At 72.9% G+C, this 922,746-nt stretch carries 784 protein-coding genes, 6 tRNA genes, 6 rRNA genes, 29 pseudogenes, 3 CRISPR repeat arrays and 1 riboswitch (1 of these 829 only partly in view); of the genes and pseudogenes, 485 read left to right on the forward strand and 340 right to left on the reverse strand.

Translation table 11 applies throughout. The features are described from left to right. Positions 1 to 142 precede the first annotated feature (142 nt). The 3 genes from argG to BS72_RS17695 all read left to right on the forward strand — a co-directional run bounded on the left by argG (position 143) and on the right by BS72_RS17695 (position 4,143). Entirely contained in the window at positions 143 to 1,597 is a 1,455-nt protein-coding gene (gene argG / locus BS72_RS17685) for an argininosuccinate synthase (RefSeq protein ID WP_037911747.1), read from the forward strand. 291 nt (positions 1,598 to 1,888) lie between these two features. Then, complete coding sequence (locus tag BS72_RS17690) at positions 1,889 to 3,085, forward strand: ATP-binding protein (RefSeq protein WP_232792449.1); 1,197 nt, start codon at positions 1,889 to 1,891, stop codon at positions 3,083 to 3,085. Further along, positions 3,082 to 4,143, forward strand: a complete 1,062-nt coding sequence (locus BS72_RS17695; RefSeq protein WP_037911749.1) for a ParA family protein — start codon at positions 3,082 to 3,084, stop codon at positions 4,141 to 4,143. Before BS72_RS17690 ends, BS72_RS17695 begins: the two co-directional genes overlap by 4 nt. A gap of 52 nt (positions 4,144 to 4,195) precedes the next feature. Here the strand turns inward: BS72_RS17695 and BS72_RS17700 are convergent. After that, positions 4,196 to 4,660, reverse strand: a pseudogene (locus BS72_RS17700) (aminotransferase class I/II-fold pyridoxal phosphate-dependent enzyme); the annotation flags it as partial. A 23-nt stretch (positions 4,661 to 4,683) separates the two neighbouring features. Between BS72_RS17700 and BS72_RS17705 the strand changes: the two are divergent. After that, positions 4,684 to 6,132 carry a recombinase family protein gene (locus BS72_RS17705; RefSeq protein ID WP_037911754.1) on the forward strand — a complete coding sequence of 483 codons (1,449 nt, stop codon included), beginning with the start codon at positions 4,684 to 4,686 and terminating at the stop codon, positions 6,130 to 6,132. Positions 6,133 to 6,195: 63 nt separating this feature from the next. Here the strand turns inward: BS72_RS17705 and BS72_RS17710 are convergent, their stop codons facing one another. After that, positions 6,196 to 6,957, reverse strand: coding sequence for a DUF6338 family protein (locus BS72_RS17710; protein WP_037911755.1), 762 nt, complete (start codon positions 6,955 to 6,957; stop codon positions 6,196 to 6,198). Positions 6,958 to 7,102: 145 nt separating this feature from the next. On the opposite strand from BS72_RS17710, the gene BS72_RS34285 reads away from it, so the two are divergent. Continuing rightward, a complete protein-coding gene (locus BS72_RS34285; RefSeq protein ID WP_078901445.1) occupies positions 7,103 to 9,964 on the forward strand; it encodes a CHAT domain-containing protein in 2,862 nt (953 codons plus the stop codon). 474 nt (positions 9,965 to 10,438) lie between these two features. Here the strand turns inward: BS72_RS34285 and BS72_RS36590 are convergent. Next, a tRNA-Met gene (locus BS72_RS36590) sits at positions 10,439 to 10,512 on the reverse strand. Between the two features lie 550 nt (positions 10,513 to 11,062). Between BS72_RS36590 and BS72_RS17715 the strand changes: the two genes are divergently transcribed. From BS72_RS17715 to BS72_RS17740, 6 genes are all read left to right on the forward strand, one after another. Then, positions 11,063 to 11,254 carry a hypothetical protein gene (locus BS72_RS17715; RefSeq protein WP_157856267.1) on the forward strand — a complete coding sequence of 64 codons (192 nt, stop codon included), beginning with the start codon at positions 11,063 to 11,065 and terminating at the stop codon, positions 11,252 to 11,254. 385 nt (positions 11,255 to 11,639) lie between these two features. Continuing rightward, entirely contained in the window at positions 11,640 to 12,548 is a 909-nt protein-coding gene (locus BS72_RS17720) for a helix-turn-helix domain-containing protein (protein WP_037911758.1), read from the forward strand. Positions 12,549 to 12,725: 177 nt separating this feature from the next. Next, positions 12,726 to 13,595, forward strand: coding sequence for a DUF2637 domain-containing protein (locus BS72_RS17725; protein WP_037911759.1), 870 nt, complete (start codon positions 12,726 to 12,728; stop codon positions 13,593 to 13,595). A gap of 248 nt (positions 13,596 to 13,843) precedes the next feature. Further along, entirely contained in the window at positions 13,844 to 14,518 is a 675-nt protein-coding gene (locus BS72_RS32460) for a hypothetical protein (RefSeq protein WP_157856268.1), read from the forward strand. Then, a complete protein-coding gene (locus BS72_RS17735) occupies positions 14,518 to 16,263 on the forward strand; it encodes a relaxase family protein (RefSeq protein WP_051951212.1) in 1,746 nt (581 codons plus the stop codon). The genes BS72_RS32460 and BS72_RS17735 overlap by 1 nt, the downstream gene beginning before the upstream one ends. Positions 16,264 to 16,307: 44 nt before the next feature. Further along, entirely contained in the window at positions 16,308 to 16,736 is a 429-nt protein-coding gene (locus tag BS72_RS17740) for a hypothetical protein (RefSeq protein ID WP_037911762.1), read from the forward strand. 16 nt (positions 16,737 to 16,752) lie between these two features. Here the strand turns inward: BS72_RS17740 and BS72_RS17745 are convergent, their stop codons facing one another. The 14 genes from BS72_RS17745 to BS72_RS17810 form a co-directional block, all read right to left on the reverse strand. Continuing rightward, complete coding sequence (locus BS72_RS17745; protein ID WP_037911763.1) at positions 16,753 to 17,529, reverse strand: 3-deoxy-manno-octulosonate cytidylyltransferase; 777 nt, start codon at positions 17,527 to 17,529, stop codon at positions 16,753 to 16,755. Between the two features lie 12 nt (positions 17,530 to 17,541). After that, positions 17,542 to 18,117: an NUDIX hydrolase gene (locus tag BS72_RS17750; RefSeq protein WP_037911766.1), complete on the reverse strand. Its 576-nt coding sequence runs from the start codon at positions 18,115 to 18,117 to the stop codon at positions 17,542 to 17,544. Between the two features lie 3 nt (positions 18,118 to 18,120). Beyond that, entirely contained in the window at positions 18,121 to 19,239 is a 1,119-nt protein-coding gene (locus BS72_RS17755; RefSeq protein WP_037911768.1) for an adenosylhomocysteinase, read from the reverse strand. A gap of 22 nt (positions 19,240 to 19,261) precedes the next feature. After that, positions 19,262 to 20,257 carry an NAD-dependent epimerase/dehydratase family protein gene (locus BS72_RS17760; protein ID WP_232792450.1) on the reverse strand — a complete coding sequence of 332 codons (996 nt, stop codon included), beginning with the start codon at positions 20,255 to 20,257 and terminating at the stop codon, positions 19,262 to 19,264. A gap of 23 nt (positions 20,258 to 20,280) precedes the next feature. After that, on the reverse strand, positions 20,281 to 21,117 hold the full coding sequence (locus tag BS72_RS17765) for a phosphotransferase (protein ID WP_037911772.1): 837 nt from the start codon (positions 21,115 to 21,117) through the stop codon (positions 20,281 to 20,283). After that, on the reverse strand, positions 21,114 to 21,773 hold the full coding sequence (locus BS72_RS17770; protein WP_037911773.1) for a histidine phosphatase family protein: 660 nt from the start codon (positions 21,771 to 21,773) through the stop codon (positions 21,114 to 21,116). The genes BS72_RS17765 and BS72_RS17770 overlap by 4 nt, the downstream gene beginning before the upstream one ends. Next, the gene (locus BS72_RS17775) at positions 21,770 to 22,549 is read right to left on the reverse strand and encodes a phosphotransferase (protein WP_051951213.1); all 780 of its coding nucleotides are present in this window, start codon (positions 22,547 to 22,549) and stop codon (positions 21,770 to 21,772) included. The genes BS72_RS17770 and BS72_RS17775 overlap by 4 nt, the downstream gene beginning before the upstream one ends. Then, positions 22,546 to 23,385 (reverse strand): class I SAM-dependent methyltransferase, encoded by an 840-nt coding sequence (locus BS72_RS17780; protein ID WP_037911775.1) that lies wholly within the window; start codon positions 23,383 to 23,385, stop codon positions 22,546 to 22,548. Before BS72_RS17780 ends, BS72_RS17775 begins: the two co-directional genes overlap by 4 nt. Before the next feature lie 43 nt (positions 23,386 to 23,428). Further along, on the reverse strand, positions 23,429 to 23,944 hold the full coding sequence (locus BS72_RS17785; RefSeq protein WP_037911777.1) for a P-loop NTPase family protein: 516 nt from the start codon (positions 23,942 to 23,944) through the stop codon (positions 23,429 to 23,431). Positions 23,945 to 24,022: 78 nt separating this feature from the next. Next, positions 24,023 to 25,066: a glycosyltransferase family protein gene (locus BS72_RS17790; protein WP_198545918.1), complete on the reverse strand. Its 1,044-nt coding sequence runs from the start codon at positions 25,064 to 25,066 to the stop codon at positions 24,023 to 24,025. Further along, entirely contained in the window at positions 25,063 to 26,787 is a 1,725-nt protein-coding gene (locus BS72_RS17795) for a carbamoyltransferase family protein (protein ID WP_037911782.1), read from the reverse strand. The genes BS72_RS17790 and BS72_RS17795 overlap by 4 nt, the downstream gene beginning before the upstream one ends. A 6-nt stretch (positions 26,788 to 26,793) precedes the next feature. Further along, on the reverse strand, positions 26,794 to 27,753 hold the full coding sequence (locus tag BS72_RS17800; RefSeq protein ID WP_037911784.1) for a thymidylate synthase: 960 nt from the start codon (positions 27,751 to 27,753) through the stop codon (positions 26,794 to 26,796). After that, positions 27,750 to 29,402: a hypothetical protein gene (locus tag BS72_RS17805; protein WP_051951214.1), complete on the reverse strand. Its 1,653-nt coding sequence runs from the start codon at positions 29,400 to 29,402 to the stop codon at positions 27,750 to 27,752. The genes BS72_RS17800 and BS72_RS17805 overlap by 4 nt, the downstream gene beginning before the upstream one ends. Further along, positions 29,399 to 30,115: an HAD family hydrolase gene (locus tag BS72_RS17810; protein ID WP_051951215.1), complete on the reverse strand. Its 717-nt coding sequence runs from the start codon at positions 30,113 to 30,115 to the stop codon at positions 29,399 to 29,401. Before BS72_RS17810 ends, BS72_RS17805 begins: the two co-directional genes overlap by 4 nt. 280 nt (positions 30,116 to 30,395) lie before the next feature. Here BS72_RS17810 and BS72_RS17815 point away from each other — a divergent pair, with 280 nt between their 5' ends. Continuing rightward, positions 30,396 to 30,809, forward strand: a complete 414-nt coding sequence (locus BS72_RS17815; protein WP_051951216.1) for an ATP-binding protein — start codon at positions 30,396 to 30,398, stop codon at positions 30,807 to 30,809. Here BS72_RS17815 and BS72_RS17820 read toward each other — a convergent pair. From BS72_RS17820 to BS72_RS17850, 7 genes and pseudogenes are all read right to left on the reverse strand, one after another. Further along, positions 30,769 to 31,506: a 2'-5' RNA ligase family protein gene (locus BS72_RS17820; RefSeq protein WP_037911786.1), complete on the reverse strand. Its 738-nt coding sequence runs from the start codon at positions 31,504 to 31,506 to the stop codon at positions 30,769 to 30,771. The two genes, BS72_RS17815 and BS72_RS17820, sit on opposite strands and share 41 nt — an antisense overlap. 19 nt (positions 31,507 to 31,525) lie before the next feature. Beyond that, entirely contained in the window at positions 31,526 to 32,860 is a 1,335-nt protein-coding gene (locus BS72_RS17825; protein WP_037911789.1) for a hypothetical protein, read from the reverse strand. A gap of 258 nt (positions 32,861 to 33,118) precedes the next feature. Further along, complete coding sequence (locus BS72_RS17830; protein ID WP_037911792.1) at positions 33,119 to 36,268, reverse strand: type I restriction endonuclease subunit R; 3,150 nt, start codon at positions 36,266 to 36,268, stop codon at positions 33,119 to 33,121. After that, complete coding sequence (locus tag BS72_RS32465) at positions 36,268 to 37,518, reverse strand: restriction endonuclease subunit S (protein ID WP_051951217.1); 1,251 nt, start codon at positions 37,516 to 37,518, stop codon at positions 36,268 to 36,270. Before BS72_RS32465 ends, BS72_RS17830 begins: the two co-directional genes overlap by 1 nt. After that, the gene (locus tag BS72_RS17840) at positions 37,515 to 39,272 is read right to left on the reverse strand and encodes an HsdM family class I SAM-dependent methyltransferase (protein WP_037911793.1); all 1,758 of its coding nucleotides are present in this window, start codon (positions 39,270 to 39,272) and stop codon (positions 37,515 to 37,517) included. The genes BS72_RS32465 and BS72_RS17840 overlap by 4 nt, the downstream gene beginning before the upstream one ends. A 301-nt stretch (positions 39,273 to 39,573) precedes the next feature. Then, positions 39,574 to 40,740 carry a pyridoxal phosphate-dependent aminotransferase gene (locus BS72_RS17845; RefSeq protein WP_037911796.1) on the reverse strand — a complete coding sequence of 389 codons (1,167 nt, stop codon included), beginning with the start codon at positions 40,738 to 40,740 and terminating at the stop codon, positions 39,574 to 39,576. 92 nt (positions 40,741 to 40,832) lie between these two features. Further along, positions 40,833 to 41,597, reverse strand: a pseudogene (locus BS72_RS17850) (aminotransferase class I/II-fold pyridoxal phosphate-dependent enzyme); the annotation flags it as partial. Positions 41,598 to 42,134: 537 nt separating this feature from the next. Here BS72_RS17850 and BS72_RS17855 point away from each other — a divergent pair. The 11 genes from BS72_RS17855 to BS72_RS17905 all read left to right on the forward strand — a co-directional run bounded on the left by BS72_RS17855 (position 42,135) and on the right by BS72_RS17905 (position 54,440). Continuing rightward, entirely contained in the window at positions 42,135 to 42,656 is a 522-nt protein-coding gene (locus tag BS72_RS17855) for a DUF2617 family protein (RefSeq protein WP_037911799.1), read from the forward strand. 244 nt (positions 42,657 to 42,900) lie between these two features. Then, the gene (locus tag BS72_RS17860; protein WP_051951218.1) at positions 42,901 to 44,535 is read left to right on the forward strand and encodes a polyamine aminopropyltransferase; all 1,635 of its coding nucleotides are present in this window, start codon (positions 42,901 to 42,903) and stop codon (positions 44,533 to 44,535) included. 269 nt (positions 44,536 to 44,804) lie between these two features. Further along, positions 44,805 to 45,926: an SRPBCC domain-containing protein gene (locus tag BS72_RS17865; protein ID WP_037911801.1), complete on the forward strand. Its 1,122-nt coding sequence runs from the start codon at positions 44,805 to 44,807 to the stop codon at positions 45,924 to 45,926. Positions 45,927 to 46,016: 90 nt separating this feature from the next. Then, positions 46,017 to 46,814 (forward strand): aldose epimerase family protein, encoded by a 798-nt coding sequence (locus tag BS72_RS17870; RefSeq protein ID WP_037911802.1) that lies wholly within the window; start codon positions 46,017 to 46,019, stop codon positions 46,812 to 46,814. 122 nt (positions 46,815 to 46,936) lie between these two features. Continuing rightward, the gene (pyrE, locus tag BS72_RS17875) at positions 46,937 to 47,473 is read left to right on the forward strand and encodes an orotate phosphoribosyltransferase (RefSeq protein ID WP_037911804.1); all 537 of its coding nucleotides are present in this window, start codon (positions 46,937 to 46,939) and stop codon (positions 47,471 to 47,473) included. Positions 47,474 to 47,888: 415 nt separating this feature from the next. Then, entirely contained in the window at positions 47,889 to 48,911 is a 1,023-nt protein-coding gene (fbaA, locus tag BS72_RS17880) for a class II fructose-bisphosphate aldolase (protein ID WP_037911806.1), read from the forward strand. 103 nt (positions 48,912 to 49,014) lie between these two features. Further along, positions 49,015 to 49,428: a DUF3151 domain-containing protein gene (locus tag BS72_RS17885; RefSeq protein WP_037911807.1), complete on the forward strand. Its 414-nt coding sequence runs from the start codon at positions 49,015 to 49,017 to the stop codon at positions 49,426 to 49,428. Between the two features lie 575 nt (positions 49,429 to 50,003). Then, a complete protein-coding gene (locus BS72_RS17890; protein WP_232792452.1) occupies positions 50,004 to 50,930 on the forward strand; it encodes a DUF3152 domain-containing protein in 927 nt (308 codons plus the stop codon). Between the two features lie 286 nt (positions 50,931 to 51,216). Further along, positions 51,217 to 52,053 carry a tryptophan 2,3-dioxygenase family protein gene (locus BS72_RS17895; protein ID WP_037911809.1) on the forward strand — a complete coding sequence of 279 codons (837 nt, stop codon included), beginning with the start codon at positions 51,217 to 51,219 and terminating at the stop codon, positions 52,051 to 52,053. Positions 52,054 to 52,243: 190 nt separating this feature from the next. After that, entirely contained in the window at positions 52,244 to 53,497 is a 1,254-nt protein-coding gene (gene kynU / locus BS72_RS17900; RefSeq protein ID WP_037916455.1) for a kynureninase, read from the forward strand. A 4-nt stretch (positions 53,498 to 53,501) separates the two neighbouring features. Further along, the gene (locus BS72_RS17905) at positions 53,502 to 54,440 is read left to right on the forward strand and encodes an alpha/beta hydrolase family protein (RefSeq protein WP_037911811.1); all 939 of its coding nucleotides are present in this window, start codon (positions 53,502 to 53,504) and stop codon (positions 54,438 to 54,440) included. Positions 54,441 to 54,565: 125 nt separating this feature from the next. Here BS72_RS17905 and BS72_RS17910 read toward each other — a convergent pair whose 3' ends face one another. Then, entirely contained in the window at positions 54,566 to 55,240 is a 675-nt protein-coding gene (locus BS72_RS17910; RefSeq protein WP_037911812.1) for a Crp/Fnr family transcriptional regulator, read from the reverse strand. Positions 55,241 to 55,654: 414 nt separating this feature from the next. On the opposite strand from BS72_RS17910, the pseudogene nth reads away from it, so the two are divergent. The 3 genes and pseudogenes from nth (at position 55,655) to BS72_RS17925 (ending at position 58,660) form a co-directional block, all read left to right on the forward strand. Continuing rightward, positions 55,655 to 56,667 (forward strand): annotated as a pseudogene (gene nth, locus BS72_RS17915) (endonuclease III). Positions 56,668 to 56,696: 29 nt separating this feature from the next. Next, a complete protein-coding gene (locus BS72_RS17920) occupies positions 56,697 to 57,383 on the forward strand; it encodes an NUDIX hydrolase (protein ID WP_063836188.1) in 687 nt (228 codons plus the stop codon). A gap of 77 nt (positions 57,384 to 57,460) precedes the next feature. Further along, a complete protein-coding gene (locus tag BS72_RS17925) occupies positions 57,461 to 58,660 on the forward strand; it encodes a MarP family serine protease (RefSeq protein ID WP_037911816.1) in 1,200 nt (399 codons plus the stop codon). Positions 58,661 to 58,906: 246 nt separating this feature from the next. Here the strand turns inward: BS72_RS17925 and BS72_RS17930 are convergent, their stop codons facing one another. From BS72_RS17930 to BS72_RS17960, 7 genes are all read right to left on the reverse strand, one after another. Beyond that, on the reverse strand, positions 58,907 to 59,086 hold the full coding sequence (locus BS72_RS17930) for a hypothetical protein (RefSeq protein ID WP_037911820.1): 180 nt from the start codon (positions 59,084 to 59,086) through the stop codon (positions 58,907 to 58,909). Between the two features lie 133 nt (positions 59,087 to 59,219). After that, a complete protein-coding gene (locus BS72_RS17935) occupies positions 59,220 to 60,335 on the reverse strand; it encodes an alpha/beta fold hydrolase (RefSeq protein WP_232792453.1) in 1,116 nt (371 codons plus the stop codon). A gap of 13 nt (positions 60,336 to 60,348) precedes the next feature. Next, positions 60,349 to 60,828, reverse strand: a complete 480-nt coding sequence (locus BS72_RS17940; RefSeq protein WP_051951955.1) for a phage holin family protein — start codon at positions 60,826 to 60,828, stop codon at positions 60,349 to 60,351. A gap of 264 nt (positions 60,829 to 61,092) precedes the next feature. Further along, the gene (gene nhaA, locus BS72_RS17945) at positions 61,093 to 62,382 is read right to left on the reverse strand and encodes a Na+/H+ antiporter NhaA (protein WP_232792634.1); all 1,290 of its coding nucleotides are present in this window, start codon (positions 62,380 to 62,382) and stop codon (positions 61,093 to 61,095) included. A gap of 619 nt (positions 62,383 to 63,001) precedes the next feature. After that, positions 63,002 to 64,960 carry an acetate--CoA ligase gene (gene acs, locus BS72_RS17950; RefSeq protein WP_037911822.1) on the reverse strand — a complete coding sequence of 653 codons (1,959 nt, stop codon included), beginning with the start codon at positions 64,958 to 64,960 and terminating at the stop codon, positions 63,002 to 63,004. Further along, the gene (locus BS72_RS17955) at positions 64,957 to 67,686 is read right to left on the reverse strand and encodes a bifunctional SulP family inorganic anion transporter/carbonic anhydrase (protein ID WP_063836096.1); all 2,730 of its coding nucleotides are present in this window, start codon (positions 67,684 to 67,686) and stop codon (positions 64,957 to 64,959) included. Before BS72_RS17955 ends, acs begins: the two co-directional genes overlap by 4 nt. Before the next feature lie 270 nt (positions 67,687 to 67,956). Continuing rightward, positions 67,957 to 69,090 (reverse strand): ATP-binding protein, encoded by a 1,134-nt coding sequence (locus BS72_RS17960; RefSeq protein WP_107498815.1) that lies wholly within the window; start codon positions 69,088 to 69,090, stop codon positions 67,957 to 67,959. Between the two features lie 103 nt (positions 69,091 to 69,193). Here BS72_RS17960 and BS72_RS17965 point away from each other — a divergent pair, with 103 nt between their 5' ends. Then, on the forward strand, positions 69,194 to 70,072 hold the full coding sequence (locus BS72_RS17965) for a Fic family protein (RefSeq protein ID WP_051951219.1): 879 nt from the start codon (positions 69,194 to 69,196) through the stop codon (positions 70,070 to 70,072). 564 nt (positions 70,073 to 70,636) lie between these two features. On the opposite strand, the gene BS72_RS17970 is transcribed toward BS72_RS17965, so the two are convergent. Then, positions 70,637 to 71,482: an HAD family hydrolase gene (locus tag BS72_RS17970; protein ID WP_037911825.1), complete on the reverse strand. Its 846-nt coding sequence runs from the start codon at positions 71,480 to 71,482 to the stop codon at positions 70,637 to 70,639. A gap of 448 nt (positions 71,483 to 71,930) precedes the next feature. On the opposite strand from BS72_RS17970, the gene ssd reads away from it, so the two are divergent. The 7 genes and pseudogenes from ssd to BS72_RS38445 all read left to right on the forward strand — a co-directional run. Continuing rightward, positions 71,931 to 73,040 (forward strand): septum site-determining protein Ssd, encoded by a 1,110-nt coding sequence (gene ssd, locus BS72_RS17975; RefSeq protein ID WP_037911827.1) that lies wholly within the window; start codon positions 71,931 to 71,933, stop codon positions 73,038 to 73,040. Beyond that, a complete protein-coding gene (locus tag BS72_RS17980) occupies positions 73,037 to 74,191 on the forward strand; it encodes a TadA family conjugal transfer-associated ATPase (protein ID WP_037911829.1) in 1,155 nt (384 codons plus the stop codon). The genes ssd and BS72_RS17980 overlap by 4 nt, the downstream gene beginning before the upstream one ends. Before the next feature lie 734 nt (positions 74,192 to 74,925). After that, positions 74,926 to 75,921: a type II secretion system F family protein gene (locus BS72_RS38440; protein ID WP_322942308.1), complete on the forward strand. Its 996-nt coding sequence runs from the start codon at positions 74,926 to 74,928 to the stop codon at positions 75,919 to 75,921. Positions 75,922 to 75,947: 26 nt separating this feature from the next. After that, the gene (locus BS72_RS17990; protein WP_037911830.1) at positions 75,948 to 76,715 is read left to right on the forward strand and encodes a type II secretion system F family protein; all 768 of its coding nucleotides are present in this window, start codon (positions 75,948 to 75,950) and stop codon (positions 76,713 to 76,715) included. A 282-nt stretch (positions 76,716 to 76,997) separates the two neighbouring features. Next, complete coding sequence (locus BS72_RS39945) at positions 76,998 to 77,369, forward strand: DUF4244 domain-containing protein (RefSeq protein ID WP_407638981.1); 372 nt, start codon at positions 76,998 to 77,000, stop codon at positions 77,367 to 77,369. A gap of 97 nt (positions 77,370 to 77,466) precedes the next feature. Beyond that, positions 77,467 to 77,916 (forward strand): TadE family type IV pilus minor pilin, encoded by a 450-nt coding sequence (locus BS72_RS37320; protein WP_198545920.1) that lies wholly within the window; start codon positions 77,467 to 77,469, stop codon positions 77,914 to 77,916. 34 nt (positions 77,917 to 77,950) lie between these two features. Then, positions 77,951 to 78,148: pseudogene (locus tag BS72_RS38445) on the forward strand (Rv3654c family TadE-like protein); the annotation flags it as partial. Between the two features lie 87 nt (positions 78,149 to 78,235). Here BS72_RS38445 and BS72_RS18005 read toward each other — a convergent pair. Then, complete coding sequence (locus BS72_RS18005) at positions 78,236 to 80,659, reverse strand: DEAD/DEAH box helicase (protein WP_078901451.1); 2,424 nt, start codon at positions 80,657 to 80,659, stop codon at positions 78,236 to 78,238. Positions 80,660 to 80,851: 192 nt separating this feature from the next. Between BS72_RS18005 and bldG the strand changes: the two genes are divergently transcribed. The 4 genes from bldG to BS72_RS18025 all read left to right on the forward strand — a co-directional run bounded on the left by bldG (position 80,852) and on the right by BS72_RS18025 (position 84,311). Beyond that, on the forward strand, positions 80,852 to 81,193 hold the full coding sequence (bldG, locus tag BS72_RS18010) for an anti-sigma factor antagonist BldG (RefSeq protein ID WP_031520166.1): 342 nt from the start codon (positions 80,852 to 80,854) through the stop codon (positions 81,191 to 81,193). A gap of 81 nt (positions 81,194 to 81,274) precedes the next feature. Then, on the forward strand, positions 81,275 to 81,691 hold the full coding sequence (locus BS72_RS18015; RefSeq protein ID WP_037911833.1) for an ATP-binding protein: 417 nt from the start codon (positions 81,275 to 81,277) through the stop codon (positions 81,689 to 81,691). Between the two features lie 366 nt (positions 81,692 to 82,057). Continuing rightward, the gene (locus BS72_RS18020) at positions 82,058 to 82,642 is read left to right on the forward strand and encodes a small secreted protein (RefSeq protein WP_232792454.1); all 585 of its coding nucleotides are present in this window, start codon (positions 82,058 to 82,060) and stop codon (positions 82,640 to 82,642) included. Positions 82,643 to 82,751: 109 nt separating this feature from the next. Next, positions 82,752 to 84,311, forward strand: a complete 1,560-nt coding sequence (locus BS72_RS18025) for a DUF7059 domain-containing protein (protein WP_107498817.1) — start codon at positions 82,752 to 82,754, stop codon at positions 84,309 to 84,311. 139 nt (positions 84,312 to 84,450) lie between these two features. Here the strand turns inward: BS72_RS18025 and BS72_RS18030 are convergent, their stop codons facing one another. Both BS72_RS18030 and BS72_RS18035 read right to left on the reverse strand, forming a co-directional pair. Further along, entirely contained in the window at positions 84,451 to 84,801 is a 351-nt protein-coding gene (locus BS72_RS18030; protein ID WP_051951220.1) for a DUF2752 domain-containing protein, read from the reverse strand. 523 nt (positions 84,802 to 85,324) lie between these two features. Beyond that, positions 85,325 to 85,867 (reverse strand): TM2 domain-containing protein, encoded by a 543-nt coding sequence (locus tag BS72_RS18035; protein ID WP_037911839.1) that lies wholly within the window; start codon positions 85,865 to 85,867, stop codon positions 85,325 to 85,327. A gap of 744 nt (positions 85,868 to 86,611) precedes the next feature. Between BS72_RS18035 and topA the strand changes: the two genes are divergently transcribed. The 4 genes and pseudogenes from topA to BS72_RS18050 all read left to right on the forward strand — a co-directional run bounded on the left by topA (position 86,612) and on the right by BS72_RS18050 (position 98,010). After that, positions 86,612 to 89,479, forward strand: a complete 2,868-nt coding sequence (topA, locus tag BS72_RS18040; protein WP_037911842.1) for a type I DNA topoisomerase — start codon at positions 86,612 to 86,614, stop codon at positions 89,477 to 89,479. A gap of 482 nt (positions 89,480 to 89,961) precedes the next feature. Further along, positions 89,962 to 93,027: pseudogene (gene tmk / locus BS72_RS40155) on the forward strand (dTMP kinase); the annotation flags it as partial. A gap of 513 nt (positions 93,028 to 93,540) precedes the next feature. Beyond that, positions 93,541 to 97,020, forward strand: coding sequence for a BTAD domain-containing putative transcriptional regulator (locus tag BS72_RS40160; protein WP_051951221.1), 3,480 nt, complete (start codon positions 93,541 to 93,543; stop codon positions 97,018 to 97,020). A 273-nt stretch (positions 97,021 to 97,293) separates the two neighbouring features. After that, entirely contained in the window at positions 97,294 to 98,010 is a 717-nt protein-coding gene (locus tag BS72_RS18050; protein ID WP_037911843.1) for a DsbA family oxidoreductase, read from the forward strand. Between the two features lie 112 nt (positions 98,011 to 98,122). Here BS72_RS18050 and BS72_RS37330 read toward each other — a convergent pair. Next, a pseudogene (locus tag BS72_RS37330) lies at positions 98,123 to 100,265 on the reverse strand (sigma-70 family RNA polymerase sigma factor). A gap of 364 nt (positions 100,266 to 100,629) precedes the next feature. Then, entirely contained in the window at positions 100,630 to 101,538 is a 909-nt protein-coding gene (locus BS72_RS18060; protein ID WP_051951222.1) for a TetR/AcrR family transcriptional regulator, read from the reverse strand. A 300-nt stretch (positions 101,539 to 101,838) separates the two neighbouring features. Here BS72_RS18060 and BS72_RS18065 point away from each other — a divergent pair, with 300 nt between their 5' ends. Beyond that, positions 101,839 to 103,209 carry an NAD(P)/FAD-dependent oxidoreductase gene (locus BS72_RS18065; protein ID WP_078901452.1) on the forward strand — a complete coding sequence of 457 codons (1,371 nt, stop codon included), beginning with the start codon at positions 101,839 to 101,841 and terminating at the stop codon, positions 103,207 to 103,209. 121 nt (positions 103,210 to 103,330) lie between these two features. Further along, positions 103,331 to 105,036 (forward strand): annotated as a pseudogene (locus BS72_RS18070) (ATP-binding SpoIIE family protein phosphatase). 67 nt (positions 105,037 to 105,103) lie between these two features. On the opposite strand, the gene BS72_RS18075 reads toward BS72_RS18070, so the two are convergent. Further along, the gene (locus tag BS72_RS18075; RefSeq protein WP_078901846.1) at positions 105,104 to 106,555 is read right to left on the reverse strand and encodes an MFS transporter; all 1,452 of its coding nucleotides are present in this window, start codon (positions 106,553 to 106,555) and stop codon (positions 105,104 to 105,106) included. 132 nt (positions 106,556 to 106,687) lie between these two features. Between BS72_RS18075 and BS72_RS18080 the strand changes: the two genes are divergently transcribed. From BS72_RS18080 to BS72_RS18100, 5 genes are all read left to right on the forward strand, one after another. Then, on the forward strand, positions 106,688 to 107,248 hold the full coding sequence (locus BS72_RS18080) for a MarR family winged helix-turn-helix transcriptional regulator (RefSeq protein WP_037911848.1): 561 nt from the start codon (positions 106,688 to 106,690) through the stop codon (positions 107,246 to 107,248). Positions 107,249 to 107,987: 739 nt separating this feature from the next. Then, a 16S ribosomal RNA gene (locus BS72_RS18085) occupies positions 107,988 to 109,512 on the forward strand. A 311-nt stretch (positions 109,513 to 109,823) separates the two neighbouring features. After that, positions 109,824 to 112,948, forward strand: a 23S ribosomal RNA gene (locus BS72_RS18090). Positions 112,949 to 113,079: 131 nt separating this feature from the next. After that, positions 113,080 to 113,196, forward strand: a 5S ribosomal RNA gene (gene rrf, locus BS72_RS18095). The 16S, 23S and 5S rRNA genes sit together here, the layout of an rRNA operon. 71 nt (positions 113,197 to 113,267) lie before the next feature. Further along, positions 113,268 to 113,786: a GNAT family N-acetyltransferase gene (locus BS72_RS18100; protein ID WP_037911849.1), complete on the forward strand. Its 519-nt coding sequence runs from the start codon at positions 113,268 to 113,270 to the stop codon at positions 113,784 to 113,786. Positions 113,787 to 113,835: 49 nt separating this feature from the next. Here the strand turns inward: BS72_RS18100 and BS72_RS32475 are convergent, their stop codons facing one another. Both BS72_RS32475 and BS72_RS18110 read right to left on the reverse strand, forming a co-directional pair. Further along, the gene (locus tag BS72_RS32475) at positions 113,836 to 114,588 is read right to left on the reverse strand and encodes a hypothetical protein (protein ID WP_051951223.1); all 753 of its coding nucleotides are present in this window, start codon (positions 114,586 to 114,588) and stop codon (positions 113,836 to 113,838) included. A gap of 361 nt (positions 114,589 to 114,949) precedes the next feature. Beyond that, positions 114,950 to 115,951, reverse strand: coding sequence for a hydroxyacid dehydrogenase (locus BS72_RS18110; protein WP_037911850.1), 1,002 nt, complete (start codon positions 115,949 to 115,951; stop codon positions 114,950 to 114,952). Positions 115,952 to 116,188: 237 nt separating this feature from the next. On the opposite strand from BS72_RS18110, the gene BS72_RS18115 reads away from it, so the two are divergent. The 4 genes from BS72_RS18115 (at position 116,189) to BS72_RS18130 (ending at position 121,168) form a co-directional block, all read left to right on the forward strand. Beyond that, positions 116,189 to 117,178 (forward strand): ABC transporter permease, encoded by a 990-nt coding sequence (locus BS72_RS18115; protein WP_407638982.1) that lies wholly within the window; start codon positions 116,189 to 116,191, stop codon positions 117,176 to 117,178. A 71-nt stretch (positions 117,179 to 117,249) separates the two neighbouring features. Continuing rightward, entirely contained in the window at positions 117,250 to 118,113 is an 864-nt protein-coding gene (locus tag BS72_RS18120) for a carbohydrate ABC transporter permease (protein WP_037911851.1), read from the forward strand. A 98-nt stretch (positions 118,114 to 118,211) separates the two neighbouring features. Then, positions 118,212 to 119,861, forward strand: coding sequence for an extracellular solute-binding protein (locus BS72_RS18125; protein WP_037911854.1), 1,650 nt, complete (start codon positions 118,212 to 118,214; stop codon positions 119,859 to 119,861). 179 nt (positions 119,862 to 120,040) lie between these two features. Next, positions 120,041 to 121,168, forward strand: coding sequence for a LacI family DNA-binding transcriptional regulator (locus tag BS72_RS18130; protein ID WP_051951957.1), 1,128 nt, complete (start codon positions 120,041 to 120,043; stop codon positions 121,166 to 121,168). A 52-nt stretch (positions 121,169 to 121,220) separates the two neighbouring features. On the opposite strand, the gene BS72_RS18135 is transcribed toward BS72_RS18130, so the two are convergent. The 3 genes from BS72_RS18135 to BS72_RS18145 all read right to left on the reverse strand — a co-directional run bounded on the left by BS72_RS18135 (position 121,221) and on the right by BS72_RS18145 (position 126,205). Beyond that, positions 121,221 to 122,939, reverse strand: coding sequence for a type IV secretory system conjugative DNA transfer family protein (locus BS72_RS18135; protein WP_051951224.1), 1,719 nt, complete (start codon positions 122,937 to 122,939; stop codon positions 121,221 to 121,223). Between the two features lie 4 nt (positions 122,940 to 122,943). Then, entirely contained in the window at positions 122,944 to 124,359 is a 1,416-nt protein-coding gene (locus BS72_RS18140) for an ATP-binding protein (RefSeq protein ID WP_037916512.1), read from the reverse strand. Between the two features lie 301 nt (positions 124,360 to 124,660). Then, positions 124,661 to 126,205: an SCO6880 family protein gene (locus BS72_RS18145; protein ID WP_037911855.1), complete on the reverse strand. Its 1,545-nt coding sequence runs from the start codon at positions 126,203 to 126,205 to the stop codon at positions 124,661 to 124,663. 83 nt (positions 126,206 to 126,288) lie between these two features. Here BS72_RS18145 and BS72_RS39950 point away from each other — a divergent pair, with 83 nt between their 5' ends. Genes BS72_RS39950 through BS72_RS39965 form a run of 4 tightly spaced genes read left to right on the forward strand, consistent with a single transcriptional unit; the run spans position 126,289 to position 127,362 of the window. Next, positions 126,289 to 126,561: a hypothetical protein gene (locus tag BS72_RS39950; RefSeq protein WP_198545922.1), complete on the forward strand. Its 273-nt coding sequence runs from the start codon at positions 126,289 to 126,291 to the stop codon at positions 126,559 to 126,561. Between the two features lie 3 nt (positions 126,562 to 126,564). Further along, positions 126,565 to 126,771 (forward strand): hypothetical protein, encoded by a 207-nt coding sequence (locus BS72_RS39955; RefSeq protein ID WP_037911859.1) that lies wholly within the window; start codon positions 126,565 to 126,567, stop codon positions 126,769 to 126,771. A 6-nt stretch (positions 126,772 to 126,777) separates the two neighbouring features. Continuing rightward, positions 126,778 to 127,014 carry a hypothetical protein gene (locus BS72_RS39960; RefSeq protein ID WP_037911861.1) on the forward strand — a complete coding sequence of 79 codons (237 nt, stop codon included), beginning with the start codon at positions 126,778 to 126,780 and terminating at the stop codon, positions 127,012 to 127,014. 12 nt (positions 127,015 to 127,026) lie between these two features. Next, positions 127,027 to 127,362, forward strand: a complete 336-nt coding sequence (locus BS72_RS39965) for a hypothetical protein (protein WP_037911864.1) — start codon at positions 127,027 to 127,029, stop codon at positions 127,360 to 127,362. A 207-nt stretch (positions 127,363 to 127,569) separates the two neighbouring features. Here the strand turns inward: BS72_RS39965 and BS72_RS18170 are convergent, their stop codons facing one another. Beyond that, positions 127,570 to 128,415, reverse strand: a complete 846-nt coding sequence (locus tag BS72_RS18170; protein WP_037911865.1) for a hypothetical protein — start codon at positions 128,413 to 128,415, stop codon at positions 127,570 to 127,572. Positions 128,416 to 128,677: 262 nt separating this feature from the next. Beyond that, positions 128,678 to 128,986: a hypothetical protein gene (locus BS72_RS18175; RefSeq protein WP_037916515.1), complete on the reverse strand. Its 309-nt coding sequence runs from the start codon at positions 128,984 to 128,986 to the stop codon at positions 128,678 to 128,680. Positions 128,987 to 129,405: 419 nt separating this feature from the next. Here BS72_RS18175 and BS72_RS18180 point away from each other — a divergent pair, with 419 nt between their 5' ends. The 4 genes from BS72_RS18180 to BS72_RS18195 all read left to right on the forward strand — a co-directional run bounded on the left by BS72_RS18180 (position 129,406) and on the right by BS72_RS18195 (position 133,522). After that, the gene (locus BS72_RS18180; protein ID WP_037911868.1) at positions 129,406 to 130,431 is read left to right on the forward strand and encodes a bifunctional lytic transglycosylase/C40 family peptidase; all 1,026 of its coding nucleotides are present in this window, start codon (positions 129,406 to 129,408) and stop codon (positions 130,429 to 130,431) included. A 482-nt stretch (positions 130,432 to 130,913) separates the two neighbouring features. Continuing rightward, entirely contained in the window at positions 130,914 to 131,747 is an 834-nt protein-coding gene (locus BS72_RS18185) for a phosphatase PAP2 family protein (RefSeq protein WP_107498820.1), read from the forward strand. Positions 131,748 to 131,837: 90 nt separating this feature from the next. Beyond that, entirely contained in the window at positions 131,838 to 132,494 is a 657-nt protein-coding gene (locus BS72_RS18190; protein ID WP_037911870.1) for a hypothetical protein, read from the forward strand. Continuing rightward, entirely contained in the window at positions 132,491 to 133,522 is a 1,032-nt protein-coding gene (locus BS72_RS18195) for a hypothetical protein (protein WP_037911873.1), read from the forward strand. The genes BS72_RS18190 and BS72_RS18195 overlap by 4 nt, the downstream gene beginning before the upstream one ends. 48 nt (positions 133,523 to 133,570) lie before the next feature. Here the strand turns inward: BS72_RS18195 and BS72_RS18200 are convergent, their stop codons facing one another. Next, complete coding sequence (locus BS72_RS18200; protein WP_037911875.1) at positions 133,571 to 135,130, reverse strand: FAD-binding oxidoreductase; 1,560 nt, start codon at positions 135,128 to 135,130, stop codon at positions 133,571 to 133,573. A 421-nt stretch (positions 135,131 to 135,551) separates the two neighbouring features. Then, positions 135,552 to 135,785, reverse strand: coding sequence for a hypothetical protein (locus BS72_RS18205; RefSeq protein WP_407638983.1), 234 nt, complete (start codon positions 135,783 to 135,785; stop codon positions 135,552 to 135,554). Between the two features lie 443 nt (positions 135,786 to 136,228). Here BS72_RS18205 and BS72_RS18210 point away from each other — a divergent pair, with 443 nt between their 5' ends. Continuing rightward, complete coding sequence (locus BS72_RS18210) at positions 136,229 to 136,954, forward strand: hypothetical protein (protein ID WP_232792457.1); 726 nt, start codon at positions 136,229 to 136,231, stop codon at positions 136,952 to 136,954. 289 nt (positions 136,955 to 137,243) lie between these two features. Next, the gene (locus tag BS72_RS36595; RefSeq protein ID WP_157856269.1) at positions 137,244 to 137,414 is read left to right on the forward strand and encodes a hypothetical protein; all 171 of its coding nucleotides are present in this window, start codon (positions 137,244 to 137,246) and stop codon (positions 137,412 to 137,414) included. Positions 137,415 to 137,723: 309 nt separating this feature from the next. Here the strand turns inward: BS72_RS36595 and BS72_RS18215 are convergent, their stop codons facing one another. Beyond that, on the reverse strand, positions 137,724 to 138,050 hold the full coding sequence (locus BS72_RS18215) for a metal-sensitive transcriptional regulator (protein ID WP_037911880.1): 327 nt from the start codon (positions 138,048 to 138,050) through the stop codon (positions 137,724 to 137,726). A gap of 191 nt (positions 138,051 to 138,241) precedes the next feature. On the opposite strand from BS72_RS18215, the gene BS72_RS18220 reads away from it, so the two are divergent. Together BS72_RS18220 and BS72_RS18225 are read left to right on the forward strand one after the other, a co-directional pair. Further along, a complete protein-coding gene (locus BS72_RS18220) occupies positions 138,242 to 138,862 on the forward strand; it encodes a DUF47 domain-containing protein (RefSeq protein ID WP_037911884.1) in 621 nt (206 codons plus the stop codon). 6 nt (positions 138,863 to 138,868) lie between these two features. Continuing rightward, positions 138,869 to 139,864, forward strand: coding sequence for an inorganic phosphate transporter (locus BS72_RS18225; RefSeq protein ID WP_037911887.1), 996 nt, complete (start codon positions 138,869 to 138,871; stop codon positions 139,862 to 139,864). A gap of 325 nt (positions 139,865 to 140,189) precedes the next feature. On the opposite strand, the gene pstB is transcribed toward BS72_RS18225, so the two are convergent. The 14 genes from pstB to BS72_RS18305 form a co-directional block, all read right to left on the reverse strand. After that, complete coding sequence (gene pstB / locus BS72_RS18230) at positions 140,190 to 140,966, reverse strand: phosphate ABC transporter ATP-binding protein PstB (protein ID WP_037911889.1); 777 nt, start codon at positions 140,964 to 140,966, stop codon at positions 140,190 to 140,192. A 39-nt stretch (positions 140,967 to 141,005) separates the two neighbouring features. After that, positions 141,006 to 142,088, reverse strand: a complete 1,083-nt coding sequence (gene pstA / locus BS72_RS18235) for a phosphate ABC transporter permease PstA (RefSeq protein WP_037911891.1) — start codon at positions 142,086 to 142,088, stop codon at positions 141,006 to 141,008. Then, complete coding sequence (gene pstC, locus BS72_RS18240) at positions 142,085 to 143,068, reverse strand: phosphate ABC transporter permease subunit PstC (protein ID WP_037911892.1); 984 nt, start codon at positions 143,066 to 143,068, stop codon at positions 142,085 to 142,087. Before pstC (BS72_RS18240) ends, pstA (BS72_RS18235) begins: the two co-directional genes overlap by 4 nt. 230 nt (positions 143,069 to 143,298) lie before the next feature. Then, positions 143,299 to 144,459, reverse strand: coding sequence for a phosphate ABC transporter substrate-binding protein PstS (gene pstS, locus BS72_RS18250; protein ID WP_037911897.1), 1,161 nt, complete (start codon positions 144,457 to 144,459; stop codon positions 143,299 to 143,301). Positions 144,460 to 145,100: 641 nt separating this feature from the next. After that, on the reverse strand, positions 145,101 to 145,547 hold the full coding sequence (locus BS72_RS18255) for an NUDIX hydrolase (protein WP_037911898.1): 447 nt from the start codon (positions 145,545 to 145,547) through the stop codon (positions 145,101 to 145,103). Positions 145,548 to 145,630: 83 nt separating this feature from the next. Next, complete coding sequence (locus tag BS72_RS32480; RefSeq protein WP_232792458.1) at positions 145,631 to 146,701, reverse strand: CHAD domain-containing protein; 1,071 nt, start codon at positions 146,699 to 146,701, stop codon at positions 145,631 to 145,633. Positions 146,702 to 146,765: 64 nt separating this feature from the next. After that, a complete protein-coding gene (locus BS72_RS18270; protein ID WP_037911902.1) occupies positions 146,766 to 149,003 on the reverse strand; it encodes an RNA degradosome polyphosphate kinase in 2,238 nt (745 codons plus the stop codon). A 399-nt stretch (positions 149,004 to 149,402) separates the two neighbouring features. Beyond that, positions 149,403 to 150,428, reverse strand: coding sequence for a mycothiol synthase (gene mshD, locus BS72_RS18275; protein WP_037911904.1), 1,026 nt, complete (start codon positions 150,426 to 150,428; stop codon positions 149,403 to 149,405). Then, positions 150,425 to 151,618 (reverse strand): MFS transporter, encoded by a 1,194-nt coding sequence (locus BS72_RS18280; protein ID WP_051951226.1) that lies wholly within the window; start codon positions 151,616 to 151,618, stop codon positions 150,425 to 150,427. The genes mshD and BS72_RS18280 overlap by 4 nt, the downstream gene beginning before the upstream one ends. A gap of 195 nt (positions 151,619 to 151,813) precedes the next feature. Next, entirely contained in the window at positions 151,814 to 153,280 is a 1,467-nt protein-coding gene (locus BS72_RS18285; protein WP_037911906.1) for a sensor histidine kinase, read from the reverse strand. Next, positions 153,277 to 154,017: a response regulator transcription factor gene (locus BS72_RS18290; protein WP_037916526.1), complete on the reverse strand. Its 741-nt coding sequence runs from the start codon at positions 154,015 to 154,017 to the stop codon at positions 153,277 to 153,279. The genes BS72_RS18285 and BS72_RS18290 overlap by 4 nt, the downstream gene beginning before the upstream one ends. A gap of 578 nt (positions 154,018 to 154,595) precedes the next feature. Continuing rightward, a complete protein-coding gene (locus BS72_RS18295; RefSeq protein ID WP_322942593.1) occupies positions 154,596 to 155,663 on the reverse strand; it encodes a S1C family serine protease in 1,068 nt (355 codons plus the stop codon). Positions 155,664 to 156,264: 601 nt separating this feature from the next. Then, complete coding sequence (locus tag BS72_RS18300; RefSeq protein WP_037911908.1) at positions 156,265 to 157,311, reverse strand: LacI family DNA-binding transcriptional regulator; 1,047 nt, start codon at positions 157,309 to 157,311, stop codon at positions 156,265 to 156,267. A 43-nt stretch (positions 157,312 to 157,354) separates the two neighbouring features. Then, positions 157,355 to 158,212 carry a response regulator transcription factor gene (locus BS72_RS18305; RefSeq protein ID WP_078901454.1) on the reverse strand — a complete coding sequence of 286 codons (858 nt, stop codon included), beginning with the start codon at positions 158,210 to 158,212 and terminating at the stop codon, positions 157,355 to 157,357. Between the two features lie 199 nt (positions 158,213 to 158,411). On the opposite strand from BS72_RS18305, the gene BS72_RS18310 reads away from it, so the two are divergent. The 8 genes from BS72_RS18310 (at position 158,412) to BS72_RS18345 (ending at position 164,779) form a co-directional block, all read left to right on the forward strand. Beyond that, a complete protein-coding gene (locus BS72_RS18310) occupies positions 158,412 to 159,317 on the forward strand; it encodes an alpha/beta hydrolase family protein (protein ID WP_107498821.1) in 906 nt (301 codons plus the stop codon). Positions 159,318 to 159,420: 103 nt separating this feature from the next. Continuing rightward, positions 159,421 to 159,708 carry a MoaD/ThiS family protein gene (locus tag BS72_RS18315; RefSeq protein ID WP_037911909.1) on the forward strand — a complete coding sequence of 96 codons (288 nt, stop codon included), beginning with the start codon at positions 159,421 to 159,423 and terminating at the stop codon, positions 159,706 to 159,708. A 2-nt stretch (positions 159,709 to 159,710) separates the two neighbouring features. Continuing rightward, complete coding sequence (locus BS72_RS18320) at positions 159,711 to 160,853, forward strand: hypothetical protein (protein WP_037911911.1); 1,143 nt, start codon at positions 159,711 to 159,713, stop codon at positions 160,851 to 160,853. Next, positions 160,769 to 161,554, forward strand: a complete 786-nt coding sequence (locus tag BS72_RS18325; protein WP_157856270.1) for a hypothetical protein — start codon at positions 160,769 to 160,771, stop codon at positions 161,552 to 161,554. The genes BS72_RS18320 and BS72_RS18325 overlap by 85 nt, the downstream gene beginning before the upstream one ends. 343 nt (positions 161,555 to 161,897) lie before the next feature. Then, entirely contained in the window at positions 161,898 to 162,593 is a 696-nt protein-coding gene (locus BS72_RS18330; protein WP_037911919.1) for an LmeA family phospholipid-binding protein, read from the forward strand. Positions 162,594 to 162,954: 361 nt separating this feature from the next. After that, entirely contained in the window at positions 162,955 to 163,791 is an 837-nt protein-coding gene (locus BS72_RS18335) for a sulfurtransferase (RefSeq protein ID WP_037911920.1), read from the forward strand. Between the two features lie 96 nt (positions 163,792 to 163,887). Then, positions 163,888 to 164,178: a DUF1416 domain-containing protein gene (locus BS72_RS18340; RefSeq protein ID WP_037911923.1), complete on the forward strand. Its 291-nt coding sequence runs from the start codon at positions 163,888 to 163,890 to the stop codon at positions 164,176 to 164,178. Between the two features lie 229 nt (positions 164,179 to 164,407). Beyond that, a complete protein-coding gene (locus BS72_RS18345) occupies positions 164,408 to 164,779 on the forward strand; it encodes a DUF3099 domain-containing protein (RefSeq protein ID WP_037911925.1) in 372 nt (123 codons plus the stop codon). Positions 164,780 to 164,978: 199 nt separating this feature from the next. Here BS72_RS18345 and BS72_RS18350 read toward each other — a convergent pair whose 3' ends face one another. Then, complete coding sequence (locus tag BS72_RS18350) at positions 164,979 to 165,341, reverse strand: DsrE family protein (RefSeq protein ID WP_037911928.1); 363 nt, start codon at positions 165,339 to 165,341, stop codon at positions 164,979 to 164,981. Positions 165,342 to 165,420: 79 nt separating this feature from the next. On the opposite strand from BS72_RS18350, the gene BS72_RS18355 reads away from it, so the two are divergent. The 7 genes from BS72_RS18355 (at position 165,421) to ygfZ (ending at position 171,810) form a co-directional block, all read left to right on the forward strand. Beyond that, positions 165,421 to 166,140 carry a hypothetical protein gene (locus BS72_RS18355; protein WP_198545923.1) on the forward strand — a complete coding sequence of 240 codons (720 nt, stop codon included), beginning with the start codon at positions 165,421 to 165,423 and terminating at the stop codon, positions 166,138 to 166,140. Between the two features lie 381 nt (positions 166,141 to 166,521). Further along, positions 166,522 to 167,286 (forward strand): hypothetical protein, encoded by a 765-nt coding sequence (locus tag BS72_RS18360; protein ID WP_037911931.1) that lies wholly within the window; start codon positions 166,522 to 166,524, stop codon positions 167,284 to 167,286. 134 nt (positions 167,287 to 167,420) lie between these two features. Further along, on the forward strand, positions 167,421 to 168,290 hold the full coding sequence (locus BS72_RS18365; RefSeq protein ID WP_037911933.1) for a hypothetical protein: 870 nt from the start codon (positions 167,421 to 167,423) through the stop codon (positions 168,288 to 168,290). Next, on the forward strand, positions 168,290 to 169,258 hold the full coding sequence (locus BS72_RS18370; RefSeq protein WP_051951229.1) for a hypothetical protein: 969 nt from the start codon (positions 168,290 to 168,292) through the stop codon (positions 169,256 to 169,258). The genes BS72_RS18365 and BS72_RS18370 overlap by 1 nt, the downstream gene beginning before the upstream one ends. Positions 169,259 to 169,534: 276 nt before the next feature. After that, entirely contained in the window at positions 169,535 to 170,098 is a 564-nt protein-coding gene (locus BS72_RS18380) for an FABP family protein (RefSeq protein WP_037911937.1), read from the forward strand. Positions 170,099 to 170,263: 165 nt separating this feature from the next. Next, positions 170,264 to 170,719, forward strand: coding sequence for a Fur family transcriptional regulator (locus BS72_RS18385; RefSeq protein WP_037911938.1), 456 nt, complete (start codon positions 170,264 to 170,266; stop codon positions 170,717 to 170,719). Between the two features lie 119 nt (positions 170,720 to 170,838). Beyond that, a complete protein-coding gene (gene ygfZ / locus BS72_RS18390; RefSeq protein ID WP_037911940.1) occupies positions 170,839 to 171,810 on the forward strand; it encodes a CAF17-like 4Fe-4S cluster assembly/insertion protein YgfZ in 972 nt (323 codons plus the stop codon). Between the two features lie 85 nt (positions 171,811 to 171,895). On the opposite strand, the gene dtd is transcribed toward ygfZ, so the two are convergent. Continuing rightward, positions 171,896 to 172,321 carry a D-aminoacyl-tRNA deacylase gene (dtd, locus tag BS72_RS18395; RefSeq protein ID WP_037916540.1) on the reverse strand — a complete coding sequence of 142 codons (426 nt, stop codon included), beginning with the start codon at positions 172,319 to 172,321 and terminating at the stop codon, positions 171,896 to 171,898. Positions 172,322 to 172,823: 502 nt separating this feature from the next. On the opposite strand from dtd, the gene BS72_RS18400 reads away from it, so the two are divergent. After that, positions 172,824 to 173,363, forward strand: a complete 540-nt coding sequence (locus tag BS72_RS18400; protein ID WP_051951959.1) for an RsiG family protein — start codon at positions 172,824 to 172,826, stop codon at positions 173,361 to 173,363. Positions 173,364 to 173,953: 590 nt separating this feature from the next. Next, the gene (locus tag BS72_RS18405; RefSeq protein WP_037911942.1) at positions 173,954 to 175,216 is read left to right on the forward strand and encodes a GNAT family N-acetyltransferase; all 1,263 of its coding nucleotides are present in this window, start codon (positions 173,954 to 173,956) and stop codon (positions 175,214 to 175,216) included. A gap of 132 nt (positions 175,217 to 175,348) precedes the next feature. On the opposite strand, the gene BS72_RS18410 is transcribed toward BS72_RS18405, so the two are convergent. Next, the gene (locus BS72_RS18410) at positions 175,349 to 175,759 is read right to left on the reverse strand and encodes a GNAT family N-acetyltransferase (RefSeq protein ID WP_037911944.1); all 411 of its coding nucleotides are present in this window, start codon (positions 175,757 to 175,759) and stop codon (positions 175,349 to 175,351) included. A gap of 82 nt (positions 175,760 to 175,841) precedes the next feature. Between BS72_RS18410 and BS72_RS18415 the strand changes: the two genes are divergently transcribed. Both BS72_RS18415 and BS72_RS18420 read left to right on the forward strand, forming a co-directional pair. Then, positions 175,842 to 176,882 carry a dihydrodipicolinate synthase family protein gene (locus BS72_RS18415; protein ID WP_051951230.1) on the forward strand — a complete coding sequence of 347 codons (1,041 nt, stop codon included), beginning with the start codon at positions 175,842 to 175,844 and terminating at the stop codon, positions 176,880 to 176,882. A 352-nt stretch (positions 176,883 to 177,234) separates the two neighbouring features. Beyond that, complete coding sequence (locus tag BS72_RS18420; protein ID WP_037911945.1) at positions 177,235 to 178,281, forward strand: aspartate-semialdehyde dehydrogenase; 1,047 nt, start codon at positions 177,235 to 177,237, stop codon at positions 178,279 to 178,281. 203 nt (positions 178,282 to 178,484) lie between these two features. On the opposite strand, the gene BS72_RS18425 is transcribed toward BS72_RS18420, so the two are convergent. From BS72_RS18425 to BS72_RS18445, 5 genes are all read right to left on the reverse strand, one after another. Next, positions 178,485 to 179,771: a M14 family zinc carboxypeptidase gene (locus BS72_RS18425; protein WP_037916546.1), complete on the reverse strand. Its 1,287-nt coding sequence runs from the start codon at positions 179,769 to 179,771 to the stop codon at positions 178,485 to 178,487. Between the two features lie 493 nt (positions 179,772 to 180,264). Then, positions 180,265 to 181,521: an arginine deiminase gene (locus tag BS72_RS18430; RefSeq protein WP_037911947.1), complete on the reverse strand. Its 1,257-nt coding sequence runs from the start codon at positions 181,519 to 181,521 to the stop codon at positions 180,265 to 180,267. A 61-nt stretch (positions 181,522 to 181,582) separates the two neighbouring features. Continuing rightward, positions 181,583 to 183,007 (reverse strand): basic amino acid/polyamine antiporter, encoded by a 1,425-nt coding sequence (locus tag BS72_RS18435; RefSeq protein ID WP_037911949.1) that lies wholly within the window; start codon positions 183,005 to 183,007, stop codon positions 181,583 to 181,585. A gap of 210 nt (positions 183,008 to 183,217) precedes the next feature. Then, a complete protein-coding gene (locus BS72_RS18440) occupies positions 183,218 to 184,012 on the reverse strand; it encodes a GNAT family N-acetyltransferase (protein WP_037911952.1) in 795 nt (264 codons plus the stop codon). Between the two features lie 189 nt (positions 184,013 to 184,201). After that, positions 184,202 to 184,663: a GNAT family N-acetyltransferase gene (locus tag BS72_RS18445; RefSeq protein ID WP_037911957.1), complete on the reverse strand. Its 462-nt coding sequence runs from the start codon at positions 184,661 to 184,663 to the stop codon at positions 184,202 to 184,204. Between the two features lie 199 nt (positions 184,664 to 184,862). Between BS72_RS18445 and BS72_RS18450 the strand changes: the two genes are divergently transcribed. The 4 genes from BS72_RS18450 to BS72_RS18465 all read left to right on the forward strand — a co-directional run bounded on the left by BS72_RS18450 (position 184,863) and on the right by BS72_RS18465 (position 188,448). Next, a complete protein-coding gene (locus BS72_RS18450) occupies positions 184,863 to 185,414 on the forward strand; it encodes a hypothetical protein (RefSeq protein ID WP_037911960.1) in 552 nt (183 codons plus the stop codon). 222 nt (positions 185,415 to 185,636) lie between these two features. Further along, a complete protein-coding gene (locus BS72_RS32485; RefSeq protein ID WP_051951232.1) occupies positions 185,637 to 186,965 on the forward strand; it encodes a sensor histidine kinase in 1,329 nt (442 codons plus the stop codon). A gap of 121 nt (positions 186,966 to 187,086) precedes the next feature. Continuing rightward, a complete protein-coding gene (locus BS72_RS18460; RefSeq protein ID WP_037911962.1) occupies positions 187,087 to 187,791 on the forward strand; it encodes a response regulator in 705 nt (234 codons plus the stop codon). Positions 187,792 to 187,884: 93 nt separating this feature from the next. Next, a complete protein-coding gene (locus tag BS72_RS18465) occupies positions 187,885 to 188,448 on the forward strand; it encodes an NADPH-dependent FMN reductase (RefSeq protein ID WP_037911964.1) in 564 nt (187 codons plus the stop codon). A 30-nt stretch (positions 188,449 to 188,478) separates the two neighbouring features. Here BS72_RS18465 and BS72_RS18470 read toward each other — a convergent pair whose 3' ends face one another. Together BS72_RS18470 and BS72_RS18475 are read right to left on the reverse strand one after the other, a co-directional pair. Continuing rightward, the gene (locus BS72_RS18470) at positions 188,479 to 189,345 is read right to left on the reverse strand and encodes an alpha/beta fold hydrolase (RefSeq protein ID WP_037911966.1); all 867 of its coding nucleotides are present in this window, start codon (positions 189,343 to 189,345) and stop codon (positions 188,479 to 188,481) included. A 60-nt stretch (positions 189,346 to 189,405) separates the two neighbouring features. Continuing rightward, complete coding sequence (locus BS72_RS18475) at positions 189,406 to 189,930, reverse strand: AAA family ATPase (RefSeq protein WP_037911968.1); 525 nt, start codon at positions 189,928 to 189,930, stop codon at positions 189,406 to 189,408. 299 nt (positions 189,931 to 190,229) lie between these two features. Between BS72_RS18475 and BS72_RS18480 the strand changes: the two genes are divergently transcribed. From BS72_RS18480 to BS72_RS18490, 3 genes are all read left to right on the forward strand, one after another. Beyond that, a complete protein-coding gene (locus BS72_RS18480) occupies positions 190,230 to 190,673 on the forward strand; it encodes a helix-turn-helix domain-containing protein (protein WP_037911971.1) in 444 nt (147 codons plus the stop codon). Between the two features lie 86 nt (positions 190,674 to 190,759). Continuing rightward, complete coding sequence (locus tag BS72_RS18485) at positions 190,760 to 191,404, forward strand: hypothetical protein (RefSeq protein WP_037911973.1); 645 nt, start codon at positions 190,760 to 190,762, stop codon at positions 191,402 to 191,404. Between the two features lie 331 nt (positions 191,405 to 191,735). Further along, positions 191,736 to 192,098 carry a DUF2516 family protein gene (locus BS72_RS18490; RefSeq protein ID WP_037911976.1) on the forward strand — a complete coding sequence of 121 codons (363 nt, stop codon included), beginning with the start codon at positions 191,736 to 191,738 and terminating at the stop codon, positions 192,096 to 192,098. A gap of 248 nt (positions 192,099 to 192,346) precedes the next feature. On the opposite strand, the gene BS72_RS18495 is transcribed toward BS72_RS18490, so the two are convergent. Beyond that, a complete protein-coding gene (locus BS72_RS18495) occupies positions 192,347 to 193,654 on the reverse strand; it encodes a PP2C family protein-serine/threonine phosphatase (RefSeq protein WP_232792459.1) in 1,308 nt (435 codons plus the stop codon). A 382-nt stretch (positions 193,655 to 194,036) separates the two neighbouring features. Next, positions 194,037 to 194,864: a class I SAM-dependent methyltransferase gene (locus BS72_RS18500; protein ID WP_037911978.1), complete on the reverse strand. Its 828-nt coding sequence runs from the start codon at positions 194,862 to 194,864 to the stop codon at positions 194,037 to 194,039. 479 nt (positions 194,865 to 195,343) lie between these two features. Between BS72_RS18500 and mshA the strand changes: the two genes are divergently transcribed. From mshA to BS72_RS18525, 5 genes are all read left to right on the forward strand, one after another. Next, on the forward strand, positions 195,344 to 196,636 hold the full coding sequence (gene mshA, locus BS72_RS18505; RefSeq protein ID WP_107498823.1) for a D-inositol-3-phosphate glycosyltransferase: 1,293 nt from the start codon (positions 195,344 to 195,346) through the stop codon (positions 196,634 to 196,636). Between the two features lie 97 nt (positions 196,637 to 196,733). Beyond that, on the forward strand, positions 196,734 to 197,369 hold the full coding sequence (locus BS72_RS38465; RefSeq protein WP_107498948.1) for a type III secretion system chaperone family protein: 636 nt from the start codon (positions 196,734 to 196,736) through the stop codon (positions 197,367 to 197,369). 122 nt (positions 197,370 to 197,491) lie between these two features. After that, a complete protein-coding gene (locus BS72_RS18515; protein ID WP_037911984.1) occupies positions 197,492 to 198,247 on the forward strand; it encodes a phosphoglyceromutase in 756 nt (251 codons plus the stop codon). A gap of 278 nt (positions 198,248 to 198,525) precedes the next feature. Next, positions 198,526 to 198,981, forward strand: coding sequence for a GIY-YIG nuclease family protein (locus tag BS72_RS18520; RefSeq protein ID WP_232792460.1), 456 nt, complete (start codon positions 198,526 to 198,528; stop codon positions 198,979 to 198,981). A 223-nt stretch (positions 198,982 to 199,204) separates the two neighbouring features. After that, positions 199,205 to 199,660: a CRISPR direct-repeat array (repeat unit 29 nt; unit sequence GTGCTCCCCGCCCGCGCGGGGATGGCCCC). A gap of 175 nt (positions 199,661 to 199,835) precedes the next feature. Continuing rightward, positions 199,836 to 200,291, forward strand: a complete 456-nt coding sequence (locus BS72_RS18525; RefSeq protein WP_037916561.1) for an NUDIX domain-containing protein — start codon at positions 199,836 to 199,838, stop codon at positions 200,289 to 200,291. Between the two features lie 117 nt (positions 200,292 to 200,408). On the opposite strand, the gene BS72_RS36600 is transcribed toward BS72_RS18525, so the two are convergent. Both BS72_RS36600 and phoU read right to left on the reverse strand, forming a co-directional pair. After that, positions 200,409 to 200,576 (reverse strand): hypothetical protein, encoded by a 168-nt coding sequence (locus BS72_RS36600; protein ID WP_157856272.1) that lies wholly within the window; start codon positions 200,574 to 200,576, stop codon positions 200,409 to 200,411. A gap of 354 nt (positions 200,577 to 200,930) precedes the next feature. Next, positions 200,931 to 201,602: a phosphate signaling complex protein PhoU gene (phoU, locus tag BS72_RS18530; protein ID WP_037911989.1), complete on the reverse strand. Its 672-nt coding sequence runs from the start codon at positions 201,600 to 201,602 to the stop codon at positions 200,931 to 200,933. Between the two features lie 217 nt (positions 201,603 to 201,819). Here phoU and BS72_RS18535 point away from each other — a divergent pair, with 217 nt between their 5' ends. Both BS72_RS18535 and BS72_RS18540 read left to right on the forward strand, forming a co-directional pair. Next, positions 201,820 to 203,121 (forward strand): sensor histidine kinase, encoded by a 1,302-nt coding sequence (locus tag BS72_RS18535; protein WP_037911990.1) that lies wholly within the window; start codon positions 201,820 to 201,822, stop codon positions 203,119 to 203,121. After that, positions 203,118 to 203,798 carry a response regulator transcription factor gene (locus BS72_RS18540; RefSeq protein WP_037911993.1) on the forward strand — a complete coding sequence of 227 codons (681 nt, stop codon included), beginning with the start codon at positions 203,118 to 203,120 and terminating at the stop codon, positions 203,796 to 203,798. The genes BS72_RS18535 and BS72_RS18540 overlap by 4 nt, the downstream gene beginning before the upstream one ends. 146 nt (positions 203,799 to 203,944) lie before the next feature. On the opposite strand, the gene BS72_RS18545 is transcribed toward BS72_RS18540, so the two are convergent. Further along, positions 203,945 to 204,556 carry a hypothetical protein gene (locus BS72_RS18545; RefSeq protein ID WP_037911995.1) on the reverse strand — a complete coding sequence of 204 codons (612 nt, stop codon included), beginning with the start codon at positions 204,554 to 204,556 and terminating at the stop codon, positions 203,945 to 203,947. Positions 204,557 to 205,063: 507 nt separating this feature from the next. On the opposite strand from BS72_RS18545, the gene BS72_RS18550 reads away from it, so the two are divergent. The 6 genes from BS72_RS18550 to BS72_RS18575 all read left to right on the forward strand — a co-directional run bounded on the left by BS72_RS18550 (position 205,064) and on the right by BS72_RS18575 (position 211,956). Next, a complete protein-coding gene (locus tag BS72_RS18550) occupies positions 205,064 to 205,546 on the forward strand; it encodes a CarD family transcriptional regulator (protein WP_037911997.1) in 483 nt (160 codons plus the stop codon). Positions 205,547 to 205,768: 222 nt separating this feature from the next. After that, positions 205,769 to 206,572 carry a 2-C-methyl-D-erythritol 4-phosphate cytidylyltransferase gene (gene ispD / locus BS72_RS18555; RefSeq protein ID WP_078901458.1) on the forward strand — a complete coding sequence of 268 codons (804 nt, stop codon included), beginning with the start codon at positions 205,769 to 205,771 and terminating at the stop codon, positions 206,570 to 206,572. Continuing rightward, the gene (gene ispF, locus BS72_RS18560) at positions 206,562 to 207,104 is read left to right on the forward strand and encodes a 2-C-methyl-D-erythritol 2,4-cyclodiphosphate synthase (protein ID WP_037911998.1); all 543 of its coding nucleotides are present in this window, start codon (positions 206,562 to 206,564) and stop codon (positions 207,102 to 207,104) included. Before ispD ends, ispF begins: the two co-directional genes overlap by 11 nt. 369 nt (positions 207,105 to 207,473) lie before the next feature. Further along, positions 207,474 to 208,865, forward strand: a complete 1,392-nt coding sequence (gene cysS, locus BS72_RS18565) for a cysteine--tRNA ligase (protein WP_037912001.1) — start codon at positions 207,474 to 207,476, stop codon at positions 208,863 to 208,865. A 116-nt stretch (positions 208,866 to 208,981) separates the two neighbouring features. Beyond that, complete coding sequence (gene rlmB / locus BS72_RS18570; RefSeq protein WP_037912002.1) at positions 208,982 to 209,944, forward strand: 23S rRNA (guanosine(2251)-2'-O)-methyltransferase RlmB; 963 nt, start codon at positions 208,982 to 208,984, stop codon at positions 209,942 to 209,944. Positions 209,945 to 210,315: 371 nt separating this feature from the next. Beyond that, positions 210,316 to 211,956 (forward strand): DoxX family protein, encoded by a 1,641-nt coding sequence (locus BS72_RS18575; protein ID WP_078901849.1) that lies wholly within the window; start codon positions 210,316 to 210,318, stop codon positions 211,954 to 211,956. A gap of 397 nt (positions 211,957 to 212,353) precedes the next feature. On the opposite strand, the gene BS72_RS18580 is transcribed toward BS72_RS18575, so the two are convergent. The 3 genes from BS72_RS18580 to BS72_RS18590 form a co-directional block, all read right to left on the reverse strand. After that, positions 212,354 to 213,133, reverse strand: a complete 780-nt coding sequence (locus BS72_RS18580) for a nucleotidyltransferase family protein (protein WP_078901459.1) — start codon at positions 213,131 to 213,133, stop codon at positions 212,354 to 212,356. A 287-nt stretch (positions 213,134 to 213,420) separates the two neighbouring features. Continuing rightward, positions 213,421 to 213,861: a hypothetical protein gene (locus BS72_RS18585; RefSeq protein ID WP_037912004.1), complete on the reverse strand. Its 441-nt coding sequence runs from the start codon at positions 213,859 to 213,861 to the stop codon at positions 213,421 to 213,423. Between the two features lie 343 nt (positions 213,862 to 214,204). Further along, entirely contained in the window at positions 214,205 to 215,323 is a 1,119-nt protein-coding gene (locus BS72_RS18590; RefSeq protein ID WP_037912006.1) for an ABC transporter ATP-binding protein, read from the reverse strand. Between the two features lie 214 nt (positions 215,324 to 215,537). On the opposite strand from BS72_RS18590, the gene BS72_RS18595 reads away from it, so the two are divergent. After that, a tRNA-Thr gene (locus BS72_RS18595) sits at positions 215,538 to 215,614 on the forward strand. 367 nt (positions 215,615 to 215,981) lie between these two features. On the opposite strand, the gene BS72_RS32490 is transcribed toward BS72_RS18595, so the two are convergent. Next, positions 215,982 to 217,151: an ATP-binding protein gene (locus BS72_RS32490; RefSeq protein WP_078901460.1), complete on the reverse strand. Its 1,170-nt coding sequence runs from the start codon at positions 217,149 to 217,151 to the stop codon at positions 215,982 to 215,984. Here BS72_RS32490 and BS72_RS18605 point away from each other — a divergent pair. Then, a complete protein-coding gene (locus BS72_RS18605; RefSeq protein ID WP_232792461.1) occupies positions 217,150 to 218,412 on the forward strand; it encodes a helix-turn-helix domain-containing protein in 1,263 nt (420 codons plus the stop codon). The genes BS72_RS32490 and BS72_RS18605 overlap by 2 nt on opposite strands. Before the next feature lies 1 nt (position 218,413). On the opposite strand, the gene cutA is transcribed toward BS72_RS18605, so the two are convergent. Beyond that, the gene (cutA, locus tag BS72_RS18610; protein WP_107498949.1) at positions 218,414 to 218,740 is read right to left on the reverse strand and encodes a divalent-cation tolerance protein CutA; all 327 of its coding nucleotides are present in this window, start codon (positions 218,738 to 218,740) and stop codon (positions 218,414 to 218,416) included. A 238-nt stretch (positions 218,741 to 218,978) separates the two neighbouring features. On the opposite strand from cutA, the gene BS72_RS18615 reads away from it, so the two are divergent. The 4 genes from BS72_RS18615 (at position 218,979) to BS72_RS18630 (ending at position 225,655) form a co-directional block, all read left to right on the forward strand. Beyond that, complete coding sequence (locus tag BS72_RS18615) at positions 218,979 to 220,073, forward strand: phosphorylase family protein (protein WP_157856274.1); 1,095 nt, start codon at positions 218,979 to 218,981, stop codon at positions 220,071 to 220,073. Between the two features lie 191 nt (positions 220,074 to 220,264). After that, entirely contained in the window at positions 220,265 to 224,224 is a 3,960-nt protein-coding gene (locus BS72_RS36605; RefSeq protein WP_157856275.1) for an NACHT domain-containing protein, read from the forward strand. A gap of 43 nt (positions 224,225 to 224,267) precedes the next feature. Beyond that, positions 224,268 to 224,915, forward strand: coding sequence for a hypothetical protein (locus BS72_RS18625; RefSeq protein WP_037912013.1), 648 nt, complete (start codon positions 224,268 to 224,270; stop codon positions 224,913 to 224,915). Between the two features lie 272 nt (positions 224,916 to 225,187). Beyond that, positions 225,188 to 225,655, forward strand: a complete 468-nt coding sequence (locus BS72_RS18630; protein WP_232792636.1) for a Uma2 family endonuclease — start codon at positions 225,188 to 225,190, stop codon at positions 225,653 to 225,655. A gap of 65 nt (positions 225,656 to 225,720) precedes the next feature. Here BS72_RS18630 and BS72_RS39245 read toward each other — a convergent pair whose 3' ends face one another. Then, entirely contained in the window at positions 225,721 to 226,662 is a 942-nt protein-coding gene (locus BS72_RS39245; protein WP_107498825.1) for an ATP-binding protein, read from the reverse strand. 225 nt (positions 226,663 to 226,887) lie between these two features. Continuing rightward, positions 226,888 to 227,604 carry a GntR family transcriptional regulator gene (locus BS72_RS18640; protein WP_037912016.1) on the reverse strand — a complete coding sequence of 239 codons (717 nt, stop codon included), beginning with the start codon at positions 227,602 to 227,604 and terminating at the stop codon, positions 226,888 to 226,890. Positions 227,605 to 227,661: 57 nt separating this feature from the next. Between BS72_RS18640 and BS72_RS18645 the strand changes: the two genes are divergently transcribed. Further along, a complete protein-coding gene (locus BS72_RS18645; protein ID WP_037912017.1) occupies positions 227,662 to 228,471 on the forward strand; it encodes a class I SAM-dependent methyltransferase in 810 nt (269 codons plus the stop codon). Between the two features lie 49 nt (positions 228,472 to 228,520). Here the strand turns inward: BS72_RS18645 and BS72_RS18650 are convergent, their stop codons facing one another. The 3 genes from BS72_RS18650 to BS72_RS18660 form a co-directional block, all read right to left on the reverse strand. Continuing rightward, positions 228,521 to 229,897, reverse strand: a complete 1,377-nt coding sequence (locus BS72_RS18650; RefSeq protein WP_037912019.1) for an RNA polymerase sigma factor — start codon at positions 229,895 to 229,897, stop codon at positions 228,521 to 228,523. Continuing rightward, a complete protein-coding gene (locus tag BS72_RS18655) occupies positions 229,870 to 230,289 on the reverse strand; it encodes a YciI family protein (protein WP_037912021.1) in 420 nt (139 codons plus the stop codon). The genes BS72_RS18650 and BS72_RS18655 overlap by 28 nt, the downstream gene beginning before the upstream one ends. Positions 230,290 to 230,460: 171 nt before the next feature. Next, positions 230,461 to 230,862: a PPOX class F420-dependent oxidoreductase gene (locus BS72_RS18660; protein WP_037912022.1), complete on the reverse strand. Its 402-nt coding sequence runs from the start codon at positions 230,860 to 230,862 to the stop codon at positions 230,461 to 230,463. A gap of 214 nt (positions 230,863 to 231,076) precedes the next feature. On the opposite strand from BS72_RS18660, the gene BS72_RS18665 reads away from it, so the two are divergent. The 3 genes from BS72_RS18665 (at position 231,077) to BS72_RS18675 (ending at position 235,446) form a co-directional block, all read left to right on the forward strand. Continuing rightward, entirely contained in the window at positions 231,077 to 231,808 is a 732-nt protein-coding gene (locus BS72_RS18665; RefSeq protein ID WP_037912023.1) for a class I SAM-dependent methyltransferase, read from the forward strand. Between the two features lie 271 nt (positions 231,809 to 232,079). Beyond that, a complete protein-coding gene (locus BS72_RS18670) occupies positions 232,080 to 233,438 on the forward strand; it encodes a glycoside hydrolase family 16 protein (protein ID WP_051951238.1) in 1,359 nt (452 codons plus the stop codon). 283 nt (positions 233,439 to 233,721) lie between these two features. Then, a complete protein-coding gene (locus BS72_RS18675) occupies positions 233,722 to 235,446 on the forward strand; it encodes a carbohydrate binding domain-containing protein (protein ID WP_037912025.1) in 1,725 nt (574 codons plus the stop codon). Between the two features lie 107 nt (positions 235,447 to 235,553). Here BS72_RS18675 and BS72_RS18680 read toward each other — a convergent pair whose 3' ends face one another. Then, complete coding sequence (locus tag BS72_RS18680) at positions 235,554 to 236,480, reverse strand: LysR family transcriptional regulator (protein ID WP_037912031.1); 927 nt, start codon at positions 236,478 to 236,480, stop codon at positions 235,554 to 235,556. 210 nt (positions 236,481 to 236,690) lie between these two features. On the opposite strand from BS72_RS18680, the gene BS72_RS18685 reads away from it, so the two are divergent. Further along, complete coding sequence (locus BS72_RS18685) at positions 236,691 to 238,052, forward strand: MFS transporter (protein WP_051951961.1); 1,362 nt, start codon at positions 236,691 to 236,693, stop codon at positions 238,050 to 238,052. Between the two features lie 47 nt (positions 238,053 to 238,099). On the opposite strand, the gene BS72_RS18690 is transcribed toward BS72_RS18685, so the two are convergent. The 6 genes from BS72_RS18690 to BS72_RS18720 form a co-directional block, all read right to left on the reverse strand. After that, the gene (locus BS72_RS18690; protein ID WP_037912032.1) at positions 238,100 to 239,734 is read right to left on the reverse strand and encodes a WXG100-like domain-containing protein; all 1,635 of its coding nucleotides are present in this window, start codon (positions 239,732 to 239,734) and stop codon (positions 238,100 to 238,102) included. Continuing rightward, complete coding sequence (locus BS72_RS32500) at positions 239,731 to 240,171, reverse strand: hypothetical protein (protein ID WP_157856276.1); 441 nt, start codon at positions 240,169 to 240,171, stop codon at positions 239,731 to 239,733. Before BS72_RS32500 ends, BS72_RS18690 begins: the two co-directional genes overlap by 4 nt. A 260-nt stretch (positions 240,172 to 240,431) precedes the next feature. Next, positions 240,432 to 241,808 carry an SLC13 family permease gene (locus BS72_RS18705; RefSeq protein ID WP_037916587.1) on the reverse strand — a complete coding sequence of 459 codons (1,377 nt, stop codon included), beginning with the start codon at positions 241,806 to 241,808 and terminating at the stop codon, positions 240,432 to 240,434. A gap of 857 nt (positions 241,809 to 242,665) precedes the next feature. After that, positions 242,666 to 243,121 (reverse strand): tellurite resistance TerB family protein, encoded by a 456-nt coding sequence (locus tag BS72_RS18710; RefSeq protein WP_037912038.1) that lies wholly within the window; start codon positions 243,119 to 243,121, stop codon positions 242,666 to 242,668. 255 nt (positions 243,122 to 243,376) lie between these two features. Beyond that, positions 243,377 to 244,381 carry a helix-turn-helix transcriptional regulator gene (locus tag BS72_RS32505; RefSeq protein ID WP_051951240.1) on the reverse strand — a complete coding sequence of 335 codons (1,005 nt, stop codon included), beginning with the start codon at positions 244,379 to 244,381 and terminating at the stop codon, positions 243,377 to 243,379. A 280-nt stretch (positions 244,382 to 244,661) separates the two neighbouring features. Further along, positions 244,662 to 245,237 carry a TerD family protein gene (locus BS72_RS18720; protein WP_037912041.1) on the reverse strand — a complete coding sequence of 192 codons (576 nt, stop codon included), beginning with the start codon at positions 245,235 to 245,237 and terminating at the stop codon, positions 244,662 to 244,664. 139 nt (positions 245,238 to 245,376) lie between these two features. On the opposite strand from BS72_RS18720, the gene arfB reads away from it, so the two are divergent. Next, a complete protein-coding gene (arfB, locus tag BS72_RS18725; RefSeq protein WP_037912042.1) occupies positions 245,377 to 245,802 on the forward strand; it encodes an alternative ribosome rescue aminoacyl-tRNA hydrolase ArfB in 426 nt (141 codons plus the stop codon). A gap of 135 nt (positions 245,803 to 245,937) precedes the next feature. Here the strand turns inward: arfB and BS72_RS18730 are convergent, their stop codons facing one another. Continuing rightward, complete coding sequence (locus BS72_RS18730) at positions 245,938 to 246,450, reverse strand: flavin reductase family protein (RefSeq protein WP_037912044.1); 513 nt, start codon at positions 246,448 to 246,450, stop codon at positions 245,938 to 245,940. Between the two features lie 409 nt (positions 246,451 to 246,859). Here BS72_RS18730 and cdgB point away from each other — a divergent pair, with 409 nt between their 5' ends. From cdgB to BS72_RS18750, 4 genes are all read left to right on the forward strand, one after another. Next, a complete protein-coding gene (gene cdgB / locus BS72_RS18735) occupies positions 246,860 to 248,521 on the forward strand; it encodes a diguanylate cyclase CdgB (RefSeq protein ID WP_037912045.1) in 1,662 nt (553 codons plus the stop codon). Positions 248,522 to 248,690: 169 nt separating this feature from the next. Continuing rightward, complete coding sequence (locus BS72_RS18740) at positions 248,691 to 249,893, forward strand: sensor histidine kinase (RefSeq protein WP_051951241.1); 1,203 nt, start codon at positions 248,691 to 248,693, stop codon at positions 249,891 to 249,893. A gap of 78 nt (positions 249,894 to 249,971) precedes the next feature. Beyond that, positions 249,972 to 250,658, forward strand: coding sequence for a response regulator (locus BS72_RS18745; RefSeq protein ID WP_037912047.1), 687 nt, complete (start codon positions 249,972 to 249,974; stop codon positions 250,656 to 250,658). A gap of 451 nt (positions 250,659 to 251,109) precedes the next feature. Continuing rightward, positions 251,110 to 252,087 (forward strand): quinone oxidoreductase family protein, encoded by a 978-nt coding sequence (locus BS72_RS18750; protein WP_037912048.1) that lies wholly within the window; start codon positions 251,110 to 251,112, stop codon positions 252,085 to 252,087. 28 nt (positions 252,088 to 252,115) lie between these two features. On the opposite strand, the gene BS72_RS18755 is transcribed toward BS72_RS18750, so the two are convergent. After that, positions 252,116 to 253,258: a threonine aldolase family protein gene (locus BS72_RS18755; RefSeq protein WP_037912049.1), complete on the reverse strand. Its 1,143-nt coding sequence runs from the start codon at positions 253,256 to 253,258 to the stop codon at positions 252,116 to 252,118. 150 nt (positions 253,259 to 253,408) lie between these two features. Here BS72_RS18755 and BS72_RS18760 point away from each other — a divergent pair, with 150 nt between their 5' ends. From BS72_RS18760 to BS72_RS18805, 10 genes and pseudogenes are all read left to right on the forward strand, one after another. Beyond that, entirely contained in the window at positions 253,409 to 254,296 is an 888-nt protein-coding gene (locus BS72_RS18760; protein WP_232792462.1) for a Rossmann-like and DUF2520 domain-containing protein, read from the forward strand. Continuing rightward, positions 254,293 to 255,165, forward strand: a complete 873-nt coding sequence (panC, locus tag BS72_RS18765) for a pantoate--beta-alanine ligase (RefSeq protein ID WP_037912051.1) — start codon at positions 254,293 to 254,295, stop codon at positions 255,163 to 255,165. The genes BS72_RS18760 and panC overlap by 4 nt, the downstream gene beginning before the upstream one ends. Then, positions 255,162 to 256,981, forward strand: a pseudogene (locus BS72_RS18770) (L-aspartate oxidase). The gene panC and the pseudogene BS72_RS18770 overlap by 4 nt, the downstream one beginning before the upstream one ends. Positions 256,982 to 257,031: 50 nt before the next feature. Beyond that, positions 257,032 to 258,033 carry a carboxylating nicotinate-nucleotide diphosphorylase gene (gene nadC / locus BS72_RS18775; RefSeq protein ID WP_037916593.1) on the forward strand — a complete coding sequence of 334 codons (1,002 nt, stop codon included), beginning with the start codon at positions 257,032 to 257,034 and terminating at the stop codon, positions 258,031 to 258,033. Between the two features lie 7 nt (positions 258,034 to 258,040). Next, on the forward strand, positions 258,041 to 258,829 hold the full coding sequence (locus tag BS72_RS18780; RefSeq protein ID WP_037912052.1) for a type III pantothenate kinase: 789 nt from the start codon (positions 258,041 to 258,043) through the stop codon (positions 258,827 to 258,829). Positions 258,830 to 259,207: 378 nt separating this feature from the next. Further along, positions 259,208 to 259,999: a hypothetical protein gene (locus BS72_RS18785; protein ID WP_037912053.1), complete on the forward strand. Its 792-nt coding sequence runs from the start codon at positions 259,208 to 259,210 to the stop codon at positions 259,997 to 259,999. A gap of 28 nt (positions 260,000 to 260,027) precedes the next feature. Next, positions 260,028 to 260,201 carry a hypothetical protein gene (locus BS72_RS37355; protein ID WP_037912054.1) on the forward strand — a complete coding sequence of 58 codons (174 nt, stop codon included), beginning with the start codon at positions 260,028 to 260,030 and terminating at the stop codon, positions 260,199 to 260,201. A 549-nt stretch (positions 260,202 to 260,750) separates the two neighbouring features. Further along, on the forward strand, positions 260,751 to 261,146 hold the full coding sequence (locus BS72_RS18795) for a BlaI/MecI/CopY family transcriptional regulator (protein WP_078901462.1): 396 nt from the start codon (positions 260,751 to 260,753) through the stop codon (positions 261,144 to 261,146). 11 nt (positions 261,147 to 261,157) lie between these two features. After that, a complete protein-coding gene (locus tag BS72_RS18800; RefSeq protein WP_037912056.1) occupies positions 261,158 to 261,676 on the forward strand; it encodes an amino-acid N-acetyltransferase in 519 nt (172 codons plus the stop codon). Between the two features lie 123 nt (positions 261,677 to 261,799). Beyond that, a complete protein-coding gene (locus tag BS72_RS18805) occupies positions 261,800 to 262,141 on the forward strand; it encodes a histone-like nucleoid-structuring protein Lsr2 (RefSeq protein WP_037912057.1) in 342 nt (113 codons plus the stop codon). Here the strand turns inward: BS72_RS18805 and BS72_RS18810 are convergent. Continuing rightward, positions 262,072 to 262,656 (reverse strand): SCO3374 family protein, encoded by a 585-nt coding sequence (locus BS72_RS18810; protein ID WP_051951242.1) that lies wholly within the window; start codon positions 262,654 to 262,656, stop codon positions 262,072 to 262,074. The two genes, BS72_RS18805 and BS72_RS18810, sit on opposite strands and share 70 nt — an antisense overlap. A gap of 474 nt (positions 262,657 to 263,130) precedes the next feature. Between BS72_RS18810 and BS72_RS18815 the strand changes: the two genes are divergently transcribed. After that, positions 263,131 to 265,650: an ATP-dependent Clp protease ATP-binding subunit gene (locus tag BS72_RS18815; protein WP_037912060.1), complete on the forward strand. Its 2,520-nt coding sequence runs from the start codon at positions 263,131 to 263,133 to the stop codon at positions 265,648 to 265,650. A gap of 114 nt (positions 265,651 to 265,764) precedes the next feature. Here BS72_RS18815 and BS72_RS32510 read toward each other — a convergent pair whose 3' ends face one another. Then, complete coding sequence (locus tag BS72_RS32510) at positions 265,765 to 266,082, reverse strand: trypco2 family protein (protein ID WP_078901463.1); 318 nt, start codon at positions 266,080 to 266,082, stop codon at positions 265,765 to 265,767. A gap of 549 nt (positions 266,083 to 266,631) precedes the next feature. Here BS72_RS32510 and BS72_RS18825 point away from each other — a divergent pair. Beyond that, on the forward strand, positions 266,632 to 267,375 hold the full coding sequence (locus BS72_RS18825; protein WP_063836100.1) for a M23 family metallopeptidase: 744 nt from the start codon (positions 266,632 to 266,634) through the stop codon (positions 267,373 to 267,375). 144 nt (positions 267,376 to 267,519) lie between these two features. Here BS72_RS18825 and BS72_RS18830 read toward each other — a convergent pair whose 3' ends face one another. The 6 genes from BS72_RS18830 to BS72_RS18855 all read right to left on the reverse strand — a co-directional run bounded on the left by BS72_RS18830 (position 267,520) and on the right by BS72_RS18855 (position 273,626). After that, entirely contained in the window at positions 267,520 to 268,143 is a 624-nt protein-coding gene (locus BS72_RS18830; RefSeq protein ID WP_051951244.1) for a TetR/AcrR family transcriptional regulator, read from the reverse strand. Positions 268,144 to 268,309: 166 nt separating this feature from the next. Beyond that, complete coding sequence (locus tag BS72_RS18835; protein ID WP_232792637.1) at positions 268,310 to 269,587, reverse strand: sensor histidine kinase; 1,278 nt, start codon at positions 269,585 to 269,587, stop codon at positions 268,310 to 268,312. 157 nt (positions 269,588 to 269,744) lie between these two features. Continuing rightward, positions 269,745 to 270,425, reverse strand: coding sequence for a two-component system response regulator CseB (gene cseB / locus BS72_RS18840; protein ID WP_037912062.1), 681 nt, complete (start codon positions 270,423 to 270,425; stop codon positions 269,745 to 269,747). Between the two features lie 5 nt (positions 270,426 to 270,430). Then, positions 270,431 to 271,333: a hypothetical protein gene (locus tag BS72_RS32515; protein ID WP_051951245.1), complete on the reverse strand. Its 903-nt coding sequence runs from the start codon at positions 271,331 to 271,333 to the stop codon at positions 270,431 to 270,433. Next, positions 271,321 to 271,842, reverse strand: a complete 522-nt coding sequence (locus tag BS72_RS18850) for a SigE family RNA polymerase sigma factor (RefSeq protein ID WP_051951247.1) — start codon at positions 271,840 to 271,842, stop codon at positions 271,321 to 271,323. Before BS72_RS18850 ends, BS72_RS32515 begins: the two co-directional genes overlap by 13 nt. Before the next feature lie 755 nt (positions 271,843 to 272,597). After that, positions 272,598 to 273,626: an HhH-GPD family protein gene (locus BS72_RS18855; RefSeq protein WP_078901465.1), complete on the reverse strand. Its 1,029-nt coding sequence runs from the start codon at positions 273,624 to 273,626 to the stop codon at positions 272,598 to 272,600. Between the two features lie 207 nt (positions 273,627 to 273,833). On the opposite strand from BS72_RS18855, the gene BS72_RS18860 reads away from it, so the two are divergent. Further along, positions 273,834 to 274,652: a hypothetical protein gene (locus BS72_RS18860; protein ID WP_322942377.1), complete on the forward strand. Its 819-nt coding sequence runs from the start codon at positions 273,834 to 273,836 to the stop codon at positions 274,650 to 274,652. Between the two features lie 76 nt (positions 274,653 to 274,728). Here the strand turns inward: BS72_RS18860 and disA are convergent, their stop codons facing one another. Together disA and radA are read right to left on the reverse strand one after the other, a co-directional pair. Further along, a complete protein-coding gene (gene disA / locus BS72_RS18865) occupies positions 274,729 to 275,877 on the reverse strand; it encodes a DNA integrity scanning diadenylate cyclase DisA (RefSeq protein ID WP_037912068.1) in 1,149 nt (382 codons plus the stop codon). 309 nt (positions 275,878 to 276,186) lie between these two features. Continuing rightward, a complete protein-coding gene (gene radA / locus BS72_RS18870) occupies positions 276,187 to 277,569 on the reverse strand; it encodes a DNA repair protein RadA (RefSeq protein WP_037912073.1) in 1,383 nt (460 codons plus the stop codon). Between the two features lie 295 nt (positions 277,570 to 277,864). Here radA and BS72_RS18875 point away from each other — a divergent pair, with 295 nt between their 5' ends. Beyond that, positions 277,865 to 279,607 carry a BACON domain-containing protein gene (locus BS72_RS18875; protein WP_051951249.1) on the forward strand — a complete coding sequence of 581 codons (1,743 nt, stop codon included), beginning with the start codon at positions 277,865 to 277,867 and terminating at the stop codon, positions 279,605 to 279,607. A 154-nt stretch (positions 279,608 to 279,761) separates the two neighbouring features. After that, a complete protein-coding gene (locus BS72_RS18880) occupies positions 279,762 to 280,334 on the forward strand; it encodes a hypothetical protein (RefSeq protein WP_037912076.1) in 573 nt (190 codons plus the stop codon). A gap of 31 nt (positions 280,335 to 280,365) precedes the next feature. On the opposite strand, the gene BS72_RS18885 is transcribed toward BS72_RS18880, so the two are convergent. Continuing rightward, positions 280,366 to 281,241, reverse strand: a complete 876-nt coding sequence (locus BS72_RS18885; RefSeq protein WP_037912077.1) for a hypothetical protein — start codon at positions 281,239 to 281,241, stop codon at positions 280,366 to 280,368. Between the two features lie 127 nt (positions 281,242 to 281,368). Here BS72_RS18885 and BS72_RS18890 point away from each other — a divergent pair, with 127 nt between their 5' ends. The 4 genes from BS72_RS18890 (at position 281,369) to BS72_RS18910 (ending at position 286,746) form a co-directional block, all read left to right on the forward strand. After that, the gene (locus tag BS72_RS18890) at positions 281,369 to 282,376 is read left to right on the forward strand and encodes a Ppx/GppA phosphatase family protein (protein ID WP_078901467.1); all 1,008 of its coding nucleotides are present in this window, start codon (positions 281,369 to 281,371) and stop codon (positions 282,374 to 282,376) included. 360 nt (positions 282,377 to 282,736) lie between these two features. Then, a complete protein-coding gene (locus BS72_RS18900) occupies positions 282,737 to 283,522 on the forward strand; it encodes a sugar phosphate isomerase/epimerase family protein (protein WP_037912081.1) in 786 nt (261 codons plus the stop codon). A 201-nt stretch (positions 283,523 to 283,723) separates the two neighbouring features. Further along, a complete protein-coding gene (ilvD, locus tag BS72_RS18905; protein ID WP_037916622.1) occupies positions 283,724 to 285,577 on the forward strand; it encodes a dihydroxy-acid dehydratase in 1,854 nt (617 codons plus the stop codon). A 287-nt stretch (positions 285,578 to 285,864) separates the two neighbouring features. Then, complete coding sequence (locus tag BS72_RS18910; RefSeq protein WP_037912082.1) at positions 285,865 to 286,746, forward strand: glycosyltransferase family 2 protein; 882 nt, start codon at positions 285,865 to 285,867, stop codon at positions 286,744 to 286,746. 226 nt (positions 286,747 to 286,972) lie between these two features. Here BS72_RS18910 and BS72_RS18915 read toward each other — a convergent pair whose 3' ends face one another. Next, positions 286,973 to 287,659, reverse strand: a complete 687-nt coding sequence (locus tag BS72_RS18915; RefSeq protein ID WP_037912084.1) for an SDR family oxidoreductase — start codon at positions 287,657 to 287,659, stop codon at positions 286,973 to 286,975. Between the two features lie 103 nt (positions 287,660 to 287,762). Here BS72_RS18915 and BS72_RS18920 point away from each other — a divergent pair, with 103 nt between their 5' ends. Continuing rightward, the gene (locus tag BS72_RS18920; protein WP_037912086.1) at positions 287,763 to 288,335 is read left to right on the forward strand and encodes a TetR/AcrR family transcriptional regulator; all 573 of its coding nucleotides are present in this window, start codon (positions 287,763 to 287,765) and stop codon (positions 288,333 to 288,335) included. A 98-nt stretch (positions 288,336 to 288,433) separates the two neighbouring features. Here BS72_RS18920 and BS72_RS18925 read toward each other — a convergent pair whose 3' ends face one another. Continuing rightward, a complete protein-coding gene (locus tag BS72_RS18925; protein WP_063836101.1) occupies positions 288,434 to 288,901 on the reverse strand; it encodes a hypothetical protein in 468 nt (155 codons plus the stop codon). A 269-nt stretch (positions 288,902 to 289,170) separates the two neighbouring features. Here BS72_RS18925 and proC point away from each other — a divergent pair, with 269 nt between their 5' ends. After that, positions 289,171 to 290,091, forward strand: coding sequence for a pyrroline-5-carboxylate reductase (proC, locus tag BS72_RS18930; protein ID WP_265736801.1), 921 nt, complete (start codon positions 289,171 to 289,173; stop codon positions 290,089 to 290,091). A 285-nt stretch (positions 290,092 to 290,376) separates the two neighbouring features. Here proC and trpS (BS72_RS18935) read toward each other — a convergent pair whose 3' ends face one another. After that, positions 290,377 to 291,384, reverse strand: a complete 1,008-nt coding sequence (gene trpS, locus BS72_RS18935) for a tryptophan--tRNA ligase (RefSeq protein ID WP_037912088.1) — start codon at positions 291,382 to 291,384, stop codon at positions 290,377 to 290,379. 986 nt (positions 291,385 to 292,370) lie between these two features. On the opposite strand from trpS (BS72_RS18935), the gene BS72_RS18940 reads away from it, so the two are divergent. From BS72_RS18940 to BS72_RS18985, 11 genes are all read left to right on the forward strand, one after another. Further along, positions 292,371 to 293,895: ribosomal RNA gene (locus BS72_RS18940) — 16S ribosomal RNA — on the forward strand. Positions 293,896 to 294,205: 310 nt separating this feature from the next. Next, positions 294,206 to 297,329, forward strand: a 23S ribosomal RNA gene (locus tag BS72_RS18945). Between the two features lie 129 nt (positions 297,330 to 297,458). Then, positions 297,459 to 297,575 (forward strand): 5S ribosomal RNA (gene rrf, locus BS72_RS18950). 82 nt (positions 297,576 to 297,657) lie between these two features. Further along, positions 297,658 to 298,314, forward strand: coding sequence for an HAD family hydrolase (locus tag BS72_RS18955; protein WP_037912090.1), 657 nt, complete (start codon positions 297,658 to 297,660; stop codon positions 298,312 to 298,314). 82 nt (positions 298,315 to 298,396) lie between these two features. After that, a complete protein-coding gene (locus BS72_RS18960) occupies positions 298,397 to 299,674 on the forward strand; it encodes an MFS transporter (protein WP_037912092.1) in 1,278 nt (425 codons plus the stop codon). Continuing rightward, on the forward strand, positions 299,643 to 300,821 hold the full coding sequence (locus BS72_RS18965) for an acetoin utilization protein AcuC (RefSeq protein ID WP_037912094.1): 1,179 nt from the start codon (positions 299,643 to 299,645) through the stop codon (positions 300,819 to 300,821). The genes BS72_RS18960 and BS72_RS18965 overlap by 32 nt, the downstream gene beginning before the upstream one ends. 274 nt (positions 300,822 to 301,095) lie before the next feature. After that, positions 301,096 to 301,896, forward strand: a complete 801-nt coding sequence (locus BS72_RS18970; RefSeq protein WP_037912096.1) for a phosphatase — start codon at positions 301,096 to 301,098, stop codon at positions 301,894 to 301,896. Positions 301,897 to 302,036: 140 nt separating this feature from the next. Further along, a complete protein-coding gene (locus tag BS72_RS18975; protein ID WP_069461998.1) occupies positions 302,037 to 302,249 on the forward strand; it encodes a helix-turn-helix domain-containing protein in 213 nt (70 codons plus the stop codon). 147 nt (positions 302,250 to 302,396) lie between these two features. Continuing rightward, on the forward strand, positions 302,397 to 302,495 hold the full coding sequence (locus BS72_RS34335; protein WP_003948845.1) for a 30S ribosomal protein bS22: 99 nt from the start codon (positions 302,397 to 302,399) through the stop codon (positions 302,493 to 302,495). Positions 302,496 to 302,818: 323 nt separating this feature from the next. Beyond that, positions 302,819 to 303,895, forward strand: coding sequence for an NAD-dependent epimerase/dehydratase family protein (locus tag BS72_RS18980; protein ID WP_037912097.1), 1,077 nt, complete (start codon positions 302,819 to 302,821; stop codon positions 303,893 to 303,895). A gap of 248 nt (positions 303,896 to 304,143) precedes the next feature. Further along, positions 304,144 to 305,301 carry a lysophospholipid acyltransferase family protein gene (locus tag BS72_RS18985; protein WP_051951966.1) on the forward strand — a complete coding sequence of 386 codons (1,158 nt, stop codon included), beginning with the start codon at positions 304,144 to 304,146 and terminating at the stop codon, positions 305,299 to 305,301. A gap of 186 nt (positions 305,302 to 305,487) precedes the next feature. Continuing rightward, positions 305,488 to 306,249: a CRISPR direct-repeat array (repeat unit 29 nt; unit sequence CTGCTCCCCGCGCACGCGGGGATGGTCCC). Positions 306,250 to 306,303: 54 nt separating this feature from the next. Here BS72_RS18985 and BS72_RS18990 read toward each other — a convergent pair. Next, on the reverse strand, positions 306,304 to 306,897 hold the full coding sequence (locus BS72_RS18990) for a hypothetical protein (protein ID WP_037916635.1): 594 nt from the start codon (positions 306,895 to 306,897) through the stop codon (positions 306,304 to 306,306). 50 nt (positions 306,898 to 306,947) lie between these two features. Between BS72_RS18990 and BS72_RS37360 the strand changes: the two genes are divergently transcribed. Continuing rightward, a complete protein-coding gene (locus tag BS72_RS37360; protein WP_198545925.1) occupies positions 306,948 to 308,198 on the forward strand; it encodes a hypothetical protein in 1,251 nt (416 codons plus the stop codon). Positions 308,199 to 308,253: 55 nt separating this feature from the next. On the opposite strand, the gene BS72_RS19000 is transcribed toward BS72_RS37360, so the two are convergent. The 4 genes from BS72_RS19000 to BS72_RS19015 all read right to left on the reverse strand — a co-directional run bounded on the left by BS72_RS19000 (position 308,254) and on the right by BS72_RS19015 (position 313,423). After that, a complete protein-coding gene (locus BS72_RS19000; RefSeq protein WP_037912099.1) occupies positions 308,254 to 309,264 on the reverse strand; it encodes an aldo/keto reductase in 1,011 nt (336 codons plus the stop codon). A 194-nt stretch (positions 309,265 to 309,458) separates the two neighbouring features. Then, positions 309,459 to 310,772 carry a DUF5667 domain-containing protein gene (locus BS72_RS19005; protein WP_037912101.1) on the reverse strand — a complete coding sequence of 438 codons (1,314 nt, stop codon included), beginning with the start codon at positions 310,770 to 310,772 and terminating at the stop codon, positions 309,459 to 309,461. A gap of 199 nt (positions 310,773 to 310,971) precedes the next feature. Beyond that, positions 310,972 to 311,781 carry an ECF subfamily RNA polymerase sigma factor, BldN family gene (locus BS72_RS19010; RefSeq protein WP_037912104.1) on the reverse strand — a complete coding sequence of 270 codons (810 nt, stop codon included), beginning with the start codon at positions 311,779 to 311,781 and terminating at the stop codon, positions 310,972 to 310,974. A gap of 604 nt (positions 311,782 to 312,385) precedes the next feature. After that, the gene (locus tag BS72_RS19015) at positions 312,386 to 313,423 is read right to left on the reverse strand and encodes an HAD family hydrolase (RefSeq protein ID WP_078901468.1); all 1,038 of its coding nucleotides are present in this window, start codon (positions 313,421 to 313,423) and stop codon (positions 312,386 to 312,388) included. A 195-nt stretch (positions 313,424 to 313,618) separates the two neighbouring features. Between BS72_RS19015 and BS72_RS19020 the strand changes: the two genes are divergently transcribed. The 10 genes from BS72_RS19020 (at position 313,619) to BS72_RS19065 (ending at position 323,538) form a co-directional block, all read left to right on the forward strand. Then, a complete protein-coding gene (locus BS72_RS19020) occupies positions 313,619 to 313,906 on the forward strand; it encodes a glutaredoxin family protein (protein WP_232792464.1) in 288 nt (95 codons plus the stop codon). Between the two features lie 370 nt (positions 313,907 to 314,276). Continuing rightward, positions 314,277 to 315,329: a 3'-5' exonuclease gene (locus tag BS72_RS38475; RefSeq protein ID WP_232792465.1), complete on the forward strand. Its 1,053-nt coding sequence runs from the start codon at positions 314,277 to 314,279 to the stop codon at positions 315,327 to 315,329. Positions 315,330 to 315,460: 131 nt separating this feature from the next. Then, positions 315,461 to 316,171, forward strand: coding sequence for a redox-sensing transcriptional repressor Rex (locus tag BS72_RS19030; RefSeq protein WP_037912105.1), 711 nt, complete (start codon positions 315,461 to 315,463; stop codon positions 316,169 to 316,171). Then, entirely contained in the window at positions 316,168 to 317,532 is a 1,365-nt protein-coding gene (locus tag BS72_RS19035; protein WP_051951257.1) for a glutamyl-tRNA reductase, read from the forward strand. The genes BS72_RS19030 and BS72_RS19035 overlap by 4 nt, the downstream gene beginning before the upstream one ends. Further along, positions 317,529 to 318,509, forward strand: coding sequence for a hydroxymethylbilane synthase (hemC, locus tag BS72_RS19040; protein WP_037912106.1), 981 nt, complete (start codon positions 317,529 to 317,531; stop codon positions 318,507 to 318,509). Before BS72_RS19035 ends, hemC begins: the two co-directional genes overlap by 4 nt. Then, positions 318,506 to 320,146 carry a bifunctional uroporphyrinogen-III C-methyltransferase/uroporphyrinogen-III synthase gene (locus BS72_RS19045; RefSeq protein ID WP_037912107.1) on the forward strand — a complete coding sequence of 547 codons (1,641 nt, stop codon included), beginning with the start codon at positions 318,506 to 318,508 and terminating at the stop codon, positions 320,144 to 320,146. The genes hemC and BS72_RS19045 overlap by 4 nt, the downstream gene beginning before the upstream one ends. Before the next feature lie 256 nt (positions 320,147 to 320,402). After that, positions 320,403 to 321,410, forward strand: a complete 1,008-nt coding sequence (locus tag BS72_RS19050) for a dioxygenase family protein (protein ID WP_037912108.1) — start codon at positions 320,403 to 320,405, stop codon at positions 321,408 to 321,410. Between the two features lie 236 nt (positions 321,411 to 321,646). Continuing rightward, the gene (gene hemB / locus BS72_RS19055; RefSeq protein WP_037912109.1) at positions 321,647 to 322,633 is read left to right on the forward strand and encodes a porphobilinogen synthase; all 987 of its coding nucleotides are present in this window, start codon (positions 321,647 to 321,649) and stop codon (positions 322,631 to 322,633) included. A 61-nt stretch (positions 322,634 to 322,694) separates the two neighbouring features. After that, on the forward strand, positions 322,695 to 323,246 hold the full coding sequence (locus BS72_RS36610; protein WP_037912110.1) for a hypothetical protein: 552 nt from the start codon (positions 322,695 to 322,697) through the stop codon (positions 323,244 to 323,246). A 55-nt stretch (positions 323,247 to 323,301) separates the two neighbouring features. After that, positions 323,302 to 323,538, forward strand: a complete 237-nt coding sequence (locus BS72_RS19065) for a DUF6011 domain-containing protein (RefSeq protein ID WP_051951259.1) — start codon at positions 323,302 to 323,304, stop codon at positions 323,536 to 323,538. A gap of 43 nt (positions 323,539 to 323,581) precedes the next feature. Here BS72_RS19065 and BS72_RS19070 read toward each other — a convergent pair whose 3' ends face one another. The 4 genes from BS72_RS19070 to BS72_RS19085 all read right to left on the reverse strand — a co-directional run bounded on the left by BS72_RS19070 (position 323,582) and on the right by BS72_RS19085 (position 327,867). Then, on the reverse strand, positions 323,582 to 324,391 hold the full coding sequence (locus tag BS72_RS19070; RefSeq protein ID WP_037912112.1) for a maleylpyruvate isomerase family mycothiol-dependent enzyme: 810 nt from the start codon (positions 324,389 to 324,391) through the stop codon (positions 323,582 to 323,584). Between the two features lie 167 nt (positions 324,392 to 324,558). Then, positions 324,559 to 325,500, reverse strand: coding sequence for an AraC family transcriptional regulator (locus BS72_RS19075; protein WP_037912113.1), 942 nt, complete (start codon positions 325,498 to 325,500; stop codon positions 324,559 to 324,561). Positions 325,501 to 325,705: 205 nt separating this feature from the next. Then, positions 325,706 to 326,614 (reverse strand): zinc-binding dehydrogenase, encoded by a 909-nt coding sequence (locus BS72_RS19080; RefSeq protein ID WP_037912114.1) that lies wholly within the window; start codon positions 326,612 to 326,614, stop codon positions 325,706 to 325,708. A gap of 491 nt (positions 326,615 to 327,105) precedes the next feature. Next, positions 327,106 to 327,867, reverse strand: coding sequence for an SDR family oxidoreductase (locus tag BS72_RS19085; protein WP_037912115.1), 762 nt, complete (start codon positions 327,865 to 327,867; stop codon positions 327,106 to 327,108). A 267-nt stretch (positions 327,868 to 328,134) separates the two neighbouring features. Here BS72_RS19085 and BS72_RS19090 point away from each other — a divergent pair, with 267 nt between their 5' ends. After that, a complete protein-coding gene (locus BS72_RS19090; RefSeq protein ID WP_078901469.1) occupies positions 328,135 to 329,046 on the forward strand; it encodes a helix-turn-helix transcriptional regulator in 912 nt (303 codons plus the stop codon). An 82-nt stretch (positions 329,047 to 329,128) separates the two neighbouring features. Here the strand turns inward: BS72_RS19090 and BS72_RS19095 are convergent, their stop codons facing one another. Together BS72_RS19095 and BS72_RS19100 are read right to left on the reverse strand one after the other, a co-directional pair. Then, complete coding sequence (locus BS72_RS19095) at positions 329,129 to 329,317, reverse strand: nuclear transport factor 2 family protein (protein WP_232792466.1); 189 nt, start codon at positions 329,315 to 329,317, stop codon at positions 329,129 to 329,131. Between the two features lie 17 nt (positions 329,318 to 329,334). Further along, positions 329,335 to 330,264, reverse strand: coding sequence for a helix-turn-helix transcriptional regulator (locus BS72_RS19100; RefSeq protein ID WP_051951261.1), 930 nt, complete (start codon positions 330,262 to 330,264; stop codon positions 329,335 to 329,337). Between the two features lie 356 nt (positions 330,265 to 330,620). Here BS72_RS19100 and BS72_RS19105 point away from each other — a divergent pair, with 356 nt between their 5' ends. Further along, positions 330,621 to 332,075, forward strand: a complete 1,455-nt coding sequence (locus BS72_RS19105) for an MFS transporter (protein ID WP_232792467.1) — start codon at positions 330,621 to 330,623, stop codon at positions 332,073 to 332,075. Positions 332,076 to 332,193: 118 nt separating this feature from the next. Here the strand turns inward: BS72_RS19105 and BS72_RS19110 are convergent, their stop codons facing one another. Then, positions 332,194 to 333,033 carry an SDR family oxidoreductase gene (locus BS72_RS19110; RefSeq protein WP_037912116.1) on the reverse strand — a complete coding sequence of 280 codons (840 nt, stop codon included), beginning with the start codon at positions 333,031 to 333,033 and terminating at the stop codon, positions 332,194 to 332,196. A gap of 96 nt (positions 333,034 to 333,129) precedes the next feature. On the opposite strand from BS72_RS19110, the gene BS72_RS19115 reads away from it, so the two are divergent. Next, the gene (locus BS72_RS19115) at positions 333,130 to 333,504 is read left to right on the forward strand and encodes a winged helix-turn-helix transcriptional regulator (RefSeq protein ID WP_037912117.1); all 375 of its coding nucleotides are present in this window, start codon (positions 333,130 to 333,132) and stop codon (positions 333,502 to 333,504) included. A gap of 217 nt (positions 333,505 to 333,721) precedes the next feature. Here BS72_RS19115 and BS72_RS19120 read toward each other — a convergent pair whose 3' ends face one another. From BS72_RS19120 to BS72_RS19135, 4 genes are read right to left on the reverse strand one after another with little or no spacing between them, the layout of a single operon-like run. Then, entirely contained in the window at positions 333,722 to 333,976 is a 255-nt protein-coding gene (locus BS72_RS19120; RefSeq protein ID WP_037912118.1) for a DUF397 domain-containing protein, read from the reverse strand. Beyond that, entirely contained in the window at positions 333,973 to 334,224 is a 252-nt protein-coding gene (locus tag BS72_RS19125) for a DUF397 domain-containing protein (RefSeq protein WP_037912121.1), read from the reverse strand. Before BS72_RS19125 ends, BS72_RS19120 begins: the two co-directional genes overlap by 4 nt. Before the next feature lie 8 nt (positions 334,225 to 334,232). Then, positions 334,233 to 334,472 (reverse strand): DUF397 domain-containing protein, encoded by a 240-nt coding sequence (locus BS72_RS19130; RefSeq protein WP_037912122.1) that lies wholly within the window; start codon positions 334,470 to 334,472, stop codon positions 334,233 to 334,235. Beyond that, positions 334,472 to 335,308 carry a helix-turn-helix domain-containing protein gene (locus tag BS72_RS19135; protein WP_051951967.1) on the reverse strand — a complete coding sequence of 279 codons (837 nt, stop codon included), beginning with the start codon at positions 335,306 to 335,308 and terminating at the stop codon, positions 334,472 to 334,474. The genes BS72_RS19130 and BS72_RS19135 overlap by 1 nt, the downstream gene beginning before the upstream one ends. Before the next feature lie 113 nt (positions 335,309 to 335,421). On the opposite strand from BS72_RS19135, the gene BS72_RS19140 reads away from it, so the two are divergent. Then, positions 335,422 to 335,862, forward strand: coding sequence for an ATP-binding protein (locus BS72_RS19140; RefSeq protein WP_037912124.1), 441 nt, complete (start codon positions 335,422 to 335,424; stop codon positions 335,860 to 335,862). Between the two features lie 116 nt (positions 335,863 to 335,978). On the opposite strand, the gene BS72_RS19145 is transcribed toward BS72_RS19140, so the two are convergent. Next, the gene (locus BS72_RS19145; RefSeq protein ID WP_157856277.1) at positions 335,979 to 336,167 is read right to left on the reverse strand and encodes a hypothetical protein; all 189 of its coding nucleotides are present in this window, start codon (positions 336,165 to 336,167) and stop codon (positions 335,979 to 335,981) included. Positions 336,168 to 336,403: 236 nt separating this feature from the next. Between BS72_RS19145 and BS72_RS19150 the strand changes: the two genes are divergently transcribed. Continuing rightward, complete coding sequence (locus BS72_RS19150) at positions 336,404 to 336,823, forward strand: SHOCT domain-containing protein (protein ID WP_037912129.1); 420 nt, start codon at positions 336,404 to 336,406, stop codon at positions 336,821 to 336,823. Positions 336,824 to 336,856: 33 nt separating this feature from the next. Here the strand turns inward: BS72_RS19150 and BS72_RS19155 are convergent, their stop codons facing one another. The 4 genes from BS72_RS19155 to BS72_RS19170 form a co-directional block, all read right to left on the reverse strand. After that, complete coding sequence (locus BS72_RS19155; RefSeq protein ID WP_037912132.1) at positions 336,857 to 338,467, reverse strand: MFS transporter; 1,611 nt, start codon at positions 338,465 to 338,467, stop codon at positions 336,857 to 336,859. A gap of 272 nt (positions 338,468 to 338,739) precedes the next feature. After that, the gene (locus tag BS72_RS19160; RefSeq protein ID WP_037912135.1) at positions 338,740 to 339,408 is read right to left on the reverse strand and encodes a class I SAM-dependent DNA methyltransferase; all 669 of its coding nucleotides are present in this window, start codon (positions 339,406 to 339,408) and stop codon (positions 338,740 to 338,742) included. Continuing rightward, positions 339,401 to 340,606 (reverse strand): alpha/beta hydrolase, encoded by a 1,206-nt coding sequence (locus BS72_RS19165; RefSeq protein WP_232792468.1) that lies wholly within the window; start codon positions 340,604 to 340,606, stop codon positions 339,401 to 339,403. The genes BS72_RS19160 and BS72_RS19165 overlap by 8 nt, the downstream gene beginning before the upstream one ends. A 220-nt stretch (positions 340,607 to 340,826) precedes the next feature. Beyond that, positions 340,827 to 341,816 (reverse strand): aminoglycoside phosphotransferase family protein, encoded by a 990-nt coding sequence (locus BS72_RS19170; RefSeq protein ID WP_051951263.1) that lies wholly within the window; start codon positions 341,814 to 341,816, stop codon positions 340,827 to 340,829. Between the two features lie 118 nt (positions 341,817 to 341,934). Between BS72_RS19170 and BS72_RS19175 the strand changes: the two genes are divergently transcribed. Further along, positions 341,935 to 342,831, forward strand: a complete 897-nt coding sequence (locus BS72_RS19175; RefSeq protein ID WP_037912137.1) for a fructosamine kinase family protein — start codon at positions 341,935 to 341,937, stop codon at positions 342,829 to 342,831. 64 nt (positions 342,832 to 342,895) lie between these two features. On the opposite strand, the gene BS72_RS19180 is transcribed toward BS72_RS19175, so the two are convergent. Together BS72_RS19180 and BS72_RS39250 are read right to left on the reverse strand one after the other, a co-directional pair. Continuing rightward, on the reverse strand, positions 342,896 to 344,077 hold the full coding sequence (locus tag BS72_RS19180; RefSeq protein WP_198545926.1) for a methyltransferase domain-containing protein: 1,182 nt from the start codon (positions 344,075 to 344,077) through the stop codon (positions 342,896 to 342,898). Positions 344,078 to 344,084: 7 nt separating this feature from the next. Next, entirely contained in the window at positions 344,085 to 344,219 is a 135-nt protein-coding gene (locus BS72_RS39250; RefSeq protein WP_265736802.1) for a hypothetical protein, read from the reverse strand. Between the two features lie 172 nt (positions 344,220 to 344,391). Here BS72_RS39250 and BS72_RS19185 point away from each other — a divergent pair, with 172 nt between their 5' ends. The 3 genes from BS72_RS19185 (at position 344,392) to BS72_RS19195 (ending at position 347,778) form a co-directional block, all read left to right on the forward strand. Then, complete coding sequence (locus tag BS72_RS19185; protein WP_037912139.1) at positions 344,392 to 345,132, forward strand: helix-turn-helix transcriptional regulator; 741 nt, start codon at positions 344,392 to 344,394, stop codon at positions 345,130 to 345,132. Further along, a complete protein-coding gene (locus BS72_RS19190) occupies positions 345,132 to 345,602 on the forward strand; it encodes an NUDIX hydrolase (RefSeq protein ID WP_037912140.1) in 471 nt (156 codons plus the stop codon). The genes BS72_RS19185 and BS72_RS19190 overlap by 1 nt, the downstream gene beginning before the upstream one ends. A gap of 226 nt (positions 345,603 to 345,828) precedes the next feature. After that, entirely contained in the window at positions 345,829 to 347,778 is a 1,950-nt protein-coding gene (locus tag BS72_RS19195) for a cellulose binding domain-containing protein (protein ID WP_051951265.1), read from the forward strand. Between the two features lie 100 nt (positions 347,779 to 347,878). On the opposite strand, the gene argS is transcribed toward BS72_RS19195, so the two are convergent. Continuing rightward, entirely contained in the window at positions 347,879 to 349,654 is a 1,776-nt protein-coding gene (gene argS / locus BS72_RS19200) for an arginine--tRNA ligase (protein WP_037912141.1), read from the reverse strand. A gap of 455 nt (positions 349,655 to 350,109) precedes the next feature. Here argS and lysS point away from each other — a divergent pair, with 455 nt between their 5' ends. Next, on the forward strand, positions 350,110 to 351,855 hold the full coding sequence (lysS, locus tag BS72_RS19205) for a lysine--tRNA ligase (RefSeq protein ID WP_037912143.1): 1,746 nt from the start codon (positions 350,110 to 350,112) through the stop codon (positions 351,853 to 351,855). A 277-nt stretch (positions 351,856 to 352,132) separates the two neighbouring features. Here the strand turns inward: lysS and BS72_RS19210 are convergent, their stop codons facing one another. From BS72_RS19210 to BS72_RS36620, 5 genes are all read right to left on the reverse strand, one after another. Continuing rightward, on the reverse strand, positions 352,133 to 354,058 hold the full coding sequence (locus tag BS72_RS19210) for a DUF6461 domain-containing protein (RefSeq protein WP_198545927.1): 1,926 nt from the start codon (positions 354,056 to 354,058) through the stop codon (positions 352,133 to 352,135). Between the two features lie 54 nt (positions 354,059 to 354,112). Next, entirely contained in the window at positions 354,113 to 355,945 is a 1,833-nt protein-coding gene (locus BS72_RS38480; protein ID WP_232792469.1) for a DUF2637 domain-containing protein, read from the reverse strand. 408 nt (positions 355,946 to 356,353) lie between these two features. Next, a complete protein-coding gene (locus BS72_RS19220; RefSeq protein WP_078901471.1) occupies positions 356,354 to 358,063 on the reverse strand; it encodes a phosphodiester glycosidase family protein in 1,710 nt (569 codons plus the stop codon). 450 nt (positions 358,064 to 358,513) lie between these two features. Beyond that, positions 358,514 to 359,950, reverse strand: coding sequence for a hypothetical protein (locus BS72_RS36615; protein ID WP_157856278.1), 1,437 nt, complete (start codon positions 359,948 to 359,950; stop codon positions 358,514 to 358,516). 146 nt (positions 359,951 to 360,096) lie between these two features. Then, a complete protein-coding gene (locus BS72_RS36620; protein WP_051951274.1) occupies positions 360,097 to 361,053 on the reverse strand; it encodes a hypothetical protein in 957 nt (318 codons plus the stop codon). A 712-nt stretch (positions 361,054 to 361,765) separates the two neighbouring features. On the opposite strand from BS72_RS36620, the gene BS72_RS19235 reads away from it, so the two are divergent. The 3 genes from BS72_RS19235 (at position 361,766) to BS72_RS19245 (ending at position 365,119) form a co-directional block, all read left to right on the forward strand. After that, a complete protein-coding gene (locus tag BS72_RS19235) occupies positions 361,766 to 362,965 on the forward strand; it encodes an RtcB family protein (RefSeq protein WP_037916695.1) in 1,200 nt (399 codons plus the stop codon). Between the two features lie 94 nt (positions 362,966 to 363,059). Next, positions 363,060 to 363,248 carry a hypothetical protein gene (locus tag BS72_RS19240; protein ID WP_037912145.1) on the forward strand — a complete coding sequence of 63 codons (189 nt, stop codon included), beginning with the start codon at positions 363,060 to 363,062 and terminating at the stop codon, positions 363,246 to 363,248. Positions 363,249 to 363,439: 191 nt separating this feature from the next. After that, positions 363,440 to 365,119 (forward strand): DUF262 domain-containing protein, encoded by a 1,680-nt coding sequence (locus BS72_RS19245; RefSeq protein WP_037912146.1) that lies wholly within the window; start codon positions 363,440 to 363,442, stop codon positions 365,117 to 365,119. Between the two features lie 51 nt (positions 365,120 to 365,170). On the opposite strand, the gene BS72_RS19250 is transcribed toward BS72_RS19245, so the two are convergent. The 3 genes from BS72_RS19250 to BS72_RS38485 all read right to left on the reverse strand — a co-directional run bounded on the left by BS72_RS19250 (position 365,171) and on the right by BS72_RS38485 (position 367,789). Then, complete coding sequence (locus BS72_RS19250) at positions 365,171 to 365,947, reverse strand: class I SAM-dependent methyltransferase (RefSeq protein WP_037912148.1); 777 nt, start codon at positions 365,945 to 365,947, stop codon at positions 365,171 to 365,173. A 211-nt stretch (positions 365,948 to 366,158) separates the two neighbouring features. Continuing rightward, a complete protein-coding gene (locus tag BS72_RS19255; RefSeq protein WP_037912151.1) occupies positions 366,159 to 366,923 on the reverse strand; it encodes an SDR family NAD(P)-dependent oxidoreductase in 765 nt (254 codons plus the stop codon). A 317-nt stretch (positions 366,924 to 367,240) separates the two neighbouring features. Then, positions 367,241 to 367,789: a hypothetical protein gene (locus BS72_RS38485; protein ID WP_232792704.1), complete on the reverse strand. Its 549-nt coding sequence runs from the start codon at positions 367,787 to 367,789 to the stop codon at positions 367,241 to 367,243. Positions 367,790 to 368,453: 664 nt separating this feature from the next. On the opposite strand from BS72_RS38485, the gene BS72_RS19265 reads away from it, so the two are divergent. The 4 genes from BS72_RS19265 (at position 368,454) to BS72_RS19280 (ending at position 372,511) form a co-directional block, all read left to right on the forward strand. Then, complete coding sequence (locus BS72_RS19265; protein WP_037912154.1) at positions 368,454 to 370,616, forward strand: glycosyl hydrolase family 28-related protein; 2,163 nt, start codon at positions 368,454 to 368,456, stop codon at positions 370,614 to 370,616. 276 nt (positions 370,617 to 370,892) lie between these two features. Beyond that, the gene (locus tag BS72_RS19270) at positions 370,893 to 371,528 is read left to right on the forward strand and encodes a DUF433 domain-containing protein (RefSeq protein WP_051951276.1); all 636 of its coding nucleotides are present in this window, start codon (positions 370,893 to 370,895) and stop codon (positions 371,526 to 371,528) included. Beyond that, the gene (locus tag BS72_RS19275; protein WP_037912159.1) at positions 371,528 to 371,968 is read left to right on the forward strand and encodes a DUF5615 family PIN-like protein; all 441 of its coding nucleotides are present in this window, start codon (positions 371,528 to 371,530) and stop codon (positions 371,966 to 371,968) included. The genes BS72_RS19270 and BS72_RS19275 overlap by 1 nt, the downstream gene beginning before the upstream one ends. 84 nt (positions 371,969 to 372,052) lie before the next feature. After that, entirely contained in the window at positions 372,053 to 372,511 is a 459-nt protein-coding gene (locus BS72_RS19280; RefSeq protein ID WP_232792470.1) for an SUKH-4 family immunity protein, read from the forward strand. Positions 372,512 to 372,568: 57 nt separating this feature from the next. Here BS72_RS19280 and BS72_RS19285 read toward each other — a convergent pair whose 3' ends face one another. Beyond that, on the reverse strand, positions 372,569 to 372,988 hold the full coding sequence (locus BS72_RS19285) for a hypothetical protein (protein WP_037912160.1): 420 nt from the start codon (positions 372,986 to 372,988) through the stop codon (positions 372,569 to 372,571). 332 nt (positions 372,989 to 373,320) lie between these two features. Beyond that, positions 373,321 to 373,932 carry a hypothetical protein gene (locus BS72_RS19290; RefSeq protein ID WP_232792471.1) on the reverse strand — a complete coding sequence of 204 codons (612 nt, stop codon included), beginning with the start codon at positions 373,930 to 373,932 and terminating at the stop codon, positions 373,321 to 373,323. A gap of 106 nt (positions 373,933 to 374,038) precedes the next feature. Between BS72_RS19290 and hemL the strand changes: the two genes are divergently transcribed. From hemL to ccsB, 7 genes and pseudogenes are all read left to right on the forward strand, one after another. Beyond that, positions 374,039 to 375,346, forward strand: coding sequence for a glutamate-1-semialdehyde 2,1-aminomutase (hemL, locus tag BS72_RS19295; protein ID WP_037912163.1), 1,308 nt, complete (start codon positions 374,039 to 374,041; stop codon positions 375,344 to 375,346). 125 nt (positions 375,347 to 375,471) lie between these two features. Next, positions 375,472 to 376,110 carry a histidine phosphatase family protein gene (locus BS72_RS19300; protein ID WP_037916702.1) on the forward strand — a complete coding sequence of 213 codons (639 nt, stop codon included), beginning with the start codon at positions 375,472 to 375,474 and terminating at the stop codon, positions 376,108 to 376,110. 453 nt (positions 376,111 to 376,563) lie between these two features. Continuing rightward, entirely contained in the window at positions 376,564 to 377,862 is a 1,299-nt protein-coding gene (locus BS72_RS19305) for a polysaccharide deacetylase family protein (protein ID WP_078901854.1), read from the forward strand. A 285-nt stretch (positions 377,863 to 378,147) separates the two neighbouring features. Then, positions 378,148 to 378,756 (forward strand): TlpA family protein disulfide reductase, encoded by a 609-nt coding sequence (locus BS72_RS19310; protein ID WP_037912165.1) that lies wholly within the window; start codon positions 378,148 to 378,150, stop codon positions 378,754 to 378,756. Between the two features lies 1 nt (position 378,757). Beyond that, entirely contained in the window at positions 378,758 to 379,528 is a 771-nt protein-coding gene (locus BS72_RS19315) for a cytochrome c biogenesis CcdA family protein (RefSeq protein WP_051951278.1), read from the forward strand. Positions 379,529 to 379,533: 5 nt separating this feature from the next. Then, a pseudogene (gene resB, locus BS72_RS34360) lies at positions 379,534 to 381,360 on the forward strand (cytochrome c biogenesis protein ResB); the annotation flags it as partial. 325 nt (positions 381,361 to 381,685) lie between these two features. Next, positions 381,686 to 382,756, forward strand: a complete 1,071-nt coding sequence (gene ccsB, locus BS72_RS19335; protein WP_051951968.1) for a c-type cytochrome biogenesis protein CcsB — start codon at positions 381,686 to 381,688, stop codon at positions 382,754 to 382,756. Between the two features lie 247 nt (positions 382,757 to 383,003). On the opposite strand, the gene BS72_RS38490 is transcribed toward ccsB, so the two are convergent. Beyond that, entirely contained in the window at positions 383,004 to 383,459 is a 456-nt protein-coding gene (locus tag BS72_RS38490; protein WP_232792472.1) for a PLDc N-terminal domain-containing protein, read from the reverse strand. 328 nt (positions 383,460 to 383,787) lie between these two features. Between BS72_RS38490 and BS72_RS19345 the strand changes: the two genes are divergently transcribed. Both BS72_RS19345 and mqnP read left to right on the forward strand, forming a co-directional pair. Then, complete coding sequence (locus BS72_RS19345) at positions 383,788 to 385,239, forward strand: menaquinone biosynthesis decarboxylase (RefSeq protein WP_037912179.1); 1,452 nt, start codon at positions 383,788 to 383,790, stop codon at positions 385,237 to 385,239. Further along, the gene (gene mqnP / locus BS72_RS19350; protein ID WP_037912181.1) at positions 385,236 to 386,174 is read left to right on the forward strand and encodes a menaquinone biosynthesis prenyltransferase MqnP; all 939 of its coding nucleotides are present in this window, start codon (positions 385,236 to 385,238) and stop codon (positions 386,172 to 386,174) included. The genes BS72_RS19345 and mqnP overlap by 4 nt, the downstream gene beginning before the upstream one ends. Positions 386,175 to 386,246: 72 nt before the next feature. Here the strand turns inward: mqnP and BS72_RS19355 are convergent, their stop codons facing one another. Further along, complete coding sequence (locus BS72_RS19355) at positions 386,247 to 387,089, reverse strand: SDR family oxidoreductase (protein ID WP_078901476.1); 843 nt, start codon at positions 387,087 to 387,089, stop codon at positions 386,247 to 386,249. Positions 387,090 to 387,193: 104 nt separating this feature from the next. Here BS72_RS19355 and BS72_RS19360 point away from each other — a divergent pair, with 104 nt between their 5' ends. From BS72_RS19360 to BS72_RS19380, 5 genes are all read left to right on the forward strand, one after another. After that, positions 387,194 to 388,030 carry a helix-turn-helix domain-containing protein gene (locus BS72_RS19360; RefSeq protein WP_037912183.1) on the forward strand — a complete coding sequence of 279 codons (837 nt, stop codon included), beginning with the start codon at positions 387,194 to 387,196 and terminating at the stop codon, positions 388,028 to 388,030. A 297-nt stretch (positions 388,031 to 388,327) separates the two neighbouring features. Continuing rightward, complete coding sequence (locus BS72_RS19365) at positions 388,328 to 388,777, forward strand: hypothetical protein (RefSeq protein WP_157856279.1); 450 nt, start codon at positions 388,328 to 388,330, stop codon at positions 388,775 to 388,777. A gap of 284 nt (positions 388,778 to 389,061) precedes the next feature. Further along, on the forward strand, positions 389,062 to 389,940 hold the full coding sequence (locus BS72_RS19370; protein WP_037912186.1) for a hypothetical protein: 879 nt from the start codon (positions 389,062 to 389,064) through the stop codon (positions 389,938 to 389,940). A 97-nt stretch (positions 389,941 to 390,037) separates the two neighbouring features. Continuing rightward, positions 390,038 to 391,057 carry an NHL repeat-containing protein gene (locus BS72_RS19375; protein ID WP_157856280.1) on the forward strand — a complete coding sequence of 340 codons (1,020 nt, stop codon included), beginning with the start codon at positions 390,038 to 390,040 and terminating at the stop codon, positions 391,055 to 391,057. A 289-nt stretch (positions 391,058 to 391,346) separates the two neighbouring features. Next, the gene (locus BS72_RS19380; protein ID WP_157856281.1) at positions 391,347 to 392,225 is read left to right on the forward strand and encodes a hypothetical protein; all 879 of its coding nucleotides are present in this window, start codon (positions 391,347 to 391,349) and stop codon (positions 392,223 to 392,225) included. Here BS72_RS19380 and BS72_RS32535 read toward each other — a convergent pair. Next, complete coding sequence (locus BS72_RS32535; protein WP_051951280.1) at positions 392,189 to 392,707, reverse strand: ATP-binding protein; 519 nt, start codon at positions 392,705 to 392,707, stop codon at positions 392,189 to 392,191. The two genes, BS72_RS19380 and BS72_RS32535, sit on opposite strands and share 37 nt — an antisense overlap. A 222-nt stretch (positions 392,708 to 392,929) precedes the next feature. Here BS72_RS32535 and BS72_RS33275 point away from each other — a divergent pair, with 222 nt between their 5' ends. From BS72_RS33275 to BS72_RS19400, 3 genes are all read left to right on the forward strand, one after another. Then, positions 392,930 to 393,802 (forward strand): helix-turn-helix domain-containing protein, encoded by an 873-nt coding sequence (locus tag BS72_RS33275; protein WP_063836104.1) that lies wholly within the window; start codon positions 392,930 to 392,932, stop codon positions 393,800 to 393,802. Continuing rightward, positions 393,759 to 393,974, forward strand: coding sequence for a DUF397 domain-containing protein (locus BS72_RS19395; protein ID WP_037916721.1), 216 nt, complete (start codon positions 393,759 to 393,761; stop codon positions 393,972 to 393,974). The genes BS72_RS33275 and BS72_RS19395 overlap by 44 nt, the downstream gene beginning before the upstream one ends. A gap of 65 nt (positions 393,975 to 394,039) precedes the next feature. After that, positions 394,040 to 394,261 (forward strand): DUF397 domain-containing protein, encoded by a 222-nt coding sequence (locus BS72_RS19400; protein WP_037912190.1) that lies wholly within the window; start codon positions 394,040 to 394,042, stop codon positions 394,259 to 394,261. 94 nt (positions 394,262 to 394,355) lie between these two features. Here BS72_RS19400 and BS72_RS19405 read toward each other — a convergent pair whose 3' ends face one another. Then, the gene (locus tag BS72_RS19405; RefSeq protein WP_037912191.1) at positions 394,356 to 395,465 is read right to left on the reverse strand and encodes a hypothetical protein; all 1,110 of its coding nucleotides are present in this window, start codon (positions 395,463 to 395,465) and stop codon (positions 394,356 to 394,358) included. Positions 395,466 to 395,679: 214 nt separating this feature from the next. After that, positions 395,680 to 396,231: a rhomboid family protein gene (locus BS72_RS19410; protein WP_051951970.1), complete on the reverse strand. Its 552-nt coding sequence runs from the start codon at positions 396,229 to 396,231 to the stop codon at positions 395,680 to 395,682. A gap of 593 nt (positions 396,232 to 396,824) precedes the next feature. Here BS72_RS19410 and BS72_RS19415 point away from each other — a divergent pair. Continuing rightward, positions 396,825 to 398,618 carry a hypothetical protein gene (locus BS72_RS19415; protein ID WP_037912194.1) on the forward strand — a complete coding sequence of 598 codons (1,794 nt, stop codon included), beginning with the start codon at positions 396,825 to 396,827 and terminating at the stop codon, positions 398,616 to 398,618. A gap of 106 nt (positions 398,619 to 398,724) precedes the next feature. Here BS72_RS19415 and BS72_RS19420 read toward each other — a convergent pair whose 3' ends face one another. Further along, positions 398,725 to 400,767 (reverse strand): tetratricopeptide repeat protein, encoded by a 2,043-nt coding sequence (locus BS72_RS19420; protein ID WP_051951283.1) that lies wholly within the window; start codon positions 400,765 to 400,767, stop codon positions 398,725 to 398,727. A gap of 257 nt (positions 400,768 to 401,024) precedes the next feature. Between BS72_RS19420 and BS72_RS19425 the strand changes: the two genes are divergently transcribed. From BS72_RS19425 to BS72_RS19445, 5 genes are all read left to right on the forward strand, one after another. After that, positions 401,025 to 401,723 (forward strand): UbiX family flavin prenyltransferase, encoded by a 699-nt coding sequence (locus tag BS72_RS19425; RefSeq protein WP_037912197.1) that lies wholly within the window; start codon positions 401,025 to 401,027, stop codon positions 401,721 to 401,723. A gap of 437 nt (positions 401,724 to 402,160) precedes the next feature. Next, a complete protein-coding gene (locus tag BS72_RS19430; RefSeq protein WP_037912200.1) occupies positions 402,161 to 402,616 on the forward strand; it encodes an Lrp/AsnC family transcriptional regulator in 456 nt (151 codons plus the stop codon). Between the two features lie 191 nt (positions 402,617 to 402,807). Beyond that, positions 402,808 to 403,971, forward strand: coding sequence for an aminofutalosine synthase MqnE (mqnE, locus tag BS72_RS19435; RefSeq protein ID WP_037912201.1), 1,164 nt, complete (start codon positions 402,808 to 402,810; stop codon positions 403,969 to 403,971). Positions 403,972 to 404,183: 212 nt separating this feature from the next. Further along, on the forward strand, positions 404,184 to 404,708 hold the full coding sequence (locus BS72_RS19440; RefSeq protein WP_037912204.1) for a GNAT family N-acetyltransferase: 525 nt from the start codon (positions 404,184 to 404,186) through the stop codon (positions 404,706 to 404,708). Positions 404,709 to 404,879: 171 nt separating this feature from the next. Further along, entirely contained in the window at positions 404,880 to 405,170 is a 291-nt protein-coding gene (locus BS72_RS19445; RefSeq protein ID WP_037912207.1) for a DUF4229 domain-containing protein, read from the forward strand. Between the two features lie 200 nt (positions 405,171 to 405,370). Here BS72_RS19445 and BS72_RS19450 read toward each other — a convergent pair whose 3' ends face one another. Continuing rightward, positions 405,371 to 405,574: a cold-shock protein gene (locus tag BS72_RS19450; RefSeq protein ID WP_037912208.1), complete on the reverse strand. Its 204-nt coding sequence runs from the start codon at positions 405,572 to 405,574 to the stop codon at positions 405,371 to 405,373. 242 nt (positions 405,575 to 405,816) lie between these two features. Here BS72_RS19450 and BS72_RS19455 point away from each other — a divergent pair, with 242 nt between their 5' ends. Beyond that, a complete protein-coding gene (locus BS72_RS19455) occupies positions 405,817 to 406,695 on the forward strand; it encodes a menaquinone biosynthetic enzyme MqnA/MqnD family protein (RefSeq protein WP_037912209.1) in 879 nt (292 codons plus the stop codon). A 479-nt stretch (positions 406,696 to 407,174) separates the two neighbouring features. On the opposite strand, the gene BS72_RS19460 is transcribed toward BS72_RS19455, so the two are convergent. Then, the gene (locus BS72_RS19460) at positions 407,175 to 407,651 is read right to left on the reverse strand and encodes a MarR family winged helix-turn-helix transcriptional regulator (protein ID WP_037912212.1); all 477 of its coding nucleotides are present in this window, start codon (positions 407,649 to 407,651) and stop codon (positions 407,175 to 407,177) included. A gap of 42 nt (positions 407,652 to 407,693) precedes the next feature. Here BS72_RS19460 and BS72_RS19465 point away from each other — a divergent pair, with 42 nt between their 5' ends. Continuing rightward, the gene (locus BS72_RS19465; protein ID WP_037912215.1) at positions 407,694 to 408,617 is read left to right on the forward strand and encodes an alpha/beta hydrolase; all 924 of its coding nucleotides are present in this window, start codon (positions 407,694 to 407,696) and stop codon (positions 408,615 to 408,617) included. A gap of 108 nt (positions 408,618 to 408,725) precedes the next feature. Here the strand turns inward: BS72_RS19465 and BS72_RS19470 are convergent, their stop codons facing one another. Then, positions 408,726 to 408,911, reverse strand: a complete 186-nt coding sequence (locus BS72_RS19470; protein WP_037912217.1) for a DUF397 domain-containing protein — start codon at positions 408,909 to 408,911, stop codon at positions 408,726 to 408,728. After that, complete coding sequence (locus BS72_RS19475; protein ID WP_051951971.1) at positions 408,908 to 409,693, reverse strand: helix-turn-helix domain-containing protein; 786 nt, start codon at positions 409,691 to 409,693, stop codon at positions 408,908 to 408,910. The genes BS72_RS19470 and BS72_RS19475 overlap by 4 nt, the downstream gene beginning before the upstream one ends. A gap of 503 nt (positions 409,694 to 410,196) precedes the next feature. Here BS72_RS19475 and mqnC point away from each other — a divergent pair. Genes mqnC through BS72_RS19490 form a run of 3 tightly spaced genes read left to right on the forward strand, consistent with a single transcriptional unit; the run spans position 410,197 to position 412,911 of the window. Then, positions 410,197 to 411,390, forward strand: a complete 1,194-nt coding sequence (gene mqnC, locus BS72_RS19480) for a cyclic dehypoxanthinyl futalosine synthase (protein ID WP_037912219.1) — start codon at positions 410,197 to 410,199, stop codon at positions 411,388 to 411,390. A 46-nt stretch (positions 411,391 to 411,436) separates the two neighbouring features. After that, positions 411,437 to 412,162: an imidazolonepropionase-like domain-containing protein gene (locus BS72_RS19485; protein ID WP_051951285.1), complete on the forward strand. Its 726-nt coding sequence runs from the start codon at positions 411,437 to 411,439 to the stop codon at positions 412,160 to 412,162. A 56-nt stretch (positions 412,163 to 412,218) separates the two neighbouring features. Beyond that, a complete protein-coding gene (locus BS72_RS19490; RefSeq protein ID WP_037912221.1) occupies positions 412,219 to 412,911 on the forward strand; it encodes a demethylmenaquinone methyltransferase in 693 nt (230 codons plus the stop codon). A gap of 144 nt (positions 412,912 to 413,055) precedes the next feature. On the opposite strand, the gene BS72_RS19495 is transcribed toward BS72_RS19490, so the two are convergent. Next, positions 413,056 to 413,427 (reverse strand): hypothetical protein, encoded by a 372-nt coding sequence (locus tag BS72_RS19495; RefSeq protein WP_037912223.1) that lies wholly within the window; start codon positions 413,425 to 413,427, stop codon positions 413,056 to 413,058. A gap of 635 nt (positions 413,428 to 414,062) precedes the next feature. Between BS72_RS19495 and BS72_RS36625 the strand changes: the two genes are divergently transcribed. Beyond that, a complete protein-coding gene (locus tag BS72_RS36625; RefSeq protein ID WP_051951287.1) occupies positions 414,063 to 415,502 on the forward strand; it encodes a hypothetical protein in 1,440 nt (479 codons plus the stop codon). A gap of 154 nt (positions 415,503 to 415,656) precedes the next feature. Then, positions 415,657 to 416,943, forward strand: coding sequence for a geranylgeranyl reductase family protein (locus tag BS72_RS19510; RefSeq protein ID WP_037912229.1), 1,287 nt, complete (start codon positions 415,657 to 415,659; stop codon positions 416,941 to 416,943). Between the two features lie 417 nt (positions 416,944 to 417,360). On the opposite strand, the gene BS72_RS19515 is transcribed toward BS72_RS19510, so the two are convergent. Further along, on the reverse strand, positions 417,361 to 418,221 hold the full coding sequence (locus BS72_RS19515; protein ID WP_037916733.1) for a C40 family peptidase: 861 nt from the start codon (positions 418,219 to 418,221) through the stop codon (positions 417,361 to 417,363). A 591-nt stretch (positions 418,222 to 418,812) separates the two neighbouring features. Here BS72_RS19515 and BS72_RS19520 point away from each other — a divergent pair. The 17 genes and pseudogenes from BS72_RS19520 to BS72_RS19600 all read left to right on the forward strand — a co-directional run bounded on the left by BS72_RS19520 (position 418,813) and on the right by BS72_RS19600 (position 437,433). Beyond that, positions 418,813 to 419,172 (forward strand): NADH-quinone oxidoreductase subunit A, encoded by a 360-nt coding sequence (locus BS72_RS19520; protein WP_037912231.1) that lies wholly within the window; start codon positions 418,813 to 418,815, stop codon positions 419,170 to 419,172. 94 nt (positions 419,173 to 419,266) lie between these two features. Continuing rightward, on the forward strand, positions 419,267 to 419,821 hold the full coding sequence (locus BS72_RS19525; RefSeq protein WP_037912233.1) for a NuoB/complex I 20 kDa subunit family protein: 555 nt from the start codon (positions 419,267 to 419,269) through the stop codon (positions 419,819 to 419,821). Further along, entirely contained in the window at positions 419,818 to 420,555 is a 738-nt protein-coding gene (locus BS72_RS19530; RefSeq protein WP_037912235.1) for an NADH-quinone oxidoreductase subunit C, read from the forward strand. Before BS72_RS19525 ends, BS72_RS19530 begins: the two co-directional genes overlap by 4 nt. After that, positions 420,552 to 421,889 carry an NADH-quinone oxidoreductase subunit D gene (locus BS72_RS19535; protein WP_037912237.1) on the forward strand — a complete coding sequence of 446 codons (1,338 nt, stop codon included), beginning with the start codon at positions 420,552 to 420,554 and terminating at the stop codon, positions 421,887 to 421,889. Before BS72_RS19530 ends, BS72_RS19535 begins: the two co-directional genes overlap by 4 nt. Before the next feature lie 71 nt (positions 421,890 to 421,960). Further along, positions 421,961 to 422,806, forward strand: a complete 846-nt coding sequence (gene nuoE / locus BS72_RS19540; RefSeq protein WP_037916735.1) for an NADH-quinone oxidoreductase subunit NuoE — start codon at positions 421,961 to 421,963, stop codon at positions 422,804 to 422,806. Beyond that, entirely contained in the window at positions 422,803 to 424,137 is a 1,335-nt protein-coding gene (gene nuoF, locus BS72_RS19545) for an NADH-quinone oxidoreductase subunit NuoF (RefSeq protein WP_037912239.1), read from the forward strand. Before nuoE ends, nuoF begins: the two co-directional genes overlap by 4 nt. Continuing rightward, positions 424,134 to 426,662, forward strand: coding sequence for an NADH-quinone oxidoreductase subunit G (locus BS72_RS19550; RefSeq protein ID WP_037912240.1), 2,529 nt, complete (start codon positions 424,134 to 424,136; stop codon positions 426,660 to 426,662). Before nuoF ends, BS72_RS19550 begins: the two co-directional genes overlap by 4 nt. Further along, positions 426,659 to 428,137, forward strand: coding sequence for an NADH-quinone oxidoreductase subunit NuoH (gene nuoH, locus BS72_RS19555; RefSeq protein WP_078901483.1), 1,479 nt, complete (start codon positions 426,659 to 426,661; stop codon positions 428,135 to 428,137). Before BS72_RS19550 ends, nuoH (BS72_RS19555) begins: the two co-directional genes overlap by 4 nt. Next, the gene (nuoI, locus tag BS72_RS19560) at positions 428,130 to 428,819 is read left to right on the forward strand and encodes an NADH-quinone oxidoreductase subunit NuoI (RefSeq protein WP_037912243.1); all 690 of its coding nucleotides are present in this window, start codon (positions 428,130 to 428,132) and stop codon (positions 428,817 to 428,819) included. Before nuoH (BS72_RS19555) ends, nuoI begins: the two co-directional genes overlap by 8 nt. Continuing rightward, a pseudogene (locus BS72_RS19565) lies at positions 428,816 to 429,628 on the forward strand (NADH-quinone oxidoreductase subunit J); the annotation flags it as partial. The gene nuoI and the pseudogene BS72_RS19565, both read left to right, overlap by 4 nt. A 272-nt stretch (positions 429,629 to 429,900) precedes the next feature. Continuing rightward, positions 429,901 to 430,200, forward strand: a complete 300-nt coding sequence (gene nuoK / locus BS72_RS19570) for an NADH-quinone oxidoreductase subunit NuoK (protein WP_037912244.1) — start codon at positions 429,901 to 429,903, stop codon at positions 430,198 to 430,200. 13 nt (positions 430,201 to 430,213) lie between these two features. After that, positions 430,214 to 432,109 carry an NADH-quinone oxidoreductase subunit L gene (nuoL, locus tag BS72_RS19575; protein ID WP_037912245.1) on the forward strand — a complete coding sequence of 632 codons (1,896 nt, stop codon included), beginning with the start codon at positions 430,214 to 430,216 and terminating at the stop codon, positions 432,107 to 432,109. A gap of 3 nt (positions 432,110 to 432,112) precedes the next feature. After that, the gene (locus BS72_RS19580) at positions 432,113 to 433,714 is read left to right on the forward strand and encodes an NADH-quinone oxidoreductase subunit M (RefSeq protein ID WP_037912247.1); all 1,602 of its coding nucleotides are present in this window, start codon (positions 432,113 to 432,115) and stop codon (positions 433,712 to 433,714) included. 8 nt (positions 433,715 to 433,722) lie between these two features. After that, entirely contained in the window at positions 433,723 to 435,372 is a 1,650-nt protein-coding gene (gene nuoN / locus BS72_RS19585) for an NADH-quinone oxidoreductase subunit NuoN (RefSeq protein WP_037916743.1), read from the forward strand. 148 nt (positions 435,373 to 435,520) lie between these two features. Beyond that, a complete protein-coding gene (locus tag BS72_RS19590; protein WP_037912249.1) occupies positions 435,521 to 435,961 on the forward strand; it encodes a MarR family winged helix-turn-helix transcriptional regulator in 441 nt (146 codons plus the stop codon). Between the two features lie 260 nt (positions 435,962 to 436,221). Next, positions 436,222 to 436,797, forward strand: a complete 576-nt coding sequence (locus tag BS72_RS19595) for a YbhB/YbcL family Raf kinase inhibitor-like protein (protein ID WP_037912251.1) — start codon at positions 436,222 to 436,224, stop codon at positions 436,795 to 436,797. A gap of 294 nt (positions 436,798 to 437,091) precedes the next feature. Then, positions 437,092 to 437,433 (forward strand): hypothetical protein, encoded by a 342-nt coding sequence (locus BS72_RS19600; protein ID WP_037912253.1) that lies wholly within the window; start codon positions 437,092 to 437,094, stop codon positions 437,431 to 437,433. Positions 437,434 to 437,554: 121 nt separating this feature from the next. Here BS72_RS19600 and BS72_RS19605 read toward each other — a convergent pair whose 3' ends face one another. The 7 genes and pseudogenes from BS72_RS19605 to BS72_RS19625 form a co-directional block, all read right to left on the reverse strand. After that, entirely contained in the window at positions 437,555 to 438,370 is an 816-nt protein-coding gene (locus BS72_RS19605; protein ID WP_107498830.1) for a class I SAM-dependent methyltransferase, read from the reverse strand. A gap of 31 nt (positions 438,371 to 438,401) precedes the next feature. Beyond that, complete coding sequence (locus tag BS72_RS19610; protein ID WP_037912256.1) at positions 438,402 to 439,253, reverse strand: SAM-dependent methyltransferase; 852 nt, start codon at positions 439,251 to 439,253, stop codon at positions 438,402 to 438,404. A 184-nt stretch (positions 439,254 to 439,437) separates the two neighbouring features. Then, entirely contained in the window at positions 439,438 to 440,421 is a 984-nt protein-coding gene (gene egtD / locus BS72_RS38495; protein ID WP_407639048.1) for an L-histidine N(alpha)-methyltransferase, read from the reverse strand. A gap of 255 nt (positions 440,422 to 440,676) precedes the next feature. Beyond that, positions 440,677 to 441,294, reverse strand: a pseudogene (locus BS72_RS38500) (hypothetical protein); the annotation flags it as partial. Then, a complete protein-coding gene (gene egtB / locus BS72_RS19620) occupies positions 441,294 to 442,673 on the reverse strand; it encodes an ergothioneine biosynthesis protein EgtB (RefSeq protein WP_078901486.1) in 1,380 nt (459 codons plus the stop codon). The gene egtB and the pseudogene BS72_RS38500, both read right to left, overlap by 1 nt. 204 nt (positions 442,674 to 442,877) lie before the next feature. Further along, the gene (locus BS72_RS39585) at positions 442,878 to 443,333 is read right to left on the reverse strand and encodes a glutamate-cysteine ligase family protein (RefSeq protein WP_322942380.1); all 456 of its coding nucleotides are present in this window, start codon (positions 443,331 to 443,333) and stop codon (positions 442,878 to 442,880) included. Next, positions 443,225 to 444,217, reverse strand: coding sequence for a glutamate-cysteine ligase family protein (locus BS72_RS19625; protein ID WP_322942381.1), 993 nt, complete (start codon positions 444,215 to 444,217; stop codon positions 443,225 to 443,227). Before BS72_RS19625 ends, BS72_RS39585 begins: the two co-directional genes overlap by 109 nt. A 572-nt stretch (positions 444,218 to 444,789) precedes the next feature. On the opposite strand from BS72_RS19625, the gene BS72_RS19630 reads away from it, so the two are divergent. Beyond that, positions 444,790 to 445,809: a polyprenyl synthetase family protein gene (locus BS72_RS19630; protein WP_037912257.1), complete on the forward strand. Its 1,020-nt coding sequence runs from the start codon at positions 444,790 to 444,792 to the stop codon at positions 445,807 to 445,809. A 263-nt stretch (positions 445,810 to 446,072) separates the two neighbouring features. Then, a complete protein-coding gene (locus BS72_RS19635) occupies positions 446,073 to 446,540 on the forward strand; it encodes a GNAT family N-acetyltransferase (protein WP_232792640.1) in 468 nt (155 codons plus the stop codon). Between the two features lie 140 nt (positions 446,541 to 446,680). Here the strand turns inward: BS72_RS19635 and BS72_RS19640 are convergent, their stop codons facing one another. The 5 genes from BS72_RS19640 to BS72_RS19660 form a co-directional block, all read right to left on the reverse strand. Continuing rightward, entirely contained in the window at positions 446,681 to 447,235 is a 555-nt protein-coding gene (locus tag BS72_RS19640) for a hypothetical protein (protein ID WP_037916758.1), read from the reverse strand. A 136-nt stretch (positions 447,236 to 447,371) separates the two neighbouring features. Then, complete coding sequence (locus BS72_RS19645; RefSeq protein ID WP_037912258.1) at positions 447,372 to 448,232, reverse strand: SDR family oxidoreductase; 861 nt, start codon at positions 448,230 to 448,232, stop codon at positions 447,372 to 447,374. A 213-nt stretch (positions 448,233 to 448,445) separates the two neighbouring features. After that, positions 448,446 to 449,516, reverse strand: coding sequence for a 2-oxoacid:ferredoxin oxidoreductase subunit beta (locus BS72_RS19650; RefSeq protein WP_037916760.1), 1,071 nt, complete (start codon positions 449,514 to 449,516; stop codon positions 448,446 to 448,448). Positions 449,517 to 449,640: 124 nt separating this feature from the next. Further along, positions 449,641 to 451,602, reverse strand: a complete 1,962-nt coding sequence (locus BS72_RS19655; protein WP_037912261.1) for a 2-oxoacid:acceptor oxidoreductase subunit alpha — start codon at positions 451,600 to 451,602, stop codon at positions 449,641 to 449,643. A gap of 255 nt (positions 451,603 to 451,857) precedes the next feature. Next, positions 451,858 to 452,517, reverse strand: coding sequence for a response regulator transcription factor (locus BS72_RS19660; protein ID WP_037916762.1), 660 nt, complete (start codon positions 452,515 to 452,517; stop codon positions 451,858 to 451,860). Between the two features lie 316 nt (positions 452,518 to 452,833). Here BS72_RS19660 and BS72_RS19665 point away from each other — a divergent pair, with 316 nt between their 5' ends. After that, positions 452,834 to 453,790: a quinone oxidoreductase family protein gene (locus BS72_RS19665; RefSeq protein WP_037912264.1), complete on the forward strand. Its 957-nt coding sequence runs from the start codon at positions 452,834 to 452,836 to the stop codon at positions 453,788 to 453,790. A gap of 185 nt (positions 453,791 to 453,975) precedes the next feature. Here BS72_RS19665 and BS72_RS19670 read toward each other — a convergent pair whose 3' ends face one another. Together BS72_RS19670 and BS72_RS19675 are read right to left on the reverse strand one after the other, a co-directional pair. Next, a complete protein-coding gene (locus tag BS72_RS19670; RefSeq protein ID WP_037912268.1) occupies positions 453,976 to 455,295 on the reverse strand; it encodes a sensor histidine kinase in 1,320 nt (439 codons plus the stop codon). Positions 455,296 to 455,508: 213 nt separating this feature from the next. Next, a complete protein-coding gene (locus BS72_RS19675) occupies positions 455,509 to 456,849 on the reverse strand; it encodes a sensor domain-containing protein (protein ID WP_078901487.1) in 1,341 nt (446 codons plus the stop codon). A gap of 331 nt (positions 456,850 to 457,180) precedes the next feature. On the opposite strand from BS72_RS19675, the gene BS72_RS19680 reads away from it, so the two are divergent. From BS72_RS19680 to BS72_RS19740, 13 genes are all read left to right on the forward strand, one after another. Further along, positions 457,181 to 458,389: an IS110 family RNA-guided transposase gene (locus BS72_RS19680; RefSeq protein WP_037910641.1), complete on the forward strand. Its 1,209-nt coding sequence runs from the start codon at positions 457,181 to 457,183 to the stop codon at positions 458,387 to 458,389. A 514-nt stretch (positions 458,390 to 458,903) separates the two neighbouring features. Further along, entirely contained in the window at positions 458,904 to 459,221 is a 318-nt protein-coding gene (locus BS72_RS19685; protein WP_198546018.1) for an NADH-quinone oxidoreductase subunit A, read from the forward strand. Continuing rightward, positions 459,212 to 459,925, forward strand: a complete 714-nt coding sequence (locus tag BS72_RS19690; protein ID WP_051951289.1) for an NADH-quinone oxidoreductase subunit B — start codon at positions 459,212 to 459,214, stop codon at positions 459,923 to 459,925. The genes BS72_RS19685 and BS72_RS19690 overlap by 10 nt, the downstream gene beginning before the upstream one ends. Then, positions 459,922 to 461,079, forward strand: coding sequence for an NADH-quinone oxidoreductase subunit C (locus BS72_RS19695; RefSeq protein ID WP_051951290.1), 1,158 nt, complete (start codon positions 459,922 to 459,924; stop codon positions 461,077 to 461,079). The genes BS72_RS19690 and BS72_RS19695 overlap by 4 nt, the downstream gene beginning before the upstream one ends. Next, entirely contained in the window at positions 461,076 to 462,038 is a 963-nt protein-coding gene (nuoH, locus tag BS72_RS19700; protein WP_037912271.1) for an NADH-quinone oxidoreductase subunit NuoH, read from the forward strand. The genes BS72_RS19695 and nuoH (BS72_RS19700) overlap by 4 nt, the downstream gene beginning before the upstream one ends. Further along, positions 462,038 to 462,628 carry a 4Fe-4S binding protein gene (locus tag BS72_RS19705; protein WP_037912273.1) on the forward strand — a complete coding sequence of 197 codons (591 nt, stop codon included), beginning with the start codon at positions 462,038 to 462,040 and terminating at the stop codon, positions 462,626 to 462,628. Before nuoH (BS72_RS19700) ends, BS72_RS19705 begins: the two co-directional genes overlap by 1 nt. Positions 462,629 to 462,657: 29 nt before the next feature. After that, positions 462,658 to 463,224, forward strand: coding sequence for an NADH-quinone oxidoreductase subunit J family protein (locus tag BS72_RS19710; RefSeq protein ID WP_051951975.1), 567 nt, complete (start codon positions 462,658 to 462,660; stop codon positions 463,222 to 463,224). Further along, a complete protein-coding gene (nuoK, locus tag BS72_RS19715) occupies positions 463,224 to 463,643 on the forward strand; it encodes an NADH-quinone oxidoreductase subunit NuoK (protein ID WP_037912278.1) in 420 nt (139 codons plus the stop codon). The genes BS72_RS19710 and nuoK (BS72_RS19715) overlap by 1 nt, the downstream gene beginning before the upstream one ends. After that, a complete protein-coding gene (locus BS72_RS19720; protein ID WP_037912280.1) occupies positions 463,640 to 465,643 on the forward strand; it encodes an NADH-quinone oxidoreductase subunit 5 family protein in 2,004 nt (667 codons plus the stop codon). The genes nuoK (BS72_RS19715) and BS72_RS19720 overlap by 4 nt, the downstream gene beginning before the upstream one ends. 6 nt (positions 465,644 to 465,649) lie before the next feature. Next, on the forward strand, positions 465,650 to 467,215 hold the full coding sequence (locus BS72_RS19725; RefSeq protein ID WP_037912281.1) for a complex I subunit 4 family protein: 1,566 nt from the start codon (positions 465,650 to 465,652) through the stop codon (positions 467,213 to 467,215). Continuing rightward, on the forward strand, positions 467,215 to 468,831 hold the full coding sequence (locus tag BS72_RS19730) for an NADH-quinone oxidoreductase subunit N (protein ID WP_037912282.1): 1,617 nt from the start codon (positions 467,215 to 467,217) through the stop codon (positions 468,829 to 468,831). The genes BS72_RS19725 and BS72_RS19730 overlap by 1 nt, the downstream gene beginning before the upstream one ends. Before the next feature lie 235 nt (positions 468,832 to 469,066). Continuing rightward, positions 469,067 to 469,927, forward strand: coding sequence for a zinc metalloprotease HtpX (gene htpX / locus BS72_RS19735; RefSeq protein WP_037912283.1), 861 nt, complete (start codon positions 469,067 to 469,069; stop codon positions 469,925 to 469,927). Further along, positions 469,924 to 470,319, forward strand: coding sequence for a YccF domain-containing protein (locus BS72_RS19740; protein ID WP_037912284.1), 396 nt, complete (start codon positions 469,924 to 469,926; stop codon positions 470,317 to 470,319). The genes htpX and BS72_RS19740 overlap by 4 nt, the downstream gene beginning before the upstream one ends. A 423-nt stretch (positions 470,320 to 470,742) precedes the next feature. Here BS72_RS19740 and BS72_RS19745 read toward each other — a convergent pair whose 3' ends face one another. Then, a complete protein-coding gene (locus BS72_RS19745) occupies positions 470,743 to 471,231 on the reverse strand; it encodes a YajQ family cyclic di-GMP-binding protein (protein WP_037912285.1) in 489 nt (162 codons plus the stop codon). 257 nt (positions 471,232 to 471,488) lie between these two features. Here BS72_RS19745 and BS72_RS19750 point away from each other — a divergent pair. Then, positions 471,489 to 471,570: transfer RNA gene (locus tag BS72_RS19750), tRNA-Tyr, on the forward strand. A 637-nt stretch (positions 471,571 to 472,207) separates the two neighbouring features. Next, positions 472,208 to 472,957, forward strand: coding sequence for a DUF4232 domain-containing protein (locus BS72_RS19755; RefSeq protein ID WP_037916772.1), 750 nt, complete (start codon positions 472,208 to 472,210; stop codon positions 472,955 to 472,957). A gap of 183 nt (positions 472,958 to 473,140) precedes the next feature. Here the strand turns inward: BS72_RS19755 and BS72_RS19760 are convergent. Both BS72_RS19760 and BS72_RS19765 read right to left on the reverse strand, forming a co-directional pair. After that, a pseudogene (locus BS72_RS19760) lies at positions 473,141 to 473,796 on the reverse strand (SDR family oxidoreductase). A gap of 9 nt (positions 473,797 to 473,805) precedes the next feature. After that, a complete protein-coding gene (locus BS72_RS19765) occupies positions 473,806 to 475,128 on the reverse strand; it encodes an amidohydrolase family protein (protein WP_037912287.1) in 1,323 nt (440 codons plus the stop codon). 646 nt (positions 475,129 to 475,774) lie between these two features. Between BS72_RS19765 and BS72_RS19770 the strand changes: the two genes are divergently transcribed. The 8 genes from BS72_RS19770 (at position 475,775) to BS72_RS19805 (ending at position 481,722) form a co-directional block, all read left to right on the forward strand. Beyond that, positions 475,775 to 475,847: transfer RNA gene (locus BS72_RS19770), tRNA-Thr, on the forward strand. Between the two features lie 46 nt (positions 475,848 to 475,893). Further along, positions 475,894 to 475,966, forward strand: a tRNA-Met gene (locus BS72_RS19775). Between the two features lie 83 nt (positions 475,967 to 476,049). Further along, positions 476,050 to 476,214 carry a 50S ribosomal protein L33 gene (gene rpmG, locus BS72_RS19780; protein WP_004571794.1) on the forward strand — a complete coding sequence of 55 codons (165 nt, stop codon included), beginning with the start codon at positions 476,050 to 476,052 and terminating at the stop codon, positions 476,212 to 476,214. 732 nt (positions 476,215 to 476,946) lie between these two features. Beyond that, positions 476,947 to 477,477: a MaoC family dehydratase N-terminal domain-containing protein gene (locus BS72_RS19785; RefSeq protein ID WP_051951292.1), complete on the forward strand. Its 531-nt coding sequence runs from the start codon at positions 476,947 to 476,949 to the stop codon at positions 477,475 to 477,477. Beyond that, entirely contained in the window at positions 477,477 to 477,905 is a 429-nt protein-coding gene (locus tag BS72_RS19790; RefSeq protein ID WP_037912290.1) for a MaoC family dehydratase, read from the forward strand. The genes BS72_RS19785 and BS72_RS19790 overlap by 1 nt, the downstream gene beginning before the upstream one ends. Positions 477,906 to 478,169: 264 nt before the next feature. Next, entirely contained in the window at positions 478,170 to 478,793 is a 624-nt protein-coding gene (locus BS72_RS19795; RefSeq protein ID WP_078901490.1) for a TetR/AcrR family transcriptional regulator, read from the forward strand. Between the two features lie 212 nt (positions 478,794 to 479,005). Further along, positions 479,006 to 480,517, forward strand: a complete 1,512-nt coding sequence (locus BS72_RS19800; RefSeq protein ID WP_078901491.1) for a DHA2 family efflux MFS transporter permease subunit — start codon at positions 479,006 to 479,008, stop codon at positions 480,515 to 480,517. Between the two features lie 149 nt (positions 480,518 to 480,666). Next, the gene (locus tag BS72_RS19805; RefSeq protein ID WP_037912292.1) at positions 480,667 to 481,722 is read left to right on the forward strand and encodes a UDP-N-acetylmuramate dehydrogenase; all 1,056 of its coding nucleotides are present in this window, start codon (positions 480,667 to 480,669) and stop codon (positions 481,720 to 481,722) included. A gap of 106 nt (positions 481,723 to 481,828) precedes the next feature. On the opposite strand, the gene BS72_RS19810 is transcribed toward BS72_RS19805, so the two are convergent. Both BS72_RS19810 and BS72_RS19815 read right to left on the reverse strand, forming a co-directional pair. Next, complete coding sequence (locus tag BS72_RS19810) at positions 481,829 to 482,869, reverse strand: adenosine deaminase (RefSeq protein ID WP_037912293.1); 1,041 nt, start codon at positions 482,867 to 482,869, stop codon at positions 481,829 to 481,831. Between the two features lie 204 nt (positions 482,870 to 483,073). Then, positions 483,074 to 484,324, reverse strand: coding sequence for a pyridoxal phosphate-dependent aminotransferase (locus BS72_RS19815; protein WP_037912294.1), 1,251 nt, complete (start codon positions 484,322 to 484,324; stop codon positions 483,074 to 483,076). Between the two features lie 422 nt (positions 484,325 to 484,746). Here BS72_RS19815 and BS72_RS19820 point away from each other — a divergent pair. The 3 genes from BS72_RS19820 (at position 484,747) to nusG (ending at position 486,213) form a co-directional block, all read left to right on the forward strand. Further along, positions 484,747 to 484,819 (forward strand) — tRNA-Trp (locus BS72_RS19820). Positions 484,820 to 484,929: 110 nt separating this feature from the next. Then, positions 484,930 to 485,214 (forward strand): preprotein translocase subunit SecE, encoded by a 285-nt coding sequence (gene secE / locus BS72_RS19825; RefSeq protein WP_037916782.1) that lies wholly within the window; start codon positions 484,930 to 484,932, stop codon positions 485,212 to 485,214. A gap of 90 nt (positions 485,215 to 485,304) precedes the next feature. Then, positions 485,305 to 486,213 carry a transcription termination/antitermination protein NusG gene (nusG, locus tag BS72_RS19830; RefSeq protein ID WP_037912296.1) on the forward strand — a complete coding sequence of 303 codons (909 nt, stop codon included), beginning with the start codon at positions 485,305 to 485,307 and terminating at the stop codon, positions 486,211 to 486,213. Positions 486,214 to 486,319: 106 nt separating this feature from the next. Here the strand turns inward: nusG and BS72_RS19835 are convergent. The 4 genes and pseudogenes from BS72_RS19835 to leuC all read right to left on the reverse strand — a co-directional run. Further along, a pseudogene (locus BS72_RS19835) lies at positions 486,320 to 486,565 on the reverse strand (TetR family transcriptional regulator); the annotation flags it as partial. Positions 486,566 to 486,747: 182 nt separating this feature from the next. Further along, positions 486,748 to 487,542 (reverse strand): SGNH/GDSL hydrolase family protein, encoded by a 795-nt coding sequence (locus BS72_RS19840; RefSeq protein WP_037912299.1) that lies wholly within the window; start codon positions 487,540 to 487,542, stop codon positions 486,748 to 486,750. Between the two features lie 294 nt (positions 487,543 to 487,836). Further along, positions 487,837 to 488,454 carry a 3-isopropylmalate dehydratase small subunit gene (gene leuD, locus BS72_RS19845; RefSeq protein WP_037912301.1) on the reverse strand — a complete coding sequence of 206 codons (618 nt, stop codon included), beginning with the start codon at positions 488,452 to 488,454 and terminating at the stop codon, positions 487,837 to 487,839. Between the two features lie 62 nt (positions 488,455 to 488,516). Next, positions 488,517 to 489,914: a 3-isopropylmalate dehydratase large subunit gene (gene leuC / locus BS72_RS19850; RefSeq protein WP_037912303.1), complete on the reverse strand. Its 1,398-nt coding sequence runs from the start codon at positions 489,912 to 489,914 to the stop codon at positions 488,517 to 488,519. A 107-nt stretch (positions 489,915 to 490,021) separates the two neighbouring features. Here leuC and BS72_RS19855 point away from each other — a divergent pair, with 107 nt between their 5' ends. The 3 genes from BS72_RS19855 to BS72_RS19865 all read left to right on the forward strand — a co-directional run bounded on the left by BS72_RS19855 (position 490,022) and on the right by BS72_RS19865 (position 492,968). Beyond that, a complete protein-coding gene (locus tag BS72_RS19855; RefSeq protein ID WP_051951294.1) occupies positions 490,022 to 490,774 on the forward strand; it encodes an IclR family transcriptional regulator in 753 nt (250 codons plus the stop codon). Positions 490,775 to 490,990: 216 nt separating this feature from the next. Continuing rightward, the gene (locus BS72_RS19860; protein WP_037912305.1) at positions 490,991 to 491,857 is read left to right on the forward strand and encodes a helix-turn-helix domain-containing protein; all 867 of its coding nucleotides are present in this window, start codon (positions 490,991 to 490,993) and stop codon (positions 491,855 to 491,857) included. A gap of 457 nt (positions 491,858 to 492,314) precedes the next feature. After that, positions 492,315 to 492,968, forward strand: coding sequence for a response regulator transcription factor (locus BS72_RS19865; RefSeq protein ID WP_037912306.1), 654 nt, complete (start codon positions 492,315 to 492,317; stop codon positions 492,966 to 492,968). A gap of 121 nt (positions 492,969 to 493,089) precedes the next feature. Here BS72_RS19865 and BS72_RS19870 read toward each other — a convergent pair whose 3' ends face one another. After that, positions 493,090 to 493,461: an ArsR/SmtB family transcription factor gene (locus tag BS72_RS19870; protein ID WP_037912308.1), complete on the reverse strand. Its 372-nt coding sequence runs from the start codon at positions 493,459 to 493,461 to the stop codon at positions 493,090 to 493,092. Between the two features lie 218 nt (positions 493,462 to 493,679). Here BS72_RS19870 and BS72_RS19875 point away from each other — a divergent pair, with 218 nt between their 5' ends. From BS72_RS19875 to BS72_RS19885, 3 genes are all read left to right on the forward strand, one after another. Next, the gene (locus BS72_RS19875) at positions 493,680 to 494,885 is read left to right on the forward strand and encodes an MFS transporter (RefSeq protein WP_037912310.1); all 1,206 of its coding nucleotides are present in this window, start codon (positions 493,680 to 493,682) and stop codon (positions 494,883 to 494,885) included. A 540-nt stretch (positions 494,886 to 495,425) separates the two neighbouring features. Then, entirely contained in the window at positions 495,426 to 499,082 is a 3,657-nt protein-coding gene (locus BS72_RS19880) for an ACP S-malonyltransferase (protein WP_037912312.1), read from the forward strand. 115 nt (positions 499,083 to 499,197) lie between these two features. Further along, entirely contained in the window at positions 499,198 to 500,673 is a 1,476-nt protein-coding gene (locus tag BS72_RS19885) for a hypothetical protein (RefSeq protein ID WP_037912313.1), read from the forward strand. Positions 500,674 to 500,713: 40 nt separating this feature from the next. On the opposite strand, the gene BS72_RS19890 is transcribed toward BS72_RS19885, so the two are convergent. Continuing rightward, entirely contained in the window at positions 500,714 to 501,139 is a 426-nt protein-coding gene (locus BS72_RS19890) for a PPOX class F420-dependent oxidoreductase (protein ID WP_037912316.1), read from the reverse strand. A gap of 409 nt (positions 501,140 to 501,548) precedes the next feature. On the opposite strand from BS72_RS19890, the gene rplK reads away from it, so the two are divergent. The 9 genes from rplK to BS72_RS19935 all read left to right on the forward strand — a co-directional run bounded on the left by rplK (position 501,549) and on the right by BS72_RS19935 (position 515,311). Next, positions 501,549 to 501,983, forward strand: a complete 435-nt coding sequence (rplK, locus tag BS72_RS19895) for a 50S ribosomal protein L11 (protein ID WP_037912318.1) — start codon at positions 501,549 to 501,551, stop codon at positions 501,981 to 501,983. 246 nt (positions 501,984 to 502,229) lie between these two features. Further along, the gene (gene rplA / locus BS72_RS19900) at positions 502,230 to 502,955 is read left to right on the forward strand and encodes a 50S ribosomal protein L1 (protein WP_037912321.1); all 726 of its coding nucleotides are present in this window, start codon (positions 502,230 to 502,232) and stop codon (positions 502,953 to 502,955) included. A gap of 221 nt (positions 502,956 to 503,176) precedes the next feature. Then, on the forward strand, positions 503,177 to 504,103 hold the full coding sequence (locus BS72_RS19905) for a hypothetical protein (protein WP_037912324.1): 927 nt from the start codon (positions 503,177 to 503,179) through the stop codon (positions 504,101 to 504,103). A 255-nt stretch (positions 504,104 to 504,358) separates the two neighbouring features. Further along, positions 504,359 to 505,267, forward strand: a complete 909-nt coding sequence (locus BS72_RS19910) for a LolA-like protein (RefSeq protein WP_037912326.1) — start codon at positions 504,359 to 504,361, stop codon at positions 505,265 to 505,267. Positions 505,268 to 505,618: 351 nt separating this feature from the next. Next, entirely contained in the window at positions 505,619 to 506,155 is a 537-nt protein-coding gene (rplJ, locus tag BS72_RS19915; RefSeq protein WP_037912328.1) for a 50S ribosomal protein L10, read from the forward strand. Between the two features lie 164 nt (positions 506,156 to 506,319). After that, positions 506,320 to 506,703, forward strand: a complete 384-nt coding sequence (gene rplL, locus BS72_RS19920) for a 50S ribosomal protein L7/L12 (protein WP_037912331.1) — start codon at positions 506,320 to 506,322, stop codon at positions 506,701 to 506,703. 579 nt (positions 506,704 to 507,282) lie between these two features. Continuing rightward, on the forward strand, positions 507,283 to 510,768 hold the full coding sequence (gene rpoB / locus BS72_RS19925; RefSeq protein ID WP_037912332.1) for a DNA-directed RNA polymerase subunit beta: 3,486 nt from the start codon (positions 507,283 to 507,285) through the stop codon (positions 510,766 to 510,768). Between the two features lie 94 nt (positions 510,769 to 510,862). Next, complete coding sequence (locus tag BS72_RS19930; RefSeq protein WP_037912334.1) at positions 510,863 to 514,762, forward strand: DNA-directed RNA polymerase subunit beta'; 3,900 nt, start codon at positions 510,863 to 510,865, stop codon at positions 514,760 to 514,762. 93 nt (positions 514,763 to 514,855) lie between these two features. Beyond that, positions 514,856 to 515,311 carry a DUF1707 and DUF4190 domain-containing protein gene (locus BS72_RS19935; protein ID WP_037912335.1) on the forward strand — a complete coding sequence of 152 codons (456 nt, stop codon included), beginning with the start codon at positions 514,856 to 514,858 and terminating at the stop codon, positions 515,309 to 515,311. A gap of 96 nt (positions 515,312 to 515,407) precedes the next feature. On the opposite strand, the gene BS72_RS19940 is transcribed toward BS72_RS19935, so the two are convergent. The 13 genes and pseudogenes from BS72_RS19940 to BS72_RS20000 all read right to left on the reverse strand — a co-directional run bounded on the left by BS72_RS19940 (position 515,408) and on the right by BS72_RS20000 (position 527,820). Further along, complete coding sequence (locus tag BS72_RS19940; protein WP_037912336.1) at positions 515,408 to 515,671, reverse strand: hypothetical protein; 264 nt, start codon at positions 515,669 to 515,671, stop codon at positions 515,408 to 515,410. 215 nt (positions 515,672 to 515,886) lie between these two features. Further along, a pseudogene (locus BS72_RS34395) lies at positions 515,887 to 516,102 on the reverse strand (hypothetical protein); the annotation flags it as partial. A 51-nt stretch (positions 516,103 to 516,153) separates the two neighbouring features. Continuing rightward, on the reverse strand, positions 516,154 to 517,068 hold the full coding sequence (locus BS72_RS19950; RefSeq protein WP_037912337.1) for a peptidoglycan-binding protein: 915 nt from the start codon (positions 517,066 to 517,068) through the stop codon (positions 516,154 to 516,156). 21 nt (positions 517,069 to 517,089) lie between these two features. Further along, positions 517,090 to 517,686, reverse strand: a complete 597-nt coding sequence (locus BS72_RS37365; protein ID WP_063836107.1) for a hypothetical protein — start codon at positions 517,684 to 517,686, stop codon at positions 517,090 to 517,092. Between the two features lie 29 nt (positions 517,687 to 517,715). Continuing rightward, positions 517,716 to 518,270, reverse strand: a complete 555-nt coding sequence (locus tag BS72_RS19960) for a hypothetical protein (RefSeq protein ID WP_037912338.1) — start codon at positions 518,268 to 518,270, stop codon at positions 517,716 to 517,718. After that, entirely contained in the window at positions 518,267 to 519,427 is a 1,161-nt protein-coding gene (locus BS72_RS19965; protein ID WP_037912339.1) for a hypothetical protein, read from the reverse strand. Before BS72_RS19965 ends, BS72_RS19960 begins: the two co-directional genes overlap by 4 nt. Continuing rightward, positions 519,424 to 520,566 (reverse strand): hypothetical protein, encoded by a 1,143-nt coding sequence (locus BS72_RS32545; RefSeq protein ID WP_051951296.1) that lies wholly within the window; start codon positions 520,564 to 520,566, stop codon positions 519,424 to 519,426. The genes BS72_RS19965 and BS72_RS32545 overlap by 4 nt, the downstream gene beginning before the upstream one ends. A 43-nt stretch (positions 520,567 to 520,609) precedes the next feature. Next, on the reverse strand, positions 520,610 to 521,869 hold the full coding sequence (locus BS72_RS19975) for a hypothetical protein (protein ID WP_037912342.1): 1,260 nt from the start codon (positions 521,867 to 521,869) through the stop codon (positions 520,610 to 520,612). Positions 521,870 to 521,908: 39 nt separating this feature from the next. Further along, on the reverse strand, positions 521,909 to 523,084 hold the full coding sequence (locus BS72_RS19980) for a hypothetical protein (RefSeq protein WP_037912343.1): 1,176 nt from the start codon (positions 523,082 to 523,084) through the stop codon (positions 521,909 to 521,911). A gap of 42 nt (positions 523,085 to 523,126) precedes the next feature. Next, on the reverse strand, positions 523,127 to 524,305 hold the full coding sequence (locus tag BS72_RS19985) for a hypothetical protein (protein WP_037912346.1): 1,179 nt from the start codon (positions 524,303 to 524,305) through the stop codon (positions 523,127 to 523,129). Between the two features lie 49 nt (positions 524,306 to 524,354). After that, entirely contained in the window at positions 524,355 to 525,302 is a 948-nt protein-coding gene (locus BS72_RS19990) for a phage distal tail protein (protein WP_037912347.1), read from the reverse strand. Positions 525,303 to 525,325: 23 nt separating this feature from the next. Further along, on the reverse strand, positions 525,326 to 526,612 hold the full coding sequence (locus tag BS72_RS19995) for a hypothetical protein (RefSeq protein ID WP_051951297.1): 1,287 nt from the start codon (positions 526,610 to 526,612) through the stop codon (positions 525,326 to 525,328). Next, positions 526,609 to 527,820: a hypothetical protein gene (locus BS72_RS20000; protein WP_037916800.1), complete on the reverse strand. Its 1,212-nt coding sequence runs from the start codon at positions 527,818 to 527,820 to the stop codon at positions 526,609 to 526,611. Before BS72_RS20000 ends, BS72_RS19995 begins: the two co-directional genes overlap by 4 nt. A 1,342-nt stretch (positions 527,821 to 529,162) precedes the next feature. Between BS72_RS20000 and BS72_RS20005 the strand changes: the two genes are divergently transcribed. Then, positions 529,163 to 529,717 carry a hypothetical protein gene (locus BS72_RS20005; protein ID WP_051951299.1) on the forward strand — a complete coding sequence of 185 codons (555 nt, stop codon included), beginning with the start codon at positions 529,163 to 529,165 and terminating at the stop codon, positions 529,715 to 529,717. 152 nt (positions 529,718 to 529,869) lie between these two features. Here BS72_RS20005 and BS72_RS20010 read toward each other — a convergent pair whose 3' ends face one another. The 7 genes from BS72_RS20010 to BS72_RS38505 all read right to left on the reverse strand — a co-directional run bounded on the left by BS72_RS20010 (position 529,870) and on the right by BS72_RS38505 (position 534,161). Then, entirely contained in the window at positions 529,870 to 530,217 is a 348-nt protein-coding gene (locus BS72_RS20010) for a hypothetical protein (RefSeq protein ID WP_037912349.1), read from the reverse strand. Positions 530,218 to 530,282: 65 nt separating this feature from the next. Further along, entirely contained in the window at positions 530,283 to 530,570 is a 288-nt protein-coding gene (locus tag BS72_RS20015; RefSeq protein WP_037912350.1) for a hypothetical protein, read from the reverse strand. Positions 530,571 to 530,733: 163 nt separating this feature from the next. Next, positions 530,734 to 531,330 carry a phage tail tube protein gene (locus BS72_RS20020; protein WP_037912351.1) on the reverse strand — a complete coding sequence of 199 codons (597 nt, stop codon included), beginning with the start codon at positions 531,328 to 531,330 and terminating at the stop codon, positions 530,734 to 530,736. Between the two features lie 278 nt (positions 531,331 to 531,608). Beyond that, the gene (locus BS72_RS20025) at positions 531,609 to 532,016 is read right to left on the reverse strand and encodes a hypothetical protein (protein WP_037912352.1); all 408 of its coding nucleotides are present in this window, start codon (positions 532,014 to 532,016) and stop codon (positions 531,609 to 531,611) included. Between the two features lie 765 nt (positions 532,017 to 532,781). Next, entirely contained in the window at positions 532,782 to 533,000 is a 219-nt protein-coding gene (locus BS72_RS20030; protein ID WP_232792475.1) for a hypothetical protein, read from the reverse strand. After that, complete coding sequence (locus BS72_RS20035; protein ID WP_232792642.1) at positions 532,997 to 533,704, reverse strand: hypothetical protein; 708 nt, start codon at positions 533,702 to 533,704, stop codon at positions 532,997 to 532,999. The genes BS72_RS20030 and BS72_RS20035 overlap by 4 nt, the downstream gene beginning before the upstream one ends. Positions 533,705 to 533,831: 127 nt before the next feature. Further along, complete coding sequence (locus tag BS72_RS38505; RefSeq protein WP_232792476.1) at positions 533,832 to 534,161, reverse strand: hypothetical protein; 330 nt, start codon at positions 534,159 to 534,161, stop codon at positions 533,832 to 533,834. A gap of 311 nt (positions 534,162 to 534,472) precedes the next feature. On the opposite strand from BS72_RS38505, the gene BS72_RS20045 reads away from it, so the two are divergent. From BS72_RS20045 to tuf, 5 genes are all read left to right on the forward strand, one after another. Then, on the forward strand, positions 534,473 to 534,955 hold the full coding sequence (locus BS72_RS20045; RefSeq protein ID WP_037912353.1) for a helix-turn-helix domain-containing protein: 483 nt from the start codon (positions 534,473 to 534,475) through the stop codon (positions 534,953 to 534,955). A gap of 588 nt (positions 534,956 to 535,543) precedes the next feature. Beyond that, a complete protein-coding gene (gene rpsL, locus BS72_RS20050; RefSeq protein ID WP_014144289.1) occupies positions 535,544 to 535,915 on the forward strand; it encodes a 30S ribosomal protein S12 in 372 nt (123 codons plus the stop codon). A gap of 3 nt (positions 535,916 to 535,918) precedes the next feature. After that, entirely contained in the window at positions 535,919 to 536,389 is a 471-nt protein-coding gene (gene rpsG / locus BS72_RS20055; RefSeq protein ID WP_037912356.1) for a 30S ribosomal protein S7, read from the forward strand. 39 nt (positions 536,390 to 536,428) lie between these two features. After that, on the forward strand, positions 536,429 to 538,555 hold the full coding sequence (fusA, locus tag BS72_RS20060) for an elongation factor G (protein WP_037912357.1): 2,127 nt from the start codon (positions 536,429 to 536,431) through the stop codon (positions 538,553 to 538,555). A gap of 173 nt (positions 538,556 to 538,728) precedes the next feature. Beyond that, the gene (gene tuf / locus BS72_RS20065; protein ID WP_037912358.1) at positions 538,729 to 539,922 is read left to right on the forward strand and encodes an elongation factor Tu; all 1,194 of its coding nucleotides are present in this window, start codon (positions 538,729 to 538,731) and stop codon (positions 539,920 to 539,922) included. Positions 539,923 to 540,082: 160 nt separating this feature from the next. Here the strand turns inward: tuf and BS72_RS39590 are convergent, their stop codons facing one another. The 6 genes from BS72_RS39590 to BS72_RS20095 all read right to left on the reverse strand — a co-directional run bounded on the left by BS72_RS39590 (position 540,083) and on the right by BS72_RS20095 (position 550,617). Continuing rightward, positions 540,083 to 541,321 (reverse strand): glycosyltransferase family 4 protein, encoded by a 1,239-nt coding sequence (locus BS72_RS39590; protein ID WP_157856282.1) that lies wholly within the window; start codon positions 541,319 to 541,321, stop codon positions 540,083 to 540,085. Next, positions 541,228 to 542,544, reverse strand: coding sequence for a Cdc6/Cdc18 family protein (locus tag BS72_RS38515; RefSeq protein ID WP_037912359.1), 1,317 nt, complete (start codon positions 542,542 to 542,544; stop codon positions 541,228 to 541,230). Before BS72_RS38515 ends, BS72_RS39590 begins: the two co-directional genes overlap by 94 nt. 64 nt (positions 542,545 to 542,608) lie before the next feature. Then, a complete protein-coding gene (locus BS72_RS20080) occupies positions 542,609 to 546,955 on the reverse strand; it encodes an NACHT domain-containing protein (RefSeq protein ID WP_037912360.1) in 4,347 nt (1,448 codons plus the stop codon). 25 nt (positions 546,956 to 546,980) lie between these two features. Beyond that, positions 546,981 to 547,688: a hypothetical protein gene (locus BS72_RS20085; RefSeq protein WP_232792477.1), complete on the reverse strand. Its 708-nt coding sequence runs from the start codon at positions 547,686 to 547,688 to the stop codon at positions 546,981 to 546,983. Positions 547,689 to 547,918: 230 nt separating this feature from the next. Continuing rightward, entirely contained in the window at positions 547,919 to 549,682 is a 1,764-nt protein-coding gene (locus BS72_RS20090) for a hypothetical protein (RefSeq protein ID WP_157856283.1), read from the reverse strand. 194 nt (positions 549,683 to 549,876) lie between these two features. Next, positions 549,877 to 550,617, reverse strand: a complete 741-nt coding sequence (locus BS72_RS20095; protein ID WP_051951305.1) for an ABC transporter ATP-binding protein — start codon at positions 550,615 to 550,617, stop codon at positions 549,877 to 549,879. A 285-nt stretch (positions 550,618 to 550,902) separates the two neighbouring features. On the opposite strand from BS72_RS20095, the gene BS72_RS20100 reads away from it, so the two are divergent. Further along, a complete protein-coding gene (locus BS72_RS20100) occupies positions 550,903 to 551,517 on the forward strand; it encodes a dihydrofolate reductase family protein (protein WP_037916824.1) in 615 nt (204 codons plus the stop codon). 417 nt (positions 551,518 to 551,934) lie between these two features. Then, positions 551,935 to 552,717 (forward strand): isoprenyl transferase, encoded by a 783-nt coding sequence (locus BS72_RS20105; protein ID WP_037912361.1) that lies wholly within the window; start codon positions 551,935 to 551,937, stop codon positions 552,715 to 552,717. 134 nt (positions 552,718 to 552,851) lie between these two features. Here BS72_RS20105 and BS72_RS20110 read toward each other — a convergent pair whose 3' ends face one another. After that, complete coding sequence (locus tag BS72_RS20110) at positions 552,852 to 553,682, reverse strand: GH25 family lysozyme (RefSeq protein WP_078901493.1); 831 nt, start codon at positions 553,680 to 553,682, stop codon at positions 552,852 to 552,854. A gap of 769 nt (positions 553,683 to 554,451) precedes the next feature. Between BS72_RS20110 and BS72_RS20115 the strand changes: the two genes are divergently transcribed. Continuing rightward, positions 554,452 to 555,327 carry a polysaccharide deacetylase family protein gene (locus BS72_RS20115; protein ID WP_037916826.1) on the forward strand — a complete coding sequence of 292 codons (876 nt, stop codon included), beginning with the start codon at positions 554,452 to 554,454 and terminating at the stop codon, positions 555,325 to 555,327. Between the two features lie 48 nt (positions 555,328 to 555,375). Here the strand turns inward: BS72_RS20115 and BS72_RS20120 are convergent. Further along, a pseudogene (locus BS72_RS20120) lies at positions 555,376 to 556,226 on the reverse strand (helix-turn-helix transcriptional regulator). 85 nt (positions 556,227 to 556,311) lie between these two features. Between BS72_RS20120 and BS72_RS20125 the strand changes: the two are divergent. The 35 genes from BS72_RS20125 to rplQ all read left to right on the forward strand — a co-directional run bounded on the left by BS72_RS20125 (position 556,312) and on the right by rplQ (position 576,978). Further along, positions 556,312 to 557,121, forward strand: a complete 810-nt coding sequence (locus BS72_RS20125; RefSeq protein ID WP_037912363.1) for an SDR family NAD(P)-dependent oxidoreductase — start codon at positions 556,312 to 556,314, stop codon at positions 557,119 to 557,121. Positions 557,122 to 557,241: 120 nt separating this feature from the next. Next, entirely contained in the window at positions 557,242 to 557,916 is a 675-nt protein-coding gene (locus tag BS72_RS20130) for a VOC family protein (RefSeq protein ID WP_037912364.1), read from the forward strand. A gap of 97 nt (positions 557,917 to 558,013) precedes the next feature. Then, positions 558,014 to 558,859, forward strand: a complete 846-nt coding sequence (locus BS72_RS20135; protein WP_051951307.1) for an AAA family ATPase — start codon at positions 558,014 to 558,016, stop codon at positions 558,857 to 558,859. Next, the gene (locus tag BS72_RS20140; RefSeq protein ID WP_051951309.1) at positions 558,856 to 559,362 is read left to right on the forward strand and encodes a hypothetical protein; all 507 of its coding nucleotides are present in this window, start codon (positions 558,856 to 558,858) and stop codon (positions 559,360 to 559,362) included. Before BS72_RS20135 ends, BS72_RS20140 begins: the two co-directional genes overlap by 4 nt. Before the next feature lie 471 nt (positions 559,363 to 559,833). Next, a complete protein-coding gene (gene rpsJ, locus BS72_RS20145; protein ID WP_014144312.1) occupies positions 559,834 to 560,142 on the forward strand; it encodes a 30S ribosomal protein S10 in 309 nt (102 codons plus the stop codon). Between the two features lie 14 nt (positions 560,143 to 560,156). Further along, positions 560,157 to 560,801: a 50S ribosomal protein L3 gene (gene rplC / locus BS72_RS20150; RefSeq protein ID WP_037912365.1), complete on the forward strand. Its 645-nt coding sequence runs from the start codon at positions 560,157 to 560,159 to the stop codon at positions 560,799 to 560,801. A gap of 5 nt (positions 560,802 to 560,806) precedes the next feature. Continuing rightward, complete coding sequence (rplD, locus tag BS72_RS20155; protein WP_037912366.1) at positions 560,807 to 561,460, forward strand: 50S ribosomal protein L4; 654 nt, start codon at positions 560,807 to 560,809, stop codon at positions 561,458 to 561,460. Continuing rightward, complete coding sequence (gene rplW / locus BS72_RS20160) at positions 561,460 to 561,801, forward strand: 50S ribosomal protein L23 (RefSeq protein WP_037912367.1); 342 nt, start codon at positions 561,460 to 561,462, stop codon at positions 561,799 to 561,801. Before rplD ends, rplW begins: the two co-directional genes overlap by 1 nt. Positions 561,802 to 561,849: 48 nt before the next feature. After that, positions 561,850 to 562,686: a 50S ribosomal protein L2 gene (rplB, locus tag BS72_RS20165; RefSeq protein WP_037912368.1), complete on the forward strand. Its 837-nt coding sequence runs from the start codon at positions 561,850 to 561,852 to the stop codon at positions 562,684 to 562,686. A 13-nt stretch (positions 562,687 to 562,699) separates the two neighbouring features. Then, positions 562,700 to 562,981 (forward strand): 30S ribosomal protein S19, encoded by a 282-nt coding sequence (gene rpsS, locus BS72_RS20170; RefSeq protein WP_037912369.1) that lies wholly within the window; start codon positions 562,700 to 562,702, stop codon positions 562,979 to 562,981. Positions 562,982 to 563,023: 42 nt separating this feature from the next. Beyond that, complete coding sequence (gene rplV, locus BS72_RS20175; RefSeq protein ID WP_037912371.1) at positions 563,024 to 563,371, forward strand: 50S ribosomal protein L22; 348 nt, start codon at positions 563,024 to 563,026, stop codon at positions 563,369 to 563,371. Beyond that, positions 563,371 to 564,207: a 30S ribosomal protein S3 gene (gene rpsC / locus BS72_RS20180; protein WP_037912373.1), complete on the forward strand. Its 837-nt coding sequence runs from the start codon at positions 563,371 to 563,373 to the stop codon at positions 564,205 to 564,207. The genes rplV and rpsC overlap by 1 nt, the downstream gene beginning before the upstream one ends. Positions 564,208 to 564,213: 6 nt before the next feature. Continuing rightward, positions 564,214 to 564,633, forward strand: coding sequence for a 50S ribosomal protein L16 (rplP, locus tag BS72_RS20185; protein ID WP_037912374.1), 420 nt, complete (start codon positions 564,214 to 564,216; stop codon positions 564,631 to 564,633). Next, positions 564,633 to 564,857 (forward strand): 50S ribosomal protein L29, encoded by a 225-nt coding sequence (gene rpmC, locus BS72_RS20190; RefSeq protein ID WP_037912375.1) that lies wholly within the window; start codon positions 564,633 to 564,635, stop codon positions 564,855 to 564,857. Before rplP ends, rpmC begins: the two co-directional genes overlap by 1 nt. Beyond that, positions 564,857 to 565,138 (forward strand): 30S ribosomal protein S17, encoded by a 282-nt coding sequence (gene rpsQ, locus BS72_RS20195; protein WP_037912377.1) that lies wholly within the window; start codon positions 564,857 to 564,859, stop codon positions 565,136 to 565,138. The genes rpmC and rpsQ overlap by 1 nt, the downstream gene beginning before the upstream one ends. A 132-nt stretch (positions 565,139 to 565,270) precedes the next feature. Further along, positions 565,271 to 565,639 (forward strand): 50S ribosomal protein L14, encoded by a 369-nt coding sequence (rplN, locus tag BS72_RS20200; protein ID WP_037912379.1) that lies wholly within the window; start codon positions 565,271 to 565,273, stop codon positions 565,637 to 565,639. A 3-nt stretch (positions 565,640 to 565,642) separates the two neighbouring features. After that, complete coding sequence (gene rplX, locus BS72_RS20205) at positions 565,643 to 565,966, forward strand: 50S ribosomal protein L24 (RefSeq protein WP_037912381.1); 324 nt, start codon at positions 565,643 to 565,645, stop codon at positions 565,964 to 565,966. Then, positions 565,966 to 566,538 (forward strand): 50S ribosomal protein L5, encoded by a 573-nt coding sequence (gene rplE / locus BS72_RS20210; RefSeq protein ID WP_037912384.1) that lies wholly within the window; start codon positions 565,966 to 565,968, stop codon positions 566,536 to 566,538. The genes rplX and rplE overlap by 1 nt, the downstream gene beginning before the upstream one ends. A gap of 2 nt (positions 566,539 to 566,540) precedes the next feature. Next, positions 566,541 to 566,726 (forward strand): type Z 30S ribosomal protein S14, encoded by a 186-nt coding sequence (locus tag BS72_RS20215; RefSeq protein WP_030890724.1) that lies wholly within the window; start codon positions 566,541 to 566,543, stop codon positions 566,724 to 566,726. 139 nt (positions 566,727 to 566,865) lie between these two features. Next, entirely contained in the window at positions 566,866 to 567,264 is a 399-nt protein-coding gene (gene rpsH, locus BS72_RS20220; protein ID WP_037912387.1) for a 30S ribosomal protein S8, read from the forward strand. A gap of 21 nt (positions 567,265 to 567,285) precedes the next feature. Beyond that, complete coding sequence (rplF, locus tag BS72_RS20225; protein ID WP_037912390.1) at positions 567,286 to 567,825, forward strand: 50S ribosomal protein L6; 540 nt, start codon at positions 567,286 to 567,288, stop codon at positions 567,823 to 567,825. Between the two features lie 2 nt (positions 567,826 to 567,827). Next, positions 567,828 to 568,211, forward strand: coding sequence for a 50S ribosomal protein L18 (rplR, locus tag BS72_RS20230; RefSeq protein WP_037912392.1), 384 nt, complete (start codon positions 567,828 to 567,830; stop codon positions 568,209 to 568,211). Between the two features lie 76 nt (positions 568,212 to 568,287). After that, the gene (gene rpsE / locus BS72_RS20235; protein WP_037912394.1) at positions 568,288 to 568,890 is read left to right on the forward strand and encodes a 30S ribosomal protein S5; all 603 of its coding nucleotides are present in this window, start codon (positions 568,288 to 568,290) and stop codon (positions 568,888 to 568,890) included. Further along, positions 568,890 to 569,072, forward strand: a complete 183-nt coding sequence (rpmD, locus tag BS72_RS20240) for a 50S ribosomal protein L30 (RefSeq protein WP_037912396.1) — start codon at positions 568,890 to 568,892, stop codon at positions 569,070 to 569,072. The genes rpsE and rpmD overlap by 1 nt, the downstream gene beginning before the upstream one ends. Positions 569,073 to 569,074: 2 nt before the next feature. Continuing rightward, positions 569,075 to 569,527 carry a 50S ribosomal protein L15 gene (gene rplO, locus BS72_RS20245; protein ID WP_037912397.1) on the forward strand — a complete coding sequence of 151 codons (453 nt, stop codon included), beginning with the start codon at positions 569,075 to 569,077 and terminating at the stop codon, positions 569,525 to 569,527. A 195-nt stretch (positions 569,528 to 569,722) separates the two neighbouring features. Next, positions 569,723 to 571,039: a preprotein translocase subunit SecY gene (secY, locus tag BS72_RS20250; RefSeq protein ID WP_037912399.1), complete on the forward strand. Its 1,317-nt coding sequence runs from the start codon at positions 569,723 to 569,725 to the stop codon at positions 571,037 to 571,039. Beyond that, complete coding sequence (locus BS72_RS20255) at positions 571,039 to 571,710, forward strand: adenylate kinase (RefSeq protein ID WP_037912402.1); 672 nt, start codon at positions 571,039 to 571,041, stop codon at positions 571,708 to 571,710. Before secY ends, BS72_RS20255 begins: the two co-directional genes overlap by 1 nt. A gap of 123 nt (positions 571,711 to 571,833) precedes the next feature. Then, complete coding sequence (gene map / locus BS72_RS20260; RefSeq protein ID WP_037916833.1) at positions 571,834 to 572,670, forward strand: type I methionyl aminopeptidase; 837 nt, start codon at positions 571,834 to 571,836, stop codon at positions 572,668 to 572,670. A 239-nt stretch (positions 572,671 to 572,909) separates the two neighbouring features. Next, complete coding sequence (gene infA, locus BS72_RS20265) at positions 572,910 to 573,131, forward strand: translation initiation factor IF-1 (RefSeq protein WP_003956442.1); 222 nt, start codon at positions 572,910 to 572,912, stop codon at positions 573,129 to 573,131. A 28-nt stretch (positions 573,132 to 573,159) separates the two neighbouring features. Next, complete coding sequence (gene rpmJ / locus BS72_RS20270; protein WP_003956441.1) at positions 573,160 to 573,273, forward strand: 50S ribosomal protein L36; 114 nt, start codon at positions 573,160 to 573,162, stop codon at positions 573,271 to 573,273. Positions 573,274 to 573,463: 190 nt separating this feature from the next. After that, positions 573,464 to 573,844 carry a 30S ribosomal protein S13 gene (rpsM, locus tag BS72_RS20275; RefSeq protein WP_037912404.1) on the forward strand — a complete coding sequence of 127 codons (381 nt, stop codon included), beginning with the start codon at positions 573,464 to 573,466 and terminating at the stop codon, positions 573,842 to 573,844. A gap of 68 nt (positions 573,845 to 573,912) precedes the next feature. After that, complete coding sequence (gene rpsK / locus BS72_RS20280; RefSeq protein ID WP_037912406.1) at positions 573,913 to 574,317, forward strand: 30S ribosomal protein S11; 405 nt, start codon at positions 573,913 to 573,915, stop codon at positions 574,315 to 574,317. A 26-nt stretch (positions 574,318 to 574,343) separates the two neighbouring features. Further along, positions 574,344 to 574,970: a 30S ribosomal protein S4 gene (gene rpsD, locus BS72_RS20285; protein WP_037912407.1), complete on the forward strand. Its 627-nt coding sequence runs from the start codon at positions 574,344 to 574,346 to the stop codon at positions 574,968 to 574,970. Positions 574,971 to 575,120: 150 nt separating this feature from the next. After that, entirely contained in the window at positions 575,121 to 576,143 is a 1,023-nt protein-coding gene (locus BS72_RS20290; RefSeq protein WP_037912408.1) for a DNA-directed RNA polymerase subunit alpha, read from the forward strand. Positions 576,144 to 576,465: 322 nt separating this feature from the next. Continuing rightward, entirely contained in the window at positions 576,466 to 576,978 is a 513-nt protein-coding gene (rplQ, locus tag BS72_RS20295; protein WP_037912409.1) for a 50S ribosomal protein L17, read from the forward strand. An 81-nt stretch (positions 576,979 to 577,059) separates the two neighbouring features. On the opposite strand, the gene BS72_RS20300 is transcribed toward rplQ, so the two are convergent. From BS72_RS20300 to BS72_RS20310, 3 genes are read right to left on the reverse strand one after another with little or no spacing between them, the layout of a single operon-like run. Then, complete coding sequence (locus tag BS72_RS20300; RefSeq protein ID WP_037912410.1) at positions 577,060 to 578,052, reverse strand: hypothetical protein; 993 nt, start codon at positions 578,050 to 578,052, stop codon at positions 577,060 to 577,062. Continuing rightward, the gene (locus BS72_RS20305; RefSeq protein ID WP_037912411.1) at positions 578,033 to 579,127 is read right to left on the reverse strand and encodes an AAA family ATPase; all 1,095 of its coding nucleotides are present in this window, start codon (positions 579,125 to 579,127) and stop codon (positions 578,033 to 578,035) included. Before BS72_RS20305 ends, BS72_RS20300 begins: the two co-directional genes overlap by 20 nt. After that, entirely contained in the window at positions 579,124 to 580,284 is a 1,161-nt protein-coding gene (locus BS72_RS20310) for a DUF262 domain-containing protein (RefSeq protein ID WP_037912412.1), read from the reverse strand. Before BS72_RS20310 ends, BS72_RS20305 begins: the two co-directional genes overlap by 4 nt. Positions 580,285 to 580,401: 117 nt before the next feature. On the opposite strand from BS72_RS20310, the gene truA reads away from it, so the two are divergent. Further along, on the forward strand, positions 580,402 to 581,256 hold the full coding sequence (truA, locus tag BS72_RS20315; RefSeq protein WP_037912414.1) for a tRNA pseudouridine(38-40) synthase TruA: 855 nt from the start codon (positions 580,402 to 580,404) through the stop codon (positions 581,254 to 581,256). Between the two features lie 37 nt (positions 581,257 to 581,293). Here truA and BS72_RS36635 read toward each other — a convergent pair whose 3' ends face one another. Beyond that, positions 581,294 to 582,766: a hypothetical protein gene (locus BS72_RS36635; RefSeq protein ID WP_157856285.1), complete on the reverse strand. Its 1,473-nt coding sequence runs from the start codon at positions 582,764 to 582,766 to the stop codon at positions 581,294 to 581,296. A gap of 323 nt (positions 582,767 to 583,089) precedes the next feature. On the opposite strand from BS72_RS36635, the gene BS72_RS20325 reads away from it, so the two are divergent. From BS72_RS20325 to glmM, 4 genes are all read left to right on the forward strand, one after another. Continuing rightward, positions 583,090 to 584,754 carry an ABC-F family ATP-binding cassette domain-containing protein gene (locus BS72_RS20325; RefSeq protein WP_037912416.1) on the forward strand — a complete coding sequence of 555 codons (1,665 nt, stop codon included), beginning with the start codon at positions 583,090 to 583,092 and terminating at the stop codon, positions 584,752 to 584,754. A gap of 282 nt (positions 584,755 to 585,036) precedes the next feature. Then, positions 585,037 to 585,480, forward strand: a complete 444-nt coding sequence (gene rplM, locus BS72_RS20330) for a 50S ribosomal protein L13 (protein WP_037912418.1) — start codon at positions 585,037 to 585,039, stop codon at positions 585,478 to 585,480. A gap of 41 nt (positions 585,481 to 585,521) precedes the next feature. Then, positions 585,522 to 586,037, forward strand: a complete 516-nt coding sequence (rpsI, locus tag BS72_RS20335) for a 30S ribosomal protein S9 (protein ID WP_037912419.1) — start codon at positions 585,522 to 585,524, stop codon at positions 586,035 to 586,037. 294 nt (positions 586,038 to 586,331) lie between these two features. Continuing rightward, positions 586,332 to 587,690 (forward strand): phosphoglucosamine mutase, encoded by a 1,359-nt coding sequence (gene glmM / locus BS72_RS20340; protein ID WP_037912421.1) that lies wholly within the window; start codon positions 586,332 to 586,334, stop codon positions 587,688 to 587,690. A 96-nt stretch (positions 587,691 to 587,786) separates the two neighbouring features. Here glmM and coaA read toward each other — a convergent pair whose 3' ends face one another. Further along, a complete protein-coding gene (gene coaA, locus BS72_RS20345; protein WP_051951977.1) occupies positions 587,787 to 588,788 on the reverse strand; it encodes a type I pantothenate kinase in 1,002 nt (333 codons plus the stop codon). A 321-nt stretch (positions 588,789 to 589,109) separates the two neighbouring features. Here coaA and BS72_RS20350 point away from each other — a divergent pair, with 321 nt between their 5' ends. After that, positions 589,110 to 589,487 carry a holo-ACP synthase gene (locus BS72_RS20350; RefSeq protein WP_037912423.1) on the forward strand — a complete coding sequence of 126 codons (378 nt, stop codon included), beginning with the start codon at positions 589,110 to 589,112 and terminating at the stop codon, positions 589,485 to 589,487. Between the two features lie 44 nt (positions 589,488 to 589,531). Here the strand turns inward: BS72_RS20350 and BS72_RS20355 are convergent, their stop codons facing one another. Further along, positions 589,532 to 589,735, reverse strand: coding sequence for a type II toxin-antitoxin system Phd/YefM family antitoxin (locus BS72_RS20355; RefSeq protein WP_322942384.1), 204 nt, complete (start codon positions 589,733 to 589,735; stop codon positions 589,532 to 589,534). Between the two features lie 217 nt (positions 589,736 to 589,952). Between BS72_RS20355 and BS72_RS20360 the strand changes: the two are divergent. The 4 genes and pseudogenes from BS72_RS20360 (at position 589,953) to tsaE (ending at position 595,175) form a co-directional block, all read left to right on the forward strand. Next, positions 589,953 to 591,391 (forward strand): annotated as a pseudogene (locus BS72_RS20360) (NAD(P)H-hydrate dehydratase). A 361-nt stretch (positions 591,392 to 591,752) separates the two neighbouring features. Beyond that, positions 591,753 to 592,883, forward strand: a complete 1,131-nt coding sequence (gene alr / locus BS72_RS20365) for an alanine racemase (protein WP_037912425.1) — start codon at positions 591,753 to 591,755, stop codon at positions 592,881 to 592,883. Between the two features lie 69 nt (positions 592,884 to 592,952). Further along, a pseudogene (locus tag BS72_RS20370) lies at positions 592,953 to 594,108 on the forward strand (alpha/beta fold hydrolase). A gap of 11 nt (positions 594,109 to 594,119) precedes the next feature. Beyond that, entirely contained in the window at positions 594,120 to 595,175 is a 1,056-nt protein-coding gene (gene tsaE, locus BS72_RS34415) for a tRNA (adenosine(37)-N6)-threonylcarbamoyltransferase complex ATPase subunit type 1 TsaE (RefSeq protein WP_078901496.1), read from the forward strand. Positions 595,176 to 595,511: 336 nt separating this feature from the next. Here the strand turns inward: tsaE and BS72_RS20385 are convergent, their stop codons facing one another. Further along, entirely contained in the window at positions 595,512 to 595,817 is a 306-nt protein-coding gene (locus BS72_RS20385; RefSeq protein ID WP_037912428.1) for a hypothetical protein, read from the reverse strand. Positions 595,818 to 595,993: 176 nt separating this feature from the next. On the opposite strand from BS72_RS20385, the gene tsaB reads away from it, so the two are divergent. The 4 genes from tsaB to BS72_RS20405 all read left to right on the forward strand — a co-directional run bounded on the left by tsaB (position 595,994) and on the right by BS72_RS20405 (position 598,704). Further along, positions 595,994 to 596,659 carry a tRNA (adenosine(37)-N6)-threonylcarbamoyltransferase complex dimerization subunit type 1 TsaB gene (gene tsaB, locus BS72_RS20390; RefSeq protein WP_037912430.1) on the forward strand — a complete coding sequence of 222 codons (666 nt, stop codon included), beginning with the start codon at positions 595,994 to 595,996 and terminating at the stop codon, positions 596,657 to 596,659. 82 nt (positions 596,660 to 596,741) lie between these two features. Beyond that, complete coding sequence (gene rimI / locus BS72_RS20395; RefSeq protein WP_407638988.1) at positions 596,742 to 597,251, forward strand: ribosomal protein S18-alanine N-acetyltransferase; 510 nt, start codon at positions 596,742 to 596,744, stop codon at positions 597,249 to 597,251. A gap of 5 nt (positions 597,252 to 597,256) precedes the next feature. Then, on the forward strand, positions 597,257 to 598,447 hold the full coding sequence (tsaD, locus tag BS72_RS20400) for a tRNA (adenosine(37)-N6)-threonylcarbamoyltransferase complex transferase subunit TsaD (protein WP_037912431.1): 1,191 nt from the start codon (positions 597,257 to 597,259) through the stop codon (positions 598,445 to 598,447). Further along, the gene (locus tag BS72_RS20405; RefSeq protein ID WP_037912433.1) at positions 598,444 to 598,704 is read left to right on the forward strand and encodes a hypothetical protein; all 261 of its coding nucleotides are present in this window, start codon (positions 598,444 to 598,446) and stop codon (positions 598,702 to 598,704) included. The genes tsaD and BS72_RS20405 overlap by 4 nt, the downstream gene beginning before the upstream one ends. Before the next feature lie 165 nt (positions 598,705 to 598,869). Here BS72_RS20405 and BS72_RS20410 read toward each other — a convergent pair whose 3' ends face one another. Next, complete coding sequence (locus BS72_RS20410; protein WP_037912434.1) at positions 598,870 to 600,069, reverse strand: THUMP-like domain-containing protein; 1,200 nt, start codon at positions 600,067 to 600,069, stop codon at positions 598,870 to 598,872. Between the two features lie 305 nt (positions 600,070 to 600,374). On the opposite strand from BS72_RS20410, the gene groES reads away from it, so the two are divergent. After that, positions 600,375 to 600,683 carry a co-chaperone GroES gene (gene groES / locus BS72_RS20415; protein ID WP_037912436.1) on the forward strand — a complete coding sequence of 103 codons (309 nt, stop codon included), beginning with the start codon at positions 600,375 to 600,377 and terminating at the stop codon, positions 600,681 to 600,683. Positions 600,684 to 600,837: 154 nt separating this feature from the next. After that, a complete protein-coding gene (gene groL / locus BS72_RS20420) occupies positions 600,838 to 602,463 on the forward strand; it encodes a chaperonin GroEL (protein WP_037912439.1) in 1,626 nt (541 codons plus the stop codon). Between the two features lie 170 nt (positions 602,464 to 602,633). On the opposite strand, the gene BS72_RS20425 is transcribed toward groL, so the two are convergent. From BS72_RS20425 to BS72_RS36640, 4 genes are all read right to left on the reverse strand, one after another. Then, positions 602,634 to 603,431, reverse strand: coding sequence for an SDR family NAD(P)-dependent oxidoreductase (locus BS72_RS20425; protein ID WP_037912441.1), 798 nt, complete (start codon positions 603,429 to 603,431; stop codon positions 602,634 to 602,636). A 59-nt stretch (positions 603,432 to 603,490) separates the two neighbouring features. After that, on the reverse strand, positions 603,491 to 604,189 hold the full coding sequence (locus BS72_RS20430) for an MOSC domain-containing protein (protein ID WP_051951316.1): 699 nt from the start codon (positions 604,187 to 604,189) through the stop codon (positions 603,491 to 603,493). 55 nt (positions 604,190 to 604,244) lie between these two features. Beyond that, entirely contained in the window at positions 604,245 to 605,063 is an 819-nt protein-coding gene (locus BS72_RS20435) for a GNAT family N-acetyltransferase (RefSeq protein WP_407638989.1), read from the reverse strand. A 132-nt stretch (positions 605,064 to 605,195) separates the two neighbouring features. Beyond that, on the reverse strand, positions 605,196 to 605,369 hold the full coding sequence (locus BS72_RS36640; protein ID WP_157856286.1) for a hypothetical protein: 174 nt from the start codon (positions 605,367 to 605,369) through the stop codon (positions 605,196 to 605,198). Positions 605,370 to 605,421: 52 nt separating this feature from the next. Here BS72_RS36640 and BS72_RS20440 point away from each other — a divergent pair, with 52 nt between their 5' ends. Continuing rightward, positions 605,422 to 606,378 carry a LysR family transcriptional regulator gene (locus tag BS72_RS20440; RefSeq protein ID WP_037912443.1) on the forward strand — a complete coding sequence of 319 codons (957 nt, stop codon included), beginning with the start codon at positions 605,422 to 605,424 and terminating at the stop codon, positions 606,376 to 606,378. 528 nt (positions 606,379 to 606,906) lie between these two features. Here the strand turns inward: BS72_RS20440 and BS72_RS20445 are convergent. Then, positions 606,907 to 607,188: pseudogene (locus BS72_RS20445) on the reverse strand (WhiB family transcriptional regulator); the annotation flags it as partial. A 493-nt stretch (positions 607,189 to 607,681) separates the two neighbouring features. Here BS72_RS20445 and BS72_RS20450 point away from each other — a divergent pair. The 4 genes from BS72_RS20450 to BS72_RS20465 all read left to right on the forward strand — a co-directional run bounded on the left by BS72_RS20450 (position 607,682) and on the right by BS72_RS20465 (position 612,569). Next, positions 607,682 to 608,293 (forward strand): response regulator transcription factor, encoded by a 612-nt coding sequence (locus BS72_RS20450; protein ID WP_003948568.1) that lies wholly within the window; start codon positions 607,682 to 607,684, stop codon positions 608,291 to 608,293. 753 nt (positions 608,294 to 609,046) lie between these two features. Next, positions 609,047 to 609,667 carry an RNA polymerase sigma factor ShbA gene (gene shbA / locus BS72_RS20455; protein ID WP_051951318.1) on the forward strand — a complete coding sequence of 207 codons (621 nt, stop codon included), beginning with the start codon at positions 609,047 to 609,049 and terminating at the stop codon, positions 609,665 to 609,667. A 151-nt stretch (positions 609,668 to 609,818) separates the two neighbouring features. Beyond that, entirely contained in the window at positions 609,819 to 611,318 is a 1,500-nt protein-coding gene (guaB, locus tag BS72_RS20460; RefSeq protein WP_037912444.1) for an IMP dehydrogenase, read from the forward strand. Positions 611,319 to 611,447: 129 nt separating this feature from the next. Further along, entirely contained in the window at positions 611,448 to 612,569 is a 1,122-nt protein-coding gene (locus tag BS72_RS20465) for a GuaB3 family IMP dehydrogenase-related protein (RefSeq protein ID WP_037912446.1), read from the forward strand. A 107-nt stretch (positions 612,570 to 612,676) separates the two neighbouring features. Here BS72_RS20465 and BS72_RS34420 read toward each other — a convergent pair whose 3' ends face one another. Beyond that, a complete protein-coding gene (locus tag BS72_RS34420; protein ID WP_051951321.1) occupies positions 612,677 to 613,435 on the reverse strand; it encodes a hypothetical protein in 759 nt (252 codons plus the stop codon). A 424-nt stretch (positions 613,436 to 613,859) separates the two neighbouring features. Continuing rightward, the gene (locus BS72_RS20475) at positions 613,860 to 615,128 is read right to left on the reverse strand and encodes a nucleotide sugar dehydrogenase (RefSeq protein ID WP_037912448.1); all 1,269 of its coding nucleotides are present in this window, start codon (positions 615,126 to 615,128) and stop codon (positions 613,860 to 613,862) included. 400 nt (positions 615,129 to 615,528) lie between these two features. On the opposite strand from BS72_RS20475, the gene BS72_RS20480 reads away from it, so the two are divergent. The 6 genes from BS72_RS20480 (at position 615,529) to BS72_RS20515 (ending at position 627,858) form a co-directional block, all read left to right on the forward strand. Beyond that, complete coding sequence (locus BS72_RS20480) at positions 615,529 to 617,235, forward strand: glycerol-3-phosphate dehydrogenase/oxidase (protein ID WP_037912449.1); 1,707 nt, start codon at positions 615,529 to 615,531, stop codon at positions 617,233 to 617,235. A gap of 128 nt (positions 617,236 to 617,363) precedes the next feature. Continuing rightward, positions 617,364 to 619,133 (forward strand): serine/threonine-protein kinase, encoded by a 1,770-nt coding sequence (locus BS72_RS20485; RefSeq protein ID WP_037912452.1) that lies wholly within the window; start codon positions 617,364 to 617,366, stop codon positions 619,131 to 619,133. A 384-nt stretch (positions 619,134 to 619,517) separates the two neighbouring features. Then, the gene (locus BS72_RS20495; protein WP_037912457.1) at positions 619,518 to 621,431 is read left to right on the forward strand and encodes a serine/threonine-protein kinase; all 1,914 of its coding nucleotides are present in this window, start codon (positions 619,518 to 619,520) and stop codon (positions 621,429 to 621,431) included. A gap of 128 nt (positions 621,432 to 621,559) precedes the next feature. Then, positions 621,560 to 623,773 (forward strand): serine/threonine-protein kinase, encoded by a 2,214-nt coding sequence (locus BS72_RS37370; RefSeq protein ID WP_051951323.1) that lies wholly within the window; start codon positions 621,560 to 621,562, stop codon positions 623,771 to 623,773. A 223-nt stretch (positions 623,774 to 623,996) separates the two neighbouring features. After that, entirely contained in the window at positions 623,997 to 625,760 is a 1,764-nt protein-coding gene (locus BS72_RS20510; protein WP_037912461.1) for a succinic semialdehyde dehydrogenase, read from the forward strand. A gap of 199 nt (positions 625,761 to 625,959) precedes the next feature. Beyond that, positions 625,960 to 627,858: a GMC oxidoreductase gene (locus BS72_RS20515; protein WP_051951978.1), complete on the forward strand. Its 1,899-nt coding sequence runs from the start codon at positions 625,960 to 625,962 to the stop codon at positions 627,856 to 627,858. Positions 627,859 to 628,282: 424 nt separating this feature from the next. Here BS72_RS20515 and BS72_RS20520 read toward each other — a convergent pair whose 3' ends face one another. Continuing rightward, entirely contained in the window at positions 628,283 to 628,738 is a 456-nt protein-coding gene (locus BS72_RS20520) for a chorismate mutase (protein WP_407638990.1), read from the reverse strand. Between the two features lie 357 nt (positions 628,739 to 629,095). Here BS72_RS20520 and guaA point away from each other — a divergent pair, with 357 nt between their 5' ends. Together guaA and BS72_RS20530 are read left to right on the forward strand one after the other, a co-directional pair. After that, complete coding sequence (guaA, locus tag BS72_RS20525; protein ID WP_037912462.1) at positions 629,096 to 630,703, forward strand: glutamine-hydrolyzing GMP synthase; 1,608 nt, start codon at positions 629,096 to 629,098, stop codon at positions 630,701 to 630,703. A gap of 601 nt (positions 630,704 to 631,304) precedes the next feature. Then, positions 631,305 to 631,868 (forward strand): DoxX family membrane protein, encoded by a 564-nt coding sequence (locus BS72_RS20530; RefSeq protein ID WP_078901497.1) that lies wholly within the window; start codon positions 631,305 to 631,307, stop codon positions 631,866 to 631,868. Here BS72_RS20530 and BS72_RS20535 read toward each other — a convergent pair. Together BS72_RS20535 and BS72_RS20540 are read right to left on the reverse strand one after the other, a co-directional pair. Continuing rightward, on the reverse strand, positions 631,813 to 632,037 hold the full coding sequence (locus BS72_RS20535) for a hypothetical protein (RefSeq protein ID WP_037912464.1): 225 nt from the start codon (positions 632,035 to 632,037) through the stop codon (positions 631,813 to 631,815). The two genes, BS72_RS20530 and BS72_RS20535, sit on opposite strands and share 56 nt — an antisense overlap. After that, a complete protein-coding gene (locus BS72_RS20540) occupies positions 632,034 to 633,530 on the reverse strand; it encodes a PspC domain-containing protein (RefSeq protein ID WP_107498836.1) in 1,497 nt (498 codons plus the stop codon). Before BS72_RS20540 ends, BS72_RS20535 begins: the two co-directional genes overlap by 4 nt. Positions 633,531 to 633,666: 136 nt before the next feature. On the opposite strand from BS72_RS20540, the gene BS72_RS20545 reads away from it, so the two are divergent. Further along, positions 633,667 to 634,971, forward strand: a complete 1,305-nt coding sequence (locus BS72_RS20545; RefSeq protein ID WP_037912466.1) for an ATP-binding protein — start codon at positions 633,667 to 633,669, stop codon at positions 634,969 to 634,971. Next, a complete protein-coding gene (locus BS72_RS20550; RefSeq protein ID WP_037912469.1) occupies positions 634,968 to 635,651 on the forward strand; it encodes a LuxR C-terminal-related transcriptional regulator in 684 nt (227 codons plus the stop codon). The genes BS72_RS20545 and BS72_RS20550 overlap by 4 nt, the downstream gene beginning before the upstream one ends. An 89-nt stretch (positions 635,652 to 635,740) precedes the next feature. On the opposite strand, the gene BS72_RS20555 is transcribed toward BS72_RS20550, so the two are convergent. After that, positions 635,741 to 636,070 carry a hypothetical protein gene (locus BS72_RS20555; RefSeq protein ID WP_037912472.1) on the reverse strand — a complete coding sequence of 110 codons (330 nt, stop codon included), beginning with the start codon at positions 636,068 to 636,070 and terminating at the stop codon, positions 635,741 to 635,743. Between the two features lie 1,026 nt (positions 636,071 to 637,096). Then, positions 637,097 to 638,290 (reverse strand): C40 family peptidase, encoded by a 1,194-nt coding sequence (locus BS72_RS20560; RefSeq protein WP_078901499.1) that lies wholly within the window; start codon positions 638,288 to 638,290, stop codon positions 637,097 to 637,099. A gap of 546 nt (positions 638,291 to 638,836) precedes the next feature. Here BS72_RS20560 and BS72_RS20565 point away from each other — a divergent pair. After that, positions 638,837 to 639,199: a hypothetical protein gene (locus BS72_RS20565; protein WP_037912473.1), complete on the forward strand. Its 363-nt coding sequence runs from the start codon at positions 638,837 to 638,839 to the stop codon at positions 639,197 to 639,199. Between the two features lie 130 nt (positions 639,200 to 639,329). Here BS72_RS20565 and BS72_RS20570 read toward each other — a convergent pair whose 3' ends face one another. Continuing rightward, the gene (locus BS72_RS20570) at positions 639,330 to 640,373 is read right to left on the reverse strand and encodes a C40 family peptidase (RefSeq protein ID WP_037912476.1); all 1,044 of its coding nucleotides are present in this window, start codon (positions 640,371 to 640,373) and stop codon (positions 639,330 to 639,332) included. 7 nt (positions 640,374 to 640,380) lie between these two features. Further along, a riboswitch (cyclic di-AMP (ydaO/yuaA leader) is annotated at positions 640,381 to 640,532 on the reverse strand. Between the two features lie 166 nt (positions 640,533 to 640,698). Further along, entirely contained in the window at positions 640,699 to 641,823 is a 1,125-nt protein-coding gene (locus BS72_RS20575; RefSeq protein WP_037912479.1) for a C40 family peptidase, read from the reverse strand. A 266-nt stretch (positions 641,824 to 642,089) separates the two neighbouring features. On the opposite strand from BS72_RS20575, the pseudogene pcrA reads away from it, so the two are divergent. Continuing rightward, positions 642,090 to 644,614, forward strand: a pseudogene (gene pcrA / locus BS72_RS20580) (DNA helicase PcrA). Between the two features lie 223 nt (positions 644,615 to 644,837). On the opposite strand, the gene BS72_RS20585 reads toward pcrA, so the two are convergent. Both BS72_RS20585 and BS72_RS20590 read right to left on the reverse strand, forming a co-directional pair. Continuing rightward, positions 644,838 to 646,538 carry a M23 family metallopeptidase gene (locus BS72_RS20585; RefSeq protein ID WP_037912480.1) on the reverse strand — a complete coding sequence of 567 codons (1,701 nt, stop codon included), beginning with the start codon at positions 646,536 to 646,538 and terminating at the stop codon, positions 644,838 to 644,840. Between the two features lie 139 nt (positions 646,539 to 646,677). Beyond that, positions 646,678 to 647,628, reverse strand: coding sequence for an esterase/lipase family protein (locus BS72_RS20590; protein WP_078901500.1), 951 nt, complete (start codon positions 647,626 to 647,628; stop codon positions 646,678 to 646,680). A gap of 384 nt (positions 647,629 to 648,012) precedes the next feature. On the opposite strand from BS72_RS20590, the gene BS72_RS20595 reads away from it, so the two are divergent. Continuing rightward, the gene (locus BS72_RS20595; RefSeq protein WP_037912483.1) at positions 648,013 to 648,423 is read left to right on the forward strand and encodes a cobalamin B12-binding domain-containing protein; all 411 of its coding nucleotides are present in this window, start codon (positions 648,013 to 648,015) and stop codon (positions 648,421 to 648,423) included. 173 nt (positions 648,424 to 648,596) lie between these two features. On the opposite strand, the gene BS72_RS20600 is transcribed toward BS72_RS20595, so the two are convergent. From BS72_RS20600 to BS72_RS20610, 3 genes are all read right to left on the reverse strand, one after another. Continuing rightward, positions 648,597 to 650,165: a DUF5691 domain-containing protein gene (locus BS72_RS20600; RefSeq protein ID WP_037912485.1), complete on the reverse strand. Its 1,569-nt coding sequence runs from the start codon at positions 650,163 to 650,165 to the stop codon at positions 648,597 to 648,599. A gap of 310 nt (positions 650,166 to 650,475) precedes the next feature. Then, positions 650,476 to 651,831 (reverse strand): SWIM zinc finger family protein, encoded by a 1,356-nt coding sequence (locus tag BS72_RS20605; RefSeq protein WP_037916880.1) that lies wholly within the window; start codon positions 651,829 to 651,831, stop codon positions 650,476 to 650,478. 202 nt (positions 651,832 to 652,033) lie between these two features. Continuing rightward, positions 652,034 to 652,798 (reverse strand): AraC family transcriptional regulator, encoded by a 765-nt coding sequence (locus BS72_RS20610; RefSeq protein WP_037916882.1) that lies wholly within the window; start codon positions 652,796 to 652,798, stop codon positions 652,034 to 652,036. A 195-nt stretch (positions 652,799 to 652,993) separates the two neighbouring features. On the opposite strand from BS72_RS20610, the gene BS72_RS20615 reads away from it, so the two are divergent. From BS72_RS20615 to sucD, 6 genes and pseudogenes are all read left to right on the forward strand, one after another. Continuing rightward, positions 652,994 to 654,265 carry an MFS transporter gene (locus tag BS72_RS20615; RefSeq protein WP_078901502.1) on the forward strand — a complete coding sequence of 424 codons (1,272 nt, stop codon included), beginning with the start codon at positions 652,994 to 652,996 and terminating at the stop codon, positions 654,263 to 654,265. A 398-nt stretch (positions 654,266 to 654,663) separates the two neighbouring features. Continuing rightward, positions 654,664 to 655,830 carry an ATP-binding protein gene (locus BS72_RS20620; RefSeq protein ID WP_037916888.1) on the forward strand — a complete coding sequence of 389 codons (1,167 nt, stop codon included), beginning with the start codon at positions 654,664 to 654,666 and terminating at the stop codon, positions 655,828 to 655,830. After that, a pseudogene (locus BS72_RS20625) lies at positions 655,827 to 658,393 on the forward strand (DUF5682 family protein); the annotation flags it as partial. The gene BS72_RS20620 and the pseudogene BS72_RS20625, both read left to right, overlap by 4 nt. A 423-nt stretch (positions 658,394 to 658,816) precedes the next feature. Beyond that, the gene (locus tag BS72_RS20630; RefSeq protein ID WP_037916891.1) at positions 658,817 to 660,040 is read left to right on the forward strand and encodes a VWA domain-containing protein; all 1,224 of its coding nucleotides are present in this window, start codon (positions 658,817 to 658,819) and stop codon (positions 660,038 to 660,040) included. Between the two features lie 407 nt (positions 660,041 to 660,447). After that, the gene (sucC, locus tag BS72_RS20635) at positions 660,448 to 661,620 is read left to right on the forward strand and encodes an ADP-forming succinate--CoA ligase subunit beta (protein ID WP_037912488.1); all 1,173 of its coding nucleotides are present in this window, start codon (positions 660,448 to 660,450) and stop codon (positions 661,618 to 661,620) included. Between the two features lie 22 nt (positions 661,621 to 661,642). Further along, positions 661,643 to 662,527 (forward strand): succinate--CoA ligase subunit alpha, encoded by an 885-nt coding sequence (sucD, locus tag BS72_RS20640; protein WP_037912490.1) that lies wholly within the window; start codon positions 661,643 to 661,645, stop codon positions 662,525 to 662,527. A gap of 161 nt (positions 662,528 to 662,688) precedes the next feature. On the opposite strand, the gene BS72_RS32560 is transcribed toward sucD, so the two are convergent. After that, entirely contained in the window at positions 662,689 to 663,774 is a 1,086-nt protein-coding gene (locus BS72_RS32560; RefSeq protein ID WP_051951327.1) for a sigma factor-like helix-turn-helix DNA-binding protein, read from the reverse strand. An 887-nt stretch (positions 663,775 to 664,661) separates the two neighbouring features. On the opposite strand from BS72_RS32560, the pseudogene BS72_RS38520 reads away from it, so the two are divergent. Continuing rightward, positions 664,662 to 665,825 (forward strand): annotated as a pseudogene (locus BS72_RS38520) (cell division protein PerM); the annotation flags it as partial. A 698-nt stretch (positions 665,826 to 666,523) separates the two neighbouring features. Next, complete coding sequence (locus BS72_RS36650; protein ID WP_051951329.1) at positions 666,524 to 666,832, forward strand: hypothetical protein; 309 nt, start codon at positions 666,524 to 666,526, stop codon at positions 666,830 to 666,832. 247 nt (positions 666,833 to 667,079) lie between these two features. On the opposite strand, the gene BS72_RS20665 is transcribed toward BS72_RS36650, so the two are convergent. Further along, positions 667,080 to 667,976: a hypothetical protein gene (locus BS72_RS20665; protein ID WP_078901504.1), complete on the reverse strand. Its 897-nt coding sequence runs from the start codon at positions 667,974 to 667,976 to the stop codon at positions 667,080 to 667,082. 188 nt (positions 667,977 to 668,164) lie between these two features. Here BS72_RS20665 and purN point away from each other — a divergent pair, with 188 nt between their 5' ends. Then, entirely contained in the window at positions 668,165 to 668,827 is a 663-nt protein-coding gene (purN, locus tag BS72_RS20670; protein ID WP_051951331.1) for a phosphoribosylglycinamide formyltransferase, read from the forward strand. After that, positions 668,824 to 670,422, forward strand: a complete 1,599-nt coding sequence (gene purH, locus BS72_RS20675) for a bifunctional phosphoribosylaminoimidazolecarboxamide formyltransferase/IMP cyclohydrolase (RefSeq protein ID WP_037912501.1) — start codon at positions 668,824 to 668,826, stop codon at positions 670,420 to 670,422. Before purN ends, purH begins: the two co-directional genes overlap by 4 nt. A gap of 99 nt (positions 670,423 to 670,521) precedes the next feature. Here purH and BS72_RS39595 read toward each other — a convergent pair whose 3' ends face one another. Beyond that, positions 670,522 to 671,010, reverse strand: coding sequence for an RDD family protein (locus tag BS72_RS39595; protein WP_051951334.1), 489 nt, complete (start codon positions 671,008 to 671,010; stop codon positions 670,522 to 670,524). Between the two features lie 499 nt (positions 671,011 to 671,509). On the opposite strand from BS72_RS39595, the gene BS72_RS20685 reads away from it, so the two are divergent. From BS72_RS20685 to BS72_RS20700, 4 genes are all read left to right on the forward strand, one after another. Continuing rightward, the gene (locus BS72_RS20685; protein ID WP_037912504.1) at positions 671,510 to 672,373 is read left to right on the forward strand and encodes a bifunctional methylenetetrahydrofolate dehydrogenase/methenyltetrahydrofolate cyclohydrolase; all 864 of its coding nucleotides are present in this window, start codon (positions 671,510 to 671,512) and stop codon (positions 672,371 to 672,373) included. Next, positions 672,363 to 672,845: a DUF3017 domain-containing protein gene (locus BS72_RS20690; RefSeq protein WP_037912506.1), complete on the forward strand. Its 483-nt coding sequence runs from the start codon at positions 672,363 to 672,365 to the stop codon at positions 672,843 to 672,845. The genes BS72_RS20685 and BS72_RS20690 overlap by 11 nt, the downstream gene beginning before the upstream one ends. A gap of 546 nt (positions 672,846 to 673,391) precedes the next feature. After that, entirely contained in the window at positions 673,392 to 674,339 is a 948-nt protein-coding gene (locus BS72_RS32565; protein WP_051951336.1) for a helix-turn-helix domain-containing protein, read from the forward strand. Positions 674,340 to 674,644: 305 nt separating this feature from the next. Further along, a complete protein-coding gene (locus BS72_RS20700; protein ID WP_037912508.1) occupies positions 674,645 to 675,634 on the forward strand; it encodes a malate dehydrogenase in 990 nt (329 codons plus the stop codon). A gap of 321 nt (positions 675,635 to 675,955) precedes the next feature. On the opposite strand, the gene BS72_RS20705 is transcribed toward BS72_RS20700, so the two are convergent. Then, positions 675,956 to 676,531 carry a 2'-5' RNA ligase family protein gene (locus tag BS72_RS20705; RefSeq protein WP_037912511.1) on the reverse strand — a complete coding sequence of 192 codons (576 nt, stop codon included), beginning with the start codon at positions 676,529 to 676,531 and terminating at the stop codon, positions 675,956 to 675,958. Positions 676,532 to 677,062: 531 nt separating this feature from the next. Next, entirely contained in the window at positions 677,063 to 678,076 is a 1,014-nt protein-coding gene (trpS, locus tag BS72_RS20710) for a tryptophan--tRNA ligase (protein WP_037912513.1), read from the reverse strand. 324 nt (positions 678,077 to 678,400) lie between these two features. On the opposite strand from trpS (BS72_RS20710), the gene rocD reads away from it, so the two are divergent. After that, entirely contained in the window at positions 678,401 to 679,654 is a 1,254-nt protein-coding gene (gene rocD / locus BS72_RS20715; protein ID WP_078901506.1) for an ornithine--oxo-acid transaminase, read from the forward strand. Between the two features lie 181 nt (positions 679,655 to 679,835). Here rocD and BS72_RS20720 read toward each other — a convergent pair whose 3' ends face one another. Then, positions 679,836 to 680,597, reverse strand: a complete 762-nt coding sequence (locus BS72_RS20720) for a decaprenylphospho-beta-D-erythro-pentofuranosid-2-ulose 2-reductase (RefSeq protein WP_037912517.1) — start codon at positions 680,595 to 680,597, stop codon at positions 679,836 to 679,838. Positions 680,598 to 680,757: 160 nt separating this feature from the next. Then, positions 680,758 to 682,125, reverse strand: coding sequence for an FAD-binding oxidoreductase (locus BS72_RS20725; protein WP_037912520.1), 1,368 nt, complete (start codon positions 682,123 to 682,125; stop codon positions 680,758 to 680,760). Positions 682,126 to 682,362: 237 nt separating this feature from the next. Here BS72_RS20725 and BS72_RS20730 point away from each other — a divergent pair, with 237 nt between their 5' ends. The 4 genes and pseudogenes from BS72_RS20730 to BS72_RS34435 form a co-directional block, all read left to right on the forward strand. Then, complete coding sequence (locus BS72_RS20730) at positions 682,363 to 682,959, forward strand: phosphatase PAP2 family protein (RefSeq protein ID WP_078901863.1); 597 nt, start codon at positions 682,363 to 682,365, stop codon at positions 682,957 to 682,959. Continuing rightward, positions 682,959 to 683,972 carry a decaprenyl-phosphate phosphoribosyltransferase gene (locus BS72_RS20735; RefSeq protein WP_078901507.1) on the forward strand — a complete coding sequence of 338 codons (1,014 nt, stop codon included), beginning with the start codon at positions 682,959 to 682,961 and terminating at the stop codon, positions 683,970 to 683,972. Before BS72_RS20730 ends, BS72_RS20735 begins: the two co-directional genes overlap by 1 nt. Positions 683,973 to 684,130: 158 nt before the next feature. Then, positions 684,131 to 684,550: pseudogene (locus tag BS72_RS20740) on the forward strand (GtrA family protein); the annotation flags it as partial. A gap of 176 nt (positions 684,551 to 684,726) precedes the next feature. Further along, a pseudogene (locus BS72_RS34435) lies at positions 684,727 to 685,746 on the forward strand (YihY/virulence factor BrkB family protein); the annotation flags it as partial. Here the strand turns inward: BS72_RS34435 and BS72_RS38525 are convergent. Then, on the reverse strand, positions 685,670 to 687,172 hold the full coding sequence (locus tag BS72_RS38525) for a D-alanyl-D-alanine carboxypeptidase family protein (protein WP_232792644.1): 1,503 nt from the start codon (positions 687,170 to 687,172) through the stop codon (positions 685,670 to 685,672). The pseudogene BS72_RS34435 and the gene BS72_RS38525 sit on opposite strands and share 77 nt — an antisense overlap. A 283-nt stretch (positions 687,173 to 687,455) precedes the next feature. On the opposite strand from BS72_RS38525, the gene BS72_RS37375 reads away from it, so the two are divergent. Further along, positions 687,456 to 687,761: an SCO4848 family membrane protein gene (locus tag BS72_RS37375; RefSeq protein ID WP_051951338.1), complete on the forward strand. Its 306-nt coding sequence runs from the start codon at positions 687,456 to 687,458 to the stop codon at positions 687,759 to 687,761. 43 nt (positions 687,762 to 687,804) lie between these two features. Here BS72_RS37375 and BS72_RS20760 read toward each other — a convergent pair whose 3' ends face one another. Continuing rightward, complete coding sequence (locus tag BS72_RS20760; protein WP_037912525.1) at positions 687,805 to 688,278, reverse strand: hypothetical protein; 474 nt, start codon at positions 688,276 to 688,278, stop codon at positions 687,805 to 687,807. A 3-nt stretch (positions 688,279 to 688,281) separates the two neighbouring features. After that, positions 688,282 to 689,595: an AAA family ATPase gene (locus tag BS72_RS20765; RefSeq protein WP_037912528.1), complete on the reverse strand. Its 1,314-nt coding sequence runs from the start codon at positions 689,593 to 689,595 to the stop codon at positions 688,282 to 688,284. A 661-nt stretch (positions 689,596 to 690,256) separates the two neighbouring features. On the opposite strand from BS72_RS20765, the gene BS72_RS39255 reads away from it, so the two are divergent. Continuing rightward, positions 690,257 to 690,385, forward strand: a complete 129-nt coding sequence (locus tag BS72_RS39255; RefSeq protein ID WP_265736803.1) for a hypothetical protein — start codon at positions 690,257 to 690,259, stop codon at positions 690,383 to 690,385. 217 nt (positions 690,386 to 690,602) lie between these two features. Here BS72_RS39255 and BS72_RS20770 read toward each other — a convergent pair whose 3' ends face one another. The 8 genes from BS72_RS20770 to BS72_RS39970 all read right to left on the reverse strand — a co-directional run bounded on the left by BS72_RS20770 (position 690,603) and on the right by BS72_RS39970 (position 696,949). Continuing rightward, positions 690,603 to 691,454: a TetR/AcrR family transcriptional regulator gene (locus tag BS72_RS20770; protein ID WP_232792481.1), complete on the reverse strand. Its 852-nt coding sequence runs from the start codon at positions 691,452 to 691,454 to the stop codon at positions 690,603 to 690,605. Between the two features lie 10 nt (positions 691,455 to 691,464). After that, complete coding sequence (locus BS72_RS20775) at positions 691,465 to 692,022, reverse strand: thiol-disulfide oxidoreductase DCC family protein (protein ID WP_037912531.1); 558 nt, start codon at positions 692,020 to 692,022, stop codon at positions 691,465 to 691,467. Between the two features lie 145 nt (positions 692,023 to 692,167). Further along, entirely contained in the window at positions 692,168 to 692,605 is a 438-nt protein-coding gene (locus tag BS72_RS20780) for a hypothetical protein (protein ID WP_037912534.1), read from the reverse strand. Positions 692,606 to 692,874: 269 nt separating this feature from the next. Next, positions 692,875 to 693,648 carry a succinate dehydrogenase iron-sulfur subunit gene (locus BS72_RS20785; protein ID WP_037912536.1) on the reverse strand — a complete coding sequence of 258 codons (774 nt, stop codon included), beginning with the start codon at positions 693,646 to 693,648 and terminating at the stop codon, positions 692,875 to 692,877. Next, positions 693,648 to 695,402 carry a succinate dehydrogenase flavoprotein subunit gene (sdhA, locus tag BS72_RS20790; protein ID WP_037912538.1) on the reverse strand — a complete coding sequence of 585 codons (1,755 nt, stop codon included), beginning with the start codon at positions 695,400 to 695,402 and terminating at the stop codon, positions 693,648 to 693,650. Before sdhA ends, BS72_RS20785 begins: the two co-directional genes overlap by 1 nt. Before the next feature lie 31 nt (positions 695,403 to 695,433). Then, the gene (locus BS72_RS20795) at positions 695,434 to 695,916 is read right to left on the reverse strand and encodes a succinate dehydrogenase hydrophobic membrane anchor subunit (protein ID WP_037912540.1); all 483 of its coding nucleotides are present in this window, start codon (positions 695,914 to 695,916) and stop codon (positions 695,434 to 695,436) included. A gap of 6 nt (positions 695,917 to 695,922) precedes the next feature. Continuing rightward, positions 695,923 to 696,303, reverse strand: a complete 381-nt coding sequence (gene sdhC, locus BS72_RS20800; protein ID WP_078901508.1) for a succinate dehydrogenase, cytochrome b556 subunit — start codon at positions 696,301 to 696,303, stop codon at positions 695,923 to 695,925. Positions 696,304 to 696,352: 49 nt separating this feature from the next. Beyond that, positions 696,353 to 696,949 carry a 2-oxo-4-hydroxy-4-carboxy-5-ureidoimidazoline decarboxylase gene (locus BS72_RS39970; protein WP_265736827.1) on the reverse strand — a complete coding sequence of 199 codons (597 nt, stop codon included), beginning with the start codon at positions 696,947 to 696,949 and terminating at the stop codon, positions 696,353 to 696,355. An 847-nt stretch (positions 696,950 to 697,796) separates the two neighbouring features. Here BS72_RS39970 and BS72_RS34445 point away from each other — a divergent pair. From BS72_RS34445 to BS72_RS20820, 3 genes are all read left to right on the forward strand, one after another. After that, positions 697,797 to 698,579: an RNA polymerase sigma factor gene (locus tag BS72_RS34445; protein ID WP_232792482.1), complete on the forward strand. Its 783-nt coding sequence runs from the start codon at positions 697,797 to 697,799 to the stop codon at positions 698,577 to 698,579. A 56-nt stretch (positions 698,580 to 698,635) separates the two neighbouring features. Continuing rightward, positions 698,636 to 700,111 carry a hypothetical protein gene (locus tag BS72_RS20815; RefSeq protein ID WP_037912544.1) on the forward strand — a complete coding sequence of 492 codons (1,476 nt, stop codon included), beginning with the start codon at positions 698,636 to 698,638 and terminating at the stop codon, positions 700,109 to 700,111. 887 nt (positions 700,112 to 700,998) lie between these two features. Next, on the forward strand, positions 700,999 to 702,579 hold the full coding sequence (locus BS72_RS20820; RefSeq protein ID WP_037912546.1) for an acyl-CoA mutase large subunit family protein: 1,581 nt from the start codon (positions 700,999 to 701,001) through the stop codon (positions 702,577 to 702,579). A 25-nt stretch (positions 702,580 to 702,604) separates the two neighbouring features. On the opposite strand, the gene BS72_RS20825 is transcribed toward BS72_RS20820, so the two are convergent. From BS72_RS20825 to BS72_RS20840, 4 genes are all read right to left on the reverse strand, one after another. Continuing rightward, positions 702,605 to 703,291, reverse strand: a complete 687-nt coding sequence (locus tag BS72_RS20825) for a TetR/AcrR family transcriptional regulator (protein WP_232792483.1) — start codon at positions 703,289 to 703,291, stop codon at positions 702,605 to 702,607. Between the two features lie 65 nt (positions 703,292 to 703,356). Beyond that, positions 703,357 to 704,568, reverse strand: a complete 1,212-nt coding sequence (locus BS72_RS20830; protein WP_051951341.1) for an acyltransferase family protein — start codon at positions 704,566 to 704,568, stop codon at positions 703,357 to 703,359. Beyond that, complete coding sequence (locus BS72_RS20835) at positions 704,565 to 705,926, reverse strand: alpha-2,8-polysialyltransferase family protein (RefSeq protein WP_037912550.1); 1,362 nt, start codon at positions 705,924 to 705,926, stop codon at positions 704,565 to 704,567. Before BS72_RS20835 ends, BS72_RS20830 begins: the two co-directional genes overlap by 4 nt. Continuing rightward, a complete protein-coding gene (locus BS72_RS20840; RefSeq protein WP_063836113.1) occupies positions 705,926 to 707,029 on the reverse strand; it encodes a glycosyltransferase family 2 protein in 1,104 nt (367 codons plus the stop codon). The genes BS72_RS20835 and BS72_RS20840 overlap by 1 nt, the downstream gene beginning before the upstream one ends. Before the next feature lie 155 nt (positions 707,030 to 707,184). On the opposite strand from BS72_RS20840, the gene BS72_RS20845 reads away from it, so the two are divergent. The 6 genes from BS72_RS20845 (at position 707,185) to BS72_RS20870 (ending at position 714,605) form a co-directional block, all read left to right on the forward strand. After that, on the forward strand, positions 707,185 to 708,513 hold the full coding sequence (locus tag BS72_RS20845; RefSeq protein ID WP_078901511.1) for a DUF6716 putative glycosyltransferase: 1,329 nt from the start codon (positions 707,185 to 707,187) through the stop codon (positions 708,511 to 708,513). A gap of 98 nt (positions 708,514 to 708,611) precedes the next feature. After that, positions 708,612 to 709,835, forward strand: a complete 1,224-nt coding sequence (locus tag BS72_RS20850; RefSeq protein ID WP_051951343.1) for an acylneuraminate cytidylyltransferase — start codon at positions 708,612 to 708,614, stop codon at positions 709,833 to 709,835. Between the two features lie 89 nt (positions 709,836 to 709,924). Further along, on the forward strand, positions 709,925 to 710,866 hold the full coding sequence (locus tag BS72_RS20855; RefSeq protein ID WP_037912552.1) for an N-acetylneuraminate synthase family protein: 942 nt from the start codon (positions 709,925 to 709,927) through the stop codon (positions 710,864 to 710,866). Positions 710,867 to 711,128: 262 nt separating this feature from the next. Continuing rightward, a complete protein-coding gene (locus BS72_RS20860) occupies positions 711,129 to 712,190 on the forward strand; it encodes a hypothetical protein (protein WP_037912555.1) in 1,062 nt (353 codons plus the stop codon). 153 nt (positions 712,191 to 712,343) lie between these two features. Next, positions 712,344 to 714,158 carry a glycosyltransferase gene (locus BS72_RS38535; protein ID WP_037912558.1) on the forward strand — a complete coding sequence of 605 codons (1,815 nt, stop codon included), beginning with the start codon at positions 712,344 to 712,346 and terminating at the stop codon, positions 714,156 to 714,158. Positions 714,159 to 714,251: 93 nt separating this feature from the next. Next, positions 714,252 to 714,605, forward strand: a complete 354-nt coding sequence (locus tag BS72_RS20870; protein ID WP_037912561.1) for a hypothetical protein — start codon at positions 714,252 to 714,254, stop codon at positions 714,603 to 714,605. 633 nt (positions 714,606 to 715,238) lie between these two features. On the opposite strand, the gene BS72_RS20875 is transcribed toward BS72_RS20870, so the two are convergent. The 5 genes from BS72_RS20875 to BS72_RS20895 all read right to left on the reverse strand — a co-directional run bounded on the left by BS72_RS20875 (position 715,239) and on the right by BS72_RS20895 (position 719,264). Further along, complete coding sequence (locus tag BS72_RS20875; RefSeq protein WP_037912563.1) at positions 715,239 to 715,736, reverse strand: RNA polymerase sigma factor; 498 nt, start codon at positions 715,734 to 715,736, stop codon at positions 715,239 to 715,241. A gap of 39 nt (positions 715,737 to 715,775) precedes the next feature. Next, positions 715,776 to 716,432, reverse strand: a complete 657-nt coding sequence (locus BS72_RS20880) for a class F sortase (RefSeq protein WP_037912566.1) — start codon at positions 716,430 to 716,432, stop codon at positions 715,776 to 715,778. Between the two features lie 2 nt (positions 716,433 to 716,434). After that, the gene (locus tag BS72_RS20885) at positions 716,435 to 716,842 is read right to left on the reverse strand and encodes a RodZ family helix-turn-helix domain-containing protein (RefSeq protein WP_037912569.1); all 408 of its coding nucleotides are present in this window, start codon (positions 716,840 to 716,842) and stop codon (positions 716,435 to 716,437) included. A gap of 263 nt (positions 716,843 to 717,105) precedes the next feature. Continuing rightward, positions 717,106 to 718,356 carry an NAD(P)/FAD-dependent oxidoreductase gene (locus BS72_RS20890; RefSeq protein WP_037912573.1) on the reverse strand — a complete coding sequence of 417 codons (1,251 nt, stop codon included), beginning with the start codon at positions 718,354 to 718,356 and terminating at the stop codon, positions 717,106 to 717,108. Between the two features lie 317 nt (positions 718,357 to 718,673). Further along, the gene (locus tag BS72_RS20895; protein ID WP_037912576.1) at positions 718,674 to 719,264 is read right to left on the reverse strand and encodes a lytic polysaccharide monooxygenase auxiliary activity family 9 protein; all 591 of its coding nucleotides are present in this window, start codon (positions 719,262 to 719,264) and stop codon (positions 718,674 to 718,676) included. 395 nt (positions 719,265 to 719,659) lie between these two features. On the opposite strand from BS72_RS20895, the gene BS72_RS20900 reads away from it, so the two are divergent. Together BS72_RS20900 and BS72_RS20905 are read left to right on the forward strand one after the other, a co-directional pair. Beyond that, entirely contained in the window at positions 719,660 to 720,127 is a 468-nt protein-coding gene (locus BS72_RS20900; protein ID WP_037912578.1) for a hypothetical protein, read from the forward strand. A 127-nt stretch (positions 720,128 to 720,254) separates the two neighbouring features. Further along, a complete protein-coding gene (locus BS72_RS20905) occupies positions 720,255 to 720,797 on the forward strand; it encodes a hypothetical protein (protein WP_037912579.1) in 543 nt (180 codons plus the stop codon). Positions 720,798 to 720,822: 25 nt separating this feature from the next. Here the strand turns inward: BS72_RS20905 and BS72_RS20910 are convergent, their stop codons facing one another. Next, entirely contained in the window at positions 720,823 to 721,308 is a 486-nt protein-coding gene (locus BS72_RS20910) for a GNAT family N-acetyltransferase (RefSeq protein WP_037912581.1), read from the reverse strand. A gap of 329 nt (positions 721,309 to 721,637) precedes the next feature. Here BS72_RS20910 and BS72_RS20915 point away from each other — a divergent pair, with 329 nt between their 5' ends. Continuing rightward, complete coding sequence (locus tag BS72_RS20915; protein ID WP_198545928.1) at positions 721,638 to 722,612, forward strand: SGNH/GDSL hydrolase family protein; 975 nt, start codon at positions 721,638 to 721,640, stop codon at positions 722,610 to 722,612. A gap of 72 nt (positions 722,613 to 722,684) precedes the next feature. On the opposite strand, the gene BS72_RS36660 is transcribed toward BS72_RS20915, so the two are convergent. The 3 genes from BS72_RS36660 to BS72_RS35695 form a co-directional block, all read right to left on the reverse strand. Further along, positions 722,685 to 722,849 (reverse strand): hypothetical protein, encoded by a 165-nt coding sequence (locus tag BS72_RS36660; RefSeq protein WP_157856288.1) that lies wholly within the window; start codon positions 722,847 to 722,849, stop codon positions 722,685 to 722,687. A 141-nt stretch (positions 722,850 to 722,990) separates the two neighbouring features. Further along, positions 722,991 to 723,422, reverse strand: coding sequence for a GlcG/HbpS family heme-binding protein (locus tag BS72_RS20920; protein WP_037912584.1), 432 nt, complete (start codon positions 723,420 to 723,422; stop codon positions 722,991 to 722,993). 113 nt (positions 723,423 to 723,535) lie between these two features. After that, positions 723,536 to 724,294 (reverse strand): ATP-binding protein, encoded by a 759-nt coding sequence (locus BS72_RS35695; RefSeq protein WP_107498840.1) that lies wholly within the window; start codon positions 724,292 to 724,294, stop codon positions 723,536 to 723,538. Between the two features lie 350 nt (positions 724,295 to 724,644). On the opposite strand from BS72_RS35695, the gene BS72_RS20930 reads away from it, so the two are divergent. The 3 genes from BS72_RS20930 to BS72_RS20940 all read left to right on the forward strand — a co-directional run bounded on the left by BS72_RS20930 (position 724,645) and on the right by BS72_RS20940 (position 726,212). Further along, the gene (locus tag BS72_RS20930) at positions 724,645 to 725,529 is read left to right on the forward strand and encodes a helix-turn-helix domain-containing protein (RefSeq protein WP_037912587.1); all 885 of its coding nucleotides are present in this window, start codon (positions 724,645 to 724,647) and stop codon (positions 725,527 to 725,529) included. Positions 725,530 to 725,534: 5 nt separating this feature from the next. Continuing rightward, a complete protein-coding gene (locus BS72_RS20935; RefSeq protein ID WP_037912590.1) occupies positions 725,535 to 725,753 on the forward strand; it encodes a DUF397 domain-containing protein in 219 nt (72 codons plus the stop codon). A gap of 96 nt (positions 725,754 to 725,849) precedes the next feature. After that, the gene (locus BS72_RS20940) at positions 725,850 to 726,212 is read left to right on the forward strand and encodes a DUF397 domain-containing protein (protein WP_232792484.1); all 363 of its coding nucleotides are present in this window, start codon (positions 725,850 to 725,852) and stop codon (positions 726,210 to 726,212) included. Between the two features lie 547 nt (positions 726,213 to 726,759). Here BS72_RS20940 and BS72_RS36665 read toward each other — a convergent pair. Next, positions 726,760 to 727,047 (reverse strand): hypothetical protein, encoded by a 288-nt coding sequence (locus BS72_RS36665; RefSeq protein WP_157856289.1) that lies wholly within the window; start codon positions 727,045 to 727,047, stop codon positions 726,760 to 726,762. A gap of 89 nt (positions 727,048 to 727,136) precedes the next feature. On the opposite strand from BS72_RS36665, the gene BS72_RS20945 reads away from it, so the two are divergent. Then, positions 727,137 to 727,616: a hypothetical protein gene (locus BS72_RS20945; protein ID WP_037912593.1), complete on the forward strand. Its 480-nt coding sequence runs from the start codon at positions 727,137 to 727,139 to the stop codon at positions 727,614 to 727,616. A 226-nt stretch (positions 727,617 to 727,842) separates the two neighbouring features. Here BS72_RS20945 and BS72_RS20950 read toward each other — a convergent pair whose 3' ends face one another. Beyond that, on the reverse strand, positions 727,843 to 728,253 hold the full coding sequence (locus BS72_RS20950) for a MerR family transcriptional regulator (protein WP_037912596.1): 411 nt from the start codon (positions 728,251 to 728,253) through the stop codon (positions 727,843 to 727,845). 92 nt (positions 728,254 to 728,345) lie between these two features. On the opposite strand from BS72_RS20950, the gene BS72_RS20955 reads away from it, so the two are divergent. Then, positions 728,346 to 729,155: an SDR family NAD(P)-dependent oxidoreductase gene (locus BS72_RS20955; protein ID WP_037912598.1), complete on the forward strand. Its 810-nt coding sequence runs from the start codon at positions 728,346 to 728,348 to the stop codon at positions 729,153 to 729,155. Positions 729,156 to 729,262: 107 nt separating this feature from the next. Here BS72_RS20955 and BS72_RS37385 read toward each other — a convergent pair whose 3' ends face one another. From BS72_RS37385 to BS72_RS38540, 4 genes and pseudogenes are all read right to left on the reverse strand, one after another. Continuing rightward, positions 729,263 to 729,676: a PIN domain-containing protein gene (locus tag BS72_RS37385; protein ID WP_037912601.1), complete on the reverse strand. Its 414-nt coding sequence runs from the start codon at positions 729,674 to 729,676 to the stop codon at positions 729,263 to 729,265. After that, the gene (locus BS72_RS20965) at positions 729,673 to 729,936 is read right to left on the reverse strand and encodes a CopG family transcriptional regulator (RefSeq protein WP_037912604.1); all 264 of its coding nucleotides are present in this window, start codon (positions 729,934 to 729,936) and stop codon (positions 729,673 to 729,675) included. The genes BS72_RS37385 and BS72_RS20965 overlap by 4 nt, the downstream gene beginning before the upstream one ends. A 280-nt stretch (positions 729,937 to 730,216) precedes the next feature. Next, positions 730,217 to 731,398, reverse strand: a complete 1,182-nt coding sequence (locus BS72_RS20970; protein ID WP_157856291.1) for a hypothetical protein — start codon at positions 731,396 to 731,398, stop codon at positions 730,217 to 730,219. A 184-nt stretch (positions 731,399 to 731,582) separates the two neighbouring features. Next, positions 731,583 to 731,903, reverse strand: a pseudogene (locus tag BS72_RS38540) (ATP-binding cassette domain-containing protein); the annotation flags it as partial. A gap of 306 nt (positions 731,904 to 732,209) precedes the next feature. On the opposite strand from BS72_RS38540, the gene BS72_RS20980 reads away from it, so the two are divergent. Together BS72_RS20980 and BS72_RS20985 are read left to right on the forward strand one after the other, a co-directional pair. Next, positions 732,210 to 732,788: a MarR family winged helix-turn-helix transcriptional regulator gene (locus tag BS72_RS20980; RefSeq protein ID WP_051951345.1), complete on the forward strand. Its 579-nt coding sequence runs from the start codon at positions 732,210 to 732,212 to the stop codon at positions 732,786 to 732,788. Next, positions 732,785 to 734,524 (forward strand): MDR family MFS transporter, encoded by a 1,740-nt coding sequence (locus tag BS72_RS20985; RefSeq protein ID WP_078901513.1) that lies wholly within the window; start codon positions 732,785 to 732,787, stop codon positions 734,522 to 734,524. The genes BS72_RS20980 and BS72_RS20985 overlap by 4 nt, the downstream gene beginning before the upstream one ends. A 321-nt stretch (positions 734,525 to 734,845) precedes the next feature. Here BS72_RS20985 and BS72_RS20990 read toward each other — a convergent pair whose 3' ends face one another. Continuing rightward, a complete protein-coding gene (locus tag BS72_RS20990; protein ID WP_157856292.1) occupies positions 734,846 to 735,409 on the reverse strand; it encodes a PH domain-containing protein in 564 nt (187 codons plus the stop codon). Between the two features lie 270 nt (positions 735,410 to 735,679). Beyond that, positions 735,680 to 736,129 carry a GNAT family N-acetyltransferase gene (locus BS72_RS20995; protein WP_037912617.1) on the reverse strand — a complete coding sequence of 150 codons (450 nt, stop codon included), beginning with the start codon at positions 736,127 to 736,129 and terminating at the stop codon, positions 735,680 to 735,682. Between the two features lie 238 nt (positions 736,130 to 736,367). Between BS72_RS20995 and BS72_RS21000 the strand changes: the two genes are divergently transcribed. Continuing rightward, positions 736,368 to 736,925, forward strand: a complete 558-nt coding sequence (locus tag BS72_RS21000) for a GNAT family N-acetyltransferase (RefSeq protein WP_051951347.1) — start codon at positions 736,368 to 736,370, stop codon at positions 736,923 to 736,925. A 74-nt stretch (positions 736,926 to 736,999) separates the two neighbouring features. On the opposite strand, the gene BS72_RS21005 is transcribed toward BS72_RS21000, so the two are convergent. Then, the gene (locus BS72_RS21005) at positions 737,000 to 739,243 is read right to left on the reverse strand and encodes a tetratricopeptide repeat protein (RefSeq protein ID WP_407638994.1); all 2,244 of its coding nucleotides are present in this window, start codon (positions 739,241 to 739,243) and stop codon (positions 737,000 to 737,002) included. Next, positions 739,240 to 739,596 (reverse strand): hypothetical protein, encoded by a 357-nt coding sequence (locus BS72_RS21010; protein ID WP_232792485.1) that lies wholly within the window; start codon positions 739,594 to 739,596, stop codon positions 739,240 to 739,242. Before BS72_RS21010 ends, BS72_RS21005 begins: the two co-directional genes overlap by 4 nt. 387 nt (positions 739,597 to 739,983) lie before the next feature. Between BS72_RS21010 and BS72_RS21015 the strand changes: the two genes are divergently transcribed. Both BS72_RS21015 and BS72_RS21020 read left to right on the forward strand, forming a co-directional pair. After that, positions 739,984 to 740,253, forward strand: coding sequence for a hypothetical protein (locus BS72_RS21015; RefSeq protein ID WP_037912622.1), 270 nt, complete (start codon positions 739,984 to 739,986; stop codon positions 740,251 to 740,253). After that, positions 740,246 to 740,857, forward strand: a complete 612-nt coding sequence (locus BS72_RS21020; RefSeq protein WP_037912624.1) for a DUF6879 family protein — start codon at positions 740,246 to 740,248, stop codon at positions 740,855 to 740,857. Before BS72_RS21015 ends, BS72_RS21020 begins: the two co-directional genes overlap by 8 nt. Positions 740,858 to 741,067: 210 nt before the next feature. Here BS72_RS21020 and BS72_RS21025 read toward each other — a convergent pair whose 3' ends face one another. Beyond that, positions 741,068 to 741,991: a DUF3152 domain-containing protein gene (locus tag BS72_RS21025; RefSeq protein WP_037912626.1), complete on the reverse strand. Its 924-nt coding sequence runs from the start codon at positions 741,989 to 741,991 to the stop codon at positions 741,068 to 741,070. Positions 741,992 to 742,239: 248 nt separating this feature from the next. On the opposite strand from BS72_RS21025, the gene BS72_RS21030 reads away from it, so the two are divergent. The 11 genes and pseudogenes from BS72_RS21030 (at position 742,240) to BS72_RS21080 (ending at position 762,195) form a co-directional block, all read left to right on the forward strand. After that, a complete protein-coding gene (locus tag BS72_RS21030) occupies positions 742,240 to 742,920 on the forward strand; it encodes a response regulator transcription factor (RefSeq protein ID WP_037912628.1) in 681 nt (226 codons plus the stop codon). 24 nt (positions 742,921 to 742,944) lie between these two features. Beyond that, positions 742,945 to 744,459: pseudogene (locus BS72_RS21035) on the forward strand (sensor histidine kinase); the annotation flags it as partial. Between the two features lie 214 nt (positions 744,460 to 744,673). Continuing rightward, positions 744,674 to 745,081: a GerMN domain-containing protein gene (locus BS72_RS21040; protein ID WP_037912630.1), complete on the forward strand. Its 408-nt coding sequence runs from the start codon at positions 744,674 to 744,676 to the stop codon at positions 745,079 to 745,081. 544 nt (positions 745,082 to 745,625) lie between these two features. Continuing rightward, entirely contained in the window at positions 745,626 to 746,834 is a 1,209-nt protein-coding gene (locus tag BS72_RS21045) for an amidohydrolase (RefSeq protein ID WP_037912633.1), read from the forward strand. A gap of 154 nt (positions 746,835 to 746,988) precedes the next feature. Then, on the forward strand, positions 746,989 to 748,041 hold the full coding sequence (locus BS72_RS21050) for a BMP family lipoprotein (protein ID WP_037912636.1): 1,053 nt from the start codon (positions 746,989 to 746,991) through the stop codon (positions 748,039 to 748,041). A gap of 505 nt (positions 748,042 to 748,546) precedes the next feature. Continuing rightward, positions 748,547 to 750,181 carry an ABC transporter ATP-binding protein gene (locus tag BS72_RS21055; RefSeq protein ID WP_051951349.1) on the forward strand — a complete coding sequence of 545 codons (1,635 nt, stop codon included), beginning with the start codon at positions 748,547 to 748,549 and terminating at the stop codon, positions 750,179 to 750,181. Continuing rightward, on the forward strand, positions 750,178 to 751,371 hold the full coding sequence (locus BS72_RS21060) for an ABC transporter permease (RefSeq protein ID WP_078901516.1): 1,194 nt from the start codon (positions 750,178 to 750,180) through the stop codon (positions 751,369 to 751,371). The genes BS72_RS21055 and BS72_RS21060 overlap by 4 nt, the downstream gene beginning before the upstream one ends. Further along, the gene (locus tag BS72_RS21065; protein ID WP_037912640.1) at positions 751,368 to 752,657 is read left to right on the forward strand and encodes an ABC transporter permease; all 1,290 of its coding nucleotides are present in this window, start codon (positions 751,368 to 751,370) and stop codon (positions 752,655 to 752,657) included. Before BS72_RS21060 ends, BS72_RS21065 begins: the two co-directional genes overlap by 4 nt. Positions 752,658 to 752,788: 131 nt before the next feature. Next, positions 752,789 to 753,205, forward strand: coding sequence for a cytidine deaminase (locus BS72_RS38545; RefSeq protein ID WP_037916967.1), 417 nt, complete (start codon positions 752,789 to 752,791; stop codon positions 753,203 to 753,205). A gap of 227 nt (positions 753,206 to 753,432) precedes the next feature. Next, positions 753,433 to 754,710, forward strand: a complete 1,278-nt coding sequence (locus BS72_RS21075; RefSeq protein ID WP_037912643.1) for a thymidine phosphorylase — start codon at positions 753,433 to 753,435, stop codon at positions 754,708 to 754,710. A 711-nt stretch (positions 754,711 to 755,421) separates the two neighbouring features. Beyond that, entirely contained in the window at positions 755,422 to 762,195 is a 6,774-nt protein-coding gene (locus BS72_RS21080; RefSeq protein WP_051951351.1) for an RHS repeat-associated core domain-containing protein, read from the forward strand. A gap of 165 nt (positions 762,196 to 762,360) precedes the next feature. Here the strand turns inward: BS72_RS21080 and BS72_RS21085 are convergent, their stop codons facing one another. After that, positions 762,361 to 762,615, reverse strand: a complete 255-nt coding sequence (locus BS72_RS21085; protein ID WP_037912646.1) for a hypothetical protein — start codon at positions 762,613 to 762,615, stop codon at positions 762,361 to 762,363. 218 nt (positions 762,616 to 762,833) lie between these two features. On the opposite strand from BS72_RS21085, the gene BS72_RS21090 reads away from it, so the two are divergent. The 3 genes from BS72_RS21090 (at position 762,834) to BS72_RS21100 (ending at position 765,817) form a co-directional block, all read left to right on the forward strand. Continuing rightward, positions 762,834 to 764,291, forward strand: coding sequence for a polysaccharide deacetylase family protein (locus BS72_RS21090; RefSeq protein WP_232792486.1), 1,458 nt, complete (start codon positions 762,834 to 762,836; stop codon positions 764,289 to 764,291). A 168-nt stretch (positions 764,292 to 764,459) separates the two neighbouring features. Then, the gene (locus BS72_RS21095) at positions 764,460 to 765,320 is read left to right on the forward strand and encodes an ArsR/SmtB family transcription factor (protein WP_107498843.1); all 861 of its coding nucleotides are present in this window, start codon (positions 764,460 to 764,462) and stop codon (positions 765,318 to 765,320) included. Further along, positions 765,320 to 765,817 (forward strand): DinB family protein, encoded by a 498-nt coding sequence (locus BS72_RS21100; protein ID WP_078901518.1) that lies wholly within the window; start codon positions 765,320 to 765,322, stop codon positions 765,815 to 765,817. Before BS72_RS21095 ends, BS72_RS21100 begins: the two co-directional genes overlap by 1 nt. A gap of 243 nt (positions 765,818 to 766,060) precedes the next feature. Here the strand turns inward: BS72_RS21100 and BS72_RS21105 are convergent, their stop codons facing one another. Beyond that, a complete protein-coding gene (locus BS72_RS21105) occupies positions 766,061 to 766,855 on the reverse strand; it encodes an alpha/beta hydrolase (RefSeq protein ID WP_037912653.1) in 795 nt (264 codons plus the stop codon). A 101-nt stretch (positions 766,856 to 766,956) separates the two neighbouring features. On the opposite strand from BS72_RS21105, the gene BS72_RS21110 reads away from it, so the two are divergent. Beyond that, complete coding sequence (locus tag BS72_RS21110; RefSeq protein WP_037912655.1) at positions 766,957 to 768,168, forward strand: adenosine deaminase; 1,212 nt, start codon at positions 766,957 to 766,959, stop codon at positions 768,166 to 768,168. A gap of 98 nt (positions 768,169 to 768,266) precedes the next feature. Further along, positions 768,267 to 768,590: a hypothetical protein gene (locus BS72_RS21115; RefSeq protein ID WP_037912657.1), complete on the forward strand. Its 324-nt coding sequence runs from the start codon at positions 768,267 to 768,269 to the stop codon at positions 768,588 to 768,590. A gap of 418 nt (positions 768,591 to 769,008) precedes the next feature. Here BS72_RS21115 and BS72_RS21120 read toward each other — a convergent pair whose 3' ends face one another. The 4 genes from BS72_RS21120 to BS72_RS21135 form a co-directional block, all read right to left on the reverse strand. Next, positions 769,009 to 769,485: a VanZ family protein gene (locus BS72_RS21120; RefSeq protein ID WP_037916977.1), complete on the reverse strand. Its 477-nt coding sequence runs from the start codon at positions 769,483 to 769,485 to the stop codon at positions 769,009 to 769,011. Between the two features lie 171 nt (positions 769,486 to 769,656). Beyond that, positions 769,657 to 770,244, reverse strand: coding sequence for a hypothetical protein (locus BS72_RS21125; protein WP_037912658.1), 588 nt, complete (start codon positions 770,242 to 770,244; stop codon positions 769,657 to 769,659). Beyond that, positions 770,241 to 771,914: a sensor histidine kinase gene (locus tag BS72_RS21130; protein ID WP_232792487.1), complete on the reverse strand. Its 1,674-nt coding sequence runs from the start codon at positions 771,912 to 771,914 to the stop codon at positions 770,241 to 770,243. Before BS72_RS21130 ends, BS72_RS21125 begins: the two co-directional genes overlap by 4 nt. Next, positions 771,911 to 772,588, reverse strand: a complete 678-nt coding sequence (locus BS72_RS21135; protein WP_198545929.1) for a response regulator transcription factor — start codon at positions 772,586 to 772,588, stop codon at positions 771,911 to 771,913. Before BS72_RS21135 ends, BS72_RS21130 begins: the two co-directional genes overlap by 4 nt. A 230-nt stretch (positions 772,589 to 772,818) precedes the next feature. Between BS72_RS21135 and BS72_RS21140 the strand changes: the two genes are divergently transcribed. Continuing rightward, positions 772,819 to 773,583: a SigE family RNA polymerase sigma factor gene (locus BS72_RS21140; RefSeq protein ID WP_037912662.1), complete on the forward strand. Its 765-nt coding sequence runs from the start codon at positions 772,819 to 772,821 to the stop codon at positions 773,581 to 773,583. A 433-nt stretch (positions 773,584 to 774,016) separates the two neighbouring features. Here the strand turns inward: BS72_RS21140 and BS72_RS21145 are convergent, their stop codons facing one another. Next, the gene (locus BS72_RS21145) at positions 774,017 to 774,430 is read right to left on the reverse strand and encodes a VOC family protein (protein WP_037912663.1); all 414 of its coding nucleotides are present in this window, start codon (positions 774,428 to 774,430) and stop codon (positions 774,017 to 774,019) included. Positions 774,431 to 774,509: 79 nt separating this feature from the next. Here BS72_RS21145 and BS72_RS39605 point away from each other — a divergent pair, with 79 nt between their 5' ends. Together BS72_RS39605 and BS72_RS21155 are read left to right on the forward strand one after the other, a co-directional pair. Next, entirely contained in the window at positions 774,510 to 775,034 is a 525-nt protein-coding gene (locus tag BS72_RS39605; RefSeq protein WP_051951358.1) for a helix-turn-helix domain-containing protein, read from the forward strand. 14 nt (positions 775,035 to 775,048) lie between these two features. After that, on the forward strand, positions 775,049 to 775,471 hold the full coding sequence (locus BS72_RS21155) for an MmyB family transcriptional regulator (RefSeq protein WP_232792646.1): 423 nt from the start codon (positions 775,049 to 775,051) through the stop codon (positions 775,469 to 775,471). A gap of 88 nt (positions 775,472 to 775,559) precedes the next feature. Here the strand turns inward: BS72_RS21155 and BS72_RS21160 are convergent, their stop codons facing one another. Beyond that, on the reverse strand, positions 775,560 to 776,225 hold the full coding sequence (locus BS72_RS21160) for a hypothetical protein (protein WP_232792488.1): 666 nt from the start codon (positions 776,223 to 776,225) through the stop codon (positions 775,560 to 775,562). A gap of 169 nt (positions 776,226 to 776,394) precedes the next feature. Between BS72_RS21160 and BS72_RS21165 the strand changes: the two genes are divergently transcribed. Then, positions 776,395 to 776,778 carry a hypothetical protein gene (locus tag BS72_RS21165; RefSeq protein ID WP_037912665.1) on the forward strand — a complete coding sequence of 128 codons (384 nt, stop codon included), beginning with the start codon at positions 776,395 to 776,397 and terminating at the stop codon, positions 776,776 to 776,778. Between the two features lie 247 nt (positions 776,779 to 777,025). On the opposite strand, the gene BS72_RS38555 is transcribed toward BS72_RS21165, so the two are convergent. From BS72_RS38555 to deoC, 5 genes are all read right to left on the reverse strand, one after another. Then, a complete protein-coding gene (locus BS72_RS38555; protein WP_051951363.1) occupies positions 777,026 to 777,205 on the reverse strand; it encodes a hypothetical protein in 180 nt (59 codons plus the stop codon). A 338-nt stretch (positions 777,206 to 777,543) separates the two neighbouring features. Next, complete coding sequence (locus BS72_RS21175) at positions 777,544 to 777,849, reverse strand: hypothetical protein (RefSeq protein WP_037912668.1); 306 nt, start codon at positions 777,847 to 777,849, stop codon at positions 777,544 to 777,546. Between the two features lie 146 nt (positions 777,850 to 777,995). Beyond that, the gene (locus BS72_RS21180; protein ID WP_198545930.1) at positions 777,996 to 779,051 is read right to left on the reverse strand and encodes an aldehyde dehydrogenase family protein; all 1,056 of its coding nucleotides are present in this window, start codon (positions 779,049 to 779,051) and stop codon (positions 777,996 to 777,998) included. Next, positions 779,044 to 780,504 carry an aldehyde dehydrogenase family protein gene (locus tag BS72_RS21185; RefSeq protein WP_232792489.1) on the reverse strand — a complete coding sequence of 487 codons (1,461 nt, stop codon included), beginning with the start codon at positions 780,502 to 780,504 and terminating at the stop codon, positions 779,044 to 779,046. The genes BS72_RS21180 and BS72_RS21185 overlap by 8 nt, the downstream gene beginning before the upstream one ends. Before the next feature lie 5 nt (positions 780,505 to 780,509). Next, positions 780,510 to 781,544, reverse strand: coding sequence for a deoxyribose-phosphate aldolase (gene deoC / locus BS72_RS21190; RefSeq protein ID WP_063836116.1), 1,035 nt, complete (start codon positions 781,542 to 781,544; stop codon positions 780,510 to 780,512). 516 nt (positions 781,545 to 782,060) lie between these two features. Here deoC and BS72_RS21195 point away from each other — a divergent pair. The 3 genes from BS72_RS21195 to BS72_RS21205 all read left to right on the forward strand — a co-directional run bounded on the left by BS72_RS21195 (position 782,061) and on the right by BS72_RS21205 (position 784,553). Further along, positions 782,061 to 782,825, forward strand: coding sequence for a PH domain-containing protein (locus tag BS72_RS21195; RefSeq protein ID WP_037912669.1), 765 nt, complete (start codon positions 782,061 to 782,063; stop codon positions 782,823 to 782,825). Between the two features lie 339 nt (positions 782,826 to 783,164). Then, a complete protein-coding gene (locus BS72_RS21200) occupies positions 783,165 to 783,719 on the forward strand; it encodes a hypothetical protein (protein ID WP_157856294.1) in 555 nt (184 codons plus the stop codon). Between the two features lie 279 nt (positions 783,720 to 783,998). Then, complete coding sequence (locus BS72_RS21205) at positions 783,999 to 784,553, forward strand: hypothetical protein (protein ID WP_157856295.1); 555 nt, start codon at positions 783,999 to 784,001, stop codon at positions 784,551 to 784,553. A 48-nt stretch (positions 784,554 to 784,601) separates the two neighbouring features. Here BS72_RS21205 and BS72_RS21210 read toward each other — a convergent pair whose 3' ends face one another. Next, on the reverse strand, positions 784,602 to 786,755 hold the full coding sequence (locus BS72_RS21210) for a hypothetical protein (RefSeq protein ID WP_037912676.1): 2,154 nt from the start codon (positions 786,753 to 786,755) through the stop codon (positions 784,602 to 784,604). Positions 786,756 to 787,230: 475 nt separating this feature from the next. Beyond that, positions 787,231 to 787,504: direct repeats of the CRISPR family, unit length 30 nt; unit sequence GTGCTCCCCGCGCGTGCGGGGATGGTCCCC. A gap of 87 nt (positions 787,505 to 787,591) precedes the next feature. After that, complete coding sequence (locus tag BS72_RS21215; RefSeq protein WP_078901869.1) at positions 787,592 to 788,191, reverse strand: DinB family protein; 600 nt, start codon at positions 788,189 to 788,191, stop codon at positions 787,592 to 787,594. Between the two features lie 163 nt (positions 788,192 to 788,354). On the opposite strand from BS72_RS21215, the gene BS72_RS21220 reads away from it, so the two are divergent. After that, complete coding sequence (locus BS72_RS21220) at positions 788,355 to 789,341, forward strand: helix-turn-helix transcriptional regulator (RefSeq protein WP_037912678.1); 987 nt, start codon at positions 788,355 to 788,357, stop codon at positions 789,339 to 789,341. 29 nt (positions 789,342 to 789,370) lie between these two features. On the opposite strand, the gene BS72_RS32580 is transcribed toward BS72_RS21220, so the two are convergent. After that, positions 789,371 to 789,751, reverse strand: a complete 381-nt coding sequence (locus BS72_RS32580; RefSeq protein ID WP_051951367.1) for an RloB family protein — start codon at positions 789,749 to 789,751, stop codon at positions 789,371 to 789,373. Positions 789,752 to 789,964: 213 nt separating this feature from the next. On the opposite strand from BS72_RS32580, the gene BS72_RS21230 reads away from it, so the two are divergent. The 9 genes from BS72_RS21230 to BS72_RS21270 all read left to right on the forward strand — a co-directional run bounded on the left by BS72_RS21230 (position 789,965) and on the right by BS72_RS21270 (position 802,601). Then, positions 789,965 to 790,357: a hypothetical protein gene (locus BS72_RS21230; protein ID WP_037912681.1), complete on the forward strand. Its 393-nt coding sequence runs from the start codon at positions 789,965 to 789,967 to the stop codon at positions 790,355 to 790,357. 141 nt (positions 790,358 to 790,498) lie between these two features. Continuing rightward, on the forward strand, positions 790,499 to 791,518 hold the full coding sequence (gene pstC / locus BS72_RS21235; protein WP_051951370.1) for a phosphate ABC transporter permease subunit PstC: 1,020 nt from the start codon (positions 790,499 to 790,501) through the stop codon (positions 791,516 to 791,518). Positions 791,519 to 791,820: 302 nt separating this feature from the next. After that, positions 791,821 to 793,272, forward strand: coding sequence for a phosphate ABC transporter permease PstA (gene pstA / locus BS72_RS21240; RefSeq protein WP_078901524.1), 1,452 nt, complete (start codon positions 791,821 to 791,823; stop codon positions 793,270 to 793,272). Next, positions 793,269 to 795,002: a phosphate ABC transporter substrate-binding protein PstS gene (locus BS72_RS21245; RefSeq protein WP_051951371.1), complete on the forward strand. Its 1,734-nt coding sequence runs from the start codon at positions 793,269 to 793,271 to the stop codon at positions 795,000 to 795,002. Before pstA (BS72_RS21240) ends, BS72_RS21245 begins: the two co-directional genes overlap by 4 nt. Continuing rightward, positions 794,996 to 797,488, forward strand: coding sequence for a hypothetical protein (locus tag BS72_RS21250; RefSeq protein ID WP_037912683.1), 2,493 nt, complete (start codon positions 794,996 to 794,998; stop codon positions 797,486 to 797,488). Before BS72_RS21245 ends, BS72_RS21250 begins: the two co-directional genes overlap by 7 nt. Positions 797,489 to 797,741: 253 nt before the next feature. Beyond that, positions 797,742 to 798,833: a type 2 periplasmic-binding domain-containing protein gene (locus BS72_RS21255; RefSeq protein WP_157856296.1), complete on the forward strand. Its 1,092-nt coding sequence runs from the start codon at positions 797,742 to 797,744 to the stop codon at positions 798,831 to 798,833. A gap of 289 nt (positions 798,834 to 799,122) precedes the next feature. Continuing rightward, positions 799,123 to 800,595 carry a hypothetical protein gene (locus tag BS72_RS21260; protein ID WP_107498844.1) on the forward strand — a complete coding sequence of 491 codons (1,473 nt, stop codon included), beginning with the start codon at positions 799,123 to 799,125 and terminating at the stop codon, positions 800,593 to 800,595. Positions 800,596 to 800,758: 163 nt separating this feature from the next. Continuing rightward, on the forward strand, positions 800,759 to 801,682 hold the full coding sequence (locus BS72_RS21265) for a sortase (protein WP_051951373.1): 924 nt from the start codon (positions 800,759 to 800,761) through the stop codon (positions 801,680 to 801,682). A 52-nt stretch (positions 801,683 to 801,734) separates the two neighbouring features. Next, on the forward strand, positions 801,735 to 802,601 hold the full coding sequence (locus BS72_RS21270) for a phosphate ABC transporter ATP-binding protein (RefSeq protein ID WP_037912690.1): 867 nt from the start codon (positions 801,735 to 801,737) through the stop codon (positions 802,599 to 802,601). Between the two features lie 116 nt (positions 802,602 to 802,717). Here the strand turns inward: BS72_RS21270 and BS72_RS21275 are convergent, their stop codons facing one another. The 3 genes from BS72_RS21275 to BS72_RS21285 all read right to left on the reverse strand — a co-directional run bounded on the left by BS72_RS21275 (position 802,718) and on the right by BS72_RS21285 (position 806,431). Further along, the gene (locus BS72_RS21275; RefSeq protein WP_037917021.1) at positions 802,718 to 804,397 is read right to left on the reverse strand and encodes a phospho-sugar mutase; all 1,680 of its coding nucleotides are present in this window, start codon (positions 804,395 to 804,397) and stop codon (positions 802,718 to 802,720) included. Positions 804,398 to 804,743: 346 nt separating this feature from the next. Next, a complete protein-coding gene (locus BS72_RS21280; protein ID WP_037912692.1) occupies positions 804,744 to 805,553 on the reverse strand; it encodes a purine-nucleoside phosphorylase in 810 nt (269 codons plus the stop codon). A gap of 440 nt (positions 805,554 to 805,993) precedes the next feature. Further along, positions 805,994 to 806,431, reverse strand: a complete 438-nt coding sequence (locus tag BS72_RS21285) for a gamma-glutamylcyclotransferase (protein WP_037912695.1) — start codon at positions 806,429 to 806,431, stop codon at positions 805,994 to 805,996. A 206-nt stretch (positions 806,432 to 806,637) separates the two neighbouring features. Between BS72_RS21285 and BS72_RS21290 the strand changes: the two genes are divergently transcribed. After that, a complete protein-coding gene (locus tag BS72_RS21290; RefSeq protein WP_078901870.1) occupies positions 806,638 to 808,113 on the forward strand; it encodes an NAD(P)H-quinone dehydrogenase in 1,476 nt (491 codons plus the stop codon). A 522-nt stretch (positions 808,114 to 808,635) separates the two neighbouring features. Beyond that, positions 808,636 to 809,531 (forward strand): annotated as a pseudogene (locus BS72_RS21295) (DeoR/GlpR family DNA-binding transcription regulator). Positions 809,532 to 809,858: 327 nt separating this feature from the next. On the opposite strand, the gene BS72_RS21300 reads toward BS72_RS21295, so the two are convergent. Continuing rightward, the gene (locus BS72_RS21300; RefSeq protein WP_037912699.1) at positions 809,859 to 810,428 is read right to left on the reverse strand and encodes a TetR/AcrR family transcriptional regulator; all 570 of its coding nucleotides are present in this window, start codon (positions 810,426 to 810,428) and stop codon (positions 809,859 to 809,861) included. A gap of 345 nt (positions 810,429 to 810,773) precedes the next feature. Here BS72_RS21300 and BS72_RS21305 point away from each other — a divergent pair, with 345 nt between their 5' ends. Then, entirely contained in the window at positions 810,774 to 812,132 is a 1,359-nt protein-coding gene (locus tag BS72_RS21305; protein ID WP_232792490.1) for an MFS transporter, read from the forward strand. Between the two features lie 99 nt (positions 812,133 to 812,231). Here the strand turns inward: BS72_RS21305 and BS72_RS21310 are convergent, their stop codons facing one another. Next, positions 812,232 to 813,998 (reverse strand): acetyl/propionyl/methylcrotonyl-CoA carboxylase subunit alpha, encoded by a 1,767-nt coding sequence (locus BS72_RS21310; protein ID WP_037912702.1) that lies wholly within the window; start codon positions 813,996 to 813,998, stop codon positions 812,232 to 812,234. 418 nt (positions 813,999 to 814,416) lie between these two features. On the opposite strand from BS72_RS21310, the gene BS72_RS21315 reads away from it, so the two are divergent. Further along, entirely contained in the window at positions 814,417 to 814,884 is a 468-nt protein-coding gene (locus tag BS72_RS21315) for a hypothetical protein (protein ID WP_051951376.1), read from the forward strand. A 23-nt stretch (positions 814,885 to 814,907) separates the two neighbouring features. Here BS72_RS21315 and BS72_RS21320 read toward each other — a convergent pair whose 3' ends face one another. From BS72_RS21320 to BS72_RS21330, 4 genes are all read right to left on the reverse strand, one after another. After that, the gene (locus tag BS72_RS21320; protein WP_232792491.1) at positions 814,908 to 815,543 is read right to left on the reverse strand and encodes a nucleoside triphosphate pyrophosphatase; all 636 of its coding nucleotides are present in this window, start codon (positions 815,541 to 815,543) and stop codon (positions 814,908 to 814,910) included. A gap of 129 nt (positions 815,544 to 815,672) precedes the next feature. Continuing rightward, entirely contained in the window at positions 815,673 to 815,807 is a 135-nt protein-coding gene (mmpB, locus tag BS72_RS39260) for a morphogenic membrane protein MmpB (RefSeq protein ID WP_265736804.1), read from the reverse strand. 133 nt (positions 815,808 to 815,940) lie between these two features. Continuing rightward, positions 815,941 to 816,150: an acyl-CoA carboxylase subunit epsilon gene (locus BS72_RS21325; protein ID WP_037912707.1), complete on the reverse strand. Its 210-nt coding sequence runs from the start codon at positions 816,148 to 816,150 to the stop codon at positions 815,941 to 815,943. 98 nt (positions 816,151 to 816,248) lie between these two features. Beyond that, positions 816,249 to 817,838 (reverse strand): acyl-CoA carboxylase subunit beta, encoded by a 1,590-nt coding sequence (locus tag BS72_RS21330; RefSeq protein ID WP_037912709.1) that lies wholly within the window; start codon positions 817,836 to 817,838, stop codon positions 816,249 to 816,251. A 197-nt stretch (positions 817,839 to 818,035) separates the two neighbouring features. Here BS72_RS21330 and BS72_RS21335 point away from each other — a divergent pair, with 197 nt between their 5' ends. The 3 genes from BS72_RS21335 (at position 818,036) to BS72_RS21345 (ending at position 821,594) form a co-directional block, all read left to right on the forward strand. Beyond that, complete coding sequence (locus BS72_RS21335) at positions 818,036 to 818,929, forward strand: biotin--[acetyl-CoA-carboxylase] ligase (RefSeq protein ID WP_037912711.1); 894 nt, start codon at positions 818,036 to 818,038, stop codon at positions 818,927 to 818,929. Between the two features lie 94 nt (positions 818,930 to 819,023). Further along, entirely contained in the window at positions 819,024 to 820,400 is a 1,377-nt protein-coding gene (locus tag BS72_RS21340) for an adenylate/guanylate cyclase domain-containing protein (protein ID WP_232792492.1), read from the forward strand. Between the two features lie 396 nt (positions 820,401 to 820,796). Next, the gene (locus BS72_RS21345; protein WP_037912713.1) at positions 820,797 to 821,594 is read left to right on the forward strand and encodes an enoyl-CoA hydratase-related protein; all 798 of its coding nucleotides are present in this window, start codon (positions 820,797 to 820,799) and stop codon (positions 821,592 to 821,594) included. Positions 821,595 to 821,999: 405 nt separating this feature from the next. Here the strand turns inward: BS72_RS21345 and BS72_RS21350 are convergent, their stop codons facing one another. Next, the gene (locus BS72_RS21350) at positions 822,000 to 823,166 is read right to left on the reverse strand and encodes a diguanylate cyclase domain-containing protein (protein WP_037912715.1); all 1,167 of its coding nucleotides are present in this window, start codon (positions 823,164 to 823,166) and stop codon (positions 822,000 to 822,002) included. 145 nt (positions 823,167 to 823,311) lie between these two features. Beyond that, positions 823,312 to 824,100: a hypothetical protein gene (locus BS72_RS32585; protein ID WP_051951378.1), complete on the reverse strand. Its 789-nt coding sequence runs from the start codon at positions 824,098 to 824,100 to the stop codon at positions 823,312 to 823,314. 326 nt (positions 824,101 to 824,426) lie between these two features. Here BS72_RS32585 and BS72_RS21360 point away from each other — a divergent pair, with 326 nt between their 5' ends. Then, positions 824,427 to 825,806, forward strand: coding sequence for a L,D-transpeptidase (locus tag BS72_RS21360; RefSeq protein WP_078901525.1), 1,380 nt, complete (start codon positions 824,427 to 824,429; stop codon positions 825,804 to 825,806). A 268-nt stretch (positions 825,807 to 826,074) separates the two neighbouring features. Here BS72_RS21360 and BS72_RS21365 read toward each other — a convergent pair whose 3' ends face one another. After that, on the reverse strand, positions 826,075 to 827,247 hold the full coding sequence (locus BS72_RS21365; RefSeq protein WP_037912718.1) for an ROK family protein: 1,173 nt from the start codon (positions 827,245 to 827,247) through the stop codon (positions 826,075 to 826,077). Positions 827,248 to 827,540: 293 nt separating this feature from the next. Beyond that, positions 827,541 to 828,974, reverse strand: a complete 1,434-nt coding sequence (xylB, locus tag BS72_RS21370) for a xylulokinase (protein ID WP_037912720.1) — start codon at positions 828,972 to 828,974, stop codon at positions 827,541 to 827,543. 208 nt (positions 828,975 to 829,182) lie between these two features. On the opposite strand from xylB, the gene xylA reads away from it, so the two are divergent. The 9 genes from xylA to BS72_RS21410 all read left to right on the forward strand — a co-directional run bounded on the left by xylA (position 829,183) and on the right by BS72_RS21410 (position 840,491). Beyond that, positions 829,183 to 830,364: a xylose isomerase gene (gene xylA, locus BS72_RS21375; protein WP_037912722.1), complete on the forward strand. Its 1,182-nt coding sequence runs from the start codon at positions 829,183 to 829,185 to the stop codon at positions 830,362 to 830,364. A 573-nt stretch (positions 830,365 to 830,937) separates the two neighbouring features. Continuing rightward, positions 830,938 to 832,434: an ABC transporter permease gene (locus BS72_RS21380; RefSeq protein WP_037912723.1), complete on the forward strand. Its 1,497-nt coding sequence runs from the start codon at positions 830,938 to 830,940 to the stop codon at positions 832,432 to 832,434. 33 nt (positions 832,435 to 832,467) lie between these two features. Then, entirely contained in the window at positions 832,468 to 833,157 is a 690-nt protein-coding gene (locus tag BS72_RS21385; protein ID WP_037912724.1) for an ABC transporter ATP-binding protein, read from the forward strand. Between the two features lie 770 nt (positions 833,158 to 833,927). Then, on the forward strand, positions 833,928 to 835,733 hold the full coding sequence (locus BS72_RS21390) for a LamG domain-containing protein (RefSeq protein ID WP_198545931.1): 1,806 nt from the start codon (positions 833,928 to 833,930) through the stop codon (positions 835,731 to 835,733). A 277-nt stretch (positions 835,734 to 836,010) separates the two neighbouring features. Continuing rightward, the gene (locus tag BS72_RS34480; RefSeq protein ID WP_232792647.1) at positions 836,011 to 836,244 is read left to right on the forward strand and encodes a CGNR zinc finger domain-containing protein; all 234 of its coding nucleotides are present in this window, start codon (positions 836,011 to 836,013) and stop codon (positions 836,242 to 836,244) included. Positions 836,245 to 836,327: 83 nt separating this feature from the next. After that, complete coding sequence (locus BS72_RS21395) at positions 836,328 to 837,509, forward strand: cystathionine gamma-synthase (protein ID WP_051951380.1); 1,182 nt, start codon at positions 836,328 to 836,330, stop codon at positions 837,507 to 837,509. A 260-nt stretch (positions 837,510 to 837,769) separates the two neighbouring features. After that, complete coding sequence (locus tag BS72_RS21400) at positions 837,770 to 838,216, forward strand: MarR family winged helix-turn-helix transcriptional regulator (protein WP_037912726.1); 447 nt, start codon at positions 837,770 to 837,772, stop codon at positions 838,214 to 838,216. Positions 838,217 to 838,353: 137 nt separating this feature from the next. Then, the gene (locus tag BS72_RS21405; RefSeq protein WP_051951986.1) at positions 838,354 to 839,829 is read left to right on the forward strand and encodes an MFS transporter; all 1,476 of its coding nucleotides are present in this window, start codon (positions 838,354 to 838,356) and stop codon (positions 839,827 to 839,829) included. Positions 839,830 to 839,918: 89 nt separating this feature from the next. Next, on the forward strand, positions 839,919 to 840,491 hold the full coding sequence (locus tag BS72_RS21410) for a cysteine hydrolase family protein (RefSeq protein WP_037912727.1): 573 nt from the start codon (positions 839,919 to 839,921) through the stop codon (positions 840,489 to 840,491). An 80-nt stretch (positions 840,492 to 840,571) separates the two neighbouring features. Here the strand turns inward: BS72_RS21410 and BS72_RS21415 are convergent, their stop codons facing one another. Continuing rightward, positions 840,572 to 841,084 (reverse strand): MarR family winged helix-turn-helix transcriptional regulator, encoded by a 513-nt coding sequence (locus BS72_RS21415; protein ID WP_037912728.1) that lies wholly within the window; start codon positions 841,082 to 841,084, stop codon positions 840,572 to 840,574. 442 nt (positions 841,085 to 841,526) lie between these two features. Between BS72_RS21415 and ilvA the strand changes: the two genes are divergently transcribed. Then, positions 841,527 to 842,747, forward strand: coding sequence for a threonine ammonia-lyase (gene ilvA, locus BS72_RS21420; protein ID WP_037912729.1), 1,221 nt, complete (start codon positions 841,527 to 841,529; stop codon positions 842,745 to 842,747). A 175-nt stretch (positions 842,748 to 842,922) separates the two neighbouring features. On the opposite strand, the gene BS72_RS21425 is transcribed toward ilvA, so the two are convergent. The 4 genes from BS72_RS21425 to BS72_RS21440 form a co-directional block, all read right to left on the reverse strand. After that, positions 842,923 to 843,789 carry an ABC transporter permease gene (locus tag BS72_RS21425; protein WP_037912730.1) on the reverse strand — a complete coding sequence of 289 codons (867 nt, stop codon included), beginning with the start codon at positions 843,787 to 843,789 and terminating at the stop codon, positions 842,923 to 842,925. Then, positions 843,786 to 844,889, reverse strand: a complete 1,104-nt coding sequence (locus BS72_RS21430; RefSeq protein ID WP_037912731.1) for a daunorubicin resistance protein DrrA family ABC transporter ATP-binding protein — start codon at positions 844,887 to 844,889, stop codon at positions 843,786 to 843,788. Before BS72_RS21430 ends, BS72_RS21425 begins: the two co-directional genes overlap by 4 nt. A 507-nt stretch (positions 844,890 to 845,396) precedes the next feature. Then, complete coding sequence (gene greA, locus BS72_RS21435; RefSeq protein ID WP_037912732.1) at positions 845,397 to 845,894, reverse strand: transcription elongation factor GreA; 498 nt, start codon at positions 845,892 to 845,894, stop codon at positions 845,397 to 845,399. 353 nt (positions 845,895 to 846,247) lie between these two features. Beyond that, positions 846,248 to 846,673 (reverse strand): DUF4307 domain-containing protein, encoded by a 426-nt coding sequence (locus BS72_RS21440; RefSeq protein WP_037912733.1) that lies wholly within the window; start codon positions 846,671 to 846,673, stop codon positions 846,248 to 846,250. A gap of 256 nt (positions 846,674 to 846,929) precedes the next feature. Between BS72_RS21440 and mca the strand changes: the two genes are divergently transcribed. Further along, positions 846,930 to 847,802: a mycothiol conjugate amidase Mca gene (gene mca, locus BS72_RS21445; protein WP_037912734.1), complete on the forward strand. Its 873-nt coding sequence runs from the start codon at positions 846,930 to 846,932 to the stop codon at positions 847,800 to 847,802. Positions 847,803 to 847,987: 185 nt separating this feature from the next. Continuing rightward, positions 847,988 to 848,296, forward strand: a complete 309-nt coding sequence (locus tag BS72_RS38560) for a hypothetical protein (RefSeq protein ID WP_322942387.1) — start codon at positions 847,988 to 847,990, stop codon at positions 848,294 to 848,296. A gap of 249 nt (positions 848,297 to 848,545) precedes the next feature. Here BS72_RS38560 and BS72_RS21455 read toward each other — a convergent pair whose 3' ends face one another. Next, positions 848,546 to 851,173 (reverse strand): tetratricopeptide repeat protein, encoded by a 2,628-nt coding sequence (locus BS72_RS21455; RefSeq protein WP_051951382.1) that lies wholly within the window; start codon positions 851,171 to 851,173, stop codon positions 848,546 to 848,548. A gap of 1,268 nt (positions 851,174 to 852,441) precedes the next feature. Further along, positions 852,442 to 854,497: pseudogene (locus tag BS72_RS21460) on the reverse strand (thioredoxin domain-containing protein). A 309-nt stretch (positions 854,498 to 854,806) separates the two neighbouring features. Between BS72_RS21460 and BS72_RS37390 the strand changes: the two are divergent. Together BS72_RS37390 and BS72_RS36670 are read left to right on the forward strand one after the other, a co-directional pair. Next, entirely contained in the window at positions 854,807 to 855,034 is a 228-nt protein-coding gene (locus tag BS72_RS37390) for a hypothetical protein (RefSeq protein ID WP_037912735.1), read from the forward strand. 456 nt (positions 855,035 to 855,490) lie between these two features. Continuing rightward, complete coding sequence (locus tag BS72_RS36670; RefSeq protein WP_157856297.1) at positions 855,491 to 856,384, forward strand: hypothetical protein; 894 nt, start codon at positions 855,491 to 855,493, stop codon at positions 856,382 to 856,384. Positions 856,385 to 856,473: 89 nt separating this feature from the next. On the opposite strand, the gene BS72_RS21475 is transcribed toward BS72_RS36670, so the two are convergent. Together BS72_RS21475 and BS72_RS34490 are read right to left on the reverse strand one after the other, a co-directional pair. Next, a complete protein-coding gene (locus BS72_RS21475; protein WP_037917046.1) occupies positions 856,474 to 856,791 on the reverse strand; it encodes a helix-turn-helix domain-containing protein in 318 nt (105 codons plus the stop codon). Further along, entirely contained in the window at positions 856,754 to 857,149 is a 396-nt protein-coding gene (locus BS72_RS34490) for a type II toxin-antitoxin system RelE/ParE family toxin (RefSeq protein WP_078901528.1), read from the reverse strand. The genes BS72_RS21475 and BS72_RS34490 overlap by 38 nt, the downstream gene beginning before the upstream one ends. Positions 857,150 to 857,652: 503 nt before the next feature. On the opposite strand from BS72_RS34490, the gene BS72_RS21480 reads away from it, so the two are divergent. Next, on the forward strand, positions 857,653 to 858,219 hold the full coding sequence (locus BS72_RS21480) for a Uma2 family endonuclease (protein ID WP_037912737.1): 567 nt from the start codon (positions 857,653 to 857,655) through the stop codon (positions 858,217 to 858,219). A gap of 150 nt (positions 858,220 to 858,369) precedes the next feature. On the opposite strand, the gene BS72_RS21485 is transcribed toward BS72_RS21480, so the two are convergent. Continuing rightward, complete coding sequence (locus tag BS72_RS21485; RefSeq protein WP_037912738.1) at positions 858,370 to 859,077, reverse strand: SDR family oxidoreductase; 708 nt, start codon at positions 859,075 to 859,077, stop codon at positions 858,370 to 858,372. 71 nt (positions 859,078 to 859,148) lie between these two features. Between BS72_RS21485 and BS72_RS21490 the strand changes: the two genes are divergently transcribed. Beyond that, positions 859,149 to 859,601, forward strand: coding sequence for a MerR family transcriptional regulator (locus tag BS72_RS21490; RefSeq protein WP_051951386.1), 453 nt, complete (start codon positions 859,149 to 859,151; stop codon positions 859,599 to 859,601). A gap of 89 nt (positions 859,602 to 859,690) precedes the next feature. Here the strand turns inward: BS72_RS21490 and trhA are convergent, their stop codons facing one another. Further along, entirely contained in the window at positions 859,691 to 860,455 is a 765-nt protein-coding gene (gene trhA, locus BS72_RS21495) for a PAQR family membrane homeostasis protein TrhA (protein WP_037912739.1), read from the reverse strand. 309 nt (positions 860,456 to 860,764) lie between these two features. On the opposite strand from trhA, the gene BS72_RS21500 reads away from it, so the two are divergent. Beyond that, on the forward strand, positions 860,765 to 862,606 hold the full coding sequence (locus BS72_RS21500) for a phosphoenolpyruvate carboxykinase (GTP) (protein WP_037912740.1): 1,842 nt from the start codon (positions 860,765 to 860,767) through the stop codon (positions 862,604 to 862,606). Positions 862,607 to 862,728: 122 nt separating this feature from the next. On the opposite strand, the gene BS72_RS21505 is transcribed toward BS72_RS21500, so the two are convergent. Further along, positions 862,729 to 863,940, reverse strand: a complete 1,212-nt coding sequence (locus BS72_RS21505; RefSeq protein WP_037917050.1) for a pyridoxal phosphate-dependent aminotransferase — start codon at positions 863,938 to 863,940, stop codon at positions 862,729 to 862,731. Between the two features lie 218 nt (positions 863,941 to 864,158). On the opposite strand from BS72_RS21505, the gene BS72_RS32595 reads away from it, so the two are divergent. After that, positions 864,159 to 866,387, forward strand: coding sequence for a KAP family P-loop NTPase fold protein (locus BS72_RS32595; protein WP_051951388.1), 2,229 nt, complete (start codon positions 864,159 to 864,161; stop codon positions 866,385 to 866,387). An 84-nt stretch (positions 866,388 to 866,471) separates the two neighbouring features. Here BS72_RS32595 and BS72_RS21515 read toward each other — a convergent pair. Then, positions 866,472 to 868,099: pseudogene (locus BS72_RS21515) on the reverse strand (N-acyl-D-amino-acid deacylase family protein). 68 nt (positions 868,100 to 868,167) lie between these two features. Beyond that, positions 868,168 to 869,463, reverse strand: a complete 1,296-nt coding sequence (locus tag BS72_RS21520; RefSeq protein WP_037912741.1) for an alanine racemase — start codon at positions 869,461 to 869,463, stop codon at positions 868,168 to 868,170. A gap of 574 nt (positions 869,464 to 870,037) precedes the next feature. Between BS72_RS21520 and BS72_RS21525 the strand changes: the two genes are divergently transcribed. From BS72_RS21525 to BS72_RS21535, 3 genes are read left to right on the forward strand one after another with little or no spacing between them, the layout of a single operon-like run. Continuing rightward, positions 870,038 to 871,174 (forward strand): sugar kinase, encoded by a 1,137-nt coding sequence (locus tag BS72_RS21525; RefSeq protein WP_078901874.1) that lies wholly within the window; start codon positions 870,038 to 870,040, stop codon positions 871,172 to 871,174. A 19-nt stretch (positions 871,175 to 871,193) separates the two neighbouring features. Then, positions 871,194 to 872,132, forward strand: coding sequence for an IclR family transcriptional regulator (locus BS72_RS21530; protein WP_078901875.1), 939 nt, complete (start codon positions 871,194 to 871,196; stop codon positions 872,130 to 872,132). Beyond that, positions 872,129 to 872,572, forward strand: coding sequence for a RidA family protein (locus BS72_RS21535; RefSeq protein WP_051951390.1), 444 nt, complete (start codon positions 872,129 to 872,131; stop codon positions 872,570 to 872,572). The genes BS72_RS21530 and BS72_RS21535 overlap by 4 nt, the downstream gene beginning before the upstream one ends. A gap of 120 nt (positions 872,573 to 872,692) precedes the next feature. On the opposite strand, the gene BS72_RS21540 is transcribed toward BS72_RS21535, so the two are convergent. After that, positions 872,693 to 874,231, reverse strand: coding sequence for a chitinase (locus BS72_RS21540; RefSeq protein WP_063836120.1), 1,539 nt, complete (start codon positions 874,229 to 874,231; stop codon positions 872,693 to 872,695). Positions 874,232 to 874,545: 314 nt separating this feature from the next. Between BS72_RS21540 and BS72_RS21545 the strand changes: the two genes are divergently transcribed. The 11 genes from BS72_RS21545 to BS72_RS21590 all read left to right on the forward strand — a co-directional run bounded on the left by BS72_RS21545 (position 874,546) and on the right by BS72_RS21590 (position 884,094). After that, positions 874,546 to 875,394: a hypothetical protein gene (locus tag BS72_RS21545; RefSeq protein WP_198545932.1), complete on the forward strand. Its 849-nt coding sequence runs from the start codon at positions 874,546 to 874,548 to the stop codon at positions 875,392 to 875,394. Positions 875,395 to 875,406: 12 nt separating this feature from the next. Continuing rightward, positions 875,407 to 876,138, forward strand: a complete 732-nt coding sequence (gene cpaB / locus BS72_RS21550; RefSeq protein ID WP_037912742.1) for a Flp pilus assembly protein CpaB — start codon at positions 875,407 to 875,409, stop codon at positions 876,136 to 876,138. Between the two features lie 49 nt (positions 876,139 to 876,187). Beyond that, entirely contained in the window at positions 876,188 to 877,762 is a 1,575-nt protein-coding gene (locus BS72_RS21555) for an AAA family ATPase (protein ID WP_037912743.1), read from the forward strand. Further along, positions 877,759 to 878,166 (forward strand): TadE/TadG family type IV pilus assembly protein, encoded by a 408-nt coding sequence (locus BS72_RS21560; protein WP_078901530.1) that lies wholly within the window; start codon positions 877,759 to 877,761, stop codon positions 878,164 to 878,166. Before BS72_RS21555 ends, BS72_RS21560 begins: the two co-directional genes overlap by 4 nt. Further along, positions 878,163 to 879,500, forward strand: a complete 1,338-nt coding sequence (locus BS72_RS21565) for a CpaF family protein (protein WP_037912744.1) — start codon at positions 878,163 to 878,165, stop codon at positions 879,498 to 879,500. Before BS72_RS21560 ends, BS72_RS21565 begins: the two co-directional genes overlap by 4 nt. 103 nt (positions 879,501 to 879,603) lie before the next feature. Beyond that, the gene (locus BS72_RS21570; RefSeq protein ID WP_078901531.1) at positions 879,604 to 880,599 is read left to right on the forward strand and encodes a type II secretion system F family protein; all 996 of its coding nucleotides are present in this window, start codon (positions 879,604 to 879,606) and stop codon (positions 880,597 to 880,599) included. Positions 880,600 to 880,735: 136 nt separating this feature from the next. After that, positions 880,736 to 881,635, forward strand: a complete 900-nt coding sequence (locus tag BS72_RS21575; protein ID WP_232792493.1) for a DUF5936 domain-containing protein — start codon at positions 880,736 to 880,738, stop codon at positions 881,633 to 881,635. Positions 881,636 to 881,814: 179 nt separating this feature from the next. Beyond that, positions 881,815 to 882,066, forward strand: a complete 252-nt coding sequence (locus tag BS72_RS32600; protein ID WP_232792494.1) for a hypothetical protein — start codon at positions 881,815 to 881,817, stop codon at positions 882,064 to 882,066. 8 nt (positions 882,067 to 882,074) lie between these two features. Continuing rightward, positions 882,075 to 882,653 carry a pilus assembly protein TadG-related protein gene (locus BS72_RS21580; protein ID WP_265736829.1) on the forward strand — a complete coding sequence of 193 codons (579 nt, stop codon included), beginning with the start codon at positions 882,075 to 882,077 and terminating at the stop codon, positions 882,651 to 882,653. Positions 882,654 to 882,744: 91 nt separating this feature from the next. Next, the gene (locus BS72_RS21585) at positions 882,745 to 883,356 is read left to right on the forward strand and encodes a hypothetical protein (protein WP_037917072.1); all 612 of its coding nucleotides are present in this window, start codon (positions 882,745 to 882,747) and stop codon (positions 883,354 to 883,356) included. Between the two features lie 123 nt (positions 883,357 to 883,479). Then, the gene (locus BS72_RS21590) at positions 883,480 to 884,094 is read left to right on the forward strand and encodes an OmpA family protein (protein WP_037912745.1); all 615 of its coding nucleotides are present in this window, start codon (positions 883,480 to 883,482) and stop codon (positions 884,092 to 884,094) included. 165 nt (positions 884,095 to 884,259) lie between these two features. Here the strand turns inward: BS72_RS21590 and BS72_RS21595 are convergent, their stop codons facing one another. Next, entirely contained in the window at positions 884,260 to 884,652 is a 393-nt protein-coding gene (locus BS72_RS21595) for a DUF192 domain-containing protein (RefSeq protein ID WP_037912748.1), read from the reverse strand. A 43-nt stretch (positions 884,653 to 884,695) separates the two neighbouring features. On the opposite strand from BS72_RS21595, the gene BS72_RS21600 reads away from it, so the two are divergent. After that, positions 884,696 to 885,415, forward strand: a complete 720-nt coding sequence (locus BS72_RS21600; protein ID WP_037912751.1) for a prepilin peptidase — start codon at positions 884,696 to 884,698, stop codon at positions 885,413 to 885,415. Positions 885,416 to 885,633: 218 nt separating this feature from the next. On the opposite strand, the gene mgrA is transcribed toward BS72_RS21600, so the two are convergent. Continuing rightward, positions 885,634 to 886,677 (reverse strand): L-glyceraldehyde 3-phosphate reductase, encoded by a 1,044-nt coding sequence (gene mgrA, locus BS72_RS21605; RefSeq protein ID WP_037912755.1) that lies wholly within the window; start codon positions 886,675 to 886,677, stop codon positions 885,634 to 885,636. A 133-nt stretch (positions 886,678 to 886,810) separates the two neighbouring features. On the opposite strand from mgrA, the gene BS72_RS21610 reads away from it, so the two are divergent. From BS72_RS21610 to BS72_RS34500, 4 genes and pseudogenes are all read left to right on the forward strand, one after another. Beyond that, positions 886,811 to 887,572: an isoprenyl transferase gene (locus BS72_RS21610; protein WP_037912758.1), complete on the forward strand. Its 762-nt coding sequence runs from the start codon at positions 886,811 to 886,813 to the stop codon at positions 887,570 to 887,572. Positions 887,573 to 887,887: 315 nt separating this feature from the next. Then, positions 887,888 to 889,207 carry a PhoH family protein gene (locus BS72_RS21615; protein WP_037912760.1) on the forward strand — a complete coding sequence of 440 codons (1,320 nt, stop codon included), beginning with the start codon at positions 887,888 to 887,890 and terminating at the stop codon, positions 889,205 to 889,207. Between the two features lie 747 nt (positions 889,208 to 889,954). Continuing rightward, the gene (locus BS72_RS36675; RefSeq protein ID WP_037912762.1) at positions 889,955 to 890,635 is read left to right on the forward strand and encodes an aggregation-promoting factor C-terminal-like domain-containing protein; all 681 of its coding nucleotides are present in this window, start codon (positions 889,955 to 889,957) and stop codon (positions 890,633 to 890,635) included. A 421-nt stretch (positions 890,636 to 891,056) separates the two neighbouring features. Then, positions 891,057 to 891,995, forward strand: a pseudogene (locus BS72_RS34500) (AI-2E family transporter); the annotation flags it as partial. Positions 891,996 to 892,355: 360 nt separating this feature from the next. Here BS72_RS34500 and BS72_RS21635 read toward each other — a convergent pair. The 9 genes from BS72_RS21635 to BS72_RS21675 all read right to left on the reverse strand — a co-directional run bounded on the left by BS72_RS21635 (position 892,356) and on the right by BS72_RS21675 (position 904,749). Continuing rightward, positions 892,356 to 894,791: an FtsX-like permease family protein gene (locus BS72_RS21635; RefSeq protein ID WP_078901532.1), complete on the reverse strand. Its 2,436-nt coding sequence runs from the start codon at positions 894,789 to 894,791 to the stop codon at positions 892,356 to 892,358. Then, complete coding sequence (locus tag BS72_RS21640) at positions 894,788 to 895,474, reverse strand: ABC transporter ATP-binding protein (protein ID WP_037912769.1); 687 nt, start codon at positions 895,472 to 895,474, stop codon at positions 894,788 to 894,790. The genes BS72_RS21635 and BS72_RS21640 overlap by 4 nt, the downstream gene beginning before the upstream one ends. Continuing rightward, the gene (locus BS72_RS21645; RefSeq protein ID WP_037912771.1) at positions 895,471 to 895,995 is read right to left on the reverse strand and encodes a PadR family transcriptional regulator; all 525 of its coding nucleotides are present in this window, start codon (positions 895,993 to 895,995) and stop codon (positions 895,471 to 895,473) included. Before BS72_RS21645 ends, BS72_RS21640 begins: the two co-directional genes overlap by 4 nt. Before the next feature lie 233 nt (positions 895,996 to 896,228). Beyond that, positions 896,229 to 897,686 carry a catalase gene (locus tag BS72_RS21650; RefSeq protein WP_037912773.1) on the reverse strand — a complete coding sequence of 486 codons (1,458 nt, stop codon included), beginning with the start codon at positions 897,684 to 897,686 and terminating at the stop codon, positions 896,229 to 896,231. A gap of 260 nt (positions 897,687 to 897,946) precedes the next feature. Further along, positions 897,947 to 900,274 carry an ATP-binding SpoIIE family protein phosphatase gene (locus BS72_RS21655; RefSeq protein WP_107498849.1) on the reverse strand — a complete coding sequence of 776 codons (2,328 nt, stop codon included), beginning with the start codon at positions 900,272 to 900,274 and terminating at the stop codon, positions 897,947 to 897,949. Between the two features lie 61 nt (positions 900,275 to 900,335). Continuing rightward, positions 900,336 to 901,028: a class I SAM-dependent DNA methyltransferase gene (locus BS72_RS21660; RefSeq protein ID WP_407638995.1), complete on the reverse strand. Its 693-nt coding sequence runs from the start codon at positions 901,026 to 901,028 to the stop codon at positions 900,336 to 900,338. A 727-nt stretch (positions 901,029 to 901,755) separates the two neighbouring features. Next, positions 901,756 to 902,451 carry a cytidylyl-2-hydroxypropylphosphonate hydrolase gene (gene fomD / locus BS72_RS21665; protein ID WP_037912775.1) on the reverse strand — a complete coding sequence of 232 codons (696 nt, stop codon included), beginning with the start codon at positions 902,449 to 902,451 and terminating at the stop codon, positions 901,756 to 901,758. An 82-nt stretch (positions 902,452 to 902,533) separates the two neighbouring features. Next, positions 902,534 to 903,967, reverse strand: coding sequence for a class II fumarate hydratase (locus BS72_RS21670; RefSeq protein ID WP_037912776.1), 1,434 nt, complete (start codon positions 903,965 to 903,967; stop codon positions 902,534 to 902,536). Between the two features lie 239 nt (positions 903,968 to 904,206). Continuing rightward, positions 904,207 to 904,749: a DUF4245 domain-containing protein gene (locus tag BS72_RS21675; RefSeq protein ID WP_322942392.1), complete on the reverse strand. Its 543-nt coding sequence runs from the start codon at positions 904,747 to 904,749 to the stop codon at positions 904,207 to 904,209. A gap of 271 nt (positions 904,750 to 905,020) precedes the next feature. On the opposite strand from BS72_RS21675, the gene glpX reads away from it, so the two are divergent. Then, on the forward strand, positions 905,021 to 906,058 hold the full coding sequence (gene glpX, locus BS72_RS21680; RefSeq protein ID WP_037912779.1) for a class II fructose-bisphosphatase: 1,038 nt from the start codon (positions 905,021 to 905,023) through the stop codon (positions 906,056 to 906,058). Positions 906,059 to 906,212: 154 nt separating this feature from the next. Here glpX and BS72_RS21685 read toward each other — a convergent pair whose 3' ends face one another. Continuing rightward, positions 906,213 to 906,566: a WhiB family transcriptional regulator gene (locus BS72_RS21685; protein ID WP_037912781.1), complete on the reverse strand. Its 354-nt coding sequence runs from the start codon at positions 906,564 to 906,566 to the stop codon at positions 906,213 to 906,215. A gap of 190 nt (positions 906,567 to 906,756) precedes the next feature. Next, a complete protein-coding gene (locus tag BS72_RS21690; protein ID WP_037912782.1) occupies positions 906,757 to 907,416 on the reverse strand; it encodes a DUF1707 SHOCT-like domain-containing protein in 660 nt (219 codons plus the stop codon). A gap of 338 nt (positions 907,417 to 907,754) precedes the next feature. On the opposite strand from BS72_RS21690, the gene BS72_RS21695 reads away from it, so the two are divergent. Beyond that, a complete protein-coding gene (locus tag BS72_RS21695; protein ID WP_322942396.1) occupies positions 907,755 to 909,419 on the forward strand; it encodes a fumarate hydratase in 1,665 nt (554 codons plus the stop codon). 99 nt (positions 909,420 to 909,518) lie between these two features. Here the strand turns inward: BS72_RS21695 and BS72_RS21700 are convergent, their stop codons facing one another. Continuing rightward, the gene (locus tag BS72_RS21700) at positions 909,519 to 909,947 is read right to left on the reverse strand and encodes an ester cyclase (RefSeq protein ID WP_037912784.1); all 429 of its coding nucleotides are present in this window, start codon (positions 909,945 to 909,947) and stop codon (positions 909,519 to 909,521) included. Between the two features lie 299 nt (positions 909,948 to 910,246). Here BS72_RS21700 and BS72_RS21705 point away from each other — a divergent pair, with 299 nt between their 5' ends. The 7 genes from BS72_RS21705 (at position 910,247) to BS72_RS21730 (ending at position 914,376) form a co-directional block, all read left to right on the forward strand. Beyond that, positions 910,247 to 911,068, forward strand: coding sequence for a helix-turn-helix domain-containing protein (locus BS72_RS21705; RefSeq protein ID WP_037912785.1), 822 nt, complete (start codon positions 910,247 to 910,249; stop codon positions 911,066 to 911,068). After that, entirely contained in the window at positions 911,065 to 911,295 is a 231-nt protein-coding gene (locus BS72_RS21710) for a DUF397 domain-containing protein (RefSeq protein WP_037912787.1), read from the forward strand. The genes BS72_RS21705 and BS72_RS21710 overlap by 4 nt, the downstream gene beginning before the upstream one ends. 154 nt (positions 911,296 to 911,449) lie before the next feature. After that, positions 911,450 to 911,656, forward strand: coding sequence for a hypothetical protein (locus BS72_RS21715; RefSeq protein WP_037912789.1), 207 nt, complete (start codon positions 911,450 to 911,452; stop codon positions 911,654 to 911,656). After that, a complete protein-coding gene (locus BS72_RS21720; protein WP_037912790.1) occupies positions 911,637 to 912,155 on the forward strand; it encodes a DUF6879 family protein in 519 nt (172 codons plus the stop codon). Before BS72_RS21715 ends, BS72_RS21720 begins: the two co-directional genes overlap by 20 nt. After that, positions 912,128 to 912,982, forward strand: coding sequence for a helix-turn-helix domain-containing protein (locus tag BS72_RS21725; RefSeq protein ID WP_232792496.1), 855 nt, complete (start codon positions 912,128 to 912,130; stop codon positions 912,980 to 912,982). Before BS72_RS21720 ends, BS72_RS21725 begins: the two co-directional genes overlap by 28 nt. A gap of 99 nt (positions 912,983 to 913,081) precedes the next feature. Then, positions 913,082 to 913,219, forward strand: coding sequence for a hypothetical protein (locus BS72_RS37395; RefSeq protein WP_198545933.1), 138 nt, complete (start codon positions 913,082 to 913,084; stop codon positions 913,217 to 913,219). Positions 913,220 to 913,248: 29 nt separating this feature from the next. After that, complete coding sequence (locus BS72_RS21730) at positions 913,249 to 914,376, forward strand: methyltransferase domain-containing protein (RefSeq protein WP_232792497.1); 1,128 nt, start codon at positions 913,249 to 913,251, stop codon at positions 914,374 to 914,376. Positions 914,377 to 914,500: 124 nt separating this feature from the next. Here the strand turns inward: BS72_RS21730 and BS72_RS21735 are convergent, their stop codons facing one another. After that, a complete protein-coding gene (locus BS72_RS21735; RefSeq protein WP_078901534.1) occupies positions 914,501 to 914,818 on the reverse strand; it encodes an exodeoxyribonuclease VII small subunit in 318 nt (105 codons plus the stop codon). Positions 914,819 to 914,936: 118 nt separating this feature from the next. On the opposite strand from BS72_RS21735, the gene BS72_RS21740 reads away from it, so the two are divergent. Then, a complete protein-coding gene (locus BS72_RS21740; protein WP_037912792.1) occupies positions 914,937 to 915,806 on the forward strand; it encodes a hypothetical protein in 870 nt (289 codons plus the stop codon). A gap of 160 nt (positions 915,807 to 915,966) precedes the next feature. Then, positions 915,967 to 916,257 carry a hypothetical protein gene (locus BS72_RS21745; RefSeq protein ID WP_037912794.1) on the forward strand — a complete coding sequence of 97 codons (291 nt, stop codon included), beginning with the start codon at positions 915,967 to 915,969 and terminating at the stop codon, positions 916,255 to 916,257. 153 nt (positions 916,258 to 916,410) lie between these two features. Here BS72_RS21745 and xseA read toward each other — a convergent pair whose 3' ends face one another. Continuing rightward, complete coding sequence (gene xseA / locus BS72_RS21750) at positions 916,411 to 917,637, reverse strand: exodeoxyribonuclease VII large subunit (RefSeq protein WP_037912797.1); 1,227 nt, start codon at positions 917,635 to 917,637, stop codon at positions 916,411 to 916,413. A 57-nt stretch (positions 917,638 to 917,694) separates the two neighbouring features. On the opposite strand from xseA, the gene BS72_RS21755 reads away from it, so the two are divergent. Further along, positions 917,695 to 918,678, forward strand: coding sequence for a 4-hydroxy-3-methylbut-2-enyl diphosphate reductase (locus BS72_RS21755; RefSeq protein WP_407638996.1), 984 nt, complete (start codon positions 917,695 to 917,697; stop codon positions 918,676 to 918,678). Positions 918,679 to 918,744: 66 nt separating this feature from the next. Continuing rightward, positions 918,745 to 919,482: a polyphosphate--glucose phosphotransferase gene (ppgK, locus tag BS72_RS21760; protein WP_037912799.1), complete on the forward strand. Its 738-nt coding sequence runs from the start codon at positions 918,745 to 918,747 to the stop codon at positions 919,480 to 919,482. Here the strand turns inward: ppgK and BS72_RS32605 are convergent. After that, positions 919,403 to 919,984, reverse strand: a complete 582-nt coding sequence (locus BS72_RS32605) for a DUF6542 domain-containing protein (RefSeq protein WP_157856299.1) — start codon at positions 919,982 to 919,984, stop codon at positions 919,403 to 919,405. The two genes, ppgK and BS72_RS32605, sit on opposite strands and share 80 nt — an antisense overlap. A 284-nt stretch (positions 919,985 to 920,268) precedes the next feature. Between BS72_RS32605 and ychF the strand changes: the two genes are divergently transcribed. Continuing rightward, the gene (ychF, locus tag BS72_RS21770; RefSeq protein ID WP_037912800.1) at positions 920,269 to 921,357 is read left to right on the forward strand and encodes a redox-regulated ATPase YchF; all 1,089 of its coding nucleotides are present in this window, start codon (positions 920,269 to 920,271) and stop codon (positions 921,355 to 921,357) included. A gap of 748 nt (positions 921,358 to 922,105) precedes the next feature. After that, positions 922,106 to 922,746: the 5' portion of a quinone oxidoreductase family protein gene (locus BS72_RS21775; RefSeq protein WP_037912803.1), read on the forward strand. The gene runs 331 nt beyond the window's last position; the window shows 641 of its 972 coding nt (coding positions 1-641); it begins with the start codon at positions 922,106 to 922,108; its stop codon lies off the right edge, out of view.

Below are 922,746 nucleotides of genomic sequence, written 5' to 3' on the forward strand. Positions count from 1 at the left end.
CCTGGAAGCCGCCTTCGCCCAGCTCAGAGCCCGGAAGGAGCGGTGCCGACGGCCCCGCCGCAGCCGGAGGGACGCGGGACGGGGAGGGGCGTCGAGCCGACGCGGCATTGAATGGTCATGCGCCAGAATGCATACTCTTTCTATGTCCAAGGTCCTCACCTCCCTGCCCGCCGGCGAACGCGTCGGAATTGCCTTCTCAGGCGGCCTCGACACCTCGGTCGCGGTCGCGTGGATGCGCGACAAGGGCGCCATCCCCTGCACCTACACGGCCGACATCGGCCAGTACGACGAGCCCGACATCGCCTCGGTGCCCGGCCGCGCGAAGACCTACGGCGCCGAGATCGGCCGCCTGGTCGACTGCCGCGCCGGGCTGGTCGAGGAGGGCCTGGCCGCGCTCACCTGCGGCGCGTTCCACATCCGCTCGGGCGGCCGCGCCTACTTCAACACCACCCCGCTCGGCCGCGCCGTCACCGGCACCCTCCTGGTCCGCGCGATGCTTGAGGACGACGTCCAGATCTGGGGCGACGGCTCGACCTTCAAGGGCAACGACATCGAGCGGTTCTACCGCTACGGCCTGCTCGCCAACCCGCACCTGCGGATCTACAAGCCCTGGCTGGACGCCGACTTCGTGACCGAGCTGGGCGGCCGCAAGGAGATGTCGGAGTGGCTCGTCGCCCACGGCCTCCCCTACCGCGACAGCACGGAGAAGGCGTACTCCACCGACGCCAACATCTGGGGCGCCACCCACGAGGCCAAGACCCTGGAGCACCTGGACACCGGCCTGGAGACCGTCGACCCGATCATGGGCGTGCGGTTCTGGGACCCGTCGGTCGAGATCGCCACCGAGGACGTGACGATCGGCTTCGACCAGGGCCGCCCCGTCACGATCAACGGCAAGGAGTTCGCCTCCGCGGTCGACCTCGTCATGGAGGCCAACGCCATCGGCGGCCGCCACGGCCTGGGCATGTCGGACCAGATCGAGAACCGGATCATCGAGGCCAAGAGCCGCGGCATCTACGAGGCCCCCGGCATGGCCCTGCTGCACGCCGCGTACGAGCGCCTCGTCAACGCGATCCACAACGAGGACACCCTGGCCCAGTACCACAACGAGGGCCGGCGGCTCGGCCGGCTCATGTACGAGGGCCGCTGGCTAGACCCGCAGGCGCTGATGATCCGCGAGTCCCTGCAGCGCTGGGTCGGCGCGGCCGTCACCGGCACGGTGACCCTGCGGCTGCGGCGCGGCGAGGACTACTCGATCCTCGACACCACGGGCCCGGCCTTCAGCTACCACCCGGACAAGCTGTCCATGGAGCGCACCGAGGACTCCGCGTTCGGCCCGGTGGACCGGATCGGCCAGCTCACCATGCGCAACCTCGACATCGCCGACTCCCGCGCCAAGCTGGAGCAGTACGTCCAGCTCGGCCTGATCGGCACCGGAAGCCCCGCCATCGGCGCCGCCCAGGCCGCCGCGACCGGGCTGATCGGCACCATGCCGCAGATGCCGGAGGGCGGCGCCGAGGCCATCGCCTCCCGCGGCGAGGTCCCCGCCGACGAGGAACTGCTGGACCGCGCCGCCATGGAGGCCGGCACGGACTGACCTTCCCGGACCGCCCGGCCGCGCCTCGTCCTCCGCGGAGGACGAGGCGCCGAGGCGAGCCATTGGACGTACGCGTGGCCCGGGGGGAGCCGGAACGGCTCCCCCCGGGCCACGCGTACGGTGCTTCAGGGGCAGGTCGTCGGGGGAGAAGGGGGAAGTACTTGTGCCGCCCCGTCGGGCGCACGGTGCCGAAGTCGCGAGTGCGGGACATCAGGGGCGGCTCCGTTCACACGCTGGTGCCGCCTCCCAAGAACCGGCCCCGGTGAGCAGCCATGATGAAGAATGGCAGCCGTGGACACCCCTGACCTTGCTGACGCCCTGGGCACCCGAGAAACGCCTTGGCTCGAGTTCAAGAGCACGGCGAAGCGCGCGGGCAAGCGCGGCGACGCGATGGGCAACGCCGTGTGCGCGATGGCCAATGACCTTGCCGGACGCGGCGGCGGAGACATCCTCATCGGGGTGGACGACACAGGTGAACCGATTGACGGCGTCGACACCAGCGACCAGGCACTGCTCGCCCTGACAGATCTCCGGGACGACGGCCGGATCCTCGACCGTCCCTCGTTCACCGTCGAGGCCGCTCTCTACAAGGGCAAGCCGGTGGTTCGGATCAGGGTGGAGGCATCGGCGACGCCTCCCGTGCGGTTCGAAGGCGTGGTGTGGGTACGGCCCGGTCCCACGACGCGACGCGCGACGCGCGACGACGAACGGGTACTGGCCGAGCGCCGACGTGTGGCCGACAGCCCGTACGACACCCGACCGGTGCCGTCGAGCACACTGGACGATCTCGACCTCGGGCTCTTCCGCACCACGTACCTGCCCGCCGTGGTCGACCCCGACGTGATCGAGGAGAACGGGCGCCCGCTGCCCCAGCAGTTGGCCTCGCTGCATCTGGCCCGCTCGGTGGACCACCCGGTTCCGACCGTGCTGGGGCTGCTGGTCACGGGCTTCGACCCGAGCGACTTCGTTCCGGGCGCGTACGTACAGTTCGTTCGCTACCAGGGCGTGGATTTCGACGCACCGATCGCCGACGACCAGGAACTCCGGCAGAACATCGTCGACACGGCCGCACGCCTTGAGCCCGTCCTCCGGGGCCATCTCCGGACCCGGCTGGTGGAAGACGGGTTCCGGGAGGAGCACCGGCCCGAATATCCCTTCGAGGCGCTCCGTGAGGTCTGTATGAACGCGCTCATGCACCGCAACTACGAGAGCTCCTACGCGGCAACCCGCATTTCCTGGTTCGACGACAGGATCGAGGTCACCAACCCCGGTGGTCCTTACGGACAGGTCCGCAGCGACAACTTCGACCGTGTCAACGACTACCGAAACCCTTCGCTGGCAGCCGCCATGAAGTCGCTCGGCTATGTCAACCGGTTCGGCCGAGGCATCGGTCGAATCCGAGCGGCTCTGGAGCGCAACGGAAATCCCCCTCCCGAATTCCAGGTCGACGATTCCTCGTGGTCGGTCACCCTGAGGAGGGCGGCATGACATCCATTGCGCTTTTCAATAACAAGGGTGGTGTCGGAAAGACCACTCTCGCGTACCACCTGGCCCACATGTTCCAGCGCATCGGCCTTCGGGTTCTCGCCGTGGATCTCGATCCGCAGTCGAACCTCACGGCCATGTGTCTGGACGAATCCGAACTGGAGGAACTGTGGGAGGACTCCTCGGAACTCATCGACCAGGGGGTGCGGAATCCCGCGTTCCCCGCGACCGGCCGGGTCGGTCCAGGCCAGACCGTCGCTGACGCCGTCCGCCCGATCCTCGAAGGCACGGGCGACATCGAGACGGTCCGTCCCGCCGCTCTGGCGCCGGGTCTCTGGCTGCTGCCGGGGAGCCTTGAACTGAGCCGGTTCGAGGACAAGCTCTCCAGCGAGTGGTTCAAGACCTACGCGGGGGATATCGCGGCGATCAGGACGACAACGGCATTCCACCGCATCGTCCAGGACGCCGCCAGGACGGTGGAGGCGGATATCGTCCTCATCGACATCGGTCCCAATCTCGGCGCGATCAACAGGGCCGCACTGCTTGCCGCGGACACGGTGCTCATGCCGCTCGCCGCCGACCTCTTCTCCCTCAAGGGCCTGCGGAATCTCGGCCCGACGCTGCGCGGTTGGCGGCAGGACTGGCAGCATGCCATTCTGCCGCGCGTGCCCGGCAACATCTCGGCCCCCAAGGCGCTGATGCGACCCCTCGGGTATGTGATCATGCAGCCTGAAATGCGCCTTGACCGCCCGGTCAAGGCATACGCCCGATGGTTGGAGCGTATTCCGTGGGTCTTCGGTACGGCTGTGCTGGGCCAGGAGACGGCTTCTCCGACTGACCGCTCCTACGAGATCGCGACGCTGAGGAACTACCGAAGCCTCATGCCGCTGGCCCATGACGCCCGGAAGCCGATGTTCGACCTCAAGCCGGCTGACGGAGCGCTCGGCAGTACGCAGAAATACGTCCAGACCTGTTTCCGCGAGTTCCACGCGCTGGCGGAGGCGGTCCTCTCGCGCCTCGCGGAACGCGAGGCCCGGGAGGTTCACCCCGCGGCGGACTGATCACGGCTCGGCGCCACTCTCACAGCTTGGCAGCCCGGCCGGGTTGCCAGGCTCACGTGGGAGAAGGGCTGCCGTCCTGTGCGGCCAGACCCTTCAGGCGGCTGGCGGCTTCGGTGAGGACGTCCTGCTTCTTGCAGAAGGTGAAGCGGACCTGGGTGCGGCCGGCGGTGGGGTGGTCGTAGAAGACGGAGTTGGGGACGGCGACGACGCCGGTGCGGGTGGGGAGCTCGCGGCAGAAGGCCAGGGCGTCGGTGCCGGGGGCGAGGGGGGTGATGTCGGTGGTGACGAAGTAGGTGCCCTGGGGCTCGTAGACGGTGAAGCGGGCCTCGCGCAGGCCGTTGGCGAGCAGGTCGCGCTTGGCGCGGAGATCCTCGCGGAAGCCGGCGTAGTAGGCGTCCGGGAGGGCGAGGGCTTCGGCGACGGCGTACTGGAAGGGGCCGGCGCTCACGTAGGTGAGGAACTGCTTGGCGGTGCGGACGGCGGCCACCAGCTCCCGCGTGCCCGTGACCCAGGCCACCCCGTTTTCATACACTCATTCGCATGTCGCGCACCAGGCCCGCCAGGGGTACCACCAGCCACGACGTCGCCGGGGAGCCGGCGGCGGTCTACTGCCGCATATCCCAGGCGGACGACGACGACCAGACCGGCGTCGACCGCCAGGAACGGATCTGCCGGGAGATCGCCGAGCGCCGCGGCCTGATCATCGACCCCGCCCACGTGTACGTGGACAACAGCCGCTCGGCGTGGAGCCGCAGGCGGAAGCGGCCCGGCTGGGACCGCCTGCTGGACGATGCCCGGGAGCGCGGCTTCCGGCACATCATCGCCTACCACCCCGACCGGCTCATGCGGCAGCCCCGGGACCTGGAGGAGTTGCTCCAGGTCTCCGACGACCACGCGATCACCCTCCACGGTGAGGCGAACCGCCGGGACCTCTCCGACCCCGACGACCGTTTCATCCTGCGGATTGAGGTCGCGCACGCCTGCCGTTCGTCGGACGACACCTCGCGGCGGTTGAAGTCCGCGATGCAGGACCGCGCGCGGGAGGGCAAGCCGCAGGGCGGCATGCGGCGGTTCGGCTACACCAAGGACGGCATGACCATCGTCGAGGACGAGGCGGAGATCGTCCGCGAGGTCTTCGACCGCTACCTCAAGGGAGAGGGCGCGGCTCCACTCGCGAAGGACCTCCATAGCCGGGGCATCCGTACGGCCGGCGGCAAGGCGTGGAACGCCGGAACGGTGCGCGGCCTGCTCGACTCCCGGCACGTTGCCGGCATCCGGATGCACCGGGGCGAGGAGGTCGGTCTCGGCACCTGGCCCGCGATCATTGACGCGGGCGTATGGGCCGAGGTGAGGGCCCGGCGTGAGTTCCGATCGGCAGCCCACAGGGAAGCGCTCAGCAAACCCCCGCAGCGGTACTACCTCCTGCGCGGTCTGGTGATGTGCGGGCGCTGCGGCACCCTAATGTCGGGCACCGCGAAGACGGCGGGGCCCGCGTACCAGTGCAATCGGCGCGGGCGGAACGACGAGAAGAAGTGCTCTCGGGCGATTGTGGCCTCGACGCTGGAGGACTTCGTCAGCGACGCCGCCGTCAAGCTGCTCAGCGAGCTCCGGGTGGACGGTCGGCTCGCCAGCAGCAACCTCTCCGAGGGCGTGGCCGAGGAGGTGGAGGACGACCAGCGCCAGCTCGCCGAGCTGAACGACATGTGGACGGCGAAGGAGCTATCCACGGCGGAGTACCGGAAGATGCGCAAGGAGATCACCGACCGTATTGCCAAGGCTCAACGCAAGGTCGTCATCCGCCCGATGGTCCTCCTCGACGGCCTCACCGGTGCAGGAGCACGTGCTGCCTGGGACGCCGACGAGATGACGGATGAGCGCCGCAACGCGGTGCTGCGGTTCCTCTTCTCCGGCGTCGTCATCGATGAACCGAAGAAGCTCGGCCGCTACATGGACTGGGACCGGATCAGCATCGACCAGAACCCGCTGTAGCGAGTGGCAGTTTTCAGGCGTGCCTGCCTGAGTCACCCTTCGTTGGCCGCACCCGTGTCTGGTTCAGCTGTCGGAGGGGGCGTGGGCGGGGCCTGGGTCGGCTCCGGCCGGGTGCCGACGGGCCTGTAGCCCCTCTTCTCGTTGGGGTCCAACTGCGGTCGAGTTTCGGTCACTGGTCGTGTCTCCGTCTGCAGTCACAGGATGTACCTCGATGAAGTCGAGATGCTCCACGTCATCCATCCGAATATAGAGTCCGCCGGAACGTTCCAGGGGGTGTTCAAACAAGCCGGCGGCGGAAACAGCCCAGGCGGTCTGCAAGTACAGGTCAGCGGCCTGCGGGTAGCTCGACGTGAAGGAGTCTTCACCGTAGTATCCGCCGATCCAGCGGCCACTCTTCAGTCGCGCCCGCACCAGGCAGTGGCTCCGACGTTGGAAGACCCGGTCCCATGCCGTGGGTGTCGGGTCGTACGTCGACCTGTTGCCCCGCGAGGAGAGCCAGGACGTGAGCCACGCGGCGAAAGCCGGAACGGCAACGAAGAGGGTTGCGGCCATCAGGGCTGCAACACGCGGACTCTCAGCCGCCCCCTTCAACCAACCTTGGTGGCGGTCGTAGACCAGGTGCACCAACGCGGGGCCTGCGAGGAAGACATAGACCGTGTCGAGAGCGATGCCCGCCGTCACCGCTCGGAGTACACGTTCGCCCAGGTCTCTGTGGGCGGGGGCCAGGCCGCGCGCGCGTTCGCGGACGAACTGGTAGGTCACGCCGGGAAGCACCAGGAAGAGAACGATCACTACCTGGGCGACAGTTGTGGGCGCGTGCGGCATCGCCGTATGTCCTTCCGGATGGCTTGTGCAAGAACCGTTGCAGCGGACCTGATGGCTTGAAGTTCTCACGAAGCGTCGTAACTTGCTGGTGCCCTAGACATAATGCCCTGGTACTTGTGAACCGTTGCGACGCCAGGAGCGCCTGATGCCAGACAACCTGTCCCGGATGCGTTCTACCTGGGCCGACAGCCTCACAGCGCGGGTCTGTCGTGAACTCGGGCCCGATTCGAGTTGTTACGGCATGTTCCCCCAGTGGGTCGCAGACGAGCCGTCAGCCCTTGCCGCCCTGCTAGCTCGCATCGCTGTCGAAGATATCAAAGGCAGTTCCCCGCTGGCTATCGGTGACCACCTGCTTTCAACTGCCCTCGTCGATTCCAGGGCTTCCCGCCGCGCAATTACTGGCGAGCTCGTCATGCCTGTTCTGCGAACGGTTCGTAAAAAAGGTGTTCCGTGGCAGCGTTGGTGGGACGTTTCCGGCTTGCATGTGCTGCTCATCGAGTTGTGGGCTGGACATCGACTCTCGACTCAGCCCATAGAGATGGTACGCGAGGAGCTAACGAGCGTATGGCGCATTCCGGGCGACATGCTGGAAACCGCCCTCCGCAACACTGTAGATCCGTACGTCTCGTTGCCGCCGGATATCCTTCACGAATCACCTACCGGTAGGGCGAGTATGTGCTTCCGGGCCCTCGTCTCCGGTGGCTGGATCAAGATTACCCGAGGGGAGGACATCCTGCGGGCCAGGCCGGAGCTGACTGACCGGCCTGATCTCGCGGAGGTCGCGAAGCGCCTCCAGACCCGCACCGATCTGGAGAATTCGGTGGGCCGCATCAGGAACCCATCGGCGGAATTACTCGTCGCGCTACGCGAGGATCTTGATATCTGGGATGGTCAGATGAATGAGGTCCTATCCTGTTTGACGGCGTATGAACTCGATTTGCTGAAGTTCGCGACGGATGACGATCGATATGCAGAAGAATGTCTTGCGGCGGGTAGAGCAATATATAAAGCTCCACTGCTGGCGGACGATGCCCTGTTGTGGGAACCGAATGCGAACGATCAGAGCTCCTCGGTACCCGATTGGATGATCGAAGAAGTCGTCACTGGTGGAACCCGCTTCTTTCATGTTCAGGGAGGCCCTCACCCAATTTGGCTAGCTACAGCTGAGACTGACACTCACGTGGCCGCCATGCAAGCGTTGATTGAGCCGGGTGCACAGTATGGCTTCACGATTGAGGACTATGGTGATGGCCTAAGAATCTGGCTGGTGTTTCCCACGCCCCCGGGCGATCCAAGTCCTCCTCTGCGCGCTCCGTACACCTACTCCCTAGCCTGGGTGGAACATGCCTGGGAGCTTTTGCACCTTGCGATGGTCGGGTATGTCCGCCTCGGCGTGGTCCGACTTGCGGGCGATGGCGAACTCAAGGCTGTGGGAAGTTTCTGGCTCGCCCTGCCGGAGGAGTTTCAGTCAGCGTGCAAGAAATCCGCGATCACGGCGCTTCGTCAAACGGTTGGTGACGATACACAGAGCATCAATCAGAAGATGGCCAACGAAGGTCTCGACCACACCGGGGCGGTGGCTTTTTGGATCTGTGAAAATGCAAAGGCTGAGGATATCCAGGAAGAACTTACCTTGGTGTCCGATAATATCGAATATCGAAAATTCATGTATGCTGCGCGGCGCCTTGCCCGTGCGCGCGCCTGGGAGGCGTCCTACCTACTTGACGGCAAGGACACGCGCGAAGTAAGTGTGGCGGTCGCAGCCGCAATCGAAGATCGGCAGCGCGCCAGGGAAATACTCCGAGCGGATGTGAGCCGAGGAGTGGGAAGGCCCGGTGCCAGTTGCGAAGACGACATGTTGTTGTTGGGCGAGCAGACAATTTTCGTGCACCTAATGAACCACTATGGGGGACTTCAGATCGCTGCATGCACGACTAGTGCGGGCCGCGCGGACTTCGAGCTGGCTTCGTGTGAGGAGCTTTCCCGGGGAAATTATTTTCGAGAGGTTGTAGATGAATGGGTGCGGCTACCGCAGGACGCGCCGGGGCGTGTGTGGTACGAATTCCTAAAGCAGGCGCTCGCTGCTTTCAGTGAAATGGTAGAAGTCATCCTTGAAATGAGAGGGCGGCATGAGTTCGGTCGGTTGATAATTAGTCCCACGGCTCCTCTAGAGCTGTTGCCGCTCCATGCTGTTCCGCTGCGCGCCCCGCGGGCCGTGACATTGAGTGACGTTTTCGATCACGTTGCTTATGCTCCTACGGTTCGCCTCGCGGCAGCCATCAAAAGGTCGCAGCGGCATTCACTCGCCGTTGAGGTCCTTGTGGTTGCACACAGCGGGGACGGCGTACCGGGGCTCTCTTCGATCGTCGGCCCACTCTGCGAGGCCGAACTGATCGCCGGCCTATGCGACGACGCAGAGGTTATCTCTCAAGAGGAAGCGACCCCTGATCGAATTCTGAAGGCGATGCCCAGGGCGCGAATAGTCCACATGGCGGCCCACGGCCTGACACATATCAACCGGTGGGCTGCCGGACTTGTGCTGCACGGTAGTTCCCTTGGGGCAGCCACGTTGACCGCGAGTAGAATTCTCGCCGAAGGTACGCTCAGCGGCGTCGATCTGGTCATTCTGAACGCTTGCAGAACGGGCACGCATGAAGGGGGCGGTCGTAGTGTGCAGACTCTGCGAAGTCTTGAGTCTGCGTTCCTGGCTCGCGGGGCAAAGGCGGTTATTTCCACGCTTTGGGAGATCACTGATTTGCAAGGGGTCGTTTTTTCTGCGGTACTCCATGCCTATCTCGGGGCTGGCGTGAACCCGCACTCTGCTTTCACTAATACCACTCGATACCTGCGGGCGGGGCACTGGAAAGATCCCTCTCAAGGAGGTCCATTGCTTTCCGCTGAATTGGCCATCGACTCGGTGCTTTCAGACTGGCGCAGCCACCTGCATCAACAGGCTACCGATAATCCGCTGTTCTGGGCCGCTTTTAAGATCACCGGTGTTGCGTGAGTCGTCTTTTGTGATTCTGAAGTCGACGGGTTCCATCGATTCTCAATTCTGGGCTGCTCCAACTACTGCGTTACGCGTGGTAGCCAGCATGTACTCCACGGTGTGAAACGCAGCTGGTCCACAGCCTTCCGTACGGCTCCGAGTGCCCTCACATGGGAGTAGACGCTCTCGGCGGGCACCATCTCGCGAGCCGCGCATGAGTGGCGGGAGCTCGGCTCGGCCAGGACCATCGGTGTCACGGCAAACTCGGCGGATGACGTGTCTACAAGCGAGGCTGGCCTTGCGCATCTGCCGCCGATGCAGGGATCCAGACGGCGGCTACGGACGAGCTTGCCGAGTCTCGGTCCAATCTTCTGGACTGCGGTAGCGGTTCGTTTGGCCCGCGGAGAGGACAGCGCGCAGCTCTTCCTGAAAGGACGTTGCCTGGCCCCGGGGCGTCAGTCGCTAGGGGATCGATCTCTCGCAGGGAGGGGATGGGGCTGACCGGATTCGAACCGGCGTCCTCCCACATGCGGTGGAGGCGCGACAACCACTGCGCTACGAACCCCATCCCGCTCGCAATCGTACGAGCCGCATGCCCTTCGCTGCTCCCGAATTATTCGGGCGTGACGGTGCATCACTCAGCGCGGGCCAGCCCGTGGAAGCTGAGCCAGGGACTGGCGTACGTGAACGACGTCCGTGAGAGCTGGGCCGTCGCCTATATCACGGTTTCGCGGTCCGACCCAGCCCACCGTCGCGTGGCACTGTCGGCTCCGGCGCAGGAGCCCGGACCTGGGGTTCGTGCGCTGAGTAGAGCCCTGTCCGGTGGTGAGCGAGGGAGCGTGAAATCGATGCGGGAGACGGTGGAGCCATGGAGAGCGCGGAGCGTGGGTGCGGTGTCCCGGCCCGCTCTATAGCCCGGAAAGTGCCGTCAGGCAAAACGCGTTTCCTGCGGATCCTTGTTGTTATCCGCCGCACGGAGGGCGTCAGACCTCCGGCCGACGGCTGCGCGGTGCAGTGGTGTTGGAGCACCGCTCGCCCGGGCGCATGACGACCGACCGCCTGCTCTACCCCGCGGCACACGGCCTGCCAGCCTCGTGCCGCTCCGAGGACACACCTATGCCCGAACCCCAGCAGCGGCCTGCCGCGCTACTGCCGCCTGCTGCCCCCGACCGCCGCCCGCCTGCGGACGAGGATCGGGAAGCCGCGCTGCAACGCGTCTGCGCCGGCTTCGTCACGACGATCAGTCCGCGCAGCGCCGCCCGGCTCGCGGAGCTGCTTTCCAGCACGACGTACGTCCAGGCTGCCTGACCGCGCCTGGGTACGGGAGCGGCCCCTGGCGTTGGAGCGCCAAGGGCCGTGAGAACTCCCGGACGACCGCCCAAACGATCTATCGGGCGCCGCTGGCCTGCCAGCCGGCGCGGCGCCCGAGTGAGGAAGCACTATGTTCCAGCCTACGTCCCGACCGACGCGTGCCGCGCCCGCGCGGCGGACGCTTCGTCCGTCGGCGTTGTCCGGGCGCGGGAGGACGTCTGCTTCGGCCGACGAGCAGCGCCTGATGTGCGATCAATTGCCGTCGCGAACAGGTCGATTGGTTCTGCTTTGCGTGGTACGTTCGGTCGCAGACCAAGTCAATAAGGTGACCCCGGCAGCGCGCCAACGCTCCGGGGTCCGGCACAAGGAGATTGCGCTCCTCATGCAGATCCATCGTAGCCGCCATGCGCGCGGCTTCACGGTCCTGCCCAACACGTTGCTCCAGGACCGGCGGCTTTCGTACACCGCCCGCGGCGTGCTCGTCGACCTCCTCTCCCGCCCGGACGGCTGGTCGGAGGACGGCCGCCGGATGGCTGCCACCAGTCCGCAGGGCCGTCACACGGTCGCCAAGGCGCTCCGCGAGTTGGCCGCCTTCGGTTACTACCGGGTCGAGCGGGTCCGCCGCGCGGACGGGACCTTCATCAGCGAGGTGCACGTCTTCGATACGCCGCAGGTCGCTCCGGATGTCACCCGTCCGGGACCCGGTGCGGCGGAGTCCGAAGACCGTGGCGCCCACCCCGTAAAGGACCGTGGGAAAGAACCCACCCTCCCAGCCCGGCGGCCGTGCGCCGCCACGGGGGAGGAGGGGCGGGAGAAGCCCCCAGCGGCGACGCAGCCCGCTCCGACCGGCCCGGTGAGCGAGGCGGTGGCAATGCTCTTCCGTGTGCTCCGCTCCGAGCCGCGCCTACGCCTCGGCACGGCGGAGGCCCTGGCCCTCGCCCCGCTGGTCAGGGCCTGGCTGGAGCGCGGGTACGGCGAGCGTGACCTGGCCGGCGCCCTCCTCGACGGCCTGCCCGAGCCCGTGCACAGCGCCACAGCGCTCCTCCGCGACCGCCTCACCCGCAAGCTCCCACCGGCGCCGGAGGCGGCCTCTTCTCCGGTGAGGCCGCGCCCGCACGAGTGCGGGCAGTGCGCCCGCCCGATCCCGCACGAAGGGATCTGCCGCGCCTGCGCGGGCTTGGCCCACGAGCCCGACGACACCGCCGCGCGCGCAAGCATCGCCGCCCGAGGCCGCGCCAGGGTGCGCGCCGCCCTCAACGCGGGCGCCGTCCCGGCCGTCTCCAGAGCCTGACCTCGCTCACCTCGGCCGATACGGCAGCCCCGGGCCCAGGCAAGGGTTGCCCGCGCCCGTAAGCCGTCCTGGCCTGACACGTGCCCGGACGCGCCCTCGTACGCCCTCTCCTGGCGCCCCCGCCTTCCTCCGGCATGCCCGGAACACCACCACCTGCACGTCCTGACTGGAGCTTCCATGTCCGCCACCGCACAATCCCGCCCTGGCCGCCGCACCCCGGCGGAGCCCGAGAGCCGCCGACGCACGTCGTGGTGGGATCCCTTCGCGCTGATTCTGCTCGGCTTGGCCGGAGGCGCGCTGTCGTACGACGCGCTGCGGCAAATGGCCGTCGCCGTTCACATCCGCCCGCACCTCGCGTACCTGTTCCCCCTGGTTGTCGACGGGTTCATCGCGTACGGCGTCCGCGCGCTGCTCGTCCTGCGCGACGCGCCCTGGGCCGCCCGCGCCTATGCATGGGCGCTCTTCGGAACGGCGTCCACCGCCAGCCTGTGGGCCAACGCGGTGCACGCCATCCGCCTCAACCAGCCCGGCGTCCACACGCTGACGCTCGGCGACAACACCGTTGCAGTGCTCTCCGCGATCGCGCCGCTGGCGTTGGCCGGAGCGACCCACATGTACATCATCGTCGGCCGCCACAGCGGAGGACACGGCTCGGCCGCCGGAACTCCTGTCACAGCCACCGGGGCTCCGGCCGAAATTCCGGCGACGAAGCCCCGAGCCGAAGCCCGTGTCGCGGCCGGAACCGGACCGGCGGCTCCGGAAGGCGCACCCGTTCCGGCGGCTGGTGAGCGCCGCCGCCGGAAAGCGAGCGGCACGTCCGGCCGGAATCCGAAGGCCGGGAAGGGCGGGCGCAAGGCCGAGGCGTCGATCGACGAGCTCGCCGACATCATCCGCCGCGCCCACTCCGATTCCGGCCAGGTCACCCGCGCGATGGCCCGCGAGGCCATCGAGGCGCACGGGGTCTCCGCAGGCAACGACCGCATAGCCGAAGCGCTCAAGTCCATCCAAGACGCGGAGCCAGCCAGGCCCCACCCCAGCACCGAGTGAACGAGCCGTGTGGGGTGGCCCCGCCTGGCCACCCCACACGGTGGACGCGGCCTCCCGAGACTGGCCGCCCCCCGGGCGTCAGCCCCTAACCGGTCCGTTGCCTAAGCCCTCGCAGCAGCCCACAGACGCTGGAGAAGCGCATGTTCCGCCACCACACTGCCGACGATCACCCCGGGGACGGGAAGAGGACACGCAGGGCGCCGACCAGCAACGGAGCCGCCGACCACCAGCCTTGCGGGGGAGCAAGCTTGGGCATCCGTGCCACCGTTGGCGGCCCGGACGCGGATGCCTCCGCCCCAGGGGTGGCGGAGGTGGGCCCGGCGGGGGCGCCGGATCTGGAAGTCGCGGCCGAGGGCGGCAGCGACCTGGAGACGCTCGCGCGCGTGCAGCCGTCCGCTGCGTACGGCCAAGGCCCCGCATCGCCGGACGAACGCGCTGGTCGCAAGGACCTCGCCGCCTTCCTCCACGACGGCCTCGCCGCCATGGACCGGCCACGGCTCGCGGCCGATCACCCCGACAGCCGGCCGATGAAGCCGAAACGCCTGCGCCCGCGCGGCGCCGAACCCCGCGACCAGCACCGCACGATGCGCTTCGCATCGTCCGAGATCGCCCTGATCGAGCAGGCGGTCGCCGAACGCGGCCCGTCGTTCTCCGGCTTCGTCGCCGACGCCGCCGTGGCCGTCGCCACCAACCGCATTACGGCCGTCCTCCCCCACGAGCGCGCCCTGCGCGCGCTCGGCGACGAATTCGGCCGGGCTCTCTACGCCCTCGGCAAGGTGGGCAACAACCTCAACCAGCTCGTCCGGCAACTCCACATCACCGTCCCCGTGGAGCCGTCACGGGTCGAGGCCACACTCGCCCGCCTGGACGACGTCCTGGCGGACATCCACGACGTGACGCTGCGCCTCAACGAGGCGGCCTGATGGTGCCCGACATCCAGAAGAAGCTCGGCTCGGACACCCGGGGTCTGCTCGGCTACCTCTACGGCCCCGGCAGGCACGACGAGCACTTCGACCCGCACATGGTGGGCGCGTGGCTCGACCGCGGGGTGCCAGATCCCGGCCGCGACGAACGCGTGACGCTGACCCGGCTGGCCGACCTCCTTGACGTACCGGTGAACCGGCTGCGAGCGGAAGGCCGACCCCGCAACGGCGGCCACGTATGGCACTGCCCGGTACGGACCGCGCCCGAGGACCGCGAGCTGTCGGACGCGGAGTGGGGCGAGGTCGCGCGGCGGGTCGTGCACGCCACGGGCATCGCCCCCGACGGCGACGAGATGGCGTGCCGGTGGATCGCCGTACGGCACGCCGCCGACCACATCCACATCTTGGCGACGTACGTACGTGAGGACGGCCGGGCCCCGCGGGACCACGGCGCCGCTCGGCGCGCGCAGGACGAGTGCCGCAAGCTAGAGCACGAACTGGGCCTGCGGCGGCTCAAGTCAGGCGACCGGACGGCCCCCCGCCGGCCTTCGAGCGCGGAGCAGCACAAGGCGGAGAGGCAGGGCTGGGAGCAGTCCTCACGCGAATGGCTCCGGCAGCAGATCCGCTCGGCCCTCGCGCACGCCACTGCGCCCGAAGAGTTCCTGGACCTGCTGCAGACCGGTCTCGGTGTGAACGTTCAGATCCGCCGGTTCGCCGCGTCAGGCGACATCGCGGGCTACAAGGTCAACCGCCCCGGCGACGTGAACAAGGACGGCAAGCCCGTGTGGTTCGCCGCCTCGGACCTGGGCAAGGACCTGTCCTGGCCCCAGGTGAGCGAGCGCCTGGCTGCGAACCCGCCCCGGGAGGACCACCCGACGGCACGCCGCACCCGCCCAGAGCACCCGCTGTTCGCCTACGCGGAGGCCATCGACACCCACCTGATCGCCGCGCTCACCGACGACGGGGGAGACGACGGTGCTGCACAGGCACACATCGTCGCCTTCCACGAGAGCATCACCGTCCTCGTCCAGCAGGTCCCTCTCGAGCTCCGTCAGCAGCTCCGGCAGGCCGAGCAAGCTCTCGCGCGAGCCACCGTCTCTCAGACCAAGGCAGAGCACCAGGCCACCCGGCAGTTCCGTAATGCGACCCGCGAGCTGATCTACCTGGCCACCAGCGGAACCGCACCCGGCGAGGGCGTCATCGCCGTCGCCTTGGCCGCGACGGTCTTCGCCGTGCAGCTCATCGAACGATGGCACGCCCGCCGCCAACACCAGCAGCAGGCGGAAGCCGCCCGTCAGACCGTCGCCCAGCTCCAGCAAGCAGCCGACCAAGCCGCACTTCGCCCCCTCGCCGCCATGGCACAGCACGCACCGGCACCCGGAGCAGAAGTGGGCTTCGCACGCGACCTGGCCACCGCGGTGCCCGATCACGCCGGGCGAATCGTCGCGGACCCACAGTGGCCCGCGCTGGCCGGCGCTCTGACGGAGGTTGCCCAGCGCGGGCACGACCCGCACCAGCTCCTCCGCCAAGCGGCGCGACAGCGCGAACTCGACAGCGCCCGCAGCCCCGCCCCTGTCCTCGCGCTACGCGTCCAGCGCCTGGGCTACCAGCCCGTCCCCAACCGCCGCGCGGATGCCGCCCGCGTGCGCAGCGTCGGCCATCGAACCGCCACCGACCCCGGGCTGCTCACGCCACCGCCCACGCCCACCACCCCACAGACCAGGGGCGGTCCCCGCCGCCTCTGATTCGAGAATCCCCCGTTCACCACCCAGCAGAGGAAAAGATCAGCATGAACAACTCCGTTGAGACCACCGCCGCGAACGAAGCGAGCTCCGCGACCAAGGCACACTCGCCGTTCTGGCTCACCGACCCCGAGACGCGCGCCCGTATACACGCTGCAGTGGGGGAGCTCGTCGCCGTGACCTACTGGGCCGTCCAGGACGAGGTGACCTTCCTTGAGGCCCTCGACTCCCTCGCCGACTCGACCTGCGACGGCCTCAAGTTGAGCCGCGTCTTTGCCCCACTGATCCAGGCACGAGCAGCTGCCTTCGCGGCCCAGTGGCAGGCGGAGTACGCCGAGACCGTCGATCCGCTCGGCGAGGACTTCCTCCGGTACGTCGCCGCTTTCGAGGGGTATCCGTCGGCAGTCCAGGCCAACCTGCTCGATGCCTACGACGACCGCTGTGATGCGACCGGGCTGGTGGAGATCGAGGTCTAACCGGAAGGAGCGGGATCTACGGAAGGGGCGCGGCTGATCGTCGCGCCCCTTTCATACGAGCTGCGGCCCTGCGCAGGTCCTCGGGGGTGTCCACCGCCATGCCGTCGTCGTCGACGAGAACGGCTCGGACCGCATAGCCGTGCTCGATGAATCGCATCATCTCCACACCCTCAGCCTGCTCCAACGGGCCCTGGTCGAGCGCGTGGAAGGCGTGCAGGGCAGCTGGGGTGAAGCCGTAGAGGCCGAGCTGGCGGAGGTACGTCGGGTAGGTGCCGCGCGGGTACGGGATCGGCTGGCGGGAGAACATCAGGGCGTTGCCGGATGTGGCGGTGACCGCCTTGACGACGTTGTGGTTGAGGATGGCTGCCGGAGCACGCAACTCGGTGCAGGCATTGACGGCGACGACGTCCGAGGCGGACTCCGTCAGGGCCGCGGACACCGCGTCGATGGCGGCGGAGCTGATGAAGGGCTCGTCGCCTTGGACGTTGATGAAGGCGTCCGCGTCGAGATGCTGGGCGCACTCGGCCACCCGGTCCGTTCCGGTCGCGAGTTCGCCGGTCATTACGCTGCGGATGCCGAGGTCGTCGCAGGCCGCGCGAATGCGATCGTCGTCTGTTGCCACGACGACCTCGGCGAGGGTGCTGGCTTCGAGGCAGCGTTGGTACACGTGCCAGAACAGAGGCTTCTCGCCCAGGAGCGCAAGAGGCTTCCCGGGGAATCTGGAAGCGCCCCAGCGGCAGGGGATCACTGCGACGTGGCGCGGTCGCGAAGGGGCTCGTCGTTTGTTGGCCATGGGGCGCGGCTCCTATCGCCGGGCTGACGGGGCGGGTGGGACAAGGGCGTTCAACTTCGCTGCCACACCGAGCTGGGGCATCTGCTCTCGGCTGATCCAGCGATACCCGGTGACCTCCGCTTCTTGGACTCGGACCTTGTGCTCCGCCGGGGCGACGAACGCGAACCGGAAGTCGAAGTGCTGGTGGGCCGGCTCGCTCTTATCGGCGTTCGCGGGGATCGCGTGCACGTCGATGTCGAGGGGCACCCCGGCGAGATACGGCAGTGGCTCGACGGCCGTCGCAGGCAGACCGGTCTCTTCGTGGAGTTCGCGGAGCGCGGTGCCGACCAGACTCGTATCCGACTCCTCGATGTGGCCGCCAGGGAGCAGGTAGCGGTCCAGTACTCGATGGTGCACGTGAAGTACCCGCCCGTCGCGAGCGAGGACCACGGCTCCACAGGTGACGTGGCCCGCGAATGTGGTGCGGCTCGTCGGATTGGCCTTAGCGGCCAGGGCGTCGAGGAGCGGGCGGATGCGAGTCCTCTCGTCGGGGTTACGGGCGAGATATGTGGCGACGACGGTCTCAACTGAGCTGCGGGTAATGGGCATGGGTCACCTCGAGAAGTGGTCGAGCCAGATGCTGGCGATGGTGTGGCGAGCTTCGGCGGAGACTTCGTGGAGCCCGGGAGGCGGCTCAGCGGCGATCAGAGAGACCGCGGCCAGGATTTCCGCCTGGACGAGGTGGATGTAGCTGCCGACTTCGGCACCGTGGAGGAAGTTCACGGCGTTGCCGTCGTTGAGCACGTCGAAGTGGTGGTCCACCGTGGCGAACCGGGTGGTGCCGTGGGGCAGGGGCGTTCGGCGGTACGCACCTTCGAGGGAGGCAAGCTCCAGCTCGTCGTCGGAAGAGGTCACTGATGCGACGTAGGCGCCGTCGTGGAGCGCACCGAAGTCGGGCCGGCGCAACGCGAGGTTGCCGGTGGCGCACATCACGAGGTCGGCGCCCCGGAGGGCGTCGCTGCGGTGGGTCGTGACGCGGAACCCGTGGGCGTGGGCCTGTACCCGCTTCACGGGGTCGTTGTCGTAGACCGTGACCCGGACGTCGCGGTGGTGGAGCGCGCGGGCGATGGATCGGCCGATCTTGCCGTAGCCGATGACGCAGGCGTCCCGGTTGGTCAGGACGGAGCCGTGAGCGCGCAGCAGCGCCTCGGTGGAGAAGACGACGGAGTGGCCGACGAGGTGGTCCTCGCATTCCTTGAGCGGTGACCGGGCCACGGAATAGACCGGGCAAGGCAGCGTCGCCAGTGACTGGTACCGCCGGTGCCCGTTCTCGGTGTCCTCCACGACGCCGAGGATGCGGCCGGAGAACTTCCCGGTGAGGACGTCGAGGCTGGGCGCGAAGTAGCCGCCGATGTCCAGGAGCACCAGGTCCTCGCCGGGGACGGTGCCCTCCAGATAGTCGAGGGCCTGGCCCGCGTCGGCGAACTGGTCCCGGGTGAGCTGGTCGACGCGGTACCGCCGCCGTACCTCGTCGACGACCTCCGGCACCTGCGACTTGGGCTTGGGCAGGACGGCCGCCACGCGCGCAAGGTGCGTCAGAGCGTCCAGAAAGGCGGGTCGCTCAGGCAGCAGGTGCGTGATCACCAGCGAGGCCGCGGGCACACGGGACGGGAAGTGCTCGACGACGCGGCGGAAGTAGCCGTCCAGGCGGGCCCTGTCGGTTGTGGTCATAAGGGTGCTTCAAGCCCTTCGCTCAGGCAGCCTGCCGCGCCGCGTGGTCGGTGAGGTGCCGCAGTTGCGCGCGGATGCCGGCGGCGAGGTCGACGGTCGGCTCCCAGCCGAGGTGGGTACGGGCGCGCGAGCCGTCCGCATTGGTCACCGGTACGTCTCCGCTGCGGCTGGTGAGGTACTCGACGGCCAACTGGCGGCCGGTCAGCTGCTCCACGAGCTGCATCACCTCGGAGAGGGAGGTGTTGCTGCCGCCGCCCACGTTCACCACACCGGTGTCCTCCGGGGCGGAGGCGGCGGCGAGGGTAGCGGACACCGCGTCGTCGATGTACGTGAAGTCGCGCCGCTGGCGTCCGTCGCCGTAGATGCGGAGCGAGGTGCCCGCGATGGCGGCGAGCAGCGCCCGGTGGGTGAACATGTCCGCGCGCTGCCGGGGGCCGTAGACGGTGAAGTACCGGAGGGCGACCACGCTGGTGCGGCAGTCGGATCGGGCGGCGTGTGCCAGGCAGAGCTGCTCTTCGGCCAGCTTCGTCACAGCGTAGGGCGAGGCGGGGTGCGGGTGGTCGGTCTCCCGACTCGGCTGGCCAGCCGTCGGCCCGTAGACGCTGGAGGACGAGGCCACGACGACGCGCGGGATGCCGAGCCGGGCGGCGGCGTCCATCACGCGCTGGGTGGCGAGGATGTTGCACTGCACGTAGGAGCTGAACTGCGGCCCCCACGAGGGCCGGACACCGGGCACGCCCGCGAGGTGGAAGACCACGTCGGCGTCGAGCAGCACCGGCTCGACGGCGCAGGTCAGCAGGTCGGCCGTCACCGGCACGTAGCCGGGCTGGCCGATCAGCGGCGCGAGGTTGGCGGCGGCCGACCGGTCGGTGGCGGCGTCGCGGCGGTCGAGGCCGATGACCGTAGTGCCGTTTTGGAGCAGTGCCTGGGCGAGATGGGAGCCGATGAAGCCAGCCGATCCGGTGATCACGGCACGGCGGATGTGCGGTCGCGACGGGGCGAGAGGTGGGGTGGACACGTTGTCCTCCGGTAGCGGGGTGGTCAGGGAAGGCGGGTCAGAAGGGCCCGCCCGTGGGCGGACAGCTCGGCGTCGCCGGTCTCGTGGCCGCGCACCAACGCGGTGACGGCCTCGATCGCGCCGAAGAGGCGCAGGAGCTGCTGCTCGGCATCGGAAAGAAGCCGGCCATAGCCGGCGAAGAAGGCGTCGCGCAGATGCGGCTGACCCGTCCAGCGCCGGTGTTCGAGGCGGGCGAAGTCGCGGACGCGGGCATCCGGACGGCAGTGTTCGAAGTCCACGATGAAGAATTCGTCGCGGTGGAGCCGCCAGTTGCGGGGCTGGTAGTCGAGGTGGCAGATGCTGCCCTGCATGGCTGTGGAGGACAGCCGAAGCGCGAAGGCATGCAGGTGGCGTCGTTCGTCGAGGGAGATGATCCCGGCTTGGTCGGCACGCCGAGTCCACTGGCGCATACGGTCGGCAAGGTAGGAGCCGGCGAGTTCGGCTTGCTCCTGCGGCACAGCGTCGTGGAACCTCCGCAGCGCGGCGCCAGCGCGGTGGTGGCTCAGGGAGCGCTCGGCGGACGTGAGAGTTGGGCTGTCGCAGTCGTCGCCCGGGAGGTACGAGAGCAGCAGCGTCCGGCTGGACGGATCGTGCGCGACAAGCTCCGCAGTGAGGTCACGCAACGACGTGAGATACGTGGTGTAGGCCCGGACCTCCTGGGTGAAGCGGTGGGCGCTGCGGTGCTGCTTGACGACGTAGCGTCGGCCGGACGAATCCGCGACCAGCAGCAGTCGACGGGGAAGGTCCGGCCCGTTGATCGCCTGGACCTCGCCGACCACATCCGCCGCGAGGCGAAGGCGGGGGTCCTCGACCGCGGTCATCCCCGACCCCGCTGTCCCCGAGCTGGGTCCAGGTGCGCTGTGTCGTTGTGGCGGTCGAGGAGCCAGCGGTGCTGACCGAGGCGGTTGACGTGGTGTTGCCACTGGGTGATCGAGCCGTGGTCGACGGTGAATCCGGTCTGGAGGCCGGGCCGCAGCTCCAGCAGGAGGGTGTGCAGCGCCAGGACTGTCTCGCCGTGCGCGGCGAAGAGCAGCCGCTGCCCCTCGTGTTGTTCGATGAGGTCCCGAAGGAAGGCACCGGCGCGCTCCAGGTAGCCGTTCCACGTGTCCGAGCCCGTGGCCCACGGCCTGTCGGGATGGGCGTGCGGACCGCCGTCGGCGGAGGTCTTCACGTCGTACCAGGGCCTGCCGTCGGCGTCGCCGTGTACGGGGCCGTCCAGACCGGCGACGACCCTGGCCCTAGGTCCGAGGGCGGACCCCAGAATGTCCGCGGTCTCCCGGAGTCGTAAGCGCGGTCCTGCGTAGAGCGTCGTGAAGGGTTTCGTCGCGTGCTCGATCGCGAGACGTTCAGCTGCGGCGAGGACCTGGGCCCGGCCCAGGTCGGTCAGGCCCGTGCACGTAAGGGGTCCGCCCACGATGCCAGCGGCGTTGCAGCGGGCTTGGCCGTGTCGGACGAGGACGAGCTCCGTGGCGATCATGCGATGTCCTTGGTGGCGTCGCTGAGGCCGGTGCCAGCGCTCGGATTCGGAGCGCGGAACCGGTAGCCGTGTCGGCCGAGGTAGGGAGCGGTGAGGACGCCGTGCAGGCTCATGAAGGCACTGAGCTGCCCCATGTCCGTGCGGCCCAGCCGTTCGTGGTGGTGTGCGGCAGCCTGGTTGTACCGGTCGAGCGCGTCACGGAGGGCGTTGGCAGGAAGCGGCCCGTAGGTCATGGCCAGCGTCACGATCAACTTGGCCAGGTCGTAGCCGAAGGGGGCAAGGGTGAGTTCGTCGAAGTCGATCGTGACGACAGCGTTTGCGGTGATGAGGAGGTTGCGCGGATTGGTGTCCTTGTAGAAGGCGGCCGGGCCGATTGCCGTTTGAGCCAGGAGCGCCAGCGAGGCGTCCAGATCGGCGGTCGTCGGAAGGAACCCGGCGGCGTGCCGCGCGGCAAGGGCCTTCTGCCGCGACGAGGGGTAGTCCGGCACCTCCAACTCCGTGCTCGGTACGTGCACGGCGCCGAGCTGGGCGCGGTGCAGGTCGTTCATCCAGGTGGCACCGTGCACGTCCCCGAGGTGTGTGGCGAGGCGCGGCAGGTCGGACGGCTGGGCATGGCGACCCTGGACTAACTCGAAGGTGAGGCTGGTGGGTCTGATCGCCTGGAGCGCTGGCAGGCGGACCGGGGCGGCGTGCTGCACCAGCCACATGTAGTTGCGTACCGCGGTCTGGCAGCGCTCAGCCGTGGGGTAGCGCTTGACGTACTGGGCTCTGGTCATCGGCGGGCTCCAGGTGGACGGGCGACGACGTAGGTGATGGTCGAGTTCGCCGTGACCGGTGCTTCGGGAAGACGCGCTCGGAGGGCTTCGGCGATCGCCGTGGGGTCCCCGCGCAGTCCCGGCGCAAGGTGGTACTTCGGGTTGGTCGCCACGTAGGCGGCCACGTGCGCCAGGTCGGCGAAGCAGAAGTGGTGGTCCTCGTGTTCCACGTGCAGCACGTCGAGGCCGCTGGCCGCGATCGCGGCAACGTTTCCGCTGTGGGCTGCGGAGTACAGGCTTTCTCGGTACGGGGCTTCCGGATCGAGCCCGGCGGAGGCGAGCAGCACGTCGAGCTCGCTGTAGCTGTCCGCGCTCTTCGTCACCAGCACTGCTACGCCCTGGGGATGTAGCACGCGGGCGAACTCGGCAATCACCTGTCCGGGCTGGGGCGAGTGATACAGGCAGAAGGCCGCGACAACCAGGTCGTACGTGCCGGTCTCCAGCGGAAGGCGGTGGAAGTCGGCCTGAACGAATCCGGTCTCGGTTCCCGGTGGAGCACCTACGCGCATACGTGCTGCGGCGAGCATGGCACCGGAGGCGTCGATCGCCGTGAGCCGCCGCGGCGTGAGCTGTTCGGCCAGCACGCGGCTGCTCGTCCCCCGGCCGCAGCCGACGTCGGCCACCGTGCGGAGGGGAAGGTCCGGGTGCGCGTGTTCCAGGGCCAGACGCGCGATGGTGTCCGGCACCGGGCGACCGGAGACCTTCGCCTGTCCCAGCGCCGACGTACGTGAGGCCAGGCGGCTTGCGTCTCCGTACAGCGGTGTCAGCGACGAAGCCAGGAAGGGATTGGGGTTCACCGGCTCCGCCTCCCCCGTGGAAGGCCGCCAGCGAGTGAACCTCTCAGCCCGAGCGGTCCGCGGTGACCTCGCACAGCCAGCGGCGGGTACGTCGGCGGCTGGTCAGGAGCACCACGTCGGCGTGGCCGGCGGCGTACTCCTCGATCTTCGCCAGGACCCGGGGCCGCATCTTGCGGCGGTACGTCGCTACGTACTTGACGACGCTCCAGGTGATCCGGTTGTGGACGCCGTTGCCCTTGTGGCCGGCGCCGTGCCGGAGCTGACGCGAGAAGATCCCCCAGAGGGCCGCGACAGTGGACACGTCCATGAACACCACGGTGTCGCAGGCTTCGAGCCGGATGGCCAGGGTGGAGTTGTAATTGCCGTCGATCACCCAGCGCGGCTTGGAGACGAGGGTGCGCTGGGCGGCGGCGAACTTCTCCATCGGCAGCGCGTTCCACTCGTCGTCGAAGTAGACCGCGTCCAGGTGCGTGACCGGGGCGGCCAGCGCGGCTCCGAGCCGGCGGGCCACATGGGACTTGCCGCTGCCACCGCAGCCGATGATGGCGACCTTCTGCATGGTGCTCCACTGTAGAGGGGGTGGACGGACGGGAGTTCTCGCCACCGGCCGGCCTGGTCCGCCGGTTCTGGAAGGGCCTCACGGCCTGGCCCCTTCCGGATACGCCGTGACCTGGGCGAGAACCGAATCGAGCGCCGCGACCTGGCGGCTCAACCGGAAGATGTCCAGTCGTTCGAGGCAGGCGGCAAGCAGATCGACATGCTCCTTGCTTCCAGCAAGCGCGCGGAGCTCTTCGACGCGACGGGTGACGTCGTCGCCGTCCCGCACGATCAGCGATTGCGGAACGAACGTCTCGGCTCCGCGGATGCCGGCAGGCGCCAGAGGCAGGCATCCGGCCAGAACCGCCTCGAAGATCCGCTGTGTCATCTGCCCGGCCGCCGCGTAGCGCTCGGGCAGCAGCAGGACTGTCGCCAGCGACCGGCTGTAGATGCGGTGCACCTCGGCGAACGGGACGCGGCCGAGGAAGGTGACGTGCGGCCAGGCGGACGTGCGCGGCCACTTTCCACCGACCTCATGGGGAACCGTCCGGGCCGCTGGCGCGAAGAACGCGTCGAACGCCTCGTCCCGGTCGTACTGGTTGCCCACATAGCCAAGCCCGACCGGACGAGGCTGCGCGGCTAGGACAGTCGGGTCGGCGGCGTCGAGCAGTGCGTCGTCGACCGGGAAGAGCAGCCGGTGAGCCCCCGCGGTCGGGACGAGCGCAGCCTCGCAGACCGTGGCACCGAGAGTGCGGCGCCACGGGTCGTCGCCACTCAGCTGGCGGTCCTTGTCCCAGATGACCACCGGGACGGCCTGCTGGGCGTAGTGCATGAGCAGGTCGGCCTGGCGGTGGAGGTCGCAGGTGTGGCCCGGACTGCCGCACGGGGTGGTGTTCCGGCCCTCGATGGCCCAGCGCCATTCGAGGAACAGCACGTCCACGTCCGGGAAGCCGGCGTCGAAGACGTACGCACCGCCGAGGTCGTCCCCGGCCTCCGTACGATCCCGGTCGCCTTGGAGGAAGAGGATCTCGTGGCCGCGGCCGAGCAGCCCGTCGACCAGGGGACGGCGGTGGCTGCGGCCTCCGTCCGGGGTGTCGGTGACGCCGGGGCCGAGGAAGCCCCAGAAGCTGTAACCGATCCTCATGTGGTGATCCACCGCCCCTCCAGCAGGAGAGCGTCCAGGCCCGAGTTGGCCAGGCAGTCCAGCGCCATCGCGGGTGTGCCGCACATGGGTCGGCCCTTGACGTTGAGGGAGGTGTTGATGAGCACCGGCACGCCGGTCCGTCGTGCGAACGCCTCCAGGACGTCGTGCATGAACGGGTTCTGCGCGGAGGAGACCGTCTGGAGCCGGGCGGTGCCGTTGGCGTGCACGATCGCGGGTAGGCGCTGCCTGGCTGCCTCGGTGACTCCGGACGCCATCGACATGAACGGCGCCTGCTGGCCGAGCGTGAAGAACTCGCCGGCCCGTTCCGCGGTGACCATCGGGGCGAACGGGCGGAACGGCTCCCGAAACTTCACGGTGGCGTTCAACCGCTCCACTACACCCGGCAGCAAGGGCGAGGCGAGGATGGAACGGTTGCCCAGCGCGCGTGGACCCGCCTCGACCCGACCACGGAAGAGGCCGACGATCACGCCCTCGGCAAGCTGCTCCGCCAGGAACTGGGCGGGATCGCCGGGAATCTTGTGTTCGCGCAGTTGCGGCCATGGGTTGAGGTCGAGGTCCGAGCCCGAATAGCGCGGGCCGAGGTAGCACTCGTCGGTGATCCCGGACAGCGGGCCGATGCCGCCGCCGTCCACGTGAGCGGCGATCGCCGCGCCCAGAGCGGTCCCTGCGTCGCCCGGCGCCGGTGGGACGAAGACCTCGTCGAAGAGCCCCGCGTCGATGATCCGGCCGACGCTCACGCAGTTGGTGGCCACTCCGCCGCCGAGGCACAGCCGCCGGGAACCCGTCAGCGCTCGGGCACGGCGGGCCAGGTGCAGCATCACCTCGTCGGTGCGCTCCTGAAGGGCCGCGGCGAGGTCTTGGTGAACGGCCTCGACCGACTCGTCCGCGAGACGTGGCAGGCAGCTCAGGGTGGCGAACCGCGGCGATGTCCGCGCGTATTCCGAGCTGAGCACGCGCAGTGGGAAGAGCGTCGGATCGAGGACGAATCCCGCGTCGGTGGTCCGGATCGCCTGGGCGAAGAGGTCCCGGAAGCGGGACGGATCCCCGAGAGCGGCGAGCGCCATGACCGTCCCCTCCTCGTCACCGCGTCGCCAGCCCAGGTGTTCGGTGACGGCCCCGTAGGCGTATCCGAGCGACGCGGGATCGCGCAGCGACTGGAGAGTGGTGACGTTCGGCCTGCTGTCCGGGCTCAGACGGCCGAGGCCGATGGTGGTGGTCTGGGTCTCGCCCAGGCTGTCCACGACGAGGACTGCGGCGTCCTCCCAGCCCGACGCGGTGAACGCGGTCAGCTGGTGAGCCCGGTGGTGCAGCACCGGATGCACGTCCGCCTGAGGAAACCGGTGGCCGAGGGACCGCAGCCGACGCACCGAACGCAGGCCGACCTTGGCGAACCCGGCGGCTCGCGGGAGCGCCCGCGATCGTGTGGCGGGGGACAGTGCCCAGCGGGGCGTTTCGGCGAGGGCCGCGAAGTACCGCAGAGCCTGGAAGTTGTACGCCACGACATCGACGTCTGCGGCCACCAGCCCGGCCTCATGCAGCAGCCACGCGACGGCGAGTTCGGGGTACGCCTTCGTGTGCTTGACCCCGGAGAGACGCTCCTCCTCGACGAAGCCGACGAGCTTGCCGTCCACCAGCAGCGCGGCAGCGGAGTCGTGGGTGAAGGCGCACAGCCCCAGCACCACGGACGGTGGTCTACGCACGGCCCATCACCTCGGTCCCATCGTCGAAGGGGTCGACGTGGCGTCGTGCGGGAGAGGTGAGAGCTTCGCGTACCACGCCGCCAAGGACTCGTTGAGCGGTCCCGTGATGCCGGCGGCCGTACGCCGGGCCTCGTTCCGATCGCCCCGCTTCCAGAGCCGGTAGCTCTGCATGGCCGTGCCCATCGCGTCCCAACCGGCGTGCCCGGTCGCCTTCCCGGCCTGCACGTGGGACAGGAGGTCGTCGAAACCGTCCCAGCCGGTCACTAGCTCGGGCATCTCCGGGAGGGCCGTGACGGACGTGACCGCTGCCGCCCGCTCCATGTCGCGCTCGTAGATGTGCAGCGAGCCGACGTGATGCCGGTACGTGCCCAGCTCCGCCCCGAGCCAACCGGCCACCAGCTCGTGCAGAGTGGTGTAGAAGAACAGGTCGTACGGCAGGCCGATCCACACGTCCTGACCGCGCATCGAGGTGGCCATGTCCAGTCGGCCATTGCGCAGGTGGAACTGGAACCCGAGGGTGCACGGCACGTCTCGGTGGCCGGCCGCGTCCCGTGCTGGGTCGTAGAGCTGGATCAGCGCACGTCGGGAGTCCGGGTCCGCCGTGAGGATCTCGACGACGCGCCGCAGCTGGTCGACACCGCCGTTCCAACGGCGCAGTCGCGGCCCGTACGCGCCGCGCAGGACTCCGCCGTCGGCGTACTGCGCGAGCTTCCCGTTGAAGTCGAAGATCCAGGGCGCGTCCGAGCCGGAGAGGATCCAGACCGTCTCGGCGACTGCGAAGGCCGGGTTCGGGATGCGCGTCGGATGGGCGAGCAGAAGGCGGGCGCGGGGCTTGGCCAGCCGGATTCCGACGTCCAAGACCTCGCGGGTCGCCATCCCCCGGGGGCTGACGCGCTCTCCGTTGCGGGCGACGTCGAGCGCGCCGGCGAACACCTCGGCGACGCTGTCCGCAGTCAACGTGATCACCGGTTTGCACCTCCGTGCTTCGTGTCGGCTGCTGAGAGTCCCAAGGGCGGGGCCGAGCCTCGGGCGGTGGCGTTGGCGAGCGCCGTGGCGACGACATCGGCGACGGCTGCGCTGCTCGCGCCGACGTCAAGGCAGATCGCCCGTTTGGCCGCTGCCGATATGCGGCATGCGCGCGGCGCCTCCGCGATGCGCTCCAGGGCGGCCGTGATCTCCGGGCTGGCGGCACAACGTTGCGCGGCACGCTGGTCGGCAAGGCCGAGAGTCCGCGTTGCGGGCAGGACGAGTTCCAGCACGGGTACGTCCAGCAGAATGGCCTCGATGCCGCAGGTGGAGGAGGCGGAGATCAGGGCGTCGGCCCCGGCCAGGCACCCCCGGGCACCGACGGCGGAATCTGCCAGGGCCACGCTGACGGTGCCGACATCTTCGAGCAGCGCGCTGTACGCGTCAGCGCCCTGCGCAGGGTGAGGAGCGACGACGAGGCCCCACGTACTGCCTGCCCTCCTCACCCCCTCCGCCACGACCTCGAAGTGGCTTCGCAGCTTCTCCTCGCGGAAGGGCTGGCACGCCCACACAGCGATCCTCGGAGGAACCGAACCCGCCTGAGCCGCGAGGATCTTCTCCAAGTAGCGGCGCTGGGCTGCCCGATCGACCTGGGCGAGCACGTCGAAGCGCGGCTGGCCCACCACGTGGACGTGGGCGTCGGCCCGCTTGGACCACGTACGCGCGGTGAGCACGTCACGCGCACCCATGACCGCGATGTGCCGGCAGTGCTGCGCCCGCCAGGCGACCTGCCCCTCCACCCAGGCGCCGTGCTGGACATAGACCGTGTCGGCACCGGCTCGCTCGGCCGCATGTACCGCGAGGACACCGGGCGGGCTGGTGTCGTTGCTGCACAGGAAGACGGGAGACGCCAGGCGGGAGAGCGCGTCGTCGAGCCACCCCTCGATACCGACCGTCGCTGCCCACGACGGCTGCGTGACGTCCGCGCTTCGCCGCAGCACGCCGACGACGAGTGCGGCCAGCCTGTCGACGGGAACGGCGTACTCGCCGACCTGTACGGTACGGCCATCGCGCGTGCCGCTGAGGGCGCGTACGGGCGGCCCTCCACCATGGGCAAGGAGTTCCTTCGGCAGCCGTAGAACGGAGATCGCGTCGTCCGGCGGGGTCGGAACGTCGTGACGGGATTCGGTTGCGAGGTCCAGCACCGTGCTCGCGACACCGCGACGGGCGAGTTCGGCCAAGACGGGCAGCAGCGTCTGAGCATGGCGAGAGGACCAGGACACCGCGCAGACAGGCGTGGGCGCTGTAGGGGACGGCGCACGATCGACCACCTCTTCGCCGACGCGACGCTCGTCGTCGGGCATCGCGATGGCGGCAGTACCGAGGAGGTATGCCATTCCCGCCGGGGAGACGTCGTAGGTCACGTAGCCCAGGGAGGGCTGGTGACGCGCGACGACCAAGTCCCGCTCATCCTCGCCGCTGTGGAACGGGACCTCGTCCGTCAGACGCCTGACCAGGCGAGTCAGCAGTCGGCGCACCGGCACGTGGTGGCTGTGCAGCCAGCTCACGCCCCCGGGTGTCCGCACTACCGCGCCGTACTCCGATTCCAAGGCCGCCATCAGCGCGTCGACCTTTGCTGCCGTGCTCACGCCCCCGCCCCTTCGACGCGGGCGGGCAGCAGCCGCACCAGGTCCGCCGGTTCATGAGCGACCCGAGGCTCCGGCTCGGCCGGTCGTCCGTAGCCCCAGCCGGCGTGCACGTACCCGGTCCCCGCCCTCCGCGCGGCCTCCTGGTCCACTGCCATGTCGCCCACGTACAACACTGCGGCGGGATCCGTCCCGGTCTCCACCAAGGCGGCCAGCAGAGTGTCGGGAGCGGGTTTGCCGCGTTCGCGCCCCGGAGTGCGAACGACGTCGAACGTGCAGCCGAGGCGCTCCAGGAGGGGAAGGACGCGTGTCTGCGGCTTCGAGGTCACGACACCGATCCGGTATCCGCTGGCCATGAGGTCGCGCAAAGCACCTTCGACCCCCGAGAAGGGGCGGGCGCGGTGGGACTCCCGGACCGAAGCGCGTTCGTACGTCTCCGCCACGTCCTCGCCGTGCGGAACGCCGAGCCTCGCCATGATGTCGGCGAACGGGCGTCCCAAGAGCTGGGCGTACGAGCTGAACGGAACATCGATCCCGTGCCGGACGCGGACCTCCTCCCACGCGGTGCGCATCACCGGCAGGGTGTCGAACAGGACCCCGTCCAGGTCGAAGAGCACCAACTCGGGGGTGGTCCCAGGCATGACGGCCGGGATGTGCCGGTCCGGCTGCGGGTCACATAACGCCACCATGTCCTCCTGCGTTCTGGGCTGAGCCATTCCCGGGCCGCCTCGGTGGGCGCGCCCTCGGCCGGTCCTCGCGGAGCCGGTCCCTGAACACAGTCGTCGCGGGAGCCACGCGGCAGTACGCCGTTGAGCCGCCGTCTCTCCGCCGTTTCCGCCGCAACGAGACGGCGGAGAGACGGCGCACTCACGACGTGGGCATGCCACAGCTGGGCCATCACGCTTGAACGCCCGCTGATGACTACCGGAAGCGAGACGAGCCGTGCCCCGATCAGACGTTGAAGGAGCGGCGACCGACGACCTGGGCGGAGGGCTCGTGCAGCACCACCGCCTGGGCCTGCTGGGCTGCACCGAGCCGCAGCGTGTCGCACGCAACCTCGTCCACCACGCTCTTGAGAACCGCGCCTCGACGGAACAGATCGACGACGCGGTGATCGTCGCCTCCGAGCTGGTCACCAACGCTCTCCGTCACACGGCGAGCGGGCCCGTACGAGTGGACCTGGATGTCTACGAGGACACCGCGGTCCTCTGGGTGTACGACGGTGAGCCGCACGCCGAGCCGCTGTCCGTGGAAGTCCCGTCGTCCGCCGACGAGCTGCTGGAGGGCGGGCGCGGGCTCTACCTCGTCGAAGCCCTGACCGAGAGGTGGTTCGTCTGGCCCGCCCGCCCGGGGAAGGCGGTCGTGGCCGTCATGCCCGTGGGCGGTGGTCGGCCAACTCGGACAGCGTGAGCGGAAGGCTCTCCAACACGTCCCAGCGGTATTCGGCCCCGCACCTGCGCAGCTCCACGAGCTGGACGTCGGCGACGCTCAGCTCTACCGACGGCAGCGAGCGCAACCCGGCAACCGCCTCGATGACAGGCCCCGCCGGCCGCGGACGGTTATTGTACGCGAGGCTGAGGTGCGGCCGGAAGACGGCGATCGGCTTCTTGACCGGCAAGCCGACTGAGGCGTTCGCCGCGACAAGATCCGCGTGCAGGCTGATGAGCGGCTCCCACGGTGTGAGCGTCAGCCGAACGGCTCCCCGAGACCCCGCCAACGGCGTGGCCCGTACGGTGAACCTCTCCGGTAGCAGGGCCTGAGCCCGGCTGGCCAGCGCGTGCAACCGTGTCGTATCGACGGAACCAGGAGCCCCGACTCTCACCAGCGTCACGTGCAGCCACTCGGTAGGCACCGGGTCGAGCCGTAGCGGCGACAGCGCCTCCTGACACTGCTCCGCGAGCTCTTTGAGCTCGGGCACGTCGCGGAAGGCGAGCATCCAGTAGTAGGCACGCGCTCCGTCCGACCAACCGGGCCGCGACCAGTGGTCAACCATCTCGTCGAGCGCGTCGAACGCGCTCTGGTCGTGCGCTGTGATCCCTTTGTGGTCGTTCAGGTCACCGGGAGGCTCCACCGGAAAGGCGGCGGGGTCGGGCGAGAGCAGGGGCACCCGGCGTTCTCCTTCGGCGTCACAGCGCCCCGGCGCGCGACATCGCCAGAGCGGCAGGTTGCGAGCTCCACAAGCGGAGTTCCTCGCCATACTCCCCTACGGCCGCGAGGCCCTGCCATCCGCGGGCCTGGGCGTACAGGTCGCGCGAGCGCTGCCACACGGACCGGATCGGTACATCGCCGCAGAAGGTTAGCGCCTCCCGTCCCAGCTGCATCGCCCGCTCGACATCCGGCCTGGCCTGCTGCAACAGGGCGCTGGCGACATCGAGCCGGACAAGCGAACGGCTCCACGGGTCCGAGCCCTCGACGAGGCCGTCGATGCGCTCGGCCGTCGCGAGAACCTGGCCCACCTGCCCCACCGATACGTACGCCGTCACGGCGTTGGCGAGGGTGCGGGCGTACCCGTAGGGCTCGAAGGAGATGCACGGCGTGAGGCCGGCCGCAACGTCGTGCGCAGCCGACAACTCCAGGGCCCGGCCAACGACCTGCTCGACGCCCTTCCGGTCACCCATCTTCCCGAGCGCGCGAGCCCGCCCGTTGGCCAGCAGCCGGATGGCCTGCGCGCTGCTGGGCGCCATTTCCACCGCTGCCGCGGCACAGGCGTCGGCTTCCCGGTAGCGGCCGGCGTAGTAGTAGCCGAACGACAGCGTGGCCCGCGCCCACAGCTCCGTCTCGACGTCCCTGATCGCCCGACTGAGGTCCAGGGCCTCCGTGGCGTACGCCTCCGCCAGCACGAAGTCACCCACGTTGACGGCCATGTACCCGAGTAACCCGCCTGCCCTGGCGGCCAACCGGAACAGCTCGTGCCGCACCCGCGGCGGCTGGTGCCCGTCCAGCAACGTATGGATCAACTGCCGTAGCGACCGAGCCTGACCCCGGATCGGCTTCGGCCCCTCGCGGTCGTAGCGGGCGACGATGCCGTCCAACGACGAGCCGAGGAACGCGATCGTGCGGTCATCGGCGTTGCTCGCGGTGAGCTGCCGCGTACGAGCGACGATCTCTACGACGCTGTCCTCGTCATCGTGAACAGCTGGCGCCATCGTCGCCGTGGGAACCACGACAGTCGCAGGTCGGACGGCCTCGTCCTCGTTGGCCAGCTCAGAGAACAACTCCTCGGCGGAGGGCCCGAGCATGTACTCCAGCACCCGACAAGCCCCCGGATGCGGCAGCCCCCTCAACTCCCCGCCCACCCACCGATCAAATTGCCGCGCCGAGACGGTAAGTAAGCCCAGTTGCGGATCCTCTTCACGGTCGGCCAACTCCCGAGCCGCCCGCTGAAACTGCGCGACGAACGCGTCGTAAACCGTGAGGTGGCGGTGTCGAAGTGTCCGCCGAAACAGGGTCTCCTTGGGCATGCGGGCGTCTCCTTTGGTCGGGATCGTGGGTCGATGAGAAGACGTGCGGGGCCGGGATTTCCAGATAAGTGCTTTTGGCCTCCGATCGCCGCGTCGCAGCTGGCGTCTCGACGCGGCCCAGCGCTTGGCCGCGTCGTGCAGTTCAACGGCCTCCTTCGCTCCAGTAGTAAGCCGCAGTGGAGCAGCCAGGTTGGTGACCGTGTTGCCCGAGCCCAGTAGGCAGCCGGTGGTCTGTTGAGAGTCTGCGCGCTGTCGCAGTCAAGAGTCCACCTGCTGATCGACCGCTGCTTCGTAGAAGGCATCCGCCAGCGTCACGATGATCGCGTTGATCGCCGGCCCGTCGGTGAAGAAGTAGTCAGCCATCGCGTTATGGGCGTCCTGGTTGTCTGCAACCGCTTCCGTAACTGCTGCCTGGAAGTCCGGCGACTCCATGAACTGTTTCTTGGTGTTGGCCTTGGTCTGGTTGACCAGGTCAGTGTTGGCGAGCAGGCGCTGGACGAGCCCCTGAACGAACTCCTGGACCTGGGAGGCAGCGAAGGACTCCGCGCCAAAAAGGTCGTTCATCTTGTCTATGACGACTTGGAGCGCGACGTACTTCGGGTCCTTCTTCGCTCCCGTGCCGGCAGCGCTGATGCCCTTCAGTTGCCCGTCGCCCACGAGGGAGATGTCGACCGGGATCGCCTTGCTGTGCTTGACCCCGACCAGCACCACGTCGGAGAGATCGACCTCGGCCGACCACGAGGACTCGGCGATCACCTTCTCCAGCAGCCGTAGGAAGATGGAGAGCATCTCCATGTAGGGGTCGCCGTAGTCGACGATCTGGGACATGAAGTCGTAGAGGCGTACGTAGGTGGAGACGTCCTTGCGGAAGAGGTCGAGCTCGTTGAGCGTGACCTTGTCCTCTTCCTCGATTGCCCGCGCGTAGCGGCGGCGGAAGTCATGCTGCGCCGGGCTGATCGCCGCCGAGAGCGCGTTGTTGCCCTTTCGGGTCACCCACAGCTCGGCGACCTTGCGGACGTCGTCTTCGGTGTAGACGCCGAGCTGGGCGAGCTTGTTGGACAGGTGGACGACGACGTACGGGTCGGTTTCGGTCTCCAGGGTGGCGTTCTTGAAGTACGGCTCGAAGGCTGCCTTGATGTCCTCGGGCTGGTTGGCGAAGTCGATGACGAACGTCTTGCGCTTCTGCTCGCCGCCGGCGGTGCGGTGGGTGCGGTTCAGCCGTGAGAGCGTCTGCACCGCGGTGATGCCTGGCAGCTTCTTGTCGACGTACATGGCGGAGAGGAGCGGCTGGTCGAAGCCGGTCTGGAACTTGTTGGCGACCAGCATGATCTTGTAGGTCTGGCCCTTGAAGGCGGCTGCCAGATCCGTCCCGGCACCGGGGTTCATGTTGGCCTCGGTGTACTCGTCGTCCTTTGACGGCTGCGGGCCCCAGTCGCTGTGCCAGGTCTCATTCTCGGGCATCGTCACCCCGCCGGAGAAGGCGACCAGTGTGCGGTAATTGTACGAGGCGTCCTCGGTGCGTCGCTTGGCGATGTAGGCGTCTATGGCCAGCTTGTACTTCACCGCGGACCTGCGGGAGCCGGTCACCACCATTGCCTTCGCTCGGCCTTCCAGGAGGTAGGCCACGTTGGTGTGGAAATGCTCGACGATGATCTGTACCTTCTGGCTGATGTTCGTCGGGTGGAGCAGCACCCACCGCATCAAGCCCTTGCGGGCGGTGGTCTCCTCGACCTTGCCCCCAGCATCATCACCGCTCCCGGCCTTGCCCGCGATCTTCAGTGCGGTGTCGTAGCTCTGGTAACCCTTGAGCACGTCGAGGATGTAGCCCTCCTCGATCGCCTGCTTCATCGAGTACAGGTGGAACTCGCGTGGCTTCCCGTCGGCGCCCTTGCGGCCGAACAGTTCGAGAGTCTTGCTCTTCGGCGTCGCGGTGAACGCGAAGTAGGAGATGTTCTCCGACTCGGCTCGTTCTGTCATCTCGGACGCGAGGACCGCCTCCACGTCGACTTCGCCGCCGTCCTCGACCTCCTGGATCTCCTCGGCGGTCAGCACCTGCTTCAGCTTCGCGGAGATCTGGCCCGACTGGGAGGAGTGCGCCTCATCGGCGATGACGGCGAACCGCCTTCCCTTCAAGCTGGCGTCGCTGCGGATCTCGTCCAGGGCGTAGGGGAACGTCTGCAGTGTCACGACGATGATCAGCTCGCCGTTCTTCAGCGCCTGTGCCAGCAAGCCCGACTTCGACTTGGCGCCGGCCTTGCGGACATCGTCGGGGCCGATGGTGGCGACGATCTTGCCGGTGCCATCGATCTGCCGAATCGCCTCCTGCAACTGGGTATCGAGCACGGTGCGGTCCACGACGACGATGACCGAGTCGAAGACCTTCTGGTCGTCGATGTGCAGCCGCGCCAGGCGGTGGGCCGTCCAGGCGATGGTGTTCGTCTTCCCCGACCCGGCCGAGTGCTCGATCAGGTACCGCTGCCCGACGCCTTCCTCGCGCACCGCGTCCACGATGCTCGTGACGGCCTCCCACTGGTGGAACCGGGGGAAGAGCATGTCCATGCGCCGTACCGAGGTGCCGGTCGAGACGTCCCATTCCTCCTTGGTCTGGACGATCATCAGCCGGCCGACGATGTTCAGCCAGGCGTGCTTCTCCCACACCCGTTCCCACAGGTACGCCGTCGCCGACCGGCCGTCAGCGCCGGGCGGGTTGCCCTCGCCGCTGTCGAAGCCGGTGTTGAACGGCATGAAGTGGGTCTTGTCGCCCTCCAGCTTCGTCGTCATCGCTGCCAGGTCGTTCGAGACAGCGAAGTGCACCAGAGCCCTGTGCCCGAAGGAGAGCAACGGTTCTGGGCGGCCGTTCGTCAGCGGGTTGCGGTCCTGCTTGTATTGGTTGACCGCCTCATTCAGCGATTGGGTGAAGTCGGTCTTCAGCTCTACCGTGGCCACCGGGAGCCCATTGATGAAGAACACCAGATCGATGCTGCGCTGGTCGGCGGTCGAGAAGCGCACCTGCCGCACGACCCGCACTCGCATTGCCTCGTACTGAGCCGTGCTCGTCGCGTTGAGCGACGTCTCGGGGCGAAACTGCGCCATTTTCAACCGGCCGCCACCGATGAACTGGACCCCGTTGCGCAGGATGTTCAGCGTCCCGCCGCCGTGCTCCAGCGGCCGCTCGAGCGCCGCGGTCAGCACGTCGAGGAACTTCGCCTGCGATCCTGCGGCCTTCAGTGCCTTCTCGTACGCCGACTTCTGCGTCGCCTCCAGCCACGCGAACAGGTCAGCCGGGAACAGCGCCCGCTCTCGGTCGTACTCGCCGCCGTCGTGGTCGTTGGCCGAGTACAGCCAGCCGTGGTCACGGAGGTACTCGCAGATCTCCTTCTCGAAGACAGCCTCGTTGTGATCAGCCATCACGCCACCGTCCCTCGAACGTCGGTCTGACCTGTGACAGCAGCCATGATCATCGCTGACCGGCGTTCCCGGGACAGCTCGATGAACCGCTCAGTCTCCATGATGAGCGTGTCGATTTTCGTGGTCGCATACTTGATCTCAGCCACGATCCCGTGCTGCTGCGCAATCGTTGGAACCGGCACGCGCAGGGACGCGATGATGTCAGAGTTCAGGTTGTCCATCGTTGAGCCAACTGATGCGAGAGCCAGTGCATCGCGGTTGCGTCGGCTGCTAAATACAATAGCCCCGAATTCCGGGTCGAGCAGATTCCGATCGAACCGAACAAGTGCTGAGCCAGTTCCGCAGAGGAATCCGGCTGCCGAAGGCCCTACGACCGCACAACGCCCTAGCTCCCCGCGCCGGGCAGCGACCAAATCACCTTCTGCCAGAGCATGGCGCGCAAGCCGTGCGGCCTTTGCAGCTCCGACCGCGATCCGTGGATCGGGGACTACTTCCCCTGAAACAATATGGGATGGATTGATAATCGGCGTGCCGCCATCCTCGTACTCATCGGATTTCAGCTGACTGCCGAATGGTCCTGTCTGAATCAAGACGGAAACTGCCTTTAGCGGCGTGTGCCAGTCAAGTAGCGCCACGCTCCGTTCTACGACCGACCACCGCCGCTCGCGGAGCATCTCGATCAGCCGCTGCTGCTCTTCGATGAGCGTGTCGATGCGAGCCGTCTCGCGGTCGAGATAGTCGGCGATGGCGGCCTGATCCTCCACTGGCGGCAGCGGGATTGGAATCCTGGCAAGCTTTTCTGCTGTGAGATGCGGCATCGAGACAACATTGGAGTAGGCGCGGATGAAGCCGCTAGCCCGCAGTGCGATCAGGTAGAACGCGATGAAGCGACCGTCAAAGTCTTCAATAGGTCGAAGCCGGTTGATCGAGTTTTGGAATCCCCAGCCAGGAAGATCCTGGTCGACATACGCGGCGCGGCCAAAGCCGCCCTGGCCGCCCTCTACAACGACCACGTCACCCGCGCGGATGCTCAACTGTTTAAGTTCGTCCTCGCCGAACCACATCTCATTTACGTCATCGAGGGCCAACACGCCATTGGGCTGCACATTTGCAGCGCGCATGTAGGAGGCACGCGCGTCATTACCCGAGTCCTTGCTCTGCAACATTTTGCCGAGCGTGACCGTAGCAGCGTTCTTGACCTGGCCTGTCAGCCACCCATCGGGCAATACCTTCCAGAGAGGCCCCGTCACTTCTCCACCTCCCGCAGCAGGTCAAGGATTTTGGCGACCTGCTTCTCCAGGTCAGCGTCAATCTCAGCGAGAGGGCGAGGAGGGCTGTACCTGTAGAAGTGGCGAGTGAAGGGGATCTCGTATCCGGTCTTGGTCTTGGACCAGTCGACCCAGGCGTCCGGAACGTGCGGCTTCACCTCCGCGTTGAAGTACGCCTGGACGACCTCGCGCATCCCTTCCGCGCCAGCAGTCGAGCCGCCGTAGGTGAAGGGCACGTTCTCAGTGTCACGCTTCTTCGAGTCGGACTTCGGGGCGCCCTTGCGGTCGACGACAGGGTTACCCTCCTCGTCGAGCAGGGGGCGTTCGACAGTGACTGTCCAGTAGCCGAAATCGTCGTTGCGCAGAACCTTGGAGAAGTCAGGGTCGGCAGCCTCGAAGTCGGCGTACAACTGCACGACCTCGGCGCGGTCGGCGTCACTGATCTCGCGCCCCTTGGCTCCGAGGTTCTTGCGCATCTTGGTCCAGAACGACGTGCCGTCGATGAGCTGGACCTTGCCCTGGCGGTCGGGGTGCTTGGTGTTGTCGAGGATCCAGATGTATGTGGCGATGCCGGTGTTGAAGAACATGTTGGTCGGCAGTGCGACGATCGCCTCGACCAGGTCACGCTCGATTAGCCACCGGCGGATGTTGGAGGGACCGGACTCAGCGGCACCGTTGAACAGGGGCGAGCCGTTCATGACGATGCCGACGCGACCGCCGCCGTCCTCCGGGGCGCGCATCTTGTGGGCCAGGTGCAGCAGGAAGAGCATCTGGCCGTCGGAGGTTGCGGGGAGGCCCGGTGCGAAGCGGCCGTAGGGGCCAGCAGCGTCGCGCTCTGTTTTGACCGCCTTGGCGTACTGCTTCCAGTCCACTCCGTAGGGCGGGTTGGACATGCAGTAGTCGAACTGGCGGGTCTTGAAGGCGTCCTCAGTGAGGGTGTTCCCGAAGGCGATGTTCGTCGTGTCGTGGCCCTTGGCGAGCAGGTCAGACTTGCAAATGGCGTACGACTGTGGGTTGTACTCCTGGCCGTACAAAGTCAGCCTGGCCCCAGGGTTCTGCGCGAGCAGGTGCTCTTCGGCCAGGGAGAGCATGCCGCCAGTGCCAGCGGTGGGGTCGTAGAGTGACCTCACAATGGCGCCCTCGGGGCGGCTGGCCTCCTCCTCGACGTCCTTCTCCGTGAAGAGCAGGTCCACCAGCAGCCGGATCGCGTCGCGCGGCGTGTAGTGGTCTCCGGAGGTCTCATTCGCGGCCTCGTTGAACTTGCGGATGATGTACTCGAACGCGTCGCCCATGTCCGAGTTGGACACCACGTCGGGATGAAGGTCGACACCGCTGAAGGACTGGACGATCTCGCGCAGGAGTCCAGCCTTCTCCAGGGCCAGGATCTCCTTCTTGAAGTCGAAGTACTCGAACACGTCCACGTCGGCGGAGAACCGGTCGATGTAGTCGGCGAGGTTGTCCGCCAGCCCGTCCGCGTCGGCCAGCAGGTTCGCGAAGCCGTAGTTGGAGGTGTTGTAGAACTGCCGTCCCGTGAGCTTCTTGACCTCGACCTTGAGCCGGTTCGGGTTCTCGTACCGCGTAGCCAGTTCCCGTACCGCGGCTCGGTTTGGCTCGAGCACGCAGTCGAGTCGCCGCAGGATGGTGAACGGGAGGATCACTGTCCCGTACTGATTGGGCCGATAGGGGCCTCGAAGCTGGTCAGCGATCGACCAGATGAAGCGACCGAGCGTGCTCACAGAGTTCCTCACGAGAATCGACTGGCAGTGATGACCACTTTGCCAGAGCTAGCGATCAGCGTCTTATGGTTCAGATGTGGGTCCCGCCCCCGCCTCGCTCCTCCGTGGCATCCAGCTCTGAGGTGAGCTGTTCCGGTGCTGGGCTCCCAGGCATCGCTGGGGACCGTATGGGAACCGACTCGCTCCCGGAGCCCCCGTGAGGCAACGACGGACCCACTCGGTGCAATGCTCTGACCGGCCACAATACTGAGCGTTCGGCTAACGATCTTGGTCGCGACCGCATTCGGCCGGAGGCGCAAGTTCAGGGTGACAAGCGCAGCAAGCGGCTGGCGGCTTTCTGGAGAACGTCTTGCTTCTTGCAGAAGGCGAAGCGGACCTGGGTGCGGCCGGCGTCGGGGTCGTCGTAGAAGACGGAGTTGGGGACGGCGACCACACCACAGCGTTCGGGGAGCGAGCGGCAGAAGGCCAGGGCGTCCTTCTCGCCGAGGGCGGCGATGTCCGTCGTGATGAAGTATGTGCCCTGGGGGCGGTAGACCTCGAAGCCGGCGGTGGTGAGGCCGTCGGCAAGGAGGTCGCGCTTCGTCTGGAGGTCGTCGCGGAAGGCGGTGAAGTACGCGTCCGGGAGGCGGAGGGCCTCCGCGATGGCGTACTGGAAGGGGCCCGAGGCGACGTAGGTGAGGAACTGCTTCGTGGCGCGGACGGCTGCGACGAGGGGGGCGGATCCGGTAACCCAGCCAACCTTCCAACCCGTGAATGAGAAGGTCTTCCCCGCTGAGGAGATGGAGACCGTGCGGTCGTGCATGCCAGGTAGCGAGATCAGGGGGATGTGCTCGCCGTCGAAGACCAGGTGTTCGTAGACCTCGTCGGTGACCACGATGAGGTCGTGCTCCACGGCCAGCTCGGCGATGGACGTCAGCTCGGCGCGGGTGAGGACCATGCCCGTGGGGTTATGGGGAGAGTTGAGGAGTAGAAGGCGGGTGCGGGGAGTGACCACGGAACGGAGGGCGTCGAGATCGGGGCGGAAGTCCGGGGCACGCAGCGTAAGCGGGATCCGTACTCCGCCGGCCATTGCGATGCTCGCGGCGTACGAGTCGTAGAACGGCTCGAACGCGATCACCTCGTCACCCGGCTCCAGCAGCGCCAGCATCGCCGCCGCGATCGCCTCGGTCGCCCCGGCGGTGACCAGCACCTCGCTGTTCGGGTCAAAGTCCAACCCGTAGAAGCGGCGCTGGTGGTCGACAATAGCGGCACGCAACTCCGGAACGCCCATGCCCGGCGGGTACTGGTTTCCGCGGCCGTCCCGGAGCGCCCGCACGGCCGCCTCCCGGATCGCCTCCGGCCCGTCCGTGTCGGGGAAGCCCTGGCCCAGGTTGATCGCACCGGTCGCCAGCGCAAGCGCCGACATCTCCGCGAAGATCGTCGTCCCGAGCCCGTCCAGCCTGCGGTTCAGCAGTGGCCTGCCGCTCATCTCTCCACCGTCCTCAACCCGGGTACCGATCGTCCAGGGACCATCCTGACCGACGCGCGGCAGCACGCCTACGCGGCCAGCGTCCAATAGGTGGGTGAAAACGGCTTGACCCAGCCGACCTTCCAGCCGGTGAAGGAGAAGGTCTTGCCGGCCGAGGAGATGGAGACGGTGCGCTCGCGCATGCCCGGGAGGGAGGCGAGCGGGATGTGCTCGCCGTCGAAGACCAGGTGCTCGTAGACCTCGTCGGTGACGACCAGGAGGTCGCGTTCGACGGCGAGTTCGGCGATGGCCGCCGCCTCGTCGCGGGTAAGGACCATACCGGTCGGGTTGTGGGGGGAGTTGAGCAGCAGCAGGCGGGTGCGCGGGGTGACGAGGGACCGCAGGCGGTCCAGGTCGGGGCGGAAGTCGGGGGCGCGGAGGGTGAGCGGGACACGGACGGCGCCGGCCATGGCGACGCACGCGGCGTAGGAGTCGTAGAAGGGCTCGAACGCGATGACCTCGTCGCCGGGTTCGAGCAGGGCGAGCATGGCCGCGGCGATGGCCTCGGTCGCGCCTGCGGTGACCAGCACCTCGGTGTCGGGGTCGACGTCCACGCCGTAGAAGCGGTGTTGGTGGTCGGCGATCGCGTTCCGCAGCTCGGGGACGCCCGGCCCCGGCGGGTACTGGTTGCCGCGTCCGTCGCGCAGCGCCCGGACCGCGGCCTCGCGGACCGCCTCGGGGCCGTCGGTGTCGGGGAAGCCCTGGCCGAGGTTGATCGCACCGGTCGCCACCGCGAGCGCCGACATCTCCGCGAAGATCGTCGTCCCGAGCCCGTCCAGCCTGCGGTTCAGCAACCCCCTGCCGTCCCTGTCCTCCATGGCCACCGTCCCGCCCCTCGCACGCGTCCGCTCCGTCGGGGACATCCTTCCGCATCGGCTCCACGCCCGACGTCCAACGGACGGCCGACGGCGTCGCGGCGTCGCGGCGGGGCGGTGAAGTGGTCCAGCAGTCCAGCAGTCCAGCAGCCCAGCAGCCCAGCAGCCCAGCAGCCCAGCGGTCCGGCGGCGCGGCAGGGCGGTCGGGCGATGTGGTCGGGCAGGGCGGTCCGAGCCCTGAGGCGGCCGGTTGTCATACGGGAAGCCGGTTGTCATATCGGAACACCTGAACCCGTAAGCCCCCCAAGGGATGGAATGTACGCACAGACGAGTAAAAACGCTGAACCGGGGGCCAGATCCGTGCGAGCGTTGACCTCGGGGCCTCCAGGTCCCGTCTCGAAACCTTCCGGATCTCTTCCGATCCCCCACACCCGTGTCGGCGTGAACCACCGCACCTCCGCCTCCCGACGGCGGGGGCGGCAGGTCTCCTCACCGCGCCGTCGGGTGGTCCCCAGCGTGCCTGCGGAGCTGACTCACCCCATGCTCACCACCCTTGAGACCGCGTACACCGACACCCGGGCCGGCGACCTCGCCTGGTGCCTGGGCAAGGACGCGCTCCCGGCCCTCGCCGTGCTCGGCGTGCGGGTCGGCGACGCCGGCGGGCTGCGGGCGGAGGTGGAGTTAAGGCTGCTCGGCGCCTCCCACCAGGTACTCGTCGAGGCCGGGCAGGGCGGGTGCTCGGAGACGGTGGCCTGCCTTCCGGGCAGGCAGGCACCGCTGCCCCTGGGCGTGGCCCGCCAGGTCGGGCCCTGGGAGTACGAGTTCTCCGCCCGCGTCGAGGAGCTCTCCGCCGCCTCGTTCACCGGACGTGCCCAGGAGCTGCTGGCGCTGGTCGCCGACCACCCGCACGGGCTGGCCGGCACCTTCCCTGGCGACCCGAACGCGTTCACGGCGATGCTGGTGCGGTGTTCGGAGGGCGGCGTGGCCTGGCGGACCTGGCACGCCTACCCGCAGGAGGGGCGGCTGGTGGCGACCCGTACCCGGGTCAGTGTCGCGAGCTGACCGACTCGCGGCGGCCCCGCACGCATATCTGACGGTCAGTGAGATGGCAGTGGTGCGGCATGACGTGACGTTCTGTCAGGTCAGAGCGAGTGGGGGTGCGCCGCGGGTTCGGCGTGTGCCCCCGTTCGTGGGGGGTGCGGGCGGTGTCAGTGACCCCTGGGTGCTGCCGCGCCCCCGTCGAACGCCGTCGATTGCACCCGTGTGGGTGACGGTTCGCGACGCATTCGTCACATAGCGTGCCAGCATGCTCGACCAGTGCGGCCGGCCGCCGGCAACCCGATTCCTCTCCTTACCGCTCCCCCTTCCCGCCCGTACGGCGCGGGCGGTGGTGCTCGCGGCGGTCTTCGTCTGCGCGGCGTGCGGCCTCGTCTACGAGCTCGAACTGGTCGCCCTCGCCTCCTACCTGGTGGGCGATTCCGTCACACAGGCGTCGCTGGTGCTGTCGGTGATGGTCTTCGCGATGGGCTGCGGCTCGCTGCTGGCCAAGCGGCTGCGGGGCCGCCCGGCGGCCGCGTTCGTGGCTGTCGAGTCCGCCCTCGCGCTGGTCGGCGGCCTGTCGGTGATGGCCCTGTACGCGGTCTTCGCCTGGTCCGGCCAGGCCCGGCCGGCCATGATCTGCTGCTCCTTCGCGATCGGCGTGCTCATCGGCGCCGAGGTGCCGCTGCTGATGACGCTGGTGCAGCGCATCCGCCGGCAGGACGCGGGCGGCGCGGTCGCCGACCTCTTCGCCGCCGACTACGTGGGCGCGCTCATCGGCGGCCTGGCCTTCTCGTTCCTGCTGCTGCCCCGCCTCGGCCAGTTGACCGGGGCGCTGGCCACCGGCGGCGTGAACGCGGTGGCGGGCGGCGCCACCGTGCTGTGGCTCTTCCGCGGCGACCTGTCGCGGCGGGCCCGTGCCTGGCTGCTGGCCGCCAACGTCGGCGTGCTGGCCGTCCTGGCCTGCGCCGCGCTCGGCGCCTCACCCTTCGAGCGGGTCGCCCGCAACGCCATGTACGGGGGGCGGGTGCGGGTGGCGGAGCAGGCGGGGGCCGAGGAGATCGTGCTCACCGGCGGCGAGGGTGCCCCGGGCGGGCGGGACGCGCCGGACGCCGCCGCGCTGCGGCTCTACGTCGACGGCGCCCTCGTGGTCTGCGGTGCGGACGGCTCGCCGGTCCGCCAGGCGCTCGCCGATCCCGCGCTGGCCGGCCCGCACGGCCGGGTGCTGCTGCTGGGCGGGGGCGACGGGCTGGAGCTGCGCGAGGTGCTGCGCCACCGCGGCGTCCGCACGGTCACCGTGGTGCCCGGCGATCCCGCGGTGGCCCGGCTCGGGCGCACCGACCCGGGGCTCGCCGCGCTCAACGGCCACGCCTTCGACGACCCGAGGGTGCGGGTGGCGGAGGGCGACGTCTTCGACTGGCTGCGCGGCGACGTCGGACACGTCGAGGCACGGGGCCCGGCCGGGCCGCCGCCCGGGTACGACGTCGTCCTCGCCGACCTGCCGGACCCCGCGCGAGGCGACAACGCCAAGCTCTACTCGCAGGAGTTCTACGGGCTCGCCGCCCGCGCCCTGGCCCCCGGCGGGCGGCTGGCCGTCCATGCCGGATCGTCCGTCCACAGCCTGTGGACAACGGAGGCGACGCTCCGTACGGCCGGGCTGGCCGCCGTCCCCTACAGCCTCGCCGGCGGCCCGGCGTGCGGGAGCACGGCTGACTGGGAGTTCCTGCTGGCGGGCGCCGCGGCACCACGCCTGACCCTCCCGGCGACGGCTCCCGAGGCAGAGGACCCGGGGACACCGTTGACCCCGTCCGTCCTCCGCGCGGCCGCCGTACGGGCGCTCCGCTCCCGGCCCGCGAGCCCGCTGCCGCCGTCGACGCTCCTTCGGCCCCGGATCGCCGAGTAGCCGCGGCGTCGCACGCCTGACCTCTGACCCCTGACCGCGCCTGACCACTGACCGCGCCTGACCCCTGACCATGTGCGGTCCGCCCTGGCCCGACGGCTGCCGCGGGGACGGGCTCGACGCGGCGGCGGGCCGCCCTGGTGGCGGAGGGGCGGGCGGCGAGGCGAGAGGGCGCCGGCGTCCGCGTGGACGGGGGCGCGCCGGGGCGGGCCGGGCCGAAATCCGGAGCCTACCCACGTCAGGGACGGCCGGACGTGGGTAGGCTCCGCCGCATGGAGCACGAGTCCTTCGTTCCGGTCCCGTCCGCCCGGGTGGCGGCAGCCCTGCGCACACCCGGCGCGGTGGCCGCCGCGCTGCCCGGGTGGCAGCCGGACGCCGGGGCCGAGGCGGCGGAGCGCGTGGCCCACGGGCGGCTGCGCTTCCGCGCCGGCGGCTCGACGATCACCTACCGGGGCTTCGTCGCCGTGGAGGGCGATGCCTCGCCGTACACGCTGGTCGCCAAGGGCACCGAGGTCCGGGGCGAGGGCGTGGCCGAGGTGAACCTCCGCGTCACCCTCACCGCGACCGAGCGCCCCGAGCCCGGCACCGTGCTCACGTACGAGGGCACCGCCCAGGCGGGCGGTCGGCTCGCCGGGTACGACCCCGCGGTGGTGGCCGCCGCTGCCGGACGCCTGCTGGACCGTTTCACCGCGGCGCTGGCCGAGCGGGCGCCGGAGGCCGAGGAGCCGACCGCGGCTCCGGCAGCCCCCACGGACCCGGCCCCGGGTACCGGCCCGGTCGAGGCCGCTCAGGCCGATGCGGGAGCCGCTTCGGAAGCCGCAGAAGCCGTTCCGGACGAGGCTCAGGCCGAGGGGCAGGACGAGGACCGGCATGCGGACCGGCATGCGGACCGGGACGGGGACGCGGACGAGCTCAGGGGCTGGGACAGCGGCGAGGCCGTTTCGGACGGCGACGAGGACCGTGAGGGCGACATCGCGGAGGCGGCGGCATCCGACACCCGGAGGGGGGCCGGAGAGGCCCGAGAGCCCAGGGAAGCCCGGGAGGCCGGGGCGGCGGAGGGGCCCGAGGGCCGCGACGAGTCCGACGTCGTCGACGACCTCGGCGACCCCGGCGAACTGGAGGAGTTCGAACTCGTGGAGGTGGAGCTGGAGGTCCCCGAGAGCGCCGCCGCCCTGGACGACCTCGTGCCCGCCGAGGCCGCGCACGCCCGCCGGACGATGATCGGCCGCAGCGCCGAGGAGGTCGACCACGCCCCGCCGCGCGGCCGCTACGCCCCGACCCCCGCGCCCGACGCCGGGTCGGCCGTCGCGACCCTGCGCTGGGCGGCACCCGCCGCGGCCGCGCTGCTCGCCTCCGCGGTGGTGGTCGGCCGGGTGCTGCGCCGCCGCAGGTGAGGTCCGGTCGGCCGCGATCCTCGGACCGCCGTGCGCGACGCCCCGCCGTACGTCCGCGTACCGGCCCGAGCAGGGCCTAGGCTCCCCTGTGTGGAGAACGAAACGAAGCTGACGGCGGGCGACGCCGAACTCATCCTGGAGCCGGAGGCCGGCTGCCGGGTCGCGTCGCTGAAGGTGGGCGGCACGGAGCTGTTGCGCCAAGGGCCCAAGTTCGGTGCCTTCGTCATGGTGCCGTGGTGCGGCCGGACCGAGAACGGCGTGTTCCGCAACGGCCAGGTGTCGCACCAACTGCCCGTCGACGCCCCGCCGCACGCGATCCACGGCACCGGCCGCCACTCCGTCTGGCAGCCCGCCGCGCCCGCGACCGCCACCGCCGCGTCCTTCTACTACGACCTCGCCGACCCCTGGCCCTACCCCGGGCGCGTCACGCACAGCGTGGAGCTCACCCCGGACGCGGTCACCCTCCGGCTCTGCGTGGAGTCGCGCGGCGACTCCTTCCCCGCACAGGCCGGCTGGCACCCCTGGTGGCTGCGGAACCTGGGCCAGGGCGGCCAGGACGTCGAGCTGGCCTTCGCCGCCGCCTGGCAGGAGGAGCGCGGTGACAACCACCTCCCCGACGGCAGGCGCATCGACCCCCTCCCGGGCCCGTGGGACGACTGCTTCGGCATGCCCGACGGCGTCGACGTCACGCTGACCTGGCCGGGCGAGATCGAGCTGAAGGTCACCAGCCCCACCGAGTGGGTCGTGATCTACACCGAGAAGCCGGAGGCGGTCTGCGTCGAGCCCCAGTCGGGCCCGCCGAACGGGCTGAACACGCTGCCGCGCCTGGTCACCCCCATCGAACCGCTGGAGATCACCACCGTGTGGAGCTGGCGGAGCCTCGCCTGAACCGGACGGTCAGGCTTCTGCCGCCCCGGCTCGGCTGCCGCCCCGGCTTGGCTCAGCGCCCTGCCGGGGCGCGGACCGGCGCCCGACCGGGGCGCTGACCGGCCTCGGCTAACCTCAGGCGTATGAGCGACGTACGAGATGAGCTGCTGCGGCAGATCCAGGACAAGGCCGTCGTGCACGGCAAGGTGACCCTCTCCTCGGGACTGGAGGCCGACTTCTACATCGACCTGCGCCGCATCACGCTGGACGGGCAGGCCGCGCCCCTGGTCGGCCAGGTCATGCTCGACCTCGCCAAGGACCTGGACTTCGACGCGGTGGGCGGCCTGACGCTCGGCGCCGACCCGGTGGCGGGATCGATGCTGCACGCGGCGGCCGCCCGAGGCAGCCGGATGGACGCCTTCGTGGTGCGCAAGGCGGCCAAGGCGCACGGCATGCAGCGCCGCATTGAGGGCACCGACGTCAAGGGCCGCCGGGTCCTGGTCGTCGAGGACACCTCCACCACTGGCGGTTCGCCGCTGACCGCGGTGGAGGCGGTCCGCGAGGCGGGCGGCGAGGTCGTCGCCGTCGCGGTGATCGTCGACCGGGGGGCCGCGCCCGCGATCGCCGAGGCGGGGCTGCCGTACCTGGCCGCCTACTCGCTGGACGACCTCGGCCTGTAGCCCGCCGCGCTACGGCTGTTCGGCCCTCCGGTGTGTTCCACGTGGAACACACCGGAGGGCCGCGGTCGTTGGATGCCGAACCTCGTCCGGCGCCCAGTCCTGGACGCAGTTCTGAGCCCGTCCTGGACCTCGTCCCGAACGCCGTCCTGGACCTCCCGAACGCCCCGCCGCCAGGCCCGCCGCCGCGCCCCGCCGGAGAGCCCCTGAGGGGTTCGGAGGGGCTCGGAGAGCCCCGCGCACGGCCTGGTGGGGGGCGTTGCGAAGAGGCTCACGGACGGCGCGTTCCGGTCCGGAGTGGACCGAGGTGGTGTCGCCGTTCGAGTCTGGAAAGATAAGGGCGACGAAGACGTCTTTCAGGGCGACGACGGCGTCGCCGGCAGCAGTACCACCCGCACACTCACGAGGAGCGGTCACGATGCCCATCGCAACCCCCGAGGTCTACGGCGACATGCTCGACCGGGCGAAGGCCGGCAAGTTCGCCTACCCGGCCATCAACGTCACGTCGTCGCAGACCCTGCACGCTGCCCTGCGCGGACTTGCCGAGGCGGAGAGCGACGGCATCATCCAGATCTCCACCGGCGGTGCCGAGTTCCTGGGCGGCCAGTACAGCAAGGACATGGTCACCGGCGCGGTCGCGCTGGCCGAGTTCGCGCACATCGTCGCCGAGAAGTACCCGGTGACCGTGGCGCTGCACACCGACCACTGCCCCAAGGACAAGCTCGACGGCTACGTCCGCCCGCTGCTGAAGATCTCGCAGGAGCGCGTCGCCAAGGGCGGCAACCCGCTCTTCCAGTCGCACATGTGGGACGGTTCGGCGGAGAAGCTGGACGACAACCTGGCCATCGCCAAGGAGCTGCTGGCCGAGGCGGCCAAGGCCAACATCGTCCTGGAGATGGAGATCACCCCCACCGGCGGTGAGGAGGACGGGGTCTCGCACGAGATCAACGACTCCCTCTACACCACCGTGGACGACGCCTTCCGCACCGTCGAGGCGGTCGGCCTGGGCGAGCACGGCCGCTACCTGCTGGCCGCCTCCTTCGGCAACGTGCACGGCGTCTACAAGCCCGGCAACGTGGTGCTGCGCCCGTCCATCCTCCGCGAGCTGCAGGACGCCGTCGCGCAGAAGTACGGCAAGGCCGACGCGTTCGACTTCGTCTTCCACGGCGGTTCCGGCTCCACCCTCGACGAGATCAACGAGGCGCTGGAGAACGGCGTGGTCAAGATGAACATCGACACCGACCTCCAGTACGCGTTCACGCGCCCGGTGGCGGCCCACATGTTCAGCAACTACGACGGTGTGCTGAAGGTCGACGGCGAGGTCGGCAACAAGAAGGCGTACGACCCGCGGGTGTGGGGCAAGGCCGCCGAGGCGGGCATGGCCGCGCGCGTGGTCGAGGCCGCCGAGAACCTGCGCTCGGCGGGCAACAAGCGCAAGTGACCTGGCGCGGCGGCCGTCCGGTCGCCGCGACACGGGCGCGAACCCGGGCCTCCGGCACCTGCCGGGGGCCCTTGCCCGTTCCCGCTCCGGCACACTTGAGCCCATGGCCACTCACCAGAACCTCCTCGGGGAGCCCGCCCCGACGCACCTGCCCGACGAACCCGAGCCGCGCGAACTGCTGGCCTCCGGAGCCGCGCCCACCGAGGTCGCGGCGAAGTACCCGGCCTCCTCGCTGGCCTGGGCCCAGCTCGCCGACGACGCGTTCGAGGCCGGCCGGGTCGTCGAGTCCTACGCCTACGCCCGCACCGGATACCACCGCGGCCTGGACGCGCTGCGCCGGGCGGGCTGGCGCGGCCACGGGCCGGTCCCGTTCGAGCACGAGCCGAACCGCGGCTTCCTGCGCGCCCTGCACGCGCTGGGGCGCGCCGCGCAGTCGATCGGCGAGAAGGACGAGTACGAGCGCTGCAGCACGTTCCTGCGCGACAGCTCGCCCACCGCGGCGGACATCCTCGGCTGACCCGGCCGGACCCGCGCGTTCGGCGTCCTCGGACCCGGCTTCCGGGTCGCCGGACGCGCTCGGCCCTCCCCGCCGGGGCACGGGCCGCCCCGCCGCCCGGCCCGCCGAGCAGGCGGCCGCCTCCGTACGAACCTCCGTGCCCGCGCCGGCCCCGTGCCCGCGCGGGCACGGCCGTCCCCTGGGGGCGCTGCAACGTGCTCTGGAGGCGGGCCCCGTGTTCCGGTTCGGCGACAAAGGACACGACAAAGGACACGACGAAGGACAGAGGCCCCGCCGGTTCACCGGACGGGTGTGCGAAGGTAGGCTCCGTTCTTCGTCGTAGGAGCCCTGGCCAGGCGTTCCGCCGGGGGCGCACGGGCCGGGGGCCACGGCACCGCCGGACCGGATCGCCGCAACGGCAGCCGCCGCGCGGACGGCCGGCCCGTACAGCGGCACCACGGCACGAGCACAGCAGCAGCGAGAACCAGCAGCGAACCAGCAACGCACACCGACGCGACGTCGGACCGACACGCAGCCAGGAAGCGCCTTGGGGGGCCGGGGCCGAGGTCCCGGCTGCCACCGCCCCGGGGGGAGCTTTGGCAGCACAGCGCAGCCGCGCCCAGTCAGCACGAGGTCAGGGGACCGGCGGGTCCCGCGGCAGGCACGGCCGCAGGCGGGCCAAGCGGCCCGGCGCCGCCGTCGGCCCGTCGGCCCTCATATGCCTGCTCGTCCTGGGCGCCGGGGCCGGGTACGCGGCCTGGCACCGCACGACAGAAGGCAGCGCCCAGGCCGCCGCCTCGGCCCGGCGCACCGCCCCGAGCACCACCCAGGCGCCCGACACGGCCGGCCCGCAGGGCGGCGAGAGCCCGGCGACCAGGGCGTCCGCCGCCAGCAGCCCCACCGCGACCGCGACGTCGGCGACCCCCACCGCGACCCGCGACAGCAGCCCGCCCACCGTGCCGAAGTCCGGCAGCGGCACCTTCACCACGGCGCAGGCCAGCGGCGCGGCCTCCGGGCACGGCCGGATCCGCCGCTACAAGGTCGAGGTCGAGGGCGGCATCCAGCTGTCGGCGGCCGACGCGGCCAACGAGATCGCCGGCATCCTCGCCGACCCGCGCGGCTGGGAGAACGACGGGCGGGACGGCTTCCAGCTCGTCTCCTCGGGCACCGCCGACTTCGTGATCAAGATCGCCACGCCGGACACCACCGACGCCATCTGCGGCGCCGCCGGGCTGCTCACCCGAGGCGAGGTGAACTGCGACGTCGGCGCCGTCGTGGTGGTCAACCTCAAGCGCTGGGAGCTCGGCTCGCCGGAGTTCGACGGCCCCATCCACGACTACCGGGCGCTGATCATCAACCACGAGGTCGGCCACCGCATCGGCCACGGCCACGAGAGCTGCCCCGGCCCCGGCAAGCCGGCACCGGTCATGATGCAGCAGATCAAGGGGCTGCACGGCTGCGTCGCCAACGCCTGGCCGTACGACAGCAAGGGCAACTACATCCAGGGTCCGCCCACCGCCTGACACCCGCCGCAGGACGTACGCCCCCAGGACGCCCACCGCAGGATCGAGGGCGCGCGGGACCGTGGCGTCTCCGGCGTCTCCTGGCGCCGGAGACGCCACCCGCACGCGCACGTACCTCCGTACCCTCCCGTACGCGCCGGGCCGCCCCCGGCCGCCCGTACGCCTCCGCCACGCCGTGACACGCCCGCTGCTCCGCCCTTGCCGGACGGCCGGACACCGCGCAGGATCTCCGCACAGGCCCGGCGACCCCGGGCAGGTACACCGGAGCGAAGAACGAGGGAAGCAGATGTCCGAGAAACCGACCGACGAGGCGGCGACCCCGACCCTCGCGTTCGAGGGCAGCACCCCGTACGAGGACTACGTCCAGGCGTCCGTCCTCACCCACCTGCAGCACCCGCTGTCCGACGACCCCGGCGAGATGGCGTTCCTGGTCACCACCCAGGTCATGGAGCTGTGGTTCACCCTGCTGGTGCACGAGTGGAGCACGGCGGCGGCGGCCCTGCGCGGGGACGACCTGCCGGCCGCGTCGGCGGCACTGCGCCGCAGCCTGCCGCAGCTGGAGTCGCTCAACGCCTCCTGGAAGCCGATCGCCCACCTCACCCCGGCCCAGTTCAACGCCTACCGCTCGGCGCTCGGCGACGGCTCCGGCTTCCAGTCCGCGATGTACCGGCGGGTGGAGTTCCTGCTCGGGGAGAAGTCGGCCTCCATGCTCGTCCCGCACCGTGGCACCCCGAGCGCGTACGCCGAGCTGGAGAAGGCGCTCACGGAGCCCAGCCTCTACGACGAGGTGCTGCGGCTGCTGGCCCGTCGCGGCCTGCCCGTCCCGCCCGAGGTCCTGGACCGGGACCCGGCGGGGCCGTACGAGCCCCACCCGGGCGTCGAGGCCGTCTGGCAGGGTGTCTACTCGGCCGCCGACCAGGACGGCGACCTCGTCGCCCTCGGCGAGCTGCTGACGGACGTGGCCGAGCTGGTGTGGCGCTGGCGCAACGACCACCTGGTGGCGACCCGGCGCGCGATGGGCGCGAAGCCCGGTACGGGCGGCTCGGCGGGGGTGGCGTGGCTGGAGAAGCGGGCCGCGAAGAACGTCTTCCCCGAGCTGTGGACGGCCCGCAGCCATGTCTGAGCCGACAGCCGTCCCTGAGCCAACAGTCGAGCCCGCAGGCGTCCCTGAGCCGGTCGCCGAGCCGGCAGCCACGTCTGAGCCGGTCGCCGTGTCACCGCCCCCGTCCGCGCCCGTACCCGTATCCGTCCCGGTCGTGCGCGGCCGGGACCGCGACCTGTCCGAGTCCCCGGCGGAAACGGAGTACCCGAGCATGTCCCAGCCCTCACCCGCCGCGCCGGCCGGCCCGGACGAGGCCGTCGCGCGGGACCTGGCCGACCGGGCCGCCGTCCTGGACGCAGCCGACCCCCTCGCGCCCCTGCGGAAGCGGTTCGAGCTCGACGACGGCCCGGACGCCGAGGTCTACCTCGACGGCAACTCGCTGGGCGCCCTGCCCCGCGCCGTACTGCCGAGGCTCACCGACACCGTCACCCGGGAGTGGGGCGCGCTGCGCATCCGCTCCTGGGAGGAGAGCGGCTGGTGGACGGCGCCGGAGCGGATCGGCGACCGGATCGCCCCGCTGGTCGGCGCCGCCCCCGGGCAGGTCGTGGTCGGCGACTCCACCAGCGTCAACGTCTTCAAGGCCCTGGTCGCGGCCGTCCGGCTGGCCTCGGAGGACCGGACCGAGATCCTGGTCGACGCCGCGACCTTCCCCACCGACGGCTACATCGCGGAGTCCGCCGCCCGCCTGACCGGCCGCACCCTGCGGGCCGTGCCGGCCGAACGGATCGGTGCCGAGGCCGGCCCGCGTACCGCCGTCGCCCTGGCCAACCACGCCGACTACCGGACCGGGCGGCTGCACGACCTGCGGGGCACCACGGCGGCCCTGCACGCCGCCGGAGCCCTCGCGGTGTGGGACCTGTGCCACAGCGCCGGCGCCCTGCCCGTCCGGCTCGACGCCGACGGGGTGGACCTCGCCGTCGGCTGCACCTACAAGTACCTCAACGGAGGCCCGGGCGCGCCCGCGTACCTCTACGTACGGCGGGAGCACCAACCGCGCTTCGACTCGCCGCTGCCGGGCTGGAACTCGCACGCCGACCCGTTCGGCATGGCGCCCTCCTACACGCCGGCCGAGGGTGCCCCGCGCGGCCGGGTGGGGACCCCGGAGATCCTCTCGCTGCTGGCGCTGGACGCGGCCCTCGACGTGTGGGACGGGGTCGCCGTGGCGGACGTGCGGGCCAAGAGCCTGGCGCTGACCGACTTCTTCCTGGAGTGCGTGGCCGCGCTGGTGCCCGGCGGCCGGGCCGAGCCGGTGACCCCGGTGGAGCACGCCGAGCGCGGCAGCCAGGTGTCGCTGCGGTGCCCCGACGCCAGGGCGGTCATGCGGGAGCTGGCGGTCCGGGGTGTCGTGGGCGACCACCGGCCGCCGGACCTGCTCCGCTTCGGCTTCACCCCGCTCTACACCCGTTTCACCGACGCCTGGCGCGCGGCGCGCGTCCTGGCCGGCATCCTCGAAGGGACCCGGTAAACCGATGACGACAGCCGGGCCGCCGACCTCCTCGGAGGCGGCCTGCCGCGCCGCGGCCGAGGAGGCTTCGGCCTTCGGCCACCCCGCGGTGCCCCCGGACGCCACGGCGGTCTACGGCGGCCACCCCGACCAGGTGGTGGACTTCTACCGGCCGCGCCCGGCGGGGGACCGGCCCGCCCCGCTCGTCGCCCTGCTGCACGGCGGCGCCTGGCGCGCCGCCTACGACCGCGCGTACGTCTCCCCGCTCGCCGCCCACCTGGCGGGGCGGGGCTTCGCGGTCGCCTCCGTGGAGTACCGGCGGGGTCCGCTCGTCCTCGGCGGCGAGGGAGCAGCCGGCGAGGAGTGGACCGGCTCCGGCGGGCAGCGGCCCGCGCCGGCCGGACGGTGGCCGGAGACCTTCGACGACGCTGCCGCGGCCCTGGACGCGCTGCCGGGGCTGGCCGTCGCGGCCCTGGGGGAGCGGGCCGTCGATCCCGGGCGCACGGTCGTGGTCGGGCACAGCGCGGGAGGGCAGCTGGCGCTTTGGCTGGCCGCCCGACACCTGCTTCCCGCCGACTCCCCCTGGCACCTGCCCGCGCCGCCCCCGCTGCGCGGCGTGGTGGCGCTGGCCCCGGTCGCCGACTTCGCGTCGGCGCTGCGGCTGCACGTCTGCTGGGACGCGGTGGCGGACCTCCTCGGCGGCCGCGAGCACCTGGCCGAGCGCGCCCCCTACGCGGACCCGGCCGCGCTGCTGCCCACCGGCATCGCCACCACGGTCGTCCACGGCACCGCCGACACCGAGGTCCCGCCGCAGGTCAGCGCGGCCTTCGTGAAGGCGGCGGGCGCGGCGGGGGAGGAACCGGTCACCGTGTGGCTGCGCGGGACGGGACACTTCCCGCTGATCGACCCGGCGGCGCCCGCCTGCGCGGCCGTCGTGGAGGAGGTGGCGCAGCTGGCCTGGTAGCCGACGGTGGCCACGGGGGACGGGGCGGGGCGTACGGCGACGCCCGCCGTCCGGGGCGGACAGCGGGCGTCGTGGGGCCCGGCGGGTGCCGGGCGGTGGGTCGGGGGTGAGTCGGCGGTGACGGTTCAGCGGCTGCGCTTGGCCAGCCGCTCGACGTCGAGCAGGATGACGGCGCGGGCCTCCAGCCGCAGCCAGCCGCGGCCGGCGAAGTCGGCGAGCGCCTTGTTGACCGTCTCCCGGGAGGCGCCGACCAGCTGGGCCAGCTCCTCCTGCGTCAGGTCGTGCACCACGTGGATGCCCTCTTCGGACTGCACGCCGAACCGGCGCGACAGGTCGAGCAGCGCCTTGGCCACGCGGCCGGGCACGTCGGAGAAGACGAGGTCGGACATCACGTCGTTGGTGCGCCGCAGCCGGCGGGCGACGGCCCGCAGCAGTGCGGTGGAGACCTCGGGGCGGACGTTCAGCCAGGGCTGGAGGTCGCCGTGGCCCAGTCCCAGCAGCTTCACCTCGGTGAGCGCGGTGCCGGTGGCGGTGCGCGGGCCGGGGTCGAAGAGCGACAGCTCACCGATCAGCTCGCCGGGGCCGACGACGGCCAGCATGTTCTCCCGGCCGTCCGGCGAGGTGCGGTGGAGCTTCACCTTGCCCTCGGTCACGACGTAGAGCCGGTCCCCGGGGTCGCCCTCGTGGAACAGCGAGTCGCCACGCGCCAGCGTGACCTCGGTCATGGAGGCACGCAGTTCAGCGGCCTGCTCGTCGTCGAGCGCCGCGAAAAGCGGAGCACGGCGCAGAACGTCGTCCACGAGCTCTCTCCTTGTCGACAGTCGACATTGCCGGGTCATCCCCATGATGCATGACACGCGAAACAGTGCGATCAATCACAAGGATGTCTTATCCGGGTGCGGCGTCGTGCCCAGGACCCCGAATCGGGGGGCTGACGGGCCTGGTCCGCGCGATTGCCGCATCGTGGCGGAACGCCGATTCCACGGGCACGGGCGCGGCCGAACGAGTGGCGCGGCACCTGTGTTACGCCATGAGCGAACAGGGCGTGACCTCGCGGTCGACCGGCCGCGAGATCCACACGGCGAACCGATCCAGTCACGTTCCGTAACTCTCGGGTGTGTTATCCGGAGCTGTCCGGAAGGTGCGCGAACCCTTCGCGTCGCGACCGGCCAGGACGCCCCCGGGCGTCGGTGTGTGGCCGTAGTCTCATCCGTATGGCGAAGAGCGACACGAACCCCGCCGAAGAGCAGGCAGCGGCCCCCGCGGCGGGTGCCGCGAAGAAGGCCGCCGGGAGGGCCGCCGGGAGGGCCCCCGCGAAGAAGGCCCCAGCAAGGCCCCGGCGAAGAAGGCCGCCGCGAAGAAGTCGGCCGCGGCTCCGGCGAAGAAGGCCGCCGCGAAGAAGTCGGCCGCGAAGAAGACCGCGCCCGCGGCCGCCGCCCCCGTCCGGGCCGGGGCCTTCGCGGGGGAGTCCCCGACCGCCAAGGTCCGCCGGGCCCGGCGGATCGACCGCGAGCTCGGCGAGCTGTACCCCTACGCGCACCCCGAGCTGGACTTCGAGAACCCGTTCCAGCTGCTGATCGCCACGGTGCTGTCGGCGCAGACCACCGACCTGCGGGTGAACCAGACCACGCCCGCGCTCTTCGCCCGCTTCCCGACTCCGGAGGACATGGCCGTCGCCGACCCGGAGGAGCTGGAGCAGATCCTGCGTCCGACCGGGTTCTTCCGGGCGAAGGCCCGCGCGGTGCTGGCGCTCTCCGCCGACCTGCGGGACAAGTTCGGCGGGGAGGTGCCCGGCCGGCTGGAGGACCTGGTGACGCTGCGCGGCGTCGGCCGCAAGACGGCGAACGTGGTGCTCGGCAACGCGTACGGCGTGCCCGGCATCACCGTGGACACCCATTTCGGCCGGTTGTCGCGGCGTTTCGGCTGGACGACGTCGCAGGACCCGGAGGAGGTCGAGCGGGACGTCGCGGCGCTCTTCCCGAAGTCGGACTGGACGATGCTCTCGCACCACGTCGTCTTCCACGGCCGCCGGATGTGCCACGCCCGCAAGCCCGCCTGCGGGGTCTGCCCGATCGCCCCGCTCTGCCCGGCCTTCGGCGAGGGCGAGACCGACCCGGAGAAGGCCCGCAAGCTGCTGAAGTACGAGAAGGGCGGCTTCCCCGGACAGCGCCTCAAGCCGCCGCCGGACTACCCCGGCCCGCCGGCGCCGCCGCTGGGCGCGGCGTGACCCAGGCCCGGGGGGCGGACCCCTCGGAGCTGGGCCCGGGCGCCCCCTTCGGGGTCCCGTCGCGGATCGAGGTCAGCGCCCGGGGGCTGCCCGGGTGGCTGCTGCCCGTCGCGGGAGCCGCCGCCCGGATCCGGCCCGAGCAGCTGAGCCGTTTCCTGCCGCCGGCGACCGGCGGCCGCCAGTCCGCCGTGCTGATCCTCTTCGGCGAGGGCGAGAACGGGCCCGACCTGCTGCTCATCGAACGGTCGGCGGCGCTGCGCGCGCACGCCGGGCAGCCGTCCTTCCCCGGTGGCGCCCTGGACCCGGCGGACGGCGACCCGGACGGCCAGGGGCCGCTGCGGGCCGCCCTGCGGGAGGCCGAGGAGGAGACCGGGCTGGACCCGTCGGGGGTGCGCGTCTTCGCCGCACTGCCGCGCCTCTACATCCCGGTCAGCGGCTTCGTGGTCACCCCGGTCCTGGGCTGGTGGCGCGAGCCGAGCCCGGTCGGGGTGGTCGACCCGGCCGAGACGGCACGGGTCTTCCGGGTTCCGGTGACGGATCTCACCGACCCGGCCAACCGCGCCACACTGGTTCACCCCAGCGGCTTCCGCGGGCCGGCGTTCCTCGTCGACGGCGCGCTGGTCTGGGGATTCACGGCCGGTCTGATCGACCGGCTGCTGCACCACAGCGGCTGGGAGATCCCCTGGGACCGGGGGCGGACCGTACCCCTGGCGTGACCCACGGTGACCGGCGCGGTGGGTCGACCCCGCCGTAAGGTCCCGCGGGCCGGGGCCGGCGTGAGACGGTGTTCCCCGTGAACGTGCTGGACATCCTGCTCCTCCTCGCCGCCGTCTGGTTCGCCGTGATCGGCTACCGGCAGGGCTTCGTTGTCGGCATCCTGTCCGTCGTCGGTTTCCTGGGCGGCGGTGTGGTGGCGGTGTACCTGCTGCCGATCATCTGGGACCACGCCACCCACGACGCCCAGCCCGGCTCGGTGGCGGAGCTGTCCGCGGTGGCCCTCGTCATCGTGTGCGCCTCCGTCGGACAGGCGTTCACCACCCACCTGGGCAACCGGATGCGCGTCCGGATCACCTGGTCCCCGGCCCGGGTGCTGGACGCCGGCGGCGGCGCACTGGTCAACGTCATGGCGATGCTGCTGGTGGCCTGGCTGATCGGCAGCGCGCTGGCCACCACCACGCTGCCGACCATAGGGCGCCAGGTGCGCAGCTCGAAGGTGCTCCTCGGTGTCTCCCAGGTGATGCCGTCCAGCGCCGACAACTGGTTCACCGACTTCAGCGACACCCTGGCCCGCAACGGCCTGCCGCAGGTCTTCGGCACCTTCGGCTCGGAGCAGATCACCGACGTGCCGCCGCCCGACCCGACGCTGGTCCGGAGCCCGGCGGTCACCACGGCGCGCAAGAGCATCGTGAAGGTGGTCGGTACCGCGCCCAGTTGCGGCAAGGTGGTGGAAGGGTCCGGGTTCGTGTTCGCCAAGGACCGGGTGATGACCAACGCGCACGTCGTCGGCGGCGTCTCCGAGCCGACCGTGCAGGTCGGCGGCAAGGGCCGGCTGATCGACGCGCGGGTGGTCCTCTACGACTGGCAGCGGGACATCGCGGTGCTCGACGTGCCCGGCCTGGACGCGCCCGCGCTGCACTTCGCCAGCGGGGTCGAGCAGAGCCGCGACGACGCGATCGTGGCCGGCTTCCCGGAGAACGGCCCCTTCGACGTCCGCGCGGCGCGCATCCGGGACCGGATCAACGCCAGCGGGCCGGACATCTACCACCGGGGCACCGTCCACCGCGACGTGTACTCGCTGTACGCGACGGTACGGCAGGGCAACTCCGGCGGGCCGCTGCTCACCACCCACGGCGAGGTCGCCGGGGTGGTCTTCGCCAAGTCGCTCGACGATTCGCACACCGGCTACGCGCTGACCGCGGCCGAGGTCGCGGCGGACGTGTCGGCCGGTCGGACGGCGGACCAGCAGGTGGACACCCAGAGCTGCGCGATCTGAGGCCCGCCCGCGTCCGCCGCCCCTGCCGGTTCACGGGCGTGGCGCAGGCGGGGTGCGGGCCGTCGCGCGGGCCAGGGTTCGGTCCGGCGGTCGTGCGGCGAAGCGGCAGCGGTTCCGGCCTGCGGGGGCTCCGGCCTGCGGAGGTTCCGGCTTGCGGGGCCGGGAGCAGTCCGTGAGCAGCCGGTGAACGGCCCGTGCGGTCATGAGGCCCGTGAGGCCCGTGGGCCCGTGCGGCCTGTGAGGGGCTCAGTCCCGGGCGTGGCGCAGACGCGCTCCCACCCAGCGGGCGCGCCTGCTGAGGATGCGGGGGATTCCGAGTCGGTGGTCCTGGACCGGGAGCAGCCCCAGCGTCGCCGTACCGTCAGCGGAGGAGGTGTGGTGGTGGCGGTTGCGCGAGGCACCGCGGATGTCGTGCGTCCAACCCATACAGAGCTACGTGCCCGCGCTCCGTGGTCGGTAATCGCCGCGACTGCGCTCGTTTGGCTTATGCGCCCGGCAAGCAAAACGATCATGCGACGGTCGTATTTTCGACCCTCGTATGGACGTATCGGCTATGCCGTCAGCGATCCGGCTCGGTGTCACGCAGCCAGTTGACCAGCTCGGCTGTGAAGGCCGCCGGGTCCTCCTCGTGCGGGAAGTGCCCGAGCCCCTCGAAGAGCCGCCAGCGGTAGGGCGCCTCCACGTACTCGCCGCTGCCGGCCACGCTGCGGGTGCCGATCGCCGGGTCGAGCGCGCCGTGCAGCTGGAGGGTGGGCACCCGCAGCGGCCGCTTCATCCGCCGGTTGAACTGGAGGCCGTCGGGGCGGGCCATCGACCGGACCATCCACCGGTAGGGCTCCACCGAGCAGTGCGCCGTCGACGGGATCCGCATGGCCGCGCGGTAGACGGCCAGTGCCGACTCGTCGGGCGCGTTGGGTCCGGACCACTCCTGGATCAGCTTCCCCACCAGCGCGGCGTCGTCCGCCACCAGCTGCCGCTCGGGCAGCCAGGGCCGCTGGAAGCTCCACACGTAGCCGCCCGCGCGACTCTGCCGCAGGTCGGTGAGCATGGCGCTGCGCCAGCGCCGCGGGTGCGGCATCGAGCACACGGCGAGCCGGCGGACGAGCTTGGGCCGCAGCGCCGCCGCCGTCCATGCCAGGTAGCCGCCGAGGTCGTGGCCGACGAGGGCGGCGTCCGGCTCACCCAGGGAGCGGATCACCCCGGTGACGTCCAGCGCCAGGTTGACCGGGTCGTAGCCGCGGGGCGTGCGGTCGCTGCCGCCCACCCCGCGCAGGTCCATCGCGACCGCCCGGTACCCGGCGTCGGCGAGCGCGGTCAGCTGGTGCCGCCACGTCCACCAGAACTGCGGGAAGCCGTGGAGCAGCAGCACCAGGGGGCCGCGACCCGCCTCGGCGATGTGGAACCGGGCGCCGTTGGCCGCCACTTCGCGGTGCGTCCAGGGGCCCTCCAGCCGGGGGACCTGACCGGCCGGCGCCCCGGGAGCCGGGCCGTCCGTACCGCCGCTGCTCCCACCACCGTCGCTGCCGCCGGCACTGCTGCCGTCACTGCCGCCGGTGGCTTCCTGGCCGGCGCGGCCGGTGCGGCCGGCATTGACCGCGTTGCCGGTCGGGCCGGAGCCGCTGGTGCCGCCGGTGCCCGACACGGGGCGTTCGTGGGGGCCGTCGACGAGGTTCATGCCGCCGAGCGTGTCACATCTCGGACGTGCGCGCGGGGGTCCCGGCCGAGGTGCCGAGCGCCTTGGCCTCGTTCCCGGACTCCAGGGAGCGCGGGTGCGGCTTGGCCCGCTGGAGCACGGCGGCGGTCTTCTTGGCCGAGTCCAGAGAGCGTTCGGGCTTCTTCACCTTCCGGAACCGGCTCCAGGCGATCCCGGCCAGCACGAAGAAGATCAGCAGGTAGGCGCCGAAGACGATGCAGAACGACCAGCCCAGGGACATCCCGAGGGCGTGGATGCCGAGCGCGGCGGCGATGCTGCCGACCGGGACCGCGAAGAACAGCGCGGCCAGCGCGACGACCAGGACCCCGCTGCCGAACGCCGCCCGTCGGGCCTCCTCCCGGATCTCCGCCTTGGCCAGCGCGATCTCGTCGTGCACCAGGGCGGAGAGCTCCGCGGTGGCGGAGGCGAACAGCTGGCCTAGGCTGCGCTCGTCACCCTGTGAGGCTGGGCTCATCGCGTCCTCCGTGGTCATGGCTCCGCCGAGCGGGGCCGGTCCGGCTTCCGGTTGTCTGCCCCGATCATGCCTTACGTGCCGTCAGGGCCGCCCGCCCGCCGCCCGTTGCGGCGGTGTCGGCGCGTCCGCGGCGGCTGCGGGACGGCGTCGCGGGCCCTGGACGGCGCCGCCGCGTCCGCCCGCCGTGCGGGAACTGCCCTACGGGGGCTGCCGGGCCGCCGTGCCGTACGGGGGCTGCTGTTCCCGTTCCCGCTCTCGGCATCGCTACCCGTTCCCGCTTCCGTTCGGCTCGGGAAACCCGCCCGTCTCCGGGCGCTCGCCTGTCTCCGGGCGCTCGCCTGTCTCGGGGGGCTCGCCCGCCTCACGCCGGGCGAGTGAACGGTAGGCGGCGGCACGGCGCCTGAGCAGGACCGCCGCGAGCGCGACGGACAGCAGCGATCCCACCAGGACCGCCGCCTTCGCCTCGCCGGCCAGCCGGGGCCGTGCGGCGAAGGCGAGTTCGCCGATCAGCAGCGAGACGGTGAAGCCGATGCCGGACAGGCAGCCGAGCGCGAGGACGTCCGCCCAGGCCAGCGCGGGGTCGAGCTCGGCACGGGTGAAGCGCGCACCCAGCCAGGTGCCGCCGGACACGCCCACCGCCTTGCCCACCACCAGGCCGAGCAGCACCCCCAGCGTCTCCGGGCGCTGGAAGACGTCCCCGAGCGCCCGGCCGGAGACCGACACCCCGGCGCTGAACAGGGCGAACGCCGGAACGGCCAGGCCCGCCGACAGCGGCCGCACCAGGTGCTCGATGCGCTCGGCGGGGCTGCGCCGCTCGCCCTCCCGCCGGGTGCAGCGCGGCAGCAGGCCCATCACCACCCCCGAGACCGTGGCGTGCACCCCGCTGTTGTACGTCAGCGCCCAGATGACCAGGGCGAGCGGCACGTACACGTACCAGCCGGGCACCCCGAGGCGCAGCAGCAGCCAGAACAGCACGAGGCCGGCCACTGCCCCGGCGAGCGCGGCGAAGTCGATGGCTGAGGAGAAGAAGACCGCGATGACGAGGATCGCCAGCAGGTCGTCGACGACGGCGAGGGTGAGCAGGAAGGCGCGCAGCGCCGAGGGGAGGGAGCGGCCCAGGACAGCGAGCACGGCGAGCGCGAAGGCGATGTCGGTGGCGGTCGGGATCGCCCAGCCCCTGAGCGAGCCGCCGCCGACGACGCCGACCAGGGTGTAGACGAGCGCGGGCACCGCCATCCCGCACACCGCGGCGATGACCGGCAGCGCGGCGCGGGAGGGGTCGCGCAGCTCACCCGCGACCAGTTCGCGCTTGAGTTCGATGCCGGCGGTGAAGAAGAAGAGCGTCAGCAGGCCGTCGGCGGCCCAGTGCGCCACGGTGGTGTGCAGGCCGAGGGCGGCGGGGCCGAGGTGGTAGTCGCTCGCCGCGGCGTAGCCGCCGGGTGCGAGGTTCGCCCACAGCAGGGCCGCGACCGCGGCGGTCAGCAGCAGCACCCCGCCGACCGTCTCGGTGCGCAGGGCGTCGGCGACGAAGGCCCGTTCGGGCAGCGGCGGCAGCCGGCCGAAGAGCGGGGCGGGCGAGGGGCGGCGGCCGGCAGGGCGGGGGACCGCTGAGGGGCTGTCATGGGCGGGCGGCCTCCAGGGCGTAGCTGCCGGTCGAGCGTACGGCGGTGCCGTGGGCCGACCAACCGTCCCGGCACCCCTGACGACGTGTCGCACGCCGACAGGTTCCGTCCCTCAGCCGCGACCTCGGCGGCGCGCACAGCCGCGAGGGGGGTGGCGAGGCCGGTGCGGCGGCTTGGCGGCCCGGGCGCGCGGCGGTGTCTGGCGGTGCGGCCATGTGGCCATGCGGCTATGTGGCCATGCGGCCGTGTGGCTATGCGGCCGTGAGCAGGTTCGTCGGTTCGCCGGTTCGTCGGCTTGGTGGCGCGAAGCCGACGCGGGCGGCCCGCCGGGGACGCCGAAGGGCGCCCGGGTGTTTCCGGGCGCCCTTCGGGCCGTACGGCCGTGTCCCCGCACGCCGCCAGCCGCTGTGCCGCCGACTGCCGTCTGCCGATCGCTGTGCCGTCCACCGCCGTGCGGCCGCCCGACGCCGGGGTCGGAGACCGCGCGGGGCGGATCTGCTGAGTCGTTCCTGCGCGGGGGCGGCTCGCTGCGGAGTCGTTCCTGCGCCCGGTCAGTCCTCGCTGGGCGCGGCGGGGAGCTTGCGCTGGATCAGGTCCATCACCGAGGAGTCGGTGAGGGTGGTGACGTCGCCGAGTTCACGGTTCTCGGCCACGTCCCGCAGCAGGCGGCGCATGATCTTGCCCGAACGGGTCTTGGGCAGCTCCGAGACGGTGAGGATGCGCTTGGGCTTCGCGATCGGGCCCAGGGTGCGGCCGACGTGGTCGCGCAGCTCGGCCAGCAGCTCGTCGCTGTCCTGCGCGCTGCCCCGGAGGATCACGAAGGCCACGATGGCCTGCCCCGTGGTCTCGTCCGCGGCGCCGACCACCGCCGACTCGGCGACCTTGGGGTGCGAGACCAGCGCCGACTCGACCTCCGTGGTGGAGATGTTGTGGCCCGAGACCAGCATCACGTCGTCGACCCGGCCGAGCAGCCAGATGTCGCCGTCCTCGTCCTTCTTCGCCCCGTCGCCCGCGAAGTAGCGGCCCTCGAAGCGCGACCAGTAGGTGTCGATGTAGCGCTGGTCGTCGCCCCAGACGGTGCGCAGCATCGACGGCCACGGCTCGGTGAGCACCAGGTAGCCGCCGGCGCCGTTCGGCACCTCGTGGCCCTCGTCGTCCACCACGGTGGCGCCGATCCCGGGCAGCGGGGTCTGGGCGGAGCCCGGCTTGGTCTGCGTCACCCCGGGCAGCGGGCTGATCATCATGGCACCGGTCTCGGTCTGCCACCACGTGTCGACGACGGGGGTCTTCCCGGCGCCGATGTGCTCCCGGTACCAGACCCACGCCTCGGGGTTGATCGGCTCGCCGACGCTGCCCAGCACCCGCAGGCTGCTCAGGTCGAACTTCGCCGGGATGTCGTCGCCCCACTTCATGAAGGTGCGGATCGCGGTGGGGGCGGTGTAGAGGAGGCTGACGCCGTACTTCTGCACGATCTCCCAGAACCGGCCCTGGTGCGGGGTGTCCGGGGTGCCCTCGTAGATGACCTGCGTGACGCCGTTGGAGAGCGGGCCGTAGACGATGTACGAGTGGCCCGTCACCCAGCCGATGTCGGCGGTGCACCAGTAGACGTCGCTCTCCGGCTTCAGGTCGAAGACGGCGTGGTGGGTGTAGCTGGTCTGGGTGAGGTAGCCGCCGGAGGTGTGCAGGATGCCCTTCGGCTTCCCGGTGGTACCGGACGTGTACAGGATGAAGAGCGGGTGCTCGGCGTCGAACGCCTCCGGGGTGTGCTCGGCGGACTGCCGGCCGGTCACCTCGTGCCACCACAGGTCGCGGCCCTCGGTCCAGGCGACGTCCTGCCCGGTACGGCGCACCACGAGGACGTGCTCGACCTGCGGGGTCCGCGCCACCGCGTCGTCGATGGCCGGCTTGAGCGCGGAGGGCTTGCCCCGGCGGTAGCCGCCGTCGGCGGTGATCACCAGCTTGGCGTCGGCGTCCTCGATCCGGGAGGCGACGGCGTCGGCGGAGAAGCCGCCGAAGACCACGGAGTGGGCGGCGCCGATCCGGGCGCAGGCCAGCATCGCGATCACGGCTTCGGGGATCATCGGCAGGTAGACGGCGACCCGGTCGCCGCTGCGGACACCCAGCTCGGTGAGCGCGTTCGCGGCCCGGGAGACCTCGTCCTTCAGCTCGGCGTAGGTGATGGACCTGCTGTCGCCCGGCTCGCCCTCGAAGTGGACGGCGACACGGTCTCCGTGGCCGGCCTCCACGTGGCGGTCCACGCAGTTGTACGCGACGTTGAGCCGGCCGTCGGCGAACCACTTGGCGAACGGAGGGTTCGACCAGTCGAGCGTCTGGGTCGGCTCGACGGCCCAGCTCAGCCGCCGGGCCTGCTCGGCCCAGAAGCCCAGCCGGTCCGCCCTGGCCTGCTCGTAGGCGTCCGCCGTGACGTTGGCGGCGGTCGCCAGCTCGGCCGGAGGCGCGAACCTCCGCTCCTCCTTCAGCAGGTTGGCCAGGCTTTCGTTGCTGCTCACGCCAGCTCCTTGTCGTGTCCCAGATGTCCCGGGACTACCTCACCAGTCCTTGCCGACCCTGACAAGAGTCCACCGGAAAGTGGTTTAGACCTTTCTTGGGTCGGCATCCCCTCCCGAGGGTCGTACCCCGTCCGCACCCGATGGACTCCCCGCATCTTCCGGGCCGGCCGGACCGGGCCGATCGGCCGGGCCCGCGCGATGAACCAGGTCAGCTGGGCCGCCGGGGGAAACCGGAGCCGCGGGGTCCGGTTGGGCGGCAGACTCCGCGGGGATCCGGGCGGGGGGTGCCGCCGCCTCCGGAGCCCCTTCCGCCGACCGGCCGGCCGGGGCGGCGGCCGCGATGGCAGCCGGGGCGGCGGCCGATACCGAGGCCGATACCGCGGCCGGGGCAGCAGCCGCGGTATCGGCCGGCACCGTGGCCGGGAACGCGGCCGCGGCAGGGCACCCGGCCGCGGCAGGGCTCCTGGCCGGGGCAGCGGCGGGGCCTCGGTGGGGACCGCGTCCGGGCGGACCGCGGAGAACACACCGGTGCCGCCGTCCAGGACATAGGCCTGGGCCTCGCCGACGTGGAAGTACATCCCGTGGAGGTTGAGCGCTCCGCTCCGCACCCGGTCGGCGACGCAAGGATGTGCCATCAGGTGCTCCAGTTGCGTCGTGACGTTGACCAGAGCGAGCCGTTCGAGGTCGTCGGTGGCCGGCCGGTCCGCCAACACGGGCGGGAGCACCGGGGCCGGTCCCTCCGCTGCCGCCTGCTCGTGCTTCCGGATCTCGGTGAGGCGCGCCAGGCTCGGACGGCCGTGGCGAAGCCAGCGGGCCAGCGGGGTCTGGGCGCCCGGCTCGTGGTCGGAGCCGAGCAGCGCCTGCATCGCGCCGCATCCGGAGTGGCCGCAGACGGTGATGCTGGAGACGCCCAGCACCTCCACGGCGTACTCCACCGCCGCGGCGACCGAGTCGCAGGAGGGGTCCGGCCCCGGAGGCGGCATGAGGTTGCCGACGTTGCGCACGGTGAAGAGGTCGCCCGGCCCGCTGGAGGTGATCATGCTGGTGACCAGGCGGGAGTCGGCGCAGGTGATGAAGAGCTGGGTAGGGCTCTGTCCCTCGCGGGCGAGCCTGGCGAGCTCCTCCCGCACCAGTGGGGCGGTGTCCCGCTGGAAGGCGGTCACCCCGCTCAGCAGTCGGCCGTCGCCGGCGGGCGGTGCGCCGGTGGACGGTACGGCGCCGGGCCGGGTGCGGTCGTGGTCGCGCCAAGGAGTCCAGGGGCGGTAGGCGGAGCCGCCCGCCGGATCGCCTGGGAGCCCTTCGGCGCCGTCGCCCAGCACCGCGGTGCCGCCTTGGGAACGGTGCCGTCCGCACCAGGAGTCCAGCGCCTCGCGGGCGGCGTGGTCGACGAAGGAGCCGTCGAGCTCCACGGCGGCGGCCGCCCCCTCCGGTACCTCGGCGAGTGCCCGGCTCAGCTTGGGCACCGAGAGGAAGGTGAGCGGCCCGGCCACCCGTACCCGGTGGCCGACCCCGTCCCGGGAGACGGTGATGCGGATGCGGGTCAGGCCGCGCAGGGCGAGGAGTGCGGCGACGGCGACCCCCGCCAGTACGCCCTGGAGCACCCCGACGACGACCACGGTGCCGAGAGTGGCCGCGTAGACCGGGAACTCGCGGTGCCGATGGATGTTCCGGATGTGGGCGAAGCTCACCATGCGCACCCCCACGAGCATCACCAGCGCGGCCAGCGCGGCCAGCGGGATCGCTTCCAGGAAGCTCGCGGCCAACCCCGCGCAGAGCAGTACCCAGACACCGTGCAGCACGGTGGCCGCGCGGGTACGCGCCCCTGCCTGGACGTTGGCCGAACCGCGCATCGCGCCGCCCGCCACCGGCAGGCCGCCCAGCAGTCCGGAGACGGCGTTCGCCATTCCCTGGCCGATCAGCTCCCGGTCGAGCCTGGCGGGCGGCGCGTGCGGGCCGGGGCGGCGGCTCCGGAGGGCGTCCACGGCCAGGGCCGACAGCAGCGACTCCATGCTGGCGACCAGGGTGACGGTGAGGACGGCGGCGGCCACGGCCAGCACGGGCCGGTCGGGCGACGAGGGCAGGGCCGGGGCTGTCAGGTGCGGCAGGTCGACGCGCGGGACGGACAGGGCGGCGCTGGCCGCGGTGGCCAGGCCCACCGCGGCCAGCGGGGCCGGCACCGAGCGCAGCAGCCGGGCCCTGTCGGGCAGCCGGGGCCAGGCCAGCAGGACCGCGACGGTCAGGGCGCCGACCAGCGGGGTGAGGGGATGGCTGTGGACCACCTGGCCGGGCAGGGCGGCGATGTTCCGCACCGCCGAGGTCTGCGGGCTGCCGCCCAGGACGACGTGCAACTGCCCGACGGCGATGACCACACCGACCCCGGCCAGCATGCCGTGCACCACCGCGGGACTGAGGGCGAGCGCCGCTCTGGCCACCCGCAGGCCGCCCAGCAGCAGTTGCGCCAGGCCGGCGAGCACGGTGACCGCGCAGGTCGCGCGCCAGCCCAACTGGTGGACCAGCCCTCCGGTGACCACGACCAGGCTGGTGGCGGCTCCGCTCACCTGGAGGGGCGCGCCGCCCAGCAGCCCGGCCACGATCCCCCCGACCGCGGCTGCGACCAGCCCGGCCTGCGGGGGCGCCCCCGTCGCCAGGGCGACGCCCAGCGACAGGGGTACCGCGATCAGGAAGACCGTGACCGACGCGGCCAGGTCGGATCGATGGATGCGCATGACTCTCCCCGTTCCTCGGGTCCGGAGACCTCTGGAGATCTCCATGACGCGCTCAAGCGTCCGTAAAAGGAGAGTAATGGACTGGTCGCGGAGAGTGAAGAAACTAATTCGGATCGTTGTGCGATTTCCGTCTTTCGAGTGAAGAAGTGAAGATTTGAGCGAAGAGCGGAGAACGGCGACAAAGCGGATCGACTGCGAGGCCCGGCCCGTTCCGCCGCCCTGTCATGAAGGGGCGGGGGCCCGCTGCGTGTGGACGGCGGGCCGGTTCGGTCAGTGGGCGAGGGCGGCCGCGGCGGGTGCCGACTGCGTCCCCGCCCGTCCGGAAAGGGGTCCTTCGCCGTTTCCGGCGTCGGGCGGCGTGCCGAGCACGAAGTGCGGATCGATCTGGGCGGCAAGGTCCTCGCCCGCCCGCGTGTTCCCCCAGCTCTCGGCGTTCCTGCGGTGGAAGTGCGCCATCTGTGCGGTGTAGCGGGCCCAGTCGCGCCTGTCGTAGGCGAGGTCCGCCCGCTGGTGCATGACACCCAGTGCCGTCCGGACGCCCTCTTCGAGCAGCCCGAACCGTGGCGCCCGGCCCTTCTCCAGGGCCCTGACCCAGTCCGAGCGCCCCACCGCCGCCAGCAGGTCGTCGCCCACCTCGGCCCGCAGGTAGTCCAGGTCCGCACGGTCCTGGACCTTGTTGCCGACCACGGCGAGCGCGACGTCGAAGTCCCGCGCGTACTCCTTGTACTGGCGGTAGACGGCGACTCCGCGCCGAGTGGGCTCGGCCACCAGGAAGGTCACGTCGAAGCGGGTGAACAGCCCGGAAGCGAACGAGTCGCTGCCGGCCGTCATGTCGACGACCACGTACTCGTCCCGTGCGTCCACCAGGTGGTTCAGGTACAGCTCCACCGCGCCGACCTTGGAGTGGTAGCAGGCCACCCCGAGGTCCTCCTCGGTGAAGGCGCCGGTGGCCATCAGGCGTGCGCCGTGGGCGCCCTCGCCGTCCGGGCCGTCCAGGGGGACCCATCGCGAACAGGCGCTGTCGAACGGGTTGGTGACGTCCGGTTCGGTGGCGCCCGGGCCGTTCCGGCCGGTCGGGCCGCCCGGGCGGGAGTCGTCGCGCCCGCCGTTCGGTCGCAGCAGCCGCGAACCGGGCCCGGGGGGCGTGGTCTTGATCATGGCGTCGGCGGAGGTGATCCGGGGGTTGGACCCCCGCAGGTACTCCTTGATCTGCGGCAGCCGCTCGCCCATGGACGGCAGCGCGGCGGCCTCCTCGTCGGACAGGCCGAGCGCCGCGCCGAGGTGCTGGTTGATGTCCGCGTCGACGGCGACGACGGGCGTGCGGGCCGCCGCGAGGTGGCGGATGAAGAGCGAGGACAGCGTGGTCTTGCCGCTGCCGCCCTTGCCAACGAAAGCGATCTTCATGTTCGTTACCGTAGGGCGGTGCTGTGACCGGCGGCCCGGGGACGTGGGCAAGGCCACCCGAACGGGGTCGTTGGCGCCCGTGCGGATGCGTAGGGTCGGGGACATGGCGAAGAACGCACCTACCCCCGCCCGTGACGCCCACGATGTCCGTGACGCCCGTGAGACGGACCCGCTGGCCGCGTTGGGCGTGCTGCCGGGCGTGCCGGAGGCGGTGGAGTCCGTCCGCAAGGCCGTGGACGCCGTCTACGGTCACCGCGTGATGCGCCGCAGGTCCGCGGAGGTGACCTCCGAGGCCGCGCTGCGCGGTGCCCGCGCCTCGGCGGCGCTGGCCGGCGCGGACTGGCCGCTGGAGGAGGTCCGGCGCCGCAGCGACTTCTCGGCCGACGACCAGGCGCGGACCGTGGGCGCCGCGCTGCGGGTCACCGCGGAGGCGGGGCTGCTCCTCGACGTCTGGCGGCGCTCGCCGGTGCAGGCGCTGGCCCGGCTCCACCTGGTGGCGGCAGCCGGCTCGGCCGGACAGGAGACCGTGGGCCGACCGCGACTGGCCGGCGAGTCGGTGGCCGAGCCGCTGACGGGTATGGAGCGGATCGGGCTGCCCGACGCCGCTGAGGTCGCGGCCCGGCTGGAGGGCCTCGCTGCCCTGCTGCTCGACGGCTCCTCGGCGCCCGCACTGGTCGTCGCCGCCGTTGTCCACGGTGAACTGCTCACGCTGCGGGCCTTCGGCTCGTGCAACGGGCTGGTGGCGCGCGCGGCCCAGCGGATCGTCCTCGTGGGAGCCGGCCTCGACCCCAAGTCGATCTGCCCGGCCGAGGTCGGCCTGGCGGAACTGGGCCGGGCCGAGTACCTGGGCGCGCTGGAGTCCTACGCCTCGGGGACGCCGCAGGGGATGGCCGCGTGGATCGCCCATTGCGGGCGGGCGCTGGAACTCGGGGTGCGGGAGAGCGTCGCGGTGTGCGAGGCACTCCAGAGGGGGGCTGCCTGAGAGGGGTCCGGTCCGGCCCCGCCGGCTGGGTCGCGCGCCGCGGTCGGACTGGTGCGGACGGGTGAACGTTGAAGCAGTCCCAGACGGGTGGACGTTGAAGCGGCGGCGCCCGAGGGAGCCGCCGCTGACACGTCCGCCGGGTTACCAGTGCGTGCTCGGTGTGTGCCCACAGGGGCGGGGTCGGAATCCGCTCCCTGGTGAGGCTGGCCCGGTTGGCGGGTCGGCTACGCGTGGGTGCCCTGCTTCGGTGCTCGGTCCGTGGGGCCGATCTGCTCTGGACTCGGTCTTCCTCGCGGAAGTCCGTGGTCTCGCGGGCCGCTGATTCCTTTCTACCGCTGGGCGCGGAGAAGCGGAACCCCTTGCCCCGCTTTTTCCCGGAACGTGACATTCCGGGCATGTCGATCCGTGTGCGGACCTGTCCTCGGCCGAAGCGGGCATGCTCCTCCGGCCGCTTGGCCGCTTGGCCGCTTGGCCGCTTGGCGTAGGGGTGTAGGGGCGGCGGAGGCGGCGGGGGTCTGCCGGGCCTCGCCGCCCGGGGTGCTGCGGGTTGGCGGCCCTCGGGTGTCAGGTGAGACCGACGGGCCGTTTCCGCCGGGCGGTCAGCCAGACCAGTCCGGCGGTGGCGGCGGCCGCACCGATCGCCGCCGCGGCCAGCAGCGGGCGTGGCGGCATCGGCAGGGACTGGATGCGCTGTTTGAGCCTGACCGGACGGCTGAAGGTCAGCACCGGCCAGTCCCGGGCCACGGCCTCCTTGCGCAGCGCCCGGTCCGGGTTGACGGCGTACGGGTGGCCGACGCACTCCAGCATCGGAAGGTCGGTCGCCGAATCGCTGTAGGCGTAGCACCGCCGCAGGTCGTAGCCCTCCGTCTCCGCCAGACGGGCGATGGCCTCGGCCTTCTCCGGCCCGTAGACGTAGTGCTCGATCTCGCCGTTGTACGCGCCGTCCTCGACGACCATGCGGGTGGCGACCACGTGGTCGGCCCCGAGCATCTCGCCGATCGGTTCGACCACCTCGGAGCCGGAGGCGCTGACGATCACCACGTCGCGGCCGGCTGCGTGGTGCTCCTCGATCAGGGAGGCGGCCTCGTCGTAGATGATCGGGTCGATCAGGTCGTGCAGCGTCTCGGCCACGATCTCCTTGACCTGCTGGACATTCCAGCCGCGGCAGAGGTCCGAGAGGTATTTGCGCATGCCCTCCATCTGGTCGTGGTCCGCACCGCCGACCAGGTACACGAACTGGGCATATGCGGTCCGCAATACCGCCCGCCTGTTGATGAGTCCGCCGTGGTAGAAGGACCGTCCGAAGGCGAGCGTGCTCGACTTGGCGATCACGGTCTTGTCGAGATCGAAGAAGGCCGCGGTGCGCGGTCCCGGGTGGTTTTCCACGGGATGAGCATAGGCAACCACCATTCGGCCTAAGGCCAGGCGCGTGGGTTTGCCTGAGAGGGGCTTCGGGTACACCATGGAAGTCACGGATCGTTCGCGACCGTGCTAACCCGGTCTGGCTCCTCCCCCCCCGAGTCGGACCGTGGGGACGACCCCCGCTCTCCCCCCCGGCGGGGGTCGTCGCATGTCCGGATGCCGGTGGGCGTACCGCCCCGCTCCGGATACGCCGGTCCTCCGAGTGCGTCCTCGCTCCTCCGTTCGCATGCGCGTGCGGTTCCACCGTGCTGAACTCGTCACCTTCCGTGATCATTCCGTGGTTCCGCCGAACTCACCCGTCCGAGTGGCGGAGTTATCCACAATCGCCGAGTTGTCCACAGATTCCGACCAAGATCACCTCAATTCCGGTTCCTGCCGCACGCTGATCGCAGGCGCAGCACGCCGTGCTCGCACGACAAGCGACGGGGGAAGGGAAATGAACGGAACCAACGCTTCCGATCGTCCGCACGCCCATGTGGAAGGGGTACGCGGACCGCTGATTGTCACGGAGGACGAAAGGCTCCTCGATGATCTGCTCAGACTGTGTGCCGCAGCGGGCGCCGAACCGGAAGTCGTCTTCACCGCACCGCCACGATCGACGAGTTGGGAAGAGGCGCCGCTCGTTCTGGTCGGCGTGGAGGCCCACAACCGGGTGCGCGGCGCCGCCCGGCGCGACGGGCTCCTGCTCGTCACACACGACGGCGACGATCCCGTCGCGTGGCGGCGGGCCGTCGAACTGGGCGCCGACCACGTCCTGGCGCTCCCCCAGGCCGAGGGCTGGCTGGTCGACCGGATCGCCGACGCGGCCGAGGGCGCCGCGCAACCCGCCCTCACCGTAGGGGTGGTCGGCGGCAGCGGCGGCGCCGGAGCGAGCACGCTCGCCTGCGCCCTCGCCGTGGCGGCGGCCCGCGTCGGGCAGCGCACCATGCTGGTGGACGGCGACCCCCTCGGCGGCGGCCTGGACGTGCTGCTCGGCGTGGAACACACCGCCGGGCTCCGCTGGCCGGATCTGGCCGCCTCGCGCGGCCGGGTCAACAGCGGCGTGCTGGAGGCGTCGCTGCCCAGGCTCGGGGAACTCACCCTGCTCAGCTGGGATCGCGGCCGTCAGGTCCCCCTGCCGCCGCAGGCCCTGCGATCGGTGCTCGGCGCGGCCCGGCGCTGCGGCGGCGTGGTCGTCGTCGACGTGCCGCGCCGGATGGACGAGGTGACGGCGGAGGTCTTCGCGCAGGTGGACGTGGGCCTGCTCGTGGTCCCCGCGGAGTTGCGCGCGGTGGCCGCGGCGGGCCGGGTCGCGGCCTCTCTGGGGCTGGTCCTCGACGATCTGCGGATCGTCGCCCGAGGGCCCTTCGCCGGTGGGCTGGACGCCGCGGAGATCGCCGAGCTGGTCGGCGGTCCCCTTGCCGGGGAGCTTCCGCCCGAGCCGGGCATCCGCGAACTCCTCGCGCGTGGTGCTCCGCCGGGCTCGGCCCCGAGGGGACCGCTCGCCCGTTTCAGCGCCGCCTTCCTCGCCCAGGCGCTTGCCGCCGCGCGGGGGGTGGCGGCATGACCACCCCGCTTCTCGACGCGGTTCGGCTGCACCTCGCCGAGCAGGGCGGCGAGCCCACACCCGCCCGGGTGGCCGCGGCGTTGCGTGCCCAGGGCCGCCCGCTCGGAGACACCGAGGCGCTGGACGCGGTGACGGCACTGCGCTCCGAGCTGGTGGGCGCGGGCCCGTTGGAGCCCCTGCTGCGCGACCCCGAGGTCACCGACGTCCTGGTCAACGCGCCGGACGAGGTGTGGGTCGACCGCGGCCACGGCCTCGAACGGGGCGCCGTACGGTTCGCCGATGTCGCGGCCGTCCGGCGGCTCGCCCAGCGCCTGGCCACCAGCGCGGGTCGCCGACTGGACGACGCCCGGCCCTGGGTGGACGCCCGACTGCCCGACGGGACGCGGCTGCACGCCGTGCTGCCGCCGGTGGCGGTCGGCTCGCCGTGCCTGTCGCTGCGGGTGGTGCGCGCCCGCGCCTTCACCCTCCCCGAGCTGGTCGCGGCGGGCACGGTCGACCCCGAGACGGCCGCACTGCTGAAGGCGATGCTCGACGCCCGGCTGTCGTTCATGGTCAGTGGCGGTACCGGCTCCGGCAAGACGACGCTGCTCAGCTGCCTGCTCGGACTGGCCGATCCCGCCGCCCGCATCGTCCTGGCCGAGGACTCGGCCGAACTGCGTCCGGACCACCCGCACGTGGTCCGCCTGGAGACCCGTCCCGCCAACCAGGAGGGCGCCGGGCAGGTGTCGTTGCGGGATCTGGTGCGCCAGGCCCTGCGCATGCGGCCTGACCGCCTGGTCGTGGGCGAGGTCCGCGGTGCCGAGGTGCTCGACCTCCTCAGCGCCCTCAACACCGGCCACGAAGGGGGCTGCGGCACCGTCCATGCCAACGCCGCCCACGACGTCCCGGCGCGGCTGGAGGCGCTCGGTAGCGCCGCCGGCCTGGATCGGGCCGCCCTGCACAGCCAGTTGGGAGCGGCGCTGTCCAGCGTGGTCCACCTGGTACGGGATGCTTCGGGCCGCCGCAGGGTCGCCGCCGTCCACGTGCTCGACCGGGGACCGGACGGCCTCGTCCGCACCGTCCCCGCCCTGGTCCGCGACGGACGCGGTGCGGCGGAGCGCGGGCCCGGCTGGCCCCGCCTGTCCGCCCTGTGCTCGGCGGGTGCGTCGTGAACGCCGCGTCAGTACGCGAGACGGCGCTGGCCGGTGCGGTGCTGCTGGCCTGCGGGCCGGCGTACGGGGTCCTGTGGCGGCGCGGGCAGCGGAAGCGTGCCCGGCACCTCCTGGAGCCGTCCGGGAAGGCGCCTGCCGCGGGCTCCCGTACGCCTGCCGAGCGGCCCGGCCACGGGCCGGGCGCACGTGGTCCGGGCCGCCTCGGCCGCTGGATCCGAGAAGTGGCACTTCGGTGGCCGGCGCCGGCCGGCCTGCTGGCGATGCCGGCCGGCGAACGGGAGGCCGGCCGTCCCCCGGCGGGCCGTGGCGGTCCTGCGCCCCGGCCGAACAGGAGGCGGCAGCGGGACAGCCGTCCGTCCCGGCGGGCTCACGGGCGGCGAGAGCCGGAGACGGCGGTGCCCGGAGGCGCGTGGGCAGCCGTGGACGGCGGGCCGGGCGCAGCCCCACCCGGCCCGATCGGAGCGGAAGATCCCGCCGTGAAGGGGGCGGCGTATCCGTCCCCTGGAAGCGCGAACGCCGCTGCGGCCACCACGGGAGGCGGCTCGGGTCCATTGGCTGACGGGTCGCCCGGCCGATGCCTGTCACCGGCCGTCGGAGCCCTTGGCGCGGCGGTAGAGGGGAACGAGGGGCTGGGGAAGGGGCTGGGAGCCCTTTCGGGCTCGGCGATGGGGAGCCGCGAGGGCGCCGCCGGTGGACCCCGCGCGCAGTGGTGGTCCCTCGCGGCCGGAGCAGCGATGGCGGCGGCCACCCGGTCGCCGGTGCCATTGGCCGCAGGAGCGGTGGCGGTGCCGCTGGTACGGAGCGCCTTGTGCCGACGGGCCGAAAGGGCCGTGGCGGAGCGGGTCTCCACGGCGGTCAGTGCCCTGTGCGGGACGGTCGCCGGAGATCTGCGAGCGGGCTGGCCGCCGAACTCCGCCCTGGCCTGCGCCCTCCAGTCCGGCGAGTGGTCAGGTACGCCCGAACTGGCCGACGTGGGACGGCTGGCGCTGTCCGCCGCACGGTTCGGAGGGGACGTTCCACAGGCCCTTCGGGAGGCGGCGCGGCGCAGCCCCGGGGCACATGGGCTGCGCGCGGTCGCCGCCTGCTGGCAGGTCGCGGTGGACGGCGGAGCCGGGCTCGCGTCGGCGCTGGACCGGGTGGCCGGGGCGCTGCGTGCGGAGGCGGACCAGCGGGAGGACGTGCGGGCGCAGTTGGCGGGCCCGCGGTCGACCGCGGTGCTGCTGGCGCTGCTTCCGGCGTTCGGCCTCGTGCTGGGCACGGGGCTCGGTGCGGGCCCGGTCACGGTGCTCCTCCACACGCGGACCGGGCTGGCCTGCCTGGCCACGGGAGCGCTCCTGGAGTGGGCGGGGCTGGCCTGGACGGCCCGCATCGCGCGAGCGGCCGAGGGCCCACGGGCGAGCACGGGAGACGCGGCGGGGCCTGCCCGGGCCGGGCTTCCGGCAGCGGCGTTGAGCTCCGGGCACCCGGGCGGGGCGCGGTTCTCGGGCGGTTCCCCGGGCATCGCGACGACGCTCCGGGCGGCGGTGTCCCTTCGCCGGAACGGAACATGGGGGAGGGGCGTCCGGCGTCCCCGTATGTCCTTGCCCGTGTTTGTGTCCGTGCCCGCGCCTGTGCCGCGAGGTGCTTCCGCGGAGCCGGCACCACCGGGCGGCGGTCCGGGTGGTTCCGGGGCCGGACGACCGCTGGGCGTATTCGCGCTCGGTGCGGCCTTCGGGAGGCCGTCGCCATGAGGCCGGCGGTTGTCCACAGCCTGGGGATGGCGGAACCGGTCCCGGCCCGGCTGGGCGCCTTGGCGGCGGCACTGATCGCGGCCTGCCTGATCATGGCCGAGGTGCGCACCGGTATCGAATCGGTGCGCGGGCGGCGGGCGCGGCGCGCCCGTGAAGCCGTGCCGCGGAAGGTGTCCTCGGGGAGCGGGGCGCGTCCATGGCTCCTGGTCATGGGCGCGGCGGCGGGCGCGGCCGTCCTCATGGGCGGCCTGCCCGGTGTCGTGGCCGGAGCGTTCACCGGCGTCACGGTACGGAGGTGGCTGGCACGCCGTCAGGCCGCCGCGGCCGCGGACCATGTGGCGCGGCCTGACCCGTCGCGGCTGCCCCTCTGCGCCGACCTGATGGCCGCGTGTCTGGCTGCGGGCGCGACACCGGGGGAGGCCGCGGGTGCGGTCGGCGGCTGCCTGGGTGGTCCGTTGGGGGACGCGCTGCTGCGGACGCGGGCGGAGTTGCGCCTTGGCGGTGAGCCGGAGGAGTGCTGGAAGCGGTTCGGAGAACTGTCCGGCGCGGCGGCGATCGGCCGGTGCCTGGCCAGGGCGTCCACCACGGGGGCGGCGCCCGTGGCCGAGATGACCCGCCTGGCCTCCGACTCCCGGGCCGGGCAGGCCCGGGAGGCGCTCGGCCGCGCCCGGAAGGCCGCGGTTCTGGCCACAGGGCCGCTCGGGCTGTGCTTCCTGCCGGCCTTCCTCCTGGTCGGAGTGGCACCCGTGGTGATCGGGCTGGCCGGCACGGTCCTGGGGGGAGCCATGGGTTGAGGACGGGCGCGCCGGGCGCGCAGCGCATCGGCGGCGCGGCAGCCCTGCCCGACACCGGGCAGGGCCGCGGCGAGAGCCGCACAACGGCCCGGCCAGCCCGCTCCGACGGGGCGGGCGGCGGCCGGACAACCCCGCTTCGGGCGGCCTGGCGGCGCCCGCGCGCGGCTCGTGGCAGCAGGGGGGACGGCTGTGCGGCGGCCGCCGGGCGTCGGGCGGCGACGGCCTGGCAGAGGCAGAGACAGCAAGCAGCACCGGATACGAGAAGTCCCACAGGAGGACGCGATGACGGACAGGAATGACGAGATGAGCGGGAACGGCGAGCTGAACCGGAACGGCGGCTCAAGCGGCTCCAGCGAGAGGCGCGGATGCGGCGGGCGCAGCGGCTCCGTCGGGAAGAGTGCGGCGGAAGGGGAGCGCGGGATGAGCCGCGCGCCGGAGCCAGGCGTCGGGAGGGGGCGTGCGGCGCGGTGGATCGCCCGGCGCGCCCGGCGGTGCCGGGAGGCGGCCGAGGCGGGGATGAGCACGGCGGAGTACGCGGTGGGCACCATCGCGGCCTGCGGCTTCGCCGCGGTGCTCTACAAGATCGTGACCAGCGGACCCGTGCGCGCGGCGCTCACCTCGGTGATCGAGAAGGCCCTCAATGCGCCGTTCTGAGCGGGCGCCCGGAGCGCCGCCCGGCCGTCGTGACCCGGGCGCCGCCCGACGGCGCCCGGCGGCGCCGGACGCGGGATACGTGACGGCGGAGGCGGCGATGGCGGTGCCGGCGCTGGTGGCGGTCGCGGGACTCCTGATGTGGGGACTGCTGGCCGTCGCCGCCCAGATCCGCTGCGTGGACGCCGCCCGGGCCGGGGCCCGGGCGGCCGCCCGCTCGGATGCGCCGGGAGAGGTCCTCCGGATCACCCTGGCCGCCGCGCCGAAGGGGGCGGCGGTGCGGGTCTGGAGTTCGGCGGGGATGGTGCGGGTGCGGGTCACCGTGCCGCGGCCGCGTTTCCCCGTCACCTTGACGGCGGAGGCAGCCGCTCTGGACGAGGCCACGCTGGAGGCCGGAGTGCCCGGCGGAGCCGTGGTCCCTGAAGCGGACGCCCCCTCCGGCTCTGCCGCGGCGCCGTTCGCCGCGTGGACGGCGCATGCCGGTCGACGGTCGTCCGCCGGCTCCGTCCGGACCGCTGGATCAGGAGCGGGGGCGGGCCGTGAGACGTGACCGTGGGTCGGCGACGGTGTGGTCGCTCGGGCTGATGGCCGTGCTGATCGCGGTCTTCGCAGCCGGGGCGTTGATGGGGCGAGCCGTGCTGGCCCGCCACCGGGCGGGCGCGGCGGCGGACCTGGCCGCGCTCGCCGCCGCCGACCACGCGCTGGACGGGGGCCGCACCGCCTGCGGACTCGCCGCGAGGGTGGCGGCGGCCCAGGGCGCGGCGCTGCGCGGATGCGCCGTCGTGGGCGAAGTGGCCGAGGTGGCGGCTGAGGTCGGCGGCGCCAGGGTGAGGTCCCGGGCCGGGCCGCCTGGTGCGGCTCCCGGTGCCTCAGCCGGCGGCGTCCCCGGGCTCGCCAGTGGCGTCCCCGGACTCGTCGGCGGGGCCTTCGGGCTCCCCGGCGGCCAGGAGGCAGTCGAGGAGGCGCACGGCCGCGGCCTTGTCGAGCGGGTCGTTGCCGTTGCCGCACTTCGGCGACTGGACGCAGGAGGGGCAGCCGAAGTCGCACTCGCAGGACGCGATGGCCTCCCGCGTAGCGGTCAGCCAGGCCCTGGCCGTGCGGAAGGCCCGTTCGGCGAACCCGGCCCCTCCCGGGTGGCCGTCGTACACGAAGACCGTGGGCAGACCGGTGTCGGTGTGCAGGGGTACGGACACCCCGCCGATGTCCCAGCGGTCGCAGGTGGCGAAGAGCGGCAGCAGCCCGATGGAGGCGTGCTCGGCGGCGTGCAGGGCGCCGGGCAGCTCCTCGGGGTGGATACGGGCGGCGTCCAGCTGCCCGTCGGTGACGGTCCACCACACGGCGCGGGTGCGCAGCGTGCGCGGCGGCAGGTCCAGCTTGGACTCGCCCAGGACCTCGCCGGTGATCAGCCGACGGCGCAGGTAGGAGACCACTTGGTGGGTCACCTCGACCGAACCGAAGTGGATGCGGGCCTCTCCCCACGGCTCCTCGGTGTCGGTGGACAGCACCCGGACCTCGGTGGTGTCGCGGGCCATCGTGGAGTAGGACGGATCGGCCCGTTCGACGAGGGCCACGGACTCCTCCAGGTCCAGCTCCCGGACCAGGTAGGTGCGGCCCTGGTGGAGGTGGACGGCGCCCTCGTGGACGGACGTGTGGGCCGCGGAGGCGTCCACGGTGCCCAGCAGCCGCCCGGTGGACGCCTCCACGACCTGGACCGGCGTGCCGCCCTCCCCCCGGATGTCGGTGAGGTCGGCGGCCCGTTCCCGGCGGGTCCAGAACCACCCGGCGGCCCGGCGGCGCAGCAGCCCGCGCCGTTCCAACTGCGGTACGAGGGTGGCCGCCTCGGGGCCGAAGAGGGCGAGGTCGTCCTCGGTGAGCGGCAGTTCGGCCGCGGCGGCGCACAGGTGGGGGGCGAGGACGTAGGGGTTGTCCGGGTCCAGGACGGTGGATTCCACCGGCCGTTCGAAGATCGCCTCGGGGTGGTGGACGAGGTAGGTGTCCAGCGGGTCGTCGCGGCCGACGAGGACGGCGAGCGCGCCCTGCCCGGCCCGCCCCGCCCGGCCGGCCTGCTGCCACAGCGACGCCCGGGTGCCCGGATAGCCGGCGAGCAGCACCGCGTCGAGCCCGGAGACGTCCACGCCCAGCTCCAGCGCGGAGGTGGCGGCCAGGCCGAGCAACCGTCCCGAGTGCAGGTCGCGTTCGAGGGCACGGCGTTCCTCCGCCAGGTAGCCGCCGCGGTAGGCGGCGACCCGGCCGGACAGGCCGGCGCCGGCCTCGGCGAGCCGTTCCTGGGCGATGAGGGCCACCAGTTCGGCGGCGCGCCGGGAGCGGACGAACGAGACCGTCCGTACGCCCTGGGTGACGAGGTCGGTCAGAAGTTCGGCGCACTCGGCGGTGGCGGTGCGCCGGACGGGGGCGCCGTGCTCCCCGGACAGCTCGGTCAGCGGCGGCTCCCACAGGGCGAAGGCCAGTTCGCCGCGGGGTGAGGCGTCCTCCGTGACCTCGGCGACCGGCAGCCCGGTGAGGCGGGAGGCGGCCTGCGCCGGGTCGGCCACGGTCGCGGAGGCGAGCAGGAAGACCGGGTCGGCGCCGTAGCGGGCGCACACCCGCCGCAGCCGCCGCAGCACCTGGGCGACGTGGGAGCCGAAGACCCCGCGGTAGCTGTGGCACTCGTCGACCACCACGTAGCGCAGCCCGCGCAGGAAGGAGCCCCAGCGGGCGTGCCCGGGAAGGATGCCACGGTGCAGCATGTCCGGATTGGTCAGCACGTAGTTCGCGTACTGGCGCACCCACTCGCGTTCCTCGAACGGCGTGTCCCCGTCGTAGACGGCGGCCTGCACGGCGGTGCCCAGCGGAGCGGCCAGCGCCCGTACGGCTCGCCGCTGGTCGGCGGCCAGGGCCTTGGTCGGTGCCAGGTACAGGGCGGTGGAGCCGCGCCCGGCCGGCCGGGCCGGCGAGCCCTCCGGCGGCAGCAGCGCGCTGAGCACCGGCGCCAGGTAGGCCAGGGACTTCCCCGACGCGGTGCCGGTGGCCACGACCACCGACTCGCCGCGCAGCGCGTGCCCCACCGCGACGGCCTGGTGCTGCCAGGGACGCCGGATACCGGCCGCCTCGATCGCCGCCACCACCTCGACGTGCACGCCTTCGGGCCAGTTTGCATGGCGCCCGACCCGCGCGGGCAGGTGCTCCGTATGGGTGATGCGTGCGGCGCGGTCGGGCCCCCCGGCGAGCCGCTCCAAAGCGGTCCGGGGGGTGTGGCGGCCGTGCGCCGACTGCGGAGACTGATCCTGGGCCATCGGCACTCAGTGTGTCACCGGCGTGACGGACAAATGCAGTAAGCGTCGTGCGGTCGCACCACGAAGTGATTGAATGCCATCGCGGCTGATCTCCTTCCTCGCCGTTCGGACGGGGAGGACTCCGCTACCGCTACCGTTCGGTGGAGGCCCCAGGGGGGCGCCGCGTCGATGCAAGGTGCTGGAGGAAGATCCGTGGACCTGTCCCTGTCGACCCGAACCGTCGGCGATCGGACGATCGTCGAGGTCGGCGGCGAGATTGATGTGTACACAGCCCCCAAGCTGCGCGAGCAGCTGGTGGAGCTCGTGAACGACGGGAGTTACCACCTGGTCGTGGACATGGAGGGAGTGGACTTCCTGGACTCCACCGGCTTGGGCGTGCTGGTCGGCGGCCTCAAGCGGGTGCGTGCCCACGAGGGATCTCTCCGTCTGGTGTGCAACCAGGAGCGCATCCTCAAGATTTTCCGTATCACCGGTCTGACCAAGGTGTTCCCCATCCACACCTCGGTTGACGAGGCTGTCGCGGCGACCGACTGACCGTCGCCGGGAGGGGCACCGGGCGGACCACCGTCCGGGCCCCTGTGATGCCCACTTACAGGACCGGAGGGAAAGGCACCCATGCCCACCGTTGAGCTGCTCTTCAGCGCCCAGCCGGAGCATGTGCGCACCGCACGGCTCGTCGCGGCTCAGGTGGCGCGACGAGCGGGGGTGGAGGAGGCCTCGCTGGACGAGGTCCGGCTGGCGGTGGGTGAGGCGTGCAGCAGGGCGGTGGGCCTGCACCGCACCAACGGCGTCGAGCAGCCGGTGCGGGTACTGCTGACCGAGGAGGAGAAGAAGTTCTCCATCGAGGTCGTCGACGAGGTGCCCGGAGCCGCTTCCGGCAGCACCGGGCCGGACGCCGACGACACCGCGGGCGGTGAGGACGAGGGCGAGATGGGCCTGGCTGTCATCAGCGGGCTCGTCGACGACGTCCAGGTGATCGACGGCGAGCACGGCGGCGTGATCCGCATGACCTGGCCGACCGTCACGCTCTGAACCCCTGGGCGTCCCCGGCCGCCGCTTTGTGACGGGTGCGGCGGCCGGCCGTCCGGCGGCCGGTCCCGGTGCTGGTCGAGCCGGGCTGACCGTCGGTTCCCCTGTCGAGGAAACCTCGTGACGCAACCTTGCGCGCGAGGTGTCCTCGCGCGTTCGCCCCCCTGCCCGGAAGCCGACGCTGTTCCGGGGCGCGGCCGACACCACTTCGGTACGCCTCCACTCCGTTTCCCAATACGGGTATCCCGCACAGGCGTGAAAAACCGGTAGGAAAAGAAGGAAATAGGGCGATAGTGATCGTCGGGGTGCGGCCCCCGTGGTCCGGGCGTGTAAGTTGCCGGGCGGTAAGGCCACGGAAGGGACCAACCGGTGAAGCTGAACAAGAAGCTCCTGGCCGCGCTGTCCGGTGCCGCGGCCGTGCTGCTCCTCGTCACGGGATGCGGCGACGACACCGGAAAGAAGCGCGACGCGTGGGCCAAGGGCGTCTGCGACCAGGCCGCGGCGCAGCTCAGGAAGATCGACGACGCCAACAACACGTTGAGCGGCGTCGACAGCGGCGGCCAGCCGGCCGACGTGAAGAAGGCCGACGCGAACGCCTTCCAGACCATCTCCGACGCCTACGCCCAGGTGGCGACGATCTTCAGCAAGGCCGGCGCAGCGCCAGGCGGTGACGACGGAGCCCAGTTCCAGCAGAACGCCGTGCACGTCTTCAACGGCCTGTCCACCCAGTACGCCGATCTGAAGAAGCAGGTCGACGGCCTGGACAGCAGCGACCAGGCCGCCTTCGCCGCCGGACTGCGGAAGGTGTCCACCTCTCTCGACAAGACCACCGCCAGCGTCCAGGCGTCCCTCAGCACCGTGCGCAAGGGCGAAACGGGCGCGGCACTCGCCAGGCAGCCCGGGTGCCAGCAGGTGTCCGGCGGCACGGTGACGGCCACCCCCAGCGCGTCATAGCACAGTCGACCGTGCCCCGGTCGCGGTTGTCCACAGGTCCGGCCTCCCGGGTGGGCGTTGTCCACAGGCTGTGCGCCCACCCGCCCAGGCCGGGCCCGCGTCCGGGACAATGGACGCTGTGAGCGACTCCAGCTATCCCAACCCGCCCGCGGGCGGCCCCGGCCCCCGGCTGCCCGAGCCCGGCAGCGCGGAGGCGCTCCGCGACGACCTCCTCGCGGCCGGCTTCACCGCCGACGGCTGCCTGGAACTGCTCGGGCCGGTCGCGTGGTCCGCGCTCTCCCGCGCCGAGACCATCCCGGCCCTGCGCGCCACCCGGGACGGCGGCGCGCTCGCCGCCCTGGTCAGGCTCTTCCTGCTGCAGCGGGCCGTCCCCCGCGCCGAGGCCGCCGCCGTGCTCAGCGGCCTCCGGCGGTACGAGGCCGACGGCTGGCTGGTCGCCGACGGGGAGGACCTGCGCGCCACCGTGGACGTCCGCCCCTACGCCGGCGACGACGGCGAGGACTGGTGGATCGTCTCCGACCTGGGCTGCGCGGTGGGCGGTGCCGGGGGCATCGGCGACGGCTCCGGCGTGGACCGCGCCGATCTGGTGCTCGGCGTGGGCGGCGCCTCCACCACACTCGCCGGACTCACCGTCCGCGAGCCCTTCGAACGCGCGCTGGACCTGGGCACCGGCTCGGGCGTCCAGGCCCTGCACGCCTCCCGGCACGCGACCCGGGTCACCGCCACCGACGTGAACCCGCGCGCCCTGCGCATGGCCCGGCTCACCCTCGCCCTGTCCGGCGTGCCCGCGGCCGACCTGCGGCAGGGCAGCCTCTTCGAGCCGGTGGGGGAGGAGCGGTACGACCTGATCGTCTCCAACCCGCCCTTCGTGATCTCCCCACGAGGCCGGTTCACCTACCGCGACGGCGGGATGGCGGGGGACGACCTGTGCCGTGCCCTGGTCAGGGAGAGTGCCGACCATCTGGCGGAGGGCGGCTGGTGCCAGCTCCTGGCCAACTGGCAGCACACGGAGGGCCAGGACTGGCGTGAGCGTGTCACCTCCTGGCTGCCCGCCGGCTGCGACGCCTGGATCGTCCAGCGCGAGGTGCAGGACGTCGCGCAGTACGCCGAGCTGTGGCTGCGGGACGGCGGCGACCACCGGACCGACCCGGTGGCGTACGCGGCGCGCTATGACGCGTGGCTGGAGGAGTTCGAGCGGAACAAGGTCAGCGGTGTCGGCTTCGGGTGGATCACCCTGCGCCGCTCGGGTGCCGATCGCCCGTCGGTCACCGCGGAGGAGTGGCCGCACCCGGTGGAGCAGCCGCTCGGCGGGCACATCGCGGACTGGTTCGCCCGCCAGGACTTCCTGCGCCGGCACGACGACGCCGCGCTGCTCGACGCCCGCTTCACCCTCGCGCCCGACGTGGTGCAGGAGCAGGTGGGGCTGCCCGGTGCGGAGGACCCGGAGCACGTCGTGCTGCGCTCCGCCCGGGGCATGCGGCGCGCCACCAAGGTCGACACGGTGGGCGCCGGGTTCGCTGGGGTGTGCGACGGCACCCTGCCGGCCGGCCGCATCGTCGACGCCATCGCCCAACTCCTAGGAGAGGACCCCGTGGTGCTGCGGGACCGCACGCCGGAGTCGATACGGCTCCTCGTGGAGCAGGGCTTCCTCACCCCGGTCGCGGGCTGAGCGGTCCGGTTCCGGTGAGCCGTCCTGGCCGAGCGGTCCCGGTCGGCGCCGCTTGGCCGGGGGAACCTCCCGGCCGAGGGGAGGCGGGTACGCGGTCCGCCTGGCCGGGCGATGCCCGTCCGGCCGAGGCGTCGGACGGTCAGCGCAGGTTGCGGAGCACCGTCCAGGCCACGGCGACGGCCATGAGCGCGTACTGCGCCCGGGTGCTGAGCACCGGCCGCCAGTCGCGACCGCGCAGCCCCTCCACCACCCAGCGCCCGAAGGCCCACAGGGCGGCCGGCGAGACCACGAACATCAGTGCGTTCTCGTGGAAGGCGCGCACCGGGTCGCCGTGCAGCAGGTCGTAGACCAGCCGGGTGCCGCCGCAGGCCGGGCAGAGCAGTCCGGTCAGCCAGTTGAAGGGGCAGCGCGGCAGCCAGTGGCCGCTCTGGTGCGGATCGGTGCGGTAGAGGTACGCGCACGCCGCGGCCCCGGCCGCCAGGGTGGCCACCCGGGTGGTCGAGGGGTGCCGTGCCCACGCGGGAAGCCGCCGGCGCGCGCCGCCGGCCGGGCCGACACCGCCGAGCGCCGACGGCTGTCCCGGAGGCGGCCATCCCGTCGGCCCCCAGGACGGGTACGGGGTGTCCGGGCGGACACCGGGCTCGTAGGCGGGGCTGCCCGGGCTCAGGACAGGGCGGCGTGTGCCCGGCTCCGTACGCTGGTGCCGGATCGGCTCCGCCGTCCGTTCCGGGGCGGGCGCCTGTGCCGGAGCCGAGGAGGGAGCCGAGGACGGAGCCGAGGACGGTGCCGACGACGGGGCGGACGACGGGGCCCAAGTCGAAGCCGGACCCGGCGCCGCTTCCTGGACCTGGGCTTCCTCACCCGGGGGTACCCGCTGCTCCGAGGACGCCTTCTGCCCGGCCGGCCGGTCCACGGTGCCCGGCGCCGCCCAGCCGTCCGGGGCCGGAGCGGGTCGCCGGCCTGTCCTGCCCGCCGCGGACGCGCGCGCGGCCGCGGCTTGCGCGTCGGACGGTTCAGCCACGCAGGACCCGTCCCTGGGCGTCCGTCTGGTCGTTGCTGACCAGCAGCATGATCGCGTCGACGAGCGCCCAGATCCCGCAGCCGCCGCAGGTGAACAGCTGGGCCAGCCCCATGCCGGTGTGGCCGGTGTAGAAGCGGCCGACGCCGAAGCCGCCGAGGAAGAGCTGGAGGACGCCCGCCGTCACCTTCGACTTCTCCGAGTACGGCCGCCCCAGCGGGTCGTAGCCGTACGGCGCGTTCGCGTCCGGCGGGTAGCCGCCCGGCGTCGGGTAACCCGCATAGCCCTGGTAGCCCGGCGCGCCCTGCTGCGGATACCCGTACCCCGGCTGGCCACCGGGCGGCGGGTAGCCGGGCCCCGGGGGCGGGTAGCCCGGCCCCGGAGGCGGGTAGCCCGATCCCGGAGGCGGGTAGCCCGGCTGGCCGCCAGCCGGCGGGTAGCCCGGGCCCTGCTGGGGCTGGCCGTCCGCCGGCGGGTAGCCGTATGCCGGAGGCTGCTTGTCGTACGGATTCTGGCCGTACGGATTCTGGTCGGACATGGGCCCCCCTGGCGGATCGGACGGTACGGACGGTACGGAGGGCGCGGACGGTACGGGGTTCCCGGGCGGGTCTGACCGGACCGGCACACGCGGTGTGGCCGACATACTCGCAGGACCGGAGCAGCCACGTCCCCCTCGGGACGGGCAAAGACCGGGCGCGGGTCCGACCCCCACCCGCGGCGAGCCCCGGGCAGCGGCGGCCCGTAGCCTCGTCCCGCGCTCGCGCCCCCTCGCCGCCGTTCCTCGCCCGAGGCACGCCCCCGCCACCGGGGCCGGTCGCGCCTGCCGCCCCGCCCTCGCCCTCGCCCCCGCTCCCCGTGCTCACCCCGCCCCCGCCCACCGCGGACAGGGCAACAGCGGACACGGCAGCAGAGCGGGAAACGCCGTACCGTTGAGAAGCGACCGGGGACCAGGACACGCCGGGCGCTCGACCCAGACCGCCGGTCCCGCGCGCCGCGGGTCGGCCGCCACCTGGAAGACGTCCGGAGAATGCCCGGAACAGGCGGGCTCCCGCGGCGGCGCGCGTCGTGCCTCCGGCCATCGTGGAGGCCGGCCGGAGCCCCAGTTCGCGGGCACGACCAGGGAGGTGGACGTAGCCTTCTTGAGGACCCCCGCCGGTGTGGATAGAACGTACATCGGGTTACCGTTCGAGTGGCGTTGTGGACTTTTCCCGTTTGACACGGGCCCAGGAGGTACGGTCACACTCCGCAGCGACACCCCTTCGAACCGGAGAGAAGAGCGAAGTTGTCCCCGACCCGCGACACCGCACAGGGCGGCCGCCGACTCGTCATCGTCGAGTCGCCTGCCAAGGCGAAGACGATCAAGGGGTACCTCGGCCCTGGATACGTCGTCGAGGCCAGCGTCGGGCACATCCGCGACCTCCCCAACGGGGCGGCCGAGGTGCCTGCGGAGTACAAGGGCCAGCCCTGGGCGCGGCTCGGCGTCAACGTGGACAGCGACTTCCAGCCCATCTATGTCGTCAACGCCGACAAGAAGGCTCAGGTCAAGAAGCTCAAGGATCTGCTGAAGGACTCCGACGAGCTTTTCCTGGCCACTGACGAGGACCGCGAGGGCGAGGCCATTGCCTGGCATTTGCAGGAAATCCTCAAGCCCAAGGTGCCGGTTCACCGGATGGTGTTCCACGAGATCACCAAGGACGCGATCCAGGCCGCCGTCCGCAATCCGCGCGAGCTGAACCAGCGGTTGGTGGACGCCCAGGAGACCCGCCGCATCCTCGACCGGCTCTACGGCTACGAGGTCTCCCCGGTGCTGTGGAAGAAGGTCAAGCCGCAGCTGTCGGCGGGCCGTGTCCAGTCGGTGGCCACCCGTCTGGTCGTGGAGCGCGAGCGCGAGCGCATCGCCTTCCACACCTCCTCCTACTGGGACCTGACCGGCGCCTTCAACACCGGTCGGACCGGCGACGCGGTCGACCCGGGCACCTTCGGCGCCCGGCTCGTCTCCGTCGGCGGACGCCGTGTCGCCCAGGGCCGCGACTTCGACCCGTCCACCGGCGCGCTCAAGCAGGGCTCCGAGGTCCTCCAACTGGACGAGTCGGCCGCGCGGGCGCTCGCCGCCGCCCTCGCCGACACCCGGTTCGCCGTCCGCTCGGTGGAGTCCAAGCCGTACCGCCGCTCCCCGTACGCGCCCTTCCGCACCACCACCCTCCAGCAGGAGGCGTCCCGCAAGCTCGGGTTCGGTGCCAAGGCCACCATGCAGGTCGCGCAGAAGCTGTACGAGAATGGCTTCATCACCTACATGCGTACCGACTCCACCACGCTGTCGGACACCGCGGTGAACGCCGCCCGCGCCCAGGTGACGCAGCTCTACGGCGCCGACTACCTGCCGGACCGGCCGCGCACCTACACCGGCAAGGTGAAGAACGCCCAGGAGGCGCACGAGGCGATCCGCCCCTCCGGCGACTCCTTCCGGACCCCCGCGGAGACCGGCCTGGTCGGCGACCAGTTCCGGCTCTACGAGCTGATCTGGATGCGGACCGTGGCCTCGCAGATGAAGGACGCGGTCGGCCAGTCCGTCACCGTCCGGGTCGGCGGCGCCGCCTCCGACGGCCGCGACACCGAGTTCTCCGCCTCCGGCAAGATCATCACCTTCCACGGCTTCCTCAAGGCGTACGTCGAGGGCGCCGACGACCCGAACGCCGAGCTGGACGACCGCGAGCGCCGGCTGCCGCAGGTGGCCGAGGGCGACCCGCTGACCGCCGACTCGATCACCGCCGACGGCCACTCCACCAAGCCGCCCGCCCGCTACACCGAGGCGAGCCTGGTCAAGGAGCTGGAGGACCGCGAGATCGGCCGCCCGTCGACGTACGCGTCGATCATCGGCACCATCCTCGACCGCGGATACGTCTTCAAGAAGGGCACCGCGCTCGTCCCGTCCTTCCTCTCCTTCGCTGTGGTCAACCTGCTGGAGAAGCACTTCGGGCGGCTGGTGGACTACGACTTCACCGCGTCCATGGAGGACGACCTCGACCGCATCGCCCGCGGCGAGGCCCAGCCGGTGCCGTGGCTGCGCCGCTTCTACTTCGGCCTGGACGACGGCACGGGGCAGAGCGCGGGCGCCGCCGGCCAGGCCACCCCCGGCGGCGAGGGCGACCACCTCGGCGGGCTGAAGGAGCTGGTGGAGGACCTCGGCGCGATCGACGCCCGGGAGATCTCGTCCTTCCCGGTCGGCGACGGCGTCATGCTGCGGGTCGGCCGCTACGGCCCCTACGTCGAGCGCGGCGAGAAGGGCGAGGAGGACCACCAGCGGGCCGACGTGCCCGAGGACCTGCCCCCGGACGAGATGAACGTCGAGCTCGCCGAGGAGCTCTTCGCCAAGCCCAAGGGCGAGTTCACGCTCGGCACCGACCCGGAGACCGGGCGGGAGATCGTCGCGAAGGACGGACGGTACGGCCCGTACGTCACCGAGGTGCTGCCCGAGGACACCCCGAAGACCGGCAAGAACGCGGTGAAGCCGCGCACGGCCTCGCTCTTCAAGTCGATGTCCCTGGACACGGTCACCCTGGACGAGGCGCTGCGCCTGATGTCGCTGCCGCGGGTGGTCGGTGCCGACGCCGAGGGCGTCGAGATCACCGCGCAGAACGGCCGCTACGGGCCCTACCTGAAGAAGGGCACCGACTCGCGCTCCCTGGAGAGCGAGGAGCAGCTGTTCACCGTCACCCTCGAACAGGCCCTGACGATCTACGCCCAGCCCAAGGTGCGCGGCCGGGCCGCGGCCAAGCCGCCGCTGAAGGAGCTGGGCACCGACCCGGTCAGCGAGCGGCCCGTCGTCGTCAAGGACGGACGGTTCGGCCCCTACGTCACCGACGGCGAGACCAACGCGACGCTGCGCCGCGACGACGACGTCGAGACGATCACGCCGGAGCGCGGCTACGAGCTGCTGGCCGAGAAGCGCGCCCGCGGCCCGGTGAAGAAGACCGCGAAGAAGGCGCCGGCCAAGAAGGCAGCCGCGAAGAAGACGGCGGCGAAGACCACGGCGGCCAAGGCCACGGCGACGAAGACGGCGGCCGCCAAGACCACCGCGAAGAAGAGCACCACCAGGACGGCCGCGAAGAAGACCGCCGCGAAGAAGACGCCCGACTCCCCGGCCGAGTGATCCGGCCGATCGGTCGCCCGGCCAGCCGATCGGCTGACCGGTTCACCGACGGGTCCGGCGACGGGTTCAGCGACGGGAGGGGACGAGTCGGCCGAGGCGGCTGAGGTGGCCGGCCCGTCGGCTGACCACCGCCACCGGCCTCCGGGCCGACGGCGCCCGCACGTCTCCGCCACGCCGCCGTCCCACCGGCCGGGGCCGGAGGCGGCGGTTCGGAGGCCACTCCGCGCAGGTGGGGGGCCTGGCCGGACCTGAACGGGCCTGAGCGGCGGCCGAGTGGCGGCACCCCCTCGGCCAGCAGGTCCGCCGGTCCGCCAAGAGGACGCGGAGGGATGCAGGAGGGGACGCAGGGGGGACGCAGGGGGGACGCCGCGCCCCCTGGGACCGAGGCCGCGCGCGGGCACGACGGCCTGCGGCGCGGGAGAACCCAGATCGTTTGTTCGGGCGACGGGATTCCGTTTCGCGTGTCCGGATAGGCTGTCAGGATGACGCGATCCGAGCAGCCGACGCCGCCCGCGGACGTCACCGACACGTTCGCCGCCGACCTCTCGGCGGACTCGCGCGAGCGGGCGGTGGGCGCGCTGCTGAAGATTCCGGCGCTGCGCCGGCTGTGGGGCGCCCACCTGACCGGCGCCATCGCCGATCGGCTGGGCCTGCTGGTCCTGCTGGTCCTCACCGTGCAGGCCGCGGTGGCCGCCCAGCCGTTCGGCGGCGGCTACCGGGGGGTCGCGCTGGCCGTCGCCGCGCTGATGGCGGCCCGCGTGGTGGCGGGGGTGCTGTTCGGCGTGGTCCTGCTGGGCCCGCTGTCCGCGCTCACCGCGCGGAGCGGACCGCTCGACCGGCGCTGGACGATGATCGGCGCGGACGTCGTCCGGCTGGCCCTCTTCATCGTCGCGCCGCTGTGGATCACCTGGACCCGCGACTCGGCCTACATCTGGCTGCTGGCGACCGCACTGGCCGCCGGGCTCGCCGAACGGCTGTGGACGATCGCCAAGGACGGGGCGGCGCCCGCGCTGCTGCCCGACCCCGGCGACACCTCCGTACGGCCCGCCCCCGACCACCTGGCCACGCTGCGCCGCCTCGACCTGCGCACCGGGTTCGTGGCGCTGCCGCTGGCCGCCGCCGCGATGGTGGTCACCACCCTCGTCAACACGCTGATCGCCGTCGGCGCGGACTGGTTCCACCTGCACCAGGTGGCGCTCTCCTCGTACGTGGCGGCCGGCCTCTTCTCGTCCTCGGCCGCCGTGCTCTACCTGCTGGAGCTGCCGTCCGCCGACGCCGTCCCGGCGCACTCCCCGCTCCAGGGGCTGCGGCTGCCCAAGGGCCCGGCCGGCGCCGAGCGCGGCCGGACCGGCGGGCTGTCGGTGCTGGTGCCGGCCACCGCCGCGGTGGCCGGAGCGATCGCGGTGGCCGTTGCCGTCTCGGTGCTGCACGCCGTCGCGCTGGGCTTCGGGCCGACCGGATTCGGGCTGCTGGTGCTCGCGCTGACCGCCGGGACCGTCGTCGGCATCCGGGTCGGGCCGCGCATCCTGCCGGGCCTGTCCCGGCGCCGGCTGCTGGCCGTCGCGGTCGCCGTCACGGGCGTCGCGCTGCTGCTCACCGGCATCGTCCCCGACCAGGCCACGGTGCTGCTGCTGTCGCTGCTGGCCGGTACCGCCGCCGGGGTGGCGGCCAACACCGGACACACGCTGGTCGAGCAGGAGGCCGAGGAGACCCGCCGCGCCCGCACCACCGAGCACCTGCACGCCGTGGTGCTGGCGGTGCTGGCGGCCGCCGCGGTCGTCGGCCCGCTGGTGGCCGCGGCGATCGGCCCGCACCGCATCCAGGACGGCCGCTTCACCTTCGACCACAGCGGCGCCGCCTACACGCTGATGCTCGCCGGCGCGCTGCTGCTCCCGGTCGCCGCGCTGCTGCTGGGCAAGGCGGACGACCGCGAGGGCGTGCCCCTGCGCCGCGACCTGCGGGAGGCCGTGCTCGGCGGCGAGCCCGCGACGGCGCCGGCGGCGGACGGCTTCTTCATCGCCGTCGAGGGCGGCGACGGGGCCGGCAAGTCCACCCAGGTCGACGCGCTCGCCGCGTGGATCAGGGCCAAGGGCCACGAGGTCGTGGTCACCCGCGAGCCGGGCGCCACCGCCGTCGGCAAGCGGCTGCGCTCGATCCTGCTGGACGTCGCCTCGACGGGCCTGTCCCACCGCGCGGAGGCGCTGCTGTACGCGGCCGACCGCGCCGAACACGTGGACACCGTGGTGCGGCCGGCCCTGGAGCGCGGCGCCGTGGTGATCTCCGACCGCTACATCGACTCCTCCGTCGCCTACCAGGGCGCCGGCCGGGACCTGGCGCCGACCGAGATCGCGCGGATCTCCCGCTGGGCCACCGGCGGCCTCGTACCGCACCTGACCGTGCTGCTGGACGTCGTGCCGGAGACGGCGCGGGAGCGCTTCACCGAGGCGCCCGACCGGCTGGAGTCCGAGCCCGCCGAGTTCCACCAGCGGGTGCGGGCCGGCTTCCTCACCCTGGCGGCGGCCGACCCCAGCCGCTACCTCGTGGTGGACGCGGGCCAGGACCCGGAGGCGGTCACCACCGTGATCCGGCACCGGCTCGACCGCGTGCTGCCGCTGTCGCAGCAGGAGATCGAGGCGCGCGCCGAGGCGGAGCGCAAGGCGGCCGAGGAGCGGGCCCGCCGCGAGGCCGAGGAGGCCGCGCGCAAGGCCGAGGAGGAACGGCAGGCCCGGGAGCGCCAGGAGCAGCTCGAACGCCTCAAGCGGGAGGCCGAGGAGCGGCGGCTGGCCGAGGAGGAGGCCGCCCGGCGCGAGGCCGCCGAGCGCGAGGCCGCGCGGGCGGCCGAGGCCGAGCGCCTCGCCCAGGAGGAGGCCGACCGCAAGGCGGCCGAGGAGCGGGCCCGCCGCGAGGCCGAGGAGGCCGCGCGCGCCGCCGAGCAGGAGCGGTTGAAGCGGCTGGCCGAGGAGCAGGCACGGCTGCGGGCCGAGGCGGAGGAGAAGCGCCGGGAGAAGCAGCGGCTGGCCGAGGAGGCACTGCTGCGCGCCGAGGCCGCCCGGGCCGCCGCGGAGGAGGCCGAGCGGCAGGCCGCGGAGGAGGCGGCGCGGAACGCCGCGGCGGAACCCCGGGACGCGGGCGAGGACGGCCGGGACGGCGACGGCGGCAGCGACCGCCGTGGGCAGGGTGGGCACCGCCCCTCGTCCAGCGACGACGAGACGACCACGACGCTGCCCGCGCTGCCGGCCGAGCCCCGGCCCGGGGACGAGGAGTCCGGGTCCGGCGGGTCCGGGTCCGGCTCCACCGGCTCGGACGCGGAGGACACGGCTGTGCTGCGGCCCGTACGGGACGGCGAGCCGCCGTCCGCCTCGGACGAGACGGCCGTGCTGCCCGCCATCCGGTCCACGGACGCCGGGACGGCGCCGGACGACGAGACGGCCGTGCTGCCTCCGGTGCGCGACACCGACAGCGAAGCGGGCCCGTCCGGCCCGTCCGCGCCGTCCGGGTCCGCGCCGTCGTCCTCGCCCTCCGACGAGACCACCGTCATGCCCGCGATCTCCGACGCCCCGGACGACGGCCGGAGCGGGGACGACGGCCGTGGCGCGGGGGCACCCCCGGCGGGGTCCCCGTCCGGGTCCTCGTCCGGGTTCTCGGAGACGACGACCACCGTCATGCCCGTCGTCCCCGACCCGCCCGCCCCGTCCGGCGGCGGCGAGGTCGGCTCCGGGAACGGCACGACCGCCGAGCTGCCGCCCGCCGCCCCGGCACCGCGCGCGAGGACGACCCGGCCGACCGCGTCCCGTCGTGGGTGTTCCGGCCCGAGCAGGCCGCGGGGGACCGCACCCAGGAGCTGCCCGCGGCACCGGGACGCCCGCGCCCGTCGTGGGCGGAGGAGACTCCGCTGGACCACCTGCCGTCGCTCGCCGACGAACTGCTGGGCCCGCACGACGAGGACGACGACGGGTCGAACTGGCGCCGCCACTGACGGACGGGCCCGCTCGGCGGCCGACGCCCGCATCGACCGGCCCAGGCCGCCCGGACGGCCTGGGCGGCCTGGGCCGGTGGGGAGAATGGACGGCGTGCGGTACAGCGTGCTCGGCGTGACCGAGGCCAGAGCGGACACGGGTGCCCTCGTCCCGTTGGGCGGGGCCCGGGTCCGCGCCGTGCTGACGGTCCTGGCGGCCCACGCCGGCCGCCCGGTGGCGCCGGACACCCTGATCGGCGAGGTCTGGGGCGGCGAGCCCCCCGCGGACGCGCTCGGCGCGCTCCAGGCGCTGGTGGCCAGGCTGCGCCGTGCGCTGGGCCGGGAGGCCGTCAGGTCGGAGCCCGGCGGCTATCGGCTGGACGTGCCGCGTGCGGCGGTCGACCTGTTCGCGTTCGAGGCCCTCGTCGCGGCGGGCGAGCGGGAGCTGCGGGAGGACCGGGCGGAGGCCGCGGCGGCCACGCTCACCCGGGCGCTCGACCTGTGGCGGGGCCCCGCGCTGGCCGATCTGCCCGAGCGGGAGGCCCCGGCGGCACGCGCGGAGGCGCTGCGGCTGTCCGCCCAGCGGCTGCGGTTCGAGGCCGAGCTGCGGCTGGGCCGGGCGGCGGCCCTGCTGCCGGCGCTGCGCGAGGCGGCGGCCGAGCACCCCCTGGACGAGTCGTTCCACGCCCAGCTCATCACGGCGCTGCGGGACGCCGGGCGTCCGGCCGACGCGCTGATGGCCTACGAGCAGGCGCGGACGGTGCTCGCCGACACCCTCGGCGCCGATCCGGGCCCGCGGTTGCGCGCCCTGCACGCCGAGCTGCTGCGGCAACCGGACGTCCCGCCCGCCGACGACCGGCCCGCCGCCTCCCCGCGGCCCACCCCCACGACCCGCGCCGCCCGTACCCGAGCCGGGGCGCCCGTACCGGAAGCGCCGCGCGGCAACATCAGGGCGCGGCTGACCAGCTTCGTCGGCCGGGAGGGCGACCTGGCCGCGATCCGCTCCGACATGGCCGCCGCCCGGCTGGTCACGCTCACCGGCCCCGGCGGCTCGGGCAAGACCCGTCTTGCCCAGGAGGCCGCGGACACCATGGCCGGGGCCTTCCCCGACGGGGTGTGGCTGGCCGAACTCGCGCCGCTCGACAGCCCCGACGCCATCGCGAACGCCGTGCTGAGCGCGCTCGGCCGGCGCGACTCCGTGGTGTTCGGCACGTCCCGTGACGGCCTGACCGCCGACCCGCACCCCGACGACCCGGTGGAGCGGCTGGTGGAGCACTGTGCCGACCGGGCGCTGCTGCTCGTCCTCGACAACTGCGAGCACCTGATTGCCCCCGCCGCCCAGCTCGCCGCGGAGCTGCTGGCGCGCTGCCCCCGGATGACGGTGCTGGCCACCAGCCGGGAGCCGCTGGGGGTGCCCGGCGAGGTCGTCCGCCCGGTCGAACCGCTGCCGCCGGACACCGCCTACCGCCTCTTCGCCGAACGCGCCCGCACCGCCCGCCCCGGCGCCCTCCGCGGTGACGCGTCCGGAACGGGCCGGGGCTGGGGCTCGGGAAGCGCCGGCCCGGCAGGCCCGGCAGGCCCGGCAGACCCGGCCACGGGCTCCGGCGTGGACGCCGGCGGCCACGACGCCGACACCGACGACGAGGCGGCGGCCGTCCGGGAGATCTGCCGCCGCCTGGACGGGCTGCCGCTGGCCATCGAGCTGGCCGCGGCGCGGCTGCGGGCGCTGTCGCCGCGCCAGATCGCCGACCGGCTGGACGACCGCTTCCGGCTGCTCACCGGTGGCAGCCGCACCCTGCTGCCGCGCCAGCAGACGCTGCGGGCGGTCGTCGACTGGAGCTGGGACCTGCTGGACGAGCCGGAGCGCCGCACGCTGCGGGCGCTCAGCGTCTTCGCCGGCGGCTGCACGCTGGCCGGGGCCGAGGCGGTGTGCGGGCCCGAGGCGCTGGACACGGTGGTGCAGCTGGTGGACAAGTCGCTGGTGGTGGCCGTCCACGATCGGGCCGGCGGTACCCGCTACCGGATGCTGGAGACCATCCACGAGTACGCGGCCGGACGCGCCGCCGAACGGCCCGAGCAGCGCGCGGCGGCCGCGGCCCGGCACACCGCGTACGTCCGCGAGCTGACCGGCACGGTGGACCCGGGGCTGCGCGGCGCCGACCAGTTGCGCTGGTTCGCCGTGCTGGAGGCGGAGCTGGACAACGTCCGGGCCGTCCTCCAGCGCGCGGTGGACGACGGCGCCGAGGACGACGCGCTCGCCGTGGCGCTGGCGATGGGCTGGTTCTGGTGGCTGCGCGGCTACCGCGACGAGGCCGCCGGGTGGATGGCCCGGGTGAGCGGCATGGCCGGGCTCCAGCCGTGGGAGCGGCCGGGCCACCCCTTGTACTGGCAGCGGCTCGACCTGCTCCTGCTGCTGTTCTTCGTCAGCAACGAGACCTCCGACGAGGAGAGGTGGACGACCTCGGAGGCGGCGGAGACCGCGGACCGGCTGAGCGCCGCCTACCGGAGTGCGGGCCCGCGGGCGGCCCGCTTCCCCGGGTTGATGTGGCCGTTCACCGCCTATCTGAGCGCCGGCTCGGCCCCCGCCGCGATCCGCGGGCTGACCGACCTGACGGTCGCCTGCTGCCGCGAGTACGGCGGGGAGTGGGAGCTGGCGGTGGCGCTGATGTTCCGGGTGCACGTCGCGGTCGACTCGCCCGGCGGCCTGGACAGCACGGAGGAGGACTGGGCGGAGCTCCAGGAGCTCAGCGGCCGGCTCGGCGACCGCTGGATTCTCAGCCAGCTGCACGGCGCCCGCGCCGAGATCGACGTCGCGCGCGGCCGCTACGCCGAGGCCCGCGGCCACCTGGAGCGCTCCTACCGGCTGGGCCAGGAGCTGGGCGCGTTCAGCGAGGGCGCCTTCGTACTGGGCCGGATGGCCGAACTGGCGCACCGGGAGGGCGACGACACCGAGGCCGAGCGGCTGCTGGTCCGGGCCGACGACGCGGCCGAGCGGTACGCGGTCCCGGACGTGCGGACGTACCTGCGCTTCCTGTCGGCGCTGCTGCGGCTGCGGCGGGGCGACCTGGTGGCGGCGCGGCGGCTGTACGGACTGGCCGTCGGGCACGTCGCCGACGGGACGCCGCCGCCCATGTTCCACGTGATGCTGCGTGGTCTGGACGCCCGGCTGACGGCCGCCGAGGGCGACCGGGTGGCGGCGCTGGCGGTGGCGGTGTCGGCGGTTCGGATGGCCTTCGACGTCCACTGCACCGAGGCCGTCGCGGCCGCGCAGCTGGACACGGCGGCGGAGCTGCTGGTCGAGCTGGGCGACCCGGGCGGCGCGATGCGGTTGGCGGGGGCCGCCGACACGCTGCGCGGGCCGCTGCCGCGCAGCCGGCCGGAGCAGGAGGCGGACCGGGCGGTGCGGGAGGCCGCGGTCGCCGCGCTGTCCGTGGCGGAGGTCGAGCGGGAGCGGGCCGTGGGCGCCGCCCTGGACTGGGAGGCGGCGGTGCGGCTGGTCACGGAGCTGGCCGAGGCGTACGAGGAGCGGGACGGGAACCGCGCCGGCCCCGGTGGCCGCCCGGCGGCCGGAGGCGCCCCCGCGTAGCCCCGCCCGTGTGTCCTGCTTCCCCGCACGCCTCTGCGCGCTGTCCGCCGCGCACGTGGCGATTCGCGGGCCGCGCGGAGTCCGTGCCTCGGCCGGCGGCCGGGAATCGGGGGCCCGGAGGGGGAATACCGCAACGGCCTTGGGCGTTGCGCCTCCGAACGGCAGAACGATCGAAGGTTCAACCGGGTAGCTCGGGGGCCGCGGAGCCGTGCCGGGCGGGGGACCGACCAGTCGGCGCGACCGCCGGCGCGACCAGGAGCGAGGCAGCACACCGTGAAAGTTGAGATCTACAGCGACATAGCGTGCCCGTGGTGCTACGTGGGCAAGGCGCGCTTCGAGCGGGCGCTGTCCGCGTTCCCGCAGGCCGAGGCGGTCGAGGTGGTCTACCGGCCGTTCCAGCTCGACCCGACCGCGCCGCTGGAGCCGCGGCCGCACCGCGAGGCGCTGGCCGCCAAGTTCGGGCAGCAGGCCGCCGCCATGGACGACCGGCTGACGCAGCTGGGCGCCGCCGAGGGCCTGGCCTTCGACTTCGACACCGTCGTGGAGAACAACTCGCTGCTCGCCCACCGGCTGCTGCGCTTCGCCCTGGACGAGCACGGTGCCGCCGCCCAGGTGCGGCTCAAGGGCGAGCTGATGCGCGGGCACTTCGCCGAGGGGCTGGACATCGGCGACACCGAGCAGCTCGCGGACGCCGCCGAGGCCGCCGGCCTGGACCGGGCCGCCGTCACCGCCTTCCTCGCCGGCGACGCCCTCACCGAGGAGGTCCGCGCCGACCTCGACGAGGCGCACGAGCTGGGGATCAGCGCGGTGCCCACGTTCGTCTTCGAGGGCAAGTGGGCCGTCCAGGGCGGGCAGGAGACCTCGGTCTTCCTCCAGGCCCTGGAGCAGGTGGGCCGGGAGACCGCGGCGGCCGGCGCCCCGGAGGCGGCCGCGGACGGCGACGACGCCTCCTGCGCCGACGGCGCGTGCGCGGTTCCGCCGCGCGCCTGAGCGGCGGCGGGCACCGCGCCCGCCCCCGGCGCTGATGCGCCTACCGCAGTGACACCGACGCCCGTGGGGCGGCGGGCACCGACGTGCCCGCCGCCCCACGGGCGTTTCGCGGCTACTGGCAGGTGATCACGGAGTCCGCCCAGTCCGCGAGGCCCGCCAACCCGAACGGGAAGGTGCCGCGGACCGGGCGGACGACGAGCGTGACCGTCCGCAGGCCGTCCAGGCCGACGTGCACGGGGACGGCGGGGTCGCCCGGGTGGAGCGGTGGCGAGGTCCACAGCGGGGTGCCGTCGCCGAGCACCGAGAAGCGCACGGCACCCGACCTGACCAGCGGCGTCGCCGCCGGGGCGAGGTCGTCGACACCGGCCTCCGCGTCGTAGGCGGTGCACGCGCGGTTGAGGGCGATGGTGACCGTGGACGGCGCGTGCACGGTGATGCCGTGGCGGTAGCGGGTGCCGCCGACGGACAGGTACGAGCGGTCCCACCACCAGCTCTCCGGGCCGCCGTGCCGCAGGATGGCCGGGCTGTCCGAGCCGTCCCCCGGCCACCCGGCGGGAAGGGCACTCACCAGGTAGGTGGTGGTCGGCGCCGGAGGTGGCGGGGCGGGGGTCGTCGGAGGCGGAGTCGGCGTCGGGGTGGGTGTGGGTGTGGGCGCTGACGGCGGGCTCTGCGTCGGCGTCGGCGTCGGGGTGGGCGCCGGCGGCGGTTCGGCGGCCGGTGCCGCGGACGTGGCCGGCGCGGGGGAGGGGGCTGCCGCCGCGGGCGGCGGTACGGGCGCCGCCGGCTGAGCGGTGGACGGGGCCGGCTTCGGCGCGGGCGCCCCGGCGACCGGTGGACTCGCCGCGGGCTGGGCGTGCGGGACCGGATGCCTGGCGTCGCCACCGGTGAGGGTGAGCGCGAGGGCGGTCGCCGCCGCGGCGACCACCACGGCCGCCGCGACCCCGACCTTCACGGGCGCGCCGATGCCCTCGGCGGCGGCGGCCGCCCGCCCGCGCCCCCGCCGTACCGCCGCTCCCGGAGGCCGCGGCGGCCGCGCCGCCGACCGCCGCGCCCGCGGCGCCGCCGCCCGCCACCACGGCACCCGCGGCCTTTGCGGCGTAAGCCGCCGCGAACCAGCCGATGTACGCGACCGGCAGCAGACCCTTGAGCGCGGAGTTGAGGTCCGCCAGCTCCAGGGAGGCCGCCGTGCAGCGCGGGCACTCCTTGAGGTGGCGGTTGAGCTCGCGGTCGGCGCGCATCCGCAGGCCGCCGCGGGCGTGGGCGCCGAGCCGGTCCGCGTAGCGGGCGCACTCGCCCTCGGCGGTGAGCGCCTCGCTGACGTGGGCCTGGAGGTACGCCTGGCGCAGTCCCTCGCGGGCGCGGTGGGCGAGTACCGCCGTGGCGTTGGGCGTCAGCCCCAGCAGCGGCGCGATGTCGCTGGGCGACTCCTCCTCCACCGCGGTGTGCCACAGCACCGTCTGCCACCGCTCGGGCAGCGCGCGGAAGGCGCGGATCGCCAGCGAGCGCTCGGCCTCGCGCATGGCGAAGACGTCGGCACCCACGTCGGCGCGCCGGGCGGTGGCCTCGGCACCGGCTGCGGTGACGGCGAACACCGCGAAGTCCTCGACCAGGTGCTCGCGGCGGGCGGTGCTGCCCCAGGCGGCGGCGACCCGCCGGACGGTGGTGAGCAGGTAGGCGCGTACCGCGGACCGGGGGCCGCTGCCGCCCCGGACGGCCTGGAGGGTGCGGGCGAAGACCTCGCCGGTGAGGTCCTCGGCGGTGTGGGCGTCGCGGCAGCAGGTGCGGGCATAGCGGCGAACGGCGTCGACGTGCCGGCGGTACAGCTCGCCGTACGCGCTGTCCCGGCCAGCCCGGACCTGGTCCACCAGCTCGGCGTCGGACAGCGCCGGGCCGTCCGCCGGCTCCGGCCCGCCGCCGGGATGGCCGGCCGGCTCGTCGTCGTCGGCGGGCGCGGGCGAGGGGGCCGGTACGGGAACGGCGCCGGGCGCGCTCCCCTGGGCGGGGACGGTCTCGGCGGGCCGACCGGCGGACCGGCCGGCGGAAGGGTCCGTGGCGGGCGGCCGCAGCGTGGACCCGCGCGGCTCCCGCCCCGTCCCCGTCCCTGTCGCGGGTCCAGACCCGGTGCCCGGTCGGTCCGGGCCCGCTGCCGTCGGTGAACCGATCGCCCGCGCGGGGCGCCCCAGGACGCGCTCGGGCACGGAACCGCCGCCCGGACCGCCGCCCTGCGGTGGAACCGATGGCACGTCAGAAGCCATGGCGGTGAGGCCCGCTGTCGCGCCCGGGTCCGGGCCGCCCGTATCTGACGGGGTGTCGCCCGCGGTGTCGGCGTCCGGTGCCGGGTCGGCCCAGGCGTCGCCCCGTGCCTCGCCCCGGGTGTCGCTCCGCGCGTCGGTGCGGCTTTCGGGCCGGACGACCCGCTCGCGCTGCTCCGGAACCCATCGCGCCGGCTCCGCCCCGCCCGCGGCCGAGTCCGCCGAAGCGGGACCCGGCTCGCCGTTCACCTCATCCACGCGCCAAGACTGGCACACGGAAGGGGTGTTGGTCCGGTCCAACGGACGGAACCACCCGTCCGTGGGCCGGACCGTTCACCCTTCCCGTACGGTTCCCGGTCCCCCGCGGTCAGCCGACCGGCCCCGCCTCCAACGAGGCCGCGCCGGGGCCCGCCAGCGGCTCGGCGGGCCGGGAGCGCAGCCCGTCGAGCAGGATGTCGAGCAGCCGCCCGGAGGCCGCCGCGTGCTGGGCGGCGTCCGGCAGCGCGGGCGCCGCGGCGGCGATCACCAGCAGCACGTCGGCCACGGAGACGTCCAACCGCAGCTCACCCGCCGTACGGGCGCGTTCGACCAGTTGTCCGACGACGTCGAGCAGGGTGCCCACGCCGCCGTCGTCGTCGTGCTGGTGCTCGGTGTGGGCGCGCCCGGCCGGATCGGCGAACGCGTCCGCAGGGTGGGCGGCCGCGGCCACCGCGTCCCGCGTCCCGGAACCGTTGCCGGACCCGCCCGGCGCCCCGCCCGCGACGGTGCCCGCCAGGGCGTCCGGAACGCGCTGCCCGGGCACCCGAGCCGCCTCGGAGTCGCGGTCCGAAGGCACGTCCGGCCTTCCGACCTGGCTTCTGTCAGGGCCGCCGCCCGGGTCCTGATCCACCCGCAGCACCTGCGGCGGCAGCAGCCGGCCGGCGCCCGACGCGGCCGAGGAGCGCAGGAAGCGGGCCAGTGCGGCCCACGCCTCCTCCTCCTGCCCGAGCGCGGTGCGCGCCTGGTCGGTCAGCCGCGCGGTCTCCTCCTGCGCGATCCGCCGGACCAGCACGTCCTTGCTCGGGAAGCGCCGGTAGACGGTGCCGACCCCGACGCGGGCGCGGCGTGCCACGTCCTCCATCGGAGCGCCGTACCCGAGCTCACCGAACACCTCGCGGGCAGCCCGCAGCACGTGTTCGAGGTTGCGTTGGGCGTCCACCCGCAGCGGAGCCGGCCGGCTCACCGGCTGCCCGTCGGAAGCGGACGCCGAAGCACGCTGAGAGTCGTGAATGTGCATTTGTCCCATCCCCCGGAAATTCCAAAGTCTCCCCCCGGAGACTCCCCACCCATGGTGAAGATCACCGCGCGGGTCCGCGCGGGTACTACGAGATACGAACATAGTTGAGGCCGTCGCAAGAAAGAAGGGGGCCCACGCGGCCCACGTGGACGGCGACTTCCGCGAGCACGGTTCGGCCCGTCGGCCGCCCGCCCGCCAGTGCCTGGCGTTTCGCGGTTGACCTGCGAATTCGCGGAAATCACCCGGAAACGTCGGTCCGCCCTGTGGACAAACGGTCCCGGTCCATTGCGTCATGGAGCAATGACGACGGAGTCTGGGGCGACGGCCAGGGCAAGCACACCGCGCATTCTCGTCATCGGCGGCGGCTATATCGGGATGTATACCGCCCTGCGGCTCCAGCGCAGACTGGAGCCCGGCGAGGCCGAGATCACCGTGGTCGAACCCCGTCCGTACATGACCTATCAGCCGCTGCTGCCGGAGGCCGCCGCCGGGGCGATCTCGCCCCGGCACGTCGTGGTGCCGCTGCGCCGGGTGCTGCCGGGCTGCCGGATCGTGGTGGGCGAGGCGCGCGCCCTCGATCCGGTAAAGGGCACCGCGGTCGTCGCCACCCCGGCCAGCGACGAGGAGGGCGCCGACCCCCTGGAGCTCCGGTACGACCAGCTGGTGCTGGCCCCCGGCTGCGTGTCGCGGACCGTGCCGGTGCCGGGCCTGGCCGAGCACGGCGTCGGCTTCCGCACCGTCGAGGAGGCCATCGGGCTGCGCAACCACGTCCTGGAGCAGCTCGACATCGCCTCCTCCACCCGCGACGCCGAGGTCCGGGAGGCCGCCCTGACGTTCGTCTTCGTCGGCGGCGGCTACGCCGGGGTGGAGGCGCTGGCGGAGCTGGAGAACATGGCCCGCTACGCCGTCCGGCACTACCACAACGTCCGTGCCGAGGACCTGAGGTGGGTGCTGGTGGAGGCGTCCGCGCGGCTGCTGCCCGAGGCCGGCGAGGCGCTGGGCCGGTACGTGCTGCGCGAGCTGCGCGGCCGCAACGTCGAGGTGCGGCTGGAGACGCGGCTGCGGTCCTGCCGGGACCGGCTCGTGGTGCTCTCCGACGGCGACCAGATGCCGACCAGGACGCTGGTGTGGACCGCCGGCGTGCGCCCAGCCCCGCTGCTGGCCGAGACCGGGCTGCCGCTGTCCCCCCGGGGCCGGCTGCGCGCCGACGCGTCGCTGCGGGTGGAGGGGGTGCCCGGCGTGTGGTCGGCCGGCGACGCCGCCGACGTGCCCGACCTGGCCGCGGGGCTGCCCGGGGCGGTCTGCGAGCCCAACGCCCAGCACGCCGTCCGGCAGGCCCGGGTGCTGGCCGACAACCTCGCCGCCGAGCTGCGCGGCGGTGAGAGCGCGGAGTACCGGCACCGGCTGACCGGCAACGTCGTCTCGCTGGGCCTGCACGAGGGGGTGGCGCAGATCCGCGGCCGCACCATCACCGGCTACCCGGCCTGGCTGGTCCACCGCGCCTACCACCTCAGCCGGCTGCCCACCTTCAACCGCAAGGCGCGGGTGCTCGCGGAGTGGACGCTGGCGGGGTTCTTCAAGCGGGAGATCGTCTCCCTGGGTTCTCTCGAACACCCGCGCGCGGAATTCGAACGGGTCGCCGGGCCGGAGCAGGGACCGGACGCTCCCTGACGCCGCCCCACGCCCGGGCGTCGCCGAGATTCCCCCTCGGGCCGCGGTTCGGCCACACTGGACGGGTGACCACGCGTGCAGTCGCACCGGCAAAGAGTGACAAATACGAGGAATCGGACGTTTGAACCTCACCCGCTGGAGCGCCCGGCTCTCCGGAACACCGCGCCGCGGTGCCGTACCCGCGGCCCGGGCCAAGGCCGCCGACCCGCGCCCGCCCCCGGCACCCCGGCCCGGCACCCCGGCCGGCCCCACCCGCCCCGAAGACCCTGACGGCACCCCGGCCCGCAGGACCCGCCCGGCGCCACCCCCGAGGTCGAGACCACCGTGCGCGGCGTGCTCAGCCGGCTGCCCGCGCTCATCGCCGTCACCCGCGGCCCCGACCACCGCGTCCGCTTCGTCAACGACGCCTACGCCGAGGTCTTCGGCCACCGCGACACCGGGCTGCCCGCCGCCGGAGTCCTCCCGGAACTGGACGGCCTCGGGCTGCTGCCGCTGATGGACCAGGTCCACCGCAGCGGCCGGCCGCGCACCGTCAAGGCCCGCAAGGTCGACTGGTCCGAGCCGGGCACCGTCCCCCGCCAGGGCTACTTCACCTTCACCTGCACCCCGGTGCACGCCGGCGACCCGGACCCCGAGCGGCGCGGCGTCCTGGTCTTCGGCGCCGACGTCACCGACCAGGTCCAGTCGGCCGAGCGGCTCCGGGAGAGCGAGCGCCGCCTGCACGAGACGGCCGTCACCCTCCAGCGCAGCCTGCTGCCCCAGGAGCTGGAGCAGCCCGACGACCTGCGGGTGGCCGCCACCTACCAGCCCGGCGGCACCGACGCGGCCGTCGGCGGCGACTGGTACGACGTGATCACCCTCGGCGCCGGCCGCACCGCCCTCGTCATCGGCGACGTCATGGGCCGCGGGGTGCGTGCCGCCGCCGTCATGGGCCAGCTGCGCACCGCCGTCCGCGCCTACGCCCGCCTCGACCTGCCCCCGCACGAGGTCGTCCAGCTGCTCGACGGGCTGGCCTCGGAGATCGACGCCACCCAGATCGCCACCTGCGTCTACGCCGTCCACGACCCGAGCGAGGGCCTGCTGTCGTACGCCAGCGCCGGCCACCTGCCGATCCTGGTCCGCGACGCCGACGGCACCGTCCACCGCACGGAGGAGCCCACCGGCCCGCCGCTCGGCACCGGCGGCTGGATGCACACCACCGGCACCCTGCCGCTCGGCCCCGGCAGCACCGCCGTGCTCTACACCGACGGCCTCATCGAGCGCCGCGACCAGGACATCGACGTCGGCGTCGGCGCCCTCACCCGGGCCCTGGCCGGCGCCACCGGCTCGCCGCAGGTGATCTGCGACCGGCTGCTGCGCTCCCTCGGCGTCACCTCCGAGCACGACGACGACGTGGCCGTCCTCGTCTTCCAGCACCCCGAGCACACCGGGGCCGACGCGGAGCTCTTCCACAACGCCTCACTCGACCTCCTCGGCGGGGTCGAGGCCGCCCCGCGGGCGCGGGCCTTCGCCTCCGGGGTGCTCGCCTCCTGGCGCTTCCCCGTCGAGCTGCGCGACCTCGGCGTCCTCGCGGCCAGCGAACTCGTCGCCAACTCGCTCAAGCACGGGGTGCCGCCGATGCGGCTGCGGCTGCGCCGTACCGACCGGCGGCTGATCATCGAGGTCACCGACGGCGACGAGCACCTGCCGCGCCGCCGCCGGGCCGAACCCGGTGACGAGGACGGCCGCGGTATCTCCATCGTCGCCACCATCGCGACGAACTGGGGCTCGCGGCGCACCCCGGGCGGCGGCAAGGCCGTCTGGTGCGAGTTCACGCTGCCCGAGTAGCCGCCCCACCTCCGGACGCGCCGGAGCCGCCGAGGACCTCAGGCCCCCGGCGGCTCCGGAACCACGGTCAGCAGCAGACGCACTCCGCCGCGGCGGTGCCGTGGGCACCCACCGCCGGCTCCCGGCCTTCGCGCGCGGCCGGCTCCGGAACGACGGCCCCGGCCGTTCCCGTCTCCACCACGGGACGGACCGCCACGGCCACCACCCGGGCCCGGTGCGGGCTGTCCTGCTCGGCGGACAGGTGCCGCGCCATCCGCAGCGCCACCGCCGAGATCAGCAGCGAGCACACCACCAGCATCACGATGTACGCCGGATACACCCCGGCCGCCGCCACCAGCCCGGCCACCGCCGGACCCAGCGCCAGCGCCAACTGCTTCACCAGCGCGAACGCCGCGTTGTACTGGCCCACCATGCGCTCCGGCGCCAGATCGGCGACCAGCGGGTTCACCGTCGGCGCCAGCATGGACTCGCCGAGCCCGAACAGCGCGTAGGTGGAGATGATCGCCGCCACCGCCAGGGCATGGCTGCCGTGCACCAGCCCCGACGCGCCCGCCGCCAGCCACGCGACCGACCACACCAGGCCCACCGCCGCGATCACCCTGCTGCGCCGCCGGCGCTCCACGATCCGCAGCACCAGGAACTGCGCCGCCACGATCATCGCCGTGTTGGCCGCGAGGGCCGCACCCAGCGTCGCCGGGGAGATCCGGGTGACCTCGACCGCGTACGCCGACAGCCCCGACTCGAACTGGCCGTAGCAGGCGAAGAACATCACGAAGCCGAGCACGCACACCATCACCATGGCGCGGTCGCCCGCCATCACCCGGAGGCCGCCACCGGCCCGGGCGGCGTCCCGGGCCTCCCGCGCCCCGATCTCCTGCTCGCGGCTCCCGACGCCCCCGTCCGCCTGGAGTCCCTCGACCTCCCGGACCAGGCCGATCGCCGGCGCGGACGGGACGGCCAGCCGGGTGGTGGCCACGACCGCGCCCAGCACCAGGAACATCGCGGACTCGATCGCGAACAGCCGGATGAACGACGACGGGTGCGCGGTGTCCACGATGAGCCCGCCCAGCAGGCCCCCCACCCCCAGGCCCACGTTGTTCAGGAAGAACTGCATGGCGAAGGCCCGCGACCGGGTGGCCGTGGTGGAACACCAGACGATCATCGTGGCCAGCGCCGGCTGCACCACCGCTATGCCGGCGCCGAGCACGCCCGCGGCCGCGATCACCACGAGCTCCTGCCCGGACAGCCCCAGCCCGAGCGAGCCGGCCGCCGCCAGCACGGTGCCGGCAACAGCCACCGGCACCGGCCCGCGCCGGTCGATCGCCCGGCCGGTGAAGGGCAGCACGACGAGTGCGGCGACGGCGAACGTGGCCAGCACCGCCCCCGCGACGCCGGCGCCCAGCCCGCGCACCTGCGCCACGTAGACGAACGTGAAGGGCACGGTGAACCCGTTGCCGAACGCGCTCAACGCGTTCCCCAGCTGAATCCGGCGCAGCGCGGCGCCCGTCGCGGTGGTCACGATCACCTCTCCAGGTCGGAAGTCCCCGACCGAACAACTTCGGACTGAAGACTTCAGTAGTAAAGTTCGAAGCTAAAGAGTACATGTCGAAGGTCTTTAGGGCAATCGACTTCGCGTGGCATACTCAGTGACATGACCGCAGCCGCGGGTTCCGCAGGAGCCCCCCAGGAGCTGGGCCTCGACGAGCAGATCGCCGCGTACCAGCGCGAGTATCCGGAAGTCGATCCGCAGGTCGAGAAGGTCGTCACGGCTCTCGGCCGGCTGAACCGACGGATGAACGTCGCCTACGGCAGACAGCTCTCCGACCTCGGCATCAGCAACGCCGAGTGGGAGGTGCTCAAGGCCCTTGTGGTCGTCGGCCGGCCCTACCAGCTCGGCCCCGGCGACCTCGCCAAGCGGCTGGGGCTCACCCCCGCCGCCATGACCCACCGCATCGACCGCATGGTCGCGGAGGGCCTGGTCACCCGGGCCCGGGACGAGGCCAACCGGGTCCGCGTCATCGTCGAGCTGACCGACGACGGCCGGGAGAAGTGGCTCCAGACCATGCGCCTGGCCTCGGTCTTCGAGGACGACCTCCTCCAGGACCTGGCTCCGGACGAGCGCGGCGCCCTCGGTGAGATCCTCACCCGTCTGCTGCGCCGGGTGGAGTTCGCCCAGCCGGACGCCGGCGGTCGGCTGGAGGACCTGGACTGAGGTCGGCTCCTCCCTGCCGGTCCACGCCTCACCTGCCGCCCTACCCGCCCTCCGGGGTGGTGCTTGACACCGCCCCCGTCGGTGAGTAATGTCCTCCGAGCTGTCTGACGTGAGCGCCGATCCCGATCGGTCCCCGGGCAGCCATTTCGCAGGAACCACTCGACACGGCGCGCGCTTTGGCACGCCCCCGTTTTCGTGTGTGTTTTCGCGGGATGGGAGTGGAGTTCGAATCCTCCGGCCGATTTGGCCCGGGCGACGCGGGTCCGCTAAAGTCTCACTCGTCGGAACGGCCCAACAGCCGGAAAGACAAGCCCCGCTGACCGGGGGTCAGACACTGAAAAGGGTCTGATAGAGTCGGAAACAGAACGACAAAGACAGACCCCGCTGACCGGGGGTCAGGCGCCGGAAAGCGTCTGATAGAGTCGGAAACGCAGAACGAAAGAAAAACCCCGCCGACGGGGATCGGACACTGGAAAGCGTCTGATAGAGTCGGAGACACGAAGGGAAAGCCCGGAGGGCAGCCGGAGACGGTGACCGAAGGAAGCGTCCGTTCCTTGAGAACTCAACAGCGTGCCAAAAGTCAACGCCAGATATGTTGATACCCCGTCTCTCGGAGATCATCTCTGAGGGCGAGGTTCCTTTGAAGAAAAACACACAGCGAGGACGCTGTGCACGGTCCGGCTTATTCCGTTGGACTGTGCCGCTCTTTCGCGGGTGTTGCCAGGATTACCTGGAAGCATTCACGGAGAGTTTGATCCTGGCTCAGGACGAACGCTGGCGGCGTGCTTAACACATGCAAGTCGAACGGTGAAGCCCTTCGGGGTGGATCAGTGGCGAACGGGTGAGTAACACGTGGGCAATCTGCCCTGCACTCTGGGACAAGCCCTGGAAACGGGGTCTAATACCGGATACGACCTGTCCTCGCATGGGGACGGGTGGAAAGCTCCGGCGGTGCAGGATGAGCCCGCGGCCTATCAGCTTGTTGGTGGGGTGATGGCCTACCAAGGCGACGACGGGTAGCCGGCCTGAGAGGGCGACCGGCCACACTGGGACTGAGACACGGCCCAGACTCCTACGGGAGGCAGCAGTGGGGAATATTGCACAATGGGCGAAAGCCTGATGCAGCGACGCCGCGTGAGGGATGACGGCCTTCGGGTTGTAAACCTCTTTCAGCAGGGAAGAAGCGCAAGTGACGGTACCTGCAGAAGAAGCACCGGCTAACTACGTGCCAGCAGCCGCGGTAATACGTAGGGTGCGAGCGTTGTCCGGAATTATTGGGCGTAAAGAGCTCGTAGGCGGTTTGTCACGTCGGATGTGAAAGCCCGGGGCTTAACTCCGGGTCTGCATTCGATACGGGCAGGCTAGAGTTCGGTAGGGGAGATCGGAATTCCTGGTGTAGCGGTGAAATGCGCAGATATCAGGAGGAACACCGGTGGCGAAGGCGGATCTCTGGGCCGATACTGACGCTGAGGAGCGAAAGCGTGGGGAGCGAACAGGATTAGATACCCTGGTAGTCCACGCCGTAAACGTTGGGAACTAGGTGTGGGCGACATTCCACGTCGTCCGTGCCGCAGCTAACGCATTAAGTTCCCCGCCTGGGGAGTACGGCCGCAAGGCTAAAACTCAAAGGAATTGACGGGGGCCCGCACAAGCGGCGGAGCATGTGGCTTAATTCGACGCAACGCGAAGAACCTTACCAAGGCTTGACATACACCAGAAAGCTCTGGAGACAGAGCCCCCCTTGTGGTTGGTGTACAGGTGGTGCATGGCTGTCGTCAGCTCGTGTCGTGAGATGTTGGGTTAAGTCCCGCAACGAGCGCAACCCTTGTCCTGTGTTGCCAGCAGGCCCTTGTGGTGCTGGGGACTCACAGGAGACCGCCGGGGTCAACTCGGAGGAAGGTGGGGACGACGTCAAGTCATCATGCCCCTTATGTCTTGGGCTGCACACGTGCTACAATGGCCGGTACAATGAGCTGCGATACCGTGAGGTGGAGCGAATCTCAAAAAGCCGGTCTCAGTTCGGATTGGGGTCTGCAACTCGACCCCATGAAGTCGGAGTCGCTAGTAATCGCAGATCAGCATTGCTGCGGTGAATACGTTCCCGGGCCTTGTACACACCGCCCGTCACGTCACGAAAGTCGGTAACACCCGAAGCCGGCGGCCTAACCCCTTGTGGGAGGGAGTCGTCGAAGGTGGGACTGGCGATTGGGACGAAGTCGTAACAAGGTAGCCGTACCGGAAGGTGCGGCTGGATCACCTCCTTTCTAAGGAGCACTTCCTACCATCGCAAGGTGGTCAGGGGGCCAGTTCATCGGCGAGTGTCCGGTGCTGGTTGCTCATGGGTGGAACGTTGACTATTCGGCACTGCCGGTTCGCCGGCTCGATCTAGTACGACCTCTTCGGGGGTATGGAACGGTGGGGTCGGGGGTGGTGGTGTCGGGCACGCTGTTGGGTCCTGAGGGAATGCCGTTGGTGTTCCTTCGTGTTATCGGGGCCTGTCGGATCATGCTTTCGGGTGTGGTTTGTGGGTGACCGGTCGTGGCTTGAGAACTGAACAGTGGACGCGAGCATCTGTGGCCAATTTATTAAGGGCGCACGGTGGATGCCTTGGCACCAGGAACCGATGAAGGACGTGGGAGGCCACGATAGGCCCCGGGGAGCTGTCAACCAAGCTTTGATCCGGGGGTGTCCGAATGGGGAAACCCGGCAGTCGTCATGGGCTGTCACCCGCTGCTGAACTCATAGGCAGTGTGGAGGGAACGCGGGGAAGTGAAACATCTCAGTACCCGCAGGAAGAGAAAACAACCGTGATTCCGGGAGTAGTGGCGAGCGAAACCGGATGAGGCCAAACCGTTGGCGTGTGATACCCGGCAGGGGTTGCGTCAGCGGGGTTGTGGGAGTTTCCTTGATCGGTCTGCCGGCCGGTCGGAGAGTCAGAAACCGTATGTGTAGGCGAAGGGCATGCGAAAGGCCCGGCGTAGAGGGTAAGACCCCCGTAGCTGAAATGTGTACGGCTCTCTTGGAGATCACCCAAGTAGCACAGGGCCCGAGAAATCCTGTGTGAATCTGGCGGGACCACCCGTTAAGCCTAAATATTCCCTGGTGACCGATAGCGGATAGTACCGTGAGGGAATGGTGAAAAGTACCGCGGGAGCGGAGTGAAATAGTACCTGAAACCGTGTGCCTACAAGCCGTGGGAGCGTCGCAGTGTGTGCTTGCATGCACTGTCGTGACTGCGTGCCTTTTGAAGAATGAGCCTGCGAGTTTGCGGTGTGTTGCGAGGTTAACCCGTGTGGGGGAGCCGTAGCGAAAGCGAGTCCGAATAGGGCGTTTCAGTAGCACGCTCAAGACCCGAAGCGGAGTGATCTAGCCATGGGCAGGTTGAAGCGCGGGTAAGACCGTGTGGAGGACCGAACCCACCAGGGTTGAAAACCTGGGGGATGACCTGTGGTTAGGGGTGAAAGGCCAATCAAACTCCGTGATAGCTGGTTCTCCCCGAAATGCATTTAGGTGCAGCGTCGTGTGTTTCTTGCCGGAGGTAGAGCACTGGATAGGCGATGGGCCCTACCGGGTTACTGACCTTAGCCAAACTCCGAATGCCGGTAAGTGAGAGCGCGGCAGTGAGACTGTGGGGGATAAGCTCCATGGTCGAGAGGGAAACAGCCCAGAGCATCGACTAAGGCCCCTAAGCGTATGCTAAGTGGGAAAGGATGTGGAGTCGCAGAGACAACCAGGAGGTTGGCTTAGAAGCAGCCACCCTTGAAAGAGTGCGTAATAGCTCACTGGTCTAGTGATTCTGCGCCGACAATGTAGCGGGGCTCAAGTATACCGCCGAAGTCGTGTCATTGCAGCAATACCCCCAACGGGGGCTGTGATGGGTAGGGGAGCGTCGTGTGCCGGGTGAAGCCGCACTGGAAGGTAGTGGTGGACGGTTCACGAGTGAGAATGCAGGCATGAGTAGCGATTCAAACGTGGGAAACGTTTGCGCCGATTGACTAAGGGTTCCTGGGTCAAGCTGATCTGCCCAGGGTAAGTCGGGACCTAAGGCGAGGCCGACAGGCGTAGTCGATGGACAACCGGTTGATATTCCGGTACCCGCTATGAAGCGCCCAGTATCGAATCCTCTGATGCTAAGGCCGTGAAGCCGCCCTTGATCTCTTCGGAGTGATGGGGAGTGGTGGAGCCGCTGATCCGAGGGGGTAGTAGGTAAGTGATGGGGTGACGCAGGAAGGTAGTCCAGCCCGGGCGGTGGTTGTCCCGGGGTAAGGGTGTAGCCCGGACGGTAGGTAAATCCGTCGTCCATGCAGGGTGAGACCTGATGCCGAGCCGATTGTGGTGAAGTGGATGATCCTATGCTGTCGAGAAAAGCCTCTAGCGAGTTTCATGGCGGCCCGTACCCTAAACCGACTCAGGTGGTCAGGTAGAGAATACCGAGGCGTTCGGGTGAACTATGGTTAAGGAACTCGGCAAAATGCCCCCGTAACTTCGGGAGAAGGGGGGCCATTCCTGGTGATGGGCCTTGCGCTCTGAGCTGGGGGTGGCCGCAGAGACCAGCGAGAAGCGACTGTTTACTAAAAACACAGGTCCGTGCGAAGCCGTAAGGCGATGTATACGGACTGACGCCTGCCCGGTGCTGGAACGTTAAGGGGACCGGTTAGTCACATTTCGGTGTGGCGAAGCTGAGAACTTAAGCGCCAGTAAACGGCGGTGGTAACTATAACCATCCTAAGGTAGCGAAATTCCTTGTCGGGTAAGTTCCGACCTGCACGAATGGCGTAACGACTTCTCGACTGTCTCAACCATAGGCCCGGTGAAATTGCACTACGAGTAAAGATGCTCGTTTCGCGCAGCAGGACGGAAAGACCCCGGGACCTTTACTATAGCTTGATATTGGTGTTCGGTTCGGCTTGTGTAGGATAGGTGGGAGACTGTGAGACCATGGCGCCAGCCGTGGTGGAGTCGCTGTTGAAATACCACTCTGGTCGTGCTGGATGTCTAACCTCGGTCCGTGATCCGGATCAGGGACAGTGTCTGGTGGGTAGTTTAACTGGGGCGGTTGCCTCCTAAAGGGTAACGGAGGCGCCCAAAGGTTCCCTCAGCCTGGTTGGCAATCAGGTGGTGAGTGTAAGTGCACAAGGGAGCTTGACTGTGAGACTGACGGGTCGAGCAGGTACGAAAGTAGGGACTAGTGATCCGGCGGTGGCTTGTGGAAGCGCCGTCGCTCAACGGATAAAAGGTACCCCGGGGATAACAGGCTGATCTTCCCCAAGAGTCCATATCGACGGGATGGTTTGGCACCTCGATGTCGGCTCGTCGCATCCTGGGGCTGGAGTCGGTCCCAAGGGTTGGGCTGTTCGCCCATTAAAGCGGTACGCGAGCTGGGTTTAGAACGTCGTGAGACAGTTCGGTCCCTATCCGCTGCGCGCGTTGGAGTCTTGAGAAGGGCTGTCCCTAGTACGAGAGGACCGGGACGGACGGACCTCTGGTGTGCCAGTTGTTCTGCCAAGGGCATGGCTGGTTGGCTACGTTCGGGAGGGATAACCGCTGAAAGCATCTAAGCGGGAAGCCTGCTTCGAGATGAGGACTCCCACCCCCTTGAGGGGGTAAGGCTCCCAGTAGACGACTGGGTTGATAGGCCGGATGTGGAAGCACCGTGAGGTGTGGAGCTGACCGGTACTAATAGGCCGAGGGATTGTCCATGTATGCTCGCGTCCACTGTTTGGTTCCCGGGTTGCGAAAGGTCGCACCGGTGAACTGGTTAATTGAAGATCGTGCTGGTTCCTGGAGCCTTGTCGACGCCCCTGTGTGATGTGGGGGTGGCCCGATAGAGTTTCGGTGGTCATAGCGAGAGGGAAACGCCCGGTTACATTCCGAACCCGGAAGCTAAGCCTTTCAGCGCCGATGGTACTGCAGGGGGGACCCTGTGGGAGAGTAGGACGCCGCCGAACAATTATTCAAAGCCCGGTTCCTCCGAATATTCGGAGGAACCGGGCTTTTTTTGCGTTGTACCCTCTTCCCCATGGAGTGGAGCGTACGTCCGGCGCGGCCGGAGGAGTGGCGGAAGAGCAGGGACCTGCGGCTGGAGGCGCTGCGCGATCCGGTGGCGGATTTCGCCTTCGCCCGCAGCTACGCGGAGGAGTCGCTGTTCGGCGACGACCAGTGGATCAAGCGGGCCGCCAGCCGGGGCTCGCAGCAGTTCGTGGGCGTCGTCAACGGGCCGGCGCGAGCTGGTGAAGCGGAGGCCGAGGAGTTCGCCGCCATGGCCGTCGTCGTCCCCGAACGGCCCGGCTACTACTGCCTGAACGGCGTGTACGTACGGCCCGGGCTGCGCGGCAGCGGTGTGGCCGACGCCCTGCTGGCCGCCGCGGCCGCCTGGGCCTGGGAGCGGGCCGACCGGCTGCACCTGTGGGTCCACGAGCGGAACCCTCGGGCGGAGGCGGTGTACCGTCGCCACGGGTTCGCCCGCACGGGCAGGACCATGGCCTTCGAACGGGACCCGGCGGCCACCGAGTTCGAGCTGGCCCTTCCGAAGCCCTGACGCACCCCCGGCGCCGGTATCCCCGCCTGCGAGGGTGGCCCGGGCGGGTTCAGGAGCCGGCACCCCTCAGCTCGGCCATGACCGCGCGGCCGGTGGCGAGGATCGGGTCGCGGTAGCGGGAGATGTCGGGCTGGGCCGGGGCCGGGTCGTGTTCGCCGACGCTGCCGCTGTCGGTGCCGTCGGCGGGCGCCGTCGTGCGGAGGCTGAAGGCGACGGCGATCACCGCGCCGCCGTGGCGCACCTTCAGCTCGATCTGGCTGGGGACGATGGTGAGCAGGTACGCCTCGTCGCCGATGCCGGGGACCGCGGTGACGGTGTCGGCTCGCTCCAGGGACTGGAGGGCCTGCGCGCGCGTGTCGTGGAACTCCGGCCCGGGGTCGGTCTTCTTGTGCAGCTCGACGGAGACGGTGGCCACGAAGTCGGTGCTCGGCCGGGTCGTGCTGGGGTCGCCGGCGGACACGGCGGCGCACTGGGCGCGGTCCAGGGCGGGCCCGGTCGACATCTCGGCCGGCCAGGCGGTGAACTCCGGGGTGGGTGTGGCGGCGAAGAGCGGGTGCAGCACCTCGTGCGTGCAGAGGTTGCCGGCTATGCGGTAGCCGTGCAGGTCGGGGGTGCTCCGGTGGCTCCCCTCCCAGACGGTGCCGGCGCCCGCCCACACCGCCGACGCCGCCAGGGCGCCGACGAGGGCCCAGGCCCACGGCCGGTCGGACGGCAGCAGGCGGCGGGCCGGGGGCGAGGGGCCGCGGGCCCGCCGTCCTCGTTCCCCCGCGCGTCGGGCGGGCCGTCGTCCGGCTCGTCCCACTCCGGTTCCGGCCCGGCCGTGAGGAGGTCCGGGCCGCTTGGCCCGGGGTCGAACCCACTGGTCAGCTCCGGTTCAGAGATCACCGCCGCCTCCCGTCCCACCAGCCGGGTCCCCCACCGCTCCCAGTATGCGGAGCGTGAGCGCCTGGGGACAGATGGCCGCGCGGAAGTCCCGGGGGACACGCGTGCGACGCCCGCCCCCGCGGGGGTTCCGTACGGCCGTGACCGGATCGGCCGCTCACCGGGGACGGCACTCGGCAGGGTGAGCCCTCGCAGGCTGAGCCATCGAGGCCCGGTCCTGGCGGCCCGGTCCCGGTGGGTCGGTCAGGGGGTCGGCAGCGGGTCGGTCAGCGGTCGGTCGGTCAGGCGATGCGGCCGAGCTGGTCGGCGCGCACGGCGCCCAGCAGCGGTTCGCCCTTCGTCCAGCGTTCGACCTCGTCCAGGGCGTACGCGCCCAGCCGCCGCACCTCGGTGCCCTGCGCGCCGGCGATGTGCGGGGTGGCCAGCACGTTCCGCAGGGCCAGCAGGGAGTGGTCCAGCGGCAGCGGTTCCGGGTCGGTGACGTCGAGGTAGGCGTCGATCCGGCCGGTGGCGCACTCGGCGGCCAGCGCGGCGGTGTCGACGAGCCGGCCGCGGGCCGTGTTGATCAGCGAGGCGCCGTCCCGCAGCAGCGCCAGCCGGCGGGCGTCGAGCAGGTGGTGGGTCTCCGGCAGGTCGGGCGCGTGCACGGTCACGATGTCGCTGCTCCGGCAGAGCTCGTCGATGTCGACCAGGGTGGCGCCCAGGGCCTCGGCCTCGGTGGCGTCGACGTAGGGGTCGGCGAGCAGCACGCGGAAGCCGGCCGGGGAGGCGAGCAGCCGGGCGATGACCCCGCGGCCGATCCGGGACGCGCCGATCACCCCGACGGTGGCGCCGTCGGCACCGATCCGGTCGGCGTAGGTGGGCTGGCGGCCCTGGACGTAGGCGGCGGCGGAGCCCAGCGCGCGGCGGGCCGCCAGCCAGACCGTGGCGAGGGTGAACTCCACCACGGGTGCGGCGTTGGCGTCGGCGGCGGAGGAGACGGCGATGCCGCGGGCGAAGACCTCCGGCCGGACGTGGCCCTTGACCGAGCCGGCCGCGTGCACGACGGCGGCCAGGTTCGGCGCGCGGTCGAGGACGGCGGTGTCGAGCACCGGGCAGCCCCAGCCGGTGAGCAGGACGCGCGCCTGGGCGAGGGGCTCGGCGGCGGCCGGGTCGCCAGTGTCGGTGAGCAGGTGCGGGTGGACGTCGGCGAGGGTGTCGAGCCGGTCGCGGAGCGGGGCCGGCAGGACCAGGTCCAGGACTTCCGGCTGCATCGCCAGCACCAGTTTGGGGCGCTCCGCCATCTCCACACCTCACCGTGTAATCGGTTACATCGGAACGACGTGGAGCCTAGGGGCGCACTCGTCGGCCGTCAACGACCTGAGCGGCAGACGGGGTCGCGGGCGGCGATATTGCGCCGTTTTGGTGGCATGTTCGGCCTTCGGGACCGGTGTTCGCGGTGATCGAATGGTGCGAGGGGGGTTGACCAGCCGTAGTAACCGGTTTAGTTTCCGACCACCTTGAGCGTCGAGGAGGACGCGATGGCGATTGCCGAACGGGACGCCACTGGCCGCACGGGAGCGGCCGGCGCGTCCGAAGGAGCCCAGCCGCCCAGCCGCGCGGCGCGGGGCTCCCGCCGCAAACGGTTGCGGCGGGACCTCGCCCTGCTGGCGCTGATGGCGCCGGGGCTGGTGTACTTCCTGGTCTTCCAGTACGGCGCGATGGCCGGAAACGTCATCGCGTTCAAGGACTACGTGCCATTCGACGGGCTGTGGGCCAGCCAGTGGGTGGGGCTGCAGAACTTCCACGCGATCCTGGTGGACTCCGCGTTCTGGCACGCGGTCGTCAACACCCTGTGGATAGCCCTGCTCCAGCTGGTCTTCTACTTCCCGGTGCCCCTGGCGCTCGCGCTGCTGCTGCACAGCCTGACCCGCACCAGCGTCCAGCGGCTGGTGCAGTCGGTGGTGTACCTGCCGCACTTCCTGTCGTGGGTGATCGTGGTGGCCGTCTTCCAGCAGGTGCTGGGCGACTCGGGCCTGCTCAACTCGGTGCTGGGCGACGCCCACCTGCACACCGTCGACATCATCGGCAACCCGACCGTGTTCAAGCCGCTGGTCGTGGCCCAGGTGATCTGGAAGGACACCGGCTGGGGCACGATCATCTTCCTCGCCGCGCTGGCGCAGGTCGACGAGCAGCAGTACGAGGCCGCCGCGATCGACGGGGCCGGCCCGTGGCGGCGGTTCTGGCACGTGACGCTGCCGGCGATCCGGCCGGTCATGGTGCTGCTGCTCATCATGCGGCTGGGCGACATCCTCTCCGTCGGCTTCGAGCAGATGCTCCTCCAACGTGCCTCGGTGGGCCCGGAGGCGGCCGAGATCATCGACACCCTGGTGTGGCAGCGCGGCCTGGTCGAGGGCGACTACGGGTACGCGGCCGCGGCCGGACTCTTCAAGGGCGTGGTCGGCGCGGTGCTCGTCTACGCCGCGAACAAGGTCGCGCACCGCCTCGGCGAGCAGGGGGTGTACCGGTGAGCGCGGTGGCACAGCGGGCGGGGACCAGGGCCCCGGCGCGGAAGAGCGGCAGGGAGGCCCGTCCGGCCTGGATGGAGAAGCCCCGGGCCGTGACGTCGGCGGCCAAGGCGGTGGCGCTGGTCGCGGTGGTGGCGCTGGTGATGGTGCCGTTCCTGATCGTGGTGTCCACCTCGCTGGCCGACAACAAGGACGTGGTGGCCAACGGCGGCTGGGTGCTGTGGCCGCAGCACCCGACGCTGCGGGCCTACCGGGAGGTCTTCGACGGCGGCATCGTCGGGCACGCGCTGTGGGTGAGCGCGGGCGTGACCGTGATCGGTACCGCGGTCAGCCTGGCGTGCACCATCGGGCTGGCCTACGGCCTGAGCCGGCCGGACCTGTTCGGCGGGAAGCCGGCGCTGCTGCTGATTCTCTTCACGTTCCTCTTCCCGCCCGGCATGATCCCGAGCTTCCTGCTGGTCAAGAGCATGCACATGCTGGGAAGTTACGACTCGCTGATCGCCCCGGTGGTGATCAACGTCTTCAACCTGGTGGTGCTGCGCGGCTTCTTCCAGTCGGTGCCGAACGAACTGCACGAGGCGGCACGGCTGGACGGCGCCAGCGAGTGGCGGGTGCTCTGGCAGATCGTGCTGCCGCTGTCGAAGGCCGCGCTGGCTGTGGTGGGGCTCTTCTACGCGGTGTCGTACTGGAACGCCTGGTTCGCCGCGTCGATCTACCTCGACTCCGACCACTGGCCGCTCCAGCAGGTGCTGCGCACGTACGTCGTCGGCGGGGCGCAGCTGGCCGACACCGGGGCCGGCGACGCCAGCCAGGTCGCTGCGCCGCAGACGATCCAGATGGCGGTGCTGGTGGTGGCCGTGGTGCCGATCCTCGTCGTCTACCCGTTCGTGCAGAAGTACTTCACCAAGGGCGTGCTCACCGGAGCCGTCAAGAGCTGAGCCGCGCGCCCGGCGCCATCCCCCGAGAGCCCGCGGGCACGCGGCGGGCCCACCCCCTGATCTTCAGCACCACCCCGGACATCCTGGAAAGGACCACCGTGAGTACCTCGTCGTTCTCGCGGCGCACCCTGCTGCGCTCGATCGCGGCAGGCGGCGCCGCCGTCGCCGCCCCGGCCCTGCTCACCGCCTGCTCCACCTCCGGCGGCGGCCACGACGTGAGCAACGTCGGCAAGCACCTGACCCCGTGGCCCGCGTACGTGCCCTTCTCCGGGCCGACACCGGACCTGCCCGGCACCGCGGACGGCATCCAGCCCGGGTACCTGTCGTACCCGAAGGAGCTGGCGAACGCCGTCCACGAGACGCCCGGCAGCGGCCAGACCATCAAGGTCATGACCATCACCTACGGCACCCCGCCCAAGCCGGCCTCGTCGAACGCGTTCTGGGCCGCGGTCAACAAGGCGCTGGGCGTGAACATCGAGTTCACGGTCGTGCCCGACTCGGACTACATGACGAAGATGGCCACCATGACGGCCGGCAACGACCTGCCGGACGTGATCAACTTCGGCGGCGGCCACACCCTGCCGCGCGAGGCCGAGTTCGTGGCGGCCAAGTGCGCCGACCTGTCGTCGTACCTGAGCGGGGACGCGATCAAGGAGTACCCGAACCTCGCGAACCTGGCGACGTACGTGTGGCAGAACATGGGCCGCATCGGCGGGCGGATCTACGGCGTGCCGGTGCAGCGCTCGGCGCCGGGCAACTGCCTGTGGATCAACAACGACGTGTTCACCGCGGCCGGTATGAAGGACGGCTGGACCTCGGCGGACTTCACGGCCGTCGCCAAGGCCGCCACCAAGGGCCGCACGTACGCCCTGGGCTCCTCGCAGCCGCTGCTGTTCGGTACGGACGTGCACACCACGGCGTTCGGCGCCCCGCAGGAGTGGCGGATGGACGGCGGCGCGTTCACCAGCGCCTTCACCACCGACGAGTACCGGGCCGGCATCGAGTTCATGGCGTCGCTGCGCAAGGCGGGGCTGTACGAGCCGAACGTGCTGGGCACCTCGACGGTGGACTGCAAGACCTTCTTCTACAACGGCACGGTCGCCTCGATGCCCGACGGCTTCGGCGCGCTGTCCACCTCCGTCCCGAGCATCGACGGCGCCTTCACGCTCGACGCGCTCGTGCCGTACACGCCGTCGAACGGGGCGAAGCCGGGCATGGACCGGGCCCAGGGCGCCTGGGGGTACACGGTGCTGAAGAAGACCACGCCGGACCGGATCAAGCTGATCCTGCGGGTGCTGAACTACCTGGCCTCGCCCTTCGGCACCAAGGAGTACGAGCTGACCCACTTCGGCGTCGAGGGCACGCACTTCACCCGGAACGCGGCCGGCGACCCGATCCCCACCAAGCTCGGCATGGTGGAGAACAACATCAACCTGCCGCTGAAGTACGTGTGCGACGCCCCGCAGGTGCTCTACCTGCCCGGGCAGCCGGACGCGGTGAAGCGCAACCACGCCTGGCAGGACAAGGTCCGGCCGATGCTGGTGGCGAACCCGCGCTGGGGTCTGCAGTCGGACACCCGCACCCGGGTCGGCGCCGCCGTCGACCAGGTGCGCACCGACACTATCGGGGCGATCGTGGCCGGCCGCAAGCCGATGAGCGCGTGGGACGCGGCGGTCAAGCAGATGCGGAACCAGGGCCTGGACAGGATGGCCGAGGAGTACGCCAAGGACTACGCGGCGAACCAGTGACCCTCGGCCCCGCCCGTTCCCCGGCGGCGGCCCCGACTCAGGGACGGGGCCGTCGCCAGGGAAGGGGCGGGGCCGGGCAGGGTCCGGGCGGGTCGGCGAGGGTGATGGGGCCGCGGTCGCACCAGTACGCTGAGTGTGCGGCGCGGTGCGGCGCGGGAGCGGGGTTTCGGATGGCGGGGATGGCGCAGAGTTCACCACGGCCGGGGGCTGCCACGGGCACGCCCGGGCCCCGGTCCGGCAAGGTCACCATCCGGGACGTCGCGGTCCGCGCGGGGGTGTCGGTGGCCACCGTCTCCCGGGTGCTGGCCGGGAACTACCCGACCTCGGCGGCGGCCCGCGCGAAGGTGCTGCGGGCGGTCAAGGACCTCGACTACGTCATCGACGGGCGGGCCCGGGCGCTGGCCGGCACCGGCCCGAAGACCGTCGCGGTCATCGTCCGCTCCGTCGACAGCGCCTTCTACGCCGAGGTCGCCCAGGGTGTGGAGCAGGAGGCGGCGGCCCGCGGCCGGCTGTGCATGGTGTGCAGCCACGGCGGGGACGAGGCGCGTGAGCTGGCGCTGGTGCAGATGATGCGCGAGCAGCGGTCGGAGTTCGTGGTGCTGGTCGGCGGGTCGATCGAGGACGACGGGTACCGGGCGCGGCTGGGCGAGTACGCGCAGGGGCTGGCGGCGGCCGGCTCCCGGCTGGTGCTGTGCGGCCGGCCCGCGCCCGACCCGGACATGCCGGTGCTGGTCGTCGAGTACGACAACGAGGCAGGGGCGTACGCGGTGGTCAGCCACCTGCTGGCGGCCGGCCACCGGGACATCCTCTTCCTGGGCACGATCCCGGGGCACAGCACGGTCGAGCCGCGCATCGCCGGGTACCGGCGGGCGCTGGCCGACCACGGGCTGCCGCCGTCCGCGGAGCGGATCGCGGGGCTGGGGCTGGGCCGGGAGTTCGGATACGGGGAGATGCGGCGGATCCTCGGCGAGTGCGGCGGCCGGCCCGAGTTCACGGCGGTCTTCGCCGGTGACGACCAGGCGGCGGCCGGGGCGATGGCGGCGCTGCGGGAGCGCGGGCTGCGGGTGCCGGTCGACATGTCGGTGGTCGGGTACAACAACGACGACCTCGCGCAGGACCTCAACCCGCCGCTGACGACGGTGAACATCCCCGCGTACGAGCTGGGGCGGGAGTCGGTGCGGCTGGCGCTGGCGGAGGAGGCCGCGAATCCGGGCGGTCCGCGCGCCCTCGCCCAGACCCGGCACCTGCTGGGGACGCACACGGTGCTGCGCGAGTCGGTGGCGCCGCCGCGCAAGGGCTGGGCCTGAGGCCGTCCGGCAGGGCCCGGCGGGCCTCGGGGGCTTCCGGGGCCGGCGCGGGTCAGTACAGGCGGACGGCGTCGGGGACGGCGGGCGGCAGCGCGTCGGCGGTGGCGTCGTCCAGGACGAGGCGGACGTCGGCCCGCTGCCAGAGGGGGGACTGCCAGCGGGCCAGGGCCTGTTCGGGGGAGCGCAGCACCGCGAGGGCGGGCAGGCCGCGGGTGCGGCCCTCCGCCAGCAGCTCCGGCAGTTCGGGCAGCGGCGCGAGCGCGGCCACGTCGTCGAGGACGAAGGTGACTGGTGGGTCGAGCCGGCCGGCGGGTGACCCTGCGGCCATGCTCCGGCCGTGCTCGACCACGCAGGAGACGAGTGCGGTCAGCAGGGGCGTCGCACCCGGGTGGACACGCGGGTCCTCGACGCGTTCGCCCACCACGTAGAGCGTTCCCCGTTCGGCGGTGAACGATGCCAGGTCGAGGCCGCCGGACGAGCCCGGACCGCACGCGTCGCGGATGTGGACGGCGGCCAGCGGCTCCAGCGCCCGCCGGATCAGCGCCTGCGCGGCGTCCCGCCGCTCCGGGTGGGCGTGCAGCACCGACTCCAGCTCGCCGCTCCAGCCGGAGGCGGCCGAACGGTGGGTGCGCAGCACCCGGACCGCCTCCCCGGCCACCCCGCCGGTGGCCCACCGCTGCACCTGCCGGAAGGGGCGGCCGTCCACGGCCGCCGCGTGCAGCCAGCAGCGCAGCAGTGTCACGGCCGCCTGGTGGACGGCCGTCTCGTCGGCGCGGGCCGTGCGCAGCGGGGCCAGCAGCGCGGCGGCGCGGGTGAGGGCGGTGCCGGGCCGTTCGCATCCGTCGTGCGGTGCCCAGCGGAGCCGGCCGGGCAGGTCCAGCACGTGCGCCGGGTCCCAGACGTGGACGGGGCCCAGCTTGGCCCGGCCGCCGGCCGTCTGGTGGTAGGTGTCGGGGTCGGCCGTGGTCACCACGACGGCTCCCTCGGCGGCGAGCACGGCCGGCTGGACGACGCGCCTGCCCTTGTCGCCGCCGGGCTCGGCGAACAGGACGCAGCCGCGCACGACCGCGCCGTCGGCGGCGAACGCGGCGAGCGCCGGGCGCGCCGCGCTGGGGGCGTGCCCCGCCGGCGCGCTCTGCGGGCCGCTGAGGAGGCCGTCGGGGCTGTGCGGGGCCAGCCGCATGGTGGGCGGGTCGGCCGCGGGGGCGCCGCCCGGCGGGGCGGTGCGCGGCACGGTGCGGAACCAGGCGTCCAGGCTCTCGTCGCCGCCGGCCGCCCGGTGGGCGGCGCGGCGCGGCGCGGGCAGGCCGGCGGGGTCCTCGGTGAGGCCCTCGGTGGGGGCGGTGCGGGCGGCCACGTCGAGGCCCTCGGGCCCGCCGTACGGCGGCGCCTTGGGCACGGAGCCGCGGCGGGCCGGGGCGCGCAGCCGGGCCGCGACCCGCAGCGCCCACACCGCGACCGCGACGAGCAGCGCCAGCTGCGCGGACAGCACCCACCAGAACAGCCCGGGGCCCGGCAGCCGGCCGGCCGGGACCTGCGGCCAGGCCGCGGCCATGTCGTGCGGGTGGCCGGCGAGCGAGCGCATCGCGCGCGGCGTGCGGGTGAAGTGGAGGTGGGCCGGCCAGCCGCCGTGGCTGAACAGCCCGGCGACACCGGTGGCCGTCCACACCAGCACCGTCACCCCGAGCAGGACCGCGATGACGGCCAGGACCAGGCCGTCGGGCAGCCCGCCGCCCGCCCGTGCCGGTGACTCCCTCTCGCGCGGCGGCATCGCCTCAGGCCACCGCGTCGTCTGCCACGCGCTCCGCCAGCTGCGCCTCCGCCGCCGCGTGGGCCTCGGCGCGGGCCGCGGCCTCCGCCTCGGCCTCCAGGTCGGCCGCGTGCTCCAGCGAACTCTCCGTCATGGCGCGGTCGGTGAAGACCAGCGGCCGTTCCGCCTCGGTGATCAGGTGCTTGACGACCTGCACGTTGCCGTTGACGTCCCACACCGCGATGCCGGGGGTGAGCGTGGGGATGATCTCCACCGCCCAGCGCGGCAGGCCGAGGACCCGGCCGGTGGCTCTGGCCTCGTCGGCCTTCTGCGCGTAGATGGTGCGGGTGGAGGCCATCTTCAGGATCGCGGCGGCCTCCTTCGCCGCGGCGCCGTCCACCACGTCCGACAGGTGGTGCACCACCGCCACGAAGGACAGGCCCAGCCGCCGGCCGAACTTCAGCAGCCGCTGGAAGAGCTGCGCGACGAACGGCGAGTTGATGATGTGCCACGCCTCCTCGACCAGGAAGATCCGCTTGCGGCGGTCCGGCCTGATCCAGGTGTGCTCCAGCCACACGCCGACGATCGCCATCAGGATCGGCATCGCGATCGAGTTGCGGTCGATGTGCGAGAGGTCGAAGACGATCAGCGGCGCGTCCAGGTCGATGCCGACGCTGGTGGGCCCGTCGAACATGCCCTGCAGGTCGCCGTCGACCAGCCGGTCCAGCACCAGCGCCACGTCGAGCCCCCACGCGCGCACGTCGTCGACCTCGACGTTCATGCCCTCGGTGGACTCGGCCACCGGGTGCCGCAGCCGCTCGACGATGTCGGTGAGGATCGGCTGGCGGTCCGTCACCGCGGCGGCCACGTAGCTGTGGGCGACCTTCAGGGCGAAGCCGGAGCGCTCGTCCAGGGCGCGGCCGGTGGCCACCTCGATGATGGTGCGCAGCAGCGCCAACTGCCCGGTGACGGTGATCGCCGGGTCCAGCGGGTTGAGCTTGATGCCGCCGTCGAGGGCGGCCATCGGGTCCAGCCGGATCGGGGTGATGCCCATCGCCTCGGCGATCAGGTTCCACTCGCCGACGCCGTCCTCGCCCTGCGCGTCGAGGACCACCACCTGCCGGTCGCGGAAGCGCAGCTGGCGCAGCACGTACGTCTTCTCCAGCGCCGACTTGCCGTTGCCGGACTCGCCCAGCACCAGCCAGTGCGGGGCGGGCAGCTGCTGGCCGTAGAGCTGGAACGGGTCGTAGATGTACCCCTTGCCCGAGTACACCTCGCGGCCGATGATCACCCCCGAGTCGCCCAGGCCCGGCGCGGCCGTCGGCAGGTAGACCGCCTGCGCCTGGCCGGTGGAGGTGCGCACGGGAAGCCGGGTGGTCTCCACGCGGCCGAACAGGAAGCTGGTGAACGCGTCCGTGATCGCCGCCAGCGGGTCCAGCATGGGCATCGTGGCCCTCCTCCTTCTGGCTGTCGTACCGGCCGCTCCGGGACCCGCGCGGGTCGTGCTCCGGAACCACCGGTCGGCGGCGGGGGTTCCGCCCCCCGGCCCCCTCGTCGTCCCCGTTCCCTGCCTGCTTGCCGTGTTCCCCGGCTGCTTGCGCCGCGCTACCTGCTCACGGCCCCGTACCTCTTCACGCTCCCGTGCCGCCTACCGTTCCGTACCCGCTTGCCTTTCCCTACCTGCTTACCGCGCCGGCCGCCGTCTGCCCACCCGTTGCGTCCCGGCACGTTCCCGGTCCGGCCTAGCGGCGGATGCCGGTCGCGAACGGCAGGGTGTTGACGAAGGCCCTGTGGTGTTCACGATCGCACCATTCGAGCTTCAGATACGACTTTCCGGCCGAAGCGCGGATGGTCCTCTTGTCGCGCGCCAGCGCTTCGGGGGAGCGCGCGGAGACGGTGATGTAGCCGACGAGGTTCACTCCGGCGGCGCCGCTGGCGAGGTCCTCGCCGCGCTGGTCCACCCGGCCGTGCTGGGCGACGTCGCGCGGGTCGACCACCCGGTTCATCTTCGCCGCCCGGCTGGCCTCGGCGTCGTCGTTGGTCTTCTCGGTGAGCATCCGCTCGATGGCGATGTCGGTCGGCTCCAGGTCCATCGTCACCGCGACGGTGCGGATCACGTCGGGGGTGTGCACCAGCAGCGGCGCCAGGAAGTTCACCCCGACGGGCGTCATCGGCCACTCCTTGATCCAGGCGGTGGCGTGGTGCCAGGGCGCCCGGGTCGCGGACTCACGGGTCTTGGCCTGGAGGAACGTCGGCTCGGTGGCGTCCAGCTCGGCCGGCCAGGTGTTGCGGCGGGTCATCGCCTGGATGTGGTCGATGGGGTGGTCCGGGTCGTACATCGAGTGGACCAGCGAGGCGAGCCGGGCCTGGCCCAGCGGCTGGCGGACCCGGATGTCCGCCTCGGCCAACCGGGCGCAGATGTCGGTCAGCTCACGGGCCATCACCGCGGCGAGCCCGGCGTCCTTGTCGACCTTCGCCCCGCGGCCGACCGTGGCCCGGGCCATGGCGCTGCCCTCGGCGGCCAGCTCGCGGGTGAAGTGCATGCACGCCACCAGGTAGGCGCGGTGCTGCTCGGAGGAGGTCGACACCATCGACTGCAACTGGTCGTAGGAGTCCTTCAGCCACCGGTCGGCCTCCGGGTCGCCGCGCTGCGCCACGTCCTTGGCGTGGGCGTCCGGGTCGGCCGGCAGCGTGCGGGCCAGCATCTGCAGCCGGGTGACGAAGCCGTCGCCGTTGGCCACGTGCTTGAGCAGCGTGCCGAAGCGTTCCACCAGGGCTTCCTGGTCCTCGCTGTCCCGCAGGCCCACGCCCGGGCCCTCGATCTCGATGGCCGCGGTCACCGTACGCCGGTCCACGTGCAGCAGCACGGCCATCTCGTCCGGGCCGAACGGCGCCGACAGCCAGGTGATCCGGCCGATCCCCGGCGGCGGCCCCACCTCGATCTCGCGCCCGTCCAGCCGCGTGCCGGCCTCCTGGACGGCGGAGCGGTAGGTGGGCGCCACCCGAAGGGTGCGGCGGTAGCTGCGGTTGATCTCGAACCACCGGTAGAACGTGCGCCGCCGGTAGGGCATGTAGACCGCGGCCAGTGCGATCAGCGGCCACCCGACCAGGCCGACGATCCGCAGCAGCAGCACCGGGATCACCAGCCCGGACAGCATGCCGAGGCCCGCGCCGAGGACGATCAGCGCGATCTCGCCGGTCTCCCGGTTCTTGCCGACGATCGCGTTGGGCCGCGACTTCCCGATCAGATACGTGCGGCGCGGGTGGGCGAACGGCTGGGTCGTCACTTGCGCTCACCTCCCTGCGTCGAACCGTTGTTGCGTCCGGGCGGCGGGGCCGACCGGTAGGGGGAGCCGCTGAGCGGGCCCCGGTGCCTGAACTGCCCGCGCCGCCGGACCCGCCCGATCCCCCCGAGGGGCGGGTGCTGTGGGCCGCGATGCCGCTGGAGGCGGGGTTCGGCTGGGCGCCGCCCCCGCCCTGGGCCTTCTCGGGGGCGCCGCCGCGGGCACTGTGCGTGGTGATGCCCTGGCGCACCAGGGCGGCCGGGGAGGAGATCACCGCGGCGCCCTGGCTCTGGCCCCCGGCCTGTCGGTTGTTGCGCAGGTTGACCACGTCGTCGCCGAAGCCGGGGACGAAGCGGTAGATCATGAAGCTGGCGAAGATGGCGAGCAGGATGATGGCCAGACCCGACACCACCGCGGAGAACGCGTTCGGGCCGTCCTTCGTCGTGGACAGCGCCCCGGCCAGGCCGAGCACCACCACGATCACCGGCTTCACCAGGATCACCGCGATCATGACGCCTGCCCAGCGCCTGACGTGGTGCCACATGTTCTTGTCCACCAGGCCGGAGTAGACCGCGGTGCCCAGCAGCGCGCCCACGTACAGCAGCGCGGCCCGGATCACCAGCTCCAGCCACAGCACCCCCGCGGCCAGCACCGACACCAGGGACACCACGATCAGCATGACCGGGCCGCCGCCGATGTCGGTGCCCTTCTCCAGGGCGCCCGAGAACGAGCCGAAGAAGACGTCGGTGTTGGACTGGGTGCCCGAGGAGATGACGTCGGTGACGGCGTCGGTGGCCGACACCACCGTGTAGAGCACCAGCGGCGTGAACGCGGACGCCAGCACGGTCAGCCACAGGAAGCCGACGGCCTCGGTCAGCGCCTCGGTCATCGGCACCCCGCGAACGGCGCGCTTGGCCACCGCCAGCAGCCACAGGACCAGGGTGAGGACGGTGGAGGCGGCGAAGACGACGGCGTACTGGCGCAGGAACGCGGTGTTGGTGAAGTCGACGCCGGAGGTCTTGGTGACGGCGCTGGAGAGCTTGTCGATGGTCCAGGAGGCCGCGTCGGCGCAGCCTTTGGCGAGAGAGGTGAGGGGGTCGAGGCTGCTGGTCGGACTCGTTCCCTTGGCGGGCGTCGAGGTGTCGCCCTTGGTGCAGTAGTCCTTGGCCGCTCCGATGAGGCCGGCGCACGGGTCGTGGGTGGGCGTCGCCGTGGCCCCAGTCGGCGTCGGTGAGGCTGCCAGAGCCCGCGCGGGCGCGGAGGTCAGGACAGCCGTGAGCAGGGCGAGGACGGCGGTGCGGCCCCGCGCGCGGAGGCGGGCCGCGCCCGTCGTGCTCGGCGCGCCCTCGGTACCCGTACTAGCCGTGCTACCTGGCATAGGTGAACCCTCCGTACTGCTGTACGGCCCCCGCGATCTGGTCCGCCGTGGCGACCTGCTGGTCTCCGCTGACCGGGGCCGGCCCCTCGGCCTGGCTGGAGCTGTCGATCCGCCAGTCTCCGTCCGTGCCGCCCGCCGTCCACACCAGTTTCTCGGTGATGGTGAACCAGGAGGTGGTGACCGGCTTGGTGGAGTCCTGGCCGGCCAGCCCGGAGAGCGCCGTGCACCACACCTCGACCGTGGCCGTGTCGTCGGTGGACGCGGTGGCCTTGGTGCCGACCGGGACGGTGCGGGAGACGAAGGTCTGGCCCTGCGGGGCGGAGCCGTCCGAGTTGAGGCCCAGGGCCGTGATCGCGCTGCTGGAGTAGGCCTGGTCGAGCTGGGACTGCAGGCGGGCGGTGGCCGCCGGGGTGTAGAGGGTCGCGACGATGCGGTGCCGGGCGTCGGTGTTGAACATGTCCGTGCCGCCGAGTGCGACGGCGTAGTTGGCCGCCGCGGACTGGGCGCCCTGGCTGGTGTGGGCGTAGCCGGACGGGATGCCGTCGACGTGGCCGGTGACCGGGGCCTGGCCGCTCGGCGCGGTGGCCCGGGCGGCGGAGCCGGCGCTGTGCGGGGCGGAGCCGGCGGTGCCGCCGCCGGCGTCGTCGGAGCCGGAACCGGAGCCTGAGCCGCCCCCGCGGGTGGCGAAGGCGAGGGCCGCGATCAGGACGACGACCACGCCCACCACCGTCATCAGGGCGCGCCGGGGCTGCGGGCGGCGGGCGGCGGAGCCGTGGCCGCCCTCGCCCTCGGGCAACCGGGTCCGGGTCGGGGGTCCGTCCTGGCCGAGGCTCATCGCGGCTCAGCCCCCGGACGGGCGGCGGGCAGCCCGGCGCGCGCCGCGGCGGTGCGGGCGCGGCGGCCGGCGGTGCGGGGTGCGCCGCGCTGGAGTCGAGTGGGCATCAGCAGACAGCCTCGGTCGGGACGGTGGGGCCTGGGACGGGCCCCGGGGACGGGGGAGGGAACGGCTACGGAAGGGAGACGGGTGGCGCCGGAACGGGAGGTGCGGCGGCGCCCGGGTGCGGGGGAGGGGCGGAGACGGCCAGGATGATCCCCGGTCAGATGGCCATCCCATACACGATGGTGAAGAGCGTGCCGAGGGAGCCGATGATGAACACCCCGGTCAGACCGGCGATGATCAGCCCCTTGCCCTGCTCCGCGCTGAAGGTGTCGCGCAGCGCCGTGGCGCCGATCCGCTGCTTGGCCGCGCCCCAGATGGCGATGGCCAGACAGAGCAGGATCGCCACGGCCATGACGACCTCGACCATCACACGTGCTTCGTTGCCCAGGGACCCGAAAGGACCCCAATCCGGGGCGATGCCACCGATAATGGTGTTGATGTCGCCCTTCGCGGCTGCCAGGTACATGTAACTCACCACCCCGCTCGACCAGTTGGCTCCCTCGCCGGGGCGCAAGGGGCCATCATCTATCTTGGCGGAGGAATCCGCTGTTGGATGTCGACTCGGCGACTTTCTCGGCGGATTGTCCGTGTGATCCGGGCCGCAGTGGTCAGACTGTGACACGGACCGGTGTTCGAGGGATACGGCCGACTACTCTGTGTATCACGATGATCACCCCAGGGCAATGACGGGAACGGAACCAGCCGAAGCGGGCGGAGCACGGCCGGGGCGGCGGGTGGCGCGCGACGGGCGGGCGGCGGCCGGCGGGGGCAGGTAGAGGCAGGCGGGAGCGGACGGGCGGAGGGGCGCGGACGCGGGCGGAAGCGGGCGGAAACGGGCAGGCCGGACGCGGCGGGCGTCCGGGCCGGAGCGGAAGGGGTGGGATCGTGGCACGGCGGGTCTGGCTGGTCCTCGGAGTCTGCGGGGCTCTGTTCCTCTCCTTCCTCGCGCTGCTCGTGGTGGGCACGTTCTCGGCCGCGGCCGGGCTGTCCGGCAACGGTGCTGACGGTGCCTCGGTCACGCTGGCCAAGGGCGCGGTGCCCGAGGAGTACGCGGCCCTGGTGCTGAAGTGGGGCAACCAGTGCCCCGCGCTGAACCCGGCGCTGCTGGCCGCGCAGCTGTACCAGGAGAGCGGCTGGAACGCCCACGCGCAGAGCGGCGCCGACGCGCAGGGCATCGCCCAGTTCATCCCCGGCACCTGGGCCACCCACGGGATGGACGCCAACGGGGACGGCCGCGCCGACGTGTGGGACCCGCAGGACGCCATCCCCTCGGCGGCCGTCTACGACTGCGATCTCGCCGCCTACGTCAAGGACGTCCCCGGCGACGCCACCGACAACATGCTGGCCGCCTACAACGCCGGCGCGTACGCGGTGATCCAGGCTGGCGGTGTGCCGCCTTATCAGGAGACGCAGAACTACGTGCGCTCCATCAGCACCCTCGCGGAGAGCTTCGCCGCGCCGGTGGCGCGGCTGGCGCCCAGCGAGCAGGCGGCCGGGGCGATCAACTGGGCGCAGACCAAGCTCGGCACCAAGTACCTCTGGGGCGGCACGGGCACCGCGGAGGAGGGCGGCCGGTTCGACTGCTCCGGGCTGACCCAGGCGGCGTACCACTCGGTGGGGGTGAGCCTGCCGCGGGTGGCCAACGACCAGTGGAACGCCGGGCCGCACCCCAGCCGTTCCGAGCTCCTCCCGGGGGACCTGGTCTTCTTCGCCTACGATCTGGCCGACCCGCGCTCGATCCACCACGTCGGGATCTACGTCGGCGGCGGCTACATGATCGACGCGCCGCACACCGGCGCGGTGATCCGCTTCGACCCGGTCGACAGCTCCGACTACATCGGGGCGACCCGCGTCACCCAGGCGGGGGCCGAGGCCCTGCCCACCACGACCGCTGCCGGCGCGTCCTCCTGACGCCCCGACGGCCGCGGCGCGCCGGGCGTGCGGGGCGGCGGCTGTGGCGTCCGCCACGTACGGCCGCCCGCGGGTGTGCGGCGGCGCCCGGAGGGTACGCGGTGGGCGGGGGCCGCGGCGGCATCGGGCTCCGTCCGAGGCAGGGTGGCGGCGGTGCGGGCGGCAGCGGAAGCGGATGGCCCGGACCGGTGTGGGGCGCGCCGCCGGGCGGGCCCGGCGCCGTACGATGGCCCGCACGGTGCGACGGGTGGGGCGTGTGCGAAACGTGAGGCTCTGGCCCAAGCCTGGGCCGAGTTGGCGCTTCGGGCCGTTCCTGCTGGTCACCCTTGGATAACGGGCAGGTGATCATTCCGCGAAAACCGGAACGCGAAGTGCTCTCCCGGCCGTTGTGCGGAGGAGAATGGTCGGGACGCAAGCGACGGCGGTTGCGCACGAGCCGGCCGTGAACACACGTCGATTGCGGGACAAGGGGTACGACCGCCATGGCAGAGGTCGCAGCAGGAATCACCAGCGACGCCGTCAACCCCGACATCAGCGTGCTCCGCGGCGTCAACGGCCTGGCCCGCCACGCCCCTCGCGTGGTGGACCGGGTGGTCGAGGCCGCCTCCGGGTACGGGCTGGTGGCCGTGGTCCTGCTGCTCGCCCTGTGCTGCTGGTGGCGGCCGGCCCGGCGGGCCGGCGACGCGCCGGCGGCGGTGGCCGGCGTGGCCTGGGCGGCGCTCGCCGCGGGGATCGCCGTGCTGCTGGACATCCCGGTGCGCGTCCTCGTCCAGCGACCCCGTCCCTGGGTCGAGCACGACGGCCTCGACGTGCTGGCGCACGGCGGCGGCAGGTACTCCTTCGCCAGCGGCCAGGCCGCGGCGGTGGCGGCGGTGGCCGTCGGCCTGTTCATGGTCAACCGCCGCTTCGGGGCGGTCGCGCTGCTGGTGGCCCTTGCCGAGGGGTTCGCCCAGGTCTACACCGGGTCGCACTACCCGACCGACGCGGCCGGCGGGTTCGCGCTGGGCGCGGCCACCGCGCTGCTGCTCGCGCCGCCCGCCCTCGCCCTGCTGACCGCTCTCACCGCCCGCCTCGCCCGCACCCGCGCGGCGTTCCTCGTCCGCTCCCCCGGCTCCGACCGGCCGCCGACCCCCTCGGCGCGCCGCAGCGGCTGCGCCACAGCGCGACGGACAAGGACCTCGCCGCCTGACGCACGCTCACCCCGCCCTGCCCTGCGCCCGCGTGACGGAACACCCGCGAGCCGGGCCGAGGGCGGCATCCCGTCACCCCGCCGCACGTCACGGCTTCTTCACGGGGTGACGGGCTTGTCACATTGACGGTGCGCTGCTTTCTGCCGAAGAAGCCACCGGGTAGCGTCTGTGGACGTCAACTCAGCACTTGTCACTGCGTTCACGGGGGTAAACAACGTGTCCCGATCCACCCTGCCCGCGGCCGCCGCAGTCGTTGTGGGGGTCGGTCTCCTGCTCACCGCCTGCGGGGGTGGTGGCTCCGGGGACTCGGACAAGATCAAGGCGACGGGTACGACCGCCTCGGCGTCGCAGTCGACCTCCGGTCCCAGCCCCACGCCCACGGCGACCGGCGTGCCGCGCCCGACGATCACGCTGCCGTCCGGGGCCCAGAACGTCTTCGAGGACCAGCACACGGGTGACGCGAAGAAGGACGCGGTGCTCGCCGACAACCAGAGCTGGGTCGACTCCATGGACGAGGCGATCCTCAAGGGGTCCTCGGACACCTCGCACATCTCCTTCTACAGCACGGGCACGGCGTTCGAGTCCTCGGTCGGCTACGTCAAGGGCTACCTCGGCAAGAAGGACACGTGGGTGGGTACCACGCGCTTCTTCCAGCGCAAGGTGACGTTCCTGAAGACCGGCGAGGCGTCGGTGGTCTACTGCGGGGACGAGAGCAAGGCGTTCATCAAGCACAGCGACGGGACGATCGACAAGTCGCCCGCCACCTCGAACAGTTACGTGCTGTACAACACCCGGCTCGCCCAGAACGGGCAGGGGGTCTGGCAGACGGAGTACGTGGTCTCGCAGCGGGGTGCGAAGGAGTGCCAGCCGTGAGCCGCACCGGTCGGATACGGATCGCGGTCGTGGCCGCCGCCGCCGGGTCGCTGCTGCTGGGTACCGGTACCGCCTATGGCGACAAGAGCGGGGACGGCGCCGTCGGGGGCGGCTCCGACCCCGGCAGTTCGAACATCAGCGCCAACGCGAGCTACTACGAGGTGCAGTACACGCCGAAGGGGATCAGCTCCAAGGGCCACGCCCTGACCGCGACGACGGCCTGGACGCCCCCGCCCTGCTGGATGGCCCCGGTGGCCACGCCCCAGGAGCTGAAGGCCGAGCGCGAGGGGGTGTGGGCCGAGGAGTCCACCGGATACCAGTGGGACCAGGCCCAGGAGGACTACTACGTCAACGGGCACCCGCACAAGGACTTCGAGATCGCCAACGCCGGCAAGGGCATGTGGTGGAACGGCCACATGAACCCGAGCATGGCGGCCGATCCGAACGCGACCAGCTGCTTCAAGGAGCGCGACGACTGGGTGCTCAAAGGCGCCGAACCGCCCGCCGGACCAGGGCCGGTGGTGACTCCGGAGATCCTCGCGGAGTCCGCCTACAACCGCATCCGGATCCTGCCCAAGGCGGTCGAGCTGTCGCCGGCCGCCGACCTCCCGCAGACGGTGAACCTCAACACCTGGGCCTGGCTGACCTCGGCCGACATCAAGCCGGTGTCGGTGACCGCCAGCCTCGCCTCGCTGGGCATCTGGGCCACCACGACCGCCAAGCCGGTGGGGCTGCACATCACCGCGGGGACGAGCGACGCCGACCTCTACCCCGCCTCCGGCAACTGCCCGATGAACGCCGACGGTTCGATCGGCAGGCGGTACGCGAAGGCGGACGGCAACGCGGTTCCCCCCTGCGGCCTGACCTACCGGCGCGCCACCAACGGCGGCACGTTCCCGCTCTCGGCGACGATTCGCTGGGCCGTGAGCTGGACCGGCAGCGGCGGCACCGGGGGCGACCTGCCGGGCGGGTCGTTCGAGTACACCCAGAACGTCACCGTGCAGGACATCCAGTCCGTCAACCGGTGATGACGGGAGCGGGGTCCGCCGGCGGGACCGGCGGACCCGCCGGGCGGGTCAGAGGGCCTGGGGGAAGTCGAAGAGGCGGCCCGGGTCGAGCTGGTGCTTGAGGGCGGTCAGGCGGGACGCGTTGGCGCCGTAGTAGGCGGTGCGCCAGTCCTTCAGCGACGGGTCGGTGTAGTTCTGGTAGGCCGCTCCCGAGGCGTAGCGGCGCAGCGACGCGTAGGTGGTCGCGAGCCAGCCGGTGGTGGACAGCCCGTCCGAGGCGAGGTACTGGGCCAGGAACCGGGAGCGGCGGTGGACGAACGCCGTCGCGGTCGGGCCGACCCGGTTGACCGCGCCGCCCAGGGCGGTCAGCGCGATGCTGCCGGCGCCGCCGCCGGAGCGGTTGGCCAGCAGCCGCATCTGTGCCAGCAGTGTGTCGATGCCGCCGTCGGGCAGCGGCGCGTCGTAGAAGTCGGAGCGCGCGGTGTACGTCTCGCGGCCCAGCGTGCCCTGCGGCGCGAGGTGGCACTGGGCGGCGCTGAGCCCCTGGCAGCCGGCGTAGGCGAACATCGCGTCCACGTAGTCGTGCGGGTGCAGGGAGACCGAGGAGGCCGCCGCCCCCGCGAGGGCGGCCAGCCGGTCGGCCGCCGCGGCGAGGTCGGCACGTGAGCCGGAGGAGAGCATCGCCACCGAGACGGCGGGCGCCTGGCCGGCGTCGCAGTCCAGGTGGAGAGCCGACCAGATGGGGTCGGGCTGCTCCGGGCCCCAGCTCTGCCAGGCCCGCACCACGTCGGCGGCGCGCGACCACGGCCAGGTCAGGTAGCCGGTGACCACCTCCGGCGCCGGGTGGGTGGCGAAGGTCAGCGAGGTCACCACGCCGAAGGTGCCGTTGCCCGCGCCGCGCAGCGCCCAGAAGACCTCGGGCTCGGCCTCTGCCGACACCTCGTGGACGGTGCCGTCCGCCGTGACCAGCGTGGCCCCGAGGAGGTTGTCGCAGGTCAACCCCATCGAACGGCTCATCACGCCGTGGCCGCCGCCCAGGGTCAGGCCGGAGACGCCCACGGTGGGGCAGGAGCCCCCCGGCACCGTACGGCCTCGGGCCGCCAACGTGCTGTAGAGGTCGATCAGCTTCACGCCGCCCCCGACCACGGCCTCGGTGCCGTCGAGCCGGACGCCGTCCAGCCGGGACACGTCGAGGACCAGCCGCCCGTCGCCGCTGGACCAGCCCGCGTAGGAGTGGCCGCCGCTGCGGATCGCCAGCGGGGTGGCGGTACGGCGCGCGAAGTCCAGGCAGGCGCGGACGTCGTCCACGCCGCCCACGTACGCGACGGCGGCCGGGCGCAGGCCGTCGAACCGGGTGTTGTAGAGGCGGGAGTCGGCGTCGAACGTACGGTCCTGGGGGCGGATGAGGCTGCCGTCCAGGGACACCGCCAGCGCCTTCCAGTCGGAACTCGCCGGAGCCGCCGTGCTCCGGCTCGGCGAGGACGGGAAGGAGAACGGGGACGGGGCTGACGACGTCGGGGCCGGGGCGGACGCACCGCTCCCGGCGTCGTCTCCGCTGTCGCAGCCGCTCGCCAGCCAGACCCCCGCCAGCACGCCGCCCCCGGCCCGCAGCGTGCTGCGCCGGGCCATCCCGGGCCCACTGCCCCGGGGGCTTCCCGGCGCTCCGTGGACACCGGGTCCGGCACCGGGTCCGGCACCGGGTCCGGCACCGGGTCCGGCACCACGCCCGGTATGGGACCCGATGCCGGAGTACCCGCCGAGGGCCGCGCCCGTGGTGCTGTCCTGCTCCTGGCGCCCGCTCAGGTCCATGCCTGTCCCACCGCCGCCTCGTTCGTCCGGCCGCGCCCGGCCGCAGCCGGCCCCCCTCCGGTCGCCCCGCGCCTTCGGTTACGCAAGACGCCGCGGCCGGGCGGGCGGTTGCGGTTTCGCGCGGGCGCGGCCGGAGGGCGGTCAGCGGGCGGGAGCCGTCCGAGGACACCGGGACACCGGGGACACCGGGGCGCGGCCCTGGAGGTGTCGTGGCGACGGCGCCGGAGGAGGACCGCGGCGGTCAGTCCGGCGCGTGCTCGTGGGCGTCCCGGCGGGCGCGGTCCCTGGCCCGGCGGGCGGGGCCCCGCCAGCCGCAGGAGCAGCGGGCGGAGGCGAAGGCACCCCGCTCGGTGACCGTGGTGTCGTGGCGGGGGCCCGGGCTGTCAGGGCCGTCCGGACCGTTCGGGCTGTTCGGGGCGCTGGCACCGTTCACGGAGTGGGAACGGAGGAGAGGGGTGGCGTCCTGATCGGGCACCTCTCAACGGTAACGGGCGTGACGGCCCCCGGAAGACCGTCGTTATCCCCATGAGACACCGGCTGGCAGGGCGGTGGAGGGATGGACGGGCGATGGTGGCAGCGGTGACCCGACGAACGGTCCGAGCTACGGGTGAGGAGACGGCCGTCACGGCCGCCCGGCGGCACCTCCGCCCCCCGAGACCCGTGCCGACCGCAACGCTTCGAGCACCCGGCCCCCAGCCGGAGCCGACAGCTCCGGCTCTCGCGGCGGCCGCTCCGGACCCGGCCGCGCCCGGAGGCCCGAGCCGCCGGTCGCCCGCGCGCCGTCGCGCGCGCCTCGCGCGGACCCTGTGCGCCGCCGGCCTCCTCTGCGCCGCCGCGCTCGCCGCCGGCTGCGGCGGCTCCGCCGCCGGCAGCCCGGCGCGCGGGCCCGGCGGCGCGGCCGGCGGCACCGGGGCCGGGGTGGTGACCGGAGCCGCGGACGCCCTGGCCCGGGCCGGCAGCTCCAAGGTCGCCACGGCCATGCGGATGGCGAGCGGCGGCACCTGGGTCACCGTCACCGGCTCCGGCGGGTTCGACTTCGGCCGCGACCAGGGCTGGCTGACCGTGCTGCTGCCCCGGGACGCCGCCGGCGACGAGGAGCACAAGCCGATCACCGAGCTCTTCCTGCCCGGCGCGCTCTACATGAAGAACCGGGGCGCCGGCGTACCCGCCGACAAGTGGGTGCGCGTGGACACCACCCGGCTCAAGGACGGCAACCTCGTGACCGGTGGTGCCACCGAACCGCTGGCCGCGGCGGAACTGCTGCGCGGCGCGCGGAACGTGGCGTACGTGGGGGCCGGGCGGCTCGACGGCGCGCCGGTGCGGCACTTCCGCGGCACCGCCGACATCGCCGGCGCGGCCGGCGCCGCCTCGCCGCCGCTGCGGGCTCCGCTGCACGCCGCCGCCAAGGGGTTCACCGTGACCGCGGTGCCGTTCGACGCCTGGATCGACGGGCGGGGGCGGCTGCGCCGGCTGGTGCAGCGCTTCACCCTGGCCCCGGCGGCCGGCGCGCCGCGGGGCGGGGACGCGTCGGACGTGACGGTGACGGCCACCACGACGTACACGGGCTTCGGGACCCCGGTGCGGATGGCGGTGCCGGCCGGCGCGGACATCTGGACCGGCCGGATCGTCTCCCCCCGCCCATGACGGCCACCGGGTCAGGCGTTCCGTCCCCGACCGTTTCGTCCCCGGCCGGTCCGGTCGGGGAGCGTTTCGGCCGGAACAACCACGGCCGGAACGGTTGCGGCCGGAAAGGTGGCCGGGGCACCGGTTGGGTACGGAAAGGCCGCCGCTGGAACGGTCGTGGCGGGAAAGAGCCCGGCGGAACCCAGTGGAAATGGTCCATCCGTGCCATGCGCCGGGGCGCGTAGGTTCCCTACGCTGGATAACGGCCGTTCGCAGGCGTACGCGGAAGCGTAGAGGAGGTGGTGCGGCCATGACACCGTCGCTCATGACCTCGGTGCAGGACGATCCGGTGGCGCTCGCGGAGATCGATCTGTGCGGTGAGCTGATGATCGCCGCGGCCGCCACGGTGGAGGAGCGGCTCAGCTTCGCGCGCATCGACGAGGTGCTGGAAGTGGCCCGCGTCCCGGCCCAGGCCGGCTGACCGCCGCCGTTCCACCGCCGCCGCGGTGCTCGGCGCCCGGCGCGAGAGCGTCCGGTCGGCGCTCCCGTCCTCCCGCCGGTCCTCTTCCGTGCGGCCCGTCCGGCATGCCGCCCGCACTCCGTTCGGGGGAAATACGGCGGCCCCCGTGGCCCCCTGGACCACGCAATCCGGCGAATCCGGTGAAAAGGGCGAATACGGCGAAACCAGTGAACCCGGCGAACGCGGAGAAACCCCGCGAGCCCGGGGAAGCACCGTGAACGGGGAGGATGCCGGTGCGACCTCCAGCCCCCTGCCCCGCCTGAGCCGGGCTCAGGTGCGCAGCAGCCGCGCTATCGCGGCTGTGGCCTCCGCCACTTTCCGCTCGCTCTCCGGCCCGCCGCCGATCGCCGCGGCGGCGACGCAGTGCCGCAGGTGCTCCTCCAGCAGTTGGAGGGCGAAGGACTGGAGGCCCTTGGTGCTGGCCGAGACCTGCGTGAGGATGTCGATGCAGTAGACGTCCTCCTCGACCATGCGCTGGAGGCCGCGGAGCTGGCCCTCGATCCGGCGCAGCCGTTTCAGGTGGGATTCCTTGTCGTGGCTGTAGCCGTGCGGCCCCTGCGGTGTCACCGTCTCCCCTGCGGCGTCTTCCGTCGGCATGTGCCCGTCCGCCCTTCTGTCCCGTTATACCCCCGAAGGGTATATCTTGCCGAATCGATACCATGTGCGAGACATCCCCCGTCGGGGGGACTTCGTCCGATGGGCGACACTGGTGGACGCCGGTTAGCCGTGGCCGGATGATGCACCTAGCATCATCGAGACCGAGACTCATGCACCCCGAGGGACCTCACGTGCGCTTTCGTCTGACCCCCAGGGAGACGAGCTTCTACGACATGTTCGCCGCGTCCGCGGACAACATCGTCACGGGCTCCAAGCTCCTGATGGAACTGCTCGGGGCCGATTCGACGACCCGGCCCGAGATCGCCGAACGCATGAGGGCCGCGGAGCACGCGGGTGACGACGCGACGCACGCGATCTTCCACCAGCTGAACTCCTCCTTCATCACGCCGTTCGACCGCGAGGACATCTACACCCTCGCCGGTTCGCTCGACGACATCATGGACTACATGGAGGAGGCCGTTGACCTGGTCGTCCTCTACAACGTCGAGGAGCTGCCGAAGGGTGTCGAGCAGCAGATCGAGGTGCTGGCCCGGGCCGCGGAGCTGACCGCCGAGGCGATGCCGAACCTCCGCACCATGGCGAACCTCACCGAGTACTGGATCGAGGTCAACCGGCTGGAGAACCAGGCCGACCAGATCCACCGCAGACTGCTCGCGCACCTGTTCAACGGCAAGTACGACGCCATCGAGGTGCTCAAGCTCAAGCAGATCGTCGACGTGCTGGAGGAGGCGGCGGACGCGTTCGAGCACGTCGCCAACACGGTGGAGACCATCGCGGTCAAGGAGTCCTGACCTTCCGTGGACACCTTCGTTCTGGTCGTGACCGTCGCGGTCGCGCTCTTCTTCACCTACACCAACGGCTTCCACGACTCGGCGAACGCCATCGCCACCTCCGTCTCCACCCGCGCGCTGACCCCCCGGGCCGCGCTGGCGATGGCCGCGGTGATGAACCTGGCGGGTGCCTTCCTCGGCCAGAGCGTGGCCGGGACGGTCAGCAAGGGGCTGATCGCCACCCCGCACGGGCGCTCCGGCATGGGCATCCTGTTCGCCGCGCTGGCCGGGGCGATCGTGTGGAACCTGATCACCTGGTACTTCGGGCTGCCGTCGAGTTCCAGCCACGCGCTGTTCGGCGGGCTCGTCGGCGCGGCGCTGGCCGGCGGCGTACTGGTCCACTGGAACGGCGTGGTCGACAAGGTCATCGTGCCGATGTTCCTCTCGCCGGTGGTCGGCCTGGTCGTCGGCTATCTCGTGATGCTGGCGATCGTGTGGTTCTTCCGCCGGTCCAACCCGCACAAGGCCAAGCGCGGCTTCCGGATGGCGCAGACCGTCTCGGCGGCGGCGATGGCGCTCGGCCACGGCCTCCAGGACGCCCAGAAGACGATGGGCGTGGTGGTCCTGGCCCTGGTCATCCACGACCCGTCCCGGGGATTCGGCATCCCGGTCTGGGTGAAGCTGGTGTGCGCCGCGATGATGTCGCTCGGCACCTACGCCGGCGGCTGGAAGATCATGCGCACCCTGGGCCGCCGGATCATCGACCTGGACCCGCCGCAGGGCTTCGCGGCCGAGACCACGTCGGCGGCGATCCTCTACACGACCTCCTACGTCTTCGCCGCGCCGGTCTCCACGACCCACGTCATCACCTCGGCGATCATGGGCGTCGGCGCAACCCGCCGGGTCAAGGCGGTGCGCTGGGGCGTGGCGAAGAACATCGTCGTCGGCTGGTTCATCACCATGCCGGCGGCCGGCTGTGTCGCCGCCGTCTGCTACCTGGTCGTGAAGCTCGTCTTCGGCTGACCCCCCGCGCCTCGCGCCCCACCACCCCGCCCCCTCGCCGCGCCCGGCGAGGGGGGCGCTGCGTTGCGGCGTCCGGGCGGCCGCGACCGAAGCCCCCCATCGCCCCGTCGCCGAAGCACCGGAACGCCGAAGCACCGAATCGGCAAAGCACCGGAAACGCCGGATGCCGGACGCCGAAGCGTCCGGCATCCGGCGTCCGCCGCGAACGGACCAGGACCCGAGCCGGTGTCCGGCCCCGGAAACGGCGGTGCCCCGGCCCCTCGGGAGGGCCGGGGCTTGTAACGCCCTGCGGTGGCACCGCCATGCAGCACCGCACGGCGGTCTGTCAGCCGAAGCGGCCGGAGATGTAGTCCTCGGTGGCCTGGACCGACGGGTTGGAGAAGATCCGCTCGGTCTCGTCGATCTCGATCAGCTTGCCCGGCTGGCCCACGGCCGCCAGGTTGAAGAAGGCGGTGCGGTCCGAGACGCGTGCCGCCTGCTGCATGTTGTGGGTCACGATGACGATGGTGAAGCGCTCCTTCAGCTCCCCGATCAGGTCCTCGATGGCGAGGGTGGAGATCGGGTCGAGCGCGGAGCAGGGCTCGTCCATCAGCAGCACCTGGGGCTCGACCGCGGTCGCGCGGGCGATGCACAGGCGCTGCTGCTGGCCGCCGGACAGGCCCGAGCCGGGCTTGTTGAGGCGGTCCTTGACCTCGTTCCAGAGGTTGGCGCCCTTCAGGTTCTTCTCGACGATCGCGTCGAGCTCGCCCTTCCGGTGGATGCCGTTGAGCCGCAGGCCGGCCGCCACGTTGTCGTAGATCGACATGGTGGGGAACGGGTTGGGCCGCTGGAAGACCATGCCGACGGTGCGCCGCACCGTGACCGGGTCGACGTTGGTGCCGTAGAGGTCCTCGTTGTCGAGGAGGACCTTGCCCTCGACCCGGCCGCCGGGGGTGACCTCGTGCATGCGGTTCAGGGTGCGCAGGAAGGTGGACTTGCCGCAGCCGGAGGGCCCGATGAACGCGGTCACGGAGCCGGGCTCGACGGTCATCGAGATGTCGTCGATGGCCTTGTGGCTGCCGTAGAAGGCGGAGAGGCCGCTGACGTCGATTCGCTTGGCCATGGGGATCACTTCATTTCTGCTGGTCGCTGAGGGGCCGCGTCAGCGACCGGAGTGCTTGGGGGCCTTCCACCGCGCGATGAGCCGGGCCACCAGGTTGAGGATCATCACGAACGCGATGAGCACCAGGGCGGCGCCCCAGGCACGGGCCTGCGAGGCGTCGTTGCCGTTCACGTACTGCTGGTAGATGTAGTACGGCAGTGAGGCCTGCGGGCCGTTGAACGGGTTGGTGTTGATCACGTTGCTGCCGAACACCAGGAGCGCGATGGGCGCGCTCTCGCCCGCGATGCGGGCCAGCGCCAGCATGACGCCGGTGGTGATGCCGCCGATGGCGGTCGGCACGACGACCTTGGTGATGGTCCGCCACTTCGGGACGCCCAGCGCCAGCGACGCCTCGCGCAGCTCGTTCGGGACCAGCTTGAGCATCTCCTCGGTGGAGCGCACCACGATCGGGGTCATCAGGATCGCCAGTGCCAGCGCGCCCGGGAAGCCGGACGCCGGGGCGTGGCCGATCAGGATGAACCACAGCGACAGGATGAACAGACCCGAGACGATCGACGGGATACCGGTCATCACGTCGACGAAGAACGTGACGGCCGAGGCCAGCCGGCCCTTGCCGTACTCGACCAGGTAGACCGCGGTGAAGATGCCGATCGGGGTGGCGATGACGCCGGCCAGGCCGACCTGCTCCACCGTGCCGATGATGGCGTGGTAGACGCCGCCGCCCGGCTGGATGGTGAGCACGTTGTTCATCGAGTGGGTCAGGAAGGTGCCGTCGATCACGCCGGCGCCCCTCTTGATCGTCGTCTCGACCAGCGAGTACAGCGGGAGCACGGCCAGGACGAAGGCGGCCCACACGAGGCTGGTGGCGACCCGGTCCTTGGCCTGGCGGCGGCCCTCGACGGCGGCGGTGACGGCGTAGGAGCCGGCCACGAAGAGCAGCAGGGCGATCAGGCCCCACTGGATGTGGCTGGACAGCCCGGCGCCGGCGCCGACACCGCAGCCGATCGCGATGGCGGCGACGGCGATGGCCGGCGGGGTCCACCGGGGCAGCCGGCGGGAGGACAGCAGGGAGGGTGCGGGGACGGCGGCGGACGGCGCCGTGTCGATGACGGTCTCGCTCATGCGTTGGCCCCCGAGTACTCCTTGCGGCGGGCGATGATCAGCCGCGCCGCGCCGTTGACCAGCAGGGTGATGAAGAAGAGCACGAGGCCGGAGGCGATCAGCGCGTCCCGGCCGAAGTCGGTGGCCTCACCGAACTTGGCGACGATGTTCTGCGAGAAGGTTCCGCCGGACGGCGAGTCCAGCAGGTGCGCGGAGATCGTCGGCGAGGCGGAGAGCACGGTGGCCACGGCCATGGTCTCGCCGAGGGCGCGGCCCAGGCCCAGCATGGAGGCGCTGATGATGCCGGAGCGCGCGAAGGGGAGCACCGACATGCGGATGACCTCCCAGCGGGTCGCGCCGAGCGCGAGTGCCGCCTCCTCGTGCATCCTCGGCACCTGGCGGATGACCTCGCGGCTGACGTTGGTGATGATCGGCAGGATCATGATCGCCAGCAGGACGCCCACGGTGAACAGCGACCGGGCCGGGGCGTCCGGGTCGGTCATCTTGAAGATCACCGTCCAGCCCAGGTAGTGGTTCATCCACAGGTTGAGGCCGTGCATGTGGGGGACCAGGAACAGCGCGCCCCACAGGCCGTAGATGATGCTGGGGACGGCGGCGAGCAGGTCGATCACGTAGGCGATCACGTCGCCGAGCCGGCGCGGCGCGTAGTGCGTGATGAACAGCGCGATACCGACGGCGATCGGGACGGCGATCACCATCGCGATCACCGCGCTGACGACGGTTCCGTAGGCCAGGACGGCCACGCCGAACTTCGGCGGGGTCAGGGCCGCGTTCCACTCGAAGGTGGTGAGGAAGTTCCCGTGGTCGCCGGAGATGGCGTGGGCGGCACGGACTCCCAGGAAGACCGCGATCGCGGCCATCACGACGAGCAGGAGGATGCCTGAGCCGCGGGACAGGCCGGCGAAGACGCGGTCACCCGGGCGGGTCACGGTCCGTTGCTTCTCCGGCGGTGCGGCGGAAGGTGGTGCGGTGGTGGTCATGAGGACTCCGGTCTGGGGTGGGGGAGCGGGCTCCCCCGGCGGCGGTGCACCGGATGGGCTGGTTGACACGAGGCCGTGCCGGGCGGCGGACGGAGAACCGTGCGGGTCCAGCGGGCCTTACAGGTCGTGCGGTCGTTCGGGTGGAGCTGGGTGGTGCGGGTTCCCGGACCCGCACCGGATGTGCGGCGGGTCCCGCGGCCGGCGGGGCTGCGGGACCCGCCCGTCCTGGATCAGGCCAGGGCGGCGACGGCGGCGCGGACCTTGGCCGCGATCGCGTCGGGCAGCGGGGCGTAGCCGGCGCCGGAGAGCTGGGCCTGGCCGTCAGCGCTGGAGACGTAGTTGAGGAAGGACTTCGTCAGGGGCAGGGTGTCGGCCTTGTTGCCCTTGTCGCAGGCGATCTCGTACGTGACCAGGACGATCGGGTAGGCGTTGGGCGCCGTGGTGGTGTAGGCGGCGCTCAGGTCGAGGGCCAGGTCGGAGCCGGTGCCGACGACCTTGGCCTGGGCGATGCCCTGGGAGGCGTTGGCGGTGGTGGCCTCGACGGGCGACGCGGCGCCGGTCGCGATCTTGACCGTGGGGATGCTGTCGGCGGACGCGTAGGACAGCTCGAAGTAGCCGATCGAGCCGGCGGTCTGCTTGACCAGCGAGGCCACGCCGGAGGACTGCGCCACGGCCTGGCCGCCGTTGGCCGCCCACGCCTTGGCGTGCGGGTAGGGCCAGTCGGCCTTGGCCGCGCCGCCCAGGTACTTGGTGAGGTTGTCCGTGGTGCCGGAGTCGTCCTGGCGGTGCACGGTCTGGATCTTGGTGCTGGGCAGGCTCACGCCCGGGTTCAGCTTCTTGATCGCCGGGTCGTTCCACGTGGTGATCTTGCCGTTGAAGATCTTCGCGAGGGTGGACGCGTCGAGCACCAGGTTGTTCACGCCGGGCAGGTTGTAGCCGATCGCGATCGGGCCGCCGACCATCGGCAGGTCGATGCCCTCACCGTTGGAGCAGACCTTCTTCGAGGTGGTGATCTCGTCCGCGGCCAGCGGGGAGTCGGAGCCCGCGAAGGCGTCGGTGCCCTGGTTGAAGTCGATGACGCCCTGGCCGGAGGACGACGCCTTGTAGTTGATCGTCGAGCCGGCACAGGCCTGCTGGTAGTTCTTGACCCAGAGCTCCATCGCGTTCTGCTGCGCGGTGGAACCCGAGGAGAGGATCGAGCCCTTCTCGCAGGAGATGGACGAGGCGGCGGTGGTGGCGCCGGCACTGGAGCTGGTGCTGCTCGCAGAGGAACTGCTGCTGCCGCCCGAGCTGTTGTTGTCCGAACCGCAGCCGGTCAGGACAACCGCGCCGGTGATGGCGACCGCACCGACGGTCAGAGCCCGCAGTCCGCTCTTACGCTGAAGCTTCACTTTCGTGAATTCCTTCCACAAGCCCGCCGGTGGACGGCGAAGCAGAGAATTGGTGATCTGCATCCACCCGGCGGCTCACGCCAACCGGTAAGGCCGAAATTAGGCAGATCAGGTGAAGCGCCTTCCGGGAGGGAGTGAACGGAGGGTGAACCTCGTCCGTCGGTGTGGTGGCCCCGGCCAGGGAGGTTTTGCCGCCGGGAAGCGCGGGCAGCTTGGGGCGGGTGGGGCGGGGGTGGCGTCGGGCCCCCTGCCGGCAGGGCTCCCGCGGCCCTGAACGCCGGGTTTTGCGCGGGTCCGGGACGGTTGCGACCCCGGGACCTCCGCCGGCCCCGCCGACGCGCGGAGAGCGGGCCGAGAGCGGGCGAAGGGCATGCCGACGGTCCCCACGCCGCTCACGTGACGTGACACTGCGTGAGGTTCTGGTAGGGGTGGCCTCGTACCCCGCCGTGCTGCCCCGCCCTGGTCCCCGGCCCCGCCCCGCTGGACCCGGACGGCTCCGCGCGCCGGCCCTGCTCCGCTGAGACGGCCCCGGCCCTGGCCCCGCCCCGCTGGACCCGGACGGCTCCGCGCGCCGCGCCTGACCCCCGTGCCCCTGCTGCCGTCCGGTCCCGGGCCCTCCGCCGTCCCCGGCGGCGGGCGCGCTATGCCCGCTGGGCCAGCGCCTCCAGCAGCGCGGAGATCAGCGGGCGGTCGTGGTCGTGGGTGAGGCGGCGGGCCGCGTCGGCGGGCGGCAGCCACTCGACGCGGTCCACCTCGCGGTTGGCGGCGAACACCCCGGAGCCGGCCTCGGCGGCCCAGTAGCGGACCTCCTTGGGCCGCCCGCCCGCGCGGTAGTACACCGACGGCAGCGGGTCGCCGAGCACGCACTCGACGCCCGTCTCCTCGCGGGTCTCGCGGATCGCGGCGGCCGGGAAGTCCTCGCCAGCCTTCAGCTTGCCCTTCGGGAGGCTCCAGTCGTCGTAGCGCGGCCGGTGGACGAGGGCGACCTCGATGCCGTCGATGGAGTCCACCGACGGCCCGCCCTCACCCGTCCGGCGGTACCGCCACAGCACGGTGCCCGCCGCCCGGACCGCCTCGCCCGCGGTCACGGCGTCCTCCGTGTCCGTCTCACGGCCGTCTCCTCCGCCTCACCGTCCCCGCCCGCCGCGGGTCCGCCCGTCTCATGACTGCCTCACGACTGCCACAACCGGGAGAAGGCGAAACGGGCCGCCTCCACCTCGTGCCGCTGGTCGGCGTGGAGCACCCCCAGCGCGTACGCGGTGGCCGGCGCGATCCGCGGGGTGCGGGCGGCGGCGGCCACCGCGGCGGCCGACTCCGACGCCTCGTGGTGCCGCTGGAGCACCGCCGCCGCCTCGGCCAGCCGCGGCGCGGGGACCGTGCCGCGACCGCCCGAGCCCGGGACCTCGGTGGCGTACCGGCTCAGCCGGAGCAGCACCCGGACCTGGTGCCAGGGCGCGTCCTGGAGGTCGGCGGCCAGCTCGGCGCCGAGTGCGGCCCGCACCGCCTCGGCGTTGTACGGGTGCCCGGCCCGGCCCAGCGGCAGGGAGGCCGCGGCCTCGACGAGCCGGGCGTGGGCGGTGGCCGCCAGCGGCGGCAGCACCTCGCGGGCCGGACCGGCCGCGACCGCCGCCAGCGGCGCCTCGGAGGCCAGCACGGCGACGGAGTCGGCCAGCGCGTGGAAGCGGGACGAGCCCATGGCCTGGAGGGTGGCGGAGTGCGCGCGGGCGCGCGCCAGGGTCAGCTGGCGCTCCAGCAGGGCCCCGGCCCGCGCCGCGCCCACCGCGAGCGGCCCCGCCGCCGCGCCGCCGGCCGAGGCACCGGCGGAGCCGGCGGCCCGGCCCGCGACGCCGGTCGCGCGGCCCTGCTGCGCCACCGCGACCGGCGGCCGGGCCGGTGTCGGCTCCGGCTCGGACTGCTGGGCCGGCAGCACCGCCGAGAGCCGGCGCAGCGCGTCCACCAGCCGTCCCAGCCGGGTCGAGTACTGCGGCTCGCGGCCCAGCGTCCCGGCCAGCCAGCCCAGTTCGGTCCGGACCGGCTCGGCCCACCCGGGGTCGACCAGATCGGCGTAGGTGTGCAGGACGCCCGAGATCCGCCGGGCGCTGCCACGCAGCAGCCGGTCCGCCTCGGCCTCGTCCTGCCCGCGCAGGCCGAGGCCGCGCAGGAACCCGGTGGCCTGCTCCCCGAGATACCGCGACAGCGCCTCTCCGGCACTCGCTCCGTCCGCGCCCGCGCTGACGCCCACCACCAAGCTCCCCGTGTCGATGCCTTCGCCCGGCTGCCCGGGAACGTCCTGTACGAGCAGTCCGCTATGTCGCCGCTGTCGGGCCACGCCGCCGCCTCCGGGCGTCGATGAGCAGTTCCTGGACGTTGGGCAGCGGATGGCCCTCGGCGTCGGAGCTGTGCCGGGTCCAGTTGCCGTCCGCGCCCAGGTGCCATGACGAGGTCTCGTCCGACATCCCCGTCTCCATCAGCGTGTTGAGGGTGGCGCGGTGGGTCGGGTCGGAGACCCGCACCAGGGCCTCGATCCGGCGGTCGAGGTTGCGGTGCATCATGTCGGCGCTGCCCAGCCACACTTCGGGCTCGCCGCCGTTGCCGAAGATGAACACCCGCGAGTGTTCGAGGAAGCGCCCGAGGACGCTGCGCACCCGGATGTTCTCCGACAGCCCCGGCACACCGGGGGTGACCGCGCAGATGCCGCGCACCCACACGTCGACCGGCACGCCGGCCTGCGAGGCGCGGTAGAGGGCGTCGATGACGACCTCGTCGACGATCGAGTTGCACTTGATGCGCACGGAGGCCGGCCGCCCCGCGCGGTGGTGCTCGATCTCGGCGAGGATGCGCTTGACCAGCCCGTCGCGCAGACTGCGCGGCGCGACCAGCAGCCGGTTGTACGCCTCGCGGCGGGAGTAGCCCGACAGCCGGTTGAACAGGTGCGAGAGGTCGGCTCCGACCTGCGGGTCGGCGGTGAGCAGCCCCAGGTCCTCGTACAGCCGCGCGGTCTTGGGGTGGTAGTTGCCGGTGCCGACGTGGCTGTAGCGGCGCAGGGTGTCGCCCTCCTGGCGGACCACCAGCGACAGCTTGCAGTGCGTCTTGAGGCCGACCAGGCCGTAGACGACGTGGCAGCCGGCCTCCTCCAGCTTGCGGGCCCACTTGATGTTGGCCTGCTCGTCGAACCTGGCCTTGATCTCGACCAGGACGAGGACCTGCTTGCCCGCCTCCGCGGCGTCTATCAGCGCGTCCACGATCGGCGAGTCGCCGGAGGTGCGGTACAGGGTCTGCTTGATGGCCAGCACGTCCGGGTCGGCCGCGGCCTGGTCCAGGAACGCCTGCACGGAGGTGGAGAAGGAGTCGTACGGGTGGTGCAGCAGGATGTCCCGCTCGCGCATGGCGGCGAAGATGTCCGGCGCCGACGCCGACTCCACCTCGGCCAGGTCGCGGTGGGTGCCGGCCACGTAGGGCGGGTACTTCAGCTCCTCGCGGTCCAGCTTGGCGATGGCGAACAGGCCGGTGAGGTCCAGCGGGCCGGGCAGCGGGTAGACCTCGGTGTGCTTCATCTTCAGCTCGTGGACGAGCAGGTCCAGCACCCGCGGGGCGATGGACTCCTCGACCTCCAGCCGCACCGGCGGCCCGAAGCGGCGCCGCATCAGCTCCTTCTCCAGTGCCTGGAGGAGGTTCTCCGCGTCGTCCTCCTCCACCTCCAGGTCCTCGTTGCGGGTGACCCGGAACATGTGGTGGTCGAGCACCTCCATGCCGGGGAAGAGCTCGTCGAGGTGGGCGGCGATGACGTCCTCAAGGGGGACGTACCGCTGCGGGCCGGCCTCCAGCAGCCGGGACAGGATCGGCGGCACCTTCACGCGGGCGAAGTGCTCGTGGCCGGAGACGGGGTTGCGCACCACGACGGCGAGGTTCAGCGACAGCCCGGAGATGTACGGGAACGGGTGCGCCGGGTCCACCGCGAGCGGGGTGAGCACGGGGAAGATCTGCTGCCGGAAGAGGCTGGCCAGCCGGGCCTGCTCCTGGCCGGTGAGGTCGCCCCAGCGGATGAGGTGGATGCCCTCCTCGGCGAGCTGCGGGGCGATGTCGTTCTGGAAGCAGGCGGCGTGCCGCGCCATCAGCTCACGGGACCTGGTCAGGATCAGGTCCAGCACGTCCCGGGGCTGGAGGCCGGAGGCGGAGCGGGTGGCGACGCCGGTGGCCATCCGGCGCTTGAGGCCGGCCACCCGGACCATGAAGAACTCGTCCAGGTTGCTGGCGAATATGGCCAGGAAGTTGGCGCGCTCCAGCAGCGGGGTGGTGGGGTCCTCGGCGAGCTCCAGCACCCGTTCGTTGAAGGCGAGCCAGCTGCGCTCGCGGTCCAGGAACCGGCCCTGCGGCAGTTCCTCGCCGAACTCCTCGCCCGCGTCGGCCAGGCTCGGCGGCTCCGGGTCGAGCTCGGGGACGACCCGTGGCCGGAAGGCGATGTCGAACGGCGCACCGCCCTGGGCGGCACCGGCGGCTTGCTGGGAGGCCTGGGTGGGAACGCTGGGGTGGTTGGTCTGGGCCATGGGATCGGCGCCCTCCTCCGGTTCCGGCGCGTCCGCCCGACGGGCGGCCCCCGGACGGCGGTGGTCCGCCGTCGCTCCATTCTCCCGTGGACCTGCCGCTTTCGGCAGGTCGGGCGGGGGCGTGGGGCGCGGGACAGCGGGCTGCACCCTGAGATGCTTGCAAGCGCGGTTGAATCACCGGTGAAGAGAGCGTGGCCGCCAGGCAAGCGCGATGCTTCCAACCGGGGCGCCGGTCGGATAGCCGAATCATCCGATTGGCCTATTGAGCGGCTGTATGCCATCGCGCTCCGGGTGTTCCGGACGGGGTGGTCGGGGTACAGAACCGGCCCCGCCCCGACCGCGGCGGGCGCGGGTCGGGGCGGGGCCGGTGGGCCTGGGGCAGGGGCGGCGGGGTCCGGGTCAGTTCTCCGTGCGGTACATCAGGTCCGTCTCGTGCACGGTGAAGCCGAGCCGCTCGTACACGGCGACGGCCGGCGCGTTGTCGGCGTCGACGTAGAGCATGGCCGTGCGCAGGCCCCGGTCCAGCGCCAGGTGGCGCAGGCCGGTGGCGGTGAGCGCCCGGCCCAGGCCGCCGCCCTGCTGCCCGGGGGCGACGCCGACGACGTACACCTCGCCGAGGGGTTCCCCGCCGGGCGCCGCCGGGTGGACCTTGGTCCAGTGGAAGCCGACGAGCTCGGCGCCGCGGAAGGCGAGGAAGAAGCCGGCCGGGTCGAACCACGACTCGGCCTCGCGGTCCTCCAGGTCGCTCCTGGTGAGGCTGCCCTGCTCGGGGTGGTGGGCGAAGGCGGCGGCGTTCACCGCGAGCCACGCCTCCTCGTCCCGGCCGGGCTCGAAGGGGCGGACGGTGACGCCCTCGGGCAGCACCGACTCGGGGACGCCCGCCGCGTCGGCGGCCAGCGGGCGGCGCATCTGCCGCAGCTCGCGGAAGAGCTTCAGCCCGAGCGAGCCGGCCAGGTGCCGGGCGGCCGGGTGGCCGCCGTGCGCCCACAGCCGCAGCCGCCGCCCGGTGGCGGCCAGCAGGGCGTTGCCCAGCGCCCGGCCGTGCCCCTGGGAGCGGTGCGCGGGGTGGACCACCAGCTCGGCGGAGGGCGCCTCCACCGGGTCGGTGCCGTCGATCTGGGCGTATCCGGCCAGCACCCGGCCGGAGCCGAGCCCGCCGCCGCCCCCGCCCTCGCCCGCGCCGTCCCCGCCGTCGGGCGCGTCGGGGTCGGGCACCGTCAGCAGCAGGTGCCGGACCCCGGGGCGGTTCCCGTGGCGCAGGTGCAGCCGGCCGCTCTCGGAGACCGCGGGCTGCCCGTCCACGGCGGCGGCCTCGTCGATCAGCGTGAGCACGGCGGACGCGGCGGCGTCCGGCAGCTCGGTCAGCTCGGTCAGCTCGTACGATCCGGCCGGCCCGGCCGGCGTCGGGATGCGGCGATCGGTCATGCCGTGATCGTACGACCCCGCTCCGCCGATTCCGCCGCCGCCGGGCGGCCCGCCGGGACGGCGAACGCCGCGCCCCCGGCGACGGCGGCGGCCAGCACGAAGCCCGGCCAGTAGGAGGTCGCCGAGATCAGCTCGGCCATGGCCGGGGGCACCAGTGCCGCGGTGAGGTTCTGCCCGGTGTTGTGCAGGCCCAGCGCCCGGCCGGACCAGGCCGGGCCGGCCAGCTCGGCGGTGGAGGTGAAGGACAGGCCGTTGGTGCTGGCGGTCAGCGCGATCGCGGCCACCAGCAGCGCCGGCGTCAGCGGGGACGGGAAGGCCGCGGCCAGCGCGGTGCCGGCCACCAGGGCGCAGGTGGCGGCGGCCAGCTGCCGCATCGGCCGCAGCCGCTCGCCGACCGCGTCCGACCAGCGGCCCACCAGCACCCGCGCCACGGCGCCCAGCCCCTGGGCGACGGCGATCAGCTGCCCGGCGTGCACCGGGGACCAGCCGCGGACGTCTACCAGCAGTACCAGCGCGAAGGCGCCCGCGGTGAACTGCGGCACCACGAGCATCGCCGCGGAGCCGTGGATCCGCCACAGCGTGTTCGAACCGCGGTACGGGTTGGGCGCGGGGCCGGCGGCGGCCCTGGCGGCGCGCGCCGGGTCGGCGGCGAAGAGCGCGATCAGCACGGCGATCACCCCGCACAGCGCGGCCAGGAAGCCGACCGCGCCGCCCAGCCCGTGGCCGGCCGCCAGCGGCGGCATCGCCAGCGCCGCCACGCCCATGCCCAGCGGGGTGGAGGTCTGCCGGATGCCCATGGCCAGGCCGCGCTCCCTGGCGGAGAACCAGCCCATCACCAGTCGGCCGCTGGCGGAGTACACGGAGGCGCCGCCGGCCCCGGCGAGGATCAGCAGCAGCCCCAGGGCGACGGCCCCGTGCGCGGCGTGGGCGGCGGCCGCCAGGGACAGGGCGGCGGCGCCCAGCCCGATCGCGATGACCCGGCGCTCGCCCCAGCGGTCGGCGGCGGCGCCCCAGAGGTAGAGGGCGAGCACCAGTCCGGTGGTGGGGGCGGCGACGAGCAGGCCGACCTCGGTGAGGGTCAGGTGCTGCTGCCGGCGCAGGGCGTCCGCGAGGTACGGGACGCCGTAGACGAACGCGCAGGCGGCCGTCTGGGCCGCGGTCCCCAGGGCCAGCATCAGCCAGCGGCGCATGAGGGATCACCTCCGTGGGTGGATGGTGCCCCCAACTATGCGCCGCTGACCGACTAGTGAGACAATTAATTTCATATGATGAGACGACGTCCGGTGTGATCCGGCCGCCGGACCATTCGGGCCGGACCATTCGGGCCGGACCATTCGGGCCGGATCAGTCGGGCCGGACCAGTCACCGCGTGACCAGTTGCCGGATCAGTCCCAGTCCTCCGGATTCGGCGGCCCCGGCGGCGCGACCGGAGCGCCCGGCAGCCGCAGGGTGGCCAGCGCGCCGCCGCCCGGGGCGGGGGCCAGCGCCACCTCGCCGCCGGACTGCTGGGCGGTGCGGGCCACGATCGACAGCCCCAGCCCGCTGCCGGGCAGCGAACGGGCCGACGGGGAGCGCCAGAACCGCTCGAAGACGTGCGGCAGGTCCTCGGCGGGGATGCCGGGCCCGTGGTCGCGCACGGTCAGCTCGCCGCCGCGCAGCCCCACCTCGACCTCGCCGCCGGACGGGCTGAACTTCACCGCGTTGTCGAGCAGGTTCACCACCGCCCGCTCCAGCGCGGCGGCCTCGCCGCGTACGTACCAGGGCTGGATGTCGGCGCTGATCCGCAGGTCCGGCCCGCGCAGCCGGGCGCGGGCCAGGGCCGTCTCGGCCACCTCGTGCAGCGCCACCACCGTGACGGTACGGGCCGCGTCCGGCCGGGAGAGCTCCTGGAGGTCGCCGATGAGCGAGGCCAGCTCCGTCACCTGCGCCCGGACCGAGGCCAGCAGCTCGGCGCGGTCGGTGGGCGGCAGCGCCCGTCCGGTCGCCTCGCTGCGCTGGAGCAGCTCGATGTTGGTGCGCAGGCTGGTCAGCGGGGTGCGCAGCTCGTGCCCGGCGTCGGCGATCAGCTGCTGCTGCCGGTCGCGGGAGGAGGCGAGCGCCGCCGTCATCGCGTTGAACGAGGCGGACAGCCGGGCGATCTCGTCCTGCCCCTCGACCGGGATGCGCACGCTCAGGTCCTCGGTGCGGGCGATGTGCTCGACGGTCTGGGCCAGTTCGTCCACCGGGCGCAGGCCGGCCTGGGCGATCAGCAGGCCGGCGCTGGCGGCGCCGACCACGCCGATCCCGGCGACCGCCAGCAGCACCCAGGCCAGCGTGGTGAGCGGGTCCGTGACGTCGCTGAGCGGGCGGGCCACCGACAGCGCGAACGGCTGCCGGCTTCCGCCGCCGCTGTCGAGCAGCAGGTTGGTGCTGGTGGTCAGCACCTTCAGATCGTGCCCGTCGGCCCGGACGGTGTGCGTGACCGAGCCGGGCGGGGAGCCCGGCACGACGACCTGCTCGCGGTCGGCCGCGGTGGCCGGGAAGGTGCCCGAGCCGGTGACCGAGCAGACCGTCCCGTTCGAGAGGACGACCTGCGCCAGCACGTTGGAGGGGTTGACGAACTGGCCGTTGGTCGGGGCCTGGCCGCCGCACAGGAGGGTGGGGTGGGCGCGCAGCTGCTGCAGCACCACGTCCTGGCTCTGGTTGAGCGACTTCTCCAGCTGCGTGTTGAGCTCGTTGCGGGTGATCAGCCAGCAGGCCAGCGCGGCCAGCGCGACGGCGACCGCCACCGCCGCCGCGGTGAGGATGCTGAGCCGCGAGCGCAGCGGCAGCGACCGCAGCCGCCGCAGGGGTGCCCGCTCGGAGGTGCTCATCCGGCGCCCCCCGGGGCGCGCAGGACGTAGCCGACGCCGCGCACGGTGTGCACCATCCGCGGCAGCCCGCCGGCCTCGGTCTTGCGCCGCAGGTACATCACGTAGACGTCGAGGGAGTTGGAGGAGGGCTCGAAGTCGAAGCCCCACACCGCCTTCAGGATCTGCTCCCGGGTGAGGACCTGGCGCGGGTGGGCCAGGAACAGCTCCAGCAGCGTGTACTCGGTGCGGGTCAGCTCGACCGGCCGGCCGGCCCGGGTGACCTCGCGGGTGCTGGTGTCCATCCGCAGGTCGGCGAAGGCCAGCACGTGGCTGGTGTCGTCCTCGGGCCGGCCGGCGGCGGACGCGTAGGAGCTGCGCCGCAGCAGGGCGCGCAGCCGGGCCAGCAGCTCGTCCAGCTCGAACGGCTTGACGAGGTAGTCGTCGGCCCCGGCGTCGAGGCCGGTGACCCGGTCGCCGACGGTGTCGCGGGCGGTCAGCATGAGGATCGGGGTCATGACCCCGTTCGCGCGCAGCCGCCGGGCCGTCGTCAGGCCGTCCATACGCGGCATGAGCACGTCCAGCACGATGGCGTCCGGGCGGTACGCGTCGGCCTCCGCGAGGGCGGCGACGCCGTCGGCGGCGAGCCGGGTGTCGTACCCCTCGAAGGCGAGGCTGCGCTGGAGTGCCTCCCGGACGGCGGGCTCGTCGTCCACGATCAGGATGCGGGCGGCGGCCTCGCCGCTCTCGCCGGTGCTCATGGTGTCGGTCCTCGGGGGTGTGTCGGTGGTCGGTGCCGGGACGGGTGCCGGGTACGCCGTCCGTCGCCGGGCCGCGCGCCGTGCCGGTCGGCGGGGACCGGCACCCTCAGCGTGGCACGGTACGCGGACCGGGGCGGGCGTGTGGCCTGTGCCGCGGTGCCGGTCGTGCGGCGGGGCCTGCCGCGGGGCCGCCTGCCGCGGGTCCCGCCGGGGGACCGGCACGGTTCCCGGGGCCCGGCCGCCGCCGGAGCCGCTGCCGGTGCTGAAGCCGACGGCAGCGCCGACCGCCCGGCGCAGCCGGTTGACCGCCGTGGCCGCGCGGCTGCCGAGGCCCGCGCCGTGGCCGGCGGACCGGCCGGCTCCCGTCGCGTCGCCGGCCGGGGACCTGTACGCGGAAGGAGTTCCGGAACGGGTCCCGGCGGCCGGCGTGGAGGTGGTCCTCGCGTGCGGGGTGGTGCTCATGGGGTGCTCGCTGCTCCGTCCTCGCGGGTGGTGCGCGACCCGGAAGGCCCGGGCCGGCCCCGGAGCGGTGTCCGGGGCCCGGGCCCTTGGCGGCCCTCGGCGGGCCGGCGCCGAGGTCAGTTCCCGTCGCCGCCGGAGCGCAGGTAGGACAGGTCGGCCTTGACCGTGTCGATCGGGATGGCGAAGCCCAGGCCCACGCTGCCGGCGCTGGAGGAGGAGCTGCTGTCCGACGAGGAGCTGGAGTACATGGCCGAGTTGATGCCGATGATCTGCCCGCTCATGTTGATCAGCGCGCCGCCGGAGTTGCCCGGGTTGAGGGAGGCGTCGGTCTGGATCGCCTTGTACGTGGTGGTGGAGCTGCCGGTGCTGCCGTTGTACTGGTTGCCGCCGAAGGAGAACGGCCACTGGTCGCCCTGGCTGCCCTCGCTGCCCTGGCCGCCGAAGCCGCCGCCGCTTCCGCCGCTGCCGTAGCTCTGCTCGCTCTGGCCGTCCTCCACGGGCACGGTCACGTCGCGGTTCAGCGCGGAGACGATGCCGCTGGTGACGGTGTCGCTCAGCCCCTCGGGGGAGCCGATCGCGACGACCTGGTCGCCGACGGCCAGCCCGGCGGAGTCGCCGAGGATCGCCGCGGGCAGCCCGGAGGCGCCGTCCACCTTGATCAGCGCCAGGTCCTTCTTGGCGTCCGCGCCGACCAGGCTGGCACCGGCCGTCTTGCCGTTGTCGTACGTGACGGAGATCTGCTGGGCGCCGGCGATGACGTGGTTGTTGGTGATGATCTGGCCGTTGGAGGTGATGAGCACGCCCGCGCCGGTGGACTTGCCGTCCTGGGAGGTGGCGTTGATCTCCACCACGCTCGGGTTGACCGCCTTGTAGACCCCGGCGACGGTGCCGTTGACGGCGGACGCGTTGACGGCCGCGGCGGCGACGGTGCTGTTGCCGCTGTCCCCGGCCCGGCCGATCAGGGCGCCGGTGCCGCCGCCGATGACGGCGGCGACCACGGCCGCCGCGGCGATCAGGGCGTACGGGCGGCGCAGCCGGCGGCGGCCGCGCGGGGCCGGGTCGCCGGGCTGCGGGAAGCCGGAGCCGGAGGGGCCGGGGCCGGGGCCGTACGGCGGCGGCGGGGGGAAGCCGTCGCCGGAGCCGAAGCCCTGGCCCTGGCCGGCCGACTCGTCGTACCGCGCCACCACGGCGCCCTGGACGACGGTGGGCTCCTGCCCGGGCTCCGCCCCGGCCTGCGGACCGTACGCGGGACCTGCCTGCGCGCCGTACCGGGGACCGGGCTGAGGGCCGTACCCGGCCCGCTCGGCGGCGGTCGCGTGGGCGGCGCCGTAGCCGTAGCCGTCCTGGGTCCGCGGCTGGTCGGCGAACCGGGGCTCGTACGGGGCCTCACGGGGGGCCTCGTAAGCGGCCTCGTAGGCGGCCTCGTGCGGGGCGGTGCCGTACGCGGACCCGTCGGGGGAGCCGGCGCCGCGCTCGGGGTCGGACTGCAGAGAGTGCGGGTGCGGGTACCGGGGTTCGCCGCCTGGGGTTGCCTCCCAGGCGGAGCTCTGGGGGAAGCTGCTCTCACTGGTCATGTCTACGACTGTGTGCCCGGTTCATGAGAGCCGCCTGAGCGCACGCTGAGAAGCCCGCGAGAACCTGGTATGCCCGATATAAAGGAGCGCGGCCGCGCGGCCGCCGGGACCCTGCCGGTGGCCTGCCCGCTCGCGCCGTCCGGCACCCCGGGGCCGTCTCCGGCGCGGGTCCGCCCACCCCCGGACGGGCTACCGGAGAACTGCCGGAGGGCTATGGGGCCGATACCGCCGTATGGGGCGCGCAGCCGCACGAGCCGCGCACGACCAGCCGGGACGGGAACTGCCGCACCCGCTCCCGGTGCGAGCCGGCCACCCGCAGCCCGTCGTCGAGGACCGCGTCCACCGCCGCCCGGGCCATGGCCTGCCGGTCGGAGGCCACGGTGGTCAGCGGCGGGTCGGCCAGCGCCGCCTCCTTGACGTCGTCGAAGCCGGCCACGGCCAGCTCGCCGGGGACGTCGATGCGCAGCTCGCGGGCGGCCCGCAGCACGCCGATCGCCTGGTCGTCGGTGGCACAGAAGATGGCCGGCGGCCGGTCCGGGCCGGCCAGCAGCTCCAGGGCCACCTTGTAGGCGTCGTAGCGGTTGTACGGGGCCTGGAAGAGCCGGCCCTCGGTGGACCGGCCGGACTCCTGCATGGCCCGCCGCCAGCCCACCACGTGGTCGGTGACCGGGTCGCCCACCTCGGGGGTGACCTCGGTGCCGCCCAGGCAGGCCACGTACGCGTGGCCGTGCTCCAGCAGGTGCCGGGTGGCCAGTTGGGCGCCGCCGATGTCGTCGGTGACCACGGCCACGTCGTCGATCGCCTCGGGCCGCTCGTGCAGCAGCACCACCCGCGCGTCCCAGGCGTCGATCTCGGTGGCGGCGTTGCGGCTCGGGCCCTGGCTGATGAGGATCAGCCCGGAGACCCGCATGCCGAGGAAGGCCCGCAGGTAGTGCACCTCGCGCTCGTCGAGGTAGTCGGAGTTGCCGACCAGCACCATCTTCCCGCGCTCGGACGCCGCCTGTTCCACCGCGTGCGCCATCTCCGCGAAGAACGGCTGCCGGGCGTCCGGCACGATCAGCCCGATCAGGTCCGTGCGGCGGCTGGCCATGGCCTGCGCGACCCGGTCCGGGCGGTAGCCGAGCTGCTTGATGGCGGCGAGCACCCGCTCGCGGGTCGCCGGGGCGACCGGCCGGGGTCCGTTGTTGATGACGTAGCTGACGACCGCTGTCGAGGTCCCCGCCAGCCTGGCCACATCGTCACGCGTCACCTTGGGCACGGGGCGCAGTCTACGCGTGTTCAGACACGCGTCACATGGATCGTCATACGGTCTGCCCGGTGGTGGGGCGACTTCCGGCCCGGTCCGCGCGGCCGGCCCCCGGCTGGTTCTCGGTGACCGTCCCGGCGACGGTCCCCGGCTCCTGCCCGGCCTGCGCGCCCTCGGCCTTCTCCACCTGGTCGGCGGCGTCGTTCTGCTCGCTCCGGTCACTCCGGTCGTTCCGGTCGCCCTTCTCCGGGACGACGAAGCGGTAGCCGACGTTGCGCACGGTGCCGATCAGCGACTCGTGCTCCACGCCGAGCTTGGCGCGCAGCCGCCGCACGTGCACGTCCACGGTCCGGGTGCCGCCGAAGTAGTCGTAGCCCCACACCTCCTGGAGCAGCTGGGCGCGGGTGAAGACCCGGCCCGGGTGCTGCGCCAGGTACTTCAGCAGTTCGAACTCCTTGAACGTCAGGTCCAGGACGCGGCCCTTGAGCCTGGCGCTGTACGTCGCCTCGTCCACCGACAGGTCGCCGTTGCGGATCTCCATGGGGGAGTCGTCGGCGGTGATCTGCTGGCGGCCGGTGGCCAGCCGCAGCCGCGCCTCGACCTCGGCCGGGCCCGCGGTGTCCAGCAGCACGTCGTCGATGCCCCAGTCCGCGGTGACGGCGGCCAGGCCGCCCTCGGTCACCACCAGCAGCAGCGGGCAGCCCGGGCCGGTGGAGCGCAGCAGCTGGCACAGGCTGCGCACCTGCGGCAGGTCCCGGCGCCCGTCGACGAGGATGACGTCCGCTCCCGGGGTGTCCACCAGGGCAGGCCCCTCCGCGGGGGCGACGCGCACGCTGTGCAGCAGCAGCCCCAGCGCGGGCAGTACCTCGGTGGACGGTTGGAGGGCGTTGGTCAGAAGCAGCAGAGAACTCACCGGGCGCTCCCGTCGGTCGTTCTCCGGCCGGGGCGCGCCGTGGCGGGCGGGGCGGGCCGGCGGGGGAGACTGCGCCGTCGTGGCTGACTCAAACCGGACCCCTCCTTCGCCGTGGCGGGCGGCTGCGCTGCGGCCGGAAAGCACGAAAGGACCCGGGGGCGACATTGCCCAGGTCCTCTTCCCGGCAACAATAGCGGACATGAGGAGCCCCGCCGAGACCGAAGACCGTCATCCGCGCGAAACAGCAACCCGAACGGGTGGCCGGGCGCGCGCCGGGACGACGTGGCTGCGGACCTCCGACGGGGTGCTGATCGAGGCCGAACACCTGCCCGCCGCTGACGGTTCCGGGCACCTCGGCATCGTCCTCGCGCACGGGTTCACCGGCTCGCTCGACCGTCCCGCCGTGCGCCGGGCGGCACACCGGCTGACCCGCTCCGGCGGCGTCGTCACCTTCTCCTTCCGCGGCCACGGCGGCTCCGGCGGGCGCTCCACGGTGGGCGACCGGGAGGTGCTGGACCTGGACGCGGCGGTGCGGTGGGCGCGGCTGCTCGGGTACGCGCGGATCGCCACCGTCGGCTTCTCGATGGGCGGTTCGGTGGTGCTGCGGCAGGCCGGCGGTGGTGGCGCGGCCCCGGTGGACGCGGTGGTCTCGGTCAGCTCGCCCGCCCGCTGGTACTACCGCGGCACCGCTCCGATGCGCCGGCTGCACTGGGCGGTGACCCGGCCGATGGGGCGGGCGGTCTCCCGGGTGGGGCTGCGCACCCGGGTCGAGGCGCGCGGCTGGGACCCGGTGCCCTGCTCGCCGGTGGAGGCGGTGCCGCTGATCGCGCCGGCGCCGCTGCTGATCGTCCACGGCGACAGCGACGGCTACTTCCCGCTCGACCACCCCCTGTCGCTGGCCGAGGCGGCCGGCGAGGGCGCGGCGGAGCTGTGGATCGAGCGCGGCTTCGGACACGCCGAGAACGCCGCCGGACCGGAGCTGCTGGACCGCGTCGGACAGTGGCTGACCAGCCGCGTTCCCGCCCCGGACGAGGAGCCGGCGGCCGTCCCGGGACCGGGTGGCCGACCTGCCGCGTTGCCGGGCGGGCGCGCGGACGCGCCATGATGGACCCCGAGGACGGGGCGGCCGGACGGCCCGGAGGGCTCGGGACGACGCGGCCCCGCGGACCTCGGCGAACCCCCAGCGGACACGGAGCGGACACGGGAGCATGAGCGCAGCTGACACCGGAACGCGGCCGGCGGCGGGCACCATCCGCTACTGGGCCGCCGCGAAGGCCGCCGCGGGCACCGCGGAGGAGCCCTACCGGGCGGCCACCCTCGCCGACGCCCTCGCCGAAGCCCGTGAACGGCACACCCGGCGCCCGGAGTTCGCCCGCGTCCTGCGGCGCTGCTCCTTCCTCGTCGACGGCGAGCCCGTCGGCACCCGCGACCACCACGCGGTCCCCCTGCCCGACGGCGGCACGGTGGAGGTCCTTCCGCCGTTCGCGGGAGGATGACGATGAACGGCCAGTACGACGACCACAGCGGCGCGCCGACCGGGCCCCGGCCCGGCACCGGGCCCGCTGAGCCCTACGACCCCGGCTTCGACCCCGCTGCCCCCCACGGCTGGACGCCGGGGCAGCCGGCCCAGCCCGGCGGCCACGCGCCCGAGGGGTACCCGCCCCCGCCGTCTGGCGGCCCCGGCGGCCCGAGCGGGTACGAGCCCTCCGGCGGCTACCCGGGCTACGGCCCGCCCACGCCCGCCCCGGGCGGCTGGCAGAGCCCGGGCCCGGCGGCCCACGAGGGTGCCGGACACCCCGCCGGGCCGCCCGGGTACGGCGCGGGACCCGGTGGCTACGAAGGTGCCGGCTGGCAGGGCGGCGCCCCCGGTACGCCCGGCGCCCCTGCCGCCCCTGGCGCACCCGTCGACCAGGGCGTGCCCTACGGCGGGGCCGGACCTGTCGGGTACCAGGACGCCTCCTACGGCGCAGCCCCCGCCGGGTACCAGGACGCCTCCTACGGCGCCGCCCCCGCCGGGTACCAGGACAACCCCGGCTACCAGGGCGCCCCCTACGACAACAGCGTCCCCGGGTACCAGGGCGGCGGCTACGGCCACCCCGCTCCCGGGTACGCCGCGCCCGGCCCCGGCGGCGGGGCCGCCGCCCACGGTGCCGGGTACGACCCCGCGTACGGCCACGGCGTCCAGCCCGGCGGGGGCCCGGCGGCCGCCGCCTACGTGCCCGAGCCCATGGGCGGCCTGCTGCCCTCGGAGGCGGAGCCCGGCGCCGGGTTCGGCGCGCCCGCGACCGGGGGTGCCTGGGGCGGCCAGGGCGGCGGCGCCCCGGCCTGGGAGGCCGCCCCGGCGGCGGCCCCTCGTGGGGCGGGCCCCAGGAGGCGGCGCCCGGCTTCCCGTCCGGGCAGCCCGCACACGGAGCACCGGCCGGACCCGTCGGACCCGTCGGCCCCGTCGGACCCGTCGGCTTCGGCGGACCTGTCGGCTCGGCCGGACCTGGCGGACCTGGCGGCTCCGGCGGGCAGGACGAGCCGGAGCTGGAGCGGACCGCGACCCTGCCGGTGGTGGAGGCCGAGGGGCCGGCGCCCGCCGGTGCCCGCCGCACCGGCTCGCCGATCATCCCGCCGGGCATCCAGCCCGCCGCGCTGACCGCCGTGCTCGGGCTGCTGCTGGCCGGGGGAGCGGCGGCCGGCCGGCCCGTCCTCGCGGTGGTGCTGGTGCTGCTGGAGGCGGTGACGGCGGCCGGCTGGTTCCGGCTGAACGGGATGTGGCCGGCCCGGCAGGGCATCGCGCTGGCCTTCATGGGCGGGGTCGCCGCCGACGTGGCGGTGCTCTCGGTGAACGGCGGCCACGCCACGGCCGCGTTGCTGGGCACCCTCGGCGGGTGGCTGCTGCTGGTGCTGGTCCTCCAACTGCGCCACCACGGCTCCGCCGACGAGCGGCTCTCCTCGCTCACCGCGACCTCGGCGTCCACCCTGCTCGCCGTGGTGGCCGCGGGGTACCTGGCCGTCGACGCGCACTTCGGCTCCCACCCGGTGGTCACCGGCGCGGTCGCGGTGGCCGCGGCGGTGCTGGTGCGGGCGGTGCGGCTGCCGGGCGGCGAACCCGTCTCGCTGGCGGCCGCGTTCGCGGCGGCGGCCGTGGTCGGCGTGCTGGTCGGTTCGGCCACGGGCTTCGGCGGCGGCCACGGGCTGCTGCTGGGGGCCGCGGCGGGGGTGTGCGCCCTGGTGGGTCTGCGGGTGGCCAGCTACGACTGGCCCTCGCGGTTCGTCCACTTCACCGCCGGGGTGGCGCTGCCGCTGACCCTGGCCGCCCCGGCCGTCTGGATGCTCGCCGCGGCCCTGTCGTGATCCTCGGGCTCTGATCCCCTGATCCCCTGCTCCCCGGTCCCGGGGGCAGCCGCACGGCTGCCCCCGGGACCGTTTCCGTCCCGCCGCTTCCCGGCCGGCGAAGGACCGGGAGCGCCGTGCACGCCGGGAACGGCGTGCACGCCGTGCACGGCGTGAAGGGCGGGGGAAACGGCGGATAGGGGCGGCTACGGGCGGTTGGGCGGCTGTGGCCTGCCTCGTAATCGGCCCGCTCCGGGAACCACCGGGCGCCGCCGCACGTCAGCCGCAGCGGACGGGTCGAACGGAAGCACGGCCGACGGGGGCCGGGGGAACACGGTCAACGGGCCGGGGAAATGGCGGGCGCATGAAGGCGTGGCGAGTGGTCCTGGTCGTCGTGGTGGTCCTCGGCGGGCTGTTCGTCGCGGCGGACCGCGTGGCGGTGTCCGTCGCCCAGAAGAAGGCCGCCGAGAAGGCGCAGGCCGCCGAGGGGCTGAGCAGCCGGCCGAAGGTGTCGATCAAGGGGTTCCCCTTCCTCACCCAGGTCGCGTCCAGCGAGCTCGACCACGTGGCGATCAGCGCCGACGGGGTCTCCGTCAGTAGCGCCGGCAGCACCGTCCAGGCCAGGGACTTCCACGCCGACCTGTACGACGTGAAGCTCTCCAGGGACTTCGACAGCGCCGTCGCCGCCCGTGCCACCGGCGGCGCCGTGATCACGTACGCGGAGCTGACCCAGGCCGCACCGAAGGGCGTCACCGTCACCGCGCCCGGCACCTCCGCGACCGACGAGGTGCGGCTGACGCTCACCTTCATGGGCGCCCACGTGAGCGTGCTGAGCAGGATCTCGGTGCAGGACCCGGCGACGGACACGGTGCGGCTGCGCATGGAGGACGTGCCGAAGGAGATCAGCGGCCTGGGCCTGGAGGACGAGCTGCGGTCGTACGTCGACTTCAGCCCCCAGCTCGCCCACCTGCCGGAGGGCCTGCACCTCCAGTCCGTGACGACCGGCACCGACGGGGCAGCCGTCCGGTTCACCGGCACCGGCGTCCGTCTCGTCGGCTGAGACCACCGGCCCCCGCGGCGGCGGTCCGGCGCCGATCCCACCATTCGGACGATCGTGTCTCGCGATGCGACACGTCGGTGACACTCGGCACTCGGCTTGCCTACGATCGGGAGCCATGATGCGACAGGCGGATCTCACGAAGCGGCGGGCAGTAGACCTGTGCCGCGTCGCCGCCATGCTCTGTCGCACCTTCTGAGGGGCGCCCCCAGCCGTACCGCCGCGGCCCCGCGGCCCGGGTCCGGACCGGAGTGCCTGCCCCGCCACCGCTCTCGCGCCTGCCGATCAGGCGATCTCGACGCGCTGCCGCGTTCCACGCGGTCCCGCGTACCGCACGATCCGTACTGCCCCGGAGGAGAACAGCATGAGCCGCAGCGACGTCCTGGTCGACGCAGACTGGGTCGAGGCCCACATCGACGACCCCAAGGTGGTCATCGTCGAGGTGGACGAGGACACCTCTGCCTACGACAAGAACCACATCAAGAACGCCGTCCGCATCGACTGGCAGAAGGACCTCCAGGACCCGGTCCGCCGCGACTTCGTCGACCAGGCCGGCTTCGAGGCGCTGCTGTCGGCCAAGGGCATCGCCAACGACGACACGGTGGTCCTCTACGGCGGCAACAACAACTGGTTCGCCTCCTACGCCTACTGGTACTTCAAGCTGTACGGCCACGACGCGGTCAAGCTGCTCGACGGCGGCCGCAAGAAGTGGGAGCTGGACTCCCGCGACCTGGTGGCGGCGGTGCCGGTGCGTGAGGCGACCGAGTACAAGGCCAAGGCGCAGGACACCTCGATCCGCGCGTTCCGCGACGACGTCGTGGCCGCGATCGGCTCGCAGAACCTCGTCGACGTGCGCTCGCCCGACGAGTTCTCCGGCAAGCTGCTCGCCCCCGCGCACCTGCCGCAGGAGCAGTCGCAGCGCCCCGGCCACGTGCCGAGCGCCCGCAACATCCCCTGGTCGAAGAACGCCAACGACGACGGCACCTTCAAGTCGGACGAGGAGCTGACCCGGCTCTACGCCGACGAGCAGGTCGACCTGGCCAAGGACACCATCGCCTACTGCCGGATCGGCGAGCGCTCCGCGCTCACCTGGTTCGTGCTGCACGAGCTGCTGGGCGTCGCCAACGTCAGGAACTACGACGGTTCCTGGACCGAGTACGGCTCCCTCGTCGGCGTGCCGATCGAGCTCGGCGCCAACTGACACCGGGCCGGCCGCACCCCGGCCGGCTCTTCCCGGCTGACCGACCGCAAACCGGCCTGCTGAACCCGGCCGACCCGACACGGAGGACTGAAAAGCATGTGTGGAGCGAAGGCCGGGGGCCCGGACCTGTCGGGAGTCGACACGGCCAAGGAGACGATCATCCAGGGCTCGGTGACGCGTGACGGCGAGCCCGTGAGCGGCTACGTCCGGCTGCTGGACGGCGGCGGCGAGTTCACCGCCGAGGTGCCCACCTCCGCGACCGGGCAGTTCCGGTTCTTCGCGGCGCCGGGCACCTGGACGCTGCGCGCCCTCGTGCCGGGCACGACCGTGGACCGCACGGTCGTCGCCCAGCAGGGCACCGCCGCCGAGGTCGCCATCGCCGTGTGACGCCTCGCGACGTCCGCACCGGGCCGCTTCCCGCTCCGGCGGGGGCGGCCCGGCGCGGTTTCCGGGGAGCCGTCGGCGATCCCGCGGCGACCGTGCGGTCGCCGTGCGGCGGCCGGACAGTGGCCGTGCGGCGGCCGACGCGCCGGGACGCCGACCGGCGGCGGCGGTCAGCGGCGGTCGGCTACTCCGTACGGGTGCTGATCGGGCACACCGGACGTACCGTTGAAGTGTGTTCGCACGCCGCCGTCACCGCTACTACGCCATGATGGGCACCTGCGTCGTGCTCTTCGTCCTGGCGTTCACGGTCGTGCGCCTGTGGTCCCTGACAGCGGCCATCGCGATGTGCGTGGTGGCCATGCTGATCCCCCCCGTGGCGGCGATCGTCGCCAACCGCAGGGGGCCGGACGACCACTGGTGGGACGAGGAGGAGGGTCAGTCCGGGCAGCGGCCCGGCGGCCCCGAGCCGGGTGCGCCGGACCTCACCGGCCACCGCACCCGCACCTCCGGCAGGCACGGTCGGCTGGGCAGCTCCGGTGATCCGGAGTCCGACGCCTGGTGGGCCGAGCTGGACGACCGCAGCCGCAAGGACCGGCACGAGTAAGTAGCGGCACCCGCCTGACCGCCCGGACCCGGTCCGGACGGCGGGCCGGAGCGTACCGGGCGCCGGACGACGGCGCGCGGTACGGCCCAGGCGGCCACCCCCGGGTTCAACGGCTCTCCTTGAGGCCGCTGCGGCTTCGACGTCGCCGCGGCTTCGACATCGCCGCGGCCTCGACGTCGCCGCGGCCTCGGTCTCAGTCTCAGTAGACGAGGGCCTGGACGCCGTCGCCCATGATCTCGCTGACGAACACCTGCGCCCCCGCGATCCGCACACCGTCGATGACGTCCGCCTCGGTGATGTCGCGCCGGGCCGCGCACTGGGTGCACAGGGTGACCCGGCCGCCCGCCAGCAGCGAGGACAGCAGGTCCGGCAGCGGCGCGGAGTGCGGCAGTTCGAACTCGGCGGCCCGGCCCGGCAGCGCGAACCAGGCGGACTCACCGGTCAGCCACAGCGAGACGTGCACGCCGCTGGCCACGGCGATCGCCGCCACGGTGAACGCCTGCGAGCACCGCTCGGGCGCGTCCGCGCCCGCCGTCACTTTGATCACGAGTTCCTTGGTCACGGCTTCACCTTAAGCGGTGGTATAAAGCTGACCTACGTGTGCCACACACGTGGTTGGGGATCGTGCCCGGGGGGGCCTGGTGGGAATCGTGGGCGGCGTACGCCGTCTTCTGCGGGGGATCGCCGCGGCGGTGTGCTGCGCGGCTGTGCCGTTCGTCGTCGTGGCCTGTTCGAGTGCCCCGGCGTCGCGGGCGGCCCTGCCGGCCGGTACCGCGTCCAAGGGTGCGGCCGCTCCGTCCGGCTCCGCCCCGCGCCGTACGCCCTCCGCCACGGACCGGCCGACCACCACCGCGAGCCCCCGGACCGGCAACGGCTCGTCCGCCGCCGACCTGCGCTCCTACTTCCCGGCGCTGCCCGCGGGTGCTCAGGCCGAGGGCGACCCCGAGGGGTCCGCGTCCACCGCCGACGAGATCGCCGCCGTCTCCGACGACGCGGACGGCACTCTGCGCCGACTCCGTTCCCACGGCTTCCGCGACGCGGCCGTCCGCACCTACCTCACCGCCGGCGGCGGTACCGAAGTGAGCGTCCAGCTCGCCCGGTTCGCCGACGCCGGCCAGGCGGCCGACTTCTACGCCGACGCCACCTACCAGGGCACGCGGCTGGCGCTGTCCGACGGTTATCCGGCACGCGCCTACGACCTCGCGTCCGGCACGGCCGAGTCGGACGACACCCTGCTGGCCACCTCCTACCAGGGCGACGTGCAGATCACCCTCACGGTGACCGGCGGCGCGCACCCCTCCAGCACCCTCCTCCGGTCGCTGCTCGACGAGCAGCACCGCAGGCTCGCGACCGGCCGCTGATCCGGCCTCTCTCCCTTCCTCTCCCCACCCGTGGAGTGACCCTTGTCCGACCAGACGCCGACCGCGGCCCCCGTGCCGCCGCCGGACCCCCTACCGGCGGCTTCGGCCGAGGCCCCGGCCCCGAGCCAGCCGCCGATCCCGGCCCCGAGCCAGCCGCCGAGCCAGGCCCCGAGCCGGGCCCCGATCCCGGCCCAGGCCCCGCCCGCGCCGCCGCTCCCGCCGACACCGCCCGCGCCGCCACTCCCGACGGCCCCGCCGACACCGCCGCCGCCGGCCGCGCCTCCGCGGGTCGGGCTGCCGCCCGTTCCCCCGGTGCCGCCCGCGCAGGAGCCCGCGCCACCGGTTCCAGCGGGTACCGACGCCGACCCCGCTGAGGCCGCCGTGGGCGACCCGCTCGCCGACCCCGGCGCGCCGTTCGCCCCCGAGCTGCTCGCGTCCGGCGCCGAGCCCACGAAGGTGCGGCGGCGCCGCCCGGCGCTGCGGCTGACGGCGGCGGCGCTGGTGCTCGGCGTCCTGGCGGGCGGCGGCACGGGCTACTGGGTCCAGAAGCGGCGCGCCCCCACCCCGCTGCCGCCGCTGGCCACCAGAGTGCTGGACCAGCCCAAGGGCGCGGGCACGGTGCCGGAGGCCCTGCCGGCCGACGAGGACGGCGGCGCGGTCTTCAGCGGCGACCTGCTGAAGCTGCTGCTGCCCACGCCCAAGGGCGCGCACGAGATCGACCGGAGCTGGATCACGCTCGCCCAGTACGCCTCCTTCTACGGCGAACCGGCGGAGATGTTCGTCACGCTCAGTGACAACGACTACCAGCGTGGTGTGGAGGCGTCCTGGAAGGACGGCAAGACGAAGGTCACGATCAACCTCGTCCAGTTCCGCGACGAGGCCACGGCGTACACCCCGAAGTTCTTCACCAACGAGGAGTACTACGACTACGAGATCACGCCGGACGCCATCCCGGGCGTCGTGAACGGCAGCGCCTGGGGCTCGGGAGAGACGCCTGTCTACGCCGGCTCCGACGGCGCCCCCTACTCGGGCTACGCGAACGCGCAGATCGGCAACCTCTACGTCGAGATGTGGCAGGGGTCGTCCAAGCCGGTGGCGTCCTCGACCATGGTCTCCCTGATGAAGCGTCAACTGGAGCGGATGTGAGCGACCTGACCCCCGAGGCGCACGAGCCCCTTCCGGAGAGGCCCTCCGAAGCCCTCCCACCCGCGCCTGAAACGGCCGCATCCGCACCCGAATCGACGTCACCCGCATCTGGTTCGGCCGAGGCCGCACCCGAGATGACCGGCCCCGAGCCGGCCGATCCCGCGCCCGCGCCGTCCAAGCCGATGGCCGAGCCGCCCGTCGGATCGGCCGAGGGAGAGTTCCCGCCCGCGCCATCGGAGGAGCAGGAGCAGGAGTTCGTCCCCCTCAGCCGACGCCGGATCGCGCTGATCGCCGTCGGCGCCCTGGCGGTCGTGGCGGCGGCGGTCGGCATCGGGCACGCGGTGCGGCCTGACACGGACGGCGGCACGCCCGCGAAGGCCGGGGCCACGCCCTGGAGCCAGAGCGCGTCGGCCGGACCGGAGAAGAAGGCGTATGGCGTCATGTCCGGCGGGAGCCACTACGGGAGCCTGCGGCTGATGCTCCTGCCGGTGCCGAGCGGCTGGTCGCCGGGTCAGGACGTCGAGCAGTACGGCAACGACGCGGCGCTCGACGCGGCGCAGGCCGTTCCCCTCTTCTTCGGGCCCAGCTTTCAGAACGCGAAGGCGAAGGAGGAGGAGAAGCAGGTCGCGGCCGAGTTGCGCTTCGAAGGCGCCGGGGTACGGACGTACACGTCGGCCCCGTACGGTGCGACAGCCACGGTCGAGGTCTACCAGGTGCACAACCAGCAGCTGCTCAAGAAGCTCTTCGCGAACTACACCCAGGGGAAGGACTTCCCGACCCCCGGCGCCGGAAAGGGCAAGGGCCCCGCGGTCGACGGCTACCCCCACGCCGCCTGCTCCGCCCCGACCGAGTACGTCCTCCAGTCCATGAGGTGCGAGGACGTGGAGGGCGACCTCCTGGTCAGCGTCACCGCGGACAGCGTCAAGCCCATGAACACCCTGGAGATCGTCGACCTCTTCCGCCAGCAGCTCGACCGGGTCAAGGCCCCCGGAGAGGCAGTCTGATGACCGAGACCACTCCCGAGACCGCTCCCATACCCCCGGCCCCCGAGTCGGAGCCGCCCACCGAACCCCCGGCTGCCGCTCCCGCCCCCGCCCCCGCCTCGGAGGAGGCCGACGGGCCGGACCTGATGGAACCCACCCTGGAGTCCACGAGCCAGCCCGAGCCCGAGCCTGAGTCCGGGCCTGGGGCCGAGCCCGGGGCCGAGCCCGTCCGCGACCAGCGCCGCCGGCTGCGGACGGTCCTGCGCTGGACCACCGCCGTCCTCGTCTTCGCCGTCGCGGGCGGCGCCACCGCCTACGGGGTGACGCAGCCGCAGCGCACCCGCCTGCCCGGGCTGCACACCCCCGGCGACGGCCGCTGGACGTATCCGCCGGTCGCCCTGCCGAAGCTGCCGCCCGGCAAGCCGCGCCCGCTGGTCACCGAGAACCCCGGCGGCATCCACTACGTCGACCTGCGCTCGCTGCTGCTCCCGGCGCCCGAGGGGGCGAAGGCCGATGCCGCCTTCCCGGGCACCGGCGGATGGCTCCCGTCGAAGACGTACCTGGACGCCTACCAGTGGGACTACTCGGGCCAGGTGGGGGACGAGGACCGCGCTCTCGACGGTGACGGCCTGCGGCACGTCGCGGCCAGCGCCTGGACCACCCCGGACGGCACGCGGACCGAGGTGTACCTGGTCCAGTTCATCACCGCCGGGTACGCCGACCTCTACCAGACCACCGCCGGCGAGGAGACGGTGAAGGGCACCGTCTCGCCGACCCTGGACACGGACGCGACGCGTCAGGGCATCCCCAAGGGCGAGACGGTGAACGCCCTGGTCCAGCCCCCCGAGCACCGTGGTGCCGTCGCGACCCGGTACGCCACCATCCTGGCCGGCGACACCTTCGCACTGGTGGTCCAGACCCGCAAGGACTCGGTGCCGACGGCGCCGTTCGAGCAGACCGTCCGGCTCCAGGCCCAGCTGCTGGGCTGAGCGAACGGTCCGGCCCCGGACCGGCCCCGGACTGGGCCGATCCGGGGCCGAACCGGGGCCGCGCCGCACGTCGGGCGGCCTGGCGCGGCCCGGTCGCGGGCCGCGCACTAGACTCGTCAGCGGCCGCTGAACCGCCGGCCGTACCGCCTCCCCGCCCGAGGAGCACGTCCGTGGCAATCCAGTACTTCTTCGACGCCCTGCTCATCCTCGTCTGCGTGGGTGTGGCCGCGTTCACCCTCTTCGCGGTGAGCAAGCTGTACCAGGGCCAGCGCTGACATGATCGAGATCCCGTCCGACCTCCACCCGGACCTGGTCCCCCTGGCGTTCCTGCTGGGCAACTGGACCGGTGCCGGCGTCCACGACTTCCCGGGCGCCGAGAAGTGCAACTTCGGCCAGGAGGTGGCCTTCACGCACGACGGCCGCCCGTTCCTGGCGTACTCCTCGCGTACCTGGGTGCTCGACGCCGAGGGCAACAAGGACCGCCCGCTGGAGAGCGAGACCGGCTTCTGGCGGATCGACGCCGAGCGCAAGGTCGACGTCACGATCACCCGTGACGAGGGTGTCGTCGAGATCTGGACCGGAGAGCTGGCCGAGGGCAAGCCGCAGATCGACCTCGTCACGGACGCCGTGGCCCGGCTGCCGGTGGCGCCCGACTACAGCGGCGGCAAGCGGCTGTACGGCTACGTCAAGAGCGACCTGATGTGGGTGGGCGAGAAGTCCACCCCGGCGGTGCCGATGCGCCCCTACATGTCCGCGCACCTGAAGAAGGTGGTGGACCCGCGCGAGTGGGCCGCCGACCTGAAGGACCTCCCGGACGACGGCATCGCGTTCTTCAAGTAGGCGAGGCGTTCTCGGGAGGCGTTCCCCAAGATCCCCGGGGGCGCTCCCCACGAGGGGCGGGCCGGGCGGCCCGCCCCTTCCGCGTCCGGGCTTCCGCCCGCCGGGTCCGCGGCGGCCCGCCGCCGTTCCGGGGGCTGCCGGGTGCCTCCGACCTACACTTGCCGTGTGGCGAGCACCGACTGGAAGAGCGACCTGCGGCAGCGCGGCTACCGGCTGACCCCGCAGCGCGAGCTTGTCCTGGAGGCCGTCGACACCCTCCAGCACGCGACGCCGGAGGGCATCCTGTGCGAGGTGCGCAAGACCGCCTCCGGCATCAACATCTCCACCGTCTACCGGACCCTGGAGCTGCTGGAGGAGCTGGGCCTGGTCAACCACGCCCACCTCGGGCACGGCGCCCCCACCTACCACCTGGCCGACCGCTACGACCACATGCACCTGGTCTGCCGCGACTGCGACCGGGTGACCGAGGCCGACGTGGAGCTGGCCGCCCCGCTCAAGGCGGAGCTGCGCGAACGGTTCGGCTTCGAAACGGACATGCAGCACTTCGCGATCTTCGGCCGCTGCCGCGACTGCGCGCGGGACGCCGCACCCGAGGGGCCGGCCGGGCCCGAGGGTTCCTGAGCGGTCGGCGCCCCGGCCGCCCCGGCTGCCGGGGGGCGGGCCTTCCGTACCCCGCCCGCGGTGTCCCGAGGGGCGGAAGCCGACGGGCGGTGCGTGCGTACAGTCGTACGCTTGACGGCATGACGAAGAGCCCCTTGCTGTCGCTGCCCGGCGCCGTCCCCGCGGAAGGCCCTGACGAGGGTGTCGCCGCCCACTACGGCGACTTCTTCCGCGAACAGCGCGCGCTGGCGGACGGCACCGGCTTCGTGGACCTCTCGCACCGCGGCGTGGTCACCGTCTCGGGCGCGGACCGGCTGTCCTGGCTGCACCTGCTGCTCACCCAGCACGTCGAGCAACTGCCGCCGCAGCAGGCGGTGGAGGCGCTGGTCCTGTCCGCGCACGGCCACATCGAGCACGCCCTGTACCTGGTCGACGACGGCGCCACCACCTGGGTGCACGTCGAGCCCGGTACGCAGGAGGCGCTGACGGCCTACCTGGAGAGCATGAAGTTCTTCTACCGGGTGGAGGTCGAGGACGCCACCGACCGGTACGCCGTGGTGTACCTGCCGGCCGGTTCGATCACCCCGCTCGACCCGTCCTGGACGGTCCGCGAGACCGCCCACGGCCGGGACGTGTTCGTGCCGCGCGAGCGGCTGGAGGAGTTCGCGGCGCAGGCCGGCCCGCCGGCCGGGGTGCTCGCGCACGAGGCGCTGCGGATCGAGGCGCACCGCCCCCGGCTGGGCCTGGAGACCGACCACCGCACCATCCCGCACGAGCTCGGCTGGCTGGAGAGCGCGGTCCACCTCGACAAGGGCTGCTACCGGGGCCAGGAGACCGTCGCCCGGGTGCACAACCTGGGCCGTCCGCCGCGCCGCCTGGTCTTCCTGCACCTGGACGGCAGCGAGGTGCGGCTGCCCGGGCACGGCGCGCCGGTGCGGATCGCGGAGGAGGGCGGGGACGGCCGGACGGTCGGCTTCGTCACGTCCTCGGCACGGCACTGGGAGCTGGGGCCGATCGCGCTGGCGCTGGTGAAGCGGAACACCCCGGAGCGGGCCACGCTGATCGCCGACGAGAACACGGCGGCGGCCCAGGAGACGGTGGTCGCCCCGTAGCTCTCGCCTCTCGGCCCCGGCCCCGAAGGCACGGGTCCGGGTCCGGGGCCGGGTCCGGGGCCGGGGCTCGGAGGTGCGGACCGCCTCAGAAGTCGAGGACGACGGTGAAGGGGCCGTCGTTGGTGAGCGACACCTTCATGTCCGCGCCGAAGACGCCGGTGGCCACCGTGGCGCCCAGCGAACGCAGTTGCGCCACCACCTCGTCCACCAGCGGCTCGGCCAGCGAACCCGGCGCGGCGGCGTTCCAGGTGGGTCGGCGCCCCTTGCGGGCGTCACCGTAAAGCGTGAACTGGCTGACCACCAGAAGAGGGGCGTCGATGTCGGAGCAGGAGCGTTCCTCCGGCAGGATGCGCAGGCTCCACAGCTTGCGCGCCAGAGCCGCCGCCTTCTCCTTGGTGTCGTCGTGGGTCACCCCGACCAGGACGCACAGCCCCGGCCTGTCGATGGCTCCGACGGTCTCCCCGCCGACCACGACCTTCGCCTCGCTCACCCGTTGGGCCACCGCTCGCATGCCGCTCATTGTGGCGCTCCCGTCCGGTTTCCCCCAAACGGGTGAGGCGGTGCGGTGGGCCGACCGGGTGCGGCCGGTCGGCGGCTTCGTACACCTGTCGTGACGGCCGTTCGGGTGCAGAGACGCTGCGGGCGGCACGTGCCAGGTGGCAGCATCGAGCCGGGCGGCGTACGGGTCGGCCGCCCGGAGGGGACGTCGCAGGCATGACCACATCCGGCACCGGAGAGCCGTCGGGCACCGCCGAGACGGCCGTGCCCGGCACCCCCGTACCGACGGCCGCCGTCCCGGCGGCGCCCACGAGGAAGGGCCATCCCATGCTGAAGGCCGACGCGACGGGCCCGCTGCGGCCGCCCGCCCCGCGCAGCCCGCTCGCGGACCACGCGGCGCCCGGCGCCGCCGTGCCCGATCCCGCGGACCCGCCGACGGCGGGAGCCGTCCGGGAGGCCGGCCCGGACGCCGGGGACGCCGGGCGGGGGCCGGGCGGGTGCGGGACGCGGGCGGCGTGGACGCCCTGCTCGCCGCTCTGGACGCCGACGTCCTCCTGGCCGCGCTGGACCTGGCCGCGCTGCGCGCCCTGCGGCGCGAGGCACAGCGGGAGGAGGCCGACCTGTCGTACCTGCGGCGCATGCTGCACGGCCGGATCGACATCCTCCAGGCCGAGCTGGGCCGGCGCGGCGGGCGGCAGCCCGCCGAGGGCAGTCCCGCGGAGGCCGCGCCGGTCGTGGACCGGCTCTCGGAGATCCTGGCCGACGGGCCGGCCCCGGTCCGCTCCTCCGCCCGGCACGTCACCCTCGGCACGCCGCTGACCCGGCGGGTGCGGGCACTGGCCGAGGCGGTGCTCTCCGAGGTGGAGCTCTCCGACCTCGACGCCCGCACCGACCCCGAGCTGAACACGGCCATGCGTCGGCTGGCCCGGCACGAGAGCTACGTCTCCCGGCGTCGGCAGGCCCTCCAGCGGGCGGTCGACGGCTGCTCGGCCGAGATCACCCGCCGCTACCGGGTCGGCGAGGCCCGGATCGAGGACCTGCTCCCGGAGGACTGATCCCGCCGCGCTCGGCCCGTCTCGTCTCGTCTCAGCTCGGCCCGGCTCGGCCCGGCTCGGCTCGTCTCGTCTCGCCGGGTGCCGGCGACGGCCGGCGGGCCGCCGGGGAGGCTGCGGACGCGTGGCCGGCGACGAGGTCGGCGCGCGGGCGGTCACGCGCCGGACCCGGACGCGCCCTCGACGCGGCCTGGCCGCGCACGGTGCTCTCGGACGAGTCGGTCCGCTGCTTCCCGCAGCCGGTCCGGCCGGCCGACCCGGCCGCGTCCGCGATCCCCCGGGGCGCACATCCACTGCACCGGCAGCAGGCCGGAGGGCATCGCCCTTCGCCCTTCGCCCGTCGCCCTTCGCCCCGTCCCCGCGACGCGGCCTGAGGGCACCGCGTCGCAGGTGGGGGAGTTGCGGAGCGGCCGTGACCGCATGATCACCAGCCCGTTTGAGCCGGCCGGACGTCTCCTGAAGGCCGGCTGACCCGGTCCACCGGCCGGCGCCCCGCCGCGCCCCGCCCGTCGTCCTCCTCCGGGCCCGCCCCGCTGCCCGCCGCCCCGAAATCCCTGTGCGCGGCGGGGAGACGAGTGCGTACGGTGCCTCGCGTGACCATCGACATCCGCACCGTCAAGGAGTCCGACCTCGCCGAGTGGGTGCGCGCCCTCAATACGGGCTTCCACCGTGCTCCGACCAGTCCGCCGGAGGAGGTGGCGGTCCGCGGTTCCCGGCTCGACCTGGACCGCACCCGCGGCGCTTTCGACGGCGACCGCTGCGTCGCCACCTTCCGCAGCATGCCGCGGGAGCTGACCGTGCCCGGCGGCGCGGTGCTGCCCGCCTCGGCGGTCACCAACGTCTCGGTGACCAGCACCCACCGGCGCCGCGGCCTGGCCAGCCGCATGATGGCCGCCGACCTGGCCGACGCCAAGGCCCGCGGTGACGCCGTGTCGATCCTGATCGCCGCCGAGTACCCGATCTACGGCCGGTTCGGCTTCGGCCCGGCCACCTGGGTGTCCGAGTGGTCGGTCGACGTGCCGCGCGCCCAGCTCGACCGCCGCTACTCCGGTCCCGAGGACGGCGGCCGGGTGGACCTGGCCGCGCAGGAGGAGGTGCGACGGCTCGGCCCGGACCTGCACGACCGGTTCCGGGCCGGCGTCCCGGGCGCGATCAACCGCCCGGGGTACTGGTGGGAGATGAACACCGGCCAGGCCCAGTACCCCGGCGACGGCTGGCGCGAGCCCTACTGGGCCTTCTACCGGAACCCGGCCGGCGAGGTGGAGGGCCTGGCCGCCTGGGTCGTGAACGACCGCGAGTGGCGGGGCAAGCTGCCCCACACGGAGCTGGCGGTGCTGGGGCTGACGGCCACCACGGCCGCCGCCGAGGGGGCGCTGTGGCGGTTCCTGCTGTCGCTGGACTGGATAGCCCGGCTGCGGACCGGGTTCCGCCCGCCGGACGACGTCCTGCCGCTGCTGCTGGGCGACCCGCGGGCCGCCCTCGTCGAGGCGAACGCCGACTTCATGTGGCTGCGGCTGCTGGACGTCCCCGTGGCGCTGTCGGCCCGCACCTACGCCGGCGGGCCCGCCTCCCTGGTGCTGGAGGTGCGCGACGAGGCTGGCCTGGCCGGGGGCCGGTTCCGGCTGGAGACGGCCGCGGACGGCACGGCCGTCTGCGCGCCCGTCACGGCCGCGGCCCCGGCGGACGCGGACCTCTCGATGGACGTCGGCGACCTCGCCTGCCTCTACCTCGGCGACGAGTCCGCGAGCCGGCTGGCCGCGCTGGGCCGGGTCACCGAGCACCGCGCGGGGGCGGTGGCCGCGGCGACCGGGCTCTTCCGCACGCCGCGCCGCCCCTGGTGCCCCGACGTCTTCTGACGCCCGGGTTCCGACGCGGCCGGTCCTGACGGTCCGGTCATGACGGGTCCCCGGCCCGGGCAGGGGGCGCTCCGGGGGGCGGCGGGCGGCACCGACCGGCATGCGCCGACGGCCGAAGGGCCGGGGCGGGGGCTACCGGAGGTGCTGGACCATCCAGCGCTCCGGGTCGGGCAGCGGCTCGAACCCGGCCTTGGCGTACACGCCGTGGGCGTCCTGCGTGGCCAGCAGGACGCGGCGCACGCCGCACGGGGCGAGGTGGTCGCGTACGGCCCGGGCGAGCCGGGTGCCCAGCCCGCGCCCCCGGGCCTCCCGGTCGACGTAGACGTCGCAGAGCCAGGCGAACGTCTCGTGGTCGGTGACCACCCTCGCGTAGCCGCGCTGCTCCCCGGTGGCCACCTCGTAGGCGCCGAAGTTGAGCGAGCCGGCCACCGCGGCCTCCTGCTTCTCCAGTGTCCGGCCGGCGGCCCAGTAGGAGTCGGTGGACAGCCACCGGTGCACGCGGGGGACGTCCAGGCGGGCGGGGTCCGTGGAAATCTCGTACATGACCGGGAGCGTAGTTCTGCTTAATGGTTCGCGTACAGCAATTAACTGGACCTTGACTACGGGCCGGCGTCACACTCGTCGCATGATCCATGTACCGCTCGTCACGCCCTTCGCGGCGGACGGCCGACTGGACGAGGCCGCGCTCGCGGACCTCGCGCAAGGGGTACTGGCCGACGGCGCCGCGGGGCTCGTCGCGCTCGGCACCACGGGGGAGCCGTCCGCGCTCGAACCGGAGGAGCGGGCGGCCGTCACCGCCGTCGTCGGGCGGGCGTGCCGGGAGCACGGCGCCCGCTTCACCCTCGGCGTGCAGGGCGGCGACACCCGCGGCACCGCCCGGGCCCTGGCGGCCCTGGAGCGGCTGCCGCAGCCGCCGGACGCCGCGCTGGTGACCGTGCCGGCGTTCACCCGTCCGGGGGAGGCCGGGGTGATCGCGCACTTCCGCACCCTGGCCGCGGCCTCGCCGGTGCCCCTGATCGCCTACCACGTGCCCTACCGCACCGCCCAGCCACTGGGCGCCGCGGCGCTGCTGGACCTGGCGGCCATCCCCGGCGTGGCCGGCGTGAAGTACGCGGCCGGCGGGATCGACGCGGAGGCGGTGGAACTGCTGGGCGCGCTCGGCCGCGCCGAGGACTCCGAGGACTCCGAGGACTCCGAGGATTCCGAGGGCACCGGCGGTGGCTCTGGCGGTGGCTCTGGCGGTGGCTCAGGCGGTGGCGCCCTCGGCGGTGGTGCCAGCGGTGCCAGTGGTGGCGGCTTCGAGGTGCTGGCCGGGGACGACGTGGTCGCGCCGGCGCTGCTGGCGCTGGGCGCGCACGGCGGCATCCTGGCCTCCGCCCATCTGGCCACCGCGCGCTGGGCCGAACTGGCCGCCGGCGGCGGGCGCGCCCTGGGCCACCGGCTGGCGGCGGTGGCCGCCGCCCTCTTCCGGGAGCCGAACCCCGTCGTCGTCAAGGCGGTGCTGCACGCCCAGGGCCGCATCCCCACCCCGGACGTGCGGTTGCCGCTCCTCCCGGCGGCCGCGGCCTCCCGTACGGCGGCGCTGGCGGCCCTGGAGCGGCTGGACGCGCTGCCGCCCGCCCCGGTGCGGGCCCCTGCACCGGTCACCGAGCCCGCCGCCCCGTAGCAACCGCCCGCCGTATGTCTCGGCGACTGGACCTGGGCGGCGCGGTACCGGGTGACCGGGTGATACTCGAAGCGGCAGAACCCAGCGAAACGCCCCGAAAAGCGTGACCGTGTGTGGCAGGGCGTGAACGGGCGCCGTCGTCCAGGGGTCGCCGTACCCCGCCGCGCACCGGAGCGCGGGAGCGGGAAGCACGACCGGCAGCGTGGCCGGCACACGACCGGCAGCGCGGCCGGCGAACCACCGGCAGCGCCGCCGGGCACACCACCGGCGAGGTTGGCCGGCACACCACCGGCGCACGCGGCCGGGCACACGACCGGCGACGCGGCCGGTGGACGAACGGAGAAGGAGTGTCATGAGGATCGGAATCGTCGGAGCCACCGGGCTGGTCGGCGGGGTCGTGCGCGAACTGCTCGCCGAGCGGAAGTTCCCGGTGACGCAGCTGCGGCTCTTCGCCTCGGCCCGTTCGGCCGGCAGCACGCTGCCGTGGGCCGCCGCGCCGGGCGGCGAGGTCGTCGTGGAGGACGCCGCCACCGCCGACTGGACCGGCCTCGACGTGGTGATCTTCTCGGCCGGCGGCGGCACTTCCCGTGCCCTCGCGGAGAAGGTCGCAGCCGCGGGCGCCGTGGTGATCGACAACTCCTCCGCGTGGCGCCGCGACCCGGAGGTGCCGCTGGTCGTCTCCGAGGTGAACCCGCACGCGCTGGCCGACCGGCCCAAGGGGATCGTCGCCAACCCCAACTGCACCACCATGGCCGCCATGCCGGTGCTGCGCCCCCTCCACCAGGAGGCCGGCCTCGTGGCGCTGGTCGCCAACACCTACCAGGCGGTGTCCGGCGGCGGGCTGGCCGGCGTCCGGGAGCTGCACGGCCAGTCCGTCCAGGTCACCGAGCGGGCCGACCGCCTCACCTTCGACGGCGAGGCGCTGGAGTTCCCCGAGCCGGCCGTCTACAAGCGCCCGATCGCCTACAACGTGGTGCCGTTCGCCGGGAACCTGGTGGACGACGGCCTCTTCGAGACCGACGAGGAGCAGAAGCTCCGCAACGAGTCGCGCAAGATCCTGGAGATCCCGGACCTGAAGGTCTCCGGCACCTGCGTGCGGGTACCGGTCTTCTCCGGCCACTCGCTCCAGATCAACGCCCGCTTCGAGCGCCCGATCAGCGTCGAGCGCGCCTACGAGCTGCTGGCCGCCGCGCCGGGCGTGGCGCTCTCCGAGATCCCCACCCCGCTGGAGGCCGCAGGCAAGGACCCGTCCTTCGTCGGCCGCATCCGCCGCGACGAGACGGTCGAGAACGGCCTGGCGCTCTTCGTCTCCAACGACAACCTGCGCAAGGGCGCGGCCCTCAACACGGTGCAGCTCGCGGAGCTGCTGGCGGTCGAGCTCGGCGCCGTCACGGCGTGACGGCGGTGGCCCGCGGCTGAACGGCGGGCCGTGGCGGGAAGCGGCGGCGGGCGCGGTCAGGACCGCGCCCGCCGCCGGGCCGTTTCGCCGCCGGGCCGTTTCGCCGCCGGGCCGTTTCGCCGCCGCGCCGTTTCGCCGCCGGGCCGAGGGCCCGGGGCGGTCAGCCGTCCCCCGGGTCAGCCGTCGCGGTGAGCCGTCCCCGGTCAGCCGTCCCCGGTGAGCCGGTCGAAGACCGCCAGCACCGTCTGCGCCTGGAGTTCGGCCTGCGCGTCCACCGGCACCCACACCGGGTCGTGCAGCTCCTGCACCTCGGCCGCCCAACGGGCGAGCTGGCGCTCGCACACCTCCCGGACCTGCGTCTGGGCGCTGCCGCCCGGGGTGTCCAGCAGGCGCAGCAGGGTGCCCAGCGCGCGCATCGTGATGCGGCGGGCGGCGATGTCCAGCGCGGCCAGGTGCGCGGCGGCCAGCGGCAGCGGGGCGAGGTGCAGCCGCTCCCAGTCCGCGGCGACGCGCGGGCAGACCGCCGTCAACTGCTGTGCGACTCCGAGCAGATGGGCGGTGTCCGGGGTGGGCGGCAGCACCGCCCGAGCCTCCGCGAGCAGCACCCGCGCACGGTCGCCCTGCCCGCGCAGCATCCGTGCGAGGCCGTCCAGCGCCCGGCGCGGGTCCGGATGGGGCGCCGTGTCGGCCACCCGGTGCCCGGCCCACATCGGCACCTCGAAGAGCGCGGTCATGCCGCCGTAGCGGTGCGGCCGCACCCAGGTGCCGCGGCGCACGTCCTCCGGTGAGCTGTCGAACCGTGCGCCCGCCACCCCCTCGGGCGCGTCCGGCTCCGGCAGCACGTAGACGCCGGGCCCGGACGGCCGCCAGAACATGGCGTCCCACGTGCCGGTCTGCACCGGCACCCCGTGCTCGGCGGAGAGCTTCGCCAGCGGGTCCGCCAGCCCCGGCACGTCCCGGGTGAGCTGCACCCAGGAGCCGCCGATGTCGTTGCCGTGCAACGAGCAGACGAGGAACGGCTGCCGCTGGTCGATGAAGTCCACCAGGGCTCGGGACTCCGGGAGCTGGTCGTCGGCGGGGCGGACCGAGGGTGCCCACTCGGGCTGTTCGTCGGCCGGCGGGCGGTAGGCGTGCCGGTAGTGCGCGGCCGGGGTGCGGCGTACGGCCGGGCCGGCCTCGTTGCGGACGGTGCCGTCCGGGTCGAGGCAGAGCAGGAAGTGCCAGGTGGTGTCGGCGCCCGCGTGCAACTCGGGGTTGCTGACGACGAGTTCGGCCAGCCGCAGGGCGGTGGCCGGACCCACCCGCTCGTCGGCGTGCGGCGCGGCCACCACCAGGACGTTCCGGCGGCCCCGGCCCGCGCTCAGCACGTGCAGCGGGCGGCGTTCCCGGGAGCGGCCGATCACCCGCAGCTCGCACAGGCCCGGTAGGTCGCGGGCGAGTGCGGCGGCCGAGGCCGTGACCCCCGCGAGGCTGGGAAAGGCATCCGCCATCGCCGGGGTCACGCCCCCGCGGCGGTGCTGGTTCCCTCGGTGCCCGAGCCTTCCCTCGGGCAGGGTGGGGGAACGGCGTTCAGGGTCGACACGGGGTCTCCTTCTGGTCCAAAGGGGCTGCGGAGCGGCCGTAGTTGGCGTTTTACGCCCGATTCGCCCCGCGCCTTGCCAAGGCTGGGGTGGTCCGGCGACCGTGTCAAGAGGGCCTCCCGGCCGCACGGGTTCCGCATAGGGCGGCAGGCAGGACGGTCCCGCCCGTCCGACGGCCGGGGCCCGGTCCGGCGGGCGTTCCGGTGGGTCCGGTCGCCGCTGTCGTCGCCGTCTTCGCAGCCGTTCCCGGCCGTCCTGCCCGTTCCTGTCCCCTCCCGTCCCTCCTGTCCCTCCCGTCCGCTTCCCCCGCACGCTCCGGCCGTCCGGTCCGCCACCGCGCCGCCGCCCGGTCCCGCCACCCGCGCCGCCCGTCCAGCGTGCGCCCCGGCGGGGCGCGGAGCCGTCAGTAGTCCACCGGGTCGCGGACGATGGGGCAGGTCATGCAGTGGCCGCCGCCGCGGCCGCGGCCGAGTTCGGCGCCGGTGATGGTGACGACCTCGACGCCGGCCTTGCGCAGCAGCGCGTTGGTGGTGGTGTTGCGGTCGTAGGTGAAGACCACGCCCGGTTCCACGGCGACGGCGTTGTTGCCGCTGTCCCACTGCTGGCGCTCGGCCGCGTAGACGTCGCCGCCGGTCTCGATCACCCGCAGCGACTCCAGCCCCAGCGCTCGCGCGACGACCTGGGTGAACGGCGTGCCGCCCTCGTCCACGACGTCGAGCCCGGGGGCGCGGTCGCTGGGGTGCAGGGTGAAGGTGTGGATCGCGTCGGTGATCGTCGGGTAGACGGTGACGATGTCACGGTCGGCGAAGGTGAAGACGGTGTCCAGGTGCATCGCGGAGCGCAGCTTCGGCATGCCGGCCACGATCACCTGCCGGGCCGCGCCGCGCGCGAACAGGGCGGCGGCGACCTGGGTGATGGCCTGCCGCGAGCTGCGCTCGCTCATGCCGATCAGGACGACGCCGTCGCCGACCGGCATGACGTCCCCGCCCTCCAGCGTCGCCTCGTCCCAGCGCAGTTCGGGGTCGCCCCACCACACGTTCGCGCCGGCGAAGTCCGGGTGGAAGGTGTAGAGGGCCTTCATCAGCAGGGTCTCGTCGCGGCGGGCCTGCCAGTAGAGCGGGTTGAGGGTGAGGCCGCCGTAGATCCAGCAGGTCGTGTCCCGGGTGTAGAGGGTGTTCGGCAGCGGCGGCATCAGGTACTCGCGGGCCCCGCCGCTCTCCCGGGCCAGGGACACGTACCCGGTGCGGAACTCCTCGGGCAGGTCGGTGGTGGCCAGGCCCCCGATCAGGAACTCGGCCAGCTCCCGTGGCGGCAGCCCGTCCAGGTAGGTGCGGGTGCCCTCGACCAGGCCGAGGCCGACCTGGTTCGGCGTGATCTTCCGGTCCAGCAGCCAGTCCCGCGCCTGCGGCACCGCCACCGTCTCGGCCAGCAGGTCGTGCAGCTCGACCACCTCGACGCCGCGGGCACGCAGTCCGGTGACGAAGCCGGCGTGGTCGCGCTGGGCGTTCTCCACCCACAGCACGTCGTCGAAGAGCAGGTCGTCGGCGTTGCTCGGGGTCAGCCGGCGGTGCGCGAGGCCGGGCGCGCAGACCAGCACCTTGCGCAGCCGGCCCACCTCCGAGTGGACGCCGTAGGAGACGGCGGGCGGTTCCTGGGTCATGAGCGGTCCTCCGGCTCGTTCCTGGTTCTGGGGCCCGGGGCGGGACAGTGCGGGACGGGCGTCACAGGTGGATCCAGCCGAGCGCGAGCGCGATCAGGCCGATCACCGCGCCGACCAGCGCGACGGCGAAGATCACCAGTTCGGTGGGGGAGAAGACGCGCCGTCCGCGCTCCCGGCGGGCCATCGCGAAGAGCACCGTGGCGGGCGCGTAGATGATGAACGAGACCAGCAGGAACCGCAGCCCCGCCGCGTAGATCAGGAACGCGGTGTAGAGCGTGGCCAGGGTGGCGACGGTCAGCTCGCGCCCCGCCCCCTGGGTGCCGCGTGCCGGCCCGCGGGCGTGCTGGACGCAGTACGCCGCCGCGAGCAGGTAGGGGATCAGCGACAGCGCGCTGGTCAGGTCCAGGGCGAAGTCGAAGGCGTCGCTGGAGAAGTACGTGAGCACCAGGACGACCTGCGACATGCACGTCGTCAGCAGCAGCGCCGGCACCGGCACGTCGGCGATGTTGGACCGGCGCAGGAAGCGCGGCATGTCGTCGTCCTTCGCGGCGACGAACAGCACCTCCGCCGACATCAGCGTCCACGCGAGGTAGGCGCCCAGCACCGACACGATCAGCCCGACGCTGACGAACACGCTGCCCCACGTGCCCACGGCCGCCTCCAGGACCCGCGCCATGGAGGGCTGCCGCAGCTGCGCGATCTGGCCCATGGGCAGGATGCCGTAGGAGACGATGGTCACCGAGGCGAAGATCGCGAAGACGCTGAGGAAGCCCAGGATGGTGGCCCGGCCGACGTCCTCGCGGCGCTTGGCGTGCCGGGAGTACACGCTCGCCCCCTCGATGCCGAGGAAGACGAAGACGGTGACCAGCATGGTGCCGCGGATCTGCGTGAACAGCCCGCCGGAGTACGGGGCGCCGTGGAAGTTGTCCGCGAAGACGGTCGGGTCCAGGTAGAAGAGCGCCAGCACGATGAAGACCAGGATGGGCAGGAGCTTCGCGACGGTGACGATCCGGTTGATCACCGCGGCGTCCTTGACGCCCCGCCGGATCAGCAGGAAGAAGCACCACAGGCCGACGGAGGAGAGCACCAGCGCCAGCACGGTGTCCCCGTCGCCGAGGGCCGGGGCGACGGCGCCGATCGTCGACATGATCAGCACCCAGTACGTCACGTTGCCGACGCAGGCGCTGGCCCAGTAGCCGATGGCCGAGAAGAAGCCGAGGTACTCGCCGAAGCCGGCCTTCGCGTACGCGTAGACGCCGGCGTCCAGGTCGGGCCGGCGCACGGCGAGGGTCTGGAAGACGAACGCGAGCATCAGCATGCCGGTGCCCGCGATCGCCCAGGCGACCAGCGCCCCGGCGATCCCGGTCTCCTCGGCGAAGCGGCGCGGCAGCGAGAACACCCCGGCGCCCACCATGGAGCCGACGACCATCGAGGCCATCGTCCAGAACGTCAGCTTCGCCGGCCCGACCGAGGGCGGCGCGCTCATCTCGGACACGTCCTCGCCTTGGGCCACGGCGCGACGATAGCAAGAGATGTCCCGATAGGACCGTAATGGGTGATTAGTGAATGATGCGTGTTTCTGGCGTCGCGCGCGGGGCCGGCCCGGCCCGGGCCGTTTCAGCCTCGGGCGGGCCGTTCCGCCTCGGGCGGGCCGTTCGGCCTCGGGCGGGCCCGGTTCGGCTTCCGGCGGCCCGGTTCAGCTCTGGCCGGGCGGGGACCAGACGTAGGGCGTCGTGGTGGTGAGCGCGTGGAAGCCCAGCCGCCGCAGGATCGGGGCGCTGTCGTCGGAGGCGTCCACGTGCAGGTACTCCACGCCCCGGGCGGTGGCGAGCCCGGCGCGGGCGGCGACCAGCGCCCGGTAGACGCCCCGGCCGCGCCACGCCGGCAGCGTCGAGCCGCCCCACAGGCTCGCGAAGCGGGTCCCCTCGCGGAACACCAGCCAGGCGGCGCAGACGACCTCGCCCCCGGCCTCGGCGGTCAGGACGGCGATCTCGTCCGGCGCCGCCGCCACCCGGCCGATCAGGTCCTCGGCGATGAAGCCCATGTCCTGGCCCCACACGGCCGTCTCCAGGGCGGCGACGCGCCGCATGTCGCCGTCGCCGGTCACCCGGCGCAGCACGACCCCCTCCGGCAGCACCGGCTCGGCGGCCAACTCCCGGACGACCCCCGCCATCACCGTCTCCCGCTCCTCCGGGACGAAGCCCGCGGCGGCCAGCCGGTCGGCGATGCCGGCCGGCCGGTCGTGGGCGCGGGTCTTCCACTCGACGGCCTCGCCGCGCGCCGCGAAGTAGTCGCGCTGCCGGACGATCAGCCGGTCCAGCTCCGCGCCGTCCACACCGAGGTCGCGGGGCCCGCTGACGAAGCCCCGGTGCTGCCCGACGATCCGCAGCAGCGCGCCGTCCCGTTCGTGGACGACCCCGGCGGGAGGGGTCGGGGGAGCGCCGCGCATCTGCTCGTCGTAGGCCGCGAGCAAGCCGTCGGTGTCGGTCATGCTGGAGACGATACGAAGGCCGGCAACCGGTTTTCCGGCCCGCGAGGCCCGCGAGGCCCGCGAAGTCCGTGGAGTCCGTGGAGTCCGTGGGGCCGCCTGCCGTCGGCGTTCTCCGCCCCCTCCGTCCTCTCCGCCTTCTCCGCCTTCTCCGCATGCTCCGCGTCGTCCGCTCCGGACGTCACCCGTCGGTCAGCGCGGGCCGCCCGACGTGAAGCGGAAGACGTTCGACTCGCGGACCCGGAAGCCCACTCGCTCGTAGAGGCGGTTGGCCGCCTCCCGCGAGGGGCGGGAGGTCAGGTCCACCGTCCGGGCGCCGGCCTCCTCCGCGAGCCGCACGGCCTCCTCGGTCAGCGCCGCGCCCACCCCGTGGCCTCGCGCGGTCTCGTCGACGACCACGTCCTCGATCCAGGCGCGCAGGCCCGTCGGCAGCGGGAAGAGCACCAGCGTCAGCGTTCCCACGATCTCCCCGGCGGACCCGTCCGGCCCGCCGACCCGCGCGACCAGCAGCGTGTTCGCGTCGCAGGCGATCACCCGCCCCACCGCCTCGCGGTCCAGGGGCACGGCGTTGCGGGACAGCTGGGGCAGCAGCCGGCCGAACGCCGCCACCACCTCGTCGTCCGCCGAGCGGACGATCTCGATCTTGACACCCATGGGCAGACCCTACCGGCGTGCCCCGACAGTGCGAGCGCCCGCGCCCACCCCGCCGGAACGGGCCGCCGTCCTCGTACCCCGGGTGGAGGCGGACCACCACCGGGCCCCGCCCGGACCCCCACGGAGAGGGGGGTACTTCCACCCCCGTTCCATCCGGGGGTTGAAGGAACGCGGCGCCGACGAGGGGATTCTCGATGGCATGACCACCACCGACTGGATCATCGACATCGCCCTCCTGCTCGTCGTCTTCCGCCAACTGCGCGAGGAACGGCTCACCGCCCGCACGATCCTGCTGCCGCTGGCAATCATCGGCTGGGCAGCCGGGACCTACCTGCACAGCATCCCGACCGCCGGCAACGACCTGCCGCTGGTGCTGGGGTTCGCCACGGTGGGTGTCGTCCTCGGCCTCCTCGGCGGCCTGCTCACCCGGGTCCGCCCCGTCGACGGGCATGTACGCGTCCAGGCCACGCTCGGCGCGGCCGCGCTGTGGGTGGTCAGCATGGGCTTCCGGCTGGGCTTCGCGGTGTGGGCCTCGCACCCCTCCGGCGTCGTCCACCTCGCCCGCTTCTCCGCGGCGCACTCCATCACCAGCAGCGACGCGTGGGTGGTGGCGCTGATCCTGATGGCGTTCGGCGAGGTCGTCGTCCGCCTGGGCACGATCGTCGTCCGGGGCCGGCTCGTCCTCGCCCGCGCCGCCCGCGACGGGTCAGCCGATCCGGCGCCGGCGGCCCGTACCGGCGCCACCGTCTGACGGTACGGCGCGGCACCTGGCCGGAATCCCGGACCTCAGCCCGTACGTGCCCGTACCTCCCGTACCGTTCGAGCCCCGGAGCCCCGGAGCCCCGGAGCCCCCGGAGACCCCGGGCTCGACACGGGCGGGGGCAGGGGCAGGCTGAGCGGGGGGCCGGGGGAGACGTCGAAGGGAGCGCGGGGCATGGCGCGCACGGAGCGCACAGCACGTACGGAGCACGCGGTGAGCACATGGTCGGTGGCGGGTCCGGCGCGGTGGACGATCGAGCGCCGCGACGTGTTCGGCGCCGTGCTGATGCTCCTCTGCGGGACGGTGTCGGTACTCGCCGCGCCCGGTACGGACCGCAAGGTGGCCGTCGGCGTTCTCGCGGCCTGCTCCGAGCTGGGGCTGGTGGTGGGCCGCCGGATCCGGCCGTCCCGCTGGGCGGTCCTCGGCGTGGCGCTGGCGATCGGCACCGGCTTCGCCGTCACCCTGCTGGCGCCGAACGGGCTGGGCGAGGTCCCGGTGCTGGCCGGGGCGGCCGTCCTGCCGATGCGCCTGCCCGCCGGGCGGGTGCGCACCGCGTGTGTGCTGGCGGTGGCGGTCGGGTTCGGCGTCACGATCATGGTGATCTCCGGCAGCCCGGCCGGTCTGCTGGCCGGTGCCGGCGCCTGGTTCATCGCCGATCGGTCCGTCGAGCACGCCGCCCTCCAGGCCGAACGGGACCGGGCGGTGGCGCTGCTGGCCGAGGTGGAGGCGTCGCGGCAGGCGCTGCAGGAGGCGGCGGCCGTCGAGGAGCGCGGCCGGATCGCCCGCGAGATGCACGACGTGCTGGCGCACAGCCTCGCCGGCCTGTCCGTCCAGTTGCAGGCCGTCCGGGCGATCGCCGCCCGGGAGGGCGCCCCCGCCGCCCTGACCGGCCCCCTCGACCGGGCCGCCGACCTCGCCCGCGACGGCGTCCAGGAGGCCCGCGCGGCGGTGGGCGCGCTGCGCTCCGCGCCGCTGCGGGGCGTGGCCGACCTGGACGGGCTGGTCGCGGGCTTCCCCGGGGAGGCGCGGCTGCGGGTCACCGGCCGTGCGGGCCGGCTCGCGCCGGAGGCGGGGCACGCGGTGTACCGGGCGGTGCAGGAGGCGCTGACCAACGCGGCCCGCTACGCCACCGGCAGTCCGATCGACGTGAACGTGGTGGGGGACGCCCACGAGGTGCGGGTCGCCGTACGGGACCACGGGCTGCCGGCCGGCCGGACCCCCTCGGGCGTGCGGGGCGGCGGCAGCGGTCTGCGCGGCATGGCCGAGCGGATCGAGGCGGCCGGCGGCTCGCTGACCGCCGGTCCGGTGCCCGACGGGCCGGGCTGGCGGATCACGCTGCGGGTGCCGGTCGCGGGCCGGGGCGGACCCGGGGGCGGGGCGCCCGGCGCGGAGGGCTCGGACGGCGCGGACGGCCCGGACAGCTCGGACGGCCCGGAGGGCTCCGACGGCCCGGACGGCCCGGAGGGCTCCGACGGCCCGGACGGCCCGGAGGGCTCCGACGGCCCGGACGGCCCGGGTGCTGCCGGGTCTGCGGCGCGCTGAACTCCCCGTCGGCGGACGGCGGCGGGAGGATGGGGGCGTGCGCGTCCCGGCCGCCGCCGGGACGCCGGGCAGGGCACGGGGCCAGGTACAGGTACAGGTACAGGGGCAGGGAGGCGGACGGGTGACGATTCGGGTGCTGGTCGCCGACGACCAGGCGGTGGTGCGCGACGGGGTCGTGCTGCTGCTGACGGCCGCCGACGACATCGAGGTGGTCGGGCAGGCGGGCGACGGCGTCGAGGCCGTACGGCTGGCACGGCAGGCCCGGCCCGACGTCGCCCTGGTCGACCTGCGGATGCCCGGCCTGGACGGTGCCCAGGTGACGGCCGAGGTGGTCGCCGCCGACCTCGGCGTCCGGGTGCTGGTCCTGACCACGTACGCCGACGACGACGCGGTGATACCGGCGCTGCGGGCGGGCGCGGCCGGATACCTGACCAAGGACGCCACCGGCGAGGCGTTGCTGGCCGGGGTCCGCGACGTGGCGGCCGGCCGTACCGTCCTGGACCCGGCGGTGCAGCGGCGGCTCGTCCAGCTGGTCGTCAGCGAGCCGGCCCCGGCGGTGCCCGACCCGGCCCCGGCGGAGCCCGGGCCGTCCGCCGCGCCCGCCCTGCCGCCCGCGGCCGAGGGGCTCACCCGGCGGGAGGTCGACGTCGTCCGGCTGGTGGCCGACGGCCTCAACAACCGCCAGGTGGCGCGCGAGATGGTCGTCAGCCAGGCAACCGTCAAGACCCATCTCAACCACATCCTGGCCAAACTGGCACTGGAGGACCGCGGCGCCCTGATCGCCTGGGCCTGGCGCCACGGCCTGGTCGACAACACCGGCCGGTAGCGAGACCGCGCGGGGATTCCGGGCAATGCTGGTACGCGCAAGGAGATCACCGACCGTGCGGGGGTCCGTACGGTCCGCGGCGAAGGAGCCCTCGTGACCAAGATCGGCATCATCCTCGGCAGCACCCGCCCGGGCCGCAACGGCGAGGCCGTCGCCCGCTGGGTGTACGACCTGGCCGCCCAGCGCACCGACGCCGAGTTCGAGCTGGTGGACCTGCTCGACTACGACCTCCCGCACCTCGACGAGCCCGTGCCCCCGGCCAGGGGCCAGTACAGCCGGCCGCACACCTTCCGTTGGGCCGAGAAGATCGCCTCCTTCGACGGCTTCGTCATGGTGACCCCGGAGTACAACCACTCCACCTCCGGCGCCCTGAAGAACGCCATCGACTTCCTCTACGCCGAGTGGAACAACAAGGCCGTCGGCTTCGTCGGCTACGGCGCCGTGGGCGGCACCCGCGCGGTCGAGCACCTGCGGCTCATCGCCGCCGAGCTCCAGATGGCCGACGTCCGCGCCCAGGTCGCGCTGTCGGTCCTCACGGACTTCGAGAACTTCTCCGTGTTCAAGCCGAGCGCCGTCCACGCCGGGCATCTCAGCGACGTCCTGGACCAGGTCGTCGCCTGGAGCGCCGCGCTCGCCCCGCTGCGCGCCACCGCCTGACCCGCACCCGTGCGGCCGCCTCCCCCCCGCTCAGCGGCGGTCGGCCCCGGACCCGGCCAGGAAGCCGCCGACCGCGGCGCGGAAACCGTCCGGGTCCTCCACCCAGGGGAGGTGGCCCGCGCCGTCGAGCACGGTCCGCGAGACCCGGGGAAGGGCCCGTTCCAGCGAGTCGAGCGCCCAGTTCGGCCGGATGTCCTCGGAGCCGTGGACGATCAGCACGGGCACCTCCAACCTCTCGCAGGCCGACCGCAGTTCCGGTGTCCCCGAGGTGCGGGCGACCTCGGCGTTGACGGTCGCGTTGCACTCGACGTTCACCCCGAACCAGGGCGTGGCCGACGCCGCCGCCTGCTCCAGCGCCCGCTCCCGGTCACCGTAGTCCGCGGACCACTGCAGCACGCACCACTCCCGCTCCTCCGCCTCGGTACGCTCCCGGCGCTCCAGCTCCTCCCAACGTGCCAGGTGCTGACCGAGGTTGGCCCGCAGGTTCCGTTGGTAGGTGGACCGCCAGGTGCTGCGGCTGTCGATCCCGGTGCCGGACACGTAGACCAGCCCGCTCACCCGCTCGGGGTGGGCGAGCGCGTACCGCAGCGCCAGATCGGCACCGTACGAATGGCCCAGCAGCGCCATCCGCTCCAACCCGAAGTGGCCTCGTACGGCGTCCAGATCGGCCACGGACCGCGCGACCGAGTACGGCCCGCACCGCTGCGACCGCCCGCATCCCCGCTGGTCCCACCGGTGAACGGTGGCCCGGTCCGCCAGCAGCCCGGCCGCGTCGCCGAGGAAGTCCCACAGGCCGGGCCCGCCGTGGCAGAAGACCACGGGAGCTCCCGCGCCGCTCCGGGCCGCCCACAGCCGCACGCCGTCCTCGGCCACCACCATCTCGTCCACACCGCTCATCCGGCCAAGTCTGGCTCATGGGGCCGCGGTTGCCAGCCGTGGGGGCGCGGCCGGCCTGCCTCAGCCCGCGACGGCCTCCGCGATCCGCTGGGCGGCCTGGGCGGGCGTGAGGTGCGTGGTGTCGACGACCTCGGCCTCGGCGTGCAGCCACGTGCGGGCCGCCTCGGCGTAGGGCTCCAGGTACTTGAGACGGAACGGGGAGTCGGGGCCTTGGACGGTGTCCCCCGCGATGCGCCCGCGGAGGGTGTCCTGGTCGGCGTGGAGGACGAAGTGCCGTACCGGGATGGCGTGCTGGGCGAGGCCCGCGCTGATCTCGCGCCAGTACTCCTCGACCAGGACGGTCATGGGCACCACCAGGGTGCCGCCCGTGTAGTCGAGTACCCGGCGGGCGGTCTCGACCACGAGCGGCCGCCACGGCGGCCAGTGCTGGAAGTTGTCCGTCGCGGGCAGCCCCGGCGTGATGTCCATGAGCGTCTCGCCGACCTTCTCGGCGTCGAACACCCGTGAATCCGGGATCAGCTGCTGTACGAGGGTGCTGGTCGTCGTCTTGCCCGCACCATGGGTGCCGTTGAGCCATACGATCACCCACCTCACGCTATCGCCGCCCGGCCCACGGGAACGGGCTTCGGCGGAAACTCGGCACGGCCTCGACGTGGCCGGTAGGGAACCGGACGTGGCGGGAGCCCGGCAGCGCCGCGCACACCCATGGCGCCGAGGGGTCCGATCCCCCGCGACCAGCAGGAACGGCGTTTTCGGGGGACCCGAGGGGATCCGGTCACCGGCCGGAGGGAGGTCGCTCCCACTGCGGACGCCCCGGACACCCGGATGACACACTTGCAAGCAGTGTGCTTGCAATAGTTAGCGGGGTGGTGCACCGTGGAGGCATGGGTGCGCTGAAGGTGGGAGAGCTCGGGGAGTTCCTGCGGGAGCAGCGGCGCAGCGCGCAGCTGAGCCTGCGGCAGCTGGCCGACGCCGCGGGGGTGTCGAACCCGTATCTGAGCCAGATCGAGCGCGGCCTGCGCAAGCCCAGCGCGGAGATCCTCCAGCAGCTGGCCAAGGCGCTGCGGATATCCGCCGAGACGCTTTACGTGCAGGCGGGCATGCTCGACGCGCGGGAGCGCCAGGAGCTGGAGGTGCAGGCGGCGATCCTGGCGGACCCGTCGATCAACGAGCGCCAGAAGCAGGTGCTCGTCCAGATCTACGAGTCCTTCCGCAAGGAGAACGCGGCGGCGGCCTCCCCGCCCGCCGCCGGGGTCGGGAGCGCCGAGGCGGGGGCGGGCGCCGCGGTGTCCGGCTCAGGGGCGGGCGGGGAGGCCGGGAGCGCGTGAGGGCGATGGCGATGGCGTGAAGAGGCGTTGAAGGCGCCCCCGTGCAGAAGGATCAGGAAGACCGCAGGAAAGGAAGACGAGAGGCAATGGCGATCAGCGACGACATCGTGAAGGGCCTGCGCAACCCCACTCCGCTCTACGCGGTCGCGGGGACGGCGGACCTCGCCGCGGAGAAGCTCAAGGAGGTGCCCGCGCTGCTGGACCGGCTGCGCGAGGAGGCGCCCGGACGGTTCGAGAAGCTCCGGGCCACGGACCCGAAGGAGGTCCAGGAGCGGGTCACCACCGGCGCGAAGGACGCCCAGACCCGGCTCACCGCCGGCGCGAAGGACGCGCAGGCCAGGCTCACCGGGACCTTCGCGGACCTGGACCTGAAGGAGCTGCGGGACTTCCGCAAGCTCGGCGAGTCGGTGCAGGACCTGGCCCTCCAGGGCGTGGGGCGCGCGGCCGAGTACGCCGTGCGCACCCGGGAGACCTACGACGGCCTGGCCGAGCGCGGCAAGGGCGCCGTGGCGAAGTGGCGCGGCGCGGACGAGGAGGCGGAGGACGAGCCCGGGCAGATCACCGCCGGCGGCACCGCTGGCACCGCCGGCACCTCCGACGCCCGGTCCACCGCGTCCGGGAGCGGCCGCCGGAGCACCGGCGGCACCGCGAAGACGAGCCGGGACGGCGCCGCCCCGGCCGCCAGGAAGCCCGCCGCGCGCAAGGCCGCGCCGAAGAAGCCCACGGAGTAGCGGGCGGGGGCGCGGGTTGCCGCCCCCGCCGCCGCCCGCGAACGTCCCTTGGCCGTCACGGCCCGGGGGCGTTCGCGGTGCACGGCGCGGCCGGACGGCTCGGCGCGACCGGACGGCTCGACACCGGCCTGACGGTGCGCCGGTCACCGGCCGGACGGTTCGGCGCCGGTGGACGGTTCGCCCGGCACCTGCGGACGGCGTCGGGGCGGGCCGGGGGGTCGTGGAGAACGGTTCGGGCACGGAAGGTGCACCACGGCCGTTCCAGGGGTAGGACGGGTACGGTTGTCGCAGGACGGCCGGTGGGTCGGACGGTGAGCGAGGCGGTGGAAACGTGCTGGTGACAGGGTTGTACTCGGTGATCGCCGTTGTGTCGTGGGCGTTGTTGCTGCTCGCGGTGTTCGCGTTCGTGGATGCTGCCATCCGCCGCCAGGACGCCTACCGCGCCGCCGACAAGAACACCAAGGGCTTCTGGCTGATCATCCTGGGCGTCGCGGCCGTGGTGATGAAGCTGTTCAGCATCATGTCGTTCCTGCCGATCATCGGCCTGATCGCGGTGATCGTCTACATGGTCGACGTCCGCCCGGCGCTGCGCGGGGTGAGCGGGCGGCCGGGGCGCGGCCGGCCCCGCTTCGGGCGCCGCAACCGCGGCAGCAGCAGCGACGGCCCGTACGGCCCCTACAACGGCCGCCGCTGAGCGGCGGCCGAGCGCGGGGCCCTCTCGCGCCCGCGCGTCCGCGTCACCTCTCCGCGCACCGCGACCGCTACTGAGCGCCGCGACCGCGACCCTGACCGCGCACTGAGCGCCGCGACCCTGACCGCGTACTGAGCGCCGAGCCGCGCACTGAGCGCCGAGCACCGAGGACCGCACGTTCCTGGCCCGCTCCCTCGGTTCCCTCCGCTGAGGTTCCAAGGGGACGGGCCCGTTCGCTTCGAGGCGCGGCTTCAGGCGCGGCGTTCCAGGAGCACCACGGCCACGTCGTCCGTCAGCTCGCCCTCGTTGAGCTCGCGCACCTCCGTGAGGACGGCGTCGAGCAGTTCCTCGCCGGCCAGGCCGTCGGCGAGGTGGCGGGCGGCGATCGCCACCATGCCGTCCTGCCCCAGCCGCTGGGTGCCCTGGCCGATCCGGCCCTCGATCAGGCCGTCGGTGTAGAGCATCAGGCACCAGCCCGGCTCCAGCCGCACCGGCACCCGGGTCCAGGAGACGTCCGGGAGCAGGCCCAGCGCCGGACCGCCCTCGTCGTAGGGGAGCAGTGCGGGCGGTCGGCCCGGTACGGCGAGCATGGGGGCGGGGTGGCCGGCCAGGTGCAGTTCGGCGGAGCGGCTGTCGGGGGCGATGTCCACCACGCACAGGGTGGCGAACACCTCCTCGTCGGCCCGCTCGTGCACCAGCACGTCCTGGAGGGTGCGCAGCAGCTCCTCGCCGCCCAGCCCGGCGAAGGTCAGCGCCCGCCAGGCGATCCGCAGCTCGACACCGAGCGCCGCGGCGTCCGGGCCGTGGCCGCAGACGTCGCCGATCATGGCGTGCACGGTGCCGTCGGGGGTGCGCACGGTGTCGTAGAAGTCGCCGCCGAGCAGCGCGCGGCTGCGGCCGGGCCGGTAGCGGGCGGCGAACCGCAGGCCGCTGGCGCCCTCCAGCAGCGGGGTGGGCAGCAGCCCGCGCTCCAGCCGCCGGTTCTCCTGGGCCAGCAGCCGGGTCTCGCTGAGCTGACGCTGCGCGAGGTCGGCGCGCTTGCGCTCGATCGCGTACCGCACCGCCCGGGTGACGGTGCCGGCGTCGACCTCCTCGCGCGCCAGGTGCTCCTGCGCGCCGAGCCGGACCGCCTCCGCGGCCGCCGCCTCGTCGGGCCCGTCGGTCAGCACCAGCACGGCGGCGGCCGGGGCGAGCCGCAGCACCTGGTGGAGCGAGCCGAGCACGTCGGGCAGGTCCAGCAGGACGCAGTGCACCTCGTCGCCGAGGAGTCGCGCGGCGGCGGTCAGGTTCCGGGCCCGCAGCACGCGGATGCGGGGGCTGCCCGGCTCCTGGAAGTAGGGCGCGGTGAACGCGCCCGAGGGGTCGTCGCCGACCACCAGCAGGGTGAACGACGCCGCCGGAGCCGCGGGCGCGGCATCGGTCGGAGGGCACGGGTCCTGGCGCTGCCGCGGCAGTGCCACCGGCGGCCGCTTCGCGGCGTCCGCGGGCACGCCCTCGCGGCCCTCGGCACCCTGCGCGGTGCCCGGGGGCTGCTCGGCGCCGTGCCAGGCAGCGGACATCACTCGGCTCCTTCCCGTCCTCCGGTGGTCTCGGTCAGGTGACCCTAGTGGCTCAAGTGGACGTGACGGGAGGGCCGCAAGTGAACGTGCCCTGTCATATTCCATGGCCAGCGGGCGATTTCAGCGGTGTTGTAGGTATCCGCACATGACCAAGGTCACGTGGTCCGAGTGCAACCATGTGGCGTTCACAACCCTCAGGCCGTGGACAACCCCCGGGCCGCGCGGCCGGGACTTCGGCGCGGGCCACTTCGAGCCGTGGCGACTGCCCCGGGTGCGCGTGGGCCGCGTGGACCGGCCGCCCGTACCGGCCGCCCGCACCGCCCGCACGGACTGCCCGCGCCGCGTGCTTCTCGGTGGTGAGTACGGTCAGCGACGAGCGGGCTCAGCCCGCCCGCAGCGGGCCGTCGGCCGGTGCCAGTGCCGGCCACGCGAGCGTGACCTCGCCCTGCCGCCACCGCCCCGGCCCGTCGAGCACCGGCCAGCCCGCGTCGCGCAGGTCCCGCACCGCCCGGATCCAGCGCTGCCGCACCCCCAGCGCGGACAGCGGCGCGGCGGCGGCCCAGGCCCGGTCGAACGCGGTGAGGAAGGCGTGCACCGGCTCGCCCGGAACGTTGCGGTGGATCAGCGCCTTGGGCAGCCGTTCCGCGAGGTCGGAGGGGCGTTCCAAGGTGCTCAGCCGCGCCGCGAAGGTGACCGTGCGCGGCCCCTCGGGGCCCAGGGCCACCCACACGTGGCGCCGCCCGACCTCGTCGCAGGTGCCCTCCACCAGCAGCCCGCCCGGCGCCAGCCGTCCGTACAGCCGGGCCCACGCGGCGGCGACGCCGTCCTCCTCGTACTGGCGCAGCACGTTCGCGGCGCGGATCAGCAGCGGCCGGCGGCCGTCCGGCAGCGGCACCTCGAAGCCGCCGCGGACGAAGGACAGGCCCGCGCGCGTGTACGGCAGGGCCGCCGCCACCCGCGCCGGGTCGATCTCGACGCCCACCACCTCGGCGTCCGGCCGTACCTGGCGCAGCCGGTCGAGCAGTTCGACGGCGGTCCAGGGCGCGGCCCCGTAGCCGAGGTCGACGGCCAGCGGATCGGCGGCGCCGCGCAACTGGCGGGCGAAGGACGCGGTGATCCAGCGGTCCATCCGGCGCAGCCGGTTGGGGTTCGTGGTGCCGCGGGTCACGACACCGACGGCGCGTCCACTGTTCACGCGCCTGCCGTCCATGGGACGAGGGTAGACGAGGCCGGAGGCAGGCCGGCCGGGGAAGGCAGCCGTCCGGTTCCGTGCCCGAAGGAGGACCCTGGAAGAAGGAGGACCCTGGAAGAAGGAGGAAGCCTCGCCCGCCCGGTGGCGTGGTGTAGCTCACGTTGAGGGGGCGGGGGTGCTCCCGAGCCCGGGCCGAGGAGGTCCGGGGCCGGTCCGGGGCGGGATCAGAACCGGTGCGGGCCGGTCAGGGCCAGGTCAGGGCCAGGTCAGGGCCACGTCAGGTGCGGCTGCCGAAGGGTTCCGGGTCGGGTGCGGGTCCGGTGCGGGTCCGGTGCGGGACGGGCGCGGGACGGGCGCGGGGCCGGATCGGGGCGAGGGCGAAGGAAATGCCTGGGGCTGTTCCGGCGTTGTGCGCTGTTGACGGGAATACGGCTCGGAAGGGACCAGATGTGACCACGTACGCGTCTCGGCTCGGCGCCCGCCGGGGGACGCCGCACATGCGGTGGTCCGCCGGGCGGCGGGTACGGCGAGTGGCGATGCTGAGCGTGCACACGTCACCCCTCCACCAGCCGGGCACCGGCGACGCCGGCGGGATGAACGTGTACATCGTCGAGCTGGCCAGGCGGCTGGCCGAGCGCGACATCGAGGTCGAGGTCTTCACCCGCGCCACCAGCGGCGGCGCGCCCCCCACCGTCGAGCTGGCGCCCGGCGTCCTCGTCCGGCACGTGGACGCCGGCCCGTACGAGGGGCTGGCCAAGGAGGACCTCCCCGCCCAGCTGTGCGCCTTCACCCACGGGGTGATGCGGGCCTGGGCCGGTCACCGTCCCGGCTACTACGACCTCGTCCACTCCCACTACTGGCTGTCCGGGCACGTCGGCTGGCTGGCGGCGGAGCGCTGGGGCGTCCCCCTGGTGCACGCCATGCACACGATGGCGAAGGTCAAGAACGCCGCCCTCGCCGCCGAGGACAACCCCGAACCGGCCGCCCGGGTGATCGGCGAGACGCAGGTGGTGGCCGCCGCCGACCGGCTCATCGCCAACACCGAGGAGGAGGCGGGGGAGCTGGTCCGGCACTACGAGGCCGCCCCCGACCGGGTCGCCGTCGTCCACCCCGGCGTGAACCTCGACCGCTTCCGTCCGCTGCCCGGCGGCCGGGCCGCCGCCCGGCAGCGCCTGGGCCTGCCGCAGGACGCCCTGGTACCGCTCTTCGCCGGCCGGATACAGCCGCTGAAGGCCCCGGACGTGCTGGTCCGGGCCGCCGCCGCACTGCTGGCGGAGGAGCCGGCGCTGCGGGAGCGGCTGGTCGTACCGATCGTCGGCGGCCCCTCGGGCAGCGGCCTGACCAGGCCGGAGGCGCTGTACAAACTCGCCGCCCGGCTGGGCGTCAGCGACGTCGTGCGGTTCGAGCCGCCGGTGGACCAGGAGCGGCTCGCCGACTGGTACCGCGCCGCCAGCGTGCTCGTCATGCCCTCCTACAACGAGTCCTTCGGGCTGGTGGCCATCGAGGCCCAGGCCTGCGGTACTCCGGTGGTGGCCGCGCGCGTCGGCGGGCTGCCGGTGGCAGTGGCCGACGGCCGCACCGGGTTCCTGGTCAGCGGCCACGACCCGCGCGACTACGCCCGGGCGCTGCGCCGCTTCGTCGACCAGCCCGAACTGGCCGACCGGCTCGGCGAGGCGGCGGCCCAGCACGCGCGCGGCTTCGGCTGGGACACCGCGGCGGCACGCACGGCCGACGTGTACGCGGCGGCGCAGCACGAGCGGCGCCGTCACCTACGATCGGCCCATGGCTGACGCTTCCGCGGAACCGCCCGAGCCGGAGCCCGAGACCCGGCCCGAAACCCGGCCCGAGACCCGGCCCGAGACCCGGACCCCGAGGGCGACCGCGCCCGTGACGGAGCCCGCGACCGAGACCGAGTCCGCAAACGGGACCGAGACGGAGCCCGCGACCAGGGCGGACGGCGGGGTCGGTGGGGCTGGTGGGGCTGGCACGGTTGGCGGTGCGGGGCCCTCGGCGGCACCCTCGCCGGCGCAGGCGCGAGCCAGGGCCGCCGTCGAGCAGGCCCTGCGCGAGGCCGGGCTGCCGGTCGAGTCGCCGAGTGCCGGCACGTACGTCACCCAGCTTCCGGGCACCCGCAAGCTCGCCACCACCTGCCGACTGGTCGTCGGCGCGCACACCCTCGCGGTCAGCGCCTTCGTCGTCCGCCACCCGGACGAGAACCACGACGCCGTCCACCGCTGGCTGCTGGAGCGGAACCTGCGCCTGTACGGTGTCGCGTTCGCCGTGGACCGGCTCGGCGACGTCTACCTCTCCGGACGGCTGCCGCTCGCCGCCGTCACCCCGGAGGAGGTCGACCGGCTGCTCGGCGCCGTCCTGGAGAACGCCGACGGCTCCTTCAACACCCTCCTCGAACTCGGCTTCGCCTCCGCGATCCGCCGCGAGTACGCCTGGCGGGTCTCCCGGGGCGAGTCCACCCGCAACCTGGACGCCTTCGCGCACCTCACCCAGCCCTCGACGCCCTCCTGAGCGGTACCCGCGTCCCGGCGTCACGATGTACGACACCCGTTCTCGTCATAGTCACTACCCAGATACGACCATTACCGAGGGTGACCCGAGAAGGCTCGTACGACGTCCCTTAAGCTCAAGGTATGGCTGCTGCGTACAAGCTGATCCTCCTCCGCCACGGCGAGAGCGAGTGGAACGCGAAGAACCTGTTCACCGGCTGGGTGGATGTCAACCTCAACGACAAGGGCGAGAAGGAGGCGGTCCGCGGCGGTGAGCTGCTCAAGGACGCGGGCCTGCTCCCCGACGTCGTGCACACCTCCGTCCTGAAGCGGGCGATCCGCACCTCGCAGCTCGCGCTGGAGGCCGCCGACCGCCACTGGATCCCGGTGCGGCGCTCCTGGCGGCTGAACGAGCGCCACTACGGCGCCCTCCAGGGCAAGGACAAGGCCCAGACCCTCGCCGAGTTCGGCGAGGAGCAGTTCACGCTGTGGCGCCGCTCCTACGACACCCCGCCGCCGGTGCTCGCGGACGGCGGTGAGTTCTCCCAGTCCGACGACCCGCGCTACGCCCTGGTCCCGGCCGAGGTGCGGCCCCGCACCGAGTGCCTGAAGGACGTCGTGGAGCGCATGCTCCCGTACTGGTACGACGCGATCGTGCCGGACCTCGCAACCGGCAGCACCGTCCTGGTCGCCGCGCACGGCAACTCGCTGCGCGCCCTGGTCAAGCACCTCGACGGCATCTCCGACGAGGCCATCGCCGGCCTCAACATCCCCACCGGCATCCCCCTCGCCTACGAGCTGGACGCCGACTTCCACCCCGTCGTCCCCGGCGGCACCTACCTCGACCCCGAGGCCGCCGCAGCCTCCATCGAGGCGGTCAAGAACCAGGGCAAGAAGTAACCCTTTCTGCCCGAACATGCCCCCTGCCTGCGGCTCCGGCCGCGGGGAGGGGGCATGTCTGCGTGTGGGGGCGGGCGGGAGCCGTCAGCTGTGCTGGTGCTTCTTCGGAGGCTGGACTAGCGGCAGACTCGCGTTGCTACGGTGGGGAAACCTGGTAACCGATCAGCCCTGGCCCGCTGGGAGGAATCGTGGAAGCTGTCGCTCTTGTGAGCCCCGATCGGTTGTTCTCGGCGGACCAGGTCTTGGTGCGGCCGAGCCCCGTGCCGGCGGTCGCTGGGGTGTACGGGTGGCACTTCGGCCAGGCGCCGCATGCCGCCCTGGAGGCCGGGCGCCTGCTCTACGTCGGGATAGCTCCGCGCTTCATGGCGAGCCGGGCCAGCACCCAGAACCTGCGGAAAAGAGTGCGGCACCACTACCGAGGCAACGCGTCCGTCTCGACGCTGCGGCTCACGCTCGGGTGCCTGCTCGGGCTTGAGCTGCGTCGCGTGGGGAGCAGCAGGCGGATGACCTTCGGCAAACTCGGCGAGGCGGAGCTGAGCGCGTGGATGGCCGAGCACGCGCGCGTCTGCTGGGTCGAGACCAGCGAACCCTGGAAGTTGGAGGCGCGGCTCATCTCCGAGTTCGACGTCCCGCTGAACCTCGACCAGAACACCCACAACCCCTTCTACGGCGAACTGAAGAGGATCCGCGCCGAAGCCCGTGCCCGTGCCCGTGAGTTGCCCGTGAGTGCGTAGCCGCTGGGACGTGGCTTGGCCGTCCAAGGGCGCCGTGCACAGGTTTCGGACGATGCGCCGGCGCCGGGCCTTCCGGTTGCGTCATGCTGGTCCCACTGCTCGCGCAAGGTTAAGTCTCGGGGTAGGAGAGCTTGTCGAGATGCCCTTTTTGCCTCAACTGTCGGAATCTCAACTAGTAAGTAAAAACCGCTACCTGCGGCCGTAAACCCCCAGGTCGCTTCCTGTGCTCCCCGCCCGCGCGGGGATGGCCCATCCGGACAGTCCACACGGCGTTGACCTCAGGAGTGCTCCCCGCCCGCGCGGGGATGGCCCCCAATGGTGTCCGGCCACAGCCCATGGTGGAGCGTGCTCCCCGCCCGCGCGGGGATGGCCCCGCGTTCGGGACGCACGCCGTCACCGGCGACGGGTGCTCCCCGCCCGCGCGGGGATGGCCCCGTCGCGGCCGCGATCCGCTACATCGTCAGCAGGTGCTCCCCGCCCGCGCGGGGATGGCCCCACCCGTGACGCCCGATGAGATCGGGGCGCTACGTGCTCCCCGCCCGCGCGGGGATGGCCCCGACGAAGCAAGTGCTTCGGATTTGCTGAAGCAGTGCTCCCCGCCCGCGCGGGGATGGCCCCGCCCCCTGCGTCATGGTGTTCCAGCCGATGTGGTGCTCCCCGCCCGCGCGGGGATGGCCCCACCTTCACGTCTTCGGTGCCTTCCACGACGTAGTGCTCCCCGCTCAGGCGGGGGTGGCCGATTCACGTCCCTGATGCAGGAGCAGTGGGGCGGCAGGGCGTGACCCGTTGCCCGTAGGTCGGGTTGAACCGGCTACCGCAGGCGCGGGCGCGCTTGTCGTGGTGAAGGGGTGCGCATGAAGCGGGTCGTTGCTCGGGTGTGGAGGCTTATTCGCGGGCCCTTGCAATGGCGGGTCCTGTGGTTCGCGCATGCCACGTTCATGGTTGGCGTGACGGGGGTGGTGCGGAACGAGCAGGGGCAGGTCCTGCTGCTCAAGCACCGGATGTGGCCGGCGGACCGGCCGTGGGGGCTGCCGACCGGGTACGCGGTCAGGAACGAGGAGTTCCCGAAGACGATCGTTCGAGAGGTCCGGGAGGAGACCGGCCTGGACGTCGTTCCGGGGCCGCTGGTCCAGGTGACCAGTGGGTACAAGCTCCGCGTGGAGATCGCCTACGAGGCACTGCATGTGGGCGGGACGCTCAAGCTGGACGGCTTCGAGATCCTGGAGGCGGGCTGGTTCAGCCCGGACGCGCTCCCTGAGGGGATGCAGGAGGCTCACGTCCAGCTCATCAAGGCGGGCGGGCCGATGTGACGTCGCTCGCGCCGATGCCCCTGTGCCACGGCATGCGGCCGGGGAACAGGGGCATCGGCACAGGCGCGGGCCCGCCTCGCCGGAAGGGGTGGGCGGGGGCGGGTCCGGCCCGGGAGGTCAGTGGGAGCAACTGCTGCACTGGCATGGGCTGCCGGACTGGCAGCCGCACCCGCAGCCCGAACCGCAGCCGCAGGCGGCGAGCAGGGGGAGCGGGATGCGCAGCGGGGCGGCCTCGGGCTGCGCCGACTGGGTGCGGGCGGACGGTGGGGTGGCGGATTCCGGCATGGGTGTGTCCTCCTCAGGCGGTCCTGGGAGTCAGTGAACGCTGCCCGTTCTCGGGTATCAAGGGCGCACGAGGGCGTTCTGGGCGCTGCCGCCCACGGCATGCGCTGCCCTGTGACCCCGTACGCCCCCGGCTGCCGAACCCGAACCCGAACCCAAGCTCGACCCCGACCCCGACCCCGACCACAACGCCGGCCGCAACCTCGGCCATAACCCCGGCCCCGCCGGCTCCCGTCCCGAGCCGCCGCCCCCTACGGCCGGCGGCTCGCGGCAGCCGGGCCCTTCCGGGCCCCGCCGCCGCGAGCCGCTGAGCGTCGGCCGCTGAGCGTCAGCCGCCGATGGGGCCCCCGCCGGGCCTCAGACGCTCTCGGGCGCCGGGGTCAGCTCGTCCGGGTGCTCGCCGGTCACCAGGTAGACGACGCGCTTGGCCACCGAGACGGCGTGGTCGGCGAAGCGCTCGTAGTAGCGGCCCACCAGGGTGACGTCGACGGCGGTCTCGATGCCGTGCTGCCAGCGGTCGTCGAGGAGGTGCTGGAAGAGGGCGCGGTGCAGCTCGTCCATGCGGTCGTCGTCGTGCTCCAGCTGGAGCGCGTCGTCGACGTCCTTGCTGACGATCACCTCGGCGGCCTTGGCCATCAGCCGCTGGGCGAGCTGGCCCATCTCCAGGATGGTGCTGTGCAGGTCGCCCGGCACCGCCGACTCCGGGAAGCGCAGGCGGGCGAGCTTCGCCACGTGGCGGGCCAGGTCGCCGGAGCGCTCCAGGTCCGCGCTCATCCGCAGGCTGGTGACGACGATCCGCAGATCGGTGGCCACGGGCTGCTGGCGGGCCAGGAGGGTGATCGCCCGGCTCTCCAGCTCGCGCTGGAGGTCGTCGACCTTCTCGTCGGCGGCGATCACGCTCTCCGCGACCTTCAGGTCGGCGTCGAGCAGCGCGGTCGTGGCCCGGCCGATCGCCGAGCCGACCAGGCGGGCCATCTCCACCAGCCCGTCGCCGACCGAGTCGAGCTCCTCGTGGTATGCGTCACGCATCGCTTTCCTTCCGTACTGGCCGTGGTCAGCGCATGCCGCGGCCGGACCGTATGGCGAGGGCTTCCCCTGCATGAGACACGCTGGCGGCCGTACGCGTACCGGCCGCACCCCCTGAGTGAATCAGGTGCTACCCCAAGGTGAACTCTTGGCAACGCCAGTCCGAGAGCTCTGGCGGCGGGGTTGTAAAGCGATTGTGCGGGCCACTTAACCTGAAGGTGTGGACGTGAACGCGGCAGTGGCCGCAGCAAGCGCGGTGGCCGGTCTGCTGACCGGTGCCAGCGCCGTACTCGCGTTCCGGTGGAGCGAGCGGGAGCAGACCAGGCCCAGCCGCAAGACGCTGAGGCCTGACGCGGTCACGGCCGCGCTTCCGCCGGGCGTGGACACGGTGCTCTCCGTGCTGCGCTCGTCAGCCGTCGTGCTGGACGAGGGCGACGGCGTGGTGAAGGCGAGCTCGGCGGCGTACGCCCTCGGGTTGGTGCGCGGCGGCCGGTTGGCCGTCGACCAGATGCTTCAGATGGCCCGCGAGACCCGCCGGGACGGCGAGATCCGTCAGGTCGAACTGGAGTTGCCGCGCCGCGGCGGCGGCCGGGGGGAGGGCCTGGCGGTCTCCGCCCGGGTCGCACCGCTCGGCTCGCGGCTGGTGCTGCTGCTGGTGGAGGACCTGACCGAGGCCCGGCGGATCGAGGCGGTGCGCCGGGACTTCGTGGCGAACGTCAGCCATGAGCTGAAGACACCGGTCGGCGCCCTGTCGCTGCTGTCCGAGGCCGTGATGGACGCCAGCGACGACCCGGAGGCCGTCAACCGGTTCGCCGGCCGCATGCAGGTGGAGGCCACCCGCCTGACCAACCTGGTGCAGGAGATCATCGACCTGTCCCGGGTGCAGGACGACAACGTGCTCGACGACGCGGAGGCGGTGGCCGTGGACGACCTCGTCGCCGAGGCCGTCGACCGCTGCCGGCAGCGGGCCAACTCCAAGCAGATCACCATGGCCACCGGTACCTCCCCCGATCTGTTCATCTGGGGCAACCGGGGTCAGTTGGCGGCGGCCCTGGGCAACCTGGTGGAGAACGCCGTCAACTACAGTCCAGCCCGTACCCGGGTCGGCATCGCCGGCCGCCGGGTGGCCTCCCCCTCGTCAAAGGGCGGCGACCTGGTGGAGATATCCGTCACGGACCAGGGCATCGGCATCTCCGAGAAGGACCGCGAACGGGTCTTCGAGCGCTTCTACCGGGTGGACCCGGCGCGCTCGCGGGCCACCGGCGGTACCGGCCTCGGCCTGTCGATCGTCAAGCACGTGGCCGCCTCGCACGGCGGGGCGGTCACGGTGTGGAGTGCTGAGGGCCAGGGCTCCACCTTCACGCTGCGGCTGCCCGAGGCCGGCCGCGGCCGTCCCCAGGCGTCGGACGCCGACTCGGACCTCGACGACGACCTCGTCGACGAGCCGGCCGACGAGCCGACCGACGACCAGATTTTCCAGACCCTCCCCGAACACATCCCCGCTCCGGAGGTCCTTCCGTGACCCGCGTACTCGTCGTAGAGGACGAAGAGTCCTTCAGCGACGCGCTGTCGTACATGCTCCGCAAGGAGGGCTTCGAGGTCGCCATCGCCGCGACCGGGCCCGACGGTCTGGACGAGTTCGAGCGCAACGGCGCCGATCTCGTCCTGCTCGACCTCATGCTGCCCGGGCTGCCCGGCACCGAGGTCTGCCGCCAGCTGCGGCTGAAGTCCAATGTCCCGGTGATCATGGTGACCGCCAAGGACAGCGAGATCGACAAGGTCGTCGGCCTGGAGATAGGCGCCGACGACTATGTGACCAAGCCCTTCTCCTCGCGCGAGCTGGTGGCGCGCATCCGCGCCGTGCTGCGCCGCAGGGGGGAGCCGGAGGAGGTCTCCCCGGCCGCCCTTGAGGCCGGCCCGGTGCGGATGGACGTCGACCGGCACGTGGTGACGGTGGGCGGTGGCAAGGTCGACCTGCCGCTCAAGGAGTTCGACCTGCTGGAGATGCTGCTGCGCAACGCCGGCCGGGTGCTCACCCGGATGCAGCTGATCGACCGGGTCTGGGGCGCGGACTACGTGGGGGACACCAAGACCCTCGACGTGCACGTCAAGCGGCTGCGCGCCAAGATCGAGCCCGACCCGGGGGCCCCGCGCTACCTGGTGACGGTGCGCGGCCTGGGCTACAAGTTCGAGCCGTAAGCCGCCCCCGGGGGTGCGCGGCGGACCACCGTATCGGCGGACGTATCGGCGGATTCCGGTACGGACGCCCGCGAGGCGCCCGTACGGGTGAGGGCCCGGCACCGCAAGGTGCCGGGCCCTCACCCGTACGGCGGGATTCGCGCCGGTTACGACGCGGCCGTCGTCGCGGCGCCGGTGGGCGTCGCGGTGCCGGTGGGCGTCGCCGTGGTGGTCGGCGTCGAGGCCGGCGTGGTGGCGGACGCGGACGGAGTGGGCGTCGAGCCGGGGCCGAAGGGCGCGTAGTAGCTCGTCGACGGCAGCACGGTGGCGTACATCTTGACCGCGCCGGCCTGGCTGAAGGAGAAGACGGCGCTCTGCACGTCGCCGTCGCGCGGGGTGGCGGCGCCGGAGTTCAGGACGGCCGCCGGGTTGCCCTTGCCGCCCAGCAGCACGCTGCCGTGGGCCGGGACGGTGACGGTGGAGCCGCCGTCGGCGCTCTTCAGCGTGGCCGAGCCGATGCCGGTGATCTCCACCGACTGGAGCTGCTGCGCGGACGACCCGTTGTTGAACAGGCGGGCGGTCACCGTTGCCGGGCCGCCGCTGGGGTCGGTGAGCACGAAGGCGTTCTGCACCTTGACGTCGCGCGCGGCGCCGGACTGGCTGTCCGGCTCGATCTGGAGCGTCGCCGCGTCGTTGCCGGCCGCGCAGGCGGCGGCCAGGGGTGCGAGCGAGAGCGCGAGTACGGCGGCGACAGCGCCGCGACGGATGCTGCGGACCACGGCGGCGGCATCTCCTAGAGCAGGTGACGGACGATCTTCCAGCGGCCTTACATTACCGAGGCCACCGGCCACGTCGCGCACCGGCCCCTGCTTTGCGGCGCGTTGATAACCCGCTCGCCGCAAGATCGGCCACCCGAGTGCGGCCCGCCCGGGGGAAGATCAGGCGGCCTGCGGGTTTGCTGCAATCAATGGGAGAGCAAATTTCGATCTTCTGTCGCCTGATTCGCCCCCCGTCGGCTCGAACGGCGTAGCTGTGATCTCCTCCTCCCCGGGGGACGAAACGGGACGTATCGCCCGCTGTTCGAGGGGTCCGAGGGCTGTAACGGGTGCGTTTCGTCCCCGTCGCGCACCCGCTCCGACCTGCGGATACCTCCTCCAGGGCACCCCCTCCAGCACGTTCCGGGGGCGGTTGTCAAGCCCCGAGATATGCCCTGACCTGCGGAAACGCCATTCAGAAGAGGCCGTTCCCGTGTTACCCTGGATAGCCACGGAAGGGGTACCTGTCACATGACGTTCAAGGTTGGCGACACCGTGGTCTATCCCCATCACGGGGCCGCGCTGATCGAAGCGATCGAAATTCGCCAGATCAAAGGCGTGGACAAGACCTACTTGGTGCTCAAGGTCGCCCAGGGCGACTTGACGGTGCGTGTGCCCGCGGACAATGCGGAGTTCGTCGGCGTACGCGACGTGGTCGGGCAGGACGGTTTGGACCGGGTCTTCGAGGTGCTGCGCGCGCCGTACACCGAGGAGCCGACCAACTGGTCCCGCCGCTACAAGGCGAATCTGGAGAAGCTGGCCTCCGGTGACGTCATCAAGGTCGCCGAGGTCGTGCGCGACCTGTGGCGCCGGGAGCGTGAGCGCGGCCTGTCGGCCGGCGAGAAGCGCATGCTCGCCAAGGCGCGGCAGATCCTGGTCAGCGAGCTGGCGCTCGCCGAGAACACCAACGAGGACAAGGCCGAGACGCTGCTCGACGAAGTCCTCTCGTCCTAGGACCGTCCCCCCGGACGCTCTCGTGCCTGATCCGCGCTGAGGTGTGACACCCCACGCCCCCCGCGCGAACGGCAAACGCAGACGTGATGCCCCGGCCACCACGCCGGGGACCCTGCCGCGGCACCTGGTTCGCACATGACGACCGGGTGCTGCGGCATGCTGGCACCCGTACCCGGGTGCCGCACCGAGGCAACCGCCACCCGCTCAGCGAGGCTCCCCCGGATGTCACGGAAGGGGTCCGGAGGAACCGCCGCGCCTGGCGCGGTGCCCGGCTGCCGCCAGGCGTCCCTCCAGGCCATACCCACCTCACACAAGGACACAAACCTGCGTACCGCTGCTGTCATTCCCGCCGCCGGACGTGGAGTCCGGCTCGGCCCCGGCGCGCCCAAGGCGCTGCGGACCCTGGGCGGCGTGCCCATCCTTGTGCACGCGGTGCGCGCGATGGCCGCCGCCCGTGCCGTGCGGGTCATCGTGGTCGTCGCTCCGCCCGAGGGAACCGCCGAGGTCAGGGGGCTGCTGGACGCCCACGGGCTGCCGGAGTCCACCGACATCGAGGTCGTGCCCGGCGGGGAGACCCGCCAGGAGTCCGTACGGCTGGGCCTGGCCGCGCTGCCCCCGGACGTCGACGTGGTCCTCGTCCACGACGCGGCCCGGCCGCTGGTGCCCGTGGAGACCGTGGAGGGCGTGGTGGACGCCGTCCGCGGCGGCGCGCCCGCCGTGGTGCCCGGGCTGCCGCTGGCCGACACCGTCAAGAGCGTCGAGCCGGCCACCGGCGAGGTTACCGGCACCCCGCGGCGGGAGCTGCTGCGGGCCGTGCAGACCCCGCAGGGCTTCGACCGCCAGGTGCTGGCCAAGGCGCACGAGAGCGTCACCGGCGAGGTCACCGACGACGCCGGCATGGTCGAGCAGCTCGGCGTGCCGGTGCTGGTCGTACCCGGCCACGAGGAGGCGTTCAAGGTGACCCGGCCGCTGGACCTGGTGCTCGCCGAGGCCGTACTCGCCCGCAGGAGGGCCCGTGGCCACTGAGACACCGGAAACCTCGGGCGGGCCCGTCGGCCTGCCGGGCCTGGTGCTGCCCCAGGTCGGCATCGGCACCGACATCCACGCCTTCGAGGAGGGCCGCGAGCTGTGGTGCGCGGGCCTGCTCTGGGAGGGCGAGGGCCCCGGGCTGGCCGGCCACTCCGACGCGGACGTCGTCGCGCACGCCGCCTGCAACGCCCTCTTCTCCGCCGCGGGCCTCGGCGACCTGGGAGCCCACTTCGGCACCGGGCGGCCCGAGTGGTCCGGCGCGTCCGGCCTGACGCTGCTGGCCGAGGCCGCCCGGATCGTGCGGGCGGCGGGCTTCACCATCGGCAACGTGGCCGTCCAGGTGGTCGGCCTGCGGCCCAAGATCGGCAAGCGGCGCGAGGAGGCCCAGCGGGTGCTCTCCGAGGCGGCCGGAGCGCCGGTCTCGGTCAGCGCCGCCACCACCGACGGCCTCGGCTTCCCCGGGCGCGGCGACGGGCTCGCCGCCATCGCCACCGCGCTCGTCGTACGGACGGGCACCCCCGCCGGATAGCGCGCGCCGCCGCCGACGGGCCCGTTCCGCCGGCGGCGCGCCCGCGCCCGTACCCCGCTCATGCCGCCCGCTCCCCGGGACCGGGCCGGCGCGGCACCCGGGCGAGACCCCGGCGGGACCACGGCGGTGCCCCGACGGGACCCGACGGGAGCCGGCATCCGGGCGCCATCCCCGCGGTACTCAGGGCCGCGGGCACCGCGGGCATCGCGGTCGGCACGGACATGCAGGGGGCATCGGCGGCCCGGACGGCGCGCGGACGGAACGGGACGGAACGCGGGTGGCGGGCCGATGGCGGGCGGATGGCGCGCGTGCTCCCGCACAGCCTGTGGACAACCCCACGCACGCCCTTCGGGCCACTACCCTTGTGGCGTGACTATTCGCCTGTACGACACCGCCGCCCGCCAGGTTCGCGACTTCACCCCGCTCACCCCGGGCTGTGCGTCGATCTACCTGTGTGGCGCCACCGTGCAGGCCGCGCCGCACATCGGCCACATCAGGTCGGGGCTCAACTTCGACGTCATGCGCCGCTGGTTCCAGTACCGGGGCTATGACGTGACGTTCGTCCGCAACGTCACCGACATCGACGACAAGATCATCGCCAAGTCCGCCGAGCAGGGCCGGCCGTGGTGGTCGATCGGGTACGAGAACGAGCGGGCCTTCGCCTCCGGCTACGACGCCCTGGGCTGCCTGCCGCCCACCTATGAGCCGCGCGCCACCGGCCACATCCCCGAGATGATCGAGCTGATGGGCGCCCTCATCGAGCGCGGCCACGCCTACGCGGCCGAGGGGAACGTCTACTTCGACGTGCGCTCCTTCCCCTCCTACCTGGAGCTGTCCAACCAGGAGCTGGACAACCTGCGCCAGCCCGAGGGCGAGGGCGAGACCGGCAAGCGCGACGCGCGGGACTTCGCCATGTGGAAGGCCGTCAAGCCGGGCGAGCCGTCCTGGGAGACCCCGTGGGGCCGCGGCCGGCCCGGCTGGCACCTGGAGTGCTCGGCCATGGCCCACAAGTACCTGGGCCGGGCCTTCGACATCCACGGCGGCGGGATCGACCTGATCTTCCCGCACCACGAGAACGAGATCGCCCAGTCGAAGGCGTACGGCGACGAGTTCGCGCGGTACTGGCTGCACAACGCCTGGGTCACCCTGAGCGGCGAGAAGATGAGCAAGTCGCTCGGCAACTCGGTGCTGGTCTCGGAGATGGCGCAGCGCTGGCGGCCCATCGTGCTGCGGTACTACCTGGGCACCCCGCACTACCGCTCCATGATCGAGTACAGCGAGGAGGCGCTGCGGGAGGCCGAGGCGGCCTTCGCCCGCATCGAGGGCTTCGTGCAGCGGGTCATCGAGATGGCCGGGCCGGTCGAGCCCGCCGCCGAGGTGCCGCCGGCCTTCGCCGAGGCGATGGACGACGACATGGGCGTCCCGCAGGCGCTGGCCGTGGTGCACACCACCGTCCGCCAGGGCAACAGCGCGCTGACCGCGGACGACAAGGAGAGCGCGGTCGCGCGTCTGGCCGAGGTCCGTGCGATGCTCGGAGTGCTGGGCCTCGACCCGCTCGACCCGCAGTGGACGGCCGCCGACCGCGGGGACGACCTGCACGGCGTGGTCGACTCCCTGGTGCGGCTCGTGCTGGAACAGCGGCAGTCGGCCCGCTCCCGCAAGGACTACGCCACCGCGGACGCGATCCGCGACCAACTCGTCCAGGCGGGTCTGGAGATCGAGGACACCCCGTCCGGCTCCCGGTGGACCCTGCGGGGCTGACCCCCGGCAGGCCCCCGGAGCCGAGCGAGAAGCCCCCGGTGCCGCCCTCCCCCAGAGGGCGGCACCGTCCCGCGTGCGCGTCCCGCGCCCGCATCGAGTGAAGAAGTGAGAGACCCATGGCCGGCAACAGCCAGCGCAGGAACCGCCGTACGAGCAACAAGAAGGGCGCCACGGTCGGCAGCGGCGGGCAGCGGCGCCGGGCCCTGGAGGGCAAGGGCCCGACCCCGCCCGCCGAGATGCGCAAGGGCCACAAGAAGAACCGGATCGCCAACGCCCAGGCCAAGCGGACGGTCTCCTCGCAGTCCCGCCGCCCCTCCGGCCGTGGCGCGAAGTCCACCTCCGAGATGGTGGTGGGCCGCAACCCGGTGGTCGAGGCGCTGCGCGCGGACATCCCGGCCACCGCGGTCTACGTCCAGCAGTTCATCGACAACGACGACCGGGTGCGCGAGGCGCTCAAGGTCGCCACCGACCGGGGTGTGCCGCTGCTGGAGGCGCCCAAGCCCGAGCTGGACCGGATCACCGCCGGCCTCAACCACCAGGGCCTGGTCCTCCAGATCCCGCCCTACGAGTACGCCCACCCCGAGGACCTGCTGGCCAAGGCGGCCGACCAGCGCGACGACCCGCTGATCGTCGCGCTGGACGGCGTCACCGACCCGCGCAACCTCGGCGCCGTGGTGCGCTCGGTCGCGGCGTTCGGCGGCCACGGCGTGGTGGTGCCCGAGCGGCGCGCCGCCGGGATGACCGCGGGTGCCTGGAAGACCTCCGCGGGCACCGCCGCCCGCGTCTCGGTGGCCCGTGCCACCAACCTCACCCGCGCGCTGGAGGCCTACAAGAAGGCCGGGCTGCTCGTCGTGGGCCTGGCCGCCGACGGTGAGGTCGCGCTGCACGAGCTGGAGGCGCTGTCCGGGCCGGTCGTGGTGGTCGCCGGCAGCGAGGGCAAGGGCCTGTCGCGGCTGGTCAGCGAGACCTGCGACCTGCGGGTGCGCATCCCGATGCCGGGCGGCGCGGAGTCGCTCAACGCCGGTGTGGCCGCGGGCGTCGTGCTGTACGAGGCGTCCCGCCGCCGGGCGAGCCGCTGACCTGACCCGTCGCGCCCGGCCCGCCGACGACCGCGGGCCGGGGCCCGGCCGCACCCACGCCCGGCCGGGGGCGGAGAGCCGGGGCGGAGAGCCGGGGGCGGAGAGCCGGCCCACCCGCGTCCGGCCGGGTGGTCCTCGCGGAATTCCTGGTGGCGCCAGGGTGGACGGACGGTTCTCTCCGTGGGAACGCGTGCCGGTCGGGCCCGGAACAGGCGGAGATCCGGCCCCGGACCGCTGTGACGGGTGCCTGACGGGGGACTGTCAGGCAGTGTCCTAAACGACCGTCACTCGGTTAGATGAGTGTGGACACCAGAACACCCCGCACTTCCCCGGGGGGAGGGGCACCCGGGTTCGACGAGCGTGTGCTGACCATGCCGCGGGTGCCGAGCGATCCCGCCCAGGTCATCGTCAACCACGCGAGTTTCCGGGTGCAGCTCGGCGCCGCCTCGATCCGCGCGCTCGGGACGGAGGAGACCGTCCGGATGCCCGCGGTGCGCCGCCGCACCCCTGTGGTCTGGTCCGGCCACTCGGCCCCCCAGCTCACCAGCGCGGTACAGCGGGCCGGAGCCGCCCCCGCCCCTGGGGGCACCGGCACCCAGGTGCTGCCGCGCGTCGGCGAGAGCACGGTGCTGCCGCCCCCCGTCCCCGTCGTGGTCGGCCACCAGCGCACCCCCCGCGACGAGTACGGCGACTACGGCGAGTTCGGCGGCGCGTACGCCGACTACGGTGAGCCGACCGTCGTCGGCCCCCGCGTCCGCGGCGGCAACGGCCGCTACGGCGGCCCTGTCGCCCCGTCCGGCTACGACGGCCCCGCGTCGAGCGGGTACGACGGCGCCGGAGGCGACCCCGGTGACGACACCGGCCGGCGCGGCCGCCGCGGCCCCTCCGTCAAGCACGCCTACTACCCGCACCGCAGGCTCAACCTCGGCATCGTGCTGCTGCCGCTGCGGGTGTTCCTCGGCTTCGTGTCGATCTACGCCGGCATGGGCAAGCTGTGCGACCGGGTGTACTTCGACGGCGGCAGGCGCGGCTCGATGGTCACCTGGCTCTCCTCGCTGCACCCGTGGGCCGCGGCGGAGCCGCTGCGCGCCGTCGCCCTCAACCACCCGGTGGGCGCCGGGCTGAGCATCGCCTTCCTCCAGGTCGTGGTCGGCGTGCTGACCGTGGCCGGGCTGTGGCAGCGGATCGCGGCGGTCTTCGGCGCGGCCCTGTCGATCGCGCTGCTGGTCACCGTCAGCTGGCGGACCGTCCCCGTCTACGACGCCCCCGACTTCATCTACCTGGCCGCGTGGAGCCCGCTGGTCATCGCCGGCGCGCCCGTCTACTCCGTCGACGGCCACCTGGCGGGCGACGCGTGGCGGCGGCTCGGCCCGCGGGTGTCCATCTGGGACCTGCGCCGCCGGGTGCTGCGCCGCGGCGCCGTGCTCGCCGTGTTCACGGTGGGCGCGACGCTGCTGGTCGGGTCGGTGCTCGGTGCGGCCGTCCGGGCCAGCAGCAGCCGTCCCGACACGCCCGGCACCTCGGTGACCCCGACCAACAACCTGCCCGGCACCACGCTGCCCGAGGTCTCGGGCGGCGGTTCGGACGGCGGCTCCGACGGCAGCAGCCCCCGCCCCGAGCCGACGAACTCCACGGTGTCCGGCACCGCGGAGCCCACCGAGGGCACCACGCGGGAGCCGTCCACGAGCCCGACCGGCACCACCGACTCCAGCGGCAGCCCCGCCACGGGCCCGTCCGAGACCGGCACGGGCACGGGAACGGGCGGCACGGGCGGCGGGACGCCCACGGACAGCGGCTCCGGCGGCACCACCGGCGGCGGGCAGACGGCGACGCAGGCCCCGCCCCCGGCGGCCACGCAGGATCCGGCGCCGTCCCAGCCGAGCAGCAAGCCCTCCCCCGGCGCGATCGGCGGCCTGCTGGGCAGCGCGGCCCCCACCGGGCTGCTGCTGGGCATGGCCCGCTACGGCGGGGGCCCTGAGCAGGGCTCCGAGGGGCGGCACGAGGAGGTCTGACAGCCGGCCAGGAGCTTCCCGGGGACGCCCCCGGGAAGCTCCTGGGACCAGACAGCGGCGGGCCCGCACCGGATGTCGGTGCGGGCCCGCCGCTGTGCGGCGTGCCGGAGGGGGCGCGTTCGCGCGTTCGCGCGTTCGCGTGCTCGCGGGTCCGCGGGTTTGCGGGTCCGCGGGTCCGGGGCTTCGGAGGGCGCCGTCAGGGCGCCGTCAGGGCGGCCGGGCGTCCGGGTTCAGCCCGCGCGGGGGAGGAGCGGACGGGTGGCGCGTCCGTCCAGGGGAAGGGCCGTCCGGGTGAAGGCCGTCCGGGGTGAGGGACCGTCCGGGCGAGGTGTCGAGCGGTTTCGGGCGGTTTCGGGCGAGGTGGCGTGCGGTGTCGGGCGGGCAGGGTGCCGGGCGGTCAGCCGCGGCGGGTGCCCAGCTCCTTCGCGGCCTCGCCGAGGTCCTTCGCGGTGTCGATGGCCCGCCAGTAGGAGCCGTGCGGGATCGGGTAGCCGGCCAGCCGCCGCTCCCGGGCCAGCCGGGGGAAGGTGGTCCGCTCGTGGTCGCCGATGTCCGGCAGCATCTCGGCGAACCCGGCCGCGAAGACGTACACGCCGGCGTTGATGAGGTACGGCGACGGCGGCGCCTCGATGAAGTCCAGCACCTGGCCGAACTCGTTGGTCTCGACGACGCCCCACGGGATGCGCGGCCGGGCCAGCGCCAGCGTCGCCACGGCGTCCCGCTCCTCGTGGAAGGCGGCCATCTCGCGCAGCGGGAAGCGCGTCCACACGTCGGCGTTGGTGGCGTACCAGGGCTCGTCCGGGCGGGGGAGCGAGGCCGCGGCGTACTTCAGGCCGCCACCGCGCCCGAGCGGCTCGTGCTCCACGACGGCTGTGACGTTCAGCGGCAGCGGAGTGCTGTCCAGCCACTCCTGGAGCACCTCGGCGAGGTGGCCGCACGAGACGACCGCGTCGGTGACGCCCTCGGAGGCCAGCCAGGCCAGTTGGTGCCCGATGATCGGCGTTCCCGTGCCGGGGATCTCCACCATCGGCTTCGGCCGGTCGTCGGTGTACGGCCGCAGCCGCGAGCCCTGGCCGCCGGCCAGCAGCACCGCCTGGGTGACCGTCGCGGCGGGGACGGGGGCGAGGGTGTGCGGGGCGGTGTGGGCCCCGGGACCGGGATGGTCGGCACGCGTCATGCAGCGCACCCTATGCGACACGGGCGCCCGGAGCCTGTCCTGCGGACACGCGACCACCCCCGCGGGTGGTTTCGGCGCGGACGGTTCCCCCGGGGGCTCACGGGGTCCCCCGCGTCCCCTCGGGGGACGCGGCCGCGGGTGGCCGCGTGCGGCCGTGCACGGGGACGCGGCCGGGCGCCGGCCGGGCACGTGCGGGCGCACCGAGTGCGAGACGGCGCGGCACCCGGCGGGCGGAGTGGCCGGATGCCGCGCCGCGCGCGGGCGGAACGGGTACGCGTGGCGCCCGTTCAGCCCACGGAGGCGACGCCGGTGGCGAACGACGTGTCGCACACCGGGCGGGAGAAGGCCTGCGCGCGCTGCGTGGCGCCCTCGTACTTCGCGACCGCCGCCCGGCCCAGGGAGCGGGCGATGGAGGTGCAGTACTTGGCCAGCGAGGGCTGGCGCGCCATGGCCACCTGGAGGTCGGTGAGGGCGGTGCCCGGGTCCTTCTGCTGGAGCTCCGCCAGCAGCTTCTGGCGCAGCGCCTCCTGGGGCGTGAGGACCGTGTCCTTCTGGGCGGCCTTCCCGGTCGTCGCCGAGTCCTCGGTGGTGGACGCGGCCAGCAGCCGCCCGTCGGAGGACGACGCGGCCCACGGCACGCGGGTGACGGCGAGCGTCCCCGACAGGACGAGGACGACCGGAAGAACGAACGCGAATGTCTTGCCGAGACGGCGAGCTACCTGGTTCACGACTCGGATGGTAGCGACTGGTGCCGATTCGGCGACATTGAGTCACCCTGACGAGGGATAGGAAACGGAGTAGTGCGGCTCACACGGTTGACGAACGGCACCGAACAGTGCCGAACAGTGCCGAAGGGCACCGAAGAGTTCGGAAAGCACCGCAAAGGCGGAAAGGAGCCGAATGGACGGAGAAAGCCCGGATGTGCGTCGCGCGGGTCTGCCCGTTCACCGATCTGCCCGCCTGCCCGTGGTGCGTCCCCGGACATGACGAGGCGGCCGGCGGTACGCGTGGTGCGTACGGCCGGCCGCCTCGTTCGAGCCTTCGGGTGCCGGGGCGGGGCCCCGGGCCGGATCAGTCGCTCAGGCGCTCGCCGGAAGAGGTGGCGAAGACGTGCAGCTCGCCCGTGCGCGGCACGACGTGCAGCACGGAGCCCTTCTCCGGGATCTCGCGGCCGCCGACGCGGATGACCAGTTCCTTGGTCTCGCCGCCGACCTCGGCGCTGCCGTACACGTAACCGTCGGCGCCCAGCTCCTCGACGACGTTCACGTTGACCGCCAGGCCCGCGGGCGCGTCCTTCGACAGGCCGGAGCCCTCGGCGCTGACGATGTCGAAGTGCTCGGGGCGCACGCCGACGGTGACGGTGCGGTCACCCTTGTCGGACGCCGCCTTCACCGCGTCGCGGTTGACGTTGAGCACGCTGTTGCCGAACTTCACGCCGCCGTCGGTGATCGGGACCTCGACCAGGTTCATGGCGGGGGAGCCGATGAAGCCGGCGACGAACAGGTTGGCCGGGCGGTCGTACATGTTCCGCGGGCTGTCGACCTGCTGCAGGAGGCCGTTCTTGAGGACCGCGACACGGTCGCCCATCGTCATGGCCTCGACCTGGTCGTGGGTGACGTAGACGGTGGTGACGCCCAGCCGGCGCTGCAGGCTGGCGATCTGGGTACGGGTCTGGACACGCAGCTTGGCGTCGAGGTTCGACAGCGGCTCGTCCATGAGGAAGACCTGCGGCTCGCGGACGATCGCGCGGCCCATCGCGACACGCTGGCGCTGACCACCGGAGAGCGCCTTCGGCTTGCGGGCCAGGTACTCGGTGAGGTCGAGGATCTTCGCGGCCTCCTCGACGCGCTTGCGGATCTCCGCCTTGTTGACGCCGGCGATCTTCAGGGCGAAGCCCATGTTGTCGGCGACGGTCATGTGCGGGTACAGCGCGTAGTTCTGGAACACCATCGCGATGTCCCGGTCCTTCGGCGGCAGGTGCGTGACGTCGCGGTCACCGATGCGGATGGCGCCGCCGTTGACGTCCTCCAGACCCGCGAGCATGCGCAGGGAGGTCGACTTGCCGCAGCCCGAGGGGCCGACCAGGACCAGGAACTCGCCGTCGCCGACCTCGATGTCGAGGGCGTCCACGGCCGGCTTCTCGCCACCGGGGTAGATCCGGGTGGCCTTGTCGAACGTAACAGTAGCCATGACTGTCGCAGTCCCTTCACCGGCAGGAACGTGCCGGACGATCCGAGTAAAGGAAGCTCTTCGGAGAACCAGCTCCGGAGGTGTTCCACATGGGTCCGTCCGCTGTGAAGCGGACTCGCCGGTGACGCTACCCCGTGGTATCTGCCCTTGTCACCAGCCCTGGGCGAGGAATTTCACCCCGCCCCCACGCCCTTCGCCGGTACACTGCCCCTGCGCCTCCTTAGCTCAGCTGGCCAGAGCGACGCTCTTGTAAAGCGTAGGTCGTCGGTTCGAACCCGACAGGGGGCTCCACATCCGCCCTGGTGAGGGCGGCCCTCCCGGCGTCGGCCGCGGTGGGGCCGGGTCCCCGGCACGCCTCGTGTCGGCGCACGCCTCGTGTCAGCGTTCGGCGCAGGTGCGCGGCCGGGATGGCCGGCGGAGACAAGCTGGCGAAGAGGCGGCTTGACCTGCCCGAAGCGCGGGTCGAAGGCCGACTGGGCGGATCGGAGGAGCCGTAGCCCGAGGGGCGAAGCATCACCCTCGGCCGGGTGCGGTCGCAGAGACGCGAGCGCGGGCGCGGTGCGGCCTCGACCGGCCCGAAGACCGAGGGCCCTCGCCGGGGGGACGAGGGCACACGTCGGGGGTCGGCACCCGAGCCGGCCGGTCCTCAATCCTCCACTCACTCCGAGTGGTGTGCGGCCCAGTCCTGACGGGCGGCGGTGAGGGCGGGTCGGACCTTGTGGTCGAGCAGGTCGGCATGTGCTCGGAGCTTGGCGGCGATGGCGGTGAGGCCGTCCGGGTCGAGGCCGAGGATGTAGCGCCCGATGCTGACCTGGAGGTTGACCACCGGGATGCGCAGGCGGGGGTCGGGGGCGTAGGGGTTGCAGTCGATGCTGCCCTCGAAGACCGTGTCCTCCTCGACGCCGTCCCACAGGTCCGGAGCGGTGACCGGCACCATCGGGCCCTCAAAGAAGGCGCGGTGGTCGACCTGTGCCAGCCGCTGCGGCAACTCCTCCGTCGGCACGCCGATCTCCGTGGGATCGTCCTCGGCCCAGGCGGGCAGATACCCGAAGGTGACGGCACCGTCGGTGGTCGTGATCGCCCACGTACCCGGCGTACTCCAGGGCGGCGGCTGCTCTCGCCTTGCGGGCCGGATGCTGGAGGCGACCTCGAACCAGACCACTTTGCCGGCCGGATCGGAGAAGCTGCCCCAGTCGGCAGCGAGTGCGTCCACGAGCAGCAGCCCCCGCCCTCCCTCGGCATCCGGCGAACTGCTGCGCGGGTTGGGGCGTACAGCGCTGGAGTCGGTGACCTCGACCCGCAGCCTGACTCCGGTCCACCGCACCGCCACAGAGCACGGGGCCTGGGTGTGGTGGATGGCGTTGGCGATGACCTCGGTGGAGAGCAGTTCCACCTCGGCGACCTGTTCGTCCGAGAGGGCGACGTTCCAATCGCGGACCAGGGAGGTGATCGTGTGGCGGGCCTTCGGCACGGCACTCACCTCGGGCTCGACATGAAATCCGTGGAGGAGAAACGGCGTTGGCGTCGGCATCAGCGGGTCTCCTCGATACGGACTCGGCGACGGCGGTGGTGCCTCGCGGTACGGGGGATGACACGGGGCCGGGCAGGCGGCGGCATCAGGTTGCTCCTCTCGGTGCGTACGGTGAGCAGCAACTGTCAGGCTGTGACGGCATTGGTGGCTTCCCCGGCGCAGGTATACCCATGGTGGGTAGGCTTTTTCGGGCCTGCACACTGCACACTCGGTTGAACTGGCAGGACGGGAAAGCGCGATGACCGGATACCGACCAGCGACCGCGTTGCCGCGCGCCATTGTCGAACGAGCGGACATGCGGGCCGCGATCACCGCCCACGACTTCGGGACGGTGTTCCGCCTGGCGCGCGAACTGGCTGGGGTCAGCTACTCGAAGATCGCCGCCGAGTGCGGCATCAAGCCCGAACGGGTCGGCTCGCTCGCCCGTGGCAGGGGAAGCGTGACCAGCTTCGAGAAGGTCACCTGCGTCGCCGACGCCCTGCGTATCCCCGGCCACATGCTCGGACTCGCTTCCCGCCCATGGGAGAAGCGCGAGCCCCGTCCTGCCCCTGACCGTACGAGCGAGGAGGACGAGAGCTCCGTGGAGCGCAGGCGATTTCTCCAGGCAGGAACAGGCGCCGGTCTAGCGGCAACTCTGCCCGAACTGACCCGGCCCGCAGCCGGCCGCCGCGTCGGCCCGGAACTGCCCGAACGGCTTCGTCGGCGTACCGCAAGGCTGCGCCGCCTGGACCAGGTACTCGGTGGTGGCGACACGTACCGGGTCTACCTCGGCGAGTACCAAGCCACCAAGGCGCTGCTGCGGGACTCGACGTACTCCGAGCGGACCCGGCACGACCTGCTGTCCGTGCTGGCGGAGCAGGCACAGCAGGCAGGGTGGGCTGCGTTCGACGGTGGCCGGGCGGCCGACGCACGCGGGCTCTACGAGGAGAGCCACGGCGCCGCCACCGAAGCCGGCGACACCGCCCTCGCAGGCAACGCGCTGGCCTTCCTCGCCTACCAGGCCGTCAGCGGCGACCAGAAGGCCGGAGTCGAGATCGCCGCCCGATCCTGCGCGACGATCGGCCCCGACGCACCCGCCGGAGTACGCGCTCTGCTGCACGAACGACTCGCCTGGGCCTGCGCCGTCGCGGGCCTGGCCACCGGATGCGAACGAGCCCTTGCCGCCGCTGCAACGGCCCTCGCCACCGCCGGCGACGAGCCCCAGCCTGACTGGGTCTCGTGGGTCGACACCACCGAACTCCAGATCATGACCGGCCGATGCTGGACCGAACTACGCCGCCCACTGCGAGCGGTCCCCGTCCTGGAAACCGCCCTGGCCGCCTATGACGACACGAATGCCCGTGACAAAGCCCTCTACCTGTCATGGCTCGGCGACTCCTACCTCACCGCAGGCGAAGTCGAACAAGCCGCCACCGCAGCCGACCGCGCCCTCGACCTCGCCGAAGGCGTCGCCTCAGTACGCCCCCGCGCCCGCCTGACCCAACTCCTCAAACGCCTCGACGCCCACCGGGGGCTCCCCGCCGTGGACGCGGTACTGGAGAAGGCCGTGGCGGTCTGAGCTACGCGGACGGCTCTGTGCTGTCGGCAACCCATCGCAGGTACGCCTCCGAGCCGGCCACGATCGGCACCGCGACCACCTCGGGCTTCTCCCACGGATGGCGCTCCAGCAGATGCGCCTCCAACGCCGGGTACCGCTCCACGGTGGTCTTGAGCAGCAACTGCCACTCCTCACCGGTCCCGAACTCGCCGCGATGCCAGAACACCGACAGCACCGGCCCCACCACCTGTGCCCCAGCCGCGAGCCGCCCTTGCACGACGGACTCCGCCAGGTCAACGGCCTGTTCGCGCGTCTCGGTAGCGGTCGACACCTGCACGAAGTCAGTCATCCCCCAAGTATCCATCGCCGTCATCTGAGCCGGGTGATCTATCTGCTCGCACACCAGCGTTGGGCGTTCCTGACAGAGTCCTCGTCGACCTGAACGTGTTCCCGTCCCTGCATACGTCGTCACGTGGTCGCGAAGCGCTGACCGCAGTGTCCGACTATAAACACACCGCCGTGACCCGCTAGTCTTCTTGTAACATTTCAGCGGACTTAGAGGCGATCGCATGGAGCAGAGGGCGGACGTGGTGATCTTGACTGCGCTGCTAGTTGAGTTCCAGGCGGTGTTGGCGTTGATGAGTGATCAGGCGACGCTCGTTCATCCGGAAGGCACTCGCTTTGTGAAGGGAACAGTGTCCGGAGTCAGAGGAATCGTCGCTGTCGCCCGAATCGGTCCTGGCAACCTGAACTCTGGCATCGTCACTGAACGTGCTCATCAGTGGCTGAAGCCTCGAGCACTGCTGTTCGTTGGTGTGGCGGGTGGGTTGAAGCCGGAAGCCGAACTCGGCGACGTGGTGGTGTCGACAAAAATCCACTACCTGCATTCGGGTAAGGAAACGGTTGCGGGCTTCCAGGCTCGTCCGGTGCCAGGCGCTGTTTCGCACGAGTTGGAACAGGCGGCCGGAATGGCTCTCCACTCGGACGCCTGGCACGCATGGGTGTCCAAGGAGGTTCGGACGACTTGGCAGGGGGCTGCTCCGCAGGTTCACTTTCAACCCATCATCGCCGGTGAGGTGGTCTTGAACTCTCAGGAAGCTCCGCTGCGCGACCAGATCACCTTTCACTACGGGGATGCCCTGGCCATCGAGATGGAGTCCGCTGGCGTCGCCCGCGCGGCCGACCTGTCGAATGGTCTCCAGATCCTGACCCTTCGGGGCATCAGTGATCATGCCGACGTCGGCAAGGCCGACGCGGACGCGTCGGGTTCGCAGCGCCGCGCGTCCGCGCATGCCGCCGCCGCGATGGCGGCCCTCCTGTGTGAGTTGCTACCGACCGCGCTTGGACCTGCCGGCTCCGCCGGGACTGTGAGTCCTGAGGGCACTGTTCTCAACGCCTCGGCTTCCGATATCGAGTGGGTAAATGCCCTGATGGCCTTCGGTGACATGGCGAAGGTCGACTTCCGACAGGATGTTCTCCGTGATATGGGCCGTATGCTCGGTCTGCCCCATGCGTTTCTCGCGGCAGAATCTCCTGTGCCCCGTGATCACGTACGCGAAATAACCCGGCGGATGAATGCATACCGTGACCCTGCGGCCGCGCGGTTGGCGCTCTACCACGCTCTTGAACTCGCCCGCCCTGACGAATTTGCCTTGAAGGGGCTGAGGCGGTTGCTGCCGTGAGGCGGGAGGTGTTCACGGTACGGGTACGCCGCTGGTGTCGTGTCCGCGCTGACAGTTCTCCCGACGAGGATTTTTTTCCGCTGGACGACGACGGATTCCTTGGGGCTGATAATGTTTTCGCACCTTCTGGGTCCAAGACCGCAAAGGGCGTCCTCGTTGACCCGAACGATGTCGCTCGTAATGGAGCCGTCGTGCTGCTTGGTGAGCCGGGTGCTGGAAAGACCTCGGTCTTCCGTTCGCTGGTGGATGGGCTGCCGCTATGGGATGCCCCTATCGTTTCTGACAGCACCGACCGCTGTATATGGATCGATGGCCCAGACCTGACACCTGCTACCTACGACGAGGTCCTCGGAAGGCACCTCACCGCACTACCGAGCGTGGCGCTCGACCTCGATGTTCCCCAAGACGGAATTCTGACGGTCGTCATCGATCAGGCTGATGAGAGCGAGATTTGCCGCAATCTACCTTCTTATCTAAAGCGCTCACTGAGGTACAAGGACGTGCGCCGCATACGCCTGCTAGTCGCCTGCCGTACAGGTGACTATCCGCCCAGTTTGACCCGCGTCCTGCAGGACGCGTTTGGCAGCTGCTCCCTGGTGGATCTCGCCCCGTTGTCGCGTGCGGACGCCGTGGCGCTCGTCGATAGCGCTGGCGTCTCAGGTGAGCAATTGGTTTCCGAGGTCGTCGCCTTGCGCGCCGGAGCACTTGCCAGCGTTCCTCTAACCCTGGAACTTATCGTGCGCGAATACCGGGAGAGTGGCCGCCTGACGGGCGGCGCTATGGAGTTGTTCGGTGATGGTGTCCGACTACTCGCTGCGGAGTACGACACCGACCGGTTCGCCATAGCAGCTCCGACTACGACATGGCCACAACGACTGCAAGTCGCCGGGCGCATCGCCGCACGACTGGTGCTTTCGGGCCGACGCACTCTGTGGCGGGGGAGCCTGCTGGAGGAAAGACCACTTGGCACTGACCTGGATGTCTCCACCATCCCGGGGGGCAGCGAACAGACATCAGACGTCGAGCCCTTCGAGGTGACCCCAACGGTGGTCGACGAGGTGCTGCATTCGGGGTTGTTCACGGCGAGCGGGAACCGTAGGTTCGCATTCCGTCACTCGTCAATCGCCGCTTTTCTCACTGCCAAACACCTCATCTCTCGATCTGTCACAGACGCCGCACTCCGCCGTTTGTTCCTGGTCGGAGTCCCGGATCAGGAAACGGCCAGCATCCCTGTGTCACTGCGGGAAACGGCTGCATGGCTAGTGGCGCTCGCCCCTGAACGATCGCAATGGCTTGCCTCGGCTGACCCGGAAAGCCTGACCATGCACAGCGGCCTCGTCCGCTCCGACAGCGTCAAGGAACTCATCGTAAGTCGCCTGCTGGAGCGCGCTGCTGACGTTGAACTAGGCGATGTCAGATGGCACCAGACACGCTGGGTACTTGGACATCCTGGCCTGGCTCGCCAACTTCTTCCGGTCCTCACGCTCAACCCTGCGGATTTCAGCGACTGGCCGACTTGGGCTCGTGCCCGGATAGCGCTTCGCCTGGCGGAGCAGTGCCCTTCACCAGACCTTGCACCGCTGCTGCTGAACGTGGCAGCCGACCCTCGATGGCCGGCCGAGGACCGTGCGCACGCCGCCAGGGCCGCCTTCGCATGTGACGCTACAACGACCGTACCTGCGTTGAGAGATGTACTGGCCACCCTAGGATCGCAGATGGATAAAGACCCCGGTCTCAGCCTCCGGGGCACTCTTCTGACGCTGCTGTGGCCCAACTTTCTCAAGACGGAGGCGATGCTCGGCGCATTGAGCGAAACGCCGAGCGATAACCGGTACGGAGCTTATGAGCATTTCCTGTCCAACGTGCCAACCGCATGCCCCGACGAGGATGTGCGCCATGTTGTGGCATGGCTCCTGCAGCGTACGACGGACGACATGGCGACTGACGGTCGTGAGAGAAGATTTACGGAGGATAATCTCGTCTCCCATACGGTCGACCGTGCGCTGAGCGTCACCAGTGCCGAGTCGCTGCTGCCTGATATCGCCCGGATCCTGACGACGCGCTTTCTGGATCACATGAAGGTGGGATTCCCCTATGCGCTGGACCAGGTAACACCCGATGGGTTAGAGCCGATCTCCGTCCGCGATCTCCGGCGCAGCCTTGCCGTCGCCCTACTTGCCTGCGGAATCGAGGCAGGACAGGCTATGCGATATTTTGCGTGGCTCGTTGTCCGCGAGTGGGAGCCTCACCGCTCGTGGTCCTTGGAGCCGGAAGGACCGCACGGCGGTCGGTTCATGCTGCTTGACGCCAGCGATTTTGGCTGGGCGCTTCGGCAGGGGGTTGGCACCTCCGAGAGGCCCGAATTGTCGGACGGCTATGCTCATCTCGCAGAAATTCTCTTCGATCAGCAGAGTCAAGAGCACTTCGAACTCGCCTACCAGAATAAGGACAACCCCGCCTGGCCTTATCTGAAATGGTTCTATGACCCGATTGATATTCACGGTGACCTCGCAAAGGCGTGGCGTAGGAGCTACAGACTCGCGTCCGAGGCGCCATGGCCGGAGCGTGCGAAGTTCATCGATGAACAGCATGCACGCCTAGAACGGGCGCGCACGCATGACACCGACAGCTTCTGGCGTCTGCTCTGGGATTTGCAGTTCAATCCGAATACCGGCAAGGGTGAGCACCGCCTTGATGCCAATGTCTCCGACTGGCCAGGATGTTCGTTGTTTGATGCTGGGGAGCTCGCTGCTCTACACGGCTGCGCCCTGGACTTTTTGCGGAGAGAGAACGATCACGCGGACGAGTGGCTAGGGTCGGAGAAGAGGGATTATCGTGCCTGGGCGGGGCTCCAGTCGCTTTTGCTGCTCGACTGCCGTGGAACCCTGGAAAACCTCGAAGTTGACTGCTGGAGCGCCTGGGTTGGGGCGATCGCTGATCCGTGGTCTAGCCCCTCCTCTGCGACGTGGTCATCGCTGCTGAAGAAGGCGGTGCTCAACGATGCCCACGGTCTCAGCAGTGCGATTCGGAGGGTTGTCAAGGCGCAACTTGAACAAGGCGTGCAACCGCTGATTCTTGAGCGTGTTGAGGCGAATTGGTCTCCAGATATTGCTGAGGTCTTGGAAGAATTCCTGGTTGTGGTGTCTGCTGCGTTACTGCCAAAAATGCGCATCGAGCGCAAAGTTGATTTGTTGACAATGTCGGGAAAAGCGTTCGAGGAGGATGGTGAAGGTAGAGCGGCGTTGGTCCGTACCTGGTCTGGTCTTCTCGCCGCCCTCCTCTCCGTGGATAGCGCTCTTGCACAATCGGTCACCGATTTCGTCCTCGAAGCAGTCAACGAGAGCGCCGAGGCTGACGACCTCGAACTTCCCGTGATTGTCGCTTGCATTCTCGTGGAGGCTGGCGGAGTCGATGCGTGGTTGCAGTTCAGAACCCTGATCGACAAGTCGGTAGGTTTCAGCCGGGCTCTCGCGCTCAGATGTGCCGGGCGTTCCAACCGTGGGTACCTTGAGGATGGCGCCGACGAAGCTGGACTCAGTGGACTCTACCGCTGGCTAAACGCGATATTCCCGCAGGATGAATTTGGTCGTCCTCTCGGAGTACACGTGATCACCCCTGAGATGGAAGCGCTGGACTGGCGTGAGGCGCTGCCCGGAACACTGAGCCGTCGCGGAACCCCAGCGGCGGTGGAGAATCTGACGGTTTTGGCGGCCGAATTTGAGTCGCGCCTGAACCTGAGAGCGGCGCTCGTTTCTGCACGGACCAACTGTCTTGCGGCAACATGGACACCCGCCGATCTTGACGAAGTAGTTGCGATCTTGGCTGGCGCCAGCGATCCTTTTGATCCTGCATCTGCCGAAGCAGTACTCGTCGAGGCATTGGAAGCCTTCCAGGACATGGGGAGCCATGGATTCCGGGAGGGGATAGTGCGCGACATGCAGCGACTCATGAACTCACCCCGGCTACTGCCCATCGCGGATCACAGTCTGGCTCGCGACCACCTGCGGGCGATCGCCGCGTACGTGTACGCCGAGGGCGGCTTGCCTGCCCAGCTAGCCCTCCGCCTGGCACTCGAACAGGCTCGTCCCGACGATCAAGGTCTGGAGTCACTCAGGGGTCTCCTCGCAGTGCGCGACAGCCACCGGACGTGAGACGGTGGCCCGGCCGAGTGGGCAGGACTGTGGGGGATGAGGAATGGGCTTTCTACGTGATACCGGTGCATCTCTGTTCGCCAGCGCTCTTTTCGTGGCACTGGCGTGGGCACTGTCGAAGACCGCCCGTCGCTTCCTGCGTGGCCTTGCCGCTCACCTACTCCACTTGGATGTCGAAGAGGTCTTCCGCAACAGCCGTGAGGCGGCGTCTGACATCAAACGGGAGCTCAGCCGGGCACGTGAAGTGTCCATCCTGACTGGCCGCGGCGCCGAGTTGCAGCGCGACTCGTTCGAGGAGCTGCTTCTCCGGTGTCAGGCTCGGCGCTGTCGCTGCCGGATCCTGCTGCCAAAACTGGACGTTGCGGCAGGCGAGGCGAACTGGATCACTAACCGTGAGGAGGAGATGCAGGCCTTCGACGCTGCTTTCGGCACCGGCCTACTGCGTCGCCAGATCGCAGCAACCTACGACTACCTCGCTCCCCTTTCGGTTGTAGGACACCTCGAGGTACGCGACTACAGCGTTCCGCATATCGGTCGGATCGTCGCAACCGAGCGGGTCCTCTACCTGACTCCCTACACGGCAGACCGGCATGGCAGAGAGTCGACCGTGATCAAATACCGCCGCGGGGAGACGTACGACTTCCTGATGCGTCTAGTGGACAAGCTTTGGGCGGCGTCCGGACCGGCGTGAGCTCCTGGGGCACTCGGTCGCCACATGCAAAGCGCTCTTCCAGCAGCACGGATTCAGCACACATGGGTGCGGGAAGCCCTGCGTAGCATTGGCAACAAACGAGAGCTGTTTCTGCTGGTCAGCCATACATCGGCCGCATCACCGCAGGTCAGCGTCCCGCCCTGAGGGATCTTGTAAAGCGTAGGTCGTCGGTTCGAACCCGACAGGGGGCTCCACATCCGCCCTGGTGAGGGCGGCTCTCCCGGCGTCGGCCGCGGTGGCTTGCTGCTGGCCTGCCCCGGTTCCGGTCTCGTTCGGGGTGTACTTCCGGCGTGGGCAAGAGCCGCAACCCGGATCTGACCTACCTGCCGGCTGAGGTCCTGGAGGCCACGGACAACCAGGTCCCGGCGGAGAGCGCGGCCATCGCCGTCGAGTTGGTGTCGCCGTCGAACCCGGAGAACGACTGGGTGGGCAAGGTCAGGGACTACCCGGTGATGGGAATTCCGCTGTATCTCGTGGTCGACGCCAGGCTGAAGTCCGTCACCCTCTTCAGCCGCCCCGATGGCGGGAAGTACCACCGCCGCGAGGACGCCGATTTCGGCGAGAACCTGCACATCCCCAACCGTTCGACTTCGACCTGGACACCGCGACGCTGCTGCCCTACGCCTGAGCGTTCGCCTGCTCGGCACGGATTCAGCGCGCATGGGCGCGGGAACCAGCATGCAGAGAACGGCCAGGTCAGGGGTGGTGCCCCCGCCTGACCCTTCGTGGCTGCTGGACGTCTCGTCGGACGTGTCCGACCCCGCGCGCCTGGCCGGGGGCAGGGTCACTGCGGGTGGTGCGCGGTCCAGTCGTCGAGGGCGGCGATGAGGGCGGGGCGGACCTCGTGATCGAGGAGGTCGGCGTGGCTGCGGAGCTTGCCGGCGATCTCGGTGAGGGCTCCCGGGTCGAGGCCGATGATCCAGCGGCCGTCGCTGACCTGGAGGTTGGCGACGGGGACGCGGAGGCCGGGGTTTGGGTGGTTGGGGGCGCAGTGGATGCTGGGTTCGAAGACCGCGTCGTCCTCAGTGTCGTCCCACCGGCCGGGTGCGGTGATGGGCATGGTGGGGCCGTCGAAGAGACTGCGGTGGTCGATGAGGGCGAGCCGTTGCGGCAACTCGTCCGGCGGTACGTCGGTCTCGGTGGGGTCGTCCTCGGCCCAGGCGGGCAGGTACCCGGAGGCCGAGGTCCCGTCGGTGGCGGTGATCGTCCAGGTCCCCGGGGTACTCCACGGCGCGGGCTGTTTCCCGGGTGCGGTCGCGCCGGGTGCGGTGGGGGTTCCCACCTCGAACCAGACGACCTTGCCGGCGGGGTCGTCGGCGCTGCCCCAGGCGGTGGCGAGGGCGTCGACCAGGAACAGGCCCCGTCCGCCCTCGGAGTCCGGCGACGCCTCACGCGGTCGGGGTCGTACGGGGCTGGTGTCGGTGACCTCGACTCGAACCCGCGTGCCGTCCGATCGGACAGCGACCGCACACGTGGTGCCGGCGTACCGAACGGCGTTGGCGATCACCTCACCGGACAGCAGTTCCAGGTCTTCGAGCTGCTCGTTCGGCAGAGCCAACCGCCATTCCCGAACGATCCGCACGACCGTTCGCCGAGCGCTCACGACATCTGCCATGACCGGCTGAACCAGGAACTCGGACGAGGTGACAGGCCGCCACGACCTTACGGCCGCTTCCTGGCGGCCGGCCTGTGGCGATGCCATGTGCGGAGAACCATGACTGGGCATGCCAGCCCCACCCCTTCGTCAACACAACCCGAAACACGGCGCATCGGATGCACCGGGTGACTGATCGTCACAGAAAATAGACTGGACCGGTGGACCGGTGGACCGGTCCAGTCAAGTCGCCTCCTCCTGCTGTCGCCGTTCAGGTACGAGGCGGGTCGGCTCGTCGTCCTGCCCGCGATGGTGAATCGAGGCGGCGCTACTTGCGGATTCCCAACAGCTGGCTGGTCACATGGGATAGGTGTCTGTCTGCTCCCACAATGACCCGGCCGTGACGCCTTCCTCGCATACCAGGGGACGACCGTCTTGGTCGTAAGCGGTGTGCAGCACGACGGCCACGGCGGCCGGGATGTCCAGGCGCAGGTGATGGGCCTGCTCGGCGGTGGCGAGTTGGACGGTTGTCACGTCGACTCCCTCTGCGGGGGAACGCCTCGTCTGCCGACTGACGTACCTCGTGGTGCCCTCGGCGATCGGCGCATGCTGTTCCAGGCGTGGCGCCTGGGCGACCACCTCCAGCGGAAACCACGCCTCGACGTAGCTGTGCGGCGTGCCGTCCAGTAGTTGCATCAGCCTGGCGCGACGCAGCGCGTGTGCGCCGGCGGGCAGGTTGAGCGCGGTGGCGATGTGCGCCGGCGGAGTGGTTCGTTCGGGATTGCCGACGCGCGTGAACGGCATGCCACCCGCCACTCGGGCGCTTCCCGCCCTCCGGTTGCCGGCGGGCCGCCCGATCGCGGTCTCGGCCACCACGAAGCCGGTGCCTTGGCGTGCCTCGACCACGCCGTCGTTGCGGAGAACGTCCATCGCCTTGACCACTGTTGCCCGCGACACCTGCCACTGTTCGGCGAGATCCCGGCCCGAGGGGAGCGTCTCTCCGGGAGGGAACTCGCCGCTTGCCATCCGGACACGCAGGGACTCTGCGATCTCTTCGTACTTCAGTAGTGCCATAGTTCCTCGTAAGGTCGCGGGCTGGACCGGTCCACCGGTGCGGAGGATACTGCCGCCATGGCGTCCCCCGAGCTGGCACCCGAGGTCACCACCTTCTACACCCATGTCTTCGACGAGGGGAGCCGGCTGACCTCGTCCGCCGACGGGCGGCTCGAACTGCTGCGTACGCGGGAGCTGTTGCGCCGCTTCCTGCCGGAGCCGCCCGCCCGGGTGCTCGACGTCGGGGGCGGTACGGGGGTGCACGCGCGGTGGCTGGTCCAGGACGGCTACGAGGTGGATCTGGTCGATCCCGTCGCCCGCCACGTCGAGCAGGCGCGCCAGGTGTGCGCGGCCAGCCTCGGGGACGCCCGCGACCTCGCCGCCGAGGACGCGTCGTACGACGTGGTGACGCTGCTCGGCCCCCTGTACCACCTGCCTGACCGGGACGAACGGCTCCAGGCGCTCGGTGAGGCGGTGCGGGTCGCCCGTCCGGGTGGACTGGTCGCGGCGGCGGCGATCAACCGCTACGCCTCCGTCTTCGAACACACCGCGCTCGCGCACCTGCACACCGAGCGCCTGCGGGAGTCGATCGCGGACGTCCTCGCCAGCGCCAGCTACGACGGCCGGCGCGGCTTCACCGTCTCCTACTTCCACCGCGCGGAAGAGCTGGCCGACGAACTCGGCGCCGCGGGCCTGCGCGACGTGCGGGTGTTCGGCGTCGAGGGGCCGACGTGGTCGTTGCTCAAGGCCGTCGAGCAGAGCACGGGCGCCCCGCCGAGCGAGGAGCTCTTCGCGTCCGCCCTCACCGCGGCCCGCCTCGCCGAGCCCTACCCCGAACTCCTCGCCGCCGGCTCCCACCTCCTGGCCGTCGGCTTCGCGGACAGCTGACCGTCGCGCGCACCGAGGGGGCGAGGCTGCCGCCCTGGGCGGGGCGGGCTCAGTCCAGGGCGGCTGCCTTGCGCAGCAGGACGGACCGTTCGGGGGCGTTGCGGCACAGGCCGGCGGCGAGTTCCAGTTCGGCGCGGGCCTCGGCGGTCCGGCCCAGGCGGGCGAGGAGCTCGCCGCGCACGCTCGGGAGCAGGTGGGAACCGGAGAGGCGGCCGGAGGCGGCCAGTTCGTCGACCATGGACAGCGCCTCCCGGGGACCGCTCGCCATCGCCACGGCCACGGCCCGGTTCAGCTCGACGACGGGCGAGGGCGCCACGCGGCCGAGCGCCTCGTAGAGGAGGACGACACGCTCCCAGTCGGTCGCCCGCACCGAGGGCGCCGTCGCGTGACAGGCGGCGATCGCGGCCTGAAGGCCGTACGGCCCCAGGCCCCGGCTGCCTGCTGCGGCCCGCCCAAGTGCGGCGCGGCCGCGCCGGATCGCCGCGCGGTCCCACAAGCGCCGGTCCTGATCCTCCAGAAGCACCGCCTCCCCGTCCGGCCCGGTGCGTGCCGGAAAGCGCGCGGCGGTGAGCTCGAAGAGCGCGAGCAGGCCGTACACCTCGGGCTCGTCCGGCAGTACCGCCGCGAGCGTCCGGGCCAACCGGACGGCCTCGTAGGCGAGATCGGGACGCAGCAGGCGGTCGCCGGCCGTGGCGGTGGAGCCCTCGGTGAAGATCACGTACAGGACGCTCAGGACGCCGCCGAGCCGGCCGGGCCGGTCCTCCGGCGCGGGCACCTCGAACGGGACTCGCGCCGCGGCGATCGTCTTCTTCGCCCGGGTGATCCTGGCCTGGACGGTCGGCACGGGCACGAGGAACGCCCGGGCGATCTCCTCGCTGGACAGGCCCCCCACCACGCGCAGGGTGAGGGCCACCCGGGCCTCGGGCGAGAGCACCGGATGGCAGGCCGTGAAGACCAGGGCGAGGACGTCGTCGTGGACCCGGTCCGGGTCCCATGGCAGATCGTCCGGCCGGCCCGCCGCGGTGGCCGCGCCCGAACTGGTCTCGCCCTCGGCCAGCCGGCCCGCCAGCAGGGCGTACCGCTCGTCCAGGGCCGACGCGCGCCGGAAGGCGTCGATGGCGCGCCGCCGAGCGGTCGCCAGCAGCCAGCCCACCGGACTGGCCGGCGCGCCGTCGCGCGACCAGGAGACCAGTGCCTCCGCCAGCGCCTCCTGCGCGACGTCCTCGGCCAGCGCGAAGTCGCCGGTGTAGCGGGCCAGCGCGCCCACGATCCGCGCCGACTCGATCCGCCAGACGGCCTCGACGGCCCGCCGCGCCGGACCGGCGCTCGACGGACCGGCGCTCGGCGGACCGGCGTCGGCCGGGGGTGTCCGCGGCGGATCGTCGTCGGCCGGGGGCGTCAGAGCTGCCCCGTCTGCTCGCGCCATGCCCGCTCCCTGACGATCCACTCGTTGTCCTGTGGGAACTCGTCGATGCCCGGCACCCGGCGGACCTCGCACTTCGACCCGGGGAAGGCGGGCAGCCGCTTGGCCCACTCGACCGCCTCCTCCTTCGACGCGACGTCGATCAGGTAGAAGCCGCCGAAGAGCTCCTTCGTCTCACCGTACGGGCCGTCGGTCACCACCGGGGTCTCCCCGCTGAAGTCCACCACCACGCCCTGGGACGGATCGTCCAAGCCCTCGGCGGCCACGAGCACGCCCGCCCGGATCATCTCCTCGTTGAGGCGTCCCACCACTTCGAGCATCTCGTCGAACGGCGTCTCCGCCATCTTCGCGACGGACTCGTCCGTGCCCCGCATGATCAGCATGTACTTCGCCATCGTCGGCCTCCTTGGTCGGGGTCGCCTCTCGACCCTCTCTATCCCAGGTCGAACGGCGCCGTCGCGTATCGACACGGCAGACGGAGATCGAGCGTTTTTCTCGGCGGGCGTCCTCGCCCCGCCCCGTGGGCGGGCAGGGAGAGGAAGCGGGCGGAGCCGCCCGCCGGGCGGTCAGCCGCGGGGGCCGCTGATCCGCTCGGGCTGGATCACGTAGAGCACCCGGACCTGGTCGCGGCCGCCGAACCACGGGTACGGCCCGCCCAGGTACTTCTTGGCGAGCGCCTCGATGTGGTCGACCGCGCCCTCGGTGGTCACCTGGACGACCCGGCCGCGGATCTGGACGTAGGAGGACGGGTCCGAGGGGTCGGAGACCGCGACGGCCACCCGTGGATCGCGGGCGATGTTCCGGGTCTTCTGGTGCGACTCGACGCTGTTGATCAGGACGTTCTCGCCGTCGGTGTCGACCCACGTCTGGGTGAGCTGGGGCGAGCCGTCGGGCATCGTCGTGGCGATGTAGCAGGTGCTGGGGCGGCGCAGCAGCGCCACCACCTCCGGGCTGAGCGGGACGGGCACGGGAGTTCTCCACGGTTCGGTACGGCGCGGTGCTGGGCCAACCGTAGCCATGTCGGGGGCAGTTGCGGCGCCGGGTCCGTACCGGCGTGCCGGTGGCGGTGCCGGTTCTGTTGCCGGTCCTGGTGGCGGTTCTGGTGCCGGTTCTGGTTCCGGCGCAAGGGCCGCTCTCCGATGGCCGGTTCGGGCCGGGCGGTCCGCTGGCAGGATGGCGGGCGTGACCACCTCCGATGACCAGAAGCAGCGTCAGGCGAACTCGTTCGGAGCGGCGGCCGACGCCTACGAGCGGGGCCGCCCGCCCTATCCGCCGGAGGCCGTGGCCTGGCTGGTGCCCGACGAGGCGCGGGTCGTGGTCGACCTCGGCGCGGGCACCGGCAAGCTCACCCGGGCCCTGTCCGCCCCCGGGCGGGAGGTCGTCGGGGTGGAGCCCTCGGCCGGTATGCGCGAGCGCTTCGCCCGCGTCCTTCCCGGGGTGCGCGTGCTGGACGGGACGGGCGAGTCGATCCCGCTGCCGGATGCCAGCGCGGACGCCCTGGTCTACGCGCAGGCCTGGCACTGGGTGGACCCGGAACGGGCGGTCCCCGAGGCCGCCAGGGTCCTGCGCCCGGGCGGGAGGCTGGCGCTGGTGTGGAACTTCCGCGACGGGTCCGTGCCCTGGGTCGCGGAGCTGGAGCGGCTCCTGCGGGACTGCGCCGCCTCCCCGACGGAGGACGACCAGGTGGAGAGGGTGGGCGAGCCCTTCGGGCCGGTGGAGCGGCGGGAGTTCCGCTGGAGCCACCCGGTGGCCGCCGACGAGGTCGTGGACATGATCGCCTCGCGCAGCTACGTGATCACCCTGGAGCCCGCGGCGCGCGGGGAGCTCCTGCGGCGGGTGCGCGCGTTGCTGGACGCGCGGCGGCCGACGGAGATGCCCTACGTGACGATGTGTTACCGCACGCGTCTCGGGTAGTCCTGTAGGTGGCTTCACGTGGTCGTGTGACCGCGCACTGTGTCCGATGGCGGGTCGGAGCAGGTCAAGGGGGCGCGGGAGGGTTCGCCCCGCTCTCCGGGTGGCTGAGGGGCGGATTTCGGCCATGGGGGGGGGTGGGCGGGGCGGGCTTTGAAAGCGCTCTCAGACATCTTGACGGTTTGGCATGTGCACATTTTCAATCGGTAACGCTCGGCTCCCGTACGTTCGCCCCCCATCCCCCACATGTTCGACCGATCCTGGGAGATCGCCGATGACCCCTCCACACCCGCTCGGCGCCGACCGGCGCCCGGGCCTCTCGATCTGGCTGCGACGCGTCCGGGCGGCCGTCGCGCTCGCCGCCCTCAGCCTGTTCGCCGTCTTCGCGGCCGGGGTTCCGGCCGCGCAGGCCGTCACGGTGCCCGCACCGCCCTCCGGCTGGTCCACGGTGTTCAGCGACGACTTCTCCGGCGCGTCCGGCAGCGCGCCCAACTCCTCGAAGTGGACGTACGACACCGGTCCCGGCTCGAACTTCGGCACCGGCGAGATCGAGACCATGACCAACTCGACCTCCAACGTCCACCTCGACGGCAGCGGCCACCTCGACATCACGGCGCTCGGTAGCGGCAGCAACTGGACGTCCGGCCGCATCAAGACCCCGTCCGCCGTGGTCGGTGCGCCGGCCGGCGGGAAGCTGGAGGTCACCGCGTCGATCCAGCAGCCCAACCCGGGCAGCGGGCTCGGCTACTGGCCGGCGTTCTGGATGCTGGGCCCGGGCCAGTGGCCCGAGAACGGCGAGATCGACATCATGGAGGACGTCAACGCGCTCTCCGAGGTGGCCGGCACCGTCCACTGCGGCACCTCGCCCGGCGGTGTGTGCAACGAGGGCAACGGCATCGGCAGCGGACTGCGCGCCTGTTCGGGCTGCCAGAGCGGTTACCACACGTACACGATGATCCTCGACCGGACGAACACCTCCGCCGAGTCGATCACCTTCTACCTCGACGGCAGCGCCTACTTCACCGTCACCGAGGCCCAGATCGGCACGTCCACCTGGCAGGCGGCGTTCGACCACAACCTGTCGATCATCTTCGACCTCGCCATGGGCGGCGGCTTCCCCAACGGGGTCTGCGGCTGCACCTCGCCGGGTTCGGGGACCACCTCCGGCGGCACGATGAGCGTCGGGTACGTGGCCGCGTACACGACCTCCGGCTCCGGCGGCGGCACCACCACCCCGCCGACCGGCGGGGGCAGCGCCATCACCGGCTACGGCGGCCTGTGCCTGGACGACGCCTCGGCCAGCACCGCCAACTACAACCCGGTGCAGATCTACACCTGCAACGGGACCGCCGCCCAGCAGTGGACGGTCGTCCAGGCCGGCAGCACCCTGCACGTCCTGGGCAAGTGCCTGGACGTCTACGCGGCGGGCACGGCCAACGGTACGAAGGTCGACCTGTACGACTGCAACGGCACCGGCTCACAAGTGTTCATCCCGCAGTCGAACGGGTCGCTGTACAACCCGCAGTCCAACAGGTGCCTGGACGATCCCAACTCGTCGACGACACCAGGAACCCAGGTGCAGATCTGGGACTGCAACGGCACCGGCGCCCAGGTGTGGCACCTGCCCTCCTGAACCACCGGGAATCCGCGTCGAGCTGATACACCGTCAGTTCGTGTGCCGCTGACGGCCCCGTCCGTCCCGCCCGCCCCGCCGACCCGTCGTGTCGCGGGGCGGGCGGCCGTCGTCCGGGGCCGCCGTGGAAGCGGGGCGGGGGCGGGGGTCGGAGTTGTCTAGTCCTATTGACGTGGACGCGCCAAGGCGGTTTGGTATGTACCAGCGCCAGGTCCGGCGTCGGTACTGTCGAACCCCCCCACATCCCCGCGCCCGTCGGGCATCCCCGAAAGGGGTACTTGTCATGCATTTGGCGAGATATGCCGCCTCCGTCTGCGCCGTCGCGCTCACCACCGCCGGTGTGACCGTCGCGCTGGCGCCCGCCAGCAGCGCCGCCGGCTCCAGCGTCTACTCCGTGGCACCGTACGTGGACATGTCCAACGGGCAGGAGGGCCTGCTCGACACCGCCGTCACCGGCCACGGCCTGAAGGCGTACACCGCCGCTTTCGTGCTCGGCGAGGGGTGCACCCAGATCTGGGGCGACACCCTCCCCATCGGCGCCGACTCCTACACCGACCCCGAGATCGCCAGGGCGAAGTCGGAAGGAGCCTCCGTCATCATCTCCTCCGGCGGGGCGGCCGGCGAACCGCTCGCCTGGACCTGCTCGACGCAGAGCACCATCGACGCCGGGTACCAGGCGATCATCAACGACTACGGTGTCACCCAGCTCGACTTCGACGTCGAGGGCGCCGCGGTCGCGGACACCGCGGCGGCGGCCCGCCAGATGCAGGCGATGAAGGACCTCAAGGCGTCCAACCCGAACCTCAGGTTCTCCATGACGCTGCCGGTGCTGGCCAGCGGCCTGACCAACGACGGCGTCAACATCCTCAAGGCCGCGAAGACGGCCGGCGTCAAGATCGACGTCGTCAACATCATGACCATGGACTACTACTCGGGCACCGGCACCGAGATGGGCCAGGGCAGCGTCGCGGCGGCGCAGGCCACGCTGGCGCAGATGCAGTCCGTGGACTCCTCGTACACCTACGCCAACCTCGGCATCACCCCGATGATCGGCAAGAACGACGACGGGTCCACCTTCACCCTGGCCGACGCGCAGACGGTGGAGAGCTTCGCGGCGCAGCACGGCGTGGGGCGGCTGGCGTTCTGGTCGGTCAACCGGGACCAGCCGTGCGGCGGCAGCGCCAACTCGCTCTCCACGTGCACCCAGATCAGCCAGAACAGCCTCGCCTTCACCGACGCGTTCGTCCCGTACACGGGCACCGGCGGCGGGAGCGGCGGAGGCGGGACGACGAGCAGCGACTTCTCGCTCGCGCTGTCGCCGGCCACCGCGTCGGTCGCGCAGGGCGGCTCCGCCACCGCGGCGGTCTCGACCGCCGTCACCTCGGGCAGCGCCGAGTCGGTCGGCCTCTCCGCCTCCGGCGCGCCCTCGGGCGTCAGCGTGTCCTTCAGCCCGGCCTCCGTCACCTCCGGCGGCGGTTCGACGCTGACCGCGTCGGTCGGGTCGTCGGCGGCCGCGGGCACCTACACGATCACCGTGACCGGGACGGCCGCCAGCGGCAGCCACACCGCGACGTACAAGCTCACCGTCACCGCCGCGTCCAGCGGGGGCGGCGGCGGGACCGGCGGCGGCTCGCTCTCCAACGCGGGCTTCGAGACGGGCAGCCTCAGCCCGTGGACCTGCCCGAGCGGCGGCACGGTGGTCTCCAGCCCGGTGCACTCCGGCAGCCACGCCCTCCAGGTCGTGCCCACCTCCTCGGCGACCGGTGAGTGCGACCAGGCCGTCACCCTCTCCGCCAACCACACCTACACCCTGACCGCCTACGTCCAGGGGCCCTACGCCTACGTCGGCGTCAGCGGCGGTGCCACCGCCAGCACCTGGTCCAACAGCTCCAGCTGGAACCAGCTGACCCTCTCCTTCACCACCGGCTCCAGCGGGGCCGTCACCGTGTACGTCCACGGCTGGTACGGCCAGTCCGCCGTCACGGCCGACGACTTCACGCTGAGCTGAGGCACGGACGCTTTGCTGCCGGCGGGCCCGGTCCGGGGGTAACCACCCCGGGCCGGGCCCGCCGTCCGTGGGCCTCGCGGGTCGGCCGCGCGGGGGCGGCTGTCCGGTCAGCGGGCCCAGGCCGGGGCCCAGGTGTCCGTGCCGGGCGGGGCGGGCGCGGGGGTCAGGTGGGCGCGCAGGGCCGCCAGCGCCGGGTGCGGGTTGTCGCGCCGCCAGACCAGCGCGTGCGGGTAGACCGGCGCCGGGTCGCGCACGGGGACGCGCCGCAGGTCGTGTCCGGCGGGCCACAGCACCCGGGTGCGCTCGCCGACGAAGGTGGCCAGCTCCGGGGACTCGGCGAGCGCGTCCACCAGGACCTCCGTGCCGAAGTTGGGGCCGGTCGCCTCGATGGTGAGGTCGAACGCGGCGGCCAGGTCGTCGTAGTACGCGGCCCACTCGGTGCCGGGGACGATGCCGGGAATCCAGATCCGGTGCCCGGCCAGCCGGCGCGGGGTCACCGAGCGGGCGGCGGCGAGCGGGTGCCCGGGGCCGGTGAGGAGGTGGAGCGGCTCACCGAGCACCCGGGCGGCCTCGACCTCCTCGGGCAGCCGGCTGCCGGGCATCGGCACGGCGCGGAAGGTGGCGTCGACGGCGCCGGCCCGGACGGCCTCCACCGCCTCGGCGGCGTCGCGCAGGGTCACCACGTCGAGGGCCGTCCCCGGGTGCGCCCGGTGGAAGCCGCGCAGCAGGTCGGCCGGGGCGAGCCGGGTGCCGAGCACGTCCACCCGCAGCGGCCGCCGGCCCGACCGGACGGAGGCCGCCGCCCGCTCCGCCGCCCGCAGCAGCTCGCGGGCGTGCGGCAGGAACGCCTGCCCGTCGACGGTGAGCCGGGCGCCCTGCGGCGTCCGGGTGAACAGCCGCACACCGAGATCGCGTTCCAGGGCGGCGATCCGCTTGGAGACGGCCTGCTGGGTGACGCCGAGGTCGGTGGCGGCGTCCCGGAACCGGCCCGCGTCGGCGGCGGCGGTGAAGGTCCGCACGGCGTCGAGGTCCATGGCCGCCAGCGTAGGGCCCACCTGTGACAACCGTTGGTTGTGCCGGGCTGCTCCGGTGGTTGTTTGCTCCCGGCGGACCGGGCTCGCTTTGATGCGTCCGACGAGCGGGACGACGGGACGGCGGACGGGGCGGGCAGCGTGGCGGCTGGCGAGACGACGGGCGGGACGGGCAGCGTGGCGGCGGGCGAGACGACGGGCGGGGCGGGCAGCGTGACCGCGGGCGTGACCGGCGGCCGGGCGAAGGGCCGGCGGTTGCTCGGGCGGCCCTTCGGGTGGCTGTGGGCGGCGTACGCGGCGAGCGCCGGCGGCACGGGGCTGGCGCTCAGCGCCTTCCCGCTGATCGCGGTGCGGGTGCTGCACGCCGGGCCGGCCCGGGTCTCCGTGCTGTCCGCGGCCGGGGCGGCGGTGGGCGCGGCGGTGGCGGTGTCGGCCGGGCCGTGGGTGGAGGCGCGGCGCAAGCGGCCGGTCATGGTGGCGATGGACCTGGTCCGCTGGGTCGCGCTGATGACGGTCCCGGCCGCGTACGCGCTCGGGGTGCTCGGCTTCTGGCAGCTCCTGGCCGTGTCGGTGGTCGTCGCGGCGGCCGGCATCATCTTCCGCGCGGCCTCCGGCGCCTTCCTCAAGTCGCTGCTGCCGTCCGAGGACCTGCTCGCCGCCAGCGCCCGCCTGGAGTCCACGACCTGGACCGCCACGATCCTCGGGCCCCCGCTGGGCGGCCTCGCGATCGGCCTGCTCGGCCCGGTCGTCACGGTCGCCGCCGACGCGGCCAGCTACCTGCTCTCGGCGCTGGGCCTGCGGATGGCGGGCGACCCGCGCACGGAACGGGCCGCGGCCGGCGCCGTCGCGGGTTCTCGTACGGGCGTCGCGGGTTCCCGTACGGGCGGGGCGGGTTCCCGTACGGGCGGGGCGGGTTCCCGTACGGGCGGGGCGGGTTCCCGTACGGGCGGGCTGCTCGACGGGTGGCGGCTGCTGCTGGCCGATCCGGGGCTGCGCCCGCTGTTCCTCAACACCGTCCTGGTGAACGGGCTGATCATGGCGACGGAGCCGCTGCTCGCCGTCCTCATGCTGGGTCGACTGGGCTTCGCGCCCTGGCAGTTCGGCCTCGCCTTCGCGCTGCCCTGCGTCGGCGGCCTGGCCGGCTCCCGGCTCGCCGGCCGGGTCGTCACCCGCTTCGGGCAGGACCGGGTGATGCGGGCGGCGGGGGCGCTGCGCGCCTGCTGGCCGGTCGGGCTGGCCTTCCTGCGGCCGGGGGTGGGCGGCCTGCTGCTGGTGGTCGCCGTGGAGTTCGCGCTGGTCAGCTGCATGGGCGTGTTCAACCCGGTGGTGGCCGCCTACCGGCTCGACCGGACCCCGGCGGACCGGGTGGCCCGCGTCCTGTCGGCCTGGACGATCACCGGCCGGGCCGCCATCGCCGCGCTGACCGCCCTGTGGGGGCTGCTGGCCGCGGCGGTCGGGCCGCGCGCCGCCATCGCCGCGGCCGGCGTCGTCCTGCTGGCCACCCCGCTCCTGCTGCCGCGCCCCGCCCGCGAGCCCTCAGGCGCCGACCGCGCCCCGGCCCCGGACGGCGCCTGAACGGCCCCGTCCGCGTCCCGGGGCGCACCCCGGGGCGGTGCGCCGCTTCACGTCCCGGCGGACCCGGGACCGGTGGACGCCCACGGGTCGTCCCAGGTGCTCTCCCACGGGTTGGCCTCGTCGGGCACGGGCCCGGGGGCCGTGCCGGTGCCGCCGACAGGGGTGCCGGAGCTGGAGGTGGCCACGGGGACGGGCGGGCCGTCCGTCCAAGGGGGCTGCGAGGTCGCGGGGGTGATACCGGGGGCGTCCTGATCGGGAGAGTCGTCCTCCCAGGGGGACCTGCCCCAGGGGTTGACGTCCGTCCAGGGGGAACCCGTCCCCTCGGAAGCGGTGCCGCGGGCCGGGGCGCGGGTGGGGTCGGAGCCGGTGGACGTCGTGGACGTCGTGGACGTGGAGCCCTTCCGGGCCCCGGGAGCGGCCTCCTCACCGTCCCAGGAGGAGCCCTGCGCCCAGGGGTTGGCCTCGGTCCAGGAGGCGCCCAGGACCACGGGGGCGTTCTCCGGCCAAGGGGTGGTGTCGGCCCAGGGGTTGACGGTGAGGTCGGAGGGCAGGGTGTCCGTCGGCTGGGCGGGGGCGTCGGGCGGCAGGGAGGGGGCAGGGTCGAAGGTCTGCGTCGGGCTCAGCCCGGTGGGGGAGTCCCCGGTGGCCGCCGGGGTGCCGGCCGGTGGCCGGGAGGGGGTGAAGAGGTCGTCCAGCAGGTCGTCCAGCGCGGGCTCCAGGTGGTCGGCCGGGGAGATCGAGCCCAGGTTCCGGGGGTTCATCGCGGTGTGCCGCGCACCCCAGAAGCTGTTGAACGCGCCGTTCGCCGCACCGGACACCCAGTCCCCGGAGAGCCCGGAGGTGGCGTCCTGCGCGGCGCCCTCCGCCATGCCGGTGAGCGACGAGACCCCGCTGTGCCAGGCCAGGTCGACCACGCTCCGGCCCACCGTCCCCAGCCCCGCCAGGTCGGCCGCCGCCTTGCCGACGCCGTGGCCGAGCGCCCCGCCGAGCAGCCCGGCGCCGAACCCGATGGTGCCGGCCACCGCGCCGTTCACCGCGGCTGTGGCCAGCTCCCCGCCGTCCAGCGACCGGCGGTGGTGCTGGCCCAGCTCGATGACCTGCGCCAGCAGCGCGAAACCCACCTGGGCCAGCACCGACTCGGCGACCCGGGTCAGCGCCCGGGTGGCGGCCCGGCGCAGGAAGGCGAGGCACAGCACCCGGGCCAGGGTGATCTCGGCCGCCGCGGCAGCCGCGCCGCCGAAGAAGAGCAGTACGGTCGCGTCCACCAGCAGCTGGACGGCGAGGACGGCCAGCGAGCCGAGGATCTCGATCCGCAGGGTCTCGATCTCGTTGGCGAGGCCGTCCAGCGCGTCCGCGGCGTCGTCGCAGCAGCGGACGATGTCGGGCAGCAGCGGGCCGGCGCCGCTCGCCCCGGTGCCCTGGGTGCCCTGGGTGGCCTGGGCGCCGACCAGCGCGTGCAGGAAGGTGTCGACGGCGTCGCGGGTCGCCCCCTCCAGCCCGGCGTCCACGTTCCGGTCCACGTCGGCGAGGTCGGCGGCGCAGGAGCCGAGGGCGGTCGCGACCTCGCGCCAGGTCTCGGCCTCGGCGCGCAGCGCCGCCTCGTCGCCGGTGGGCCACTTGTTGCCCACGACCACCATGAGCAGGTTCTGCAGCTCGGGCGGCACGTGGTGGGCGTCGATCACGCCCGGACACCGCCGCCCGGCGTTCCGCCGCCCGGGGTGAAGCCCTGGGCCAGGGTGGTGGCGGAGTCCTCGGCGTCGGCGAACCCCCGCCGGGCCGCCGCGAGGTCGTCCGCCAGGCCCTCCAGCAGCTTCGGCAGCTCCCGTACGGTGTCCAGCAGGTCCTGGCGCGATCCGGCGAAGGCGTCGCCGAAGGGCTGGCCGAGCCCGGGGTCGTCACCCCACAACTCGGCGCCGGCGGCGGCGTTCTGGAGCCGGACGGCGGCGTCCTGGGCGTGCCCGGCCGCGCTGCCTGCGGCGGTGACGGCCGCGGTGAGGGCGCCGAAGTCCACGACGAGTGCCGCGCCGCCGGCGGGCAGCGCGGGGAGCGCGGCCGGTGCCGCCGGTGCGGCCGGATCGGAGACGGGGGCGTTGCGGTAGCCGCCGATGGGGCCGGGCACAGTGGGATGGTCCGAGGGCTGCTGCCCGGGCGCCATGCGCACCTCCGCGGGTGGGGGACGTCTGCCGCCGGCCTCGCCGCGGTGGCGGCGGCCGACCGCGTCCATCGCACCACCGGCCGAGGGTGCGCTCCCGCGTCCTTGACGCGCTCCGAACGTTCAACCAGCCGTGTTTTGCGAGACCTTGACGTCGGGAGCCTCGGGCACGTCGGCAACAGCGGGGACGCCGGGGACGTCGGACTCCCGGTCCCGGGCGGAACGGCTCAGTACATCACCTGCAACCCCGCCCACAGCGCCACCACCGCGACCACCAGCGCCGCCGGCACCGTCAGCAGGCCCAGCCGGGTGAACTCGCCCAGTTCCACCTCGGTGTCGTGCGCGTGCACCACCCGCCGCCACAGCAGCGTGGCCAGCGAGCCGGCGTAGGTGAGGTTGGGGCCGATGTCCACGCCGATCAGTACGGCCAGCGCCGCGCCCGGACCGGACGGCGCGGCCAGCGGCAGCAGCACCAGCACCGCCGGCAGGTTGTTGATCACGTTGGCCAGCACCGCCGCCAGCGCGGCCAGCAGCAGCAGCGCGGGCAGCCCCTGACCGTCCGGCACCAGCCTGCCCAGGGCGTCGCCCAGCCCGTTGTCGACCAGGGCCCGCACCACGACGCCCAGCGCGAGCACGAAGAGCAGGAACGGTACGTCGGCCGCGCGCACCAGCGCCGCCGGGGTGGTGCGGCGCCGCAGCAGCGCGCGGACGGCCAGGACGGCGGCGCCGGCGAACGCCGCCCAGGCCGGGTTGATGTCCAGTACGGACGCGCCGACGAAGGCGGCCAGCGTCCCCGCCACCGTCCACAGCGCGAACACCGGCACCGGCGGCTCGCCCTCGGGCTCCCCGGCCGCGCCCGCCGCGTCGGCCGCCTCGTACCGGGTGCTGCCGCCGGACGGCGGTGCCTCGGCGCGCTCGGGGGCGTCGTGCCGGGTGCTGCCGGACCCGGCGGGCGGCGGGCCGCTCCACGGGCCGGCGGTGCCGACGGCCAGGTCGCGGGCGAAGAACCGCCGCGTCACCACGTACTCGACGGCGATCGCCACCAGCCACGGCAGGGCCATCAGCGCGGCGAACCGGGTGAAGCTCAGGCCGGCCGTGGCCAGGGCGAGCAGGTTCGTCAGGTTGGACACCGGCAGCAGCAGCGAGGCGGTGTTGGACAGGTGGGCGCACGCGTAGACGTGCGGTTTGGGCCGGGCCCCCACCCGGGCGGCGGTGGCGAACACCACCGGCGTCAGCAGCACCACCGTGGCGTCCAGGCTCAGCGCGGCCGTGGTCACCGAGGCCAGGACGAAGACCACGACCAGCAGCCGCTGCGGGCTGGAGCCGGCCGCCCGCGCCATCCAGGCCCCGCACGCCGCGAACAGCCCCTCGCCGTCGCAGAGCTGGGCCAGCACCAGCACGGCGGCCAGGAAGCCGACGACCGGGCCGAGCCGCTGGACCTCCTCACGGGCGTGGCCGAGCGAGACGGCCCCGGTGGCGAGCAGCAGCAGCGCGCCCGGCACCGCGGCGACCGCCTCGGGCAGCCGCTTCGGGCGGACCACCGCGAAGGCCAGCACCGCGGCGAGCACCACGGCGGAGAGCGTCTCCGCCGGCCACCCGGTCACCGGCCACCGGCCGATGGTGGGGTCGGCCCGGGCCCGGGGCCGGGCCGGAGCCGGGGTGGGGGCAGGGGTGCGCACGTGGGTCCGCTCCGTTCGGGTGGCCGGCGGCCGGACCCTCGCGGGGCCCGGCCCGCGCCGGTCGGCTGTCCCGGAAGTCTCCCGGGTGGCACCATCCTGCCCCGCACCAGGGCGGACACGTTCGAACCGGGCCGTGCGGAACGTGACGGTCCACCAGTCGCCGGTGTGATGTCCATATTGGTACCTGTCGCTTTTTGGACACGGTACCGGGATGGTCGGCGTCACCGCAGGTGGCGCGGGGTGAGCTGGGCGCGGTCGGGCCGCACGGAAGCGTTGCCGGGTGGTCCGGGGATGGCCTGATCGGATATCAATCTCCCACGGTGCGCAGCACGCGGGGCTGCCCGGCCAACGGGCGCCGGCGCGGCGCGCAGCCGTGTTCTCCCGGTCGCGGCCTCCCCGTATGGCTGTGAACCGGGACCGCCGCCGAGGATGTGGCCGGACTGCTCGCCCGGTCGCCTCGTGGGGGGGACCCTCGGCGAGGATGGGGATCGGACGGCCCGCCGGTCTCCACACCGTCCGCTCCCGCGCGTCCACTGCGCGGGAGCGGACGGTTTTCCAGCTCCGCGTGCCGGTGCCGTGCGCCGTGCTCTTCACCGCCCGGGTCGCACTTCACCGCCCGCGCCGACCGCGCCACGCCGACTGCCCGCGCCACGTCGGCTCGATCCACGCCGACTGCCCGATCCGCGCCGACCGCCCGATCCGCGCCGCGCGGCCCAGGCCGCACGGGCCCCCGCCGGACCGGGCGGCCCGAGCTGCCCGGCCCGGCGGTCAGCGGCGGCCGGTCAGAGGTCGAACTCGGACGGGTTGAGGCCGACCGCGTAGCAGGCGTCGCGTACGACGCCCTGCTCGGTCTTGTCGAAGGTGCTGTCCGCGCCGCCGATGACGATGCCGATCTGGATAACGGCCCGCGCCTCGGCCGGCTTCTTCTGCACCTTGGCCACCTCCTGGAGGAGCGCCACCTTGCCGAAGTCGAAGTCGGCGGCCAGCTTGTCCAGGTAGCCGTCGAAGCGCTGCTGGAGGTCGGTGGCGGAGAAGTTCTGGAGCACCTCGTTGCCGGTGATGAGCGCGGCCACCCGGCGCCGTTCCACCGGGTCCACCGAGCCGTCGGCTGCGGCCACCAGGGCGCACATCGCCATGCTCGCGTCGCGGAACGCCCCGCTCTTCAGGTCGTTCTTCTTCGCGTTGAGCTGCGTCTGCATGGTCTGGGCGGACTCCTTGAAGCGGTCCCACAGGGCCATGGCGGATCTCCTCGGCGGTCTTGGATACGCCGACCGCGGCGCGGTCGTACGAAAGGGCGGGTGCGCGCGGCTGCGGCACGGTCGGAGAACTCGCGGGAAGGGTAAAGGAGTTCCCAAGTGCGTCCGGAATCGGCCGGTGCGGCGCCCGGCGCCGAGGTCGGACGGCGATGTTCGCTGTGGGCGAACGCTCTCCATCCGGACGGCCCTCGGCCGTCCGGGTGAGCCCCGCCGCCGGGACGGGCGCGACGACCCGGCTCAGGTCCGGGTGAAGGGGCCCGAGCGCATGCGGGGACGGGGCAGGACCCGGGAGAGCTCCGGGTCCTGGGCGAGCCGGAGGCCGGCCTCGAAGCGGCTGGTCGCCCCGAGCCGGTCCATCAGCTTCGCGACGGTGCGCTGGACGGTGCGCCGGTGCACGCCGGTCTTGCGGGCGATCTGGTCGTCGCTCAGCCCCATCGCCAGCAGCCGGATGGCGACCCGCTCCTGCGGCGACAGCTCGGCGGCGGCGGGGCGGCGCGGCTCCGGGTAGGGCGTGGCCCGCCGCCAGCAGTCGTCGTAGAACGCGGCCAGGGTGCCGACCACGCTCTGGCTGCGCAGCAGGAGCAGCGGCGAGCTCCTGGGGGCGGCCGGGTCGCCGGGCAGGCACGCGGTGAGGCCGTCTCCGATGACGAGGTCGCAGGGGACGTCGTCGATCAGCCGTATCTCGACGCCGATCGCGACGAGTTCGTCGAAGTAGCGCACCGCCCGCGGTACCCCGAGCAGGTGCCGCGGGTAGAGGGTGCGAATGTGGACGCCCCGCGAGACCATCTCGGTGTCCAGCATCCGACCCCGCGCCAGGGTCTCCTCGACCGGGGTGAGCCAGAGGTGCATCTCGTCGCAGGACCTGCGGTTGGCGGCGACGAACGTCGTCATGGCGCGGAGCTTGGCGCCCAGCGTGGTGACGTACTCGACCTCCAGCGCCTCGATGCGCCGGACCGCGGCCGGCTGGTAGACCGTGACCAGCGCCAGCGCGGTCTCCTCCAGCGCGGCGGCCTCCCGCACCAGGCGCAGGGTCCCCGCCCGGTACTTCTCCATGGCCCGGATCAGAGCCGTGCTGGGTTCGACCGGCTCGGGCCGTCCGCCGCTGGTCTCGACCAGCCCCAGTTCGGTCAGCCGGCGCCAGGCCGCCGAGTCCCCGGTGCCGCCGGCGCGTGCGGCGGCCTCCGAGCCGCCGGCGCGCAGAGTCTGGTACAGCGCGAGCGCGTGCTCGTCCACGTCGGGCATCAGATTCCCCTCCCACCCCCGGCAGACCGCGCGTTCCCGCGCCGGTCCGCCCCCGCCGCCCACCCTACTCGCGGCCGAACCCGGCCCTCAGGTCCATTTCGCCGCACATGGACGGGCGGGTGGGCGGCGAACAGGCGACCAGTCGGGTGGCGTCCCAGGGGCCCGGGGTGTCCCAGGCGTCCCGGGCGTCGCGCGGGTGGCGCGTGCGCGGCGCGCCGGGCCGGGCCGGTCCGGGCGCCACCCGGCCCGGCCCGGCCCGGTCCGCGTCAGGCGGTGCCCGTCAGATGTTGACGCCGAAGTCGGAGGCGATGCCCGCCAGGCCGGAGGCGTAGCCCTGGCCGACCGCGCGGAACTTCCAGTCGGCGCCGTTGCGGTAGAGCTCGCCGAAGACCATGGCGGTCTCGGTGGCGGCGTCCTCGCTCAGGTCGTAGCGGGCGATCTCGGCGCCGCCGGCCTGGTTGAGGATGCGGATGTAGGCGTTGCGCACCTGGCCGAAGTTCTGGCCGCGGGACTCGGCGTCGTAGATGGAGACCGGGAAGACGACCTTGTCGACATCGGCCGGCAGGGCGGCCAGGTTGACGTTGATCTGCTCGTCGTCGCCCTCGCCCTGGCCGGTGACGTTGTCGCCGGTGTGGACGATCGTCTGGTCCGGGCTCTGCTTGTTGTTGAAGAAGACGAAGTGGCCGTCGGAGTAGACCCGGCCGGAGGCGTTCACGGCGATGGCGCTCGCGTCGAGGTCGAAGTCCGTACCGGTGGTCGTGCGCACGTCCCACCCGAGGCCGACGGTGACCGCCGTGAGTCCGGGCGCCTCCTTGGTCAGCGAGACGTTGCCGCCCTTGGTCAGGCTTACCGCCATGGGAAGTCCCCTTCATGGTTGTTGGTCTTCGTGGACGAAACTACCGCCATCCGTGTGTACGTGAAGAGGGTCCCGTACGGTTCCGTAACGGGTGGAAATCGTGATGACGTGCGGTGCCGCGGCGGGGGACCATGGACACATGTCCGGTCCTCTCCTCGTACGCGGCTCCGTCTCGATCCCCGAGGCCGAGCTGCAGTGGCGTTTCTCGCGCTCGTCCGGGCCGGGCGGCCAGCACGTCAACACCAGCGACAGCCAGGTGGAGCTGCGGTTCGACCTCGCGGCCACCTCGGCGCTGCCGCCGGTGTGGAAGGAGCGGGCGCTGGAGCGGCTGGCCGGACGGCTCAGCGGCGGCGTCCTCGCGGTGCGCGCGTCCGAGCACCGCTCGCAGTGGCGCAACCGCGAGACGGCCGCGGCCCGGCTCGCCGCGCTGCTGGCCGAGGCCACCGCGCCGCCGCCCAAGCAGCGCCGGCCCACCCGGATACCGCGCGGGCTCAACGAGCGGCGGCTGCGGGAGAAGCGGATGGCGTCCGAGCGCAAGCGGGGCCGTTCCGGCGGCTGGGACTGACCCCTCGGCCCCCAGGTCCCTCGGCCCCCAGGTCCCTCGGCCCCCAGGTCCCTCGGCCCTCCGGCCCCGGCCTCGCGCCTTGCGGCCTCGCGGGCCTGTCGCCCGGCCGGCCGGGGCGGCTCGGCCCAGGAAGGGTCAGCCCAGGAAGCGGTAGCGGCCGCGGAAGTAGCTGAGCGGGCCGCCCTCGGCGCTGGGCGTGCGGGCGGTCATCACGCGGCCGATGACGAGGGTGTGGTCCCCGGCCGCCACGCGCTGCTCCGTCTCGCACTCGACTATCGCCAGCGCCCCGCCGATCACCGGCGCGCCCGACGCCTCGCCGCGGTAGTACGAGACGTCCTCGAAGAGCAGCCGGTCGCTGATCCGGCCGCGCATCGCGAACCGTCCGGCGATGTGCCGCTGGCTCTCGCTGAGCACCGACACCGCCCAGCGCGGCTGCCGCTCCAGCACGTCGTCCATGCGCGAGCCGGTGCGCACGCTCGCGAGCACCAGCGGGGGGTCCAGCGAGACGGACATGAAGGCGGTCGCCGTCATCCCGACGTCCTCGCCGCGCGGCCCGTCCTCCGGGTCGTGCGCGGTGACGAGGACGACGCCCGCGGCGAGGCGGGCCATCGCGGCGCGGAAGTCATCGGAGCTGACGGTCTGACCCATGGTGGTCCCAGGATGCCGTCCCGGCGGAGTATGAAGCACGTTCCCCAACGTTACGGCCAGATAGGTGGCAGATGCACCGGTCAACCGGTCGGTCCTTGGTCTCATCACCGGGGGTGGCCGGACTAGGTCCTGCGATCTACGCAGGGTCGCCAAGCCCCGGACATCTCATGTGACTTGAGTCACAAGGGCCAGGAATTGTTGACCCTGTGTACCGATGGCACAGCTCCCCGTGATTCAGTTGCGTTGTACTTGGAAGACTGTGAATTGCAACGCGGTGGCTACGGCCGCCGCAACGGGGGCAGCCGCCGCCGGAACGGCCCCTCCGCAAGGGGGTGGCCGACCGGTCCGGCCGCCCCTGAGGCGCGGCCGGACGGGGACGACACGAAGGCGTGGGGAGGGCCAGCAGGACATGGACCACGAGTCGGAGCCTTACGTCCGTCTGGCCACCCTCCGCCAGCTCCACGCGGTGGTCGCCGAGCTCAACAGCGCGCGCGGCCTCGCCGACACGCTCCAGGCCGTGGCCGACGGGGTGGTCCGCGGCCTGGGGTACGAACTCGCGGCGGTCAACCTGGTGCAGCCCGACGGCGACCTGGTGGTGGCCGCGTTCGCCGGCAGCGCGGCCGGCGAGGCGCTGCTGGCCGGCCGGGTCGGCTCCCGCATCTCCTGGGATCGCCGGCTGGGCATGGGGGAGCAGTGGGGCTCGCTGCGCTTCATACCCCACACCGAGGGCTGGGTGCTCATCGACGACGACGTGCCGCAGTGGCACACCGAGGGCCCGCTGCCCCGGTTCGACGACGAGTGGCACCCCGGGGACCGCCTCTACGCCCCCATGCACGCCTCCCAGACCCTCGGCAGCGACCTGATAGGCGTCATCTCCGTGGACCGGCCCACCAGCGGCCGGCACCCGGGCCCCTGGGGCTGCGAGGCGCTCCAGACGTACGCCTTCCAGGCCGGGGTGGCCATCAGCAACGCCCGGATGCGCGCCAACATGCAGCGCGCGCTGGTCCGGCTGGAGCGCGAGCAGCAGGCGCTGCGGGCCAGCGAGGAGAGCTTCCGGCAGGCGTTCGAGTACGCGCCCAGCGGGATGGCCATCGCGGAGATGGGCGGCGACCAGCACGGCCGGCTGCTGCGGGCCAACGACGCCCTGTGCCGGCTGCTGGGCCGGTCGGCCACCATGATGCGGCGCTACTCCTTCTCCGACCTGGTGCACCCCGAGGACGTCGGCCTGCTGCTGCGCACCTCGGCCGAGGGCGGCCGGGCCGAGCTGCGGCTGGCCCGCCGGGACGGCAGCTACCTGTGGGTGAGCCTGCGCAACTCCGTGGTCGCGGACACCGCCGACGGCCCGCGCCTCCTGCTCACCCACGTCGAGGACATCGAGGAGCGCAAGAGCCGGGAGATCCAGCTCGCCCACCGCGCCAGCCACGACTCCCTCACCGGCCTGCCCAACAGCGCCGAGCTGCGGTCCCGGCTGTCGGCCCGGCTCTGCTCCCGCCCGCAGGACCGCGACGCCGCCTCCGCCGGGCCGGCCGGGCCGGACCAGTTCGCCTTCAGCTACGGCTACGGCTACGGGCCCGGGGACCTGGCCACGCCGCTGGGCGGTCACGACACCCACGTGCACGCCGAGGCGCCCGACGAGGGCGACGAGGAGGTCGGCCCGGAGGCCGGCAAGGGCCTGGCGGTGCTCTTCTGCGACCTGGACGGCTTCAAGGCCATCAACGACCAGCACGGCCACCACGCCGGCGACGCGGTGCTGATCGAGGTGGCCCGGCGGCTCACCGGCGCGGTCCGGGACGGGGACACCGTGGCCCGGCTCGGCGGCGACGAGTTCGTGGTCCTGGCCGACGGGCTGACCCCGGCCGACGCCGCCGACCTCACCGTCCGGCTGCGCAACGCGATCATCCCGCCCATCCGCTTCGAGGGCCGCGCGGTGCGGGTGGGCGCCTCCTTCGGCATCGGCTGGGCCGCCTGCGGGATGACCGCCGAGGAGGTGCTGCACTCGGCGGACCAGCGGATGTACGTCGAGAAGCGCTCCCGCGCCACCGCCCGGCAGAGCCACCGCCGGGCCGGCTGAGCGCACCGGAGGGCGCCCTCGCGGGTCCCCCGGCCGCCTTTGCGGGGCGCCGCGGGCGGACCCTGAGGGGGAGCGGGCCGGGTGGTCCACCTTGCGGCGTAGCGGCCGGCCCCAGGATCGCCCTGGCGGCTGACCCGCCCGCCGCCGCGCCCTCCTTACGCTGGACGGCGTGCAACGCGTCTACGAGTTCTTCCGACGGCACCCCCTGTGGGTCGACGGCTTCTGGGCCGCCGTCCTGCTGGGCGTTTCGGCGGTGTGGACCGTGGCGCAGGCGCGGCTCGGCCCGCCGCAGCGGGTCGCCGCGGTGCCGCTCGTCCTGGCCCTGGGCACGGTGGTGGCGCTGCGCCGCCGCGCCCCGGAGCGGATGCTGCTGCTGGCCATCGCCGTCGGGCTGCTCCAGGTGGCGTTCGGGGTGGGCGTCAACCCCGCCGACGCCGCCTTCCTGGCGATCATCTTCACCTGTGCCGCCACCGGGGCGCGCTGGTCCTCGCGGCTGGCGCTGGGCGCGGGGCTGGCCGCCGCGCCGCTGGCGGTGACGCGCTGGCCGCCGGAGACGACCGACCGCACGGTCTGGGCCGGGCTGCTCCAGACCTTCTTCCTCACCGTGATCTTCGCGCTGTCCTGGGTGATCGGCGACCGGCTGCGCACCCGCCGCGCCTACTACGCCCAGCTGGAGGAGAAGGCCGCCCGGCTGCACCGGGAGCGGGAGGCGCAGTCCAGGGCGGCGGTGGCCGCCGAGCGGGCCCGGATAGCCCGCGAGCTGCACGACGTGGTGGCGCACAACGTCTCGGTGATGGTCGTCCAGGCCGACGGCGCCGCCTACGTGCTGGACGCCGCCCCCGACCAGGCCAAGCAGGCACTCGCCACCATCTCCACCACCGGCCGCCAGGCCCTGGCGGAGATGCGCCGGCTGCTGGGCCTGCTGCGGGCCGGCGACGACGCCGGCGGGGAGTACGTCCCGCAGCCCGGCGTCGACCAGCTCGGCGACCTCATCGACCAGGTGCGCGGTGCCGGCCTGCCGGTCCGCTTCGAGGTGGCCGGCCGGGCCCGCCCGCTGCCCAGCGGCGTCGAGCTGACCGCCTACCGGGTCGTCCAGGAGGCGCTGACCAACGTCCGCAAGCACGGCGGCGACGGGGCCAGCGCCAGCGTCCTGCTCGGCTTCGGCGACGCCGCGCTCGACCTGCTGATCGAGGACGACGGCCAGGGCGCCGTCCGCGAGCTGTACACCCAGGGCGGCCAGGACGGGCTGGGCCAGGGGCTGATCGGGATGCGCGAGCGGATCGGCATGGTCGGCGGCACCCTGGCGGCCGGCCCCCGGCCGGGCGGCGGCTTCCGGGTGAGCGCGGTACTGCCGCTGCGCGCCCCCGGCTGACCGGCCGCGCCCCGACCCGGCCTACGTTCACCCCGCCGCCTCAGAGACCTCGTACACCCCCCCGGAAGGACCCGACCGATGCCGATCCGCGTCATGCTCGTCGACGACCAGGTGCTCCTGCGCACCGGCTTCCGGATGGTGCTGGCCGCCCAGCCGGACATGGACGTCGTCGCGGAGGCCGGCGACGGCGCCGAGGCCCTGGAGGTGCTGGGGCGCACCGAGGTCGACGTGGTGCTGATGGACGTGCGGATGCCGCGGATGGACGGCGTGGAGGCCACCCGGCGGATCTGCGGCGGTGAGCGCGGCGCCGAGGGCGGCCCGCGGGTGCTCATCCTGACCACCTTCGACCTCGACGAGTACGCGTTCGCCGCGCTGCGGGCCGGCGCCGGCGGCTTCCTGCTCAAGGACGTCCCGCCGGACGAGCTGCTGGCGGCGGTCCGGGCCGTGCACAGCGGCGATGCGGTCGTCGCCCCCAGCACCACCCGGCGGCTGCTGGACCGCTTCACGCCGATGCTGCCCCCGGCCGCGCGGCCCGAGCGGCACCCCGGCCTCGAACGGCTGACCGAGCGCGAGCGGGAGGTGCTGCTGCTGGTGGCCCAGGGGCTGTCCAACGGGGAGATAGCCGAGCGGCTGGTGCTCTCCGAGGCGACTGTCAAGACCCACGTGGGCCGCATCCTCACCAAGCTCGGGCTGCGCGACCGCGTGCAGGCCGTCGTACTGGCCTACGAGTCCGGCCTGGTCCGGGCGGGCGGCGGCCGCGAGTAGTTCCCGCCACCGGATTGGCGGGAACAACTCCCCTGCCCTCGGCGGTTGTCGGGGGAGCCGGGTGGGACGATGCGGGCCGGTGCCGCCCGGGTTCCCGAACCGCCCGCCGGCTGGAGGGACACCGCGCGCCGCGCCCGGGAATGCGGCAGGACGGCGGCGGAACGGCAACAGGACGGCTGCGGACGCCGGGTGGTACCCCCGGCGCGGTGCGGCACGCGTCACCATCAGCAGGCGAGCAGGAACAGCAGGCGAGCAGGAACAGCAGGCACCCGCAGGCAAGCGGGAACAGCGAGCAGGAACAGCAGGCGAGCAGGAACCGGCAGACAGAGCACGGCGGCCGGACACCGCACCGCACGGCACCGCCGGGCGGCGGGAGCGTCCGGCGGCAGCCCGGGTCGTACCGTCCAGCGCGGCGGGCCGGCCGGGGCCGGACAGCAGGGGGAGTACGGCAATGCGAGCGATCGTCATCACGGAGCACGGCGGCCCGGAGGTCCTGAGGAGCACCGAGGTGCCCGAGCCCGAGCCCGGCCCCGGACAGGTGGCCGTCGAGGTGGCCTGGGCCGGCGTCAACTTCGCCGACACCCTGGCCCGCGCCAACGGCTACCGGGTGAGGGAACTGCCCTTCCGGCCCGGCCTGGAGATCTCCGGCCGGGTCCGCGCGGTCGGCGCGGGGGTCACGGACCTGGTGGTGGGCCAGGAGGTCGCGGCGTTCCTCGACGGCGGCGGGTACGCCGAGGTGGTGGTCGCCCCGGCCGCCACCGTCTTCGCGCTGCCCGCGGAGGTGGACCTGCGCACCGGCGCCACCCTGCCCAGCGTGCTGCCCACCGCCTACGGCCTGCTGCACGAGGCGGCCCGGATCCGGGAGGGCGACACGGTGCTGGTGCAGGGCGCGGCCGGCGGGGTCGGCACGGTCGCCGGCCAGCTGGCCAGGGCCGGCGGCGCCTCGGCCGTCTACGGCGTGGTCTCCAGCCTCGACAAGGCCGAGCACGCCCTGAAGTCCGGCTACGACGCGGTCTTCGCCGAGGACGCGTTCGACGCCGACGTGCTGGAGGCCACCGGCGGCCGGGGCGTCGACATCGCGCTGGACTCCGTCGGCGGCGAGACGTTCACCCGCACGCTCGCGGTGCTCGCCCGCTTCGGCCGGCTCGTCTCCTTCGGCAACGCCGGCGGCGCCGAACCCTGGCAGGTCGGGCCCGAGCAGACCTACCCGAAGGCGCTGTCGGTGGGCGGGTTCTCCATCCTCGGCCTGGCCGCCGCCGACCCGGCGCGGCTGCGCGAGATCGTCCACCGCTCCTTCGACGCGGCGGCCGAGGGCGGCCTGGAGCTGCCGGTCAGCGCGGAGTTCGCGCTCGCCGACGCGGCCGACGCGCACCGGCTGATGGAGTCCCGCACCAGCATCGGCAAGCTGCTGCTGCGGGTGCGGGACTGACGCGCCGTCAGAGGGTGGCGCGCGGACCTCAGCCCGTCACGTAGGCGGCGAAGGCGGCCGCCGCCGTGCGGACGTCCGCCGCCGACCACGCCAGGGCGCGGGCCCCCGCGGAGACCTCGGTCATCGAGATCCCGGGCGGGCCGGGCTCGGTGAACCGCGACAGGCCGAACACGCTCACCCCGGTCTCCTCGGCCTGCCGCAGCGCGGCCTCGTTCAGCGCCGCCGCCGGGTAGGGCAGCCACAGCTGGAACTCGTGGGTGTGCGGCTCGGCCGGGTTGACGCGGGCCTGGACGACGCCGCCCTCGGCCAGCCCCTCGGCCAGCGCGGCCGCCACCGCCTTGGCGTGTTCGACGTACGACGGCAGCCGCGGCAGCTCCCGGGCCAGCCCGGCCATCGCCGAGAGCACCGACGGGAACTGGTGCGCGATCTGGCCGCCGTAGCGGTGCCGCCAGACCTTCGCCTCGGCGGTGAAGTCCTCCGGGCCGGCCAGCGCGGCGCCCGAGATGCCGCCCAGCGACTTGTAGAAGCTGACGTAGACGCTGTCCGCCAGGCCCGCGATCTCCTGGAGCGGGCGGCCGAAGTGCGGGACGCACTCCCACAGCCGGGCCCCGTCGAAGTGCACCACCGCGTCCCGTTCGCGGGCGGCGGCCACCACGTCCGACAGCTGCTCCCACGTCGGCAGCAGGTATCCGGCGTCGCGCAGCGGCAGTTCGAGCATCAGCGTGCCGAACGGCTCGGGCAGCTCCCGTACCTCGTCCGCCGTCGGCTGCCGGGGCGCCCGGGTCGGGTGGACGGTGCGCAGCCCGCTCACCACCGACAGCGCGGCCCGCTCGTGCACCTCGGGGTGCGCCAGCGGGTGCAGCGCCACCACGTCGCTGCCGGTCCGGCCCGCCCACACCCGCAGCGCGACCTGCTGGGCCATCGTCCCGGTGGGGAAGAACACCGCCGACGGCATGCCCAGCAGCTCCGCGACCCGGCGCTCCAGCTCCTCCACGACACCGTCGCCGTAGGTGTCGACGGGCTGGGACAGGTCCACCCCGGCGTCCTGCGGGTCCCGTCCGGCCCGCGCCAGGAAGTCGGCCAGGGTGCTCTCGGGCTTGCCCGACAGCACCCGCTCGCACGCCGCCACCGCGGCCCGGCGCCGTGCCCGCGCCTCTTCGTCCGTCGTCATGCCGCGATCGTCTCACCGGCGCGCGGGGCCCGCGGGTCCGGGTCCGAGGCGGCGGCGCCGTCGGGCCCCGGGTACGGGCTCATCCGCCCGCCTTAACGTAGGATTGACGAGAAGTGTGCGGGAGCCCGGCGAGCGAGGGGCGTGGTGGGCGTGGACGAGAAGCCGGCGAGGCTGTCGGTCGGGGTGGTGGGCGCCGGCCGGGTCGGGCCCGCGCTGGCCGCGGCGCTCCGACTGGCGGGGCATCACCCGGTGGCCGTCTCCGGGGTGTCGGAGGCGTCCCGGCGGCGGGCCGAGGCCCTGCTGCCGGGGGTGCCGCTGCTGGACCCGGCCGAGGTGCTGGCCCGCGCCGACCTGGTGCTGCTGACGGTGCCCGACGACGCGCTGCCCGACCTGGTGGCCGGCCTGGCCGGCACCGGCGCGGTGCGCCCCGGGCAGCTGCTGGCGCACGCCTCCGGCCGGTTCGGGTACTCCGTGCTGGAGCCGGCGCTGCGGGCCGGGGCGCTGCCGCTGGCGCTGCACCCGGTGATGACGTTCACCGGCACGCCCGTGGACGTGCAGCGGCTGGCCGGATGCAGCTTCGGGGTGACCGCCCCGGCCGAACTGCGCACCGCCGCCGAGGCGCTGGTGATCGAGATGGGCGGCGAACCGGAGTGGATCGACGAGGCCGCCCGGCCGCTCTACCACGCGGCGCTGACCATCGGCGCGAACTACCTGGTCACCCTGGTCGCCCAGTCGATCGACCTGCTGCGCGCCTCCGGGGTCGCCGAGCCCGGCCGGATGCTCGGCCCGCTGCTGGGCGCCGCGCTGGACAACGCGCTGCGCTCCGGGGACGCCGCCCTGACCGGCCCGGTGGCCCGCGGCGACGCCGGCACCGTCGCCGCCCACCTCGCGGAGCTGCGCACGCACGCCCCCGAGACCACCGCCTCGTACGTCGCCATGGCCCGCGCCACCGCGGACCGCGCGCTCGCCAACGGAATGCTCAAGGCCGAACACGCGGAGGCGCTGCTGGGCGCCCTCGCCGACGAGGGGACCCGATGACCGAAGTCGTCCGCCACGCCCGCGACCTGGCGCCCGCCGCCGCGGTGGTGATGACCATGGGCGCGCTCCACGACGGCCACGCCGCCCTGATCCGCGCCGCCCGCGCCCACGCCGGCACCGGCCGGGTCACCGTCTCCGTCTTCGTCAACCCGCTCCAGTTCGGCGCCGGCGAGGACCTGGACCGCTACCCGCGCACCCTGGACGCCGACATCGAGCTGGCCGCCGCGGCCGGCGCCGACACCGTCTTCGCCCCGGGCGTCGAGGAGGTCTACCCCGGCGGGCAGCCGCAGGTGCGGATCTCGGCCGGCCCGATGGGCGAGCGCTTCGAGGGCGCCTCCCGGCCCGGCCACTTCGACGGCATGCTGACCGTCGTCGCCAAGCTGCTGCACCTCACCCTCGGCGCCCGCCGCGGCCCGCACGAGCCGCCGGGCGCGGCGTTCTTCGGCGAGAAGGACGCGCAGCAGCTCGCGCTGGTGCGCCGGATGGTGCTGGACCTGAACTTCCCGGCGGAGATCGTCGGGGTGCCGACCGTCCGCGAGGCGGACGGCCTGGCCCGCTCCAGCCGCAACCGCTACCTGGACGACGCCGCCCGCACCAGCGCCCTGGTCCTGTCCCGGGCGCTGACGGCCGGCCGGGACGCGCTGGCCGCCGGCCCGGACGCGGTGCTGGCCGCCGCCCGCGAGGTGCTCGCCGAGGCGGCCGGCGCACGGCCGCCGGTGCTGCCCGACTACCTGGCGCTCGTCGACCCGGCCGACTTCAGCGAGGCCGGGCCCGACCACACCGGCCCGGCGGTGCTCGCCGTGGCCGCGAAGGTGGGCACCATCCGCCTGATCGACAACATCCCCCTGGACTTCGGAGCCCCCGAATGACGGCTGACCTCTCCGGCGACCCGAGCGGCGCCCGGATACGTCTGAACGCGCCCGCGCCCGGCTGGACCACCACGTCCGACGTGGTCGTCGTCGGCTCCGGCGTGGCCGGGCTGACGGTGGCGCTGCGCTGCGCCGCCGGCGGCGCGAAGGTCACCGTGGTGACCAAGGCCCACCTGGACGACGGCTCCACCCGCTGGGCCCAGGGCGGCATAGCCGCCGCGCTCGGCGAGGGCGACACCCCCGCCGAGCACCTGGACGACACGCTCGTGGCCGGCGCCGGGCTGTGCGACGAGGACGCGGTGCGCGCCCTGGTCACCGAGGGGCCCGGCGCCGTGCGCCGGCTCATCGCGGCGGGCGCCCGCTTCGACACCGACGCCGCCACCGGCGAGATCCTGCTCACCCGCGAGGGCGGCCACCACCGCAGCCGGATCGCGCACGCCGGCGGCGACGCGACCGGCGCCGAGGTCTCCCGCGCGCTGATCGCCGCGGTCCGCGCGGCGGCCGACGGCACCCCGGGCGGCGGCTCGATCGAGTTCGTCGAGAACGCCCTGGCGCTGGACCTGGCCACGGACGCCGAGGGCCGCGCCGCCGGCGTCACCCTGCACGTGATGGGCGCCGGCCGGCGCGACGGCGTCGGCGCCGTGACGGCCCGCGCGGTGGTGCTGGCCACCGGCGGCATGGGGCAGGTCTTCTCGGCCACCACCAACCCCCCGGTGTCCACCGGCGACGGCGTGGCGCTGGCGCTGCGGGCCGGGGCCGAGGTCAGCGACATCGAGTTCGTGCAGTTCCACCCGACCGTGCTGTGGCTGGGACCGGACGCGGAGGGCCAGCAGCCGCTGGTCTCGGAGGCGGTGCGCGGCGAGGGCGCCCACCTGGTGGACGCCGACGGCGTGCGCTTCATGGTCGGGCAGCACGAGCTGGCCGAGCTGGCGCCGCGCGACATCGTCGCCAAGGCGATCACCCGCCGGATGCTGGAGACCGGCACCGCCCACATGTACCTCGACGCCCGCCACTTCGGCGCGGCGATGTGGGCCGAGCGCTTCCCGACCATCCTCGCCGCCTGCCGCGCCCACGGCATCGACCCGGTCACCGAGCCGATCCCGGTGGCGCCGGCCGCCCACTACGCCTCCGGCGGGGTGCGCACCGACCTGTCGGGCCGCACCACCGTGCCGGGCCTCTACGCGTGCGGCGAGACCGCCTGCACCGGTGTCCACGGCGCCAACCGGCTGGCCTCGAACTCCCTGCTGGAGGGGCTGGTCTTCGCCGAGCGGATCGCCGACGACGTACTCGCGCTGCTCGCCTCCGCGCGGGACGTTCCCGGGGCGCCCGTCCTCCCGCCCGCCCCGGCGGCCCGCTGCTGGCCTCCGAGGCCCGCGCGGACGTGCAGCGGATCATGACGGCCGGCGCCGGGGTGCTGCGCAGCGCCGAGAGCCTGGCCGCCGCCGCGGGCGCCCTGGAGCGGCTGCGGACCGCGGCCGTCGAGGCGTACGACCGCGAGGGGAAGACCGCGCCGCCGTGCGTGGAGACCTGGGAGGCCACCAACCTCGCCCTGGTCGCCCGGGTCCTGGTGACCGCCGCGCGGCGCCGCGAGGAGACCCGCGGCTGCCACTGGCGCGAGGACCGGCCGGACCGCGACGACGCCGACTGGCGCCGCCACCTGGTCGTCCGCCTCACCCCGCACGGCACGTTGGACGTGCGGGCCACCGAGGGCCACGCCCTCCCCCCGACCCTCCCCGGACCCCGGCCGGCGGACGCCCCTGGCGCCGCCGGGATCGGGGATGATGGGGCTCTCGCCGTACCGAAGGAGCTTTCGTGACCGCCGCCGACCCTTCCGCCACTCCTGGCCGCCCGGACCGCCCGCAGCCCGTGGCGCTGCCGCTGCCCACCTTCGGCCCGCCCGCCGGGTCCGCCGGTGACGGCTGCGGATGCGGCTGCGCCGCGGAGGGCGACTACGAGGACTACGGCCTCGACCCGCTGGAGTGCGGCCTCGACCCCGACCTGGCGTCGCTGCTGGCCAAGGCCGGGCTGGACCCGGTGCTGGTCGAGGAGGTGGCGCACATGGCGATCGAGGAGGACCTCGACCACGGCGTGGACGTCACCACCGTGGCCACCGTGGCCGAGGACGCCATGTCCGCCGGCGACTTCACCTCCCGCGAGGCCGGCACGGTGGCCGGGCTGCGGATCGCCGAGGCGGTGCTGTCGGTGGTGTGCACCGACGCGTTCGAGGTCGAGCGGCACGTCGAGGACGGCGACCGGGTCACCGCCGGCCAGAAGCTGCTGACGGTCACCGCCCGCACCCGGGACCTGCTCACCGCCGAGCGCAGCGCGCTGAACCTGCTCTGCCACCTGTCGGGCATCGCCACCGCCACCCGCGCCTGGGCCGACGCCCTGGAGGGCACCGGCGCGAGCGTCCGCGACACCCGCAAGACGACGCCCGGCCTGCGGGCGCTGGAGAAGTACGCGGTGCGCTGCGGCGGCGGCCTGAACCACCGGATGTCGCTGTCGGACGCCGCGCTGGTCAAGGACAACCACGTGGTCGCCGCCGGCGGCGTCGCGGCCGCCTTCGGCCGGGTCCGCGAGGAGTTCCCCGACGTGGACATCGAGGTCGAGGTGGACACCCTCCACCAGCTCCGCGAGGTGCTGGACGCCGGCGCCGACCTGATCCTGCTGGACAACTTCACCCCGGCCGAGACCGCCGAGGCGGTGGCCCTGGTGGCCGGCCGGGCCCGGCTGGAGTCCTCCGGGCGGCTCACCCTGGCCAACGCCCGCGCCTACGCCGAGACCGGCGTGGACTACCTCTCGGTGGGCTCGCTGACCCACTCCGCCGCGGTCCTGGACATCGGCCTGGACCTGCGAGCGGGAGCGTAGCGGGCGGATGCTGCTCACCATCGACGTCGGCAACACCCACACCGTCCTCGGGCTCTTCGACGGCGAGGAGATCGTCGAGCACTGGCGGATCTCCACCGACCCCCGGCGCACCGCGGACGAGCTGGCCGTGCTGCTCCAGGGGCTGATGGGCATGCACCCGCTGCTGGGGGACCTCGGCGACGGAATCGACGGCATCGCGATCTGCTCCACGGTGCCGTCGGTCCTGCACGAGCTGCGCGAGGTGACCCGCCGCTACTACGGCGACGTGCCCTCCGTGCTGGTCGAGCCGGGCGTCAAGACGGGCGTGCCGATCCTGGTCGACCACCCCAAGGAGGTCGGCTCGGACCGGATCATCAACTCGCTGGCCGCCGTCCACCTCTACGGCGGCCCGTGCATCGTGGTGGACTTCGGCACCGCCACCACGTTCGACGCGGTCACCGCGCGCGGCGAGTACGTCGGCGGCGCCATCGCCCCCGGCATCGAGATCTCGGTGGACGCCCTGGGCATGCGCGGCGCCCAGCTGCGCAAGATCGAGCTGGCCCGGCCGCGCAGCGTCATCGGCAAGAACACCATCGAGGCCATGCAGTCCGGCATCCTCTACGGGTTCGCGGGGCAGGCCGACGGCATCGCCGAGCGGATGGCCCGCGAGCTGGCCGACGACCCCGACGACGTCACCGTCATCGCCACCGGCGGCCTCGCGCCGCTGGTGCTCGGCGAGGCGTCGCTGATCGACGCGCACGAGCCGTGGCTGACGCTGATCGGGCTGCGGCTGGTCTACGAGCGCAACACGTCCTGAGCGCAACGCCCTGCGGGCGGGACGGCGGCTCAGCGGGCGGCCTCGTGGCGCCCCGGCGCCTCGCGGGGCTTCGCGGGGCTTCGTGGCGCCTCGCGGGGCTTCGCGGTGAGCCGGACGGTGGTGGTGGCCCGGCGGCGGGTCCTTCGGGGGACCCGCCGCCGGGCCGCGCCGCGTTCCGGGGCGCCGGGGCCCGGGGTCCTGGGGGTGTCGGGTGCGGGAGACGCGCCCGGGCGGTCCGGTCGCGGAACCGGGGCGGCGCGGCAGGTTCCGGGGCGTGGCGGGGCTCGCGGCCACGCCCGGGGAGCATGGGTCATGCGAATTTGTCCGGTTAGCGATTAATGTCCGTTCATGCCCACGCCACACGGAAGCCGAGGGGGAATGGCGTTCAGCGCGGACGAGGTGCGCGTGCTGCGACGCGCGCTCGCGGACACGCTGAGCCCGGCCGCGGGCGCCCCCGCCCCGCGCGACGCGGGATACGTCCGGGACTGCCTGCGGCTGGCCGACACCCTCGCCGAGGCCGTCGACGAGGCTGCCCGGCTGCACGCCTTCCACCGGGCCGAGCTGGCCCGGTACCGCGCCGCGCTGCCCGGCGCGGCCGGCGGCTACCTGGACCGGCTGACCGCCGCGCTGGACGGCGGCGCCACCCCCGGCGCCGAGGACCTGGCGGCCCTGCGCCAGCTGCGGGCCGTGCCGTGCGGCCCGGCCGAGCGGCGCCGCCGGCTGGCCCTGCTGCGCCGCTGCGAGACCCTCGCCGAGAACGACGTACGACAGCGTCTGGAGGCCCACATGCGAAGCGACCGCCGCCTGCTGACCCTCCCGCCCCGGTCGGTACCGGGACCCGCCGCGCCCAGGCGGGCGGCGGCCGTGCTGGCCGTCGTGCCCCGCGCCGCGGGCGAACCCGACCCGGCCCGGCCCCCGCGCCCAAGCCCGCCCCCAGGCCGGCGCCGAAGCCGGGCGACCGGCCGGCCCCGAAGCCCGGCGCGCGGCCCCGGCGCCCGCCGCCGAGCCGGCGCCGAAGCCCGCCGAGCCGGGCGACCGGCCCGCCCCGGCGCCCGCGGCGCCGCGCCCGGGCGCCCCCGCCCGGCACCGGGGCGCCGCGCCCCCACCCCCGCCGAGGTCTTCCCGCCCAGCAGGCGGCGCGGCGCCCCGGGGCAGGCCCGCTCGGCCTAGCCGCGAGGGCGGTGGCTACCCTGGCGGCATGGACTACGTCTCCGCGATCGTGCCGCCCCTGGTGATGGCGGTCTTCTTCATCGGGCTGATCATCACGATCGTCAAGAACCAGGGCGGCGCCAACAAGGCCAAGGAGGACGCCGCGGTGGACGCCGCGTTCGCCGCGGCCGAGGCCGCCGCCCGCAACACGTCGGAGGGCTGACCTCCGCCCCACGGTGGCGGAGGCCCGGCCCCCGCCACCTGTGGCTCGACCATCCCGGCCGCAGCCGCTCGCGGCGCGTCCCGCGCGCCCGCCGGGCCCGGTACGGCCGCGCGAACGTGCGCCCGAAGGGCGTACGTCGGACCCGCGCACCCCCTGCGCGGTCCCTGAGCAAGCCCGGCTGGCCGCGCCCCGTTCCGGGGCCCGTCCGATGCCCCTCGCGAGCCGCCCCCGGCGCCCTTGCCGACGCCCCTCTGCCGGCCGCCGACGACCCTCTGCCGGGCCTCTGCCGACCCTCTGTCAGGCCCTCGCAAGCCCGCGCAGCGCCTTCTGCGGGCCCGCGCCCCACCCTCCGGCCACCGCCGGTCCCGCCGACCGCGGGCCGCGCTCCTGGCCCCGCCGCGGGGCCGCCTCCGGCCCCCGTCCGACGGCGGGCCCGCCCCCGCCCGTCCCGCTCGCCTCCGCCCCGGGATTCACGCTCGCGAAGGAGCACATACGGCCGAACCGGTGGCATTCCGGCAATCCGCCATCATCCGCCCGTAGTATCGCGGTGTGCCACGACCACTGGGAGAGCTCGAAGACGCGGTGATGACGCGCGTGTGGGAGTGGAACCGGCCCGTCACTGTTCGTGAGGTCCTTGAGGATCTCGAACAGGACCGCTCCATCGCCTACACGACGGTGATGACCGTAATGGACAACCTCCGCCAGAAGGGGTGGCTGCGCAGGTCCGCCGAAGGGCGGGCTTATCGCTATGAGGCGGTATCGACCAGGGCGGCATACTCGGCCGCACTGATGAACGAAGCATGGTCCGCGAGCGACAACCCGGCCGAGGCCCTGGTGCACTTCTTCGGCATGATGTCCCCGGAACAGCGTGAGGCGGTCCGGGACGCATTGCGCATCATCCAGAGCGTCGACCCCTCCGGTCCGCCCGAGACCGAAGGACGATAGCGTGCGGGAACATGCCCCTGATGTCGAATGACGTGACCATCCGCCGGGCCCGAACGAGCGATGTCCCGGCGCTGCGCCGGCTGCTGGACTCCTATGTCCGCGACGGCATCCTCCTCGACAAGGCGACCGTGACCCTTTATGAGGACATCCAGGAGTTCTGGGTGGCGGAGCGGGACCAGGACGCCGAGGTGGTGGCCTGCGGCGCTCTCCACGTCATGTGGGAGGACCTGGCCGAGGTCAGGACGCTCGCGGTCGACCCCGCGCTGCGCGGGGCGGGTGTGGGGCACCAGGTCCTCGCCAAGCTGCTGCAGACCGCGCGCTGGCTGGGGGTGCGGCGAATTTTCTGCCTCACCTTCGAAGTCGACTTCTTCGCCCGGCACGGCTTCGTGGAGATCGGCGAGACCCCGGTGGACGGCGATGTCTTCGGCGAGCTGCTGCGTTCCAATGACGAGGGCGTGGCGGAGTTCCTGGACCTGGAGTGGGTGAAACCCAACACCTTGGGCAACAGTCGGATGCTGCTGCAACTCTGATCGTGTTCCGGTATGTCCGGATCGCGCTACCTCGTGCGGGGCTCCTCGTGCAAGGGGTTTGAGTTTTCCGCGAAAAGGCGCTTTGCTTTTACCGGTAATCCGTTTTCGATGAAAGGGAAGCCGGTGGCTCAGAAGGTCCAGGTCCTTCTTGTGGACGACCTCGACGGTGGCGAGGCGGACGAGACGGTGACGTTCGCTCTCGACGGGGTGACCTACGAGATCGACCTCACCACGGAGAACGCCGACAAGCTGCGCGGGCTCCTGCACCCGTACACGGACGGTGGTCGCCGTACCGGCGGTCGCGCCGGGCGCGGGCGCACCAAGGCCGCGCGGTCCGGTGGCGGCGCCTCCGGGCAGGACACCGCGAAGATCCGCGCGTGGGCGAAGGAGAAGGGCTACGAGGTCAACGACCGCGGCCGCGTCCCCGCCACCATCCGTGAGGCGTACGAGAAGGCCCACGGCTGATCAGGGCAGCGAGTCCGCAGGGTGATCCGATGGCAGGCCGTCGCCAGGGCTGCCACCAGGGCGGCGAGGCCGACGGGGGACTCCGCCTCCTCTGCTCCGGGGTCCACCCGGAGTGAGGGCACGGTCGTCTCGACGTCGAAGCCGGGCCGAGGAGGCCGCAGCCACACCGGCGCAGACCGGTCGTACGCGGCCTCCCTGCGGCCCCACTCGGGGTGGGCGGGCGCCCTGAGGCTCTGCCCGGCACCCAGGGCCGAGAGGTCCAGCGGGATGCCTCCCCAGTCCAGCCACTCCAGGAGCCCCGGCAGCTCCTCGGCCGAGCCGGCGGCCACGAGCAGCCGCACACGGTGGCCGTCCAGGGCCACCGGCCCCAGCCTGCCCGGCTGCGGGAAGCGGCTGAGCATCGCGAACCCGGCCTCCGCCGGGGCGTCGAGCGCGTCGAACCGCACTCCCGTGGCCAACGCGGGGGGCAGCGCTCCGGCCAGCGGCCATCCCAGTTCGTGCTCGTACCAGCCCATACCGTGAGAACTCCCCAGCGTCCGGGTGGTTACGCCCGGTGCCGGTCCGGGGGGCCCTTCGAACACGACTCGGGTACGTTCCGGCGCCGCCTCCGCACGCTGTGCTGCCACCGGTCGCCGCCCGCCGCGCCCCGCGACCCGGGCGGGTGTTCGCCCTCAGCGCATTCGGAAGGCCCGCACGATGTGGATTACCGGCGACCGAGGGTAAGAAGTACCTAGTGGGAAGGGCTGGTGTCCGAGCAGGTGGGAGGGGCGTTCGCCACGGGCGTACGAGTAACCGGGGTATTCGCCTGGCCTGCGGGAACATCGTCTCGCACCATCGAGGTTGTGGGAGTGACGTCAGCCGGTAGCGCGGCTTTCCTTCGCGGGAGCGGGGGTGGTACGTGAGCGGCGCCGCTGTGCGGGACTAGCATGCGGAAGGACAGGGAGGGGACCGACCCCTCACTGCCCGACCGCTCTGAGGAGCGATTAACGATGTTCGAGAGGTTCACCGACCGCGCGCGGCGGGTTGTCGTCCTGGCTCAGGAAGAAGCCCGGATGCTCAACCACAACTACATCGGCACCGAGCACATTCTCCTGGGCCTGATCCATGAGGGTGAGGGTGTCGCCGCTAAGGCCCTGGAGAGCCTCGGGATTTCTCTTGAGGCGGTCCGCCAGCAGGTGGAGGAGATCATCGGGCAGGGGCAGCAGGCCCCGTCCGGCCACATCCCCTTCACGCCCCGTGCCAAGAAGGTCCTGGAGCTGTCGCTCCGCGAGGCCCTCCAGCTCGGGCACAACTACATCGGCACCGAGCACATCCTGCTCGGCCTGATCCGCGAGGGCGAGGGCGTCGCCGCCCAGGTCCTGGTGAAGCTGGGCGCCGATCTCAACCGGGTGCGGCAGCAGGTCATCCAGCTGCTCTCCGGCTACTCCACCGGTAAGGAGTCGGCCACGGCCGGCGGGCCGGCCGAGGGCACCCCCTCGACCTCGCTCGTGCTGGACCAGTTCGGCCGCAACCTCACCCAGGCCGCCCGCGAGACCAAACTCGACCCGGTGATCGGGCGCGAGAAGGAAATCGAGCGGGTCATGCAGGTGCTCTCCCGCCGCACCAAGAACAACCCGGTGCTGATCGGCGAGCCCGGCGTCGGCAAGACCGCCGTCGTCGAGGGCCTGGCCCAGGCCATCGTCAAGGGCGAGGTCCCGGAGACGCTGAAGGACAAGCAGCTCTACACCCTCGACCTCGGCGCCCTGGTGGCCGGCTCCCGGTACCGCGGTGACTTCGAGGAGCGCCTGAAGAAGGTGCTCAAGGAGATCCGCACCCGCGGCGACATCATCCTGTTCATCGACGAGCTGCACACCCTGGTCGGCGCCGGCGCCGCCGAGGGTGCGATCGACGCGGCCTCGATCCTCAAGCCGATGCTGGCCCGCGGCGAGCTGCAGACCATCGGTGCGACCACGCTCGACGAGTACCGTAAGTACCTGGAGAAGGACGCGGCTCTCGAACGCCGCTTCCAGCCGATCCAGGTCGCGGAGCCGTCGCTGCCGCACACCATCGAGATCCTCAAGGGCCTGCGGGACCGCTACGAGGCGCACCACCGGGTCTCCATCACCGACGAGGCGCTGGTCCAGGCGGCCACCCTCGCCGACCGGTACATCTCCGACCGGTTCCTGCCGGACAAGGCGATCGACCTCATCGACGAGGCGGGCTCGCGCATGCGCATCCGCCGGATGACCGCGCCGCCGGACCTGCGCGAGTTCGACGAGAAGATCGCCGAGGTGCGCCGGGAGAAGGAGTCCGCGATCGACTCGCAGGACTTCGAGAAGGCCGCCGCCCTGCGGGACAACGAGAAGCAGCTCCTCGCCGCGAAGGCCAAGCGGGAGAAGGAGTGGAAGGCCGGCGACATGGACGTCGTCGCCGAGGTCGACGGCGAGCTGATCGCCGAGGTCCTCGCGACCGCCACCGGCATCCCGGTCTTCAAGCTCACCGAGGAGGAGTCCTCCCGGCTGCTGCGCATGGAGGACGAGCTCCACCGGCGCGTCATCGGCCAGAAGGACGCCGTCCAGGCGCTGTCCAAGGCGATCCGCCGTACCCGTGCCGGCCTGAAGGACCCGAAGCGTCCCGGCGGCTCGTTCATCTTCGCCGGCCCGTCCGGCGTCGGTAAGACCGAGCTGTCCAAGGCGCTCGCGGAGTTCCTCTTCGGCGACGAGGACGCGCTGATCTCCCTCGACATGTCGGAGTTCAGCGAGAAGCACACCGTCTCGCGGCTCTTCGGCTCCCCGCCCGGATACGTCGGGTACGAGGAGGGCGGCCAGCTCACCGAGAAGGTGCGCCGCAAGCCGTTCTCGGTCGTGCTCTTCGACGAGGTCGAGAAGGCCCACCCGGACATCTTCAACAGCCTGCTGCAGATCCTGGAGGACGGTCGCCTGACCGACTCCCAGGGCCGGGTCGTGGACTTCAAGAACACGGTGATCATCATGACCACCAACCTCGGCACCCGGGACATCTCCAAGGGCTTCAACCTGGGCTTCGCCGCCCAGGGCGACACGAAGTCCACCTACGACCGGATGAAGGCCAAGGTCAGCGACGAGCTGAAGCAGCACTTCCGGCCGGAGTTCCTGAACCGTGTGGACGACGTGATCGTCTTCCCGCAGCTCACCCAGGACGACATCCTGCAGATCGTCGACCTGATGATCAGCCGGGTGGACGAGCGGCTGCGCGACAGGGACATGGGCATCGAGCTCAGCACCGACGCGAAGGTGCTGCTGTCCAAGCGCGGGTACGACCCGGTGCTGGGCGCCCGGCCGCTGCGCCGGACGATCCAGCGCGAGATCGAGGACTCGCTGTCGGAGAAGATCCTCTTCGGCGAGCTGCGTCCGGGCCACATCGTCGTCGTGGACGTCGAGGGCGAGGGCGAGGCGGCGAAGTTCACCTTCCGCGGCGAGGAGAAGGTCACCGTCGCCGACGCTCCCCCGGTCGAGGCGGCGCCCGGCGCGCCGAACCTCTCCAAGGAGTAGCCGAACCTCTCCGAGGAGGAGCGGCCGGCACGCAGCACGAAGGGGCCTGGCCCCGGACCCGCACAGGGTCCGGGGCCAGGCCCCTTTTCGGTGACGTGGCCAGCCCGAGCGGGCTCAGTCGTAGGTGACGCTGTCGGCGTTGCCGGGGGGCGCGCTGATGACGAGGAAGTCGTCGGTGGCGGCGTCGACCGGGCGCAGGCTGAGCGAGACGGTGTGGGTGCTGGTGGAGCTGCGGGCCCGGTCGCCGCCCGCCTCCACCACCCACGCCTTGACGCCGGCGTGGCCGGTGCTGGTGCGCTGGAGCTCCACGGTGAAGTCCATGCGGATCTCGCCGACCTGGAACCGCACGCTCCGGCCCGCGCCCCGGGCGGCGCCGAGCATCAGCGCCGAGCGGACCGCCTCCACCGCGTCGGCCAGCTCCAGGCCGGTCACGTCCGGTACCCCGGGCGCCCCGGGCGCGCCGGACCCCTCGGGCGGCGCGGACGGCGTGCCGGCCGGGGCGGCGGGCGGGTACGGAGGGGCCGCGGGGGATGCCGGGGCCGGGATGGCGGTGGCTGCCGGTGTCACGGTGCCGGGCGGCCTTCCCCCGGCGTCACCGGGGGTTCCGGGCCCCGCTGGTCCCCTGGAAGCGGCCCCGGGCCTGTCCGGGGTGTTTTCATCCTGCACGCGCATGGGGCGTTCCCTCTTCTCGCCGACCCTTCGGCGCGCTTGCCGCGCGGCCTGGTCTCCCGGCTTTCCCACCGTAGTGCGGTGGCGTGTCCCACGTGAGCCACGCCACATACGAAGCCCGATAGGGCGACTCCGGGGAGGCGCGCCCCACGGACAAGGGGAAGGGGAAGATTCTGCACAAAAGGGATATTCCGCCTACGAATGCGCTTAGTAATGGGGGGGCTTGTGGATGTCTGAAATGCCGGGTTAGAAATGATTTGCGCCGGGCCGACATGGTCCGCCGTTTTCCCCACCCAGTGAGGATGTCTCTCCATGCGCAAGTCCACGTCCATGAAGAACCGCACCCCCAAGCTCGTCACCCGTGGGCGGCTCGCCGTCGTCGGCGGCGGCCTGGTCGCAGCGGTGTCGCTGGGCGCGACGTCCGCGTTCGCCGCGGGCACGGCGCACCCGTCGGAGAGCTTCCTCGCCAAGGACGCCTCGGCCGGCGTCTCCGCCGCCGTGCACAAGCAGGCCGACGGCCAGAAGGCCGCGGCGGTGAAGGCCGCCGCCCGGGCCCACGCCAAGGCGAAGGCCGAGAAGGCCGCCGAGGCGAAGGCCAAGGCTGAGGCGAAGGCCAAGGCCGCGGCCCACAAGACCCACAAGGCCCACAAGGCGTCCTGGGTCACCCCGACCACCGGCTACACGCTCGGCGCGGGCTTCAACAAGCCCGGCAAGCACTGGATCAACAAGCACTCCGGCCAGGACTTCGTGGTCAACACCGGCACCACCGTCCGGGCCGCGCACGCCGGCACCGTCGTCACCGCCGGCTGGGGCGGCGCGTACGGCAACAACATCGTGATCAAGCACGGCTCGCACCTGTACACGCAGTACGGCCACCTGTCGAAGATCGGCGTGTACGTCGGCGAGCACGTGAACACCGGCGAGAAGATCGGCCTGTCCGGCTCCACCGGCAACTCGACCGGCCCGCACCTGCACTTCGAGGTGCGCACCACGGCCGTCTACGGCTCCGCGATCGAGCCGCTGCACTTCCTGCGCGCCCACGGCGTGAACGCGTAAGGAGCGCGATCGCAGCCTCCACCCCCGCACCCCCGCGGGAACGGTTCCCCCGGGAACCAGAGGGCACGGCCCCCGGACCACGGCGCACGCCGCCGACGGTCCGGGGGCCGTGCCCTTTCGCGCTCGCCCCCCGGCCTCCCGGCCTCACTCGGCGGTCAGTACCGCCTCGCCGGCGGACCGGCCGCCGGTCAGGGCCGTCTCCCGGTGCGCCTGTGTGACCAGGTCCAGGGCCACGTCGAGGACGGCGCTCCGCTTCTCCTCCGGATCGCCCTCGACGTTCTGCGTCACGAACATCCCCGCGTGCATCGCCATCAGTGCGGTGACCGACCGCACCTGCGCCGTCACCGGCGCGTCGGGCTCGCGCAGCAGCTCGTTGACGGCCTTCACCCGGCTCCGGAAGGCGGCTCCGACCGCGAGGTCGCGGACGGTCGCCTGGTTCTCGTGCACGAAGCGGAAGAAGTCCTCGGAGTCCCACAGCGCCTCGCTGTAGCGGCGCAGCACCTCCTGCTTGGTCTCCAGGCTGTGCGGCTGCGCGCGCGCCCAGGTGATCAGCGCGTCCACCGGGGCGGTGACGTCCTCGCAGAGGCTGACGAGGATGTCCTCCTTGGTCCTGAAGTGGTAGTACAGCGCGGCCTTGGTGACGTCGAGCCGCTCGGCGATCTCCCGCAGGGAGGTCTTCTCGTAGCCCTGCTCGGCGAAGAGCCGCAGGGCCACGTCCTGGATACGGCGGCGCGTGTCGCTGCGCCGGGCGTGGTGCGGTGTTGCCATGGCGCTCGTTCTCCTGCCGTGCTCACCGGGCCGCGGCCGCGTTCCCGGGCGGCTCCGTGCCCGTGGCGCGACGTCCGGATCGTCCCATCCGTGCCGCTGTCCACCGACAAGATTAGCCGGGCGTCAGGTAAGGAGCGCCGCTGCGTCGGCCGTGCCGTGCCTGAGGTCAGCCGGGCAGATGGAGCTGTGCGACGGCGCCGCCGCCGGCCGTCTCCGGCAGGTTGCGGAAGGTGAGGCGGGCGCCGAGGACCCGTGCCTGCCCGGCCGCGATGGTCAGCCCGAGGCCGTGCCCGCCGCCCGAGCGGTGCGGGCTGCCGGTGCGGAACCGGCTCGGCCCCTCGTCGAGCAGCTCGGGTGGGAAGCCCGGGCCGTGGTCGCGCACCCGCAGCAGCGGCCCGCTCACCGTCACCTCGATCCGGGGCCGACCGTGGCGGACGGCGTTGGCCAGCAGGTTGCCGAGGATGCGCTCCAGGCGGCGCGGATCGGTGCGCACCCGCGCCTCGCGCTCGACCGTCACCACCGCGTCCGGGGCCAGCGCCGCCACCCGGCGGCCGACGAACGCGCCCAGCTCCACCTCCGCCAGCTCGGGGTGCTCGGCGGCACCGTCCAGCCGGGCCACCTCCAGCACGTCCTCCACCAGCGTGCGCAGCGCGTGCACCCGGTCGCGCACCAGCTCCGACGGCCGCCCCGGCGGCAGCAGCTCGGCCGCCGTCACCAGGCCGGTGACGGGGGTGCGCAGCTCGTGCGCGATGTCGGCGGTGACCCGGCGCTCGGCCTCCAGCCGCCGCTGGAGCGCGTCGGCCATCGCGTCCACCGCGCGGGCCAGCTCGTCGGTCTCGTCCCGCACCCGGCGGCCGCCGACCGCCTCGCGCACCCGCACGTGCGGGTCCCCGTCGGCGACCTTGCGGGCCGCGGTGGCCGCCTTCCGCAGCCGCCGGGACATCCGGCCGCCGATCAGCACGCCCATCGCGGTGCCGCCCCCTACGACGAGGGTCGAGCCGACGATCAGCGAACCGTCGAGATCCACCAGAACGGAGTAGCGGTCGTTGAAGGAGCTCTTGAGCGAGAGCACCTTTCCGTCGCCGGCCGGGGTCTCCGCCCACACGGTCGGGTCGCCGTCGTCCGCGTCCACGACGTAGGTGGCGCGCTGGCCCTTGGCGGCGTACCGCTTGAGCGCGGCCGGCAGGTCCGGGTCGTCCAGCCGGGCGTAGAAGGCCAGCCGGCCGGTCGCCTCGTAGATCCGCAGCGCCGACTGCACCCGCTCGTCCTGGACGTCCCGGGTGGAGTTGATCATGCTGGCCCGGGCCGCGTTGTGGACGAGGAGGCTGAGCGCGAGCACCACCAGGGCGGACACGGCGGCGATGGCCGCGCTGATCTTCCACCGCAGCCCCGGGCGCAGGGCGGCGCGCAGCCGGGCCAGCAGGCGCCGGCCGCGTCCCGCCAGGGGCTCGCCGGCAGGACGCGGCGGGCCGGGCGGGCCGGACGGATCGGAGGGGCCGGGCACGGCTGCGCGGGAGGGCTCCCCGGCCGCGGGTGCCGCTTCGACGGCGGGGCGGGCGGAGAGCCGGGGAGACTGTCGGGGTGACAGCCGGGGGGACACGTCAGGCCCGCAGCTTGTAGCCGAAACCGCGCACCGTCTCCAGCCGGTCCTGGCCGATCTTGGCCCGCAGCCGTTGCACGTGCACGTCGACGACCCGGGTGTCGCCGCCCCAGGAGTAGTCCCACACCCGTTCCAGCAGCCGGTCGCGGGAGAGCACCGTGCCCGGCGCGGCGGCGAACTCCAGCAGCAGCCGCATCTCCGTGGGGGTCAGCGCCAGCCGCCGGCCGTCCCGGGTGACCTCCAGGCCCTCCGGGTCGATGGCGATGTCGCCGAAGGAGAGCACCGCGCCGCCCGGCTCGTCCTCGGGCTCGCTGGCCCGGAAGCGGCGCAGCACCGCCCGGATGCGGGCCACCAGCACGGCCCCGTCGAACGGCTTGGTGACGTAGTCGTCCGCGCCGGCCTCCAGACCGAGGACGACGTCGATGGCGTCGGCCCGCGCGGAGACCATGATCACCGGCACGGTGGACTCGTCCCGGATCCGCCGGCACAGGCTCACCCCGTCCAGCCCCGGCAGCATCACGTCGAGCAGGGCGAGGTCGGGCCGCCGGCCGCGGAACGCCTCCAGGCCGGCCAGGCCGTCGCGCGCGGCGGTCACCTCGAAGCCGTCCCGCTCCAGGGAGAGGGTCGTCGCCTCACGGATCACGTCGTCGTCCTCGACGAAGAGCACGTGGGTCCTGGCCATGCCCGTCACCTCCGCGCCGTGGCACTGCCGGCGGCGGCGGTCGCGGACGGCTGGGCGATCGGCAGCGGCGAGGGCTGGGCGGTCGGCCGGGCCGTCGGCTCCACCGGCGGGACGGCGGCCCGCGCCGTGCCCGGGTCCGGGAGGGCGGACGTCGAGGTTCCGGCGGGCGGGTACGGAGCGGCAGGTGTCGGCACCGGGACCGGGCGGGCGGAGGTCGGCTCCGGCGAGGGCGTCGGCGTCTTCGCGGTGAGGTCGGAGTAGGAGCGGGCCACCTCCACGAAGTGGCCGGACCGCCAGGCGTACAGGGCCTCGTCCTCGCCGGCCGGGTAGGCCAGCTGGTCGTCGGTCCGGTACACCTGGTGGATGATCCGCAACCGGTCGCTGTCGAGGCTGCCGTAGACCGGAGGGCGCTCGTCGGCGAAGACGCAGTGGTACGCGCCGCCCGACAGCCGGTACACGTAGGCGGCGATGCCGACGCCGTCCCCGCAGGTGGAGACGGTGACGAGCAGGTCCGGGCCGTCGCCGGAGGTGAGCTCGCCGGAGTCGGCGTCCACCGGGTAGTCCTCGGTGGCGGCCGGGGTGGCGGCCGAGGAGGAAGCGGCGGATGACGTGGTGCCGGTGCCGCTGCGGGCTCCGAGCGCGCGGGAGGCGCTCCCGGACGAGCCGTGGGACGAGCAGGGGACCAGGTCCCGCCGGACGCTCGCGCTGACGGCGGCGTCGCCGCGGACCAGCGCCGCCAGCGCGGCCCGGTTCGAGGCGACAGCGGGCAGCGGTTCGCGGGCCGGCCGCACCGTCGGCGAGGGCCCCGGGCCCTCGCGCCGGACGCCGGTCACCGAGGCGCCGCAGCCGGAGAGCGCGGCCAGCAGGCAGGCCGCTCCGGCAGCGGCGATCGGTGCTACGCGGCGCACGTCCCGTCCTCTCCCGTGTGCGAGTACCCGTACCTGCCGTGCTCCAGCTCCTGGCGCAGCCGGGCCAGGGCCCGGTGCAGGGTGCTCTTCACCGTACCCGTCGACATTCCCAGGGCACGGGCGGTCTCCTCGGTGCTGAGCTGGCCGTAGTGGCGCAGGACGACGACCTGTCGCTGCTTGGGCGCGAGGACGCCCAGCACGTCCCGCAGCATCGCCCGGTCGGCGCGCTGCTCGGCACCGTCGTCGATGCTGGCGTCCGGCAGCTCCTCGGTGGGGATCTCCGCCAGCCGGCGGCTGCGCCACCACTCGGTGCGGGTGTTGATCATCACCCGGCGCAGGTACGCGTCGGCCAGCGACTTGTCGGCGATGCCGTCCCACAGGCGGTACGTGCGCACCAGCGCGGTCTGCACCAGGTCCTGCGCGTCGACCGGGTCCGGCACCAGCCGGCGGGCGCTGCGCAGCAGGGCGTCCTGGCGGGTGCGCACGTACTCCTCGAAGTCCAGGGGCACCCGCCGCCCGTCCCTCCCGGTGGCCGTCTCGGCTGCGTCCCGGCCGTCCGGGGCGTCCTCGGTCCGGGGGCGGCGGGGCGGTCCGGGGCCTGGTCCAGGCCGTCCGGGGCGGGGCGTTCGCGCGGGGCCTCCACCACGAACCGGCCGGGGCGGCCGGCCACGGGGAAGGCACCGTGGACGTCGGTGTCCCGGGCCGCGCGCCCACCGCGCCGCGCCGCCCCGGCCGTCGCCCTCGTCTCCGCCCGTACCGCCGCTGTCGCCGACATCCACGCCTCCGCCCATCGCCCTGCCCGGCCTGTTCCGCCTCCCACCGGGCGGAACCGACGCTATGGAGGGGATGTTGGGCTTTGACGACTGCCGGCGCACGACGGGCGCACAGCAACCCATCGGTTGTGTAACAGCGGTGCGTGCCGCCGGTACGAAGGTGGTGCCGACCTGCCCTCGCCGCACGCCAGTTGGGCCGGGGCGGGCCGAGGCCGAAGGAGCCGGGGCGAACGGGCCGGGGCGGCGGAGCGACGGAACGCCGGAGCGACGTCCCCACCCGGCGCGAGCGGCCGCCCGGCACGCAGGAGGACGGGCGGCAGGGCCGGGTGGTTCCAACCGGCCCTGCCGATCCACCGCGGGGATGCGCCGGGAGCCGGCCCGAACCGGGCCCGTCAGCCCGCCAGTCCGTCCGGCCCGTGCAACCCGCGGCCGCCCGGCAGCGCTCGTCAGCGCTCGTCAGCCTCCGTCAGTGTCCGTCAGCGTGCGACGGTTCAGCGGGGGAGGCGGAACCGCTGGCCCGGCAGCGGCTCCACCAGGCCGTCCTCGATCAGCCCGGCCAGCGCCCGGGAGCGCTGCACTGCGTCCGACCAGACCGCGTCGAGCGCCGAGCGCGGGACCGGCGCGGTACTGGCCCGCAGCACCGCGAGCAGCCGTCCGCGGACCTGGCGGTCGGTGCCCGCGTACGTCTGCCCCTTGCGCGGCGGCCCGTCGTGCGCGGGCGAGCCGGCCAGTCGCCAGGCGCAGCGGGACGCGACCGGGCAGGCACCGCATTTCGGGGAGCGCGCCACGCACACCAGGGCGCCCAACTCCATGGTGGCGGCGGCCCAGCGGGCGGCCGTGGCGTCCTCCTCGGGCAGCAGCGCCGAGGCCAGCCGCCGTTCGGCGGCGGTGGTGGCGTTCGGCGGGTACTGGGTGCCCGAGACGACCCGGGCGAACACCCGCCGCACGTTGGTGTCCAGGACGCTGTGGCGGCGGCCGTAGGCGAACGAGGCGACGGCCGCCGCGGTGTACTCGCCGACCCCCGGCAGCGCGAGCAACTCCGCTTGGTCGTAGGGGACTTCGCCGCCGTGCTGCTGCGCTATGGCGGTGGCCGCGGCGTGCAGCCGCAGCGCCCTGCGGGGGTAGCCGAGCCGGCCCCAGGCCCGTACCGCCTCGCCGGGCGGTTCGGCGGCCAGGTCCGCCGGGCGCGGCCAGCGCTCCAGCCACTCCTGGTGGACCGGCAGTACCCGGCTGACCGGGGTCTGCTGGAGCATGAACTCGCTGACCATCACCGACCAGGCGCCGGCGTCGGGGTGGCGCCACGGCAGGTCGCGGGCGTTGTCGTCGAACCAGTCGATCACCAGGGTGTGCAACTCCCCGAGCGCGGCCGGAGCGCCCAGGGCCGACGCGGCGGGCACCGGGCCGGAGGCCGGGCCGGACGCGGGGCCGGACGCTGGCACGGATGGCGTGGACGGCGTGGACGTGGGGGTGGGTGCGGCCGGGGCGCCGGAGGACGCGGGAGGGCTTGTCAGACTCGTCATGGCCTGACCGATCCTCGCATATTCCGCCCGCCGTTCCCCGGCGCCGGTCGCGAAAGGTCACGGAAAGTGAGGGCGGGGGCGCGAAGGGACGACCGGGAAGCGTAAAAGGTGATGATCCGGAAAGAGGCTGTCGCGTCCGGGCGGGTGATACGGCGCCAGGTGGGTGATCTCCCATAGAGTGCGTCCGTGGGCTCTGTGCGCAATCCAGTGGGACCTTTGCCATCGACCATCTACTGGCGGCGGCGGGCAGTTCTGCTGTGCCTGCTCGCGCTGGCCATCGCGGTCGTCGCCTGGGTGGTCGTCTCGGGCGGTGGCAAGGGCGGCGGCAGCCCGGCCGGCGCGTCCGCGGACTCGCACACGCCGGCGGCGTCGATCACGCCCGGCCCCACCCCGACCGGCCCGCACATCTCGGGTGCGCCCGGCGGTCGGGACACCGCGCCGGCCGACTCCTCGGGCGGCTCCGGCTCCACGGCCGCCGACGGCGGTACGTCCGACGGTTCGTCCACCGGCTCCTCCGACGGCTCGGGCAGCGGAGCCGGTTCGGGTTCGACCGGCTCCCCTGCCGACGGAGGGTCCTCGTCCACGGGGGCGCCCGCCGGGCAGGAGGTGCCGGCGGGCTCCTCGCTGCCGGACTGCGCGCCGGGCTCGGTGACCATCGCGCTCGCCAGCGTGCAGAACTCCTACGGACCGGGCGAGGCACCGGAGTTCCGGCTGACCGCCAGCAACACCGCCGAAACGGCCTGCAAGGTGGATTTCGGCCCGCGCAGCGCCGTCCTCACCGTCAGCGAGGCGCCCGGCAGCAGCCACGTGTGGGCCTCGGACGACTGCCCGGCCACCGGCTCCCACCTGCTTGAGGTGCCCGCGCACTCCGCCATCGCCTACACCGTGCGCTGGAACGCGAAGACCAGCTCCCCGAAGTGCGCCGCGCCGAAGGGCAAGACGGCCGCGCCGGGGACGTACCTGGTGCAGGCGCGGATGGCCGGCTACGGCACGAAGCAGACGTCGTTCCAGATCAGCGAGGACTGAGCGCGGCGGCCGTCCGGGACAGCGGCCCGGACGGCCGGTCGGACGTGCGGTTCGAGGCCGGACGTACCGTTCGAGGTCAGACGTACCGTTCGAGGATCGAGGACTCGGCGAGCCGGGACAGCCCCTCGCGGACCGTACGGGCCCGCGCCTCGCCGACGCCCTCCACCGCCTGGAGGTCGTCCACGCTGGCCGCCAGCAGCTTCTGCAGCCCGCCGAAGTGCTCCACCAGCCGCTCGATGACCGTGTTGGGCAGCCGCGGCACCTTCGCGAGCAGCCGGTAGCCGCGCGGCGAGACCGCCGAGTCCAGCGACTCCGGGGAGCCGGTGTAGCCCAGCGCCCTTGCCACGGTGGTGAGTTCGATGAGTTCGTTCTGCGGCAGCGCGTCCAGCTCGGCCAGCGCCTCCTGGACGGTGCGGGCGCGCTTGGCGGTGGGCTCGGGCACGTAGTCCCGGGCGACCAGCTCGCGCTCCGGGTCCACCCCGGCGATCAGCTCGTCGAGCTGGAGGGACAGCAGGCGTCCGTCGGTGCCCAGTTCGATGACGTACTCGGCGATCTCGGTGGCGATCCGGCGGACCATCTCCAGCCGCTGGGCGACCGCGGTGACGTCCCGGACCGTGACCAGGTCCTCGATCTCCAGCGCCGAGAGGGTGCCCGCGACCTCGTCCAGCCGCAGCTTGTACCGCTCCAGCGTGGCCAGCGCCTGGTTGGCGCGGGACAGGATCGCGGGGGAGTCCTCCAGCACCCGGCGCTGCCCGTCCACGTACAGGGCGATCAGCTGCATCGACTGGCTCACCGAGACCACCGGGAACCCGACCTGGCGGCTGACCCGGTCGGCGGTGCGGTGCCGGGTGCCGGTCTCCTCGGTGGGGATCGCCGGGTCGGGCACCAGCTGCACCCCGGCCCGCAGGATCTTGGTGATGTCCCTGTCCAGGATGAGCGCGCCGTCCAGCTTGCACAGCTCGCGCAGCCGGGTCGCGGTGAACTCCACGTCCAGGACGAAGCCGCCGCTGCACAGCGAGTCGACGGTCTTGTCCATGCCCAGCACGATCAGGCCGCCGGTGTTGCCGCGGACGATCCGTTCCAGGCCGTCGCGCAGGGCGGTACCGGGCGCGACCGCGCTCAGCGACGCGCGCAGCAGGCTGCCGTCGGCGCCCGCCCGCCCGACGGAGTCCGCCGCCGCCCTACGCGCCGGGGCAGGCCCGCCTGCCCGGTCGTTGGCTGCCACGCTGCTCCTCACGGTTGCTGGGTCTGCGCAAAGTTTACGACCCCCAGCGGGTGCCTCCCGGGCGAGCGCGCGGCGTGGGCGCGGCTGCGGCGCGGCTCGAACACGGCTCCGGTGCGGCCCGAACGCGGCTTCGATCCTGCTGCCGCGAGCCGCCGCACCGTTCCCGTACGCCTCCCGCACCCCCCAGAAGCCGTGGAAACGCGGCGAGAACGCGGCGAGAACGCGGCGCCAATACGGCGAGAACGCGGGGCGAACGCGGGCGGGCGCGGTACAGCGACGGCGACGGAGCGGGCGCGGTACGGCGGCGGCTCAGCCGCGGCGGCCCCGGGGCAGCGCGCGCAGCGCCTCGCCGATGTCGGTGACCTCCGTCACCCGCATCCCGGCGGGGATCCTGCCCGGGTCCGGCGGCACCAGCGCGTGGGTGAAGCCGAGCCGGTGCGCCTCGCTCAGCCGCCGCTGCACACCCGTCACCCGGCGCACCTCGCCGGCCAGCCCGACCTCGCCCACGGCCACCAGGTTCTTCGGCAGCGGCGTGTCGATGGCGGCGCTGGCCAGGGCGAGGGCCACGGCGAGGTCCGCGGCGGGCTCGGTCAGCCGTACCCCGCCGACGGTGGCGGTGTAGATGTCCTGCTTGCCGATGGACTTGATCCGGCCGCGCTGCTCCAGCACCGCCAGCATCATCGACACCCGGGAGTTCTCCAGCCCGGACGTGGTGCGCCGCGGCGAGGGGATCTGGGTGTCCACGGTGAGCGCCTGCACCTCGGCGACCAGCGGCCGGCGCCCTTCGAGGGTGACGGTCAGGCAGGTGCCGGGCACCGGTTCGTCGCGGCGGGTGAGGAAGAGGCCGGACGGGTCGGCCAGGCCGGCGATGCCGTCGTCGTGCAGCTCGAAGCAGCCGACCTCCTCGGTGGCGCCGTAGCGGTTCTTCACCCCGCGCAGCAGCCGCAGCCGGGCGTGCCGGTCGCCCTCGAAGCTCAGCACCACGTCGACCAGGTGCTCCAGCAGGCGCGGGCCGGCGATGGCGCCGTCCTTGGTGACGTGGCCCACCAGCAGCGTGGCCATGCCGCGCTCCTTGGAGGCCCGGATCAGCGCCCCGGCCACCTCCCGGACCTGCGCCATGCCGCCGGGGGCGCCGTCGATCTCCGGGGAGGCCACGGTCTGCACCGAGTCCAGGACCAGCAGCGCGGGCTTGACGTCGTCGAGGTGGCCGAGCACGGCCGAAAGGTCGGTCTCCGCGGCGAGGTACAGGTGGTCGGCCAGCGCGCCGATGCGGTCGGCCCGCAGCCGCACCTGGGAGGCCGACTCCTCACCGGTGACGTAGAGGGTGGGACTCTGCGGCCCGGACGCCTTCGCGGCCACGTCCAGCAGCAGCGTGGACTTGCCGACGCCCGGCTCGCCCGCCATCAGCACCACGGCGCCGGGCACCAGGCCGCCGCCGAGCACCCGGTCCAGCTCCGGCACGCCGGTGGAGCGGGCCGTGGCCTGCCGGCCGTCGACCTGCGCGATCGGCCGGGCCGGGGCGGTGACCCGGCCGGGCGCGGTGGTCCGCACCGCCGGTGCCCCGCCGGTCTCCTCGACGGTGCCCCACGCCTGGCACTCCCCGCAGCGGCCGAGCCACTTCACCGTCGTCCAGCCGCACTCGGTGCAGCGGTACGAGGGGCGGTCCTTGGCGGCGGGTTTACGGGTGGCCATGCGCCTACGCTATCCGCCCCCTCCGACAAGCCCCTCCGACAAGCCCCTCGGACGAGCCTTCCGGCGGCGTCCCGGACGGCCTCGGCGGTATCCCGGACGGGTCTCGGCCCGGTCTCGGCCGGGTCGCAGCCGGGGTGTCGCACCACCCCGTTCCGGCGCGCGGACCTAGACAGGGCCGCAGAGTCACCCGGACGAGTGGCGAGCTGTCCCCCTTCGTGGGCGATCGCTACCCGTACGGGTTAAACGCCGCCGAGGGAGCCGAAGTCGGCATGCATACGGGCCTAGCGTCGCTGAAGTGACCAGCAGGCAGGAGACCCCCATCCACAGCACCGGCGCCCACCGCAGGCACCGCGCGCAGGCCGGGCGGTCCCGCGCTGACCGGGAGCCCGAGCGGGGCGCCCGGGGGCAGAGCGGGCGTCGGGACGGCCACCCCCCGCGGCCGCGGGGCACGCTGCCCATGCAGCCCCCGGCCCACTACGAGCCGTACCTCGACGGCCTGTTCACGTACTGCCTGTCCATCCTGTGCGAGCACGACGCGGCGGCGGCCGCGCTCGGCGAGGTGCTGGCGCTGGCCGAGCGGCAGCGGGTGCGGCTGCGCGACCCCGCGCTGCGCAGGCCCTGGCTGTACGCGCTGGCCCGCTGGGTGTGCCTGCGGCGGCTGGCCGCCGGGCGCCGCGCGGTGCCGCCCGCCTCGGAGGCCGTGGCGGCCCAGCGGCGGGCCCAACTCGCCGCGCTGGCCTGGCCGGAGGCGGCCGGCACCACACCCGAGCAGCGCGAGGCGCTGGAGTTGGCGGTGCGCCACCAGATGGCCCCGCGCGAGGTCGCGCACGTGCTCGGCGTCGACGCCGAGGTGTGCCGCAACCGGCTGGCACGGGCCGCCTGCGAGGTGGAGCGGACCCGTACCGCGCTGGCCGTGGTCGACTCCGGCCGCTGCCCCGACGTCTCGCAGCTCGCCGGGGAGCCCCGGGTGCTGCTCGGCCCGGCCCTGCGGGACGAACTGGTGCGGCACGTCGACGAGTGCGCGGTGTGCCGCCGCGCCGCCGAGCGGGTGGTGGCCGAGGGCCCCTGGCCGGGCGCGCCGGACGCCGCGGCCATGCTCGCGCTGGTCGAGGCGCCGCGCTCGGCGGCGTACGCGGCGCTGCTGCACGCCATGGACACCGGCTTCGGCCGGGCCCGCGAGTCGACGCCGCGCTTCGACCGGCGCGGCTTCCCGGTGGACCTCGTCGACGTCGCCGCCCGCCGGGCCCAGCTGCGGCACCGGGCGATGACGGGCACGATGGTCGCCGCCGTGGTGGCCGCGCCGGTCCTCGCCGTCTGGGCCGCCTACCGGGCCACCCCGCTCGGCGAGGGCGGCCACGGGGCCCGCTCCGCCGCGTCCCCCGACGGCATCGACGGCGTGCCCTACGAGAAGGCCGGCAGCGCGGGCCCCACCACCCGGGGCACCGCCACCGTCGCGCCCGGCTCGCCCTCGGCCGCCACGGCCGCGTCCGTGGCCGTGGCCGTCAGCGGCGGTACGGCGCCTCCCTCCGCCACCGCGGCGGGCGCCGGCTGGCTCCAGGTGAGCGCGCGCCTCGGGCACGGCCGCACGTTCGTGACGCTCACCGCCGGCGGCGGCGCCCCGGTGCGCTGGAAGGCGTCGACCACCGCGTACTGGCTGGAGTTCCCGGCGCGTTCGGGGACGCTGAAGCCCGGGGAAACGGTCACCCTGGTGATCCGGGTGGACCGAGCGATGGAGCCGCGCGGGGTCTGGACGGCCCGGATCGCCTTCGACCCGGGAGACGCCGTGGTCACCCTCCGGGGCTCCGCCGCCCGCTCGGCGCCACCGAGCCGGACCGGCGGTACGCCGACACCCTCCGTCTCGGCACCGGCGGCCACACCGACCGACCCCGGCACGCAGCCGCCGACCTCGGCGCCGCCCACCGACAGCCCGTCGCCCACCCCGACGGCCGCTTCGACCCCGCCGGACTCCGCCCCGCCGGCCTCCGCGAGCCCCACGCCCACCGACACCGCCACCGCGGACCCCTCCGGCCAGGGCTGAGCGGCCGCCGCCTCCGGACCCGTGGTCGGCCGTCGGCTCCGGACCCGTGGTCGGCCCTTGTCCAGGAGGGCGGGCCACCGTCCGCCGCGGCCCGCGCGTACGATCCGTGCCGCCGCCGTGAACCGGGCGGCGCGGACCGGTGCCAGGGGGGCTCATGGTCGGAAGGCCGCACTTCGCCGAACGTTCTGCCGCGTGGCGCCACTTCGCCGGACGTTCCGCCGCGTGGCGCCGGACGGCGGTCGCCGTGCTGTTCGGCCTGCTCCTCGCCGCCGGGGGCGCCTGGGCCACGTTCGACGGTGCCCGCTACGTCCGCGACGCGACGTGGGCGGGCACGCCGGGCACGCTGACGGTGGCCGGCTGCCGGCTCACGTATCCGGACGACCGCAGGGACCGGGAGCTGACCTGCGTGGGGGAGTTCGTGTCCCGGGACGGCACCGTCAGCGACCCGCGGGCTTCCCTCACCACCCGCTCGCGCCTCAGCGGGAAGGTGGCGGTGGCCCGTACCCCGGGCGGTTCGTACGTGCGCACGAGCCTGGCCGCCGTCCTGGGCCACGTCGACATCGTGCTGATCGGCCTCACGATCCTGGGCACCGTCGCCGCCGCGGCCTGGAGCGTGGCCCGGCGGTCGGCGCCGAGGCCGGCGTGGCGGGCGATCGCCGTTCTCGGCGCCTCGGCGCTGGCCGTCGCCCTCGCCACCGCGGTCATCTCCATCGCCGGTTCCGGCTGACACCCTGGCCGGCCTCGGGCGTCGGGGCGGCTCAGCCCAGGGCCGGCTCCGCCGGGTCGGCGGGGTGCGGGGCGACCAGCGGCAGCGCCGAGGCGAGCCGGGCCTCGCAGTGCGCGACCAGCTCCGCGTACCCGGCCGGGCCCATCAGCTCGGTCAGCTCCGCCCGGTAGGAGACGTACACCGGCTCGCCCGCCCCGTGCGCGGACGGCGCGGAGGTGCACCACCAGTGCAGGTCGTGGCCGCCCGGGCCCCAGCCGCGCCGGTCGTACTCGCCGATCGACACCACCAGCACCCGTGTGTCGTCGGGGCGGTCCACCCAGTCGAAGGTGCGGCGGATCGGCAGCTGCCAGCACACGTCCGGCTTCGTCTCCAGCGGCTCGCGGCCCTCGCGCAGCGCCAGCGCGTGCAGCGCGCACCCCTGGCCGCCGGAGAAGCCGGGCCGGTTGGAGAAGACGCAGGCGCCCTGGACGACGCGGGTCTGCCGCTCGCCGTCCTCGTTCTCCTCGGCCCAGTAGCCGTCCGGGCCGGTGCCCAGCTCGTGGAACTGCCAGTCCCGCGCTGTGAGACGCGCCACATGCCCGGCGACCCGCTTCTCGTCGTCGTCGTCCGAGAAGTGCGCGCCCAGGGTGCAGCAGCCGTCGTCGGCGCGCCCGGCCTGGATGCCGTGGCAGCCCGCGCCGAACACGCAGGTCCACCGCGAGGTGAGCCAGGTCAGGTCGCAGCGGAACACCTGCTCCTCGTCGGCCGGGTCGGCGAACTCCACCCAGGCTCGGGCGAAGTCGAGCCCCACCTCCTCCTGTCGCGGCTCCACCGCTGCCGTCGAGCCCGCGGCGCCCCCCGCCGGGGACTCCGCCGCGCGCTTCGCGTCCTTCTTCTTCTTGCCCTTGCGGGCGGTCTCCTTCGCCACGTGCCCCAGAGTAAGACCGGATTGCGCCGAATGCCGTCCCCGCCCTTCGGCGTGCGGCGGCGGCGTCGCGGCCGGCGCGGCGGTCTCCTGGGCGGACCTCGGCGGAAGAGGCGCTAGCGTCGTCGCCATGCGACTCGGAGTGCTCGACGTGGGTTCCAACACCGTTCACCTGCTGGTGGTCGACGCGCATCCCGGCGCGCGCCCGCTGCCGGCCTACTCCCACAAGTCGGAGCTGCGGCTCGCCGAACTGCTCGACGAGGCCGGTGCGATCAGCGAGGCCGGCGTCACCCGGCTGGTGGCCACGGTGGCCGACGCGGTGCGGGTGGCCGAGGACAAGGGCGTCGAGGACGTGCTGCCGTTCGCCACCTCGGCGGTGCGCGAGGCGGCCAACGGCGAGGAGGTGCTGGCCCGGGTCGAGCGGGAGACGGGGGTGCGGCTGACCGTGCTCTCCGGCGCGGACGAGGCGCGGCTGACCTTCCTGGCGGTGCGCCGCTGGTTCGGCTGGTCCTCGGGACGGCTGCTGGTGCTCGACATCGGCGGCGGTTCCCTGGAGGTCGGGTTCGGCATGGACGAGTACCCGGACGCGGCCGTGTCGCTGCCGCTGGGCGCGGGCCGGCTCACCGCCGGCTGGCTGCCGGGCGACCCGCCCGCGCCCGAGGACGTCCGCGCGCTGCGCCGCCACGCGCGGGCCGAGATAGCCCGCACGGTCGCCGACTTCGCCCGGCTGGGCCGCCCCGACCACGTGGTGGGCACCTCCAAGACGTTCCGGCAGCTCGCCCGGATCTGCGGGGCCGCCCGCAGCACGGAGGGCGCCTACGTGCAGCGCCGGCTGCGCCGGGACGCCCTGGAGGCCCGGGTGCCCGAGCTGGCCGCGATGACCGCCGCGCGCCGCACCACGCTGCCCGGCGTCTCCGAGGGCCGGGCCCGGCAGCTCCTGGCGGGGGCACTGGTCGCCGAGGGCGCCATGGACCTCTTCGGCGTGGACGAGCTGGAGATCTGCCCGTGGGCGCTGCGCGAGGGGGTCATCCTGCGCAAGCTCGACGTGATGGCCGCCGAGCCCGCCGCGCCCGGCATGACCACCGGCGGCTCCCCGGTCGGCACGGTGACGGCGCCGGTGGTCATGCCGGGCGCGTGACGTCCGCCGCGGGCGACTGCCGCGCCCCGCTCAGCCGCCTCCCGCGGCGTGACGGCGCGCACACCGCACCGGTCCGGTGGCCGCTTCCCGGCGGCGCCGGGCGGTGGTGCCGGGCAGGCGGGGCGCGGTCCGGCCGCCCGGGCGCGGGCCCGAACACACCCGGCGCGGGCCCGTGATGGCGGCCACGTCGGCGGCGGCGTCAATGGCGGCCTGGGCAGCCGCCTTGGTGGCCGACAGCACACCTGCCGCCCCGGAACCGGCCGTACGCTGGCTCTCGTGGGACGACCCGAGGACAGCGCCCGCGCCCGAGCCGTACCCGCCGGGCGCGGGTCCGGCGTTCCCGGGTCCGGGGTCCCGGGGGTGAAGGTCGCGCTGTCGACGGCCTCGGTGTACCCGGAGTCCACCGCGACCGCCTTCGAGGTCGCCGCCCGCCTCGGCTACGACGGCGTCGAGGTCATGGTCTGGACGGACCCGGTCAGCCAGGACGTCGAGGCGCTGCACCGCCTGTCGGAGTACCACCGGGTGCCGGTGCTGGCCATCCACGCGCCCTGCCTGCTGATCACCCAGCGGGTGTGGTCCACCGACCCCTGGACGAAGCTCCAGCGGGCCCGGGCCGCCGCCGAGCGGCTGGGCGCCGACACCGTCGTCGTCCACCCGCCGTTCCGCTGGCAGCGCGGCTACGCGCGGGAGTTCATCCGCGGGGTGTGGCGGATGGCCGACGAGACGGACGTGCGGTTCGCCGTCGAGAACATGTACCCCTGGCGGTACCGGGACCGCGAGATGCTGGCCTACGCCCCCGACTGGGACGTCGCCAACGACGACTACCGGCACTTCACCGTGGACCTCTCGCACGCGGCCACCTCCCGCAGCGGCGCCCTGGAGATGGCCGCGCGGATGGGCGACCGGCTCGCCCACGTCCACATGGGCGACGGGAACGGCTCCGCGAAGGACGAGCACCTGGTGCCCGGGCGCGGCTCGCAGCCCTGCGCCGAACTGCTGCGGCAGCTGACGGCGACCGGGTTCGGCGGCCACGTGGTGGTGGAGGTCAACACCCGGCGCGCGATGTCCTCCGCCGAACGCGAGGAGGACCTGGCCGAGGCGCTGGCCTTCACCCGGCTCCACCTGGCCGGCCCGGCGGCGCGGTAGGCCCTCCCGCAGGCCCCGGCGGCCCGGTCGGCCTCCCGGGCCCGGCGCGCCTCCCCGGGCCCCGGTCCCGTGATGTGGACGGACGTGTCCGGACCCTGGTCATCAGGCGTACGCTCGACCGATGAGCCACGCCCCGCGGCACCGCCCGGGCCGAGGCCCGGTCGAACGAAGCGAATCCTGGGACCCAAGGGAGTGGACACCGTGCCCGAGCTGAGGTCACGTACGGTCACCCACGGCCGAAACATGGCGGGCGCCCGCGCGCTCATGCGCGCCTCCGGCGTCGCCAACTCCGACATCGGCAAGCCGATCGTGGCGGTCGCCAACAGCTTCACCGAGTTCGTACCGGGGCACACCCACCTCCAGCCGGTCGGCCGGATCGTCTCCGAGGCCGTCAAGGCCGCCGGGGCCGTGCCGCGCGAGTTCAACACCATCGCGGTGGACGACGGCATCGCCATGGGCCACGGCGGCATGCTCTACTCGCTGCCCTCGCGCGACCTGATCGCCGACTCCGTCGAGTACATGGTGCAGGCGCACTGCGCCGACGCGCTGATCTGCATCTCCAACTGCGACAAGATCACCCCGGGCATGCTGATGGCCGCGCTGCGGCTGAACATCCCGACGGTCTTCGTCTCCGGCGGCCCGATGGAGGCCGGCAAGGCCACCCTCGTCGACGGCACGGTCCGCAAGCTGGACCTGATCAACGCCATCGCGGACGCGGTCGACGAGTCGGTCTCCGACGAGGACATCCTGCGCATCGAGGAGAACGCCTGCCCGACCTGCGGCTCCTGCTCGGGCATGTTCACCGCCAACTCGATGAACTGCCTGACCGAGGCGATCGGCCTGTCGCTGCCCGGCAACGGCTCGGTGCTGGCCACCCACACCGCCCGCCGCGCCCTGTACGAGCGGGCCGGCGCCACCGTGGTGGACCTGGCGAAGCGGTACTACGAGCAGGACGACGACTCGGTGCTGCCGCGCAACATCGCCACCACCGCCGCGTTCGAGAACGCGATGGCGCTGGACATCTCGATGGGCGGCTCCACCAACACGATCCTGCACCTGCTGGCCGCGGCGCAGGAGGCGGGCCTCGACTACGGCCTGACCGACATCGACGAGGTCTCCCGCCGGGTGCCGTGCCTGGCCAAGGTCGCCCCGAACGTGGCGCCGGGCGGCACGTACTACATGGAGGACGTGCACCGGGCCGGCGGCATCCCTGCCATCCTGGGCGAGCTCTACCGCGGCGGGATGCTCAACGAGGACGTGCACACCGTCCACTCGGCCTCCGTCAAGGACTGGCTGGAGACCTGGGACGTGCGCGGTGGCTCCCCGTCCGAGGAGGCCGTGGAGCTGTGGCACGCCGCCCCCGGCTGTGTCCGCTCGGCCGAGGCGTTCTCGCAGTCCGAGCGGTGGGAGACGCTGGACACCGACGCGGCCGGCGGCTGCATCCGCGACGTGGCGCACGCCTACTCCAAGGACGGCGGCCTGGCGGTGCTGCGCGGCAACATCGCCGTGGACGGCGCCGTGGTGAAGACCGCGGGCGTGGACGAGTCGATCTGGACCTTCGAGGGCCCCGCCGTGGTGTGCGAGTCCCAGGAGGAGGCGGTGGAGCGCATCCTCGCCAAGGAGGTCGGCCCCGGCGACGTCGTGGTGATCCGCTACGAGGGCCCGCGCGGCGGCCCGGGCATGCAGGAGATGCTGTACCCGACCTCGTTCCTCAAGGGCCGCGGCCTGGGCAAGGTGTGCGCGCTGGTCACCGACGGCCGCTTCTCCGGCGGTACTTCGGGCCTGTCGATCGGCCATGCCTCCCCGGAGGCCGCGGCCGGCGGCACCATCGCCCTGGTGGAGGACGGCGACCGCATCCGCATCGACATCCCGAACCGTTCGATGGACCTCCTCGTCCCCGAGGACGTGCTGGCCGCCCGCCGCGAGGCCCTGGGCGGCGTGTACGCGCCGAAGAACCGCGTCCGCGCGGTCTCGGCGGCGCTGCGCGCCTACGCGGCCATGACCACCAGCGCCGACAAGGGCGCGGTCCGCGACGTCAGCCAGCTGGAGCGCTGAGCACCGACCCGCCGAGCACCCGGCCGGTACGGAAGGGGCCCCGCCCCGCCCGTACGCCGCCCGTACGCGCCTCCGACGGCCGTCTCCCGCACGGGAGGCGGCCGTCGCGCGTCCCGCGGCCGCGGCGGGGCTCGACGGGGCCGCGACGGGGCGGTCCCACCGTGACGGGCCCGCGCGCGGCTTCGGCCAAGGCGGTGACCGGCGGTGTTCGGGCAGCGAGCGCGACGGGTCCTGACAGGGACGGGGGCTAGCATCGGCCACCTCGTCTTCCACTGGAGTTCGCCGCCATGCCACTGCCGCGCCTCGGGGTCGTCATCGTCACGATGGGCACCCGCCCGCAGGAACTGGCGGCGCTGCTCGCCTCGGTGGAGAAGCAGGACGCGGCGGCCACGCGCGTGGTGCTGGTCGGCAACGCGACGCCGCTGACCGACGTGGACACCGGCGCCAACGTCACGAAGATCCCGCTCACGGAGAACCTGGGCTGCCCCGGCGGCCGCAACGTCGGGCTGGAGGCGCTGTGCGCGTCCGGCGAGGTCGACGTCGTCGTGGAGCTGGACGACGACGGCCTGCTCATCGCCGACGACGTCTTCCGCACCGTCCAGCGGCTGTTCGCGGCGGACCCGGCGCTGGGCGTCATCGGGTTCCGGGTGGCCGACGAGAACGGGCACACGATGCGCCGCTGGGTGCCCCGGCTGCGGTCCGACGACCCGCTGCGCGGCGGCCAGGTGACCGCGTTCCTCGGCGGCGGCCACGCCTTCTCGGTCCGCATGCTGCGGGAGATCGGCCTGTGGCCCGCGGAGTTCTTCTTCACCCACGAGGAGACCGACCTCGCCTGGCGGGCGCTGGACGCGGGCTGGAAGATCCTCTACGAGCCCGACCTCGTCCTCCAGCACCCGGCCACCTCCCCGGCCCGGCACGCGGTCTACTACCGCAACACCGCCCGGAACCGGGTGTGGCTCGCCCGCCGCCGGCTGCCCGTCCCGCTGATCCCGGTCTACCTCGGGGTGTGGATCGCCCTCACGATGGCGCGCACCCGGTCGCTGTCCGGCCTGCGCGCGTGGTGGGGCGGCTTCCTCAACGGCGTCGCCACGCCGTGCGGCCCGCGGCGGCCCATGCGGTGGCGCACGGTGTGGCGGATGACCCGCCTGGGCCGCCCGCCGATCCTCTGACCCCGCCGATCCGCTGCCTCTGCTGGTCTGCTGGTCCGCTGGTCCTGCCGACCGCTGACTCCGCTGACTCCGGTGGTCCGCTGAATCCGCCTGGCGCCCTCCTGACCCCGCTGCTCCGCTGGTCCGCTGGTCCGCTGACCCGCGGGGGCACGGAGGGGCCGCCTGCGGACGCGGGTACGGCGCCGCCCCCACGGACGGCGCCGTCCGCGCCTCGCACGGCCGCCGGTCAGGCGACGGTGAACCCGCCGTCCACCGGCAGCACGGTGCCGGTCACGTACGTCGCTCCGATCACGTACCGGATCGCTTCGGCCACGTCCTCCGCCGTGCCGACCCGGCCGGCCGGTAGCGACGCCGAGATCGCCGTGAACTGGGCGCTGCGCTGCTCCTCGGGCAGGAAGCTCCACCACTCGGTGTCCACCACGCCGGGCGAGACCGCGTTGACCCGCACCGGCGCCAGGTCGGCGGCCAGCGGCGAGACCACCCGCTCGATCGCGCCGTTGGCGGCGGAGAGGCCGACCATCCCGCCCAGCGCGGCGCGCGCGGAGGCGGCGGACACGAACGTCACCGACCCCGTCGCCCTCGCCTGCTGTGCCGCGAACAGGTAGGGGAAGAGCTTGCCCTCCACCGCGGCCCTGATGTCGGCGATCTTCGTCTCACGGATCGGCCCCATGCCGACCGGCCCGGGGCTGAAGGCCAGCACCAGGTGGTCGAACTCGCCGAGCCGCTCGAAGAACGCGGCCACCGCCTCCTCGTCCGTCCCGTCCAGCCGCTCGGCGGTCAGGCCGGCCGCCGCGGCGGCGTCGAGCCGTTCCTGGGTCCGGCCGGTGACGATCACCTCGGCACCGTCCGAGGCCAGCCGGCGGGCGGTGGCCAGCCCGATGCCGGCGGTACCGCCCATGATCACAACACGCATGTCGTGCCTCTCTCGTCCTCGGTCGCGAGCGTGCGCGCTGATTCGCAACGCGTCGTCTCGTAATATAACGAGACGGCGCGTTGTGTAAAGTAGGATCGATCACATGACCGGAGACCGACGGCCGGGCCGGCCGCGCAGCGAGACCGCCCACCGCGCGATCCTGGCGGCCGCGCTGGACGAGCTGAAGGAGCGCGGCTACGCGGCCCTGACGGTCGAGGGGATCGCGGCCCGCGCGGGCGTCGGCAAGCAGACGATCTACCGCTGGTGGCCCTCGAAGGCCGACGTGGTCCTTGACGCGCTGCTCGACGTGACGGAGCAGCGGATCACCGTCCCCGACGAGGGCTCCCTCCCCGCCGACCTGCTCGGCTTCCTCGGTGAGACCTTCCGCCAGCGCGGCCAACGGCCCGTCCTGGTCGGGCTGATGGCGCAGGCGCTGCTGGACCCGGTCTTCGCGACGGCGTTCAAGGAGCGGTTCCTCTTCCGCCGCCGCGCGGTGCTCCGGCAGATCCTGGACCGGGCGACCGCGCGCGGCGAGGTGGCCCCGGAGCTCGACCCCGAGCTGCTGATAGACGTCGTCTACGGGGTGCTGTGGTACCGGCTGCTGCTCGACCACGCCCCGCTCGACGACGAGGCGGGACGCCGGCTGGCCGACCTGGTGGTGCGGGCCGTGCGCTGAGGGCGCGGGGCGCGGGGGGCGCGGGGGGCGCCCACCGGTACGTCAGCGCCGGCACGGCAGAGCGGGGGCGTCAGCGCCGGTATCTCAGCGCCGGTACGTCAGCGCCGGGACGCCCCCAGCGTGCCCGCCAGGCCGACCACCGCGCCGACCACGGCCCCGTGCCACAGCCCCGTCCAGATGGTGCCGAAGAAGCCCTGGCTGGTGAGGACCTGCCGCACCACCAGGTCCGTCGCGAACATCAGCCCGGCCGGTACCGCGGCCACCCGCCACGGGTGCGAGCGCGCCCAGCGCCTGATCCGGTGGTCGCCGCGACCGCCGGCCGAGGAGTAGCCGAGCACCGAACCCACGCCGCCCACGCAGAAGAAGAGCAGCGCGCCGGTCGTCAGCGTGCCGGCGAGGACGCCCAGCCCGAAGTGGCCCTGTACGAGGTGGAGCCCCAGCGACACCGCGCCGCCGAGCGCGCCGACGACGGCCGCCGGCCGCCAGGGCCCCAAGGTCACCGAGGCCAGCGCCAGGTTCCGCCGATCCGCGCCCGATCCAGCGATGTCACGCGATGTACGACTCATACGGCAACGGTCGCCCCGCCGCGTACCGCACGCCATAGGGGATGACCCTGAGCCGCCCCCCACCCCACCCGGAGCCGCGGTGGTCCGCCCCGGGGCCGGCCCGGAGCCGCCCTCGTACACCCCGGGGGCGGCTCTGCGGCCACCGGCGGCCGGGCGGCGCGAACCCGCCCTGACCGCACCGTGGACGCTGCCCGCGCGCCGCCGCCCGCCCTGCGAGGATGGCCGAAAGACGCGCGTGCCGACGCGCGTTCCGCCCCCACCCGCAAGAGGTGAGCCGCCGTGACCTCGACCCCCGCGACGCCCCCACGCCCGGCGCGCCGTCCGCCGCCGTGCCGGGCGGTGCCCCGGCCCCAGCCCCGGAGGCGCCGGGCGCCGCGTCGCACGCCGCCGGCAAGGTCGCCGTCCTCGGTACCGGCAAGATCGGCGAGGCCCTGCTCTCCGGCATGATCAACGCGGGCTGGGCCCCCGAGGACCTCCTCGTCACCGCCCGTCGCCCGGAGCGCGCTGCGGAGCTGCGCGAGCGGTACGGCGTCGAGGCCGTCGACAACGCGTTCGCCGCGAAGGCCGCGGACACGCTGATCCTGGCCGTCAAGCCGCAGGACATGGCCGCCCTCGTCGACGAGCTGGCCCCGCACCTCGACCCCGACCGGCTCGTCATCAGCGCCGCCGCCGGCGTGCCGACCGCCTTCTTCGAGAAGCGCCTCGCCGAGGGCACCCCCGTGGTCCGCGTGATGCCCAACACCCCGGTCCTGGTGGACGAGGGCATGTCGGTGATCTCCGCCGGCCGCCACGCCGGCGAGGCCCACCTGGCCCGCACCGAGGCGATCTTCCAGCCGGTCGGCAAGACCCTGCGGGTGCCCGAGAAGCAGCAGGACGCCGCCACCGCGTTGTCCGGCTCCGGCCCCGCGTACTTCTACTTCCTGGTCGAGGCCATGACCGACGCGGGAATCCTGCTCGGGCTGCCCCGCGCCCAGGCCCACGACCTCATCGTGCAGTCCGCGATCGGCGCCGCCGTCATGCTCCGCGACAGCGGCGAGCACCCGGTCAAGCTCCGCGAGGCCGTCACCTCCCCGGCCGGCACCACCATCAACGCCATCCGCGAGCTGGAGAAGCACGGGGTGCGCGCCGCGATGATCGCCGCGCTGGAGGCGGCCCGCGACCGCAGCCGCGAACTCGCCCCCCAGGACTGACGGTGGAGGCCGTCACGGACCTCACGGACCTCACGGACCTCACGGCCGTCACGGCGGCGAGGTCGTGAAGGCCGCGAAAGGCCGCGAAGGTGCCATGACGGCGGTGGAGTCCGTGCGGCCGTGCGGGCCTGGCGGCCGTGAACGGTGGGTGCCGGGCGGCCCGAAAGCCACCCGGCACACCAGCGGGCCCCTCGACGCCGACGGTCCCGCCACCTCCGCCGGTGCTGGCGGGCCGTCCCCGTCGTGTCGTCCCCCGTCACACCCTTCCCCGTCGCTCCGCCCCCTTCACGCCGGCGCCATCAGCCCGACCGCCTCGTACGCGGCGTCCACCGTCGGCCGCGCCAGCGCCCTCGCCCGCGCGGCGCCCTCCCGCAGCACGCCGTCGACGTGGGACGGGTCCGCGCTGATCTCGGCGTGCCGGGCCCGCAGCGGGCGCAGCAGCTCCACCACCGCCTCGGCCGTGTCCGCCTTGAGCGCCCCGATCCCGGCGTACCCCTCGGCGAGCACGGCCGGCTCCTTGCCGGTGCAGGACGACAGGATCTCCAGCAGGTTCGCCACCCCGGGCCGCAGCTCCCGGTCGTACGACACTCCGGGCTCGCTGTCGGTCACCGCCCGCCGCACCTTCCGCGCCACCGCCTCCGGCTCGTCCAGCAGGTGGACCATGCCGGCGGTGGAGGCGTGCGACTTGCCCATCTTCGACGTCGGGTCCTGGAGGTCCATCACCCGCGCGGCCACCGGCGGCACCGTGGCCCTGGGCACGGTGAAGACCGGCCCGTAGCGGTGGTTGAAGCGCTCGGCCAGGTCGCGGGCCAGCTCCACGTGCTGCGCCTGGTCCTCACCCACCGGCACCTCCGTCGCCCCGAAGGCCAGGATGTCCGCCGCCATCAGCGCCGGGTACGTCAGCAGCGACAGCCGCACGCCCTGCGCGGTCTCCCGGGCCCGCAGCGCCTTCTCCTTGTACTGGATCATCCGGCGCATCTCGCCGTCGGTGGCCACGCACTCCATCAGGTACGACAGCCGGGTGTGCTCGTCCACGTGGCTCTGCGCGTAGACGGTGCAGACGGCGGGGTCCAGCCCCGCCGCGAGCAGCAGCCCGGCTGTCTGACGGCTCAGCCGCCGCAGCCGCGCCGGATCGTGCTCCACGGTGAGCGCGTGCAGGTCGACGACGCAGAACAGCGCCTCCCCCCGGTGCTGGTCCTCCTCGGCCCAGCGCCGCAGCGCGCCGAGGTAGTTCCCCAGGGTCAGATGTCCGGTGGGCTTGATACCGCTGAAGATGCGCGTTCGGTGCGCCATGGCCGCTGTCTCCTGTATGTGGTGTCGGAGACCGCCGCTCCCAGCAGCCGGTGGTGGAACGCAGAAACGGCCGCCTGGACGGCGGCCGTTGGATGCATACGTGACTCCGGGGCCGCCTCTAGGCGGCCCACCACTGGGAGGCGTGCGTATGCGTGGTCATGGCGGCGAGCATAGCCCCGGGTACGGGGGGCGGGAAGTGCTCCGACATCCGCCCGGCGAGGCCCTTCAAGGCCTGGCGAGACCCTTCAAGGCCCGGCGGGGCCCCCGAGACCTGTCGACACCGTGGTGGCGCACGGCACACGATGTGAACGCCACCTGGGTTTGACATGGCCGGTGCGGGTCCGTAAGGTTCTCCGGGTTGCCTGACGTGAGCGCCGACTCCGGTCGGTCCCCGGGCAGCCCAATCCGCAAGTAACCATCCGAGATGATCACGGGCTTCCGTTGTCATCTCCGTGGCCGCTTCGGAAGGGGAAGGTGAAAGCCGGCCGATTTGGTTCGTCCGGTGAACACCCGCTAAAGTCTCACTCGTCGGAACGGCCCAACAGCCGGAAAGACAAGCCCCGCTGACCGGGGGTCAGACACTGAAAAGGGTCTGATAGAGTCGGAAACAGAACGACAAAGACAGACCCCGCTGACCGGGGGTCAGGCGCCGGAAAGCGTCTGATAGAGTCGGAAACGCAGAACGAAAGAAAAACCCCGCCGACGGGGATCGGACACTGGAAAGCGTCTGATAGAGTCGGAGACACGAAGGGAAAGCCCGGAGGGCAGCCGGAGACGGTGACCGAAGGAAGCGTCCGTTCCTTGAGAACTCAACAGCGTGCCAAAAGTCAACGCCAGATATGTTGATACCCCGTCTCTCGGAGATCATCTCTGAGGACGAGGTTCCTTTGAAGGAAAACACACAGCGAGGACGCTGTGCACGGTCCGGCTTATTCCGTTGGACTGTGCCGCTCTTTCGCGGGTGTTGCCAGGATTACCTGGAAGCATTCACGGAGAGTTTGATCCTGGCTCAGGACGAACGCTGGCGGCGTGCTTAACACATGCAAGTCGAACGGTGAAGCCCTTCGGGGTGGATCAGTGGCGAACGGGTGAGTAACACGTGGGCAATCTGCCCTGCACTCTGGGACAAGCCCTGGAAACGGGGTCTAATACCGGATACGACCTGTCCTCGCATGGGGACGGGTGGAAAGCTCCGGCGGTGCAGGATGAGCCCGCGGCCTATCAGCTTGTTGGTGGGGTGATGGCCTACCAAGGCGACGACGGGTAGCCGGCCTGAGAGGGCGACCGGCCACACTGGGACTGAGACACGGCCCAGACTCCTACGGGAGGCAGCAGTGGGGAATATTGCACAATGGGCGAAAGCCTGATGCAGCGACGCCGCGTGAGGGATGACGGCCTTCGGGTTGTAAACCTCTTTCAGCAGGGAAGAAGCGCAAGTGACGGTACCTGCAGAAGAAGCACCGGCTAACTACGTGCCAGCAGCCGCGGTAATACGTAGGGTGCGAGCGTTGTCCGGAATTATTGGGCGTAAAGAGCTCGTAGGCGGTTTGTCACGTCGGATGTGAAAGCCCGGGGCTTAACTCCGGGTCTGCATTCGATACGGGCAGGCTAGAGTTCGGTAGGGGAGATCGGAATTCCTGGTGTAGCGGTGAAATGCGCAGATATCAGGAGGAACACCGGTGGCGAAGGCGGATCTCTGGGCCGATACTGACGCTGAGGAGCGAAAGCGTGGGGAGCGAACAGGATTAGATACCCTGGTAGTCCACGCCGTAAACGTTGGGAACTAGGTGTGGGCGACATTCCACGTCGTCCGTGCCGCAGCTAACGCATTAAGTTCCCCGCCTGGGGAGTACGGCCGCAAGGCTAAAACTCAAAGGAATTGACGGGGGCCCGCACAAGCGGCGGAGCATGTGGCTTAATTCGACGCAACGCGAAGAACCTTACCAAGGCTTGACATACACCAGAAAGCTCTGGAGACAGAGCCCCCCTTGTGGTTGGTGTACAGGTGGTGCATGGCTGTCGTCAGCTCGTGTCGTGAGATGTTGGGTTAAGTCCCGCAACGAGCGCAACCCTTGTCCTGTGTTGCCAGCAGGCCCTTGTGGTGCTGGGGACTCACAGGAGACCGCCGGGGTCAACTCGGAGGAAGGTGGGGACGACGTCAAGTCATCATGCCCCTTATGTCTTGGGCTGCACACGTGCTACAATGGCCGGTACAATGAGCTGCGATACCGTGAGGTGGAGCGAATCTCAAAAAGCCGGTCTCAGTTCGGATTGGGGTCTGCAACTCGACCCCATGAAGTCGGAGTCGCTAGTAATCGCAGATCAGCATTGCTGCGGTGAATACGTTCCCGGGCCTTGTACACACCGCCCGTCACGTCACGAAAGTCGGTAACACCCGAAGCCGGCGGCCTAACCCCTTGTGGGAGGGAGTCGTCGAAGGTGGGACTGGCGATTGGGACGAAGTCGTAACAAGGTAGCCGTACCGGAAGGTGCGGCTGGATCACCTCCTTTCTAAGGAGCACTTCCTACCATCGCAAGGTGGTCAGGGGGCCAGTTCATCGGCGAGTGTCCGGTGCTGGTTGCTCATGGGTGGAACGTTGACTATTCGGCACTGCCGGTTCGCCGGCTCGATCTAGTACGACCTCTTCGGGGGTATGGAACGGTGGGTCGGGGGTGGTGGTGTCGGGCACGCTGTTGGGTCCTGAGGGAATGCCGTTGGTGTTCCTTCGTGTTATCGGGACCTGTCGGATCATGCTTTCGGGTGTGGTTTGTGGGTGACCGGTCGTGGCTTGAGAACTGAACAGTGGACGCGAGCATCTGTGGCCAATTTACTAAGGGCGCACGGTGGATGCCTTGGCACCAGGAACCGATGAAGGACGTGGGAGGCCACGATAGGCCCCGGGGAGCTGTCAACCAAGCTTTGATCCGGGGGTGTCCGAATGGGGAAACCCGGCAGTCGTCATGGGCTGTCACCCGCTGCTGAACTCATAGGCAGTGTGGAGGGAACGCGGGGAAGTGAAACATCTCAGTACCCGCAGGAAGAGAAAACAACCGTGATTCCGGGAGTAGTGGCGAGCGAAACCGGATGAGGCCAAACCGTTGGCGTGTGATACCCGGCAGGGGTTGCGTCAGCGGGGTTGTGGGAGTTTCCTTGATCGGTCTGCCGGCCGGTCGGAGAGTCAGAAACCGTATGTGTAGGCGAAGGGCATGCGAAAGGCCCGGCGTAGAGGGTAAGACCCCGTAGCTGAAATGTGTACGGCTCTCTTGGAGATCACCCAAGTAGCACAGGGCCCGAGAAATCCTGTGTGAATCTGGCGGGACCACCCGTTAAGCCTAAATATTCCCTGGTGACCGATAGCGGATAGTACCGTGAGGGAATGGTGAAAAGTACCGCGGGAGCGGAGTGAAATAGTACCTGAAACCGTGTGCCTACAAGCCGTGGGAGCGTCGCAGTGTGTGCTTGCATGCACTGTCGTGACTGCGTGCCTTTTGAAGAATGAGCCTGCGAGTTTGCGGTGTGTTGCGAGGTTAACCCGTGTGGGGGAGCCGTAGCGAAAGCGAGTCCGAATAGGGCGTTTCAGTAGCACGCTCAAGACCCGAAGCGGAGTGATCTAGCCATGGGCAGGTTGAAGCGCGGGTAAGACCGTGTGGAGGACCGAACCCACCAGGGTTGAAAACCTGGGGGATGACCTGTGGTTAGGGGTGAAAGGCCAATCAAACTCCGTGATAGCTGGTTCTCCCCGAAATGCATTTAGGTGCAGCGTCGTGTGTTTCTTGCCGGAGGTAGAGCACTGGATAGGCGATGGGCCCTACCGGGTTACTGACCTTAGCCAAACTCCGAATGCCGGTAAGTGAGAGCGCGGCAGTGAGACTGTGGGGGATAAGCTCCATGGTCGAGAGGGAAACAGCCCAGAGCATCGACTAAGGCCCCTAAGCGTATGCTAAGTGGGAAAGGATGTGGAGTCGCAGAGACAACCAGGAGGTTGGCTTAGAAGCAGCCACCCTTGAAAGAGTGCGTAATAGCTCACTGGTCTAGTGATTCTGCGCCGACAATGTAGCGGGGCTCAAGTATACCGCCGAAGTCGTGTCATTGCAGCATTACCCCCAACGGGGGCTGTGATGGGTAGGGGAGCGTCGTGTGCCGGGTGAAGCCGCACTGGAAGGTAGTGGTGGACGGTTCACGAGTGAGAATGCAGGCATGAGTAGCGATTCAAACGTGGGAAACGTTTGCGCCGATTGACTAAGGGTTCCTGGGTCAAGCTGATCTGCCCAGGGTAAGTCGGGACCTAAGGCGAGGCCGACAGGCGTAGTCGATGGACAACCGGTTGATATTCCGGTACCCGCTATGAAGCGCCCAGTATCGAATCCTCTGATGCTAAGGCCGTGAAGCCGCCCTTGATCTCTTCGGAGTGATGGGGAGTGGTGGAGCCGCTGATCCGAGGGGGTAGTAGGTAAGTGATGGGGTGACGCAGGAAGGTAGTCCAGCCCGGGCGGTGGTTGTCCCGGGGTAAGGGTGTAGCCCGGACGGTAGGTAAATCCGTCGTCCATGCAGGGTGAGACCTGATGCCGAGCCGATTGTGGTGAAGTGGATGATCCTATGCTGTCGAGAAAAGCCTCTAGCGAGTTTCATGGCGGCCCGTACCCTAAACCGACTCAGGTGGTCAGGTAGAGAATACCGAGGCGTTCGGGTGAACTATGGTTAAGGAACTCGGCAAAATGCCCCCGTAACTTCGGGAGAAGGGGGGCCATTCCTGGTGATGGGCCTTGCGCTCTGAGCTGGGGGTGGCCGCAGAGACCAGCGAGAAGCGACTGTTTACTAAAAACACAGGTCCGTGCGAAGCCGTAAGGCGATGTATACGGACTGACGCCTGCCCGGTGCTGGAACGTTAAGGGGACCGGTTAGTCACATTTCGGTGTGGCGAAGCTGAGAACTTAAGCGCCAGTAAACGGCGGTGGTAACTATAACCATCCTAAGGTAGCGAAATTCCTTGTCGGGTAAGTTCCGACCTGCACGAATGGCGTAACGACTTCTCGACTGTCTCAACCATAGGCCCGGTGAAATTGCACTACGAGTAAAGATGCTCGTTTCGCGCAGCAGGACGGAAAGACCCCGGGACCTTTACTATAGCTTGATATTGGTGTTCGGTTCGGCTTGTGTAGGATAGGTGGGAGACTGTGAGACCATGGCGCCAGCCGTGGTGGAGTCGCTGTTGAAATACCACTCTGGTCGTGCTGGATGTCTAACCTCGGTCCGTGATCCGGATCAGGGACAGTGTCTGGTGGGTAGTTTAACTGGGGCGGTTGCCTCCTAAAGGGTAACGGAGGCGCCCAAAGGTTCCCTCAGCCTGGTTGGCAATCAGGTGGTGAGTGTAAGTGCACAAGGGAGCTTGACTGTGAGACTGACGGGTCGAGCAGGTACGAAAGTAGGGACTAGTGATCCGGCGGTGGCTTGTGGAAGCGCCGTCGCTCAACGGATAAAAGGTACCCCGGGGATAACAGGCTGATCTTCCCCAAGAGTCCATATCGACGGGATGGTTTGGCACCTCGATGTCGGCTCGTCGCATCCTGGGGCTGGAGTCGGTCCCAAGGGTTGGGCTGTTCGCCCATTAAAGCGGTACGCGAGCTGGGTTTAGAACGTCGTGAGACAGTTCGGTCCCTATCCGCTGCGCGCGTTGGAGTCTTGAGAAGGGCTGTCCCTAGTACGAGAGGACCGGGACGGACGGACCTCTGGTGTGCCAGTTGTTCTGCCAAGGGCATGGCTGGTTGGCTACGTTCGGGAGGGATAACCGCTGAAAGCATCTAAGCGGGAAGCCTGCTTCGAGATGAGGACTCCCACCCCCTTGAGGGGGTAAGGCTCCCAGTAGACGACTGGGTTGATAGGCCGGATGTGGAAGCACCGTGAGGTGTGGAGCTGACCGGTACTAATAGGCCGAGGGATTGTCCATGTATGCTCGCGTCCACTGTTTGGTTCCCGGGTTGCGAAAGGTCGCACCGGTGAACTGGTTAATTGAAGATCGTGCTGGTTCCTGGAGCCTTGTCGACGCCCCTGTGTGATGGGGGTGGCCCGATAGAGTTTCGGTGGTCATAGCGAGAGGGAAACGCCCGGTTACATTCCGAACCCGGAAGCTAAGCCTTTCAGCGCCGATGGTACTGCAGGGGGGACCCTGTGGGAGAGTAGGACGCCGCCGAACAATCATTCAGCGTCAGCCCCCGTACTTCTGAAGTACGGGGGCTGACGCTTTTTTGCGTTCACCCACCAGGTACCGTGAGGCCGTGCAGTACGACCTGGTCATTTTCGACAACGACGGTGTGCTCGTGGACAGCGAGCCCATCTCCAACCGCATCCTCGCCGAGTACCTGACCGAGGTCGGGCACCCCACCAGCTACGAGGACTCGATCCGCGACTACATGGGTGCGGCCGTCCACCGTATCCACGACACCGTGCGTGAACGCTCCGGCGAGCAGCTGCCGGCCGGCTTCGACGACACCTTCCACGCGCGGGTCTTCGCTGCGTTCGAGCGGGAGCTGACGCCCGTGCCCGGGGCGGCCGCGGTGCTGGACCGGCTGGCGGCGGCCGGGGTGCCGTACTGCCTGGCCTCGTCGGGCAGCCACGAGCGGATCAGGGTGGCGCTGCGGAAGACCGGGCTCTACGACCGGTTCGGCGAGGACCGGATCTTCTCGGCCCAGGACGTCGGCCGTGGCAAGCCGGCCCCCGACCTCTTCCTGCACGCCGCCGAGAGCCTGGGCGTGGCGCCGGCCCGGTGTGCCGTCGTGGAGGACAGCCTGCTCGGCGTCCAGGCCGGCACCGCGGCCGGTATGACGGTGTTCGGGTTCACCGCGATGACCCCTGCCGCCAAACTCGCCGACGCGGAGGCCGTGTTCGCCACCATGGCCGAGCTCCCCGAGCTGCTCGGCCTCCAGGACCGGTAACCCCGACCCACGGGAAGCGGCTGCTGTCAGGTGCCGTCGGGGGGCTACTCATCCGTAGCCTCCGCCCCTACCCTCCTCGCTTATGGAGGCAGCCCGCCCGCCGGCTCTGCGGTACGGCCGTGCCGCCCTGGGCGTGAGCTTCTTCGCCCAGGGCGCGCTCTTCGCCCTGCTGGTCACCCGTATCCCGGCGATCCAGGACCGCTACGGCATCGGTGACGGCCTGCTCCCGGTCTTCCTCGCGGCCGTACCGGTGCTGGCCGGCGTCGGCAGCGCGGTGACCGAGCAACTGGTGCGACGGGTCCGGCCCACGGTCGTGCTGCGCTGGGTGCAGCCCGCGGTGGCACTGGTGCTGGCCGGCCTCGGCGCCGGGGACCGGCTGTGGGCGGCGGCGGTGGCACTGGCCCTGTTCGGGGTGTGCGTCGGCGGCCTGGACGCGTCGATGAACATGCTCGGCGTGAGCCTCCAACGGGAGTACGGGCAGAGCATCATGCTCGGCTTCCACGCGGTCTACAGCCTCGGCGGGATCGTCGGCGCCTCGCTGGCGTGGACGGACGCGCACTGGCACATCTCGCTGCTGGCGCTCTACGGCCCGTTCGCACTGGTGACGGCCCCGATGACGCTCGCGGCGAGCCACTGGTACCGGGACGCGGACCGTGCCGACGACCCTGCCGACCGCGTCGCCGCGTCCGGCTCCTCCGGCTCCTCCGGCCCCTCCGGCCCCTCCGGCGCTGAGGGATCGGGACGGCCCGCGGCCGCCCCGCAGGTGGTGATGCGGCTGCTTCTGCCGCTGTGCCTCGTCATGGCGTTCGCGTACATCGGCGACTCGACCGTCTCCAACTGGAGCGCCAAGTACCTCCAGGACACCCTGCACAGCTCCGACCAGCTCTCCACGGTGCCGTACGCGGTGTACATGGTGATGACGCTGGTGGGCCGCTCGGTGGGCGACGGCGGGGTGCGGCGGTTCGGGGCGGTGCCGGTGGTGCGGCTGGGCACGGTCGTGGCCATGGCCGGGTTCGCGGTGGTGGCGGCGGCGCCCGGGCCGTGGGTAGGGATGCTCGGCTTCACCCTGCTGGGCCTGGGGCTCAGCGTGATCGTGCCGCAGACCTTCGCGGCGGCCGGACGCATGTTCCCCGACGCCTCCGACGCGGCGGTCGCGCGGCTGAACATCTTCAACTACGTCGGGTTCCTGGTCGGATCACCGCTGGTGGGAGCGGTGGGCGACGCCTGGAGCTACCGGGGTGCGATGGTGCTGCCGATGGTCCTGGTGGGAGCGGCGCTGCTGTACGCGCGCTCCTTCGCGCCGGGTGCGGACGGGTACGGTGTCGGCCATGAGCGGCCGCACGCAGTTGATGTGGGATGAGCAGGTCACGACGTACGACTTCGGGCCGGGCCACCCGATGGACCCGGTGCGGTTGCGGCTGACCCGGAGCCTGGTGCGGGCGTTCGGCCTGGACGGGGCGCTGCGGCTGGTGGCGGCGCCGGCGGCCGGCGACTCGACGCTGGAGCTGGTGCACCGGCCGGAGTACGTGGCGGCGGTACGGCGGGCGTCGGCCGATCCGGCGGCCGCCGTCGACCTGGCGGAGTTCGGCCTCGGCACGGAGGACAACCCGGCCTTCCCCGGGATGCACGAGGCGTCGGCGCTGATCGCGGGGCAGTCGGTGGCGGCGGCCGAGGCGGTGTGGCGGGGTGAGGCGCTGCACGCGGTGAACTTCAGCGGCGGGCTGCACCACGCGATGCCGGGCCGGGCGGCGGGGTTCTGCGTCTACAACGACGCGGCGCTGGCGGTGGCGCGGCTGCTGGAGCTCGGTGTGCAGCGGGTGGCGTACGTGGACGTCGACGTGCACCACGGGGACGGGGTGCAGGCGGCGTTCTGGGACGACCCGAGGGTGCTGACGGTGTCGCTGCACGAGAGCCCGCGCACGCTCTTCCCGCAGACCGGCTGGCCGGAGGAGACGGGCGGCCCTGAGGCGGAGGGCGGCGCGGCGAACGTGGCACTGCCGGCCGGGACGGGGGACGCCGGGTGGCTGCGGGCCTTCCACGCGGTGGTGCCGGAGCTGGTGGCGGCGTTCCGGCCGCAGGTGCTGGTCTCGCAGCACGGCGCGGACACGCACGTGGAGGACCCGCTGGCGCATCTGGCGGTGTCGCTCGACGCGCAGCGGCTGGCCGCCGAGGCCTGCCACGCGCTGGCGCACGAGCACGCGGAGGGCCGCTGGGTGGCGCTGGGCGGCGGCGGCTACGCGGTGGTGGACGTGGTGCCCCGCACCTGGACGCACCTCGTGGGGATCGCGGCGGGGGTGCCGGTGGCGCCGGAGGCACGGGTGCCGGGGGAGTGGCGTGAGGAGGTCTACGCGCTGACCCGGCAGCAGGGGCCGCTGCGGATGACGGACGGGCTGCGGCCGCGCTGGGAGGACTTCGAGGACGGCGGCTACGACCCGGCCTCGCGCCTGGACCAGGCGATCCTGGCCACCAGGCGGTCGGTGTTCCCGCTGCACGGGCTGCTGCCGTAGGGCGCGCGCCGCAGGGACGTGCCGCCGCAAAGCACCCCCTCCGCAGGGCGCGGGAGGGCTGTGGGGCCTCGTACGGCCTTCTCGGGGCCCGTGGTGCCGCGTCGTCGTCGGCGGTGGCGCGGTGGCGCTGGGCTCCGTGGTGCTGTCGGCGGTGGCGCTGGGCGGGCCGCGGTTCGGCGTCGCTCCCCCGAGCGGGGGTGGCGGGCCGCCACGGAGGGGTGATTCCGGGGGTTGGCCGTGCGCGGGGCGGGCCGGCGCGGGCAGGATCGGCGGCGTGGTGAGTGTGGGCGCGCTGCGCGCGCATCTGGTGGCGTCGGGCCTGGCCGGCGCGGTGCCGAGGGCGCGGGAGGAGAGCCTCGCGGCGTATCGGCTGTTCGCGGCCCGGGACCCGAGGCAGATGTACGGGCTGGACCCGGCCGGGGAGTGGGACGCGGACGAGCTGCTGCGGCTGATGGCCGACCGGTGCGGGGTGTCGGCGGACCCGCTGCGGCGCTCGGGCGCGGACGAGATCGACCCGGATCGTACGCTCGCGGCGCTGGAGTCCTTCGCGGAGCGGTTGGCGCGGGCCGCGCACGACCGCGCGCCGGTGCTTTTGGGCACAGGACATCCACACCGCCTCCTCGGCTTCTACGCAACTTTGGCCGCCGCGCTGTCGGCGGCGGGGTGCTCTGTGCTCACCCCGGCCTACGGTCGCTGCATGCGGATGTCCACGCAGTTCGGCGTACGGCCGCACCGCCTCGGCTACGTCGGCGGGGTCGCCCTGGCGCGCGGGGACGGCGCGGAGCGGGGCGCGCACACCCACTCGGCGCTGCCGGTGCGGGCCGCCCTGGCGGCGGCGGCCGAGCAGGCCGGACGGCTGCCGCAGCTGGTCGTCGGCGATCACGGATTCGCCTGCGGAGCTGCGCAGTTGGGCATCGAGGCGATTGCCCTGGCGGACACCGACGACCCCGCGGTGTTCGTCGCGGAGGCGGAGGGAAGAGTGTCCGTGGCGGTACCGGTGCACGACGGCGCGACCTCGGACGCGTACCGTCCGGTGACGCGTTATGTGCTCCAGCGGGCCTGGCTCGCACAGTAGCGGACGTGAGTCAACCCTTCGCAACTCCTCTTCCCCACTTGCATCATCCGCCCCTAATCTGTGGGGGAGCGCACATGCCAGTCTCGTTGTCGCCGGAGGGGAAGCCGGTGGCCGTCATGTGCGGAAGGTTCAGGTGTGTCATGGCTGTAACTGAAAGCCGACCTCTCAACGAGGTCGTTTTCCTCACCGTCGCCGAAGTTGCGGCGGTCATGCGGGTGTCGAAGATGACCGTGTACCGCCTGGTGCACAGCGGCCACCTTCCGGCGATCCGGGTGGGGCGGTCCTTCCGGGTTCCGGAGCAGGCCGTGCACGACTACCTGCGGGAGTCCTATGTGGGGGTGGAATCTGCCTGAGCTGTGCCGGACGGTCCGGTAACGGGCCGGTGACCGACCGAGTGGGCCTCGGTTCACACTCGTCCCCCGAGGGCGGGTAGGCTAGGCCGACGTAGGTCGTGTGGGCTCGGACGCCCCGCACCGAGTGAAACCGAAGCGAGGGTTGTCGTGGGCTCTGTCATCAAGAAGCGGCGCAAGCGTATGGCGAAGAAGAAGCACCGCAAGCTGCTGAAGCGGACGCGTGTTCAGCGCCGTAACAAGAAGTAGTAGGCGGTAGCGCCGCTCTGCTGCCCCCCTCCTCCGCCCTTCCGGGCGGCTGGAGGGGGGCAGTGGCGTTTCCGGGGTTCCGCGGCTGGGCTGTGGCTGTTCCGCGGCTGTTCCGCGGCTGTTCTGCGGGCGGAACGGGGTGGTGCTGGGCCCGGGGCGGAACGGAGGCTGAAGGGAGACGCAACGGAGGCGCGACGGGGTGGCCTGGGGGCGCGTCGGAGCGTGTCGGGGGTGTTGCGGGGCGCGTTTCGGCGCCGCTCGCGCGGGCGGGCGGGGGTACGGTGGCTTGAGTCCCGGCATCGATCGCCCCAGGAAGGCTGAACGTGGGCAAGGTGGTGTTGGTCACGGGGGCGGCGCGGCAGCTCGGCGGCCGGTTCGTCCGCCGGGTGCAGCGGGTGCCCGAGGTGTCGCGGGTGATCGCCGTGGACGTGGAGCCGCCGGAGCACGATCTGGGGGACGCCGAGTTCGTCCGGGCCGACATCCGGCAGCCGGTGATCGGCAAGGTGCTGGCGCGCGCCGGGGTGGACACGGTGGTCCACCTGGACGTCAGCGGGACACCGCTGGGGTCCGGCGGGCGCACGCAGGCCAAGGAGACCAACGTCATCGGCACCATGCAGCTGCTGGGCGCGTGCCAGAAGGCGCCGTCGGTCGGCCGGCTGGTGGTGAAGTCCACGACGAGCGTGTACGGGTCGGCGCCGCGCGACCCGGCGGTGTTCACGGAGACCACGCCGGTCAAGTCGCTGCCCAGCGGCGGCTTCGCGAAGGACGCGGTCGAGGTCGAGGGCTACGTGCGCGGGTTCGCCCGGCGCCGGCCCGACGTGGCCGTGGCGGTGCTGCGGTTCGCCAACATCCTCGGGCCGAACGCGGACACGCCGCTGGCCGAGTACTTCGACCTGCCGGTGCTGCCGACGGTCCTGGGCTACGACCCGCGCCTCCAGTTCGTCCACGAGGACGACGTGGTCGAGGTGCTGCTGGTGGCGGCGACCGAGCCGCGGCGCGGCACGCTCAACAGCGGCACGTTCAACGTGGCCGGTGACGGTGTGCTGCTGCTGTCCCAGACGGCGCGCCGGCTGGGCCGTCCGACGGTGCCGGTGCTGCTGCCGGCGGTGACGTGGGTGGGGCGGATGCTCCGGACGGCCGGGCTGACGGACTTCTCCGCCGAGCAGATCCGGCTGCTCACCCACGGCCGGGTGGTCGACACCGCGCAGATGCGGGAGGTGCTGGGCTTCACCCCCGCGTACACCACGGCGGAGACCTTCCACGACTTCGCCCGCAGCCGCGGGCCGGGCCTCATGCCGCCGGAGCGCGTCGCGGGTGTCGTGGACGCGGCGGCCGCCCGGGTCGCGGACGTCGCCGACGCGGCGGCCGCCCGCGCGCAGCGCAAGGAGCAGATGTCATGACGGACGCGAAGGTCATCCCGTTCGGGGAGGACCCGCGCCGGCGCGCCGGCCGGTCGCGGGCGCGGTCACGGGCGCAGCAGCGCCGTCAGCCGCCGTCGGCCCAGCCGGGCGGGGCTCAGGCCCCGGCCACGGCGGAGGACGCGGGGGCCGGGGCGGCTTCCTCGGCGGCTTCCGGGCCGCTGGGTGCTGTGCCGGCGGCGGAGGCGGGGCAGGCGGGTGCTCAGGGCGCTCAGGGCACCGGTGGGGCCATCCCGGCGCAGGCGGGCGCGCGGCCCGAGGAGCGGCCCGGGGAGGCGCCCGAGCAGCAGCCCGAGGAGCGGTCTCTGGGGGCCGCGGAGGGTGCCGAGGGCGCGGAGGGCGTGGAGGGCACCTCAGCGCCGCTGGGAGGCCCGGAGGGCGCCACGGGTGCGGAGAGCGCCACGCGGGGTGGTGAGGCGGGCGCCACGGGCGCTTCGGCCGACGCTCCCGCGCCGGACCCGTCGTCCGGCACCGCCCCCGGGCGGCCCACGGAGGCGGCGGACGGGCTCACGGCCGCGCTGGGCGCGGTCGCCGACCGGCTGCTGGGCGGCTCCTGGGAGCGCCGCGCCGCGTCGGGGCTCGCGTTCCTGCGGCGCCGGCTCACCGGCGACTACGAGGTGGACGAGTTCGGCTTCGACGCCGAGCTGACCGACCAGGTGCTGATGTCCCTGCTGCGCCCGATGTACGAGGGGTACTTCCGGGTCGAGGTCAGGGGCATCGAGAACATCCCGTCCGAGGGCGGGGCGCTGGTGGTGTCCAACCACTCCGGCACGCTGCCGATCGATGCCCTGATGACGCAGGTGGCCGTCCACGACCACCACCCGGCCGGCCGCCATCTGCGGCTGCTCGCCGCCGACCTGGTCTTCGTGCTGCCGCTGGTCAGCGAGCTGGCCCGGAAGGCCGGCCACACCCTGGCCTGCGCGGAGGACGCCCAACTGCTGCTGGAGCGCGGCGAGGTGGTCGGCGTCATGCCGGAGGGCTTCAAGGGCATCGGGAAGCCGTTCTCCGAGCGCTACAAGCTCCAGCGGTTCGGACGCGGCGGGTTCGTGGCGACCGCGCTGCGGACGGGCGTGCCGATCGTGCCGTGCTCCGTGGTGGGCGCCGAGGAGACCTACCCGATGCTCGGCAACTCCCGCACCATGGCCCGCCTGCTGGGCATCCCGTACTTCCCGCTGACGCCGACCTTCCCCTGGCTCGGCCCGCTCGGCCTGATCCCGCTGCCCACGAAGTGGACCATCCAGTTCGGCGAGCCGATCCCCACGGACGGCTACGCGCCGGAGGCCGCGGACGACCCGATGCTCGTCTTCAACCTCACCGACCAGGTCCGCGAGACGATCCAGCACTCCCTGTACGAACTGCTCGTCGAGCGGCGCTCGGTGTTCTTCTGACGCCCCGCCCAGCGATGTGCCATCGGCGAGCCCCCCGCTGCGCCATGCTGGTCCCCTCACCCGATGTCCCCGCAGCCGAGCCCGAGGGAAGGGCGACCCGACGTGAGCAGTTCGCCCGAAATGCCGGAATCTCAACTAGTAAGTAAAAACCGCTCCGTGCGCCCCTAAAACCCCAGGTCACTTCCCCTGCTCCCCGCGCACGCGGGGATGGTCCCTCTCGTCGGGGCCAGCCATCCACCTGCTTCACCTGCTCCCCGCGCACGCGGGGATGGTCCCGTCGAGGCCGGAGAGGACATCCGGAACCTGTGCTGCTCCCCGCGCACGCGGGGATGGTCCCCCTAGGCGAGGGTGTCCCGCCTGGCGACGCGGCTGCTCCCCGCGCACGCGGGGATGGTCCCGCGTGGCGCGCCGTCCAACGCTGCAAGGAAGCCTGCTCCCCGCGCACGCGGGGATGGTCCCCTGAGGGTGCTCGAAGCGGCGATGCTCGGCATCCTGCTCCCCGCGCACGCGGGGATGGTCCCGCCCTGACCAAGCTCACGACGACCCACATGGGCTGCTCCCCGCGCACGCGGGGATGGTCCCGGCGAGCCTGGCCCTGATCCACGATCACTACGCTGCTCCCCGCGCACGCGGGGATGGTCCCGAGGTGGGCGCGCTCGCGGTAGGCGGCATCAACTGCTCCCCGCGCACGCGGGGATGGTCCCGAAGGCGCAGAAGGCCGCGATGAGGGCCCCGCCTGCTCCCCGCGCACGCGGGGATGGTCCCCCGCACGACGGGATCGCCGTGGCGCTGCCGGGCTGCTCCCCGCGCACGCGGGGATGGTCCCGTGGAGTACACCAGCCGGCCGCCGTCTCGCCCCTGCTCCTCGCGCACGCGGGGATGGTCCCCCTATCCCGCAGCACGGGCCCGTGCTGGCCCTCTGCTCCCCGCGCACGCGGGGATGGTCCCGGCGCGTACCTGCTGGACCTTCTCTGCACCAACGGGAGCGGCGGCCAGCAGGCTCTATGTGGTGGGCGTGGGCGTAGGCGCGTGGATTTCCAGGACGACAGCCGTTCCGGCGACGGTCCGGTCTTCATGCATGGCGATCGTTTGGCCGGGCTGAAGGTGACGCCACTGCGAGGGGTCGAGGGGTGCGAGTCGTACCGAGGATCGCTCGCCGGGCCCCAGGAAGGGCGTGAACTCCACCCAGAGCGCGGCGATGTTGAGGGTCGGTTCGCCGGTTGGGGTTCGGTTTCCGATGTTCCACATCGGTCGCAGGACGCCGGTTCCGGAGAAGGGCGTTTGCCTGCGGCTCTCGCTGGCCGGTCGGAGGGCGAGGTCGGCTCGGATGATGCCGTTGCGGGTTTCGTAGCAGCGCCAGTGGCACCAGGCCGCGCTCTTCTCCAACCGCATCTGCTCGGCCGCCGTGGCCAGGGTCTCCCAGAAGTTGGGCGGGAGCGGGTGGATGTCGCCGAGTTCCTCCAGGAGCCCGAGGGCCACTTCCCACTCGTCGTGGGTGAGGTAGTCCCAGACCTCGTTGATCGTGATGTCGTTCTCGGTGGCGATCTCTTCGGGGACCAGCAGGGAGGCGGTCTCCAGCAGCTTGGGGACGTCCATGTCCTGATTCTGGACCACAGCGTCCTGGCTACGGCTGGGGGCGCTCGGTGATGACGTTCGAGCAGCTCGCGACGCTGGCGACGTTCGGCTCGACTTGGGCCGTGCTGGCGGTCGGTCACAACGTCGCGGACCACGTCTTCGGCCAGAGTGATCACCAGGCGGCGAACAAGGGGGCGCCGACGGCGGAGGATGTCGCTGCCGGTGCGAGTCCGCGCCGGGGTTGGGCCGCGTGTCTGGCCCACGTCGGCCAGTACCACCTGGTCATGGCCGCGCTTCTTGCCCTGGTGTGGCTGTTCATCCCGCTGCCGCTGCCGCTGCCGCTGCCGCTGTCCGTGACGGGGCTGACCGCCGGGTTCATGTGGTCGGCGGCCACCCATGCGGTGCTGGACCGGCGTTGGCCGGTGCGCTGGCTGTTGCAGCACACCGGCTCGCCGGCCTTCGCCGAGCTGAGGGCGGCCGGGCTCAACGGGATGTACTTGGCCGATCAGGCCCTGCACTCCGGGGCCCTGCTCGTCTCTGCGCTCCTGATCACCCGGCCCGCGTCCGAAGTGCAGGTGGAAGGCGTAGAACCCGTGCACCACCGAGAGGCCGTGCGCGGTGGTCGCCGGCGCGTATCCGGCCGAGAGGACCCGCTTGCCGGTCGTCGGGTTCACCGACCCCGGCGGGTGACCGCCCTCGCGGTGGCGCTGCCGCTGCGGGTTCCGGGCCGACCTCAACCAGCCGACCATCGCCGCGGCCTCGGCCTCGGTGGCCTGTTCCCACCCGACGTCGACCGTCCACAGTACCCGGAACCAGCGCAGCAGATCGAAGGCGTAGCTCCGACATGTCAACGGACTCACATCCCCGAGCAACCGATCCCGCAGATACGCGCTGACCGGCTCGACCTCCCGACCCGCAGCGTCCACTACCACCCACGGCAACGACACCGACGCACCCGCGACCACCGCCCCGACGCCTGTCAGCCGTACTCGACCATCCATCAGATCCCGATGAACACGGGAGACCTCATGCGACAACGACATGCCCAGATGCTCCAGAACCGGCGCCACCGAGTCGAGCCGGTCTCCGAGTCAGTGCAGTCAACTGACCAGGCGTGGCACCACTGCTCCCCGCGCACGCGGGGATGGTCCCTTCCGAGCCACGCGGGCGCTCTCGGGCCGGCGCTGCTCCCCGCGTGCGCGGGGATGTCCCTCACGCTCGCGTGGGAGGTTGTCCGTTGTGCGCTGCTTGCCGTGTTGGCGGGTCGCGCGCAGACCATGCGGTTGCGCGCGACCTGCCCGCAAGCGGTGACGGGCCCGTAGCAGGGAGGTGAAGGCCGAGGCCAAGGGCTCATCGAGGGCCTGGTGGTAGCCCGGACTACCGGGAGCCGGCCGTAGGAAGCGACGTGTAGAAGGACTCCTCCAGGTAGGCGACCCCGTGCGGCTGGTAGGGCTCCTCCAGGTAGGCGGCCTCGGCGTCGTCGAGTTCGACGTCCACCGCGGCGATCGCGTCGGCCAGCTGGGCCGGCTTGGTGACCCCGACGATGGGCGAGGTGACCGCCGGGTTGCGCATGACCCAGGCCAGGGCGACCTGGGCCGGGGACAGGCCCCGCTTGCCCGCGATCTCGTGGACGCGCTCGGCCACCGCCTGGTCCTCGTCGCGGTAGAGGATCTTGCCGCCCGGGTCGGTCCCGGCCCGCGCCGTGGCGGTGTCCTGGACCCGCGTCAGCCTGCCCCGCGCCAGGGGGCTCCACGGGATCACGCCGATGCCCTGGTCGGCGCAGAGGGGGAGCATCTCCCGCTCTGCTTCCCGGTGGATGAGGTTGTAGTGGTCCTGCATCGACACGAACCGGGTCCAGCCGTTCAGGTCGGCCAGGTACAGGGCCTTGGCGAACTGCCAGGCGTACATGGAAGAGGCTCCGATGTAGCGGACCTTCCCGGACTTGACCGCGTCGTGCAGCGCTTCGAGGGTCTCCTCGATCGGAGTGTCGTAGTCCCAGCGGTGGATCTGGTACAGGTCGATGTAGTCGGTCCCCAGGCGCTTCAGGGAGGCGTCGAGCTCGGCGAAGATCGCCTTGCGGGACAGCCCGGCGCCGTTCGGGCCGGGGCGCATCCGCATCCAGACCTTGGTGGAGAGGACGACCTCCTCGCGCCGGGTGAAGTCCTTGATCGCCTGGCCGACGATCTCCTCGCTGCTTCCGGCGCTGTAACCGTTGGCCGTGTCGAGGAAGTTGACGCCGCCCTCAAGGGCCTGCTTGATGATGTCCCGGCTGGCGTCCGCGCCCAGCGACCAGGGCTCGCCGCCCCGGTCCGGTTCGCCGAAGCTCATGCAGCCGAGGGCGATGGCGGAGACCTGCAGTCCGGTTGTTCCGAGTTTGATGTACCGCATGCTGCGAACCTAGGAGTTGGAGCGCGCTCCAACGCAAATGTGCATACGGCGGAACTTCGCCCCGCGGCTGGGGGCTTGCGAGAGCGCCGGGCGTAGGCGGTCCCAAGCAGGCCGGCGGGGTGGGGCTCGGCGTGTGCCGGGCCCCACCCCGCCGGTGGGTGCGGGCCGGGGGTGGGGCCCGGGCCGCGGGTGGGTCAGCTGTTGTCCTCGTCGGAGGTCAGGCCGAGGCCGGGGAGGAGGCCGGGGAGGAGCGGGGGCAGCTCGACCGAGTGCTGCTCGGGGGTCGCGCTGGTGCTGGGGGTGCCGGGCTGGCTGGGGGTCGGCAGGGACGGGAGGAGACCGCTGTCGCCGCCGATCAGGCCGGAGGTGGCGCTGCTGGAGGCGGACGGGCTCGGGCTGCCGCTGGGCGTGGCCTGGCCTTCGGACGGGGTGCCGGTGGCCGACTGGGACGGGCTGCCGCCGGGGGACCTGGTGGAACGTCCCGGGGCGCCGGTGGCGGTGCCACGGCTGCCGGTGGAGCCGCTGTGGTCCTTCTGCGGCAGGGCCAGCGGAGCGACCTCTGCGTCTATGGCGTCGAAGACCGAGGAGACCTGCTCGGAGACGTCGGTGAGCTGGGTGGGCAGCTTCTGGCGCAGGTCGGCCCAGCCCTGGCGGTGGGACTGCGCGAAGTCGTTGAGGGTCTCCATCGGCTCCAGGGAGCCGTCCTTGCGGTAGGCGGCGCTGAGCAGCCGGTGGCCTTCGACGGCCTCCTGCTGCATGCCGTTGAGGGCCTTGCGGACCTCTCCGAGGGACTCCGGGTCCAGCTGGCCGCCGCGGCCGCGGTCCATCAGCCGACGGGCCTCCTGCATGCGGGTGCCGGCGAGGTCGAGGTAGACCTTGCCGCGGGAGGAGTCGGAGCCGGCCATGTCCAGCTTCAGGTCCTCCATGCCGCGCTTGAGGCCGTAGAGGCTGTCGCCGGGCAGGGCGTTGGTGCTGGCGGCGGCGACCCCGCCGAAGGCGCCCGCGGCCACGCCCATGGTCAGGCCGCCCACCGCGAGCCGCCGGGTGAGCCGGGAGCGGGGCGTGAGGCGGCGCAGGCCGACGACCGGGCTGCCGCCGCGCTGCTCGGGCACCCGGGTGGTGGCGCGGAAGCTGCCGTCCGCGATGGCCTGCTCCATGGCGGCGATCAGCTGGGCGCGCTGGACCGCTTTGTGCTCGGGGTCCATGACCGGGCGGGGCCGGCCGCTGATGGCGCCGGCGAGGGCCACCATGGCGGCCTGCTCGGGGGCGGCGTGCCGGTCGGCGGCGTGGGAGGGGCCGGGATGGCCGGCGGCGGAGCCGACCCCGGAGCCGGGACTCCCGGTGTGTCCGGTACTCCCGGTGCTTCCGGCGTCAGTGCCGTCCGGGCTGTCGGTCCCGCTGGCAAAAGCGTCCGCGATCTCCCCGTGGACGCCGCCGTCGAGCCCGGCGTCCTCGATCGCCAGGGCGAAGGAGTTCGCCCGGCGGTGTGCCGTCGCCTGTCCGATCACCGGCGGCACCTCCTCTCGTCATCCACACTCGACTCCCCGTGCCGCCCCGAAGGTTGCCCAGCAGGTCCCCTTCCACCCGTCCGGGTGAAAGGGGGTGAGCGGCGCACGGCACAGAAGTGTCTGCACGTGATGCAACGAGTGGCGGGCCGGTTGGGTTACGCGGGTCTGATGATCGGGCAGCGCGCGCGCCACGGCCGGGTCACCTGGCGTCTTCCGGCAGCAGCCTGGCCAGGGTGCGGACGGCCCGGTACTGGAGTGTCTTGATGGCACCCTCGTTCTTGCCCATGACGCGGGCGGTCTCGGCGACCGACAGGCCCTGGAGGAAGCGCAGGGTGACGCACTCCTGCTGCTGCGGGTTGAGCTTGCGCACCGCCGTCAGCAGGGCCTCGTTGGAGAGCTGCTCCAGGACGGAGTCCTCGGGGCTGCGTTCGACCTCGTTGGCGTCGAGCATCTCCCCGGTGGTCACCTCAAGGCGGAACCGGCTCGACTTGAAGTGGTCGGCGACCAGGTTGCGGGCGATCGTGACCAGCCAGGCGCCGAAGTCGCGGCCCTGCCAGGTGAAGGTGCCGATCCGGCGCAGCGCCCGCAGGAACGTCTCGCTGGTCAGGTCCTCGGCCGTGGCGCGGGAGCAGACCCGGTAGTAGATGTACCGGTAGACGGTGTCGCTGTAGTGGTCGTAGAGCCGGCCGAACGCCTCCGTCTCGCCGCGCTGGGCGGCCTCCACCAGGTCCATCATCCGGCCGCTGTCGGTGTCCGAGGCGGGCCGGCGGGCGTGGGTTCCCCGCTCGGCGCCGGCCTGGGGGACCCGGGCGGGCTGCTGGCTGCCGCGGGAGCGTCTGCCGGTGGCGGTGCCGATTTCGGCCAGGGCATAGGCGGACCCGGGGACAGCGGGACCTGACGTGGCGAGGGCGGGCACGGCGTACGCGGGGACGGTGCGCGAGAGCTGGTCGGCGACCAGTGTGCGCAGCGCAGCCAGGCCGTAGGCGACAACCCCGTCGTGTGGGTACACGGGACTCCCAGAGGCAGAACTTCCATCACGTGCAGTACGGGACCGTTCACCCGTCGTGGCGACGTGTCGGTACCGGATTGCGTCTGAGGAGAATAACGCTTCGTACAGGCGACGCTACACCGAGTTGCGTAAATCGCCGTTTACGGCATTTCCTGTGCGGAATAAGGATCGCTCAATTATCGAACACACGGCTGGAGTTGACCGATTGGCGTCGTGAAATGGTCGTGCGCGGGGCGTGTTGTGCGCGTGGAGGCCGGGGCCCCGCCGGGCGCGCCGCGACGGGCCGGACGGGGCCGGACAAGGGGCCAGGGGTGGGCCAGGACGGGGGCCGAGCGGTCGGCGGCGGACGGCGGCGGACGGCGGCGGACGGCGGCGGACGGCGACGGGCGGCCGGGCGCGTGGACCTCGGCGGCCGGTGCGTTCACGGGCGGTCGGCGGGCCCACGGGCAGCCGGGCGGGTCGGTACGCGCGGTGCCGCCCGCCCCCACCCGCGCCCGGCCCGTACGCGAACCGCGTCCGCCCCGCGCCCCGGTCCGGATGCCGGGTCGGGCGCCGGGTCAGGTGTCGATCCAGGTGCCGGTCCAGGTCCCGGGTCGGGCGCCGTTCAGGCGGAGTTGCGGCGGCGGATGGCCAGTGCGGCCAGGACGCCGCCGGTGACCGCTCCGACGCCCACGGCGGCCGGGATGCCGACGCGGGCGGCCTTGCGGCCGGTGCGGTAGTCGCGCAGCCGCCAGCCCTCGGCCCGCGCGTGCCGGCGCAGCGCGGCGTCGGGGTTGATCGCGTAGGGGTGGCCGACCAGCGAGAGCATCGGGATGTCGTTGGCGGAGTCGCTGTAGGCGGCGCAGCGCGACAGGTCCAGGTCCTCCGCCATGGCGAGTGCCCGTACCGCCTCGGCCTTGGCCGGGCCGTGCAGCGGTTCGCCGACCAACCGCCCGGTGTAGACACCGTCCACGGACTCCGCGACGGTGCCGAGCGCGCCGGTCAGCCCGAGGCGGCGGGCGATGATCGCGGCGGTCTCGACGGGGGCGGCGGTCACCAGCCAGACCCGCTGGCCGGCGGCCAGGTGCGCCTGGGCCAGCGCGCGGGTGCCGGGCCAGATCTTGCCGGCCATGTACTCGTCGTAGATCTCCTCGCCGATCCCCGTCAGCTCCTCGACGCGGTGCCCCTTCACGATCGACAGCGCGCTGTCGCGGGCGTCGCGCATGTGCTCGGGGTCCTCGTTGCCGGCCATCCGGAAGTACGCCTGCTGCCAGGCGAACCGGAGCAGGTCGCGCTTGTCGAAGAACTTCCGCTTGTACAGGCCGCGTCCGAAGTGGAAGAGGGCGGCGCCCTGCATCACGGTGTTGTCGAGGTCGAAGAAGGCGGCGGCGCGCGGGTCGGCGGCGACCGGGAACTCGCCCGTGGCGTCGGCGCCGTGGAGACCCGCGGCGCTCTCCGCGGCCTCGGGCCCGGCGGGGCGCTCGCGGCCTTCGGGGCGCCGGGCCTGCTCGGCCTGCTCGGCGTGCGCGAGGTCCTCCGGGGCGTCGGCCCGGGCGCTGCTCCGGTCCGCTGCCAGCGCGGCCTCCGCGGCGGCCTCCCCGGCCAGCACGCTGCGCTCGGTCGGGGACTGCCTGCGAGGAGTGAGCCATCTCAGAGCGGCCATGTCTGCGAGCATAGCCACCGTGAGGGTCGAACCCGCTTCGAGCAGGACGCGGACGCGTGAACGGCAGGCACCGTGACGGTACGGGGACGGCCTCGGGAGGGGCCGCGGCGGCCCCGGTGCCTTCGGGCGCCGCCTGATCCCGGCCGATGGCATCCGATACGGTCCGACGCCGCCCGTTGGCGTCTAATGGCATGCATGGACACCTCGATGGACACCGCGTCGACCACCTCCGCGGGCGCGTCCGGCGCCCGGACCGTCACCCTCATCGGCAAGCCCGGCTGCCACCTGTGCGACGACGCGCGCACGGTGGTCACGAAGGTGGCCGCGGAGACCGGCGCGGCCGTGGCCGAACTCGACATCACCCAGGACACCGAGCTGTACGACCGGTACTGGGAGCAGATTCCGGTGGTCCTCGTCGACGGCGAGCAGCACACGTTCTGGCGGGTGGACGAGAAGCGGCTGCGCGCCGCCCTCACCGGCTGAGACCTTCCCGGGCCGCCCGGCCCGGCCCGGTCCCGCCCCGTTCCGTTTCGTCTCCGCCCCCCGCAGCCGTCCCCGCCGCCCCCGCCGCCACGTGCCGCCCCCGAACCGGCGGCCGGGCGGTCGCGCTGCCCGTGCTCTCCGCGCTCTCCCGCGCCTGCGGCTCCTGCGCCTCCCTGCCGGGCCTGCGGCTTCTGCGCCTCCTGTGCCTCCTGCGGCTTCTGGGATTTCCTGCGGCTCCCGAGCCGGCTGCTCACTCCCGCACCACCTGCGCCGCCTTCGGCGGGTTCGCTGCATTCGTTGCATTCGCCCACCATCAAGTACCATCGAGGGCGATTTGTCACCCGGGGGCGTGTGTGAGGAGAGTGGGCGCGTGCTACCCGGGCGGAGCCAGGCTGGGTACGGCTATGCCGTCGTGGACCTGGAGACGTCCGGATCGTCCTCGCGGCGGCACCGGGTGGTGGAGCTGGCGGTCGTGCTGCTCGACGCGCAGCTGCGTCCGGAGGGCGAGTTCGCGACGCTGGTCGACCCGCAGGGGCCGGTCGGCCCCACCCACATCCACGGCATCGAGCCCGGGCAGCTGGCCGGTGCGCCGCTCTTCTCCGGGATCGCCGTCTCCCTGCTGCGGCTGCTGGACGGCCGGGTCCTGGTGGGCCACAACGTCGGCTGCGACCGGGCGTTCCTGGTGGCCGAGTTCGCGCGGCTGGGCGTGGCGCTGCCGCCGGTGCCGGAGCTGTGCACGATGCGGTTGGCCGCCGGGGTCGGCGGCCAGCCCGCCGACGGCCTCTCCCTCGCCGCCTGCGCGGCCGCCGCCGGGCTGACCGACTGGAACCCGCACACCGCGCTCGGTGACGCCCGGGCCACCGCCGTCCTGCTCCGCCGCTACGCGCCGCGCGTGCCGGGGCTGTCCGAGCTGCTGACCGCCGCCGCCGCGCTGCGCGGGCCCGAGTTGCCCGGCCGGACCCATCCGGAACCGGACTCGGACTCGGACTCGGAACCGCACCCGCACCCGGGCGCGGGCCTGGAGGCGGACGTCACCGCGGACGTCGCCGCGGACGTCACCGCGAGCGTCGACGTGAACGCGCTGTGGGTGCGCCGCCCCCTCGTGTCCTCGGCTGCCAGGTCCGCGACCTCCGGCGCCGACGTCGACACGTCCGTCGACACGTCCGTCGACACGTTCGTCAACGCGTCCGTCAACGCACCCGCCGACCCCACCGTCAACGCCCCCGTCAACGCCCCCGCCGGCACGCGCACCGGAGCGCGTTCCGGGGCCTGCGGCGGTCCGCGCGCGTCCGCCTGCGGCGGCGTCCGCGCTGGTGGTGGCGGAAGTGGCCGCAACCAGGCCTTTGTTGGGCCGGCCGACTGCGCCGGGGGGAACGAACCGGAACGCGGAAGCGTGCCGGACGCCCGTAAGAGGCGCGCGTGATGCCCATCACTTCCGCCGGGCAAATCGGACACCATCTTTGTGCACGCGTTCACAAAGACATAGCCTGGCGTCCACGGGGCGGCTCCAAGGACCGTGGTCGCCCTCAGCCCAGCTCTACCCGCAGGAGCACCGTGGCAACTGGCCGATCACACAGACCGGCGACCCGTAGCCGAGGAATTCCCGAAGCCACCGTCGCCCGGCTTCCGCTGTACCTGCGGGCACTGACGGCGCTCTCCGAGCGCTCGGTGCCCACCGTCTCCTCCGAGGAGCTGGCGGCAGCCGCGGGGGTGAACTCCGCGAAGCTCCGCAAGGACTTCTCCTACCTCGGCTCCTACGGCACCCGAGGTGTCGGTTACGACGTGGAGTACCTCGTGTACCAGATCAGCCGGGAACTGGGGCTCACCCAGGACTGGCCGGTCGTCATCGTCGGTATCGGCAACCTGGGCGCCGCGCTGGCCAACTACGGCGGCTTCGCCTCGCGCGGCTTCCGCATCGCCGCGCTCCTGGACGCCGACACGGCGCTGGCCGGCCGCCTCGTGGCGGGCCTGCCGGTGCGGCACATCGACGAGCTGGAAGCGATCGTCCGGGACAACCACGTCTCGATCGGCGTGATCGCCACCCCCGCCGGTGCCGCGCAGGAGGTCACCGACCGGCTGGTCGCCGCCGGTGTCACCTCCATCCTCAACTTCGCGCCCACCGTCCTGTCGGTGCCCGACGGCGTGGACGTGCGCAAGGTCGACCTCTCCATCGAGCTCCAGATCCTTGCCTTCCACGAGCAGCGGAAGGCCGGCGAGGAGCGCCAGGACCCGGGCGGCGACGTGGCCGCCGTGATGCCGGCATGAGCCTTCTCGTCGTCGGGCTGAGCCACCGCACCGCCCCGGTGAGCGTGCTGGAGCGCGCCGCCGTGCCGGAGCCGGCCCGGGCCAAGCTGCTCCAGGCGGCGCTGGCCGCCGAGCCGGCCTCCGAGGCCGTGGTGCTGGCGACCTGCAACCGCATAGAGCTGTACGCCGACGTGGACAAGTTCCACGCGGGCGTCGCCGAACTGTCCACGCTGCTGGCCGAGTACGGCGGTTCGTCCCTGGAGGAGCTGACCCCGCACCTGTACGTCCACTACGAGGACCGCGCCGTGCACCATCTGCTGACGGTGGCGTGCGGGCTGGACTCGATGGTGGTCGGCGAGGGCCAGATCCTCGGGCAGATCAAGGACGCGCTGGCGCTCGGCCAGGAGCTGCACACCGCCGGGCGGCTGCTCAACGACCTCTTCCAGCAGGCCCTGCGGGTCGGCAAGCGGGCGCACTCGGAGACCGGCATCGACCGGGCCGGGCAGTCGCTGGTCACGTTCGGTCTCGACCAGTTCACTCCGGTGTCCGGCCCGCCGGCCGGCCGCCGCGCGCTGGTGGTGGGCGCCGGTTCCATGTCCTCGCTGGCCGCGGCGACGCTGGCCCGTGCCGGGGTGCGCGAGCTGGTCATCGCCAACCGGACGGTGGCGCGGGCCGAGCGGCTCGCCGCCTCACTGGCCGAACTGGGCGCCGACGCCCGCGCGATCACCATGGACGACGTCGCCAAGGAGCTTCCCGAGGCCGACCTGGTGGTGTCCTGCACGGGCGCCACCGGCCTGGTGCTCGGCGTCGAGGACGTGCGCGCCGCCGTGGCGCGCCGGGCGCAGCGCCGGCCGCGGACGCCGCTGGCGGTGCTGGACCTGGCGATGCCGCGCGACGTGGACGCGGAGGTGCACCAGCTCGCGGGCGTGCACTTCGTGGACATCGAGGCGCTGGCCGCGGCCTCCGCCGACGCGCCGATGGCCGCCGACGTGGACCGGGTGCGGGCGATCGTCACCGAGGAGGTGGCGGCGTTCGGCGCGGCCCAGCGGGCGGCCCGGATCACCCCCACCGTGGTGGCGCTGCGGGCGATGGCCGCCGATGTCGTGGCGGGCGAACTCGCCCGGCTCGACGGTAGGCTTCCGGACCTGGACGACAAGCAGCGCGCGGAGGTCACGCAGACCGTGCGGCGGGTCGTCGACAAGCTCCTGCACGCCCCCACCGTGCGGGTCAAGCAGCTGGCCGGCGAGCCCGGCGGGGCCGGGTACGCCGACGCGCTGCGGGAACTCTTCGACCTCGACCCGCAGGCGGTCGCCGCCGTCAGCCGGGCGGACTCCGCGGGCGCCACGCCGCCCGCAGCACAAGCGAATCGAGAGCGGGCATGACCACCCCCAGCCGAAACGACACCGCACGCGGGCCCCTGCGCCTGGGCACCCGCCGTAGCCAACTGGCCATGGCGCAGTCCGGGATGGTGGCCGAGATGGTGCGCGAGGTCACCGGGCGCGACGTCGAGCTGGTGGAGATCACCACGTTCGGCGACGTCTCCCGGGAGGCGCTGGCGCGGATCGGCGGCACCGGCGTGTTCGTCTCCGCGCTGCGCGACGCCCTGCTGGCCGGCGAGATCGACCTGGCCGTGCACAGCCTGAAGGACCTGCCGACGGCAGCCCCCGAGGGGCTGGTGCTGGCCGCGATCCCACCGCGGGCCGACCCGCGTGACGCCCTCGTGGCGCGCGACGGGCTGCGCTTCGCGGAGCTGCCGGCCGGTGCGAAGGTCGGCACCGGCTCGCCGCGCCGGATGGCGCAGCTGAACGCGTGGGCACGGGCACACGATCTGCACATCGAGACCGTGCCGATCCGTGGCAACGTTGACACGCGGATCGGGTACGTTACGTCGGGCACGCTCGACGCGGTCGTGCTGGCCGCCGCAGGGCTCCAGCGCATCGGCCGGCTCACCGAGGCGAGCGAGCTGATCGACGCCGACGTGTGCCTGCCCGCCCCTGGTCAGGGGGCACTTGCCGTGGAATGCGCCGGCTCCGACCCGGAGTTGGCCGCGCAGCTCGCCGAGCTGGACGACCCGTTCACCCGGGCCGCCGTGACCGCTGAGCGATCCCTGCTCGCCGCCCTTGAGGCCGGCTGCTCCGCCCCTGTGGGGGCGCTGGCCGACCTGATGGCCGACGGGCAGACTTCCGAGCTGCGCCTGCGCGGCGTCGTCGGCACGACCGACGGCACCTCGCTGGTGCAGATGTCCACCACCGGTCCCGTACCGGCGTCGGACGACGAGGCGCGAGCCCTGGGCCGCGAACTCGCCGCGTCGATGCTCGCCAAGGGTGCGGCCGGTCTTATGGGGGAGCACACACTTTGAACCCCGCCGCCGTCGCAACGACCGAACCCGCCGGCACCGCGGCAGGAGCCGCCGCCGGCCACGTCACCTTCCTCGGGGCAGGCCCCGGCGATCCCGGACTGCTGACCCTGCGGGCCGTCGAGGCACTGGGCCTCGCCGATGTCCTGGTCGGCGACAGCCAGGTGCTCGACGTCGTCCGCAGGCATGCCCGCGCTGACGTGGGCACGGCCGAACCCACCGCAGACGCCGAGGCGTTGGACCTCGTCGCTGCTGCCTCACAGCTTGTCATGGCGTCCGCGCGGACCGGCAAGCGGGTGGTGCGTGCGGTGTCCGGCGACCCCGTCCTGGACGCCGGCGCCGCCGAGGAGATGCTCGCCTGCGCCCACGCGGGCATCCCCTTCGAGGTGGTGCCGGGCGTCTCCGCCGCCCTGGGCGTGCCCGCGTACGCCGGCGTCCCGCTCAGCGGCGACGTCCGGTACGTGGACGCGGCCACCGCCGGCGGCCGGTGCTGGAACGAGGCCGCTGGCAGCGACTCCACGCTGGTCGTCGCCACCACGCTGCAGACCGTCGCCGCCGTGGCCGGCGAGCTGGTCTCGAACGGGCGCAAGCCCGACACCGCGCTCACCGTCACGGTGGCCGGTACGACGACCCGGCAGCGCACCTGGAGCGCCACGCTGGCCACGATCGGCGCGGAGCTGAAGGCCACCAAGGCGCTGCCGACGCCCGAGGGCCCGATCGCGGCGATAGCCGTCGTCGGCGAGCGCACCACGCAGCGCGAGCACCTGTCGTGGTTCGAGACGAAGCAGCTCTTCGGGTGGCGGGTGCTGGTGCCGCGTACCAAGGAGCAGGCGGCGTCGCTCTCGGACCAGCTGCGCTCCTACGGCGCGGTGCCGCACGAGGTGCCGACCATCGCCGTCGAGCCGCCGCGTACCCCGCAGCAGATGGAGCGGGCGGTCAAGGGCCTGGTCACCGGCCGGTACGAGTGGATCGCCTTCACCTCGGTGAACGCGGTCAAGGCGGTGCGGGAGAAGTTCGAGGAGTACGGCCTGGACGCGCGGGCGTTCGCCGGGATCAAGGTCGCCGCGGTCGGCGAGCAGACCTCGCGGGCGCTGGTCGAGTTCGGTGTGAAGCCGGACCTGGTGCCCAGCGGCGAGCAGTCCGCGGCCGGGCTGCTGGAGGACTGGCCGCCGTACGACCCGGTCTTCGACCCGATCGACCGGGTGTTCCTGCCGCGCGCCGACATCGCCACCGAGACGCTGGTGGCCGGCCTGGTCGAGCTGGGCTGGGAGGTCGACGACGTCACCGCCTACAGGACGGTGCGCGCGTCGCCGCCGCCGGCGGAGACCCGTGAGGCGATCAAGGGCGGCGGCTTCGACGCGGTGCTCTTCACCTCCTCGTCGACCGTCCGGAACCTGGTCGGGATCGCGGGCAAGCCGCACAACGTGACGGTGATCGCCTGCATCGGCCCGGCGACGGCGAAGACGGCGGAGGAGCACGGGCTGCGCGTCGACGTCATGTCGCCGGAGCCGTCCGTGCACGCGCTGGCGCAGGCGCTGGCCGACTTCGGGCAGGCCCGCCGCGAGGCGGCGGAGGCCGCGGGCGACCCCGTCACCCGGCCCAGCGAGCGCCGCCCCGGCGCCCGTCGGCGCCGCGTCTGACGCCCGCCCGGCCCCGGGCACGGCTCCTGGCACGGCTCCTGGCACGCGAGACGGCGGCTCCCCCATCCCGGGGAGCCGCCGTCTCGTCGTCGGCGGGGGCCGTGCGCGCCGCCGACGGGGAGGGTGCGCGCCGACGGGCGGTGCGGACGGGCGCCGGCCGGGCGGCCGGGCGGCCGGGGGAGAGGACCGTGGGCTGACGGGCAACTGACGGGTGGTTCACATCACTCTCACAGCACGCGCCCCTAGCGTCCCGCGCATGACGAACACACCTCAGGACGAGCCCGACAACGCGGCCGTCTCCCGTCTCGTCCCGCGTCGCCGCATGCTCGCGCTCGGCGGCGCCGGTGCCGTGGCCCTCACCGGGATCGGCACCGCCGCGCACGCCGCAGAGGGCGGCTCGTCCCGCTCGTCCGGCTCCCCGGGTTCCGACACGCTCAGCGCCGCGAGGGCCGCCGCCGCGGCCGACAGCGCGCGGATGCGGCTGACCACCGAGCAGATCGAGGGCCCCTACTACATCGACTACGAGCTCTTCCGGAAGAACGTCGTCGAGGACCGCACCGGCATCCCGCTGCTGCTGGTGCTGCGCGCCCTGGACGCCACCACGGGCCGCCCCATCCGGAACTCGGCCGTCGAGATCTGGCACTGCGACGCCTCCGGCGTCTACTCCGGCTACACCCAGACCGGCAACGGCAACGGCGGCGGCCCGCCCACCGGAACCCCGCCCACCGGCCAGCCCACGGGCACCCCGCCCACCGACCCGCCGACCGGTCCGCCGCCGGGCGGCGGGGGCGGGGGCCACGTCACGCCGACCGACGACCTCACGTGGCTGCGCGGCATCCAGATGACCGACCACGAGGGCTTCGTCACCTTCCGGACGGTCCTCCCCGGCTGGTACAGCGGCCGCGCCGTCCACGTGCACACGAAGGTCCACACGGGCGGCACCCGCACCTCGGAGGGCTACACCGGCGGGCACACCTGCCACACCGGCCAGTTCTACTTCGAGGAGGCGGCGGTGCTGGCGAGCGCCGCCGTCGCCCCGTACTCGGCGAACACCGTCACCCGGGTCACCCTCGACCAGGACTCGATCTACCCGCAGACGGGTACGCCGGGCGGGCTGCTGCGGCTCGTCTACGACCACCGGCACATCGGGCACGGCGTCGTCGGCTACATCACCATGGGCGTCGACCCCTCGGCCACCAACGACGGAGAGGACGCCCCCGGCGGCGGCCCCGAGCCCAGCGCCTCCCCCTCCCCGAGCGCCTGACGCGTTCCCCGCGGCTCCCCGGTCCGGGCGCCCGGACCGGGGAGCCGGGGAGCCGAGAGAGGAGCCGGAGAGCCGCGGGAACAGCCCCGCTGGAGCCGACGAGAGGGCGCCGGGAAGGAGTTGGCCCTTTTCGAAGGTGCGGGCTCTCCGCGCACCGACGTACCGTCGGGAAAAGCACTGCTCAGCCGGGCGTACCGTGGAATCGTCCCGCGACATCCCACAGGAGGGCGCACCCCATGACCGGCCGGTACGGCGAATTCCCGGGCGCGCGCCCACGGCGCCTGCGCACCACCCCCGCGATGCGTCGCCTCGTCGCCGAGACCCGCCTCGACCCCGCGGAGCTGATCCTCCCGGTGTTCGTGCGCGAGGGCATCTCCGAGCCCGTCGCGATCGGCTCGATGCCGGGTGTCTTCCAGCACACCCGGGACTCCCTCCGCAAGGCCGCCGTGGAGGCGGCCGAGGCCGGCGTCGGCGGCCTGATGCTCTTCGGCGTGCCCGAGCACAAGGACGCGGTCGGCAGTGCCGGCACCGACCCGGACGGCATCCTCCAGCAGGGCATCCGCGACGTCGTCTCCGAGGTCGGCGACGCCCTCGTCGTCATGTCGGACCTGTGCCTGGACGAGAACACCGACCACGGCCACTGCGGCGTCCTGGACGACCAGGGCCGGGTGGACAACGACGCCACCCTGGAGCGCTACGCCGAGATGGCGCGGGTCCAGGCCGACGCGGGCGTCCACGTGGTGGGCCCGTCGGGCATGATGGACGGCCAGGTCGGCGTCATCCGGGACGCGCTCGACGAGATCGGCCGCCAGGACGTGGCGATCCTCGCCTACACCGCGAAGTACGCCTCCGCCTTCTACGGCCCCTTCCGCGAGGCGGTCAACTCCTCCCTCAAGGGCGACCGCAAGACCTACCAGCAGGACCCGGCCAACCTCCGCGAGTCGATGCGCGAGCTCGCGCTGGACCTCGCCGAGGGCGCCGACATGGTCATGGTCAAGCCCGCGCTGCCCTACCTGGACGTGCTCAGCAAGGTCGCCGACGCCGTCGACGTGCCGGTGGCCGCGTACCAGATCTCCGGCGAGTACGCGATGGTCGAGGCCGCCGCCGCCAACGGCTGGATCGACCGCGAGCGTGCGATCCTGGAGACGCTGACGTCCATCCGCCGGGCGGGAGCGAACATGATCCTCACGTACTGGGCCACGGAGATCGCCCCGCACCTGTGAACCGGGGGCGGTGCGGCGGCAGCGGGTGTGAGGGCGCGACTGCGAACGGAGAGTGAGCGGCATGAGCCGGGGGATACCCGCGTGGGCCGTGGTGAGCGGGCTCACGGTCGGGGCGATGGTCGTGGTGGGCGGCCTCGCCGTCTCCGCCAGCGGTTCGGCGGGCAAGCCGACGGCGGCCCCGCCCGCCCCCAAGCACACCGCCGCCACCCACCCGCACACCCAGGCCCCGCCGCCGCCCGTGCCCGCGAACTCCGGCGACGGCAAGCGCGAGGTCTACTCGCTCTCCCAGCAGCGGGTGTGGGTCGTGCCGCCGAACAACGGCGCGGTGTCGACGTTCACCGTCGTCCCCGGCACCGTCCCGGCGCAGCCGGGGACGTACTACGTGAAGAAGCAACCGGCGCAGATGGTCGGCGGCGACGGCCGGAAGATCGAGCACGTGGTGTACTTCGAGTACACCGCCGAGACCTGGGTGGCGTTCTCCGCGCAGGTCGACGGAAAGGTCGACAAGCCGGACCCGTCGCTGCACACCGGCGCGGTCCGCGGCACCCGCGCGGACATCGCGAAGATCTGGAACAACACGGTCAACGGCTCGACCGTCGTCGTCGTGAAGTAGCGGCGGGCCGGCCGGCGCGCGGCGCGGAGCCCCCGGGTCGGCGCACACTGGCTCCATGACGCCGACCGACGCCCCCCTGCCTGGTCTCGCCACCGACGAGGAACTCGCCGCGGGGCGGCGGGTCGTCCGCTGCGGCATGTGCGGGCGGCCGCTCACCGGGAGGGACGCGCGGCTGCGCGGCCTGGGGGAGGGCTGCCGGCACAAGCTCGGGGGCGACGCGGCGGTGCGTCGCCCCGCGAGGTTCGACGTGGAGCAGGACGGACTGTGGCCGGGTGAGCCCGGGGACGGCTGATCGGGGGCTGGGCCCGCCGGGGAGCGGCGCCGTCCCGTCCGCTCTACTCCGGGTCCCACTCCACGAGCAGGTCGAGGATGCCCCGGTCGCCGTCCAGCTCCAGGGAGTCCAGCGCATCGCGGCCGTACATGACCAGGAGCAGGTCGACGGCCGTGCCCCGGGCGGAGACGTCGGGCGTGTCCAGGTCCCCGGCGGCGACGGTGCCGGTGCCGGGCAGGGCGTCGGGTGCGGGGAGGTGGGCGACGCGGGCGCCGTCGGCGGAGAGTCGGAGGCGCCAGGAGCGGCCCTCGGCGGCGTGGAAGTCGGCGACGGCGGGCTTGTGCGGCCAGGCGGTCGTCGTCGTGCAGCAGGTGGAGAGGAACTCGTCGACCCCGTCGAGGGCCACCTCGTCCGGCACCGGCTGCGGTGCGCCCACGGCGAGTTGGGCGTCGTAGGTGTGCACCGCGATCTCCTGGAGCTGGTGCCGGGCGACGGCACCGGAGGTCTGCGGCGACTGCGACCGGCCCCACCACGTCCAGCACCGGCGCTCCGGGCCGGCCTCCCGCAGCGCGTCCAGCATCTCCCGCGTCGACTCGGCCAACCACGCCACCAGGACGTCGCGTTCCCCGACCTCGGTCGGGGCGGCGTCCGACGCGGACCTGATCCGCGAGGTGGCGGCGGGCCCGGCGGCGACGGTGGCGGCCCAGGAACGGCGCCCCTCGCCGATGTGCCGCACGAGATCCAGCAGCGTCCACTCGGGGCAGGTCGGCACCCGCACGTCGAGGCTGGGCGCGGAGGCGACCGCGGCACGGAAGGCGGCCGACCGTTCGTCGATCAGCCGCAGCAGATCGGGGAATTCAGGAGTCTTCTGCACCCCGGGTGTCTACCACCGTCCTCCTACGCCCGGACAGCGGTTTTCCGAGCCGCGCCGAGGCGGGTGGCGGGCAGGGCGCGCACGGGCGCGCACGGGCAGGCACAGCAGGCACGGCAGGCAGGACGAGCACGGCAGGCGGGACGGGCGGGATCGGGCGGGATCCGCGGTCAGCCGCGCACCCGGGAGCGGTAGGCGCCCGGCGCCATGCCCCGGGCGCGGCGGAAGGCGCGGCTGAACGCGTGCGGGGAGGCGTATCCGACCGCGCCGGATATCGACTCGACCGGCTCGTCGGTGTCGCGGAGCCGGACGGACGCCAGGTCGATCCGCCACTGCGTCACGTACGCGCCGGGCGTCTGGCCGAGGGCGGACCGGAAGTGCCGGGAGAGCGTCGCCCGGGACACGCTCGTCGCGGCGGCCAGCGTCTCCGTGGTCCAGGGGCGTTCGGGCTGGGCGTGGACGCGGGCCAGGGCGTCGCGCACGACCGGGTCGCGCATCGCGCCCAGCCACGAGCCGGACCGCTCCTCCGGGTGGCGGGCCAGCCAGGCGCGGACGAACTGGACGAGGAGGAGGTCCACGATGCTGTTGACGGCGGCGGTGGTGCCGATCTGCGGCTCCGCGAGCTCCGCCGTGAGGAGTTCGACGGTCCTCCTGAGCTGCGCGTTCTCCCCGGCCGCGACGTGCATCGGCCGGGCGAGGGAGGTGAGCACGGGGGTACTCACCTCCGGGTCCTGCTCGTAGTGCAGGACGATCACTTCGGTCTCCGTCGCGGCCTCCGCCGCCGTCCCCGACGGGGCCGAGCCCAGCTGGAGGGCGGTGCCGGCGGTGAGGGCCCGGGCCGCGGCCTCCATGTCGCAGTGGCCCATCGTCACGCTGGAGCTGCCCGCTATCCCGTGCGCGGTGCCCGGCGACAGCAGGACGGCGCCGCCGGCCCGCACCTCCAGGGGCTTCTCACCCGTGACGTGGAGCCACATGGTGCCGCGGGACACCACGTGCAGCGCCGCTCCCGGATAGGAGTCCAGCCACTGGCCCCAGGACCCTCCGGCCCTCACCACGACCCCGAGCGCCCCTCGCGCCCCGGACACACGCAAGGCTTCCGCGAGCACGTCCATGGCTCCATTCTCGTCCACCGCCGCGGACCGCGACGGGCCGGGCGGGGGGACGTCGTCCCCGTTCGGCGGGGGGACGTCATCCCCCTTCGACGGGGGACGACGCCCGCGTTCGACGGCGGGGCGTCGTCCCCGTTCCCGTCCAGGACTCGCGGTAGGTCAGGACACGTCGGCTCCCGGAACGTCAGGACACGTCGGTTCCGGAAGGTCAGGACACGTCGAGAACGATCTTTCCGTGCACCCTCCGGTCGAACAGCGCCTGGACGGCGTCGTCCACGTCCTTCCAGTCGCCTCGCCGTCCGACCGGGGCCGAGAGCTTCCCGGCGGCCACGAGGCCCAGCAGATCGGTCAACTCCGCGCTGGGCGGCGTCATGTCGCCGTAGGTGGCGATGGAGCGGGGCTCGCCGAAGCCGAACAGGGCCCCCGCGGGGAACGTGGTGTCCTCGCCCGAGGTCAGGCCGACCAGGTGGATGGTGCCGCCCTCGGCGAGGGACGTCCACACCCGGGTCGTCAGCGCTCCGCCGACCGTGTCCAGGACGAGGTCGAACCGGTCCTCGGTCTCGTCCAGGTCGGTCAGGACCTCGTCGGCCCCGAGCTCGCGGAGTCCGGCGGCCCGGGCCGGCGAACCGACGAGCGCCGTCACCCGGGCGCCCGCCAACGCCGCCAGCTGGACGGCGAAGTGGCCCACGCCGCCGCTGGCGCCGGTGATCAGGACCTTGCGCCCCAGCACGGAACGCTTGCGCAGCACCCGGAGGGCGGTGACCCCGGCGACGCCCAGCGCGGCGCCGTCGGCCAGCTCCACGCCCTCGGGTACGGTGCCGAGCCAGCCGGAGCCGACCGCCACCCGCTCCGCCCACGCGTAGGGGGCCATCCCCAGCGCGACGCGCGCGCCTTCACGCGGCCCCGAGCCGTCGGCCGCGGCGCGCACCACGACGCCGGACGCGTCGTGGCCGTGTATCGCGCCCTCCGGCCACTGCTGCGCGTACCTCAACTCGCCGAAGTTGAGGCCGATGTGACGGATCTCCACCAATGTCTCGCCGGCCGCCGGAACGGGCTCGTCGACGTCCTCGAACCGAACGGGTCCGGCGTCGCTGTGGTTGACCACAAGGGCACGCATAGGGTGTGCTTCCTTCGCTCATGGATGCGCCTGAACACTCGGCGCGGCAGCTCGTCGAGTGCGCGATCGCCGCGCCGCTGCCCTCTTGAAACCCTACGCACGCGCAGGTCGGCGACCAGTCCCGGAAGAATCAATCAGTTGACGATCTGTGTCAGCCGCCCGGACGCACGGGTGTGCGCCTTCCTGCCTTCCTGTCATGGCGGCCCTACCGGGAGCGGGGGCCTGATATCAGTTGATGACATCGTCGTCGCGCTGACGGCAGAGACCGTCACCGTCTGACGTCTGCGTCAGCGGCTGCGTCGCGCGTCACGCACATGCATCGCCCATCACGCGTCGCCGTCGCCGTCGCCGTCGCCCATCGCCTGTCGGTCATCGGGACGCGGTGGCCAGGAAACGAAGCGACCGCGCCCGTCGCAGCCGTTCGGTGACGGCTGCGACCAGCGCGGTCGCTTCGTGGTGGGTCGGCGGCTCGTCGGCTGTCCGCGGCGGTGTCAGCCCTCGCGGCCGGGGAGCATGCTCAGGGCCCGGGAGCGCTGCGCGACCAGCTCGTCGTAGGTGCCGTCGCGCTCGGCCCAGCGCAGCCGGAGGGCCGCCTTGACGACGACCTCGCGGGGGGTGGGCTCCTGGGAGAGCAGCTCCATGACCTCGGTGGCGTAGTCGGCGAGCGGCAGCGCGCTCGGGTTCACCTTCTCCTGGCCGGCCGTGGCGACGGCCGGGGGGACCAGTTCGACGACGCCGACGCCGGTCCCGTCGAGCTGCGCGCGCAGCGACTCGGAGTAGGCGTGCACCGCGGCCTTGGAGGCGGCGTAGGTGGGCATCGGGGGGAACGGCAGGAAGGCGATGCCGGAGGTGACGGTGACGATGGTGCCGGCGCCGCGGCCGACCAGGTGCGGGGTGAAGGCGTCGATGACCCGGATGGTGCCCACCAGGTTGGTCTCGATCGTCGTCGCCGCCGCCTCGAAGTGCGCGGGGTCGCGCAGGTCCTCCAGGAGCATGACGCCCGACATGGTCACCACGGTGTCCAGCTCGGGGAACCGGGCGAGTACGGCGTCGCGGGCGGCGGCCACGGAGGCGCCGTCGGTCACGTCGACGCTGACGGTGCCGAAGCCCTCCGCGGCGAGTTCCGCGAGTGCCTCGGGGCTGCGGCCGCCGACGGCCACCGTGCTGCCCGCCGCGGCGAACCGGCGGGCCAGCTCCCGCCCGATCCCCGAGGTGCCGCCGACGATGAGAACGGTGCGGTTGGAGAGGTCCACGATCTTGTTCCTTCGGTTCGAAGCGCCGACGGCGCCGACGGGCGTTCGGGTACGCGGTGCCGTTCGGCGATGCCCGCTGTCCTGCCCGGACAGCCGTAGGCAAGCCTTGACGAGATCCGCCGCGCGTGGCAGGGCCCCCGTTCTCCCTGGTCCTGGCAGGGCCCCCTCTGGGACGCGCGCACGGCGTTACGCTGCGGATATGGGTTCCGGAGTGAAGGACTCGGCGTGAAGGACTCGGCGTGAGGGATTCGGCGTGAGGGATTCGGCGTGAAGGACGAGGAGTCGGACAACCGGCTCGGCGGCTACCTGCGGGCCCGGCGCGAGCTGGTCTCGCCGGAGCGGGCGGGGCTCCCGCCGGGCGGCAACCGCCGGGTGCCGGGCCTGCGCCGCGAGGAGGTCGCCCTGCTCGCCGGGATCAGCCCCGACTACTACCTGCGCCTGGAGCGGGGCCGCGACAGGAACCCCTCACCTCAGGTCCTCGAAGCACTGGCGCGCGTTCTCCAGCTGGACGAGGTCGAGCAGGCGTACCTCCTCGGCCTCACCTCGGCGCGTCCCAGGACGCCGCGCCGCAAGCGGCCCGAGCACGTGCCGGCCCGGGTGCACCAGCTGCTCGCGCACCTCCAGATCCCGGCGTTCGTCGAAGGCCGCGCCTTCGACGTCCTGGCCTCCAACCCCATGGCCGTCGCGCTCTCCCCGCGGCTGCGGCCCGGCCACAACCGGCTGCGGTCCCTGCTCCTCGACCCCGAGGAGCAGTCCTTCCAGCACGACTGGGCGAAGGCCACCGCCGACTTCGTCGCCGCTCTCCGCACCACCGTCGGAGAGGACACCGACGACCCCCGGTTCGTCGAACTCGTCGGCGAACTCGCCCTGTCCAGCCAGCGGTTCCGCACCCTGTGGGCCCGGCACGACGTCCGCACCCTCGACGGGGGCACCACCACGGTCCACCACCCCGTCGTCGGGGAACTGCGGCTGCACCGCGACAAGCTCCCCGTGGACGACGTCATCCTCGTCGTCTACTACCCCGACAAGGACAGCGACAGCGACGAGAAGCTGCGACTGCTCGCCGCGTTCTCGCAGCCCCAGCCCCAGCCCCAGCCCCAGCCGCAGCCGCAGCCGCAGACCCAGCCGCAGTCCGCCGACGCGGAACACCCCGGGCCGGCAGACCCCCCGCGCCCGTAGCCGCGTGGTCACGTAGACGCGCGTGCGCCGGGTCCTGGTTGTTCAGGGGCCCCGGGCCGCGGGGCCCTGAACGCCCCTCCTCTCAGGCGGCGTTGAACGCTTCGCTGACGGTCAGGGTGTCCTCGTACAGGTACATGCGGACGATCCGGTCGTCCTCGACCGCCAGGTGCATGGCCACCGGGGTGGTGAACTCCTTCCCGGTGGGCGCGGCGGTGTGCGTGAAGACCGCCAGCAGTACGACGTCGCCGCCGTCGACGGTCCGGTGCGCCACGGTTCGACCGGCCCGGGTCAGCTCCCCTCGGTCCTCGTCCGAGGGTGGAAGGTCCGAGGGTGGAGGGTCCGAGGGCGGAAGGCGGGCGCCGATGGTGAGGCGGTGAAGCTGCCGAGGAAGTTCAGGGCCTCCTCGGCCGGACTTCCGGGTGGGGCCGTGTAGATCACGAGGAGGTGGTGAGCGGCGCCGGGGACCTGGAACGTCTCGTAGGCGAGGGTGACGTCTCCGACGGCGGGGTGCCGGAAGCGCTTGGTTCCGTGGGTCTTCTCGTGAACGTGATGGCCGGCCCACAGCGTGCGGAAGGTCTCGCTGCCCAGCGACAGTTCGCCGACGAGGCGGACGAGTTCCGGGTCGTGCGGGCGGCGTCCGGCGGCCATGCGCAGGATGCCGACCGTGGTGCGGGCGGCCTCGTCCCAGTCGAGGTGGATCCGGCGCGCGTCCGGGTCGAGGAAGATCCGGCGGGCCATGTTCCGCTCCCGTGGCGCGAGCTGCGGGAAGTCGGCGATCAGCACGGCTGCCAGGTGGTTCCAGGCCAGGACGTCGTTGCGGTCGTTCATGATCACGGCGGGGGTGGTGGGGATGGCCGTGACGACCTGCCGCAGGGCGGAGCGCAGCACGTCGCCGCGTACGGCGGGCGCTGTCGGTGTGCCGGCACGGCGGGGTGGCCGCGCCAGGTCGTACAGGTGGGCGCGCTCCGCGGACCCCAGCCTCAGCGCCCTGCTGAGTGCGTCGAGGACCTCGTCGGAGGGGTGGCCGGCGCGCCCCTGCTCCAGGCGTACGTAGTAGTCGGTGCTGAGCCCCACCAGTTCCGCGACCTCTTCGCGGCGCAGACCGGGGACGCGGCGGCGGCCGGTCGGCGGCAGGCCCACGTCCCCCGGTGACACCAGGGCCCGCCGGGCCCGGAGGTAGTCCCCGAGGCTGCTGGCGATCACGCTCGTACCGGACATACGTTCCAGTATGGCGGGCGCCGCCAGGGCGCGGCGCTCGCAAGGTGGCCCTGTCGGACCCAGGGAACCGCGGTCTCTTCATGCGCTGATGGCCTTGGCAGACGATCGAGGGCATGTCCGATCCCTCCCGTCCTTCCCGCCCCTCCCGTCTCTCCACTCCCGCCGGTCCTTCCGCTCCCGCCGGTCCTTCCGGTCCCGCCGCTCCCGCCGGTCCTTCAGCTCCCGTCGGCGTCGACGGCTCACGTCGACCCGATCCGCATCGCACCGGCGGCGCGAGCGGCCACGCGGCCTCTCCGTCGCACGGACCGGCCCGCACCCCGCCCGGGGACGTCGGCGGGCGCGGCTACCGGCCCGCGGTGGTCGCGGTCGCGTCCGCCAGCATGATGCTGCCGTTCTCGGTGACCGGGGCCGCGATGGCCCTGCCGAGCATGGCGGTCCACCTGGGCTCCTCGGTCGGCACCGCGCAGTGGATGCTGAACGCCTTCAACATCACCTTCGCCGCCCTGCCGCTCGCGGCCGGCGGCATCGCGGACCGGTTCGGCAGGCGCCGTGTGCTGCTGACCGGCATCGCCCTGGTCGGCGCGCTGTCCGTGGTGATCGCGCTGGCTCCTTCGATGGCCGTGGTCGACGTGGCCAGGACGATCCAGGGGTGCGGGGCAGCGGCCATTCTGGCCTCGGGAGCGGCGGTGCTGGCCCACTCCACCTCCGGGCGGCGCCGGCGGCTGGCCTTCGGAATCCTGGGTGCCTCCTTCGGCACGGGCCTGGCGATCGGGCCGCTGGTCGCCGGGGTCCTGGTCGAAACGGCCGGCTGGCGTTCGGTGTTCCTCCTGGTCGCGGCCATGTCCCTGCCCGCCTGGCTGTGCGCGTCCCGGGCTCCGGAATCCCGCAACCCCGACCAGCCTGCTCTCGACATCGCCGGACTGGTCACCTTCACCGCCGGGCTGGCCTGCCTGTCCTTCGCCTTCGTGCGGGCCGGAGCCGCGGGCTGGAGCGCGCCGGGCACCCTGCTGCCGCTCGCCGCCGCCGTGGCGCTGGTCGCCCTGTTCGCCGTGGTGGAGAGCCGCCTGGCCGGCCGCGCGATGGTCGACGTCCGCCTGTTCCGCAGGCCCGAGTTCGTCGCGGTGGTCTGCCAGCCCTTCACGGTCACCCTCGGATTCGTCGTCCTGCTGGTCTACCTGCCCGCCTACCTCCAGGGTGTCGCGGGCCGAACGGTCCTGGCCAGCGGCCTGCTCCTGCTGCCCATGACCGCCCCGGTCCTGCTCCTGCCGCTCGCCGCGGGCCACTTGGCCGCACGCACCTCCCTGCGTACGGTCCTGACGGGCGCCTCCGCGCTGATCGTGGCCGGAGCCGTGCTCCTGGCGACCCTGCACAGCGACGGATCATGGCTCGCGCTGGCCGTTCCCCTGCTGCCCTTCGGTGCCGGAGTCGGCCTGGCGTTCGGGGTCATGGACAACGCGGCCGTCAGTACCGTCCCGGTCGAGAACGCCGGAACCGCGGCAGGCATCTTCAACACCATGCGCATCACCGGCGAGTCCGTCGCCGTCTCCGGCGCCGCGGCACTGCTCACCACGCTCACCGCCGGCCGGCTGAACGGCAGCGGCCTCCCCTCCGCATCAGCCACCCGGATCGCCGGGCAGGCCGTCCAAGGCCAAGTGGCCGAGGCGCAACGCACGGCCCTGACCCAGGGGTTCACCAGCGCGTTCCACACGCTCGGCCTCGTCCTCGCGGCCCTGTCCGCGCTCGGCGCGGTCCTCACCTACCTGGCGCTCGCCCCCCACCGAGCCGTCGCCCGCCGCCGGTTCGGCGCATAGAGGCGTGCCTCCTTGAGGCCCCACGAACGGGAAGGGGCGGGGGGACGGGTCGGGCTCCTCGACGGTCAGCGGTGGACCGCCGGCTGCGAGGAGCCGTTCCGGTGGCGCCCGGCCGGTCTCAGCGGAACGCGGCGATGTGGCGGGCGGCCCAGTCGGCGAAGGTGCGCGGGGCGCGGCCGAGGACCCGCTGGACGTCCGGGCTGACCCGCAACTCGGCCGGGTTCGGGGAGCCGAGGATGTCCAGGGTGTCGTCGGCGAGCTCCGCCGGCATGCTTTGGGCCATCGCGGCCCTGGCCTCGGCGCGGGTGAGCTCGTGGAACGCCACCGGCGAGCCCAAGGCGGCGGCGAGGGCCTCCGCCTGCCGGCGGGGAGTGATCACCTCCGGGCCGGTCAGCTCGTAGGTGCCGCCGGTGTGCCGGTCGTCCAGCAGACAGGCCGCCGCGACCTCGGCGATGTCGGCCGGGTCGATGACCGGTACCCCGATGTCGCCGAAGGGCGCGGCGACGACCTGTCGGGCGCGGACGGACTCGGCCCACCAGAGAGCGTTGGAGGCGAAGCCGCCCGGCCGCAGGACGGCCCATTCCAGGCCGGACTCCCGCAGCGTGTCCTCCAGTGCGCGCATCGCGACCCGCGTGGCGCCGAAGGGCCTGGTCACCACGCCCAGCGTCGAGAGCAGGACGACCCGGCGGACCCCGTTGGCCGCCGCCTCGCCGATGATGTCGGCGGGGTTGGCCCCGGCGGCGTGCAGGTCGCCGGAGAGCAGCAGGAACAACGCCTCCGCCCCGGCCAGCACGGGCTTGAGACCGGTCGGTTCGGCCAGGTCGGCGACGACATGGCGGGCCCCGTCCGGCACGGCCGCCGTGTGCCGCGACACAGCCGTCACCTGCCGGCCCGCCTCCACCAGCGCCCGCGTCAACGGCCGTCCGATGTTCCCGGTGGCCCCGGTTACCACGATCATGTTCAGCTCCTTGTCGGCGTGTTGTCCGTTACGGCCGTCACGCTAGGAGCGCGGGCTTACTTTTAGTAAGGACATACCTGTAGGTAAGCTCATGGCATGGCGGGAGGCGTGCAGTACAGAGAGGCCGGGTCGGGCAAGCGGTATGACGTGTTTCACACGGACTGCCCCGCGCGCGACGTGGTCGACCACGTGACCAGCAGGTGGGGCATCTGGGTGCTGATCTCCCTGCGGAGCAACAGCCTCCGCTTCTACGAGCTGCGCGAGAGCATCCACGGCATCAGCGAGAAGATGCTCGCCCAGACCCTGCGCGCGCTGGTCCAGGACGGCCTGGTCTGGCGGGAGGTCGAGCCGACGACACCGCCTCAGGTCACCTACGGGCTGACCGAGTTCGGCCAGGACATCGGCGAGCCGCTCAAGGAGCTGTTCGACCGGATCACCCGGCGGCTACCGCGGCAGGCGAACGCGGAATAGCGGGGGAGCGGGGTGGTGGTGCTCTCGACTGGTGCCACCCGTAGCACGTCACCGTGGCCAGCCACGGCCATTCGCGCTCTTCGGTCGGGCAACGCCGCAGCGCTACGGCATCGGTCGTCGTGCTCGCACTCCTGCGTGGCCGCGCGCTGGGCGCGGGTGCCCGGCGGACGCCCGGGGTGGGGTGCGGGCGGGCCGGGCACCGTCGGGTGGGTTCACCTCAGTGGGCGAAGCCGCCGGAGTTCACGTGGTTGACGAACACGGCCCAACTCCCGGCCGGGAAGGTGAGCATGGGGCCGTCGGGGTCCTTGGAGTCCCGGACGTGGACGGCGGTTTGGTGGGCGGCGACTTCGATGCAGTTGCCGCCCGCCTGGGAGCTATGGCTGGACGTGTGCCAGTCGTAGGCGACTTCGACGCAGTTCCCGCCCGTGTCAGTGCTGTGGCTGGACGTGAACCACCTCAGCGTGGCGGTCATGGCTGGTCCTGGTGGCTGGCCCAGTGGGTGAAGGCGGTCCAGGCGGCGGGGGCGAAGGTGAGCATGGGGCCGTCGGGGTCCTTGGAGTCGCGGACGTGGACGGCCGTGCGGTGTGCGGCGACTTCGACGCACTCACCGCCGGACTGGGAGCTGTGACTGGACGTGTGCCAGTCGTAGGCGACTTCGACGCAGGCGCCGCCCTGCTCGGTGCTGTGGCTGGACGTGAACCACTTACGTGCGCCGGACAATGTCCCTCCTAGTTGCTTGCCCATTCTGCGAAGGCGGCCCACTCAGCCGGGGTGAAGGTGAGCATGGGGCCGTCAGGGTCCTTGGAGTCCCGCACATGCACGGCGGTCTGGTGGGCGGCGACCTCCACGCAGTCTCCGCCCTGCTCGGTGCTGTGGCTGGACTTGCGCCAGTCGTAGGCGACTTCGATGCAGTTGCCGCCTGTCTGGCTGCTGTAGCTGGACTTGAACCACTTCAACGTGCCGGTCATTACTCTCCTAGCAGCTCATCCAGCAGACCCTTCGTGTCCTCGGGAGTGAGGGCCTGCGACCGCAGCATCGCATACATGTAGGTCAGGATGCAGACTTCGTCGGGGTCGTGGATGAGGTGACTACCGCGCGGGGTCTCGGCGTAGGCGTACTGCTCGTGCTCCTGCGTCTCCAAGACAACGAATGGACCGGAAAGGGCGGCATGAGTTGTTCGACCCAGCCGCAGGATCTGGATGGTGATGCCGGGCAGGTCGGCGCACTCGCGCAGGTGGCGGACCTGCTCGCGGAAAACCTCGGAGCCGCCGAGCTGGTCCCGGAGGGCGGCCTCTGAGATCACGAAGCTCGCCACAGGCGGAACCTCGCGCCGAAGGAGCTCCTGTCGTTCCATGCGCTTGGTGACTCGGAGTTCCCTATCGTCCGGAGTCAGTTGCGGGATCTCGTTGCTGAAGACCGCACGCATATAGCCCTCGGTCTGGAGCAGGCCCGGTACGACCTGGTTCTCGTATGAGGACATAGCGATTGCCTCGCGCTCAAGGTTGACGAATTCCTCCGCCCAGGGTGCGATCGCGTCTCGCTCGGGCAGGTTGACCACCATCACCACCAGCGCCCCACCGGTCTTGAGGCATTGGTCCAACTCCTCCGCCAGTTCGAGGCCGAGGGGTCGCCGACCCTGCTCGATCGACTCCAGCTTCGCCTGGCTGATGTGCAGCAGGCACGCCAGCTGCACCTGCGTGTAGGTGGCTCGGACCCGGTAGTGCGCTAACAGCTTCCCCAGCTGCTGGTACGGGGTGGAGTTCTTCTTGCCGGGGGACTGCCGCGGCTTGCGGGTGGAGGCCATGCGGAAACAGATACCCCCTGCGCAGTCGTACCGCATCATCACTAACTCGTACATCACTGGCGTACGGGTTAGCAGTCTGGTACGGGGTGATCACGTTCCGCAACCCTTGTCGCATGAACGACGAGGCTTGTCCAGAGGGTTGGGTACGGGAGCGGTTCTTCCGGCGGGAGCGGAGGTCCGTCCCGAAGGCGCGGGAGTTCGCGGTGGAGGCGCTGCGGGCGTGGGGGTTCCACGAGCGGGAGGCCGACGTGGAGCTGTGCGTCAGCGAGTTGGCGACGAACGCGCTGGAGCACGGCGTGCCGCCGGGGCGCGGGTACCTGCTCCTGCTGCGGCGCGAGGAGGGCGGGCAGGTGCTGCGGGTGGAGGTCCACGACAGCGGGGACGGCACGCCGCGCGTCGCCGACCAGCCGGGGCGCGGGCGGGACGAGGAGGAGGGCGGGCGCGGGCTGCTGCTGGTGGACGCCGTGGCCGACAAGTGGGCCGTGGCGCCCCGGGACCCGGGCAAGATCGTGTGGTGCGAGTTCGCCGTCCGCGTCCCCGCCCCCCGGGGCTGACCGGCCCGTGCGGACGAAGCCCAATCAGGCCGGCCGCTCGCACACCTCGCGGGTCGAGAACTCTCCACTGGCTTTAACAACGCTCTACGGGGGGGCGAAGGGTCGCCTCCCCGTCATCACGCGCCCCCTGAGGCCACCGCGCTTCCCGCTGGGTGGTCGGGCCGGATCGGCGGCGGCGTCCTCGCCGCGCAGGGGCCGCAGCCGGCCGGGCAGGTGACGGTCGTCTCCGGGCGCTTGCCGCCGTCGCGGCCGTAGAGGACGTCGTGGCCATAGAGGCCGTAGAGGACGTCCAGCACGTCCAGCACGTACAAGCGGTATCTGCTGCTCGGTCCTCGGGGTTCCTGATTCCCTTTGGGGCGCTTCTTTTCGCGCCGCCTGGGAGGAATGCGCGGGACTGCGATTGGTGGTGGTGACATTGCACACGGCTACGGCCGGTGGGAATATGGAAGGGAGGACTGCGCGCGCTCCATGAGTCTCGGCAGTCCGGGAGAGCGGGCGCGGCGAGGGTCGAAGCAGCCCGAGCTGCCGGTCAGGGGAAGCCATGACGCACACCTATCTGGCCAGCGACTACCCGGTCCTCGGGGCGTTCTGGACGATCCTCCTGTTCACCGCGGCCGTGCTGTGGCTCATTCTGCTCTTCCGGATCGTCGTCGATGTTTTCCGGGACGACGAAATGAGCGGATGGGGCAAGACGGGCTGGCTGCTTCTCGTGATATTCCTTCCGTTCCTCGGGGTTTTCGTCTATGTCGTGAGCCGGGGCCGCGGTATGGGGCAGCGCGAGCTGCGGCACGCCCAGCAGCGGCAGCAGGAATTCGACAGCTACGTCCGCGACACGGCTCTGGGCGGCGGGATACCGGAGCGAACGCAGGCCCAGGAGCTGGCCGATCTCGCCGAGATGCACGACAAGGGCGCTTTGTCCGACGAGGAGTTCCGGAAGGCGAAGGCGGAGGTCCTGCGCTGAGCCGGCTGCTGGTCCGGCGGGCTGGGCGTGAGGTCAGGGCTGCTTTTCGGTGAGCCGGTCGGTGGGGAGCCTGCGGGTGAAGGCGAGGCTGGCGAGGGTGATGCCGCCGGCGGCCAGGATCGCCGCTTTGAGGGCGTTGAGCTGAGCCTGGGCGTAGGAGTCCGCGACGGCGTCCACTTCGGAGGGCGGTAGTCCGGCCTGCTCCGCGCCCGCGCGTACCTGGTCGGCGCTGACGAAGCTGACGCCGGCCTCCATCCGGGTGCCTGCTTCCGCGCGGGCGGCGGCCGAGATCTTCGGGTGGTCCTCGATCTGGCTGGTGAAGGCGGTCACCAGCGCGCCGATGAGGAGGGAGCCGATCAGGGCGGTGCCCAGGGAGGAGCCGAGGTTCTGGGCGGTGTACTGCAGTCCGCCGACCTCGCTGCGTTCGCTCTCGCCGACGCTCGACTGGACCACGTTGCCGAGCTGCGAGGCGAGCAGGCCCATGCCGAGGCCGAGGACGGCCATGGCGAAGCCGAACGACAGGTCGTCGATGTGCGGCTCGATGGTGCCCAGCAGCCACAGGATCGCGACCAGCAGCACGAGCAGGGCGGTCCGCACCACCGTGCGAGGACTCGCGAACCGGCCGAGGTAGGGGCCGCTCATGGCGGACAGCAGCATCGTGACGGACACCGGCAGGAGCCGCAGCCCGGTCTGGAAGGCGTTGAAGCCCTGCACGACCTGGAGGTAGAGGGGGATGACGAAGAACAGGCCGAGCAGGATGAGGTTCTGGCTGAGCAGCATCGTCAGGCCCGAGCGAAGGGACGCGACGCCGAACAGGGAGAACCGGATCAGCGGCTCGGGGCCGCGCACACCGGCTCCCCGCCGTCGCGCGAGCCGGTTCTCCCAGGCGCGCAGAAATCCCAGCAGCACGCCGCCCACGGCGATGACGAACACGGTGGGGGAGAAACCGAGGACGGTGAAGGGCGGGTTGCGCGGCCGCAGCCAACCCCACGAGCTGCTCTGGAGGACGCCCAGGACGATCAGGGCCAGCCCGCCGGCGGACAGCACCGTTCCCACCACGTCCAGGCGCGGCCGCTCCCTCACGCGTGCGGGTTCGTCCTTCGCGATCCAGCCGAGCAGAGCCAGCATGGCGACGACGAGCACGACCTCTCCGGCGAAGACCAGCCGCCACGTCGCGTACGTGGTCAGCCAGCCGCCGAGCAGCGGGCCGACGGCGATGCCCGCGCCGGCCAGCCCGCCGATGACGCCGTAGGCCACGGCCCGATCCCGGCCCGCGTAGGCGCCGCCCACCAGCGCCGCGAGCGCGGGCAGCACCAGCGCCGCGCCGAACCCCTCGATGACCGACCAGCCCACGGCGAGCACCCACAGCACCGGCGCGACGGCGGTGAGCGCGGAACCGACGGCGTAGACGGCCAGGCCGACACCGAAGACACGGCGGCGGCCGAACATGTCACCGAGCTTGCCGCCGGTGATCATGAACGCGGCCATGACCAGGGTGTAGAGCGTGATGACGCCCTGGATCGCGGTGACTTCGGTGTCGAAGTCCTTCACGAGCTGACTGATCGACACGTTCATCACCGACGTGTCGAGCACCATCAGAAACTGTGCTGTGCCCAGCACCACGAGCGGCCGCCATCGCCCCACCTCCCACCTCCACAGGTTCGCCCCGCTCGCCCCGAATGGTTCCCTTCCGTAACGAAAGGGAGTGTCATCGTGGCCGGTGCGCACAGGACTCACGGGCACGCCACGCCGTGCCGCCGGAAGCCGGTCGCGGTGATGAGCGCGGCCTGTCGGCCGCCGTCGATCGTGTCGGCCGTCCCCGGCCGTCCCCGGCCGTCCCCGGTCGTCCCTGGCTCGCGGGCGGGGTCCGGGCGGGGGGCAGGGGGCCGGGCGTGGTTCGGGGCGAGGGGGGCGGGTCAGGTGGCGGCGAGGGGCTTTCGGGCCAGGAGGAAGCCCTGGGGGGTCTTCTCCGGGAAGGGCTCCTCGTCGTCGCGGCGGCGGGTCGTCCGGGCGTACTCCACCAGGCCCGCGTCGGCGAGGAGCCGGGAGAGGACGTCGGGTCGCAGCCGGTGGAAGTGGAGGTCGACGGGGTGGCCGAACCCGTCCGTGCGGTGTGCCACCTCGTCGCCGAGCTGGAACCCGAGCTGGAGGTAGCCGCCCGGCTCCAACGTCCGGTGGAACTCGGCGAAGACGGCCGGGAGGTGGGCGGGCGGGACGTGGATGACCGAGTACCAGGCCAGGATTCCGGCCAGCGAGGCGTCCGGCAGGTCGAGGGCCAGCATCGACCCCTCCACGAACCGCAGCCCCGGGTACGTCTGCCGGGCCTGCGCGAGCATGCCGGGCGAGAGGTCGATCCCGAAGACCGGCAGGCCCTGGGCGTCCAGGTACGCGGTGACGCGGCCGGTCCCGCACCCGATGTCGGCGACGGGCCCGCCGCCGCCCGCCCGCACCAGCTCGGCGAACCCGGCCAGCACGGCACGGTCCAGCGGCTTGGCCACCAGCTCGGCGCGGAACCGTTCGGCGTAGTCGGCGGCCATGGCGTCGTAGGAGGCCCGGGTGGCGCGCAGGAAGTCCGGCTCAGTCATGACCGGCCACCGTACCCGTGCCCTCGGACAACTCGCCCTGGGGCGGGCTGTTCTCGGTGGACCGGACCCAGGTCGTGAAGTGCTCCACCGCCGCGATGACGGCGTGGAACCGGATCGAGGGGAAGAAGTCGAAGGCGTGCTGGGTGCCGGGGAGTTCGGCGTAGACCACCGGCCGGGTCGAGACCCGGGCGAGTTCGGTGGCGAAGTGGCGGGCGTCCTCGGGCAGGACGAGCGTGTCCATCGACCCGTGGACGAGGAGGAACGGCGGCGCGTCGGCGCGCAGGTGCGCCAGCGGGGAGGAGCCGGGGTGCTCCTCGGCCCTCCCGTAGTAGCCGTAGAGGCCGATCACCCCCGACACCGGGGTGTCGTCGGCCGCCGGGCCCGGCCGGGTTCCGGTGCCGTTGGCGGTGAGCGCCGCCGTGGCCGCCAGGTGGGCGCCGGCGGAGCCGCCGGCCAGGAACAGGGTGCCGGGATCGGCGCCGTAGTCGGCTCCGTGCTCACGCACCCAGCGGACGACCCGCCGCACGTCGGCGAGCCGGTCTGCGTACCGGAGGCCCCGGCCCAGCCGGTAGTTCGCGCTCACGCACACCCAGCCCTGGCCGGCCAGCCGGTAGAGCAGGGGGCGCGCGCCGAGCATCTTGCCGCCGACGCGGAACCCGCCGCCGTGCAGGTAGACGAGTACGGGCGCGTTCGTCACGCCGGACCGGGGGACGTACACGTCGAGCAGGTGGCCGCGCCCGGCGTCGCCGTACCGGACGTCGGCCACGCGCCGTACGCCGAACCGGTAGGAGACCAGAGGCAGGAAGAGGAGGCGGAGCAGGGGCAGTCGGCCGCGCCGTCCCCTCGCCTCCCGCTCCGGTACCGCCCCCGGCCCGAGCGCGTCGCGCAGCGCGGCTGTCAGACAGGGGCGGGCGGTGCGGGCCCGCGCGGCGAGCACCGCCAGTCCCGCCGCCGTACCCGCCGCCACGCCCACGGCCACCCACCAGCCCGGCGCGCCCACGTCGCCGCCGACCAGGACCGGTACCGCCCCGGCCGCCAGCACGTACAGGCCGAGGAAGGGCTGCTCGTTGACCAGGAAGGTCAGCGCGAAGCTCAGGTTGAAGGGGCTTGAGCGCCGGGGACGCGGCGGGCGCAACGCGAGCAGGGTCATGAGGGTGACCGCCCCGCTACCGGAGATGATCCGGGTGACGAGCACCACGACTTCCTCTCAGCCGCACGATGCGAGCCGCTCGATGCGAGCCGCTCGATGCGAGCCGCACCCGCGAGCCACACGATGGGAGCCGCACGACGCGGGTCCGGCGGCCTGTCCTGTGGACGTGTTCCGATGGTTCACTGCTTCCGCACAGCCAGGACCAAGCGTAGGACCGGGCGACCACCCCTGGCAGGACGTCGGTCAACTCCCGTGCGTCAACGCTCCGTCAAGGCCGGCCACGCTCGGCGGGACCGCTCGCGCGGCGCCTGGCCTGGAAGCTCGGTCCGGCGGATTCCGTGAGCAACTCCGCAAGACGGTCGATCAGTTCGATGAGCGTGTCCAGCCGTGGTCCGCCGCGCGCGACGCGGAAACCGTGGCGGCGGCCATGGAACGCGCTCTGGACGGCGTGGAACTGCGCCCAGCGCCGGGCGCGTTCGCGATCGACCTCCGCGGCCTCGGCGTAGACGTCCAGAACGCGGTGGGCGGCCCTGCGCAGGTCGGGGGCCTCCAGGAGCGTCAGGGCGCGGGACTTGAGCAGGGTGCCGCCGTCGTAGGCGGGATCACCCGCGTACCCCTTGGGGTCGACGGCCAGCCACGGTTCCCGGTCGGCGCGCAGGATGTTCCTGGCGTGGAGATCGCCGTGGACGAGGGTGTCCGGCTGGACGGCGGCCAGTTCGCGGACGGTCGCCACGGCGGCGTCCACCACGTGGCGCGGCAGCGCGGGCGCCAACTCCTCGGCGTCCTTGCGCAGCTCCTCCTCCCAGGCGGCGGCCTGGTCCCTCAGCCGTGGCAGGTCCGGCGGCGCGGGGACGGCCAGCCGGCGACTGATCCGCCCGGCCACCGTCGCGACCTCGTCGCCGTCCTCGACCTCGGCCAGGGTGGACGACCGGACCCGTTCGAGCAGCATCGCGAACCGCTCGTCGTCCCGCTCGTGCAGCAGGACCGCGCCGCGTCCGTTCCACGCCGCGAAGGCGTCGGGCTCATGGACGTTGCCGGGGTGCGGAAACGACAGCTTCAGCACAGCGGCACCCCCGGCCCGCCGACGCACCGGGATGACGACCCCGACGCCCCCGTGCATGACCTCCCCGTCCGGCACGCAGCCCCAGAGGTCCAGCAACTCGCCGCTGATGTGCCCCAGTTCGCCGAGCCAGGCCGCTCCGCGCGCACCTTCCCGCGCGAGAGTGCTCCGCGTGAACGCCTCCGGAATCCCGATCACCCGGGCACCCTACGCGCGGGACGTCCGGGCTTTCGGCGCCTTGATGGTGTTCTTCGCGATCTGGTAGGCGTGGACGAACCACTCCTGGTCCGTGGTGGCGTCAGAGGGGAGCACAACGGTGACAGAGGAGACGTCCTTGCTGCTCGAACGGGTGCACGCGGCCGGCCTGACGGACGTGGTCGCGGTCGAGCCGGTCAGCGGGGGCCTCGCCGCGACCGCCGGACTCGCGCGCCGGGGGGACGGCACGCAGGTCTTCGTCAAGGCGTTCGGGGAGGGGCTCGGGGAGCCACCGTCAGAGGACGCCTTCGTCACGGAGGCCGAAGGACTCACCGTGCTGCGCGAGGCGGGCGGCGTCGCCACGCCCGAGATCGTCCGCGCCGACCGCGGCCTGCTCGTGCTCTCCGTGCTGCGGCCCCGGCCGGGCACCGGGGCGTTCTGGGAGCAGCTCGCGCACGTCCTCGCCCGTCTGCACACCTCCACGCGGCACCCCCGGTTCGGATGGCACCGGGACAACTGGCTGGGCCGTCGACGGCAGGTCAACACCTGGGAGGACGACGGGTTCGCGTTCTTCGCCCAGCACCGTCTGCTGCGCTGGCTCGGCGAACCCCGCGTCCGCCAGGCGCTCGACGCGGCGGACCGGGCGGCGCTGGAGCGGCTGTGCGACCGGCTGCCCGAGCTGCTGCCGGTCAGGCCCGCCTGCCTGACGCACGGCGACCTGTGGGCGCTGAACGTCATGGCCACCGCCGACGGGCGGCCCGCGCTGATCGACCCGGCCGTGTCGTACACGTGGGCCGAGGTCGACCTGGCCCACCTGTGGACGACGGCGCCGCCGCCCGAGGCGCAGGTGTTCTTCGAGCGGTACGCCGAGCTGACCGGGCTCGACCCCGACTGGCGCGACCGCATGCCGATCCTCCAGCTGCGCCAACACCTCGCGGTGATCGCCCAGTTCGACCCGGACTGGGGCGCCGCCGAGCTCGTCCGCGCCACCCTCGCCCCGTTCCGGCACCGGCCCTGACCACCGCGTGCCACCGGCCCTGACCACCGCGCGGCGGCGCCCCGCGACCATCGCGCGGCCGGTGCTACCCGATGGCGGCGCTGTGGACGACGTGGTCGGGGCTGTCGAGCCACACCTGCTCCCCGGCCGGGCCGACCGTGAGGCCGAACCGCTCGAACCCCGGCCGCCCCTGCTCCTCCCACCAGCGGTGGGCGGCCGCCACCTCGTCCCAGAGGCTCCGAGGCCCGGACTGGCGGACCTCGAACTCCTCGCGGCTCGGGACGTAGTCGACCGTCGCCCACGACGTGACGGCCGTGTCGCGCAACCACAGCGTGTACGAGCCGTCGCCGTACGCCTCGGCCCACGGGAACGCCCCGGACACCCGCACGCCGATCGCGAACATGACCGGCCAGTCCCCGACCGACTCCGGGGAGAGGCCGGTCACGCTCCGCCGCCCGTCGGCCGGCCACGCCCGCCCGCCGAGGTACTCGCGGACGTGCCGCAGCCGGGTGCGCTGAGCGCGCAGCCGCATGAACGCCGAGGAGCCGAGGAAGGGGCCACTGGCCGTCCCGTCCTCGGCCACGGTGAGACGGACCACCGCCTCCCCGCCGTACTCCGGCCCCCACGGCGCCACGATCAGCCCGCCCGGCCTCGTCTGCGCGATCCACTCCCGGGGGACCCGGCCGACGGACGCGGTGGCGATCAGGCGGTCGTACGGCGCGCCGTCGGCGTACCCCTCGGCCCCGTCGCCGACCACCGTCGACGGCTCGTACCCGGCCGCCTCCAGCCGGGCCCGCGCATCCCTCGCGCTGGCCTCGTCCACCTCCACCGTGACCACGTTCCCGGCGCCGAGCCGGGCGGACAGCAACGCTGCGTTCCAGCCGGTCCCGGTGCCGACCTCCAACACGCGGTGCCCGTCCTGGACGTCCAGCGCGTCCAGCATCGAGAAGACCATGGTCGGCATGGAGCTGGAGCTGGACGGGATCTTCCCCCTCCCCGGGCCGGTGTACGCCCAGTCGTCCCACTGGGTCGTGATCGGCGCGTCCCGGTGGACGGCCCGCCACCAGCTCTCGGGCTCCTCGGTACGGACCACCCGGTCGTCCTGCCGGTTCATTCCGGCGCGGCCGGGCCAGATCACGTCCGGGACGAACAGGTGCCGGGGCACCGCGTGGAAGGCGGGCAGCCAGTCGCCGGTGAGCGCTCCCTTTTCGATGAGCGCGGAGGCGAGCCCGTCAGGGCCCGCCCCCTTCTCGCTGTGGGTGGTCATGGAGTTGTCAGCGGCCGTCCGCCGGGCCCTGACCGTCGTTGGTGTTTCCGCCCTCGTCGGAGCCGCCTCCGCCGTGCTTGTTGCCGCTGTCACTGTCGTCCTGCGGGTTCCCGTCCGTCATGGTGAGCCACCAAGCGCGCATGGTCCGTATCTCCTGTCTCCGTTACCCGGCACGCGTTCATGTGCCGGATTTCCTGGGTCGATGATCCGGGTCTGCCCTGGGACGTGGGAACCTCCCCGGAACCACACTTCTGGACGTCCCCAAGGGAGGTAGAACGTCCCTGGGCAATGTGCCGGTAGTCAGGAGAGAACCGATGGCCAACGAAAGGTTGCGCGCCACCATGGCGGCAGCAGGTTGGACGTACGCTGGCTTGGCGGCTGTGGCAGAGGTCGACCCCAAGTCGGTGGAGCGTTGGGTGAACCTGGGCCGCACGCCTCGCCGGGAGACCGCTCTACGCGCCGCCGAAGCGTTGGGAGAGGACATGTTCGCACTTTGGCCGTCACTTCGGCAGGCACGCGCAGCCCGGGCGGTGAGTCCCGAACTTGTCGCGCTGTACGAACGACGGGCGGGCGTTGCCTTATCTGCGTACATTGACCTGTTCGCTCAGGCGCGGGAGCACCTGGACATCCTGGTGTATGCGGCGGTGTTCCTTCACGAGACCTACCCTGGGCTCAACGATCTGCTCGCGGAACGGGCTGCTGAAGGCTGCTCGGTGCGCATCGCCCTCGGCGATCCGGACAGTCCCAACGTGCGGCAGCGGGGAATGGAAGAGAAATTCGGCCACGGCATCGAGTCGCGGTGCCGCTTGGCGCTTATGCACTACAGCCCCCTCGTCGGAACACCGGGAATCGAGATCCGCACGCACGGAACAACCCTCTACAACAGTCTTTACCGCGCTGACGATCAAGTTCTCGTCAACGCGCATGTTTTCGGCGCCAACGCCTACGTCGCACCCGTGTGGCACCTTCGCCGTGCTGTGTCCGGCGGGATGTTCGACGGCTACATGGCGAGCTTTGACTCCGTATGGGAAACAGCGGCTCGGCGGGAGAAGTGATGGCACGCACCGAGTTCTACGACGACCCGAACGCCCCCGAGCCGAACAGCCTGGTCGTCGCGGCCTCCGCCGTCGTCACCGACGAGCGGGGCCGGGTCCTCCTGCAACGCCGACGGGACAGCGGCCTGTGGGCGCTGCCCGGCGGCGGGATGGACATGGGCGACTCCCTGCCCGGGGCGGCGGTGCGGGAGGTCAGGGAGGAGACCGGCCTGGACGTGGAGATCACCGGACTGGTGGGCACGTACACCGATCCCCGGCACGTCATCGCCTACACGGACGGCGAGGTCCGACGGCAGTTCAACGTCTGCTTCACCGCCCGGGTGGTCGGCGGGGAGTTGGCGGTCTCCGAGGAGTCCACCGAGGTGCGGTTCGTCCCCCCGGGCGATCTCGACTCCCTGCCGATGCACCACACGCAGCGGCTGCGGCTGGCCCACTTCCTGGAAGGGCGCGAACGCCCGTACCTCGGATGAGGGCACGCGCCCCCCGCGGCCCCTGTGGCGGCTCGGCAAGTCGGGCGCCGGGGGCGCCGGGTGTGCCCGGGGAGCGGCTTCACGCCAACCACCGGACCGTCAGAAACGTTCCGGTGCACGCCTGTTGACACCCCGGGCGCCGCCGGTTGAGGGTGACCCGGGGGTGGGAGCGCTCCCACCCCGCTCGGCGCCCCCCACGGAGCCGGGCAGACGACGGAGGAGAAGCATGCGGAATCCCCCCACCCGCCCCCGGCTGCGGCGGTTCGCCGCCGGCCTCGCGGTCCCCGCGGCGCTGCTGCTGGCCGCCCTGCCCGCCTCGGCCGCCACCGCCGGCGGCCATCCGGCGGGAGCGCACCCGGCGGCGGCCCACCCGGCCGACGCCGCCGCCGGCACCGCCTCGGTGAGCGTGGACACCGGTACGAGCCTGGCCACCGTGCCCGCCACGGCCATCGGCCTGAACGCGTCCACGTACGACAGCCACGTCACCGACGCCGTCGTTCCCGGCCTGGTCAAGGACGCGGGGGTGGGCCTGATGCGCTTCCCCGGCGGCACCGAGTCCGACCAGTACGACTGGCAGAGCAACACCGACGTGCTCTCCGGCGCCACGCAGCCCACCGACTTCGACGGCTTCATCGGCACCGCGAGCCAGGCCGGTGCCCAGCCGATGATCACCGTGAACTACGGCACCGGCGACACCGTCGGCAGCACCCGCTCGCCGCAGGAGACCGGCGCGCAGGTGGCCGCCGACTGGGTGCGGTACGCGAACGTGGAGCACCACGACCACGTCCAGTACTGGGAGATCGGCAACGAGGTCTACGGCAACGGCACCTACGGCGCCTACTGGGAGCCCGACGAGCACTGCGGGAGTGTGCCCCCGGCCACCAGCCAGCCCGACAGCTGCGGGCCCGCCGTGTACGCGCAGACCGCCGCCGCGTACATCAAGGCGATGAAGGCCGTCGACCCGACGATCAAGGTCGGCGTCGTACTGACCGCGCCCGGCAGCTGGCCCGACGACGTCACCGCCCCCGGCAGCCCGCAGTCGTGGAACCAGACCGTGCTCAGCGCGCTGGGCGGCGCCGCCGACTTCGCCGACGTCCACTGGTACCCGCAGAACCCCAGCAACGTCACGCCGCCCGGCCCGACCGACGCCGGGCTGCTCGGCGACACCGCGCAGATACCCGGGATCACCAGCACGCTGAACGCGCAGTTCCAGCAGTACGCCGGCCGGAACCTGCCGATCATGCTGACCGAGACCAACTCGGTGTCGTCCAACCCGGGCAAGCAGACCATCGGCGTCGTCAACGCCCTGTACCTCATCCAGGACTACACGCAGTGGACGACCAGCGGGGTCGCCAACGTCGACTGGTGGCAGCTGCACAACGGCCTGGTGGCCAACGGTGACAACGGCTCCGAGCTGGCCGGCACCGGCCAGTACGGCGAGTACGGCGTGCTGTCGGACGGCTCCTGCGACACCAACACCGCCGGCACGCGGCTGTGCGAGCCCACCCCGAACACGGCGTTCCCCGCCTACTACGGGCTCAAGCTCGCCGGGTCCTTCCTGCGGCCGGGCGACACGATCGTCAAGGCGTCCTCCAGCGCGGCGCCCGTCCAGGCGTACGCGGTGAAGTCCGCCGACGGCTCGGTGAAGGTCATGCTCGTCAACGACGACCCGGCCACCACCTACAGCGTGGACCTCGGCTACACCGGCTTCACGCCCGCCGCCGGGGCCCCGGCCACCGCCACCCTCACCGCGCCCGGCACCGGCATCAGCACCGGCACCGCCGGCAGCGCCACCGCGCAGACCCTGCCGCCCTACTCGGCGCGGCTGCTCACGGTCACCCCCGCCCCGGCGACCCCGGCCACCTGCAAGGTGACCTACCGCACCGGCGACTGGGCCACCGGCTTCACCGCGACGGTGACGCTCGCCAACACCGGCACCGCGCCCGTCAACGGCTGGACGCTGGGCTTCGCCTGGGCCGGCAACCAGCACGTCGACAACGGCTGGAACGCCACCTGGACGCAGACCGGCACGAAGGTCGCCGCGGCCAACCTCTCCTGGAACGCCACGCTCCAGCCCGGCTCCACCACCACGCTCGGCTTCAACGCCTCCTACAGCGGCGGCAACCCGGCACCCTCCGCCTTCACCCTCAACGGCGCCGCCTGCGCCACGGGATGACGGCCCCCTGACGAACGCGCGAAGGGCTCCCGGGCGTGCTGCCCGGGAGCCCTTCGCGCGTGGTGGTCACCGCGAGGCGGGGGTCACCGCCGGAAGGCGGTCACAGCCGCTCGGGGGAGCGGATGCCCAGCAGGGACAGGCCCTTGCTCAGGGTGCGGCCGGTCAGCTCGCACAGCAGCAGCCGGTTCTCCACCTGGGCCGGGCCGCCGTCCGCGGTGAGGACCGGGCACTGCTCGTAGAACGTGGTGAAGAGCGACGCCAGCTGGAAGAGGTACGAGGCCAGCCGGTGCGGCTCGTAGGTCTGCGCGACCTCCTCCAGGGCCTCCCCGAACGCGTCCAGGTGCAGGCCGAGGGCGCGCTCGGCCGGCTCCAGGGCCAGCTCCGGGTGGGCCGCCGGGCGCTGGTCGGCGCCGGCCTTCCGGAAGATCGACTGGGTGCGGGCGTAGGCGTACTGGACGTAGACGGACGTGTCGCCGTTGAGCGAGACCATCCGGTCCAGGTCGAAGACGTAATCCCGGCCGAGCGAGGTGGAGAGGTCCGCGTACTTGACGGCGCCGATGCCGACCTGGCGGCCGTTGTCGGTGATCTCCTGCTCGGTCAGGCCGATCTTCTCGCCCTTCTCGCGCACCACGGCCGTGGCCCGCTCGACCGCCTCGTCCAGCAGGTCCTCCAGCCGGACGCTGACGCCGGCGCGGGTCTTGAACGGCTTGCCGTCCGGGCCCAGCACCGTGCCGAAGGGGAGGTGGCGGGCGACGACCTCGTCGGTGAGCCAGCCGGCCCGGCGGGCGGTCTCGAAGACCATCTTGAAGTGCAGCGACTGCCGCACGTCCACGACGTAGAGCAGGATGTCGGCGTGCAGGTCGCCCGTCCGGTTGCGGATCGCGGACAGGTCGGTCGCGGCGTAGCCGAAGCCGCCGTCGGACTTGCGGACGATCAGCGGGACCGGCTCGCCGTCCTTGCCCTTGATGTCGTCGAAGAACACGCACAGCGCGCCGTTGGACTCCACGGCCACGCCGGCCTTCTCCAGCAGCTCGCAGGTCTCGACCAGCAGGTCGTTGTACCCGGACTCGCCGACGATGTCCTCGTCGACGATCTGGATGTCGAGCTTGTCGTAGACGGAGAAGAAGTACGTCTTCGACTCGTCCACGAACCGCTGCCAGGTGGCCAGGGTCTCCGGGTCGCCCGCCTGGAGGTCGACCACCCGGCGCCGGGCGCGGTCCTTGAACTCCTCGTCGGCGTCGAACAGGCCGCGGGCGGCCTTGTAGAGCCGGTCGAGCCGGGACATCGAGGCCAGGCCCGCGTCGGCGCCTGCGCCCTCGGTGTGGTCGAGCTCGTGCGGGTGCTCCAGCAGGTACTGGATCAGCATGCCGAACTGGGTGCCCCAGTCCCCGATGTGGTGGCGCCGCACCACGTGCTCGCCCTCGAACTCCAGGATCTTGACGATCGCGTCGCCGATCACGGAGGAGCGCAGGTGGCCGACGTGCATCTCCTTCGCCACGTTCGGCTGGGCGTAGTCGACCACGGTGGTGCCCGGGTGCTCCTTCACGGGCACGCCGAGCCGCTCGTCGGCCGCGCGGGCGGCGAGGTTCCCGGTGATGGCGGCGTCCGCCACGGTGATGTTGAGGAAGCCGGGGCCGGACACCTCGACCTCGCCCACCACGTCGTCGGCCGGCAGCGCGGCCAGCACGGACGCGGCCAGCTCCCGCGGGTTGGCCTTGGCCCGCTTGGCCAGGCCGAGGACGCCGTTGGCCTGGAAATCGGCCCGGTCGCTTCGTCGCAGCAGCGGGTCGGCGTCGGCGGCCGACGGCACCGCGGCGGCCAGGGCCGCCGAGACGCGCTGCTGGAGCGATGCGGAGAGCGAGGGAACCGAGGCCATGGGGTGCGGTGCCGTTTCCGTGAGTGGTGACTGGGCGGCGTCCCACGCGGTGGCGGGGCGCGGTCTCCAGTGTCCCATGGGGCCGCCGGGCGGCGAACCGGGTTATCCACAGGGTGGGGACGCGGGTGGGGACAGGCCGGGAACGGCTGGGGACGCGGCTGGGGACGTGGCTGGGGGAGCGACGGCGCCGGCCCGCGGGCTGACCGGGGACGAGTGCCGGGAGCGGCACGAGCCGCATCGGACCGGCACGAGCCGCATCGGACCGGCGCGGGACGGCTTCGGCCGGATCGGCGAGGTTATCCACAGGCCGCGAGATCGCGGGGGCGGGAGGGGCGGGCGTTCTGGGAGAATGGCTGTGCCGGGGCTTTCCCGGCCGCTGTCCGGCCCGCACGCGTTCGGCCTGCCCGGTCGGGGCGGCGAGATCCGGAGCGAGGAAGACGAGGAAGAAGAGGACCGTGGCTGCAAGCACCGAGGCCGACTGGGTCTCCCGTTTCGCGGACGACGTTATCGCCGAGTCGGAGCGCCGCGCCCCCGGGAAAACCGTCGTCGTCGCGTCCGGGCTGAGCCCGTCGGGCCCGATCCACCTCGGCAACCTCCGCGAGGTCATGACCCCGCACCTGGTGGCCGACGAGATCCGCCGCCGCGGCCGCGAGGTCCGCCACGTCCTGTCGTGGGACGACTACGACCGGTACCGCAAGGTCCCGCAGGGCATCCCGGGTGTGGACGCGTCGTGGGCCGAGCACATCGGCAAGCCGCTGACCTCCGTGCCCGCCCCGGCCGGGTCCGCGTACCCGAACTGGGCCGAGCACTTCAAGGCCGCGATGACGGCCGCGCTGGCCGAGCTGGGCGTGGAGTTCGACGGCATCAGCCAGACCGCCCAGTACACCTCGGGCGTCTACCGCGAGCAGGTCCTGCACGCGATGCGGCACCGCGCGGAGATCGACGCGATCCTCGCCCAGTACCGCACGAAGAAGGGGCCGGCGAAGCCCGCCGCCAAGCAGCAGCAGAAGCAGCAGAAGCCCGTCGACGAGGCCGAGCTGGCCGCCGAGGAGGGCTCCGGCGCCGCCGAGGAGGACGACGGCGGCAGCACCGCGGCCGGCGTCGGCTACGTGCCCTACAAGCCGTACTGCGGGGAGTGCGGCAAGGACCTCACCACCGTCACCGCGTACGACGACGAGACGACCGAGCTCAGCTACACCTGCGCGTGCGGCCACCAGGAGACGGTGCGGCTCAGCGAGTTCGACCGCGGCAAGCTGGTGTGGAAGGTCGACTGGCCGATGCGCTGGGCGTTCGAGGGCGTCGTCTTCGAGCCGTCCGGCGTCGACCACTCCTCGCCCGGGTCGTCGTTCCAGGTCGGCGGGCAGATCGTCGGGCCGATCTTCGGCGGCGAGCAGCCGATCGGGCCGATGTACGCCTTCGTCGGCATCACCGGCATGGCGAAGATGTCCTCCTCCAAGGGCGGCGTGCCCACGCCCGGCGACGCGCTCCAGATCATGGAGCCGCAGCTGCTGCGCTGGCTGTACGCCCGGCGCCGGCCCAACCAGTCGTTCAAGATCGCCTTCGACCAGGAGATCCAGCGCCTCTACGACGAGTGGGACGCGCTGAACCGCAAGGTCGAGGACGGCACCGCGCTGCCGGCCGACATCGCGGCCTTCAACCGCGCGGTGGGCACCGCCGCCGGCGAGCTGGCCCGCACCCCGCACCCGCTGCCGTACCGGACGCTGGCCTCGGTCGCGGACATCACGGCGGGCGCCGAGGAGCAGACGCTGCGCATCCTCTCCGAGCTGGACCCGGAGCACCCGCTGGGCTCCCTGGACGAGGCCCGTCCCCGGCTGGACCGCGCGGTCAACTGGACCACCACCCACGTGGCGGCCGAGCAGCGCACGGTGGTGCGCTCCGAGCCGGACCGCGAGCGGCTGGCCGGGCTGGGCGACGCCGACCGCGAGGGGCTGAAGCTCCTGCTGGAGGGGCTGGACTCGCACTGGTCCCTGGACGGCCTGACCACCCTCGTCTACGCCGTGCCGAAGCTGCGGGCCGGGCTGGAGCCCGACGCGAAGCCGACGCCGGAGCTGAAGACGGCGCAGCGCGAATTCTTCGTGCTCCTCTACGAGCTGCTGGTCGGCCGCGACACCGGCCCGCGCCTGCCGACGCTGCTGCTCGCCGTCGGCCAGGACCGGGTGCGGGCGCTGCTGGGGGCCTAGCGCCGCTCAGGGCAGGGTGTGCCCCCCGCCCTGGCACGGCCGTCCGCCGCGTTGCCGTACCGGCCGAGCAGGCCCACTGCGAGGCCGGTTCGGCGCCTTGCGGCTGACCGCACCAGGACACCTCGCCACCGGGCGAACCGTGCCGGTCGCGGCACTGGCTCCCTCCGGCGCGTCGCCTTCCCGCCCGTGCCCCGGCCGGCTCGATGCCGGCCGGGGCACGGGTGCGTCCGGCGGCCCGCGTACCGGACGCACGGGCGGGTGCTCGGGCCCGCTGGAGCTACCGCCCGTGTTCCTGCGCCTGCTCCTGCGCGTGCTCCTTCGCGTCGGTGGCGTACAGGCAGGGACCGGTGACGTCCGCCACCGTGATCCGCACGCCCGCCGTCCGGCAGAAGAGCTCCAGGTCATGTTCGAACGCCGTGTCGACCGGGTCGTCGGAGCCCATCGCGGCGAGCGCCGCCCGCACCTCCGGTGTCGTCGGCTCGGCGCTGCCGTTGTCCCAGCTGTGGTCGGCGACGATGGCGCCGTCGCGGAGCACCACGAACGACGACAACGCGTTGATGTTGCGGAAGCAGGCCACCGCGAACGTGCCGGCGGACAGCTCCGGCCGGTTCACCCCCGCCCAGCCGTTCTCCTCGACCAGCAGCGTGTGGCCGCCGACCCGGAACGCGGCCGCGAACGCGTCCTTCCAGTCCGCGTCCGGGTCGGTGCTCAGCGCCCGCAGGTCGCGCCAGGTGCCGTCGTGGATCACGGTGTCGTCGCCGAGCAGCCGGCGCAGCGCCTCGGCCGGCTCGACGTCGCGGACCAGGGTGACGCAGTAGGCCGTGTCGTCCATCAGCGCCGACATCCAGTCGTCCCAGGACTCCGGCGCGACCCGCCTGCCGTTGCGCCAGAACGGCGTGCCGTCGCGCCGCAGTTCCACGCCCTCGGCGGTGACGACCAGGGCGTCCGCCGGCCCGTCGACCTCCATCGCCACGGAACCGTCGACGCCGTGCACCCGCAGCATGCCGTCCTCGTCCAGCGCGAGGTAGCTGCGCTCGGCGTCCCAGACGTACTCGTCCCACAGCCACGTGCCGTCGGGGGCGTAGCCCACCAGCCGCCGGTCGTCCCGGTGCGCGAACACCGTGGAACCGTCGGACGCCGTCAACGACTGCCGCTGAAGAGCCTGTCCGGGCAGCAGCGTGTCGCCGCGCGCGGTGTTCATGCCGGGCCGGGTGCAGCCCGCGTGGACGTCGACCACCCACGAGGTGCCGTCGAGCGCGATCGTGCCGTCGTCGCCGACCACGAGCCGGGTCGCGCCGGTCGTGCCGGCCCGCCACAGCGGGGCGCCGTACAGGGTCCGCACCACCAGGTCGCCGCCGGTGAGGTCGGCCCAGCCGTTGCCGGCCCACCACGTGTCCGTCGCCCACACCTTCCGCTGGGCGGAGTTGCAGTACAGCACCAGGTCGCCGTTCTCCTGGTGCACGAGGGTGTGCGAGCCGTTCGGCGAGGTCAGCGACTGGTGCCGCAGCCGGCCGCCGGCCGGGAGCTCGTGCCCGCCGTAGGCGTACGGGGTGGACGGCGGCGGGTCCGCCGGCGCGTCGTGGCTGGTGGACCGCCACAGCAGCTCGCCGGCGGCGTCCACCAGGACCAGCCGCCAGCTCCTGCCGCGCCGCTCCGGGACCTGGCGCCAGGTCAGCTCGGCGCCGTCCTGCTCGAACCACCGGGCCAGCGGCGCGGGCAGCGTGGAGGCGAGGCCGGCGCCCGACGTCCTCTGATGGACCACCAGCCCCCCGTCCCGCACGCGGGCCACGCTCCACCGGTTCCGCCCCGGCCGTATGAGGTGCGCGGTCTCCGTGATCGCCGCCGCCGGGGCCGAACCGCGCAGCTCCACCGTGCCGGGGTCTTCGGTGCGGGAGCCGGCGAGCCGCGCGCCGTCGTCGCCGAGCAGCGCCAGGTCGCCGTCGTCGGTGACCACCAGGCGCACCGCGTCCCGGTGCCCCAGGTCCGCTGTCCACAGCGGCCGGCGGCCGTCGTCCTCGGTGTGCAGCGCGCCGTCGCCGCCGAGCAGCAGCGCGCCCTTCCCGCCGGCCCGCCAGCGGACCTCGCCGGTGGCGGTGTCGGTCAGGGAGGCGACGCCGTCGACGTCGTAGCGCAGTACGTGGCGGCCGTCGCGCGACGTGAGGGGCTCGTCGCCGAGCCGGGTGAACTGCCTCATCTCAAGCATGCGGGAAGGGTATGGGGACCCGCCGACAGCCTGGGGGCGGCCGTCCGGGCGCGGTCACGCCCCGAGGTGAGGACGGCTCACGGGGTGTACGAGCTCTCCTCGTTGTAGCGGTAGCGCAGCTCCCGGGTGGCCGCGACCAGCTCGCGCTCCTCGGGGCCGGTGCCGTCGAACTGCTCCACCATCGCGCGGACGAGCTGGCGGGCGTTGGGGAAGTCGCCGTGGGTCTGCACGTAGCGGCGGTAGACCCCCATGTAGGCGTCCTCGGCCGTCATTCCGTCGGGCATCCGCAGACCGGCGACCGGGAACGTCAGATCCTCCTGCCCCGCCTCCGGGTCCGCCTCCGGCCCGGAGCCCGCCGCGACCTCCTCCGGCTGCGGCCCGGGGCCTCGGGCTCGGGGGCGCGGGGCCGGGGACGGCCGCCCCGGCGGGCCCGCCCTCGGCGCCGACGCCGCCGAGCGGGCGCGTCCGGTTGGGGCCGGCCGGGACCCGCACCTGCGGCTCGGCGGCCGGGTTCTGCGGCGCCGCCTCAGCGGGCGTACCGCCCTGGCCCTGCGACTCCGCCTGGCCCTGGGCCTGGAGCTCCGCCTGGGCCCGGAGCTCCGCCTGGTACCGGGCCTGGTCCGAGTGGGCCTGCGCCTCGGGCGGGAGCTGGCCCGGGTACTGCTGGGGCTGCTCGGTCTGGCCGATGAAGGGCAGGCCGGGGCCGTAGCCCTGCTGTTGCTGCTCCTGCCACTGCTGCTGTTCGGGGACGGTGAACGGGTGGCCCTGGGCCGGTGCGGGCGCCTGCGGGGCCGCGAACCACGGGCTGTGGTGCGTGCCCTGGCCGCCGTCCGCCTGCTGGGCGCGCTGCATCTGCTGCATCTGCTGGATCCGCAGCATCTGCTGCTCCTGGAGCTGCCGGTGCTGGAGCCGGCGCTCGTACTCCTGGGCCTGCGCGAGGGCGAGGTCGAACTCGTCGCTCACCTCGGCGCCTTGGGCGTTCGGGTCCTGGCCCTGACCCTGATCCGGGCCCTGATCCTGTGCCTGGCCCTGCGTCTGTGCCTGCGTCTGGCCCTGCGTCTGTGCCTGCCCGGGTCCGGCGGCCTCCTGGGCGGGGGCGGTGCCGGTTCCCTGGTCCGGCCCGGACGCGGAGCCCTTCGGCAGCGCCGGAGCCGACTCGTCCGCCGTGTCCAGCCGCTTCACGGCGCCCGACGGGAGCAGTTCGATGCCCGCCGCCTCCAGGCCCGCGTCGGCGGTCTCCGCCAGCGGCACGCCGTAACGGGCCAGCCGCAGCGGCATGATCGCCTCGATCGGGGCCCGGCGGCGCCACGCGACGCCGTACCGGGCGCGCAGCCTGGCCCGGTACACCAGCCGGTCCTGCTCGCGCCGGATGACCTCCTCGTACGACCGCAGCTCCCACAGCTTCATCCGCCGCCAGAGCCGGAACGTCGGCAGCGGGGCGAGCAGCCAGCGGGTGACCCGGACGGACTCCATGTGCTTGTCGGCCGTGACGTCGGCGATCCGGCCGATCGCGTGCCGGGCGGCCTCCACGGAGACCACGAAGAGCACCGGGATGATCGCGTGCATGCCGACGCCCAGCGGGTCCGGCCAGGCCGCGGCGCCGTTGAAGGCGATGGTGGCGGCGGTCAGCAGCCACGCGGTCTGCCGCAGCAGCGGGAACGGGATGCGCAGCCAGGTCAGCAGCAGGTCCAGCGCGAGGAGGACGACGATGCCGGCGTCCACACCGATGGGGAAGACGTTGGCGAACCAGCCGAAGCCCTTGTGCAGCGCGAGCGCGCGCACCGCGGCGTAGGAGCCGGCGAAGCCGATCGCGGCGATGACGACGGCGCCTGCGACGACGATACCGACCAATATCCGGTGCGTCCGGGTCAAATGTATCGCGGCCACCCGCGGCCCCTCCTGCGCCCTAGTCGCCTACCCCCGTGAACTGACCGCCCAAGAGTGCCACATGAGGGTGATGATCAAGCTTCGGGTTGACGTATGGATCGGACAAACGTGCGGATACGGAGGTGACAGTGCCGAGTTGTGATGTGCCACGGCGCCGCGGAGGCCGCTCCGGCGGTGTCCGGCGGTGTCCGGCGGGGCCGTGACGGGCCCGGTGAAGCGGCTCCAGGGGCCGGGGTCCGTGACGGGTCCGGGGGCGCGGGTCCGTGACGGGGCTTGCGGTGGGGGTCCGTGACGGGGTGACCAGGGCGGGCGGCGGTCCGGGCGGGCCGAGCCCAGCGGCACGGGCCCGGGCGGACGGCTGAGGTGCCGCCCCCCGGGCCCGGCGTCGCGGGCTCGGCCCGCCGGAGGTCAGTGGTGGGTGCGGCCGGGCAGGAGCTGGATGGTGTCGCCGACAGGGCGCTCACCGGTGGCGTCCGAGGTGGAGTTGACCAGGGTGCCGTTGACGGCCATGGCGGTGGAGCCGCCGCCGTCCAGGTTGAGGGCCTGCACGGCGCCGAGCGAGCGCATGAAGGACGCCTCCTCGTTCAGTGTGAAGCCCTCGCTGCCGCCGGCCAGCCGGCCGTCGACCGTGACGAGGAGCAGCCGTCCCTGGGCGTCGACGCCGGCGATGGTGCGCGGCTGGCGGGTTTCGGACCAGGCGTAGCCGAAGGAGAGGTCCTTCGGGTCCACGGTGCCTTCGTCGACGGCGTCGATGTCGACGCGGCCGTTCTTCACCAGGACGGGTGCGGCGCTGACGATGCTGTCGCCGGAGCCCAGCCGGACCTGGCGGCCGGCGCTGTCCCTGATGTCCTCGTCCACCTTGATCTTGTGGCCCTTGGCGGCGTGCGCGTTCAGCCAGTTCGCGGCGGTGCCGATGCCCTGCAGGACGGTGTCGCCCGTGGGGACCGAGCCGCCGCGGGTGCCGACGGACAGGACGCGGCCGGAGTGGTCCAGCACCACCTGGGTGCCGGTGCCGGTGGGCAGGGGTGCGGCGAAGGCGCTGTTGAAGAGGACCAGGTCGTCGGTGAGGTGGCAGGTGACGTCCTGCCAGGGCTGGTCGCTGGGCTGCCCGCCCGGCTGGCCGCAGTCCCGCACGGTGCCGGGGACGCGGTCGATGCCGCGCACCGCGACGGTGGAGCCGCCGACGCGGGCGGTGGCCTTGGTGGTGAGGTTGGTGACGCGGACGTCGCGGCCGCCGTCCTGGATCAGCAGGGCCGCGCGGGAGCCGGACGCCATCGAGTCCAGCTGGCCGTCGTAGGCGGCGGCGCCCGACTGGATGCCCTGGACGCCGTCGCTGTCCGCGGTGACGAAGAAGCCGGCGTTCACGCCGACCAGCGAGCCCAGCTTGGACGCGACCGACGAGGTGGTCTCACGCTGCGTCACGCTGCCGTCGTGGGTGCCCTCGACGGTGCCGGTGAAGGTGCGCGGGTCGACGACGGCGACGTGGACGTTCTCCCGGTCCGCCGGGGTCTGCGCGTCGTAGCCGGTCCACTCCACGGAGGCGTGGAAGCCGGCCGCCGTCACGCTCGCCGCGGCGGCCGTCGCTGCGGCCTGCGTCGGGTAGGAGCCCACCCGGACCCGCTTGCCCATGCTGCCCTTCGGCAGGCCCTCGTACGCGGGCCACTCGACGTCCTCCACGCGGGGGGAGAGGCCCGCGCCCTTGAGGGTGGCGGCGGTGGCGGAAGCCCAACTGGCGGTGGCCACGTCGGACCAGGAGGCGGCACCGGTCAGCCGGCTGGTCCCCGGAGCCTGCACCGCGATCGTCCACACCGGGACCGACGCCGAGTCGGTCAGCGTGCCGGTGCGCACCTGGAGCCCGGGCGCCACGTTCTGGGTCGACCACTGCCACTGGCCCGAGGCACTGGTGGTGGCGCCGTGGGCGGGGGCCGCGGCCGAGGCGTCCACCGCGGTCAGGCCGGACAGGCCCACCGTGGCGGTGCCCAGCACCAGCGCGCCGGCGCACAGCAGCGGGCGCAGGCGGCTGCCCCCAGCGCGGCGGACGCCGGACGGTGCGGCGCCCGGGGCCTCCCCGCAGTCCGAGACGGGGACGTGGTGGGAGGGGCGGTCGATCCGGTTCATGCACGGGCTCCTTGGCGGCGGCGGCTCAGCGCGGGCGCGGTCCACGGGTACGCGGGCGCGCCGCCCATCGCATCCGGGCCGACCCACCGGCCGGGCACATTGGCTGGAACGCCGCCTTAAAGTCGTGTGAACTGCCACCCCGCCAGGTGCGTCAGCCCCAGGTCAGGAGCTTGGAAACGCAGATGCGCGGCGGAGGGCACGGGCTGCCGCCGTGGCTGGTTCCGGGCGGGCGGCGACTCGGCGGGCTCGATGGCCAACCGGTTGACCTACCGTCACATACCGGGCAGGGAGCGGGGGTTGGCGCCGGACGCCCGGCGCTGGGTGCCTAGGCGCCCGGTGCTCGGGCCTGGGTGCCGGGTGCCCGGCCCAAGGTCAGGCAGCGGGTGCCGGGTGCCGGGTGCCGGGTGCCGGGCGGGGCTCAGCGTCGGCCGAGCCCCGTCCGGCGGCGGCTCAGGACGTGGCCTTGGCGCTGCTCGTGCTGCTCGGGCTGCTCGACGACGTGCCGGTCGGCTTGCCGGTCGGGCTGCCGGTCGGGCTGCTGGTCGTCTTCCCGGAGGAGGTGGCGGTGCCTGAGGCGGAAGTGCTCGGGGTGCCCGAGGCGTTGGCCGAGCCGTTGGCCGCGGCGACCGCGGCCACCGCGTCCTTGGCCGCGCGCTGCGCGCCGTTGTCCACGTCGGACGCCGAGGGGTTCTTCTTGCCCTCCAAGCCGGCGCCGTTGTACTCGACGATCACGACGACGTTGCCGGTGCGGGCCACCACGGTGTCGTTCTGCGAGGTGACCTTCGAGACCGTCGCCTTGCCGCTGACCGAACCGGCCTGGTCGCCCAACCCCGACACCGTGGAGGTGGTGAACCCCTTGGTCCTGCCCAGCGAGGCAAGCTCCTGGGTGTACCGGTTCCTGGCCTGGTCGTCGCCGGAGCCGAGGTCCGCGGTGGTGTCGTAGCGCTCCAGGGTGACCGACAGCCAGCGGTACTGGTAGCCGTCCTTGCCGTTCCCGGTCCAGGAGCAGCCGCCGCGGGTGCCGGAGTCGCCCGTCGTGGCGGTGGTGCCCTTCGACGACTTCGCCTTCGGCACCAGCGCGCCGACGGTGGAGTGGGCGACCGACGAGCAGGACGACGGCAGCGTCCGGAACTTCGCCGGGTCGAGCGTCGGCGTGGAAGAGGTGCTGACGGACGGGGCGGACGGCGTGTCCTTGTCGGCGCTGGTGTCCTTGTGCGAGCCGGAGGACGTGCAGCCCACCGCCAGGCCGGCGCAGACCGTCGCGCACGCGAGCACGAGCAGCGCCAGCCGGGCCTTCGGCGTCTGCCAGGGCCGGACGACCTGAGGCGCGTTCCCGTCCTCGTTCCCGTGCTCCTTCGGCTCCTTGCCGCTGCCGCCGGAGCCGCTGCCGCCGGAGCCGGAGCCGGAGCCGCTGCCGCCGGAGCCGGAGCCGCTGCCGCCGGAGCCGTCCCCGCCGTCGCTGCCGCCGTCCCCGCCGCCGAAGGGACCGGGTATCGGCGGGACCTCGGGCTGGAGCTGGATCCGGTCCTGAGCCTGGGGGTACGGCTGGGCCTCGGGCGTCCCGGAGGCGGCCTCGGGCGCGTGCGCCGGCGGCTGGGGTGCGGCGGCCTGCGTGCCGTACCCGTCACCCGGGTACGGCTGCGTGCCGTACGCCTCGCCGTATCCGGCGGCGTTGCCGGTGCCGTATCCGTCGGCGTACCCGGAGCCGGAGCCGTAGGGGTCCGCGCCGTAGCCGTTGGCGGCGTAGCCGTGGGCGCCCTCGGGGCCGTAGCCGTCCGCGGTGCCGTTCGGGTAGCCCCCCTGGGGGCTCCACGCGCCCTGCGCGGGCGCGCCGCCGGGCATGCTGCCTGTGCCGTACTCCATGGGCGCGTCCATGGGTTGCTCCATGGGATCTTCCATGGTCTTCCGGGGCCCTTCCGTCCTTTGCCGGCGCCTTCCGCCGGCTTCGGTGCTCGGTGGCCCCGGTGTCCTCTTCGGGCACCGCCGGGCCACACGCCGCACCACACTAAAGGGTCACGGCGCGGGCCCCTGCCTTATCCCTCGACTTTGCGCTGGAGCTCGGTTGCCACCTTCTGGGCGTCTTTTTGCAGGTCAGCGCTGCTCGGCGGCGCGGTGTGACCAGATGTGGACTCGGTGTAGCCGATGGTCGCCAGCACGTTCGCCGCGCGGAAAACCACGGTCACCGTGCGGGTGGAGGCGCTGGAGCGGGTCGAGGCCACGTCGTTGATGAATGCGGCGTTTCCCACACCGCTGAGCCGGCGTGGCGAGAGCGAGTCGGCGGCCTCTTCGTCGCCGTTCGCGCCATTCGCACTGTTCGTCCCGCTTGCGGCGGCCGTCGAGCCGCCGCCCTCGCTGCCCGCGGCGGCGGTGCCGTCCGAGGAGGTCCCGGACGGGGTGCCGGACGGCGTCCCGGAGGCGCCGTCGGACGGGGTGTCGGACGCGCCGGCTTCGGAGGAGTCGGAGGAAGACGAGGACGACGAGGACGGCCCGCTGCTCGGCGCGGCCGACGGGATCGACGCGGCGCCCGCCTGCTTCTCGAAGTCCGTCTCGGCCTCGACCTCGTCGCTCACCCCCGGGTCGTAGGAGACCACCCGGACGATGTTCAGCGTCAGCTTGCGGGAGGTCCCCTCGGCAGTCTTGGCCGACCACGAGCAGCCGACGAGCCGGTCGGTGTCGTAGGTCAGCGACTCCCTGCCGGAGTAGTCCACGGCCCCGGGCACCAGCTGCCTGAGCGAGTCCAGGTCGACGGCCGTGCACGGCTGGGGGAGCGTCTTGTACTTGCCGGGCGCCGCCGAGACGGTCCCGCTGCCGACCGGCGCGGTGGTGCCCTCGCTGTCGGCCCCGTCGGAGGAGCCGCCGGCGGTGCACGCCGCCAGCGCCAGCACCGCGGCCGCGGCGAGGACCGCCCCGGCGGCCAGCGGCACCCGCTCCCGGCGCAGCACGGCGGAACGGGAGGCGAACCGCGTCCTGAAGGGCGGCTTGGACCGCACGGGCGGCCCTCCTTCCCTGCGTAAATCCCTTGGCGCACATGAGCGAGCCCTGGACACAATGTCTACCGCACATCGCGCCGGAACCGCCCGCCGGGGAGGTACCCGCGAGAGCCCGCGCGACCCTCGGCGGACCGCTGCACACCGGCTGTTCCCGCGGGTTCGGCACGCCGTCCTCCCCGCCCGGCCGACACTCCGGACGTGACGAAGACGACGGCCGGGACCGCCCGGGACCGGCCGGGGCAGTCGGCTCCGTCCTGCTGGATACGACATCAGGGAGGGCCGTCCGGTTCCCGTCCGGTTCTCGTCCCGTTCCCGTCCCGTTCCCGCGCGGAGACGGAAGGGCGGCAGCCGAGGCTCACCCGCCCGGGTGACACGGTCGCACCGGACCAGCACGTCGACCGTGGGGGGCGGCGAATCCGGGACCACCGGGGACGACCAAGGGGACGACCACCGGTGCGACCACCGTACGGGCGACCCCGGTGACGAACGACGTGACGAACGAGACGACGAACAAGACGACGGAGAGGACTCCAGACGGCCCCGCGGCAGCGGTGCCGGGCCGACACGCACCGCCTGAGCGCGGCGCGGAGGGGACCGGTACGGCGGGCGCGCGAGGGTACGCGTAGGGGGGAGGGTGACGGAGATGGACGAGACCAGGACGGCGCACGACGCCACGACCGGGTACACCGGGCCGGCGGCCGGACGCACCGGGATGCCGAGCGGGTACACCGAGGTGCCGGGCGTCAACGTGCCGATCCGGATGTGGGCCGACCCGGCCGGGGTCGAGGCGTCCGCGATGCAGCAGCTGCGCAACGTGTCCTCGCTGCCGTGGATCGAGGGCCTGGCCGTCATGCCGGACGTGCACTACGGCAAGGGCGCCACGGTCGGCTCGGTGATCGCGATGCGGGACGCCGTCTGCCCGGCGGCGGTCGGCGTGGACATCGGCTGCGGCATGAGCGCGGTGCGCACCTCGCTGCGCGCCTCGGACCTGCCCGGCGACCTGTCGCGGCTGCGGCAGCGGATCGAGCAGGCCGTACCGGTGGGCCGGGGCATGCACGACGATCCGGTCGACCCGGGCTCGCTGCACGGCTTCCCCACCGCGGGCTGGACGGAGTTCTGGAACGGCTTCGACGGGCTGGCCCGCGCGGTCCGCCCCAAGGCCGGCCGGGCCGCGCAGCAGATGGGCACCCTCGGCTCGGGCAACCACTTCCTGGAGGTCTGCCTGGACGGCGACGACCAGGTGTGGCTGATGCTGCACTCCGGCTCGCGGAACATCGGCAAGGAGCTGGCCGAGTACCACATCGGCGTCGCCCAGGGCCTGCCGCACAACCAGGGCCTGGTCGACCGCGACCTCGCCGTCTTCGTGGCCGGCACCCCGCAGATGGCCGCCTACCGCAACGACCTCTTCTGGGCGCAGGAGTACGCCCGCCGCAACCGGGCGCTGATGATGGCGCTCTTCCAGCGGGTCGTGGCCAAGGAGCTGAAGAAGGCCCGGCCGACGTTCGAGCAGGTCATCTCCTGCCACCACAACTACGTGGCGGAGGAGCGGTACGACGGCGTGGACCTGCTCGTCACCCGCAAGGGCGCGATCCGCGCGGGCGGCGGCGAGTACGGGATCATCCCCGGCTCGATGGGCACCAGCTCGTACATCGTCAAGGGCCTGGGCAACACCGCGGCCTTCAACTCGGCCTCCCACGGCGCCGGCCGCCGGATGAGCCGCAACGCGGCCAAGCGCCGCTTCACCACCCGGGACCTGGAGGAGCAGACGCGGGGCGTGGAGTGCCGCAAGGACTCCGGCGTCGTCGACGAGATCCCGGGCGCGTACAAGCCGATCGACCAGGTGATCAACCGCCAGCGCGACCTGGTCGAGGTGGTCGCGAAGCTCAAGCAGATCGTCTGCGTCAAGGGCTGACCGGGACGGGGCCGGACACTGACCGGACGAAGCAGGACACTGGCCGGACGAAGCAGGACACTGGCCGGACGAGGGAGGACCAGGAGGGGGCGGCGTGAGCCGGCGGCGGTATGTGGCCAGGGGAGTACCGGGGGGCTACCGGATCTGGGACAACAGGGGGCGGCGGTGGTGGGGCGACCTCTACGAGTTCTGCCCTGACGATCTCGTCGCCGAACTGAACGGTGCCGCTGCCCCGGAGCGGCTCACGGCCCTGCTCAAGCGGTACCGGGCGCTGAAGCGGTAGGTGGAGGTTGCTGTCGGGTCGGCCGACCGGCAGGAGTGACGTGCTTCAACGGCGGACCGACTCATCCGCCTCATCCGCCTCATCCGGGCGTGTCCGGGGCGGTTGGGTGGTGGGCGGGCGGCGGTTCGCCGTTCCGGCCGCCGTTCACCGTTCTGGCCACGCGGCCCGCCGCGCCGCGGAACGATGGGCGCATGAAGCAGCTCGAAGCCCATGAAATGCCCCTGGACAAGGTGTTCTGCAGCGACTACGACTTCCGCATCCCGCAGTACCAGAGGCCGTACGCCTGGGGAGCGGACCAGGCGGAGCAGCTGCTGTTCGACCTGACCGAGGCCATGGACGGCGGTTCGGAGGAACCGTACTTCCTGGGGTCGATCGTCCTGGTGAAGCGGCCTTCCGACTCCGTCGCGCAGGTCATCGACGGGCAGCAGCGGCTCACCACGCTGACCATCCTGCTCGCGGTGCTGCGCGACCTGACGGAGGACCCCGTGCTGCGGGCGGAGCTGGACGCGGCGGTCCGCGAGCCGGGCAAGGTGTCCAAGGGGCTGGCCGCCAAGCCGCGGCTGACGCTGCGCCCCAAGGACGCGGAGTTCTTCCGCCTCCGCGTGCAGGCCGAGGGCGCCACCACCGCGCTTGCGGAGCTTGCCGCCGGCGAGCTGAAGACCGACGCGCAGAAGGCCATCCGGGGCAACGCGATGGCTCTGTCGGAGGAGCTGTCGACGTGGACGGCCGAGCGGCGGCTCGACCTCGTCCAGATGATGATCGTGCGGACGTTCCTCGTGGTGGTGAGCACCCCCGACCTGAACAGCGCGCACCGGATCTTCAGCGTGATGAACTCGCGGGGGCTCGACCTCAAGCCCGCCGACATCTTCAAGTCGCAGATCATCGGCGACATCGGCGAGGGTGAGCTGGCGGACGCGGCCGCCGCCAAGTGGGAGGACGCCGAGCAGGCGCTGGGCCGGGACGACTTCGGCGACCTGTTCCTCCACCTGCGGACGATCTACGCGAAGGAACGGGCGAAGGCGGAGCTGCTCAAGGAGTTCCCCCGCCAGGTCCTGGAGCCGCACTTCCTGCCCGGCAAGGCGGCGCAGTTCGTCGACGACCTCCTCGTCCCCTACGCGAACGCGTACGTCCAGATGCGCGACTCCCGCTACGAGGCCGAGTCCGGCGCCGACCACGTCAACACGTGGTTCGGGAGGCTGGCGCAGATCGACAACAACGACTGGCAGCCGTCGGCCCTCTGGGCGCTGCGCACCCACGCCAACGACCCGAAGTGGCTCAACGACTTCCTGCGGGCCCTTGAGCGCCTGTCGGCCAGCATGTTCATCCGGCGGATGTACACCACCAAGCGGGTCCAGCGGTACGTCGAGCTGCTGCGGGACCTGGACGCCGGACACGGCCTGGACTCCCCCTCGCTCCAGCTCACCGACGAGGAGCGCGCGGCCACCCGGGAGCGCCTCGAAGGCCCCGTCTACCTGGACATCAGGACCCGCAAGTACATCCTGCTGCGCCTGGACCAGGTGCTGGCCGACGGTTCGGGGGTCGTCTACTCCCACCCGCTGATCACGGTGGAGCACGTCCTGCCGCAGAAGCCGGGGCGCGGCTCGCAGTGGTCGGCGGACTTCACCGACGAGGAGCGCCGGTTCTGGACCGACCGGCTCGCCAACCTGGTGCTCCTCAACCGCTACAAGAACGCGCAGGCGCAGAACTACGACTTCGCGGAGAAGAAGTCCCGCTACTTCACGGGAAAGCTGGGTGTGGCCAACTTCGCGTTGACCACCCAGGTCCTCCAGACCCGGGACTGGACCCCGGCCACCCTGCGGAAGCGCCAGACCGCGCTCATGGACGAACTCAGCGCCGCCTGGCAGCTCTGACCCGGCTACCAGCTCGGGTCTTCCGGCCTTCGGGCCTTCGGACCTTCGGACCTACGCCGGCTTGGACGCGCGCAGGGTGTAGACCTGCGGGAGGCCCTGGCCGGGCGGGAGGCGGAAGTGGCCGTGGCCGTACTCGTGGAGGAACTCCACGCGGAGCCCTGCGGCGGCCACCGCGCTGACGACGTCGCCGACGCCGTGCTGCCACTCGACCGTCCGGGTCGCCGTCATCGGCGCCGAGGTGTCGGCGTAGGTGCCCGGCTCGTCGAAGACGAGCGGCCCGCGGTGGAAGTAGTCGCCGTCCACGCTTCGGCCGTCCTCGGTGAGGACGTCGGCGACGGGGTGGAACTCGGCCAGGTAGAGGAAGCCGCCGGGGGCGGTCAGCGCCGCGACGGTCCGGGCCCACCGGGCGAGGTCGGGGAGCCAGCAGAGCGCGCCGAAGCCGGTGTAGACGACGTCGAACGTCCGCCCGTCGAGGGTTTCGACGGCGTCGTACAGGTCGGAGGTGACGAACCGGGCGGCCGTGGCGCCCGTCCGGGCGGCGAGGTCGCGGGCCGTGTCCAGGGCCGGCGCCGAGAAGTCCAGGCCGGTGACGGCGGCGCCGTGCCGGGCCCAGGAGAGGGTGTCCAGCCCGATGTGGCACTGGAGGTGGAGCAGGGTCCGGCCGCGGACGTCGCCGACCTCGGCGAGCTCGAAGTCCCGGAGGGTGTCCCGGCCGCCGACGAAGGAGGGCAGGTCGTAGAAGGAGCCGGAGGTGTGGATCGGGACGCGCTCGTCCCAGTTGGCGCGGTTGGCGGCGCGCCAGTCGGCGGCGTCGGGGCTCGTCGTCATGGCGGGCCACGCTAACCGCGGGCACGGACGGCGTTCAACGGATTTCCGGCCCCGCGACCGCCCGGCGACCGCCCGGCGACCGCCCGGCAACGGTCGGGCATCGTCCCACCTCCCGCCGGATGTCCCGCCGGATGTCCCGCCGGACCTCCCGCCCGGCGCCGGCAGGCGGGCGCGCGGGTGGGGACCGGAGGAGCGGGGCCTGGAGGGCGGACTACCGCACGCGGTGGACCTTGGAGTTGCTGGCCTGGGCGCGCGGGCGCAGGACGAGCAGGTCGACGTTGACGTGCGCGGGCCGGCTGACCGCCCAGGCCACCGTCTCGGCCACGTCCTCCGCGGTGAGCGGACCCTCCACGCCTGCGTAGACCGCTGCGGCCTTCTCGGCGTCGCCGTGGAAGCGGGTCAGCGAGAACTCCTCGGTCTTGACCATCCCGGGCGCGATCTCGATGACCCGCACCGGCTGGCCGCACAGCTCCAGCCGCAGCGTCTCGGCGATCACGTGCTCGGCGTGCTTGGCCGCGACGTAGCCGGCGCCGCCCTCGTAGGTGGCCAGCGCGGCGGTGGAGGTGAGGACCACGACGGTGCCGTCGCCGGAGGCGGTCAGCGCGGGCAGCAGCGCCTGCGTCACGTGCAGCACGCCGAGGACGTTCACCTCGTACATCGTGCGCCACTCGGCGGGGTCGCCGGTGGCGACCGGGTCGGTGCCCAGCGCGCCGCCCGCGTTGTTGACCAGCACGTGCAGCGGGGGCAGGTCGCCCAGGGCGGTGGCGAACGCGTCGACGGCGGCGCGGTCGGTCACGTCCAGCGCGTGCACGGAGGCGCTGTGGCCGGCCTCGGCCAGCTCCTTGGCGAGGGCTTCGAGCCGGTCGGTGCGGCGGGCGGCGAGCGCCACGTGGTAGCCGGCCTCGGCGAGGCTGCGGGCGGTGGCGGCGCCGATGCCGCCGCTCGCGCCGGTGACCACTGCGGTGCGGGTGCTCATGTCGTGCTCGCTCTCTCGCGACGGGGACGCTGTTGCTGACGGTACGCGACGGTGGGGCGCCGAAGGCGCGTGCCCTGCACCCTGCCGTGCTCGTGCCCGACCTCGTGTCCGACCTCGTGCCCGACCTTGTGTCCGACCTCGTGCCAGGCCCTGCGTCCGCGCTCGCTTCCGGGGCCTTCTCCTCGCGGCCAGGACAGGCGGGGCACCGTGGGCTCGACGTGCCGTTCCCCCGGGGGCGTCGGGGTTGTCGGGGTGTTGGGGCCGTCCCGGGCGGGGTGGCCGCCCCGGACACTCGCCGGCGCCCGGCCCGCGGGCGGTCAGCGGGTGCCGAGGGCGCGCAGGACGACCTTCTGCTCGTAGGTGAGCAGGGCGATGGTGGTGGCGCACATCACGGCGGCGAAGGCGAGGTGGGCCGGCCGGGAGGTGGCCGCGACGCCGATCGCACCGAGCGCGAAGTGCGCGCCCACCCGCAGGGCCACCAGAGCGACCGCGACCTTGCGGGTGCGGGCGCTCCTGAACATCGCGCGCGCCATCCGCAGGCCCCGCAGCCCGGTGCGGGCCAGGACGATGTTGGCGCCGACGGCGAGGGCCACCACCGTCCAGCCGTACGAGGAGGTCTTGACGAGGTCGTAGCAGGCACCGGTGACGCCCTCGAAGGCGAAGAACCACACGGGCACCGGCTTGAGCGCGGGTGCCGCGACCGCGGCAGAGGCGACCGCGTCAGCGGTGGCGGCGTCAGAGGCGGCGGCGTCACCGGTGGCGGCCCGGGACGTGGTGGCGGAGGTCCCGCTGGAGGTCACGGTGGAGGTCACGGTGGACGCGACGGTCGAGGTGGTGGACTTCGTGAACACGCCGGTGAGTGCCATGGCGTGAGCTTCCCGCGCGGGCCGGTGGGGGCGGCAGTGCAGGACGTCCGGATTCCCGGGTGACATCTGTCATGGGCCCGCACGCCGTCTGTCATGCCCGCCGGTCGCGCGGTGTCCGCCGGCGGATGTGCCAGACGTGCGGCTGGTGGTCGGGTACGGGAGCGCGTGCCGCGGAGGGTGCGTGGGCCCGCACAGGGATCAACGTCCCTCCAGGCGGCAGCCGGTGGGGACGCGGCGGCGGGCGGCGGCCTCCCCGTGAGTCCGCCGCCCGCGCAAACGGTACGGACGCGTCCGGTCCGCGAACGGTTCGCCGATCCGCCGGACCGGTCCGCCGCGCCGCAACCACCTCTGCTGTCCCAGGCGTTCACTGCAACACATCTTCGTGCAGCCGCAAAAAAGAGACGACGTAGTGAACTTGGACGCCACGCGCATGAAAACTACTGTGCACGCACCTTGTCGGGCGCCCCGGCCGCGGCCTACTGTCGCCACACCCCGACGGCGCCGCCGCCGGGCGGCCCGCGCGGCCCAGCGGGGGCCGGCCTTCCCGTACCGACCGGACCGTCCAAGCGCCGCGCCGCAGCTCACGTCCGGGGACCGAACCGTCCCCCGCCTCATTCCCCGTCCGGGCGCCCCCGCCCGCCCGACCGAGAGGAACCAGCCAGCGATGTCACGGAGCAGCACGGCCGCCACGGCGGCCCCGCCCCGCAGACCCCGGCGCAGCGTGCCGACGGCGCTCGCCGCCGTGGTCGCGGGCGCCCTCGGCCTCGGGGCCCTCGCCACCGCCCCGGCCCTCGCCACCGCCCCGGCCCACGCCACCGCCCCGGCCCTCGCCACCGCCCCGGCCCACGCCACCGCCCCGGCCCTCGCCTACGGCCATGCCGCGTCGTCCAGCGGCGGCGGTACGAGCGCGGCGGTCGGCGCCCCCGCCGCCACCCGGGCCGCGCTCGACCCCGCGCTCACCGGCGGCGCCGGCGCGGACCTCGGCTTCGTGGAGCAGGAGGCCGAGCACGCGACGACGAACGGCACGGTGATCGGCCCCGGGCGCGACGCCTACACGCTGCCCGCCGAGGCGTCCGGCCGCAGCGCGGTCACCCTCCAGCCGGGCCAGTACGTGGAGTTCACGCTGCCGAAGGCGGCCAACGCGATCAGCGTCCGCTACAGCATCCCGGACGCCCCTCTGGGCGGCGGCACCACCTCGCCGCTCCAGGTGACCGTGGACGGCAAGGACCGCCGCACGATGACGCTCACCTCGCAGTACGCCTGGTTGTACAACCAGTACCCGTTCTCCAACGACCCGGACGCGGACCTTCTCCACCCCGACCAGTGGATCACCGAGTGCGGCTGCGTGCCGGACCAGACCACGCCGACCCCCGTGGTGAGCAAGCCCTTCCGGCCCAACCACTTCTACGACGAGCAGCGGCTGCTGCTGGGCCGCACCTACCGGGCCGGGCAGAAGGTACGGCTGACGGTGCCGGCCGGCGCCGAGCCCACCACCGTCGACCTCCTGGACTCCCAGGCGGTGGCGGCCCCCAGGATCGACCTGGCCGCCGCCGACGTGCTCGCCTTCGGCGCCGACCCGACCGGCCGCCGCGACTCGGCTCCCGCGTTCGACCGGGCCATCGCCTTCGCCCGCAAGGCCCACCTCAAGGTGTACGTCCCGCCGGGCACGTTCCAGGTGGACCGGCACATCGTCGTGGACGACATCACCATCGAGGGCGCCGGCAACTGGTACACGATCATCAAGGGCCACCAGGTCACCCTGGGTTCGCCGGCGGCGGACGGTTCGCTCCACACCGGCGTCGGCTTCTACGGCAAGGACGCCGCGCAGGGCGGCAGTTCGAACGTCCACCTGTCGGACTTCGCGATCGAGGGCGACGTGCGCGACCGCGTCGACACCGACCAGGTCAACGGCATCGGCGGCGCGCTCAGCGACTCCACGATCTCCGGCCTGTACATCCAGCACACCAAGGTCGGCATGTGGTTCGACGGGCCCATGCACGACCTGTCGATCACCGGCAACGAGATCGTCGACCAGACCGCCGACGGCATCAACTTCCACACCGGCGTGACCGATTCGGTGGTCCGGAACAACGTCCTGCGCAACACCGGCGACGACGCGCTCGCGATGTGGTCGGACGGGACCGAGGACGCCCGCGACACCTTCGACCACAACACCGTCCAGACGCCGGTGCTGGCCAACGGCATCGCGCTGTACGGCGGTACGGACAACACCGTCTCGGACAACCTCGTCGCCGACCCGATCCGCGAGGGCAGCGGCATCCAGATCGGCTCCCGGTTCGGCGCGCAGCCGTTCACCGGCCATGTGTGGATCACCGGGAACACCACCGTGCGGGCCGGCACGTTCGACCTCAACTGGCAGATCGGGCTCGGCGCGATCTGGTTCTACGCGCTGGAGCGGAACATCGACGCGGACGTCGAGGTGACCGGCGACAGCTTCCTCGACACCACGTACAACGCGATCATGCTGGTGAGCGACTTCCCGGTGAAGGACCTGTACTCGATCACCAACGTCCACTTCAAGGACGTCCGCGTCGACGGCACCGGCACCTCCGTGGTCAGCGCCCGGGTGGCGGGCGGCGCGACGTTCCAGGACGTCCAGGCGCGCGGCGTGGGCGCGGTCGGCGTCAACAACTGCGGGTCGTTCCACTTCACCCCCGCCGGCTCGGAGTTCACACTGACCGACCTCGGCGGCAACACGGGCGGCGGCACCACCGGCGACTGGCTGGCCCCCTGGGAGCTGCCCAACACCATCACCTGCGACGACCGCCCCGCGGTCGTCCCCCCGCCCGCCCCGTCCCCCTGGTGACGCCCACCTCCGAGTGACGCCCACCGCCGCGTGACCGCACCCGCCTCGCACCCCCACGTGCGCCGCGCCCCCACACCCCACCCGCCGCCGGCCGCCCGGACCTCCCCCGGACGGCCGGCGGCGCCGTTCCCGGGAAACGGAGCCGCGCCCGTGAAAGCGGCGCGGCGCTGTCGTGGGCGCGCTTGACCGTGCCCGCGGCGCGGCCGCGGTGCGGTAGCGTCGGTCGGCACGGAAATGCGATGCTGTCGGCGCAGGCGTGCGAAAGGAGAATTCGGCGTGGCGTACTCGACGCGTATGGCGGCCGCTCTGTCCGGCGCCACCACCGCGCAGCTCAAGAACTGGCGGAACGACCGCGGGAACGGCCCGGTTCTCCGGCCCGAACTCGCGTCGAATCCCGCTCTCTACTCCTTTCGCGACGTGCTGGCGCTGCGTGCTTTCGCGCAGCTGCGCCGAACGGTCTCCCTGCAGAAGATCCGCAAGGCCCTCACCACCCTGAAGGGCTTCGGCGAGGTGGAGCACCTCTCCAGCTACCGGCTGGTGGCCGAGGGGGATTCCGTCGTCCTGGTGGACGACGACGATCACGGGACGGACCTGGTCAGACGGCCGGGGCAGCGGGTCATCGCCACGCTGGGAGACATCCTCGCCGAGTTCGCCCCCCGGCCCGGCGTCGTCGTCCCGCACCTTCTCCATCCCAAGCAGCACGTGAGCGTCGACCCCGCGACCCAAGGCGGCCAGCCGGTCATCGCCGGCACCCGGGTGCCCTTCGACGTCGTCGCCGACCTGCTGCTCAGCGGTGTTCCCGCCGAGGAGGTCGAGGAGTACTACCCGGGCGTCACGGCGCAGGCCGCGCGGGACGCGGCGTCGTTCGCCCTCTACGTGGACAGCTACGCGCCGGGAGAGCGCGCCGCCTGATGCGCATTCTTGTCGACGAAAACGTTCCGGTGCAGATCCTGGGAATTCTGCGGCAAGTACTCCTCCGCCAGGACGTGCAACATATCGGTGAGATCGGCTGGTCGGGGAAGAAAGACCTCACCGTGCTCGCCGACGCTTCCGCTAAAGGGTTCGAAGCCTTTCTCACCCGGGACGGACGACAACTGGAGAACCCCTCGGAAGCGGCGGCGATCAAGAAGTCCGGGATACACCACATCCGGTTCAGCCAGAGCCAGAAGGGCATGCCCGGCCTCGGGCTGGCCATGGGCGCGGTGATCGCCGCGATGCCACTGGTGGTACCGGAGCTCGAAACGGCGAGCGGCCAGCGGCTCGTCCACATCAAGGGCCTCACCCCCGAGCCCCGGCACCGGTTCGACCTCGTCGATCCGGCCAAGGCCCCGCCGGCCTACTGGCCGCGGTAGGCGCGCTGCTCCACCAGGCTCCTTGCCGTCACCACCCCCGCGCGGGTCCCGGCCGGAACGGGTACCGAAACCTAGACTCGACCGGTGGACAACGAAGCCGGGTACGCCGCCGAGTACGACGCCGTGACCGATGCCGAGATCGAGGCGGGCCTCGCCGAGCGGGGCGGCAGCCCGTACCCGGGGACGTGGCATTCCGCGCCCTTCGCCGACCGCGCCGTCTTCGACGTGGACTACGCCGTGGTCGCCTTCGACCTCGGCCTCAGCGCGCTCGGCGTCCGGCGCGACGACGGCTCCCTGTGGCTCCTCCCCGCCGACGGCGACCCCCACCTCGTCAACTCCTCCGTCGCGGCCTTCACCGCCTGCACCCACGCCTACGACCAGGCCCGCACCGAGGCCGAGGCGGACGGGGACAGCGGCGACCGGGACGCCCTCACCGACGCCCTCCTGGAACGGCTCGCCTCGATCGACGGCGCGGCCGCCGCCGAGGAGAACTCCTTCTGGCACGCGGCCGCCGAGGAGTTGGGCCGCGGCATGGCGGCGTAAGGGGCCCAAGACCACAGCCCGCGGCCCTTGCTCCGCCCCACTCCGTGCTACTCCGCGCTACTCCGGGCCGCTCAGCGCCGCCCGCAGTGCCGCCGTCACGTCCGCCGTCGGGTGGGCCGCGCGCAGGGCGGCGGCGGCCTGCGCGAGGACCTCGTCGCAGGCGTCGGGCGGGGCCGAGGTGAGGGCCTGGCGCAACCAGGCGGTGAGGGCGGCGGGTTCGGGTGGAGGCGGGGTGCGCCAGGGGAGCGGCGCGGCGGCGGAGGCGTAGGCGGCCGGGGGGAGGCCGACGCGCTGCGGGTGGACGCAGACGGGGACTCCGGACGGGGTGCGGCGCATGCCGTTCGCGAAACGGCTCTCGGGTGAGGGGCGCGGGTGCACGTCGAACGCCCCGCCGGGCAGCCGGGTCGAGGGGCAGACGCCGCACACCGGCCGCTCGGTACCGTCCGCGAAGGGCCGTTCACCCCCGGCGTTCGCCATGCGCACCCTCCGTTGCCGGGGCCTCAGGCGTACCAGCGTAGTGCCGGCACGCGAACGGACGGTGACGGTCCGGCTGTTCGCGGATCGCCCGCCGGGCGGTGCGTGTTGGAGCCGTGGCGGTGACACGCCAGCACCGGATGCGGCGAAACGAGGCATAACGCCAGGGTGTTGGGAGGCCGTGCCGGGCGCCGGGGTGTGCCGGGGTGCGGCGGTGCCGATGTGACGGCGGCCGTGGGGGGCCGGGTCGGCCGACGTCAGCCCGGTCGGGGCGAGTCGGGCCAGGGAGGTGCTGCTGCCGACGCCCCCGGGAGGTGGTGCGGGTCAGGGGCCGGTCAGGGCCAGACGAGGCAGTACAGCTGGTGGCCGGACTCCTCGCAGCGGCGGGCGAAGTCCTGCCACTCGTGCAGCATCTGGTAGATGACGAAGGCGTCGCGCGGACCGCGCCGGTCGGGCACCGTGGACCAGATGAAGGCCGCCGCGCCCAGCGACTCCTCCTTCGCGGTGCGCAGCGGGTCGACCACGGACGCGGGCAGCCGGACCACCGCGTAGTCCGGGTGCAGCACCACCAGCTCCAGCGGCGGGACCTTGTTCGGAGGTATGCCCTCGATGCCGGTGAGCACCATCGCGGCCATGGTCTCGGGCTTGACCTTGGTGTACATGCCCTGCCCGAGCTCGTCCCCGCCCAGTTCCTCGGGGCGCATGGAGATCGGCACGCGTGCCGCGGTGGCTCCGTCGGGCGCACCGAAGTACTTGTAGGTCACCCCCACGCGGCCACCCCTGCTCCTGCCCTCTGCGGTCGGTCGCGGCTCCGGACCACGGTGCCCGGAATCGCGGTGCTCCTGCGGCGCGCGGTCGGCGGGCCGCCGTCGGCGACCGGTGGGGCGTGGTTCTTCGGGCTCGCGCTCGCCCGGCACCTCGCCCGGTCCGTCACCGCGCTGCTGCATTCCACTACCCGACCATCCGCCGACCCAACCATGCAACCCGATCATCGTCTCAGATGCCGCACTGAGACGTTGCGGCGCAACGCCCGTCGTTTGAGAACATGAGTGTGTGAGCTATCCGTACGAAGCACCAGTGTCCCAGGAACTCTTCGACCGCGCGGCGGCCGTGACGCCAGGTGGCGTGAACTCCCCGGTGCGGGCCTTCGGCGCCGTCGGCGGCACCCCGCGCTTCATGGTCTCCGGCGCCGGGGCGTACCTGACCGACGCCGACGGGCGGGAGTACGTCGACCTCGTCTGCTCCTGGGGGCCGATGATCCTCGGCCACGCCCACCCCGAGGTGGTGGACGCCGTGCGCTCCGCCGTGGCCCGCGGCACCTCCTTCGGCACGCCCAGCGCGGGCGAGGTGGAGCTGGCCGAGGCCATGGTGGCCCGGGTGGAGCCGCTGGAGCAGGTGCGGCTGGTGTCGTCCGGCACGGAGGCCACCATGTCGGCGATCCGGCTGGCCCGGGGCTTCACCGGCCGCCCCAAGGTGGTGAAGTTCGCCGGCTGCTACCACGGCCACGTGGACGCGCTGCTGGCCTCGGCCGGGTCCGGCGTGGCGACGTTCGGCCTGCCCGACACCCCCGGTGTGACGGGCGCGGCGGCCGGCGAGACGATCGTGCTGCCGTACAACGACATCGAGGCCGTGCGCGCCGCCTTCGCCGCGAACGAGGGCCAGATCGCGTGCGTGATCACCGAGGCGTCGCCGGGCAACATGGGCATGGTCCCGCCCCAGGACGGCTTCAACGCGCGGCTGCGCGACCTGTGCCGGCAGAACGGCGCGCTGTACATCTCCGACGAGGTCATGACGGGCTTCCGAGTGACCCCGGCCGGGTGGTACGGCATCGACGGGGTTGCACCCGATCTGATGACGTTCGGCAAGGTGATGGGCGGCGGCTTCCCGGCTGCGGCGTTCGGCGGGCGGGCCGACGTGATGGCCGCTCTGGCCCCGGCCGGCCCGGTGTACCAGGCAGGCACGCTGTCCGGGAACCCGGTCGCCACCGCGGCCGGCCTCACGCAGCTGCGGCTGCTGGACGCGGCGGCCTACGCGCGGCTCGACGCGGTCTCCGGCCGGCTCCAGGATCTGGTATCGGAGGCGCTGACCAAGGAGGGCGTCGCCCACCGGGTGCAGAGCGGCGGCAACATGTTCTCCGTCTTCTTCACCGCGGACGAGGTGCGGGACTACGAGGGCGCCAAGCGCCAGGAGGCGTTCCGGTACACCGCCTTCTTCCACGCCATGCTGGCGCGGGGCGTGTACCTGCCGCCGTCGGCGTTCGAGTGCTGGTTCGTGTCCACGGCCCTGGACGACCAGGCCGTTCAGCGGATCGCCGACGCCCTCCCGGCGGCGGCGCGGGCAGCGGCGGAGGCGACGGCATGACCGGGCGGGACGACGCGGACGGGCGGGACGGCGTGAGCGGGCGGGACGGCGTGGACGAGGGCGGAAGCGGCACGGCCGGGCAGCGCGCGGCGAGCGGGTCCGACCAGCTGACCGTGGTCCACCTCATGCGCCACGGCGAGGTGCACAACCCCGAGGGCGTGCTGTACGGGCGGCGCCCCGACTTCCACCTCTCGGAGCTGGGCCGGCGGATGGCGGACCGGGTGGCCGAACACCTGTCCGGCCGGGACATCCGGTACGTGGTCGCCTCGCCGCTGGAGCGCGCGCAGGAGACGGCCGCGCCGGTGGCGGCCGCGCACGGGCTCGACGTGGCGGTCGACGAGCGGCTCATCGAGGCGGCGAACGTCTTCGAGGGCAAGACCTTCGGCGTCGGCGACGGGGCGCTGCGCCGGCCGGCCAACTGGAAGTACCTCACCAACCCCTTCAGGCCCAGCTGGGGCGAGCCGTACGCGGAGCAGGCGGAGCGGATGAAGGCCGCGCTGCGGGCGGCGCGGGACGGCGCGGTCGGGCACGAGGCGGTGTGCGTCAGCCACCAGCTGCCGATCTGGATCGCGCGGTGCTCGGTCGAGGGACGGCGGCTCTGGCACGACCCGCGGCGGCGGCAGTGCACGCTGGCGAGCCTGACGTCGTTCACGTTCCAGGGCGACGAGATCGTCTCGGTGGCCTACACCGAGCCCGCGCTGGACCTGGTGCCGGAGAAGCTGCGGGCCGGGGCGAAGCCGGTCAAGGGGTCCGTCGGGGCGTAGCGCTCGGACAGACGGTTCGCGGGGTGGCGGCGGCACCCTCGGGGGTACGCCGGAGCGGCGGGGCGCGGAGTTCGCGCCCCGCCGCTGGCGTGCTCGGGTGCTGGTGCTGGTGCTGGTGCGGGTGCTGGTGCTGGCGGGGTCGGGCGCGGTCCGGGGGCGCGCCGTTGGCGGCTGGGCGCTGGGGTCCGGGGGCGCGCCGGTCCTCGGGTTCTCGCGCGGTGCCCCGCGCCGTACCCAGGGCCGTCCTGGGGCGTCGGGCGCTCGCCCCCTTCGGGGGCTTGCGGTGAGGGCGGGAGGGTGAAGCAAATGGGCTGAAAGGATGTAAATACTACGAAAGCCCCCCATCTGGTGTGACCTCGCGGAATCTCTGAGGTCCAGGCGGGTGGCCGAATCAGCGCCGATCCCGGCCGTCCGCCGCCTCCGTCGAGGAAGCCGCCGATGAACGGGGAACGCATGAGCGCGATGAGCCGCAGGACCCTGCTGACCACGACCGCCGGAGCCGCCGCGGGGCTCGCCGTGGCGGGGTGCGGCTCGATGGACGGAAGCTCGTCGCGCTCGGCCCCCGACACCCGCCGCAGCGGGGACCACTCCAGCGCCAGCGGCCAGAAGCCCCAGCGGACGGTCCGGCTCATCGGGGACGGCTCCACCGCCGACACCGGGCCGCAGCCCAACCAGCCCGTCGTCGACCGGCTGGAACCGGGCCAGACGCCGCCGCAGTTCGTCGTCTTCTCCTGGGACGGGGCCGGCGAGATCGGCAACGGCCTCTTCCCCCGCTTCCGCAAGCTCGCCGACGACCACGGCGCGAAGATGACCTTCAACCTCTCCGGCATCTACCTGCTGCCCGAGGCCAAGAAGTACCAGTACGCCCCGCCCAACGGACCCCTGGGCGCCTCCGACATCGGCTACCTCGCCGACGACCACATCCGCATGACCCTGGACAACCTGCGGCAGTCGTGGAACTCCGGGCACGAGATCGCCACCCACTTCAACGGCCACTTCTGCGCCGGCACCGGCAGCGTCGGGCGCTGGACCCCGGCGGACTGGAAGTCCGAGATCGACCAGGCGGTGGCGTTCGTCACGCAGTGGAAGACGAACACCGGGTGGCACGACGAGGAGCCGCTGCCCTTCGACTACGCCAGGAACCTCGTCGGCGGCCGCACCCCGTGCCTGCTCGGCCAGGACAACCTGCTGCCTACCGCCGCCGCGATCGGCTGGCGCTACGACACCAGCAACCCCGGCGGCGACCAGATCTGGCCCGACAGGATGCAGGGGCTGTGGAACTTCCCGCTCCAGCTCATCCCGTTCCCCGGCCACTCCTTCGAGGTCCTGTCCATGGACTACAACATGCTGGCCAACCAGTCGCACGCCGCCACCAGGTCCGACCCGCTCAACTACCCCGGATGGCGCAGCCAGGCCACCGCCTCCTACGTCGCCGGCTTCCAGCGCGCGTACGAGACCAACCGCGCGCCCTTCTACATCGGCAACCACTTCGAGGACTGGAACGGCGGCATCTACATGGACGCCGTCGAGGAGAGCTTCAAGTACATCGTGTCGCTCGGCTACAAGGACGTGCGGCTGGTCTCCTTCCAGCAGCTCAGCGACTGGCTCGACGCGCAGGACCCGGCGCTGCTGGCGAAGCTGCGCGAGCTGGAGGTCGGTGAGCAGCCGCCCGGCGGCTGGCGGCAGTTCCTCGGCCAGGTGCCCGCCTCCGAGGCCACCGGCAACACCGCCGCGGCGACCGCCGCCACCTGAGGCCGAAAGGGGGCGCCCTCCACGGGAAGGCGCCCCCGAGGTCGTCCCGAACCGTCCCGAGGCCGTCCCCGAACCGTTTCGAAGGCTGTCCACGAAGCCCTCCCGGAGGCCGTCCCCCGAGGTCCGTGGCACCCTCAGTACTCCAGAGCACCCCGAGGATCGACACCCCGGAAAAAAGGGGTAATGTGACGGTCGTCGCGTCCTTACTTGGGGCGATTGCCGCGTTTTGGGGTTCGTGCCGGGGGGCGCGGAAGATCGCCCCCAGCGCCATGCGAAACTTTTCACATGAGTTCTCCGCGCGCCCTCGGACGCCTGCTCCGCCGTGCCGTCGCACCGGCCGGGGCCGTGGCGTCGGCGCTTGTGCTCGCCGCCTGCTCCTCATCCTCGTCCTCCTCCGCGGGCGAGAACGCCAACTTCGTGAACGGCAGCGGAGCCATCACCACGGTGAAGGCCGCCGACCGCAAGCCGGCGCCCGACCTGTCCGGTGGCACCGTCGCGGGCGGGACGACGAGCCTGGCCGCCTACAAGGGCAAGGTCGTGGTCATCAACATCTGGGGATCGTGGTGCGCGCCCTGCCGCGCGGAGGCCCCGAACCTCGCCGCGGTCGCGTCCGCGGACGCCGCCAAGGGCGTGCAGTTCCTCGGCATCAACACCCGCGACCTCGACAAGACCAACGCGGAGAACTTCGACCAGCGCTACAAGATCAGCTATCCGAGCCTGTACGACCCGTACGGCAAGCTCATCCTGCGCTTCCCCAAGGGCAGCCTGAACCCGCAGAGCCTGCCGGCCACGATCGTCGTCGACCGGCAGGGCCGGGTCGCCGCGCGCGCGTTGACCGCGCTCACCGAGGACCAGCTGCGCAAGCTCGTCGACCCGATCGCCGCGGAGCAGTGACATGCCCGGCACCGCGCTGACGGAGCTGGCCGGCACGCAGGACACCGTCGCCAACGGGGCCTTGCTGGCCGCCATGCCGATCGCGATGTTCGCCGGTCTGATCTCGTTCTTCTCACCCTGCGTGCTGCCGCTGGTGCCCGGCTACCTGTCCTACGTGACCGGCGTCACCGGCACCGACCTCGCCGAGGCCCGGCGCGGCCGGATGCTGGCCGGGGCCTCGCTGTTCGTGCTCGGCTTCAGCGCCGTGTTCGTCTCCACCGGCGCGCTCTTCGGCAACTTCGGCTGGACCCTCCAGGAGCACCGGCAGGTCCTCACCCGGATCTTCGGCGTGATCACCATCGTGCTGGGGCTGGCCTTCATGGGCCTCGTCGGCGGCATCACCCAGCGGGAGCTCCGCTTCCACTACCGCCCGGCCATGGGCCTGGCCGGCGCGCCGGTGCTCGGTGCCTTCTTCGGGCTGGGCTGGGCGCCGTGCGTCGGCCCGACGCTCGCCACCGTGCAGAGCCTGGCGCTGAGCAACGCGAGCGCCGGGCGGGGGGCGCTGCTGATGGTCGTCTACTGCCTGGGGCTGGGGGTGCCCTTCATCGTGGCGGCCATAGCTTTCCGCCGTACGCTGGGCGCCTTCGCGTGGGTCAAACGCCACTACGCCTGGGTCATGCGCCTCGGCGGCGGCATGTTGGTCGCTGTCGGCGTCCTGCTGGTGACCGGCGCGTGGGATCACATCACCTACCAGATGCAGGTCTGGTCGACCGGCTTCACCCCAGGGGTCTGAAAGCAATGAGCATCACGCAGCAGCCCGGCCGGGGCGACGGCGAGCGCGCCGACGCGTCCGGCACCGTCCCCGCGCAGGCGGCCGTCCCCGGTTCCGGGGAGGACGCCGAGCGCGAGGACGGCCTGGGCGCGGCCGGCGCGCAGCTGTCCACGGCGCCGGCGGACACCCTGGACTCCGTGCCGGCGCTGGGCGTGGCCGGCACGCTGCGCTGGATGTGGCGGCAGCTCACCTCGATGCGGATCGCGCTGATCCTGCTCTTCATGCTGTCCCTGGCGGCCATCCCCGGCTCGCTGATCCCGCAGCACAGCGACGCGCTGAAGGTCGCCGACTTCAAGAAGAAGCACCCGGACATCAGCCCGCTATACGAGCGGCTCGGCCTGTTCCACGTCTACAGCTCGCCGTGGTTCTCCGCGATCTACATCCTGCTCTTCGTCTCGCTGGCCGGCTGCATCATCCCGCGCAGCTGGCAGTTCGTCGGCCAGTTGCGGTCGAAGCCGCCGGCCGCGCCGCGCAACCTGACCCGGCTGCCCGCCTACAGCACCTGGCGCACCGACGCCGAGCCCGAGCAGGTCGCCGAGGCCGCCCGCCGGGTGCTGCGCGGCCGCCGCTTCCGCACCGTGGCCACCGGCAGCTCCGTCGCCGGTGAGAAGGGCTACCTGCGGGAGGCCGGCAACCTGTTCTTCCACGTGGCCCTGTTCGGCCTGCTCATCGGCTTCGCGTGGACCTCGCTCAACCAGGCGTCCGGCGGCAAGCTGATCGTCTCCGGTGACGGCTTCGTCAACAACCTCACCCAGTACGACGACTTCTCCCCGGGCACCCTCTACAACGCCGACGACCTCAAGCCGTTCGGCTTCCAGCTCGACAACTTCGACTCCGCCTACGCCACCACCGGCCCCGAGCGCGGCACCGCGCTGAAGTTCGTGGCCAACATCCACTACTGGAACGGTGCCGACGGCAAGGAGAAGAAGGGCACGATCGCCACCAACCACCCGCTGAGCATCGGCGGTGAGAAGGTCTACCTGATCTCCCACGGCTACGCCCCGGAGGTCACCGTCCGGGACGGGCAGGGCAAGGTCGCCTTCCAGGGCCCGGTGCCGTTCCTGCCGCAGGACACCAACCTCACCTCGCCCGGCGTGGTGAAGGTGCCGGACTCGCTCGACAAGAGCGGCAAGGCCGACCAGCTCGCCTTCCAGGGCACGTTCGTGCCCACCGGCGACGCGTCCGAGGGGCCGTTCTCGCTCTTCCCGGCGCTGGACGCCCCGGTGCTCTTCCTCACCGCCTACCACGGCGACCTCGGGCTGGACTCCGGCATCGCGCAGAACGTCTACCAGCTTGACACCACCCACATGAAGCAGTTCAAGCTGCCGCAGGCCGCGAAGGGCATGGACGGGGTGGCGCTCACCCCGGGCAAGACCCTCCAGCTGCCCGACGGCGCCGGCAGCCTGACCTTCAACGGCGTGAAGACGTGGGCCAGCTTCACCGTCTCCCACCAGTCCGGCAACGAGCTGGCGCTGGTCAGCGGCATCGTCGCGATCCTGGGCCTGATGGGCTCGCTGTTCATCCAGCGCCGCCGGGTCTGGGTGCGGGCGGTGCCCGCGGCGGACGGCGTCGGCACGCTGGTCGAGCTCGGCGGCCTCGGCCGCAGCGAGTCCGCGCGGATCGCCGACGAGCTCGGCGACATCGCGCTGGCGCTGCTGCCCGACGCGCCGACCCGGCCGGAGCCGACGGAGGACGAACTCGCGGCCCCGAGCGGTTCGGGCGGTGAGGACGGCAACGACGGCGAGGACGGCAACGACGTCTCGCCGTCGGACGGCGGCGACGCGTCGGCGGAGACGGACGGCGACGCCGCGCCCGGAGCATCCGGCGGGCAGGACCCGGCCGGAGAGCCCGCGCGCGCCGGCGGCCAGGCCGACCCCCGCCCGGCCACGCGGCGGTCCCCGACCAGCAGGGCGAGCCGCCGGCCAGGCCGCACGCCGCGCAACCCGACGTGGCCGACCGGGACCACCCGGCCGACCCGGCCGATCAGGCCGAAGGAAACCCCCTGCCCGGTCAGGCCGACCGGAACCACCCCGTCGAGGAAACCGACGACGAAGGAGCCCGCGCGTGAACAACGTCGCTGCCGCGGTCAACGAGAACTTCGCCAACTACAGCAACTACATGGTCCGCTCGGCGATGTTCGTCTACGCGCTCGCCTTCCTCGCGCACCTCGCGGAGTGGGTCTTCGGCGGACGCAGCAAGATCGCCGTCCAGTCGGCCGCGCTGACCGCAGAGGCCGGCGCGACCGGTGTGGCCGGTGTGGCCGGCGGAGCCGCGCAGGCCGCCGCCGGGCCCGCGGTCCAGGTCGTCAGCAAGCGGGCCGGCACCACCACCCTGGAGCGGCCCAAGGTCATCACCCGCGCCTCCGCCAGCGACCGCGGCATCGCCGACGGCCCCGGCGCCGCGGGCGGCAGCGCGAAGGGCGACCTGTACGGCCGGATCGCCATCTCCTTCACCGCGCTGGCCTGGGTGCTGCACGTCTGCGGCGTCGCCTTCCGCGCGGCGTCCGTGCAGCGCGCCCCCTGGGGCAACATGTACGAGTTCTCCGTCACCTTCGGCGCGGTGGCGGTGGGCGCCTACCTGGTGCTGCTGGCGCTGAGGAAGGACGTCCGCTGGATCGGGCTCTTCCTGACCACGACGGTCCTGCTCGACCTCGGCCTGGCGCTGTCGGTGCTCTACACCTCCAGCGAGCAGCTGGTGCCCGCGCTGCACTCGTACTGGCTGTGGATCCACGTCTCGTGCGCGATCATCTCCGGCGCGGTCTTCTTCCTCGCCGCCGTGGGCACGATCCTCTACCTCTTCCGCGACCACTTCGAGGTCGCCCTGACGGCGGGCAAGGCGCACGACGGGCGCTGGGGCGACATCATGCGGCGGCTGCCGTCCGCGGCCAGCCTCGACAAGTTCGCCTACCGGATGAACGCGCTGGTCTTCCCGCTGTGGACGTTCACGATCATCGCGGGCGCGATCTGGGCGCAGGCCGCCTGGGGCCACTACTGGGAGTGGGACCCGAAGGAGACCTGGTCGTTCATCACCTGGGTCCTCTACGCCGGCTACCTGCACGCCCGCGCCACCGCCGGGTGGAAGGGCCGCAAGGCCGCCTACCTGGCGATGATCGCCTTCGCGTGCTTCCTCTTCAACTACTACGGCGTGAACATCTTCGTCACCGGGAAGCACTCCTACGCCGGAGTCTGACGACTGCTCCGCGCCCGTCCGAGCCCCGGCGCCGCCAACCAGTACGCCGGCGCCGGACACCACGGCCGCGTGCCCGTACCTGACAACGGGCACGCGGCCGTGCACGTCCTCCCAGCCCGCCGGCGAACCCCGCCCCGGTGAACCGGTGAACCGGTGAACCGGTGACCGGCCGGCCCGCCCCTTGCGGCCCGGTCCCTGGCGAACCCCCGGCGCGGCCGCCGTCGGGGCTCCCCGCGGGACCGGGTCCTCAGTCCTGCATGCCCTTGCGGCGCCGCTCGTCCAGCGACCGCAGGAACTCCGGGTTGTCGTCCGGCGGCACCCAGCCGCTCGGCAGGTCCGAGCCGAACCCGCCCGGCACCGGCCCCGGCTCCGGGCTGCCCGGCGTGCCCGAGAGGACGTCGTAGGGGCCGTACGGTCCGGTCCGGGTGTCCTGCGCCACGCGCCCGTCGCGGGGGTGCTGCTGCTGGCTCAGCCACTCGACGGGGATGCCGCCGGGGCCGATCGCCCGCTCGGGGCGGCGGCCGAGCGCCAACCACGCCAACGGGCCCACCAGTACCGGTCCGAGCAGCAGCACGATGGCCAGCCAGAGGCCCTTCGGGAGCCGGCGGACGCGGTGCGGCGGCGTCCCCAGGCAGTCCACGAACGCGTGTATCCACACGGCGAGGATCAGCAGGTACGGGACGATCCGGAGCAACGAAGACACCCCCGGTGACTCGCGGGGGCGCCAACCGCCCCTGGTCCCCCCAGCGTAACCACGGCCCGGCGCGAACGGCCGGTCCCGACCGGAACGATCTCCGCCGGATGTGCCGCCGACACGCCCGCCGGGGCCGGGTGGCGGCCGCCGTCCGAGCCGACGTCCCCGTTGGCGTCCCGACCGCTGTCCGGTCCGCCGTCCCGACCGCCGTCCGGTCCGCCGTCGCGACCGCGGTCCCGACCGCGGCCCAGGCCGGACGTCCGGCGCAGCCGGCCCGGTCCGTCCCGGCACGGGTCCGGCCCACGTCGCGGGCGGGCGGGATGCGAGACTGTGGCCCATGGCTTACGACGACCTCCGCTCGCTGCTGCGGGCGCTGGAGAAGGACGGCGACCTCAAGCGGATCACCGCCGAGGTGGACCCGTACCTGGAGGTCGGCGAGATCACCGACCGGGTGAACAAGGCAGGCGGCCCCGCGCTGCTCTTCGAGAACGTCCGGGGTTCGGTCGCCCCGCTGGCGATGAACGTCTACGGCACCGACCGGCGGCTGCTCAAGGCGCTCGGCCTGGCCTCGTACGAGGAGATCGGCGAGCGCATCGCCGGGCTGCTGAAGCCGGAGCTGCCGCACGGCTTCGTGGGCGTGCGGGAGGCGTTCGGCAAGCTGTCGGGGATGCTCCACGTCCCGCCGAAGAAGGTCAAGGACGGCCCGGTGCAGGAGGTCGTGCTCACCGGCGACGACGTCGACCTGGAGAAGCTGCCGGCGCTGTTCACCTGGCCGCAGGACGGCGGCTCGTTCTTCAACCTGGGCCTGACCCACACCAAGGACCCCGAGTCCGGGGTGCGCAACCTCGGCCTCTACCGGCTCCAGCGGCACGACCGGCGCACCATCGGCATGCACTGGCAGATCCACAAGGACAGCCGCAACCACTACCAGGTGGCGCAGCGGCGCGGCGAACGGCTCCCCGTCGCCATCGCCTTCGGCTGCCCGCCGGCGGTCACCTACGCGGCCACCGCGCCGCTGCCGGGCGACATCGACGAGTACCTGTTCGCCGGCTACGTGCAGGGCAAGCGGGTGGAGATGGTGGACTGCCGCACCGTGCCGCTCCAGGTCCCGGCCGAGGCCGAGGTGGTGCTGGAGGGCTGGCTGGAGCCCGGGCGGACGCTGCCCGAGGGGCCGTTCGGCGACCACACCGGCTTCTACACCCCGCAGGAGCCGTTCCCGGCGCTGACCATCGACTGCGTGACGATGCGCAAGCGGCCGATCCTCCAGTCCATCGTGGTGGGCCGCCCGCCCACCGAGGACGGGCCGCTGGGCCGCGCCACCGAGCGGTTCTTCCTGCCGCTGCTGAAGATCATCGTTCCGGACATCGTGGACTACCACCTGCCGGAGGCGGGCGGCTTCCACAACTGCGCCATCGTCGCGATCGACAAGAAGTACCCCAAGCACGCGCAGAAGGTCATGCACGCGGTGTGGGGCGCCCACATGATGTCGCTGACGAAGCTGATCGTCGTCGTGGACGCCGACTGCGACGTGCACGACCTGCACGAGGTCGCGTGGCGGGCGTTCGGCAACACCGACTACTCCCGCGACCTGACCGTCGTCGAGGGGCCCGTCGACCACCTCGACCACGCCTCGTACCAGCAGTTCTGGGGCGGCAAGGCGGGCATCGACGCCACCCGTAAGCTGCCGGAGGAGGGCTACACCCGCGACGGCGGCTGGCCCGAGATGGTGCTCTCCGACCCGGAGACCGCCGAACGCGTCACCAAGCGCTGGAAGGAATACGGTCTGTGAGCAGTGGCGAGGCGGTCCTCGGCGGCGGCAGTACGAAGACGGGGCCGCCGCGGGCGAAGAGCGGCACGCCGGTCCGGGCGTTCCTGCGGCTGGTGATGATCGAGCACTCGGTCTTCGCGCTGCCGTTCGCCTACATCGCGGCGCTGACCGCGATGTTCCGCGACGACCGCGGCGTCCACTGGGGCGAGCTGCTGCTGGTGACGGTGGCGATGGTCGGCCTGCGCACCTTCGCGATGGCCGCCAACCGGATCATCGACCGGGAGATCGACGCCCGCAACCCGCGCACCGCGAACCGGGAACTGGTCACCGGCGCGGTGTCGGTGCGCTCGGCGTGGACGGGCGCGCTGGTCGCGCTGGCGGTCTTCCTGGGCGCGGCGGCGCTGCTCAACCCGCTGTGCCTGGCGCTGGCGCCGGTCGCGATCGTGCCGATGGTGGTCTACCCGTACGGCAAGCGGTTCACGAACTTCCCGCACGCCATCCTCGGCATCGCGCAGGCGATGGGCCCGGTCGGCGCCTGGCTGGCGGTCACCGGGTCGTGGGACTGGCACGCGGTGGTGCTGGGCCTGGCGGTCGGCGTCTGGATCGGCGGGTTCGACCTGATCTTCGGCAGCCAGGACGTGGCCGCCGACCGCGCGCACGGCGTCAAGTCCGTGCCCGCCCGCTTCGGCATCCCCGCCGCCCTGTACGGCGCCCGGGTCTGCCACGTGATCACGACCGGCCTGCTGGTCTGGTACGGCGTCGCGACCCACGCGGGCGTGCTCTTCTGGGTGGGCATGGCGATCGTCGCGGGCGCGTTCGTCTACGAGCACTCGATCGTCAAGCCGCACGACCTCTCCCGGCTGAACCGGGCGTTCTTCACGGTCAACGGCATCATCGGCATCACGCTCTTCGTCTTCGCGCTGGCCGACCTGATCGTCCGCGGCCTCGGCTGGTAGCCGCTCGGGCCCCGGGTTCCGGCCGCGCCGCGTGAGCGGCGCGGCCGTTCGCCGCTCCGGGACGGGGTCGGGTCAGACGAGGCGGTGGCCGCCGTCCACGTGCAGGACCGTGCCCGTGGTGAATCCGCCGCGCATCAGGGCGAGGAACGCCTGCGCGATGTCGTCGGGCGTGCCGATACGGCGGGCCGGGAGGCGGGCGGAGAGGTCGGCGAAGGCCGCGTCCCTCGCCGCGCCGACCACGCCCAGCTGGTCCCAGAGGTCGGTGTCGACCCACCCGGGGGAGAGCACGTTGACGCGGACCGGGGCGAGTTCGAGCGCCAGCCCGTACGCGAGCGACTCCAGGGCGCCGTTGGCCGCGGCCATGATCGAGTTGGAGCCGTTGGGCCGGTAGGCGTTGATGCCCGAGGTGAAGGTGATCGAGCCGGTGACCCGTCCGGCCGCGTACCTGCCGACCAGCCAGGCGCCCAGCACCTTGGTGCCCACCACGGCCCGCGCGACCCCGGTGGGGACGGTCGCGGTCGGCCCGTACACGCCGTTCGCGTCGGCCGCGGTGACGGCCACGTGGTCCACCGGCCCGACCTGGTCGAAGAGCGCGGCCACATCCTCCTCCCGGCTGATGTCGGCCACCGCCGTCCCGGCCCTCGCGCCGGTCACCCGCGCCAACTCGGCCCGGGCCGCCGCCAGCCGGTCCGCCGACCGGCCGGCGATCACCACCTCCGCCCCCTCGGCGAGCAGGGCTCGGGCCAGGGCCAGGCCCATGCCGGAAGCGCCGCCGATGACCAGTGCGTTCGTGCGGCCGGTGCCCGGCGGGCGGGGGCTCGGCGTGCTGGTGCTCGCGGTGGCGGTCGTGGCGGTCGTGGCGGTCGTCGTGGTGGCGGTCGTGGCGGAGGTGTTCGTCGTGTCCGTGTTCGTCATACGGCCGAGGCTGCCGCCGCCCGCCCGGTGCCCGGAAGGCCGTGCCGTTCGGGGGTGCGGCACGGCCACCCGGGAGGCGGCCGGCGGGTGGCAGACTCTGCGGGATGAACGCGATGGCGGAGTTCCTGCGGGCACGGCGCGGCGGGATCGGCCCCGCCGAGGTCGGGCTGCCCACCGGGCCGGGACCGCGGCGGGCCCCGGGGCTGCGCCGGGAGGAGCTGGCGGCGCTGGCCGGGGTGAGCGTCGACTACTACACCCGGATCGAGCAGGGCCGGGAGACCGCGCCCAGCGACGCGGTGCTGGACGCCCTGGCCCGCGCGCTGCGGCTGAGCGACGACGAGCACGCCCACCTGCTCGGCCTGGCCGACCGTGTCGCCGGACGCACCCCCCGACGCCGACCCGCCCCGCCGAGGCCGGCGGGCCCCGGCCTGCTGACCCTGCTGGAGTCGCTGCGGCCCAGCCCCGCGTACGTGCTCACCGAGGCCAACGACGTACTCGCCGCCAACCCGGAGGGGCTGGCGCTGATGCCGGGCCTGGCCGACTGGCCACCGGGGCGCCGCAACTCCGTCCGCTACACGTTCCTGCACCCGGCCGCCCGTACCCTCTACGCCGACTGGGAGCGGGTGGCCCGCAACTGCGTCGCCCACCTGCACACCGCCGAACTGGCCGACCCCGGCCCGACCGCCGCTCTGGTCGCCGAACTCACGCAGGCCAGCCCGGAGTTCGCGGCGCTGTGGGCCCGCCAGGAGGTGTGGGTCAAGCGCGGCGGCGAGACCGCGTTCCAGCACCCGCTGATCGGCGCGGTCACCCTGGCCAACCAGGTGCTGACCACGTCGGGCGACGGCCAGCGCCTCCTCGTCTACCAGGCCGAGCGCGGGACACCCGAGCACGACGCGCTGGTGCTGCTGTCGCTGGCCGGCCAGGACGCCGGGGCGGCTTGAACGCCGTCGCACGGCGCGCGGCAACCGGACCCCTGAAAAGGGGGGAGAATTCCGGCCGCCGTGGGAAGCGCCGGGCTGGAGGGTGTTCGGAAACCGTAAAGGACCCCTGAGGCCGGGCCGGTTCCGCCGCGACCGGTGAGACGCTCCTCCCTGGGGGCACAGGCATACGCTGGTGCCCGGAGAACCTGTTCCGGGGGGAGCCGTCATGGGGGAGTTCTCGGGTATAGACCCGGCCGCGCTCAAGCAGATGATCACGTCGTTCGACAACGACCGGTCCCATCTGCGGGACCGCGCGTCGTGACGTGGATCGCCGGTGGCGTCCTTGGCACGACCATTCCGGGCGCAGAGGAAGGGGAAGTGGGCGCACAGCTCATCCTGGGTACTCTCTCGGCCAGCATCGCTGGGGGTACTGCCTGGGGCTCCTACCGGTGCATGGGTGGCCATGCCGATGCGGTGACAGATGACGCGCAGTCGGAGCAGGACTTCGAGATGCGCGCGTTGAAGATCCCCATTGCCCAGGGGGTGATCGATTCGGGTAAGGCGCGGCCGCCGGAGAGCCCCTGGTTCCACGACGGAAAGCTCGATCAGTCGGCCATCGAAGGAGCGAACGCGGCGGACTTCAGCGCCTGGTGGGCCGTGAACGCCCCTGACGGCAGTCTTACGGAATCGCTCCTCAACAACGGCAAGGACGGGTACAACGACTCGACTTCGATGCGTCGCTCCCACAGCCAGAAGGATGGCAAATAGGTGCGATGGGACCTGGGCGCGACGGGGCGGACAACTGCCGCGTGGAAGAACGGGAAGCCAGAACGTTGAGGGGACTGCGAATGCCGCGTTGGACACGGCGCCGTGAATGCCTCGCTGCCGTGACTGTCGCCGGGCTGCTCTCGGTCGCCGGGTGTGGGTCCACACCGCCGGGGCCGTCGAAGGCTGGGCAGGCTCGGGTGGTGGGGCGGGCGACGGATGGCGGGGATATCGGGCCGGGGGTGGTGGATGGTACGCGGGGTGTTGCTGCTGGTGCGGGTGGGACGGTGTACTTCAACACTGGGGAGCACTTGGTGTTGCTCGGTACGGATGGGAAGTTCGAGGACGTGTCCGGGCGGCAGGCCGGCGAGCCAGGGCCGGAGGATCGTGGTCTGAGTGGGCTCGTGGTTCGGGGCGACGGGAGCATGGTGGCCGGTGAGAACGGTCAGGTGGTGTCGGTCGCTTCCGACGGTCAGCTCACGGTGCTGGCCGGCACGGCGGGGAAGTTCCGATCCCTGACCGCTTCGGTGCCGAAGAGCGCCGCCGCGTCCAGCTTCCGCTTCACCGAACCGGTCACGCCGTTGGGTGTGGAGAAGGACGGCACGGTGGTCATCGCGGACGGCGGGGCGGTGTGGTCGCTCAGCGGCGGGCGGCTGACGCTGCGCTACCGGCAGGCTCCTGTGAAGTCCGCTCAGGGGTACTTGAGTTCCTTCGATGATGCGGCCTCGGCCGTCGACCCCGACAGCACCGTTTTCCTGGCGCCGAACGCCACCCCGCCGCTGCTCACCGACGTGCTTGTCGTCCCAGGTGATGGACGGGCACCGCACAAGCTCGAACTCCCCTCCCAGATAGCGGGTATGAAAGTACCGACCTCGCAGTTGGGGGCAGCTTCCCTGGCGGGGGACGGAGCCGATGGAGTTTACGTCAACGCCTTCGACGAGAAGAAGCGCGGTTCCTACGTCCTCCACGTCCATGACGGCCGTGTCGATCTCGTCGCTTCGACCACGGCCACCGCCACGTCGCCGACGTGCGGGGTGCACAAGGCGGTGGGCGCGCGGGACTTTCCCTGCTACTTCCCTGATGGCATCGCCTACCGCGCTGGTCATGTGTACCTGGCGGGAAACCGCTCCTACGTCCTCGATATCGGGGTGAGCGCGGCACGTTAGGTGTGCACGGTCGGCGGTGGCATGAGATGCGGGGAGTCGGTACGTGGGTCGGTACGGTAGCGGGGCGGCAGTTGTTGCTGTCGTGGTGTTGGTCGCGGTGAGCGGGTGCGGGGGCAAGGGGAAGCCGGCGGCGCCGAAGGCCGGGCAGGCCGCGTTGCTCGGGTCGTATGACGGGAAGACCACGGTCGGCCAGGTCCTGGCCGCGGGCCATCCGAACGGGGCGGTGACCGACAGCGCGGGGAACACCTATGTGGTCAACTCCCCCTCGCTGGCCGAGTTGAGCGCCACCGGCAAGGGGACGGCGGTGCCCTCACTGGCCAGCTACTACGGCGCCACGCAGCCCGAGGGCATCGTGGCGATGCCGGACGGCTCCGTCCTGTTCGGGAACGGCGCTGAGGTGGTCCGGCTGGACCCGGAGACAGGAGAGTCCTCGGTACTGGCCGGCAGCTCCGACCGGGTGCGTGCCTACGGCGCCTCCGCACCCGCCACCGCGACTGCCGACGACGTCCGCTTCACCAAGGCGGTCATCCCGGTCGGGGTGACCAGCGCGGGCGCCGTCGTGATCGCCGACGACCGCGCGGTGTGGTCGCTGGCGTCCGGTCGGCTCACGCGTGTCGGGCAGCAGCCGGCCGTCCCTGGCAAGGACACCTCGTTCCTCGAAAACGGCAATGCCGTGGCCCCCGACGGTACGACGTACCTGCGCGGGACGAGGAGCAGCCCCGCGAGCCTCGCCACCGTCCGGGCGCTGTCCCCGCAAGGGGTGGCGACCACGTTGACCCTGCCCGCCTCGATCCCCGGCGTCAGCGGTCGTCCCGCCGACCTCACGCCCACCTGGCTCGCTCCCGACGGCGGGGACGGCGTCTACGTCCACGCGGTCTCTGACAAGGGCAACGGCGACTACGTCCTCCACCTCCACGGCAGTACCGCGACCCTGGTCGCGTCCGCGACGCCCACCGGCGACAACGCGCCCAAAGGCGAGGGGTGCGACGTCCACAGCCCGGTCGATGCCGAGCACTTCCCTTGTGCCCTGCCGAGCACGGTGTCCTACCACGCCGGCCAACTCGTCCTCGCCGGGGAGGAGTCGTACGTGGTGAAGCTGCCGGTGGGCCAGGGCTGAGAGCGGCCGGGCGCGGTCGCGCAAGAGCGGGCGGACACGGTGCCGCGCGGAAGAACCGAAGTCGGATCGTTGGGGGGAACTGCGAATGCCACGTTGGACACGGCGCCGTGAATGCCTCGCTGCCGTGACTGTCGCCGGGCTGCTCTCGGTCACCGGGTGTGGGTCCACACCGCCGGGGCCGTCGAAGGCTGGACAGGCTCGGGTGGTGGGGCGGGCGACGGATGGCGGGGATATCGGGCCGGGGGCGGTGGATGGTACGCGGGGTGTTGCTGCCGGTGCGGGTGGGACGGTGTACTTCAACACCGGGGAGCACTTGGTGTTGCTCGGTACGGATGGGAAGTACGAGGACGTGTCCGGGCGGCAGGCCGGCGAGCCAGGGCCGGAGGATCGTGGTCTGAGTGGGCTCGTGGTTCGGGGCGACGGGAGCATGGTGGTCGGTGAGAACGGTCAGGTGGTGTCGGTCGCTTCCGACGGTCAGCTCACGGTGCTGGCGGGTACGGCGGGGAAGTTCCGGTCTCTGACCGCTTCGGTGCCGAAGAGTGCTGCCGCGGCGGATTTTCGTTTCGCCCGTGGGGTCACGCCGTTGGGTGTGGAGAAGGACGGCACGGTGGTTGTCGCGGATGGCGGGGCGGTGTGGTCGCTCAGCGGTGGGCGGTTGACGTTGCGCTACCGGCAGGCGGCTTTGAAATCCGGGGCTCAGTACGTGTCGCCCTTCCTCGGGGCGCATTCGGCCGCCGATCCCGATGGCACTGTCTTTCTGAACCCAGGCGACTACTCGGCCACCCTCGCTGAGGTGGTCGTCGTCCCCGGCGACGGGCAGGGGGCACACAAGCTCACACTCCCGGCGAAGGTGCCGGGGCTGGGTGTGGCGACCGCTGAGCTTCTACCCGCTTCCCTGGCCGGGGACGGAGCCGACGGCGTCTATATCAACGCCTTCAACGAGAAGAAGCGCGGTTCCTACGTCCTCCACGTCCATGACGGCCGTGTCGATCTCGTCGCTTCGACCACGGCCACCGCCACGTCGCCGACGTGCGGCGTGCACAAGGCGGTGGCCGCGCGGGACTTTCCCTGCTACTTCCCTGATGGCATCGCCTACCGCGCTGGTCATGTGTACCTGGCGGGAAACCGCTCCTACGTCCTCGACATCGGGGTGGGCAGGACGGGGTGAGCCGGGGGCGTGGCGGGCGCGGGCTCCTTCAGCAGGGCCCAGACGACCTTGCCGGGGGCGCCGGGGCGGGGGGAGGTGCCCCAGGCGCCGTCGGTGAGGGCGGCGACGATGAGCAGGCCCCGGCCGTTCTCCTCAAGGTCCCAGAGGTCCGGCGGTTCCGGCACCACCAGGGGCGAACCCGCGTCGTGGACCTCGATGAGCACGCCCTCCGGCAGCCGCCGCACACTCAGCCCGATCCGCCGGTCCCGCACCGGGCCGAGCGTGCGGACGTGCGTGACCGCGTTGGCGACCAGCTCGCTGACGATCATCCCGGCGTCGGGGATCAGCTCCGCCAGCCCCCACCTCCGCAGCGCCCGGCCCACCTCGCCCCGCGCGATCGGGCCGCTCTGCTCGGCCACGCGCAACAGCCGTTGCGGCGACGCGTATCCGCCGGGCGGCGCCGCGTCCACGGCGTTCGCGGCTGACGTCGAAGGTGCGTTCATGGGTGCTCGTTCCGTGAGGGGTTCCTGACGTTCCGTAGATAAGCCTCCCCGCTGCGACCTATGATCGGCAGAGGTAAGCCGGTGACGAGCGGCACTGGCAACTCTGTGGCCTGCAACGTTGCGCCCGCCGGGCGAAAGCGCCCAGGCACGGTGATCAGGAGGGCTGTCCGGAAAGACAGTTGACGGCCCTCACGGCAACAGTTCTGCAGAGGGGTGGGACCCATGGACGTCAACGGTCTCAACGGCGCGACAAACGGCGAACCTTCGGCCCGCGCGGTCTTCCACGAGGAGGTGTTCAGGCAACGCGAGAAGTCCGGCTGGTCCCTGTCCGAGCTCTCCGCACGCGCTAACTACGACACCTCCTACCTCCAGCGCCTGGAGAAGGGCGACCGGCTCGGCACCCTCCAGGCAGTCGCCATCCTCGACCGCGTCTATGACACAGGGAAGCTTCTCGTCGGCCTCTGGCGGCTGGCCAAGCAGGAGGCAAGGCAGAAGCGCTTCCCCGGGTTCATGGAACTCTCCGCCAAGGCAACGAGCGTGCAGCAGTTCAGCGCTCACACGGTGCCGGGGCTGCTCCAGACGAGGGCGTATGCCGAGGCGCAGCTCCGCACCGGAGACCTGGAGACCGAAGAACTGTTGATCGAGCAGTTGGCGGCGCGGCTCGCCCTTCAAGAGCGGCTGACCGCACCGCGCCCTGTGAACTACCGCGTTCTGTTGGACGAGTCCGTGATCCGCCGCCCCACTCAGGAACCCGAGATGTGGGACGAGCAATTGGAACACCTCATCCGAATCGCCTCGCAGGCAAACGTCCGCGTGCAAGTGGTGCCGTTCCGCGTGGGCCTGCACAACCTGCTGGGCGGCTCGATGACCCTTCTGTGGTTGCCTGATGGGCGCAACGTCGCCTATGTGGAGAGCGCTTGGAGCGGCCAGATCGTCGACGAAACAGAGGAGGTCGAGCGGCTGAGGGTGAACTACGATCAGCTCAGGGACTCGGCAATGTCACCGTCCGAATCTCTTCAGCTACTGCGAACCGTGCTGGAGGATCACCGTCATGCTCACCCCCGGATCGACCCTGAGCGCCCCCAGGTGGCGTAAGTCGTCGTACAGCTCCGCCAACGGCGGGGACTGCGTCGAGGTCGCGGACACCGTCGCCGGTGTCGTTCCCGTGCGGGACTCGAAGGACCCGGAGGGGCCTGCGCTCGTGTTCCCTGCGGGGAGTTGGGTCGTGTTCGTCAACGACGTGAAGGCTGGGCACTTCCTCGCCTGAGTAACGGGCAACGTCGTAGCTGTACCACTTGAGCTGCTGAAGGCCACTCTGGAGGAGGTCACGTCATGCCCGACCAACCCAGCTTGAACCTGCATGTTGCTGCATGGCGCAAGTCGTCGTACAGCGATCACAGCGACCCGTACAGCTGCGTCGAGGTCGCGGACACCGTCGCCGGTGTCGTTCCCGTGCGGGACTCGAAGGACCCGGAGGGGCCTGCGCTCGTGTTCCCGGCGGGGAGTTGGGCCCTGTTCGTCAACGAGGTGAAGGCCGGGCGCTTCCTCGCCTGAGCGACGGGCAACGCCCCAAAGCCGACGGCTCGGCTCCCCGGTTGGGGAGCCGAGCCGTACCAGCCGTTCAGGGGCGAGGCGGGACCCGGGAGGGTCAGAAGGACGAGTCGTCCGACGAGCCCTCGCCCGCCGCGGACATCACGAAGCCCATGATGTCCTGCGGGTTCAGCGTCTGCGCTCCGGCCGGCGCGCTGATCGGCTTCGCGCTCCCGGTGAAGCCGAGCGTCAGCGGGAGGCTGCCGACGACCCCGGAGTCGAGCTGGCCGAGGTTGAAGGTGATCGAGGTGAGGCTGCCGTTCTTGATGGCGACATCGGCGGTCACCGTCTTGGCGGGGACGCCGTCCGCGTTCTCGAAGTCCGTGAGGTCGGATTCCTTCACGCCCGGGAACTGCTTGACGACCGGCGCCAGGCCGGTGGCGATGTCCTTGGCGAACTGCTGCGCGGGCACGCTGACCTGGACGTGGTCGGCGCCGTCCTTGCTGCCGGCGTCCTTGTAGGTGACGTTCTTGGTGAGCGCGGCGTGGATCGCGGCCAGGGCCTGCTTCTGCGTCGTGGCGTCGAGCTTGAAGTTCGAGAGGGAGTCGGTGCTGCTGCTGCCGCCCAGGCTCCCGGCCATGGACTGGACGAACTGCTCGTACGCCTTCGGGTCGATGCTGACCCACTGGCCCTTGAGCGCGGCCTTGACCGAGGCGAGCGAGGCCGGCAGCTGGTCGGCCTTGTCGATGAACTGGTTGGCCTCGTCGATGCCCTTGGTGTCGGACGCGGACGGGTCGACGTCCAGCTTCTCCAGGCCCTTGACGTCGAACCGGATGTACACCTTCTGGCCGACGGTGCGGACCTCCAGCAGGTTGCCGCCGACCACGTCCTCGGAGGTCAGCGCCAGGTCGGCGGAGGTGCCGGCGGTGCTCTTGGCCTTGCTCAGCAGGCTGAACTGCTGCTTCGAGCTGGCGGCGACGGAGATGTGGAGCGAGGAGAGGAGCTTGGCGTCGGCCTGGGTGAAGCCGTCCTCGTCCTTCATGGACGCGTAGATCTGGTCGGCCGAGCCGTCGATGCTCAGGTCGAGCGTGACGGTGCTCTGCTTGTCGAGCTTGGTGAAGGCGTCGCTGACCTTCCCCTGGGGCGTCGTGGGCTTGTCCGCACCGCAGGCGACGGACCCGACCGATATGAGGGCGACCACTCCGGCGGCGGCGAGGCCCTTGCGCATGCTGCTGATGGCGAACTCCTAGAAAATCACGAAAATCTGGGGATCGGCCCAGTTGTGGGACACGATCGTAGCTGTGCGAAGGCTGTGCCTTCACTTGGGTTTGACGGCGGTTTGACGGCGGTTCGGTGACGGTTCGTACCGAGCTGCCGCCTTACGTCCGGAGCCAGTTGGCGTCAGTCGGCGTCGACCGGCGCAGGGCCCGGCGGGGCCGGGCTCACTCCGTCACCGGGAGCGCCACGGTCTGCCGCTCACGGAGGAGGTAGGCCGCGGCCACGCCGCCGACGAGCCCGAACAGGTGCCCCTGCCAGGAGACGCCGGTGTGCACCGGCAGCACTCCCCAGAGGATCGAGCCGCCGTAGTACAGCCCGATGGCCAGGCCGACGACGACGTCCAGCGCCCGGCGGTCGACGAACCCGCGCACCACCAGGTAGCTGAAGAGGCCGAAGATCAGGCCGGACGCCCCCGCGGTGTTGGTGTGCGCGGGGGAGAACAGCCAGACGCCGAGGCCGTCCAGGACGATGACGGTCAGCGCCACCGCGAGGAACCGGCCGATGCCGCGCAGGGCGGCGATGAAGCCGAGCACCAGCAGCGGCAGGCTGTTGGCGGCCACGTGCCCGAACCCGAAGTGGACGAAGGCTGAGGGCACGATGTCCCACAGCTCGCCGCTCTGCCGCGGGGTGATGCCGAGGCTGTCCAGGCGGTGGCCGACGACGCTGTCGATGCCCTCCAGCGCCCACAGCAGTCCGACCCAGGTCACCATGAGCATGGCCGCGGCCGTGACGCGAGCACTCAGCCGCAGCGGTGCGAGCACGCTCACGGCCGGTCGGCGAGCGACCTGCCTGCCCCCGTATGCCACCGAATCCCCCCCTCAGGTCCAGTGCCTCCACAGAAGAGTACGCCGGGTGGGCCTCCTCCGGTTCCGCCGTATTGGCGTCCGGTTGCGTCCGGTTGCGGGACGGCGGCGGGGCAGTCGCGGGAAGGCGGCGGGCCAGTCTCAGGACCGTCGCGGGCCAGTAGCGGGCCGGTGGCGGGTCTGCGGCAGGTTGGTGGCGGGTTGGTGGCGGTTCGGCGGGGGAACAGAGCGGGGTTCGGCGGCGGAGCAGGGCGGGGTTCGGCGGCGGATCGGGAGCGGGCGACGGGCCGTGACAGGGCCGGGCGACCGGCCGGGACGGGGGCCAGTGGATCACGAACTCGGCTCGTGGGAAGGCGTCCTGTCGCCACTGCACGCTTATTGACGCTGCATACCGGCGGTGATTCACTTCGTGCCTGAGAGCGCTCTCCCGCGGTTGTGGACCAGCCGCGGTCCCCTATCCACCACGTTCAGGGAGAGCCGTGTCCGTGATTCCCTCTCGCCGTGCCATGCTCCGCGGGGCGGCGGCCGCTGCCGCCGCGGTACCGCTGGCCGGTGGCATCTCCGCAGGGACGGCCTTTGCGTCGTCGCCCTCGCCCGCCGGTTTCCCGAGCGGCCGCGGCGCCAACGACCTCGGCCCGAACGTCATCGTCTTCGACCCGTCCATGGGCGACGCTGCGATCCAGGCCAAGCTCGACGCCGTCTTCGCCCAGCAGGCGCCGAACCAGTTCGGCACCGAGCGGTACGCCCTGGCGTTCAAGCCGGGCACCTACAACGTCGACGTCAACGTCGGGTTCTACACGCACGTCCTGGGCCTCGGCGCGAGCCCCTCGGACGTCGTGATCAACGGGCACGTCACGGTGGACGCCCAGTGGTTCGACGGCAACGGCACCCAGGACTTCTGGCGGTCCGCCGAGAACCTGACGATCGTGCCGCCGGACGGGCTGGACCGCTGGGCGGTCGCCCAGGCCGGGCCGCTGCGCCGGGTGCACGTCAAGGGCAACATGAACCTGATGCCGAGCCCGCCCGGAAACGGCTGGTCCAGCGGCGGCTTCCTGGCCGACAGCGTGGTGGACGGCCAGATCGACTCCGGCTCGCAGCAGCAGTGGCTGTCCCGCAACGACACCATCGGCAGCTGGACCGGCTCCAACTGGAACATGGTCTTCGTCGGCGTCGAGGGCGCCCCGGCCACGTCCTTCCCGACGCCGCCGTACACCACCGTGGACCGCACCCCGGTGGTGCGGGAGAAGCCGTTCCTGACCATCGACCGCCACGGCGACTACCAGGTCTTCGTCCCCGCGCTGCGCCGTGACAGCACCGGCACCTCCTGGGCCCACGGACAGGCCGCCGGCACCAGCATCCCGCTCTCGCAGTTCCACGTCGCGAAGCCCGGAGACTCCGCCGCGAGCATCAACATCGCGCTCGCCCTGGGCAAGCACCTCCTGCTCACCCCGGGCATCTACCCGCTCTCCGCGCCGCTGCTGGTCTTCCGGCCCGGCACCGTCGTCCTCGGCCTGGGCCTGGCCACCCTCCAGGCCGTGCGCGGCAACTCGCTGATCGAGGTCGGCGACGTGGACGACGTCACCGTCGCCGGCGTGATCCTGGAAGCCGCCTCCCTGCCCAGCTCCCCGGTCCTGCTGCGGGTCGGCGACGCCCTCGTCCGGCGCAGCCACGCCGCCCGGCCCACCGCGCTCTTCGACATCTTCCCGCGCATCGGCGGCGCCGTCCCCGGCGGCACCGACACCAGCATCCAGATCGACAGCCACGACGTGATCGTCGACCACGTCTGGGCCTGGCGCGCCGACCACGGCCTGGACGGCTCGGTCGGCTGGGCGGTCAACCCGGCCGGCACCGGGTTCCTCGTCAACGGCGACCGGGTCACCGCCTACGGCCTGTTCGTCGAGCACCACCAGAAGTACGAGGTGCTCTGGAACGGCGAGCAGGGCCGCACCTACTTCTTCCAGAACGAGCACCCCTACGACGTGCCCACCCAGTCCGCCTGGAAGCACGGCAGCACCAACGGCTACGCCGCCTACAAGGTCGGCGACCGGGTCCGCGACCACCACGCGTGGGGCCTGGGCAGCTACGCCTACTTCGACCTCAACGCGAACATCTACACCGACCGCGCGTACGAGGTGCCCGACACCCCGGGCGTCGTCCTCACCTCGCTGATGACCGTCTGCCTCAACGGCGCGGGCGGCGGTGGCATCCTGCACTGCGTCAACAACACCGGCGACCCCGTGGAGAACGGCTTCGGCGTCTTCAACATGAAGTCCTACAGCAACGGCACCGGCGTCGTCTGACCCTCGCCTCTCCACCTCCCCGCCTCCCCGGGGTGTACGGCGGGCGGGTCCTCCGGGACCCGCCCGCCGCTTGGTACCGGCGCCGCATCCGCAAGGTGACGGAACGTCAGAGATCGTGGGCGGGGCGGTCCCGGTACGTGACGGCACGCCAGAACGGACGCACGGCGTCGGGGTGGTTGACGTCTTGTGCGGCCTTCAGTGCGGTGTGGAGCCTCCCCTGCGCGAGGCTCTCGTTGTGCGCGTCTCCGACGTCCCGGAACATGACGGCGGCTCGGGTGTGAGCCGCGACGGCTCCCTCGAACCGGCGCAGCTCCGTCAGAGCGAGTCCGAGGTTGTCCAACGCGCCCGCCTCGCCGTTTCGGTCTCCGGTTTCGCGGAAGACGTCGACGGCCTGGGTGTGTACGTCGACGGCCTCCTCGAACCGCTGAACCTCCCGCAGGGCCGATCCGAGAAAGGTGAGTACCTTCCCCTCGGCGGCCCGGTCGCCGAGGCGGCGCGCGGCGGCCAGGGCGTGCCGTCCGGTGGTGACGGCGTCGTGGAAATGGCGGCGGCGGATGAGGAACTCGGCCAGGCTCTCGGTCAGAGCCAACGCCGCGGCTGGACGGGTGGTCGCGGTGAGGACGACGGCACCGACGAGGTTGGCGCGTTCCGTCTCCAGCCAGGCCAGGGCGTCCGCGCGGTCGGCGAAGTGGTCGGTGACCGGCTGACCCGGCAGCGCCCGCACGTGGTGGTCGGCCACTTCGGCGGTGAGCGTGTAGTAGACCAGAAGCAGGAGGAGGGAGCCTTCCCGCTCGCTGTAGCCGTCCCGTTCGCTCCGGCCTTCTCGTTCGCCGTGGCCGTCCCGTTCGCTCCGCTCGTCCTGCCCGCTCCGCTCGTCCTGCTCGGCGACGAGTTCGGCGGCGTACAGGCGGACCAGGTCGTGCATGCGCCAGCGTCTCTCGGCGACGGGCTCGACCAGGTGGGCCTGGGCGAGCTTGACGGTCGTCCGGCGGGCCTGCTCCGGCGTCGTCCGGTCCAGGAACGTGGCGGCGTCGAGGGTGAACTGCGGGGTCGGGTTGAGGGAGAGCAGCCGGAAGAGCCTCGCCTGTTCGGGCGGCAGCCGACGGTAGGAGAGTTCGAAGGCGGCGCGGACCGCGAGGGTCTGGCCCTCGTCGCTGTAGGAGAGGGCCAGCCGGGCCCGTTCGTCCTTGAGGACCGAGGCGAAACCGGCCAGGGACCGGTGCGGGTCGGCCCTGAGGTTGGCGGCGGCGATCTGGAGGGCCAGCGGCAGGAAGCCGCAGTAGGCGGCCAGTTCGGCGAGCGCGCGCGGCTCCCGCGCGGGACGGGGGTCGCCGCCGCCCAGGGCCCGGGTGATCATGGCGGCGGCGTCGGCGGGTGCCAGGACGGCCAGGTCGATCACCGTGGCGGGCAGCGAGGCCAGCGTGTGGCGGCTGGTGACCACGACCCGGTGGCCCCTGCCGCCCGGCAGCAGCGGCTCGACCTGGGCGGCGGTCGACGCGCTGTCCAGGACCAGCAGCGCCGGGCCCCGCTCCCGGGCCAGGGCCGCCATCTGCGAGCGGTACAGCCCCGCCTGCTCCGCCGGGTCGGTCGGCAGCTCCGCGTCCGCCCCGCACAGCGCCCGCAGCAGCGCGCCCAGCGCCTGGGCGGCGGTGACCTGCCCGGTCGGTTCGTAGCCGCGCAGGTCCAGGAACAGGTGCCCGCCGGGGAACCAGCCGCGCTCGACGGCCTGGTGGGCGGCGTGCACGGTCAGCGTCGTCTTGCCCACCCCGGCCAGCCCCGCCACCGCCGAGACGACGACCGCCCCCGCAGACCCGCCCGCAGACCCGCCCGCCGGTCCGTCCGCCGGTCCGTCCGCCGGTCCGCCCGCAGACCCGCCCGCAGACCCGCCCGCCGGTCCGCTCGCCGGTCCGGCCGCAGATCCGGCCGCCGGGTCGAGCAGCGCCAGCAGCCTCGCCAGTTCCTCCTCACGGCCGGTCAGTTCAGCTGTCACGGGCGGCAGGGAGGCCAGCGCCCGCGGCGCCGGGCCCGGCGCGACGACGTAGTCCCCGGCCACGAGAACCTGGTCCCTGCCGGCCTGGAAGACGGTCGCGCTGTCGCTCGCGGCCGCGTGCTGCTCGACGTGCCCCGGGTCCGTTCCCTCCGCCGTCATGCGGTGGGCCCCGGCGCGTTCCGGCCAACGGCGGCCCGGGTCCCACCGAACGCGGCCGGCACCGCGCCGACCGTGACCGTCCACCGCGCCGAACGCGACACTTCCGCCCCCCGGGTCCGTCGTCCTCGCGCCAAGAGTCCCACCGCCGCGCGCTCCCCGGCAGCCGCACGGGAAAAGAACCCGGCACCGGCTCCGGGCGCACGGCCGGGCCACGGCGGCGTCGATGCGGGTGTCGGCGCGCCACTAGGCTCGAACGCGTGGAGCAGAACAGCCGCAGGCCCTGGATCGTCGGCGTCTCCGGGGCGTCCGGGACGCCGTACGCCGCCGCGGTGCTGCGCGCGCTGCTGCACGCGGGGGAGGACGTGGACCTCGTGGTCAGCCGCGCCGCCCGGCTCACCCTGCTGGACGAGACCGGCGCCGCCGTCCGTGACGCCCACTGGCGCGAGGACCTGGCCCGCTGGCTGGCGCGGGGCGCGGACGGGCGGCCGGACGCGTTCGACCCGGAACCGGGCCTGGAGCGGGTGCGGTACTGGCCGGCCGGGGATCTGGCGGCAGGGCCGTCCTCGGGGTCGTACCCGGCGCGCGGGATGCTGATCGTGCCCGCCAGCACGGCGTGTGTGGCCGGAGTGGCGCTGGGGCTGTCCAAGGACCTGCTGCAACGGGCCGCGAGCGTCACCCTCAAGGAGCGCCGGCCGCTGGTGGTCGCGGTGCGCGAGACCCCGCTCAGCGGCCAGACGCTGCGGCAGCTGACCGCCCTGCACGACGCCGGCGCGGTGGTCCTGCCCGCCTCGCCGGCCTTCTACGCGGGCGGCACGACCGCCCAGGAGCTGGTGGACTTCGTCGCCGGGCGGGTGCTGGACGCGGCGGGTGTGCCGCACAAGCTCTACCGGCGGTGGGCGGGGGAGCTGGGCGCCGCGCGGCCGGACGCCGGGGGCGCGGCCGATCCGGGGCGGTGACCCCTTCCGGGCGCGGCCGTCCGGGCGGTGTGCGGCGAGGGCGTCGGGAGGCGGAGGAGGCGGGGCCGCGCGGGCGGGACGAGAGCGGGACGAGGGCGGGACGACGGTCGGCCGGGACGGGGACAGGACGTCGCGGGGGAGCGGTCCGGGGCGCCGGTGGGGGAACTGAACGGAGAGCCGGCCGGGTGTCGGGCCGGGTCTCGGGCTGGGCGTCCGGCCGGGAGCGCGGCTGGGAACTGGCTGGGAAGTGGCGGGAAACCGGTCGGGAGTCTCGTCGGGGAATTGGCTGAGAAGCGCGGAAAGCGGGGGCCCAAGTTTCGTCGGAGAGTAGCGGTACGGCCGGTCGGGGGAGTAGATGTGCAGGGCGGGAACCGGGCTATCCCTTAGATTCGTGTCCTGACAGGGCAGCCGCCAGACGAACGGGAGGGTTCGAATCGATGGACGGGGTGGACAGGCAGCTCATCCAGGCGCTGCGGGAGAACGGCCGTGCGTCCTACGCGGAGCTGGGCCGGCTCGTCGGCCTGTCCGGGCCGAGCGTCACCGACCGGATCAACCGCCTGGAACAGGCCGGTGTGATCAGCGGCTACCGCGCCACCGTCGCACCCGCCTCCCTCGGCCTGGGGGTGACCGCGCTGGTCGGCCTGCAACTGTCCGACGCCGCCGACCACGAGGAAGTCGCCAAGCGGCTCCAGGACCTGGACGAGATCGAGGACTGCTGGTTCATCGCCGGCGACGACTCCTACATGCTCAAGGTGCGGGTCGGCGACGTCGACGGGCTGGAGCGCACCATCCGGCGCCTGTCCGGCACCCAGGGCGTCGCCCGCACCCGGACCACCGTCGTGCTCTCCACCAAGTGGGAGAACCGGGTCGGGCAGCTCCCCGAAGAGGCCTGAACCGGGCGCCGGGCACGCGCCGCCGCCCGCCCTCGCCCTTCCTCGGTGACCGGCGGCCGCCCCGTACGACGCCCCGGCACGACGCCCGGCGCGACGCCCCCGGTCGGCCGCCCGGCGGGGGAGTCGTACCGGGGGCGTATCGTCGGTCGGGGCGGCCGGTCGGGGCCGCCCGCTGCACGAGGAGGAGTGGCATGGACGCTGGGCTCAAGCGCGAGCTGGAGGAGAAGGTCTACGCCGGCGAGCGGCTGACCCGCGAGGACGGCATCGCCCTGTACGAGTCCGACGACCTGGCCTGGCTGGGCGGCCTCGCCCACCACGTGCGGACGCAGAAGAACGGCGACGTCGTCCACTTCAACGTCAACCGCCACCTGAACATGACCAACGTGTGCACCGCCTCGTGCGCGTACTGCTCCTTCCAGCGCAAGCCGGGGGAGAAGGACGCCTACACGATGCGCATCGAGGAGGCCGTGCGGCTGGCGAAGGCGATGGAGGCCGACAGCCTCACCGAGCTGCACATCGTCAACGGCCTCCACCCGACCCTGCCGTGGCGGTACTACCCGCGGTCGCTGCGGGCGCTGAAGGAGGCGCTGCCGCAGGTGTCGCTGAAGGCGTTCACCGCGACCGAGATCCACCACTTCGAGACCATCTCGGGCCTGTCCGCCTCGGAGATCCTGGACGAGCTGATCGACGCCGGCCTGGAGTCGCTGACCGGCGGCGGCGCGGAGATCTTCGACTGGGAGGTGCGGCAGCACATCGTGGACCACCGCACCCACTGGGAGGACTGGTCCCGCATCCACCGGCTCGCCCACGAGAAGGGCCTCAAGACGCCCTGCACCATGCTCTACGGGCACGTCGAGGAGCCGCGCCACCGCGTGGACCACGTGCTGCGGCTGCGCGAACTCCAGGACGAGACCGGCGGGTTCCAGGTCTTCATCCCGCTGCGCTACCAGCACGACTTCGTGGACATGAAGGACGGCAAGATCCGCAACACCCTCCAGGCCCGCACCACGATGGCCTCGGGCGCGGACGCGCTGAAGACCTTCGCCGTCTCCCGGCTGCTGTTCGACAACGTGCCGCACGTGAAGGTGTTCTGGGTGATGCACGGCCTGGCCACCGCGCAGCTCGCCCTCAACCACGGCGCGGACGACATGGACGGCTCGGTCGTCGAGTACAAGATCACCCACGACGCGGACCAGTACGGCACGCCCAACAAGCTGACCCGGGACGACATCCTCGACCTGATCCGGGACGCCGGCTTCCGCCCGGTCGAGCGCAACACGCGGTACGAGACCATCCGCGAGTACCCGGGCCCGGACGCCGGCCGCCGTGAGTCGCCTCAGCCGATGCGGCTCTGACCCTCCGCCCTCGCGCCGTGACCGGCAGGGGTCCGGCGGAGGCCCCGCGGGGTTCCGGCGGAGACCAGGCGGGTTCCGGCGGAGGCCAGGCGGGGTTCCGGCGGAGGCCCGGCCCGGTGCGAGGCTGTCGGCCGCGCCGGTGTGAGCAGGGTGACACCGGCGCGGCGCGCGTTCCTGGCGGGGAGCTCATCGGTAATAGTTAATCTTGTCCTATGAGTCTTACGTACCAGCTGGACCCGGTCGTCGACGACGAGGTGCGCGCGGGGGTCCTGGCGCTGTGGACCGAGGTGTCCAACGCGGGCGGCGCGGTCGGCTTCACCCCGCCGGTCACGCCCGAGGACATCCGCCCCGACCTCGACCGCTCGCTCGCCGAGGTGGCGGCCGGGGAGCGCCGGCTGCTCGTCGGCCGGGACGAGGACGGACGGATCGCCGCCAGCGCGTTCCTCGCGTTCAACCGCCGCACGCTGATGCGGCACTGGATCTGGCTCTACACGGTGATGGTCCACCCCCGCCTCCAGGGCAAGGGCCACGGCCGGGCGCTGCTGGCCGCGGCGGAGGAGGCGGCGCGCGGCCTGGGCGGCGTCGAGGCGATACGGCTGACCTGCCGGGGCGGCACCGGGGCCGAGCACTTCTACGCGGCCTGCGGCTACAAGGAGGTCGGCCGGGTCCCCGGCGCGATCCGGGTGGCGCCCGGCGACGACCGCGACGACGTCATCATGCTGCTGCCGCTGCTCTGACCCGCCGACCGGCCCACCGCTCCGTCCGTCCGGTCTCCTCGGCCCGCTGCCCCCTGCGGCCTTCCGGCTCTCCGGGCCTCCGACCTCTCTGACCTGCGGTCGCCGCGGCGGCCGGGCGCCTCGGGCGGGGCGGTGGCGGGCCCTTCGGCGGGCCGTGTTTCACTGGTAGGCATGCTCCGATACACCGCACTGCGCTTCGGTCTGATCGTCGCCAGCTTCGGGGTCATCTGGGGCCTGGTCCGGCTGCGTGTCCTGCCGGCCGGGCTCGGTGACTCCAACTACCTGTGGGTCGCGCTGCTCGCGCTGGTCATCTCCGCGCCGCTGAGCTTCGTGCTGCTGCGGGGGGTGCGTGAGGAGGCCGCCGCGCACGTCTCCAACCGCGTGGAGCGCGCCCGTCTCAACCTGGCCGCCGCGGCGGGCCAGGAGGACGAGGCGGACGACGCCGCCCGCGCCGCCAAGTAGGCGCACACCGCCAGGAGGCTCGCGGGTCGGGGCCCGGTCCGAACGGGCCCGCTCCGGCAGGGGTGTCGGCGCACGACCGCGCGCAGCTCGGACGACGACGGCAGGCGTCGTTACAGGCACAGGGCGCAAAAAAGGCAAAAAGGCAGGGGCCCCGCACCGAGGTGCAGGGCCCCTTGATCAAGCACAGGTTCTGGGCGCGATCAGTTGGGGGTGACGTTCTCCGCCTGCGGGCCCTTCGGACCCTGCGTGACGTCGAAGCTCACCGACTGGTTCTCCTCCAGGGAGCGGAAGCCAGCCGCGTTGATCGCGGAGTAGTGGACGAAGACATCCGGGCCGCCGCCGTCCTGGGCGATGAATCCGAAGCCCTTTTCAGCGTTGAACCACTTGACGGTTCCGGTAGCCATAAAGCCCTCCTTGGGCCCAAAGGGTTGCCCTGCTCCAGAACCTGCTTTTGCGAAGTCTGAAAACTACAAAAGCCTGCGGGTTACATGATCCGCAGGCTTTGTACTGCAAGGAAACCAAACTGCAACTTGCGACTGAGCCTAGCATGGGCACCCCCCGCGGGGAAGGGAGAGCAAGATCTTCCTGGCGGCACGCCGAACCCCCAGAAGCGGCCGCGCCGGGGCCCAGGAGTAGCGTCCACATCATGGACGACTTCGACACCGCCGCGGCCACCGCCGCGCGCGACGACAGCGACCGCGTACGCCCCAGGGTGGGCCACATCCAGTTCCTGAACTGCGTACCGCTGTACTGGGGGCTCGCCAGGACCGGCACCCTGCTCGACGTCGAGCTCACCAAGGACACCCCTGAGAAGCTCAGCGCCCAGCTCGTCGAGGGCAGCCTCGACATCGGCCCGATCACCCTTATGGAGTACCTGAAGCACGCGGACCAGCTGGTCGCCCTCCCGGACATCGCGGTCGGCTGCGACGGGCCCGTCATGTCCTGCGTGATCGTCAGCCAGCTCCCCCTGGACCGGCTGGACGGCCAGCGGGTCGCCCTCGGCTCCACCAGCCGCACCTCCGTGCGCCTGGCCGAGCTGCTGCTCACCGAACGCCACCAGGTGACGCCCGACTACTACCGCTGCCCGCCCGACCTGGCCCTGATGATGCAGGAGGCCCAGGCCGGCGTCCTCATCGGTGACGCGGCGCTGCGCGCCTCCCTGCACGACGCGCCCCGGCTCGGCCTGGAGGTGCACGACCTCGGCCAGATGTGGAAGGACTGGACGGGCCTGCCGTTCGTCTTCGCCGTCTGGGCGGTGCGCCGCGACTACCTCGCCAAGCACCCGGAGACCGTCCACGACGTGCACCGCGCCTTCCTGGCCAGCCGCGACCTGTCCCTGGAGGAGGTCGACAAGGTCGCCGAGCAGTCCGCGCGCTGGGAGGCGTTCGACCAGGACCTGCTGCGCCGGTACTACACGACGCTCGACTTCTCCCTGGGTGAACGCCACCAGCAGGGCATCGGCGAGTTCGCCCGCCGCGTCGGCTTCCCCGCGACCTCCGGCATCACCCTGCTCCCGCCCCGCTGAGCCCGGGCCCCCGTTGAACCCGGGGCCGCTCCGCTGAGCCCCGCGCGCCTCCCGGCACCCACTTCACCGGGAGGCGTGTCCGTCCCTGCCGCCACCGGGCGGGCGCGGCCGTTCGGCGCGGCCGGCCGGAGGAGTCGTCGGCGAAGAGGGGAGTCGTGAAGAGGGGAGTCGGCTCGGCGAGGACGTCCGGGCCGGCCTCGGCCTGGTAGACGGTGTCGACGCTCCCGAAGCGCGCCTGCGCGTGGTCGTCGGACGACCGGGACGCGGTCTCGCGGTGCCTCGCGTCGAGCGTGCTGGATCAGTCCCGGTCAGGGCCTGCGCCCTTGCCGGAACCCGGAACCCGGAACCCGGAACCCGGAACCCGGAACCCGGACGCCGTCGAAGACGACGAGGGGACGTCGAGGACGACGGTTGACCCCGCACGCCCGGGACGGAGGCCGGGCGGAGGCCGGGCGGAGGCCGGGCGGAGGCGATGTCCGTCAGCCCGTGGGCATGCCGATCTGGTCGCGTTCGAGCGCCGAGCGCAGCTTCACGAAGGCATGGGCGGCGGTCGAGACCGAGGCGATGTCGAGCGTGCCGCCGATCAGTTCGGCCAGTCCCTCGGCGAATGTCTGCTCCGCCGCGTCGACGAGCCGTGTGCCGTCGTCGGTCAGGCCCAGCAGTGAGGAGCGGCGGTCGGCCGGGTTCGGCTCCCGGACGGCCCATCCTTGCTTCTCCAGGCGGTCGATGCCCTTGCTGGTCGCTCCGATGCCGATGGCGAACTCGGCTGCGATGTCCGCCACGCGGGCCCCGGGGTGGTCGCGCAGGTAGCGCAGGAACTCGAACTGCGAGGTGACGATCCCGTGCCGCGCGCGGAGGCGGTCGTTCAGCGCGTTGTAGAGGCGCGTCTCGCACCGCACGAGGTCGGCGAAGAAGGCCGGGAGATCGACCGCGTCATCGCGCGATGTGTATGCCATGGCATATAGTGTACCGGAAGCTACTTTGACGGGAGCACCGCCATGAGCAAGGCACAGCGCGCCGAGGTCGATGTGATGCTGCGGCAGCCGCAGCCGGAGGGTCCACGGTCGGTCGAGGAGATACGGGCAGGCTTCAGGGCCCTGATGGCCCGGATGACCGTGCCCGACACCATCCGCACCACGCGGACGACGCTCGGCAACCGGCCCGCCCTGCGTGTCGAGCCGCACGACGGGCCCGGCGCCGGGACGATCCTGTATTTCCACGGCGGCGGCTTTGTGTTCGGCTCCCCCGAGACCGCCCTGTCGCTGACGGGGCACCTCGTGGCCAGGACCGGCTTCGGGGCGCACTCGCCGGACTACCGGCTCGCCCCCGAGCACCCTTTCCCGGCCGCGATCGACGACACCCTGAGCGCCTATCGCGCCCTCCTCGACAGCGGCGAAGCCCCCTCAAGTATCGCGTTTGCCGGCGACTCCGCCGGCGGTGGCCTCAGTATCACCACCTGCCTGGCCGCCCGTGACGCGGGCCTCCCGCTGCCCGCCGCCATCGTGGCGTTCTCCCCGAGCCTCGACGCCACCCGCACGGGCCGGAGCATGGACACCAAGGAAGCCGTCGACCCGGTCTTCACCCGCAAGGCCGTTGAACACACCGGGGCCATGTACCTCGCCGGAGCCGACCCGCACCAGCCCCTGCTCAGCCCGGCCGTCCTCGCCGACCTGACCGGCTTCCCTCCCCTGCTGATCCAGGTGGGCACCAACGAGATCCTGCTGGACGACTCCACGCGCCTTGCCGAGCGTGCGAGGTCGGTCGGAGTGGACGTCATCCTGGACGTCACCGCCGACGTGCCGCACGTGTTCCAGGCGTTCGCCGGCGTCCTGGACGAGGCGGACGAGGCCCTTGACCGTGCGGCTCTCTTCCTCAGCCAGCGCATCCGCGCCGCGGGCACGCCGCACACGTCAACGAAGTAGGCCCCGCCCCGGCCGCACCCGGCCGCGCTTCGGGCCGCGTTCCGGCCGGGGGATCGGCCGGGCGCGGCCCGAGGGGTGTACCGGTGTGCGCCGGCGGTGCGTCGGGGGTCAGAGGGCGCGGGCGTAGGCGACGAAGTGGGCCCACTCGGCCGGGGTGAAGGCGAGTTGGGGGCCTTCCTTGTCCTTCGAGTCGCGGACGCGGACGGCGTGGGCGCAGTCGGCCACCTCGACGCAGTCGCCGTCGCTGCTGCTGCTGTAGCTGGACTTGAACCAGGCCGGTTCGCTGCTGGTCATAGGTCTCCTCGTGCTCGCTGCAACAGGCCCACGGAGTCCCTGGCGGAAAGGGCCTGTGATCGCAGTCTCGCATACCGCTGGTGGAGGAGACTGATCTCTTTCGGGTCGTGTGTGTAGTGCCCGCCGCGCTGGGCCTCGCAGTACGCGAACCAGCGGTTCTCCGGCGTCTCCAGCAGCTGCATCGGCCCGGCCAGACCGGCGTGGCGCTCGCTCACCAGGGGCATGATCAGCAGTTCGACGTTCCGCCGCGCCGCCAAGGCGAGGACGTGGTCGATGAGTTCGCGGGTGACGGCGGCGCCGCCGGTGCGCCGCACGAAGACCTGCTCCTCCAGGATGAAGCCGAACTCCGTGTGCGGGCGCTCGTCGAGCAGCAGTTGGCGTTCGGCCCGCGCGAGCCACTGCGCGTCGATCTCGTCGTCGTCCATCGGCGGCAGATGGTCGTCGTACATGGCCTTCGCGTACGCCTCCGTCTGGAGCAGCCCCGGAACCATCCGGTTCTCGTAGGTGTAGAGCGTGACGGCCGTGGCCTCCATCCGGGCCCAGCGGCGGAACCAGGACGCCAGTCCCGGCCTGCGGCCGATGTGCTTGACGGCCTCCCGCAGCGCCCCCGTGTTGCCCGTCAGCTCCTCGGCCCGGGTGATGTACACCTGGTCGGCCAGCCTGCGGCCGTTCTCCACCGAGGCGACGGTGTGCTCGGAGAAGCGCACCAGGTTGCCGAACTGCTTGCGGCTGTACCCGGCGTGGGTACGCAGGGCGCGGGCCGCCGCGCCGAAGGTCCGCATGCTGTCCGAGGACTCCGGGTTGCCGTCCCAACCCGGCGTGCCCTCCCGCTCGGCCTCCGCCTCGGCGTCCGCCTCCGCCTCTGCCGCTGCCTCCGCTTCCGGGTCCGCGTACCCGTCCTCGCCGAACCCGTCCGTGTCCTCGACGTCCTCGACGTCCTCGACGTTTTCGACGTCCTCGACGTCCCCCGGATCTCCGATCACTGCCGGCCACCTCCCTGGAGCAGCCCGGTCCGGGTCCGCTCGACGCAGTTGATCCGCCCATCGTCCCGCGCGCAGAACGGCATATGCCACCCTGAGTGCTTGTACGCATGCGCAGCGTACGTTTTCCCTGTGTCCGCGCGCGGCGTGTCCGCGTACCTCGCCAAGGCCGCCCGACCCGCACGCGGTACGGCCGGGTGAAGCCGAAGAGGCGGCGGTCCGCGCGGGGGAGCGCCCACGCGAGGGGAGCGGCGGGGCGCGGCGTACGCTGGGCGGGACCGTCCACGAGCCGAAGGGACCCCCGGGTGAGCAGCGAGATCGCAGCCGTCCTCGACCGTGCCGCCCAGGGCGGCCGGATCACAGCGGAGGAGGCGCTGGAGCTGTACCGCTCCGCTCCGCTGCACGCGCTGGGCGCCGCCGCCGACGCGGTGCGCCGCCGCCGGTTCGCGGGCACCGAGCACATCGCGACGTACATCATCGAGCGCAACATCAACTACACGAACGTGTGCGTCACCGCGTGCAAGTTCTGCGCCTTCTACGCCGCGCCCAAGGACAAGGACAAGGGCTGGAGCCGCGGCCTGGACGACATCCTGCGGCGCTGTGCCGAGACGGTGGAGCTGGGCGGCACCCAGATCATGTTCCAGGGCGGCCACCACCCCGACTACGGCGTGGAGTACTACGAGGAGCACTTCGCCGCGATCAAGCGGGAGTTCCCGCAGCTGGTGATCCACTCGCTGGGCGCGTCCGAGGTGGACCACATGGCGCGGATCTCCGGGGTCAGCGCGGAGGAGGCGATCCGCCGCATCCACGCCGCCGGTCTCGACTCGTTCGCCGGCGCCGGCGCCGAACTCCTGCCGGAGCGGCCCCGCAAGGCCATCGCGCCGCTGAAGGAGTCCGGCGAGCGCTGGCTGGAGATCATGGAGACCGCCCACCGGCTGGGCGTGGAGTCCACCACGACGATGCTCATGGGCACCGGCGAGACCAACGCCGAGCGGATCGAGCACCTGCGGATGATCCGCGACGTGCAGGACCGCACCGGCGGCTTCCGCGCGTTCATCCCGTACACCTACCAGCCGGAGAACAACCACCTGAAGGGCCAGACGCAGGCCACGCTCTTCGAGTACCTGCGGATGATCGCCATCGCCCGGCTCTTCCTCGACAACGTCGCCCACATCCAGGGCTCCTGGCTCACCACGGGCAAGGAGGTCGGCCAGCTCTCCCTGCACTACGGCGCCGACGACCTCGGCTCGGTGATGCTGGAGGAGAACGTGGTCTCCTCGGCCGGCGCGAAGCACCGCTCCAACCGGATGGAGCTGATCCACCTCATCCGCTCCGCCGGCCGCGTCCCCGCCCAGCGGGCGACGACGTACGAGCACCTCGTCGTCCACGACGACCCGGCGAACGACCCGGTCGACGACCACGTCGTCTCGCACCTGTCGTCCACCGCGATCGAGGGCGGCACCGCGCACCCCGAACTGACCATCCTGGAAGCCCGCTGAGGCCGAGGGGCGGACGGTTCGGGCCGCGGACGAGGGGCTGCCTGCCGTGCTGACGCTGCACGTCGCCCGCGCGCTGCTCGCCGACCCCCGCCGGGGCGGCGCCGTGCCGGGCGGCGCGGTGCTGGTGGAGGGCGCGGCCGTCGCGGCCGTCGGGCCGTACGAGGAGTTGGCCGCCGCGCACCCGACGGCGCGGGTGCGGCGTTGGCCGGGCGTCATCACGCCGGGCCTGTGGAACCCGTACGGGCCCGAACTGCTCCAGGACACCTACCATCCCGACCCGCGCGAGGCCGACGCCCTCGGTACCGAGCCGCTGACCGGCCCGGCCGGGCGGGCGGAACTCGACCGGGAGCCGGGCCGGCCGGCCGCCAGCGCCCGGCGCTGCCTCCAGCGGATGCTGGCGCACGGCACCGTCGCGGTGGCCGGGGACCTCACCGTGCCCGCTGTGGCGCAGGCGGTGCGGCGGGCCGGCCTCGGCCTGGAGGAGCGGTTCGCCGCCCCGGCCGGGCCGCCCTCGCTCGACCCGTTCGCCGGCCGGCCGCCGGTGGACGCCTTCGGGCCCGTGCCGTTGGGAGCAGCCGGCGTCGACGCGGACTTCGCCGTCTTCGACGTACCCGTGCGGGACGACCCGCCGGACGTTTCGCCCGACGGCGCGCCCGACGGTTCGCACCCGGAGGACATGGCGGACGGCCTGCTCGCGGCGCTGGCCGAGCGGGGCGCGGGCTGCTGCGTGGCCACCGTGCTGGCCGGGCGGCTGGTCCACCGGCGGCGGTGATACGGCACGAAAGGGGCGGGACCGGGCGGGGATCGGGGACGGCTTACGCTGGGGGCGTGACCCGAGCCTCCATGGAGAAGCAGCCGCAGGACGTCGCCGCGATGTTCGACGGTGTCGCGGCCAAGTACGACCTCACCAACGACGTGCTGTCGATGGGCCAGGACCGGCTCTGGCGGCGGGCCGTCGCGCGGGCGCTGGACGTACGGGCGGGGGAGCGGGTTCTCGACCTCGGAGCCGGCACCGGGACGTCCTCGCTGCCCTTCGCGGAGGCCGGCGCCCACGTGGTGCCCTGCGACTTCTCGCTCGGCATGCTCCGCGAGGGCAAGAAGCGCCGCCCCGAACTCCCGCTCACCGCGGGCGACGCCACCCGGCTGCCGTTCGCCGACGGGGTGTTCGACGCGGTCACCATCTCCTTCGCGCTGCGCAACGTGCACGACCCGGACGCCGCGCTGCGCGAGATGCGCCGCGTCACCCGGCCCGGCGGGCGGGTGGTGGTGTGCGAGTTCAGCCACCCCGTCATCAAGCCGTTCCGCACGGTCTACACCGAGTACCTGATGCGGGCGCTGCCCCAGGTCGCCACCGCGGTGAGCAGCAACCCGGACGCGTACGTGTACCTCGCCGAGTCGATCCGCGCCTGGCCCGACCAGCGCGGCCTCGCCACCCGCCTCCAGGGCGCGGGCTGGTCGTCGGTGGCCTGGCGGAACCTGACGGGCGGCATCGTCGCCCTGCACCGCGCCACCAACCGCTGACGACGCTGCCCGCCGGGTCCACACCGGGCCCGTACCGGGTCCGCACCGGGCCCGTACCGGGCCCGCACCGAGTCCGCACCGGGCCCGCACCGAGTCCGTTCCGGGTCCGCACCGGGCCCTTCGAGGGGCCTGACCAGGGCCCGTTCAGGCGAGGAGCCGCCACCCGGTCACGGTGAGCACTGACAGCAGGCACCCCGCCATGACCGTCCGCGGCAGGTGGAGCGTGAGCAGCGCCCACCAGTCGTCGACCCCCCGGGGGGAACGCCGCTGCCGCCACAGCGGCCCGGCCCACCAGGCCGTACCGATCGCGAGTTCGGCCGCGATCACCACGAGCGCCGCGGTGAGGGCGGCCCCGAGCACACCATGGTCGGCGCAGGTGCCGTCGTATCCGCAGTCCCCCGACACGTTCGACGCTTCCACCCAGTTGGCGGCGAGGGCGTACAACGCCGCCGCCTGCACCAGGACGCAGGCACCTGACGTCGTCACCCGCAGGGCGTCCCGAACGGCGCGGCCCACGCGTTCCCCCTCCGGTCGCCCGCCCGCAGCGTAGCGGGGGCGTACGCGGGCTGCCGCTCCCGGCGAGCACGGGCGTCGTGGCCGCTCCGATTCCGGGTCGTGAGGACCGGCAGGCCGGAACGCGCGATTCCGGGTGGGGTGCTGGAGCCTCGGCGCCTAAGGTGCGGAGGCGAAGGGGGACGGCACGGCGAACGCCGGTCGGACGTTCCCCCCGTTGCCGCCGCCTCGCACCGCCAAGCACCGCCCCGCGCCGCGGTGCGCCGACACCCGGAGTGGCCCATGCCCGCCTGCCCCACCTGCGGAGAGCAGCTGACCTCAGAGCTTCCGTCCGGCGCCGACGCTCCCGCCACCTGCCCGACCTGCGGGCGGGCGGTGAGCGGGGACGCGGTGCCCGCTGCCGCGCTGAACGAGGCCGAGTCGCGCGCCGAGGACGCCCCGCCAGCCCCGCCAGCCCTGCCCGCCCCGCCCGCGCCTCCGCGTACGGTCCCGCCGCTCCGGCCGGCCGTTCCGCCCGCCGTCACGCCGCCGTACGACGCCACCGCCCCCGTACCGCGGGGCGACGTGTACACACCCATACCCCCGCTGGCCCAGCCACTGCCCGTCGGCGCCTTCCTGCGGCGGGTGGCCACCGGCCGGTGGGGCTGCCCGCGGCGGTCGGGCTCGCGCCCGTGGCGGCCCTGCTCGCCCTCGCGGCGCTGGTCACCGCCGTCACGGCGGGCACGCTGCCGTCCGGCGCACCGGGTGCCGGCACCCGCTTCCGGGTGACCCTCGCGGTGCTGGTCCAGGGCCTGGGCGCCGTCCTGCACTGCCACTACACGTTCGCGGACTTCGAGGGCGTCGGCGTGTCCACCGCCACCGTCGGCACCAGCGGCGCCAGCGGCGGCTACGGCGACGGCGACTACGGCCTCGGCACGGCCCTCGCCGGCCGCAGCACCGCGCACACCGACCTCTCGGTGACGCCCTGGTCGGTCACCCTGCTGTGGGTGGCCGTCCTCGCCGTCGGCCTGTGGGCGCTGCGCCGCCGGCCGGCCCCCGCCACGGCCCCCGGCCTCCCGCCCGTCGGCGCCGACACCGCCGTACGGGTCGCGCTGGTCGGCGCGGCGGGCGCCGCGCTGCTCGCCGCCGTCGGCCAACCCACCCTCGGCGAGCTGCGCGTCAGCACCGAACCGGCGCTCGCCGCGCTGTGGACGTTCCTGCTCACGCTGGGCGTCGCGCTGCTGGTGCTGTGCCGTCCCGCGCAGGACGCCTGGCTCGCCGCCCGGCCCGGGTGGGCCGTCGCACGCCGGGCGCTGGCCACCGCCGCCGGGGCCCTGCTGGCGACGCTGCTCGTCGCCGGGCTGATCGTCTTCGCCGTCGCCGGCGACCACTACGACGCCATCGGCGGCTGGGGCGTCACGTTCGCGGGGCTGCTGGTGCTGAACCTCGGGGTGTCCGGCCTGGGCCTGAGCTGGGGCGCCCCCTTCAAGGCCACGGTGAGCGGCCAGGAGTTCCACTTCGGCCTGGGGCGGCTGGACCAGGTGTGGGGCGACGGGGGAGTGGCCGGCACCGTCCTGGCCGGGCTGGGCTGCGCGCTGCTCGTCGGGGTGCTGGCGGCGCGGCGGTCGCGGAGCCGGGGTGAACGGTTCCTGGTGGCCGGGTTCTTCACCCTGGCCTTCACCGGGCTCACCACGCTGAGCGGGCTCTCCGGCCACGGCCCGAGCACGGGCGTCAGCCTGATCGCGGACACCTCACTCGCCACCGACACGGCCGAGGCGTTCTGCTTCGCGCTGCTGTGGACGGTCGGCGGGGTGCTCGTCGGGCCGTACGTGCTGCGGGCGTTGGGCGGTCGGCCCCCGGCGCCCGAACCCGGCAGCCCGGTGCCGCACCCCGGCCACCCGGCGCCGGCCGCGTACCCGGGCCAGGTGCCGCCGCGGCCCTCGGACCGTCAACCGCCGTACGGCCGGATCTCGTACGGGCAGCAGCCGTACGCGCCCCCGGCCCCGCACGAGCAGCCGCAGCCCCAGCCGCCCGGGGGCTATGACCTGGGCCTCGTCCAGCCCGAACGGCTCACCGAGCGGCCGCCGCACCGCAAGTGACCCGAGGACGGGCCGGGGCGGGCCCGGCGGCGGGTCGGCGGCGACCCCGGCGCCGGACGGGGCGCGGCCGCGCTACCGGGACGGCGGCGGAAGCCGCGCGCGGGCCGCCCGTAGACTCGGACCGACGAACCCTCGCCGACCTGGGAGAGCCCACGTGACCGACACCGCCCTGTCCGAGCGCAGCGCCGACGTGATCGTCGTCGGCGCCGGTCCCGCCGGTTCGACCACCGCCTACTACCTCGCCAAGTCCGGCCTGGACGTGCTGCTGCTGGAGAAGACCGCCTTCCCCCGGGAGAAGGTCTGCGGCGACGGCCTGACCCCGCGCGCCACCAAGCAGCTGGTCGCGATGGGCGTGGACATCTCCGAGGAGGCGGGCTGGCTGCGCAACAAGGGCCTGCGGATCATCAGCGGCGGCATGCGCCTGGAGATGGACTGGCCCGACCTCGCCGCCTACCCGAACTACGGACTGGTGCGCCGCCGCGAGGACTTCGACGAGCTGCTGGCGCAGCAGGCGGTGAAGGCCGGGGCGCGGCTGTACGAGCGGTGCAACGTCACCGGCCCGATCGTCGACGAGCGCACCGGCCGGATCACCGGCGTCACCACGAAGCTCGGCGAGGAGAAGACCCCGGCCGCCTTCCACGCCCCGATCGTGGTCGCCGCCGACGGCAACTCCACCCGGCTGTCGCTGGCGATGGGCCTGCACCGCCGCGAGGACCGGCCGATGGGCGTGGCCGTGCGCACCTACTTCACCTCGCCCCGGCACGAGGACGACTACCTGGAGTCCTGGCTGGAGCTGTGGGACCGGCGCGGCCCGTCGCCCCGCCAGCTGCCCGGCTACGGCTGGATCTTCGGCCTCGGTGACGGCACGTCCAACGTGGGCCTGGGCATCCTGGACTCCTCCGCCGCCTTCCGCGAGCTGGACTGGCGCGAGGTGCTCAAGGCGTGGGTGGGCTCCATGCCCGAGGACTGGGGCTTCACCCCGGAGAACATGACGACGCCGATCCGCGGCGCGGCGCTGCCGATGGCGTTCAACCGGCAGCCGCACTACACCCGCGGCCTGCTGCTGGTCGGCGACGCGGGCGGCCTGGTCAACCCGTTCAACGGCGAGGGCATCGCCTACGCGATGGAGTCCGGCCAGATCGCCGCCGACGTCATCACCCAGGCGCACGCCCGCGGCGCCGGCGAGCAGCGCGAGCGGGCGCTGACCCGCTACCCGCAGATCCTCAAGGACACCTACGGCGGCTACTACACCCTCGGCCGCGCCTTCGTGAAGCTCATCGGCAACCCGAAGGTCATGCAGATGTGCACCCAGCGCGGCCTGACCCACCCCATGCTGATGCGCTTCGCCCTCAAGCTGCTGGCCAACCTCACCGACCCCACCGGCGGCGACGCGATGGACCGCATCATCAACGGTCTGACGAAGATCACCCCGCGCGCCTGATCCTGTCCGCCCCTGTCCGCCCCTGCCTGAGCCGGCCTGACCGGCCTCGCACGCGGGCGGCCCCGCACGCACCAGCGCCCCGGTCCGCTCGGCATCCATGATGCCGAGCGGACCGGGGCGCGGCCGTTTCCCGCACGGGGAGGTGAGGGAGGTGGGACGGGTGGGCCGCCGGGCGAGGCGCGGACAGCGAACGCGCCGGGCGGACCCGTCGGACGGCGTCGTTCGTCACCGGGCGCGGACAGCGAACGCGCCCGGGAACGTGAGCCGGTGCAACCGACGTGGCCGACGTGGCCGACGTGGCCAGTTTGGACAATTCGGTCACATGGAGGGGTTTTGGCCGTTTCGGCCAGGTCCCGACGGACCCGGCCGACCACCGGACAGGGCCGGTCGCGGCCGAGCTCGGCCGAACTCAGCCGGTCACAGGACGCGGACGGCCCAGTCCGGCTCGTAGTCGACGAGGTTCTTGATGCCCACCGGGGTGGACGGGTTCGCCGCGTCGAGGTACTGGCCGCCGCCGATGAAGACGCCCACGTGGAAGGCGCTGCCCTCGCCGCCCCAGAAGATGAGGTCGCCCGGCTGGAGGGCGGACAGCGAGACGGGGGTGCCCACGGTGGACTGCTCCTGCGAGGTCCGCGGGAGGGTGACGCCGACCGACGCGAACGCCGCCTGGGTCAGTCCTGAGCAGTCGTACGAGCTCGGGCCGGTGGCGCCGTAGACGTACGGCTTGCCGATCTGCGCCTTGAGGAAGGCGATCAGCTGGTCGACCTTGCTGCCCGAGGCGGGGGCGGCCGTGGTGGTGGCCGAGGCGTTCGACGCCGTGGCCGCGGAGGACGCGGCCGAGGACGACGAGGTCGAGGAGGCCGACGCGGCGGCAGAGGCGGCCTTGGCGGCCTTGGCGCGCTCGCGCGCGGCCTTCGCCGCGGCGGCCTTGGCGCGGGCCTTGTGGTGCAGGGCGGCCGCCTTCTGGCGGGCCTCGGTCGCGGCCTGCTCCTTCTCCGCGGAGAGGGCGGCGGACAGCGCCTCCTGCTCCAGGACGCCGACGGCCCGCTGCGTGGAGGCGGCGGACAGCAGGGAGGGCCGCGGGTTCGCGGTGGCGACGGCGGCGGTGCCGGCCGCCGTGGTGTCGTGAGAGGTCTCCGCCATGGCGGGAGCGGCCGCGCCGCAGAGTGCGAGCGCGCTGACGACGCCGCCGACGAGTCCGGCCCTGCGGACCCAGGTGCGGGTCGAACGGGGCGCCGCGTTCCGTCGGCGGCTGGTATGGGTATGCGTGTCGGACATCGTCCGATAGCTGTTCGGGGACATGCGTCTCTGGCTATCAGCTGTGAATGGTTCCGTTCAATAAAGGTGGCTTGCGCCACAGTTGGCGTGTCCACGGCTCAAATGCCCGATTCACGATCGGGCGTGACGGGCGGGTTCGTCCCTTTTCGCAGCAACGGTTACTTATGCGCTCGTGCACGGTTTCACACGCGTCATTCCTGGGTTCCCGGGGTCACCCGACCGTGTCGCGGAGCGCTACCACGGCCCTCGGTCCACCGCTAGTTTGCCAGCGGGCGGTGTCGTTTGATAATGGAGTCGCGGCGCTGACCAGTGGTAACACCCGTGGATGTGACGCGAAGTGATCGTTTGTGTTCAATCCGCCGCGTGCTGGCAGCTCATCTGACTTCATGATCGTTCGTCAGGTGGTGGAGATCACAAAGTCCGTCCGTACCCCCGTGTCGCAGATCACAGACTGGGAGGCATAGGATGCAGGCGATCTGGGCTTGTGAACTGCCTCACATATCCGCGATCTTCGCGGATCCGGTGACGCTGCCCACGAGTTCGGTCACGGTCCGTACATCAGTCACTGTCGACTGGAAGGAGCGGGGGACGGTGAACGCCTACGCGCCCATCATCGTGCTGGGCGGCCTCGCGGCCGGCTTCGCGATCTTCTCCGTTTTCATGGCCTCGATCATCGGGCCGAAACGGTACAACCGGGCCAAGTTGGAAGCGTACGAGTGCGGTATCGAGCCCACGCCGCAACCGGCGGGCGGCGGCCGCTTCCCGATCAAGTACTACCTGACGGCGATGCTGTTCATCGTCTTCGACATCGAGATCGTCTTCCTCTATCCCTGGGCGGTCACCTTCGACCGGCTGGGGATGTTCGGGCTCGTCGAGATGCTCCTGTTCGTGCTGACCGTCTTCGTCGCCTACGCCTACGTGTGGCGGCGCGGCGGCCTGGAGTGGGACTAGCGGGGCCGCGGCGCGGCCGGGCTCTCCCAGGCCGCGCCACAGACACAACGCACAGACGGCGACCAGGGGACCGAGGAGACCAGGAGCCAACCCAATGGGTATCGAAGAGAAACTGCCGAGTGGATTCCTGCTGACGACGGTGGAGACGGCGGCGGGCTGGGTGCGTAAGGCGTCGGTCTTCCCGGCCACCTTCGGCCTCGCCTGCTGCGCCATCGAGATGATGACCACCGGCGCCGGGCGCTACGACATGGCCCGGTTCGGCATGGAGGTCTTCCGCGGCTCCCCGCGCCAGGCCGACCTGATGATCGTCGCCGGCCGGGTGAGCCAGAAGATGGCGCCGGTGCTGCGGCAGGTCTACGACCAGATGCCGAATCCCAAGTGGGTCATCTCGATGGGCGTGTGCGCCTCCAGCGGCGGCATGTTCAACAACTACGCGATCGTGCAGGGCGTCGACCACGTCGTACCGGTCGACATCTACCTGCCCGGCTGCCCGCCGCGGCCCGAGATGCTGCTGGACGCGATCCTCAAGCTGCACGAGAAGATCCAGCACGGAAAGCTCGGCGTCAACGCCCGGGACGCCGCCCGCGAGGCGGAGGAGGCGGCCCGCACCGCACTGCCCACCATCGAGATGAAGGGGCTGCTGCGATGAGCTCCTCCACACCCCCGGCCGGCGGCACCCCCGACGAGGCCGGCAACCAGGTCCCCGTCCAGCGCGACGCGTCCGGCGAGCCCATCGGCGTCCGCCGCGGCATGTTCGGCGCGGAGAAGGGCGGCGACACCTCCGGCTACGGCGGCCTGGTGCGCACCGTCCGGCTGCCCGGCCCCAGCTCCCGCCCCTACGGCGGCGTCTTCGACGAGATCGCCGACGAGTTGGAGGGCGCGCTGGAGGAGCAGGGCCTGCCGCCGGGCGAGGCGATCGAGCAGACCGTGGTGGACCGCGGCGAACTCACCTTCCACATCGCCCGCGAGCACCTGCTGCGCACCGCCCGCACCCTGCGCGACGACCCGGCGCTCCGCTTCGAGCTCTGCACCGGCGTCAGCGGCGTGCACTACCCGGGCGACAAGGGCCGCGAGCTGCACGCCGTCTACCACCTGCGGTCGCTCACGCACGGCCGGCTGATCCGGCTGGAGGTCAGCTGCCCCGACGCCGACCCGCACCTGCCGTCCCTGGTCGGCGTCTACCCGGCCAACGACTGGCACGAGCGGGAGACCTACGACTTCTTCGGCATCGTCTTCGACGGCCACCCCGCGCTCACCCGGATCATGATGCCGGACGACTGGCCCGGCCACCCGCAGCGCAAGGACTACCCGCTCGGCGGTATCCCCGTCGAGTACAAGGGCGCCCAGATCCCGGCTCCGGACCAGCGGAGGTCGTACTCATGAGCAGCGGATACGCATCCCCCCGGCCGGCCGAGGAGCGGGAGACCACCGAGGGCCGGGTCTTCACCGTCACCGGCGGCGACTGGGACGAGCTGGCCGAGACCGTCGGCAAGGCCGACGACGAGCGGATCATCGTCAACATGGGGCCGCAGCACCCGTCCACCCACGGGGTGCTCCGGCTGATCCTGGAGATCGACGGCGAGACGGTCACCGAGGCCCGCTCGGGCATCGGCTACCTGCACACCGGCATCGAGAAGAACATGGAGTTCCGGACGTGGACCCAGGGGTCCACCTTCGTGACGCGCATGGACTACCTCACGCCGCTGTTCAACGAGACCGCCTACTGCCTCGCGGTGGAGAAGCTGCTCGGCGTCACCGAGCAGGTGCCCGACCGGGCCACCGTGATCCGCGTGATGCTGATGGAGCTCAACCGGATCTCCTCCCACCTGGTGGCCATCGCCACCGGCGGCATGGAGCTGGGCGCCACCACGATCATGATCTACGGCTTCCGCGACCGCGAACTGATCCTCGACATCTTCGAGCTGATCACCGGCCTGCGGATGAACCACGCCTACGTCCGGCCCGGCGGCCTCGCCCAGGACCTGCCGCCCGGCGCGGTCGACCAGGTCAGGGAGTTCGTCAAGACCTTCCGCAAGAACCTGCCGGAGTACGACAAGCTCGCCACCGGCAACCCCATCTTCAAGGGCCGCATGCAGGACGTCGGCTACCTGGACCTGACCGGCTGCATGGCGCTCGGCGCCACCGGCCCGATCCTGCGCGCCGCCGGCCTGCCGCACGACCTGCGCAAGACCGACCCCTACTGCGGTTACGAGAACTACGAGTTCGAGATCCCCACCGCCGACAGCTGCGACTCCTACGGCCGCTTCCTGGTGCGGCTGGCGGAGATGGAGCAGAGCCTGCGGATCGTCGAGCAGTGCCTGGACCGGCTCGCCCCCGGCCCGGTGATGATCGCGGACAAGAAGATCGCCTGGCCCGCGCAGCTCGCCCTCGGCCCGGACGGCATGGGCAACTCGCTGGACCACATCAAGAAGATCATGGGCACCTCCATGGAGGCCCTGATCCACCACTTCAAGCTGGTCACCGAGGGCTTCCGGGTGCCGCCCGGCCAGGCGTACTCGGCGGTGGAGTCGGCCAAGGGGGAGCTCGGCGTGCACGTCGTCAGCGACGGCGGCACCCGGCCCTACCGGGTCCACTTCCGCGACCCCTCCTTCTCCAACCTCCAGACGATGGCCGCGATGTGCGAGGGCGGCCAGGTCGCCGACGTCATCGTCGCCGTCGCGTCCATCGACCCCGTGATGGGAGGTGTCGACCGGTGACCTCGGCCCCGCACGACACGCACCAGCCCGCACCCGGCGGCCCGGCCGGCGCCCACGGCGTCGAGCTGGGCATGCCCGAACTGCCCGCCGCCGACTACCCCGCGGACGTCCGCGAGCGACTCGACCGCGACGCCCGCGAGATCATCACCCGCTACCCCGGCTCCCGCAGCGCCCTGCTGCCGCTGCTGCACCTCGTGCAGTCCGAGGAGGGCCACGTCACCCGCACCGGCGTCCGGTTCTGCGCCGAGACGCTGGGGCTGACCACCGCCGAGGTCACCGCGGTCGCCACCTTCTACACCATGTACCGGCGCCGCCCCTCCGGCGACTACCAGGTCGGGGTCTGCACCAACACGCTGTGCGCGGTGATGGGCGGCGACGCGATCTTCGACGACCTCAAGGAGCACCTCGGCCTCGGCAACGGCGAGACCACCGCCGACGGCAAGGTCACCCTGGAGCACATCGAGTGCAACGCGGCCTGCGACTACGCCCCGGTGGTGATGGTCAACTGGGAGTTCTTCGACAACCAGACCCCGGAGTCCGCGCGCGCCCTGGTCGACGACCTGCTCGCCGGCCGCGAGGTGCGGCCCACCCGCGGCGCGCCGCTGTGCACCTACCGCGAGACCTCCCGCATCCTGGCCGGCTTCCCCGACGAGCGGGCCGGAGCCGTCGAGGCCACCGGCGGCGCCGGCCAGGCGTCGCTGGCCGGCCTGCGGCTGCACCGCGGCGAGACCCCGGCCCGCGTCGTCGGCCAGCGCGGCAACCCGCCGCAGAACGAGGCCGGGCTGTACGACACCCCCGGCACGCCCTCGCCGGCCGACCACCCCAGCTCGCACGACGCGCCCGAGCGGACCGCCGAGTCCGGCCCCGACCACCCGGCCGACCCGGTCGCCGACCACGCCACCGAGGAGGGACGATGACCGTAGAACCGGCCGAGAAGCTGCTGGCCCCGGTCCTTTCGGCGTTCTGGGACGACCCGCGGTCATGGACACTCGACACCTACCGCCGGCACGAGGGCTACCAGGCGCTGACCAAGGCCCTCGCCATGGCGCCGGACGACCTCATCGCGTACGTCAAGGACTCCGGGCTGCGCGGCCGCGGCGGCGCCGGCTTCCCCACCGGCATGAAGTGGCAGTTCATCCCGCAGGGCGACGGCAAGCCGCACTACCTCGTCGTCAACGCCGACGAGTCCGAGCCCGGGACGTGCAAGGACATCCCGCTGCTCTTCGCCAACCCGCACGCGCTGATCGAGGGCATCGTCATCGCCTGCTGGGCGATCCGCTCCCACCACGCCTTCATCTACCTCCGCGGGGAGACCGTCCCCGTCCTGCGCCGGCTGCACGAGGCCGTACGCGAGGCGTACGCCGCCGGCTACCTCGGCAAGGACATCAAGGGCAGCGGCTTCGACCTGGAACTCACCGTGCACGCCGGGGCCGGCGCGTACATCTGCGGTGAGGAGACCGCGCTGCTGGACTCCCTGGAGGGCCGGCGCGGCCAGCCGAGGCTCCGGCCGCCCTTCCCCGCCGTGGAGGGGCTCTACGCCTGCCCCACCGTGGTGAACAACGTCGAGTCGATCGCCTCGGTTCCCGCCATCATCCAGCGGGGCAAGGAGTGGTTCCGCTCGATGGGCAGCGAGAAGTCCCCCGGCTTCACGCTCTACTCGCTCTCCGGGCACGTCGCCCGCCCCGGCCAGTACGAGGGCCCGCTCGGCCTCACCCTGCGCCAACTCCTCGACATGGGCGGCGGGATGCGCCCGGGCCACCGGCTGAAGTTCTGGACCCCGGGCGGCTCGTCCACCCCGATGTTCACCGAGGAGCATCTGGACGTGCCCCTGGACTACGAGGGCGTCGGCGCCGCCGGCTCCATGCTCGGCACCAAGGCCCTCCAGTGCTTCGACGAGACCACCTGCGTGGTGCGGGCGGTCACCCGGTGGACGGAGTTCTACGCCCACGAGTCCTGCGGCAAGTGCACCCCCTGCCGCGAAGGGACCTACTGGCTGGTCCAGTTGCTGCGGGACATCGAGGCCGGCAAGGGCCGGCCCGAAGACCTCGACAAGCTCCAGGACATCGCCGACAACATCAACGGCAAGTCCTTCTGCGCCCTGGGCGACGGAGCCGCCGCCCCCATCTTCTCCTCCCTGAAGTACTTCCGCGCGGAGTACGAGGAGCACATCGAGCGCAGGGGATGCCCCTTCGACCCGGCCCGCTCCACCGCCTGGGCGGACTCGTCCCGTACGGAGGCCCACGCGTGACCGTCACCACCAACGACACCTCCGGGAGCCGGCCGGCCCCGCCGCCGGAGGACCTCGTGACCGTGACCATCGACGGCATCGCGGTCTCCGTCCCCAAGGGCACGCTGGTCATCCGCGCCGCGGAGCTGCTCGGCATCGAGATCCCCCGGTTCTGCGACCACCCGCTGCTCGACCCGGCCGGCGCCTGCCGGCAGTGCATCGTCGAGATCGAGGGCCAGCGCAAGCCGGTCGCGTCCTGCACCATCACCTGCACCGACGGCATGGTGATCAGCACCCAGCTCACCTCGCCGGTGGCCGAGAAGGCGCAGCGCGGCGTGATGGAGCTGCTGCTCATCAACCACCCGCTGGACTGCCCGATCTGCGACAAGGGCGGCGAGTGCCCGCTGCAGAACCAGGCCATGCAGGTCGGCGACCCCGACAGCCGCTTCGAGGGGCGGAAGCGCACCTACGCCAAGCCGCTGCCGATCTCCGCGCAGGTGCTGCTCGACCGCGAGCGGTGCGTGCTGTGCGCGCGCTGCACCCGGTTCAGCAACCAGATCGCCGGCGACCCGATGATCGAGCTGCTGGAGCGCGGCGCGCTCCAGCAGGTGGGCACCGGCGAGGGCGACCCGTTCGAGTCGTACTTCTCCGGCAACACCATCCAGATCTGCCCGGTCGGAGCCCTCACCTCGGCCGCCTACCGGTTCCGCTCCCGCCCGTTCGACCTGGTCTCCTCGCCGTCGGTGTGCGAGCACTGCGCCGGCGGCTGCGCCACCCGCACCGACCACCGGCGCGGCAAGGTGATGCGGCGGCTGGCCGGCGACGACCCGGAGGTCAACGAGGAGTGGCTGTGCGACAAGGGCCGCTTCGGCTTCCGGTACGCCCAGCGGCCCGACCGGATCACCCACCCGCTGGTGCGGAACGACTCCGGTGAGCTCGTCGCCGCGAGCTGGCCGGAGGCGCTGGCCGCCGCCGCGCGCGGGCTGTCCGGCGCGCACGGCCGGGCCGCGGTGCTGGCCGGCGGCCGGCTCACCGTCGAGGACGCCTACGCCTACGGGAAGTTCGCCCGGGTGGTGCTCGGCACCAACGACGTCGACTTCCGGGCCCGCCCGCACTCCGCGGAGGAGGCCGACTTCCTGGCCGCCCACGTGGCCGGGCGCGGCGTGGACCTCGGCGGCCACGAGGGCGCCCTCACCCACACGCTGCTGGAGCAGGCGCCCGCGGTGCTGCTGGCCGGGCTGGAGGCCGAGGAGGAGGCCCCCGGGATCTTCCTGCGGCTGCGCAAGGCGCACCGCAAGCACCGGCAGCAGACCTACGCGCTGGCCAGCCACGCCAGCCGCGGCCTGGACAAGGCCGGCGGCATCCTGCTGCCGGCCGCGCCCGGCACCGAGACGCAGTGGCTGAACGCGCTGGCCGCGGGCACCTCCGGCGAGGGCGGCGGCCGGGACGGCCTGGACGAGGCCGGCCGGCTGGCCGCCGAGGCGCTGCGGCAGCCCGGCGCCGCCATCCTGGTCGGCGAGCGGCTGGCCACCGTGGCCGGCGGCTACACCGCCGCGCTGCGGCTGGCCGCCGCCACCGGCGCCACCCTGGCGTGGGTGCCGCGGCGGGCCGGCGAGCGCGGCGCGGTCGAGGCCGGCGCGCTGCCCGGGCTGCTGCCCGGCGGCCGGCCGCTGACCGACCCGGCGGCCCGCGAGGAGGTCGCCCGGGTGTGGGGCCTGCCGTCGCTGCCGGTCCGCTCCGGACGCGACACCGGGCAGATCCTGGAGGCCGCGGCCGCCGGCGTGCTGGGCGCGCTGGTGGTCGGCGGCGTCGAGGTCGCGGACCTGCCGGACCCGGCGGCGGCGCGGGCCGCGCTGGACGCGGTCGGGTTCCTCGTCAGCCTGGAGCAGCGGCCCAGCGAGGTCACCGAGCGGGCCGACGTGGTGCTGCCGGTGGCCGCGGTGGTCGAGAAGGCCGGCACCTTCCTCAACTGGGAGGGCCGGGTGCGGATGTTCGCCGCCGCGATCAAGCCCGACCAGGCCACCACCCGCCACCAGCTGCCCGACGCCCGGGTGCTGACCATGCTCGCCGACGCCCTCGACGCGACGCTCGGCCTGGCCGGCACCGACCAGGCCCGCCGCGAGCTGGACCACCTCGCCGGCGGCTGGCCCGGCCCGTACGCGCCCGCCCCGCTGGAGGCGGCGGTGCCGCTGCCGCGGCCCGAACCCGGCCAGGCGGTACTGGCCGGCCACCGGCTGCTGCTGGACCAGGGCCGGCTCCAGGACGGCGACGACGCGCTCGCCGCGACCCGGCACGCGGCCGTCGCCCGGCTGTCGGCGGCCACCGCCGCGGAGGCGGGCGTCGCCGACGGCGAACCGCTCACCGTCACCGGCCCGGCCGGCTCGGTGACCCTGCCGCTGGCGGTCACCCCCATGCCGGACCGGGTGGTGTGGCTGCCGCTGAACTCCCAGGGCGGCGGCGTCGCCACGGACACCGGCGCCCGCCCCGGGCAGGTCGTCTCCCTCGCCGGCCAGGCCGTGCGGGACAACGCGGAGGTGCAGTCGTGACCCCCCTGACCCAGCTGGCCGGCGGCGGCAGCCAGCTCGCCGCCACCACCGAGAACCTGTCGTTCTTCGGTACCGACCCGTGGTGGCTGATCGTCATCAAGGCGGTGTTCTGCTTCGCCTTCGCGATGCTGACGGTGCTCTTCTCCATCGTGTGGGAGCGCAAGGTCGTCGCGTGGATGCAGCTGCGCATCGGCCCGAACCGGCACGGCCCCTGGGGCATGCTCCAGTCGCTGGCCGACGGCGTGAAGCTGATGCTGAAGGAGGACATCGTCGTCAAGCGGGCGGACAAGGTGGTGTTCGTCCTCGCGCCGATCGTCGCCGCGATCCCCGCCTTCATGGCGTTCGCGGTGATCCCCTTCGGCCCGGCCGACAACCAGATCTCCGTCTTCGGCCACCGCACCGCGATGCAGCTCACCGACCTGCCGATCGGCATCCTCTACATCCTGGCCACCGCCTCCGTCGGCATCTACGGCATCGTGCTGGCCGGCTGGTCGTCCGGCTCGACGTACCCGCTGCTGGGCGGCCTGCGCGCGTCGGCGCAGATGATCTCCTACGAGATCGCGATGGGCCTGTCGTTCGCGGCGGTCTTCCTCTACTCCGGCTCGATGTCGACCTCCACCATCGTCTCGGCCCAGCACGACCGCTGGTACGTGGTGCTGCTGCCGGTGTCGTTCCTCGTCTACATCTGCACGATGGTGGGCGAGACCAACCGCGCCCCCTTCGACATGCCGGAGTCCGAGGGCGACCTGGTCGGCGGCTTCAACACCGAGTACAGCTCGATCAAGTTCGCGCTGTTCATGCTCGCCGAGTACGTGAACATGGTGACCGTCTCGGCGGTCGCCACCACCCTCTTCCTCGGCGGCTGGCGGGCCCCCTGGCCGATCAGCACCTTCTGGGAGGGCGCCAACCACGGCTGGTGGCCGCTGCTCTGGTTCGTCGTCAAGGTGCAGCTGCTGCTCTTCTTCTTCATCTGGCTGCGCGGCACCCTGCCCCGGGTCCGCTACGACCAGCTGATGAAGCTCGGCTGGAAGATCCTCATCCCCGTCTCGATGGTGTGGCTGATGCTGGTCGCCGCCGTCAAGGCGATGCGCGACGAGAACTACAGCTTCAGCCGGATCGTGCTGTACGTCGGCGCCGGCGTCGTCGCCCTGCTGCTGATCTCGCTGGTGGCGGACCTGCTGCGGGACCGGGGGGAGCGCGACGGAGCCGGCGGGGAGGGCGGCGGTCGGCTCGGGCCGCCGGAGCGGTTCGACCCGATGGCCGGCGGCTATCCGGTGCCGCCGCTGCCGGGCCAGGAGAGCGAGCACGTACCGCGCCGCCGCAGCCGGGCGCAGGCCCAGCTGGTCGGCGCGAACGGAGCCGGCGGGCCGGCACCCGGCGGCGGCGAGAGCCCCGAGGACGCAGGCCGTGCGGGCGCCGACCAGACCGAGAACGACGCCGAGCACACGGAGAACAAGGAGGACGGCGATGCCTGAGTTCCTGGACCCGGTCGCGGGCTTCGGCGTGACCTTCAAGGCCATGTTCAAGAAGCGCCTGACCGAGCAGTACCCCGAGTACAAGAAGCCCACCGCGCCGCGGTTCCACGGCCGGCACCAGCTCAACCGGCACCCGGACGGACTGGAGAAGTGCGTCGGCTGCGAGCTGTGCGCGTGGGCCTGCCCCGCCGACGCCATCTACGTGGAGGGCGCCGACAACACCGACGAGGAGCGCTACTCCCCGGGTGAGCGGTACGGCCGCGTCTACCAGATCAACTACGCCCGCTGCATCCTGTGCGGCCTGTGCATCGAGGCGTGCCCGACGCGGGCGCTGACCATGACCAACGAGTACGAACTCGCCGACCGGACCCGCGAGTCGCTGATCTTCACCAAGGAGCAGCTGCTGTCCGGCCTGGAGGAGGGCATGGTCGACAGCCCGCACGCCATCTACCCCGGCATGGACGAGGGCGACTACTACCGCGGCCTGGTCACCGAGGCGGCTCCCGGCACCGTCCAGCAGACCGCCGTCTCCAAGGGCGAGGACAAGCCCGACGAGACGGTGCGCGGCGCGGACACCGCGGAGAGCGGCGCGGCGGACGGCGGCGCGGCGGACGGCGGCGAGGCCGCGGTTCCCGGCGCGCCGGGCGGCGGCGCTCCGGCCGGAACGGGGGACGAGGCATGAGCGGGGCGCAGACCCTGGCGGCGGCCGCGTCGCAGACCTCGACCGGCGAGGCCGTGCAGTTCTGGGTGCTCGCCGTGGTCGCCGTACTCGGCGCGCTGGGCACCGTGCTGATGAGGAAGGCCGTGCACAGCGCGCTGTCGCTGGCCGGCACGATGATCGTCCTCGCGGTCTTCTACCTGGCCGAGGGCGCCTACTTCCTCGGCGTGGTGCAGATCGTCGTCTACACCGGCGCGATCATGATGCTCTTCCTCTTCGTCGTCATGCTGGTGGGCATCACCGCGGCGGACTCGCTGACGGAGACGCTCAAGGGCCAGCGGTGGATGGCGGCGCTGTGCGGGCTGGGCTTCGGCATCCTGCTCGTCGCGGGGATCGCCAACGCCTCGCTGGACACCTTCACCGGCACCGGCGCCGCCGACAGCGCCCAGGGCGGCAACGTCCAGGGGCTGGCCCGGCTGCTCTTCACCACCTACGTGTGGGCGTTCGAGATCACCGGCGCCCTGCTGATCACCGCCGCGGTGGGCGCCATGGTGCTCACCCACCGCGAGCGCACCGAACGCCGGGCCACCCAGCGCGAGCAGTCGCAGGCCCGGGTGCGCGAGGGCAAGCAGGTGGCCCCGCTGCCCGCGCCGGGCACCTACGCCCGGCACAACGCGGTGGACGTGCCGGCGCTGCTGCCGGACGGCACCCCGTCCGACCTGTCGGTCAGCTCCACGCTGCGCGAGCGCGGGCAGATCCGGGACGTGTCGCGGGACGCGATGCGCCGGCTGGCCGAGCTGGACCAGCGCTCCGACGAGTGGCTGGAGCGCACCCCGAAGATGGTGCCGCTGCTGAGCGGCTCGCACCGCTGGCGGGGCGGCGGGAACGGGGCCAACGGCGCCACCGTGACCAACGGGAACGGCGCCAACGGCTCCAACGGTTCGAACGGCTCCAACGGCAACGGGACCAACGGCAACGGCTCCAACGGGAACGGCAACGGGAACGGCGCGAACGGTTCGCACGGCGGCGGCTCCGGCGGTTCCGGGGCTGACGGCCCCGGCGGCGACCGGAACGGCGAGCGGGCCTCGGCCGAGGAGGGCGCCAAGTGAACCCGGTCAACTACCTCTACCTCGCGGCGCTGCTGTTCACCATCGGCGCCGCAGGCGTTCTCATCCGGCGCAACGCGATCGTGGTGTTCATGTGCGTGGAGCTGATGCTCAACGCCTGCAACCTCGCGTTCGTCACCTTCTCCCGGCTGCACGGCAACCTCGACGGGCAGGTCATCGCCTTCTTCACGATGGTCGTCGCCGCCGCCGAGGTCGTGGTGGGGCTGGCGATCATCGTGTCGATCTACCGTTCCCGCCACTCGGCCTCGGTCGACGACGCGAACCTGATGAAGCTGTAGAGGGGCTGCGAACGTGGAAACCCTGATTGGACTGCTCGTCGCGGCACCCCTGCTGGGCGCGGGCATCCTGCTCACCGGCGGCCGCCGGCTGGACCGGAGCGGCCACCTGCTGGGGACGCTGCTGGCGCTGGCCTCGTTCGTCCTGGGCGCGGTGCTCTTCTTCACCATGCTCGGCAAGGACGCCGACCAACGCACCCTGCACTCGCACCTGTTCACCTGGGTGCCGGTGGGCGGCTTCCAGGCCCAGGTCGGCTTCCAGCTCGACCAGCTGTCGATGACCTTCGTCCTGCTGATCACCGGCGTGGGCACGCTGATCCACGTCTACTCGATCGGCTACATGGCCGACGACGAGCGGCGCCGCCGCTTCTTCGGCTACCTCAACCTGTTCCTCGCGGCGATGCTGCTGCTGGTGCTGGCCGACAACTACTTCCTGCTGTACGCCGGCTGGGAGGGCGTGGGGCTCGCCTCGTACCTGCTGATCGGGTTCTGGCAGCACAAGCCCAGCGCCGCCACCGCGGCGAAGAAGGCGTTCATCGTCAACCGGGTCGGCGACATCGGCCTGTCGGTGGCGATCATGCTGATGTTCACCACCTTCGGCTCGTTCGCCTTCTCCGACGTGCTGCCGAACGCGGGCGCCGCGCACCACGCCACCGTCACCGGCATCGGCTTCATGCTGCTGCTGGCCGCGTGCGGCAAGTCCGCGCAGGTGCCGCTCCAGTCCTGGCTCGGCGACGCCATGGAGGGCCCGACCCCGGTCTCCGCGCTGATCCACGCGGCGACCATGGTGACCGCCGGCGTGTACCTCATCACCCGCTCCGGGGCGATCTTCAACGCCGCCCCGGCCGCGCAGACGGCGACCGTGACCGTCGGCACCGTCACGCTGCTCTTCGGTGCCATCGTCGGTTGCGCCAAGGACGACATCAAGAAGGCACTGGCCGGCTCGACGATGTCGCAGATCGGCTACATGGTGCTGGCCGCCGGGCTCGGCCCGATCGGCTACGTCTTCGCGATCATGCACCTGGTGACGCACGGCTTCTTCAAGGCCGGGCTCTTCCTGGGCGCCGGCTCGGTGATGCACGGCATGAACGACGAGGTGGACATGCGGCGTTACGGCGCCCTGCGTCGCCACATGCCGATCACCTTCGTCACCTTCGGCCTCGGCTACCTGGCGATCATCGGCTTCCCGGGCCTGTCCGGGTACTTCTCCAAGGACAAGATCATCGAGGCGGCGTTCGCGAAGGGCGGTACCGAGGGCTGGATCCTCGGCGGCTGCGCCCTGGTCGGCGCGGCCGTCACCGCGTTCTACATGACGCGCGTGATGCTGATGACGTTCTTCGGCGAGAAGCGCTGGCAGCCGGACGCGGAGGGCCACCAGCCGCACCCGCACGAGTCGCCGTCCACCATGACCGTGCCGATGATCATCCTGGCGTTCGGATCGGTCTTCGCCGGCGGCCTGTTCAGCATCAACTCGGCCTTCGTGGACTGGCTGTCCCCGGTCACCGGCCACACCGAGGGCGACTCCCCGGTGAGCACCTCCGCGGTCATGGCCGGCACCCTGGTGGTGCTGGTCCTCGGCGTGCTGCTGGCCTGGATGATGTACGGCCGCCGCCCGGTGCCCGCCACCGCCCCGCGCGGCAGCCTGCTCACCCGCGCCGCCCGCCGCGACCTGCTCCAGGACGACTTCAACCACGTCGTCCTGGTGCGCGGCGGCGAGCACCTGACCCGTTCGCTGGTCTACCTCGACCACTCCCTGGTCGACGGCGTCGTGAACGGCACGGCGGCGTCCGTCGGCGGCCTGTCCGGGCGGCTCCGGCGGCTGCAGAACGGCTACGCCCGGTCGTACGCCGTCTCCATGCTCGGCGGTACCGCGGTCGTGGTCGCCGCCACCCTTCTGATGAGGGCGGTCTGACCCATGGCTGATTCCTTCCCGATCCTGACGGTGACCGCCGCCGTCCCGGCCGTGGGCGCGGTGGTGACCGCGGCGGTGCCGGCTGTCCGGCGGGTCGCCGCCAAGTACACGGCGCTGCTCTTCTCGCTGGCCACGCTGGTGCTGGCGCTGGTGACGCTGGTCCGGTTCGACCCGCACGGCGACCGCTACCAGTTCACCGAGAACCACACCTGGGTGCGGAGCTTCGGCCTCCACTACGACCTGGGCGTGGACGGCATCGGCGCGGTGATGGTGGCGCTGACCGCGCTGCTGATCCCGTTCGTCATCCTGGCCGGCTGGCACGACGCCGACCCGCTGGAGGACCGCACCCCCAACCGGCGCTGGCGGCCCACCCAGGGCTTCTTCGCGCTGATCCTGCTGGTCGAGGCGATGGTGGTGCTCTCCTTCGAGGCCACCGACGTCTTCCTCTTCTACCTGTTCTTCGAAGCCATGCTGATCCCGATGTACTTCCTCATCGGCGGCTTCGGCGACCGGGCGCACGCGTCGGGCGAGGAGGAGGCGGCCCGGCAGCGCTCCTACGCGGCGGTGAAGTTCCTCCTCTACAACCTGGCCGGCGGCCTGATCATGCTGGCCGCGGTGATCGGCCTCTACGCCGCCACCGCCAAGCAGCTGGGCACCGGCACGTTCTCGCTCCAGGAGATCCTGGCCGCGCGCGCCTCCGGCCACCTGCACCTGGTGACCTCCACCGAGCGGTGGCTCTTCCTCGGCTTCTTCTTCGCCTTCGCGGTGAAGGCCCCGCTGTGGCCGCTGCACACCTGGCTGCCGAACGCCATGGGCGAGTCCACGGCGCCGGTGGCGGTGCTGATCACCGCGGTCGTCGACAAGGTCGGCACCTTCGCGATGCTCCGCTTCTGCCTCCAGCTCTTCCCGGACGCGTCCAAGTGGGCCACCCCGGTGATCCTGGTGCTCGCGGTGATCAGCATCATCTACGGCGCCCTGCTCGCCGTCGGCCAGCGCGACATCAAGCGGCTGATCGCGTACGCGTCCGTCTCGCACTTCGGCTTCATCATCCTGGGCATCTTCGCGATGACCAGCCAGGGCCAGTCCGGCGCCACGCTGTACATGGTCAACCACGGCATCTCCACCGCCGCGCTGATGCTGGTGGCCGGCTTCCTCATCACCCGGCGCGGCTCGCGGCTCATCTCCGACTTCGGCGGGGTGCAGAAGGTCGCGCCGATCCTGGCGGGCACCTTCCTCGTCGGCGGCCTGGCCACCCTCTCGCTGCCCGGGCTCGCCCCGTTCGTCAGCGAGTTCCTGGTGCTGGTGGGCACGTTCAGCCGCTACCCGGCGCTGGGCATCGTGGCCACGCTGGGCATCGTGCTGGCCGCGCTGTACGTGCTGGTGCTCTACCAGCGGACGATGACCGGCCCGGTGAAGGCCGGCATCGAGGGCCTTTCCGACCTGAAGGCCCGTGAACTCCTGGTGGTGGCACCGCTGATCGCGCTGCTGCTCTTCCTGGGCGTCTACCCGAAGCCGGTCGCCGACATCGTCAACCCGTCGGTCCAGCACACGCTCTCCGACGTGCACAAGACCGACCCCAAGCCCGCGCTGGAGGCGAAGAAGTGAGCGCCGCACTGCACTCGGGGGCCGCCGTCCACAGCCTGTGGACGAGCGCGGCGCCCAGCACCGAACGGTTCCCCACGCCGCACATCGAGTACGCGCAGCTCTCCCCGGTGCTGATCGTCCTCGGCGTGGCCCTGGTCGGCGTCCTCGTCGAGGCGTTCGTCCCGCGCCGGTCCCGCTACACCGCGCAGGTGGTCGTCTCCGCGCTGGGCCTGGCGGCGGCGTTCGCCGCGATCATCGCGCTGGCGGAGAACGGCTACGGCACCACCAAGGCGCACATCGCCGCCATGGGCGCGGTGGCCGTGGACGGTCCGGCGCTCTTCCTCCAGGGCACCATCCTGCTGGTCGGGCTGGTCGCCCTCTTCACCTTCGCCGAGCGGCGACTGGACCCCAGGAGCCACGGCCGGCACATCGACTCCTTCGCCGCGCAGGGCTCCGCGGTGCCCGGCGGCGAGCAGGAGAAGGCCGCGGTGCGGGCCGGGTTCACCACCACCGAGGTCTTCCCGCTGCTGCTCTTCGCGGTCGGCGGCATGCTGGTCTTCCCGGCCGCCAACGACCTGCTGACGCTCTTCGTCGCGCTGGAGGTCTTCTCGCTGCCGCTGTACATCCTGTGCGCGCTGGCCCGCCGCAACCGGCTGATGTCGCAGGAGTCGGCCGTCAAGTACTTCCTGCTGGGCGCGTTCTCCTCGGCGTTCCTGCTCTTCGGCATCGCCCTGCTGTACGGCTACGCCGGCACCGTCTCGTACTCCGGCATCGCCGCCGTCATCGACGGCACCGCCCCCGTCACCCCGGCGCTGGCCGACACCACCGGCAACGACGCGCTGCTGCTGATCGGCCTGGCCATGGTGGCCGTCGGGCTGCTGTTCAAGGTCGGCGCGGTGCCCTTCCACATGTGGAAGCCGGACGTCTACCAGGGTGCGCCCACCCCGGTCACCGGGTTCATGGCCGCGGCCACCACGGTCGCCGCGTTCGGCGCGCTGCTGCGGCTGCTGTACGTGGTGCTGCCCGGGATGCGCTGGGACTGGCGGCCCGTCATGTGGGGCGTGGCCATCGCCACGATGGCGTTCGGCGCGATCGTCGCCGTCACCCAGACCGACGTCAAGCGGCTGCTGGCGTACTCCTCGGTGGCGCACGCCGGCTTCATCCTGGCCGGTGTGATCGCGGTCAACAGGAACGGCGTCTCGTCCGTCCTCTTCTACCTGGCCGCGTACTCGTTCGTGACGCTCGGCGCGTTCGCGGTGGTCACCCTGGTGCGCGACGCCGGCGGCGAGGCCACCCACCTCTCCCGCTGGGCGGGTCTGGGCCGGCGCTCCCCGCTGGTGGCGGCGGTCTTCGCGGTCTTCCTGCTGGCCTTCGCCGGCATCCCGCTGACCTCCGGCTTCGCGGGCAAGTTCGCCGTCTTCAAGGCGGCGGCGCAGGGCGGGGCGATGCCGCTGGTCATCGTCGGTGTGATCGCCTCCGCGGTGGCGGCGTTCTTCTACGTCCGGGTGATCGTGCTGATGTTCTTCTCCGAGCCCCGCGCCGACGGCCCGACCGTGGCGGTGCCCTCGCCGCTCACCTCGGCGGCGATCGCCCTGGGCGTGGCGGTCACGGTGGTGCTCGGCGTGGCGCCGCAGTACTTCCTGGACCTGGCGGACAAGGCCAGCGTCTTCGTCCGCTGACCGCCGCTCGTCCCGCCGGCCCGTCGGCTCGTTCCCGTCCCGCTGGCCCGCTCTTCTCGCACCGGTGCCCGGCCCCCTCTGCGGCGGCCGGGCACCGGTGCGTTCGGGGCCGATGAACTAAGGTCGATTGATAAAGTAGCCTTAGCGTATGAGCGACAGCCTGGACCCGGACGGAGTCGCCGCGGCGCTGCTGGCGAGTATCAGCGTGCTGGTGCGGCGGGTGCGCCAGGTGCCCCCTGGCGGCGGACTCACCATGCCCGAGCGGACGGCTCTCTCGCTCCTGGAGCGCGAGGGCCCCACCACGTCCTCGGCGCTGGCCCGGCAGGTGCAGATCACCGCACAGGCCATGGGGGCGACGCTCGGCACGCTGCGCGGCCGCGGCCTGGTCGAACGCCGTCCGGACCCGGACGACGGCAGGCGCGTGGTGCTGACGGTGACCGACGCCGGCCGGCAGGCGCTGAAGGACAAGCGCAACGCGCGGGCCGAACTCGTCACCCGGGCCCTCACCGGCGACACCTTCAGCGCCGCGGAGCTGGAGCAGCTCGCGGCGGCCGCACCGCTGCTGGAGCGGCTGGCCCAGAACATCTGAGGCCGGGCGTCCGAGGCCGGGCGTCCGAGGCCGGGCGTCCGAGGCCGGGCCGGGCGTCCGGCGCCGAAACGTCCGAGCCTCACCTCCGGCGCCTCACCTCCGGCGCCGACGGAGCCGCCAGGGACCGGCCCACCAGCGGCCGAGCCCCCGTCAGCTGTCGAGACCGCCTCCACCGCCCGCTCCGGCGACCAGCCGGCACCCGAAGGAGAGACAACCACCGTGACCCTGACGACGATCCACCCCACGCCCGAGGCGACGCGATGACCCTGCTCGGCCGACTCCTGAAGAACCGGCGGTCGGGCGACGCCGACACGGCCTGGAACCTGCCCAACCTCCAGGGCCCCGAGCGGCTGGAGCTCGCCAGCCGGGACTTCGGCGACGGCGGCGCCATGGCGCTGGAGCACTGCGCGAAGCACATCCGCGGCGCCGACCGGTCCCCCCACCTGACCTGGTCCGAACTCCCGCCCGGCACCGCGCAGCTCCTCCTCGTGGTCGAGGACGTCGACGTCCCCACCAGCAAGCCCGCCGTGCACTGCGTCGCCCTGATCGACCCGGCGGCGGCGGCCCACCTGGAGCCCGGCGCCCTGGCGGCACGGCAGCCCGCGCCCGGGGTGCGGGCGCTGCGGGCCACCGTCGGCCGCGGCTACCACGGTCCCGCGCCCATCAAGGGCCACGGGCCGCACCGCTACGTCTTCCAGTTGTTCGCCCTCTCCGCACCCGTGGAGAGCGGCCCCGACGGCACGCCGCTGGACCGGGCGCGGCCCCGCGCCCTGCTGCCCGCCGTCACCGCGACCGTCCTCGGCCGCGCCCGGCTGACCGGCGTCTACGAACGCTGACCCCCGGGGCAGGCCCGACGGGCGGCCGCCGCTCTCCCGCCGCGGGGGAGAGCGGCGGCGCCGGGCCCGGACGCCGGGGGAGGCGGGCCCGAGGCGGGCGGCCGGGCCGGGCGGCGGCCTGTCCCGGAGGTGTCCTGACGTCGGCCTGCCGGTGTGCGCGCCTCGGCCCCCAGGTGAACCTCCTCGAATGATGGGGGATTTCACGCCAACCATCGGGAACACGTGGCACCTGCACTGATCTTCCTGACACGCTGTCCGGCGTTGACATCGCAAGCCCGCCTGAAGGAGGAGCACATGCGTCGTCTCAGAGCTCTCGGTGCGGTCGCCGGCCTGGCCCTGGCCGCCGCCGGCACCGCGGTCGTGGCCGCGCCGTCCGCCTCGGCCGCCTCGGCGTCCGCCATGCGGCCGGACTACTCGTACTGCTTCACCAGCCAGGGGACCAACTACGGCACGGTCTCCTGCCAGACCACCAGCGCGGGTGACAGCTGGCAGCTCGTCATCGTCTGCTACTCGACGGCGAACTCGGCGATCACCCAGAAGGTCACCGGCCTCTCCCACTCGGGCAACGGCAGTGACACCCTCTACTGCCCCAGCGGCTACCTCATCTCCTACGCCAGCGTGAACAACAACAACTGACCCGCAGCCCTCCCCGTGCGGGCCCGCCGCGAGCCACGCGAGCGGTGACGGGGAGGGCGGAGGGGGTGCCGGGCCGCTCGGGCCACGGCACCCCCTCGCCGGGTCGCCGGGGCGGGCGGGTTCAGGCCGGGCGGACAGCCCAGCCGAGAACGGCCGTGTGGGGGAGGGCGAGCAGGCCCTCCGGGGTGCGGAACCCGACGGCGAGCTCGTCGTAGCGGCGCCGGACCTCGGCGGCCACCGGGGCGGGCTGCGCGCTGAGGACGGAGCCCGCGAGCCCGATACCGGTGGCCAGACCCGACCACCAGACCTCCGGGTCCGCCAGGTGGTCCCACGCCAGGGTGCGGGCGGCCGCGTCCGCGAACCCGGCGGCGGAGAGCAGGCCGCCGAGCCCCGCCTCGGTGCGGGGGAAGTCCTCGTCGGCGGCGAGGCCGGCCGGCGTCCCGGACGGGTGGACCGCGCCGGCGGCCGCCAGAGCCCGGCTGATCAGCTCCTGGCCCGCCGCCCGCGGGCTGGTCCACACGGTCAGCGCGACACTCCCGCCCGGCCGCAGCACCCGCAGCAGCTCGGCCAGGGCGGTGGCGGGACGCCCCACGTGGTTGAGCACGAAGTTGGCCACCACCGCGTCGAAGGAGCCGTCGGCGAAGGGGAGTTCCGGCAGCACGGCCTGGCGTACCGCCGCCTCCGGGACGGCCTCGGCCGCCCGTGCCACCATCGACGGCTCGGCGTCCACCGCCGTCACCTCGGCCCCGAGCCGGACCGCCGCCCGGGCCGCCGTGCCCGTGCCGGTACCCACGTCCAGCACCCGGACACCCGGACCGATCCCGGCGGCGGCCAGCACCTCCGGCACCGTGTGGGCGCACAGGAGGCCGGAACTCGCCTCGAACGCCGCCGCCTTGCCCTGCCACATCCGCCGTTCGTAGGCGTCGAAGTCCCCCACCCGCGTCCCCTCCCGAAGTCGAGGGCCCACCCTACGCCGGGCCCGCGTGCGCCCCCGTCGGGCGGCGGGCCACGAGGAACGACGCGTCGCTCGGGTACGCCGGCGCCCTGCCGTACGACGCGGCCAGCGCGGTCTTCGGGTGGGCGGACACCTGCCAGCCGTGGCGGGACAGCCAGGTGTCGGCCGGCTCGTCCAGGCCACCCTGGAAGAGGTCGCTGACCTGCTGGAAGGGGTCGTCCTCCGGGCTCTGACCGACGAGCCGGCCCAGCCCCGCGCCGTAGCTGAGCGACAGCGCGCTTCCCGGGGCGGACAGCTCACCGACCGCCTCCAGCACCGCCGCCGCGTCCTCCGCCCGCAGGTAGGCCAGCAGCCCCTCGACCAGCCACGCCGTCGGCGCCCCGGCCTCGAACCCGGCCGCGGCCAGCGCCCCGCCCCACGGCTCGCGCAGGTCCGCGGCCACGGTGTGCCGTTCGCAGACCGCCACCGCGCCCTCGGCGGCGAGCACCCGCTCCTTGAAGGCCAGCACCTCGGGCAGGTCCACCTCGAAGAGCCGGGTGCCCTCGGGCCAGTCCAGCCGGAAGGCCCGGGTGTCCAGCCCGGCCGCCACCAGCACCACCTGCCGCGTGCCGGACGCCGCCTCGGCCGTCAGGTAGTCGTCGAAGAACCGGGTGCGCAGCACCACGTGCTCGGCCATCGCCAGCCCGGTCCGCGACGGTGTCCGGGACGCCGGCCGCTCCTGCCCGTCGGCCGTCGCGGCCCGCACGAACGCCGCCGCCAGGTCATCCCGGAAGAGGGCGTCCGCCCGCCGGCTCTCGGCCGCCCGCACCCGGGCCACCCGCACCGCCGTACCACCGACCCCCGCCGGCACCCCGATTCGCGTCATACCCGCCCAACGCGGCCGACGCCCGGCCGGGTTCCCGGGCACGGCGTTGTGTACTCCCGGCCCGAGGCCCCCATCGGTCCGTCCCTCCTCGCGTCCTCCCGTCACGACCACCGTAGGGGAGGGGTACGACAACCGCCCGGAACCGGCGTGCGGTCCGGGCGGCCGTACGGCAGGGGCCGGGGCCTCAGTTGGGGACGGCGAGGAGGAGGGCGAAGCGCGCGGCGTCGTCCGTCCACCAGTGGCGGACGGTGAACCCGCCCTCCTTCAGCTCGGCCGTCAGGCTCTCCCGGCGGAACTTGCAGGAGAGCTCGGTGCGCAGGTCCTCGCCGGGCGCGAGGTCCAGGGAGACGTCGAGGTCGGGGATCTTGACGGTCTGGGCGGTGCGCGCCCGCAGGTGCATCTCGACCCGTTCGTGCTCCGCGTTCCAGAGCGCGACGTGCTGGAACGCCTCCGGGACGAAGTTCGCGCCCAGCTCCCGGTTGAGGACGTGCAGCACGTTGCGGTTGAACTCCGCGGTGGTGCCGGCCGCGTCGTCGTAGGCGCGCAGCAGCACCTCCGTGTCCTTGACCAGGTCCGCGCCGAGCAGCAGCACGTCGTCGCTGCTGAGGGCACGGGCGAGGGTGCGGTAGAACGCGGCGCGCTGCTCCCGGTCGAAGTTGCCGACCGTACTGCCGAGGAAGGCCAGCAGCCGCGGGCCCGGCTCGTCGGAGAGCGGGATGCCGCCCTCGAAGTCGGCGACGGTGGCCCGTACGTCCAGCTCCGGGTAGTCGCGGCAGATCGCCCGCCCGGCCTCCTCCAGCGCCGACCCGCTGACGTCCAGGGGCGCGTAGCGGCGCAGGCTGCCGCCGGCGGTGAGCGCGTCCAGCAGCAGCCGGGTCTTGCGGGAGGAGCCCGAGCCCAGCTCGATCAGCGTGGCCGCGCGGGTGAGCTGGGCGATCTCGGGGGCGCGGCGCTCCAGGATCTCCTGCTCGGCCCGGGTCGGGTAGTACTCCGGCAGCCGGGTGATCTGCTCGAAGAGGTCGCTGCCGCGCGCGTCGTAGAACCACTTGGGCGGCAGCGTGCGCGGCGCCGTGCCCAGGCCGGCGCGGACGTCGGCGTGCAGGGTCTCGGTGAAGTAGCCGGCCGGCAGCCGGTCGTCGAGGGTGAAACGGCTGGTGGTGCTGCTCATCGCGGGGACTTCCTTCGGTTCGGGGCGCAGGCTGATGACGCGTACGCCGTCCGTGGCAGCCAGCAGCAGCGAGCGGTCGGGGACCTCCCGCCACGGGCCGAGTCCTCCCCCTCGGGCGTCTCCGCCGGGCTGGTCGTCCGGCTCGGAGGCGACGAGGACCGTGCCCGGCCCGGTGCGATACCAGAGCGTGTCGCCCCAGGCGGTGGCCGCGACGGCGCGGCCGTCGGTGAGCAGCAGGTTGAGCCGGGCGGACGGCCGGGCCGCGGCGACCTCGCGGACCACCGCGGCCAGCGCCCCGCCGGGGGCCTCGCCCTGCCGCAGCCGGGAGCGGGCCATGGCCCACAGCACGGCGGAGTCGGAGTGGGTCTCCAGGTCCAGGAGCTCCGCCGTGGTGAGGCGGGTGGGCAGCCGGGTCCAGTCGGGGACGGCTCCGTTGTGGCTGAACAGCCAGCGCCCGTCGCGGAAGGGCGCGGCGGCCGACTCGTCGGGCGTGGTGCCCTCGGTGGCGGACCGCACGGCGGCCAGTACGGCCCCGCTGCGCACCACCCGGGCCAGCTCGGCGAAGTTCGGGTCCGCCCATACCGGCAGCGCCCGGCGGTAGCGGGCGGGCACGGGGAAGCCGGGGTCGCCGGGCCGCTCGGGCACGGCACCCGTATCCGTATCCGCGCCCGGGTGCGCGTCGGCGTCCGCGCCCGGCTCCGCGTCGGCCTCCTCGGGCAGCGGGTACCAGCCGACGCCGAAGCCGTCCGCGTTCACCGTGCCGTGCCGTTGCAGTCGCGGGTGCCACGCCTGCTCGTACAGCCCGCCGGGCGGGTCGGTGAGCAGCCGCCGCAGCGTCGTCGGCGGGCCCAGGTAGGCGAGGTGGCGGCACATCAGGCGGCCCCGCCGCCCGCCGGACCGGAAGCGTCCCGCTCGACGCCTCGCTCGGCGTCCCCTAGGGCGTCCCGTACGGCGTCCCGCGCGGTGCGGAAGCCGGCGAAGATCTGCCGCCGGACCGGGTAGTCCCAGTTGCGGAAGGTGCCCCGGCAGGCCACCGGGTCGACCCCGAAGGCGCCGCCGCGCAGCACCTTGTAGTCCGGGCCGAAGAAGACCTCCGAGTACTCCTTGTAGGGGAACGCGGCGAAGCCCGGGTAGGGCGTGAAGTCGGAGGAGGTCCACTCCCACACGTCCCCGACGAGCTGCCGGGCGCCGCTGGGCGCGGCCCCCGCCGGGTAGCTGCCGGCCGGGGCGGGCCGGAGGTGGCGCTGCCCGAGGTTGGCGTGTTCGGGGCCCGGGTCGGCGTCGCCCCACGGGTAGCGGCGGGAGCGGCCGGTGGCCGGGTCGTACCGGGCGGCCTTCTCCCACTCCGCCTCGGTGGGCAGCCGGCGGCCGGCCCAGCGGGCGTAGGCGTCGGCCTCGTACCAGCACACGTGCATCACCGGCTCGTCCGGCGGCACCGGCTCGACGTGGCCGAACCGGCGCCGGGTCCAGCGGCCGCCCTCCCCGGTCGCCCCGGGCCCGTCCTCCCGGGACCAGAACAGCGGCGCGGTCAGCCCGGCCTCCCGGACGTGCCGCCAGCCCTCCGGGGTCCACCACTTCGGGTCCTGGTAGCCGCCGGCCTCGACGAACTCGGCGTACCGGCCGTTGGTGACCGGCACCGTGTCCAGCCAGAACGCCGGCACCTCCACCTGGTGGGCGGGCAGTTCGTTGTCCAGCGCCCACGGCTCGGTGCTGGTGCCCATGGTGAACGGGCCGCCGGGCACCAGGACCTCGCGGGGCAGCGCGTCGGCGTCGGCGGGCGCGGGCGGCGGCGCCGGGGCGTCCAGGACGGGCGGGCCCTGGCGCAGCTGGTGGGTGGCGAGCATGGTCTCGCCGTGCTGGGCCTCGTGCTGGGCGACCATGCCGAAGACGAAGCCGCCGGCCAGCAGCCGCTCCGGGTGGTCGGGGGAGGTGTCGGTTCCGGCCAGCACCTCCAGCGTCCGCGCGCGCACCTCGTCGGTGTACGCGCGGGCCTCGGCCGGGCCGAGCAGCGGCAGCGCGGGGCGGTCGGCGCGCGGGGTCCGGAACGCGTCGTAGACGTGGTCCAGGTCGGGGCGGACACCGGGACGGCCGCCGGCCTCGCGGACCAGCCACAACTCCTCCTGGTTGCCGATGTGCGCCAGGTCCCACACCAGGGGCGACATCAGCGGGGAGTGCTGGGCGACGAGGTCGTCGTCGGTGACGGCGTCGGTGAGCAGGGTGGTGCGGCGCCGCGCGGCCTCCAGGGCGGCCAGCGCCCGGGCGGCGGGGCTCCCCCGGGGCCGCCGGCGGGCTCGGCCGCGGCTCCGGGCGAGGGCTCGGAGCCGGTGGCGGTGGCGGTGGCGGTGGAGGCGGACGGTACCAACACGACGGACGGGTCCGGTGCGCCGGGTTCTTCGGACGCACCGGGACGGGAGGTGTGTGGATCGGTCACGACGGGCTTCCTCGCGGGTCAGGCGTCAGGCGCGGCTGAGCGCGTCCAACTGGTCATGGGCCGGGCATCGGCCGCGTTCGGGATAACGCTCGGCGAAGTCGGACAGAGCCCGCCGCAGCTCCGCCGGCGCCCCCTGGCGGGCCAGGGCGCTCTCGGCGGCGGCGAAGCAGGCCCGCGCGGCCTCGGCCAGCTCCGGGTCGGCCAGGCCCACGCGGGCGGCGCGGTGCCACAGCTCGGTCGCGGGGAGCGGGCCGGTCGCGGCGGCCAGGCGCTCGGTGGCGGCGTAGGCGGCGTCCGCGGCGACCGGGTCGTCCAGCAGCACGGACGCCAGCAGGGTCGGCACGATCCAGCCGTCGCCGGACTGCGCGTCGGTCATCCGCAGCTCCAGCCAGCCGCGCGGGCGCACCGGCGGGAAGAGGGTGCTGAGGTGGTAGTCGAGGTCCTCGACGGTCGGGCGGCGCAGCCCCGGCACGCCGCGCACCCACTGCCGGAAGGTGAGGCCGGGTGGCGCCGTCCAGTCCTCCGGGGCCCGGGCGGCGGGCCCGGCAGGCCGTCCGGGGAGCCGTCGACGGCCCCGCCCGGGGTCTCCGCGCCGGGGCGCACGCACAGCAGGCGGGCGTCCATGGCGTAGCGCACCCAGGACGTGCGGGGGTCGCCGTGGTGGGCGGGGTGGAGGGTGCGGCCGGGGTCCATCCGGGACCAGACGGCCTGCCGGTTGGACAGCCACCCGTTGGGACGCCCCTCGGAGAAGGGCGAGTTGGCGAAGGCGGCGACCATGACCGGGCCGAGCCGGTGGACGAGCGCCCAGCGCGCGCGGTAACCGGTGATGCCGGGGGTGTCGTCGCCGGCGTCCAGGTTCACCTGGAGGGACGCGGTGCGGCGCATCATGGTGCGGCCCCACGGGCCCTCACGGTCGAAGAAGCGCTCCATGGCGCGGTAGCGCGGATGGTCGAGCACCCGGGGCGGGTCCCGGTGGGCGTCGAGCCCGCTGCCCACGAGGACGAGGCCGGCGCCCTCCAGGGCCGTCCTCAGGACGGTGAGGTCCGCCGCCATCGCGGACACGCAGCCCGCGACGCTCTCGGCGGGCCGGGAGCTGAGCTCCACCTGGCCGCCGGGTTCGCGGGTGAGCCGGCTGCCGCCGGGCAGGGCCCCGGGGACCTCGACCGGGACCAGGGCCGGGTCCAGCCGGCCGGGGGGGATCAGTTCACGCGGGTCGGAGCGGTCGTGGACCAGCCACTCCACCTCGACGCCGGTACGGATGGGCGGGCCTGTCTTGAAGCACACCCCGTGCACGTGGGCCTCCGCGTCCTCCTCGGTGAGATCGTCACCGAGTCCGGAGCGGCCGGCCGTCCGGGCGGCTGCCATCGGTCCACCTCCTCATCTCTTCCATCGGGGACCACCGGGTGGGGGGTCGCACGAAGCGAGGACATGTCACGCGTTGCTGTAGCGAGTCTAGTTCCGGGCCGTGTGCGCCGTTCGTCAATTTTCTTACGTAGATATGAAGTATGGGTGCCCCGCCGTCCCAGGCGTCGAGCGGCGGGCCGGGCGCCGGCGGCGGCGAGGGGCGGCCGCGGGGCTGTGGGGCGGCTGCGGGGCGGCGCGCTCCCCGCTCGGCGCCCGGGGAACACCGAGCGCCTTCCCCTTCGTTCCCCGAAAGACTCCGTTCACTCATCCGAGTGAGAAGAAGCGTCGCAAACCAGCTCATCGGGTTCACCCGGTCCGCTGACCGTCGCGGACCGGCGCAGGGCCATGCCCCGACAGTGATCAACACCCGACCGGCTACCCTGCCGGTAGGGGCGTGACGGGGCAGGACAGGCGCCGTACCAGGTCGGACCTTCGGGAAGACCCGGTGGGAGGCCTCCGGACCGGCCCGCCCGGACCGCCAGAGCCAGCCGGATGCCAGCCAGATGCCAGATTCAGCGACAGGAGTACCCCTCGTGAACGTCGTCGGGCCCTTCGGGCTGAGCGTGTGGGACGAGTCCCTGGAGGCCGACGTCCAAGCCGGCCTCACCGCCGTCGAGGAGGCGCTGCTGGAGGCCACCAAGAGCGACGTCCCCTTCATCACCGACACCGCGCGCCACCTCGTCCAGGCCGGGGGCAAGCGGTTCCGCCCGATGCTGGTGCTGCTGGGCGCGCAGTTCGGCGACCCGTACGCGCCCGGCGTGGTCCCGGCGGCCGTGGTGGTCGAGCTGACCCACCTGGCCACCCTGTACCACGACGACGTGATGGACGAGGCCGACGTGCGCCGGGGCGTGCCGAGCGCCAACAGCCGCTGGGGCAACTCGGTGGCCGTCCTCACCGGTGACTTCCTCTTCTCCCGCGCCTCCCACATCCTCGCCGAGCTCGGCCCCGAGGCGGTCCGGGTGCAGGCGGAGGCGTTCGCGCGGCTGGTGGCCGGCCAGATCCTGGAGACGGTCGGCCCGCGCGAGGGCCGCGACCCGCTCGACCACTACCTGGAGGTCATCGCGGGCAAGACCAGCTCGCTGATGGCCGTGTCCGGCCGGTTCGGCGCGATGATGTCCGGCGCCGACGAGGACGTGGTGCACATCCTCACCCAGTACGGGGAGCGGATCGGCGCGGCCTTCCAACTCGCCGACGACGTCCTGGACATCGCCAGCGACAGCCACGAGTCGGGCAAGACCCCCGGCACCGACCTGCGCGAGGGCATCCCCACCCTGCCGGTGCTGCACGTGCGCCGCTGGTACGCCCAGGCCGGCGGCCGGGTCTCGGCCGAGGACGAGCGGCTGGTCCAGCTCCTCGACGGCGACCTCACCGACGAGACCCGCCACGCCGAGGCGCTGAAGCTGCTGCGCGCCCACCCGGCCCTGGAGCAGGCCCGCCAGGACACCCTCCGCTACGCCGCCGAGGCCCGCGCGGCGCTCACCCCGCTGCCCGACATCCCGGCGAAGGCGTCGCTGGCCGCGCTCTGCGACATGGTGGTGCACCGGGCGGGCTGAGCCGGGTGCTCCGGGCCGTCCGGGTGCTCCGGGCCGTCCGGGTGCCCTGGGCCATTCGTGGATCGTTCGGGGCCGTTCGCGGACCGTTCGGGCTGCTTTCGGTGCCGCGCGGGCCCTCGCCGTCGCGGGGAAACGGGTTGCCGCGCTCCGGGGCCGACGGGTACACCGGCGGCATGGACGACCGACCAGCAGGAGCCGCCCGGGCGGAACCAGCGCCCACAGGGGCCGCGGGGGCCGCGGGAGCTGAGGGAAGCGTGACGCCCGTGGTGCCCGTGGCGCCCTTCGTGATCCGCCCGGCCCGCAGGGACGAGGCCGGGGCGCTGAGCGCGCTCGCACTGCGCTCGAAGGCCCACTGGGGCTACGACGAGGCGTTCATGGCCGCCTGCCGCGACGAGCTGACCCTCACCGAGGAGGCGGCGGCCGACAGCTTCGTGGCCGTCACCGAGGAGGACGGCACCGTCCTCGGCTTCACCACCCTCGGCGGGGCGCCGCCCGAGGGGGAGCTGGCCATGATGTTCGTCGAGCCGCACGCCATGGGCCGGGGTGTCGGGCGCCGGCTGTTCGCGCACGTCGCGGCCGCCGCCCGCGCGGCCGGCTTCACCCGGCTCACCATCGACGCCGACCCCGCCGCCGAGCCGTTCTACCGGGCCATGGGCGCCGTCCGCATCGGCTCCACGCCCTCCGGCTCCATCCCCGGCCGCACCCTGCCACTGCTCGAACTCACCCTGTAGCCGACCCCCGTTCCTCGGTGCCCTGGAACGGTGCGGGGGATTCCGGTGCGCGGCCGGGTCCCCGGCGCGGTCATACTTGACGGCCCGTCAGCGCTTCGTCGACCTCGCCCACGCCGCCGACCCCCGGCGGCTGCCTGCCCCTACAGCTCCTCCCTCAACCGCGCCCAGGTGTGCGTGTCCAGCGCGTCGTAGGGGCCGATGCGGGAGAGTTCGACGCCGTCACGCCCGAACGCGACGACGACGGGCCGGTCGCGACCGCTGTCATGAGGAGACGTCCAGGCGGCGACGAGCCCGCGCTGCCCGGGGGGAGCGTCGATCCGGCGCTCGCCCACGAGGACGTGGCCCACCTCCGGCCCGAGGCGGAGTGTGACGCAGCCGATCCACGGGGCGGTGGCGATGGAACGTGGCGGGTCGAGGCGCCGGGTGAGGCTGAGCCCGCCTCCGCAGCCGCGGACCTCAAGCACGTCGCACAGGCCCGTACCGGCGTGAACGCCATCCGTGATGCCGCCCCCCAGCGATCGCCACTGCTCGTCGTACCACTCCAGGAGCGCCGTGTGCTCCCGCGCCCGCTCGGACTTCGGACGCCACACGCTCCAGACCGCTCCGACGCCCGCGGTGGTGTCGACATCGGCCGACACCACCGTCAGGACACGTCGCGGCAGCCACCGCGGCTGCGGGTCGGCGCCTGCCAGCACGCGCCTCACCATGCCGGGCAGAAGGGCATCCACCCAGCGCGCCACCCGTACGTCGCCTCCCCCTGGCATACGTCGGCGATACCCGGTGAGCTCGATCCGTAAGCGCCGGCCCGCAGCCGCCGGTGGACCGCCGCGGCTATCCGGCGAGCGCCGCCGCCACGGAGTCGCCGACCGGGGTGGTGGGGCGGCCGATCAGCCGGGCGAGGGTGCCGCTGGTGCCGGCCAGCAGCCCGCGGCCGATCGCGCGGTCCACGTCCACCAGCACCTCGGCGAACGGCCGGGGCAGCCCGGCCCCGGCCAGGATCTCCAGGTGCTGCTCGGGCGGCACCTCGCGGTAGACGACGTCCCGCCCGGAGCGCTCCGCGACCAGCGCCGCGTACTCCGCGAAGCTCCACGCGGTGTCCCCGCTCAGCTCGTACGCGGAGTTCTCGTGGCCCTCCTCGGTGAGCACGGCCGCCGCGGCGGCCGCGTAGTCGGCGCGGGCGGCGCTGGCGACCCGGCCCTCGCCGGCGCTGCCCACGACCGCGCCGTGCTCCAGCACGGTCGGCAGCTGGGCGGTGTAGACCTCGCTGTACCAGCCGTTGCGCAGGAACACGTACGGCACCTTCGAGGCGAGGATCAGCTCCTCGGTGGCCTGGTGCTCGCGGGCCAGCGCGAAGTCGGCGTCCGGGCCGCCGAGGACGCTGGTGTACGCCAGCAGCGCGACACCCGCCTCGCGGGCCGCGTCCACCACGGCGGTGTGCTGCGGGACGCGTCGGCCCACGTCGGCGCCGGAGACGAACAGCACCCGGTCGCCGGCCTGGAAGGCGGCCTTGAGCGTCTCGGGCCGGTCGTAGTCGGCCACCCGCAGCTCCACGCCCCGCGCGGCCAGGTCGGCGCCCTTCTCCTCGCTCCGGACCACGGCGGCGACGGCGTCCGGCGCGACCCCGCGCTCCAGCAGGTCGGCGATGACCAGCCGGCCCAGATGCCCGGTCGCTCCGGTGACGACGATGCCCATGGTGAGTGCTCCGTTCTGCGGGTGGTGTACGGCCTGCGGCCGCCTGCCCGGCCACCGTAGCCCCGTCACTCACCAGGGGTAAGTACCTACCCTTTCGTGCGGTACGCACCTGGAGGTATGCAAGGAGGTCAGCGAGGTGCGGACGCGCCGACCGCCGGGGAGGGAGGGCGGCGCCGACCGCGCGCCGCCCTCCCTCCCCGCGTACCGGCGGGCTCAGCCGGTGACGGTCCAGGTGTCGTTCCCGGCGAGGAGGGTGGCGAGGTCGCCGGGGCCCCGGGCGGTGGTGGCGTGGTGGAGCTGGGCGTTGAGGCCGTCGTCGTAGGTGGGGTGGTGGACGTCGCGGAGGACGCCGACGGGGGTGTGGCGGAGGGTGTGCGGGTCGGCGAGACGGGTGAGGGCGTAGGCGGTGGTGGGGTTGTCGGCGTGGGCGTCGTGGACGAGGACGCCGTCGGTGCCCTCGGTCGTGGTGTCGATGACGGTGAGGTCGCCGGTGGCGGGGTCGCGGACGACCCCCTTGTGGCCGAGCCCGTCGGGGCCGGGGGTGCCGAAGCGGATGGGCCGGCCGTGTTCGAGGCGGATGAGGGCGTCGGCGGCGGTGTCGCGGTCCTTGAGGGTGTCGAAGGCGCCGTCGTTGAAGATGTTGCAGTTCTGGTAGATCTCGACGAGGGCGGTGCCGTGGTGGGTGGCGGCCGCGCGCAGCACCGACTGGAGGTGGGCGCGGTCGGAGTCGAGGGTCCGGGCGACGAAGGTGGCCTCGGCCCCCAGGGCCAGCGACAGCGGGTTGAAGGGCGCGTCGACGGAGCCCATCGGGGTGGATTTGGTGATCTTGCCGGTCTCCGAGGTGGGGGAGTACTGGCCCTTCGTCAGGCCGTAGATGCGGTTGTTGAAGAGCAGGATCTTGAGGTTGACGTTGCGGCGCAGCGCGTGGATGAGGTGGTTGCCGCCGATGGACAGGGCGTCGCCGTCACCGGTGACGACCCAGACGCTGAGGTCGGGGCGGGACGCGGCCAGGCCGGTGGCGATGGCGGGGGCACGGCCGTGGATGGAGTGCATGCCGTAGGTGTTCATGTAGTAGGGGAAGCGGCTGGAGCAGCCGATCCCGGAGATGAACACGATGTTCTCGCGGGCCAGGCCGAGTTCGGGGAGGAAGGACTGGACGGCGGCGAGGATGGCGTAGTCCCCGCAGCCGGGGCACCAGCGCACCTCCTGGTCGGACTTGAAGTCCTTCGTGCTCTGCGGGCCGGTCGCCTTCGGGATGAGCGTCAGCGCGGGCGCGTCGGCCAGGGCGCCCGCGGCGGGGCGGGCGGCGGCGCGGGGCCGGGCCGCGGCGGGCCTGCCGCCCTCGGCGTCAGGGGAGCCCAGGGCGGAGGCCGCGGCGGGGGCGGCCGGCGCTGCGGTGTCAGGCAGGTCAGGCAAGGTCGGCCTCCTTGGTGATGGCCTGGGCGAGGTGCTCGGCTTTGAAGGGGAGTCCGGTGACTTGGGTGATGGGGCGGGCGTCGACGAGGTAGGCGGCGCGGAGCTGGTGGGTGAGCTGGCCGAGGTTCATCTCGGGGACGAGGACGTGCCGGTAGGCGCGGAGGACCTGGCCGAGGTTGGCGGGGAAGGGGTTGAGGTGGCGCAGGTGGGCCTGGGCCACGTGGTGGCCCCGCTGGCGCAGCCGGCGGACGGCCGCGGTGATGGGTCCGTAGGTGGAGCCCCAGCCGATGACCAGGGTCGACGCGTCGCCGTGCGGGTCGTCGACGGCGAGGTCGGGGACGTCGATACCGTCGATCTTGGCCTGGCGGGTGCGGACCATGTGGTCGTGGTTGGCCGGGTCGTAGGAGATGTTGCCGGTGCCGTCCTGCTTCTCGATCCCGCCGATGCGGTGTTCCAGGCCGGGGGTGCCGGGTACGGCCCAGGGGCGGGCCAGGGTGGCGGGGTCGCGCAGGTAGGGCCAGAAGTCCTCGGTGCCGTCGCCGGCGGTGTGGTTCGGACCGGTCGCGAACTCCACCGGGAACGCCGGGAGTTCCTCGGGTGCGGGGATGCGCCAGGGTTCGGAGCCGTTGGCCAGGTAGCCGTCGGACAGCAGCAGGACGGGGGTGCGGTAGGTGACCGCGATCCGGGCGGCCTCCAGTGCGACGGCGAAGCAGTCCCCGGGGGTCGCGGGCGCCAGGACCGGCACCGGTGCCTCCCCGTTGCGGCCGTACATCGCCTGGAGCAGGTCGGCCTGCTCGGTCTTGGTCGGAAGGCCGGTGGAGGGGCCGCCGCGCTGGATGTCCACGACCAGCAGCGGCAGTTCCAGGGAGACGGCCAGGCCGATGGTCTCGGACTTGAGCGCCACCCCGGGGCCGGAAGTGGTGGTGACGGCGAGGGAGCCTCCGAACGCGGCGCCCAGGGCGGCGCCGATCGCGGCGATCTCGTCCTCGGCCTGGAAGGTCCGCACACCGAAGTTCTTGTGCTTGGACAGCTCGTGGAGGATGTCGGAGGCCGGGGTGATCGGGTAGGAGCCCAGGAACAGGGGTAGGCCGGAGCGGTCGCCGGCGGCGATCAGGCCGTACGCCAGGGCCAGGTTCCCCGAGATGTTGCGGTAGGTGCCGGGGGCGAAGGCGGAGGCGGCCGGGGCGACCTCGTAGGACACGGCGAAGGACTCCGTCGTCTCGCCGAAGTTCCACCCCGCCCGGTAGGCGGTGACGTTCGCCTGCGCGATGTCCGGCTTCTTCGCGAACTTCCCCCGCAGGAAGGCCTCGGTCGTCTCCGTGGGCCGGTGGTACATCCACGACAACAGCCCCAGCGCGAACATGTTCTTCGCCCGCTCCGCGTCCCTGCGCGCCAGCCCCGAACCCTTCAGCGCTTCCAACGTCAGCGACGTCAGGGGGACTTGGTGGAGGGTGTAGGAGTCCAGGGAGCCGTCCTCCAGCGGGCTCGCGGCGTAGCCGACCTTCGCCAGCGCGCGCGGGGTGAACTCGTCGGTGTTCACGATCACCGACGCCCCCGCCGGAAGGTCGGACAGATTCGCCTTCAACGCCGCCGGGTTCATCGCGACCAGCACGTCCGGGGCGTCCCCGGGGGTGAGGATGTCGTGGTCGGCGAAGTGGAGTTGAAAGGACGACACCCCCGGCAGGGTGCCTGCTGGAGCACGGATCTCCGCCGGGAAGTTCGGCAGCGTCGACAGGTCGTTGCCGAACGAGGCCGTCTCCGACGTGAACCGATCACCCGCCAACTGCATTCCGTCACCGGAGTCCCCGGCGAACCGGATCACCACCCGGTCCAGCCGGCGGGTCTCCTTGACGCTCGTGCGCTGCTCTCCCAGGACACCGGAGTGCACTGCCGGGGCCTCGGCCCCGGCGGACTCCTGTCCCTCGTCGATCGGGCTGCTGACCTGGCTGGTCACGGAATCGATCCTCCTTCGAGGAGACACGGCTCACCGGTCATCGTACGTCGGTAAGGGTGCCCTTCCCGGGAGGTCGGGGAATGTGGAACGCGCGTGTGCGCGGGCGCATACGGCCTCCGAGCAGGCCCGCGAAGCCGCCGTACTCCGAACGTGCTGAGTACGGCGGCGTACCGCCGGACGGCGGCGGGGTGCGGTCGGAGTGCGGCCCGGCGGCGGCGGGGTGCGGCCGCACGCCGGGCTCCGGGCTCCGGGGGTTCAGGACCTCAGGTAGGTCAGCACCGCCAGCACCCGCCGGTGGTCGCCCTCGCTCGGCGCCAGCCCCAGCTTGAGGAAGATGTTGCTGACGTGCTTCTCCACGGCGCCGTCGCTGACCACCAGCTGCTTGGCCACCGCCGAGTTCGTCCGCCCCTCGGCCATCAGCCCGAGCACCTCCCGCTCGCGCGGGGTGAGCGCGGCCAGCACGTCCTGCTTGCGGCTGCGGCCCAGGAGCTGCGCCACCACCTCCGGGTCGAGCGCGGTGCCGCCCTCGGCGACCCGCACCACGGCGTCCACGAACTCCCGTACCTCGGCGACCCGGTCCTTGAGCAGGTAGCCCACCCCGCGGGTGCTGCCGGCCAGCAACTCGGTGGCGTACTGCTCCTCCACGTACTGCGACAGCACCAGCACGCCCACCCCCGGATACTCCCTGCGCAACTGGACGGCGGCCCGCACGCCCTCGTCGGTGTGCGTCGGCGGCATCCGCACGTCCGCGACCACGACGTCCGGCAGCGCGTCCTGCCCGGCGAGCTCCCGTACCGCCTTGATCAGCGCCTCGGCGTCGCCCACGCCGGCGACCACGTCGTGGCCCCGGTCGGTCAGCAGGCGCGTCAACCCCTCCCGTAGCAGTACCGAATCCTCCGCGATGACGACCCGCACCCTGTCCTCCACAATCCGGTTCCCCCGTGGCTCCCCCGCGGGAGACGACTTCCCTGCCGCTCCGGCCGACACCGGCCGGTACCAGCTCTCTCCGGCCGGCACCGCGCCCTGCCTGCGCCGACGCTCCGCCGGCGGCGCGTTCCCGCTCCGTTCCCGCTCCGTTCCCGCACCGTGCCGGCGCCGCGCCGACTCCTGCCGACTCTTCCAGCATCCCAGCACCGGGGCCGTCGAGGGGAATACGGTTTGGAGGGCAAGGTTGCGCCCTAGGCGGCGGGTGGGCCTCTCCGCACCCGCGCCGTCCAGGAGAGGAGAGCGTGTGCGCGCGGTCGGTTTCGACGTCGTCGACGGTCCCGAGGCCCTACGCCCGGTGGAGGTCCCGGCACCGGTGCCCGGCCCCGGGCAGGTGCTGGTCAGAGTCGCGTACGCCGGGGTGAACCATGGCGAGGCGCCGCACCGGCAGGGCCGGGGCGGGCAACCGGGCGGGTTCACCGTGCCGGGCCTGGAGGTGTCGGGCGAGGTCGCGGCGGTCGGGCCGGGCGTGGCCGAGCCGGCCGTCGGCGAGCCGGTGGCCGCCTACCTGCCGGACGGCGGCGGGTACGCCGAGTACGCCGTCGCGCCCGCCGCGTTCGCCTTCCCGCTGGACGGCATCCCGCTGCGCGACGGCGGCGGCGCGGGCCTGACGCTCACCACCGCCTACGGGGTGCTCGCCGGGGCCGCCCGGCTGGCCCCCGGCGACAGCGTGCTGATCCACGCGGCGGCCGGCGGGGTCGGCACGGCAGCCGCCCAGATCGCCCGGACGCTGGGCGCGTCCGCGGTGTACGGCACGGTGGGCACGCCGGAGAAGGCCGAGTACGCGAAGCGTTTCGGCTACGACGCCGTCCACCCGCGCGAGCGGTTCACCGGACAGCTGCCCGAGGTGGACGTCGTGCTCGACCCGGTGGGCGGCCCCACCCGGCTGGCCTCGCTGTCCGTGCTGGCCCCGTTCGGCCGGCTCGCCGTCTACGGCGAGGCGGGGCGCCACCCGGACCTGGCCCTGCCGCTGGAGCCGCTGTGGCAGCGGAACCGGTCGGTGGCCGGCTACCACATCGGCGACCTGGCCCGCCGGTCCCCCGGGACGGTCCGCGCGCACGCCCAGGCCGCGCTCTGCATGCTCGCCTCCGGGGCGATCCGGATCGACGTCACCGCGGAGCTGCCGCTGGCGGAGGCGGGGGCGGCCCACACGGCGCCGGCCGAGCGGCGCGGCACCGGCAAGACGCTGCTCCGGGTCGGCTGACGCCTCCCCGCCCCGGCTCCGCGCCGACCTCCGGGCCGGTTCGGACCTCTGGGCCGGTTCGGACTTCCGGGCCGGTTCGGGCCGCCGGGCGGGTTCGGACTTCCGGGCCGGTTCGGGCCGCCGGCTCAGCCCGGGCCCGGCCGACCTGACGCCGGCAGGGCCCGGCCGGACGGCCCGGGTCCTGGTCAGGCCCGCCACGGCAGCTCCGCGGAGACCCGGGTCGGCCCGCCCACCGGGGAGTCGACGGCGAGCACTCCGTCGACCGCGTCGAGCCGCTCCGCCAGCCCGGCCAGCCCCGAGCCGGCCGCCGTCGAGGCGCCGCCGCGCCCGTCGTCCTGGACGGTCAGCATCAGCCGGTCCTCGACCTGCCAGACGTCCACCGCCGCCCGCGCCGCGCCGCTGTGCTTGCTGACGTTCTGCAGCAGCTCGGAGACGGTGAAGTACGCGATCCCCTCCATCGCCGGCACCGGGCGGCCCGGCAGGTCGACGGTGACCGTGACCGGGACGGTGCAGCGGGCGGCCACCGCCGACAGCGCCGGGCCCAGGCCGCGGTCGGTGAGGATCGCCGGGTGGATGCCGCGGGCGAGGTCGCGCAGCTCCTGGAGGGCGATCTTCACCTCGCCGTGCGCCTCCTCCACCATCGCCGCGCCGGCCCGCGGGTCCTCCAGCAGCTTCTCCCTGGCCAGGCCGAGGTCCATGGCCAGGGCCACCAGGCGGGCCTGGGCGCCGTCGTGCAGGTCCCGTTCGATGCGGCGCAGGTCGGCGGCGGCCGTGTCGACGACCACGCCGCGGTCCGACTCCAGCTCGGTGACCCGGGTGTCCAGCCGGGACGGCCCGAGCAGCCCGCCGACCAGCAGCCGGCCGACGTGCCCCATGCCGCGCACCAGCCACGGCGTGAGCAGGACGGTCGCGCCGCCGGCGGCCACGCACAGCAGCATGTCGAGCGGGGTGTGCAGCACCCAGCCGTGGCCGTGGCCGTCGCCGTACACCTGGATGCCGTTCTGGCCGAAGCAGACGGGGAAGACCCACCGCCACAGCGGGTAGGTCAGCAGCCCCCAGCCGTAGGCCAGGAAGGTCAGGGTCACGACGAAGGTGGCGATGCCCCAGGGGAAGAACAGCAGGCAGTAGAGGGCGTGCCGCCAGTTGACGCCGCTGCCCAGCTGCGCCCCCAGCCGGGCGAACAGGCCGCTCTTGCGGGCGTGTACCGGCCGCGGCTCGTCCACCTCCATCCGCAGCAGCCCGCGCGCCCGGGCCCGCTCCACGTACCCGACGGCCCGGCAGCCGGCCAGCGCCAGCGCCAGCACCGGCAGTCCGACGAACGTCACCAGCAGCCCCGCGCCGAGTGAGAACGCGACCACCGTCCAGACGAAGCCGATCAGGCACATCGGCAGGTTCAGCAGCACGTACCCGGTCTCCCGCCACGTGCGGGCCGCGAAGGGGGCACGCAGCACCGCCGGGCACCAGTGCGCCCGCTCTTCTCGCGGGTCGACAACGCCGTACGCCATGGTGGGAACCGTCCTCTCCGGGCCGATCTGGTCAGGTTTCCAGCCTGCCGTCGCGCGGGCGCACGCCCCATGGTGCGGATCGGCCTCTTCGGGGTGGGGTAATCCCCACCCCTGGGCTTCCGGGGAACTCGTGCGGGAACCCCGCCGGGGAACTCGTGCGGGAACCCCTCCGGGGGCCCGTGCGGGAACCCCTCCGGGGCAGGTCGACAGGTTCTAACGGGGGCCCGACGGGCTCAAGGAGCGGTCGCGCCAGGGGAGTTCCGCCGTCACCACGGTCGGCCCGCCCTCGGGCGAGGAGACCACGAACAGGCCGTCCACCGACCGCAGCCGCTCCGCCAGTCCGGCCAGCCCGGAGCCGCCGGACACGTCGGCGCCGCCCTTCCCGTCGTCCCGGACCTGGAGCATCAGCCGGTCGCCGCCGCGCCACACCTCCACCGAGGCGCCGCGCGCCCGGCTGTGCTTGCTGACGTTCTGCAGCAGCTCGGAGACGGTGAAGTACGCGATCCCCTCGATGGCCTCGGCCGGCCGGGCGGCCAGGTCCACGTTGACGGCGACCGGGACGGTGCACCGCGAGGCCACCGAGGACAGGGCGGCGTCCAGGCCGCGGTCGGTGAGGATCGCCGGGTGGATGCCGCGGGCGAGGTCGCGCAGCTCCTGGAGGGCGATCTTCACCTCGCCGTGCGCCTCGCCGACCATCTTCGCCGCCGCCTCCGGGTCCTCCAGCAGCTTCTCCCGGGCCAGGCCGAGGTCCATGGCCAGGGCCACCAGCCGGGCCTGGGCGCCGTCGTGCAGGTCCCGTTCGATGCGGCGCAGATCGGCGGCGGCCGTGTCGACGACCACGCCGCGGTCCGACTCCAGCTCCGCGATCCGCCGCTCCAGCCCGTCGGACGGCGACAGCAGCCCGCGCACCAGGGACCGGTCCAACGCCGCCATGGCGCGGGCCAGGAACGGCAGCACCGGCCAGAGCAGGAAGAGCGCGACCAGCGTGACAGTGAAGGTGAGGATGCCCCACGGCAGCCGGACGGCCAGGAAGAGCGAGCTGCGCCAGGCCACCGGGTCCTTGAGCGTCGTCCACAGCCAGGGCAGGAAACCGCCCAGCGTCTTCGCCCGCAGCGGGCGCGGCTCCTCCACCCGCACCCCGAGGAAGCGCCGGGCCCGCGCCCGCTCGATCCGGCCCAGGCCGCGGCTGCCCATCAGGCCCACCGCCAGCAGCGGCAGCCCGACCACGGTGACGGAGAGACCGGCGCCAAGCGCCAGCGTGGTCACCACGTACACGAACCCGACCACCGCCATGGGGAGGTTCACCAGCAGGTGCGCGACCTCCTTCCACGTCGCGCGGTCGTAGGCGAAGCGGGGCGCGGGCAGCGGTGCCTGCGGCGGCTCGCCGTCCGCGGCGGGGTGGGCGCCGGCGGGCTGCCCGGGACGGGAGCCGGTGCCGGGTTCGGTGCCCTTTCCGGTGCCGGGGTGTGCCGCGGGACCCGGACCGGCGGGTTGCCCGGGGCGCGGACCGTGGTGCTGCCCGGCGGAACCGGGGCGCGGGGGCGTGGAGTCCATGGCGCCCAGCCTGCCGTCCCGAGGGGGCGCGCGCCATGGGGTGCGCCGTCGTGGCCGGGGTGGGGTTATCCCCCGTTATGTTTTTCGTGGTCCTGCAAGAGGGCCGCTGGCCTCCGGGCCCGGTATGACTTTTGCCCCCTGTCGATCGGATGACCTGGGGGGTGGTGTCACCGGGCCCGAGGGGTGCCGTCGGAGACGCTGATGAGAGGTCCGGCCGCCGCCCGGCCCGGCGCAATGCCCGGCCATCCGCGGGCGGCAGGTCTGCATAACGTGGATGCGCGAGAACGGCCCCGATGCCCAGGCCAGCAGGCAACGAGCATGTGGGGGCACGGTGATCGACACAAGCGGTGTGGGCGTCTTCCTCGGACTGGACGTCGGCAAGAGCACCCACCACGGGCACGGCCTGACGCCGACCGGCAAGACGGTCTTCGACAAGCAGCTGCCCAACAGCGAACCGAAGCTGCGGGCGGTCTTCGGCAAGCTCGCGGCGAAGTTCGGCACCGTGCTGGTGGTCGTGGACCAGCCCGCCTCGATCGGCGCCCTGCCACTGGCCGTGGCCCGCGACGCGGGCTGCCGGGTCGCCTACCTGCCGGGCCTTGCCATGCGCCGGATCGCCGACCTCTACCCGGGCGAGGCCAAGACCGACGCCAAAGACGCCGCAGTGATCGCAGACGCCGCCCGCACCATGCCCCACACCCTGCGCTCGCTGGAACTCACCGACGAGATCACCGCCGAACTCACCGTCCTCATCGGCTTCGACCAGGACCTCGCAGCAGAGGCCACCCGCACCTCCAACCGGATACGCGGCCTGCTCACCCAGTTCCACCCCAGCCTCGAACGCGTCCTGGGCCCGCGTCTGGACCACCAGGCCGTCACCTGGCTCCTGGAACGCCACGGATCCCCGACCGCCCTACGCACAGCCGGCCGCCGCAAGCTCGTCGAACTGATCCGCCCCAAGGCCCCCCGCATGGCCACCCGACTCATCGACGACATCTTCGACGCCCTCGACGAACAGACCGTCACCGTCCCCGGCACCGGCACCCTTGACATCGTCGTCCCGTCCCTGGCCCGCTCCCTCGCGGCCGTCCACGAGCAACGCCGAGCCCTGGAAGCCCAGATCAGCGAACTCCTGGAGGCCCACCCTCTTTCCCAGGTCCTGACGTCACTGCCCGGCGTCGGCGTCAGGACCGCCGCAGTCCTCCTGGTCACCGTCGGCGACGGCAGATCCTTCCCGAGCGCCGCCCACCTCGCCTCCTACGCCGGCCTGGCACCAGCGACCAGATCCTCCGGAACCTCGATCCACGGCGAGCACGCCCCCAGAAGCGGGAACCGCCAGCTCAAACGCGCGATGTTCCTCTCCGCCTTCGCCGCCCTCCACGACCCCGCCTCCCGCACCTACTACGACAAATGCCGGACCCGCGGCAAAACCCACACCCAAGCCCTCCTCCGACTCGCCCGCCACCGCATCAGCGTCCTGTTCGCCATGCTCCGCGACGGAACCTTCTACGACCCACCCCAATCCGATGCAGCCACCGCATGACCACCCCAAACTTGACGAAAGACATAGAGGCACCCCGCCGGAACCCGGCCGGAACCCGGCCAGACCTGGGCAGACCTGGGCAGGGCTCGGCCGGAACCGGGCCGGAACGCGACCGGAGCCTGGGCAGAGCCCGGCCGGAACCCGGCCGGCAACCGGCCAGACCCGGCCAGACCCGGTCAGACCTCGGGTGGCAGTCGGCGGTCGGAGCCGGAGCGGCAGGTCGGCGGGGGTCAGGGCGCGCGTCGCGCGGGCGGGGGAGGACAACCCCGGACGGCTGGCGGGGGCGATCCGGGCAGGGCCTAGACTCCCTCCGTATAAATCGTCTAAAGATCTGCCCGGGTCACTGGACAGGGCGGGTCATCGAGGACCACGAGGGACGAAGCGGAATGGAGGGCTGACGGACGTGGACTCCAGCCACGGCAACTCCTCTGCCGCCACCCAGGGCTTGTCGCAGGACACGCTGCACGGCTACTTCCACGGCTATGCCGTGGTGGGGCTGGTCGCGGTCCTCGGCATGCTCTTCGTGGCCGTCGCCTTCGCCTCCAACCGGCTGCTGCGGCCGTCGGTGCCCACCCCGGAGAAGCTGCTCAGCTACGAGTGCGGCGTCGACCCGGTGGGCGAGGGCTGGGCGCACACCCACATCCGCTACTACGTCTACGCGTACCTCTACGTGATCTTCGCCGTCGACGCGGTCTTCCTCTTCCCCTGGGCGACGGTCTTCTCCGCGGCCGGGTTCGGCGGGACCACGCTGGTGGAGATGTTCGTCTTCCTCGGCTTCCTGGCGGTCGGGCTGCTCTACGCGTGGAAGAAGGGCGTGCTGGAATGGACGTGACCCACGGGGCACACGTGGCCGAAGGAGCCCAGGGCACGCAGGCGCTGCCCGAACCGCGGCGGCTCGGCCCGCTGGCGCGGCTGGCCCCCGAGCCGATGAAGGTGGTCCTGAACTGGGGCCGCCGCTACAGCCTGTGGGTGTTCAACTTCGGACTGGCCTGCTGCGCGATCGAGTTCATCGCCGCGTCCATGGCCCGCCACGACTTCATCCGGCTCGGCGTGATCCCCTTCGCGCCCGGCCCGCGCCAGGCCGACCTGATGGTGGTCTCCGGCACCGTCACCGACAAGATGGCGCCCGCCGTCAAGCGGCTGTACGAGCAGATGCCCGAGCCGAAGTACGTGATCTCCTTCGGCGCCTGCTCCAACTGCGGCGGCCCCTACTGGGACTCCTACTCCGTCACCAAGGGCGTCGACCAGATCATCCCCGTCGACGTCTACGTGCCCGGCTGCCCGCCCCGGCCCGAGGCGCTGCTCCAGGGCATCCTCAAGCTCCAGGAGAAGATCGCGCAGGAGTCGCTGAGCGAGCGGTACGCCACCCGCGGCGACCGCCGCGCCCGTGCCGCGGCCCTCACCAGCGGCCTGGTCACCCCGCCGCCCGCGCCGTCCGCGTCTTCCGGGCCGTCCGCGTCTTCCGGGCCCGCCGGGTCCGCCGGGCCTGCCGACTCCGAGGGGTCCGGGCCGGACGCGGGGGAGGACGCGCGGTGACCGGGTTCGACCAGCTGCCCGAAGGCGCCGCCGAGGTCTTCGGCGAGGGCGCGACGGCGGAGGAGGCGTACGGGCTGCTCACGGTGGACGTGCCGCCCGCTGCCTGGGTACAGGCGCTCACCACCGCCCGCACCACCCTGGGCTGCACCTTCTTCGACTGGCTGAGCGCCGTGGACGAGCCCGGCACCGGCTTCCAGGTGTGCGCGCACGTGGTCCGCCTGGAGGGCGGCCCGCACGGGCTGCTGCTGCGCACCACCGTGCCGTACGAGGCGGCCGAACTGCCCACCGCCACCGGTGTCTACGCCGGCGCCGCCTGGCACGAGCGGGAGACGCACGAGATGTTCGGCGTCGGCTTCGCCGGACACCCCGGCCTCGACCCGCTGCTGCTCCCCGAGGAGTTCGAGGGCCACCCGCTGCGCAAGGACTTCGTGCTGGCCGCCCGCGTGGCCAAGGCGTGGCCGGGCGCGAAGGAGCCGGGGGAGTCGCACGACGGCGGCCCCAAGCGGCGCCAGATGATGCCGCCCGGCGTGCCCGACCCGAACGAGTGGGGCCCGCTCAAGGGCCAGCTGCCCCCGGCCCCCGCCCGGCCGGCCCGCGCCGGCCGCGCCGCCGCGGGCGAGCGCCCGGCGCGGCGTACCCGGAGCGTCAGCGAGGGGTCGGCGAGCCAGGCGGCGGCCGAGCCCGCCCCCGAGGCACCCGGCGCGCCTGCCGGTCCCGCCACCCCCGCCGGTCCCGCCACCCCCGGCCGGCCGGCCGCGGAAGGCCGCGCCGACGGCACCGGGCGGCCCGCACGGCGCACCCCGGACGCGCCCTGGGAGCAGCCCCGTCCGCCGCGCGAGCCGCAGAAGCCCGAGGCCGCACCCGCGCCGGAGGCCGAGCCCGCCGCGCCCGAGCCCGCGAGGCCCGAGGCCGAGGCGCCCAAGGCCGAGCCCGAGGCGCCCAAGGCTGAGCCCGAGAGGCCCGAGGACGAGCCCAAGGCCGAGCCCGAGAGGCCCGAGCCCGCCGCCGGGAAACCCGTCGAACCGGTCGAGCCTGTCGAACCGGTCGAGCCCGCCGAACCCGTCCACCCCCCGGAGGAGTCGGCGGGCGGGCCGGCGGACCAGCGCGAGGAACCGAGCGGGAACGAGACGGAAGAAGGAGGCGGCACCCCGTGAACGACACGCTCGACGTCGTCCTGCGGTTGGTCGCCGTCCTGGTCGCCTTCCTCGTGCTGCCCCTGGCGGTCGGCCAGGCCGAACACAAGGTGATGGCGCACATGCAGGGCCGGCTCGGCCCGATGTACGCGGGCGGCTTCCACGGCTGGGCGCAGCTCGTCGCCGACGGCGTCAAGTTCGCCCAGAAGGAGGACGTGGTCCCGGCCGACGCCGACCGTCCCGTCTTCCAGCTCGCCCCCGCGGTCGCGCTGCTGCCGTACCTGCTGGTGCTCATCGCCATCCCGGTCGGCCCGCACGGCTTCGTCGGCCAGGCGCTGGACGCCGGGCTGTTCTTCGTGCTCGCCGTGATGGGCGTCGGCGTCCTCGGCTCGCTGATGGCCGGCTGGGCGTCGGCGAACAAGTTCTCCCTGCTGGGCGCGCTGCGCTCGGCGGCCCAGCTGATGGCGTACGAGCTGCCGATGCTGCTCGCGGCGGCCTCCGTGGCGATGGCCGCGGGCACCCTGTCGCTGCCCGGCATCGTGGACTCGTACCACTGGTGGTGGACGCCGTGGCAGCTGATGGGCGGCGTGGTGTTCTTCACCGCCGGCCTCGCCGAGCTCCAGCGGCCGCCGTTCGACATGCCCGTCGCCGACTCGGAGATCATCTTCGGCGCCTACACCGAGTACACCGGCCTGCGCTTCGCGCTGTTCCTGCTCGCCGAGTACGCCGGCATCGTCGTGCTGTGCGGCCTGACCACCGTGCTCTTCCTCGGCGGCTGGCACGGCCCGTGGTCGGGCTCGGTGGGCTGGCTGTGGACGCTGCTGAAGGCGGCGGTGCTGGCGTTCGTCGTGATCTGGCTGCGGGTGAGCTACCCGCGGCTGCGCGAGGACCAGCTGATGAAGTTCGCGTGGACGGTGCTGATCCCGGTCGCGCTCGTGCAGATCGCCCTGACCGGCGTCGTGAAGGTGGTGACCTCCTGATGAGCGCGTCGCGCTCCTCGATCCCGGGTTCCGGTCTGGCCAAGGGCCTGGCCGTCACCCTGCGGACGATGACCCGCAAGAGCGTCACCGGCCGCTACCCCGACACGCAGCCCGCGCTGCCGCCGCGCACCCGCGGCGTGATCGCGCTGTTCGAGGAGAACTGCACGGTCTGCATGCTGTGCGCCCGCGAGTGCCCGGACTGGTGCATCTACATCGACTCCCACAAGGAGACGGTGCCCGCGGCCGCGCCCGGCGGCCGGGAGCGCAGCCGCAACGTGCTCGACCGCTTCGCCATCGACTTCGCGCTGTGCATGTACTGCGGGATCTGCATCGAGGTGTGCCCCTTCGACGCGCTGTTCTGGTCGCCGGAGTTCGAGTACGCCGAGACCGACATCCGCGACCTCACCCATGAGCGGGACACGCTGCGGGACTGGATGTGGACGGTGCCCGCGCCGCCCGCCCTGGACCCCGCGGCCGAGGAGCCCAAGGAGGTCGCCGCCGCCCGCAAGGCAGCGCAGAAGGCCGCCCCGCCCGCGCCCCCGGCCGACCCGCCCGCGCCGTCCGGTCCGGCCGAGGAGGGCCCGCAGTGATCCACGCGACCATCGCGCACCGCGGCTTCATGTCGCCCACCGGCGTCGAGATCACCTTCCTGCTGGTCGGCCTGGCCACCCTGGGGGCCGCGGTCATCACCGTCACCACCCGGCAGCTGGTGCGCGCCGCCCTCTGGCTGGTCGTCGCGCTCGGCGGCATCGCCGTGGAGTACCTGCTGCTCACCGCCGAGTTCATCGCGTGGGTGCAGGTGCTGATCTACGTCGGCTCCGTGGTGGTGCTGCTGCTCTTCGGCCTGATGCTCACCAAGGCGCCGGTCGGCCACTCCCCGGACGCCGACTCCGAGAACCGCCCGGTGGCGCTGGCCGTGGCCGCGGTCGCGGCGGGCACCCTCGTGTGGGTGGTCGTCGACGCCTTCCGCAGCACCTGGATGAACCTGCACGGCCCCGGCGGCACCACGACGAAGGTCACCGGCGCCGCGCTCTTCCGCTTCTGGGTGCTGCCGTTCGAGGCGCTGTCGGTGCTGCTGCTGGCCGCGCTGGTCGGCGCGATCGTGCTCTCCCGCCGCCGCGCCGCCGAGACGGCCGGTCCGGGCGCCCCCGGCTCCGCCGCCGTCACCCGAGGCAGGGACGACTGATGCACCTCGTCTACCCGGCCGTCCTGGCCTCCCTGCTCTTCGCCGTCGGCGTGTACGGGGTGCTGGCCCGGCGCAACGCCATCCTCGTCCTGATGTCCGTCGAGCTGATGCTCAACGCCGTCAACCTCGACCTGGTGGCGTTCGACCGCTGGCTCTCCGACAGCCTGCACACCGGGCAGGCGCTGACGCTGTTCACCATCACCATCGCCGCCGCCGAGATCGGCCTGGGCCTGGCGATCGTGCTGCTGGTCCACCGCAACCGGGGCACCGCCGACATCGACCGTGTCACCGGCCTCGCCGACCCCGGCCGCCCGCTGGCCGGCGGCGACCCGTACGGCGACGGGGACGGCACCGGCGGCACCACGGACGACCCCGCCGGCGACCCCGCGGACGACGAGAAGGCCGAGGCCACCGCGTGACCCTGACCGCCTCCCTGGCCGCGCTCGTCCCGGCCCTGCCCTTCCTGGGCGCGGCCCTCGGGTTCCTGCTCGGCCGGCGCGCCCCCGGGTTCGTGCGCCCGCTGGCCGTACTGCCCGTCCTGACCTCGCTGGTGCTGGCCGCCCTGGTCGCCGCCCGGCAGGGCCCCGGGCACACCACCGACGCCTCCCACCGGCTCACCCCCACCGGCTCGATCCCGATCGACCTCACCCTGCACGTCGACGGCTTCGGCGCGACCATCGCGATCCTGGTGACCCTGGTCGCCACCTGCGTGCAGATCTACTCCGTGGCGTACCTGCGGGACGACCCGCGCTACCCGTCCTACGCGGCCGTGGTCAACCTCTTCACCGCCGCCATGCTGCTGGTCGTCTACACCGGCGACCTGATGGTGCTGCTGGTCGGCTGGGAGGTGATGGGCATCTGCTCGTACTTCCTCGTGGGCCACTACTGGGAGACCGAGGCCGCCCGCGCCGCCTCGCTCAAGGCGTTCCTGGTCACCAAGCTCGGCGACGTCCCCTTCCTGATCGGCGTGTTCGCGCTCGCCACCGACGCCGGAACGTTCCGCATCGACGGCATCACCGCCACCGCGCTCAACGGCGGCCTGCACCACCCCACCGTGGACGCGCTGCTGCTGCTCGCCGGGGTGGCGGGCAAGTCCGCGCAGTTCCCGCTGCACACCTGGCTGCCGGACGCGATGGCCGGCCCCACCCCCGTCTCGGCGCTGATCCACGCCGCCACCATGGTCGCCGCCGGCATCTACCTGGTGGCCCGGCTGCTGCCGGTGTTCACCGCCTCCGCCGCCGCGCTGGCCGTGCTGGCCGCCATGGCCGCCGTCACCATGATCGGCTCCGGCCTGGCCGCGCTCGCCCAGGACGACATCAAACGGGTGCTGGCCTACTCCACCATCGGCCAGCTCGGCTACATGGCCGGCGCGCTGGCCGTCGGCAACCGCGACGCGGCCCTCTTCCACCTGCTCTCCCACGGCGTGTTCAAGGCGCTGCTCTTCCTCGGCGCCGGCGTGGTCATCCACGCGGCCGGCACCAACTCGCTCACCGCGATGTCCCGCATGGGCGGCCTGGCCCGGCGGGTGCCCGACGCGATGTGGACGATGGCGATCGGCCTGGCGGCGCTGGCCGCGCTGCCGCCGCTGTCCGGCTTCTTCTCCAAGGAGTCGGTGCTGCGCGCCGCCGAGCACGCCGCCACCGGCGACACCCCGGACGTGCCCTCCGCCGTCGGCTGGACCGTGCTGGTCGCCGGCCTGCTCGCGGCGCTGCTCACCGGCGCCTACGCCACCCGGCTCTTCCTGCTGGCCTTCCGCGGCAGCGGCCCGCAGGCCCCCGACCACGGCCGCCAGCCGCTGCCGATGACCGCGGTGCTGTGGGTGCTGGCCATCCCGACCGTCGCCTTCGGCGGGCTCACCTACCGGCGGCTGCCCGACTGGTTCGCCTCCGTGCCCAGGAGCTCGCTGGGCCCGACGCTGATCACCGCCGTCCTCGGCACCGGCCTCGCCCTCGTCGGCGTGCTGGTCGTCTTCGGCGCCTGGCGGGCCGTCGGCGAGGCACGCCGGCGGGTGCCGATGGGCGCGGTGGTGGAGAACGCCGACGCCGACGTCGAACCCGCCCTGGTGGAGGCCGAGGCCATCGCCACCCACCAGCGGATCTACGGCGACATCGCCGGCGCCGACGACCCCGGCGACCCGGGACGGCTGCTGCTCGGCCCGCTGCACGCCAGCGCCAGCCACGGCTTCCGCCTGGACGCCGTCTACCACACCCTCTTCGTCCGGCCGGTGCTCGCCGCCGCCGAACTGGTCCGCTTCCTGGACCGCGACGTCGTCGAGACCTGGGTGAAGGGCGCCGCCGGCGCGCCGAACCTGCTCGGCGCCGCCGTCCGCAAGGCGCAGACCGGAAACGTCCAGACCTATCTCAGCGCACTGCTGGCCGGTGCGGTCGTCCTCGCCGTCCTCGTCGCCGTCGGAAGCTGACCCCCCGTGAACGACACCGCACTCCAGTACCTCCTCGCGGCCGTGCTCGTCCTGCCGCTGCTCGGCGCGCTCGCCGCGCTGCTGCCGGCGCCGCCCGGGCTGCGCGGACGCGACCCCGGCCAGGCGGTACTGCGCCACGGCGTCACCGTCACCGGCGCCGTGCTCGTCCTCGCGGTGGTGCTCGCGGCCGGCTTCGATCGCGGCCACCCCGGCCGTATGCAGGCCACCACCGACCTCGACTGGATTCCGGCCCTCCGCATCCACCTGCACCTCGGCGTCGACGGCATCTCGCTGCCGCTGGTGGTGCTCACCGCGCTGCTCACCTTCCTGTGCGCCCTCTACTCCTACTTCCACATGCCGGCCGGGCCCACGCCGAAGGCGTTCGTCGCCCTCATGCTGCTGCTGGAGGGCGGCACGCTCGCCTCCTTCGCCGTCCTCGACCTGATGCTCTTCTTCCTGGCCTTCGAGACGGTGCTGGTGCCGATGTACTTCCTCATCGCGCGCTGGGGCGGCGGCGACCGGGAGCGGTCGGCGCTCAAATTCATCGTCTACACCCTCCTCGGCTCGGTGGTCATGCTGCTGGGTCTGCTGCTGGTCGGCCTGAAAGCCGGCACCTTCGACATGGTGGCACTCGCCACTGACAACGGGTCACGCCTCAGTCACACCACGCAACTCGTCGCCGCCCTCGCCATCGGCATCGGCCTGGCGGTCAAGACCCCGATGTGGCCGCTGCACAGCTGGCTGCCCGACGCCCACACCGCCGCGCCCACCGCCGGCTCGGTGCTGCTGGCCGGGGTGCTGCTGAAGATGGGCACCTACGGGCTGGTGCGGATCGTGCTGCCCGAGACGCCCGAGGGCATCCACACCTTCGCCCCCTACCTGGCCGCGTTCGCCGTCGTCGGCATCGTCTACGGCTCGCTGGCCTGCCTCCAGCTCGCCCGGCAGGGCAACGGCGGCGACCTCAAGCGGCTGATCGCGTACTCCTCCGTCGGCCACATGGGCTTCGTGCTGCTGGGCATCGCCTCGCTGACCCGCACCGGCGTCAACGGCGCCCTGTTCGCCAACATCGCCCACGGCCTCATCACCGGCCTGCTGTTCTTCCTCGTCGGCGCCCTCAAGGACCGCTACGGCACCAGCGACCTCGACCAGCTGGCCGGCCGCACCGGCGCCGCCCTCTACGGCCGCGCCCCCCGGCTGGGCGGCCTGCTCGCCCTGGCCGCCGTGGCCTCCCTGGGCCTGCCCGGCCTGGCCGGGTTCTGGGGCGAGATGCTCGCGATGTTCGGCTCCTTCAAACCCGGCGCCGGCCTGGACCGCGGCGCCTACGTCACCTTCACCGCCGTCGCCGCCTTCGGCACCCTGCTGACCGCCGGCTACCTGCTCACCGTGGTCCGCCGGGTGTGCATGGGCGACCGCGGTACCGCCACCGCCGAACCCGCCCTCGCCGACGTGCGCGGCTACGAGTTCGCCGCCTGGACCCCGCTCGCCGCCCTGACCGTACTGGCCGGGCTGTGGCCGGCCGCCCTGCTCGGCCTCACCGACCCGGCCGTACGCTCCCTGCTCGGAGGCAGCTGATGACCACCGCTGCGCCGCTGCTCCTGGCGGCCTCGCCGTTCACCCAGCACGTCGACTGGGCCGCCGTCGCCCCCGCCGCGATCCCGGCCGCGCTGGCCGTCGTGGTGCTGGTCGCCGACCTGTTCGTGCCGCCCGCCCGCAAGCAGCTGCTCACCTGGGTCACCGTGGCCGGCCTCGCGCTGGCGCTGCTCTCGCTGGTGCCGCTGCGGGCCGGCGACCGCACCACCTTCTGCCTGGCCGACACCCACCTGGCCTGCTCCTACGCCGAGGACCGCTTCGCGCTCGTCGTCCAGGTGCTGGTGCTGGGCGGGGCGCTGGTGACCGCGCTGCTGTCGGCGCCCTCCGTCGAGGAGCTGCCGACCGGCGAGTTCTGGTTCCTGCTGCTGTCCTCCGCGGCCGGCGCCGCCCTGCTGCCCGCCTCCCGCGACCTGATCACCCTGATCGTCGCCCTGGAGGTCACCACCCTGCCGTCGTTCGCGCTGGTCGGGCTGCGCCGCGGCGACCGGCTGTCCAGCGAGGCGGCGCTGAAGTTCTTCCTCACCTCCGTCGCCGCCACCGCCGTCTCCCTGCTCGGCATCGCCTTCGTGTACGCGGCCACCGGCTCGCTGCACATGGAGACCGTCGCCCAGCAGCTCGGCCACACCCCCGGCCAGCTGCACACCCTCGCCAAGGCCGGCGCCGCGCTGACCCTGGTCGGCTTCGCCTTCAAGCTGGCCGTCGCGCCCTTCCACTTCTGGGTGCCCGACACCTACGCCGGCGCGCCGCTGCCGGTCGCCGCCTACCTGTCGGTGGTAGGCAAGGCCGCCGGCTTCTCCGGGCTGATCCTCGTCACCGCGCTGGCCTTCCACCCGTACGCGAGCACCTGGGGCCCCGCGATGGGCGTACTGGCCGCGCTGACCATGACGGTCGGCAACGTCGGCGCGCTGCGGCAGCGCCCGGGGGCCGAGCGTGGCGCCGTCCGGCTGCTGGCCTGGTCCTCCATCGGGCAGGCCGGCTACCTGCTCGTCCCGCTGGCCGCCGAGTCCGCGCACCACGCGCCCGGCCGGCACGCGGGCACCACGGTCGCCTACGCCCTGATGTACGCGGTGGTGAACTTCGGGGCGTTCGCGGTGGCCGCGCTGGTGACCCGCTCGGCACCCAGCGGCCGGCTCACCGACTACCGGGGCCTGTACGCCCGGCGCCCGGCCGCCGCCCTGGCGCTGGCGTTCTTCCTGCTCTGCCTGGCGGGGCTGCCGCCCGGGGTGATCGGGCTGTTCGCGAAGGTCGCGGTCTTCTCCACCGCCGTGGACGCCCAGCACGGATGGCTGGCCGTCATCATGGCCGTCAACGTGGTGATCGCGCTCGTGTACTACCTGCGGTGGACGGCGCTGCTGTTCGCCCGGGGCGGCCAGGCGCGGGCCGCGGGCGCTGGTGCCGCTGCTTCCAGTGCTTCCGGTGCTTCCGGTGCCGGCTCTGGCGGCTCGGTGGCGGTGGAGGGCGCGGGGACGGTCACGGGTACGGTCCCGGGTACTCCGTTCGGCCTAGCCGCGGCGATCGCGCTGACGGCGGTGGGCGCGCTGGTGCTGTCGGGCGCGCCCCAGATCGTCCTGCGGTACGCCCAGGGGACGCTGCTGTGAGCCGTCTCCGACGGTGAGGGGACGCGGGACGCCCGCCTCCCCCGGGGGGCGCGTACGGGCCCGCCCGGCGCGCTCCGCCGAGGTACCCGCCGGACAGCCGACCAGGCGCCACCCCGGGGTCGCCCTGCGTGTGCACAAGGGAACTATCGGCGCTTGACTCGCGTTGACCAGGGCAGGAGGTTTTCCTTAAAGGGGAGGTCCTCACGTCCCCTGACGTACGCATTGGAGGGCGCACGTGCACCGCCGGCACAACGGGTTGAAGACGGCCGTACTCCTCGGCGTCCTGTCGGCCATCATCCTGCTCATCGGCAGCGCTTTCGGCCGGACGGGGCTCATCGTCGCCCTCGTCATCGCCCTGGGCACGAACGCCTACGCGTACTGGAACAGCGACAAGCTCGCCCTGCGGGCCATGCGGGCCCGCCCGGTCAGCGAGTTCGAGGCACCGGAGATCTACCGGATCGTCCGCGAGCTGTCCACGGCCGCCCGCCAGCCCATGCCCCGGCTGTACATATCGCCCACCGAGGCCCCCAACGCCTTCGCCACCGGCCGCAACCCGCGCAACGCCGCCGTGTGCTGCACCGAGGGCATCCTGGGCATCCTCACCGAACGCGAGCTGCGCGGCGTCCTCGGCCACGAGCTGAGCCACGTCTACAACCGGGACATCCTGATCTCCTCCGTGGCCGGAGCCCTGGCCTCGGTGATCGTCTTCCTGGCGAACTTCGCCTGGCTGATCCCCGTCGGCCGCTCCGAGGACGACGACGGCCCCGGCATCCTCGGCATGCTCATGCTGGTCTTCCTCGGCCCGATCGCGGCGTCCCTCATCCAGCTCGCCGTCTCCCGCTCGCGCGAGTACGAGGCCGACGCCTCCGGCGCCCGCCTCACCGGCGACCCGCTGGCCCTGGCCTCCGCCCTCCACAAGCTCGAAGCGGGCGTGCGGCAGCGCCCGCTGGCGCCCGAGCCCCGGCTGGAGACCACCAGCCACATGATGATCGCCAACCCCTTCCGGCCCGGCACCGTATCCAAGCTCTTCTCGACCCACCCGCCCATGGCCGAGCGCATCAGGCGCTTGGAAGATATGGCAGGGAGTACGCGATGAAGACGATCCTCAACATCATCTGGCTGATCCTGTGCGGCCTGTGGATGTGCCTCGGCTACCTGCTGGCCGGCCTTCTGCTGTGCCTCACGATCATCGGGATCCCGTTCGGCGTCGCGGCGTTCCGGATCGGCCTCTACGCGCTGTGGCCCTTCGGGTACACCGCCGTCGACCGCCCCGACGCCGGCGCGCCCTCCTGCGTGGGCAACGTGCTGTGGCTGGTCCTGGCCGGCTGGTGGCTGGCGCTGGGGCACATCGTGACCGGGGTCGCGCTGTGCGTCACGATCATCGGCATCCCGTTCGGCATCGCGAACTTCAAGCTGATCCCGCTGTCGCTGATGCCGCTGGGCAAGGAGATCGTGCCGACGGACCAGCCGTTCGCAGCCCGCGCGTAGGCCCTTCCGGAGGCCGCCCCTTGGCGCCCCCTGGGGCTGCCGTGCGCCCGGCTTCCCCGCTGTCTCCTCCCGCCGGCCGTCCCCGAGGCCCTGAGGGCGCGTGAGACCCCCTGAGGCCCTGGCACCCAGCGGGCGGTGCCTGCCGCCCCGACGGAGCCGTGACCGCTGGAAAGCGATGCCGGAGGCGTCGGACGACTTCTTCACCCGGTTCGGGTCTCCCGCCGGTTCGGGTCTCCCGCCGGCGAGGGGGCGGGGAAGCCGTCCCACCGGACGGGCTGTGACGCCGTCGCCCAGCCCGACCCTGCCCGTGGCCGAACGACCAGGGCACAACGAGGGCGGCGGCGGAGTCGGTCCCCGCCGGAGTGTCCTCGTCGTGCCCTGTGATCGCCCGGAGCCCACGGCTGCGCAGGTCGGGCGGAAGCGTCAGCGGTAGTTGACGAACTGGAGGGCGAAGTCGAGGTCCTTCTCGCGCAGCAGGGACTGGACGGCCTGGAGGTCGTCGCGGCTCTTGGAGCTGACCCGCAGCTCGTCGCCCTGGACCTGGGCCTTGACGCCCTTGGGGCCCTCGTCGCGGATGATCTTCGCGACCTTCTTGGCGTTCTCCTGGGAGATCCCCTCCTCGATCGAGGAGAAGATCTTGTACTCCTTCCCGGAGAGCTGCGGCTCGCCCGCGTCCAGCGCCTTGAGCGAGATCCCGCGCTTGACCAGCTTGGTCTCGAAGACGTCCAGGATCGCCTTGACCCGCTCCTCGGAGTTCGCCTCCATGAGGATCTTCTCGCCGGACCAGGAGATCGAGGCGCCGACGTTCTTGAAGTCGTAGCGCTGCGAGATCTCCTTGGCGGCCTGGTTGAGGGCGTTGTCGACCTCCTGCCGCTCGACCTTCGAGACGATGTCGAAACTGGAGTCGGCCATCTTCAGTTGGCTCCTTGGCTGTGTACGTCGTACGGGCAGGTCATGCGTGCGCGGCGGGCGCCTCCGGGCTGTCGCGCGGGCGCGCCGGTCCCGCCGCGCCCACCGTCCCGACCGGGACCGCCACCGGCCCAGCCTAGCCACCAGACTCCACCGGAGCCCTGATCAATGCGGTGGCGAACCACCCCACCGGATCAGGTATCGTTTACCCCGTCGCCACGACCGGCCCGACCAGGACCGACCTCGTGACGTCGTCCCATGGCGGTATGCCCGAGTGGCCAATGGGAGCGGACTGTAAATCCGTCGGCTTAGCCTACCGTGGTTCGAATCCACGTGCCGCCACGCCATCAAGGGGCCCTTCACCTGCGGAAACGCGGGTGAAGGGCCCCTTTGGCATGGGTGGGTTCCGGACGAGGTGTCCCGCCGTGGGCCGTTCGCGTCTTGTGGGCCGTCCCGCGTCGCCGTCTCCGAGCCTCCAAGGATGAGGCGGAGTTCGGACGGGTACGCGGACACCGGACCCCAGCCGTTGCGCCCAGCCAGCACGCCCTCAACTGCTCCTCCGTACAGAGACGAACGGAGGCGGGCAGCCGCAGGTGCCGGCCGTTGTGCTCGGCCGGGTAGCGGCGCCTCTGCTCGGCGGTGGCGGGCTGTGCGTCGTTGTGCGGGGTGTGGGTGGGTGTTGCTCCGTGTATCTCCGCGCTGATGTGGGTTGTGCTCGGTCGGGTCACGGGTGGGTCCCGGCGGGGTGTTGTCGTGGGGGTGGGTGGTGGCGGGTGGGACGGGGTGTCTTCGCTGGTCGGTGGCGGGGTGGTGGGGTGGCGGATTGTGGTGTGGCTGGTTGTGGCTGTAACGGGAATGTCCCGGGCGGTGGTTGTGCGGAACGGCGTGCGGGCCGGGCGGGTCCTGGTGATTGACGATCACTCGTACCGCTCCGTTCGGGGCGGTCGCCGCTGCCTCATCGCATGTGAAGGAAGAAATGATGCGCGCTCGCAAGGTCACTCTCGCTGTCCTGGCTGTTGCCGCCGGTCTCTCGCTCGCCGCGTGCCAGGGCGGTACTGGCGGTGCGGCGCAGAGCGCGCCTTCGTCCGTGCCGGCCGTGTCCTCCTTGGCCGGCGGTTCGGGTTCGGGTTCGGGTGGTGCGGATCAGGGCGGTGGGGCGGAGTCGGCTGGGACCGGCTCGGGTGGTGCGGGTGCTGGGGTCGGCTCTGACGGGAGCACCAGCACCGGGTCCGGCTCCGGTTCCGGTGGGAGCAATGGGGCCGGCTCCGGCACCAGCGGCGGGACCGCGTCCAACGCGAACAGCGGGGTCGGCCGGTGCCACACGGGGGAGTTGGAGATCACGGCGCAGGACGGCACCATCGACGGTGATCCCGAGGGGACCGTCGTGGTGGAGCTGAAGAACCAGGGCGGCGGGGACTGCGTGATCGCCGGGTACGCGGGTGTCGACCTGGAGACCAGTGCGGGAGCGCTGTCCGCGCAGCGCACGGGTCAGGAGACGACGTCGAGTGTCCTCAAGAGCGGGGAGTCGACGTACTTCCCCGTCGAGTATCCGATCAACACCTCGGGTGGCTCCGGGGTGCGTGTCACGGGGCTGGTGGTCACCCCGCCGAACGAGACGACGTCGGTGACCCTCAGCTGGCCGGGTGCCGCCACCCTGCCGGTCACTGACGGCTCCGGCTCGCCGGTGCAGGTCGGTCCGGTCGGAAGCGCCGGTCAGGGCGGCGAGTGACCTGCGCGCCGGCGCCCGCTCGGGTAGTTCCGCGGCGCGGGGATCTCCGGTCAGGCGACGCGGGCCCGCGTGGTGGGTGTGGTCGGGGCGCTGGGAGGCCACGGCCGGTCGGTGGCGAGATCCCGCCTGGCAACGGTGTCGAAGGACGACCCCGGGCCCGCCAGGCGGGCGGGGCCGGGCGGCTCAGGACGCGGCCGTGGGGACCGCCGAGTCGATCGGGGCGTCGCCGGAGACGAGTTCGAGGGTGAGGCCGACCGTTGACGGGGTGTCGAGGAGGGCGACGAGGACCGCGGCCACGTCGTCGCGGGGACGGCGCCGCGGCCGGTGGAGGGGGCCAGGTGGACGCGGCCCGTGCCGGGGTCGTCGGTGAGGCGGCCCGGGCGCAGGATCGTCCAGTCGAGGTCGCCGCGCGCTCGTACCGCGGCGTCCGCCTCGCCCTTGGCCCGCTGGTACGCGGCGAAGACGGGGTCGGAGTCCTTGGCCTCCGGGTCCGCGCCCATGGAGGAGACGACGAGGAACCGCCGCACTCCGGCCCGCTCCGCCGCGTCGGCGAGCAGGACGGCGGCGCCCCGGTCGACGGTCTGCTTGCGCTCCGCGCCCGAGCCGGCTCCCGCGCCGGCCGCGAAGACCGCCGCGTCGGCGCCCCGCAGCACCCGCGCCACCTGCTCGACGTCCGCCGACTCCAGGTCCAGCACGACGGGTTCGGCGCCGGCCGCCCGCAGGTCGTCGGCCTGGTCCGGGTTGCGGATGATGCCCACCGCCGTGTCGCCGCGCGCGGCGAGCAGCCGCTCCAGCCGCAGCGCGATCTTTCCGTGCCCGCCCGCGATCACTGTACGCATGGGACGACGCTACGCCTTGCGGGGCGACTGGCGAGGGAGGTCGAGGCCGGCGTCACGCGCCGCGTCGCCTCCGTCGCAGAACTCCCGTACGGCGCTGGTGCGGGAGACGACCCGGCCGCGGTGCACCACCAGCCGGCTGTAGCCCTGGGAGAGCACGGCGGCCAGTCCGTCCCCGCGCACCGCCAGCAGCTCGGCCGGGAAGCCGGCCTCCACCCGTACCTCGGGCAGTCCCAGCAGGGCTCGGGCCCGCCCGCTGACCAGGTCGTACGCGCGGTCCGGCGAGCAGGCGCCGTGTGCGGCCAGCAGGTAGGCGGCCTCCAAGGGGTCCGCGCGGCCCACCGGGTTGGCCTGGTCGGCCAGCGCGCCGCTGCCCGCGGTGACCGTGACGCCCGCCGCCAGCAGTGTCCGCACCGGCGCCACCGCGTACGGCCCGGCCCGGCCGGCGCGTTCCAGGGCGCAGCGGCCCTGCGGCAGCGCGGTCACCGACACCCCGGCGGCGGCGAGCCGTTCGGCGGTCCGCGCCAGGACGTCCGGGGCCAGCGCGGCCAGGCCGTGGCAGGGCCCGAGCGCGACGCCGGGGCGCAGCCCGCCCGCCATGGCGGCCAGCCGGGCCAGCCGGGCGGGGTCGTCGGCCGCGGTGTGCAGGTCGACGGGGAGTCCGAACTCGGCGGCCAGCGCCAGTACCGCCTCCGTGTAGCCGCTGGGGTCCGGGTCCAGGTCCGGGCAGCCGCCCACCGCGGCGGCGCCCATCTTCAGGGCGTCGCGCAGCATGGCCAGCCCGTCGGCGCCGGCCGCCCCGGTGAGCAGGCGGGGCACGGCGACGGTCTGCACGTCGACCAGGCCGCGCAGCGACCGTCGGGCCTGGAGCACCGCCTCCAGGGAGCGCAGCCCGTGGACGTCGCCGACGTGGACGTGGCTGCGCACCGCCGTGGTGCCGTGGCCGAGGTGCAGCAGCGCGGCCTCCACCGCGCGGCGCTGGACGTCGTCGGCGTCGTCGCAGGGCGGGCCGCCGGCGGTCAGCGCGAGGTCGAGATGGGCGTGCGGCTCGGCGGGCGCGGGCAGCAGCAGGTAGCCGCGCAGGTCGATCCGGGCGCCCTCGGCTCCGCGCGCCGGCCCGCCCCCGGGACCTGCCGGGACCGGGGACGAGGTCGGAGACGGGGACAAGGACGGGGACGAGGCCGGGCCGGCGAGGCTGCCGGCGGTGCCGACGGCCTCGATCCGCGGGCCGGACAGCAGGACGTCGACGGTCCGGCCGTCGGCGAGGCCGGCGCCGCACAGCAGCAGGGTGGCGGTCTCCGCGGTGGTGCGGCGGGGGCTGGGACTCTCCGTCATCGCGCTCCTCCGGGCAGTGGGACAGCGGCGGGACAGCAGCGGGCAGCAAGTGGGGCAGCGCTGGGCAACACTGGACAGCGCTGTGGACAACTCGGCGGCACTGTGGACAACTCGCGCAGAGCCGGACGAAAGCGAACGGACGCGAACGGACGGTGGACGACTCGGACGGCAGCGAAGCACCGCCGGAACGGCGGCCGGGCAGCGGCGGAGCGGCGGCGCGCCGCGGCGGCTGGAGCGCGGCAGGGGCGGCCGCCGGGCAGCGGCTGGACAGCGACTGGTCCGGGGCAAGATCGCGTGTTTCGAGCGTAGGGCTCAGGCCCCCGCCGGCCCGGTAGGAGGGCATTAGTCGTACCGGCGGGGGTCGTGGTTCGCACGCGAGTACGGGCGCCGCCCGGGGTACGCGCCCAGGTGTGCGAGAGCGGGGCGGCGGGCGCCGTCGCAAGGGGTGGACGGAGGGCGACCGGTGCGGGCCGGGAGCGGGGCCGGGGGGCGTCGGACCTGCGCCGGGAGGACTCGCGGCGACCGGGGCGAGGGGGGAGTGCGGGGGTCGTCGGGAGGTCCGGCGGCGGTGTCCGCCTGGTCCGATGTGCCCTGGGGGATACGGATTTCACGTATGGCCGCAGACCGTGTAATGTCTTCCTCGCTCGCCCCAATAGCTCAGTCGGTAGAGCGTCTCCATGGTAAGGAGAAGGTCTACGGTTCGATTCCGTATTGGGGCTCTGACGGATCGGTACCCCGCCCTCGTGGCGGGGGCCCGTTCGTCGAAGCGGCGTAGCTCAGTCGGTAGAGCAAGCGGCTCATAATCGCTGTGTCACCGGTTCAAGTCCGGTCGCCGCTACTTTCCGTAGCCGATTGCGGGTTCGGTCCCTCAATCGGCTACTCTTCCTGTGTTCATCACCCCGTTCGTCAAGGAGCACTCACGTGGCCGCCACCGACGTCCGCCCGAAGATCACGCTGGCCTGCGTGGAGTGCAAGGAGCGGAACTACATCACCAAGAAGAACCGGCGCAACGACCCGGACCGTCTTGAGATGAAGAAGCACTGCCCGCGCTGCAACGCGCACACCGCGCACCGCGAGACCCGCTGACGCGGACGGGGCGCACCGCACTGGCGGAGCGCACCGACCCACGGCTCATCGGGCCATGGGTCATCCGCCGCGAAACCCGGAGTTCCGCTGTCCTGCCGACGAGGCCGGGCCGTGGACCCCGGAGGGTCGCGTGAGCAGCCGGTTCTGCCACCGCGCACACACCAGGCCGCAGTTCGACCGCGAGGCCGCCCCCGCAGCAGGGGGCGGCCTCGCGGCGTGTCCGCACCCGCGTCGGCACCCCGCCCCGACCCGTGTCCACGCCCCGCCCGCCAGATGCCTCACCGCGTTCGGCGTGGCGGATACGTCTCGTGTGGCGGATGCGTCTCGCGTGGCGGATACGTCCCGTGCGGTGGGTACGTTGCGCGCGGCGGATGCGTCCCGCGAGGTGGGTACGTTGCGCGCGGCGGGTAGGTTCGGCACGGCGCGGTCGCCTCGCGCGGCGCGCGTCCCGGGTGTGTCTGGTACGTCACACGTGGCGCGTCCGCCGCGCACGGCACGCCGGTTCCGCCCGCCGAATCCGTCACGCGGTGTCATACGACCCAGGTCACGCCGTGTAACGCGCGTCACGCCCCGGCCGCTTTACGGCGTGGCGAGGCGCCTGCCGCGCGAACCGGCGTGCCCGCGTACCGGATCGCCCGCGGCGGGGTTCCCGTGCCCGGCGGCGTCCGATCACCGTTCCACCGTCCGCTTCCGTCCCAGCCCCAGGCTCGGCTTCTCGTTCCGGAGGTATTGATGGCTCTCGACCAGTCCTACGTCGGGCGGAGCTACCCGCCCACCGCCCCCTACGAGGTGGGCCGGGAGAAGATCCGCGAGTTCGCCGAGGCGGTCGGCGACCCCGACCCCGCCTACACCGACCCGGACGCGGCGAAGGCGCTGGGCCACCCCGACGTGGTCGCGCCGCCCACCTTCGTCTTCGCGATCACGTACAAGGCCGCCGGCGTCGTCGTCTCGGACCCCGAACTCGGCCTGGACTACAGCCGGGTCGTGCACGGGGACCAGAAGTTCAGCTACGTCCGGCCGGTGCGGGCGGGCGACCGGCTCACGGTGGTCTCCACCATCGAGTCGATCAAGTCCCTCGCGGGCAACGACATCCTGGACATCCGCGGCGAGGTCAGCGACGAGGCGGGCGAGCTCGTCGTCACCGCGTGGACGAAGCTGGTCGCCCGCGGGGCCGAGGCGGCCGAGGGCCAGGCGGACCGGGCCGCGGACGGCGCGGCCACCGGTGGGCAGAGCGGCGAGCAGAGCAAGGGCGAGGTGGCGTGATGGCGGCGAGGATCACGTACGACGAGGTCGAGGCCGGCACCGAACTGGCCCCCGCCTCCTTCCCGGTGGACCGCGCCACCCTCGTGCAGTACGCAGGCGCCTCCGGCGACTTCAACCCCATTCACTGGAACGAGCGGTTCGCCCGCGAGGTCGGCCTGCCGAACGTGATCGCGCACGGCATGTTCACCATGGCCTCGGCGATCCGCGTCGTCACCGACTGGGCCGGCGACCCGGCTGCCGTGGAGGAGTACGGCGTCCGCTTCACCAAGCCCGTCGTGGTCCCCGACGACGGCGAGGGCGCCGTGATCGAGGTCTCCGCCAAGGTCGCCGCCAAGCTCGACGACAACCGGGTCCGGGTGGACCTCACCGCCACGAGCGCGGGCCAGAAGGTCCTCGGCCGCGCCCAGGCGGTGGTCCGGCTCGCCTGAGCCAGGACCGCGCCCGTCAGGAGCGCCCGATCCGGGATGCCCAGGGCGCCCGCGGGGAGCCCCGGGCATCCCGCGGCTCCCAGCACCACGACGACGCCCCCGTACCGCCCGCCGGTACGGGGGCGTCGTCGCGTCGCCCTGGAGCCCCACCCGCCGGTCGATCCGCCGGTCGATCCGCCGGTCGATCCGCCGGTCCGTCCGCCGCTCGATCCGCCGGGGCGCGGGTACTTGACGCCATAAGTGATTAGCCACTAACTTTGTCGCATGGTCAGGATGAGCGCGGAAGAACGCCGTACCGCCGTCGTCAGCGCGGCAGTGAGCGAGTTCGCCCAGGGGGGGTACCACGGGACCTCCACGCAGGCCATCGCCCGCCGGGTCGGTGTCTCGCAGCCCTACCTCTTCCGGCTCTTCCCGAATAAGCGCGCCATCTTCACGGCCGCGGCCCTGCTCTGCATCGAGCAGACGTTGGACGTGCTCCTGCGGTCCTCCAAGGACCTCCCCGACGAGGAGCGGCTCGACGCGATGTCGGCGGCGTACCAGAGGCTGCTGCGGGACGACCCGGAGAAGCTGCTGATGCAGATGCAGACCTACGCGGCCGTGGCGGCCGCCGAGGCGGCCGGCGACCACGAGTTCGGCGCGCCCATCCGGGACAGCTGGCAGGAGATGTGGGACCGGGTCCACCTGGAACTCGGGGTGGACATCGAGGGCACGACGACGTTCTTCGCCTACGGGATGCTCATCAACACCCTCGCGTCGATGGGCTTCCCGTCCGGCCACCGCAACTGGAAGGGGTTCTGGGACTCGGCCCGGCCCGCGGACGACATGCAGGACGGCATGCGGGACGACGTGCAGGACGACCAAGGCGGCCAGTCCGGCCAGTCCGACTGAGGCGGGGCCGGTCCGGCCGGTCCGGTCAGTCCGGTCGATCCGACTGAGGCGGGCCAGTTCGGCCCGGCCCTGCTAGGGCGGCCCAGTCCGGTGACGGAGTAGGGGAGTGCCGTCCTCTGTCCGCGAAAGTTAGTGATCAATAACTAATGTGCGCCTCCGAGGATGCGCACCCCACAGCCCACGCCCGGGCGAACCGACAAGGGGAACCAGAGATGACACCGACGACCTCGTCACCTTCGAAGCCCGCGAAGCCCGCGAAGGCGACGGCCGCGGGAACCGGCGGCGGCAGTGGCGGTGGCGGCACCTCCGCCGAGGCGGCGCCGACCCGGACGACGGCCGTGTGGACGCTGGTGGTCACCAGCGTGGCCGGCTTCATGGCGGCGCTCGACAACCTCGTCGTCACCACGGCGCTGCCGTCGATCCGCAGGAGCCTCGGCGGCTCCATGTCGGACCTGGAGTGGACGGTCAACGCCTACACGCTCACCTTCGCCGTGCTGCTGATGTTCGGCGCGGCCCTCGGCGACCGCTTCGGACGGCGCAGGCTCTTCCTCGGCGGCCTGGCGCTCTTCACCGCCGCCTCGGCCGCCGCCGCGATGGCGCCCGGGATGGGCGAGCTGATCGCCGCGCGGGCGGCGCAGGGGGTGGGCGGCGCGGTGATGCTGCCGCTCACCCTGACGCTGCTCACGGCGGCGGTGCCCGCCGAGCGGCGGGCCCTGGCGTTCGGGATCTGGGGCGCGATCCAGGGGACGGCCATCGCCTGCGGCCCCCTGATCGGCGGCACCCTGACCCAGCACGTGTCGTGGCACTGGATCTTCTGGCTCAACGTGCCCGTCGGCCTGGTGCTGCTGCCGCTGGCCCGGCTGCGGCTGCGCGAGTCGTACGCGTCGGGCGCGCGGCTGGACGCGGTGGGCACCGGGCTCGTCTCGCTCGGGCTGTTCGGCATGGTCTTCGCGCTGGTCAGCGCCAACAGCCACGGCTGGGGCAGCGGACGGGTGCTGGCCGGGCTGATCGTCGGCGCGGTGCTGATGGCCTGCTTCGTCCTGCACGGCTCCGTCTCGCCCCGGGCGATGCTGCCGATGCGGATGTTCGGCAACCGCGGCTTCACCGTGGTCAACGCCTCCGCCCTGCTGATGTCCGTCGGGATGTTCGGCTCGGTCTTCCTGCTCAGCCAGTTCCTGCAGAGCGTGCTCGGGTACGGGCCGCAGGAGGCGGGGCTGCGGATGCTGCCGTGGACCGGGATGCCCATGCTGGTCTCGCCGCTGACCGGGCTGCTCTGCCGGTGGATCGGCTCGCGCCGGGTGGTCGCCGCCGGACTGTTCCTCCAGGCGGTCGGACTGGGCTGGTTCGCGTCGGTGGTCTCGGCGGACCTGACGTTCACCACCATGCTGCCGGCGCTGATGCTGTGCGGGACGGGGATGGCGCTGTTCTTCGCGCCGGTGGCCGGACTGCTGATGGACTCCGTCACCCCGGCGGAGCAGGGCATCGCCTCGGGAACGAGCAACGCGCTGCGCGAGGTCGGCGGCACGCTGGGCGTCGCCCTTCTGGGAACGGTGTTCTCCTCCAACGGCGGCTACGGTTCGCCCGCCGCGTGGGTGGACGGACTCCGGCCCGCGCTGTGGGTGGGCGGCCTGCTGCTCGCCGTGGCCACCCTGGCGATGCTCCTCTACCCGCGGATCGCCCGTCCGGCGGACCCCGCCGCGGAGCCGGCCGAAGCCGAGGCGTGACGACCGCCGGAGCCCGGACACCCCGCCCCGGGCGGGCCTGCGCCCACCGGAGACGGCCCACCGGAGGCGGCTCGCCGGGGCGGGGTGCGGAGGCGGCGGGCCGGGTGGCGTGTGGGGGCCGCGTTCCGCCCACCCCGTACGCTGAGCAGGTGGACGTGACGGAGAACGCGGAGCTGGCCGGCCTGACGACCTTCCGGCTCGGAGGTCCGGCCCGGCGGCTGGTGACCGCCGAGACCGACGAGGACGTGGTGGCCGCCGTGGCCGAGGCGGACGGGCGCGGCGAGCCGGTGCTCGTGATCGGGGGCGGCAGCAACCTGGTGATCGCCGACTCCGGCTTCGCCGGCACCGCCGTCCGCGTCGCCACCCGGGGGGTGCGGCTGTCGGACACCTCGCTGGAGCTGGCGGCGGGCGAGCCCTGGGCGGCGGCCGTGGACGTGACCGTGGCGGCCGGGCTGGCCGGCGTCGAGTGCCTGGCCGGCATCCCCGGTTCGGCCGGCGCCACGCCGATCCAGAACGTCGGCGCCTACGGCCAGGAGGTCGCGGGCACGGTCGCGGAGGTGGTGGCGTACGACCGCCAGGCCCGCAAGACCGTCACCCTGCCCAGCTCCGAGTGCGACTTCGCCTACCGCGACAGCCGGTTCAAGCGGGACCCGTCCCGGTTCGTGGTGCTGCGGGTCCGCTTCGAGCTGGAGGACGCCGGCGGGCTGTCGGCGCCGCTGAAGTACGAGGAGACCGCCCGCGCGCTCGGTGTCGAGGCCGGCGACCGGGTACCCGTCGAGCGGGCCCGGGACACGGTACTGGCGCTGCGCCGGGGCAAGGGCATGGTGCTCGACCCGGACGACCACGACACCTGGTCGGCCGGCTCCTTCTTCACCAACCCCGTGCTCACCCCGGCCGAGCACGCCGCCTTCGTCCAGCGGGTGCGCGAGCGGCTCGGTCCGGACGCCGTCGCGCCCGCGTTCCCGGCCGGCCCGGAGGACGTGAAGACCTCCGCGGCCTGGCTGATCGACCGCGCCGGCTTCACCAAGGGCTTCGGCACCGGTGCCGCGCGCATCTCCACCAAGCACACCCTGGCCCTCACCAACCGGGGCGGCGCCACCACGGAGGACCTGCTGGCGCTGGCCCGCGAGGTCCGCGACGGGGTGCGCGAGGCGTTCGGCGTCACCCTCGTCAACGAGCCGATCCTCGTCGGCGCGGCGCTCTGACCTGACCGAACGGCCGGCGGCCCGCGAGGCGGTCTGAGGGGCCTACGGCGACGGTCCGAGCGGCGTGATCCCCCCGGGACCGGCCCGATCCCCCGGGACCGGCGCGTTACGCCGTACGGGCGGCCAGCCAGGCGTCCACGTCCGCGAGGAGGCGGGCGAGGGTCTCCGGCGGGGCGCAGGAGGCACGCAGGGACTGCCGGGCCAGCTCGGCCAGCTCGGCGTCGGCGAAATGGTGGACGTCGCGGGCGATCTGGTACTGCGCGGCCAGCCGGGAGCCGAACAGCAGCGGGTCGTCGGCGCCCAGCGCCATCGGGACGCCGGCCTCCCACAGGGCGCGCAGCGGCACGTCCTCCGGCTTCTCGTAGACGCCCAGCGCCACGTTCGAGGAGGGGCAGACCTCGCAGGTGACCCCGGAGTCGGCGAGCCGGCGCAGCAGCCGTGGGTCCTCCACCGCGCGCACCCCGTGGCCGATCCGCTGGGCGTGGAGGTCGTCCAGGCAGTCCCGCACGCTCGGCGGGCCGGTCAGCTCGCCGCCGTGCGGGACCGCCAGCAGCCCGCCCTCCCGGGCGATGGCGAAGGCCCGGTCGAAGTCCCGCGCCAGGCCGCGCCGCTCGTCGTTGGACAGCCCGAAGCCGATCACCCCCTGGTCGGCGTAGCGCACGGCGAGGCGGGCCAGCGTCCGGGCGTCCAGCGGGTGCTTCATCCGGTTGGCGGCCACGATGACGCCCATGCCGACCCCGGTGTCCCGCGACGCGGTGCGCACCGCGTCCAGGATGATCTCCATGGCGGGGATCAGCCCGCCGAGCCGGGGCGCGTACGAGGTGGGGTCCACCTGGATCTCCAGCCAGCGGGAGCCGTCCTCGGCGTCCATCTCCGCGGCCTCCCGGACCAGCCGGTGGATGTCCTCGGGGGTGCGCAGGCAGGACCGGGCGATGTCGTAGAGCCGCTGGAAGCGGAACCAGCCGCGCTCGTCGGTGGCACGCAGTTGCGGGGGTTCCCCGGAGGTCAGCGCCTCGGGCAGGTGGACGCCGTGCCGGTCGGCCAGCTCCAGCAGGGTGGAGGGCCGCATCGAGCCGGTGAAGTGCAGATGCAGATGTGCTTTGGGCAGCTCGCGGATCTCGCGCGCCGCATGTACCTCGCGTGCCATCCCCAGATCCTGCTACATCCGGGACCCCGCCCGGTACCGGTGCGCGGCGGACACCACCGATCGGGGGGCTTGCCCGAAAACGCGAACGGGCGGACCGGAGGGACCCCGCCCGCCTCACACGCGGCGGGCGGCCGACCCCCGCCATCCGGGGACCGGCCGCCCGTGTGCCGTGCGGCTGCTGGCCGAGCGGCCTGGGAGCAGGGGTCAGTCGCGGGCCTCGCCGAGCAGCTTCTGGACCCGGGAGATGCCCTCGACCAGGTCGTCGTCGCCGAGCGCGTAGCTCAGCCGCAGGTACCCGGGTGTGCCGAACGCCTCACCCGGCACCACGGCGACCTCGACCTCGTCCAGGATCAGCGAGGCCAGCTCCGCCGAGCTCTGCGGGCGCTTGCCGCGGATCTCCTTGCCCAGCAGCGCCTTCACCGACGGGTAGGCGTAGAACGCGCCCTCGGGGACCGGGCAGACCACGCCGGGGATCTCGTTGAGCATCCGCACCATGGTCTGGCGGCGCCGGTCGAAGGCGGTGCGCATGTCGGCCACCGCCGACAGGTCGCCCCGCACCGCGGCCAGCGCGGCGACCTGCGCGACGTTGCTGACGTTGGAGGTGGCGTGCGACTGGAGGTTCGTCGCGGCCTTGACCACGTCCTTCGGGGCGATGACCCACCCGACCCGCCAGCCGGTCATGGCGTACGTCTTGGCCACGCCGTTGACGACGACGCAGCGGTCCCGCAGCTCCGGCAGGATCGCCGGCAGCGAGGTGAAGACGGTGTCGCCGTAGACCAGGTGCTCGTAGATCTCGTCGGTGAGCACCCACAGGCCGTGCTCGACCGCCCAGCGGCCGATCGCCTCGGTCTCCGCCGCGCTGTACACCGCGCCCGTGGGGTTGGACGGGGACACGAACAGCAGCACCTTGGTCCGCTCGGTGCGGGCCGCCTCCAGCTGCTCGACGGAGACCCGGTAGCCGGTCGTCTCGTCGGCCACTACCTCGACCGGGACGCCGCCGGCCAGCCGGATCGACTCCGGGTAGGTGGTCCAGTACGGGGCGGGCACGATGACCTCGTCGCCCGGGTCGAGGATCGCCGCGAACGCCTCGTAGATCGCCTGCTTGCCGCCGTTGGTCACCAGCACCTGCGAGGCGTCCACCTCGTAGCCGGAGTCGCGGAGCGTCTTGGCGGCGATGGCGGCCTTCAGCTCGGGCAGGCCGCCGGCGGGGGTGTAGCGGTGGTACTTCGGGTCGCGGCAGGCTTCCACGGCGGCCTCGACGATGTAGTCGGGCGTGGGGAAGTCCGGCTCGCCGGCGCCGAAGCCGATCACCGGGCGCCCGGCGGCCTTGAGGGCCTTCGCCTTGGCGTCGACGGCGAGGGTGGCGGACTCGGAGATCGACCCGATACGGACCGAAACCCGCCGCTCGGACGGGGCCTGAGGAGTAGGTGCGTCGGAGGGAGTGGCTGCGCTCATACACGCATCGTCCCAGACCCCGGCGCGCCGGAGCACCCGAGTTCCCCGCTCCCACCCGAGCCGCCGACGGGCCGCTCGCCGGGCCCGCCACCTGCCCGTCTCCTGCCGCCTCCTGTCCGCTCCTGTTCCCCCTCCTCTCCGTCTCCTGCTCCACCCGCCGGAGGTGCCACGGTCCGGGCCTCCGTGCCTCATCCGGCCCGGTTGCGGCCCCGCTCCGGCCCGGTCCTGGCCCGCGTCCGGCCTGCTTCCGGCCCGCGTCCGGGCAGATTCCGGTCCCCTTCCGGGCGGATTCCCACCGATCTGGGGCCCGCTTCCTGGCACGTCGGGGCGGAAGACGTTCGACGGACCGCCGCTGAGCACGTACACTCAACCGTCGATGGCCCTCCCGGCGGACACGTGCGGTACGTTGGGGGCGTCACCAAAGGGTCGTAGCTCAATTGGTAGAGCACTGGTCTCCAAAACCAGTGGTTGGGGGTTCAAGTCCCTCCGGCCCTGCTGAACACGTCCGACCGTGGGCGTGGGCAGGTAGATGGAAGCACTCGCCGTACCGCGCGACGGGCGCGGCTCGGCCACGACCCGGAGTCAGGTGAGGACGAGTGACTGAGATCACGGACTCCAACGAGGTCTTGGGTCCTGAAGCAGAGCAGGACGGGAACGAGGCCGAGAAGAAGGCCCGCCGCGGTGGCAAGCGCGGCAAGAAGGGTCCCCTCGGTCGCCTCGCGCTCTTCTACCGCCAGATCGTCGCCGAACTGCGCAAGGTCGTCTGGCCGAGCCGCAACGACCTGATGACGTACACCAGTGTGGTGATTGTCTTCGTTGTCGTCGTCATCGCGTTCGTCAGCGTGGTTGACTGGGGTTTCGAGAAGCTCGTCTCGTACGTTTTCGGATGATGACGACCACTCGTTGATCCTGCGGCCGGCGCCGTGCTGACGGCGCCTGTCGTACGTCCCACCCTTTGAAGTCAGGAAGAAGCAGTCACCGTGTCTGACCCCAACGTGTACGCCGCCGACGACGACTCCGTCGAGGGTGACGACGCAGCGCGCGACATCGTCGAGGCGGCCGACGGCGACACCGACCAGGCCGAGGCTGCCGATTCGGCCGCCGGCGAGTCCGCCGAGCAGGACGCCGTGCACGCTGAGGACGACGCCGAGGACGCTGCGGACTCCGAAGAGGCGGACGACGCCGAGGAGGACGACGAGTCCGACGAGGTCGAGGACGAGGACGCCGAGGAGTCCGAAGCCGCCGAGGACGCCGAGGCTGAGGACGAGGCCGAGCCGGTCGACGCGGTGGCCGCGTTCCGCGAGGAGCTGCGCACCCTGCCGGGCGAGTGGTACGTGATCCACACCTACGCCGGGTACGAGAACCGCGTGAAGGCCAACCTGGAGCAGCGCGCCGTCTCCTTGAACGTCGAGGAGTACATCTACCAGGCCGAGGTTCCGCAGGAAGAAGTCGTTCAGATCAAGAACGGCGACCGCAAGACCATCCGCCAGAACAAGCTTCCCGGCTACGTCCTGGTGCGCATGGACCTCACCAACGAGTCGTGGGGCGTCGTCCGCAACACCCCCGGCGTCACCGGCTTCGTCGGCAACGCCTACGACCCGTACCCGCTGACGCTGGACGAGATCGTCAAGATGCTCGCCCCCGAGGTGGAGGCCGCGGCTGAGGCCGCCGCCATCGCCGAGGGCACCGCGCAGCCCCGCCGGGTGGAGGTCCAGGTCCTGGACTTCGAGGTGGGCGACTCGGTCACCGTCACCGACGGTCCGTTCGCGACCCTCCAGGCCACGATCAACGAGATCAACGCCGACTCGAAGAAGGTCAAGGGCCTCGTCGAGATCTTCGGCCGCGAGACCCCGGTCGAGCTGAGCTTCGACCAGATCCAGAAGAACTAGTTCTCGATCTTCGGCAGCGATTTTCGACAACGATCTTCGACAGAGCCCCTGGCCGGCGGGAAACCGCTGGTCAGGGGCTCTGTCGCTGATGCGGGAACGCTGCGGGTCAGCGATCCAGGACGGCCGCGACGATCCGCAGGAGCCGCTCGCCCACGCGCTCGACACTTCCGTTCTGCGCGCTCACCTGGGCCCCTTCGAGGACGAAGGTGATCTCCGCGGCCGCCTCGTCCGGGTCGGGCAGGCCGGCCCTGGCGCACAGCTCGGCGAGCCGGCGCGCCTGATCGGCCTTGTGGGTCTCGACCACCACGCGCGCCGGGTGGCCGCGGTCGGGCAGTTCCGCTATGGAGTTGAGCCGGCCAGCTGGAGCAGGCCGCGCCCTGGTCCCACCGCACCCCCACCGTGTGGGCGGGCAACCAGGACTGACGGCCCGTGGGAAGCTGTCGGCCTGGTCCTGGCGGACGGCGAAGGTCCCGTCCGTCGGGACGGGACCTTCGGGGGAGCGGTCCCGGGGCGCGGGGAGCGCGGCGGGAGGGGTCAGGCGTCGGCGTTGAGGACGGGGTAGTAGCCGTCCGCGTGGCCGGTCGCCGTCGGGTGGTAGGACTCCCAGGTGGGCGAGACGACGAGGGAGTGGAGCCAGTCGTCGCCCGAGCACAGCTCGTGGCCCTTGAAGGTGGTCCGGACGTCGCCGAAGGTGAAGCCGTGCGCGGCGGCGCGGCCCGAGATGGTCGTGTCGAGCAGGTCGGCGGCCTCGTCGATCTTCTGGTGCTTGGTACTGCTGAGGCCGACGCAGAAGACGCCCAGCTTGTACATGTCGGGGTAGCCGAGCACCACGACGTGCGCGTTCGGGGCCTTGGCGTGGATGGCGTCGTAGACCGTGTCGAGCCGGCCGGGCAGGGTGTTGCGGATGTAGTCCTCCGCGGTGTTGATCCGGGAGACGCATCCGCTGTCGGTGCTGGTCACGCAGGTCGTCATGGCGTCGGCGAAGCCCGCGTCGTTGCCGCCGACGGTGATCGACACCAGCGTGGTGGAGGAGGTCACGGACGCCAGCTGGCTGTTGGTGACGTCCGTGGTCACGGCGCCCGAACAGGCGGCGAAGGTGAACGAGGACGGGGAGTGGGCCTGGGCCCACAGCTCCGGGTAGGCGGCGGTGCTCTGGTGGCAGTCACCGCTGGAACTGATGTAGCTGCCCGCGCCGTTGCCGGCGGAGTAGGAGTCGCCGAGCGCCACGTACGAAACTCCGGCGGCGTTCGCGGGGCTCGACAGCACCAGAGCAGCCACCAGGGAGGACGTGGCGGCGGCAAGGGCTGTCAGGGGCCTGCTGAGTCTCACGGGACCTCCAATGGGGGGATCGCTGCGAGACTTTGGTACCGCGCGGTAACCGTGATTGGGAAGTGTCCATGCCAAAGATTCTTCCCGCGTAGACCCCGCGTCCGCCTGGGTGTCGGCTGCGATACGGGCGACGTCGCAGGCCGCCGCGGGGGAGCGCGTCCCGCCCCGCGCGCCCCTTCCGCACCTCAGGACATCCGCGCCCCTCCGACGGGCGACGCACGTTCGGGTGATTCGGGGCGGAGGGGCGCGGACGCGGAGGGGGAGCGCGGGTGACGGGTCAGAGGGCCGCGGGGGTCAACGGGCCTCGGCGACGACGCCGGTGCCGGTCGGCAGCCAGTCCGGGCGCCGGGACTCGTGGGCGGCGATCAGGTCGTCCAACTGGAGTGTCAGGTCGATCTGGTCGAAGCCGTTGACCAGCCGGTGGTGGGCGGCGTCGTCCAGGAAGAACGGGGCGTCGGCGACACCGGCGGCCGGGCAGTGGATCACCCGGGCGACGACGTCGACGGTGATCTCGGCGGTCGGGTCCGCGGTGGTGGCGTCCAGCAGGGCGCGGACCGTGCCGGGGTCGGCCCAGGCCGGGACCAGGCCCGTGTTGGGCAGGTTGTTGCGGAAGATGTCCGCGAAGCCGGGCGTGACGACCACCTTGAAGCCGTAGTCGCGCAGCGCCCAGGGCGCGTGCTCGCGGGACGAGCCGCAGCCGAAGTTGGGGCCGCTGACCAGGATCGTGGCGTCCTTGCGCTCGGGTTGGTTGAGCACGAACTCCGGGTCGCGGCGCCACTTCTGGAACAGGCCGTCCTCGAAGCCGGTCCGTTCGGTCTTCTTCATCCAGACGGCCGGGATGAGCTGGTCGGTGTCGACGTCGGAGCGGTCCAGTGGGACGGCGGTGCCGGTGACGCGGGTGACGGGGTCCATCGGGTTCTCCAAAGTGCGGGTGGCGGGGGCGGGCATCGGCGGGCGGTCGCCCGGCCGGCGGGTCAGACCAGGTCGGCCGCGGCGGCCAGGTGGCCGGCGACAGCGGTGGCGGCGGCCGACTCGGGGGAGACCAGGTGGGTGCGGGCGCCCGGGCCCTGCCGTCCCTCGAAGTTGCGGTTGGAGGTGGAGGCGCTGCGGGTGCCGGGGGCGACGACGTCGCCGTTCATCCCGACGCACATCGAGCAGCCGGGGGAGCGCCACTCGAAGCCGGCGTCGGTGAAGACCCGGTCCAGGCCCTCCTGTTCGGCCTCGTGCTTGATCCGGGCCGAGCCGGGGACGGCCAGGGCGCGCACCCCGGAGCTGACCTTGCGGCCGCGCAGCACCCGGGCGGCGGCACGCAGGTCCTCCAGCCGGCCGTTGGTGCAGGAGCCGATGAACACCGTCTCGACGGGGATGTCGCGCATGGCGGTGCCGGGGGTCAGGTCCATGTACTCCAGGGCCTTCTCCGCGGCCAGCCGCTCGTCGGGGTCGGCGAACCGCGCGGGGTCGGGGACCCGGTCGTCGATGCCGGCCGTCTGCCCGGGGTTGGTGCCCCAACTGGCCTGCGGGCCGATCAGCGAACCGTCGAGGCGCACCTCGCGGTCGAAGACCGCGCCCTCGTCGGTGCGCAGGGTGCGCCAGTCCTCCAGCGCCCGCTCCCACTGCGCGCCCTTCGGCGCGCGGTCGCGTCCCTCCAGGTAGGCGAAGGTGGTCTCGTCGGGGGCGACCAGGCCGGACCGGGCGCCGGCCTCGATGGCCATGTTGCAGACCGTCATGCGTCCGGCCATGGACAGCGAGCGGACGGCCTCGCCGCGGAACTCGATCAGGGTGCCGGTGCCGCCGTTGGTGCCGATCCGGGCGATGACCGCCAGCACCAGGTCCTTCGCGGTGACGCCGGGGCGCAGGGCGCCGTCCACGGTGACGGCCATGGTGCCGGGGCGGGCCATGCGCAGGGTCTGGGTGGCCAGGACGTGCTCGACCTGGCTGGTGCCGATGCCGAAGGCCACCGCGCCGAACGCGCCGTGGGTGGCGGTGTGGCTGTCGCCGCAGACGATGGTCATACCGGGCTGGGTCAGGCCCATCTGCGGGCCGATGACGTGCACGATGCCCTGGCCGGGGGTGTTCATCGGGTGCAGCTCGACGCCGAACTCGCGGCAGTTGTCGATCTGCAGCCGCAGCTGCCGGGCGCCGATCTGGTCGGCCAGCGGCAGGTGCGTGCCGGTCGTGGGGACGTCGTGGTCGGCGGTGGCGACGCAGAGGTCGGGGCGGCGGACCCCGCGGCCGGCCGCACGCAGGCCCTCGAACGCCTGCGGCGAGGTGACTTCGTGGAGCAGGTGCAGATCGACGTACAGCAGGTCCGCCTCGCCGCCGTCGATGACGTGACGGTCCCAGATCTTGTCGACCAGGGTGGTGGCAGCCACGGGGCCCCCTTTTTTCGTCTCGCTATATGAGACATTCTGTCTCGAAGCTTGGATGCGCCGTAAGTTAACACAGTCAGATCGGCGGTGCGAAGGGGGAGTTCGGTGCCATGGCTGCCACCGGAATCGAGCGGATCGTGGCTGTGGTGGACGCCGTGGCGGCCGGTGCCGTACGGCTCGACGACGTGCGCTCCGCCACCGGAATCCCCTACTCGTCCGCGCACCGGATCGTCGGCAGGCTCGTCGCGCAGGGCGTGCTGCACCGGGGTGCGGACGGCTCCCTGGCCGTCGGCCTGCGGGTACGCGCCTGGGGCGCCGTGCCGTCGTCGGCCCCGGACGCGCACGCCAACCAGCGGGCGCTGCACGAGATCCGCGACCTCACAGGGGAGAGCGTCCAGCTCTACCGGCGGCTGGACGGCCACTGCGTGTGCGTCGCCTCGGCGGAGTCCCGGCACGGCCTACGCGACACCGTGCTCGCCGGAACCGCCTTCCCGCTGACCGCGACCGCCGCCGGCAAGGTGCTGCTCGCCTGGTCGCCGCCGGCCTCCGACCTCCAGGGCGCGGACGAGCGGCAGTTGCGCGCCATCCGCGCCGACGGCTGGTGCGTCAGCCCGCAGGAGGGCGAACCCGGCGTGCTCGGCGTCGCCGTTCCCGTCCCGGGTCCCGGCCGCGCCGCCGTTCCCGGTCCCGGCGCCGTTCCCGGTCCCGTCCCCGGCCCCGCCGCCGTTCCGGTCGCCGACCCGGTCGCCGGAAGCGCCTGGTCGGCCACCGCGGCGCTGGCGGTCAGCGGCCCCGCCACCCGGCTCCGTCCGCACCTCGCCCGCATCCGCTCCACCCTGCTCGACAATGCCGACCGCTTCTGAGGCCGGCGGCCTGCTCACCGCTCGGCCGAGCCCCCCGCGGCGACGGCGGAGCCTCCGGACTACCCAAGTCGTCTCGACCGCACCGGAGTTCGCCACTTCCGCCCCGACCGGCCCATCCGCTGCCCTACGCTCTGCGCGACGGAGCGAGGACTCTCCGCTGAGGACCCGGCCCTGTCCCGTCGGGCCCGTGGACTGGACCCCTGGGGAGGCAGGCTCATGGCGGTACCGGCTGGGCCCACCGTGCGGCGCCTGCAACTCGGCTCGGAACTGCGCCGGTCGAGAGAGAAGGCCGGGCTCACACTCGCCGAGGCGGTCGAGGGCCTGGCGCTCTCCGTCACCAAGCTCTACCGGCTGGAGAACGGCCTCACCGCGCTGAGATCCGCCGCCGAACTGCACGTCCTGCTCGACCGCTACGGCGTGGAAGGCCAGGAGGACGTCGACTTCCTCACGGAGCTCCACCGCGACTCCCTCAGCCGCGGCTGGTGGTCCCGGTACCGCGGTGTGATGCCGCGCGGCATGGCGATGTACGTCGGCCTGGAGACGGGCGCGCGGGCGATCCGCGCCTGGCAGCCGAACGCCGTCCTCCCGCTTCTCCAGACCGAGCGCTACGTCAGGGAGATGCTCCAATCCGCGAAGCCGACGGAGGAGCACACCACGGAGTTCGTCGAGCGCAGCATCCAGTTGCGGATGGAGCGCAAGGAGCGGCTCACCCGCGGGGCCGGCGGCCCGGACCTCTGGTGCGTCCTCGACGAGGCGGCTCTGCGGCGGACGGTCGGCGGCCCCGACGTCATGCGGGAGCAGTACGAGGAGATCATCCGTCTGACGGCGCTCGCCAACGTGACCGTCCAGATCCTGCCGCTGAACATCGCCACCTACCGCTCCGGCACGGCCTTCACGCTGCTGGAGCTGGAGGCCCCGAGCCTCACCGTGGTCCGGACCGACTCGGGTGACGGAGGGTCGAACGTCAGCGACAAGGACAGCGCCATCTGGGCCTTCGCCCGCAGGTTCGACGCGCTGCGGGCGGGCGCGCTCGCTCCGGGGGAGACCCCCGCCCTGCTGCGCCGGATAGCCGCGGAGATCTGATCCGAGGGCGGCCCGTGGCGGTCGAACCCCCCCGGCAGGGCGGCGGGAACCGGCTCCGCCGAACCGTCCGGACGGGGAATCCGTCCGACAGACGGGGTGAGAGTGCGGTCGCCGGTTGTCCCGGGAACGCCGGCCGAGCGGTCGGCGGGGCAGTGCGGGCGCGCCGACGGAAAATCACCGGACACTTCCCCAATCGCGCTTTATCTGCTTTTCGCACCTGCATGCTGTGGCGAAGGGCGCTATCGGCGGAAAATCGGCGGGGCATGTGCGGCGGAGACGACCGGATCGGGCCATCGCGGCAGAGCCAGGCCATGCCGTCATTGACAGAACTACCACAGGGCCGGTTATGGTTCCAGAGTTCGAGCAGCATAGTCGGCGTTGCACCCGTCCCGGAGACGATGGATTGACAGCCGCAGAACACATGGGCACGAGCGACGCTTTACTCCGCATCCTCGTTGTGGACTCGCAGGAAGAGGCCGCGGGAGCGCTTCTGCGGGGGCTGCGCCGGAACGGCCACCTCGCGACGAGCGTGGGCACCGGGGAGAAGGCGCTGGCCGCGCACGGGGCCGTCGACCTGGTCCTCCTCGATCTCGACCTGCCGGATCTGGACGGGCTGGAGGTGTGCCGACGGATGCGGGCCGCCGGCGACGTCCCGATCATCACGGTCACGGCCCGCGGTACGGAACTCGACCGGGTCCTCGGACTCCGGGCCGGTTCCGACGACTACGTCGTCAAGCCGTACGGGTTCCCGGAGCTGCTGGCCCGGATCGAGGCGGTGATGCGGCGGGCCGCGCCCCACCGGCGGGCGCCGGCGGAGCGGCCGACGGTCTCCCACGGCCCGCTGCTGATGGACGGGGACACCCGCGAGTCGCTCCTCGACGGGCGCCGGGTGGAGCTGACGCCGAAGGAGTTCGACCTGCTCTACCTGCTGGTGTCCCAGTCCGGCGGCACCGTCTCGCGCCGGGAGCTGATGCGCCGGGTCTGGGGCGACGAGTGGTCGCGCCGGGGCCGCACCATCGACACCCACGTCAGCAGCCTGCGCAACAAGCTGGGTTCACGCGGTTGGATCGTCACCGTGCGCGGGGTGGGGTTCCGGCTCGGTCAGCCGTGACCGGCCGGCGGCCCGGGCGGTGCGGCGGCCCGGGCGGTGCGGCGCGCCGGCCAGGCGCGGCCGACCCGCGCCCGGGCGGCCCGCTCGGACCTCGCCGACCGTTCGGATCTCGGCGACTCGCTCAGATCCCGGCGGCCGGCCCGTCGAGCGGACCGATGCCCTCCTGCATGCGCCGGACGACCGCGGCGATGCGCTCCTCGTCCCGGCGGTAGTGGGTCCACTTGCCGACGCGCGTGGAGCGGACCAGCCCGGCGCGTTCCAGCGACGACATGTACGCCGAGACGGTGGACTGGGCGAGACCGGTTCTGGCCTGGATGTGGCTGACGCAGACGCCGACCGTCCGGGGATCGGTGACCTCGGGCTCGACCGGGAAGTGGCGCTCGGGCTCCCGCAGCCACTGCAGCACCTGCAGGCGCACCGGGTTGGCCAGCGCCTTCAGCACGTCCAGCAGGTCCGCGAGGTCGTCGGGGGCGAGGGGGGCTTGAGTCGACATCGCCAGCCTTCCAGGTCGCGGAGAGCGGCTCCGATCGGTCGCCCGCTTCAGGTGTATCGATACTAGGCGATGTGTGGCCGACGGGACCCCGTGCGGTGTCGTCCCGTGGCCGCCGACGGCGCCCCTTGACAGCTCATATCGAAGTTCTGCAATACTTCGATGAGTCGTCGGGGGGTGCGGTTCCGTGGCCCCCACCGCTTCGCTACGGAGGATTGATCATGCCTGTCGGCCTCATCGCCCTGGCCTTAGGCGGCTTCGGCATCGGCCTCACGGAGTTCGGGATCGTGGGCCTGCTGCCCGACGTGGCCGACGACTTCGGCGTGTCGGAGTCCGTGGCCGGCTACCTGGTCTCGGGCTACGCGCTGAGCGTCGCGGTCGGCGCCCTCGCCCTCACGGCCGCACTCTCCCGCTTCGACCGCAAAAAGGTCCTGGTCGGCCTGATGCTGCTGTTCATCGTGGGCAACCTGATCTCCGCGATCGCCCCGGACTACGGCGTCCTCATGGTCGGCCGGGTGGTCGCGGCGCTCTGCCACGGAGCGTTCTTCAGCGTCGGCGCGGTGGTCGCCGCCGACATGGTGGACGAGAACAAGAAGGCGAGCGCCATCGCGCTGATGTTCGGTGGCCTGACCGCCGCGAACGTCCTGGGAGTGCCCCTCGGCACCTTCCTCGGCCAGCAGGCGGGGTGGCGCTCCACCTTCTGGGCCATCACCGCCATCGGCGTCGTCACCCTGATCGGCGTCCAGGCCCTGGTGCCCTCGACCTCGGGGGCGGGCGGCGTGGACCTGCGCCGCGAGCTCACCGTCTTCAGACGCGGCCAGGTCTGGGTCTCCATCGCGCTCAGCGTCCTCGCCTTCGGCGGCGTCATCGGCGGCTACACGTACATCGCGTTCACGCTCACCAAGGTGACCGGGTTCTCCGAAGGCACCGTGCCCTGGCTGCTGGTGCTCTTCGGCGTCGGGACGTTCATCGGCAACTTCGTCGGCGGCAGAGCCGCGGACCGGTCGCTGAACGCCACCCTGACGGTCCTCATGGCCACGCTCGCCGTGGTGATGGGCGTCTTCGCGCTCACCGCGCACAGCAAGGTCGCGACGGTCGTCATGCTGCTGCTCATGGGCACCATCGGCCTGTCCACGGCCCCAGGTCTCCAGGTGCGGACCATGAAGTACGCGCAGGACGCACCCTCGATGGCCTCCGGCGCCAACATCGCCGCCTTCAACGTCGGCAACGCGCTGGGTGCCTGGCTCGGCGGGCTCGCCCTCGCCGCCGGGCTCGGGTACATCTCCCCGCTGTGGGTCGGCGCCGTCCTGGCGGCCGCCGGTCTCCTCGTGGTGGTGTTCGGCAGCCTGGGCGGCCGGACCGGGCGCGGCGCCGTCCCGGACGCGTCGGCGGAGACGGCCGACCGGGTCGAGGCCGGCCTGCGGTAAATCGGATACAGCCTCAGCGGCCGGAAAACCGGGAACGGTTTTCCGGCCGCTGTGTTTCGTACTGCTTTCCGCGTTCGCCGGAGCGGCCGTCCTGACAATTCTCTGACCTTTTTCGGACGATCTCCTGAGGATTTCTTACAAACCTTTCACCGGAGTCTGTTGAATACGTCCACGTGGCGTGGAGAGCATAAGACAAGGCCCCCGGACCGAGTTGTTGTCCCGATTTCCGGGACCGTTCCGGCCGAACATCGTTTTTCCCGCGCCCGACGACGCGCGCGACGCACCCCGGTGCCGCCCGACGTCCGCGGACCAGGTGCTCCCGTCTCCGTACAGGACAGCGAGGAGAAGGCCACTCCCATGCCCCACCCCCTTTTCCGGGCGGCATCCGAAACCGCCCTTGCGCTCGGGCCCGCCCGCCCGCACCCGTCCGGTTCCGCCACCCCCGTCCCTGCCGCCGTCCCCGTCCCCGTCCCCGTCCCCGCGCCTGCCCTCGTCCCCCGCCACGGCGGGGGACCGGCTCCGTCCGCCGGACGGGCGCGTGTGGCCGGGTTCTTCCCGGGCCTCGGCAGCCGCGCCTCCTACCAGGGGCTCGGCCGCTCCCTGTTCGACGCCGGCGTCCCCGCCGTCGACGCGGTCTACCGCGAGGCCGCCGAGGCGCTCGGCTTCCCCGGCCGCCCCGACCGGCTGCTGGCGGAACCGGGCAACCTGCCCGCCGGGCGGCTGGAGCGGCAGGGCTTCGTCGGCGCGGCCGTGCTGGTGCACAGCCTCGCCCTCGACGCCCACCTCAAGGACCGGGCCGAGCGCACCGGCGCGCCGGTCGGTTTCGCCGCCTACACCGGGGAGAGCTTCGGCATCCTGACCGCGGCGGTCGCCGCCGGCTCGCTGTCGGTCACCGACGGCGTGCGCATCGCCCAGGCGTTCACCCCCCTGATGCTGCTCGCGGCCACCGGCCGGACCGGCGACGAGCCCTTCGCCCACCGGATGAGCCGTTACCTGGGCGAACCCGGTGCCGCGCGGCCGTTGGTGCCCGAGCCCTACCACGTGGTGGCGGTCCGCACCCCCGGACCCGACGCGCTCGCCGCGGTGCTCGACGCGGTGCGGGCGGTCTATCCGCTCGGCGACGTCGAACTGCACAAGGCGTACGCCGCACACCAGGCGAACCTGTACGTGCGGGTCGGCGTCCGGGCGGAGTTCGACCGCTTCATGGCGGACTTCCCGGAGGCCGAGACCCGGGATCTGAAGGAGCCGACGGTCTTCCTCGCGCACTCCGCGCGGATGCGGCCGGTACGACACGCCCTGGAACGGTTCTTCGACCTCAACCGGGTCCGCTTCGCCGGGCCGTCCGTCCCGGTCGTGGCCAACCACGGCATGTCGTTGCTGGTCGGCGCGGCCGACGTGCGGCGTGGCGTCCTGGCCATGACCGACGAGGTGATGGCGTCCCAGCAGACCTGCGAGGTCCTCACCATGCTCGACCTGGACGCCGTGGTCGAGCTCGGCCCCGGCGGCCGGTCCGCCCGGCTGCTGGCGGACAACGCGACGTCCGCACCGGTCACCGCCTGCACCGGGGACACCGCGGCCACCGACCGCATGCTGCGCGTCTTCACCGTCGTGGACCGTCTGACCGCCCGGTCCGACCCCGCGGCGCCGCAGCACACCGCCGAGGTGCCCTTGGACGACGGACCCACCCCCGGCGCCACCGCCCCGCACGACCCCGGGCACGACCTGCTGCGCGAGCTGTTCGCCCTCGGCGCCGCCGACCCGTTCTGCGAGGACTACGCCGCCCGCACCCTCCAACAGCTGGTCGCCACCCGGCATCTGAGCCCGGAGCGCCCGGACGTGCCCGGTTCCGGCGGCCTGCTGGAGATCTACCAGCACACCCGCGACCACCGCGACCTCGTCGACACGGCCGGCGGCGACCTCGTCACCAGGGCGCGGCTGAAGAAGCACCTGACCGCCGCGGACGGCGGCGCCCCCGGCACCGCGTGCGTCGAGCTGCGCGTCCTCGACGCCGCGGGCGCCGAACGGGTGGACCGCCTCCCCAGCTCCCGCCCCGAGGTGCTGGTGGTGCACTTCGACGCCCTCTCCCGGCTCGGCGAGGAGGACGTGGTCCGCAGGATCCGGCACCTGCTGGACACGCTGCCGACGGCGCTGTCCACGTTCAACGAGATGCTCGCCCAACTGCCCGCCGGCGCCAGCCTGACGGGCACGGGCCGGCGGATCGTCCAGCAGTACCTGCTCTTCGACGCGCTCGCCCGGCAGCGGCCCGCGCTGTTCGCCCAGACCGACCACTACCTCGAAGGCGGCGACACCACCGGCTGGCTGGCCGCCCTCGCGGTCTCCGGCGCGGTCTCCCTGGCCGACGCGGTCGCCCTGTCCGCCGCCGGGGCGGACCGCGCCGCCCGCGGACCGCTGCTGGACCGCGTCGGGGCCGCGGACATCCCCCTGGTCGCGCCGGACGGCGTCCCGGTGCAGTCCCGCAACGACCTCCGGCAGGTCACCCGCGCGGTGCTGGAGGACCTCCCGGACGCCGGACCGCGGCGGATCCACCTGGGCGGCAACTGCCGGATCGTCGCGCTCGGCACCGACCTGGGCCCGGTCGACGCCGGCGCCCACGCGACCGAGACCGTCACCATCGCCGAACCGGACGAGGCGTGGCGGCCGCGCCTCAACCCGGCCCTGGACCGGGCCGAGGAGACGGCGGTCCTCGCCCTCACCGCGGAGAACGCGCTGGTCCTGGCGACGGCCAGGAGCCGCCGCATCCTGTCCAGCACCATCTGCGCCTACCTGGACATCGACGAGTCGGTGGTCAGCTTCGGAAAGGGCGGCAGCGAGTCGATGACCGTCTTCGTCCGCAAGCGCGGCGCACGGCAGGTGACCGTGCGGAAGATCCTCAGCGAGGCCCTCACCACCGCGCGGTGGAACCCCGAAGGCTCCGGGGTGATGCTGCCGCCCTTCGCCAAGGCGAAGAAGCAGGCGGAGTTCCTGAGCGCCCTGCCCGCGCCCGTGCGCGACCGCTTCCCCGAGGTGCACACGGTGCTGGAACGGTCCCTGCCCGCCCCGGTCCACCCGGGTGAGGAGGGAGCCGGGACGTACCGCGAGGTCATCTACGAGATGAGCTACGTCGCGGGCGAGGAGGTCAGCCGCTTCGTCGAGAAGCACTCGCCGCCCTCCGCCGTGGTCGCGCGGCTCTACGAACAGATCATCCGGGTGCTCAACGACGACGTGCACGCCGTGGGCGTGGTGCCGGCGCCCGGCGAGACCCTCGACGTCTCCTACTTCCGCAAGATCGAGGACCGCCTGGCGCTCTGCCGCAGGACCGCCCCGCGCACCTTCGGCGCGGACCTGCTCGACACCGAGGCGATCGTCATCAACGGGGTGCGCCACCTCAACGCCAAGGCACTGCTGCGGCGGTTCCGCGAGACACCGGCGTACCTCGCCGTCCTCGAACCCGCCGTCCACTGCCTGGTCATGGGCGACACCAACACCGAGAACATCAAGATCGGGGACACCGGACCGCTGCTGCGGGCCCAGCACCTCATCGAGTCCGGAGCGCCGCGCGAGGAGACCGACGCGGCCCTGGCGGCGATCACCGCGGACTCGCTCGGCATCAGGTTCCTGGACCCGCGGGCCATCGGCTTCAAGAGCGACGGCAGCGCCACCCGGGACGACGCGATGTACGACAACAAGCCGTGGCACAACTCCCTCGGGCACTACGACGAGATCCACTTCGAGCACTTCACCCTCGACGTCGACACCGGCCCGGGCCGCACCCCGCGGATCGACATCGCGTTCCTGGCCGACAACCCCTACCAGCGGTCCTACCGGGTCAGGGACGTGGTGGCCGGCGGCGCCACCGTCGACCCCCGGGCGCCGGGCGGCATGGAGGACTGGTTCGCCCCGGTGATGACCGCCGCGCTGGAACTGGACGACCCCGCCTCGCCCTACCTGCGGCGCGACCCGTACTGGCTGGTCCGGTTCGTCTTCATGATGGGCCAGCACTTCACGGCGATGCCCCCGTTCCACTTCCAGAAGGAGCTGGACGGAACCCTGACGGACACCTACCAGACGCAGCGCCGCCCGGTGGCGATCTACTGCGAGGGCATCAAGTGGCTCAACTGGGCGCTCCAGATGCTGGAGGGCTCCCGCACCGAGTTCCTCGGCCTGCCGGTGCCGCCGCTGCCGTACGCGCACCGCTGACGCGACGGCACCGAGCCCGGCGTCACGCCCCGCGGCACGTCACGCCACGCGTTCCGCGTTCCGCGCCCCCGCGTCACACCTCCCCCTGGACTCCTGCGACACGGAAGGTCCTTCCATGACTGCCACCGCCTTCGAGGTGCCCGTCACCGGGCTGAGCGGCCTGCCCACCGAGACGCGCGTCCTGGCCACCCCGTGGAGCCGCATGGTCCGCGGCATCGGCCTCGGCCAGCACCCGACCGGCTACGACCCGGCCTCCGCCGCGCGGATACGCCGGACGTTCGCGCTGCTCGCGGAGCGCGGCGTCGAACGCGGTCCCTACGCCCGCTTCTCGCGGCTGCTGGCCGAGCTGGTCCTCGACCTGACGGACCCCGACCGCGCCGTCGCGCCCGCCGAGCTGCGGCGGCGGCTGGACGCCGTCCTCGCGGGCGTCCACGACGAGCCGAACCCGTACTTCGCGGTGACCGCCGGCTGCGTCCTGATGGACGCCTTCGCCAAGCTCGGCCTCGGCCCCGAACTCCTGGCCGCGGGCGGCGACGACCTGGCCGGGCACCTCCTGGCCACCGTGGACACCATCGAGCCCGACCGGGCCAAGGACGAGAACGCCGGCCGGCACGGCCACTACGAGAAGCTGTCGGCGTACACGGCGGTCTTCCTCGCCTTCGGCCACCTCGACGTGGCGGACCGGCTGGTCACCGGCTCCCGCCACCGCGTCCTGGAGGCGCTGGACCTGCTGGACGAGGTGCCGGCGCCGTTCTTCCGCGGCCGGGGCGGGGCCACGCTGCTGTCGGCCACCGCGCTGCTCGGCCACCGGAACCTGGTCGCGGACGGCCGCCGCGACCGGGTGAAGGAGGTCCTCGACCACCTCGACCGCGCGGACGGGACCGGCGCGGTGCCGGCCTTCCCCCAGCCGATGTCCGAGGCATTCGTGCGGATCTACCCGCTGCTGACCATGCTCACCGCCGTCGCGACGACCGCCCGGCCGCAGGAGTACCTCACCCACGGCCGGGACCGGCTCGCCGAGGCCGCCGACCTGATGGCCCGCATCACGCCCGTCGAGCGCACCCACATGGGCCTGTACTACCTGATGGCCCTGCACAACCTCGGACGGCTCAGGGACCAACTCCCCGACCTGGACGCCTTCCTGGCCGGCCTGGTCTCCTCGTGGACCGGCATCGACCCGGGCGCGAACTACTTCCTCAACGGGATCTCCTACGCCTACCTCGTGCAGACCGCGATGGTCACCGGCCGCATGGACCTGATCGGCACGGACATGCTGGCGCGACTCGTGGACTGCTTCCCGGACCTGGACCGCTCCGACGACGACCGCGTCAACCGGCCGTACCCGTTCGCCTACACGCTCAACGTGCTCGGCGAAATCGGCGCCGCGCACCTGCTCTTCGAGCCCAGGGACGCCTACGGCGGCCGGACCGCCACCGCCTGGGTGGTCGGACGCCTCTCCGAGGGCGGGCGCGAGGAGCACCGGCTCTACATGCTGCACCACGCCCTGATCAGCTACGCGCTCCGGCAGCGCGATCCGCGGCTGCGGGACACCGCGCTCCTCACGGGCTTCCGCTTCCCGTCCGCGCGGTGATGTCCACCCCGCTCCCGCCGGCGGGGCCGGCGGCAGCGGGTCAGCTCCTGGCCGGCGCCCAGGGGCCGACGCCGCCGACCCGCTCGACGCCGTAGCGCACGATCCAGCCGGTCGCCCTGGGCGCGGGGAACTCCGCGTCCGGGGCGATGTACACCTTCGCCAGGCGGTCGAGCAGGTCCCAGGCGTCGTCGGTCTTCTCCACCTCGGCGTGCGCGCGCACGGTGGCGTACTCGTTGAGGAAGACGCCGGGCGTGCGCGGGGCGTCGAAGGAGAGCACCACCCGCGGGTCGCGCGTGATGTTGCGGAGCTTGGCGTACCAGCCCAGGTGGCCGGTCACGAGGGTGTCCCCGTCCAGCCCGAGCCAGACGACGGACACCTGCGGGCTGCCGTCGGGGTTGACCGTGGTCAGATGGGCCATGGGGCCGGATTCGATCAGGGCCCGCAGCTCCGGGGCGAGACCGGTCATGGCGAGATCCTCTCCGCTGTGCGACCCGGACCACGTTTCCACACCGCGGGAACACCTTCGGGCGTTCCCGCGGGTAGCCGCGCACCGGTCCACTCGAAGGTGTGAGCCACGGCCGCTCCCCGCACGTGAGAGCGATCGGGACGCCGCGCGCCGGTACCGGCCGCGCCCTCCGCCCCCAGGCACCCCGTGGCATCCAGGCAGCCTGGCAGCCGAAACCACCGGGGGGTGCCGGGACGGGCGCCGGAAGGGGCTCACCGCCGGGAATCCGCCGGCGGCGGACGGTCACGGCCGGGGCGGCGCGGGTGCTCTGCTGACCAGGCGGTTTCGGAGCAGAGGGTCGTACCCGTTATCGTGGTGCGGTATGCCTGCACGCAGGCATGGACACTCTCAACAAGACCCGGAGAGAGCAATGCCTCCCAAGAAGAAGAAGGTCACGGGGCTGATCAAGCTCCAGATCAACGCCGGTGCGGCCAACCCGGCGCCGCCGGTCGGCCCGGCCCTGGGCCAGCACGGCGTGAACATCATGGAGTTCTGCAAGGCCTACAACGCCGCGACGGAGTCCCAGCGCGGCATGGTGATCCCGGTGGAGATCACGGTCTACGAAGACCGCACCTTCACCTTCATCACCAAGACCCCGCCGGCCGCGAAGCTGATCCTCAAGGCCGCGGGCGTGGAGAAGGGCTCCGGCGAGCCGCACAAGACCAAGGTCGCGAAGCTGACCCGCGACCAGGTCCGTGAGATCGCCACGACGAAGCTCCCCGACCTGAACGCCAACGACCTGGACGCCGCGGAGAAGATCATCGCGGGTACGGCTCGTTCCATGGGCATCACCGTCGAGGGCTGACGATCGAGCTCGCGCAGCGAGTGAGTAGGAAGCCCGACCAGAAAACGGTGTGGGCTGACGATCGAGCTCGCGCAGCGAGTGAGTAGGAAGCCCGACCAGAAAACGGTGTGGGCTGACGATCGAGCTCGCGCAGCGAGTGAGTAGGAAGCCCTCGCGGAAGCAGCGAGGGCTGAGAAGCCCCGTAAGGCCTTGTGGCAGGGCCTGCTCGGCCCGGACCACGACTCCAAGACAACGTAGGAGCAGCAAGTGAGCAAGCGCAGCAAGTCTCTCCGCGCTGCGGACGCCAAGATCGACCGGGAGCGCCTCTACGCGCCCCTGGAGGCCGTCCGTCTCGCCAAGGAGACCGCGACCACCAAGTTCGACTCGACCGTCGAGGTCGCCTTCCGCCTGGGTGTGGACCCGCGCAAGGCCGATCAGATGGTCCGTGGCACCGTGAACCTCCCGCACGGCACCGGCAAGACCGCCCGGGTCCTGGTCTTCGCGACCGGTGACCGTGCCGCGGCCGCGGAAGCCGCGGGAGCCGACATCGTCGGCTCCGACGAACTGATCGACGAGGTGGCGAAGGGGCGTCTGGACTTCGACGCCGTCGTCGCCACCCCGGACCTCATGGGCAAGGTCGGCCGCCTCGGCCGCGTGCTCGGCCCCCGTGGCCTCATGCCGAACCCGAAGACCGGCACCGTCACGCCGGACGTGGCCAAGGCGGTCACGGAGATCAAGGGCGGCAAGATCGAGTTCCGCGTCGACAAGCACTCGAACCTGCACTTCATCATCGGCAAGGTGTCCTTCGACGACGCCCAGCTGGTGGAGAACTACGCGGCGGCGCTGGACGAGATCCTGCGTATCAAGCCGTCCGCGGCGAAGGGCCGGTACATCAAGAAGGCCGCCGTGTCGACGACCATGGGCTCCGGCATCCAGGTCGACCCGAACCGCACCCGCAACCTCCTCGTCGAGGAGGACCCCGCGTCGGTCTGATCCGACCCGAGGGGTGCTGATTCGGCACCGAGGGCCCCGCGCCCGCCCGCCCGGGCAGGCGCGGGGCCCTCGCGCGTTCACGACCGCGCCTCGTCACGCAGCGGTCCGATCATGTGACGGGCCCGCCCGCTGCGTGTCGGAGCGCTCCGCTATCGTGCGCGCACGGGTTCAGGGGGGCGGGGGCCGTGGGGGCTGTCCGCCGTGAGGGGAGGGGCACCGTCATGGCGCTCGCACACATACGCCGTACCGCGTCGGTGGCAGCCGCCGCGTCCACCGCGGTCGCGCTGCTGGCGCTGGCCGCCTGCGGCGGGTCCGGCCACGGCTCGGGGAGCCCGGCCAAGGCGTCCGGGGCGAAGCCGAAGGCGGTCGTGCCCGCGCGGAACGCGGCCGACGTGCTGTCACTGGTCGAGAAACGCACCGGCAGTGCCCGCACCGCTCACGTCGAGAGCACGATCGTCCTGGCCGCGTCGGGGTCGCAGAAGGTCACCGGGGACGTCGACTGGACGGACGGAGTGCGGCAGAACGTCACGGTCGCTGTCACGGGCGGGTCCATGGCCGACTACGCGACGCTCCTCAACAACGGTGCCCCGATGCGGATGCGCTTCCTGCCGGACGCCTACCACCTCAACGCGGGGGCCGCCGCCCCGGTCTTCGGCGGCAAGCACTGGATCAAGTACACCTACGCCGACCTCGACGCGTCGGTCGGCGAGTCCAGTGGCCTGGCCCCGGCGCTGGAGTCCTTCGGCCCGACGCCGGCGGTGAACGCCGCACTGGCCGCCAAGGACGTGCGCGCGGTCGGCCAGGAGACGGTACGCGGCGTGGCGGCCACCCACTACCGGGGCACCGTCGACGCGACGGACCTCGCCACCACGGCGGCCCACCTCACCGCCGCGCAGACGCGGAGCGTCCGGGAGTCCCTGACCGCGGCCGGAGCCAGCGCGGAGGTCATCGACCTGTGGATCTCCGCCGACCGCCTTCCGGTGAAGGTCGTCACCGCCTTCGACGTCAAGACGGCCAGGACCACGGCCACCACGTACTACTCCGCCTTCGGCGAGCAGGTCACGGTCGAGGCCCCGGCGGCATCGGACGTCATCCACTCCAGCGCTCTGGCCAGGCTGGGACAGCAGAAGGCCGCCAAGGGCACGTAGGCCGCCGTCCCCACGGCCACGGGCTCCGTTCCGGCACCCAGGCCGACCCGCGTCGGTCCGGCCCGACCCGAGGGCCGCGCGGCCGGCGTCCGCACCCGGCGGCCACGCGGCGTGTCACAGGGCTCCGCTACAGTGCGCGCACGGGGTTTCGAGGGGGAGCGGGGGGTCATGGGGGCCGTCCGCCGTGAGGGAGGGGGCACCGTCATGGCGCTCACGCGTACACGTCACACATGGCGTAGAGGTCGTACCGCATCGGTGGCGGCTGCCGCGTCCACCGCCGTCGTGCTGCTGGCGCTGGCGGGTTGCGGGTCCGGCCACGGCTCCGGGAGTGCGGCCAAGGCGTCCGGGGCGAAGCCGAAGGCGGTCGCGCCCGCGCGGAACGCGGCCGACGTGCTGTCGCTGGTAGAGAAGCGCACCGGCAGCGTGCACTCCGCCCACATCGAGAAGACGGTCGTCTTCGGGACGGTCCTGTCGGAGAAGGTCGCGGCCGATGTCGACTGGGCGCACGGCGTGCGGCAGTCCGGCACGCTGGACGCGACGAGCGGCTCGCTGGCCAGGTTCGCGACGCTCCTCGACAACGGAGAACCGCTGCGGATTCGCGCCCTGCCGACCGCCATGTACATGAACGTCGGAGCGGGCGCGTCGATGTTCGGCGGAAAGCACTGGATCGAGTATCCGTACTCCTCCGTGGACTCGCTGAGCGGCGCCTCCGACGGGACGTTCCAGGTCACGCAGGGCATCTCCCCGGCCCAGGCCGTGGTCGCGGCGCTGGCCTCCAAGGACGTGCGGGCCGTCGGCAAGGAGAGCGTCCGCGGTGTGCCGACCACCCACTACCGGGGCACCGTGCAGGTCTCGCAGGCCGCCAAGGAGCTGACCCGCCTCACGGAGAAGCAGGCGCAGAGCCTGCGGTTGTCCCTGAGCAAGGTCGATGCCACCAGCGAGACCATCGACATGTGGGTCTCCGCGGCCAACCTTCCGGTGAAGGTCGTCAGCGTCACCGACACCAGGAACGGCACGCTGACGTCCACCGCCTACTACTCCGACTTCGGCAAGGCCGTGACCGTCCAGGCGCCGCCGGCCGCGGACACCCTGGACGCCACCGCCCTGCTCAAGCAGGCGCAGAAGCAGGCCGCCGCGCAGAAGAAGAGCGCCGCCACCGGCTGACGCCCGGCCCGGCACGTAGGCACACGGCCCGGCAGGTAGGCACGGCCCGGCTGCCCGAACGGTCCCCCGGGGGCGGATTTGTTCCCCGGGGGACTCGTCCCGTACTCTTCTCACGAAGCCAAAGACCGCAGGTTGCCGTCATGCCCCCCAAGGGCTGATGGCTGAAGGCTCCGCACAGGCGGACGGCCCGCGCAGGTGACCGTGGATGACACTCCGGAAGCGTACGCAGTTCGCTGCACCCGCCTCCGTCGAGTTCCGCCCCGTGCGCCGAGCGCCGGGGCGTTTCGTTTTGGGTCGGAGAGGCCCTTCACGCCGGGCGGTCCGCAATCACCCGGAAGGAGGCCGAGACTCATGGCGACGCCCGACAAGGCTGCCGCGGTTGCAGAGCTGACGGACAAGTTCCGCAGCTCCAACGCCGCAATGCTGACCGAGTACCGCGGTCTCACCGTGGCGCAGCTGAAGACGCTGCGCCGTGCGCTCGGTGAGAACGCCCAGTACGCCGTGGTGAAGAACACGCTGACCAAGATCGCGGCCAACGAGGCCGGGATCAGCTCGCTCGACGACCTGTTCGCAGGTCCGTCGGCAGTCGCCTTCGTCACCGGTGACCCGGTCGAGGCGGCGAAGGGTCTGCGCGACTTCGCCAAGGAGAACCCCGCGCTCGTCATCAAGGGCGGTGTCCTTGACGGCAAGGCGCTGTCCGCCGACGAGATCAAGAAGCTCGCGGACCTCGAGTCCCGCGAGGTTCTGCTCGCCAAGCTGGCGGGTGCCATGAAGGCCAAGCAGTCCCAGACTGCCGCGCTCTTCCAGGCCCTGCCCTCGAAGTTCGTCCGCACCGCGGAGGCGCTTCGGGCCAAGCTCGCCGAGGGCGAGCAGGGCGGTGCCGAGTAACTCGGCTCGCACCCTGACCGCCGCCTGATCCACGAGGTGCCCCGCCGGCCGGCAACGGCCGGGGCGGGCCCGGACGGGGACGGCGGAGGTCGCAGCGGGCCCGACGTACGCCCGCCGACATGTACATCACGGCACCAGCCGAACGGAATGGAAGGACCGCCACCATGGCGAAGCTCAGCACCGAGGACCTGCTCGCCCAGTTCGAGGAGCTCACCCTCATCGAACTGGCCGCGTTCGTGAAGGCGTTCGAGGAGAAGTTCGACGTCACCGCCGCCGCCCCGGTCGCGGTCGCCGCCGCGGGTGCCCCGGGCGCCCCGGCCGAGGCCGCCGAGGAGCAGGACGAGTTCGACGTCATCCTCACCGGCGCCGGCGAGAAGAAGATCCAGGTCATCAAGGTCGTGCGCGAGCTGACCTCCCTGGGTCTGAAGGAGGCCAAGGACCTCGTGGACGGCGCCCCGAAGCCCGTCCTGGAGAAGGCCAACAAGGAGACCGCCGCCAAGGCGAAGGAGGCGCTCGAGGGCGCCGGCGCCTCGGTCGAGGTCAAGTAACTCCATGGAGTGACCGCCGCGGGACCACGGTTCCGCGGCTGCTCCAGCCGCCGCAGGGCGGCCACCCGATCGGGTGGCCGCCCTCGGTCGTTTTCGATCCGGGCGCCGGATGGGCCTTGACGTACGGGACGCGGCGCGCAATTCTCAGGACGGCCCGCCACACGATCCACGCGACCGGCCTCGCAGATCGAGGCAGATCGAGGGGGACCGGATGCATGGATCGAGCGGGATGCGGGAATGCATAGCGATGCGCTCGACGGCACAGAAGACGGCATGGCGACGGCACGATGACGACAGCAGGATGACGAGGGACGCGGGGCCGGGCTTCCGAGGACCGGCGGCCGCGGATGAGGTCGAGGGGGCGTCGATTCGGTACTCCGAATCTCAGCCTGGACATCAGTGAGCCAAGTGGCTACACTGACCCTTTGCGCTGCCTGTTAGCTGCTGCCTGGCCCGTCACCAGCGGTATGCCCGTGTCCGAGCACCTGCGAGCAAGCCTCCTATCAGGGCTTTCTCGACTTCGCTCGGGTTCGGTCCGGTACGCGCGTAGTGAGTCCGAGCCCTCGGAAGGACCCCCTCTTGGCCGCCTCGCGCAACGCCTCGACCACCAATTCGAACAACGGCGGGGGCACCGCCCCGCTGCGCATCTCTTTCGCGAAGATCCGTGAACCGCTCGAAGTTCCGAACCTCCTCGCGCTCCAGACCGAGAGCTTTGACTGGCTGCTCGGCAACGCCGCGTGGAAGGCCCGGGTCGAGGCGGCCCTGGACAGTGGGCAGGACGTCCCCAGGAAGTCCGGTCTGGAGGAGATCTTCGAGGAGATCTCCCCGATCGAGGACTTCTCGGGTTCGATGTCGCTCACGTTCCGCGACCACCGCTTCGAGCCGCCGAAGAACTCGCTGGACGAGTGCAAGGAGCGCGACTTCACCTACGGTGCGCCGCTCTTCGTCACCGCCGAGTTCACCAACAACGAGACCGGCGAGATCAAGTCCCAGACGGTCTTCATGGGCGACTTCCCCCTGATGACCAGCAAGGGCACCTTCTGCATCAACGGCACCGAGCGTGTCGTCGTGTCGCAGCTGGTCCGCTCGCCGGGTGTCTACTTCGACAGCTCGATCGACAAGACCTCGGACAAGGACATCTTCTCCGCCAAGATCATCCCGTCCCGGGGTGCCTGGCTGGAGATGGAGATCGACAAGCGCGACATGGTCGGTGTCCGCATCGACCGCAAGCGCAAGCAGTCGGTCACCGTCCTGCTGAAGGCGCTGGGCTGGACCACCGAGCAGATCCTGGACGAGTTCGGCGACTACGAGTCGATGCGCGCCACCCTGGAGAAGGACCACACCCAGGGCCAGGACGACGCGCTGCTGGACATCTACCGCAAGCTGCGCCCGGGCGAGCCGCCGACGAAGGAGGCCGCCCAGACCCTGCTGGAGAACCTCTACTTCAACCCGAAGCGCTACGACCTCGCGAAGGTCGGCCGCTACAAGGTGAACAAGAAGCTCGGCAGCGACGCGCCGCTGGACGCCGGCGTGCTCACCACCGACGACATCATCGCCACCATCAAGTACCTGGTGATGCTGCACGCCGGTGAGACCGAGACGGCGGGCGACAACGGCCAGACGATGGTCGTCGAGGTCGACGACATCGACCACTTCGGCAACCGCCGCCTGCGCAACGTCGGCGAGCTCATCCAGAACCAGGTCCGCACCGGCCTGGCCCGTATGGAGCGCGTGGTCCGCGAGCGGATGACGACCCAGGACGTTGAGGCGATCACGCCGCAGACCCTGATCAACATCCGGCCGGTCGTCGCCTCCATCAAGGAGTTCTTCGGCACCAGCCAGCTGTCCCAGTTCATGGACCAGACCAACCCGCTCTCGGGCCTGACCCACAAGCGCCGCCTGTCGGCGCTGGGCCCCGGCGGTCTGTCCCGTGAGCGGGCCGGCTTCGAGGTCCGCGACGTGCACCCGTCCCACTACGGCCGGATGTGCCCGATCGAGACCCCTGAGGGCCCGAACATCGGTCTGATCGGCTCGCTGGCCTCCTACGGCCGGGTCAACGCGTTCGGCTTCGTCGAGACGCCGTACCGCAAGGTCGTCGACGGCACCGTCACCGACGACGTCGACTACCTGACCGCCGACGAGGAGGACCGCTTCGTCATCGCGCAGGCCAACGCGCCGCTGACCGAGGACCTGCGGTACGCCGAGTCCCGCGTGCTGGTCCGCCGCCGCGGCGGCGAGATCGACTACATCCCCGGCGACGACGTCGACTACATGGACGTCTCCCCGCGCCAGATGGTGTCGGTCGCGACCGCGATGATCCCGTTCCTGGAGCACGACGACGCCAACCGCGCGCTCATGGGATCGAACATGATGCGCCAGGCCGTCCCGCTGATCAAGGCCGAGGCGCCGCTGGTCGGCACCGGCATGGAGTACCGCTGCGCGGTCGACGCCGGCGACGTGATCAAGGCCGAGAAGCCCGGCGTCGTGCAGGAGGTGTCCGCCGACTACGTCACGGTCACCAACGACGACGGCACGTACACCACCTACCGGGTGGCGAAGTTCTCCCGCTCCAACCAGGGCACGTCCTTCAACCAGAAGGTCGTCGTGGACGAGGGCGCGCGCGTCATCGCCGGCCAGGTGCTGGCCGACGGCCCCTCCACCGACGAGGGCGAGATGGCCCTCGGCAAGAACCTGCTGGTCGCGTTCATGCCGTGGGAGGGCCACAACTACGAGGACGCGATCATCCTCTCCCAGCGTCTGGTGCAGGACGACGTCCTCTCCTCGATCCACATCGAGGAGCACGAGGTCGACGCCCGCGACACCAAGCTGGGCCCCGAGGAGATCACCCGGGACATCCCGAACGTCTCCGAGGAGGTGCTGGCCGACCTCGACGAGCGCGGCATCATCCGGATCGGCGCCGACGTGGTGGCCGGCGACATCCTGGTCGGCAAGGTCACCCCGAAGGGCGAGACCGAGCTGACCCCGGAGGAGCGGCTGCTGCGCGCGATCTTCGGCGAGAAGGCCCGCGAGGTCCGCGACACCTCCCTGAAGGTGCCGCACGGCGAGACCGGCAAGATCATCGGCGTGCGCGTCTTCGACCGCGAGGAGGGCGACGAGCTGCCGCCCGGCGTGAACCAGCTGGTCCGCGTCTACGTGGCGCAGAAGCGCAAGATCACCGACGGTGACAAGCTGGCCGGCCGCCACGGCAACAAGGGCGTCATCTCCAAGATCCTGCCGGTCGAGGACATGCCGTTCATGGAGGACGGCACCCCGGTCGACATCATCCTCAACCCGCTCGGCGTGCCGTCCCGAATGAACCCGGGACAGGTGCTGGAGATCCACCTCGGCTGGCTGGCCAGCCAGGGCTGGGACGTCTCCACGCTCGGCGACGACTGGGCGCGACGCCTCCAGGTGATCGGCGCGGACAAGGTGGACACGCGGACCAACGTGGCCACCCCGGTCTTCGACGGCGCCCGCGAGGACGAGCTGACGGGTCTGCTGGAGCACACCGTGCCCAACCGCGACGGCGAGCGCATGGTGCTCCCGTCCGGCAAGGCCCGGCTCTTCGACGGCCGCTCCGGCGAGCCGTTCCCGGACCCGATCTCGGTCGGCTACATGTACATCCTGAAGCTGCACCACCTGGTCGACGACAAGCTGCACGCGCGGTCCACCGGTCCCTACTCCATGATCACCCAGCAGCCGCTGGGTGGTAAGGCGCAGTTCGGTGGACAGCGCTTCGGCGAGATGGAGGTGTGGGCGCTGGAGGCGTACGGCGCCGCGTACGCCCTCCAGGAGCTGCTGACCATCAAGTCCGACGACGTTCTGGGCCGCGTGAAGGTCTACGAGGCCATCGTCAAGGGCGAGAACATCCCCGAGCCCGGCATCCCCGAGTCCTTCAAGGTGCTCATCAAGGAGATGCAGTCTCTCTGCCTCAACGTGGAGGTGCTGTCCTCGGACGGCATGTCCATCGAGATGCGGGACACCGACGAAGACGTGTTCCGCGCGGCGGAGGAGCTCGGCATCGACCTGTCCCGGCGCGAGCCGAGCAGCGTCGAAGAGGTCTGACGGGTTGGGCCCGTCCGGCCACCAGCCGGACGGGCCCGCCCCGCGACCCGTTCAGACCATTTGAGAATCAACCCTGAGAGGGATTGACGACACAGTGCTCGACGTCAACTTCTTCGACGAGCTGCGGATCGGCCTCGCCACCGCGGACGACATCCGGACCTGGTCGCACGGCGAGGTCAAGAAGCCCGAGACCATCAACTACCGCACCCTGAAGCCGGAAAAGGACGGGCTCTTCTGCGAGAAGATCTTCGGCCCCACCCGGGACTGGGAGTGCTACTGCGGCAAGTACAAGCGGGTGCGCTTCAAGGGCATCATCTGCGAGCGCTGCGGCGTGGAGGTCACCCGCGCCAAGGTGCGTCGTGAGCGGATGGGCCACATCGAGCTGGCCGCTCCCGTCACCCACATCTGGTACTTCAAGGGCGTCCCGTCGCGCCTGGGGTACCTGCTCGACCTCGCCCCGAAGGACCTTGAGAAGGTCATCTACTTCGCGGCGTACATGATCACCTGGGTCGACGAGGAGCGCCGCACCCGCGACCTGCCCTCCCTGGAGGCCCAGGTCTCCGTGGAGCGCCAGCAGGTCGAGCAGCGCCGCGACGCCGACGTCGAGGCCCGGCAGAAGAAGCTGGAGTCCGACCTCGCCGAGCTGGAGAACGAGGGCGCGAAGGCCGACGTCCGCCGCAAGGTGCGTGAGGGCGCCGAGCGCGAGATGAAGCAGCTGCGCGACCGCGCCCAGCGCGAGCTGGACCGCCTCGACGAGGTGTGGGCCCGCTTCAAGAACCTCAAGGTCCAGGACCTGGAGGGCGACGAGCTGCTCTACCGCGAGCTGCGCGAGCGCTTCGGCACCTACTTCCAGGGCTCCATGGGCGCCGCGGCGCTGCAGAAGCGCCTGGAGTCGTTCGACCTGGACGAGGAGGCCGAGCGGCTGCGGGAGATCATCCGCACCGGCAAGGGCCAGAAGAAGACCCGTGCCCTCAAGCGGCTCAAGGTCGTCTCCGCGTTCCTGCAGACCTCCAACAAGCCCGGCGGCATGGTGCTGGACTGCGTCCCGGTGATCCCGCCGGACCTGCGCCCGATGGTGCAGCTCGACGGTGGCCGGTTCGCCACGTCCGACCTGAACGACCTGTACCGCCGCGTCATCAACCGCAACAACCGCCTGAAGCGGCTTCTCGACCTCGGCGCGCCCGAGATCATCGTGAACAACGAGAAGCGCATGCTCCAGGAGGCCGTGGACGCGCTCTTCGACAACGGCCGCCGCGGCCGTCCGGTCACCGGGCCGGGCAACCGCCCGCTGAAGTCGCTGTCCGACATGCTCAAGGGCAAGCAGGGCCGGTTCCGCCAGAACCTGCTCGGCAAGCGCGTCGACTACTCCGCCCGTTCGGTGATCGTCGTCGGCCCGCAGCTGAAGCTGCACCAGTGCGGTCTGCCCAAGGCGATGGCGCTGGAGCTCTTCAAGCCGTTCGTGATGAAGCGCCTGGTGGACCTGAACCACGCGCAGAACATCAAGTCGGCCAAGCGCATGGTCGAGCGCGGCCGCACCGTGGTGTACGACGTCCTCGAAGAGGTCATCGCCGAGCACCCGGTGCTGCTCAACCGTGCCCCGACCCTGCACCGCCTCGGCATCCAGGCCTTCGAGCCGCAGCTGGTCGAGGGCAAGGCGATCCAGATCCACCCGCTGGTCTGCACCGCCTTCAACGCCGACTTCGACGGCGACCAGATGGCCGTGCACCTCCCGCTGTCCGCGGAGGCGCAGGCCGAGGCCCGCATCCTGATGCTGTCCTCGAACAACATCCTCAAGCCGGCCGACGGCCGTCCGGTCACCATGCCGACCCAGGACATGGTGCTGGGCCTTTTCTTCCTGACCACCGACTCCGAGGAGCGCGTGATCAAGGGAGAGGGCCGGGCGTTCGGCTCCACCGCCGAGGCGACCATGGCCTTCGACGCGCGCGAGCTGTCGATGCAGTCCCGGGTCGACATCCGCTTCCCGGTGGGCACCGTCCCGCCGCGCGGCTGGACCCCGCCGGAGCCGGTGGAGGGCGAGGAGCCGTACCAGGTCGGTGACAGCTTCCGGCTGCGCACCACCCTGGGCCGGGCGCTCTTCAACGAGCTGCTCCCGGAGGACTACCCGTTCGTCGACTACCCGGTGGGCAAGAAGCAGCTCTCCGAGATCGTCAACGACCTCGCCGAGCGCTACCCGAAGGTGATCGTGGCGGCGACGCTCGACAACCTGAAGGCGGCCGGCTTCCACTGGGCGACCCGTTCGGGCGTCACCGTGGCCATCTCCGACGTCGTGGTCCCGGAGGCGAAGAAGGAGATCATCGCCTCCTACGAGGCCCAGGACGAGCGGGTGCAGAAGCAGTACGAGCGCGGCCTGATCACCAAGCAGGAGCGGTCGGACGAGCTCATCAGCATCTGGACCAAGGCGACCAACGAGGTCGCCCAGGCGATGAACGCCAACTTCCCGAAGACCAACCCGATCTTCATGATGGTCGACTCGGGTGCCCGAGGGAACATGATGCAGATGCGCCAGATCGCCGGTATGCGCGGTCTGGTGTCGAACGCCAAGAACGAGACGATCCCGCGTCCGATCAAGGCGTCCTTCCGCGAGGGCCTGTCCGTGCTGGAGTACTTCATCTCCACCCACGGTGCCCGTAAGGGTCTGGCGGACACCGCCCTGCGTACCGCCGACTCGGGTTACCTGACCCGTCGTCTGGTGGACGTCTCGCAGGACGTCATCATCCGCGAGGAGGACTGCGGCACCGAGCGCGGTCTGAAGCTGCGGATCGCCGAGCGGGCCGCGGACGGTTCGCTGCGCAAGGCGGAGGACGTCGAGACCAGCGTGTACGCGCGCATGCTCTCCGAGGACGTGGTGATCGACGGCAAGGTCGTCGCTCCCGCCAACGTCGACCTCGGCGACGTGCTCATCGAGCAGCTGGTGCGGTACGGGGTCGAGGAGGTCAAGGTCCGCTCGATCCTGACCTGCGAGTCGGCCGTCGGCACCTGCGCCTTCTGCTACGGGCGTTCGCTGGCCACCGGCAAGCTGGTGGACATCGGCGAGGCGGTCGGCATCATCGCCGCCCAGTCGATCGGTGAGCCCGGCACCCAGCTGACGATGCGTACCTTCCACACCGGTGGTGTGGCCGGTGACGACATCACGCAGGGTCTGCCGCGTGTCGTCGAGCTCTTCGAGGCCCGCGTGCCCAAGGGTGTCGCCCCGATCTCCGAGGCGGCCGGCCGGGTGCGCATCGAGGAGACCGAGAAGACCAAGAAGATCGTGGTCACCCCGGACGACGGCGCGGAGGAGATCGCCTACCCGATCTCCAAGCGCGTCAAGCTCCAGGTGGCGGAGGGCGACCACGTCGAGGTGGGCCAGAAGCTCACCTACGGCGCGACCAACCCGCACGACGTGCTGCGCATCCTCGGCCAGCGCCAGGTCCAGATCCACCTGGTGCAGGAAGTGCAGAAGGTCTACAACTCGCAGGGTGTGTCCATCCACGACAAGCACATCGAGATCATCATCCGGCAGATGCTGCGCCGGGTGACGATCATCGAGTCGGGCGACGCGGAGCTGCTGCCCGGCGAGCTGGTCGAGCGCGGCCGGTTCGAGACCGAGAACCGCCGCGTGGTGTCCGAGGGCGGTCACCCCGCCTCCGGCCGTCCGCAGCTGATGGGTATCACCAAGGCCTCGCTGGCCACCGAGTCCTGGCTGTCGGCCGCCTCCTTCCAGGAGACGACCCGGGTGCTGACGGACGCGGCGATCCACGCGAAGTCGGACTCGCTGCTGGGTCTGAAGGAGAACGTCATCATCGGCAAGCTCATCCCGGCCGGTACGGGCCTCGCCCGCTACCGCAACATCCGGGTGGAGCCGACCGAGGAGGCCAAGGCCGCGATGTACTCGGCCGTCGGCTACGACGACATCGACTACAGCCCGTTCGGCGCCGGCTCCGGCCAGGCCGTGCCGCTGGAGGACTACGACTACGGCCCGTACAACGGCTGAGTCGTCCCCTCCGGGTGACCTTCCAGGTCACAGGTTGTCCACAGGGCGGCCGTTCCCTCTCCGGGAGCGGCCGCCCTGCGGCATGATGAGGGCATGCTGGCGGGAGACGCTGACCGCGACCGGGCGGTGGAGGTCCTCAGCAGGGCCTTCACCGAGGGGCGGCTGCGCCCCGAGGAGTACGACGAGCGGCTGGGCCTGGCGTACCAGGCCCGCACCTACGCCGACCTCGACCGGCTCACCCAGGACATCCCGCTGCCCCGGCCCTACCCGGCGGCGCTCCCCGCCTACCCGGCGCCCTTCGCGCCGCGCCGCAACGACAGCTACGCGACGGCGTCGCTGGTGTGCGGTGTGGTGGGCACGATGACGTTCGGGCTCAGCTCGATCCCCGCGATCGTGCTGGGCCACATGGCCAAGCGCCGGATCCGCCGCACCGGCGACGACGGAGCGGGCCTGGCCACCGCCGGGCTGATCCTCGGCTACTTGGTGACGCTCGGCGTGCTGGTCGTCCTCGGCCTGATCGTCGCGCTCGTGGCGGTCGCACCCAGCTGAGCCGTCCGGCCCGGGGAGCTGAGCCGGTCCGGCCTGGGAGCCGAGCTGTTCGGCCCGGGGCACTGAGCCGTCCGGCCCGGGGCCGCTCCCGGGGCGCTACCGGGAGAGGATCTCCAGGGCCGTCACGACGACCGTGGCGACCGCCGCCACGGCGCCGATGCTGGCCAGCGGCCAGCGGGCGCGTTCCAGTGAGTCCAGTCGCGTCTCGTGGTCGGCGAGCTGGCGGTCGGTCTGGTCGCTGCGCTGTACGAGCAGGGCCAGCGCGCCGTCGACCCGGGCGAAGCCGGCCTCCACGGCGCCGCGCAGCCGTTCGAGTTCCAGGGCGACGGCGGCCGGGTCGGACAGGGTCGGCTCACTCATGCACCGCCGCCTTCCCCGGTCGAGCCCGAGCCGGGCGCCGAGGCCGGGGCGGGGGCCGAGCCGGACCCCGAGCCGGCGGTGAACCCGAAGCCGGCCGGGGTGGTGGCGGCTTCCCCGCCGGCCGGAGCGGAGGCCGGGTCCGGAGCGGGGGCGGGGGTGGCAGCCGGGGCGGGGGCGGGCAGGTTCAGCAGCGCCTGGTCGCCGTTGACCAGGGCCTGCGTGCGCAGCCAGCCGGGCAGCAGGGCCTGCACCGCCGGGATGGCCATGACGCGGCTGAGCGCGCCGGCCGCCGCGACGGCACCCGCGGCCCACGGCAGGTCCCCGACGAGACCTGACAGCCCCGAGGAGCCGGCGGCCGAGGGCAGCAGCACCAGCAGGCCGACCAGGGTCTGGACGGCGGTGCGCGCGGTGCGCTTGGCGGCATCGGACATGGGTGTCCACCTTTCGGGTGACGGAAGAGAGCCGGTCGGCGGGTGGGCCGGTCAGCCGGTGTAGGGGACCTTGAGGGCGGTCCAGGAGGCGGAGCCGGGCCAGCCGTCCGCGTCGGTGCCGGAGTAGCCGAGCTTGCGCTGCCACCTGGCGTAGGAGTCGCGGTCGGCCTCGGTCCACTGCGGGCCGGGCCCCTGCTTGTACGCCGAGCAGCCCTCGGCGACCAAGCGACGGCCCATCGCGGTGACCAGCGCGGAGTTCGGCGCGGCCTTGAACCAGGCGGCGCCGGGGAAGGGCTGGTAGGCGGGCTTGGCCGGCTTGGCCGGGGGCGCGGCGGTCGTGCCGGAGGTGGCGGTCGCGGCCGGGGCCGGGTTCTGGGCCAGGCGGGCGGCGACCCGCGCGCGCATGCTCGCCATGGTGAAGCCGACCGGGTCGATCTTGGAGTCGGTCCACTCCTTGTGGCCGATCACCGAGGCCGCGTGCCAGCCGTGGGCCCGGCAGATCGCGGCCGAGGCGCGGGCGATCGCGTCGAGCTGCGCCTCGGGCCACGGGTCCTTGCCGTCGCCCATGTTGACGCACTCGAAGCCGTAGAAGTGCGTGTTGCCGTCCGTGGTGTTCTGCCGCGGCGCGGGCAGGGTGGCGCGCTCGGCGACGACGGCGGCCAGCACGTCCGGGTCGCCGGCGCCGGCGTGGTTGGCGCGGCCGTTGCCGACGAGGTGGACGGTGCCGTCCTTGGCGATCACGCCGTGGCACAGCGGCCCGGGCAGGTCGGAGCGGCCGTCGTAGCAGAGGGCGACGGAGGAGTCGGTGCCGGAGGTGACGGTGTGGTGGACGACCACGCCGTTCACCGGCCCCCAGGCTCCCTTGGTGTCGCGGTTGTGGGTGCGCCAGCCGTCGTGCTCCACGACGGTGACGCCCTCGCGCCGCAGGGCGGCGACGAGGGCGTCGGCGGACAGGGGGTTCGCCATGGGTGTCCCCAATCGATCGGGTCAGGCGGCGGGTTGGGTGCTGTCGGTGCTGGTGGCGGAGTCGGCCGCCGGGTCGGTACCGGTGCTGCCGTCGGTGCCGTCGGCCGCCGGGGTGGTGCTCCCGGTGCCGGCGGTGCCCGGGTCCGTGCCGGCGCTGCCGTCCGTGCCGGTGTCCGTACCGGTGCCGCCGTCGTCGGTCGGCGGGGTGGAGCCGCTGCCGTCGTCGGTCGGCGGGTTGGCGGCGTCACCGCCGTCGGCGGGCTGGAGCCAGGTCGCGCACAGCGCGGCGTAGCCGGTGGCGCGGGTCTGGAAGTCGGCGACGGCCGCGGCGACCGCGGCCGGCACCGAGGTCTGGTCCGGGGCGACCGGGGAGGTGCCGGACGGCTGGAGGTAGACCAGGCCGTTGCCGGTCAGCACGGTGCCGTCGCTGCCGCTCTCGCTGATCTGCGCGGTGACGTAGACCGCCGGGTAGGTGTCGGTGACCGGGTCGGGGGCCAGCGGGCTGCCGAGGGTCTGGTCGTAGATCCGGACGGCGACGTCGTGGCCGCTGTCGGCCACCGAGGCGCGGCCGAAGTAGTCGATGGCGATGCCCCACGGCTGGGACGGGTCGATGTCCATGGGCGGTTTCCTCCGGACTGGGTGGTCGGTCAGCTCTCGATGCCGTGCATCAGCTGCGTCTGGGCGTAGACGGGGCCGGCGCCGCTGGTGACCTGCGCCTTGATCTCGAAGGTGAGCTGCTTGCCGAACTGGTTGGCGAACACCTCGGAGTCCACGACCGGGCCGTTGTACTCGAAGGTGCCGGAAGCGGTCACGGTCGCGGTCTGCCCGACCTGGACCCCGCCGACCAGTACCTGGAGCTGCCCGGTGGTGCCGCTGGGGGCGTACGTGGCCACGATCAGATGCAGGTTGGGCTGCCAGACGACGTTCTGGCTCTGCGCGATCGTGGTCCAGACGGTCGAGGTGGTCTGCGGCCAGCGCGTGTAGGTGACGTCCTGCGGCGGCAGCATCGCCAGGTACGGCCGGCCGAGTCCGCCGGCCGCCGCGTCGGAGATGATCGTGTTGCCGTGCTGGTCCTTGATGCGGATCGCGGTGCCGCCGATGGTGGTGATCGGCCGCCGGATGGTCACCGCGGTGGACAGCTTCCGGATGCGGCGGTCCATGTCGGCCAGCCGGTCGATGATGTCCTCGGGGAGCTGGGTCACGCGCTCGCCACCTCCTCCAGGTACAGGTCGGCGGTGTCCGGGACGCCGCGCTGCGGCGGGATCACCTTGACGCCGATGATCCGGAACCGGCTGTCGAAGCCGTCGGCGTACCAGACGTCGTTGATCCGCAGCCGCACCGTGCGGCCGAGCAGCTGCGGCGGCACCAGGTCGTCCAGCCGGATGGTGATCTCGGGGATGACCACCGCGCCCTCGGCGTCGGCCAGTTGGGTGGCGGCCAGCCGGTCGAGGGTGCTGGTGTCGGTGATGTCGCTGTAGTCGGCGGTGAGGTCGACCCGCGGCCAGCCGGCCGCGATCAGGTCCGCGGCGACCGCCTCGACCGACAGCGTCGGCCGCGACTCCTCGCTGGAGTCGGTGTTGGTCGACGCGCCGCGGGCCACGGCGGTGGTGCCGCCGCGGGTGGCGTCGCGCGGGAAGGAGTACGCGAGGATCGAGCCGGGCATGTCCAGCACCAGGTCGGTGGACCCGGTGGTGATGCGCGGGCTGCCCAGCCGCAGCCGGCGTACCCGCCCGCCGCTGTCCGGATCGCGGTAGACCGCGATCTGCTGCTCGAACCCGTTGTCCAGCGCGGCGAGTTGGGTGAGCGCGTCGTAGTACGTCGTCTCGTCCCCGTCGCTGTACGCCTGCACGCGCGGCACGCCGGAGGTCTCGGCGCCGTAGGTGACGCCGATGTCCCCGCCGGGCAGGGCGGTCGGGACGGGAGCGCCGTTCGGCAGGCCGACGAGCGCCTGGCCCTGGAGCGACCGCCACAGATCGCGGGCGATCTCCAGCTGGTCGGCGCCCTGCCACGACAGGTCGGTCCTGATGATCCGGCGGCTCGCGTAGGAGTCGAAGGTCGCCGCCTGGATCTCCAGGGTGACGATGCCGCGGTCGGTGCTGGCCAGCGTGGACGTCCAGATGACGCCGCCCCACCACAGGTCGCCGCCGCGTTCGAGGTACACCGAGGTGCGCCCCTCGGCGATGCGCGCCGCCCGCGCCGCGATCGCCTGGTTCGGCACGGGGATCGTGCCGGTGAGCGAGCCGGGCTTGCCGATGTAGTCGTCCAGGGTGACGTCCTGGAGGGGCAGGATGTCGAAGACCTGGTCGGTCCGCAGGTCGCAGAAGATCGCCCGGTACGGCGTGGTGACCGGTGTGGTCATACGGCGGCCTCGTAGGTGCCGAAGCCGTGGATGGCGTCCTCGGCGGCCCAGGCGAACGGCGTGGTGGCGTCGGCGAGGCCGGTGCCGTTGAGGGCGGTGTAGTTGGGCATGCCGGTGGCGACCTCCATGCCCATCAACTTGCTGTTCAGGCAGCGGATGTGGGCCATCACCCGGTAGCCGGCGCTCTGGCCGCTGCCCCACAGGGCGGCCGTGCCGATGGTCTGGTTCGACCCGGCGGAGGGCACCGGCAGCGAGAAGGACCAGTTGTCCTCGACCGCGGGGCTGGTGCCGAACTTGGTGCCGGCGCCGAAGGAGACGTCGAACGAGAAGTGCACGACCGGACCGAGCTGGACGTAGCGGCAGCTGATGGTGGCGTCGCCCCACGACGGCAGGGCTTTGCCGGTCGTGGTCGACCAGGTCGGCGTCCAGCTCTTCCACACCGGGTCCGGGAAGGCCGAGTACCGGGTCCACGCCGAGCCGTTCCAGCGCTCCAGGTGGCCGTTGCCCGTCGAGTCGTACACGTCGCGGTACTGGCCGGGGTAGGCGCCCTGGGGCCCGCCCGCCGTCGTCGGCAGGATGCCGCCGAGGCCGACGGTCGCGGTGCGCAGGTCCACCAGGGCGCTGCTCCACGGGATGCCGCCCTCGCCGGCGCTGGCACCCTTCGGCACGGTGATCTTGTACAGCGCCAGCGCCCGGTCGGGCACCGCGGGCACCACCGGCGTTGCGGAGTCCTCGGCGCCCTTGATCACCTCGATGACCGCCTCGTTGCGGCCGAAGGAGTCGACCTGGGCGTCGTAGACGTGCAGGACGATCAGGTCGATGCGCGGGTACTGCGGGTTGCCGTCCTCGATGGTGAACTCGACCGAGGTGTTGGCCGCCACGCTGTAGGCGCCCTGGGTGTCCAGGCCCTGGATCACCGCGCGGCCGGCGTAGACGGTGACCTTCATCGCGGAGGTCCCGACGACGTTGAAGCCGCTCAGCAGGGTCGAGCCGTCGTTGGACCCGGGCACCACACCGGACAGCGACGCCAACGGCGACGCGGTCGGCGTGAAGGTGCCGATCGGCGAGAGCCGGGTGTCCTGGCGGGTCTGGCCGGTGTCGGCCACCCACGCGGAGTACAGGGTCGGGGGAGTGGTCATGGGGTTGCTCCTTCGTCGTTCTCGGATTCGGCTCGGTCGCGGGTCACCACGAGGGGTCGATGCGCAGGTAGCGGTTGCGGAAGACGGCGTTGGCCGAGGAGCCGTTGACGCGGTGGTACAGCGTGGCGGTGTAGGTCAGGCCGGGCGTCATGCCGTAGAGCCGGGTCTCGGTGGCGAACGAGCCGTAGGAGACGCCGGAACCGACGGCGGACCAGTTGTCGCTGGGCGAGAACGCCGTCGTGCTCCCCTCGGTGATGCCGACGGACAGGTAGCCGGAGGCGGTCGCGCTGTCGGTTTCGATACGCGCTCCCATCCGGACCAGCACCGCGCCGCTGGCGGGCGCCGTGAAGGGGATGGTGAGCGGCAACAGGTAGCTGATGCCGAACGAGGTGAAGACCCCTGTGCCGGAGCCGCCGGTGACAGGGGGCGCGATCTGTCCGAGGATGGAGGTGGTGTAGGTCGCGGAGTTCGTGCTGCCGCCGAGCGAGTTACTGGGGTCCGCCACGTAGCTGTAGCCGCGGACCGTCTGCCACCAGTTCGTGCCGTCCCACCGCTGGAGGTAGCCGCCGGTGGTGCAGCGGTACTGGCCGACGTAGCCGCCGGTGGTGGTGCCGGAGGGGGCGATGCCGCCGACGGCCTGCGGGTAGGGCACCCATGCGGTGCCGTCCCAGCGCTGGAGCACGTTGCCGAGGTCGCGCAGCTGGCCGGGGTAGGCGCCGGGGACCGCGGCGTTGCCGTAGGCGGGCAGGACGCCGCCGGCGGCCACGGTGGTGACCCTCAGGTCCTGCACCTTCGTCCAGTCCAGGCCTCCCATGCCGGTCGAGGCGCCGGCCGCGACCGGTACCGCGTACAGCGCGAGCGCCAGGTGCGGCGTCGCGGGTACCTGGGGGGTGGAGCTCTCCTCCCCCTTGACGATCTCCAGGGTGGCCTTGGTCTCCTGGCCGGGGTTGTCGGTGTCGGGGTACGCGGCGTCGTAGACGCGCAGGCACACCAGGTCGATCCGGCCGTGGGGGGTGGCGTTGTCGGCGAAGGTGATCGGGGTGACGTCGGACAGGGTGACCGGGTAGGCGCCCTGGGCGGCCGGGCCCTGGATGACGGCGCGACCGGGGTCGACGGTGGCCGACATGCCGTTCTGGTTCAGCAGCCAGAAGGCGGCGACCTTAGCCGAGCCGTCGGGGACCCCCGGCAGGATGCCGGACTGGACGGTGAGCGGGTCGGCGGGCAGGGTCGCGCCCGCTTGCGTGAGCCGGGTGTCCGCGCGGGTCTGGCCGGTGGCGGGCAGCCATGCGGAGTGGACGGTCATCGTGAGCTCCTCCAAAGGCTTCGACGAGGCAGGCCGCGCTCAGCGCCCGGGCTCGACGTGCACGACACGGTTGGCGAAGGTGGCGGTAGCCGAGGCGATGCTGCTGCGGTAGAAGAGCGTGGCGGTGTAGACCAGGCCCGGGGTCATGCCGCCGAGCTGGAACTCGGTCGCCACCGAGTGGGGGTAGGCGCCCGACCCCACGGCGGCGAGGTCGTCGGACGCCGCCTGGAACGTGGTCGAGCCCTGGGTGACGGCCACGGTCAGGTACCCGGAGGCGGTGGCGCTGCTGCTCACGACGCGCCCGGTGACGCGGACCAGCACCCTGCCGCTGGCGGGCGCCGTGAAGTCGGCGGTGATCGGGGTGGTGGCGCCGGTCAGCGTCGAGACGTAGGCGGTCGACGTGGTACCGCCGCCGGCGATCGCTCCGTTGAGGGAGAAGCCGGGGACCAGCTCCTGCCAGGTGGTGCCGTCCCACCGCTGGAGCCGGCTTTCGAAGGTGTCGCGGTACTGCCCGGTGTAGGCGCCGGCGAACGTGTCGGAGGGCGCGATGCCGCCGACGGCCTGCGGGTAGGGCACCCACGCGGTGCCGTCCCAGCGCTGGAGTACGTTGCCGAGGCCGCGGTACTGGCCGGGGTAGGCGCCCGGGACGGTGGTGTTGCCGTAGGCGGGGAGGACGCCGCCGGTGGCCACGGTGGTGGCGCGCAGGTCCAGCACCTGCGTCGTCCAGTCCACGCCGCCGCCGCCGGCCGAGGCGCCGGCGGGGACCCGTACCTCGTAGAGGGGCAGTGTCAGCTCCGGGATCGCGGGCACCACGGGTACGGCGCTGGGCGTGCCCTGGATCACTTCCAGGTCGGCCGTCGTCTGCTCGCCGGCGTAGGAGGCGTCGTAGACGCGCAGGCACACCAGGTCGATCCGGGCGTACTGCGAGGTGTTGTCGGCGATGGTGACCGGGGTGGCGTCGGACAGGGTGACCGGGTAGGCGCCCTGGGCGGCGGTGCCCTGGATGACGGCGCGCCCGGGGCCGACGGTGGCCGACATGCCGCTCTGGCTTGTCAGCCCGAAGGCGGCGACGATCGCGGAGCCCGTGGCGGAGCCGGGCAGGATGCCGGACCGGACGGTGAGCGGGTCGGCGGGCAGGGTCGCGCCCAGCTGGGTGAGCCGGGTGTCCTCGGCTGTCTGGCCGTTGGTGAGCAGCCATGCGGAGTGGACGGTCATCGTGTGCTCCTTCAGGGGCTTTCGACGAGGTCTGGCCGCGGGTCAGGACGCGGAGTCGATGCGCAGGTAGCGGTTGCGGAAGGTGACGGTCGCCGAGGAGACGCTGCTGCGGTGGTAGAGGGTCGCGGTGTAGACCTGGGCGGGGGTCATGCCGCTGATCTCGAACTCGGTCGCGTACGAGGTGGGGTAGAGGCCCGGCGCCAGGATCGCGACGTTGTCGCCGGCGGCCTGGAACGTCGTCGAACCCTGGGTGATGACCAGGCACAGGTATCCGGTGGCGGTGGCGCTGGTGGTCGAGACGCGCGCGCCCATGCGGAACACCATCGCGCCGCTGGCCGGCGCGGTGAAGTCGGAGGTGACCGGCGTGGCCGTCCCGCTGAGGGCGGAGACGTACGTGGTCGACGCGGTCGTGCCGACCTTGCCGACCGCGTCTTCGACGAAGACGTAGCTGGGGACGGGCTCCTCCCAGGAGGTGCCGGTCCACCACAGGAGCCCCCCGTCGGTGGTGTCGCGGTACTGGCCGGTGTAGGCGCCGGTGGCCGTGTCGGCGGGGGCGATGCCGCCGATGCCCTGCGGGTAGGCCACCCACGCGGTGCCGTCCCAGCGCTGGAGGGAGTTGCCGAGGTCGCGCAACTGGCCCACGTACGTGCCAGGGACGGCGGTGTTGCCGTAGGCGGGGAGGACGCCGCCGGTGGCCACGGTGGTGGCGCGCAGGTCCTCCACCTTCGTCCAGTCCACGCCGCCGGTGCCGGCCGAGGTGCCGGCGGCGACCCGCACGGCGTACAGCGGCAGCGCCAGGTCCGGGGTCGCGGGCGGCTGCGGGACGGCGTCGGGCTTGCCCGCGAGCACCTCCAGGTCGGCCGTCGTCTGCTCGTCGGCGTAGGAGGCGTCGTAGACGCGCAGGCAGACCAGGTCGATCCGGTCGTACTGGGCGTCGCCGTCGGCGAAGGACACCGGCGTGGCGTCGGACAGGGTGATCGGGTAGGCGCCCTGGGTGGCCATGCCCTGGATGACGGCCCGCCCGGGCGCGACCGTGGCCGACATGCCGCTCCGGTTCTCCAGGTCGAAGGCGGCGAGGACCGCCGAGCCGTCGGCGGAGCCGGGCAGGATGCCGGACCGGACCCTGAGCGGGTCGGCGGGCAGGGTCGCGCCCAGCTGGGTGAGCCGGGTGTCCTGGGCGGTCTGGCCGCTGGTGAGCAGCCATGCGGAGTGGATGGTCATCGTGAGCCCCCTTCGTCGTGGGAGAGGCCGCGAACGGGTACGGGACGGTTCACCATTCGGCGCTGCGCCAGCTCACCGACATGCGCGCGTCGGCGGTGGAGGTGTCCGGGCGGAAGGAGAGCTCGAAGCGGCCCGGGACGAAGGCGAACAGCTCCTCGGGGTCGGAGTCGGCGGACGCCGTGTGGCGGCGCGAGGCCGTGCCGTTGAGGGTGACGGTGGCCGCCATGGTGTCGATCTCCAGCTGGTCGTCCGCGGTGAGCGTGATCTCGTACCGCAGCCGGCGGCCGGTGGTCTGCTCGGTGACGGTCGGGTTGCTGCACGGGCCGTTGAAGGTGATCACCGGCTGGGTGGGCGCCGAGCCGGTGTTCTCCGCGCTGACGTCGCCGGTGCTGGTGGCCTGGCCGAAGTCCAGCGGGAAGCTCAGCGGGAAGGACACGCCGGCCTCGGGCTCCGGCGGGCTGGTGCTGACCGTCTGCTGGTCGGCGCTGTAGCGGCGCGGGTCGTCGGCCTGCCACTGCACGGCGGCGTGCGCGACGCCCTGCCGGACGTAGACCCGGTCCAGCGGCAGCACCCGCTGGCTGACCCGGGCCCGCGCGGTCAGCAGCTCGCCGTGCAGGCGCACGGTCAGCCAGCGCTCCTCGTCGGCCAGCGACAGCGCCTTGCGCAGGGTGCGGACGACGGCCAGCGTGGCGTCCCCGGGGGCGGGCGGCAGCACCCACATCTGGCCGCCGACCTTGCGGGGCTTGGCGTAGCGGGAGCCGGGCCAGGCGCCGTGCGCGGTGGGCCGGTCGGCGTCGCTGGTGTCGAAGTCGGGGATGTCCTCCCAGCCGGTCAGGCCGGCGGAGTCGATCTCGTACGCGGTGCCGGGACCCATGAGCAGCCCGGCCCACTGGATCTGGCCGTCCTGGGTGATCAGCGAACCGGGGGCCAGGTCGTCGGCCACGCCGGCGGAGTCGGTGGTGGTGGCGTCGGATGCGGACGTGGTGGTTGCGGCCATCGGGCCGTCACCTCACTCTCGTGTCATGCCGCGGCGGGCGCGCTGGGGCGCGCGGCGCGGAGGAACAGCAGGTCCTCGGCGATGCCGCGGGCGCTGTCGCCGGGGCGCTCGTGGAAGGCGGCCAGCCGCGTCGGGCCGTCGGCGGTACCGGCACGCCGGGTGGAGGCGAGCAGGTGCCGGCGCTGGAGGTCGCCCAGCGGCAGCACGCGGCTCGCGGAGCGGGCGGTGGCGGGGAGGACGACGCCGCCCTCGGCCAGCATCGGGATCTTGGACAGGTGGATGCCGAAGTGCTTGCCGAAGAAGGAGAAGCCGATCGAGTTCAGGCCGTCGATGACCCAGTTGGCGAAGCCGATGATGCCTTCCAGCGGCGCCTTCAACACGCTGACCACGGCCTGCGTGCCGGTTTCGACGAACTGCCCCATGCCGCGCAGCGCGTTGGAGGCGCCGTCCTTGACGTGCTGGAACGCCTGGGGGATGTCGCGGGTGAAGAAGGTCAGCACCGGCTTGACCGCGTTCTTGAGCCCCTGCCACGCCGAGGAGGCGAGGCCGCGCAGCGCGTTGGTCGCCGAGGCGACCGCCGTGCGCACGGCGGGGAAGCCCTTGGTGAGCACGGCGCTCACCGCCGTCAGCACGGCGGCGATCACCGTCAGGTACGCGGTGAAGTAGGTGCCGATGACGGTCGCGTACACCTTCAGCACCGGGCCGAGGAAGGTCAGGATCTGCTGGAAGAGCCCCAGCCCCTGCTGGAAGACCTGGTCGATGATCTGCTGCCCGGTCTGGGAGTTGACCGCCAGGTCGATCAGCTGGGAGAGCAGCGGCAGCAGCAGGCCGGTGATCGCCCCGATCGGGGTGGTCTTGGACAGCAGGTTGATCGCGGTCATCACGGCCTGCACCACGGCGGCCGCCTTGCCGAAGGCGTCCATCAGCTGGGCGATCTGCGGGACGCTCGCCAGCATGCCGCCGATCAGGCCGAACAGCCCGCCGAAAGCGGTGTCCAGCCGGCCCAGCGAGGTGCGCAGCCGCTTGACGCTCGCGGTCAGCGAGCTCAGCCCGCCGTTGACGCCGGTCGCGCCGCGCGCGGCCGCCACCAGGCTGCGCCCGCCGCCGTCCGCCGCGGACTTCACCTGCCGTACCGCCGCCGCGACCTGGGAGGCGGAGGTGCGCACCCGGCCGACGGCGGTGCCGGCCGTCCGCAGCGCGCCGACGATCCGCTGGAGGTCCGCGGAGCCGGCCGCCAGCGGGACGACGAGCAGCTGCGCGGCGGTGCCGACGCCGGACAGCGCCGCGCCGGACGCGTCCGCGCCACTCATCCGCGCGCCTTCGACAGGAACGTCAGCGCGTCGGCGGTGGCCTGCGGGCTGGTGCTGGTGGCGGCGTAGTAGTTCTCGATGTGGAAGCCGCTGCCGTCGGCGCCCGCGGTGCCGGAGCGGGCCGCCGCGGCGGTGCGGGACAGCAGCTGGTCGAGCTTGCTCAGCGGCAGCACCGCCTCGGCCTCGCCGGCCTCGGCCAGGATCGCCGGGACGCCGCCGCTCTGCGGCATGATCACACCGCCGGTGGCCAGCCGCGGGATGGTCGGCAGGTGCACGCCGAAGCTCTTGCCGCCGACGCCGGGCACCCAGCCGGGGATGGACACCTTGATGCCGTTGATCCGGCCGATCGCGGAGTTGATCAGCCCGATCACCGAGTTGATCGGCGACGTGACGGCGCTGCGGATACCGCCGAACGCGGTGCCCGCGATGCCCTTCAGGTCGCCCCAGATGCTGGACAGCTTGCTGCGCACCGTGGTGAACGCGTTGGGGATCGCCGACGTGATCCAGTTGACCACCGGCGAGATGACGGCCTTGATGCCGTTCCACACGCCGCTCACGACGGTCTTGATCGCGTTCAGTGCCGTGGTGATGATCGTCTTGTACAGGTTGAAGTAGGTCTTCACCACGGTCGCGACGGCCGTGACCACCGCGGTGATCGCCGTCTTGATGGCGGTCCAGATCTGGGAGATCAGCGCTCCGGCCTTCTGCATGATCGGGCCGATCGCCTTCATCACGGCGCTGATCACCGTCTGGATGACCTGGAACGCCTTCTGCATGACCTGCTGCATCGTCTTCGACTGCATGGCCATGTCGATGACCTTCTGGATCAGCGGCGCGAGCAGCTGCATCAGCAGGCCGAGGAGGTTGCCCTTCATCGACTTGTTCAGGCCGTCCATGCCCTGGCCGGCCTTCTTCGCGCCGGACTCGAACTGGCCCAGGTTCTTGCCGCCGGTGGTGCCGGCCGTCCCGGCCTTGGTCATGGACTGCTCGGCCTTGTCCGTGGCCGTCTTCATGGACGCCAGCTGGCTCGCCGAGCCCTGCGCCGAGGTCTTGAGCTTCCTCAGCTCGGTGTCCACCTTGGCGGAGTTGTCGCCGAGCGTCTTGGCGGACTTGCCGGCGTTGCCCGCCTGGGTGTTGAAGTCCAGCAGCTCGGTGACGGCCTGCTTGAGGGAGCCGGCGAAGGTGACGGTGTCCCGGCCGAGCTGCACCAGGGCCTTGCCCAGGTTCAGCAGCGACTTGGCGAGCGCGTTGACGTTCTTGCCGGTGCTGCCGATGGACTGGCCGAGGGTGCGCAGCGAGGCCGCGACGCCCTTGACGGAGGTGGCCACCGAGCGGACGGAGTCGGCGATGCCCTGGACGGCCTCGCCGATGCCGTCGAGGGAGGTGACCACGTCCCGGAGGCTCTGCGCGACCTTGCCGATCGCGTCGCCGAAGCCGCTGATGGCCTGCGCGACGGTGTTGATCGGTTTGGCGATCGCGTCGCCGATCGAGGTGCCGAGGCCGGTGATGGCGGTGGCGACCTTGGTGATGGCGCCGGAGACGTCGGTGCCGATCTTCTTGGCGACGGTGCTGATCGAGGTGCCCAGGCCCTTGATGGCGGTGGCGACCTTGGTGATGGCGCCGGAGACGTCGGTGCCGATCTTCTTCGCGACGTCGCCGATCGAGGTGCCCAGGCTCTTGATGGCCTGCGCGACGGTGTTGATCGGTTTGGCGATCGTGTCGCCGATCGAGGTGCCGAGGCCCTTGATGGCGGTGGCGACCTTGGTGATGGCGCCGGAGACGTCGGTGGCGATCTTCTTCGCGACGGTGCCGACCGAGGCGCCGATGCTGGTGAGGGTGCGGTCGACCTCGGTGGAGATCGCCTTGCCCACCCCGGCCGCGATCTTGCCGACCTGGGTGGTGATCGCCTTGCCCACGCTCGCGAGGGCCTTGTTGATCGCGGCGGACAGCGAACTGCCCAGGCTCGCGACGACCTTCTTGAGCTGGGCGGCCACCGCGGTGCCGAGCGCGGCCAGCGGCTTGGCGACGTTCGCGGCCAGGGACTTCGCGATGGCCGCGATCGAGCCGGACAGCGCGTCGGCCGAGGACGCCAGGGCACGCAGCGAGCGGCCGAGGCCGTCCACAGCCTTGGCCACGCCGGCGACGGCCTTGCCGACCCCGGTGATGGACTGCTCCACCTTTCCCAGCGACGACTGGAGTTGGGTGGTCGTGGCGGCTACCTGGGCCCTGAAGTCGGTCACGACCTGTTCAGGGGGTGCGTCGGTCATGGTGCCTCCTATCGCCCTGCCGGTGCGCCCCGCGGCCCGCCGGACGCGCCCGCTGGGCGGGCGTGGGCATCGCCACAGGGGGCGCCCGGGTACGGGCGGTATGATTCAGCGGTTTGCCTGCCGGTGAACACGCAGGTCAAGCCCCATTAACGGGGGGTTTCCGGGCCGGCGTGACGCCGACTGCCGGGATGCGGCTCCGGCGGGGGAGCGGGGGACCTACGCCGTGTCGCGTGCCGGTGGGGTGTACTGGTGTGCGGAACAACCGGTGCCAGGGAGAACTACGGTGGGGGACGACAACGGTGGGGGGACCGTCGAACCCGGCGGTCTTGAGCGCGGCACGGAAGAGGACGTCGGACCCGAGGGGCTGCCCAGACTGCTGGCCCGGCTGGGACGGCTGATTGAGCGGTACGGCCCCGAAGGGGTCGTGGTGGTGTCGGCGGAGGAGCACGAGCGCGCGGCGGTCACCGCGTACGCCGCGGGGTGGCAGGACGCCGCTGCCGAGTACGGGCCGCGGATCGCCGCCGCCCGCTGGGAGGGCTGGCTCGGCCGGTGGCGGCCGCTGCGCGTGATGGAGGACCCGGGGGAGGTCATCGACTTCCCAGCGGACCGGCTCCGGCCCGATCCCGCCGGCACCGGCGACCAGCCCGCGCAACCGGGCGCCGAGGGCGCCGGCGAGCAGGACCGGCGCCGGCGGGTCCGCGGTGGAACGCCGGTGCCCAGACCCGCGCTGACGCCGAAGAACCGGCGCTCGAAGTCGCCTACGATCCCGCGGCTGCCCGCGCCCGAGCGCCACCGCCCGCGCCGGACCGCCGACGCCCCGGACGACGCGCCGGAGTGAGGCGGGGCGGTCGCGGGCGTCGGCCCCGGACAGGGGTACGCGATCGGGCTCGGGTGCCGGGCTCGGGCAGGGGTACGCGGTCGGGCTCGGGCGACGGCCACGGCCGGGCCGGCGTCGGACCAGGCACCGGCTGCCGGTCGCCGGCCGCGGGATCAGCCGAAGAAGCGCAGCAGTTCGACGGCCGACGGTTGCTCCGCCGCGGTCTCCGGAGCCGCGCCGTCCGCCGTCGCCGTACCGTCCGGCCGGGTGTCGGCGGGCCGGGGCACGGGCTGCGGGGGGTCGGGCGGGGAGGAGTCCTCGTCGCTGTTGACGGTGGCGAACATCCAGTTCGCCGCGGCGAGGTGGTCCACCGCGGCGGCCAGCAGGTGGTCGCCCACCGACCAGTCGGCGGCCTCGCCGAACAGGTCGCGGTTGACCGCGCTGTCCCTCGGCAGGTGCCTGATCAGTACCGCGAGACGGCGGCTGGACAGCCCGCCGCGGTACCGGTCGAGCAGGTCCACGCCGTAGTAGCGGAGCAGGTCGGCTTCGAGGGCCTCGGCGTGTTCTTCCGCGAACTCGTCGAGGCTCAGTCTTCCCCCAGGCCGAGCCCGGTCTCCTTGCCGTAGGCCTCCAGGATGGCGGCGACGTCCTGCATGGTCAGTTCGTGCTCCTCGAAGCGCGGGTACTGCTGGTCGCCGAGGAGGAGCCGCAGCAGGCCGTCCACGTCGTTGTCGTCCAGCGAACGCAGCGCCCGCGCGGTGGCGCGGGGCAGTTCGGTGGGCAACTCGAAGGTCTCGTCGTCCAGCTCGAAGGTCCAGGCGCGGCCGAGGGCTTCCTGGCGCTGGGCACGGGCGGCGTTGACGTTGAAGGACATGGCGTTCCTCTCGGGAATGACGGTGCTGCGTCGAACGGGGATGACCAGGTGGTGCGGGACCGGCGCGGGGGGCCGGCCCGGCCGCGGACGGCCGGGCCGGGGTACGGCCGGGTGGTGCGGGGCGGCGGGCCGTTCAGCCCGCCGCCCCGGCGGGTGCGGACGGTCAGGCCGCGGGGTTCGAACCGGCGTACACCGGGTCCTTCATCACGAAGGTGGCCAGCGGGTCGGTGCCGTTGTTCAGCGCGGTGAAGGTGACACCGAGCTGGACGGCGGCCTTGCGGGCCAGCTTCAGGTCGTCGCTCGCGGTGACCTGGCCGCGGGGGATGACGAACCGGTAGGTGATGGCGGTGCCGTCGGTGAACTCCAGGCCGAGGGCGTGCTCGTCCGCCTGCGGGCCGTCCGCGATGTCGTAGGAGTACGCACCGTCCGAGCTACCGGACGAGTCGGCCGGACCGACCTTGCCGCCGCCGAGGAACAGCGGCAGCGTGTCCGCGTTGAACTGGAGCAGCGCGAACTTCAGCGTCAGGTCCCGGTCGGAGTAGATGAAGCGCACCGGGCTGACGGCCTGCCAGGTGTCGATCGGGTCGAGCTTGTCCTTCTTGCTGAAGGTCACACCGTCCGCGGACGTGTAGCCGAGGTCGGTCCAGCCCTGGCCCCAGTCGACCTGGCCGAAGTCGGTCGGCGCGGGCGATCCGACGCTGCCCACGAGGATGCGGCCGGTGCCGGCGACCCGGATCTCGGACGTGTTGTTGCCTGCCATGTCTTCTCCTTGGGATGGGTGAAGCGAGGGTTCTCGCCGCAGTACGGCGAAGGCCCCGCGGGGTGCGGGGCCTGTCTGGGGCGGGCGGGATGCCCGGGGGTGGGCCGCGTCCGGGGACGCGGGCCTTCGCGGGCCCGGAGGGGCACCGCGGGCGTGGGGCCGTCGGCGGGCCGGCCCGGCCAGCCGACGGTTGGCGGCCGGTCGGCGGCGGGTCGGCCGACGGTCGGAGGCGGGTCGGCCGACGGTCAGCGGCGGGTCAGCGGCTGGTCGGCGGCGGGTCAGCGGCTGTCGATCGACATCCGGATGATGCAGACGTAGCGCTTGGCCGCGTTGTAGAGGTAGTCCGGCATCCAGCGCGGACCGTCCTGCTCGACGACGTCGCTGACGGTCACCCCGCCGTACGAGGTGCCGATCGTGGACAGCAGCGCGTGCCGCGCGGCGTTCGCCAGGGTGAAGGAGGTGGCCTTGTCCGGGCCGTACACCTCCAGCTGCATCATCGGGTTGTCCAGGTACAGGTCGCCGACCCACGCGCCGCCGTAACGGCTCACCAGGACCGCGCTCTGCGTTCCGTCGAAGCCGGCGGGGGCGTCGCGGCTCACCGCCGCGGAGGAGAGCGAGGGCTCGGCCTGGAGGATCTGGATGACCAGCGCCTCGACGTCGGGGAAGGCACTCGGGGGAGTGGTCATGACGGTTCCACCTCTTTGCTGGAGAGTCGTGTGTCCCGGGTCGGCGGCCGGCTCGGGCTGACGCCCCCGCTCGCGGTGGGCGTGGCGGTCCACCGGGTGGTTCGCGGTCGGCGGCCCGCCCCCGGGGCGCGTTGCCGGGATGCGGGTCGCCGTCGGCGGTCCGCCGGGGCTGCGGGGGAGGGTGGCCTGCGGTCGGCCGGGGCGGGTCGTCGGACTCGCCTGGGGCGGAGCTGGTGTCGCGTTGCCCGTGGGCGGGAGGCCGGGCGGGGGGCCGTGCACTGGAGGGAGCAGTTCGGCTCGCCCCGCCCGGCGGTTCTCGGCGGCGGGCACAGCTCTGCCGCTGCGCCAACTGTGACACGGTTTCGTGCGCGCACGCAACTTATTCGGGACCGGGTTGCCGCGGACCTCCCGGACGGGCGCGCGGGCCCCGGCGGCGGGCCCGTCTGGCGAGCGGGCCTGAGTAGCGAGCACGACGGGCCGGCCCGTCCGGGGAGGTCGCGCCCACCGGACGACGGCCCGGTCCGCCGATGGAGGAGTCCGCGTGACAGAGGAGCCCCCGTCGGCCGGTGGGGCCTGCGGGGGCTGGAGTGCGTGGGCCGTCCCCCTCCCGGCGCCGTCCCCCTCGCCGGGAGGGGGAGGGGGCGGGGGACGGAGAAAGCCCCCGCTGGCCGGTGGCGATGTCGCCGGTGGCCTGCGGGGGCTGGGTGGGAGCCGGGGAAAGAGGAAGGGGTAGGGGACGGGCGGAGGAAGAGCGGAGGGACGGGGTCAGAGGGCGGGGCGGTGGTGGGCCCGGCGCTCGGCGGCGAACACGTCGGCCAGGTGGAAGACGTGCGCCCGGCCCGCCTTCCCGGACGCCGCCAGGTATCCCAGCTGCACCCACTTGCGGATCGTCGCCGTCGCCACCCCCACCTCCCGGGCCGCCAGCTCCGCGGGAACCAGCACCGGCAGCCCGTCGACGGCCCCGCCGTGGCGCCGGCCGGTCACCGCGCCACCTCCGTGCCCGCGGGAGCGGCGGGCGGTGGCGCGTCCATCGCGGCGGCGAAGCCGTCCCGGTTCCCGAGCGCCCCCCACGCCGCCTCGTCCCAGACGTGGCGGTAGGCGGCGTCGTCCCGGCACCCGCAGTCCGCGTCGGCGCAACGGCAGGCGGGGTTGACGCACAGCACCGCGCGGCGCGCGGGGAACGCCCGCAGCGAGACGGAGTCGCAGAACGGGCACCGGCCGGGCACTCGTACCATCTGCTCGGTGTCGCCGAGCGCCCGCGCGCACCGGCGTGCCATACGGCGGGCCTCGTCGCGCACGTGCCGCGCGAGCACCGGCTGCCCGGCGATCACGCCCAACAGGGCCCCGACCCGCAGCAGCCGCTCGGGCACCGGCGCCCGGCGGGGCAGCGGCAGCCCGAGCTTGGCGTGCACCGCCTCCTCCAGCTCCACGACCCCGTCGCTGATGTCCCGGATCGCGTCCGAGACGTGCAGCCGCAGCGGGGCCGCGCTGTGTCCGGGTACGGCCAGGCCGTGGCGCTGCTGGACCGTGAGGGCGTCCTGCCGCTCCTCGCGCAGCAGCCGGGACTCGCGCGCCCGGCGGGCCTGCTCGGCGCGGGCCCGGGTCTCGGCGTCGTGGCCGGCCTCCCGCGGCCGGCCCCGCCCGGGTGCCAGCTCCTCGGACAGCTCGGGGAACTGCCGCACCAGCATCCCGATCCACAGCGCGGCGTCACGCACGGCCTGCTCGGCCTCGGCCTGCTCGGTGCCGGTCGGCCGGGTGCCGGTCCGCTGGGCGTCGGCCTGCTCGGCGCCGGTCGTCGGCGCGGGTCCGTTCCGCTCAGCCACGGGTCCCCCTCCCGGTCGCGAGGGCGCGGCCGCGCACGGCGTGAGCGGCGGGGCCGGAACCGGCGGGCGGGGAGACGGTCGCGCCCGGGTCCTGTGCCGGAACGCGCACAGGTGTGCCGTTGCGCCACAGGCGTCCGGCGCACACCCCGTCGAACCAGGAGGCGGCGGGAGCGACGATCTCCTCGCACTCGCGCCGTACCGTGCACACCTGGCACGCCCGCAGTGCGGGCGCCGCCTCCGACGCGCGCCGGGCGAAGACCGCCTTGGCCGGGAGGCCCGCACAGGCTGCGGCCTCCTGCCAGGGCGAAGCGGGGAGGGACATGGAACCTCCGTGAGAGTCCGCGGTCGCTGGACGCGACGCGCTCGGCAACGGTGCCATGATGCGTGCGAGCGCGCAACTAAACATCCGAAGAGCCCCCCGCGTTCCGCGTCGGGGCGCCCGTATCCGGAGTCCGGCTCTTCCGGCTGTGGGCGTTCTGTCGCGATGGTGCGTCGGCTTCCATTGCTCAGAGTAAAACGTTGGCCTAACCTGCACGGTTTCTCCAGGCTCTCTCCATGAATTGCGTGCGAGAAGGCACGTAATTTAGTGCGCGCAAGCGCGGTAAACTGAGGCCCCCTGGAGGGAGCAGGCGCATGACCACCACCGAACTTGACGCCTTCGCCAGCTGGGTCGAGGCCCTGATGCGTAGGCGTGGATATGACATCGACAGCCCCCGTGGCGGGGGGCGGTCGCGTGTCGCCGATGAGGCAGGCGTGCACAGGGCCGCGGTGACCCGGCTGCTGCAGCGTCAGAGCATGCCCGATCTGGAGACCACCCGGCGGCTGGCCCGCGTCCTGGACGTGCCGGTGCGGGACATGCTGATCCGCTCGGGCCGGCTGACCGCCGAGGAGCTGCCGCTACCAGCGTCGACCGCGGGCCCGGCGGCCCGGGCGGTCGCCGCGGAGCTCGACGCCGACACCCCGCCGACCCTGGAGGAGCTGGCCGAGGTGCTCGGCGTGCCCGCCGACCGCCGGGACATGTTCGTCAGGGTGGTCGGCCAGTTCCTGCCCGGCGAGGCCGACGCGCCCCCCAAGGGGGGCACCGCGCGCGTCGGCGAGCCGGCCGGCTCCGACTGACGACCGTCCCGGCCCGGCCGCCGGGAGCTGAGCCGCGCGCTCGCTCCCTCCCCTTGACGCCTTGGTCCCCGCCGGGCGCGTTCCCGCCGGGCGCGTCGCCGCCGGTCGGCCCGACGGCAGCGGTGGCGGGGCGACTCCCGGTGCGGCGCGGACGGTGCGGCCGCGGCGCGCTGCGCTATAACGTGGTCCCGCCGCGGTCGGTGGCCGCCGCCGGAAGGAGCGGCGTGCCCGGACTGCGGGGCGGGCCGGGGCGAGGTGGGGCGGCCCGAGTGGCCGGCGGCTGTTCCCCGGCGCCGGGGTGAGGCGTCCCCGGCGGGTTGACCGGCGGTGATCGCGGGCCGTGCGGCGGGCCAGCCGTATGTTTTTTGACCCCAGCCGATGCGATAGGTACGCTCTCGTCTGTGCCTGGGGTGTGCCCGGGTCCTTGTGCGTGCCATGCGACCGTATGAGGAATCCGAGGCCGCGACACCCATTCAACGCACTCTTCCGGATCTCCGGATACGTGCGGGGTCAGCGACACACCCGACCGCGTGGGTCGGAGCCCCAGGTTAGAAGTAACGAGATCGGCACACAGAAACCGGAGAAACGGTGCCTACGATCCAGCAGCTGGTCCGGAAGGGCCGGCAGGACAAGGTCGAGAAGAACAAGACGCCCGCGCTGAAGGGGTCCCCCCAGCGCCGTGGCGTCTGCACGCGTGTGTACACGACCACCCCGAAGAAGCCGAACTCGGCGCTCCGTAAGGTCGCGCGTGTGCGTCTGACCAGCGGCATCGAGGTCACCGCCTACATCCCGGGCGAGGGTCACAACCTTCAGGAGCACTCCATCGTGCTCGTGCGCGGCGGTCGTGTGAAGGACCTGCCGGGTGTTCGCTACAAGATCATCCGCGGTTCGCTTGACACCCAGGGTGTCAAGAACCGCAAGCAGGCCCGCAGCCGCTACGGCGCCAAGAAGGAGAAGTAAACAATGCCTCGTAAGGGCCCCGCCCCGAAGCGTCCGGTCATCATCGACCCGGTTTACGGTTCCCCTCTGGTGACCTCGCTCGTCAACAAGATCCTGCTGCACGGCAAGCGCTCCACCGCCGAGCGCATCGTGTACGGCGCTCTGGAAGGCCTGCGGGAGAAGTCCGGCAACGACCCGGTCATCGCCCTCAAGCGCGCGCTGGAGAACATCAAGCCGACCCTTGAGGTCAAGTCCCGCCGTGTCGGTGGCGCGACCTACCAGGTGCCGGTCGAGGTCCGTCCGGGCCGCCAGAACACCCTGGCGCTGCGCTGGCTGGTCGGGTACTCCCGCGCCCGCCGCGAGAAGACCATGACCGAGCGGCTGATGAACGAGATCCTCGACGCCAGCAACGGTCTGGGCGCCTCCGTGAAGCGCCGCGAGGACACCCACAAGATGGCCGAGTCCAACAAGGCCTTCGCGCACTACCGCTGGTAGTCGCTACCCCCATCGAGAACCGAGAGAAGACTGAGCCACATGGCCACCACTTCGCTTGACCTGGCCAGGGTCCGCAACATCGGGATCATGGCCCACATCGACGCGGGCAAGACGACCACCACCGAGCGGATCCTGTTCTACACCGGCGTCTCCTACAAGATCGGCGAGGTCCACGACGGGGCCGCGACGATGGACTGGATGGAGCAGGAGCAGGAGCGCGGCATCACGATCACGTCCGCCGCGACGACCTGCCACTGGCCGCTGAACGACGTCGACCACACCATCAACATCATCGACACCCCGGGCCACGTCGACTTCACCGTCGAGGTGGAGCGTTCGCTGCGCGTGCTCGACGGTGCCGTGACGGTGTTCGACGGCGTCGCCGGCGTGGAGCCCCAGTCCGAGACGGTGTGGCGTCAGGCCGACCGCTACGGCGTGCCCCGCATCTGCTTCGTCAACAAGCTCGACCGCACCGGCGCGGAGTTCCACCGCTGCGTCGACATGATCGTGGACCGCCTCGGCGCGACCCCGATCGTGATGCAGCTGCCGATCGGCGCCGAGGCCGACTTCAAGGGCGTGGTCGACCTCGTCCAGATGAAGGCCCTGGTGTGGTCCGCCGAGGCGACCAAGGGCGAGATGTACGACGTCGTCGACATCCCGGCCACGCACACCGAGGCTGCTGACGAGTGGCGCGGCAAGCTCCTTGAGGCCGTCGCCGAGAACGACGACGAGATGATGGAGCTGTACCTGGAGGGCACCGAGCCCTCCGTGGAGCAGCTGTACGCGGCGATCCGCCGCATCACCATCAACTCGGGCAAGGGCGGCGGCACCACCGTCACCCCCGTGTTCTGCGGTACCGCGTTCAAGAACAAGGGCGTGCAGCCGCTGCTCGACGCCGTCGTGCGCTACCTGCCCTCCCCGGTCGACATCGAGGCCATCGAGGGCCACGCGGTGAACGACTCGGACGAGGTCGTCACGCGCCGTCCGTCCGACGAGGAGCCGCTCTCCGCGCTGGCGTTCAAGATCATGAGCGACCCGCACCTGGGCAAGCTCACCTTCGTCCGGATCTACTCCGGTCGCCTTGAGGCGGGTTCGGCTGTGCTGAACTCGGTGAAGGGCAAGAAGGAGCGGATCGGCAAGATCTACCGCATGCACGCGAACAAGCGTGAGGAGATCGAGTCGGTCGGCGCCGGCGACATCGTCGCCGTCATGGGCCTGAAGCAGACCACCACCGGTGAGACGCTCTGCGACGACAAGAAGCCGGTGATCCTGGAGTCCATGGACTTCCCGGCTCCGGTCATCCAGGTCGCGATCGAGCCCAAGTCCAAGGGCGACCAGGAGAAGCTGGGTGTCGCCATCCAGCGTCTCGCGGAGGAGGACCCCTCCTTCCAGGTCCACTCGGACGAGGAGACCGGCCAGACCATCATCGGCGGTATGGGCGAGCTGCACCTCGAGGTGCTGGTCGACCGTATGCGGCGCGAGTTCCGGGTCGAGGCCAACGTCGGCAAGCCGCAGGTCGCGTACCGTGAGACCATCCGCAAGGCGGTCGAGCGGGTCGACTACACCCACAAGAAGCAGACCGGTGGTACCGGTCAGTTCGCGAAGGTGCAGATCGGCATCGAGCCCCTTGAGGGCGGCGACGCGTCCTACGAGTTCGTCAACAAGGTCACCGGTGGCCGCATCCCCCGCGAGTACATCCCGTCGGTGGACGCGGGTGCGCAGGAGGCCATGAAGTTCGGCATCCTGGCCGGCTACGAGATGGTCGGCGTGCGCGTCATCCTGATCGACGGTGCCTACCACGAGGTCGACTCCTCCGAGCTCGCCTTCAAGATCGCCGGTTCGCAGGCGTTCAAGGAGGCCGCGCGGAAGGCCAGCCCGGTCCTCCTTGAGCCGATGATGGCCGTCGAGGTCACCACGCCCGAGGACTACATGGGCGACGTGATCGGCGACCTGAACTCCCGCCGTGGCCAGATCCAGGCCATGGAGGAGCGCAGCGGCGCCCGCGTCGTCAAGGGCCTGGTCCCGCTCTCGGAGATGTTCGGCTACGTCGGTGACCTGCGGTCGAAGACCTCGGGCCGGGCCAGCTACTCCATGCAGTTCGACTCCTACGCCGAGGTTCCGCGGAACGTCGCCGAGGAGATCATCGCGAAGGCCAAGGGCGAGTAGTACTCGTCTAGGCTTGACAGCAGGCTTCGGGGCATACCGCCGCGAATCCCCGCGAACCCCTCCGGGGGCTCTGGCGGGGGTGCGCGGCGGGTGCCCCGGCAGTCGGCAACCCAGCAAAGATCACCTGGCGCCGATGAAGCAAGGCGTACAGATCCACTCCCAGGAGGACCCCAGTGGCGAAGGCGAAGTTCGAGCGGACTAAGCCGCACGTCAACATCGGCACCATCGGTCACATCGACCACGGTAAGACGACCCTTACCGCGGCGATCACCAAGGTGCTGCACGACGCGTACCCGGACCTGAACGAGGCCTCGGCCTTCGACCAGATCGACAAGGCGCCCGAGGAGCGCCAGCGCGGTATCACCATCTCCATCGCGCACGTCGAGTACCAGACCGAGTCGCGCCACTACGCCCACGTCGACTGCCCCGGTCACGCGGACTACATCAAGAACATGATCACCGGTGCGGCGCAGATGGACGGCGCCATCCTGGTGGTCGCCGCCACCGACGGCCCGATGCCGCAGACCAAGGAGCACGTGCTGCTGGCCCGCCAGGTCGGCGTGCCGTACATCGTGGTCGCGCTGAACAAGGCCGACATGGTGGACGACGAGGAGATCCTGGAGCTCGTCGAGCTCGAGGTGCGCGAGCTGCTCTCCGAGTACGAGTTCCCGGGCGACGACCTGCCGGTCGTCCGCGTCTCCGCGCTGAAGGCGCTGGAGGGCGACAAGGAGTGGGGCGAGAAGCTCCTCGGCCTCATGAGCGCCGTGGACGAGGCCATCCCCACCCCCGAGCGCGACGTCGACAAGCCGTTCCTGATGCCGATCGAGGACGTCTTCACGATCACCGGTCGTGGCACCGTCGTCACCGGCCGCATCGAGCGTGGTGTCCTGAAGGTCAACGAGACCGTCGACATCATCGGCATCAAGCAGGACAAGACCACCACCACGGTCACCGGCATCGAGATGTTCCGCAAGCTGCTCGACGAGGGCCAGGCCGGTGAGAACGTCGGTCTGCTGCTCCGCGGCATCAAGCGCGAGGACGTCGAGCGCGGCCAGGTCATCATCAAGCCGGGTTCGGTCACCCCGCACACCGAGTTCGAGGCGCAGGCGTACATCCTGTCCAAGGACGAGGGCGGCCGCCACACGCCGTTCTTCAACAACTACCGTCCGCAGTTCTACTTCCGGACGACCGACGTGACCGGCGTCGTGACCCTCCCCGAGGGCACCGAGATGGTCATGCCGGGCGACAACACCTCCATGACCGTCCAGCTGATCCAGCCGGTCGCCATGGAGGAGGGCCTGAAGTTCGCCATCCGTGAGGGTGGTCGTACGGTCGGCGCCGGCCAGGTCACCAAGATCAACAAGTGATCTCCGGCCTGCGGCGGGCCTGACGCCGTAACGGGAGGGCCCCGGGTGCGCGAGCACCCGGGGCCCTTCTGCGTTCGGCGGGAAGCCCCCGGGACCGGTTCGGGTTCCGGGGGCTTCCCGCCGGCTGGACGGTCCCGGGCCGGGAGCGGATCGGGAGGGGTCACCGCTCCAGCGCGGTCAGCAGCTTCTCCACCGAGCCGGCCCAGGTGAGGCGGGCGGCGAGGTCCTGGCGGAGCTTCTCGGCGCGGGCGAACTCGTCCTTCGGGTGGAGCAGGACGCGCTCGATGGCCCGGGCCCAGGTGTCGGTGTCCGTGTCGGTGTCGTGGCCGGTCGTCGGCACCACGCAGGCCGCCGCGGCCTCCGGGTCCAGCTCGGCCCGCAGCAGCTCGCCCAGCCCGCTGCGGCTGCTGACCAGCACCGGCCTGCCCTCCACCAGGGCTTCCAGGCCGGAGAGGCCGAAGCCCTCGGCACGCGAGGGCATCACCACCACGCTGGCCCGGGCCAGGTCGTCGGCGAGGGACTGGCCGTCGGTGGTGAAGGGACGGGCGACGATCGGCAGGTCGGCGCCGCCCCGCCACTCCTCCAGCCGTTTGAGCTGCTCCGCCACGTCCTGCTCGGGCACCCCGCGGACCAGCAGCTCGACCGGTTTGGCGCCGGTCTGGAGCTGCCGCCAGCCGGCCACCCTGGCGCAGGCCCGCACCGCGATGTCCAGCCCCTTGAGCTCCCAGTCCTCCACCCGGCCGGTGATCAGCACCGTCATGGGGGACCCGGCAGGCACCCGGGCGGGCTCGGGGTCGCCGAGGTCGAAGCCCGGGTCGAAGCGCAGCGGCTCCCGGTCGGTGCGCAGCCCGAGGGAGCTCAGGAACCGGTCGTGCAGCCGGGGCCCGACGGCCACCGTCCGATCGGCCGCGCGGGCCAGCCCCAGCTCGATCTTGGTGCGGGCGTCGGCGTTGTGGACGGCGTCCTCCTCCCGGTCGGGCTTGAACCACTCGATCTCGTCGGGTGCCATGTGGACGAAGTGCAGCCTGGTGGCCTGCCAGAAGTAGATCTCCGCGAGCAGCAGCGCGATCGGGCCGGTGATCCGGCTGTGCCCGATCACCAGGTCCGGCAGCACGCCGACGGGCAGGGCGGGCCGGCGCAGCAGCGCCGTCATCGCGGACACGCCGGGCAGCGGCGGTGGCACGAGCAGGGTGACGTCCTGTGCCGCCGCCTCCTCGACCTCCGCGGAGGTGGCCTGCGGCACCAGGCAGAACACCCGCACCCGCTGTCCGGCCAGCGCCCAGCACAGCCGCTGGTTGAGGGTGCTCAGGCCGCCGTGCGCCGAACTCCACTCGGTGGCCACCACCAGCGCGGTGCAGCGGTGGCCGCCGGTACGGGCGCCGCCCGGCCGGCCCAGCACCCGGGGATCGCGGACGTAGCCGGTGAGGGCGGGGGAGAAGAGCCGCAGGTCGGCGCCGTTGCGGACGACGACCCCGAGGTCGGTGAGGTCCCGCAGCTGCCTGGACTCCGGCACGGTGTCCGCGTCGCAGCCCGGGGCCGTTCCCACGCCGTGGCCGAGGGTCGCGGTCGCAGCGCCGGAGGGCGTGGTCGCGCCGCCGGAGGCCGGGGCCGGGGCCGAGGCCGGGCCGCCGGAGGCCGGGGCCGCGCAGCCGCCGAGGCCCTGCGGCTCCCCGGGGCCGGCGCCACCGTCGCGCCGTCGGCGACGGCCCGCAGCAGGTCCCCGCCGCCCGCTATGTCCTCGTCCAGCTCCTCGACCAGCCGGGAGAAGTAGCTGCGGAACTCGCCGGCCTCCGCCTCGGCCGCGGCGGCCACGTCCAGCCGTCCGGTCTCCCGGTGCTGCTCCACCAGCCGCCGGCACAGCACCCCCAGCAGGTAGGGGTGGAGCCCGGACCAGGCCAGCAGCTCGGGCAGTACGGCGGACAGGTCGAGCCCGGCCCGTCGGGCCCGGTCAACCATCCGGCCCGCCTCGGCCGCGGTGAACAGCCCGACGTGGACGCGTTCGCCCATCACCTGGTCCAGCCGGGAGCCGCCGGCCGCGTCGGTCTCGATCGCGGCGAGGGGGCGCCGGGAGATGGTCAACAGGCCGACGGGGTAGTCGGGTTCGCTCGCCAGCGTGCGCAGCAGCTGGAACGCCGAGAGCTCCGGCAGTACCCGGGGCGCGCGGTCGAAGTCGTCCATCACCACCAGCACGTGGCGGCCCCGCTCGCCGACGGCGCCGAAGAACTCGGCTATGGCGCCCGGCAGTTTGAGCAGGTCCCGGGTGTCGCGCACCGGTGCGGCCAGCGCGGCCAGCTCCGGCAGGTCCGGGAAGGCGGTCGTGATCTGCTCGGCCATGGCGCCGAAGAGCCCGTAGACGGAGGGCTGCCGGCCCACGCTCAGCCACACCACCGCCAGGTCGCGGCGGCGTTCCGGGCCGATGCCGGCCAGCGCCCGGGCGACGAGGCTGCTGCGGCCGGTCTTGCTGAGCCCGAACAGGCTCAGGTTGGCCGGCCGTCCGGGCACCTTCCACACGGCGGTGACCTTCTCCAGCAGCGCGGGACGGTCGACGAACGCCGACCCGGTGGGGAGGCCGTCGACGAAGTCGTACGGGTTGGCCGGGCTGGTCGGGCCGGCTGGGCTCACGACGGCCTCACCGCTCCTCTCACGACTCCTCTCACCGCTCCTTCCACCGCTCTCACGGCTCGTCTCAGTGCGTCTCGGACGGCTCGCACGCGGTCCCGTCCGGATGCGGCACGGCCGGGGCGGCCGCCGCGAACCGCAGCAGCCACGCCTCGTAGAGGCCGACGACGATCCGGTACCCGTCCCGCTCCCGCGTCACCACCCCGTGCGCCTCCAGCGCGTCGAGCAGGCCGGGCGGCAGCGGCCCGACGTGCGCGCGGGCGATGTCGGCCGCCGACGCGGGGACCGGCTCGTGGCCCTGGCGGCGGCAGGACCGCGCGACGGCGGCCAGCAGGGCCCGCACCCGGAGCTTGGCCGGGGCGCCGGCCACCAGGACCGACGTCTCCAGGTTGTCGAAGTCGGCCTCGGTCAGCGCGCCGACCATGGCCTCCGCCACCTGCGCGACGTCCGCCTCCGTCACCAGGCGGGCGTTCTCCTCGTTCATGCGGGCGACGATCTTCGCGCACAGCCGCTGCACGTAGAAGGGGTTGCCGCCGGAGAGCCGGAAGATCTCGGCGAACGCCCGCCCCCGGAACCGGCTGCGGCTGCCCTCCAACGGTTCGGCCAGCTGCGCCGGTTGCTCCACGAGCGCGCGGGCGCCCACCTCGTCCAGGTAGCTGACCCGCTCGATGCCGAAGACGCCGAACGCGTTCGGGTCGGCCGTGACCAGCTCCTCGATGTCGGACTGCCCGACGAGCACCAGGTGGAAGAGCTGCCGCTCGACCAGCGCCTTGAAGGCCGTCATGAACGACGCCGGCAGGGCGCCGTCGCGCACCCACTGCTCCACGTACTGGAACTCGTCGATGAAGACGACCCAGGGCGGCCGGTCCGGGCAGGCCCTGCGGTACGCGGTGAACAGGGCGGCGCAGTCGTGCACCGGGTCCGGGCTGGTGATCAGCCGGTCCCGGTCGAAGCCGGGCGGCAGCAGCCGGACCGGGCCGGCGACGGTCTGCTCGGCCCCGTCCAGGATGCGCCACAGCACCACACCGAGCAGGCGGCCTGCGCTGTTGAGCGCGTCGGTGGCGTTGAGGCCGCCGAGGTTTCCGACGTCCACCACGGGCAGGCCGTCCTCGGCCGCGAGCAGCCGCAGCAGTTGCAGCCGGATCGAGGACTTGCCGGTCCGCTTCTGGCCGATCACCGCGATGCCGGCGCCGGGTGTACGGGCGTTCCGCAGCCGGGTCCTGACCCGCGCGACCAGCTCCTCGCGGCCGTAGAACATGCGCGGGTCGTCCACCGGGCGGCCCAGGGCGCCGTCCGCGTACGGGTTCGGGTCCACGGGCGCGGGGGCGCGGTCCACGGGCAGCGTCAGCCGCCCGAGCACGGGCGGGGCCGACTGCCCGTCCTCGTGGCTGAGTTCGACGTCCATGGCGACGTCCATGGCGACGCCCGCGGTGGTGTCCGGGGTCTCGGCCGGGACCACGACGGCGCCGATCCCGCCGTGCCCGTGGCCGAACCCGTCGTGCGGCCCGGCGGCCGTCTCGAACCGCACCTCCACCACGCAGCTCGCCCCGCCGCGCACCATCGGGGGCAGGTCCACGGTCTGGGCCGCGGGCCGCAGGCGCTCAGGATCGGCGGTGACGGTGAGCCGGCCGGCCCGCACCGGCGCGCGGCCGTCCGCGTTGGCCACCCGCACCTGGACGCCGACGGTCTCCTCGTGCAGCCTGGCGGCGGGCAGGGCCGCGCTGATCTCCGGCTTCGGCGGCAGCTTCGCGGCCAGCTCCGCCCGGGCGGAGCGGACCAGCTGCTGGACGCGCGCGGCGGCCGGCTCCACCAGCTCCACCGACAGCGCGGTGGGCACCTTGGCGACCTCCTGCCGCAGCATCCCGGCGACGCGGTCGGCGGCGCGCAGGTGGGCGTCCTTCTCCTCGTAGCGCCAGTAGTCCAGTGAGCGGTCCAGTTCGGCCACCGCGGCGGCCAGCCGGGTGAGTTCACCGCTGAGCGGCGGCGTGGTGTGCGGGCCGTGCGCGGCCAGCCGGTCGGCTGCCTCCCGTAAAGCCGCCCGTTCGAGGCCGAGCTGGCCCAGCCAGCCCAACCCCAGGACGAGTTCGCGCCGCCGGCTGCGCCAGCTCTCCACCAGCCGCGCCCACGCCTCCAGCGGCGGCAGCCCGTGCAGCTCCTGCTCGGCCAGGAACACGTCGGCGGCGTGGGCGAGTTCGGTGTCCCTCCGCAGGCACGCCTGGACCGCGTCGGCGGCTCCCTCGTGCGAGGCCAGCAGCGGCACCAGCTCCCGCAGGCCGTTCGGGCCGTGGTGCTTGAGGCGGCGGCGCAGCGCCCGGACTATGTGCTCGGTGCCTCCGCAGTCGGGCTCGGGCAGGTCCTGCTCGCCGGTGAGGTAGGCGGTGACGGCCGCGGCCATGTCGGGGCCGCTGCGCTCCCTGCGGTCCATCCCGCTCAGCGCGGCCAGGCACAGGTCCCGGGCGCCGCTGCGGTGCTCGGGGTAGTGGCGCAGCGCCAGCGCGACCAGGCCCTGGCCGCGGTAGCGGTCGGCCTCGGCGGGCAGGTCGCTGTCGTGGAAGAACACGGCGGCAGTGAGGAGGAGTTCGGGGTCGCGGGCGGTCCACGGCAGGCGCAGCGCCGACACCGCGTCGCGCAGGTCGGCCCGCTTCCAGGCGGCCAGGCGTGCCGTGTGCTGCCGAAGCACGTAGTCGGCCAGCGGGGACGCGGGGGCGGGCAGCGCGGACAGCCGGCCCACCGGGTGCCGGGCGTCGGACGGCTCGGCCGAGACCGTCGGTTCGGGCCGTTCGGAACGGGGACCGTCGACGTGCGGCCGGCGGCCGTGGAAGCGCAACTCGCTGCGGACGCCGGGGGACACCCGCGGGCTGACCTCGGCGATGCGCCGCGCCAGGTCCAGGGAGGGCTGCGTGCCGGCGTCCAGGCAGGCGGTGACCACCGGGGTGGCGTCGGCGTCCGCGGCCCACAGCGCGATGGTGCTGTGCCAGGCCGGGTCGGTCACCCGCTGGGTGAGCAGCTCGACCCGCTCGTCCGCGCGGATCTGCTCGGCGGCGAGGTAGTCCTGGAGGGCGCGGTAGGAGAACGCGTAGAAGCCGTCCCTGTCCTGGAGGAGGACGCCGGCTCGCTCCAGCATCTCCAACTCGGCGCTCAGCGAGGTGACGGAGCGGTGCGGCAGGTGCTTCGCCACGGCGTACACGGCCTGTTCGGCGGGAATGGCGGTGCGGTCGGCCACGAGTATCTCCAGGGCCAGCGCGCCGGCCGCCCGCACCAGCCGGCTGCCGCCCGACGCGCCCCGGCCGCGGAGCTTCCGGGCGATGAGCGCGTCCAGGACGGCGGCGTAGGCGTCCAGCGCCCTGCGGGCCGGCGGGGCGGAGGGGGTCGCGGTGTAGGCGCCGACGATCAGCGGGAGCATCATCGGCGAGGCCGCCAGCTCCGTCAGCCCGAAGCCGTCGAGCCAGGTCCGGACGAGGTCGGCGGTGGGCCGGTCGGCGGCGGGCGGCCCGCTCCCGCCGACCACGCCGGCCAGGGTGTGCCTCGGCTCGCGGCTCCGCAGCAGCCGGCCGACGCGCTCCCGGACCCGCTCGCCGGTGAGCGGCAGGACGCGGACCACCGTGGCCGGCCCCAGCCCGAGGTCGACGGTGCTCTCCTCGCGGGTGGCCAGGACCCAGGAGTTCCCGGGGTAGGCGGCCATCTGCTCGCGCAGCCACTCGGCGGTCATCCGGCCGTCCACCGATCCCGGCGCGGTCTCCTCGGCGAGGCCGTCGAGGATGACGACGCACGCCCCGCGCTCCAGCCACCGCTCCTTCCACGGGCCGGTGACGCGTCCTCCGGTCCAGGCGCGTGCGGAGAACTCTCCGAGCGGCACGCTGTAGTGGGACCCGGCCAGGTTGAGCCCGCTGACCCCCAGCAGCATCGGCACCGGCCGGGCGCGGTTGCGCCGGGAGCGGGCCGCCAGGTCGACGGCGAGCTCGCGGAGCAGCAGCGACTTGCCGGCGCCGGGCTTGCCGGTGAGGACGACGAGGCGCCCACGAGCCGGGCTGACCAGGGGGAACAGGCGATCGGGGCGGGTCGTCCCGGGGTCGGCGTCCGGGGGCGCGGACACGACCTCCAGGGTGAGGCCGCTCGGGTACGGTTCGCCGACGAAGCGCATCCGCGGGTCCTGCCGGGCCTCCCACAGGGCCAGCACCTGGCGGTCGATGCCCAGGGAGTAGGGAGCCGGGACGAGCGCGTCCACGATCCTGAACACGATCCGGGAGGCGTGCCCGAGGGGCGCCCCCCTGAGCTCCTCCCGCAGCTCCCGCAGACCGCCGGAGCCGAGGCTCCGCGCCTGCCGCGAGGCGACCCAGGTGGTGAGCACGGTCGTGAGCCCGCCGAGGATCGCGGACCCTACGCCTAACTGGGTGAGCGCTTCCGCCGCCGCCACCGCCCTCTCCTTCCGTGCCCGCCCGCTACGCCGCCGAGAACACCGCCTCGGTCACGTCCCGTTCGAGGGCCGAGCCCAGGTGCCCGTACGTCTCGATGTTCGCGACGCGCACCAGCAGGCAGTAGCGGTCCTGCGAGGGTACGGCCGCGGCGAGCTCGCGGTGGGCCCGCTTGAGGAAATGGATCGCCGCGCGGTTGGCGACCGGCCCCTGCCCGCAGATGAGGATGACGGGCGCGGCGGCCTCCGCCGGGCGGAACTTGGCGACGAGGGCGTACTGCTGGTGCGCCTTGTCGTAGCGGTAGGTGCGGCCGCCGATCCGGAACGCGATGCTGTCCGGCCCGCTGTTCCACGGCAGGATGCGGAAGCCGGGCAGGTAGGCGGCCATGTGCCCGGCGGTGCGGGCGTTGGAGCCCGGGCCGCCGACGCAGAACTCGGTGCGGTCGCCGTTGCTCCCCCGGAAGCCTCCGCTGGACTCCACCGTCACCTCGCAGCCGAACTCGCCGGCCAGCGCGGCCACGTCGAGCATCGCCAGCACGTCCTCCTGGGCGGCCCGGGTCGGGGCGTCGTGCGCGTTGTTCATGACGATCAGGCACGTGCCGCCGGGGGCCAGGCCGAAGAAGCGGCCTCGCCGGTTGAGCGCGCGCAGCCGCTTGCCGCGCTCCCACAGCCACACCAGCACGCCGCTGATCACGCTGGTCGCCAGCCCGATCGCGATGTTGACGATCACCGACACGGCAGCTCCACCCCCCGTTCCCCCCGGTCCGGCGCACGGCCCCGCCCTCGCACGAGGCCGCGGGCCAGTCTGCCACCAACCGGAGCCGGACATGCCGCGTCGGATTCACCCGCCTTCGCGCCCAACGGGCCCATCCCGCCGCGGCGTTGGCGGTCGTGCCGGTGCGGGGTGCCGGGGCGGGCCTCCTGGCTCACGCGTCCGTCAGCGGGTCCCGGCGGCCGGCTCCCTCGTCAGTGGCTCACCAGCCGGTCCGCCGAGCGGGCGGCCAGGGAGGCCAGGGCGGCCGTGACCAGCACGTCCATGAGGACGACCGTCGTCGGCGCGGCCAGCGACAGGGCCAGGGCCAGGCACCCGACGGCGATGAGCGGGCCGGCGGCGTACCAGGCGAGGTAGATCAGCGGGCCCGGGCCGCCCATCGGGGAGCCGCCGCCCAGGAACATCAGGTGCGTACGGGCCGGCCCGCGGCAGGCGCTGTAGAGGGAGGCGGCCGTGAACGGCGGCGCGCACAGCGGCACCAGCAGCAGCGCCAGCGGCGAGCCGTGGAGCGCGAACGGCACCGCCGCCAGCAGCCCCAGCACCGTGCCCAGCACCGCCGGCAGCACCCCGTGCCACAGCACCAGCGTGTGGAACCGGTACGGCGCCCACGCCGAGCGGCGCAGGTCGTCCGTCTCCACCCGGGCGGGCTCGGCCAGCGCGCCCACCGCCAGGTACCCGCACAGCAGCCCGACGACCAGGCCCACCGGCCGCCGCTCCCCGCCCAGGTCGGCGCCGACCCCGGCCGCCGTGGCGCCCGCCGCCGCCCACACCGCGGCCCGGCCCAGCCGGCCGGGGGAGCACAGCAGCGTCAGCAGGTCCCGCCAGACCACGACGTACCGCCGGGTCCGCCGGCCGCGCGGCGGCCGCAGCCGCACCCGGCGGGTGCCCTCGCCGTCGCCGGCCTCCATCAGCGCCAGCTTCGCCGCCCGCAGCTCCAGCGACCAGAAGACGGACGCGACGGTGGCCGCCGTCGCCGCCCGCGCCCTCAGGTGGGTGGTCGGCACCCCGGCGGCCTCGCGGTGCGCGAACCACACCGCCGCCGCCGTCCCGGCCAGCAGCAGCGCCACGGCCGCCGGCCAGCCCGGCACCCCGCCGCCGCACGCCCGCACCACCGGCTGCGCGGCCCAGCCCCACGGGCCCGACCACAGCTCCACCCACTCCAGCGGCCGCACCCGGTGCCCGTTCCCGGCCAGCGCCGCCTGCGCGGCCAGCGCGGCCAGCAGGAGGACGACGGGCCCGGTCCAGCGCCGTACGGTCCGTGTCCGGTGCGGGCGCCGCTCCACCGCCATGCCGAGCGCCACCGACAGCAGCGGCAGGCACACCGCGCCGGGCGCGACGCCGAGCAGCGCGGGCCCGATGGACGCCTGCCCGGTCACCCGCAGCGTCGCCCCGGCCGCCACCCCGCCCAGCACCGCCGGGATCAGCGCCAGCCACGCCGACAGCCGGAACCACGGCCGCAGCACCGCCGCCCGCCGTACCGGCTGCGCCAGCAGCCACCCCACCTGGGGGGCCGGGAGGACGACGGGTCCGCGCCACAGCGCGTCGCGGGCCGACAGCAGGCCCAGCAGCACGGCCACGGCCGGGATCAGCGAGGGCAGCGCGCGGCTCAGCCCGGCGCCGAAGCCGCCGTAGTCGGCGCCCTCGCCCAGGCCGCGCAGGAAGTGCAGCACCATGCCGCTGCCGTAGGCGACCAGGGCCAGGACGACGGTGTAGAGGAGGACGGCCAGGTCGCGGCCCTGCTGGCGGCGGTGGGCGCGGCGCTTGCGCTTCAGCCAGGCGAGGGTCTCCGCGGTGCGGTCGTCCTCGGCCTCGGACCAGCCGGGCTCGTCGTCCCCGTCGGCGTCCGTGTCCCCGTCGGCGTCCGTGTCCGTGTCCGCGTCGGGGTCCGGTGCCTCGGCGGCCCGGACGGTCTCGTCGCCGGTCGCGTCATCGGGCCGTTCAGTGGTGGGGGGCGCCACCGGGGCGTCCTCGGCGGCCGGCGCGGCGGCCGGTGCGGCGGTCGGCTCGTCCGTGGACGCGCCGGAACGCTTCGGGGCGTCCGACGCACCTGTCGCGTCCGACGACCGGCCGGTGGGGCGGTCGGCGGGACGGCCGGTGGAGCGGTTGGCGGAGCGGCCGGAGCGGCCGGATTTCTTTGCCGAGCGGGACGAGGTCACGCGGTCACGCCCAGCTCGCGCAGGACCGCCGCCGGCGTGCCCTTGGCGATCACCCGACCGTCCTCCAAGGCGACCATGTGATCGGCGACGGCCTCCGCCAGCTCCGCCTGGTGCGTGGCCAGCAGCACCGCGACGCCGCTCTTCTTCTCGGCCACCAGCAGCTCCGCGAGCCGCTGCCGGGCTTCGGGGTCGAGCCGCTGCTCGGGTTCGTCGAGGACGAGGAGGTCGCGCGGGCGGACCAGCGCCGCCGCCAGCAGCAGCGACTGCATCTGGCCCGAGGAGAGCGAGCTCGGCAGCGCGTCGGCGTGGTCGGACAGCCGGCGGTCCTCCAGGATCTGGTCGATCCACCCGGCCGCGTCGTCCACGGCGTGCGCGATCGTCACCAGCTCCAGGTGCTCGCGGACGGTCAGGTCCGGGTAGCAGGCCACCGTGTCGCCGACGACCGCGACGCGGGCGCGCACCTCCGGGTCGTCCTCGGCGACGGCCCGGCCGGCGAAGAGCGCCTGCCCGTTGGTGGGCGTGTCCCGTCCGGACGCGATCCGCAGCAGCGTCGACTTGCCCGAGCCGTTGTGGCCGAAGAGGGCGACGCAGCGACCGGCCGGCACGTCCAGGTCGATGGGGTGCAGCGCCTGCCGCTTGCCGTAGGAGCGGCTCACCTTGCGCAGCCGCAGCAGCGCGCCCTTGCCGCCCGCCCCGGTGCCCGAGCCCGCTCTGCCCGCGCCTTTTGTACTGGTCATGCGGGCCTCCGGGCTCCTGCGGTCACGCTTCGACGGTGCTGTGCCGTGCGCTCCGGTGCCGTGCCCGCGCCCGCCGGGCCGGGGCCTCGGTGACGTCGGCCGCGCCGGTCGTACGTTCCGACGACCCTACGACGCGCCCGCACCCCCCGTCGACGCGCCCGCCGCGCCGAGACGGCCGCGCGGCGTCGGCCGTTCCGATCGGTGCGGTGCCGCTGAACCCGCACGGTCGCGGGCCAGGGCTCCTCCGGGCGATGAGTCCGGGTGGCGGACCGGGTCTGCTCCGGTATGACGCGCATCATCGCTGACATCTCGGTCTCCCTCGACGGCTTCGTCACCGGCCCCGATCCCGGCCCCGAGAACGGCCTGGGTACCGGTGGCGAGGCCCTGCACACCTGGGCGTTCTCCGACGACCCCGACGAACGCCGGGTGCTGAGCGAGGCGACCGCCCGATCGGGCGCCGTCGTCCTCGGCCGCCGGCTCTTCGACCTGGTCGACGGGCCGAACGGCTGGGACGACCGTTCCGGCTACGGTGCCGCCGAGGTCGGCCGGCCCGCGTTCGTCGTCGTGACGAGCTCACCGCCCCGGTCGGTGCGGCTCGGCGACCTCGACTGGAGGTTCGTCACCACCGGTCTGCCCGACGCCGTCACCGTGGCTCGCGAGCGCGCCGCGACGGCGTCGTCGGAGACCGGCCTGGATCTCGACGTCGTCCTCATGGGCGGCGGTGCCACGATCGCCTCCGCGCTCGACGCCGGGCTGGTCGACACGCTGACGCTCCACCTGGCACCGGTCGTGCTGGGCGCCGGGACCCCGCTGTTCACCGGAGCGGCGCCGCGCACGCTGGTGCGGCGGAGCGTGACCGCCACGACCAACTCCACGCACCTGACGTACGACGTCCTCTGACGGCGGGGCCCGCTGACGCCGGCGTCGCGGCCCCCGCCAGGCCCCGGCGGCGCCCGACGGGGACACCGTCCCTCGGGGGGCGTCCCGCCGGGGTCCGCGCCGCCGAACCGCGGTTCCCCACGGCGGGCCGTCACGAGGTCACCCGGCAGGGGGCGGAACGGGTCCCGTCGCGCGGCCCGGCGCTCGCCGACGTGCCCGACGCGGTGCCTGACGCGCCGGAGCCGTCCGCCTCCCCCGTCCACTCGGCGGAGCGTGGTCCGGCAACCCGCCCGCGGTCCGGAGCGGACGCCTGCGGTCCGCGGCTTCCTCGCGGTCAAGTAGCGGCCGGGGTCTCGGCGTTGAGGCGCCCGTTACGGGTGGCGGAGAAGCCCCTGGTAGGGTCCGCGGCGGGGTCCGCGATCGCGATGGAGATGGTTCATGAAGCTGCTCCCGCTGTTCCTTCGGCGGCCGATCGAGGCGGTGTACGAGCGCCGGTTGGCCACCACCCTGGCCGGGCTGCCGCGCCCGCAGCACGTCGGGATCATGCTCGACGGCAACCGGCGCTGGGCCCGGAAGGCGGGGCACACGGACGTCCGGGAGGGGTACCGGGCCGGCGGCGCCAAGGTGACCGAGTTCCTGGGCTGGTGCACCGCCGCGGGGATCGAGCGGGTGACCCTCTTCATGCTCTCCGACGACAACCTGGGGCGCCCGGCGGAGCAACTCGGCCCGCTGATCGAGATCATCGAGGAGACCGTCCGGGACATCACGGCCGAGGGCCGCCCCTGGGAGGTCCAGGTGATCGGCTCACTCGACATGCTGCCCGGCACCCACGCCCGCGTCCTCAAGGAGGCCACCGCCGCGACGACCGGGCGCGGCGGCCTCAAGGTGGACGTCGCGGTCGGCTACGGCGGCCGGCGGGAGATCGTCGACGCGGTCAAGAGCGCCTTCGAGGAGCACCTCGCCGCGGGCGGCGACCCCGCCGAGCTGGTCGAGCGGTTCGAGATCGAGGACATCTCCCGCCATCTGTACTCGCCCACCGCGGCCCACACCGACTTCATCATCCGGACCTCCGGCGAGCAGCGGCTGTCCGGCTTCCTGCTCTGGCAGTCCGCGTACGCCGAGATGCACTGGGTGGACTGCTACTGGCCGGCGTTCCGCCACGTCGACTTCCTCCGCGCCCTGCGCTCGTACGCGAGCCGCGAACGCCGGTTCGGCAGGTAGCGGGCGGTCGCCCGCGGGCGGCTTCGACGGCGGGGACCGCCCGTGACCGGGCTGCGGGCGCCGCTCGTGTCATCGGGCCGGCCCTGCGGGCCGGCCCCCGGGAGGGGCCGACCCGGAGCGGAACTCCGCTGCCGTCAGGGTGTGTTGTTGGCCAGCGCCAGCAGTCGGGCGCTGCTCGCGCTGAACCGGTCCCGGTCCACCGCCCCCGAGATGCCGCTCACCGAGCCGGAGTCGGAGTACTGCCAGAAGGTGTAGTAGGGGAAGCCGTTGGGGATGGTCGGGCTGGACGCGGTGGTCCAGTCGGCCACGAACAGCGGGCTCTTGGCGGACATGCCGGTCCAGCCGCCGGTGCAGGTGCTCCACCAGCTCGGGCTGGTGTAGAGGACGACGTCGCGGCCCGTCTTCGCCTTGTAGGTGGTGTAGAAGTCGAGGATCCAGGACTGCATCGCCGAGGCCGTCTTGCTGTAGCAGCCGCCTTCGAGGTCCAGCATCCCCGGCAGCGTCAGGTTGTCCGCCGACCAGGCGCCGCCGTTGCTCGCGAAGTACGTGGCCTGCGCCGCGCCGGTGGACAGGTCCGGCCGCGCGAAGTGGTAGGCGCCCCTGATCACCTTCGCGTTGTAGGCGTTGAGGTAGTTGGCGTTGAAGTTCGGGTCCTTGTAGGTCGTGCCCTCGGTCGCCTTGATGTAGGAGAACGCGATGCCGGCGGACTTCACCGACGACCACGTGATCGTCCCCTGGTAGTGCGAGACGTCGATCCCGACGGGGTTCGCCGCCGCAGCGGTGGCCGCGCCCGTGACGCCGGCGCCGGCGGCGTCGAGCTGGAGTCGGCGCGTGTCGGGCTTGAAGTCCTTGCTGTCCTGGACGTACCCGACGCCCATGTAGCCGTGGCCGAGGGGGACGCTGCTGCCGGAGGGCGCCGGCTGGGCGGAGGCGGTGCCCGCCGACATCGCGGCGGCCAGCGCCATGCTCGCGCCGAGGACTCCGGCCGCCAGCAGTTTCCGCTGGGGTGCCCTGGTGGTGCGGGTTCGGGAGAACAAGGCCGTTTCCTCCTGGCGCGTTGTGGTGGGGGTGTTCTCGAACACTGTTCTACTCGCGTAGATCCAGCCCGTGAGGACTCCCGTCGCCGCGGTTGGGCGGGGAACGGGCCGTGCGGGGTCCGGGAACTCCGGGGCGCTGGTGCGGGGGGTGCCGTGCGGGTGTGCGCGGTTCGCGCCGATCCATGTGCCACAGGTGCGCGCGTCGCGGTTCGCGCCGCGAAGGTGCGGTGCGGAGGTGCTGCCTGATGCGGACGCGTCATGAGTGACGCATGAACTGCCCCATCCTGTAAAGGGTTTGTACCCGGCCCCGATTGGTCCAGTCCAGCGTGAAGGCGCGCGGAGCTGCGGCGATGACACAACGTCGCCGAAACCTTTCACCGGCGTGAAACCCGGCCTGCGGACGACCGGCGCGCGCCGGCCCCCGGCCCGCCGTCCACGGCCCTCGCGGCCCGTCGTAGCTGGTCGCACAGGTGCCGTCCAGCCGCCTTCCGCGCTTCCCGGTCCCGTCACGTCGGCGTCGTGCGGAGGTGCGAGCCGGCGCGGGTGCCCCGACGATGGGAGAGTCCGGGACGCGCCGCCGACCGTCCGCGGCCGCCGACCCGTCCGCGCCCCGGGCTCCGGCCCCGGTTTCCGCACCGGCCCGCCCCCCTCGCTCGTGGCGGTGGGCCCGGAGCGACGGATGGAAGGAGTGGTGAGCGTGGCCAAGGAGATCCTCGTGTCCTACGGCGTGGACGTCGACGCCGTGGGCGGCTGGCTCGGCTCCTACGGCGGCGCGGACTCGCCGGGGGACGTCTCACGCGGCGTCTTCGCCGGCGAGGTGGGCGTGCCGCGGATGCTGGAGCTCTTCCGCCGGGCCGGTATCCGGCAGACGTTCTTCTGGCCGGGCCACTCCGTCGAGACCTTCCCCGATCAGTTCGACGCGTGCCTGGCGGCCGGCCACGAGGTCGGCGTCCACGGCTACTCGCACGAGAACCCGATCGCGATGAGCCGGCAGCAGGAGGCCGACGTCCTCGACCACTGCGTCGAACTGCTCACCCGCCGCACCGGCGCGGCCCCCACCGGGTACGTCGCGCCCTGGTGGGAGCTGAGCGAGAACACCGCCGAGCTGCTGCTGGAGCGCGGCATCACCTACGACCACTCGATGATGCACCACGACTTCGAGCCCTACTACGTCCGCACCGGCGACTCCTGGACCCGCATCGACTACGACCAGCCGGCCGAGGCGTGGATGAAGCCGATGGAACGGGGCACCGGCACCTCGCTCATCGAGATCCCGGCCAACTGGTACCTCGACGACCTGCCGCCGATGATGTTCGTCAAGGCGGCGCCGAACAGCCACGGTTACGTGAACCCGCGCGACCTCGAACAGCAGTGGCGCGACCAGTTCGACTGGGTCCACCGGGAGATGGAGCGCGCCGCCTTCACCATGACCGTCCACCCCGACGTGTCCGGGCACCCGCAGCAACTCCTCATGCACGAGCGCCTCATCGAGCACATCAACGCCCATGACGGCGTGCGCTGGGTGACGTTCGACGAGATCGCCGCCGACTTCGCCCGCCGCAACCCCCGTTGAACCGCCGGGCCGGCGGGAGTCCGCGGACCCCGGACCGCGCCGGGAGCCTCAGCGGGGGACGTCCATGCGCTGCGTGCCGATGACCGCGAGCAGCCGCAGCGCCTCCTCCGACGGCGAACCGGGCACCGCGGTGTAGACGACGACCTGCTGGTCGCGGTCGGCGATGTCGAGCACGTCGCAGTTGACGGTGATCGGGCCCACCACCGGGTGCCGGAAGGTCTTGCACAGGGTGCGGCCGGCCGTGACGTCGTGCGACTCCCACAACCGCCGGAACTCCTCGCTGCCGGCCAGCAGCTCGGCCACCAGCGCCTTCAGCTCGGGGTCGGCCGGGTAGCGGGCCGCGGCGGCGCGCAGCCGCTGGGCCGAGTACCGGGCGAACTCGCCCGCGTCCGACACCCCGTACAGCCGCCGGCCGTCCTCCTGCGGCCCGAGGAAGACCTGCCGTACCAGATTGCGCCCACGCCGCGGCAGCGCGGAGAAGTCCTCCATGAGGGCGGCGGCGAGATCGTTCCAGGCGATCACCTCGCAGGCCGCCGAGGTGACCATCGCGGCGGCCTGCGGAAGCCGCTCCAGCAGGTCGATGATGCTCTGCCGCACCTCGCGGGACGGGCCGGGCGGCGGGGCCGGGGGACGCCCGCGAGGTGGTGCAGGTGGTCGCGCTCGGCGTCGGACAGCCGCAGCGCGCGGGTCAGGCCGGCCAGCACCTCCCGCGACGGGTGCGGACCGCGCGCCTGCTCCAGCCGTGTGTAGTACTCCGTCGAGATGAAGGCGAGCTGCGCCGCCTCCTCCCGCCGCAGCCCCGGCGTGCGGCGGCGCGACCCGGCGGGCAGGCCCACGTCGGCCGGGGTGATCCGCTCCCGCCGGGAGCGCAGGAACGCCGCGAGTTCTCGTCTGTCCACGGTTCCAGTGTGCGCGGGCGCCGCGGGCGCATCCAGGTACCGCCGGTGCCTGGATGCGCCGGGCGGACGGCCGGAGCCTGGTCCCATGGAAGACACCACGACCACCAACCCGACCGCTCCCCGCCGGACGGCCCCGCTGGGCCTGCTCGCCGGGAAGACCGCCCTCATCACCGGTGCCGGGCGCGGCATCGGCGCCGCCGCCGCGCGGCTGTTCGCCCGGGAGGGCGCCCGCGTGCTGCTCGCGGCCCGTACGGAGGAGCAGCTCAAGGCCGTGACCGGGGAGATCCGGGCGGCCGGCGGCACCGCGGACTACGCCGTGTGCGACCTGGCCGACGCGGCGAGCGTGCGCGCGGCGGTGGACCGCGCGGTCGAGCTGTACGGGCGGCTCGACCTGGCCTTCAACAACGCCGGCACGTCCATCCCGCCCGCCCCGCTGGACCAGGTCCCGGAGACGGACTTCGACCACGTCTACGCGGTCAACCTCAGGGGCCCGTGGCTGGCGATGAAGGCCGAGGTCGCCGCGATCCGGGCCACCGCGGGAACCGGCGCGATCGTCAACAACTCCAGTGTCGGCAGCCACGGCGCCAACCCGGAGCTGCCCGCCTACGCGGCGATGAAGCGCGCCGTCAACAGCCTCACCGAGTCCGCCGCGGTCACGTACGGGCCCGAGGGCATCCGCGTCAACGCGGTCGCGCCCGGCAACACCCTCACCGAGATGATCCGGGAGTGGGGGGAGAGGTCCCCGGGGCTCCAGGAGCGCCTCACCTCGGCGACGCCGCTGCGGCGCGGCGCCGACCCCGAGGAGATCGCGCAGGCGGCGGCGTGGCTGCTCAGCGACCGGGCGTCCTTCGTCACCGGCGCGATCCTGCGCGTCGACGGCGGCGCCCGCCTCTGAGTCCGCTCCCGGGACGGCGGCGCCCTCCGGGTGAGGGCGAAGGGGCCGCGTCCCGCACCCGGGCGACACGGCGGGCACCCGGGCCCGGGCCGGCAGGAGCGGCTGGGAGCATGGCGGGCCATGGACGTACTGAGCACACCGAAGGTCCTGGCCGCCATCGCCGAGGGGCTCGGCGACTGGCGCAGGCTCGGGCTGCCGCTGGCCGCCCGCTACCGCTCCGCCGACGCGGCGGCCCGCGCGGCGTTCGCGGCCGCCGTCATGGCGACGGGGGCCGCGGCCGGCCACGAGGTCGCGGAGGTCCGGGCCGGGCGCGGCTTCGTGGACGTCGCCCTGTTCAGCGTGGACGAGGCCACCGGCGCGGTCGGCGTCACCGCGGCCGACCTCGGGCTCGCCCGCGCCGTCACCGGGCTGGCCCGGGAGCACGGCATGGCCGCCGCGCCCGGGGAGGTGACACAGCTGGAGCTGGCCCTGGACACCGCCGACGAGGCCGCGGTGGCGCCGTTCTGGTCCGCCCTCCTCACCGGAGACCCCGGCAACGTGGTGCGCGGCTCCGTCCTCGACCCGACGGGCCGCGTGCCGAGCGTGTGGTTCCAGAGCACCACCGCCGGCGACACCCCGCGCCAGCGCTGGCACATCGACCTCTGGCTGGCCCCGGAGGTGGCCGAGGAGCGCATCGCGGCCGCCCTCGCCGCGGGGGGCACGGTGGTCGACGCCTCGGAGGCCCCGTCCTTCACCGTCCTCGCCGACCCCGAGGGCAACAAGGCGTGCGTCTGCACGGCCCTCACCCGCGAATAGGACGGCTCCGGACGGCCCGCCGACCGGCCGACGCCCTTCCGTCAGGCTTCCGCCATGACGCCGCCAGGACGCCGGCGCGGGCGAGCCGTGCGGGTCCGTGCCCTCCGCGGCGGGTGGGCGTCCCGACTGCGGTCGCGTCGGCGCCGAGGTACGTGCGTGGGCGCCGAAGACCACCGCCGCCGGACGCCTGCTCGTATCGGCCGCAGGGGCCGTTTCGGCGGCCCTGAGCAGCGTCTTCCTGCTCGACCCGGTGCCGCACCTGATGCGTCAGTACGTACCCCGGCGCGACGTGGAGCTGCGGCGCGGCGCGGACAACCTCAGCGCCGTCGTGGCCCACCTGCGTGAGAGCCGGCCCGGCGGCGGATTCCAGCGACTGGAGCAACTGGTCGCGGGGATGCCGGAGTTCACCGTCCAGGCCATCGACCAGGTGACCACCGGACTGGGCGACGTCCAGCTCGTCCTCATGGAGGCCGGCTACCACGGCCGTGTCCACGAGGTGCCCGCGCGCCTGCTCAGCGACGGCATGCTGCGGTTCCTCGCCTTCGGCACGGCGCTGCTCGACGAACCGGAGACGCCGGTCGCGGAGCGGCTCCTCGTGATCGAGGAGATCGAGAACGGCCTCTATCCGACGCAGGCGGCCCGCGTCCTCGACCTCGTGCGGGAGGAGTCCCGCAACCGGGCCGTCGACGTGCTGTTCACCACACACAGCCCGGCCCTGCTCAACTCCCTCACCGCCGAGGACCACCCGGGTGTGATCGTGTGCACGCGCGATCCGGAGTCCGGGGAGAGCGTGCTGAGCCGGCTCACGGACCTGCCCGGCTACGTGGATCTGCTGGCAGCCGGCGACCTCGGTGACGCCGTCTCCAAGGGCCGCCTTTCGGATGCCCTGGCGTCCCACCGACCCGACGCGTCGAGCGTCGAGGAGTTCCTGAGGAACCTGTGAGCGAGCAGAAGCCGAGGTCGGCGCTTCCCGTCCCGGTGGTCGACTTCCTGGACACGTCCGTCTTCGTCGAGCTGCTCGACGTCCCCTACATGAACGATCACCGCGACGAGATGGTCGCCGAGCTGATCCGCGGAACCCGCGACGGGGTGCGACTGGTGCTGCCCACCGCGACGATCATCGAGACCGGCAACCACGTCTTCCAGGTCAAGGACGGCACGGCCCGGCGGAGCTGCGCCGCGCGCTTCGCCGAGCAACTGCGGAGGACCGCCGCCGGTGAGGCGCCATGGGTGCTCCACGAGCGGACGTGGGACGGCGCCTTCCTGCGGGCTCTCTGCGACGGAGGCAGCACGGCGATGGGGCTCACCGAGCACGCCGCCCGGCGTCAGCTCGGCGCAGGCGACCTCAGCATCGTGGCCGAGCGTGACCTGTTCGCCCGGAAGGTGCGGGCAAGGGTGCGGATCTGGACCCGCGAGGCCGCCATGGCCACCTGGACCGAGGTCTGACCGCCTCCGCGAGCCGCACACGCCACGCCTATGCCACGCCGCGTCGCGTCACGCCTACGCCACGTCGCGAAGGCGGCGACGGGCCCGTCCGGGTTTGGGCCGGTGGGGGCGCGGGGTAAGGTAACCCGCTTCGATTGGCCTCCGGCACGTCGGGTATGGCAGACTGCTCTAGTTGCTCGGTCGAGCGCCGATGCTGCGCGCCTCCCGTCGGGAGGACCGGAAGCGAGTCCCACGGTACTCGTCGCCCCAACTGCCTCACACGGCAGCGCTGGGGCGGACGTACGGGAATCTTCCGGGAAGCGTGTGCGCGGTTCCGGCCAGGCATCCGGTGGGATCTCTCCCACACAAACCCCTGGGGCCAGGGATTTCCGCTTGCGGTGAATCTCTTTACGAGGGGCGCGACACGCCCGACCGCGTGGGTCGGGCGAGGCGGATGCCGGAGCGAGAAGAGACAAGGACTACGGAGTAGCCATGGCGGGACAGAAGATCCGCATTCGGCTCAAGGCCTACGACCACGAGGTCATCGACTCCTCGGCGAAGAAGATCGTCGAGACGGTGACCCGTACCGGTGCGCAGGTCGCGGGCCCGGTGCCGCTGCCCACTGAGAAGAACGTGTACTGCGTCATCAAGTCGCCGCACAAGTACAAGGACTCGCGCGAGCACTTCGAGATGCGCACGCACAAGCGCCTGATCGACATCCTCGACCCCACCCCCAAGACCGTTGACTCGCTGATGCGCCTGGACCTTCCGGCCGGCGTTGACATCGAGATCAAGCTCTGAGAGGCGCGGAAGAGATGGCTAAGCAGATCAAGGGCATCCTGGGCGAGAAGCTCGGCATGACCCAGGTCTGGGACGAGAACAACCGTGTCGTCCCGGTCACCGTGGTCAAGGCCGGTCCGAACGTCGTGACCCAGATCCGAACCAACGACCGTGACGGATACGAGTCCGTCCAGATCGCATTCGGCGAGATCGACCCGCGCAAGGTGAACAAGCCCCTCAAGGGCCACTTCGCCAAGGCCGACGTCACCCCGCGCCGCCACCTTGTGGAGCTGCGCACCTCCGACGCCGCCGAGTACACCCTCGGCCAGGAGGTCACGGCCGAGGTGTTCGAGGCCGGTGTCAAGGTCGACGTGACCGGCAAGAGCAAGGGCAAGGGCTTCGCCGGTGTCATGAAGCGCCACAACTTCCGTGGCCTCGGCGCCGGACACGGTGTGCAGCGCAAGCACCGCTCCCCGGGCTCCATCGGCGGCTGCGCCACCCCGGGCCGCGTGTTCAAGGGCCTGCGCATGGCGGGTCGCATGGGCAACGAGCGGGTCACCACCCAGAACCTGACCGTCCACGCCGTTGACGCGGAGAAGGGCCTGCTGCTCATCAAGGGCGCCGTCCCCGGTCCGAACGGCGGCCTCGTCCTGGTCCGCACCGCGGCCAAGGGGGCCTGAGGGATATGACCACTGTTGACATCCTGTCGCCCGCTGGCGACACCACCGGGACCGTCGAGCTCCCGGCCGAGATCTTCGACGCCAAGGTCAGCATCCCGCTGATCCACCAGGTCGTCGTCGCGCAGCTGGCCGCTGCCCGTCAGGGCACGCACAAGGTCAAGACGCGCGGAGAGGTCCGCGGCGGCGGCAAGAAGCCGTACCGCCAGAAGGGCACCGGCCGCGCCCGTCAGGGCTCGACCCGCGCGCCGCAGTTCGCCGGTGGTGGCGTCGTGCACGGTCCCGTGCCGCGTGACTACTCGCAGCGCACGCCCAAGAAGATGGTCAAGGCCGCCCTCCGCGGCGCCCTGACCGACCGCGCGCGCCACAGCCGCATCCACGTCGTGTCCGGCCTCGTCGAGGGGACGACCCCGTCGACCAAGGCCGCGAAGAGCCTCCTCGGCAAGATCAGCGAGCGCAAGAACGTGCTCCTGGTCGTCGAGCGCTCCGACGAGGCCGGCTGGCTGTCCGCCCGCAACCTGCCCCAGGTGCACATCCTGGAGGCCGGCCAGCTGAACACGTACGACGTGCTCGTCTCCGACGACGTGGTCTTCACCAAGGCCGCTTTCGACCGCTTCACCACCGGTAACGGCGTCGCCGAGACCGAAGGGAGCGACGCCTGATGGCCGAGACCGAGACCACCACTGGCACCACCGTCACCAGCAAGACCTTCACGGACCCCCGCGACCTGCTGATCAAGCCGGTCGTCTCCGAGAAGAGCTACGCGCTGCTGGACGAGAACAAGTACACGTTCGTCGTCGACCCGCGTGCCAACAAGACCCAGATCAAGCAGGCCGTCGAGACGGTCTTCCAGGTCAAGGTCACCGGCGTGAACACGATCAACCGGCAGGGCAAGCGCAAGCGCACCCGCACCGGCTTCGGCAAGCGCGCGAACACCAAGCGCGCCATCGTGACCCTCGCCGAGGGCGACCGCATCGACATCTTCGGCGGCCCGGTCTCCTGACGGAGGCCGGATCGACTCGAAGTCCGGAAACTTTCCGAGGACTGAGAAATGGGTATCCGCAAGTACAAGCCGACGACACCGGGCCGTCGTGGCGCCAGCGTCGCCGACTTCGTCGAGATCACGCGGTCCACGCCGGAGAAGTCGCTGGTCCGCCCGCTGCACAGCAAGGGCGGCCGCAACAACGCCGGCCGTGTGACCGTTCGCCACCAGGGTGGCGGCCACAAGCGCGCCTACCGGGTGATCGACTTCCGGCGGCACGACAAGGACGGCGTGCCGGCGAAGGTCGCGCACATCGAGTACGACCCCAACCGCACCGCGCGCATCGCGCTGCTGCACTACGCGGACGGCGAGAAGCGCTACATCCTCGCCCCCGCGAAGCTGAAGCAGGGTGACCGGATCGAGAACGGCGCCAACGCCGACATCAAGCCGGGCAACAACCTGCCGCTGCGCAACATCCCGGTCGGTACCACGATCCACGCGATCGAGCTGCGGCCCGGTGGCGGCGCCAAGATCTCCCGCTCCGCGGGCGCCTCGGTGCAGCTGCTGGCGAAGGAAGGCTCCATGGCCACCCTTCGCATGCCGTCCGGCGAGGTCCGGATGGTCGACGTCCGCTGCCGCGCCACCATCGGTGAGGTCGGCAACGCCGAGCAGTCGAACATCAACTGGGGCAAGGCCGGCCGTATGCGCTGGAAGGGCGTCCGCCCGACCGTCCGCGGTGTCGCGATGAACCCGGTCGACCACCCGCACGGTGGTGGTGAGGGTAAGACCTCCGGTGGCCGCCACCCCGTCTCGCCGTGGGGTCAGAAGGAGGGCCGTACTCGTTCTCCCAAGAAGGCGAGCAACAAGTACATCGTCCGCCGCCGCAAGACGAACAAGAAGCGCTAGGAGCCGGTTAAAGATGCCGCGCAGTCTCAAGAAGGGGCCCTTCGTCGACGACCACCTGATCAAGAAGGTGGACACGCAGAACGAAGCCGGTTCCAAGAACGTCATCAAGACCTGGTCCCGCCGCTCCATGATCGTCCCGGCCATGCTCGGCCACACGATCGCGGTGCATGACGGCCGCAAGCACGTCCCGGTGTTTGTCACTGAGTCGATGGTCGGCCACAAGCTCGGCGAGTTCGCGCCGACCCGCACCTTCCGCGGCCACGAGAAGGACGACCGCAAGTCGCGTCGTCGCTGATCAGCGGAACGCCAGACCATTTCAGACACCGAAGGGACAACCATGGAAGCCAGGGCCCAGGCGCGGTACATCCGCGTCACGCCCATGAAGGCCCGCCGCGTGGTGGACCTCATCCGTGGCCTTGACGCCACGGAGGCTCAGGCGGTCCTGCGATTCACGCCGCAGGCCGCGAGCGAACCGGTGGGTAAGGTGCTTGACAGCGCCATCGCCAACGCCGCGCACAACTACGACCACACCGACGCCAACTCGCTGTTCATCAGCGAGGCGTACGTGGACGAGGGTCCGACCCTGAAGCGGTTCCGGCCGCGCGCCCAGGGTCGTGCCTACCGCATCCGTAAGCGGACCAGCCACATCACCGTGGTCGTCGCCAGCAAGGAGGAGACCCGGTAATGGGCCAGAAGGTTAACCCTTACGGGTTCCGGCTGGGCGTGACCACGGACTTCAAGTCCCGCTGGTACGCCGACAAGCTGTACAAGGACTACGTCAAGGAAGACGTCGCCATCCGCCGGATGATGACGCAGGGCATGGAGCGGGCCGGCATCTCCAAGGTGGAGATCGAGCGCACCCGTGACCGCGTCCGCGTCGACATCCACACCGCCCGGCCGGGCATCGTCATCGGCCGTCGCGGCGCGGAGGCCGACCGCATCCGCGGTGACCTGGAGAAGCTGACCGGCAAGCAGGTCCAGCTGAACATCCTCGAGGTCAAGAACCCGGAGATGGACGCGCAGCTCGTGGCCCAGGCGGTCGCCGAGCAGCTGTCCTCCCGTGTCTCCTTCCGTCGTGCCATGCGCAAGAGCATGCAGGGCACGCTGAAGGCCGGCGCCAAGGGCATCAAGATCCAGTGCGGCGGCCGTCTCGGCGGCGCCGAGATGTCCCGCTCCGAGTTCTACCGCGAGGGCCGGGTTCCGCTGCACACCCTGCGCGCGAACGTGGACTACGGCTTCTTCGAGGCCAAGACCACCTTCGGCCGCATCGGTGTGAAGGTGTGGATCTACAAGGGCGACGTCAAGAACATCGCCGAGGTCCGCGCCGACAACGCCGCCGCGCGTGCGGGCAACCGCCCGGCCCGTGGTGGCGGCAACGAGCGTCCGCAGCGCCGCGGTGGCGAGCGCGGTGAGCGCGGTGGCCGTGGTGGCCGTCGCCCGCAGAGCGAGGCCCCCAAGGCCGAGGCGACCACCGCTCCTGAGGCCCCGGCTGCGGCTGAGACCCCCGGAACGGAAGGCTGATCTACCATGCTGATCCCCCGCAGGGTCAAGCACCGCAAGCAGCACCACCCCACGCGGCGTGGCATGGCCAAGGGCGGCACCGAGCTGGCGTTCGGTGAGTACGGCCTCCAGGCCGTCACCCCGGCGTATGTGACCAACCGGCAGATCGAGTCCGCTCGTATCTCCATCACCCGGCACATCAAGCGTGGCGGCAAGGTCTGGATCAACATCTACCCGGACCGCCCGCTGACCAAGAAGCCCGCCGAGACCCGCATGGGTTCCGGTAAGGGTTCTCCGGAGTGGTGGGTCGCGAACGTCAAGCCCGGTCGGGTGATGTTCGAGCTGTCCTTCCCGAACGAGAAGACTGCGCGTGAGGCGCTCACCCGCGCCGCGCACAAGCTTCCGATGAAGTGCCGCATCGTGCGGCGCGAGGCAGGTGAGTCGTGATGGCGGCCGGTACCAAGGCTTCCGATCTGCGCCAGCTGGGTGACGAGGAGCTCGTCGACAAGCTGCGCGAGGCCAAGGAGGAGCTGTTCAACCTCCGCTTCCAGGCGGCCACCGGTCAGCTGGAGAACAACTCCCGGCTCAAGACCGTCCGTAAGGACATCGCCCGGATCTACACCCTCATGCGAGAGCGCGAGCTCGGTATTGAGACGGTGGAGAGCGCCTGATGAGCGAGAAGAATGTGACTGAGACTGAGAGCCGCGGCTTCCGGAAGACCCGTGAGGGTCTGGTCGTCAGCGACAAGATGGACAAGACCGTGGTGGTTGCCGTCGAGGACCGCGTCAAGCACGCCCTCTACGGCAAGGTCATCCGCCGCACCAACAAGCTCAAGGCGCACGACGAGCAGAACGCCGCCGGGATCGGTGACCGCGTCCTCCTGATGGAGACCCGGCCGCTGTCCGCGACGAAGCGCTGGCGCGTCGTCGAGATCCTCGAGAAGGCCAAGTAACACCAGGCCCTCATCCGAGGTTGGTCATTCCTGCGGGGACTCACCCGCAGGTCGGTTCCGCCAGGCTCGGCGGGGCCGCGCACCCCAGGTGCGCGGCCCCGCCGGGAACCGGCAGACAAACAGGAGAAAGACGTGATCCAGCAGGAGTCGCGACTGCGTGTCGCCGACAACACTGGTGCCAAGGAGATCCTTTGCATCCGTGTTCTCGGTGGCTCGGGTCGCCGCTACGCGGGCATCGGTGACGTCATCGTCGCCACCGTCAAGGACGCGATCCCCGGTGGCAACGTGAAGAAGGGCGAGGTCGTCAAGGCCGTCGTCGTGCGCACCGTCAAGGAGCGCCGCCGTGCCGACGGCTCGTACATCCGCTTCGACGAGAACGCCGCGGTCATCCTCAAGAACGACGGTGACCCCCGCGGCACCCGCATCTTCGGCCCTGTCGGCCGTGAGCTGCGCGAGAAGAGGTTCATGAAGATCGTCTCGCTCGCGCCGGAGGTGCTGTAACCGATGAAGATCAAGAAGGGCGACCTGGTCCAGGTCATCACCGGCAAGGACAAGGGCAAGCAGGGCAAGGTCATCGTGGCCTTCCCCCGCGAGGACCGCGTCCTGGTCGAGGGTGTCAACCGGGTCAAGAAGCACACCAAGGCCGGCCAGACCGACCGCGGTTCGAAGACCGGCGGCATCATCACCACCGAGGCCCCCATCCACGTCAGCAACGTTCAGCTGGTTGTGGAGAAGGACGGCAAGAAGGTCGTGACCCGGGTCGGCTACCGCTTCGACGACAACGGCAACAAGATCCGTGTTGCCAAGCGGACCGGTGAGGACATCTGATGAGCACCGCTGCCGAAACCACTCGCGTCGCCCCGCGTCTGAAGACGCGCTACCGCGACGAGATCGCCGGCAAGATGCGTGACGAGTTCAAGTACGAGAACGTCATGCAGACCCCCGGCCTGACCAAGATCGTGGTCAACATGGGTGTGGGCGACGCCGCCCGCGACTCCAAGCTGATCGAGGGCGCCATCCGCGACCTCGCCACGATCACCGGCCAGAAGCCGCAGGTCACCAAGGCCCGCAAGTCCATCGCGCAGTTCAAGCTGCGTGAGGGCCAGCCGATCGGCGCCCACGTGACGCTGCGCGGCGACCGCATGTGGGAGTTCCTGGACCGGCTGCTGTCGCTGGCGCTGCCGCGTATCCGCGACTTCCGCGGGCTGTCCCCGAAGCAGTTCGACGGCCGTGGCAACTACACCTTCGGTCTCACCGAGCAGGTCATGTTCCACGAGATCGACCAGGACAAGATCGACCGCGTCCGGGGCATGGACATCACCGTGGTCACCTCGGCGACCAACGACGACGAGGGTCGTGCCCTGCTGCGTCACCTCGGCTTCCCGTTCAAGGAGAACTGACCGTGGCGAAGAAGGCGCTGATCGCCAAGGCGGCCCGCAAGCCCAAGTTCGCTGTGCGCGCGTACAACCGCTGCCAGCGTTGCGGCCGGCCGCACTCCGTGTACCGCAAGTTCGGCCTGTGCCGTGTGTGCCTCCGTGAGATGGCGCACCGCGGCGAGCTGCCGGGCGTGACCAAGAGCTCCTGGTAGACCGTCTACCGACGGTCCACCTAACAGGACCGAACTACTACGCCGTAGGTCCCCGCACCACACCCGCCCCCGGCTCAGCGCCGGGGGAGAGGGACGGAGCAGACAGGAAACCGCGGCGAGAGAGGCCTAGGGCCACCACATGACCATGACTGACCCGATCGCAGACATGCTCACCCGTCTGCGCAACGCGAACTCGGCTTACCACGACGACGTGCAGATGCCGTTCAGCAAGATCAAGTCGCACATCGCGGAGATCCTCCAGCAGGAGGGCTACATCACCGGCTGGAAGGTCGAGGACGCCGAGGTCGGCAAGAACCTCATCCTCGAGCTGAAGTTCGGCCCGAACCGCGAGCGCTCGATCGCTGGCATCAAGCGCATCAGCAAGCCGGGCCTGCGGGTCTACGCAAAGTCCACCAACCTGCCGAAGGTGCTCGGCGGCCTGGGCGTGGCGATCATCTCCACGTCCCACGGGCTGCTCACGGGCCAGCAGGCGCAGAAGAAGGGCGTGGGTGGGGAAGTCCTCGCCTACGTCTGGTAACCGGGAAAGAGAGGTAGAGCAATGTCGCGAATCGGCAAGCTGCCCATCTCGGTTCCCGCCGGTGTGGACGTCACCATCGACGGCCGGACGGTCGCGGTGAAGGGCCCCAAGGGCGCCCTCACCCACACCGTTGCCGCGCCGATCGACATCGCCAAGGGCGAGGACGGCACCCTCGTGGTGACCCGCCCGAACGACGAGCGTGAATCGAAGGCCCTGCACGGCCTGTCCCGCACGCTGGTGGCGAACATGATCACCGGCGTGACCGCGGGGTACAGCAAGGCGCTGGAAATCAGCGGTGTCGGCTACCGAGTCACCGCGAAGGGCTCCAACCTGGAGTTCGCGCTGGGCTACAGCCACCCGATCCTCGTGGAGGCGCCCGAGGGCATCTCCTTCAAGGTCGAGTCCCCGACCAAGTTCTCGGTCGAGGGCATCGACAAGCAGAAGGTCGGCGAGGTCGCGGCCAACATCCGCAAGCTGCGGAAGCCCGACCCGTACAAGGCCAAGGGCGTCAAGTACGCCGGCGAGGTCGTCCGCCGCAAGGTCGGAAAGGCTGGTAAGTAGCCATGGCATACGGAGTCAAGATCGCCAAGGGCTCTGCGTACAAGGGTGCGGCGCTCAAGCGCCGTCACATCCGCGTGCGCAAGCGCGTCAACGGTACGGCCGAGCGTCCGCGCCTGGTCGTCACGCGGTCCAACCGCGGCATCGTTGCGCAGGTCATCGACGACCTCGCGGGCCACACGCTCGCGTCGGCGTCGACCCTCGACGCGTCCATCCGCGGCACCGACGGCGACAAGAGCACCAAGGCGAAGCAGGTCGGCCAGCTCGTGGCCGAGCGCGCCAAGGCCAAGGGCGTGGAGGCCGTCGTGTTCGACCGCGGCGGCAACCAGTACGCGGGGCGCATCGCCGCCCTGGCGGACGCCGCCCGTGAGGCCGGCCTGAAGTTCTGAGCCGCCCGTCGCAGCAGCGGCTTGACGCCGCTGCGTAGCTAGCGGAAAACGCGTTCAACAGGGAGAGGTAATTCCAATGGCTGGACCCCAGCGCCGCGGAAGCGGTGCCGGTGGCGAGCGACGGGACCGCAAGGACCGGCGGGACGGCGGCCAGCAGGCCGAGAAGACCGCCTACGTCGAGCGGGTCGTCGCGATCAACCGCGTCGCCAAGGTTGTCAAGGGTGGCCGCCGCTTCAGCTTCACCGCGCTGGTCGTGGTGGGCGACGGCGACGGCACCGTCGGTGTCGGCTACGGCAAGGCCAAGGAGGTGCCGGCCGCCATCGCCAAGGGTGTTGAGGAGGCCAAGAAGCACTTCTTCAAGGTCCCCCGTATCCAGGGCACCATCCCGCACCCGATCCAGGGTGAGAAGGCCGCGGGCGTCGTGCTGCTCAAGCCGGCTTCGCCCGGTACCGGTGTTATCGCCGGTGGCCCGGTGCGTGCCGTGCTGGAGTGCGCGGGCATCCACGACGTGCTGTCCAAGAGCCTCGGCTCGGACAACGCGATCAACATCGTGCACGCCACCGTGGCCGCGCTCCAGGGGCTTCAGCGCCCCGAGGAGATCGCCGCCCGCCGTGGCCTGCCGATCGAGGACGTGGCGCCCGCCGCGCTGCTGCGCGCCCGGGCCGGGGTTGGTGTGTGATGGCGCGTCTCAAGGTCACGCAGACCAAGTCCTACATCGGCAGCAAGCAGAACCACCGTGACACCCTGCGTTCGCTCGGCCTGAAGCGGCTGAACGACGTCGTGGTCAAGGAGGACCGCCCGGAGATCCGCGGCATGGTCCACACCGTCCGCCACCTCGTCACGGTTGAGGAGGTCGACTGATCATGGGCGACAACCCGATCAAGGTCCACAACCTCCGTCCGGCCCCCGGCGCCAAGACCGCCAAGACCCGTGTTGGTCGTGGTGAGGCGTCGAAGGGCAAGACGGCCGGTCGTGGTACGAAGGGCACCAAGGCCCGGTACCAGGTTCCGGAGCGCTTCGAGGGTGGGCAGATGCCGCTGCACATGCGGCTGCCCAAGCTCAAGGGCTTCAAGAACCCCTTCCGCACCGAGTACCAGGTCGTGAACCTGGACAAGATCGCGGCCCTCTACCCCGAGGGTGGCGAGGTGACCGTGGCCGACCTGGTCGCCAAGGGCGCCGTGCGGAAGAACCAGCTCGTCAAGGTGCTCGGCACCGGCGAGGTCTCGGTGGCGCTGCAGGTGACCGTTGACGCGGTCTCCGGCTCCGCCCGCGAGAAGATCACCGCCGCCGGCGGTACCGTCACCGAGCTCGTCTGAGCCCGTTGCACCACCCGACCGGGGGCGCCCAGAAACTCCTGGGCGTTCCCGGTCGTTCGTTTCTGTGAATTATCACTGGGCGATGGGTCATTCCTACCGGGGCCGCCACGCCGGTAAGGTGACTCGGGCCCGTATCCGTCAGATCTTCAAACGTGACCGTCCTTCCGCCGTGGCGCGGGGGGTGCAGGAGGCACCGTGCTCACCGCGTTCGCCCGGGCGTTCAGGACGCCCGACCTGCGCAAGAAGCTGCTGTTCACGCTCAGTATCGTGGTGGTCTACCGGCTGGGCGCGCACGTACCGGTGCCCGGAATCGACTTCAGTGTCGTCAACGCGTGTGTCCAGCAGACGAAGGGCAACAACAGCCTCTTCGGCCTGGTCAACATGTTCAGTGGCGGCGCGCTCCTCCAGCTGACGATCTTCGCGCTGGGGATCATGCCGTACATCACGGCGAGCATCATCCTCCAGCTGCTGACGGTGGTGATCCCGCGTCTGGAAGCCCTGAAGAAGGAGGGCCAGGCGGGCACCACCAAGATCACGCAGTACACGCGGTACCTCACCGTGGCCCTGGCGGTGCTCCAGGGCACCGGCCTGGTGGCGACGGCCCGCTCCGGCAACCTCTTCTCGACCTGTACCCAGGGCAACGACATCGTCCCGAACCAGTCGATCTTCACCACGGTCACCATGGTCACCTGCATGACGGCCGGCACCGTGATGATCATGTGGCTCGGTGAGCTCATCACCGACCGCGGTATCGGCAACGGCATGTCGATCCTGATGTTCGTCTCCATCGCGGCCGGCTTCCCCGGCTCCCTGTGGGGCATCAAGGTCGCCGGCCACATCGCGGGCGGCTGGGTCGAGTTCCTGGCGGTCATCGCCATCGGCCTGGCGATGGTCGGCCTGGTGGTCTTCGTCGAGCAGGCGCAGCGCCGCATCCCGGTCCAGTACGCGAAGCGGATGATCGGCCGCCGCTCCTACGGCGGCACCTCGACGTACATCCCGCTCAAGGTGAACCAGGCCGGTGTCATCCCGGTCATCTTCGCCTCGTCGCTGCTCTACATCCCGGCGCTGGTCGTCCAGTTCTCCGGGTCGACGGCCGGCTGGGCGCAGTGGATCAGCCGCAACTTCACCAAGGGCGACCACCCCGCCTACATGGCGGCGTACTTCCTGCTGATCGTCTTCTTCGCCTTCTTCTACGTCGCGATCTCCTTCAACCCCGAGGAAGTCTCCGACAACATGAAGAAGTATGGTGGGTTCATCCCGGGTATCCGGGCTGGTCGCCCCACCGCTGAGTACCTGAGTTACGTGCTCAACCGCATCACGTGGCCGGGTTCGCTGTACCTGGGTCTCATCGCCCTCGTGCCGACGGTCGCGATCGCGATCTTCAACGGGAGCAACGGCAACTTCCCGCTGGGCGGTACCAGCATCCTCATCATCGTCGGTGTGGGTCTGGAGACCGTGAAGCAGATCGAGAGCCAGCTCCAGCAGCGTAATTACGAAGGGTTCCTCCGCTGATGCGAATCGTCCTGGTCGGCCCGCCGGGCGCAGGCAAGGGGACGCAGGCCGCGTTCCTCGCCAAGAACCTCTCGATCCCGCACATCTCCACGGGCGACCTGTTCCGCGCCAACATCAGCCAGGGCACCGAGCTGGGCAAGCAGGCCAAGGCGTACATGGACGCCGGGAACCTGGTGCCCGACGAGGTCACCATCGGGATGGCCGAGGACCGGCTGGAGCAGGCGGACGCGGCCAACGGGTTCCTGCTCGACGGCTTCCCGCGCAACGAGGCCCAGGCCCGCGCGCTGGACGTGTACCTGGCGGGGCACGGCATCGGTCTGGACGGCGTGCTCGACCTGGAGGTCCCCGAGGACGAGGTGGTCAAGCGCATCGCGGGCCGCCGGGTGTGCCGCAACGACAGCGCGCACGTCTTCCACGTCGACTACAAGAAGCCGGCCGTCGAGGACGTCTGCGACGAGTGCGGCGGCGAGCTCTACCGCCGTGACGACGACGCTCCGGACAAGGTGCGCAACCGGCTTGAGGTCTACCACCGTGAGACCGAGCCGATCATCGACTACTACAAGCAGCAGGGCCTGGTGGTCACGATCTCCGCGCTCGGCGCGGTGGCCGAGGTCACCGAGCGCGCCATGACGGCCCTGCGGGCCGGCGGCGAGCAGCGGCGCAGCGCGTAGCGCGCGCGGCAGGACCCAGAGCGTAAACGCGGGACAGGTTCCCGATACGGCCGTGGCGCCCCGGTGGGCGCCACGGCCGTATGGTTGCAGCAAGGACAGCAGGCAGGAAGGGCGTCAGCCGTGATGCTGGAGATCAAGACCCCCGAGCAGATCGCCACGATGCGCAGGGCCGGGCTGGTGGTCGCCGCCATCCACGAGGCGACCCGGGCCGCCGCGGTGCCGGGTGCCAGCACGAAGGACCTCGACGAGGTCGCCGCGAAGGTGATCGCCGACCACGGGGCCAAGCCGAACTTCCTCGGCTACGGCGGCTTCCCCGCCAGCATCTGCACCTCGGTGAACGACGTGGTCGTGCACGGCATCCCCGACCGGCAGACGATCCTCAAGGACGGCGACATCATCGCCGTCGACTGCGGGGCCATCGTCGACGGCTGGCACGGCGACGCCGCCTACACCACCCTGGTCGGCACCGGGCACGACCCGGAGCTGGCCGAGCTCAGCCGGGTCACCGAGGAGTCCATGTGGGCCGGCATCGCCGCGTTCCGCAAGGGCAGCCGGCTGGACGACATCTCGCAGGCCATCGAGTCCTACATCCGCCGCCAGCCCCGTCCGGCCGCCGGGAAGTACGGCATCGTCGAGGGCTACGGCGGCCACGGCATCGGCACCGCCATGCACATGGACCCGCACCTGCTGAACTACGTCACCAAGAAGCGCGGCCGCGGCGTCAAGCTGGTGCCGGGGCTGTGCCTGGCCATCGAGCCGATGGTGACCCTGGGCACCCCGCACACCCACGTCCTTGAGGACGAGTGGACGGTCAAGTCCGACGACGGCTCCTGGTCCGCGCACTGGGAGCACACCGTCGCCCTCACCGAGCAGGGCCCCCTCGTCCTGACCGCCCCCGACGGCGGCCGCGCGAAGCTCGCCGAGATGGGCGTCACGGCGGCGCCGGACCCGCTCGCGTAAGTACGGCTCCTCGTCGGCCACCCCTGGTGCCTCGCTCTCCGGGGGCGGCCGTCGACGGTCGCGGACCGGATCGGTACCGGCGCGCAGGGTCACCCCCGGGCGAGGGTTCACGGGTGCGACGGCTGGGCATACTCCCTGATTCGTCTTTCGGCGAGGCGTAGCGTAGACTCAAACGTCGGCCCCACGTGTCTTCCGGCATGTCCGGAGCCGAGCCTGGTAGCCGATCCCGAAAGCAGGACATGGCCAAAAAGCAAGGCGCCATCGAGATCGAGGGCACCGTGATCGAGTCTCTGCCGAACGCGATGTTCAAGGTGGAACTTCAGAACGGTCACAAGGTCCTCGCGCACATCAGCGGCAAGATGCGGATGCACTACATCCGGATCCTCCCGGATGACCGGGTCGTCGTGGAGCTCTCTCCGTACGACCTGACGCGCGGACGGATCGTCTACCGATACAAGTAGATCTCACGACCCGGAGAACCTTAAGTCCATGAAGGTCAAGCCGAGCGTCAAGAAGATCTGCGACAAGTGCAAGGTGATCCGCCGTCACGGCCGGGTCATGGTCATCTGCGACAACCTGCGCCACAAGCAGCGCCAGGGCTGACGCCGACCCCTCGTACCCGCAGAGCTTCGCGCGACGCGCATATGTACATACGCAGTCCCCATCCCCTGCCGCGACCCCGGTCGCAGGGGGGTGACACCCCCGGTGGAGGCCGGGGACCCGGTTCGTACCTGGTACGGCGGACGGGAACCGGGACTGCGGAAGACCTCCGACACCATCAGGAGCCAGCAGAATGGCACGCCTCTCAGGCGTTGACCTCCCGCGCGAGAAGCGCGTGGAGATCGCCCTCACCTACGTCTTCGGTATCGGGCGCTCCCGCGCGCAGGAGATTCTGAAGAACACCGGGGTCAGCCCCGACACCCGCGTCCGCGACCTCGCCGAGGAAGACCTCGTCAAGATCGGCAAGTGGGTCGACGAGAACTACACGACCGAGGGTGACCTCCGCCGTGAGATCCAGGCCGACATCCGGCGCAAGATCGAGATCGGCTGCTACCAGGGTCTGCGGCACCGTCGCAACCTGCCCGTGCACGGCCAGCGCACGCACACCAACGCCCGTACCCGCAAGGGCCCGCGTCGTGCCATCGCCGGTAAGAAGAAGCCGGGCAAGAAGTAGTCCACAGCGGACATCCGTAAGCGGTCTTCGCTGTAGGACCGACCACCTCCACCGGGAGAAACCAGGACATGCCTCCTAAGGGCCGTCAGGGCGCAGCCAAGAAGGTGCGCCGCAAGGAGAAGAAGAACGTCGCTCATGGGCACGCCCACATCAAGAGCACGTTCAACAACACGATCGTCTCGATCACGGACCCCCAGGGCAACGTGATCTCCTGGGCCTCCGCCGGTCACGTCGGCTTCAAGGGCTCGCGCAAGTCCACTCCGTTCGCCGCGCAGATGGCCGCCGAGTCGGCTGCCCGTCGCGCGCAGGAGCACGGCATGCGCAAGGTGGACGTCTTCGTGAAGGGCCCCGGCTCCGGCCGGGAGACCGCGATCCGCTCGCTCCAGGCCACGGGCCTGGAGGTCGGTTCGATCCAGGACGTCACCCCGACCCCGCACAACGGCTGCCGCCCGCCGAAGCGCCGCCGCGTCTGACCAGCTGATACAGGAGAACGAGACAAATGGCGCGTTACACCGGGGCCGACTGCAAGCGTTGCCGTCGGGAGAAGCAGAAGCTCTTCCTCAAGGGAGCCAAGTGCGAGAGCGCTAAGTGCCCGATCGAGATCCGTCCTTACCCCCCGGGTGAGCACGGGCGCGGGCGCACCAAGGACAGCGAGTACCTGCTCCAGCTGCGCGAGAAGCAGAAGTGCGCGCGCATCTACGGTGTCCTTGAGAAGCAGTTCGTGAACTACTACAAGGAAGCGAACCAGAAGTCCGGCAAGACCGGTGAGAACCTTCTGCGCATCCTTGAGACCCGCCTCGACAACGTGGTGTACCGGGCCGGCTTCGCCAAGTCCCGCGACCACGCCCGTCAGCTGGTCCGTCACGGCCACATCACCGTCAACGGCCGCAAGACCGACATCCCGTCGGCCCGTGTCGCCGTGAACGACATCGTCGAGGTCCGCGAGTCCTCGCGTGCCCTCACCCCGTTCCAGGTGGCGCAGGGCGAGGCCGGCGACAAGACCGTGCCCGCGTGGCTGGAGGCGAACGCCGGCAAGCTGCGCATCCTCGTGCACTCGCTGCCCGAGCGCCAGGTGATCGACACCCAGGTGCAGGAGCAGCTGATCGTCGAGCTGTACTCGAAGTAACCCTCCGGGGCTGCTTCACGGCTCACGGTCACGGGCGGTACGGAACACGCCGGGTTCAGCCGTTCTTCGGCTGGACCCGGCCCGTACCGCCCGTACCCTCGTAATACAGGGGGCGTCAAATAGCGGGCGCCCACGACTGAAGGACGACACATGCTGATCGCTCAGCGTCCCTCGTTGACCGAAGAGGTCGTCGACGAGTTCCGCTCCCGGTTCGTGATCGAGCCGCTGGAGCCGGGCTTCGGCTACACCCTCGGCAACTCCCTGCGTCGCACGCTCCTCTCCTCGATCCCGGGTGCCGCCGTCACCTCGATCCGGGTCGACGGTGTCCTGCACGAGTTCACCACCGTGCCGGGCGTCAAGGAGGACGTGACCGACGTCATCCTCAACATCAAGCAGCTGGTCGTCTCCTCGGAGCACGACGAGCCCGTGGTGATGTACCTGCGCAAGCAGGGCCCGGGCCTGGTCACCGCCGCCGACATCGCGCCGCCGGCCGGTGTCGAGGTGCACAACCCCGACCTGGTGCTCGCCACGCTCAACGCCAAGGGCAAGCTGGAGATGGAGCTGACCGTCGAGCGCGGTCGCGGCTACGTCTCCGCCGTGCAGAACAAGCAGCAGGGCCAGGAGATCGGCCGCATCCCGGTCGACTCCATCTACAGCCCGGTGCTCAAGGTCACCTACAAGGTCGAGGCGACCCGTGTCGAGCAGCGCACCGACTTCGACAAGCTGATCGTCGACGTCGAGACCAAGCAGGCCATGCGGCCGCGTGACGCCATGGCGTCGGCCGGCAAGACCCTGGTCGAGCTGTTCGGCCTGGCCCGCGAGCTGAACGTCGACGCCGAGGGCATCGACATGGGCCCGTCCCCCACGGACGCCGCCCTGGCCGCGGACCTGGCGCTGCCGATCGAGGAGCTGGAGCTCACGGTCCGCTCCTACAACTGCCTCAAGCGCGAGGGCATCCACTCGGTGGGCGAGCTCGTGGCCCGCTCCGAGGCGGACCTGCTCGACATCCGCAACTTCGGTGCGAAGTCGATCGACGAGGTCAAGGCGAAGCTGGCCGGCATGGGCCTGGCCCTCAAGGACAGCCCGCCCGGATTCGACCCCACGGCGGCGGCGGACGCGTTCGGCGCGGACGACGACGTCGACGCGGGCTTCGTGGAGACCGAGCAGTACTGATCCACCTCCGGCGGTCGCGGATTCCCGCGGCCGTCGGACGGACGTCGGCCCCCTCGCGGGGCTGATCCGCGTCCACAGCGGGTGCGGGGACGGCCACGCGCGGTTCCCGCACCCCTGGCGGTGCCCCTCCCGGGACCGGTCCTGTGCCGGTCCTGTGCGGGGTTGAGTACCCTTTCCCGGGTACACACCCGCGTCCTTCCGGACGTACCGCGCCCTGCGGGGCGCACTCCGCGCCCTCGGGCGCGTTGACGGGTCGGCGGCCGCCGACCCGCCACTGACACCGGTACCTGACACGGCCGGTGCAGCGAACAAGGAGAATGACATGCCCCAGCCCGCGAAGGGTGCCCGCCTCGGCGGCAGCGCCTCGCACGAGAAGCTGCTGCTCGCGAACCTCGCGAAGTCGCTCTTCGAGCACGGCCGGATCACCACCACCGAGGCCAAGGCCCGGCGGCTGCGTCCGGTGGCCGAGCGGCTGATCACCAAGGCGAAGAAGGGCGACATCCACAACCGTCGCCAGGTGCTCCAGACGATCACGGACAAGGGCATCGTGCACACGCTCTTCACCGAGATCGCCCCCCGGTACGAGAACCGTCCCGGTGGCTACACCCGGATCACCAAGATCGGCTCGCGCCGCGGCGACAACGCGCCGATGGCCGTCATCGAGCTGGTCGAGGCCCTGACCGTGCAGCAGAACGCTGTCGGTGAGGCCGAGGCCGCCACCAAGCGCTCCGCCAAGGACCGCGCCGCCGACGAGGCCGCCACCGAGGCCAAGGACGCGAAGCCGGCCGAGGAGACCGCGGACGAGGCTCCGGCCGAGGAGTCCAAGGACGCCTGATCGCCCTGCGACCAGGGGTGCCGCTCTGACCGGGCACCCGCAAGCGGGCCCGCTCCCCTCCGGGGGAGCGGGCCCGCTTCGTCATGTGGGCAGGTGGTCGACGAAGATGCCGATCAGGACCTTGCCGTCCGAGCGCTGGCCCGGCAGCGAGAAGTGCACCCTGTTGTGTGTCGGGTGCTGCTTGGCGTGCCACTCGCAGCGGTAGGTCCCGCCGTCGTGCTCCACGTCGCGCAGCCGCATGACCGACTCGTTGGCCCGTGTCCTGGAGCTCTCGGGGGAGAGGGTGATCCCGCTCCCGCCCAAGGCCGCCTGCACCTGGCGGGGGAGCCCGGCATTCTCCGCCACCGCGTCGGCGAAGCGGTCGTTGACCACGGACAGGACCTGCACCACCCACGGCCGCAGGTCGCGGTAGTGGCCCGTGAAACGGCCGAACGACAGGCCCTCGGCCAGTATCAGCCGGGGGAAGGCACGGCCGGCCAGTACGGGGAACCCCGCCTCGTCCACATCCTCCCGGTCGAAGAGGGCGCGCCAGAAACCAGTGATCTCCGGCGCCCTCCGCAGGAAGTAGACAGCCGTTGCAAGGGGCTCCGACTCCGACGCGGACTCCGACCCCGATGAGACCGGCTGCCAGCCGGAGGCCGTGGCCGCCGTCGGGAAGAGGAGGCAGGCCGTGGTCAGGCCCCGCAGCGACCGGAGCATCGCGTGGCCCACCGCCGACGGCCATGCTGTGGACTCGCCCGCGACGACGACGTCGTCCGGGATCTTCTCGGCCTCGTCGTCGTCCCAGAGGCGGCACTTGTCCATCAGCCTGCTCAACCGCCGCCGGACGTCCGGGGACACCGCGTCCGGTCCTGAACCCCCCGCGTAGAGGAAGTCGTAGAGCGGCAACTCGTCCCGGCAGTCGTGGGACGCCCACGAGGCCCACGCGGCCACGGAGCCGTCCGCCTGGAGCTCTTCCAGCGCGTCGCTGAAATCGTCCAGGAGGTCGGCGAGCGTGTCCCCGAGCGGGCGGCGGAAGTCGAAACTCTCGTGGGCGACGACGACCCGGTAGGCGTCACCTGCGGCGTCGGGCACGCGCGAGCCTCCCCAGATCGTCCTCGATCTGGTCGAAGAAGCCGGCCGGCCACTGCGACAGGTCGCCGCGGTTGCCCAGCTCGATCGGGACGATCCGCTCGTAGTCGAAGAAGTGCACGATGACGTCGGACGTGGGGAGCAGGCCGTCGGCCGCGGACGCCAGCCGGATGCCGTTGAGGACGTGGTCGCTGTGGGTCTCCACGATGACCTGCGCCCCGCTGCCGGCGACCCGGGCGAGGAGGCCGCCGAGCCGTGACTGACCGGCGGGGTGCAGGTGCGCTTCCGGGTTCTCCACGATCAGTACGTCGCCGGGGGAGGTCATCAGCCCCGCGACGATCACCGGCAGCGCGTAGGAGACGCCGAAGCCCGTGTTCGCCGGCCGGATGACGTCGCCGTTCGGGCCCTGCACCCGCAGTGCGCTGGCCGCCATCCCCGCGGCCCAGTGTGCTTCGAGGCGCAGGGGGCGGATGACGTGCGACGCCCACTCCTCCGTCTGCGTGCGGAGCAGGCTCACCTCGCTGCCGGGGAACAGCAGGGGCTCCCGCACGGTGAGCGCCTTCCTCGTCACCCGCAGCTCGCGGAGCGCGAGGACCTGGGCGGTGTGCTCCCCGCGCACCCCCACGCCCAGCTCGTCCGGCGGCTCACCCGATACGGCCAGCACATCCCGGGGGCCGAGCCGCTCCGCGCCGAGGTAGGTGAAGCCGAAACCGGGACGGCTGAGCGGCGCGGGCGGCTCCGCCGGGGCCTCCAGAGCGTCGAGGTGGAGAGCGCGCTCGTCGGGGACCCCGAACCGGTACGCCCAGGGAGCGCCGTCGCTCTCACCGGAGACGCGGATGTCCGGGGCGGCGGCGTCGGGGTGGAGGAGCTCCTGGGCCTCTCCGAGGGCGAGGCCGTAGGGACCGTTGAGCCGGACCGGGGCGCCGGGGGCGAGGGCGGCCTGCCGCGCGAGGAGCAGGCTCTGCACCACCGTGCTCTTGCCCGCGCCGTTGAAGCCGGTCAGGACGGTGATGGGCCGCAGGTCAAGGGCGGTGTCCGCGAAGCACTTGAAGCGCTCGACGCGCAGCGAGGTGATCACCGACCCGCCGCCGCGTCCTTCGCCGTGTTGAACCGGTAGGTCACCCGTCTGCGGTCACTGGTGGAGGAGGTGATCGCGTCGAGGTAGAGGAAGTCCGTGGTCATCCGCTCCCGTGCCCGGCTGACGATCGTTTCCCTCCGACGCTCAAGCTCAGCGGCGGAGTACGGAGCCAGGGCGATCGACCACGTCTCGACCAGGGCGCGGTTGATGGGGCTGCGTGATGTCTGCCCCAACGGCCACTTGCGGAAGGCGTACTCGCCGAAGACCAGGCGGGCGTTGCTCATGGCGTTACGAAACGCCGCGAACATCTCAAAGACCTGGGAGTCGGGCACTCGATCCGGGTCGTCGAGCCATTCCGTCGTGGTCTCCAGGAAGGCGTCCATCGCCGGCTGTTCCGCGTAGCCCTCCACGCCGCGCAGCCAGAACGCGGCGAAGCGGAGGGCGACCTCCCGGTCGTTCATCCGGATGTGGCCGACCAGGTTGGTCGCGGCGTCGAACTCCGGCATCAGCGTCATCGTCTTCAGGATCTGGCGGCTGCGGTTCCTGCTCATGCAGTGCCGGATCTCCTGGGCGTTGAGCGGGGTCCCGCCGGTGTTGATCCGCTTGAAGATGTCGTACATGACCCCGGACGGGGTGGTGGGGTCGATGACGTTCACCGTGAGCTGGGCGTTGTTGATTCGCCGCTGCCACTGGACCGGCAGGTCGGTGAACCGCTTCCCGTTCTCGTCCTCCAGGTACTCCAGCCTGTTGAGGGTGAAGGAGGCGGGGGTGCCCCGCACGAAGTCGTGCAGCGTGGAGAGGCGCTGGAGGCCGTCCACGACGCGGAAGCCGCCGCTGCTGTCCTGCGCGAAGTAGAACGCCGGCAGCGGGATGTTGAGGAGGAGCGACTCGACCAGCCGGGACTTCTGAACGCTCTTCCAGACCTGCCCGCGCTGGAAGTCCGGCGCCAGCTCGATCGACCCCTCGTCGATCTGGTCCAGGATGTTGCGCAGGGAGAACTGGTTGGTGGTCACCCGGATCTGTGACGGGTCCCACGGCCTGGCGATGGAGGTCTCGGCCTGCTGGGCGTCGTCCTGCTCGACCTCGACACCGGTCGCGGTCCCCTCGAAGACGTCTTCGACCACGTCCGGAGCCTGCTGGGGAATCTCCGTCGTCATGGCGCCGATCCTATCGGCGCCGCTCCGGGCGGGGGCGTGGTCGAGAGGGGCGTATCAGGGCCGCTCCGGGCGGGGGCGTGGTCCGAGGAGGGCGGCGAAGGGTGAGAAGCTGCACGGATGAGTGAGTTTGACGACCGGCCCGGGGACGGCCTGGTGCGGGTGCGGCTGGACCTGGCGTACGACGGGAGCGAGTTCTCCGGGTGGGCCCGGCAGCGGGAGCGGCGGACCGTGCAGGGCGAGCTGGAGGCCGCGATCACCACGGTGCTGCGGCTTCCGGAGCGGGTCGAGCTGACGGTGGCGGGTCGCACCGACGCCGGCGTGCACGCGCGCGGGCAGGTGGCCCATGTGGACCTGCCGGCGGAGGTGTGGGCCGAGGAGAGCGGGCGGCTGCTGCGCCGGCTGGCGGGGCGGCTGCCGTGGGACGTGCGGGTGTGGCGGGTGGCCGAGGCCCCCGCCGGGTTCGACGCCCGCTTCTCCGCCGTCTGGCGGCGCTACGCCTACCGCATCGGCGACCACCCCGGCGGCGTGGACCCGCTGCTGCGCGGCCACGTGCTGTGGCACGACCGGCCGGTGGACACCGACCTGATGAACGAGGCGGCGGACCTGCTGCTGGGCGAGCACGACTTCGCCGCGTACTGCAAGAAGCGCGAGGGCGCCACCACCATCCGGACCCTGCTCGACCTGCACTGGGAACGCACCCCGGACGGGCTCGCGTTGGCCACCGTGCGGGCCGACGCGTTCTGCCACAACATGGTCCGGGCGCTGGTGGGCGCGATGATCCTGGTGGGCGACGGGCACCGCTCGGCCGGCTTCCCGGCCGAGGTGCTGGCCGGCCGGGTGCGGCACTCCGCGGTCAACGTGGTGCGCCCGCACGGGCTGACCCTGGAGGAGGTCGGCTACCCGGCCGACGACCTGCTGGCCGCCCGCAGCCGCGAGGCCCGCAACATGCGCACCCTGCCCGGCTGCCGCTGAGGGCGCGGCCCGGGCCGGGGCGCCGTCGGGCCGCCGCTCAGCCGCCGTTCTGCTTCGCCAGCGCCGCGTCCCGGCCGCGCTGGACGATCCGCTGGAAGGCGAAGTCCGAGGCGTCGTTGGCGTCCTGCCTGCCCACGGTGTCGTTGCCCGGGAGCGTCGTGCCGTTCTTGTAGCCGGAGATGGCGAAGTAGGCGTACCGGCCCACCGAGTTGGACGTCATCTGGCAGGCCACCGCGTGGCAGAAGTCGGCGATGCCGCCGCCGTTGAGCGGCGCGACGTACTGCGCCACGCCGTGCACCTTGGCCGCCTGCGCTTTGTCCGGGAAGACGGCGACGCCGAGGGTCACGGCGATCGCGTCGTTGGTGTACGTGGCGCGGACGAACTGGGTGCAGCCGTCCGCGGACAGCGCCGCCGCGAGGGTCGAGCGCGCGCCGGCGGCGCAGGACGTGGTGCTCGTGGAGTTGGTCTTGACGTAGGTGCGGCCGTTGATCACGAACTGCTTGCCGGGGAAGAGGGAGTCCGCGGTGATCGGGGCCGTGTCCTTCGCGGCGGTCGAGATGTAGTCGAGCGGGTTCGCCGGGGGCGGCGGGGCGACCGACGAGAACGACGGCTCCGGCGGCAGCGGGGACTGGCTGGCGGTGCTCGTTCCCCCGCTGGGGCCGGCGATCGGATGGCCATCGCTCTTGCCGGACTTGACCACGGCCGTCGCCACGCCGCCGGCGATCACCGCCACGACCGCGATCCCGCCGACCACCATCAGCACCTTGCGGCGCCGGCCGGTGGCGGCCTGCTGCTCGGCCATGGCGCCCCAGTCCGGCGTCGACGCGGACGACCCGGCCGAAGCCGGTGAACCCGACGACGGGGGCGGCGAGGACGGCGAGGAGGGGGAGGAGGGGGAGGACGGCGAGGGTCCGGTGTTCGGGCCCGGGCCGGGCTGCCGGGAACCGCCGCCGGACTGCTGTTGGGGGAAGCCGTAGCCGCCGCCTTGGGCGGGGGTTTGTGGCTGCTGCTGGGGGAAGCCGTAGCCGCCTTGGGCGGGGGCCTGTGCCTGCTGCTGGGGGAAGCCGTAGCCGCCGCTCCGAGCCGGGCCCTGCGGGCCGGGTTGCGCACCCCTGATGCCGCCCTGGGCCGGGCCCTGGTCCACCGGCCGGCCCGGCAGCCCGGCCTGCGGGTTCCGGGCGCCGTACGGGTCCTGGGCCGGGCCGGGCCCGCCCGGCTGCTGCGGCACCTGCGGGGCCTGCTGCCGGACGGGCGGCACCTGCGGGGCCTGCCGCGGGTCGCCCGGCGGGCCGGGGTGGGCGCCGTACGGGTCGCCGTGCGCAGGGACGGTGCCGGGCGCGTTCCCCTGCTCCTGCTCCTGCTGCCGGTCCTGTGGCGCCGCGAAGCCCCGGCGCGGGTCGGACGCGGAGGTGCGTGACGGGATGACCCGTCCCTCCAGGACCTCGCGGCGGCCGTCGTGGGCTCGGTCGCGGGGTTCCTGGGCCGGCTGCTGCCCGGGGCCTTCAGTCATGCCGCGCATCATATTCCGCGCCCCCGCGGCCCGTCCCCCGCCTCGTGCGGCCCGGCCCCGCCCACCTCCTCGGCCGTCCGCGGACGACTGCTGGGCCGCGCCCGCCTCCGCCAACCGCAGCCCGGCGCCGTGCCGTTGCCGGGCCGCTGGGCGCAACCGGCGTGCCGAGGCACGGAACCCGGGTGCGGAACGCGGAACAGCGGCCCGGAACTGGCCCGTTGAGGCGTCGCACGGCCGTCCCGCCCCCTGCGTCCGGCGCCGCCGCACCGTCCACGGGCTGAAATGTGGTTGGGCTCGGCGTCCGTCCGGCGGACAATTCCCCTATGGGTCACGTGGAAGCCGCACACCTGGAGTACTACCTGCCGGACGGGCGCCCGCTGCTGGGCGACGTCTCGTTCCGGGTCGGCGAGGGCACGTCCGTGGCCCTGGTCGGCCCGAACGGCGCCGGCAAGACGACGCTGCTGCGGCTCATCGCCGACGAGCTGAAGCCGGACGGCGGCACTGTCACCGTCAGTGGCGGCCTCGGCGTGATGCGGCAGTTCATCGGCAGCGTCCGCGACGACAGCACCGTCCGCGACCTGCTGGTCTCGGTGGCCGACCCCGGGCTGCGGGCAGCGGCGGCGGCCGTCGACGCGGCCGAGCTGGCGATCATGGCGCAGGACGACGAGCCCGCGCAGATGGCGTACGCGACGGCGCTCAGCGACTGGGCCGAGGCGCGCGGCTACGAGGCCGAGACGCTGTGGGACATGTGCACCATGGCCGCCCTCGGCGTCCCCTACGAGCGGGCCCAGTGGCGCGAGGTGCGCACCCTGTCGGGCGGCGAGCAGAAGCGGCTGGTCCTGGAGGCGCTGCTGCGCGGCCCGGACCAGGTGCTGCTGCTGGACGAGCCGGACAACTACCTCGACGTGCCCGGCAAGCGCTGGCTGGAGGAGCAGCTGCGGCAGACCCGTAAGACCGTCCTGTTCGTCAGCCACGACCGCGAGCTGCTGTCGCGCGCCGCCCAGCGGCTGGTCAGCGTGGAGCCGGGGCCCTCCGGCGCCACCGCGTGGGTGCACGGCGGCGGCTTCGACACGTACCACGAGGCGCGCCGGGAGCGCTTCGCCCGCTTCGAGGAGCTGCGCCGCCGCTGGGAGGAGGAGTACGCCCGGCTGAAGGCGCTGGTGCTGCGGCTGCGGAACCAGGCGGCCAGCAGCCCGGACATGGCCTCCCGCTACCACGCCGCCCAGACCCGGCTGCGGAGGTTCGAGGAGGCCGGCGCCCCGCAGGAGCCGCCGCGCGAGCAGGACATCCGGATGCGGCTGGCCGGCGGCCGGACCGGTGTGCGCGCGGTCACCTGCGAGCGGCTGGAGCTGACCGGCCTGATGAAACCGTTCGACCTGGAGGTCTACTACGGCGAGCGGGTGGCCGTGCTGGGCTCGAACGGCTCCGGCAAGTCTCACTTCCTGCGGCTGCTGGCCGGCGAGGGTGACGTCGCGCACACCGGCGCGTGGCGGCTGGGCGCCCGGGTGGTGCCGGGCTACTTCGCGCAGACGCACCGCTCGCACGTCTCGGGCGGCGGGGCCGGGGCGGGCGGGGCGGCCGGAGCGGCGGCGGACGCGCGCACCCTGGTGGACATCCTGTGGTCCGAGCACTCCCGCGACCGGGGCCGGGCGATGTCGGCGCTGCGCCGGTACGAGCTGGAGGGCCAGGGCGACCAGCCCTTCGGCAAGCTCTCCGGCGGGCAGCAGGCCCGGTTCCAGATCCTGCTGCTGGAGCTGGCCGGGAGTACGGCGCTGCTGCTGGACGAGCCGACCGACAACCTGGACCTGGAGAGCGCCGAAGCCCTCCAGGAGGGTCTGGAGGCGTACGAGGGCACGGTGCTCGCGGTCACCCACGACCGCTGGTTCGCCCGTACCTTCGACCGCTTCCTGGTCTTCGGCGCGGACGGGGTGGTGCGCGAGACGTCGGAGCCGGTGTGGGACGAGGCCCGCGTCGCCCGGCCCCGCTGAGGCCAGGGGGGTGGCGTCCTCCAGGCGTGGGGGGTGGCGTCCTCCAGGCGTCCCCGGTGCGGGAGGCGTTTTGACCCGGCCCGGCGCCCTTGGGTAAGCTGCGAAGCTGTCATGCGTATTGGCTTGCTCTATCTCACGCGAGGGGCCCTTACGCCGGTCCACCGGGCCGATGACCAGCGGCAGGCATCCGGGTTGCGTCCCCGGGTGTCGCATCGGCTGTCGTGATCGTCCGGGTGGCCTTGTCAGGACCCACTCATCGAAGATAAGCGAAGGCTCACGACCGTGCGTACGTACAGCCCGAAGCCCGGCGACGTCCAGCGCCAGTGGCATGTCATCGACGCGCAGGACGTCGTCCTGGGCCGTCTGGCCTCCCAGGCCGCGACCCTCCTGCGGGGCAAGCACAAGCCCATCTACGCGCCCCACGTCGACACCGGTGACTTCGTCGTCATCATCAACGCCGACAAGGTGCACCTGTCCGGGAACAAGAAGACCCAGAAGATGGCCTACCGCCACTCCGGCTACCCCGGTGGTCTGCGCTCCGTCCGCTACGACGAGCTGCTGGCCAAGAACCCGGAGAAGGCCGTGGAGAAGGCCGTCAAGGGCATGCTCCCCAAGAACACCCTGGGCCGCCAGATGCTCACCAAGCTGAAGGTCTACTCGGGCGACCAGCACCCGCACGCTGCGCAGCAGCCGGTGCCGTTCGAGATCACCCAGGTCGCGCAGTAGTCCCGGCCACCACCCTTTAGCAGAGAGAACCGAGGAGCATCGTGGCTGAGACCACTCCCGAGATCGCCCTTGAGGGCGAGGAGACCTACGACGAGATCACGACCTTCGAGTCGGAGCCCGTCGACAGCGAGTACACCTCCGAGTCCCTCGCCTCCCGCTTCGGCGACCCGCAGCCGGCCGCCGGCACCGGTCGTCGCAAGCGGTCCATCGCCCGCGTGCGGATCATCCCGGGCAGCGGCAAGTGGAAGATCAACGGGCGCACCCTTGAGGGCTACTTCCCCAACAAGGTGCACCAGCAGGAGGTCAACGAGCCCTTCCGCGTGCTGGAGCTCGACAACCGGTACGACGTCGTCGCCCGCATCTCCGGCGGCGGCATCTCCGGCCAGGCCGGCGCGCTGCGCCTGGGCGTCGCCCGTGCGCTGAACGAGGCCGACGTCGACAACAACCGCGGCCCGCTCAAGAAGGCCGGCTTCCTGTCCCGCGACGACCGCGCGGTCGAGCGGAAGAAGGCCGGTCTGAAGAAGGCCCGCAAGGCGCCGCAGTTCAGCAAGCGCTGACGCCGAGCGCCGGGTGCCGTCCGCTGCGGGCGGCACCCGGCGCTGCGCCCTTTCCGGGCGCCCATGCGAAACGCCCCGGAGGCACTTCGGTGCCTCCGGGGCGTTCGCATGATGAGCTAGGGGCGTATACGTGTGCTTGTACGATCTGGCGCACCGTGCCGTCCTGCGTGCACGGTGGCCGGGTCGAGCGGGCACGCACCCCTAGAGACGCCGAGCGCGGACCCCGGGACGGGGCCGCGCCCGCTCCCGCCGCCCCCTGGCGCCGCGGCCGCATCGCATGGAGGAGTGAAGACTGTGGGACGACTCTTCGGCACCGACGGGGTGCGGGGCATCGCCAACGCCGATCTGACCGCCGAGCTGGCGCTCGGACTGTCGGTGGCGGCGGCCCACGTGCTGGCGGAGGCGGGCGACTACGCCGGCCAGCGGCCGGTTGCGGTGGTCGGCCGCGACCCGCGCGCCTCGGGCGAGTTCCTGGAGGCCGCCGTGGTGGCGGGCCTGGCCAGCGCCGGCGTGGACGTCCTGCGGGTCGGTGTGCTGCCCACCCCGGCGGTGGCGTACCTCACCGGCGCGCTGGGCGCCGACTTCGGGGTGATGCTCTCCGCCAGCCACAACGCGATGCCCGACAACGGCGTGAAGTTCCTGGCCCGCGGCGGCCACAAGCTCGACGACGAGCTGGAGGACCGGATCGAGGCCCTCTACACCGAGCACCGCACCGGCGCCCCCTGGGCCCGCCCCACCGGCGCCGGCGTCGGCCGGGTCCGCGACTACGACGAGGGCTTCGACGCCTACGTCGCCCACCTCATCGGGGTGCTGCCGAACCGCCTCGACGGCCTCAAGATCGTGCTGGACGAGGCGCACGGCGCGGCCTCCCGGGTCTCCCCGGAGGCGTTCTCCCGGGCCGGCGCGGACGTCATCACCCTCGGCGCCCGCCCGGACGGCCTGAACATCAACGACGGCTGCGGCTCCACCCACCTGGGGCTGCTGCGCGCCGCCGTCATCGAGCACGGCGCGGACCTGGGCATCGCGCACGACGGTGACGCCGACCGCTGCCTGGCCGTCGACGCCGCCGGCAACGAGGTGGACGGCGACCAGATCCTCGCCGTCCTGGCGCTGGCGCTGCGCGAGCGGGACGCGCTGCGCGAGAACACCGTCGTCGGCACCGTGATGTCCAACCTGGGCTTCAAGCTGGCCATGGAGCGCGAGGGCATCACCTTCGTGCAGACCGCGGTCGGCGACCGCTACATCCTGGAGGAGATGAAGCGGCACGGCTACGCCCTCGGCGGCGAGCAGTCCGGCCACGTCATCGTCCTCGACCACGCCACCACCGGCGACGGCACCCTCACCGGCCTGCTGCTGGCCGCCCGGGTGGCGGCGACGGGCACGTCGCTCGCCGAGCTGGCCGCCGTCATGGACCGGCTGCCGCAGGTGCTGGTGAACGTGCCCGACGTGGACAAGAGCCGGGTCGGCGAGACGGCCGAGCTGGCCGCCGCCGTCACCGCGGCCGAGGTCGAGCTGGGCGCCACCGGCCGGGTGCTGCTGCGGCCGTCCGGCACGGAGCCGCTGGTCCGCGTCATGGTGGAGGCGGCCGACATCGACCACGCCACGGCGGTCGCGGGCCGGCTGGCCGACGTGGTGAAGGCCACGCTGGGCTGAGCCGCGGCGGACCGCTCCACGGGCTCCTCCACGGGCTCCCGGCTCCCACGAGGCGGGAGCCCGTCCGGCTGCCGGGGCGGGCCGCTCCGCGCGTCCCTACAGCTTGCGCAGGGAGAGCCGGCGGACGGTGTGGCCGGGGCCCTTGCGCAGCACCAGCGTGGCGCGGCTGCGGGTGGGCAGGACGTTCTGCTCCAGGTTGGGCAGGTTGACGGTGCGCCAGATCATCCGGGCGTAGTCCACGGCCTCCTCCTCGGGCACCTGCGTGTACCGGCGGAAGTAGGAGTCGGGGTCCTGGAACGCCGTCTCGCGCAGCTTCCGGAACCGGCCGAGGTACCACTGCTCGATGTCCTCGGTGCGCGCGTCCACGTACACGCTGAAGTCGAAGTGGTCGGCCAGCCCGATCCTGGTCAGGCCGTCCTTGCCGGGCAGCGTCGGCTGGAGCACGTTCAGGCCCTCGACGATGAGGATGTCGGGGCGGCGCACCGTCTTCACCTCGCCGGGCACGATGTCGTAGACGAGGTGCGAGTAGACGGGCGCGGTCACCTCGGGGCGGCCGGCCTTCACGTCGGCCACGAAACGGGTCAGGGCCCGCCGGTCGTACGACTCCGGGAACCCCTTGCGGGCCATCAGGCCGCGCCGCTCCAGCTCCGCGTTGGGCAGCAGGAACCCGTCCGTGGTGACCAGCTCCACCCGGGGGTGCTCGGGCCAGCGGGCCAGCAGCGCCTGGAGCAGCCGCGCGGTGGTCGACTTGCCCACGGCCACGCTGCCGGCCACCCCGATCACGAACGGCGTCCCCGGCTGCGCCCCCGGCCCGCCCGCGGCGGCGCCCAGGAAGGTGTTGAGGGCGCCGCGCAGCCCGCTGTGGGCGGCCACGTACAGGTTGAGCAGCCGGGACAGCGGCAGGTAGACGTCCACCACCTCGGTGAGGTCCACGACGTCGCCGAGGCCGCGCAGCCGCTCCACCTCGTCGGCGGTCAGCGGCAGCGGTGTTCGCTCGCGCAGGGCGCTCCACTGCTCCCGGGTGAGGTCGACGAAGGGGCTCGCGGGGGCGGCGTGCCCGGACGGCGTGGCGGGCGGCTTGGCGGATGGGGTGCGCACGCCGCCATTCTCCTGCGTGACCAGGTACGGGCGCGGGGCGGGGGTGCGCCGGCCGGCGCGGGCCGCGACCCTCACGACGTGCGTTTTCGTCCCCACGGCGGACGGCGGCTTCCGCCGTTTCCGCCGTTTCCGCTGCTTCTGCCGTTTCCGCCGCTGCCACCGCACCGGCTTCCCGCGCCGGCTTCCCGCGCCGGCTTCCCGAGGCGGGCTGCGGCGGGCTGCGGCGGGCTGCGGCGGGGGGAGGGCGCCGCGCCCTAAGCTGGCCCGCATGGACGGCAAGGGCGCGCGCGCCGCGCGGGGTACGGGACGGACGGCGGTCCGATGATCGTCGGCGTGGGCATCGACGTGGCCGAGATCGCCCGCTTCGAGGAGGCCATGGCCCGCACCCCGGGCCTGGCCGGGCGGCTCTTCACCCCCGCCGAGCTGCTGCTGCCCTCCGGCGCTGCCCGCGGCTCGGCCTCCCTGGCGGCCCGGTTCGCCGCGAAGGAGGCCCTGGCCAAGGCCCTGGGCGCCCCCGGCGGCCTCCAGTGGCTCGACGCCGAGGTCAGCACGGAGCCCTCCGGCCGGCCCCGGCTCACCGTCAAGGGCACGATCGCCGCCCGCGCGCGGGAGCTCGGGGTGCGGAGCTGGCACATCTCGCTCTCCCACGACGCGGGCGTCGCCTCCGCGGTGGTCATCGCCGAGGGCGCCGAGGGGTGAGCGGCGGGCCGGATCGGCCCGCCGGGCACTCGATCGCGACAGGATCACGGCGAGTTCGCGCCGAGCAGGCGTCGGACCCCGGCCGGACCGCGCAGCCGGTACGCCGTCTCGCGCGACGACGCGTACACGGCGGGAGAGACGACCACGACCGGCTCGTGGCCGGCGCGCGGGACGACGACCTCCTCGCGGTCGGCGACGACGCTGTCCGGAACCTCCGCGTGGCGAGCGCGGGAACCCGGGTACGCCATGGCCTTCAGGGCGGTTCACCCCGTCCGCGCTGTCGTGGGGGAGGCGTACTCAGAACCGCGGGTCCGGGAAGCCGCGTCGCGCGTGGATCACCCGTCGGGTCGGCCGGTGACCGCCGCCGGAGCCGGGGAGGCGAACCCGCTGGGCCCGGCCGGGTGACATGCGGGCCGGGGGAGAGGTTCGTAAGCTCGGGCTGACGGCGAGCCGGGAGGGCGCGGGATGAGGTACGGGCACAGCGTGGCCGCGGTGCGGCGGGCCGAGGAAGCGCTCATGGCGCGGCTGCCGGAGGGCGCGCTGATGCAGCGTGCCGCGGCGGGCCTGGCGGCGGCGGGGGCGGACGTCCTCGGGCGGGTGTACGGGGCGCGGGTGGTGGTGCTGACGGGCAGCGGTTCCAACGGCGGTGACGCCTTGTTCGCCGCGGCCCGGCTGCTGCGCCGGGGCGCCGCCGGTACGGCGGTGCTGCTCGCGCCGGAGCGGGCGCACGCCGCCGGGCTGGCAGCGTTCCGGGCGGCAGGCGGCCGGGTGGTCGGCGCGGCGGACGGCCCGCGCGCGGTCGCGGCCGCGGACCTGGTCTTCGACGGGATCACCGGCATCGGCGGCAAGGGCGGCCTGCGCCCCGAGGCGGAGCGGCTCGCGGCGGCGGCCGAGCACTCGCCCGCCGCCGTGCTGGCCGTCGACCTGCCGAGCGGGGTCGACGCCGACACCGGCGAGGTGACGGGACCGGCCGTCCGGGCCGACGCCACCGTCACCTTCGGCACGTACAAGCCCGGGCTGCTCGTGGACCCGGCGGCGGAGCGGGCCGGCGCGCTGCGGCTGGTCGACATCGGCCTGGCCGACGAGCTGGGCGCCCCCGAGTTGGAGGCGCTGCAGCACGCCGACGTGGCCGCGCTGCTGCCGCGGCCGGGCGGGGAGAGCGACAAGTACCGGCGGGGCGTCGTCGGCGTCGCCGCCGGGTCCGAGCAGTACCCGGGCGCGGCCGTCCTCGCCGTCTCCGGGGCGCTGCGCGGCGGCGCCGGGGCCGTCCGCTACAGCGGCCCGGGGGCGCCGCCGTCCTGGCCGCGCACCCCGAGGCGCTGGTCTCCGCCGCCGGCCCGCACCAGGCGGGCCGGGTCCAGGCGTGGGTGGTCGGGCCCGGCCTCGGCGACACCCCGCAGGCGCGTACCGCCGTCGACGAGGTGCTCGCCTCCGAAGTGCCCGCGCTGGTCGACGCCGACGGCCTGCGCCTGCTGACCCCCGAGGCGCTGCGCGGCCGCACCGCCCCCGTCCTGATCACCCCGCACGCCGGGGAGGCCGCGGCGCTGCTCGGCTGGGAGCGGGCGGAGGTGGAGGCGCGGCGGCTACGGGCGGTCCGCGAACTCGCCGCGCGGTTCGGGGTGACGGCGCTGCTCAAGGGCTCCACCACGCTGGTCGCCGACCCGGACCCGGCGGTGCCGGTGCGGGTGAACGCCACCGGTACGGCGTGGCTGGCCACCGCGGGCAGCGGCGACGTGCTGTCGGGGCTGGCCGGTTCGCTGCTGGCGGCGGGCCTGGCCCCGCGCGACGCCGCCTCCGTCGCCGCCTACCTGCACGGCCTGGCCGCCCGGCTGAGCAGCGTCCCGCTGACCGCCCTCGACCTCGCGGCGGCGCTCCCGGCGGCCTGGCAGAACGTGACGGGCTAGTGCCTCTCCCGGCGGGGTGTGCCCCGCTCGCCGTCCTGGGACGGCCGGCGGGGTGTGCCCCGCTCGCCGTCCTGGGACGGGCCTTCGCGGCGTCGGCCGAAAGCGTCACGTAGGCCCCTACGGGGCCTGCCGGCCGCCTGGCGATCGCCCGCACCAGGACACCTCGCCACCGGGCGGACCCTGCCGGTCACGGCGCCAGTGGCTGCGGGCCGGCGCCGAGGGGCCGTGCGGCGGCGGCCTCCCCACCCCGGCCCGGCGTCAGGCGGCGGAGACGCGCCTCCCGTCCGGGGCCGCCCTGAGGCGGCGGAGGCCCGCGGGCCTGAGAGACTGGCCGGAAAGGAACGACGCCGCAAGGACTTCCATGGACCTCCGAGCTCACGCCCGCATCGACCTCGACGCCTTGCGCGGCAACGTCGTCGCGCTCCGCGCCAAGGCGCCCCAGTCGGCCTTCATGGCCGTCGTGAAGGCCGACGCCTACGGCCACGGCATGGTCCCCTGCGCCCGCGCCGCGCGCGAGGCCGGCGCGGGGTGGCTGGGCGTGGCCACCCCCGAGGAGGCGCTGGCGCTGCGCGCGGCCGGCCTCGACGGCCCGGTGCTGTGCTGGCTGTGGACGCCCGGCGGACCCTGGCGGGCGTGCGTCGAGGCCGGTATCGACGTGACGGTGAGCGCGCTGTGGGCCCTGGACGAGGTGGTCGCCGCCGCGACCGCCGCCGGCCGGCCCGCCCGGGTGCAGCTGAAGATCGACGCCGGCCTCGGCCGCAACGGCGCCCAGCCCGCCGACTGGCCGGCCCTCACGGCCGCCGCCCGCGCCGCCGAGCGGGCCGGCCGGGTCCGGGTCACCGGCGTGTGGGCCCACTTCTCCTGCGCGGACGAGCCCGAGCACCCGTCCATCGCCGCCGAGCTGGCGGTCTTCCGCACCGCCCTGGAGCAGGCCGCCGAGGCCGGACTCACCCCCGAGGTGCGGCACATCGCCAACTCGCCCGCGGTCCTGACCCTCCCCGAGGCCCACTTCGACCTGGTGCGGCCGGGCGTGGCGATGTACGGGATCTCACCGGTGCCGCAGCTCGGCGGCCCGGCCGACTTCGGGCTGCGGCCGGTGATGACGCTCACCGCGCGGCTCGCCTCCGTCAAGCGGGTGCCCGGCGGCCACGGCGTCTCCTACGGCCGCCAGTACGTCACCCCGGGCGAGACCACGCTCGCGCTGGTCCCGCTGGGGTACGGGGACGGCGTGCCGCGGCACGCCTCGGGCACCGGCCCGGTCCTGGTGGCCGGCAAGTGGCGGACGATCGCCGGCCGGGTGGCCATGGACCAGTTCGTGGTGGACCTCGGCGGCGACGTGGCCGAGCCCGGCGACACCGCGGTGCTCTTCGGCCCGGGTGACCAGGGCGAACCCACCGCCGAGGACTGGGCGCGGGCCTGCGGCACCATCGCGTACGAGATCGTCGCCCGCGTCGGGGCCCGGGTGCCCCGGGTCCACACGGGGGTGGCGTGACCGCCGCGGGTCGCCGCCCCTCGGAGGAGCGTCCGTCGGGGGAGTGTCCGTCGGGGGAGCGGGTGGCGCGTGGCTGAGCGGGGTACGTGGGAGAAGGCCGGGCTGGTCGGCGCCGTGATCGGCGTCGTCGCGGCCGGCGCGGCGGCGGGCGTGGCGATCGAACGCGCCACCGTGGGCCGCGACGTGCGCCGCAAGGCGCTGCTGGCGCTGGACGCCGCCGGCCCCTACGGCAGCCTCCACGGCACCCCCGGGTCCGCCACCGCCGAGGACGGCACGGAGCTGTACTACGAGGTCGAGGAGCCCGAGGAGCCCGACGCGGCGGAGGGTGAGGGGGCCCCGCGGCTGACGGTCGTCTTCTCGCACGGCTACTGCCTGAGCCAGGACTCCTGGCACTTCCAGCGGGCGGCCCTGCGCGGCGCCGTCCGGACCGTGTTCTGGGACCAGCGCAGCCACGGCCGCAGTGGGCGCGGCAGGGACCAGGCGGACGGCGGCGCGGTCACCATCGACCAGCTCGGCCGCGATCTGAAGGCCGTCCTGGACGCCGCCGTGCCGACCGGCCCGGTGGTGCTGGCCGGCCACTCGATGGGCGGTATGACGGTGCTGGCCTTCGCCGAGCAGTACCCGCGGTACGTGCGCGAGCGGGTGGCCGGGTGGCGCTGCTGGCCAGTTCGGCGGGCAAGCTCGGGGCGGTCACCTTCGGGCTGCCGGCCGCCGGCGCGCGGGCCTTCCGGGCGGTCGCCCGGGCCTGCTGCGGGTGATGGGGCGCCAGGCGGAGCTGGTCGAACGCGGCCGGCGGGCCACCGCGGAGCTGTTCACCGGCGTGGTCAAGCGGTACAGCTTCGGCACCGGCGGGGTGGACCCGGGGGTGGCCCGGTTCGCCGAGCGGCTGATCGAGGCCACCCCGATCGACGTGGTCGCCGAGTTCTACCCGGCCTTCGCCGAGCACGAGAAGGGCGACGCGCTGGCCGTGCTGGAGGGGCTGCCCGCGCTGGTGCTGGGCGGGGAGGAGGACCTGCTGACGCCGAAGGCGCACAGCGCGGAGATCGCCGAGCGGCTGCCGGGCGCCCGGCTGGTCCTCGTCCCCGGTGCCGGGCACATGGTGCTGCTCGAACGGCCCGACGTCACCGACGCCGCCCTCGCCGGGCTGGTCACGGCCGCCGCGGACCGGGCGGGCGCCGCCGTCCCGGACCGGCTGCGCGCCCTGGCGGACACCTGCGGCGCGTAGCATTCGCCTCCATGGGCACACCGCACGACCCCCGCGCAACGGCCGGCACCGCCGAGGACACCCCCGAGGTCCGGATCACCGTACGCACCGCCGAGCACATGCGTGAGCTGGGCCGGCGCCTGGCCGCGCTGCTGGGCCCGGGCGACCTCGTCCTGCTCACCGGGGAGCTGGGCGCCGGCAAGACGACGCTCACCCGGGGCCTGGGGGAGGGGCTGGGCGTGCGGGGCGCCGTCACCTCGCCGACGTTCGTGATCGCCCGGGTGCACCCCTCGCTCACCGACGGCCCGGCCCTGGTCCACGTCGACGCCTACCGGCTGGGCGGCGGCCTGGACGAGATGGAGGACCTGGACCTCGACGTCTCGCTGCCGGAGTCCGTGGTCGTCGTGGAGTGGGGCGAGGGCAAGGTGGAGGACCTCTCCGACGCCCGCCTCCAGGTCGTCATCGGCCGCGCCATCGGCACCCCGGCCGCCGCCGGCCCGGTCGGTGACGCCTACCTGGTCGATGTCGACGGCATCGACGGCATCGACGGCGTCGAAGACCTCGAAGACGACGAGGCCGCCGACGAGGCCGAGTACGCCGACGAGACGGACGCGACAGAGGCCGCCGAGGACGTCCGCGAGGTCACGGTGCTCGGCATCGGCCCCGCTGGTCCGGCCTGGACCTCACCCCGCTGGCCCGTTAGGGGCCGGCGCTGGGCCCGGCGCCGAGCCGCGCCGGGGCCGCCGCTTGATCGATGGGGCCGTCGGTCGGGCGCGGTCATCAGCGGCTGCGGCCGTCGTGCCGCGCGGCGGCGGGGAGCCTCAGCCGCCGGTCGTCGCGGCAGGCCGCCACGAGGGTGGCCCACGGGGCCCCGTGGAGCGGCGGCGCGGCCCGGAGGTCGTCGGCCCGCGCCTACCCGTCGTCCGCCGCCCCCGCCGCCCCTGCCGCCACCCACGTCGCCCCCACCCGCTCGCCGCCCCTCGCGCGTCGCCCGCGCCACCCGCATCGCCCGCGCCACCCACGTCGCAGCGCGGCGGCGGGTCGTGACGCGCGTTACGCCGACATCATGTCGGGAAGATGTTGCGTGAGGGCGCGCCCCCGTGATCTGCTGGTGGGGAGCATCTTCTTAGGGTTACCTAACTTCGCTTCCGGGGAGGCGTCATGCCGGCCCACCACTCGCAGGACCAGTCCGCAGAGTCCGCCGCGGCGGCCGCTCACCGCCGCCCCGATCCGGCCTCGGCCCCTTCTGTCCGGGCCGTGCTGGCGGCCTGTGCCGCCGCCCGTACCGTCTCCACGCCGCCCGGCGGCGCGCCGGAGGCGGACCGTGGCGCCCACGTCGCGACGCACCCCGCGCCGGAAGGCCGCTGACCGAGCCGTACGTTCACCCGGAAGGGTGGAGCACTCTTTCCGCCTCGGTCCTCGGGTCAGCCCGGCCGGCCCGGCTCGGAGGTCCGCGCCCGCGTCGTCGGCTCCGCCCACGGGGCCACCTGGTCCGTCGCCGAGTCCGGGTCGTACGGCGTCAGGGGCGCGCCGGCCGAGGGCGTGTCCGTCGATGCCGATCCGCCGCCCGCCCCGTCCGGTGCCCGCCCGCCCCGCTGGACGGCCTGCTGGACGGCGGGCGGGCGCCGGGCGTGCGGGGCGTGGGACGCCTGCGCCGTGAGCAGCGCCAGGACGCCCACCGCCGTGCCGAAGAGCCCGGTCACCGCCAGCCCCGACCCGAACCGCGCCATCGCCGCCGACCTCCCGTGCGACCGCCCCGCCCGTCTGCCGCGCCGGGCCGTCCCCGGATGCCCGGGGGCGCAAAAGGCGGCAGATGCGGCTTTTGTCTGGTTTCCGTCGGGTGTGACGGTAGCAGGGAGCCCTACCGGCGCCGCGACGCCGCGGGCGCGCGCCGTACGCTGGGTTCGTGCTTCTGCTTGCCTTCGACACCGCCACGCCCGCCGTCACCGCGGCCCTCCACGACGGGGAGCGGGTGCTGGCCGAATCCACCGTGGTGGACGCGCGCCGGCACGGCGAACTGCTGGTGCCGGCCGTCGACCGGGTGCTGGCCACCGCCGGCCGGGTCCTCGCCGACGTCACCGGGATCGTGGTCGGCACCGGCCCCGGCCCCTACACCGGGCTGCGCGTCGGCCTGGTCACCGCCGCGTCCTTCGGCGACGCCCTGGGGGTGCCCGTGCACGGGGTGTGCACCCTTGACGGCCTGGCCTGGGCGGCCGGCGAGGCCGGGCTCGACGGCGCCTTCACGGTGGCCACCGACGCCCGCCGCAAGGAGGTCTACTGGGCCCGTTACGACGGCCCGCTGCACCGGGTGGAGGGCCCCTCCGTCGACCGCCCCGCCGACATCGCCGCCGAGACGGCCGCGCTGCCCTGCGTGGGCCCCGGCGGCACGCTCTACCCGGACACCTTCACCGACACCCGCGCCGACCCGGCCCACCAGTCGGCCGGCGCGCTGGCCGCGGTCGCCGCGCGCCGGATCGCGGCCGGCGAGCCCGCCGAGCCGGTCCGGCCGCTGTACCTGCGCCGCCCGGACGCCCAGGTGCCGGCCGGCTACAAGGCGGTCCTGCCGCAGTGACCGACACCGAGACCGCCGCGGCCGAGCCGGACGTGCCCCTCGCGCCCGCGGCCCCCGGCGTCGTCCTGCGCGACATGCGCTGGTGGGACCTGGACGCCGTGATCGCCCTGGAGCAGGAGCTCTTCCCCGAGGACGCCTGGTCGCGCGGCATGTTCTGGTCCGAACTCGCCGACACCCGGTACCCCGGGGCGGGCCGCCGCTACGTCGTCGCCGAGACAGCCGGGAGCGCCGCGACCGCCGGGGGACCGGCGCGGAGGCCGGCGCGCCGCCGCGGATCGTCGGGTACGCCGGCTTCTCCGCCGTCGCCGGCACCGGGGACGTCCAGACCATCGCCACCGCGCGGGACCAGTGGGGCACCGGCCTCGGCTCCCGGCTGCTCACCGAGCTGCTGCGCGCCGCGACGGCCGCCGAGTGCCACGAGGTGCTGCTGGAGGTGCGGGTGGACAACCCCCGCGCCCAGCGGCTCTACCGGCGCTTCGGCTTCGAGCCCATCGGCGTGCGCCGGGGCTACTACCAGCCGGGCAACGTCGACGCGCTCGTCATGCGCCTCGCCGACCCGGCACGTGACTACCCGCTCGTCGAGGAAGGCTGAAACCGATGGCGGACGAACCCCTGGTACTGGGCATCGAGACCTCCTGCGACGAGACCGGCGTCGGTGTCGTACGCGGCCACACGCTGCTGGCCGACGCGATCGCCTCCAGCGTCGACGAGCACGCCCGCTACGGCGGCGTGGTCCCCGAGGTGGCCAGCCGCGCCCACCTGGAGGCGATGGTCCCCACCGTGCAGCGCGCCCTCGCGGAGGCCGGGGTGCGCGCCCAGGACCTGGACGGCATCGCGGTGACCGCCGGGCCCGGCCTGGCGGGCGCGCTGCTGGTCGGCGTCTCGGCGGCCAAGGCGTACGCCTACGCGCTCGGCAAGCCGCTGTACGGGGTCAACCACCTCGCCTCGCACATCTGCGTCGACCAGCTCGAACACGGCCCGCTGCCCGAGCCGACGATGGCGCTGCTGGTCTCCGGCGGCCACTCCTCGCTCCTGCTGGCCCCCGACATCACCAGCGACGTGCGGCCGCTCGGCGCCACCATCGACGACGCGGCCGGCGAGGCGTTCGACAAGGTGGCCCGGGTGCTCGGCCTGGGCTTCCCCGGCGGCCCGGTCATCGACCGGTACGCCCGCGACGGCGACCCGGAGGCCATCGCCTTCCCGCGCGGCCTGACCGGCGGCAAGGACCCGCGCTACGACTTCTCCTTCTCCGGCCTGAAGACGGCCGTCGCCCGCTGGGTCGAGGCCCGCCGCCGCGACGGCCAGGACGTGCCCGTCGCCGACGTGGCCGCGTCCTTCCAGGAGGCCGTGGCCGACGTGCTGACCCGCAAGGCGGTGCGCGCCTGCAAGGACAACGGCGTGGACCACCTCATGATCGGTGGCGGCGTGGCCGCCAACTCCCGGCTGCGGGCGATGGCCCAGCGCCGCTGCGAGGACGCCGGCATCCGGCTGCGGGTGCCCCGCCCGGGCCTGTGCACCGACAACGGCGCGATGGTGGCCGCGCTCGGCGCCGAGATGGTCGCGCGCGGCCGGTCCGCCTCCAGCCTGGAGCTGCCGGCCGACTCCTCGCTGCCCGTCACCGAGGTCTCCGTACCCGGCCCCGGCCCCGCCGCCGACGGCCCCGCGCACGGCGGCACGCACGGACACGGCCACGCCGGGCAGCACACCCACGGCCACGGGCCCGGTCACGGCCACCAGCACACGCACGACCACGTGCACGAGTTGAGCAAAGAGAACCTCTACGGATGAGCGTCACACTGATGTGGGAGGCCGCCGCCACCGACGGCGACGGCGAGCGGCTGCTGTCCTGGGCGCGGAGCCAGCGCCTGGACGGCGAACCGCAACGGGTGGAGTACCTCACCGCCCCCGGCGAACGCGTGCTGGTCATCACCTGGTGGGACGCGGCCTACGACGCCAAGGTGCCCGAACTGCCTGACCCGCCGGAGGAGCTGGTGCGCCGCCGCGTCCACCGCTGGCGCTTCACCTCGGTCTCCGTCCGCCCCTGACGGAGGCGACGGGCCGGCCGGGGCCGACGGGCCCGCCCGGGCCGACAGGCTCGCCGGGCCGACCTGCCGGGGTGCCGACAGGTCGACAGGCTGGAACGGCCGGCAGGTCGGCAGGACGGTCGGCACCCGAGCCCGCGGGCTGAGGCGCCGGGGCGTCGAGGCCGGTCAGCCGGCGCTGCCGCCGTCCCGCAGCGGTGCCCCGACCAGCATCGACGGCGCCCCCGCGACCCGGGTCAGGAAGACCACCGCCTCGTTCGGCCCCTGCGGCCGCACCCGGCGCCGCACCTCCTCCGGCTCCACCGCAGAGCCGCGCTTCTTCACCGTCAGCCGGCCCACCCCGCGCTCCCGCAGCAGCGCCTTGAGCCGCTTGAGGTTGAACGGCAGCACGTCGGTGATCTCGTATCCGGCCGCGTACGGCGTCGGACGCGCCGCGTCCGCCGTCACGTAGGCGATCGTCGGGTCGACCAGGCCGCCGCCCAGCTCCTCTGCGACCGCCGCCACCAGGTGGGCGCGCACCACCGCGCCGTCCGGCTCGTACAGGTACCGCCCCACCGGCCGGACCAGCGCCTCGGGCGGCGGCCCCGCCCCGGTCAGCGAGGCACCGCCCGGCAGCAGCGTGGCCCGCACCGTGCCCGGGCCGGTGCCGAACCACAGGGCGGCCTCCTTGACGTCGCCCCGGTCCGAGACCCACTCCGCCTCGGCCTCCTCCGGCACCGCCTCGTGCGGGATGCCCGGCGCCGCCTTCACCGCCGCGAACGGCACCGCCCGTGCCGCGCCCACCGCCCACGACAGCGGCGGCGAGTACGCCTCGGGGTCGAAGGTGCGGCCCCGCCCGGTCCGCCGCGCCGGGTCGACGAAGACCGCGTCGCACCCCTCCCGCCCGGCCGGATCGACCTCCGTGACGTCCGCGCAGCGCACCTCCACCAGCTCCGACAGGCCCAGTGCCGCGACGTTCGCCGCCGCCACCGCGCACGTCAGCGGGTCCCGGTCCACGGCCAGCACCTCGATGCCGGCCCGGGCCAGCGCCATGACGTCGCCGCCGATCCCCGAGCACAGGTCCGCCACCCGCCGCACCCCCAGCTCCCGGAACCGCCGCGCCCGGTACGCCGCCACCGTCGCGCGGGTGGCCTGCTCGACGCCGGCCGGCGTGAAGTACATCCGCGCCGCGTCCTCCGGCGCGAACTTCGCCGCCGCCCGCTGCCGCAGCCGCGCCTGCCCCAGCGCGGCCGACACCAGCGGGGCGTCGTACCGCCGCCGCAACCGGGTGGCCGTGGCCAGCTCGTCGGCCGGATCGTGGTCGCGCAGTTCAGCGAGCAGCTCCTGCCCGGCCGGCCCGGCCAGCGCTGCGAGGTCCTCAGGTGTCACCCGCACATTGTGCGGGGTCGCCCGCCCCCCGGCCGCCGGCCCTCGCCTCGGCGTTCCCCCGTAGGCCGTTCCGGGGGCGTTCCCGTGCCGTTCCGGGCCGCTCCGGCGCGACACACCTTGGGATGCCGCATTGGCACTCAGCTTGACCGAGTGCTAAGCGCGTCCTAGTCTCGGTTCTGGCACTCGGCCGCGCCGAGTGCCAGACACTCAGCGACGGGCAGGTCCGGCACCCGCGACGACGGGCCTACCAGGTCGCCGACCCATACAGACACTCCCGTGAGCCCTTTGAAGGGGGAGGTCGGATCGTGACGACCGCCAGCACCAAGGTTGCCATCAAGCCGCTTGAGGACCGCATCGTGGTCCAGCCGCTCGACGCCGAGCAGACCACGGCCTCCGGCCTGGTCATCCCGGACACCGCCAAGGAGAAGCCCCAGGAGGGCGTCGTCCTGGCCGTGGGCCCGGGCCGCTTCGAGGACGGCAAGCGCCTGCCGCTCGACGTCTCCGTCGGCGACGTCGTGCTCTACAGCAAGTACGGCGGCACCGAGGTGAAGTACAACGGCGAGGAGTACCTCGTCCTCTCGGCGCGCGACGTCCTCGCGATCGTCGAGAAGTAAGTCCCGGCTCCACAGCGCAGCCGTGATCCCGCCCCGGAATCTCCGTGCCCTTCTCCGGCCGGGCTCCGGGGCGGTTTCGTTTGACGACTGACGAGACTGACGAGCAGACGTCGAAGACAGCGAAGACGACGAGCAGACGAGGTAGTTCGCAGGCATGGCCAAGATCCTGAAGTTCGACGAGGACGCCCGTCGCGCCCTTGAGCGCGGCGTCAACAAGCTCGCCGACACCGTGAAGGTGACCATCGGTCCCAAGGGCCGCAACGTGGTCATCGACAAGAAGTTCGGCGCCCCGACCATCACCAACGACGGCGTGACCATCGCCCGCGAGGTGGAGCTCGAGGACCCGTACGAGAACCTGGGCGCGCAGCTGGTGAAGGAGGTGGCGACCAAGACCAACGACATCGCGGGCGACGGCACCACCACCGCCACCGTGCTGGCCCAGGCGCTGGTCCGCGAGGGCCTGCGCAACGTGGCCGCGGGTGCCTCCCCGGCCTCCCTGAAGAAGGGCATCGACGCGGCCGTCAAGGCCGTCTCCGAGGACCTCCTCGCCAGCGCCCGCGCCATCGAGGGCAAGGACGACATCGCCGCCGTCGCCGCGCTGTCCGCGCAGGACCAGCAGGTCGGCGAGCTCATCGCCGAGGCGATGGACAAGGTCGGCAAGGACGGTGTCATCACCGTCGAGGAGTCCAACACCTTCGGCCTGGAGCTGGACTTCACCGAGGGCATGGCCTTCGACAAGGGCTACCTGTCGCCGTACTTCGTCACCGACCAGGAGCGTATGGAGGCCGTCCTCGACGACCCGTACGTGCTGATCCACCAGGGCAAGATCTCCTCCATCCAGGAGCTGCTGCCGCTGCTGGAGAAGATCATCCAGGCCAACAGCTCCAAGCCGCTGCTGGTCATCGCCGAGGACGTCGACGGCGAGGCGCTGTCGACCCTGGTCGTCAACAAGATCCGCGGCACCTTCAACGCCGTCGCGGTGAAGGCCCCCGGCTTCGGTGACCGCCGCAAGGCCATGCTGGGCGACATCGCCACGCTGACCGGCGCGACCGTCATCGCCGAGGAGGTCGGCCTCAAGCTGGAGCAGGCCGGTCTGGACCTGCTGGGCACCGCCCGCCGCATCACCGTCACCAAGGACGACACCACCATCGTCGACGGTGCCGGCGACAAGGCCGAGATCGAGGGCCGCGTCGGCCAGATCAAGGCCGAGATCGCCACCACCGACTCCGACTGGGACCGCGAGAAGCTCCAGGAGCGCCTCGCGAAGCTGGCCGGCGGCGTGTGCGTGATCCGGGTCGGCGCCGCCACCGAGGTGGAGCTGAAGGAGAAGAAGCACCGCCTGGAGGACGCGATCTCCGCGACCCGCGCGGCCGTCGAGGAGGGCATCGTCTCCGGCGGTGGCTCCGCGCTGGTGCACGCCGTCAAGGTGCTCGCCGACAACCTCGGCAAGGAGGGCGACGAGGCCACCGGTGTCGCCGTCGTCCGCCGCGCCGCCGTCGAGCCGCTGCGCTGGATCGCCGAGAACGCCGGCCTGGAGGGCTACGTCATCACCTCCAAGGTCGCCGAGCTGGAGAAGGGCAACGGCTTCAACGCCGCCACCGGCGAGTACGTCGACCTGGTCAAGGCCGGCGTCATCGACCCGGTGAAGGTCACCCGCTCCGCCCTGGAGAACGCGGCGTCCATCGCCTCCCTGCTGCTCACCACCGAGACCCTGGTGGTCGAGAAGAAGGAAGAGGAGCCGGAGGCGGCCGCCGGGCACGGCCACGGCCACTCCCACTGAGGGTCCCACTGAGGGTTCCCCCTGAGGTCGCGTCGAGAGCCGCCTGGCGGCACCGCTGACGCCGACGTCGAACGGCCCGGCCCCGGGCACCGTCTCCGCACGGTGCCCGGGGCCGGGCCGCTTCTCGTCTCCGGTCTTCCGTCGCGAGGAGCCGCGTCCCCGCGCCCGGTTCAGCGGCGCGGGTCGTACCGGCGCCCGGCCCGGGTGGAGACCCGGCCGTAGAGGGAGGCCGGCACGTGCCGGGCGAGGGCGACGGCCGCCTTGTAGCGGACGGACGGCACCGACACCACCCGGCCGCGCGCCAGGTCGCGGACGGCCGCCGCGGCCACCGCGTCCGCGTCCAGCCAGGCGAAGGACGGCAGCCGGGAGGCGTCCATGCCCGCCCGCTGGTGGAACTCGGTACGCACGAACCCCGGGCACAGCGCCGTGAGGCGCACCCCGGAGCCGCTCAGCTCCTGCGCCAGCCCCTCCGTGAACCGCACCACCCACGCCTTGCTGGCCGAGTAGGTGCCGCGCGGCATGAACGCCGCCACCGAGGCGACGTTCAGCACGTAGCCGCGCCGCCGCTCCCGCATCACCTCCGCCGCCGCCGAGGTCAGCCGCAGCACTGCCTCGCAGTGCAGCCGCAGCATCCGCACCTCGTCCTCGACCGGAACGTCGAGGAACCCGCCCCGGTTGCCGAAGCCCGCGTTGTTGACCAGCACGTCCACCGGGCGCTCCCGGTCCCGCAGCCGTGCCTCCACCGCCGCGACGCCCTCCCGCGTGGCGAGGTCGGCGGGCAGCACCTCCACCACGGCCCCGTGGCTCTCCCGCAGCTCCCGGGCGACCTGCTCCAGCCGCTCCGCGTCCCGCGCCACCAGCACCAGCGTGTGCCGGCCCTCCCCGGGTGCGCCGCCCCCGGCCGCCAGCCGCCGGGCGAAGGCCGCCCCGAGCCCGGCGGTCGCCCCTGTCACCAGTGAAGTCGTCATGCGCACACCCTAGAAGGCGGTGTGCGGCGGCCCTGTGCGCGGAACCCCGGCCCGGCCGGCTACGGAAGGCCCAGACGCCGGCGGACCTGGGCCCGGTCCTCCGCCGGCAGCGCCTCCACCTCCGCCAGCAGCGGCAGCAGCTCCGGCTCCGCGGTGAACGCCCGGAAGCACAGCTCCACCGTGACCCCGTGGCCGGGCCGGGCCACCACCGCGATGCGGTCGCCCGCCGCCAGCTCGCCCGGCTCGACCACCCGCAGGTACGGGCCGGGCAGCGCGGCCCGGACGAACCGCCGGGTCCAGCCGCGCTCGTCCAGCCAGCCGGCGAAGGTGGCGCAGGGGATGCGCGGGCAGGACACCTCCAGCACCGCCGAGCCGATCCGCCAGCGCTCCCCGATCAGCGCGGCGTTGACGTCGATACCGGCCGTCGTCAGGTTCTCCCCGAACGAGCCGTCGGCCAGCGGCCGCCCCAACTCGCGCTGCCAGCCGTCGAGGTCCTCGCGGGCGTACGCGTAGACGGCCTGGTCGTCGCCGCCGTGGTTGGCCACGTCGTACACCCGGTCGCCGGCCAGCCCCACCGCTCCCGTGCCCTTGGGGCCTGGCGCGGCCACCGCGACCGGGCCCGCGACGGGCCGCTTGTCGATACCGGTCGTGGGCAGCCGCATCCACGGGTTGGGGCGCGGGCGGCCGATGTTGACGCTGAGCACCCGCGCGACCGCCGCCGGCCCACGTGTCCGTTCCGCCGTCTCTCCGACCGGCATCGCCGTGCCCCCTTCTCGCCTTCCCGCCTGCCTGCCGTTGCACCCTGGCTGCCGCTCAGCCCTGCCGTAGGTACGGGGTCGTCGTCGCCAGCGCGGTGAAGCCCAGCCGCTCCAGGACGGGGCGGCTCTGCTCCGACGCGTCGACCTGGAGGTAGCGGTGTCCGCGGGCCAGCGCGAGCCGGGCGCGGTGGGTGACCAGTGCCCGGTAGATCCCGCGGCCGCGCCACTCCGGGACGGTGCCGCCGCCCCACAGCCCGGCGAAGTCGGTGCCGGGGCTGAACTCGGTGCGGGCCGCGCTCACCGGCCGGCCGCCGGCCACCGCCAGGGTGATCTCCAGGTCGGGGTCGCCGAGCTGGCCGAGCAGCCGCTCCCGCAGCCGGTCCGCGCTGTCGCCGAACGCCCGCGCGTGGACCTCGGCCACGAGCTCCACCCCCGCGGCGTCGGTGACCCGCTCCAGCCGCACGCCCGCGGGCGGCGCCGCGCCCTCCGCCGCCGCGACCTCGGCCGCCTCGGCGACCAGGACCGTCTCCGGCGGCTCCGCAGCGAACCCGGCGGCGGCCAGCCGGGCGCCCAGGTCGGCGGGCCGGTCGTAGGAGTAGAGCTTCCACTCCAGCTCCCGGCCGCGGCCCGCCGGCGAGGCCAGCCACGCCAACTGCGCGGCGATGGCCGCGTCCGCCGCGGCGCCGCCTTCCTCGCCCTCGGGGAAGTCCGACCAGACCACGGCGGTCCAGTCCGCCTCCCCCTCGCCGGACTGCCGGACCACTCCGTCCGGGCCGGCCACGCCCGCGCCCCGCCGTACCTGGGCGTCGAACCGCGCCCGTACCTGTGCCGTGCCGGTGCCGTCGGCGCTGTTCGTTCCGCTCATCGTGTCCATCGCGGGCATTCCAGCACGCGCCGGAGTCCGGCTCCACCGGTTTTGGGCTGGGCGGCCCAGACGGCTGCGCGCCGCCGAAACGGCGTCAGGAGGCCTACGGGCACGGCGACGGAGCAGTCGTCAGGGCAGTCGTCAGGGCAGGGGTCCGGGCCGGGGCAGGTCGGGCGCGGCCGTGTCGACCGAGGTGAGGTGGTGTGCGGCGGCGTCCCTGAACCCGGCGGCCACCGCGGCGGCGAAGGCGTGGGCGGCGCGTGGACGGCGCTCGGGAGCGCGGCGCAGGCCGAGCCCGGGAAAGCCGGACCCCAAGCCCGGTTTCGGAAGGTGCTGGGTAATCCCAAGAGATGCTTATAGTAGAAGAATGTTCGAAGCTCGACACCTGCGCGTGCTGCGCGCCGTGGCGCTCAGCGGGTCCTTCTCGGCGGCCGGCCGCGAACTCGGCCTCACCCAGCCCGCGGTCAGCCAGCAGATGAAGGCGCTGGAGACCGCGGCCGGTACCCCGCTGCTCATCCGCGGCCCCCGCGAGACGCGCCTGACCGAGGCCGGCGAGGTGCTGGTGCGGCACGCGGCGAACGTCCTGGCCGGGTTGGCGGCGGCCGAGGAGGAGGTGGCCGCCATCGCGGGGCTGCGCGCCGGGCGGGTGCGGCTGGCCTCCTTCCCCACCGGCAGCTCGACCCTGGTGCCCAGTGCGGTGGCCGCCATGCGCGCCCACCATCCGGACACCCGAGTCTCGCTGGTCGAGGCGGAGCCGCCGCGCTCGGTGGACCTGCTGCGGGCCGGGGACTGCGACATCACCCTCGCCTTCCGCTACGCCGACCTGCCCGTTCCGGCCGAGGAGGCGTGGACCGACCTCGTGGTGCGGCCGCTGCTCACCGACCGGCTGGTCGGCGTCGTCCCGCAGGGCCACCCCCTCACGGCCCCCGGGCCGTCGGGGGAGCCGGAGCCGGTGCCGTTCGCCGCACTGGCGGAGGAGCAGTGGATCGCCGGCTGCCCGCGCTGCCGCCGCCACCTGGTGGAGGTCTGCGAACGGGCCGGCTTCGCCCCGCGGATCGACTTCGCGACCGACGACTACCCGGCGGTGGTGGGGCTGGTCGCGGCGGGGGTGGGCGTGGCGGTGCTGCCGGAGTTGGCCCTGGCGTCGGTGCGCACCGACGGGGTGGCCGTGCTGCGGCTGGCGCCCGACGTCGAGCGCGAGGTGGTGGCGCTGACCCTGCCCGACCTCGCGCACGTCCCGGCGGTCGACGTGATGCTCGGCCGGCTCGCCCGCGCCGCGCTGCGGCACCGCGCGCCGGCCCCGGCCCCGGCCGCCCGGCGCTGAGCCCGGGGGCGAGCGGGGCGGCCGAGCGAGGTGGCCGAGTGGGAAGGACCCGACGGGGAGCCGGTGGGGGAGCAGGGCTGGGGAGAGCAGGGCTGGGGGGAGCAGGGCCGGGGGAGCCGGGCCGGTCCGGTGAACTCCGCCCGGGCCGACGAGAACCCGCCTGCGCGGGTCCGGCCGGAGGGGGTCCGGCCGCCCGTCGGCGGGTTCAGCAGAATCGATTCTTCAGCGGGGCCGCACCGGCAGCGAGTCCCAGTCCCGCTCCTCCGCGAAGTCCATCTCGTCCATCGGGTGCGTGCCCATGGAGTGCCGGTCGGACTCCAGGTCCGGGTCGTAGTCGTGCTCGAAGCCGAACTCCCGGTCGTCGCGGTCGTCCTGGCCGAACGTGTCCTCGGCCTCGCCGCCGAAGCCGCGGTGCCCGTACCCCGCGCCCTCGTCGTCCTCGTCGTCCTGTGCCGCGCCGACCCGGGAGCGGCCGGAGCGGGTGGTGGCGCGCTCGTAGTCGCCGTCCTCGTCGCGGTGGTCGGAGCCCCGATGGCGTGAACGGCCCATCATGGCCTCGCGTTCGTCCTCGGTCAGGCCGCCCCAGACGCCGTACGGCTCCCGTACGGCCAGCGCGTGCGCCGCGCACTCCGCCCGTACCGGGCAGCGCATGCACACCTCCTTGGCCGCCGCCTCCCGCGCGCTGCGGGCCGCGCCGCGCTCACCCTCGGGGTGGAAGAACAGCGAGCTGTCGACCCCTCGGCAGGCGGCCACGAGCTGCCAGTCCCAAAGGTCCGCGTTGGGGCCGGGAAGGCGGGAGAAGTCTGCCATTGCTCATCCCCTCGAAGAGTGGGTGACGGCCGAGGCGGATCGGTCACGACCTGACCGCACAACCGACCGTACATCTACTGTCGTAGTAGATGTAAATATGACTCATCGCCAATCTAGCCAGGAATACCCCAAAGGCCAGAAAAGAGCCGCCAAACAGTGCAAACTCCGGCATAGGGTCCGTTCGGCACTGCCCGCCGCGACCGGCGCCGTTCCGAGGTGGCGCACCGCGCCGCCCCCCGCCTCGGAAAACGCGGCCGCCGCGCCCGTCTGACCTGCGAGATGGCCGCTTTGTGCCCGTCTGGTCACGTAGAGTGCCCACGACGGCGATCCGACGTCGTAACTCTTTCGGGTGAGGGTCGTTGAGTGATGCGGAAGCGGTTGGCGGGATCACGTGATTCGGGCGTGCGCCCGAGCCGTCAGCCCCATCGGTGAAGATTCGTACTTCGTACAGCCTGGAGGCACAAGTGACGCGGTTCAGCTGCGGGGGGCGGTCATGACGTCCGTCCTCGTCTGCGACGACTCCCCGCTCGCCCGGGAGGCCCTGCGCCGCGCGGTGGCCACCGTGCCCGGCGTCGAGCGTGTAACCACCGCGGCCAACGGCGAGGAGGTGCTGCGCCGCTGGGGTGCCGACCGTTCGGACCTCATCCTCATGGACGTCCGGATGCCGGGCCTGGGCGGCGTGGAGACCGTGCGGCGGCTGCTGTCGGCCGACCCCGGCGCCCGCATCATCATGCTCACCGTCGCGGAGGACCTCGACGGAGTGGCGCTCGCCGTCGCCGCCGGCGCCCGCGGCTACCTGCACAAGGACGCCTCCCGCGCCGAGTTGCGGGCCACCGTCACGCAGGCGCTCGCCGACCCGACCTGGCGGCTGGCCCCGCGGCGGCTGCGCTCGGCGGAGATGGGCGCCGCGCCCACCCTCACCGCCCGCGAGATCCAGGTGCTGGAGGGGATGAGCCACGGCCGCTCCAACGCCGAGATCGGCCGCGAGCTGTTCCTGTCGGAGGACACCGTCAAGACCCACGCCCGGCGACTGTTCAAGAAGCTCGGCGCCTCGGACCGGGCGCACGCGGTCGCCCTCGGCTTCCGCTGGGGCCTGGTCCGCTGATCCCCGGGCGCCGCGGCGGGTGGCCCCCGGGGCCGCACGGCGGCGCCCGAACGTCCGGACGGCGCCCGGGCGTCCTCGGTTTCCCCGAGGAGGACGCATGCTTGGAGTATGGACTTCCTCGGGGATCGGCGGGGGCCGCGGATGGCGGAGGTGACGGCGCGGGTGCGGACGCGGTACGACGCGCCCCCGGCGGGCGTGCCCGCACGGCGCGCGGGCTCCGGACCCGGCGCCGCCCTTGACGGCGCCCTCGGCGCGGACCCGGGTACGGACCAGGGGCCCGGTGCCCGCCCGACCGCTCCCGGCGCCGCGGCCCAGGCCGCGGGTACGGGCAGGGCGTCGGCCGCGGGAACCGCCGCGGGCTCGGGCAGGGGACCGGTCGGCGGGGCGGCCGCGGGACCGGTCGCGGGATCGACAGCGACGCCGGCGGTGGCGTCCGCGGTGGCCTCCGCCGTGGGATCGGCTGTGGGATCGGCCACAGCGCCGAGCCCCGCGGCGGACCCCGGTGTCGTTCCGGGGGCCGTCCCGGAGGACCGCTCCGGGGCTGTCGGCGGCGCGCACGACGGGCGGGGCCGGTGGGGCGAGACGGGCCCGAGTGGTCCCGGGGAAGTCGGTGGCCCCAGTGGCACGCGTGCCGCCGGCGCGGGCGCGCGGTCCGGCCCGGTCAGGCCGACGGCGGCGGGCGCGCATAACGCTTCGGTGCAGAAGTCGGACCGCGATGCGCCGGAACGCTCCGGGGCGAGGCACCATGGAGGGATGCGTGACGACGAGCCCCCTGCCTTCGGTGCTCTCGTCCGTCGTGCGGTGGAGGGGGACCAGCGGGCCGTCCACGAGCTCCTGGCGGCCGTCCACCCCCTGGCCGAGCGGTACTGCCGCACCCGGCTGTCCCGGCTGCCCGGCGACGCCCGGCACTTCGTGGACGACCTGGCGCAGGAGGTCTGCCTGGCCGTGCTGTGCGCGCTGCCGCGCTACCGCGACCTGGGCCGGCCGTTCGAGGCGTTCGTGGTCTCCATCGCCGCCCACAAGGTGGCCGACCTCCAGCGCGCCGCGATGCGCTCCCCCGGCAGCACGGTGGTGCCTTCGGACGAGATGCCGGAGAAGCCCGACGACTCCCTCGGCCCCGAGGAGCGCGCGCTCCTCAACAGCGACGCGGCCTGGGCCCGCACCCTGCTCGCCCGCCTCCCGGACCACCTGCGCGAACTGGTCCTGCTGCGGGTGGCCGTCGGCCTGAGCGCCGAGGAGACCGGGCGGGTGCTGGGGATGTCGCCCGGCGCGGTGCGGGTCGCGCAGCACCGCGCGCTCAGCCGGCTGCGGGCCATCGCCGAGGAGTCCATGGGCGGTGTCGTGGCCAGGGACGCGCCGGGCCTGAGCGCCTGAGCGCCCTACCGGCCGGCCGCGACGGGCCGTGCCGGGTGTGACGGGCATGACAGGCGCGGCAGGGCGGCGCCGATTTCCGGTGGTCGGGGGAATGCCCGCGGAGCCACTACCATTGAACAACTCGCCAGGCAAGACCATTCGGGAAGGTGTCATGTCCGTGAACGCCGTCGGAGTAGCCGAGAAGTTCGCCACGTTGGGCCTCACCTACGACGATGTGCTGCTGCTGCCGGGCGCCTCGTCGGTGCTGCCGAACCAGGTGCACACCGCCTCCCAGGTCTCGCGGAACGTACGGGTCAACATCCCGCTGCTGTCGGCCGCGATGGACAAGGTGACCGAGTCCCGGATGGCCATCGCCATGGCCCGCCAGGGCGGCGTCGGCGTGCTGCACCGCAACCTGTCGATCGAGGACCAGGTCAGCCAGGTCGACCTGGTGAAGCGCTCCGAGTCGGGCATGGTCACCGACCCGATCACCGTGCACCCCGAGGCCACCCTGGCCGAGGCCGACGCGCTGTGCGCCCGGTTCCGGATCAGCGGCGTGCCCGTCACCGACGGGGACGGTCGGCTGCTCGGCATCGTCACCAACCGCGACATGGCGTTCGAGTCCGACCGCCAGCGCGAGGTGCGCGAGGTCATGACGCCGATGCCGCTGGTCACCGGCCAGGTCGGCATCTCCGGCCAGGACGCTATGGCGCTGCTGCGCCGCCACAAGATCGAGAAGCTGCCGCTGGTCGACGCGGACGGCCGGCTGCGCGGCCTGATCACCGTCAAGGACTTCGTCAAGGCCGAGCAGTACCCGAACGCGGCCAAGGACGCCGAGGGCCGGCTGCTGGTCGGCGCGGCCGTCGGTGCCAGCCCCGAGGCGCTGGACCGGGCCCAGGCGCTGGCCGGCGCCGGGGTGGACTTCCTGGTCGTCGACACCTCCCACGGCCACAACAGCAACGCGCTGGAGTGGATGGCCAAGATCAAGTCGAGCGTCGGCGTGGACGTGGTGGGCGGCAACATCGCCACCCGCGACGGCGCCAAGGCGCTGATCGACGCGGGCGTGGACGGCGTCAAGGTGGGCGTCGGCCCCGGCTCGATCTGCACCACCCGGGTGGTCGCCGGCATCGGCGTTCCCCAGGTCACGGCGATCTACGACGCCGCCTCCGCCTGCCTCGAAGCGGGCGTGCCGGTGATCGGCGACGGCGGCCTCCAGTACAGCGGCGACATCGGCAAGGCGCTGGCCGCCGGCGCGAGCACCGTGATGCTCGGCAGCCTGCTGGCCGGGTGCGAGGAGTCCCCGGGCGAGCTGCTGTTCATCAACGGCAAGCAGTTCAAGTCCTACCGGGGCATGGGCTCCCTGGGTGCCATGCAGTCCCGCGGCCAGGGCCGTTCCTACTCCAAGGACCGCTACTTCCAGGCCGAGGTCTCCTCCGACGACAAGCTCGTCCCCGAGGGTGTCGAGGGCCAGGTGGCCTACCGCGGCCCGCTGGCGAACGTCCTCCACCAGCTCATCGGCGGCCTGCGCCAGACCATGGGCTACGTGGGCGCCGCCACCATCGCCGAAATGGAGAGCAAGGGCCGCTTCGTGCGGATCACGGCGGCCGGTCTGAAGGAGTCGCACCCGCACGACATCCAGATGACCGTCGAGGCCCCGAACTACCACAGCTGACGGCCTCCTCCGGGAGCACCGTGTGAACCGCCGCCCCGCCTGGCACCGCGCCGGGCGGGGCGGCGGTTTCCGGCCCGGTGGGCGGGCCTGGGATACTGGGCGGGCAGGTCCAGAAGAGAGAGGCACGACGTGACTGAGATCGAGATCGGGCGGGGCAAGCGGGGCCGCAGGGCCTATGCCTTCGACGACATCGCCGTGGTGCCGAGCCGGCGCACGCGGGACCCGGAGGAGGTCTCCATCGCCTGGCAGATCGACGCCTACCGGTTCGAGCTGCCGTTCCTGGCCGCCCCCATGGACTCCGTGGTGTCGCCCGAGTCGGCGATCCGCATCGGCCGCCTGGGCGGCCTCGGCGTGCTCAACCTCGAAGGGCTGTGGACCCGCTACGAGGACCCGGAGCCGCTGCTCGCCGAGATCGCCGAGATCGACGACTCGCGCGCGACCGCCCGGCTCCAGGAGATCTACGCCGCGCCGATCCGCGAGGAGCTGATCGGGCAGCGCATCAAGGAGGTGCGGGACGCCGGAGTGGTCACCGCCGCCGCCCTGTCGCCGCAGCGCACCGCGCAGTTCTCCAAGGCCGTGGTGGACGCCGGGGTCGACCTCTTCGTGATCCGCGGCACCACCGTCTCCGCCGAGCACGTCAGCGGGTCGCACGAGCCGCTCAACCTCAAGCAGTTCATCTACGAGCTGGACGTGCCGGTGATCGTCGGCGGCTGCGCCACGTACACCGCGGCGCTGCACCTGATGCGCACCGGTGCGGCCGGCGTGCTGGTCGGCTTCGGCGGCGGCGCCGCGCACACCACCCGCAACGTGCTCGGCATCCAGGTGCCGATGGCCACCGCCGTCGCCGACGTGGCGGCGGCCCGCCGCGACTACATGGACGAGTCCGGCGGCCGGTACGTGCACGTGATCGCCGACGGCGGCTTCGGCTCCAGCGGCGACCTGCCCAAGGCCGTGGCCTGCGGCGCCGACGCGGTGATGATGGGCTCCCCGCTGGCCCGCGCCACCGACGCGCCCGGCCGCGGCTTCCACTGGGGCATGGAGGCGGTCAACCCGGTGCTGCCGCGCGGCAAGCGGATGAACCTCGGCACGGCCGGCACCACCGAGGAGATCCTGCTCGGCCCCTCGCACGCTCCCGACGGCTCCATGAACTTCTCCGGCGCGCTGCGCCGTTCGATGGCCACGACGGGCTACTCGGAGCTGAAGGAGTTCCAGCGCGTCGAGGTCACCGTCTCGCCGACGCACCACCTCTGAGGCGCGTCACCGACGGGTCGCGCCGCTGAGGCGCTGTGACGACGGGGCCCCGGGCCCGCAAGGACATCCTTGCGGGCCCGGGGCCCCGTTCGCGTACCGGGCGCGGATCAGCTCTCGCCGGTCCGCTTGGTCAGGCCGAACGCGGCGACCCCGGCGAGGACCAGGTAGAACGCCCGCATGGCGCCGAAGTCCGACTTCCATCCGGTGAACAGGATGTGGAAGTGGTGCAGCAGGAGGCTCGTCGCCGACACGTCCTGGTTGTGCTGGGCGAAGAAGTGGCTGACGACCAGCGCGAGGCCGAAGATCTCACCCGCCACCACCGACAGCAGCGTGATCAGCACCGCCAGGAACGGCAGCGCCTTGTGCCGGCCACCGACCTTGCCCATGACGACGCCGACGAGCAACCCGACCGCCAGCGCGGCGTAGCGGAGCTCCGTGGTGGTGCCGTCGCTCTTGGCCATGGCCCGCAGCAGGCCGCCGTACGCGAGTGCGGCGACGACCGCCGCCACCACGCCCAGCCCGATGGCCAGCCCCGGCTTGCCCTGGCGCGGCGGGACGGCCGCGCCGCCCGGGTAGCCGGCGGCCGGCAAGGGCGCGGCCGCCCCGACGGGCGGCCCGAACGGAGCCGCGGCCGCCTCCGCCGGCGTCTGGGGCGCTCCCGCGGGCGGCCCGTACGGGGTGGCCGGAAGGCCCTGCGGGGCCGAGGGGGCCGCGGCGTAGGGGTTGTCGGCGGGCGGTACGGGCTGTGCGTAGGGGTTGTCGGCGACCGGTACGGGTTGGGCGTAGGGGTTGTCGGCGACCGGAACGGGCTGGGCGTAGGGGTTCTGGTCGGCGGGTGGCTGCGGTGGCGGGAAGGTGGCGCTCATGACGGTTCCCCCGAGGTCGGAAGAGCGAGTCGTTCCGCACGGGAGGCCGCCGTGGGGGGACGCGGCGGCAGGGGAGGAGCCAGGAACGGCCGGGGACGCTGCCGCTTCGATGGCGGGTAAGCGTGCCGTGCGAAACGTGGACGCCGAAATCTAGCAGGCCGGAATGACAGTCCGACAGGATGATGTGGCGGCCCGTTACATCACGACAACGCGCGTTTTGTCGCTCCTTCCCGCCCGCTGCGTCCCTGCCCCCTCGTCACCCGCTCGGGTCGCCACAGCGCCGCGCCCGAACCGCGCCCCGACTGCGCCTGAACTGTGCCTGAACCGCGCCCGAACCACGCCCGAAACGCGCGTCTGACCTGCCGTGAGCTGGGGCGACGTGTGGGGGTGCGGCGATACGACCGGCCTCGGCGGCTCGCGGCGGCTACAGCCGCGCCGCCGCCCCCGCCGGAGTCGCACCCCGGGTGTCGAGCATCAGCTGGGCCTTGACCGCCAGCCCCTGCAAGTCGTAGGTGCGGTGGTGCTGGAGAAGCAGCGTCAGGTCGGCCTCGGCGGCGGCCTCCCACAGCGAGTCGGCCCGCGGCACCGGACGGTCGAGTACGCGCCACTGCGGAATGTACGGGTCGTGGTAGCAGAGCTGCGCGCCCAGCTCGATCAGCCGGGTGCCGATCTCGCGGGCGGGCGAGCCCTCCTCGTCGGCGAGGTCGGCCTTGTAGGTGACGCCGAGCAGCAGCACCCGGGCCCCGCGCAGCGACTTGCCGTGCTCGTTGAGGAGGGTCGCGGCGCGCTGCACGACGTAGCGCGGCATCCGTCCGTTGACCTCCTGGGCCAGTTCCACCATGCGCAGCGGGTGCCCGGGGGTGCGGGGCCGGCCGGGGGCGAAGTGCGGGGCCGCGTTCGGGTCCAGCGGCACCGCGTGGCCGCCCACTCCGGGGCCGGGCCGGAAGGCCTGGAAGCCGAACGGCTTGGTCTCGGCGCAGCGGATCACGTCCCACAGGTCCACGCCGAGGTCGTGGCAGAAGACCGCCATCTCGTTGGCGAAGGCGATGTTGACGTGCCGGTAGTTGGTCTCCAGCAGCTTCACCGCCTCGGCCTCGCGCGGGCCGCGGGCCCGCACCACCCGCTCCGTCAGCCGGCCGTAGAACGCCGCGGCGGCCTCGGTGCACGCCGGGGTCAGCCCGCCGACCACCCGGGGGGTGTTGCCCAGGTGGAAGGCGCGGTTGCCCGGGTCGAGCCGGCCGGGGGAGTAGGCGAGGTGGAAGTCGCGTCCGGCCGCGAGCCCCCCGGCCTCCAGCAGCGGGCGCAGGTACTCCTCGGTGGTGCCCGGGTAGACCTGCGACTCCAGCACCACCGTGGTGTGCGGACGCAGGTGCCGTCCCAGGGTGCGGGCGGCGGCGGTCAGCGCCGTCAGGTCGAGCGCGTGGTCCTCGCTCAGCGGGGTGGGCACGCAGACCACCGCCGTGCGGACCCGGCCGAGCACCGCCGGGTCGGCGGTGGCCCGGAAGCCGCAGCCCAGCAGCCGCCGCAGGTCGGAGGAGGACAGCGCCCCCGCCGCCGGCCGGCCCGCGTTGACCTCGGCGACCGCCGCCGGGTCCGGGTCGTACCCCACCACCCCGACGCCCGCCGCGGTGGCCGCCTGGGCCAGGGCGAGGCCGGCGTGTCCGAGTCCGAGTACGGCGAGGTCAGCGGGCATGGGGTGCGGGTCCTCTCCCTGGAGCTCACTGGAGCCGGCCGTCGGCGGAACCCACGGATGGACTCATGAACAGCTTCAAAACAGGCTAACCAGACAAATCACTGATATGACCGCTCGGCGCGCCGAACGGTCGCTCGTCCGCAGGCCGCCGGTGGCCTCCGTCCCCGTCCCCGGCCCGGCCCCTCGTCGCGCCCTCGCGTCCGCGGACGGCCGTGCCCCCGCCCACCTGCCCGTTCGTCCGCGAGCCGGGTCGGCCGCAGCCGGTGGCGGACGGGCGCGCGCTGGCCGCCCGCGCCCGTCCGGGTCACTATCGAAAGCGGGGACCGGAGCGACGCACGGGCCGGCCCCCGGGTAGGCCCCTGGTCACGCAACGCGCGGCGACGCAGTCACGGAGGCACGGATGCGTACGACACCCCTCGGCCCGGAGGAGCGGGCGCAGGCGCTCGCCCGGATGGCCGAGCACGAGCTGGACATCCTGGTGGTGGGCGGCGGCGTGGTGGGCGCGGGAACAGCGCTCGACGCCGCCACCCGCGGCCTGTCCGTGGGCCTGGTGGAGGCCAGGGACTGGTCGGCCGGCACGTCGAGCCGCTCCAGCAAGCTCATCCACGGCGGCCTGCGCTATCTGGAGATGCTGGACTTCGCCCTGGTCAGAGAGGCGCTGAAGGAGCGCGGCCTGCTGCTGGAACGGCTGGCCCCGCACCTGGTGCGGCCGGTGCCGTTCCTCTACCCGCTCCAGCACCGGGGCTGGGAGCGGCTCTACGCCGGCGCCGGCGTCGCCATGTACGACGCCATGTCGGTCTCCTCGGGCCACGGCCGCGGCCTGCCCACCCACCGCCACCTCAGCCGCCGCCGGGCCCTGCAGGTGGCCCCGGCGCTGCGCAAGGACGCCCTGATCGGCGCCCTCCAGTACTACGACGCGCAGGTGGACGACGCCCGACTCGTCGTCACCCTGGTGCGCACCGCCGCCCACTACGGTGCCGGCGTCGCCAACCAGGCGCGGGTCGTCGGCTTCCTGCGCGAGGGCGAGCGGGTCGTGGGCGCCCGGGTGCAGGACCTGGAGGCGGGCGGCGAGTACGAGGTGCGGGCCAAGCAGGTGGTCAACGCCACCGGTGTCTTCACCGACGACACGCAGGCCCTGATCGGCGAGCGCGGCCAGTTCCACGTGCGGGCCTCCAAGGGCATCCACCTGGTGGTGCCCAAGGACCGCATCCACTCCACGACGGGGCTGATCCTGCGCACCGAGAAGAGCGTGCTGTTCGTCATCCCCTGGGGCCGGCACTGGATCGTCGGCACCACCGACACCGACTGGGACCTCGACAAGGCCCACCCGGCCGCGTCCAGCGCCGACATCGACTACCTGCTCGAACACGTCAACTCGGTGCTCTCCACGCCGCTCACCCGGGACGACGTCGAGGGCGTCTACGCCGGGCTGCGGCCGCTGCTGGCCGGCGAGTCCGATGCCACCAGCAAGCTGTCGCGCGAGCACACCGTCGCCCACCCGCTGCCCGGCCTGGTGGTGGTGGCCGGAGGCAAGTACACGACGTACCGGGTGATGGCGAAGGACGCCGTCGACGAGGCGGTGCACGGCCTGGACCGCCGGGTCGCCGACTGCTGCACCGAGGAGGTGCCGCTGCTGGGCGCCGCCGGCTACCAGGCGATGTGGAACGGCCGCGCCCGCACCGCCGCGCGCACCGGCATCCACGTCGCCCGGATCGAGCACCTGCTCAACCGCTACGGCACCCTCACCCAGGACGTGCTGGACCTGGTCGTCGAAGACCCGTCCCTGGGCGAGCCGTTGCCCGGCGCCGACGACTACCTGCGCGCCGAAGTGGTCTACGCGGCACGGGCCGAGGGGGCCCGGCACCTGGAGGACGTGCTCACCCGCAGGACCCGGATCTCCATCGAGACCTTCGACCGCGGCACCGGCTGCGCCCGTCCCGCCGCCGAGTTGATGGCGTCCGTGCTGGGCTGGGACCAGGCCCAGATCGACAAGGAGGTCGCGTACTACGAGAAGCGGGTGGAGGCCGAGCGCGAGTCGCAGCTCCAACCCGATGACCAGACCGCGGACGCGGCCCGGTTGGGCGCTCCCGATATCGTGCCTCTGTAGGGCGTGTGCCGGAAGTCCCGCCCCGCCCGGCCGGTTGACGCCGGCTCGGCGCGGGCGGCACGTCCTGGCGAGACGACGCCTCGGCGTGGAGCCGGCCGCGCCACGGGGGACGGGAGAGCACGACGGACATGGGCGGATACGTCGACGAGGGACGGCTCGTAGCGGGCCGCTACCGGCTGGTGCAGCGGATCGGCCGGGGCGGGATGGGCACGGTCTGGCGGGCCGAGGACGAGATCCTCGGCCGTCAGGTCGCGGTGAAGAAGCTGCACCCACCGCAACCGCACATGGACGACGAGGACTTGGCCACCCTCTTCGAACGCACCCGGCGCGAGGCCCGGGCGGCCGCCCGGATCAGCCACCCCAACGTCATCGTCGTCCACGACGTCGTCGACGACGCCGGGCTGCCGTCGATCGTCATGGAGTACGTCCCGTCGATGACCCTCGGCGAGCGGCTGAAGGAGAGCGGCCCGCTGGAGCCGGCCGAGGCCGCCAGGATCGGCCGCGGCATGATCGCCGCCCTGCGCGCGGCCCACCGCGCGGGGGTGCTGCACCGCGACGTGAAACCCGGCAACGTGCTGCTGGGCGCCGAGGGCGACGGCTCCCGCGTGGTGCTCACCGACTTCGGCATCGCCCAGGCGTCCGGCACGTCCACGCTGACCCGCACCGGCGAGCTGATCGGCTCCATCGACTTCCTCAGCCCGGAGCGCATCCGCGGCCTGCCCCCGGGTCCCGAGGGCGACATGTGGGCGCTGGGAGCCACGCTGTACCAGGCGGTCGAGGGGGTCTCCCCGTTCCGTCGCGCCACGGCGATCGAGACCGCCTACGCCATCGCGCAGGAGACGGTGGAGCCGCCGGCCCGTGCCGGGGTGCTCAGCGAGGTGATCGCCGGGCTGATGGCGAAGGAGCCGGGGGAACGGCTCTCCGCCGAGGACGCCGAGCGGATGCTGCGGGTACCCGCGGCCGAGTTCGACACCACCCTCGTCCAGCGCGGCCGGCTGCCCCGACAGCGGTCCGAGACCGCCGACGCCGCCGACGCCTACCCGTCCGTGCCCTCCGAGCCCTCCGAGCCCTCCGAGCCCTCCGCACCGTCCGTGCCGCCCGTGCCCTCCGCGGCTGCGACGGCCGCGCCGGACGGGCCCGCCACCGGCCACGGGCAGGGCGCCCCGCCGGTCACCGCCACCCACCGCGGCCAGCCGCCGGCCCGGCCGCGTCGCCGGGCGGTGTGGGTCGCGGTCGCGGTGGCCGTGGTGGTGGTCGCCGCGGGGACCGGCTTCGCGCTGGCGAAGCGCGGCTCCCATACCGAGGCCGGTTCCACCGGCCGCCCCACCGCCGCAGCCGAGTCGCCGACCGCCACGGCCGGCACCCCGACGCAGCCGCCGACGCAGTCGCCGAGCCCGTCCGCCACCACGCCCTCGGCCTCCCCGCCCCCACCGCTGCCCGACGGCTACCACCTGGCCACCGAGGCCGACCACGGCTACGCGATACCGGTGCCCGAAGGCTGGACCCGCAGCACGAAGAACGGCGGCGACGAGGTCAACTGGGTCGACCCCAGCGGGGTGGTCGACCTGAAGGTCAACGCCCTCGAATTCGGCAGCACCGACCCGCTCCAGCACTTCAAGGACCTGGAGCCGCAGACCGAGCAGGCGGTCGGCGCCGACGGCTACCACCGGGAACGGATGCAGCCCACCACCGCGTTCGGCGACAAGGCGGCGCTGTGGGAGTTCACGTTCAAGGGCTCCGTGCGCGACTGGCACGCCATCGACCTCGACTTCACCCAGCCCGGCGGCACCGAGTACGCCATCTACCTGTCGGCGCCGCAGACCCAATGGCAGCAGTGGCTACCGGTGTTCAACAACGCCGTGGCCGGCTTCCGGCAGGGCTCCGCCGCGGGCGGCTGAACCGGGGCCGTCCGGCGACCGGTTCGCCAGCACCAGTGCGGTTCGGGGATGATGGGGGCGTACGGCCGTACGCCCCGGCGGACGGCCGCGCCGCCGCGCCGTCCCGGCCCGGGACTCCGCGCGGCCGCGGCGGACGCGCGGAAGTACGGTGCGGCCTCCGCTGCCACCCGCGGCGACGCCGCCGCGGCGCACGGCGGTCCACGGCCGGTCGCGGCAGAGCGGTGGGTCGGCGGGCAGGGCGGCGGCAGGCAGCGGCAGGACAGTAGGCGGACGGCGGTAAGGCGGCAGGCGGCGGCGGACAGCGGCAGACGAGCAGACGACAGCAGAACCACACCTTCCGCGGCCGGCCGTCCGGCACCGGAGCAGACAACGCAGGGGACATCCATGAGCGAGGTCGAAGACAGCGAGGGACGCCTGCTCGCCGACCGCTACCGCCTCGAAGACGTACTCGGCAAGGGCGGCATGGGCACGGTCTGGCGGGCCGTCGACGAGACGCTGGGCCGCCGGGTCGCCGTGAAGGAACTGCGTCTGACCGGCGACGTCGACGACAACGAGAAGCAGCGGATGATCACCCGGACGCTGCGCGAGGCCAAGGCCACCGCCCGCATCCGCAACACCGGCGCGATCACCGTCTACGACGTCGTCAGGGAGGACGACCGGCCCTGGATCGTCATGGAGCTGATCGAGGGCCGCTCGCTGGCCGACGTCGTCCAGGACGACGGCCCCGTCACGCCCCGCCGCGCCGCCGAGATCGGCCTGGTCATCCTCGACGTGCTCAAGGCCGCGCACGCCGAGGGCATCCTGCACCGCGACGTCAAGCCCTCCAACGTGCTGCTGGCCGGCGACGGGCCCGGCGGCCGGGTGGTGCTCGGCGACTTCGGCATCGCCCAGATCGACGGCGACCCCTCCGTCACCTCCACCGGCATGCTCGTCGGCGCCCCCTCGTACATCTCGCCCGAGCGGGCCCGCGGCCAGAAGCCCGGCCCGCCCGCCGACATGTGGTCCCTCGGCGCGCTGCTGTACGCCGCGGTGGAGGGCCACCCGCCGTACGACAAGAACAGCGCGATCGCCACGCTCACCGCCGTCATGACCGAGCCGGTCGGCCCGATGCCCAACGCCGGGCCGCTGGCCGAGGTCATCACCGGACTGCTGGTCAAGGACCCCGAGCGGCGGCTCGACGAGCCCGGTGCCCGGCGGCTGCTGAGCGCCCTGCTGGCGGCGCCCGAGGCGCCGGCGGCGGGCGGCGCGACGGCCGCCCTCGCCCCGTCGGCCGGCCCCGAGGACCGGGCCGCCCTGACGACGGGCCCGTCGGCGCCGCGTGACGCCGACTCAGGCACGGCGGGCGCGACAGCGGCCGCCGCGCCGTCCGGCGGCACGTCCGGCGCGGCCGGCCCGTCCCTCGACGCCGTACGCGCCCGGGAGGCGCTGCGGTCGCTGCGCAACGCCTCCGCCGGCCCCGCCAAGGGCACGCCGGTCCGCTCGGAGCGCGCACCCGAGCACGGCACGCCGGGCGGATCGACCGCCCCGCCGCGCGCCCCGCTCACCGACGTACTGCCCCGCCGCACCCTGCTGCTGCTCGCGGCCGCCGTGGTGATCGCCCTGATCGGCACCGTCATAGGCGTGGCCGTCGCGCACTCCGGCGGCGGCTCCAAGGACAGCAAGGACAACGGCGCCCCCGCCTCCAGCGTCCCCGCCGGCGGCACGGCCAAGGACACCGGGGACGCCGGGAACACCGCCTCGTCGTCCACGACACCCGCGACGACGGCGCCGTCCACGACGCCCGCGACGACCGCCCCCGCCACGACGGCCTCGCCGTCCGGGGCCTCCGACACCGCGGTCCCGGCCGGCTGGTACCTGTACCACGACCAGATCAACGGCTTCTCCATAGCGCTGCCCGACGGCTGGAAGCGGGTCGGCAACAACGGCTACGACACCGGCTCGAAGCTGGAGGGCCCGGGCGACACCAGCCTCCTCGTCGACTGGAACGACACGCCGGGCCCGAGCGCGCTCGGCGCCTGGAAGACGGCCTCCGCCGCCGCGTCCGGCTCGATGGACGACTACCACCTCCTGCACCTCGCGAACGTCGACTACCGCGGCTACGACGCGGCCGACTGGGAGTACGAACGGCTCCAGGGGGGTAAGGCGGGTAAGCAGGTACACGTCCTGAACCGGGGCATGGTGACCGACCCGAAGCACGGCTACGCCATCATGTTCACCACTCCGGCGGGGGAGTGGGGCAGCGCCGCGAACCAGCGGGCACTGAAGACCTTCTTCGCAACCTTCAAACCGGCGAAGTAGTCGCCCGGTAGCACGTATGGTGAGTAAACGCGGACCGTCCGCAGCCGGAAACCACCCGAACGGGGCGGAAGTTGTCCGGAGGCGACCGGTCTGCGGCGTAGAGCGAGCGGACCGGTAAGGGGGGCGCCGTGGAGGAGTACGCGGGGCGGGTACTCGCCGATCGGTACCGGCTGCCCCGGCCGCCGGCCGACGAGTTCGAACTCGTCGAGACGCGCGCCTTCGACACCTACAGCGGCCAGGAGGTCCTGGTCCGCCAGGTGCTGCTGCCCGAGGTGGTCAGCGCCGAACTCCCCGGCGAGGAGAGCAGCGGCGGGACAGGCTCCGGCGGGGCGGGCGGGACGGAGGGCCTGGGCGAGAGCGCCCGGCGCGCCCTGGAGGCCGCGCGCACCGCCGCCGCCATCCCCGACCACCCGCGGCTGGTGCAGGTCTTCGACATCTTCGTCGAGGACGGCAGCCTGTGGATCGCCAGCGAACTGGTACCCGGCCGCCCGCTCGCCGCCCTGCTGGCCGAACGCCCGCTGGACGCCTTCCGCGCCGCCGAGGTCGCCTCCGACGTGCTGACCGCGCTGCGCGCCCTGCACGCCCACGGCTGGGTCCACCGCAACGTCACCACCAGCACCGTGCTGGTCTGCGACGACGGCCGGGCGATGCTCGGCGGGCTGGCGGCCGGCGCCGCGCAGGAGGCGCTGTGCGGCTACGACCCGCTGCCCGAGCAGGTGCTGGCCGGCGGCGCCGAACCCGACTGGCACGGCCCCAGGTCCGCCCTCGAACAGGAGCGGGCCCGGCAGAACCGCATCACCGTGGTCGGCGCGGTCACCGAGCGGTGGGCGCCCGAACAGGCCCACGAGGTGCACGAGAACTGGCGGCTGTCCCCGCCGGTCGGCCCGGCCGCCGACCTGTGGGCGCTCGGCTCGCTGCTTTTCCGCACCGTCCAGGGCCACCCGCCCTACCCCGAGGACAACGCCGCCGAACTCGTCCAGCTGGTCTGCTCCGAGCCCCCGGCGTTCGCCGAGGACTGCGGCCCGCTGCGGCCCGTCGTCGAGTCGCTGCTGCGGCCCGACCCCGAGGAGCGGCCCGAGGCGGAGGAGCTGGGCGGCTGGCTCCGCTCGCTGGTGCGCGCCGCGCCCGAACCGGAACTCGGCACCGACACCGTCCAGGTGCCCACCGACCCGGAGAAGCTCCCGGTCAAGCGGCGCCGTGGTGAGCTGGTGCGGCGACGGCGCCGGTCGGCCGCTGCTGCTGCCGCCTCCGCTGCCGCCGCGGACGGCTCCGCGCACCGGCGGCACGCCCGTGGCAAGCAGGCCCGCCAGGGCCGGCCGCCGAAGGCGTCCGGCGGCACGGCCGCGGCCCCCTTCGAGGAGGACGGGGCAGCCGTCGCGCCGGCCGTCGCACCGGTGGAGCCGGACTTCGAGCCGCGGTCGACCTTCGAGCCGCGGTCGTCCTTCGAGTCCCGCCCCGCGAAGGAGCCCAAGCCCGCCCGGGTGCCCAGGCCGAAGTCGGCCGCGCGCACCGCGGCCTTCGGGTCCGGGCCGGCCGCCGACCGCGGCTACGTCCACGAGGAGGACGTGGTCTACCGCCGCCCGGGCGGCAGCGGCGAGGAAACGTCCCCGCGCCGGCTCGGCCTGCGCCTGGTCGTGGCGGTGCTGCTGATCCTCGCCGCTGTTCTGGTCTACGCGCTGCTGGTGATGCCGCACCGCGGCGGGTCCGGCTCCGGCGCCCAGCCCGACCGCTCGGTGCCCGCGCGGATGTCCGGCGGCGACGAGGGCAAGGGCGGCGCCACGACAGCCGCCACGGCCCCGCCCTCGACCTCGTCCTCCTCGTCTTCGGCTCCCTCCTCGGCGCCCTCGTCGGCCCCGTCCGCTGGGGCACCGGCCGGAGGCGGCGGCACCTCGCCCGCCGCCGGGTACACGCTGCGGCACGACTCGGCGGGCTTCACCGTCGCCGTCCGGGCCGGCTGGGCCCGCACCGGCCGCAACGCCAAGGACCAGGTCGGCTTCTCCGGCGACGGCGTGCAGATGACGGTCGTCCCCGGTCGCGACGCGTCCTCGCACTACGGCAGCGACCCGGTCGCCTACCAGCTGGACGAAGCCGAGCTGGCCCCCTTCCGCGCCTCCTCGTGGTCCTCCGCCTCCGGGCTCCAGTCGCTCACCGTCGACGGCCACCCGGCCGCCGAGGGCGAGTACACCTACCGCGACGACAGCGGCCAGAGCGTGTACGCCTGCAACCTCGCGGTCCTGGTGGACGGGAAGTACCACGTCATCCTCGTCGCCGGCCCGGACACCCAGAGCCTCCTCGTCCAGCAGGCGTTCGACCAGGCCGTGCAGACCTACCACGCGGGCTGACACCGCCGCCCGGCGCGGACGCCCACCGGCCCCGCGCCGGACGCCCACCGGCCCCGCGCCGGGCGGGCGCCGGCTGCGCGCGGGTGGTGCGCAGGTGGTGCGCCGGTGTGACCAGGGTGAACGCGTACGCCGCCAGCCGGGACTGGCGTGGTTGCACACTCCACCGAGAAAAAGGCTACCGACAGGTAGCCCCCGGCGTCCGCTCCGCCGTACCCTCACCGGCATGACGGACTCGAGGGATTCGAGGGATTCGAGGAACTCCGCGCAGCCGACCTCGCCGTCGGTGCCAGGCGCACCCGGCTCCGGCGACGGCCTCCCCGGCAGCCCCGGCGACGGCCTCACCAGCGACGCCGGCGCCCCCTCCGGAGACGGCACCCCCTCCGGAGACGGCAAGCCGGTCGGCGCCGGCAACCCCGTCGCGCCCGCGCCCGCGACCGCGCGCGGCCCCCGCGACGTGGTCACCCCCGACCTGGTCGCCCGCCTGACCAGAGGCGTGATCGGCTCCGGCACCACGTTCAATCACACCCCGCTCACCGGCGGGACTCTTGCCGAACTCCCCGAGAGCAGCCCGCGGGAGGTCGCTGAGGCGTTCGAACGGGCTCGCCGGGCGCAGGCCGGATGGGCGGCCCGCCCGGTCCGCGAACGCGCCCGCGTCCTGCTGCGCTTCCACGACCTGCTGCTGGGTCGGCAGGCCGAGGTGCTGGACCTGATCCAGCTGGAGACGGGCAAGGCCCGGCTGCACGCCCACGAGGAGGTGCAGGTCGTGGCGATGGGCGCCCGGCACTACGGCCTCAGGGCGCCCTCCTACCTCGGCCCGCGCCGCCACTCCGGCGCCCTGCCGGTGCTCACCAAGGTCGTCGAGGTGCGCCAGCCGCGCGGCGTCGTCGGGCACATCGCACCCTGGAACTACCCGCTGGAGCTGTCCATCGGCGACGCCCTGCCCGCGCTCGTGGCCGGCAACGCCGTGGTGATGAAGCCCGACACCGAGACCGCGCTGACCGCGCTGTGGGCGCGCCGGCTGCTGATCGAGGCCGGGCTGCCCGAGGACGTCTGGCAGATCGTCATCGGCGACGGCCCGGTGGTGGGCCCCGCGGTGGTCGAGCACGCCGACTACGTCACCTTCACCGGCTCCACCCGGGTCGGCCGGGAGATCGCCAGGACCGCCGCCGGGCGGCTGGTCGGCGCCTCCCTCGAACTCGGCGGCAAGAACCCGCTGCTGGTCCTCCACGACGCCGACCTGGACCGGGCGGCCGAGGGCGCGGTGCGGGCCTGCTTCGCCTCCGCCGGGCAGCTGTGCATCTCCATCGAGCGGCTCTTCGTCCACGAGTCCGTGGCCGAGGAGTTCACCGCCAGGCTCGTCGAGCGCGCCCGAGCGATCCGGCTCGGCACCGCGCTCGCGTACGGCGCCGGGATGGGATCGCTGGCGGGGGAGCGGCAGTTGGCCGCCGTCACCCGGCACGTGGAGGAGGCCCGCGAGAAGGGCGCCACCGTCCTCACCGGCGGCCGCCACCGCCCCGACATCGGCCCCTACGTCTACGAGCCGACCGTCCTGGAGGGCGTCGAGGCGCCGATGGCGGTGTGCGCCGAGGAGACCTTCGGCCCCGTCGTGTCCCTCTACCGCTTCCATGACGAGGACGAGGCGGTGCGGCGCGCCAACGCCAGCCCCTACGGCCTCAACTCCAGCGTGTGGACGCGCGACACCCGCCGCGGCGCCCGCGTCGCGGCCCGGCTGCGCACCGGCACCGTCAACGTCAACGAGGCGTACGCGGCGGCCTACGGCACCGTTCGCGCGCCCATGGGCGGCATGAAGGAGTCCGGGCTGGGCCGCCGGCACGGCAGCGAGGGCATCCTCAAGTACACCGAGGCGCAGACCGTGGCCACCCAGCGGCTGGCCCCGCTGGCACCGGCGTTCGGCATGGACGACGAGGCGTACGCGCGCCTGCTCAGCCGCGCGCTGCGGCTGATGAAGGGCCTGCGTATCCCCTGACGGCCCCGAAGTCCTGAGGTCCTGGCGGCCCCGAGGTCCTGAGGTCCTGGCGGCCCCGACTGCCCGTCGGCCGAACCGATCGTATGACCCGTACGACCCTGCGGAGGAGCACGTGGCACAGGACGACGAGGACCTGACCGCGAACGGCGGCCCGGGAACGGGGAACGCCACCGCGCCGGACGGCAGGCCCGGGCCCGCCGTGGAGGGGCCCGACGGTGCAGAGGAATCCGACGGCTCCGACGGCTCCGACGGGGCCGACAGTTCCGACGGGTTCGACTACGACGTGCTCGTCGTCGGCTCCGGCTTCGGCGGTGCGGTCGCGGCACTGCGGCTGACCGAGAAGGGCTACCGGGTGGGCGTCCTGGAGGCCGGCCGCCGCTTCGCCCGCGACGAGCTGCCCAGGAACTCCTGGGACGTGCGCAACTACCTGTGGGCACCGTCCCTCGGCCTCTACGGCATCCAGCGCATCCACGTGCTGGGCAAGGTGCTGGTACTGGCCGGCGCGGGCGTCGGCGGCGGCTCCCTCAACTACGCCAACACCCTCTACGTGCCGCCCGCCGCCTTCTTCCAGGACCGGCAGTGGGGTGCCGTGACGGACTGGCGGGAGGAGCTGGCGCCCTACTACGACCAGGCCGAGCGGATGCTCGGAGTGCGGCTGAACCCCACGCTCACCCCCTCTGACGTGCACCTGCGGGCGGCGGCCGAGCGGATGGGCGTCGGCGACACCTTCCACCTCGCACCGGTCGGCGTGTTCTACGGCGACGGCCAGGACGCCGACGGCACCGCCAAGGGCGCGCCCGGCACGGAGGTGCCCGACCCGTACTTCGGCGGGGCCGGGCCGTCCCGCCGGGCCTGCACCGAGTGCGGGGAGTGCATGACGGGCTGCCGGCACGGCGCCAAGAACACCCTCAACGAGAACTACCTGTACCTCGCCGAGCGGGCCGGCGCCGTCGTCCACCCGATGACGACGGTGACCGCGGTGACCGAGGACTCCGGCGGGGACGCCTCCTCCGGGGTGGGTTCCGGTGGGGGCCCATCCCGGGCCGAAGGCTCCGGGGGAGGCTACCTGGTCACGACGGTTCCCACCGAGGGCCGTCGCAAGGGGCGCGGACGGGTGCTGCGGGCCCGTCAGGTGGTGCTCGCCGCCGGCACCTACGGCACGCAGACGCTGCTGCACACGATGCGCGACACCGGGCGACTGCCGGGCGTCTCGGCCCGGCTCGGCGAGCTGACCCGCACCAACTCCGAGGCGCTGGTGGGCGCCCAGACCACCCCGCGCCGCTACCGCGAGGCCCACCCCGGTGCCGAAGGGCCCGACTTCACCCGCGGCGTGGCCATCACCTCCTCGGTGCACCCCAACGACCACACCCACATCGAGCCGGTCCGCTACGGCCGCGGCTCCAACGCGATGGGCACCCTGTCGGTGATGGCGGTACCCCACCGGGGACGGCTGCCGCGCTGGGCCGAGTTCGCGGCCGGCTATCTGCGCCATCCGCTGACCGGGCTGCGGTCGCTGTCCAACCACCGCTGGTCGGAGCGGACCATCATCGGGCTGGTGATGCAGACCAACGACAACTCGCTGACCACCTACCTGCGGACCAAGGCCCCCGGACGCGGCCTGCTCACCGCCCGGCAGGGCCACGGCACCCCCAACCCGGTGCACGTCCCGGAGGGCGCCGAGGCGGCGCGGCTGATCGCGGAGGAGATCAACGGGTTCGCCGGGAGCAACGTCGGCGAGGCCACGGACCGCCCGATGACGGCGCACTTCCTCGGCGGCTGCCCGATCGGCGAGGACGCCGAGCACGGCGTGATCGACCCCTACCACCGGCTCTACGGGTACCCCGGCATCCACGTGGTGGACGGTTCGGCGGTCTCGGCCAACCTGGGCGTGAACCCCGCGCTGACCATCACCGCGCAGGCCGAGCGGGCGATGGCGCTGTGGCCGAACAAGGGGGAGGCGGACACGCGGCCGGGCCAGGGCGCGGAGTACCGCAGGGTCGCCGCGGTGGCACCCCTCGCCCCGGCCGTGCCGGAAGAGGCGTTCGGCGCGCTGCGGCTCCCGTTCCTGCCGGTCCCCGAAGTGCCCAAAACGCCCTGAACGTCCCGAACAGGCTGTAACGTGGCTCTCGCTCGCAGAGCGGCCGGCCCCAGGCGTCCCCGAGGACCGACCGCCTCTTTGACGTCGTGACCGGGCTGCTGTCCCCTGCCGTCCGGCCACTCCACCGGTGCGAGGTCCCACGGCGCCCGCATCACTGCGAGCGCCTCATCGCACCGGACAACACCCCGCCCAGCTGCGTCTGGGCGGTGTCATTCCACGCGTGGTGTTGGGTGACCGCCCCTGGCTGGCACGGACACCACGTCCAACGAAGCGCCCGCGGGCGGGTCACGTGCCGTTCGGGTGATCCTTTCCGAACAGGCCGCGGCCCGGCCTCGGAGGAGCCGGCGGGTGGCCCCCTGGCCGGGGCCGCCGGCCCTTCTGCGCCGCCGGCCCCTGTACCGCGGACTCTTCTGCGCCGCGGGCCTCAGATCCGGCCGCGGCCCAGCTCCAGCAGCGTCATGGCCAGCGGGGTGCCGGCGCGGCCGAGCGCCTCGCCGTACGTCCGCAGCACCTCCATCTCACGGGCCAGGTGCACCCGCGGACCGCCGGCGCCCATCCGCGCCCGCTGTACCTCGGCGGAGACGGCGCAGCGCTGCTGGACGAGCTCGATGATCCGGGCGTCGATCGCGTCGATGCGCTGCCGGGCCTCGGCGATGACGCTGTCGGGGTCGGTGGCCGGGCCCTGCTGCTCGGGGGCCGCTGCGGCTTCGGACGCTGCTGCCGGTGCTGCTGCCGGACGGGCTTCCAGCGTGGCTTCCGGAGCGGCGGGCGCAGGCTCGGTGCCGGTGCCGGTGCCGGTGCCGGTGCCGGTGCCGGTGCCGGTGCCGGTGTGGGCGTCGGTGTGGGTGTGGGCGTCGGACAGGGTCTCGGGCTCGGACACGGTGTGCTCCTCGGGTGTCGCGGAGGTCGCGACCCGGGTTGCCCGGCTCCGGAAAGCGCGAGGCGCCCCGGGCCGGGTGGCCTGGGGCGCCTGGTAGGTCGTCCTGCGTGTCAGCTCACGCGACGCGACCTATGGCAGCCGGGCCAGCCGGTGCCATAGGTAAACGCGAAGGTGTACTGACGCATGCGCACAGTATGGACCACCGCCCTCCGCCCGGCGCAAGGGATGTGCGCGAAGGGCCGCACCTCCGGCGGGAGGACCCGTCGTCCGGCGCACCGGTAGACTCGGGACCTGGTCCCCTCCAAAACCCCCGTACCGCCCGGTACCACTCCGGTACCACTCGCCGGAAGGCCGCACGTGTCATCAGCGACCCCAGCCGACCCCACAGCCGGCACCGCCACCCCCGCCGCCGACACCGTCCTGGTGGTCGACTTCGGTGCCCAGTACGCCCAGCTCATCGCCCGCCGGGTGCGCGAGGCCAGGGTCTACAGCGAGATCGTGCCGTCGACCATGCCGGTCGCCGAGATGCTGGCCCGGCGCCCCCGCGCGATCATCCTCTCCGGCGGCCCGTCCTCGGTGTACGCGCCCGGCGCCCCCACCCTGGACCGTGAGCTCTTCGAGGCCGGCGTGCCCGTCTTCGGCATGTGCTACGGCTTCCAGCTGATGGCCACCACGCTGGGCGGCACCGTCGACAACACCGGCGCCCGCGAGTACGGCCGCACCGACCTCACCGTCAGCAAGCCCGGCTCCACCCTCTTCGAGGGCACCCCGGCCGAGCAGCCGGTGTGGATGTCGCACGGCGACGCCTGCTCCGCCGCGCCGGAGGGCTTCGTCGTCACCGCGTCCACCGAGCTGGTCCCGGTCGCCGCCTTCGAGAACGACGAGAAGCGGCTCTACGGCGTGCAGTACCACCCCGAGGTGATGCACTCCACCTACGGGCAGCAGATCCTGGAGCACTTCCTCTACCGCGGCGCCGGCATCACCCCGACGTGGACCACCGCCAACGTCGTCGAGGAGCAGATCGCCGCGATCAAGGCCCAGGTCGGCGACCGGCGGGCGATCTGCGGGCTGTCCGGCGGGGTCGACTCCGCGGTGGCCGCCGCCCTCGTGCAGCGCGCCATCGGCGACCGGCTGACCTGCGTCTACGTCGACCACGGCCTGATGCGCAAGGGTGAGACCGAGCAGGTCGAGAAGGACTTCGTGTCCGCCACCGGCGTGCGGCTCAAGGTCGTCGACGCCTCCGAGCGGTTCCTGTCCGCGCTGGCCGGGGTGAGCGACCCCGAGCAGAAGCGGAAGATCATCGGCCGGGAGTTCATCCGGGTCTTCGAGCAGGCGCAGGCCGAGATCGTCGCCGAGGCGCCGAACGACCAGCCGGTCGAGTTCCTGGTCCAGGGCACCCTCTACCCGGACGTGGTGGAGTCCGGCGGCGGCACCGGCGCGGCCACCATCAAGTCCCACCACAACGTCGGCGGGCTCCCCGAGGACCTGGAGTTCCAGCTCGTCGAGCCGCTGCGGCGCCTCTTCAAGGACGAGGTGCGGATGGTCGGGCAGGAGCTGGGGCTGCCCGAGGAGATCGTCCAGCGGCAGCCGTTCCCCGGCCCGGGGCTCGGCATCCGCATCGTGGGCGAGGTCACCCGCGAGCGCCTCGACCTGCTGCGCGAGGCCGACGCGATCGCCCGCGAGGAGCTGACCGCCGCCGGCCTGGACCGCGGCATCTGGCAGTGCCCGGTGGTGCTGCTCGCCGACGTCCGCTCGGTCGGCGTCCAGGGCGACGGCCGCACCTACGGCCACCCGGTGGTGCTGCGGCCGGTGTCCTCCGAGGACGCCATGACCGCGGACTGGTCCCGTGTGCCCTACGACGTGCTGGCCCGCATCTCCACCCGGATCACCAACGAGGTCTCCGAGGTCAACCGGGTCGTCCTCGACGTCACCAGCAAGCCCCCGGGCACCATCGAGTGGGAGTGACCCGCTCGGGCCGCCGCCCCTGGGCCGTTGACCGGCCTGGCGGAGGCTCAGCGGGAAGCGCCGCCCGGGGGTCCGGGCGGCGCTGTCCGGCCACCGGCTCCGGCTGGGCCGGAGACCCCTGTCCGGCCCGGCCGACCGTCGGCCCGGACGCGCGATGACGCGCCCGCGCCGGTGACGGCGCGGGCCGCCGTCTTTCCGCCCTCGCCGGGCCCCGGCGCGGCCGCGCGGACCTTCCGACCCGTCGGCCTCCGGGGCGCCGCGAGCTTCCGGCGCCGCACGACCAGCAGCAGCTGTCCGAGCAGTCGGGCACGTTGCCGGGTCCGGGGACGTTGATACCCGTCGGAACACGTCGAACCCTCTCGACTCCTCCCGGCCCCCTCTCGCTCTCGACAACGCCGACCGCCGCTCTCGACAACGCCGACCGCCTCGAACCGGCCGTGCGGGGATCGAACCGGCCGACGACGTCGAACACCGCGAACCCGGCGGGCCGCTCCGGGCAGCCGTTGAACGCCGGCCCGCTCGGGGCCGTATCCCCTTCGACGCCGCGGCGGCGGAAGACGGCTTCCACCCACGACCAAGCGGCAGGAAAGGCGGACGGACCATGCTGGAGCAGTGCCAGGAGACCGCGCGGCGCTACGCGCTGCTGCCGCTGCGGATCTTCCTCGGTGTGACCTTCGTCTACGCCGGGCTCGACAAGCTCACCAGTGGTACCTTCTTCACCGACTCGGCGAACGGCTCGCTGGTGCAGACGATGCACGCCGTGCGGGACTCCGCGGCCATACCCGGCCTGGTGGACCTGGCCCTCAAGGCGCCGCACGCCTTCGGCTACGCCATGGCCTTCGGCGAACTCGCGGTCGGCCTGGGCATCCTGCTCGGCCTGCTCGGCCGGGTCGCCGCCCTCGGTGGGGCGCTGATCTCGCTGAGCCTGTGGCTGACCATGAGCTGGGCCACCACCCCGTACTACTACGGCAACGACCTCGTGTACCTGATGGCCTGGCTGCCGCTGCTGCTGGCCGGCACCCCGTACCTCTCGCTCGACGGACTGTGGCGCCGCGGCAGGGCCGCCGGGAGCGCCGCGCGTGCCGAAGCGCCCGTACCGGCCCAGCCCGCTACGGGCGCCGCCGACGCCCCGGACGCCCCCGCACGCTCCGCACCGTCTGCGTGACCCCGGCGGTCAGCACGGTCAGCAGCAGCCCGCCGCCGACCAGCCGGAGGCTGCGGCTGGGCCGGGACAGGTCCAGCGCCCCGGCCGCGTCCAGCAGGAAGCAGGCGGCCAGCACCAGCAGGACCAGGCCCCCGACCAGGGCCGCCGGTTCGAAGCGGTGCCGCCTCACCGGGCCACCTCCAGCAGCCCGGCACGCAGCGTGACGTCGACCAGGACGGTGCCGTCAGGGCGGGCGCCGTCCGGCGGCTCGTAGTCGAGACCGGCCCGAGGGGAGCCGTCCACGGTGAACCTGCCCTTGGTGTCGGGCAGATCGACCTGGGCGGCGCCCACCCGGTAGACCAGCCGCACCCGCGAGTGGCGGGGCAGCAGCACCTCGGCACGGCCGGCGCCGACCGTCAGCCGGGTGCGCACCGTCGCCCCTTCGAGCCGTAGGCCCCGCAGGTCGAGCCGCCCGGTGCCGGCGCCGCGCTGGTAGGAGGGGCGGACGGAGGCCGCGGTGGCCGGCCGCCACGCGGAGGTGCCCACCCCGAGCCCGGCCTTCGGCAGCGTCGCCGTGCCCACCAGCGCCGCGACGGCCAGCAGCGTCCACATCCGGGTGCCGCTCTGAGGCCGTCCGGCGAACGACGAGACGACGTACCCGCAGCCGAAGACCGCCAGCGCCGAGGCCAGGCCGATCTCGGCGCTCGTCGGCGCGGGCTGGGACGACCAGGTACCCAGGGTCCCGAGCGCCCCGGCCACCGCCGCCACCAGGAACACCACCGCGCCGAACCCGGAACCGTGGTCCCGCCGTACCGGCGGGGACGGCCGGACGGACCGCCGCCAGGCCCAGTTCACGCCCGCCGCGGGCGCGCTGTCCTCGGGGCCCCACAGGTAGCCGGGCTCCTTCGTCAGCGGCTCGCGCCACCACGACGCAGTGCCGGGCTCCGGTGGCGCCTGCGGTTCGGGCGGGGCGTCAGCGGCCGGACCGGCCGCGACAGAGGCGGCCTCGCCCGCCGTCTGCGCCCGGCCGCGCTGCCGCGACCAGTAGACGGCGCCTGCCGTTGCCGCCACCAGCAGCAGCGAGAAGGCCTGGCTGGCGCCGTCGTTCACCATCGACGCGTACAGGCCGCACCCGACCAGCGCCATCAGCGCCGCCGTCAGCGGGGCGCCCTCGATCCGGCCTGACAGCAGCCGCTGCGCCTCACTCTCCTCCGCGCCTTCCTGAGGGACGACCAGCCAGCCCAGCCCGTAGACGATCAGACCGATGCCGCCGGTGAGGGAGAGCACCGCCAGCACGATGCGGAAGATCACCGGGTCGACGTCGAAGTAGCGGCCGGCGGCGTGGCAGACCCCGGCGAGGACGGCGTCGTCGTCCCGGCCCCGGCGCAGCGCGGGCCGCGCGGGACCGTCAGCGGCGGTGGCCCCCGAGCCGGTGTCGTACGGGCCGGTGCCGTACGGGCCGACACCGTTCGCCGCCCTGCCGTCCTGGCCGGCGGAGGGGCGCGGGCCCGGCCCGGGGCCGCGCCCGGGGGGCATCGTGGAGCCCGCGTCAGCCGACCTGGCCCCGGTCCCGGCGCGGGCGCCGGTGCTGCCCGCGCCGACGGGAGCCGCGTCGTCGGGAGCGACCCCGGGCGGCGATGTGGGCTCGCGGCGCGGTGGGACGCCGGGCTGGTCGTCGGTCATAGCCACCATGGTGGCCCGACACAGGCGGCCCGTGGCACCGGGCGGACCCTGGCGCGACCCTGATCCCGTTCCCAGGGCAGCCTCGGGGGTCCGACCCTGATGCCTCCAAGCCCGCTGTTGTGTGACGATCGGGGGTATGCCACCCAGCAGTCCGCCGCCCCCCGGCCCGCCCAGCGGTACGCCGGGGAGCGCCTTCCTCACTCCGCCGGACCCGTCGCGGCCCGGCGTGCGCAAGCTGTACCGCAGCTCCGAGGGGCGCATGGTCGGCGGCGTGGCGCGCGGCCTGGCCGGGCACCTGGGACTGCCGGTGCTGTGGGTGCGGGCGCTGTTCCTGGTGCTGACCGCCTTCAACGGCATCGGGCTGCTGCTGTACGCGGCCTTCTGGTTCTTCGTGCCGCTCGGTGTCGGCGGTGTGGCCGAGGCCAAGGAGCCGCGCGACGCCCGCTCCTGGCTGGCCGGCAAGCGCCCGGACAAGGGCCAGATCATGGCGCTGATCGCGCTGGCGGTCGGCACCGGCATCCTGGTGGACAACCTCAACCTCGGCGCCGCCAACCGGGCTGTGTGGCCGGTGCTGGTGATAGCCCTCGGCGTTGCGCTGGTGTGGCGGCAGGCGGACAACGCCCGCAAGGCCCGCTGGGTGGAGATGAGCCACGGCAAGCGCTTCTGGCCGCTGGTGCGGGCCGCCGGCGGGGTGGTGCTGGTGGTCGCGGGGGTCACCGGCTTCATCGTGGTGCGCGGCTCCGGCAACCACCTGGGCGGCGCGCTCCAGGCCGCGCTCGCCGTCCTCGTCGGCGTCGCGCTGCTGGCCGGACCGTACCTGGTGCGGATGGCGCAGGACCTCTCGGCGGAGCGGCTGATGCGCATCCGCGCCCAGGAGCGGGCCGAGGTCGCCGCCCATGTGCACGACTCGGTGCTGCACACGCTGACCCTGATCCAGCGGAACGCCGAGGACGCGCGGGAGGTGGCCCGGCTGGCCCGGGCGCAGGAGCGTGAACTGCGGGCGTGGCTGTACCGTCCCGAGGGCACCGGCCGTGAGGAGGAGCCCGCCACCTTCGCCGACGCGGTACGGGCCGCCGCCGCGGAGGTGGAGGACGCGCACGGCGTCCCCGTCGAGGTGGTGTGCGTCGGTGACTGCCCTCTCGACGAACACCTGACCCCGCAGACCCAGGCCGCCCGCGAGGCCATGGTCAACGCCGCCAAGTACGGTGGCGGCGGCGGACCCGTCCAGGTGTACGCCGAGGTGGAGGAGGACAGGGTGTTCGTGTCGGTCCGCGACCACGGGCCCGGCTTCGACCTCGACCAGGTCCCGGAGGACCGGATGGGCGTCCGCCAGTCCATCATCGGACGCATGGAGCGCAACGGCGGCACGGCACGGCTGCGTGCCGCCCCCGGCGGAGGCACCGAAGTGGAACTGGAAATGGAGAGGGTGGCGGCGTCATGACTACGCCCACGGACGACCAGCGGCGAGTACGGGTGGTGCTCGTCGACGACCACCGGATGTTCCGCACCGGGGTGCAGGCCGAGATCGGCGCCACCGAGGAGACGGGCGTGGAGGTCGTCGGCGAGGCGGCCGACGTCGACCAGGCGGTGGCGGTCGTCACCGCCACCCGGCCCGAGGTGGTCCTCCTCGACGTGCACCTTCCCGGTGGCGGCGGGGTGGAGGTGCTGCGCCGCTGCGCCGCGCTCAGCGCCGACCCGGACCGGCCGGTGCGGTTCCTGGCGCTGTCGGTCTCCGACGCCGCCGAGGACGTCATCGGCGTGATCCGCGGCGGTGCCCGCGGCTACGTGACCAAGACCATCACCGGCCCCGACCTCGTCAACTCGATCTTCCGGGTGCGCGAGGGCGACGCGGTCTTCTCGCCGCGGCTGGCCGGCTTCGTCCTCGACGCCTTCGCCTCCACCGACGCCCCGCCCGTCGACGAGGACCTGGACCGCCTCACCCAGCGCGAGCGCGAGGTGCTGCGGCTGATCGCGCGGGGGTACGCGTACAAGGAGATCGCCAAGCAGCTGTTCATCTCGGTGAAGACGGTCGAGTCGCACGTCTCGGCGGTGCTGCGCAAGCTCCAGCTCTCCAACCGGCACGAGCTCACCCGCTGGGCCACGGCCCGTCGCCTGGTCTGACGCGGAGCCGGAGGGGGCACCGCCTCCGCTTCGGCCCGGGCCGGCCGCTGCGGGCGGCCCGTCCGGGCCGAGCCGTCCGGAGCCGGGTGCTACTCGTCCGCGGGCGGCTCGTCCGGCCACAGCAGGGTGTAGTCGGGAACCCGGACGCTGCGCTCCTCCACCGGAGTGTGCAAGGACTCCATGGACGCGCCCTCGGGGACCAGGCACCGGCTGAGGTGAATGCCCACCAGGCAGGCGTCGCACCAGAAGGAGGCGTAGCCGACGCGGTCCCGCTCCAGACCGGAGAAGGACAGCCGCAGCGCCTCGGCGCCGCAGTCGGGGCAGGCGCCCGAGGTGTCGTCGGGGTCGCCCGGGAGCTGTTTGCAGCGCAGCTCGAACGCGGACACCCAGGCCGCCCAGCTCGCCGTCAGGACCCGCATCCTCGGTCTCCCGTCCACTCGTCGTCGAGTCGCCGTCCGCAACGCCCATCGACGTTACGCGCCCTGCCCGGCCCTGCGCGCCCTCTTCCCGGCAATCGTGACCACTCCGCTGCCATCGTGGATCGGTGCCGATACCGAAGTCGGCGATACCGAAGTCGGCGCTGGTGCCGGCACCGGGACGGTCGTTCCAGGGCCTTGAGCGGTCGTTCCAGTGCCCTGAGTGGAGGAGGGGCGACCGCCGAACGCTCTCGCACGGCGGGACCTCCGCTCCAGCAGTCCGTTCGCCGGCCCCTTCCCGTCCTTCCCGTCCTTCCCGCCCGCTCGCGGCCACGCCGCCCGTCACCGCCGGCCGCCGGAACCGGCACCGCGCCGCGCCCTCGGCCGCCGCAGTGCTGAAGGCGGCCGCCGCGGAGTCCGTACGGGCGGAGCGGAGCGTTGGACCGACTGCTCCGGCCACCCGAGCCGCACGACGGGTTGCCCGAGTCACCTGGCTCTCACGGCCGAGCCCAGCGGCCAGGACCGCCCCGGCCGACCCGGCGGTCCGCTCGGGCCGATCCCGTAGGAGCGGAAGCGCGTCGCTATGTCCGAGTCCGGATCGGGTCGCCCCGCGCCGCGCCCTTCCGTGGGCGCGTACCGCTCCGGCCCTCGTCGCCGCCCCGGCGCGAGCGCCAGCAGGACTGCTGCGGTGGAGACGAGGACAACGACGGAACAACGGACGTACTGCACGGCATCCTCCACGCAATGGTGGGGCGACCTTCTCGGCCGCCGGAATCCCTTCGCATCGCGCATTCGATGCGAACTCTCGAATCGAGTATGCGTTCGCGGAGATGCCGGAATGCCTCATGGCGGAAATCTGTGGATAACTCTCAATTACTCATCTTTTCATCTCGACACTTTCCGCTTTTCCGGTCAGCGGAGAAGCGGAACGCCGGCCTGGCGCCGGACACCTGCTGAGCGGAACTGCGGCCGGAACCGAGGCTGGAACTGCGGCCGGAACCCGAGGCCGGAACCCGAGGCCGGAACCGGTCAGACAGGCCGTGTCGCGCCGGCGATGGGCATCTCGGAGATCGGCGCGATCCGCACGGCGGCGCCCGGGTGCGGGGCGTGGATCATCTCGCCGTCGCCGATGTAGAGGCCCACGTGGCTGACGCCCGAGTAGAAGAAGACAAGGTCACCGGGGCGCAGTTGCGACTCGGAGACCCGGGTGCCCGCGTTGATCTGCTGGTACGTGGTGCGCGGCAGCGAGACGCCCGCCGCCCGCCAGGCGGCCTGGGTGAGCCCTGAGCAGTCGTACGCGTTCGGGCCCGTCGCACCCCAGACGTAAGGAAGGCCGATCGCCCGGTAGGCGAAGGCCACGGCTCGCGCGGCGCGGGCCGAGGGCGCGGGCGCCGAGCCCAGCGGGACTCGCAGGGTCGCCCCGTGGCGCGCGGCCGCACCGGCGGTCTGGAGGCTGCTGCCGTCCGGCGTGTCGCCCTCGGACGCGATGATCGCCGTGCGCTGCCCGGGCGGGAGGGAGGCCAGCAGTGCCTGGGCCGCGTGCAGCTTCACCGCGGCGTCCTTCTTGCGGTCGGCGAGGGTGCTCTGGGCCGCGCGCAGTCGGGCGAGTCGGCCCGCGGCCTCGGCCCGGGTCTGCTCGATGTCCCGCCGCTGCCCCGCCAGCCGGGACAGGACGGCGCTCTGCCGTGAACCCAGCCGGTCGAGGTATCCGGACTGTTCGAGGTAGTCCTCCGGCGAGGCGCTCAACGCGAACTGGAGCGCGGGGTCCAGCGTGCCGGTGCGGTACTGCGCGGCCGCGACCACCCCGAGCTGGTCCCGGGTGGAGTTCATGGCGGCGGTCTTGCGGGCCAGTTCGCCCTGGAGCGCGGTGACCTCGGCGGCGTCGTCGTCGGCCTTCTGGTGGGCGCCGTCGTACCGCTGGGTGGCCTCCTCCGCCTGCTGGTAGAGGTCGGCCACCTTGGCCCCGGCCGATTCGGGGGCGGGCTGCGGCGCGGCGTGAGCGGTCTCGCCGAGCAGGCCCCAGGACGCGGCGGAGGCGAGCGCGAGGCAGAGTGCGGCCCGCGCACCGGCCGCGGCGCGGGAGGGCCTGCCGGCCGCGGCGTGCCGTGCCGGGCCGGGTGCGGCGCCCGGGGGGAGGCCGGCGCCGCGGGGGAACGGGAGGTGCGGGGGCTCGCGCCGCCGGAGCGGCGGCGCGGCGTCGGTGCGAGGCCATGCGGCCGTCACTCCTTCGTCAGGGAAATCCGGCGGCGCGTGCACGGGGGACACAGCGCCGCCGGACTTCGGCGGAGGCGACCCGCCGCCGGCAGGGCGGCGATGGGATCGGTCACCTGGCAGCAGACGCTAACCCGGCCCCGGACGGCATCCGGGCGAGGTGACCGGGACTGCGCGAACTCCACCGGGAGTGACCGGACGCGATCGCCGTTCGACGGGTGACCTGCCCGGATCGCGTCTGCCGCCGATCGAAAGGCCGGGCGTGCGCGGGCGCGGCCTCTCGGTGTGCCCCTGGCGGGTGCCTCTGTCCGCCTCCTCCGTACGCCCCCTCCGCATGCCCCCGTACGCGGGAGGCGCGAGGCGCGAGCCCCCGGCGGGCGGGCCATGAGCCCCTGCCGTGAGACGTGAGCCCCGGCCGTGAGCCGACGGCCGCCGGCCGAGAACGGTGGTTCCCGGCGGGCTTCTGTGGCGCGTCAGCCGGTGTCCGAGCGCCCTGCCCGCACGGCCCGGGACCGCCCGGCGGGTCCGGAAGGAGGCGAGGCTAGGGTGAACGGCGTTATGGACACGCTTATCAACGTCTTCGTCGGCCTGCACATCATCGGCATAGCCGCGCTGCTGGGCGGGTTCCTCACCCAGCTCAGGGCCATGGCCGGCCCGGGCGCGGTCGCGCCGCGCTTCGTGCCCGGCATGCTCTACGGCGCCGGGACGATGCTGGTCACCGGCCTGCTCATGGTCGGACTGCTGGACGCGGACGGCCGCCACCCCGACATGGCCAAGATCGGCGTCAAGCTCGCCGTGCTGATCGTCATCCTCGGCCTGGTCTACGTCCAGCGCGAGGAGGAGAAGGTCGACACGCGGGTGTTCGCGGCGGTCGGCGGCCTGACCGTCGTCAACATCTTCATCGCGCTGCTCTGGACCTGAGCCCCCCTGCTCCGGGGGCTCAGGCCCACTTCACACGGCTGCGGCGGCCGGCCACGGGCCGAGGGGCCGCTCTGCCCGACTGCTCAGCCCGACTGCTCAGCCCGTCAGTCAGCCAGCCAGCCAGCTCTGCTCAGGCGATGCGGCGGGCGGCGGCGAAGGGCATCCAGCTCATGGGCGCGACCTCCACCGTCGCACCCGTGTGGGGCGAGTGCACGACCTCGCCGTTGCCGAGGTAGATGCCCACGTGGCTGATGCCGGAGTAGAAGAACACCAGGTCGCCGGGGCGCAGGTCGGCCTCGGAGACGGCGGTGCCGTCCTTGACCTGGTCCCAGGTGGTGCGGCCGATGCTGATGCCGGCTGCCCTGTAGGCGGCCTGGGTCAGTCCGGAGCAGTCGTAGGCGTTGGGCCCGGTGGCACCGGAGAGGTACGGCTTGCCGCGCTGGTCCAGGGCGAACGCGATGGCCGCGGCGGCGCGGCCCGACGCGGGTCCGTTGTACGTGTAGGTCGAGGAGCCCGAGGTTGAGGCGGCCTTCGGCTGCATGGCGGCGAGCTTGGCGCGCTGCGCGGCGTTGAGGCCGTTGAGCACCTTCTGGGCGGCGGCGAGCTTGGCCTGGACGTTCTTCTTCTGCGTGGCCAGCTTGCTCTGCGCGTCGGTGAGCTCCTTGAGGCTCTCGGACGCCTTCGCCCGCTGGAGTGACGCCTCCTGCTGCTGCTGGGTGAAGTTCTTGAGGGCTGCCTGGGCGGTTCCCGTGAGCCGGTCCAGCATGTGCGACTGGGAGAGGAAGCCCTCCGGGTCGTCGGAGAAGAGCAGCTGTGTGGTCTGGTCGATGCCGCCGTCGCGGTACTGCTGTTCCGCGAACTCGCCCAGGACGCGCCGCGAGTCGTTCATCTTCTGGGTCTTGGTGGCGACCTGAGCCAGCAGCTGGTTGGTCGCCGTGCGCTGGGTGGCCGTCTTCTCCTTGGCCTGGTCGTACTGCTGGGTCGCCACCTCGGCCTGCTGGTTGAGGGTGTCGATCTCCTTCTTGACCTGGCTGATCGTCGGCTTCGCGGGCGCCGCGTTCGCCGTCTCGCTCATCAGGGTGAACGAGGCCAGGGCCGCCGACGTGATGCCGACTGCCGCCCGGGAGCCGGCGGACGTGAGCATGCGCGGGCGCGGTTTGCGGTGCGACGCCAAGGAGGCGACTCCTTCCGTGGACCGCCGACCGGGTTAGCTGACGGGTTCGGACGCGGAGGTCGCCCTACGGTCGGACGCCGCAAGGCGCCCGCCCGATTCACCCCAAGTGCTCCTGGGTCCCCGGCTCCGGCCGTCGGCCGGATTAGGCGGAGGCGGCGCGGTGCCGGGCCTGTCGCCGGCGGAGGACGTGCCACCTAGCGGGCTACCGTAGCCAAGTTCGCCACCCCTCGGGGGTTTTGGATCGCAATGTGACCGAGATCGCTTTGTGATCTTATGATTTAACCCGTATAAGGTGGTTGCAAACGGGCATAGTGATCTTCGGTGATCAGTACGGGTGGACCGCCGCGTAGAAGGGCATCTCGGTGATCGGGGCGATCTTGACCACCGTGCCGGTGTGCGGGGCGTGGATCATCTCGCCGTCGCCGATGTACAGCCCCACGTGGCTGACGTCGCTGTTGAAGAAGATCAGGTCGCCCGGCTGGAGGTCGGACTCGGACACCCTCGTGCCCACGTCCACCTGGTCGTAGGTGGTGCGCGGCAGGTCCACCCCGGCGGCCTTGTAGGCGGCCTGGGTCAGCCCCGAGCAGTCGTAGGAGTCCGGGCCGGTCGCGCCCCAGACGTACGGCTTGCCCAGCTGGGCCCTGGCGAACGCGATGGCCTGGGTGGCGGCCGACGAGTCGGAGGAGCTCGTGACGGGTGCGTCGGAGCTTGCGGCCGCTGCCTTCCGCAACGCCGCGAGCTGTGCCGCCTTGGCGAGCTTCTCCGCCTTCGCGCGCGCCAGGGCCTCCTGCTTGGCGGCCAGCTCCGCGAGCTGCTTCTTCTCCTGCGCGTTGAGGCTGTTGAGCAGCTTCTGTGCGGCGGAGAGGTCGGTCTGCACGTCCTTCTTGGCGCTTGTCAGCTGCGCCTGCTTGGCCGTCAGAGCGGTCAGGGCCTTGGCCGCGGCCATCCGCTGCCTGGCCGCGGACACCTGCTGCGCCTGGTAGCCCCGCACGGCCGCCTGCTGCCGCTGACCGAGCACGGTGGCCAGGTGGGCGGCGTCCGCCAGGTCCCCGGGGCTGTCCGACATGAGGTACCGGGTGGTGGTCAGGTCGCCGCCGTCGCGGTACTGGGCCGCCGCGTACTCGCCGAGCAGCTGCCGCGAGGCGTTCATCCTGGCCGTCTTCTGGGCGACCTGCGCGAGCAGCTTGTCGACCTCGGCCTTCTGCTGGTCGGTCTGCTCCTTGGCCGCGTTGTAGTGGTCGGTCGCCACCTCGGCCTGATGGGTCAGCGCGTCCACCCGCGCCTTCACCTTCGAGATCGCCGGCTGGACCGGGCCGCTGGGGGCGGGGGTCGCGCCGGCGCTCTCGCTGAGGAGCGTCACCGTCGCCAGGGCGGCGGTGGTGAGCCCGGCCGCCGTACGCGGACCGGGAGCGCTCAGTAGCGGCGGGCGGGCCTTGCGGTGCGTCGCCATACGGTCGGACTCCTCTCGGACGGCGCCGACTCCGGCTGGTGCGGAACCGTAGTCAACGGCCGTGGCCCAAGGGAAGGGCGATGTCCGACTACTCCCGATACCGTTTCGTCATATCGTCGCCGTCGCGGAATCCGGGACCCGAGGTCACCGAGCGTGCATCTCGGGCTGCCGTGCTTCCGAGGACCAGCCGCCGGGATCGGCCCGGAGGACCGGGCTGCGCGGACTCCGGGTGGAGTGTCGGCCGGGGCGCCTAGACTCGTGAGGCGATGAGCAGCCTCTTTGACGACGACTTCCTGGCCCGTCTGGAAGCGGCCCCCCCGGCCGCCGGAGCCGAGCACCCCCGCCCCCCGAGGAGAGCGGCACGGGGGGCGGCGAGGAGTTCCCGCACGACCTCTTCCAGGGCCGGTTCGACGGACCCCCGCCGGAGCGGGACGCGCACTACCGGGACGGCGCGCCCCGTCCCGTCGCCGACCCCGCACAACTGCTGGAGGGGCTCAACGAGAACCAGCGCGCCGCCGTCGAGCACCAGGGCAGCCCCCTGCTCATCGTCGCCGGCGCCGGCTCCGGAAAGACCAGGGTGCTCACCCACCGGATCGCCCACCTGCTGGGCGCCCGGCACGTCCACCCCGGCTCCATCCTCGCCATCACCTTCACCAACAAGGCCGCCGGCGAGATGAAGGAGCGCGTCGAGCAGCTGGTGGGGCCGCGCGCGAACAGCATGTGGGTGTCCACCTTCCACAGCGCGTGCGTCCGCATCCTGCGCCGCGAGTCCAAGGTGCTCGGCTTCACCTCGTCGTTCTCCATCTACGACGCCACCGACGCGCGCCGCCTGATGGCGCTGGTCTGCCGCGACCTGGACCTGGACCCCAAGCAGTTCCCGCCGAAGTCCTTCAGCGCCCAGGTGTCCAACCTCAAGAACGAGCTGGTCGACGAGGAGACGTACGCCGACCGGGCCGCGGCCGCCTCCGCCGGTGCCTTCGAGAAGAAGCTCGCCGAGGCGTACTCGATGTACCAGGCACGGCTGCGCGAGGCCAACGCCCTGGACTTCGACGACATCATCATGACCACCGTCAACCTGCTCCAGGCGTTCCCGGACGTCGCCGAGCACTACCGGCGCCGGTTCCGGCACGTCCTCGTCGACGAGTACCAGGACACCAACCACGCCCAGTACACCCTGGTGCGCGAGCTGGTGGGCACGGCGCCGGCCCCCGGGGCGGAGGCCGGCGACGGCGCCCCGGTGCTGCCGCCCGCCGAACTGTGCGTGGTCGGCGACGCCGACCAGTCGATCTACGCCTTCCGCGGCGCCACCATCCGCAACATCCTCCAGTTCGAGGAGGACTACCCGCAGGCGCGCACCATCCTGCTGGAGCAGAACTACCGCTCCACCCAGACCATCCTCGACGCGGCCAACGCCGTCATCGAACGCAACGAGGGGCGCCGCGCGAAGAACCTGTGGACCGAGGCCGGCAGCGGCCCGGTGATCACCGGGTACGTCTCCGACCAGGAGCACGACGAGGCGCAGTACGTCGCCGACGAGATCGACCGGCTCACCGACGCGGACCAGGCCCGGCCCGGCGACGTCGCCGTCTTCTACCGCACCAACGCGCAGTCCCGCGTCTTCGAAGAGGTCTTCATCCGCGTCGGCCTGCCGTACAAGGTCGTCGGCGGCGTCCGCTTCTACGAGCGCCGCGAGGTCCGGGACGTCCTGGCCTACCTGAGGGTGCTGGCCAACCCCGAGGACGGGGTGCCGCTGCGGCGCATCCTCAACGTGCCCAAGCGCGGCATCGGCGACCGCGCCGAGGCCATGATCGAGGCGCTGGCGCTGCGCGAGAAGATCTCCTTCCCGCAGGCGCTGCGCCGGGTCGACGAGGCGTACGGCATGGCCGCCCGCTCCGCCAACGCCGTCAAGCGGTTCAACACGCTGATGGACGAGCTGCGCACGGTGGTCGAGTCCGGCGCCGGCCCGGCCGTGGTCCTGGAGGCCGTCCTCGAACGCACCGGCTACCTGGCGGAGCTGCAGAACTCCACCGATCCGCAGGACGAGACGCGAGTGGAGAACCTCCAGGAGCTGGCGGCCGTCGCCCTGGAGTTCGAGCAGGAGCGGGCCGGCGAGGAGCCCGGCTCACTCGCGGAGTTCCTGGAGCGGGTCGCCCTGGTGGCCGACTCCGACCAGATCCCGGACGACGACGAGGAGAGCGGCGGCGTCATCACCCTGATGACCCTGCACACCGCCAAGGGCCTGGAGTTCCCTGTGGTGTTCCTCACCGGCATGGAGGACGGCGTCTTCCCGCACGCACGCTCCCTCGGCCAGACCAAGGAGCTGGAGGAGGAGCGGCGGCTGGCGTACGTCGGCATCACCCGTGCCCGTGAGCGCCTGTACCTCACCCGTTCGGTGATGCGCAGCGCCTGGGGACAGCCCTCCTACAACCCGCCCTCCCGGTTCCTAGAGGAGATCCCGGGTCCGCTCATCGAATGGAAGCGCACCGGCGCCGCGGCGGTGTCACCCTCCAGGTCGTCCGCCGGCTCCGATCCGGTGGGCAAGGCCGCCGCCTCACTGGCCTCCGCGGTCGCCGCCCGCGGGGGCAGCCGCGGCTTCGCCACCCGCCGGTCCGCCACGGACCGGCCGGCCATCTCCCTCGCGGTCGGCGACCGGGTCACCCACGACCAGTTCGGCCTCGGCACCGTCCTCTCCGTGACGGGGCGGCCGGGCGACGAGAAGGCGACCATCGACTTCGGCGACGAGCGTCCCAAGCAGCTGCTGCTGCGGTACGCGCCGGTGGAGAAGCTCTGAGGCGCTGACACCCGCCTCCGCCGACCCCCGCCGACCCCCGCCGTCCTCAGGGGCGGCGGGGAGCGGAGGGGAGCGCCGGGGCCTTCCGGCGGGGTGACAGCCCCGGCGGCTCGGCCGTGGTCCCGGACGTCCGTCCCGGTGCGGGCTCGTGTCCCGGTGCGGGCGGTGCGGCTGGGCCGCCCCTCGGGGGGTTGGCGTGGGTCCGGCTGGGCCGCACCCGGGGTCAGCGAGGGTCGAGGCCGTGGGCCAGCAGCCACTTGAGCGGGTCGATGGGGGAGCCGCCGTTGGGGCGGACCTCCAGGTGCAGGTGCGGCCCGGTGGTGTTGCCGGTGTTGCCGGAGTAGGCGATCACGGTGCCCGCCTTCACCTTGCCCGAGCGGATCTTGGTGCTGCTCAGGTGGCAGTACCAGGTCTCCGTGCCGTCCGGCGCCGTGACGATGGCCATGTTGCCGTAGGAGCTGTCCCACTGGGTGCGCACGGTGCCGTCGGTCACGGCCATCACCGGCGTGCCGACCTGTACGGGGAAGTCGATGCCGGTGTGCAGCGCCATCCAGTGCTCGCCCGACTGGCCGAAGTAGGCGCTGAGCCCCTTCTGCTTGACCGGCAGGACGAACTTCGGCCGCAGCGCCTCCTTGCGCGCGGCGGCGGCCGCCGCCGCCTGCTTGGCGGCCTCCTGGCGGTCCTTGAGGTCGACCCGCTCCTGCGAGCGGCTGGCCCGCGCGGCGAAGTCGTCGGCGTCCTGGCTCACCCCCGACAGCTGGCGGTCCAGCTGGGTGGTGGGCGCCTTGACGGAGCCGCCGGCGGTGGTGTTCGAGGAGGACTCCTGCGCCATCCCCACACCGCCGATCGCCGCGGCCCCCACCGCCGCCACGCTGAGCGCGGCCACGGACGGTACCGGCACGCCGAACAGCGCGCGCTTGCCGCCCCGGCGGCGGCTATGCACCGTCGTCGAACCGTCGGCGGCGAAGTCGTGCCGCACCTCCGCCTCGTGGCCGCCGGCGCCGAACACGTCGTCGTCGGCGTCGTCAAGGAGGTTCGAGGTGCCCAGCACGCCCGTGGCGTCCACGGCGTCCGGTCCGTCCGACGGTTGCGGCCCGCCGAAGGAGCCGGGGACGGGGGCCGCCACGCCGAACGCGCCGCTGTTGTACGCACCGGTGCTGAACGTGCCGGTGCTGAACGTGCCGGTGCTGAACGTGCCGGTGTCGAAGGTTCCGGTGTCGAAGGTTCCGGTGTCGAACGGGGTGGCGTGGAACGCCCCGGGGTTGAACGTGCCGGGGTTGAACGTGCCGGTGTCGAAGGCGGTGGTGTCGAACGTGCCGGTGTCGAAGACGCCGGTGGCGGCGCTCCCGTACACGGTGGCGCCGTACGCGGCGGTGCCCGCGGCGGTGTCGTACCCGGCGCCGGGCTGCGGGGCCGTGCCCCCGCCGTTGACCGCGACGTACCCGGTGACCCGTTCGTACGTCCCGGTGTCGCCGCCGGTTCCGTAGCCGTAGCCGTAGGCGGGGTAGGCGCCCGAGTCCCACTCGGGCACCGGCATGTCGTGCACCGGTACGGAGGGCTGGACGGCTGTCCGCGGCTCGGGGTCGCCGTGCCACAGCGTGCCGGCGGCGTAGGTGCCGGTGTCGTAGTAGGACGCGGCAGCCTCGTAGGACGGCTGCTGCTGGTACCCGGCGTTCTGCGGGTAGGGGTCGACGGCCGGCTGGAAGCCGGTCTCCCACGCTGTACCGGTCTGGCCGTACCCGGGCGCGTGACCGTAGTCGTACGCCTGGTCGTAGGGCACCGGCTGCTGCGGGACGAAGGCATGGCTGCCGGTCGCGTCGTCCGCGTACATGATGCCGCTGGCCGGGTGGTGGCCCTGGGAATAGGCGCCGTACGCGTGCGCGTCGTAGTCGGAGGAGTACTCCGACGGGTGACGTTGGTTCACCGCCAGCTTCTCTTTCGCCTAGGCAGCAGGAGAATCAGCGGCGACTGTAGTCCTCCGCGCGGGGTGCGGACAATCTCCTCACGGAACACGCCGCCCGCCTTGCCCGGTGTTCGGTCGATATTCGACCGTTATGTGTCCGTTATGCGGCGTCGATCGCCTCGCGCAGCGAACCGGCTCCGCTCAGGGCCCGCCGCACCTCCGCCGCAACCGATCCGTGGACCGGCAGTGAGAGGTGGCCGATCCCGCTGACCTTGACGTTCTGCACCAGGAGGTCCGGGTGGTCCAGTCGCGCGGACTCCACCGGGATCATCAGCTGGTCCAGGTCGCTCCAGAAGGCCACGAACCGGGTGCGGCAGCCCTGCGCGGGCCCGGCCAGCTCCCGCAGCACCTCGGAGCCCGGCCGCATCTGCCGGGCCAGCGGATGCGGCGCCAAGGCCGGCACCGCCCGGGTGCCCGCGTGCGGGGTGCCCATGGTGACCAGGGTGCGCACCCTGGCGTCGCCGCCGAGGCGCTGTACGTAGTACCGGGCGACCAGGCCGCCCAGGCTGTGACCGACGATGTCGACCCGGGGATGGCCGGACTGGGCGCACACCTGCTCGATGTGCGGGCCGAGCATCGCCGCCGCGTTGCGGATATCGCCGGTGAGCGGAGAGTAGTTCAGCGCCTGCACCCGGTCCCAGCCGTGCCGCCGCAGCGAGCGGCGCAGCAGGGCGAAGGCCGAGCGGTTGTCCACGAAGCCGTGCAGCAGCAGCACCGGTGGGTGCGCCCGCTCGCCGGCGGGCGGGAAGGCCGGGGTGACGGCGGCGGGCCGGTCGCCTTCCGGACCCTCGCCGGTGCGCGGCGGGTCCGGCGGTGGGCCGTCGGCCCGCTCGGGCAGGATGCCGGTCGGGTAGAGCAGCAGGTGGCCCGCGAGGACGGCCAGGTCGATGGCGGTGACCCGGGCCAGTTCGGCGCCGTGGTTGCTCCACAGTGCCGCCGGCAGGTGGGTGAGCTGCTCCCACCGGCTGCCGCCGGGCGCGGGTTCCGGCTCTGGCTCCGGCCGGGGGCTCGGCGCGGCTTCGGGCGATTGGGTCGACGTATGGGCGGCCATCGCCCACCTCCCGTCGCGGCACCCGGGTCGGCGTCGATCCGGGTGCCCTCAGCGGGAGCCGGAGCGGGCCCGCAGTCCCTTCCCCGTGGCTCGGGGGCGGCGTACGGAGTCCCGCCGGCGGCTCTCATGGCGCGTACCGGGCGTTCCCGCACCGTGCGGCGTGTCCCTCGCCGACGGCTCCGGGCGGCCCCGGCCGTTCCGAATGTGTCCCGTTCTGTGATTTCCCCCTCTCGCCGACGTAAAACCGTCCGGCCTGCCGGACGGAGCGATAACGTTCGTTCACGCGGCATGCCGAAGGCCCAGCTGCGCATGCCTCCGGTGCGGCCGGCACCGTCCCCATCCCCGGCCCTGTGAGCGGCCGCGCGCCGCACCGTGGAGGCAGAGATGGGCGTGTCCGGACCGATTCGCGTGGTTGTCGCCAAGCCGGGGCTCGACGGTCATGACCGGGGAGCGAAGGTGATCGCGCGGGCGCTGCGCGACGCCGGCATGGAGGTCATCTACACCGGCCTCCACCAGACGCCCGAACAGATCGTGGGCACCGCCCTCCAGGAGGACGCCGACGCGATCGGCCTCTCCATCCTGTCCGGCGCCCACATGACGCTCTTCGCCCGGGTGATCGAGCTGCTGCGCGAGCGGGACGCCGAGGACATCAAGGTCTTCGGCGGCGGCATCATCCCCGAGGCGGACATCGCCCCCCTCAAGGAGCTCGGCGTGGCCGAGATCTTCACCCCGGGCACGCCCACCGGCACCGTCGTCACCTGGGTGAACGACAACGTGGGGGTAGGGGCCGCCTGACGGCCAGGTAGGCCCCTTGAAGCCCTTGCGGGTCCTTGCGAGCCCTTTGCGGGCCTTGCCGCTGTTCCGCCCTGTCATTGGCGTTGTCGTTCCAGGACGCCCGGTGCGGGCGCGGGCCCGGTGCCGTGGCCAGGGGCGCGGCACCGGGTGGCTCCGAGCTGCCGGGCGGCGTCCTACGGCGTGTCCTCGCCGGCCAGCTCCGCGAGCATCAGCGCGCGCAGCCGCAGCGTGGCGGCGAGCCGCTGGAACGCCTCGGCCCAGTAGGCGCCCGCGCCGGGTGACCCGTTCGGCCCCTCCTCGGTGGCCGCACCCAGAACGGCCACGTGGTCGGTGGCGGTCGGATCGAGGCAGCGTTCGGCCAGCCCCATCACGCCGCTGAAGCTCCACGGGTAGCTGCCGCCGTCGCGGGCTATGTCGAGCGCGTCGACCACCGCCTGGCCCAGCGGGCCGCTCCACGGCACCGCGCAGACGCCGAGCATCTGGAACGCGTCGGACAGGCCGTTGGCCGCCACGAACCGGGCCACCCAGGCGGCTCGCTCCGGCTCGGGCAGCACCGCCAGCAGCTTCGCCGGGTCGCCGGCCGGCGCGACGGCGGCCGCCGCGGACGGCGGCGGCCCCAGCAGCGCCCGAGCCCACGCGGTGTCCCGCTGCCGCACCGCCGCACGGCACCAGGCCGCGTGCAGGTCCGGCAGCCAGTCGTCGAGCACCGGCAGCGCGACGATCTCCTCCGGGGTGTGCCCGCCGAGCCGCTCGGTCCAGGTGGCCAGCGGCGCCGCGTCCGCCAGCTGGCCCAGCCACCACGACCGCTCGCCGCGGCCGGCGGGCGGCTTGGCGACCACCCCGTCCCGCTCCATCCCCGCGTCGCAGGCGTGGGGCGCCTCGACGGTGATGCCGCCCGGCCCGAGCGAGACGCACGCGCGGGCGCGGGCGGCCATCCGCCCGGCCAGCGCGGAGTCCGGGAGCGCCGACAGCAGCTCGGCGGCCGTGGCCCGCACGTTCCGGCTGCGGTCGGCCAGGGCCTGCTCCAGGAACGGCTCGTCGGCCGCCGACAGCCCGGTGCGCAGGGCGTCGACGAACATCAGCCGGTCCTCGGCCCGCTCGGTGCGCCACGTCGACATGAGCATCGCCAGCGCGCCCGCCGGGGTCGAGCGGCGCATCGCCGTCAGCAGCGCCACCCGTTCGGCGAACAGCCCCTCCTCCCACAGCCGCCCGCGCGCCACATCGTCGTCCAGCGCCCCGGCCGCGGCCGGGCCACCGCCACCCGCGCGCAGCGCGAACCGCCAGTCGGGGTTGAGCTCGGCGAGCCACAGCGCCCGCGGGCCGGCGAAGGCCAGCGTGTCCGGCCGCAGGTCGGTGCGGGCCCGCGCGGTGTCCAGCAGCGCCGGCAGCAGCTCCGGCGGCGCCGCGTAGCCGTGCCCGACGGCCGCGGCCAACCACTGCGGCAGCAGCTCGCCGAGGTTGGGGCCGCCACCCGAGCGGCCCCGGCCGCCGTCGGCCACCATCGTCGCCAGCCGCCGCCGGGCCGCCGGGGGTGGCAGCGGCCGCGGATCGGGGACCGCCTTCCGTGGCCGGGCCGCGACCGCGGCGGGGCGCACCCCCGCGCGGCGCCGCAGCACGCTCTCGGCCGCGGCGTCCAGCAACGCCTCGGCGGCCTCCTCGGCGTCACCCACCACCCCGGGCGGCCGGCGCCGCTCCGTGCCCAGCAGCGCACTGCCGACCAGCTCCTCCCACGCCACGCTCACCGCGTCCTCCCCGCGTCCGCTTCCTTATCCGGCTGACCTGTCTCGTTCCTGAACCGCTCACGACGGACCCGCGCCCCGCCCGGCAGCGGCGGCCGCCGTGCCCTCTCGTTCCACCGCCCGCCCCGGGCACTGCCTGGGCGTGCCCCGGCGCTTCCGCCCGTCACCCGTTGCCCGTTGCCCGTCACCCGCCGTCCGCAGCCCTGCCGCACCGCAGCGGACCCGGGGCGTGCGGCCCGCAGCGGCATCGCCGGCGGCAGACGAAGGTCGCGCGACCGGCGCCTTGGACCTCGGGCAGGCCGTGGCGGTGGTGTCACGCCGCCAGGGGCGTCGGTATGGGGGACGCCCACGCGGTCAGCGGGCGCGCCCCCACCGGCGTCAGTTCGGCGAAGACGGTCAGCGGCCCGCCCCCGGAGAGCGCGGCCAGCCGCCAGGGGGCCGGGCCGACGACCGGCACCGCGTCCGGGCTCTCCGCGTCCGCCAGCTGCCACCGCTCCCGGCCCGGCACCGGTACGACGCCGCTCAGCAGCACCGGCCAGGCGTCCAGCCACGGGTCGTGGGCGAGCGCGTCCCCGTAGGCGTCGAGCGCCGCCCCGACGCCGGTCCCGACGGGCACGTCCGAGACGGCCGCCTCGACACGGTGCGGGCCCAGCTCGACGCGCAGCGGCACGGCGGCCCGGTGGAAGGCCACCTCGCCGTCCAGCACCACGCCCACCGGCAGTGCGAGTTCGGGGGCGCGGCCGGCCGCTCCGAAGCTGAGCACCAGGGCGCACTGGCCCGACCCCTCCTCGCGCAGCCACACCCGGCGGGTCGTCAGCCGGTCGTCGGCCGTGTCGTAGCGGGCGGCTACCAGCCACCGCCCGCGCACCCGCGGGCCGGCCAGTACCTCGGCCGCGTCGACGGTGAAGCCCACCCGGGTGCGGACGGTGTCCACCAGCGGCTCCGGCAGCGCCTCCCGGCCGAGGAAGCCCTTGGCCAGAAGGTGCAGCAGCGCCGCCTCCTCCAGCATCCGGGCCGGCCAGTCGCCGCCCGACGCCGCCGTGGAGCCGAGCTCCCGCACCCGCGCGGCCAGGCCCGGTGCCTGGGCGTCCACCATCCGCGCGGCCGTCTCGTCGAACGGCCGCATCCCGTCGCGGTCGGCACCGGCCAGCCCGCCGCGCAGCAGGTCGACCAGCCGCTGCTCCAGCTCGCTCGCGCCGCCCTCGACCCGCACCGCGCGCTGCTCGGCACGGCGTCGAGCCGCCTCGGTGTCGGCCGGGCCGGACCTGCGGGACGACTCCCCGCCCGGCTCCGCCTGGCGCGCCCGCTCGTCCTTCTGCCGCCGCGCCGCGACCCACTCGGCCACCCACTCCGGCTCCCCGCCGGCCGGACCGGCCGCCGGTATCGGCCCCTTCGCCCCTTCGGCCCACAGCAGCAGCAGCGCCAGCGCGTGCTTGCACGGGAACTTCCGGCTCGGGCAGGTGCAGCGGTACGCGGGGCCGCGGGTGTCCACGACGGTCTGGTACGGCGTCCTGCCGCTGCCCTTGCACAGCCCCCACACCGCCGTGCCAGCGGCGCCCGTGCCGGACCACGGCGCGGGCGTGGCGAGCTTGCCGCCGGCCTTCTGCGATGCGGCGTCAGGCGCGAGCCCGAGCACTTGGTCCGCGGTCCACCGCGTTTCCGTCTCCATGACCACCGACGGTAGGGGGAGGCACTGACATTCGGGGACTGACGTCTGGTCGGATCGGGCCCGCGAGGGGTCGTGTGCGGCCTTCAACACCCCTCTGCCGTCGCACGTCTGATAGGTAATCGGATTCTCCGATTACTGGATGTTCGGACCGTTGGTGACGGGGATGTGACGGCCACGACCCCCCGAGGGGCGGCCCGTCCGCCTATCCCGCCGCCCGCGCCGCGTACCGTCCAGGCGTCGTGCCGAAGGCGCGCCGGAACGCCTCGATGAACGCGCTCGGGTTGGCGTAACCGCAGGCGATGGCGGTCCTGGTGACCTCATGCCCCGCCGCGAGCAGGGTCAGCGAGTGGTGCAGCCGCAGCTGGGTGCGCCACTGGGGGAAGTTCATGCCCGTCTCGCGCCGGAACAGGCGGCTCAGGGTGCGCTCGCTCGCTCCGACGGCCGCGCCGAGTCCGGCCAGCGACCGTGGATCGGCCGGGTCGGCGTGCAGCAGGGCGGCCACGGCCCGCAGCCGGTCGTCGGCCGGCAGCGGCAGGGGCAGCAGCAGAGGCAGCGTCTCGGCCCGGGACAGCTGGTCGAGCGCCACCTGTTCGAGGGTGCGCCGCTGCCGAACGGTCCTGGCCGCGTGCCGCGCCTCGTCGGTGAGGGCGACGATGACCTCGCGCAGCAGCGGGTCCACCGCGAGGACGGTGGGCCGGTCCGTGCGCAGCGGGGTGGCCGAGGGCGGGAAGCACAACGTACGCATCCGTGCCGGACCGTGCGCCTCATGGGCGTGGGCCACCCCGGCGGGCACCCAGACCGCGCGCAGCGGCGGTACCGCCCACGTGCCCGCCGCCGTCGTGACCCGCAGCACGCCGTGGCTGGGGTGGATGAGCTGGTGCTCGGTGTGGTGGTGCCAGGTGACGCGCTCCCGGTGGACCAGGTCCAGGAGGGTGGGACCGGCGAGGGGCCGGTGGGGTGCGCTCAGGGCGCCGTCGGCGGCAGGGGAGTCTGCGGCCTCGGCGGCTCCCCCGGGGCGCTCGGCGGCCTCGGCGGCCTCGGGTGCTCCGGGTGCTCCGGCGCGATCGGCGGGACGGTTCTCGTCGACGCCTTGGCGGGTTGGCGACACAATCGGGCAGAGTATCGGTGGCCGCCCCATCCGTGGCCCCGCGACGCTGGTGCCATGGCTCAGCTCAACTCCTCAGCCCCGCCCCCGGCCGCCGCCGCGGCGCCGTCGGACACCGCCGCCGGCACCTGGTCCCGCATGCGCCTGTGGGGCATCGCCCACGCCGTCGACGACCTCTACCAGGGCCTGGTCCCCGCCACCGTGCCCTACTTCGTGCTGGACCGGCACTACGGCTATGTCGCCGCCTCCGGCCTCACCCTTGCCGCCACCCTCGGCAGCTCCGTGCCGCAGCCCTTCCTCGGCGTGGCGGTCGACCGGCTGCGGGTCGGCTGGCTGGTCGGCGCGGGCGTGGCACTGGCCGGGATCGGCTTCGGCCTGTCCGGCCTGGTGCCCTCGTACGCCGCCACCTGGTGCCTGATCATGCTCTCCGGACTCGGCGTGGCGATGTTCCACCCGGCCGCGGGCAAGGCCGCGCGGGAGGCGGCCGGCGACAGCGCCGCGGCGATGAGCGTGTTCGCCGCGGGCGGCAGCGTCGGCTTCTTTCTGGCCCCGGTACTGGCCACGCCGGCCCTGATCGCCTGGGGGGTGGGGACCACGGCCCTCTTCATCCCGCCGGCGGTGCTGATCGCCTTCGTGCTGCTGCGGCACCGGCGCCGCCAAGGGGCGGCCACCGTGTCCGCCGTCCGCGCCGGGCGTGACCAGTGGCGGCCGTTCGCGGTGCTCACCTCCGTGGAAGTGGTGCGCTCGGTGGCGTTCTTCGGGGTCAACACCTTCATCGAGCTGTACTGGATCCGCGACCTGCACGCCTCCCGCGGACTGGCCGGAGCCGCCCTCACCTGCTTCCTGGCGGGCGGTGTCAGCGGCACCCTGCTGGGCGGGCGGATCGCCGACCGGCTGGGGATGGTGCGCACGGTGCAGATCGGCGGCGGCCTCGCGCTGCCGATGCTCGCCGGACTGGTCCTGACGCCCGGCAGCGTCGTGCCGCTGCTCTTCGCGGTCCTCACCGGACTGACGCTGAACCTGCCCTTCGCGGTGCTCGTCAAGCTCGGCCAGGACTACCTGCCGACCCGGCCGGGTACGGCGGCGGGCGTGACCCTCGGCCTCGCGGTGAGTGTCGGCGGCCTGCTCGCACCGCTGCTCGGGCTGGTGGCCGACGCCCACGGGCCGCGCGGCGCCCTCGCGGTGCTCTGCGTGGTGCCGCCGATCGCCCTCGGGCTGGGGCTGTTCCTGCCCGAGCCGGGGCAGCGGGAGGTGGAGGCGGCGCGGCCGGAGGCGGAGGCGGCCGCCGGAGACGAAGCCGCGCCCGAGCCGGGGACGGCCCGCCGCTGACGCCGCTCTCGCCGCTCCCGGCGGCATCCCACCGCCTGGCTGCCGCCGCCCCCTCGGGCCACTCCTCTGCGCTTGACACACCGTCACGTCTGCTCCCGCCGCCGGCAACGGCGTCGGGGACGGGCCTCGGCGTGTGCCGACCCGACGCCCGTCCCCGGGCGCGAGGAGATCATCCCCGCTCCGGGCCGGCCGAACGCCCGCGCGCGGGGAGCCGCGGCCGGTCGCCGGACGCGCCCGAGGGCGGCGCCGAGTGCTCCGGGGAGGGCCCGTAACCCGTGCCGGACACGGGCTGTGACCGATTGTCAGTGGTGCGGTGCATCGTGGAAGCACACCGACCGCGCACGGGCCGAAGGGCCCGCGCATGCCCGTGGGGGAGTGCTGTGCCGTCTACGTCCGCCATCACCGCAACCGCTGCCGCGACAGCCGAGGAGCCCGCGCACGGTTCCGCCGTCGCGCCCGAAGGGGCTTCCGCGTCCGCCGGCGGCGGGCAGGCCCTGCGCGCGCACGCGGAGGAAGCCTTCGCCGCCGAGCTGGCCGCGCTCGCCGCCGCCGACGACCGCCCCCGCCCGGCCCGCTGGCGGCTGTCGCCATGGGCGGTGGCCACCTACCTGATGGGCGGCACCCTGCCCGACGGCACCGCCATCACGCCCAAGTACGTCGGCCCCCGCCGCATCATCGAGGTCGCCGTCACCACCCTGGCCACCGACCGCGCGCTGCTGCTCCTCGGCGTGCCCGGCACCGCCAAGACCTGGGTCTCCGAACACCTGGCCGCCGCGGTCAGCGGGGACTCCACCCTCCTCGTGCAGGGCACCGCCGGCACCCCCGAGGAGGCCATCCGCTACGGCTGGAACTACGCGCAGCTCCTCGCGCACGGGCCCAGCCGTGACGCCCTGGTACCCAGCCCGGTGATGCGCGCCATGGCCGAGGGGCGGATCGCCCGCGTCGAGGAGCTGACCCGCATCCCGGCCGACGTGCAGGACACGCTGATCACCATCCTGTCCGAGAAGACGCTGCCGATACCGGAGCTGGGCACCGAGACGCAGGCGGTGCGCGGCTTCAACCTGATCGCCACCGCCAACGACCGCGACCGCGGGGTGAACGACCTGTCCAGCGCGCTGCGCCGACGCTTCAACACGGTGGTGCTGCCGCTGCCGGCCACCGCCGAGGAGGAGGTCGCCATCGTCAGCCGGCGCGTCGACCAGATCGGCCGCGGCCTCGACCTGCCGGCCGCGCCCAGCGGCGCCGACGAGATCCGCCGGGTCGTCACCGTCTTCCGCGAGCTGCGCGCGGGCGCCACGGAGGACGGCCGGCTCAAGGTCAAGTCGCCCTCGGGCACGCTGTCCACGGCCGAGGCGATCTCCGTGGTCACCAACGGCCTGGCGCTGGCCGCCCACTTCGGCGACGGCGTACTGCGGGCCGGGGACGTGGCGGCGGGCATCCTCGGCGCCGTCGTCCGTGACCCGGCCGCCGACCGGCTGGTCTGGCAGGAGTACCTGGAGACGGTCGTGCGCGAGCGGGAAGGGTGGAAGGACTTCTACCGCGCCTGCCGCGAGGTGACGGCATGACACCCGACGCCGCCGCCCCGACCCGCGCCGCTGCGCGCCGGGCCGCCTCCGTCCCACGGGCCGGCGCTGTCCCCGATCCGCAGGACGTGCTGCTGCTCGGCGTGCGCCACCACGGCCCCGGCTCGGCCCGCGCCGTGCGCGCCGCGTTGGACGCCTACCGGCCGCAGGCCGTCCTCATCGAGGGGCCGGCCGAGGCGGACGCCCTGGCGGCACTCGCCGCCGACCCGGGCATGCGGCCGCCGGTCGCACTGCTCGCCCACGTCGTCGACGAACCGGCGCGGGCCGCCTTCTGGCCTTTCGCGGAGTTCTCCCCGGAGTGGGTGGCGCTGCGCTGGGCCGCCGAGGCCGGTGCGGAGGTGCGGTTCATCGACCTGCCGGCCGCGCACACCCTCGCACTCCGCGCCGCCGCCGACACTCCGGAGACGTCCGACGGACCCGAAGTGCCTGACGGAGCCGGGGTGCCTGCCGGCCCCGAGGTGCCTGCGGCCGGTCAGGAAGCGGGGGGGCGGAGGCCGGGCCGCGAAGCCGGCCCGGGCGCCCAGGGCGCCCATGCCCCGGACGGCTCGGCGCCTGGGGACGGTACCGACCGACAGGACAGCGCCGGCCCCGACAGCGAGCCGCAGTCGGACGCGCTGCGCGTCGACCCGCTCGCGGTGCTCGCCGCGGCAGCCGGGTACGAGGACCCGGAACGCTGGTGGGAGGACGCGGTCGAGCACCGCGGCAGCGGCGCGGACGACCCGTTCGCCCCGTTCGCCGCCGTTGCCGAGGCGATGGCCGAGATCCGCGGTGACCAGGAGGGCCCGGACGCCCCGGACGCCGCCGACGACCAGGGTGACCACGGCGGTGCCGACCCGCGCGACCTCGTCCGCGAGGCCCACATGCGGCTGCGGCTGCGCGAGGCCCGGCGTGTCCACGAGCGGACGGCCGTGGTGTGCGGCGCCTGGCACGTCCCGGCCCTGGCCGCCCGCACCACCGCGGCCGCCGACCGGCAGCTCCTCAAAGGCCTGCCGAAGGTGAAGGTGCAGGCCACCTGGGTGCCGTGGACGCACCGCCGGCTCTCCCGGGCCGGTGGATACGGGGCCGGAATCGACTCCCCGGGCTGGTACGCGCACCTGTTCGCCGCCCCCGACCGCCCGCTCGCCCGCTGGATGACGAAGGTGGCCGGCCTGCTCCGGGAAGAGGACCTCCCGGTGTCGTCCGCGCACGTCATCGAGGCGGTGCGGCTGGCCGACACCCTCGCCGCTGTGCGCGGCCGCCCGCTGGCCGGCCTCGGCGAGACGCTGGACGCGGTGCTGGCGGTGATGTGCGACGGCTCCGAGGTACCGCTGGAGCTGGTCCGCGACCGGCTGGTGGTCGGCGACGCGCTCGGCGAGGTCCCGGAGGGCGCGCCCGCCGTCCCCCTGGCCCGCGACCTGGCGCAGGAGCAGCGCCGGCTGCGGTTGAAGCCCGAGGCGTTGGAGCGCGAGCTCGAACTCGACCTGCGCAAGGAGTTGGACGCCGGTCGCAGCCGTCTGCTGCACCGGCTGCGGCTGCTCGGCATCGGCTGGGGGGAGCCCGCCGTGGGCCGCTCCGGCCGAGGCACCTTCCGCGAGTCCTGGCGGCTGCGCTGGGAGCCGGAGGCGGCCGTCCGGGTCGCCGAGGCCGGCATCTGGGGCACCACCGTGCGGGCCGCGGCGGGCGCCCGCGCCCGCGACCTGGCCGCCGGGGCGGCCACGCTGGCCGAGGTCACCGCCATGGCCGAGCGCTGCCTGCTGGCCGGACTCGACGACGCGCTGCCCGAGGTGATGCGGGTGCTCGCCGACCGTGCCGCCCTGGACGCGGACGTCGCCCACCTCGCCGCCGCCCTTCCCGCGCTGGTCCGCGCGGTCCGCTACGGCGACGTGCGCGGCACCGACTCCAGGGCGCTGGCCCGGGTCGCGGCCGGGCTGGCCGAGCGGATCTGCGTCGGCTTCCCGGCGGCCTGCACCCACCTCGACGCCGAGGGGGCGGCGGCCCTGCGCGGCCCCATGGACGAGGTGCACCGGGCCGTGGCCCTGCTGGGGGAGGGGCTGCGGGACCGCTGGTCCGCGATGCTGCGCGGACTGGCCGGGCGGGACTCCTCCGTCCCCGGGCTCTTGCGCGGCGCCGCCGCCCGGCTGCTGCTCGACGAGGGGCGGCTGCCGGACGGGGAGGCCGCCCGGCTGATGGGGCTGGCTCTCTCGCCCGGCGCCGGACCCGCCGAGGCGGCCGCCTGGATCGAGGGGTTCCTGGCGGGCGGCGGCATGCTGCTGGTCCACGACGAGCGGCTGCTCGCGCTGGTCGACGGCTGGCTGAGCGGGGTGCCCGCCGAGGCGTTCACGGATGTGCTGCCCCTGCTGCGGCGGACGTTCGGCCAGTTCGAGTCCGGGGTCCGCACCTCGGTGGGCGAGCTGGTGCGGCGCGGCCCGGCCGGCCGGGCCGCACCCGCCCGGGGCGGGTCGGCGCGTCCGGGTTCGCGCCGGAGCTGGACCGGGCCCGGGCCGACGCGGCGGCCCGCACCGTGCGGCTGCTGCTGGGCCGGTCCACCGCTGACGGTCCGGAGGACCTCCAGGACCCGCCCGCCCCCGACGACCGCACCGGCCCGGCCGCCACGAGCCCCGCCCTGCCGGCCCCGGCCCCGGCCCCGGCCTCCGGACTGTCGGAAGCGGTCTCCTGGGCGCGCCACCCGGCCGTCCGAAGCAGCGGCGAAGGCGGAGGTCAGAGCTCGGGCAGGAGCCGGAACGCGGCCGCGACGATGCCCGGCCAGGCCGTGCCCGGGCGGCGAGCGGCCCGCCCCGCGCCTTCGGACGCCGCCGCGCGCCGGTCGGCCCTGGGCGGAACCCGGCTGCCGGCTCCCGTCCGGTCGGCCCCGCCGCTCCGCCGCCCGCGCGGAGGCCCTGTCCGCCACGGGCGCCGCGCCCGTCGTACTCGCCGCTGTACCCGCTGCCCGCCGCCCTGCCGAGACGCCGACCCCTGGAGGCGAGCCCCGATGACCGATGCCGTGACCCGAGACCCGCGCACCGCGGCCACCCCTGAGGCCGAGACCGTCCCGGAGGCCGCCGGAGCCGACGAGCGGCTGCGCCGATGGCGGCTGGTGCTCGGCGCCGAGCCGCCCGGCAACGGCGGCCAGGGCGCCTGCTCCGGCACCGGCTACACGCTCACCGGCCGGGACGCCGCCATGGACCGCACCCTCGCCGCCGTCTACGGCGGCGCGTCCGGCGCGGAGCGCTCCGCCGGGCTGGGCTCCTCGGCGCCCCAGGTGGCCCGGTGGCTGGGCGACATCCGCACCTACTTCCCGTCCTCCGTGGTGCAGGTGATGCAGCGCGACGCGATCGACCGGCTCGGGCTGTCCGCGCTGCTGCTCGAACCGGAGATGCTGGAGGCGGTGGAGGCCGACGTGCACCTCGTGGGCACCCTGCTGTCCCTCAACCGGGCGATGCCGGAGACCACCCGGGAGACGGCGCGGGCGGTGGTCCGCAAGGTCGTCCAGGATCTGGAGCGGCGGCTCGCCACCCGCACCCGGGCCACCCTCACCGGCGCCCTCGACCGCTCCGCGCGCACCACCCGCCCGCGCCACCGCGACATCGACTGGGACCGCACCATCCGCGCGAACCTGCGCCACTACCTGCCCGAGTACCGCACGGTCGTGCCGGAGCGCCTGATCGGGTACGGCCGGGCCGACCAGGCGGTGAAGAAGGAGGTGGTGCTCTGCATAGACCAGTCCGGTTCGATGGCCGCGTCCGTCGTCTACGCCTCCGTGTTCGGCGCCGTGCTGGCCTCGATGCGCTCCCTCGACACCCGCCTGGTGGTGTTCGACACCGCCGTCGTCGACCTCACCGACGAGCTGGACGACCCGGTGGACGTCCTCTTCGGCACGCAGCTCGGCGGCGGCACCGACATCAACCGGGCGCTGGCCTACTGCCAGTCCAGGATCACCCGGCCGGCCGAGACCGTCGTCGTACTGATCAGCGACCTGTACGAGGGCGGCATCCGCGACGAGATGCTCAAACGCGTGGCGGCGATGAAGGCCGCCGGGGTGCAGTTCGTGGCCCTGCTCGCGCTCTCCGACGAGGGCGCGCCCGCGTACGACCGGCAGCACGCCGCCGCGCTGGCCGCCCTGGGAGCACCCGCCTTCGCCTGCACCCCCGACCTCTTTCCCGAGGTGATGGCCGCGGCGATAGAGAAGCGCCCGCTGCCGGTGCCCGTGGTCTGAGACCTGACGCCTGGGGTCCTGAGACCCGAGACCTGGGACCTGACGCCTGAGGTCCGGGACCTGAGGCCGGGGGCGGGGGCCGGCGCCCGCTCCGCCGCCGGCCCCGCGACCGCTCGGCCGGAGGGCCGCGAACAGCGCTGCCGGGAGGGTGCTGTGACCGTTCTCACCGCTGACAGGCGACCTCACGATTTACCCGCCCGAGGCCCTCGGCGATAACCTGCAAGACGGACATGCCGCGTACCCGGTCACCGTGTGCGCTTCCCGTGTGACAGCGCAGTCGCCCTGCCCGTAGCGGCACGCCCAGCCGATCAGGCGGCGCTGTACGTCAAAGGCGGCAGCTGCCTGCGAGATGCTGAATTCCGGGGAAACCCGAGGAATCCAGGAAACCACAAGGGAGACGGACGCGCGTGGACCTGTTCGAGTACCAGGCGAGGGACCTCTTCGCCAAGCACGGTGTACCGGTGCTGGCCGGTGAAGTCATCGACACGCCTGAGGCGGCGCGCGAGGTGGCGGAGCGACTGGGCGGCCGTGCGGTCGTCAAGGCGCAGGTCAAGGTGGGTGGCCGCGGCAAGGCCGGTGGCGTGAAGCTGGCCGCCGACCCGGCGGACGCGGTGGCCAAGGCCGACCAGATCCTCGGCATGGACATCAAGGGCCACACGGTCCACAAGGTGATGCTGGCCGAGACCGCCGACATCAAGGAGGAGTACTACGTCTCCTTCCTGCTCGACCGCACCAACCGGACCTTCCTCGCGATGGCGTCCGTCGAGGGTGGCGTCGAGATCGAGGTCGTCGCCGAGAAGAACCCCGAGGCCCTGGCCAAGGTCGCGGTCGACGCCCTGGAGGGCGTGACCCCGGCGAAGGCCGCGGAGATCGTCGCCGCCGCGAAGTTCCCGGCCGACATCGCCGACCAGGTCGCCGAGGTCCTGCAGAAGCTGTGGACCGTCTTCGTCAACGAGGACGCCCTGCTGGTCGAGGTCAACCCGCTGGTCAAGACCGGCGAGGGCAAGATCATCGCGCTGGACGGCAAGGTCTCGCTGGACGAGAACGCCGCCTTCCGGCAGCCCGGGCACGAGGCGCTGGAGGACAAGGCCGCGGCCAACCCGCTGGAGGCCGCCGCCAAGGCCAAGGGCCTGAACTACGTCAAGCTCGACGGCCAGGTCGGCATCATCGGCAACGGCGCGGGCCTGGTCATGTCGACTCTCGACGTCGTCGCGTACGCCGGTGAGCAGCACGGCGGCGTGAAGCCCGCCAACTTCCTGGACATCGGCGGCGGCGCCTCGGCCGAGGTGATGGCCAACGGTCTGGAGATCATCCTGGGCGACCCGGACGTCAAGTCCGTGTTCGTCAACGTCTTCGGCGGCATCACCGCCTGTGACGAGGTGGCCAACGGCATCGTCCAGGCGCTGGAGCTGCTGGCCTCCAAGGGCGAGCAGGTGACCAAGCCGCTCGTGGTCCGTCTCGACGGCAACAACGCGGAGCTGGGTCGCAAGATCCTCTCCGACGCCAACCACCCGCTGGTCCAGCGCGTGGACACGATGGACGGTGCGGCCGACAAGGCCGCCGAGCTGGCCGCGAAGTAAGGGAAGAGGGATTTCAGACACCATGGCTATCTTCCTGAACAAGGACAGCAAGGTCATCGTCCAGGGCATGACCGGTGCCACCGGCATGAAGCACACCAAGCTGATGCTGGGTGACGGCACCAACGTGGTCGGCGGCGTGAACCCGCGCAAGGCCGGCACCACGGTCTCCTTCGAGCAGGGCGACGTCCCGGTCTTCGGCAGCGTCAAGGAGGCCATCGAGGCCACCGGCGCGAACGTGACCGTCATCTTCGTCCCGGAGAAGTTCACCAAGGACGCGGTCGTCGAGGCCATCGAGGCCGAGATCCCGCTCGCGGTGGTCATCACCGAGGGCGTGGCCGTGCACGACTCCGCCGCGTTCTGGGCGCTCGCCCAGGCCAAGGGGAACAAGACCCGCATCATCGGCCCGAACTGCCCCGGCCTGATCAGCCCCGGACAGTCGAACGTCGGCATCATCCCGGGCGACATCACCAAGCCCGGCCGGATCGGCCTGGTTTCCAAGTCCGGCACGCTGACGTACCAGATGATGTACGAGCTGCGCGACATCGGCTTCTCCTCGGCGGTCGGCATCGGTGGTGACCCGATCATCGGCACCACGCACATCGACGCGCTCGCCGCGTTCGAGGCCGACCCCGAGACCGACCTGATCGTGATGATCGGCGAGATCGGCGGCGACGCGGAGGAGCGGGCCGCGGCCTACATCCAGGAGCACGTCACCAAGCCGGTCGTCGGCTACGTGGCCGGCTTCACCGCGCCCGAGGGCAAGACGATGGGCCACGCCGGCGCGATCGTCTCCGGCTCCTCCGGCACGGCGCAGGCCAAGAAGGAGGCCCTGGAGGCCGCGGGCGTGAAGGTCGGCAAGACCCCGTCCGAGACCGCGCGGCTGGCCCGCAGCATCCTCGCCGGCTGATCTCCGTCCGGCATCCCGCCCGGGCATCCTGTCCGGCGTTCCGTGCGACCTGACGGTCGCACGGAAGGTCGCATGGACCCCGGTTCGGGCGGCGACACACGGCGGCCTGACCGGCTCTGAGCCGGTCAGGCCACCGTCCGGCCGTTGTCCGACTGCCAGGATCAGCGGGCGGTCGCGGCGCGGGTCCGCTCCCCGGAAGGGGACGGGCCCGCGCCGCTGTGCTGTCCGGCGCCGGCCGGGACCGTGGCGCGGACCGGCTGGCGGGCCGGCACCGGCCCACTGGAAGGCGCGACCAGCGCAAAGGCCGCCGTCGTCACGGCGACCACCGCCGCCAGGGCGTACGCGGCCACCGTGCGACGACGCGCCCCGCGCTCACTGGCTCCGCGCACGCTCCCGGGCGCGGCGGGCGGCTCCGGCACGGGCTCGGCGTCCAGAAGGGCCCGCAGCCGCGACGGCACGTCGCCCTCCCGCGCCGGTTCCGTCCGGGCTGCGGCCGGCCTTTTTCCGTCCGGCTCGTCCCGGCTCGGCTCGTCCCCGGTCTGCTTCTTCGGGAACCGCTTTTCCGGTACCGGCTTCTCCAGGACCGGCTCCGTCCGGGCTTCGGCCGGTTCCGCGCGCGCCCGTTCCTCCGCCTCGGCTCCGGCCAGAGCCTTCCGTCCCGCTTCGACGCGCGCTGCCGCGGCCCGCTCGCTGGCCTCGGTCTCCGTCGCGACAGCCGCCAGATCGAGGCCGAGCCCGTCGTGGAGCAGGACCGCCCGGCGCCGCACCGGCGGCAGCGCCAGCAGCGCGGCGGCCAGCGGCTCGGCCGACGGGGTCCGTGGCGACCGGACCCCGTGGGGCGCCCAGCCGGAGAGCCGCCGCTGCCAGGACGTGAGGGCGCGGTCGTGGGCCGCCGCCCGTACCCAGCCCACCGGGTCGCTGTCCCGGGCCACCTCCGGCCAGTGCTGCCACGCCTGGTCATAGGCCGCCAGCACCGCGTGCCGCGCCCGCGCCGGATCGCCGCACAGCAGCTCCGCCTGCCGTACGAGGGCCCCGGCGGCCTCCCGGAACAGGTCGTCGAACGCCTGCTCCGGGGTGCACGGGTCGGGCGGCTCCTTCTTGGACGGCTCCCTCTCGGGCCGCTCCTTCTTGGCCGGTTCCTTCTCGGACGGTTTCTTCTCGGACGGTTCCGCCGCGTCGCGCCGGGCGCGCGTGGGCGCACCGGCTGCGACCGCTGCGGCGGCGGCCGCCGTCCCGTCGTCGGGCACGGACGGGGGCGCACTGACCGCTGCCGGCGCCCGTCCGGCCGACGGCCCGCCACCGGGCCCGCCGGGTGCCTCGACACCGGCCGTGCCCTTCGTACTCGCGCCCTTCGTACTCGTGCCCTTGGCGGCCGTGGTGGGGGCAGGTGAGGACGCCTTGAACGGTGCGGCCGTTTCCCGAAGAGGCGTACTCCGGGCCTGGGGCGAGGCGATCACCGCCTCCGGGCCGGCGGCATGACGGCCCGCGGGTGCATCATGCGACGGCGTCACCCGGACGGCGGACGCCGCCTCTCCGCTCCCGTGAGCCTCGGCCGCCACAGTGGCCTTGCCGGGGATGCCGGTCGTGCCGGGTGACTGAGGGGCGGCGGCGTCGGAGGCGGCCCGCACTGCTCGCGGCTGGGCCCGTTTGCGCTGCTTGCGGCTCCGGCTCACCGGCCGACGCTCCAGCACGGGTACGGCAGTCCGGCCCGGCCCGTGCTCCGCGGACGAGGTGGCCGTCCCACGGGGCGCGGGCGACCGCATGCTGTGCCGGGCTGTTGGCATGACGGTGCTGGCGGTCCTGACAGTGCCGGCAGTCCTAGCGGTACTGACGGCACTGCCGGTCCGTAGAGAAAGCGCATATGCCTCAGAATGGTCGACACGGCGACCATTCGCCTCTTACATGAGTGAAACGGGCGTTTCTGACACCATGGGGCGCCGTGACGCATGCGAGTGATCCCGTTACGGCCCCCGGACGCGCGGCGCGCCCGGCCGGGCGGCCCAGGCTCTCCTTCCGGGTGCCGGGCCGGCGGGCCCGGCCCGGCCCCACTCCGCGCTGGGCGGCGGTGCGGGTCTCGGCGCTCGCGGCGGGCGGCTCCGCCGCCGGCCTCGCCCTCGCCGGTATCGCCGCCGCGGTGCTGCTGCTGTGGATCGGGTCGCCGTTCCCCGACGACGGCCTGATCGGCGCCCTGCACGTCGCCGCCGGGCTCTGGCTGCTCGCCCAGGGCACCGAACTCGTCCGTGTCTCCGCGCTCTCCGGTGCCCCCGAGCCGGTGGCCCTCGCTCCGCTGCTGCTCACCGCGCTCCCGGCGTGGCTGCTCTTCCGGGGTACCGCGTCCGCCGTGGTGTCGGCACTGGGTCCGCCGGAGCCGGAGGAGGAGCGCGAGGACGGCGGGCCCGGCGACCACCGGGGTGCGACGGGCCGACGCGCGGCCCGTACCGGGAGCCGCCGCCGTACGCTCCACCGCGCGCCGGGGCAGCCGTCCCACCCGGTGGACCCGCGAGCCGCGGCGGGCGTGGCCGGCTGGGTCCTCGCGGGCTACCTGACCCTGGCCGCGTTCGCCGTCGTCTACACGGCCCGGGGGCCGCTGCGGGTGGCCCCGGCCAGCGTCTGGCACCTCGTGCTCTTCGCGGTCTGCGCCGCGGGCTGCGGGGCCTGGGCGGGGTGCGGCGGGCCCGGCGTCGAGGTGCTGCCCGAGCTGCTGCGCGGCCGCCGGCGGGCCAGAGCGCGGCTGCTGCTGCGCGGGCGGCGTACCGGTCCGGACCCCGTCGCCGGGGCCCTGCGCTGCGCCGGGACCGGGCTGGGGCTGCTGGTCTGCGGCGGCGCGCTGATCGGCGCCGCGTCGCTGGCCTGGCACGCGCCCGGCGTCGGGCGCGGCTTCACGGGGCTCGGCACGGCGCCGAGCGGGCAGCTGGCCGTGCTGCTGCTGGCCGCCGCCCTGGTGCCCAACCTCGCGGTGTGGGCGGCCTCGTACGCGCTCGGCACGGGCTTCGCGGTGGGCGCGGGCAGCCTGGTGGCCCCGTCGGGCGTGACCGGCTACGGGCTGCTGCCGAGCTTTCCGCTGCTGGCCGCGCTGCCCGGCCAGGGCCCGCACTGGCTCGGTTGGACGACCCTCGCCGTTCCCGCGCTGGCCACGCTCGGGGTTGCCTGGTGCGCGGGCAACGGCGGGTGGTCACTGCGCGGGACGGCAGGGGTGGTACTGGGCGCGGCCCTGGCCGAGGGGGTGGCGGTGGCGGTGCTCGCGGCCTGGTCCGGCGGGGCGCTGGGCGACCAGCGGCTGGCGGAGTTCGGCCCGTTGTGGTGGCGGGCGGGTGTCGCGGCCTGCGTCTGGTCGCTCGCCGCGCTGCCGTTCGCGCTGCTGGTGCGCTTCGGTGTGGCGCACCCGCCGCGCCTGGGGAGGTCGCCGCTCTCCCGGCTGCGCCCGCGCCGACGGGTACGGCGGGCCGAGCACGGCCCGGAGGCTGAGGCACGCCGCGGTTCCGCCGCCGTGACGGCCGTGACGGCCACGACGGGCCAGGGGCCAGAGAGCGCGAAGGCAGCGGGCGCGAAGAGTGCGAAGGCTGCGAAGGACGCGGCGGGCACGGAGGACGCGGAGGAGGTGGCGGACGCGAAGGCTGCGAAGGACGCGGCGGGCACGGAGGACGCGGAGGAGGTGGCGGACGCGAAGGCTGCGAAGGACGCGGCGGACGTCGACGGTCGGCCGGAAGGCGGACGGCGGCCGCGGGTACCGCGGCCTGGCCTGCCCCGGCGGCGCCCGGGACGGGTCGGGGAGCCGGACGCCGGGGAGGCGGCGAGCAGCGGCGCCCCGGCCGGGCCGGGGCGCGCACAGGAGGGGCACCGCCGGAAGGGCCACGTCCGGAGGGGGCGCCGTCGGCCGAGTCGGCTCCGCCGGGGCCGAGATCCGCCGCGTCCGCCGCGGCCGGGTCGCCAGCGGCCCCGTCGGAGTCGGAGCCGGAGCCGGAGCCGGAGCCGGGATCCGAGTCCGAGCTGGAGCTGGTGCCGGAGTCCGAGCCGGTGCCGGTGCCGGTGCCGGAGTCCGAGTCCGAGCCGGTGCCGGAGCGGGTGCTGGAGCTGGAGCTGGAGCTGGAGTGGGCACCGGCCGAGTCGACTCCGCGGGAGCGGGAGGAGGCGCCGTTGCCGGTGTCGCGGGCGGGGTCGGCCACACCCGACCCGTCGCCGTGGCCCGCACCGGCGCCGTTGCCGCTCTTCCCGCCCCCGCTGCCCGACCTGCCGCCGTCCCAGCCGCCGTCACCCGTGCTTCCGCCGGAGCCGCCGGCCCCGCCGCTGCCGGTGTCCGACCCCTGAGCGGCGCCCGTCCGACGGGACGGAGCCGACGGCAGTCCGCGTACGGCGGGGCGACGCGGATGGCACGGGTCCGGCCCCCGGTCGGCGGCGCACCACGGTGGCAGGAGTCACACGCCGCCGCACCGTGCCGGGGCGCAAGCGCACAGGACCGCCCGCCGAAACGGGACCGCCGCCGCAGGAGACCTGCGACGGCGGTTCGGTCGACTCAGTCCAGCTCGGCTCAGCCAAGCTCAGCCCGTCTTCCCGCTCAGTCGCGGAAGGGCTTCAGGTCCCGCAGGGGCGAGGGCAGCAGCTTCTGGCAGGACTGCGACGCCGCGCTGGTCAGCGCGTCGGCCTTGCAGTCGTAGTAGTCGCGGTAGGCCAGCTGGAAGCCGTACGTCGTCCCCACCATCGCCAGGGCGATCACGCTGGTCACGATGCCCGTCCACGCCGCCGTCGTGAAGGAGCGCTGCGCCTCGGGGCCGGGTGCGGGCGGAGCCGGGCGCGGGGTCTGCGTCTGGCCCTGGGCCTGGGAGGCGCCGGCGAGCGCCGAGGCGGCCTGCGCGCGGGCCTTGGCCCGCTCCTCCGGAGACATCCGCAGCGCGCTGATGCCCCAGTACAGCGACAGCGCGCCGAGCAGCAGCGCCAGCGGCGTCCAGCCGACGATCCCGGAGAAGAGCCCCCACACGCCGCACATCAGCGCGTAGCGCGACCTGCGCTGCGCCGGGTCGGTCGGGTCGAAGCGCGGGCCCTGTCCCTGCGGGCCGGTCGGCCCCTGCTGGCCGGACTGCCGGGCGAACGGATCGGGTCGGCCCGCCTGCGGCTGGCGGCTGCTCCACTGGCTGCCCCACACCGGCGGCGGGGGCTGCTGTCCGCCGTTGCCCTGACCGGAGCCCCAGCCCGGGCCCGAGCCGTCACCGTCGCCGCCGCCGGAACCACCGCCGTCGCCGGAACCGGAACCGCCGCCCGAGCCCTGGCCGGGACCGGAGCCGCCGCCGGAACCGGAGCCCGATCCGGAGGAGCCGCGGTGCGGCTGCTGTCGCGGCTGCCACGGCCGGTCGGGTGCTCCCTCGGGCGGGGGCGCGAACGGGTTGTCCCGCTGATCGCCCTCGGGCGCGCGCAGCGCGAGATCGATACGGACGCTGCTCATAGTGTGATGCGCCATCCCCTTGGGCTCGGCTCCTGTCGCGTACGTGTTGTTCTGGTGCAGACGCTATGCAGACGCTACCGCCCGCGAGCTCCCCCGTCCCGTGGGGGCCGTGCGCGGTGCCGGTATCGTTGCTGACGGTCGGCGGGCTCGTAGGGTTCCCCTGAATCCCAGCATCGCCCACCTTGTAGGAACATCCGAAAAAGCTGACAAGCATCCCGCTCCGCCCCGAGAGAGGCCGTCGTCGTGGCCCCCGTTCCCCCGCCCGCCTCGTCGTGTTGGTCTCCGGTTCGGGGACGAACCTCCAGGCCCTGCTCGACGCCATCGCCGCCGACCCCGACTACGGCGCCCGCATCGTCGCCGTCGGTGCCGACCGCGAGGGCATCGCGGGCCTGGACCGGGCGCACGCCGCGGGCCTGCCCACCTTCGTGGTGCGGGTGCGCGACCACGCCGACCGGGCCGCCTGGGACCGGGCGCTCGCCGAGGCGACCGCCGCGTACGCGCCGGACCTGGTGGTCTCCGCCGGCTTCATGAAGATCGTCGGCCCGGAGTTCCTCGCCCGGTTCGGCGGGCGGCTGGTCAACACCCACCCGGCGCTGCTGCCGAGCTTCCCGGGGGCCCACGGCGTGCGGGACGCGCTCGCGTACGGCGCGAAGGTGACCGGCTGCACCGTCCACTTCGTCGACGACGGCGTCGACACCGGCCCCGTCATCGCGCAGGGCGTCGTGGAGGTCCGGCCGGACGACACGGAGGACGCCCTCCACGAGCGCATCAAGGACGTAGAACGGCGGCTGCTCGTCGACGTGGTGGGACGCCTGTCCCGCGACGGCTACCGCATCGAGGGACGAAAGGTGACGATCCCGGCATGAGTGCCACTCCCCAGCAGACCACCCCCCAGGACGGCGAGACGCGCCGGCCCATCCGCCGCGCGCTGGTCAGCGTCTACGACAAGACCGGCCTGGAGGAGCTGGCCCGCGGCCTGCACGAGGCCGGCGTCGAGCTGGTGTCCACCGGCTCCACCGCCGGGCGGATCGCCGCGGCCGGGGTCCCCGTCACCAAGGTGGAGGAGCTGACCGGCTTCCCCGAGTGCCTGGACGGCCGGGTCAAGACCCTCCACCCCAAGGTGCACGCCGGCATCCTCGCCGACCTGCGCCTGGAGGAGCACCGCAACCAGCTCGCCGAGCTGGGCGTCGAGCCCTTCGAGCTGGTCGTCTGCAACCTCTACCCGTTCCGCGAGACCGTCGCCTCGGGCGCGGGCGAGGACGAGTGCGTGGAGCAGATCGACATCGGCGGGCCCTCCATGGTGCGCGCCGCCGCCAAGAACCACCCCTCGGTGGCGATCGTCACCAGCCCGGTCCGCTACGGCGACGTGCTCGCCGCCGTCCGCGAGGGCGGCTTCGACCTGGCCGCCCGCAAGCGGCTGGCCGCCGAGGCGTTCCAGCACACCGCCGCGTACGACGTGACCGTCGCGTCCTGGTTCGTCGACCCCGAGGGTGCCGCGGCCGACGGTGGGGACGCCTTCCCGTCCTTCACCGGCGCCACCTACACCCGGCAGAACACCCTGCGCTACGGCGAGAACCCGCACCAGGGCGCCGCGCTCTACACCGACGGCAGCGGCACCGGCCTGGCCGGCGCCGAGCAGCTGCACGGCAAGGAGATGTCCTACAACAACTACGTGGACACCGAGGCCGCCCGCCGCGCCGCCTACGACCACGAGGGCGTCTGCGTCGCCATCATCAAGCACGCCAACCCCTGCGGGATCGCGGTCGGCGCCGACGTCGCCGAGGCCCACCGCAAGGCCCACGCGTGCGACCCGCTGTCCGCGTTCGGCGGCGTCATCGCCGTCAACCGCCCGGTGTCGGTGGCGATGGCCGAGCAGGTCGCGGAGATCTTCACCGAGGTGATCGTCGCCCCGGCGTACGAGGACGGCGCCGTCGAGGTGCTGGCCCGCAAGAAGAACATCCGGGTGCTGCGCTGCGCGGACGCGCCGGCGGTCGCCACGGAGACCCGTCCGATCGAGGGCGGCCTGCTGGTGCAGACCCGCGACCTGCTCCAGGCCGAGGGCGACGCCCCCGCCACGTGGACGCTGGCCGCCGGCGAGGCGCTGCCGGCCGAGGAGCTCGCCGAGCTGGCGTTCGCCTGGCGGGCCTGTCGCGCGGTGAAGTCCAACGCGATCCTGCTGGCCAAGGGCGGCGCGACCGTCGGCGTCGGCATGGGCCAGGTCAACCGGGTCGACTCCGCGAAGCTGGCCGTGGAGCGGGCCGGTGCCGAGCGCGCCGCGGGCTCCTACGCCGCCTCCGACGCGTTCTTCCCCTTCCCGGACGGCTTCGAGGTGCTGGCCGCGGCGGGCGTGAAGGCGGTGGCCCAGCCGGGCGGCTCGATCCGGGACGAGGCCGTGGTCGAGGCCGCGCTGAAGGCCGGCGTGACGATGTACTTCACCGGCACCCGCCACTTCTTCCACTGATCACCGGTCGCTTCCACTGATCACCGGTCGGCCGGCTCACGAGGGCGGGGCGGGAAGGGGCAGCCCCTTCCCGCCCCGCCCTCGTACGTTCCGTACGTCCTACTGGGGGTCCTTGATGACCACGGTGTGGACGATCTTGTCGGCGAAGGTCTGGTTCCGGGAGTCCCACAGCGGCCACAGATAGCCGAGATAGCAGGCCGCGCCGTCCAGGAAGTGCAGCAGCCGCCGCCCGAAGGCGAGGCCGAAGCCCAGCGTCCTGCCGTCGTACTCGCGCAGCAGCCGGATGCCGACGATGCGCTTGCCCGGGGACTGGCCGGTCTTGCCCTCGCGGTAGCACACGTAGAAGGTGGCCACGAGGGAGAGCAGGCCGCCGATCAGGATCAACGCGATGGAGCTGCCCTGCGCCTGCGGGACCGGGCAGGCGGCGTGGCTGATTCCCTGGTCCGAGCAGTCCTGGTAGCGGTTCCCCAGGTGGATCACCAGCCGGAGGTACCCGGCCATGTACAGGCCGCCGGGCACCAGGAAGAGGATCAGGCTGTCGAGCAGTGTGGCACCCACCCGCGCGCCCCAGCTGGCCAGCGGGGGCATGCCCGGCAGTGGACCGCCGGGCGGGGGTAGCCGCCGGGGCCGCCCGCCTGCTGCGGGAAGGCCGGGTAGCCGCCCGGAGCGCCGTACCCCGGGGGATATCCCTGCCCGTAGCCGGGCTGGCCGTAGCCGGGCTGGCCATAGGGGGGCTGGCCGTAGCCGGGTTGTCCGTAGGGGGGCTGGCCGTAGCCGGGCTGCGGCTGGCCCGGCTGTTGCGGGTATCCGTACGGGGGAGGCGGCTGGTTGCCGTGGGGCGGCTGCTGCGGCGGTCCGTCGTACGGACCCGGAGGCTGGCTCACGTGGTTCCTTCAAGCGGGGACGGCTATGTGGGACGGCCCACATCGTGCGGTCCGGCGCGCCGCGGGCGCAAGGGACAGAACCCCCCATCCCGGAGGCTGTTGGGAAGCCCCTCCCGCGCCGCCCGGCCCGCCCGCCGGACACCGCACGGAACAGGCCGGGGCCGGATTGGTGGCGGACGGCCCCGATCCGCGAGGATGGGGTCATGACCGCCCAGATTCTCGATGGCAAGGCCACCTCCGCAGCGATCAAGGCCGAACTGACCGAGCGCGTTCAGGCGCTGAAGGCCCGCGGTGTCAACCCGGGCCTGGGGACCCTGCTGGTCGGCGACGACCCCGGCAGCAAGTGGTACGTCGCCGGCAAGCACCGCGACTGCGCGCAGGTGGGCATCGGCTCCATCCAGCGCGAGCTTCCCGCGACCGCCACCCAGGAGGAGATCGAGGCGGTCGTCGAAGAGCTGAACGGCAACCCCGACTGCACCGGCTACATCGTCCAGCTGCCGCTGCCCAAGGGGATCGACACCAACCGGGTGCTGGAGCTGATGGACCCGGCCAAGGACGCGGACGGCCTGCACCCGACCAACCTGGGCCGCCTGGTCCTGGGCGTGCCGGCCCCGCTGCCGTGCACCCCCAACGGCATCGTCGAACTGCTGCGCCGCCACGACGTGCGGATCGACGGCGCGCACGTGGTCGTGGTCGGCCGCGGCATCACCGTGGGCCGCTCGATCGGGCTGCTGTTCACCCGCAAGTCCGAGAACGCGACGGTGACCCTCTGCCACACCGGCACCCGCGACCTGCCCGCGCTGCTGCGCCAGGCCGACATCGTCGTGGCCGCCGCCGGGGTGCCGCACATCGTCAAGCCCGAGGACGTCAAGGAGGGCGCGGCCGTGCTCGACGTCGGCGTCAGCCGCGACGAGCAGGGCAAGATCGTCGGCGACGTCCACCCCGGCGTGGCCGAGGTGGCCGGCTGGCTGTCGCCCAACCCGGGCGGTGTCGGCCCGATGACGCGCGCGCTGCTCCTGCAGAACGTCGTGGAGACGGCCGAGCGGGCGGCGGACCATGTCGGCTGAGACGCCGGCCGGGGCGTCGATCGGCCCGGCCGAGGGCGCGGCCTTCGGCGTCGCGCGCGACCCGGGGAGCCGCGATGGCGGCCCCCGGGGCGAGGGGGCCCGGGACGGGGTCGCCCGCACCACCGCCCGGCCCGAGGGCGGCGGCCGGGCGGCCGGCGGCGACGCCCCGGCCCCGGCCCGCCAGTGGCCGATCCTGCTGGTCCTCGCGGGCGCGGTGGCCGGCCTCGTCGTCACCGCGACCGATCACCTCCGGTCCGGCACGATCATCGTGGCGGCGTCCCTGCTGTTGGGCGCGGTGCTGCGGTGGGCGATGACGAACGTCGGCATGCTCGCGGTCCGCAGCAGGTTCACCGACGTGATCACCTACGGAATCCTGGGCACGGGCATCATCCTGCTCGCCCTCATGACCCAGCCGGACCCGGTGATCCGCATCCCCTTCCTAGAGGACATCATCCACTTCTCCGTCCGCTGACCGGGGCCCGCGCCCCCGCCTGGACCCCCGCCCCCTCGGGGGCGCGGGTACCCGGCCAGTGAGCCCCCCTCAGGGGTGCGGTGACCGCGTGCTCGGTATCTGCGGAGCGAGGGGCGCGGGGAACCGCGCGCTCGGCCACGACGTACGGGCGCCCGGCAGTCTGCCGACCCCCTCGTGGCGGGGTGCCGCAAGCCCGCGCTCTGGGCAAGGGCACTCGCGCCCCTGACGTACCCAGCGGAGCGCTTTAGCATGGCCGCCCCCTTCATGTGTGGGCAAGACCGAAAAAGCCCACGCAAAGGGGGCGTACGGCTACGTTGGCGCGAAGTGGGACGAGCCGTCGCGCCAGTGGCGGCCGGACGCGCGCGGCAGCGGGCCCGTAAGCAGGCCCGTGAGCCGGCCTCGTGAGCAGGCCCGTAACCGGGCGCGGATGAGGACACGCGGCGTCCCGCGGGCAGAGCCGGGCAGGACCAGGCGGCGCGTTGGGCAGAGGACGCGTGGAGCCGGTGCCGGCGGAGGACGTGGCGAGGACGCGAGGACGGCGACGAGATGGCGCACTGGGAGCCCTTGGCGGACCGCATCCCCGTGGACCAGCGGCGGCTGGCCGTCCAACTGCGCCGGATGAAGGACCGCAGTGGCCTGACGGTTCCGGCGCTCGCGGCCCGCACCGCCCGGCCCGAGGAGGACTGGTGGCGTGCCTTCGCCGGCCGGGACCTGCCCCCGCTGGCCGCCGTGGAGGTGCTCGCGCAGGCCAGCGGCGCCGACTACGACCGGGTCCGTGCTCTGTGGCAGCTCGCCGCCCGCGCCGCCTCGGGCAAGGGCGACCGCGGCCGTGGCCGCCCCCTGCCGGAGCCGGACCCGCTCGACCCGCTGGCCTCCGAGGAGGGCCTTCCGGCCGGCCGCCGTGGAGTGGCGCTGCTCGTCGGTGTCGCGGTGCTCGCCGCCGCCGCGCTCGTCGGGGTGCTGCTCACGGCGGGGCAGACCAGCGGCCGGGCGCCGGTCGGCGCCACCGTGTCCGGGTCGAGCGTGTCCGCTCCGGCGGCCGGGGCCGAGGGCGGCTCGTCCGGGGAGGCCGGGAAGGGGGCCGCGCGGGCGACCGGCCCGGCTGACCCGGGGCCCGCCGACGCCGACGAGCCGATGTCCGGAACGGCCGATGCCGCCGGCGGCATCGGCTCCCCGAGCGTGGCCGGGCCGCAGGAGGCCGCAGGCGACGGCTCGACGCCGGCTTCCGACGGTTCCGGTGCCGCGTCGGCGCCGCCGGGGGCCTCGCCGGGCGCACCGGCGGGCACCCCGACCACCGGCGTCCCCGCCGCTTCCAACGGGTCGGGAGCGGCGACCCCGCAACCCTCCCGCTCCTCCGCGCCGTTGCCCGGCGCGGGCACGGGCGCGAGCGCGGGCGCGGGCACGAGTAGTCCGCCGACGAGCGGTGCGAGCGCGTCTCCGTCACCCACACGGCGGTGCCTCGGCCTGATCCTGCTGGGTGTCTGCCTCGGCTGACGCGAGTGGCCGCCGACCCCGTCCGTGTGATCGACAGGTCCGTCGGCCGTCCACCCGTTCCACCAGCCCGGTGAACGCACGCCGTGGACCTGCCGTGGACCTGCCGCGGACCCCGCTGCGGACCCCTGCGTGGACCCGCGCGGTGACCTGGGACACAGGGGCTCGCGGTAACGGCGGGTCCAGCGCGCGATAGCCTGGCGGACGGCTCTCTTGACGCCGAGAGATCCGCCATCGGGCCGCTCGGGCCACCGCCGGGGCGACCACAACCCGCGTAGGACACCCGCAGCAAAGGCCAGGAGAAGGCAATGACTCGCACTCCCGTCAACGTCACCGTCACCGGAGCGGCCGGCCAGATCGGCTACGCGCTCCTCTTCCGCATCGCCGCGGGTCACCTGCTCGGCGCGGACGTCCCGGTGAACCTCCGCCTGCTGGAGATCACTCCGGCGCTCAAGGCGGCCGAGGGCACCGCGATGGAGCTCGACGACGCGGCCTTCCCGCTGCTGCGCGGCATCGAGATCTCCGACGACCCGAACGTCGCCTTCGACGGCACCAACGTCGCCCTGCTGGTCGGCGCCCGCCCCCGCACCAAGGGCATGGAGCGCGGTGACCTGCTGGAGGCCAACGGCGGCATCTTCAAGCCCCAGGGCAAGGCCATCAACGACCACGCCGCCGACGACATCAAGGTGCTGGTGGTCGGCAACCCGGCGAACACCAACGCGCTGATCGCCCGTTCCGCCGCCCCGGACGTCCCGGCCGAGCGCTTCACCGCGATGACCCGCCTGGACCACAACCGCGCCATCGCCCAGCTCGCGAAGAAGACCGGCTCGCAGGTCTCCGACATCAAGCGCCTCACCATCTGGGGCAACCACTCCGCCACCCAGTACCCGGACATCTTCCACGCGGAGATCGCCGGCAAGAACGCGGCCGAGGTCGTGAACGACGAGGCGTGGCTGGCCGACACCTTCATCCCGACCGTCGCCAAGCGCGGCGCGGCCATCATCGAGGCCCGTGGCGCCTCCTCGGCCGCCTCGGCCGCGTCCGCCGCCCTGGACCACGTGCACACCTGGGTGAACGGCACCGCCGACGGCGACTGGACCTCCATGGCCATCCCGTCCGACGGCTCCTACGGCGTGCCCGAGGGCATCATCTCGTCCTTCCCGGTCACCACCAAGGACGGCGTCTACGAGATCGTCCAGGGCCTGGAGATCAACGAGTTCTCCCGCACCCGCATCGACGCGTCCGTGCAGGAGCTGACCGAGGAGCGCGACGCGGTGCGCGCCCTCGGCCTGATCTGAGCCGGACCCCCGACGCGGCAGGGCCGCATCCGCGAACCACCGCGGGTGCGGCCCTGCCGCGTTCCTCCGACGCTCCGGCGCTCCGGCGTCCGAGGCCGGGGGAGAAACGCCGCCCAGGCGCGTAGGTATCGGCCACACGTGTACAAGTCGACCTATTACACGTCCACCTGTTCACGCCATGGGGAGCGGCGGGAGCGAAGACGACGGCAGTCAAGCCCCCGGAGATGTTCGACCGGGACCTCGAACGGGCTCGGGGTGAGACCGGCCTCGTTCCGGGACGGCGCTGGACCGGTCGCCGGACGCGTGCTCTGGAGCCGGCAGCTACAGGCGGGACGGGGCGGGGCGGCAGGCGGGCTGCTGGGGGAGGGGGCGGAGCGCGGCGGCGAAGGGGAAGGTGCGCAGGTGCTGCCAGACCCCGTCGGCGCCCTGCTCGTAGAGGGCGAAGCCGGAGGCGGTCCAACCTGCCGCGAAGCCTGCCAGCTCGCGCTGCACCCGGTCCATCGCCTCGTCCGGGGTGCCGTGCGCCACGGTGACGTGCGGGTGGTAGGGGAACTGGAGCTCGCGCTGGACGGGGCCGGAGCGGACCTGCTCCTGGAGGCGGGCGCACGCGTCGCCGCCCTCCGCGACCCTGACGTAGACCACCGGCGTCAGCGGGCGGAAGGTGTCGGTGCCTTCGAGCCGTACGGGGAAGGGCCGTCCGCCGGCGGCCACCCGGGCCAGGTGGCGCCCCAGGTCGGGGAGTTCGCTGCGGGGCAGCTCGGTCGGCGGCAGCAGCGTGATGTGGGTGGGGATGGCCTGCGCGGCGGGGTCGCCGAAGGCGGCCCGTACGTCCTGGAGGAGCGGCCCGTGGGGTTCCGGGACCGGGAGGGACACTCCGATCGTGGTGGTGTTGCCCACGTGCGTACACCCCTCTCGCCGGCCGGCTCAGCGGTCGTGCTCGTTGCCTGCTCGCCCTGCGTCGCGCGGTCAGCCGGCCGCCGGCGCCCCTGATCAGTGTCGCTCGTGGAGGGACGAACTGGACGGCACCCGGTCGCGACGTGCGTCACAGCGCGTCGCGGACCCGCCCACCCCGGCCCGTTCGCCCTTCCCGTCCCTGCCTCTCCCCGCTTCCCCCGCTTCCCCCGCTTCCCCCGCGTCCACCGTGGCCGTGCCGGGCTCCCCGGTGTCCCGCTTGCCCGAGCCCCCGCGCCGGTGTCCTCCGCCCACTCCGGCGCGGGCTAACGTACCCGGCCCGGTAGGCGTCCGGGAACGGTTGGCGCGCACCGCCACCCGGTCCGGCGAGGTACCGTCACCGGCACTTCCACCGGTATGCCCGGACCGCGCCGGCGCACTCGGCAGTGCCACCGGCGCGTACGGGTCGGGCGGGCCGTACGGGTCGGCCGACCGCGGCGGACCCGCCCGCAGCAGACCCGCCCGCATCTGACCCGCTCAGTGCTTGGCGGCGAGGAAACCGATCCGGTCGTAGGCCAGCGCCAGCGTCTCGGCCGCGACGGCGCGCGCCTTCTCCGCGCCCTCGGCCAGGACGGCGTCCAGCGACTCCGGGTCCTCCAGGTAGCCGCGGGTCCGCTCCTGGAAGGGCTCGACCCAGGCCACGAAGATGTCGGCGACGTCCGTCTTGAGCGCGCCGTAGCCCTTGCCGGCGTAGGCCTCCTCCAGCTCGGCGACGGGCGTGCCGCTGAGCGCGGAGTGGATGGTCAGCAGGTTGCTGACGCCCGGCTTCTCCTCCGGGGCGAAGCGGATCTCGGTGCCGGTGTCGGTGACGGCGCTGCGGAACTTCTTCGCCGACGCCTTCGGGTCGTCCAGCAGGTTGATCAGGCCCTTGGGGGACGGCGCCGACTTCGACATCTTCGCCTCCGGGCTCTGGAGGTCGTAGATCTTCGCCGTCTCGCGCACGATGTACGCCTCAGGCAGCACGAAGGTCTCCCCGAAGCGGCCGTTGAACCGCTCGGCCAGATCGCGGGTGAGCTCGATGTGCTGGCGCTGGTCCTCGCCGACCGGCACCGCGTTCGCCTGGTACAGCAGGATGTCGGCGACCTGGAGGACGGGGTAGGTGAACAGGCCGACGCTCGCCCGGTCGGCGCCCTGCTTGGCCGCCTTGTCCTTGAACTGCGTCATCCGGGACGCCTCGCCGAAGCCGGTGATGCAGTTCATGACCCAGCCGAGCTGGGCGTGCTCGGGCACGTGGCTCTGGACGAAGAGCGTGCAGCGCTCCGGGTCCAGGCCCGCCGCCAGCAGCTGGGCGGCGGCCAGCCGCGTGTTCCGGCGCAGCTCGGCCGGGTCCTGCGGCACGGTGATCGCGTGCAGGTCCACCACCATGTAGAAGGCGTCGTGCCCCTCCTGGAGCGCGACGTACTGGCGGACGGCGCCCAGGTAGTTGCCGAGGTGGAACGAGCCGGCGGTGGGCTGGATGCCGGACAGGGCACGAGGTCGCTGGTTGGCCATAACCGCATTCTCTCAGGTCGGGCCCGCTCGCCCACACCCCCGGACGCTGCCTGTGGAAAACCTCGCGGACCCTTTCCGGAGCCGGTCGTCCACCCTGCCCGCACTCGGTCGTCAGGCCCTCCCCGGGCCGGTCGGGCCGCCTCTCCACGGGCCGGTCGGCTCCCCCGCCCGGGTGGTGGCGGATTCGTCCGGCCAACGGCTTCGCGCCGCAGGGTTTCACGCGGCGGCCGAGGAGTGACGATAGGAACAGCGGCCGGTGCCCGGCTCGTGCCACCCATATCCCGTCCCGGGCCCCTGCCGAGGTACGACGAAACGGAGGAGCACGTGACCACCACCCCTGACGCGGCCACCGACGCCCGCGGCACCGGGACGGCCGCCACCGCGACCGAACGGGAGATCGCGGCGGCCGAGGAGTACAGCGCCCACAACTACCACCCCCTGCCGGTCGTGGTCGCCTCGGCGGAGGGCGCCTGGGTGACGGACGTCGAGGGGCGCCGTTACGTCGACCTGCTGGCCGGATACTCCGCGCTGAACTTCGGCCACAACAACCCCCGGCTGATCGCCGCGGCCAAGGCCCAGCTGGAACGGGTCACCCTCACCTCCCGGGCCTTCCACCACGACCGGTTCGGCGCCTTCTGCCGGGCGCTGGCGGAGCTGTGCGGCAAGGACATGGTGCTGCCGATGAACACCGGCGCCGAGGCGGTGGAGACCGCGGTCAAGACCGCCCGCAAGTGGGGCTACCAGGTCAAGGGCATCCCCGACGGGCAGGCCAGGATCGTCGTGGCGGCCGGCAACTTCCACGGGCGCACCACCACGATCGTGAGCTTCTCCACCGACCCCGAGGCCCGCGACGGCTTCGGCCCGTACACGCCCGGCTTCGACATCGTGCCCTACGGCGACCTGGCGGCTCTGGAAGCCGCCTTCGGCGACGACACCGCGGCGGTGCTCGTGGAGCCGATCCAGGGCGAGGCGGGCGTGCTGGTGCCGCCGCCCGGGTACCTCGCGGGCGTGCGGCGGCTGACCGCCGAGCGGGGCGTGCTGATGATGGCCGACGAGATCCAGTCCGGCCTCGGCCGCACCGGCCGCACGTTCGCCTGCGACCACGAGGACGTGGTGCCCGACCTGTACGTCCTCGGCAAGGCCCTGGGCGGCGGCGTCGTACCGGTCTCGGCGGTGGTCGGCTCGCGGGACGTGCTCGGTGTCTTCCGTCCCGGTGAGCACGGCTCCACCTTCGGCGGCAACCCGCTGGCCTGCGCGGTCGGCCTTGAGGTGGTGGCGATGCTCAGCACCGGCGAGTACCAGCGGCGCGCCGCCGAACTGGGCGCCCACCTCCACGAGGAACTGGCCGCGATGGCCACCGACGGCCTCCTCGTGCGGGTGCGCGGGCGCGGGCTGTGGGCCGGCGTCGACGTCGATCCGGCGCGCTTCACCGGCCGCGAGCTCACCGAGGCCCTGCTCGAACGCGGCGTCCTCGCGAAGGACACCCACGGCTCCACGATCCGCCTGGCCCCGCCCCTGACCATCTCCAAGGCCGACCTGGACTGGTCCCTCACCCGCCTCCGCGACGCCCTCACCTGACGCCGCCGCCGTTCCCCCGCGCGCCCCGACCAGGGGTGCGGGGGGAACGGCCCGGATCGCGCCCGACGCCCGACGACCGATGCCTGACGACCGATGCCTGACGACTGCCGCTTGACGACCGATGCCTGACGACCGATGCCTGACGCCTGCCGGCCGACGCCTGACGACTGCCGCCTGACGCCTAACGGGGCGCCGTGACCAGCCGGAAGACCCCCCGCGGCAGGTGCCGCAGACCGGCCATCACCGCACGCAGCACCCCCGGCACCCACACCACCTCCGCACGCCGGCGCAGCCCCGCCTCGATCGCCGAGGCCACGGCGTCCGCCGTCGTGGCGAAGGGGGCGGGCCGGCGGCCCTCGGTCATCCGGGTGTGGACGAAGCCCGGCCGTACGACCATGACGTGCACCCCGCAGGAGTGCAGCGCGTCGCCGAGCCCCTGCGCGAAGGTGTCCAGGCCCGCCTTGCTGCTGCCGTAGACGAAGTTCTCCCGCCGGGCCCGTTCCGCGGCCACCGAGGAGAGCACCACCAGCGAGCCGTGCCCCTGGTTCTGCAGCGCCGCCCCGCACACCAGGGAGGCCGACACCGCCCCGGTGTAGTTCACCGACGCCACCCGCACCGCCGCCATCGGGTCCTGCTCGTCGCGCGCCTGGTCGCCGAGGACGCCGAAGGCCAGCAGCACCATGTCGATGTCGCCCTCGGCGAAGACCTTGCCGAGCACCTCCTCGTGCGTGTCCGGGTCGAGCGCGTCGAACGTGTGCGTGTGCACCTCCGCGCCGAGGCCGCGCAGCTCCCGCGCGGCCTGCTCCAGCGCGGGCGAGGGCCGCCCGGCGAGGTGCACCCGGCGGGTGCGGCGGGCGACCAGCCGCCGCGCGGTGGCCAGTCCGATCTCGGAGGCACCGCCGAGCACCAGCAGTGACTGCGGCGCCCCGAAAGCGTCCTTCATCAGCCAACTCCCCACGTCGTCGCCAGGTCCTGCCACCGTCGTCGTCACTGCTCGCGCGACGCGCACGGCTCGTGCGGGTCGCACCGCCCGTCAGCTGTCCTTCCGCCGTTTCCCGCCGGCCTTCCGCCGTTTCCCGCCGGCCGGGTGGGGGCGGACGGCGTCACAGCGCCAGCCGCCGCGCCAGGTCGGAGGTGATCGCGCCGCGCGGGTCGATCCGGGCCCGCAGCGCGCGGAAGTCGTCCAGCCGCGGGTACATCAGCTCCACCAGGTCCGGCCGCAGCCGCGCGTCCTTGGCCAGGTAGACGCGGCCGCCGGCGGCGGCCACCTCCTCGTCCAGCTCGTCCAGCAGCGCGCCCAGGCCGGGCAGGCCGGTCGGGATGTCCAGCGCCAGCGTCCAGCCGGGCATCGGGAAGGACAGCCAGCCCGGGTCGCCGGCGCCGAACCGCTTGAGCACGGCGAGGAAGGACGGGCAGCCTCGTCTGGCGAGCCGCCGCACCACCGAGCGCAGCGTGTCCTCCTGGCCCTGGCCCACCACGAACTGGTACTGCACGAAGCCGGCCCGCCCGTAGACGCGGTTCCACTCCGGGACGCCGTCCAGCGGGTGGAAGAACGAGGCCAGCCGCTGGAGCCGGCCGCGCTGCTCGCGGGGGGCCTTGCGGTACCACAGCTCGTTGAACGCGCCGACGCTCGCCCGGCCCAGCAGCCCGTCCGGGACCAGCGGCGGCACCGCGGGCAGTCGGCGCGGACGGAAGGCCAGCGGTTCGTGCCGGGCGCGCGGCGGCAGCGCGTCCAGGGGGGCGTGGTCGCCGCGGGTGAGGACGGCCCGACCGGTGCGGGCGCCGCGGGCGAGCAGGTCGATCCAGGCCACGGAGTAGCGGTAGCGGTGGTCGGTGGCCGTCAGCCGGGCCATCAGGTCGTCCAGGTCGGTGGCGCGTTCGGTGTCCACCGTCATCAGGGACGTCTCGACCGGGAGCAGTTGGATCGTGGCAGCCAGTACCACCCCGGTCAGGCCCATGCCGCCGGCCGTCGCCCAGAAGAGCTCCGGTTCGTCCTCCTGGGTGACCACGTGGCACTCGCCGTCGCCGGTCAGCAGCTCGAAGGCGCGCACGTGGCGGCTGAACGACCCCGAGACGTGGTGGTTCTTGCCGTGGATGTCGGCGCCGATGGCCCCGCCGACCGTCACGTACCGGGTGCCGGGGGTGACCGGCACGAACCAGCCCAGCGGCAGCAGCACCTGCATCAGCCGGTGCAGCGACACGCCGGCGTCGCAGGTGACGACGCCGTTCACCGCGTCGATCTCGTGGACGCGGTCCAGGCCCGTCATGTCCAGGACGGCGCCGCCCGCGTTCTGCGCCGCGTCCCCGTAGGCCCGGCCCAGGCCGCGGGCGATGGTGCCCCGCCCGTCGCTGCCGCGTACCGCCGCGACGGCCTCCTCGTACGAACCCGGGCGCAGCAGCCGGGCGGCGGTCGGGGCGGTGCGGCCCCAGCCGGTGACGGGGGTGGCGGCCGGCGCGAGCGGTACGGGCATACCCGGACCGTATCGCCACGAAGAGGGATGGAATGCCCGCTTTCATGCCACATTCGAGGAAATTCGGCGTTTCTCACCGTGATGGTGGATCGGAAGGCGTGAGGAGAGGGGCCGCACGGTAAGCATCCGCAGTCCGATGGCCGATTCGTATGACTGATACGGACGGCCGACGCGTGGGCGGCCCGCCGACTGACGTGTGCGGGCCCGTCACGACCCCGACTGGAGGAGGTGCGGCAGGTGCGCTCCCCGGACCACCAGCTGCTCACCGTCCTGCGCGGCTGCGCCGCCGTCCCCTGCGCCGCGCCCGCCGCGCGGGTGCTGTCCCTGGCCGGCGAGCACGGCGCCGTGTGGCTGGCCGCGGGCCTGGCCGGCGCCGCCGCCGACCCCGCCCGCCGCGCGGCGTGGCTGCGCGCCACCGCGCTGGTGGCCGCCGCCCACCTGGCCGGCATGGCGGCCAAACGGGTGGTGCGCCGACCGCGTCCCCACCTCCCGCCCGGCACGCCGCCCCTGGTCCGCACCGCGGGCCGGCACAGCTTCCCCAGCGCGCACGCCTGCTCCTCGGCCGCCGCGGCCCTCGCCTACGGGGCCCTCGCGCCGCGCGTGCCGCTGCGGCCCGTGGCCGTCGCCGTGTGCGCCTCCCGACTGGTCGCCGGCGTCCACTACCCGTCGGACGTGGCGGCCGGTGCGCTGCTCGGCGCGGCCACCGTCCGGCTGGGCCGGGCCTGGGCGCTGGGCGCGCCGGGCGCGCCGGGTGTCGGCTCCGGTGCTGGAGCGGTCGTCGTTGGCGCCAGTGCCGTCGGTGCCGACGGGGCCGTTGTTGCCGGGGGTGCGTGATGAGCGAACCCGCCGTCATCCACAGCGCGGACGGTGCGGACCGCGCCGACCGCGCCGACCGCGCCGACCGCGCCGACCGCGCCGGCAAGGCCGTCCCCGCTCCGCTGCGCGTCCGCGGCTCCGGGTGGGCGATGGCCGCCGGGCTGGTCCGGACCGCCCGGCCGCGCCAGTGGGTCAAGAACGGGCTGGTGCTCGCCGCGCCCTTCGCCGCCGCCCGCCCGCTCGACGTCCACCAGGCGATACGCCTGGCCGCCGTGCTGCTGCTCTTCACCGCCTGCTCGGCCGCCGTCTACCTGGTGAACGACGCCCGCGACGCCGAGGCCGACCGCGCGCACCCCGTCAAGTGCCACCGCCCCGTCGCCAGCGGGCAGGTGCCCCTCGGCGCGGCCTACGCCGCCGGGACCGTCCTCGCCCTGGCCGCCCCCACCATCGCGGCCCTGGTCTGCAACGGCGACACCGCCGCCCTGCTGACCGCCTACGTCGTCATGCAACTGGCCTACTGCGTGCGGCTCAAGCACATGCTCGTCGTCGACCTGGTGATCGTCACCACCGGCTTCCTGATGCGGGCGATGGCCGGCGGGCTCGCGCTGGACATCACCCTCTCGCGCTGGTTCCTGATCACCTCCGGCTTCGGGGCGCTCTTCATGGTGGCCGCCAAGCGCTACTCGGAGCTGGTGCTGATGAGCGAGCGGGACGGCGAGGTCGGCGCCTCCCGTGCCCTGCTGGGCTCCTACACCGTCGGCTACCTGCGTTTCGTGTGGCAGCTCGCCGCGGGCGTGGCCATCCTCGGCTACTGCCTGTGGGCGCTGGAGAGCAGCGGCGCGGCGCACGGGACGCTGCCGTGGCGGCAGTTGTCGATGGTGCCGTTCACCCTGTCGATACTGCGGTACGCCGTCTTCGCCGACGCCGGCACCGCCGGTGAGCCCGAGGACGTGGTGCTGCGGGACCGGCCGCTGCTGGTGATCGCCGTGGTCTGGGGCCTGCTGTACGTCCTCGCCGTGGCCGATTCGTGAGGCCCGGGCGGGTCCGCGCCGGCCGACCCGCGGGGCCCGCCGGCCTGCGCCCGGGGCGGGTCGCGGGGCTCGGAGGGTCGCACCGGGGCCACTTGGGCCGGGTCGTGGGGTCCGGCCGGACGCGTCTGCTCGCGAGGACCGGCTGGCTGCCCCTGCTCGTGCCCCGGCTCGTGCGCGGCGGGACGGTCCGGGAGGCGGTCGGGTTCGCGCTGGCCGGTGCCGCCGCCTATGCGGCCGACCTCGCCGTCTTCATCTGGCTGCGCGGCGGCGCCGGGCTCGGCCCGATGACCGCGAAGGCGCTCTCCTTCCTGGCCGGGTGCGCCGTCGCGTACGCCGGCAACGCGCTGGGCACCTACCGGGGCCGGACTCGCGGGAGCGGGCGGGCCCGCCGGTACGGGGCCTTCTTCGCGGTCAACCTCGCGGGCGCACTGGTGCAGTTGGCGTGCCTCGGCTTCTCCCACTACCTGCTGGGGCTGACCACGCCACGGGACGACGTCGTCTCGTGGGCCGGCGTCGGCATGGTGCTGGCCACGGTGCTGCGGTTCTGGGGGACGCGCACGCTGGTGTTCCGGGCGGCGGACTGCGTGGTGGTGGACGGTACGGCGGTGGATGCCATGGTGGTGGACGGTACGGCGGTGGACGGCATACCGGAGGCGGGCAGCGGGCCCCGGCCGGACGGGACCGCAGACCGCCCGGGAGACGGCGGCCGCCACGGGCCCGGCGTGCGCGGAACGGGGGAGGGTAGCCGCCCCACATGGACTGGCTGACCCGGCTGCCGCTGATCGGCCCGCTCGTCGCGCGGGTCCTGCGCACGCACGCCTGGCGGGCCTTCGCACACCTCCAGGACGTGCACTGGACGCGGCTGGCCGCGGCCATGACGTTCACCAGCTTCGTGGCGCTCTTCCCGCTGCTCGCGGTGGTCGCGGCGGTCGGTGCCGCCACGCTCTCCGACAGCCAGCTGGACCGGCTGGAGCACAAGATCACCGAGCAGATCCCCGGCGTCGCCGACCAGATCGACATCAACGGCCTGGTGGCCAACGCCGGCACGATCGGCGTCATCGCCACCTTCGCGCTGCTCTTCACCGGCATCAGCTGGGTGGGCTCGCTGCGCGACTGCCTGCGCGCGGTCTGGCGCAAGGACGACGAGGAGCGCAACCCGATCCTCGCCAAGCTCCTCGACGGCGAGGTGCTGCTCGGCCTCGGCGCCGCCGTCCTGGTCTCGCTCGGCTCCTCCGCCTTCGCCACCGCCGCCGTCAACTGGACCGCCGACCGGGCCGGGCTGGACAACCACGGCTACGGGCGGGTGCTCCTCGAAGTCGTCGGCTACGCCCTGGCCGTGCTGGCCGACTTCCTCATCCTGCTCTACCTGCTCACCCTGCTGCCCGGGGTGCATCCGCCGCGCCGGGCCGTGGTGGTGGCCTCGCTGATCGGCGCGGTCGGCTTCGAGGCGTTGAAGATCGCCCTCAGCGGCTACCTGCGGGGCGTGGCCGGCAAGAACATCTACGGAGCTTTCGGTACGCCCATCGCCCTGCTGCTGTGGTTCAACTTCATGGCCAAGCTGCTGCTGTACTGCGCCGCCTGGACGGCGACGCAGCACGGCCCGGAGCAGGTCGCCGACCCGGCCGGACGGCAGCCCCCGGACGGTCAGCAGGCTGAGGGCGCGCGGGCTGAGGACACGCAGGCTGAGGACTCGCAGGCTAAGGACGCTCCGAGTCCTGCTCCGTCCGCTCCACCCGCTTCGTCTGCTTCGTCTGCTTCACCTGGGTCGCCTGATTCCGCTGCTTCGAGCGCTCCGAGCGGGACAGCCGGGGAGCACGACGGGAGCGCCGGGGGCCGGCCTGAGCGGGAACCTGGCCCGTCGGACCAGCCGAAGGACCGTCCGTCGGACCAGCCGTCGGACCAGCCGAAGGACCGTCGGTCGGACCGTCAGGACCGGCCGGGGCCTCCCGACCCTCCCGAGGACCCGCCGCGGGGACCGGCCGGCGCGCACCGCTGGCGGCCACCGCCTGCGGAAGCGGACGGCGACGCCGTACGACGATGACCACCGCCGCCAGGACCAGCAGCGTGCCGGCGGCGATCCCCGCCGCCGTCCACCGTCCGCGCGCGGCCGAACCGCTCGGCTGTGCCGCGACCGGCACAGCGCTCGGAGAGGCCGAGGCCGAGGCCGAGGCCGCGGCCGAAGAGGACGCGGACGCCGAGGGAGCCGGGCTCTTGGCGATCTTGCTCAGCGGCGGGACGAGGGTGCCCACGGGCTGAACCGTCGGCGCGGCCTTGAACCCCCAGTCCAGCAGCGAGGCCGCTTCGCGGTAGACCCGGTTGTGCCCGGGGTCCGGGTGCATGACCGTCACCAGCAGGGTGCGGTCGCCGCGCTGGGCGACGCCCGTGTAGGTGGCGCCCGCGTTCGTCGTGTCGCCGTTCTTGACGCCGGCGATGCCCGAGTAGCGCTTCAGGTCGTAGTCGCCGGACAGCAGGCGGTCGGTGTTCTGGATCTGGAACGACGCGCGGGCCTTGGTCGGCTTGCCGTCCTTCCCCTTCTTGTAGTCGCCGGGGAACTGCGCGGTGACCGTCGAGCAGTACGCGCGGAAGTCCGCGTTCTGCAGGCCCTGGCGGGCGAAGAGGGTGAGGTCGTAGGCGCTGCTGGCCTGGCCGGGCTCGTCGTAGCCGTCGGGTGAGACGACGTGCGTGTCGTCGGCTTGGAGCTCGTGCGCCTCGGCGTTCATGCCGGCCACCGTGGCCGGCACGCCGCCGTTCATGGCGGACAGCACGTGCACCGCGTCGTTGCCGGAGCGCAGGAAGACGCCGAGCCACAGGTCGTGGACGGTGTAGGTGAGACCCGTCTCGATCCCGACCAGGCTGCTGCCCTCGCCCATGCCCGCCAGGTCCGAGGCCGCGACCTTGTGCACGGTGGACGAGGGCAGCTTCGGCATCACCGTGTCGGCCAGCAGCATCTTGAGGGTGCTGGCGGGAGCGAGCTTCCAGTGCGCGTTGTGCGAGGCCAGCACCTCGCCCGTCTCGGCGTCCGTGACGATCCAGGAACGGGCGGTCAGGTCCTTGGGCAGCGCGGGTATCCCGGCGGCGGTGTCCACCTGGGTGCCGGGCAGGCCCAGCCGGTCACCGCCCACAGTGGACATGCTGGCGGGCGGCACGGGCTTCTTGCTGGCTGCGGGCTCGGCGGGCGCGGCCTGCGCGCTGCCGGCCATGGCGGTGGCGCCGAGCAGCAGCGCGGAGGCCAGAGCGGCGGCGGTGGTCGGGAGGAGCCGGCGGCCCCGGGCGGTCGGGGCTGAAGTCGCGGTCTTGGACACCCGGCGACCGTATCGGGCCGCGACCGCCCGCCGCGCCCCCGGAGCCGCGCGCCCCGGCGTGACCCTGCGCACGTCCCACACCCCTCCCTGGGCCCGCACGCCCCTTCCGAGCCCGCCTCGGGGCCCGCCCGGGCTCGCCCCGCCGCCGGAGCCCGCCGCGGGTCCGCCCATACTGGTACGTATGAAGCTCAGCCGGCGGGTGTCGTGGTTCCTGGTCGCCTTCGGGGTGTGGTCGTGGATCGTCTGGACCACCTTCGTGAAGAACCTGTGGAAGGACGCGAGCGGTCTCGCCTTCACCAACGGCGACCACTCCCACCCGACCGCGTACTTCTGGATCCACCTCACCCTCGCGATCGTCTCCACGATCCTCGGCACGGCCATCGGCGTCCTCGGCATCCGCGGCCTCCTCGCCCTGCGCCGCGGGACGACGACGGGAGACCGCCCCGCGGCGGAGCAGCCGGCCGAGGACAACGCGGCGGTGCGCTGAGCGGCTGCGGGCGTGTAGCGCGCGCCCGCTTGGCCTCAGGGAGTCAGGCGTACGAGGACAGCAGTCCGTCAAGCGTCCAGACCGTCGCCGCCACGCCGGAAGTGCGAGCCAGATAGCGGTCTCGTTCGATCAGGATGTTCAGGTCTCCGCACCCGAGCCTGTTGCAGGCGTGCTCGACCAGCGTGCTTCCGGTTCGTCCCCCGGCGAGCAGTGCTTGCAGGTGCGCGCCGTCCCACTCCACCTCGTTGAGTGCCCAGGGAGCGTCACCCTGTACGACCGCGCGCAGCATCGCGGCGAAGAGCTCGGCGCAGTCCTTCCGCTGCCGGCCGTCGGCGAGCTGGGCGATGTGGTTGCCGGTCTCGATGATCGCGGTCACCGGGAGAAGCAGGTCGCAGTCACGGGCCCGCGTCTTTGCCTGGTACTCCTTGACCACCTGATCGCGGTCCTGGCACTTGCCCGGAATCCCGAGCAGATTGCAGAGAATGGACGTGTCGACGAACTCGACCCTACGAGCCACGCGTCACCCGATTCCCAGAAGCCGGTCGAACTCGGAGTAGTCGCGCTCGGGACGCGGCCGGGTGTCGAGACGCCCCTGCGTGACGACTTCGCCGAGCGACCCGGCCGCCATGGCCGCCGGGTAGCCGTCGAGTTCGGTGAGCCGGGCGAGCCGGCTCGTGCCCGTGTCGGAATCCCGCCAGCAGACCACGACGCCGTCGTGGTCCGCGGCATCGAGGGCGGAGAGCAGCGCCGGGCTGTGGGTGGTGATGAGCACCTGGGTGCTGTTCTCCGCCGCGGCCTGGCGGACCAGCCCGAGCACTTCGGACGCCTGCGAGGGATGAAGCCCGTTCTCCAGCTCCTCGACCACCAGCATCAGTGACCGTTCGTCCTGCTCGGCGTTGGTGGGTCCGAGATCGAGGCCCCGGCCGCCGGTGAGCAGCGAGGTGGTGATGGCCAGGAAGCGGAGCATCCCGTCACTCATCTCCCGTGCCGGGGTGAGGCCGAGTGGACCCTCGTTGAGCGCGATCATGACGTCACCCAACTCGGACCGGGTGACCGCCAGCGTCTCGATCTCGTGGTCGGCGAGGCCGCGCAGCAACTCCACCAGGCGCCGGAAGAGCGGATCGTTCGTGCGTTCGATGTTTCCCACCGCGGCGGAAAGGTTCTCGGCGGTGCGGCGCAGGTTGCTGTCCCGTGAGGGAACGTACTGGCGCATGAGGTGGGGGACGGGGTCGAGGTGGAAGACACCTTCCAGCGTGGCGATCATCGTCTCGGCGCACCAGACACTGTCCTTGCCGCCCTCGGTCTCCGGCGTCACCCGTAGGGGCAGCTGGGAAGTGAGGAGACGGGACCCGCGAAACCGTACGTTCGGGTCCCGGCCCTTCTTCCCGTTGTGCCACGTCGCCCACAGGTCACCGACGTGGGTGTTGGCCTCTCCGCTGACGAGGACGTCGTGTTGAAGCCCTTTACGCGTCGGTCCGGTGAGCCGTTCCTCGATGATCTGCACCTCTGGCTCGACCTGGACGGTCAGGTCCAGGCTGATCGGCCCCCGCTTCGTCCGCACACTGCACCCCAGCGAGAAGCGGTCGGAGCCGTGCGGGACGCATCCCGCCAGGCCGCCGCGCACAGCGCCTTCGGGGCCCCGCCGGCTTTCCAGCGCCTCGGCGATGTCCTCACCCCGGGCGAGCCGGGACAGCACTTCCAGGCCGTCGAGCGCGTTGGACTTCCCACTGCTGTTGCGCCCGATGAGGGTGGTCAACGGAGCGAGGGGGAGTACCTGGTCGCGGAAGCTCTTGAACGCGGTCAGCCGCAGCTCTTCGATGCCCTGGGCAGTCACATCGCCCAAGCTACCCCAGGCCGTCATTCAGGCGGCTTGCAGCGGGTCGGGGCCGGTCGCCCGGCGGCAGTCGGAGCAGCGGGCTGTGGGGTCGTGGGTGCGGAAAGCGCGGTCGCAGCTGTCGCAGGTGTGGAGGGGCGCGGGTCGCTCCGGGGACGGGGGAGCGGGAGGCAGCGGGGGTGGGAGGAGGACGGCGAGGCGGTGGGCCAGGAGGCGGCCCGGGTGGTGGATCGGGGTGGCCGGGAGGCCCGCAGTCAGGGTGGCGGGTGACCTGCTCCGGGGTCGCTCCGCGCTCCAGCCACGTGGTCACTGCGGGGACGAGTACCGCGATGTCGCGTCCGGGCAGCAGCAGGCGGGGATCGGCCAGCCGCAGGCGCGCGAGCAGGTCGGCGGCCGGTCCGGTCGTCGGTCCGGCCACCGGTCCGGCTGCCCGTCCGGTCGTTGCTCCGGTCATCGGTCCGGTCGTCGGTCCTGTGGAAGGTCCCGCCGAGGGTTTCGCCGAAGGGACCGGACTGGTGGACCCGTTCCGGCCCGACGCGGGGTGCCCGGACGCGCGGAGCGGCCGTACGGGCTCGGGTGCGGCACGGCGCGAGCCCGATCCGCCACCGTCCGGCGGCATGGTGCCGAGGTCTGGGGGTCCCTTCGAGTCGTCGCGGAGTCCGTGGCCGACGGCAGGACCACCGAGTACGTCGCGAGTACGTTCGTCGACGCCCTCATCCTGTCCGGGATGCGCTACCCGTTCCCGCCCGGGCGGTTCCTCACCTGGTCCAAGCGGAACGGCCTGCTCTGACCGCGCCGACATCGCTGGAAGGGGAGTCGAGAGCTGGTCCGAGCGGAACGGTCCGACGGCGGGCGCTCCGTCATCGGCTGGGACTGCCGGGTAGCGGGGGCGCACCCCCAGGCGGCTCGCGTCCTTGACGACGCCACGGCGGACCTGCCCCCTGGCTCGTGGAGCGCGCGGGTCAGGCTTCGCGGGTGAGAGGAGGGCCTTCGCGGATACGCGGGCTTCAGCTTCGCCGGCTGCGTTTCTTCGCGGCCTTCTCCTCTTCCTCCGCCCCCGCTTCTGCCTCCGGTGCCGTTCCCGGTGCCGGGTGGGACGGGAGCTTGGTGCTGCCGATGGTGGGGAGGACGAAGTCCTGGATGAGGGACTTGGCCTCGCGGACCATGGGGCGGAAGGGCCGGTAGCGGGAGAGGGTGATGAGCCGGGCCACGAACGGGGTCGAGCGGCGGACGAACTCGCGGGTGCGGGCGGTGTCCTCGGTGCGGTCGAAGACCCAGTACAGGACGACGACCATGAGGTGCAGCCAGAGCAGGTCCGGCAGCAGGCGGGCGAGTTCGGCGTCGAGCTTGGGGGCCAGGTCGGAGCCGGCCAGGACGTCGTGGAAGAGGGCGACGGCGGTCTCGCGGGCCGGGTGGGACTCGTTGGAGAACGGGCTCAGCGAGCTGTCCGGGTCGGCGGCCGTGCGGAAGAACTGCGCGGCGAACCCGTGGTAGTCCGCCGCGCAGTCCAGCCACGAGACCAGGGCGGTCTCCAGCCTCTGGGCGAAGTCCCGTTCCCCCTCCATACGGGACGCCGCGTCCGCCGCGTGGGCGTGGGTCATCTGGTCGTAGAACCCCTGGATCAGGAATTCCTTCGACTCGAAGTAGTAGTAGGCGTTGCCGACCGAGACCCCGGCCTCCTGGGCGATGGCCCGCATGGTCGTCTTGTCGTATCCGCGCTCCCGGAACAGCCGCATGGCGGTGTCCAGGATCAGGGTCCGGGTCTGCTCGCTCTTGCCGGTCTTCGGGCGGGCCCGGCCCCCCGGCAGCTCCCCGGCTGCGGGGGCGGCGGGGGCGGTTCGGTCGGTCTTGTCCTCCACCCGGGTGAGCCTATCCGGGGCCGCCGGGGTCGGTGTCGCATCCGTCCACGCAGGCCGGGGCCTCGGCGTCGCCGGGGGCCTGGGACCAGCCGGACACCGGGTCGTACGTCCATCCCGGCGGCACCGAGCACACCCGGCTGTCCGGTGCGGCGGTGCGGACGTGGTGGCTGTCCGGTGCGGCGGTGCGGACGTGGTGGCGCTGTGAGCCCCGGTACTTCGCCGCGCTGAGCACCGCGGCCCTCGCCAGCCGCCGCCCGGCCGGGCCGGTCAGCGTGTGCGAGAACTCCCGGTGGTCGGCCAGCGCCCACAGGCAGACGATCCACGCGCTGTCTCCCCGGTAGAGCTGCCCGCCGTCCCCCACGACGGTCACCTCCCCCTCGGCCGCCGCGTGGTCCAGCGTCGGGAAGCGCCGCCGGGCCTCCGCCGAGCCGACCGGCACCAGGTGCAGCCGGACCAGTTGCCGCTGCCGTGCCAGCCAGCGGGAGGCGAAGGCGCAGAGGCGGCAGTCGGGGTCGTACAGCACCGTCAGCTCCCGCACTGCCGGCTCCCGCACTGCCAGCTCCCGCACCGGCCGGCCCCCTCCGCCGGCCGGTGCGGGAGCGCTCGTGTCCCCGGCCGGACCGCCCGCCGGCCCCCCGGCCGGTCCTGCGGTCCCGGTCCGGGCTGAACCGCTCGCCGGCCCCGCGCCCCCGTCCCCCGCCGGGCCCGTCACCTCACGCCCCCGCGGCGTTCGGGCCGCCGGCCCACAGCGCGGGGTCCGTCAGGGTGGTCCCGTCGGGCCGGACCGGCGGGTACTGCTCGCGTTCCGCCAGGCCGCGGCGGCGGATGCGGTTGAGGACGTACACGTTGCCCAGGTGCATCGCGCCGAGCACCAGGAGCACCACCCCGAGCTTCACCGAGAGTGCCTCGAAGACCTCCCGGGCGTCGTCCACGGCGCTGCCGGTCTTCAGGTAGAGGGCGACGAAGCCGAAGTTGACCAGGTAGAAGCCGACCACCAGCAGGTGGTTGACGGCGTCGGCGAGCCGTTCGTCGCCGTGCAGCACGTCGGCCAGGAAGATCCTGCCGTTGCTGCTGAGAGTCCGCGCCACCCAGACGGTCAGCGTCACGCTGACCACCAGGTAGACGACGTACGCGAGGACGGTGAGGTCCATAGCGCGTCCCACCCCTTGTCACGCTTGTTGAACGTGTTCAAAACGCTCTGACGACAGGACTCTAGCGCCGTTTTTGAACACGTTCAAGAGGCTGGCCGCGCATGCCGCCCACGGCCCCGGAAAACACGGAAGCCCGCCCCCGGCTGGTGCGGGAGCGGGCTCTGTGCGGCGCCCTGAGCGGGCGTCAGTCGCCTGGTGGCGGGGACCTTACGTCCGAAAGGACGAAAGACCGAAAGGACGGAAGGTCAGATGGCCGGAAGGCCAAGAGGTCAGAAGCGACGCGTGATCAGCGCGCGCTTGACCTCCTGGATCGCCTTGGTGACCTCGATGCCGCGCGGGCAGGCGTCCGTGCAGTTGAACGTCGTGCGGCAGCGCCACACGCCGTCCTTCTCGTTGAGGATCTCCAGCCGCTGCTCGCCGGCCTCGTCGCGCGAGTCGAAGATGAAGCGGTGGGCGTTGACGATCGCCGCCGGGCCGAAGTACTGCCCGTCGTTCCAGAAGACCGGGCAGGACGACGTGCACGCCGCGCACAGGATGCACTTGGTGGTGTCGTCGAACCGCTCCCGGTCGGCGGCGGACTGCAGCCGCTCACGGGTCGGCTCGTTGCCCTTGGTGACCAGGAACGGCATGACGTCCCGGTACGCCTGGAAGAACGGCTCCATGTCGACCACGAGGTCCTTGAGCACGGTCAGGCCCTTGATGGGCTCCACCGTGATCGGCTTGTCGGGGTTGACGTCCTTGATCAGCGTCTTGCAGGCCAGCCGGTTCTTGCCGTTGATCCGCATCGCGTCGGAGCCGCACACGCCGTGCGCGCAGGAGCGGCGGAAGGTCAGCGACCCGTCGATCTCCCACTTGACCTTGTGCAGGGCGTCGAGCACCCGCTCCTTGGGGTCCGCCTGGATCTGGTAGTCGACCCACTCGGCCTCCGCCGAGACCTCGGGGTTGAACCGGCGCACCCGCAGGGTGACCGCCACCAGGTGCGAGGCGTTGTTCTCGGCCGCCGACAGGGCGTCCGAGTGGTTGTCGAGCGTCGAGGTGCTCATCAGTACTTACGCTCCATCGGCTGGTAGCGGGTCTGCACCACCGGCTTGTAGTCCAGGCGGATCGACTCGGCGCCGCTCGCGTCGACCTCCCGGTAGGCCATGGTGTGCCGCATGAAGTTGACGTCGTCGCGGGTCGGGAAGTCCTCGCGGTAGTGGCCGCCGCGCGACTCCTTGCGGGCCAGCGCCGACACGGCCATCACCTCGGCCAGGTCGAGCAGGTTGCCCAGCTCGACGGCCTCCAGCAGGTCCGTGTTGAAGCGGCGGCCCTTGTCCTGGACGGAGAGGTTGCGGTACCGCTCGCGCAGCTCGCCGATCTTCTCCACCGCGGCCTTGATGGTCTGCTCGGTGCGGAAGACCATCACGTTCGCGTCCATGCACTCCTGGAGCTCGTTGCGCAGCTCCGCCACCTTCTCGGTGCCGGTGGAGTTGCGCAGCCGCTCCACCTGCTCCTCGACCAGCGCGGCCGGGTTCTCCGGGAGCGGCGCCAGCTCGTTGGCGTGCGCGAACTCCGCGGCGGCGATGCCGGAGCGGCGGCCGAAGACGTTGATGTCCAGCAGCGAGTTCGTGCCCAGCCGGTTGGCGCCGTGCACCGACACGCAGGCCACCTCGCCGGCCGCGTACAGGCCCGGCACCACGGTGGTGTTGTCGCTGAGCACCTCGCCCTGCACGTTGGTGGGGATGCCCCCCATGGCGTAGTGCGCGGTCGGCTGGATCGGGATCGGGTCGGTGTACGGCTCGATACCCAGGTAGGTGCGGGCGAACTCGGTGATGTCCGGGAGCTTCGCGTCCAGCTGCTCCGGCGGCAGGTGGGTGAGGTCCAGGTACACGTGGTCGCCGGCGGGGCCGCAGCCGCGGCCCTCGCGGATCTCGGTGTAGATCGCGCGGGAGACGACGTCGCGGGAGGCGAGGTCCTTCATGACGGGCGCGTACTTCTCCATGAAGCGCTCACCGTCCTTGTTGCGGAGGATGCCGCCCTCGCCGCGGGCGCCCTCGGTGAGTAGGATGCCCATCCGCCAGATGCCCGTCGGGTGGAACTGGAAGAACTCCATGTCCTCCAGCGGCAGCCCGCGCCGGTAGACCGCCGCCTGGCCGTCACCCGTGAGGGTGTGCGCGTTCGAGGTCACCTTGAAGAACTTGCCGGTGCCGCCGGAGGCGTAGATGACCGCCTTGGCCCGGAAGACGTGGATCTCGCCGGTGGCCAGCTCGTACGCCACCACGCCGGCCGAGCGCTTGACGCCGTCGACCTCGACGAGCAGCTGGTCCAGGACGTAGAACTCGTTGAAGAACTCCACGCCCTCCTTGACGCAGTTCTGGTACAGCGTCTGGAGGATCATGTGGCCGGTGCGGTCCGCCGCGTAGCAGGAGCGGCGCACGGCCGCCTCGCCGTGGTTGCGGGTGTGGCCGCCGAAACGGCGCTGGTCGATGCGGCCCTCGGGCGTCCGGTTGAACGGCAGGCCCATCTTCTCCAGGTCGAGGACGGCGTCGATGGCCTCCTTCGCCAGGATCTCGGCGGCGTCCTGGTCGACCAGGTAGTCGCCGCCCTTGATCGTGTCGAAGGTGTGCCACTCCCAGTTGTCCTCCTCGACGTTGGCGAGGGCGGCGGCCATGCCGCCCTGCGCCGCGCCGGTGTGGGAGCGGGTGGGGTAGAGCTTGGTCAGGACGGCGGTGCGGCTGCGCTTGGTGGCCTCGATGGCGGCGCGCATACCGGCGCCGCCCGCGCCGACGATGACGGTGTCGTACGTGTGGATCTGCATGGGGGTGGTCGCTTCCCTGTCCGGCCCTGGCCTAGCGGATGTTCGGGTCGAAGGTGAAGATCACCAGCGAGCCGAGCACCACGGTGAACGCCACGGCGGTAAACAGAATCGTCTTGAGCCAGACACGGGTGGCGGGCTGCTGGGCGTAGTCGTTGATGACCGTCCGCAGGCCGTTGCCGCCGTGCAGCATCGCCAGCCAGAGCATCGCCAGGTCCCAGAACTGCCAGAACGGCGAGGCCCAGCGGCCCGCGACGAACGCGAAGCCGACCTTGGTGACGCCGCCGTCGAGCACCAGCTGGATGATCAGGTGGCCGATGACGAGCACCACCAGCACCACGCCGGAGAGCCGCATGAACAGCCAGCCCCACAGCTCGAAGTTGGTGCGGGTGGCGCGGGGGGTGCGCTGGGTGCGGGCCCGCGGGGGCTCGATCACCGGCGCCGGGTTGTCGGGGCTGTAGGAGACGCTGGAGCCGGTCAGCTCGACGGCGTCCTGGGGGGTGACCTCTGTTGCCATGTGTCGTCAGCTCCCGAACAGCACTCGTGCGGCGTGGCCCAGGACGGGGTAGATCGCGCCCAGCATGAGCACGATCCACAGCCCCATGACGCCCCAGAACATCTGCTTCTGGTAGCGCGGGCCCTGGGTCCAGTAGTCGACGGCGATGATGCGCAGGCCGTTCAGCGCGTGGAAGAGGATCGCGGCCACCAGGCCGTACTCCAGCAGGCTGACGATCGGCGTCTTGTAGGTGGACACGACCTTGTCGTAGTCCTCGGGGGAGACCCGCACGAGGGCGGTGTCGAGGACGTGGACGAACAGGAAGAAGAAGATGAGGACCCCGGTGACTCGGTGAGCCACCCAGGACCACATGCCTTCCCGGCCGCGGTACAGCGTTCCAGCCGGCACGGAAACAAACCCTCCGGGAGCGGGACGAGGGCTGCCGGCTTCGTGTCGGTCACGCCCGGCCGGGTACGGTCCACCGGCCCCGGCTATCGTAGCGACGCGGGATCGGCGCAGTACGGCGGGGTAGCCCTGTCGTGTTCGATCCCGCACGGTCGGGTGAACCTGGACGCCCGGCCAGCCGCAGCAGCCGGCCCCGGCACAGGCCGCGCAACTGCTCGGCCGCCACCATCGACTCGGTGTCCTGGTCGTGGCCGAGCCGGGCCCGCAGGCTGGTCAGGGTCTGGTCCAGGACGGCCGTGGGGTCGGTCTCGTCCAGGGAGATGACGAAGGCGTGGCCGAACCTCGCCTCGTAGGCGGCGTGCGCGGCGCGCAGGGCGGTGTGCACGGCCAGGTTGCCCGGGTCCGGGAAGGCGGCGGCGATCTCCCCGGCGAGCGCCTCGGCGAGGTCGTCGGGCGCCAGGTCGTAGGCCGCCTCCTCGGCCGCCGCGAGCAGTGCGTCGATGGTGGGGTAGGGGCGGTGGGCGGCCACCCGGCGGGCCCAGCGCCGCGAGCCGCAGCACTCCAGCAGGGCGGCTACGGCGTCCGCGGTGGCGGCGCTGTTGAGCCTTTCGAGCGGGGTCGGGCCCTCGGGCGGCGTGTCGCTGGTCAGTGGGACTCCTGGATCAGCGGGTTCGGGGGACGGTGAGCGGGGATGGACGATACGTGGAGGCCGGACGCCGGCCGCCGGCCGGCGGTGAGCTGTCCGCCCGGGGCGGTGCGTGTGGCTGAGTGCGTGTGGCTGCGTGGGTGTGGCGGTGCGTGCGGGCGTGTCGCTGTGGCCGGGCCGCGGCGGGCTCGGCCGTACGGGTGCGGCGGGCGCGGAGTGGGTCGCGCCGGTGCCGGGCGCCGTCGGGCGGGGCTGCGGGGCCGAGCGGAGTGGGGCGACACGGTTCGGCGCGGGGCGCCTCGGGTCGCTCCCGGGCCGGCGGATGGCCCCGGGGGTGCGCGCAGCCACTGTAAGGCGCGGCATGGGCCGACTCGCGTGCAGAGGGGCGGAATTCACCCGTTCGGGGTGAAGGGTTCGACGCCGGAACGGTGACGGGGGTTCGATGTGGCGTCGGCGGGACGGCGGTTGGCCCTCGGCCGGTTGTCGGCGGGCGCCCGCAGCGGTGGGCACGCACCCGCGGACGATCGGTGGACGTCGACACCCGTAGGGACGCGGCCGGGCGTGGGAGGTGAGACCGACTCTTTGTCAGTTCGACCTGGAACCCTGTCTGTTCGGTGCCGGGCAGGGCGGAAGGCGGCGGCCGGGGGCCGCCTCCCCCCACAGGAGCGTCCCCGGCCGCCGACTTGTACAGCGTTCCGCGGTCCGAAAGTGTCACCGGCGGTCATGGGGCAGGATGGGACGCGACGCCGGGGGAGGCGTGAGCGGGAGGCGGCGCGGCCTTACGGAGGGCCGGGCCGCGCGGGGCCGACGACCCGAGTCGCGGGGTCGCGGTGGCAGGGGAAGCGAGGGGGTGGCGCCAGAGGTGGACCTGGAGACCGCGGTCAGGGCGGCGCAGGACGGGGACGAGGACGCCTTCCGGGTCGTCTACCGGTCCGTGCAGCCGCAACTGCTCCAGTACGTGCGGAGCCTGGTGGGACCCGGTGACGCGGAGGACGTCGCCTCGGAGGCGTGGCTCCAGATAGCCCGGGACCTGCCGAACTTTCGGGGGGACGGGGACGCGGTCCGCGGCTGGGCCGCCCGGATAGCCCGCAACCGAGCGCTCGACCACATACGGGCCCGCAGCCGGCGGCCGCTCCCCGGCGGGGGCGTCGACGAGCTGCTCGGCCTGCCCGACCGGGCGGACACCGCCGACGAGGCGCTCGACGCCGTGGCGACCGACCGGGCGCTGGCGGCCATAGCCGCCCTGCCGCGCGAGCAGGCGGAGGCGGTGCTGCTCCGGGTGGTGATGGGCCTGGACTCCACGAGCGCGGCCCGGGTGCTGGGCAAGCGGCCCGGCTCGGTGCGTATGGCCACCCACCGGGGCCTGCGGCGGCTGGCCGAGCAGTTGGCGCAGTGGCCGTCCTCGGAGACGGCGCCCGGGGCGCCGCCGACGGCGCCCGCCGCGTCGGTGGTGGCGGCGTCGGCGGTGGTGCCGGCCGCCCGGCGCGGCGGCGGAAAGGCGGTCCGGGCGGGTGCCGGGGTCGCCGGTCGGCGCGGCAGGGGGCGGAGCGGGGCGAAGGCGAGGAAGAGGCCGTGCGGGGCGGCGAGGTGGCGCTTTCCGCGACCGAAGTGGCGCTTTCGGCGTCCGAGGTGACGCTTTCGGCGTCCGAGGTGACGCTTTCCGGGTCCGAGGCGCTGTGAGGAAGTGACATGAGTGACAAGGGACGACGCGACGGAACGCGGCCCGGACCGTTCGGGCCGCCGCCGGGCCTGCCCGGAGGGCGCCTGCCGGGCCGGGCGCCCCGTGCCCGCTGGCTCACCGCCCGGACCGCCGAACGCCTGGTGACGGGCGAACAGGTCCGGCTGGCGGACGCCGCCGCCGCCGACACGGCCGTGCGCCTGGCGTGGCTGCTCGCCGCGGCCGGCGGCCGCCGGCCCACCCCCGGCGCCTGGCAACCGGTGGAGGGCTCGACCGACGGCGGACGTGGCGGACAGGGCGGACACGGCGGATACGGCGCGGCTGTGCCCGCCGTGGACCCGGTCCGGGAGGAGGCGGCGCTGGCGGCGTTCCGCGCCGCGCGCGCGGCCGCGTCCCCGGCGCCGGCCAGGCGTGCGGGCCGGACGGCCCGGGCCGGGCGCGGCGGCCCGTGGGCCCTGGGCTGGCTCCGAACCGACCGGAACCGGACGGAGTCCGGGGTCGCCGTCCGCGCCCCGCGCGCCCGTGGCCTGGACGCCCGTGGCCTGGACGCTCGCGGCGCCGAATCCGAAGCCGGGGCCGAGTTTGGTCCCGGCCAGGGGGCCGGGCGGCGCGGCCCGCGGCCCTCGTTCGCCGCGATGGCCTCGGTGGTCGCCCTCAGCGGCATCGCCGTGGCGGTCGCCGCCGCCACCGGACGGGCCGGGCTGCCCGGTCCCGGCGGCGGCATGGTGCCCGCCGACAGCGGCCGCCCCGGGGTGCACGCCACCACCGCGGCGTCAGCCGGGGTGAGCGGCGGACCGGCCACCCCGGCCGTTCCCCCGACGCGGTCCAGGGAGTCGAACCCCGGCGGCTACCCGACCCCGTCCGCGGCCTTGTCCCCGACCGCCTCCCTCGCGGACGGGGGCCGGACCGCGTGTGCTCCGCCCCCGGAAGGCCGCTCCGCGACCCGCGCACCGGCCGGCTGCTGCGCGTCCGCCAGGTCCTGCGACCACCGGTCGGACGGCCGGGACCGGACCGGCGACGGTTCGCGGCACCACGACGGCTGGGACACCAGGACCTACGGCGACGGCGTGCCGGGGCGCGGGCCGAGCGGCGGCATCTCGTCGGGCGCCCCGCAGAGCGGCGGCGAGGACGGGAAGGACGGGGCGGACGACGTCGGCGGGGTACGGAGCGGGTCCATGCTGGTCGGCGGCGGATCGGACGGCAGGACCGGGTCCGGGCGGGACCGCCGCGACGGCGGCGCGAAGGGCGGCCCGGACCGTGGTGGGCAGGACCGTGGTGGGCAGGACCGTGGCAGGCCGGACAGCGGCAGACAGGACGGCGGGCGCGGCGGCCGCGGGCACGGCACGGCAAGCACCAAGGGCGGCGGCTTCACGGGCAACCGGAGTGGCTGCCCGGAAGGCGCCGACGCGGCGCGTACCGGCCGGGGCACGGCCGGAGCCTCGACACCGTCCTCACCGGCCTCCCTCGGTTCCACCAGGACGCGCTGACCAGATCCGGTCGTCCCTGACCGATCTTGACTGATTCCGACCCGAAAAGACCGGAGCGGTCCCGAACTCCGGACAGGACGTCAACTCCCCCGTATGCGGGCGTGACAGCGGCACCAGACGGCTCGTACGCTCCGCCGAAGGCGGAGCGGCGGGCGGCGGGCGGCGGGCGGCGAGCCGGGCGGTCGACGAACCGCCAGGCTCCCGGCGGTGTTCGCAGCCCAGGCGTCGGGCCCCGCCACGCCCGTGCGGAACACCCGTGCTCCGGTCGGCCCAGGCGGCTCCGGTGGCCCTGGGCGGGCCCGGTGGCCCCGGCGGCCCGGCGGCCTCGACGTCTCGGTCGGTGCGGCCGTCCCGGCATCCCTCGTCCGGCGTAGCAGCCGCATCCGCGGTGTCCCCCGTTCGACGTAGCCGCCCTACCCGCCGCGTCTGCTCCCTCGCGCGGTGTCCTGGCCCGGCCTCCGTACAACGCCGCCACAGCCGTGAAGTCCGCTTCGGCGGGGCGCGGTTGGCAGCCGGATTCCGGGACGGGGTGACACTTCCACGGCTCGGCGCGCTGTAAGGAGTAGGCCGACTGGTCATCGGCCCGGTGGACGCCGGTTCTCCCCGTATCGGCGTCCGCGGCACAGAGCGCGGCCGGGTGCTTTTCCCCCTGCCCGGCCGCGCTCGCCGCCCGCCGCGCCGAGCGGCCGACCCGCGTACCGGGCTCTCCGGTCACCGCTCCGCGATCACCGCCCACCGGGCACCGTCCGGGCGCTGTGAGGAACGTCCCAACCCCTGCCGCGACCCGCGCGCCGCCGCCCGCCACTACAGTTCGTGGCGGTTCCGTGGCGCTGCCGTGAGCGGCGGCGTCAGAGCAATCGAGCAGCAACCGAATGGAGGCGTGCGCGATGACGCGTGAATCGGAGTCCGGCCTGCCGATCGATCCGGTCTACGGGCCCGGGGCGCTGGACGGCTGGGAACCGGCCGAGCGGCTCGGCGAACCGGGAGAGTACCCCTTCACCCGCGGCGTGTACGCGTCGATGTACACCGGCCGGCCCTGGACCATGCGGCAGTACGCCGGGTTCGGCACGGCGACGGAGTCCAACGCCCGCTACCAGCAGCTGATCGCCAACGGCACCACGGGCCTGTCGGTCGCCTTCGACCTGCCCACCCAGATGGGCCACGACTCGGACGCGGCCATCGCGCACGGCGAGGTGGGAAAGGTCGGCGTGGCCGTCGACTCGCTGGAGGACATGCGGGTGCTGCTGCGCGACATCCCGCTGGACCGGGTGTCCACCTCGATGACGATCAACGCCCCCGCCGCGCTGCTGCTCCTGCTCTACCAACTGGTCGGTGAGGAGCAGGGCGTGACCGCCGACCAGCTCACCGGCACGATCCAGAACGACGTGCTGAAGGAGTACATCGCCCGCGGCACGTACATCTTCCCGCCCAAGCCGTCGCTGCGGCTGATCTCCGACATCTTCGCGTACTGCCGAACCGAGATCCCCCGGTGGAACACCATCTCCATCTCCGGCTACCACATGGCGGAGGCCGGCGCCTCGCCCGTGCAGGAGATCGCGTTCACCCTGGCCGACGGCATCGAGTACGTGCGTACCGCCATCGCCGCGGGCATGGACGTGGACGACTTCGCGCCGAGGCTGTCGTTCTTCTTCGTCTCCCGCACCACGCTGCTGGAGGAGGTCGCCAAGTTCCGTGCCGCCCGCCGCATCTGGGCCCGGGTGATGCGGGACGAGTTCGGGGCGAAGAAGCCCAAGTCGCAGATGCTGCGCTTCCACACGCAGACCGCAGGGGTGCAGCTCACCGCGCAGCAGCCCGAGGTGAACCTGGTACGGGTGGCGGTGCAGGGCCTGGCGGCGGTGCTGGGCGGCACCCAGTCGCTGCACACCAACTCCTTCGACGAGGCCATCGCGCTGCCCACCGACAAGTCCGCCCGGCTGGCGCTGCGCACCCAGCAGGTGCTGGCGTACGAGACGGACGTCACCGCCACCGTCGACCCGTTCGCCGGCTCCTACGTGGTGGAGCGGATGACCGACGAGATCGAGGCCGCGACGGTCGAACTGATGGAGAAGGTCGAGGGGTTGGGCGGCGCGGTCAGCGCGATCGAGAAGGGCTTCCAGAAGTCCGAGATCGAGCAGAACGCCTACCGCATCGCGCTGGAGACCGACGCGGGCGAGCGGACCGTCGTCGGCGTCAACCGGTTCAAGCTCGACGAGGAGGAGCCCTACGAGCCGCTGCGCGTCGACCCCGCGATCGAGGCCCAGCAGGCCGAGCGGCTGGCCCGGCTGCGCGCCGGCCGTGACCAGGACGCGGTCGACGCCGCGCTGGCCGCCCTGCGGAAGGCCGCCGCGGGCAGCGACAACGTCCTCTACCCGATGAAGGACGCGCTGCGGGCGCTGGCGACCGTCGGCGAGGTCTGCGACGCCCTGCGCGAGGTGTGGGGCACCTACGTGCCGGCCGACGCCTTCTGACCCGCGCGTCCGGCCGCCGGCTCCCTCAGCGGGTGGCGAAGGCGAGGACGCGCGGGCCGAGCAGCGACTCGACGCGGTCCAGCAGGGCGAGGGCGGACTCGGCGACCGCCGCCGGGGGGAGGTCGGCGCGGCTGAGCTCGCCGATCTCCCGGAAGAGCTGCTCCTGCACCCAGCCCAGTTGGGAGGCGACCAGACGCGCCGTCGGGTCGTGCGGCGGCGCGCCCGTCTCGGCGGCCAGCGTGGCGGCGAGTGCGTCGACCATCGACCGTTCGATCGCGTCCAGCCGCGCGGCCAGCGTCGGTTCGGCCCGGACCATCTCCAGGAACCTGCCGAAGCCCCGGGTCAGCCCGACCATCCGGTCCCCGTCGCGCAACTCCCGCCGGAGGGTGTCGAGTACGGCGTCGGTGGCGGACTGCCCGGCCGGGCGGTCCCGCACCATCTGCACCATCCGCTCCGCCGAGACCTCCTCCGGGTAGAAGACGAGGTCCTCCTTGGAGGGGAAGTACGTGTAGACGCTGTTGACCGACACCTCGGCGGTACGGGCGACTTCGGCGATCGTCACCTGGGCGAAACCGCGTTCGAGGAAGAGCCGGGTGGCGACCTCGGCGATGTGCCGGCGGGTGCGCCGCCGCTTCTCGTCACGCAGACCGACGGCGAGGATCTCCTCCGCGCGCGTCGACTCCCGCACACGTCCCCGGGTGATTTCGCTCACGGGTCCATCGTAGGACAGCGCGGGCCGGCCGCTCGGCCTGCCCGCGCCTGCCCTGCGCTGTGGACTCAACGCCTCACCGGAACGGGCGCCTTGTTCAGCAGCCGCTTCAGCCGGGGCCCGAACGGCTTCTCGATCAGCCGGTGGATGGCGTAGGCGAGCAGCAGCATCAGCACCACCGTGGTCGCGAAGACCGCGGTCGGCGGCAGGCTGGTGTGCTCGTTCAGCTTGCCGATCACCACCCAGCCCAGGTGCTCGTGCACCAGGTAGAACGGGTAGGTGAGCGCGCCCGCGACGGACAGCCAGCGCCACCGCAGGTTGGCGATCGGCGGCACCAGGGTCACCGCGATCACCGCGAGCATGCCCAGGGTGAGCACCACCAGGACCATCAGCACCGAGCGGTGGTGGAAGACCGTCAGGTTCTTCGGCGCCACCAGGGCCTTGACCTCCTCGCGCTGCCCGAGCAGGAACGCGCCGAGGACGACGCCCCAGGAGAGCGCGTCGTGGCCGAAGCGGCGGATCAGGTAGAGGCCCATGCCGGCCACGAAGAACGGGGCGTACTCGGGCATCAGCGCGAGCTTGAGGAAGCTCTCACCGGAGGACTCGGCGTACAGCGCGGCCACCGACCACACGGTGCAGAAGACCAGCACCCGGCGGCGCGACGCGCCCGGCCAGATCACGCACAGCGCGAAGAGGAGGTAGAAGCGCATCTCGGCCCAGAGCGTCCAGCACACGCCGAGCACCCGCTGGGCGCCGGCCGGCATCTGGAACATGGTGAAGTTCACCAGCAGGTCGGTGGGCGGCACGCGCTTGAGGCCCACGATGGCGAACGCCACGGTGATGATGACCAGGGCCGTCCAGTACGCGGGGTAGAGCCGGGTGATGCGGGAGATCGCGAATTCCTTGACGGTGCGGCCCCAGCCGCTCATCGATATGACGAATCCGCTGATCACGAAGAATATCTGGACGCCGAGCGGGCCGTAGGAGAACGCCCCGGCCAGGTGCGGGAAGACGTGGTTGGGGTCGCGGCCCCAGGCGGTGGAGATGTCACCGCCGCGCCCGCCGTAGTGGTAGGCGCACACCATCAGGGCGGCGACCATGCGCAGCCCGTCCAGGGCGCGCAGCCGGTTGCCGGCGCGCTCGCGGGGCGGTGCGGGTGCGGGCGCCGGCACCGCCGGCGGGAGGGCGTCCGGTGTGCCGGCCGAGGGCGCGGTACCGGGGAGTGCCGGGCCGCTGGGCCCGGCGGAGTCGTCTGCGGATGCGGGTAGGTGAAGGGTCATCCCAGAGCATTCTTGAGGGCGCGTGCGCGACGGGCGACACGGCGGACGGTCGGGTTGCGGGGGACGAACGCGAGCCGGGTGGGCACCCCGCCTGGCAGACCGAGTGAGGTCAGGCGGCGGCGCTTGAAGTAGGGGAGGGTGGAGGCGTCGAGGTGGGCGTCGAGCCACGCCGCGGCCTCGTCGCGCAGCCCCGGGTAGGCGCGGGCCTGCATGCAGAAGCCGACCGCGCGCACCAGCGGCGCGAGGTCGCGGGCGACCTCCTCGGGTGTGGGCGACGTCCAGGCGCGGACCGCGGCGGCGTCGGCGACGTCGGGCAGCAGCGCGTGCACCAGCGTGACCGGGATCCGGTTGCTGTTCTGGTAGGGCGCGAGCCGGTCCAGCAGCAGCCGGGTGCCGGTGCGGGCGACGGGGATGCCGTAGAGGACCGAGGCGGTCAGCAGCGCGGTGGAGAAGCAGCCCACCACCAGGGCCGGGCGGGCCCGCTGGTAGACGGCCTCGGCGAGGACGGGGGTGTGCAGCACGGTGAGTTCGGCACCCAGCCGCTCGGCCTCGGCCCGCAGCGGCTCGGTCCACTCGGCGGGCGCTGTCGGGTGCGGCTTGAAGACGATCCGGCGGTGGCCCAGGGCGGCGGCGCCGCGCACCATCGACAGGTGCAGCTCCTCTTCCTCCTCGGCGGTCAGGATGCCCAGCGCCGACAGGTACTGGCCCAGCAGCAGCGCGGCGTCCTCCGGCAGCGAGGCGAGGTCGTCGCCGCCGGCGTCACCCGCCGCCTCGGCCACCTCGGCGAGCACCTTGGTGAACTGCTCGCTGGGCACGACCTTCGAGGGCACCCCGTGCTCGGACAGCAGCAGCGGCGTCAGTCCGGGCACCAGGTCGAGGTGGAGCAGCCGGTCGATGCGGGTGTCCACCAGCAGGCCGATCTTGTTGCGGGTGGGCCCGTAGGACATCAGGCCGTCGGCGTAGACGGTGATGGGGGCGCCGACGAAGACCTGCGCGAAGGAGAGGGCGGGGGCGACCTGGATGGACTCCACGACCAGTTCCAGGTCGTCGTCGCCGAGGTCCCACAGCTGCCGGAAGTACCGCTCCCACAGGGGGATGTCGTCCGGGCGCGGCGACCAGCCGGAGGGGTGCATCGGGCTGATCGCGTCGTTCCACGACAGGACCCGGTCGAACCGGCCGCGCAGCGGGGCGAACCCGGGTGCCTCGGAGACCGGCTGGTGCGTCTCTGGGACGCCGGCGTTGTTGCTGACGACCAGCAGGCGCCGGTCGGCGGCGGGCAGGCTGCCCGCGTCGAGGGCGGCGGCCAGGGTGGCGATGCCGTACAGGGTGGAGGCGAGGAAGAGCTGGGTGCGGGCCATCAGGCGGTCACCGTTCCGTCGGCCGGGGCGGACGGGTGGCCGCCGGCGGTGTCGGGCGTGGAGTCGGGGCCGGCACCGTGGCCGGAGTCCGGGCCGGGGCCGTCCGGCGGGGGGCTGCCCGCGTCGGAGCCGTCGCCACCACCTGAGCGTGCCAGGCGCCAGCGCAACCGCCGTACCTTCGTGCTGCGTTCGAGGTCCATGGCGTCCAGCGCCTCGGCGAGCACGTCGGCCGGCAGCCGGCCCAGCGCGGCGGCGCTGCGGGCCTTGAGCTGGCGGGCGAGCGCGGGCTCGAACCGGTCGATGTTGTCCAGGTGGTGGGCGATGATCGCGCAGTAGGTGCGCACCGCCTTCGGCAGGAAGCGCTTCTCGTCCGGGTCGCCGGCGAGTTCGGCGATCACCTGGTCGAAGGAGCGGACGAAGTCGAGCTGCCGCTCGTCACCGATCTGGGTGAGGGAGCTGGTCACGCCGCGCCGGTAGTAGATGCCCATCAGGCCCACCACCGCGCAGGACTCGGCCTCCCGGTGCAGCCGCCAGATCCACGGCCGGTCCTCGGCGGTGCGCAGGTGGACCGGCATGTGCACCAGGCCCCGTTCCACGATCCTGCGGTGGTAGGCGCCGGCCCACGAGTACGGGTAGTCCACCAGCGAGGGGCGGTCCGCGGGCAGGATCGCCGAGCGCGGGTCGATCCGGGCGTTGCGGCGGCCGTGCGGGGCGCGGATCACGCTGCGGGCGCTGCCGGTGCACTGCACGTGGTCGGTGCGCAGGAAGTCGACGTCCAACTCGTCCATCGCCTGGACGAGTTTGGGCAGGTAGCCGGGGGCCATCCAGTCGTCGCCGTCCATGAAGGTGAGGTACCGGCCCTTGGCGGCGTCGATGCCGGCGTTGCGCAGCGCCGCCACCCCGGTGTGGTCGCGGCGGATGATCCGGGCGCCGGGCAGCGTCCGCACCCCCTCCTCCAGCAACTGGGGTGTCCGGTCTGTCGACCCGTCGTCCATCAGCAGGAACTCGAAGTCCGAGCGCGCGTTGGCGCGCAGGCTGCGCAGCGCGTCGGGGACGAAGGCCTGCACGTTGAAAAAGGGAACGATGACGGAGAGCTTGACCACCCTTTCACCTTAGGGGGCTTCGGGTCCCGGTACTTTGCCGCGCGCGTACTTCCAGGTAAACGGAGAATGGACGCACGGTGTCCGGAGGCTGTAATCCGTCCGGCACGCGAAGTATCGGCATGCTGTTTACCTTCCGTTGGCTTTCGATTAGCCCGATGCCCTGGCGCTCTTCCTACTGTCGATGTGTGCCAGAACGTACGTCAGGCCCGCTGCGGGTCACGGTGGTCGCAGACTCGGACACCCGGTGGAAGTGGGGCGCGTTGACCGCGCGCCGGATCGACCCCGAAGCCCGGCTGGACGCCCGCCTGTTGCGCGGACGGGCCACGCCGACCGCACGCCAGCTGGCCGAACTCGGCATCCCCGCCGAGTCGATGACCGAGCTGACCGCGCCCGAGCTGCTGGCCGAGGTCTCCGCGGACACCTGCGACGTGCTCGTGGTGTCCTGCGTGGGTGGCACCGTACAGGCACTGCTGCACGGCTTCGACCGCGCGTGGCGCGAGCACGCGCGGCGCCCGGTGGTGGTGACCGGCTACGTCGGCGTGGTCTACGAGAAGCTCGCCGACGGCCTGCTGCTGCGGGCCGGCGCGGACCTCGTCCTCGCCAACAGCGCCCACGACGCGGCGCGCTTCCGGTCGGTCTACTCCGGCGTCGGCCACCCCACCGGCTCCATCGTGGAGACGGCGCTGCCGTTCCTGGACGGCGAGCGCTACCGGCCGGACGACGGGCGCCCGTTCACCGTCACCTTCGCCGTCCAGCCCTCCGTTCCCGAGGGGCGGGCCGAACGGCTGCACCTGCTGCGCCGGCTGGTCGGGCACGCCCGCCTGCACCCGGACCGCGAGGTGCTGGTCAAGCTGCGCAGCAAGCCCGGAGAGCACACCACGCACATCGAGGAGAACCCGTACCAGAAGCTGGTCTCCTCGCTCGACCCGCCGGACAACCTCTCCCTCGTCTACGGTGCGATGGGCGAGGTGCTGGACCGCACCGACCTTCTGGTGACGGTGAGTTCGACCGCCGCCCTGGAGGCGCTGCACCGCGGCGTGCCCACCGCGATCCTCACCGACTTCGGCATCCGCGAGGCGCTGGGCAACCACCACTTCCTCGGCTCGGGCTGCCTCGCCTCCTGGGACGAGCTGGACGACGGCCACCTGCCCAAGGCCGACCCGGACTGGACCGCCGCCCAGGGCGTCGGCACCGTCGACCCCTACGGCGAACTGCGCGCCCGGGTGCGGGAGTTGCTGATGGCTCCCAAGCTGCCGCGGCTCGCGCCCTACTACACGCTGCGCACCGCTCCCGGGTACCTGCCCGGGGTGCTCGCCCGGCACGGCCTGGACCCCGAGGGGTTGCCCGCCGCCCGGCTGGCGCCGCGCGACCCCGGCCCCGTCCGCCGGGCCGCCCGCGACCTGCTGCGCAACTCCGCGCGGACGGCGTACCGGCAGGGCGTGCAGCGGGTGGCGCCGGCGATCCGCCGCTGGGGGCAGCTGTGACCCCGCCCCCGGCGGCCCCGATACCCCGCACACCTCCGGCGCCCGGGTCCGCGACCCCCGCCCCGGCCTCCCCGCCAGTCGACGACAGGAGCCACCTGATGACCACGACCGACCCCCGCCCGGGGGAGCTCGACAGCCCGGCGGGGAGCCGCGCCGTGCTCGCGGTGATCCCCGCCCGCGGCGGCTCCAAGGGCGTCCCGGGCAAGAACCTCGCCACCGTCGGCGGCGTGCCGCTGGTCTCCCGCGCCGTCCGGGCCTGCGCCGGCGCCCGCCGGGTGAGCCGGGTGCTGGTCTCCACCGACGACCCGGCCATCGCCGAGGTCGCCCGCACCGCCGGCGCCGACGTGGTGCTGCGCCCGGCCGACATAGCCGGGGACACCGCCTCCAGCGAGGCGGCCGTGCTGCACGCCATGGACGCGCACGAGGCGGCCGGCGGCGCGCTCGACGTGGTGCTGCTGGTGCAGTGCACCAGCCCCTTCATCACCAGCGAGGACATCGACGGCGTGGTCGCCGCCGTGGTCGACGGCGGCGCCGACACCGCGCACACCGTCGCCGCCTTCCACGGCTTCGTGTGGCGCGAGGACGCCGCCGACGGCGGCGGCAACGGCGTCAACCACGACAAGGCCGGCCGCCCCCGCCGCCAGGACCGCCCGCAGGACCTGCTGGAGACCGGCGCCGCCTACGCGATGCGGGCGGCCGGCTTCCGCGCCGCCGGGCACCGCTTCTTCGGCCGCACCGCGCTGGTGCACACCGACCCGGCCCGGGTGCTGGAGATCGACGAGCCCGCCGACCTCGCCCGCGCCCGCGCCCTGGCCCCGCTCCTCGACCCGCACGCGGCCACCCCCCGGCGGGACGACGTCGACGCGGTCGTCCTCGACTTCGACGGCACCCAGACCGACGACCGGGTGCTGATCGACGCCGACGGCCACGAGACCGTCAGCGTCCACCGCGGCGACGGCCTCGGCGTGGCGGCGCTGCGCAGGGCCGGCGTGCCGGTGCTGATCCTGTCCACCGAGACCAACCCGGTCGTCGCCGCCAGGGCCCGCAAGCTCCAGGTGCCGGTGCTGCACGGCGTCGACCGCAAGGACGTCGCCCTCAAGCAGTGGTGTGCCGAACAGGGCATCGCCCCCGAGCGCGTGCTGTACGCGGGCAACGACGTCAACGACCTGCCGTGCTTCGGCCTGGTCGGCTGGCCTGTCGCCGTCGCCGACGCGCACGACGTGGTGCGGGCCGCGGCCCGCGCGGTCACCACCGCCGACGGCGGCCGCGGCGCGGTCCGCGAGATCGCCGCCTGGCTGCTGGGCCCCACCCTCGCCGGCTGACGCCGAGCCGCCCGGCGAGGGCACTCCGAACCACTTCCCCAAGGGGCCCGACACCGGCCCCACATCCTCACAGCTAAGGAATCAACGTCGTGACCACGACCCTTCCCGCCAACCTCCGCGCCGTCGGCTCGCGCCACATCGGCAACGGCCAGCCCGTGTACGTCACCGGTGAGATCGGTATCAACCACAACGGCGACCTGGAGAACGCGTTCGCGCTCATCGACGCCGCCGTGGCGGCCGGCTGCGACGCGGTGAAGTTCCAGAAGCGCACCCCGGAGATCTGCACCCCGCGCGACCAGTGGGAGATCGAGCGCGACACCCCCTGGGGCCGGATGACGTACATCGACTACCGCCACCGCGTGGAGTTCGACGAGGACGGCTACCGGGCCATCGACGAGTACTGCCGCAAGCGCGGCATCGACTGGTTCGCCTCCCCGTGGGACGTCCCCTCGGTGGAGTTCCTGGAGAAGTTCGACGTGCCGGTGCACAAGGTCGCCTCCGCCTGCCTCACCGACGACGAGCTGCTGCGCGCGCTGCGCGCCACCGGCCGCACCGTCATCCTGTCCACCGGCATGTCCACCCCGCGCCAGATCCGGCACGCGGTGGAGGTGCTCGGCAGCGACAACATCGTCCTCTGCCACGCCACCTCGACGTACCCGGCGAAGCACGAGGAGCTCAACCTGCGGATGATCAACACGCTCCAGACGGAGTACCCGAACGTGCCGGTCGGCTACTCCGGCCACGAGGTCGGCCTGCAGACCACGCTGGCGGCGGTCGCGCTCGGCGCCGTCTTCGTCGAGCGGCACATCACCCTGGACCGCGCCATGTGGGGCTCCGACCAGGCCGCGTCCGTCGAGGGCACCGGCCTGGAGCGGCTGGTGCGCGACATCCGCATCATCGAGACCTCGCTCGGCGACGGCGTCAAGAAGGTCTACGAGGGCGAGCTCGGCCCGATGAAGAAGCTGCGCCGCGTGGCGGGCGTCGTCGCCGAGGCCGAGGCCGCGGCCGAGTCGGAGACCGCCGCGGTCTGACGCTCCTCCCGGGTCCTGTCCGCGGCGGCCTCCGGGCCGTCCGGACGGGGCCTGACGCGGGCCCGGTGCCACCCCGTCCGGCGGCACCGGGCCCGCACCGCACGCACCCCGGCGCCGACGCCGTCCGTACGCCTCTGCTCGTACGCCGTTGCCCGTACGTTCTTGTTCGTTCGCCGTTGCCCGTAGGCCGTTGCCCGTACGTTCGTGCTCGTACGCCGTTGCCCGTACGCCCTTGCAGGTTCCCGAAGGGACCCGATGGACCATGGCTGATCCTTCCCCTCCACCGGGTGCCGTCGCGCTCGTCGAGTCGCCCGTCCAACTGCTCAACGTGCTGGAGTGGGCGCACGCCCGCCCGGCCGCCGGGTCCGGGGCGGAGGACGAGCCGCTGACGGTCGTGGTGCTCTCCCCGTCCGACCCCACCAGCCGCGGCCAGCTGCGCCGGATGGCCGAACTGGCCCGTGACGAGGGCGCGGAGGTGCGCTGGTTCGAGGCCCGCGGTGGCCGCGGCGGACTGCTGCGCACCGCGTTCAGGCTGGCCCCGACGCTGCTGCGGGTGCGGCGGCTGGTGGTCGGCGACCCGTTCTCCCGGCTGGTGCAGGTGCTGCTGCCGCTGTGCCGCCAGGCCGACGACCTGGTGGTCGTCGACGACGGTACGGCCACGATGGAGTTCACCGAGATCCTCGCCCGCGGCGGGCGGCTGGTGCGCTGGCACCGCAGCGGACGCCGCCGCTCCCCGGCGGACGCCGCGTTCGGGATCTTCGCCGGCGCCGCCCGGCGGCGCCTGACGCCCGGCCGGGGTAGCCGCGTCGAGCTCTTCAGCGCGATGCCCGCGTCGGTACCCGACGGGATGGAGGTGCGCGCCAACCGGTTCGCCTGGACGCGGGGCCGGTTCGGGCCGCCGCGCATCCTGGCCGGTACCGACCTGGTGGGCACCTCGCTGGTGGAGACCGGCGTGATCGACGCCGACCGCTACCTCGCCGTGGTCCGCTCGCTGGCCGAACGGCACGGCATCCGGCGGTACTTCGCGCACCGGCGGGAGGCCACGGAGAAGCTGCACCGGCTGGCGGCGGAGACCGGACTGGAGATCGTCCGGCCCGACCTGCCGCTCGAACTCGTCGCCCGGTGCGGACCGATCGGCAAGTCCGTGCTGTCCTTCCCGTCCACCGTGGTCCACACGCTGCCGCTGGCGCTGGCCGGCACGGGGGTGGCCATCGTGGTCTGCGACATCGAGCAGGAGTGGCTGACGGCCGCGGCCTCGCCCCGCGCGCACTCGTTCCTGACCGACATCACCCACACCGCCCGCACCCTGCACGACCTGACCTGAGTCCCCTCGCCGGGCCGGTCCGCCCGGGTAGGCTCCGGGCGCGGCGCGCGACGGGCTGGAAGAACGGCTCGAACGCAGATCAACTACATATGTTTTGCCCCTCGTTGGGGCGGGAGTCACAGCGCGGCCATCCGGGTCGGGTGAGATGCGGGAATGGCGGAGGTCTCCAAAGAGCACCGGCGTGTGGCGGTGCTGACGACAGGCCCCCTCGCAGGGGACTCGCGCGCGTGGCGGGTCGCGGTCGCGGCGCACGAGGCGGGTTACCGGGTCACACTCATCGGGTGCGGCCCCACGGCCGTCGTGCCCGACGGCGTCGCGGTCCGGTACGTCGACGTGCCCGACACCCTCCGCACCCACCGGGAGCGCCGCCCGCACCCCGGCCTGCGCTGGCCGCTGGCCTACCGCAGCGCTGAGGCCCACGCCCACCGCACCGCCGGCATCGCCGCCCGGCGCGCCTTGCTGGCCACCCGGGCGGCCGAGCTCGACGTCGTCCACCGGGCCGTACCGCTGCGCGCCCTGGCCCGCTGCGCCCACGTGTTCGCCGGCGCGCGGTGCGCCGTACGGGCCGGCTGGACCCGGCTGCGGGCCGCGCAGCACCTGGCGGCGGTACGCAGCCGGCGCCGCCCCAGCGCCCGGCTGGACGACCTCGCCGCCGAGACGGCCCGCCTGCTCCTCGGCCGCCGCGCCTGGCGGCGGCTCGACCCGGGGCTGCTCGACGAGGAGACGGCGTTCGGGCCGGTCCTGGACACCGTCCGCCCCCATCTCGTGCACGCGCTCGGCCCCCGCGCCCTCGCGCTGGGCATCCGGGCCGCGCTGCGGGCGGAGGGCTCCGGCCACCGCGTCGAGGTCGTCTGGGACGCGCCCCCGCGCATCCCCGCCGAGACCCGGCGCGGGCAGGTCGCCGCCGACGCGCTGCTGCGGATGTTCGCCCGCGAGGCGGACGGCGTGGTCACGGTGGGGAACCGCCTCGCGGCCCAACTCCGCGCGGAGTACGGGCTGCCGGCTCTGCCCGTGGTGGCCCGCAACGCCCCGCCGCTTCCCGGCCGCCCCGCCTCCGCCGCGTCCACTGCCCCCGCCGGGCCGGGCGGGTCGGGCGCCTCGTTCTCCGTCGCGGAGGCCCCGGCCAGGCCCGTCCGCCGGGGCGACGTGCGGGTCATTCCCGGTCCGGGCTCCCTTCCCGGTCCGGGCTCCGTCCCCGTCTCGGCGCCCGCTGCCGCCGTCGCTTCCGCTTCCGCCACCGCTGTCGGTTCCGCCGTCGGCTCCGCCGCCGTCCTCCGCTCCGGCACCGTCTCGGGGGTCGGTACCGGTCTCGTTCTCGGGTCCGGCTCCAGGATCACCTCGCGCAAGGCCGCCGCCCGTACCGCCCGTGAGACCGGTGTGCGCGCCCGCTGCGGGCTGGGCGCGGAGACGCCGCTGCTCGTGCACGTCGGCCCGGTCACCCCGGACCGGGGCGCCGACACCGTCGTCGAGGCCCTGCCGAAGCTCTACGACCTGCACGCGGCGTTCGTCGTCCCCGACCCGGAGGACGATCCGAACATGGCCGAACTGCGCGACCGGGCAGCCCAGTTGGGTGTGCACGGGCGGCTGCACGTGCTGCCCTACGTGCCGGTGGACCAGGTCTCCGGGTTCCTCGCGTCGGCGGACATCGGCGTGCTGCCCGTCCACCAGCTCTCGCACCACCAGATGGTGCTGGCCACCCGCTACTACGAATACGCGCACGCCCGGCTGCCGGTGGTGGTCTCCGACGTGCGCGCGATGGCCGCGGCCACCCTGGGCACCGGCAACGGCGAGGTCTTCCGGGCCCGGGACACCGCGGACTTCGTCCGCGCGGTCGGCGCGGTGCTCACCAACCCGCGCCGCTACCGCAAGGCGTACGAACGCCCGGATCTGCTGCGCGAGTGGTCCTGGCAGACCGAGTCCGCGCCGCTGCTCGACCTCTACTCCCGCCTCCTCGGCCCGCACCGCTGAGGAAAACCCCTGGTCACGGGGGTTCCGGCGGCGTTAGTGTGCGGAGCGGCGGGGTGGTCCGGCAGGGTGGCCGCCGGCGAGGAAGGGGTCGCCATGGACGGGCACGGCGGGACGACGACTCTGTGGCGGCCCACCGGGCCGGCGGAGTTGGAGCTGGTGCGCCGGTCCGAGTGGCGCGCGTGGCCGCCGCGGCTGCCCGAGCAGCCGATCTTCTACCCGGTGCTGAACGAGGACTACGCCGTCCGGATCGCGCGGGACTGGAACGTCAGGCACGACGGCGCCGGGTTCGTGACGCGCTTCGAGGTCGAGTCGGAGTTCCTGAGCAGGTACCCGGTCCAGCAGGCGGGCGGCCGGACGATCCTGGAGCTGTGGGTGCCGGCCGAGGAGTTGGACGAGTTCAACGCGCACATCGTCGGCCCGATCGAGGTCGTGCACGAGTTCCGCTGAGCCGGGTTCCGCCGACGGCAGCCCCCTCTTCCGGGCGCTTCGGCGGCTGGGCGCGGTCGCGGGCACCGGGGAGGACGTTCACCGCCGTGGGCCTGAACCGTCGTCGGGACACCGAGGACTGGATCTCCCGCACCGGCTGACGGGATCGCGGGGCGCGGGCGGTCAGGGAGCGCCGCCCGTCCTGCCGCCGCCCGTCCCGCCGCTGCCCTTACCACCGCCGTTGCCGGTTCCGGTGCTGCCTGTGCCGCCTGACACGGTCGCGGGGGAGGACGGGAGGCGGGACGGGGTGGGCTGCGGCCCTGTCGTCTCGACGCCCGCCGTCGCTGTGCCGGTGGGCGTGGCGGACGCGGTGGCGGTCGGGCGGTGGGGGTGGCGGTGGCGGCCGGCGGGGTGAGCGGGGCCATGGGGGTCTGACGCGGGCCCGTGGTGGTGGGCCACAGCACGGCCAGGACGGCGACCACCGCGACCGTCGCGCCGCCCGCGGCCGCCGCGCGCAGCGTCCGGCGCCGGGCCGCGCGCCGCCGGACCCGCCGGAACGCTCCGGGCGGCGGTGCCAGCTCCGCCGGACCGGGGTCCTGGCGCAGCAGCACGGCCAGCTCCTGGTCGCGGGGGTCGTCCCAGGGCTCAACGGGCTCAACGGGCGTGATCAAGGTGTTCTCCCAGTCCGGCGCGGAGGAACTCCCGGGCGGCGTGCAGATCGGCCCTGACGGTTCCTTCTTTTCGCTTCGTCAGCAGGGCGATCTCCCGGACCGGCAGGTCGGCGTAGTAGTACAGCAGGACGGCGGTGCGCAGCCGTTCGGGCATCGACTGGACCAGCAGCCGCACCGGGACGGAGGTCTCCGCGCCGGGCTGCTGCCGGGCCAGCGCGGCCTCGGTGCGGGCGCGCCGCACCGCCCGGCGTTCGCGGTCCAGCTTGCGCCAGTGGTCGCGTACCAGGTTGGCCGCGGTCACGTAGAGGAACCCGCGGGGCTCCTCGACGGCGGTCCAGTGCGTCCACAGGCGGGCGAACGCCTCGGACGCCATCTCGTGGGCGATGCCGTCGTCGTCCGTCAGGCGGCGGCACCAGCCGGCGAGACCGGGGTAGAGGTCGGCGAACAGCTCGGCGGCTGCCCTGTCCTTGGACCGGCTCAACTCTCTCCAGGTGATGGGGCGGTGAGGGGGAGGCCGGGGCTACGCCGTGGGCGCCGAGGGGGCCGCCGACGCGAAGACGACCACGTTGTCGAGGTAGCCGTCGCCGGTCCGCGGGCCGCCGCACGTTATCAGGCGCAGTTCCGGGTCGTCGGTGTCGCCGTAGACCTCCTGGGTGGGGAACCGGTCCTTGGCGACGGTGCGCACCGCGTCCACCGTGAACGCCACCGACAGCCCGTCCTTGAGCCGGACGACGACGCGTGCCCCCGGCCGCAGGCGGGACAGCCGCAGGAACACCCCGTCCCCGTACCGGCCCACGGTCACGTGGCCGAGGATCACCGACGGCCCCGTCCGGCCGGGGGTGGGCGAGCCGCTGTACCAGCCGGCCGGGGCGTGCGCCCGGACCGGCGGCACCTCGACGGTCCCGTCGGAGGCCAGGCCGAGCCGCATGAGCGGGGTGTCCACCCCGATGGCGGGGATGCTCAGGCGCACCGGCACCGACCGCGCGATCGGCGCCGCCGTCGCGGTGGCGGTGACCGAAGGGGGTGCGGTGGCCGAGGGGGGTGCGGGGGCCGTGCTCCCGGTCGGCCCCGCCGCCGGGTCGGGCGCCACGGGGGCGCCGCACCCGGCGGCCAGCAGGGCCGTCAGGCAGATCGCGGTGAGGACCGCGGGCGGCGCGGCCGACCGGGAGGTCCGCAAGGTCAGCCCCGGCCCTGGAGCCGGCGGCGCATCACCAGCGCGCCCGCGCCGAGCACCAGCACCCCGGCGCCGGCCGCCTCCTCGGCGGTGTGCGACGTGCCGGCCGCAGGCGTCGGCACCCCGGTGTCGGGGGCACCCGAGGGCACCGCGACGACCTGGCCGCCGCTGGACGAGCCGGTGCCGGTGCCGGAGCTGCCGGTGCTCGGGACGGCCGACGGGACCGCGGCGGCGGTGCTCGACGGTGTCGCGGTGGCGCCCGAGCCGGTGCCGCCCGACACCGCGCCGACCGACGGGGTCGGGGTGGGAGCCGGGGTGGCGGAGGAGCCGGCGTCGGCGAGAGCCGTTCCGGCGCCCGCCACGGACAGCACCGCCGCGCAGCCGAGGGCGGCGAGGAAGGACCGTGTACGCATGGGGAGTCTCCTGTCGATCGGCCGTCCGACGGCCCCTTCGGGGGCGCCCGGCGGCTTCCGGTGCGGAATCAGACGGAGAGACGACGCGGTACGGGTGGCTGCTGTAAAGAGATGGCAAAGAGTGCGCGGCCGGGTTTCAGCCGCGATCCTGCCCCGGTGGCAGGCCCGGCTCCAGGCTCCGGTAACGGCCCCGGTCACGGCCCCGGTCACAGCCCGGGACACGGTCGGCGCGAACCCCGCAGGGGCCTGGGCGCCGTTGGCGTTCAGCCCGCCAGGCCCGCCCAGTCCTCCAGGATCTCGCGGGCAGCCCGCGCGCCCGAGGCCATCGCGCCCTGCTGGGAGCCGGTCGCCCGGTAGTCGCCGCACACGTAGCGGCCCGGGCCCCGGCGGGTGGGGCGGGTGAAGGGCCAGGGCGGGGGCATCGCGGGCAGCGCCTCCAGGATCGGGCGGGCGGCGACCAGGCTCCACCGGCTGGTGTCGGCCCCGTACAGCTCGGCCAGCACCGCGCGGACCCGGGCCTCGGCGCCCGGCGAGTCGTCGGTGCCGAGCACGGACGTGGCCACCAGGTTCTCGCCGCGCGGCGCGTACGTGGGGGCGACCTCGCTGAGCACCACCGTGTTGAGCACCCGCCGGGCGCTGTCCACCAGCAGCGTCGGCTCGGCCAGCGGCGCGGACCCGGCGGCGTGGTAGTACGTGGTGACCGAGCGGGTGGGCGGCACCCGCAGGTCCGGCAGCAGCCGTGACGCGGCGCCCGGCCCGGTGGCGACGACGACGGCGCGGGCGGCGTGCTCGCGCCCGTCCGCGGTGACGACGCCGGTGTCGGACAGCTCCCGTACCGGCGCCTCCAGGACGACGGCGCGCGGCGGCAGGTCGCCGGCCAGTTGCGCCGGGACCGCGCCGATCCCGTCGGCCGGCAGGACCTGCGTGCCGCGCAGCATCGACCGCCACACCAGGTGGAAGAAGCGGCTGGACGTCTCCAGCTCGTCCTCCAGGAACACCCCGGAGAGGAACGGCCGCAGGAACGTCTCCACGATCTCCTCGGAGAACCCGGCGGCGGCCAGCGCGGTGCGGGTCGTACGGTCGGTGCCGCGCACCAGCGTCCGGGGCGGCAGCAGCAGGGCGCGGGCGCTGAGCACGGTCAGCGCGGCCAGGTCGCGGACCGAGGCGAGCCGGCCGGGCAGCAGGTCGCCGGCCATCCGCGGGGCGCGGCTGGGGTCGGCGAAACGGCGCTGCCCCTTCGGCGTGTCCACCAGCACGCCCGGCGTGAACGGCCGCAGCCGCAGCGGGCGCAGCGCCAGCCGCCGTTCCACCTGCGGGTAGGAGGTGTTGAGCACCTGGAAGCCGCGGTCCAGCCGGAAGCCGTCGCGCAGGTCGGTCCGCATCCGCCCGCCGACCCCGTCCCCGGCCTCCAGCACCCGTACGGTGCGGCCGGCGGCCACCAGGTCGCGGGCGCAGGCCAGGCCCGCGAGCCCGGCTCCGACGACCAGGACGTCCACCCGCGCATCCTCCGCCACGACCTCAGCCCTTCCGTTGCCCTGCCGGCCCCCCGGGTGCCCGTTCGCCACCCTGCCAGCCCGCCTCCCCGGCCCGGCTCCGACACGGCGCGCCCGGCTCCGACACCCGGCCGCGCACCGCCGACCGGGGGAACCCGCGCACCCTGAGCGGCGGTTCCGCTGGGTCTCCGGTGGGCCTCCGGTGAGCTTCCGGGGGCGGGCAGAGCGCGCGGCGAGGAACGGCTGAGGCGCGTCCGGAGTGGGGTCCGGACGCGCCTCGGCCAGGTGGGCCGGCGGTCAGCCAGGCCGCTCAGTCGCAGGAGCGGACTGGGGTGGCGTCAGAACTGCACGTCGGCGCAGGAGTAGAAGGCGTTGCCGGTGTCGGCGATGGTCCACACCCCGACGATGAGCTGCTTGCCGGTGTGGCCGGTGGGGATCGTGCCCTGCTGGGTCACCGTGGTGGGCGGCTGAGCGCCGTTGTACGCGACCTTGAGGAACGGCGTGGGGTTGATCTCGGAGCGGGTGAGCGGCTTGTTCGGGTTGTAGGTGTTGTTGGTGATGTAGTACGAGAAGTCGGTGGTGGAGTGCTGGGCGGTCAGCTTCCAGGTGAAGGTGTACTTCTGGCCGCCGGTGACCTTGGTGGCGGGCCAGGCGCCGTTGCGCGGGTCGTCGAGCTGCGCGAAGCGGGCGATGCCGCCGCTGCAGATGCTGCCGTCGGCGGGCCCGGCGGTCGGGAAGCCCTTGGGGCCCTCGACGCTCTGCGGCTCGTACTGGATGTCGCCGCAGTTGGTGACGGTCCCGGCCGCGCACAGGGCGGCCCGGCTGGGCGGCGTGCTGACGTAGCCGTGGCTGCTGGCGCTGCCGGTGCTCAGCACGACGGCGGAGAGGGCGCCGAGGCCGATGACGCTGCCGGCGATCTTCTTGCGCATGGTGTGCTCCTGTGTGACGGAGGGGGTGCCGGTCCGACCGGGACCGTGCGGGCTCGCCGGATCAGTGACCGGAACTGCGACCCGATCAGCGACCGGATCAGCGACCGGATCAGCGACCGGATCAGCGACCAGAACAGGGATCGGAACGGGGATCGGAACAGAGATCCCCGAAGGTCTAGACCAAGTCGGCGAGCTAGCGTCAGCCTTCCATCGGGCCGCACGAAAGCTCAGTCAAAGCCGCTTTTGCTGCGCGAGGGGTGCGCCGTGGTGTATGGGGCGGATGGGGGGCATGGGATCGGCCGGGACGTCAGTCGGGGGAGCCGAGCAGATCGAACGGGTGATCGATAGCATCGCTCTGCCCAGAAGCGTGTCCGCACCGGCGAATCGAGAGCATCATGAGCGAGGACGTCCTTTCGGTGATCCCGACCGACCCGCTGTGGCAGCCCGAGAGGTCCGCAGGCGAGCGGCTCGCCGCTGTCCTGGCGGAGCTGGCCTTCGGGCTGCCGAGCGAGGCGGACGTCGAGATCGACATCACCTGGCACGACGTGGTCACCGCCGTCGACTGCGGCGCGAACCTGGAGCGGATCGGCTGCCCGCTGTGCGGGGACTCGATCGACGCCGGGTGGTGGGAGGACCTCCTCGAATCCCACGCCGACGACGGCTTCGCGACCCTCGCGGTCGACGCCCCGTGTTGTGGCGGCGCGACCTCACTGGACGCACTGCTGTACGACTGGCCCTGTGGATTCGCCCGCTTCGAGGCGGCAGTCTGGAACCCCGAACGGACCTGGTTCGGCGACGAGGAACTCGCCCTGCTCGGCTCCCTGCTCGGACACCCCGTGAAACAGGTCAGAGCCCACATCTGACGGGTTCGGCCTCGTGCTGCCGTACGTGGCTGACCGGCCGCCGCCGTGTGCGCGGCAGCAGCACGGGTGGAGATCGCTTCCCGTGCCCCGAGCAGATCGCCCCCCCGTCCGGAGATACGCTGCGCGGGTGATCGATCAGACGGTGGGCTGGGACCCGCTGACGGCTCTTCCTGAGGGCGAGCCGGAGAAGTCCTTCGGCGGACGTTGGGAAGACCGCCTCTGGCAGAACGTCCCGGGCCCCTTCTACACCGGAGCGGCTGACAACTGCTGGACCGGCCGCCTGCACGCGCCTCGCCATGTGCTCTACGGCGGTGAGTACGTGAGCGAGTACGTCTACCGCCAGCCGACGACCCCCGCCGATGTCCTCGGCCTGCTGGACGCGGCCCGGAGCGATCCGTACGGCGGCTACGCCTGCGACGGCGACAGGTGGTGGACCCCCGGGTCCGTCCGGGACTGGTGGCGGGAGCGCGGACGGGTCACGGATGATCTGGCCTCGCTGCTGTCCGCGTGGTCCGCCGGCGGCAACGCCGAAGAGGAGGAGGCCGCCGAAGGGCTGCGGGACTACGCCGCGTACATCGCGGACGGGTTGGCCGGGGACCTTCGCAGGTACGTGTTCCGCCTTGAGGAAGGGCACTACCCGGGGCCTTCCGCGACGCTGCCCCGTCTCTGACCATCCGAGGCCGGCCCGCCCAAGGTCAGGGCGTCGCGCGCTCCTTGGTCAGCAGGGTGCCGCGCGGGCCGAAGCCGGAGGCCGAGTAGAAGGCGAGGGCGTCCGCGTTCGGGGTGAAGATCCCGGCGTGCAGGAAGGCGGCGCCATGGGCCGAGGCGATGCGTTCCGCCGCCGCGACCAGCGCTCTCCCGACACCCTGGCCGCGGTGGGTTTCGAGGACCACGGTGTGCAGGTCGGCTCCGCGCCGGGGCTGGAGGATCTGGTGGTCGGGCGGCTCGGGCAGCAGCACCACCTCGGACATGCCCACCACCTCGCCCGCCAGTTCCGCGACGGTGATCAGTACGGAGGGCCCGTCCGCGAGGAGGCCCTCGAAGTGCCGCCGCACGGTGTCGGCCTCGGGAATCCGGTAGAGGTCGGGTGCGAGCCGTACGTGTGCCTCGGCGTTGGCGAGACGCAGGCGGACCAGCGCGGGGACGTCCGCGCGCTCGGCGGACCGAACCGTGATCGACATGCCGCCGAGCCTTCCACCGCATCCGGTCCGGCGCCAGGGCCCACGGCCGCGTGTCCCGGCGGACCACTCCGTCAGGCGCCCGGCCGGACGCGGGACGGCGGCGCCGCTCGGGGGTGCCGGCGGGGCCGGCCCGGGTGCGGCGGATCAGCCTGCCGGTCCCCGGCGGCGGTCGGCGCCGAGGGTGGCCTCGACTGGTTCCGGGGCGCGTCCGCCGCGAGCGGTGCGCACACCGGACACCACGAACGCGACTGTATGTAGTGGATCTTGTGCGCTTGGTGACTATCCTTCTGGTGGCAAAGCATTGCCAACACCGTGTTCCTGGAGGATTCGTGGCAAGTATCCGCACGCGCCTGGCCCTGCTGGGCTCGGCCGTGGCGCTCACCGCCGGCGCCGTCGTTCCCGCACAGCTCACCGCCGCAGCCCCGGCCGCAGCCGCAGCGGACTACAGCTGGGTCGCTCTGGGCGACTCCTACACCGCCGGTGTCGTCCAGGCCGCCGGCGACGTCTTCGAAATTCCGCGCGACGGCTGCGAGCGCACCGACCAGTCCTACCCCCAGGTCATCGAACGCGACCTCGGCTCGTTCTTCGAGCTGACCAACGTCAGTTGCGGCGCCGCCACGATCGAGGACGTCACCTCTCACGCCCAGGTGCCGGTCGGCCGCAGCGTGCCGGGCGTCCCCGACCCGGAGGCCCCCTTCGACCCGGTGCCGCCCCAGTCCGAGGCGGTCAATGCCGGCACCGACGTGATCACCGTCGGCGTGGGCGGCAACACCCTCGGGTTCGCCGACATCCTCTTCAAGTGCCTGGAACTGGGCCAGGGCACTGAGGGGAAGGGCACGCCCTGCAAGGACGCCCTGGCCACCGGCATCCCGGCCAGGCTGACCAAGGTCAGCACCGACTACGACCAGATGCTCGCCAAGCTCCACGAGAAGGGCCCGAACGCCAAGATCCTGACCGTCGGCTACCCCACGATCATCCCCAAGGACACCTCCAAGTGCCAGTACGGCCACCCTCACCAGTTCCTCTCGATCACCCCCGGTGACCTGGACTGGCTGCGCACCGACGTCCTGGAGCCCCTCAACACGGCCATCGAGAAGTCGACCGCCACCCAGGACGCCGCCACCTTCGTCAACCTCTACGACTCCTCCGAAAACCACAGCGTCTGTGATGCCGACAAGTGGGTCGAAGGCGTCCTCGACACCGACAACCGGCCGGCCCTCGTCCACCCCAACGCCAAGGGCCACCGCAACGCCGCCGACGAGGTCACATCGGCGATCCTGAACGCCATCGTCCCGAAGGACTGACCCGCGGGCGGTACCCCGCCCCCGCCTCCGTGACCAGTTGCCTCCGGCCTTCGGGCCGGAGGCAACTGGCACTTACGCGCCGGTGTCCGGGTCGCCCGGGGGCCGCAGCCCTCCGGGCTTCTCCGGCAGGGCGAAGGAGCAGCGGCCCGGCACGTTCGTGTGGCGCCCCGCTGAGGGCGGCAGCCGCGCGACATCCTCCTCGCGCACCTCGTGCCCGTCGGCGCACAGCTGTTCCAAGGGCGGTTCCAGGCCGGTGGATGAGGTGGCCCGCGACGCGACGTGCGGTGGCGTGACGCGGGGCGTTCCGAGGTCGTGACGCGGGGCGTTCCGAGGTGCCGTGCCGAGACGGCATGACGCGGTGCCGTCCCGGCGGCGCCGTTACGCGGTGGCGTCCAGGGCGGCCAGGGCGGTCTCGGCGACCTTGGCGTCGTCGCTCCAGTGCCCGCCGGCGACGCCGATCCCGCCGACGACGTCGCCGTCGATGACGATGGGGAGCCCGCCGCCGAACGGGACCAGGCGGTCTATGGCCGAGATGCCGGCGGTCAGCGGGGTGTCGTCCTTCATGACCTCGGGCCACTGGCCGGTCGGCATGCCGAAGCTGGCGGCGCTGTACGCCTTGTCCTGGGAGATCTGGACGGCCTGGAGCGCTGCGCCGTCCATGCGGGCGAAGGCACTCAGCTGTCCGGTGGCGTCGACCACCGCGATCGCGGAGCGCTGGCCGGCGGCCTCCGCGGCCTCGATCGCGGCGTCGACGAGCCTGCGGGCAGTGGCGTTGGTGATGGAGGCGATCTGCCGGACTCCGGTGCTCATGGAAGGGCTCCTTCTGCAACGGCCGGGCGCGCGCGGCACCGGCTACCGAGTACCTGTCAGCATGCGTACCCATGGTCGGGGCGACTCCGGCAGCGGCACCACCTCGGACATGCTCAGTACGCCGCGGGGAGGTCCATCGCCGGGGAGGTGAGGGTGCACTCGGCCCAGACGAGCTTGCCGGGCCCCTCGCGGTCCAGGACGCCCCAGCGGTGGCCGGTGAGGATGTCGACGAGGGCCAGGCCCCGGCCGTGCTCGTCGTCCTGGTGGGCCGCGCGCACCCGGGGGCGCTTGTCGTGGGCGTCGTGGACCTCGATCCGCACGCCGTCTGGGATGCGCACCACCTGGGTGCCGACCTTGCGCCCCTGCACCCGGCCGTGCCGCACGGCGTTGGTCATCAGCTCCGAGAGGACGAGCGAGGCGGTATCGGCCAACTCGCCGCACTCCCAGCGATCCAGGGTCGCCACCAGGTCGTGCCGCGCCCGGTTGACGCTGCGGGCCGTCGCGGGCCACAACCGCAACGGCACCTGTGACACCAGCACTTCGGGGTCGTCCGGGCCCAACGGCTCCTCCCACTGCGGGGTTTCCGTCGGGGACGGGCCCTCCGCGAGGACGTACGCGGATGCCACGTACGCGTCGGCCTCGGTTCCGGCCTCGGTGTCAGGTCCGGTGTCGGTGTCGGTTCCGGAGGCGGCGTCGAGGTGGGGGTCGGTGTCGGTTACGGAGGTGGTGTCGGCGTCCGTGTCGGAGACGGGGTCGGGGTGGGAGTCGGCGTCGGACTCGCTCTCGGACCCGGACCCGGAGCCGGGCGCGGGCGTCTGCGACGGACGGGGGACGTGGACGGAGCTGGAGGCGGGGTGAGTTGCCCGTTTCATGGTGGTACCTTCCATCGGCCCGACAAAAATATTTCGGGCCCGCCATATGTGCGTACGAGACGCGAAAGGCCTTACGTTCTGGGGGAGTTAGGGAGGGTTTGCGATACCCAGGCGGTGACAGGGTGCAACAATGCGGCCTCGCTTTGTGGCCAACTGTCATTCAGAGTGACACCTGAACGGCTAGCGTTGCAGCCAAGGGGGCGAATTCTGGGAGTCAACTTCCGGAGCGCTTTTCCGAGCCCGGGTGACGTGTCGTCACGCCCCAGCGGACTTTTCTGCTGTGGCGCAGAAAGTTCCTTGCTCCAGCGGAACTTCCGCCTGGAGACTGGACCTCACGCAGAGGAGTAGCCATGGACTTCGACATCGAGGCCGCCTCGCCGGCACTCTGCCGGCTGCGGCTGGGCAGCGCGTTACGGGAGATCCGCCTCGCCGCGAACGTGAGGGGCTCGATGGTGTGCAAGAAGCTCATCTGGAGCCCGTCCAAGCTCACGCGCCTGGAGACCGGCGAGAACGCGACCGTCGAGAAGGCCGACATCATGGCGCTCTGCGAGATCTACGGCGTGGAAGGGAAGTTGCGGAGCGAGCTGCTCGACTACGCAACCGTCACCAAGACCCGCAAGGACTGGTGGGCTTCCCCCGAGCATCGGCAGGCGATCCCTCCGGGGTTCCGGGCCTTCCTCGACCTGGAGGCCACGGCGACGGCACTCCAGAACTACGAGGCCGAGTTCGTACCTGGCCTGCTCCAGACCGAGGCATACGTTCGGGTGATCCACGAGGCGGCCTACCAGGGCTTGCCGCCTGACGTCATCGACAAGTCCGTCGCCATGCGCACCAAGCGTCAGGAAGTCCTCGACCGGACGGACCCGGCGCTAAAGTTCACAGCGATCATGAACGAGGCGGTGCTGTGGCGGCGGGTCGGGGACTCCGGGGTGATGCGCGAGCAGCTCTCCCACATCGTGGAGGTGGTGGAGTCTCGGCCCAACGTCCATGTGCAGGTGGTTCCGTACAGTGCGGGACATCACCCGGGCATGAACGGGGCGTTCTTCGTCTTCCAGTTCCCGGAGAAGCTGGGGCTGAAGCCGATGGTCTACCTGGAGAACCTGGCGGACGCCATCGTCAAGCGTGCGGAGCCGGACGTTGAGCGGTACGCGGACGCGTTCTCCGAACTGAGGGCCCTGGCTGCGGGACCGAAGGAGTCCCTGAGCCTGATCAAGCAAGCGATCAAGGAGCATTGATACCGATGACCATCACGGCCGACGCCCTGACCGGAGCCTCCTGGTTCAAGTCGACCTACAGCAACGACCACGGTGGCGCCTGCGTCGAGGGCGCCCGCCTGCCTGGGGGTGGGATGGCCGTTCGGGACTCGAAGGACCCGCATGGGCCCGCGCTGCTGTTCGCCGCTGAGGCGTGGGCCGCGTTCACCACCGCCGTGAGTGAGGGCGAGTTCCCGACGGCCTGACATCGCCTGTACCTCAGGCCCCGCCGCCCGCACCATGGTCGGCGGGGCCGTCGTCGTACCCGGGGTTCGGCCCGAGGCAGCGACCAAGGAGGAGCCTTGACGATCATCTCGGCCAGCACCCTGCCCGAAGCGCTCTGGTTCACGTCCAGCCACAGCAACGACCACGGCGGCAACTGCGTAGAGGCCGCGCGCCTCACCGGCGTCACGTGGTTCACGTCCTCGCACAGCGACGCTGAGGGTGGCAACTGCGTTGAGGCGGCCCAGCTCGCGAGCGACTGGTTCACCTCCAGCTTCAGCGACAACCGGGGTGGCGCGTGCGTCGAGGGCGCCCACCTCGTCAACGGCGGTATGGCCGTTCGCGATTCGAAGGACCCGGAAGGCCCGGCCCTGCTCTTCTCCCCCGAGGCGTGGTCCGCCTTCACCTCCGCCGTCACCAACGGCGACTTCCCGACAACCTGACCCTCCCGGCAGCCCCCACCCCAACCGTCATCCGCGCCGGGGCCGGCTCCGACCCCGTCTGTCCCGGCTCCCAGAACGGCAGGGGCAACCTCGTGGTCCGCCCCCACGAAGAGCCTGATGCCCGAGACGCCCCGACTTTCGCTATAGCGCACCGGATCGAGCCCCTGGACCATGACGGGGACACCCGCTCGGTGTACGGATCGTGATCAAGTGTCCTGAGTGCCAAGCTTGTTGGTGATGCCCAGGAGCGGGAGGGCCAGCCCGCGCTGGTCGCGGATTGCCCGGATGGCCTTTGCTGTGTCGGCGGCTCCGAGGGTTTCGGTAGGCCGATGGCGAGGTGGTGGAAGGTGGCCAGGGCGAGGGGTGCGGTGCCGGTGTGAACGGTGGCGGCGTCCTCGGCGTAGGCCATGTCTCGCACACGGTGCTGGGACTCCATTGGTCCAGCAACTGCGGATGACGGCGGCGAGTTCGGCTGGAGCGGCCTGGTGGGCTTCGAGGCTGGTGACGGTGTGGACCGTCTCCCCTGTCTCGTGAGATCACCTCCTGTTCATTCGGGATCGGCTCGGACGGGATCGATGCGCACGGTGCGGCTGATCCGGTAGCGGGTGGTGAGATAGCCACCATCCATTCCGCCGTCTCGGAGCAATCCGGACACGCCAAGGCGACGCACCTCCTCGATCAGGCTCGGTCGAGTGATCGCCGAGGTCCCACCGCTGACTGAGATTGCTGCGGGTGCCGGGTCGCAGGGCGCGTTGACTGGCCCCCGGGCGCGGCGGTCCATTGACGTGCTTCCACGGACAAAGGCGCTTAAGCCGAGGGAGGCGAACGACGTCATGGATGTGCCATCGACGCACAACGGAGCCTGACCTGCACCGGACGTGGCGGCGCTGGGCGACACGATCACAGAATCAACCAGAGGAAGATGTGGATTCCGTTCGACTGGAAGAGGTTGATCTCGGACTGGAGATCAACGATCAGGGCTGTGCCATGCTGCTCATGGACGAGTATTCATGCAGCATCCTCACTGTGGACGACAAGATCGACCCTGTCCTGATCCGATTTGAAGGATGCACGCAGGTGAAGTTCGGCTATCCGAACGAGGAGGCACTCAGAGGGCGTGAAATCTACGGCGACTGCCCCCACGTGGTCGTCGAAGTGTTTGGCTCCGACTGGTTCGACGCCCTTCAGGAGCAGAACAGCATAAGATTCCCGGACGTGAAATGGGCCAGAAAGAGGCACTTCGCCTGCTTTTTTTCGGAATGTACGGGCGAGTTCCTGGCAGATAGGGTCCATGCGAAAAGGATCGACGGCGACTTCGACGGCATGGCAGTGGCGGCCATGCGGTCGGCGCTAGCCCTTCAGACCAGGGGCTACCCGAGTCTGCTCCCTCGTCGAGAGGTGTGAACCCTGGTGCGACGCGCGTTTGGACCGGCGCGCCGTCCCGCCTCCCGGAGTCCCCCGTCGACCGCCGCGCTCCGCCTCACCGGTCGGGTGACGGGCGGGACGGAGGAGTTCGTGCGGACAGCCCCGAGGGGCCGCTGCGGACCTTCGCTCCTCGGCGATGTCGCGCGGCAGGGTGATCGAGTATCTGCCGGTGGGCTCACTCGTGCCGGCTGTCCTTCCCCGGGACTCAGGATCCGTTGGCGGCGACGGGTGGTGCTACCTGCTCGTGCAGGTGGGAGTCGATGCCGGCCGGGAGCGCGGCGCCGGAGAGGTAGCGTTCGAGCATGTCGCGCCGCTCGGCGAACTGTCGCTCCTGCTCGGCGAGTTGGTCGCGGACCTGCCGGACGCGGCCGAGGAGCGCCGAGCAGTCGCCGTCGGGACGCTTCGATCCCGCGCACGGGATGATCTCCCGGATGAGTTCGGACGACAGGCCCGCGCGGTACAGGTCCTGGACGAAGGCGACCTGGAGCACCGCCTGCTCGTCGTACTCCCGGTATCCGTTGGCGCGGCGCTCGGCGCGCAGCAGCCCCTGCTCCTCGTAGTACCGCAGCGCACGGGTGCTGGTCCCGGTCGCCTCGGCGAGTTCCCCGATTCGCATCGTCCGGCTCCTCCATCCACCCCGGCCCGTCGGCCGCCCGACGCACCGCCGACTTGACCTTGACGTCAACGTGAAAGTCTAGCGTGACGGCCATGACAGCGACTGAACGAAGTGCGCAGCGGGCCGTCGACCAGGGCGCGGCGCTGGTCACCGGGGCCGGAACGGGTATCGGAGCCGCGATCACCGAGAGACTGGCCGCGCAGGGTACGGACCTGGTGCTGGTGGCACGCGACTCCGCACGACTGGAGGCGGCGGCGGCACAACTGCGCGCCGAGCACGGCGTCGACGTGCTGACGGTGCCGCTGGACCTCTCCCGGCAGGGCGCCCCCGCCGAGCTGGCCGAGCGGCTGGCGGAGGCGGGGGTCGAGGTCGGCGTCCTGGTCAACAACGCGGGCGCCGCCCTGGTCGGAACGGTCGGCGGCGCCGATCCGGCGCGGATACGCGGGCTGGTCGACCTGAACGCCTCGGCGGTCGCGGAGACGACCGCGCTCTTCCTGCCCGCCATGCTCGCCCGTGGAAACGGCGCCATCGTGAACATCGCGAGCACCGCCGCGTACGCCCCCGCGCCCTACAACGCCGCGTACGCCGCGTCGAAGGCGTTCGTCCTCTCCTTCACCCACGCGCTCTGGCACGAGACCCGCGACACGGGCGTCCGGGTGGTGGCGGTCAGCCCCGGCGCGACCGAGACCCCGATGAACCCCGGTAGCGCCCGCGGCAAACGCCGCCCCGGACAGGTCGCCGACACCGTCATGGCCGCCCTGCGCGGCCGCGGCCCCGCCGTCGTCGACGGCCGCGCCTTCGTGTTCCAGACCTTCGTGTTCAGCCGGCTGCTCCCCACGCGGACCGCGGCCAGGATCACCGGAAGCTACTTCCGCAAAGGGGCCCTGCGAAAGCAGTCCTAGCGCTCTGACCGCGATGGTTCGCCGGGTTGGAGGCCGTCGAGTCATTCTCTCCGTGACGGTCTCGTGGAGGTGCGGGGCAGCCGGCTGATCGCCGTGGCCCCGGCCAGTCAGACCTTGATGACAGTGACGCGTCCGCCGCAGAGTGCGGAGATGTCGTCGGGGTCCGAGGTGAGGACGGCAACGGGTTGTGGTGCGGCCAAAGCAGTGGCGGCGAGCATGGCGTCGATGGCGTGCCTGTGCCCGTGCAGCCCAGCGGCTGAGAGAAGGCCGGCTGCGTGCTGGGCGACCGTCTCGGTGATCGGTTCGACTGTCAGGCGGGAAAGCGTCCAGTCCAAGGCAGAACGGTTGATTCGAGGGTGGATCACCTCCACCAGCGTGGCCGCTGAGGTGATCACCCGCAGGTCGTCGGCGCGGGCCAAGGCAAGCCAGCCCGTCACCGCCCGGTCGCGTAGGACGGCTTTGGCCAACCCTTCGCTGTCAAGAACGATGGAGCCCCCAGGGGTGGCGGGGGAGCGGATCATGCGGCGTTCGCTTTGCCCGGCCTCTGCTCGCGACGCGCCTGGAGCAGTTGGTCGCGCAGGGACTGGATCTCCTCGTCGGTGACAGGGCCATGCTCGGCCTCGGCGACCTGGATGAGTTCGTTGAGGTTGTCTCGTTCGATCTGGCGGGCGACGGCGGACGTCACGTAGGCGGACAGCCCCGAGGGGCCGCCGCGGGCCTTCGCGGCTTCGGCGATGTCGCGCGGCATGGTGATCGAGTACTTGCCGGTAGGCTCACTCATGCTACCTATCCTACCTTCTATCCTCCCCACGGCGCGGGCGTCCGCGGCCAGGATCACCGGAAGCTACTTCCGCAAAGCGGCCCTGCGAAAGCAGTCCTGCGAAAGCGGTCCTAGCCGGCTCCGTAAGTGAGTGAGGGACGGCGCGTCGCAGTGAAACCGCAGGTCATCGACTCTGCGGTCGGGACGTCGCCGAAGGCCGAGGGCACCGTGCCGACCGTCGGCGGAGTGCCGTGGTCCGTGCCAGGGCGAGGCGGTCATGGGGGTGCCGGGCCCCGGCCGCTCACTCGGTGCGGAGGAGTGTCGGATCGGGCCTGCGGTCGGTGACGGCCCAGGCGGGCGGGGTGGCTACGGCGATGCCGCACAGCGCGACCGCGGCCATGACGGCGACCGCACCCAGGTGGGCTCCGACATGACCCGCGGTGATCCGGTCGAAGGCACTGTTGAGGAGGACGTCGGTGACAGCGGCGAGGGCGCCGACCATGATCATGGGGATGGCGGGATACCAGAGTTGGGCTCGTCGCAACGTCGACGTTTCCGCGCCCGCGACCACCAGCGACGCCGTCACACGTCGGCGGCTGACGGCGGCGTCGTATCCGGTGATGGCCAGAGTGGTCAGCAGCAGGAGGGCCACGGCTGCGGCCGCCGTCCAGGTCACGGCCCGGTAGGGGGCGATGTTCGCGGCGGACTGGGCGAGTTGCAGGGACGTGCTGTCGATGACGGCGGCGGGATCGGCGGCCAGGACGCGTGAGCGGACGGCCGATTCGGTCGCGGCGGTGCCGTCGGTGAACACGAGGAGTTCGCGTGCGGGGGGCGCGGCCGTCGAGGTGCCGGCAAGGGCCACCGGGGGGATCAGCAGGTCCGCGGTGAAGGCGCCGGCTCCTGAGACGCGGGGAAGACGCAGGACCGCGGAGGGCGCGGTGACCTGGATACGGGGCGCCCCGGGTGAGGGATCGGTGGCATAGGAGAGTTCCACGTGCTGACCGGGCCGGACGCGGATGCCCGTACCGGGCCAGTCGATCCGCGCCGGTTGGCCGGACGGCGGACAGGAAGTGAGGTCGCGGCCCCAGATCGCCTGGAGGTCGGCGCAGTCGGCGACCAGTGCGGACACCAGCTCGGGGGCGGTCCCCGGGAGCGCTGGAGCGGTCTGGTAGAGCCGCAGGGCCACGGCGGCCCGTACCTGGGGGATGGCGGTGTAGTCGGCAGCCGTGACAGCGGCGGTGGGGTGGTCGATCACCACGGCGCGTCCGGCCGGCGTGGCGGACGCCTTGGCCAGGTAGTCGGTCGCCGAGCGGTCGAAGACGGACAGGAGCAGGCCCGCGGATTGCCAGGGCCACCATGCCCAGGGCCAAGGAGGACGCCGCCCGCGTGGTGTCGTCCTGGCCTCGGTGCAGCCGGGTGGCGGCCAGTTGGAGAGCCAGGCGGTTGCTGCGCCTGGCCGCCCGTCCGGTCCAGGAGCGGACAAGGGCGGGAAGTGCCACTGGTACGCCGACCAGGCACAGCAGGACGGCCAGGTAGAGCAGCGCCAACAGGAGGGTCTGATCGCCCCCGGCGTGCGCCGGTTGGTGGATGACCAGTCCGGCCAGGCTCAGGATGCCGACTGCCAGCGGCAGGACGCGGCGCAGCCGGGCCGGCGGGCGATCCGCGGAGCGACGCTCCACGTTCTCCAGAAGACTCAGTTCGGGTACCAGTTCGCCGAACCGGAGGACGAAACCGAACCGGCTGCGGCGCAACTCGCTGAGCTCGTCGTCCGTGGCGGTGTCGACCCGCATGTCTCCCAGCCTGATCCTGCCGGCCGAGGGGCGCACCATACCGGCCAGACAGTGCAGGAGCGTCGACTTGTCCGAACCGCTCCGCCCGACGACCGTGACGATCTCTCCGCTGCCAACGGACAGCGACGCGTCCTCCAGCGCGACGTGTTCGCCGTAGACGACGCGCAGGACTCCGCTTCCAGCAAGGCCGACCTCCATATAGGTACTGAACCGCGCCAGTCCGCAGCCCCGTCTTCCTGTCGGGCTCCCGGGCGATCCACGGGTCCGGGTGATGCCCGCTCGCGGCCTGCCTGGAGTGGCGGTTCGGGCAGGGGGCGGACATCGTGCACCGCGACGGGCCGGGGCCGGGGCTGAGTTCGGCGCCCGCGGGCTGACTGGCCGCACAGAAAGAGGGGACTTCGTGATGGTGGCGCCCGATCCGGGTGGAGAAGCCCTGACTTGGACTATTGCTTGCGTCACCCAAGTACTTGTGGTACTCAAGTATAGTACTCGTGAGGAGTGTTGATGGTGGATCAGGTGGTGGGGATGCCCGCCGTCGGCGAGGAAGTAACGGTTCCGCGCGGAGAGTGCGGCGGCCGCGGGGGCGGGGAGCCCTCGGTGGCGGACTCGGTGATCGATCTGCTGCGAACGGTGCGGCGGTCCAAAGCCCGGCTGCTGGCCGCGGCCGGTGACGACGTCGACTCGGCGTTGCAGATGCTGCTGCGTACCGCGGCCGTCGAAGGCCCGGCCCGGGCGAGCGCGCTGGCCGTCAGTGTGCAGTCGGACCTGTCGACGGTCAGCCGCCACGTCGCCGTGCTGGTGACGCGGGGGCTGCTGGAACGCCGGGCCGACCCGGTGGACGGCCGCGCCAACCTGCTGGTCGTCACCGACGCCGGCCGGGCCGTGATCGCCGAGCACGAGCGGGCCCGTTCCGCGTTCTTCGAGGAGGTGCTGGACGGCTGGGCGCCCGAGGAGCGGAGCCAGTTCGCCCAGCTGCTCGCGCGGTTCACCGCCGCCTACGACACGACTCACACCCATTGGACAACCGGCCGGGAGCGGTACTCCGTTCGCGTCGCCGGCTCAGCAGAAGGCAGCACCGTATGAGTGTCACTGCAACCCATCCGGCGGATGCGCCGTCCGATGGCGCGCTGACCCATCGCCAGATCCTGACCATCCTGTCCGGGCTCGTCCTGGGCATGTTCCTGGCCGCGCTGGACCAGACGATCGTCTCGACCGCGATCAAGACGATAGGCAACGACCTCAACAACCTGTCCGCACAGGCATGGGTCACCACGGCGTTCCTGATCACCTCGACGATCGCCGCACCGCTGTTCGGCAAGCTGTCGGACATCTACGGCCGCAAGCGGCTGTTCATGCTCGCGATCGTCATCTTCGTGATCGGGTCGGCGCTGTGCGGCCTGGCCCAGTCGATGTACGAACTGGCCGCGTTCCGCGCCTTCCAGGGCATAGGCGCCGGCGGCATCATGCCGCTCGCCCTGGCGGTGATCGGCGACATCATCCCGCCGCGTGAGCGGGCCCGCTACCAGGGCTACATGATGGCCGTCTTCGCCAGCGCCTCCGTCCTCGGACCGGTCCTGGGCGGCCTGTTCTCCGGCACGGACAGCTTCCTGGGCACCGCCGGCTGGCGGTGGATCTTCTACATCAACGTCCCCATCGCGGCCTTCGCGCTGGTCGTCATCGCCAAGGTGCTCCACCTCGACCACGTCCGCCGGGAGCGGAAGATCGACTGGTGGGGTTCGGCGCTGCTCGCCGTCGGCCTGGTGCCGCTGCTGGTCGTCGCGGAGCAGGGCCAGAGCTGGGGCTGGGCCTCGGTCAGCTCGTTCGCCTGCTACCTGATCGGTGCGGCCGGTCTGGTGCTGTTCGTCTGGGTCGAGAACCGGATGGGGGACGACGCCCTGCTGCCGCTGCGGCTCTTCCGCAGCAGCACCTTCTCCGTCGCCTCCGCCCAGGTCACGATCATCGGTATGGCGATGTTCGGCGGCATGTCGGTCATCCCGCTCTACCTGCAGATCGTCAAGGGCGCCTCGCCGACCAAGTCCGGGCTGCTGACGCTGCCGCTGGTCGCCGGTCTGATGATCGCCTCCGTGGTGGCCGGCCAGCTGGTCGCCCGCACCGGCCGGTACAAGATCTTCCCGGTGGTCGGGTCGCTCCTCATGGTCATCGGCATGGCCGTGATGATCACGATCGGCGCCGACACCCCGCTGTGGCAGACCGACGTCTACATGGCCGTCTTCGGCGTCGGCCTCGGCCTGAACATGCAGAGCCTGGTGCTCGCGATGCAGAACTCGGTGCCCGCGAAGGACATGGGCGTCGCCTCCGCAGCGTCGTCGTTCTTCCGCTCCATCGGCGGCACCCTCGGCACCGCGATCTTCCTGTCGGTCCTCTTCTCGCTGGCCGGCACCAAGATCCCGCACGAGTACGCGAAGGCCGGCGCTACCCAGAGCTTCACCGAAGCCTCCAAGGCCCACCCGGACCAGGTCGCCTCGCTCCACCAGCACCTGAGCGGCGGACTGAACGACACCTCGTTCCTCAACGGGCTCGCCAAGCCGCTCAGCCACCCGTTCTTCGTCGGCTTCTCCGACTCCGGTGACGTGGTCTTCGCGGTCGTGGCCGTCCTGCTGCTGGCGGCGGTCGTGTTCTCGCTGATGCTGAAGGAGGTCCCGCTGCGGCTGGTCTCGGGCAACCAGGCCCGTTCCGAGGCGGAGGCGGTCTCCATGAACAAGGCCGACGCGGCCGGTGGGCCGGACGCCGGTACGGCGGACTCCGGCCCGTCGGCTGGTGCTTCGGACGCCGAGACGTCGGCGGTGGACCCGGCGTGAACCGGTAGGCGGAAGCCGGCGGGGCCGGGGAACGTTCTCGTACGACTCACTGCGCGGCGACGCTGCGCAGTGAGTCCTTCCGGCCCCCCGGCCCCCGGCCCCCCGGCCCCCAGCACCGCCGGTGGGTCGCAGGGGCTCAGGTCGCGGGAACGGCGAGCAACACGAGAGCCGTCGCGACCAGGCCCAGAACTCAGCCGGCTGCCGAGGGCGCCATACGGTTCCACGACCGCTCCGGCGACCGGGACCGCGCGGTCGGGGCCGTGCTCCGACGCCACCAGCTCACGACGCGCGCGTGGTCCGCCCCGACGCCTGGCCGCGGCCCTAGTACCCCAGGACGGCGAGCCAGATGACGATCGCTACGAGCAGGACCAGGAGGATTCCGGCTTGCGCCGTCGTCGGACGGCTCGGTCGCACCGGCGGCCGGAACCTCGCTTCCGGGGCGGTGCTCTGCCGCCACCATCTGAGGACCCGCCAGTACTTCACCTCGAACTCGGGGTCGGGGTTCCGGGTGCTGTGGTGGAGTGCGGGCAGGCTGCGGCGCCGGCCGTCCGCGAGGGCTATCCACACCCTGAGCGTCTTCTGCTCGTCGGCGTCGATCTCGCGTAAGTCGATCCAGCGGATCTCCTGCCAGGGGTAGGTGCGGCGTCGCCTGAAGCCCCAGCAGACGGTTATCCCGGAAGCCCCGACCGTGGTCCAGCTCCGAGTGGCGACGATGACGGCGAGACCCGACAACGCGATCATCCCGCCCGCCAGCCAGTACTGGGCCAGACGGGTGGCTTGGAAGAAGCCGGCGGTCGCATCGGAGAGCAACCCCAGAACCAGCGGCACCGGTATCGACCGCAGGGCATGGCGCCGATCCTTGCTCCGGAAGCTCAGCTCGTCCACAGCTCGCACGCTACTCGCCGGCTCTCGAACGAGTGAGCCGATTCCGTTCGTTCTCCTTTTCCTTGCCCCCTGGTCGCCGAGTCGCCGGGTGAGGTTGTCCGGCACAGGACTCGGTCCGGTTCACCGCACGCGGGCGGCACCGGAAGGCACCGCGCCAGGGGCGGGGTGATCCGGGAGTCCGGGGGACGAGGCGCCGGTCCGGCACCGGCGGCGCGGTTCGCGCGCGGCACCGCAGACGGCGAACAGGGTTGCCGGCCACAGTGGTTGGACCTACGAGGGCGTGTCCATCGAGTAGGTCAGGAAGACGGTCTTCGCGCCGTGCCGGTCGTACGCGGCGCGCGCACGGTAGTTGTCGTCGGCGGTCCGCCACCGCATGTTCGGCCAGCCCTCGGCCGCGGCGACGCGGCGCAGTTCGGCGAAGAGCGCGTCCACGGTGCCGCCGCCCCGATGCGCGGGATCGACGAACAGGTCGTCGAGGAAGCCGCGGGTACCGCTGAGCGGGGAGTCCTCGGGGCGGTAGTGGGCGAAGCCGACAGGGGTGCCGTCGGCGGCTCGGGCGATCAGGCAGCGGGCGGACCGCGCCGGATCGTGTATCCAGGCCCACGCCCGGTCGATCTCCGCTTCGGAGAGTTCGATGCCGTAGAACCTGCCGTAGGCGGCGAAGAGTTGACGCCAGGCGGCGTGGTCGCGGGGTTCGGCGGGAGAGACGGTGGTGATCACGGGCGCGAGGCTAGTGGTCGATTGAACTAGCGTCAAACAGTTTTTGCACTAGTTCAATTGATGTTCGCGGACCGCCGGACGGTTCGCCGAGCCCGTGGGCGGCGCTCGGGCGCGGTGCTTAGGTGCGGTGCTCGGGTGCGACGGGCGCGTGCGGCGCTCGGGTGCGGTGCGTGCGGGCAACTGTCGTACGGGAGACCTCCCGTGCCTGGTCAGCGCGGGTGGCTGAGATACTCCGGCCATGGATTCCAGGGTGACGGAGAGCGGCGCGACCGCGGTGGGGCACGGGGACGGCTGGGTGCTGCGCTCCGCGGTGGCGTCCGACATAGAGGCGATAGCGGAGCTGCGGGCCGCGGTGATGCGGGCCGATCTGGAGCGGCTGGGGCGCTACGACGAGCACCGGGTGCGGCAGCGGCTGCGGGACACCTTCTCCATGGAGTACACGTCGATCATCGAGGCCGACGGCGAGGTTGTCGGCAGCATCACCCTCCGCCCCGCCGACGGCCGGCAGTGGCTGGAGCACTTCTACCTCGCCACGCACCTGCAGGGCCGGGGCCTCGGGTCCGCCGTACTGCGCTCGGTGCTGGCCCGCACGGACGCGGAGGGCGCGACGGTCGGCCTCGACGTCCTCCAGGGCAGCGCCGCCCGGCGGCTCTACGAGCGCCACGGGTTCGTGGTGGAGGACGAGGACCCGGTCGACGTCTTCATGACCCGCCCGCCCGGCGCCACCGCGGCCTCCGTCCCGTCCCCGGCTCTGGCCCCGGCCTCAGCCCCCGCGACCTCGGCAACCTCCGCCTGACGTAGAGGCGTTCCCCGGCCTCCGGGTGGGCGCCGTCACCGCCTCTCCGCCAGGGCTGCCGGGGAGGCGGGTGTCTAGGAGCGGCCCCCGCGGAGGGATTCGAGCAGGTCGCGGCTGGCGGCTGTGAAGGGGTGGTCCGGGCCGAGGCTGCGCGCCCGGTGGGCGACCACGTCGGTCATGAGCACGATGCCCTCGTCGGTGTGGCCGAGGGCGGCACGGGTGCGGGCCTGGAGCTGACGGGCGGCCAGGGCGATCGGGTAGTCGGGCCCGAACCGCTGCCGGTAGGTCTCGGCGACCTCGCGGATCTCGGCGTCGGCGGCCTCGTACCGGCCCAACTGGTACAGCGCCCAGGCGTGGTTGTGCCGGGCACCGACGGAGACGATGTGGTCGGCGCCGAGGTGCTCGGCGCACTGCTCCGGCAGTGAGAGCAAATGCGTGCGCTCGTCCTCCGCGGTGAGTTCCGCCGCGCTGAGCGCGGTCAGCAGGCTGGAGCGGGACCGCAGGGTCAGCGGATGCCACGGCCCCAGCGCGGCCGCGCGGCCGGCGGCCGTCGCCCGGAGGAGGGCCAGGGACTCCTCGGCCCGGCCCAGGTTGCCCAGGACGAGCTGGAGCCCGTGGGCGGTGTCCAGGCTGTCCGGGTCCTCCGCCCCGAAGCGCTCCCGCTGGACGGCGAGGGTGCCCCGCAGCGACTCGCCGGCCTCGGCGTAGCGGCCCAGCCGGAAGAGGGCCCGCCCGGCGCGCGAGCGTGCGGCCAGTACGGCCCGGTGGTCGTCGCCGAGGGTCCGCGCCGCGCTGTCCGCCGCCGCGTCGGCGGTCTCCCACGCCGACGGGTAGTCGCCGGTGCGGTAGAGCGCCGCGGCCAGCCGGGTGGCGACCTCCAGCACCTCCGCCGCGGTGGCCGGATCGGCCGTCCGCCGCAGCAGCGCGAGTACGTGGGGCGCGAGCGGGCGGAGGCGCGGATCATGCGGGCCCGCGTCGGGCACGGCCGGGAGCGCGGCGCCGAGCAGCCGGCCGGCCGTCGCGTCGAGCAGCGGTGCCTGCGCCGCGGGGGTGGCGGCGACGACACTGTCGAGCAGCACGCCGTGGCTGCGGAGGCAGCGCAGGGTGCCGGAGTCGGCGGCCGCGCCGCCGGCACCGGTGCCGTTGGTGGTGTCGGTGTCGCGGGCATCGGCGGGGTGGCTCTCGCGGGCGTCGCGGGCGTCGCCGATGTCGACCAGCTCGGTCAGCGAGTGGTCGAGCAGCGCCCGCAGCGCGGACTCGGCGCGGGCGCGGGGCAGTACGGCGCCGATGGCGTCGTCGTTCAGGACGGACAGCGGGAGCGGCTCGGGGGCCAGCCGGGCGATGAGGCGCAACAGCCCGACGGCTTCGGGCAGTCCGCGCTCGGCGAAGGCGTCGAGCGTCAACTGCCAGGTCCGTCCGACCAGATGGCGGGGGTCGGCGTCGCTCACGTCATCGGCTCCTCGGTCGATCAGCTGGACAGGTTGCCCTTCTTCCAGATGGCGCCCGTACACGTCCATCGTCCAGGGGTCTATGACCTGGTGGGAGAGGAAACCACCCGCGAGAGTGAGCGCGAGGGGGAGCCGGCCCAGCCGGTCGGCGATCTCGGCGGCCTGGGCGAGCGTGCCCGTGTGCGGGGCGAGGTCGTGCAGGACCCGGGCTGCGTCCTCGCGCGGCAGGACGCCGATGTGCTGCCGTTCCGCACCCGGCCACCACCGGGGCGCGGCGCGGCGGGTCGTGACCAGGACGGTGCCCCGGGGGCTGGTGCGCAGCCAGCTGCCGTCGCCGAGGATCGCGGGGTCGTCCGCGTTGTCGAGCACCAGCAGCCAGGGTTCGGCGGAGCGGTCGAGGTACTGCCACACGAGGTCGGCGGCGGGGCGGTAGCCGTTGCGGGCGGCCAGCAGCTCGCCGTCTCCCGCGCCCCGGTCGGCGGCCACCGCGAGCATGCCGGAGCGCAGGCTCGCGCGGTCGGCGGCGTTCACCCACAGCCCCACCCGGCCGTACTCGGCGGTGGCCGTACGGAAGAGGGCGTGGGCCACCGCCGTCTTGCCGCAGCCGCCCATCCCGTACAGCACGTAGATCTCACCGCTGCTGCCGTCGGCGACGGCGGTGTGCAGCCGTCCGAGGACCTCGGTGCGGTCGCGGAGGACCACCGGCACCCGGCCGACCGCGGGTCTGCGCACGGAGTCGGGGCCCGCCGGCCCGGCCGGGCCGCCGTAGTGGTGGTGGTACTCGCTGATGTGCTGGTCCCCGGACGCCTGGTAGACCCTGCCGTCGTCCCGGGCGCGGCCGTCCATGGGCCCGCTGCCCGTACCGCTCATCGCTCGGTGACGTGCTGGTCGCGTCCGGCCTGGTAGACGCGGGCGTGCCCGGAGGCGGTCGCGTGCTGGACGGTCGACGGGAGGGCCGGGCCGTGCGCCGCCCCGAGGTCGTCGAGCAGGGCCCGGAGTTCCCGCTCCGCCTCGGGGTGGGCGGCGAGCAGGCGGCGGAAGAGCCCCTGCCACTGGGCCCGCACCTCGCCCACCGTCTGCTGGTCCCCGTCCGTCCCGGCGGCGAGGACGTCCTCGTGGGAGGAGTCGAGCTGGACGGCGGTGGCGTCCGCCCGCGCGGGCTGGACGCGGCGCCACAGCTCAAGGACGCGGTTCCGGGTGGCCTGCCACGCGTCGGTCGCCATCAGGGTGACCACCGTGGTTCCGGCACTCTCCGTGAGAGACACGAGTTCCGGATTCACGGCCATCCTCCGCCTTATCTGCCGATCGCATTAACGCGAAAGTCTATTTACGACCCGTCGGAGCTTGTCGCGGCCAGTATTGCATCGCCGGGCCGGGCCGCCGCGGGCGTGCCAGGAAATGAAATATGCCATCGGCATATGCCAGATGGCGCGTTATCGTGTACTCTCCGCATGCGGTCGTGTCGGCGCGGGTACTCTGCGGCTGCGATCGGCGGGTGATCCGCGTGTGATCCGCGTGAGCTCGGACTGCGATCCGCGTGCTGCCCGCGTGCTGTCTGCAGGCGGCGTATTTGGACCTATTCGTTTGCCAGTCGATGCTGGGAGAGCACTGTGCCGAGACCATGGGAAGCAGACCCTGAGACCACGTTCCTGCGGCGGCTCGGAAAGTCGCCGCAGGAACTCGGGAACACCACCGACAACGCGGACTGCCCGGACATCTGGGAGTTGGAGAACGGCGACATCGCCGTCATCGGACGGGACCTGACCAGCTCCCTCGGCCGCAACCTGCCCACCGGGGTGTCGGTCGGAGCGGACGAGCGGCTCGTCGTCATCCCCAGGAACATGCTGGTCGCGGCGAAGCCGGACATCCCCAGTGTTTGACTCCTTTCCCGACGGCACCTTCGAACGCCTGAAACGCCCCGCCTACCACGAGGAATTCAACCGCATCCTCAAAAGCGGAATCGAAACCCAGGACAAGCTGGAACGCGGCCAGCACTTCCAGGAACGCGGTTTCGCGAGCTGGGAGGCGTTCGCCGCCGGGCGTTGGGAAGAGGCGCTCGAACTCGTCGAGGAAAAGCGTCCGATCTATACCGCGCAGCTCGCCGAGGCCGAGGGGCTGGGCGTCGTGCAGCGGCGGCTCCGGGTCGTCGAATTCCCCGTGACGCCGTATGTGCAGTGGGAGATGCACGTCCTGCGGCTGCGGGTGGAGGTGGGCGACCGGATGCGGGTCCTGGACGCGCGGACCATCGCCGACATCGAGCGGGAGCGGTCCGTTCCGGAGATCGTCGTCCTCGGCGACGTGGCGATCTACGAGGTGCAGTACGACCCCGAGGGGAACGCGGACGGCGCCAGGCGGTACAGCGACCCCGCCCTGATCGCCGAGACCCTGGCGGACTTCGAGACGCTGTACGGGCGAAGTGAGCCGTTCGTCGACTTCTTCGAGCGCGAGATCCTCCCGCTCGGCCCGCCGGCGGTCGGTGGCTGAACCCCCGGCACGGAACCCGCGCTCGACGCCGGTCCGTCGGCCCCCGCCGCAGCCAAGGCGTCGCCGTGCCCGGGCTGTGCCCGAGGTCGGGCGGCCGCGACCCACCCGCGCCCACCCGGCCCCGGAGGTCCCTCGTCCGGGCCGCCCCACCGCCGGCGTCGGCTGCCGTCCGGGACCGGGGAGGGTCCGGCGGGGTCCGGGAGGGTCCGGCTAGGGGACGGAGGGGCCCTGGATGTAGTGGCCTTCGGCGTCGTACGGCCACTGGTTGGCCTTGCAGCCCTTCAGGCCGTCGATCTGCTGCATCATGACGGGGGCGAGCATGCCGGGGCCGGGGCAGGTCTCGTGGCCGTGGCCGATGCGGTGGCCGACCTCGTGGTTGATGATCAGCGCCCGGTAGTCCACCACCGGGCCGTCGAACTCCGGCGACCCCAGCAGCCAGCGCTTGAGGTTGACCACGACGGTCGGGCCGACATCGCAGTTGACCTCGCCGTGCGTGTGCAGGCCGGCCGCGCCGCAGATGGCGTCCGTGGTGTCGGGGGTGGCTATCTTGATCACGAAGTCGACGGTCCCGGAGGAGACGAGCTGGAAGCCGTCGTGGCCGTCGGCGGTCCAGCCGCGCGGGTTGGCGAGGATGCTCTGGATCTCGTGGGCGGCCGAGGCCGCGGATATGCCGGCGCCCCCCTCCACCTCCACCTTGTAGTGGCGGATGTCACCGTGGCCGGCGGCCGCGCCGCTGGCCAGGGCCGTGGCGAAGACGCCGGTGCCGGACTTGGGCACGGTCGGCGACGTCGTCGCCGGAGGGCTCGTGGTGGCGGTGGCGCTCGGCGTGACCGGAGGGGTGGTGCTGGACGACGGGCTGGCCGAGGTGCTGGCCGGGGCACTGGGAGAGGTGCTGGACACGGCGCTCGGGGAGGTGACCGGTGCGGCGGAGACGCTGCCCGGGCTCCGGCCCTGGCTGCGGCTGTCGGCTGCCGAGGCCGTACCCGTCCGAGGCCAACCGCCCGGCCGCACGGTGAAGACGATCACGCCCAGCAACGCGACGAAGACCAGCCCGAGCAGCACGTACGACCCGCCGCTCCGCCGCCTCCTCCTGCCCGCGTGCGCGCCTGCCCTCCGCTGCCCTGCCCTGCTCATGCCTCGTCCTCTCCGATCGGCTCCGGCGCACGGCGCAGGACCCCCTGCGGCCCGGCGCCGCCGCTCAAGACTGACGGCCGCACATGATGACCTCAGGTCGAGAGGGTCACAGATCGGCAACGGCTTGGCCGACGGGCCTGATGGGGCCGGTGCCGGCGCCGCACGCAGTGTGACCGTTCTGCAACAGTCGCCGCCCGGGGACGTCCCCCGGCGGACCGCGGACACCGGCCGCGCCCATACTGGGGGCCATGCCCCGCGTCTTGCTGATCGAGGACGACCCCGCCGTGCGGCGCGGAGTCGGCTGGGCCCTGCGCCACCGGGGGCACGAGGTGGCCGAGGCGGCCACCGGCGAGGAGGGCCTGGACCGGCTGCGGTCCCACGGCTCGGACGTGGTGGTCCTCGACCTGATGCTGCCGGGCCTGTCCGGCCTGGACGTGTGCCGGCGCATCCGCGAGTACGACCAGGTGCCGATCATCATCGTCACCGCGCGCGGCGACGACGTGGACGTGGTGGTCGGCCTGGAGGCGGGCGCGGACGACTACGTGGTCAAGCCGGTGCAGGCCGGCGTGCTGGAGGCCCGGATGCGCGCGGTCCTGCGCCGCACCGAACCCGCCGCCGGGCCGAGCCGCCCCCGGCTGAGCAGTTACGGCGACGTCACCATCGACCGGGCCGGCATGACCGTCACCCTGAACGGCACCCCGGTGCCGCTGGCCCCCTCCGAACTGCGGCTGCTGTTCGCCCTCTCCGCGTCGCCCGGCCAGGTGCTCAGCCGCCAGCACCTGCTGGAGACGGTCTGGGAGCACGGCTACCACGGCGACATCCGGCTGGTGGACGCCTGCGTGAAACGGCTGCGCGGCAAGCTCGGCGACAGCGCCCACCACGTCGAGACGGTGCGGGGCTTCGGCTACCGCTTCCGTGCCGCCGTCTGAGAGCGACCCGACACGATGCCCCGAATGTCCGGAGTCGTCCGAAGCCTGCGCTTCCGGCTCGTCGCGGGCTTCACGCTGGTGGCGGCGGCCAGCGCCCTCGGCGCGGGCGCGCTGACCTTCCGGGAGGCGCGCACCGGGGTGCTCCAGCAGAGCCAGGACATGGTCGTCGACCAGTTCCGCGACAGCGTGGACGCGGCGGTCCCGCCGATAGCCTCACCCCTCGACCAGTCGCAGGTGTCCGCACTGGTCGACTCCCTGGCCGCCACGCACCGCTCGCAGCACTGGCTGGTGCTGGCCACCTACCGTTCCCTGCGGGCCAGTTCCGCCTCGACCGACGGGTTCGACGAGGTGACGCCGGAGCTGCGCCGCTCGGTGGGCACCCGGTCGGTGGCCGTCTTCCAGCGCGTGCGCGCCGGCGGGGCCGCCTCGCTCGTCGTCGGACTGCCCGTCCTCTACGAGTCCCCGTCCGGGGCGGGCGGCCGCTCCGGGCTCGTGCTCTACCTCGTGGTGCCGCAGACCACCGAGCAGGGGTACGTCACCGCTCTCGTCGGCGCGGTGGAGCGGGCCACGCTGCCCGCGCTGGGCCTGGCCGTCCTGCTCGCCCTCTTCGTGGCCCGCGGGGTGCTGCGCCCGGTACGGGCGCTGCGCCAGGCGACCCGCCGGATGGCCGCCGGGCATCTCGACACCCGGCTGACCGTCCAGGGCTCCGACGAACTCGCCGAGCTGTCGGCGGCGTTCAACGAGACGGCCGTCGAACTGGAGCGCTCCGTCGCCGAGCTGCGCCGGATGGAGGCGCAGGCGCGACGCTTCTCCGCCGACGTCTCCCACGAACTGCGCACCCCGCTGGCCGCGATGGCCGCCGTCACCGACGTCCTGGACGAGGAGTCGGCGCGGCTGGAGGGCGAGACCGCCGAGGCGGTCTCGCTCATCAGCGAGGAGACCGGACGGCTGGTACGGCTGGTGAACGACCTCATGGAGATATCCCGGTTCGACGCCGGCGCCGCCGAACTCAGCCTGGACGAGATCGACATGGCCGAGTCCGTCCAGCGCACCCTGGCCGCCCGCGGCTGGCAGGACCAGGTGGACGCGGTGCTGCCCGCGCCGGGGGCCCTGCGCGCGGCCGTGGACCCGCGCCGCTTCGACGTGGTCGTCGCCAACCTCGTCGGCAACGCGCTGCGCCACGGCGATCCGCCCGTCACCGTCGAACTGGCGGCCTACCGGGAGGCGTCGGGGGCGCGGTGGGTGCGGCTGACCGTCACGGACAGCGGTCCCGGAATCGGCGCGATGGCCCTGCCGCACATCTTCGAGCGCTTCTACAAGGCGGGGGCGGCGCGCACCCGGAGCGAGAGCAGCGGGCTGGGCCTGGCCATCACGGCGGAGAACGTGCGCCTGCACGGAGGGCGCGTCCGCGCGCGCAACGCGGGGTCGGGCGGCGGCGCGGTCCTCACCGTCGAACTCCCGGCCGACCGGGCTCACGGCGACTCCGGCCAGGATCACGGGGCCGGGGCCGGGCCGCGGGGCGGTCCGGGGACGCGGGCAGGGAGGGCGGCTGGTGAGGCCGCGGCGGGCCTGGGGGGCGGCCGGGGCCACGGTGGGAGCCGCGGTGCTCGGACTCCTCGTCGCGGGCTGCGGGGTGCCCACCTCCGGGGTGATCGACGTCGGGAGCGCCGCGAGCGGGCTGCCCGCGCCGCGGCTGACCGCTGTCACGGTCTACCTTCTCCACGGCAAGGAGTTGCAGGAGGTCACCCGCGAGGTGGAGGGCGACGACGACCCGGTGGCCGCCGCGCTGGAGCAGCTGCTCGCGGGGCCCAGCGGGGAGGAGGGGCGCAAGGGCCTGACCACCAGCGTGCCCGAGCCCGCGAGCGTCCTTCAGCTGCGGACCGGTGAGGACACCGTCGCCGTCACCCTCGCGGCCGGTACGGCCGAGTTCGACGACACGGCCCTGCGCCAGCTGGCCTGCACGGCCGCCGTCGCGCTGAACAGGCAGCGGGCCCGTGAGGTGCCGCCCGCCCAGGCCGGCGGATCAGCGGCGCCGGCCGTGCCCATGCCCACCGAACCGCCCGTGACCGTGACCGTGACGGTGACCGTGACGGTGCCCGGCCCCGGCTGGCAGCGCGTGGAGCAGTCCGACGGCTGCCCGAGTGAGGCGGTGGCTCAGTAGCCCGAGCTTTCGGCCCCGACCGCCGACCGGGACCCGGCCCGGCGGACCCCGCCCCGGCGGCCGAGCAGCCGTAGGACCGGCCGCGCGGCGGAGGCCGCCGCTCCGCTCGACCTGCCGGCCGCGCGGCCGAGGCGTAACGTGGCCCGTCCAGCAGGGCAACGTGCCGAGAAACGCCGAGGAACGCCGCGGACCGCCGGGGACCGCCGCGCAAAGGCGGGTGAAGGCGCCGCGCGGGCGCGCGGGCGTGGCGGAAGTACGCGCGTTGCCTCGCGGCGGGTCGTTCGTTGAGCGACTATGTAGGGGTGAACTGCCCACGGCCCCAAAAGGGTGGGCATACCCATGAGGATGGTCAGGTATGCGCCCGATCGGCGACCTCTCTCCGCCCCGCTCCCGTCGTGCCCGTTGACGCCCGGGCGGGAGACGACGGTCGCGGCACGTCGTGGCAGGTCGCGGCACGTGGCGACGCCGCCGGAGCCGCCAAAGGAAGTTGACGGTTTCACCGAACTTGTGAGAGGAGTCGGCCGTGGGGCCTACCCTGGCTGAGGTGAACGACTCACCCGAGGCGCCGTCCGCGCCCGCCCAGCCCGAACTGCCCGTGGTCTCCGAGGCGTTGCACGCCGAGCTCGTCGCCTTCCGGCGCGATCTGCACCGTCACCCCGAGCTCAGCCGCCAGGAGTTCCGCACCACCCGGAAGATCAAGGCCCATCTGGAGCGGATCGGCCTCGCCCCGACGGTGCTGCCCCACGGGACCGGCCTCTTCTGCGACATCGCGGCCCCGGGTGACGACCGCCCCCGGCTGGCGCTGCGGGCCGACATCGACGCGCTGCCCGTTCCGGACCAGAAGTCCGTGCCGTACCGCTCCACCGCCGAAGGCCGCGCGCACGCCTGCGGGCACGACGCGCACACCACGATCGTGCTGGGGACCGGGCTGCTCCTCGCCGACCTGCTGCGGGCCGGCCGGCTGCCGCGCCCGGTGCGGCTGCTCTTCCAGCCGGCCGAGGAGGTGATGCCCGGCGGCGCGCTGGACGCGATCAAGGCCGGGGTGCTGGAGAACGTCGACCGCATCCTCGCCGTGCACTGCGACCCCAAGGTCGAGGTCGGCCGGATCGGCCTGCGGGTCGGCCCGATCACCTCCGCCGCGGACAAGGTGAGCCTCACCCTGGAGGGCCCCGGCGGCCACAGCGCCCGCCCGCACCTGACCACCGACCTGGTGATGGCGGTCGCCAAGTTCGCCACCGAGCTGCCCGCCGCGCTCAGCCGCCGGGTCGACCCGCGCTCGGGCCTGAGCCTGGTGTGGGGCCGGATCGAGGCCGGGCACGCCGCCAACGTCATCCCCTCCCACGCCGAGTTGGAGGGCACCCTGCGCTGCCTGGAGCTGGCGGCCTGGCACGAGGCCCCCGACCTGGTGCACGAGGTGGTCGACCACATCGCGGCGACCTACCGCGCCAAGTGCGCCATCGTCTACCAGCGCGGCGTGCCGCCGGTGGTCAACGAGGCGACGTCGGTGGAGCTGCTGCGCGAGGCGATGACCGCCCGGTACGGCCTGCACGCCATCGAGGACACCGAGCAGTCGCTCGGCGGCGAGGACTTCTCCTGGTACCTGGAGCGGGTGCCCGGCGCGCTGGCCCGGCTCGGCGTGCGGCCCGTCGGCGACACCGCCAAGCGCGACCTGCACCAGGGGGACTTCGACATCGATGAGGGCGCTCTGACCGTCGGTGCGGAGTTGTTCACCGCCGCTGTCCTGCTGTCCTGACAGCCGGTGAGGCCACGGTTACGGGTGTTTCACGAGGCCGAAATGCGTCGATCCGATAACAGGTCTTCATTCGGTCTTTACGTGACATCTACGCGCGTTAAGCTCCGGCTTAGCCAGCGCCGGACGGGGCGCTTCCAGACTGAAGGGGACCCTCTTGCGCCGGGTAACCAAGATCGCCGCCGCGGGCATGGTGTCCGCGGCCCTCGCTCTGACCGCTACCGCCTGCGGCAGCAGCACCACGTCGGACAGCGGCAAGTCGTCGTCCTCCGACGGGAGCAAGGGCAAGGGCGTCGGCATGGCGTACGACGTCGGCGGGCGCGGCGACCACTCCTTCAACGACTCAGCCTCGCGCGGCATGGACAAGGCCGTCAAGGAGTTCAAGCTCGGCGAGAAGGAGCAGACCGCCAGCCAGGACGAGACCGAGTCCGACCGCGAGACGCGGCTGGACCAGCTCGCCGGCGCCGGCTACAACCCGGTCATCGCGGTCGGCTACACCTACGGTGACGCCGTCACGAAGATCGCGAAGAAGTACCCGAAGACCACCTTCGCGATCGTCGACTCCGTCGTGGACGCCCCGAACGTCGACAGCATGGTCTTCGCCACCGAGCAGAGCTCGTACCTGGCCGGTGTGGCCGCCGCGCTGAAGAGCAAGACCGGGCAGGTCGGCTTCATCGGCGGTGTGCACAACACCCTGATCGGCACCTTCCAGGCCGGCTTCGACCAGGGCGTGCACGACACCAAGCCGTCCGACAAGGTCACCGACCAGTACCTGTACGAGACGGACGCCAAGGGCTTCGCCGACCCGACCTCCGCCGCCGGCAAGGCCAAGGGCATGCTCGACAAGGGCATCGACGTCATCTACACCGCGGCCGGCCTGTCCGGTGACGGTTCGATCCAGACCGTGGCCGGCAAGGCGGGCGCCTGGGCGATCGGCGTCGACTCCGACCAGTACCAGGACCCGGCGCTGTCGAAGTACAAGAGCCAGATCCTCACCTCCGCGGTGAAGAACGTGGACGTCGCCGTCTACGACCTGATCAAGTCGGTGCAGTCCGGTACGCCGAAGACCGGCACCAACACGTACGACCTGGCCAACGGCGGTGTCTCGCTCTCGACTTCGGGCGGCTTCATCACCGACATCCAGTCCCAGCTGGACGCGGCCAAGCAGAAGATCGTCTCGGGCGCGACCAAGGTCTCGTCCACCCCGTGACGCGGATCGCGCAGCGGTGACCGCGCCGGGCTGACCGAGGCGCGGTGACCGCGGCGCGACCACCGGCGGCGCGCAGGACAGGCCCGGAAGGCCCGGCGGGGGAGGCTCCGGCACCCCCCGCCGGGCCTTCGCCGTACGCGGCCCGCATCCGGGCGGGTCCCGGACCCGCCCGGACCGGAACGCCCCGGACCGGAACGCTCCCGCAGCCGCCCCCGGCCCGGCCGTCCTGCCCGGTCCGGACGGTCAGCACGGTGCCCACCCGCCGGAGCGCGCGGTACGGTCCCCCCGCACCCGCCCGGCACCCGCCGCCGCTCCCCGGCGGCCTCCGTCGTACCAGCAGTACCTCCGCAGTACCCGCACACCGCCGCAACCCCGCCCGCGCGGACCCCGACCCCCGGGGAACCCGCACCCCGGACCCGGAACCGGACCTGCCACCCCAGGGCCCGGCCCGGCCCCGTCCACGCCACCCGCACCGCCCGAGCCTTTCCCCCCAGGAGAGTGCGCCATCAACGCGTCCACCAACTCCGCAGCGCCCCCCGCCGTACAGCTGCGCGGCATCACCAAGCGCTTCCCCGGCGTCGTCGCCAACCACGACATCGACATCACCGTGCGCACCGGCACCGTGCACGCCCTCGTGGGCGAGAACGGCGCCGGCAAGTCGACCCTGATGAAGATCCTCTACGGGATGCAGAAGCCCGACGAGGGCACCATCGCCATCAACGGCGAGCAGGTCTCCTTCGGCGACCCCGGCGACGCCATCGTCCGCGGCATCGGCATGGTGCACCAGCACTTCATGCTCGCCGACAACCTGACCGTGCTGGAGAACATCGTCCTCGGCAGCGAGAAGCTGCACGGCATCGGCGGCCGGGCGCGCGCCCGGATCACCGAGATCTCGGACGCCTACGGCCTCGGAGTCCGGCCCGACGCCCTCGTGGAGGACCTCGGCGTCGCCGACCGCCAGCGGGTGGAGATCCTCAAGGTCCTCTACCGCGGCGCGCGCATCCTGATCCTCGACGAGCCGACCGCCGTTCTCGTCCCGCAGGAGGTCGACGCGCTCTTCGACAACCTGCGCGGCCTCAAGGCCGAGGGCCTGACCGTCATCTTCATCTCGCACAAGCTCGGCGAGGTGCTGTCGGTCGCCGACGACATCACGGTCATCCGCCGCGGCACCACCGTGGGCAGCGCCGACCCGGCCAGCACCACCCCCAAGCAGCTCGCCGAGCTGATGGTCGGCAGCGAGCTGCCCTCGCCGGAGACCCGCGAGTCCACCGTCACCGACGAGCCGATGCTCACCGTCGCGGAGCTGCGGCTGGCCGCGGTCGACGCCGAGGGCGTCGAGCGGACGGTGCTGGACGACGTCGCGTTCACCATCCACAAGGGCGAGGTCCTCGGCATCGCGGGCGTGGAGGGCAACGGGCAGGCCGAACTGGTCGAGGCGATCATGGGCATGCGGACGCCCGACGCCGGCGTGCTCACCCTCGACGGCGCCGACATCACCCGGCTGCCCACCCGGCGCCGCCGCGAGGACGGCATCGGCTACATCCCCGAGGACCGCCACCGGCACGGCCTGCTCCTTGAGGCGCCGCTGTGGGAGAACCGCATCCTCGGGCACGTCACCGAGCACCCCAACAGCCGCGGCGCGCTGATCGACCCGGGCGCCGCCCGCCGCGACACCGAGCGGATCGTGCGCGAGTACGACGTGCGCACCCCCGGCATCGAGGTCACCGCGGCGTCGCTGTCCGGCGGCAACCAGCAGAAGCTGATCGTCGGCCGCGAGATGAGCCACCTGCCGAAGCTGCTGATCGCCGCGCACCCCACCCGGGGCGTGGACGTCGGCGCGCAGGCCCAGATCTGGGACCAGATCCGCGAGGCGCGGCGCGAGGGCCTGGCGGTGCTGCTCATCTCCGCCGACCTCGACGAGCTGATCGGCCTGTCCGACACCCTGCGCGTGATGTACCGGGGCCGGCTGGTCGCGGACGCCGACCCGGCGACCGTCACACCCGAGGAGCTGGGCTCCGCCATGACAGGCGCCGCCTCCGGCCATCTGGAGAACGCCGTGGAGCACGGCGCGGAGAACGCCGCCGACGCGGCCGGGGAGCCGGCGCCCGCCGCCGAGCCGGCCGGGGGAGAGGACCGATGAAGAAGTTCGACAAGGACCGGGTGCTGCTGGCCGTCGCGGCACCCGTGCTCGCGGTCGTCGGCGCGCTGATCGTCACCGCGCTGGTGCTGCTGGCCACCGGCAAGGACCCGTTCCACGCGTTCAACGTGATGGTGACCTACGGCGACAAGTCCGACAGCCAGGTCTACATCCTCAACAAGGGGATCACCTACTACCTGAGCGGGCTCGCGGTCGCCGTCGGCTTCCGGATGAACCTGTTCAACATCGGCGTGGACGGCCAGTACCGGATGGCGGCGTTCTTCGCCGCCGCCGTCGGCGGGGCCGTGGCCATGCCGAGCGTGCTGCAGATCCCGCTGATCATCGTCACCGCCATGGTGGTCGGCGCGGTCTGGGCGGCCATCGCCGGCGTGCTCAAGGTGACCCGCGGCGTCAGCGAGGTGATCTCCACGATCATGCTCAACTCGCTGGCCGGCATCGTCATCGGCTACTTCCTCCAGGGCGGCCGCCTCGGCGTGCTCGACAAGGACGCCAACATGGTGTCCACCAAGCCGCTGCCGTCCTCCGGGCACCTGTTCAACTTCCAGACCGCCACCGACCCGCTGGACGGCTTCATCGTCTTCGCGGTGCTGGCCGGCGTCCTGTACTGGTTCCTGCTCTCCCGCACCCGCTTCGGCTTCGACCTGCGGGCCGTGGGCCGCTCGGAGTCGGCGGCGGAGGCCAGCGGCGTCAACGTCAAGAAGATGATCATCACCAGCATGCTCATCTCCGGCGGCATGGCCGGCCTGGTCGGCATGTCCACCCTGCTCAACGAGTCCCACGACTACGGCACCGACTTCCCGACCGGCATCGGCTTCACCGGCATCGCGGTGGCCCTGCTCGGCCGCAACAACCCGATCGGCATCGGGATCGGCGCGCTGCTCTGGGCGTTCCTGGAGCGCGCCTCGGACGGGCTGGAGTTCGAGGGCTTCGACAAGGAGATCGTCGGCGTCATCCAGGGCGTGATCGTGCTCGCCGTGGTCATCGCCTACGAGCTGGTCCGCCGCTACGGCCTCACCCGGCAGCAGCGGCAGGTCGGCGCGGAGCTGGCCGCCGCGGCGGCGTCCGGCGGGCCGGGCACCGGCGCCGGTGCCGGCTCCGTCGCGGCCCCGGTCATCGGCAAGCAGGCGGGGGCCGGGTCCGGCTCCGCCGCAGCGACGAAGGAGGACGCGTGAGCGCCACCGCAACCCAGACGCCGCAGCCCGCGGCGCCGCGCGCCAAGGAGCGCCCCGCCACCGGCCGCATCCGGCTGTCGACGCCGATGCTGCTGCTGATCGTCGCCGGCGCCCTCATCGTGCTCTCCGCCGTGCGCGCCATCACCGGCGCCGAGGACGTCACCTCCTCCGGGCAGGTGGCCGGCGCGCTGGCCGGCGCCGTGCCCATCGGCCTGGCCGGGCTCGCCGGCCTGTGGTCGGAGCGGGCCGGCGTGGTCAACATCGGCCTTGAGGGCATGATGATCCTCGGCACCTTCTTCGGCGCCTGGGCCGGCTGGCAGACCAACCCGTGGCTCGCGGTGCTGGCCGGCGTGCTCGGCGGCGCCCTCGGCGGGCTGGTGCACGCGGTGGTCACGGTCACCTTCGGCGTGGACCACATCATCGCCGGTGTCGCGATGAACATCCTGGCCGCCGGCGTCACCCAGTACCTGGCCAAGCGGCTGTTCAACGTCGGCGACGCCGCGCAGAAGGGCGGCACGCCCAAGCAGTCCCCGCCCATGGACGACGTCAAGCACTTCACCGTGCCCGGCCTGTCCCACTGGCTGCACACCGTGGAGACGCACCACTGGTTCCTCGTCTCCGACCTGGCCGGGATCATCGGCGGCCTGGTCACCGGCATCTCGGCGCTGACCCTGCTGGCCCTGGTGCTCTTCGTCGCCACGTTCTTCGTCCTGTGGCGCACCCCGTTCGGCCTGCGGCTGCGCTCCTGCGGCGAGAACCCGGTGGCAGCCGAGTCGCTGGGCGTCAACGTGTACACGTACAAGTACGCCGCCGTGGTGATCTCCGGAGCGCTCGCCGGCCTGGGCGGCGTCTTCCTCGCCATCGGCACGCACTTCTACCTGGAGGGGCAGACCGGCGGCCGCGGCTACATCGGCCTCGCGGCCATGATCTTCGGCAACTGGCGGCCCGGCGGCCTGGCCATGGGCGCCGGCCTGTTCGGCTACGCAGACAGCCTCCAGCTGCGCAACGGCGGCCCGTCCGTGCACGCGCTGCTGCTGCTCATCGCCGTCCTGCTGGTGGCCATGGCGGTGTGGCGGTTCTACCGCGGCGCCCGCCTCGCCCCGGCCGTGGCGCTGGGCTTCGCGGTGCTGCTGTCCCTCTGGTACACGTTCACCGACTCGGTGCCGGACGAGGTCGTGCAGGGCACGCCGTACGTCGTCACCCTGCTGGTGATGGGCCTGTCGGCGCAGCGGCTGCGGATGCCCAAGGCCGACGGCCTGCCCTACCGCAAGGGCCAGGGCCACTGATGGCCGGCGTCGACGCGGGGGCCGTCGAACTGCCCGCGGACGGGGCCGACCCGACGGCCGACGGCCCCGTCGGGGCCGCTGACCGGGACGCCGGCCGAGCTGCTGGCGTGGCCGCTGACCTGGCCGCTGACCTGGCCGCTGACCGGGACCCCGCGTGGGCTCCCGACTGGGCCGGGCTGCGGTCCGCCGCCCGGGCGGCCATGGAGCGGGCGTACGCGCCCTACTCCGGCTTCCCGGTCGGCGCCGCCGCGCTCACCGACGACGGGCGCACGGTCGTCGGCTGCAACGTCGAGAACGCCGCCTACGGGGTGGCGCTGTGCGCCGAGTGCGGCCTGGTCTCCTCGCTGCACGCCACGGGCGGCGGCCGACTGGTCGCCTTCGCCTGCGTCGACCGCAAGGGGGCCGCGCTGATGCCGTGCGGCCGCTGCCGCCAACTGCTGTGGGAGCACGGCGGCCCCGACCTGCTGGTGGACACCCCGTCCGGGGTGCGGCCGATGAAGGAGCTGCTGCCCGACGCCTTCGGGCGCGAGGACCTGACGTCCCGCTAGTGCCGCGACCGGCACCAGGCCCTGTCAGGCATCTCCGCTCCTTCGGCTCCTTCGGCTCCTTCGGCCTCTTCGGCTCTTCCGGCTTCTTCGGCCAGGCGCCCCGAGCGCCACGTTCCACCCCGCCCCGGGCCCACCGCCCGGGGCGGGTTCCGTCTGCCGCCGTTCTCCCGGCCGCCCGCACGGCCCCGGGGGCGCGGCCATGTCACGAACGCGAGGAACTGCCTTCCATGGACGCCATTTCCGTCATCCGCGCCAAGCGCGACCGCGGCCGGCTCAGCGACGAGCAGATCGACTGGGTGATCGACGCCTACACCCGCGGCGAGGTCGCCGACGAGCAGATGTCCGCGCTGGCCATGGCGATCCTGCTCAACGGCATGGACCGGGCCGAGATCGCCCGCTGGACCGCGGCGATGATCGCCTCCGGCGACCGGATGGACTTCTCCCGGCTGTCCCGCCCGACCGCCGACAAGCACTCCACCGGCGGCGTAGGCGACAAGATCACCCTCCCGCTGGCGCCCCTGGTCGCCGCCTGCGGGGCCGCCGTGCCGCAGCTGTCCGGGCGGGGCCTCGGCCACACCGGCGGCACCCTGGACAAGCTGGAGTCCATCCCCGGCTGGCGGGCGGAGCTCTCCAACGACGCGATGATGACCGTGCTCGACGAGGTCGGCGCCGTGGTCTGCGCGGCCGGCGACGGGCTCGCCCCCGCCGACAAGAAGCTCTACGCGCTGCGCGACGTCACCGGCACGGTGGAGTCCATCCCGCTGATCGCCTCCTCGATCATGTCCAAGAAGATCGCCGAGGGCACCGGCGCGCTGGTCCTGGACGTCAAGGCGGGCTCCGGCGCGTTCATGAAGAACATCGAGGACGCCCGCGAACTGGCCTCCACGATGGTCGGGTTGGGCAACGACCACGGGGTGCGCACCATCGCGCTGCTCACCGACATGTCGGTGCCGCTCGGGCTCACCGCGGGCAACGCGCTGGAGGTGCGCGAGTCGGTCGAGGTACTGGCCGGCGGCGGCCCCGCCGACGTCGTGGAGCTCACCCTGGCACTGGCCCGGGAGATGCTCGACGCGGCCGGCCTGCCCGACGCCGACCCGGTCAAGGCGCTCGCCGACGGCCGGGCCATGGACGTGTGGCGCCGCATGGTCCGCGCCCAGGGCGGCGACCCGGACGCCCCCCTGCCCACCGCCCGCGAGCGCCACACCGTCACCGCCCCGGCCACCGGCGTGCTCGCCGAACTGGACGCCTACGCCGTCGGCGTCGCCGCCTGGCGGCTGGGCGCCGGCCGGGCCCGCAAGGAGGACGCCGTGCAGGCCGGCGCGGGCGTCGAACTCCACGCCAAGCCGGGCGAGCCGGTCGTCGCCGGGCAGCCGCTGATGACGCTGCACACCGACACCCCGGACGCCTTCGGGTACGCCGTGGAGGCGCTGGAGGGCGCGTTCTCCGTCGCCGCGCCGGACGCCGCCCCCGCGCCGCGGCCGATCGTCCTGGACCGCATCGGCTGACCTCGCCGGGCTTGCCGACGCCCCCTCACCGCGGTGGTCCGTGCGACCACCGCGGTGAGTGTCTTTCCGCGCCTCTGCGAAGCCGGCCGCCGCACGCTCGGCCCCCGGGAACCCGCCTCCACGGAAGAGGACTTCACGCCCTCCCGGTGGCCGGTGAGTGAAGCCCTGGACGCGGCGGCTGCGGGCCGCTTCCTGCTTCCAGCGGGGCCGCCGGCTCGGCTTCTGGCCGAGAGGGCCGGTGGCCGACAGCCGGTGGGAGCGCGGAACCACACCGGCGCAGACGCGTGTTGGGGCAGGTGAGGGTTAAGGGGGTGAAGGGGGTGAAGGGGGTGAGCGAGGCTGCGGGGCGGCCGGGGTGGCCTGAGCGGCCGAGAAGGGTGAACGCGGGCGGAACACGTCAATCCGCTTTTAAACCAGAGCCCTGGAGTGACGGGCGTGGTCCACTGTCCGGTCGGTGCGGGTCTGTGACATATACGCGCGAAAGATGGGCTGTCGTGCGCCCTTTGAGGCGTGACTCAACTCACGGGGAGTCAATTCGGTTCCCTCTTCATGCGTCAAGATCACGTAAAGAATCGCCTCCGGCCCTGCTGGAGTCGTAGGGCCATCCGGGAAGCTTCTCAAGTTTGTGCGTGTGTGGATCTTGAGAAGAAGGGGCGGAAAGTGCGTCGATGGCGTTGGCCGGCAACGGCCATAGCGGGAACAGTGGGGACGGTGACGCTCGCCGTGACGGCGGCGGGCATCTCACCGGCGACCGCCGCACCACAGAGCCAGCAGAGTCCGGCTCAGAGCAACACCGCTGTCAGCACGACCAGTAGCACGGACATCGCCGCTCCGGCGGGCGACCTGCTGCTCAACGGCTACGGCGACAGCGCCGGTTACCACCTGGAGGTGGGTACCGGGGCGACCGGCTACACCTGGCGCGAGGTCGCCGTGGTGCGGCCGGGCGACATTGACGACTCGTCATGGACGGGCTACCAGTGCGTGTCCGGCGACGGCCACTACGCCGGTGTGACCGTGCTGCCGGCGATGGCCGTCAACCAGGTGGCGGACCGCGACCACGGCGCGTTCGCCTACTCGGTCGACCTGCGCACGGGCGCGGTCAGGCCGGTGGCCTCGGGCGTCGCGCTGAAGTACCACTCACCCGGCTGCGGCATCGGCGACACCGCCGAGTTCACCGTGAACCCCGGGGACAACGAGCAGCAGACCCAGGTGCTCTCGGTCGACCTCGCCACCGCGAAGGTGACGGCGTCGGCGAGCGTCACGGGCCAGGTCACGTCAGTGGTGCCGACCGCCGCGGGGCCGGTCGGGGCGATGGGCGGCGAGCTGGTCCGTATCCCGGTCGCCGCGAAGGGCGGCAAGGCCACGCCGGTCAAGGTCGCGGACGTCGGCGGCGTCCCCTACGACCTGCGGCCCGAGTCGGGCGGCGGCGTGGACTTCGCCGTCGAGCGGTCCGGCGGCAGCAAGACGTCGCTGCTGCGCCGCGAGCGCCAGGGCAAGGTCAGCACCCTCGGCCAAGGACCGGCCTCCTCCCTCCAGCTGATGCAGGGCCGGGGCGGCCACGCCAGCGCCGTCGGCGCCACGTCGGTGACCAAGGGCTCCGGCGTGCGCAGCGTGTCCACGAAGGGCCTGCCGGCCGGGGCGCAGGCGGTGTCCCTGGACGGGGCCGCCGCGTTCGGCCCGGGGCCGAAGACGGACGCCGACGCGCCGCTGGTGCTGGGCACCAAGAAGCCCACCCTGCTCAAGCGCTCCGCCGCGCCGGCCGCCAAGGACCCGGTGACGACGCTCCCCAACCCGGTCTCCCCGGCCGGCACGGTGGCTCCGGTGACGACCCCGAAGAGCACCGCGCAGGGTGCCGCGCCGCAGTCGGCGGGCCCGCTCACGCCGGCCCCGACCGCCGCGCCCAAGGCCAAGAGCCTGGTCGGCGACACGGCGGCCACCACGGCGGACACCACCTCCACGGCCACCACCACCGCTGCGACGGCCGCCACCACCACGGCCGCGACCACCGCGACCAGCGCGACCTACAGGACGGCCGCCGCCACGGCGACCACCGCGACCGCCACCACCGCGGCCGCCACCACCGCCAAGGTGGCCGTCCAGCCGCTCTCCGCCACCGTCCAGACCACGCCCAAGTGCGCGGTGGACCGGCTGGCCGAGGACAAGCAGGTCATGCAGCCCTCCGCCAACCAGGTCTCCTGGGCGATCCAGATGGCCGAGCAGGGCCTGCTGACCGGCTCGGCCTACCAGCGCCCGGCCAACTACGCGAACCTCGGCCTGGTGGCGTACGCGCCCAACGACGACTTCTCGCGGGTCGCGCTGAGCCACCCGGCCGGCGACACCTTCGACTCGGTGCCGCGCGCGGTGTACGAGGCGATCGTCGCCCAGGAGTCCAACTACAGCCAGGCGTCCTGGCACGCGCTGCCCGGCATCCCCGGCGGCGCGCTGGTCGGCGACTACTACGGCGCGGGCGGCTCCATCTCCACGATGGACTACTCCAAGGGCGACTGCGGCTACGGCCTGGGCCAGGTGACCACCGGCATGTCGGTGGGCGACACCACCTACTCCCAGCACGGCCAGTGGAAGATCGCCGTCGACTACCAGGAGAACCTGGCCGCCGGCCTGCAGATCCTGGAGCGCACCTGGAACCAGCTGTACGCGGCCGGGATCACCGTCAACGGCGGCGACCCGAAGTACCTGGAGAACTGGTACCTCGCGGCCTGGGCCTACAACTCCGGCATCCAGCCGACCGCGGCCTTCGGCAACACCACCGGCTGCACGCCCAGCGCCACCTGCACCGGTCCGGACGGCACCTGGGGCCTGGGCTGGTCCAACAACCCGGCCAACCCCGACTACCCGCCGACCCGCGCGCCGTACCTGAAGAGCTCCTACGCGGACGCCTCGCACCCGGCGGACTGGCCGTACCAGGAACGCATCATGGGCTGGATGGGCCAGCCGATCCTGCGGTTCAGCGAGCCCGCCTACTCCACCCCGACCTACCAGGGCGGGAAGACGTGGCTGCAGATCCCGTCGCCGACGACCTTCTGCACCGTCGCGGGCGACAAGTGCGACCCCAGCGGCTCGAACCCGAAGATGTGCACCCTGTCGGACTCGGAGTGCTGGTGGAGCGGTTCCGCCACGTTCGTCTCCGACTGCGCCTCGACCTGCGCCACCAGCCCGTACTCGGTGGGCGCCGGATCGAGTGAGCCGGCCGTCGAGAAGCCGCACCCGCACCCGCCGTCCTGCTCGCTGGACACCGCGCACGTCCACAACGAGGGCAGCGGCGCACCGATCATCGTGGACGAGTCGCAGAGCCAGCCACCGCTGAACCTGGTGGGCTGCGGGTCGTCGAACTGGTCGCAGGGCGGCACGTTCAGCTACAAGTACGGCACCGACTCCTCGGGCAACCCGATCGGCGCGATCGACACCCACCAGCTGGGCGTCGGCTTCGGCGGGCACGTGCTGTTCACGCACACCGAGACGGGCTCCAACCCGAACGAGATCAACAGCGGTACCTGGACGCCGAACCTGCCGAAGCTCCAGTACTACAAGATCAAGCTGCACTTCCCGTCGACGGCGGCCTCGGCCACCAACGTCGTCTACAGCATCAACCCCGGCGGCGGGGCGGCCCCCTGGAAGATCCGGGTCAACCAGGACTGGGGCTCGGAGCAGTGGGTGACCATCGGCACCTTCGCGATGGAGAACGGCGGCAACGTCGTCCTCACCAACAAGAGCGACGTCTCCGGGTCGGGCAACATCAACTACGCCGACTACGACGTCGCCTATGACGCCGTCGCGTTCATCCCCGAAGGCGGCAGCCCCGGCCACCCGATCGGCGGCCCGCCCGGCGTGAAGGACGCCCCCAAGGGCTCCAACCCGTCGTGGGTCAACTGCGGTTGCGTCAAGCGCACGGCCGGCGACCCGGTCGACACCAGCACCGGCTACTTCGGTGACACCTACACCGACCTGTCCACGCCCGGCCGCGGCATGCCGCTGGACTTCACCCGCAGCTACGCCGAGTCCGTCGCCGACCCGAGCGGCCCCAACGGCTCCCTCGCGGTCAACGGCCCGTTCGGCTACGGCTGGACGTACTCCTACAACCTGTCCGCGAGCACCGACTCCACCACCGGTGCCGTCACGGTCACCCAGGAGGACGGCTCCCAGGTCACGTTCAACGACACCGACGGGACGTACACGCCGTCCGCGCCGCGCTACGACGCGACGCTGACCGCGGCCGGCTCCACCTACACCTTCACCCGCACCGGCAAGGACGTCTTCACCTTCGACGCCACGACCGGGCGGCTCACCGCCGAGACCGACATCGTGGGCAGCAAGGCCAGCCCGGCGTACGCGACCAAGCTCGCCTACGACTCCTCCGGCCACCTGTCGACGGTCACCGACCCCGGCGGCCGGGTCTACACGCTCACCTGGACCGGCAGCCACATCACCGGCCTGAAGGACTCCGCCGGGCGGACGGTCACCTACGCCTACAGCACCGCGGGCGACCTCACCGACGTCTACGGGGTGGGCAGCACCCGCTCCCCGTCGCTGAAGGACGACGACCACACCGTCTACACGTACACCGCGAACCACCTGGTCGCGTCGGTGCGCAACCCGGTGGAGTACGGGTCGACGGCGACCCCGACGCCCGCGATGTCGATGACGTACGACAGCTCGGAGCGGGTGCTCACCCAGACCGACGCGGACGGCAGGACCACCACGTTCACCTACGGTCCGGACACCGGCGCGAACCTGGTCGCCGGCCAGACCGAGATCACCGACCCGGCCGGCCACAAGACGATCGACACCTACGCCGACGGCCTGCTGACCACCGAGACCAAGGGCGCCGGCACCGCCGACGAGGGCACCTGGACGTACACCTACGACCCGGCCAGCCTCGGCATCACCTCCATCGCCGACCCCGCGGGCAACCTCCAGACGTTCGCCTACGACGACCACGGCAACAAGGTCTCGTCGAGCGACTCCCGCGGCTTCACCACCAGCTACCTCTACGACGACAACGACAACCTGATCCAGACCGTCGACCCCTCGGGCCTCCAGACGGTCTACAACTACGACGAGTCCGGCCACATCGCGGCCGGCGGCACCGGGTACGGCCTGCTCACCAGCACCGTCCAGCAGGTCGACGACGGCGCCGTGACCTCGCGCACCATCAACAACTACTACGACGACACCGCCCACCCGGGCGACGTCACCCGCACCGTCGACGCGCGCGGCAACACCACCGGCGCGACCTACGACGCGGCCGGCGACAAGACCAGCACCACCGACGCCGAGGGCGACAAGACGCTCTACGGCTACGACTCCGGGACCGGCCTGCTCACCAGCACCGTCTCCCCGAACGGCACCGCCGCCGGCACCACGGCGAGCTGCACCCCGCCGGCCAAGGGCTGCACCACCTACGCCCACGACGCCTGGGGCAACACCACCAAGACCACCGACCCGCTCGGCCACACCACGCTGGCCTCCTACGACGCCGACGGCGACCAGGTCTCCGCCACCGACGGCAACGGCAAGAAGACGGTCTACGGCTACGACGCCGCCGACCAGCGCACCAGCGCGACGCAGCCGGACGGCACGAAGTCCCAGACCGTCTACAACGCCGACGGCACCGTCCAGAAGACCATCGACGGCGCGAACAAGGCGACCACCTACACCTACGACGGGCAGGGCCGCAAGGCCACCCGCACCGACCCCGACAGCCACAGGACCACGTGGGCGTACGACCCGACCGGGAACCTCACCACGGTGACCGACCCGGCCGGCCGCACCACCACGTACACCTACGACCCGGCCGGCAACCCGACCTCGATCAGCTACTCCGACGCCGCGACGCCGGACGTCACCTCGATCGAGTACGACCCGGCGGGCCACCGCAGCTCGATGACGGACGGCACCGGCACCACCACCTGGACGTACGACGTCTTCGGTGAGCTGACCGGCACGACCAACGGCGCCGGATCGACCGTGGCCTACGGCTACGACGCGAACGGCAACCAGACGTCGATCACCTACCCCAACGGGCTGACCGTCGCCCAGTCCTTCGACAAGGCCAACCGGACCAGCGGCCTGACCGACTGGAACGCCAGGTCCACGTCCTTCGGCTACGACGCCGACAGCGACTGGAAGACCACCACCTACCCCAACGGCACCACGGCGACCACGGGTTACGACAACAGCGACAACCCGCTGTCCGACACCCTCGCCAAGGGCACCACCACCCTGGCGACGCTGTCCTACACCCGCGACGGCGACGGGCAGATCGGCGGCGAGACCCCGACCGGCGTGCCCGGCAGCGCGCAGACCTACGCCTACACCGACAACGAGCAGGTGAAGTCCGCCACCGCGGGCAGCGCCGCCACCGCCTACGCCTACGACGCGGCCGGCAACCCGGTCCAGGTGGGCACCGCCAACCAGGTCTTCGACGCGGCCGGCGAGCTGTGCTGGTCGACCACGTCGACGCTGCCGGCCAGCCCGTCCTGCGCGAGCCCGGCCTCCGGCGGCACCACCTACGGCTACGACACCGAGGGCGACCGGACCAGCCAGGCCGCGCCCGTCGGCAGCACCACCTACACCTACGGCCAGGACGGCGGCCTCACCGCCGTCAGCGGGGCCGCCGGCGCCACCTACACGTACAACGGTGACGGCCTGCGGGCGGCGAAGACGGTCGGCTCCACCACGACCGCCTTCACCTGGGACGGTTCGACGGACACGCCGAACCTGCTCTCCGACGGCACCACCAGCTACCTGTACGGACCCGGCGGCGTGCCGGTCGAGCAGATCGGCAGTGCCACCCAGTGGTACTTCCACGACCAGCTCGGCTCCACCCGCGCGCTGACCGACTCCACCGGCGCGGTCAGCGCCGGCTACGCCTACACGGCGTACGGCGCGGTCTCCTCGCACACCGGCACGGCCACCACGCCGTTGCAGTACACCGGCCAGTACACCGACGCCGAAACCGGCTTCGTGTACCTGCGGGCCCGCTACTACGACCCGGCCACGGCCCAGTTCCTCACCGTGGACCCGGACGTGGAAGCCACCCTCAGCGCCTACGCGTACGTCTACGGCAACCCGCTCAACGGCATCGACCCGTCCGGGCTGTGGGGCATCGGCAGCATCGTCAGCAGCATCCACAAGCACCTCGGCGTGATCAACGCGGTCGCCACCGCCGTGGCTTCCGTGGCGGGCACGGTCACCGGCATCTGCGCCGAGACCGGTCTGGAGATGTGCGCCGCCGTGGCGGGCGCGGTGTGGATCGGCGCCACCGCGGTCGTCTGGGCCAGCCAGGCATGGGAGGACTACGACACCTGCCACAACGGAGTGGGCGAGGCGTGCGTCACGAACCTCGCCTACAGCGTCGGCGACGTCGTGGGCCTTCCCAAGGCACCCGCGGCGGGGGTCAAGGGCGCGACCAAGCTCCTCGACAAGATCCTGCCCGGAACCGGCTGCCACCGGCTGATTCCCTGACCCCTGATTCCCTGATCCCCGGGTAGCACCGGGAACGTCCCGGGACCCGGCCCGCACAGGCCGGGTCCCGGGACTCTTTCGTCGGCCTGTGCCGGCCTGCGTCGGCCCGCGACGGCCGCCGGAACGCGGCGGGGCGGATACCGCCGCCGCTCTCCGCCGCCCGGTTCAGCCGCGCGGCGCTCCCCGTTCCGAGGGGGGCAGGAGCCAGTCCGGCAGAAGGCGCTTCCGCCACGCGGGCGGCATCCCGTCGGCGGTCGAGACGACGACGCCCGCGGCGAGCGCCGCCGCAGCGCACATCCCGCACAGGACCGTGAGCCACAGGGCGTTGTGCCCGTTCGCCCAGTGGGCCGCGAAGATGCCGAAAACGACCAGCGCGAACAGGACCAGACCGACCGCGGACCGAACGAGCCAAAGGCGCATCGCGCCATCATCCCACCGCCGACCGCGCCGCCCGGGTCCGGGACCTTCCCCCGTGCTCCGGCCGGACCGCCGCCGGGCCCCGGTGCCGCCGGTTTCCGGCGCCGCGCGGCACGCCCGAGCCGGGGCGTGATCACGAAACGGGATCAGTCCGAGATGAGGTGCCACGGGTTCTATGAACCTCGTTGCGGGTGCTTGACCCGGCACCTGATAATCCGCGCGTGACGACCCATTTGGACGGCCAGGGGACCTCGCAGGGCGGATACAACCGCCACCGAGCCCCCAAGGAAAAAGCCGTCAGCCGACGTTCCGCCCTCCTCCTCGCGGGAGCAGGCGGACTTGTGGCCGCCGGAGGCGCCGCCTACTTCGCCCGCCGGGGCGGCGGCGGCCCGGCACCGGACCTCTCCATCACCAAGCCGCCAGGAACGGCCGTCCGGCCGGCTCTCTGGTCGGAGCAGTTCCAGCCCGGCCACCTGTGGTCGGCCGGCGGCGTGGGCACGGCGAACGCCGACCCGAACGACACCTCCCTGCACAGCCGGGGGACCCAGTCCTTCGCGGCCACCACGACGGGCACCGGGGAGCAGTCCTTCGTCCGCAGGCAGTCCATACCCGCCTTCGACCTGCGCGGCCGGACCATCCGCCTGGTCTTCCGGGTGGACGACACCACGCACCTCAACCGGATCACGTTCTTCGTCGGGAACCGGGACTACGGCGACTACTTCTACTGGAACGTGCACATCCACTCGGCGGTCGACGCCAACTACGTCGGGCCCGGGGAATGGGTCACGGTGCACCTCCAGTGGGCGGACGTGGCGGGCGCGGCCGGGGCCTTCGCGATCTCGGCCAAGGGCGACCCCTCGACGCGGTCCGCCTTCACCGAGATGTCCTTCGAGGTCTTCGACGACAAGAAGGGCCCGGTCACCTACCACCTCCAGGCGGTGGAGCTGATCGAGGACACCACGAAGACCTTCCCCCACGGCGTCGTGTCGATCACCTTCGACGACTCGTTCCAGTCGGTCTACGACCTGGCCCGTCCGGTGATGGCCGAACACCGGTTCACCGGAACCGTCTACAACATCGCCGAGGCCGCCGGCACGGACCGCTACATGTCCGTGAAGCGCATGCAGGCCCTCCAGGACACGTGGGCCTGGGAGATGGCCGGCCACGCCTACTCCATGGACGCCCACAACACGGGCTACGACCAGCTCAGCAGGCATGAGGTCGACACCGACCTGCGCAAGCTGCGCACCTGGATGGTGTCCCGGGGATTCCGCAGCGAGAACTTCGCCTACCCCCACGGGCTGTTCGCCGCCACCAAGGACGGTGTGCCCATCGACCGCATCGCGGGCGAGTACTTCGCCACCGCCAGGTCGATCGTCGGGGAGACCACCGAGACCTTCCCCCCGGCCATGCCCTACCGGCTGAAGGCGCTCACCGGTGTCACCGACGACCCCCGCGGCGACGGGAACCCGGTGTCCGTCGTCACCGACCTCGGCGGGAAGCTGGACCGCTGCGCGAGCAGCGGGGACTGGCTGATCCTCTGCTTCCACCAGCTCGTCGCGAAGGGCCCCGAGGAGAGTACGCAGGTCAGCCAGGCCGGCTTCGCGTCCGTCATGAAGGCCATCGCGGATCACGGCATCCCCGTCGCGACCGTCGGCGAGGTCCTCTCCCACCCCTGACCGGCGGACGTCCGACCGGGAAGCCGACGGAACCCACGGAAGCCCTCCGGCGAAGGCCCTGGCCTGTCCTGGCCGCTCTGGCCCGCCGGCGGGTCCTTCCGGTGGCGTCATGCAGGTATCTGCCTGCATAATGGTGGGGTGAGCCCCGAAGCCGAGGAACCCGACAGGGTGGGCCAGGTCTTCAAGGCGCTGGCCGACCCGACGCGGCGGCTCCTGCTCGACCGCCTGCGCGAACACGACGGCCAGACACTGGGAGAGCTGTGCGGACGTCTGGGTATGGCCCGCCAGTCGGCCACCCAGCACCTCGACCTGCTCGTACGGGCCAACCTGGTGACCGTGGTCCGCCGCGGCCGGGAGCGCCTGCACTACCTCAACCCGGTCCCGATCCACGAGCTCCAGGAGCGCTGGATCTCCGGGTTCGACCGGCCCCGCCTGCGCACGCTCGGCGCCGTCAAGAACCTTGCAGAGGAGTACGCCATGGGCACTGATTCCGTCGCCGTATCTGCCGTATCTGCCGTATCTGCTGAACCCGCCCTATCTGCCGAACCCGCCGAACCCGCCGTATCGGCCGCGTCCACCCCGACCGTGCCGGGCTACGTCTACGTCACCTACATCCGTGCGAGCGCCGAACAGGTGTGGAGGGCGCTCACGGACGCCGACCTGACGGCGCGCTACTGGGGACACGCCAACGTGTCGGACTGGCAGCCCGGTTCCGACTGGGAGCACCGGCGGGCCGACGGGTCCGGCGCCGTCGACGTCGTCGGCACGGTGCTCGCCGCCGAGCCGCCGACGCGCCTGGTCATCACCTTCGAGGACACCCCGGACACGGTCCCGCCGCGGGACCCCTCGGTCGTCACCTTCCTCGTCGAACCGCACGAGGAGATCGTGCGCCTGACCGTCACCCACGAGAACCTGCCCAACCGGGAGATGCTCGGCGGCATCTCGAAGGGATGGCCCGCCGTGCTGGCGAACCTCAAGTCGCTGCTGGAGACCGGTGAGGTCCTTCCGCAGGCCCCCTGGGAGATGTGATGACCGCCGACGCCCTGCGCGGTGCCTTCCGGACGCTCCTGGAGGCCGCTGCCTCCGTCTCCGACGGCGACGCGGTCCCCGAGCCGCCGGCCGGCGAGTGGAACGCCGACCAGATCCTGGCGCACGTCTCGCTCGTCACCGCGGCCACGCTCGCCACCGTCGCCACGATCGCGGCCGGGGCCAACGCGGCCTACGACAACCGCCTCGCGCAGGACGCGTGGACCATCGAGCACACGATCGAACTGGCCGGCGGCCACGCGGGGCTGCGCGAGCGGATCGGCGCCCAGGCCGACGCCCTGTGCGCGCTGGTGGGCGCGGGCCTGGGCGACCGCGAACTCGACACGCCGGTGCCCAGCCGCCTCGTGTCCAACCGCGCCGTCATGGTCGACCAGCCCCTCGCGCTGCGGGACATCATCGCCGGTCTCGCGGCGCAGGAACTGCCCGGCCACGCGGAGCAGCTCCTCGCCCTCAAGGGGCGGGCACGGGTGGCGCACTGAGGTCGTGAACGAGGGGGCCGGACGGATTCCGGCCCCCCCTTTTCGTGTGCCCGTTCGGCGCCTTTCCCGTCCGGGACGAACTCCCCCCGCTCCACGTCGCGTTCCTCGGCCTTCGCCGCGGACCGCGCGGACGCCGCCGGCACGGTCGGGGAGTCCGCGAGCCAGGCCCTCACGGTGGGCTGTCGGTGGTCCGGGCCCGCGCTGCGACAACTCGGGAGCCCCGGGAGCCCCGGGCCGACGGGCTCAGTGCAGGCCGCGGCCGAACCCGACGGCCAGCGGCATCCGCAGGCCCAGCGGCGGGGGAGCCGCCAGCGCGTCGGTGACCGGGCGGGAGAACGGACGGTCCATCAGGGCGCCCAGGACGAAGTCCGCGGTGAGCGCGAAGACCTCGGACCGGTGGTGGCGCAGCGCGTGGCCGTCGGAGTGCACCTCGAACCGGCACACCTCGCGGTTGACCTTCTTCGCCCGCTCCGCCAGCCGGTAGGACAGCTCCGGATCGGTGGCACCGTCGTCCGTGCCGTGGACGATCAGCACCCGGCGCCCGTTCAGCTGCTTGACCGGCTCCTGCTCCACCTCCGGCTCGGGCCCGTCGGGCAGCCACGGCGCCAGTGCCACCGCGGCCACCACGCCGGGACGGCCCGCCGCGTGCAGGGCGGCCCGGCCGCCCATGTCGGCGCCGACCAGGGCCACCGGTACGTCGCCGTACCGGCGCAGCGCCTCGTCGACCGCCCACTCGGCGTCCTCGGCGGGGTGCGCGTGGCCGCCGTTCCAGCCGCGGAAGCGGTAGTGGACCACGTGCGCGGCCAGTCCGTCATCCCCGGCGGCGCGCACCAGGTGCCGGGCCAGCGGCCACATCACGGCCGCGGCCACGGGGGAGCGCCGACGGGTGCTCAACGGGTCGCCGCCGGGCAGCGCGAGCACGACGGCGCGCACCGCGGGGTCGACGCCGTGCCCCCGCCGCGACGGCGCGGACGCCCGCCCGGCGGTCACCGGTCGGCCCAGCCGGGCGCCGCGTGCCGGTAGAGCTTGCGAAGCCATGGCGCAACGATGGCAGACAACAGGGTGTGCGTTCGATGGCCGGGCGGAAAAATATTCAGAGCAACGTACAGTCTACGCGCGTAGGCGTTATCGTTCCCCTCATGGAGAACGCCACAGCCACCCACCGTCCCCACCGTCCCACCGCTGAGCAGATCCGCCGCGCACCCAAGGCGCTCCTGCACGACCACCTCGACGGCGGACTGCGCCCGGGCACCATCATCGACATCGCCCGGGAGACCGGCTACGAGGGGCTGCCCGAGACCGAACCCGACCGGCTCGGCGCCTGGTTCCGGGACGCCGCGGACTCCGGCTCGCTGGAGCGCTACCTGGAGACGTTCGCCCACACCTGCGCCGTGATGCAGACCCATGACGCGCTGGTCAGGGTGGCCGCCGAGTGCGCGCAGGACCTGGCCGCCGACGGCGTCGTCTACGCCGAGATCCGCTACGCCCCCGAGCAGCACCTGGCGGGCGGGCTGACGCTGGAGCAGGTGGTCGAGGCGGTCAACGAGGGCTTCCGGCTGGGTGAGCGCCGGGCCCGGGAGGACGGCAACCGCATCCGGGTGGGCGCGCTGCTCACCGCCATGCGGCACGCCGCCCGCTCCCTGGAGATCGCCGAACTCGCCAACCGCTACCGGGACTCGGGCGTGGTCGGCTTCGACATCGCCGGTGCCGAGGCGGGCTTCCCGCCCACCCGGCACCTGGACGCGTTCGAATACCTCAAGCGCGAGAACAACCACTTCACCATCCACGCCGGCGAGGCGTTCGGCCTGCCGTCGATCTGGCAGGCCCTCCAGTGGTGCGGCGCCGACCGGCTCGGCCACGGGGTGCGGATCATCGACGACATCGAGGTGGCCGGCCGCGAGGACGGCGGTGCCTCCGACCCGTCCGAGGGCGCCGGCCGGCAGGTGCGGCTGGGCCGGCTCGCCTCCTACGTGCGCGACAAGCGGGTGCCGTTGGAGATGTGCCCCACCTCCAACCTCCAGACCGGCGCCGCCAGCTCCTACGCCGAGCACCCGATCGGGCTGCTGCGGAGGCTCCACTTCCGCGTCACCGTCAACACCGACAACCGGCTGATGTCCGGCACCAGCATGAGCCAGGAGTTCGCGCACCTCGTAGAGGCGTTCGACTACACGCTGGACGACATGCAGTGGTTCACCGTCAACGCGATGAAGTCCGCGTTCATCCCTTTCGATGAACGGCTCGCCATGATCAACGAGGTGATCAAGCCCGGATACGCCGAGCTGAAGGCGGAATGGCTGTTCGGTCCGGCCGCCGCCGCAGGGCCGGTGGCCAGCGGTTCCGCGCTCCGCTAGGCGCTGACGGCGGCCCGCGGCGAGGAGACGGGAGGCGGGGTCCGGGCGCGGCACGCCCGGTTGCACGCGAGGTTTCCCGATGACTACGTTCCGTTGTCATGCAGACCCGAACCAAGAAGACCCTCGCCGCAGCCGCACTCGGGCTGGCCGCCACGGCCGCCGCGGCCGGCACCGCCTCCGCCACCAGCCTGGTGTCGAGCCCGAACGCCCTCGCCCCGGTCGGCTCCGCAGCCGGCCTGGTCCCCGGCGCCGCCACCTCCCTCGCCGGAGCGCAGACCGCGGTCGCCCACGGCACCTCCGCGGTGCCGGCCAAGTCGAGCAGCCTGGTGCCCTCGGACAACCACCTCTCCGGGAACTCGGTCGCCCCGGTCACCGGCCTGCTCGGCGGCCTCCCGGCCGGCGGCAGCATCCTCGGCGGCTGACCCCCCGGTCCGCCCCCTGAGCCGCCCCGCCGGCTCGCCGGCCCGTCCCCCTGCCCGCGCGAACGCGGTGCGCCGCCCCGCCCGTTCCGGGTGACGCCGCGCGGGCGAAGGGCGCCGTGCCTCCCTCGCGGGCGCACCGACCCGTACGGCCGCGCCCCTCACGTCCGAGGTGCGCGGCCGCCGACCTTCCGGGTTCCGCTTCCGCGGGCCGGGCGGGCCGACGGGCGGGACGAGCACCCGGCCGGGAGGCCCGCGGCGGGTACCCGGGAGGCCCGCGGCGGGTACCCGGGAGGGTTGACCGGCGGGTACCCGGGAGGGTCGACGGCCAACGGGGTCCGGAGCAGAACGGGGTCCTACGGGGAAGGGCCGTGCGGGTGCCACGGGACCGGCGCGGGCCGTGCGACCGGGTTCCCGGGTGCTACGGGACCAGCGCGGTCGCCGGCTCCCCGGGCGCCGCGGTCTGCCGGGCGGCGCCGCGCAGCCGCCGCCGGGCCGCCGGCACCACCAGCACGTGCGCGAGCGCCACCCCGGCGGTGTTGAGCAGCAGCGCGTCCACGTCGAAGAGCTGCCCGGGCACCATCGTCTGCGCGAACTCCACCGACATCGAGACCATCAGCCCGGCGAACACCGTCCGGGCGAACGAGGCGTACGCGGAGGTCTCCGCCCGCCCGCCGGCCATCGGCAGCAGCACGCCGAGTGGCGCCAGCAGCCCCAGCCCCGCGCCCAGCCGCCGGGCCGCCTGCACCGGGCCCATCGCCAGGTCGTCGTGGATCGTGCTGAACGGGCGCAGGTTCGGCGCCGGCACCCACGCGACCGCGTGCGGGCGCAGCAGCATCCAGCCGACGAAGACCAGATACGCGGCGGTGAGTACGATCCCGACCGCGCGCACCCTCATGACCAAGCCATCGTGCCGCACACCGTCGATGACGCCCTCCTCGACCATTCCGGTTCCGCCTCGCCTCTCGACACACCCCCGCATGCGCCGGTGACACGGCTCACGGTCCTCGTTCCGCTGCTGCCGCCGGACCCCGAGGGGCGGCCGGTCACCTCCCGGGTGAGCCGGTGGTCACAGCGGGGTGCCGGCGTCGTCCGCGCCGGTGCGCAGATCCGAGGTGCAGGTGTACGAGCGGAGGCCGTCGGAGGGTCCGGGGCCGCCGATGGCGACCGCCCGGTCGGGGGCGACCATGGCGTCCGAGGTGAGGGTGCAGACGATCTGGGCCAGGGCGAAGGGCGGCAGGGCGCTGGGTGCCTGGTTGAGCCGCAGCGAACTCGCGGGGTCGCCCTCGCGCGGGCCGGCCAGCTCCAGGGAGGCGGGGACGGCCGAGGAGAAGCCGGCCTTGGCCTCCTCCGGGCGCGGGCTGAACTGGATCTGGCTGATGAGCTGCTGCACCCGGCCGTACCAGTCGACGCGGCTGTCGGGCAGCGTCAGGTTCCGGCTGACCGGGGTGACCTGCATGCTGCACACCAGGAACACCTGCCGGGTGACCTCGCTCGGGTCCGGCTTGGCCGGCGGGCGGGGTGCCGCGCACGACACCCGGGTGGGGGCCGGTCCGGCGTCGACCGGGACGCTGGTCGTGCGGATGCCGCAGCCGCTCAGCAGCACCAGGCCGAGGACGGCGGTCAGCGGCAGGCCGTAGCGGCGGGCCGGGGTCATCGGGTGCCTCCCGAAGTGCCGTCGCCGTCCGCGCGGTGGGCGCCGGTGGCGTTGGGAGCGCTGGAACCGCTCGTGCTGCTCGGACCGTTCGTGCTGCTCGGGCCACTCGGGCCACTCGGGCCGCTCTGGCCGCCGGTGGAGCCGGCCGTGTCGGCGCGGTGGGCGCCGGAGGGCCCGGTGGGGGAGCCGGCGCCCTCGTCCTCCTCGGACCTCGGGCGCACCGGCAGCCGCAGGGTGAAGACCGCGCCACCGTGCGGGCCGTTGGCGGCGGTGATGGTGCCGCCGTGGATGTGCGCGTTCTCCAGCGCGATGGACAGGCCCAGGCCGCTGCCCTCCGAACGCGCCCGGGAGGCGTCCGCCTTGTAGAACCGGTCGAAGACGTGCGGCAGCACCTCCTCGGGGATGCCCGGCCCGTGGTCGGTGACGGTGATCACCACGTCGCCGTCCGCGCCGCCCTCGTGGCGCAGCCGCACCTGGACCGGACTGCCGCCGTGCTTGAGGGCGTTGCCGATCAGGTTGGCCATGATGACGTCCAGCCGGCGCGGGTCGAGGGTGGCCAGCAGGCCGCGGGGGGCGTCCAACTCGATCGAGTCCAGCCAGGCGCGGGCGTCCATGCAGGCCATGATCATGTCGGCCACGTCGACCTCGTCCACCCGCAGCTTCGCCGTCCCGGCGTCGAACCGGGTGACCTCCATCAGCGTCTCCACCAGTTCGTTCAGCCGACGGGTCTCGCTGACCACCAGCCGCACGGCCGGCGCGATCATCGGGTCGAGCGCGTCCGCCTCGTCCTCCAGCACGTCGGTGACCGCGGTGATCGCGGTCAGCGGGGTGCGCAGCTCGTGCGACATGTCCGCCACGAAACGGCGGCTGGCCGCCTCCCGCGACCGCAACTCGTCCACCCGCTGTTCCAGTTGCTCGGCCGCGTCGTTGAAGGTCGCCGCGAGTTCGGCGAGTTCGTCGGTGCCGGTGACCTTCAGCCGGGTGGTCAGGTGGCCCTCGCCGAGCGCCTTGGCGGCCTCGCCGAGCCGCCGCACGGGCCGCAGCACCGCCGAGCCGGCCGCCTGCGCGAGCAGCGCCGCGCCGATCAGCGCCAGCAGCGTCGCGATGCCCAGCGACCACGCCAGCGAGTTGAGGTCCTTGCGCTCGGACTCCAGCGACTTGAGCATGTAGCCGGTCGGACCGCCGTCGTTGATCCGCGCCCCCGCCACCAGGTACGGGTGGCCCTGCAGGTCGATCCGCTCCCAGTGCAGGTGGTAGAGGCCGTGGTCCTGCTTGTGCGGGGTGTTGACGGCCCGCTGGAGGGAGTCCGGCACGTCGTGGAGGGAGAAGGAGTCGTGGTCGGAGGTGACCGCGCACTCCGATCCGTCGGTCGAGGCGTCGAGCAGCAGCGCCTGGTACGTGTCCGGGCTGCCTATGCGGTTCGCCACCGTCACCAGCGACTGGCAGGTGGGCCGCGCCGGAAGGGACGCGGCGTTGCGCTGGAGGGAGTCCCGGAAGTCGTCCAGGGCGCTGTTCTGGGCACGGGTGAGCACCGCGTCGCGGTTGAGCCAGTACGCGATGCCGGAGACGGACACCGCGGCGGTCAGGGCCACGAGGGCGAACACGGCTATCAGCCGCAGCCGCAGGCTGGTCCAGCGCCGGAAGTGGACCCGGGCGCGTTGCGAGGTCACTGAGGCGTGTCCAGGCGGTAGCCGACCCCGCGGACGGTGCGGATCAGCGTCGGCGAGGACGGCACGTCCTCGATCTTCGCCCGCAGCCGCTGCACGCACGCGTCGACCAGCCGGGAGTCGCCCAGGTAGTCGTGCTCCCACACCAGCCGCAGCAACTGCTGGCGGGACAGCGCCTGGCCGGGCCGCCGGCTCAACTCCAGCAGCAACCGCAGCTCGGTCGGGGTGAGCTGGAGGTCGTTGCCGTCCTTCGTGACGGTCATCGCGCTGCGGTCGATGACGATCGACCCGAACGCGGCCGAGTCGGTGGAGTCCCGCTCGCCGCGGCGCAGCACGGCGCGGATACGGGCGTCGAGCACCCGCGGCTGCACCGGCTTGATCACGTAGTCGTCCGCGCCGGACTCCAGGCCGACCACCACGTCGATGTCGTCGCTGCGCGCGGTGAGCAGGATGATCGGCAACTGGTCCGTACGCCGGATACGGCGGCACACCTCGAAACCGTCGATGCCGGGCAGCATCACGTCGAGCACGATGAGGTCGGGACGCTGCTCCTTCAGGAGCTTCAGGCCGTCCTCGCCCGTGGCCGCGGCCGCCACACGGTGGCCCTGACGCGACAGGCCGAGTTCGAGACCCGTGCGGATGGCGTCGTCATCCTCGATCAGCAACAGGAAAGGCACGGGCGCCATTGTTGCTTACATCGACCCGGGGGTTGAAGCACGGGGGGCTTCCCGACGCGAGTGGTTCGCGAGTGGTTACGGGGGACGGCAGCTCTGTTGCGCGCCTGTGACACTCGGCGGACAGCGCGATGAAACTGGCCCGGCAGGCTGATCCTCATCGGACGAACGCACCGCTCGACGGATGCGACGCCGAAAACCACGCGGCAGGTTCCACTCCCGGGGGCGCACCTATGAACGCACTGCTCAGCACCGTCACCAGCACCACGCAGTCGGCGTGCGCCCGTCCCGGCACGCGAGCCGGGGACGCCCCCGGTGGCCGGGCGCACGTCCGCGCCGGCCGGACCGGCGCCCACGCCGCCGCCCGCCCCCGCCCCGCGCACATCGCCGCGGTGGACGCCCCCGCCGCCCTGCGGCCCGGCGCCCCGGCCGAGGAGCTGCCCGCGGGGCAGCGCACCGCCGAGCAGGCGGCCGACGCCGAGGCGGCGTTCACCGCCTACGTCCAGGAGCGGCGGGCCTCGCTCTACGCCACCGCCTACCACCTCACCGGCGACCGGTTCGCCGCCGAGGACCTCCTGCAGAGCGCGCTGTTCTCCACCTACCGCGCCTGGGACCGGATCAGCGACAAGGCGGCCGTCGGCGGCTACCTGCGGCGCACCATGACCAACCTGCACATAAGCGCCTGGCGGCGGCGCAAGCTCAACGAGTACCCGACCGAGGAGCTGCCGGAGACGGTCGGCGACACGGACGAGATGGGCGGCACCGAGCTGCGCGCCGTGCTGTGGCAGGCGCTGGCCCGCCTCCCCGAGCAGCAGCGGACCATGCTGGTGCTGCGCTACTACGAGGGCCGCACCGACCCGGAGATCGCGGACATCCTGGGGATCAGCGTCGGCACGGTGAAGAGCAGCATCTGGCGCTCGCTGCGCCGCATGCGCGAGGACCAGGCGCTCAGCTTCGGCCGCGACGAGGAGGACGCCTTCGGCGAGCTGGTCGCCTGAGGGCCGCCCCGACGGGACTCCCCGCGAGCACGGGGACCGGGGGAGACCGGGGAGAACGGCAAAGACCAGGGGAGACCGGGAGGGACCGGGGGAAGCACGGGGGAGCGGGGCCGGACGGCGAGAGGGAAGCCGTCCGGCCCCCGCCGCGCGTACCGCCGGGGCGCGCGCCGGTCTTCGCGGTGTCCGCGGAGGACGGCGTCCCAGGCGTACGGCGAGGCCGTCCGCGCCGGGCCGCCGCGCCCGCTACCGCTCCGGCAGCACCGTCGCGGCCCCCGCGAGGAAGAGCAGGCCGAGGTAGGTCCACGCGTGGACCTGGTCGGGCAGCCCGAGGCGCCTTCAGCCACGCCTCCGCCACGCCTTCGGGCCTCGGCCCCGGAGCCTGATCGGTCGGAGCTGCCTGATCGGTCGGATCGGTTGCCGTTCAGGCCGCCGTTCAGGCCCGCTCCGGCCGGTGGTGGACGTACTCCACCACCGTGCCGTCCGGGTGCCGCACGGTGAAGTTGGCTCCCACCGGGACCCGTTGGGGCGGCGCGACCACCTGCGCCCCCTCGGCCAGCAGCCGTTCGTAGTACGGCTCCACGTCGTCGACGAGGAGGGTGCCCGTCGTGGCGCGGAAGGGCCGCAGGGAGTCCTCGTCGCCCTCGATGACGAGGAACGCCCCCACGGCCGCCAGCCTGAGGTCCATCTCGGGGTAGGGCATCAGCATGTCCGCGGACGTGCCCTGGAGCCGTTCGTAGAAGCCGATCGCCTCCTCCAGGCCGCCGGGCGCGACGAAGACGCGGATGAGCACCCGGGGCTCCTTCCGCCGGGACGAGTCGGGGTCGCGGAGCCAGAGCTTGTCGGTCATGGGCGCCAGCCTGCCCCCGGCGGCCGCGGCCCTGGCAGTTCACCGAACGTCCTGTTGGTACGGGTCATAGGCTTGCCGCATGTCCCCCGACGCGCTCCGCCGCGAACTCGGCGGGTTCCTGCGGGCGGTCCGCGAGCACACCGCGCCCGCCGACGTGGGCCTGGCCGCCGGCCCCCGCCGCCGCACACCGGGGCTGCGGCGCGAGGAGGTCGCGACGCTCTCCGGGGTGAGCCTCGCCTGGTACACGTGGCTCGAACAGGGCAGAGTCGCGGTGTCGCGGCAGGTGCTCGACGCGGTGTGCCGGGTGCTGCGGATGGATGCCGGGGCCCGCCGGCACGCCCTGGAGCTCGCCGGGTTCCACGACGGATCCCGCTCCGGCACGGCCCTCCCCGACACGGTTGTTCCGGGCGACACGGCTCCGGGCGACACGGTTCCGGGAGGCGGCTCCCGCGACGGCTCCGCTCCTGACGGCCCCGCCCCGGACGGCCCCGCCCCGACGACCCGGCTCCTGACGGTGCGCGCGGCGACGCCGTACCGCCGGCCCGGTCGGAGGGGGACCACCTGCGGCGGCTCATCGACGCCTGGCCCGGCACACCGGCGCTGATCCTCGACCGGCGCCTGGACATCAGCGGCTGGAACACCGCCTACCGCGAGACGGTGCACGACCTTTCGGCCGTCCCGGGCGAGCGGCGCAACCTGCTGCTCCTGCTCGTCGGCGACCTCACCGAGGCCGTCCCGGAGTGGCCGCGCCTGCTCCGCGCCCTGCACGGCTGGTTCCGCTCCGGCACCGACCATCTGCCCGACGACCCGCGGGTGGCCGCCATCCGCCGGCTGCTGGCGGCCGAACGCCCCGACCTCGCCCACTGGTGGCGGTGCCGGGCGGTGGCCGACTTCGCGTCGACCACGCTGGAGGTGCGCGGCGTCCCGATGACGCTCTCCCTGCTGCGACCGGACGCCTCCGCCGACGCCGCCGTCCTCGCCTGCACCCCCGTCCGCGCGAGCAGCGCGCCTCCGGCCGCCGAGCGGCTCCGTAGCGGCTGACCGGACGGCCGCCGCCTGCCCGAGGCGCCCCGGACCCGCCCCGAGGCGCTCCCGGGACGGGTCCGGGACGGGGCCGCGCCGTCTCCCGCTACGCCGCTGTGGGCACCCGGTGCGAGGCCGCGGCGGCGATCCGCCGCAGCGCCTGGGTCTGGTCGCAGGGCGCGCAGCCCAGCCGCACCTGCCGGGCGACGATGTCCCGTTCGGCCCGCATCAGGTGGAAGCCGCGGCGCAGCAGGAACGGCACGGACTTGCGGCCCTCGCGGAGGTCCCGGGCGAAACGGCGGCGCGCCGTCGTGACGGGCCCGCCGCGCACGCACAGCGCGTCGGCGAGCAGCCCCTCGTCGGCGCACCGCGCGGCGATCTCGGCGGCGAAGACGCCCTCCGCGACGAAGAGGGGAGCACCCGCGAGGTCCAGCACGGTCGCGCCGCGCACGGCGCTGGCGGAGATGTCGTAGACGGGCGTGGCGGCCGAACCCCGTTCGCACAGCGTCCGGATCGCCTCGACCGCGGCGTCGGCCCGCCAGGACGCGGGCGCGTCCCAGTCCACGGCCGGACCGTCCCCCAGCAGCGGCAGGGACGGGTCGCCGGCCTCCTTGTAGAAGTCGTCGAGCGCGAGCACGGGCAGGCCGCTGCGGGCAGCGACGGAGGACTTGCCGGAGCCGGAGGGGCCGGTCAGCAGCACCACACGGGCGGGGGACGCCACGTCGGCGGCGGCGCGCGGGGCCTGCGGGGAAAGGGGGGAGGGCGCGGTCACGGACACCCATTCTCCCGTACACCCCGACCGGGTTACGACGCGCGGTACGGAACTACGCTGCGTCCCGGTTGCGTTACGCTGCGACGGCAAGGCGCCGGCCGTACCGCCGCGGTGCCGTCGCCCGTCAGGGCGGCGCCGGCCGGCCATCCGACCGGACCGAAGGACCCTCATGCCCTCCCGCTCTTCCGTGCGCGCCGCCCTCACCGTGACCGCGGCCGCCGCTGCCGCCGCCATCGTCCCCGCGGCCGCCGCGCACGCCGCCGCCCCGCCGCTCCAGCACACCGTGGACGCGCTGCCGGCCCCCGGGATCACCTCGGCGCTGCCCACCCAGTCGGTGACCGGCGCCCTCGCGGCCGGCATCGCCCCGGTGCGGGACCTGAAGCTGGACCCGCTCAACAACACCACCGTGGACCCGCTGACCAACGGCCTCGGCACCCAGGTCGCCGACTTCAAGCCGATCTCCACGACGTCGCTCACCGGCCCGATCACCGACGGCGGCTCCCTGGGCACCCTCCCCCTCGTCGGCACCGTCACCGGTCTGCTCCCGCACTGAGCACTGACTGCCGAGCACGTCGGACACGGCGTCGACGTGCCGGGTACGGCGGGCACGGCGCCGATGTGCCGGGTACGGCGGGCACGGCGTCGACGTGCCGGGTACGGCAGACACGGCGGGCACGGCGGCCCGGCGTGCGGCCCGCCCGACCAGCGACGGTGGCGCGGGGCCTGGGCGGCCGGGCCCGGCCACCCCAGGGCGGCGGACTGCGCGCTGGGGCGGCCGGGCGGGGTGTCGGGGCCCTACGTCACAGCAGGGCGGGTTTGGCCGAGCGGAAGTCGGAGAGCGAGTCCACCGGCAGGACGGCGACGCCCTCACCGGCTGCTCCGAGAGCGTCCCGGTAGGCGCACAGGTCGTCAGGGTCCGAGGTGAGGACGACTGCCTGCTCATGCCGTGCCGCGATCACCGTGACGAGGGCGTCCACCACGTCAGGCCGCTTTTTCGCGGGAAGTGAGGCGCGGGCCGCGCAAGCCCCTGCCCGCTTGGCGTCCTCAACAGTGTGCCCGGCCAGGCAGACGCCGCAGGACCCTGCCGGTGCCATGGACGGTGAGGAGGGCGTAGTGGAGAACACCATGCATGTCGGCAACACCCGCGACAGCGGTGTCCAGTGACCTGGCTGGGGACGCCATGCCTGCGCCAGAACCGGTACCAGCACGACCGGTGGGTGGTGTCCCGGTTGTGCGATGAGCAGATCGTGTAGCCAGTGTGCGTCAGGGTCGCGGCGTTCGAGCGCGATGAGGGCGCCGGTGTCGTAGGCGAAGACCGTCACGCGGCGGCGCCGCCGCGCCTGGCGAATGCCGCGTCGATCGCGTCGAGGTAGGTCTTCATTGCTTCCCTGTCGGCAGCCGAGGGCGGCATGACGCCCGTGTCGTCCGCCGGTTCGGCTTCCGCAGCTCGACTCAGTCCGTCGAGTTCGGCGAATCGGGCAGCGATGCGGTGGACCCTCGCTACTTCGGAGAGCGCGGCCACTCGGAGGAAGGCCGACAGATCCAGCCCCTCGGCCTGCGCGGCGGCCCGCACTGCCTCCTCCTCTTCCGGTTCCAAGGTGAGAGTGAGTCTGCTCTTCGTCATGACACCATCGTATGACGGCGTAGGACGCGGTGGAGGCTCCTCGTCGGGCGAAACCCGAACGAGTGAACGGGACCGCCCGGGCCCGGCCACCCCAGGGCGGCGGACTGCGCGCTGGGGCGGCCGGGCGGGGTGTCGGAGGCGGAGGGTCAGACGCCCATGGGGTGCCAGACCGTCTTCGTCTCCAGCCACGCGGTGAGGCGGGACGTGCCGGGGTCGGCCGTCCAGTCCTCGGACGCCGGGCGGCGCACCCGCTTGAGGTTGTCGGCCGCGGCCGCCTCCAGCTCGGCGGCCAGTTCGGCGGACGCGCCGGTCAGGTCGATCGCGTTGACGTCCTGGTGCGCGGCCAGCGGCGGGCCCAGCTCCGCGGTGCGGCCGGAGAGGATGTTGACCACGCCTCCGGGTACGTCGGAGGTGGCCAGCACCTCGCCCAGCGACAGCGCGGGCAGCGGCGCCCGCTCCGCGGCCACCACCACGGCGGTGTTGCCGGTGGCGACGACCGGAGCCAGCACCGACACCAGGCCCAGCAGCGAGGAGTCCTGCGGGGCCAGCACCGCGACCACGCCGGTCGGTTCGGGCGTGGAAAGGTTGAAGAACGGCCCGGCCACCGGGTTCGCGCCGCCCACCACCTGGGCGATCTTGTCGGTCCAGCCCGCGTACCAGACCCAGCGGTCCACCGCCCGGTCCACCTCCGCCGCGGCCTGCGCCGGCGTCAGCCCCTCGGCCTCGGCCACCTCGCGGGCGAACTGCTCGCGCCGCCCCTCCAGCATCTCCGCGACCCGGTAGAGCACCTGGCCCCGGTTGTACGCGGTCGCGCCCGACCAGCCGCCGACCGCCTTGCGGGCCGCGACCACCGCGTCCCGCGCGTCCTTGCGCGAGGCCAGCGGGGCGTTGGCCAGCCACGTGCCGCCGCCCGCTCCCGCACCCGCGGCCCTGGACTCCGCCACCTCGTACACCCGGCCGCTCTCGGAACGGGGGAACTTCCCCCCGACGTACAGCTTGTAGGTCTTCAGCACGCCCAGCCGCACCCCGGCCGCCACCGGCTCGGGCCGCGCGGCCTCCCCGGAAACGGCCGCGGCGGCCTTCTCCGGCTGCGCTGGCTTCTCCGGCTGTGCTGCCTTCTTCGACGGCGCGGACTCCTCAACCTGCCCGGTCCGTCCGGCCTGCTCTGCCTTGCGGGCGGCGCCCGCCTTCTTCTCAGACATCGAGGTACGCCTCCAGGCCGTGCCGGCCGCCTTCCCGGCCGTGGCCGGACTCCTTGTAGCCGCCGAACGGCGACGTCGGGTCGAACTTGTTGAACGTGTTCGCCCACACCACCCCGGCCCGCAGCCGGCTCGCCACCGCCAGGATGCGCGAGCCCTTCTCCGACCAGATCCCCGCCGACAGCCCGTACGGGGTGTTGTTCGCCTTCGCCACCGCCTCCTCGGGGGTGCGGAAGGTCAGCACGGACAGCACCGGCCCGAAGATCTCCTCCTGGGCGATCCGGTGCGCCTGCGTCACCCCGGTGAACAACGTCGGCGCGAACCAGTAGCCGGACGACGGCAGTTCGCACGCCGGCGCCCAGCGCTCGGCGCCCTCGGCCTCACCGGCGTCGGCCAGCTCCGTGATCCGGGCCAGCTGCTCGGCGGAGTTGATCGCGCCGATGTCGGTGTTCTTGTCCAGCGGATCGCCGACCCGCAGGGTGGACATCCGCCGCTTCAGCGCGTCCAGCACCTCGTCCTGCACCGACTCCTGCACCAGCAGCCGCGAGCCCGCGCAGCACACGTGGCCCTGGTTGAAGAAGATGCCGTTGACGATGCCCTCGACGGCCTGGTCGATCGGCGCGTCGTCGAAGACGATGTTGGCCGCCTTGCCACCGAGCTCCAGCGTCACCTTCTTGCGGGTGCCGGCCACGGAGCGGGCGATGGCCTTGCCGACCTCCGTGGAGCCGGTGAACGCCACCTTGTCCACGCCCTCGTGCGCCACCAGCGCGGCGCCGGCGTCGCCGTACCCGGGCAGGATGTTGACCACCCCGCGCGGCAGCCCCGCCTGCCGGCACACGTCAGCGAAGAACAGCGCGGACAGCGGCGTCGTCTCGGCCGGCTTGAGCACCACGGTGTTCCCCGCGGCCAGCGCCGGAGCGACCTTCCAGGCCAGCATCAGCAGCGGGAAGTTCCACGGGATGACCTGCCCGGCCACCCCCAGCGGCCGCGGGTCCGGGTGCCCGGGAACGGCGTGGGCGAGCTTGTCGGCCCAGCCTGCGTAGTAGAAGAAGTGGGCCGCCACCAGCGGCAGGTCGACGTCCCGGGTCTCCCGGATCGGCTTGCCGTTGTCCAGCGTCTCCAGCACGGCCAGCTCGCGCGAGCGCTCCTGGAGGATGCGGGCTATCCGGAAGAGGTACTTGCCGCGCACGGCGCCCGGCAGCGCCGCCCACGGGCCGAACGCCCGGCGCGCGGCGGCCACCGCGCGGTCCACGTCGGCCTCGCCGGCCCGCGCGACCTCCGTGAGCACCTCCTCGCTCGACGGCGAGACGGACGTGAACACCCGGCCGTCGGCCGCGTCGGTGAACTCGCCGTCCACGAAGAGGCCGTAGGAGGGCGCGAGGTCGACGACCGCGCGGGACTCCGGCGCGGGTGCGTACGCGAACAACTGGTGCTTGTCCTGGGTGGTGTCGGACACGGGAATCAGTCCACCGTCACGTAGTCGGGACCGGAGTAGCGGCCGGTGCGGAGCTTCTGACGCTGCATCAGCAGGTCGTTGAGGAGGCCGGAGGCGCCGAACCGGAACCAGTCCGGGGACAGCCAGTCGTCGCCGGCCGTCTCGTTGACCAGCACCAGGAACTTCAGCGCGTCCTTGGTGGTGCGGATGCCGCCGGCCGGCTTCACGCCGACCTGGACGCCCACCGCGCGGCGGAAGTCGCGTACGGCCTCCAGCATGAGCAGGGTGTTGGCCGGGGTCGCGTTCACCGCGACCTTGCCCGTGGAGGTCTTGATGAAGTCCGCGCCGGCCAGCATCGCCAGCCACGAGCAGCGGCGGATGTTGTCGTACGTGGACAGCTCGCCGTTCTCGAAGATCACCTTCAGGTGTGCGGAACGGCCCCCGGGCCGCGCGCACGCGGCCTTGACCGCGCGGATCTCCTCGAAGACCTCCATGTACCGGCCGGCCAGGAACGCGCCGCGGTCGATCACCATGTCGATCTCGTCCGCGCCCGCGGCGACCGCGTCGGCGGTGTCGGCGAGCTTCACGGCGCGCGAGGCCCGGCCGGAGGGGAACGCCGTCGCCACGGCGGCCACGTGGACGTCCTGGCCGCCGGCCGCGGCCAGCGCCTCCTTCGCGGTGGCGACCATGTCGCCGTACACGCAGATCGCGGCGACCCTCGGCGTCGAGCGGTCCAGCGGGTCCGGCCGGACGCCCTTGGCGCACAGCGCCCGCACCTTGCCCGGCGTGTCGGCGCCCTCCAGCGTGGTCAGGTCGATCATCGACACCGCGAGGTCCAGCGCGTACGCCTTCGCGGTCGTCTTGACCGACCGGGTGCCCAGCGTCGCCGCACGGGCCTCCAGGCCCACGGCGTCCACGCCGGGCAGGCCGTGCAGGAAGCGGCGCAGCGCCTGCTCGCTCGCGGCCACGTCGTCCAGCGCGGCGCGCCGCGCGTCGGCCTCGGGGGCGTACGCGGGAACGGCAGCGGGCTCGTCGTCTGTCGGGGGTGCTATGGAGGGCATGCTCACCAGGTCACCATATCTACGCGCGTAGGGGTCCGCTAGTCGCCCGATGGGGGGAGGGCGCGCCCGGCGTGCGGCAGGACGTCCCGGGCGAGGTGAGGGCGAGGTGAGGGCGCGTACGGGGCTCGCGCGCGGACGGCCACGGGGGTGTCCGCGGCGCCGCGGTACCCCGGTCGGCCTACCGGGCCGGCGGCGACGCGCGCGGCGGGCACCGGAGCGGCGCGGCGATCACCGACGGGGCGCGGTGATCGCCGACCGACGGGGTGCGGTGATCACCGACGGGGTCCGGGCGGGGTCCGGGCCGGGGTGCGGACGGGCGCGGAACCAGGGTGCGGACGGGGTTCGGGCGGGGTGCGGACGGGATCAGGACGGGCTTCGGGCGGGATCAGGACGGGCCTCGGATGAGGCTCGGACGGGGCTCGGACGGGGCTTGGGGTGGCGCGGGGCGTGATCGGTGCGGGAATGGAACACGGCCGTGCCCGGGGTCGCGGTGGCCGTCATGCAGAATCGGGGGTTATGACGCGCTCCAAGAACCAGCCGCCCGGGTCCACGGCCCCCGTCGAACCGGGGCAGCCGCAGTACGCCGACCGTGCCTACCGGTCCAGGGCCGGCATCGTCGGCGGCGTGCTGCTGCTGGCGCTGGCGGGCTGGATCGGCGGTGACGCGGTGGCCCGGGGCACCGGGCGCACGCCCTGGCTGGCGCTGGCCGCCCTGCTGCTCGCGGTCCCGCTGATCGTCGCGTTCACCCTGCGTCCCGCCGTCTTCGCCAACGACGACGAGATCCGGGTCCGCAACCCCTTCCGGACCATCACCCTCCTGTGGGGCGGCGTGGACGCGCTGCGCGCCCGCTACTCCACGGAGCTGCTGGCCGGGGACCGCAAGTTCCAGCTGTGGGCGATCCCCGTCTCCATCCGGGGCCGCAAGCGTGCCGCCCGCCAGACCGTCCGGGCCCAGGACCCGAACCGCCGCGACCCGTTCGGCCTCGGCAACGTCCCGCGCCGCCCCCCGGCCGGCATCGCGGAGGACGGCACCATCCGGTCCTGGGGCGACCAGGCGCTGGCCGAGCTGCGCGAGCTGAACGAGCGGCACGACACCGAGGAGGCGTCCAAGGCCGCGCGTGCCCGCCGCAAGGCGGAGCAGGAGGGCGGCCCGGAGGCGGTGGCGGCGCTGGACGCCCAGGTGACCGAGCGCCCCGAGCCGAGCGTGCGCTGGGCGTACGAGGTGATCGGCCCGGCCGTGGCGGGCCTGGTCGTCCTGGTGATCCTCCTCGCGACGGGCTGAGCCCCGCGGGCCCATCCCCCGGAGGGGCCACCCCGACCCCGAACCCGTCCTCCTGGTCCTCCCGTGACCCTGCGGCCCTGCGGCTCTGCCCGGAGGGCCATGCGGGGCTGGGCGGGCTTTCTCCTGTGTCTCAGGTGTCGCAACGCTTGGGTGCCTCTAGGGTGGTGGAGGTTCACCGTGGGGGAGGGCGTTATGGCGGAGCGTGATGTTGGCCCTGGAGGGGCTGTCGGTGACGGGGTGGGGGCGGAGGGTGCGATTGCCTTGTCGCCGATCCGTGTTCCGGGTCCGGGTGAGCGGGATCGGCGGCGTCGGCGGCGGTCGGCGTTGGTGTGGGGTGCGGTGGGTGTCGTGCTGGTGGGTGGTGCGGTGGGGTGGTTGGTGGCCGGGCGGGGTGGTGGCGGTGCCCAGCCGGTGAGGCACACGGCGGTGATCCCGCAAGCCTTCGGTGCGTACCGGGAGGCGAAGGCAGGGGACAACGAGTGGCCGGAGTATGCGTCGCCGAACACCGATGTCTCCAAGGGTGAGGCGTATCTGACGTATCGGGCGTCTGGGGGCAGGGCGATGGCGATCGACGTGAAGCTCGATCCGGTGGCCTACACGGCGGATGACGGTACGCGGATCGGTCCGGGTTCTGACAATGACACGACGTCGCTTCTGGGTATCTCGGACGCCGGCATCGCGCGGAGCTACCCGGGGCCCCGGCAAGGCGGAGAAATCCAGTGCGCTGCTCCGACCTACTCCGGCGTCACGATCACGACTTGTGCATGGCAGAGCAAGGCGGCGGAGATCACCTACACCCCGTTTCTGAACCACCGTGCAGTGGTGAGCGCGACCGCGCAGAACGATTTCCGCTCGTTTCTCGACGCGCTGGTGATCAAGCCTGCGACGTCCTGACCGGCTTGACGCCTTCCTCTGGGCGTGTGGTCGGTGGTCCGGCTTCGCCGAGCGGGCTTTCTCCCGTGTCTCAGGTGTCGCAACGCCTGGGTGCCTCTAGGGTGGTGGAGGTTCACCGTGGGGGAGGGCGTTATGGCGGAGCGTGATGTTGGCCCTGGAGGGGCTATCGGTGACGGGGTGGGGGCGGAGGGTGCGATCGCCTTGTCGCCGATCCAGGTTCCGGGTCCGGGTGAGCGGGATCGGCGGCGTCGGCGGCGGTCGACGTTGGTGTGGGGTGCGGTGGGTGTCGTGCTGGTGGGTGGTGCGGTGGGGTGGTTGGTGGCCGGTCGAGGTGGTGGCGGTGCCCAGCCGGTGAGGCACACTGCGGTGATCCCGCAAGCCTTCGGTGCGTACCGGGAGGCGAAGGCAGGGGACAACGAGTGGCCGGAGTATGCGTCGCCGAACACCGATGTCTCCAAGGGTGAGGCGTATCTGACGTATCGGGCGTCTGGGGGCAGGGCGATGGCGATCGACGTGAAGCTTGATCCGGTGGCCTACACGGCGGATGACGGGACGCGGATCGGTCCGGGTTCCGACAACGACACGACGTCGCTTCTGGGTATCTCGGACGCCGGCATCGCGCGGAGCTACCCGGGGCCCCGGCAAGGCGGAGAAATCCGGTGCGCTGAGGACAGGGCGGCGGGGCATACGGATACCGTGTGTGCGTGGCAGAGTAAGTTCGCTGAGATCAGGTACTTCCCAATGGTGAACCACCGCGCAATCGTGAGCGCGACCGCGCAGAACGATTTCCGCTCGTTTCTCGACGCGCTGGTGATCAAGCCTGCAAAGTCCTGACCGGCTTGACCACCAGTATTCCCGGAGAAAGCTGTATGTTCCGACCGTTCAGTCGGTAGCCAGTTTCTGAAACTGAACCACCTGACTGAATCCCTTGCCTTCCAGAGTTCTTACCACGGCTGGGTCCTGGAGCCACATGTTGTAGGCGGTCCGCTGTCGGGGCGTCATGTCCGTCGTCTCCTTGACCGTGCCGTTGGGGTTGAGGAAGTCGTCGGCGGGGCTGTGGATGTACACAGGAGGTTTTGCTGCCGGATGGCCCTTGGGAGGCGCGCCGTACGGATCTCCCGAGTACCACGTGGTACCCGATGCGTCGTCCGGGCTGCGCGGATGGTCGCGGACGCGGATGGCTGTGGGTGTGAACGTTCCGTCCTCACGGCTGGTGTTGTCCAGCAAGCCGTTCGCCTTGCGCCGGAACGCGTCCTGCCACTCGTCGGGAACTTTCACGTCGCTGATCTTCCCGTACCTGCTCGCAAGGCTTCCCGGGGCGTCTTCGGGTTTCACAGAAATCTCGCTTATCAGCCATCCTGTAAGGAGTTGCTTGGCTGTGTCCTGGCCAAATCCAACGGCTGCTTCCTTGGCTGCGCCCGCAGCAGCTTCAACCCCGTCGGTGCGCGCGATCATAGCGTAGTCGTAGGCTCCGTTGACGAGGCTGGAACGCGTGCTGTTCACCTCGTCGGCCCAGGAGTCGGCTTCTCCCTCCAAGGAGTTCTCGGCGTAGGTGAATGCCGTGTCATAGGCACCCATCATCGAGCCCTGTTTGATCGACAAGTAGTCCTGCGCGTGCTCATCGGTCGGTGAAACGGAGTCGTCGAGCTCAAGGTCGATCCTGTTGCGGTAGGCGTCGAAGAGGGCGCTCAACTGGCCGGCGCCTTTGGCACTTCGGGCGGACTCGTTGAGGAGCGCCTGCCAGAGCGGGGTGCCGATCTCCACGCCGGGGCGGTGGGGATCCTGGGCCGCCTGGAACGCCTTCTCGTTCCACTGTGACATCTTGGTCGTGAAGCCCGCGGCCTGCGCGTCGGCCCCCCAGAGCAGGTCACCCGTGGGGGAGACGATGCCGTACTCCATGTCGTCCCAGTAGGCGCTGACCAGTTGCGAGTAGTAGTAGTCGATCGGGACGTATGTGTGGACCGTGCTGTCCGGGCCGTTCTGATGGCGGAAGTTGTCCATCAGGACACGCGCGGTCAGCTTCTGGGCGAGCGGCGCGTTCGTGGCTTTGAGTGTGATCGTGCCGGCGGTCATCAGGTGCGCGAACGCCGTCGCTCGTGCGGGCGGACTGCCGAGGTTCAGCCAGGAACCGGGATAGAGCAGCTCCTGCGTCGCGGCGTAGTGGCCGTCCATCCATTCGCCGGCGGCCTCCGGGTTCCCGGCAAGGGCGGTGAAGACCTGGCTGTAGTGATCGCTCCCGAAGGCGCCGTTCTCCATTTGGCTGGCACCCATGTACGTGGTACCGCTCTTCTCGGGGTCGCTGCTCAGGAACCGCCCCCCGAGTGCCAGGAGGAAGTCCTTGTCCTGGGAGCCGCCCGGCAGCAGGCCGGATATGTAGTCAGGGCGGAAGTTCCCCGCGGGGTCCTTGAAAGCGTCGAGCCACCTGTTCCAACTGGCCTGCTTCTGCTTGGCTGTCTGCCCCTCGAAGGCGACCTTCGTGAACGTGCCGAAGGTCTGCGCGAGGACATCGCGGTCGGCCTCGACCTGGTCCGGATGGTCGCCGTACCGCCCGGCGGGGCTCTGCTCGGCCATGCCGTTCGTGATCACCAGCAGCCGTTCCTCACCGAGTTGGTTGTAGAACGCCTTGAGGTAGTCGGGATCGTCGGCGTGCTCCTTGAGCTCGGCGAAGAGGGCCTCGTCCGGTTCCTGGCCGCCGTCCACCTCCTTGCCGAAGCGGTTGGCGAGCGCCTTGCCCTCCTTCTTCGACAGCGCGGTGGTCCCGACCATGCTCTCGTCGACGGAGGCCATGCCCTTGTGCCCCGGGTACGGCTTGTCCGCGGCCATCGCCAGGTGGTAACGGCGCGTCAGCATGGGTGTCTGGTCATCCATCCAGCCACAGATCACCTTGATCTCGCCCAACGTCGAGCTGTCCAGGCCGAGATTTCCGAACTGCGAGGCGTAGTAGGACGCCCGGTCGCGGAGATGATCCCTGTCGTGCGCGAACGACCCGGACATCTTCTGAAACGCGTCCGCGTCGATTCCCGAGAACTCACCCATGGTGCCGTCCCTCCCCAGTCGGCCACCACGCACCGTGGTCGGTGGAACCACTGCGTGTGAGATGAAGATACGTTACGGAAGGGGCCGTTGGGCGCGCATGGGGAGAAGGCGGTGCGCCTGTCCGCGATCACGCATTCCGCTTTCGTCAATTGCGCTGGAGTGACGATCGGTTCTGGCGACTTCAGCAGGCTCCGGGCGCCGCCTCCGCTTCTGTGGGGAGTTCCTCGGGCGCTCCGGTGCTCGGTGCGATCCCCGACGATGGCTCCTGCTCGCGTCCCGGAACGTCGCTGAACCTTGTGCAGGGATGTGACAGCTGAGGAGCCCCTGCTGCGCGATGCTGTTCCCATCGCTCCGCATACCCGGAGCCGAGCCAGGGGAGCGATGGTGAGAAGTGAGTCGTTTGCCCGATACGTCGGAATCTCAACGAGTAAGTAAAAACCGCTCCGTGCGACTCTAAAACCCCAGGTCAGTTCCTGTGCTCCCCGCGCGTGCGGGGATGGTCCCGGGCCGCCCACGTAGGTCGGCGACGTGGGGTCGTGCTCCCCGCGCGTGCGGGGATGGTCCCCAAGTCCGACCCGCTTGTCCGGACCGACGACAGTGCTCCCCGCGCGTGCGGGGATGGTCCCCTCTGGACGTCCTTCGGCTACCTCGACACCCCGTGCTCCCCGCGCGTGCGGGGATGGTCCCCCGGAGGGGTCCAGCGGCAGAAACTCAGTACGGTGCTCCCCGCGCGTGCGGGGATGGCCCCACGCTAGGAACGTTGCTAGGAACGTTCCTAGCATCGGAGGATAGGTGCTCCCGTGGTCCCGCCCTGGTCGGGCGGGATGTCGGAGGGGTCAGCCCATGGACTTCGCGTTGTCGAGGGCTTCGCGGATGATGTCGGCGTGGCCGGCGTGCTGCGCGGTTTCGGCGATGACGTGGAGGAGGACGCGGCGGGCCGACCAGTGGGCGCCGGGCTCGAACCAGGGGGCCTTGGGCAGGGGCTGGGTGGCGTCGAGGTCGGGGAGGGAGGTGACGAGGGTGTCGGTGGTGCGGGCCACCTCGGTGTAGGCGTCGAGCACGCCGGCCAGGGTGTCACCCGGGAGCATGCGGAACTCGTCCGCGCGGCGCGCGAAGTCCTCCTCCGTCATGGCGTCGAAGTCGCCCAGCGCGGAGGGACCCTCGGTGATGAAGGCGATCCAGCCGCGTTCGGTCGACGTCACGTGCTTGATGAGCCCGCCCAGGCACAGTTCGCTCACGGTGGTGCGCTGTCCGGCCTGCTCGTCGGTGAGGTCGCGGGTGGGGAGGCGGAGGAAGTGCCGGTGCCTGGCCAGCGACTCCAGCAGGTCCGCGCGCTCGCCCGACAGCGCCGTGCCCTTTCCGGTTCCCGTCCCCTTGCCTGCTTCCGCCGCCGCGCTGGCCGTCTCGGGAGTCGTCCCAGCCGTCACGTTCGTCATGTCGCCGTCCTCCGTCACTCGTCTCGCTCTTCTCAGTCGTCGTCCGGTGTCGTCGCGCGTCCTCGGGTCGCGGGGTGGGCCCGTGATGATCCCCGAGCGGCACCACCCACGCTAGAGGTCATTGCGGCCACTTTTCGTCCGCAATGACAGGAGGATGGACGGTATGGCGAACACCAGCTCGCGCACGCTCCAGCTGCTCTCCCTGCTGCAGAACCACCGGTACTGGCCCGGTGCCGAGCTGACCGCGCGGCTCGGGGTGTCGGCGCGCACGGTGCGGCGGGATGTGGACCGGCTGCGGGAGCTGGGCTATCCGGTGGAGGCGCGGCGCGGGGTGGACGGCGGCTACCAGCTGGCCGCAGGGGCGGCCCTGCCCCCGCTGGTGATCGACGACGAGGAGGCCGTCGCGCTGGCGGTGGGTCTCCAGGCCGCCGCGCAGAGCGCGGTGGAGGGCATCGCCGAGTCGTCGGTGCGGGTGCTGGCCAAGGTGGTGCATGTGATGCCGGGCAGGTTGCGGCGCCGGGTGGAGGCGCTGCGGGAGGTGACCGAGGCGGCCGGCTCCGGGGGGCCGGCGGTGCGCCCCGGCGTGGACCCCGTCGTCCTCACGGAGACCGCGCTGGCCTGCCGGGACGCCGAGCGGCTGGTCTTCGCCTACACGGCGGCCGACGGACGGGCCAGCAGCCGGCGGGTCGAGCCGCACCGGCTGGTCCGGCTCGGGCGCCGCTGGTACCTGGTCGCCTACGACCTGGACCGGCAGGACTGGCGCAGTTTCCGGCTCGACCGGCTCGTCTCGCCCCGGGCGGAGGGCGGCAGGTTCCGGCCGCGCGAACTGCCCGCGGCCGACGCCGCCGCGTTCGTCCGGGCCGGCCTGGACGCGCTGCCCCGCCCGCACCGGGTGGAGGCGCTGGTGGACGCCCCGGCGGCGGTCGTACGGGAGCGGATCGGCATGTGGAGCACGGTGGAGGAGGTGGCCGTGGACCGGTGCCGGGTGTGGATGACGGCCGATTCCCTGGACTGGCCCGCGATGGCGCTGGGCATCGTGGGCGCGGACTTCGAGGTCGTCTGCCCGCCCGCCCTGCGCACCGTCCTCGCCGACCTGGCCGGCCGCTTCACCCGGGCCGCGAGGGCCGACGAGGACCGGCCCACGGGGTAAGTGCCCCGCCGGCCCGGCCCAGGTGCCCGTCAGCCCGGTCCGGGGTCCCGTCCGGGCCCGCGCCCGCGGTCGAGCCCCTGGTCGCGCCCGCGGTCGAGGTCGCGGACCAGCCCGCTGGCCAGCACGCAGATCGTGCTGTGCGGGTTGGGCGGCGCATGGACGGGTTCAGCGGGACCGCACCGCTCGGCGCGGCGGACGGCGTGCTGGTAGTCCGCGTACGGAAAGCTGCGAGGCAGGTTCTTCCCGGTGAAACCGTGGCGGCTCTTCAACCGGTCGAGCAGCGACCGGGCGTCGCTCCACCGCGCCCAGTCCTCGTAGTGCCACAGCAGCCAGATCTCGAAGCACGGTGAGCTGATCGCGACGCCGATCCCCAGCGCGCGTGCCCGGTCGCAGGCGGCTTCGAGGCGCATGGATGCCCCGTTTGGGGGAACGTTGGACCACCCGTATCTCACGCTCCGTGAACGAGGGGCAACCATCGCGTGAAGCATGGTCCGGGTGGCGTCCGGCGCAAGACCAAGTCAACGTTCCGCAAATACATTGCCGGTGCCGCACGGGCGCCGCCCGCGCGGCTTTCGCGCGGTGTGCGCGCCCGCGCACCGCGCCGGACTGGGGCGGGGTGGGACATGGCCCGGGAGGCCGGGGGCATCGTTGTCGGGAGTTCCGGCACGCGATGCCACATCGACATCGACGAGGACGGCTGGTACGCCTGGCGGTTGACGGCCAACAACGGCCGGGTGATCGCCCTGGGGGTGGGCACGTACCGCGAGGACACGCAGTGCCGTGCCGCTTTCGAGGCGCTCTGCTCGGACGCGGGGAAGCTGGTCGGCGGGGTCCAGCACGCCGCGGAGGCCAACGGGTGGGTCTGGCGCGCCCGGGACGCCGGGGGACGGACGCGGGCGGTGTCGGCGCGCGCCTACGAGCGCCACTCCACCTGCCAGGCCGCCTACGACCGGTTCCGGATGCTGCTGGGTGTGCTGGCCGAAACCGGAATCATCCCGTGGGGTGACACCGCCTGATCACTCGTGTGCGTCCAGTGAAGGAATTCGACGTTCCGATTACGACAACCGCACGCAGATGAACGGAAGTTGCCTCTACGGGTGCTGTCGTTCACACAAGCGTGCGGGACCGGCCACCGGTTGACGTGAGCGTGTCGTGCCGTGACGACACCGACTCCGGCGGGGTCGGCCGAGGCGGCGCGGGCCGCCGACCGGCCCCGCCGCCTGCACTCCGACTCCGGCCTGCCCGACCGGCTCTTCCGCGGCACGGCCCGTGCCGGCGGCGGCCTCGTCCTCGCGGTGATGCTGCTCGTCGGCGGCTTCCTGCTCTACCAGGCGTGGCAGGCCCTGCGCCGGGCCGGCTTCTCCTTCCTCACCACCGCCCAATGGGACCCGGACGCCGGCCACTTCGGCATCGCCGCCGTCCTCACCGGCACCATCCTGATCGCCCTCGTCGCCGTGGTCTTCGCGGTGCCGCTGGCGACCGGAACCGCGCTGTACATCTCCGAGTACGCGCCGCAGCGGCTGCGCCGCACCCTGGTCAGCGTGATCGACCTGATGGCCGCGGTGCCGTCGGTGGTCTACGGCCTGTGGGGGCTCTTCTTCCTCCAGGGCAAGGTGATCGGGCTGGCCCGCTGGCTGTCGACGTACTTCGGCTGGTTCCCGCCGTTCAAGGTCGACGGCGCCGACCCGCACGACCCGCTCGCCACCGCGACGGTCTACACCGCGTCCACGTTCGTGGCGGGCATGGTGGTGGCGATGATGGTCACCCCGATCATCTGCTCCATCATGCGGGAGGTCTTCTCGCAGGCCCCGGTCGGCGAGCGGGAGGGCGCGTTCGCCCTCGGCGCCACCCGGTGGGGGATGGTCCGGGCCGTGGTGCTGCCCTTCGGCGCCGGCGGCATGATCGGCGGCACCATGCTCGGCCTCGGCCGGGCGCTGGGCGAGACCATCGGCGTCTACCTGGTGATCTCCCCGGTCTTCGCCGTCCAGTGGCACGTCCTGCAGAGCGGCACCAGTTCGGTGTCCTCCCTCATCGCCCTGCGCTACGGCGAGGCCAGTTCGTTCGGCATGTCCGCGCTCATGGCGGCGGGCCTCGCCCTGTTCCTGATGACGCTGGTGGTCAACTTCGCCGCGTCCTCGATCGTCGCCCGCAGCCGCTCCGGCGCCACCGCCGAGTAGCCCGGCAGGCCCGCACAGCCGGGGCCTGAGCAAGGAGACCACTTCGTATGACCACCGACGCGACGGGCGCCCCGCCACCCCACCACGCTCGGCCAGACCACACCGCCCCGCCGGTCCCGCAGGCCCCGGCCGGCCCGGCCGCCTTCGCCGAGGCCGAGACGGTGGTCCTCGACCCCGTGGGCCCCGCCGGTCCCGCAGGCCCTGCCGGTTTCGCCGTTCCTGCCGGTTTCGCCGGGCCGGGGGGAGCCGGCGGCGCGGACCACGCGGGCAAGCGGTCCGGCTCCCGTCCGACAACGATTCCGGTGCCTCGGCCCGACGCGGCGGAGCGGCGCCGCACCACCTCCACCGTCCGGCAGACGGACGTGTTCGCGGTGTTCGGCGCCGCGCTCGCCTCGCTCTCCCTGACCTGGCTGTTCTTCACCCGTCTCGCGCCCTTCAGCGGCACGCTCGGCTTCGTCGTCTTCGCCTACCTGCTCTTCCTCGCGATCTACGCGCTGCTCGTCTCGTACGACGAGGAGGGGCCGGCGGTCCGCGACCGGCTGGCGTCGGTGGTGGTGCACACGCTGGCGGTGCTGCTGCTGGTGGCGCTGGTCTTCGTGCTCGTCTACACGCTCTGGTCCGGCCGCAAGGCCCTGCCGCACCTGAACTTCTTCACCCAGGACATGCAGAAGGCCGGCCCGCTGGACCCGCTGAGCGTCGGCGGCATCCGGCACGCCGTGCTCGGCACGCTGATCCAGATCTCCATCGCCCTGGTGCTCACCGTGCCGGCCGGCCTGCTCTGCGCGGTCTTCCTCAACGAGGTGCCGGGCCGCTACGCGCGCTTCGTGCGGACGGTGGTCGAGGCGATGACGGCGCTGCCGTCGGTGGTGGCCGGCCTGTTCATCTACGCCACCGCGATCCTCGTGCTGGGGATGCCCAAGTCCGGGCTGGCGGCGGCGCTCGCGCTGTCGGTGATGATGCTGCCGATCATCATCCGCGCCTCGGACGTGGTGATCCGGCTGGTGCCCGGCACGCTGCGGGAGGCGTCGTACGCGCTGGGCTCTCCGCGCTGGCGGACGGTGTGGCACGTGGTGCTGCCCACCGCCCGGTCCGGGCTGACCACCGCGGTGATCCTCGGCACCGCCCGCGGCGTGGGCGAGACCTCCCCGGTGCTGCTGACCGCGGGCTTCACCGCCGTCACCAACACCGACCCGACGCACAACCCGATGGTCTCGCTGCCGCTGGCCACGTTCGAGTTCGTGCAGTCCCCGCAGCCGGCGATGATCGCCCGCGGCTTCGGTACGGCCTCGGTGCTCGTCGTGCTGGTGCTGGTGCTCTTCGTGGTGGCCCGGGTGATCGGCGGCCGCGGCCCGGGCGCGCTGACCCGGCGCGGCACCCACCGCCGGGTGGTGGCCTCCCGCCGCGACCAGCAGCGCTTCGCCGAGCGGGCGGCGCTGCGGTCGGCCCTCGACGGGGGCCGCCCCGACGGCCCGTGGCGGCCGGCTCCAGCCGGTGCCGCCGGTGCCGCCGGTTCGCCCCCGTGGCCCGCTCCGGCCACCTCCGACCCCACCCGTCCGCTCCCGGCCGACCCCGGCGCCGTACCCGGCACCCGCGCCGAGACCGCGCCCGACCCCGTACCCGACCCCGACACCGCCGCAGCGCCCGGCACCCCGGCCGACGACACCGGCCCGGCCCCCGAGAGCAGCCCCCGTACCACCACCAGCCAGGACTCGGAGCCCGGCGAGGGCCCCGCACAGGGAGTTGACGGAAAGTGAGAAGGATACGAGCAGCGGCAGCCACGGTCGCGCTGCTGATCAGCTCGCTGCTGATCGTCGGGCAGGGGCCGGTCGCCAACGCGACCACCTATGCCCGGATCAGCGGCGCGGGCTCCACCTGGAGCCAGAACGCCCTGGACCAGTGGCGCCGCAACGTGACGCAGTACGGCATGACCGTCGACTACCAGGGGACCGGCTCCTCCGACGGGCGCCAGCAGTTCAAGAACGGCACGGTCGACTTCGCCGTCTCCGAGATCCCCTACGGCATGACCGAGTTCGGGGTGCGTGAACCTCCGCCCACCCGCGGCTACGCCTACATGCCGATCGTGGCCGGCGGTACCGCCTTCATGTACAACCTCAAGATCGGCGGCAAGCGGGTCACCAACCTGCGGCTCAACGGCGACACGGTCTCCAAGATCTTCACCGGGAAGATCACCAACTGGTCGGACAAGCAGATCGCGGCCGACAACCCCGGCCTCACGCTGCCCAACCGCAAGATCATCCCCGTGGTCCGCTCCGACGGCTCCGGCTCCACCGCCCAGTTCACGCTGTGGATGTCCAAGCAGCACGGCGACGTCTGGAACGACTACTGCCGGCGCGTCAACAAGCCGGTGCCCTGCGGCCTGACCTCGTACTACCCCGTGGTGCCCGGCTCCGGGTTCATCTCCCAGTCCGGCTCGCTCGGCGTGTCCGGCTACACCCGGCAGAACTACGCCGAGGGCGCCATCACCTACGTCGAGTACTCGTACGCGCTGACCACCGGCTTCCCGGTGGCCAAGATCGAGAACGCGGACGGCTACTACACCGAGCCCACGGCCTCCAACGTCGCGGTGGCGCTGACCAAGGCGACGATCAACACCAACAAGAGCTCCTCGCAGTACCTCACGCAGATCCTCGACAACGTCTACACGTACAAGGACCCGCGCACGTACCCGCTGTCGAGCTACAGCTACATGATCCTGCCCACCACGCTCGCCGCCCCGCTCAACGCGGACAAGGGCCGCACGCTGGGCGCGTTCGGGTACTACTTCCTGTGCGAGGGGCAGCAACAGGCCGGGAAGCTGGGCTACTCACCGCTGCCGATCAACCTGGTGCAGGCCGGGTTCGACCAGCTCAAGCGGGTCCCCGGCGTGCAGACGCAGTCGATCAACGTCGCGGGCTGCGACAACCCCACCTTCTCCTCCGACGGCACCAACACGCTCGCCAAGAAGGCCCCTTACCCGGCGTCGTGTGACAAGGCCGGCACCACGCAGTGCTCGTCGGGCACCGGCGGCGCGGCCAAGACGTCCACAACCGTCAAGGCCTCGGCAGGGGGCAACCACTCCTCCGGCACCACCTCGACGACCGCCGGCAGCACCACCTCGGGCAGCCCGTCCGCCGGTACGGCGTCCGCCGGAGGCACCTCCGGGTCCGGCGGCACCACCGCCACCACGGGCGGCGCCTCGGGCGCCTCCGGCAGCTCCACCACCTCGGTGGACCCCGACACCGGCCAGGCGATCGGCACCGCCACCGGCGGCGGTGACGGCGGCAGCCAGGACATCGCGGCCTCCACCGTGTCGGTCGGCTCCGACTCGTTCTGGGGCCTGCGCACCTGGCTGATGGTGCTGTCCTCCCTGGTGCTGCTCGGCGTGGTGCTCGCCCCGCCGACGATCTCCCGCCGGCTGGCGGCGAGAAGCGCCGCCCGTTCCGCCTCGGCCGTCGACGACCGCAGGGGAGGCCCGCGATGGTGATCCGCAACCCCGGCCGCGCGGCGGGGACGGCCCGCGCCCGCGCCGGCAACCTCGTGGCGGCGCTGCTCGCCGCCCTCGGCCTGGTCCTGCTGCCGCTGCCCGCCGGGGTGAGCAGCGCGCGAGCCGACTCGGGGACCACTACGGAGACCGGCTCCGCGGTCACCAAGTCGGGCACCAAGGGCACCTACGACGACTTCTCCGGCCTCAAGGTCACCGTCGAGCAGACCGAACACCTGCGCGGCCAGGGCGTCAAGGTCACCTGGACCGGGGGAGCGCCGACCATCCCGGCCGGCACCACACCGCTGCTGGGCAACTTCCTCCAGATCATGCAGTGCTGGGGGAACTCGCCGGACGGGCCCGACCCCGACCAGTGCGAGTTCGGGGAGAACCCCGCCTACAGCGTCACCCAGACGTCGACGCGGACGGTGGGCGGCGGCTTCCCGGACCCGCTGGAGCCCACCGAGCGGACCATCCCCTTCCGCCCGGTGCGGGGCGACACGGTGACCGACCCCACCACGTACTTCACCCCCCTCACCACCAACGAGATGGACTACGCGCCCACCGGGGCGGACGGCGCCGGAGCGGACGTCTTCGACGTGGAGTCCGCCGTCGACGCCGACTACATGGGCTGCGGGAGCGTGGCCAAGTCCGGGGACACCCCCGAGCCGTGCTGGCTGGTTGTGGTGCCGCGCGGCACCCATGAGCCCGACGGGACCGTGCCGAGCCTGGGCCTGCGCAGCTCGGCGCTGTCGGCGAGCAACTGGGCGCAGCGGATCGTCTTCCGGCTCGGCTTCGACCCGATCGGCTCCTACTGCCCGATCGGGCAGAAGGAGGTGGAGACCATCGGCTCGGAGATGGCCTCCGAGGCGCTGACCGCGTGGCAGCCCACGCTGTGCACCGAGGACAAGATCACCTTCGGCTACGAGCAGCAGAGCGAGGACTTCGCCCGTACGCAGGTGACCGCGCCGACCGACGGCTCGCCCATGATGGCGTTCGTGGAGTCCCCGGTCACCCCGGCCGAGGGCGGGTCACCCATCGTGCACGCGCCCCTGGCGCTCTCCGGCCTGGTGATCGCCTACAACATCGAGACGCCGGACTCGACCCGCCAGATTCCCCGGCTGCGGCTGAACGCACGGCTGCTGGCCAAGATGCTGACCACCTCCTACCAGTACGACCTGCCGGGTCCGACCAGCCAGTTCGCCCGGGGGGACCTGAACCCGAAGAACCCCACGAGCCTCATCACGGACCCGGAGTTCCTCGCCCTGAACCCCGGTTTCACCCACACGGTGCGGCAGTACGAGGACATCGCGGTGCCGCAGACCAGCGCCGACTACATCGCGACCCTCTGGCGCTGGCTGCGCTCGGACCCGGACGCGCGCAACTTCCTCGCGGGCAAGCCCGACCCCTGGGGCATGACCATCAACCCGAGCGCGCTCAAGGAGCTGACGCCGGCGACGAACACCACGATCAACTCGTTCCCGCGCACCGATCCCACGAAGTGGGTCCCCGTGGCGGAAGCCCCCAACTTCTCCATCGACTCCGTGGGGACGAACCCCTACACGAACGGGCTGCACGACTCCGCGGTGCGGGTGGCCACGCACGCGCAGCCCGGATACACGGGCGTCCTCGGGCAGACGACCACCGGCTACACCTTCACGACCAACGGGTACAACGGCCCGGGTGACGCCTTCAACCTGGGCGTCACCGACGCGGCGACCGCCGCCCGCTACCGGCTGGGCACGGCTGAACTGCTCAACTCCGACGGGCAGTTCGTCGCCCCGACGGTCAACTCGCTGACCACCGCGGCGAACGCGATGAAGCAGGGGAGCACCCCCGGGGTGCTCGACCAGAACCCGGGTCTGAAGACGTCGGGGGCCTACCCGCTCACCACGATCACCTACGGCGCCGCCCCCACCGGCCTCGACGCGACCACCAGGGCCGACTACGCCAAGCTGATCCGCTACGCGGTCGGCGACGGCCAGCAGACCGGAGTGGGCCCCGGCCTGCTGCCGCCGGGCTACGCACCGCTCACCACCTCCCTGCGCGAGCAGGCCCTCGCCGCCGCGACCGCGCTGGTCAAGGGGGTGTCGCCCAGCCAGGCCGCGGGCGACTCCGACAGCGGGGGGTCCGGCGGCCCGGACGCGGCCGGCGGCTTCGACTCGTCCGCCGCCTCGGGCGGCACCGGCGGAGCCGTGGCGCCGAGCGCCTCCGTCCAGCCGACCGCCACCGCCACCGCGACCGCATCGCCGACCGCGTCGGCCGCGGCGGGCGGCGGCGGGAGCGGGGGGTCCGGAACCGGCAACGCCGCCTCGTCCCAGGGCACGACCTCCGGGGTCCTGCTCGGCGCGGTCCGCTGGGTGCTGCTCACCGTGCTGGCCGTGGGCCTGGCCGGTTCGGTCGGCGGTCCGCTGCTGATCAGGGCCGGGATGATCGGCGCGGGCCGGCCCGCCGCCGGGGCGCGGCCATGGGGGCGGAGCACGGGATGACATCCGGCCGGGCAGTGGACACGACTGCCGCCGCGGGGACCTACGCGCCCCGTGGAGGGAAATTCGAGGGTATTCCCCGAAGATTTCCGTTCACTTTTCCGGGGCTACTTTTTTGGTTGCCCGATGGAAATCCGAACGGCAAGATATTCACTGCCCGGCCGAAAGCCGGGAATTGCGGGGGAGGGTGCTGGAAATCCCCCCGTGCACGTCACACGAGTAATTCCATCCGCATGACACGGAGGAAACAGTGAACGTGAGAATCGCCAAGCGTGCGGCCGTCGCCGCGGGTGTCGCGGTGCTGAGCCTCGGCCTGGCCCTTCCCGTCGCGCAGGCCGACCCGACGACCGACTCGATCACCGGCAGCTCCTACCGCGAGCTGGTCGGCGTGGGTTCGGACACCACCCAGGACGTGCTGAACGGTCTCGGCAACGCGATCGGTGACCCGGACTTCAGCCCGGCGTCGCTGCTGATCGCGTCCTACGACGCGGTGGACCCGTCGACCGGCGCGGTGCACGGTTCCATCACCACCCGGGACGGCGGCCCCGCCGTGCAGCGCCCCAACGGCTCGGCCGAGGGCGTCAACGCGCTGGCCGCCGACATCCAGTCCGGCGCCGGCAACTTCGACTTCGCCCGCTCCTCCAGCGCCCCGGACGCCACCGGCACCACCGGCACCTGGATTCCGTTCGCCCTGGACGCGGTGACCGTGGCCGTCTCCGGCTCCAGCACCCTGCCGACCAACTTCACCAAGACCCAGCTGCAGCGCGCGTACAACTGCGAGGACCCGACGACGGGCACCGCCCTGGCCGCCGGCCAGTTCCCGGTGATCAACGGCGTGACCGTCCACCCGCTGGTGCCGCAGGCCGGCTCCGGCACCCGCAAGTTCTGGGCGTCCACCCTCGGCTTCAACGCCAACACCCTGCCCAGCTGCGTCAGCGACGTGGACAAGGACGGCGTGGCGGTCGAGGAGCACGACGGCAGCGCCCTCAAGCGGACCGTCGCCGCCAACGGCGCCGAGGACATCGCCCCGTTCTCGATCGCCCAGTGGATCGCGCAGTCCAACAGCTCCACCACCGGTGTGCGGGACCGCCGGCACGGCGCCGTTCTGCGCTCCGTCGACAGCAAGCTCCCGGTCGTCAACGGCGAGCTCAACACGGCGTTCGGGATCACCCGTGACGTCTACAACGTCGTGGCCACCAGCCGGCTGGCGGACGCGGACATCGCGTACGCCTTCGTCGGCACCGGCTCCCAGGTGTGCCTGAACTCCGCGGTCATCGAGGAGTACGGCTTCGGCAGCCTGGGCAGCGCCTGCGGCAGCACCACCACCAAGGGCGCGCTGAGCCTGTAACCACCGTCCGGCGGGGGCCGGCCCGCCCACCGCGCCACCAGGCGCGGGCCGGCCTCCGCCAGACAACCCGTCAGCGCCGTCCAGGCTCCCCGCACGAGCACCACCCGAGCATCACCCAAGTACCTGCCGAGCACCACCCGAGCACCACCTGAGCACCACCTCGGCACCACCGGCCGGGCACCTCACCAGGTGCCCGGCTGCGGGCGTCGTCCCGCCGGCCCGGCCGTGCGGCGGCCCGCCCACCCGTACATCCCGCACCACCGACCGGCCCCGGAGGGGACGAAGCGACATGACGAAACGAGTACACGCCGTGACCAACGGCGTTATGGCACTGTTCCTGGCGTCCGGGGGGCTCGTCCTCACCGCGTCCGGCACCGCACACGCGGACATCACCGGCACGGCGACCCTGACGCCCACCTCCGGCGCCACCACCGACAAGCCCGCCTTCACCGAGCTGACCCTCTCGGCGGGCTGCCCCACCGGGTACCAGACCGGAGCGCGGGTCGACGTCGTCCTCCCGAGCGGCGCGCTGGGCACGCTCCTCATCACCAACATCGGCGCTCCCTACGGCAGCGGACCGGTCACCATCGACTTCCCCAGCACGGCGCCGACGGGGAGCGCCTACATACCGGTCTCCACGGTGGTGACGAGCCAGCACCTCGCCGACGGCACGTATCCGCTGTCCGTGGAGTGCGGGATCACGAGCCCCACGACGGACCAGGCCCTTCGCACGTACACCAACCTGAACCTGGAGGTCGCCGGGGCGTCCTGGACGGTCAAGGAGGTGGCGCCGCCCACGGAGACGACTCTCGCCCTGACCGAGTCCCCCAAGGGCCACGGCGTCGTCGACCAGGACATCACCCTGACCGCGGCCGTCACGCCGGCCGACGCGGCCGGCACGGTGACCTTCACCCAGACGGGTACCGCGCTGGTCCTGGGATCGGCGGCGGTCAGCAACGGCAGCGCGTCAGCCACGATGACGCCCGTCGCCAACCCGACGCTGAGAGGCATCACCGCGGTCTTCGTGCCCGACGACGCGACGAAGTACGCGCAGAGCACCGCGACCGACACCTACCCGATCGTCGCGAGCCCCGCGATCACCGTGCTCGACGACACGGGCAACAACCTCCAGGACACGCCGACGCTCAAGGGCGGCCAGAAGCTCGCGATCACCGCCGAGGGCTTCCAGCCGAACACCGCCGACGCCACGGCGGGTGAGGACGTCGACATCGCCCTCGACGGTACGGCGGCGACGCCGGCGTCGGCCTCCGCCACGGTCGACGGCACGGTGGACAACCTCGCGTACACGGTGCCCTCCGACATCGCCGACGGCACCCACCGGCTGTCCCTCACCGGCAAGACCAGCGGCGTCGAGATCGACTTCCCCTTCATCACGGGCAGTTCCACCAGCGCGGACGACGGCGGTACGTCGGGGGACTCCTCCGGCAGCACGGCCGGGGACTCGGGTGACAGCTCGGGTACGACGGCCGGGGACTCGGGTGACAGCTCGGGCGCGACGGCCGGGGACTCGGGCGACAGCTCGGGCGCGACGGCCGGGGCCGTGGACGACAGCTCCGCCGGCTCCACCGGCACCGCCGATTCCGGCTCCGGCAGCTCCGGGGTGCTCGCGGCCACCGGTGCCGCCGGGGTCCTCCCGCTGGGCGGGCTCGGCCTCGTGCTCATCGCGGTCGGCGGGTACGCCGTCTACCGGGTGCGCCGTGACGGCCGGATGCTGACGTTCGGGTCGACGCCGCGCGACTGACCGGCCGGCGGCGCGGGCGGGGGCCGTCCCCGCCCGCGCCCGGGGACGCCGTCCCGCCACCGGGGGACGCCGTCCCGCCACCTTGGGGCCGTCGCGACGAGTACGCCGCCCCACCTGAAACCGTTCGACACCGTCGTTTCGACGCCGTTGGAAGGGGCCCTCCGTGGCCGTCATCTCACCGCCCCAGCCCGACGCCGGCCCGCAGCCGCAGCCGTCGCCGGCCGGGCAGCGGCCCCGCCGGAGCGGGCCCGACCCGCGGTTCGCGGTCCCCGGCGCCGCCCTGACCGTGCTCGCCGCCCTCCTGCTCTGCTTCGCCGCCAACCTCACCGTGGTCGGGCACATCGAGCACGCCCGCGCCCAGCAGACCGGGTACGACACGCTGCGCAAGGAACTCGCCCTCGGCACCGCGCCGGTGGGCCCGCTGGACCAGAACGGCAAGCGGGTCGCCGACGGGGCTCCGGTGGCGGTGCTGCACATCCCCGGGATCAGCCTGCGCGAGGTCGTCTTCCAGGGCACCACCTCGGGCGACCTGACGCGCGGCCCGGGCCACCTGCGCAACACCCCGCTGCCCGGCCAGCCCGGCACCAGCACCCTGCTGGGCCGGCAGTGGGGCTACGGCAGCCCGTTCCTGCACATCGCCCGGCTGCGCCCCGGCGACCCGATCACCGTGACCACCGGTCAGGGCGAGCAGCACTACCGGGTTATCGGGGTGCGGCTGCCCGGCGACCCCGCACCGGCCCCGCTGGCCGCCGGGCAGGGCCGGCTGACCCTGGTCACCGCGACGGGCGGCCCCTACACCCCGCACGGCGTGGTGCGGGTGGACGCCGAACTGCTCGGCACCGCGCAGCCCGCGCCGGCCGTCGGCGGCACCCTCTCGGCGGCCGAACTCCCGCTGGCCGGCGACCCGTCGGCGTGGCTGCCGGTGCTGCTGTGGCTCCAGGCGCTGCTGCTGGCCACCGTCGCCGTCTGCTGGAGCTTCCGCCGCTGGGGGCGCTGGCAGACCTGGACCGCGGGCCTGCCCGTGCTCGTCGCGCTGGTGCTGGCGCTGTCCGGCTCGGTCACCGAACTCCTGCCCAACCTCCTGTGAACCGGCCCCGCTGGCCCGAACCGACCCCGTCCACCGCCCCGGAGGCCACCCGATGCCGACCACCGACCAGACCATGCAGCTGCCGCCCGTGCCCACCGGGCCGACCCCCTTCGCCGGCACCCCGGGCAAGGCCGCCGAGGCCCGCCCCGCGACGCTGGACGCCCGCGACGTGTCCGCCTGGTTCGGCGACCACAAGGTCCTCGACCGGGTCTCGCTGACCATGCCCGCACAGCGGGTCACCGCCCTCATCGGCCCGTCCGGCTGCGGCAAGTCGACGTTCCTGCGCATCCTCAACCGGATGCACGAACTCGTCGGCACCGCCTCACTGGCCGGCCAGGTGCTGCTGGACGGCGCCGACATCTACGACCGCGGCCGCCGCATCACCCACGCCCGCCGCGAGATCGGGATGGTCTTCCAGAAGCCCAACCCGTTCCCGGCGATGTCGATCTACGACAACGTGCTGGCCGGACTGAAGATGAACGGAGTCAAGGCCGCCCGCAACGACCGCGACGACCTGGTGGAGGAGTGCCTGACCAAGGCCGGGCTGTGGCGCGAGGTCGCCGACCGGCTGCGGCAGCCCGGCGGCGCGCTCTCCGGCGGCCAGCAGCAGCGGCTGTGCATCGCCCGCTCGCTGGCCGTACGGCCCCGGGTGCTGCTCATGGACGAGCCCTGCTCGGCTCTCGACCCGACCTCGACCCGCCGGATCGAGCAGACCATCGGTGAACTGTCGCACGAGGTCACCATCGTCATCGTCACCCACAACATGCAGCAGGCCGCCCGCGTCTCGCACCAGTGCGCGTTCTTCCTCGCCGAGCACGGCACGCCCGGCGCCATCGTCGAACACGGCCCCACCGAAGCGATGTTCGGCAGCCCCCAGGACACCCGTACCGCCGACTACGTGGGCGGCCGCTTCGGCTGAGCCCCTGTCCGGCCGGACCCGCCGGACCCGCCGGGACGTGTGGGGTTCCGGCGGGTCCGGCGGTCGGGAGGCGGCGGTCGTCGGAAGCGGCAGTCGTCAGGAGCCGGCGGCCGTCGTCAGAAGCCGGCGGCCTTCGAGAGGTCGGCCTTGAGACGGGACAGCAGGTCGGCGGCGCGGGCGCGGGCAGCGGGGAGGGCGGCGGCGCCGGGGACCGGGACGACCACCTCCAGGTAGCACTTGACCTTCGGCTCCGTGCCGCTCGGACGGACCGTCACCCGGGCGGAGTCCACGTCCGGGCCGGCCAGCCGGTAGCGCAGGCCGTCGGTGGGCGGCAGCCCGTCCACGCCCTCGGCCAGGTCCTGCGCGGCGGCCACCGCCAGGCCGGCCAGCGCCTGCGGCGGGGTCTCGCGCAGCCGCGCCATGGCCGCGCCGATCAGCCCGAGGTCCGCCACCCGCACCGACAACTGGTCGGTCGCGTGCAACCCGTGGGCGAGCGCCAGCTCGTCCAGCAGCCCCGCCAGGGTGCCGCCCTCCCGCTTCACCGACGCCGCCAGCTCGGCCACCAGCAGCGCGGCCGTCACGCCGTCCTTGTCCCGCACCCCGTCCGGGTCCACGCAGTAGCCGAGCGCCTCCTCGTAGCCGTACCGCAGACCCGGCACCCGGGAGATCCACTTGAAGCCGGTGAGGGTCTCCTCGTAGCCGAGGCCCGCGGCGGCCGCGATCCGCGACAGCAGCGACGAGGAGACGATGCTCGCCGCGAACACGTCCTGCCCCGGCTCCACCGCCCCCCGGCGCACCAGGTGCAGGGCGAGCAGCGCGCCCAGCTCGTCCCCGCGCAGCATCCGCCAGCCGCCCTCCGCCGCCGGGTCGGGCACCGCGGCGGCGCACCGGTCGGCGTCCGGGTCGTTGGCGACGACCACATCGGGGCCGACCGCGGCCGCGTCCCGCAGCGCCAGGTCCATCGCGCCGGGCTCCTCCGGGTTGGGGAACGCGACGGTGGGGAAGTCCGGGTCCGGATCGGCCTGTTCGGCCACCACCGCGGGCAGCGGGAACCCGGCCCGGGCGAACGCGGTCTCCAGCACCTCCCGGCCCACGCCGTGCAGCGGCGTGTAGACCGTCGAGACCTCGCGCGGGCCGCCCGGCGCCACGACGGAGGCCGTGCGTTCCAGGTACGCCTCCAGCACGTCCTCGCCGAGCACCTGCCAGCCGTGCTCCGGCCGGGGCACCGACTCCAGCGCGCCCACCGCGGCGATCCGCGCGGCGATCTCCGCGTCCGCCGGCGGCACGATCTGCGAGCCGTCGCCGAGGAACACCTTGTAGCCGTTGTCCTGCGGCGGGTTGTGGCTCGCGGTGACCATCACGCCGGCCGCCGCGCCCAGGTGCCGGATCGCGAAGGCCAGCACCGGAGTCGGCAGCGGACGTGGCAGCACCGCCGCCCGCAGCCCCGCACCGGTGACCACCGCGGCGGTGTCCCGCGCGAACCGCTCCGACAGGTACCGCGCGTCGTAGCCGATGACGACGAGCCCGCCGCCCTGCTCGGCCACGTACCGGGACAGGCCGGCCGCGGCGCGGATCACCACCGCGCGGTTCATCCGCATCGGGCCGCCGCCCATCGCCCCGCGCAGCCCGGCGGTGCCGAACTCCAGGGTGCCGGAGAAGCGGTCGGCCAGCTCCTCGCCGGCGGTGCCGTCCCCGCCCGCCGCGGCGGCCAGCAGCGCGGCCAGCTCCTCGCGGGTGGCCGGGTCGGGGTCCTCCCCGATCCACTCCCGCACCCGTCCGGCCAACTCCCCGGGCAGCCCCGCGCCGCCACTCGTACCGTGCGCCCCGAGGGCGTCCTCACCGTGTCGCGCGTCCACGTCGGTCACGCAGTCCTCTCGCCGTGGGAGTGGTTGTGTGTCGTGCGGGTGGTGCCGTCGTCCGTTCCTACCCGCCGCGCCGCACCCGCCATGCGGACCGACCGGACCGCGTGGCGGGCACGGCGCGGACCGCGGACCGGCCGGACCGGCCCACCGATCGGACCGACCGGACCGTCGCGGGTCAACCCGCGGTGCGGGGCGATGCGGGCCTGGCGGTCCGATCGGTGCGGCCGGAGCGTGCGGGGCGGCCTGCCGGCACGGGGTGCCGGAGACGCCCCGCGCCGGGTCACAGCCGGCCGAGCACCTGGCCCAGGAGGGCGCCCATGCGGGCGGCGGAGACCCGGCCGGCCTCCAGCACCTCCTCGTGGTTGAGCGGCGCGCCGGTCATCCCCGCGGCCAGGTTCGTCACCAGGGAGACACCCAGCACCTCGGCGCCGGCCTCGCGGGCCGCGATCGCCTCCAGCCCCGTCGACATCCCGACCAGGTCGCCGCCTATCGCGCGCACCATGCCGATCTCGGCGGGCGTCTCGTAGTGCGGGCCGGGCAGCTGCGCGTAGACGCCCTCCTCCAGCGAGGGGTCCACCTCCTTGCACAGGGCGCGCAGCCGGGGCGAGTAGAGGTCCGTCAGGTCGACGAAGCGGGGGCCGACGAGGGGCGAGGTGGCCGTCATGTTGATGTGGTCGCTGATCAGCACGGGCTGACCGGGCCGGAAGCCGGCGCGCAGGCCGCCGCAGCCGTTGGTGAGCACCACCGTCTTGCAGCCGGCCGCCACGGCCGACCGGACCCCGTGCACGACGCTGGCCACGCCGTGGCCCTCGTACAGGTGCGTACGGCCCAGGAAGACGAGGGCGCGCACGCCGCCTATCCGCACCGAGCGCAGCACACCGGCGTGGCCGGCCACCGCGGGCGCGGGGAACCCCGGCAGGTCGGTGGCCGCGAGTTCGTGGTCGGGCTCGCCCAGCTCGTCGGCGGCGGGCACCCAGCCCGAGCCCATGACCAGGGCCACGTCGTGCGTCTCGACACCCGTCAGCTCGCGCAGGCGAGCGGCGGCGGCCTCGGCGGCGGCGTACGGGTCGGGTTCTACGGAAGCGTTCACGGCATGAGGGTAACGCCTTCGGGCCTACGCGCGTAGATGCGCATGCCGTTCTGGGGTGGTTCGGGCCGTTCGACGGCATTTCCCCCGCGCCCTGCGCCCGGGGGCCGGACACGCCCCCGCCAGCGCCTCCGCCAGCGCCTCCAGCGGAAAGGTGCGCGCCCCGGAGCGGAGACCCGACGTGACGTACCGCCGGCGGCGCTGGTGCCTCCTCCGGCGAGGTGCGCACCGCTCGCCCGCGCTGGCTACCGCTACCGGGCAGACCCTGCCGGTCACGGCAGTGGTGCCGCTCTCGGCAGGGTTTGCCCCGCTCGCCGCCCTGGCACGGCCGTCCGCCGCGTTGCCGTACCGGCCGAGTAGGCCCACTACGAGGCCGGTTCGGCGCCTTGCGGCCGACCGCACCAGGACACCTCGCTACCGGGCAGACCCCGCCGGTCACGGCACTAGCAGGGGCGCTTGCGCAGCTCCATGACGTAGTCGTAGGGCGCGCCCGCGGACTCCGCGGCGTCCGCCAGCTCGCCGAGGTAGCGGGCCGAGGGCAGGCCCCCCTCGTAGTCGTTGAGGACGTAGAGCCAGGCCGCGAGGTCGCCGTCCAGCGTGTGGACGCGGACCGTCGTCCGCCGGTAGATGCCGAGTGGCACGCCCTCCCAGCGGTCCATGGACTCCTCGTCCACCGGAGCGATGTCGTAGAGCCCGACGAAGACCTGGCTGCCGGGCGCCTCCACCAGCGTCGCCAGCGCGCCCTCCCACCCCATCTGCTCGCCGCCGAAGGTCAGCCGCCAGCCGTCCAGCCAGCCCGTGCCGCGCAGCGGGGAGTGCGGTGCGCGGCGGGTCATCAGCCGCGCGTCGAGATTGCTGCCGTAGGCGGCATAGAGCGACATGGAGACGAGAGTACGTGAGTGATCGCGTCCGGGAACGCCCACACGGCCCGGATCACCCGGGCGTCACGGGCACTCCGGGGCCACCCGGGCGTACCGGTCCGCGCGCCGATCCACCACCGGTCCACCACCGGTCCGCGCGGGCCCGGGCGGGGGCCCGTCCCCCGCTCGCACCCCCCTGGGCGCGCCCGGTTGGCGCGTGCGGGACAATAGGGCATGTGACTCGGATCGTGATCATCGGTGGCGGACCCGGCGGCTACGAGGCCGCGCTCGTTGCGGCGCAGCTCGGCGCGGAGGTGACCGTCGTCGACGCTGACGGCCTGGGCGGCGCGTCGGTGCTCACCGACTGCGTGCCGTCCAAGACCCTCATCGCCACCGCCGAGGTGATGACGACCTTCGACTCGTCCTACGACGAGCTCGGCATCATCGTCGCCGACGCTCCCTCGCTGCCCACGCTGAGCCGTGCGGAGCCCGAGGACCCGGAACGCGGCGCCCGCGTCGTCGGCGTGGACCTCGGCAAGGTCAACCGCCGCGTCAAGCGGCTCGCGCTGGCCCAGTCGCACGACATCACCGCCTCCGTGACCCGGGCCGGCGTCCGGGTGCTGCGCGGCCGGGGCCGCCTGGAGGGCTGCCAGACCGCCGAGGGCACCCGCTGCGTCGTCGTGGAGGGCGCCGACGGCTCCACCGAGCGGCTGACCGCCGAGGCGGTCCTGATCGCCACCGGCGCCCGCCCGCGCGAGCTGCCGGACGCGCAGCCCGACGGTGAGCGCATCCTCAACTGGACCCAGGTCTACGACCTGGAGGAGCTGCCGTCCGAGCTGATCGTGGTGGGCTCCGGCGTCACCGGTGCCGAGTTCGCGGGCGCCTACCAGGCGCTCGGCTCGCACGTCACGCTGGTGTCCTCGCGCGACCGGGTGCTGCCCGGTGAGGACCCGGACGCCGCCGCCGTCCTGGAGGACGTCTTCCGGCGCCGCGGCATGAACGTCATGGCCCGATCCCGCGCCGAGACGGTCAAGCGGCTCGGCGACCGCGTCGAGGCCACCCTCACCGACGGCCGGGTGATCAGCGGTACGCACTGCCTGATCGCGGTCGGCGCGATACCGAACACCTCCGGCATGGGGCTGGAGGAGGCCGGCGTGAAGCTCACGCAGTCCGGCCACATCAAGACCGACCGGGTCTCGCGCACCAGCGCCCCGGGCGTCTACGCGGCCGGCGACGTCACCGGCGTCCTGGCGCTCGCCTCGGTCGCCGCCATGCAGGGCCGTATCGCGATGTACCACTTCCTCGGCGACGCGGTCGGCCCGCTGAACCTGAAGACGGTCTCCGCGAACGTCTTCACCGACCCGGAGATCGCCACCGTCGGCTACACCCAGGCCGACGTCGACGCCGGGCGGATCGAGGCCAACGTCGTCAAGCTGCCGCTGCTGCGCAACCCGAGGGCGAAGATGCAGGGCATCCGGGACGGCTTCGTGAAGCTCATCTGCCGCCCCGGCACCGGCATCGTGGTGGGCGGCGTGGTCGTCGCGCCGAAGGCGAGCGAGCTGATCCACCCGATCTCCATCGCCGTCGACAACAGCCTGACGGTGGAGCAGATCGCCAACGCCTTCACCGTCTACCCGTCGCTCTCCGGCTCCGTCGCCGAGGTGGCCCGCCAGCTCCACACGCGCCGCAACCCCGGGCTCTGATCCGGCTCGGGCCGGCTGCCGAAGGGTTCCGGCCGACCTTCCGTGCGGCCCGGCTCCGGGTCCGGGCCCCGGTCCAGCCCTGAGTCGGCCCCGGTCCAGCCCTGAGCCGGCCGCGGTCCGGGTCCGGTCCGGGTCCGGTCCGGGTCCGGGGTCTGGGTCGGGGCCGGGTCCGGCGGCTGGTCCGGTCGTGAGTTCGTTCCGGTTTCTCCCGCCCGCTCTCGCCGTCATACGGCCGGTCCCGTCCGACACGGCCGGCTGTCGCCTTGGGGGTGGGCGGGCGGGGCGGAGGCCGGGGCCGGACGTTCGGTGTCCGCGTGTTCGGAGCGGGAGGTTGGACGGCGGAGGTTTCAGAAGCGGACGGGCGGTGTGCGGGTCAGGCGAACGTACGGTCGCCCTATAGCACTTGGCGGTCGGTTTTGAGTGCCACTTCCGTCATGCGGTGCAAAACGCTGAAACCGTCCGGTCGTTGGGGTTACTGTCGGTTCCGTGTTCGCTGCTGAACGTCGTCAGTTGATCCTGGAGATGGTGCGTGCCAATGGAGCGGTGTCGCTCCGGGAGCTCGCCCGAGTCGTCCAGACCTCCGAAGTGACCGTGCGCCGGGATGTGCGGGCGCTGGAGGCCGAAGGACTGGTGGACCGCCGGCACGGCGGGGCGGTACTCCCTGGCGGCTTGGCCCGGGAGGCCGGTTTTCCACAGAAGGCACAGCTCGCCGCCGCGGAGAAGACGGCCATCGCCGATCTCGCGGCCGAACTGGTGGAGGAGGGTGAGGCGATCGTCGTCGGCGCCGGCACCACCACGCAGGAGCTGGCACGGCGGCTCGCCCGGGTGTCCGGGCTGACCGTCGTGACCAACTCGCTGCTGGTCGCGCAGGCGCTGGCCCATGCCAACCGGGTCGAGGTGGTGATGACCGGCGGCACGCTGCGCGGCTCCAACTACGGCCTGGTCGGCAGCGGTGCCGAGCAGTCCCTGCAGGGGCTGCGGGTCTCGCGGGCGTTCCTGTCCGGCGCCGGACTGACCGCCGAGCGCGGCCTGTCCACGTCGAACATGCTCTCCGCGAGCGTGGACCGTGCGCTCGTGCAGGCCGCGGCCGAGGTGGTGGTGCTGGCCGACCACACGAAGCTGGGCGCCGACACGATGTTCCAGACCGTGCCGACGGACCTGATCACCCACCTCGTCACCGACGAGCCCGGGCCCGAGGACGAACGGGCCGCCACGGAGCTCCAGGCGCTGGCCGACCGCGGGGTGCGCGTCTCGGTGACGCCGGCGCGCGGCGCGGGCGGTGCCGGGGCCCCGGGGACGGGGTCGCCTCCGTGCGGGGGCGGCACGAACTGCCCTCGCCGCGGCGCCACCAGCGGGCTCAGCCACTGGGTGCGGCAGAGCCGTTCGCCGTCCGCCTGGCGGACGTGCGGCGGCACTAGGGCCGGGTGCGGCACCGGCCGGGGCCCGGTTCCTGGCGCGGGTGCCGCGTGGCGCCCGTACGCCCCCGGTCCTCCGTACGGCCCCGGGTCGTGCGGGCCGGGGTGCGGGCTTGGACGTGCCCGTGTTCCGGGCCCTGGGTGTGAGGGGCAGGCCCTCGGGGGCTCGGCCGTCCGCGTCGTCCCAGCGGGCACGGAGGCCGCGCGGCCGGCGGCCCTGCCGTGGTGCCCTCCGCCGGGCCCCGCGTCCCTCGTCCGGAGGCCCCTGGGCTCCTTGGCTCCTGGGCTCGGAGGTCCAGGGAGGCCAGGGGCAGAGGACCGGGGTGCGGGTCAGACCGCGGCGGTCGCCGTCCGAGCGGGGGCGTGGGTGCGGATGCCGTCGACGGCCAGCGACATGAGGCGGCCGTAGAGGCCCTTCTCCTCCGGGTTCTTCTCCGCGACCAGTACGAACGCGTAGGTGAGCCGGAGCAGGTCCGAAATCGTGGCGTCGGCCCGGATGGCGCCTGCCTCCTGCGCGCGGGTGAGCAGCGCGCCGCCCGCCGCGTGCAGCGCGGTCCGGCAGGCCGGCATCCTCGTCTCCGACGCCTCGACGATCGCCGCCGACAGCCCTCGGTAGGCGCTGGAGTGCACGGCGACCGCGCGCAGCCAGTCGGTGAGCGCCGCCGCCGGGTCCTCGCTGTCCAGCAGCTCCGCGGCCCGCTCCGACAGTGAGTCCAGCTCCTGCGTGAAGACCGCGTTCATCAGCGAGTAGCGGTCGGGGAAGTGCCGGTAGAGCGTGCCGATGCCCACGCCGGCGTGCCGGGCGATGTCCTCCAGGGCGACATCCGTGCCGTGCACGATGAACGCCTGTCGGGCCTCTTCCAGCAACCGTTCGTAGTTGCGCTGAGCGTCTGCCCGCATTCCGTCCTCCCGAGGCCCGAAGTTGTGCGCCCCTGCCCGAAGTATGCGCCCGGAGTGCCGTGGATGGATTGTCCCCCCAATCGGGCGCGAAAAGCGATAGCGGAAGTGGAGGTTGCCTCCGTATAGTATCGGAGGCAACCTCCGTTTATCTCTCCGCTGGAGGCGTACCCACCCATGTCCACCTCGCGCCCGGCGTCCCCACCGCCGTCCTCCTCCTCGCCGTCTCCCTCCCCGTCCGAGCCCCCATCCCCGTCAGGGTCGCCGTCCGAGTCCCCGTCCCCGTCCCCGTCCGGGCCGACGTCCCCCGGCCCGGACGAGAGCAGGAAGGGGAGCCACCCCTACCTCGTGCTGGCCGCGATCGTCGGCACCCAGCTGATGATCCTGCTGGACGTGACCGTGGTGAACGTCGCACTGCCCGCCATCCGCGACCACCTCGGGTTCAGCCCCACCGGGCTGTCCTGGGTGGTGAACGTCTACACGCTCGCCTTCGGCGGGCTGCTGCTGCTCGGCAGCCGGGTCGGCGACATGGTCGGGCGCCGCACCGCCCTCGTGTGGGGTGTGGCCGTCTTCACTCTCGCCTCGGCGGCCGGCGGGCTGGCGGAGGACCGCGCGGAGCTGCTGGTCGCCCGCGGGGTCCAGGGCGCCGCAGCCGCGCTCGCCGCGCCCGGAACCCTCGCCCTGATCGCCACCTCCTTCGCCGAGGGCGCCGAACGCAACCGGGCGCTGGCCGTCTTCTCGGCGGTCTCGGGCGCCGGATCGGCCATCGGGCTGGCCCTGGGCGGCATGCTCACCGACTGGGGCTCGTGGCGCTGGGTGTTCTTCGTCAACGTCCCCGTCGGCGCCGCGATCCTGCTGCTCGCCCCGCGCCACATCACCGAGACCCGGCGGCAGCGCGGCGGCCGGTTCGACGTCACCGGCGCGTTGACCAGCAGCCTCGGCGCCGCCGCCCTCGTCTACGCCTTCATCCGCGTCGCCGCCACGCGGTGGACCGACGGCCGGGCGCTCACCCTGTTCGCGGCCGCCGTCCTGCTGCTGGCGGCCTTCCTCGTCAACGAGCTGCGGGTGGAGAGCCCGCTGGTGGTCCTGCGCCTGTTCCGGAGCCGCAACCGGGCCCTGGCCTACACGGCGATGCTGCTGGTGCCGGCCGGGATGTTCGGCGTGTTCTACTTCGCCACCCAGTACCTCCAGAACGACCTGCGGTTCAGCCCGTTGCGCACCGGGTTCGCCTTCCTGGCGCTGGCCCTCCCGCTGCTCGCGGCGGCCCGGCTGGCACCGCGGCTCATCGGGCGGTTCGGCGCCAAGGCGGTGGTGTGCGCGGGGCTTCCGCTGAACCTGGCCGGCACGCTGTGGCTGGCCCAGCTCGGCCCGGGCGACGGCTACGCCTCCGGGATCGCCGGCCCGCTGGTCCTGGTCGGGCTCGGCGTCGGCTGGACGATGATGCCGCTGAACACGTTCATCCTGTCCGGGGTGGCGCCGCAGGACGCAGGGTCCGCGTCGGGGCTGCTCCAGACCATGCAGCAGGTCGGCGGCAGCCTCGGCCTGTCGGTGCTGGTGACCGTCTTCGGCACGGTCTCCCGGCACAGCCGTGCGCACGCCTTCGTGGACGGAGCCACCGCCGCGTGGACGCTCGCCGCCGTCTTCACCGCGGCGGCGTTCGTGCTGGTGCTCGCGCTGCGTCCGCCCGCCCGCCCGGCCGTGCGCTGACGGCGGCGTCCGGCGGCTCGGAAACGGCCCGGGGCCGGCGGTGGACAACCGCCGGCCCCGGGCCTGTGCGCGACCGGGCCGGAGCCCGGGCCGCGGACCTCAGTCCTTGATCTCGCAGACCACCGCGCCGGAGGAGATCGAGGAGCCGACCTCCGCCTTCAGCCCGGACACCGTGCCGGCGCGGTGCGCGTTGATGGGCTGCTCCATCTTCATCGCCTCCAGGACGACGATCAGGTCGCCCGCGGCCACCTTCTGGCCCTCCTCCACCGCGACCTTGACGATCGTGCCCTGCATCGGCGAGGCGAGGGTGTCGCCGGAGACCGCCGCGGCGGCGCGGCTGGCCGCCCGGCGCTTCGGCTTGGCACCGGCGGCGAGGCCGGTACGGGCCAGCGTCATCCCCAGGTGCGCGGGCAGCGACACCTCAAGGCGCTTGCCGCCCACCTCGACGACCACCGTCTCGCGGCCGACCGACTCGTCCTCCTCGCCGGGGGCCGCACCGGTGAACGGCTCGATGGTGTTCTCGAACTCCGTCTCGATCCAGCGGGTGTGGACGGTGAACGGGCCCTCGCCCTTCTTCGGGGCGAACGCCGGGTCCCGGACCACCGCGCGGTGGAACGGGATGGCGGTGGCCATGCCCTCGACCTGGAACTCGTCCAGCGCGCGGGCGGCACGCTGCAGCGCCTGCTCCCGGGTGGCGCCGGAGACGATCAGCTTGGCCAGCAGCGAGTCCCAGGCGGGGCCGATCACGCTGCCGGACTCCACGCCGGCGTCCAGTCGCACGCCCGGGCCCGTGGGCGGGTTGAAGACGGCCACCGTGCCGGGCGCGGGCAGGAAGTTGCGGCCCGGGTCCTCACCGTTGATGCGGAACTCGAAGGAGTGGCCGCGCAGCTCCGGGTCGCCGTAGCCCAGCTCCTCGCCGTCGGCGATGCGGAACATCTCGCGCACCAGGTCGATGCCCGAGACCTCCTCGGTGACCGGGTGCTCCACCTGGAGACGGGTGTTGACCTCAAGGAAGGAGATGGTGCCGTCCTGGCCGACCAGGAACTCGCAGGTGCCGGCGCCGACGTAGCCGGCCTCCTTGAGGATCGCCTTGGAGGCGGAGTACAGCTGCGCCACCTGCTCCTCGTTCAGCCAGGGGGCCGGGGCCTCCTCGACGAGCTTCTGGTGGCGGCGCTGGAGCGAGCAGTCGCGGGTGGAGACGACCACCACGTTGCCGTGCTGGTCGGCCAGGCACTGCGTCTCGACGTGCCGGGGGCGGTCGAGGTAGCGCTCGACGAAGCACTCGCCGCGGCCGAACGCGGCCACCGCCTCGCGCACCGCCGACTCGTACAGCTCCGGGACCTCTTCCAGCGTTCGGGCCACCTTCAGGCCGCGTCCGCCACCTCCGAAGGCCGCCTTGATGGCGATCGGCAGGCCGTTCTCCTCGGCGAAGGCGACGACCTCCTCGGCGCCCGAGACCGGGTCGGGGGTACCGGCCACCAGCGGGGCGCCGGCGCGCTGGGCGATGTGACGGGCCGCCACCTTGTCGCCGAGGTCGCGGATCGCCTGCGGCGGCGGACCGATCCAGGTCAGCCCGGCGTCCAGCACGGCCTGGGCGAACTCGGCGTTCTCCGACAGGAAGCCGTACCCGGGGTGGACCGCGTCCGCACCCGACTCGGCGGCCGCCGCCAGTACCTTCTTGATGTCCAGATAGCTGCTGGCCGGGGTGTCACCGCCCAGCGCGTACGCCTCGTCGGCGACGCGCACATGCAGCGCGTCCCGATCCGGCTCCGCGTAGACCGCGACGCTGCCGATCCCGGCATCCCGGCACGCACGAGCGACACGGACAGCGATTTCACCGCGGTTGGCGATGAGCACCTTACGCACGACGGCTCCCTCCTTGGAACAAGCAGAGTTTAGGTACTGGCCACACTTGCTGCCGAGGCACCCCTGCGCGTGAGGCTTCCCACACGGAGGGTGATCCAAAGGCCCGAAGAACCCCTGAACGCCTGCTCAGTCCACGGTACGGCGAGGGTACGGGCACTGTCCCGTACTCCCGCTGCCCTACCGCGTCGAGCCTGGCTCGGCCTGCCTGGCAGGCAGTTGCGTTGTGGGGTTCCTACGAAGACGGCGGTGAAACTTTGCCCGCGCGTGTCCCCGGAAGAGTGGCGTTGCCGCGACCCTTGCCCCTTCGCGTACCGGTGGGTAGCCTGCGGGCCGCGGGGTACCAGCGGTAACTCCGGGGCGCGGGCAGGCTCCGGGGCCGGGCGCCGGCCCACCGGCCGCCGCCCCGGAAGGGGGACAGGTGCGCAGAGGCATAGCGGTGACCACGGCTGCGGCGCTCGTCCTGGAGGCGCTCGCCATCGCGTTGGTCGGCTCCGTCCTCGGGCTGGCCGTGCGCCGCCAGAACATGTCGCTGGCCGGGTTGAGGACTGACGCCATGGCAGCCGGCGCGTGGACCGGGGGCGGGGTGCTCGCTTTGTTCCTGGCCGGTTGCGCCGTTCTGGTGGTCCGGATCGCCGTACGCGACCGGACGGCGGGCCGGGTCGGGCGCGTCGCGCTGACCGTCTGCGCCGTCGAGCACGCGGTGGCCGGCGCGGCCGCGGTGGGTCTGGCCGGCTGGGCCGCCTTCGGCGCGCTCATGGTCGTACTCGCCCTGCTCGTGGCCACGCTGCTGTTCTACGCGCCCGAGGGCGACCGGCTCGTCCCCGTCCCCGGCTCCGACCCGGACCCGGGTGCGCCGGGGGAGGCGGCGCCGCCCGCGGCGGCCTGAGCCGCCGCCGCACTGGCAGGACGTCAGTCCGTCGGCGCCCACAGGTCGGTGATCCGGACCCCGAGGTCGGCCAGCAGCCGCCGCAGCAGCGGCAGCGACAGGCCGATGACGTTGCCGGGGTCGCCCTCCACGCCCTCCACGAAGGGCGCCGACCGCCCGTCGAGGGTGAACGCCCCCGCCACGTGGAGCGGTTCGCCGCTGGCCACGTAGGCGGCCACCTCGGCGTCGTCGGGGGTGCCGAACCGCACGGTGGTGGACGCGGTGGCCGCCACCTCCTGCCCGGTGGCGGTGTCGATGACGCAGTGGCCGGTCTGGAGCACCCCGGACCGGCCGCGCATCGCCTGCCAGCGGGCGGTGGCCTCCGCGGCGTCGGCGGGCTTGCCCAGTGCCTGCCCGTCCAGCTCCAGCACCGAGTCGCACCCCACGACCAGCGGGGCACCCGGCGGCAGCCGGTCCCCGCCGGCCACGGCGGCGGCCTTGGCGCGGGCCAGCCGCAGCGCCAGCTCGGCCGGGGTGGGCGCGGTGACGGAGTCCTCGTCGAAGCCCGAGACGACCACCACCGGGTCCAGCCCCGCCTGGCGGAGCAGCCCCAGCCGGGCGGGGGAGGCCGAGGCAAGGACGAGGGGACGGCGGGCGCGGTTCACCTGGGCATCGCTCACGCGGCTCATCCTAGAACCCGCCGCCGGGTGGCTTCCTGCCCCTCGGGGCAGGGTTGCAGGACCACAGCGGGCGGCGTGGGCGGCGTGGCCGGCGTGGGCGCCTTAGGCGGGGGTGGGTACTGTGCCGGGTCAGGCGTACCAGGCGACGAGGGCCATCGCCAGGGCCGCGGCCACCGCCACCACCACCATCGCCCGGCGGACCTGGACCTGCGTCCGGCGCAGGTCCTCGTCCCGCTGCCGGGGCTGGTCGTCCGTCCAGAGCATGCCGTCCAGGGTGACGGCCGACGCCCTCCCGCGCCTGAGTACGCGTACTCAGGCTACTCAGCCGAGGCTCTCCCACCCCGCCCGGCACATCCGCCCCCAGGCCCCGGGGCGCTGCCGGGTCGGTGCCGGGGCGTCAGGCCCGCCAGGCCGAGGTGCGCCAGGCGTCGGGCCCCGGGCGGCGCGGCGCACCCGGAACGGTCCGTGCCGGATCGGACCAGGCGCTCCGGTGCTCCGGGGCAGGGCCGTCGTCCTGCGCCAGCGCCATCGCGCGGGCCCGCACCAGCGCCACCACGGCGGCCAACTCCTCCGGAGTCGGCCACCCCCGCTCCACCTTGATGTCCATGCGGCTCCTCTCCCGCTCCCGGGCCCGCTGCCCGTCCCCGCCCGCCGTCCGAATCCCCGCCCTCGGCGCCTGTCCACGGCGCCCGCCCGGGGACGGCGTCACAGCGGGATGTTGCCGTGCTTCTTCGGCGGCAGGCTCTCCCGCTTGTTGCGCAGCGTCCGCAGCGCCCTGACCAGGTGCGAACGGGTCCGCGAGGGCTCGATCACCGCGTCCACGTAACCCCGTTCGGCGGCTGTGTACGGGTTGAGGAGGGTGTCCTCGTAGTCCTGGACGAGCCGCTGACGCAGCTCGTCGGCCTCCTCGGGGCTCGCCGCCTCGGCCAGGGCGCGGCGGTGCAGGATGTTGACGGCGCCCTGCGCGCCCATGACGGCGATCTGCGCCGTCGGCCACGCCAGGTTGAGGTCGGCTCCCAGGTGCTTGGAACCCATCACGTCGTACGCGCCGCCGTACGCCTTGCGGGTGATGACGGTGATCAGCGGCACCGTGGCCTCGGCGTAGGCGTAGATCAGCTTCGCGCCGCGGCGGATGATGCCGTCCCACTCCTGCCCGGTGCCGGGCAGGAAGCCAGGGACGTCGACGAAGGTGAGCACCGGCACGTTGAAGCTGTCGCAGGTGCGGACGAAGCGCGCGGCCTTCTCCGAGGCGTTGATGTCCAGGCACCCGGCGAACTGGAGCGGCTGGTTGGCCACCACGCCCACCGGCCGGCCCTCGACGCGGCCGAAGCCGGTGATGATGTTCGGCGCGAACAGGGCCTGCGTCTCCAGGAACTCCCCGTCGTCCAGGACGTGCTCGACGACCTTGTGCATGTCGTACGGCTGGTTCGCCGAGTCCGGTACCAGGGCGTCGAGCTCGCGGTCCTCGTCGGTCACCGAGAGGTCGGCCTCGACCGGGAAGGACGGCGGCTCCTCCAGGTTGTTGCCCGGCAGGTAGGACAGCAGCGCCTTGACGTACTCGAACGCGTCCTTCTCGTCCGCCGCCATGTGGTGCGCGTTGCCGGAGGTCGTGTTGTGGGTGCGGGCCCCGCCCAGCTCCTCCATGCCGACGTCCTCGCCGGTCACCGTCTTGATCACGTCAGGGCCCGTGATGAACATGTGCGACGTCTGGTCGACCATCACCACGAAGTCGGTGATCGCCGGGGAGTAGACCGCGCCGCCCGCGCACGGCCCGGTGATCACGCTGATCTGCGGGATGACGCCGGAGGCCAGCGTGTTGCGGCGGAAGATCTCGCCGTACATCCCCAGGCTGGCCACGCCCTCCTGGATGCGGGCGCCGCCGGAGTCGTTGACGCCGATCACCGGGCAGCCGGTCTTCAGGGCGAAGTCCATCACCTTGGTGATCTTCTCGCCGAACACCTCGCCCAGGGCCCCGCCGAAGACGGTGAAGTCCTGCGAGAACACCGCGACCGGCCGACCTTCGACGGTGCCCCAGCCGGTCACCACCCCGTCGCCGTAGGGGCGGTTGTCCTCCAGGCCGAAGTTGGTGGAGCGGTGCCGGGCGAACTCGTCCAGCTCCGTGAACGAGTCCTCGTCCAGCAGCAGTTCGATCCGCTCCCGGGCGGTCAGCTTCCCCTTGGCGTGCTGTTTCTCCACCGCGCGGGCCGAGCCGGCGTGGGTCGCCTCCTCTACGCGGCGGCGCAGGTCGGCGAGCTTCCCCGCAGTCGTGTGGACGTCGTACTCCTGCTCGGCCATGGAGGCGGCTCTCCTGCTCTCGGCTCGGTCCTGTGCGGTCGTAGGTGCTCAGGCAGGCGGCACCCGCCGACGCCGGAGGCGGGCGGGCCCGTGGCCGACGGTACTGGCGGGTAAGGCTGACCGGTAGCGTAGTGGCGCCGCACGGCCGCGGGCACTGCGGCGTCCACCACACCTTCCGCCCCTTCTAGGGTGGACCCATGACCTCCTACGGGACCCCGCGCGGGACCTCGAACCCCTGGTCGGACCTGAACCGCCCGCCGCTCAACGCCGCCGCACTGCGCCGAGCGGTGGTGGTGCCCGGCGCGCTGTGGAGCGATCTGGACGTGGTCGCCGCCACCGGTTCGACCAACAGCGACCTCGCCGCCAAGGCGGCTTCCGGGGCGCCGGAGGGCACCGTCCTCGTCGCCGAGGAGCAGACCTCCGGACGAGGCCGACTGGACCGCCGGTGGAGCGCCCCGCCGCGTTCGGGCCTGTTCTTCTCGGTGCTGCTCCGTCCGGGTGGGCCCGGCGGCGCCGGGCTGACGCCGGTGCCGGCTCACCGCTGGGGGTGGCTGCCCCTGCTCACCGGTGTGGCCGTCGCGACCGCCCTGTCCCGCGCCGCCGGCGTCGACACCGCCCTCAAGTGGCCCAACGACCTGCTGCTCACCGCGGACGGCGAGGAGCGCAAGACCGGCGGCATTCTCGCCGAACGGGTCGGCGAGGACGGCGTGGTCATCGGCATCGGCGTCAACGTCTCCCTGGAGGCCGGGGAGCTGCCCGTGCCGACGGCGACCTCCCTGGCCCTGGCCGGCGCTCCCGGCACCGACCGGGACCCGCTGCTGCGTGCGGTGCTGCGCTCGCTCGACGACTGGTACGGCCGCTGGCGTGAGGCCGACGGCGACCCGGACCGGTGCCGGCTCCGGCAGACCTACGCGGCGGGCTGCGCCACCCTGGGCCGGCAGGTCCGGGCCGAGCTGCCCGGCGGGCGGGAGCTGAGCGGCACGGCTGTGGCGGTCGACGGCGACGGGCGGTTGGTGATCGCCGGGCCGGACGGCGAGCAGGCCGTCGGGGCCGGGGACGTGATCCACCTGCGGCCGACTGCCGAAGAGTGAGCCACGGCACACCTGCCGTATCTTTGAGGAGCTGCGTCGTCTCAATGATCGGAAGGGCTGTGCGCAGGGACTCTTCACGGGCCAGGCGGTAGGGGTGGACAACGACAGGCCCCCGCCGCACGAGCCGTCCACCCCGGGTGCGGAGCCCGCGGCGGGCCCCGGACGGCCCCCTGCGGGCGACCTTGGCGTACCTTCCGAGAGAGACGCCGACCGGCGTTCCGGAACGGGCGCCCGGGCGGCGAAGCCTCCGGCAGAAGCCGGTGGCGACTCGGAACAGCAGCCCGAGGCGTCCGCTCACGAGGCCGACGCCGATCAGACCCCGGAGCCGCGTCCGGGGAACGCACGGGATGGCGGTTCCGCCCCGGAGGCCGACGCCGGGGACGAGTTCGCCGAGGCGTCGGACGCCGAGGGCGAGCCGGCCGAGGGCGAGGAGGGCGCGGGGGATTCCGGCGAGCATCCGCTGGCGCTGCGGCTGGAGCAGCTCATCCTGGGCGCGCCCCGCCGCTACACCCCCTTCCAGGCCGCCCGCACCGCGGGTGTGTCCATGGACCTGGCCTCCCGTTTCTGGCGGGCGATGGGCTTCGCCGACATCGGCCAGGCCAAGGCGCTGACCGAGGCGGACGTCCTCGCTCTGCGGCGGCTGGCCGGCCTGGTGGAGGCCGGGCTGCTCAGCGAGTCGATGGCGATCCAGGTGGCCCGGTCCACCGGTCAGACCACTGCCCGGCTGGCCGACTGGCAGACCGACTCCTTCCTTGAGGGCCTGACCGAGCCGCCCGAGCCCGGTATGACCCGCGCCGAGGTTGCCTACCCGCTCGTCGAGCTGCTGCTGCCGGAGCTCGAGGAGTTCCTGATCTACGTGTGGCGCCGCCAGGTCGCGGCCGCCACCAGCCGGGTGGTGCAGTCCGACGACGAGGAGGCCGTGGACCGGCGGCTCGCCGTGGGCTTCGCGGACCTGGTGGGCTTCACCCGGCTGACCCGGCGCCTTGAGGAGGAGGAGCTCGGCGAACTCGTCGAGGCCTTCGAGACCACTGCGGCCGACCAGGTCGCCGCGTACGGGGGCCGGCTGATCAAGACGCTCGGCGACGAGGTGCTCTTCGTGGCCGACGACCCCGGAACAGCCGCCGAGATCGGCATACGGCTGATCGAGACGATGACCGGTGACGAGACGATGCCGGCCCTGCGCGTCGGCATGGCCTTCGGCACGGTCACCACCCGGATGGGCGATGTCTTCGGGACGACCGTCAACCTCGCCTCGCGGCTGACCTCCATAGCCCCGCGCGACGCCGTACTGGTGGACGGCGATTTCGCGGAGGCGCTGGGCGAGGCGGGCGAGGCACCGCTTTCCGAGGCGGATGTGGCGGCGGATCCAGGGGAGAAGTACCGCTTCGCGCTTCAGCCGATGTGGCGCCGGCCGGTGCGTGGCCTCGGCGTCGTGGAGCCGTGGCTGCTCACCCGGCGGAACGTTCGCTGAGGCAGGGCAGGACTCCGCCCACGGCCCGCCAGCCTGCCGGCCTGGCTGCCCCGCCGTCCGTTCCGCCATCCGACCTGCCCTCTGTCCTTCCCCCTTTTCCTCCGCCCTTCCGTCTCGCCGTGCTGCCCGCTGCCCTGTCCGCTGCTCCGTGAGTCGCTGCGCCATCGGTCTCGCCTCCGCTTTAGCCGTGTTGTCGCTGTTGTCCGCTGTCTTGCGCTTCGTTCTCATCCTGGCCCGGTCGCGGTACCGCTCGGCAGTTATCCACAGGGTGAATCCCGGTCGGGAAAATCCGCCGGAAGTTATCCACAGGTGGAGTCGGGAGTCAGGTGGGGGTGGGTGCGGGAGTGGAAGGATGGCCTCGGGTTCACGATCGTTAACGGGAGGGAGGGCCGACGCATGAACGAGCGGCGGTTCGGGGAGTACGTGGTCGTCAGGCGGCACGGCGAGCGGGTCGCCGAGCTGGAGCTCGACCGGCCGGAGGCGATGAACGCGGTCTCCTCGCGTATGGCGGAGGCCCTGGCGGAGGCTTGCGCGGCGCTGGCCGGGGACGGTTCGGTGAGCGCGGTGGTCCTCTCCTCCTCACGGGAGCGGGCGTTCTGCGCGGGCGCGGACCTGAAGGAGCGGAACGCGCTGAGTGACCTGGAGCTCCAGCGGCAGCGCCCCCTGGCCCGCTCCGCCTACACGTCCGTGCTGGAGCTGCCGGTGCCGGCGGTCGCGGCAGTGGCCGGGTTCGCTCTCGGCGGCGGCTACGAGCTGGCCCTGTCCTGCGATGTGATCGTGGCCGACGAGACCGCGGTGGTGGGCCTGCCCGAGGTCTCCGTGGGGGTGATCCCGGGCGGCGGCGGTACGCAGCTCCTGCCCCGGCGGGTGGGGGCCGCGCGCGCCGCCGAACTGGTCTTCACCGCCCGCCGGGTCGCCGCGGCGGAGGCCCTGGAGCTGGGCATGGTCGACCAACTCGTCCCGGCCGGATCGGCCCGGACGGAGGCGCTGTCGCTGGCCGGCCGGATAGCGGCGAACTCCCCGGTGGGCCTGCGTGCGGCCAAGCGGGCGCTGCGGCTGGGCCACGGGCTTGACCTGCGTACGGGGCTGGAGGTGGAGGACGCCGCCTGGCGCACGGTCGCGTTCTCGGCGGACCGGGCGGAAGGGGTGGCCGCGTTCAACGAGAAGCGCGCGCCGGTCTGGCCCGGCCTCTGACCGTGCCCAAGCTGTCGCTGCCGCCGGGGCTTGGCACGGCCCGGCGGTGGCTTCGGGCGGCGACCACGCGTGAGGGCAGGCCGCGGCCCGGCCCAACCGGCTGCCGGCAGGTCGGCCCCGCCCGGGCTCGGGGGCGGCTGGGTCCGTCCCGCCCCGCCCTCGGGCCCGGTGGCAGGGCGGGGCGGCTGCGACTGTGGGTTCTGGGCGTGTCAGGTCCGGAGCCGGGGTGCACACGGTGGGGGGCCAGCGCTGGTCGGCCGCCCGGGGTGCGCGTGCGCCCGTCCTGTCGGCGGTGTCCGGATGACCGGGTGCCGTGGCCTCCGGCCGACCGGAGGCCACGGCACCCGGCCAGACAGCCGCCCGGCCGCCGGGCAGCTCCCGGGTGCGGCCCGGCTCAGGGGCTGTTCAGGTGCTGGGCGGGGGGTGGGAGCCGCGGATGTGGCGGCGTTCGCCCCCCGACGTGGCGGGAGGGGAGTCCGCGAGGCTGACCACGGGGTCGTGCGGGCCCTCGCGCCCCGCCACCACGGGACGGCCGGCGCGCAGCGCCTTCGCCCGGTACTGCGCCGCGTCCGCGAGACGGAACAGCCGCCGTGCGGTCCGCACCGTCCCGATCTCCTCACCAGTGGAGGCGATCCCGCAGGCCACCCCTTCGCCCACCTCCAGCTCCGCCGCCCGGGCGCACAGCTCCTCCGCCGCCCGGACCACCTCGTCGGGGTCGAGACCCACCGCCAGCAGGCAGAACTCGTCGCCGCCGAGCCTGGCGGCCAGACTCCCCGGGAGGGTGGCACCGCACAGCGACAGCAGCGATCCGAACCGTTCCAGCAGCCGGTCGCCCACGGCGTGCCCGAAGCGGTCGTTGACCTTCTTCAACCCGTTGAGGTCGCAGACCACCAGGGTGACCACCGTGCCGTGCTCGCGGTGCCGTTCCAGCGCCTCGTCGAGGCGGGCGTCGACGGCGCGGCGGTTGCCCAGGCCCGTCAGCTGGTCGGTGAAGGCGAGCCGCTGCACCTCGGCGAGGCGTTCGGTCTGCGCGATCCCGGAGGAGACCAGCGCCGCGAGAACCGTCGCGAAGTCCGCGTCGGCCCGGTCGAACGGCCGTTCCCCGATCCGCCGGGCGATGTAGAGCTCGCCCCAGGCCCGTCCGTGCAGGAGCACGGGCGCCACCACGCAGCTTCCGCGCCCCCGGCGGCGGAGTGCCGCCGCCCGCCCCCAGCTGCCGCCGCCGGGGGAGCCGCCGTTGTCCACGGAGTTCTCCACCCACGCGTGCGGCTCGCCGCCGCCCGCCCAGGTGCCGTGCAGGAACTCGGCGATCTCCGGGAAGTCGTGGACCGAGTACGACTCGTCGTCCGGTTCCGGCTCCTCCCCGGGGGCGAGGTCGCCGTCGTTCACCAGTACCCGCAGCCGTCCCGTCTCCCGTTCCCACGCGGAGATCGCCGCGAACGACCCGGCCATCGCCAGCCGCGCCCGCCGGGCGCCCGCGCGGGCCGCGGCACGCGGGGTCTGCGCCGCCGCGAGGGCCTGAGCCAGCTCGACGACGGCACGCAGCCGCAGGTCAGCGGTACCTTCCACCATCCCCCCAGGCTAGGGAGGTTCCGCTCGCGGCGGTCGGTGACGGGCAGCGTCTTGCGCTGAATGGTCGCAACCCGACCCCCGTTCTGCCCCTCCGCGCCTCCCGCCCCCGTCGGGCGTCGGGGGCGGTGGCCTTAAGGGGAGAGGCTCAGCCTTCGCCGGGGGAGGGGGGACCACCGGTTCCGGTGCTCGTTCCGGTGCCCCCGCGGCCGTCCACGCGATCGTCCACGCGATCGTCCACGAGATCGGAAGGAGCGGTGGACCGCGCGCGGTCGGCGCGGACCCGTGAATCCTCTTCGGCGTCGGCGGCGGAGGTACCGTCCCCAGCCCTACCGCGCACCCCTTCGAGGGCGTCCCCTACCGCGTTCCCGGCCCGAACGCCGGCCGCGTCGGTCCCGTCACGGGCCTCGCGGGTCTCGCGGGCTTCGCCGGTCTCGACCTGGACAGGGGTGTCGGGGGAATGCCGGCCCCCAGTCGCCGGAGCCGCAACCGAGTGCGCGGATGCCCGGGACTCCACGGAAGCGGAGACGGAGGCAGTGCCAGAGGCAGCGGCGGAGGCAGAGGCCGGGGGAGAGGTGGAGGCCACCGGCTGCTGCGCGAGTGGGTCCGGGGCTGGGCCGTCCGGCCCGTCCGGCCCGTCGGAGGCGCCCGGCTCGGACGGGTCAGCAGCCATCGCGGCCCGGCGGGAGCGGCGGGCGGCGTTGGCGATCAGCCCCGCCCCCGCCACCAGGAAGCAGGAGCCGCCGATCATGTACGGCTTGGTGTCGATCATGCCCGTCTCGGGCAGCTCGGGCGCCGCCGCCTGGGCTGTTACGCCCTGTAGCGGTGCGGGCGCGGTGGCGGCCCCCGCGGAGGGGGCGGCGACGAACGCGAGAACGGGCAGTGCGGTGAGGGCGGCGGCGACCGCCGCTGCGGCGCCGAAGCGCGGCGAGCCCATCGAGATCCCCCTCTGAGGGCGGCACATCGGCCGGTGGCCCGGCCGTGGGGCACCGATCGTAGTGACTGCGGCGTGCCGGTGGAAGCCGGGCCAGGGATCGGCGCCCCGCCCGTAGCACCGCCGCCGAGCGGCACCCGACAGGACGGAGGGTGCCCGAACCGGCACAAAGGGATAGGTGATGCCGACCATGGTGCAGAAGTGGGGAAACCCACAATTAGGCCAGGAAAGGACGTATCGGGGCGTCCCTCCTGTTTCCATGGGTGTCGGAAGAAGCCCGGCACCGGCAGCGTCCGGTCCGTGGCCACCCCAGCCTTTTGGAGAGATGCGTGACGTCGCCCGAGACCGGAAACGCCCCCAAGCCCGACCACAACGACGCCCGCCGCCCCCGCCGCGCTCTGCGCCGCGGCACCCTCGCCGCCCTCGCGGTGGTGGCCGGCGGCACCGCGGTGCTGACCGCGTGCGGCCACGGCGGGAGCGGCGTGGCCGGTGCCGAGAAGGCGGCGGCCACCAGCTCCCCCACCAGTACCCCGAGCAGCACGCCCGCCAGCACCACGGCGACCACCCAGGCCCGTGAGGACGCCAAGGCGGTCGACCAGGCCAAGCAGGCCTCGGCGGCGAAGATCACCATCACGCCGAAGTCGGGCAGCACCGGCGTCGCGGTCTCGAAGACGGCGAAGGTCACCGTCACCGGCGGCAAGCTGACCTCGGTCACGATGAAGGCCGTCTCCTCGGGCCACACGGTGGCCGGCACCATATCCGCCGACGGCCGCACCTGGCAGCCCAAGGCGTCGCTCGGCTACGGGCTCCAGTTCAAGGTCAGCGCGACCGCCAAGGACTCGCAGGGCCGGCAGGCCACCGCGCAGTCCACGTTCGCCACCAAGGCGCAGTCCGGCAGCTTCGTCGGCTACTTCACGCCCGAGGACGGTTCCACCGTCGGCGTCGGCATGCCGGTGTCGATCAAGTTCAGCAAGGCGATATCCACCGCGGACCGGGCCGCCGTCCAGAGCGGCATCAGCGTCCAGTCCAGCAGCGGCCAGCAGGTGGTCGGCCACTGGTTCAGCTCCACCCGGCTCGACCTGCGCCCGCAGTCCTACTGGCAGGCCGGCTCGCACGTCACCCTGGGCCTGCACCTCAAGGGTGTGAAGGGCGCGCCCGGCGTGTACGGCGTGCAGAACAAGACCGTCAGCTTCGACGTCGGCCGCTCGCAGGTCTCCACCGTCGACGCCCAGACGCACATGATGACCGTGGTCCGTGACGGCCAGGTCATCCGCACCGTCCCGGTCTCCGCCGGCGGTACGGGCCACACCACGTACAACGGCCAGATGGTGATCGAGGAGAAGGACCTCTCCACCCGGATGAACGGGGCCACCGTCGGGTTCACCGACTCCGACGGCAAGGGCGAGTACGACATCCCCGACGTCCCGCACGCCATGCGGCTGAGCGACTCCGGCACGTTCATCCACGGCAACTACTGGTCCGACAAGTCCGTCTTCGGCACCACCAACACCAGCCACGGCTGCATCGGGCTGAGCGACACCAAGGGCGGCAAGGACGACACCACCGACGCGGCCTGGTTCTACGACAACTCCCTGATCGGAGACGTTGTCACCGTCGTCAACTCGCCGGACAAGACGATCCAGCCGGACAACGGGCTCAACGGATGGAACATGTCCTGGAGCCAGTGGGTGGCCGGCTCGGCCGTCTGAGGCCGGTTCCGGAGCCCGCCGGCCGCAGGCCGTCAGGCACTCACCGCACCCGACCGAGGCCCTCGGTACGCCCACGTACGGCGTGCCGGGGGCCTCGGCCTGTCTGCCCGTCCGGACGCCTCGGCTCGTTCGGACCCGCAGGCCCGTCCGGACGCCTCGTCGGCCCGTTCGGACCCGCAGGCCCGTCCGGACGTCCAGGTCCGGTCCGGCCCTGGCGTCACTGGGCAGGGCAGACCACTCCGGGCACGGGTCCGGACGCCCCGGCCGGTCAGCGCTCGGGGGTGTGTATCCAGGCGGCCGGGTCGTCCAGCACCGCGCGTACGGAGCTGTAGGCGGCGCCGCGCAGCACCCCGTCCCGGCCCAGCCGGGACGTCACCACGTCCTGGGGCCGCCAGCGCCGGTCGGTGACCCGGGCGGCCAGCTCGGCGCGTACCCCCGGCAGCAGCCAGGGCGCCAGGTCGGCCAGCGGGCCGCCGACCACGACGGCCTGCGGGTCCAGCAGGTTCACCGCGCCGCTGAGCGCCACCCCCAGCGCCTGCCCGGCCCCCGCCAGTGCGGCGATCGCGGCCGGGTCGCCCCCCGCCGCGGCGGTGCGCAGCGCCCGCGGAGTGCCCGCGCCGGCCGCGCGCAGCAGCGCCTCCTCGCCGGCGAAGGTCTCCAGGCAGCCGTGGGCGCCGCACGAGCACAGCGGCCCGTCGGGGCGGACCGGAACGTGGCCCAGCTCCCCGGCGAAGCCCCGGGCGCCGCGGAAGAGCCGGCCCTCGACGATCAGCGCGGCGCCGATACCGATCTCCGCCGAGACGTGCACGAAGTCGGCGAGCCGGTCGTGGCCGCCCAGCCAGAGCTCGGCCAGGGCGCCGAGGTTGGCCTCGTTCTCCACGACCGTGGTGCCCGGCCCGAGGGCGGTGGCCACGTCGACGTCCTCCCAGCCCAGGTTGGGCGCGCGCAGCACCGTGCCCCTGTCCTGGCCCACCAGCCCGGGGACGGCCACGGTGGTGCCGACCGGCCGCAGGTCCATCCCGGCGGCCTCCTTCGCCACCCGGCCGATCAGTTCGGCCAGTTCGGCCAGTACGGCGGCGGCCGGCCGGCCGCGGTTGTCGGCCGGGCACTCGCTGCGGCAGCGCAGGTCGCCGCGGAGGTCGACGACGCATACGGCCAGGTGGTCGACGCCGACCTCGGCGCCGATCCCGGCCGGACCGGCCGCGGCCAGCGCCAGCGCCGTCCCGGGGCGGCCGACGGTGCCGGGGCGCTGGGCTCCGCGCTCCTCCAGCAGCCCCGCGGCGAGCAGCTCGTCGACGAGGGTGGAGACCGTCGCCCGGGTCAGCCCCACCTCGGCGGCGATCGTCGCCCGGGTCAGGTTCTCGCCGGCGGCCAGGGCCCGCAGCACCAGGGCAAGGTTGCGGTGGCGCAGCTCCGCCTGGGCGCCGTTGCGTTTGACCACGGGCTCTCCTTCATCTCGCCGACGCCAAGTATGGGGTGGCGCCCGGCCGGGCCGTCAGAGACGGCCGGCCGCTCGCCGTCGCTCAGATATCCCGGCGCCGCTCTCCAATGCTCTCCGCCGCGGACGGCGATGGCGCGGGCCACGGCGGCAACCGCTCTCCGCCCCCGCGCCCCGCGCCCCCGCGCCTCAGTGCCCCGGGGCGCGCGGGGCGGACGCGGAGCCCGGACGGCCCGCGCCCGCCCCCCACCCGAGGGGCGTCAGCCACCCGAGGGGTGCCCCCCACCCGAGGGGCGTCAGCCGCCGAGCAGCGGCAGCGCGGCGCCGAGCCGGGCCAGCGCCGCGTCGTCCCGTGCCACCGCCGGGTGCAGCGGGCCGTCGCTGGTGTGCCAGCGGCCGGCGATGGCCGCCGGCTCCTCGCCGGTGAGCAGCGACGCCGCCTGCACCGCCGCGCCCAGCGCGACCAGTTCCGAGGCGGCCGGCACCCGCACCGGGCGGCCGGAGAGCCGGCGCACCGTCTCCAGCCAGGCGGCGCCGCGTGCGCCGCCGCCGATGAGCAGGATCGGTTCGTCCGCCGAAGCGGCGTCGCCGTCCACGCCGAGCACCAGGTCCAGTGCCGCGAGCAGCGCGTAGACGGCGCCGTCGTAGGCACCCTGGAGGATCTGGCCCGGGGTGGTGTCGTGCCGCAGGCCGGTCAGCAGCCCGGAGGCGTAGGGCAGGTTGGGGGTGCGCTCGCCGTCGAGGAACGGCAGGAAGGCGATCTCGCCGCCCGGCTCCACCTCGTTGCGCTCCCGGCCCAGCAGCTCGGCCACCTTGTCCACGGCGAGGGTGCAGTTGAGGGTGCAGGCCAGCGGCAGCCAGCCGCCGTCGGCGGAGGCGAACCCGGCGACGGTGCCGGACGGGTCGGCCGGCCGCTGCCGCGCGACCGCGTAGACGGTGCCGGAGGTGCCCAGGCTCAGCACCGGCTGCCCCGGGGTGAGGCCGAGGCCGAGGGCGGCGGCGGCGTTGTCGCCGGTGCCGGCGCCGACCAGCGCGCCCGGACGGACACCGACGCCCTCCAGTACAGTGCCGGCCCGCTCGCCGGGGCCGAGGACCGTAGGCAGCAGCTTCGGGTCGAGGCCGGCCTCGGCGAGCAGCTCCTCGTCGTACCCGCCGGTCCGCGAGGACCACCAGCCGGTGCCGGAGGCGTCGCCGCGGTCCGTGACGCCCGCGCCGCTCAGCCGCTCGGTGAGGAAGTCGTGCGGCAGCCGTACCGCCTTCGCGGCGGCGGCCACCTCGGGCTCGGTGGCGCGCAGCCACTCCCACTTGGAGATGGTGAAGCTCGCGCCCGGCACCGAGCCGACCCGCTCGGCCCACCAGGCGGCGCCCTTCTTCTCGACCAGCGCCTGCGCCTGCGGGGCGGAGCGCACGTCGTTCCACAGCAGTGAGGGCCGCAGCGGACGGCCCCGCTCGTCGAGGACCACCAGGCCGTGCTGCTGGCCGCCGACCGAGACCGCCTCGGCGGCCTGCGCGTACGGGCCGACCTGGGCGAGGGCCTCCTGCAGCGCCTCCCACCACACCTCGGGGTCGGTCTCCCGGCCCGCGCCGGTGCTCACCGTGTGCCGGGCCTGGCCGCGGGCCAGCACCTCGCCGGTGGCCACGTCGACCGCCAGCACCTTCGTGGACTGGGTGGAGCTGTCCACGCCGAGCACGACCGGCCCCTGCTGACCGTGCTGCCCGTCTGTCGCCATGTGTGTCCTGGTCCTTTCCGCGGCACCCGCGAAGGTCGTGGTGATGAGGTCGGGCGGGGCTGCCGAGGGCTTGCCCCGGGGCCCTTCGGGAGGGCCGGACGGGGGTCCCGTGACAGGGCCCACGCAGATTCGCGGGGTGCCCCACTTCCCATCATCGCCCTCGCATACTAATTTGTTCAACAGTCTGACGAATAGGAGCCGACCCCCCATGACTACCGAGACGAACCTCACCCCCAAGCCCGAGCACAAGTTCACGTTCGGCCTGTGGACGGTCGGCTGGCAGGGCCGTGACCCGTTCGGTGACGCCACCCGCCCGGCGCTGGACCCGGTCGAGTCGGTCAACAAGCTCGCCGAGCTCGGTGCCGCCGGTGTCACCTTCCACGACGACGACCTGATCCCGTTCGGGTCGTCCGACGCCGAGCGCGAGGCCATCGTCAAGCGCTTCCGCGAGGCGCTGGACGCCACCGGCCTCACCGTGCCGATGGCCACCACCAACCTCTTCACCCACCCCGTCTTCAAGGACGGCGGCTTCACCTCCAACGACCGCGAGGTGCGCCGCTTCGCGCTGCGCAAGGTCATCCGCAACATCGACCTCGCCGTCGAGCTGGGTGCCAAGACCTACGTCGCCTGGGGCGGCCGCGAGGGCGCCGAGTCCGGTGCCGCCAAGGACATCCGCGTCGCCCTGGACCGGATGAAGGAGGCGTTCGACCTCCTCGGCGAGTACGTCACCGAGCAGGGCTACGACCTGCGCTTCGCCGTCGAGCCGAAGCCGAACGAGCCCCGCGGCGACATCCTCCTGCCGACCATCGGCCACGCGCTGGCGTTCATCAACTCGCTGGAGCGCCCCGAGCTGGTCGGCGTCAACCCCGAGGTCGGCCACGAGCAGATGGCCGGGCTGAACTTCCCGCACGGCATCGCCCAGGCGCTGTGGCACGGCAAGCTCTTCCACATCGACCTCAACGGCCAGACCGGCATCAAGTACGACCAGGACCTGCGCTTCGGCGCCGGCAACCTGCGCGAGGCGTTCTGGCTGGTGGACCTGCTGGAGTCCTCCGACTACGAGGGCCCGCGCCACTTCGACTTCAAGCCGCCGCGCACCGAGGACTTCGACGGCGTGTGGGCGTCGGCCGCCGGCTGCATGCGCAACTACCTGATCCTCAAGGAGCGCTCCGCCGCGTTCCGCGCCGACCCGGCCGTCCAGGAGGCGCTGCGCGCGTCCAAGCTGGACCAGCTCGCCCAGCCGACCCTCGGCGCCGGCGAGACGCTGGCCGACCTGCTGGCCGACCGCAGCGCGTACGAGGACTTCGACGCCGACGCCGTCGCCGAGCGCGGCATGGCCTTCGAGGCGCTGGACCAGCTGGCGATGGACCACCTGCTCGGCGTCCGCTGAGCCACCCTCGCTCGGCTCCGGCCGAGCGACCGGCCTCGGCCCCGGGCCGAGCCACCCCGTGCTCGGCGTCCCCGCTGAGCCGCACGCGCGTCCGGCCTCGTGCCGGGCGCGCGTTCTTCCGTTCACCCGCCGGAGCCCCGCACAGCCCGGGGTGCGCGAAACCCGGCGACGGCGCCGCGCGTTGACGGGACGCGGGCAGCCGTGACGGCGACGCCCGGCACCCCCGGTACCCGGCGCCCGGCGCCCGGTACCCCCGGCATCCGGTGCCCGGCGCCCGGTACCCCCGGCATCCGGTGCCCGGTGCCCGGTACCCCCGGCATCCGGAGTCGGCGTCGGCGTCGGCGTCGGCGGGGCGGGATTCTTCCGGGCCGTCCTGTCAGCAGGCTGTGCGCAGCCCCTGCCGGAGCTGTCCAAGGAAGAACTCATCCCGGCCTCAGCGCCTTCTCACCCAGGTGCGGTACTTCTCACCCCTGGATCAGACACGGCTCAGTACCTCCTCACCGCCGGTTCCTACCGTGGCGCGGCAACCAGCCATCCATCAGGCATGCCAGCCATCTCCCCCCGAGGAATCGGATGTTCTTCACCTGTCTCCGGCGCGAGCTGCGCCGCCGGCACCGGGCGGCCCTCGTCGTCGCGCTGGGCCTCGCGCTCGGCATCGGGCTCGTCATCACCGTGAACGCGGTCTCCAGCGGCATGGGCCAGGCCCAGGACTCCGTCCTGAAGTCGCTCTACGGGATCGGGACCGACATGACGGTCACCAAGGCCCAGGCCGCGTCGGGTTCCGGCTCCGCGACCCCGCCCAAGTTCAACTTCGACGCCGACAGCAGCGGCAAGACCCAGAGCAGCGACCGGGTCATGGTCCAGGGCTTCCAGAGCCTGTCCTCCTCGGTCGTCGGCACCGTCGGCAAGCAGACCGGTGTCGCCAACGCCGTCGGCGGGCTCAACCTCCAGGTGCTCCAGATCAACGGCTCCTTCAAGCAGGGCCAGTTCAAGCAGAGCCAGTCCAGCGGCTCGGGCTCCGGCTCGGGCGGCGGCTTCGGGCAGGGCGGCGGCTCCGCCCCGCCGCAGGGCGAGGTCCGCGGCGGCGGCGCCCAGTTCGACGCCAACAACTACACGGTCTACGGCGTGGACACCACCAACCTCGGGCTCGGCCCGATGGCCTCGTCCAAGATCACCTCGGGTACCACCTTCACCTCGGCGGACAGTGACGCCAAGGTGGTCGTGGCCGACTCCGCCTACGCCAAGACCAAGAGCCTGAAGGTCGGCTCCACCGTCACCATCAAGAGCGTCAAGTACAAGGTCATCGGCATCGCCACCGCCGACAGCGGCGACGCGTCCGCCAACCTCTACATCCCGCTCAAGCAGGCCCAGACGCTGGCCTCGGCCACCGGCAAGGTGACCACCATCTACGTCAAGGCGACCAGCTCGCAGAAGATCGACACGGTCAAGTCCGAGATCCAGAAGAACATCTCCGGCACCACCGTGACGACCTCGGCCGACCTGGCCTCCACCGTCTCCGGTTCGCTGTCGACCGCGTCCTCGCTCGCCACGAACGTCGGCAAGTGGCTGTCGATCGCTGTGCTCATCGTCGCGTTCCTCGTCGCCGGCCTGCTCACCTCCTCGGCGGTCAGCCGGCGCGTGCGGGAGTTCGGCACGCTCAAGGCGCTGGGCTGGAAGAGCGGCCGCGTCACCCGCCAGGTGATGGGCGAGGCGCTGGTCAACGGACTGATCGGCGGCGTCCTCGGCATCGCCCTGGGCCTGGTCGGCGCCTACGTGGTCACCGCCGTCAGCCCCACCCTCAGCGCCCAACTCGGCAGCTCGTCCGGCAGCACCGGCGGCGGCATGGGCGGCCCCGGCGGCTCGGGCGGCCCCGGTGGCGGCGGCTTCGGCGGCGGCGCCCGGCAGGCCGCGTCGAAGACCCTCGACGTCGCGCTGACCGCGCCGGTCCACGCCGGCACCATCGCGCTCGCGGTCGCCCTCGCCATCGGCGGCGGCCTGGTGGCCGGCGGCTTCGGCGGCTGGCGTGCCTCCCGGCTGCGGCCCGCCGACGCGCTGCGCCGCGTCGCCTGACCGGCCCCCCACCGTCCTCCCCAGGAGTCCTCCATGTACAAGCTCACCGGCCTCACCAAGCGCTACCAGCGCGGCAAGGAGACCGTGCACGCCCTGCGGGGCATCGACCTCACCGTCAACGACGGCGACCAGCTCGTCATCCAGGGCCCGACCGGCGGCGGCAAGTCCACGCTGCTCCAGATGCTCGGCGCCCTGGACCGGCCGACCGGGGGCTCGATCGAGCTCGACGGCACCGACCTGGCCAAGCTCAGCGAGGCCCGGCTCACCAAGGTGCGGGCCGAGCACATCGGCTTCGTCTTCCAGAGCTTCAACCTCGTGCCGACGCTGTCCGCGCAGGAGAACGTCGAGACCGCGCTCGTCCCGATGGGCCTCAAGCCCGCGAAGCGGCGCGAGCGGGCGGCCGAGGCGCTGGACTCGGTCGGCCTCGGCGAGCGGCTCGGCCACCTGCCGGCCGAGCTCTCCGGCGGCCAGCAGCAGCGCGTGGCCATCGCCCGTGCGCTGGTCAAGGAGCCCAAGGTGCTGCTCGCGGACGAGCCGACCGGCAACCTCGACGAGGGCACCCGCGACGACATCATGGCCCTGCTCGAAGGGCTCTGGCGGGACCGCGGGCTGACCTTCGTGATGGTCACCCACGACTCGGCCATCGCCCGCCGTGCCCCCCGCCTGGCGACGATCCGTCAGGGCAACCTGACCATCCGCGAGAAGGCCGCCCCGACCAAGTGACCCACCCGGGGCCGACCGCCAACTGACCCCACCCGTCCCCCGGTCGGGCACCTCTCCACCCGGCCGGGCACCCCACCCGAAGCGCCCGCACGGAACACCCCGTGCGGGCGCTTCGGCGTGCGCGGCGGAGAACGGTGAACCGAGGAGGACGAGGGAGGAGCGACATTCGGCGCACCGTCAGATGCCGCTTTTACAAAGGTTTTTGAACGCGTATCCGGTACGAGGTCGGAGGCGCCTGGCAGGGAGAAGATGTCGGCGTGGCGCTCCTGTCCCGCGCTTCGCGGCTGTGTTTTCCGGACCTCCTGAGGCGTCGGCCCATTGCCCGTTCCGCGGCGATGCGTGAACTTCCGCAGCGGTTCCAAGAGGCGTGGAGGTATTGCGAAGTGATGGTGATGATTTTACGCTCTCTTGATAAATGGCATGTGAAACTTTCGCGAACATGCTCGTGGTGCGCGGCTGCGTACGGTCGCGGGATTGGGGTGGGGATGTCCAAGGTGAGACGTATGCCTGCTGGTAGGGCGTGGTTGGCCGCGCTCGCGGTATTGGCGCCGCTGGCGGTGGTCGGCGCGCAGGCGGCGTCGGCCGACACGTCTCCGGTCGGGGCGGCGGCCAGGAAGGACGCTGGTCCGTCAGCGAAGGGACGGGCCCCGAAACAGGCCGCCGGCTCGGGCAAGTCGGTGCGGGCGGCCGCGGAGACCGCGACGACGGGACGCGGAGGCAGGCGACGCCCCGGGATGGCGCCGCTTCCCGACTCCCAGGGCTCTTCGGCCGTGACCACGTCGCTTCCCGGCTCCCAGGACCCGTCGGCCGCGACCCCGCCTCCTCAGCCCCCGACGGTGACCTCGGCCGTGTACGAGGAGTGCGCGGCGGCGGACGGCACCGGCTGTCCCGTGGACGGAGCGGTGGGCGTGCCCGGCACCTTCACCGTCACGCCGGGCGCCGGCGACGTGCAGACCTACACATACGCGCTGGACAACGGCCCGGTCACGAGCGTCGCCGCCTCGGGCCCGACGCTCACGCTGGAGCTCACGCCGACCGAGGTGGGCATGAACGTCCTCACCGTCCACACCACCGACACGGCCGGCGACGTGTCCGATCCCACGTCGTACTACTTCGACGTGGCCGCCGGCGCGCCGCCCGTCGGCGTGTGGTCCTTCGACGAGGGAAGCGGCACGACAGCCGCGGACTCGTCCGGCGGAGGCCACGCCGCCGTGCTGGCCGACGGAGCGGGATGGTCCGCGCTCGGCCGCGTGGGAAGCGCCCTGTCCACCAGCCCGACGGACGCCACGCCCGGCGGCTACGCCTCCGTACCGAGCCAGGACTTCACCGGCCTCGACACCTCGGAGTCGTTCACGATCTCCGCGTGGGCGCGCCTGACGGACGCCTCCCGCGACGCGGTGGTGGTCTCCCAGGCGGGCGCCAACGGATCGTCCTTCGCCCTTTCCTACTCGGCCGCAGCCCACACCTGGAGCTTCGACCGCTCCACGTCCGACGCGGACTCGCCCACCGTGGTGGGTTCCACGGCTGTGGCGCAGGCGCAGGTCGGTGTCTGGACCCAGCTGATGGGCGTCTACGACAAGAACGCCCGGACGATCCAGCTGTACGTCAACGGCGTCGTCCAGGGCGCGCCGACCTCCTTCACCACCCCGTGGAAGGGCAGCGGCGACCTGGAGTTCGGCCGCGGCCTGGCCAACGGCGGTTACCAGGACTACTTCTCCGGTCAGATCGACCAGGTCGAGCTGTGGAACCGGGTCGTCTCCCCGCAGGACATCGAGGGGCAGCAGACGATGGCGGCCGCGGGTTCCTCGGACGACGACACACCGGCCCTCGCCGGTGAGTGGGACCTGGGCGACGGCTCGGGCACCGCCGCCACCGACTCCTCCGGCTACGGTCGGAACGCCACCCTCGGCAGCGGCGCGGCCTGGACGGACGACGCCAGCGGCGCCAGGGGCGGCGTCCTGAGCCTGAACGGGGACGCCACCTCGTACGCCTCCGTCCCCGGCCCGGTGGTCGACGGCCAGGGCGACTTCACCGTCTCCGTCTGGGCGTACGTCGACGGTTCGGCGGTATCCGACACCAGCACCGAGCACACCATGCGCATCGTCGGCCAGTCCGGCGCCGCGAGTGACTCGTGGGGCCTCTGGTACACGAAGGCCGCGGGGGCCTCGGAGGGATCCTGGGTCTTCGGCCGCACCGCCGCCGACTCGACCTCCGCCGCCACGGTGACCTCCAGTGGCGGCGACCCGACCGCCGGCAGCGGCGCGCAGACCGACACGTGGACGATGCTGACCGGTGTCTACGACGCCGAGCACCACCGCGTCGAACTCTTCGTGAACGGCGTTTCGGTGAACCCCGGAACCGACGACACCGGCAGCGCGCAGACCGGTGGGGGCACGCACTTCGACTGGCAGCCGTGGCAGGCCGCCGGCCCCCTCTCCATCGGACGCGGCCGCACCGCGAGCGGCGGCTACGGCGACGCGATGACCGGCATGGTCAGCGGGCTGCAGATGTGGACGGGGCAGGTGTCGGCGAGCGACGTGTTCCTGCTCTACCTCGGTATCCCGGTGCCGTCCTGAACCGTGCCCGCGGACGCGGTTGACCTCTGCGGCGATCGGCTCCTCACACATCCGGCGAGGAGCCGATCCGCGGTTCGGTGACCTCGCGGCGGTGGGTTGGCGGTAGGGCGAGGCCCCGCCAGGCACGGCGTCCTGGCGGGGCTTTTGCATGGGCGGCGGCAGTGGCCTGACGGGAGCTGACGGGACCTGACGGGGGAGGTCCGCGTACGGTTGCTGCGACGGCTGAGGCGGGGAGAGGGCTGGCGGCCTTCTGTCGGAACCGGCGGCCGTGGCAGAGGTGTTCGCGGCCCTGGACCAGCTCCCCCGTGCGGGCCGGAGCAGGCCCGGGAGCTGCCCGGGCCCGTTGTGCGGGCACCGCCGTGGACGGCGGGGGAGTGCCGGAGCCCGCCGACGTGGCGGCCTGTTCGTCGACACCTGCCGGGGCGGGCGGCGCCGTTGGTGCTCCATGGCCACCTGTGGCAGCACGGTGGAGAAGGCCGCGCCCAAGGCGCGCGCCGGGGGCGTGGAGTGACGCGCCCGTGAGGCGGTGCGGGCGGCGCACCGGTGCCGGGAAGCGCCGGGGGCGGGGCGGGTCCGGCGGCTACGCTCAGCGGCATGAACGAGACCGAGCACGGCACGCGGCCCGACTCCCCCCACGCGTACCGGCACTTCGAGACCCTGGCCATCCACGCCGGGCAGCCCGCGGACGCGCAGACCGGCGCGGTCGTGACCCCGATCTACCAGGTGTCGACGTACAAGCAGGACGGAGTCGGCGGGCTGCGCGGCGGCTACGAGTACAGCCGGTCGGCCAACCCCACCCGCAGCGCGCTGGAGGAGAGCCTCGCGGCGCTGGAGAGCGGCCGGCGCGGCCTCGCCTTCGCCTCCGGCCTGGCCGCCGAGGACTGCCTGCTGCGCACCCTGCTGAAGCCCGGCGACCACGTCGTCATCCCCAACGACGCCTACGGCGGCACCTTCCGGCTCTTCGCGAAGGTCGTGGAGCGCTGGGGCGTGCGGTGGTCGGTCGCGGACACCTCCGACCCGCGGGCGGTGCGCGAGGCGCTGCGCCCCGAGACCCGGGTGCTGTGGGTGGAGACGCCGTCCAACCCGCTGCTGGGCATCAGCGACATCGAGGCGCTGGCCGGGGTGGCCCGGGAGGCGGGGGTGCGGCTGGTGGTCGACAACACCTTCGCCAGCCCCTACCTCCAGCAGCCGCTCCAACTCGGCGCGGACGTCGTGGTGCACTCCACCACCAAGTACATGGGCGGCCACTCCGACGTGGTCGGCGGCGCCCTCGTCACCTCCGACGCCGGGCTCGGCGAGGAACTCGCCTACCACCAGAACGCGATGGGCGCGGTCGCCGGGCCGTTCGACGCCTGGCTGGTGATGCGCGGGGCGAAGACGCTCGCGGTGCGGATGGACCGGCACTGCGAGAACGCCACCCGGGTCGCCGAGATGCTGGCCGGCCACCCCAAGGTGAGCCAGGTCTACTACCCGGGCCTGGCCGAGCACCCCGGACACGAGGTGGCCGCGAAGCAGATGAAGGCGTTCGGCGGGATGGTGTCCTTCCGGGTGCGCGGCGGCGAGGAGGCGGCCGTCGCGGTCTGCGACCGGGCCGAGCTCTTCACCCTCGGCGAGTCGCTGGGCGGCGTCGAGTCGCTGATCGAGCACCCCGGACGGATGACGCACGCCTCGGCGGCCGGCTCCCCGCTGGAGGTTCCGGCGGACCTGGTGCGGGTCTCGGTCGGCATCGAGGCCGCCGACGACCTCCTGGCCGACCTCCGCCAGGCCCTCGGCTGAGCGCGTAGGACCACGGGGGCGCGGGCCCGGCCGGCATATATCCGTCGGGTGGCGGTTCGGCGGCCCGTCCGGTGGGGACCGCCGTCCGGCGTCACCGGTCCGCCGTCACCGGTCCGGCGGGACGGGCCACGGTGAAAGCAGCCGGTCCGCCGTCCCCAGGCGGGTCTTTGCGCGGGTCTTCCCGGGTCTCCGCCCGGGTGGATGTACAGGCTGGACTGCGCACCTTGCCGTGCGCAGTCCAGCCTGCGTACTCTGGCGGCATGGCAGAGATCAGCGGGGTGTCCGAATCCGCCGTCACGGCGGGCCGCGAGGTCCGCACGGTGTTCAGCAGGCTGCGGCGGCGGCTGCGCGACACGTACGACCCGACCGGCCTCACCACGTCCCAGTCCTCGGCGCTGAGCCAGCTGGACCGCGAGGGCGAGACCACGCTGACCGGGCTCGCCGCCGCGGAACGGGTCAGGCACCAGTCCATGGCCTCCGTCGTCGGCGTGCTGGAGGAGCGCGGCCTGGTCGAGCGGCGCCCCGACCCGGCCGACGGGCGCAGGCAGCTGATCTCGGTCAGCGCGGCCGGCCGGGCGTTCCTCGCCGACCGGCGCCACGCCAGCCAGGAGTGGCTGACCCGCGTACTGGAGGAGCACTTCACCGAGGCCGAACGGCGGACCGTCGTCGACGCGATGGCCCTGCTCGACCGGCTGAACCGGCTGTGAACGCCGTGCTCCACCGGCTGATACGCGCCACCCGGCGCGGCGGCGCCGGCAGCGGGAAGAGCAGCGGGAAGGGCGGCGGGGCCGACTCGGGGAAGGGTGCGCCGGCCGGGGCGTTCGACCGGCGGCTGCTCGCGCCGATGATGCTCGGCTCGATACTGAACCCGGTCAACTCCTCGATCATCGCCGTGGCCCTGGTGCCGATCGGCGCCGCGTTCGGGGCGCCGCCGTCGCAGACCGCGTGGCTGATCTCGGCGCTCTACCTCGCCACCTCGATCGGGCAGCCCGTGGTCGGGCGGCTCATCGACCTGTTCGGCCCGCGCCGGCTCTTCCTGGCCGGCACCGCGCTGACCGGCGTGGCCGGCGTCGTCGGGGTGCTCGCGCCCGACCTGGGGGTGCTGATCGCCGCACGGGTGCTGCTGGGCTTCGGCACCTGCGCCGGCTACCCGGCGGCCATGAACCTGATCCGCAGCGAGGCCCGGCGCACCGGCCAGGACAGCCCCGCCGGAGTGCTCACCGCCCTGGCGGTCACCACGCAGACCATCTCCGTCATCGGCCCCTCCCTCGGCGGCCTGCTCATCGGCCTCGGCGGCTGGCGCGCCACCATGGCCGTCAACGTGCCGCTGGCCGCGGCCGGACTGCTCCTCGGCGCGCTGCGACTGCCGCGCACGGAACCGGCCGAGCGAGGCAAGCGGGGTGAGCGGGCCGATGGCGGCGAGGGGGCCGAACGAGCCCGGGGCGGCGCCGTGGCCCAGCTGGACCTGCCCGGGATGGGGTTCTTCGCGGCGACGCTGGTCAGCCTGCTGCTCTTCCTGATGCACCCGGCCGCCGACCGCTGGTACCTGCCGGTGGTGACCGTCCTGGCCGCCGCCGCCTTCACCCGGCGCGAACTCGGCTCCCCCCAGCCCTTCATCGACCTGCGGGTCCTCGGCGGCAACGTGCCGCTGCTCGTCACCTACACCCGGGCGCTGCTCGCGTACGTGGTGTCGTACGCGGTGCTCTTCGGCTTCACCCAGTGGCTGGAGGAGGGACGGGGACTGACCGCCTCGAAGGCCGGGCTGGCGCTGCTGCCGCTCTTCCTGACCGGGATCGCGGTCTCCACCGCCACCGGGCGCCGGGCGGGCGTGCGGGGGAAGTTCCTGGTCGGCGCGGCCGGGCAGATCGTGGCGTGCGTCATGATGCTGTTCCTGGGCGCGCACAGCTCCGTGTGGCTGCTGGTGGCGGTCGCCGCCGTCTTCGGCGTCCCGCAGGGCCTGAACAGCCTGGCGCTCCAGAACTCCGTCTACTTCCAGGCGGACCCGGAACGGCTCGGCTCCTCCGCCGGGTTGCTGCGCACGTTCGGGTACCTGGGCGCGATCACCGCCTCCACCGCGAACAGCGCCGTCTACCGGCACCGGGCCGACACCGCCGGCATGCACCGGCTGGCGCTGGTCATGCTCGCGGCCGGGGCGCTGTTCCTGCTGGTCACCGTCTTCGACCGCGGCCTGGGTCGGATCGGCGCCCCGGCCCGACCGGCACGGTCGGTCCCGCCGACCCAGCCGTCTTCGCAGGCACCGTCCGCCGGTGAAGAGCGGCAGCAGCCCGGCCAGGAGCCCGAGCCGCCGCGCGGTCCCTGACCACGGCCCGCAGGCCGCGCTGTCCGGGGCCCGCCCCCATCCCCGTCCCCTCTTTCGCCGTTCCCCCGCTTCCCGAGAGGTACCGCACGATGACGACCCAGGCGCCCGCCGCCCCGCGCTCCGCCCTGCTCGTGATGGACATCCAGCAGGCCATGGCCGGCCGCGTCCCCGACCCCGCCTACATCCCGCGGCTCAGCCAGGCCGTCGAGGCGGCCCGCACGGCCGGCGTCCCCGTGGTGCACGTGGTGCTCGGCTTCCGCCCCGGCCACCCCGACGCCAGCCCCGCCAACGCCATCTTCGGCGCGCTGCCGCCGACCGCCTTCACCCCTGACGACCCGGGCGCCGCCATCCACCCCGACGTCGCCCCGCGGGCCGGCGAGACGGTGGTGACCAAGAAGCGGGTCAGCGCCTTCACCGGCAGCGACCTCGAACTGGTGCTGCGCTCGACCGGCGTCGGCCACCTGGTGCTGACCGGCATCGCCACCAGCGGAGTCGTCCTGTCGACGCTGCGTCAGGCCGCCGACCTCGACTACCGGATCACCGTGCTCGCCGACGGCTGCGCCGACCCCGACCCCGAGGTCCACCGGGTGCTGACCGAGAAGGTCTTCCCGCGCCAGGCCGAGGTCACCACCGTCGACGCCTGGGCCGCCTCCCTCGGCTGACCCCACCCCCGACCCCGTCCCGGCCCGCCCTGCCCCGCCACCGGCGGAGCCGGGCCGGGCTCAGCGCGTGTCCAGCGCGCTCAGGCTCTGTTGTCGAGCGGGTCGCGCTCGGCTCCTTCCCGCTGGGTGACCCCCGAATACCACTCCGCGAGCGAGACGTTGAACCGGGCCAGCAGGGCGGTGAACACCTGTCGCTCCTCGTCCGACCACTCCTCCGTCACCTCGCGCATCAGTTCGCGCCGCGAGTCGCGCACCTCCTCCAGCCGGCCCCGGCCGCGCGGCGACAGGGCGAGGACGACGGCCCGCCCGTCCTCCGGGTGGGAGGTGCGCTTGACCAGGCCGGTGTCGACCAGCGGAGCGACCTGGCGGGTGACCGTCGAGGAGTCGATGCCCATGGCCTCGGCGAGCGCCTTGACGCCCATCGGACCCTCGTGGTCGAGCCGGTTGAGCAGGAGGTAGGCCGCACGGTCCATCGAGTTGCGGGCCCTGCCCACCCCGCCGAGGCGGGTCTGCTCGGCGCGGCGGGCGAAGAGGGCGACCTGGTGCTGGAGGCGCTCAAGAAGGTCGTCCGAGGTCTCCGGAGAGTTGGACATGGCCTGGAAACTCGCGTTCTGTCGTCGGCGTCGGTGGTTGTCGGTGGTAGTCGGTGGTAGTCGGGCGGGTCGGGGTGCTGCTCGTCGTGCCTCTCGTGGTGCGGTCGCCGCCGGGGGCTTCGGCGGCGGGTGCGCCCGGAAGAGCAGGGGACGCGCCGGAAGTTGTGAGAAGAGTACGCGGACCCGGTGGCAAGGGGGCGTCTCTCGGCACTTATGTCCGGTGGGTAGGGGGTTCCGCGGCGGCGCGGCCGCCTTGAGCACCGGTCGCGGCCGTCTGACCAGGCGCCTCCACCGCCCAGCGCCCACACCCCTCCGGTCCGCCCTGGCCGCCGCGCCGGTCCCGTCGGTCTCGGCAGCCCCTCCCGTACCGGTGGACCCGTCCGTCCCACGCGCTGCCGCCCGGTGCCGTCGGGTGGCAGCAGCGGGCTGCCAGACTGGGACCATGGACCACAAGCTGCCCCAGACCGTCACGCTCGACGACGTCCGCGGGGCACACAAGATGCTCTCGGGGGTGGCCCGGGTGACGCCCATGGAGGGCTCCCGGCACCTGTCGTCGCTCGTCGGCGGCCCCGTGCTCTTCAAGTGCGAGAACCTCCAGCGCACCGGCTCGTTCAAGATCCGCGGCGCCTACGTGCGGATCGCCGGCCTGCGCCCGGAGGAGCGGGCGGCGGGCGTGGTCGCCGCCAGCGCCGGCAACCACGCGCAGGGCGTGGCGCTGGCCGCGTCGCTGCTGGGCGTCCGGTCCACCGTCTTCATGCCGGTCGGCGCGCCGCTGCCGAAGATCGCCGCCACTCGTGAGTACGGCGCCGAGGTGCGGCTGTCCGGCGCGGTCGTCGACGAGACGCTGCGCGCGGCGACCGCCTACGCCGAGGAGACGGGGGCGGTCTTCATCCACCCCTTCGACCACCCCGACATCATCGCGGGGCAGGGCACCGTCGGCCTGGAGATCCTGGAGCAGTGCCCCGAGGTGCGCACGGTCCTGGTCGGCATCGGCGGCGGCGGGCTCGCGGCCGGCGTGGCCCTGGCGATCAAGGCGCTGCGGCCCGAGGTGCGGGTGGTGGGGGTGCAGGCGGCCGGCGCCGCGGCCTACCCGCCCTCGCTGGCCGCCGGGCGCCCGGTGACCGTCGGCTCGATCGCCACCATGGCCGACGGGATCATGGTCGGCCGCCCCGGCGACGTGCCGTTCGCCCTCGTCCGGGACCTGGTCGACGAGGTGGTGACGGTCTCGGAGGACGCGCTGGCCGCGGCGCTGCTGCTCTGCCTGGAGCGGGCCAAGATGGTGGTGGAGCCGGCCGGGGCGAGTCCGGTGGCGGCGCTGCTGTCGAGGCCCGAGACGTTCCAGGGGCCGCTGGTGGCGGTGCTGTCCGGCGGGAACATCGACCCGCTGCTGATGCAGCGCATCCTGCGGCACGGCATGTCGGCGGCCGGCCGCTACCTGTCCCTGCGGGTGCGGCTGACCGACCGCCCCGGCGCCCTGGCGACGCTGCTGGGGGTGCTGTCCGAGGCCGACGCCAACGTGCTCGACGTCAGCCACGTGCGCACCGACCCCCGGCTCGGGCTCGCCGAGGCCGAGGTCGAGCTGCACCTGGAGACGAAGGGCCCCGAGCACCGGGCCGCGGTGGCCGTCGCGCTGGAGCAGGCCGGGTACACCGTCACCGGCTGACGCGCCGTCGGCAGCCGGCCCGTCGGCGGGGAGTCCATGAGAACACCCGCCGCCGTGTCGGCAGAACCGTTCCGGCGGCCTCGCGTTCGGCCGTTCAGCCACTGGGTCGTTCGGCAGTACGGCCGCCTGGTCGCCCTGCCGCCGGGCCGACGGGGCTCGTACGGTCCTGGGAGCGTCAGGAGGTGGCCGCCGAGCGGTACTTGCGCACCGCCAGCGACCGGAACACCAGGACGATCAGGACGGACCAGATCAGCGAGGCCCACACCGGGTGCTGCATCGGCCAGGCGCCGGCCTGGGAGACGCCCGGGTTGCCGAACAGCACCCGGCACGCCTGGACGGTCGCGCTGAACGGGTTCCAGTTCGCGACCGGTTGGAGCCACCCCGGCATGTTGGCGGAGTCCACGAAGGCGTTGGAGATGAACGTCACCGGGAAGAGCCAGATCAGCCCGCCCGAGGTGGCGGCCTCCGGGGTGCGCACCGACAGGCCGATGAGCGCGCCGATCCAGGAGAAGGCGTAGCCGAGCAGGAGCAGCAGCGCGAAGCCGCCGAGCATCTTCGGGATGCCGTGGTGGACGCGCCAGCCGACCAGCACGCCGACGACGGCGAGCACGACGACGGTGAGCGCGGTCTGCACCAGGTCGGCCAGGGTACGGCCGGTGAGCACGGCACCGCGCGACATCGGCAGCGACCGGAAGCGGTCGATCAGGCCCTTGTGCATGTCGTCGGCGATGCCCGCGCCCGCGCCGGCGGTGGCGAAGGTGACCGTCTGCGCGAAGATGCCGGCCATGAGGAAGTTCCGGTAGTCGGTGGCGCTGAGCGACCCGCCGACGGCGACGGACCCGCCGAAGACGTAGCTGAACAGCACCACGAACATGATCGGCTGGATGAGGCCGAAGAGGACGACCTCGGGGATCCGCTTCATGCGGATCAGGTTCCGCCGCGCGACGACCAGGGAGTCGTGCGCGGAGCCCAGCAGGCCGCCGCGCGAGGTCGGCGCGAGGGTGGGGCGCGGGGTGCCGGGGGTCTGCGTGGTGGCGCTCACTTCGCGGCCTCCTCTGCGGCGGTGCCGGACTCGCCGGTTCGCGACCCGGTGGTGCCGGACTCGGTGGTGCCGGACTCGGTGGTGCCGGAGCCCGGGGTGTCGGACCCGGCGGAGCCGGACCCGGGGGTGGAACCGTCCTCGGACTCCTCGGCAGCCGCCTCCTCGGCGGCGTGGCCGGTCAGCGAGATGAACACGTCGTCCAGGGTCGGACGGCGCAGCCCGATGTCGTCGATCTCGATGCCCCCGGAGTCGAGCTCGCGGATCACCTCGGCCAGCAGCTTCGCGCCGCCGGTGACGGGGACGGTGATCATGCGCGTGTGGGTGGTGACGGACGTTTCACCCTTGCCGTGCCGGGCGAGGACCTGCCGGGCGTCCTCGATCCTGGCCGGGTCGTGGACGACCACCTCGACCCGCTCGCCGCCGGTGCGCGCCTTCAGCTCGTCCGAGGTGCCCCGGGCGATCACCGTGCCGTGGTCGATGACGCAGATGTCGTGCGCCAGGTGGTCGGCCTCCTCCAGGTACTGGGTCGTCAGCAGCAGCGTGGTGCCGCCGGCGACCAGCTCCTTGATGACCTCCCACAGCTGCTGGCGGTTGCGCGGGTCCAGGCCGGTGGTCGGCTCGTCCATGAACATCACCGGCGGGCTGACCACCAGGGCGGCGGCCAGGTCCAGCCGGCGGCGCATCCCGCCGGAGTAGGTCTTGGAGACGCGGTTGGCCGCGTCGGCGAGGTTGAACCGCTCCAGCAGCTCGTCCGCCCGGGCCCGCGCCTGCTTGGCGCCCAACTGGTAGAGCTGGGCGACCATCTGGAGGTTCTCCCGGCCGGTCAGGTACTCGTCGACCGCGGCGAACTGGCCCGACAGGCCGATGTGGCGCCGTACCTCGTTCGGGTGCCGCACCACGTCGATACCCGCGACCACGGCCCTGCCGCTGTCGGGGCGCAGCAGGGTGGTCAGCACCCGCACCGCGGTGGTCTTGCCCGCACCGTTGGGGCCGAGCAGGCCGAGGACGGTGCCTTCCGGCACGTCGAGGTCCACTCCCCCCAGTGCCCTCACGTCGCCGAAGGTCTTGACCAGACCCTCCGCGTAGATTGCGCCCGGCATGTCTCCTGGCTCCCGTCCCGTCTCGTCCGTGCTCCGTCGTGCTCTGCCGTGCTCCGCCGTCGCCTGTGGTCCGGATGGGCCGCGCTCCGGTCGGATACGCGGTACGTCCCCCCTACGACCGGAGCCGCGCCCGGAACTCATCGGCGGCCCGGGGTACGGCTCGGCCGGCGTGCCCTCCTGGTGTCTCCGGGAGGTGCGCCGCTCGCGATGGAACGCGAGCATGGCAGACGCGATATATCGCGTCAACTCCTTTTGTATCTCTCTCTGTGCGGGGGTGTCGCGTGCGGGGGTGCCCGGCGCGTGCGGGGGTCCGCCCGAGTCGGCGGACGTGGGAACGCCGGAGCCCCGGCCGCCCTTGAGGGGCGACCGGGGCTCCGGTACTGCCGGGTGCGCGGCGCGAAGACCGTGCGCACCGTGAGGGCCGCGCGCCAACCGCGGGAACGGGTCCGCACCGCGGGAACGGCTCCGAGCCGCGGAAGCGGGTGCGACCGCGGGAGGCGCGGGGGATCAGCCCTGGTAGGGCTTGACGTCGAGGACCTTCACCTTGGCCGTCCGGCCGTTCGGCAGCTCGTACGTGGCGTCGTCACCGCGGCGCTTGCCCGCCACGCCCGAGCCGAGCGGGGACTGCGGCGAGTACGTCTCCAGGTCGCCGGCGACGCCCTCGCGGGAGCCGAGGAGGAACGTCATGGTGTCGTCGGGGTCGCCGTCGAAGGCGATCGTGACGACCATGCCGGGCGCCACCACGCCCGTGTCCGCGGGGGCCTCGCCCACCTTCGCGGTCTCCAGGATCTGGTTGAGCTGGCGGATGCGGAGCTCAAGCTTGCCCTGGTCCTCGCGCGCGGCGTGGTAGCCGGCGTTCTCCTTGAGATCGCCTTCCTGGCGGGCTTCCTCGATCTTGGCGACGATCTCGGCGCGCGCCGGACCAGACAGGTGCTCCAGCTCGGCCCTGAGCTGGTCGTACGCCGCCTGGGTGAGCCAGGTGACGTTGTCGCTGGTCTGGGTCACAGGTGCTCCTCGTCGGTACTGTCGTGCCGTGTGCCTGTCCGGCGGACTTCCCGCGGACGGTGTGTGCCGCCGTTCGTACGGCGGGCAGGTCGTCCCGGCGGCCCCGGACAGGGCGCTGGCCCGGTGAACAAGTGCATTGCCACCCGCTGCCAGGACGAAACCACGAGCCTAACAATTCCTGGTCGCCGACGGGAACGAGTAAGGACCGGCGCGGCCTCCCCCGTCTCGCCCCCCGCGTTCCCGGCCGGGGCTCGGTCTGGGGCCGGCCTCCCGGCCGTCCGCGGTCGACTCCGGCCGCCCGGGGACGACTCCTGCCGCCCGGGGACGCCGTCAGCCCCGTGGGCCCGGGCCGGTCAGCTCTTGGCGGTCTTGCAGCCGACGAGTTCGCCGGTGGTGCCGAGCGCGGTGGTACGGAGGGCGACGACCGTGTCGACCTCCTTGGCGTGCTTCGTGATCCGCACATCCTTGCGGCCGACCTCGTCGTGGTCGGCGTCCTCCGAGCGCACCGTGCACACCGCGACCGCCCCGGCGTCCTTGTGGACCTCCAGGTGGATCTCCAGGGAGTGGTCCGAGACGGCCTTGAAGGCGACGACCTGAGCGCTCAGGCTGCTCTGCCGTACCGCGTGCCAGCCCCAGAGCACGACACCCACCGCGAGCAGCGCGCCCAGTACGATGGCGACGATCCGGAGCGTGCGGTCGGCACGGGCGTCGTCGTCGCGACCGCCCCCGTAGCGACCCTCGGGAACGGTGGGCGCCGAGCCGGGCTGCACGGCCGTCATGATCGTTCCTCCCTGGGGGGCCGGGGGTACCGCGGAATGAATCCCCCCCGTCTCCCGTCACTATAGGGAGGCACCCCCTCCCGCCCGGCGGGCGGGGGCCTTCCCCACGACCCGCGGCACGCGGGCCGGACCGCGGCGGGGCCGCGGAACCGGCCCGGCGCGCCGGGCCGACGGGGGCCGACGCGGGTCCGGCGCGGACCGGACGGGCCCGGCACAACCGAAGAACCACGAAGACGGAAACCCGAGGAAGCCTGCCTTGACAGAACAGCTTCGACTGATGGCGGTGCACGCCCACCCCGACGACGAGTCGAGCAAGGGCGCCGCCACCATGGCCAAGTACGTCTCCGAGGGCGTCGACGTCCTCGTGGCGACCTGCACCGGCGGCGAGCGCGGCTCGGTGCTCAACCCCAAGCTCCAGGGCGACCCCTACATCCAGGAGCACATCCACGAGGTGCGGGCCCGGGAGATGGACGAGGCCCGGCAGATCCTCGGCGTCCGGCAGTCGTGGCTCGGCTACGTCGACTCCGGGCTGCCCGAGGGCGACCCGCTGCCGCCGCTGCCCGAGGGCTGCTTCGCCCTGGAGGACGTGGAGAGCGCCACCGGCCGCCTGGTCGCCCTGATCCGCGAGTTCCGCCCGCACGTGATCACCACGTACGACGAGAACGGCGGCTACCCGCACCCCGACCACATCATGACCCACAAGATCTCGGTGGCGGCCTACGAGGCGGCGGGGGACCCCGAGCGCTTCCCCGAGGCCGGCGAGCCGTGGACGCCGCTGAAGCTCTACTACAACCAGGGCTTCAACAAGGCGCGCACCCTCGCCCTGCACGAGGCGCTGCTCGCCCGGGGCCTGGAATCCCCCTACGGCGACTGGATCAAGCGCTGGGAGGAGTACGACCGGCCCGAGCGCGACCTCACCACCCACGTGCCGTGCGCGGAGTTCTTCGAGATCCGGGACAAGGCGCTGCTCGCCCACGCCACCCAGATCGACCCGGACGGCGGCTGGTTCCGCGTCCCGATGGACCTCCAGCGCGAGGTCTGGCCGACCGAGGACTACGAGCTCGCCAGCTCCCGGGTCGACGTCTCGCTGCCCGAGGACGACCTCTTCGCCGGCGTCCGCGAGGGCTGACGGACGCACCGCCCGGCCGGCGGCCCCAGCGCGCTGCCGGTTTCGCCGGCCGGCGGTCCCCCGCCGCCGCCGGGAGATCCCGGCGGAGGACGGAAACCGCTGGCCAGGCCGGTGCGCGGGGCGTTCGGGGCTCCGGACGGGGCCTGCGCGAAGGGCCCGTCGGGGACTGAGCGACAATGGTGGGCGTGACTGACACGCACGCCCTCCACCACCTCGTCCCGCTCGCCCAGGAGCTGGATGAGAACAAGGTGACGCCGGGGCTCCTCGGATTCGTGGTGTTCGCGGTCATCGCCCTCGCGCTGTGGGCGCTGATGAAGAACATGGGCAAGCACATGAAGAAGATCGACTTCGACGAGGGGGAGGACCCGGCCCAGGCCGGCGCCGCCGCCCGCAAGGCCGGCGAGGCCGCGCCCCCGCCGCCCCCCGCCGCTGACGTTCGGATCCGGTTCCGGCGCGGTTCTGTCCGGTGCCTCCTGGCTCCGGCCCGGAGCTGACCGCCTTCTGATCCGCGCCTGACCTGCTTCCGGTCTGCTGCCGGCCCGGTCCGATCGGATGATCAGCCCGCTCCCGGCTTGGTTTCAGCCCGGTCCGGCCCGGTTTCAGCCCGGTCCCGGCCTGGCCCCGGCCCGGCGCCCTCCCGCGCCGGGTCGTGATCGCGCGCACCCCGGCGCTGCCGGACGGGCCGCGGTCCGCACCCGCGGGGCCATCCCCCGGCTCAGCCCGGTACCGGGGCCGCGCGGGCCTCACAGCGAGACCCCCAGCACCATGCGGGCGCCCCGCCCCGGGGTCATGCCCAGCCGCCACGCCTCCCACGGCGAGCCCGGCACGATCGAGCCGCGGTCCAGCAGCGTCGCGTAGCCCTCCGCGTACTCGGTGAGGTCCGGGTCGCGCTGCGGGTACTCACCCGACAGCACCGTCCGCAGGTCCGCGCGGGCCTTCCCGGCGCCGTCCGGAGCGGCGGGGTCGGGCGGCAGCAGCGGCAGCACCGTGGCGCGCAGGAACACCGCCCAGTCCAGGCCGCGCCGGTCGCCGAGGCCGCCGAAGACCTCCACCGCCTCGTCCAGCAGCCGGTACGCCTCCAGCAGCCGGCCGTTGCCCGCGTCGATCACCGCCAGCTCCACGCACGACCAGCCCTCGCCGTGCGGCACCCCGATCCGCCGGAAGTCCTGCCGGGCGTCCTGGAGGAGCTGCCGCGCGAAGCCGCTGTTGCGCAGGTTGCCGGTGCGGACCGCCCGCAGGTCCCGGGTGACCCGGGCCGAGTGGTGCCGGGCGCAGGCCAGCCCGTACTGGTCGCGCATCCGGGAAAACATGCTGCGGGCCCGCTCCAGCGCCCGCAGGCTGGCGTCGCCGTCGCCGCACTCCTCCAGCGCCTGCCCCAGGTGGTACAGCGTCCACGCCTCGCCGCGGGCGTCCTCGCTGGCGCGGTGGCGCTGCACCGCGGCGTCCAGGTCCCGGGCCGCCTCCCGCGCTTGCCCGCGCATCAGCCGGGCCCGCGCCTGCTCGGTCAGCGTCCACGCGGTACCGCGCGGGTCGCGGGCCAGCGCGTGCGCCCGCCCGGCCGCCCGCAGCTCGGCCTCGCCGTCGTCCACCCGGCCCACCGCCAGGTACACCTGGCCGAGTTGGAGGTGCGCCCACGCCTCGCCCTGCACGCTCTCGTTCGCCCGGTGCAGGTCGATCGAGGCGAGCAGCAGCTCCCGGGCCGGGCCGATCCGGCCCAGGTCGCGCAGGACCGCGGCCAGCGCGTGCAGGGTCCAGGCCCGGTCCTCCTCCAGGCCCGGCGCGCCCTGGATCTCCAGCGCCTCCCGCAGCTTCGCCTCCGCCTCCGGCAGGTTGCCCTGGTGGTGCAGGGTGATGCCCAGACTGTTGAGGGTGCGGGCCGCTCCGGACGGGTGCTGCGCCTCGAAGTAGAGGTCCACCACCGCGGTCAGTGTCGACTTGGAGCGGTCCAGCTCGCCCAGCTGCCGGGCCGCGATACCGGTACGCCACTGCACCGAGCGGACCAGCGGCGACGCGTCCCGGTCAGCCGCCTCCCGGCCGCCCGCCGACTGCGCCTGGGCCAGCTCGCTGATCTCGCCCAGCCGGTAGAGGTCGCCGCGCAGCAGGCAGTAGTCGCACAGCGCGCCCAGCAGCGCCTGCACGGCCGTCTGGTCGACGCCCTCGGTGTCGCGCAGCGCGGCGGTGATGAAGCTCGACTCCTCGTCCAGCCAGCGCAGCGCCTGTTCGAGGGAGGCGAAGCCGTGGTGCGCGAACCGGCCGGCCCGGGTCGAGGTCCGCCCCTCCACCAGCCGGATCACCGTGTCGGCGAGGTCGGCGTAGGAGCGGATCAGCCGCTCCTGGGCCGCGGCTCGCTCCGCCGGGTCCTCCTCGTCCAGCAGCCGCTCCCGGGCGAAGGCGCGCACCAGGTCGTGCGGCCGGTAGCGGCTGCCGCGCACGTGCTCCAGCAGGCCCGCCGCCGCCAGCTCGGCCAGCCGGCGGCCGGCCTCGTGCTCGTCGGTGCCGATCAGGGCCGCCGCGGCGGCCGCCCCGAAGCTGGCCCGGCCGGCCAGCGCCAGTCGGCGCAGCAGCTGCCGGCCCGGCTCCGGCTGGTCGTGGTAGCGCAGCGCCAGGACCCGGTCGACGGGGTCGCGCGGCCCGAAGACCTCGATGTCGGCGACCAGCCCGTTCGCACCCCCGTGGCCGGACAGGCCGGAGCCGGCGAGCCGCAGCGCGAACGGCAGCCCCGCGCACAGCTCCCGCAGCCGGTCGGCCTGCTCCGGGCGCGGGGTGGCGGTGCCGGCCGCGTCGGCGGCCTCGCCCAGCAGCTCGAACGCGCCGTCCACGTCCAGCGGGCCGACCTCCAGCCGGTGCACCACCGCCCCCGGCACGTCCAGGTCGAAGGGCTCGCGCGCGGTGACCAGCACCAGGCTCTCCGAGCGGGCCGGTACGAGAGGGCGGACCCGCTCGGCGTCGACCGCGTCGTCCAGCACGATGACGACGGGCACGCCGGTCAGGTGCTGCTGGTACTGCTCGGCCAGCCGCCGCAGGTGCTGCTCCTGGTTCTGCCGCTCCCGGAAGAGCAACTGGTCGCGGGGGGCACCGAGCCGGTTGAGCAGGTGCAGCAGAGCGTCGCGGGCCGGCGTCGGCGCGGCGCCCGCGCCGCGCAGGTCCACCACGCAGGCGCCACGGAACTGGTCCCGCAACTGCCGGGCCGCGCGCACCGCCAGGCTGGTGCGGCCGCTGCCGGCCGCGCCGTGCAGCAGCACCACGGTCGGGCGCACCGCGGTGGAGGCCCGGGCCTGCTGCACCCACTGGGCGATCTGCGCCAGGTGGGCCCGGCGCCCGGCGAACGGCCCTGCCGCCTCCGGGAGCTGCCCGAAGGACTGCTCCAGCATCGCGCGGGCGCGGGCCGCGGCGCTGCGGTCCCCGCCGGGGCCCGGCGCAGCGACACGTGGGGCCGCGGCGCGCAGCCGGTGCGGGTAGGGGCGCCGGCGCGGGCGCCGAGGCGGGGTCCGGCACCGAGGACGCCGAGGGTGCCGAGGCGGGGTCCGGTGCCGAGGTCGCCGAGGGTGCGGAGGGTGCCGAGGGCTGCGGTGCGGGCTCGGCGGGCGCGGCCACGGGGCCGTCTTCCGGATCGGCCTCGCCCGGCGCTTCCGGGGGCACCGGTACGGGGTCCGGTGCCGGCACCCGTACGGTCTGCGCGGCGACGAACGGCCGTATCCCGCGCTCCTCGACGGCCGCGAGCCAGGCCGCCCTGGCGTCCAGGGCCGCCGCGGTCGGCTCCCCGGGATCGGCTCCCCGGCCGCGCCGCGATGCGGCGCCGAGGGCGGCGGCGCCCGTCGCGGCACCGGTCACCACGCCGGTCGCCAAGGCGGTCCCGGCCGACACACCCAGGCCCAGGTCGGCGCCGAAGGCGACGGCCGCGGCGACGGCCGCGGCCAGCCCCGGCACGCCTGCCGGCCGGCCCGCACCGGCGGACCGGCCGTCGAGGGCGGCGCGGTAGACGGCGAACTCCGGTGCGGCCGGGCCGGTCAGCGCGTCCAGGCGCTGGCGGGCGCGGGCGAACAGGGCCCGGGCGTCCGTGCCCGAGGCGTGCTCCGCCACCACCCTGCGCAGCAGGCGCTCGACCTCCTCGCGATCGGATCCGCGTACCGCGTTTGTTGCGTCCGCCACGTGTGCTCCCCTCCCACGACTGCTTCCGCGACTGTGTCCATGGGTGGAGACAACCCGCGGGGTCTATGGGGTTCCCGTACACGGGATGGCTCAATCCCCGTGCAGGGGGCAGGGCTTGAGCGTCCCTGGTCAGCCGGTCGTGAGCCGGTCGTGAGCCGGCCGGGCTCCGGTCGGGCTCGTCGGACGGCACCACAAGGACGTACGGCGGTCACCGGCACGCCGTACGTCCTGTACCTGCTGCTGCACACCTCCGCTGAGCCAGGACCGGACCGGGTTCCGGGACACGCCGGACGCCGGCCGCGGCGCGCCCGGCTCGTGCCTCTCCCGGCTCGTGCCTCTCCGGCAGAGTGCGTCCCGCTCGCCGCCCTGGCACGGGCTTCGCGGCGTTGGCCGAAAGAGCCGCGTAGGCCCGCTACGAGGCTTTCCGGCCGCCTGGCGACGACCCGCGCCAGCACACCTCGCTACCGGGCAGAGCTCGCCGGTCGCGGCACTAGACCAGTCCGCGCAACTGGGAGCGCAGCGCGCGCGGGTCGGAGGTGGGGGCGTCGCAGACGAACCGGCGGCAGACGTAGGCCGCGGCCCGCCCTGCCCGGGTGGGCCGGTCGCGCAGCAGCGGGAACTCGTCCGACCCCTCCTCGCCCAGCGCCACCACCGCGCCCGGCGCCGCGCCCAGCAGCGCCGTACGGTGCAGGTCGTCGGTGAGCGGATCGCCCGCCGGGCCCACCACCGCCACCTCGCGCGGCCCGTCCAGCGCCGCCTCCGCGACGGCCAGGCCCCAGCCGACGAACCTCGGCGCCCGCCCCGCCAACGCCCCGACCACGCCCAGCGCCTGCTCGGCCGCCGTCCGGTGCGCCTCCGACCCGGTGTGCGCGGCGTACGACAGCAGCGCCCCGGCCGCGGCGCTCCAGCCCGAGGGCACCGCGTTGTCCGTCGGGTCCTGCGGGCGGCGGATCAGCGCCTCCGCGTCGTCCGCGGTGTCGTACAGCGAACCGCCCGGCCCGGTGAAGTGCCGCAGCACGCAGCCGAGCAGCACCCCGGCGAACTCCAGCCAGACACCCTCGCCGGTGACCGAGGCCAGCGCGAGGAAGCCCTCCGCGACATCGCCGTAGTCCTCCAGCACGCCCGCGTGCCCGCCGGCCGTGCCGTCGCGGGAGGTGCGCAGCAGCCGGCCGTGCTCGTCCAGGTGGACCCGTACCAGCAGGTCCGCGGCGTCCACCGCGGCCTGCACCAGATCCGGCCGGTCGAAGTAGGCGCCGGTCTCCGCCAGCGCAGCCACGGCCAGGCCGTTCCAGGCGGCGACCACCTTGTCGTCCCGCCCTGGACGGGGCCGCCGGGAGCGCGCCGCGAGCAGCCGCTCCCGCACCGACGCCACCCGGTCGGCGTCCACCATCCCCGTACCCTGCGGCAGTTGCAGCACCGACGTGCCGTGCTCGAACGTGCCCTCCTCGGTGACCCCGAAGTACCCGGCGGCGAACGCGCCGTCCTCCGCGCCGAGTTCGGCTGCCAGCTGGGCCGGCGTCCACGCGTAGTAGGCGCCCTCGACCGAGCGGCCGGTGCCGTCGTCGCTGTCGGCGTCCAGCGCGGAGGCGAACCCGCCTTCGGGGGTGCCCAGTTCGGCGACGATGAAGTCGGCCGTCTCCAGCGCCACCCGCCGGGCCAGGTCGGAGCCGGTGGCCCGCCACAGATGCGCGTACACCCGGGTGAGCAGGGCGTTGTCGTAGAGCATCTTCTCGAAGTGCGGCACCGTCCACGACCGGTCGGTGCTGTACCGGGCGAAGCCGCCCGCGAGCTGGTCGTACATACCGCCCCGGGCCATCGCCTCGCAGGTGTCGCGGGCCATCTGCAGGGCGCCCTCGGCACCGGTACGGGCGTGGTGGCGCAGCAGGAACTCCAGCACCATCGACGGCGGGAACTTCGGCGCCCCGCCGAAGCCGCCGCGCCGCGCGTCGTACTCCCGGGTGAGCCCCAGCAGCGCCGCGCCCAACTCCCGCTCACCGACCGCCCGGCCGCCGCCGCCCTGGCCGAACGCCTCGGCCCGTTCGGAGAGTTCGCGAACGATCCGGGCAGCCACCTCGCCCACCTCCTCGCGCCGGTCCCGCCACGCCGCCACCACCCCGCGCAGCACGTCCATGAACCCGGGCAGCCCCTCCCGCCCGGCCGGCGGGAAGTACGTGCCGAAGTAGAACGGCTCCCGCCCGGGGGTGAGGAAGACCGTCATCGGCCAGCCGCCCTGACCCGTGGCCGCCTGCACGGCCTCCATGTACACGGCATCGACGTCCGGCCGCTCCTCGCGATCCACCTTCACGGCGACGAAGTGCTCGTTGAGGTACGCCGCGGTGTCCTCGTCCTCGAACGACTCGTGGGCCATCACGTGGCACCAGTGATCATCGGGCTAAGTGGCACGACGAATACCCGATCGAGAGAAGGATCGGAACGTCGCGCCGCTTGGCCTCTTGCATCGCCTCCTCTCCCCACGGAAACCAGTCAACGGGGTTACTGGCGTGCTGAAGGAGATACGGCGACTGGGCGTGCACCAGTCGATTCATGGTCTCACTGTCCCACATGCTGGCGGCCGATTCAGCCGGGCGCCACGGTCGCCTCCTCGGCGACGTCGGCCGACACATACGTCATGATGCTCCTGCACACGACTTCCGTCCAACACCACCAAACAGGCGGATGACCAGGCATTCTGACGGATGACTCACCTTCCTCACTCCTCTGTCATCCGGAGAGGTCGCCTGGGGCTCACGTCGACATTCAGCGAACGCGACCGCCGGGATCTCCCAGGGCATCGGTAGGCGTGTCGGCGGCCCCTGGACCTGCACGCGGTCCTGAACCGCTGCGGGCGGAAGGGGATGACGCACGTGGTCCTGGACGGCACCCTTATCCGCTACAACCGCCTGGCGGGCGTCCGGGACAACGGCAACGACTGGTGGTTCAGCCAGAAACGCAAGGCGTGCGGCGGCAACGTGCATTTCCTGTCTCAGCAGCACGCTCGCCATCGCGCGCGTCCAACTGATCACCAGCCCGCCGTCCGGCTCGACGGTCGCCACCTGCCCACCAGCTGTATCGGCGAGCATTGAAGCTGGATATTCGCCTCCATCGCGCCCGCGACGCACCTCCTGCGAGAACGACCCCATAATCCGCGCAGGCCGCCTCCCATGCATCATGGCCCGGCACAGCCTCGCCATCGGCAGCCACCGCCAGACGGTGCCATCGGCATTGCTGCTGCCCCTGGCCTCATACCCATGACTCCTCAGCCCTGACCGCGCCGAATGAATCCGGAGGGACCGCGATCAAGCATCGGACCTGCCGACGCACCGCAAGTGTGTCGCGCGGGAGGGATGTCTACTCCTTCGACTGCCGCCACTGATCCGTGCGGTGCGAGATCCTCCCATCGATCAACAAAAGTCTTTTCTTGATCGATAAAAGTCACCGGTCGAGCAGGCTGCTCCAGTAAAACAAATGAGTCGGTCGACTTTGGATGATTTTGATCACCGCAAGGCAAGGTGGCTGCGTCTTAAGTGATGATGAGGGTCATGACCGTTACCCAGCGATCCACCTCCCCAGAGCTTCCTCTTTCGTCAAGCGTCATGAACATCTCCCCGGGCGTCGCCGCCGAGATGCTCACTCGCAACCACGAGAACCGCCCGCTCGACAGGGGGCGGGTGGCGCACCTTCGAGATGCGATCCGGAGGGGGGAGTGGCTCATCAGCCATCAAGGGATCGCATTTGCGGGCTCATGGGTTGACAGTCGCCTGCTGGATGGACAGCATCGCCTCGAAGCCATCCGTCAGTCGGGTCAAATAGTGCCCGTACTAGTATTCGAGAACGTTCCCTCCGAGGCGTTCTCGGTGATGGATACGGGACGGTCCCGTACGGCCTCGACTGTCCTGGCTATGCAGGGCGAGCATGACGCATCCCTGCTGGCCGCTGCGATCCGGCACGTACACCTCTTCAAGACCATGCCTGACGCTGAGTGGAAGGGACACTCTTCTCGACTCACCAACGCTCAGGTACTCACCTTCTTGGAGGCAAACCGGAAGGAAGTGGTCGAGGCGTGTGGGGTGGCCCGGCTCATGAGCAAGGAGCGCCTCATTATTCCCACTGCCGCAGCAGTGGGTTACTACAGCACGCGCGAGGCGTCTCCGGGAGTGGACCAGGAGTCATGGGTTCAGGGCGTCACAACGGGAGCTGATCTCTCTCCTGGGGATCCCCGGCTTGCCCTCCGAAATGCTCTCATCTCACTGGGTACAGGTAGCAGCGGACGCCGTCGAAGTGATTCACGAGGACAACTGGGTCTCTACTTGAAGGCGTGGAATGCCTGGGTTCTTCAGAAACCTGTGAGGCAGCTCCGTTTCCAGCACGGAGAAAAAATGCCTAAGCCTGTACACGTGCTCCCCGGAGGGCTCCCGGCCACTCGCGCGGAGTGACTGAATTTGGAGCGTCAAGGGCAGAGCGGGAGTCTGTTGCTTTGGGGTCGAGGAGGTTGTAGATCCGCCACGCGCCGCTCGCTTCGGCTTCAAGCGATGGCCGCGATGTCTCCGTCATCGAAATAGATGGCCTGGTGTAGACGACCCCCCAGCGCCACCGCGTACCGGGCAAGTACGTCCTGGCTGGAGGCATGGCCCCGCTCGATCTGCGACACGCGCCCCTTGCTGACTCCCATCCGATCGGCCACCTGTTGCTGTGTCAGCCCCCTGGCTCTCCGCAGCTCTGCCAGGCGGCGTCCGATGACCTCCGCAAGCAGGCTCTCCCTGCCGGCCCGCACGGCGTCCTCGCCGCCCGCGCGGGCAACATGCTCAGCACGAATGTCCTGCCACCGAGTGTAGCCGCTCATGATCATCCTCCCTCTTCCTGGGTGCGTCCTTCACGTACAGCTCATAGCGTTGCTCGGCCAGAGGAACCGCCTCTCGGTACCACTCGTTCCACTGTCCCGATTTGTCTCCCGCTACCAGTAGGATGCTGGAGCGCCACGGGTCGAAGGCGAACAGGATCCGCACCGTGCCGGGGCGCAACTCTTTGAGGTTCGCCATCGACGAACCGTGAATGGTATCCACCAGCGGACGCCCCAGCCCGGGGCCTCCCGCCGCCAGCGCATCCAACGCCTGCACGACCCGAGCATGTGCCTGGCCGTCGAGGTCGCCGATCCAGTCGCGCACCTCGTCGACAAGGAAGATCTCCCACTCACCGCTCACAAAAAAAGTATAGCGAAGGCTATACTTGGAACGAAGATGCTTGCCCTTCAGGCCCTAACAATGCCGTTCAACAGCGCAACGCGGTTCAGCGCTACTACGTCTGCGAGTCTGCTGGCGCCAGCGGTGCGCCGCCGGTCACTCGACAGCAAAACGGTGGGCGCGTCCCGTCGCCGTGCCTCTTCGAAAGCCTCCGCGCTCCAGGGCCACCGGTCGACGGGCTTGTCGGCATGCGGCGAGGCCACGTCGGCCGACCGGTTGATGTTCATGCGAGCCGGCCTCTCGCAAGCCCCCAGCTGACCGGCGAAGCCCGCACGGCCCCGCCTCGCCTGGCCGGACAGCTCGTGTGCGCCATCGGGTGACGGACGGTGCCTTCCCCTTCATAGCACCTCACCGAGAATGTTCGCTCTGGAGGCGCGGCCGCCTGCGGCGGTGTTTGCGGCGAGCTGAACAGCAGGCTCGGCGCAGCAGCGCCGGAGCTGCCGAGGCTCCTCGAAGGAGCGACCGTGACCGCCGAGATGGTGGCGCCCGCGTGGATGCACACGCAGATCAGCGCGGAACAGTACGACTCCTGGTCCGAGGAGCAGTGCGCCGGCATCGAGATCGTGGACGGGATGGTCGTCGTGAGCCCGAGCGCCTCCACGCGGGGCAACCGGCTGGCTCGACTCCTGGCCAATGCCCTTGACGCAGCCGCAGGCCCGGACTGGAACGCCGACACGGACTTCGATGTCCGCTTGCAGGATGTGCCGCTCACCAACCGCCGTCCGGACGTCACCGTCTACCGGGCGGAGACCATCGACCTCACGCCCACCCGCCCCGAGCACGTGCTCCTGGTCGTCGAGGTCGTGTCCCCAGGGTCAGAAACCACAGACCGGATCGTGAAGGTGGACCAGTACGCCAAGGCCAGCATCCCCTTCTACTGGCGCATCGAGCAGGCCGCCACTGGCGTTCCGATCGTGTACACCTACGTCCTCGACCCCGCCAACAAGTCCTACCAGGACGGCGAGATGTTCACCGGCGTGATCACGGCTGCCGCGCCCTTCTCCGTCACCGTGGACCTGGGAGCCGGCTGACAGCCGTATCCGCGGAGGCGGCCTCACCAGGAGCCGGCCCGGGGTACGGCCGGGGCGCGCGCACCCGGCCCCGTACCGCGTCGGGCCGGGGTGCGCGCCACGGAGTGCCGCCCCGGGCGGCTCGGGGGACGGGTTGGCGGCGGGTGGCTGTCAGGCGTTGAGGAACCGCTGGAACTGGGCCTCGAACTCCCTCGGGTCCTTGCTCAGCGACGCCTTGACCATCTCGGTGAACTCGTCGGCGACGACCTCGAACACCTCGGCCTCGACGCCGTCGAGGGTGAGGCGGGCGACGTCGGACGGGTCCATCTTGGCTACGTCGTAGCCCTTCATCATGTCGGTGTCGGCCGCGCCGAGGTGTACCGAGGTGACCTGGGTGCCCTGTCCGGCCAGCTCCTGGCGCAGGGCGTTGCCCATGCTCCAGAGGGCGGACTTGGAGACCGCGTACGCGCTGCTGCCGGGGAAGACGAACCAGGACGCGGAGGAGGCGATGTTCACGACGGCGCCGCCGCCGTTCCGCGCCAGGACCGGAGCGAAGGCGCGGGTCACGGAGAGCGTTCCCCAGAAGTTGACGTCCAGTGTGGCGCGGACGGCGTCGAGGTCGCCGAGCAGGGGGCCGCCCCCGATGCCGGCGTTGTTGACGAGCAGGTCGACGTCGCCGGCGGCCTCCGCGGCGGCTGCGACGGCATTGGGGTCCGTGATGTCGAGAGCGAGGGTCTCCACGCCGTCCAGGTCGATGGACTCGGGGCGGCGGGCGGTCGCGTAGACCTTCGCGCCCCGCTCCACGAGCTGGGCGGCGAGATGACGGCCGATGCCGCGGTTGGCTCCGGTGACGAGTGCTGTGGCTCCGCTGATCTTCATACGAGTACGCTAAAACCTCACGTCGGCGTGAGGTTCAAGTCCGGACCAGCTGAACCGCCCCAGGAGGCAGGATGCGTATCGGGAAGGTCGCGGAGCGTGCGGGGGTCAGCGTCCGCGCGCTGCGCTACTACGAGGAGCAGGGCCTCCTCGTCGCCGACCGCAGCGCGGGAGACCAGCGGCAGTACGCCGAGTCGGACGTCGAGCGGGTGAGGTTCATCCAGCTCCTGTACGCGGCCGGACTGCCCAGCAGGGCGATCCTGGAGATCCTGCCGTTCATGGACACCCTGGTCGCGACCCCGGAGATGGCCCGACGGCTCACCGAGGAGCGGGACCGCATCCAGGCGCGGATCGAGGGCCTGGCCGAGGCGCGTGGACGGCTGGACGAGCTGATCGGGCTCGCCGCCGTGTACACGGAGTCCTCGCCGGCGCGTTGCGAGTCGCCGGTGCGGGCCGACGCCGAGGTGCCGGCGCCGGCGCCGGCTGCCCGAGCGGTTCGCCCGGTGCTTCCGATGCTCGGGGCCTGAGCCTGAGCCTGAGCCTGAGTCGGGTCCGGGTCCGGGTCCGGGCCTGAGCCGGGTCCGGGCCCGGGGGTGAGCCGGGTGCGGGCGCCCGCTCAGTTGTGGGAGTAGGCCACCAGCGAGATGCCGACGTAGTGGACGACGAACGCGGCCAGGGTGAACGAGTGGAAGACCTCGTGGAAGCCGAACCAGCGCGGCGACGGGTTGGGCCGCTTGAAGCCGTAGACGGCCGCGCCGGTGCTGTAGAGGATGCCGCCGACGATCACGCAGACCATCACCGCGACGCCGCCGGTGCGCAGGAAGTCCGGCATGAAGAAGACCGCGACCCAGCCCAGCGCGATGTAGCAGGGCGTGTAGAGCCAGCGCGGGGCGCCCACCCAGAACACCCGGAAGGCGATGCCGGCCAGCGCGCCGGCCCACACGAGCCACAGCAGCAGCTCGGAGGTGCCGCCCGGTAGCAGCAGGATCGTCAGTGGTGTGTAGGTACCGGCGATGATCAGGAAGATGTTGGCGTGGTCCAGCCGCCGCAGGATTCCGGCGCCCCGGGGGCCCCAGTTGCCGCGGTGGTAGAGGGCGCTGACGCCGAACAGGGCGCACGCGGTCACGGTGAAGATCGCGCAGGCGATCCGGCCGCGGGTGCTCTGGGCGAACGCGGTCAGGGCCACCCCGCCGATCAGCACGGCCGGGAACATCCCAGCGTGGATCCAGCCCCTGAGCTTGGGCTTCAGCAGGCTGGGCAGATCGGTGGACGCGCCTGCCCGGGCTGCGGCCTGGGCCGTGGCCTGCGTGGCGGGTGGGCCGTCCGCCTTGACGGGCGGGACGGCGGGGACGGCGTCGTCGGTGTGGTCCGCGGCGGTCATGGCGACAATGCTACCTACGCAGCCGTAAGTTACCCATAAGTAGTAATACCGTCGGGTGAGTGGCGCTGGTCACGTCGGCGTGGCGCGGGCTCTCCGCCCTCGCCCGCCCGGTGCGGGCGGCGCCGGGTGCGCGAGGCGCTCTGGATAAATGATCCGAGGGTGGGCACACTCATATGAGTGCGGCTGGTACCGGATGAGCGGGCTCGGGCAGGAGCCCCGACGCGTCCGGGCCGCAGCCCCCAAGGGGCCGAACCTCACAACCCTCACAGTGACGCCGGTCTTGTGCGGACCCGGCGGGACGGAGAGAACGTGGCGAACGTCATCGCGGCTCCCACGCCTCGGCAGAAAGCCCCGACCAACCACCAGGAACTGATCGACTGGGTCGGCGCGGTCGCCGACCTCACACGGCCCGACGCGGTGGTGTGGTGCGACGGCTCGGAGGAGGAGTACCGCCGCCTGTGCGACGGCCTCGTCGAGCAGGGCACCTTCACCCGCCTCGACCCGGCCCTGCGCCCCGACTCCTTCCACGCCGCCTCGGACCCCGGCGACGTGGCCCGGGTGGAGGACCGGACGTTCATCTGCTCCCGCCGCGAGGAGGACGCCGGGCCCACCAACCACTGGACGGACCCGGCCGAGATGCGCGCGGTCCTCACCGGACAGGACGGCGAGGGCGGCCTCTTCCGCGGCTCCATGCGCGGTCGCACCCTGTACGTCGTGCCGTTCTGCATGGGCCCGATCGGCTCCGAGCTCTCGGCCATGGGGGTGGAGCTGACCGACTCCGCCTACGTCGCGGTGTCCATGCGCACCATGACCCGGATGGGCCGCGAGGTCCTCGACGCGCTCGGTGACGACGGCGCCTTCGTCAAGGCCGTGCACTCCGTGGGCGCCCCGCTCGCGCCCGGCCAGGCCGACGTGCCCTGGCCGTGCAACACCACCAAGTACATCTCGCACTTCCCCGAGGACCGCGAGATCTGGTCCTACGGCTCCGGGTACGGCGGCAACGCCCTGCTCGGCAAGAAGTGCTACGCGCTGCGCATCGCCTCGGTGATGGCCCGCGACGAGGGCTGGCTCGCCGAGCACATGCTCGTCCTCAAGCTCACCCCGCCCAGCGGCGAGGCCGTCTACCTCGCCGCCGCCTTCCCGTCCGCCTGCGGCAAGACCAACCTCGCGATGCTGGAGCCGACCATCTCCGGCTGGTCGGTGGAGACCGTGGGCGACGACATCGCCTGGATGCGGTTCGGCGAGGACGGCCGGCTGTACGCGATCAACCCCGAGGCGGGCTTCTTCGGCGTCGCCCCCGGCACCGGCGAGCACACCAACGCCAACGCGATGAGGACCCTCCACGGCAACGCCGTCTTCACCAACGTCGCCCGTACCGACGACGGCGACGTGTGGTGGGAGGGCATGACGCAGGAGCCGCCCGCCCACCTCACCGACTGGCGCGGCCAGGACTGGACGCCGGCCGCCGGCACCCCCGCCGCCCACCCCAACGCCCGCTTCACCGTGCCCGCCGCCCAGTGCCCGGTCATCGCGCCCGAGTGGGAGGACCCGCGCGGGGTGCCGATCTCGGCGATCCTCTTCGGCGGGCGCCGCGCCTCCGCCGTCCCCCTGGTCACCGAGGCGTTCGACTGGCAGCACGGGGTGTTCCTCGGCGCCAACATCGCCAGCGAGAAGACCGCCGCGGCCGAGGGCAGGGTGGGCGAGCTGCGCCGCGACCCGTTCGCCATGCTGCCGTTCTGCGGCTACAACATGGGCGACTACTTCGCCCACTGGCTGCGGATGGGCCGCGAGCACGACCCGGCGGGGCTGCCGGCCGTCTACTACGTCAACTGGTTCCGCAAGGACGCCGGCGGACGGTTCGTGTGGCCCGGGTTCGGCGAGAACGGCCGGGTGCTGAAGTGGATCGCGCAGCGGCTGCGCGGTGAGGCGGAGGGTGTGCGCACCCCCATCGGCGTGCTGCCGGCCCCGGGCGCCCTCGACACCGACGGGCTCGACCTCGCCCCGGGCGCCCTCGACCTGCTGCTCGGCGTCGACCGCGAGGTCTGGCGCGAGGAGGCCGCGCTGATCCCGCCGCACCTGGCGACCTTCGGCAGCCACACCCCGCCGGAGCTGTGGCGGGAGTACGAGGCCCTGGTCGAGCGGCTCGGCTGACCCCGGCGGCGCCCCCGCCTTCCCGGGCAGGGGCGCCGTGGCGAGCGGGGACGGCCTCGCGAGTGGAGACGCCCTCGCGAGCGGGGCCGTCGAGCCGACGCGGGGTCACGGCCGGGGGTACGTCAGGGCTGGGAGTAGCCGTCCAGGAAGCGGCCGATCCGCCCCACCGCGTCCCGCAGGTCCTCCGCGCGCGGCAGCGTGACGATCCGGAAGTGGTCCGGCTCCATCCAGTTGAACCCGGTGCCGTGCACGATCATGATCTTCTCGGCCCGCAGCAGGTCGAGCACCATCTGCCGGTCGTCCTTGATCTTGTACACCTGCGGGTCCAGCCGCGGGAACGCGTACAGCGCGCCCTTCGGCTTCACGCAGGTGATGCCGGGGATCTCCAGCAGCGCCTCGTACGCGGCGTCGCGCTGGGCCCGCAGCCGGCCGCCGGGCAGCACCAGCGAGTTGATCGACTGGTGGCCGCCGAGCGCGGTGGCGATGGCGTGCTGGCCCGGCATGTTGGCGCACAGCCGCATGTTCGCCAGGATCGTCAGACCCTCTATGTAGCTGGTGGCGTTCTGCTTGGGCCCGCACACCGCCAGCCAGCCGCTGCGGTAGCCGGCCACCCGGTACGCCTTCGACAGGCCGTTGAAGGTGAGCGTCAGCAGGTCCGGGGCGATGGCGGCGGTGGGGGTGTGGGTGGCGCCGTCGTAGAGGATCTTGTCGTAGATCTCGTCCGAGCAGAGCACCAGCCCGTGGCGGCGGGCGATGTCCGTCAGGCCGCGCAGCAGCTCGTCGTCGTAGACCGCGCCGGTGGGGTTGTTCGGGTTGATCAGGACCAGGGCCTTCGTCCGGTCGGTGACCTTGCGCTCGATGTCGGCCAGGTCCGGCATCCAGTCGGACTGCTCGTCGCACCGGTAGTGCACGGCCGTGCCGCCGGCCAGCGAGACCGACGCCGTCCACAGCGGGTAGTCCGGCGCCGGGACCAGCACCTCGTCGCCGTCGTCCAGCAGCGCCTGCATGGACATCTGGATGAGCTCCGAGACGCCGTTGCCGAGGTAGATGTCGTCGACGCCGAGGGTGATCCCCTTGGTCTGGTAGTGCTGCATCACCGCCCGGCGGCCCGACAGCAGGCCCTTGGCGTCCCCGTAGCCGTGCGCGTCGCCCAGGGTGCGCAGCATGTCCTCAAGGATCTCCGGCGGGCACTCGAAACCGAAGGGCGCCGGGTTGCCGGTGTTGAGCTTGAGGACGCGGTGGCCGGCCGCCTCCAGCCGCATCGCCTCCTCAAGAACCGGACCCCGGATCTCGTAACAGACATTGGAGAGCTTCGTCGACTGGATCACCTGCATGCGGGTCACGATACGGGGGGGTTGGAGTGGCCGCGCGGTGTTTTCCGCCACGTCGTACCGGGTGCGGCCGCCTCACGCGGCCCTCCCGCGGCTCCCCCGCGGGCCTCGGACGGCCTTCTCGCGGTTGTGGCACGGCGGTTGAGCGGGATTGCCGTGCGCGTGCCGCGGATTCGGCCGAGTGGGGGTCCCGCGGCCGTCCCGGCTGGAAGACTCGGACCATGGCGACCCCGTCGTACACGGCGCGGCGGCAGCCGCCCGGCGCGCTCCCGCCCACCGCCCGCCCGACCGGGCGCACCCCGGGCGCGCTGCTCAGCGACGAACCCGCCGCGACCGAGGACGACGACCTCCTCGGCGCCTGGGACGCCGCCGGGCGGCTGGCCGCCCTGCTGCTGGAGTCGCGCGGCTCCACCCCCTTCACGCTCGCGGTCGACGCCGGCTGGGGGATGGGCAAGTCCACCCTGATGCGGCTGGTCGAGCGCCGGCTGGAGGAGGCCCCGGGCGTCCACACCGTCTGGTACAACGCCTGGAGCTCCAGCGGCGCCGACGCCCTGGAGGGGCTGATCAAGTCGGTGCTCGCCCGGCTCGACCGCAACGTGCTGCGCAGGGCGCTGCGCCGGGCCCGCGCGGCCTCACCGGCCGCCCGCCAGGCCGTCCGGGTGCTGAGCCTGCTGGCGGCCGGCCCGCTCGGGGTCGCCGGGCTGGTGGACCAGCTGTGGAAGAGCCTGTCCGTGGACCCGGCCACCCGCAACGGGATGCGCGACGCGCTGCGGGTCCTCGTCGCCGAGTGGGCCGACGCGGCGCCCCCCGGCGCGCCCGGCCGGCTCCTCGTGGTCTTCGTCGACGACCTCGACCGCTGCTCCCAGCAGACGGTGCTGGCGCTGTGCGAGGCACTGAAGGTCTACCTCGACGTCCCCGGGCTCGCCTTCGTCGTCGGCTGCGACGCCGCCGCGCTCGACACCGACGGCATGCTGCGCGGCCTCGACCCGGCCGGCGCGGCCTTCATGGAGAAGATCCTCCAGACCAGCTACCGCATCCCCGTCGCCGGCCGGGACCGGATCCACCGCTACGTACTGGCCTGCGCCGAACGGGCCGGGCTGGAGCTGATGCTGGACGAGCCGCTGGTGGAGCTCCTGGCCTACCGCGCGTCCCGGAACCCGCGCCGGGTCAAGCGCCTGGTCAACGGGCTGCTGCTGGAGGCGCGGCTGAACCCGGTGTGGCGGAACGTCGGCCTGGACGCGGCGGTCCTCACCCTGCTGCTGCGCTTCCTCTACTCCGACTTCCACCGGCTGATGACCACCCCTGGCTGGGTGGGGCCCTGGTCGGACGCGGTGCGGGAGTTCCAGGAGTACACCGCGGTGCTGCCGTACCTCGCCTCCGCCGACGTCTGGGAACCCGCCACCGTCGAACTGGTCGCCCGTTTCGCGCGGCGCTACGCGGTGCCGCCGCCGGCCACCGCCGCGCCCGGCCCGGCCCGCCACGCCACCCTGGACGCCCTGGAGGACCAGCTCCCCGCGGGCTTCCCGGCGCTCGCCCGCGACCCCGCCTTCACGACGCTGCTGGGCGAGTTGATCCGCCGGCCGGACGCCGCGCGGGTGCTGCGGCTGCTGCGTGAGGGCCCCGAGCCGGACCCCGGACGGTCCGCCGCGACCACCCGGCCGGGGTACCAGGACGTGCTCGGGCACCCGTCGGACCACGGCTTCCCGCCCGTCGGCCCGGCCTTCGGGTACCCGCAGTCGGGGCACGGTGGCGGGGCGGGGCCGGACGGCCTGCCCCAGCCGGCCGGCTACCAGGGCCCGGCGTGGCCGTCGGGGGTGCGCGGCGGCGTCGGCCCCGCCCCGTCGGCGGCCCGGGCGGCCGGAGCGGGCCCGGGTGGCCGGAGCAGGAGCGGGAGTGGGAGGCCGTGGCGGAGGCGGGCCGGGAGCCGGGGGCATCCGTCGGGTCCGGGGCCGGGCCCTCGGTCAGCCCGGCGCTCGACCCGGACGACCCCGACACCTACCCGGCGGGCGCCCCCGACTGGTACGCACAGCCCACGCCCTACCCGCTCCGGCGCTCCGGCTTCCGCGAGGCCGCCGCGGGCGCTCCCGGCGGCCAGGCCGGGCAGCCGCGTCCGACGGTGCTGGTGGCCGGGTTCGACAGCGTGGAGGCCCCGCGGCTGGCCTCCGAGCTGCGCCGCGGCGGCGTCGAGGCGCGCTATGCCTACAACGACTGGGTCTGGCGCACCGCGCTGGCCGCCGCCCCCTCCGCGGTGCTGTGCCACAGCGGCGGCTTCGGCCGGCCCGACGGCTTCGCCCTGGTCCGGGCCGCCCGGGAGGGCGGCTACACGGGCCCCGCCGCCCTCTACACCCCCCGGCTCACGCCCAGCGCCCTGCGCGAGGCGGAGCGGCTGCGGGACGTGGAGATCCATGACGACGCGGGCGCCGCTGCGGCCGCCCTCGTCCAGCGGCTGACGCCGGCCGCCCCCGGCGGGCCGACCACCGGCGGGACGGGCGGCAGTGGCGGGGACGGGGGCAGCGGCGGCTACGGCCCCCGCCTCAACCTGCCGCCCGGCGGCGGGCCGGGACTGGCAGGGCCGGGGTCCGGTCTGCCGCCGGACGCGCCGGGCTCCGCCTGACCGACCGCCCGGCCAGTTCCCCGGTGCGCCGCCCGCCGTCCATCGCGAACCGGCCGTCCACCAGCACGTACGGGATGCCCTCGGGCGGCGCGGCGGGACGGTCGAAGGTGGCGCCGGCCGCCACCGTGAGCGGGTCGAAGAGCACCAGGTCGGCGCGGTGCCCGGCGCGCACCAGGCCCCGGTCGGGCAGCCGCAGCCGGGCCGCCGGCCGTCCGGAGAGGTGCGCCACGCACTCCTCCAGCGTCAGCACCCCCAACTCCCGCACGTACCGCCCGAGGTAGTGCGGGAAGGTTCCGTACGCGCGCGGGTGCGGCTTGGCTCCGGACAGGATGCCGTCGGAGCCGCCGGTGTGGGCCGGGTGGCGCATGATCGCGCGGACGTTCTCCTCGTCACCGACGTGCTGGAGGACGGTGCTGCCCAGCCGGTCGGCCAGCAGCAGCCGGCGGGCGGCGGCCCAGCCGTCCAGCCGGGTGCCGACGTACGCCGACAGCGCCGGGTCGGCCACCCCGGACACCTCGACGGCCGACCAGTCCGCCGGCACCCCGTGGCAGCCGTCGGAGCCCGCCTCCATCGCGCGGCGCACCGTGTCGGCGGTGGCGTCGTCCCGCAGCCGCTCCAGGGTCGCCGCGGGTCCGCCCTCGGAGGCCCAACTCGGCAGCAGCGCGGCCAGCGTGGTGCAGCCGGGGGTGTACGGGTAGGTGTCCAGGGTGATGTCGGCGCCGGCGGCGAGCGCCCCGTCCAGCAGGTCCAGCAGCTCGGCGGCCCGGCCCCGGTTGACGGGGAAGTTCATCGTGGCGTGCGCCAGGTGCAGCGCGCACCCGCTCCGCCCGGCCAGCTCCACCACCTCCGCGTACGCCGCCAGCGCGCCCGCGCCGTAGGAGCGGTGGTGCGGGCAGAAGTAGCCGTCGTACGCGGCCACCACCTCGCACAGGGCGGCCAGTTCCTCACCGGAGGCGTACATGCCCGGTGTGTACGTCAGTCCCGCGGACATCCCGACCGCGCCCTCGGCCAGGCCCTGGGCCACCAGCTCGCGCATCCGGTCCAGTTCGCGCGGGGTCGGCGGCCGGTCCGCCCAGCCCAGCACCATCGCCCGGACGGTGCCCTGCGGGACGAGGTAGGCGGCGTTCACCGCGACGCCCTCGTCGAGCCGGTCCAGGTACGCGCCGACCGTGCGCCAGGTGAAGCCGGCGTCGTCGCCCGGCCCGTTCCAGCCGGCGAGCTGGGCGCGCAGCTGCGGCAGCACGGTGCCGTCCACCGGCGCGTACGACAACCCGTCCTGGCCCAGCACCTCCAGGGTGACGCCCTGGGCCACCTTCGCCTCGTGGCCCGGGTCGGCGAGCAGGGCCAGGTCGCTGTGGGCATGCATGTCGACGAAGCCGGGCGCGAGCACCAGCCCGTCGGCGTCCAGCACCCGGCGCCCGCCCGGCCGCCGCCCCGGCCGGGCCGTACCACCTCGGCGATCCGCCCGCCGTCCACCGCCACGTCGGCGCGGAAGGCGGGCGCGCCGCTGCCGTCGGCCACCAGGGCCCCGCGGAGCACCAGATCCATGGACACCCATCCAACCGCGACGACGGGGCTTGGTCCATACCAAGCCGGAGGGGGGTGGGGCCGTCGGCTCAGAAGAACGTGCGGACCAGCGAGGTGACCGTGCCGTCCTCCCGGGCCACCGGGATCAGCGGCCACTTGTCGAACGTCGTGCACGGGTGGGAAAGCCCCAGCGCCACCCAGTCGCCGACCTCCAGGCCGTCCTCCGGCGGCACCCGCAGCCACAGGTGCTGGTCCGAGAGCTTCGCCGTCTCCAGCCCGGCCGGCGCCTCCCGTACCGTGCCGTCCCGCTCGGAGCGCACCAGCACCGGGCGAGGCAGGCCCAGGTCGAACGGGGCGTCGCGCTTGCCGGCGTTGAGGAACGCCTGGTCCGGGGCGGGCCGCGAGACCACCTGCGCCCACAGCCGGAACGCCGGGTGCAGCGCCCCCTCCCGCGGCACCCGGTTGAAGGGGGTGAGCCGCCGGTAGTGGTCGTCGTCGTGGGTGACGTACGCGCCCGAACGCAGCAGCGGCAGCAGCGGGCGGGACAGCGCCGGCGCGGCGCCGAAGACCTCGGCGACCTGGTCGAACCACGCCGAGCCGCCGGCGCTCACCACGATCCGCTCGGCGTCGTCGAAGTGCCCGGCGGCGTCCAACGACTGTGCCAGTAGCAGCAGTTCGCGCAGGTAGCCGGCGACCCGGGCCGGGTCCGGCTGCGGCACCTCGCCCTCGTAGCCGGCCACGCCGACCAGCCGCAGCGTGCCGGTGCGGCGCACCGCCGCGGCCACCTCCTCGGCCTCGGCGGCCGTGCGCACCCCGGTGCGCGCGCCCGGTCCGGCGCCCAGCTCCACCACCACGTCCAGGCGTCGGCGGGTGCCGGCGGCGCGCAGGGCGGCGTCCATCAGCTCCGCGCCGCGTGCCGAGTCGACGTACACGACGAGTTCGAAGTCCGGGTCGGCGTCCAGCTCGGAGCCCAGCCAGCGCAGCGCCGCCGGGTCCACCACCTCGTTGGCCAGGAACACCCGCGGCACCCCGAACGCCCGTGCCACCCGCACCTGATGGGGTACGGCCAGGGTGATCCCCCAAGCCCCGTGGGCGAGTTGCCGGGCGAACAGCGCCGGAGCCATCGAGGTCTTGCCGTGCGGCGCGAACCGCAGCCCGTGGTCGGCCGTGTAGCGCTCCAGCAGCACCAGGTTGTGCTCCAGCGCCTCCTCGGACAGGGCCAGCACGGGGGTGGTGAAGCCTCCGGTGAACAGGTTCCGCCGCTGGGCGGCGAGTTCGCCGGCGGTCAGGCCGTCGGCGTCCGGCGGAGTGCCCTTGAAACGGTGGTCGATCCGCTCCGCGTCCAGCTCCGCCACCCGCTCTTCGACGGTCCCTCGGCTGCCCATGCGGCCCTCCCGGTCCCCGGCCCCCGCGCGTCGTTGCGCGCTGTGCAACGGCCGTTGCGTATGCTGACGACTGCTGTCTAACATCCAGGTCGGCGCGGGGTCAAAGGTTCCCTCCGCCGGGCCGTTCCTCCCGATATCCCGATCCACCGATCCCTCGACGTCCCGACACCTCGGCGGCTCGACACCCCGGCGGTCCGCCTCGGCCCAGGCCCGCCTACCCGGCCGGGAGGGCGCACACGCCCACGGGCGCGGCCCTGGCCGGCGGCGGCACCGGCGGCCCGGTAGCCCCCGGCGCACCACCCGAACAGCGCCCGCACCCGCTCCACCCCGGTCCGGTTCCGTCTCCGTCCCGCCGTCGTCCCACCGCTGATGCCGTTGACGTTCCTTTGTCCCGTCGTTCCGCCGACCCCAGGGGAGTACGAGCCACGTGACCACCGTGACCCGTCCGTCCGGTCCGTCCGAGCCTTCGGGGGTGCCCGATCAGCGGCCGGGCGGCGGCGTCTCCGGAGAAGCGGCCCCGGCGGGTCCGGTGGGACCGGCGGCCCCGGTTGACGTGGTCTGCCTGGGCGAGACCATGGTCGCGTTCGTGCCCTCGCGGCCCGGCCCGCTCGCCGAAGTGCCGTCCTTCCACCGCGCGGTGGGCGGTGCCGAGTCCAACGTGGCCTGCGCGCTGGCCCGTTCGGGACACAGCGCCCGCTGGATCAGCCGGGTCGGCGCCGACGGGTTCGGCGACCACGTGGTGGCGACCGTCGCCGCCGCCGGGGTGGACACCAGCGCCGTCCGGCGCGACCCGCACCGGCCGACCGGCGTCTACTTCCGCACGGCGGGGGAGCGGGCCGCCACCCTGGACGCGGGCAGGCGGGCCGGGGCCGCCGGGGAGGTCGTCTACTACCGGGCGGGCTCGGCGGCGTCGGCGATGTCCCCGGAGCTGGTCCCGCGCTCCGCCGCCTGGTCCGGCCGGGTGCTGCACCTGACCGGCATCACGGCGGCGCTCTCCCCGACCTGCCGCGAGCTGCTGCGCGAGCTGACCGGGCGCGCCCCCGGCCGCCCGCTGCTCTCCTTCGACCTCAACCACCGCCCCGCGCTCTGGCGCGGCCTGGACCCCTCCTGGACGGCCGACCTCGCGCGCGCCTGCGACCTGGTCTTCGTCGGTGAGGACGAGGCCCGCGCGGCCTGGGGGCTGCCCGACGCCGACGCGGTGCGGGCGGCGCTGCCCGAGCCGGCCGTACTGGTGGTGAAACAGGGGGAGGCGGGCGCCACCGTCTTCGCCTCGCCGCCGCCACCGACGACGCCGCCGACGCCGGGCCGGCCGGCGGGGGCGGCCGGCGCCGGTGCCGGGACGCGGCTGCACGTGCCCGCGCCCGCCGTCGAGGTGGTCGCGCACGTGGGCGCCGGGGACGGGTTCGCGGCCGGGTTCCTGTCCGCCACGCTGCGCGGCCTGCCGCTGCGGGACCGGCTGCGCCACGGGCACCTGATGGCCGCGGCCGCCCTCACCGTCCCCGGCGACCTCGCCGAGCCGCCGTCCCGCGCGCGCCTCGACGCCCTGGCCGCGCTGGACGACGCGTCATGGGCGGCGCTGCGGCTCGCCCCCGGCTGGACGGCCGCTGGCCTGACTCCCGGCACGGTTCCGGGTGCCGCCGGCACGGGCGCGGGCAGCGTCGCCGTGGCGGGCCCGGCCGCCGCCGACGGCCGGGACGGGGGCGCGGCGTGACCGGCCGGGGGAGGGGCCGATGAGCCAGACCGTGGACCGGGCGCTGCGTATCCTGCCGCTGCTCGCCGAGGGCCCGGCGGGCCTTGAGCAGGTCGCCGCGCGGCTGGAGGTGCACAAGTCGACCGCCCTGCGGTTGCTGCGCACCCTGCGCGAGCACGGCCTGGTCTACCGCCAGCAGGACCAGCGCTACCGGCTGGGCGCGCGGCTGTTCGCACTGGCCCAGCAGGCGGTGGAGGCGCTCGACATCCGGGAGACCGCCCGCCCGCACCTGCTCGACCTCAACGAGGAGACCGGCCACACCGTCCATCTGGCGGTGTACGAGCAGGGCGAGGTGGTGTACATCGACAAGGTCGACAGCCGCTACCCGGTCCGGATGTACTCCCGGATCGGCCGGCCGGTCGCCATCACGGTGGCCGCCGTGGCCAAGCTGCTGCTGGCCGACCTGCCCGAGCCGCAGCGGCGCGAGGCCGTCGCCCGCCTGGAGTACCCGCGCTACACCCCCCGCTCCACCCCGGACGCCGCCGCGTACCTCGCCGAGCTGGCCCGGGTGCGGGAACAGGGCTGGGCGGAGGACCGCGGCGGCCACGAGGAGTCGATCAACTGCGTGGCCGCGCCCGTCCGCGGGCCCGACGGCCGGGTCTGGGCCGCCCTGTCGCTCTCCGCGCCCGACGTGGTGGTCACGGCGGACGAGCTGTCGCGGCTGCGCCCCTTGGTCCAGCGCACGGCGGAGGCGGTCGGCCGTGAGCTGTGCGGGGCCGACCCGCGCCCGCCGCACCAGGCCGGCCCGCCGGGCCCGGCGTCGCCGCTGTCCCCCGTACCCGCACCGTCACGCGCCCTGCCGTCCGGCCGGTCCGCGGGCCTCGCGCCCCGGCCCCGCCGGGACGCCCGGCCGGCCCGGAACCTGCCCGCCGGTTCCCCCGCAGTACCGCACTCCACGAGCGAGGACCCCCCGTCATGAGCCACTTCCCCGAGCCCAACCCCGACCAGCTGCCCCACCTGCCCAAGACCGCGATCACGCCGTCCACCCACACCGTGCCGCCCGCGCGGTTCTCGCACGGGGTGCGCAAGGGGAACATCCTCCAGGTCGCCGGGCAGGTCGGCTTCGGGCCGGCGGTGGAGGGCCGGCCGCCGGCGCCGGTCGGGCCCACCCTGCGCGAGCAGACCCTCCAGACGCTGGAGAACGTCCGGGCCGTGCTGGAGGCCGGCGGCGCCACCTGGGAGGACGCGGTGATGATCCGCGCCTACCTCACCGACACCGGCCACTTCGCCGAGTTCAACGAGGTGTGGAACGGCTACTTCGCCGACCTCGTACAGCCCCCCGCCGCCCGCACCACCGTCTATGTCGGGCTCCCGCAGGGGCTGCTGGTGGAGATCGACGCGCTCGCCGTCCTCGGCTGACGGCCCGGAGCCCGCAGCCGCGGCGGACGGGGGCGGCGCCCGGACCGGCGCGCCGCCCCTCTCGCCCCGCGCTGCGGCGGGACCCCGCGACAGCCCCGCGGCGCGGGGCTGTTCAGCCGGTCACGACATCCCGTGGACGTGCGCTCCGACCGTGTTGGACCAGGTGTTGCCCGCCGCCGCGTCCCAGTTGGTGGACCAGGTCATCGCGCCGCGGATGGTCGGCCACTTCGCCGACGGGTGGAAGCTGCCGCAACCGGTGCCCTGCGCCAGGCAGTCCAGCGCGTTGTCGACCACGCTGGGCGAGACGTAGCCGGAGCCGGCCGCGCTGGTGGACGCCGGGGTGCCGATGCCGACCTGGCTCGGGTCGAGTCCGGCCTGGATCGCGGTGCACGCCAGCGTGGTGATGAAGTCGACCGTGCCCTGGCTGTACACGCCCCCGTCGCAGCCGTTCATCGAACCGCTGTTGTAGTACTGGGTGTTGACGACGGTGAGGATGTCCTTGATCTTCAGCGCGGTGGCCAGGTAGTCGCTGGAGGCCGAGAGCATGTCGATGGTCTGCGGGGCCATGGTGATGACCAGGCCCGATCCGGCCTTCGAGCTCAGGGAGCGCAGCGCCTGCGACATGTACGTCGGGTTGATGCCGTTCTCCAGGTCGATGTCGACGCCGTTGAACCCGTAGGTCTGCATCAGGCTGTAGACGCTGTTGGCGAAGTTCGTCGCCGAGGTGGAGTCGGTCACCGAGATGGTGCCGTTCTGGCCGCCGACGGAGATGACCACCTTCTTGCCGGCCGCCTGCTTGGCGGCGATGTCCGCCTTGAACTGGGCGTCGGTGTAGTTGAGCGCCGGGTCGAGGGAGAAGGTGACCGCGCCGGGCGTGGTGGTGGAGGTGGCGAAGGCGACCGCGATGATGTCGTACTGGTTCTGCACCTGGGCGATCGTCTGCTTCGTCGCGCCGTTGTCGAAGTCCTGCCAGTAGCCGGTGACCGCGTGCTTGGGCAGGCCGGTCGCGGGCGGCGTGACCGGGGTCGTCGGCGGCGTGGTGGGCGGGGTGGTCGGCGTGTGGTGGGGGCGTGGTCGGGGCGTCGTCGGCGGTGTCGTGGTGCCGCCGCTGCCGGCCGGGCCGCTGAGCACCACGTCGTCGGCGTCGTAGGCGGGTTGGGCGTACCAGCCGTGCAGGTAGACCGTCACCGAGTGGGTGCTCGCGCCGGTGGTGAAGGAGGTGCTGAGCTGGGTGTACGAGGAGGCGCTCGGCGTCCAGGTGGACGGGTCGGTGCCGCCGGTGCCGGAGGCGCCGAGGTAGACGTAGGCGCCCTCCACCCACGCGCTCAGCGAGTACTGCGAGTTGGGCTGCACGCTGACGGTCTGCGAGCACTGGGCGGTGTCCGCGTTGGACGGCGCCGCCTGGAGTGCGGCCGAGCCCGAGTGGACCGGGCTGGTGACGGTGGTCGCGCCGCCGGTACAGGTCCAGCCGGAGAGGCCGGACTCGAAGCCCGGGTTCGCGACGAGGTTGGTGGTGGCGGCGCTCGCCTGGGGGCCGGCGACCAGGGCCACGCAGGAGCCGACCACGGCCGCGGCGCTGAGTCCGGCCAGGGCGCGGCGCCTGACGCGGGACCGTGCGGCGGCGCGGCCCTCCGGGTGAGAGCGGGTTGTACGTTCCACGACTGCCTCCTGGGTGTGGGGAGTTGGGGGTGCGCGGGCGACTGCCGACAGGACGACGATGCGGGGGAGACGGGCGGCGCGAGAGGGGGAGTGGTGGGGCGGGCGGGCCGACCTGTCATGAACACATGCGGTAGGAGAAAGTTGGTCCAGACCAATGCGGTTGTCAAGACCTCTGGTGGACACCTGTCGTTCACCGATCCCGATGCGCGACTTTCGGCACCCGGACGGCCGCACGTCGATAAGCTGACGACCGCGTACGTCCACGCGGTCCGGACCGGCCCACCGGCCGCCGCACGCAGATGGGGAGGTGCCGCATGCCGGGCGTCATCACGGTCACCGCGGACGATCTCACGCTCTCGCTCGAGGATCATCTGGCGCGCACCTCCGCCGCGTTGGAGGCCAACGGCCACCTCGTGGTGCTCGCCCCCGCCGAGCCGGCCGACCCCGCGCGGCGGCGGACGCACACGGTGCGGGCGATGCTGGACGGCGACCGGATCGCCATCGTGCCGCTGGCCGTTCCGCCGCTGGCCCGCACCCTCCTCGGCGAGCAGCTGCGCCAGCTCGCGACCGCCGACCTCGGGCCCGGCGTGCTGGCCGGCGCCGCCCGGCTGCTGTCGTACTACCTCTACTCCGGTGCCCTGCTGGCCTCCGTCAGCAAGCTGGACCGGGTTCCGGTGAGCGTCGGCGCCCACGTCAAGTCCCTCGTCCCCGGGCGCCACTTCGCCGTGCTCGCACACCCCGAGCCGTACCTCGGCGAGGCCGACGAGCAGCACGTGCCGCCGGGCCCCGGCTACCACACCCAGCTCGCCGTGGCCGGCGACGCCCTCGACACCGGCTGGGTGGCCGGCCCGCTCGCCGCGGCCTGGCACACCCAGCACCTGCGGCAGGTGCCGCTGCCGCCCGACTCCGCCTCCTGGTGGGGAACGTCGCGGCTGGTCGAGTTCACCGCCTACATCGCCGACATCGGCATGCTCTACCAACTCGTCACCTCCGTACGCCGCGACACCTGCACCTGGTGCGGCCTGGAGGCGATCGGCGACCAGTGCCTGTTCTGCGCCACCCGACTGGGCGAGCGCGCGGCCCCCGCCCGGCACGCCGCGCCCGCCTCCGGGCGCTCCGTGGAGGCGCCCACCCGCCCCCAACTCGAACCCCACAAGCGTTAGGTGCCGCCGCACATGAACTCACGTCAGCGCCGTGGCGCGGTCCTGCTCGTGGTCTCCGTGGTCTGCGCGGTGGCCGCCTTCGCCGGCGTCGTCGCCGTGGTCAGTGACGCCCGCTCGCAGGTCGGGAAGAAGACCACCGCGTACGAACTCACCACCGACGTCCCCGCGTACACCCCGCTGGACTCCTCCAAGGTTCGGCGGATCGACGTACCGGAGCGGTGGCTGCCCGCCACGGCGCTGAGCGACCCCGGCTCCTTCCAGGGCAAGATCGCCGCCGTGCCGCTGAAGAAGGGCTCGCTGCTCCAGTCGGGCATGGTCGCCGCCAAGCCGTCGCTGCGCCCCGGCCAGATGGAGATCGCCATCATGATCGACGCCGAGACCGGCGTGGCCGGGAAGATCACCCCGGGCGCGCGGGTCAACATCTTCGCCACCTTCGCCGGCCGCACCGACTCCCAGCCGGACACCTCCAAGATCATCGTCACCGACGCGCAGGTCCTCGACGTGGGCGAGATCCGCGCCTTCGACAAGGACGTGAACAGCCAGCGGCAGTCCGAGCAGGGCGTGCCCATCACCTTCGCACTCGACGCCGCGGACGCCCAACGCGTCGCGTACGCCGAGTCGTTCGCCGAACACGTGCGGCTCGCACTGGTGGCTCCGGGCGACACCTCGGCCCCGCCGCAGAGCGACCGCTCGTACACCCTCTCCGGCGACAACGGGGCCTCCTCCGCCGGGAGTCCGCAGTGATCCGGGCAACGGCGACGGCGACGGCGGCCGACCCGACGGGAGGGGCGAGATGACCGTACGCGTCATGGCCGGCACCGGGGACCCGGACGCCGCGCGCGCCCTCGTCGGCCTGCTCGGACAGCTCCCCGGCGCCGAACCCGGCCCCGTACTGCGGGACTCCGCCGCGCTGCTCGACGCGCTCGTCCAGGCCGCCGAACCCGGCCTGGACGAACTGCCCGAGGTGGTCGTCGTCCACGAGACGATCGGGCCGATGCCCCCGCTGGACCTGGTCCGCGAGGTCGCGCTGCGCTACCCCGCGGTCGGCGTCGTCCTGCTCACCGCCGACCCCGGCCCCGCCATGCTCGCCGCCGCGATGAACGCCGGAGCCCGCGGCGTCATCGGACTCCCGCTCAACTACGACGAGTTGGGCGCCCGCGTGGAGGCCGCCGCCTCCTGGGCCGCGGGGGTGCGCCGCCACCTCAGCCCCGGCCGGGCCGCGCTGCCCGCCGTGGCCGGCGGCACCGTGGTGGCCGTGGCCGGAGCCAAGGGCGGCGTCGGCACCACCGTCACCGCCATCCACCTCGCGCTGGCCGCGCACGCCGCCGGACGCTCCACCGCCCTGGTCGACCTCGACCTCCAGGGCGGCGACGTCGCCTCCTACCTCGACGTGCAGTTCCGCCGCTCGATCGCCGACCTCGCCGACATCGCCGACGTCTCCTCCCGGGTCCTCAACGACGCCATGTACGTCCACGAGTCGGGGCCCGCCCTGCTGCTCGCCCCGGCCGAGGGCGAACGCGCCGAGGACGTCGGCGACCGCACCGCCCGGCTGGTGCTGGCCGCCCTGCGGCAGCGGTACGAGGTGGTCGTCGTCGACTGCGGCACCCTCGTCACCGGCGCCAACGCCGTCGCGGTGGAGACCGCCGACACCGCCGTCCTGGTCACCACGCCCGACGTGGTCGCCGTACGCGCCGCCAAGCGGATGGTGCGGATGTGGGACCGGCTGCAGATCCGCAAGCCGCAGGACACCACCACCCTCGTCAACCGCCACACCCGGGGCAGCGAGATCCAGCCCTCACTGATCGCCCGGATCGCCGGCACCAGGATCGCCACCGCCGCCGTCCCGGCCGCCTACCGCGAACTCCAGCCGGTGATCGACGCCGGCCGGCTGCACGACCTCGACGCCCGCTCCACCGTCCGCGCCGGCATCCAGGCGCTGGCCGTCGAACTCGGCCTGGCGGCGGGCCCGCTGCCCGCCCAGCGCGGCGGCGGCCGACGCCTGCGCCGCGCCGACCGGGACCGGGGCCAGATGGTGCTGGAGACGCTGGGCATGACCCCGCTCATCCTCATCACCCTCGTCCTCGTGTGGCAGGCCGTGCTCGCCGGCTACACCTTCACCCTCGCCGGCGACGCCGCCGACCGGGCCGCCCGCGCCGCCGCCGTCGGCTCCGACACGGACGCGGCGGCCCGCCACGACCTGCCCGGCGCCTGGGCCGACGGCCTCAGCGGTCCGGACGTCGCGAGGAGCGGCGGGCAGGTCGCCGTCACCCTCGGCCTCAGGGTGCCCGTCCTCTTCCCGGGCGCTGTCGACTTCCCCGTCACCGTGCACGGCCATGCCAGCACCGTGGACGAGAAGGACACGCCGTGAGCGGGCGGCCTGCGCGGAGGCGCCGCCGGGGGCAGGCCGGGCAGTCCGGGCAGGCGTCCCTGGAGTACCTGGGCATGCTGCCGTTCCTGCTGCTCATCGCGCTGGCCGGCATCCAGCTCGGCATCGCCGCCTACTGCGGCTCGCAGGCCGGCACCGCCGCCCGCACCGCCGCGCGCACCGCCGCCCTGCCCGACCCGGACGGCGGGACCGGCAACGGCAGCGCCGCGGGGGAGGCCGCCGTCAGCGGCTGGGTCAACCCCACCATCACGTACCCCGTCGACTCCGCCGACACCGTCACCGCGCGCGCCCGCGTCAGCGTCCCGTCCGTACTGCCCGGCATCCGCCTCTTCGGGCCCGTGCACCGCGACGCCACCATGCCGAAGGAGAAGGAGGTGACACCGTGAGCCTGCGCGCCCGCCTCGCCGTGGACGAGACCGCCGCCCCGCAGACGCAGGAAGGCCACCTGGTCGCCGTCTACCGGGCCAAGCTGCTCCAGGAGATCGACCTCGCCGAGATGTCGGCGCTCGCCGCCGCCGAGCGCCGGGCCCGGCTGGAACGCGTCCTCGGCCACATCATCAGCCGCGAGGGCCCGGTGCTGTCCACCGCCGAACGCGCCGCGCTGATCCGCCGGGTGGTCGACGAGGCACTGGGCCTGGGCGTCCTCGAACCGCTCCTCGAAGACCCCACCGTCACCGAGATCATGGTCAACGGACCGGACCGGATCTACGTCGAACGCGGCGGCCGCGTCGAGCAGGTACCCGCCCGCTTCTCCTCCACCGAGCAGCTGCTCCAGACCATCGAGCGGATCGTCTCCACCGTCAACCGCCGGGTCGACGAGTCCAACCCGATGGTCGACGCCCGGCTGCCCTCCGGCGAGCGGGTCAACGTCGTCATCCCGCCGCTCGCGCTCACCGGCCCCACCCTCACCATCCGCCGCTTCCCGCGCGCCTACACCCTTCAGGAGCTGATCGAACTCGGCACCCTGGACGAGCACATGCTCATGCTGCTCTCCTCGTTCGTGCGCGCCCGCTGCAACATCATCGTCAGCGGCGGCACCGGCTCCGGCAAGACGACGCTGCTCAACGCGCTGTCCGGGCTGATCCCCGACGGCGAGCGGATCATCACCGTCGAGGACGCCGCCGAACTCCAGCTCCAGCAGGAGCACGTGATCCGGCTGGAGTCCCGGCCGCCCAACGTCGAGGGCGAGGGCCGGGTCACCATCCGCGACCTGGTCCGCAACTCGCTGCGCATGCGGCCGGACCGGATCATCGTCGGCGAGGTCCGCGGCGGCGAGACCCTGGACATGCTCCAGGCCATGTCGACCGGCCACGACGGTTCGTTGGCCACCGTGCACGCCAACTCCGCGGAGGACGCGGTGCTGCGGCTCCAGACCCTGGCGTCCATGAGCGAGGTCAAGATCCCCTTCGAGGCGCTGCGCGACCAGATCAACTCCGCGGTGGACGTCGTCGTCCAGTTGCAGCGGCACGTCGACGGCACCCGCCGGATCTCCGAGATCGCCGTGCTCGCCTCCCGCGGCCGCACCACCTTCCGGCTCACCTCCGCCACCCGGTTCCGCGCCGAACCCCTCGGCGTGGACCGGATCGTGCGCGGCTGGTACGAACACCACCCGGTGCCGCGCGAGATCGGCGAGCGCCTCTACCTCGCGGGCGAGCACATCCCGGCGGCGTTCGGCGTCGGGGCGAGCGAACTCGAACTCGACAGCCGGGAGGCGCTGTGAGCAGGACTCCGGCAGCCCGCGACCGGGCGGGATGCCCCGAGACCGGACGCCCCGAGACCGGACGCCCCGAGACCGGACGCCCCGAGACCGGACGGGAGGACCGATGAGCCGCAACGCCACCGACATTGCCGCCGCGCTCGCCGAGGGCGGCGGGCGCTTCGCCACCGGCCCCTACGCCCTCGCCGTGGTCGGGGTCGCCGCCGTCGCCCTGGGCCTGGGCGTGTGGGGCCTGCACGCCTACCGCGGCGGGCGCGCCGACCGGGCCGCCCTCGTCGAACGGCTGGCCGGCGGCTTCGGCGAGGAGTCCGGGCGGCAGCCCGCGTTCGCCGCGCTCGACCGCCGGGTGCGCCGCTACGCCTGGGGCCGCCGGCTGGGCTCGCGGCTCGCCGCCACCGGCAGCGCCCTGACGCCCGGCCAGTTCACCGCGGCCTTCACCGGAGTGGTGGCCGGGACGTGGATCGTCGCCGCCGTGGTGCTGGCACCGTTCTTCGGCCCGGTCGCGGCGGTGCTGTCCGCCTGGGCCGGCTACTCCTACCTGTCCTGGCGGCGCCGGGTGCGCACCGAACGCTTCATCGCCCAACTCCCGGAACTGGCACGGGTGCTGGCCAACGCCACGCAAGCCGGGCTGGCGTTGCGCACCGCCGTCTCGATGGCGGCCGAGGAGCTGGAGGCGCCGGCCGGCGAGGAGCTGCGGAAGGTCTCGGACGCGATGGCGCTCGGCCACTCCGTCGACGACGCCCTCGCCGAACTCCAGCAGCGGCTGCCCAGCCGGGAGTTGATCGTCCTGGTGTCCACCCTGGTGCTCTCCAGCCGGGCCGGCGGCGGCGTCGTGGAGTCGCTGCGCAACCTCACCGTCACCCTGGAGGAGCGCAAGGAGACCCGCCGCGAGATCCGCACCCAGATGTCCCAGGTCACCGTCACCGCCTACGCGGTCCCCGTCATCGGCGTGGGCTCGCTGCTGCTGCTCGACCGGATCATGCCCGGATCGCTCGGCGCGCTCACCGGCTCCGGCCTCGGCCGCGTCCTGGTGCTGGTCTCGCTGGGCATGTACGTGCTGGGGTTCGTGCTCATCCGCCGTATGGCCCGGATCGACGTGTGAACGGGATGGATCGGGTGGACGGGCTGAACAGGGCGGACGGGGCGCACAGGGTGGACCGTGTGGACGGCGTGAACGGGGCGAGGAGGACGGGCGTTTCCGAGACCGCGGGAAGGGCGTCCCGGGGGAGGTGGCGGCGGTGACCGCGGCGGGGCTGGGACTGGCGGTGCTGCTGGCGGTCGCCGTGGCCGGCGTGGTCCACGCGGTCGGGCTGCTGCGGGCGCCCGCCGAGCTCCCGGAGGACCTCCGGCTGGCCCTGGAGGTCGGCCGCACCCGCACCACCCGCGCGGGCAACGCGATCGACCGGCTCGGCATCCGCTACGTACCCACCGTGCTGCGGATGATGGGCCCCGCCCGGGTCGCCCGCATGCGCACCCGGATCGAGCACGCCGGCCACCCCTACGGCCTCACCGTCGAACGGTACGCCGCCCGTCGGGCCGTCTACGGGGCGCTCGGCGGCCTCGCCGCCCTGGCGCTGCTGGCCCGCGGCAACTGGCTGCTCGCGCTGCTGCTGCTCGCCTACGGCTGGTGGTGGGCCGACCTGGGCCTGTGGCTCGCCGTCCGGCGCCGCCGCGAGGACATCGAGCGCACCCTGCCGGACTTCCTCGACGTGCTCGCGGTCGTCGTCAGCGCGGGGCTCGGCTTCCGCCAGGCACTGGAGCGGGTCAACGCCGTCTACCAGGGCCCCTGGGCGGACGAGATCCGCGTCGCGCTGCGCCAGATGGACCTCGGCGTGAGCCGCCGCGACGCCTTCGACCAGCTGCGCCGCCGCAACAACAGCGACCAGGTGGGGCAGTTCGTCACCGCCCTCCAGCAGGGCGAGGAGCTGGGCGCCCCGATCGCGCGCACGCTGCTCCAGATCGCCACGGACATGCGCCGCACCGAGGCGCAGAACGCCCGCCGCCGAGCGGCCCGTACGGTGCCGCGCGCCACCGGCGTGATCACCTTCCTGCTCGTCCCGGCGACCATGATCCTGCTGATCACCGGCACGATCATCGGCTCCCAGATCCACTTCGGCGAACTCTTCGGGGGAAAGTGAGCCGATGTTTTGTGTGAACGGGTTACGACAGAGCGTGAGTCGGCGTCATGCTTGCGGGCGGGGCTCGACTTCGCCCATGACGTCCAACGAGAGGCGGTGCGCCGTGGACTCGCTTCCCACCCGGCCACCCGCGGCCGCCGCACAGACCATCCAGGCGAACAGAATTGGGGCGAACACGGATGAACACGTGGGTACGTCGCCGCAGCACGGCGACAGCGATCTGGCTGAGAACCCGAACGGACCAGCTGGCGGGGCGGATCGCCGCCCGCGCCGAGGCGGGCTCCGACCGGGGGCAGACGTCCTTCGAGTACCTGGGGATCGCGGTGGTGATCGCGGTCATCATCGGCGTGCTGGCGACCACCGGCATCGGCACCGCGATCCAGGGCGCGATCCTTACTGCTATCGGGAACATCGCCGGCGGAGCTGGCTGACCGCGCGGCTGCGACGCGACGACGGCCAGACGGTCGGGTTGTACGTGGTGGCGATGGCCGCGCTGTTCTTTCTGGCCTTCGCCTACTTCGCAGTCGGCCAGGCGTCCGTGTTGCGTAACTCCACCCAGTCCGCGGCAGACGCCGCCGCGCTGGCGGCGGCCCGTGAGGGACGCGACCAGATGCGGCAGGACTTCCTGGCCGCGCTGTCGGCCGGAGATACCAGTGCGCTCGGTGACCTGCTGGCCAGGGACGGCGACGACGCGGTCGCGGCCTGCGGCAAGGCCGCCGACTACTCGGCGGACAACGGGGCGAGCGTGCAGACGTGCACACAGGTGAGTGGCCCCCCGGGCTACTTCGTCGAAGTCCGGTCGACCGATACGGTCGGCCGGACGGAAGTGAAGGGAACGGAGAGCGTGCATGCCACGGCGCGGGCAACCGCCGTCCTGGAGCCGCGGTGCACGGTCGACGGTACGCGGGGCGACGCGGTCCGCTTCGCCTGCGAGGACGGGGAGGTGACGGTTGATCCGGCGGCCGACGGCTTCCGGCTCGACCTGTCGGTGTTCTACAGGGTCCGGCTGAGCACGTGATGGTCCGGGTATGCCGGACCGTGGGCCGGGACGCGCCATGCGACGCCGGTGCGTCCCGGCGGACGGGACGACACGCGAGGAAGGGGGAGTGATGAGGACTCGTTACACGGCCCTGGGGCCGATGGCGTTGGCCGTGGGAGTGGTGCTGGTTCTCGCCGGATGTGGCGGGGGCTCCGGGGGATCGGGGGACTCTGACGCGAAGGCGCCCACCACAACGGCCGCGACGCATCCGGCGAACGGCACGGCGAAGGGTGGCGGGGATTCGGCGGCCGAGGCCTCGGCGACCCCGTCATCCACGCCCACCACGGTGCTGGCCCAGTTGAAGGGCGAGGACGGGGTGCTGGTGTCCATCACCTCGGCAGTCCGTGACTCCGGTGGCTTCGTCACCGTCCAGGGCGAGATCGTCAACGACGGAAGCGGCGTCTTCAACGCGACGACCTGGCGGGGAGAGGAGCTCGCGCTCGTGTCGTCAGGCCCCTCCGTCGCGGGGGCGGTACTCGTCGACGAGGCGGCCAAGAAGCGGTATTACGTGCTCCGGGATACCGAGGGGAAGTGCCTCTGCACGATGGGCCTGATCGAGATCCGGCCCAAGGAGACGCGGCCGTTCTTCGCGCAGTTCCCCGCCCCGCCGGCAGGCACGACGTCGGTGGAGTTCGAGCTGCCGACGATGCCGCCCGCCAAGATCCCGCTCTCGGAGGGGTGAGCCCGCCGTGACGCCGACCAGCGAGTCCGTTCCGCGCGGCCCCCGGCCTGCGGGCCCCCAGTCGCCGAACCCCGCGTCGCCGGGGGCCAGGGTGCTGCGGGCCGCCGCCGTCGGGGCGCCGCGCTGTGCCTGGTGCTGGCCGCGGGGACGGCCGTCGCGGGGCCGGCCCGGGCCGACGACAACCCGCCGCCCAGCGCCGGCCTGCCCACGGCCACCGCGCCCACCCCCGTGGACGTCCACTCGCCCGACCTGAAGCTGCCCGAGGGCGCCACGCTGGCGCCGCCCAAGGTGCTGGACATCGTCTCCGTCACCGACCAGAGCACGGTGTCGGCGAGCCAGCCCCAGGAGCGGCAGGAGACCTCCAACACGACGGTCACGTACGCACTCCAGGCCGAGGTGGTGTTCGGCAAGAACAGTTCGACGCTGTCGCCGAGCGCCGCCTCCAGGATCCGGGCCATCGCCGACGACATCAACGCGAAGCACGTCACGTCACCCATTCGGGTCTTCGGATTCACCGACGACCTCGGCAGCAGCTCACACGGCGACGTGCTGTCCAAGCAGCGGGCCGACGCGGTCTACAACGTGCTGGCCGCGCAGCTCAGCAGCCTCGGTGACGCCGACCACACCTTCCAGGTGCGCGGATACGGAGAGCAGTACCCGATCGCGGACAACTCCACCGAATCGGGACGTAGGGAGAACCGCCGGGTGGAGATCACCTTCACCCCGCCGGCCGCGTGAGGCGCGTTGTACCGACGCGGACGAGGTACGGTGTAAGTCCCCCCCTCGGGCCGGTTCGCTCTCCCCCCCTGCGAACCGGCCCGTTCTCGTCTCCGCTGATCTGTTTCCGCTGAGGGTTCCGCCTCCGCCCGGCCGTTCCCCGTGAAGGCCGCCCGTTCCCGTCGCTCAGCGCGGGCCCGTGCCCTCCGCCGGTGCCCCGTCCACGGGTGCGACCTCCAGCACCGCCCCCCGTACGACGCCCCAGCGGGCGAACGCGCCGGCCTCCGCCTCCAGGACGTGCCGCGAGCGGGGTCGGGGCAGGCCGAGCCGGCCCGGCCGCATCGTCCGTACCGCCAGCACCCGCAGCCGCCGGTCCAGGTAGGCGACGTCGATGGCGAACCGCATCCGTACCGTGTGCACGCTGCCCGCCGGGGTGAGGAGCAGCGCGCCCTCGATCCCGTCGCGGCCGAGCAGCCCCCTGGTACGGGCGCGGTACGACGCGGCGATCCGCAGCGGCACCCGGGCGCCGGGCGCGTGCAGTACCGCGTCGCCGTCCCGCCAACTCCGGCCCGTGCCCATGGCCCCTCCCAGCGCTCCCGGCCGCCCGTGTACGGTCGGCCCGGTGCATGTCTATCTGATAGTGGGCGCCGCCGTCTGGGGAACGGTCTGCGGGCTGCTACTGCCGCGCCCCGCCTACCGGTTGACGGTGCCGGCCGAACAGCCCTGGGCCGACGGCTGCCCGGCCGGCCACCCGCTCGCCGGCTGGCTCGGGCCCGCCCGCTGCCGCCGGTGCGTGCCCGGTGAGGCCCGCTACGGCGGCGGTTACGGCCTGGCGCTCGCCGCCGCCGCGGCGAGCGGGCTGCTCGCCTGGCGGGTGGGCGGCCACCCCGAACTCGCCGTGTGGCTGCTGCTGGTGCCGGCCGCCGTGCTGCTGGCGCGGGTGGACCTGGCGGTCTTCCGGCTGCCGGATGTGGTGACGCTGCCCGCGCTGGGCCTGACCGCCGTCCTGCTCGGCGCCGCCGCGCTGCTTCCCCGGCACGACGGGGAGTGGACGCGGGCGCTGATCGCGGCCGCCGTTCTCGGGCTGCTCTACGGGGTGTTGTTCTTCGTCAACCCGGCCGGGATGGGCTTCGGCGACGTCAAACTCGCCCCCACCCTCGGCCTGGTGCTGGGCTGGTACGGGTGGGGCGCGGTCATCACCGGCACGTTCGCCGGGTTCCTGCTGGGCGCCGCCTACGGGCTGGTGCTCGTCGCCGCCCGCCGGGCCGGCCGCAAGACGGCGCTGCCGTTCGGGCCGTTCATGCTGGTCGGCGCGCTGCTCGCGGTGCTGGTCGCGGCCTGACGCCCGCTCGGGCCTCAGGCCCGGCTGAGACTCGCGCCCCGGCCCCGGCCCCGACTCGGGCTCCGAGCGCGGCCCCCCGGAGCCCCCGGAGCCCCCAGAGCCCCCGGAGCCATGGAGCCGCGCCGGAGCGCCGACGCGGCCCGCGGACGTCCGGTCGCTCCCGCGACCGGACGTCCGCTCACGGGCCCGTCCGGGCCCGTCCGGGCCCTCGCGGTTCCCTACGCGTCGCTGCTGACCGACCAGAGGTTGACGCCCTCCGGCTCGACCGCGTGCCGGTCGATCTCGGCCAGCTCCTCCGCGGTGAGCGCGGGCGCGCCCACGGCGGCGACGTTCGCCTCCAGCTGCGCCACCGAGGACGCGCCGATGAGCGCCGAGGTCACCCGCTCGTCGCGCAGCACCCACGAGAGGGCGAGCTGGGCCAGCGACTGGCCGCGGCCGGCGGCCACCTCGTTGAGGGCGCGCAGCCGGGCCAGCGTCTCGTCGTTGACCAGCGCCGGGTCGAGGGACTTGCCCTGGGCCGCGCGGGAGCCCTCCGGGATACCGCCGAGGTAGCGGTCGGTGAGCAGGCCCTGGGCGAGCGGCACGAAGCCGATGCAGCCCATGCCCTCCTCCGCCAGCACGTCCAGCAGGCCCTCGTCCTCGATCCAGCGGTTGATCATCGAGTACGACGGCTGGTGGATCAGCGCCGGCACCCCGAGGTCGCGCAGGATGCGCGCGGCCTCGCGGGTGCGGTCCGGGCCGTAGGAGGAGATGCCGACGTACAGCGCCTTGCCCTGGTGGACCGCCGAGGCCAGCGCGCCCATGGTCTCCTCAAGGGGAGTGTCCGGGTCGAAGCGGTGCGAGTAGAAGATGTCGACGTAGTCCAGGCCCATCCGGGACAGGGACTGGTCGAGCGAGGCGAGCAGGTACTTGCGCGAGCCCCACTCGCCGTACGGGCCGGGCCACATGTCGTAGCCGGCCTTGGTGGAGATCACCAGCTCGTCGCGGTAGGGCCGGAAGTCCTGGGCGAAGAGCGTGCCGAAGTTGGCCTCGGCGGCGCCGTAGGGCGGGCCGTAGTTGTTGGCCAGGTCGAAGTGGGTGACGCCGAGGTCGAAGGCGCGGCGCAGGATCGCGCGCTGCGAGTCGAGCGTGCGGTCGTCGCCGAAGTTGTGCCACAGGCCGAGTGAGATCGCGGGCAGCTTCAGCCCGCTGCGGCCGGTGCGGCGGTACTCCATGGTGTCGTAGCGCTCGTCGGCGGCGCGGTACAGGGTGCGGTTGTTCACGATCCCTGCTTATCAGAGAGGTTCAATCCGGTACCACCCCGAGGTTCCGGGGCCTCGGCCCGGTTCGTGTGTGCGGACGTTCCCGCAGTAGGGTGGCCGCCCCGGCGACCGAGCGCAGGAGGGCGGGTACGCGATGAATCTCCGCGATCTGGTGTACAGGCTGTACTCCCGCCGGGTCGAGCACAAGCTGGACGTCGCCCAGGGCCCCAAGCACGTCGGCGTGATCCTCGACGGCAACCGGCGCTGGGCGCGGGCCGCAGGCGGCAGCCTGGAGCAGGGCCACCGGGCCGGGGCGGACAAGATCGCCGAGATGCTCGGCTGGTGCGAGGAGACCGGCGTCGAGGTGGTCACCCTGTGGCTGCTGTCCACCGACAACCTCGACCGTCCCGCCGAGGAGCTCGTCCCGCTGCTGGGCATCATCGAGGACGCGGTCAGCGGACTGGCCGCCGCCGGCCGCTGGCGGGTGCACCACGTGGGCACCATGGACCTGCTGCCCGCCCGGACCCAGGCGGTGCTGAAGGAGGCCGAGCAGGCCACCGACGGGCAGCACGGCCTGCTGGTCAACGTCGCGGTCGGCTACGGCGGCCGCCAGGAGATCGCCGACGCGGTCCGCTCGCTGCTCCAGGAGCACGCCGGACGGGGCACCTCCATCGAGGACCTGGCCGAGATCCTGGACGTCGAGCACATCTCCGAGCACCTCTACACCCGCGGCCAGCCCGACCCCGACCTGGTGATCCGCACCTCCGGCGAGCAGCGGTTGTCCGGATTCATGCTGTGGCAGAGCGCGCACTCCGAGTACTACTTCTGCGAGGTCCTGTGGCCGGACTTCCGCAAGGTCGACTTCCTGCGTGCGCTGCGTGACTACGCGGCCCGCCACCGCCGCTACGGAGCCTGAAGCCCCGCGGCTCCCGCCGAGCCACCCGCCGGCCCGGGGCGCACGCGCCCGACGCGGTGCCGCTGAGCAGGCACGCCGGCGCTCCCGCCGGCCCTTTCCCGCACACCGCACGCCCCGGGCGCGCGCCGTCGCGCCGGGCGCGTGACCGGGTGCCGGCCGCCCCGCGCGGACGTGGACGGTGCGTGACGGGGAGGCGGCGGTTTCGGACCGCCGCATGCGCATGGCGAATAAAGGGCATACCACTGGCAGACCGGCAGCCGGGCCACCGGTTGCCCGACCGCCCGGCTCACCTCTCCCGAGGGGGTTCGTCCACACGTGGTGACCAGCAAGATTCGCCGTGATCACGACCGGCGCACGTACGTACTCGACACCAGCGTGCTGCTCGCCGACCCCAACGCCTTCACCCGCTTCGACGAGCACGAGGTCGTGCTGCCGGTCGTCGTGGTGTCGGAGTTGGAGGCCAAGCGCAACCACCCGGAGCTCGGCTACTTCGCCCGGCAGGCCCTGCGCACGCTCGACGAGTTCCGTGTCCGGTACGGCCGGCTGGACGCGCCGATCCCGATCGGCGACATAGGCGGCACGATCCGCGTCGAGCTCAACCACTCCGACCCCGGCGTCCTGCCCGCGGGCTTCCGGCTGGGGGACAACGACTCGCGCATCCTCGCCGTCGCCCGCAACCTCCAGGCCGAGGGGTACGACGTCACGGTCGTCTCCAAGGACCTGCCGCTGCGGGTGAAGGCGTCCTCGGTCGGGCTGCTGGCCGAGGAGTACCGCGCCGAACTCGCCATCACCTCCGGCTGGACCGGCATGGCCGAGCTGCACATCGCCGCCGAGACGGTCGACGCGCTGTTCGCCGAGGAGCTGGTGGAACTTCCCGAGGCGGCCGATCTGCCCGTCCACACCGGCCTGGTGCTCCAGTCCGAGCGCGGCAAGGCGCTGGGCCGGGTCACCGCCGACGGCCGGGTGCGGCTGGTGCGCGGCGACCGGGAGGCCTTCGGCATCCACGGCCGCAGCGCGGAGCAGCGGATCGCCCTCGACCTCCTGCTGGACCAGGAGGTCGGCATCGTGTCGATGGGCGGCCGGGCCGGCACAGGCAAGTCCGCGCTGGCGCTGTGCGCGGGCCTCGAAGCGGTGCTGGAGCGCCGCCAGCACCGCAAGGTGATGGTCTTCCGGCCGCTGTACGCGGTCGGCGGGCAGGAGCTGGGCTATCTGCCGGGCACCGAGGCGGAGAAGATGAGCCCCTGGGCCCAGGCCGTCTTCGACACCCTGTCGGCGGTGTCGTCCAAGGAGGTCATCGAGGAGGTGGTGGCCCGCGGGATGCTGGAGGTGCTGCCGCTCACCCACATCCGCGGCCGCTCCCTGCACGACGCCTTCGTGATCGTCGACGAGGCGCAGTCGCTGGAGCGGAACGTGCTGCTGACGGTCCTCTCCCGGATCGGTGCCGGCTCCCGGGTGGTGCTCACCCATGACGTGGCGCAGCGCGACAACCTGCGGGTGGGGCGGTACGACGGAGTGGTCGCGGTGGTGGAGAAGCTGAAGGGCCATCCGCTCTTCGCGCACGTCACCCTGAACCGCTCCGAGCGCTCCCCGATCGCCGCGCTCGTCACCGAGATGCTGGAGGACGGCGGCGTGTGACGGCGGCCGGGCCGGGCGGTGGCCGTCAGGCCACCGCCCGGCGGCTTCGACGGCCGTCCCAGGCCCTGTCTGTCACATCCTGTCCGGTGGGCGGTGTCCGGCACGCACGCTTGCCGCGTTGCCGGTCGTCGGCGCAGCCCGCCGCGCTCTCTCCCCGTGGGCCTGGCGGCCCGGGAGGTACCCCACCCTCCGCCGTGCCATCGCAGGCACCAGGCACCGCCACCCCGCCCATACGGGCGGACGACATTGTTTGTCGGACAGGACCAGGCGGCGGGCGTTCGCCGTCCGGATGGCGGACATCTGCCCCTCGGTCACGAGGTGACCCAATCTGTCCGAAAATCGCATGAGTTGAAACTGCTGCGCCCGCCGAAACGGGCGCAGCAGCTTAGCGTTCGGGGTCCGTCGGCACAGGGATTTACCTCCCTTTGCGGCGTGTGAACTTTGCCACTCAACCGGAAATTGCCGCGCGGTGTCTCCGTACGGCAGGGTGTACGGCTGTCAGGCCCCGCTCACGGCCAACCGTTTTCCCCTCGGGGGAGACGGCAGCAGAACCAGCACCAACCGGACAAGTCCACAGTGAAGCCGTGAGCCGCCCGAGCACCACGCGGACCCTGCAGGGGAATTCGCACCGGGTCAGTACTCCGTGACCGACCGGTCCGTAAACTCGGATCGGAATCAAGGGGGCAGCGCCAGGGGCACGATGTCGTCCGCGAGGTCACCCAGCGGGCGGTTACGGAAGGAAACCGTGTGAGCCGGATCTCGGTCCGGGGACTCGCGGTGGCTTCGGCCACTGCCGTCACCACCGTGGGCGCCGTTGTCGGCGTCGCGTCGGGAGCAGACCAGGGCACGAGCAACGAGCCCGTGGAAGCAGCCGGCACGACGACGCTCCTGGCGGACATCCCCGCCGGACAGCAGGTTCAGCAGGCTTCGCTGACCGAGCAGGTGCAGGCCCAGTCCGACGCCGCTGACGCCACCGCGCGGCAGTCCGCCGAGCAGGCTGCCCGCATGCAGGCCGCCAAGGACGCCGCCGCGAAGAAGAAGGCCGACGACAAGGCGGCCGCGATCGCCAAGGCGAAGAAGCTGGAGGCCGCCTCCAAGGGCGACCCCAACGCCAGCTTCTCGGTCCAGGCGACCTACACCACCGCGCAGGTCCAGGCGATGGCCCAGCAGATCGTCGGCTCCGGCCAGTACGCCTGCTTCTCCAACATCGTCTCGCACGAGAGCGGCTGGAACTACACCGCGGTCAACGCCGGCTCCGGTGCCTACGGCCTCGTCCAGGCACTGCCGGGATCCAAGATGTCCTCGGCCGGTGCCGACTGGCAGACCAACCCGGCCACGCAGATCAAGTGGGGCCTCAACTACATGAACGTGCGCTACGGCAGTCCCTGCGACGCCTGGGCGTTCTGGCAGGTCAACCACTACTACTAGGCCCTGTCCGACAGAGGACCTAGGCCGCCCGTGACCCACCCGGCCCGGTAGCCCCGGATGCCTCCTCCCACGCCGCCCGCCCTCCTCCGCGAGGGCCGGGCGGCGCGGGCGTGTGGCACGGAGCAACCTCCGGTCCGGGTAACGTCGTCCCCAGCAGTGCACAGACGGCGGAACGGGTCAGGGGAGAGCCATGCCGGACAAGCGCCACTGGAACTCCGCGCTCGCCGCGGGGCTGGCGAACCTCGCCGGGCGCCTCGACGCCCGGCACGCCGCCGTCTCGGCCCGTGACACGCCGGTCCGGGCGGAGGCGCCCGCGCCGGTGCCCGTACAGACCGCCGGCACCGAGCCCGCCGGGAGCACCCAGGCGCCGCGGGCGCCCCGCCCCGCCGCGGGCAGTCCGGTGTCGGTCGTGCCGTGGAGCATGCGGGTGGCCGCGGAGATCGGCTGGCGGCTGCTCGTCCTGGCCGGCACCGTCTGGGTGCTGACGCGGATCATCGGCGCGATCCGGCTGGTCGTGCTGGCCTTCGTCGCCGCCCTGCTGATCACCGCCCTGCTCCAGCCCTTCGTGGCCCGGCTCAAGCGCGCCGGGGTGCCGCGCGGACTGGCCACGGCCGCCGTCTTCGTCGGCGGCTTCGTCGTCATGGGGCTGGTCGGCTGGTTCGTCGTCTGGCAGGTGATGGACAACGCCAACAACCTGTCCGACAGCCTCCAGGACGGCATCACCCAGGGCAAGCACTGGCTGCTGCACAGCCCCTTCCACGTCACCGAGCACCAGATCAACCAGGTCGCCAACAACCTCAGCAACGCGCTGAGCCACAACACCAAGCAGCTCACCGACGTCGGTCTGCAGGGTGTCACCGTCGTGGTCGAGTTCTTCACCGGCGCGCTGCTGGCGATGTTCAGCACCCTCTTCCTGCTCTACGACGGCGCCAACATCTGGAACTGGGTGCTGCGGCTCTTCCCGGTACAGGCCCGTGAGGCGCTGGCCGGTGCCGGGCCGCGGGCGTGGCGCACCCTCACCCTCTACGTGCGCGGCACGGTCATCGTGGCGATGATCGACGCGATCTTCATCGGCATCGGCCTCTTCTTCCTCCAGGTGCCGATGGCGGTGCCGCTGGCCGTGGTGATCTTCCTGTGCTCCTTCGTGCCGCTGGTCGGCGCGGTCGCCTCCGGCGCCGTCGCCGTGGTCGTCGCACTCGTCACGCAGGGGCCGTTCACCGCGCTGATGGTGCTCGCCGTGGTGCTGGTGGTCCAGCAGATCGAGGGCCACGTGCTCCAGCCGTTCATCCTGGGCCGGGCGGTGCGGGTGCACCCGCTGGCCGTGGTGCTCTCGGTGGCGGCCGGGGCACTGGTGGCCGGCATCGGCGGCGCGATCAGCGCGGTGCCGCTGGTGGCCGTGAGCAACACCGCTGTCGGGTACCTGCGGCAGCGCGCCCGCGCGCAGGCCGCGGCCGAGGTCGGGACGGCCCCGCCGTCCCGGGCGGGGCGCCGGCCCCCGGCGCGGAGCCGGCCGCGCCCACCGCGGCCGCCGAGCCGGCCGCGCCCTCCGCCGCCGCGCCCTCCGAGGCCGCTCCGGCCGACGGCGACGCCGCCCGCGAGTCCGCCCCCGAGGACGAGTCGGCCTCGGCCACCTGACCCGGTCGGCCCCCACGGCACCCAAGCCGAAGGGGGTGCCCCCGCCGGCGCGGTGACACCCCCTGGGCGGAGCGGACGGGGCCGCCTACTCCGTGCGCAGTCCGTCGGCCCGCATCAGCCGCCACAGCACCGGCAGGCTCAGCAGCGTCACCGCCAGGACGACCGCGCCGCCGACCCCCGCCATCTCGGCCACGACGGCCCAGTGCACGGTGAGCGGCCGTCCGGCCGTCCGCAGCAGCGCCAAGCCGATCCCGACGCCTCCGACGCTCGCCAGGGCCAGTCCCAGCACCACCGGAACGGCCGTCTGCCACAGCACCGACCAGGCCAACACGGACCGCTTGGTGCCGAACGCGACCAGCACCGCCAGCAGCCTGCGCCGCTCGCGCAGCTGCTCCAGTACCGACACCAGCAGGCTCGCCCCGATCAGAGCCATGGTGAGCGCCGCCCCGGCGAACAGCCCGTGCCGCAGCTGGGTGAACTCGGGGTTCTCCGTGCTGCTGGTGAGGGTGAGCGTCTCCGTGCCGACGCCGGTGCGGGCCGCGGTGTTGCGGACGTACTCGATCGCGTCCGTGCGGTGCGGGTCGATGTTCACCATGACCTGTGTCGCCGTGTCGGTCAGCCACGCGGTGTCGACCGCCTCCGGCGTGGCCAGCACGCCCCATTCGTGGTCCCCGACGGGGCTGACACGTCCCGGTACCGTCGGCGTGCCGACCGGGATCGTCCACAGTCGCGGTGAGCCGGTGTACGCGGAGCCCTCGGGCACGTTGAGGTCGAGCCTGGCGCCCGCCTTGAGGTAGGGGGCCGTCTCCGCCGGGTCGCCCATGGTGCCGTCCTGGCGCACCAGGAAGACGCTGCCTGATCGGCAGGAGGTGATCCCGGCCAGCTCACGCAGGGTCGGGCAGTCCCCGACCTCGAAGGGGACGGAGACCAGGTTCTCGGTGTCGTGGCGGTAGCTCGCGGCGTCCGGCTGAGTGGCCTGCCCCCTGACGTAGCCGTGCACGCCGGTGACGCCCGGGGTGGCCGACAGCATCGCCGTGTCGCGGCGCAGCGACTCGACGCCGCTGCCGGGGGTGAGGACGAGGACCTGAGCCCGGTCCGGGTCGGCCCCCGTGGGGTCGCTGAACTCCCAGCTGACGCCCTGGAAGAGCATCTGCAGCGCGATGGCGCCCGCCACCGCGACCGTCACGCCGCTGACGGTCCGCGCCGACAGCCCCGAGGCCAGCTGGAGCCTGCGGACCGCGAGCTGCCACGCCACCGGGCCGCCGTGCAGCCGCCCGACCAGCACCTCGACCAGCCACGGCAGCACCGCCGTCACGCCGAGGAGCAGCAGCACCGTGCCGGCGGCCACCTGGTACTGGTTGATGCTCCCGGAGCCCTTGGCCTTGCCGAACAGCGGCACCAGCAGGGCCAGCCCGAGAGCGGGGGTGAGCAGCCGCCACCACAGCCGGCGTCGCCGCGTGGGGGCGCCGCGGACCACTCCCAGCGGTTCGATCGCGGTCGCGCGCAGGCTCGCCATCGTCACCGCGATCGCGGCGGCCGGCACCGCCAGCGCGACCAGCACGGTCAGCCCGGTCCCCGGTCGCAGGTCCGACGGGAAGGCGGAGACCTCCCGCAGGGAGACGTGCGCTGCGAGTTGCCGTCCGACGAGGAAGAACGCCGCGCCCAGCAGCAGCCCGAGCAGCGCGCCCGCCAGCGCCTCACCGGCCGCGGTCCGGAGGACCGTCAGCCGGTCGGCGCCCAGCAGCCGCAGTGCGGCCAGCCGCCGGTCGCGCCGCTCGCCGCCCAGCCGCGCCGACGTGGTGACGAAGACCCCCACCGGCATCAGCAGCGCCACCAGGACGATCACCAGCAGCAGGTCGAAGGTCGGCCCCGTCACCCGGCCGGTGTACCGCCGTGCGCCGAACCGGGATATCCGGTCCGCGTTCCCGTTCCGGTAGTGCGCGTCGCGGGGCGTGAGCTGGTCGCTGCCGGCGTAGTAGTACAGCTCGGACGGGCCGATCAGGCCGGCCTGGCCGATGGTGCCCACGTCCTTGTAGGGCAGGCGCTGCCGGAGCAGCGGGGTGCCGGCGAGCAGGCGGCGCAGGGCCGGTGAGACCACCATCTCGCCCGTCCCGGGGAAGCGGTCCACCCCGGGAGGCAGCGGAGTGTCCGGCCCCTCGGGGTGGGTCAGGACGCCGGTGACGTCCCGGCCGTGGTACGTCGTGTCGGCGCCGGCGACCAGCAGCGTGTCCCGGCCCGGGTGGGCGATGTACTGCCCCGTCAGGGTGGAGCGGGCGGCGGACTTGTCGTCGCGGAGCCGCACCATGCCCGGCACGGCGGTGGCGAGCAGCAGCATGGCGACGCCCAGGCCCACCCCGACGGCCGTCAGCAGGGTCCGGGTCCAGCCCTCGCGGCCGCCCGACAGCGCGAAGCGCCCGCCCGTCGCGAGGTCCCGCGCCCAGCCGCGCAGCCCGTTCGGGGGGCGCTGGACTCCGGGGCCCGCCGGGCCCGTCCGGGGGAGGGTGCCCTGTCCGGCGGTCATGACACCCGCTCCGTGTCGCGCGACTTCCCGTCCCGCACGACGACCTCCCGGTCCGAGTACGCCGCCACCCGTGCCTCGTGGGTGACGAGGACGACGGCGGCACCGGAGTCCCGCGCGGCGTCGGTCAGCAGCCGCATCACCCGCTCGCCGTTGAGCGAGTCCAGCGCCCCCGTGGGCTCGTCGGCGAAGACCACCCGGGGCCCGCCGACCAGTGCCCGGGCCACCGCGACCCGCTGCCCCTGGCCGCCGGATATCTCGCCGGGCCGCTGGGAGCCGAGGTCGGCGACCTCCAGCCGCTCCAGCCAGCGGGCGGCCTCCGCCTCCGCCGCGCGGCGCCGGGCGCCGCCCAGCCGCAGCGGCATCGCCACGTTCTCCAGGCAGCTCAGCTCCGGTACCAGCCGGCCGAACTGGAAGACGAAGCCGAAGTCGGTGCGGCGCAGCGCGCTGCGCTCGCCGTCGGACATCGCGGTCAGGTTCCGGCCGGCGTACCGGACCTCGCCCTCGTCGGCCTGGACGATCCCGGCCAGGCAGTGCAGCAGCGTCGACTTCCCCGACCCGGACGGCCCCATCACCGCGACCACCTCGCCGGCCCGCACGGTGAGGTCCGCGCCGTCCAGGGCCGGGGTGCGGCCGTAGCTCTTGCGCAGGCCGGTGGCGGTCAGCAGCGGCTCGGCGGCGGTCATCGGACCACCACCCGGGCGAGCTGCTCCAGCCGGGCCGCGGTCAGTTCCAGCCAGCGCAGGTCGGCCTCCAGGTGGAAGAGCGCGTGGTCGCAGATCAGCTGGTCGGCGAGGTCGCCGTCGCGCTTGCGGCGGGTCAGCTCGCGCATCAGCCGCAGGTGTTCGGAGCGCTGGGTGTCCAGCAGGTCGGCGGCGGAGCGCCCGGACATCAGCGACAGGACGACCTTGGTGTAGAGCGTCGTCTGGAGGTACGGCTCGGGCTTCTCCGGACGGCTGAGCCAGTCCTGGACGTCGGTGACCCCGGCGTCGGTGATGGCGTACCGCTTGCGCTCGGGCCCCTCGCCGGGCTCGATCCCCTCGACCTCGACCAGGCCGTTCCGCAGCAGCCTGGCCATCGTCGAGTAGACCTGCCCGTAGGCGAGCGGGCGGTCGTGCCCGAAGCGTTCGTCGAAGGTGCGCTTGAGGTCGTAGCCATGGCGCGGCCCGGACTCCAGAAGACCCAGCAGGGTGTGGCCGATTGACATGCCGAGCAGAGTACACGACGCGTATACATAGTGTGTATACACGCCGTGAGCGATCCTCCGTCCTCACCCGTACAGCGCCCGGACCGGTGCCCGTACAGCGCCCGGACACCTCGCGCCCGGGTGCCGGAGGACGTGTGCAGCCCCGGGCCACGGGTGTTCGGCACGTGGCCCGGGGCTGCGCCTCGGGATGCTCCGGCGAGGTGGGCTCAGGGCTTCCTGACCACCGCGTGGGCTCAGGACTTCCTGACCGCCGCCTTGATCCGCGCGCCGATCTTGTCGTCCACGCTGCTCCAGTACGCGAACGCCCGCTCCAGCACCGGAGCGCTCACCCCGTCCGACAGGTGGCCCGCGACGTTCGAGACCAGCCGGTCGCGCGCCGCGTCGTCCAGGACCTCGCGGACCATCGTGCCCGGCTGACCGAAGTCGTCGTCCTCGCGGTGCAGGGAGTACGCCTCGCGCACCATGTCCCCGGCCGCCTGCCAGCCCGCGATGTCGCCGTACGCCTCCGGGGAGGCCGCGGGGCCGCCGTACGAGTTCGGCGCGTACGGCGCGCCGGTGCGGGCCGGCTCGTAGCGCATCGGGCCGTCCTTGGCGTACGAGTGCACCGGCACGTGCGGGCGGTTCGGCGGCAGCTGCGCGTAGTTCGGGCCGATCCGGTAGCGGTGCGTGTCGGGGTACGAGAAGAGCCGGCCGAGCAGCATCTTGTCCGGCGACGGTGCCACTCCGGGCACCATGTTCGAGGGCTCGAACGCCGCCTGCTCGATGTGGACGAAGAAGTCCTCGGGGTTCGTGTCCAGCGTCATCCGGCCGACCTCGACGAGCGGGTAGTCGCCGTGCGGCCACACCTTCGTCAGGTCGAACGGGTTGAACCGGTAGTCCGGCGCGTCGTCGAACGGCATCACCTGCACGTACAGCGTCCACGACGGGTGCTCGCCGCGGTCGATCGCCTGCCACAGGTCCTGCCGGTGGAAGTCGGCGTTCTCCCCGGCCAGCGCGTCGGCGTCGGCCTGGGTGAGGAAGTCGATGCCCTGGTCGGTCTTGAAGTGGTACTTGACCCAGAACTTCTCCCCTCCGCCGTTGATCCACATGAACGTGTGCGAGCCGTAGCCGTTCATGTTGCGGTAGGTCTTCGGGATGCCCCGGTCGCCCATCAGCCAGGTGACCTGGTGCGCGGACTCCGGGGACAGCGTCCAGAAGTCCCACTGCATGTCGTTGTCGCGCAGGCCGTTGTCCGGGCGGCGCTTCTGGCTGCGGATGAAGTCCTGGAACTTGATCGTGTCCCGGACGAAGAACACCGGGGTGTTGTTGCCGACCAGGTCGTAGTTGCCGTGCTCGGTGTAGAACTTCAGCGCGAAGCCGCGCGGGTCGCGCCAGGTGTCGGGGCTGCCCTGCTCGCCGGCCACGGTCGAGAAGCGGGCCAGCATCCGGGTGCCGCGGCCGGGCTGGAAGAGGTCGGCCTTGGTGAACTGGCTGACGTCGTTCGTCACCTCGAACCGCCCGTACGCCCCGCTGCCCTTGGCGTGCACCACCCGCTCGGGGACCCGTTCCCGGTTGAACTGGGCCATCTTCTCGATCAGGTAGTGGTCCTGGAGGAGGATCGGGCCGTCCCGGCCCACGGTCAGCGAGTGCTCGTCGCTCTCCACCGGGATGCCGGCGTTGTTGGTGGTGGGCTGGACCTTCGGAGTGCTCATGAGGGTGTGTCCTCCCGTCCGGTGCGGTCCGGGACGACCGCGAGCCGGACCATGGGTCGGATCGCTTTCGCGGGGGCTGCTACCCACCCTCGCACCGAACCATCACCCGGGCACGTCGTCACGTCGTACCCTCGCCCGCCCGCCTCCGGGTGCCCGGGCCCCTGGCCCGCCGCCCCGTGGCGCCGCCGGGAGGTCCCTCGCACCCTCCCGGCCCACCCCCGGGGAGTCCGCCGTGCGCCTCCCGGCCCGCGCGGCGGCGGTTACAGGGGCAGCTCGAACCAGACGACCTTCCCGGCGCCCAGGCGGGTGGCGCCCCAGCGCTGGGCCATCCGGTTGACGAGGTACAGGCCGCGGCCGCCCTCCTCCTCGGGGGCGGCGTGGCGCATGCGGGGGAGGAGCGGGGCATCGTCGCCGACCTCGCAGCGCAGGACGTCGGTGCGGAGCAGCCGCAGGGTGACGGGGCGTTCGGCGTACCGGACGGCGTTGGTGACGATCTCGCTGACCAGCAGCTCGGCCGCGTCCACCTGCTCCTCAAGACCCCAGCGGCGCAGCGCCTGGCGGACCAGGCGGCGGGCCCGGCCGGCGGTCTGGGCCTGCGGCTCCAGGAACCAGTAGGCGACGTCGCTCGGCGCGATCCCGGCGAACCGGGCCGCGAGCAGGGCGATGTCGTCGTCGCGGTCGCCGGGGCCGAGGATCTCCAGCACCTCGTCGCACAGCGGCTCCAGGGGCGGCGGGGAGACCACCGCCGCGGCGTCGTGCAGCCGCTCGCGGAGCAGCTCGATGCCGCCCCACACGTCACGGCTGCGGGACTCCACCAGGCCGTCGGTGTAGAGCAGCAGCGTCGCGCCGGCCGGCGCCGGCAGCTCCACCGCCTCGAAGGGCACCCCGCCCACGCCGATCGGGGCGCCCGGGGGCACCTTGAGCACCTCGGCGGTGCCGTCCGCGTGCAGCAGCACGGGCGGCGGGTGGCCGGCGTTGGCCACGACCATGCGGTGAGCGATCGGGTCGTAGACGGCGTAGACGCAGGTCGCCATGCGGTCCTCGCCGAGCCGCTGGGCCTGCTCGTCCAGGTGGTACAGCACCTCCTGCGGGGCGAGGTCGAGCCCGGCGAGGGTCTGCACGGTGGTGCGCAGCTGGCCCATGATCGCCGCCGAGGTCATGGAGTGGCCCATCACGTCGCCGACGACCAGCGCCACGCGGCTGCCGGGCAGCGGGATCGCGTCATACCAGTCGCCGCCGACCCGGGCGGACTCCGCGGCCGGCAGGTAGCGGCTGGCCAGCTGCACCCCGGTGGGCTGCGGCAGGGAGTCCGGCAGCATCTCCCGCTGGAGGGCGTCCGCGATGTACGCCTCCCGCCCGTACAGCACCGCCTTGTCCACCCCGAGCGCGGTGTGGGTGGCGAGCTGGGCGGCGATCAGCAGGTCGTCGGCCTCGAACGGGGGACTGTCGGCACGGCGCAGCAGCACCGCCGCCCCGATGACCCGGCGCCGACCGCGCAGCGGCGCCAGCAGTGCCCGGCGACCGGACGGCAGCGGGACGCCCGGGTTGCCCAGCAGTTCGGCCAGCGCGTCGGCGGCCCTCGGGTACTCGGTGAACACCGGCCGGACCCCGCGCAGCACCTCGGCCAGCGGGCCGTCCAGCAGCACCCCGATGGTCTCCGGCGCCCCGCCGTACGGCGTCTCCAGCGCGGGCAGGCTGCCGACCGGCACCTCCTCCTCGCCGTCGGGGCCGTCCAGGCTGCCGTCGGCCCGGCGCAGCCGCAGCCGCAGCGGACCCGAGGGGCGCTCGTCGCCGACCGGCAGCGGCTCGCGCAGGTAGACGAGGATGGCGTCGGCGAAGGCCGGCACCGCGGAACGGCACAGGCCGAGCAGGATCTCGTCGAGGTCCAGACCGCGGGCGATCCGGCGGGTGGCCGCGCCCACGTAGCGCAGCCGGTCGGCCTCCGGGCCGGTCTGCACCGGCATCGGGATGCGCATCCCTGTGGAGTCCTCGTCGGCCGGGTGACCGGCGGCATCCAGCGCCGTACCCCGCGGCGGCGTGCTGACAAACGCGCGCAACGCCTCGCTCCCCTCCGTCGTGCCCGCCATCCATCCCGTCCCGTAGACCGTCGCGGACAGCTGGTCGGGTCCGTCGACCGGTTCCGTGCCGTACGCCCGTGCCGGGGCCTCCGGGGAACCGGACGGCTCGGCCGCGCCGCCGTCGTGCCGTGCACTGTACGCCTCGGACCCGGCCGGGCTCTCGCCGTACCCGTCCTGCCGGGTGGGCGGCGGGACGGCGGGGGCGGCCGGGGCCGGGTCGTCGTGGTGGGCCCGGGCGTCCTGCCGGCGGGAGCCGTGGTCGCGGTCGTGGCCGCCGTCCGCCTCACGGCCGGCGGCGGAGCCGTCCTGCGGGGTGTCGTGGCGCGGGGCCCGGGAACGGCCCCCGCCGGCCCGGCCGCGACCGGGCCGGGCGTTGCCGGTGTCGGCGGGCGCGGCGGCGGCCGGCTCGGCAGACGGCTCGGCCTGCGGTCCGCGCGGGCCGTGGTCGCCGCGCGGGTCGGGCTGCTGCGTGGCGGGGCGCCCGAGCGGGCGCGGCGGGTCGGTGGTCACGGGAGTCGGTCCTCCGTCGGATGCCCCGGGCGGTGCGGTGCGGCGGGGCGGTGGCCTTCGGTCAGGCTCGTCGGCAGTAGAGGAAGATCTGCTCCTCGGGCGGGACGTCGGTGCTGGCCGGGGCGTACCCGTAGGACTCCTCCTTGACCACCTCGAAACCCGCGTCGGTCACCAGGTGGTGCAGGTCCTCCCGCAGGTAGCCCGAGACCCGCACGATGTGGCCGAGGAACGGGATCGGCACGTCGTCGACGTCGGCCTCGACCATGCCGAGGGCCAGCAGCCCGCCGGGGACCAGCAGCTCCCGGAGCATGCCGAGGGCGCCCGGGATCTCGCGCCTGGGCAGCATCAGCAGGGTGAAGAACGCCGTGACGGCGTCGAACGAGCCGGGGGCGAGCAGGCCGTCCGCCAGCAGGCGGGTGAGGTCGGCCGACAGGTACTCGGCGTCCGGCACGTTCCGCCGGGCCAGGGCCAGCATTCCCGGCGACAGCTCCACGCCGGTGACGAGCAGCCCCGCGGCGGACAGCTGCCGGACCGTCGGGACGCCGGTGCCGCAGCCCGCGTCCAGCACGCGGGAGCCGGCGGGCAGCGACGCGGTCAGCCAGCCGCCGGCCGCGATCTGCCCCTCCTTGTGCGGGAACGCCTCGTCGTACCGGTCCCCGATGGCGTCGAACGCCGTGGCCTGTCCGGCCCGGTGGCCGCTCGGCTCCTCGTGCGGGGGAACCACCCCCACGTACTCGTGGCCGCCGTTTCTCACTGCTAGGAGCCTCCCTGACTGCGCTGTTCGGTGGGCTGGCCGGCCGGTGCGGGACCGGTCGCGGAACCCGGTCCTGAAGAGCGTCGGCCTGGCGCGTGCGTGCGGTGGCATATGCCGCACGCGGCACTCGTTCGTACCCCTGTGACGGTGCGTCAAACTTTAGGCCGCGGAGGGCAATTGTGCAGTCTCCCTGGGAAACGATCCTACGGTCGCGGCGGGGCGGGCGGCAAAGGGAGCGGGAAACCCGCGGCGGACCGTCCCGGTGCCCGGGCGGCCGGGCCTCTCCCCGGGCCTCCGGCGGCCCCGCGTCGGTGCTGGTCAGCGCTGGTCAGTGCTGGTCGGAGGGGGTGGGGCGGCGTCGGCCGGCGGGCTCGGCGGGTGGTCCGCGGGCGGGGGCCGGCGCCGGTCGGGCGCCGCCGGCGGGGGGAAAGGGCGACCCGGACAGGGCGCGGCTGTACGCCCGGCGGCGAGCCGGAGGCGGGCGGGGGCGGGCCCGGGCCGGACGGCGGACGGGGTGCGGAACGCCGGGCGGCCGCGGGCCCGCCGGCCGGCGGTGGAACGCCGTTGGCGGGCTTCTCCCGCCGGCCGTCCGGGCACGGCTGCCGGGAGCCCGCAGCGACCCGCCGGCACCGACGTCAGGCCGCGTCGTGCCGGTGCCGGTGCCGGACCGTCGGCCTGCGCCTGCGCCTGCGCCTGCGCCTGCCCCGCCCCTGCCTCCGCGCCTGCGTCAGGCCGCGCCGGGCCGGTCCGCCGGGCGGTCCCAGTCGGCGGGCAGCTCCGGCACCGGCCAGGCCGGGTCCGGCCGCCACTCCTGCCAGCCGTCCCGGAACGGGGTCCCCCAGGTGGCCACCCGCTCCACCGCGCGCTGCCCGGCCTGCCGCACCCGGACCGCCACCTCGGCCGGCATCAGCCCGTCGGCCTGCGCCTGCGCGAACTCGTCCTCGTCCCGCCAGTGCCAGGTGCGGTCGGGGTGGACGGAGACGTCCAGGAAGTGGTCCTCGGAGTCGACCCCGCCCGACCAGCGGCGCAACGGCTCCTCCAGGTTCACGTACCAGCTGCGGAAGTGCCAATCCACGTCCCAGAACAGCCATACCGACCACGGCTCACCCGGACGCGCGAGTTTGAGCACGCCCGCGCCGAACCACTCCTCGACGGCCCGGCGCCGGGGCCGCGTGTAGCGGGTGGCCAGCGGCTCCTGGTGGACCGGTGTGCCGTCCTCCATCACCGGCCGCACGCACGGGGTGTGCGGCGCAAGCCAGACCGCGAGCAGCTCCGGGCCGTCGCGGACCACCGTCACCGGGCGGCAGATGTGCACCGCGTCGGTGCCGTTGCCGCGGTAGCGCCACAGGATCTGCGTCCCGGGGCTCCAGAAGCGCGGGCGGTCGGTTCCTCCGGTACGGGCGGCGTCGAGGTCGGCTGTCATGCACAGAGTGTACGGACCGTCGTGCACAGAGTGTGCGGAGTGGATCACACGGTGCCGGGCGCGCCCGGTGCGGGGGCGGCCGTCACGGACGGGTCATCCGGAGCACGTCGAGGGCCTCGTCGAGCTGCTCCTCGGTGAGCAGTCCGCGCTCCACGTACCCTCCCTCCAGGACGACCTGACGGATCGTCTTCCGCTCCGCCAGGGACCGCTTGGCGACCTTCGCCGCCTCCTCGTAGCCGATGTACCGGTTGAGGGGGGTGACGACGGACGGTGAGGACTCGGCGTACTCCCGGGCCCGTTCGCGGTCGGCGGTGATGCCCTCGACGGTGCGGTCGGCCAGCAGCCGGGAGACGTTCGCCAGCAGCCGCACCGACTCCAGGATGTTGCGGGCGATCACCGGCAGCATCACGTTGAGCTCGAAGTTCCCGGCCGCGCCGGCCACGGTCACCGCCGTGTCGTTCCCGATCACCTGGGCGGCCACCATGAGCACCGCCTCCGGGACCACCGGGTTCACCTTGCCGGGCATGATCGAGGAGCCGGGCTGGAGGTCGGGCAGGCTGATCTCGGCCAGGCCGGTGCGCGGGCCGGAGGACATCCAGCGCAGGTCGTTGGCGATCTTCGTCAGGCCGACCGCGATGGTGCGCAGCTGGCCGGAGGTCTCGACCACCGCGTCCCGCGCGCCCTGGGCCTCGAAGTGGTTGCGCGCCTCGGTCAGCGGCAGCCCGGTGGCGCGGGCGACCTCGGCGATCACGGCGGACGGGAAGCCGGGCGGGGTGTTGATGCCGGTGCCCACGGCGGTGCCGCCCAGCGGCAGCTCGGTCAGCCGCGGCAGCGCCGAGGCCAGTCGCTCGTAGCCGTACCGGACCTGGGCCGCGTACCCGCCGAACTCCTGGCCGAGGGTGACGGGCGTGGCGTCCATCAGGTGGGTGCGGCCGGCCTTCACCACGTCCGCGAACTCGCCGGCCTTCGCCTCCAGGGCCTGCGCCAGGTGCTCCAGGGCCGGCATCAGGTCCCCGGTGACGGCCTCGGTGGCGGCGATGTGCAGGGAGGACGGGAAGACGTCGTTGCTCGACTGCGAGGCGTTGACATGGTCGTTCGGGTGCACCGGGCGGCCCAGGCGCTCGGTGGCGAGGGCGGCGATGACCTCGTTGGCGTTCATGTTGGACGAGGTGCCGGAGCCGGTCTGGAAGACGTCGACGGGGAAGTGCTCGTCCCAGGTGCCCTCCACCACCTCGGCGGCGGCGGCCTGGATCGCCTCGGCCATGTCGGGCTCCAGCACGCCCAGCTCGGCGTTGGCCTTCGCCGCGGCGGCCTTGATCCGGGCCAGCGCCCGGATGTGGGCGCGCTCGATGCGCTGCCCGGAGATGGGGAAGTTCTCCACGGCGCGCTGCGTCTGCGCGCCCCACCGCGCGGCCGCGGGCACGCGCACCTCGCCCATCGAGTCGTGCTCGACGCGGAATCCGTCCTGCGGGCCGTCCGTGCGGTCCCCGTGGTCTGTGTGGTCCGTGGCGTCCATGACTTCTACAGTGCGCCGGGTGACGGCTTTCTTCCCGTCTCCCGGCGTGTCCGGGGGTGTCCCGGCGCGCGGGAGGGCGTGTCCGGCGGGCTCGCACGCCCCCCGGGGGCGGGTGGCCGCCTGCGCGAGGGGGCCAGCCTCCCGCGCCCGGCGGCGTACGGGCTCCGGGCGCGCGGCCCGCGCGTCCCCTGCGGACCCGGCCTCCGTGCCGCCTGCCGTCGTTACGCCGCCTGCCGCCGTTACGCCGACTGCCGCAGGGAGGCCGCGAGCTGTTCGAGCTGGGTCTGCGGGGCGGTGCCCAGGACGACGGTGGTGACGCCGCTGTCCTGGCGGACCAGGGCCGCGTACCGGCCGCCGGACCAGCGCTGCCAGGTCTGGCCGTCGACCGTGGCGGTCGCGGAGGCGTCGCGGTGGGAGCCGATGGTGACCTGGCCGACGAAGTCCGCGCCGTTCCCGTTGGACTGCTCGACCGCCGCGTACTGCTCCTCCGGGTCCACGAAGCCCAGGTGCCAGGTCACGTTGTGCCGGTCGGAGCCGTCGTACGACACGGAGGTCGCCCGCCAGCGCGCGCCGAGGCCCTCGGGGCCGAGCACCTTGTAGGGGGCGTCGCGGCGGGCCTGCTGGAGCTCCACGGTGTAGCTGACGGTCCGCACCGCCGTGCCCGGGTCCTTCTTGGAGCCGTGCGGGATGAAGAGGTAGATCCCGTAGACGGCCACGCCCAGTACCACCAGGGACAGCACCAGGTCCCGCACCGTCTTGTTGCCACGCTTGTCCGCTGCCACCCCCCTATGGTCCCCCATGGGCGTATGGCGCCCGGCCGCCGGGTACCGGTTCGAGGCGTACGCCGGCAGCGGCCGGGTACTCGGCTCGGGCGTACGGAGCCTCCGGCCGGGTACTCGGGCGGGGCGTACGCCGGTCGCCGGCCGGGTACGTGCCGAGGATGGCGCTCATATGATGAATATCGCGCTCATTCTCACGCTCCACCCGGCGCCCGCCCCGGCAGGGTCGCCGCGCCCTCAAGCCCGGCCGTCCCCGTACAGAAAGGTGCGCGTGATGACCGAAAGCCACCAGAATCTGCCGCCGCAGCTCGAAGTGAGCCCGGAGGCGCCCGACCGCAACCTCGCCCTGGAGCTCGTCCGGGTCACCGAGGCCGCCGCGATGGCCTCGGCCCGCTGGGTCGGGCGCGGCGACAAGAACGGCGCCGACGGTGCCGCGGTGAAGGCGATGCGCACCCTCGTCCACACGGTGTCGATGAACGGCGTGGTCGTCATCGGCGAGGGCGAGAAGGACGAGGCGCCCATGCTCTACAACGGCGAGCGGGTCGGTGACGGCACCGGTGCGGAGTGCGACGTCGCCGTGGACCCGGTGGACGGCACCACCGTGACCGCCAAGGGCATGCCGAACGCCGTGTCGGTGCTCGCGGTGGCCGACCGGGGCACGATGTACGACCCGTCGGCCGTCTTCTACATGGACAAGCTGGTGGTCGGCCCGGAGGCGGCCGAGTTCGTGGACATCGACGCGCCCGCCGCCGTCAACATCCGCCGGGTGGCGAAGGCCAAGGGCGTCAGCCCGGGGGAGGTCACCGTCGTCCTGCTCGACCGGCCGCGCCACGACGACCTCGCACGGCAGATCCGGGAAGCCGGCGCGCGGATCAAGTTCATCATCGACGGCGACGTGGCCGGGTCGATCATGGCCGCCCGGGAGGACACCGGCGTCGACATGCTCATGGGCGTCGGCGGCACCCCGGAGGGCATCATCACCGCCTGCGCGATGGCCTGCCTGGGCGGCACCATCCAGGGGCGGCTGCACCCCAAGGACGACGCGGAGCGCCGCAAGGCGCTGGACGCCGGCCACGACCTGAACCGGGTGCTGCACACCCGCGACCTGGTCAGCGGCGACAACGTCTTCTTCGTGGCCACGGGCGTCACCGACGGCGAGCTGCTGCGGGGCGTGCGGTACCGCGCCGAGACCGCGACCACGTCCTCCCTGGTGATGCGGTCGAAGTCCGGCACGATCCGGCGGATCGACTCGGTGCACCGGCTGTCGAAGCTGCGGGCGTACAGCGCGATCGACTTCGACCGCGCCAACTGAGCCCCGCCGGCCGTCCCGCCGCCAGGGGAGTGCGACCGTTTCGCCGCCCGGGAGCCCGCCCGGGAGCCCGGCCGGGGGCACGCGGGCAGGCGGGCGCCTGGGCGCCCGGGCGCGCGCACCGGCGGGTGCGGGTCCGCGGGCGGGTGGGAAGCGGTCAGCCGACGGCGGCGACGCGCGGGGCCGGGACGTGCAGCTCGGCGTCGCGCCGCCGCCGCCGGGCCAGCACCACCCGGCGCTCGGCCGCGGTCATGCCGCCCCACACGCCGTACGGCTCGGGCTGGAGCAGCGCGTGCTCGCGGCACTCCACCATCACCGGGCAGCGGGAGCAGACCCGCTTGGCCGCCTCCTCACGGGCCAGTCGGGCCGCCGTCGGCTCCTTGGAGGGGGCGAAGAACAGCCCCGCCTCGTCGCTGCGACAGGCGGCATCCGAGTGCCATGGCCCCCCGAGATCCCGCGGGTGCCCCAGCGGGAGGGAGAGGTCCGCGGCGGGCTCGATCGGTTGCAGCACGGGAAACTCCTGACGACGGCTCGGCAGTTGCCACGCTTGCCAGTCGCCGCCCGGCGCGCCCGCTGGTCCGCTCCGGGAGTCGGAGCGCGGCGATGGCGGGAACTGCCGTGCGGCGGCGTGCCGTTCCCCTACCCGCTGTGCGCGACTTCATGCGCACCGTGTTCAACCCGCGTGCACCGGCGGCCGGATGTCAGCCCTCCGCGCCCTTCTTCCGCAGGTCGCCGACCTTCTTGCCGCGCTTGGACTTCGCCTCGACGCCGCCCATGAAGGCGAAACCGACCACCCGGACCACCGGAGCGCCCGGGTCCGGTTCGTCGTAGGACTTCACGTCGGAGCCGCCCACGACGCCGACGACGCTGCCGCGCAGCGTCACGTTCTCGGGCACCCTGATGCTGATGCCGCCCATGACGGCCGTGCACTGGATGACGACCTCGGGGGAGGTGAACGTGGCCTCCGTCAGGTCGATCTCGATGCCGCCCATGAACGCGATGGCGGTGATCCGGTTGCCGACCCGCCAGCGCCCCTTGCGCTCGGCTCCGCTGAGGATGCCCACCAGGGTGGGGTTCTCGCCGCCCTCGGAGGAGGCCGGGCGGGCTGCGGGGGGCGGGGTCGCGGCGGCCTGGCCGGCGGGCAGGTCCCGTACCAGCGGCTCCAGCTGGCCCACCGTCTTGGCGCGGTAGACCTGTTCCAGGCGCTCCGCGTGTTCCTCGGCGTCGAGCCGGCCCTCGGCGAGGGCGTCGCGCAGGATGTCGGCGACCCGGTCCCGGTCGGCGTCGGAGGCGCGCAGCGTGCCGTCGGAGAGCGGGGCGGAGGGCTGGGGGGCGCGCTTCTGGAGCTGGGATTCGTCCACCCGGCAACGGTACCGAGACGCGATAGATCGCAACTACCCTGAGCGCCCCTGAAGTCCACCTGACGCGACCCTGAGACGGCCCCAAGGGTGCGGTGCGCCGTTCCTCGGGGGTGCGGGCCTTCGGGCGGGCCGGGTGCGGGCCGGGTGCGGGGCCGGGGTGGCCGGGGGTGGGCAGGGGGCGCGACTGCGGGGTACGGCCGCCGGCAGGGCCGGGGCGCGGTCGGGGGCCCGGTGGCGCCGGCGCGGGTTGTCCACAGGTGAGCCGAACCTCACCTCGGGACGGCCGCGCGGAGGTTCTAGGCTGGAGTCGCTTCAGCGTCGTCGCAGCCGAGTGAGGAATGTCCCATATGACCGAGTTCGCCTATACGGATCTGCTCCCCCTCGGTGAGGACACCACGTCGTACCGCCTGGTCACCAGTGAAGGCGTCAGCACCTTCGAGGCCGGCGGCCGCACCTTCCTCAAGGTGGACCCGGAGGCGCTGCGCCGTCTCGCCGCCGAGGCGATGCACGACATCTCGCACTACCTGCGCCCGGCGCACCTCGCCCAGCTGCGCCGCATCCTGGACGACCCCGAGGCCAGCCCGAACGACCGCTTCGTCGCGCTCGACCTGCTGAAGAACGCCAACATCGCCGCCGCCGGCGTGCTGCCCATGTGCCAGGACACCGGCACCGCGATCGTCATGGGCAAGCGCGGCCAGAACGTGCTCACCGAGGGCGGCGACGAGGAGGCCCTCTCCCACGGCATCTACGACGCCTACACCAAGCTCAACCTGCGTTACTCCCAGATGGCCCCGCTGACCATGTGGGAGGAGAAGAACACCGGCTCCAACCTGCCCGCCCAGGTCGAGCTCTACGCCACCGACGGCGGCGCCTACAAGTTCCTCTTCATGGCCAAGGGCGGCGGCAGCGCCAACAAGTCCTTCCTCTACCAGGAGACCAAGGCGGTCCTCAACGAGGCGTCGATGATGCGCTTCCTGGAGGAGAAGATCCGCTCCCTGGGCACCGCGGCCTGCCCGCCCTACCACCTGGCGATCGTGGTCGGCGGCACCAGCGCCGAGTTCGCCCTGAAGACCGCCAAGTACGCCTCCGCGCACTACCTGGACGAGCTGCCCGCCGAGGGCTCCCCGACCGGCCACGGCTTCCGCGACAAGGAGCTGGAGCAGAAGGTCTTCGAGCTCACCCAGAAGATCGGCATCGGTGCCCAGTTCGGCGGCAAGTACTTCTGCCACGACGTGCGCGTGGTCCGGCTGCCCCGGCACGGCGCCTCCTGCCCGGTCGCCATCGCCGTCTCCTGCTCGGCCGACCGCCAGGCGCTCGCCAAGATCACGCCCGAGGGCGTCTTCCTGGAGCAGCTGGAGACCGACCCGGCCCGCTTCCTGCCCGAGACCACCGACGAGCACCTGGACGAGGACGTCGTCCGCGTCGACCTCAACCGGCCGATGGACGAGATCCGCGCCGAGCTGACGAAGTACCCGGTCAAGACCCGCCTGTCGCTGTCCGGCCCGCTGGTGGTGGCCCGCGACATCGCGCACGCCAAGATCAAGGAGCGGCTGGACGCGGGCGAGGGGATGCCGCAGTACCTGCGCGACCACGCCGTCTACTACGCCGGCCCGGCCAAGACCCCCGAGGGCTACGCCTCCGGCTCCTTCGGCCCGACCACGGCCGGCCGCATGGACGCGTACGTCGAGCAGTTCCAGGCCGCCGGGGGCTCCTTCGTGATGCTCGCCAAGGGCAACCGCTCCAAGCAGGTCACCGACGCGTGCGCCGCGCACGGCGGCTTCTACCTCGGCTCGATCGGCGGCCCGGCGGCCCGGCTGGCCCAGGACTGCATCAAGAAGGTCGAGGTGCTGGAGTACGCCGAGCTCGGCATGGAGGCGGTCTGGAAGATCGAGGTCGAGGACTTCCCGGCCTTCGTCGTCGTGGACGACAAGGGCAACGACTTCTTCCAGGACCCGGCCCCCGCCCCGACCTTCACCTCCATCCCGGTCCGCCAGGGCGCGTGACGCCCCCCGTCCGCCCCCGGGTTCCCCCCGGACGAAGCCCCCGGTCGCGCCGGTCCGAGCGCGCCGGGGGCCGTCCGGCGTGTCGGCTGGGCGCTCCCCTCAGCGCCCAGCGGCGGCCTGTTCCAACTGGGCGGTGATTCCCTGCCGGTCGATCTGGATCCAGTACTCGGCGATCAGGCCGTCCTCGACGCGATAGACCGCGCTGGCCGTCTCCGTGATCTGCGCACCGGTCGGCGGGTAGTGGTCGATCGGACCGACATGGGTTCCGACCTGGGTCCAGCGGGCGTAGACCCGATCGTCCTCGGCGATGAGCTCGTCCACGGTCAGAGTGAAGTCGCCGTACGCGTCGAGCATCTCCTGGACGTGTTCGGCGTACTGCTGAGGTGTGCGCTCCACGACCACCGGCGCCTCGGAGACCACCTGGTGGGCCTGGACCCGACCGGCCATGAAGCGATCGGCCCGGTCCGGGTGCAGCCCCGTTCGCACCTGCAGAAGAAACTGGCGGACGATGTCCTTGGCATTGGTCATACCGCGAATTCTGGCATGGCATGCATTCCGGGTGATTCCCGGCGTGCTCGGTGAGAAGAGCGTTCTCGCACGTGGCGCCGGTGCGGACCGGTGCGACGCGGTATGCGCCGGTGACCGCGCGCCGACCAGACCAGGGGAAGAGCGGCGGGCAGGCGGCGGCAGGGCGGTGGGGCATACCCCTGGGGCATTCATATATCCGTATTTCGCTGTTCCACCTCGGTCGCGCCTGAGCGCCCATACGATCGCCCCATAACACCCGGTGTGCAAAGGTGCACGCTGAGGGGCGGGACTGAGCGGAGATGGGCGCTGTGAGCGGCGAGGAGCGGCAGGACGGGGCCAGGTTCCTGGGGCGGGAGATCCGGATCGCGCGGGAGCGGAGAGGGCTCACGCAGCAGCAGATCGGCGACGAGGCCGGATACGAGCGGTCCTACGTGACACACGTCGAGGGGGGTAAGCGGCTCGCGTCGCTGCCCTTCGCGGAGTCGTGCGACCGCCTTTTCGAGACGACGGGATACTTCGTCCGCCTCCGCGAGGAGATGAGCGAACGGGGCCACCCCGGCTGGTTCGTGCCGTACATCAAGCTGGAGCAGCAGGCCACCGAGATCTGCGACTACTCCAACTCGTTCATCATGGGCATGCTCCAGACGCCCGCGTACGCGGAGGCGACGCTCCGCATGTTCCATCCGCGCGACGACGAGGAGCAGATCAAGGCCCGGGTCGCGGCCCGGCTGGGCCGCCACGACGTCATGGCCCGTGACGCGCCGCCGTTGCTGTGGGTCGTCCTGCATGAGGCGGTGCTCCGAACCCTGGTCGGCGGACCAGCGGTCATGGCCGAGCAGTTGGAGTACCTGTGCGCGGAGGCGGCTTCGCCGCACGTCGTGATCCAGGTGCTTCCCTTCTCTGCTGGTGCTCCCGCAGCCTCCCTCCCGTTTATCCTCCTCACGTTGGAGGGCGGGGAGTCCGTCCTGTACACGGAGAGCAGGGAAGGGGGGCATGTGAACGACTCGGCCGCCGCAGTGGCAAGTGCTCGTGCCACGTACGACTGGCTTCGCGCCGCAGCGCTCTCGCCTGACGCCTCGCTTCACTTCATCCGAGGCATCGCAGAGGAGTACGTCAGATGAGCAACACCCCTGATCTCGTCGGTACGGCGCTGGTGTGGATCAAGAGCACCTACAGCGGCCCCGAGGGCGGTAACTGCGTCGAGTGGGCGCCGTCATACGCGACTGCGCACGACGTGGTCCCGGTCCGCGACTCCAAGGACCCGCAGGGCCCTGCCCTCGCCTTCAGCCGCGACGCGTGGTCGTCCTTCCTCACCGCCGTCCGTGAGGCGGAGTTCCCGTCCGCCTGAACGCGCCACCTCTGGTGCCCGGGAGCGCTGTGGCGTCCCGGGCACGGTCGTTTCCGCCGCGTTTCCCGTCCTGAAAAGCCGTTCCCCTTGCACCGGCGGCTGTTGCTCGCGAGCATTCACTCAGGACTAGGCGAACTGTCGGAGGGGAACCCGCATGAAAGTCACCCAACTCGTCAGTGTTTGCGATCTGAAGGACTGCCCGACCATCTATGTGACAGACCGCGAAACGTTGCTGGTCCAAGGGGAGACTCCGGCCGACCACGGCCTCAACCTTCCCGCGCATGAGACGGTTGTCGAGATTCCGACGGAGCTGGTGCTCGATCTGGTGCGAAGGGGCCTGCATGTCCATGAGTCTCGCTGAGCTGTTCGACGGTTTCGAACGAGAAGCGTTCCGGCTGGAGACCCTTGATGATTACAGTGGCTCCGGCAACACGGCCGCTTACCAGGCATTCCTGGCCGGGTGTCCGCAGTCCGCCGACTACAACGAGAGCTGGATCAACGAACTGCGTGGCCACACTGGCCAGGGGAAGCGGATTTACCGCGTCCACATCCTGTCGCGGCCCTTGACTCCCTACCTGCGGTTCGAGTTGGGATGGGGTTACCGGAAGAACGCCACAGGCGGCGAGGAGTTCTTTGTTCTCGACACCACCCAGCACCCCAATCCCCTGCCTGGCGTCCCGGACTTCTGGCTCTTCGACAGCGCTCACGCGGTCATCCTGCGTTATGACGAGCACGGTGCGGTGACCGAGAGGGAGACTCTGCCGGCCGGTCGGGCACGGGAGTTCGCCGCCAACCGCGACATCGCGTTGGCTGAAGCGGAGCCCTTCGAAGCGTGGTGGGCGAAGCACGGCGGCTGGTGAACAGAGAGGAAATCGGCCCTGCGCTGCGGGCGTTGCGACTGGCCTCCGGCAAGGAGGCGAAGGTCGTCGCCCGCAGCGCGGCCATGTCCGCGAGCAAGCTCAGCAGGATCGAGACGGGGAAGGTAACCCCGTCCCTCGTGGACGTCGAGCATCTGCTCGTGGCTGTGGGCGGGCCCGAGGACTCCGGGTCGGAGATCCTTGCGGCGGCTCGAGCAGCGTCAATGGACTCCACGACGTGGCGTCAGACGCGACGTATGGGCACGCATCGGGCTCAGTTGCAGGTCCAGGGGCTGGAAGCGCGAATGACGCTGCTGCGGCTCTTCCAATCGGCCCTCGTGCCGGGACTGTTGCAGACGCCCGAGTACATGCGCGCCGTACTGAGCCGGCACGGGCTGAGCGAGGACCAGCTGACCCGGACCATGCAGGCACGCATGGACCGCCAGAGGGTGCTTTACGATGGCGCCAAGGAGCTCCGTTTCGTCATCACGGAATCCGTGCTGCGCTGGCGCCTTGTTCCGCCGCCCATGATGGCAGGGCAGTTGGACCGGATCATTTCCGTGTCCCGACTGCCGAACGTGGATGTGCGGATCGTTGTCCTGGATGCACCGCAGCACGACGTGCCCAACCACGCGTTCGTTATTCGGGACGACCGGGTCGTGACCGTCGAGATCGTCCACGCCGAGTTGGCGATCACTGAGCCGCGTGATGTTGCCCTGTACGTAGGAAAATTCGAGGGGTTCGCCGCTGCCGCTCTTTCCGGGCCGGATGCCCAAGAGTTCATGGCGGCGGTGCGGGACGGGTTCTTGCGGGAACGGGAAACGGGATAGGCGTAGCTACTGTCAGGCGCTTCACTGGGATCGACAACGGACCCGGCGGGAGCGGAATGCGCGGGTCCCCATTCCGAACACAGTGAAGGGGTAGGGCCGATGGAGCAGCTGGACGTCGTCACCACCGCCGGTGGAGAGGAAGGCGACGGGCACCCCGGGACGCCGTGGTCGCCTCCGCAGGACCCGCCGTCGCCGGACGGGACCACGCCGCCCGGGGACGGGACGCACCGCAAGTGAGTGCTACCGGAGCTACCGGGGGCCGGCCCGTGCCGGGCCGGCCCCCGGCCGCGTGGGACGCCCCGGCGCCCGGGTGGGAGGCGGCCTTCGCCCAGGTGCCACGGGCCGCCTTCCTGCCTGACCTGGTGTGGCCGTACGACATGGCCCGCCGTACGACCGTGGCCGTCGACCGCGCGCTGGATCCGTCCGGCTGGCAGGAGTACGCCGAGGCCGACGTACCGATCGTCACCCAGTGGGACGACGGCGAGCACGCCGGCCGCGAGCCGGGCCGGGTGTCCACGTCGTCCGCTTCGATGCCGTCGGTCGTGGCAGGGATGCTGGACGACCTCCGAGTGGAGCCTGGACGACGGGTGTTGGAGGTCGGCACCGGGACCGGCTGGAACGCGGCACTGCTGTGCCACCGGCTCGGCGACGCGAACGTGACGAGCGTCGAGGTGGACCCGGTTGTCGCTGCGCGGGCGCGTGCGGCGCTGGACCGGGCGGGCTACCGTCCCGCGCTGGTCGTCGGCGACGGCTTCGCCGGGCACCCGGCCGGGGCGCCGTACGACAGGGTCGTTGCGACCTGCGGCCTGCGCGAGATCCCGTACGCCTGGGTGGCGCAGACCGCGCCCGGCGGGCTGGTGGTGGCGCCTTGGGGGACCCACTTCGACAACGGCGACGCCGTGGTGCGGCTGGAAGTGGCGGACGGACGGGCGGAGGGCCGGTTCACGCGGCCCGTGGAGTTCATGAAGATGCGCTCGCAGCGGACCGCCGTACGCCACGCCGAACACGTCCCGCCGCAGGGCACGGCCGGTGCCGAGGAGTCCGCCACCATGCTCAGCGCCGAGGAACTGCTCCCGGCCGCGTTCGTCCTCGGGCTGCGGGTGCCTCACTGCGTCCAGGCGGTGGCGGGCAAGCGCGGCGACACCCGGCCCATCTGGTACTACAGCCGCACCGATCGGTCCTGGGCGGTGGCGGTCCTGCGGGACGGCGGCCGGGAGAACGCGGTGTGGCAGTCCGGGCCGCGCCGCCTGTGGGACGAGACCGAGGCCGCCGTGCGCTGGTGGCGCGCGCGGGGACGCCCGGGCCTGGACCGGTTCGGCCTCAGCGTGGACCCCGCCGGCACCCGCGTGTGGCTGGACCGGCCGGAGGACGAGGTGACGCCGGGCCGGGCCTGAACCCGAGCCGGACAGGCTGCCGTTGTGCGGGGGGCAGCGGGCCCGGGAGGCTTGCCCGGGTGGCGTGGACCGGGGGCCGGATGCTCCTATGAGCGGACCGGGGGCCGGATTCTCCTATGAGACGTCAGGCGTCCTCGGGGGTGTCTCCCGACGCCTGCCCGGTACGGTGCCCGGCCTCCTCCGCGTCGACGCGGGCCTGCTCGGCCGCGCCCTCGGCGAGCTCCTCCGCCTCCTCCGCGGCCAGCGCCGCGTCCAGGCGGGCGCGGGCACCCTCCAGCCAGCGGCGGCACACCCGGGCCAGCTCCTCGCCGCGCTCCCACAGGGCGAGCGACTCCTCCAGGGTGGCGCCGCCCGCCTCCAGGCGGCGCACCACGTCGATCAGCTCGTCGCGCGCCTGCTCGTAGCCGAGGGTCGAGGTCGCCTTGGGCTCCTGGTCTGCCATGTCCGCAAGCCTAGGGCGTACCTCTGACGGCGCTGTCCACTAGCGTGCGTCCATTCGCGTGCAAGAGCGTGTCCACGCCAGGGCCGCGACAACTCCGCCCCGAGAGGACGCCTGTTCCGTGAACCGCCCCCGTGCCGCCCGGCCGCGCCGGTACGCCGTCGTCACCGCGCTGCTGTCCCTCGCCGCCCTCACCGGCTGCGGCGGCCACGACGCCGACAGCGCCGGCGATGCCGGCCGCGCCTCCAAGGCCGCCGCGGCCGCCATTACTCCGTCCCAGGTGCTGGCCTCTGTGCCCGACCCCGCCTCCATCACCGTGCCGGGTGCCGCTCCGGCCACGACCGGCGCCACCCCGAAGGCCACCCAGCCGCCGAGCGGGAAGACCGCCGGGCTGACCGCCCAGCAGATCTGGGACCGCGCCAACGCTGCCATGAACGCGACGACCTCCGTCTCGTTCACCATGGACACCGTCGACGACCAGCACGTCCCCCTCCACATCACCGCCACCCTCGCCACCGACGGCGACTGCACGGCCAAGATGGCCGCCCGCGCCGGCAGCGGACAGGTGATCCAGGTCGGGGCCATCTCTTACGTCAAGGCCGACGTCGGCATGTGGAAGATCCTCCTCGCCGACCCTGTTTTCGGCGACGACCTTGAGAAGAACGTCGCCGGGGTGTGGTTCGGCGACGAACTCACCCATTTCGCCATACCGGAGATCTCGATGGCCTGCAGCATCTCCCCGGTCGTGCAGAACGTCGTCCAGGACTTCGGCGGCGCCAAGTCGAAAGGCGCCCCCAAGACGGTTGCAGGGCAGCTCGTCATACCGGTGACGCAGAAGAGCGACGACGGCAGCACCACGCTCGACGTGGCGGCGGAGGGCCCGGCCAGGGTGGTCCGTTACACCACCTCGGACCCGCACCCGACGACCGTGACGTTCACCGGCTACGACAAGCCGCTGCACACGAAGGCCCCGGCGGGCGCGGTCACCTGACGGGTACGGGTTCCTGGCGCCCACCAGGTCCCCGGAGGGGAGGGGGGAAGTTGCGGCGGGCCTGGCGCCGGAGGACCGTTGGAGGGGAAGGCGCCCGGGGCCGGCCCTGGTGCGCAGGGCGTGGAACCTCGGGTGCGTTCGCCGAAAGGACGCACGTGTCATGAGGATGCTGCTGACCGCACGACTGGACACCGAGACCGCCAACCGGGCCGTGGCGGACGGGACCCTGCAGAAGATGATCGAGGGGGTCGTCGAGCACCTGAAGCCGGAGGCGACCTACTTCACCGACTCCGAGGGCGACCGCTGCTGCCTGATGGTCTTCGACATGAAGGACGCCTCGGAGATCCCCCCGGCCGCCGAACCGCTCTTCGCCTCCGGCGCGAAGATCTCGTTCAAGCCCGTCATGACCGTGGACGACCTGCGGACGGGGCTGGAGAGCCTGGGAAAGTAGCCCCGACCAGCCTCCGACCGACCCCGACCAGCCCCGGCCGGTCGGCCTATTGGTCCCCGACCAGTCCTGAGCAACCCCTGACGAGCCGACCAGCTGCCGACCGGTCCTCGACCAGTCGCCGAGAGCCCCGCCGCTTCCCTGTGCCGGCGCCGCTCAACCTCCTGCCGGGTCGGACGACTCCACCCGTACCGCGAACCCGCCCTCCGCCACCCGCGCCCGCAGCGGGTCGCCGGGGGAGACCTCCCCCGGATCGCGGACGACGGCGCCGTCCTCGCGCTGGAGCACCGCGTAGCCGCGCCGCAGCGTCGCGGCGGGGGAGAGGGCGACGACGCGGGCCAGGGTGTGGGTGAGGTCGGCGTCGGCGCGCTCCAGCAGGTGCCCGACGGTGCGGCGGGCGCGGTCGAGCCGGCCGGCGACCTCCGCCTCCCGCTCCTCCACCATCCGCCGCGGCGCCGCGAGCACCGGGCGGCTCAGCGCCGCCGCCAGCCCGCGCTCCTCGCGCTCCAGCAGCCCCCGCACCACCCGCAGCGCCCGGTCCTGCACCTGCCGCACCCGGGCAAGCTCCTCGCGGACGTCCGGCACGATCCGCTTGGCCGCGTCGGTGGGCGTGGAGGCGCGCAGGTCGGCCACCAGGTCGAGCAGCGGCGTGTCCGGCTCGTGGCCGATGGCCGACACCACCGGCGTACGGCACTCCGCGACCGCCCGCACCAGCTGCTCGTCGGAGAACGGCAGCAGGTCCTCCACGCTGCCGCCGCCCCGGGCGAGCACGATCACGTCCACCTCGGGGTGCGCGTCCAGCGCCCGCACCGCCTCGACGATCCGGGGCACCGCGTTGGCGCCCTGCACGGGCACGTTGCGGACCTCGAAGCGGACCGCGGGCCAGCGCAGCCGGGCGTTCTCCCGTACGTCCCGCTCGGCCGCCGAGGCACGGCCGGTGACCAGGCCGATCAGCCCGGGCAGGAACGGCAGCGGGCGCTTGCGGGCGGCCTCGAACAGTCCTTCGGCCGCCAGCGCCTTGCGCAGCAGCTCCAGCCGCACCAGCAGCTCGCCCATGCCCACCGGCCGGATCTCCGCGGCCCGCAGCGAGAGGGTGCCGCGCGGCCCGTACCACTCCGGCCGGGCGTGCACCACGACCCGCGCGCCCTCGCCCACCACGTCGGCGACCTGCTCGTACACCGCGCGGAAGCAGGTGACGGAGATGGAGACGTTGCGGGAGGGGTCGCGCAGCGTCATGAACACCACCCCGAAGCCGGGACGGCGCGACAGCTCGGTGATCTGGCCCTCGACCCACACCGCTCCGAGCCGGTCGATCCACCCTCCGATCAGCCGCGAAACCTCTCCGACCGGGATCGGCGCATCCGCCGACGTGCTCACCGCCATGTCCGCACCCTAGTGCGCCCCGCCGACAGCGAGGACCCGCACCGTACGATGGTCGCCATGAGCTCTGACTCCTCCCGCCGTGTCCTGCTCGCCGCCCCCCGCGGGTACTGCGCGGGCGTGGACCGTGCCGTGATCACCGTAGAGAAGGCGCTGGAGCAGTACGGCGCCCCGGTCTACGTGCGCAAGCAGATCGTGCACAACAAGTACGTCGTGCAGACCCTGGAGAAGAAGGGCGCTGTCTTCGTCGACGAGACGGAGGAGGTGCCCGAGGGGTCGATCGTGATCTTCTCCGCGCACGGCGTGGCACCCGTCGTCCACGACGAGGCGGCCGAGCGGAAGCTCGCCTCCATCGACGCGACGTGCCCCCTGGTCACGAAGGTGCACAAGGAGGCCGTCCGCTACGCCAACGACGACTTCGACATCCTCCTCATCGGCCACGAGGGCCACGAGGAGGTCATCGGCACGATGGGCGAGGCGCCGGACCGCATGCACCTCGTCGACGGCCCGGCCGACGCCGCGAACGTCACCGTGCGTGACGAGTCCAAGGTGGTGTGGCTCTCCCAGACCACGCTCTCGGTGGACGAGACGATGGAGACGGTCGACGCGCTCAAGGAGCGCTTCCCGCAGCTGGTCTCGCCGCCCAGCGACGACATCTGCTACGCCACCCAGAACCGCCAGGTCGCGGTGAAGCAGATCGCCGCCGAGGCCGATCTGGTGATCGTCGTCGGCTCCCGCAACTCCTCGAACTCGATCCGGCTGGTGGAGGTCGCCCTCCAGGCCGGCGCCGGCGCCTCCTACCTCGTCGACTTCGCCGAGGAGTGCGAGGACGGCTGGCTGGAGGGCGTCCGCACCGTCGGCGTCACCTCCGGCGCCTCCGTGCCGGAGATCCTGGTCGAGGGCGTCGTGGAGTGGCTGGCCGAGCGCGGCTTCGGCGACGTGTCGGTGGTGACGTCCGCGCGGGAGTCGATCCAGTTCTCGCTGCCCAAGGAACTGCGCCGGGACCTGCGTGCGGAGCTGGCCGCCGGGGAAGCCAACAACTGACGTCCGGCGAGCGGGGGACATCCGCCGAACAGGTGGCGAACGCCGTCCGCCCTTAACGTGGAGGCCATGAACGTGTTCGGTGTGGACATCGGCGGTACGGGCATCAAGGGCGCCCCGGTCGACCTGGAGAAGGGCGACCTGGCGGACGAGCGGTGCAAGGTTGCTACGCCGCATCCGGCCACCCCCGAGGCCGTCGTCGAGGGGGTGGCCGAGGTGGTCGCCCACTTCGGCTACCAGGGCCCGATCGGGATCACCTTCCCGGGCGTGGTGGTGGACGGCGTCACCCGCACCGCCGCGAACGTCGACCGCCACTGGATCGGCACGGACGCCCGCACGCTGCTCGGCGACCGGCTCGGCCAGCCGGTCGTGGTCCTCAACGACGCGGACGCCGCCGGCGTGGCCGAGATGACCTTCGGCGCCGGCCGAGGCCACGGCGGCACCGTCATCATGCTCACCCTCGGCACCGGCATCGGCAGCGCCGTCTTCGTCGACGGCACGCTGGTGCCCAACACCGAACTCGGCCATCTCGAACTGCACGGACACGACGCCGAGAAGCGCGCCTCGGTCAAGGCCCGCGAGGACGAGGAGCTGAGCTGGGAGCACTGGGCGCACCGGCTGAAGAAGTACCTGGCGCACGTGGAGATGCTCTTCTCGCCGGACCTCTTCGTGATCGGCGGCGGGGTCAGCCGCAAGGCCGACAAGTTCCTGCCGCACATCCACGGCGTCAGCGCGCCGATCGTCCCCGCGGAGCTGCAGAACAACGCGGGGATCGTGGGCGCGGCGATGGCAGCCGCAAAGCTCTGACGACCACGATCACGGCGGCCAGCACCGTACCGGTGTAGAGCCAGCCGGTCATGAGCGCGAGCCCGGTGAAGACGCCCATCAGCCGTCCGGCGAGCCCGCCGCCCCCGCCGCCCGCGGTGAGCGTGATGGCCAGGGCGAACGCGATGGGGGCCGCCACCGGCGCGGCCACCAGGTCGTAGGGGCGCACGTAGAACGCGGCGGCGACGCACACGGCGATGAAGGCGACGCCGAAGAACGTGCCGGGGCCGTCGAAGAGCGCGGAGTCGAGCAGCCCGGCCAGGACCGTCACCACGGTGGTCAGCGCGCCGGTGCCCAGGCCGGTCAGGCGGGCCCGGGGCCTCCGCAGCGCGAGCAGCACGCGCAGGACGCCCGGGAGCTTCCCGCGGCCGCCGTCCGGGCCGCCGCCGTCCGAGCCGCCCGGCGCGGGCCGGGGCGCTTCGGGAGGTGCGACGGCAGCCGCGGCACCGGGTTCGCGGACGCGGGCGGCGGCGGACCAGCGCACGACGGCGCCCGTGGCGGCCCGGCCTGTGGGGCCGGGGCGGCGGCAGAGCCGGGGCGGCCTGGCGCACGGCGCCGCCCGGAGTGCCCGCGCCGGTCGGCGCACTGTGTTGCTCCACCTACCCAACGTAGGCGGCGCCCGGCGGGCGCGCAGCCCGGGGACACGCGGATTCGCCCTCCTGGGTGGCGGTTCGAACGGGAGTGTTCGAGCGGGGCGGGGCGCCTGGCGGCGGCCCGTAGACTGGGGGCGGCCAGCCCGTGCCCGCACCTTCTCCAGGAAGACCTCACGTGTCGCTCACCATCGGAATCGTCGGCCTGCCGAACGTCGGCAAGTCGACGCTCTTCAACGCCCTCACCAAGAACGACGTGCTGGCGGCCAACTACCCGTTCGCCACCATTGAGCCGAACGTGGGCGTGGTGGGTGTGCCCGACCCGCGCCTGGACAAGCTCGCGGAGCTCTTCTCCTCCGTCCGGGTGCTGCCGGCCACCGTCGACTTCGTGGACATCGCCGGCATCGTGCGCGGCGCCTCCGAGGGCGAGGGCCTGGGCAACAAGTTCCTGGCGAACATCCGCGAGTCCGACGCGATCTGCCAGGTCATCCGGGCCTTCAAGGACGAGAACGTCATCCACGTGGACGGCAAGGTCTCGCCCAAGGACGACATCGAGACGATCAACACCGAGCTGATCCTCGCCGACCTCCAGACCGTCGAGAAGGTGCTGCCGAGGCTCCAGAAGGAGTCCCGCATCAAGAAGGACACCCTCCCGAAGGTCAAGGCCGTCGAGGAGGCCAAGGAGATCCTGGAGAAGGGCGACACCCTCTTCTCCCACGGCCTGGTCCAGGGCACCGAGCGGGTCGAGCTCCTCCACGACCTGCACCTGCTGACCACCAAGCCGTTCCTCTACGTCTTCAACGTCGACGAGGACGAGCTGACCGACGAGGCGTTCAAGGCCGAGCAGAGCGCGCTGGTCGCCCCGGCCGAGGCGATCTTCCTCAACGCGAAGCTGGAGGCCGACCTCGCCGAGCTCGACGAGGCGGACGCGATGGAGCTGCTGGAGTCCGTGGGCGCGACGGAGCCGGGCCTGGCCACCCTCGCCCACGTCGGCTTCCGCACCCTGGGCCTCCAGACCTACCTCACGGCCGGCCCCAAGGAGTCCCGCGCCTGGACCATCAAGCGCGGCGCGACCGCCCCGGAGGCGGCGGGCGTCATCCACACGGACTTCCAGAAGGGCTTCATCAAGGCCGAGGTCATCTCCTTCGACGACCTCGTCGACGCCGGCTCCGTGGCCGAGGCCCGCTCCCGCGGCAAGGCCCGCATGGAAGGCAAGGAGTACGTCATGCAGGACGGCGACGTGGTGGAGTTCCGCTTCAACGTGTAGTGCCTGATTCCTTGATCGGCCGAAGTGGCTGGTCAGGGTAGAAAACCCCAGGTCAGGGGCCAGATCTTCGGGTCTGGCCCCTTCTTGTTTTCTCCGTCTGGGTCAGGCTGTTTCGGGGAGGTCATCGCATGGTGGGCAGAACGGCGGACACGGACGCAGTCAGTGGGAGTACGTGACCTATGCCCCTTCGGGCGAGACCTGCCCCGCGTGCATGAAGCCGATCGAGCCTCTGGAACGTTTCCTCCGTGGGGAGTTGGAGCGTTCATCGGGTGCGCCCGTGGTGGAGCCGTGTACGCCCGATAGTCACGCACTCCGGGAAGGCGTACGTGCACCTGGGCATGGTGCGTGCGGAGGCGGCAGAGCAAATAACAGAGGCCGTGCGTAAGGCCGTGGTCGCACAGACCTCGGAACGCTGAGGGACGGCGAGCAAGACACCTTGGGCAACCGACGGAATTGACTGACCTGCAGGAACGTGGCTTCCGTCAGGCGTCGATCCCGCGCAGCTGTGTCCGCGATACCGGGTGATGACCCCTAACGGGAGCCAGCTGCGGTGCGAGCGCAAGCAGAGCCGAAGAGCCGAGATGCCCGGCCGACCGTCGACTGCGTTTCGTCACCTGGGCAGGCCCATTCCGTCGGTGGCACCCTTCTCCCACGTGGACACGAGACGGCTACGACACCTCACCGCGAGCGGGAATCGGATCGCCACGACCGGAGTTGGTGAGGGACGTTAGCCGTTTCAGGAGGGGTCATGCGAGCGATTCAGGTTTCCGAAGTGGGCGGTCCCGAGGTGCTGCGACTGGTCGACATTGATCAACCGAAGCCCGGCCCGGGCCAGGCGGTCGTGGAGGTCGCCGCGTCCGGTGTCAACTTCCTCGACGTATACCACCGCCAGGGCCGGTACACCCTCCCGCTGCCCTTCACCCCGGGCACTGAGGGCGCCGGCACGGTCCTCGAGGTTGGACCCGGCGTCACCCACGTCGCTGTGGGAGACCGGGTCGGCTGGGTGGAGATTCCCGGCACCTATGCCGAGCAGGCCGTCGTGGACTCCTCCCGGCTCGTGCCCCTGCCCGACGGCGTCGACTTCGAGGCCGCCGCCGCCGCGCTGCTGCAGGGCATGACGGCGCACTACCTCGTCAAGGACGCCTACCCGGTCCAGCCAGGCGACACGGTGCTCGTGCACGCTGCTGCCGGCGGCATGGGGCTTGTGCTGACCCAGCTCATCACCCATCTCGGCGGCGTAGTGATCGGCACGACCTCGACACCGGAGAAGGCCCAGCTGGCGCGCCGCGCCGGGGCCGCCGAGGTGATCCTCTACTCTGCAGTGGACGATCTCGCGGCCGAGGTGAAGCGGCTCCATGGCGGCCAGGGCCTGCCAGTCGTCTTCGACGG

The sequence above is a fragment of the Actinacidiphila yeochonensis CN732 genome, from assembly GCF_000745345.1.
Taxonomy (GTDB): Bacteria; Actinomycetota; Actinomycetes; order Streptomycetales; family Streptomycetaceae; genus Actinacidiphila; species Actinacidiphila yeochonensis.

Bases quoted from the DNA above. Each gene is read 5' to 3' on its own strand.
- argG (WP_037911747.1), top strand. From the start codon at position 143: ATGTCCAAGGTCCTCACCTCCCTGCCCGCCGGCGAACGCGTCGGAATT.
- BS72_RS17695 (WP_037911749.1), top strand. From the start codon at position 3,082: ATGACATCCATTGCGCTTTTCAATAACAAGGGTGGTGTCGGAAAGACC.
- BS72_RS17705 (WP_037911754.1), top strand. From the start codon at position 4,684: ATGTCGCGCACCAGGCCCGCCAGGGGTACCACCAGCCACGACGTCGCC.
- BS72_RS17710 (WP_037911755.1), bottom strand. From the start codon at position 6,957: ATGCCGCACGCGCCCACAACTGTCGCCCAGGTAGTGATCGTTCTCTTC.
- BS72_RS34285 (WP_078901445.1), top strand. From the start codon at position 7,103: ATGCCAGACAACCTGTCCCGGATGCGTTCTACCTGGGCCGACAGCCTC.
- BS72_RS17715 (WP_157856267.1), top strand. From the start codon at position 11,063: ATGCCCGAACCCCAGCAGCGGCCTGCCGCGCTACTGCCGCCTGCTGCC.
- BS72_RS17720 (WP_037911758.1), top strand. From the start codon at position 11,640: ATGCAGATCCATCGTAGCCGCCATGCGCGCGGCTTCACGGTCCTGCCC.
- BS72_RS17725 (WP_037911759.1), top strand. From the start codon at position 12,726: ATGTCCGCCACCGCACAATCCCGCCCTGGCCGCCGCACCCCGGCGGAG.
- BS72_RS17735 (WP_051951212.1), top strand. From the start codon at position 14,518: ATGGTGCCCGACATCCAGAAGAAGCTCGGCTCGGACACCCGGGGTCTG.
- BS72_RS17740 (WP_037911762.1), top strand. From the start codon at position 16,308: ATGAACAACTCCGTTGAGACCACCGCCGCGAACGAAGCGAGCTCCGCG.
- BS72_RS17745 (WP_037911763.1), bottom strand. From the start codon at position 17,529: ATGGCCAACAAACGACGAGCCCCTTCGCGACCGCGCCACGTCGCAGTG.
- BS72_RS17750 (WP_037911766.1), bottom strand. From the start codon at position 18,117: ATGCCCATTACCCGCAGCTCAGTTGAGACCGTCGTCGCCACATATCTC.
- BS72_RS17755 (WP_037911768.1), bottom strand. From the start codon at position 19,239: ATGACCACAACCGACAGGGCCCGCCTGGACGGCTACTTCCGCCGCGTC.
- BS72_RS17765 (WP_037911772.1), bottom strand. From the start codon at position 21,117: ATGACCGCGGTCGAGGACCCCCGCCTTCGCCTCGCGGCGGATGTGGTC.
- BS72_RS17770 (WP_037911773.1), bottom strand. From the start codon at position 21,773: ATGATCGCCACGGAGCTCGTCCTCGTCCGACACGGCCAAGCCCGCTGC.
- BS72_RS17775 (WP_051951213.1), bottom strand. From the start codon at position 22,549: ATGACCAGAGCCCAGTACGTCAAGCGCTACCCCACGGCTGAGCGCTGC.
- BS72_RS17785 (WP_037911777.1), bottom strand. From the start codon at position 23,944: ATGCAGAAGGTCGCCATCATCGGCTGCGGTGGCAGCGGCAAGTCCCAT.
- BS72_RS17790 (WP_198545918.1), bottom strand. From the start codon at position 25,066: ATGAGGATCGGTTACAGCTTCTGGGGCTTCCTCGGCCCCGGCGTCACC.
- BS72_RS17810 (WP_051951215.1), bottom strand. From the start codon at position 30,115: ATGGCTCAGCCCAGAACGCAGGAGGACATGGTGGCGTTATGTGACCCG.
- BS72_RS17825 (WP_037911789.1), bottom strand. From the start codon at position 32,860: ATGCCCAAGGAGACCCTGTTTCGGCGGACACTTCGACACCGCCACCTC.
- BS72_RS17830 (WP_037911792.1), bottom strand. From the start codon at position 36,268: ATGGCTGATCACAACGAGGCTGTCTTCGAGAAGGAGATCTGCGAGTAC.
- BS72_RS17845 (WP_037911796.1), bottom strand. From the start codon at position 40,740: ATGAGCGGCAGGCCACTGCTGAACCGCAGGCTGGACGGGCTCGGGACG.
- BS72_RS17855 (WP_037911799.1), top strand. From the start codon at position 42,135: ATGCTCACCACCCTTGAGACCGCGTACACCGACACCCGGGCCGGCGAC.
- BS72_RS17860 (WP_051951218.1), top strand. From the start codon at position 42,901: ATGCTCGACCAGTGCGGCCGGCCGCCGGCAACCCGATTCCTCTCCTTA.
- BS72_RS17865 (WP_037911801.1), top strand. From the start codon at position 44,805: ATGGAGCACGAGTCCTTCGTTCCGGTCCCGTCCGCCCGGGTGGCGGCA.
- pyrE (WP_037911804.1), top strand. From the start codon at position 46,937: ATGAGCGACGTACGAGATGAGCTGCTGCGGCAGATCCAGGACAAGGCC.
- fbaA (WP_037911806.1), top strand. From the start codon at position 47,889: ATGCCCATCGCAACCCCCGAGGTCTACGGCGACATGCTCGACCGGGCG.
- BS72_RS17885 (WP_037911807.1), top strand. From the start codon at position 49,015: ATGGCCACTCACCAGAACCTCCTCGGGGAGCCCGCCCCGACGCACCTG.
- BS72_RS17895 (WP_037911809.1), top strand. From the start codon at position 51,217: ATGTCCGAGAAACCGACCGACGAGGCGGCGACCCCGACCCTCGCGTTC.
- kynU (WP_037916455.1), top strand. From the start codon at position 52,244: ATGTCCCAGCCCTCACCCGCCGCGCCGGCCGGCCCGGACGAGGCCGTC.
- BS72_RS17905 (WP_037911811.1), top strand. From the start codon at position 53,502: ATGACGACAGCCGGGCCGCCGACCTCCTCGGAGGCGGCCTGCCGCGCC.
- BS72_RS17930 (WP_037911820.1), bottom strand. From the start codon at position 59,086: ATGGGTTGGACGCACGACATCCGCGGTGCCTCGCGCAACCGCCACCAC.
- BS72_RS17935 (WP_232792453.1), bottom strand. From the start codon at position 60,335: ATGAACCTCGTCGACGGCCCCCACGAACGCCCCGTGTCGGGCACCGGC.
- BS72_RS17940 (WP_051951955.1), bottom strand. From the start codon at position 60,828: ATGAGCCCAGCCTCACAGGGTGACGAGCGCAGCCTAGGCCAGCTGTTC.
- BS72_RS17955 (WP_063836096.1), bottom strand. From the start codon at position 67,686: ATGCGCATCCATCGATCCGACCTGGCCGCGTCGGTCACGGTCTTCCTG.
- BS72_RS17960 (WP_107498815.1), bottom strand. From the start codon at position 69,090: ATGAAGATCGCTTTCGTTGGCAAGGGCGGCAGCGGCAAGACCACGCTG.
- BS72_RS17965 (WP_051951219.1), top strand. From the start codon at position 69,194: ATGGCGAAGAACGCACCTACCCCCGCCCGTGACGCCCACGATGTCCGT.
- BS72_RS17970 (WP_037911825.1), bottom strand. From the start codon at position 71,482: ATGGTGGTTGCCTATGCTCATCCCGTGGAAAACCACCCGGGACCGCGC.
- ssd (WP_037911827.1), top strand. From the start codon at position 71,931: ATGAACGGAACCAACGCTTCCGATCGTCCGCACGCCCATGTGGAAGGG.
- BS72_RS17980 (WP_037911829.1), top strand. From the start codon at position 73,037: ATGACCACCCCGCTTCTCGACGCGGTTCGGCTGCACCTCGCCGAGCAG.
- BS72_RS38440 (WP_322942308.1), top strand. From the start codon at position 74,926: ATGGCGGCGGCCACCCGGTCGCCGGTGCCATTGGCCGCAGGAGCGGTG.
- BS72_RS17990 (WP_037911830.1), top strand. From the start codon at position 75,948: ATGGCGGAACCGGTCCCGGCCCGGCTGGGCGCCTTGGCGGCGGCACTG.
- BS72_RS39945 (WP_407638981.1), top strand. From the start codon at position 76,998: ATGACGGACAGGAATGACGAGATGAGCGGGAACGGCGAGCTGAACCGG.
- BS72_RS37320 (WP_198545920.1), top strand. From the start codon at position 77,467: ATGGCGGTGCCGGCGCTGGTGGCGGTCGCGGGACTCCTGATGTGGGGA.
- BS72_RS18005 (WP_078901451.1), bottom strand. From the start codon at position 80,659: ATGGCCCAGGATCAGTCTCCGCAGTCGGCGCACGGCCGCCACACCCCC.
- BS72_RS18015 (WP_037911833.1), top strand. From the start codon at position 81,275: ATGCCCACCGTTGAGCTGCTCTTCAGCGCCCAGCCGGAGCATGTGCGC.
- BS72_RS18025 (WP_107498817.1), top strand. From the start codon at position 82,752: ATGGACGCTGTGAGCGACTCCAGCTATCCCAACCCGCCCGCGGGCGGC.
- BS72_RS18035 (WP_037911839.1), bottom strand. From the start codon at position 85,867: ATGTCCGACCAGAATCCGTACGGCCAGAATCCGTACGACAAGCAGCCT.
- BS72_RS40160 (WP_051951221.1), top strand. From the start codon at position 93,541: ATGGACGGCGTGCGGTACAGCGTGCTCGGCGTGACCGAGGCCAGAGCG.
- BS72_RS18060 (WP_051951222.1), bottom strand. From the start codon at position 101,538: ATGCACATTCACGACTCTCAGCGTGCTTCGGCGTCCGCTTCCGACGGG.
- BS72_RS18065 (WP_078901452.1), top strand. From the start codon at position 101,839: ATGACGACGGAGTCTGGGGCGACGGCCAGGGCAAGCACACCGCGCATT.
- BS72_RS18080 (WP_037911848.1), top strand. From the start codon at position 106,688: ATGACCGCAGCCGCGGGTTCCGCAGGAGCCCCCCAGGAGCTGGGCCTC.
- BS72_RS18100 (WP_037911849.1), top strand. From the start codon at position 113,268: ATGGAGTGGAGCGTACGTCCGGCGCGGCCGGAGGAGTGGCGGAAGAGC.
- BS72_RS18110 (WP_037911850.1), bottom strand. From the start codon at position 115,951: ATGGCGGAGCGCCCCAAACTGGTGCTGGCGATGCAGCCGGAAGTCCTG.
- BS72_RS18115 (WP_407638982.1), top strand. From the start codon at position 116,189: ATGGCGATTGCCGAACGGGACGCCACTGGCCGCACGGGAGCGGCCGGC.
- BS72_RS18120 (WP_037911851.1), top strand. From the start codon at position 117,250: ATGGAGAAGCCCCGGGCCGTGACGTCGGCGGCCAAGGCGGTGGCGCTG.
- BS72_RS18130 (WP_051951957.1), top strand. From the start codon at position 120,041: ATGGCGCAGAGTTCACCACGGCCGGGGGCTGCCACGGGCACGCCCGGG.
- BS72_RS18135 (WP_051951224.1), bottom strand. From the start codon at position 122,939: ATGCCGCCGCGCGAGAGGGAGTCACCGGCACGGGCGGGCGGCGGGCTG.
- BS72_RS18140 (WP_037916512.1), bottom strand. From the start codon at position 124,359: ATGCTGGACCCGCTGGCGGCGATCACGGACGCGTTCACCAGCTTCCTG.
- BS72_RS39955 (WP_037911859.1), top strand. From the start codon at position 126,565: ATGAAGCTGGCGAAGATGGCGAGCAGGATGATGGCCAGACCCGACACC.
- BS72_RS18170 (WP_037911865.1), bottom strand. From the start codon at position 128,415: ATGAGCCTCGGCCAGGACGGACCCCCGACCCGGACCCGGTTGCCCGAG.
- BS72_RS18175 (WP_037916515.1), bottom strand. From the start codon at position 128,986: ATGTACCTGGCAGCCGCGAAGGGCGACATCAACACCATTATCGGTGGC.
- BS72_RS18185 (WP_107498820.1), top strand. From the start codon at position 130,914: ATGGCAGAGGTCGCAGCAGGAATCACCAGCGACGCCGTCAACCCCGAC.
- BS72_RS18200 (WP_037911875.1), bottom strand. From the start codon at position 135,130: ATGGCCCGGCGCAGCACGCTGCGGGCCGGGGGCGGCGTGCTGGCGGGG.
- BS72_RS36595 (WP_157856269.1), top strand. From the start codon at position 137,244: ATGACACCGTCGCTCATGACCTCGGTGCAGGACGATCCGGTGGCGCTC.
- BS72_RS18215 (WP_037911880.1), bottom strand. From the start codon at position 138,050: ATGCCGACGGAAGACGCCGCAGGGGAGACGGTGACACCGCAGGGGCCG.
- pstB (WP_037911889.1), bottom strand. From the start codon at position 140,966: ATGGCCAAGCGAATCGACGTCAGCGGCCTCTCCGCCTTCTACGGCAGC.
- pstA (WP_037911891.1), bottom strand. From the start codon at position 142,088: ATGAGCGAGACCGTCATCGACACGGCGCCGTCCGCCGCCGTCCCCGCA.
- pstC (WP_037911892.1), bottom strand. From the start codon at position 143,068: ATGACCACCACCGCACCACCTTCCGCCGCACCGCCGGAGAAGCAACGG.
- BS72_RS18270 (WP_037911902.1), bottom strand. From the start codon at position 149,003: ATGGCCCAGACCAACCACCCCAGCGTTCCCACCCAGGCCTCCCAGCAA.
- mshD (WP_037911904.1), bottom strand. From the start codon at position 150,428: ATGACCGATCGCCGCATCCCGACGCCGGCCGGGCCGGCCGGATCGTAC.
- BS72_RS18280 (WP_051951226.1), bottom strand. From the start codon at position 151,618: ATGCGCCGCTGGCTGATGCTGGCCCTGGGGACCGCGGCCCAGACGGCC.
- BS72_RS18285 (WP_037911906.1), bottom strand. From the start codon at position 153,280: ATGAGCACCTCCGAGCGGGCACCCCTGCGGCGGCTGCGGTCGCTGCCG.
- BS72_RS18290 (WP_037916526.1), bottom strand. From the start codon at position 154,017: ATGAGCACCGGCGAGAGCGGCGAGGCCGCCGCCCGCATCCTGATCGTG.
- BS72_RS18310 (WP_107498821.1), top strand. From the start codon at position 158,412: ATGAGGAGCCCCGCCGAGACCGAAGACCGTCATCCGCGCGAAACAGCA.
- BS72_RS18315 (WP_037911909.1), top strand. From the start codon at position 159,421: ATGAGCGCAGCTGACACCGGAACGCGGCCGGCGGCGGGCACCATCCGC.
- BS72_RS18320 (WP_037911911.1), top strand. From the start codon at position 159,711: ATGAACGGCCAGTACGACGACCACAGCGGCGCGCCGACCGGGCCCCGG.
- BS72_RS18330 (WP_037911919.1), top strand. From the start codon at position 161,898: ATGAAGGCGTGGCGAGTGGTCCTGGTCGTCGTGGTGGTCCTCGGCGGG.
- BS72_RS18335 (WP_037911920.1), top strand. From the start codon at position 162,955: ATGAGCCGCAGCGACGTCCTGGTCGACGCAGACTGGGTCGAGGCCCAC.
- BS72_RS18340 (WP_037911923.1), top strand. From the start codon at position 163,888: ATGTGTGGAGCGAAGGCCGGGGGCCCGGACCTGTCGGGAGTCGACACG.
- BS72_RS18365 (WP_037911933.1), top strand. From the start codon at position 167,421: ATGACCGGCCCCGAGCCGGCCGATCCCGCGCCCGCGCCGTCCAAGCCG.
- BS72_RS18370 (WP_051951229.1), top strand. From the start codon at position 168,290: ATGACCGAGACCACTCCCGAGACCGCTCCCATACCCCCGGCCCCCGAG.
- BS72_RS18380 (WP_037911937.1), top strand. From the start codon at position 169,535: ATGATCGAGATCCCGTCCGACCTCCACCCGGACCTGGTCCCCCTGGCG.
- ygfZ (WP_037911940.1), top strand. From the start codon at position 170,839: ATGACGAAGAGCCCCTTGCTGTCGCTGCCCGGCGCCGTCCCCGCGGAA.
- dtd (WP_037916540.1), bottom strand. From the start codon at position 172,321: ATGCGAGCGGTGGCCCAACGGGTGAGCGAGGCGAAGGTCGTGGTCGGC.
- BS72_RS18410 (WP_037911944.1), bottom strand. From the start codon at position 175,759: ATGTACGAGATTTCCACGGACCCCGCCCGCCTGGACGTCCCCCGCGTG.
- BS72_RS18415 (WP_051951230.1), top strand. From the start codon at position 175,842: ATGATCCATGTACCGCTCGTCACGCCCTTCGCGGCGGACGGCCGACTG.
- BS72_RS18420 (WP_037911945.1), top strand. From the start codon at position 177,235: ATGAGGATCGGAATCGTCGGAGCCACCGGGCTGGTCGGCGGGGTCGTG.
- BS72_RS18425 (WP_037916546.1), bottom strand. From the start codon at position 179,771: ATGGCGGATGCCTTTCCCAGCCTCGCGGGGGTCACGGCCTCGGCCGCC.
- BS72_RS18430 (WP_037911947.1), bottom strand. From the start codon at position 181,521: ATGACCCAGGAACCGCCCGCCGTCTCCTACGGCGTCCACTCGGAGGTG.
- BS72_RS18435 (WP_037911949.1), bottom strand. From the start codon at position 183,007: ATGAGCGCGCCGCCCTCGGTCGGGCCGGCGAAGCTGACGTTCTGGACG.
- BS72_RS18440 (WP_037911952.1), bottom strand. From the start codon at position 184,012: ATGACCGACACCGACGGCTTGCTCGCGGCCTACGACGAGCAGATGCGC.
- BS72_RS18445 (WP_037911957.1), bottom strand. From the start codon at position 184,663: ATGGGTGTCAAGATCGAGATCGTCCGCTCGGCGGACGACGAGGTGGTG.
- BS72_RS18450 (WP_037911960.1), top strand. From the start codon at position 184,863: ATGACCACCACCGACTGGATCATCGACATCGCCCTCCTGCTCGTCGTC.
- BS72_RS18470 (WP_037911966.1), bottom strand. From the start codon at position 189,345: ATGAGCGGTGTGGACGAGATGGTGGTGGCCGAGGACGGCGTGCGGCTG.
- BS72_RS18480 (WP_037911971.1), top strand. From the start codon at position 190,230: ATGGGTGCGCTGAAGGTGGGAGAGCTCGGGGAGTTCCTGCGGGAGCAG.
- BS72_RS18485 (WP_037911973.1), top strand. From the start codon at position 190,760: ATGGCGATCAGCGACGACATCGTGAAGGGCCTGCGCAACCCCACTCCG.
- BS72_RS18495 (WP_232792459.1), bottom strand. From the start codon at position 193,654: ATGTCCGCTGCCTGGCACGGCGCCGAGCAGCCCCCGGGCACCGCGCAG.
- BS72_RS18500 (WP_037911978.1), bottom strand. From the start codon at position 194,864: ATGGACGGCAGGCGCGTGAACAGTGGACGCGCCGTCGGTGTCGTGACC.
- mshA (WP_107498823.1), top strand. From the start codon at position 195,344: ATGCGGTGGTCCGCCGGGCGGCGGGTACGGCGAGTGGCGATGCTGAGC.
- BS72_RS18515 (WP_037911984.1), top strand. From the start codon at position 197,492: ATGGCTGCTGCGTACAAGCTGATCCTCCTCCGCCACGGCGAGAGCGAG.
- BS72_RS18525 (WP_037916561.1), top strand. From the start codon at position 199,836: ATGAAGCGGGTCGTTGCTCGGGTGTGGAGGCTTATTCGCGGGCCCTTG.
- BS72_RS36600 (WP_157856272.1), bottom strand. From the start codon at position 200,576: ATGCCGGAATCCGCCACCCCACCGTCCGCCCGCACCCAGTCGGCGCAG.
- phoU (WP_037911989.1), bottom strand. From the start codon at position 201,602: ATGCGTGACGCATACCACGAGGAGCTCGACTCGGTCGGCGACGGGCTG.
- BS72_RS18550 (WP_037911997.1), top strand. From the start codon at position 205,064: ATGACGTTCAAGGTTGGCGACACCGTGGTCTATCCCCATCACGGGGCC.
- ispD (WP_078901458.1), top strand. From the start codon at position 205,769: ATGTCACGGAAGGGGTCCGGAGGAACCGCCGCGCCTGGCGCGGTGCCC.
- rlmB (WP_037912002.1), top strand. From the start codon at position 208,982: ATGGCCGGCAACAGCCAGCGCAGGAACCGCCGTACGAGCAACAAGAAG.
- BS72_RS18575 (WP_078901849.1), top strand. From the start codon at position 210,316: ATGCCGCGGGTGCCGAGCGATCCCGCCCAGGTCATCGTCAACCACGCG.
- BS72_RS18580 (WP_078901459.1), bottom strand. From the start codon at position 213,133: ATGACGCGTGCCGACCATCCCGGTCCCGGGGCCCACACCGCCCCGCAC.
- BS72_RS18590 (WP_037912006.1), bottom strand. From the start codon at position 215,323: ATGGCTACTGTTACGTTCGACAAGGCCACCCGGATCTACCCCGGTGGC.
- BS72_RS18605 (WP_232792461.1), top strand. From the start codon at position 217,150: ATGCGGGCCGCGATCACCGCCCACGACTTCGGGACGGTGTTCCGCCTG.
- BS72_RS32490 (WP_078901460.1), bottom strand. From the start codon at position 217,151: ATGTCCGCTCGTTCGACAATGGCGCGCGGCAACGCGGTCGCTGGTCGG.
- cutA (WP_107498949.1), bottom strand. From the start codon at position 218,740: ATGACTGACTTCGTGCAGGTGTCGACCGCTACCGAGACGCGCGAACAG.
- BS72_RS18625 (WP_037912013.1), top strand. From the start codon at position 224,268: ATGGGCTTTCTACGTGATACCGGTGCATCTCTGTTCGCCAGCGCTCTT.
- BS72_RS39245 (WP_107498825.1), bottom strand. From the start codon at position 226,662: ATGCCCAGTCATGGTTCTCCGCACATGGCATCGCCACAGGCCGGCCGC.
- BS72_RS18640 (WP_037912016.1), bottom strand. From the start codon at position 227,604: ATGGCACTACTGAAGTACGAAGAGATCGCAGAGTCCCTGCGTGTCCGG.
- BS72_RS18645 (WP_037912017.1), top strand. From the start codon at position 227,662: ATGGCGTCCCCCGAGCTGGCACCCGAGGTCACCACCTTCTACACCCAT.
- BS72_RS18650 (WP_037912019.1), bottom strand. From the start codon at position 229,897: ATGGCGCGAGCAGACGGGGCAGCTCTGACGCCCCCGGCCGACGACGAT.
- BS72_RS18655 (WP_037912021.1), bottom strand. From the start codon at position 230,289: ATGGCGAAGTACATGCTGATCATGCGGGGCACGGACGAGTCCGTCGCG.
- BS72_RS18670 (WP_051951238.1), top strand. From the start codon at position 232,080: ATGACCCCTCCACACCCGCTCGGCGCCGACCGGCGCCCGGGCCTCTCG.
- BS72_RS18675 (WP_037912025.1), top strand. From the start codon at position 233,722: ATGCATTTGGCGAGATATGCCGCCTCCGTCTGCGCCGTCGCGCTCACC.
- BS72_RS18680 (WP_037912031.1), bottom strand. From the start codon at position 236,480: ATGGACCTCGACGCCGTGCGGACCTTCACCGCCGCCGCCGACGCGGGC.
- BS72_RS18710 (WP_037912038.1), bottom strand. From the start codon at position 243,121: ATGGCCCTGTGGGACCGCTTCAAGGAGTCCGCCCAGACCATGCAGACG.
- BS72_RS32505 (WP_051951240.1), bottom strand. From the start codon at position 244,381: ATGCCCGACGTGGACGAGCACGCGCTCGCGCTGTACCAGACTCTGCGC.
- BS72_RS18720 (WP_037912041.1), bottom strand. From the start codon at position 245,237: ATGGCGGTAAGCCTGACCAAGGGCGGCAACGTCTCGCTGACCAAGGAG.
- arfB (WP_037912042.1), top strand. From the start codon at position 245,377: ATGTCCGGTCCTCTCCTCGTACGCGGCTCCGTCTCGATCCCCGAGGCC.
- BS72_RS18730 (WP_037912044.1), bottom strand. From the start codon at position 246,450: ATGGGTCAGACCGTCAGCTCCGATGACTTCCGCGCCGCGATGGCCCGC.
- cdgB (WP_037912045.1), top strand. From the start codon at position 246,860: ATGGACCACGAGTCGGAGCCTTACGTCCGTCTGGCCACCCTCCGCCAG.
- BS72_RS18745 (WP_037912047.1), top strand. From the start codon at position 249,972: ATGCCGATCCGCGTCATGCTCGTCGACGACCAGGTGCTCCTGCGCACC.
- BS72_RS18750 (WP_037912048.1), top strand. From the start codon at position 251,110: ATGCGAGCGATCGTCATCACGGAGCACGGCGGCCCGGAGGTCCTGAGG.
- BS72_RS18755 (WP_037912049.1), bottom strand. From the start codon at position 253,258: ATGACGACGGACGAAGAGGCGCGGGCACGGCGCCGGGCCGCGGTGGCG.
- panC (WP_037912051.1), top strand. From the start codon at position 254,293: ATGACCGAAGTCGTCCGCCACGCCCGCGACCTGGCGCCCGCCGCCGCG.
- BS72_RS18780 (WP_037912052.1), top strand. From the start codon at position 258,041: ATGCTGCTCACCATCGACGTCGGCAACACCCACACCGTCCTCGGGCTC.
- BS72_RS18785 (WP_037912053.1), top strand. From the start codon at position 259,208: ATGGCGTTCAGCGCGGACGAGGTGCGCGTGCTGCGACGCGCGCTCGCG.
- BS72_RS37355 (WP_037912054.1), top strand. From the start codon at position 260,028: ATGGACTACGTCTCCGCGATCGTGCCGCCCCTGGTGATGGCGGTCTTC.
- BS72_RS18800 (WP_037912056.1), top strand. From the start codon at position 261,158: ATGCCCCTGATGTCGAATGACGTGACCATCCGCCGGGCCCGAACGAGC.
- BS72_RS18810 (WP_051951242.1), bottom strand. From the start codon at position 262,656: ATGGGCTGGTACGAGCACGAACTGGGATGGCCGCTGGCCGGAGCGCTG.
- BS72_RS18815 (WP_037912060.1), top strand. From the start codon at position 263,131: ATGTTCGAGAGGTTCACCGACCGCGCGCGGCGGGTTGTCGTCCTGGCT.
- BS72_RS18825 (WP_063836100.1), top strand. From the start codon at position 266,632: ATGCGCAAGTCCACGTCCATGAAGAACCGCACCCCCAAGCTCGTCACC.
- BS72_RS18830 (WP_051951244.1), bottom strand. From the start codon at position 268,143: ATGGCAACACCGCACCACGCCCGGCGCAGCGACACGCGCCGCCGTATC.
- cseB (WP_037912062.1), bottom strand. From the start codon at position 270,425: ATGGCCAGGACCCACGTGCTCTTCGTCGAGGACGACGACGTGATCCGT.
- BS72_RS18855 (WP_078901465.1), bottom strand. From the start codon at position 273,626: ATGACGAGTCTGACAAGCCCTCCCGCGTCCTCCGGCGCCCCGGCCGCA.
- radA (WP_037912073.1), bottom strand. From the start codon at position 277,569: ATGGCCACCCGTAAACCCGCCGCCAAGGACCGCCCCTCGTACCGCTGC.
- BS72_RS18880 (WP_037912076.1), top strand. From the start codon at position 279,762: ATGGTCGGAAGGCCGCACTTCGCCGAACGTTCTGCCGCGTGGCGCCAC.
- BS72_RS18890 (WP_078901467.1), top strand. From the start codon at position 281,369: ATGCGACTCGGAGTGCTCGACGTGGGTTCCAACACCGTTCACCTGCTG.
- BS72_RS18910 (WP_037912082.1), top strand. From the start codon at position 285,865: ATGCCACTGCCGCGCCTCGGGGTCGTCATCGTCACGATGGGCACCCGC.
- BS72_RS18915 (WP_037912084.1), bottom strand. From the start codon at position 287,659: ATGCGTGTTGTGATCATGGGCGGTACCGCCGGCATCGGGCTGGCCACC.
- BS72_RS18920 (WP_037912086.1), top strand. From the start codon at position 287,763: ATGACCGGAGACCGACGGCCGGGCCGGCCGCGCAGCGAGACCGCCCAC.
- BS72_RS18925 (WP_063836101.1), bottom strand. From the start codon at position 288,901: ATGAGTCGTACATCGCGTGACATCGCTGGATCGGGCGCGGATCGGCGG.
- trpS (WP_037912088.1), bottom strand. From the start codon at position 291,384: ATGGCGCACCGAACGCGCATCTTCAGCGGTATCAAGCCCACCGGACAT.
- BS72_RS18960 (WP_037912092.1), top strand. From the start codon at position 298,397: ATGGAGGCAGCCCGCCCGCCGGCTCTGCGGTACGGCCGTGCCGCCCTG.
- BS72_RS18965 (WP_037912094.1), top strand. From the start codon at position 299,643: ATGAGCGGCCGCACGCAGTTGATGTGGGATGAGCAGGTCACGACGTAC.
- BS72_RS18975 (WP_069461998.1), top strand. From the start codon at position 302,037: ATGGCTGTAACTGAAAGCCGACCTCTCAACGAGGTCGTTTTCCTCACC.
- BS72_RS18990 (WP_037916635.1), bottom strand. From the start codon at position 306,897: ATGGACGTCCCCAAGCTGCTGGAGACCGCCTCCCTGCTGGTCCCCGAA.
- BS72_RS37360 (WP_198545925.1), top strand. From the start codon at position 306,948: ATGACGTTCGAGCAGCTCGCGACGCTGGCGACGTTCGGCTCGACTTGG.
- BS72_RS19000 (WP_037912099.1), bottom strand. From the start codon at position 309,264: ATGCGGTACATCAAACTCGGAACAACCGGACTGCAGGTCTCCGCCATC.
- BS72_RS19015 (WP_078901468.1), bottom strand. From the start codon at position 313,423: ATGGCCGCTCTGAGATGGCTCACTCCTCGCAGGCAGTCCCCGACCGAG.
- BS72_RS19020 (WP_232792464.1), top strand. From the start codon at position 313,619: ATGGACACCTCGATGGACACCGCGTCGACCACCTCCGCGGGCGCGTCC.
- BS72_RS19035 (WP_051951257.1), top strand. From the start codon at position 316,168: ATGAGCCTTCTCGTCGTCGGGCTGAGCCACCGCACCGCCCCGGTGAGC.
- hemC (WP_037912106.1), top strand. From the start codon at position 317,529: ATGACCACCCCCAGCCGAAACGACACCGCACGCGGGCCCCTGCGCCTG.
- BS72_RS19050 (WP_037912108.1), top strand. From the start codon at position 320,403: ATGACGAACACACCTCAGGACGAGCCCGACAACGCGGCCGTCTCCCGT.
- hemB (WP_037912109.1), top strand. From the start codon at position 321,647: ATGACCGGCCGGTACGGCGAATTCCCGGGCGCGCGCCCACGGCGCCTG.
- BS72_RS36610 (WP_037912110.1), top strand. From the start codon at position 322,695: ATGAGCCGGGGGATACCCGCGTGGGCCGTGGTGAGCGGGCTCACGGTC.
- BS72_RS19065 (WP_051951259.1), top strand. From the start codon at position 323,302: ATGACGCCGACCGACGCCCCCCTGCCTGGTCTCGCCACCGACGAGGAA.
- BS72_RS19075 (WP_037912113.1), bottom strand. From the start codon at position 325,500: ATGGACGTGCTCGCGGAAGCCTTGCGTGTGTCCGGGGCGCGAGGGGCG.
- BS72_RS19080 (WP_037912114.1), bottom strand. From the start codon at position 326,614: ATGCGTGCCCTTGTGGTCAACCACAGCGACGCCGGACCCGTTCGGTTC.
- BS72_RS19100 (WP_051951261.1), bottom strand. From the start codon at position 330,264: ATGTCCGGTACGAGCGTGATCGCCAGCAGCCTCGGGGACTACCTCCGG.
- BS72_RS19110 (WP_037912116.1), bottom strand. From the start codon at position 333,033: ATGATCGTGGTAACCGGGGCCACCGGGAACATCGGACGGCCGTTGACG.
- BS72_RS19115 (WP_037912117.1), top strand. From the start codon at position 333,130: ATGGCGGGAGGCGTGCAGTACAGAGAGGCCGGGTCGGGCAAGCGGTAT.
- BS72_RS19120 (WP_037912118.1), bottom strand. From the start codon at position 333,976: ATGACCGCCACGCTGAGGTGGTTCACGTCCAGCCACAGCACTGACACG.
- BS72_RS19130 (WP_037912122.1), bottom strand. From the start codon at position 334,472: ATGACCGGCACGTTGAAGTGGTTCAAGTCCAGCTACAGCAGCCAGACA.
- BS72_RS19135 (WP_051951967.1), bottom strand. From the start codon at position 335,308: ATGGCCTCCACCCGCAAGCCGCGGCAGTCCCCCGGCAAGAAGAACTCC.
- BS72_RS19140 (WP_037912124.1), top strand. From the start codon at position 335,422: ATGAACGACGAGGCTTGTCCAGAGGGTTGGGTACGGGAGCGGTTCTTC.
- BS72_RS19150 (WP_037912129.1), top strand. From the start codon at position 336,404: ATGACGCACACCTATCTGGCCAGCGACTACCCGGTCCTCGGGGCGTTC.
- BS72_RS19160 (WP_037912135.1), bottom strand. From the start codon at position 339,408: ATGACTGAGCCGGACTTCCTGCGCGCCACCCGGGCCTCCTACGACGCC.
- BS72_RS19180 (WP_198545926.1), bottom strand. From the start codon at position 344,077: ATGACCACCCACAGCGAGAAGGGGGCGGGCCCTGACGGGCTCGCCTCC.
- BS72_RS39250 (WP_265736802.1), bottom strand. From the start codon at position 344,219: ATGCGCGCTTGGTGGCTCACCATGACGGACGGGAACCCGCAGGACGAC.
- BS72_RS19185 (WP_037912139.1), top strand. From the start codon at position 344,392: ATGGCCAACGAAAGGTTGCGCGCCACCATGGCGGCAGCAGGTTGGACG.
- BS72_RS19190 (WP_037912140.1), top strand. From the start codon at position 345,132: ATGGCACGCACCGAGTTCTACGACGACCCGAACGCCCCCGAGCCGAAC.
- BS72_RS19195 (WP_051951265.1), top strand. From the start codon at position 345,829: ATGCGGAATCCCCCCACCCGCCCCCGGCTGCGGCGGTTCGCCGCCGGC.
- argS (WP_037912141.1), bottom strand. From the start codon at position 349,654: ATGGCCTCGGTTCCCTCGCTCTCCGCATCGCTCCAGCAGCGCGTCTCG.
- BS72_RS19210 (WP_198545927.1), bottom strand. From the start codon at position 354,058: ATGCTTGAGATGAGGCAGTTCACCCGGCTCGGCGACGAGCCCCTCACG.
- BS72_RS19220 (WP_078901471.1), bottom strand. From the start codon at position 358,063: ATGAACCGGATCGACCGCCCCTCCCACCACGTCCCCGTCTCGGACTGC.
- BS72_RS36615 (WP_157856278.1), bottom strand. From the start codon at position 359,950: ATGGAGCAACCCATGGACGCGCCCATGGAGTACGGCACAGGCAGCATG.
- BS72_RS19235 (WP_037916695.1), top strand. From the start codon at position 361,766: ATGCCGAGCGGGTACACCGAGGTGCCGGGCGTCAACGTGCCGATCCGG.
- BS72_RS19245 (WP_037912146.1), top strand. From the start codon at position 363,440: ATGAAGCAGCTCGAAGCCCATGAAATGCCCCTGGACAAGGTGTTCTGC.
- BS72_RS19250 (WP_037912148.1), bottom strand. From the start codon at position 365,947: ATGACGACGAGCCCCGACGCCGCCGACTGGCGCGCCGCCAACCGCGCC.
- BS72_RS19255 (WP_037912151.1), bottom strand. From the start codon at position 366,923: ATGAGCACCCGCACCGCAGTGGTCACCGGCGCGAGCGGCGGCATCGGC.
- BS72_RS38485 (WP_232792704.1), bottom strand. From the start codon at position 367,789: ATGGCACTCACCGGCGTGTTCACGAAGTCCACCACCTCGACCGTCGCG.
- BS72_RS19265 (WP_037912154.1), top strand. From the start codon at position 368,454: ATGTCACGGAGCAGCACGGCCGCCACGGCGGCCCCGCCCCGCAGACCC.
- BS72_RS19275 (WP_037912159.1), top strand. From the start codon at position 371,528: ATGCGCATTCTTGTCGACGAAAACGTTCCGGTGCAGATCCTGGGAATT.
- BS72_RS19285 (WP_037912160.1), bottom strand. From the start codon at position 372,988: ATGGCGAACGCCGGGGGTGAACGGCCCTTCGCGGACGGTACCGAGCGG.
- BS72_RS19290 (WP_232792471.1), bottom strand. From the start codon at position 373,932: ATGCAGCAGCGCGGTGACGGACCGGGCGAGGTGCCGGGCGAGCGCGAG.
- BS72_RS19300 (WP_037916702.1), top strand. From the start codon at position 375,472: ATGCGCCACGGCGAGGTGCACAACCCCGAGGGCGTGCTGTACGGGCGG.
- BS72_RS19305 (WP_078901854.1), top strand. From the start codon at position 376,564: ATGAGCGCGATGAGCCGCAGGACCCTGCTGACCACGACCGCCGGAGCC.
- BS72_RS19310 (WP_037912165.1), top strand. From the start codon at position 378,148: ATGAGTTCTCCGCGCGCCCTCGGACGCCTGCTCCGCCGTGCCGTCGCA.
- BS72_RS19315 (WP_051951278.1), top strand. From the start codon at position 378,758: ATGCCCGGCACCGCGCTGACGGAGCTGGCCGGCACGCAGGACACCGTC.
- ccsB (WP_051951968.1), top strand. From the start codon at position 381,686: ATGGTCCGCTCGGCGATGTTCGTCTACGCGCTCGCCTTCCTCGCGCAC.
- BS72_RS19345 (WP_037912179.1), top strand. From the start codon at position 383,788: ATGGCTTACGACGACCTCCGCTCGCTGCTGCGGGCGCTGGAGAAGGAC.
- BS72_RS19355 (WP_078901476.1), bottom strand. From the start codon at position 387,089: ATGACGAACACGGACACGACGAACACCTCCGCCACGACCGCCACCACG.
- BS72_RS19360 (WP_037912183.1), top strand. From the start codon at position 387,194: ATGAACGCGATGGCGGAGTTCCTGCGGGCACGGCGCGGCGGGATCGGC.
- BS72_RS32535 (WP_051951280.1), bottom strand. From the start codon at position 392,707: ATGAACGCACCTTCGACGTCAGCCGCGAACGCCGTGGACGCGGCGCCG.
- BS72_RS33275 (WP_063836104.1), top strand. From the start codon at position 392,930: ATGGACGTCAACGGTCTCAACGGCGCGACAAACGGCGAACCTTCGGCC.
- BS72_RS19395 (WP_037916721.1), top strand. From the start codon at position 393,759: ATGCTCACCCCCGGATCGACCCTGAGCGCCCCCAGGTGGCGTAAGTCG.
- BS72_RS19400 (WP_037912190.1), top strand. From the start codon at position 394,040: ATGCCCGACCAACCCAGCTTGAACCTGCATGTTGCTGCATGGCGCAAG.
- BS72_RS19405 (WP_037912191.1), bottom strand. From the start codon at position 395,465: ATGCGCAAGGGCCTCGCCGCCGCCGGAGTGGTCGCCCTCATATCGGTC.
- BS72_RS19410 (WP_051951970.1), bottom strand. From the start codon at position 396,231: ATGCTCATGGTGACCTGGGTCGGACTGCTGTGGGCGCTGGAGGGCATC.
- BS72_RS19415 (WP_037912194.1), top strand. From the start codon at position 396,825: ATGCTCCGCGGGGCGGCGGCCGCTGCCGCCGCGGTACCGCTGGCCGGT.
- BS72_RS19420 (WP_051951283.1), bottom strand. From the start codon at position 400,767: ATGACGGCGGAGGGAACGGACCCGGGGCACGTCGAGCAGCACGCGGCC.
- BS72_RS19430 (WP_037912200.1), top strand. From the start codon at position 402,161: ATGGACGGGGTGGACAGGCAGCTCATCCAGGCGCTGCGGGAGAACGGC.
- mqnE (WP_037912201.1), top strand. From the start codon at position 402,808: ATGGACGCTGGGCTCAAGCGCGAGCTGGAGGAGAAGGTCTACGCCGGC.
- BS72_RS19440 (WP_037912204.1), top strand. From the start codon at position 404,184: ATGAGTCTTACGTACCAGCTGGACCCGGTCGTCGACGACGAGGTGCGC.
- BS72_RS19445 (WP_037912207.1), top strand. From the start codon at position 404,880: ATGCTCCGATACACCGCACTGCGCTTCGGTCTGATCGTCGCCAGCTTC.
- BS72_RS19450 (WP_037912208.1), bottom strand. From the start codon at position 405,574: ATGGCTACCGGAACCGTCAAGTGGTTCAACGCTGAAAAGGGCTTCGGA.
- BS72_RS19455 (WP_037912209.1), top strand. From the start codon at position 405,817: ATGGACGACTTCGACACCGCCGCGGCCACCGCCGCGCGCGACGACAGC.
- BS72_RS19460 (WP_037912212.1), bottom strand. From the start codon at position 407,651: ATGGCATACACATCGCGCGATGACGCGGTCGATCTCCCGGCCTTCTTC.
- BS72_RS19465 (WP_037912215.1), top strand. From the start codon at position 407,694: ATGAGCAAGGCACAGCGCGCCGAGGTCGATGTGATGCTGCGGCAGCCG.
- BS72_RS19470 (WP_037912217.1), bottom strand. From the start codon at position 408,911: ATGACCAGCAGCGAACCGGCCTGGTTCAAGTCCAGCTACAGCAGCAGC.
- BS72_RS19475 (WP_051951971.1), bottom strand. From the start codon at position 409,693: ATGCGGACCTTCGGCGCGGCGGCCCGCGCCCTGCGTACCCACGCCGGG.
- BS72_RS19515 (WP_037916733.1), bottom strand. From the start codon at position 418,221: ATGTCCGACACGCATACCCATACCAGCCGCCGACGGAACGCGGCGCCC.
- BS72_RS19525 (WP_037912233.1), top strand. From the start codon at position 419,267: ATGGGTATCGAAGAGAAACTGCCGAGTGGATTCCTGCTGACGACGGTG.
- BS72_RS19530 (WP_037912235.1), top strand. From the start codon at position 419,818: ATGAGCTCCTCCACACCCCCGGCCGGCGGCACCCCCGACGAGGCCGGC.
- BS72_RS19535 (WP_037912237.1), top strand. From the start codon at position 420,552: ATGAGCAGCGGATACGCATCCCCCCGGCCGGCCGAGGAGCGGGAGACC.
- nuoE (WP_037916735.1), top strand. From the start codon at position 421,961: ATGCCCGAACTGCCCGCCGCCGACTACCCCGCGGACGTCCGCGAGCGA.
- nuoF (WP_037912239.1), top strand. From the start codon at position 422,803: ATGACCGTAGAACCGGCCGAGAAGCTGCTGGCCCCGGTCCTTTCGGCG.
- nuoI (WP_037912243.1), top strand. From the start codon at position 428,130: ATGCCTGAGTTCCTGGACCCGGTCGCGGGCTTCGGCGTGACCTTCAAG.
- BS72_RS19580 (WP_037912247.1), top strand. From the start codon at position 432,113: ATGGCTGATTCCTTCCCGATCCTGACGGTGACCGCCGCCGTCCCGGCC.
- BS72_RS19590 (WP_037912249.1), top strand. From the start codon at position 435,521: ATGAGCGACAGCCTGGACCCGGACGGAGTCGCCGCGGCGCTGCTGGCG.
- BS72_RS19595 (WP_037912251.1), top strand. From the start codon at position 436,222: ATGACCCTGCTCGGCCGACTCCTGAAGAACCGGCGGTCGGGCGACGCC.
- BS72_RS19600 (WP_037912253.1), top strand. From the start codon at position 437,092: ATGCGTCGTCTCAGAGCTCTCGGTGCGGTCGCCGGCCTGGCCCTGGCC.
- BS72_RS19610 (WP_037912256.1), bottom strand. From the start codon at position 439,253: ATGACGCGAATCGGGGTGCCGGCGGGGGTCGGTGGTACGGCGGTGCGG.
- egtD (WP_407639048.1), bottom strand. From the start codon at position 440,421: ATGAGCAGCACCACCAGCCGTTTCACCCTCGACGACCGGCTGCCGGCC.
- BS72_RS19625 (WP_322942381.1), bottom strand. From the start codon at position 444,217: ATGGCAGCCGCCCGGACGGCCGGCCGCTCCGGACTCGGTGACGATCTC.
- BS72_RS19645 (WP_037912258.1), bottom strand. From the start codon at position 448,232: ATGGGCATCGTCGTCACCGGAGCGACCGGGCATCTGGGCCGGCTGGTC.
- BS72_RS19670 (WP_037912268.1), bottom strand. From the start codon at position 455,295: ATGGCGTACGGCGTTGTCGACCCGCGAGAAGAGCGGGCGCACTGGTGC.
- BS72_RS19675 (WP_078901487.1), bottom strand. From the start codon at position 456,849: ATGGACTCCACGCCCCCGCGCCCCGGTTCCGCCGGGCAGCACCACGGT.
- BS72_RS19685 (WP_198546018.1), top strand. From the start codon at position 458,904: ATGCTCTTCGTGGCCGTCGCCTTCGCCTCCAACCGGCTGCTGCGGCCG.
- BS72_RS19690 (WP_051951289.1), top strand. From the start codon at position 459,212: ATGGACGTGACCCACGGGGCACACGTGGCCGAAGGAGCCCAGGGCACG.
- BS72_RS19705 (WP_037912273.1), top strand. From the start codon at position 462,038: ATGAGCGCGTCGCGCTCCTCGATCCCGGGTTCCGGTCTGGCCAAGGGC.
- BS72_RS19710 (WP_051951975.1), top strand. From the start codon at position 462,658: ATGTCGCCCACCGGCGTCGAGATCACCTTCCTGCTGGTCGGCCTGGCC.
- nuoK (WP_037912278.1), top strand. From the start codon at position 463,224: ATGCACCTCGTCTACCCGGCCGTCCTGGCCTCCCTGCTCTTCGCCGTC.
- BS72_RS19730 (WP_037912282.1), top strand. From the start codon at position 467,215: ATGACCACCGCTGCGCCGCTGCTCCTGGCGGCCTCGCCGTTCACCCAG.
- BS72_RS19740 (WP_037912284.1), top strand. From the start codon at position 469,924: ATGAAGACGATCCTCAACATCATCTGGCTGATCCTGTGCGGCCTGTGG.
- BS72_RS19745 (WP_037912285.1), bottom strand. From the start codon at position 471,231: ATGGCCGACTCCAGTTTCGACATCGTCTCGAAGGTCGAGCGGCAGGAG.
- BS72_RS19755 (WP_037916772.1), top strand. From the start codon at position 472,208: ATGCGCGCTCGCAAGGTCACTCTCGCTGTCCTGGCTGTTGCCGCCGGT.
- BS72_RS19765 (WP_037912287.1), bottom strand. From the start codon at position 475,128: ATGACGGAGAGTCCCAGCCCCCGCCGCACCACCGCGGAGACCGCCACC.
- BS72_RS19785 (WP_051951292.1), top strand. From the start codon at position 476,947: ATGGCTCTCGACCAGTCCTACGTCGGGCGGAGCTACCCGCCCACCGCC.
- BS72_RS19790 (WP_037912290.1), top strand. From the start codon at position 477,477: ATGGCGGCGAGGATCACGTACGACGAGGTCGAGGCCGGCACCGAACTG.
- BS72_RS19795 (WP_078901490.1), top strand. From the start codon at position 478,170: ATGGTCAGGATGAGCGCGGAAGAACGCCGTACCGCCGTCGTCAGCGCG.
- BS72_RS19800 (WP_078901491.1), top strand. From the start codon at position 479,006: ATGACACCGACGACCTCGTCACCTTCGAAGCCCGCGAAGCCCGCGAAG.
- BS72_RS19810 (WP_037912293.1), bottom strand. From the start codon at position 482,869: ATGGCACGCGAGGTACATGCGGCGCGCGAGATCCGCGAGCTGCCCAAA.
- BS72_RS19815 (WP_037912294.1), bottom strand. From the start codon at position 484,324: ATGAGCGCAGCCACTCCCTCCGACGCACCTACTCCTCAGGCCCCGTCC.
- leuD (WP_037912301.1), bottom strand. From the start codon at position 488,454: ATGGACCCCGTCACCCGCGTCACCGGCACCGCCGTCCCACTGGACCGC.
- BS72_RS19855 (WP_051951294.1), top strand. From the start codon at position 490,022: ATGGCTGCCACCGGAATCGAGCGGATCGTGGCTGTGGTGGACGCCGTG.
- BS72_RS19860 (WP_037912305.1), top strand. From the start codon at position 490,991: ATGGCGGTACCGGCTGGGCCCACCGTGCGGCGCCTGCAACTCGGCTCG.
- BS72_RS19870 (WP_037912308.1), bottom strand. From the start codon at position 493,461: ATGTCGACTCAAGCCCCCCTCGCCCCCGACGACCTCGCGGACCTGCTG.
- BS72_RS19875 (WP_037912310.1), top strand. From the start codon at position 493,680: ATGCCTGTCGGCCTCATCGCCCTGGCCTTAGGCGGCTTCGGCATCGGC.
- BS72_RS19885 (WP_037912313.1), top strand. From the start codon at position 499,198: ATGACTGCCACCGCCTTCGAGGTGCCCGTCACCGGGCTGAGCGGCCTG.
- BS72_RS19890 (WP_037912316.1), bottom strand. From the start codon at position 501,139: ATGACCGGTCTCGCCCCGGAGCTGCGGGCCCTGATCGAATCCGGCCCC.
- rplK (WP_037912318.1), top strand. From the start codon at position 501,549: ATGCCTCCCAAGAAGAAGAAGGTCACGGGGCTGATCAAGCTCCAGATC.
- BS72_RS19905 (WP_037912324.1), top strand. From the start codon at position 503,177: ATGGCGCTCGCACACATACGCCGTACCGCGTCGGTGGCAGCCGCCGCG.
- rplJ (WP_037912328.1), top strand. From the start codon at position 505,619: ATGGCGACGCCCGACAAGGCTGCCGCGGTTGCAGAGCTGACGGACAAG.
- rplL (WP_037912331.1), top strand. From the start codon at position 506,320: ATGGCGAAGCTCAGCACCGAGGACCTGCTCGCCCAGTTCGAGGAGCTC.
- BS72_RS19935 (WP_037912335.1), top strand. From the start codon at position 514,856: ATGCTGGCGGGAGACGCTGACCGCGACCGGGCGGTGGAGGTCCTCAGC.
- BS72_RS19940 (WP_037912336.1), bottom strand. From the start codon at position 515,671: ATGAGTGAGCCGACCCTGTCCGACCCGGCCGCCGTCGCCCTGGAACTC.
- BS72_RS19950 (WP_037912337.1), bottom strand. From the start codon at position 517,068: ATGGCGAACCCCCTGTCCGCCGACGCCCTCGTCGCCGCCCTGCGGCGC.
- BS72_RS37365 (WP_063836107.1), bottom strand. From the start codon at position 517,686: ATGGACATCGACCCGTCCCAGCCGTGGGGCATCGCCATCGACTACTTC.
- BS72_RS19965 (WP_037912339.1), bottom strand. From the start codon at position 519,427: ATGACCACACCGGTCACCACGCCGTACCGGGCGATCTTCTGCGACCTG.
- BS72_RS32545 (WP_051951296.1), bottom strand. From the start codon at position 520,566: ATGACCACTCCCCCGACCCTGTACTCCGCGTGGGTGGCCGACACCGGC.
- BS72_RS19975 (WP_037912342.1), bottom strand. From the start codon at position 521,869: ATGACCGTCCACTCCGCATGGCTGCCCGCCACCGGCCAGACCCGCGCG.
- BS72_RS19980 (WP_037912343.1), bottom strand. From the start codon at position 523,084: ATGACCGTCCACTCCGCATGGCTGCTCACCAACGGCCAGACAGCCGAG.
- BS72_RS19985 (WP_037912346.1), bottom strand. From the start codon at position 524,305: ATGACCATCCACTCCGCATGGCTGCTCACCAGCGGCCAGACCGCCCAG.
- BS72_RS19990 (WP_037912347.1), bottom strand. From the start codon at position 525,302: ATGGCCGCAACCACCACGTCCGCATCCGACGCCACCACCACCGACTCC.
- BS72_RS19995 (WP_051951297.1), bottom strand. From the start codon at position 526,612: ATGAGTGGCGCGGACGCGTCCGGCGCGGCGCTGTCCGGCGTCGGCACC.
- BS72_RS20015 (WP_037912350.1), bottom strand. From the start codon at position 530,570: ATGTCCTTCAACGTCAACGCCGCCCGTGCCCAGCGCCAGGAAGCCCTC.
- BS72_RS20020 (WP_037912351.1), bottom strand. From the start codon at position 531,330: ATGGCAGGCAACAACACGTCCGAGATCCGGGTCGCCGGCACCGGCCGC.
- BS72_RS20025 (WP_037912352.1), bottom strand. From the start codon at position 532,016: ATGACCACTCCCCCGAGTGCCTTCCCCGACGTCGAGGCGCTGGTCATC.
- BS72_RS20035 (WP_232792642.1), bottom strand. From the start codon at position 533,704: ATGCTGGTGCGGCAGTTCCCCGAGCTGTCCGAGGAGCTGGCACCCGGG.
- BS72_RS38505 (WP_232792476.1), bottom strand. From the start codon at position 534,161: ATGTCCCTCCCCGCTTCGCCCTGGCAGGAGGCCGCAGCCTGTGCGGGC.
- BS72_RS20045 (WP_037912353.1), top strand. From the start codon at position 534,473: ATGACCACCACCGAACTTGACGCCTTCGCCAGCTGGGTCGAGGCCCTG.
- rpsG (WP_037912356.1), top strand. From the start codon at position 535,919: ATGCCTCGTAAGGGCCCCGCCCCGAAGCGTCCGGTCATCATCGACCCG.
- fusA (WP_037912357.1), top strand. From the start codon at position 536,429: ATGGCCACCACTTCGCTTGACCTGGCCAGGGTCCGCAACATCGGGATC.
- BS72_RS20095 (WP_051951305.1), bottom strand. From the start codon at position 550,617: ATGACCAGTACAAAAGGCGCGGGCAGAGCGGGCTCGGGCACCGGGGCG.
- BS72_RS20100 (WP_037916824.1), top strand. From the start codon at position 550,903: ATGACGCGCATCATCGCTGACATCTCGGTCTCCCTCGACGGCTTCGTC.
- BS72_RS20105 (WP_037912361.1), top strand. From the start codon at position 551,935: ATGAAGCTGCTCCCGCTGTTCCTTCGGCGGCCGATCGAGGCGGTGTAC.
- BS72_RS20110 (WP_078901493.1), bottom strand. From the start codon at position 553,682: ATGGCGCTGGCCGCCGCGATGTCGGCGGGCACCGCCTCCGCCCAGCCG.
- BS72_RS20125 (WP_037912363.1), top strand. From the start codon at position 556,312: ATGGAAGACACCACGACCACCAACCCGACCGCTCCCCGCCGGACGGCC.
- BS72_RS20130 (WP_037912364.1), top strand. From the start codon at position 557,242: ATGGACGTACTGAGCACACCGAAGGTCCTGGCCGCCATCGCCGAGGGG.
- rpsJ (WP_014144312.1), top strand. From the start codon at position 559,834: ATGGCGGGACAGAAGATCCGCATTCGGCTCAAGGCCTACGACCACGAG.
- rplC (WP_037912365.1), top strand. From the start codon at position 560,157: ATGGCTAAGCAGATCAAGGGCATCCTGGGCGAGAAGCTCGGCATGACC.
- rplD (WP_037912366.1), top strand. From the start codon at position 560,807: ATGACCACTGTTGACATCCTGTCGCCCGCTGGCGACACCACCGGGACC.
- rplW (WP_037912367.1), top strand. From the start codon at position 561,460: ATGGCCGAGACCGAGACCACCACTGGCACCACCGTCACCAGCAAGACC.
- rplB (WP_037912368.1), top strand. From the start codon at position 561,850: ATGGGTATCCGCAAGTACAAGCCGACGACACCGGGCCGTCGTGGCGCC.
- rpsS (WP_037912369.1), top strand. From the start codon at position 562,700: ATGCCGCGCAGTCTCAAGAAGGGGCCCTTCGTCGACGACCACCTGATC.
- rplV (WP_037912371.1), top strand. From the start codon at position 563,024: ATGGAAGCCAGGGCCCAGGCGCGGTACATCCGCGTCACGCCCATGAAG.
- rpsC (WP_037912373.1), top strand. From the start codon at position 563,371: ATGGGCCAGAAGGTTAACCCTTACGGGTTCCGGCTGGGCGTGACCACG.
- rplP (WP_037912374.1), top strand. From the start codon at position 564,214: ATGCTGATCCCCCGCAGGGTCAAGCACCGCAAGCAGCACCACCCCACG.
- rpmC (WP_037912375.1), top strand. From the start codon at position 564,633: ATGGCGGCCGGTACCAAGGCTTCCGATCTGCGCCAGCTGGGTGACGAG.
- rpsQ (WP_037912377.1), top strand. From the start codon at position 564,857: ATGAGCGAGAAGAATGTGACTGAGACTGAGAGCCGCGGCTTCCGGAAG.
- rplX (WP_037912381.1), top strand. From the start codon at position 565,643: ATGAAGATCAAGAAGGGCGACCTGGTCCAGGTCATCACCGGCAAGGAC.
- rplE (WP_037912384.1), top strand. From the start codon at position 565,966: ATGAGCACCGCTGCCGAAACCACTCGCGTCGCCCCGCGTCTGAAGACG.
- rpsH (WP_037912387.1), top strand. From the start codon at position 566,866: ATGACCATGACTGACCCGATCGCAGACATGCTCACCCGTCTGCGCAAC.
- rplF (WP_037912390.1), top strand. From the start codon at position 567,286: ATGTCGCGAATCGGCAAGCTGCCCATCTCGGTTCCCGCCGGTGTGGAC.
- rplR (WP_037912392.1), top strand. From the start codon at position 567,828: ATGGCATACGGAGTCAAGATCGCCAAGGGCTCTGCGTACAAGGGTGCG.
- rpsE (WP_037912394.1), top strand. From the start codon at position 568,288: ATGGCTGGACCCCAGCGCCGCGGAAGCGGTGCCGGTGGCGAGCGACGG.
- rpmD (WP_037912396.1), top strand. From the start codon at position 568,890: ATGGCGCGTCTCAAGGTCACGCAGACCAAGTCCTACATCGGCAGCAAG.
- rplO (WP_037912397.1), top strand. From the start codon at position 569,075: ATGGGCGACAACCCGATCAAGGTCCACAACCTCCGTCCGGCCCCCGGC.
- BS72_RS20255 (WP_037912402.1), top strand. From the start codon at position 571,039: ATGCGAATCGTCCTGGTCGGCCCGCCGGGCGCAGGCAAGGGGACGCAG.
- map (WP_037916833.1), top strand. From the start codon at position 571,834: ATGCTGGAGATCAAGACCCCCGAGCAGATCGCCACGATGCGCAGGGCC.
- infA (WP_003956442.1), top strand. From the start codon at position 572,910: ATGGCCAAAAAGCAAGGCGCCATCGAGATCGAGGGCACCGTGATCGAG.
- rpmJ (WP_003956441.1), top strand. From the start codon at position 573,160: ATGAAGGTCAAGCCGAGCGTCAAGAAGATCTGCGACAAGTGCAAGGTG.
- rpsM (WP_037912404.1), top strand. From the start codon at position 573,464: ATGGCACGCCTCTCAGGCGTTGACCTCCCGCGCGAGAAGCGCGTGGAG.
- rpsK (WP_037912406.1), top strand. From the start codon at position 573,913: ATGCCTCCTAAGGGCCGTCAGGGCGCAGCCAAGAAGGTGCGCCGCAAG.
- rpsD (WP_037912407.1), top strand. From the start codon at position 574,344: ATGGCGCGTTACACCGGGGCCGACTGCAAGCGTTGCCGTCGGGAGAAG.
- BS72_RS20290 (WP_037912408.1), top strand. From the start codon at position 575,121: ATGCTGATCGCTCAGCGTCCCTCGTTGACCGAAGAGGTCGTCGACGAG.
- rplQ (WP_037912409.1), top strand. From the start codon at position 576,466: ATGCCCCAGCCCGCGAAGGGTGCCCGCCTCGGCGGCAGCGCCTCGCAC.
- BS72_RS20310 (WP_037912412.1), bottom strand. From the start codon at position 580,284: ATGACGACGGAGATTCCCCAGCAGGCTCCGGACGTGGTCGAAGACGTC.
- truA (WP_037912414.1), top strand. From the start codon at position 580,402: ATGAGTGAGTTTGACGACCGGCCCGGGGACGGCCTGGTGCGGGTGCGG.
- BS72_RS36635 (WP_157856285.1), bottom strand. From the start codon at position 582,766: ATGACTGAAGGCCCCGGGCAGCAGCCGGCCCAGGAACCCCGCGACCGA.
- BS72_RS20325 (WP_037912416.1), top strand. From the start codon at position 583,090: ATGGGTCACGTGGAAGCCGCACACCTGGAGTACTACCTGCCGGACGGG.
- BS72_RS20350 (WP_037912423.1), top strand. From the start codon at position 589,110: ATGATCGTCGGCGTGGGCATCGACGTGGCCGAGATCGCCCGCTTCGAG.
- BS72_RS20355 (WP_322942384.1), bottom strand. From the start codon at position 589,735: ATGGCGTACCCGGGTTCCCGCGCTCGCCACGCGGAGGTTCCGGACAGC.
- alr (WP_037912425.1), top strand. From the start codon at position 591,753: ATGGACCTCCGAGCTCACGCCCGCATCGACCTCGACGCCTTGCGCGGC.
- tsaE (WP_078901496.1), top strand. From the start codon at position 594,120: ATGGGCACACCGCACGACCCCCGCGCAACGGCCGGCACCGCCGAGGAC.
- BS72_RS20385 (WP_037912428.1), bottom strand. From the start codon at position 595,817: ATGGCGCGGTTCGGGTCGGGGCTGGCGGTGACCGGGCTCTTCGGCACG.
- tsaD (WP_037912431.1), top strand. From the start codon at position 597,257: ATGGCGGACGAACCCCTGGTACTGGGCATCGAGACCTCCTGCGACGAG.
- BS72_RS20405 (WP_037912433.1), top strand. From the start codon at position 598,444: ATGAGCGTCACACTGATGTGGGAGGCCGCCGCCACCGACGGCGACGGC.
- groL (WP_037912439.1), top strand. From the start codon at position 600,838: ATGGCCAAGATCCTGAAGTTCGACGAGGACGCCCGTCGCGCCCTTGAG.
- BS72_RS20425 (WP_037912441.1), bottom strand. From the start codon at position 603,431: ATGACGACTTCACTGGTGACAGGGGCGACCGCCGGGCTCGGGGCGGCC.
- BS72_RS20430 (WP_051951316.1), bottom strand. From the start codon at position 604,189: ATGCCGGTCGGAGAGACGGCGGAACGGACACGTGGGCCGGCGGCGGTC.
- BS72_RS20435 (WP_407638989.1), bottom strand. From the start codon at position 605,063: ATGGACACGATGAGCGGAACGAACAGCGCCGACGGCACCGGCACGGCA.
- BS72_RS20440 (WP_037912443.1), top strand. From the start codon at position 605,422: ATGTTCGAAGCTCGACACCTGCGCGTGCTGCGCGCCGTGGCGCTCAGC.
- BS72_RS20450 (WP_003948568.1), top strand. From the start codon at position 607,682: ATGACGTCCGTCCTCGTCTGCGACGACTCCCCGCTCGCCCGGGAGGCC.
- shbA (WP_051951318.1), top strand. From the start codon at position 609,047: ATGCGTGACGACGAGCCCCCTGCCTTCGGTGCTCTCGTCCGTCGTGCG.
- guaB (WP_037912444.1), top strand. From the start codon at position 609,819: ATGTCCGTGAACGCCGTCGGAGTAGCCGAGAAGTTCGCCACGTTGGGC.
- BS72_RS34420 (WP_051951321.1), bottom strand. From the start codon at position 613,435: ATGAGCGCCACCTTCCCGCCACCGCAGCCACCCGCCGACCAGAACCCC.
- BS72_RS20475 (WP_037912448.1), bottom strand. From the start codon at position 615,128: ATGCCCGCTGACCTCGCCGTACTCGGACTCGGACACGCCGGCCTCGCC.
- BS72_RS20480 (WP_037912449.1), top strand. From the start codon at position 615,529: ATGCGTACGACACCCCTCGGCCCGGAGGAGCGGGCGCAGGCGCTCGCC.
- BS72_RS20485 (WP_037912452.1), top strand. From the start codon at position 617,364: ATGGGCGGATACGTCGACGAGGGACGGCTCGTAGCGGGCCGCTACCGG.
- BS72_RS20495 (WP_037912457.1), top strand. From the start codon at position 619,518: ATGAGCGAGGTCGAAGACAGCGAGGGACGCCTGCTCGCCGACCGCTAC.
- BS72_RS20510 (WP_037912461.1), top strand. From the start codon at position 623,997: ATGACGGACTCGAGGGATTCGAGGGATTCGAGGAACTCCGCGCAGCCG.
- BS72_RS20530 (WP_078901497.1), top strand. From the start codon at position 631,305: ATGCTGGAGCAGTGCCAGGAGACCGCGCGGCGCTACGCGCTGCTGCCG.
- BS72_RS20540 (WP_107498836.1), bottom strand. From the start codon at position 633,530: ATGACCGACGACCAGCCCGGCGTCCCACCGCGCCGCGAGCCCACATCG.
- BS72_RS20545 (WP_037912466.1), top strand. From the start codon at position 633,667: ATGCCACCCAGCAGTCCGCCGCCCCCCGGCCCGCCCAGCGGTACGCCG.
- BS72_RS20550 (WP_037912469.1), top strand. From the start codon at position 634,968: ATGACTACGCCCACGGACGACCAGCGGCGAGTACGGGTGGTGCTCGTC.
- BS72_RS20555 (WP_037912472.1), bottom strand. From the start codon at position 636,070: ATGCGGGTCCTGACGGCGAGCTGGGCGGCCTGGGTGTCCGCGTTCGAG.
- BS72_RS20565 (WP_037912473.1), top strand. From the start codon at position 638,837: ATGGACACGCTTATCAACGTCTTCGTCGGCCTGCACATCATCGGCATA.
- BS72_RS20575 (WP_037912479.1), bottom strand. From the start codon at position 641,823: ATGGCGACGCACCGCAAGGCCCGCCCGCCGCTACTGAGCGCTCCCGGT.
- BS72_RS20590 (WP_078901500.1), bottom strand. From the start codon at position 647,628: ATGGCCGCCCATACGTCGACCCAATCGCCCGAAGCCGCGCCGAGCCCC.
- BS72_RS20595 (WP_037912483.1), top strand. From the start codon at position 648,013: ATGGGCGTGTCCGGACCGATTCGCGTGGTTGTCGCCAAGCCGGGGCTC.
- BS72_RS20605 (WP_037916880.1), bottom strand. From the start codon at position 651,831: ATGGAGACGGAAACGCGGTGGACCGCGGACCAAGTGCTCGGGCTCGCG.
- BS72_RS20615 (WP_078901502.1), top strand. From the start codon at position 652,994: ATGGCTCAGCTCAACTCCTCAGCCCCGCCCCCGGCCGCCGCCGCGGCG.
- BS72_RS20630 (WP_037916891.1), top strand. From the start codon at position 658,817: ATGACCGATGCCGTGACCCGAGACCCGCGCACCGCGGCCACCCCTGAG.
- sucD (WP_037912490.1), top strand. From the start codon at position 661,643: ATGGCTATCTTCCTGAACAAGGACAGCAAGGTCATCGTCCAGGGCATG.
- BS72_RS20665 (WP_078901504.1), bottom strand. From the start codon at position 667,976: ATGGCGCATCACACTATGAGCAGCGTCCGTATCGATCTCGCGCTGCGC.
- purH (WP_037912501.1), top strand. From the start codon at position 668,824: ATGAGTGCCACTCCCCAGCAGACCACCCCCCAGGACGGCGAGACGCGC.
- BS72_RS39595 (WP_051951334.1), bottom strand. From the start codon at position 671,010: ATGCCCCCGCTGGCCAGCTGGGGCGCGCGGGTGGGTGCCACACTGCTC.
- BS72_RS20685 (WP_037912504.1), top strand. From the start codon at position 671,510: ATGACCGCCCAGATTCTCGATGGCAAGGCCACCTCCGCAGCGATCAAG.
- BS72_RS20690 (WP_037912506.1), top strand. From the start codon at position 672,363: ATGTCGGCTGAGACGCCGGCCGGGGCGTCGATCGGCCCGGCCGAGGGC.
- BS72_RS32565 (WP_051951336.1), top strand. From the start codon at position 673,392: ATGGCGCACTGGGAGCCCTTGGCGGACCGCATCCCCGTGGACCAGCGG.
- BS72_RS20700 (WP_037912508.1), top strand. From the start codon at position 674,645: ATGACTCGCACTCCCGTCAACGTCACCGTCACCGGAGCGGCCGGCCAG.
- trpS (WP_037912513.1), bottom strand. From the start codon at position 678,076: ATGGCCAACCAGCGACCTCGTGCCCTGTCCGGCATCCAGCCCACCGCC.
- BS72_RS20720 (WP_037912517.1), bottom strand. From the start codon at position 680,597: ATGAAGGACGCTTTCGGGGCGCCGCAGTCACTGCTGGTGCTCGGCGGT.
- BS72_RS20725 (WP_037912520.1), bottom strand. From the start codon at position 682,125: ATGCCCGTACCGCTCGCGCCGGCCGCCACCCCCGTCACCGGCTGGGGC.
- BS72_RS20735 (WP_078901507.1), top strand. From the start codon at position 682,959: ATGAGCGAACCCGCCGTCATCCACAGCGCGGACGGTGCGGACCGCGCC.
- BS72_RS38525 (WP_232792644.1), bottom strand. From the start codon at position 687,172: ATGGCCGGCAGCGCGCAGGCCGCGCCCGCCGAGCCCGCAGCCAGCAAG.
- BS72_RS37375 (WP_051951338.1), top strand. From the start codon at position 687,456: ATGAAGCTCAGCCGGCGGGTGTCGTGGTTCCTGGTCGCCTTCGGGGTG.
- BS72_RS20780 (WP_037912534.1), bottom strand. From the start codon at position 692,605: ATGGACCTCACCGTCCTCGCGTACGTCGTCTACCTGGTGGTCAGCGTG.
- BS72_RS20785 (WP_037912536.1), bottom strand. From the start codon at position 693,648: ATGAGCACCTCGACGCTCGACAACCACTCGGACGCCCTGTCGGCGGCC.
- sdhA (WP_037912538.1), bottom strand. From the start codon at position 695,402: ATGCAGATCCACACGTACGACACCGTCATCGTCGGCGCGGGCGGCGCC.
- BS72_RS20795 (WP_037912540.1), bottom strand. From the start codon at position 695,916: ATGGCAACAGAGGTCACCCCCCAGGACGCCGTCGAGCTGACCGGCTCC.
- BS72_RS20815 (WP_037912544.1), top strand. From the start codon at position 698,636: ATGAGTGACAAGGGACGACGCGACGGAACGCGGCCCGGACCGTTCGGG.
- BS72_RS20820 (WP_037912546.1), top strand. From the start codon at position 700,999: ATGACGCGTGAATCGGAGTCCGGCCTGCCGATCGATCCGGTCTACGGG.
- BS72_RS20830 (WP_051951341.1), bottom strand. From the start codon at position 704,568: ATGACCCTTCACCTACCCGCATCCGCAGACGACTCCGCCGGGCCCAGC.
- BS72_RS20835 (WP_037912550.1), bottom strand. From the start codon at position 705,926: ATGGCCCGCACCCAGCTCTTCCTCGCCTCCACCCTGTACGGCATCGCC.
- BS72_RS20845 (WP_078901511.1), top strand. From the start codon at position 707,185: ATGCCCTGGCGCTCTTCCTACTGTCGATGTGTGCCAGAACGTACGTCA.
- BS72_RS20850 (WP_051951343.1), top strand. From the start codon at position 708,612: ATGACCACGACCGACCCCCGCCCGGGGGAGCTCGACAGCCCGGCGGGG.
- BS72_RS20860 (WP_037912555.1), top strand. From the start codon at position 711,129: ATGGCTGATCCTTCCCCTCCACCGGGTGCCGTCGCGCTCGTCGAGTCG.
- BS72_RS38535 (WP_037912558.1), top strand. From the start codon at position 712,344: ATGGCGGAGGTCTCCAAAGAGCACCGGCGTGTGGCGGTGCTGACGACA.
- BS72_RS20870 (WP_037912561.1), top strand. From the start codon at position 714,252: ATGGACGGGCACGGCGGGACGACGACTCTGTGGCGGCCCACCGGGCCG.
- BS72_RS20885 (WP_037912569.1), bottom strand. From the start codon at position 716,842: ATGCGTACACGGTCCTTCCTCGCCGCCCTCGGCTGCGCGGCGGTGCTG.
- BS72_RS20895 (WP_037912576.1), bottom strand. From the start codon at position 719,264: ATGCGCAAGAAGATCGCCGGCAGCGTCATCGGCCTCGGCGCCCTCTCC.
- BS72_RS20900 (WP_037912578.1), top strand. From the start codon at position 719,660: ATGAGCGAGGACGTCCTTTCGGTGATCCCGACCGACCCGCTGTGGCAG.
- BS72_RS20910 (WP_037912581.1), bottom strand. From the start codon at position 721,308: ATGTCGATCACGGTTCGGTCCGCCGAGCGCGCGGACGTCCCCGCGCTG.
- BS72_RS20920 (WP_037912584.1), bottom strand. From the start codon at position 723,422: ATGAGCACCGGAGTCCGGCAGATCGCCTCCATCACCAACGCCACTGCC.
- BS72_RS35695 (WP_107498840.1), bottom strand. From the start codon at position 724,294: ATGAAACGGGCAACTCACCCCGCCTCCAGCTCCGTCCACGTCCCCCGT.
- BS72_RS20930 (WP_037912587.1), top strand. From the start codon at position 724,645: ATGGACTTCGACATCGAGGCCGCCTCGCCGGCACTCTGCCGGCTGCGG.
- BS72_RS20935 (WP_037912590.1), top strand. From the start codon at position 725,535: ATGACCATCACGGCCGACGCCCTGACCGGAGCCTCCTGGTTCAAGTCG.
- BS72_RS36665 (WP_157856289.1), bottom strand. From the start codon at position 727,047: ATGACGTCGTTCGCCTCCCTCGGCTTAAGCGCCTTTGTCCGTGGAAGC.
- BS72_RS20950 (WP_037912596.1), bottom strand. From the start codon at position 728,253: ATGCGAATCGGGGAACTCGCCGAGGCGACCGGGACCAGCACCCGTGCG.
- BS72_RS20955 (WP_037912598.1), top strand. From the start codon at position 728,346: ATGACAGCGACTGAACGAAGTGCGCAGCGGGCCGTCGACCAGGGCGCG.
- BS72_RS37385 (WP_037912601.1), bottom strand. From the start codon at position 729,676: ATGATCCGCTCCCCCGCCACCCCTGGGGGCTCCATCGTTCTTGACAGC.
- BS72_RS20965 (WP_037912604.1), bottom strand. From the start codon at position 729,936: ATGAGTGAGCCTACCGGCAAGTACTCGATCACCATGCCGCGCGACATC.
- BS72_RS20980 (WP_051951345.1), top strand. From the start codon at position 732,210: ATGGTGGATCAGGTGGTGGGGATGCCCGCCGTCGGCGAGGAAGTAACG.
- BS72_RS20985 (WP_078901513.1), top strand. From the start codon at position 732,785: ATGAGTGTCACTGCAACCCATCCGGCGGATGCGCCGTCCGATGGCGCG.
- BS72_RS21000 (WP_051951347.1), top strand. From the start codon at position 736,368: ATGGATTCCAGGGTGACGGAGAGCGGCGCGACCGCGGTGGGGCACGGG.
- BS72_RS21005 (WP_407638994.1), bottom strand. From the start codon at position 739,243: ATGAGCGGTACGGGCAGCGGGCCCATGGACGGCCGCGCCCGGGACGAC.
- BS72_RS21010 (WP_232792485.1), bottom strand. From the start codon at position 739,596: ATGGCGACCGACGCGTGGCAGGCCACCCGGAACCGCGTCCTTGAGCTG.
- BS72_RS21025 (WP_037912626.1), bottom strand. From the start codon at position 741,991: ATGAGCAGGGCAGGGCAGCGGAGGGCAGGCGCGCACGCGGGCAGGAGG.
- BS72_RS21030 (WP_037912628.1), top strand. From the start codon at position 742,240: ATGCCCCGCGTCTTGCTGATCGAGGACGACCCCGCCGTGCGGCGCGGA.
- BS72_RS21060 (WP_078901516.1), top strand. From the start codon at position 750,178: ATGAAGAAGTTCGACAAGGACCGGGTGCTGCTGGCCGTCGCGGCACCC.
- BS72_RS21075 (WP_037912643.1), top strand. From the start codon at position 753,433: ATGGACGCCATTTCCGTCATCCGCGCCAAGCGCGACCGCGGCCGGCTC.
- BS72_RS21085 (WP_037912646.1), bottom strand. From the start codon at position 762,615: ATGCGCCTTTGGCTCGTTCGGTCCGCGGTCGGTCTGGTCCTGTTCGCG.
- BS72_RS21100 (WP_078901518.1), top strand. From the start codon at position 765,320: ATGACCGCCGACGCCCTGCGCGGTGCCTTCCGGACGCTCCTGGAGGCC.
- BS72_RS21105 (WP_037912653.1), bottom strand. From the start codon at position 766,855: ATGGCTTCGCAAGCTCTACCGGCACGCGGCGCCCGGCTGGGCCGACCG.
- BS72_RS21110 (WP_037912655.1), top strand. From the start codon at position 766,957: ATGGAGAACGCCACAGCCACCCACCGTCCCCACCGTCCCACCGCTGAG.
- BS72_RS21115 (WP_037912657.1), top strand. From the start codon at position 768,267: ATGCAGACCCGAACCAAGAAGACCCTCGCCGCAGCCGCACTCGGGCTG.
- BS72_RS21120 (WP_037916977.1), bottom strand. From the start codon at position 769,485: ATGAGGGTGCGCGCGGTCGGGATCGTACTCACCGCCGCGTATCTGGTC.
- BS72_RS21125 (WP_037912658.1), bottom strand. From the start codon at position 770,244: ATGACCCCGGCCCGCCGCTACGGCCTGCCGCTGACCGCCGTCCTCGGC.
- BS72_RS21140 (WP_037912662.1), top strand. From the start codon at position 772,819: ATGAACGCACTGCTCAGCACCGTCACCAGCACCACGCAGTCGGCGTGC.
- BS72_RS21145 (WP_037912663.1), bottom strand. From the start codon at position 774,430: ATGACCGACAAGCTCTGGCTCCGCGACCCCGACTCGTCCCGGCGGAAG.
- BS72_RS39605 (WP_051951358.1), top strand. From the start codon at position 774,510: ATGTCCCCCGACGCGCTCCGCCGCGAACTCGGCGGGTTCCTGCGGGCG.
- BS72_RS21165 (WP_037912665.1), top strand. From the start codon at position 776,395: ATGCCCTCCCGCTCTTCCGTGCGCGCCGCCCTCACCGTGACCGCGGCC.
- BS72_RS21175 (WP_037912668.1), bottom strand. From the start codon at position 777,849: ATGACGAAGAGCAGACTCACTCTCACCTTGGAACCGGAAGAGGAGGAG.
- BS72_RS21180 (WP_198545930.1), bottom strand. From the start codon at position 779,051: ATGTCTGAGAAGAAGGCGGGCGCCGCCCGCAAGGCAGAGCAGGCCGGA.
- deoC (WP_063836116.1), bottom strand. From the start codon at position 781,544: ATGCCCTCCATAGCACCCCCGACAGACGACGAGCCCGCTGCCGTTCCC.
- BS72_RS21195 (WP_037912669.1), top strand. From the start codon at position 782,061: ATGACGCGCTCCAAGAACCAGCCGCCCGGGTCCACGGCCCCCGTCGAA.
- BS72_RS21210 (WP_037912676.1), bottom strand. From the start codon at position 786,755: ATGGGTGAGTTCTCGGGAATCGACGCGGACGCGTTTCAGAAGATGTCC.
- BS72_RS21215 (WP_078901869.1), bottom strand. From the start codon at position 788,191: ATGACGAACGTGACGGCTGGGACGACTCCCGAGACGGCCAGCGCGGCG.
- BS72_RS21220 (WP_037912678.1), top strand. From the start codon at position 788,355: ATGGCGAACACCAGCTCGCGCACGCTCCAGCTGCTCTCCCTGCTGCAG.
- BS72_RS32580 (WP_051951367.1), bottom strand. From the start codon at position 789,751: ATGCGCCTCGAAGCCGCCTGCGACCGGGCACGCGCGCTGGGGATCGGC.
- BS72_RS21230 (WP_037912681.1), top strand. From the start codon at position 789,965: ATGGCCCGGGAGGCCGGGGGCATCGTTGTCGGGAGTTCCGGCACGCGA.
- BS72_RS21250 (WP_037912683.1), top strand. From the start codon at position 794,996: ATGGTGATCCGCAACCCCGGCCGCGCGGCGGGGACGGCCCGCGCCCGC.
- BS72_RS21260 (WP_107498844.1), top strand. From the start codon at position 799,123: ATGACGAAACGAGTACACGCCGTGACCAACGGCGTTATGGCACTGTTC.
- BS72_RS21270 (WP_037912690.1), top strand. From the start codon at position 801,735: ATGCCGACCACCGACCAGACCATGCAGCTGCCGCCCGTGCCCACCGGG.
- BS72_RS21285 (WP_037912695.1), bottom strand. From the start codon at position 806,431: ATGTCGCTCTATGCCGCCTACGGCAGCAATCTCGACGCGCGGCTGATG.
- BS72_RS21300 (WP_037912699.1), bottom strand. From the start codon at position 810,428: ATGCGGGCAGACGCTCAGCGCAACTACGAACGGTTGCTGGAAGAGGCC.
- mmpB (WP_265736804.1), bottom strand. From the start codon at position 815,807: ATGCTCTGGACGGACGACCAGCCCCGGCAGCGGGACGAGGACCTGCGC.
- BS72_RS21325 (WP_037912707.1), bottom strand. From the start codon at position 816,150: ATGGACATCAAGGTGGAGCGGGGGTGGCCGACTCCGGAGGAGTTGGCC.
- BS72_RS21330 (WP_037912709.1), bottom strand. From the start codon at position 817,838: ATGGCCGAGCAGGAGTACGACGTCCACACGACTGCGGGGAAGCTCGCC.
- BS72_RS21335 (WP_037912711.1), top strand. From the start codon at position 818,036: ATGACCTCCTACGGGACCCCGCGCGGGACCTCGAACCCCTGGTCGGAC.
- BS72_RS21345 (WP_037912713.1), top strand. From the start codon at position 820,797: ATGAACGAGCGGCGGTTCGGGGAGTACGTGGTCGTCAGGCGGCACGGC.
- BS72_RS21350 (WP_037912715.1), bottom strand. From the start codon at position 823,166: ATGGTGGAAGGTACCGCTGACCTGCGGCTGCGTGCCGTCGTCGAGCTG.
- BS72_RS32585 (WP_051951378.1), bottom strand. From the start codon at position 824,100: ATGGGCTCGCCGCGCTTCGGCGCCGCAGCGGCGGTCGCCGCCGCCCTC.
- xylB (WP_037912720.1), bottom strand. From the start codon at position 828,974: ATGGCGACAGACGGGCAGCACGGTCAGCAGGGGCCGGTCGTGCTCGGC.
- xylA (WP_037912722.1), top strand. From the start codon at position 829,183: ATGACTACCGAGACGAACCTCACCCCCAAGCCCGAGCACAAGTTCACG.
- BS72_RS21380 (WP_037912723.1), top strand. From the start codon at position 830,938: ATGTTCTTCACCTGTCTCCGGCGCGAGCTGCGCCGCCGGCACCGGGCG.
- BS72_RS21385 (WP_037912724.1), top strand. From the start codon at position 832,468: ATGTACAAGCTCACCGGCCTCACCAAGCGCTACCAGCGCGGCAAGGAG.
- BS72_RS21395 (WP_051951380.1), top strand. From the start codon at position 836,328: ATGAACGAGACCGAGCACGGCACGCGGCCCGACTCCCCCCACGCGTAC.
- BS72_RS21400 (WP_037912726.1), top strand. From the start codon at position 837,770: ATGGCAGAGATCAGCGGGGTGTCCGAATCCGCCGTCACGGCGGGCCGC.
- BS72_RS21405 (WP_051951986.1), top strand. From the start codon at position 838,354: ATGATGCTCGGCTCGATACTGAACCCGGTCAACTCCTCGATCATCGCC.
- BS72_RS21410 (WP_037912727.1), top strand. From the start codon at position 839,919: ATGACGACCCAGGCGCCCGCCGCCCCGCGCTCCGCCCTGCTCGTGATG.
- BS72_RS21415 (WP_037912728.1), bottom strand. From the start codon at position 841,084: ATGTCCAACTCTCCGGAGACCTCGGACGACCTTCTTGAGCGCCTCCAG.
- ilvA (WP_037912729.1), top strand. From the start codon at position 841,527: ATGGACCACAAGCTGCCCCAGACCGTCACGCTCGACGACGTCCGCGGG.
- BS72_RS21430 (WP_037912731.1), bottom strand. From the start codon at position 844,889: ATGCCGGGCGCAATCTACGCGGAGGGTCTGGTCAAGACCTTCGGCGAC.
- BS72_RS21440 (WP_037912733.1), bottom strand. From the start codon at position 846,673: ATGACGGCCGTGCAGCCCGGCTCGGCGCCCACCGTTCCCGAGGGTCGC.
- BS72_RS21455 (WP_051951382.1), bottom strand. From the start codon at position 851,173: ATGCTGGAGCAGTCCTTCGGGCAGCTCCCGGAGGCGGCAGGGCCGTTC.
- BS72_RS37390 (WP_037912735.1), top strand. From the start codon at position 854,807: ATGACGCACGTGGTCCTGGACGGCACCCTTATCCGCTACAACCGCCTG.
- BS72_RS36670 (WP_157856297.1), top strand. From the start codon at position 855,491: ATGACCGTTACCCAGCGATCCACCTCCCCAGAGCTTCCTCTTTCGTCA.
- BS72_RS21475 (WP_037917046.1), bottom strand. From the start codon at position 856,791: ATGAGCGGCTACACTCGGTGGCAGGACATTCGTGCTGAGCATGTTGCC.
- BS72_RS21485 (WP_037912738.1), bottom strand. From the start codon at position 859,077: ATGAAGATCAGCGGAGCCACAGCACTCGTCACCGGAGCCAACCGCGGC.
- BS72_RS21490 (WP_051951386.1), top strand. From the start codon at position 859,149: ATGCGTATCGGGAAGGTCGCGGAGCGTGCGGGGGTCAGCGTCCGCGCG.
- trhA (WP_037912739.1), bottom strand. From the start codon at position 860,455: ATGACCGCCGCGGACCACACCGACGACGCCGTCCCCGCCGTCCCGCCC.
- BS72_RS21505 (WP_037917050.1), bottom strand. From the start codon at position 863,940: ATGCAGGTGATCCAGTCGACGAAGCTCTCCAATGTCTGTTACGAGATC.
- BS72_RS32595 (WP_051951388.1), top strand. From the start codon at position 864,159: ATGGCGACCCCGTCGTACACGGCGCGGCGGCAGCCGCCCGGCGCGCTC.
- BS72_RS21520 (WP_037912741.1), bottom strand. From the start codon at position 869,463: ATGGGCAGCCGAGGGACCGTCGAAGAGCGGGTGGCGGAGCTGGACGCG.
- BS72_RS21525 (WP_078901874.1), top strand. From the start codon at position 870,038: ATGGTCGCGTTCGTGCCCTCGCGGCCCGGCCCGCTCGCCGAAGTGCCG.
- BS72_RS21530 (WP_078901875.1), top strand. From the start codon at position 871,194: ATGAGCCAGACCGTGGACCGGGCGCTGCGTATCCTGCCGCTGCTCGCC.
- BS72_RS21535 (WP_051951390.1), top strand. From the start codon at position 872,129: ATGAGCCACTTCCCCGAGCCCAACCCCGACCAGCTGCCCCACCTGCCC.
- BS72_RS21545 (WP_198545932.1), top strand. From the start codon at position 874,546: ATGCCGGGCGTCATCACGGTCACCGCGGACGATCTCACGCTCTCGCTC.
- cpaB (WP_037912742.1), top strand. From the start codon at position 875,407: ATGAACTCACGTCAGCGCCGTGGCGCGGTCCTGCTCGTGGTCTCCGTG.
- BS72_RS21555 (WP_037912743.1), top strand. From the start codon at position 876,188: ATGACCGTACGCGTCATGGCCGGCACCGGGGACCCGGACGCCGCGCGC.
- BS72_RS21570 (WP_078901531.1), top strand. From the start codon at position 879,604: ATGAGCCGCAACGCCACCGACATTGCCGCCGCGCTCGCCGAGGGCGGC.
- BS72_RS32600 (WP_232792494.1), top strand. From the start codon at position 881,815: ATGAACACGTGGGTACGTCGCCGCAGCACGGCGACAGCGATCTGGCTG.
- BS72_RS21585 (WP_037917072.1), top strand. From the start codon at position 882,745: ATGAGGACTCGTTACACGGCCCTGGGGCCGATGGCGTTGGCCGTGGGA.
- BS72_RS21595 (WP_037912748.1), bottom strand. From the start codon at position 884,652: ATGGGCACGGGCCGGAGTTGGCGGGACGGCGACGCGGTACTGCACGCG.
- BS72_RS21610 (WP_037912758.1), top strand. From the start codon at position 886,811: ATGAATCTCCGCGATCTGGTGTACAGGCTGTACTCCCGCCGGGTCGAG.
- BS72_RS21635 (WP_078901532.1), bottom strand. From the start codon at position 894,791: ATGACCGCCGGACAGGGCACCCTCCCCCGGACGGGCCCGGCGGGCCCC.
- BS72_RS21640 (WP_037912769.1), bottom strand. From the start codon at position 895,474: ATGACCGCCGCCGAGCCGCTGCTGACCGCCACCGGCCTGCGCAAGAGC.
- BS72_RS21645 (WP_037912771.1), bottom strand. From the start codon at position 895,995: ATGTCAATCGGCCACACCCTGCTGGGTCTTCTGGAGTCCGGGCCGCGC.
- BS72_RS21650 (WP_037912773.1), bottom strand. From the start codon at position 897,686: ATGAGCACTCCGAAGGTCCAGCCCACCACCAACAACGCCGGCATCCCG.
- fomD (WP_037912775.1), bottom strand. From the start codon at position 902,451: ATGACAGCCGACCTCGACGCCGCCCGTACCGGAGGAACCGACCGCCCG.
- BS72_RS21670 (WP_037912776.1), bottom strand. From the start codon at position 903,967: ATGGACGCCACGGACCACACAGACCACGGGGACCGCACGGACGGCCCG.
- glpX (WP_037912779.1), top strand. From the start codon at position 905,021: ATGACCGAAAGCCACCAGAATCTGCCGCCGCAGCTCGAAGTGAGCCCG.
- BS72_RS21695 (WP_322942396.1), top strand. From the start codon at position 907,755: ATGTCCCATATGACCGAGTTCGCCTATACGGATCTGCTCCCCCTCGGT.
- BS72_RS21700 (WP_037912784.1), bottom strand. From the start codon at position 909,947: ATGACCAATGCCAAGGACATCGTCCGCCAGTTTCTTCTGCAGGTGCGA.
- BS72_RS21705 (WP_037912785.1), top strand. From the start codon at position 910,247: ATGGGCGCTGTGAGCGGCGAGGAGCGGCAGGACGGGGCCAGGTTCCTG.
- BS72_RS21710 (WP_037912787.1), top strand. From the start codon at position 911,065: ATGAGCAACACCCCTGATCTCGTCGGTACGGCGCTGGTGTGGATCAAG.
- BS72_RS21715 (WP_037912789.1), top strand. From the start codon at position 911,450: ATGAAAGTCACCCAACTCGTCAGTGTTTGCGATCTGAAGGACTGCCCG.
- BS72_RS21720 (WP_037912790.1), top strand. From the start codon at position 911,637: ATGTCCATGAGTCTCGCTGAGCTGTTCGACGGTTTCGAACGAGAAGCG.
- BS72_RS37395 (WP_198545933.1), top strand. From the start codon at position 913,082: ATGGAGCAGCTGGACGTCGTCACCACCGCCGGTGGAGAGGAAGGCGAC.
- BS72_RS21735 (WP_078901534.1), bottom strand. From the start codon at position 914,818: ATGGCAGACCAGGAGCCCAAGGCGACCTCGACCCTCGGCTACGAGCAG.
- BS72_RS21745 (WP_037912794.1), top strand. From the start codon at position 915,967: ATGAGGATGCTGCTGACCGCACGACTGGACACCGAGACCGCCAACCGG.
- xseA (WP_037912797.1), bottom strand. From the start codon at position 917,637: ATGGCGGTGAGCACGTCGGCGGATGCGCCGATCCCGGTCGGAGAGGTT.
- BS72_RS21755 (WP_407638996.1), top strand. From the start codon at position 917,695: ATGAGCTCTGACTCCTCCCGCCGTGTCCTGCTCGCCGCCCCCCGCGGG.
- ppgK (WP_037912799.1), top strand. From the start codon at position 918,745: ATGAACGTGTTCGGTGTGGACATCGGCGGTACGGGCATCAAGGGCGCC.